The organism is Pseudonocardia endophytica (assembly GCF_004339565.1).
Taxonomy (GTDB): Bacteria; Actinomycetota; Actinomycetes; order Mycobacteriales; family Pseudonocardiaceae; genus Pseudonocardia; species Pseudonocardia endophytica.
On sequence record NZ_SMFZ01000001.1, the window covers coordinates 1435528 to 2358273 of the forward strand.

811 protein-coding genes, 6 tRNA genes, 3 rRNA genes, 6 pseudogenes and 4 riboswitches (1 of these 830 only partly in view) are annotated in these 922746 nt (G+C 72.7%); of the genes and pseudogenes, 360 read left to right on the forward strand and 466 right to left on the reverse strand.

The annotated features are described in order from the left end of the window. Positions 1–529 carry the 3' portion of a magnesium and cobalt transport protein CorA gene (locus EV378_RS06410; protein WP_132421778.1) on the forward strand. Its footprint begins 539 nt before the window's first position, so 529 of the gene's 1068 nt are visible here — the last part of the coding sequence; its start codon lies beyond the left edge, outside the window; its stop codon occupies positions 527–529. Between the two features lie 22 nt (positions 530–551). On the opposite strand, the gene mutM is transcribed toward EV378_RS06410, so the two are convergent. The 10 genes from mutM to EV378_RS06460 all read right to left on the reverse strand — a co-directional run bounded on the left by mutM (position 552) and on the right by EV378_RS06460 (position 11711). Further along, positions 552–1445, reverse strand: a complete 894-nt coding sequence (gene mutM / locus EV378_RS06415) for a bifunctional DNA-formamidopyrimidine glycosylase/DNA-(apurinic or apyrimidinic site) lyase (protein WP_132421779.1) — start codon at positions 1443–1445, stop codon at positions 552–554. A 2-nt stretch (positions 1446–1447) separates the two neighbouring features. Beyond that, a complete protein-coding gene (gene rnc, locus EV378_RS06420; protein ID WP_132421780.1) occupies positions 1448–2203 on the reverse strand; it encodes a ribonuclease III in 756 nt (251 codons plus the stop codon). 13 nt (positions 2204–2216) lie between these two features. Then, positions 2217–2399 (reverse strand): 50S ribosomal protein L32, encoded by a 183-nt coding sequence (rpmF, locus tag EV378_RS06425; RefSeq protein ID WP_132421781.1) that lies wholly within the window; start codon positions 2397–2399, stop codon positions 2217–2219. A 41-nt stretch (positions 2400–2440) separates the two neighbouring features. Then, positions 2441–3028, reverse strand: coding sequence for a YceD family protein (locus tag EV378_RS06430; protein WP_132421782.1), 588 nt, complete (start codon positions 3026–3028; stop codon positions 2441–2443). 26 nt (positions 3029–3054) lie between these two features. Further along, complete coding sequence (locus EV378_RS06435; RefSeq protein ID WP_243653314.1) at positions 3055–4155, reverse strand: MinD/ParA family ATP-binding protein; 1101 nt, start codon at positions 4153–4155, stop codon at positions 3055–3057. Between the two features lie 59 nt (positions 4156–4214). Next, on the reverse strand, positions 4215–4946 hold the full coding sequence (locus EV378_RS06440) for a hypothetical protein (RefSeq protein ID WP_132421783.1): 732 nt from the start codon (positions 4944–4946) through the stop codon (positions 4215–4217). A 69-nt stretch (positions 4947–5015) separates the two neighbouring features. Continuing rightward, positions 5016–5786, reverse strand: a complete 771-nt coding sequence (locus tag EV378_RS06445) for a DivIVA domain-containing protein (protein WP_132421784.1) — start codon at positions 5784–5786, stop codon at positions 5016–5018. 79 nt (positions 5787–5865) lie between these two features. Next, positions 5866–6357: a pantetheine-phosphate adenylyltransferase gene (gene coaD / locus EV378_RS06450; RefSeq protein ID WP_132421785.1), complete on the reverse strand. Its 492-nt coding sequence runs from the start codon at positions 6355–6357 to the stop codon at positions 5866–5868. 1001 nt (positions 6358–7358) lie between these two features. Further along, on the reverse strand, positions 7359–7913 hold the full coding sequence (gene rsmD / locus EV378_RS06455) for a 16S rRNA (guanine(966)-N(2))-methyltransferase RsmD (RefSeq protein ID WP_132421786.1): 555 nt from the start codon (positions 7911–7913) through the stop codon (positions 7359–7361). Between the two features lie 417 nt (positions 7914–8330). After that, the gene (locus tag EV378_RS06460; protein WP_132421787.1) at positions 8331–11711 is read right to left on the reverse strand and encodes a pyruvate carboxylase; all 3381 of its coding nucleotides are present in this window, start codon (positions 11709–11711) and stop codon (positions 8331–8333) included. A gap of 168 nt (positions 11712–11879) precedes the next feature. Here EV378_RS06460 and EV378_RS06465 point away from each other — a divergent pair, with 168 nt between their 5' ends. After that, positions 11880–12758, forward strand: coding sequence for a hypothetical protein (locus EV378_RS06465; protein ID WP_132421788.1), 879 nt, complete (start codon positions 11880–11882; stop codon positions 12756–12758). A 1-nt stretch (position 12759) separates the two neighbouring features. Here the strand turns inward: EV378_RS06465 and EV378_RS06470 are convergent, their stop codons facing one another. After that, positions 12760–14946, reverse strand: coding sequence for an ATP-dependent DNA helicase RecG (locus EV378_RS06470; RefSeq protein ID WP_132421789.1), 2187 nt, complete (start codon positions 14944–14946; stop codon positions 12760–12762). A gap of 117 nt (positions 14947–15063) precedes the next feature. Between EV378_RS06470 and rpmB (EV378_RS06475) the strand changes: the two genes are divergently transcribed. Then, positions 15064–15255 (forward strand): 50S ribosomal protein L28, encoded by a 192-nt coding sequence (rpmB, locus tag EV378_RS06475; protein ID WP_132421790.1) that lies wholly within the window; start codon positions 15064–15066, stop codon positions 15253–15255. A gap of 58 nt (positions 15256–15313) precedes the next feature. Here rpmB (EV378_RS06475) and EV378_RS06480 read toward each other — a convergent pair whose 3' ends face one another. The 13 genes from EV378_RS06480 to EV378_RS06545 form a co-directional block, all read right to left on the reverse strand. Then, positions 15314–15904, reverse strand: a complete 591-nt coding sequence (locus EV378_RS06480; protein ID WP_132421791.1) for a DUF1707 SHOCT-like domain-containing protein — start codon at positions 15902–15904, stop codon at positions 15314–15316. A 10-nt stretch (positions 15905–15914) separates the two neighbouring features. Continuing rightward, positions 15915–16595 carry a uracil-DNA glycosylase gene (locus EV378_RS06485; RefSeq protein ID WP_132421792.1) on the reverse strand — a complete coding sequence of 227 codons (681 nt, stop codon included), beginning with the start codon at positions 16593–16595 and terminating at the stop codon, positions 15915–15917. Beyond that, positions 16595–17119, reverse strand: coding sequence for a gamma carbonic anhydrase family protein (locus EV378_RS06490; RefSeq protein WP_132421793.1), 525 nt, complete (start codon positions 17117–17119; stop codon positions 16595–16597). Before EV378_RS06490 ends, EV378_RS06485 begins: the two co-directional genes overlap by 1 nt. A 50-nt stretch (positions 17120–17169) precedes the next feature. Beyond that, positions 17170–17535, reverse strand: coding sequence for a monovalent cation/H(+) antiporter subunit G (gene mnhG, locus EV378_RS06495; protein ID WP_132421794.1), 366 nt, complete (start codon positions 17533–17535; stop codon positions 17170–17172). A gap of 34 nt (positions 17536–17569) precedes the next feature. Then, positions 17570–17836, reverse strand: a complete 267-nt coding sequence (locus EV378_RS06500; RefSeq protein WP_132421795.1) for an MrpF/PhaF family protein — start codon at positions 17834–17836, stop codon at positions 17570–17572. Continuing rightward, positions 17833–18363, reverse strand: a complete 531-nt coding sequence (locus tag EV378_RS06505; RefSeq protein WP_243653578.1) for a Na+/H+ antiporter subunit E — start codon at positions 18361–18363, stop codon at positions 17833–17835. The genes EV378_RS06500 and EV378_RS06505 overlap by 4 nt, the downstream gene beginning before the upstream one ends. Positions 18364–18368: 5 nt before the next feature. Next, positions 18369–19925, reverse strand: a complete 1557-nt coding sequence (locus EV378_RS06510; protein ID WP_243653315.1) for a Na+/H+ antiporter subunit D — start codon at positions 19923–19925, stop codon at positions 18369–18371. Next, positions 19922–20473 (reverse strand): Na(+)/H(+) antiporter subunit C, encoded by a 552-nt coding sequence (locus tag EV378_RS06515; protein ID WP_424511208.1) that lies wholly within the window; start codon positions 20471–20473, stop codon positions 19922–19924. Before EV378_RS06515 ends, EV378_RS06510 begins: the two co-directional genes overlap by 4 nt. Further along, positions 20470–21045 carry an MnhB domain-containing protein gene (locus EV378_RS06520; RefSeq protein WP_132421797.1) on the reverse strand — a complete coding sequence of 192 codons (576 nt, stop codon included), beginning with the start codon at positions 21043–21045 and terminating at the stop codon, positions 20470–20472. The genes EV378_RS06515 and EV378_RS06520 overlap by 4 nt, the downstream gene beginning before the upstream one ends. Next, complete coding sequence (mbhE, locus tag EV378_RS06525) at positions 21042–23435, reverse strand: hydrogen gas-evolving membrane-bound hydrogenase subunit E (protein WP_132421798.1); 2394 nt, start codon at positions 23433–23435, stop codon at positions 21042–21044. The genes EV378_RS06520 and mbhE overlap by 4 nt, the downstream gene beginning before the upstream one ends. Positions 23436–23600: 165 nt before the next feature. Then, positions 23601–24101 (reverse strand): GNAT family N-acetyltransferase, encoded by a 501-nt coding sequence (locus EV378_RS06530; protein ID WP_132421799.1) that lies wholly within the window; start codon positions 24099–24101, stop codon positions 23601–23603. A 252-nt stretch (positions 24102–24353) separates the two neighbouring features. Next, positions 24354–25568: a cytochrome P450 gene (locus EV378_RS06540; protein WP_341540410.1), complete on the reverse strand. Its 1215-nt coding sequence runs from the start codon at positions 25566–25568 to the stop codon at positions 24354–24356. A 140-nt stretch (positions 25569–25708) separates the two neighbouring features. Then, positions 25709–27868: a malate synthase G gene (locus tag EV378_RS06545; protein WP_132421801.1), complete on the reverse strand. Its 2160-nt coding sequence runs from the start codon at positions 27866–27868 to the stop codon at positions 25709–25711. A 185-nt stretch (positions 27869–28053) separates the two neighbouring features. On the opposite strand from EV378_RS06545, the gene EV378_RS06550 reads away from it, so the two are divergent. The 5 genes from EV378_RS06550 to EV378_RS06570 all read left to right on the forward strand — a co-directional run bounded on the left by EV378_RS06550 (position 28054) and on the right by EV378_RS06570 (position 35958). Beyond that, positions 28054–29508: an FAD-binding oxidoreductase gene (locus EV378_RS06550; RefSeq protein ID WP_132421802.1), complete on the forward strand. Its 1455-nt coding sequence runs from the start codon at positions 28054–28056 to the stop codon at positions 29506–29508. Between the two features lie 19 nt (positions 29509–29527). Further along, the gene (locus tag EV378_RS06555; RefSeq protein WP_132421803.1) at positions 29528–30691 is read left to right on the forward strand and encodes an FAD-binding oxidoreductase; all 1164 of its coding nucleotides are present in this window, start codon (positions 29528–29530) and stop codon (positions 30689–30691) included. A gap of 8 nt (positions 30692–30699) precedes the next feature. Then, positions 30700–32094, forward strand: a complete 1395-nt coding sequence (locus EV378_RS06560) for a (Fe-S)-binding protein (protein WP_132421804.1) — start codon at positions 30700–30702, stop codon at positions 32092–32094. Positions 32095–32599: 505 nt separating this feature from the next. Continuing rightward, positions 32600–34249 carry an L-lactate permease gene (locus EV378_RS06565; protein ID WP_132427511.1) on the forward strand — a complete coding sequence of 550 codons (1650 nt, stop codon included), beginning with the start codon at positions 32600–32602 and terminating at the stop codon, positions 34247–34249. Positions 34250–34377: 128 nt separating this feature from the next. Continuing rightward, positions 34378–35958: a hypothetical protein gene (locus tag EV378_RS06570; RefSeq protein ID WP_132421805.1), complete on the forward strand. Its 1581-nt coding sequence runs from the start codon at positions 34378–34380 to the stop codon at positions 35956–35958. Between the two features lie 63 nt (positions 35959–36021). On the opposite strand, the gene EV378_RS06575 is transcribed toward EV378_RS06570, so the two are convergent. After that, the gene (locus tag EV378_RS06575; RefSeq protein WP_132421806.1) at positions 36022–36345 is read right to left on the reverse strand and encodes a hypothetical protein; all 324 of its coding nucleotides are present in this window, start codon (positions 36343–36345) and stop codon (positions 36022–36024) included. 149 nt (positions 36346–36494) lie between these two features. On the opposite strand from EV378_RS06575, the gene EV378_RS06580 reads away from it, so the two are divergent. Continuing rightward, entirely contained in the window at positions 36495–36797 is a 303-nt protein-coding gene (locus EV378_RS06580; protein WP_132421807.1) for a hypothetical protein, read from the forward strand. A 7-nt stretch (positions 36798–36804) separates the two neighbouring features. On the opposite strand, the gene EV378_RS06585 is transcribed toward EV378_RS06580, so the two are convergent. Beyond that, positions 36805–37797 (reverse strand): thiamine-phosphate kinase, encoded by a 993-nt coding sequence (locus tag EV378_RS06585; RefSeq protein ID WP_243653316.1) that lies wholly within the window; start codon positions 37795–37797, stop codon positions 36805–36807. A 93-nt stretch (positions 37798–37890) separates the two neighbouring features. Between EV378_RS06585 and EV378_RS06590 the strand changes: the two genes are divergently transcribed. Both EV378_RS06590 and EV378_RS06595 read left to right on the forward strand, forming a co-directional pair. Continuing rightward, the gene (locus EV378_RS06590; RefSeq protein ID WP_132427515.1) at positions 37891–38127 is read left to right on the forward strand and encodes an Lrp/AsnC family transcriptional regulator; all 237 of its coding nucleotides are present in this window, start codon (positions 37891–37893) and stop codon (positions 38125–38127) included. 2 nt (positions 38128–38129) lie between these two features. Continuing rightward, positions 38130–38681, forward strand: coding sequence for a DUF3515 domain-containing protein (locus EV378_RS06595; protein WP_165922163.1), 552 nt, complete (start codon positions 38130–38132; stop codon positions 38679–38681). Between the two features lie 10 nt (positions 38682–38691). Here the strand turns inward: EV378_RS06595 and EV378_RS06600 are convergent, their stop codons facing one another. After that, on the reverse strand, positions 38692–39819 hold the full coding sequence (locus tag EV378_RS06600) for a D-alanine--D-alanine ligase family protein (RefSeq protein ID WP_132421811.1): 1128 nt from the start codon (positions 39817–39819) through the stop codon (positions 38692–38694). A 128-nt stretch (positions 39820–39947) separates the two neighbouring features. After that, the gene (gene pdxR, locus EV378_RS06605; RefSeq protein ID WP_132421813.1) at positions 39948–41330 is read right to left on the reverse strand and encodes a MocR-like pyridoxine biosynthesis transcription factor PdxR; all 1383 of its coding nucleotides are present in this window, start codon (positions 41328–41330) and stop codon (positions 39948–39950) included. Between the two features lie 72 nt (positions 41331–41402). Between pdxR and EV378_RS06610 the strand changes: the two genes are divergently transcribed. From EV378_RS06610 to EV378_RS06630, 5 genes are all read left to right on the forward strand, one after another. After that, on the forward strand, positions 41403–42065 hold the full coding sequence (locus tag EV378_RS06610) for a pyridoxamine 5'-phosphate oxidase family protein (RefSeq protein WP_132421815.1): 663 nt from the start codon (positions 41403–41405) through the stop codon (positions 42063–42065). Positions 42066–42081: 16 nt separating this feature from the next. Then, positions 42082–43125 (forward strand): mechanosensitive ion channel family protein, encoded by a 1044-nt coding sequence (locus tag EV378_RS06615; RefSeq protein WP_243653317.1) that lies wholly within the window; start codon positions 42082–42084, stop codon positions 43123–43125. Positions 43126–43152: 27 nt separating this feature from the next. After that, positions 43153–43536 carry a globin gene (locus tag EV378_RS06620; protein WP_279389596.1) on the forward strand — a complete coding sequence of 128 codons (384 nt, stop codon included), beginning with the start codon at positions 43153–43155 and terminating at the stop codon, positions 43534–43536. 31 nt (positions 43537–43567) lie between these two features. After that, positions 43568–44935, forward strand: coding sequence for an alpha-amylase family glycosyl hydrolase (locus tag EV378_RS06625; protein ID WP_132421819.1), 1368 nt, complete (start codon positions 43568–43570; stop codon positions 44933–44935). A 104-nt stretch (positions 44936–45039) separates the two neighbouring features. Beyond that, positions 45040–46257, forward strand: a complete 1218-nt coding sequence (locus EV378_RS06630) for a hypothetical protein (protein WP_132421821.1) — start codon at positions 45040–45042, stop codon at positions 46255–46257. A gap of 156 nt (positions 46258–46413) precedes the next feature. On the opposite strand, the gene EV378_RS36190 is transcribed toward EV378_RS06630, so the two are convergent. Next, the gene (locus EV378_RS36190) at positions 46414–46893 is read right to left on the reverse strand and encodes a hypothetical protein (protein WP_132421823.1); all 480 of its coding nucleotides are present in this window, start codon (positions 46891–46893) and stop codon (positions 46414–46416) included. A 30-nt stretch (positions 46894–46923) separates the two neighbouring features. Between EV378_RS36190 and EV378_RS06640 the strand changes: the two genes are divergently transcribed. Then, complete coding sequence (locus tag EV378_RS06640; RefSeq protein WP_132421825.1) at positions 46924–49779, forward strand: YncE family protein; 2856 nt, start codon at positions 46924–46926, stop codon at positions 49777–49779. A gap of 30 nt (positions 49780–49809) precedes the next feature. On the opposite strand, the gene EV378_RS06645 is transcribed toward EV378_RS06640, so the two are convergent. From EV378_RS06645 to EV378_RS06680, 9 genes are all read right to left on the reverse strand, one after another. Further along, positions 49810–50475, reverse strand: a complete 666-nt coding sequence (locus EV378_RS06645) for a DUF8185 domain-containing protein (RefSeq protein WP_132421827.1) — start codon at positions 50473–50475, stop codon at positions 49810–49812. Further along, on the reverse strand, positions 50472–50909 hold the full coding sequence (locus EV378_RS06650; protein ID WP_132421829.1) for an acyl-CoA thioesterase: 438 nt from the start codon (positions 50907–50909) through the stop codon (positions 50472–50474). Before EV378_RS06650 ends, EV378_RS06645 begins: the two co-directional genes overlap by 4 nt. Before the next feature lie 34 nt (positions 50910–50943). Beyond that, on the reverse strand, positions 50944–55692 hold the full coding sequence (locus tag EV378_RS06655) for an NAD-glutamate dehydrogenase (protein ID WP_243653318.1): 4749 nt from the start codon (positions 55690–55692) through the stop codon (positions 50944–50946). Positions 55693–55816: 124 nt separating this feature from the next. After that, the gene (locus tag EV378_RS36195) at positions 55817–59863 is read right to left on the reverse strand and encodes a hypothetical protein (RefSeq protein WP_243653319.1); all 4047 of its coding nucleotides are present in this window, start codon (positions 59861–59863) and stop codon (positions 55817–55819) included. A 179-nt stretch (positions 59864–60042) separates the two neighbouring features. After that, positions 60043–61719, reverse strand: coding sequence for an energy-dependent translational throttle protein EttA (gene ettA, locus EV378_RS06660; protein ID WP_132421833.1), 1677 nt, complete (start codon positions 61717–61719; stop codon positions 60043–60045). 24 nt (positions 61720–61743) lie between these two features. After that, positions 61744–62262 carry a single-stranded DNA-binding protein gene (locus EV378_RS06665; RefSeq protein ID WP_165922165.1) on the reverse strand — a complete coding sequence of 173 codons (519 nt, stop codon included), beginning with the start codon at positions 62260–62262 and terminating at the stop codon, positions 61744–61746. Positions 62263–62509: 247 nt separating this feature from the next. Continuing rightward, positions 62510–62626 (reverse strand): 5S ribosomal RNA (rrf, locus tag EV378_RS06670). Positions 62627–62715: 89 nt separating this feature from the next. Continuing rightward, positions 62716–65820, reverse strand: a 23S ribosomal RNA gene (locus EV378_RS06675). A gap of 297 nt (positions 65821–66117) precedes the next feature. Beyond that, a 16S ribosomal RNA gene (locus tag EV378_RS06680) occupies positions 66118–67636 on the reverse strand. Together the 16S, 23S and 5S rRNA genes form the textbook arrangement of a ribosomal RNA operon. 721 nt (positions 67637–68357) lie before the next feature. On the opposite strand from EV378_RS06680, the gene EV378_RS06685 reads away from it, so the two are divergent. Next, positions 68358–68999 (forward strand): hypothetical protein, encoded by a 642-nt coding sequence (locus tag EV378_RS06685; protein WP_132421837.1) that lies wholly within the window; start codon positions 68358–68360, stop codon positions 68997–68999. Positions 69000–69002: 3 nt separating this feature from the next. On the opposite strand, the gene EV378_RS06690 is transcribed toward EV378_RS06685, so the two are convergent. After that, the gene (locus tag EV378_RS06690; protein WP_165922166.1) at positions 69003–69806 is read right to left on the reverse strand and encodes a PP2C family protein-serine/threonine phosphatase; all 804 of its coding nucleotides are present in this window, start codon (positions 69804–69806) and stop codon (positions 69003–69005) included. Between the two features lie 211 nt (positions 69807–70017). On the opposite strand from EV378_RS06690, the gene EV378_RS06695 reads away from it, so the two are divergent. From EV378_RS06695 to EV378_RS06705, 3 genes are all read left to right on the forward strand, one after another. Then, positions 70018–70093 (forward strand) — tRNA-Arg (locus EV378_RS06695). Positions 70094–70433: 340 nt separating this feature from the next. Next, positions 70434–71444, forward strand: a complete 1011-nt coding sequence (gene glsA, locus EV378_RS06700) for a glutaminase A (RefSeq protein WP_132421839.1) — start codon at positions 70434–70436, stop codon at positions 71442–71444. Then, entirely contained in the window at positions 71441–73081 is a 1641-nt protein-coding gene (locus tag EV378_RS06705; protein ID WP_207908586.1) for an MFS transporter, read from the forward strand. The genes glsA and EV378_RS06705 overlap by 4 nt, the downstream gene beginning before the upstream one ends. 35 nt (positions 73082–73116) lie before the next feature. Here EV378_RS06705 and EV378_RS35240 read toward each other — a convergent pair whose 3' ends face one another. Further along, entirely contained in the window at positions 73117–74112 is a 996-nt protein-coding gene (locus EV378_RS35240; RefSeq protein ID WP_165922167.1) for a S1C family serine protease, read from the reverse strand. A 322-nt stretch (positions 74113–74434) separates the two neighbouring features. On the opposite strand from EV378_RS35240, the gene EV378_RS06715 reads away from it, so the two are divergent. Next, complete coding sequence (locus EV378_RS06715) at positions 74435–75565, forward strand: AI-2E family transporter (RefSeq protein ID WP_165922168.1); 1131 nt, start codon at positions 74435–74437, stop codon at positions 75563–75565. Here EV378_RS06715 and EV378_RS06720 read toward each other — a convergent pair. The 8 genes and pseudogenes from EV378_RS06720 to EV378_RS06755 form a co-directional block, all read right to left on the reverse strand. Beyond that, on the reverse strand, positions 75547–76866 hold the full coding sequence (locus tag EV378_RS06720) for an amidohydrolase family protein (RefSeq protein WP_132421843.1): 1320 nt from the start codon (positions 76864–76866) through the stop codon (positions 75547–75549). The genes EV378_RS06715 and EV378_RS06720 overlap by 19 nt on opposite strands. Before the next feature lie 153 nt (positions 76867–77019). Continuing rightward, complete coding sequence (locus tag EV378_RS37010; protein WP_424511233.1) at positions 77020–77445, reverse strand: aromatic-ring hydroxylase C-terminal domain-containing protein; 426 nt, start codon at positions 77443–77445, stop codon at positions 77020–77022. A 60-nt stretch (positions 77446–77505) separates the two neighbouring features. Next, positions 77506–78647: pseudogene (locus tag EV378_RS37015) on the reverse strand (FAD-dependent monooxygenase); the annotation flags it as partial. Positions 78648–78758: 111 nt separating this feature from the next. Continuing rightward, complete coding sequence (locus EV378_RS06735) at positions 78759–79217, reverse strand: nuclear transport factor 2 family protein (protein ID WP_132421849.1); 459 nt, start codon at positions 79215–79217, stop codon at positions 78759–78761. A 107-nt stretch (positions 79218–79324) separates the two neighbouring features. Then, positions 79325–79894 (reverse strand): TetR/AcrR family transcriptional regulator, encoded by a 570-nt coding sequence (locus EV378_RS06740; protein ID WP_341540411.1) that lies wholly within the window; start codon positions 79892–79894, stop codon positions 79325–79327. 159 nt (positions 79895–80053) lie between these two features. Next, on the reverse strand, positions 80054–80419 hold the full coding sequence (locus EV378_RS36700) for a cupin domain-containing protein (protein ID WP_165922169.1): 366 nt from the start codon (positions 80417–80419) through the stop codon (positions 80054–80056). Continuing rightward, the gene (locus EV378_RS06750; RefSeq protein ID WP_132421853.1) at positions 80416–81324 is read right to left on the reverse strand and encodes an allantoinase PuuE; all 909 of its coding nucleotides are present in this window, start codon (positions 81322–81324) and stop codon (positions 80416–80418) included. Before EV378_RS06750 ends, EV378_RS36700 begins: the two co-directional genes overlap by 4 nt. An 85-nt stretch (positions 81325–81409) precedes the next feature. Continuing rightward, the gene (locus tag EV378_RS06755; protein WP_165922170.1) at positions 81410–82888 is read right to left on the reverse strand and encodes an MFS transporter; all 1479 of its coding nucleotides are present in this window, start codon (positions 82886–82888) and stop codon (positions 81410–81412) included. A 321-nt stretch (positions 82889–83209) separates the two neighbouring features. Here EV378_RS06755 and EV378_RS06760 point away from each other — a divergent pair, with 321 nt between their 5' ends. Both EV378_RS06760 and EV378_RS06765 read left to right on the forward strand, forming a co-directional pair. Continuing rightward, positions 83210–83863 carry a GntR family transcriptional regulator gene (locus EV378_RS06760; protein ID WP_132421857.1) on the forward strand — a complete coding sequence of 218 codons (654 nt, stop codon included), beginning with the start codon at positions 83210–83212 and terminating at the stop codon, positions 83861–83863. 414 nt (positions 83864–84277) lie between these two features. Continuing rightward, positions 84278–85252, forward strand: a complete 975-nt coding sequence (locus EV378_RS06765) for an ArsR/SmtB family transcription factor (RefSeq protein ID WP_132421859.1) — start codon at positions 84278–84280, stop codon at positions 85250–85252. A gap of 108 nt (positions 85253–85360) precedes the next feature. Here the strand turns inward: EV378_RS06765 and EV378_RS06770 are convergent, their stop codons facing one another. From EV378_RS06770 to EV378_RS06780, 3 genes are all read right to left on the reverse strand, one after another. Next, positions 85361–86692 carry a DHA2 family efflux MFS transporter permease subunit gene (locus tag EV378_RS06770; RefSeq protein WP_207908734.1) on the reverse strand — a complete coding sequence of 444 codons (1332 nt, stop codon included), beginning with the start codon at positions 86690–86692 and terminating at the stop codon, positions 85361–85363. A 160-nt stretch (positions 86693–86852) separates the two neighbouring features. After that, complete coding sequence (locus EV378_RS06775; RefSeq protein WP_132421861.1) at positions 86853–87848, reverse strand: ABC transporter substrate-binding protein; 996 nt, start codon at positions 87846–87848, stop codon at positions 86853–86855. Positions 87849–87974: 126 nt separating this feature from the next. After that, the gene (locus tag EV378_RS06780) at positions 87975–88667 is read right to left on the reverse strand and encodes a TetR/AcrR family transcriptional regulator (RefSeq protein ID WP_243653321.1); all 693 of its coding nucleotides are present in this window, start codon (positions 88665–88667) and stop codon (positions 87975–87977) included. A 73-nt stretch (positions 88668–88740) separates the two neighbouring features. On the opposite strand from EV378_RS06780, the gene EV378_RS06785 reads away from it, so the two are divergent. After that, a complete protein-coding gene (locus EV378_RS06785; RefSeq protein WP_132421863.1) occupies positions 88741–89859 on the forward strand; it encodes an FAD-dependent oxidoreductase in 1119 nt (372 codons plus the stop codon). On the opposite strand, the gene EV378_RS06790 is transcribed toward EV378_RS06785, so the two are convergent. Further along, complete coding sequence (locus EV378_RS06790) at positions 89843–91015, reverse strand: low temperature requirement protein A (protein ID WP_243653322.1); 1173 nt, start codon at positions 91013–91015, stop codon at positions 89843–89845. The two genes, EV378_RS06785 and EV378_RS06790, sit on opposite strands and share 17 nt — an antisense overlap. Before the next feature lie 46 nt (positions 91016–91061). Beyond that, entirely contained in the window at positions 91062–91919 is an 858-nt protein-coding gene (locus EV378_RS06795) for an SMP-30/gluconolactonase/LRE family protein (protein ID WP_132421865.1), read from the reverse strand. 124 nt (positions 91920–92043) lie between these two features. On the opposite strand from EV378_RS06795, the gene EV378_RS06800 reads away from it, so the two are divergent. Continuing rightward, complete coding sequence (locus tag EV378_RS06800) at positions 92044–95472, forward strand: ATP-binding cassette domain-containing protein (RefSeq protein WP_207908587.1); 3429 nt, start codon at positions 92044–92046, stop codon at positions 95470–95472. 759 nt (positions 95473–96231) lie between these two features. On the opposite strand, the gene EV378_RS06810 is transcribed toward EV378_RS06800, so the two are convergent. The 14 genes from EV378_RS06810 to EV378_RS06875 form a co-directional block, all read right to left on the reverse strand. Further along, positions 96232–96996, reverse strand: coding sequence for a crotonase/enoyl-CoA hydratase family protein (locus EV378_RS06810; protein WP_132421871.1), 765 nt, complete (start codon positions 96994–96996; stop codon positions 96232–96234). Positions 96997–97031: 35 nt separating this feature from the next. Beyond that, on the reverse strand, positions 97032–97445 hold the full coding sequence (locus EV378_RS06815; protein WP_132421873.1) for a VOC family protein: 414 nt from the start codon (positions 97443–97445) through the stop codon (positions 97032–97034). Between the two features lie 61 nt (positions 97446–97506). Next, a complete protein-coding gene (locus tag EV378_RS06820) occupies positions 97507–99021 on the reverse strand; it encodes an ATP-binding cassette domain-containing protein (RefSeq protein WP_132421875.1) in 1515 nt (504 codons plus the stop codon). A 199-nt stretch (positions 99022–99220) separates the two neighbouring features. After that, positions 99221–100969: an ATP-binding cassette domain-containing protein gene (locus EV378_RS06825; protein ID WP_165922171.1), complete on the reverse strand. Its 1749-nt coding sequence runs from the start codon at positions 100967–100969 to the stop codon at positions 99221–99223. Between the two features lies 1 nt (position 100970). Beyond that, positions 100971–101984: a cytochrome d ubiquinol oxidase subunit II gene (locus tag EV378_RS06830; protein ID WP_132421879.1), complete on the reverse strand. Its 1014-nt coding sequence runs from the start codon at positions 101982–101984 to the stop codon at positions 100971–100973. After that, the gene (locus EV378_RS06835) at positions 101981–103294 is read right to left on the reverse strand and encodes a cytochrome ubiquinol oxidase subunit I (protein WP_132421881.1); all 1314 of its coding nucleotides are present in this window, start codon (positions 103292–103294) and stop codon (positions 101981–101983) included. Before EV378_RS06835 ends, EV378_RS06830 begins: the two co-directional genes overlap by 4 nt. Before the next feature lie 88 nt (positions 103295–103382). Further along, entirely contained in the window at positions 103383–103964 is a 582-nt protein-coding gene (locus EV378_RS06840) for a TetR/AcrR family transcriptional regulator (RefSeq protein ID WP_165922172.1), read from the reverse strand. A gap of 126 nt (positions 103965–104090) precedes the next feature. Further along, complete coding sequence (locus tag EV378_RS06845) at positions 104091–104345, reverse strand: hypothetical protein (protein WP_132421885.1); 255 nt, start codon at positions 104343–104345, stop codon at positions 104091–104093. Positions 104346–104394: 49 nt separating this feature from the next. Then, complete coding sequence (locus EV378_RS06850; RefSeq protein ID WP_132421887.1) at positions 104395–105657, reverse strand: YeeE/YedE family protein; 1263 nt, start codon at positions 105655–105657, stop codon at positions 104395–104397. Between the two features lie 9 nt (positions 105658–105666). Continuing rightward, the gene (locus EV378_RS06855; RefSeq protein WP_132421889.1) at positions 105667–107907 is read right to left on the reverse strand and encodes a hypothetical protein; all 2241 of its coding nucleotides are present in this window, start codon (positions 107905–107907) and stop codon (positions 105667–105669) included. A 67-nt stretch (positions 107908–107974) separates the two neighbouring features. Beyond that, entirely contained in the window at positions 107975–109777 is a 1803-nt protein-coding gene (locus EV378_RS06860) for a hypothetical protein (RefSeq protein ID WP_132427531.1), read from the reverse strand. Positions 109778–109823: 46 nt separating this feature from the next. Further along, positions 109824–110183: a hypothetical protein gene (locus EV378_RS06865; protein WP_132421891.1), complete on the reverse strand. Its 360-nt coding sequence runs from the start codon at positions 110181–110183 to the stop codon at positions 109824–109826. Positions 110184–110812: 629 nt separating this feature from the next. Beyond that, positions 110813–112000, reverse strand: a complete 1188-nt coding sequence (locus EV378_RS06870; protein WP_132421892.1) for a CaiB/BaiF CoA transferase family protein — start codon at positions 111998–112000, stop codon at positions 110813–110815. An 18-nt stretch (positions 112001–112018) separates the two neighbouring features. Further along, on the reverse strand, positions 112019–113485 hold the full coding sequence (locus EV378_RS06875; RefSeq protein WP_132421894.1) for an MDR family MFS transporter: 1467 nt from the start codon (positions 113483–113485) through the stop codon (positions 112019–112021). Positions 113486–113660: 175 nt separating this feature from the next. On the opposite strand from EV378_RS06875, the gene EV378_RS06880 reads away from it, so the two are divergent. Further along, the gene (locus EV378_RS06880; RefSeq protein WP_207908588.1) at positions 113661–114785 is read left to right on the forward strand and encodes a geranylgeranyl reductase family protein; all 1125 of its coding nucleotides are present in this window, start codon (positions 113661–113663) and stop codon (positions 114783–114785) included. Positions 114786–115348: 563 nt separating this feature from the next. Here the strand turns inward: EV378_RS06880 and EV378_RS06885 are convergent. Continuing rightward, positions 115349–116179 carry a UbiA family prenyltransferase gene (locus tag EV378_RS06885; protein ID WP_243653323.1) on the reverse strand — a complete coding sequence of 277 codons (831 nt, stop codon included), beginning with the start codon at positions 116177–116179 and terminating at the stop codon, positions 115349–115351. 26 nt (positions 116180–116205) lie between these two features. Between EV378_RS06885 and EV378_RS06890 the strand changes: the two genes are divergently transcribed. From EV378_RS06890 to idi, 3 genes are read left to right on the forward strand one after another with little or no spacing between them, the layout of a single operon-like run. After that, complete coding sequence (locus tag EV378_RS06890; protein ID WP_243653324.1) at positions 116206–116913, forward strand: methyltransferase domain-containing protein; 708 nt, start codon at positions 116206–116208, stop codon at positions 116911–116913. Continuing rightward, positions 116913–117959 (forward strand): type III polyketide synthase, encoded by a 1047-nt coding sequence (locus EV378_RS06895; RefSeq protein WP_132421896.1) that lies wholly within the window; start codon positions 116913–116915, stop codon positions 117957–117959. Before EV378_RS06890 ends, EV378_RS06895 begins: the two co-directional genes overlap by 1 nt. 13 nt (positions 117960–117972) lie before the next feature. After that, complete coding sequence (idi, locus tag EV378_RS06900) at positions 117973–118509, forward strand: isopentenyl-diphosphate Delta-isomerase (RefSeq protein WP_132421898.1); 537 nt, start codon at positions 117973–117975, stop codon at positions 118507–118509. Positions 118510–118974: 465 nt separating this feature from the next. Here the strand turns inward: idi and EV378_RS06905 are convergent, their stop codons facing one another. Continuing rightward, positions 118975–120597 (reverse strand): bifunctional 3-(3-hydroxy-phenyl)propionate/3-hydroxycinnamic acid hydroxylase, encoded by a 1623-nt coding sequence (locus EV378_RS06905; RefSeq protein ID WP_165922173.1) that lies wholly within the window; start codon positions 120595–120597, stop codon positions 118975–118977. A 37-nt stretch (positions 120598–120634) separates the two neighbouring features. On the opposite strand from EV378_RS06905, the gene EV378_RS06910 reads away from it, so the two are divergent. Together EV378_RS06910 and EV378_RS06915 are read left to right on the forward strand one after the other, a co-directional pair. After that, entirely contained in the window at positions 120635–121648 is a 1014-nt protein-coding gene (locus tag EV378_RS06910; RefSeq protein ID WP_132421902.1) for a small ribosomal subunit Rsm22 family protein, read from the forward strand. Positions 121649–121750: 102 nt separating this feature from the next. Further along, entirely contained in the window at positions 121751–122323 is a 573-nt protein-coding gene (locus EV378_RS06915; protein ID WP_132421904.1) for a hypothetical protein, read from the forward strand. On the opposite strand, the gene EV378_RS06920 is transcribed toward EV378_RS06915, so the two are convergent. After that, positions 122320–123399, reverse strand: coding sequence for a CobW family GTP-binding protein (locus EV378_RS06920; RefSeq protein ID WP_132421906.1), 1080 nt, complete (start codon positions 123397–123399; stop codon positions 122320–122322). The genes EV378_RS06915 and EV378_RS06920 overlap by 4 nt on opposite strands. 70 nt (positions 123400–123469) lie before the next feature. Between EV378_RS06920 and EV378_RS06925 the strand changes: the two genes are divergently transcribed. Then, positions 123470–124444, forward strand: coding sequence for a carbohydrate kinase family protein (locus tag EV378_RS06925; protein WP_132421908.1), 975 nt, complete (start codon positions 123470–123472; stop codon positions 124442–124444). An 81-nt stretch (positions 124445–124525) separates the two neighbouring features. Here the strand turns inward: EV378_RS06925 and EV378_RS06930 are convergent, their stop codons facing one another. After that, entirely contained in the window at positions 124526–125722 is a 1197-nt protein-coding gene (locus tag EV378_RS06930) for a glycoside hydrolase family 16 protein (RefSeq protein ID WP_132421910.1), read from the reverse strand. A gap of 212 nt (positions 125723–125934) precedes the next feature. On the opposite strand from EV378_RS06930, the gene EV378_RS06935 reads away from it, so the two are divergent. Further along, a complete protein-coding gene (locus EV378_RS06935) occupies positions 125935–126360 on the forward strand; it encodes a cupin domain-containing protein (RefSeq protein ID WP_132421912.1) in 426 nt (141 codons plus the stop codon). Between the two features lie 11 nt (positions 126361–126371). Here the strand turns inward: EV378_RS06935 and EV378_RS06940 are convergent, their stop codons facing one another. From EV378_RS06940 to EV378_RS06955, 4 genes are all read right to left on the reverse strand, one after another. Then, on the reverse strand, positions 126372–126938 hold the full coding sequence (locus tag EV378_RS06940; protein WP_132421914.1) for a TetR/AcrR family transcriptional regulator: 567 nt from the start codon (positions 126936–126938) through the stop codon (positions 126372–126374). 73 nt (positions 126939–127011) lie between these two features. Then, positions 127012–127578 (reverse strand): TetR/AcrR family transcriptional regulator, encoded by a 567-nt coding sequence (locus tag EV378_RS06945; protein WP_132421916.1) that lies wholly within the window; start codon positions 127576–127578, stop codon positions 127012–127014. A 75-nt stretch (positions 127579–127653) separates the two neighbouring features. Further along, a complete protein-coding gene (locus EV378_RS06950; protein WP_132421918.1) occupies positions 127654–128679 on the reverse strand; it encodes a PHP domain-containing protein in 1026 nt (341 codons plus the stop codon). 88 nt (positions 128680–128767) lie between these two features. Next, entirely contained in the window at positions 128768–130384 is a 1617-nt protein-coding gene (locus tag EV378_RS06955) for a CYTH and CHAD domain-containing protein (RefSeq protein WP_132421920.1), read from the reverse strand. Positions 130385–130549: 165 nt separating this feature from the next. On the opposite strand from EV378_RS06955, the gene EV378_RS06960 reads away from it, so the two are divergent. Further along, positions 130550–131467, forward strand: a complete 918-nt coding sequence (locus EV378_RS06960; RefSeq protein WP_132421777.1) for an IS5 family transposase — start codon at positions 130550–130552, stop codon at positions 131465–131467. A 175-nt stretch (positions 131468–131642) separates the two neighbouring features. Here EV378_RS06960 and EV378_RS06965 read toward each other — a convergent pair whose 3' ends face one another. Further along, on the reverse strand, positions 131643–133112 hold the full coding sequence (locus EV378_RS06965; protein WP_424511209.1) for an AMP-binding protein: 1470 nt from the start codon (positions 133110–133112) through the stop codon (positions 131643–131645). A gap of 90 nt (positions 133113–133202) precedes the next feature. Here EV378_RS06965 and EV378_RS06970 point away from each other — a divergent pair, with 90 nt between their 5' ends. Next, positions 133203–133931, forward strand: coding sequence for a helix-turn-helix domain-containing protein (locus EV378_RS06970; RefSeq protein WP_243653325.1), 729 nt, complete (start codon positions 133203–133205; stop codon positions 133929–133931). Between the two features lie 11 nt (positions 133932–133942). Next, on the forward strand, positions 133943–134518 hold the full coding sequence (locus tag EV378_RS06975) for a dihydrofolate reductase family protein (RefSeq protein WP_132421922.1): 576 nt from the start codon (positions 133943–133945) through the stop codon (positions 134516–134518). Positions 134519–134524: 6 nt separating this feature from the next. Here EV378_RS06975 and EV378_RS06980 read toward each other — a convergent pair whose 3' ends face one another. The 4 genes from EV378_RS06980 to EV378_RS06995 form a co-directional block, all read right to left on the reverse strand. Next, a complete protein-coding gene (locus EV378_RS06980) occupies positions 134525–136045 on the reverse strand; it encodes an FAD-binding oxidoreductase (RefSeq protein WP_243653326.1) in 1521 nt (506 codons plus the stop codon). 313 nt (positions 136046–136358) lie between these two features. Continuing rightward, positions 136359–137360, reverse strand: a complete 1002-nt coding sequence (locus tag EV378_RS06985) for an NAD(P)/FAD-dependent oxidoreductase (RefSeq protein WP_424511210.1) — start codon at positions 137358–137360, stop codon at positions 136359–136361. Positions 137361–138351: 991 nt separating this feature from the next. Next, positions 138352–139299, reverse strand: coding sequence for an o-succinylbenzoate synthase (locus tag EV378_RS06990; protein ID WP_132421926.1), 948 nt, complete (start codon positions 139297–139299; stop codon positions 138352–138354). A gap of 14 nt (positions 139300–139313) precedes the next feature. Then, positions 139314–140771: a flavin-containing monooxygenase gene (locus tag EV378_RS06995; RefSeq protein ID WP_132421928.1), complete on the reverse strand. Its 1458-nt coding sequence runs from the start codon at positions 140769–140771 to the stop codon at positions 139314–139316. Between the two features lie 69 nt (positions 140772–140840). Between EV378_RS06995 and EV378_RS07000 the strand changes: the two genes are divergently transcribed. Continuing rightward, a complete protein-coding gene (locus EV378_RS07000) occupies positions 140841–141440 on the forward strand; it encodes a TetR/AcrR family transcriptional regulator (RefSeq protein ID WP_132421930.1) in 600 nt (199 codons plus the stop codon). Here EV378_RS07000 and EV378_RS07005 read toward each other — a convergent pair. The 3 genes from EV378_RS07005 to EV378_RS07015 are packed head-to-tail and all read right to left on the reverse strand — an operon-like array spanning position 141437 to position 144128. Further along, positions 141437–142456 (reverse strand): pyridoxal-phosphate dependent enzyme, encoded by a 1020-nt coding sequence (locus EV378_RS07005; RefSeq protein WP_132421932.1) that lies wholly within the window; start codon positions 142454–142456, stop codon positions 141437–141439. The two genes, EV378_RS07000 and EV378_RS07005, sit on opposite strands and share 4 nt — an antisense overlap. Then, the gene (locus EV378_RS07010) at positions 142393–143319 is read right to left on the reverse strand and encodes a GHMP family kinase ATP-binding protein (protein ID WP_132421934.1); all 927 of its coding nucleotides are present in this window, start codon (positions 143317–143319) and stop codon (positions 142393–142395) included. The genes EV378_RS07005 and EV378_RS07010 overlap by 64 nt, the downstream gene beginning before the upstream one ends. Then, positions 143316–144128, reverse strand: coding sequence for a Rossmann-like domain-containing protein (locus EV378_RS07015; RefSeq protein ID WP_165922174.1), 813 nt, complete (start codon positions 144126–144128; stop codon positions 143316–143318). Before EV378_RS07015 ends, EV378_RS07010 begins: the two co-directional genes overlap by 4 nt. Positions 144129–144222: 94 nt before the next feature. On the opposite strand from EV378_RS07015, the gene EV378_RS07020 reads away from it, so the two are divergent. Genes EV378_RS07020 through EV378_RS07035 form a run of 4 tightly spaced genes read left to right on the forward strand, consistent with a single transcriptional unit; the run spans position 144223 to position 148230 of the window. Next, entirely contained in the window at positions 144223–145242 is a 1020-nt protein-coding gene (locus tag EV378_RS07020; protein ID WP_132421938.1) for a FecCD family ABC transporter permease, read from the forward strand. Further along, positions 145242–146012, forward strand: coding sequence for an ABC transporter ATP-binding protein (locus EV378_RS07025; RefSeq protein WP_132421940.1), 771 nt, complete (start codon positions 145242–145244; stop codon positions 146010–146012). Before EV378_RS07020 ends, EV378_RS07025 begins: the two co-directional genes overlap by 1 nt. 11 nt (positions 146013–146023) lie before the next feature. Beyond that, a complete protein-coding gene (locus tag EV378_RS07030) occupies positions 146024–147001 on the forward strand; it encodes an ABC transporter substrate-binding protein (RefSeq protein WP_207908589.1) in 978 nt (325 codons plus the stop codon). Continuing rightward, positions 146998–148230, forward strand: coding sequence for an MFS transporter (locus tag EV378_RS07035; protein ID WP_243653327.1), 1233 nt, complete (start codon positions 146998–147000; stop codon positions 148228–148230). Before EV378_RS07030 ends, EV378_RS07035 begins: the two co-directional genes overlap by 4 nt. A gap of 119 nt (positions 148231–148349) precedes the next feature. On the opposite strand, the gene EV378_RS07040 is transcribed toward EV378_RS07035, so the two are convergent. Both EV378_RS07040 and EV378_RS07045 read right to left on the reverse strand, forming a co-directional pair. Next, a complete protein-coding gene (locus tag EV378_RS07040; RefSeq protein ID WP_132421944.1) occupies positions 148350–149828 on the reverse strand; it encodes an FAD-dependent oxidoreductase in 1479 nt (492 codons plus the stop codon). Beyond that, on the reverse strand, positions 149825–151882 hold the full coding sequence (locus tag EV378_RS07045; RefSeq protein WP_132421946.1) for a molybdopterin oxidoreductase family protein: 2058 nt from the start codon (positions 151880–151882) through the stop codon (positions 149825–149827). Before EV378_RS07045 ends, EV378_RS07040 begins: the two co-directional genes overlap by 4 nt. Before the next feature lie 100 nt (positions 151883–151982). On the opposite strand from EV378_RS07045, the gene EV378_RS07050 reads away from it, so the two are divergent. Further along, positions 151983–152726, forward strand: coding sequence for a siderophore-interacting protein (locus EV378_RS07050; protein WP_132421948.1), 744 nt, complete (start codon positions 151983–151985; stop codon positions 152724–152726). A gap of 573 nt (positions 152727–153299) precedes the next feature. Here the strand turns inward: EV378_RS07050 and EV378_RS07055 are convergent. The 5 genes from EV378_RS07055 to EV378_RS07075 all read right to left on the reverse strand — a co-directional run bounded on the left by EV378_RS07055 (position 153300) and on the right by EV378_RS07075 (position 158526). Then, positions 153300–154376 (reverse strand): D-alanine--D-alanine ligase family protein, encoded by a 1077-nt coding sequence (locus tag EV378_RS07055; RefSeq protein ID WP_132421950.1) that lies wholly within the window; start codon positions 154374–154376, stop codon positions 153300–153302. Continuing rightward, the gene (locus EV378_RS07060; RefSeq protein WP_243653328.1) at positions 154376–155785 is read right to left on the reverse strand and encodes an ATP-grasp domain-containing protein; all 1410 of its coding nucleotides are present in this window, start codon (positions 155783–155785) and stop codon (positions 154376–154378) included. Before EV378_RS07060 ends, EV378_RS07055 begins: the two co-directional genes overlap by 1 nt. Next, on the reverse strand, positions 155785–156567 hold the full coding sequence (locus tag EV378_RS07065; RefSeq protein ID WP_132421951.1) for an O-methyltransferase: 783 nt from the start codon (positions 156565–156567) through the stop codon (positions 155785–155787). The genes EV378_RS07060 and EV378_RS07065 overlap by 1 nt, the downstream gene beginning before the upstream one ends. Then, positions 156564–157781, reverse strand: coding sequence for a sedoheptulose 7-phosphate cyclase (locus EV378_RS07070; RefSeq protein WP_132421953.1), 1218 nt, complete (start codon positions 157779–157781; stop codon positions 156564–156566). Before EV378_RS07070 ends, EV378_RS07065 begins: the two co-directional genes overlap by 4 nt. Positions 157782–157854: 73 nt before the next feature. After that, positions 157855–158526: an HAD-IA family hydrolase gene (locus EV378_RS07075; RefSeq protein WP_132421955.1), complete on the reverse strand. Its 672-nt coding sequence runs from the start codon at positions 158524–158526 to the stop codon at positions 157855–157857. Between the two features lie 115 nt (positions 158527–158641). On the opposite strand from EV378_RS07075, the gene EV378_RS07080 reads away from it, so the two are divergent. Further along, on the forward strand, positions 158642–159217 hold the full coding sequence (locus tag EV378_RS07080) for a TetR/AcrR family transcriptional regulator (RefSeq protein WP_132421957.1): 576 nt from the start codon (positions 158642–158644) through the stop codon (positions 159215–159217). Here the strand turns inward: EV378_RS07080 and EV378_RS07085 are convergent. The 3 genes from EV378_RS07085 to EV378_RS07095 form a co-directional block, all read right to left on the reverse strand. After that, positions 159203–159991, reverse strand: coding sequence for a TauD/TfdA dioxygenase family protein (locus EV378_RS07085; RefSeq protein WP_132421959.1), 789 nt, complete (start codon positions 159989–159991; stop codon positions 159203–159205). The genes EV378_RS07080 and EV378_RS07085 overlap by 15 nt on opposite strands. 131 nt (positions 159992–160122) lie before the next feature. Then, positions 160123–160347: a hypothetical protein gene (locus EV378_RS07090; RefSeq protein ID WP_132421961.1), complete on the reverse strand. Its 225-nt coding sequence runs from the start codon at positions 160345–160347 to the stop codon at positions 160123–160125. Positions 160348–160359: 12 nt separating this feature from the next. After that, entirely contained in the window at positions 160360–161613 is a 1254-nt protein-coding gene (locus EV378_RS07095) for a S8 family serine peptidase (RefSeq protein WP_132421963.1), read from the reverse strand. 165 nt (positions 161614–161778) lie between these two features. Between EV378_RS07095 and EV378_RS07100 the strand changes: the two genes are divergently transcribed. Both EV378_RS07100 and EV378_RS07105 read left to right on the forward strand, forming a co-directional pair. Further along, positions 161779–162510 (forward strand): response regulator transcription factor, encoded by a 732-nt coding sequence (locus EV378_RS07100; protein WP_424511211.1) that lies wholly within the window; start codon positions 161779–161781, stop codon positions 162508–162510. Next, a complete protein-coding gene (locus EV378_RS07105; RefSeq protein ID WP_132421967.1) occupies positions 162507–164030 on the forward strand; it encodes a sensor histidine kinase in 1524 nt (507 codons plus the stop codon). Before EV378_RS07100 ends, EV378_RS07105 begins: the two co-directional genes overlap by 4 nt. Here EV378_RS07105 and EV378_RS07110 read toward each other — a convergent pair. Beyond that, positions 164005–164769 (reverse strand): MerR family transcriptional regulator, encoded by a 765-nt coding sequence (locus tag EV378_RS07110; protein WP_132421969.1) that lies wholly within the window; start codon positions 164767–164769, stop codon positions 164005–164007. The genes EV378_RS07105 and EV378_RS07110 overlap by 26 nt on opposite strands. Positions 164770–165246: 477 nt before the next feature. On the opposite strand from EV378_RS07110, the gene EV378_RS07115 reads away from it, so the two are divergent. Continuing rightward, positions 165247–167328 (forward strand): glycosyltransferase family 39 protein, encoded by a 2082-nt coding sequence (locus EV378_RS07115; protein ID WP_132421971.1) that lies wholly within the window; start codon positions 165247–165249, stop codon positions 167326–167328. A gap of 619 nt (positions 167329–167947) precedes the next feature. Here the strand turns inward: EV378_RS07115 and EV378_RS07120 are convergent. Beyond that, positions 167948–168163, reverse strand: coding sequence for a hypothetical protein (locus EV378_RS07120; RefSeq protein WP_132421973.1), 216 nt, complete (start codon positions 168161–168163; stop codon positions 167948–167950). A 185-nt stretch (positions 168164–168348) separates the two neighbouring features. Between EV378_RS07120 and EV378_RS07125 the strand changes: the two genes are divergently transcribed. The 3 genes from EV378_RS07125 to EV378_RS07135 all read left to right on the forward strand — a co-directional run bounded on the left by EV378_RS07125 (position 168349) and on the right by EV378_RS07135 (position 172153). Further along, positions 168349–169977, forward strand: coding sequence for an AMP-binding protein (locus tag EV378_RS07125; RefSeq protein ID WP_132421975.1), 1629 nt, complete (start codon positions 168349–168351; stop codon positions 169975–169977). Positions 169978–170060: 83 nt separating this feature from the next. Further along, positions 170061–170966 (forward strand): sucrase ferredoxin, encoded by a 906-nt coding sequence (locus tag EV378_RS07130; RefSeq protein ID WP_165922175.1) that lies wholly within the window; start codon positions 170061–170063, stop codon positions 170964–170966. 29 nt (positions 170967–170995) lie between these two features. Further along, positions 170996–172153, forward strand: a complete 1158-nt coding sequence (locus tag EV378_RS07135) for an acyl-CoA dehydrogenase family protein (protein ID WP_132421979.1) — start codon at positions 170996–170998, stop codon at positions 172151–172153. A gap of 149 nt (positions 172154–172302) precedes the next feature. On the opposite strand, the gene EV378_RS35250 is transcribed toward EV378_RS07135, so the two are convergent. After that, positions 172303–172467, reverse strand: coding sequence for a hypothetical protein (locus EV378_RS35250; protein WP_165922176.1), 165 nt, complete (start codon positions 172465–172467; stop codon positions 172303–172305). A gap of 85 nt (positions 172468–172552) precedes the next feature. Beyond that, positions 172553–173347, reverse strand: a complete 795-nt coding sequence (locus tag EV378_RS07140) for an HAD family hydrolase (RefSeq protein WP_132421981.1) — start codon at positions 173345–173347, stop codon at positions 172553–172555. A gap of 100 nt (positions 173348–173447) precedes the next feature. Between EV378_RS07140 and EV378_RS07145 the strand changes: the two genes are divergently transcribed. From EV378_RS07145 to EV378_RS07165, 5 genes are all read left to right on the forward strand, one after another. Continuing rightward, a complete protein-coding gene (locus EV378_RS07145) occupies positions 173448–175697 on the forward strand; it encodes an ArnT family glycosyltransferase (protein WP_243653329.1) in 2250 nt (749 codons plus the stop codon). 176 nt (positions 175698–175873) lie between these two features. After that, positions 175874–177184: a bifunctional glycosyltransferase family 2/GtrA family protein gene (locus EV378_RS07150; protein WP_132421985.1), complete on the forward strand. Its 1311-nt coding sequence runs from the start codon at positions 175874–175876 to the stop codon at positions 177182–177184. Then, complete coding sequence (locus EV378_RS07155; RefSeq protein WP_132421987.1) at positions 177181–179616, forward strand: glycosyltransferase family 39 protein; 2436 nt, start codon at positions 177181–177183, stop codon at positions 179614–179616. Before EV378_RS07150 ends, EV378_RS07155 begins: the two co-directional genes overlap by 4 nt. 1727 nt (positions 179617–181343) lie before the next feature. Next, positions 181344–181859 (forward strand): PH domain-containing protein, encoded by a 516-nt coding sequence (locus tag EV378_RS07160; RefSeq protein ID WP_132421989.1) that lies wholly within the window; start codon positions 181344–181346, stop codon positions 181857–181859. Further along, positions 181856–183376, forward strand: a complete 1521-nt coding sequence (locus EV378_RS07165) for a PH domain-containing protein (RefSeq protein WP_132421991.1) — start codon at positions 181856–181858, stop codon at positions 183374–183376. Before EV378_RS07160 ends, EV378_RS07165 begins: the two co-directional genes overlap by 4 nt. 150 nt (positions 183377–183526) lie before the next feature. Here EV378_RS07165 and EV378_RS07170 read toward each other — a convergent pair whose 3' ends face one another. After that, on the reverse strand, positions 183527–185083 hold the full coding sequence (locus tag EV378_RS07170; RefSeq protein WP_132421993.1) for a helicase HerA-like domain-containing protein: 1557 nt from the start codon (positions 185081–185083) through the stop codon (positions 183527–183529). Between the two features lie 94 nt (positions 185084–185177). On the opposite strand from EV378_RS07170, the gene orn reads away from it, so the two are divergent. The 3 genes from orn (at position 185178) to EV378_RS07185 (ending at position 186131) form a co-directional block, all read left to right on the forward strand. Next, entirely contained in the window at positions 185178–185801 is a 624-nt protein-coding gene (orn, locus tag EV378_RS07175) for an oligoribonuclease (RefSeq protein WP_132421995.1), read from the forward strand. Between the two features lie 78 nt (positions 185802–185879). Then, a tRNA-His gene (locus EV378_RS07180) sits at positions 185880–185952 on the forward strand. Positions 185953–186055: 103 nt separating this feature from the next. Continuing rightward, positions 186056–186131, forward strand: a tRNA-Lys gene (locus tag EV378_RS07185). A 395-nt stretch (positions 186132–186526) separates the two neighbouring features. Here the strand turns inward: EV378_RS07185 and EV378_RS07190 are convergent. The 17 genes and pseudogenes from EV378_RS07190 to EV378_RS07270 form a co-directional block, all read right to left on the reverse strand. Beyond that, positions 186527–187039 carry a hypothetical protein gene (locus tag EV378_RS07190; RefSeq protein ID WP_132421997.1) on the reverse strand — a complete coding sequence of 171 codons (513 nt, stop codon included), beginning with the start codon at positions 187037–187039 and terminating at the stop codon, positions 186527–186529. A gap of 88 nt (positions 187040–187127) precedes the next feature. Beyond that, positions 187128–187328, reverse strand: a pseudogene (locus tag EV378_RS36205) (helix-turn-helix domain-containing protein); the annotation flags it as partial. Next, on the reverse strand, positions 187268–187501 hold the full coding sequence (locus EV378_RS07200) for a tautomerase family protein (protein WP_132421999.1): 234 nt from the start codon (positions 187499–187501) through the stop codon (positions 187268–187270). The pseudogene EV378_RS36205 and the gene EV378_RS07200, both read right to left, overlap by 61 nt. Before the next feature lie 6 nt (positions 187502–187507). Continuing rightward, positions 187508–187909 carry an SRPBCC family protein gene (locus tag EV378_RS07205; RefSeq protein WP_132422001.1) on the reverse strand — a complete coding sequence of 134 codons (402 nt, stop codon included), beginning with the start codon at positions 187907–187909 and terminating at the stop codon, positions 187508–187510. A gap of 99 nt (positions 187910–188008) precedes the next feature. Continuing rightward, complete coding sequence (locus EV378_RS07210) at positions 188009–188986, reverse strand: 5-oxoprolinase subunit C family protein (protein WP_132422003.1); 978 nt, start codon at positions 188984–188986, stop codon at positions 188009–188011. Next, complete coding sequence (locus tag EV378_RS07215; protein ID WP_132422005.1) at positions 188983–189864, reverse strand: 5-oxoprolinase subunit B family protein; 882 nt, start codon at positions 189862–189864, stop codon at positions 188983–188985. The genes EV378_RS07210 and EV378_RS07215 overlap by 4 nt, the downstream gene beginning before the upstream one ends. Continuing rightward, positions 189861–191228 (reverse strand): acetyl-CoA carboxylase biotin carboxylase subunit, encoded by a 1368-nt coding sequence (locus tag EV378_RS07220; RefSeq protein WP_132422007.1) that lies wholly within the window; start codon positions 191226–191228, stop codon positions 189861–189863. Before EV378_RS07220 ends, EV378_RS07215 begins: the two co-directional genes overlap by 4 nt. Next, entirely contained in the window at positions 191225–191473 is a 249-nt protein-coding gene (locus EV378_RS07225; RefSeq protein ID WP_132422009.1) for an acetyl-CoA carboxylase, read from the reverse strand. Before EV378_RS07225 ends, EV378_RS07220 begins: the two co-directional genes overlap by 4 nt. 39 nt (positions 191474–191512) lie before the next feature. After that, positions 191513–192235 (reverse strand): 5-oxoprolinase subunit PxpA, encoded by a 723-nt coding sequence (gene pxpA, locus EV378_RS07230; RefSeq protein WP_132422011.1) that lies wholly within the window; start codon positions 192233–192235, stop codon positions 191513–191515. Between the two features lie 18 nt (positions 192236–192253). Then, on the reverse strand, positions 192254–192589 hold the full coding sequence (locus EV378_RS07235) for a Rieske 2Fe-2S domain-containing protein (protein WP_132422013.1): 336 nt from the start codon (positions 192587–192589) through the stop codon (positions 192254–192256). A gap of 13 nt (positions 192590–192602) precedes the next feature. After that, positions 192603–193631, reverse strand: coding sequence for a 2Fe-2S iron-sulfur cluster-binding protein (locus EV378_RS07240; RefSeq protein WP_132422015.1), 1029 nt, complete (start codon positions 193629–193631; stop codon positions 192603–192605). A gap of 7 nt (positions 193632–193638) precedes the next feature. Beyond that, positions 193639–194625 carry an aromatic/alkene monooxygenase hydroxylase subunit beta gene (locus EV378_RS07245; protein WP_132422017.1) on the reverse strand — a complete coding sequence of 329 codons (987 nt, stop codon included), beginning with the start codon at positions 194623–194625 and terminating at the stop codon, positions 193639–193641. Continuing rightward, positions 194622–194948, reverse strand: a complete 327-nt coding sequence (locus EV378_RS07250) for an MmoB/DmpM family protein (RefSeq protein ID WP_132422018.1) — start codon at positions 194946–194948, stop codon at positions 194622–194624. Before EV378_RS07250 ends, EV378_RS07245 begins: the two co-directional genes overlap by 4 nt. A 10-nt stretch (positions 194949–194958) precedes the next feature. Further along, on the reverse strand, positions 194959–195213 hold the full coding sequence (locus EV378_RS07255) for a toluene-4-monooxygenase system B family protein (protein ID WP_132422020.1): 255 nt from the start codon (positions 195211–195213) through the stop codon (positions 194959–194961). A 33-nt stretch (positions 195214–195246) separates the two neighbouring features. Further along, positions 195247–196743, reverse strand: a complete 1497-nt coding sequence (locus EV378_RS07260) for a YHS domain-containing protein (RefSeq protein WP_132422022.1) — start codon at positions 196741–196743, stop codon at positions 195247–195249. A gap of 52 nt (positions 196744–196795) precedes the next feature. Then, positions 196796–197497, reverse strand: a complete 702-nt coding sequence (locus tag EV378_RS07265) for a hypothetical protein (RefSeq protein ID WP_132422024.1) — start codon at positions 197495–197497, stop codon at positions 196796–196798. A 193-nt stretch (positions 197498–197690) separates the two neighbouring features. Next, positions 197691–199211: a PucR family transcriptional regulator gene (locus tag EV378_RS07270; protein WP_132422026.1), complete on the reverse strand. Its 1521-nt coding sequence runs from the start codon at positions 199209–199211 to the stop codon at positions 197691–197693. Between the two features lie 247 nt (positions 199212–199458). Here EV378_RS07270 and EV378_RS07275 point away from each other — a divergent pair, with 247 nt between their 5' ends. The 3 genes from EV378_RS07275 to EV378_RS07285 are packed head-to-tail and all read left to right on the forward strand — an operon-like array spanning position 199459 to position 204784. Then, positions 199459–200454, forward strand: a complete 996-nt coding sequence (locus EV378_RS07275; RefSeq protein ID WP_132422028.1) for a carboxyltransferase domain-containing protein — start codon at positions 199459–199461, stop codon at positions 200452–200454. Next, on the forward strand, positions 200451–201458 hold the full coding sequence (locus tag EV378_RS07280; RefSeq protein ID WP_207908590.1) for an acetyl-CoA carboxylase biotin carboxylase subunit family protein: 1008 nt from the start codon (positions 200451–200453) through the stop codon (positions 201456–201458). The genes EV378_RS07275 and EV378_RS07280 overlap by 4 nt, the downstream gene beginning before the upstream one ends. Then, complete coding sequence (locus EV378_RS07285; RefSeq protein ID WP_132422030.1) at positions 201455–204784, forward strand: molybdopterin-dependent oxidoreductase; 3330 nt, start codon at positions 201455–201457, stop codon at positions 204782–204784. The genes EV378_RS07280 and EV378_RS07285 overlap by 4 nt, the downstream gene beginning before the upstream one ends. A 27-nt stretch (positions 204785–204811) precedes the next feature. Here the strand turns inward: EV378_RS07285 and EV378_RS07290 are convergent, their stop codons facing one another. Continuing rightward, positions 204812–206269, reverse strand: coding sequence for an aldehyde dehydrogenase family protein (locus tag EV378_RS07290; RefSeq protein WP_132422032.1), 1458 nt, complete (start codon positions 206267–206269; stop codon positions 204812–204814). Between the two features lie 117 nt (positions 206270–206386). Here EV378_RS07290 and EV378_RS07295 point away from each other — a divergent pair, with 117 nt between their 5' ends. Together EV378_RS07295 and metE are read left to right on the forward strand one after the other, a co-directional pair. Beyond that, on the forward strand, positions 206387–207862 hold the full coding sequence (locus EV378_RS07295) for a PucR family transcriptional regulator (protein ID WP_165922178.1): 1476 nt from the start codon (positions 206387–206389) through the stop codon (positions 207860–207862). A gap of 101 nt (positions 207863–207963) precedes the next feature. After that, positions 207964–208176: riboswitch (cobalamin riboswitch) on the forward strand. Between the two features lie 121 nt (positions 208177–208297). Next, positions 208298–210577, forward strand: coding sequence for a 5-methyltetrahydropteroyltriglutamate--homocysteine S-methyltransferase (metE, locus tag EV378_RS07300; protein WP_132422036.1), 2280 nt, complete (start codon positions 208298–208300; stop codon positions 210575–210577). A gap of 46 nt (positions 210578–210623) precedes the next feature. Here the strand turns inward: metE and EV378_RS07305 are convergent, their stop codons facing one another. Further along, positions 210624–211451, reverse strand: a complete 828-nt coding sequence (locus tag EV378_RS07305) for an amidohydrolase family protein (RefSeq protein WP_132422037.1) — start codon at positions 211449–211451, stop codon at positions 210624–210626. A 50-nt stretch (positions 211452–211501) separates the two neighbouring features. Between EV378_RS07305 and EV378_RS07310 the strand changes: the two genes are divergently transcribed. Next, positions 211502–212032: a hypothetical protein gene (locus tag EV378_RS07310; protein ID WP_165922179.1), complete on the forward strand. Its 531-nt coding sequence runs from the start codon at positions 211502–211504 to the stop codon at positions 212030–212032. 53 nt (positions 212033–212085) lie between these two features. On the opposite strand, the gene EV378_RS07315 is transcribed toward EV378_RS07310, so the two are convergent. Continuing rightward, on the reverse strand, positions 212086–212661 hold the full coding sequence (locus EV378_RS07315) for a Chromate resistance protein ChrB (protein WP_132422041.1): 576 nt from the start codon (positions 212659–212661) through the stop codon (positions 212086–212088). 47 nt (positions 212662–212708) lie between these two features. Beyond that, positions 212709–214133 (reverse strand): short-chain fatty acyl-CoA regulator family protein, encoded by a 1425-nt coding sequence (locus EV378_RS07320; RefSeq protein ID WP_132422043.1) that lies wholly within the window; start codon positions 214131–214133, stop codon positions 212709–212711. 211 nt (positions 214134–214344) lie between these two features. Here EV378_RS07320 and aceA point away from each other — a divergent pair, with 211 nt between their 5' ends. From aceA to EV378_RS07390, 14 genes are all read left to right on the forward strand, one after another. Then, complete coding sequence (gene aceA, locus EV378_RS07325; RefSeq protein ID WP_132422045.1) at positions 214345–215637, forward strand: isocitrate lyase; 1293 nt, start codon at positions 214345–214347, stop codon at positions 215635–215637. A 59-nt stretch (positions 215638–215696) separates the two neighbouring features. Beyond that, the gene (locus EV378_RS07330; RefSeq protein WP_132422047.1) at positions 215697–216578 is read left to right on the forward strand and encodes a 3-hydroxybutyryl-CoA dehydrogenase; all 882 of its coding nucleotides are present in this window, start codon (positions 215697–215699) and stop codon (positions 216576–216578) included. Next, positions 216575–218098 (forward strand): MmgE/PrpD family protein, encoded by a 1524-nt coding sequence (locus EV378_RS07335; RefSeq protein WP_132422049.1) that lies wholly within the window; start codon positions 216575–216577, stop codon positions 218096–218098. The genes EV378_RS07330 and EV378_RS07335 overlap by 4 nt, the downstream gene beginning before the upstream one ends. Next, positions 218098–219015 carry a methylisocitrate lyase gene (gene prpB / locus EV378_RS07340; RefSeq protein ID WP_132422050.1) on the forward strand — a complete coding sequence of 306 codons (918 nt, stop codon included), beginning with the start codon at positions 218098–218100 and terminating at the stop codon, positions 219013–219015. The genes EV378_RS07335 and prpB overlap by 1 nt, the downstream gene beginning before the upstream one ends. Further along, positions 219012–220136 carry a bifunctional 2-methylcitrate synthase/citrate synthase gene (locus EV378_RS07345; RefSeq protein ID WP_132422052.1) on the forward strand — a complete coding sequence of 375 codons (1125 nt, stop codon included), beginning with the start codon at positions 219012–219014 and terminating at the stop codon, positions 220134–220136. Before prpB ends, EV378_RS07345 begins: the two co-directional genes overlap by 4 nt. Before the next feature lie 216 nt (positions 220137–220352). Next, entirely contained in the window at positions 220353–221846 is a 1494-nt protein-coding gene (locus EV378_RS07350; RefSeq protein ID WP_132422054.1) for a CoA-acylating methylmalonate-semialdehyde dehydrogenase, read from the forward strand. Continuing rightward, positions 221843–222988: an acyl-CoA dehydrogenase family protein gene (locus tag EV378_RS07355; protein WP_132422056.1), complete on the forward strand. Its 1146-nt coding sequence runs from the start codon at positions 221843–221845 to the stop codon at positions 222986–222988. The genes EV378_RS07350 and EV378_RS07355 overlap by 4 nt, the downstream gene beginning before the upstream one ends. Continuing rightward, positions 222988–224058, forward strand: coding sequence for an enoyl-CoA hydratase/isomerase family protein (locus EV378_RS07360; RefSeq protein ID WP_132422058.1), 1071 nt, complete (start codon positions 222988–222990; stop codon positions 224056–224058). The genes EV378_RS07355 and EV378_RS07360 overlap by 1 nt, the downstream gene beginning before the upstream one ends. Continuing rightward, positions 224055–224939 (forward strand): 3-hydroxyisobutyrate dehydrogenase, encoded by an 885-nt coding sequence (gene mmsB / locus EV378_RS07365; RefSeq protein ID WP_132422060.1) that lies wholly within the window; start codon positions 224055–224057, stop codon positions 224937–224939. Before EV378_RS07360 ends, mmsB begins: the two co-directional genes overlap by 4 nt. 261 nt (positions 224940–225200) lie before the next feature. Continuing rightward, positions 225201–225410: a CbtB domain-containing protein gene (locus tag EV378_RS07370; RefSeq protein WP_132422062.1), complete on the forward strand. Its 210-nt coding sequence runs from the start codon at positions 225201–225203 to the stop codon at positions 225408–225410. A 31-nt stretch (positions 225411–225441) separates the two neighbouring features. Next, positions 225442–226299 (forward strand): CbtA family protein, encoded by an 858-nt coding sequence (locus EV378_RS07375; protein ID WP_132422064.1) that lies wholly within the window; start codon positions 225442–225444, stop codon positions 226297–226299. Between the two features lie 80 nt (positions 226300–226379). Then, positions 226380–227537, forward strand: coding sequence for an ABC transporter substrate-binding protein (locus EV378_RS07380; protein WP_165922180.1), 1158 nt, complete (start codon positions 226380–226382; stop codon positions 227535–227537). Between the two features lie 74 nt (positions 227538–227611). Beyond that, positions 227612–228649 (forward strand): FecCD family ABC transporter permease, encoded by a 1038-nt coding sequence (locus EV378_RS07385; RefSeq protein ID WP_243653330.1) that lies wholly within the window; start codon positions 227612–227614, stop codon positions 228647–228649. After that, complete coding sequence (locus EV378_RS07390) at positions 228646–229431, forward strand: ABC transporter ATP-binding protein (protein WP_132422068.1); 786 nt, start codon at positions 228646–228648, stop codon at positions 229429–229431. Before EV378_RS07385 ends, EV378_RS07390 begins: the two co-directional genes overlap by 4 nt. Before the next feature lie 17 nt (positions 229432–229448). Here EV378_RS07390 and EV378_RS07395 read toward each other — a convergent pair whose 3' ends face one another. From EV378_RS07395 to EV378_RS07415, 5 genes are all read right to left on the reverse strand, one after another. Next, a complete protein-coding gene (locus EV378_RS07395; protein WP_132422070.1) occupies positions 229449–230522 on the reverse strand; it encodes a ribonucleotide-diphosphate reductase subunit beta in 1074 nt (357 codons plus the stop codon). Next, complete coding sequence (locus EV378_RS07400; protein WP_132422072.1) at positions 230519–233383, reverse strand: ribonucleoside-diphosphate reductase subunit alpha; 2865 nt, start codon at positions 233381–233383, stop codon at positions 230519–230521. The genes EV378_RS07395 and EV378_RS07400 overlap by 4 nt, the downstream gene beginning before the upstream one ends. A 113-nt stretch (positions 233384–233496) precedes the next feature. Then, positions 233497–233700, reverse strand: a riboswitch (cobalamin riboswitch). Positions 233701–233912: 212 nt separating this feature from the next. After that, positions 233913–235727: an aminodeoxychorismate synthase component I gene (pabB, locus tag EV378_RS07405; protein WP_132422074.1), complete on the reverse strand. Its 1815-nt coding sequence runs from the start codon at positions 235725–235727 to the stop codon at positions 233913–233915. A gap of 85 nt (positions 235728–235812) precedes the next feature. After that, complete coding sequence (locus tag EV378_RS07410) at positions 235813–236706, reverse strand: NADP-dependent oxidoreductase (protein WP_132422076.1); 894 nt, start codon at positions 236704–236706, stop codon at positions 235813–235815. A gap of 17 nt (positions 236707–236723) precedes the next feature. Beyond that, complete coding sequence (locus EV378_RS07415; protein WP_132422078.1) at positions 236724–237932, reverse strand: CoA transferase; 1209 nt, start codon at positions 237930–237932, stop codon at positions 236724–236726. A gap of 200 nt (positions 237933–238132) precedes the next feature. On the opposite strand from EV378_RS07415, the gene EV378_RS07420 reads away from it, so the two are divergent. Further along, positions 238133–238609 (forward strand): DUF488 domain-containing protein, encoded by a 477-nt coding sequence (locus EV378_RS07420; RefSeq protein WP_132422080.1) that lies wholly within the window; start codon positions 238133–238135, stop codon positions 238607–238609. Positions 238610–238631: 22 nt separating this feature from the next. Here EV378_RS07420 and EV378_RS35805 read toward each other — a convergent pair whose 3' ends face one another. Next, entirely contained in the window at positions 238632–238970 is a 339-nt protein-coding gene (locus tag EV378_RS35805) for a hypothetical protein (protein ID WP_207908592.1), read from the reverse strand. A gap of 115 nt (positions 238971–239085) precedes the next feature. Here EV378_RS35805 and EV378_RS07430 point away from each other — a divergent pair, with 115 nt between their 5' ends. From EV378_RS07430 to EV378_RS07445, 4 genes are all read left to right on the forward strand, one after another. Then, complete coding sequence (locus tag EV378_RS07430; RefSeq protein WP_132422082.1) at positions 239086–239763, forward strand: ComEA family DNA-binding protein; 678 nt, start codon at positions 239086–239088, stop codon at positions 239761–239763. Positions 239764–239843: 80 nt separating this feature from the next. Beyond that, complete coding sequence (locus EV378_RS07435; RefSeq protein WP_132422084.1) at positions 239844–240428, forward strand: class I SAM-dependent methyltransferase; 585 nt, start codon at positions 239844–239846, stop codon at positions 240426–240428. Between the two features lie 42 nt (positions 240429–240470). Further along, a complete protein-coding gene (locus EV378_RS07440; protein ID WP_132422086.1) occupies positions 240471–241712 on the forward strand; it encodes an FAD-dependent oxidoreductase in 1242 nt (413 codons plus the stop codon). A gap of 9 nt (positions 241713–241721) precedes the next feature. Next, on the forward strand, positions 241722–242663 hold the full coding sequence (locus tag EV378_RS07445; RefSeq protein WP_243653331.1) for an asparaginase: 942 nt from the start codon (positions 241722–241724) through the stop codon (positions 242661–242663). A gap of 82 nt (positions 242664–242745) precedes the next feature. Here EV378_RS07445 and EV378_RS07450 read toward each other — a convergent pair whose 3' ends face one another. After that, a complete protein-coding gene (locus EV378_RS07450) occupies positions 242746–243366 on the reverse strand; it encodes a DedA family protein (RefSeq protein ID WP_132422088.1) in 621 nt (206 codons plus the stop codon). Positions 243367–243438: 72 nt separating this feature from the next. Between EV378_RS07450 and EV378_RS07455 the strand changes: the two genes are divergently transcribed. Further along, positions 243439–244593: a PQQ-dependent sugar dehydrogenase gene (locus EV378_RS07455; RefSeq protein ID WP_132422090.1), complete on the forward strand. Its 1155-nt coding sequence runs from the start codon at positions 243439–243441 to the stop codon at positions 244591–244593. 37 nt (positions 244594–244630) lie between these two features. On the opposite strand, the gene EV378_RS07460 is transcribed toward EV378_RS07455, so the two are convergent. Next, on the reverse strand, positions 244631–245614 hold the full coding sequence (locus tag EV378_RS07460; protein WP_132422092.1) for a helix-turn-helix transcriptional regulator: 984 nt from the start codon (positions 245612–245614) through the stop codon (positions 244631–244633). A 74-nt stretch (positions 245615–245688) separates the two neighbouring features. On the opposite strand from EV378_RS07460, the gene EV378_RS07465 reads away from it, so the two are divergent. Both EV378_RS07465 and EV378_RS07470 read left to right on the forward strand, forming a co-directional pair. Further along, positions 245689–247164, forward strand: coding sequence for a carboxylesterase/lipase family protein (locus EV378_RS07465; RefSeq protein WP_132422093.1), 1476 nt, complete (start codon positions 245689–245691; stop codon positions 247162–247164). 22 nt (positions 247165–247186) lie between these two features. Continuing rightward, entirely contained in the window at positions 247187–247549 is a 363-nt protein-coding gene (locus EV378_RS07470) for a putative quinol monooxygenase (RefSeq protein ID WP_243653332.1), read from the forward strand. A 34-nt stretch (positions 247550–247583) separates the two neighbouring features. Here the strand turns inward: EV378_RS07470 and EV378_RS07475 are convergent, their stop codons facing one another. The 3 genes from EV378_RS07475 to EV378_RS07485 all read right to left on the reverse strand — a co-directional run bounded on the left by EV378_RS07475 (position 247584) and on the right by EV378_RS07485 (position 251069). Beyond that, a complete protein-coding gene (locus tag EV378_RS07475) occupies positions 247584–248591 on the reverse strand; it encodes a TerC family protein (RefSeq protein ID WP_132422095.1) in 1008 nt (335 codons plus the stop codon). 166 nt (positions 248592–248757) lie between these two features. Next, positions 248758–250317: a glycerol kinase GlpK gene (gene glpK, locus EV378_RS07480; protein WP_132422097.1), complete on the reverse strand. Its 1560-nt coding sequence runs from the start codon at positions 250315–250317 to the stop codon at positions 248758–248760. Beyond that, positions 250314–251069, reverse strand: a complete 756-nt coding sequence (locus EV378_RS07485) for an IclR family transcriptional regulator (RefSeq protein WP_165922181.1) — start codon at positions 251067–251069, stop codon at positions 250314–250316. Before EV378_RS07485 ends, glpK (EV378_RS07480) begins: the two co-directional genes overlap by 4 nt. 139 nt (positions 251070–251208) lie before the next feature. Here EV378_RS07485 and EV378_RS07490 point away from each other — a divergent pair, with 139 nt between their 5' ends. From EV378_RS07490 to EV378_RS07525, 8 genes are all read left to right on the forward strand, one after another. Next, positions 251209–252051 carry an MIP/aquaporin family protein gene (locus tag EV378_RS07490; RefSeq protein ID WP_132422101.1) on the forward strand — a complete coding sequence of 281 codons (843 nt, stop codon included), beginning with the start codon at positions 251209–251211 and terminating at the stop codon, positions 252049–252051. 28 nt (positions 252052–252079) lie between these two features. Beyond that, positions 252080–253597 carry a glycerol kinase GlpK gene (gene glpK, locus EV378_RS07495; RefSeq protein WP_132422103.1) on the forward strand — a complete coding sequence of 506 codons (1518 nt, stop codon included), beginning with the start codon at positions 252080–252082 and terminating at the stop codon, positions 253595–253597. Between the two features lie 72 nt (positions 253598–253669). Further along, positions 253670–255391: a glycerol-3-phosphate dehydrogenase/oxidase gene (locus EV378_RS07500; protein WP_132422105.1), complete on the forward strand. Its 1722-nt coding sequence runs from the start codon at positions 253670–253672 to the stop codon at positions 255389–255391. A 7-nt stretch (positions 255392–255398) separates the two neighbouring features. After that, complete coding sequence (locus EV378_RS07505; protein WP_132422107.1) at positions 255399–255737, forward strand: hypothetical protein; 339 nt, start codon at positions 255399–255401, stop codon at positions 255735–255737. A gap of 111 nt (positions 255738–255848) precedes the next feature. Continuing rightward, entirely contained in the window at positions 255849–256406 is a 558-nt protein-coding gene (locus EV378_RS07510; RefSeq protein WP_132422109.1) for a DinB family protein, read from the forward strand. A 6-nt stretch (positions 256407–256412) separates the two neighbouring features. Further along, positions 256413–256988, forward strand: a complete 576-nt coding sequence (locus tag EV378_RS07515; RefSeq protein ID WP_207908593.1) for a DinB family protein — start codon at positions 256413–256415, stop codon at positions 256986–256988. 23 nt (positions 256989–257011) lie between these two features. Continuing rightward, positions 257012–257965, forward strand: a complete 954-nt coding sequence (locus EV378_RS07520) for a threonine ammonia-lyase (RefSeq protein WP_243653333.1) — start codon at positions 257012–257014, stop codon at positions 257963–257965. Positions 257966–258054: 89 nt separating this feature from the next. Continuing rightward, on the forward strand, positions 258055–259170 hold the full coding sequence (locus EV378_RS07525) for a flavin-containing monooxygenase (protein WP_207908594.1): 1116 nt from the start codon (positions 258055–258057) through the stop codon (positions 259168–259170). Positions 259171–259177: 7 nt separating this feature from the next. Here EV378_RS07525 and EV378_RS07530 read toward each other — a convergent pair whose 3' ends face one another. Beyond that, positions 259178–259672, reverse strand: coding sequence for a DUF2127 domain-containing protein (locus EV378_RS07530; RefSeq protein WP_132422111.1), 495 nt, complete (start codon positions 259670–259672; stop codon positions 259178–259180). A gap of 271 nt (positions 259673–259943) precedes the next feature. Between EV378_RS07530 and EV378_RS07540 the strand changes: the two genes are divergently transcribed. Then, positions 259944–261647 (forward strand): MFS transporter, encoded by a 1704-nt coding sequence (locus EV378_RS07540; protein WP_132422113.1) that lies wholly within the window; start codon positions 259944–259946, stop codon positions 261645–261647. Positions 261648–261707: 60 nt separating this feature from the next. After that, positions 261708–262202, forward strand: coding sequence for a carboxymuconolactone decarboxylase family protein (locus EV378_RS07545; RefSeq protein ID WP_132422115.1), 495 nt, complete (start codon positions 261708–261710; stop codon positions 262200–262202). A 3-nt stretch (positions 262203–262205) separates the two neighbouring features. On the opposite strand, the gene gndA is transcribed toward EV378_RS07545, so the two are convergent. Beyond that, positions 262206–263642, reverse strand: coding sequence for an NADP-dependent phosphogluconate dehydrogenase (gene gndA / locus EV378_RS07550; protein ID WP_132422117.1), 1437 nt, complete (start codon positions 263640–263642; stop codon positions 262206–262208). Positions 263643–263813: 171 nt separating this feature from the next. On the opposite strand from gndA, the gene EV378_RS07555 reads away from it, so the two are divergent. Continuing rightward, on the forward strand, positions 263814–264563 hold the full coding sequence (locus EV378_RS07555) for a histidine phosphatase family protein (RefSeq protein WP_132422119.1): 750 nt from the start codon (positions 263814–263816) through the stop codon (positions 264561–264563). Between the two features lie 348 nt (positions 264564–264911). Here the strand turns inward: EV378_RS07555 and EV378_RS07560 are convergent, their stop codons facing one another. Further along, positions 264912–265754, reverse strand: coding sequence for an alpha/beta fold hydrolase (locus EV378_RS07560; RefSeq protein WP_207908595.1), 843 nt, complete (start codon positions 265752–265754; stop codon positions 264912–264914). A 335-nt stretch (positions 265755–266089) separates the two neighbouring features. Here EV378_RS07560 and EV378_RS07565 point away from each other — a divergent pair, with 335 nt between their 5' ends. Both EV378_RS07565 and EV378_RS36705 read left to right on the forward strand, forming a co-directional pair. Further along, positions 266090–266938: a sulfite exporter TauE/SafE family protein gene (locus tag EV378_RS07565; protein WP_243653334.1), complete on the forward strand. Its 849-nt coding sequence runs from the start codon at positions 266090–266092 to the stop codon at positions 266936–266938. Continuing rightward, the gene (locus tag EV378_RS36705) at positions 266935–267063 is read left to right on the forward strand and encodes a hypothetical protein (protein ID WP_279389599.1); all 129 of its coding nucleotides are present in this window, start codon (positions 266935–266937) and stop codon (positions 267061–267063) included. Before EV378_RS07565 ends, EV378_RS36705 begins: the two co-directional genes overlap by 4 nt. Here the strand turns inward: EV378_RS36705 and EV378_RS07570 are convergent. From EV378_RS07570 to EV378_RS07585, 4 genes are all read right to left on the reverse strand, one after another. Beyond that, positions 267060–267941, reverse strand: a complete 882-nt coding sequence (locus EV378_RS07570) for an SCO1664 family protein (RefSeq protein WP_243653335.1) — start codon at positions 267939–267941, stop codon at positions 267060–267062. The two genes, EV378_RS36705 and EV378_RS07570, sit on opposite strands and share 4 nt — an antisense overlap. Then, on the reverse strand, positions 267938–268519 hold the full coding sequence (locus EV378_RS07575; protein ID WP_132422123.1) for a DUF3090 domain-containing protein: 582 nt from the start codon (positions 268517–268519) through the stop codon (positions 267938–267940). Before EV378_RS07575 ends, EV378_RS07570 begins: the two co-directional genes overlap by 4 nt. 69 nt (positions 268520–268588) lie before the next feature. Continuing rightward, positions 268589–269314: a histidine phosphatase family protein gene (locus tag EV378_RS07580; protein WP_132422125.1), complete on the reverse strand. Its 726-nt coding sequence runs from the start codon at positions 269312–269314 to the stop codon at positions 268589–268591. A 22-nt stretch (positions 269315–269336) separates the two neighbouring features. Next, a complete protein-coding gene (locus EV378_RS07585; protein WP_132422127.1) occupies positions 269337–270158 on the reverse strand; it encodes an undecaprenyl-diphosphate phosphatase in 822 nt (273 codons plus the stop codon). Between the two features lie 143 nt (positions 270159–270301). On the opposite strand from EV378_RS07585, the gene EV378_RS07590 reads away from it, so the two are divergent. Together EV378_RS07590 and EV378_RS07595 are read left to right on the forward strand one after the other, a co-directional pair. Further along, on the forward strand, positions 270302–271237 hold the full coding sequence (locus EV378_RS07590) for an aldo/keto reductase (RefSeq protein WP_132422129.1): 936 nt from the start codon (positions 270302–270304) through the stop codon (positions 271235–271237). Between the two features lie 188 nt (positions 271238–271425). Beyond that, positions 271426–271641 (forward strand): DUF5703 family protein, encoded by a 216-nt coding sequence (locus tag EV378_RS07595; protein WP_207908739.1) that lies wholly within the window; start codon positions 271426–271428, stop codon positions 271639–271641. Here the strand turns inward: EV378_RS07595 and EV378_RS07600 are convergent. The 5 genes from EV378_RS07600 to EV378_RS07620 all read right to left on the reverse strand — a co-directional run bounded on the left by EV378_RS07600 (position 271638) and on the right by EV378_RS07620 (position 276544). Further along, the gene (locus EV378_RS07600; RefSeq protein WP_132422131.1) at positions 271638–272840 is read right to left on the reverse strand and encodes a saccharopine dehydrogenase family protein; all 1203 of its coding nucleotides are present in this window, start codon (positions 272838–272840) and stop codon (positions 271638–271640) included. The two genes, EV378_RS07595 and EV378_RS07600, sit on opposite strands and share 4 nt — an antisense overlap. A 31-nt stretch (positions 272841–272871) precedes the next feature. Next, positions 272872–273252, reverse strand: a complete 381-nt coding sequence (locus EV378_RS07605) for a VOC family protein (protein ID WP_132422133.1) — start codon at positions 273250–273252, stop codon at positions 272872–272874. 28 nt (positions 273253–273280) lie between these two features. Continuing rightward, complete coding sequence (locus EV378_RS07610; RefSeq protein WP_132422135.1) at positions 273281–274306, reverse strand: ketopantoate reductase family protein; 1026 nt, start codon at positions 274304–274306, stop codon at positions 273281–273283. A gap of 3 nt (positions 274307–274309) precedes the next feature. Then, on the reverse strand, positions 274310–275080 hold the full coding sequence (locus EV378_RS07615) for an SDR family oxidoreductase (protein WP_132422137.1): 771 nt from the start codon (positions 275078–275080) through the stop codon (positions 274310–274312). A 129-nt stretch (positions 275081–275209) separates the two neighbouring features. Beyond that, the gene (locus EV378_RS07620) at positions 275210–276544 is read right to left on the reverse strand and encodes a M20/M25/M40 family metallo-hydrolase (protein WP_132422139.1); all 1335 of its coding nucleotides are present in this window, start codon (positions 276542–276544) and stop codon (positions 275210–275212) included. 89 nt (positions 276545–276633) lie between these two features. On the opposite strand from EV378_RS07620, the gene EV378_RS07625 reads away from it, so the two are divergent. Beyond that, positions 276634–276717 (forward strand) — tRNA-Leu (locus tag EV378_RS07625). Positions 276718–277129: 412 nt separating this feature from the next. Here EV378_RS07625 and EV378_RS07630 read toward each other — a convergent pair. Next, the gene (locus EV378_RS07630; protein ID WP_132422141.1) at positions 277130–277783 is read right to left on the reverse strand and encodes a TetR family transcriptional regulator; all 654 of its coding nucleotides are present in this window, start codon (positions 277781–277783) and stop codon (positions 277130–277132) included. A gap of 97 nt (positions 277784–277880) precedes the next feature. Between EV378_RS07630 and EV378_RS07635 the strand changes: the two genes are divergently transcribed. The 10 genes from EV378_RS07635 to EV378_RS07700 all read left to right on the forward strand — a co-directional run bounded on the left by EV378_RS07635 (position 277881) and on the right by EV378_RS07700 (position 307877). Beyond that, positions 277881–278834: an ABC transporter substrate-binding protein gene (locus EV378_RS07635; RefSeq protein WP_165922183.1), complete on the forward strand. Its 954-nt coding sequence runs from the start codon at positions 277881–277883 to the stop codon at positions 278832–278834. A gap of 163 nt (positions 278835–278997) precedes the next feature. Continuing rightward, positions 278998–280737 (forward strand): ABC transporter ATP-binding protein, encoded by a 1740-nt coding sequence (locus tag EV378_RS07640; RefSeq protein WP_165922184.1) that lies wholly within the window; start codon positions 278998–279000, stop codon positions 280735–280737. Then, positions 280734–282509, forward strand: a complete 1776-nt coding sequence (locus EV378_RS07645; protein ID WP_132422147.1) for an ABC transporter ATP-binding protein — start codon at positions 280734–280736, stop codon at positions 282507–282509. The genes EV378_RS07640 and EV378_RS07645 overlap by 4 nt, the downstream gene beginning before the upstream one ends. 98 nt (positions 282510–282607) lie before the next feature. Next, a complete protein-coding gene (locus tag EV378_RS07650; RefSeq protein WP_132422149.1) occupies positions 282608–283948 on the forward strand; it encodes a salicylate synthase in 1341 nt (446 codons plus the stop codon). Positions 283949–283960: 12 nt separating this feature from the next. Continuing rightward, positions 283961–297586, forward strand: coding sequence for a non-ribosomal peptide synthetase (locus tag EV378_RS35260; RefSeq protein ID WP_165922185.1), 13626 nt, complete (start codon positions 283961–283963; stop codon positions 297584–297586). Beyond that, positions 297583–303144, forward strand: a complete 5562-nt coding sequence (locus tag EV378_RS07680; protein ID WP_132422151.1) for a non-ribosomal peptide synthetase — start codon at positions 297583–297585, stop codon at positions 303142–303144. Before EV378_RS35260 ends, EV378_RS07680 begins: the two co-directional genes overlap by 4 nt. Continuing rightward, positions 303141–304277, forward strand: a complete 1137-nt coding sequence (locus EV378_RS07685; protein ID WP_165922186.1) for a saccharopine dehydrogenase NADP-binding domain-containing protein — start codon at positions 303141–303143, stop codon at positions 304275–304277. Before EV378_RS07680 ends, EV378_RS07685 begins: the two co-directional genes overlap by 4 nt. Continuing rightward, entirely contained in the window at positions 304274–305038 is a 765-nt protein-coding gene (locus EV378_RS07690) for a thioesterase II family protein (RefSeq protein ID WP_132422155.1), read from the forward strand. Before EV378_RS07685 ends, EV378_RS07690 begins: the two co-directional genes overlap by 4 nt. Before the next feature lie 17 nt (positions 305039–305055). Further along, positions 305056–306669: a (2,3-dihydroxybenzoyl)adenylate synthase gene (locus EV378_RS07695; RefSeq protein ID WP_243653336.1), complete on the forward strand. Its 1614-nt coding sequence runs from the start codon at positions 305056–305058 to the stop codon at positions 306667–306669. A gap of 2 nt (positions 306670–306671) precedes the next feature. Beyond that, positions 306672–307877 carry an MFS transporter gene (locus EV378_RS07700; protein WP_165922187.1) on the forward strand — a complete coding sequence of 402 codons (1206 nt, stop codon included), beginning with the start codon at positions 306672–306674 and terminating at the stop codon, positions 307875–307877. Positions 307878–308234: 357 nt separating this feature from the next. Here the strand turns inward: EV378_RS07700 and EV378_RS07710 are convergent, their stop codons facing one another. From EV378_RS07710 to EV378_RS07745, 8 genes are all read right to left on the reverse strand, one after another. Next, positions 308235–309446: an MFS transporter gene (locus EV378_RS07710; protein WP_132422161.1), complete on the reverse strand. Its 1212-nt coding sequence runs from the start codon at positions 309444–309446 to the stop codon at positions 308235–308237. Next, the gene (locus EV378_RS07715) at positions 309439–310341 is read right to left on the reverse strand and encodes an ABC transporter substrate-binding protein (protein WP_132422163.1); all 903 of its coding nucleotides are present in this window, start codon (positions 310339–310341) and stop codon (positions 309439–309441) included. The genes EV378_RS07710 and EV378_RS07715 overlap by 8 nt, the downstream gene beginning before the upstream one ends. 28 nt (positions 310342–310369) lie before the next feature. Then, entirely contained in the window at positions 310370–311095 is a 726-nt protein-coding gene (locus EV378_RS07720) for an ABC transporter ATP-binding protein (RefSeq protein ID WP_243653337.1), read from the reverse strand. Continuing rightward, positions 311092–311922, reverse strand: a complete 831-nt coding sequence (locus tag EV378_RS07725) for an ABC transporter permease (RefSeq protein ID WP_207908596.1) — start codon at positions 311920–311922, stop codon at positions 311092–311094. Before EV378_RS07725 ends, EV378_RS07720 begins: the two co-directional genes overlap by 4 nt. Continuing rightward, the gene (locus EV378_RS07730) at positions 311919–312947 is read right to left on the reverse strand and encodes an ABC transporter substrate-binding protein (RefSeq protein ID WP_132422167.1); all 1029 of its coding nucleotides are present in this window, start codon (positions 312945–312947) and stop codon (positions 311919–311921) included. The genes EV378_RS07725 and EV378_RS07730 overlap by 4 nt, the downstream gene beginning before the upstream one ends. Before the next feature lie 186 nt (positions 312948–313133). Continuing rightward, positions 313134–314000 (reverse strand): ABC transporter substrate-binding protein, encoded by an 867-nt coding sequence (locus EV378_RS07735; RefSeq protein ID WP_132422169.1) that lies wholly within the window; start codon positions 313998–314000, stop codon positions 313134–313136. 121 nt (positions 314001–314121) lie between these two features. Next, a complete protein-coding gene (locus tag EV378_RS07740; protein ID WP_132422171.1) occupies positions 314122–314943 on the reverse strand; it encodes an IclR family transcriptional regulator in 822 nt (273 codons plus the stop codon). Positions 314944–315010: 67 nt separating this feature from the next. Then, the gene (locus EV378_RS07745; protein WP_132422173.1) at positions 315011–315850 is read right to left on the reverse strand and encodes a helix-turn-helix transcriptional regulator; all 840 of its coding nucleotides are present in this window, start codon (positions 315848–315850) and stop codon (positions 315011–315013) included. A gap of 355 nt (positions 315851–316205) precedes the next feature. On the opposite strand from EV378_RS07745, the gene EV378_RS07750 reads away from it, so the two are divergent. Continuing rightward, entirely contained in the window at positions 316206–317915 is a 1710-nt protein-coding gene (locus tag EV378_RS07750; protein WP_132422175.1) for an AMP-binding protein, read from the forward strand. 107 nt (positions 317916–318022) lie between these two features. On the opposite strand, the pseudogene EV378_RS07755 reads toward EV378_RS07750, so the two are convergent. From EV378_RS07755 to EV378_RS07770, 4 genes and pseudogenes are all read right to left on the reverse strand, one after another. After that, positions 318023–318229 (reverse strand): annotated as a pseudogene (locus EV378_RS07755) (acetyl-CoA C-acyltransferase); the annotation flags it as partial. Positions 318230–318387: 158 nt separating this feature from the next. Continuing rightward, positions 318388–319230 (reverse strand): cupin domain-containing protein, encoded by an 843-nt coding sequence (locus EV378_RS07760; RefSeq protein WP_132422177.1) that lies wholly within the window; start codon positions 319228–319230, stop codon positions 318388–318390. Between the two features lie 94 nt (positions 319231–319324). Continuing rightward, positions 319325–320845 (reverse strand): aldehyde dehydrogenase family protein, encoded by a 1521-nt coding sequence (locus EV378_RS07765; protein ID WP_132422179.1) that lies wholly within the window; start codon positions 320843–320845, stop codon positions 319325–319327. 332 nt (positions 320846–321177) lie between these two features. Further along, positions 321178–322023, reverse strand: coding sequence for an IclR family transcriptional regulator (locus tag EV378_RS07770; protein ID WP_341540437.1), 846 nt, complete (start codon positions 322021–322023; stop codon positions 321178–321180). Between the two features lie 129 nt (positions 322024–322152). On the opposite strand from EV378_RS07770, the gene EV378_RS07775 reads away from it, so the two are divergent. The 6 genes from EV378_RS07775 to EV378_RS07800 are packed head-to-tail and all read left to right on the forward strand — an operon-like array spanning position 322153 to position 329423. After that, complete coding sequence (locus EV378_RS07775) at positions 322153–323280, forward strand: amidohydrolase family protein (RefSeq protein ID WP_132422181.1); 1128 nt, start codon at positions 322153–322155, stop codon at positions 323278–323280. 26 nt (positions 323281–323306) lie between these two features. Next, a complete protein-coding gene (locus EV378_RS07780; RefSeq protein ID WP_132422183.1) occupies positions 323307–324443 on the forward strand; it encodes an amidohydrolase family protein in 1137 nt (378 codons plus the stop codon). Next, the gene (locus tag EV378_RS07785) at positions 324440–325873 is read left to right on the forward strand and encodes a Rieske 2Fe-2S domain-containing protein (RefSeq protein ID WP_132422184.1); all 1434 of its coding nucleotides are present in this window, start codon (positions 324440–324442) and stop codon (positions 325871–325873) included. Before EV378_RS07780 ends, EV378_RS07785 begins: the two co-directional genes overlap by 4 nt. Next, the gene (locus EV378_RS36710) at positions 325870–326640 is read left to right on the forward strand and encodes an SDR family NAD(P)-dependent oxidoreductase (protein WP_279389643.1); all 771 of its coding nucleotides are present in this window, start codon (positions 325870–325872) and stop codon (positions 326638–326640) included. Before EV378_RS07785 ends, EV378_RS36710 begins: the two co-directional genes overlap by 4 nt. Positions 326641–326673: 33 nt before the next feature. Beyond that, complete coding sequence (locus EV378_RS07795; RefSeq protein WP_132422188.1) at positions 326674–327846, forward strand: thiolase domain-containing protein; 1173 nt, start codon at positions 326674–326676, stop codon at positions 327844–327846. Positions 327847–327881: 35 nt separating this feature from the next. After that, entirely contained in the window at positions 327882–329423 is a 1542-nt protein-coding gene (locus EV378_RS07800; RefSeq protein ID WP_243653584.1) for an AMP-binding protein, read from the forward strand. 296 nt (positions 329424–329719) lie between these two features. Here the strand turns inward: EV378_RS07800 and EV378_RS07805 are convergent, their stop codons facing one another. Then, positions 329720–330454 carry a CPBP family intramembrane glutamic endopeptidase gene (locus tag EV378_RS07805; RefSeq protein WP_207908598.1) on the reverse strand — a complete coding sequence of 245 codons (735 nt, stop codon included), beginning with the start codon at positions 330452–330454 and terminating at the stop codon, positions 329720–329722. A 218-nt stretch (positions 330455–330672) separates the two neighbouring features. Here EV378_RS07805 and EV378_RS07810 point away from each other — a divergent pair, with 218 nt between their 5' ends. Then, the gene (locus EV378_RS07810) at positions 330673–331374 is read left to right on the forward strand and encodes a GntR family transcriptional regulator (RefSeq protein WP_132422192.1); all 702 of its coding nucleotides are present in this window, start codon (positions 330673–330675) and stop codon (positions 331372–331374) included. 4 nt (positions 331375–331378) lie between these two features. On the opposite strand, the gene EV378_RS07815 is transcribed toward EV378_RS07810, so the two are convergent. From EV378_RS07815 to EV378_RS07825, 3 genes are read right to left on the reverse strand one after another with little or no spacing between them, the layout of a single operon-like run. After that, entirely contained in the window at positions 331379–332500 is a 1122-nt protein-coding gene (locus EV378_RS07815; protein WP_207908599.1) for a CaiB/BaiF CoA transferase family protein, read from the reverse strand. Then, on the reverse strand, positions 332500–333675 hold the full coding sequence (locus EV378_RS07820; RefSeq protein WP_132422194.1) for an acyl-CoA dehydrogenase family protein: 1176 nt from the start codon (positions 333673–333675) through the stop codon (positions 332500–332502). The genes EV378_RS07815 and EV378_RS07820 overlap by 1 nt, the downstream gene beginning before the upstream one ends. A gap of 29 nt (positions 333676–333704) precedes the next feature. After that, complete coding sequence (locus EV378_RS07825) at positions 333705–334178, reverse strand: MaoC family dehydratase (RefSeq protein ID WP_132422196.1); 474 nt, start codon at positions 334176–334178, stop codon at positions 333705–333707. 96 nt (positions 334179–334274) lie between these two features. Here EV378_RS07825 and EV378_RS07830 point away from each other — a divergent pair, with 96 nt between their 5' ends. Continuing rightward, positions 334275–335723, forward strand: a complete 1449-nt coding sequence (locus tag EV378_RS07830; RefSeq protein ID WP_207908600.1) for an MmgE/PrpD family protein — start codon at positions 334275–334277, stop codon at positions 335721–335723. Beyond that, complete coding sequence (locus EV378_RS07835; protein ID WP_132422198.1) at positions 335716–336888, forward strand: CaiB/BaiF CoA transferase family protein; 1173 nt, start codon at positions 335716–335718, stop codon at positions 336886–336888. Before EV378_RS07830 ends, EV378_RS07835 begins: the two co-directional genes overlap by 8 nt. A 317-nt stretch (positions 336889–337205) precedes the next feature. Here EV378_RS07835 and EV378_RS07840 read toward each other — a convergent pair whose 3' ends face one another. The 17 genes from EV378_RS07840 to EV378_RS07920 all read right to left on the reverse strand — a co-directional run bounded on the left by EV378_RS07840 (position 337206) and on the right by EV378_RS07920 (position 354961). Beyond that, complete coding sequence (locus tag EV378_RS07840; protein ID WP_132422200.1) at positions 337206–338351, reverse strand: CaiB/BaiF CoA transferase family protein; 1146 nt, start codon at positions 338349–338351, stop codon at positions 337206–337208. After that, on the reverse strand, positions 338348–339682 hold the full coding sequence (locus EV378_RS07845) for a phenylacetate--CoA ligase family protein (RefSeq protein WP_132422202.1): 1335 nt from the start codon (positions 339680–339682) through the stop codon (positions 338348–338350). The genes EV378_RS07840 and EV378_RS07845 overlap by 4 nt, the downstream gene beginning before the upstream one ends. After that, positions 339682–340812, reverse strand: coding sequence for an NDMA-dependent alcohol dehydrogenase (locus EV378_RS07850; protein ID WP_341540412.1), 1131 nt, complete (start codon positions 340810–340812; stop codon positions 339682–339684). The genes EV378_RS07845 and EV378_RS07850 overlap by 1 nt, the downstream gene beginning before the upstream one ends. A 20-nt stretch (positions 340813–340832) precedes the next feature. Next, on the reverse strand, positions 340833–342032 hold the full coding sequence (locus EV378_RS07855) for an acetyl-CoA C-acetyltransferase (protein ID WP_132422206.1): 1200 nt from the start codon (positions 342030–342032) through the stop codon (positions 340833–340835). Continuing rightward, positions 342029–342928: an HpcH/HpaI aldolase/citrate lyase family protein gene (locus tag EV378_RS07860; RefSeq protein WP_132422208.1), complete on the reverse strand. Its 900-nt coding sequence runs from the start codon at positions 342926–342928 to the stop codon at positions 342029–342031. The genes EV378_RS07855 and EV378_RS07860 overlap by 4 nt, the downstream gene beginning before the upstream one ends. After that, entirely contained in the window at positions 342925–343749 is an 825-nt protein-coding gene (locus EV378_RS07865) for an enoyl-CoA hydratase/isomerase family protein (protein WP_424511212.1), read from the reverse strand. The genes EV378_RS07860 and EV378_RS07865 overlap by 4 nt, the downstream gene beginning before the upstream one ends. Continuing rightward, positions 343742–344932, reverse strand: coding sequence for an acyl-CoA dehydrogenase family protein (locus EV378_RS07870; RefSeq protein ID WP_132427583.1), 1191 nt, complete (start codon positions 344930–344932; stop codon positions 343742–343744). The genes EV378_RS07865 and EV378_RS07870 overlap by 8 nt, the downstream gene beginning before the upstream one ends. Positions 344933–345030: 98 nt before the next feature. Then, positions 345031–345822, reverse strand: a complete 792-nt coding sequence (locus EV378_RS07875; protein WP_132422212.1) for an SDR family NAD(P)-dependent oxidoreductase — start codon at positions 345820–345822, stop codon at positions 345031–345033. Beyond that, the gene (locus EV378_RS07880; RefSeq protein ID WP_132422214.1) at positions 345819–346946 is read right to left on the reverse strand and encodes an NDMA-dependent alcohol dehydrogenase; all 1128 of its coding nucleotides are present in this window, start codon (positions 346944–346946) and stop codon (positions 345819–345821) included. The genes EV378_RS07875 and EV378_RS07880 overlap by 4 nt, the downstream gene beginning before the upstream one ends. A gap of 117 nt (positions 346947–347063) precedes the next feature. Continuing rightward, on the reverse strand, positions 347064–347993 hold the full coding sequence (locus EV378_RS07885) for a LysR family transcriptional regulator (protein WP_132422216.1): 930 nt from the start codon (positions 347991–347993) through the stop codon (positions 347064–347066). A gap of 61 nt (positions 347994–348054) precedes the next feature. Then, positions 348055–349200, reverse strand: a complete 1146-nt coding sequence (locus EV378_RS07890) for a CaiB/BaiF CoA transferase family protein (protein ID WP_132422218.1) — start codon at positions 349198–349200, stop codon at positions 348055–348057. Continuing rightward, positions 349197–350378, reverse strand: coding sequence for a CaiB/BaiF CoA transferase family protein (locus tag EV378_RS07895; protein ID WP_132422220.1), 1182 nt, complete (start codon positions 350376–350378; stop codon positions 349197–349199). The genes EV378_RS07890 and EV378_RS07895 overlap by 4 nt, the downstream gene beginning before the upstream one ends. A gap of 1 nt (position 350379) precedes the next feature. Further along, positions 350380–350781 (reverse strand): Zn-ribbon domain-containing OB-fold protein, encoded by a 402-nt coding sequence (locus tag EV378_RS07900; RefSeq protein ID WP_132422222.1) that lies wholly within the window; start codon positions 350779–350781, stop codon positions 350380–350382. Continuing rightward, a complete protein-coding gene (locus tag EV378_RS07905; RefSeq protein ID WP_207908601.1) occupies positions 350778–351998 on the reverse strand; it encodes a thiolase family protein in 1221 nt (406 codons plus the stop codon). Before EV378_RS07905 ends, EV378_RS07900 begins: the two co-directional genes overlap by 4 nt. Then, positions 351995–352501 (reverse strand): MaoC/PaaZ C-terminal domain-containing protein, encoded by a 507-nt coding sequence (locus EV378_RS07910; protein WP_132422224.1) that lies wholly within the window; start codon positions 352499–352501, stop codon positions 351995–351997. Before EV378_RS07910 ends, EV378_RS07905 begins: the two co-directional genes overlap by 4 nt. Before the next feature lie 29 nt (positions 352502–352530). Next, positions 352531–353679 (reverse strand): acyl-CoA dehydrogenase family protein, encoded by a 1149-nt coding sequence (locus tag EV378_RS07915; protein ID WP_132422226.1) that lies wholly within the window; start codon positions 353677–353679, stop codon positions 352531–352533. 115 nt (positions 353680–353794) lie between these two features. Next, a complete protein-coding gene (locus EV378_RS07920) occupies positions 353795–354961 on the reverse strand; it encodes a CaiB/BaiF CoA transferase family protein (RefSeq protein ID WP_132422228.1) in 1167 nt (388 codons plus the stop codon). A gap of 443 nt (positions 354962–355404) precedes the next feature. Between EV378_RS07920 and EV378_RS07925 the strand changes: the two genes are divergently transcribed. Genes EV378_RS07925 through EV378_RS07940 form a run of 4 tightly spaced genes read left to right on the forward strand, consistent with a single transcriptional unit; the run spans position 355405 to position 359248 of the window. Then, positions 355405–356664 carry an MFS transporter gene (locus EV378_RS07925; RefSeq protein WP_165922188.1) on the forward strand — a complete coding sequence of 420 codons (1260 nt, stop codon included), beginning with the start codon at positions 355405–355407 and terminating at the stop codon, positions 356662–356664. Next, the gene (locus EV378_RS07930) at positions 356661–357452 is read left to right on the forward strand and encodes an electron transfer flavoprotein subunit beta/FixA family protein (protein WP_132422232.1); all 792 of its coding nucleotides are present in this window, start codon (positions 356661–356663) and stop codon (positions 357450–357452) included. The genes EV378_RS07925 and EV378_RS07930 overlap by 4 nt, the downstream gene beginning before the upstream one ends. Positions 357453–357488: 36 nt before the next feature. Beyond that, complete coding sequence (locus EV378_RS07935) at positions 357489–358439, forward strand: electron transfer flavoprotein subunit alpha/FixB family protein (protein ID WP_132422234.1); 951 nt, start codon at positions 357489–357491, stop codon at positions 358437–358439. Positions 358440–358450: 11 nt separating this feature from the next. After that, a complete protein-coding gene (locus EV378_RS07940) occupies positions 358451–359248 on the forward strand; it encodes an alpha/beta fold hydrolase (RefSeq protein WP_165922189.1) in 798 nt (265 codons plus the stop codon). A 9-nt stretch (positions 359249–359257) separates the two neighbouring features. Here the strand turns inward: EV378_RS07940 and EV378_RS07945 are convergent, their stop codons facing one another. The 3 genes from EV378_RS07945 to EV378_RS07955 form a co-directional block, all read right to left on the reverse strand. Next, positions 359258–360190 carry an alpha/beta hydrolase gene (locus tag EV378_RS07945; protein WP_132422238.1) on the reverse strand — a complete coding sequence of 311 codons (933 nt, stop codon included), beginning with the start codon at positions 360188–360190 and terminating at the stop codon, positions 359258–359260. 8 nt (positions 360191–360198) lie between these two features. Beyond that, on the reverse strand, positions 360199–361689 hold the full coding sequence (locus tag EV378_RS07950; protein WP_132422240.1) for an aldehyde dehydrogenase: 1491 nt from the start codon (positions 361687–361689) through the stop codon (positions 360199–360201). A gap of 81 nt (positions 361690–361770) precedes the next feature. Then, on the reverse strand, positions 361771–362691 hold the full coding sequence (locus tag EV378_RS07955; RefSeq protein WP_132422242.1) for an alpha/beta hydrolase: 921 nt from the start codon (positions 362689–362691) through the stop codon (positions 361771–361773). A 105-nt stretch (positions 362692–362796) separates the two neighbouring features. Here EV378_RS07955 and EV378_RS07960 point away from each other — a divergent pair, with 105 nt between their 5' ends. Further along, positions 362797–363645: a helix-turn-helix domain-containing protein gene (locus tag EV378_RS07960; protein WP_132422244.1), complete on the forward strand. Its 849-nt coding sequence runs from the start codon at positions 362797–362799 to the stop codon at positions 363643–363645. Between the two features lie 4 nt (positions 363646–363649). On the opposite strand, the gene EV378_RS07965 is transcribed toward EV378_RS07960, so the two are convergent. The 4 genes from EV378_RS07965 to EV378_RS07980 form a co-directional block, all read right to left on the reverse strand. Continuing rightward, positions 363650–364312 (reverse strand): nitroreductase, encoded by a 663-nt coding sequence (locus tag EV378_RS07965; protein ID WP_243653339.1) that lies wholly within the window; start codon positions 364310–364312, stop codon positions 363650–363652. An 86-nt stretch (positions 364313–364398) separates the two neighbouring features. Next, positions 364399–365412: a zinc-dependent alcohol dehydrogenase family protein gene (locus EV378_RS07970; protein ID WP_207908602.1), complete on the reverse strand. Its 1014-nt coding sequence runs from the start codon at positions 365410–365412 to the stop codon at positions 364399–364401. 38 nt (positions 365413–365450) lie between these two features. After that, positions 365451–365987 carry a cupin domain-containing protein gene (locus EV378_RS07975; RefSeq protein ID WP_132422248.1) on the reverse strand — a complete coding sequence of 179 codons (537 nt, stop codon included), beginning with the start codon at positions 365985–365987 and terminating at the stop codon, positions 365451–365453. Positions 365988–366020: 33 nt separating this feature from the next. After that, positions 366021–367490, reverse strand: a complete 1470-nt coding sequence (locus EV378_RS07980) for an aldehyde dehydrogenase (protein WP_132422250.1) — start codon at positions 367488–367490, stop codon at positions 366021–366023. A 188-nt stretch (positions 367491–367678) separates the two neighbouring features. Here EV378_RS07980 and EV378_RS07985 point away from each other — a divergent pair, with 188 nt between their 5' ends. After that, the gene (locus EV378_RS07985) at positions 367679–368860 is read left to right on the forward strand and encodes a low temperature requirement protein A (protein WP_207908603.1); all 1182 of its coding nucleotides are present in this window, start codon (positions 367679–367681) and stop codon (positions 368858–368860) included. 7 nt (positions 368861–368867) lie between these two features. On the opposite strand, the gene EV378_RS07990 is transcribed toward EV378_RS07985, so the two are convergent. Next, on the reverse strand, positions 368868–370061 hold the full coding sequence (locus tag EV378_RS07990) for a cytochrome P450 (RefSeq protein ID WP_132422254.1): 1194 nt from the start codon (positions 370059–370061) through the stop codon (positions 368868–368870). Between the two features lie 161 nt (positions 370062–370222). Here EV378_RS07990 and EV378_RS07995 point away from each other — a divergent pair, with 161 nt between their 5' ends. After that, positions 370223–371215 carry an AraC family transcriptional regulator gene (locus tag EV378_RS07995; RefSeq protein WP_132422256.1) on the forward strand — a complete coding sequence of 331 codons (993 nt, stop codon included), beginning with the start codon at positions 370223–370225 and terminating at the stop codon, positions 371213–371215. Positions 371216–371273: 58 nt separating this feature from the next. Here the strand turns inward: EV378_RS07995 and EV378_RS08000 are convergent, their stop codons facing one another. Genes EV378_RS08000 through EV378_RS08010 form a run of 3 tightly spaced genes read right to left on the reverse strand, consistent with a single transcriptional unit; the run spans position 371274 to position 375465 of the window. Continuing rightward, a complete protein-coding gene (locus EV378_RS08000) occupies positions 371274–373187 on the reverse strand; it encodes a hydantoinase B/oxoprolinase family protein (RefSeq protein ID WP_132422258.1) in 1914 nt (637 codons plus the stop codon). A gap of 5 nt (positions 373188–373192) precedes the next feature. Beyond that, positions 373193–375229 carry a hydantoinase/oxoprolinase family protein gene (locus EV378_RS08005; RefSeq protein ID WP_132422260.1) on the reverse strand — a complete coding sequence of 679 codons (2037 nt, stop codon included), beginning with the start codon at positions 375227–375229 and terminating at the stop codon, positions 373193–373195. A gap of 14 nt (positions 375230–375243) precedes the next feature. Continuing rightward, complete coding sequence (locus EV378_RS08010) at positions 375244–375465, reverse strand: hypothetical protein (RefSeq protein ID WP_132422262.1); 222 nt, start codon at positions 375463–375465, stop codon at positions 375244–375246. A 77-nt stretch (positions 375466–375542) separates the two neighbouring features. Here EV378_RS08010 and EV378_RS08015 point away from each other — a divergent pair, with 77 nt between their 5' ends. The 4 genes from EV378_RS08015 (at position 375543) to EV378_RS08035 (ending at position 379009) form a co-directional block, all read left to right on the forward strand. Continuing rightward, complete coding sequence (locus EV378_RS08015; protein WP_207908604.1) at positions 375543–376649, forward strand: AraC family transcriptional regulator; 1107 nt, start codon at positions 375543–375545, stop codon at positions 376647–376649. A gap of 90 nt (positions 376650–376739) precedes the next feature. Continuing rightward, a complete protein-coding gene (locus EV378_RS08020) occupies positions 376740–377111 on the forward strand; it encodes a DUF2255 family protein (RefSeq protein WP_132422264.1) in 372 nt (123 codons plus the stop codon). A gap of 812 nt (positions 377112–377923) precedes the next feature. Next, the gene (locus EV378_RS08030; protein WP_132422266.1) at positions 377924–378214 is read left to right on the forward strand and encodes a hypothetical protein; all 291 of its coding nucleotides are present in this window, start codon (positions 377924–377926) and stop codon (positions 378212–378214) included. Between the two features lie 195 nt (positions 378215–378409). After that, positions 378410–379009, forward strand: a complete 600-nt coding sequence (locus EV378_RS08035) for a TetR/AcrR family transcriptional regulator C-terminal domain-containing protein (RefSeq protein ID WP_132422268.1) — start codon at positions 378410–378412, stop codon at positions 379007–379009. Positions 379010–379028: 19 nt separating this feature from the next. Here the strand turns inward: EV378_RS08035 and EV378_RS08040 are convergent, their stop codons facing one another. Beyond that, a complete protein-coding gene (locus EV378_RS08040) occupies positions 379029–379286 on the reverse strand; it encodes a cytochrome P450 (RefSeq protein ID WP_243653340.1) in 258 nt (85 codons plus the stop codon). Between EV378_RS08040 and EV378_RS36215 the strand changes: the two are divergent. Both EV378_RS36215 and EV378_RS36885 read left to right on the forward strand, forming a co-directional pair. Beyond that, positions 379273–379524 (forward strand): annotated as a pseudogene (locus EV378_RS36215) (type II toxin-antitoxin system RelE/ParE family toxin); the annotation flags it as partial. The gene EV378_RS08040 and the pseudogene EV378_RS36215 sit on opposite strands and share 14 nt — an antisense overlap. Positions 379525–379545: 21 nt before the next feature. Next, positions 379546–379812 (forward strand): TIGR03943 family putative permease subunit, encoded by a 267-nt coding sequence (locus EV378_RS36885; RefSeq protein ID WP_341540438.1) that lies wholly within the window; start codon positions 379546–379548, stop codon positions 379810–379812. Here the strand turns inward: EV378_RS36885 and EV378_RS08050 are convergent, their stop codons facing one another. Both EV378_RS08050 and EV378_RS08055 read right to left on the reverse strand, forming a co-directional pair. After that, positions 379813–381894, reverse strand: a complete 2082-nt coding sequence (locus EV378_RS08050; protein ID WP_279389600.1) for a heavy metal translocating P-type ATPase — start codon at positions 381892–381894, stop codon at positions 379813–379815. It abuts the gene before it with no gap. A 94-nt stretch (positions 381895–381988) separates the two neighbouring features. Then, positions 381989–382273: a DUF1490 family protein gene (locus tag EV378_RS08055; RefSeq protein ID WP_243653341.1), complete on the reverse strand. Its 285-nt coding sequence runs from the start codon at positions 382271–382273 to the stop codon at positions 381989–381991. Between the two features lie 346 nt (positions 382274–382619). On the opposite strand from EV378_RS08055, the gene EV378_RS08060 reads away from it, so the two are divergent. Both EV378_RS08060 and EV378_RS08065 read left to right on the forward strand, forming a co-directional pair. Beyond that, on the forward strand, positions 382620–383426 hold the full coding sequence (locus EV378_RS08060) for a class I SAM-dependent methyltransferase (protein WP_132422270.1): 807 nt from the start codon (positions 382620–382622) through the stop codon (positions 383424–383426). Beyond that, positions 383423–383908: an SRPBCC family protein gene (locus EV378_RS08065; protein WP_132422272.1), complete on the forward strand. Its 486-nt coding sequence runs from the start codon at positions 383423–383425 to the stop codon at positions 383906–383908. The genes EV378_RS08060 and EV378_RS08065 overlap by 4 nt, the downstream gene beginning before the upstream one ends. A gap of 140 nt (positions 383909–384048) precedes the next feature. Here EV378_RS08065 and ykgO read toward each other — a convergent pair whose 3' ends face one another. The 9 genes and pseudogenes from ykgO to EV378_RS08110 all read right to left on the reverse strand — a co-directional run bounded on the left by ykgO (position 384049) and on the right by EV378_RS08110 (position 387595). Further along, positions 384049–384171: a type B 50S ribosomal protein L36 gene (gene ykgO, locus EV378_RS08070; protein ID WP_132422274.1), complete on the reverse strand. Its 123-nt coding sequence runs from the start codon at positions 384169–384171 to the stop codon at positions 384049–384051. 3 nt (positions 384172–384174) lie between these two features. Beyond that, positions 384175–384324, reverse strand: a pseudogene (locus tag EV378_RS37020) (SAM-dependent methyltransferase); the annotation flags it as partial. Between the two features lie 78 nt (positions 384325–384402). Beyond that, positions 384403–384708: a 30S ribosomal protein S14 gene (rpsN, locus tag EV378_RS08080; protein ID WP_132422276.1), complete on the reverse strand. Its 306-nt coding sequence runs from the start codon at positions 384706–384708 to the stop codon at positions 384403–384405. After that, positions 384708–384944 (reverse strand): 50S ribosomal protein L28, encoded by a 237-nt coding sequence (rpmB, locus tag EV378_RS08085; RefSeq protein WP_132422278.1) that lies wholly within the window; start codon positions 384942–384944, stop codon positions 384708–384710. Before rpmB (EV378_RS08085) ends, rpsN begins: the two co-directional genes overlap by 1 nt. 7 nt (positions 384945–384951) lie before the next feature. Beyond that, positions 384952–385209: a 30S ribosomal protein S18 gene (gene rpsR, locus EV378_RS08090; protein ID WP_132422280.1), complete on the reverse strand. Its 258-nt coding sequence runs from the start codon at positions 385207–385209 to the stop codon at positions 384952–384954. Positions 385210–385214: 5 nt separating this feature from the next. After that, positions 385215–385382, reverse strand: coding sequence for a 50S ribosomal protein L33 (gene rpmG / locus EV378_RS08095; RefSeq protein WP_132422281.1), 168 nt, complete (start codon positions 385380–385382; stop codon positions 385215–385217). A 32-nt stretch (positions 385383–385414) separates the two neighbouring features. Beyond that, positions 385415–385585: a 50S ribosomal protein L32 gene (gene rpmF / locus EV378_RS08100; RefSeq protein ID WP_132422282.1), complete on the reverse strand. Its 171-nt coding sequence runs from the start codon at positions 385583–385585 to the stop codon at positions 385415–385417. Continuing rightward, positions 385585–385833, reverse strand: a complete 249-nt coding sequence (locus EV378_RS08105; RefSeq protein ID WP_132422284.1) for a type B 50S ribosomal protein L31 — start codon at positions 385831–385833, stop codon at positions 385585–385587. Before EV378_RS08105 ends, rpmF (EV378_RS08100) begins: the two co-directional genes overlap by 1 nt. 382 nt (positions 385834–386215) lie before the next feature. Further along, positions 386216–387595: a hemolysin family protein gene (locus EV378_RS08110; protein WP_243653342.1), complete on the reverse strand. Its 1380-nt coding sequence runs from the start codon at positions 387593–387595 to the stop codon at positions 386216–386218. A 153-nt stretch (positions 387596–387748) separates the two neighbouring features. On the opposite strand from EV378_RS08110, the gene EV378_RS08115 reads away from it, so the two are divergent. The 3 genes from EV378_RS08115 (at position 387749) to EV378_RS08125 (ending at position 390498) form a co-directional block, all read left to right on the forward strand. Next, complete coding sequence (locus EV378_RS08115) at positions 387749–388906, forward strand: NAD-dependent formate dehydrogenase (protein WP_243653343.1); 1158 nt, start codon at positions 387749–387751, stop codon at positions 388904–388906. 10 nt (positions 388907–388916) lie between these two features. Beyond that, positions 388917–389369 (forward strand): cyanase, encoded by a 453-nt coding sequence (gene cynS, locus EV378_RS08120; protein WP_132422288.1) that lies wholly within the window; start codon positions 388917–388919, stop codon positions 389367–389369. Between the two features lie 91 nt (positions 389370–389460). Then, a complete protein-coding gene (locus EV378_RS08125) occupies positions 389461–390498 on the forward strand; it encodes a hypothetical protein (RefSeq protein ID WP_132422290.1) in 1038 nt (345 codons plus the stop codon). Positions 390499–390539: 41 nt separating this feature from the next. On the opposite strand, the gene EV378_RS08130 is transcribed toward EV378_RS08125, so the two are convergent. The 7 genes from EV378_RS08130 to EV378_RS08160 form a co-directional block, all read right to left on the reverse strand. Beyond that, the gene (locus EV378_RS08130; RefSeq protein WP_207908606.1) at positions 390540–392204 is read right to left on the reverse strand and encodes a dipeptide ABC transporter ATP-binding protein; all 1665 of its coding nucleotides are present in this window, start codon (positions 392202–392204) and stop codon (positions 390540–390542) included. Beyond that, complete coding sequence (locus EV378_RS08135; protein ID WP_132422294.1) at positions 392201–393088, reverse strand: ABC transporter permease; 888 nt, start codon at positions 393086–393088, stop codon at positions 392201–392203. Before EV378_RS08135 ends, EV378_RS08130 begins: the two co-directional genes overlap by 4 nt. Beyond that, positions 393085–394032, reverse strand: a complete 948-nt coding sequence (locus EV378_RS08140; protein WP_424511213.1) for an ABC transporter permease — start codon at positions 394030–394032, stop codon at positions 393085–393087. Before EV378_RS08140 ends, EV378_RS08135 begins: the two co-directional genes overlap by 4 nt. A 13-nt stretch (positions 394033–394045) precedes the next feature. Further along, positions 394046–395647: an ABC transporter substrate-binding protein gene (locus EV378_RS08145; RefSeq protein WP_132422296.1), complete on the reverse strand. Its 1602-nt coding sequence runs from the start codon at positions 395645–395647 to the stop codon at positions 394046–394048. Further along, entirely contained in the window at positions 395644–397011 is a 1368-nt protein-coding gene (locus EV378_RS08150; protein WP_132422298.1) for an NtaA/DmoA family FMN-dependent monooxygenase, read from the reverse strand. The genes EV378_RS08145 and EV378_RS08150 overlap by 4 nt, the downstream gene beginning before the upstream one ends. Next, positions 397008–398216 (reverse strand): LLM class flavin-dependent oxidoreductase, encoded by a 1209-nt coding sequence (locus tag EV378_RS08155; RefSeq protein ID WP_132422300.1) that lies wholly within the window; start codon positions 398214–398216, stop codon positions 397008–397010. The genes EV378_RS08150 and EV378_RS08155 overlap by 4 nt, the downstream gene beginning before the upstream one ends. 198 nt (positions 398217–398414) lie before the next feature. Further along, positions 398415–398510: riboswitch (SAM riboswitch) on the reverse strand. A gap of 349 nt (positions 398511–398859) precedes the next feature. After that, complete coding sequence (locus tag EV378_RS08160) at positions 398860–399957, reverse strand: LLM class flavin-dependent oxidoreductase (protein WP_132422302.1); 1098 nt, start codon at positions 399955–399957, stop codon at positions 398860–398862. Between the two features lie 359 nt (positions 399958–400316). Here EV378_RS08160 and EV378_RS08165 point away from each other — a divergent pair, with 359 nt between their 5' ends. Together EV378_RS08165 and EV378_RS08170 are read left to right on the forward strand one after the other, a co-directional pair. Continuing rightward, positions 400317–401414, forward strand: coding sequence for an LLM class flavin-dependent oxidoreductase (locus EV378_RS08165; protein ID WP_132422304.1), 1098 nt, complete (start codon positions 400317–400319; stop codon positions 401412–401414). Positions 401415–401428: 14 nt separating this feature from the next. Next, positions 401429–401542: riboswitch (SAM riboswitch) on the forward strand. Between the two features lie 42 nt (positions 401543–401584). After that, the gene (locus tag EV378_RS08170) at positions 401585–402901 is read left to right on the forward strand and encodes an aminotransferase class V-fold PLP-dependent enzyme (protein ID WP_341540413.1); all 1317 of its coding nucleotides are present in this window, start codon (positions 401585–401587) and stop codon (positions 402899–402901) included. A gap of 218 nt (positions 402902–403119) precedes the next feature. On the opposite strand, the gene EV378_RS08175 is transcribed toward EV378_RS08170, so the two are convergent. Beyond that, a complete protein-coding gene (locus EV378_RS08175; protein ID WP_132422306.1) occupies positions 403120–403878 on the reverse strand; it encodes an ANTAR domain-containing protein in 759 nt (252 codons plus the stop codon). A gap of 326 nt (positions 403879–404204) precedes the next feature. On the opposite strand from EV378_RS08175, the gene EV378_RS08180 reads away from it, so the two are divergent. From EV378_RS08180 to tatB, 6 genes are all read left to right on the forward strand, one after another. Further along, positions 404205–404963 carry a hypothetical protein gene (locus EV378_RS08180; protein ID WP_243653344.1) on the forward strand — a complete coding sequence of 253 codons (759 nt, stop codon included), beginning with the start codon at positions 404205–404207 and terminating at the stop codon, positions 404961–404963. 69 nt (positions 404964–405032) lie between these two features. Next, positions 405033–405692, forward strand: coding sequence for a class F sortase (locus EV378_RS08185; protein WP_132422310.1), 660 nt, complete (start codon positions 405033–405035; stop codon positions 405690–405692). Between the two features lie 244 nt (positions 405693–405936). Then, on the forward strand, positions 405937–406839 hold the full coding sequence (locus EV378_RS08190; RefSeq protein WP_132427601.1) for a ferritin-like domain-containing protein: 903 nt from the start codon (positions 405937–405939) through the stop codon (positions 406837–406839). Positions 406840–406918: 79 nt separating this feature from the next. Then, positions 406919–407173 carry a Sec-independent protein translocase subunit TatA gene (tatA, locus tag EV378_RS08195; RefSeq protein ID WP_132422312.1) on the forward strand — a complete coding sequence of 85 codons (255 nt, stop codon included), beginning with the start codon at positions 406919–406921 and terminating at the stop codon, positions 407171–407173. A gap of 52 nt (positions 407174–407225) precedes the next feature. Next, positions 407226–408050 carry a twin-arginine translocase subunit TatC gene (tatC, locus tag EV378_RS08200; RefSeq protein ID WP_243653345.1) on the forward strand — a complete coding sequence of 275 codons (825 nt, stop codon included), beginning with the start codon at positions 407226–407228 and terminating at the stop codon, positions 408048–408050. Between the two features lie 28 nt (positions 408051–408078). Beyond that, a complete protein-coding gene (gene tatB / locus EV378_RS08205) occupies positions 408079–408429 on the forward strand; it encodes a Sec-independent protein translocase protein TatB (RefSeq protein WP_132422316.1) in 351 nt (116 codons plus the stop codon). Positions 408430–408664: 235 nt separating this feature from the next. On the opposite strand, the gene EV378_RS08210 is transcribed toward tatB, so the two are convergent. The 3 genes from EV378_RS08210 to EV378_RS36715 form a co-directional block, all read right to left on the reverse strand. Then, entirely contained in the window at positions 408665–409102 is a 438-nt protein-coding gene (locus tag EV378_RS08210) for a hypothetical protein (protein WP_132422318.1), read from the reverse strand. A gap of 164 nt (positions 409103–409266) precedes the next feature. Further along, on the reverse strand, positions 409267–409743 hold the full coding sequence (locus EV378_RS08215; protein WP_165922191.1) for a tetratricopeptide repeat protein: 477 nt from the start codon (positions 409741–409743) through the stop codon (positions 409267–409269). Positions 409744–409887: 144 nt separating this feature from the next. Further along, the gene (locus EV378_RS36715; protein WP_279389602.1) at positions 409888–410022 is read right to left on the reverse strand and encodes a hypothetical protein; all 135 of its coding nucleotides are present in this window, start codon (positions 410020–410022) and stop codon (positions 409888–409890) included. A gap of 66 nt (positions 410023–410088) precedes the next feature. On the opposite strand from EV378_RS36715, the gene EV378_RS08220 reads away from it, so the two are divergent. Further along, positions 410089–412236: an acetate--CoA ligase family protein gene (locus EV378_RS08220; protein WP_132422322.1), complete on the forward strand. Its 2148-nt coding sequence runs from the start codon at positions 410089–410091 to the stop codon at positions 412234–412236. Between the two features lie 85 nt (positions 412237–412321). Here the strand turns inward: EV378_RS08220 and EV378_RS08225 are convergent, their stop codons facing one another. Beyond that, positions 412322–412819, reverse strand: a complete 498-nt coding sequence (locus EV378_RS08225) for a hypothetical protein (protein ID WP_207908607.1) — start codon at positions 412817–412819, stop codon at positions 412322–412324. Positions 412820–412905: 86 nt separating this feature from the next. Here EV378_RS08225 and EV378_RS08230 point away from each other — a divergent pair, with 86 nt between their 5' ends. Next, positions 412906–413808 (forward strand): sigma-70 family RNA polymerase sigma factor, encoded by a 903-nt coding sequence (locus EV378_RS08230; protein WP_132422324.1) that lies wholly within the window; start codon positions 412906–412908, stop codon positions 413806–413808. 75 nt (positions 413809–413883) lie between these two features. Here EV378_RS08230 and EV378_RS08235 read toward each other — a convergent pair whose 3' ends face one another. Further along, positions 413884–414747, reverse strand: a complete 864-nt coding sequence (locus tag EV378_RS08235; RefSeq protein ID WP_132422326.1) for a TIGR03621 family F420-dependent LLM class oxidoreductase — start codon at positions 414745–414747, stop codon at positions 413884–413886. 96 nt (positions 414748–414843) lie between these two features. On the opposite strand from EV378_RS08235, the gene EV378_RS08240 reads away from it, so the two are divergent. From EV378_RS08240 to EV378_RS08250, 3 genes are all read left to right on the forward strand, one after another. After that, complete coding sequence (locus EV378_RS08240; RefSeq protein ID WP_132422328.1) at positions 414844–415509, forward strand: alpha/beta hydrolase; 666 nt, start codon at positions 414844–414846, stop codon at positions 415507–415509. A gap of 79 nt (positions 415510–415588) precedes the next feature. Further along, positions 415589–415999: a PPOX class F420-dependent oxidoreductase gene (locus EV378_RS08245; RefSeq protein WP_132422330.1), complete on the forward strand. Its 411-nt coding sequence runs from the start codon at positions 415589–415591 to the stop codon at positions 415997–415999. Positions 416000–416172: 173 nt separating this feature from the next. Next, positions 416173–417837: a cation:proton antiporter gene (locus EV378_RS08250; protein ID WP_132422332.1), complete on the forward strand. Its 1665-nt coding sequence runs from the start codon at positions 416173–416175 to the stop codon at positions 417835–417837. Positions 417838–417841: 4 nt separating this feature from the next. Here EV378_RS08250 and EV378_RS08255 read toward each other — a convergent pair whose 3' ends face one another. Further along, positions 417842–419068, reverse strand: coding sequence for a cytochrome P450 (locus EV378_RS08255; RefSeq protein ID WP_243653346.1), 1227 nt, complete (start codon positions 419066–419068; stop codon positions 417842–417844). A 137-nt stretch (positions 419069–419205) separates the two neighbouring features. Here EV378_RS08255 and EV378_RS08260 point away from each other — a divergent pair, with 137 nt between their 5' ends. Beyond that, positions 419206–419898, forward strand: a complete 693-nt coding sequence (locus EV378_RS08260; protein WP_132422334.1) for a TetR/AcrR family transcriptional regulator — start codon at positions 419206–419208, stop codon at positions 419896–419898. 18 nt (positions 419899–419916) lie between these two features. Here EV378_RS08260 and EV378_RS08265 read toward each other — a convergent pair whose 3' ends face one another. Next, entirely contained in the window at positions 419917–421101 is a 1185-nt protein-coding gene (locus tag EV378_RS08265; protein WP_207908608.1) for a cytochrome P450, read from the reverse strand. Between the two features lie 104 nt (positions 421102–421205). Between EV378_RS08265 and EV378_RS08270 the strand changes: the two genes are divergently transcribed. Beyond that, the gene (locus EV378_RS08270; protein ID WP_132422338.1) at positions 421206–422411 is read left to right on the forward strand and encodes an FAD-dependent monooxygenase; all 1206 of its coding nucleotides are present in this window, start codon (positions 421206–421208) and stop codon (positions 422409–422411) included. Between the two features lie 3 nt (positions 422412–422414). Here EV378_RS08270 and EV378_RS08275 read toward each other — a convergent pair whose 3' ends face one another. From EV378_RS08275 to EV378_RS08295, 5 genes are read right to left on the reverse strand one after another with little or no spacing between them, the layout of a single operon-like run. Beyond that, positions 422415–423173, reverse strand: a complete 759-nt coding sequence (locus tag EV378_RS08275) for an SDR family NAD(P)-dependent oxidoreductase (RefSeq protein ID WP_132422340.1) — start codon at positions 423171–423173, stop codon at positions 422415–422417. Between the two features lie 27 nt (positions 423174–423200). After that, positions 423201–424166 carry a 3,5-dioxohexanoate:acetyl-CoA acetone transferase gene (kce, locus tag EV378_RS08280; RefSeq protein ID WP_132422342.1) on the reverse strand — a complete coding sequence of 322 codons (966 nt, stop codon included), beginning with the start codon at positions 424164–424166 and terminating at the stop codon, positions 423201–423203. Further along, entirely contained in the window at positions 424163–424903 is a 741-nt protein-coding gene (locus tag EV378_RS08285; RefSeq protein ID WP_207908609.1) for an HpcH/HpaI aldolase family protein, read from the reverse strand. The genes kce and EV378_RS08285 overlap by 4 nt, the downstream gene beginning before the upstream one ends. Further along, complete coding sequence (locus EV378_RS08290) at positions 424900–425823, reverse strand: cupin domain-containing protein (RefSeq protein WP_132422346.1); 924 nt, start codon at positions 425821–425823, stop codon at positions 424900–424902. Before EV378_RS08290 ends, EV378_RS08285 begins: the two co-directional genes overlap by 4 nt. Positions 425824–425845: 22 nt before the next feature. Further along, complete coding sequence (locus EV378_RS08295) at positions 425846–426739, reverse strand: DUF6282 family protein (protein WP_132422348.1); 894 nt, start codon at positions 426737–426739, stop codon at positions 425846–425848. 229 nt (positions 426740–426968) lie between these two features. Between EV378_RS08295 and EV378_RS08300 the strand changes: the two genes are divergently transcribed. The 5 genes from EV378_RS08300 (at position 426969) to EV378_RS08320 (ending at position 431564) form a co-directional block, all read left to right on the forward strand. Further along, on the forward strand, positions 426969–427745 hold the full coding sequence (locus EV378_RS08300; protein WP_243653347.1) for an IclR family transcriptional regulator: 777 nt from the start codon (positions 426969–426971) through the stop codon (positions 427743–427745). A gap of 35 nt (positions 427746–427780) precedes the next feature. Then, positions 427781–429115 (forward strand): MFS transporter, encoded by a 1335-nt coding sequence (locus EV378_RS08305; RefSeq protein WP_132422352.1) that lies wholly within the window; start codon positions 427781–427783, stop codon positions 429113–429115. 238 nt (positions 429116–429353) lie between these two features. After that, complete coding sequence (locus tag EV378_RS08310; RefSeq protein ID WP_132422354.1) at positions 429354–429761, forward strand: Zn-ribbon domain-containing OB-fold protein; 408 nt, start codon at positions 429354–429356, stop codon at positions 429759–429761. Then, the gene (locus tag EV378_RS08315; RefSeq protein WP_132422356.1) at positions 429754–430887 is read left to right on the forward strand and encodes a thiolase C-terminal domain-containing protein; all 1134 of its coding nucleotides are present in this window, start codon (positions 429754–429756) and stop codon (positions 430885–430887) included. The genes EV378_RS08310 and EV378_RS08315 overlap by 8 nt, the downstream gene beginning before the upstream one ends. A gap of 47 nt (positions 430888–430934) precedes the next feature. Then, positions 430935–431564 (forward strand): TetR/AcrR family transcriptional regulator, encoded by a 630-nt coding sequence (locus EV378_RS08320; RefSeq protein ID WP_132422358.1) that lies wholly within the window; start codon positions 430935–430937, stop codon positions 431562–431564. On the opposite strand, the gene EV378_RS08325 is transcribed toward EV378_RS08320, so the two are convergent. From EV378_RS08325 to EV378_RS08335, 3 genes are read right to left on the reverse strand one after another with little or no spacing between them, the layout of a single operon-like run. Further along, entirely contained in the window at positions 431565–432680 is a 1116-nt protein-coding gene (locus tag EV378_RS08325; RefSeq protein WP_132422360.1) for an NDMA-dependent alcohol dehydrogenase, read from the reverse strand. A 33-nt stretch (positions 432681–432713) separates the two neighbouring features. Further along, positions 432714–433541 carry an enoyl-CoA hydratase/isomerase family protein gene (locus EV378_RS08330; protein WP_165922192.1) on the reverse strand — a complete coding sequence of 276 codons (828 nt, stop codon included), beginning with the start codon at positions 433539–433541 and terminating at the stop codon, positions 432714–432716. After that, complete coding sequence (locus EV378_RS08335; RefSeq protein WP_132422364.1) at positions 433538–435076, reverse strand: class I adenylate-forming enzyme family protein; 1539 nt, start codon at positions 435074–435076, stop codon at positions 433538–433540. The genes EV378_RS08330 and EV378_RS08335 overlap by 4 nt, the downstream gene beginning before the upstream one ends. Positions 435077–435232: 156 nt before the next feature. Here EV378_RS08335 and EV378_RS08340 point away from each other — a divergent pair, with 156 nt between their 5' ends. After that, positions 435233–436597 (forward strand): ATP-dependent 6-phosphofructokinase, encoded by a 1365-nt coding sequence (locus EV378_RS08340; RefSeq protein WP_132422366.1) that lies wholly within the window; start codon positions 435233–435235, stop codon positions 436595–436597. 23 nt (positions 436598–436620) lie between these two features. Here the strand turns inward: EV378_RS08340 and EV378_RS08345 are convergent, their stop codons facing one another. Continuing rightward, a complete protein-coding gene (locus EV378_RS08345) occupies positions 436621–437508 on the reverse strand; it encodes an RNA polymerase sigma-70 factor (protein ID WP_243653348.1) in 888 nt (295 codons plus the stop codon). Positions 437509–437674: 166 nt separating this feature from the next. Here EV378_RS08345 and EV378_RS08350 point away from each other — a divergent pair, with 166 nt between their 5' ends. The 3 genes from EV378_RS08350 to EV378_RS08360 all read left to right on the forward strand — a co-directional run bounded on the left by EV378_RS08350 (position 437675) and on the right by EV378_RS08360 (position 439902). Beyond that, positions 437675–438160: a carboxymuconolactone decarboxylase family protein gene (locus EV378_RS08350; protein WP_132422370.1), complete on the forward strand. Its 486-nt coding sequence runs from the start codon at positions 437675–437677 to the stop codon at positions 438158–438160. A 300-nt stretch (positions 438161–438460) separates the two neighbouring features. Next, positions 438461–438838 (forward strand): hypothetical protein, encoded by a 378-nt coding sequence (locus EV378_RS08355; RefSeq protein WP_132422372.1) that lies wholly within the window; start codon positions 438461–438463, stop codon positions 438836–438838. Between the two features lie 194 nt (positions 438839–439032). After that, the gene (locus EV378_RS08360; protein ID WP_132422374.1) at positions 439033–439902 is read left to right on the forward strand and encodes an oxidoreductase; all 870 of its coding nucleotides are present in this window, start codon (positions 439033–439035) and stop codon (positions 439900–439902) included. A 90-nt stretch (positions 439903–439992) separates the two neighbouring features. Here the strand turns inward: EV378_RS08360 and EV378_RS08365 are convergent, their stop codons facing one another. Genes EV378_RS08365 through EV378_RS08380 form a run of 4 tightly spaced genes read right to left on the reverse strand, consistent with a single transcriptional unit; the run spans position 439993 to position 444993 of the window. Next, on the reverse strand, positions 439993–442314 hold the full coding sequence (locus EV378_RS08365) for a xanthine dehydrogenase family protein molybdopterin-binding subunit (protein WP_132422376.1): 2322 nt from the start codon (positions 442312–442314) through the stop codon (positions 439993–439995). Next, on the reverse strand, positions 442311–443654 hold the full coding sequence (locus EV378_RS08370) for an 8-oxoguanine deaminase (RefSeq protein ID WP_132422378.1): 1344 nt from the start codon (positions 443652–443654) through the stop codon (positions 442311–442313). The genes EV378_RS08365 and EV378_RS08370 overlap by 4 nt, the downstream gene beginning before the upstream one ends. Then, positions 443651–444121, reverse strand: a complete 471-nt coding sequence (locus EV378_RS08375) for a (2Fe-2S)-binding protein (RefSeq protein WP_132422380.1) — start codon at positions 444119–444121, stop codon at positions 443651–443653. Before EV378_RS08375 ends, EV378_RS08370 begins: the two co-directional genes overlap by 4 nt. Next, complete coding sequence (locus tag EV378_RS08380) at positions 444121–444993, reverse strand: FAD binding domain-containing protein (RefSeq protein ID WP_132422382.1); 873 nt, start codon at positions 444991–444993, stop codon at positions 444121–444123. The genes EV378_RS08375 and EV378_RS08380 overlap by 1 nt, the downstream gene beginning before the upstream one ends. Positions 444994–445086: 93 nt before the next feature. Here EV378_RS08380 and EV378_RS08385 point away from each other — a divergent pair, with 93 nt between their 5' ends. Next, the gene (locus EV378_RS08385) at positions 445087–446724 is read left to right on the forward strand and encodes a PucR family transcriptional regulator (RefSeq protein WP_132422384.1); all 1638 of its coding nucleotides are present in this window, start codon (positions 445087–445089) and stop codon (positions 446722–446724) included. 128 nt (positions 446725–446852) lie between these two features. Here the strand turns inward: EV378_RS08385 and yidC are convergent, their stop codons facing one another. The 3 genes from yidC to EV378_RS08400 form a co-directional block, all read right to left on the reverse strand. Next, entirely contained in the window at positions 446853–447725 is an 873-nt protein-coding gene (gene yidC / locus EV378_RS08390) for a membrane protein insertase YidC (protein ID WP_132422386.1), read from the reverse strand. A gap of 129 nt (positions 447726–447854) precedes the next feature. Next, positions 447855–448163 (reverse strand): DUF6412 domain-containing protein, encoded by a 309-nt coding sequence (locus tag EV378_RS08395; protein ID WP_132422388.1) that lies wholly within the window; start codon positions 448161–448163, stop codon positions 447855–447857. A gap of 36 nt (positions 448164–448199) precedes the next feature. Beyond that, entirely contained in the window at positions 448200–450050 is a 1851-nt protein-coding gene (locus EV378_RS08400) for a solute carrier family 23 protein (RefSeq protein ID WP_243653349.1), read from the reverse strand. 344 nt (positions 450051–450394) lie between these two features. Between EV378_RS08400 and uraD the strand changes: the two genes are divergently transcribed. The 4 genes from uraD to EV378_RS08420 are packed head-to-tail and all read left to right on the forward strand — an operon-like array spanning position 450395 to position 453525. Then, complete coding sequence (gene uraD / locus EV378_RS08405) at positions 450395–450904, forward strand: 2-oxo-4-hydroxy-4-carboxy-5-ureidoimidazoline decarboxylase (protein WP_132422392.1); 510 nt, start codon at positions 450395–450397, stop codon at positions 450902–450904. After that, on the forward strand, positions 450901–451215 hold the full coding sequence (gene uraH, locus EV378_RS08410) for a hydroxyisourate hydrolase (RefSeq protein WP_132422394.1): 315 nt from the start codon (positions 450901–450903) through the stop codon (positions 451213–451215). The genes uraD and uraH overlap by 4 nt, the downstream gene beginning before the upstream one ends. Before the next feature lies 1 nt (position 451216). Beyond that, positions 451217–452110: a factor-independent urate hydroxylase gene (gene pucL / locus EV378_RS08415; RefSeq protein WP_132422396.1), complete on the forward strand. Its 894-nt coding sequence runs from the start codon at positions 451217–451219 to the stop codon at positions 452108–452110. Between the two features lie 5 nt (positions 452111–452115). After that, the gene (locus tag EV378_RS08420) at positions 452116–453525 is read left to right on the forward strand and encodes a nucleobase:cation symporter-2 family protein (RefSeq protein ID WP_132422398.1); all 1410 of its coding nucleotides are present in this window, start codon (positions 452116–452118) and stop codon (positions 453523–453525) included. An 835-nt stretch (positions 453526–454360) separates the two neighbouring features. Here the strand turns inward: EV378_RS08420 and EV378_RS08425 are convergent. From EV378_RS08425 to EV378_RS08440, 4 genes are all read right to left on the reverse strand, one after another. Further along, positions 454361–455173, reverse strand: coding sequence for an IclR family transcriptional regulator (locus tag EV378_RS08425; RefSeq protein ID WP_132422400.1), 813 nt, complete (start codon positions 455171–455173; stop codon positions 454361–454363). A 9-nt stretch (positions 455174–455182) separates the two neighbouring features. After that, positions 455183–456544 carry an allantoinase AllB gene (allB, locus tag EV378_RS08430; protein ID WP_132422402.1) on the reverse strand — a complete coding sequence of 454 codons (1362 nt, stop codon included), beginning with the start codon at positions 456542–456544 and terminating at the stop codon, positions 455183–455185. Positions 456545–456617: 73 nt separating this feature from the next. Further along, a complete protein-coding gene (locus EV378_RS08435; RefSeq protein WP_132422404.1) occupies positions 456618–457343 on the reverse strand; it encodes an aspartate/glutamate racemase family protein in 726 nt (241 codons plus the stop codon). Positions 457344–457354: 11 nt separating this feature from the next. Further along, a complete protein-coding gene (locus tag EV378_RS08440; RefSeq protein WP_132422406.1) occupies positions 457355–458866 on the reverse strand; it encodes an NCS1 family nucleobase:cation symporter-1 in 1512 nt (503 codons plus the stop codon). A 204-nt stretch (positions 458867–459070) separates the two neighbouring features. Here EV378_RS08440 and EV378_RS08445 point away from each other — a divergent pair, with 204 nt between their 5' ends. The 7 genes from EV378_RS08445 (at position 459071) to EV378_RS08475 (ending at position 465547) form a co-directional block, all read left to right on the forward strand. Next, a complete protein-coding gene (locus tag EV378_RS08445) occupies positions 459071–459463 on the forward strand; it encodes an allophanate hydrolase-related protein (RefSeq protein ID WP_132422408.1) in 393 nt (130 codons plus the stop codon). A gap of 18 nt (positions 459464–459481) precedes the next feature. Beyond that, positions 459482–460291, forward strand: coding sequence for a hydroxypyruvate isomerase family protein (locus tag EV378_RS08450; protein WP_132422410.1), 810 nt, complete (start codon positions 459482–459484; stop codon positions 460289–460291). Then, complete coding sequence (locus tag EV378_RS08455; protein WP_132422412.1) at positions 460288–461175, forward strand: NAD(P)-dependent oxidoreductase; 888 nt, start codon at positions 460288–460290, stop codon at positions 461173–461175. Before EV378_RS08450 ends, EV378_RS08455 begins: the two co-directional genes overlap by 4 nt. Further along, positions 461172–462977 (forward strand): glyoxylate carboligase, encoded by a 1806-nt coding sequence (gene gcl, locus EV378_RS08460; protein ID WP_132422414.1) that lies wholly within the window; start codon positions 461172–461174, stop codon positions 462975–462977. Before EV378_RS08455 ends, gcl begins: the two co-directional genes overlap by 4 nt. Beyond that, entirely contained in the window at positions 462974–464116 is a 1143-nt protein-coding gene (locus EV378_RS08465) for a glycerate kinase (RefSeq protein WP_132422416.1), read from the forward strand. Before gcl ends, EV378_RS08465 begins: the two co-directional genes overlap by 4 nt. Before the next feature lie 82 nt (positions 464117–464198). Continuing rightward, positions 464199–465215, forward strand: coding sequence for an allantoicase (gene alc, locus EV378_RS08470; RefSeq protein WP_132422417.1), 1017 nt, complete (start codon positions 464199–464201; stop codon positions 465213–465215). 104 nt (positions 465216–465319) lie between these two features. After that, complete coding sequence (locus EV378_RS08475; protein ID WP_132422419.1) at positions 465320–465547, forward strand: hypothetical protein; 228 nt, start codon at positions 465320–465322, stop codon at positions 465545–465547. Positions 465548–465640: 93 nt separating this feature from the next. On the opposite strand, the gene EV378_RS08480 is transcribed toward EV378_RS08475, so the two are convergent. From EV378_RS08480 to EV378_RS08525, 10 genes are all read right to left on the reverse strand, one after another. Continuing rightward, positions 465641–466777 (reverse strand): thiolase family protein, encoded by a 1137-nt coding sequence (locus tag EV378_RS08480; protein WP_132422421.1) that lies wholly within the window; start codon positions 466775–466777, stop codon positions 465641–465643. After that, positions 466774–467241 (reverse strand): Zn-ribbon domain-containing OB-fold protein, encoded by a 468-nt coding sequence (locus EV378_RS08485; protein ID WP_207908610.1) that lies wholly within the window; start codon positions 467239–467241, stop codon positions 466774–466776. The genes EV378_RS08480 and EV378_RS08485 overlap by 4 nt, the downstream gene beginning before the upstream one ends. Further along, positions 467241–468725: a carboxyltransferase gene (locus EV378_RS08490; protein ID WP_132422423.1), complete on the reverse strand. Its 1485-nt coding sequence runs from the start codon at positions 468723–468725 to the stop codon at positions 467241–467243. Before EV378_RS08490 ends, EV378_RS08485 begins: the two co-directional genes overlap by 1 nt. Beyond that, positions 468722–470110, reverse strand: coding sequence for an acetyl-CoA carboxylase biotin carboxylase subunit (locus EV378_RS08495; RefSeq protein WP_132422425.1), 1389 nt, complete (start codon positions 470108–470110; stop codon positions 468722–468724). Before EV378_RS08495 ends, EV378_RS08490 begins: the two co-directional genes overlap by 4 nt. Then, on the reverse strand, positions 470103–470792 hold the full coding sequence (locus tag EV378_RS08500; protein ID WP_165922193.1) for an acetyl-CoA carboxylase biotin carboxyl carrier protein: 690 nt from the start codon (positions 470790–470792) through the stop codon (positions 470103–470105). Before EV378_RS08500 ends, EV378_RS08495 begins: the two co-directional genes overlap by 8 nt. Continuing rightward, on the reverse strand, positions 470789–472546 hold the full coding sequence (locus EV378_RS08505) for a pyruvate, phosphate dikinase (protein WP_207908611.1): 1758 nt from the start codon (positions 472544–472546) through the stop codon (positions 470789–470791). The genes EV378_RS08500 and EV378_RS08505 overlap by 4 nt, the downstream gene beginning before the upstream one ends. Further along, positions 472543–473151 carry a hypothetical protein gene (locus EV378_RS08510; RefSeq protein ID WP_132422427.1) on the reverse strand — a complete coding sequence of 203 codons (609 nt, stop codon included), beginning with the start codon at positions 473149–473151 and terminating at the stop codon, positions 472543–472545. The genes EV378_RS08505 and EV378_RS08510 overlap by 4 nt, the downstream gene beginning before the upstream one ends. Further along, positions 473151–474644: a class I adenylate-forming enzyme family protein gene (locus EV378_RS08515; RefSeq protein WP_132422429.1), complete on the reverse strand. Its 1494-nt coding sequence runs from the start codon at positions 474642–474644 to the stop codon at positions 473151–473153. Before EV378_RS08515 ends, EV378_RS08510 begins: the two co-directional genes overlap by 1 nt. A 77-nt stretch (positions 474645–474721) precedes the next feature. Next, entirely contained in the window at positions 474722–476275 is a 1554-nt protein-coding gene (locus EV378_RS08520; RefSeq protein ID WP_132422431.1) for a hypothetical protein, read from the reverse strand. 5 nt (positions 476276–476280) lie between these two features. Continuing rightward, positions 476281–476994 (reverse strand): PEP-utilizing enzyme, encoded by a 714-nt coding sequence (locus EV378_RS08525; RefSeq protein ID WP_165922194.1) that lies wholly within the window; start codon positions 476992–476994, stop codon positions 476281–476283. A 113-nt stretch (positions 476995–477107) separates the two neighbouring features. Between EV378_RS08525 and EV378_RS08530 the strand changes: the two genes are divergently transcribed. Then, positions 477108–477926 carry a helix-turn-helix transcriptional regulator gene (locus tag EV378_RS08530; RefSeq protein ID WP_207908612.1) on the forward strand — a complete coding sequence of 273 codons (819 nt, stop codon included), beginning with the start codon at positions 477108–477110 and terminating at the stop codon, positions 477924–477926. Between the two features lie 70 nt (positions 477927–477996). Here EV378_RS08530 and EV378_RS08535 read toward each other — a convergent pair whose 3' ends face one another. From EV378_RS08535 to EV378_RS08560, 6 genes are all read right to left on the reverse strand, one after another. After that, complete coding sequence (locus EV378_RS08535) at positions 477997–478875, reverse strand: type IV toxin-antitoxin system AbiEi family antitoxin domain-containing protein (RefSeq protein ID WP_132422433.1); 879 nt, start codon at positions 478873–478875, stop codon at positions 477997–477999. Positions 478876–479512: 637 nt separating this feature from the next. Next, positions 479513–480664, reverse strand: coding sequence for an Rv3169 family protein (locus EV378_RS08540; protein ID WP_207908613.1), 1152 nt, complete (start codon positions 480662–480664; stop codon positions 479513–479515). Between the two features lie 14 nt (positions 480665–480678). Then, positions 480679–482313 (reverse strand): PEP-utilizing enzyme, encoded by a 1635-nt coding sequence (locus EV378_RS08545; protein ID WP_132422435.1) that lies wholly within the window; start codon positions 482311–482313, stop codon positions 480679–480681. An 8-nt stretch (positions 482314–482321) separates the two neighbouring features. Then, a complete protein-coding gene (locus EV378_RS08550; protein ID WP_132422437.1) occupies positions 482322–483518 on the reverse strand; it encodes a hypothetical protein in 1197 nt (398 codons plus the stop codon). Continuing rightward, positions 483515–483889, reverse strand: coding sequence for a PEP-utilizing enzyme (locus EV378_RS08555; protein ID WP_132422439.1), 375 nt, complete (start codon positions 483887–483889; stop codon positions 483515–483517). Before EV378_RS08555 ends, EV378_RS08550 begins: the two co-directional genes overlap by 4 nt. Before the next feature lie 121 nt (positions 483890–484010). Further along, positions 484011–486611 carry an ATP-binding protein gene (locus EV378_RS08560; protein ID WP_132422441.1) on the reverse strand — a complete coding sequence of 867 codons (2601 nt, stop codon included), beginning with the start codon at positions 486609–486611 and terminating at the stop codon, positions 484011–484013. Positions 486612–486917: 306 nt separating this feature from the next. On the opposite strand from EV378_RS08560, the gene EV378_RS08565 reads away from it, so the two are divergent. Further along, a complete protein-coding gene (locus EV378_RS08565) occupies positions 486918–488063 on the forward strand; it encodes an LLM class flavin-dependent oxidoreductase (protein ID WP_207908614.1) in 1146 nt (381 codons plus the stop codon). A 4-nt stretch (positions 488064–488067) separates the two neighbouring features. Next, positions 488068–488907 carry a mycofactocin-coupled SDR family oxidoreductase gene (locus EV378_RS08570; protein ID WP_132422443.1) on the forward strand — a complete coding sequence of 280 codons (840 nt, stop codon included), beginning with the start codon at positions 488068–488070 and terminating at the stop codon, positions 488905–488907. Here the strand turns inward: EV378_RS08570 and EV378_RS08575 are convergent. After that, a complete protein-coding gene (locus EV378_RS08575; RefSeq protein WP_132422445.1) occupies positions 488867–489337 on the reverse strand; it encodes a CBS domain-containing protein in 471 nt (156 codons plus the stop codon). The two genes, EV378_RS08570 and EV378_RS08575, sit on opposite strands and share 41 nt — an antisense overlap. 9 nt (positions 489338–489346) lie before the next feature. Next, entirely contained in the window at positions 489347–491530 is a 2184-nt protein-coding gene (locus EV378_RS08580; protein ID WP_132422447.1) for a molybdopterin-containing oxidoreductase family protein, read from the reverse strand. Positions 491531–491807: 277 nt separating this feature from the next. On the opposite strand from EV378_RS08580, the gene EV378_RS08585 reads away from it, so the two are divergent. The 3 genes from EV378_RS08585 to EV378_RS08595 are packed head-to-tail and all read left to right on the forward strand — an operon-like array spanning position 491808 to position 493945. Continuing rightward, entirely contained in the window at positions 491808–492158 is a 351-nt protein-coding gene (locus EV378_RS08585) for a cupin domain-containing protein (protein ID WP_132422449.1), read from the forward strand. A gap of 6 nt (positions 492159–492164) precedes the next feature. Beyond that, complete coding sequence (locus EV378_RS08590; protein ID WP_132422451.1) at positions 492165–493301, forward strand: GAF domain-containing sensor histidine kinase; 1137 nt, start codon at positions 492165–492167, stop codon at positions 493299–493301. Beyond that, positions 493298–493945: a response regulator gene (locus tag EV378_RS08595; RefSeq protein ID WP_132422453.1), complete on the forward strand. Its 648-nt coding sequence runs from the start codon at positions 493298–493300 to the stop codon at positions 493943–493945. Before EV378_RS08590 ends, EV378_RS08595 begins: the two co-directional genes overlap by 4 nt. A gap of 3 nt (positions 493946–493948) precedes the next feature. Here the strand turns inward: EV378_RS08595 and EV378_RS08600 are convergent, their stop codons facing one another. Further along, positions 493949–495598: a sulfatase-like hydrolase/transferase gene (locus EV378_RS08600; RefSeq protein WP_132422455.1), complete on the reverse strand. Its 1650-nt coding sequence runs from the start codon at positions 495596–495598 to the stop codon at positions 493949–493951. Next, entirely contained in the window at positions 495598–496221 is a 624-nt protein-coding gene (locus EV378_RS08605) for a GTP cyclohydrolase II (protein WP_243653350.1), read from the reverse strand. Before EV378_RS08605 ends, EV378_RS08600 begins: the two co-directional genes overlap by 1 nt. Positions 496222–496266: 45 nt before the next feature. On the opposite strand from EV378_RS08605, the gene EV378_RS08610 reads away from it, so the two are divergent. Continuing rightward, positions 496267–496959, forward strand: a complete 693-nt coding sequence (locus tag EV378_RS08610; protein WP_132422457.1) for a creatininase family protein — start codon at positions 496267–496269, stop codon at positions 496957–496959. A gap of 37 nt (positions 496960–496996) precedes the next feature. Here EV378_RS08610 and EV378_RS36225 read toward each other — a convergent pair. The 4 genes and pseudogenes from EV378_RS36225 to EV378_RS08630 all read right to left on the reverse strand — a co-directional run. Further along, a pseudogene (locus EV378_RS36225) lies at positions 496997–497875 on the reverse strand (lysylphosphatidylglycerol synthase domain-containing protein); the annotation flags it as partial. After that, entirely contained in the window at positions 497872–498972 is a 1101-nt protein-coding gene (locus EV378_RS08620; RefSeq protein ID WP_243653351.1) for a glycosyltransferase family 4 protein, read from the reverse strand. The gene EV378_RS08620 and the pseudogene EV378_RS36225, both read right to left, overlap by 4 nt. Next, entirely contained in the window at positions 498969–499367 is a 399-nt protein-coding gene (locus EV378_RS08625) for a 6-pyruvoyl trahydropterin synthase family protein (protein WP_132422459.1), read from the reverse strand. Before EV378_RS08625 ends, EV378_RS08620 begins: the two co-directional genes overlap by 4 nt. A 9-nt stretch (positions 499368–499376) precedes the next feature. Further along, entirely contained in the window at positions 499377–500357 is a 981-nt protein-coding gene (locus EV378_RS08630; protein ID WP_132422461.1) for a zinc-dependent alcohol dehydrogenase, read from the reverse strand. Between the two features lie 48 nt (positions 500358–500405). Here EV378_RS08630 and EV378_RS08635 point away from each other — a divergent pair, with 48 nt between their 5' ends. Genes EV378_RS08635 through EV378_RS08645 form a run of 3 tightly spaced genes read left to right on the forward strand, consistent with a single transcriptional unit; the run spans position 500406 to position 502400 of the window. After that, positions 500406–501260: a CDP-alcohol phosphatidyltransferase family protein gene (locus EV378_RS08635; protein ID WP_132422463.1), complete on the forward strand. Its 855-nt coding sequence runs from the start codon at positions 500406–500408 to the stop codon at positions 501258–501260. Further along, positions 501205–501696: a sigma-70 family RNA polymerase sigma factor gene (locus EV378_RS08640; RefSeq protein ID WP_341540439.1), complete on the forward strand. Its 492-nt coding sequence runs from the start codon at positions 501205–501207 to the stop codon at positions 501694–501696. The genes EV378_RS08635 and EV378_RS08640 overlap by 56 nt, the downstream gene beginning before the upstream one ends. After that, positions 501693–502400: an anti-sigma factor family protein gene (locus tag EV378_RS08645; protein WP_132422467.1), complete on the forward strand. Its 708-nt coding sequence runs from the start codon at positions 501693–501695 to the stop codon at positions 502398–502400. Before EV378_RS08640 ends, EV378_RS08645 begins: the two co-directional genes overlap by 4 nt. A 69-nt stretch (positions 502401–502469) precedes the next feature. Here EV378_RS08645 and nrfD read toward each other — a convergent pair whose 3' ends face one another. The 4 genes from nrfD to EV378_RS08670 all read right to left on the reverse strand — a co-directional run bounded on the left by nrfD (position 502470) and on the right by EV378_RS08670 (position 508946). Continuing rightward, the gene (nrfD, locus tag EV378_RS08650) at positions 502470–503528 is read right to left on the reverse strand and encodes an NrfD/PsrC family molybdoenzyme membrane anchor subunit (RefSeq protein ID WP_132422469.1); all 1059 of its coding nucleotides are present in this window, start codon (positions 503526–503528) and stop codon (positions 502470–502472) included. Next, positions 503525–504559, reverse strand: coding sequence for a 4Fe-4S dicluster domain-containing protein (locus tag EV378_RS08655; RefSeq protein WP_132422471.1), 1035 nt, complete (start codon positions 504557–504559; stop codon positions 503525–503527). The genes nrfD and EV378_RS08655 overlap by 4 nt, the downstream gene beginning before the upstream one ends. Continuing rightward, complete coding sequence (fdnG, locus tag EV378_RS08660) at positions 504556–507801, reverse strand: formate dehydrogenase-N subunit alpha (protein ID WP_424511234.1); 3246 nt, start codon at positions 507799–507801, stop codon at positions 504556–504558. The genes EV378_RS08655 and fdnG overlap by 4 nt, the downstream gene beginning before the upstream one ends. 209 nt (positions 507802–508010) lie before the next feature. After that, positions 508011–508946 carry a LysR family transcriptional regulator gene (locus EV378_RS08670; protein WP_279389603.1) on the reverse strand — a complete coding sequence of 312 codons (936 nt, stop codon included), beginning with the start codon at positions 508944–508946 and terminating at the stop codon, positions 508011–508013. 126 nt (positions 508947–509072) lie between these two features. On the opposite strand from EV378_RS08670, the gene EV378_RS08675 reads away from it, so the two are divergent. Then, entirely contained in the window at positions 509073–510563 is a 1491-nt protein-coding gene (locus tag EV378_RS08675) for an aldehyde dehydrogenase (RefSeq protein WP_132422477.1), read from the forward strand. A 140-nt stretch (positions 510564–510703) separates the two neighbouring features. Here the strand turns inward: EV378_RS08675 and EV378_RS08680 are convergent, their stop codons facing one another. The 4 genes from EV378_RS08680 to EV378_RS08695 form a co-directional block, all read right to left on the reverse strand. Beyond that, positions 510704–511201: an FmdB family zinc ribbon protein gene (locus tag EV378_RS08680; protein WP_132422479.1), complete on the reverse strand. Its 498-nt coding sequence runs from the start codon at positions 511199–511201 to the stop codon at positions 510704–510706. A 65-nt stretch (positions 511202–511266) separates the two neighbouring features. Then, positions 511267–512568 (reverse strand): hydroxyacid-oxoacid transhydrogenase, encoded by a 1302-nt coding sequence (locus EV378_RS08685; RefSeq protein ID WP_132422481.1) that lies wholly within the window; start codon positions 512566–512568, stop codon positions 511267–511269. Beyond that, a complete protein-coding gene (locus EV378_RS08690; RefSeq protein ID WP_132422483.1) occupies positions 512565–513374 on the reverse strand; it encodes an N-acyl homoserine lactonase family protein in 810 nt (269 codons plus the stop codon). Before EV378_RS08690 ends, EV378_RS08685 begins: the two co-directional genes overlap by 4 nt. 210 nt (positions 513375–513584) lie before the next feature. Continuing rightward, the gene (locus EV378_RS08695; RefSeq protein WP_165922196.1) at positions 513585–514463 is read right to left on the reverse strand and encodes a LysR substrate-binding domain-containing protein; all 879 of its coding nucleotides are present in this window, start codon (positions 514461–514463) and stop codon (positions 513585–513587) included. 84 nt (positions 514464–514547) lie between these two features. Between EV378_RS08695 and EV378_RS08700 the strand changes: the two genes are divergently transcribed. After that, on the forward strand, positions 514548–515012 hold the full coding sequence (locus EV378_RS08700) for a hypothetical protein (RefSeq protein ID WP_132422487.1): 465 nt from the start codon (positions 514548–514550) through the stop codon (positions 515010–515012). A gap of 1 nt (position 515013) precedes the next feature. On the opposite strand, the gene EV378_RS08705 is transcribed toward EV378_RS08700, so the two are convergent. Beyond that, entirely contained in the window at positions 515014–516303 is a 1290-nt protein-coding gene (locus tag EV378_RS08705) for a PucR family transcriptional regulator (protein WP_132422489.1), read from the reverse strand. Positions 516304–516406: 103 nt separating this feature from the next. On the opposite strand from EV378_RS08705, the gene EV378_RS08710 reads away from it, so the two are divergent. The 3 genes from EV378_RS08710 to EV378_RS08720 all read left to right on the forward strand — a co-directional run bounded on the left by EV378_RS08710 (position 516407) and on the right by EV378_RS08720 (position 518609). Further along, on the forward strand, positions 516407–517495 hold the full coding sequence (locus EV378_RS08710; protein WP_132422491.1) for an LLM class flavin-dependent oxidoreductase: 1089 nt from the start codon (positions 516407–516409) through the stop codon (positions 517493–517495). Positions 517496–517587: 92 nt separating this feature from the next. Beyond that, a complete protein-coding gene (locus EV378_RS08715; protein ID WP_165922197.1) occupies positions 517588–518181 on the forward strand; it encodes a TetR/AcrR family transcriptional regulator in 594 nt (197 codons plus the stop codon). A gap of 20 nt (positions 518182–518201) precedes the next feature. After that, complete coding sequence (locus EV378_RS08720; RefSeq protein ID WP_132422495.1) at positions 518202–518609, forward strand: nuclear transport factor 2 family protein; 408 nt, start codon at positions 518202–518204, stop codon at positions 518607–518609. Positions 518610–518653: 44 nt separating this feature from the next. On the opposite strand, the gene EV378_RS08725 is transcribed toward EV378_RS08720, so the two are convergent. Both EV378_RS08725 and EV378_RS08730 read right to left on the reverse strand, forming a co-directional pair. Further along, positions 518654–520180: a long-chain-fatty-acid--CoA ligase gene (locus EV378_RS08725; protein WP_132422497.1), complete on the reverse strand. Its 1527-nt coding sequence runs from the start codon at positions 520178–520180 to the stop codon at positions 518654–518656. Between the two features lie 16 nt (positions 520181–520196). After that, positions 520197–521210: an LLM class flavin-dependent oxidoreductase gene (locus EV378_RS08730; RefSeq protein WP_132422499.1), complete on the reverse strand. Its 1014-nt coding sequence runs from the start codon at positions 521208–521210 to the stop codon at positions 520197–520199. 124 nt (positions 521211–521334) lie between these two features. Here EV378_RS08730 and EV378_RS08735 point away from each other — a divergent pair, with 124 nt between their 5' ends. Both EV378_RS08735 and EV378_RS08740 read left to right on the forward strand, forming a co-directional pair. Next, a complete protein-coding gene (locus EV378_RS08735) occupies positions 521335–522381 on the forward strand; it encodes a phosphotransferase family protein (protein ID WP_243653352.1) in 1047 nt (348 codons plus the stop codon). Positions 522382–522447: 66 nt separating this feature from the next. Then, a complete protein-coding gene (locus EV378_RS08740; RefSeq protein WP_132422502.1) occupies positions 522448–524739 on the forward strand; it encodes a serine/threonine-protein kinase in 2292 nt (763 codons plus the stop codon). A 112-nt stretch (positions 524740–524851) separates the two neighbouring features. On the opposite strand, the gene EV378_RS08745 is transcribed toward EV378_RS08740, so the two are convergent. Together EV378_RS08745 and EV378_RS08750 are read right to left on the reverse strand one after the other, a co-directional pair. Then, a complete protein-coding gene (locus EV378_RS08745) occupies positions 524852–525625 on the reverse strand; it encodes a 2-phosphosulfolactate phosphatase (RefSeq protein WP_132422504.1) in 774 nt (257 codons plus the stop codon). Then, the gene (locus EV378_RS08750; RefSeq protein ID WP_207908617.1) at positions 525622–526527 is read right to left on the reverse strand and encodes an LLM class F420-dependent oxidoreductase; all 906 of its coding nucleotides are present in this window, start codon (positions 526525–526527) and stop codon (positions 525622–525624) included. The genes EV378_RS08745 and EV378_RS08750 overlap by 4 nt, the downstream gene beginning before the upstream one ends. Positions 526528–526649: 122 nt before the next feature. Here EV378_RS08750 and EV378_RS08755 point away from each other — a divergent pair, with 122 nt between their 5' ends. From EV378_RS08755 to EV378_RS08775, 5 genes are read left to right on the forward strand one after another with little or no spacing between them, the layout of a single operon-like run. Continuing rightward, positions 526650–526841, forward strand: a complete 192-nt coding sequence (locus tag EV378_RS08755) for a ferredoxin (RefSeq protein ID WP_132422508.1) — start codon at positions 526650–526652, stop codon at positions 526839–526841. Between the two features lie 18 nt (positions 526842–526859). After that, positions 526860–528176 carry an MFS transporter gene (locus tag EV378_RS08760; protein ID WP_132422510.1) on the forward strand — a complete coding sequence of 439 codons (1317 nt, stop codon included), beginning with the start codon at positions 526860–526862 and terminating at the stop codon, positions 528174–528176. A gap of 3 nt (positions 528177–528179) precedes the next feature. Further along, a complete protein-coding gene (locus EV378_RS08765) occupies positions 528180–528653 on the forward strand; it encodes a Rieske (2Fe-2S) protein (RefSeq protein ID WP_132422512.1) in 474 nt (157 codons plus the stop codon). Further along, positions 528650–529738 carry an amidohydrolase family protein gene (locus EV378_RS08770; protein ID WP_132422514.1) on the forward strand — a complete coding sequence of 363 codons (1089 nt, stop codon included), beginning with the start codon at positions 528650–528652 and terminating at the stop codon, positions 529736–529738. The genes EV378_RS08765 and EV378_RS08770 overlap by 4 nt, the downstream gene beginning before the upstream one ends. Before the next feature lie 51 nt (positions 529739–529789). Further along, positions 529790–530224, forward strand: a complete 435-nt coding sequence (locus EV378_RS08775; RefSeq protein WP_132422516.1) for an SRPBCC family protein — start codon at positions 529790–529792, stop codon at positions 530222–530224. Between the two features lie 65 nt (positions 530225–530289). Here the strand turns inward: EV378_RS08775 and EV378_RS08780 are convergent, their stop codons facing one another. Both EV378_RS08780 and EV378_RS08785 read right to left on the reverse strand, forming a co-directional pair. After that, complete coding sequence (locus EV378_RS08780; protein ID WP_165922198.1) at positions 530290–530970, reverse strand: GntR family transcriptional regulator; 681 nt, start codon at positions 530968–530970, stop codon at positions 530290–530292. Positions 530971–530991: 21 nt separating this feature from the next. Then, the gene (locus tag EV378_RS08785; protein WP_132422520.1) at positions 530992–532152 is read right to left on the reverse strand and encodes an amidohydrolase family protein; all 1161 of its coding nucleotides are present in this window, start codon (positions 532150–532152) and stop codon (positions 530992–530994) included. A gap of 132 nt (positions 532153–532284) precedes the next feature. Here EV378_RS08785 and EV378_RS08790 point away from each other — a divergent pair, with 132 nt between their 5' ends. Genes EV378_RS08790 through EV378_RS08800 form a run of 3 tightly spaced genes read left to right on the forward strand, consistent with a single transcriptional unit; the run spans position 532285 to position 535018 of the window. Beyond that, entirely contained in the window at positions 532285–532959 is a 675-nt protein-coding gene (locus EV378_RS08790) for an RraA family protein (RefSeq protein ID WP_165922199.1), read from the forward strand. Beyond that, entirely contained in the window at positions 532959–534161 is a 1203-nt protein-coding gene (locus EV378_RS08795) for an alpha-hydroxy acid oxidase (RefSeq protein ID WP_132422524.1), read from the forward strand. Before EV378_RS08790 ends, EV378_RS08795 begins: the two co-directional genes overlap by 1 nt. Next, positions 534158–535018 carry an SMP-30/gluconolactonase/LRE family protein gene (locus EV378_RS08800; protein WP_132422526.1) on the forward strand — a complete coding sequence of 287 codons (861 nt, stop codon included), beginning with the start codon at positions 534158–534160 and terminating at the stop codon, positions 535016–535018. Before EV378_RS08795 ends, EV378_RS08800 begins: the two co-directional genes overlap by 4 nt. A gap of 9 nt (positions 535019–535027) precedes the next feature. Here EV378_RS08800 and EV378_RS08805 read toward each other — a convergent pair whose 3' ends face one another. Next, complete coding sequence (locus EV378_RS08805; RefSeq protein WP_165922200.1) at positions 535028–535912, reverse strand: SAM-dependent methyltransferase; 885 nt, start codon at positions 535910–535912, stop codon at positions 535028–535030. Positions 535913–536379: 467 nt separating this feature from the next. Here EV378_RS08805 and EV378_RS08810 point away from each other — a divergent pair, with 467 nt between their 5' ends. Beyond that, entirely contained in the window at positions 536380–537279 is a 900-nt protein-coding gene (locus tag EV378_RS08810; protein ID WP_132422530.1) for an NADP-dependent oxidoreductase, read from the forward strand. A gap of 3 nt (positions 537280–537282) precedes the next feature. On the opposite strand, the gene EV378_RS08815 is transcribed toward EV378_RS08810, so the two are convergent. The 5 genes from EV378_RS08815 to EV378_RS08835 form a co-directional block, all read right to left on the reverse strand. Then, positions 537283–538440: a cobalamin-independent methionine synthase II family protein gene (locus tag EV378_RS08815; protein ID WP_132422532.1), complete on the reverse strand. Its 1158-nt coding sequence runs from the start codon at positions 538438–538440 to the stop codon at positions 537283–537285. A gap of 71 nt (positions 538441–538511) precedes the next feature. Further along, on the reverse strand, positions 538512–539300 hold the full coding sequence (locus EV378_RS08820; protein WP_165922201.1) for an IclR family transcriptional regulator: 789 nt from the start codon (positions 539298–539300) through the stop codon (positions 538512–538514). Between the two features lie 2 nt (positions 539301–539302). Further along, positions 539303–539761 carry a nuclear transport factor 2 family protein gene (locus EV378_RS08825; protein ID WP_207908618.1) on the reverse strand — a complete coding sequence of 153 codons (459 nt, stop codon included), beginning with the start codon at positions 539759–539761 and terminating at the stop codon, positions 539303–539305. Positions 539762–539844: 83 nt separating this feature from the next. Continuing rightward, the gene (locus EV378_RS08830) at positions 539845–542193 is read right to left on the reverse strand and encodes a hydantoinase B/oxoprolinase family protein (RefSeq protein ID WP_132422538.1); all 2349 of its coding nucleotides are present in this window, start codon (positions 542191–542193) and stop codon (positions 539845–539847) included. Next, on the reverse strand, positions 542190–544340 hold the full coding sequence (locus tag EV378_RS08835; RefSeq protein WP_132422539.1) for a hydantoinase/oxoprolinase family protein: 2151 nt from the start codon (positions 544338–544340) through the stop codon (positions 542190–542192). The genes EV378_RS08830 and EV378_RS08835 overlap by 4 nt, the downstream gene beginning before the upstream one ends. A gap of 168 nt (positions 544341–544508) precedes the next feature. Here EV378_RS08835 and EV378_RS08840 point away from each other — a divergent pair, with 168 nt between their 5' ends. The 10 genes from EV378_RS08840 to EV378_RS08885 all read left to right on the forward strand — a co-directional run bounded on the left by EV378_RS08840 (position 544509) and on the right by EV378_RS08885 (position 554064). Next, positions 544509–546047: an FAD-dependent monooxygenase gene (locus tag EV378_RS08840; RefSeq protein ID WP_132422540.1), complete on the forward strand. Its 1539-nt coding sequence runs from the start codon at positions 544509–544511 to the stop codon at positions 546045–546047. After that, on the forward strand, positions 546044–547714 hold the full coding sequence (locus EV378_RS08845; RefSeq protein ID WP_132422541.1) for a (2,3-dihydroxybenzoyl)adenylate synthase: 1671 nt from the start codon (positions 546044–546046) through the stop codon (positions 547712–547714). Before EV378_RS08840 ends, EV378_RS08845 begins: the two co-directional genes overlap by 4 nt. Next, entirely contained in the window at positions 547711–548463 is a 753-nt protein-coding gene (locus EV378_RS08850) for a maleate cis-trans isomerase family protein (protein ID WP_132422542.1), read from the forward strand. Before EV378_RS08845 ends, EV378_RS08850 begins: the two co-directional genes overlap by 4 nt. A 22-nt stretch (positions 548464–548485) precedes the next feature. After that, positions 548486–549202: a TetR/AcrR family transcriptional regulator gene (locus EV378_RS08855; protein WP_132422543.1), complete on the forward strand. Its 717-nt coding sequence runs from the start codon at positions 548486–548488 to the stop codon at positions 549200–549202. A 91-nt stretch (positions 549203–549293) separates the two neighbouring features. Beyond that, positions 549294–549938 carry a VOC family protein gene (locus EV378_RS08860; protein ID WP_132422544.1) on the forward strand — a complete coding sequence of 215 codons (645 nt, stop codon included), beginning with the start codon at positions 549294–549296 and terminating at the stop codon, positions 549936–549938. Then, entirely contained in the window at positions 549935–550183 is a 249-nt protein-coding gene (locus EV378_RS08865; RefSeq protein WP_132422545.1) for a hypothetical protein, read from the forward strand. The genes EV378_RS08860 and EV378_RS08865 overlap by 4 nt, the downstream gene beginning before the upstream one ends. Beyond that, the gene (locus EV378_RS08870; protein ID WP_132422546.1) at positions 550180–551430 is read left to right on the forward strand and encodes an alpha/beta hydrolase; all 1251 of its coding nucleotides are present in this window, start codon (positions 550180–550182) and stop codon (positions 551428–551430) included. The genes EV378_RS08865 and EV378_RS08870 overlap by 4 nt, the downstream gene beginning before the upstream one ends. Positions 551431–551661: 231 nt before the next feature. Next, entirely contained in the window at positions 551662–552222 is a 561-nt protein-coding gene (locus EV378_RS08875) for an RNA polymerase sigma factor (RefSeq protein WP_132422547.1), read from the forward strand. Next, a complete protein-coding gene (locus EV378_RS08880) occupies positions 552219–552779 on the forward strand; it encodes an Asp23/Gls24 family envelope stress response protein (protein ID WP_132422548.1) in 561 nt (186 codons plus the stop codon). Before EV378_RS08875 ends, EV378_RS08880 begins: the two co-directional genes overlap by 4 nt. Before the next feature lie 55 nt (positions 552780–552834). Beyond that, positions 552835–554064, forward strand: a complete 1230-nt coding sequence (locus tag EV378_RS08885; RefSeq protein WP_132422549.1) for a cytochrome P450 — start codon at positions 552835–552837, stop codon at positions 554062–554064. 1 nt (position 554065) lies between these two features. On the opposite strand, the gene EV378_RS08890 is transcribed toward EV378_RS08885, so the two are convergent. Beyond that, positions 554066–555205 (reverse strand): erythromycin esterase family protein, encoded by a 1140-nt coding sequence (locus EV378_RS08890; protein ID WP_165922202.1) that lies wholly within the window; start codon positions 555203–555205, stop codon positions 554066–554068. A gap of 52 nt (positions 555206–555257) precedes the next feature. Between EV378_RS08890 and EV378_RS08895 the strand changes: the two genes are divergently transcribed. Next, entirely contained in the window at positions 555258–555977 is a 720-nt protein-coding gene (locus tag EV378_RS08895; protein WP_132422551.1) for a MerR family transcriptional regulator, read from the forward strand. Positions 555978–556100: 123 nt separating this feature from the next. Here the strand turns inward: EV378_RS08895 and EV378_RS08900 are convergent, their stop codons facing one another. Further along, positions 556101–557294, reverse strand: coding sequence for a cytochrome P450 (locus EV378_RS08900; RefSeq protein WP_132422552.1), 1194 nt, complete (start codon positions 557292–557294; stop codon positions 556101–556103). Positions 557295–557477: 183 nt separating this feature from the next. Next, entirely contained in the window at positions 557478–559358 is a 1881-nt protein-coding gene (locus tag EV378_RS08905; protein ID WP_341540414.1) for an MFS transporter, read from the reverse strand. A gap of 87 nt (positions 559359–559445) precedes the next feature. On the opposite strand from EV378_RS08905, the gene EV378_RS08910 reads away from it, so the two are divergent. Both EV378_RS08910 and EV378_RS08915 read left to right on the forward strand, forming a co-directional pair. Next, entirely contained in the window at positions 559446–560108 is a 663-nt protein-coding gene (locus tag EV378_RS08910; protein ID WP_132422554.1) for a TetR/AcrR family transcriptional regulator, read from the forward strand. Further along, positions 560105–560914: a mycofactocin-coupled SDR family oxidoreductase gene (locus EV378_RS08915; RefSeq protein WP_132422555.1), complete on the forward strand. Its 810-nt coding sequence runs from the start codon at positions 560105–560107 to the stop codon at positions 560912–560914. Before EV378_RS08910 ends, EV378_RS08915 begins: the two co-directional genes overlap by 4 nt. A gap of 6 nt (positions 560915–560920) precedes the next feature. Here the strand turns inward: EV378_RS08915 and EV378_RS08920 are convergent, their stop codons facing one another. Then, a complete protein-coding gene (locus EV378_RS08920; protein WP_132422556.1) occupies positions 560921–561748 on the reverse strand; it encodes an SCO6745 family protein in 828 nt (275 codons plus the stop codon). After that, a complete protein-coding gene (locus tag EV378_RS08925; protein ID WP_132422557.1) occupies positions 561748–562356 on the reverse strand; it encodes a PaaI family thioesterase in 609 nt (202 codons plus the stop codon). The genes EV378_RS08920 and EV378_RS08925 overlap by 1 nt, the downstream gene beginning before the upstream one ends. A 180-nt stretch (positions 562357–562536) precedes the next feature. Here EV378_RS08925 and EV378_RS08930 point away from each other — a divergent pair, with 180 nt between their 5' ends. The 3 genes from EV378_RS08930 (at position 562537) to EV378_RS08940 (ending at position 564433) form a co-directional block, all read left to right on the forward strand. Then, a complete protein-coding gene (locus EV378_RS08930; RefSeq protein ID WP_132422558.1) occupies positions 562537–563676 on the forward strand; it encodes an inorganic phosphate transporter in 1140 nt (379 codons plus the stop codon). Positions 563677–563689: 13 nt separating this feature from the next. Beyond that, a complete protein-coding gene (locus EV378_RS08935) occupies positions 563690–563932 on the forward strand; it encodes a hypothetical protein (protein ID WP_132422559.1) in 243 nt (80 codons plus the stop codon). A gap of 111 nt (positions 563933–564043) precedes the next feature. Continuing rightward, positions 564044–564433 carry an ANTAR domain-containing protein gene (locus EV378_RS08940; RefSeq protein ID WP_132422560.1) on the forward strand — a complete coding sequence of 130 codons (390 nt, stop codon included), beginning with the start codon at positions 564044–564046 and terminating at the stop codon, positions 564431–564433. Positions 564434–564538: 105 nt separating this feature from the next. Here EV378_RS08940 and EV378_RS08945 read toward each other — a convergent pair whose 3' ends face one another. The 5 genes from EV378_RS08945 to EV378_RS08965 form a co-directional block, all read right to left on the reverse strand. Further along, positions 564539–564811: a hypothetical protein gene (locus EV378_RS08945; RefSeq protein WP_132422561.1), complete on the reverse strand. Its 273-nt coding sequence runs from the start codon at positions 564809–564811 to the stop codon at positions 564539–564541. Between the two features lie 308 nt (positions 564812–565119). Then, entirely contained in the window at positions 565120–565656 is a 537-nt protein-coding gene (locus EV378_RS08950; RefSeq protein WP_132422562.1) for a bifunctional nuclease family protein, read from the reverse strand. Positions 565657–565797: 141 nt separating this feature from the next. Further along, a complete protein-coding gene (locus tag EV378_RS08955; RefSeq protein ID WP_132422563.1) occupies positions 565798–566376 on the reverse strand; it encodes a type 1 glutamine amidotransferase domain-containing protein in 579 nt (192 codons plus the stop codon). Positions 566377–566429: 53 nt separating this feature from the next. Next, positions 566430–566933, reverse strand: a complete 504-nt coding sequence (locus EV378_RS08960) for a GNAT family N-acetyltransferase (RefSeq protein ID WP_207908619.1) — start codon at positions 566931–566933, stop codon at positions 566430–566432. A gap of 483 nt (positions 566934–567416) precedes the next feature. After that, positions 567417–568640 (reverse strand): glycosyltransferase family 4 protein, encoded by a 1224-nt coding sequence (locus tag EV378_RS08965; protein WP_132422564.1) that lies wholly within the window; start codon positions 568638–568640, stop codon positions 567417–567419. Positions 568641–568777: 137 nt separating this feature from the next. Between EV378_RS08965 and EV378_RS35265 the strand changes: the two genes are divergently transcribed. Next, positions 568778–568936 (forward strand): hypothetical protein, encoded by a 159-nt coding sequence (locus EV378_RS35265; RefSeq protein WP_165922203.1) that lies wholly within the window; start codon positions 568778–568780, stop codon positions 568934–568936. A 231-nt stretch (positions 568937–569167) separates the two neighbouring features. On the opposite strand, the gene EV378_RS08970 is transcribed toward EV378_RS35265, so the two are convergent. Beyond that, positions 569168–570283: a baeRF2 domain-containing protein gene (locus EV378_RS08970; RefSeq protein WP_132422565.1), complete on the reverse strand. Its 1116-nt coding sequence runs from the start codon at positions 570281–570283 to the stop codon at positions 569168–569170. An 84-nt stretch (positions 570284–570367) separates the two neighbouring features. Between EV378_RS08970 and EV378_RS08975 the strand changes: the two genes are divergently transcribed. The 4 genes from EV378_RS08975 to EV378_RS08990 all read left to right on the forward strand — a co-directional run bounded on the left by EV378_RS08975 (position 570368) and on the right by EV378_RS08990 (position 573871). After that, positions 570368–570763: a TOBE domain-containing protein gene (locus EV378_RS08975; RefSeq protein WP_132422566.1), complete on the forward strand. Its 396-nt coding sequence runs from the start codon at positions 570368–570370 to the stop codon at positions 570761–570763. 43 nt (positions 570764–570806) lie between these two features. Next, positions 570807–572312, forward strand: coding sequence for a DHA2 family efflux MFS transporter permease subunit (locus EV378_RS08980; protein ID WP_132427629.1), 1506 nt, complete (start codon positions 570807–570809; stop codon positions 572310–572312). A gap of 88 nt (positions 572313–572400) precedes the next feature. Beyond that, positions 572401–573522, forward strand: coding sequence for a sensor domain-containing diguanylate cyclase (locus EV378_RS08985; protein WP_132422567.1), 1122 nt, complete (start codon positions 572401–572403; stop codon positions 573520–573522). Positions 573523–573604: 82 nt separating this feature from the next. After that, the gene (locus EV378_RS08990) at positions 573605–573871 is read left to right on the forward strand and encodes a hypothetical protein (protein WP_132422568.1); all 267 of its coding nucleotides are present in this window, start codon (positions 573605–573607) and stop codon (positions 573869–573871) included. Between the two features lie 5 nt (positions 573872–573876). On the opposite strand, the gene EV378_RS08995 is transcribed toward EV378_RS08990, so the two are convergent. Beyond that, complete coding sequence (locus EV378_RS08995; protein ID WP_165922204.1) at positions 573877–575532, reverse strand: GMC oxidoreductase; 1656 nt, start codon at positions 575530–575532, stop codon at positions 573877–573879. 204 nt (positions 575533–575736) lie between these two features. Between EV378_RS08995 and EV378_RS09000 the strand changes: the two genes are divergently transcribed. Next, positions 575737–576891: a DegT/DnrJ/EryC1/StrS family aminotransferase gene (locus EV378_RS09000; protein WP_243653354.1), complete on the forward strand. Its 1155-nt coding sequence runs from the start codon at positions 575737–575739 to the stop codon at positions 576889–576891. On the opposite strand, the gene EV378_RS09005 is transcribed toward EV378_RS09000, so the two are convergent. Continuing rightward, the gene (locus tag EV378_RS09005; RefSeq protein ID WP_243653355.1) at positions 576874–578076 is read right to left on the reverse strand and encodes an acyl-CoA dehydrogenase family protein; all 1203 of its coding nucleotides are present in this window, start codon (positions 578074–578076) and stop codon (positions 576874–576876) included. The genes EV378_RS09000 and EV378_RS09005 overlap by 18 nt on opposite strands. On the opposite strand from EV378_RS09005, the gene EV378_RS09010 reads away from it, so the two are divergent. Then, positions 578075–579283: a kynureninase gene (locus EV378_RS09010; protein WP_132422570.1), complete on the forward strand. Its 1209-nt coding sequence runs from the start codon at positions 578075–578077 to the stop codon at positions 579281–579283. The two genes, EV378_RS09005 and EV378_RS09010, sit on opposite strands and share 2 nt — an antisense overlap. 375 nt (positions 579284–579658) lie before the next feature. Here EV378_RS09010 and EV378_RS09015 read toward each other — a convergent pair whose 3' ends face one another. Then, a complete protein-coding gene (locus EV378_RS09015) occupies positions 579659–580525 on the reverse strand; it encodes a zf-HC2 domain-containing protein (protein ID WP_132422571.1) in 867 nt (288 codons plus the stop codon). On the opposite strand from EV378_RS09015, the gene EV378_RS09020 reads away from it, so the two are divergent. From EV378_RS09020 to EV378_RS09035, 4 genes are all read left to right on the forward strand, one after another. Further along, a complete protein-coding gene (locus EV378_RS09020) occupies positions 580524–581108 on the forward strand; it encodes a sigma-70 family RNA polymerase sigma factor (RefSeq protein WP_132422573.1) in 585 nt (194 codons plus the stop codon). The genes EV378_RS09015 and EV378_RS09020 overlap by 2 nt on opposite strands. Before the next feature lie 128 nt (positions 581109–581236). Beyond that, positions 581237–581959: a DUF5134 domain-containing protein gene (locus EV378_RS09025; protein ID WP_132422575.1), complete on the forward strand. Its 723-nt coding sequence runs from the start codon at positions 581237–581239 to the stop codon at positions 581957–581959. Further along, positions 581953–583353 carry a PepSY-associated TM helix domain-containing protein gene (locus EV378_RS09030; RefSeq protein ID WP_165922206.1) on the forward strand — a complete coding sequence of 467 codons (1401 nt, stop codon included), beginning with the start codon at positions 581953–581955 and terminating at the stop codon, positions 583351–583353. Before EV378_RS09025 ends, EV378_RS09030 begins: the two co-directional genes overlap by 7 nt. 275 nt (positions 583354–583628) lie before the next feature. Continuing rightward, positions 583629–584507, forward strand: a complete 879-nt coding sequence (locus tag EV378_RS09035) for an oxidoreductase (RefSeq protein WP_132422579.1) — start codon at positions 583629–583631, stop codon at positions 584505–584507. A gap of 12 nt (positions 584508–584519) precedes the next feature. Here EV378_RS09035 and mftD read toward each other — a convergent pair whose 3' ends face one another. Beyond that, entirely contained in the window at positions 584520–585737 is a 1218-nt protein-coding gene (gene mftD / locus EV378_RS09040; RefSeq protein ID WP_132422581.1) for a pre-mycofactocin synthase MftD, read from the reverse strand. A gap of 626 nt (positions 585738–586363) precedes the next feature. On the opposite strand from mftD, the gene EV378_RS09045 reads away from it, so the two are divergent. From EV378_RS09045 to EV378_RS09065, 5 genes are all read left to right on the forward strand, one after another. Next, positions 586364–587230: a LytR/AlgR family response regulator transcription factor gene (locus EV378_RS09045; RefSeq protein ID WP_132427635.1), complete on the forward strand. Its 867-nt coding sequence runs from the start codon at positions 586364–586366 to the stop codon at positions 587228–587230. A gap of 71 nt (positions 587231–587301) precedes the next feature. Then, entirely contained in the window at positions 587302–588291 is a 990-nt protein-coding gene (locus tag EV378_RS09050) for a hypothetical protein (protein WP_243653357.1), read from the forward strand. Positions 588292–589849: 1558 nt separating this feature from the next. Continuing rightward, positions 589850–591871: an LCP family protein gene (locus EV378_RS09055; protein ID WP_165922207.1), complete on the forward strand. Its 2022-nt coding sequence runs from the start codon at positions 589850–589852 to the stop codon at positions 591869–591871. Between the two features lie 61 nt (positions 591872–591932). Further along, positions 591933–592781 (forward strand): nitrilase-related carbon-nitrogen hydrolase, encoded by an 849-nt coding sequence (locus tag EV378_RS09060; protein ID WP_132422585.1) that lies wholly within the window; start codon positions 591933–591935, stop codon positions 592779–592781. Between the two features lie 87 nt (positions 592782–592868). Then, positions 592869–593447, forward strand: a complete 579-nt coding sequence (locus EV378_RS09065; RefSeq protein ID WP_132422587.1) for a pyridoxamine 5'-phosphate oxidase family protein — start codon at positions 592869–592871, stop codon at positions 593445–593447. Positions 593448–593463: 16 nt separating this feature from the next. Here EV378_RS09065 and asnB read toward each other — a convergent pair whose 3' ends face one another. Further along, on the reverse strand, positions 593464–595050 hold the full coding sequence (gene asnB / locus EV378_RS09070) for an asparagine synthase (glutamine-hydrolyzing) (RefSeq protein WP_132422589.1): 1587 nt from the start codon (positions 595048–595050) through the stop codon (positions 593464–593466). A gap of 182 nt (positions 595051–595232) precedes the next feature. Here asnB and EV378_RS09075 point away from each other — a divergent pair, with 182 nt between their 5' ends. Continuing rightward, positions 595233–596711 (forward strand): NAD(P)/FAD-dependent oxidoreductase, encoded by a 1479-nt coding sequence (locus EV378_RS09075; protein ID WP_243653358.1) that lies wholly within the window; start codon positions 595233–595235, stop codon positions 596709–596711. Between the two features lie 160 nt (positions 596712–596871). Further along, positions 596872–597183 (forward strand): integration host factor, actinobacterial type, encoded by a 312-nt coding sequence (gene mihF, locus EV378_RS09080; protein WP_132422591.1) that lies wholly within the window; start codon positions 596872–596874, stop codon positions 597181–597183. 102 nt (positions 597184–597285) lie between these two features. On the opposite strand, the gene EV378_RS09085 is transcribed toward mihF, so the two are convergent. Beyond that, the gene (locus EV378_RS09085; RefSeq protein ID WP_132422593.1) at positions 597286–598710 is read right to left on the reverse strand and encodes an FAD-dependent oxidoreductase; all 1425 of its coding nucleotides are present in this window, start codon (positions 598708–598710) and stop codon (positions 597286–597288) included. 39 nt (positions 598711–598749) lie between these two features. Between EV378_RS09085 and EV378_RS09090 the strand changes: the two genes are divergently transcribed. Together EV378_RS09090 and EV378_RS09095 are read left to right on the forward strand one after the other, a co-directional pair. Beyond that, positions 598750–599466, forward strand: coding sequence for a TetR/AcrR family transcriptional regulator C-terminal domain-containing protein (locus EV378_RS09090; RefSeq protein ID WP_132422595.1), 717 nt, complete (start codon positions 598750–598752; stop codon positions 599464–599466). Positions 599467–599491: 25 nt separating this feature from the next. After that, positions 599492–600373, forward strand: a complete 882-nt coding sequence (locus tag EV378_RS09095; RefSeq protein WP_132422597.1) for an alpha/beta fold hydrolase — start codon at positions 599492–599494, stop codon at positions 600371–600373. Positions 600374–600730: 357 nt separating this feature from the next. On the opposite strand, the gene EV378_RS09100 is transcribed toward EV378_RS09095, so the two are convergent. From EV378_RS09100 to EV378_RS09110, 3 genes are read right to left on the reverse strand one after another with little or no spacing between them, the layout of a single operon-like run. Next, positions 600731–601570: an MBL fold metallo-hydrolase gene (locus tag EV378_RS09100; protein ID WP_132422599.1), complete on the reverse strand. Its 840-nt coding sequence runs from the start codon at positions 601568–601570 to the stop codon at positions 600731–600733. Further along, entirely contained in the window at positions 601567–602241 is a 675-nt protein-coding gene (locus EV378_RS09105; protein WP_132422601.1) for a response regulator, read from the reverse strand. Before EV378_RS09105 ends, EV378_RS09100 begins: the two co-directional genes overlap by 4 nt. Further along, on the reverse strand, positions 602238–603836 hold the full coding sequence (locus EV378_RS09110; protein ID WP_132422603.1) for a sensor histidine kinase: 1599 nt from the start codon (positions 603834–603836) through the stop codon (positions 602238–602240). The genes EV378_RS09105 and EV378_RS09110 overlap by 4 nt, the downstream gene beginning before the upstream one ends. 221 nt (positions 603837–604057) lie before the next feature. On the opposite strand from EV378_RS09110, the gene EV378_RS09115 reads away from it, so the two are divergent. Genes EV378_RS09115 through EV378_RS09125 form a run of 3 tightly spaced genes read left to right on the forward strand, consistent with a single transcriptional unit; the run spans position 604058 to position 607070 of the window. Then, a complete protein-coding gene (locus EV378_RS09115; RefSeq protein WP_243653359.1) occupies positions 604058–605029 on the forward strand; it encodes a Bug family tripartite tricarboxylate transporter substrate binding protein in 972 nt (323 codons plus the stop codon). Next, positions 605029–605553, forward strand: a complete 525-nt coding sequence (locus EV378_RS09120) for a tripartite tricarboxylate transporter TctB family protein (RefSeq protein ID WP_132422607.1) — start codon at positions 605029–605031, stop codon at positions 605551–605553. Before EV378_RS09115 ends, EV378_RS09120 begins: the two co-directional genes overlap by 1 nt. After that, positions 605553–607070, forward strand: a complete 1518-nt coding sequence (locus EV378_RS09125; protein WP_132422609.1) for a tripartite tricarboxylate transporter permease — start codon at positions 605553–605555, stop codon at positions 607068–607070. The genes EV378_RS09120 and EV378_RS09125 overlap by 1 nt, the downstream gene beginning before the upstream one ends. 227 nt (positions 607071–607297) lie before the next feature. On the opposite strand, the gene EV378_RS09130 is transcribed toward EV378_RS09125, so the two are convergent. Both EV378_RS09130 and EV378_RS09135 read right to left on the reverse strand, forming a co-directional pair. Continuing rightward, positions 607298–608155: a polysaccharide deacetylase family protein gene (locus EV378_RS09130; protein WP_132422611.1), complete on the reverse strand. Its 858-nt coding sequence runs from the start codon at positions 608153–608155 to the stop codon at positions 607298–607300. A gap of 291 nt (positions 608156–608446) precedes the next feature. Then, complete coding sequence (locus EV378_RS09135; RefSeq protein WP_132422613.1) at positions 608447–609082, reverse strand: TetR/AcrR family transcriptional regulator; 636 nt, start codon at positions 609080–609082, stop codon at positions 608447–608449. Between the two features lie 117 nt (positions 609083–609199). Between EV378_RS09135 and EV378_RS09140 the strand changes: the two genes are divergently transcribed. The 5 genes from EV378_RS09140 to EV378_RS09160 all read left to right on the forward strand — a co-directional run bounded on the left by EV378_RS09140 (position 609200) and on the right by EV378_RS09160 (position 614463). Continuing rightward, a complete protein-coding gene (locus tag EV378_RS09140; RefSeq protein ID WP_132422615.1) occupies positions 609200–610414 on the forward strand; it encodes a cytochrome P450 in 1215 nt (404 codons plus the stop codon). Positions 610415–610424: 10 nt separating this feature from the next. After that, on the forward strand, positions 610425–610622 hold the full coding sequence (locus EV378_RS09145) for a ferredoxin (protein WP_132422617.1): 198 nt from the start codon (positions 610425–610427) through the stop codon (positions 610620–610622). A gap of 99 nt (positions 610623–610721) precedes the next feature. Continuing rightward, a complete protein-coding gene (locus EV378_RS09150) occupies positions 610722–611264 on the forward strand; it encodes a hypothetical protein (protein ID WP_132422619.1) in 543 nt (180 codons plus the stop codon). 19 nt (positions 611265–611283) lie between these two features. Continuing rightward, on the forward strand, positions 611284–613239 hold the full coding sequence (locus tag EV378_RS09155) for an APC family permease (protein ID WP_165922208.1): 1956 nt from the start codon (positions 611284–611286) through the stop codon (positions 613237–613239). A 174-nt stretch (positions 613240–613413) separates the two neighbouring features. Continuing rightward, positions 613414–614463: a CPBP family intramembrane glutamic endopeptidase gene (locus tag EV378_RS09160; RefSeq protein ID WP_132422621.1), complete on the forward strand. Its 1050-nt coding sequence runs from the start codon at positions 613414–613416 to the stop codon at positions 614461–614463. 171 nt (positions 614464–614634) lie between these two features. Here EV378_RS09160 and EV378_RS09165 read toward each other — a convergent pair whose 3' ends face one another. Further along, positions 614635–615618, reverse strand: coding sequence for a molybdopterin-dependent oxidoreductase (locus EV378_RS09165; RefSeq protein WP_132422623.1), 984 nt, complete (start codon positions 615616–615618; stop codon positions 614635–614637). Further along, a complete protein-coding gene (locus EV378_RS35270; protein WP_165922074.1) occupies positions 615615–615848 on the reverse strand; it encodes a hypothetical protein in 234 nt (77 codons plus the stop codon). The genes EV378_RS09165 and EV378_RS35270 overlap by 4 nt, the downstream gene beginning before the upstream one ends. 133 nt (positions 615849–615981) lie before the next feature. Between EV378_RS35270 and EV378_RS09170 the strand changes: the two genes are divergently transcribed. Continuing rightward, positions 615982–616680, forward strand: a complete 699-nt coding sequence (locus EV378_RS09170) for a class I SAM-dependent methyltransferase (protein ID WP_243653360.1) — start codon at positions 615982–615984, stop codon at positions 616678–616680. 2 nt (positions 616681–616682) lie between these two features. On the opposite strand, the gene EV378_RS09175 is transcribed toward EV378_RS09170, so the two are convergent. From EV378_RS09175 to EV378_RS09220, 10 genes are all read right to left on the reverse strand, one after another. Beyond that, the gene (locus EV378_RS09175; RefSeq protein WP_132422625.1) at positions 616683–618401 is read right to left on the reverse strand and encodes an acyclic terpene utilization AtuA family protein; all 1719 of its coding nucleotides are present in this window, start codon (positions 618399–618401) and stop codon (positions 616683–616685) included. Further along, positions 618398–619222: a TIGR03084 family metal-binding protein gene (locus tag EV378_RS09180; protein ID WP_132422627.1), complete on the reverse strand. Its 825-nt coding sequence runs from the start codon at positions 619220–619222 to the stop codon at positions 618398–618400. Before EV378_RS09180 ends, EV378_RS09175 begins: the two co-directional genes overlap by 4 nt. Next, positions 619223–619975, reverse strand: coding sequence for an enoyl-CoA hydratase/isomerase family protein (locus tag EV378_RS09185; RefSeq protein ID WP_207908620.1), 753 nt, complete (start codon positions 619973–619975; stop codon positions 619223–619225). A 26-nt stretch (positions 619976–620001) separates the two neighbouring features. Next, the gene (locus tag EV378_RS09190) at positions 620002–621501 is read right to left on the reverse strand and encodes a class I adenylate-forming enzyme family protein (protein ID WP_132422631.1); all 1500 of its coding nucleotides are present in this window, start codon (positions 621499–621501) and stop codon (positions 620002–620004) included. Next, positions 621498–622277, reverse strand: coding sequence for an enoyl-CoA hydratase/isomerase family protein (locus tag EV378_RS09195; RefSeq protein WP_243653361.1), 780 nt, complete (start codon positions 622275–622277; stop codon positions 621498–621500). The genes EV378_RS09190 and EV378_RS09195 overlap by 4 nt, the downstream gene beginning before the upstream one ends. 5 nt (positions 622278–622282) lie before the next feature. Then, positions 622283–623857: a class I adenylate-forming enzyme family protein gene (locus EV378_RS09200; protein ID WP_132422635.1), complete on the reverse strand. Its 1575-nt coding sequence runs from the start codon at positions 623855–623857 to the stop codon at positions 622283–622285. A 328-nt stretch (positions 623858–624185) separates the two neighbouring features. Then, positions 624186–626168 (reverse strand): acetyl/propionyl/methylcrotonyl-CoA carboxylase subunit alpha, encoded by a 1983-nt coding sequence (locus EV378_RS09205; RefSeq protein ID WP_132422637.1) that lies wholly within the window; start codon positions 626166–626168, stop codon positions 624186–624188. Between the two features lie 4 nt (positions 626169–626172). Further along, on the reverse strand, positions 626173–627771 hold the full coding sequence (locus tag EV378_RS09210) for an acyl-CoA carboxylase subunit beta (RefSeq protein WP_132422639.1): 1599 nt from the start codon (positions 627769–627771) through the stop codon (positions 626173–626175). Further along, positions 627771–629357 carry an AMP-binding protein gene (locus tag EV378_RS09215; RefSeq protein WP_132422641.1) on the reverse strand — a complete coding sequence of 529 codons (1587 nt, stop codon included), beginning with the start codon at positions 629355–629357 and terminating at the stop codon, positions 627771–627773. Before EV378_RS09215 ends, EV378_RS09210 begins: the two co-directional genes overlap by 1 nt. Positions 629358–629368: 11 nt before the next feature. Beyond that, complete coding sequence (locus EV378_RS09220; RefSeq protein WP_132422643.1) at positions 629369–630520, reverse strand: acyl-CoA dehydrogenase family protein; 1152 nt, start codon at positions 630518–630520, stop codon at positions 629369–629371. A gap of 77 nt (positions 630521–630597) precedes the next feature. On the opposite strand from EV378_RS09220, the gene EV378_RS09225 reads away from it, so the two are divergent. The 5 genes from EV378_RS09225 (at position 630598) to sfnG (ending at position 636261) form a co-directional block, all read left to right on the forward strand. Then, on the forward strand, positions 630598–631212 hold the full coding sequence (locus EV378_RS09225; RefSeq protein ID WP_132422645.1) for a TetR/AcrR family transcriptional regulator: 615 nt from the start codon (positions 630598–630600) through the stop codon (positions 631210–631212). Positions 631213–631302: 90 nt separating this feature from the next. Continuing rightward, positions 631303–633030 carry a class I adenylate-forming enzyme family protein gene (locus tag EV378_RS09230; RefSeq protein ID WP_132422647.1) on the forward strand — a complete coding sequence of 576 codons (1728 nt, stop codon included), beginning with the start codon at positions 631303–631305 and terminating at the stop codon, positions 633028–633030. A 114-nt stretch (positions 633031–633144) separates the two neighbouring features. Further along, on the forward strand, positions 633145–633945 hold the full coding sequence (locus EV378_RS09235) for an SAM-dependent methyltransferase (protein WP_132422649.1): 801 nt from the start codon (positions 633145–633147) through the stop codon (positions 633943–633945). A 25-nt stretch (positions 633946–633970) separates the two neighbouring features. Then, entirely contained in the window at positions 633971–634852 is an 882-nt protein-coding gene (locus EV378_RS09240) for a helix-turn-helix domain-containing protein (RefSeq protein ID WP_132422651.1), read from the forward strand. Between the two features lie 287 nt (positions 634853–635139). Next, positions 635140–636261 (forward strand): dimethylsulfone monooxygenase SfnG, encoded by a 1122-nt coding sequence (gene sfnG / locus EV378_RS09245; protein ID WP_481404376.1) that lies wholly within the window; start codon positions 635140–635142, stop codon positions 636259–636261. Positions 636262–636334: 73 nt separating this feature from the next. Here sfnG and eutC read toward each other — a convergent pair whose 3' ends face one another. The 3 genes from eutC to eat are packed head-to-tail and all read right to left on the reverse strand — an operon-like array spanning position 636335 to position 639905. Continuing rightward, positions 636335–637132, reverse strand: a complete 798-nt coding sequence (gene eutC / locus EV378_RS09250; protein WP_132422655.1) for an ethanolamine ammonia-lyase subunit EutC — start codon at positions 637130–637132, stop codon at positions 636335–636337. Beyond that, a complete protein-coding gene (locus tag EV378_RS09255; RefSeq protein ID WP_132422657.1) occupies positions 637129–638505 on the reverse strand; it encodes an ethanolamine ammonia-lyase subunit EutB in 1377 nt (458 codons plus the stop codon). The genes eutC and EV378_RS09255 overlap by 4 nt, the downstream gene beginning before the upstream one ends. Continuing rightward, a complete protein-coding gene (gene eat, locus EV378_RS09260; RefSeq protein ID WP_132422659.1) occupies positions 638502–639905 on the reverse strand; it encodes an ethanolamine permease in 1404 nt (467 codons plus the stop codon). Before eat ends, EV378_RS09255 begins: the two co-directional genes overlap by 4 nt. Before the next feature lie 367 nt (positions 639906–640272). Between eat and EV378_RS09265 the strand changes: the two genes are divergently transcribed. After that, entirely contained in the window at positions 640273–641493 is a 1221-nt protein-coding gene (locus EV378_RS09265) for an acyl-CoA dehydrogenase family protein (protein ID WP_132422661.1), read from the forward strand. A gap of 252 nt (positions 641494–641745) precedes the next feature. Here the strand turns inward: EV378_RS09265 and EV378_RS09270 are convergent, their stop codons facing one another. Next, on the reverse strand, positions 641746–643047 hold the full coding sequence (locus tag EV378_RS09270; protein WP_132422663.1) for a TMEM165/GDT1 family protein: 1302 nt from the start codon (positions 643045–643047) through the stop codon (positions 641746–641748). 317 nt (positions 643048–643364) lie between these two features. On the opposite strand from EV378_RS09270, the gene EV378_RS09275 reads away from it, so the two are divergent. Continuing rightward, positions 643365–644540: a thiolase family protein gene (locus tag EV378_RS09275; protein ID WP_132422664.1), complete on the forward strand. Its 1176-nt coding sequence runs from the start codon at positions 643365–643367 to the stop codon at positions 644538–644540. A gap of 3 nt (positions 644541–644543) precedes the next feature. On the opposite strand, the gene EV378_RS09280 is transcribed toward EV378_RS09275, so the two are convergent. After that, complete coding sequence (locus EV378_RS09280) at positions 644544–645326, reverse strand: ABC transporter permease (RefSeq protein ID WP_207908621.1); 783 nt, start codon at positions 645324–645326, stop codon at positions 644544–644546. Further along, the gene (locus tag EV378_RS09285) at positions 645323–646258 is read right to left on the reverse strand and encodes an ATP-binding cassette domain-containing protein (RefSeq protein ID WP_132422666.1); all 936 of its coding nucleotides are present in this window, start codon (positions 646256–646258) and stop codon (positions 645323–645325) included. Before EV378_RS09285 ends, EV378_RS09280 begins: the two co-directional genes overlap by 4 nt. A gap of 80 nt (positions 646259–646338) precedes the next feature. Here EV378_RS09285 and EV378_RS09290 point away from each other — a divergent pair, with 80 nt between their 5' ends. The 5 genes from EV378_RS09290 (at position 646339) to EV378_RS09310 (ending at position 653537) form a co-directional block, all read left to right on the forward strand. Next, entirely contained in the window at positions 646339–647106 is a 768-nt protein-coding gene (locus tag EV378_RS09290) for a TetR/AcrR family transcriptional regulator C-terminal domain-containing protein (RefSeq protein WP_243653362.1), read from the forward strand. Between the two features lie 166 nt (positions 647107–647272). After that, positions 647273–648709 carry a S1C family serine protease gene (locus tag EV378_RS09295; RefSeq protein ID WP_243653363.1) on the forward strand — a complete coding sequence of 479 codons (1437 nt, stop codon included), beginning with the start codon at positions 647273–647275 and terminating at the stop codon, positions 648707–648709. A 172-nt stretch (positions 648710–648881) separates the two neighbouring features. Next, entirely contained in the window at positions 648882–650252 is a 1371-nt protein-coding gene (locus tag EV378_RS09300) for a sugar porter family MFS transporter (protein ID WP_132422670.1), read from the forward strand. A gap of 57 nt (positions 650253–650309) precedes the next feature. Beyond that, positions 650310–651224 (forward strand): hypothetical protein, encoded by a 915-nt coding sequence (locus tag EV378_RS09305; protein WP_132422672.1) that lies wholly within the window; start codon positions 650310–650312, stop codon positions 651222–651224. An 84-nt stretch (positions 651225–651308) separates the two neighbouring features. Continuing rightward, complete coding sequence (locus tag EV378_RS09310; protein WP_132422674.1) at positions 651309–653537, forward strand: hypothetical protein; 2229 nt, start codon at positions 651309–651311, stop codon at positions 653535–653537. 107 nt (positions 653538–653644) lie between these two features. Here EV378_RS09310 and EV378_RS09315 read toward each other — a convergent pair whose 3' ends face one another. Genes EV378_RS09315 through EV378_RS09330 form a run of 4 tightly spaced genes read right to left on the reverse strand, consistent with a single transcriptional unit; the run spans position 653645 to position 657738 of the window. After that, positions 653645–655849 carry a phage holin family protein gene (locus EV378_RS09315; protein WP_132422676.1) on the reverse strand — a complete coding sequence of 735 codons (2205 nt, stop codon included), beginning with the start codon at positions 655847–655849 and terminating at the stop codon, positions 653645–653647. Then, a complete protein-coding gene (locus tag EV378_RS09320) occupies positions 655846–656484 on the reverse strand; it encodes a DedA family protein (RefSeq protein ID WP_341540416.1) in 639 nt (212 codons plus the stop codon). Before EV378_RS09320 ends, EV378_RS09315 begins: the two co-directional genes overlap by 4 nt. After that, positions 656481–657284: an MBL fold metallo-hydrolase gene (locus EV378_RS09325; protein WP_132427651.1), complete on the reverse strand. Its 804-nt coding sequence runs from the start codon at positions 657282–657284 to the stop codon at positions 656481–656483. The genes EV378_RS09320 and EV378_RS09325 overlap by 4 nt, the downstream gene beginning before the upstream one ends. A 43-nt stretch (positions 657285–657327) precedes the next feature. Continuing rightward, entirely contained in the window at positions 657328–657738 is a 411-nt protein-coding gene (locus tag EV378_RS09330) for a pyridoxamine 5'-phosphate oxidase family protein (protein ID WP_132422677.1), read from the reverse strand. A 198-nt stretch (positions 657739–657936) separates the two neighbouring features. On the opposite strand from EV378_RS09330, the gene EV378_RS35815 reads away from it, so the two are divergent. Further along, the gene (locus tag EV378_RS35815) at positions 657937–658473 is read left to right on the forward strand and encodes an excalibur calcium-binding domain-containing protein (protein WP_243653364.1); all 537 of its coding nucleotides are present in this window, start codon (positions 657937–657939) and stop codon (positions 658471–658473) included. 350 nt (positions 658474–658823) lie between these two features. Further along, positions 658824–659438: a class F sortase gene (locus tag EV378_RS36235; RefSeq protein ID WP_243653365.1), complete on the forward strand. Its 615-nt coding sequence runs from the start codon at positions 658824–658826 to the stop codon at positions 659436–659438. Here the strand turns inward: EV378_RS36235 and EV378_RS09345 are convergent. Beyond that, a complete protein-coding gene (locus tag EV378_RS09345; RefSeq protein ID WP_132422682.1) occupies positions 659414–660670 on the reverse strand; it encodes a citrate synthase in 1257 nt (418 codons plus the stop codon). The genes EV378_RS36235 and EV378_RS09345 overlap by 25 nt on opposite strands. A gap of 69 nt (positions 660671–660739) precedes the next feature. Here EV378_RS09345 and EV378_RS09350 point away from each other — a divergent pair, with 69 nt between their 5' ends. Beyond that, on the forward strand, positions 660740–661891 hold the full coding sequence (locus tag EV378_RS09350) for a citrate/2-methylcitrate synthase (RefSeq protein WP_132422685.1): 1152 nt from the start codon (positions 660740–660742) through the stop codon (positions 661889–661891). A 76-nt stretch (positions 661892–661967) separates the two neighbouring features. Here the strand turns inward: EV378_RS09350 and EV378_RS09355 are convergent, their stop codons facing one another. Further along, entirely contained in the window at positions 661968–662351 is a 384-nt protein-coding gene (locus EV378_RS09355; RefSeq protein ID WP_132422688.1) for a glyoxalase superfamily protein, read from the reverse strand. Between the two features lie 120 nt (positions 662352–662471). Between EV378_RS09355 and EV378_RS09360 the strand changes: the two genes are divergently transcribed. Then, entirely contained in the window at positions 662472–663905 is a 1434-nt protein-coding gene (locus EV378_RS09360; RefSeq protein ID WP_243653366.1) for an MFS transporter, read from the forward strand. A 181-nt stretch (positions 663906–664086) separates the two neighbouring features. On the opposite strand, the gene EV378_RS09365 is transcribed toward EV378_RS09360, so the two are convergent. Then, a complete protein-coding gene (locus EV378_RS09365) occupies positions 664087–664629 on the reverse strand; it encodes a carboxymuconolactone decarboxylase family protein (protein WP_132422691.1) in 543 nt (180 codons plus the stop codon). Between the two features lie 318 nt (positions 664630–664947). Between EV378_RS09365 and EV378_RS09370 the strand changes: the two genes are divergently transcribed. The 3 genes from EV378_RS09370 to phbB are packed head-to-tail and all read left to right on the forward strand — an operon-like array spanning position 664948 to position 673321. Next, a complete protein-coding gene (locus EV378_RS09370) occupies positions 664948–666918 on the forward strand; it encodes a 3-oxoacyl-ACP synthase III family protein (RefSeq protein ID WP_132422694.1) in 1971 nt (656 codons plus the stop codon). A gap of 14 nt (positions 666919–666932) precedes the next feature. Further along, the gene (locus tag EV378_RS09375) at positions 666933–672557 is read left to right on the forward strand and encodes an ATP-binding protein (protein WP_132422697.1); all 5625 of its coding nucleotides are present in this window, start codon (positions 666933–666935) and stop codon (positions 672555–672557) included. Further along, positions 672554–673321, forward strand: coding sequence for an acetoacetyl-CoA reductase (gene phbB, locus EV378_RS09380; RefSeq protein ID WP_132422700.1), 768 nt, complete (start codon positions 672554–672556; stop codon positions 673319–673321). Before EV378_RS09375 ends, phbB begins: the two co-directional genes overlap by 4 nt. Before the next feature lie 28 nt (positions 673322–673349). On the opposite strand, the gene EV378_RS09385 is transcribed toward phbB, so the two are convergent. Both EV378_RS09385 and EV378_RS09390 read right to left on the reverse strand, forming a co-directional pair. Further along, entirely contained in the window at positions 673350–674567 is a 1218-nt protein-coding gene (locus tag EV378_RS09385) for a glycoside hydrolase family 3 N-terminal domain-containing protein (RefSeq protein WP_132422703.1), read from the reverse strand. A 60-nt stretch (positions 674568–674627) separates the two neighbouring features. Continuing rightward, the gene (locus tag EV378_RS09390; protein WP_132422706.1) at positions 674628–675623 is read right to left on the reverse strand and encodes a glutathione S-transferase family protein; all 996 of its coding nucleotides are present in this window, start codon (positions 675621–675623) and stop codon (positions 674628–674630) included. Positions 675624–675691: 68 nt separating this feature from the next. Between EV378_RS09390 and EV378_RS09395 the strand changes: the two genes are divergently transcribed. The 3 genes from EV378_RS09395 (at position 675692) to EV378_RS09405 (ending at position 678964) form a co-directional block, all read left to right on the forward strand. Then, on the forward strand, positions 675692–676864 hold the full coding sequence (locus tag EV378_RS09395; RefSeq protein WP_207908623.1) for an acetyl-CoA hydrolase/transferase C-terminal domain-containing protein: 1173 nt from the start codon (positions 675692–675694) through the stop codon (positions 676862–676864). A gap of 406 nt (positions 676865–677270) precedes the next feature. Beyond that, positions 677271–678140: a glycine/sarcosine N-methyltransferase gene (locus EV378_RS09400; RefSeq protein ID WP_132422708.1), complete on the forward strand. Its 870-nt coding sequence runs from the start codon at positions 677271–677273 to the stop codon at positions 678138–678140. Next, positions 678137–678964 (forward strand): methyltransferase domain-containing protein, encoded by an 828-nt coding sequence (locus EV378_RS09405; RefSeq protein ID WP_132422711.1) that lies wholly within the window; start codon positions 678137–678139, stop codon positions 678962–678964. The genes EV378_RS09400 and EV378_RS09405 overlap by 4 nt, the downstream gene beginning before the upstream one ends. 60 nt (positions 678965–679024) lie before the next feature. Here the strand turns inward: EV378_RS09405 and EV378_RS09410 are convergent, their stop codons facing one another. From EV378_RS09410 to EV378_RS09435, 6 genes are all read right to left on the reverse strand, one after another. Continuing rightward, on the reverse strand, positions 679025–679213 hold the full coding sequence (locus tag EV378_RS09410; RefSeq protein WP_132422713.1) for a DNA primase: 189 nt from the start codon (positions 679211–679213) through the stop codon (positions 679025–679027). Between the two features lie 27 nt (positions 679214–679240). Continuing rightward, positions 679241–680140, reverse strand: a complete 900-nt coding sequence (locus EV378_RS09415) for an alpha/beta fold hydrolase (RefSeq protein WP_132422716.1) — start codon at positions 680138–680140, stop codon at positions 679241–679243. Beyond that, entirely contained in the window at positions 680110–680595 is a 486-nt protein-coding gene (locus EV378_RS09420; RefSeq protein WP_165922209.1) for a GtrA family protein, read from the reverse strand. Before EV378_RS09420 ends, EV378_RS09415 begins: the two co-directional genes overlap by 31 nt. A gap of 137 nt (positions 680596–680732) precedes the next feature. Continuing rightward, the gene (gene pcaG, locus EV378_RS09425; RefSeq protein WP_132422722.1) at positions 680733–681278 is read right to left on the reverse strand and encodes a protocatechuate 3,4-dioxygenase subunit alpha; all 546 of its coding nucleotides are present in this window, start codon (positions 681276–681278) and stop codon (positions 680733–680735) included. Then, positions 681275–681991: a protocatechuate 3,4-dioxygenase subunit beta gene (pcaH, locus tag EV378_RS09430; protein ID WP_132422725.1), complete on the reverse strand. Its 717-nt coding sequence runs from the start codon at positions 681989–681991 to the stop codon at positions 681275–681277. Before pcaH ends, pcaG begins: the two co-directional genes overlap by 4 nt. Next, the gene (locus EV378_RS09435) at positions 681988–683199 is read right to left on the reverse strand and encodes a 4-hydroxybenzoate 3-monooxygenase (RefSeq protein ID WP_132422728.1); all 1212 of its coding nucleotides are present in this window, start codon (positions 683197–683199) and stop codon (positions 681988–681990) included. Before EV378_RS09435 ends, pcaH begins: the two co-directional genes overlap by 4 nt. Positions 683200–683265: 66 nt before the next feature. Between EV378_RS09435 and EV378_RS09440 the strand changes: the two genes are divergently transcribed. Continuing rightward, entirely contained in the window at positions 683266–684006 is a 741-nt protein-coding gene (locus EV378_RS09440) for an IclR family transcriptional regulator (RefSeq protein ID WP_132422731.1), read from the forward strand. A 46-nt stretch (positions 684007–684052) separates the two neighbouring features. Continuing rightward, positions 684053–685186, forward strand: a complete 1134-nt coding sequence (locus EV378_RS09445) for an epoxide hydrolase family protein (RefSeq protein WP_132422734.1) — start codon at positions 684053–684055, stop codon at positions 685184–685186. Between the two features lie 149 nt (positions 685187–685335). Here EV378_RS09445 and EV378_RS09450 read toward each other — a convergent pair whose 3' ends face one another. From EV378_RS09450 to EV378_RS09465, 4 genes are all read right to left on the reverse strand, one after another. Next, entirely contained in the window at positions 685336–686523 is a 1188-nt protein-coding gene (locus EV378_RS09450; protein ID WP_132422737.1) for an MFS transporter, read from the reverse strand. Then, on the reverse strand, positions 686520–687149 hold the full coding sequence (locus EV378_RS09455) for a GntR family transcriptional regulator (protein WP_132422740.1): 630 nt from the start codon (positions 687147–687149) through the stop codon (positions 686520–686522). Before EV378_RS09455 ends, EV378_RS09450 begins: the two co-directional genes overlap by 4 nt. 220 nt (positions 687150–687369) lie before the next feature. Then, on the reverse strand, positions 687370–688563 hold the full coding sequence (locus tag EV378_RS09460) for an FIST signal transduction protein (protein ID WP_132422743.1): 1194 nt from the start codon (positions 688561–688563) through the stop codon (positions 687370–687372). Continuing rightward, the gene (locus EV378_RS09465) at positions 688560–688862 is read right to left on the reverse strand and encodes a S26 family signal peptidase (RefSeq protein WP_132422747.1); all 303 of its coding nucleotides are present in this window, start codon (positions 688860–688862) and stop codon (positions 688560–688562) included. The genes EV378_RS09460 and EV378_RS09465 overlap by 4 nt, the downstream gene beginning before the upstream one ends. A 138-nt stretch (positions 688863–689000) precedes the next feature. Here EV378_RS09465 and sodN point away from each other — a divergent pair, with 138 nt between their 5' ends. Continuing rightward, a complete protein-coding gene (gene sodN, locus EV378_RS09470; protein WP_207908624.1) occupies positions 689001–689402 on the forward strand; it encodes a superoxide dismutase, Ni in 402 nt (133 codons plus the stop codon). Positions 689403–689514: 112 nt separating this feature from the next. Here the strand turns inward: sodN and EV378_RS09475 are convergent, their stop codons facing one another. After that, positions 689515–690774, reverse strand: a complete 1260-nt coding sequence (locus EV378_RS09475) for an acyl-CoA dehydrogenase family protein (RefSeq protein WP_132422753.1) — start codon at positions 690772–690774, stop codon at positions 689515–689517. A 241-nt stretch (positions 690775–691015) separates the two neighbouring features. On the opposite strand from EV378_RS09475, the gene EV378_RS09480 reads away from it, so the two are divergent. Then, positions 691016–692020 (forward strand): helix-turn-helix domain-containing protein, encoded by a 1005-nt coding sequence (locus EV378_RS09480; protein ID WP_132422756.1) that lies wholly within the window; start codon positions 691016–691018, stop codon positions 692018–692020. A gap of 69 nt (positions 692021–692089) precedes the next feature. Here the strand turns inward: EV378_RS09480 and EV378_RS09485 are convergent, their stop codons facing one another. After that, the gene (locus EV378_RS09485; RefSeq protein WP_132422759.1) at positions 692090–692989 is read right to left on the reverse strand and encodes an oxidoreductase; all 900 of its coding nucleotides are present in this window, start codon (positions 692987–692989) and stop codon (positions 692090–692092) included. Here EV378_RS09485 and EV378_RS09490 point away from each other — a divergent pair. The 3 genes from EV378_RS09490 to EV378_RS09500 all read left to right on the forward strand — a co-directional run bounded on the left by EV378_RS09490 (position 692988) and on the right by EV378_RS09500 (position 695332). Then, a complete protein-coding gene (locus tag EV378_RS09490) occupies positions 692988–693650 on the forward strand; it encodes a TetR/AcrR family transcriptional regulator (RefSeq protein ID WP_132422761.1) in 663 nt (220 codons plus the stop codon). The two genes, EV378_RS09485 and EV378_RS09490, sit on opposite strands and share 2 nt — an antisense overlap. A gap of 286 nt (positions 693651–693936) precedes the next feature. After that, the gene (locus EV378_RS09495) at positions 693937–694506 is read left to right on the forward strand and encodes a DUF1697 domain-containing protein (protein WP_132422764.1); all 570 of its coding nucleotides are present in this window, start codon (positions 693937–693939) and stop codon (positions 694504–694506) included. Between the two features lie 223 nt (positions 694507–694729). After that, positions 694730–695332, forward strand: a complete 603-nt coding sequence (locus EV378_RS09500) for a superoxide dismutase (protein ID WP_132422766.1) — start codon at positions 694730–694732, stop codon at positions 695330–695332. 30 nt (positions 695333–695362) lie between these two features. On the opposite strand, the gene EV378_RS09505 is transcribed toward EV378_RS09500, so the two are convergent. Continuing rightward, positions 695363–696664: a competence/damage-inducible protein A gene (locus tag EV378_RS09505; protein ID WP_132422769.1), complete on the reverse strand. Its 1302-nt coding sequence runs from the start codon at positions 696662–696664 to the stop codon at positions 695363–695365. 9 nt (positions 696665–696673) lie between these two features. After that, positions 696674–697642, reverse strand: a complete 969-nt coding sequence (locus EV378_RS09510) for a patatin-like phospholipase family protein (RefSeq protein ID WP_341540417.1) — start codon at positions 697640–697642, stop codon at positions 696674–696676. A gap of 160 nt (positions 697643–697802) precedes the next feature. Between EV378_RS09510 and EV378_RS09515 the strand changes: the two genes are divergently transcribed. Further along, positions 697803–699059, forward strand: a complete 1257-nt coding sequence (locus tag EV378_RS09515) for a glycosyltransferase family 2 protein (protein ID WP_132422776.1) — start codon at positions 697803–697805, stop codon at positions 699057–699059. A gap of 4 nt (positions 699060–699063) precedes the next feature. Here the strand turns inward: EV378_RS09515 and EV378_RS09520 are convergent, their stop codons facing one another. Then, the gene (locus tag EV378_RS09520; protein WP_132422779.1) at positions 699064–699525 is read right to left on the reverse strand and encodes an acyl-CoA thioesterase; all 462 of its coding nucleotides are present in this window, start codon (positions 699523–699525) and stop codon (positions 699064–699066) included. 238 nt (positions 699526–699763) lie between these two features. On the opposite strand from EV378_RS09520, the gene EV378_RS09525 reads away from it, so the two are divergent. Further along, the gene (locus EV378_RS09525) at positions 699764–700156 is read left to right on the forward strand and encodes an STAS domain-containing protein (RefSeq protein WP_165922210.1); all 393 of its coding nucleotides are present in this window, start codon (positions 699764–699766) and stop codon (positions 700154–700156) included. Positions 700157–700169: 13 nt separating this feature from the next. Further along, a tRNA-Sec gene (locus tag EV378_RS09530) sits at positions 700170–700265 on the forward strand. Between the two features lie 3 nt (positions 700266–700268). Here EV378_RS09530 and cds1 read toward each other — a convergent pair. Beyond that, positions 700269–701399, reverse strand: a complete 1131-nt coding sequence (gene cds1, locus EV378_RS09535; protein WP_481404373.1) for an L-cysteine desulfhydrase Cds1 — start codon at positions 701397–701399, stop codon at positions 700269–700271. After that, on the reverse strand, positions 701396–702439 hold the full coding sequence (selD, locus tag EV378_RS09540) for a selenide, water dikinase SelD (protein ID WP_132422782.1): 1044 nt from the start codon (positions 702437–702439) through the stop codon (positions 701396–701398). Before selD ends, cds1 begins: the two co-directional genes overlap by 4 nt. 206 nt (positions 702440–702645) lie before the next feature. Between selD and EV378_RS09545 the strand changes: the two genes are divergently transcribed. The 5 genes from EV378_RS09545 to EV378_RS09565 all read left to right on the forward strand — a co-directional run bounded on the left by EV378_RS09545 (position 702646) and on the right by EV378_RS09565 (position 707857). Then, the gene (locus tag EV378_RS09545) at positions 702646–703650 is read left to right on the forward strand and encodes a DivIVA domain-containing protein (RefSeq protein WP_132422785.1); all 1005 of its coding nucleotides are present in this window, start codon (positions 702646–702648) and stop codon (positions 703648–703650) included. Between the two features lie 43 nt (positions 703651–703693). Next, positions 703694–705013: an L-seryl-tRNA(Sec) selenium transferase gene (selA, locus tag EV378_RS09550; protein WP_132422788.1), complete on the forward strand. Its 1320-nt coding sequence runs from the start codon at positions 703694–703696 to the stop codon at positions 705011–705013. Between the two features lie 2 nt (positions 705014–705015). Continuing rightward, positions 705016–706848, forward strand: a complete 1833-nt coding sequence (gene selB / locus EV378_RS09555; protein WP_132422791.1) for a selenocysteine-specific translation elongation factor — start codon at positions 705016–705018, stop codon at positions 706846–706848. A gap of 54 nt (positions 706849–706902) precedes the next feature. Beyond that, positions 706903–707307, forward strand: a complete 405-nt coding sequence (locus EV378_RS09560; RefSeq protein ID WP_132422794.1) for an STAS domain-containing protein — start codon at positions 706903–706905, stop codon at positions 707305–707307. 238 nt (positions 707308–707545) lie between these two features. After that, entirely contained in the window at positions 707546–707857 is a 312-nt protein-coding gene (locus EV378_RS09565) for a WhiB family transcriptional regulator (RefSeq protein ID WP_132422797.1), read from the forward strand. Positions 707858–707934: 77 nt separating this feature from the next. Here the strand turns inward: EV378_RS09565 and EV378_RS09570 are convergent, their stop codons facing one another. Next, positions 707935–708465 carry a hypothetical protein gene (locus EV378_RS09570; RefSeq protein ID WP_132422800.1) on the reverse strand — a complete coding sequence of 177 codons (531 nt, stop codon included), beginning with the start codon at positions 708463–708465 and terminating at the stop codon, positions 707935–707937. A 264-nt stretch (positions 708466–708729) separates the two neighbouring features. Then, complete coding sequence (locus EV378_RS09575; protein WP_165922211.1) at positions 708730–711003, reverse strand: SpoIIE family protein phosphatase; 2274 nt, start codon at positions 711001–711003, stop codon at positions 708730–708732. A 126-nt stretch (positions 711004–711129) separates the two neighbouring features. Between EV378_RS09575 and EV378_RS35275 the strand changes: the two genes are divergently transcribed. The 4 genes from EV378_RS35275 (at position 711130) to EV378_RS09595 (ending at position 714011) form a co-directional block, all read left to right on the forward strand. Continuing rightward, positions 711130–711534: an STAS domain-containing protein gene (locus EV378_RS35275; protein ID WP_165922212.1), complete on the forward strand. Its 405-nt coding sequence runs from the start codon at positions 711130–711132 to the stop codon at positions 711532–711534. 83 nt (positions 711535–711617) lie between these two features. Then, entirely contained in the window at positions 711618–712034 is a 417-nt protein-coding gene (locus EV378_RS09585) for an ATP-binding protein (RefSeq protein WP_243653368.1), read from the forward strand. Further along, positions 712031–712795, forward strand: coding sequence for an RNA polymerase sigma factor SigF (locus EV378_RS09590; RefSeq protein WP_132422809.1), 765 nt, complete (start codon positions 712031–712033; stop codon positions 712793–712795). Before EV378_RS09585 ends, EV378_RS09590 begins: the two co-directional genes overlap by 4 nt. A 13-nt stretch (positions 712796–712808) precedes the next feature. Continuing rightward, entirely contained in the window at positions 712809–714011 is a 1203-nt protein-coding gene (locus tag EV378_RS09595; protein ID WP_132422812.1) for an NAD(P)/FAD-dependent oxidoreductase, read from the forward strand. 9 nt (positions 714012–714020) lie between these two features. Here the strand turns inward: EV378_RS09595 and EV378_RS09600 are convergent, their stop codons facing one another. Beyond that, a complete protein-coding gene (locus tag EV378_RS09600) occupies positions 714021–714242 on the reverse strand; it encodes a DUF3618 domain-containing protein (protein ID WP_132422815.1) in 222 nt (73 codons plus the stop codon). A 120-nt stretch (positions 714243–714362) separates the two neighbouring features. Here EV378_RS09600 and bcp point away from each other — a divergent pair, with 120 nt between their 5' ends. Both bcp and EV378_RS09610 read left to right on the forward strand, forming a co-directional pair. Beyond that, entirely contained in the window at positions 714363–714830 is a 468-nt protein-coding gene (gene bcp, locus EV378_RS09605; protein WP_132422818.1) for a thioredoxin-dependent thiol peroxidase, read from the forward strand. A gap of 718 nt (positions 714831–715548) precedes the next feature. Further along, positions 715549–715622: transfer RNA gene (locus tag EV378_RS09610), tRNA-Leu, on the forward strand. An 84-nt stretch (positions 715623–715706) separates the two neighbouring features. On the opposite strand, the gene EV378_RS09615 is transcribed toward EV378_RS09610, so the two are convergent. Next, complete coding sequence (locus tag EV378_RS09615; protein WP_132422821.1) at positions 715707–716375, reverse strand: TVP38/TMEM64 family protein; 669 nt, start codon at positions 716373–716375, stop codon at positions 715707–715709. Positions 716376–716444: 69 nt separating this feature from the next. On the opposite strand from EV378_RS09615, the gene EV378_RS09620 reads away from it, so the two are divergent. Then, a complete protein-coding gene (locus EV378_RS09620) occupies positions 716445–716834 on the forward strand; it encodes a carboxymuconolactone decarboxylase family protein (RefSeq protein WP_132422824.1) in 390 nt (129 codons plus the stop codon). Here the strand turns inward: EV378_RS09620 and rdgB are convergent. Genes rdgB through EV378_RS09635 form a run of 3 tightly spaced genes read right to left on the reverse strand, consistent with a single transcriptional unit; the run spans position 716831 to position 719218 of the window. Then, entirely contained in the window at positions 716831–717439 is a 609-nt protein-coding gene (gene rdgB, locus EV378_RS09625) for an RdgB/HAM1 family non-canonical purine NTP pyrophosphatase (protein ID WP_132422827.1), read from the reverse strand. The genes EV378_RS09620 and rdgB overlap by 4 nt on opposite strands. Continuing rightward, the gene (rph, locus tag EV378_RS09630) at positions 717436–718209 is read right to left on the reverse strand and encodes a ribonuclease PH (RefSeq protein WP_132422830.1); all 774 of its coding nucleotides are present in this window, start codon (positions 718207–718209) and stop codon (positions 717436–717438) included. Before rph ends, rdgB begins: the two co-directional genes overlap by 4 nt. A 22-nt stretch (positions 718210–718231) precedes the next feature. Beyond that, entirely contained in the window at positions 718232–719218 is a 987-nt protein-coding gene (locus EV378_RS09635) for an Lrp/AsnC family transcriptional regulator (RefSeq protein ID WP_132422833.1), read from the reverse strand. An 85-nt stretch (positions 719219–719303) separates the two neighbouring features. Between EV378_RS09635 and EV378_RS09640 the strand changes: the two genes are divergently transcribed. Further along, positions 719304–720098, forward strand: a complete 795-nt coding sequence (locus tag EV378_RS09640) for a class I SAM-dependent methyltransferase (RefSeq protein ID WP_132422836.1) — start codon at positions 719304–719306, stop codon at positions 720096–720098. A 4-nt stretch (positions 720099–720102) separates the two neighbouring features. Here the strand turns inward: EV378_RS09640 and EV378_RS09645 are convergent, their stop codons facing one another. From EV378_RS09645 to EV378_RS09665, 5 genes are all read right to left on the reverse strand, one after another. After that, positions 720103–720888, reverse strand: coding sequence for an MBL fold metallo-hydrolase (locus EV378_RS09645; RefSeq protein ID WP_132422839.1), 786 nt, complete (start codon positions 720886–720888; stop codon positions 720103–720105). Between the two features lie 8 nt (positions 720889–720896). Further along, positions 720897–721334, reverse strand: a complete 438-nt coding sequence (locus tag EV378_RS09650) for a hypothetical protein (protein ID WP_165922213.1) — start codon at positions 721332–721334, stop codon at positions 720897–720899. Next, entirely contained in the window at positions 721327–721740 is a 414-nt protein-coding gene (locus EV378_RS09655) for a hypothetical protein (RefSeq protein WP_132422842.1), read from the reverse strand. Before EV378_RS09655 ends, EV378_RS09650 begins: the two co-directional genes overlap by 8 nt. Positions 721741–722130: 390 nt before the next feature. After that, positions 722131–722928: a glutamate racemase gene (gene murI, locus EV378_RS09660; protein WP_243653593.1), complete on the reverse strand. Its 798-nt coding sequence runs from the start codon at positions 722926–722928 to the stop codon at positions 722131–722133. Positions 722929–722989: 61 nt separating this feature from the next. After that, positions 722990–723640, reverse strand: a complete 651-nt coding sequence (locus EV378_RS09665) for a rhomboid family intramembrane serine protease (protein WP_132422848.1) — start codon at positions 723638–723640, stop codon at positions 722990–722992. A 164-nt stretch (positions 723641–723804) separates the two neighbouring features. Between EV378_RS09665 and EV378_RS09670 the strand changes: the two genes are divergently transcribed. Further along, the gene (locus EV378_RS09670) at positions 723805–726510 is read left to right on the forward strand and encodes a helix-turn-helix transcriptional regulator (RefSeq protein ID WP_165922214.1); all 2706 of its coding nucleotides are present in this window, start codon (positions 723805–723807) and stop codon (positions 726508–726510) included. Between the two features lie 73 nt (positions 726511–726583). On the opposite strand, the gene EV378_RS09675 is transcribed toward EV378_RS09670, so the two are convergent. From EV378_RS09675 to clpS, 14 genes are all read right to left on the reverse strand, one after another. Further along, positions 726584–728431 carry an Hsp70 family protein gene (locus EV378_RS09675; RefSeq protein WP_165922215.1) on the reverse strand — a complete coding sequence of 616 codons (1848 nt, stop codon included), beginning with the start codon at positions 728429–728431 and terminating at the stop codon, positions 726584–726586. A gap of 34 nt (positions 728432–728465) precedes the next feature. Next, a complete protein-coding gene (locus EV378_RS09680) occupies positions 728466–730271 on the reverse strand; it encodes a hypothetical protein (RefSeq protein WP_132422854.1) in 1806 nt (601 codons plus the stop codon). A 31-nt stretch (positions 730272–730302) separates the two neighbouring features. Next, positions 730303–731835, reverse strand: a complete 1533-nt coding sequence (locus EV378_RS09685) for a dynamin family protein (protein WP_243653369.1) — start codon at positions 731833–731835, stop codon at positions 730303–730305. Further along, entirely contained in the window at positions 731832–733682 is a 1851-nt protein-coding gene (locus EV378_RS09690) for a dynamin family protein (RefSeq protein ID WP_132422857.1), read from the reverse strand. The genes EV378_RS09685 and EV378_RS09690 overlap by 4 nt, the downstream gene beginning before the upstream one ends. A 95-nt stretch (positions 733683–733777) precedes the next feature. Continuing rightward, positions 733778–735589, reverse strand: coding sequence for a hypothetical protein (locus tag EV378_RS09695; protein WP_132422859.1), 1812 nt, complete (start codon positions 735587–735589; stop codon positions 733778–733780). Positions 735590–735839: 250 nt separating this feature from the next. Next, positions 735840–736787 (reverse strand): PLP-dependent cysteine synthase family protein, encoded by a 948-nt coding sequence (locus EV378_RS09700; RefSeq protein ID WP_132422862.1) that lies wholly within the window; start codon positions 736785–736787, stop codon positions 735840–735842. Between the two features lie 30 nt (positions 736788–736817). Beyond that, positions 736818–737096, reverse strand: a complete 279-nt coding sequence (locus tag EV378_RS09705) for a MoaD/ThiS family protein (RefSeq protein ID WP_132422865.1) — start codon at positions 737094–737096, stop codon at positions 736818–736820. Between the two features lie 87 nt (positions 737097–737183). Beyond that, positions 737184–737657 (reverse strand): M67 family metallopeptidase, encoded by a 474-nt coding sequence (locus EV378_RS09710; RefSeq protein ID WP_132422868.1) that lies wholly within the window; start codon positions 737655–737657, stop codon positions 737184–737186. A 42-nt stretch (positions 737658–737699) separates the two neighbouring features. Beyond that, positions 737700–738212 carry a hypothetical protein gene (locus EV378_RS09715; protein WP_132422871.1) on the reverse strand — a complete coding sequence of 171 codons (513 nt, stop codon included), beginning with the start codon at positions 738210–738212 and terminating at the stop codon, positions 737700–737702. Then, positions 738209–738730: a DUF3558 family protein gene (locus EV378_RS09720; protein WP_132422873.1), complete on the reverse strand. Its 522-nt coding sequence runs from the start codon at positions 738728–738730 to the stop codon at positions 738209–738211. Before EV378_RS09720 ends, EV378_RS09715 begins: the two co-directional genes overlap by 4 nt. Further along, positions 738727–739026, reverse strand: a complete 300-nt coding sequence (locus EV378_RS09725) for a PE domain-containing protein (RefSeq protein ID WP_132422876.1) — start codon at positions 739024–739026, stop codon at positions 738727–738729. Before EV378_RS09725 ends, EV378_RS09720 begins: the two co-directional genes overlap by 4 nt. Positions 739027–739106: 80 nt before the next feature. After that, entirely contained in the window at positions 739107–739571 is a 465-nt protein-coding gene (locus tag EV378_RS09730) for an SRPBCC domain-containing protein (protein ID WP_207908625.1), read from the reverse strand. A 154-nt stretch (positions 739572–739725) separates the two neighbouring features. Next, on the reverse strand, positions 739726–740277 hold the full coding sequence (locus EV378_RS09735; RefSeq protein ID WP_132422881.1) for a DUF2017 domain-containing protein: 552 nt from the start codon (positions 740275–740277) through the stop codon (positions 739726–739728). Next, positions 740274–740570, reverse strand: coding sequence for an ATP-dependent Clp protease adapter ClpS (gene clpS / locus EV378_RS09740; protein WP_132422884.1), 297 nt, complete (start codon positions 740568–740570; stop codon positions 740274–740276). The genes EV378_RS09735 and clpS overlap by 4 nt, the downstream gene beginning before the upstream one ends. Positions 740571–740627: 57 nt before the next feature. Here clpS and EV378_RS09745 point away from each other — a divergent pair, with 57 nt between their 5' ends. Continuing rightward, complete coding sequence (locus tag EV378_RS09745) at positions 740628–741920, forward strand: nicotinate phosphoribosyltransferase (RefSeq protein ID WP_132422887.1); 1293 nt, start codon at positions 740628–740630, stop codon at positions 741918–741920. Further along, positions 741917–742483, forward strand: coding sequence for an isochorismatase family protein (locus tag EV378_RS09750; protein ID WP_132422890.1), 567 nt, complete (start codon positions 741917–741919; stop codon positions 742481–742483). Before EV378_RS09745 ends, EV378_RS09750 begins: the two co-directional genes overlap by 4 nt. A 495-nt stretch (positions 742484–742978) precedes the next feature. Here the strand turns inward: EV378_RS09750 and EV378_RS09755 are convergent, their stop codons facing one another. After that, the gene (locus EV378_RS09755) at positions 742979–743905 is read right to left on the reverse strand and encodes an acyl-CoA thioesterase (protein WP_165922216.1); all 927 of its coding nucleotides are present in this window, start codon (positions 743903–743905) and stop codon (positions 742979–742981) included. A gap of 158 nt (positions 743906–744063) precedes the next feature. Here EV378_RS09755 and EV378_RS09760 point away from each other — a divergent pair, with 158 nt between their 5' ends. Then, positions 744064–746145: an ATP-dependent DNA helicase gene (locus tag EV378_RS09760; protein WP_165922217.1), complete on the forward strand. Its 2082-nt coding sequence runs from the start codon at positions 744064–744066 to the stop codon at positions 746143–746145. Between the two features lie 193 nt (positions 746146–746338). After that, complete coding sequence (locus EV378_RS09765; RefSeq protein WP_132422896.1) at positions 746339–746761, forward strand: organic hydroperoxide resistance protein; 423 nt, start codon at positions 746339–746341, stop codon at positions 746759–746761. Between the two features lie 158 nt (positions 746762–746919). Here the strand turns inward: EV378_RS09765 and EV378_RS09770 are convergent, their stop codons facing one another. From EV378_RS09770 to EV378_RS36240, 5 genes are all read right to left on the reverse strand, one after another. Continuing rightward, complete coding sequence (locus EV378_RS09770) at positions 746920–747663, reverse strand: aminoacyl-tRNA hydrolase (RefSeq protein WP_132422899.1); 744 nt, start codon at positions 747661–747663, stop codon at positions 746920–746922. Further along, entirely contained in the window at positions 747660–748913 is a 1254-nt protein-coding gene (gene serB, locus EV378_RS09775) for a phosphoserine phosphatase SerB (protein ID WP_207908626.1), read from the reverse strand. Before serB ends, EV378_RS09770 begins: the two co-directional genes overlap by 4 nt. An 8-nt stretch (positions 748914–748921) precedes the next feature. Continuing rightward, positions 748922–750676, reverse strand: coding sequence for an aa3-type cytochrome oxidase subunit I (gene ctaD, locus EV378_RS09780; RefSeq protein ID WP_132422902.1), 1755 nt, complete (start codon positions 750674–750676; stop codon positions 748922–748924). Positions 750677–750963: 287 nt separating this feature from the next. Continuing rightward, positions 750964–751785, reverse strand: coding sequence for a PIG-L family deacetylase (locus EV378_RS09785; RefSeq protein WP_132422905.1), 822 nt, complete (start codon positions 751783–751785; stop codon positions 750964–750966). Between the two features lie 25 nt (positions 751786–751810). Further along, a complete protein-coding gene (locus EV378_RS36240) occupies positions 751811–753697 on the reverse strand; it encodes an AAA family ATPase (RefSeq protein ID WP_132422908.1) in 1887 nt (628 codons plus the stop codon). 188 nt (positions 753698–753885) lie between these two features. Here EV378_RS36240 and EV378_RS09795 point away from each other — a divergent pair, with 188 nt between their 5' ends. The 4 genes from EV378_RS09795 (at position 753886) to boxB (ending at position 759149) form a co-directional block, all read left to right on the forward strand. Beyond that, positions 753886–755475, forward strand: coding sequence for a benzoate-CoA ligase family protein (locus tag EV378_RS09795; protein ID WP_132422911.1), 1590 nt, complete (start codon positions 753886–753888; stop codon positions 755473–755475). 23 nt (positions 755476–755498) lie between these two features. Beyond that, positions 755499–755918: a GNAT family N-acetyltransferase gene (locus EV378_RS09800; protein WP_132422914.1), complete on the forward strand. Its 420-nt coding sequence runs from the start codon at positions 755499–755501 to the stop codon at positions 755916–755918. Positions 755919–756032: 114 nt separating this feature from the next. Continuing rightward, positions 756033–757733 (forward strand): 2,3-epoxybenzoyl-CoA dihydrolase, encoded by a 1701-nt coding sequence (boxC, locus tag EV378_RS09805; protein WP_132422917.1) that lies wholly within the window; start codon positions 756033–756035, stop codon positions 757731–757733. A gap of 3 nt (positions 757734–757736) precedes the next feature. After that, a complete protein-coding gene (boxB, locus tag EV378_RS09810) occupies positions 757737–759149 on the forward strand; it encodes a benzoyl-CoA 2,3-epoxidase subunit BoxB (RefSeq protein ID WP_132422920.1) in 1413 nt (470 codons plus the stop codon). A 137-nt stretch (positions 759150–759286) separates the two neighbouring features. On the opposite strand, the gene EV378_RS09815 is transcribed toward boxB, so the two are convergent. Both EV378_RS09815 and EV378_RS09820 read right to left on the reverse strand, forming a co-directional pair. Then, entirely contained in the window at positions 759287–760081 is a 795-nt protein-coding gene (locus EV378_RS09815; protein WP_132422923.1) for a hypothetical protein, read from the reverse strand. Positions 760082–760090: 9 nt separating this feature from the next. Next, entirely contained in the window at positions 760091–760675 is a 585-nt protein-coding gene (locus EV378_RS09820) for a hypothetical protein (RefSeq protein WP_132422926.1), read from the reverse strand. Between the two features lie 249 nt (positions 760676–760924). Here EV378_RS09820 and EV378_RS09825 point away from each other — a divergent pair, with 249 nt between their 5' ends. The 8 genes from EV378_RS09825 to EV378_RS09860 all read left to right on the forward strand — a co-directional run bounded on the left by EV378_RS09825 (position 760925) and on the right by EV378_RS09860 (position 769433). Continuing rightward, on the forward strand, positions 760925–761425 hold the full coding sequence (locus EV378_RS09825; RefSeq protein WP_132422929.1) for a MarR family winged helix-turn-helix transcriptional regulator: 501 nt from the start codon (positions 760925–760927) through the stop codon (positions 761423–761425). A gap of 163 nt (positions 761426–761588) precedes the next feature. Beyond that, entirely contained in the window at positions 761589–762857 is a 1269-nt protein-coding gene (locus EV378_RS09830; protein ID WP_132422932.1) for an FAD-dependent monooxygenase, read from the forward strand. A gap of 27 nt (positions 762858–762884) precedes the next feature. Next, complete coding sequence (locus EV378_RS09835) at positions 762885–764294, forward strand: MFS transporter (protein ID WP_132422935.1); 1410 nt, start codon at positions 762885–762887, stop codon at positions 764292–764294. Next, complete coding sequence (locus EV378_RS09840; RefSeq protein ID WP_132422938.1) at positions 764291–765079, forward strand: FAD binding domain-containing protein; 789 nt, start codon at positions 764291–764293, stop codon at positions 765077–765079. Before EV378_RS09835 ends, EV378_RS09840 begins: the two co-directional genes overlap by 4 nt. Continuing rightward, complete coding sequence (locus tag EV378_RS09845) at positions 765072–767426, forward strand: xanthine dehydrogenase family protein molybdopterin-binding subunit (protein WP_132422941.1); 2355 nt, start codon at positions 765072–765074, stop codon at positions 767424–767426. Before EV378_RS09840 ends, EV378_RS09845 begins: the two co-directional genes overlap by 8 nt. Beyond that, positions 767426–767950 (forward strand): (2Fe-2S)-binding protein, encoded by a 525-nt coding sequence (locus EV378_RS09850; protein ID WP_132427671.1) that lies wholly within the window; start codon positions 767426–767428, stop codon positions 767948–767950. Before EV378_RS09845 ends, EV378_RS09850 begins: the two co-directional genes overlap by 1 nt. Next, on the forward strand, positions 767947–768585 hold the full coding sequence (locus tag EV378_RS09855) for an isochorismatase family protein (protein WP_132422944.1): 639 nt from the start codon (positions 767947–767949) through the stop codon (positions 768583–768585). The genes EV378_RS09850 and EV378_RS09855 overlap by 4 nt, the downstream gene beginning before the upstream one ends. Beyond that, a complete protein-coding gene (locus tag EV378_RS09860; RefSeq protein WP_132422947.1) occupies positions 768582–769433 on the forward strand; it encodes an alpha/beta fold hydrolase in 852 nt (283 codons plus the stop codon). The genes EV378_RS09855 and EV378_RS09860 overlap by 4 nt, the downstream gene beginning before the upstream one ends. 197 nt (positions 769434–769630) lie before the next feature. Here EV378_RS09860 and EV378_RS09865 read toward each other — a convergent pair whose 3' ends face one another. The 4 genes from EV378_RS09865 to EV378_RS09880 all read right to left on the reverse strand — a co-directional run bounded on the left by EV378_RS09865 (position 769631) and on the right by EV378_RS09880 (position 774557). Then, on the reverse strand, positions 769631–770380 hold the full coding sequence (locus EV378_RS09865) for a maleate cis-trans isomerase family protein (protein WP_132422950.1): 750 nt from the start codon (positions 770378–770380) through the stop codon (positions 769631–769633). Continuing rightward, positions 770377–771423 (reverse strand): 2,5-dihydroxypyridine 5,6-dioxygenase NicX family protein, encoded by a 1047-nt coding sequence (locus tag EV378_RS09870; RefSeq protein ID WP_132422953.1) that lies wholly within the window; start codon positions 771421–771423, stop codon positions 770377–770379. The genes EV378_RS09865 and EV378_RS09870 overlap by 4 nt, the downstream gene beginning before the upstream one ends. 272 nt (positions 771424–771695) lie before the next feature. Further along, the gene (locus tag EV378_RS09875; RefSeq protein ID WP_132422956.1) at positions 771696–773246 is read right to left on the reverse strand and encodes an alpha/beta fold hydrolase; all 1551 of its coding nucleotides are present in this window, start codon (positions 773244–773246) and stop codon (positions 771696–771698) included. A 147-nt stretch (positions 773247–773393) separates the two neighbouring features. Then, positions 773394–774557 (reverse strand): macrolide family glycosyltransferase, encoded by a 1164-nt coding sequence (locus tag EV378_RS09880; RefSeq protein WP_132422959.1) that lies wholly within the window; start codon positions 774555–774557, stop codon positions 773394–773396. A 175-nt stretch (positions 774558–774732) separates the two neighbouring features. Between EV378_RS09880 and EV378_RS09885 the strand changes: the two genes are divergently transcribed. From EV378_RS09885 to EV378_RS09910, 6 genes are all read left to right on the forward strand, one after another. Then, positions 774733–775776 carry an alpha/beta fold hydrolase gene (locus EV378_RS09885; protein ID WP_243653597.1) on the forward strand — a complete coding sequence of 348 codons (1044 nt, stop codon included), beginning with the start codon at positions 774733–774735 and terminating at the stop codon, positions 775774–775776. Between the two features lie 127 nt (positions 775777–775903). Next, complete coding sequence (locus tag EV378_RS09890; RefSeq protein WP_132422965.1) at positions 775904–776428, forward strand: RNA polymerase sigma factor; 525 nt, start codon at positions 775904–775906, stop codon at positions 776426–776428. Then, a complete protein-coding gene (locus EV378_RS09895) occupies positions 776425–777312 on the forward strand; it encodes a VOC family protein (RefSeq protein WP_132422968.1) in 888 nt (295 codons plus the stop codon). Before EV378_RS09890 ends, EV378_RS09895 begins: the two co-directional genes overlap by 4 nt. A 26-nt stretch (positions 777313–777338) precedes the next feature. Further along, complete coding sequence (locus EV378_RS09900) at positions 777339–778097, forward strand: alpha/beta hydrolase (protein WP_132422971.1); 759 nt, start codon at positions 777339–777341, stop codon at positions 778095–778097. A 205-nt stretch (positions 778098–778302) separates the two neighbouring features. Beyond that, positions 778303–779166, forward strand: a complete 864-nt coding sequence (locus EV378_RS09905; protein ID WP_132422974.1) for a helix-turn-helix transcriptional regulator — start codon at positions 778303–778305, stop codon at positions 779164–779166. Between the two features lie 54 nt (positions 779167–779220). After that, positions 779221–781311 carry a heavy metal translocating P-type ATPase gene (locus tag EV378_RS09910; protein WP_132422977.1) on the forward strand — a complete coding sequence of 697 codons (2091 nt, stop codon included), beginning with the start codon at positions 779221–779223 and terminating at the stop codon, positions 781309–781311. A 191-nt stretch (positions 781312–781502) separates the two neighbouring features. Here the strand turns inward: EV378_RS09910 and EV378_RS09915 are convergent, their stop codons facing one another. After that, a complete protein-coding gene (locus EV378_RS09915; RefSeq protein WP_132422980.1) occupies positions 781503–781742 on the reverse strand; it encodes a hypothetical protein in 240 nt (79 codons plus the stop codon). A 198-nt stretch (positions 781743–781940) separates the two neighbouring features. On the opposite strand from EV378_RS09915, the gene EV378_RS09920 reads away from it, so the two are divergent. Continuing rightward, complete coding sequence (locus EV378_RS09920) at positions 781941–782615, forward strand: hypothetical protein (RefSeq protein ID WP_132422983.1); 675 nt, start codon at positions 781941–781943, stop codon at positions 782613–782615. Positions 782616–782675: 60 nt separating this feature from the next. Further along, positions 782676–783713 carry an alpha/beta fold hydrolase gene (locus EV378_RS09925; protein ID WP_132422986.1) on the forward strand — a complete coding sequence of 346 codons (1038 nt, stop codon included), beginning with the start codon at positions 782676–782678 and terminating at the stop codon, positions 783711–783713. Between the two features lie 78 nt (positions 783714–783791). On the opposite strand, the gene EV378_RS09930 is transcribed toward EV378_RS09925, so the two are convergent. Continuing rightward, positions 783792–784793 (reverse strand): LacI family DNA-binding transcriptional regulator, encoded by a 1002-nt coding sequence (locus EV378_RS09930; RefSeq protein ID WP_165922218.1) that lies wholly within the window; start codon positions 784791–784793, stop codon positions 783792–783794. Between the two features lie 85 nt (positions 784794–784878). Between EV378_RS09930 and EV378_RS09935 the strand changes: the two genes are divergently transcribed. After that, on the forward strand, positions 784879–786549 hold the full coding sequence (locus EV378_RS09935) for a glycoside hydrolase family 13 protein (RefSeq protein ID WP_132422992.1): 1671 nt from the start codon (positions 784879–784881) through the stop codon (positions 786547–786549). Positions 786550–786752: 203 nt separating this feature from the next. On the opposite strand, the gene EV378_RS09940 is transcribed toward EV378_RS09935, so the two are convergent. Next, positions 786753–787718, reverse strand: coding sequence for an SDR family NAD(P)-dependent oxidoreductase (locus EV378_RS09940; RefSeq protein WP_132422995.1), 966 nt, complete (start codon positions 787716–787718; stop codon positions 786753–786755). A gap of 140 nt (positions 787719–787858) precedes the next feature. Here EV378_RS09940 and EV378_RS09945 point away from each other — a divergent pair, with 140 nt between their 5' ends. Together EV378_RS09945 and EV378_RS09950 are read left to right on the forward strand one after the other, a co-directional pair. After that, positions 787859–788443 (forward strand): TetR/AcrR family transcriptional regulator, encoded by a 585-nt coding sequence (locus tag EV378_RS09945; RefSeq protein ID WP_132422998.1) that lies wholly within the window; start codon positions 787859–787861, stop codon positions 788441–788443. A gap of 67 nt (positions 788444–788510) precedes the next feature. Then, positions 788511–788732, forward strand: coding sequence for a hypothetical protein (locus EV378_RS09950; protein ID WP_132423001.1), 222 nt, complete (start codon positions 788511–788513; stop codon positions 788730–788732). Here the strand turns inward: EV378_RS09950 and EV378_RS09955 are convergent. After that, a complete protein-coding gene (locus EV378_RS09955; protein WP_165922219.1) occupies positions 788729–790087 on the reverse strand; it encodes an amidase family protein in 1359 nt (452 codons plus the stop codon). The two genes, EV378_RS09950 and EV378_RS09955, sit on opposite strands and share 4 nt — an antisense overlap. A gap of 57 nt (positions 790088–790144) precedes the next feature. Here EV378_RS09955 and EV378_RS09960 point away from each other — a divergent pair, with 57 nt between their 5' ends. Next, the gene (locus tag EV378_RS09960) at positions 790145–791035 is read left to right on the forward strand and encodes a beta-keto acid cleavage family enzyme (RefSeq protein ID WP_132423007.1); all 891 of its coding nucleotides are present in this window, start codon (positions 790145–790147) and stop codon (positions 791033–791035) included. A 13-nt stretch (positions 791036–791048) separates the two neighbouring features. Here EV378_RS09960 and EV378_RS09965 read toward each other — a convergent pair whose 3' ends face one another. The 4 genes from EV378_RS09965 to EV378_RS09980 form a co-directional block, all read right to left on the reverse strand. Then, complete coding sequence (locus tag EV378_RS09965) at positions 791049–791204, reverse strand: hypothetical protein (RefSeq protein WP_132423010.1); 156 nt, start codon at positions 791202–791204, stop codon at positions 791049–791051. A gap of 100 nt (positions 791205–791304) precedes the next feature. Further along, positions 791305–793542: a serine/threonine-protein kinase gene (locus EV378_RS09970; protein WP_132423013.1), complete on the reverse strand. Its 2238-nt coding sequence runs from the start codon at positions 793540–793542 to the stop codon at positions 791305–791307. Positions 793543–793602: 60 nt separating this feature from the next. Further along, positions 793603–794466: a DNA-3-methyladenine glycosylase family protein gene (locus EV378_RS09975; protein ID WP_132423016.1), complete on the reverse strand. Its 864-nt coding sequence runs from the start codon at positions 794464–794466 to the stop codon at positions 793603–793605. A gap of 20 nt (positions 794467–794486) precedes the next feature. Next, positions 794487–795662: an ROK family transcriptional regulator gene (locus tag EV378_RS09980; protein ID WP_132423019.1), complete on the reverse strand. Its 1176-nt coding sequence runs from the start codon at positions 795660–795662 to the stop codon at positions 794487–794489. A gap of 84 nt (positions 795663–795746) precedes the next feature. Between EV378_RS09980 and EV378_RS09985 the strand changes: the two genes are divergently transcribed. Next, complete coding sequence (locus tag EV378_RS09985) at positions 795747–796970, forward strand: MFS transporter (RefSeq protein WP_243653371.1); 1224 nt, start codon at positions 795747–795749, stop codon at positions 796968–796970. 84 nt (positions 796971–797054) lie between these two features. Here the strand turns inward: EV378_RS09985 and EV378_RS09990 are convergent, their stop codons facing one another. Further along, positions 797055–798017, reverse strand: a complete 963-nt coding sequence (locus tag EV378_RS09990; RefSeq protein WP_132423025.1) for an aldo/keto reductase — start codon at positions 798015–798017, stop codon at positions 797055–797057. Between the two features lie 70 nt (positions 798018–798087). Further along, positions 798088–798534 (reverse strand): anthrone oxygenase family protein, encoded by a 447-nt coding sequence (locus EV378_RS09995; protein ID WP_132423028.1) that lies wholly within the window; start codon positions 798532–798534, stop codon positions 798088–798090. Between the two features lie 91 nt (positions 798535–798625). Between EV378_RS09995 and EV378_RS10000 the strand changes: the two genes are divergently transcribed. Next, positions 798626–799204 carry a TetR/AcrR family transcriptional regulator gene (locus EV378_RS10000; RefSeq protein WP_132423031.1) on the forward strand — a complete coding sequence of 193 codons (579 nt, stop codon included), beginning with the start codon at positions 798626–798628 and terminating at the stop codon, positions 799202–799204. 12 nt (positions 799205–799216) lie between these two features. Here the strand turns inward: EV378_RS10000 and EV378_RS10005 are convergent, their stop codons facing one another. Next, on the reverse strand, positions 799217–800026 hold the full coding sequence (locus EV378_RS10005; protein WP_132423034.1) for a TrmH family RNA methyltransferase: 810 nt from the start codon (positions 800024–800026) through the stop codon (positions 799217–799219). A gap of 128 nt (positions 800027–800154) precedes the next feature. Between EV378_RS10005 and EV378_RS10010 the strand changes: the two genes are divergently transcribed. Next, positions 800155–800970: a crotonase/enoyl-CoA hydratase family protein gene (locus EV378_RS10010; protein ID WP_132423037.1), complete on the forward strand. Its 816-nt coding sequence runs from the start codon at positions 800155–800157 to the stop codon at positions 800968–800970. Between the two features lie 85 nt (positions 800971–801055). On the opposite strand, the gene EV378_RS10015 is transcribed toward EV378_RS10010, so the two are convergent. Together EV378_RS10015 and EV378_RS10020 are read right to left on the reverse strand one after the other, a co-directional pair. Continuing rightward, positions 801056–802012 (reverse strand): type IV toxin-antitoxin system AbiEi family antitoxin domain-containing protein, encoded by a 957-nt coding sequence (locus EV378_RS10015; protein WP_207908627.1) that lies wholly within the window; start codon positions 802010–802012, stop codon positions 801056–801058. A 123-nt stretch (positions 802013–802135) separates the two neighbouring features. Further along, a complete protein-coding gene (locus EV378_RS10020; protein ID WP_132423040.1) occupies positions 802136–802540 on the reverse strand; it encodes a DUF6069 family protein in 405 nt (134 codons plus the stop codon). A 101-nt stretch (positions 802541–802641) separates the two neighbouring features. Here EV378_RS10020 and EV378_RS10025 point away from each other — a divergent pair, with 101 nt between their 5' ends. After that, positions 802642–803157: a MarR family winged helix-turn-helix transcriptional regulator gene (locus tag EV378_RS10025; RefSeq protein ID WP_132423043.1), complete on the forward strand. Its 516-nt coding sequence runs from the start codon at positions 802642–802644 to the stop codon at positions 803155–803157. A 177-nt stretch (positions 803158–803334) separates the two neighbouring features. Here EV378_RS10025 and EV378_RS10030 read toward each other — a convergent pair whose 3' ends face one another. The 3 genes from EV378_RS10030 to EV378_RS10040 all read right to left on the reverse strand — a co-directional run bounded on the left by EV378_RS10030 (position 803335) and on the right by EV378_RS10040 (position 807424). Then, positions 803335–804534: a homogentisate 1,2-dioxygenase gene (locus EV378_RS10030; RefSeq protein WP_132423046.1), complete on the reverse strand. Its 1200-nt coding sequence runs from the start codon at positions 804532–804534 to the stop codon at positions 803335–803337. A gap of 2 nt (positions 804535–804536) precedes the next feature. Beyond that, positions 804537–805724, reverse strand: coding sequence for a 4-hydroxyphenylpyruvate dioxygenase (gene hppD, locus EV378_RS10035; RefSeq protein WP_207908747.1), 1188 nt, complete (start codon positions 805722–805724; stop codon positions 804537–804539). Between the two features lie 335 nt (positions 805725–806059). After that, a complete protein-coding gene (locus EV378_RS10040; RefSeq protein WP_132423052.1) occupies positions 806060–807424 on the reverse strand; it encodes a mycothione reductase in 1365 nt (454 codons plus the stop codon). Between the two features lie 653 nt (positions 807425–808077). Between EV378_RS10040 and EV378_RS10045 the strand changes: the two genes are divergently transcribed. Then, entirely contained in the window at positions 808078–808347 is a 270-nt protein-coding gene (locus tag EV378_RS10045) for an SRPBCC family protein (RefSeq protein ID WP_132423055.1), read from the forward strand. Between the two features lies 1 nt (position 808348). Here the strand turns inward: EV378_RS10045 and EV378_RS10050 are convergent, their stop codons facing one another. Next, positions 808349–809203, reverse strand: a complete 855-nt coding sequence (locus EV378_RS10050; RefSeq protein WP_132423058.1) for an SDR family oxidoreductase — start codon at positions 809201–809203, stop codon at positions 808349–808351. A gap of 186 nt (positions 809204–809389) precedes the next feature. Between EV378_RS10050 and EV378_RS10055 the strand changes: the two genes are divergently transcribed. Genes EV378_RS10055 through EV378_RS10090 form a run of 8 tightly spaced genes read left to right on the forward strand, consistent with a single transcriptional unit; the run spans position 809390 to position 817997 of the window. Further along, the gene (locus EV378_RS10055) at positions 809390–810676 is read left to right on the forward strand and encodes an MFS transporter (protein ID WP_165922220.1); all 1287 of its coding nucleotides are present in this window, start codon (positions 809390–809392) and stop codon (positions 810674–810676) included. A gap of 47 nt (positions 810677–810723) precedes the next feature. After that, positions 810724–814494 (forward strand): sensor histidine kinase, encoded by a 3771-nt coding sequence (locus tag EV378_RS10060; RefSeq protein WP_132423064.1) that lies wholly within the window; start codon positions 810724–810726, stop codon positions 814492–814494. Next, positions 814491–814919 (forward strand): roadblock/LC7 domain-containing protein, encoded by a 429-nt coding sequence (locus EV378_RS10065; RefSeq protein ID WP_132427675.1) that lies wholly within the window; start codon positions 814491–814493, stop codon positions 814917–814919. The genes EV378_RS10060 and EV378_RS10065 overlap by 4 nt, the downstream gene beginning before the upstream one ends. Next, a complete protein-coding gene (locus EV378_RS10070) occupies positions 814919–815302 on the forward strand; it encodes a DUF742 domain-containing protein (protein ID WP_132423067.1) in 384 nt (127 codons plus the stop codon). The genes EV378_RS10065 and EV378_RS10070 overlap by 1 nt, the downstream gene beginning before the upstream one ends. Next, entirely contained in the window at positions 815280–815915 is a 636-nt protein-coding gene (locus EV378_RS10075; protein ID WP_132423070.1) for a GTP-binding protein, read from the forward strand. The genes EV378_RS10070 and EV378_RS10075 overlap by 23 nt, the downstream gene beginning before the upstream one ends. Continuing rightward, complete coding sequence (locus EV378_RS10080) at positions 815912–816874, forward strand: ABC transporter substrate-binding protein (RefSeq protein WP_132423073.1); 963 nt, start codon at positions 815912–815914, stop codon at positions 816872–816874. The genes EV378_RS10075 and EV378_RS10080 overlap by 4 nt, the downstream gene beginning before the upstream one ends. A 26-nt stretch (positions 816875–816900) precedes the next feature. Further along, complete coding sequence (locus EV378_RS10085; protein WP_132423076.1) at positions 816901–817167, forward strand: hypothetical protein; 267 nt, start codon at positions 816901–816903, stop codon at positions 817165–817167. Next, a complete protein-coding gene (locus tag EV378_RS10090) occupies positions 817164–817997 on the forward strand; it encodes an MSCRAMM family protein (RefSeq protein ID WP_132423079.1) in 834 nt (277 codons plus the stop codon). The genes EV378_RS10085 and EV378_RS10090 overlap by 4 nt, the downstream gene beginning before the upstream one ends. A 2-nt stretch (positions 817998–817999) precedes the next feature. On the opposite strand, the gene bla is transcribed toward EV378_RS10090, so the two are convergent. The 3 genes from bla to EV378_RS10105 all read right to left on the reverse strand — a co-directional run bounded on the left by bla (position 818000) and on the right by EV378_RS10105 (position 821867). Then, positions 818000–818878: a class A beta-lactamase gene (gene bla / locus EV378_RS10095; RefSeq protein ID WP_132427677.1), complete on the reverse strand. Its 879-nt coding sequence runs from the start codon at positions 818876–818878 to the stop codon at positions 818000–818002. Positions 818879–819175: 297 nt separating this feature from the next. After that, positions 819176–821371: a catalase/peroxidase HPI gene (gene katG, locus EV378_RS10100; RefSeq protein WP_132427679.1), complete on the reverse strand. Its 2196-nt coding sequence runs from the start codon at positions 821369–821371 to the stop codon at positions 819176–819178. Positions 821372–821396: 25 nt separating this feature from the next. Further along, a complete protein-coding gene (locus EV378_RS10105) occupies positions 821397–821867 on the reverse strand; it encodes a Fur family transcriptional regulator (protein WP_132423082.1) in 471 nt (156 codons plus the stop codon). A 107-nt stretch (positions 821868–821974) separates the two neighbouring features. Here EV378_RS10105 and EV378_RS10110 point away from each other — a divergent pair, with 107 nt between their 5' ends. The 4 genes from EV378_RS10110 to EV378_RS10125 all read left to right on the forward strand — a co-directional run bounded on the left by EV378_RS10110 (position 821975) and on the right by EV378_RS10125 (position 825639). Then, on the forward strand, positions 821975–822856 hold the full coding sequence (locus EV378_RS10110) for an alpha/beta fold hydrolase (protein WP_132423085.1): 882 nt from the start codon (positions 821975–821977) through the stop codon (positions 822854–822856). A gap of 43 nt (positions 822857–822899) precedes the next feature. After that, positions 822900–823895 carry an alpha/beta fold hydrolase gene (locus EV378_RS10115; RefSeq protein WP_207908628.1) on the forward strand — a complete coding sequence of 332 codons (996 nt, stop codon included), beginning with the start codon at positions 822900–822902 and terminating at the stop codon, positions 823893–823895. 9 nt (positions 823896–823904) lie between these two features. Then, complete coding sequence (locus EV378_RS10120; protein ID WP_132423088.1) at positions 823905–824504, forward strand: TetR/AcrR family transcriptional regulator; 600 nt, start codon at positions 823905–823907, stop codon at positions 824502–824504. 685 nt (positions 824505–825189) lie between these two features. Then, positions 825190–825639 (forward strand): MarR family winged helix-turn-helix transcriptional regulator, encoded by a 450-nt coding sequence (locus EV378_RS10125; protein WP_132423091.1) that lies wholly within the window; start codon positions 825190–825192, stop codon positions 825637–825639. Positions 825640–825661: 22 nt separating this feature from the next. Here the strand turns inward: EV378_RS10125 and EV378_RS10130 are convergent, their stop codons facing one another. Beyond that, complete coding sequence (locus EV378_RS10130) at positions 825662–825904, reverse strand: hypothetical protein (RefSeq protein WP_132423094.1); 243 nt, start codon at positions 825902–825904, stop codon at positions 825662–825664. Positions 825905–826041: 137 nt separating this feature from the next. Here EV378_RS10130 and EV378_RS10135 point away from each other — a divergent pair, with 137 nt between their 5' ends. Further along, positions 826042–827262 (forward strand): amidohydrolase family protein, encoded by a 1221-nt coding sequence (locus tag EV378_RS10135; RefSeq protein WP_132423097.1) that lies wholly within the window; start codon positions 826042–826044, stop codon positions 827260–827262. A 4-nt stretch (positions 827263–827266) separates the two neighbouring features. Here EV378_RS10135 and EV378_RS10140 read toward each other — a convergent pair whose 3' ends face one another. From EV378_RS10140 to serA, 8 genes are all read right to left on the reverse strand, one after another. Next, a complete protein-coding gene (locus tag EV378_RS10140) occupies positions 827267–827785 on the reverse strand; it encodes a MarR family winged helix-turn-helix transcriptional regulator (protein ID WP_132423100.1) in 519 nt (172 codons plus the stop codon). 38 nt (positions 827786–827823) lie between these two features. Continuing rightward, positions 827824–828546 (reverse strand): gamma-glutamyl-gamma-aminobutyrate hydrolase family protein, encoded by a 723-nt coding sequence (locus tag EV378_RS10145; RefSeq protein ID WP_132423103.1) that lies wholly within the window; start codon positions 828544–828546, stop codon positions 827824–827826. Continuing rightward, entirely contained in the window at positions 828546–829544 is a 999-nt protein-coding gene (gene gshB, locus EV378_RS10150; RefSeq protein WP_132423106.1) for a glutathione synthase, read from the reverse strand. Before gshB (EV378_RS10150) ends, EV378_RS10145 begins: the two co-directional genes overlap by 1 nt. Positions 829545–829573: 29 nt before the next feature. Continuing rightward, positions 829574–830287 carry a glutathione S-transferase family protein gene (locus EV378_RS10155; RefSeq protein ID WP_132423109.1) on the reverse strand — a complete coding sequence of 238 codons (714 nt, stop codon included), beginning with the start codon at positions 830285–830287 and terminating at the stop codon, positions 829574–829576. A gap of 24 nt (positions 830288–830311) precedes the next feature. Then, on the reverse strand, positions 830312–831037 hold the full coding sequence (gene isoI, locus EV378_RS10160; RefSeq protein WP_132423112.1) for an iIsoprene-epoxide--glutathione S-transferase: 726 nt from the start codon (positions 831035–831037) through the stop codon (positions 830312–830314). A 34-nt stretch (positions 831038–831071) separates the two neighbouring features. Next, on the reverse strand, positions 831072–831749 hold the full coding sequence (gene isoH, locus EV378_RS10165; protein WP_132423115.1) for a 1-hydroxy-2-glutathionyl-2-methyl-3-butene dehydrogenase: 678 nt from the start codon (positions 831747–831749) through the stop codon (positions 831072–831074). Continuing rightward, on the reverse strand, positions 831746–833014 hold the full coding sequence (locus tag EV378_RS10170; RefSeq protein WP_165922221.1) for a CaiB/BaiF CoA transferase family protein: 1269 nt from the start codon (positions 833012–833014) through the stop codon (positions 831746–831748). The genes isoH (EV378_RS10165) and EV378_RS10170 overlap by 4 nt, the downstream gene beginning before the upstream one ends. 305 nt (positions 833015–833319) lie before the next feature. Continuing rightward, positions 833320–834519 (reverse strand): phosphoglycerate dehydrogenase, encoded by a 1200-nt coding sequence (serA, locus tag EV378_RS10175; protein ID WP_132423118.1) that lies wholly within the window; start codon positions 834517–834519, stop codon positions 833320–833322. Positions 834520–834646: 127 nt separating this feature from the next. Here serA and EV378_RS10180 point away from each other — a divergent pair, with 127 nt between their 5' ends. The 4 genes from EV378_RS10180 to EV378_RS10195 all read left to right on the forward strand — a co-directional run bounded on the left by EV378_RS10180 (position 834647) and on the right by EV378_RS10195 (position 838580). Continuing rightward, complete coding sequence (locus EV378_RS10180) at positions 834647–836182, forward strand: AMP-binding protein (RefSeq protein WP_132423121.1); 1536 nt, start codon at positions 834647–834649, stop codon at positions 836180–836182. 41 nt (positions 836183–836223) lie between these two features. Further along, entirely contained in the window at positions 836224–836952 is a 729-nt protein-coding gene (locus EV378_RS10185; RefSeq protein WP_132423124.1) for a DUF6796 family protein, read from the forward strand. After that, positions 836922–837812, forward strand: coding sequence for an alpha/beta fold hydrolase (locus EV378_RS10190; protein WP_132423127.1), 891 nt, complete (start codon positions 836922–836924; stop codon positions 837810–837812). The genes EV378_RS10185 and EV378_RS10190 overlap by 31 nt, the downstream gene beginning before the upstream one ends. A gap of 159 nt (positions 837813–837971) precedes the next feature. Beyond that, entirely contained in the window at positions 837972–838580 is a 609-nt protein-coding gene (locus EV378_RS10195) for a dihydrofolate reductase family protein (protein WP_132423130.1), read from the forward strand. A gap of 3 nt (positions 838581–838583) precedes the next feature. On the opposite strand, the gene EV378_RS10200 is transcribed toward EV378_RS10195, so the two are convergent. Both EV378_RS10200 and EV378_RS10205 read right to left on the reverse strand, forming a co-directional pair. Further along, positions 838584–840782 (reverse strand): Nal1-like putative serine protease, encoded by a 2199-nt coding sequence (locus EV378_RS10200; RefSeq protein WP_132423133.1) that lies wholly within the window; start codon positions 840780–840782, stop codon positions 838584–838586. 301 nt (positions 840783–841083) lie between these two features. Further along, positions 841084–841767, reverse strand: a complete 684-nt coding sequence (locus EV378_RS10205; protein WP_132423136.1) for a TetR/AcrR family transcriptional regulator — start codon at positions 841765–841767, stop codon at positions 841084–841086. Between the two features lie 57 nt (positions 841768–841824). Between EV378_RS10205 and EV378_RS10210 the strand changes: the two genes are divergently transcribed. Next, the gene (locus EV378_RS10210) at positions 841825–842175 is read left to right on the forward strand and encodes a hypothetical protein (protein WP_132423139.1); all 351 of its coding nucleotides are present in this window, start codon (positions 841825–841827) and stop codon (positions 842173–842175) included. A 155-nt stretch (positions 842176–842330) separates the two neighbouring features. On the opposite strand, the gene EV378_RS10215 is transcribed toward EV378_RS10210, so the two are convergent. Together EV378_RS10215 and EV378_RS10220 are read right to left on the reverse strand one after the other, a co-directional pair. Next, positions 842331–843209, reverse strand: coding sequence for a siderophore-interacting protein (locus EV378_RS10215; protein ID WP_132423142.1), 879 nt, complete (start codon positions 843207–843209; stop codon positions 842331–842333). A gap of 4 nt (positions 843210–843213) precedes the next feature. Then, on the reverse strand, positions 843214–844218 hold the full coding sequence (locus EV378_RS10220; protein WP_165922222.1) for an ABC transporter substrate-binding protein: 1005 nt from the start codon (positions 844216–844218) through the stop codon (positions 843214–843216). A gap of 71 nt (positions 844219–844289) precedes the next feature. Here EV378_RS10220 and EV378_RS10225 point away from each other — a divergent pair, with 71 nt between their 5' ends. Both EV378_RS10225 and EV378_RS10230 read left to right on the forward strand, forming a co-directional pair. After that, a complete protein-coding gene (locus EV378_RS10225) occupies positions 844290–845978 on the forward strand; it encodes an ABC transporter transmembrane domain-containing protein (RefSeq protein WP_243653373.1) in 1689 nt (562 codons plus the stop codon). Next, positions 845975–847729, forward strand: a complete 1755-nt coding sequence (locus tag EV378_RS10230) for an ABC transporter ATP-binding protein (RefSeq protein ID WP_132423148.1) — start codon at positions 845975–845977, stop codon at positions 847727–847729. Before EV378_RS10225 ends, EV378_RS10230 begins: the two co-directional genes overlap by 4 nt. A 161-nt stretch (positions 847730–847890) precedes the next feature. Here the strand turns inward: EV378_RS10230 and EV378_RS10235 are convergent, their stop codons facing one another. Then, positions 847891–848103, reverse strand: coding sequence for a hypothetical protein (locus tag EV378_RS10235; protein ID WP_132423151.1), 213 nt, complete (start codon positions 848101–848103; stop codon positions 847891–847893). Positions 848104–848406: 303 nt separating this feature from the next. Here EV378_RS10235 and EV378_RS35285 point away from each other — a divergent pair, with 303 nt between their 5' ends. Next, a complete protein-coding gene (locus EV378_RS35285; RefSeq protein ID WP_165922223.1) occupies positions 848407–848574 on the forward strand; it encodes a hypothetical protein in 168 nt (55 codons plus the stop codon). A 110-nt stretch (positions 848575–848684) separates the two neighbouring features. Here EV378_RS35285 and EV378_RS10240 read toward each other — a convergent pair whose 3' ends face one another. Both EV378_RS10240 and EV378_RS10245 read right to left on the reverse strand, forming a co-directional pair. After that, a complete protein-coding gene (locus EV378_RS10240) occupies positions 848685–849272 on the reverse strand; it encodes an Asp23/Gls24 family envelope stress response protein (protein ID WP_132423154.1) in 588 nt (195 codons plus the stop codon). Then, the gene (locus tag EV378_RS10245; RefSeq protein WP_243653374.1) at positions 849269–849862 is read right to left on the reverse strand and encodes an RNA polymerase sigma factor; all 594 of its coding nucleotides are present in this window, start codon (positions 849860–849862) and stop codon (positions 849269–849271) included. The genes EV378_RS10240 and EV378_RS10245 overlap by 4 nt, the downstream gene beginning before the upstream one ends. A 967-nt stretch (positions 849863–850829) precedes the next feature. On the opposite strand from EV378_RS10245, the gene EV378_RS10250 reads away from it, so the two are divergent. From EV378_RS10250 to EV378_RS10265, 4 genes are read left to right on the forward strand one after another with little or no spacing between them, the layout of a single operon-like run. After that, the gene (locus EV378_RS10250) at positions 850830–851921 is read left to right on the forward strand and encodes a LacI family DNA-binding transcriptional regulator (protein ID WP_132423157.1); all 1092 of its coding nucleotides are present in this window, start codon (positions 850830–850832) and stop codon (positions 851919–851921) included. Further along, positions 851918–853123: a CaiB/BaiF CoA transferase family protein gene (locus tag EV378_RS10255; RefSeq protein WP_132423160.1), complete on the forward strand. Its 1206-nt coding sequence runs from the start codon at positions 851918–851920 to the stop codon at positions 853121–853123. The genes EV378_RS10250 and EV378_RS10255 overlap by 4 nt, the downstream gene beginning before the upstream one ends. Beyond that, entirely contained in the window at positions 853123–854040 is a 918-nt protein-coding gene (locus tag EV378_RS10260; protein ID WP_132423163.1) for an HpcH/HpaI aldolase/citrate lyase family protein, read from the forward strand. Before EV378_RS10255 ends, EV378_RS10260 begins: the two co-directional genes overlap by 1 nt. 18 nt (positions 854041–854058) lie before the next feature. Further along, positions 854059–855384, forward strand: a complete 1326-nt coding sequence (locus EV378_RS10265) for an LLM class flavin-dependent oxidoreductase (protein ID WP_243653375.1) — start codon at positions 854059–854061, stop codon at positions 855382–855384. A 70-nt stretch (positions 855385–855454) separates the two neighbouring features. Here the strand turns inward: EV378_RS10265 and EV378_RS10270 are convergent, their stop codons facing one another. Further along, positions 855455–856411, reverse strand: coding sequence for an aldo/keto reductase (locus tag EV378_RS10270; protein WP_132423166.1), 957 nt, complete (start codon positions 856409–856411; stop codon positions 855455–855457). Between the two features lie 98 nt (positions 856412–856509). On the opposite strand from EV378_RS10270, the gene EV378_RS10275 reads away from it, so the two are divergent. Further along, positions 856510–857262, forward strand: a complete 753-nt coding sequence (locus EV378_RS10275; protein WP_132423169.1) for an AIM24 family protein — start codon at positions 856510–856512, stop codon at positions 857260–857262. Positions 857263–857298: 36 nt separating this feature from the next. Here the strand turns inward: EV378_RS10275 and EV378_RS10280 are convergent, their stop codons facing one another. The 4 genes from EV378_RS10280 to EV378_RS10295 all read right to left on the reverse strand — a co-directional run bounded on the left by EV378_RS10280 (position 857299) and on the right by EV378_RS10295 (position 862087). Further along, positions 857299–857946, reverse strand: a complete 648-nt coding sequence (locus tag EV378_RS10280; protein WP_132423172.1) for a class I SAM-dependent methyltransferase — start codon at positions 857944–857946, stop codon at positions 857299–857301. Between the two features lie 4 nt (positions 857947–857950). Then, on the reverse strand, positions 857951–859366 hold the full coding sequence (locus tag EV378_RS10285; RefSeq protein WP_132423175.1) for an amidohydrolase family protein: 1416 nt from the start codon (positions 859364–859366) through the stop codon (positions 857951–857953). Between the two features lie 166 nt (positions 859367–859532). Beyond that, entirely contained in the window at positions 859533–859946 is a 414-nt protein-coding gene (locus EV378_RS35290) for a CBS domain-containing protein (RefSeq protein WP_165922224.1), read from the reverse strand. 8 nt (positions 859947–859954) lie between these two features. Then, positions 859955–862087, reverse strand: coding sequence for a molybdopterin-containing oxidoreductase family protein (locus tag EV378_RS10295; protein WP_132423179.1), 2133 nt, complete (start codon positions 862085–862087; stop codon positions 859955–859957). Positions 862088–862372: 285 nt separating this feature from the next. Here EV378_RS10295 and EV378_RS10300 point away from each other — a divergent pair, with 285 nt between their 5' ends. After that, positions 862373–863269 carry an AraC family transcriptional regulator gene (locus tag EV378_RS10300; RefSeq protein WP_165922225.1) on the forward strand — a complete coding sequence of 299 codons (897 nt, stop codon included), beginning with the start codon at positions 862373–862375 and terminating at the stop codon, positions 863267–863269. A 60-nt stretch (positions 863270–863329) separates the two neighbouring features. Here the strand turns inward: EV378_RS10300 and EV378_RS10310 are convergent, their stop codons facing one another. After that, a complete protein-coding gene (locus EV378_RS10310) occupies positions 863330–864316 on the reverse strand; it encodes a helix-turn-helix domain-containing protein (RefSeq protein ID WP_132423185.1) in 987 nt (328 codons plus the stop codon). Between the two features lie 487 nt (positions 864317–864803). On the opposite strand from EV378_RS10310, the gene EV378_RS10315 reads away from it, so the two are divergent. Continuing rightward, positions 864804–866273 (forward strand): hypothetical protein, encoded by a 1470-nt coding sequence (locus tag EV378_RS10315; RefSeq protein ID WP_132423188.1) that lies wholly within the window; start codon positions 864804–864806, stop codon positions 866271–866273. Positions 866274–866361: 88 nt separating this feature from the next. Beyond that, positions 866362–867732: a DJ-1/PfpI family protein gene (locus EV378_RS10320; RefSeq protein ID WP_132423191.1), complete on the forward strand. Its 1371-nt coding sequence runs from the start codon at positions 866362–866364 to the stop codon at positions 867730–867732. Between the two features lie 28 nt (positions 867733–867760). On the opposite strand, the gene EV378_RS10325 is transcribed toward EV378_RS10320, so the two are convergent. Beyond that, positions 867761–868909, reverse strand: coding sequence for an MFS transporter (locus EV378_RS10325; protein WP_132423194.1), 1149 nt, complete (start codon positions 868907–868909; stop codon positions 867761–867763). A gap of 34 nt (positions 868910–868943) precedes the next feature. Further along, positions 868944–869300 carry an ArsR/SmtB family transcription factor gene (locus EV378_RS10330; RefSeq protein ID WP_132427691.1) on the reverse strand — a complete coding sequence of 119 codons (357 nt, stop codon included), beginning with the start codon at positions 869298–869300 and terminating at the stop codon, positions 868944–868946. A 78-nt stretch (positions 869301–869378) separates the two neighbouring features. On the opposite strand from EV378_RS10330, the gene EV378_RS10335 reads away from it, so the two are divergent. Next, a complete protein-coding gene (locus tag EV378_RS10335) occupies positions 869379–869765 on the forward strand; it encodes an ArsI/CadI family heavy metal resistance metalloenzyme (RefSeq protein WP_132423197.1) in 387 nt (128 codons plus the stop codon). 71 nt (positions 869766–869836) lie between these two features. Here EV378_RS10335 and EV378_RS10340 read toward each other — a convergent pair whose 3' ends face one another. After that, positions 869837–870874, reverse strand: coding sequence for a methyltransferase (locus EV378_RS10340; protein WP_132423200.1), 1038 nt, complete (start codon positions 870872–870874; stop codon positions 869837–869839). Positions 870875–871141: 267 nt separating this feature from the next. Here EV378_RS10340 and EV378_RS10345 point away from each other — a divergent pair, with 267 nt between their 5' ends. Next, positions 871142–872272, forward strand: coding sequence for a helix-turn-helix transcriptional regulator (locus EV378_RS10345; protein WP_132423203.1), 1131 nt, complete (start codon positions 871142–871144; stop codon positions 872270–872272). A gap of 51 nt (positions 872273–872323) precedes the next feature. On the opposite strand, the gene EV378_RS10350 is transcribed toward EV378_RS10345, so the two are convergent. The 9 genes from EV378_RS10350 to EV378_RS10390 all read right to left on the reverse strand — a co-directional run bounded on the left by EV378_RS10350 (position 872324) and on the right by EV378_RS10390 (position 884731). Next, positions 872324–874168 carry a feruloyl-CoA synthase gene (locus EV378_RS10350; protein ID WP_165922226.1) on the reverse strand — a complete coding sequence of 615 codons (1845 nt, stop codon included), beginning with the start codon at positions 874166–874168 and terminating at the stop codon, positions 872324–872326. After that, on the reverse strand, positions 874165–875352 hold the full coding sequence (locus EV378_RS10355) for a thiolase family protein (protein ID WP_132423209.1): 1188 nt from the start codon (positions 875350–875352) through the stop codon (positions 874165–874167). Before EV378_RS10355 ends, EV378_RS10350 begins: the two co-directional genes overlap by 4 nt. Positions 875353–875456: 104 nt before the next feature. Continuing rightward, positions 875457–876074 (reverse strand): hypothetical protein, encoded by a 618-nt coding sequence (locus tag EV378_RS10360; RefSeq protein WP_132423212.1) that lies wholly within the window; start codon positions 876072–876074, stop codon positions 875457–875459. Positions 876075–876078: 4 nt separating this feature from the next. After that, positions 876079–878133: a hydantoinase B/oxoprolinase family protein gene (locus tag EV378_RS10365; RefSeq protein WP_132423215.1), complete on the reverse strand. Its 2055-nt coding sequence runs from the start codon at positions 878131–878133 to the stop codon at positions 876079–876081. Then, positions 878130–880304 (reverse strand): hydantoinase/oxoprolinase family protein, encoded by a 2175-nt coding sequence (locus EV378_RS10370; RefSeq protein WP_132423218.1) that lies wholly within the window; start codon positions 880302–880304, stop codon positions 878130–878132. Before EV378_RS10370 ends, EV378_RS10365 begins: the two co-directional genes overlap by 4 nt. Next, positions 880301–880681: an acetone carboxylase subunit gamma gene (locus EV378_RS10375; protein ID WP_132423221.1), complete on the reverse strand. Its 381-nt coding sequence runs from the start codon at positions 880679–880681 to the stop codon at positions 880301–880303. Before EV378_RS10375 ends, EV378_RS10370 begins: the two co-directional genes overlap by 4 nt. A gap of 4 nt (positions 880682–880685) precedes the next feature. After that, positions 880686–882611 carry a hydantoinase/oxoprolinase family protein gene (locus EV378_RS10380; protein ID WP_132423224.1) on the reverse strand — a complete coding sequence of 642 codons (1926 nt, stop codon included), beginning with the start codon at positions 882609–882611 and terminating at the stop codon, positions 880686–880688. Between the two features lie 69 nt (positions 882612–882680). Next, the gene (locus EV378_RS10385) at positions 882681–884015 is read right to left on the reverse strand and encodes a phenylacetate--CoA ligase family protein (protein WP_243653376.1); all 1335 of its coding nucleotides are present in this window, start codon (positions 884013–884015) and stop codon (positions 882681–882683) included. After that, entirely contained in the window at positions 884012–884731 is a 720-nt protein-coding gene (locus EV378_RS10390; protein WP_165922227.1) for a FadR/GntR family transcriptional regulator, read from the reverse strand. Before EV378_RS10390 ends, EV378_RS10385 begins: the two co-directional genes overlap by 4 nt. Positions 884732–885193: 462 nt before the next feature. Here EV378_RS10390 and EV378_RS10395 point away from each other — a divergent pair, with 462 nt between their 5' ends. Further along, positions 885194–885976: an SDR family NAD(P)-dependent oxidoreductase gene (locus EV378_RS10395; protein ID WP_165922228.1), complete on the forward strand. Its 783-nt coding sequence runs from the start codon at positions 885194–885196 to the stop codon at positions 885974–885976. Between the two features lie 41 nt (positions 885977–886017). Here the strand turns inward: EV378_RS10395 and EV378_RS10400 are convergent, their stop codons facing one another. From EV378_RS10400 to EV378_RS10440, 9 genes are all read right to left on the reverse strand, one after another. After that, the gene (locus EV378_RS10400) at positions 886018–886455 is read right to left on the reverse strand and encodes a MarR family winged helix-turn-helix transcriptional regulator (RefSeq protein WP_132423233.1); all 438 of its coding nucleotides are present in this window, start codon (positions 886453–886455) and stop codon (positions 886018–886020) included. Positions 886456–886755: 300 nt separating this feature from the next. Next, positions 886756–887259: a styrene monooxygenase NADH-dependent flavin reductase subunit StyB gene (gene styB / locus EV378_RS10405; RefSeq protein WP_132423236.1), complete on the reverse strand. Its 504-nt coding sequence runs from the start codon at positions 887257–887259 to the stop codon at positions 886756–886758. A 56-nt stretch (positions 887260–887315) separates the two neighbouring features. After that, complete coding sequence (gene styA, locus EV378_RS10410; RefSeq protein WP_132423239.1) at positions 887316–888566, reverse strand: styrene monooxygenase subunit StyA; 1251 nt, start codon at positions 888564–888566, stop codon at positions 887316–887318. A gap of 130 nt (positions 888567–888696) precedes the next feature. Beyond that, positions 888697–889725: a glutathione synthase gene (gene gshB / locus EV378_RS10415; protein ID WP_132423242.1), complete on the reverse strand. Its 1029-nt coding sequence runs from the start codon at positions 889723–889725 to the stop codon at positions 888697–888699. Between the two features lie 56 nt (positions 889726–889781). Further along, entirely contained in the window at positions 889782–891203 is a 1422-nt protein-coding gene (locus tag EV378_RS10420) for an aldehyde dehydrogenase family protein (protein ID WP_132423245.1), read from the reverse strand. Between the two features lie 62 nt (positions 891204–891265). After that, positions 891266–891970, reverse strand: a complete 705-nt coding sequence (locus EV378_RS10425; protein WP_132423248.1) for a glutathione S-transferase family protein — start codon at positions 891968–891970, stop codon at positions 891266–891268. 28 nt (positions 891971–891998) lie between these two features. After that, positions 891999–892715, reverse strand: a complete 717-nt coding sequence (gene isoI / locus EV378_RS10430) for an iIsoprene-epoxide--glutathione S-transferase (RefSeq protein WP_132423251.1) — start codon at positions 892713–892715, stop codon at positions 891999–892001. 66 nt (positions 892716–892781) lie between these two features. Further along, positions 892782–893480 (reverse strand): 1-hydroxy-2-glutathionyl-2-methyl-3-butene dehydrogenase, encoded by a 699-nt coding sequence (isoH, locus tag EV378_RS10435; protein WP_132423254.1) that lies wholly within the window; start codon positions 893478–893480, stop codon positions 892782–892784. A gap of 2 nt (positions 893481–893482) precedes the next feature. Then, entirely contained in the window at positions 893483–894730 is a 1248-nt protein-coding gene (locus EV378_RS10440) for a CaiB/BaiF CoA transferase family protein (RefSeq protein ID WP_165922229.1), read from the reverse strand. A 162-nt stretch (positions 894731–894892) separates the two neighbouring features. Here EV378_RS10440 and EV378_RS10445 point away from each other — a divergent pair, with 162 nt between their 5' ends. Beyond that, positions 894893–896122 (forward strand): glutamate-cysteine ligase family protein, encoded by a 1230-nt coding sequence (locus tag EV378_RS10445; RefSeq protein ID WP_132423257.1) that lies wholly within the window; start codon positions 894893–894895, stop codon positions 896120–896122. On the opposite strand, the gene EV378_RS10450 is transcribed toward EV378_RS10445, so the two are convergent. The 6 genes from EV378_RS10450 to EV378_RS10475 form a co-directional block, all read right to left on the reverse strand. Beyond that, positions 896096–896647, reverse strand: a complete 552-nt coding sequence (locus EV378_RS10450) for a MarR family winged helix-turn-helix transcriptional regulator (RefSeq protein WP_207908629.1) — start codon at positions 896645–896647, stop codon at positions 896096–896098. The two genes, EV378_RS10445 and EV378_RS10450, sit on opposite strands and share 27 nt — an antisense overlap. Before the next feature lie 156 nt (positions 896648–896803). After that, positions 896804–898066: a styrene monooxygenase subunit StyA gene (gene styA / locus EV378_RS10455; protein ID WP_132423260.1), complete on the reverse strand. Its 1263-nt coding sequence runs from the start codon at positions 898064–898066 to the stop codon at positions 896804–896806. A 211-nt stretch (positions 898067–898277) separates the two neighbouring features. Then, a complete protein-coding gene (fabG, locus tag EV378_RS10460; RefSeq protein WP_132423263.1) occupies positions 898278–899042 on the reverse strand; it encodes a 3-oxoacyl-ACP reductase FabG in 765 nt (254 codons plus the stop codon). Then, positions 899039–901096, reverse strand: coding sequence for a phenylacetic acid degradation bifunctional protein PaaZ (gene paaZ / locus EV378_RS10465; protein ID WP_132423266.1), 2058 nt, complete (start codon positions 901094–901096; stop codon positions 899039–899041). Before paaZ ends, fabG begins: the two co-directional genes overlap by 4 nt. Positions 901097–901133: 37 nt before the next feature. After that, on the reverse strand, positions 901134–902369 hold the full coding sequence (locus EV378_RS10470; RefSeq protein ID WP_132423269.1) for a thiolase family protein: 1236 nt from the start codon (positions 902367–902369) through the stop codon (positions 901134–901136). A 113-nt stretch (positions 902370–902482) separates the two neighbouring features. Further along, positions 902483–903862 (reverse strand): mycothione reductase, encoded by a 1380-nt coding sequence (locus tag EV378_RS10475; RefSeq protein WP_132427699.1) that lies wholly within the window; start codon positions 903860–903862, stop codon positions 902483–902485. A gap of 402 nt (positions 903863–904264) precedes the next feature. On the opposite strand from EV378_RS10475, the gene EV378_RS10480 reads away from it, so the two are divergent. Next, positions 904265–905959 (forward strand): PucR family transcriptional regulator, encoded by a 1695-nt coding sequence (locus EV378_RS10480; RefSeq protein WP_132423272.1) that lies wholly within the window; start codon positions 904265–904267, stop codon positions 905957–905959. 125 nt (positions 905960–906084) lie between these two features. Here the strand turns inward: EV378_RS10480 and styA (EV378_RS10485) are convergent, their stop codons facing one another. From styA (EV378_RS10485) to EV378_RS10550, 14 genes are all read right to left on the reverse strand, one after another. Continuing rightward, positions 906085–907344, reverse strand: coding sequence for a styrene monooxygenase subunit StyA (gene styA, locus EV378_RS10485; protein WP_132423275.1), 1260 nt, complete (start codon positions 907342–907344; stop codon positions 906085–906087). 85 nt (positions 907345–907429) lie between these two features. After that, entirely contained in the window at positions 907430–907651 is a 222-nt protein-coding gene (locus EV378_RS10490) for a hypothetical protein (protein WP_132423278.1), read from the reverse strand. After that, positions 907648–908829 carry a peptidyl-prolyl cis-trans isomerase gene (locus tag EV378_RS35295; RefSeq protein WP_165922230.1) on the reverse strand — a complete coding sequence of 394 codons (1182 nt, stop codon included), beginning with the start codon at positions 908827–908829 and terminating at the stop codon, positions 907648–907650. Before EV378_RS35295 ends, EV378_RS10490 begins: the two co-directional genes overlap by 4 nt. Then, positions 908826–911273 carry an RND transporter family protein gene (locus EV378_RS10500; protein WP_132423281.1) on the reverse strand — a complete coding sequence of 816 codons (2448 nt, stop codon included), beginning with the start codon at positions 911271–911273 and terminating at the stop codon, positions 908826–908828. The genes EV378_RS35295 and EV378_RS10500 overlap by 4 nt, the downstream gene beginning before the upstream one ends. Further along, positions 911270–912571 carry an MlaD family protein gene (locus EV378_RS10505; RefSeq protein ID WP_132423284.1) on the reverse strand — a complete coding sequence of 434 codons (1302 nt, stop codon included), beginning with the start codon at positions 912569–912571 and terminating at the stop codon, positions 911270–911272. Before EV378_RS10505 ends, EV378_RS10500 begins: the two co-directional genes overlap by 4 nt. Positions 912572–912580: 9 nt before the next feature. Then, entirely contained in the window at positions 912581–913918 is a 1338-nt protein-coding gene (locus tag EV378_RS10510) for an MlaD family protein (RefSeq protein WP_132423287.1), read from the reverse strand. After that, positions 913918–915294, reverse strand: coding sequence for an MlaD family protein (locus EV378_RS10515; RefSeq protein WP_132423290.1), 1377 nt, complete (start codon positions 915292–915294; stop codon positions 913918–913920). Before EV378_RS10515 ends, EV378_RS10510 begins: the two co-directional genes overlap by 1 nt. After that, entirely contained in the window at positions 915291–916592 is a 1302-nt protein-coding gene (locus EV378_RS10520; RefSeq protein WP_132423293.1) for an MlaD family protein, read from the reverse strand. The genes EV378_RS10515 and EV378_RS10520 overlap by 4 nt, the downstream gene beginning before the upstream one ends. Further along, complete coding sequence (locus EV378_RS10525; RefSeq protein ID WP_132423296.1) at positions 916592–917974, reverse strand: MlaD family protein; 1383 nt, start codon at positions 917972–917974, stop codon at positions 916592–916594. The genes EV378_RS10520 and EV378_RS10525 overlap by 1 nt, the downstream gene beginning before the upstream one ends. Next, positions 917971–919212: an MlaD family protein gene (locus EV378_RS10530; protein WP_132423299.1), complete on the reverse strand. Its 1242-nt coding sequence runs from the start codon at positions 919210–919212 to the stop codon at positions 917971–917973. Before EV378_RS10530 ends, EV378_RS10525 begins: the two co-directional genes overlap by 4 nt. A gap of 5 nt (positions 919213–919217) precedes the next feature. Continuing rightward, a complete protein-coding gene (locus EV378_RS10535) occupies positions 919218–920099 on the reverse strand; it encodes an ABC transporter ATP-binding protein (protein ID WP_243653377.1) in 882 nt (293 codons plus the stop codon). 33 nt (positions 920100–920132) lie between these two features. After that, positions 920133–920990 (reverse strand): ABC transporter permease, encoded by an 858-nt coding sequence (locus EV378_RS10540; protein ID WP_207908630.1) that lies wholly within the window; start codon positions 920988–920990, stop codon positions 920133–920135. A gap of 13 nt (positions 920991–921003) precedes the next feature. Next, positions 921004–921852, reverse strand: a complete 849-nt coding sequence (locus tag EV378_RS10545) for an MlaE family ABC transporter permease (protein ID WP_132423302.1) — start codon at positions 921850–921852, stop codon at positions 921004–921006. Positions 921853–921855: 3 nt separating this feature from the next. Next, positions 921856–922164, reverse strand: a complete 309-nt coding sequence (locus tag EV378_RS10550; protein WP_132423305.1) for a hypothetical protein — start codon at positions 922162–922164, stop codon at positions 921856–921858. Between the last annotated feature and the right edge of the window lie 582 nt (positions 922165–922746).

The window sequence follows — 922746 nt, forward strand, 5'->3', positions numbered from 1 at the left end:
CGACCAGATCGAGGAGCAGGTCTTCCAGGGCGACCCGAACGTCTCCCGCCGCATCTACCAGCTCACCCGCGAGGTGATCGCGTTCCAGCGCGCCGTCGAGCCGCTGGACGAGATCTTCGTCGAGCTGCGCAACCGGTTCGGCAAGAGCGGCGACCAGACCGACCTCGAGCTCAAGCGCCTGATGCGCGACGTCGTCGACAACGCCACCCGCGTCCGGGAACGCACGCAGGCGTTCCGCGAGCTGCTCGGCAACATCCTCACGGTCAACTCCACGCTCGTCGCGCAACGCCAGAACGAGGAGATGACCCGCCTGACCGAGGCCGGCTACCAGCAGAACGAACAGATGAAGCGCGTCTCCTCGTGGGCGGCGATCCTGTTCGCCCCCACGCTGATCGGCGGCGTCTACGGCATGAACTTCGACGAGATGCCGGAGCTGCACTGGCCGTTCGGCTACCCGTTCGCGATCGGCCTGATGCTGCTGCTCGGCGTCGGCCTGTACCTGGGCTTCAAGCACCGCGGCTGGCTGTAGGCCAGCAGGGGCCGAGAGCGGGCTACGCGGCGGACGTCGCGCGGGTTCTCCGCGGCCGGGGCTGGCAGCGTGGGCAGGTGTAGGAGGACCGGTTCATGAACGGGTCGCGGCGGATCGGGGTGCCGCACCGCCGGCACGCGCGCTCGGCCTGGCCGTAGACGTTCAGGGACCGGTCGAAGTAGCCGGAGGCACCGTTCACGTTGACGTACAACGCGTCGAACGACGTCCCGCCCTGGCCGAGTGCCTCGGCCATCACGGCGGTGGCGGCGTCCAGCACGGAGCGGCCCTGCGCGCGGCTCAGTGTCGACGTCGGGCGTTCGCCGTGCAGCTTCGCGCGCCAGAGCGCCTCGTCGGCGTAGATGTTGCCGATCCCGGACACGACGGTCTGGTCCAGCAGCGCCCGCTTCAGTTCCGTGCGACGACGGCGGATCGCGGCGACCGCGGCGTCCGGGTCGAACAGCGGGTCCATCGGGTCGCGGCCGATGTGCGCCACCGGTCCCGGGACCAGCCCTCCCCCGGCCGCCGGTTCCAGCGGGTGCACCGACAGCCCGCCGAACGTGCGCTGGTCGACGAACCGGAGCTCCGGGCCGTCGTCGTCGAAGGAGATCCGCACGCGCAGGTGCGTCTCGTCCGGGCGCCCGCGGTCCGCGACGAGCATCTGCCCGCTCATACCCAGATGGGCGAGCAGGGCGTCGTCACCGGCGTCACGCTCGTCGAACTCGAGCCAGAGGTACTTGCCACGGCGCGCGGCGGCGTGGATCCGGCGACCGGTCAGGCGGGACGCGAAATCGAGAGCGCCGGCGGCATGCCTGCGCACCGCTCGCGGGTGCTCGACGGAGACGGCGGCGACCGTGCGGTCCAGGACGTGGTCGGCGAGACCGCGACGGACGACCTCGACCTCGGGGAGCTCCGGCACGTCTAGTGCGACGTCGGCGGCGGCACGATGCTCGGAGCCGCACCGTCCGGCGAGAGCGAGCGCCAGGCCTCCTCGGCGGCCTTCTGCTCGGCTTCTTTCTTCGTCCGGCCCGCACCGGTCCCCAGGCTCTGACCACCGACGACGGCGGTGGCCGTGAACTCCTTGAGGTGGTCGGGGCCCTCCTCGTCGATCCGGTACTCCGGAACGCCGTGGCCCTGCGCGGCCGTCAGCTCCTGCAGGCTCGTCTTCCAGTCCAGACCGGCGCCGAGCAGCGGCGCGCTGCGCAACAGCTCGTCGAACAGGCGGTGGATCAGCTCGCGGGACGGCTCGAGACCGTGCTCGAGATACACGGCACCGAGCAGGGCCTCCGTGGCGTCGGCCAGGATGCTGGCCTTCGACCGCCCGCCGGTCAGCTCCTCGCCGCGCCCCAGGTAGAGGTAGGCACCGAGACCGGGCCCGGACAGCTCCTCGGCGACGCTCGCGAGCGCATGCATGTTGACGACGCTCGCGCGCAGCTTCGCCAGCTGGCCCTCCGGCAGGTCCGGGTGGTCCCGGTAGAGCCGCTCGGTGACGACGATGGACAGCACCGAGTCGCCGAGGAACTCCAGCCGCTCGTTGGTCGGCAGCCCGCCGTTCTCGTAGGCGTAGGAACGGTGGGTCAACGCCAGCGTCAGGATGTCCTCCGCCAGGTCGATGCCCAGCGCGGACAGCAGCGGAGCCCGGTCCTCTGCCGGACCGGTGACGCTCTTGTCACCCACCGCGTCGCGGAGCTCAGGCCGGGCGGGTGACCTGGCGGCCGTCGTACTGACCGCAGGTGGGGCAGGCGATGTGCTGCAGCTTCGGCTCGCGGCAGGCGCGGTTCGAGCAGGCGACCAGGTTCGGCGCAGTGGCCTTCCACTGCGACCGGCGAGAGCGCGTGTTCGACCGCGACATCCGGCGCTTGGGTACGGCCACGGTAGTTCTCCTCGCAAAACGTGCTGATAGGAACGGGGAAGCTACTCCCCGGAGGACAGACGCTCCCGGAGCGCCGCCCAGCGAGGGTCCAGTATCTCATGCCCGTGGTCGGCCGGGAGATCGGCCCACCGTTCGCCGCACTCGGAGCACAGGCCCCTGCAGTCGTCCCGGCACAGCGGCGCCATCGGGAGATCGGTGACGACGGCGTCGCGCACGAGCTGGGTGAGATCGATCCGCTCGTCGACCAGGCGCGGGATCTCGTCGGAGTCGGTCGTCTCCTCGGTGGTCGAGTCCGGGTACGCGAAGAGCTCGCCGATCCGGATCTCCAGCTCGTCGTGCACGGGGTCGAGGCAGCGGGAGCACTCCCCGGTCAGCGGCACGACCGCCGTCCCGGACAGGTAGACGCCCTCGGTCACCGACTCCAGGCTCAGGTCCATCTCGACCCCGGAGCCCTCCGGCACGCCGATGACGCCCTCGATGCCGATCGCCTCGTCACCACCGGGGGCGGGAGCCGTCCGCTGCAGCGTGCGCATCGTGCCGGGACGACGGGCCAGCTCCCGGGTGCTGACGATCCACGGGCTCGCGTCGTCCGGGCGGCTGTTCCTGTGCGTGCTGCGCTGTGCGTTCATGACCGGTACCAGGGTACGCGCCCCGATCAACGCCTCCTGGCCCCGGCACGCACGTCGAACGCGTCCGCGATCAGCGCTCCCAGCTCGAGGAACGCGTCCGCCGTCGACGGGCGCAGGCGGGCCAGGTCGACACGGCCGCCGGTCGCGAGGTGCGGGTCGTGCGGGACCTCGACGACGGCCCGCACCCGCCCGGCGAAGTGCTCCCGGATCCGGGCGCCGTCGACCTCGGCACTGGAGCGGTCGCAGGACAGCACGACGATCGCGTCGCGGGCGAGCCTGTCGTGCCCGTGCGCGACGAGCCAGTCGAGCGTCTTGCTCGCCCGGCTCGCGCCGTCCACCGTCGGCGCACCGACGACGACGAGGCTGTCCGCCTGGGACAGCGTGCCCTCCATCGCCGAGTGCACGAGCCCGGTGCCGGAGTCCGTGATGATGATGTTGAAGAAGCGCCCGAGCAGCGCGCAGACGCGCTCGTACTCGTCGCGGCGGAACGCCTCCCCCGCGGCCGGGTCCTGCTCGGAGGCCAGCACCTGCAGCCGTCCGGCGAGGCTCGTGTAGCGGGAGACGTCGGTCCAGGTCTGCACCTGGTCGAGGTCGTCGAGCAGCTCGCGGACGGTGACGCGCGAGTCACCGGTGAGGCGGTCGGCGAGCGTCCCGGCGTCCGGGTTCGCGTCGAGCACGACGGCGCGGTCGCCGCGGTTCTCGGCCAGGGTCAGGCCCAGGCAGGTGGCCACGGTGGTCTTGCCGACCCCGCCCTTGATCGACGTGACGGCGACCCGGTGCGCACCGGCCAGCGGGCTGCGGATCCGGCCCAGCAGTTCCTGCCGCGACTCCTCTGCCGTGCCCGGCCCGGGGTTCACCCGGCCGCCGGTCACCTCGTAGAGGATGCGCCGCCATCCGCTGCGCGGGCGAGCCGCGCGCGGCTTGAGCACCGCGTCCTCGGACAGATCGGGGAGATTGGGCTCGAACGGCCGTGCGGTCGACATCTGCTGCGGGTGCTGCCTTTCCACCGGCTCGTCGGGCTCGTCGGGCTTCTCCGGCGCAGGCGGCGGGCCCACCGGCTCGCCCTCCAGCCGGTGTCCGTAGGTCTCCCACCAGGTCGAGGGATCCGGCTCCGTCCGCCGTGCCATGCGCGCAGCGTATTACGACAGTTGCACCTGAGTCACCGTTTACGCCCTGTGCCCGACGATCACGGCGCGTCGACGGCGATCCCGGTCCACAACGGGGGCGCGTCGGCCTCCGCGGTCGCCCGGCCGGCGGTCCAGTGCGCCGGCAGCCACAGCTCCTCCGGCCGGGCCATCCCGGCCGCGTCCGCGAGCACCCGGATCGACTGGTCGGCGAGCTGCAGGAACAGGGCGAGCGCGAACCGGGCCGTCGTGGCACCGACGTCGGCGCCGTCGCTGTCGTAGGCGTCGGTGTCGACCGGCCACGCGTGGTCCCGCGGCAGGCGGCGGTGCGTCAGCCCGTGCCGGGCGTTCACCCACCAGTCCACGGCCGCGCCGAGGTCGTCGTCGGTGCCGGTCAGCCGTTCCGGGCCGAACGCGAGCGTGGTGCCGGTCCCGGACCGCGGGAACGCGATCCGCCATCCGGCGGGCAGGCGTCCACCGGACAGGCCGGCGAGGACCCCGGCGGCCGGTCCGCCGCGCAGGCAGCCGAGGCGGTCGCCGCGTGTGCCGCCGGCCAGGTCGCGGACGAACCGCTCCCATGCCCTGACCGACCCGAACGCGATCAGCCGGTTCAGGGTCGTCCGCGGGTCGGGCTCGTCGCGGTTCTGCAGGCCGTCGGCCACCACCGCCAGGTTCACGACGTCCTGGAAGCCCGCGCGTGCGCCGGCGCAGGCGGCGGCGAACTCGGGCCGACGGCCGGGGGTCAGTTCCGCGGGCACGCTCGTGGCGTCCGCGTCGATCGGTGCTGTGGTCACGCCCCCGATGGTGGCTGACTTGTGACTCGGCTCACAAGCGCTGACGGCCGAGACCGGCAAAAACCCCGGTCAGTCGATGAAGTCCATCCCGGTGCCGGACCGCCCGTGCGCGACGGCGCCGTTCTGCGGTCCGTGCCCGTTCTGCTGCATGTTCTGCATGCCCTGCCCGTGCCAGATCTGGCTGCGCCCGCGGCTGACCGTGCCGAGCGCGCCGGACAGCGCGGCCTCCAGCTCGGCCAGGGTGGAGTCGACGTACGCGTCGCACTCGCGGCGCTGCCGATCCGCCTCGGCGTGCGCGGCGTCCACGATCCGCGCCGACTCGCCGTGCGACGCACGCACCACCTCGTTCTGCGACACCAGGCGGGCCTGCTCGCTCTGCCCGTCGGCGACCAGGCGGTCGTGCGCGGCGCGTCCGGCGTGTGTCATCCGCTCGGCCTCGTCGCGGGCCCGCTCGGTCAGCTCGGTGTACTGCCTGCGGCCCTCGGCGACGGCCCGCTCGGCCTCGTGGCGCGCCTCGGCCACCGTGCGGGCGGCCTCCTCCTGCGCCTCGGCGACGAGCCGTTCGGCCTCGCTGCGCGCGTTCTGCAGCGTCTCGGAGGCCTCGGCCTCCGCGGCCGACCTCGTCTCCTCGGCCTCGCGCTCGGCCTCGCCGACGACGTCGTCGCGCCGGTCCAGCACGTCCTGCGCGTCGTCCAGCTCGCCCGGGAACGCCTCCCGGACGTCGTCGAGCAGCTCCAGCACGTCTCCGCGGGGCACGACGCAGTTCGACGTCATCGGCACGCTCCGCGCGTCCTCGACGATCGTCACCAACGCGTCCAGCGACTCGAACACCCGGTACACGCCGGTGATCCTCTCACCGGGCCGGGGCGCACCCCGTTATTACGGCCGTCCCCCGCGTGTCAAGTCCCTCTCCCGGCCCTCAGCCCTGCTCGGCCAGGCGCTTGCGGAGCCGGTCGTGCACGGTCGGGGGCAGGAACGCGGTGACGTCGCCACCGCCCTTCGCGACCTCCTTGACCAGCGAGCTCGACACGTACACCTGTCCGGGCGCGCCGGGCAGGAACAGCGTCTCGACGCCCGTCAGATGCCGGTTCATGTGCGCCATCGGCAGCTCGTAGTCGTAGTCCGTGGCCGAGCGCAGGCCCTTGACCAGCGCCGACGCTCCCCGCTCCGTGCAGTAGTCGACGACGAGGCCGGAGAACGCCTCGACCCGTGCTCCCGGCACGTCGGCGGTGATCTCCTCGAGCATCTCGACCCGCTCGTCGACCGTGAACAGGCCCTGCTTGCGGGGGTTCACCAGGATCGCGACGTACACCTCGTCGAACAACGCCGCGGTGCGACGGATGACGTCCAGATGCCCGATCGTCGGCGGGTCGTAGGAACCGGGGCACACCGCACGCCGGGGATCGACCATGCGGCGCAACCTACCCGACCCTCCCGACAGTGATCACCGCAAGGCGGGCCGGATCACTCCCGGTCGTCCGTCACGGGCCCGCCGCGGTCCTGCCGCGGGCCTCGTGCTTGCTCGCGCGCCGCCGCCCCGGCCGCCGTCCGCGCTGAGATCTACCGTCCGCGCTCAGATCCGCAGGACGCGCTCAGATCCGGCAGACGCGCTGAGATCCGGGGATCACGGTGCGATCCGGCAGACGCGCTGTGATCCGCGGGGCGCGCACGCCCAGGCGCGTGCGTTCTCCGTACGGGAGCGCGAGCACCGGATCGGCACGCGGACGGCGACGACGGTCGGGGCGCCTCGGTGTCGCTACGGCGTGACCGGCCGAGACCGCAACGGTCGTGAGGCACACGGTGATCCGCGGAACGCGCTGTGATCCGCGGGGCGCGCACGCCCGGGCGCGCGCGTTCTCCGTACGGGAGCGCGAGCACCGGATCGGCACGCGGACGGCGACGACGATCGGGCCGCCGCGGTGCCGCTACCCGGCGTGGTGGCCGGCCGAGCCCGCAACGGTCGTGGAGCACACGGTGATCCGCGGAACGCGCTGTGATCCACGGAACGCACGGTGATCCACGGGGCGCGCACGCCCGGGCGCGCGCGTTCTCCGTACGGGAGCGCGAGCACCGGATCGGCACGCGGACGGCGACGACGATCGGGCCGCCGCGGTGCCGCTACCCGGCGTGGTGGCCGGCCGAGCCCGCAACGGTCGTGAGGCGCACGGTGATCCGCGGAACGCACGGTGATCCGCGGGGCGCGCTCCGATCCGCGGGGCGCGCTGTGATCCGCGGGGCGCGCTGTGATCCGCGGGGCGCGCTGTGATCCGCGGGGCGCGCTGTGATCCGCGGGGCGCGCTGTGATCCGCGGAACGCCCGCGACGGGGCGGGTGCGTTCTCCCCGCGGGCACGCGTACACCGGATCAGCACGCGGAGCGGGCCAGTGTCGAGGCACACGCCGGCTCGCGCGGATCAGCCCGGTATGTGCGCCGTGCGCAGGACGGTGTCGCCGTAGCGGCGGTCGCGGTCCGGCTCGAACCCGTCCGGCCACGGGAACGGCGTCGTCGACTTCGCCCGTTCGACGACCACGGCCGCGCCCGGGGCCAACCATCCGCCAGCCATGGCGGACGCCAGCCAGCCGGCCACCTCGTCGTCGGGGACGGAGTAGGGCGGGTCGGCCAGCAGCACGTCGAACGCCCGCTCGGACGGCCGCGCGAGCACGGCCCCGGCCGCGCCGACGATCACCCATCCGCCGAGGCCCACCCCGGAGACGTTGCGGCGCAACACCCCCGACGCGCGTCGGTCGGACTCGACGAACACCGCATCGGCCGCGCCGCGGGACAGCGCCTCCAGCCCGAGCGCACCGGAACCGGCACAGACGTCGAGCACCACGGCGCCGTCGAGGCCCGGGTCGTGCTCGAGCGACGAGAACAACGCCTCACGCACCCTGTCCGACGTCGGCCGCGTCCCGGACGCCGGCACCTCGAGCCGCGTGCGCGCCGCCCGCCCGGCGATGATCGACGTCATGCCGGACCGGTGCCGGGACGTGCTGCGTTCACCCGCCGAGTCTCGCACCGGGCTCTCCAGGACCCACGCTGTGCTCTGCTCACCTCCACGCAACACCCCGCTCCGCCAACCGTGATGATGTTGCTCCATGCGGTGGTGCGCCCGGGTATGCAGAGCAAAGGCGCAGTTCAGCGACCTTCCCGAGGCGTCGGCCCGCTTGTCTGCGTCACTCGGTCGGCATGCCGTCACATCATCCGACGGGCGATCCGACCGCGTCACCGGACGGGGCAGGCCGACCCCGGCGGCGAACCAGCCCGGTCGGGCGACCGATCGAGCGCCGCATCGCGGTCACCGGAGGCGGGTTCCGGTGGTCGACGACCCCGCCGCACCGTCATGCCCGGTCCGTCGGTGCCGGTCGAGCGTGACGTCGTGGCGGCGCTACTCCAGCTCGACGAGCAGGTCCCCGCCCTCGACCTGCTGCACCTCGCCGATCGCCAGTCGCGCGACGCTGCCGGAGCGGTGCGCGGTGATCGACGCCTCCATCTTCATCGCCTCGATCGTCGCGACCGTCTGGCCGGACTCGACCTTGTCCCCCTCGCCGACCTGCAGCGTGACGACGCCGGCGAACGGGGCCGCGACGTGCGCGTCGTTGCCCTGCTCCGCCTTCTCCGCGGCCTTGACCTCGGTGTGCACCGACTCGTCGCGCACCGCGACCGGGCGAAGCTGCCCGTTCAGCGTGGTCAGCAGCGTGCGGTACCCGCGCTCGTCGGGCTCCGAGACGGCCTCCAGCTCGATGATCAGCGTGACGCCCGGCTCCAGCTCGACGGTGTGCTCGAGGTCCTCCTGCAGCCCGTAGAAGAAGTCCTTCGACGAGAGCACGGACGTGTCGCCGTACTGCTCGCGATGGGAGTCGAAGTCCTTCGTCGGCCCGGGGAACAGCAACGAGTTGAGCGTGCGGCGCGGGTCGTCGCGCAGCCCGCGGCGGTCGTCGATCGAGAGCTCCGCCTTCTCCGCCTCCGGGCTGCGACCCTCGAGCGCACGGGTACGGAACGGCTCCGGCCACCCGGCGGGCGGGTCCCCCAGCTCGCCGCGCAGGAACCCGATCACCGAGTCCGGCACGTCGAAGCTCGCGGGGTCCTTCTCGAACGCCTCGGCGTCCACCCCGGCGCCGACGAGATGCAGCGCCAGGTCCCCGACCACCTTCGACGACGGCGTCACCTTCACCAGTCGCCCCAGCATCCGGTCCGCGGCGGCATAGCAGTCCTCGATCAGCTCGAACCGCTCGCCGAGACCGAGCGCGATCGCCTGCTGGCGCAGGTTGGACAGCTGCCCGCCGGGGATCTCGTGGTGGTAGACGCGGCCGGTGGGCGACGCGAGCCCGGACTCGAACGGCGCGTAGACCTTCCGCACCGCCTCCCAGTACGGCTCCATGTCCCCGACGGCGGCCAGCGACAGGCCGGTCGCCCGCGGTGTGTGGTCGGTCGCCGCGACCAGCGCGGACAACGACGGCTGCGACGTCGTCCCGGCCATCGACGCGATCGCCCCGTCCACCGCGTCCACGCCGGCGTCGATCGCCGTGACGAGCGTGGCCAGCTGACCGCCCGCCGTGTCGTGGGTGTGCAGGTGCACCGGCAGGTCGAACCGCTCGCGCAGCGCCGTGACCAGCGTGCGCGCGGCTGGTGGTCGCAGCAGGCCGGCCATGTCCTTGATCGCCAGGACGTGCGCGCCCGCGTCCACGATCTGCTCGGCGAGCCGCAGGTAGTAGTCCAGCGTGTACAGATCCTCGGCCGGGTCGGCGAGGTCGGCCGTGTAACAGAGCGCGACCTCGGCCAGCGCCGTCCCGGTCTCCCGCACGGCCGCGATCGCCGGGCGCATCTGCTCGACGTCGTTGAGCGCGTCGAAGATCCGGAAGATGTCCATCCCGGTCGTCGCGGCCTCGGCGACGAACGCGTCGGTCACCTCGGTCGGGTACGGCGTGTAGCCGACCGTGTTCCGGCCCCGCAGCAACATCTGGGTGCAGAGGTTCGGTGCCGCCTCCTTGATCGCGGCGAGGCGGTCCCAGGGGTCCTCGGCGAGGAAGCGCAGCGCGACGTCGTAGGTCGCGCCGCCCCAGCACTCGATCGAGAGCAGCTCCGGCATCGTGCGCGCGACGTACGGCGCGACGGCCAGGATGTCCCGCGTCCGCACGCGGGTGGCCAGCAGCGACTGGTGCGCGTCACGGAACGTCGTGTCGGTGACCGCGACGGCGGTCTGCTCGCGGAGACGGCGAGCGAACCCCTCCGGTCCGAGCTGCCGGAGCAGCTGCGCCGATCCGTCCGGAGCCGGGACGTTCAGGTCCACACCGGACGGCAGCTTGTCGACCGGTTCGACGACCTCGGGCCGCCCGCCGTTCGGCTGGTTCACCGTGATCTCGGCGAGGTACTGCAACGCGCGCGAGCCACGGTCGGCGGACGGGCGGGCCTTGAGCAGGTGCGGGCGGTCCTCGATGAAGCTCGTGTTCACGCGGCCGGCCCGGAAGTCCTCGTCCTCGAGCACGGCGGCCAGGAACGGGAGGTTCGTCGCGACGCCGCGCAGCCGGAACTCGGCCAGCGCGCGACGGGCGCGGCGGGCGGCGTTGTGGAAGTCGTGCCCGTAGCAGGTCAGCTTGACCAGCATCGAGTCGAAGTGCGCGGACACCTCGGCGCCGACGTGCACGGTGCCGCCGTCCAGGCGCACGCCAGGACCACCCGGCGAGCGGTAGACGGAGATCGTCCCGACGTCCGGGCGGAACTCGTTCGCCGGGTCCTCGGTGGTGATCCGGGTCTGCATCGCGGCGCCGTTCAGCGTGATCTCGTCCTGGGTCAGCGCCAGGTCCGGCAGCGTGGCGCCGGACGCGATCCGCAGCTGCGCGATGACCAGGTCCCGGTCGGTGACCTGCTCGGTCACCGTGTGCTCGACCTGGATGCGCGGGTTCATCTCGATGAAGTGGTGCTGCCCCCGCTCGTCGAGCAGGAACTCGACGGTGCCCGCGTTGACGTAGCCGATCTGGCGCGCGAAGTCGACGGCGTCGGCGCAGATCCGGTCCCGGATCTCCGGGTCCAGGTTCGGCGCCGGCGCGATCTCGACGACCTTCTGGTGGCGGCGCTGCACCGAGCAGTCCCGCTCGTAGAGGTGCACGACGTTGCCGTCGGCGTCGGCGAGGATCTGCACCTCGATGTGCCGCGGATTCACCACGGCCTGCTCCAGGAACACCGTCGGATCCCCGAACGCGGACTCCGCCTCGCGCATCGCGGCCTCGATGGCGTCGCGCAGGTCGTCGGGCTCCTTGACCCGCCGCATGCCGCGCCCACCACCACCGGCGACGGCCTTGACGAAGATCGGGTAGTCGATGCCGTCGGACGCGCGCAGCAGTTCCTCGACGTCCGACGACGGGTCCGACGACTCGAGCACCGGCACACCCGCCTCGCGGGCGGCGGCGACGGCGCGGAACTTGTTGCCGGTCAGGTGCAGGACCTCGGTCGGCGGCCCGACGAACGTGATGCCGGCCTCGTCGCACGCCCGGGCGAGGTCCGGGTTCTCGGACATGAAGCCGTAGCCCGGGTAGACGGCGTCGGCGCCCGCCTTCTTCGCCGCCTTGATGACCTCCTCGACGGAGAGGTACGCCCGGACCGGGTGGCCGGGCTCGCCGATCCGGTACGACTCGTCGGCCTTGGCCCGGTGCAGCGAGTTCCGGTCCTCGTACGGGAACACCGCGACCGTCGAGACGCCCAGCTCGAACGCGGCCCGGAACGCGCGGATCGCGATCTCACCGCGGTTGGCCACCAGCACCTTGCCGAACATCGCACTCCTCGCTCCCGAACCGGACGGACGCGTGATCGTTGCACGGCAGCGGCGGGGCCGACCACCGTGCGACTCAGGGTGAGACTGGGGGCCACCCCGACGGATTCCGGGGTCGGCAGTCGTTCGGAGCCCACCGCTCGGCGTCCGATTCCGGCTAGCGTGGAGGACATGACACGCCGCCGCTCCCGGCGTCCGGCCGACCGCCGCGCCCACGGACAGTTCCCCGGATACGGGCACGGGCATGGTCACGGCTACGGCGGCGTGGCGGTGCGCGATGCGTACCGCATGGAGCGACGCGACCGGCGCCGCGAGCGGCGGATGCGCCGCAGGCACGGACGACGGGGCGGGCCGCCCGCCCTCCTGTTCGTGCTCGGTGCCCTGGTCGGTCTGGTCTTTCTCGGTGCGATCGCGGTCCGGGTCGCCATCGGGATCGTCGAGGGCCTGTTCCCGCTGATCGTGATCGGCCTCGTCGGGTGGATGATGTTCCGGCTCGTCCGCCGCGCTCGTCGCGCCGCCCCGGCACCGGACGTCCCGCAGCAGGGCCGGCCCGCTACCGGTGAGCAGGTGTGGAACCGCGCGAAGGCGGAGTTCGACCGGGTGCGCGCCGAGTACACCGCCCACGAGTGCGACCCGATGGCCGTCCTGCGCCGTCCCGCCCTGTCCGACGTGTCGGTGGCCAGCACGGCCCGGTTCGTGGACGCATTCGCCGAGGCCCAGGCGTTGGACACGGAGACCTACCCGGGCAGCCCGCACGACGCCGGCTTCGTCGCCGCCGCCGAGCATGCGTCGCGGGCCTGGCAGGCCGCGCAGGACGCGGCCGACCGGATCCGGCTCTCCGGTCTCCCGCCCGCGGAGCGCTCCTCGGTGGAGCGCGTGCTCAAGCTGCTGACGACGGCCCGCGACTCGGACTCCGAGCCGGAGCGTCTCGCCGCCTACGCCCGCGCGCGCTCCGAGCTGGACCGACTGGACCGCGCCGGGATCGTGCACCTGCCACGAACCGCCCGAGCCGCGATCGACGAGAACTCACGGCGAGCTCTTCCGGGCTGAGTCAGGCCTTGTCCAGGTAGGCCGCCCGCTCCTCGTCGCCGACGGTCTCCCCGACGAGTGCGGCGAGACCCGGGTGCCCGGCCAGGCCGGGGTCGGCGTCCACCAGGTCGATCGCGTACACCTGAGCCTTCCGGATGACCTCCTCGTGGCGCAGCAGGGACAGCAGCTTCAGACCCGAGCGGGCGCCGGACTGGGTCGCGCCGAGCACGTCACCCTCCCGGCGCAGCTCCAGGTCGTGCCGGGCCAGCTCGAACCCGTCGGTCGTGCCGGCGACGGCGTCGAGGCGCTCGCGGGCGGTCGTCGCGGCGGGCATGTCGGTCACCAGCAGGCACACGCCCGGCGCCGAGCCCCGGCCGACCCGGCCGCGCAGCTGGTGCAGCTGGGACAGGCCGAACCGGTCCGCGTCCAGGATCACCATGCCCGTCGAGTTCGGGACGTCCACGCCGACCTCGATCACGGTCGTGGCGACCAGCACGTCGGTCTCGCCGCGCTCGAACGCGCGCATCACGGCGTCCTTCTCGTCCGCCGGGAGCTTGCCGTGCAGGATCCCGATCCGCAGGCCGGACAGCGGGCCGTCCTCCAGCTTCGGCGCCACGTCCAGCACGGCCAGAGGTGGGCGTCGCTCCTCACCGTCGGGCCCGTCGTCGTCCTCCGGCGGCTCCTCGGGCTCCTCGACGGCGTCCGGCTTCGACTGGTCCCCGACGCGCGGGCAGACCACGTAGCACTGGTGCCCGCCCTCGACCTCCTCGCGCACGCGCTTCCAGATCCGGTCGAACCACGACGGGTGGTCGGCCAGCGGGACGACCGACGTCGCGATCGGCGACCGGCCGCCGGGCAGGCCGTGCAGCGCGGAGATCTCCAGGTCCCCGTACACGGTCATCGCGACCGTGCGCGGGATCGGCGTCGCGGTCATCACGAGCATGTGCGGGGCGAGCTCGCCGCGACCGCGCAGGGCGTCGCGCTGCTCGACGCCGAACCGGTGCTGCTCGTCCACCACCACGAGGCCCAGGTCGGCGAACCCGACCGTGTCCTGGATCAGCGCGTGCGTGCCGACCACGATCCCGGCGGCCCCGGACTGCGCGTCGAGCAGCGCCTGCCGTCGTGCCTTCGCACCGAGGGACCCGGTGAGCAGCGTGACCGACGTCGCCTCCTCGGCCGCGCCCAGCTCGCCGGCCTGCCCGAGCGGACCGAGCATCGCCCGCAGCGACCGCGCGTGCTGCGCGGCGAGCACCTCGGTCGGGGCGAGCATGGCGGCCTGCCGCCCGGCGTCGACGACCTGCAGCATCGCCCGCAGCGCGACGATCGTCTTGCCGGCGCCGACGTCGCCCTGGACCAACCGGTTCATCGGGTGGGAGTGCCCGAGGTCCTCTGCCACCTCGGCGCCGACGGCGTGCTGGCCGTCGGTCAGCGCGAACGGCAGCCGCGCGTCGAACGCGTCCAGCAACCCGCCCGGGCGCGGCGGGCACGGCGCCGCCGGACGCGACACCGTCGCCTGCCTGCGTAGCGCGAGCGCCAGCTGCACGCCCATCGCCTCGTCCCACACCAGCCGGTGCCGCGACGCGTGGATGTCCGCCTCGGCCTGCGGGACGTGGATCCGGCGCAGCGCCCGCCCCAGGTCGGAGAGCTTCTCCCGCTCGCGCAGCGACTCGGGCAACGGGTCCGTCGGGTCGTCCAGCAGGTCCAGCACCTGCCGTACGCAGCGGGCGACCTCCTGCGAGCTGATCTTCGACGTGGCCGGGTAGACGGACAGGAACGGCCGCAGCGAGTCCGACTCGTCGATCTCCTCGAACTGCGGGTGCGTGAGCTGCAACCGCTTGTTGAACACTCCGACCTTGCCGGAGAACACCGCGCGCAGCCCCGGCTTCACGAACCCCTTGAGCTTGTGTGCGTTGAAGAACGTGCAGTCCAGCTCGCCGCCCTTCTCGTCGCGCACGACGACGTTGAGCAGCTGCCCGCGCCGCGACCGCATCTGGCGCAGCGTCGCCTTCTCCACCTGCGCGACGACCGTGGCGTGCTCCCCGACGACGAGCCCGGCGATGTCGGTCAGGCGCCCGCGGTCCACGTAGCGGCGCGGATAGTGCCGGACGAGGTCCCCGACCGTGGCGATACCCAGCGACGACTCCAGCGCGTCCGCCGCCTTCTTGCCGATCGGGCCGATCAGCCGCGTGTCGAGGTCCGTCCCGCTCACAACCGCGATGCAACCACAGGACCCCGACAACACCGCGTCGCAGGGGCCGGTAGACTCATCCGTCGAGTCCCGGTTCTCCGGGCGTTTCGTGATAGTCCACCGTGAAGGAGTACCGACGTGGCTGCCGTCTGCGACGTCTGCGGCAAGGGTCCGGGCTTCGGCATGCGCGTCTCGCACTCGCACCGTCGGACCCACCGTCGCTGGAACCCGAACATCCAGACCGTGCGCGCGCGGACCAACGGCGGCAACCGCCGCCGGGTCAACGCCTGCACGTCCTGCCTGAAGGCCGGGAAGATCACCCGCGCCTGACGGAGTACACCCGCGCGAACGCCGGTGGTGACCAGTGGTCACCACCGGCGTTCGCGTGTCAGGTCCCGAACATCGCCTTCCACCCGGTGCGCGGGCCACGAATGGTCAGCGACCCCATCCCGGCCTTGCCGGTGACCGTCAGGTGCGGCCCACCGCCGGGGATCGACCCGACCTTCGACTTGATGTCGCCCCACGACCCGCGCACGCCGTCGACGTTCGCCGTCGCGCCCTCCGGCACGATGATCAGGATCTCGCCCATCCCGACCGACACCTCGACGTCGATCCGGTTCGGCACCGACGTCGCCTGCGTGAGGTCGAGGTGGATCGAGCCCATGCCGGAGGTCAGGCGCAGCGACGCGGGTACCCGCCAGTCGCCCTCCCGCTTGAGCGACCCCATGTCGGTACGCAGCTGCAGCGGCTCGGCTCGCTCGGCCGGGGTCGCCGAAGCCATCGGGACGACCTCACCCGCGCCGGGCAGGTCGGCCAGGGGTGGCCGCAGCTCGGAGTACGTCTTCGCCGCGTAGACGGCGTCCAGCCGCTCCTCGAGCTCGGCCAGCGTGATCCGGCCCTCGCCCATCGCCGTGTGGAGACGCTGCGCGGCGGCCTCCCGGTCGGCGTCGGATATCCGCATCTCCCCCGGGTCGCTCATGGCCCCGATTCTATGGCAGCTTCCAGTCGACGGGATCGCCGCCGATCTCCTCGAGCAGGTCGTTGGCCCGGCTGAACGGGCGCGAGCCGAAAAAGCCCCGGTCGGCCGACATCGGGCTCGGGTGGGCCGACTCGATGATCGGCACGTCCACGAGCAGAGGCGCCAGGTTGCGCGCGTCGCGGCCCCAGAGGATCGCCACCATCGGGTCCGCATCGCGTTCGACGAGGGCGCGGATCGCCTGCTCGGTGACGGCCTCCCAGCCCTTGTCCCGGTGCGAGCCGGGCGATCCCGGTTCGACGGTCAGGCACCTGTTGAGCAGCAGCACGCCCTGCTCGGTCCACGGCGTCAGGTCACCGGAGGACGGCGCGGGGTGACCGAGGTCCTCGGAGTACTCGCGGAAGATGTTGGACAGCGAGCGCGGCAGCGGCCGGGTCTGGGCCGAGACCGAGAACGACAGCCCGACGGCGTGACCGGGCGTCGGGTACGGGTCCTGTCCGACGATCAGCACCCGGACCTGGTCGAACGGCTGCTGGAACGCGCGCAGCACGTTGGCACCCGCCGGCAGGTACTTCCGCCCCGCGGCGATCTCCTGGCGCAGGAACTCGCCCATCTGCGTCACGACCGGCGCGACCGGCTCCAGCGCCTGCGCCCACCCGGCCTCGACGACCTCGTTCAACGGCTTCCCGGCCATCAGTCCTCCAGCTTCCGCAGCTCGGCCCGGAACCGCTTCCCGCGCGCGACGTACGACTCGACGGCGTAGCGCCACCGGTCGGCCGGGACCTCGTACCTGTCTCGTACCCGCGCGGGCACGCCCAACGCCATCCGGTAGGCCGGGATGTGGCTGTCCGGCGAGACGACGGCGCCCGCCGCGACGATCGCGCCCTCGTCGACGTCCGAGCCGTTCAGCACGACCGAACCGGACGAGACCAGGACCTTGTTCCCGATTGTCGCGCCCTCGATGTGCACGTTGTGCCCGACCGTGACGTCGTCGCCGATCAGCGTCGGGCGGCGCAGTGTCGTGTGCACGATCGTCCCGTCCTGGATGCTGGAGCGGGCGCCGACGGTGATGTACCCGTCGTCGCCGCGCAGCACGGCCGTCGGCCACACCGAGGCCTCCGGGCCGAGCGTCACGTTCCCGATGACGACGGCGTCCGGGTGCACGTAGGCCTCCGGATGGATGTCCGGGACGGCGTCGCCCAGCGCATAGACAGGCACGCTCCGCAGCCTAGGTACACCCCGTCCGGTGGATGACGCGGGGGCTGCCGTCAGGTGTCGCCGCGGTCGCGCTCGTCGCGCTCCATCTGCGTGGCCAGGTCGTCGACGACGAGCCGCGACCGGTCCAGGGTGCCGCTCCGGTACGCCGACCGCCCGACGATCTGGGAGACCACCGGCGCCGTCACTACCTGGAACAGCACGACCAGCACGAGCGTGATCGCGCTCTCCGGAGACACCCGGAACGCCGTCCCGAGCAGGATCAGCAGCAGGCCGAGCGTCTGCGGCTTCGTCGCCGCCTGCAGGCGGGCGGGCAGATCCGGCAGCCGGACCAGCCCGAGCGCCCCGAGCAGGCAGAACGACGCACCGGCGAGCATGAGCACGGCGCAGGCGATGTCACGGACCAGTTCCCAGGTCATGGCGCCTCCGCGGGAGCGAGTACGTCGGCCCGGCTCATCGGTGGCGCTCCCACCGCTCGAGCAGCCGCGCGGCCGTCGCCGTCCCGACGAGCACGACGAGCGACACCGCGACCAGCAGCGGGATGTTCGACCCGTCCCGGTAGAACGCGACGTACACCGCCGCCGCGGCGACGATCAGCACGACGAACACGTCGAGCGCCGCGATCCGGTCCAGCGTGCTCGGCCCGCGGAAGATCCGCAGCAGGGTCAGCCCGCCCGCGACCACGAGCAGGGCCAGCACGACCGTGAACACGACCGTCATCGCGTCACCTCCGCGGTCGTGGCCCGGCAGAGCGCGATCTCGTCGTCGTGCCCGAACGCGTCGATCACCCGCTGCTGCAGCAGCAGTACCTGGGCGCGCACCTTCCGGGCGTCCTCCGGGCCGGCCAGTCCGAGCGCGTACACGTACCAGACCCCCCGGCGCTGGTCGAGCTGCAGGACGAAGCTGCCGGGGGCCAGTGCCAGCGCCCCGGCGATCATGGTGGCGACCCGTCCGGACCGGGTCAGCATCGGCACCGCGACGATCCCGGAGCGCGCCCGCGGGCCGTAGCGCAGGATCTCCCAGCCGACCGCGAACCCGGACAGCACGAGGTCCACCAGCAGGAACCCGACGAGCCGCAGCACGGCCAGCGGCCGGAACGGCAGCCGTTCCAGCACCGGCGTCGGGAACAGCAGCGTGACGGCCAGCGCCACGACCAGTCCCCCGAGGACGATCTTGACCGAGACCACGCCCCACAGCGCGACCCACACCAGGGTCAGCCCGAGCACCTGCGGGACCCGGCTGCGCATCGTGCTCACGGCGCCGCCACCCCCGGCCCGAGCACGGCGTCCACGTAGGGCGCGCGCTCGATCAGGTCGGAGCCCGCCCGCGTGGTCACCTCGGCCAGCGGACCGGCGGCGACCGCGATCAGCACGCTGACCCCGACGAGCGCGGCGCTTGCCACGAACATCGGCGTCGACGTGCGCGCGGTGCCGACGACCAGCTCGTCACCGGGGTCGTTGTCCGGCAACGGTTCCTTCGGCTTGCCCCAGAACACCCGCACCCAGACGCGGGCCATCGCGTAGAGCGTGAGCAGGCTGGCGAACACGATCACTCCGGCCGCGAGCGACCCGGCCACCCCCGCCCCCACCCCGGCCTCCAGCAGGGCCAGCTTCGCCACGAACCCGGACGTCGGCGGGATGCCGGCCAGCGTCAGCGCCGGGATCGCGAACAGCAGCGCGAGACCGGGCGACATCTTCAGCAGCCCGCCCATGGCGTCGATCGACACCGTCCCGGTCCGCCGGGTGATCAGGCCGCTGACCAGGAACAGGGTTGCCTGCACGGTGATGTGGTGGACGACGTAGAGCGCCGTCCCCGCGACCCCGGACGCGTCGAACACGGCGAGCCCGACGAGCATGAACCCGATGTGGCTGACCAGCAGGAACGACAGCAGACGGTTGAGGTCGCTCTGTGCCAGCGCACCGAGCGCACCGACGACCATGGTCAGGCCGGCGACGACGAGCAGCAGCAGCGACGGGCGGTCGTGCGGGAACACGAGCGTCTGCGTCCGCAGCAGCGCGTAGATGCCGACCTTGGTCAGCAGGCCGGCGAACAGGGCGGTGACCGGTGCCGGGGCGTTCGGGTAGCTGTCCGGCAGCCAGAAGTGCAGCGGGAAGATCGCCGCCTTGATCCCGAACACGACGACGACCATCAGCCCGAGGACCGTTGTCAGCAGCGGCGGCAGCTGCGGGACCCGCTCGGCCAGGTCGGCGAGGTTCACCGTCCCGGTGGCCGCGTAGACGAACGCGATCGTGGTCAGGAACAGCAGCGACGACGCCAGGCTGACGATCACGTACGTCATCCCGGAGCGCACCTGCACGGCGGTCGTCCGCCGGGTGATCAGCACGTAGGACGCGGCCAGCATGATCTCGAACGCGACGAACAGGCTGAACAGGTCGCCGGTCAGGTAGGCCAGCGAGACACCCGTCGAGAGCAGCAGGAAGATCGGGTGGAACGTCGTCGACGGCGTCTCCCGCCCGTAGTCCGAGATCCGCTGGTCGATCGCGTAGACCAGTACGGCCAGCGTGACGACCGTCGAGATCAGCAGCAACAGCGCCGACAGCCGGTCGGCCACCAGCACGATCCCGACCGGCGCGGGCCAGCCGCCGAGCTCGGTGACCACCGGCCCGCCCCGGTCCGCGGCGACCAGCAGCACGGCCGCGATCGCCGACACGAGCACGAGCACGACGATGCCGATGATCCGCTGCAGCCGCGCCGATCGCGATCCGATCACCGACAGCGCGGCACCGAGGATCGGCAGCAGGACCGCGACCGCGGGCAGCGCCGTGAGCAGGGCGGAGTGCGGGGTCACGACGGGTCCGCCTTCTCGTCGCGCGCCGGCTCGTCCCGCCCGGCCGGCAGACCGGCGGGGACGGCCTCGCCGCTCTCCGGGCCGTCCGGCTGCTCGTCCGGCTCGTCGGAGGCCGCGGCCGAGCCCGGGTCCTCGTCGGCCTCCGGGTCGGTGCCCTCGGTGGCGTCCTCGCCCATCGAGCCCTCCGGCCGGGACAGCGCCGCGATCCGGCGGTCCTCGATGTCGTCCTGCACCGTGTCGTCGCCGGTGAGCACCCACGAGCGGTAGCCGAGCGCGAGCAGGTAGGTCGTCAGAGCGAACGTGATCACGATGGCGGTCAGGGCGAGCGCCTGCGGGAGCGGGTCGGTGAACTCCTCGGGGGCCGCGACGCCGAGCACCGGTGCACGTCCCGGCGGGCCGCCCGCGAGCTGCAGGAGCAGGTTCGCGCCGTGCCCGACGACCACGATGCCGATCAGGATCCGCATCAGCGACCGCTGCATGAGCAGGTAGAACCCGACCGAGTAGAGCACGGCGAGCACGAGGGCCATGGCCAGGTTGATGCCGTTCACCGGTCGTCCTCCACCCGGTCCCCGGCGTACACCGCGTCCCGCTCGATCCCGCTGCCGAGCGAGCGCAGCAGGTCCAGCACGACCCCGACGATCAGCAGGTAGACGCCGACGTCCAGCGCCAGGTTCGTGTTCAGGTCCACCTGGCCGACCAGCGGCACGCCGAACGTGGTCTTCGCGCTGGCCAGCACGGGCTCGCCGAACGCGACCGGCAGCAGCGCGGTCAGCACGGCCAGGGTCAGCCCGAGCCCGATCAGCATCGGCGGCCGGATCCGGATCCGGGAGCCGATCTGGGCGCCCTCGATGCCGCCGCCCGCGATGTAGCGCAGCACGAACGCGAGCCCGGCGGTCAGCCCGCCAGCGAAGCCGCCGCCGGGGCCGTAGTGCCCGACGATCAGCAGGTAGACCGAGAACACGAGCACGAGCGGGAACAGCAGCCGCGCGGCCGTCTCCAGCAGCAGCGTGCGCTGGGCGGTGTCGGCGCACTCCCCCGGCAGCGTCCACTCCTCGGCGGGCGCGTCCCAGTCGGCGAACGGCACCTCCTCCGGCGGCTTCTCCTGCGGGGTGGCCGTCATCCGAGCACCTCCTTCTCGTGCTCCGGGGACCCTGCCCCGCTGTCGATCGCGTCGACACCGTCGCCGCGGCGGCGCCTGCGGTCGAACCGGGTGGCCAGCACGAGGCTCGCCGTTCCGGCGGCGGCGATCAGCAGCACGCTGATCTCCCCGACCGTGTCCAGTGCCCGGAAGTCGACGAGGATCGCGGCGATCACGTTGTCGGCGCCGGTCCCGTCGCGGGCCTGCGCGACGTAGGCGTCACTGGCCGTCGACGGCGCGGTGCGGGCGGCGGAGAGCAGCACGGCGGTGAGCGCGACCATGGTGCCCGCGACACCGGCCAGCACCGCCTTGCTGACGGTCGCCCGGCGCGACGGCGGTGCGACACGCGGCCGGTCGAAGTGCGCGGGCAGGCGGCGCAGCACGAAGACGAACGCGACCAGCGTCAGCGTCTCCACCAGGAACTGGGCGAGGGCGAGGTCCGGGCCGCCGTCGACGATGAACAGCCCGCCGATCCCGTACCCGATGGCGCCGACGAGCACGACGGCGGTGAACCGTCGTCGCACCTTCGGCAGGGCCAGCGCGCACAGCACGACGGCGACGCCCAGCGGCAGCTGCGCGACCGCGTCGATGTAGCGGGGCAGCGGCGGCAGCAGACCGTCGACGACGGCCCGGACGACGGCGACGCCGGGCAGCGCCAGCATCGTCACGATGATCGCGCCGAGGTAGGCGGGCAGCGAGCCGGCCTGCAGGCGCCCGGTGACGAACGTGGCGAGCCGCTCCAGCCCGCTGACGATGCGCTCGTATCCGCGCTGGGCGGAGACCGGCGAGGTGATCGCCCCGGCGACGGCGGCCACGCGGTGCCGCATCACGTGCATGGCCAGGCCGACGACGAGCGCGATCGCCGACTCCAGCAGCGGCAGGCCCAGGCCGTGCCAGATCGCGAGGTGGTAGCCGGCGGCGACCGGGTCGGAGCGCTCCGGGTAGGCGGCGGCGTACGACGTCGCGAGCGTGTCCGGCACGAACGTCACCAGCGCCAGCACCAGGCCGGACAGGGCGCAGATCCACGCCGGGACGGTGAGCACCGGCCCGGGCCGGGCGGCCTCGGTCCGCTCGACACCGGGCTTCGTGGCGAACGCGCCCCACAGGAACCGGGCGGTGTACGCGACGGTCAGGATCGCCCCGGCCAGCACGCCGAGGTCCACCAACCATCCACGCAGCCCGCCCTCGTTGAGGTACGCCTGGAACGCGGCCTCCTTGCCGACGAAGCCGAGCAGCGGCGGGGCGCCCGCCATGGACAGCGCCGCCAGCGTCGCCACGGCGGCCAGTCCGGGCAGCCGCCGCCAGAGCCCGGACAGCTCGTCGACCCGCCGGGTGCCGGTGACCTTGTCGATCGTGCCGACGACCATGAACAGCGGCGCCTTGAACAGGCCGTGCGCGAGCAGCATCCCGATGCCGGCGTACGCGGCGATCCGGCTGCCGGAGCCGAACAGCACCATCAGGAAGCCGAGCTGGCTGACCGTGCCGAACGCCAGCAGCCGCTTGAGGTCCGGCTCGGTGAGCGCGCGCCAGCCGCCGAGCAGCATCGTCGCGAGCCCGAGCACGACGACCGGCACCCACCACTCCGGACGGACGGCGAACGCGGGCGAGAGCCGTGCGACCAGCACGACGCCGGCCTTCACCATCGACGCGGCGTGCAGGTAGGCGCTGACCGGCGTCGGGGCAGCCATCGCGGCCGGGAGCCACGGGTGGAACGGGAGCTGGGCGGACTTCGTCAGCGCGCCCAGCAGGATCAGCACGATCCCGGCCGTCGCGGCCGCACCGGTCGGCGGCGCCGCGACGATCTCGGAGATCACGTAGGTGCCCGCGGCGTGGCCGAGCAGCACGATGCCGAGCAGCATCGCCAGCCCGCCGAACACGGTGACCAGCAGCGCCTGCACGGCCGCCCGCCGGTTCGCCTTGTGCAGACCGCCCTGACCGACGAGCAGGAACGACGCGATCGACGTCAGCTCCCAGAACACGTACAGCGTCAGCAGGTCGTCGGCGAGGACGAGCCCGAGCATGAACCCGGCGAACGCGAGCAGCAGCGCCGCCGTGCGCGGCGCGTCCCGGCTGGTCGGCCCGAAGTACCGCACGCTGTACGCCAGGATCAGCGCACCCAGGCCGCTGACCAGCACGACCATCACCAGCCCGAGCGCGTCCAGGCGCAGGCTGAACCCGAGTCCGAGCTGCGGAACCCACTCGATGCGGTCCGACACCCCGCCGTCCAGCGCCTGCCCGGCGTGCGCGAGCGCCCACACCAGCGTCAGCGCAGGCAGCACGGCGGCGACGGCGAACGCCGCCGCCCGGCTGCGCCGCGCGATCCACGCACACGCGCCCGCCACCACCAGGTGGGCGATCACGATCACGAGCACGGTGCGAAGCTCCTAGCGGCGCGGCCGCGGTACGGGCGCGCGTCGTCGGGGGCGGGAACGGCCCCGGTTCGCCGGGGCAGCGCGCGGGGGATGTGGTCGATCCTATCGACCGGGTACGACAGAACGCCCGTCACTCGACGGCGAGAAGGGACACCTTCTCACCGGTCACGGCGCCGGGGCGGGCACCAACGGCTTCGCGAAGCACCGCGAGCGCTCGTCACCACGGTGCTCACCGAACACCGCGATCGCCTCGTAGCCGCTGCTGCGGTACAGCGCGATCGCGTCCGGCTGCGCTGTCCCGGTCTCCAGGATCATCCGGGTGCGCCCCTGCTCGACGGCGGTGCGCTCGAGCCCGGCGAGCAGCGCCCTGGCGTACCCGAGCCCGCGAGCGGCGGGCACGACGTACATCCGCTTGATCTCCGCGTCGCCGTCGCGGACCGGGTCGCCGCCCGCCTCCGCCGGGTCCAGCGACCGCCACGCACCGGACACGACGGGGACGCCGTCGTCGTAGCCGATCAGGTAGGTCCCGCGCGGCGCCAGGAACTGCGCCGTCTCCAGCCGGGTGAGGTCGACCTCGCCGTAGACCCGCGCGTAGTACGCCTGCACCTCGTCGTTCAGCGCGACGGCATGGGGGTGGTCGAGGGAGGCGACGCGCAGTTCGAGCACGCCGTCGAAACTAGATCAACGCCGGGGCGAGCCGCTCCAGCGCGTCGACGCCCTCAGGGTCGACCATCGCGGCCTGGTCGGGGTATCCGACGCCGAGACCGAGCACGAGCCGCCCCGGGAAGGCGTCGGCGAGCTGGGACGCCGCCGCGTGCGCCGTCTGCGCAGGCCGGGCCCAGCGCGGCGCGGGCGGCTGTCACGGTGTCGTTCACGAGCACCTCCGATGACAGCGACTGTCATCAGTCCGGCGCGACGTCACCAGGTGACGGGCAACGTCCGGATCCCGCCGGTCAGCACGTTGCCGCGGACCTCGATCTCCGACCGGTCGACGGCGAGCGCGAGACCCGGGAAGCGGGCCGGCAGCGCCCGGAACACCTCGGTCAGCTCGACGCGGGCGAGGCTCGCTCCGACGCAGAAGTACGGCCCGTGGCCGAACGCGAGGTGGCTGCCGCCGCGTTCGGCGTCGAAGCGCTCCGGTTCCGGGAACGCCTTCGGGTCGCGGTTCGCCGCCACCGGGGAGAGCAGCACCGCGTCGCCGGTGCGGATCACGACGTCGCCGACCGTGATCTCCTCGTGCGCGTAGCGCGGGATGCCGCCCGCGTTGCCGGGGGCGGCCAGGCGCAGGATCTCCTCGACGGCCGTGTCGGCACGCGACGGGTCCGCGGCCAGGGCCGCCCACTCGCCGTCGCGATCGAGGAGCAGGAGCACCCCGACGTCGATCCGCCCGACCGTCGTCTCGTGCCCGGCGAACAGCAGGCCGGACCCGAGACCCGCCAACCCGTCCAGCGCGGCCTCGCCCTGCGGTCCGTCGCCGACCATCCCGGCGAAGTCGGACAGCACGTCCTCGCCCGGGTCGGTGCGCTTGCGCTGGATCAGCTCGCGGATGTAGCCCTGCAGCCGGCCTGCGGCCTGCTCGGCCAGCGTCCGGTCGTCGAGCCGGGACATGTCCTCCGACCAGCCGGCGAACCGGTCCCGATCCTCGAACGGCACGCCGAGCAGCTCGCAGATCACCAGCACCGGTAGCGGGAACGACAGGATCTCGTGCAGGTCGGCCGGCGCTCCGGCGGCGGCGAGCGCGTCCAGCCGGTCGGACACCAGTCCCGCGACGTGCTCACGCAACCGGCCCATCCGCCGCGCCGAGAACGCGGGCGCGAGGAGCTTGCGCATCATCGTGTGGTTCGCGCGCTCGGTCTCCGGGCTGCCCCCCATCGGCCCGCCGAAGATCACCGAGCTGGAGATCCGCGCGGCGTTCTCCGGGTCCGGGTGCGAGCGCCCGAGCCGGGGGTCGGCGAACAGTGCGCGCGCCTCGTCGTAGCCGGTGACCAGCCACGCCACGTCCCCGGCCGGGGTACGGACGTGCGCGATCGGTGCCGACTCCTGCAGTGCGCGGAGCTGCGGGGCCATCTCGAGGACGTCGTCGCGGGCGAACGGCATCCGGGGCAGGTCGTCGGTGCTCGTGGTGGTGGTCACGACGTCGACGCTACGACCGCGCACCCCGTCCCGCGTCCGTCCGAGGGTGGACATCGGGTCGATGATCGGCGGACGTGGAGCAGATCGTTCGCTCGGCGGCCGTCCCGCTCCACGACCGGCGATCACCGGGATGGGGTGGGTCAGGCGCGAGCCTTCGCCTTCTGACGCCAGGTGGTCAGGGCGCGCTCGGTGTAGCCGTTCGGCTCCTGCTTGCCGGCGAACACGAGCTCCAGCGCGGCCTGGAAGCTCTCGCTGCCGTCCAGGTCGGGCGCCATCGGCGGGTAGCCGTCCTGACCCCGGTTCTGCTCGTCGACCAGCGAGGCCATGCGCGCGAACGTGTCCCGGACCGTCTGCTCGTCGACGACGCCGTGTTCCAGCCAGTTCGCGATCAGCTGCGACGAGATCCGCAGCGTCGCGCGGTCCTCCATCAGCCCGGTGCCCTCGAGGTCCGGGACGGTCGAGCAACCGATACCCATCCCGACCCAGCGCACGACGTAACCGAGCATCGACTGCGCGTTCGTCTCCAGCTCGTAGCGCTTGTCCTCGTCGGAAAGGTCCGCCACGCCCGCGTCGACAGGGAGCTCGAGCAGCTTCCGGCGGTCGGCCTTGTCCCGCTTCGCGATCTCGGACTGGACGGCGTGCACGTCGGTGCGCAGGTAGTGCAGGGCGTGCAGCGTCGCGGCCGTCGGCGACGGCACCCACGCCGTGTTCGCGCCCGCCTTCGGCTGGCCGATCTTCTGCTCCAGCATCTCGGCCATCGCGGCGGGCTTGGCCCACATGCCCTTGCCGATCTGCGCCTTGTGCTCGAACCCGGCCTCGAGCGCGACGTCGACGTTGCGGTCCTCGTAGGTCTGCAGCCACGTCGTCGACTTCATGTCGCCCTTGCGCAGCACCGGTCCGGCCGCGAAGCAGGTGTGGATCTCGTCGCCGGTGCGGTCCAGGAAGCCGGTGTTGACGAAGATCACCCGGTTGACGGCCTCGCCGATGGCGGCGGCGAGGTTGAGCGTCGTCCGCTTCTCCTCGTCCATGATGCCGATCTTGATCGTGTTCGTGTCCAGGCCGAGTGCCTCCTCGACGGCCGCGAACAGCTCGACGGTCAGCGCGACCTCCTCGGGGCCGTGCTGCTTCGGCTTCACGATGTAGATCGAGCCGGCGCGGGAGTTCGTGTACGGGCCGATGCCCTGCAGGTCGTAGACGCCCGCGACGGCCGACACGAGCGCGTCGAGCACGCCCTCGGCGACCTCGTGACCGTCCGCGGTGAGCACCGCGTTCGTCGTCATGTGGTGGCCGCAGTTGCGCACCAGCATCATCGAGCGGCCCTGCAGCGTGAGCGGGTTGCCGTCGGCGCCGGTGTACTCGCGGTCCGGGCTCACCCGCCGGGTGACGGTCTCGCCGCCCTTCTGGAACTCCGAGACGAGGTTTCCGGTCATCAGCCCGAGCCACGTGCGGTAGGCGAGCGCCTTGTCCTCGCCGTCGACGGTCGCGACCGAGTCCTCCAGGTCGACGATCGTGGTGACGGCCGACTCCAGCACGACGTCGCTCACGTCGGCGTGGTGCTGGCGCCCGACCTGCGTGCTCGGGTCGATCACGAGGTCGACGTGCAGGCCGTTGCGGACCAGCAGCACGTTGCCGGTGTCGCCGTCGGCGTTGAAACCCGCGAACCGCGACGGGTCGGCCAGTCCGACGGTGCCGTGGTTCGTGGTGTCCGCGACCAGCCCCTCGGTCGACGGCCGGTACGCCGTCACGTCCCGGTGCGAGCCGGTGGCCAGGGGAAACAGCTCGTCGAGCAGATCGTCGGCGGCCTCGATGACCTGGGCGCCGCGGCGCTCGTCGTAGCCCTTGTCCAGCTCGTGGTCCTGCGGCAGCGCGTCGGTGCCGTAGAACGCGTCGAACAGCGAGCCCCACCGGGCGTTCGCGGCGTTCAACGCGAAGCGCGCGTTCGTGGACGGCACGACGAGCTGGGGCCCGGGCACCTCGGCGATCTCCGGGTCGACGCGGTCCACGTCGATCGTCGGCGCGCTCTCCGGTTCCGGCGCCAGGTAGCCCAGCTCGGTCAGCAGCGTCTCGTAGTCGTCGCGGGAGCCGACGCCGTGCTCGGCGTGCCAGGCGTCGATCCGTGCCTGGACGTCGTCGCGACGGGCCAGGGCGTCCGCGATGCGCGGCGCGAAGCGCTCCTGGAGGTGGGCGAGCGTGGACCAGAAGTCCTTCGCGTCCAGCTCCACCTCCGACAGCAGCTCGTCCTCCACGAAGGACAGCAGGTTCTCGTCGACCTGCAGGCCGGAACGCTCGGACCGGTTCACCGGAACCACCTTCTCGCTCGGGTTGTCGTCTCCCCGGATTTCTACCAGTGGACTTTTGTTTCCGCATCATGGAAGTTAGGGGGAACACGGGTCCGACTTCTGCGCAGGCGTTCTGTCGGGGGCCCGTCGTACGCTCGCCGGGCCGGGTACCCCGAACGGCACCGCGGAGAACAGGAGGTCGCCCGATGGCTCTGGACCCCCGTGTCCGGGAGGAGTTCGTGGCCGCCGTCGGCGCGGCCGACGTGATCGACGACCCGGTACGCACCCGCACCTACGAGTGCGACGGGCTGACCGGCGCCCGCGTCGTGCCCGCGCTCGTCGTGCTGCCGCGCAGCGCCGAGGCGGTCGCGGCGAGCGTGCGGATCTGCGCTGAGCACCGGATCCCGTTCGTCGCGCGCGGAGCCGGGACCGGGCTCTCCGGCGGCGCGCTGCCGGTCGCCGACGGCGTGGTGATCGGCCTGAACCGGCTGAACCGGATCCTGGAGATCGATCCCGAGAACCGCCGGGCCGTGCTGGAGCCGGGCGTCACGAACCTGGAGATCACCGGCGCCGCGTCCCCGCACGGCCTCTACTACGCGCCGGACCCGTCGAGCCAGCAGGTGTGCACGATCGGCGGCAACGTCGCGGAGAACTCCGGCGGCGCGCACTGCCTGAAGTACGGGTTCACCACGAACCACGTGCTGTCCATGGAGGTCGTGCTGCCCGACGGGTCGGTGGTCACGCTGGGAGCGGACTCCGGCGAGCAGCAGGGCCCCGACCTCCGCGGCGTGTTCCTCGGCTCGGAGGGGACGCTCGGCATCGTCACGAAGGTGACCGTGCGGCTGCTGCGGGCGCCGGAGACGATGCGCACGCTGCTGGCGGACTTCCCGTCGGTCGCCGCGGGCGGGCGGGTGGTCAGCGACATCGTGGCCGCCGGGATCGTGCCCGCCGCCGTCGAGATGATGGACGCGCTGGCGATCGAGGCCGCCGAGGGCGCGACCGGGGCCGGGTACTCGCTGGACACGCCGGCCGCGCTCGTCGTCGAGCTGGACGGCACCGTCGAGGAGTGCGACGACCAGTTCGAGCGCGTCAAGGAGATCTGTGACCGGCACGGCTGCACCCGGCTGCACGTCGCGGCGTCGCCGGAGGAGCGGGCGAACATCTGGCGCGGGCGCAAGGCCGCGTTCGCCGCGGTCGGCCGGATCAGCCCGGACTACATCGTGCAGGACGGCGTGGTGCCGCGGACCCGGCTGGCCGAGGTGCTGGACCGGATCGCCGAGATGGGCGAGAAGGCCGGGATCCGGGTGGCCAACGTGTTCCACGCGGGCGACGGCAACCTGCACCCGCTCGTGCTCTACAGCGAGGCCGCGGGCGAGGCGGAGCGAGCCGAGGAGCTGTCCAAGGACATCGCGGAGCTCTGCGTGGAGATGGGCGGGTCGCTGTCCGGCGAGCACGGCATCGGCACCGACAAGGCCTGCTCGATGCCGCGGATGTTCGGTGAGGACGACCTGGAGGTCTTCCACCGCATCCGCACCGCCTTCGATCCCGAGAACATCTGCAACCCCGGCAAGCTGCTACCCACCCCGCGCCTGTGCGGTGAGCGGCCCGGCAGGTACCGGCCGCACCCGCTCGAGGAGCAGGGCGTCATCGAACGCCTGTGACGTGAGGACCCACCCGACGATGACGAGCACAGCACCCACCACGCTGCGTCCCACCACGCCGAAGGAAGTCCGCGACGCCGTCCTGGACACCCCGGGGCGGCTCGCGGTCACCGGCGCCGGCACCGCGTACGACTGGGCCGGACGGCCCGCCCCGACCGACGCCACGCTCGACCTGAGCGGCCTGTCCGGCGTGATCCACCACAACCCCGGCGACATGACGGTGTCGGTGCACGCCGGCACCCCGTTGCGCGAGTTCGCCGACGAGGTCGGCGAGCACGGCCAGCGGCTGGCGTTCGACGCCGGTCGCGTCGCCCGCGGCGCCACCGTCGGGGGGCTGGTCGCGACGGCCGACGCCGGCCCGTCGGCGCTGGTCTACGGCGGCATGCGGGACCTCGTGATCGGGACGACGACGGTGCTCGCCGACGGCACCATGGTGCGCAGCGGCGGGCATGTGATCAAGAACGTGGCCGGCTACGACGTGGCGAAGCTGCTGCACGGGTCGTACGGCACGCTCGGAGTGCTGGTCGAGGTCGTGCTGCGACTGCACCCGGTCCCGAAGGCGACGGCGACGGTGGCCGTCGGGTGCGGGCTGGACGACGCCGCCGCGCACGCGGTCCGGCTGGCGGAGAGCCCGCTGGAGCCGATCGCCTGCGAGTGGATCTCCGAGGACGCCGGAACGGCCGCGCGGCTGCTGGTCCGGCTGGAGGGCGGGGAGACGACGCTGCCCGATCGGGTCGGTCGGCTCGTCGAGCTGCTCGGCGACGGCGCGCACGAGGTCGACGCCGCCGTATGGGACGAGCACGCCGCCCTCACAGCGGGGCTCCCGACCGAGGGGTCCGATGCGGTGCCGGAGGTCACCGGTCCGCGGCAGGGTGCCGTCGTGCGGATCGGCACGATGCCGGCGCGGCTGCCGTCGCTCGTCGGCGGGCTCCCGACGACCGGCGTGACCGCGGGACTACTGACCGGCGTCGCGACGGTCACGGTGCCGGACGCGTCCGTCGCCGAGACACACGACGCCGTCGCGGCCGTGAACGGCACGTCCGCACTGCGGGACCGGCCGGACGCGCTCGACGCCCCGGCCTGGGGCCCGGCGCCGTCCGGCGTCGCCGTCCTGAAAGCGATCAAGAACCAGCTCGACCCGGAGGACCGGCTCTGCCCCGGCCGCTTCGACCCCTGGATGTGAGGTAGCACGTGACGACCACCCCGGCCGGCTCGGCCGAGACCAAGATCCCGCAGCAGGGCCCGAGCGCGTTCGACCCGCACCGCCCGCCGGAGCGCGAACTGCTCGACGACTGCGTGCACTGCGGCTTCTGCCTGCCGACCTGTCCCACCTACCAGCTGTGGGGCGAGGAGATGGACTCCCCGCGCGGCCGGATCCTGCTGATGGACCTGGCGTCCAAGGGCGACATCGCGCTCGAAGGTCCGTTCTCCGAGCACATCGACAACTGTCTCGGCTGCATGGCGTGCGTGACGGCCTGCCCGTCCGGCGTGCAGTACGACAAGCTGCTCGAGTCGGTGCGCCCGCAGATCGAGCGCAACGTCGAGCGCGGACGCGCCGACAAGCTGTTCCGTGACGCGATCTTCTCGCTGTTCCCGTACAAGCGGCGGCTGCGGGCGGCGGCGCTGCCCGGTGCGCTGTACCAGAAGCTGCGGAAGGTCCCGGCGATCCGCGCACTCGCCGACAGGCTCCCTGGACGGCTCGCCGCGATGGAGTCGCTGCTCCCGCCGGTGACCGTGCGGGAGGCGTTCGCGACGCTGCCGGTCCACACGCCGGCGATCGGCGCGCGCCGCGGCCGGGTCGCCCTGCTCACCGGCTGCGTGCAGGACGTGTTCTTCCACCGGGTGAACGAGGCCACCGCCCGCGTGCTGTCCGCAGAGGGCTGCGACGTGCTCGTCCCGGCCGGCCAGCAGTGCTGCGGCGCGTTGGAAGTGCACGCCGGCCGCGAGGAGGACGCGCTCGGCAGGGCGAAGCGCACGATCGCGCGGTTCGAGTCACTGGACGTGGACGCGATCGTCACGAACGTCGCGGGCTGCGGATCGTCCATGAAGGACTACGGCCACCTGCTCGCCGACGACCCGGAGTGGGCCGAGCGGGCGGCCGCCTTCTCGGCGCGGTGCAAGGACGTGCACGAGGTGCTGGCCGAGCTGTACTCCCGGGACAGCGAGAGCAGCGGTAGCGGAACGAGCCTCGATGCAGCCGGTGGCCCGCGTGCTCCGCGGACACCGATCAAGGGCAGGGTCGCCTACCACGACGCGTGCCACCTCGGGCACGCCCAGGGTGTGCGCTCCCAGCCGCGGGAGGTGCTGCGCACGATCCCGGACCTGGAGCTCGTGGACGTCGCCGAGGCGTCGCTGTGCTGCGGCTCGGCCGGCATCTACAACATGGTGATGCCGGACGCGGCCGCCGAGCTCGGCGAGCGCAAGGCCGGGAAGATCCGGGACGCGAAGCCGGACGTCATCGTCACGGCGAACCCGGGCTGCCTCCTGCAGATCGGCAAGTACCTCGGCGACGAGACCACGCCGCTCCTGCACCCGGTCCAGCTCCTGGACGCCAGCATCCGCGGGGCGGCGGTGCCGCACCGCTGAGGGCCGGACCCGGCGCATCGTCACGGACCGCAGCCCCTCGTCACTGGGCTCATGACCGTTGTCCGGCGGCGTAGCGCCGCGTCCGGCGGCGTAGCGCGTCCGGCGACACAGCGCGCCGTCGGGACCGTGGCGCGTGCTGCACCGTGGCCGCGCAGGGCGACGACGCGCCCCGACCGAACACGGCACGCTGCCACGCCCGCCATGCGATGTGCCGCACCCGCCGTCGGCGTGCCGCACCCGTCGCAACACATGCGGCACGCCGGGACCCAGCACGGCCGCCGGGACCCGAGTGCAGCCGGCCGGGACGGCGGGCCGTGCTCCCCGACGGTCGAGCAGACCTCTCCGCCGCACCGTGCACGGTCCGACGCGCGCCGTTCGGGCGCCTCGGCGGTCCGAACACCGGAGCACACCGGGGACCACGGACACGCGCACGGTGGGAGATCGTCTGCGCCGCAGCGGATGCCGTGACCACGACCGGGTGACACACTCGTGGCCCATGACGGGAATGTCCGCGACGTCGGGGATCGTCCTGGCCGCCTACCAGCAGGACCCGCAGGCGGTCGGCGGCTCGCTCGCCTGGTCGGCGCTGCTGTCGGTGCTGCCGCTGGCCACGGTGTTCGTGCTGCTGGGCGTCGTGCGGGTGAAGGCCCAGTGGGCCGCGCTGTCCGGGCTCGTGGTGTCCCTGGTCGTCGCCGTCGTCGGGTTCGCGATGCCGGTCGGCCAGGCCGTGCTCGCGGCGACGCACGGGGCCGTGTTCGGCGTGTTCCCGATCCTCTGGATCGTGGTCAACGCGCTCTGGGTCTACAACATGACCGTCGCGACCGGGCACTTCGACGTGCTGCGGCGCAGCTTCGGCGCGCTGTCCTCGGACACCCGCACGCAGGCGATCCTGATCGCGTTCTGCTTCGGCGGCCTGCTGGAGGCGCTGGCCGGGTTCGGCGCTCCGGTGGCGATCACCGCGGTCATGCTCGTCGCGCTCGGGTTCCGGCCGATGAAGGCGGCGATCGTCGCGCTCGTCGCGAACACCGCGCCGGTCGCGTTCGGCGCGATGGGTGTCCCGGTGATCACGCTGGCCCGGGTCAGCGGTCTGCCTCTGGACCAGGTCGCCTCCGTCGTCGGGCGCCAGACACCGATCCTGGCGCTGTTCGTGCCGCTCGTCCTCGTGTTCCTCGTCGACGGACGGCGCGGCGTGCGCGAGGCGTGGGTCCCCGCGCTGGCCGGCGGTGTGGCGTTCGCGGTCGCCCAGTTCGCGACGTCGAACTTCGTCTCGGTGGAGCTGACCGACATCGTCGCGTCACTGGTCGGCGCGATCGTGATCGTCGGGCTGGCGCGGCTGCAGCCGAACGCGGTGTGGGCCGCGCGCGAGCCCGCCGTCGCGGCCGGAGGTGGTCCCGGTGCCGCACCCGCGCCGGACTCCCCTGCCGAGGTGCGCCGGGCGTACGCGCCGTACGTGATCATCGTCGCGGTGTTCGCGCTGGCCCAGGTGCCGGGGCTCAAGGATGCGATCGACTCGTTGAAGATCGCCTTCTCGTGGCCGGGCCTGGACGTCGTCGACCCGGCCGGCAAGCCGCACTCGACGACGCAGTTCTCGCTGACCTGGCTGTCCACGGCCGGGACGCTGATGGTGATCGCCGGGGTGATCGTCGCGATCGTGCTGCGGGTGGGCGCGGGGCGGGCGCTCGCCACCTGGTGGCGCACGGCCGTCGAGCTGCGCTGGGCGATCGTGACCGTGATGTCGGTGCTCGCGCTGGCCTACGTGATGAACGCGTCCGCGCAGACCACCGCGATCGGGCTGCTGATCGCCGGGGCGGGCGGCGCGCTCGCGTTCCTGTCGCCGGTGCTCGGCTGGTTCGCGGTGGCCGTCACCGGCTCGGACACGTCGGCGAACGCGCTGTTCGGCTCGCTGCAGGTGACGGCGGCGAACACGGCGGGCCTGCCGCCGGACCTGCTCGCCGCGGCCAACTCCTCCGGCGGCGTGCTGGGCAAGATGCTGTCGCCGCAGAACCTGACGATCGCGGCCGTCGCGGTCGGGATCGAGGGCCAGGAGGGCGTGCTGCTGCGACGGGTGCTGGGCTGGAGCCTGGGCATGCTGCTCGTCCTCGCGGCCGTCATCGCGCTGCAGGCGACCCCCGTGCTGGGCTGGATGTTGCCCTGACCGTCCGCCGACCCGTCGTCGTGCATCACCCGTCGGAATGACGTCGGCTCGGTGACAACGCGCGGGCGACGTGCGATAACTCATCTGTGGAGGGTGGGCGGCAGGAGACCGGCGGGGAGCCGCCGCCGGTGTCCACGCTCACGCGCGGCCGCCACGCGCGCGTCCGGGAGGCCCCGCTGCCCTCCCCCGACCGCCCGTTCCGCCGCCGAGCCGCGCAGCACGAACTCGACGCCGACGCGTTCGACGACCGTCCGACCGATCTCATCCCCCGCCAGCAGAGCGGCCGCCACCAGCTGTTCGCGCCGGTGCACGGCCCCGCCCGTCACCGCAGGGCGGTGCCGCCGACCGCCGTCGCCGCCGCGGTCGGGGTGCTCGTCGGCGCGACCGTGTTCGCCGTCGTCGGGCGGGCGATGGTCGACGACGCGTACATCACGCTGACCTACGCCCGCACGCTCGGGATCTACGGCGAGTGGGGCGTCTACCCGGGTGTCCCGTCGAACACGGCGACCTCGCCGTTGAACGTGCTGCTCCTCGGCGGCGTCACCGCGGTGGTGCGGGACGCCGTGACGGCGACCGGCGTCCTGCTCGCGATCTGCTACGGGCTCGTCGCGGCGTGGTTGACGAAGATCGGCGTCCGGATCGGGATGCCGGCGTGGCGGGCGCCCGCCGCCGGGCTGGCGCTGCTCGCCACGTCACCGCTGATGCTGTCGACGGTCGGGCTGGAGTCCACGCTGGCCCTCACGCTGATCGTCGGCGTCACGGAGCGGGTGTCGGCGCGCGCGCCGTGGGCCGCGGGGCTGCTCGCCGGCCTGCTGGTGATCACGCGTCCGGACCTGGGCGCGGTCGCGCTCGTCGCCGTCGTCGTGAGCGGGCGGGACTGGTGGCGCACCGCGCTCGGGGCGACGGCCGTGACGCTGCCCTGGCTGGCCTGGTCGTGGTACCTGCTCGGGTCGGCGATCCCGGACACGCTCATGGTCAAGAGCGGCATCCACTGGGGACCGTGGAGCTTCGCCAACGGTCCGGGGCTGTGGTCGGAGAAGTTCCCGACGGCGACGGTCCTGATCGCGATTCCGACGCTCGTCGGGCTCGTCGCGCTGCCGTTCTGGCTCGTCCGGCCCGAGCTGCGCCGGATCGGTGCGGTGATCGGGTTCGGGGCGCTCGCGCACGCCGGGGCCATGACCGCGCTCAGCGTGGCGCCGTTCCACTGGTACTACGCGCCGTCGACCGGGGCTCTGACCCTGCTGGCCGCGCTGACCTGCGCGCGGATCCCGCGCGTCGCCGTCGCGGCCGCCCCGGTCGTGGCACTCGCCGCCGTGTGCGCCGGGCTGGTCGTGGCGTCCGGGGTCCCACCGCTGACGTCGAACTGGGCAACGGCGGCGCAGTACGAGCGGATCGCCCGACAGCTCCCCCGCGGCGCGACGATCGAGTCCCCCGGCGAGGTCGGCACGCTCGCCTACTACTGCCGCTGCCGGGTCCTCGACGGGCTCGCCGACCGCGGGTCGATCTCCGCCTCGCTGCGCACGCGCGTGGACGAGGCCACCGGCTTCGGCGGGGCGCTGCTGCGGCTCAACTACTTGAACTTCGAGCCGGTCCGCCCGGTGCCGCGGGACATGCGGATGACGACGAAGATCGTGCCGTCCGGCACGGGCGCCCCGATGGGCACGGCGTGGGGCCCGGACCGCACCTGGGCGCTGGCACCCGTGCGCTGATCACCCGTCGGGGAGCGGAGCGGTCGCCGGGCGAACGGACCGCTCCACAACCGCTGATCACCGTCAGCCCAGGCGCCGCCGCCGCGGCCGGACCGGCGGGTGTCCACGGCCACGGCGCCACGCCGTCGGGCTGGCCGGCCAGGACCGCGAGAGGCGCCCGCCGTCGTCGACGTCGGCGGGCTCCGGTTCCGGCGGCTCGTCCGACGGACGCACGTCCCGCCGCAACGCGCCCATCTCGGCGCGCAGGCGCGCGATCTCCCACTTGCGGTCCGAGTGCGCCCGGGTCAGCGCATCGAGTCGCCGGGAGAGCACGGCGACCACCGCCCCCAGCACGACGACGACGGCCAGCGCGAGCCACGCGACGGTCGCGACGACCGGTGAGGACATGGCTCCGCTCCGTCGACTCGGCGGCGGCCCGACACCGCCCGTGTCACGTACGGTAACCGTCATCCGGCCGGAAACGGGTCCCGAACGTGGCCGTGAGCACGTTCACCGCCCCGGCATCGTTGCGGGCGAGGCGACTACGCTGGGGCCACATGGAGGAGATCTCCCCGCCGGGTAACGGCGTCGACACGGAGAGCGATAGCGAGGTCGTGCAGGAGACCCCGACGACCACGCCCGACCCGCGCCAGTTCCCCCCGACCCTCGTCGCCATGGACCCGCCGACGCTCCCCGCGGCCGACGGTCTGGCGCCCCCGCACCGCACCACGGACAACCGCGGCCCGACCGACCTCCCGTCGATCCGCCCGTACCCGGAGCCGCAACGCTCGGTACCGGGGCACCCCGCGCTGCGCAAGGCCCTGCGCCGGGTGTTCCTGTTCTGGCGCAAGGAGTCCTGACCTCACCTCACGCCGGCGGGAAATGCCGCCAGCCCGGCTCGCCCTCGTGGGCCGCGCCGTCGACGAGGACGGCCGGGTCGCCGTCGGACACCTGACCGACGGGCGTGAAGCCCTCGGGCAACGCCGTGTCCGGCGCGAACGTCGCGGCCAGCGCGTGGTCCTCGCCGCCGGTGAGGATCCAGTCCAGCGGGTCGGCGCCGAGCGCGGAGGCGATCTCGCCGAGCCGGTACGGGACGGCGAACGCGGCGCGGTCCAGCTCGATCCGGACGCCGGAGGCGCTCGCCACGTGCCCGAGGTCGGCCAGCAGGCCGTCCGAGACGTCGATCATCGACGTGGCACCCGCCCGCGCGGCCGCCGGTCCGGCCGCGTAGGGCGGCTGCGGCGTCCGCTGGGCGTCGACGAGCACGGCGGGCGACCGGAACCCGCGCCCGAGCACGGCGAGCCCGGCGGCGGCCCAGCCGAGCCGCCCGGCCACGGCGACGACGTCGCCCGGACGCGCCCCGCCCCGGGTCACCGGCTCCCGGCCCTCCAGCGAGCCGAGCGCGGTCACCGCGACGACCATCGTCGACGCCGAGCTGAGGTCCCCACCGACCACACCGGCGCCCGCGACGTCCGCCTCGGCCCACAGCCCGTCGGCGATCCCGGCGGCGACGGCGGCGGGCGTCGAGGCCGGACAGGCCAGCCCGACGAGCAGCGCCGTCGGCACCGCACCCATCGCGACGACGTCGGAGAGGTTGACGGCGGCCGCCTTGCGCCCGATCTGCTCCGGCGACGACCAGTCCAGCCGGAAGTGCACGCCCTGCACGAGCACGTCGGTCGTCGCGACGACGCGGCCGTCCCCCGCGGCGACGACGGCGGCGTCGTCGCCGGGACCCAGCAACGTCGTCGGCGGCTGGCGACGTCCGCTGGTCACGCGCGTGATCAGGCCGAACTCCCCGACCTCCGACAGTGAGACGTCCGCCTCGGTTCCGCCGGGCGGGGTGATCGGCGACGTCGGCACGGGGCGACCTCCGGTACGTTCTGCTTCCGAACTTCGGACTTCCTGCCGGTCCACCTTCCGGCAGCCACACCCGTGATCGGAAAGGGGCACGCCGTGGTGCAGGCATACATCCTGGTGCAGACGGAGGTCGGGAAGGCCGCGGCAGTGGCGTCCCAGATCGGCGAGCTGCCGGGGGTGCTGTCCGCCGAGGACGTCACCGGGCCGTACGACGTGATCGTGCGGGCGGAGGCGGACGACGTCGACGAGCTGGGCCGACTGGTCGTCGCGCGGGTGCAGAACGTCAACGGGATCACCCGGACGCTGACCTGCCCCGTGGTCAAGCTGGGCTGACCGTGCCGAAGACCGGTCTCCCCCGCGGCCCACTGCTGCTGGCCGTGGCGCTCCCCGTGCTGCTCGCCGTCGTCGTGGCGGTGATCGCCCTGGTGAGCCCGGACGTCCCGGACCCGAACGAGCCGGACACCAGCCCGCTGGACGTGGGCACGGTCGCCGCGCCGGACGCGGGCTCGACGGCGTGCAGCTCCGTGCTGGACGCGGTGAACGGCTTCATGCCGTCCGAGGGCGGGACGCTCGGGCCGCGCCGGATCGAGCCGGCCGTCGTCGGGGTCCGCGCGTGGGCGGCGGCGCCCGCGCCGGTCGTGCTGCGCTGCGGCGTGCCGCGACCGGCGGCGCTCGGCCCGTCGTCGCCGCTGCTCGTGGTGAACGGCGTGAACTGGCTCCCGCTGCCGGAGAGCGGAGGCCCGTCGAGCTCGACGACGTACGCGGTGGTCGACCGGGAGGTCTACCTGACCGTGTCGGCGCCCGCCGAGGCCGGGTCCGGCCCGCTGCAGCGGGTGTCCGACGCGGTCACCGCGTCCCTGCCGCAGCGGCCCGTCCAGGTGCGCTGACCCGGGCCCCTCAGCGCAGGCCCGTGCCGCGCGCGACGGCCGTGTCCACCAGTACGGACAGCAGCTCGCGGTAGTCCAGCCCGGTCACCGCCCACATCTTCGGGAACGCCGAGCTGGGCGTGAACCCGGGCATCGTGTTGACCTCGTTGACGGTGATCTCGGGCGTGCGGGAGGGATCGCTGTCGTCCACGAAGAAGTCGACGCGCGCGAGCCCCTGCACGTCCAGCGCGCGGAACGCGGTGACCGCCTGGGACCGGAGTGCCTCGACGGTCTCGTCGTCGATCTTGGCGGGGATGTCGAGCTCGGAGACGTCGAGGTACTTGGACTCGAAGTCGTAGAACTCGCCGCCGTAGCTCAGCTCGGCGGGCAGGCTGGCGCGGACCGTGCCGTCCGGGAACTCCAGCACCGCGCACTCGATCTCGCGGCCCGGCACCGCGGCCTCGACGAGCACCTTCGGGTCGTGCTCGCGGGCGGCGGCGATCGCGGCGTCCAGCGCGGCCGGGTCGACCACCCGGGTCACGCCCATCGAGGACCCGGCGCGGGCCGGTTTCACGAACAGCGGCAGGCCGAGGCGGTCCCGGTCGGCGAACCCGACGTCGGTGCCCGGCCGCAGCACGACGCCGTCGGCGACCCGCAGACCCTCGGCGCGGAGCAGCTTCTTCGCGAACTCCTTGTCCATGCCGACGGCGCTGGCCAGCACGCCGGCGCCGACGTAGGGCACGCCGGCCATCTCGAGCAGGCCCTGGATCGTGCCGTCCTCGCCGAACGCGCCGTGCAGCACCGGGAACACGACGTCGACGTCCCCGAGCGCCTCGCCGGCGCGCGCGGTGTCGACACTCGCTCCGCCCGCGCCCCGCTCGGTGTCCAGCCGGACCAGACCGCGCGACGGCTCCGCGGGGAACACGACGGCGTCCGCCGAACCGTCGACCTCGGGCAGCTCGCGGCCGTGGATGGCCAGCCGCTCCGGGTCACCGGGTCCGACGACCCACGCCCCGTCGCGCGCGATCCCGACCGGTACCGCCTCGAAGCGGTCCGGGTCGAGATGCGTCAGCACGCTGCCTGCGGAGACGCACGAGATCGCGTGCTCGGAGCTGCGCCCGCCGAACACCACGGCGACCCGAACCTTGCCCTCGGTCATGAACGACGAGGGTAGGCGTCTCCCGGCCGGGTCCCCCGACCCCACCCCCCCGCGACCCGGCCCCCGGGGTGATCGGGAACCGCGGCGGATCCCGGCCGTGGGTGGCCGGTATCCGCCGCACGCGCCGATCACCGGGTCGCCGTGAGTGTGGCGGCGAGGTGACCCAGCGCGACGGTGAGGCCGTCGCGGGTGTGCGCCGCGTAGCCGACGACGAGGCCCGGCCGGTGCCAGCCGCCCGAGTGCAGGTGGTCGGCCAGTCCGACGGCGTGCACGCCGCGGGCGCCCAGCTCGGTGACGACCTGGCGTTCGAGGTCGGGGGCGTCGACCGGCGGCCGGAGCACGACGTGCGCGCCGGCCGCCTCCCCGGTCACCGACCAGCCCGTCGGCTCCACCGCCTCCCGCAGCAGGTCGCGCCGGGCTCGCATCTCGCGCCGCAGCCGTCGCAGATGGCGGGCGAGGTCACCGTGCGCGGCGAACGCGGCGAACACCCGCTGCCCGGCGGGCGACGGGCGGGTGCCGGTCCGCGAGCGCAGGTCCAGCATCGCGTCCCGGATCGCCGGTGGCGCGACCATCCAGCCCGCTCCGACCGTCTGGCTGAGGATCTTGCTGGCGGTGCCGAGGTGCACGACGACCTCGGGCGCCAGGGACGCCAGCAGCGGGAGCGGGGCGACGTCGTAGCGGAGCTCGCCGTCGTAGTCGTCCTCGATCACGAGCAGGTTCTCGGCGCGGGCCCGTTCCACGAGTGCCACCCGGCGCGACGCGGCCAGCCGCGACCCGAGCGGGAACTGGTGGGCCGGGGTGCAGTAGACGGCGACGCACCCGTCCGGGATCGCGTCGACGTCCATCCCGGCCTCGTCCACCGGGACCCCGACGACGTCGCAGCCGGCCGCCCGCAGCGCGGTCACGGCACGTACGTAACCGGGCTCCTCGACGGCGACCAGCGCCCCGGGACCGAGCACCCTCCCGAGCTCGGCGACCGCGGCCGAGCTCCCGGCCGTCGCGAGCAGGTCGGGGGCGCCCGCCGGGAGACCGCGGTGGCGCAGCAGGTGCTCGGCCACCGCCGCCCGGAACGCGGGCGACCCGGCCGGCACCGGCTCGTCGTCGACCGGCGGGTCGGCGGCCGCCCGCCAGGCACGGCGCCACGCGGCCGGGTCCAGCACGTCGACGCACGGCCGCCCGGCCGCCAGCGACAGCGCGGGCCGCTCGCCGTCCTCGCCCGGCGCGGCGGTGCGGACCGGCGGCGGCCGCGATCCGGCCGTCGGTGCGGCGGTCACGAACGTCCCGGCGCCGGTGCGGCCGCGCACCCAGCCCTCGGCGAGCAGCTGGTCGTAGGCGGCGGCGGTGACCGTGCGGCTCACGCCGAGCTCGGCGGCCATGGCACGGGTCGACGGCAGCCGGTCACCGGGTCGCAGGGCGCCGCGCACGGCGGCCTCGCGCACGCCGTCGGCCAGCTGGACGGCCAGCGGCGTGACCGAGGCACGGTCGAGCGGGACGGGCGGGACCTCGACCACGCCGATCGGCCTCCTCGATCCGTGCGGAAATGGCCGTTCCACGATGCCACTTCCCGCGCGAGGGTGTGCCCCATGACCGAGACGCTCTCCCCCACCCCGCGCAGCACGCTCGGGAGGCACGCCGAACGCGGCCGCTCCGAACGCTCCGAGCTCCACGACGTGCTCGACGCCGGTCTCGTCTGTCACCTCGGCTTCGTGGCGGACGGCGCGCCGGTCGTCCTCCCCACCGCGTACGGACGCGACGGCGACGTCCTCTACCTGCACGGATCGTCCGGCGCGCGGTATCTGACGGGCGACGAGATGCCTGCCTGCGTCACGGTCACCCACCTCGACGGCATCGTGCACGCCCGCGCCGTGTTCAGCTTCTCGATGAACTACCGCAGTGCCGTCGCGCACGGCGTGGCCCGCCGGGTCACCGACTCCGACGAGAAGCTGCGCGGGCTGCGCGTGATCGTCGAGCACCTCACGCCGGGCGCGTGGGACCACGCCCGCCCACCCACCCGTCGCGAGCTCGCCGCGACCTCCGTCCTGGCCCTCGATCTCGGTGAGGCGAGCGTCAAGGTCCGCTCCGGACCGCCCGCCGACGAGGACGACGACGTGGCGTCGGACGCGGCGTGGGCGGGCGTCGTACCGGTCCGCACGGTGTTCGGGACACCGGAGCCTGCCCCGGACCTGCGCGCCACCCGGGACGTCCCCTCGCACGTCGCGGACCGCGCGGACCGCGCCACGGGGTGACGTACTCTCGCGCCACGTGAGCACGTCCGAACCGTCCCAGGGGATCCCGTTCCAGGACCTGCCGATCCCCGGCGAGAACCCGCCGGCCTGCGCGTCCGACGCCGGGTCGTGGTGCGCGACGTTCTACCGCTACACGCACAACGACGTGCTGTCCCGCTCGGCGGACACGCTGATGGACCGCGCGATCACGATCCTCGTGATCGTCGTGGTCGCGGTCGTGGTCCGGTGGCTCGCCCACCGGGCGATCACCCGGCTCGTCGAGGGCGCCACCGACGGGTCGTTCACGAAGCTGCTCGGCCGCGCGCCGAAGCGGCTGCGCACGGCGGCCGCGCCGCTGATCACGCAGCGCCGGGCGCAGCGGGCGAAGACGATCGGTTCGGTGCTGCGCTCGATCATCTCGGCGGTCGTGCTGCTGGTGGCGTTCGTGATGGTGCTGGCCGAGTTCGGCGTCGCGCTGGCACCGATCCTCGCCTCGGCGGGCGTCCTCGGCATCGCGGTCGGCTTCGGTGCGCAGAACCTGGTGCGCGACTTCCTGTCCGGCATGTTCATGCTGCTCGAGGACCAGTACGGCGTCGGCGACATCGTCGACCTCGGCGAGGCGAACGGCACGGTCGAGGCCGTCGGTCTGCGGATCACCACGCTCCGCGACATCCGTGGCACGGTCTGGTATGTCCGCAACGGCGAGATCCTGCGTGTCGGGAACAAGAGCCAGGGCTACGCGATCGCGATGATCGACCTCCCGGTGGCGCACAACGCGGACATGGAGGAGGTCACCGAGCTGGCCGGCTCGACGGCGGCGGAGCGGGCGTCCCGCGAGGACCTGGTGGAGGACGTGCTGGAGGCGCCCGAGGTGCTGGGCGTCGAGCGCATCACCTCGGAGGGCGTCGTGCTGCGGGTGACCGTGCGGGTCCAGCCGGGCCGCCAGTGGGCCGTGCAGCGGGCGCTGAACGCGGCGATCACCGACGCGTTCGACGACCACGACATCCCGCGGCCGGCGTTCCCCGGTCTGGGCAACGGCGGCACCCAGAGCCCGGACGGCACCACCCCGACCGCACCGTGACCGATCCCGATGGGCGACGATGACCCCGTGAGTGCCCCGCAGAACTTCTACGCCGAGGTGGGCGGGCATCCGGTGTTCCACCGGATCGTGGCCCGGTTCTACGAGCAGGTCGCCGAGGACGAGATTCTGCGCCCGCTCTACCCGGAGGAGGACCTCGGTCCCGCCGAGGACCGGCTGCGCATGTTCCTCGAGCAGTACTGGGGCGGCCCGCGCACGTACTCCGACCAACGCGGTCACCCTCGGTTACGGATGCGACACATGCCGTTCAAGGTCGGCCCCATCGAGCGCGACGCGTGGCTGCGCTGCATGAAGGTGGCCGTCGACGAGGCGGACCTGGACGACCCCCACCGTGAGCAACTGTGGCACTACCTGCAGTACGCGGCCGCGAGTATGGTGAATTCGGACTTCTGATCGCACCCGTGCGCAGGCATCATGACGTTCTGTGAGCTGGTGGCGTGACGCGGTGGTCTACGCCGTCGACGTGCGCGCCTTCACCGAGCAGGGCCTGGACGGGGTGCGGGAACGGCTCGGCTACCTGGAGCTGCTCGACGTCGACGCCGTCGCGCTCGGGCCGTCGGCCGTCTGCGGCCCTGGCGGCGAGCCACCCGCGCCGCCGGATCCGCTCGCGCGGCTGACCGACCGGGCGCGCGCCGCGGGCCTGCGGGTGCTCACCGGCCTGGCCCCCGGCCACGTCACGACCGACCACGAGTGGTTCCGCGAGGCCCTGCACTCCGATCCCGGCTCCGCGGCCCGGGAACGGCTGCACGTCCGCCGCGGGCGCGGTCCCAGCGGTTCGCTGCCGCCGACCGGATGGCGCGATCTCGCCGGCGGGCCCGCCTGGTCCCGGCTGGGGTCCGGTGAGGACTGGTACCTGCACCTGCCGGGGCCGGGACTGCCGGACGTGAACTGGGCCGACCCCGAGGTGTGGGCGGAGACCGAGAAGGCGATCCGCTCCTGGTGCGACCGCGGCGTCGACGGGCTCTGGATCGACGGCGCGCACCTGCTGAGCCCTCGGCCGTCGTTCGACGAGGACCCCCGGCCGGACGAGCGGGGACCGTTGTCCGAGCCGGACGACCCGCGCACGGACCTGCCCGGCGTACACGAGGCGCACCGCACGGTCCGCGCCGTGCTCGACCACTACCCCGGGCGGATCGCCGCGGCGGGCGTCGACGTCGCCGACCCGGAGCGGTTCGCCGCCTACGGGCGACCGGACGAGCTGCACCTGGCCGTGCAGCAGGGGCTGCGGTACGTGCCGTTCGACGCCGGGCGCATCCGGGAGGTCGTCGACGGGTCGCTGCGGGCGACGCGGGCCTCGGGTGCGACGCCCGGCTGGTCGCTGTGCCGCCCGGGCGACGCGCGTGCCGCGACCCGCTTCGGCGGCCGGGACCGTGCGCGGGCGATGGCGTTGCTGCTGCTCGCGCTCCCGGGTACCGCGGTGCTCGACGCCGGCGAGGAGTTGTGCCTGCCCGGCTGGGGCACCCCGGTGCCCGGCGTGGCCCGCGAGCCGTTCGCGTGGGCCGAGGCCCAGACCCAGCTGGAGGACCCGACCTCGGCGCTCTCCCTGCACCGCCGCGCACTGGAGCTGCGACGGACGCACCCCGGTTTCACGTCCGTGGCCGGCACCGACGAGCTGGAGTGGTTCGGCGCACCGGACGGCTGTCTCGCGTTCCGGCGCCCCGGCTCGTCGCTCGTGTGCGCGCTGAACACCTCCGCCGCTCCGGTCCCGCTGCCGCCCGGGGAACTGCTGATCTCCAGCCGCTCCGCTCCTGTGGACGTCCTTCCGGCGTACAGCTCTGCCTGGTTGACCTGATTTCCGTCACCGTGAGCCACGAGCGTCGTTGAGCCGGGCGATGCGTCACTCCGATGGAGGGACGAGACGGAATGCGACTCCTACGGGCGGTTACCGTGCACGCAATGTCATCCCGCCGGCCTGAGGCGGATCCGACGAGCTCCGACCCCACGACGACCGGCGACGCGCCGGCCCGGCACTCGCTCGGCCCGCAGATCGCGGCCGTGCCGGATCCCGCGCCGCTGCGCCCGGCAGGCGATCGGCACGTCGTGGAGCGACCCGATGCCACCGAGGGCATGCCCGGCGCCTGGTTCGCCGTCGTGCTGCGCGGTTACGACCGTGCCCAGGTGGATGCCCGCCTGGCCGAGCTGGACCGGCGGATCCGCGACGAGATCGTGCGCGCCGACACCGCGGAGGCGGCGGTCGCGACGGCGCGGGCACACGTGCGCCGTCTGCAGGACTCGGGCACGCCGGGCGCCGAGGACCGCGGTTTCGGGCAGCGCGTCGAGCGGGTGCTCAACGCCGCCGAGCACGAGGCGGCCGCACTGCGGGCGAAGGCGTCCGACGAGGCGTCCGCGCTGCTCGACAAGGCCCGCGCGGACGCGGAGCGGGCGCGCAAGCAGACCGAGGAGGCCCTGCTCGGCCGGGCGGCGAAGCTCGACGACGAGTTCACCTCCCGCAGCTCCGCACTCGACGCGCGGGAGCAGGAGGTCGACCGGATCGTCGAACGCGCGCGTGCCGAGGCCGAGGAGATCCGCGCCGAGGCCGAGCGGCGCGCCGCCGAGGAGACCGCCGCCGCCGAGAGCCGTGCCGCCGACCTGCTGCGCGAGGCCGAGCGGACGATCGAGCGGCAGCGGGCGGACGCCACCCGTGACATCGGCCGGATGGCCGCCCTGCGGGACGAGGTCCGCCAGGAGCTGGCCCGCCTGCACGGCCTGCTCCGCGGTGAGCTCGACGAGCACAGCGTCCCCGCGGAGCTCGGGAGCGTGAGCGGGGTCGACACCGCCGTCGAGGATCTCGACGACGTCCGATCCGACGCGTCCGCGGACGAGCGGAGCGGGCGGGACGACGACCGGGTGAGCACCGCGGTCGGCGCGATCCCGCCGTTCACGACGTCCTCGATCGGCGTCCTGCCGTTCGGCGACCGGTCGGCGGGCGGCCCGGCCAACGGGAGGTCCTTCGCGTTCGGACTCGTTCCGGGCATGCGGGCCGACGACGCCGACGACCCGCACGGGACCGACGAGGCGGGCACGGCCCGGACCAGCGACGACGCGGCGGACCACGATCCGGTGGCGGGCGGGACACCCACCCGGTCCACGATGCCGAGCCGGGGGCGTCGATAATCGGGTCTCGATGAGCCCCCGACCATCGCTCCCCGCATGACGTCGCCGGCCGGCCCGCCGGACGGTGACGTCGACGGGGCAGGCGACCCCCCGCAGCAGGACCCGTCCGGGCTCGGCGAGGCCATTCGCACCGGACGCGTCCCGATCGTGCCCGGATCACTCGTCGAGCTCGTCATGCAGTCCGGGATCTCCTCGGCCGAGGAGCAGGACGCCGCTGACGGTGCCGACCGTGTCGACCGTGTCGACCGTGTCGACCGTGTCGACCGTGTCGACCGTGTCGACCGTGTCGACCGTGTCGACCGTGTCGACCGTGTCGACCGTGTCGACCGTGTCGACCGTGTCGACCGTGTCGACCGTGTCGACCGTGTCGACCGTGTCGACCGTGTCGACCGTGTCGACCGTGCTGCCGACCGGGCCGCCGGAGCCGCCGGACCGCCCCGCGCGGAGGACGCCACCGACACCCGCGACCCGTCGCCACCGGGCGAGGTCGCGCGCGCCGAACCCGTCGCCACGGCCGACACCGTCGAGGATGCCGATCTCGGCGACCTGGGCGACGACCCGTTGGGCGTCGGACCGGTGGACGTCGGTCCCCCCACGGGACCCACGCCCCCATCGTCCGGGGCGGAGCGTACGCACGGCGACCCCCCGGAGGCGGGCGACACGCCGTTGCGTGATCGGTCGGACGATTCCGGCGCCACCCCGGCCACCGCGCCAGGCGACGTCGTCCCGCCGCCGATCGCGCCCCCGCCCGCCCGCGTTCCCGACCCGGAGACGGGTCCGACGCGGGAGGCCGCGTGGCACGACCCGGGCGGCGGCTCCTCGCCGGAGGACCCGGCCGGTGTGGACGACGACGAGAGCCCGTCGAAGCGGTGGCCGTTGTTCGGGGCGCGCCCGGACCGGGCCCCCGGCGACGGGCCGGAGACCGACGTGCTGCCCGGCATGGCGTTCGGACGGGTGCCGGGCCGGTACCCGTCCGCGGACCCGGTCACGTCGACCGGCCGGACCACGATGCCGGGCAGGCGGCGCACCGACCCGGTCGCCGACACCCCTGCTCCCCCGCCACGACCCACGATGCCGGGCCGGCCGGGGCCGCGCGGGCCCGTCGAGGACGAGCCGCCGCTCTCGGCGCCTCCCCCGGAGCACGCTCCCGCCGCCGACCGGGGCCGGACGACCGACGACGTGGCCGGGTTCCGTCCGACCGCACGTCCGGCCACTCCGGAGCGCGACGTGTCGGCGTCGGCGACGACCAATGTGATGCCGGCCGTCACCGACGACGGTCCGTCGGACCCCGACAGGACCGACGAGGCCGGCTACGACGCGGACACCCGGACATGGTCGCCCGGCCACGACCCCGCGGGCGCCGCGGACACCGCACGTGGCGGGGACGCGGGCGGACGGGCACCGGCCGGGCCGCGCCCCTACGCCGTCGGCGACGCCGACCCGTCCGCTCCGGTGCGCGGCAACGGCGGGGACGCCAGTGGCTGGGCACCGGCCGGATCACGCCCGTTCACCGACGGCGACGCCGACCCGTCCGGCCCGGCGCGTGGCAACGGCGGGGACGCCAGTGGCTGGGCACCGGCCGCGCCGCGCCCGTACACGAACGGCACCGTCGGCCCCGTGCCGGCGAACGGTGCCCGGGGCCCCCAGGCGTTCCGTCCCACGGCGCCGGACGGCACCGGACGGTTCGGCGACCCCCGCACCACCGGGCCGCAGTCCCCGGATCCCCGGCCGACCGGATCCCGGCCGTCCGGTCTGCAGAGCACCGGCCCCCAGCCGGGCGGCGCGCAGACGCCTGGCCCGCAGACGCCCGGACCACAGACGCCCGGACCACAGCCACCTGGACCGCAGCCCGCCGGCCCGCCGGCTGGGCCGTACCCGGCCGACCAGCGCCACGGCCACCGGTCGACAGGACCCCAGCCGGCCGGACCCCAGCCGAGCGGCACGGCCGGGTGGGCCCCACCGGCCACCGGTGCGCGCCCCGGCGAGCACACGAACGGCGCCGTCGACGCGACCGGGGCCCTGCGTCCGGCCGCGCCCGGGCGTCCGGACTCCGACCGGACGGCCGGCCCAGTGCCCGGCGGGACCGACACGCCGGACACGCGGGAGCAGGTGCGTCGCCCCGCCCCGGACGCGACGGTCGCCGCCCCGGCGGCGGGATCGGACGCGCCGGATGTGGCGCGGAACGGGCCGCAGGCGGCACCGGACGGGACCGGCACGCCGGAGGCGACCGGAGCGACGGAGGCGACCGGAGCGGCGACGGCCACCGCGACCGCAGCGACGACCGGCACGGCGGGCACGGTCGCGGCGGCCGGCGCCGCGGAGGCCGGGACGGCGGGGGCGGCCGGAACCGAGGCGGCCACCGGTGGGGCGGCTGCCGTGGAGCCTCCGGCGAGGAAGACCACCCCGCCGCGCGACGCGATCATGTCCGCGAAGCCGCGGCACGGGCGCGGGGTGTCCCTCGGCGGCCTCGCGATCGGTATGGCCGCGATCCTGCTGGCTGCACTGACGATCTGGGCGATCGTCGCCCCGTCCACTCCGGACCCGCAGCCGGCCGGGGCGGGGTCGGCCGCGGAGTCCCCTGCGGCGCAGGCACTCCGGCCCGTGGACACGCCGCCCGCCGCGAGCCGCGCCGACCCGACCGTCCGGGCCACCGTGCCGGTCGCGCAGCGGCCGGAGGACGTCGCGGTCTCGCCCGGCGGACGGTTCGCCTACCTCGCGGTGCAGGACGCACCGCGGCTCGTCGTCCTGGACGCGTCCACCGACGCCGTGGCCGGCGAGATCCCGCTGCCCGGGCCGCCGCGGTTCGTCTCGATGTCCCCGGACGGCGCCCGCGCCTACGTCAGCATGTCCGACGACGGCGCCGCGGTGAACCTGCTCGGTGTCGTCGACGTCGTCGCGAACAAGCTGCTGTCGACCATGCCGGTCGACCCGAACCCGACGGGTGTCGTCCCGTCGACGGACGGCCGCTTCGTCTACCTGGCCGGGCGCGGGTCCGGCAAGGTCGACGAGATCGACCCGGTCGCCGGCGTCCAGACCCGGTCCGTCCCGGTATCCCGCGACCCGTACGCCGTCGCCCCCTCCCCCGAAGGGGACCGCCTCTACGTCGCCAACCACGGGTCCGGCCAGCTGACCGTCGTCGACCCGAACACGCTCGGCGTCCTCGGCACCTACCCGGTCACCGGCGACGCCCAGGCCGTCGCCGCCTCCCCCACCGCGGGCCAGGTCGCCGTCGCAGGCCCGGACACCGACCGCGTCGCCGTGCTCGACCCGACCGACGGGCGCGAGATCGCCTCGGTCCGCGTCGACGGTCCGCCGACCGCGCTCGCGTTCGCCCCTGACGGGCGGCACCTCTACGTCACCGTGGGCGACACGCTGACCGTCGTCGACACCGGGTCCTGGACCGAGGCCGGCAGCGCACCGGTCGGCCCGAATCCCACCTCGATCGCCGTCTCCCCGGACGGGCGGACGGCGTGGGTCACGAACTCCGGCGGCGGTTCCGTCTCCGTCGTGACACTGGCCTGACGGCTCGTACCGTAGACCGGGCCCGACGGCTCACACCGTCAGCAGCGGCAGCGACGTGAGCCTCCTGCGCACGACGGCGCCGTAGCGCGCGTCGAGACGCACCCACGATCCCGTCGCGGACACGCGCACGACCGGGTCGGGGCCGGCCGCGTCGGCGTCGACGGCCGTCCCGCGTCCGCTCCGCTCGCCGAGGAACCCCATCCCGGACATCGCGAACAGCACCCGCATCGGCACCTTCACCGGCCGCGCCGCGCCGGCGGAGACCGTCAGCACGGTCTGGTCGAGCAGCGACGCCGGTGGCCCCATCGGGCCGGCGTGTTCGCGGGCCAGAGCGATCCCGCGGTCGGCGAGCCCGTCGAGCTCGGCGACCGGGACGTCGTCGATCCGCTCCCACCCGTCGTCCGGAGGCAGCTCCCCGGACCAGATCCCGCCCGACGGGCCCGGATCGACCGCCTCCGCACGCTCCACCGCCAGCGCCGTGAGCAGCGCCGACGCCGGCACCGTCTGTTGTGCGGGCTCCATCGACCCGGCCACCGAGCGCGTCACGAGCACGTCGAACGGGGTGTGCGCCCACGCCGTCACGCGCCCGCCGGCACCGCGCAGCCGCACGGCCCCGGCCTGGTCGAGCCGCACGACGCGGGCGGTGAACGCGCCCAGGTCGTCGCGCGCGGCCGTGTCGGCCAGCCGGAGGGTCACGACGCCGCCTCGCCCGTGTCCGGCACGTACCGCTGCAGGAAGGCGCGCTCGTCGGCGTCCATCCGGCGGACGTTGCCGCTGCGCAGGTCGTAGAGCGCCATCCCGGTGGACGCGCGCACGGCGACCGGGTCGGTCTCGTCCGGACCGTCGTGCAACGCGTAGTCGATGGTGAACGACGCGGCCCGTACGTCCCGGACCGTCATCGTCACCCGGAGCGGCTCCGGCCGGTAGGCGATCTGCCGTTTGTACCCGACCTCCAGCCGTGCGACGAGCAGCCCGTCGGCGAACCCGGTCAGGCTCTCGCGGCCGGCCTGGGTGAACGCGAGCTCGATGCGCGCCTCCTCGAGCAGCGTGACCACGCGGGCGTGGTTCACGTGCCGGTAGGCGTCCAGATCGGTCCAGCGCAACGCGACGGAGGTGACGAACGGCGACACGTCGTGCAGCCTCTCAGATCGCCCCTCCGGGGGATCACCGGGCGAGCCCCCGTAGCTGGCGTGAGATCACCGACAGCGTGGCCAGGTCGAGCGTCGCGGACGCGCCGATCTCCTCCAGCGCCGCGCGCGCCCGGACCAGGCGCGACGAGTTCGCCCGCTCCCACGCCTCGATCGCCTCGTCGACAGCGGTGCCGGGCGGGGTCTCGCGCAGCGCGTCGAGCGTGATCGCCCGCAGCGAGCCGTAGAGGTCGTCGCGCAGGGCCAGCCGGGCGAGCCCGTGCCAGCGGTCGCCGCGCTCGAGCTTGCTGACCGCCGTCAGCGCCGTGTCCAGGCCGAGGTGCTCGGACAGCGCGAAGTACAGGCGGGCCACCTCGGCCGGGTCGCGCGGCTCGAGGTCGCGGTCGGACAGCTCCACGAGCTCGACGACGTCGAGCAGCCCGAACGCGTACAACGACCGGGCGGCCCGGGCGGCGAGGTCGGCGGGTACCCCGGCCACGCGGAGCTCCTCCTCGCGCGCGATCGCGATCTCGGCCTGGTGCCCGCACAGCAGGTCCGGCAGCCGGTCGCGCAGCGCGGCGATCCCGCCCCGGAAGCGGGCGATCTCGGCGCCGATCGCGAGCGGCTGCGGCCGGTTCGTCAGGAACCAGCGCGACACCCGGTCCAGCACCCGGCGCGAGTCCAGCACGATCTCGTCGGCGAGCGCGACCGGGACGTCGGCTGCCCGCGCGTCGTCCCACAGGCGGGGCAGGTCGAACACGCTCGTCGTGACGGCGTAGGCGCGCACCGTGTCCCCGACGTCGGCCGCGATCTCCTCGCCGAGCCGGAACGCGTAGCTGATCCCGCCGCCGTCGACCATCTCGTTGACCAGCAGCGTTCCGACGATCTCCCGGCGCAGCGGGTGGGCGGGGATCGCGTCCCCGAACCGCTCGCGCAGCGGCGTCGGGAAGTACTCCGGCAAGCGCGGCGCGAACGCCGGCCGGTCCGGCAGGTCGGTGTCCAGGAGCCGGTGGGTCAGGTCGAGCTTGGTGTGCGCGAGCAGCGTGGACAGCTCGGGACCGGTGAGCCCCTGGCCCGCCTCGGCCAGCGCGGCGAACCCGGCGTCGTCCGGGAGCACCTCGAGGTCGCGGTCCAGGCCGGTGCGCTCCACGAGGTCGTCGACCATCCGTCCGTGCACGCCGACCATCGCCGCCGCGTGCGAGCGGGCGACACCGAGGACCTCGTTCTGGTCACGGTTGTCGTCCAGCACGAGGTCGGCGACCTCGTCGGTCATCGAGGCCAGCACCGCGTCCCGCTCCGGGCGGTCCAGCGCGCGGGCGTCGACGAGCCGGTCCAGCAGGATCTTGATGTTGACCTCGTGGTCGGAGCAGTCCACGCCCGCCGAGTTGTCGATCGCGTCGGTGTTGATCCGCCCGCCTGCGCGGGCGAACTCGATCCGGCCGCGCTGGGTGAGCCCGAGGTTGCCGCCCTCGCCGACGACCTTGACCCGCAGGTCCCGGCCGTTCACCCGGATCGTGTCGTTGGCCTTGTCACCCGCGTCGGCCTGGGTCTCCGTGGCCGCCTTGACGTAGGTGCCGATGCCGCCGTTCCACAGCAGGTCGGCCGGGGCCAGCAGGATCGCGTGGATCAGCTCCGGCGGCGACATCGCCGTCACCGACGGGTCCAGGCCGAGCGCGTCCCGCATCTGGGGTCCAACCGGGACCGACTTCGCCGTCCGCGGCCAGATCCCGCCACCCTCGCTGACCAGCGAGCGGTCGTAGTCGTCCCATGTGGACCTCGGCAGCTCGAACATCCGGCGCCGCTCGGCGAACGAGGTGGCCGCGTCCGGCGTGGGGTCGACGAACACGTGCCGGTGGTCGAACGCGGCGACGAGCCGGATGTGCTCGGAGAGGAGCATGCCGTTGCCGAACACGTCGCCGGACATGTCCCCGACGCCGACGACGGTGAACTCCTGGCTCTGCGTGTCCACGCCGAGCTCGGCGAAGTGGCGCTTCACGGACTCCCACGCGCCGCGTGCGGTGATCCCCATCGCCTTGTGGTCGTAGCCGACCGAGCCGCCGGAGGCGAACGCGTCGCCGAGCCAGAACCCGTACTGGGCGGCGATCGAGTTCGCCAGGTCCGAGAACGTCGCGGTGCCCTTGTCGGCGGCGACGACGAGATAGGAGTCGTCGCCGTCGTGACGCACGACGTCCGGTGGCGGGACGGTCTCGGTGCCCCCGTCGCCCGTGTGGCGCAGGTTGTCCGTGACGTCGAGCAGCCCCGACACGAACGTCGTGTAGCAGGCGCGCACCTGCTCCGGGTCCGGCGACGGGGCGCGCACGACGAACCCGCCCTTCGCACCGACCGGCACGATCACGGCGTTCTTCACGGCCTGCGCCTTGACCAGACCGAGCACCTCGGTGCGGTAGTCCTGCTGGCGGTCGGAGTAGCGCAGCCCGCCACGGGCGACCGGACCGAACCGCAGGTGCACGCCCTCGACCCGCGGCGAGTACACGAAGATCTCGAACCGCGGGCGCGGGGCGGGCACGTCCGGGATCGCGGACGGATCCAGCTTGAACGAGAAGAACGTGCGGTCGCGGAACCAGTTCGTGCGCAGCGTCCCGTCGATCATGGCGAGCAGTCCGCGCAGGATCCGGTCCGCGTCCAGGCCGGTGACCTCGTCGATGAGTGCGACGACGTCGGTGCGCGACGCGTCGACGGCCTTCTCCCGTTGGTCCTGGGCCGGGTCGAAGCGCGCCCGGAACAGGCCGACCAGCGCCCGCGCCACGTCCGGGTACGCGACCAGCACGTTCGCGGTGTACTGCAGGCTGAACAGGCCGCCGAGCTGGCGGGCGTAGCGGCTGTAGGCGCGCAGCACGGCCGCCTCGCGCCAGTGCAGTCCGGCGCGCAGGACGAGCGCGGAGAACCGGTCGGACTCGGCGTCGCCACGCCAAGCGGCGGAGAACGCGTCGTTGAACCGGGTGGCCGTGTCGTGGGTCTGGGCGGTCTCCTGGTCGCCCGCCGGACGCAGCCCGAAGTCGTAGAGCCAGCACCGGCGGCCGTCCGGGCGGCGGAACTCGGCCGGGTGCTCGTCGAGCACCTCCACATCGAGCTGCTGCAGCACCGGCAGCACGGTCGTCAGCGTGACCGGCGAGTCGGCCAGGTAGAGCGCGAACCGGGTTCCGCCAGCCAGGTCACGGTAGAGCCGGACGTCGAAGCCCTCCTGGCCGAGCGCGAGCAGGCGTCGCAGGTCCTCGACGGCGCGGGTCGGGTCGATGCCCGCCTTGTAGGACTCCGGGATGCCGGCCAGCAGGCCGGTGACCATGGCGCCCTCCGCGCCCAGCGCGGCGACCAGCCGGTCGTCCCAGGTCCGGGTCGCCTCGGCTACCTCGTCCTGCAGCGACTCCAGGTCGAACGCGACCGGCGCCGACGACGGGTCGGTCGTCACGGTGAAGTGCACGAGCGCGAGCGACTGCTCGCTGACCTGGGCGGTGTAGGCGACGTCGGTGCCGCCCAGCCGGGTGCGGAGCACCTCGGTGACGGCGAGCCGCGACGTCGTCGTGTACCGGTCGCGCGGCAGGTAGACCAGGCAGGACAGGAACCGCCGGTACGGGTCGGGGTGCACGAACACGCGCACCCCGCGACGCGCCGCCGCGGCCAGCACGCCGACGGCGGTGTCGTGCAGCGTCCGCTCCGACGAGGAGAACAGTTCCTCGCGCGGCAGCCCGGAGAACACCTCGAGCATCTGCTGGCCGGAGTGCGAGTCGGCGGGCAGGCCGGCCATCCGGATCGCGCCGCGGACCTTCCGGGACACGATCGGGATGTCGAGGACGCTCTCGTAGCGGGCGGGCACGGTGAGCATGCCGAGGAAGCGGTGCTCGCCGGTGACCGTGCCGTCGGCGTCCCGGGTCCGCACGCCCACGTAGTACGGGTGGACCGGGCGCAGCACCCGGCTCGGGCCGCTGGCCCGGGTGATCACGATCGTGGCGTCGTCGACGTCGGGGCCGCCCTCCGGCAGGAACGTCAGCGACCGGGCCTCGTCGGGCCGCAGCACGCCGAGCCCGGTCCCGGGCTCCGGTTCCAGCCGCCCGTCGCGCAGGACGTGGTGGCGGTAGCCGATGAACGTGAAGTGGTCGTCGGCCATCCAGCGCAGGAGGTCGCCGAGCTCGTGGGGCTCCGTACCGTTCCCGGTCTCCCCCGCGTCCCCTCTCGCGTCCGACCGGTCCGCGTCCTCGGCGACGGCGAGCGCCCTCGCGACCATCTCCGCCCCGTCGACGACGACCTCGCGGACGTCGGCGAGGGTCCGCTCCAGGTCGGCGCGCAGCCCGGGGAGGTCGCCCGCGAGGTCGGCCCCCTCCAGGTCCAGGTGCATCCAGGACTCGGCGACGGAGCCGTCCGGCGCCGCGGTGGGGTCGGCTGCGGTGTCCACGCCGGTCAGCACACCGTCGCCGTCACGGCGGACGACGACGATCGGGTGCACGACCCGGCGCACGACTCCGCCCGCGCGCCCGATCGCCGACTCGACGGAGTCGACGAGGAACGGCATGTCGTCGGTGACGATCTCGACGGTCACCCGGCCCGCGGCGTCCTCACCCGTTCCGCCGCGCACCTCGACGAGCGGGGTCCCGGGCATGCGGACGGCCGCCATCGTGAGATGCGAGGCGATCACGTCGTCGAACGCGGGCAGCGCCGGATCGGCCCCGGCGAGGCGGTCCAGTTCCGGCGTGTGCCGCAGGTACAGACGGCGCAGGTCCTGCCCGTCGACCACGTCGTCCCGCTCGCCGTTGCCCGTTCCCGTGCTCTTCACATCATGCTCCGGCCCACCCCGCCGACAATGCCGTCCGAACCCTAACCGTTCCCCACGGCCGGGCGGGCGAGGTAGGCCGGATCCTGCTGATTTCGTGAATCCGCAGGTCAGAGCTCTGCGACGGTCAGATGTCGCGGTAGGCGGCCAGCGCTCCGGCGAGCAGGTCGCCCAGTCCGAGGTCGTCCGGGATCGCCGTGGGGTCGCCTCCCGTCGCCGGGACGTCGCGTCCCCGCCCGGCGCGGCCCGAGCGCCGCTCGGTGCGCGGACGGCGTTCCCGGCGCGAGGACGGGGTCGAATCCCGCCGGGGTCTCCCGTTCTCGCCGCTGGTCGCCCACCCGTTCTCGCCCACCACCTGGCCGTTCTCGCCGCTGGTCGTACGCCCGTCCGCACCCTCGCCCGCGGCAGCCTGCCCGTTCCCGCCGTCGTCGGAGGCGCGCCCGGTCCCGCCATCGCCGGTCGCGCGGTTGGTCTCGCCGTCGCCGGTCGCGCGGCTGGTCCCGCCGTCGCCGGTCGCGCGGCTGGTCCCGCCATCGCCGGTCGCGCGGCTGGTCCCGCCATCGCCGGTCGCGCGGCTGGTCCCGCCATCGCCGGCCGACCTGCCGTTCCCGCGATCGGAAACCGTCCGGCTGGTCCCGCCATCGCCGGCTGCCCGACCGTCCGCATCGCCGTCGACCGCTCGACCGTCCTCGGCACCGGCTGCCCGACCGTGCTCCTCCCCCGCCGCCTCCTCGTGAGCGGTCGCGGGTGCGGACGTCTCCAGGGCTGTCGGCGGATCCGTCAGGCGTCCGGTACCACCGCCGTTGCGCACGGCGTCGGCCGTCGCCTGCCCCAGCGGCGTGGGAACCACCCACTCGCCCTCGAGCCACACCGCCCCGTCCGGAACGACGTCCTCGACCGGCACGCTCGTGTCCAACGGGTCCGGCCGTCGCACCGGACGCCCGTCGGACGGTCGGTCGGAGCCATGACGGCTCCCCGCCCCACCGTTGCTGTCGGCATGGGCCGCGGAGCCGCCGCTCTCGGGGGCGCCGTCGTGGGCATCCACCTCGTCCACACTCGGCGGCGGCGATGCCGCTCCGGCTGCGTCGCCGGATCCGGGCAGATCTCCGTGGTCGGCAGCGTCCGGAGCCACGTCCTCTGCGGTCGACAGGTCGCCGGCCCGCTCGGCACGTCTCCGGGCCGCACGCCCGACGCGTGATACGTCGCCGGATCCGAGCAGATCTCCGTGGTCGGCAGCGTCCGGAGCCACGTCCCCTGCGGTCGACAGGTCGCCGGCCCGCTCGGCACGTCTCCGGGCCGCACGCCCGACGCGTGATACGGCGCCGGTCCGGGCGTGACCGTCCCGTGAGGATCCGTCGCCGGCCCCCGCATCGTCGCCGGCCCGAACGTCGTCGCCGGCCCGAACGTCGTCGTCGTTGGGTGATCCGTCGCCGCTCCGGCCGCCGTCGCCGGTCGGAACACCATCGACGGATGCGGCGGCCTCCGCCGCCGCCACGCCGTCCGCGGGGTCGAGTCCTCGGCCGGCCTCCCCACCCCCGCCTGCCCCGACACCGCCCGCCGAGTCCTCGCCGCTCGCCCCGCTCGACACATCGTCGGCCGACAACGCCTCCGTCGGCGAAGTGATCGCAGCGCGGCGCGACTCGAGACGGGACGGCCTGCCGTTCGTCCTCGGACCACCCGTGGCGTCACGCCGCGTTGCGTCGTCGTCCTGATCGACGCGCTCGGTCGAGGCGAGCGACTCCGCCGCTTCGACGGCAGCGTCCCCATCCGTGTGCCGCCGACGACGTCCGTCGAGTGGCACGGACGCTCCGTCGACGATGTGTGCCGCCGGATCGAGGTCCTCCCGGCGTCGCCGACCGCCGCCCTTCGTGGAGGACTCCGCGGACGGCTCACCCGAGCCGTGCCGACCGTGTCCGATCCTCGCCGGGTCGCCCGTTCGCGGGTGCTCCACCGTGACCCCGTTGACCGGCGCGGCCGCCCCTGCCGACGCGACCGGCTCGGCGGCCGACGCGCCGTCGTCTCCGGATCCCCTGCGTCGGCGACCGCCGGAGCCGGGCCGCACCTCCAGCCGCTCGAGCGTCGAGCGCCCGGGGGTCTCGGAGCCCGCGTCGGTCGGTGCCACCTGTTCGGAGACGGGGGCTGCCGCCGTCGGATCCGGTGCTCTCAGGGGCTGTGCACCGACGTCGCCGATCGCACCGTCGGTTCCGTGGACCCGCGCCCGCAGGAGCGACCCCTCTGGCAGTCCGCGGCGGGACACCCTGCTCGCCAGATGACCCAGGAGCGATCGCGCCCAGAGCTGTACGGCGACGCCCTCGGCGCCGGCCACCATGACCTCGACGGCGTTGTCCGGCACCACCCGGTCCCCGACGTCGTCGGGCCCGCGGACCGCGGCGCCCGCGGGGACGAGCCGGCCCGCGCGCGCGGCCAGGTCGGCACGGATCTCACCGACGTCAGCGTGGCGGACGGGCCCGCCGTCGTCCGTGACGAGCTCCAGGACGATCCACGGGTCGCGACGTACGCCCTGCGGAGCAGTGTCGGGCCCGTCGACGGGTGCTCCATCCTCGATCTCGGTGGCGACGCTCTCGATGGCATCGGTGCCCGGCGGGGCGGCGGGACGCGACGGGGTCACGTCCGCGACCTCGCACACCAGCTCGTTCAGCTCCGCCAGCAGCGCGTCCGCGAGCGGCGAGCCCTCACCGGACTCGTCGTCGGCACCTCGGCTGCCCGGCAACGGAGAGGACGCCTCGACCGACACGACGCCGTGGGCGACGATCGCCGACCGGCCCGGCTCCGGCGGTTCGGTCGTCGTGGTGTCGTCGGACGCCTGCACGGTGTCGTCGACCGCCTGCACGGTGTCGGCCGCCCGCGCGGTGTCGTCGACCGCCCGCGCGGCATCGGTCGGGAGTCCGGTGACGCCGGCACCGATCCCGCGTCCCTCCGTGGGGCCGTCGCCCGGAGACGCCGCGAGGTCGCCGAGCGCGTCGACGTCGAGCGTGGACAGCGCAGGCCCCGCGACCGCGGTGCCGTTCACGGCCGCGATGGGCGCATCCGACTCGATGTCCGTGTCCGCGGCGACATCCGTGTCCGCGGCACCCGTTGTGCCGAGGGGATCGCCGACGTCCAGCACCGTCCGGGGGCCCGCCCACGTGGAGAGCGCGTCGGACGGACGACCGACGTCCGGGTCGTCGTCGGACCATCCGACGGCGAGGGGTTCCCGGCCGGCGACGTCCGCCAGGGCATCGGCCGGACCCGCGAGCGCCTCACGCAGCCGTTCGGCACGCTCACGGTCGGTCCGTTCCGCGTCCGTCGCCGCCCGCACGGCGAGCAGTGCCTCCTGGTACCGGCCCGCCCCCTCGTACAGCTCGGCCTGGGCCGAGCGGCACGCGGCCTCCAGGGACGGCGCGTCGACGGCCGCGGCGGCGGACGCCGCGTCCTCGAGCACGTCGGCCGTGGGGCGGGCCCGGCCGGCGAACGCCCGCGCGATGGCGAGGCGCCAGAGCACGCCGTGCCGGCCGCCGTCGACGACCTCGAGCTGTCTGACGCCGTCCGGGATGTCGGCGGCGGCTCCGTCCTCCAGCAGGGACGTCGCCCACTGACTCAGCAGGGCACACCCCAGGTGTGGGGACCGGGGCGGGATCGACGGCGCCGCGGGCGTCCAGCCCAGCCGGGCCAGACCCCGCAGGGCGCGCTCCGCGGCGGCGGCCGGCTCGCCGTCGTCGCGGTGGACAGACCCGAGCAGCAGCTCGGCGAGCGCTTCCGGCTCCCCGTGGACACGCTGCGACAACGCCTCCACCTCCGCCCGCAGGCCGGACAGCTCGCCTCCACCGTCGACCAGCGCGCATCGGACGAGGACCGCCAGGCGGTCCAGATCGAGCTCGTCCTGCTCCGGTCCGGCGGCCGGTCCGGCGGTGTCCCACGCGTCGACGAGGTCGCGGGCGATATCCGGGTCGCCGTTGGCCTGGGCGAGAGCGGCGAGCTCCACCCGCAGGCGGGCCGCCTCGGGACGGCGCAGGACGTCCCGGCCCGCTCGCGTGTCGATGTCCGCCAGGAGTTCCAGTGCCGCCTCCCGGGCGTCGCCGACCGCCGACCGGCCGTGCAACAGCCAGCCGGCGGCCCGCAGCCAGGTTCCGGCGTCGCCGGACTCGGCAGCCTCCTGCAGAACCTCCTGTGCCATCGCGGCCGCACGCCGGGGCTCCCGCCACCGGAGCCCGGCGACCTTCTCCAACGTCACCGATCCGGCGGGACTCCCGTGACCTCGCCACACGTCGGACGTCACATCGCCTCCCGTATCACCCCCGGCCCGCTGGGGCCGCGACCTCACCGACGATGGGGAAGCGTCCGATGAGGTGGTGATCAGTCGCGGGTGAGCCTACGATGCGTCACTCGGTGCGGCCGCGCCGCCTCCGCCCCGAGGCGTTCGACCTTGTTGGCCTCGTACGCCTCGAAGTTGCCCTCGAACCAGAACCACGCGGCCGGGTTCGCGTCCGTGCCCTCCCACGCCAGGATGTGGGTGCAGACCCGGTCCAGGAACCAGCGGTCGTGGGAGATCACGACGGCACAGCCAGGGAACTGCTCCAGCGCGTTCTCCAGCGAGCCCAGAGTCTCGACGTCCAGGTCGTTCGTCGGCTCGTCGAGCAGGATCAGGTTACCGCCGAGCTTGAGCGTCAGAGCCAGGTTCAGCCGGTTCCGCTCGCCACCGGACAGGACGCCTGCCGGCTTCTGCTGGTCGGGTCCCTTGAACCCGAACGCCGCGACGTAGGCACGCGACGGCATCTCGACGTTGCCGACCTGGATGAAGTCCAGCCCGTCCGAGACGACCTCGAACACGGTCTTCTTCGGGTCGATGCCGCCACGGTTCTGGTCGACGTAGGACAAGGAGACGGTGTCACCGATCTTGACGACACCCGAGTCCGGCTGCTCCAGGCCGACGATCGTCTTGAACAGTGTCGTCTTACCGACACCGTTCGGACCGATCACGCCGACGATGCCGTTGCGCGGCAACGTGAACGACAGGTCCTTGATCAGCTGCCGACCGTCGAAGCCCTTGTCGAGGTTCGAGACCTCGACGACCTGGTTGCCCATCCGCGGGCCCGGCGGGATCTGGATTTCCTCGAAGTCCAGCTTGCGGTGCCGCTCCGCCTCGGCCGCCATCTCGTCGTAGCGGTCGAGACGCGACCGGCTCTTCGCCTGACGGGCCTTCGGATTGGAGCGGACCCAGGCCAGCTCCTCCTTGAGGCGCTTCTGCAGCTTGGCGTCCTTCTTGCCCTGGACCGCCAGACGCTCGGCCTTCTTCTCCAGGTAGGTGGAGTAGTTGCCCTCGTACGGGAACGTCCGGCCGCGGTCGAGCTCGAGGATCCAGCCGGCCACGTTGTCCAGGAAGTACCGGTCGTGGGTGACCGCGAGGACGGCGCCCGGGTAGGTCGCGAGGAACTGCTCCAGCCACAGCACGCTCTCCGCGTCCAGGTGGTTGGTGGGCTCGTCGAGGAGCAGGAGGTCCGGCTTGGACAGCAGGAGCTTGCACAGCGCCACCCGGCGACGCTCGCCACCGGACAGGTGGCTGACCTTCGCGTCGCCAGGGGGGCACCGCAGGGCGTCCATCGCCTGCTCGAGCTGGGACTCCAGCTCCCAGGCGTCGGCGTGGTCCAGCTCCTCCTGGAGCTGGCCCATCTCCTCCATCAGCTCGTCGGAGTAGTCGGTCGCCATGAGCTCGGCGATCTCGTTGAACCGGTCGAGCTTGACCTTGACCTCGCCCGCGCCCTCCTCGACGTTGCCGAGGACCGTCTTCTCCTCGTTCAACGGAGGCTCCTGCTGCAGGATGCCGACGGTCGCGCCCGGCTTCAGCTGGGCGTCGCCGTTGTTCGCGTGCTCCAGACCGGCCATGATCTTCAGAACGGTGGACTTACCGGCCCCGTTCGGGCCGACCACACCGATCTTGGCACCCGGGAGGAAGCTGATCGACGCGTTCTCCAGGATGACCTTGTCGCCGTGCGCCTTACGCACGTTCCGCATGGTGTAAATCAGGTCCGCCACGACGACAATGGTAGTTCGCCCCCGTCACTGGCTCCCGGCCGGTAGGGCGTCCACGAGCACGGCCTCCACGTCGGCCGCCGGGCCGTGGTCCTCACGGTCGTCGTCGGGATCCTCCGCATCCGGCACCGTGTTCGGAACCGGCGCAGCCGCGTCCGCCGGTGGCGTCGGCGCGACGGAGTTGCCCGATTTCCGCTGCGGTTCGGCGAGCGTCCGTTGCAGGTCCGGGCCGACGCTCTCGGCCTCGATCTTCAGCTGCACGCGGATCTGCCCGTTCGTCGTCTCGTACTCCCGGGTCGTGAACTTCCCGTGCACGACGACCGGGTCGCCCTTCTCCAGACACTTGTCGACGTTCTCCGCGAGCCGGCGCCAGCACGTCACCGTGTAGTAGGTCGGCTCGGTGTCCTCCCACTGGCCGGTCGTCCGGTCCAGCTTGCGGTAGTTGTGCGCGAGGCCGAACTCGGTGATCTGGTGGTCGTCCTTCGTGTGCCGCGTGACGGGATCACGGGTGAGGTTGCCGGTCACGGTCAGATAGGTGGCGCGCATGAGTGCTCCTCGGTCGATGCCATGGACTGTCCCGACCAGCATCGAGCCGGTGGCACCGTCCGGCGGACCGGATCGTGCATCTGTGGATGCGTACGACGAGTTGGGGACAACTCGGGCCCGCAGCGCACCCGCGGCCCGGGAACCGTCGGCCCCACCGAGGAGAATCCGAACGGGGGCGCCCTGCACGCCTCCTTCGAAACGAGAAATAGCCCGTGGAACGAATCCACGGGCTATTCCCCAGGTTGAATGTCGGCGGCGACCTACTCTCCCACACCCTGTCGAGTGCAGTACCATCGGCGCAGGAAGGCTTAGCTACCGGGTTCGGAATGGGACCGGGCGTTCCCCTACCGCCATAACCACCGACAACACTATCCAATTCTTACTTTCACCTGAAACAAACCACCACATGCGGGTGGTGTGCTCAGGGTCACACAGTGGATGCGAACAACACGTTGTGGCAAGCCCTCGGCCTATTAGTACCGGTCAACTCCACCCCTCACAGGGCTTCCATCTCCGGCCTATCAACCCAGTCATCTACTGGGAGCCTTAACCACTCAAGGTGGTGGGAGACCTCATCTTGGAACGAGCTTCCCGCTTAGATGCCTTCAGCGGTTATCCCTTCCGAACATAGCCAACCAGCCGTGCCCCTGGCGGGACAACTGGCACACCAGAGGTTCGTCCGTCCCGGTCCTCTCGTACTAGGGACAGCCTTCCTCAAGTCTCCAACGCGCGCGGCGGATAGGGACCGAACTGTCTCACGACGTTCTAAACCCAGCTCGCGTACCGCTTTAATGGGCGAACAGCCCAACCCTTGGGACCTACTCCAGCCCCAGGATGCGACGAGCCGACATCGAGGTGCCAAACCATGCCGTCGATATGGACTCTTGGGCAAGATCAGCCTGTTATCCCCGGGGTACCTTTTATCCGTTGAGCGACACCCCTTCCACCAGGAGGTGCCGGATCACTAGTCCCGACTTTCGTCCCTGCTCGACCCGTCAGTCTCACAGTCAAGCTCCCTTGTGCACTTACACTCACCACCTGATTACCAACCAGGCTGAGGGAACCTTTGGGCGCCTCCGTTACCCTTTAGGAGGCAACCGCCCCAGTTAAACTACCCACCAGGCACTGTCCCTGAACCAGATCATGGCCCGAGGTTCAGACACCCAGTCCGACCAGAGTGGTATTTCAACAACGACTCCACCACCACTAGCGTGGCCGCTTCACAGTCTCCCACCTATCCTACACAAGCCGAACCGAGCACCAATACCAAGCTGTAGTAAAGGTCCCGGGGTCTTTCCGTCCTGCCGCGCGTAACGAGCATCTTTACTCGTAATGCAATTTCGCCGAGTCTGTGGTCGAGACAGCGCCCAAGTCGTTACGCCATTCGTGCAGGTCGGAACTTACCCGACAAGGAATTTCGCTACCTTAGGATGGTTATAGTTACCACCGCCGTTTACTGGCGCTTAAATTCTCCGCTTCACCCCCCGAAAGGAGTTAACAGGTCCTCTTAACGTTCCAGCACCGGGCAGGCGTCAGTCCGTATACATCGTCTTGCGACTTCGCACGGACCTGTGTTTTTAGTAAACAGTCGCTTGGGCCTGGTCTCTGCGACCACCCACCCCTAGCCCGCACAGGGGCTTCAAGGCGAATGGCCCTCCTTCTCCCGAAGTTACGGAGGCATTTTGCCGAATTCCTTAACCACAGTTCACTCGATCGCCTCGGTATTCTCTACCTGACCACCTGTGTCGGTTTAGGGTACGGGCCGCAACAGCACTCACTAGAGGCTTTTCTCGACAGCACGGGATCACTCTACTTCGCCTCAATCGGCTACGCATCACCTCTCACCCCTCACAACGCCCGGATTTCCCTGGACGTCGGGCTACAGGCTTACACCACGACAACCACCGCGTGGCGGAGCTACCCTCCTGCGTCACCCCATCGCTTGCCTACTACCGGATCGGATCCCACGCTCCCCCACCCAGACACACCCCGAAGGGCGCTAGAGGATGGGTTCGGATGGTTAGCATCACCGGCCCCAGCATGGACGCACTATCACGAGCACGGGAATATCAACCCGTTGTCCATCGACTACGCCTGACGGCCTCGCCTTAGGTCCCGGCTCACCCTGGGCGGAACAACCTGGCCCAGGAACCCTTGGTCATACGGCGGCAGAGATTCTCACTCTGCATTCGCTACTCATGCCTGCATTCTCACTCCCACACACTCCACCCGACGATCACTCACGGGCTTCACCACATGCAGGACGCTCCCCTACCCAACACCGGACGAACCGGCATTGCCACGGCTTCGGCGGTACGCTTGAGCCCCGCTACATTGTCGGCGCAGGACCACTTGACCAGTGAGCTATTACGCACTCTTTCAAGGATGGCTGCTTCTAAGCCAACCTCCTGGTTGTCTCGGCGATCCCACATCCTTTCCCACTTAGCGCACGCTTAGGGGCCTTAGCCGGTGATCTGGGCTGTTTCCCTCTCGACCACGAAGCTTATCCCCCGCAGTCTCACTGCCGCGCTCTCACTCACCGGCATTCGGAGTTTGGCTGACTTCAGTAAGCTTGTCGGCCCCCTAGGCCATCCAGTGCTCTACCTCCGGTGAGAAACACACGACGCTGCACCTAAATGCATTTCGGGGAGAACCAGCTATCACGAAGTTTGATTGGCCTTTCACCCCTACCCACAGCTCATCCCCCAGGTTTTCAACCCTGGTGGGTTCGGGCCTCCACGACGTCTTACCGACGCTTCACCCTGGCCATGGGTAGATCACTCCGCTTCGGGTCTACACCCCGCGACTATATTGCGCCCTATTCGGACTCGCTTTCGCTACGGCTACCCCACACAGGTTAACCTCGCCACGAAGCATAACTCGCAGGCTCATTCTTCAAAAGGCACGCCATCACCCCGTCCGAAGACTCAAGGCTCTGACGGCTTGTAAGCACACGGTTTCAGGTACTCTTTCACTCCCCTCCCGGGGTACTTTTCACCTTTCCCTCACGGTACTCGTCCGCTATCGGTCACCAGGTAGTATTCAGGCTTGACGGGTGGTCCCGCCAGATTCACAACGAATTCCACGAGCTCGCTGCTACTCGGGAACAACGCCCATGACGTGCACAGTGTTTTCGCGTACGGGGCTCTCACCCACTACGGCCATCCATCCCAGAGATGTTCCACTAACACCACACAACACTCATCCAGCTCTCGGCAGAGAACTAACGGCGAAATCCCACAACCCCGCACCCGCAACACCTGCCGGCTTGACACGGACACGGTTTAGCCACCATCCGCTTTCGCTCGCCACTACTCACGGAATCACTATTGTTTTCTCTTCCTGTGGGTACTGAGATGTTTCACTTCCCCACGTTCCCTCCCGCACCCTATGAATTCAGATACGGGTAACGCCCCATGACGGGCGCTGGGTTACCCCATTCGGACACCCTCGGATCACAGCTCGGTTGACAACTCCCCGAGGACTATCGCGGCCTCCCACGTCCTTCATCGGCTCCTGATGCCCAGGCATCCACCATGTGCTCTTAACAACTTGACCACAACAAGATGCTCGCATCCACTATGCAACACTCAACACACCACCACACACCCCCGCACCAGAACCACCACCCACACACGCGGGCATTAGGAACCAGACGAAAGCGATGGCCGAAAGAAGACGGTGTCTTCTCAGGACCCAACAGTGTGCGAGCTCATCCATTCGGCACTATCAACTTGGTATTGCGTTCCACCCAGCCACCACCCGGACCAACCGGCCCAAACAGTGGATCAATGAAAGGAGAACCACCCCACCAAAACAGGGCGGTCTACCCTCACCACATGGTGAGCTCCTTAGAAAGGAGGTGATCCAGCCGCACCTTCCGGTACGGCTACCTTGTTACGACTTCGTCCCAATCGCCAGTCCCACCTTCGACGACTCCCTCCCACAAGGGGTTGGGCCGCCGGCTTCGGGTGTTACCAACTTTCGTGACGTGACGGGCGGTGTGTACAAGGCCCGGGAACGTATTCACCGCAGCAATGCTGATCTGCGATTACTAGCGACTCCAACTTCACGGGGTCGAGTTGCAGACCCCGATCCGAACTGAGACTCACTTTAAGGGATTCGCTCCACCTCACGGTCTCGCAGCCCTCTGTATGAGCCATTGTAGCATGTGTGAAGCCCTGGACATAAGGGGCATGATGACTTGACGTCATCCCCACCTTCCTCCGAGTTGACCCCGGCAGTCTCCCATGAGTCCCCGGCATAACCCGCTGGCAACATGGAACAAGGGTTGCGCTCGTTGCGGGACTTAACCCAACATCTCACGACACGAGCTGACGACAGCCATGCACCACCTGCACACAGGCCACAAGGGAAACGACATCTCTGCCGCAATCCTGTGCATGTCAAACCCAGGTAAGGTTCTTCGCGTTGCATCGAATTAATCCACATGCTCCGCCGCTTGTGCGGGCCCCCGTCAATTCCTTTGAGTTTTAGCCTTGCGGCCGTACTCCCCAGGCGGGGCGCTTAATGCGTTAGCTGCGGCACAGAAACCGTGGAATGGTCCCCACACCTAGCGCCCAACGTTTACGGCATGGACTACCAGGGTATCTAATCCTGTTCGCTCCCCATGCTTTCGCTCCTCAGCGTCAGTATCGGCCCAGAGACCCGCCTTCGCCACCGGTGTTCCTCCTGATATCTGCGCATTTCACCGCTACACCAGGAATTCCAGTCTCCCCTGCCGAACTCAAGTGATGCCCGTATCGACCGCACGCTCAGAGTTAAGCCCCAAGTTTTCACGGCCGACGCGACACACCGCCTACGAGCTCTTTACGCCCAATAATTCCGGACAACGCTCGCACCCTACGTGTTACCGCGGCTGCTGGCACGTAGTTGGCCGGTGCTTCTTCTCCAGGTACCGTCACAAAAGCTTCGTCCCTGGCGAAAGAGGTTTACAACCCGAAGGCCGTCATCCCCCACGCGGCGTCGCTGCGTCAGGCTTCCGCCCATTGCGCAATATTCCCCACTGCTGCCTCCCGTAGGAGTCTGGGCCGTGTCTCAGTCCCAGTGTGGCCGGTCGCCCTCTCAGGCCGGCTACCCGTCACCGCCTTGGTAGGCCATCACCCCACCAACAAGCTGATAGGCCGCGGGCCCATCCCCAGCCGAAAAACTTTCCACCACAGGACATGCATCCCATAGTCCTATCCGGTATTAGACCCAGTTTCCCAGGCTTATCCCAGAGCTGAGGGCAGGTCACCCACGTGTTACTCACCCGTTCGCCGCTCGTGTACCCCGAAAGGCCTTACCGCTCGACTTGCATGTGTTAAGCACGCCGCCAGCGTTCGTCCTGAGCCAGGATCAAACTCTCCAACAAAACCCTGACCAACAAACGCACTACCACCACAGACGGGATCCGCAGCAGCAGCACAAAACAATCTGGCACAAAAACCAAAGCGCCAAACAAAAAAGCTCGACACACTGTTGAGTTCTCAAAAGACACCCGCACACAGCCACCCACCTCACAGTGAGCCGACCGAAGCGACTACCTCAAACACCCCAAAACCCACGAGCCGAAGCCCCACCAGGTCCTACAGGATGTGGCCAGCGGGCCTGTTGACCGCCCCACCAAGGAGGCGTTCTGTCCGGCTGTCTCGCTGACAGAGAAGAAGTTACGCCCCGATGACCGAGTACGTCAAACCGGGGTCGGAAAACCGCCGTGACCTGCGATGATCCGCTTCGCGGACGTCTCGCAGCCACTAGGTTGTCACCTGGCGTCTGCGACGAACGGTCACAGCCGTCGGGCTCACCTGCATCCTCACTGAGCAGCACGGATCACGCAAGAGGGGGTTGCCGACTCCCGTCGTGGCACCGTCCGGACCACCGCTCGTCGTCGACCCTCGCGGGGACGCCCCGATCGGCAAGAATTTTGTCGACCATCCGGCGCGGATCCCGGGTGCGACGAGTGGTCGGCGGACGGCGCAGCGGTGTCCGATGCGGACGGAGTCTCGATCATCGTGTCCGGGACACCGCTCGTCCTGCGATGCGCCACAGCGGGTCCCGGACCCGACGGGCCGAGGTCCCGGGACACTCGAGCGATGTCGTGCGACGAGTGCGGGTCACAGATCGACAACACCCTGCATCGCCTCGAGATCGGACGAGGCGTCACGGCCGCGCAGTGGATGTGGGCCCCCGCCGGCGGCGAGCCGGGCCATGTTCTGGTCGGCGACGGGTACGTCACCGTCCACCCGGGTCCTCGGCAGGCAGGCGCGCTCGTCCGCGCGAGGCCGAGCGCACTCCCGTTGGCCGGCCGGTGCGTCCCGGCACTCGTCGTCGGCCCGATCGCCCCCGGCCTCTCCGATCTCGACGGCCTGTTCGCGGAGTTCCGACGCGTGCTGCGACCCCACGGGCTGCTCTGCGTGCTCGTCCCCGACGGACCGCCTCTCGGTCTGCGCGCCCGAGGACTGCGGGGACGCGTCCGTGCTCACTGGACGCACCGCAGCGTCGTCGAGCACCCCGACTGGCTGCTGACCGCCGCAGACTTCGCGGTCATGGGCGACGACCGTGTCGTCTTCCGCAGCGCGCCCCGTCCTCCGGACGCGCGGGCGCACGTCGACCAGCTCTGTACCGCGGGCCTGCTGCCGCGCACCCTCCCGGACGATCTCCGGGCCGAGCTGGCCGCGAACCGTCACGTCCGTGAGGGGCGGGTGTCGTTGCGCCGCCTCGTGGCCCGCCGGTGACCCTCAGCCCGGGGTGGTCGCCTCGGCCGCCGCGCCGACGAGGCGGGGGTCGGTGGGCCGCGGCGGCCCCTCGTCCTCGAGTTCGACGACGTCCGCCACGACCGCGGTGATGTTGTCCGGTCCCCCGCGCTCGTTGGCGGTCTCGATCAATCGAGCGACGACGTCGTCGGGCTCGCCGGAGCCGACGTGCTCGAGGAGGGCGTCGTCGTCGAGCACGGCGGTCACCCCGTCGGAACAGAGCAGGAAACGGTCCCCCGCCCGGATCTCGATGCGGTCGAGATCCGGCTCCGGGGGGTGGTCCGTGCTGAGGGCCCGCATGAGGACGGAGCGACGAGGGTGGCTCAGCGCCTCCTCGGGCGTGATCTGACCTTCGTCGACGAGCTGCTGGACCATCGTGTGGTCGTGGGTCATCTGGGTCAGCACGCCGTCCCGGAGGAGGTATATCCGCGAGTCGCCGATGTGCGCGAGGGCGAGGTGCTCCCCGCTGAGCAGCAGCGTGACGACGGTCGTCCCCATGCCCCGGGTGTCCGGGTCGTGCGCGGCCCACTGTCCGAGCCGATCCGTCGCGTCGACGAGCGCGCCACTCATCTCCGCCGCGAGGTCGACGCCGACGAGGTCCTGGGGCAGGCGGGCGTCGAGCTCGGCCAGCGCGGCCACGGTGACCGAGCTGGCTATCTCACCATGGGCATGTCCACCCATACCGTCGGCGACGACGAGCATGCGCGATGTCGTCGCACCGGAATCCTGGTTCGACGTCCGGCGCCGGCCCACATCCGACCCGATCGCGGATCGCAGTCCCAGAACCATGGGAGACAGTATGGAGGCCACGCTCCGTCAGCACTGCAGGCGAGGCCCTTTCCGGGCGCCGCTCCGCCGACCGGGCGGCAACGCCCGTGGCGGACCCCGTCCTGACCTGTCGATCTCTGCGCGGCCGCAACCGATCCGCAACGTGACGGCACGTCCTCCCGGCGTGTTGCGGCCAACCGATACCCTCGTCGCGGCGGTGGATCACCCGAACGCCCTCGTAGCTCAGTGGACAGAGCAGAGGCCTTCTAATCCTCTGGTCGCAGGTTCGAATCCTGCCGGGGGCACCAGGTCGGACCGGGTGCGGCTCCATTCGGAGCCGCACTCGTGGACCTATCCGTGGAGCTTCCGCGGCGATCCGCTCCACGGATGGCGACCAGCCTCGGTCGCACACGCGGAGAGATAGAGGCACTCCCCAGCGGTTCGCGGCGTGTGCGGGTCCACTCAGGACGGGACCCGGTCACCGGGCGAGGCCCACTTGCGACGACCGTTGCCGGCACATCCTTGCCGTGCGGACCCGATCGTCGTACCGCATCGACGCTCCACGATGGATGTTCGTGCTTGTGGGCGGTGGAACGCTCGTGTAGTGCTGTGGCACACACTCTCCGAGGCGTCGAACGGGGGTCCCGCATGGATCTGGACGTCGGTGCTGTCGGTCAGGCCGTCAGCACCGGTGCGGTGCCGCCCGGCGGGCATATCGACGAACTGCTGTCCAGGGCATACCGGCATGCGGAACGGCATCGCGAGGGCGCGGTCGCCGACTACATCCCGATCCTCGCCCAGGCCGATCCCGAGGCGTTCGGACTCTGCGTCGCCGATGTCGAGGGCGGGTTGCACGAGCTCGGCGACACTCGCACGGAGTTCTCGATCCAGTCCATCTCCAAGGTGTTCGTCTACGCGCTGCTGTGCGATGCCTACGGCCACGAGCGCGTCCTCGACGTCGTCGGGGTCAACAACACGGGCCTGGCGTTCAACTCGGTCGTGGCGATCGAGCTGAACGACGGGCATCCGATGAACCCGATGGTCAACGCCGGGGCGATCGCGACGACGGCGCTGGTGGCCGGCGACACCCCGGAACGGAGGTGGACGACGGTGCTCGACGGCCTGTCCCGGTTCGCGGGCCGCGCGCTCGAGGTCGACGACGAGGTGTACCGCTCGGAGTCGGCGACCAACCACCGCAACCGGGCGATCGCCCAGTTGCTCGGCAGCTACGGCCGCATCGAGGGGGACCCGCTCGCCGTCGTCGACGTGTACACCCGCCAGTGCGCGCTGCGCGTGGATGCCCGTGACCTCGCCGTCATGGGCGCCACGCTGGCCGACGGCGGGGTGAACCCGCTGACCGGTGAGCGGGTCGTGTCGGCCGATGTGTGTCGCGACTCGCTGGCGGTCCTGGCGGCCAGCGGACTCTACGAGCGCTCCGGTGAGTGGCTGTTCGAGATCGGCCTGCCCGGCAAGTCCGGGGTCTCCGGCGGCCTGGTCACCGTCGCGCCCGGCAAGGCCGGGATCGGGGCGTACGCGCCACGGCTGGACCCGGCGGGCAACAGCGTACGCGGCCAGATCGCCACCGCGTACCTGTCCCGGGCCCTCGGGCTCAACGTCTTCGCATCGGATCCCCACGTCAGCGAGGAACGGAATCCATGACCGAGACGACGACCCCGACCGAGACCCGGGTGTCCTGGGTACCGATGATCGGCCTGTTCCTCGCCCAGATCCTCATGTCCTACAACGTGTCCGCCCTGCCGGTTTCGCTGGGAGGGATGGTCGACGACTTCGGGGTCCCCCCGACCGACGTCAGTACCGCGATCGTCACGTACGGGCTCGTGGTCGCCGCGCTGGTCATGGTCGGCGCGAAGATCGGCCAGCGGGTCGGCTGGGTCATCGTGTTCCGCGTCGTCGTCGCCGTGTTCGCGATCTCCGCCTTGACGATGATCCTCTCCCCGTCCGTGGGCTGGGTGATCCTCGCCCAGGCACTCGCCGGCGCGTCCGCGGCGATCATCGTGCCCTCGCTCGTCGCGCTCATCGCGGAGAACTACCACGGTGCGCAGCAGGCCACGGCCATCGGATCCCTCGGCTCCGCCCGGGCTCTCGCCGGGGTGAGCGCGTTCCTAATCGGCGGCACGCTCGCGACCTACGTGGGCTGGCGGCAGGTCTTCGTCGTCGTGCTCGTCCTCGCCGTCGCCGTGTTCGCCCTCAGCTTCCGGCTGCGCTCGGACAAGGGCAACCCGGACATCGAGATCGACGTCGCCGCGGCGGTCCTCATCGGCGCCGCGATCGTGCTGCTGACCCTCGGTGTCAACAACCTCAACGACTGGGGGCTGCTGCGCGCCGAGCCGGACGCGCCGTTCTCGATCGCGGGAGTGTCCCCCGCGCCGATCATGCTCGTGCTCGGTGTGGTCGTCGCGCAGCTGTTCTTCCTGTGGACCCGGCGCCGGACGGACGCGGGCAAGGTGCCACTGGTGAGCCTGTCGGTGTTCGGCTCCTCGCGCGAGCGGGCCGCCGTCTACGCCATGTTCATCGTCGTCGGGCTCGAGGCGGCGCTCAACTTCACCGTGCCGCTCTACATCCAGATCGTGCAGGGACGCACCGCGTTCGACACCTCGCTGGCGATGCTGCCGTTCAACCTGACCGTGTTCGTCACCGCGCTGTTGGTGGTGCGCTTCTACGGCCGGTTCACCCCGCGCACCATCGGCATGGTCGCGTTCGGGCTCACCACCATCGCCCTGGTCTGGCTGTCCCTGGTGGTGTCCAACAACTGGGAGACCCTCCCGACCATTCTGGGGCTGTTCGTGTTCGGGGTCGGGCAGGGCGCGCTCGTCACCCTCGTGTTCAACGTCCTGGTCACCGCGTCGCCGAAGGAACTGGCCGGTGATGTCGGCTCGGTCCGCGGCACCGTCCAGAACCTTGCCTCCGCCGTCGGCACCGCTGTCGCGGGCGCACTGCTGGTCGGCATCCTGACCGCGAACATCACCACCGCACTGGCCGGCAACGTCGAGCTCCCACCCGAGCTCGCCGCCCAGGTCGACCTCGACAACACCAACTTCGTCAGCAACGACCAGCTGCGGACCGTCCTGGAGGGCACCGACGCCACTCCCACCCAGGTCGACGCCGCAGTCGCGCTCAACGAGGACGCGCGGCTGCGCGCGCTGCGCCTCGGGCTGCTCGTGCTGGCCGGCGTCAGCGCACTGGCCATCGTCCCCGCGGGCCGGCTCCCCCACTACCTACCCGGCGAAGTCCCCGAATCCGTCGCGACCGGCGCCCCGCCCGCCGAGACCAGCTGACGCCGCACCGGCGCGGGAGTCGTGTTCCGTCCACCTCACGATGTCGCCGCGCCGAGGACGACGTCCGCGTTCCGCTGGCTCCCGTCCCGCTCGACAGCGAGCCCCACCGCCTCCCCAGGGGACCGCGTGATCGTCAGCGAGGACAGCTGGTCGACGCTCTGCGCCGGAGCACCGTCGACGGCGGTGATGACGTCACCGGGCCGGATCCCGGCCCGGTCGGACGGCCCGTTCGGCGTGGTGGCCGCGACGAACAGGCCCGCCGCGACACCGGCCTGGTCCGCGGCCGACGGTGGGATCGGCGTCACCTGGATCCCGAACGTGGCATGCGTGACCCGACCGGTGGCGATGATCTCGTCGGCGATCGTTCGCGCGAAGTCGAACGGGATGGCGAACCCCAGTCCGACACTTCCGGTCGACCCCGGCGCGGTCGCACCCGCGGTCGGGACCCCCACGATCCGGCCGTCACAGTCGACGAGCGCGCCGCCGCTGTTACCCGGGTTGATCGCCGCGTCGGTCTGGAGCGCGGAGACGAGCAGGGCCGACCGACCGCCGTCACCGGGGACCTGAACGGTGCGGTCCTGAGCGCTGACGATGCCGCTGGTCACGGTGCCGGACAGGCCCAGTGGCGCACCGAGCGCCACCACCGGGTCGCCCACCCCCACCCCGGCACTGGAACCGAACTCGATGACGGCCAGCGGGCGTGGCGGCACGACGCGCAGCACAGCGAGATCCGTGAGCGGGTCACGACCGACGATCGTCGCCGGGACAGCCTCTCCGTCGGAGAACAGAACCTGCACCGTGCCGCCGTTCGCCGCCGGGGAGATGACGTGGTTGTTGGTCAGGATGTGCCCGTCCGCGCGCACGACCTCGCCGGAACCGGTGCCGCTGCCACCACGGCCCGCGGCGCTGATCGTCACGACGGACGGCAGCACCGCATCCGCGACCGCGTCGACCCGGCAGGCCGACACCGACGGCGAGAGCCACAGCGCGGTGGCCGCGCCCACCGCGGCGGCGAGCACCAGCGCCCCCACCGCAGCACCCCACCGCAGCCATCGGGGACCCGACCGCTCGCCCGGTTCCATGCGCACCACTCCCGATGTGACCGACCGCCGTCGCCGAATTCTAGGGCCGCCGAACAAGGAATCGGCCCCCCCTGACGCCCCCGGCCCGCCCGATCTCGGTGCCGTCCCGACACGCTGTGGGTGGCACCGATGGTCGGCGCCGAACAAGCCTGATCGGGAGGTCGGATCTCCGTCTCGGGCCGCTACGCTCCACCCGCAGCGACGGGCGGCGACGTCACCGGAGCCATCCGGCCGGTCGTCCCGTCGCGCGAAGGGGACGACGGTGGGATCGATGGATGTGCGGTTGCCGCGCAGCGTGACCGTCTTCGTCGTCCTCGGCGGAATGGTCATCACCGTGCTGGGCCTGCAGTTGCTGGCGTGGCTGGTGGTTCCGGCCGTGTTCGCGCTCGTGATCGTGATTCTCGTGCATCCCGTCCACGAGGCTCTGGTCCGGCGGCGAGTACCGACCGCCGTTGCGCTGCTCGCCCTGCTGCTCGCGATCTACGGCGTGATCCTCGGCCTGGTCGCGATCGTCGTCTACGCGATGGCCCGCCTCGCGACGGTGCTGCCGTCCTACGCGGAACCGGCCGTGCGGATGGTCCAGGACCTCGCCGGCCGGCTCGGCGAGCTCGGCATAGGCTCGGAGCCGATCCGCGATCTCTACCGCGAGGTCGACCTGCTGACGCTGGCGAGCTGGCTGACCGCCCGGATACCGTCGGTGGCAGGCCTCGTCGCGGCCTTGGTACTGGTCTACAGCCTGCTGCTGTTCATGGGCATCGAATCCACCCAGATCCGGCACCGCTCGGCCGCTCTGATGAGCGACCATCCCCGGCTGGCCGGCGCGCTGCGGGGGTTCGTCGCGGGCACCCGCCGCTACATCGCGATCACCGGGGGATTCGCGCTCGTCGTCGGCGCGCTGGACGCGGTGTTCCTCCTGATCATGGGGATTCCACTCGCGGTGCTGTGGGGGGTCCTCGCCGCCGCGTGCAACTTCGTTCCCTACGTGGGCTTCCTCATCGGACTCGCGCCTCCTGCACTGCTGGCCCTGCTCACCCAGGGCTGGCAGAGCATGCTGGTCGTGGTCGTCGTGTACTTCGTCCTGAACTCGATCATCACGACAATCATCCCGGCGAAGGTCGTCGGTGACGCGGTCGGCATGTCGATGACCGTGACGATGGCCTCGGTCGCGTTCTGGTCCTGGGTGCTCGGCCCGCTCGGTGCCGTGCTCGCCATCCCGCTCAGCCTGCTGGTCAAGGCGGTCTTCGTCGACGGAGTGCCGTCCGCCCGATGGCTGGCCGGGTTCGTCGACTCCGCCGGCCGAGGCTCCGGCGTGACCGACCAGCCAGAGCCCGTACCGGTGCCGGAGCCGGAGCCGGGGCCGGAGCCGCTTCCGGAACCGACCGGTCAGAACGAGTCGAGCTGAGCGTCGATGTCCTCGAACCGCTCGACGGTCGGGCGGTCGATGACCGTTCCCCGTGCGACCACCATGACCGGATCGACGTAGGCCCGGAAACCGTCCAACGGGTTCGCGTCGACGACGACCAGGTCGGCGGACTTCCCGGCCTCGATGGATCCGGTCACCCCGTCCACACCGATGATCCCGGCGTTGGTCCGCGTCGCCGAGTTCAGCACGCGAGCGGTCGTCATCCCGCCGTAGCGGACGAGCAGATCCATCTCGCGCCACACGTTGTAGTGAGTGACGTAGGTGAGCGCGGAGTCGGTGCCCATCCCGATGGTGATCCCGTTGTCCAGCGCGTCGCGGATCCCCTGCACCATCTCGTCCGCGATCATCTCGGCGTTGGCGCGCACGACGTCGTCGGCACCTGTCGTCTCCTGGTCGAGCTTGACCAGAGGAAGGCACGCCTGCAGCGTCGGCACGAGCGCGGACCAACCCCGCAGAGAGCGGGGATTGGCGCGGAACAGCTCGATGATCTCCGGGGTCATCGCGGCGCCGTGCTCGATGGTGTCGACGCCGGCGCGCAGCGAGGCAAGGATCCCGGCCGCGCTCTGAGCGTGCGCGGCGACCGGGATGCCGGCGTTGTGCGCCTCCTCGCAGATCCCGGTCATCTCGGCCTCGGTCATCTCCGGTCGGCCCGCGTAGCCCACGGCGCGAGCGTCGGTGACGCCGGCGGTCGCCGAGATCTTGATCGCCTTCACCCCGCGCTGGATGTTGGCGCGGGCGTTGCGGCGCGCGTCCCATGGTGAGTCGCTGGTCAGTGCGATCTGTGGCGCACCGTGCCCGCCGGTGATCGCCAGCAGCGGCCCGGACGCCAGCACACGAGGCCCGACGTACCGTCCGGCGTCGATCTCTGCGGCGACGTCGACGACCTCGTAGCCGGTGTCGCCGACGCTGCGCAGCGTCGTGACCCCCGCGTACAGCTGAGTGCGGACGTTCTCCCTGGTACGCCGCTTGAACACCATCCTGCCGACCGGGCTACGACCGACCGCGACCACGACGCCGCTCAGCCGTTCGTTCACCAGGATCTTCGGGAGGGGACGACCGTCCGAGAACAGATGTGCGTGGGCGTTGATCAGACCGGGAGTGACGAACCGTCCAGCTGTATCGATCCGCCGGTAACCGGCCGGTACCTCGGTGTCCGCCGTCGGACCGACGGCCTCGATCACACCGTCCCTACCCACGACGACGGTGCTGTCCGGCAAGGTGGAGCCGTCGGCGTCACCCGTGACGATCGTGGCGCCGGTCAGGGCGAATGCATCGGGCACCACAGCGCTCCTTCTCCTCACGGGGCAACGCACCACCGTACTGACACCCACGACGGAGCGACCGTCCGACCGGCCCGCGCTCGCCGAGTGGGTCCGGTGGGAGTGAGGGATTGCCTCGTAGCGAGCGGACCTCGCCGTGCGAGCGGTGGTAGGTCACGCATCGCTCCCGAGAGCGACGGCGACGTGGTGCAGTGCCGTCGCATCGCGTGGTCCGCTCTCGTCGGCAGCCCACGCGACGTAGCCGTCCGGGCGCACGAGCAGGGCACCGACCGGCGGGGCGGCGACGGCCAGTTCCACGACGGTCACGCCATGAGGGCGTTCGGCCGGGGCGCCGCCGAGGTCGAACAGGACCGGGCGGGGGTCATCGAGATGGTGGTCCACCCCGTCGATGTCGGGAACGAACCATCCGGTCAGACGGTGCGCGTCCGCGTCACAGGGGTAGCGCACGTCCGGACCCTCCAGGAGCGTGGCCAGCCGCCCGACGACGACCGGTTCCCGGACCCACTCCGACAGCAGCGCCCGCAGCGCCGTGACCTCGGCCCCGGGAGAGAGCAGCAGTGTCTGGGCCTGTGTGTGCACCGCAACGCGGTCGGCGGCGGGTCGGCGCTCCCGCTCGTATCCATCGAGCAGCCGTGGGGTTCCGCGGACGGCTCCGGCGAGCCGCCACGCCAGACACACCGCGTCCTGGAGACCGACGTTGAGTCCGGGGGCACCGACCGCGTTGTGCACGTGGGCCGCATCGCCGGCGAGCAGGATCCGGCCTCGCCGGTAGGTCTCGGCGATCCGGGTGTTGCGGCCCCGCCGCCGGCGCAGCTGGTGCGGTCCCGGGCCGGCTGGCGCGGACATCGGGATCCGGGAGCCGAGCACCCGCTCGATGGCGGCAGCGACCTCGGGGACCGTTGCCGGGCCCTCGTCGCTGTCGTCCCCGTTCCCGTCGTGCTCCCACTCCAACGCACTGACCAGCAGCGTCCCGGAGGCTCTGGGAAGCATCGACCAGGCTCCGCGCGGGGTCCGGTTCCACCGGTAGAGCCCCAGGGCGCCGACACCGGGCAACTCGAGTTCGGCCCGCTCGGGCACGAGTGTCGCGGCCGGGATGGTCACCTCCGCCGAGCGGGACACCACGGTGCTGTCGGTGATGCCGGGGAAGCCGATTCCGGCCAGATCGCGTACACGGCTGTGCGCTCCGTTGCAGCCGACGATGTAGGCGGCGTCGATCTCTGCCGGCCCGGCGCCGTCGAGCACCCGTGCCGTCACCCGGTCCGGCCCCTCGGCGATGCCGACGAGCTCGGTGGACCGGCGGAGATCCACCCCCATCTCGTCGGCCCGGGCGGCGAGTGCGCTCTCGAGCTCCTGCTGCGAGGTGGAGACGCCGTGGAGCGGGCTCTCGGGGGCCGTCGTCAGGTCGAGCCCGATTCCTCCGAACTGGAACGCCTGCCCCACCGGTGGGGCGCCGGGATGGCCGAGGCGAGCCAGGATGCCGCGCTGGTGGAGCAGCCGTGCGGCTTGCCCGACCACGGCGTTCGCCTTCGGCCCCGGCTCGGTTCGGGCAGGCTCTCGATCACGACCACCGCGACGCCCGCCCTGGCCAGGTCACCGGCGAGTGCCAGCCCGGTCGGGCCGGCGCCGACGACGACCACATCGGACGACTCCCTCCGACCGTGCTGCATCCCGGTGCCGGGCGCCTGCTGCCCGGCGTGTGTGCGTGGCCGTCCGTGGTCACTGTTCGGCAAACGGATCAATCCTCGACAGCGAGTGATGTCTGCGGCCGGGCGGTCACGCATACCGCCAGGCAGCGATGGCCAGGTGGAGCCTGCGACCGACGTGGTCGACGAGTGCGGGCACGCGTCACGTCGTTCCGCCGCCGTCACCCACGGCGGACGGCGCGGTACCGGTCACCGCAACGGGATGTCGACGCCCCGTTCCGACTCCGGCCGAGCCCCGAAGATCCGGCGCTCGGACTCCTCGATCGCCAGGTCGTTGATGCTCGCCTCGCGGCGGACCATCAGGCCGTGCTCGTCGAACTCCCAGTTCTCGTTGCCGTAGCTGCGCCACCACCGACCCTGCGCGTCGCGGGACTCGTACTGGAACCGCACCGCGATGCGGTTGCCCGCGAACGTCCACAGGGACTTGCGCAGGGCGTAGTCGAGCTCGCGCTCCCACTTGCGGGTCAGGAACTCGACGATGGCCTCCCGCCCGGTGACGAACTGGTCGCGGTTGCGCCAGACCGAGTCCTCGCTGTAGGCGAGCGAGACCCGTTCCGGGTCCCGGGTGTTCCAGGCGTCCTCGGCGGCCTGGACCTTCTGCAGGGCCGTCTCGAGCGTGAACGGGGGCAGTGGCGGCCGGTCGGCCATGGTGACCTCCTGTAGGAGAATGATCGTTCTCCACAGCTTAGGAGAACGATCGTTCTCACCGCAAGTGGCAGGTGGGAGTGGTGGCCGGGGGCCAGGACGTGGCGGGCTCAGCCGCCGGAGGCCGCGCGCACGAGATCCTCCGCGGCCTCGCGCGCCCGCACGGCGACATCGCCCGGCCCGAAGATCCCCGCGGTCACCATCGCGCCCTCGGCCAGCAACAGGAGCCGCCCGGCGAGCGCGGGCGGCAGCCCGGCGTCGGCCACCAGCCGGTCCAGGTACCCGGCGAACGCCTCCTTGTGCGCGCGCACCTGGCGGGCGGCGGGCTCGGAGACCGCACCCAGCTCGCCGTAGCCGTTGATCCAGGCACAACCACGGAACCCGGGTTCGTGGAACCACGAGTCCAGCCAGTCGAACACCGCGAGCAGCCGACGTCGCCGATCCGGCTCCCGCTCCACGGCGGCAGCCAGCCGTCCACGCCACCGCCGATCACGACGCTCGAGGTACGCCTCGACCAGCTGTTCCTTGCCCGGGTAGAGGGAGTACACGCGCTTGATCGACAGTCCGGAACGGCCCCTGACCTCGTCCATGCCCACCGACTGGATGCCGCGGCCGTAGAACAGCTCCTCCGCGGCGTCGAGCAACCGCGTGCGCGCATCCTCGACGTCCACCCCCGCCACCACGACCTCCTCCCGGAAAACGACCGTTCTCCACGGTACCCCCCGGCCGACGATCGCCGATCCCCGTTCCGAGACCGGCGCGGCCGAGGTCGGTGCCGCCGCCCACGCTCGCCCGAACCGGAGCACCGAGCCCGGCCACCGGCAGGCCCGACGCCCCGGTCAGCCGGCCGGGCGGGACTCGCTGACCGGCCGCGCGGGGTGGGGGAAGGAGAAGACCGACACCAGGTCCCCGGTCCCGGTGTTGGCCAACGAGTGCCACTCACCGGCCGGGATGAAGATCGCGTCCCCCTGGCGGAACGGGAGCGACTCCCCCCGCTTGCGCAGCTCGCCGCTCCCGGCCGCGACGTACATCACCTCGCCGGTGACGTGCACCGTCTCCCGCTCCGCCACGACCCCTTCGGGGACCGTCGCCACTCCCAGACAGTTCTGGATCTCCGGGACGTTCGCCGACGACAACAGCAGGCCGCTGCCGTCGGGGCCGCCCCGGTGCCGGACGAACCCGTCGATCCGGACATCGTCACTCACACCGCACCGTCCTTGCGCAGGGTGTGCCACCACTCGGCGATCTGCGCCCGCGTCGTGATCCACACGTCCGGGAACGAGCAGGCGTAGGCGAGGAACTCGTCGAGGCCGCCGATCCGGCCGGGTCGACCGATGATCCGGCAGTGCAGCCCGACCGACATCATCCGCGGCCGGTGCTGGGCCTCGGCGCGCAGCACGTCGAGCGACTGGCGGGCATAGGTGAGGAACTCGTCGCCGGTGACCATGCTGCCCATCCACCACTGCATGTCGTTGACGTCGGCGGTGTAGGGGATCACCAGGTGGTCGGTACCGTGGACGTCGACGAAATAGGGCAGGTCGTCGTTGTAGGCGTCCGAGTCGTAGCTGAACCCGCCCTCCTCGACGACGAGGTCACGGGTGTGCACGCTGGGGCCGTAGCGGCAGTACCAGCCGAGCGGACGCGAACCGCTGACCCGCTCGATGATCTCGACGGCCTCCCGGATGTGGGCCCGCTCCTCGTCCCGGGAGAGATGGAAGACCTCCTCCCAACGCAGCCCGTGGCTGCAGATCTCGTGACCCTGCTCGACGGCCGCCCGTGCCACGTCGGGGTGGATCTCCAGGGCCTTCGCGGCCGCGTAGAACGTCGAGGGCACCGAGTGCTTGCGCAGCACGTCCAGGATGCGCCAGACACCGACCCGCGAGCCGTACTCGTACATCGACTCCATGGCGAGGTCGCGGGTGCCGTCGGGCACCGGGGAGCGGCCCCACTCGGTCAGCATCTCCTGGGTGGTGTCCCCGCTCGGGTACGCGCGCTCGGCACCCTCCTCGTAGTTGACGACGATCGAGAGGGCGAGCCGCCTGCCCTCCGGCCAGGACACGTCCGGATAGTCGTCGGAGTATCCGATGAAGTCCCTGTCGCGTGCGGTCATCTCGTCCTCTCGCTCGGCGGCCCCGGGGTCGACAGTCGAGCCCGGATCCCGACGTCGTCGGTGTGGTGATGCGGATCGGCGCCGCTCAGGCCGCGGCGGGGGCGTCGCCGTGCAGCCGTTCCAGCGAGACGCCGCGGGTCTCGGTCGCTCGCGTCATCAGCAGCGCCATGACCACGTACATGACCGCGAGGAGGGCGAACGCGGGCACGACCCCTGCCCACTCGAAGACGACGGTGACGAGCACCGGTATCACCGCGCCGCCGAGGAAACCGATGTTCACGATCAGCGACGTACCGAACGCGCGGACGTGCGTCGGATACAGCTCGGGCGCCCACAGCCAGAGCGTGGTGTTGACCATGAGACAGAACACCTGGAACACGAACCCGATGAGCAGGATGGTCAGGTCCGAGTAGGCAAGCAGGGCGAACGCGACGACGGACACGGCACCGGCAACCGTTCCGACCGCGACCACGAACCGACGCGCCACCGCGTAGCTCGCGAACGTCGCGACACACGCACCGATCAGGGCGCCGAGGTTCTGCACCATCGTCAGCGCCAGGCTGCCCGCGACCGAGTAGCCGCGTTGCACCAGCAGGATCGGCATGATGATGATGACGCTGAACTGCACGCCCCAGGCCAGGAACGCCGCCAGGGACATGACCACGGTACGGCCGCGCAGCGCACGGCCGACCACGCTCGCCAGCTCCTGTCGGGTGCTCCCGGCGGCCTGCGCGCTCTCCGAGGCCGCGGCGGTGCGTTCGTCGACGTAGGTGGTCACCTCGTCGTCCGGGCGCAGGCGCAGCCGTCCCCGTGCCAGCCGGGTCAACGCCACGTTCGCCCCGTCGAGGTCACCCGTCTTGAGCAGATGCGCCGGGGTCTCCGGCAGGTACCGGCGGAAGAACACGATCAAGACGACCGGGATGCCGAGCAGGCCGAACGCCCAGCGCCAGGCGTCCGGTCCGGCGCCGACCGCGGTCGCCACCGGTCCCAGCACCAGCAAGGTGTAGGCGAAGACCAGGAAGGTGCCCACGCCGGCCGAGACGGTGTTGAACAGCGAGACGAACACGCCGCGCACCTTCGTCGGGGACAGCTCGGAGAGGTAGGTCAACCCGATGGCGATCTCCCCGCCGACCCCGAGCCCGGTGACGACCCGGCTGAAGGCGAGCACCTCGTAGCTCGGCGAGAACGCGGAGATCACGGTGCCGGCACAGTAGATCGCCAGGCTCACCGAGAGCACCGCCCGCCGTCCGAAGCGGTCCCCGAGGATCCCCCCGACGATCCCTCCCGCGACCACGGCCAGCAGCGTGACGCTGGACAGGACGCTGACCAGCGCGGAGTCGATCCCGAACGCCTCCTGGAGGGCAGGCCCCAGCGAGGAGAGGATCAACTGCTCGAAGACCTCGAAGAGACCGCCCAGCACCACGAGCACCAGGGCGACGTAGTGGGTCCGGGTCACGCCGATCCGATCGACGATCTCGCCGAGGGACTCGGCGCCGCGAACCGGTCCGACACCCGACGGCGGGGCCGCGGACTCGCGCCCGGCGGGGGGCTGATTGCTCGTCACGGTGGTCCTCCCGTTGTGGGAACGGCGCCGTACAGGGCGTCCGACACGTCGCATACATATTTGTATGCAGTACTGTTCCCAGCGGACAGTAGAACTGGGGCCGACCCTCGGCAAGACTCAGCGGTTACGATCCTGTGACGCCCGATGACGACGACGCGGCGTCACCTCACCCGGGCCGGACCACGACCGGCGGACGAGGTGACCGCTGCCGTGCCGACATCGACGCGGACGGCGGACGCGGCGAGAGCCACGACCGCATCCCGAGCGGTATACGGTTCGCTCCGGGAGTACGGCGACGTGACGATGGGACGTTGAGGAGTCATGGCGGCTGGGGCCAACGAGGCGCGGAGCCGGATGGTGGTGGACGCGGTCGCTCGACAGATCTCGGACTTCGAGCTCGAGCCCGGCGAGCGGCTGACCGAGGAGGGTCTGGCCAAGCGGTACGAGGTCAGCCGCACCCCGGTGCGCGAGGCTCTGACGTCGCTGCAGGAGATGGGCCTGGTCGAGCGGCTACCGGCGGGCGGCTACGCGGTGCGCGTGGTCCGGCTCGAGACGGTCGCCGACCTCATGGTGATCTGGGCGACGCTCGAGGAGCTGGTCATCCGGCTGGTCGCCCGCAACGCCGACCGAGCCTCCCTGGAGCGCCTGCTCGCGCAGGCACGCGACGAGACCAGCGGGGACCCGATGGTCGAGGAGCAGATCCACTCCGAGCTGGCCCGGCTGTCCGGCAACCAGGAGCTGGTCAGGCTGCTGGGCACCATCTACTCGCGCACCGGGCCCTACCGGCGGCTCGACGGCCTGAACCGCCGGGACGAGATCCACACCGACCACGTGCGCATCCTCGAGCTGCTCGTCGACGATCATGCCGAGGACGCCAGAGAGCTCATGCGCGAGCACGTCGAGCGCAGCCACCGGTTCGTCGAGATGCTCCTGCGCGGCGGTGTCCGCTCGGTGTCGTTCGACGCGTCGGCCTGACCACCGGGAGACGCGGTCTGCCCGGCGGATCGCTCGTCGTCGACGGACGGTCGAGCGACGACGGCCTGCCGGAAGCTCGCCACCAGCTCTGAGAGGTGCTGAGCGGTTCACCGCGGCTGCGTGTTCCGGCCCGCCGCCGAGCCATCTCCTCGAAGGCGGCCACCCAGCACGGCGGCACCGTCCGGCGTCGTGACGAGGCAGGTGATTCCGCGACGAGGTCGGGCTGCCCACCACACCCGTAGAGGGAGCGTCCGTAACCGGTACCCGTGGGCCGGTCGCGGGCGGGCCGCTCCGGCGAGCTCGACGCGGCGTGCGTCTACCCGGGCGCGGAGGAAGTCATCGAGCACGACGACGACCATCGGAGACCCGGCGTCCGTCCGAACACCATGTAGCTGTGCGCTACATACTCGGGTAGTGGCAACCGAGCTCGACCTGGACGTGACGGAGCTGGCGAGGACCAGGTTCGGGGTGTCGCCGCTGTCGGAGACGGTGGCCGCGCTCCAGCTGCTCGGCGGACGGGCACGGCCGGAGGCCAGTCTGCGCTGGGTTCGTTGGGCCGTCGACGAACTCGCCCGCCAGCCACTCGATCTCCACCGCACGTGGCCGCTGATCGTGAATGACCGGTCGAGCTGGCCCCAGTTCCTCGTTCCTGCACCACACGACGCGGCGACCACACTCGATGAGGACCTCGCCACGGTTCGGCGGACCACGGCCGATCAGGTTCGCGCCAGCCTGTGCCGGGTGTTCGGCGACGACCTCCCCGACAGTGCCGCGCAGCTTGCCGCGCGTCCGGCCGAGGGTCTGCACGCGATCGCAGCGGAGCTACGGAGGGCACACGACCGGCTCGTCGCTCCGCACTGGTCTCGGATCCGGGCTGTTCTCGACGCCGACGTCGCCTACCGGGCCAGGCAGTTGGCCAGCGGCGGACTGGAACGGTTGCTCGCGGATCTCCATCCCGAGCTGGGGTTCGCTGACGGCCGCCTCGTACTCAGGACGGCCAGCCGTGACCGCGAGGTGAACCGCGTCCCGGGCGGCCTGGTTCTGATGCCGGTCGTTCTCGGCTCCCAGCACGTCCTGATCAAGGGGAACAGCACGACCCGCACGACCGTTCGCTACCCCGCTCGCGGCGTCGGAGCACTCTGGACCGCCGGGACCCGGCCAGCACCGGGCCGCGTCGTCCGGCTGCTCGGGCGGCCCCGGGCCGAGCTGCTCGAGGCGCTGCAGACGCCGGCGACAACCGCAGATCTCGCTGCGGCCTTCGGTGTCTCGGCGAGCGCTGTCTCTCAACATCTGCGCGTCTTGCGGGAGAACGGACTCGTCGCCAGCGAACGGACCGGACGCGCCGTCCTGCATCTCACCACCGCGCGCGGACAGGATCTCCTCCTGTAGGTGTCCGATCTCGGCTGGGTCAGCACAGGATGGGCGGCGCACCCCGATCGACCACGGCGCGGCGCCGGCGGCCCGGACGCCAGCCGTGTGCAGCGACGGTCGAGCGACTCAGTCGTCGCGGCGCACGCCGGGGAGTCGTGTCGCCCCGACGAGCGCGATCAGGCAGAACCCGAGCACCCACCAGAACGTCTGGCCGAACGCGAGCGCGGTTCCCCCGGGACCGAGGTCGGTCAGACGGGACTGCAGGATCACCGCCACCAGCGCCGTGCCCACCGAGCCACCGAGCGTGCTGAGCAGGTTCAGCGCGCTCGCGGCGCGCGGGATCGTCTCCCGGGCCATGGTCCGGTAGACCAGGGCCATCACGGGTGCCCCGATCAGCGCGCCGCCCGCACCGCGCACCAGGAGCGACGCCGCCACCGTCCCGTCCGGCGGGTCGAGCGCGAGCTGGGTGAACACCACCGTGCCGGCGGCCACCAGGCCGATCCCGGACAGCACCAGCGTGCGCGGTGCGACGCGGTCCACCAGGCGGCTGACCAGCACCGAGGCGAGCGCCGCGCCGACGCCCTGCGGGGCCAGGAGGAGGCCGGTCTCCCACGCGGTCAGGCCACGTCCGGTCTGCAGGTAGAGCGGGAGCAGGAACGTCGCCCCGAACAACGACAGCCCGAGGATCACCAGTGCCAGCGCGGCCGGGCCGAACGGCGTCGTGGTGAACAGCCGTGGGTCGATCAGCGGTGTCCCCCGCATCCGCAGCCCGTGCGCGACGAACAGCACCAGCATCACCGCGCCCGCCACCATGATCGGCGCTCCGGGCAGCACCCCGCCGGTCCGCGAGATCTCGGTCAGGCCGAGCACGAGCACCGCCAGACCGGGTGGGAGCAGCAGCGCACCGCGGACGTCGAACGGCGTACCTGCGCCCACCGCCTCGCCGCGCGGGACCACCCACCACGCCAGCACGGCCGCGGCCAGCCCGATCGGCAGGTTCACGTAGAACAGCCACGGCCAGTCCGCCACCCCGAGGATCGCGCCGCCGACGAGCGGACCGAGCACCGGGGAGAGCAGCGGCACCATGCCCACGATGCTGATCACCCGTCCGATCCGCTTCGGGCCGGCCAGCCGGGCCAGCACCGCCTGCCCGGTCGGCGGGAGCAGGCCCCCGGCCAGTCCCTGCAGCACCCGGAACGCGACCAGCGACGGCAGCGACCACGCCAGCCCGCACAGCGCCGACGCGGCCACGAAGCACAGCACCGCACCGACCCAGGTCCGACGCCCGCCGAAGCGGTCCACCAGCCAGCCGGACGCCGGGACGGCCGCGACCACCGCCAGCAGGTAGGCGGTGCCGACCCACTGCACCTCGACCGGGGTCGCGTCGAACTCGACGGCCAGCGTGCTGATCCCGACGGCGACGATCGTCGCGTCCAGTGTGGCCATGAACGTGCCCATGACGAGCACGAACGCGGCTCGGATCAGCGGGCCGTCGATCCGTTCCGGTGGAGCCGCGGCCGACCCGTCACCGGGAGCCGTCACGATCCGTCCGCCGCCCCGTGAGCGTGCCCGTCGCCGAGAAGGGCGGCGGCGGGGTCGCCCGTCGCGCCGGCCCGGCTCATCCGGCCTTCCGGAACGTCGTCTGCAGGCGGTCGAGGGTGTCCAGCGCGCCGTCGTAGTCGGGTCGGTAGCTGGTGGCCGGCAGCTCCCACACCCGGTTCGCGCGGAACGAGGGCAGGGCGGCGTAGATCGGGTTCTTCGCCAGGTCGGCGAGCGGCGGGCCGCCGAGGTCGACCACGATCGCGTTCGGCGAGTCGGCGGTCCGCCCGAGCAGCTCCGGGCTGATCTGCAACGAGTCGCCGGTGCTGGCCAGGCGGGCTCCGGGCGCCTTGGCGACCACGTCGGAGGGCTGCAGCCCGACGCCGCGGCCGAGCGCGGGCAGCGCCGCCTTCGCCGGGACCAGGTAGACCCGGTCGCCGGGCAGCGAGGCGATGTAGACGACCTCGCCCTGCGGCGGGGTGATCGCGCCCTGCACCTCGGTGACCCGGTCCTGGTAGCGCTGCTGCAGCTCCGCGACCCGGTCGCTGCGGTTCACCGCGTCCGCGACGGCCGCGAGCTGGTCCTGCCAGGCGATGACGGTGCGTGGGACCAGCACCGTCGGGGCGATCGCGGCGAGCTTGTCGTAGGACTCGGACGCCTGGACCGCGGTGATGCCCTGCCCGCCGCCGACGATGAGGTCCGGCCTGGCGGCGGCGACCGCCTCGACGCTCAGCTGCTCACCGGACGGGAGCGGCGTAGTGCCCACCTCACGGGCCGCGTCCGCCCAGGAGGGCGGGAAGCCGCCGTCGAAGTTGGTGACTCCGAGTACCCGGGTGTCGGACGCGACCACCGGGACGTCGAGCGTGTAGAAGTACCCGGCCAGACCCCCGGACAGCACGACGACCCGCTGCGGGTCCGACGGGACCTCCACCGGTCCACGCTCGGTCTGCACCGTGCGCGTGCCCTGGTCCTGCGCGCCCGGGCCCGACGCCTGGCCGCCGCATCCCGCGACCAGCACGGTCACCATCGCGAACACGGCCGCCGTCCACCGCATCCGCCTCCCCCCGACAGTCATCTCCCTGGCTCCTCTGCTCCCGAGGCCGCCCCGCCCTGCGGCCATCCGGACCAAAGTAGAAAGTTAGGCTGCCTTTATCAATGGGTCACCTCATGTGACGGCGGCGACCTCCTCGTCCGGATCGTGCTATTCGCCGGACAGGTGCACGGTCGTGATGCCGGCCAGCACCAGGTCGACGCCGGCGAGGAACTGCTCGCGGTCGTCGTGGTCGCGCATCTGGCCGGCCACGGCACTGGCGAACGGGAAGTCGTCGGCGTCGAGCGCCTCCCACTCCGCCGAGACCGAGTCCAGGAACGCGGACCGGTCGATGCCCGGGTCCGCGGCACCCGCGTTCGCGACGTTCTGGCCCGCGGCGCCGAGGACGTAGTGCACCAGCGCCGACGACGCCGTGAACCAACCACGCTCCGGGACTCCGAGCGCACGAACCCGGCGGCCGACGGCGTCGAAGATCCGCGGTGCGACCGTCCCACGCGGGTTGCGGGCGAGCTCGGTCGAGAGCTGCGTGGCGAGCCAGGGATGGTCGTCGATCGCCTCGAACAGCCCGAGCGCGACGGCGCGGATCTCCTCCTCCGGTGAGCCGCCGACCTCACGCGCCAGTGCGGCCACGAGGACGGACTCGGTCGCAGCAGTGAGCAGCTCCTCCTTGTTCGCCACGTGCCAGTAGATCGCCCCCGCACCCGTCGCGAGCCGCTGCGTCAGCACCCGGAACGTCAGGCCGCTCTCCCCCTGCGCGTCGAGAAGCTCGACGGCGGCCGCGATGATCCGCTCGCGGGTCAGCGAGTCCGTGCGCCGCGAGCGACTCGCCCGTGTGGTTGCCACGACACCATCTTGACAGCTCTGGAACGCCGTTCCAAGCTCTCGTTGGAACAACATTCCAGACAAGGAGCGCGCCATGCACGTCACGATCGTCGGCGCCGGGCTCGGCGGTCTCGTCCTCGCCCGCGTCCTGCACGTCCACGGGGTGCCGGTCACGGTCCACGAGGCGGAGGCCTCGCCGTCGGCCCGCACCCAGGGCGGGATGCTCGACATCCACGAGCACAACGGCCAGGTCGCGCTGCGCGCCGCCGGCCTGTTCGACGAGTTCCGCGCCCTCGTGCTCGAGGGCCACGAGGCGTCGCGGGTCCTCGCGCCGGACGGGACCGTCCTCCTCGACGAGCCCGACGACGGCACCGGCGGCCGTCCCGAGGTGCAGCGCGGCGAGCTGCGGCGGATGCTGCTCGACGCGCTCCCGGACGGCACCGTCCACTGGGGACACAGGGTCACCGGCGTCCGCGCGCTCGGCGAGGGCCGCCACGAGCTGACGTTCGCCGACGGAACGACGGAGACGACCGAGCTGCTGGTCGGCGCGGACGGCGCGTGGTCGCGGATCCGCCCACTGCTCTCCGACGCGACGCCGGAGTACACCGGCACCTCGTTCGTCGAGACCTACCTGTTCGACGGCGACACCCGGCACCCGCGGACCGCAGAGGCCGTCGGGGCCGGCGCGATGCTCGCGAACACGCCGGGCAAGGGCATCCAGGCCCACCGCGAGAGCGACGGGCGTCTGCACACCTACGTCGCGCTCTCGCGCCCGCAGGACTGGTTCGCGGCCGTCGACTTCACCGATCCGGCAGGCGCGGCCGAGCGGATCGCGCAGGAGTTCGAGGGCTGGGCGCCGGAGCTCACCGCGCTGATCACCGAGGGCGACACCGATCCGGTGCTGCGCCCGCTCAACGCGCTGCCCGTCGGGCACCGGTGGGACCGGGTGCCGGGCGTGACGCTGCTCGGCGACGCCGCACATCTGTCGGTGCCGAACGGCGAGGGCGCCAACCTCGCGATGTTCGACGGGGCCGAGCTCGCCGTCGCGATCGCGGCGCACCCCGGGGACGTCGAGGCCGCGCTGAGGGCCTACGAGGGCGCGCTGTTCCCGCGCAGCGCCGACGAGGCCGCCGAAGCCGTCCGCGATTTCGACCTCTGCTTCGGCGCGAACGCCCCGGACAGCCTGATCGCCCTGCTCACCGGGCAGGCGTGACGGGCGGCCGCACCACCAGCACGGCCACGACCAGCGCCATGATCACCGCGGTGATCGTGAACGGGATCGGGATCACCGGGTCCAGCAGGACGAGCAGCGCGCCGACCGGGACCACGACGTTGACCACCCGGTCGGCGTTGTCGCGGATCGCGATCCACCAGATCCCGAGCACGAACATCGCGATCGGGACGGTCACGGTGAACGACGCCGCGACATCGGAGAGCTTGCTCTGCCCGGTCAGCACGTCGATCTCGACCTCGATGCCGGCCGAGAACGCACCGGCCGCGGCGAAGATGAAGTAGTGCGCGTAGCCGTAGCGCAGCGACCGGCCGAGCGACGTGATCGCCTCGTGGTGCGGGGGCCAGAAGTAGATCCACCACAGTGCCGCGGTGACCACCAGCGCGAGCACCGAGATCGAGATCAGCGGGGCCAGCGCCTCGGCGTCGTGCAGCGACTCGATGACCGCGTTCGCCGAGGCGAGCAGGCTCTCGCCGAGCAGGATCAGCGTGAACAGCCCGTACCGCTCGGTGATGTGGTGCGGGTGCCAGGGCGTCGTCCCGGTCCGCTCGGCCAGCACCGGGACCGAGATCTCGGCCAGGATCAGCACGACGATCGCGACGCCCTGCACGGGGCCGGACAGCAACAGGACCAGCAGCCACAGCACCTGGACGCCCGCGATGCCGCCGGCGTAGATGTTCGTCGCCCGCCGGATCGCCCCGGCCCCGCGGGACGCCCGCAGCCACTGCGCGATCATCGCCACGCGCATCACCACGTAGGCCAGCACGAGCACCGTGTAGCTGTGCTCCTCGAACGCCGGTCCGACGCCGGCGGCCAGCACCAGCACGCCCGCCATCTGCACGATCGTCAGCAGACGGTAGAGCCAGTCGTCGCAGTCGAAGGACGTGGCGAACCAGGTGAAGTTCATCCACGCCCACCAGATGCCGAAGAACACCAGCGCGTAGGACAGCAGCCCGTCGACGACATGGTTCTCGGTCAGCGCGTGGTGCAGCTCGACGGCCGAGATGCTCACCGCCACGACGAACACGAGGTCGAAGAACAGCTCCAACGTGCTCGCCGTGCGTCCCGGCTCGTGCGGGTCGCGCGGGCGCATGGGGATCAGTCGCGAGCGGGTCCCCGGGTCGCTGTCGTGCGTCACGAAACGGCACCCTAACGGCGGACACCGACAATCTCCGACGGGGAGATCAGCGGGGTGTCGGCACCTCGGTCACCAGTATCCGCGCCGAGCGGCGCGCCTGGACCTCGTGCAGCCGGTCGACGCCCTCGAACTCGTTGCACAGCAGGAACAGGTGTCTGCCCTCCGGCCCGCCGAGCACGCAGGCGAAACACGGAAGATCGGTCTCGACGCGATGGGTGATCTCGCCGCCGTCGAGCACGCGCACGCACGCACCGGCCGGGTCGGACGGGTTCCCGGAGTGCGCGGCGACGTCCGCGGCCTGCGACCAGATCGCGGACTCGGAGTCCACGCAGATCCCGTCCGGGCCGAGACCCTCTGCCCACACGCGGCGGCCGGAGAGCGATCCGTCGTCCGCGACGTCGAACGCGCTGAGTCTCCCGGCGAAGGACTCCGCGATCACGAGCGTGGAGCCGTCCGGCGTCACGACCATCCCGTTCGGGAAGTCGATGTCGCCCGCCACCCGCCGGTGGCTGCCGTCGTCGGCGACGAGCTCGATCCAGCCGGGTTCCGGAGCCCCGCCGCCCGCGAAGTCGAAGTCGGCGCCGTCGACGTAGACGTGCCCGGCCGCGTCGACGACGATCTCGTTGCCGCCGCGCTCGCAGTGCCGCACCAGCGTGCCGTCGGGCTCATGGCGGGTGGTCTGCGGGCCGGTCGTGAGCAGCCGCCCGTCGGGCAGCCAGTCGATCGCCCATCCCATCTGCTGCGGTCCCGGCGCCATCACCTCGGCCCGGCCGTCCATGTCGACGGCGACGACCTCACCGGCGCCCCAGTGCGCGAACCACAACCTGCCGTCGTGCCAGCGGGGTGACTCGACCATGACCATCCCGGTCAGCAACGTCCGGGGCTCGGGAAGGCGCTCGACCACGGTTCCGGAGGGTAGCGAGGTCCGAAAACCGGGCGCGCCGGACCGGTTCGCCCGGTTAGCGTCGACGGCTCATCCCCCGCCGGAAACCCGTCCGGCGACGTGTGCGCGAGACCGGAGGTGCGACGTGCGTGGGCAGGCGCTGACCTGGCGGCGGCTGGCCGGCGTACCCGTCACCGTCGCCGTCCTGCTCGCGTCGGTCGCGGCTGCGGCCGAGACCGCGGCGGCGACCGTCGCCGGGCAGGTCGCGGCCGGGCCGACCGTCGCGCTGGTGGCCGCGCTCGCCGTGCTGCTGGTCGGGTCAGCGGGGCTCGACATGGGCGGGCGCGTGCTGTTCTCCGGCGTCGTCGGGCGGGCCGAGGGGCGGCTGCGCGCCGACCTGCTCACCTCCGCGACGGCGCAGCCGATCACCGTGCTGGAGGACCAGGCCGTCGGCGAGCTGATCGACCGCGTCGACGACGACACCCGCCAGCTGGCCCACCTGTTCCGCCGCGCCGGCTGGGAGACCGGGCGGGCGGTGCTGCGCTCGGTGCTCGGCTGGCTCGTCGCCGGGTTCGTGTGGTGGCCGGCGTGGGTCGCGTTCCCGGTGGTGGCGGCGCTCGTCGTGCTGGTCGCGAAGCCGCTGACCGCACGGATCGCGCGGTGCAAGACCGAGGAGGAGGCTGCCTGGTCGGACCACTCGGCGCAGCTGGAGGAGGCGATCGCCGGGCAGGACGACGTCCGCACGGCGCTCGGCCAGGCGCACGTCGTGCGCGCCTACGCGGAGCGTGCGCACGCCGTGCTCGAGCGGGTCCGCCGCACGTGCCGCGCGTCGACGAAGGTCGGTCTGCGCACCGGATTCCTCGTGCACGCGCTGCTCGCCGGGGTCGCGCTGGCCGGCGTCGCGGCGGTGTCCGGTGGCGGAGCCGGGGTCGCGCAGCTCGTCACGCTGTGGCTGCTCGTGACGGCGTTCGTCGGGCAGGTGGACCAGATCGTCGACCGCATGCCGGAGATCCAGGCCGGGCTCGGCGCGCTGGCCCGGGTCGGTTCGCTGCTGTCCGCGGAGCGGGAGCCGTCCGGCGGCGGTTCCGTTCCGCAGGGACCGGCGTCCGTGCGCTTCGACGGGCTGACGGCAGGCTACCCCGGCGGCTTCCACCTGGCCGGGATCGACCTGACCGTCGAGGCCGGGACGACGTGCGCGCTCGTCGGGCGCACCGGGTCGGGCAAGTCGACCGTCGTGCGGGTGCTCTCCCGCGCCGTCGAACCCCCTGCGGGACAGGTGTTCGTCGGCGGCCGGGACGTCACGACCGTCGCGATCGACGATCTGCGACGCGCGGTCGGCGTCGTCACCCAGCGGACCGAGATCCTGTCCGCGACGCTGGCCGAGAACATCACGCTGTTCGCCGACGTCCGGCGGTCCGATGTGGAGACAGCGGTGCGGGCGCTCGGGCTCGACGAGTGGGTCGACGGGCTGCCGGACGGCCTGGACACCCGGCTCGGCGTGGGCGGTCTGACGCTGTCCGCGGGCGAGGAGCAGCTCGTCGCGTTCGCGCGTCTGCTGGTCCGCGACGTCGCCGTCGTGGTGCTGGACGAGGCGACCGCGCGGATGGACCCACAGACCGAGGAGCGGGTGACGCGCGCCGCGTCGGCGCTGCTCGCGGGCCGGACCGGCATCCTCGTCGCGCACCGGCTCTCGACCGTGCGCCGGGCGGACACGGTCGCCGTGCTCGACGGCGGCCGGGTCGTGCAGGAGGGACCCCGCGCGTCCCTGGCGGCGCGGCCGGGCCGGTTCGCCGACCTGCTGGCCGCGGCGGGCGAGAGCCCCGACACGGAGACCGCGCCCGCCCCGCTGCGCCGGGCCGCACGGCGCCCGGTCGTGCCGCCGGTCGCCGCGCCGTCGCCTCCGCTGTGGCGGGCGGTCGTGCGGCTGCTCGCCGCGCACCCGAACTGGGGTCTGTTCGGCGGGTTCATGTTCACGCTCGCGACGGTCGGTGGTGCGACGGGCGCGGTGACCGGCTGGCTGTGGGGTCGGGTCGTCGGGGCGCTGGAAGCAGGGGCCCAGCCGTGGAACGCCGCACTGCTGCTCACCGGAGTGCTGCTGCTGTTCCCGGTGTGGATCGCGTTCGCGTTCCGGACGTACCCGCTGTGGTGGTCGGCGCTCGCGCTGCGGATGCGGCTGTCCGTCCTGCGAGGACAGACGATGCAGCACCGGCTGGTCAGGACGCCGCCCGGCGAGGTGGTCGCCCGCGCGCTGGACTCGGACCGGCTCGTGCTCTACGCGGACCGCTGGGTCGACGTCGCCAACGGCGTGATCGTGGTCGGCGTGACCTGGCTGGTGTCGGGGGACGTGCGGGCCGCGGCCGTGATCGGCGTGGCGCTCGTGCTGTGCGCGGTGACGTCGGCGATCGGTGCGCCGTTCGCCGGCCGTGCCGGCCGGGCCGCTGCCGACGCGCGCGCCCGGTTCGGGACGGCGCTCGGCTCGGCCCTGGAGGCGGTGCGGACGGTGAAGCTGGCCGCGGCCGTCGGACCGGTGCGCGCACACCTGGCCGACGTCGACCGGCACCGGGTCCGCGCGGCGATCCGCGAGCAGTCGGTGCGGGCCGTGCTCGACGGCGTGCCCGGCATCGTCGTGCAGTCGGCGGTGGTGCTGTCGTGGTCGCTGCACCTGAACGGGACGTGGGACCTGCCGACGGCGCTGCTGGTCACGACGGCGCTGTCCGGATCGGTGTTCCTGGGCCAGGTGTTCGGCTCGGCGGTCACCGAGGCGCCGATCGCGCGCCGGTGGCTGACCACGGTCTCCGCGCTGGCCGGCACGTCCCGGCTGGCGGCGCTGCCGTCCGGTGTGGACCTGGTGACGGGCGCCGCGCCGGAGCCGGACGTCCCGCCGCGCGAGCCGTTGCGACGGCTCTCGCTGGAGAAGGTGACGGCGGTGCATGACGACGGCACGGTCGGCGTCGAGGCCGTCGACCTGGACGTCGACGCGGGCGCGCTCGTCCTGCTGACCGGCCAGGTCGGGTCCGGGAAGTCGAGCCTGCTCGCGGGCCTGGCCGGGCTCGTCGGGCACGAGGGCACGGTGCGGTGGAACGGCCGCGCCGTGGACGACCCGGAGTCGTTCCTGCGGCCCGGTCAGGTCGCCTACGTCGCGCAGCTGCCGCGGGTGCTGTCCGGCTCGTTCGCGGACAACATCACGCTCGGGCACCGGAGGGCGGTCGGTGACGCCGTCGCCGACGCGCGGCTGGGACCGGACGTGGACGCCGCGGGCGGGACCGGCGCCGTCGTCGGGCACCGGGGGATCCGGCTGTCCGGCGGGCAGGTGCAACGCCTGGCCATGGCCCGTGCGCTCGCCACCGGGGCGGAGCTGATCGTCGCCGACGACGTGTCGTCCGCCCTGGACGTGCGCACCGAGATCGAGCTGTGGTCGGCGCTGCGGGAACGCGGCACGACGGTCGTCGGTGCCAGCTCGAAGCGGGCCGCGCTGGACCGCGCGGACCGCGTCGTCGTGCTGGAGGACGGGCGCGTCGCCGACCAGGGTCCGTGGCGGGAACTGTCCGCCCGCTGGGGGCACCTGGCGGGCTGACCACACGCCGTCGAACCCGCGGCAGTCGCCCCGCGATCCGCACGACGGTCCGGGAGACGCACGCCGATCCGGGGAACGCACGCCGATCCGGGGAACGCACGCCGATCCGGGGAACGCACGCCGATCCGGGGAACGCACGCCAACCCGAGGGAACGCACGCCAACCCGAGGGAACGCACGCCAACCCGAGGGAACGCACGCCGATCCGGAGAACGCGCGGTGATCCAGGGAACGCACGGCAATCCGGAGAACGCACACGTCCGGGCGCGCGCGTTCCCCAGGGAGGCGCGCGTCTGCCGGATCACCGCGCGTTCGACGGCCCTGCGGCCCACCCGCGCACGAGGCGCGTCTCCCGAACCGCACCTCCACCGGGAGCCGTGACTCGGGCGAACGCACGCGGACCGGGAGAACGTGCGCATCCGGCTGCATGCGTTGACCGGATCACAGCGCGTCCCGCGGATCACAGCGCGTTCGATGGCGTCGACCCGCCGCCATCCGCGGCGTCCCGCGGGTCGGCGCGTCATGCTCGACGGACACCCGCCCCTCCGAACGAACGGCACCTTCGAGCAGTGGCATTGCTCGAAGGTGCCGTTCGTTCGGGACGGGGGTGGGCGGGACGGGGTGCGGTGGACGGGGCGAGGCGCGGCGGGGCCGGGCGCGGTGGGGCGGGGTCCGGTAGGGCGGGGTCCGGTGGGGCCGGGCGCGGTGGGGCCGGGCGCGGTGGGGCCGGGCGCGGTGGGGTGCGGTGGGTGGGCGCGGGTCAGGTGCCGGTCCAGACCGGGGCGCGCTTCTCGGCGAACGCGGTCGCGCCCTCCCGGGCGTCCTGGGAGGCGAACACGACGGCGTTGATCTCGTTCTGCTTCGCCCAGCGCTCCTCGTGCGACCAGTCGTCGGCCGACGTGGCGATCCGCTTCGTCGCGGCGACGGCCAGCGGCCCGTTGGCGGCGATCGTCGCGGCGAGTGCGATGGCCGCGTCGGCCGCGCCGCCGTCGTCGACGAGGCGGTTGACCAGACCGTGCGCGTGCGCCGTCGCGGCGTCGATCGGCTCGCCGGTCAGCAGCATCTCGAGAGCGACGGCACGCGGCACGCGCTGCGACAGCATCAGCGCCCCACCCGCAGCGGCGACGAGCGCGCGCTTCACCTCGGGCACGCCGAACCGGGCGCCGTGACCGGCGACGACGAGGTCACAGGCCAGCACGAGCTCGAAGCCACCCGCCAGCGCCCAGCCCTCGACGGCCGCGATCAGCGGCTTGACCGGCGGCGTCTCCGTGATCCCGCAGAGGCCGCGGCCCTCGATCGCCGGCCGCTCGCCGCGCAGGAACGCCTTCAGGTCCATCCCGGCGGAGAACGTGCCGCCCGCGCCGGTCAGCACGCCGGCGCGCAGATCGCCGTCGGACTCCAGCTCGTCGACGGCGTGCGCGATCCCGCGGGCCGTGGCCTCGTCGAGCGCGTTCTTCGCCGCGGGGCGGTTGATGGTGATCACCTGGACGGCGCCGCGGCGCTCGACGAGGACCTCGTCCGACATGCCCGCACTATGGCACGGCGCCGAGGTACCCGCGGTCAGGCCTGTCCGATGTTGACCAGCCAGGAGACGCCGAAGCGGTCGTTGCAGGAGCCGAACTCGTCGCCCCACATCTGCTTGTCCAGCGGGCAGGTGATCTCCGCGCCCGTCGAGATCTTCTCCCAGTAGCCGCGCAGCTCGGCCGCGTCGTCGGCGCCGCCGGACAGCGAGACGGAGAACGACGTGCCCCACGGCGCGGACTGCCCGGGTGGCGGGTCGCCCGCCATCAGCGTGTACCCGGCCGGGGTCTCCAACTGGCCGTGCATGATCTTCGACGCGCGCTCCGGGTCCTGCTCGCCCATGTCGCCGAACGTCATCAGCACGAGCTCGCCGCCGAAGACATCCTGGTAGAACTCCATCGCCTCGCGGGCGTTGCCGTCGAAGCCGAGGTACGGGTTGAGACGCGAGGCCATGGGGCTCCTCCTCGGGGAGAGAGTGTTCTCACCGGGGTCCTCCGGTCCGGCACGGCCCGCGTTACAGCGTCAGGTGCCGCACTCCGGCCGGTAGATCGGCCGGGACGTGGTGCGAGACGACGACGACCGTGCGCCCCGGTGGACGGAGCGTGAACAGCGTGTGCAGCAGGCGGTCCGCGTCGGCCGGCGCGAGTCCCTCGGCCGGCTCGTCGAAGAGCTGAACGGGGTGGTCGGCGAGCAGCGTGCGGGCGACGAGCAGCCGCCGTCGCTGCCCGCCGGACAGGTTCTCGGCACCTTCCGCGAGTGCGCCGTCCAGACCTCCGTCGACGACGTCCGGGGTCAGGTCGGCAGCGGCGAGTGCGGCCCGGAGCGCGTCGTCGGACCGTCCGGGTCGGGCGATCAGGAGCGCGTCGCGCAGCGTGGAGCGCGGGAGGTGCGCGTCCTGCCAGAGCCCGCCGACCCGCTCGCGCACGGCGCCGGGGTCCAGCGTGCGTACGTCGACACCGTCCAGTGTGTACTCCCCGACGGGTTCCCGTACCCGCCACAGCGCGGCCAGCAGCGTGGACTTGCCGGACCCGCTCGGCCCGGACAGCAGGACGCGGGAGCCGGGCGGCAGGTCCAGGTCGAGCGCAGGGTCGCGCAGTCGCAGGTGGGGCGTGCCGCCACCCGGGACACCGTCACCGTGCGCGGGCACCGGCCCCGTGCCGATCGAGTCGAGACGACGGCGGGCCGCGCGGGCCACAGCCAGGCGCGGTGCGGCGACGAGCAGCGCGAACGCCTCCGCGAGCACCGCGGACACCACCACCGGGACGACGGCGGCCCACGCCGGTCCGAGGTGCGCCGCCCCGGCGACGGAACCCGCGAGCGCCGCCGCGACGGTCAGCCCGGCCACGCCGCGCAGCACGCCCTGCTCGCGGGCGGCGGTCCGCTCCGCTGCTCCGACCCGCGCCGCGCACGCCCCGGCCGCCCGCTCGGCACGGTCGAGTGCTCCGAACACGGCGAGGTCGGTGCCGGCCCGGGTGATCTCCAGCGCCGCCGCGGACAGTTCCTCGCGCCCGACCGCGATCCCTTCGGCCCGCGCACCCGCCCGGCGCACGGCGACCGGCACGAGCGCGACGACGGCGACCACTCCCGCCGTGATCGCCACCGCGGCGGCCGGGGCACCCGCTACCAGCGCGAGCAGGACCGCGGCGGTCCCGGTCAGCCCCACGGCGACCGCCGGCAGCACCCCGCGCACGACGAGGTCACCGACCGCGTCCACATCGGACACGAGGCGGTGCACCCAGCGTCCGCGGGCGATCGTCGTGCTCCGCGGCACCAGATCTGCGACGACGCGGGCCCGCCGGTCCGCGAGACCGGCCAGGACGGCGTCGTGCCCGGCGAGGCGTTCGACGTAGCGCAGCAACCCGGCGGAGACGGCCAGCGCCCGCACGGCGACGATCGCCCCGGACAGTGCCGCGATGCCCGGTCGCCCGCCTGCCGTGACGACGAGCCACACCGCCGTCGCGACCAGGGCGACCGACGCGAGCGACGCCGCCGACGCCGCCGCACCCGCCAGCACGAGCCGGCGCGTCATGACGGCCGCTCCGTCCGCGTCCCGATACCGCGACTTCGCTGACCTGCGCCGACGCTGAGTTCGCGATCCACCGCGCGGTCGTGCGCCCGCCCCGCGGTGGTGCGCCGCAGGTCGCCGTCCGGCGCCGCAGGCGCTCCCGCCCGAACGGATGTGGCATTCGTTCCGATCATGCGAACGGATGTCACGTTCGCCCGCGGCGTCACGACGCGACCGCCAGCGACGTGAGGTGGACGACCCGGTCGGCGCGGGCGGCGACGGCGGCGCGGTGCGTCGCGACCAGCATCGTCACGCCGGGCGGGCGGCGGTCCAGCACGCGGGCCTCGCTGCCCGCGTCGACGTGCGCGGTCGGCTCGTCGCAGAGCAGTAGCCCGGACGGGCGTAGCAGCGCGCGGGCCATGCCGAGGCGGTGCCGCTCGCCGGTCGAGAACAGCAGGGGTGCGTACAGGCCGCCGGGTGCGGCGGCGACGACGTGGTCGACGTCGGCGGCGGCCAGTGCCGCCCACAGCCGGTCGTCGGACGCGGCCGGGTCGGCGAGCCGCAACGCCTCGGCGACGGTCGTGCCGGTGAGCTGCGGAGACTGTGGCGCCCAGCCCAGGTGGGCACGCCAGCGGTCACCGGAGAGGTCGCCAACCGGCGCGCCGTCGATCAGGATCTCGCCCGCCTCCGGCTCGAGGAGTCCGGCCAGTACGGCGAGCACGGTGGACTTGCCGCACCCGCTCGGCCCGAGCAGGGCGGTGCAGGTGCCGGGCTCGAGGCGCAGGTCGAACCCGTCGAGCACCGGACGTCCGGGCTCCCAACCGGCGCGGATCCGGACGAGCTCGACGACGGCACCGGACGGATCCGGCGGCGAGGCGGCACCGACACCGGCACCGACACCGGCAGCGGCACCGGCACCGGCACCGGCCGGATCATGCGATGCGGCGCCGATCGGGCCCGGCGGAGCCGTGCCTCCCGGGACGGGCGCAGGCCCGCCACCCCGGTTCCGCCCGACGACGGCGACCGGGTCCGGGCGAACGCCGCCGACGTCGGACTCTCCGACCTCGAGCCGGTCCAGCACGGCCAGCCCGTCGGCCGTCTCGTGCGCGGACGCACCGGCCGCACGCAACGCCGCGAACGCCTCCGGCACCAGCAGCAGCACGATCACGCCCGCGACCAGGGGCATCGTCCCGTCGAGCAGTCGCAGCCCGATCGGGACGGCGACGACGGCGATCGACAACGACGCCAGCAGCTCCAGGACGAGCGCGGAGAGGAACGCCGTACGCAGCACGCGCATCGTCGCCCGCCGGTAGGCGTGGCTCCAGTGCCGCACGACACCGGCCTGATCGTCGGCCACTCCGAGCACGCGCAGTCCGGGCAGCGCGCGCAGCACGTCGGCGAAGACACCGCCGAGACGGCCGAGCTCCCCGAGACGCTCACGCGTCCGCTCCCCCGTGTTCCGCCCGACGAGCGCCATGAACACCGGCACGAGCACGAGGCCGACGAGCACGACGAGCGCGGAGCGCGGGTCGGCGACCGCGACCCGGCCCAGCACGAGCAGCGGCAGCACCACGCCGGTGACCATCCGCGGGAGCGCGACGGCGACGGCGTCGGACAGCCCGTCGACTCCGGCGCCGAGCAACGCCGCGTCGCTGCCCGCAGCGCGATCCGGATCCCCCGGCCGCGCAGCACGCCGGGTCTGGACCCGCAGGAGGTTCGCGCGGGCCTCGGTCGCGACGGCCGCCGCGGCGGACCCGGCGACACCGTCCCGAGTGGCACCGGCCAACCCGCGGACGGCGACGAGCGCGGCCAGCACGACGAGCGCGGCCGGCGTCGGCTCGAGAACGGCCCTCGCGAGCGCCTCGGCGGCGGCCACCGACGCGACGGCGGTGAGGACGGTGACGGCGACGAGCAGGCGGAGGCGTCCGCGGGAGCCCGGGAGGGGCCCGGCCGCGGAGAGCAGAGCGCGCACGTCAACGATCCGGGCCGGACGGAGCAGGGGCGGGCGGCGCCTGGTCGAGCGGTCCTGCGCCGGGTGACGCCGCATCCGCCGGGACGGCTCCGAGGGACGTCGGGCCGGACGGACCGGGTCCGAGCGGGATCGCGCCGGACGCAGCCGGGCCGGAGGAGCCCGGGCCGGGCCCCGCGCCCCGCCAGAACCAGATCTGCACGGCGAGGACGAGGACGAACGTCGGGCCCGCGACGCCGGTGACCAGCGCCGCCCCGGCCGGGCTCGTCACCAGCTCCGCGACCGGGACGGTCCCGGACCCCGGTACGGCCAGGTCCGGCCACCGCGCCACCATCGGCGCGACGGCGGCCGTCGCGAGAAGGGTCCCCGCGAACACCGGCCGGCGCGCGAGCAGCACTCCCGCGACGACGAGCACGGCGACGACGGCCGCCCCGAGCACCGCTCCCCCGGCGGCGAGCACGACGGCGGGCACCACGAGAAGGGCGCCCACGAGAGCGAGTGTCCACATCGGAACGCGCACGCCGAGCGCCCAGCCGGAGACGACGACGTCGAACCCGATCACGGCCGGTACGCCGAGCACCGGCCACACGCCGGCCGCGACGGCCAGGAACCCCCCGGTCCCGGCCGCGGTGGCAAGGGCTCCGGTCGCGGCCAGTGCGCTGCGGACGGCGTTCGGGCCGGTGCCGGTCCGCGCTCCCGGCCGGGGGATCCCCAGCGCCGCAACGCCGAGCGCGGCCACCCGCAGCACGAGCCCGGCCGCGATCGCGAGCACCCACCAGTACGCCGACGCGACGACGGCGCTCTCCCAGCGCGGGAACAGACCGACCAGCAGACCGGCCGCAGCAACCATCCACACGTGCCCGAGCAGCAGCTGCGGGCCGGTGCCGGCGAGCACGAGACCCCGGTCCCGCCCGGCCGTCCCGGTGACCGCACGCAGCGCCGTTCCGCGCCCGATGCCGTCGAGCCCGACGAACGCCGCGAGGACGGCGACGAGCAAGGCCGGCGATGCAGCGGTCACCGGGCACCGTCCGGAACCAGCGACGGGACCGTCATCGGACGCGGGCCCGGATCGGACAGGTGCGGCGGGTCCGGCCACAACACCCAGGCCGGGCGACCGAGCCGCGCGTAGCGGCGGACCATCCGGGTGATCAGCGCCACGTCCAGCACGACGAGCGTGCCGATCACGACCACGAACACGACCGTCTGGGCCAGCGCTCGCCATGGCGTCAGCGAGCCGGACACGCCCTGCTCGACGGGCAGCACCCCGTAGATCGCCCAGGGTGCGCGTCCGAGCTCGCGCACGAGCCAGCCGGCCCCGTTCGCGAGGAACGGCAGGAACGCCGTCACGATCAGCACGGCCTGCACCGGACGCCACTTCCACGCCCACGGCGTCGTCACGGCAGTCGTCCAGACCGACATCCAGGCCAGCACGCCGAACCCGAACATGATCGCCGCGACCGGCCCGGTGAGCGACGCGTCGGGCAGCCGGTCCCCCGGACCGAACCGCGCCGCCCACTCGGCGACGCGTGCGGCGGCGGCCGGGCCGTCGGCGGCGAACTTCGTCGGCTGGATCTCGTCCAGGTACGTGAACTGCAGGCCCCCGAAGATCACGACGAGCGGCGCCGCGACGGCGGCGACGACCATCCCGAGGCGCTGCGAGGACCGGAACAGGTCCACGTCGACCGGACCGCAGGCGTGCCCCTGGCGTCGGGCCCGCCAGAGGTACACCGAGGACACCGCGGCCACGAACAACCCACCGGTGAGGACCGCGCCGGCCAGCACGTGCGCCATCGCCGTCGGCAGCGCGACGTTCGAGAACAGCGCCGACGGGTCGGTCAGCCGCATGATCCCGTTGTCCATCGTGTACCCGACCGGGTGCTGCAGGAACGCGTTCGCGGCGATCACGAACCACGCCGATGCGTACGCCGTCGCGGCCACCGCCAGCAGCACGAGCAGGTGCGCCCAGCGCGGCATCCGGTCGCGGGCGAACACCCACAGCCCCAGGAACGTGGCCTCGGCGGCGAACGCGACGACCGTCTCCAGCGCGAGCGGCGCTCCGACGACCTCGCCGGCCACCCGGGTCAGCCCGGACCAGTTCAGCGCGAGCTGCAGCTCCATCACGATGCCGGTGCCGATGCCCAGCGCGTAGTTGACCAGGTAGACCTGGCCCCAGAACCGCAGCATCGCCGACCGGGCGGGCGTCGGCCGCACCGTCTCCGCGACCTGGACGATCACCAGGATGGTGATCAGGCCCAGCGTGAGGGCGACGAAGAAGTAGTGCGCCAGCGCCGTCAGCGCGAACTGGGTGCGGGCGAGGTCCGTGGTCACGGCACGGAATGCTCCCGGCGCGGACCCGTCCGGGGATCGGGGTCGCTCCCCGGTGCCACCCCGGGAACGTCCCCGGGGCCGCCAGGGGTCAGCCGGTACGGACGGGTGCGGAGCTGCCGAGCACGATGTCCGCGATCTGCGCGGTGACGACGTCCGGTCCGACGTCGCCCGCCGGGTCCCACCAGCGCGTCAGCCAGTTCAGCGCGCCGAGCAGCGTCATCGTCGTCAGGCGGGGGTCGCGGCCGGACGGGACCGCGCCGGACGCGATGCCCTCCCGCACGACCTGTTCGACGAGTGCCGCGTACTCCCGGTCGTAGGCGCGCCACTGTGCACCGATGTCACGCCCGGCCACTTCCTGCAGGTACACGGCCACGAAGTCGTAGTTGTCGACGAGCACGTCGACGTGGCAGCGGACGATCTCCCGCAACCGTTCCGCCGGGTCGCCGGGACCGGTCGCGATCTCGCGGGCCTCGGCCGTGAGCCGCTCGGCCGGGATGGCGATCACGGCGGTGAGCAGGTCGTCCTTGGAGGAGATGTAGTTGTAGAGCGAGCCCTTCCACATGCCGACCTCTTCGGCGACCTGTTCCAGGGACGATCCGGCGAACCCGTTGCGCCGGAACACCTTCCCGGCAGCCCGCACGACGTCGTCCCAACGGCTCGGCCGCGCCATCCGCCCACCTCCGGGTTGTCCCGCCGCCGGACACGGTAGCGCGGGCGGGCACATCGGGCGGGTTCCACGACACGCACGGCGGGCCGGGACGGCGACGCACCGTCCCGGCCCGCCGGGGATGACGACTCAGCCGAGCGCGCCGACCACCCCGTACGCCGGGGCGACGACGGAGAACACCGGCGACACCGGGTCGCCGATCGGCAGGCCGGGGAGGCCCTGCAGGACGTAGTTCGGTGCGAGGCCGTCCGGCGCGGTGGCCTCCCGGGTCGCGTCGGTCGACGCGCCGGAGTCCTCGTCGGCGTGCGCGGCCCCGACGGCGAGGCCGGTGAGGGCCCCGACGCCGACGGCCGTGGCGGCCAGGCGTGCGGTCGTGCGGTTCATGCGTTTCTACCTTTCTGGTGGGGAGCGGGACCCGATCCGCGCGGTGTCGTCAACAGATCGAGTCCGTGGGCTTGGGGTTGGTCAGCCCGAACAGCGGGCGCAGCCGGAGCCCCACCCACGTTCCGCCGAGCGCGACCGCACCCCAGATCCAGCCGTGCAGGCTGAACGAGGCGATGCCGGAGAAGTAGGCACCGATGTTGCAACCGCCGGCCAGCCGCGCGCCGTAGCCCATGGCGATGCCGCCGAGCACCGAGCCCAGCGCCAGCTTCCACGGGATGCGCCTGTGCAGCACGAACGCCCCGCCCAGCGCGGACGCGACCAGCGCACCGACCATGATCCCGAAGTCCAGGTTGGACACCCGGTCCGCCAGGACCGGTCCGGCCAGCGACTTCGCGTTCGCCGGGACCTGCCAGTACGCCCAGCTCGCGACGTCCACGCCGAGGAACCCGAGGATCTTCGAGCCCCACAGTGCGAACGCCGACGTGACACCCCATGGCTGCGCCGAGACGAACAGCACCGCCGCGTTCAGCACGCCGAGCGCGAGCGCCCCGACCCACATCGGCCAGGACCCGCGCACGATCCGCCACGCGCCGCTGGCCGACGGCGGGCGCTCCACAGGAGGGGCGGAGCGGCGGCGGGCGACGACGTAGGTCAGGGCCGAGATGCCGAGCAGCACGACGATCGTCACGGCGACGGCGCCCGGGTACCCGAGCAGCTGCGCCAGGTTGATCGTCGGTCCCTGCGGGACGGTCTGCTGCCAGAACGTGAACGTGAGCGCCGCGAAGATCGAGCCGACGATGAACCCGAACAGGGTCAGCACGATCGCGCTCTGCCCGGACCCGACGGCGAACAGCGTCCCGGAGGCGCAGGAACCACCGACCTGCATCCCGACCCCGAACAGGAACGCGCCCACGACGAGCCCGATCCCGACCGGGTTGGACAGGCCCTTCGGGTCCCCGGCCAGGGCGAACCCGCTACCGAGGATGACCGCGAACAGCACGCTGGCCACGCCGAGCATCAGCATGTGCGCGCGCAGCGCGGCTCCCTGGCCGACCGAGACGAGCTGGCGCCACCCGGACGTGAAGCCGAACCGGGAGTGGAACAGCACGAACCCGAGCGCGAGACCGAGCGCCGTCGTGACCACCATGGTCCACGGGGCGACCGTGGAGACGCCCCACAGCAGCAGCGCGGCCAGCACCACGCCGACGGCCACGACCGGCCACTGCGGCGGCGCGGCGCTCCGGTCGAGCGGACCGAACGCGGCGCGCCCGTCCACCAACGGGCGGCGCAGTACGTCACCGACCACGGACATGATTCCTCCTCATGGGGACCCCTCCATCGGGCCGCTGACCGGGACGACGGTGCCGCCCGGGAACCACGCCGCCGGATCGGGGCCACCGTGGTGGCCGCTCGATCCCTGCGGCTCGATGCTCATCGGGACGTTCACCGCGGCCGCCCCGTAGAGCGACGGCCTCGGGTCGGTCCGGACGCCGATCTCCCGCGCCCAGGCCAGGTAGCCCGACGCCGACGGTGCGGTATCGGGATGTGTCGCCGCCAGGGCGAGCGCGAACCGCTGCGCCTCCGGCTCGTTCGGCGCGAACGACAGCGGCAGGAACGCCGACGCCGTCTGCCGCAGCACGTCCCCGGTGAGCAGCCACGGCGCCAGGAACGTGCCGCCGAGGTGGGTCGGGGTCGTCGCGGCCCGCTGCCGGACCTCGCCGAGCACGTCGACGGCCTGCTCCCATCCGGAGACGACGACGAGCGCGCTGTTCGGGTCGTTCCCGGCGTCCGGGGTGAACGCGAGACCGGCCTTCCTGCCCTCGTCGCGGACGAGCCGTGTCGCCGCGACCGACCGGGGTGACGCGTCGCCGACCAGGCGGACGTTCCGCGCACCCTTCTCGGCCATCGTGCGGACGGTCGCGGTGAGCGCCCCCGCCTGCTCCGGGTCGAGCGCCTGCGACGGGCAGCTCGTGACCGTGCCGGGCGTTCCACCGAGCGCCGCACCGACGATCGCCGACGCGCACTCCGGCCCGTCGCGCCCGGTGAGTGCGGACGACGGCGCGTCGCCCACGCTGTCCCCGACGGACACCGGGACGGTCGCCGAGTCGCCGGCCATGCTGACGGTCAGCGACGTCGTGCCGGCCGGGATGTCCACGACGGCCCAGCCGCCGCGGGCCCCGGGACGGGACACGAACCCGACCGGATCACCGTCCGCGGCGACGGTCGCGCTGCCGCCGTGGGTGGCCATCTCGTGTCCGCCGGTCCCGGCCGTCCCGCCCATGTCGTGGCCGGCCGTACCCGGATCGGCCTCACCGCCGGCCGCGCCGGCCGGTGTCGAGGGCGCGCCGGTTCCGCCGGGGCCGGGCTGCTGTGTCGCCGCGTCACCCGTCGCCGGGTAGCCGCTGCCGCCGAGCTGGACGAGGTTCGGACCCGGACGCATCGGCGCGACCAGGACCGGCACGTTCACGCCGTCCAGCGCGACGGTCCGTAGCAGCGCCTGTCCGGGCACCGCCGCCGGAGCGGGTGCCGGCAGCAGCCCGGCGACCGAGGCCGCCGCGACCCCGAGTGCCACCACCGCACCGGTCGCACCGGCCAGCACGGCCGACCGCACCCCGTCGGCCGCGGCCGGAGCACCCGCCGCGTCGTGCCGCACCCCGCCCCGGCGTGTCGCACCGGCTGCGACGGGTGCGGCACGCCGGTAGGCGGTGCGGCACAGAGCCAGGAGCACCACGGCAGCCACAGCCGGCAGCGCGACGGCCACCAGGGCGGCGCGGCCGTACGCGGTACCGACGAGATCGATCACCGAGTACGGGCCCGCGGTCAGGATCCGCGCGGCGCCGGCGAGCGCGGCCACGACGGCCGCGACGAGACCGACGCTCCCGAGCCGTACCGGCCACCCGGGAGCGGCGGCCGGGCCGGACGACGGCCGGGCGGACGGGGACCGGTCGTCGATCAGGACGTCAGAGCTGTTCGATCTCTCGCCGACAGCTCCACCGTCCTGGTCGAGCGCACGATCGGCGCCCGGCCCGGGAACGCCGTCGCCGAACGCCCGCAGGGTGAGCGCGGCGAGCGCGGCGAGCAGCACGGACGACGCCACGGCGTAGACGACGTCGGCGGCGAACGCGAGCCCGGTGTGCGCCGAGCCGAACGTCACGGCCACCAGCACCACACCGGGTAGCGCGGCGACCGGGACCGTCCACCGGGCGGACGCGTGCCGGATCTCCAGCAGCGCGGGAACCGCCAGCGCCGCGACCACCCAGACGAGCGTCCCGGTCCGGCTGACGTCCCCGTGCAGGTATCCGGCCAGCGCCGCGGCGGCGGCGAGCAGACCGGACGCCCACGCCACCCGCCGGTGCCACCGGCCGGGCGGGGCCGACTCGCGAGCACCGGTGAGCGGGTGGACCAGCCCGAGCCCGGCCACGAGCGCGCCGGCGACGAGCAGCACGAGCCGCACCGCCGTCGTCGCACCCGGGGCCGTGAGCTCGCCCGCGACCGAGCCGGCGACCGCGGCACCGAGCCCGGCGAGGACCAGTGCCCCGACGAACACACCGACGCGGACCACCTCGGGACGGGGACCCCCGCGGCGGGGCGCCGTGGAATCCACGGCGCCCCGCTGCAGCACGGGAGTGCTACTTGATGTCTTCGTCATTGGTCACGAAGAGCATCGAGTGCGGCTTGGCGTTGCCGAACGGGCCGTGCGGCCAGTTGTCGCGGTTGAACGAGATGCAGGTGTCACCCGTGTTCTCGTCCTTGAACGACTCGTCCAGCGACAGCTTGCCGTCCTGCGCGATGTCCACGAGGCAGACCTTGTGGTCACCGTCCAGGCCGGTGCGGGCCACGAAGTAGTTCGCGGTCGCGAGACGGGACGGCTGGTCGGTCTCGGTGTAGAAGCCGTCGTCGCCCTTCTTGAGGTTGTCCAGCGCCCCCCAGTGCGGACCCGCCCCGGTCTTGTCCGGGTTGATCGCCTGGGTGGACTTCAGCGTCGGGCAGTCGGACTCGGCGCCGCCCGCGGTGATCTCCTCCGGGGAGTCGATCGAGCACTGCGGGTTCTCACCCGAGTTGACCAGCTTCTCGACGTCGAGCGCGATCACGCCGCCCGCCGTGCCCTTGTCGTTCGGGCCCAGCGTCCCGGCCTTGCGGCCGATCGTGGCGTGGTACAGCGTCTTGTCGTCCGGGCTGGTCTGGACCCAGCCGCCGTTCGCGCTCGGGCCGCCGTTCTCGCCCGGGGAGGCGAACTCGGGCGCCGAGGTGGAGAGGTCGAAGATCTCCTTCCACTCCGGGTTCGGCACCGTGATGTCCGGTGTGTAGTACAGGGCGCCGCCCTGCATGGTCTGCGCGAACGCGCCCTTGTGCCCGGGCTGGTTGGTGACCGTGGTCTCCATGACCGCCCGGTTCTCGTTGCGCAGCGGGTCCTCGGCCCCGGAGCGCGGACCGGTCGGCAGGTAGGACACCGACTTCACCTTCGGGTGGTTGCGGTCGGAGATGTCCCAGGTCCGGATCGTCGGTCGTCGCAGGTACGGCGACGGGTTCTTCACCGGGTCCAGGATGATGTCACGCGGTTCCGCGTAGTCACTGGTCACCATCGTGTTCAGGTCCTCGCGGGCCTGGATGCCGTGCGGGTTGGCGCAGCTGGGCTGCCCCAGTGCCGGCATGTTCAGGCACTGCTGCGGATCCTCCGGTGTCTCCGTCGCGGCCGGGGCCTCGACCAGGTTCTTCGCGTCCGGACCCAGCCGCACGACCTCGCCGGGAGTACCGGCGAACCCGTTGCCGGTACGGACCTCGCCGTTGGAGTAGCGGCACGGCCCCGGTGCGACCGGGCCGCCCATGTAGGTCCCGTACGCCGTGCCGTCCTTGAGGACCCAGTAGGCGTCCGGCACCGAACCGCAGAGCGTCTGCGACGGCAGGCTGATCCCGGAGAGCTTGAGCTCCGGCAGCGCCGACACGTCGAAGACGTAGGTCGCGGCGCTGTACAGGCCACCGGCGTAGATCTTGTCGCCCTTGCGCCACGAGTACTGCATGTGGTGCGGCTCGTTCTCCACCAGCGGTCCGACGGTCGCCGTGTTCACGACCTTGCCGTACTCCGGGGAGCCCTTGGTGACGTCGACGACGGCCATGAAGTCGGGGCCGGGCAGCGCGTCGCGCACCTTGCCGCCGATGTCGTCGGTGACCGAGCCCGGCAGGTTCTTCACGTCCGGCACGGCCGTGTCGGCGGCGTTCTCGTCGCCGGCCCAGACGACCATGTACTCGGGGCGCTGCCCGCCGGCCGCCTCCTGGCGGTTCGCGGCCGCGGCCTTGCCGCCGACCAGGTTGTTCTCGACCCAGTACTGCTTGCCGTCGCCGCCGGCGACCTCGGACTTGGTCTTCTCGACGTCGGCGTACGCGGACGTCGCGGTGGGGATGATCGTCACGCCGGCGACGACGGCGGCGCCCAGCAGGGCGAGGCCGAGGCGCTTCCCCCAGCGAGGGATCCGGGAGAACCTACTCACCGCCGTAACCCCCGCCACCACCGCTGGGGGTGATCTTCTTCGGGGCCTCGACGACGGCCTCGACGAGTCCCGAGGCCGGGACACCGGCCGGGGTGAAGTCGCGGAGCTGCTTGAGCGGCTCGTCCGGGCCGAACGCGGTGAACGACGACTCCACCGGCGGCGCCTCGGGCGCCGGGGCGGGCTGGACGTCGTTGTGCGTGGTCAGCAGCGGGGCGAGGTCCGGGACGAGCGCGGGCTCTGCGGCCTGCGCCGTCCCGGCGACACCGGCGGACGCGGCGGCCGTGCCGGCGAGCAGCAGGCCACCGGCGACGAGCCGGGCTCGTGGGGTGGGTCGTGCACGATTCGGTGCCACGACGGTCTCCTAACGGGTCGGGGAGCTGACGGTCCGGCCCGGACACCGCAGCCGGGCGCGCACGACGACGCGACCGTCCTCATCGGACGGACACGGCGGGACGCGGCAGGCTGCGGTGTGGGGAGCTTCCGGCGGAGGCCGGACCGGGACGGGACCCGCGGACCGCACCTGCGGCCATCCCTGGTGGCGGGCTGGGCACGGGCGGCGGGTCGACCCGCGCCGGGGCGCGGGGCCGGAGACGGTGTGTCGAGAGCGGGCGCGAGCGCCCCGGACTCAGTTCACCGACGACTGACAGAGCGCGCTCGCCTGCCGCGCCAGGTCGACGTGGCGTCGAACGGCGAAGCGGTTGACGAGGTGCATGCGGGAAGTTTGCACGCCGATGGGGTGAGCGTCGCGTGCGGCTGGGTCCACATCATGGGAAACCGACCGGATCAGCCCACGATCGGCCGCTCGGAGTGACCTGGACTACTCCATCAGCACGATCCGACCACCCGGACGACCCGAACGGCCCACCGTACGAGATCACCCGATCGTGTGGACGGCGTAGGGAACCACGTCGGCCACACCGCTCCGACCTGCGTCGATACCCGTCATGGAGATCGTTCTGGGCACCGGTCCGGACAACCGGCTCACGCGCCCAGCACGCCGTCGGCCCGCAGCCGGGCGATCTGCTCGTCGGACATCCCGGCCTCGCGCAGCACCTCGTCGCCGTGTTCGCCGAGCCGCGGAGCGCCCCGGACCGCCGGTGCGTGCGTCCCGTCGCCGAACGAGAGCGGGAGCCGCGGCAGCGTCAGGTCGCCCTCCGACGGGTGCGTGACCTGCTCGAACATCCCGACGGCGGCCAGGTGCGGGTCGTCGAACAGGTCGTCGGGCGTGAGCACCGGCTGCGCGGGGATGCCGAGCGGTTCCAGCACGGAGACCCACTCGTCGGTGGTGCGGGCCGGCATCTCGTCGGCCAGCAGCCCGTAGAGCTCGTCGATGTGCCGGGTCCGGTCGGTGATCGTGGCGAACCGGGGGTCCGACGCGAGGTCCGCGCGGCCGATCAGGTCGAAGAACGCGAGCCACTGCTTGTCGGTGTAGACGACGACGCCGAGGTGCCCGTCGGCCGTGCGGTACGGCCTGCGGTGCGGGCTGGCCGTGCGCGCGTACCCGGTCGGTGCGTCCGGGTCGAGCACGCGTGCGTTCTGCTGCTCGAGCAGCACGAACGACGTCATCGTCTCGAACATCGGGACCTCGGTGAACCCACCGCGCCCGGAACGCTCCCGGGCGAACAGCGCGGCGTTCACGGCCGCGAGCCCCATCACGCCGACCGTCTTGTCCGCGACGACGGAGCGGACGTAGTCCGGATCGCCGGCACCGCCCTGCAGGCCGGCGAGCCCGCTGGCGGCCTGCACGACGTCGTCGTAGGCGGCCCGGTCGCGGTAGGGCCCGCCCTCGCCGAACCCGCGGAGCGCGACGTAGACGAGCCGCTCGTCGGCGGAGCACAGTTCGTCGGGACCCAGGCCGAGACGGGCGACCGCCTGCGGACGCATGTTCGTGACGAACACGTCCGCACCGGCGAGCAGGCACCGCATGGCGTCCCGCCCGCCGGGCGACTTGAGGTCGAGCGCGACCGAGCGCTTGCCGTGGTTGGCCGCCAGGAAGATCGGACCCATCCCCGGATGGCGGCCGGACCCGACGTGCCGCAGCACGTCGCCGTCGTGTGTCTCGACCTTGACCACGTCGGCTCCCATGCGCGCCATCAGCATGGTCGTGTAGGGACCGAGGAACGTCGTGGTCAGGTCGACGACGCGGACGCCGTCCAGCGGGGAGTTCACGTCCCCAGTGTGCGTGGATCAGTGCGCGGGCGGGCCTCCCGCGTTCGCCGGCTCCTTACCGGTGAAGAACGCGACGCCGACGACGACCACGGCGACCACCGCGGCGACCGTGAACGCGGCGCTCACGCCCGGCACGTCGGGCGCCCCGCCGGACGCCGAGGACAGCGTCATCACGGTCACGAACAGTGCTGTCCCGGCCGCGCCCGCGACCTGCTGCAACGTGGTCAGGATCGCGCTGCCGTGCGAGTACAGATGGCCGGGCAACGATCCCAGCGAGTCCGTCATCAGCGGCGTGAACATCATCGCCAGCGACACCATCATCGCGGTCTGGAGGACCACGACCTCCCAGATCGGGGAGCCGGCGTCCAGCGTGGTCATCATCCACATCGCCGCGGCGAGCAGCACCGATCCGGGCAGCACCAGGCGGCGGGCGCCGTGGCGGTCGTACACGCGGCCGATGAACGGACCGAGGAAGCCCATCGCCAGCCCGCCGGGCAGCACGACCAGACCCGCCACGAACGCGCTGCGGCCCAGCACGTCCTGGATGTAGAGCGGCATCATGATGATCGCGCCGAACAGCGACATGAACCCGAGCGCGACCAGCACCAGCGACACCGTGAACCGCCGGTTCGTGAACGGCCGCAGGTCGAGCAGTGCGGCGTCGCGGCGCTGCAGGCGCACCTGGCGGTACACGAACGCCACCATCGCGACGATCCCGACCACCAGCGGCAGCCACGGCGGGATGCCGCCGTGCCCGCCGCGCGCCGCCTCCCCGATCAGCGACAGGCCGTAGACGAGGCCGGCGAACGCGAGCGCGGACAACGGCACCGACAGCACGTCCAGCGGCACCGGCCGTGTCCGGTCGTCGGCGACGCGCAGCCAGGTGGCCCCCGCGGCGAGCGCCAGCAGCGCGATCGGCAGCACGATCCAGAACATCCAGCGCCAGCCGAGGGTGGACAGGATCACACCGGACAGCGTCGGCCCGACGGCGGGCGCCACCGCGATCACGATCGAGATCGTGCCCATGGTCTGCCCGCGGCGCTCGGCCGGGACCAGCGTCATGATCGTCGTCATCAGCAGCGGGATCATCACGGCCGTCCCGCACGCCTGCACCACGCGAGCCGCGAGCAGCACGCCGAAGCCGGGAGCGAGCGCGGCGAGCAACGTGCCCGCCGAGAACAGGACCATCGACGTCAGGAAGATCGCCCGCGCCGGGAACCGCTGGAGCAGGAACCCGGTGATCGGGATGACCACCGCCATCGTCAGCAGGAACCCGCTGGTCAGCCACTGTGCGGTGCCCGCGGAGACCTGCAGGTCCACGATCAGCACCGGCAGGGCCACGCTCATGATCGTCTCGTTCAGGATCATGACGAACGCCGATCCGACGAGCAGCGCGATGATCACCTGGGTGGTCGCCGGTGGTCGGTCCGGCGACACCGCGGCGCCCCCCGCGCCCTGGGTGTCGGTGCTCGGTCCGGTAGTCATGCCGTGCCCCCTGCCGGCCCGGCGCTGACCCGGCTCCGGGCACGCCGGAACCTCGTCGCTCTCCGGTGCGGTACCTCCTGATTGAACCGGAACCCCCCGACAGTTTCACCCACATTCGTCGCCCGCTCCGTCCGCCCGGCGCGAACGGTCTCCGTCAGCGGGCGACAATGACCGGGTGCTCTACGACGTCGTCGTGGTCGGCGCAGGCCCGGCCGGGTCCGCCGCCGCGCTCCGGATCGGGCGTTTCGCACCGGAGCGGTCGGTGCTGCTGCTCGACGCGGCGGACTTCCCGCGTGACAAGACGTGCGGGGACGGGATCGCCGCGCAGGTGTTCGACCTGCTGCACGCGCTCGGGGTGCACGACGTCGAGGACCTCGGGCCGGTCACGCCGCGCCTGCGGCTGCGCACCCCGTCCGGGCGCAGCGTCGACCGGGCCTGCCCGCGCCCGAACCGGGTGATCACACGAGTCGCGTTCGACGCCGCGCTGGTCGGCGCCGCCGTCGCCGGCGGGGCGGAGCTGCGACGGCACCGGGTCCGGGACATGACCGTCCTCGACGACCGCGTGGTGCTGGACGGGACGATCGAGGCGCGCGCCGTGATCGGCGCGGACGGCGCGAACTCCACGGTGCGGCGACTGCTCGGCGGCGGCCCGGACGAGCGCCCCGGAGACCGCGCCGTCGCGATCCGCGGCTACGCGCCTGTCTCCCCCGATCCCGGCACCCTGACCATCGAGTACGCCGACGGGCCGTACCCGGCCTACGCGTGGTCGTTCCCGGTCGCCGGGGGCGGCGCGAACGTCGGTTACGGCGTGTTCGACCGTCGTGGCGGCGGCAACAAGACCGCGCTGACGGAGCGCCTGCGCGAGCTGCTGCCCGGCCAGGAACCCGAGGCGGCCACCGTTCGCGCGCACCACCTGCCGCTGTCCACCACCCCGCGCTTCCACCCGGACGGCCGTGTCCTGCTGGCCGGTGACGCGGCGGCGAAGATCAACCCGCTGACCGGGGAGGGGATCTACGACGCGATCGCCTCCGGTGTGCTCGCCGGCCGCGACGCGCTGCTCGGTGCCGACGCGGGTGCGGCCCACCGGGCGTCGATGACCCGTGCGTTCGCCCGTCACCACCGGCACGTCGGCGCGATCTCCCGGATGGCGGCACGTCCCCGCTTCCTGGACGCCGCGATCTCCGCCGCCTCGCGCCACCGGCAGGTGTTCGACGCGGCCGTCGAGCTCGGCCTGGCCCAGGGCACGGTCCCGCCTGCCGCCCTGGCCCTGGTCCTGGGCCACCTGGTCCTGGGCCGCTGAGTTCCGGGGCAGCCCGCCAACCCTGCCCCGCCCCGCCGCGGCCCGCCACCGCCGCGCACCGCACCGTGCCGCACCGAGTCCCGCCACCGCAGCGCACCGCGCCGGGCCGGGCCGGGCCGAGTCCCGTCACCGCGCGAACGGAGCCCTCGTCCAGCCACGCGGCGCGAGTGGACCTCCCGTCCAACCGGACGGCGCGAGCGGAGCTCTCGTCCAACGTGGGTCCCTGCGGTGAGGTGAGCGAGCAGCCCGGGCGGTGGAGCGCCACCCGCCGCGCACCGAGATGCAGTTCAGCGGGACTTATGGATCTCCACACTCCGCTCAGCTGCATCTCGGCACGCCCCCGGTCCGCGAACGGAGCTCGCGTCCGACCTTTCGGTGGCGGAGCTCTCGTCCAACTCGGATCGCAGCGGCGATGCCGGCGAGCAGCCCTGGCGGTGCAGCTCCGCTCGTCGCACGCACCGAGATGCAGTCCAGCGGGACTTGTGGATCTCCGCACCCCGCTCAGCCGCATCTCGACGCGGCCCGTGGCGCGCGAACGGAGCCCCGTCCAATGCGGGGACGGGTCAGGCCACGACGGCCGGTCCGGCCACCAGGAGCAGCCCCACGGCGAGGACGGCCACGAGCAGCACGGCACGGAACGGGGCGCGCGAGCCCGGACGGCGGCGGCCCATGGCGAAGCCGGCTCCGAGCAGGATGGCGGCCAGTACCGGGACGGACACGGCCGGCCACACCGGAACCGGCGCGGCGAGGGCGATCACCAGCGTCGCACCGAGCAGGAGCACCGCCGCGGCGACGCGGCTGCCCCGCGCCCCGAGAACGTGCGGGAGGCCGCGGACACCGGTGGCGGCGTCGTCGTCGAGATCCGGGAGCACGTTCGCGAAGTGCGCCCCACCACCCAGCAGGCCGCCGGCCACCGGGAGCCACCAGGGCGGCAACGGCGAGCCGGGCAGCGCGGCCACCACGAACACCGGCAGCAGCGCGAAGCACACCAGGTACGGCAGGAGCGAGAACGGCGTCGACTTGAGCCGCACGTCGTAGGCCAGCCCGGCCCCGACGGCGACCAGGTGCAGCAGCCCGCCGGCCGGTCCGGCCGCCCACACCGACAGGACCGCGCAGACCGCGACCGCGGCGCCCGTCGCCACCCCGACGGTCCTACGGCCGACCTCCCCCGCGGCGAGCGGTTTGTCCGTGCGCCCGGTCGCGATGTCGCGGTCGGCGTCGAGCAGGTCGTTCAGCCAGCCGATCGACAGCTGCCCGCTCAGCACGGCCAGTGCCACCAGCACGACCCCGCCGAGCGTGTTGCCCGTGGTCACGGCCAGTGCCGTCATCACGAGCGTGACGGCCGCGGTGGGCTCCGGGTGGCAGCACCGGAGCAGGACGAGCACGGTGCGCACGCGCAGAGTCTGGCAGCCTCTCCGGTGTGCCCGACGCCCCGACCAGAGAGCGGAACGACCCGGGACAGTACGACGACCTGGCTCCCCACTGGTGGGATCCGCACGGCCCGTTCGCGATGCTGCACTGGCTGGCCGCCGCCCGCGGCGCGCTGGTCCCGCCACCGGCGCGGGGAACGACGCCGCTGCTCGTCGACCTCGGTTGTGGCGCAGGCCTGCTCGCGCCGCACGTCGCCGGGTACCGGCACGTCGGCGTCGATCTCACGACGTCGGCGCTGACCCAGGCCGCCGGACACGGTGTGCGGCCGGTCCGGGGCGACGTGACGAGGGTGCCGTTGCGCTCCGGGTGCGCCGACGTCGTCGCCGCAGGAGAGATCCTCGAGCACGTCACCGACCTCGACGCGGCCGTCGACGAGGCCTGTCGCCTGTTGCGTCCCGGAGGCCTGCTGGTGATCGACACGTTGGCGGCGACGGCGCTCGCACGGCTCGTCGCGGTGACGCTCGCCGAGAAGGTCCGCGGCGTGCCGACGGGGATCCACGACCCGGACCTGTTCGTCGACCGCGACCGTCTTCGACGCGCGTGCGCCAGGCACGGCGTCGAGCTCACGCTGTGGGGTATCCGGCCGTCCGTGCGCGACCTCGTGGCCCGCGCGGCCGGCCGGCGCCTGACGGTGCGGATGGTCCGGGTGCCGACGTCGGCCGTGCTGTTCCAGGCCGTCGGACGGAAGGTCGGCTGATGCCCGCCTACCTGACCGGGCTCGGCTCGTCGTTCCCCGGCCCGCCGCTCGAGCAGGACGCGATATGGGACGGCTACTTCGCCGAACGCTCCGGGCACGACGCGGTGGCGAAGCGGATCTTCTCCGCGGCCGGCGTGCAGCGGCGGCACGCTGCGGTGAACCCGCTGACCGAGGACGTGTCCGGATGGTCGACCGGGGAGCGGATGCGGCGCTGGGCGGCGGAGTCGGTGCCGCTCGGCAAGGACGCCACGTCCGCCGCGCTGGCCGCCGCCGACCTCCCGGCATCGGAGCTCGGGCTGCTCGCCGTCGTGTCCTGCACCGGGTACGCGACGCCGGGGCTGGACATCCGGGTCGCAGCCGACCTCGGACTGGCGGCGGACGCGCAGCGCCTGTCCGTCGGGCACATGGGCTGCTACGCGGCGATCCCCGGACTGGGCGCGGCCGCCGACTTCGTGGTCGCCCGCGGACGGCCCGCCGCGATGCTGTGCTGCGAGCTGACGTCGCTGCACATCCAGCCACCGGACGACGACCGGGGCCAGGCCGTGTCGCACGCGCTGTTCGGCGACGCCGCCGCCTCGGTCGTGCTGCGTCCCGACCCGGTCGACGGCGCTCTGGAGGTGCTCGACGTCGCCGCCGTCACCGACCCGTCGACATCCGGCCACATGACCTGGGAGGTCACCGACCTCGGCTTCCGGATGGGCCTGTCGCCGGAGGTTCCCGCCGTGCTCGCCCGGCACGTCGGTCCGGCCGTCACGGGTCTGCTGGACCGGCACGGGTACGGCATCGCCGACGTCGACGCGTGGGCCGTGCATCCGGGCGGTCCACGGATCCTGGACGTCGTCTCCGAGCGGCTCGGGCTCGCCCCGGACGACACCGCCGCCTCCCGCGCGGTGCTCGCGAACCGGGGCAACTGCTCGTCGGCGACCGTCATACTGGTCCTCGACGCGCTGCGGTCGGCCGGACTGCCGCGCCCCGGCAGGCCGGCGATGATGCTGGCGTTCGGACCGGGTCTCACGCTCTACGCCGCGCTGCTGCGGGCGGTCTAGGAGGACCTCAGAAGTGGAACAGGTCGTGCTGCTCGACGACGACGGGAACCCGGTCGGCGTCGCCGACAAGGCGACCGTGCACGGTGCGACGACGCCGCGGCACCTCGCGTTCTCCAGCTACGGCATCGACGACGACGGCCGCCTGCTCGTCACCCGCCGGTCCCGGCACAAGAAGGCGTTCCCGCTGGTCTGGACGAACACGTGCTGCGGGCACCCCGCACCGGGCGAGGACCCGGCCGCGGCCGTGCGGCGACGTCTGCGCGACGAGCTCGGCCTGCAGGCCCGCGACCTGCGCCTCGTGCTCCCGGAGTTCAGCTACCGGGCCTCCGCCGACGGTGTCGAGGAGAACGAGCTGTGCCCGGTGTTCGTCTGCCGCCTGGCCGGTGAGCCGTCGCCGAACCCGGACGAGGTCGAGGCGTACGAGTGGTGGGACTGGCCCCGCTTCCGCGCCGCGGCCGACGACCCGGACAGCGGCCTCTCCCCCTGGGCCCGCCTACAGGTCCCCGCGCTGGACGCGCTCGACGACCCGATCCTGACCGGCCGCGCCTGAGCGGTTCTCGCGCGCGGTGATCCGCGCGCAGTGATCCGACGGATGCGCGCCGTTCGGGAGAACGCGAGCGACCGGGCGCGCGCATCCTCCGGAGTGGAGCGCGTTCGCCGGGTCGGGGTCCGTCCGCCGGAGCCATCGGGTCGGCGAGCCTGCGAGCATCCCACCGTCGCGGGTCCGGTCGGCACGGACCACGGCAACGTTCCACTCGACGGCCTCGGCGAGTCGAGCGGAACGTTTCGGCTGTCCGGCTCGCGTGAACGTGCCACTCGACCGCGCGCGGACGTCGAACGGCACGTTCCAGCGGCCGGAACCGCAACGAGGTGGCGCTCGGTCACGGGTCGGGCGAGGGCTCAGCGCATGGCTTCTGCTCGGTGGATCATGCCGGACCGGGGCGAAGTCTCGGGCGGACGTCGCTGCGGCTCCGCCGCGACCCGGCCGGAGCGAGCGCCGCGGCCCGGATGCGGGTCACACCGGGGCCGAGGCGGCCACGATCCGGTCGGGGCGCAGGAGCACCGCGCGGACACGACCGGTCCGGAGCCACCGGAGCAGCACCGGATCCGTCGTCGCCACCGTGCGGGCGCCCAGATCGGCTGCTCGCCGGGCCAGCTCGGACGGAACCGGGCCCTGCACCGCATCGGACGGCCCTGCATCGGGCAGGCCTGCATGGGGCGGCATCGTCTCGCGCGGCTCCGGACCGGGCTGCTCCGGAGCGCCCGAGGTCAGCAGCGCCCATCCGTCACCGAGGAGCCCGTCGTGCCCCGGCCACGGCTGCGGGCAGGGCGTCCCCACCGGGTCGCGACGGTCCCGGCGCCGGTCCACGAGAGTGCCGGGTCCGAAGCGGGTCACCAGCCCGGCCTCGGCGCGGCGACGGACGGCCGGGACGCGCAGGGTGCCGGCGACCAGCGGTCGTCGTAGCGCCGCGACGGCACCGGACCCGCCGGTCATCGCCCGCCCGACGCGCAGGGCGCCGCGGATCATCGTCGTGGCGTGCGGAGCGCGTTCGGACCGGTAACCGTCCACCCAGGACCCGGGTGCACCGTCGTGCAGGACGGCGGCGAGCTTCCAGGCCAGGTTGTGCGCGTCCCGCAGTCCGGCTCCGAGTCCCTGCCCGATGAACGGCGGCGTGAGGTGGGCCGCGTCGCCGAGCAGGAACACCCGGCCGTCGGACCAACGATCGGCGACGGCGGCGTCGAACGTGTACTCCTCGGCCCGGAGCATCTCGACCGGGCCGGGCGCCCAGCGGGTGATCAGGCTCGGGACCTGCGCGGCGAGCTCGGACGCCGTCTCGCCGGAGCGCATCCGGAACTCCCACCGGTACCGGTCGCCGGTCAGTGCGAGGAACGTCGCGGCGCGGGCCGGGTCGCAGACCTGATCGACGCCGCCCCAGGTCGGTAGCGGAGTCGCGCACCGGACGTCGACCACGAACCACCGCTGCGACGGTCCGAGCGCGCGGAGACGGGCCCCGATCGCCGCCCGGACGGTGCTGCGCGCCCCGTCGCAGCCGAGGACGGCCGACGCCGGAACCTGCTCGCCGGTGGCCAGCCGAACCCGGTAGGAATCGCCCGGGCTGGGGTCTCCGCCGGCGGCCGCGCCCCCACCCGGCCCTGCGGACGGGCTGCCGATCGCAGCGACATCCGGCTCGGCCGTCGCCGTGCCCACCGACGAGAAGGAGCCGCCCGGCGGATCGATCCGGACCACGTCCACGCCCTCCCGCAGCGTGATCCGCGGATCGGCCGCCACGTGCGCACGGAGAAGCGCCTCCAGGTCCGGCTGGTCGAACAGGGTCGACTCGGCCCACCCGTGGACGCCGCGAGAAGAACGGTGGAACGCGGCGAACGGGCGCAGGCGCGCGTCCAGCAGGCGCAGACCGGCGGCCGGGCGGCTGATCGCGGCGAACCCGTCGGACACGCCGGCGGCCTGCAGGATCCGGACCGACTCGTCGTCCAGATGCACGGCGCGCGGGAGCGCGTGGACGCCGGCGCGCCGTTCGAGCACCGTCACGTCGACGCCGCGACGGGCGAGCAGCAGCGCCGCGACCAGCCCCGTCGGACCGGCGCCGACCACCACGACCGGTCCTGGCACTCCCACCGGCGCCAGCGAACCAGGTGTGTAGCGTCCCCGCCCGATGACGCCGCTGCCCGACGACCTGGCCAGGGCACTCGACGACGCGCTCGACCCGATCCCGACGTCCCGGCTGACCCCGATCGTCGAACGGCTGATCGGCGACTACCGCATCGGCCGCGCGGGGACCGCGACCGCGATCCTGCGCACGCCGGACGACGCCGCCGCCTACGCCGCCTACCGGATGCCGGCCACCTACGCCGCCGTGCGGGAAGCGCTCGGCCAGGCCGCGGACGTCGCAGTCGGCCTGGCTCCGCGCACACTCGTGGACGTCGGCGGAGGCACCGGAGCGGCCGTGTGGGCGGCCACGGACGTCTGGGCGTCGCTGGAGGAGGCCATCGTGCTGGAGGGCTCGGACCCGGTGATCGCGTTCGGGCGCCGGCTGGTCGCGACGGCGGGGAACGCGGCCGTCGCCAGCACGACGTTCCGGCCGCTCCGGATGGACACGACGGTCGCGCTGCCGGACGCCGACCTGATCACCGTCTCCTACGTGCTCGGCGAGCTCGACGAGGGCACGCGGACCGCCGTCGTGCGCGAGGCGGCGGCGCGGGGCGGGACGGTCGCGGTGATCGAACCGGGCACGCCGGACGGCTACCGGCGGGTGCTCGCCGCGCGGGACGAGCTGCTGGCGGGCGGCCTCACCGTCGTCGCACCGTGCCCGCACGACGGACCGTGCCCCGTGGCCGTCGAGAGGAGCGGCACCGACGACTGGTGCCACTTCGCCGCCCGCGTGAACCGCAGCGCCCGCCACCGCAGGCTCAAGTCCGGCGATCTCGGGCACGAGGACGAGAAGTTCGCGCACGTCGTCGCCGTCCGGTCCCCGTCGGAGCAGCATGCGGCCAACCGGGTCGTCCGGCACCCGTTGCAGCGCAAGGGGCTCGTGACGCTCCGCCTGTGCACGGGCGCGGGCGGGATCACCGACCGGCCGGTCCCGAAGAGCCGTCGCGACGACTACCGGGCCGCCCGCGACACGTCGTGGGGCGACGCGTGGCCCCCTCGCGATCACCCCGGGTCGTGATCGCGCCCACAGCGTGTAACACCGGCCGTGACTCGACCGAGATCCGGAGCGCGACGGCCACCCGGTGGGCCGCGAGCGAGGCACGGCCGATCGGGCAGCATCATGAACGACACCACCACCGGCGCATCCGGCGACCGGCTCCCGAACCTGATCCGGACCACGGGCGGCTACCGCGTGTACGACCCGGCCCTCGTCGCCGGAACCCAGTACGCGATCGACGATCACGGTGACCTCGTCTACACCCGCCTGCCCGCGGGTGCGGCGACCGGCACCGTCGTGATCGCTTCTGTGGTCGTCGCGCTCTGGATCGGCGATGACAGCTGGCTCTGGACGAGCGTGGCGTTCCTGGCCGCCCTGCCCACCGGGTTCGCGCTGGCCCTGGCTCTGCTGGCGTTGGTGCACCTGGCCACGAACCCGGCGCGGGCCTACCGGCGGCGGACCGGGCGCGGCGCGTTCGCGGTGGAGGTCGCCGACCGTGACTCCGAGCTCGGGCAGCTCTGCCGCCGGGCCGAGCGGCTCGCCGCGAGCCCGTCGTGGACGTCGAAACGGGTCGACCCGGAGCGGCGGTTGGAGACACTGCTGTGGCGCGCCGTCGGCGAGGGCGACCAGGTCGCCGTCGAGGAGCTGACGTCCCTGACCGAGCCCGCCACCGGACCGGACCTGCAGAGCGTCTAACGCTCGGCGAACCGGAGGACGGGCAGGAGCGCGTCGGCGTCGGTGCGGGAGTCGCCGTCCGCGACGCAGGCCCGGAGGTCACGCAGCACCGCGTCGCGCTCCAGGCCGGTGCCGATCAGCACGAGCGTCGTCCGCCGCGGCTCGCCGGCGTCCCAGCGGGTGCGGCGGAACCGCACGTACCGGCCGACCGTGTGCAGGTCCCACCGGTCCCGTGACGGCGCGGCGGCGAACCGGACCGACCCCTTGATCCGGTACAGCCCGGCGGGCCTCCCGTCGAGCAGCGCCCGGAGGCGGGACGCGTCCAACGGCTCGTCGCAGACGAAGGAGACGCTCTCGTAGCCGGCGTGCAGGTGCTCCTCGTGCGGGCGGTCGATCTCCTCGCCGAGCATCAGCTGCCGCCCGGGCACGACCTCGATGTCGAACAGGAGCGACGGATCGACGGCGCCCTCGGTCACCGGGACGATCGGCGCCCGCGGGTTGGTCTCCCGGCACAGCCGCCGGACCTGCCACAACGTGCCGGGGTCCACCCGGTCGATCTTGTTCAGCACGACCAGATCGGCGAGCCCGACGTGCCGCTCGAGCTGCGGGTGGCGGGTGCGGACGTCGAGGAACTCGGCCGCGTCGACGACCACGACGAGCCCGCCGAACACGAGATGACGCCCGGTGCGGATGCGCGGCCCCCCAGGCTTCGCGCTCAGCGCGTCGAGCACCAGCTGCACGAGCGTGCCGGGCTCCGCGATGCCGCTGGCCTCGATCACGATCGCGTCCAGCTCGTCGCGACGCGCGGTGAGCCGGTCCAGCAGCGCACCGACGCCGTCCTCACCGACCTCGCAGCACAGGCACCCGTTGCCGAGCCCGACGATCCCTCCGGACTCTGCCGTCCCCGCCCCGGCGGCTCCGCCGCCCGCCAACCCCCGGCCGGCGACCCGCATAGCGTCGAGGTTGACCGAGCCGAAGTCGTTGACGACGACCCCGATCCGGGCGTCGCCGCCCGCCGCGAGCAGATGGTTCAGCAGGGTCGTCTTGCCGGCTCCGAGGAATCCGGCCAGCACCACGACCGGGATCCTCCGGGGCACGAGTCCATGACTATCACGGCGCCGGATATGACAGTCTCGGCAGTCCAGCCAGACAGAGGGGAGCGCAACCGTGTCCGGTCCACCGTCATCCGGCGTCGTCGCCGTCGCCGGAGAGGCACTGGTCGACGTCGTCCCGGCTCCGGCCAACGGGTACTGGGAGCTGGCGCCGGGTGGGAGCCCCGCGAACGTCGCCGTGGGGCTGGCGCGGCTCGGTGTCCCGGCGCGGATGCTCGCCCGGATCGCCGACGACCTGCTCGGACGCAAGCTGCGCGGGCACCTGGACCGCAACGGGGTGGACCTGTCGCGCGTCGTGGCCGCGAAGGAGCCGTCGTCGCTGGCGATCGTGGAGATCGCCGAGGACGGCCAGGCCGCGTACGACTTCCGGATCTCCGGCACCTCGGACTGGCAGTGGACCCCTGACGAGCTGGTCGGCGCGCTGGACGGGGAGGGAGCGGAGCCCGTCGTGGCCGTCCACTCCGGATCGCTGGCGCTGACCACGCCGCCGGGCGCGGAGGTGCTGCGCGGGCTGCTCGCGTCGGCGCGCCCGACGGCGACGGTCAGCTACGACCCGAACTGCCGGCCGCTGCTGATGGGCGACCCCGCGGACGTACTGCGGGGCGTGCACGAGGTGCTCGGCGTCGCCGACGTGGTGAAGGTCAGCGACGAGGACCTGCGCTGGCTCGTGCCCGGTCGTTCGCCCGGCGACGTGATCGCCGAGTGGCTGGAGCTGGGTCCTGCGGTCGTCGCCGTCACGCTCGGCGGCGACGGGGTGGTGGCCGGGACGTCCGCCGGCCTGCACACGTCGCGCCCGGGTAAGAAGATCGACGTCGTGGACACCGTCGGGGCCGGGGACAGCTTCTCCTCGGCCCTGCTGTCCGGGCTGCACCGGCGCGGCCTGCTCGGCGCCGACGCCCGGGTCGACCTGCACCGGATCGACGCCGCGACGCTGGACGCGGTCCTCGACGAGTCCGTGGCGGCCGCGGCGATCACCTGCTCGCGCCACGGGGCCGACCCGCCCACGCTGGCCGATCTCGGCGTCGGCTGAGCCCGGTACGCCGGGAGGCGTGAGCGGCGGAACGCGGCCCCAGTCTTCCTTTTCGCGTTCCGCCGCCCACGGTCTGGGGGGTCAGCCGGTCGTCGACGGGTGCAGGGTCCGTGTCCGCGGACCGGCGACGGTCCCCGCGGGCTCGGCACCCGACGGGTGCAGCAGCCGCGGGCGTCCGGCGGTCAGGTCGCCGGAGGGCGCGACGGCGGAGCCCTCGGAGCCGGAACCGGCCTGGTCACCGGAGCCGCCGTCGTCGTCCTGGTCGGACCGGTCGGGCTTGTCCTGATCGGACTGATCGGACTGATCCTGATCGGACTGATCCTGATCGGACTGGTCGGACTGGTCGGGCTCGTCGCCTGCGCCCGCGGGCGGCGCCGCCCCGTCGAGCTTGCGTGGCGCGCGGTCCGGGTAGTCCTTCGGCTGCCCGGTCGCGGGCGCACCCGGCGCGAGCGAGAGCTCCGCCGGCTTGCTCTCCGGCAACGCCCACTGCCGCGCCCAGTCCATGTGCATGGCCGACGGGCCGCCCGCGTTGCCGAAGTAGTCCAGCTGCATGGTCATGTTCATCGCGCCGGGCGGGAAGTGGTCGGTGTCGGTGGACGAGTACCACTCCTTGCCGTTCACGTACGCGGTCATCTTGTCCGGCGTCCACTCCAGCGCCCACGCCGACCACTCGGTGGCGTCGTGCTTCACCGAGCCGTACTCCTGCTGGTTGTCCGCGCCGTAGTGCAGGAAGAAGCTCGTCTCCTGCCGGTCGTCGGACATGTTCTCCATCCAGTCGATCTCACCGCCGACCGGGAAGTTCTCCTCGACGGGCCAGAGCAGCAACAGCGCGTTCAGCCCGCCGCTCCCCTCGTCCGCGCGGACGCAGGCCTCCCACCGGCCGTACTGCTGGCCGGGGTGCCAGCTGACCGCGCCCGTCGTGCCGTCCTGCGAGCCGTTGATCGACATCGCGCCGCCCGCGACGGTCACGGCGTCCGGCGTGCGGGTGCCGTTCTTCGCGTGGCCGGGCTCCGGGCCGTAGGGGTGCCAGTCCGGTGGGACCGTGGAGCCCTCGAAGTCGGACTCGCGGGTCGGCGTGCCCCAGTCGAGGGTCTTCGCCGCGGTCTGCGAGCACTTGCCGTCCGACGCAGCGGGCGGTTCCGGAGCCGGCGGTTCGGGTGCGGCGGGAGCGGAGGCGCCCGCCGCGGGCACCGCTGCCACGGCCGTCGACGCCGTCCCGATCGCCGTGCCGGCCGCGACGGCCACCGCGACCGGTACGGCCACCAGTGCGGTTCGCATCCGTCTGGAGCACCTGCGCACGATCCGTCCCTCCCGTCACTTCCGTCTCAGTACGGCACTCATTTCACCGCAGATCGTGAGCGACGCTAGCCCGTCCACCCGTTCGAGGTGCCCTCGTTCGTGCACCGTTCGCGATCGCAACGCCACGATCCGTCACCGTGCGTGCGCGACCCGCGGTGACAGCCGGTGACCGTCCGGGCGACACTGGACGCGTGTCCCGACCCGAACTCGCGGCAGCGTTGGACCTGGCCGCCCACCCCGAGGGCGGCTGGTACCGCCGGACCTGGACGTCCCCGGTCAGCGTCGCCACCGCACACGGTCCGCGACCGACGGCGACCGCGATCCTCTATCTGCTCGACGGACCGTCACGGTGGCATCGGGTCCGTTCGGAGGAGCTGTGGATGTGGCACGCCGGTTCGCCGGTCGCGCTCGCGGACGGCGGTGACGGCGACGACACCGACGATCCGGCCGACGTACCGCCCGCGACGCTCGGCCCGCCGGACGACACCGGGGCACTGCCCCAGCTCCGGATCCCGGCCGGGAACTGGCAGCGCGCGACGCTCCTCGGCCCGGAGCCGGCGCTCGTCACGTGCGTGGTCTCACCGGGGTTCGACTTCGCGGACTTCGAGATGCGCTGAGCGGCTCGGGCTCAGGCCGAGTTCAGGCACTCCTCGAACAGCCGGCTGCCCAGCTCGAGCATCATCTCCCGGTCCACGTCGGTGTCCGGGTCGAGCCAGGCGAGCGTGATCTCGGTCAGCCCACCGAGAGCGAAGTGCGCGGCGAAGCGCGTCTCGCGCGGATCGGCGCTGCTGCGGGTCGCCTGGGACGCGGCGACGGCCGCGAACCCCCGGTACGAGCTGCGACGACGGGTCCGCAGTATCGGCGAGCCGATCGCCTCCACCATCACGGCGATGTGCCGCGGGTCGTCCTCGAGACACCGGAGGTAGGCCTTCATCGCCTCGCGCCACCGGCTCCTGCCGTCCTCGGCCGACTCCAGCGCGACGAGCACCTCGGAGGCCCGCACGTCGGTGCTCGCGTCGAAGACCTCGCAGAGGAGGTCGTCGTCCTTCGGGAACTCGTCGGAGAAGTCCTTCTCCTCGAGACCGGCGAGGGCACACGCGGTCGAGAGGCTGACCGCGCGCCAGCCGTGGTCCGCCCACAGCTGCAGCGACACGTCCAGCAGCGTCTCCCGTGCGTCGACCCCCACCGACTCCATGACGCGAGGATGGCACGACGGCTTCCTGCCGGACGGTCGTTCCTGCCCGACTTCCCGAATAGTGATGACGCGGTCAACCGCCGGCCATCACGAGCTCGAACAACATGCTCGCCTCGCTGACGACGATGTCGCGATCGACGTCGGTGGACGGGTCCATCCAGGCCAGCGTCAGCTCGGTCAGCCCACCGATGCAGAAGTGGGCGGCCGCGGAGTGGGCCCGCGGCTCCGGGCTGCTGCGGGTCGACTGGGACACCATCACGGCGGCGAACCCGCGGTAGGAGCTGCGCCGCCGTGCCTGCAGCTCCGGGGACCCGACGGCCTGAACGAGCACGACGGCGTGCCTCGGGTCGTCCTCCAACAGCGTCACGAACGACTCGATCGACGCGCGCCAGCGGCTCACCCCGTCGGCTGCTCCGTCCATGGCCTCGATCGCGGCCGCGCCGCGTTCCTCGCTGCTGTCGTCGAAGATCGTGCAGAGCAGCTCGATGTCGGTCGGGAACTCCTCGCGGAACTCGTCCGGGTCGACGTCGGCCGTCGCGGCCGCTCCGGTCACCGTGACGGTGTTCCAGCCGTGGTCGGACCACTGCTGCAGTGCCGCGTCGAGGAGCCGGTCCCGCGGGTCGGGGCTGTCGCGGTACACCGGGCAACCCTGGCACGAACCGGGTAGTAGTAGGCCGAATGGCCTAAGCGTTTCCCTGTTTCTGATGATGCTTTCTCAGCGGGCGAGGAGTGCGTCGACGGGCCGGGTGTTGCGGACGCGGGCGGCGGGCACGCCACACTCGGCCGCGCGGGTGCAACCGTGATCGAGCCAGTCCATCTGGCCCGGTGCGTGCGCGTCGGTGTCGATGGAGAACTCGCACCCGGCCTCGACGGCGAGGCGCAGCAGCCGCTTCGGCGGGTCGAGACGTTCCGGCCGCGAGTTGATCTCGACGGCGACGCCGTGCTCCGCGCACGCGTCGAAGATCCGCCGGGCGTCGAACTCGGACTCGGGGCGCTTGCGCCTACCGGTGACCATCCGGCCGGTGCAGTGCCCGAGCACGTCGACGTGCGGGTTCGCGATCGCCGTGAGCATCCGCTCGGTCATCTCGTCGTGCGGCATCCGCAGCTTGGAGTGCACGCTCGCGACGACGAGGTCGAGCTCGCCGAGCAGGTCCGGGTCCTGGTCCAGCGCGCCGTCGTCGAGGATGTCGACCTCGATGCCGGTGAGCACCCGGAACGTCGAGCCGTGCTCGGACAGCTGCGTGTTCAGGTCCGCGACCTGACGGAGCTGCGCCCGCAGCCTCTCCGCGGACAGTCCGTTGGCGACGGTCAGGCGCGGCGAGTGGTCGGTGACCACCAGGTACTCGTGGCCGAGCGTGATCGCGGTCTCGGCCATCTCGTGCAACGGCGAGCCGCCGTCCGAGGCGTCGGTGTGCGTGTGGCAGTCCCCGCGCAGCGCGGAGCGCAGGTCGTCCGCGGCCTCGTCCAGCGGCGTGCCCTCGGTCGCTTCCAGGCGTCGCAGGTACACCGGGACCTCGCCGTCCAGCGACTCCGCGACGCAGCGGGCGGTCACCTCGCCGACGCCGCGCAGCTTCGCGAGCTCCCCGGACGTGCGCAGGTGCGCGATCTCGTCCGGGTCCTTGCCCCGCAACGCGGCGGCGGCGGTGCGGAACGCCCGTACCCGGTAGGTCGACTCGTGCGCGCGCTCCAGCAGGAACGCGATCCGCCGCAGATCGGCCACCGGGTCGCGAGGGTCCGTCACGCCGTCGAGCCTACGACCCCGCGAACGAGGGGCACCGTCGAGCAATGACGCTGCCCGAACGGCACCCTCGTTCGCCCGGAGGCGGGCCCTACGACATCCAGCGCCGGTGCTTGCGCGCCCCGATCCTGCCCCACGTCTCCGGCAGGCGCTCCTCGATCTCGCGGGCGTGCACCTCGTCGCGGCCGTGCAGGATGCCGAACGTGTAACCGTTCTGGTTCTCGGCACCGGCCTGGGCGCCCAGCTCCCGCAGTGCGTGCCGGGCGACGACGGTGTCCTGGTGGGCACCGAGCTCGTCCTGCAGCTCCTTGAGACGCTTGCGGAACGCGTTCGCCTGCTTGCCGATCCTGCCGCCGACCGGCCGGACCACCTCGACGCTGTAGCGCACCTGCTTGCCGGTCTTGCGGGCACGGTGGATCGCCTCGTCGGCGTCCTCCCCGTGGGACAGCACCTCGACAGCGGCGTCCATCCGCTTGGCGAGCCTGCGAGCCGTCCTGCCGGCCAGCGCCGGGAGCACCTTCTCGGCCTTCTTCGTCGCGGCTCCGGACAGCGGCGGGTCGACGAGGAAGCGCTGCAGTCCGGCACGCAACGCCTCGTAGCGCTCGCCGTCGATGACCTCGAGGGTGGACGCGCGGGCCTCGGCCCGCCGGCGTGCGAAGTGCCGCGTGACCTGGGCCTGGACCGGTCCGAGCCGCTGCTCCTCCGGGAGCGCGTGCAGGGCGCCGGTGATCCGCTCCTCGAGCACCTCGGCGTCCCGGTCGTCGGCCAGCGCGCGGCCCAGCCACCGCAGCTCGGCGACGAGGTGGTCGGTGCGCGGGTCGTCGACGAGCGGGCGGTACGTCCGCAGCGCGCTGCGGATCCGGCGGGCGGCGACGCGCAGCTGGTGCACGGCGTCCGGCTCGTCGGTGCGCAGGTCCTGCTCACGGGCGGCGAGCCGGTCGACCTGGGTCCCGACGTAGGTCAGCAGGACCGTCGCGGCCGAGCCGCGCTTGCCGGTCCAGCGCGGGGCGGCGGGCGGGGACAGCTCGGCGAGCATCCGGCCCAGCGCGGCCTCGGCGTCGTGCGGGGCGGGGGTCAGGCCCGTCTCGCGCACCCGCTCGTCGATGGCGCGCAGCAGGTCCGGGCCGGTTCCGACGCCGGCCTGCACCTCGGCCTCCGACCAGTTCTCGACGGTGGTGGACTCACCGAGCGTGGAGACCTGGACCTCGTCACGGGCGATCGTGGCGACCTCGCGGCCGCCGTCGCCGATCAGCCGGGTGGTGCCGCGCACGACCTTGATCCGGCCGACGGGCGCGACGGGCCGGCCGCGGCGCACGCCGCGGATCAGCGCGTCGATCTCCTCGGGGATCTGGTCGGGGTCGACGCCCTCGACGTCCGGAGCGGCCACCGGGACGCGCAGCTGCTCGTCCGGACGGCTGTCCGGCAGGCGCAGCTCCCAGTGCGCGGAGTCGGACAGGCGCACGACGGCGAGCACGATGCCCGCGCCGGCCAGCCGCAGGTCGGCGGTGTCGAAACGCTCGTGCTCGAGCACGTCCTGGTCGCCCTCCTCCGCGACCTCGACGTGGTCCACGCCGTCCAGACCGGTCAGCCGCGGGGCGCCGGGGTGTGCCGGGCCGCGGTACGTCGTGCCGGTGTTCTCGTCGGTGTCGGGAGCACGCGCCTCGTGGGCGCGTCCGTTCGTCGCTGGGGTCTGAGCTGCGTTCGTCACCGGATCGGGTTCCCGCTCCCACCCGGGTCTATCCGGGTCCATTCGGGCTAGAGCGTGTTTATGAAGTCGATCTTTGGTTTCGGAGTCGCGTGTCGGTGACCTGAGACAGGTGAGGTCTCCGGTAGATGGATCAACGACCAAGAAGACCATCCACCCGGAGACCTCGTGGGGACCGTACCCGCGGGCGGACGCAAGGACCTCACCGACGCGCAGTGGCGGCTGCTGGAGCCGTTGTTGCCGCCGGTGAGCGCGCTCGGGCGACCCCCGATCTGGACCCGCCGCCAGCTGATCGACGGGATCTGCTGGCGGATCCGCACCGGCGCCCCATGGCGCGACGTGCCTGAACGCTACGGCTCCTGGCAGTCGGTGTACGGGCTGTTCCGTCGCTGGCAGCGCGACCAGACCTGGGCCGGGGTGTGGGCGGCGCTGCAGCGGCTCGCCGACGGTCTCGGGCTGATCACCTGGGACCTGTCGGTCGACTCCACGATCGCGCGAGCCCACCAGCACGCTGCCGGCGCCCGCCGACAACCCGAGCTCCAGCGGGAGCCGCCCGGCGGACACGGCGCCCCCGAACCCGACGATCATGGACTCGGACGCTCCCGTGGCGGCCTGTCCACGAAGATCCATCTCGCCTGTGAACAAGGCCGCAAAGCACTCTCGCTGATCGTGACGGCTGGTCAGGCCGGGGACAGCCCGCAGTTCGGCCCGGTGCTCGACCGGGTCCGGGTCGCCCGCTTCGGGCCCGGCCGTCCGCGGGTGCGCCCGGATCGGGTGCTGGCCGACAAGGCCTACAGCTCCCGGGCCAACCGGGCCTACCTACGACGACGCGGGATCGCCGCCACCATCCCCGAACCCGCCGACCAGATCGGGCACCGCCAGCGCCGCGGCAGCCGAGGAGGCCGTCCACCGATGTTCTGCGCCGAGACCTACAAGCAGCGCCACGCCGTCGAGTGCGGCATCAACCAGCTCAAACAACACCGCGCCGTCGCCAGCCGCTACGACAAACTCGCCGTCCGCTACGAAGCCACGGTCCACATCGCCACCATCAACACCTGGCTCCGCGACTTATCAAACAGGCTCTAGTGCCGCATCGCGAAACGTCCGGCACCGATCTCGGAGGCCCAGGCGCGCGCAGGCGGCGTTGCCGCCCTTGCGAAGACGCCCGGTATGAGCTGCGGGCGGCGCCTTGCCTGCGAACGCCTGGATCCGCCGATTCCGGCACCGACGTTGCGCGACACGGCACTCGGTTTCCCGGCGGTCAGCTCAGCTTCTTCTTCTGTACCTTGCCCATGTCGTTGCGCGGCAACGACTCCCGGTACCGGATCTCGCGCGGTCGCTTGTGTGCGGCGAGCAGGTGCGTGACGTGGTCGACGAGCTCGCGGTCCTCCGGGCGCTCCCCGGGAGCCGGCACGACGTAGGCGACGACCCGCTCCCCCAGGTCGTCGTCGGCCTCCCCGACGACGGCGACCTCGGCCACCGCCGGGTGCTCCAGCAGCGCGTTCTCGATCTCCCCCGCGCCGATCTTGTAGCCGCCGGACTTGATCAGGTCGGTGGCCTTGCGGCCGACGAGCGCCAGCAGGCCGGTGCCCGTCCAGCGGCCGATGTCGCCGGTGGCGTACCACCCGTCGTCGGTGGTCGTCTCCGCCGTGGCCTGCGGGAGGTTCAGGTAGCCGGAGAACAGTCCCGGCCCGCGGACCTCGACCGAGCCGAGGTCGTCGCCCGCTCCCTCGACCGCCTCGTCCTGCTCGACCGGGAGCGGGGCCAGCCGCACCTCGGTGCCGGGCAACGGTTTCCCGACGGTGCCCACCTCCGGCTCGGTGTCCGCCCGGGCGGCGGTGAGGATCAGCGTCTCGGTCAGCCCGTAGCGCTCGCGCACCGAGTGACCGGTCAGGCGGGAGATCCGCTCGTGGTCGACGGCGGTCAGCGCGGCCGAGCCGGACACGAGCAGCCGCGCGCGCCCGACCGAGGCGGCGGCGTCCGCATCGGACTCCAGGTCCGCCGCCAGCCGGTGGTACTGGGTCGGGACGCCGAAGACCATCGTCGCTCCACCGTCGACGGCGGCGGCGAGCGCGGCGCCGCTCAGCGCGCCGAGGTGGTGCAGGGAACCGCCGCGGCGCAACGGACCCAGCGTCCCGAGCACCAGCCCGTGCACGTGGAACAGCGGCAGCGCGTGGGCGAGCAGGTCGTCACCGGTCCAGGCCCAGGCGTCGGCCAGAGCGTCCAGGTTGGACGCGATCGCGCGCCGGGACAGCACGGCGCCCTTCGGTGCCCCGGTGGTCCCGGACGTGTAGACGACGAGTGCGGGCGACTCCGGATCCGGCTCGTCGGTCACCGGGTCGCCGGGTGTGGTGTCCGACGGGTCGACGTCGATCCGCTCCAGCTCGTCCACGGCGGGCGGCAGCGTGACCCCTGGCGCGACGAGCACCGCCTCCGGCGCCGAGTCGGAGAGCACGTGCTCCAGCTCGCGCTCACCGAGCTTGGCGTTCACCGGGACGACCGGTACGCCCGCACGCAGCCCGGCGACCACGCCGACGGCCGTGGCCAGCGACGGCGTCGCCCACACCGCGACCCGCGACCGGCCCCGGATCCGCCCGGCCAGCCGATCCGCGACGGCGGCCAGCTCGCCGTAGGTGACCGCGCGGTCCCCGTCGGCCTCCGTGAAGCGGTAGGCCGGGACGGCGGCGTGCCCCGGGTCGGACAGGGCCGGGAACAGGGGGCCGGACGGCAACGGTGCCTCCTCGGGTGTGGTGCAGATGCGTCCCGATCCTCGCACCGCATCGGGCCGGGGGCAGGCGTGACGTCGGCTACCGTGGCGCGGGTGGACGGCACGGACCCACGGCGGATCCTGAACCTGGCCGACCGGCCGTCGGACTCGCCGTACGTCGAGCGGGTGTGGAGCAGCGTCGCGGGCGGCGGGCCGATGACGTCCGTGGCCTGTACGCACCGCGAGCTCGTCGTCTCCGAGGAGCGTGGCGGGGTGCGCGTCGACCTGCGCGGCCCGGAGACCGTGCCGACGCCCGTCGAGGTCCCGGCCGGGCACACGGCCTTCGGGATCGTCCTGACCCACGGCACGTCGATGCCTCATCTGCCGTCGACCGGCCTCGTCGACGGCTCGGTGCAGCTCCGGGTGTCGTCGCGCGGCTTCGTCCTGGCCGGCGAGGAGTGGGAGGTGCCGCACCCCGACGCGGCCGAGCAGTTCGTCGCCCGCCTGGTCCGGGCCGGGATGCTCGTGCGCGACCCGCTGGTCGACGACGTCCTGGCCGGCGCCACCGCGCGGGTCGGCGCGCGGACCGTCGAACGACGGGTGCGGGCCGCGACGGGCCTGTCCCGCGGGACCGTCCGGCAGATCGACCGGGCCCGGGAGGCCGTGACGCTGCTGGCGGCGGACGTCGCGCCGCTCGACGTCGTCGCCCACCTCGGCTACCACGACCATCCGCACCTGGCCCGCTCTCTGACGCGCTTCATCGGGCACACCGCGTCCTGGCTGCGGGCGCCGGACGCCGCGCTGTCGCTCCTGTACAAGGACGACGATCGGGCACGGCTCTAGGCTCCAAGCCCATGCCCCGCACCCTGATCACCACCGCGTTCATCTCCCTCGACGGCGTCGTCGACTCCCCCGGCGGCGAGCCCGACCACCGCTCGACGGGCTGGACGTTCACCGACATCCCGCAGGACGACGCGTCCTACGAGATGAAGGGCTCCGAGCAGGACGAGGCCACCGCGATGATGATGGGCCGCGTCAGCTACCAGGCGTTCTCGCCGGTCTGGCCGGACATGGACTTCTTCGCCGGGTACAACGCGATGCCGAAGTTCGTCGTCTCGTCCACGTTGTCCGAGTCCGATCTGGTCACGAACTGGGGCGAGACGACGATCCTGCGCAGCCTCGACGACGTCGCCGCGGTCAAGGAGACCGACGGCGGACCGATCATCATCCATGGCAGCGCCGCGCTGAACCGGAACCTCTCGGACGCCGGCCTGATCGACCGCTACCACCTGCTCGTCTTCCCGCTCCTGCTCGGCGCCGGCAAGCGGCTGTTCAGCGACACCGACAAGGACAAGCAGATGCTGCGACTGGTCGACAGCCGCACCTACTCGAACGGGCTGCAGAAGCAGGTCTTCGACGTCGTGCGCTGACTCCGGCTATCCCAGGGCCTTCCCGGGGTTCAGGATCCCGTCCGGGTCCAGGGCGTCCTTGATGCTGCGCTGCAACGCCATCACGCCCGGACCCAGCTCGCGGGCCATCCCGTCGCGCTTGAGCAGCCCGACGCCGTGCTCCCCGCTGACCGTGCCACCGAGATCGACGGCGGTCTCGATGATCTCGTCGAACGCCGCCTTCGTCCGCTTGCGCGCCTCGTCGTCGCCGTGCGGCGTGAGCATCAGCGGGTGCAGGTTCCCGTCGCCGGCGTGCGCGACGGTCGCGATCCGGACGCCGCGGGTCCGGCCGATCTCCTCGATCCGCCCGAGCATCTCGGCCATCCGCGCGCGGGGCAGGCACACGTCCTCGGTCAGCATGCCCATGCCGAGCTGTTCGAGCGCCGGGTAGGCCATCCGCCGCGCGGCGAACAGCGCGTCCGCCTCGGTCGGGTCGGTGGAGGCCATCGCCTCGGTCGCGCCGTGCCGCTCGAACGTCGCCAGGATCGCGTCCGCCTCGGCCTCGGCGGCAGGCTCCGGCAGGTCCGTCTGGGCCAGCAGCAGCGCCGCGGCGTTCTCCGGCAGGCCGGCCTTCTTCCACGCGTTCACCGCGTGCAGGCACTCGCGGTCGACGAGCTCGAACACGGCGGGCTGCAGTCCCTGCTCGGTGACGGCGGCGACGGCGGCACCGCAGTCCGCGAGCGAGTCGAAGAACCCGACGACGGTGCGCGGCGCGGCCGGGCGGGCCGGGCGCAGCTTCACCGTGATCTCGGTGATGATCCCGAGCGTGCCCTCGGAGCCGACGAGCAGTCCGGCCAGGTCGTAGCCGACGACGCCCTTCGCCGTCCGTCGCCCGACGCGCAGGATCTCCCCGCTCGCCGTGACGACCTCGAGCGCGAGCACGTAGTCGCGGGTCACGCCGTACTTCACGCAGCACAGCCCGCCGGCGTTCGTGGCGACGTTCCCGCCGATCGTCGACCACGGGGCGCTGGCCGGGTCCGGCGGGTACCAGAGGTTCTGTGCGGCGCAGGCCTCCCGGAGCTCGTCGTTGACGACGCCGGGCTGCACGACGGCGAGCCGTTCCGTCGGGTTGATCTCCAGGATCTCCCGCATCCGCTCCAGGCTCAGCAGCACGCACCCGTCGACGGCGTTCGCCCCGCCGGACAGTCCGGTGCCCGCCCCGCGCGCGACGACCGGGACCCGGTGCCGCGCACAGGCCGCGACGACCGCGGCCACCTCGTCGGTGCTGCGCGCCCGCACGACGCACAGCGGGCTGCCGTACTCGGCCCACTCGGCCTCGTCGTGCACGTAGGGCGCGACGGTGTCCGGGTCGGTCAGCAGCCGGTCGGTACCGCCGTCCCGCCCGCCCAGGGCCGCGACGAGCTCGTCCAGCACGGCCTTCCCGGCGGCGTCCGGAGCATGCGCGTCCAACTCGGCGGGTGCGGTGGAGCCGCCGAACGGGCGCTCCTCGTCCGGTCCAGCAGGCTTGTCCGGCGCGATCCGGGCGGACGGTACGACGGTCTCGGCCATGCGGCGACGGTAATCCCGGTCCGTCCGACGGGCCACCGTCGCCGATTCCCGGCCCTCCGCGCAGGCCTCGCCGACATGTCGCAGGCCGTGTGGAGCCTGCGAGGACGGACGACCTGCTGCGAGGTGAGGCCGTGTCGGCGAGTCCGGGGACGTGGCCGGCGCATCTCAGCCGGCTGCCCGGCGCATCCGTGCCCCGTCCGGCGCATCCGTGTCCGGCCGTCCGGCGTCGGAGCCACGAGCGGTCACCTCGCAGGACGTCCCAGCAGGTCACAGAGCATGCAGGGCCTGCGAGGACGGGCGATACGTTGGGGGGTCAGCTCGTCAGGGCGCGGGCCACGTGCAGGCCGGACAGGTACGCGGTCTGGACGCGCGAGCGGCCCCAGCCGTCGCCCGCCAGGCCGATGCCGTCGTCGCCCAGGTGGAAGGTGGCCTCCCGGGACGCGGCCGGTGCCGCGAACCGCCAGCGGTGCACATGCGTCCACTCCGGCACGTCCGGAACGCCGAGCAGCCTCGCGACGGCGTCGACCATCTCCGGCACCGCGGCCTGCGGCTCGCCGTCGTGGGCCCGCGCGACGTCACCGGTCGAGTGCGCGACGAGCACCGGCGCGCCGTCACCGCGGCGTGACCCGTCGTCGGCGACCAGCGACAGTACCGGATGGTCGTTGACGAACGCGGCGGGCAGCTCCGGCCAGGTGCGCCTCGGGTACCCGGCGGTCAGTGCGAGCACCGGGTTCCATTCGCGGCCGGCCACCGCCGTGGCGGCGGACGACGACGGGTCCAGGATCCGCTCCGCCTGCGGGTCCGGCATCGCGACGACGACGGCGTCCGCCTCGTCGCCGTCCACCCGCGGTCCGGGCCCGACCCGCTCCACCGTCCGGCCTTTCTCGACGTCCAGCCCGAGGGCCATGTCCTCGACCAGGCTCCCGAGCCCGTCGGGTGCAGCCCAGCGCATCGGGCCGCTGCTCGGCTCGTCGCGCTGCTCGCCGTCGAACACCGACAGCAGGTCGGTCCACGGGCGGGCAAGCCCGGCGGCCGACCAGCGTGCGACCTGGTCCTCGAAGTCCGGGTCGGACACCGTGAAGTAGGCGGCACCGATGTCGGCCGGCCGCCCCTCGTGGCGATGTACGGCCAGCCGCCCGCCGACGGTGTGCGACCGCTCCAGCACGCGGACGTCGACACCCCGTGCGGCCAGCTCCCGCGCGCACGCCACCCCGGCGATCCCGGCTCCCACGACGATCACCCGCACGCCGTCGACCGTAGAGCCGCGCGGCCCGGCCCGCTCCCACGGCTCGGCGACCCACCACGGCGCCCCCACGACCCGTCCGCTCCCACGGCTCGGCGACCCACCATGGCGTGCCCACGGGCCAGCCGCTCCCCACCGCTCGGCGACCCACCATGGCGCGCCCACGGGCCAGCCGCTCCCCACCGCTCGGCGACCCACCATGGCGCGCCCACGGGCCAGCCGCTCCCCACCGCTCGGCGACCCACCATGGCGCGCCCACGGGCCAGCCGCTCCCCACGACTGCGCCTCGCCATCCCGTGATCAGCAGAACCGGCCGGATCGCGCCATTGGTGGCACGTCCCGGCCACTTCCGCCGATCATGGCCGGCCGGACGCGAGTGAGATGGTCGGATCGGTCATGACCCGGGCGCTACACAGGACCGGCCCGACCGGCCCGACCATGATCGCCAGGATCGGTCCGAACGCCCCACTGATGGCGCGCTGCCGCCACTCCCGCCGATCATGGGCCTCCTGGCGCGCACCACGGCCCACATGATCGGCAGAACCGGTCGAGACACGCCCCCGGTGGCGCGTTGCTGCCACTCCCGCCGAGGATGGGTCAGCCCGGGACACCCGACCCACTACCTTGATCAGCAGAATCGGCTGGAACGCGCCACTGATGGCGCGCTGCTGCCACTCCCGCCGATCATGGGCCTCCTGGCGCGCACCACGGCCCGCATGATCGGCAGAACCGGTCGAGACACGCCGCTCATGGCGTGCTGCCGCCACTTCCGCCGATCATGGATCCGGCGAGGACGCGGAGCCGAGCTGACGGCAGGATCGATCGGAACGCGCCATTGATGGCGCGCTACCGATACTCCCACCGATCATGGGCCACTTGGCGCGCACCACAGCCTCGTGATCGGCGGAATCGGTCGGAGCGCGCCACCCATGGCGCACCACTGCCACTCCCGCCGATCATGACCCGCCGGACGCGCACCACAGCCCGCATGATCGGCAGAACCGGTCGAGACACGCCACTGGTGGCACGCCGCTGCCACTTCCGCCGATCTTGGCGGAACGGGTCAGGGCAGGAGGGCGCTCACGCGGTCCAGGCGGTCGTGCCACCAGAGGGCGCGGACGGGATCGGCGGCGAGGGCGTCGCGGCGGACCGGGTCAGGCGCTCGTCGGGGCACCGGCAGGACGCCGTCGACCGCGACGAACGCCTCCTCCGGCGCGACGACGTCGTCGGTCAGCAGCGACGCCGTCCCCAGACCGCAGGCGAACGGCAGTTCCGGCAGCGCACCGGCCAGGGCCAGTCCGGCCGCCATGCCGACGCCGGTCTCCAGCGCAGAGGACACCACCACCGGGAGACCGCAGGCGTCGGCGATCTCCAGCGCGCGTCGCACCCCTCCGAGGGGGGCCACCTTCAGCACGGCCACGTCCGCGGCACCGGCGAGCGCCACGCGCAGCGGGTCGTCGGCCCGGCGGATCGACTCGTCGGCCGCGATCCGCACGTCCACCCGGCGCCGGACCCGAGCCAGCTCGTCGACGGTCCGGCAGGGCTGCTCGACGTACTCGAGCCCGCCCGCCGACCGCTCCAGCATCGTGATCGCGTGCACCGCCTCCTCGACGGTCCACGCGCCGTTGGCGTCCACCCGGACCGCGCCGGACGGTCCGAGAGCGCCGCGCACCGCCTCGACCCTGGCGAGGTCGGCGGGCAGCGAACCGGGCATGTCCGCCACCTTCACCTTCGCGGCGGCACACCCCGAGTCACGCACGATCCGGAACGCCTGCTCCGGGTCGACGGCCGGCACGGTGCAGTTGACCGGCACGGAACCACGCACCGGCTCCGGCCACCCCGACTCCGCCGCCTCCCTGGCCGAGGAGAGCCACGGGACGGACTCCGCGTCGTCGTACTCGGTGAACGGGCAGAACTCGCCCCAGCCCGCAGGACCCTCGATCAGCACGCCCTCGCGGACGGTGATGCCGCGGAACCGGGTGGTCGTCGGGATCGCGTACGGGAAGGGCATCCGCGAGAAGCTACTCAGGCGATGAGCTCGTGGTGCGACGGGTCGACCCGGCGCGTACGCCGGCGGAACGTGAAGGTGTATCCGGGCCAGAGTGTCCGGTTTCGTCCGTGTTCGTCGAGGTACCAGCTGCCGCAACCGCCCCGGCTCCAGACCGCTTTGTCCAGTTTAGACTGGATATCGTCGTTGAACGCGTCCTGCGACTCCTGTCGGGTGTCGATCGCGACGGCCCGGTTCGCGTCGACCGTCCGCATCGCGTCGAGCACGTAGTTCACCTGCGACTCGATCATGTAGACCATCGAGCTGTGCCCGAGACCGGTGTTCGGCCCGACGAGCGTGAACAGGTTCGGGAAGCCCGCGACCGTCGTGCCGAGCAGCGCCTGCGAGCCGTCGCGCCAGGCGTCGGTGAGCTTGACCCCGTCGCGGCCGGTGACGGCCATCCGGCTCATCCCGTCGCCGACCCGGAACCCGGTGCCGAAGACGATGACGTCGACCTCGTGCTCGACCCCGTCGTCGGTGACCACGCCGCGCTCGGTGATCCGCGTGATCCCGCCGGTCTCGACGGCGACGTTGTCCCGGCGCAGGGCCGGGTAGTAGTCGTTGGACATCAGGATGCGCTTGCACCCCATGGTGAACGTCGGCGTGACCTTCTCGCGCAGCTCCGCGTCACCGGCGAACGTGGTGCGGAGGTAGGCACGCCCGAGCCGCTCGGCGGCCTTCATCAGGGGCGGGTGCATGAACCCCGCGACGAGCGCCTCGTGCCGCCAGTACAGCGACGACCGGTACGCCGCCCGCACGCCTGGCACGTGCCGGAACAGGCGGCGGGTGCGCTCGCGGATCGGTTTGTCCGGCTTCGGCAGCACCCACGGCGCGGTGCGCTGGAACAGCGTCAGCGACGCGACCTCCGGCGCGATGGCGGGCACGAACTGGATCGCGCTCGCCCCGGTGCCGATCACGGCGACCCGCTTGCCGGCCAGGTCGAGGGAGTGGTCCCACTGCGCGGAGTGGAAGGCCGGCCCGGCGAACCGGTCCAGACCCTCGATCTCCGGGACGGACGGCTCGTGCAGCGCGCCGGTCCCGAACACGACGTAGCGGGCCCGGATCGTCGTGCCGTCGGCCAGGCGGACGTCCCAGCCGCCGTCGTTCCACTCGGCGCCGTCGACCGTCGCATCGAAACGGATCCGGTCGCGCAGCGCGTAGCGGTCGGCGACGTCCTCCAGATAGGACCGGATCTCCGACTGGCGGGCGAACGTGCGCGTCCACTCCGGATTCGGGGCGAACGAGAACGAGTACAGGTGGGACTCGACGTCGCAGGCACAGCCCGGATAGACGTTGTCCCGCCAGGTGCCGCCGAGCGACGACCCCTTCTCCAGGATCACCCAGTCCCGGCGGCCGTCGGCGTCCAGCGCGACCGCGGCGCCGAGCCCGGCGAAGCCGCTCCCGACGATGACCGTGTCCACCTGCTGCGTGCTCATCCACCCTCCCCAGATGGTGTTACCGCCGGTAACTTACCACGAGTAACCACCGACGGATAGGGTGTCGCGGTGTCCACCAGCCCCGCCCGCAAGAGGGTCGGCCGCGCCGAGCGCGAGCAGCAGATCCTCGACGCGGCCGTGGACGTGTTCTCCAGCCGCGGCTACGCGGGCGCCTCGATGGACACGGTCGCCGAACGCGTCGGCGTGACGAAGCCGGTGCTGTACACGCACTTCGGGTCCAAGGAGGGCCTGCTGCTGGCCTGCATCGGCCGTGCACGGGCCGAGCTGCTGGACGCCACCGCGACGGCGGCGGCCGCGGCGACGACCCCGGAGGACATGCTGCGCCGGGGCACGAGGGCGTTCTTCGACTACCTCGACGCGCGGGCGCCCGCCTGGACGCTGCTCTACTCCGAGGCGGGCGTGGCCGCCCAGGCACTGGAGGAGGTCCGGACCCAGCAGACCGACTTCATCGCGAGCCTGCTCGGCGCCCAGGCACCGGACACCGACCCGGCCCGGCTGACCGGGTGGGCACAGGTGATCGTCGGCGCGTGCGAGCGGCTGGCCGTGTGGCGCGGACAGCTCGACCCGGCGCGGCGTGTGTCGGCCGAGCAGGCCACCGAGTTCCTGATGGATCTCGTCTGGACCGGGCTCGCGCGAGATCCGTCCTAGGTGGACGCGAGGGTTGGCGCCGGCGCCCCCGCCCACTCCATCCGCGACCACGGCAACGCGAGCTCGCCGGTGTGCCGCACCGGAACCGGCTCGAGCTCGTCCAGCGGCGTCGCCTCTCCGTGCCGGGCGAACACGGAGTGCAGGTAGCGGTGGCCGGTGTCCGCGGCGACCACCACGACGGTGCGCGACGGGTCGTGGGCACGCTCCCAGCGCGCCGCCAGGTAGGCGGCGCCGCTCGAGAGACCGGCGAACACGGCGTGCCGCCGCATCAGGTCGACGCTCCCGGACAGCGCCGCGGTGAACCCGGTCCAGTGCACGCTGTCGTAGCCGCCGTGGTCGACGTTCCCGAACGGGATGGAGGAGCCGATCCCGGCAATGATGATCTCCGGGTCGTGCACGTGCTCGCTGCCGAACGTGACGCTGCCGAACGGCTGCACCCCGGCCAGCCGGGTCCGCTCCCCCGGCGGCTCGCCCGCCCGCAGGAACCGGCCCAGCGCTCCGGTCGACGCCCCGGACCCGACGCCGCCGACCACGGTCAGCGGCACCGGCCCGGCGGCGGACCGGATCGCGTCGGCGACCGGGCGGTACCCGAGGTAGTGCACGTCGTCGTGGTACTGGCGCATCCAGTGCAGGCGCGGGTCGGCCTCGAGCAGCTCCCGGATGCGCGCGACCCGGCGGCTCTGGTCCAGCTTCAGGTCCGACGACGGCGGCATCCGTTCCAGCGTCGCGCCGAGCAGTTCCAGCTGCACGCGCACCGCCTCGTCGACGGTCGTCGACCCGACGATGTGGCAGCGCATCCCGTGCCGGTGGCAGGCCAGCGCCAGCGCGTAGGCGTAGATCCCGCTCGAGGAGTCCAGCAGCGTGTCCCCCGGCGCGACGGCGCCGTCCGCCAGCAGCCGGCGTACCGCGGCGTCCGCCGAGAGCACCTTCATCGTCTCGAAGCGCAGGCAGATCAGCCGGTCGTCGAGACGGACCAGGTCCGGTCGTCCGACGGCGTCGGCGACGTGTGCGTCCACGGTCGTCCTCCGATGGCGAAGAGTCGGGTGGGTGGCAGGCCGTGTGCCCGCAGCGCCGCAGCGGCGCGGTGGGGGCCGGACAGGGGACCGGCCGCGTCGAACAGCAGCCCGGCGACGTTGCCGCTGTGTGCGATCTGCACCCCGACGGCGCCGGTCGCTGCCGCGACGGAGCGCAGGCGCTCCACGTCGGGGCCCGGCCGTGCGCGGAGCGCGCTCGCCGTCGCCACCCGGCCGAGCAGATCCGAATCTCCGGTGACGACGGCGCGTCGCAGCCGTCCGCGCAGGTCCGCGTAGAACGCCACCTCAGAGGGCGACGGCCGGGGCGGGCGGGCCAGAGGTGTGTCCACCGGCCGTCCGCTCTCCAGCAGGCAACCGAGCACGCGCAGCGGCGGCAGCGCGGCGCCGAGGTCCTCGAGCACGTCGCCGTCGCGGTGTGCGAACAGGCGTGGGCGGTCGTCGAACATCAGCGGGTCGCTCGCCGCCTCGGCCCCGACCGCGATCCGCGCGATCGTCCGCGGTGACGGCACCACTCCGCAGGTGTCGGCGACGGCCCGGACGGTCGCGACGACGTCGGCCGTCGACGACCCCATGCCGAGCCCGGCCGGCACGCCACCGTCCAGGACGAGGTCACCACCCGGCGCCCCGACGGCCTCGGCGGCCAGCCGGGCGGCCCGGTCCGCCTTGGACCGGTCCGGCGGCGAGACGGTGATCCCGCGGCCCCCCGGCGTGAACGTCGCGCGCACGGCGCACCCGGGCAACGGCAGCGTGACGAGGCCGGGACGCGCGACGTCGGCGGCGTCGGTGAACCAGCCCTGGAGCAACTCGCCGTGGTGGGCTCCGCAGCTCCCGGTCCCGGTTCTCACGACCGGTACCGGTACAGCGCCGTCGGCTCGGCACTGAACTGGGAGAACGGGAACGGCTCGGCGGACAGTGCGTCCACACCGGACCCGAGGAACGCGCGGGCGACGGCCGCGCCGGTCTGCGCGTAGACGGTGAGCGGGACGCCGCGGTCGCGGCAGCGGTCCACGATGGCGTCGAACGTCCCGTTGGCCAACGTCATCCCGGTCGCGACGACGGCGTCGGCGGCGTCGATCACCTCGGCCGCGTCCCGTGCGACCACGTCGCCCCAGTGCGTCGTGCGCAGGTCCAGGTCGCATGGCAGGCACTCGGCCCCGCGGTCCCGGATGGCCGCGACCAGCGGGTTCACCACACCGATCAGCGCCACCCTGGCCCCCGGCCGCACGTCGAGAAGTCCCGCGACGGCCGCGTCCCGGGCCACCGCACGCTCCTCCGGCGTGCCGTCCGGCAGCAGCACGCGCTCCGGTACCGGGTCGTCGCGGAACGGACGGACGGCGGCGAGGTAGGCGTCCAGCGCCGCGATCCGCAGCGGCTCGCACTCGTCACGCAACAGCACCTCCACCGGGCTCCCGGACGCGTCGCACCACCCGTCCGGGTCGGGCGTGTCCGCAGCGACGGACGCCGCCCCGAACGCACGCCCGACCCGGACGAGCACGTACCGGTTCCGGTAGGTCGTCGACGAGCCCGCGAGGCGCGTGCCGTGGGTGAGCCGGAAGACGCTCGTCGCGACGAGACCTGCCGGGGACGGTCCGCGGGCCCCGGCGAGCACGTCGTCGACGAGCCCTCGGACGGTGCGGACGGTTCGCTCGATCACGGTCGTAACGGTAAGCATTTTCATTTACTTCGGGCAAGCGTGACGTACAGCTCTGGACGGTCACCGGGGACGGGTGTTACCAATATCGACAATCATGTTCAAGAATCTGGCCACCCCGGTGCTGTGCCTCGCGTTGCTGGGCTCGATCCTGCTCGCGATCGGGCTCGGGCCCGCCGCCGTCCCACCGGCCGGGACGGCGCGGCTGCTCGGCGCGGCCGTGTTCGGCGGCACGATCCGGGCCGACGAGGTGCCGCTCTACGAGATCGTGTGGCAGCTGCGCACGCCGCGGGTGCTGCTGGCGGCACTCGTCGGGGCCGGGCTGGCCGCGGTGGGCGTGGCCGTGCAGGCACTGGTGCGCAACCCGCTGGCCGACCCGTTCGTGCTCGGGGTGTCCTCCGGCGCGTCCGTCGGGGCGGTCGCGGTGCTGGTCACCGGCTCGCTCGCGGCGCTCGGTGTGCACGCGCTCTCGGTCGGGGCGTTCCTCGGTGCTCTGGCGGCGACGGCGCTGGTCGGGCTCGTCGCGCGAGGCGGGTCTCCGCTGCGGCTCGTGCTCACCGGGATCGCGCTGGCCTACGCGTTCCAGGCCGGGATGGCGCTGCTCGTCTACCTCGTACCGCAGGGCGAGTCCACCGCGACGGTGCTGTTCTGGAGCCTCGGCGGGTTCGGCGGCGCGACGTGGGAGTCCCTGCCGGTGGTCGCCGTCGTCGTGGTCGCGGGGGCGGTCGTGCTGTGGCGCAACGCCCGTGACCTCGACGTGCTGGCGCTCGGCGACGAGACGGCCGTCGGGTCCGGTGTGGACGTCCGGGTGCTGCGGCGCAGGCTGTTCGTCCTGACCTCGGTGATGACCGGCGCGATGGTCGCGGTCAGCGGCGCGATCGGGTTCGTCGGGCTGATCGTGCCGCACCTCGTGCGGATGGTCGCCGGTGCGTCGCACTCGGCCGTGCTGGTGATCGCGCCGCTGGTCGGCGCGCTGCTCGCGGTGTGGGTCGACCTGCTGGCGCGCACCGTCGTCGCGCCCCGCGAGCTGCCGATCGGCGTCGTCACGGCACTGGTCGGTGTCCCGGTGTTCCTGGCGCTGGTCCGCCGCCGCGGGTACGTGTTCGGCGGCACGTGATGGACCTGGCGCTCGACGGGCTGACCGTCGCCCTTGACGGACGCGAGGTCGTCCGCGAGTTGAGCCTCGACGTGGCGTCCGGGACGGTCGTGGGCCTGGTCGGACCGAACGGCAGCGGGAAGTCGACGGCGCTGCGCTGCGCCTACCGCGCGCTCGCCCCGGTCCGCGGCACGGTGCGTGTGGACGGTACCGACGTCACCTCGGTGAGCCTGCGCGACGGTGCCCGCCGGCTCGCCGTGATGGCCCAGCACTACGGGTCCGATCTGGACTTCACGGTCCGCGAGGTGGTCGCGCTCGGCCGGGCACCCCACCTGCGCGGCAACCGCAGGCTCGGCCCGCGCGACCACGCGGTCTGCGCGGACGCGATGCGCCGCGTCGGCGTCGACACGCTCGCCGACCGCGGCGTGCTCACGCTGTCCGGTGGCGAGCGCCAGCGCGTGCTGGCCGCCCGCGCGCTCGCCCAGGAGCCCGAGGTGCTGGTGCTCGACGAGCCGACGAACCACCTCGACGTCGCCCACCAGCTCGGCCTGCTGGCCGTGCTGCGGGACAGCGGCGTGACCGTGCTCGTCGTGCTGCACGACCTCAACCTCGCCGCCACCGCGTGCGACCGCATCGGCGTGCTCTCGGACGGCCGGCTGGTCGCGTCCGGGCCGCCCGCCGAGGTGCTGACCACGGACCTCGTCGAGGCCGTGTTCGGCGTGCGCACCCGCGTCGTCGGGCACCCGGACACCGGTGCGCCGCAACTGCTCTACACCCTGCCCCTGCCGTGAGAGGACTCCCCGTGCGCCCTGCCGTCGCCCTGCTGCTCGCCGCCTCGCTGGCGCTGTCCGCCTGCGGCGCGCATGTCGAGGACACCGCGGGCCCCGCGACGACGACGGTCCCCCGGTGCGGGGAGCAGGTCGCCTACCGGCCGCCGCACCGCGCCGTCGCCTACGAGGGCGGCAGCGCGGACAAGCTGTTCGCGCTCGGGCTCACCGACCGCGTGCGCGGCTACGTGATGCCGCCGGCGAACCCGCCGGTCACCGAGTCCCCGTGGGCCGCGGAGTACGCACGCGTCGACATGCTGTCCGACGACCTGCTCAACCGCGAGCTCGTCGTCGACGCGGGCGCCGACCTCGTCGTCGCAGGCTGGCGGTCCGGGTTCTCCGACGAGCGCGGCATCACCCCCGCACTGCTCGACCGGCTCGGCATCCAGTCGTTCATGCACGCCGAGACGTGCTGGAACTACCCGGGGTTCCCGCGGCGCACGACCCCGCTGGAAGGGCTCTACGAGGACATGACGCGGCTCGGCGCGATCTTCGGCGTGCCGGACCGGGCCGCGGCGGTGGTGGCGGGGATGAAGCGGCGGGTCGCCGCCGTCGAGGCGTCGGCGCCGACCGGCGGCACCCCGCCGCCGGTGTTCCTCTACGACTCCGGCACCGACCGCCCCGCGACCGCGGCGAACCAGGTCCCGCCGAACGACATCATCCGGATCGCGGGCGGCCGGAATATTCTGTCCGACGTGGACGGACGGTGGACCGACGTCGGGTGGGAGACGGTCGTGCAGCGACGACCGGAGGTGATCATGGTGCTGGACTACGGTGACCGGAGCGCGCAGCAGAAGATCGCGTTCCTGCGCTCGCACCCCGCGCTGCGCAGCGTGCCCGCCGTGCAGCGCAACCGGTTCTTCGTGCTCGACTACAACGAGGGCATCAGCGGGCCCCGCAACATCGACGGCCTCGAGCGGTTCGCCGCGTACATGACGGACGTGCCGCGGTGACGGCCACGACCACCCGCTCGGTGCTGCGCGAGCCGCGGTTCCTGCGGCTCTGGGCCGGCACGACGGCGTCCGGTCTCGCGACATGGGCGCTGCCGTTCGTCCTCGGGCTCGCCGTGCTCGAGGGCACGCTCGACCCGGTGTGGCTGGGCGTCGCGCTCGGCGTGCGCACCGCGGGTTTCCTGGCCGCGGTCCCGGTCAGCGGCGTGCTGGCGGACCGGTACTCCCGGCGCGCGACGGTGCTGTGGTCGGGCCTGGCCGCGACGGCGGGCACCGCGGCCGTCGCCGCCGGGCTCGGCGCAGGACCGGGCTGGCTGCTCGTCGCGGGCTCGCTGGTCGCCGGCGCCGGGCAGGGCGCCTGCCGGCCGGCGTTCCAGGCGCTCGTCGCCGAGGTCGTCGACGCCGACCGCCGTCAGCAGGCGAACGCGGCGACGACGTTCGCGGTCCGGGTGACCACGCTGGTCGCCCCGGCGGGTGCCGCGCTCCTGGCCGCGGTGCTGCCGGTGCGCGCGCTCGTCGCCGGGATCGGGGTCCTGTGGGTCCTCGCGGCGCTGGTGCCGCCCCGGGGTACCGGCCGGCCGGCCGCGGGGGTGACCGGTTCGTCGTTCTGGCGGGACTTCGCCGACGGCGTCACCGAGGCCCGCAGGCATCCGTGGTTCCTGGCCGGGCTCGGCGCGCTGGCCACCGTGATCGCCACCGGCTACTCCGCGACCGGCGTCGCGCTGCCGCTGGTCAGCCGCGACGTCTACGGCAGCGAGGCCGTGCTGGCCGGCGCGCTCACCGGGTACACGGTGGGCGCACTCGCCGGCGCCGTGCTGGTCTCGAGGTGGCGTCCGGTCGCGCGGGGGTGGGTGGCGCTCGGCGGGCTCGCGCTGTACGCGGTGGCGCCGCTGTCGCTGCTCGTGCCGCTGCCGGTCTGGGTCGTGGTGGCCGCGTACGTGGTGTGCGGTATCGGGATCGAGCTCTTCAACGTGCCGTGGTTCACGGCCGTGCAGCGGGAGGTGGAGCCGTCGAAGCTGGCCAGGGTGTCGTCGTTGGACTTCCTGGTGTCCTACGGCCTGGCCCCGCTGGGGCTGGCGCTCATCGCACCGGCGATCACGGCGTTCGGCACGACTCCGGTGCTGGCGACCTGTGCCGCGGCCTGCGCCGCCGCCCCGCTCCTCGCCGCACTGACCCCCGGCACCCGCCGCTTCACCGGCACCCGCCGCCGCGCGCGCTCCGAACGAGGGTGACATCCGTTCACATGAGGCGAACGACTGCCACATCGGTTCGGCGGGTGGCGGGGTGCCGCTCGGTGGGTGGGACGCGGCTCGGTGGCGGGGCGCGGCTCGGAAGCGTGGGTGAGCGCGCGCTACCCGGCCGGGTGGCCGCAGGCCGCGCAGCACGGGGCGGACTCCGCGGCCCAGGTGACGATCCGTTCGACGAGCCCGCGGCACGTCCCGCAGCCCGTCCCGGCACGCGTCGCGGCGACCACGCCGGGCACGCTCGTCTCCCCGCCCTCGACGCAGGCCACGATCTCCTCCTTGGACACGCCGCTGCAGTTGCAGACCTGTGTGGACCCGTCCATCTCGGACACGTCCTCCGCCGGGGCGGCCCCGGACAGCGTGAACAGCAGCTCGGCGCGGTCCTCCGGCAACGGGAGTCCGCGGTCGAGGACCTGCTGCAGGTAGGCCACCTTCGACGTGTCGCCGAGCAGCGTCGCGCCGACCAACCGGCCGTCGCGCAGCACGACCGACTTGTGGATGCCGCGCTTCGGCTCCGAGTAGCGCACCACCTCGTCGTCCTCGCCCTCCGGGGCGCGCACCCCCATGGACGCGACGTCGACGCCGGCGACCTTCAGCTTCGTCGCGGTGCGCGAGCCGTGGTACTCGGCGTCCGGATCGGCACCGGTCAGCACGTCGGCGAGCACGGCCGCCTGCTCCCACAGCGGCGCGACCAGCCCGTACACCTCCCCGCGGTGCTGCGCGCACTCCCCCACGACGTACACGTCCGGGTCGTCGACCGAGCGCATCCGGTCGTCGACGACGATCCCGCGTTCCACGGTCAGCCCGGCCGCGACGCCGAGCCCCACGTTCGGCCGCGTACCGGCGGCCACCACCACCATCCCGGTGTCGATCACGGTGCCGTCCGCGAGCAGGACCGCGGTCACCGACCCGGCACTGCGGATCGCCACCGGGCGGTGCCCGGTGTGGACGTGCATGCCGTGGTCGCGCTCCAGCACGCGCCGCAGGATCGCCCCCGCCTCGGCGTCGAGCTGGCGGCTCATCAGGACCGGTCCACTCTGGACGACGTGCACGTCGACGCCGTGCTGCTGCAGGCCGTGCGCGGCCTCGAGCCCGAGCAGCCCGCCACCGATCACGACGGCGTTCGGGACGTCGCGCGCGTGGTCGAGCATCGCGGCCGTGTCGTCGATCGTGCGGAACCCGAACACACCCGGCGTGAGCGTCGCGTCGTCGGACCACATGCCGTCGATCGGTGGGAACGCGGACCGGCTCCCGGTCGCGATGATCAGCGTGTCGTAGCCGACGACCGTGCCGTCGTCGGCGAACACCTTGCGCCCCGGCCGGTCGATCCGCACGACGCGCACGCCGGGGTACAGCGTGACGTCGTGCTCGGCGTACCAGTCCACCGGGTTGAGGTAGATGTCGTCGATCTCGTCGGGTCCCTCGGCGAGCACGCGGCTCAGCAGGATCCGGTTGTAGCTGCCGCCCGGCTCGTCGCCGAACACGGTGATCCGGAACCGCTCCGCTCCCGGTCGGGCGATGATCTCCTCCAGCGCGCGGGCGCCCGCCATCCCGTTGCCGATCACGACGAGGTCCTTCCGGGTCACGCGCCGACCTCCTCGACCCCGGCCGGTGCGACGGCCACCGCGCACGTCTTGAACTCGGGCATCCGCGACGTCGGGTCCAGACGTGGGCTGGTCAGGTCGTTGACGCCGGCCCAGTGGAACGGGAGGAACACGGTGTCGGTGCGGATGCCGTCGACGAGCCGTGCCCGGGCCACGACCGACCCGCGGCGGGTGGTGAGCCGGACTCCCTCGCCGTCGGAGATCCCGGTGGCCGCGGCCAGACGCGGGTGCAGCTCGGCGTAGAGCTCGGGCTCGGCCGTGTCCAGCGCCGTGCTGCGACGGGTCTGCGCTCCGGACTGGTAGTGGGTGCGGCTGCGGCCGGTGGTCAGCAGGTACGGGAACCGGCGCTCCAGCCGTTCGGTCACCCCACGGTGGGCGACGGCGACGAACCGGGCCCGCCCGTCCGGCGTCGGGAACCGGTCGGCGAACAGCCGCGGGGTACCGGGGTGCTCCTCGGAGGGGCAGGGCCAGAACAGCTGCTCGCCCGCGTCGAGGCGTTCCCAGCTGATGCCGGCGTAGTCGGCGACGCCGCCGGCCGAGGCGCGGCGTAGCTCGTCGAAGACGTCCTGCGGGTCGGTCGGGAAGAACTTCCCGCGGCCGAGGCGGTCGGCGATGTCGTGCCAGATGTCCAGTTCGGACCGGACGCCGTCCGGCGGGTCGAGCGCCCGTCGTCGTCGCAGCACCCGTCCCTCCAGGTTGGTCAGCGTGCCGTCCTCCTCGGCGAACTGCGTCGTCGGCAGCACGACGTCGGCCAGGCGCGCCGACTCGGAGAGCACGAAGTCGGTCACGACGAGCAGGTCGAGCGCGCCGAGCCGCTCGACGACGCGCGCGGCGTCCGGAGCGGACACGACCGGGTTCGACGCGGCGAGCAGCAAGACGCGAACGTCCGTGCCGCACCGCTCGAGCAGCTCGTAGGCGGACACGCCGGGCGCCGGGAGCTCGTCGGCGTCGACGCCCCAGACGTCCGCGACGAACGCGCGGTGCTCCGGGTTCGCCAGGCTCCGGTAGCCGGGGAGCTGGTCGGCCTTCTGCCCGTGCTCGCGCCCGCCCTGCCCGTTGCCCTGGCCGGTGACGGTCGCCCAGCCGGAGCCCGTGTCGCGGCCCGGCAGGCCCAGCGCGAGCGCCAGGTTGATCCACGCCGTCGCCGTCGCGACGCCGTCCGCATGCTGCTCGGCGCCCCGCGCGGTGAGGATCATGGCCCGCTCGGCGCCCGCCAGGGCGTGCACCGTGGCCTCCAGGTCCGCGACCGGGACGCCGGTGATCCGTTCGGTGCGGTCCGGCCAGTCGGAGCGGACGGCCCGTCGTACCGCCTCCCACCCGGTGGTGCGCTCCGCGATGTAGTTCTCGTCGATCAGACGGTCGCGGATTGCGATGTGCAGCAACCCGTTCGCGAGCGCGATGTCGGTGCCCGGCACGGCCGCGAGGTGCGCGTCGGCGAGTGCGGCGGTCGCCGTCCGGCGGGGGTCGACGACGATGTGGCGCGCCCCGCGCTCGCGCCCGGCGGTGAACCAGCGCATGGCGGGCGGCATCGTGTCCGCCGGGTTGGAGCCGACGAGCAGCACGACGTCCGCCTCGGCCACGTCGGGCAGCGGGAACGGCAGGCCGCGGTCGATCCCGAACGCCCGGTTCGCCGCCGCGGCGGCCGAGGACATGCAGAAGCGGCCGTTGTAGTCGATCATCGCGGTGCCGAGACCGACCCGAGCGAACTTGCCGAACTGGTAGGCCTTCTCGTTCGTCAGGCCTCCGCCGCCGAAACACCCGACCGCGTCCGGCCCGTGCTCGTCCTGTGCCGCCGTGATCGCCGCCGCGACCCGGTCGAGCGCGGCGTCCCACGTCGCCGGGCGGAGCGCACCGCGGTCGCGGACCAGAGGAGTGGTGAGGCGACCGGGATGGGTCAGCAGCTCGGCGGCGTTCGCCCCCTTCACGCACAGACCGCCGAGGTTCACCGGGAAGTCGTCGCGGCCGGTGAGCTCCCGGTCGGGGCCCATGCGGATCCCGCACTGCAGGGAGCAGTACGGGCAGTGGGTGTCGGTCATCGGGACCCAGCGTCGTCGGCGGTGGTTACCGCCCCGTTGTCCGCGCGTAACGGCGACCGCAGAACGCCGGGCGGTCGGTGTGAGCGACACTGGGACCGCCATGACGACGACCGCACCGCGCCTGCTCCAGGTCCGCCGAACGACGCACGTGACGCCGAGGATGATCCGCGTGACGCTCGCGGGCGACGATCTCGACGGGTTCCCGGGTGAGGGCCCGGACCGGCGGATCAAGATGTTCTTCCCGCTCCCCGGGCAGGACGTCCCGGCCGTCCCGCGTGCGAGCACCGGCGGACCGGTCTGGCCGGCGGGTGAGGCGCGACCGGCGATCCGCACGTACACCGTGCGGCGGTTCGACGCCGGTGCCGGTGAGCTGGACGTCGACTTCGTCGTGCACGACGGGCACGGCCCGGCCGCCGACTGGGCGTCGCGTGCGGAGCCGGGCAGCTGGGTCGGCGTGTCCGAGCCCGGCGGTCGCTGGACGCCGGATCCGGCCGCGGACTTCCACGTCGTGATCGGTGACGAGTCGGCGCTGCCCGCCGTCGCGACCGTGCTGGAGACGCTGGACGGCCCGGTCCCGGTGCACGCGTTCCTCGAGGTCGCGGACGCCGGTGAGGAGCAGTCACTTCCCGGCTCGGCTCGGGTCACATGGGTGCACCGGGGCGACGCGCCGGCCGGGGAGCCGCTGGTCGCGGCCGTGCGGGCGGCCGACCTGCCGTCCGGGAAGGGCCAGGCGTGGCTCTCCGGCGAGTCCGCAGCCGTCAAGGACCTGCGGGCGCACCTGCTCGAGGACCGCAAGCTCGACCGCCGCGCCGTCTACGCCACGGGGTACTGGCGGGCGCGCTGAGATCCGGGGGATCGTCGGGGGTGGCCGCTACCATCGGGTCATGACGGTTACCGCGCGATGCTGAGGAACGCCGGCGAACGCGCGCCGGGTGCGGTGTCGTGGGACGAGCTCGAGGTCGACCTCGGCCTGGCCGACCGCTGACGTTCCCCACCATCCGAGCGACCTGCTGCCGATGAGCCACACGATCGACGTCGATCCGGCGGCACAGGTCGTCATCGACGTCCTCCCGCCGGCTCTCCTGGACTCGCCGGCCGAGGTGTTCGCGCTCCTCGAGCTGGAACCGTGGCGGGCGCCCTCGATCGCACCCGAGACGAACCCCGGCGGAGCCGTGCGCTCGATCGGGTTGGGCACCTCAGCCATGGTCGTACCTCGTGCCGCGGCGACGGCGCCGGAGGTCGAGGCGTCCACGACGCTAGCGGTGGCGCGGTGCGGGCGCGGCCCGGCGGCGCCGGGTCGGTCCGCCCCGGCCGATCAGCGCCGAGATCGCACACATGGTGGTGCGAACGGCAGCGGTACCGCCATGGCTGCGATCTCGGCCGGGTCGGTACGAGTCGGGGCTGCGGCGCTGCCGCGTCAGGACCGCAGGGCGGCCTCCACACTCGTCGCGAACAGCTCCGGTAGCTCGATGCCGGCCGCGCGCGCCATCGTGGCGACCACACTCGTCGTCGCGAACGAACAGTAGAGGCTCGCCTCCAGGAAGAACGGGCGGCCGGACGGGTCGATCCGGAAGTCGAACAGGCCGTAGTGCCGGCACCCGAGCGCCGCGTAGCAGGCGCGCGCCGCGTCCTGGACCGGTCGGGTCGCCGGGTCCGACGGGTCGACGATCCAGGCCCGCTCGCCGTCCTTGGCCATCAGGCGCAGGTCGCCGTCCTCGGAGCGGGCCAGCTTGTCGTCGTAGCCGCGCACCGGCTTCGACGTCCGGTCCATCGCGTACTCCTCGAGCGGCAGTCCGACGAGCGCGCCGTCGCGTTCGAGCACACCGCAGCGCACCTCCCGACCCAGTTCCACGTACTCCTCGACGAGCGCGGCCGACGAGTGCCGGAACGCCTCCGTCAGCGCGTCGTCGTAGTCCTGTGTGGACCGCACGAGCGTCACGCCGGACGAGTTGTCCGCGTCGACCGGCTTCACCACGACCGGCGGCGCGAGCGTGGGCCGGCCGCCGGGCCGCACCACCTCACCGCGCGGGACGTCCACACCGGACGCCGCGACGACGGCCCGGGCCTTCGGCTTGTCCACCGACAGCGCCGTCGCGTCCGGCCGGTTGCCGACGTAGGGGACGCCGAGCACGTCGAACAGCGCCCGGTGGCCGGTCATGCCGGGCGGGCAGAACATCTGCGGCACCATCACGTCCGGGGCCAGCTCGGTGATCATGCGGATCGCGTCCCCGACCGTCACCGGCGTGGACGCCGCGACCACCTCCGGTTCCAGGGACCACGGGAAGCGCCAGCAGCCGTCCGGCGTGACGTGCGCGAGGTGCGGCTCCCAGCGGGCCGGGTCGGCCGTCGCGGCCAGGCAGTCCCTGGCGTAGAGCAGCGACAGGTCGACGAACTCGTCGGACACCGCCGAGCCGGTCAGATGGAGGACGCGCAGGGCCGCGCGGGTCTCGCCGGCGGCCGGCTGCGGCGACGCCCCCGGCGTGTAGGCACGCATCAGTCCCCCGCCGGTTCGACGATCTTGCCGATGTTCAGGTCGATCCGCACCCAGTCCGGCCCGCGGCGCAGCGTGCGCAGCAGCAGCCACGGGATCTGCAGGTGGTGCAGGGCGAGGAACGGGAGCGGGTCGTCGCGGTCGAGCACGGCGTCGGTCCCGCGCAGGATCGTCCGCAGCGTGCCGAGCCGGTCCGGACCGCTCAGCAGCCGCCACACCTCGTGGTACGTCCAGTAGGTGGGGCGGGCACCCGGGCGTGGCACCAGCGTCCCGGTGCCGCGGCCGAGGTAGGCGTCCGCGACGCCCGGCGTGTCGTGGAACATCGTGATCGCCGAGTGGGTGCGCGGGTTGCACTCGATCGCGACCAGCCGCCCGTCGCGGGCCTCGATGAAGTCGAACGACACCTGGCCGGTCAGCCCGAGCCCGCCGACGAACCGTCGCACCCACTTCTCGATGGCCGGCCGCTCCAGGTGGCCGTAGTTCACCTGGAACGACGACGACGCGCAGCACCCGTGCAGCGTCACCTCACCGTCGCGGACGGTGCTGTGCGTGCAGAACTCCCGGCCCTCGACGAACTCCTGCAGGATCCACGGGTTCTCCGACGAGATCGGCAGCGACCGCGCGACCGCCTCCGTCCCGGCGGGGGTGGGGCGCGGCAGCGGCGTGAGGTCGAGCCTGCGGACCGGGTCGTAGGCGATCGACTTGAGCACGAACGTCCGGCCGGGTCGTGCGTCGAAGTCGAACGCGGCGACCTGGGCCGGGTCGGTGATCCGGTGCGTCTCCGGCACGTCCAGCCCGAACGACGCCGCGGCCTCGGCGAACCGGTCCTTGTCGTCCAGCAGGCCGATCACGTCCGGTCCGACGTGCAGCACCTCGCAGTGCGGCGCCAGCACCGGTACGGCCCGCGCGTCGGCGACGCTGGACACCGGACTGCACACCGGCACGTAGACGTCGACGTCCTCCGCGCGCACGATCTCCAGCAGCGCGTCGGCGTAGCCGGGGTCGGTCGGCTCCGGGATCGTCCGGAACCGGTCGACGGCCCGGGAGAACCGGTGACCGGTGAGCCGGTGGCGCGCCGACTCGGCCAGCACCACCCGGTGCCCGGCGCGGTGGAACGCCCGCGCCAGCGCCAGCGACTTGGTCATCTTGCCGCCGCTGAGCAGCACCGTGCGCGGCGCCGCGTCGTGTGCCCCGCGGCCGTCCACCCCGCGCGACGCCGCATCGCCCGCCCCGCCCGGCGCTGTGTCGCCCACCCCGGGCGGCGCGTCGTCCCCGCGCGTGGCCCGTGCCGCGGCCGGTGACCGCGCGCCGCGCACCCGCCCGGCCAGCCACGCCGTCGCCGTGACGGCCGCATCCAGCGGGAGCGCCGCGGTCAGCAGCGCCAGCATGCCGAGCGTGCGCAGCCGGGCCATCAGATGCGCCGGATCAGGGTCAGCCCGTCGCGCACGGGCAGCACGACCTGCTCGACGCGCGGGTCGGCGGCCACCGCCCGGTTGAACGCCGCGATCGCCGCGCCGTTCGCGCTCGGCGAACCGGTCGTCCACGGCTCGCCCTGCATCAGCGTGTTGTCCACGCAGACCAGCGCGTTCGGCGCGAGCAGCCCACCGGTCAGGAGGATCTCCAGGTACTGCTCGTAGCCGGCCTTGTCCGCGTCGACGAACACGAGGTCGAACGTCTCCCCCGCCGACGCCAGCGTGTCCAGTGTGGACACGGCTGGGCCGACTCGTACGTCGATCCGCCGGCCGGCCGGTGACGCGGAGAACGACGCCGCGGCCAACGCCGCGGCGGAGGAGTCGATCTCGCAGGCCACCAGGTTGCCGCCGGCCGGAAGCGCTTCGGCCATCGCCAGGGCCGAGTAGCCGGTGAACATGCCGATCTCCAGCACCCGTCGGGCCCCGGTGGCGTGCACCAGGAACGCGAGCAGCCGGCCCTCGACGTGCCCGGACAGCATCTCCTGCTCCAGTGGCCCGTCGCCCCAGTCCGCCGAGCGGGTGCGCGATGCCAGGGCTGCCAGCTCGGACGACTCCGGCGTCGTGCAGGACGCCAGGTACGGATCCAGACCACCGACCAGCGCGGCGATCTCCCGCGCCTCGGCCGCGCCCTCGCCGTCGAGGCGCTCCGCGAGACGCGCGAGCCGTTCGGCGGCGATCGTCACCGGCGTGACCGGCCGGGGCTGCGCATCCACCGCCGTCACGCCGCCTCCGCCGGTGCGTACACGTCCACGCCGTCGCCGCCCCGCGGGAACGTGCGCACGAGCTCCTTGTGCGCGACCAGGGCCTCCTCCAACTCGTCGGGCGTCAGGTCGTTGACGAAGAAGCACGTGCCGATCGGGCGTGGCACGGCGGCGCGCAGCAGGCCGCCCCGGGTCTGGACGATCGACTCGGTGGCCCGGTGCAGGAGCTCCGGCGTCAGGTACCCGCTGTCCAGCGAGAGCCCCAGCCGGCTCATCACGCCGAGGATCCGGTCCCGGCTGCGCGTCGTGATGTAGTTGCGGCGCTCGGCGATCGTGGCCGAGAGCGCCATGTCCACGCTGATCGCGTGGCCGTGGAACATCGGGACCTCCGGCGCCAGCTCCAGCGTCGGGCTCCACGTGTGGCCGTAGGCGATCTCCCGGTCCAGGTTCAGCTCGTGCAGGTTCGGGACCTCCAGCTCGAGCATGGTCTGGACGGCGTCGTAGGTGAACTTGTGCGCCAGCTCGCGCAGCTCGTGGCTGCCGCCCTCGCCGTGCCCGAACCCGGTGGCGAGCAGCCGTTCCCCGTGCTCCTCGATCAGGTCGAAGATCCCGCTGTTCGCGACGACCGCGATCTTGATCAGCTCGGCCATCCCGTTGCGCACCTGGTCGGTCGGCAGCGTGGCCAGCAGCGACGGGTCGAGGATCACCTTCTGCGACGCGTGGTAGGCGCCGAGGCGGTTCTTGCTCCTCCCGTGGTTGACCGCGACCTTGATCGCGACGCTGGCGTCGACCTGGCCGATCACCGTCGTCGGGATCCGGACGTAAGGCGTGCCACGGCGGAACGACGCGCAGGCGAACCCGGCGACGTCCGTGGTCAGCCCGCCGCCGACGACGAGCACCGGCTCCGTACGCACGAGCCCGAACTCGGTGAACGCGTCGACGATCCGCTCGACGGTCTGCAGGCTCTTCGCCGTCTCGGCGATCCGGACGTCGAACACGGTCAGCTCGATGCCGTGGTGGGAGAAGTAGGCGCGGATCGCGTCGCCGTGCAGGTCGAGGACCGTCCGGTCGACGACCATCAGGCAGCGCCCGTACGGCCGGTGGACGTCCGCGACCTCGGTGTTCGCCGGGTCGAACGCGCCGTCCACGTAGACGAGGCTGAAGTCGATCCTCTCGTAGCCCTCGACGTGGAACGCGCGCTCGGTCGAGGTGACGTTCGCGACGGGTGTGCTCATGAGTCCTCCTCGCCGGCACTGGTCGGCCGCACTCGTGGCGCTGCTGTGGTCGATGGTGAGCTCGCGGGCTCGCTCACGAGTTCTCCCCCAGGTGGGCGCGCAGCGGGCCGTACTCGATCCGGTCGACGCGCTCCGCGGCCGGACCGAAGTCGTGTCCGGACGTGTTCTCGTTCGGGAACGCGACGACCGCGACGCCGGCCTCGCGTGCCGCCTGCACGCCGCCGACGTTGTCCTCGATCGCGACGGCGTCCTCGGCACGCACGCCGAGCTTGTCCAGCGCGAACCGGTAGGCGGCGCCGTCCGGCTTCGGCTCGCTGACCTGGCCACGGTCGACGAGCAGGTCGAACGGCTGGTCACCGAGCTGCGGCGTCAGTGCTTCGACGAGTGCGGCGACGTTCTCCGGCGACGTCGTCGTCACGAGCGCGACCGCGGTGCCGTCACGACGAGCGGCGCTGACGCTCTCCGGGACGCCGAGGCGGGGCTTCGGCGGGGACGCGCGGAGCAGGCGGCGGAACGTCTCGGACTTCGTGCGGTGGATCGCGTCGGCGTCCACGTCCACGCCACGGGAGCGGGCGTACTCGGCGACGCGGTCGGCACCGCCGTTGCTGTTCAGCATCGCGACGTAGGTGTCGCGGTCCCAGTGCCAGTCGAGACCATGGTCGGCGAACGCGCGGTTGAACGCGTCGCGCTGCAGTTCGGAGGTGTCTGCGACGGTACTGATGGAGCCGAAGAGAATGGCCGGCATCGGGGTCCTCCGGTTTCGATGTACGGACGAGCAGGTACTGACCGGGTGTACCCGTTAGAAGACGGATCGAACGCTACTGAACGATAAGTTCAAAAAAAGTCCGGGAGGTGGGCACATGTCATCGCGAGGAGACCGCACGGATCCGCGTGTCGCGCGGACCCGGGACGACGTGCCCCGCGCCGCGTACCGGATCCTCGTCGACGAGGGCGCCGACGCGGTGACGCACACGCGTGTCGCCGAGGCGGCCGGTTATGCGAAGGCGACGCTGTACACCCACTGGCCCACCCGGACGGACCTGCTGCACGCCGCGCTGTCCCTGATGACCGAGGTCGACCACGCCTCCGTGAGCGGCGATCCGCGGGCCGACCTGATCGGTCAGATGTCCGGGTTCCGATCGATGATGGAGGACCGCGGCACGCACCGGGCGCTCGGCGCGATGGCCGAGCTCAGCGCGGCCGGATCCCCGGAACTGGCCGAGCTGCGCGACCGTGTCGCCGCCGAGGGCGAGCGTGTGATGCGCGGCGTGCTCGCCGACGTCACCGACGGCCCCGAGCTGGAGGCGGCCGCACTGATGCTCAACGGCGCCGTGCTCTACGCCGCCATGCTGCACGGCGGGCCGCCGGACGACGACACGATCGCCACGATCGTCGACGTCGTCCTGCGCGGTCTCCGGGCCTCACGCGACGGCTGACGGCACGTCCGTCCCGGCCACCATGCCGCGGTGCATGACACGGTCGCCGACGACGCCGTCGTGGTCCGCCCTGTGCAGCACGCACGCGTTGTCCCAGATCACGACGTCACCGGGCGCCCACCGGTGCCGGTACACGTTCCGTTCGTGGGTGGCGTGCTCGTACAGCCGGGCGATCGTGTCGGCGGACTCCTGCTCGTCCATCCCGCTGACCGCCACGCACCGGGCGGGCGTGGACAGGTAGAGCGCGACCCGCCCGGAGATCGGGTGCCTGCGGAACACCGGGTGCTCGGCCTCGGTCTCCTGCCCCTCCCCCGGGTCGACGCCGCTGACGACGTGCCGGATCGTCCGGCCGGCGAGCTTGTCCCGCAACGCCTCCGGGAGCGTCTCGTAGGCGCGGTACTGGTTCGTGAACAGCGTCTCGCCGCCCGCCTCCGGGATCGAGACGGCCCGCAGGGCGGTGTAGGCGGGCGGGCGGCGGACGTAGCTGGTGTCGACGTGGAACACGCTGCGCGGCGGCGTGGTGCGGCCGACGTTGCTGATCACGTTCAGGTCGTCGTGGCCCGGCAGCGGCGTCTCCCCCGCCGTGAACGCGAGCTCGCCGAAACCGCGCAGGAACGTCAGGAACGCGTCGTCGTCGATCCACTGGTCCGGCAGGACGGCGACGCCGTGCTCGGCGAGCAGATCGCGCAGCGGCGGCGCGAGACCGGCTCCGGCCCCGGCCACGGACACCCCGGTGACCGTCACGCCGATCGGCTCGTGCGCGGTGCACTCCATCGCACCGACGCTAACCGGCCACGCCGCATCCGGCGCGTGGATCACCGGCATGATCGGCCGTCCGGCAGCGTGAACGGACGGGGTCGTCCGCCCACACTGCCCGGGACCCGATCACGCGGCCGGTCGGCGGGTCACTGCACGTCCGAGTCCGGTGGCGGCAGGCGGACCTCGCGGTCCTCCTCCACCGACCCGACGCCCTCGATCTCGGCCAGCGCGCGCACGCCGCCGTCGGCGACCGTCGCGACGATCACCCCGACGGCCTCCAAGACCTTGTCCACCTGCACCCCGGCCGCCTCGAGCCGCGCGACGACGTCCGCGACCGGCGTGCCACCGGACGCCGTGACCAGCACCTTCACCGGGACACCGTCTCAGGCACCCGGAGCCCTGACCAGCCCGGACCCCACGTCGGCCGACGGCAGGTCGAGCCGCTGCGCCGCCTGGACGAGCTGGGTCCACAGCTGCTGACCGGTCACGCCGCGCTGCACCCACAGCGCCGCGATGCCGGACACGTGCGGCGTGGCCATCGACGTGCCGGAGATCGTGTTCGTGTTCTGCGGCCGGGGCCAGCTCGAGTACACGTCCACGCCGGGCCCGGCGATGTCCACCTGGCCGCCCGGGACCTGCGAGCTGGCCGCCGAGAAGTCGGCGATCGCGAGGTTCCGGTCGACGGCCGCCACCGCCATGATCGACGGGCTGTTCGCCGGCACGCCGACGAATCCGGCGTTGCCCGTGCTGCGCTCGGCGTTGTTGCCGGCGGCCGCGACGATCAGGCAGCCGGCGTCCAGGGCACGCTTCCCCGCGTTCTCGTAGGCCGTGGACACCTCGTTCACGTCCGCGCCGAGCGACATCGAGACCACCTTCGCGCCGCTGGTGATCGCCCAGTCGATGCCCTCGAGGATCTGCGCGTCGGAGCCGGAGCCGTCGTCGCCGAGCACCTTGCCGACCAGCAGCGTCGCCTCGTGCGCGATGCCGTAGCGGCGACCGGTCGTCGGCGCGAGCGGCCCGGCGGTGGTGCCCGCCGTGTGCGTCCCGTGGCCCTGCACGTCCTGGACCTGCTGGCCGTCGACGAACGAGCGGGACTGGATCTGGCGGCCCGCGAAGTCCGGGTGCTCCAGGTCCAGCCCGGTGTCGAGCACGGCGACCGTGACGCCCTTGCCGGTCTCCTTCGCCTCCAGCACGCCGGTCGCCTGAAGGCCCCAGGTCGCCTGGTCGGTGTCGCCGAACTGCGCCACGCCGACCCGGCCCGCGCCGGGCGCCGCCCCGCCCGCCTTGCCGTGCAGGAACTGTGCGGCGTCGGCGAACCCGCGCAGGTACTCCTCGGACAGGTCCCCGATCGCCCGCTGCACCCGCTCCGGCTCGACGCCGATCAGCCGGGCGTCCGCCCGGGCCGTCGCCAGCTGCGCCGATGTCAGCTCCGCGACGGCGATGCCCAACCCGCCGAACAACGTGGGTCGGACGTCGCCCGAGGCGGCCCCGGCGTCCCGGGTGCTGGTCACCTCGGACAGGCCGGTCAGCTCGCGCACGGCGTCCCGGGCGGCGGTGTCGTCGTCGCCCATCAGGTCGTCGCCCAGCACCAGCAGGTACCGGCCGGTCCAGGTCCCCGCTCCCGCGCTCACTGCCATCTCGCCTCCGAAGATCGACGTCGGTCGGGGACATGGTGCCGAAGAACGGCGCCGGGTGCGTGACGGGACGGCGACGGCGGGTCACCGGGCAGGTTTCCGATCCGGCGTACAGGGCGTTCACAGGCGGCACACAGTTTCGGAGGGTGTGCTCCTACCATGTCCGACGTGAGTGAGCGTCCCGCCGAGCAGCTACGACGCAGCGACGGCAGCCCGATCCGGGTGCTCGTCGTCGACGACGAGTCGACGCTGTCCGACCTGCTGGCCATGGCCATGCGGTACGAGGGCTGGGACGTCCGCACCGCCGCCGACGGACGGACGGCCGTGACGACGGCCCGCGACTTCCGCCCGGACGCCGTCGTGCTCGACGTGATGCTCCCGGACTTCGACGGGTTCGAGGTGCTGCGCAAGATCCGCGCCGACACCCCCGACGTGCCGGTGCTGTTCCTGACCGCGCGCGACGCCGTCGAGGACCGGGTCGCGGGTCTCACCGCCGGCGGCGACGACTACGTCACGAAGCCGTTCAGCCTGGAGGAGCTCGTCGCGCGGATGCGGGGACTGCTGCGCCGCGCGGGCATGACGGCGGCGCGGCAGGGTGGCGAGCTCGTCGTCGGCGACCTGGTGCTCGACGAGGACGGCCACGAGGTGCACCGGGCAGGCGAGCCGGTCGAGCTGACCGCCACCGAGTTCGAGCTGCTCCGGTTCCTGATGCGCAACCCGCGCCGGGTGCTGTCCAAGGCCCAGATCCTCGACCGGGTGTGGAACTACGACTTCGGCGGACAGTCCAACGTGGTCGAGCTGTACGTCTCCTACCTGCGCAAGAAGATCGACGCCGGCCGCGCGCCGATGATCCACACGGTGCGCGGGGCCGGGTACGTCCTGCGCCCGGCGGGCGGGTGATCCCCCGCGCGCGCTCGCTGCGCGCCCGTCTGGTGGTCACCGTGCTGGTGCTGTTCGCGCTGGCGTGCGTGGCCATCGGGGTGGCGACGACGGTGGCTCTCGACCGGTTCCTGAACGCCCGCCAGGAGGGCGAGGTCGTCTCGTCGGCCGACCGGTTCGCCCGCGCCCAGAACGGGCAGCTGCCGCGGCCGCCCGGCGGGCAGGGAGGTCCCGGTGGTGAGGGGGGCGGTCCCGGCGGATCGAGCTTCCTCGGCCCGCAGCCGCCCGGTTCGGTCGGCGTCGTGTTCGCGCCCGACGGCCCCGGGGGCACGTCCGGGACGGTGGTCGGCGCCGAGCGCCTGGAGGACGACGGGGCCAGCACGTCGGCGCTGCCGTCGAGCGACCTGGCCGAGCTGGCCACCGTCGCGCCCGGCGACCCGCCCCGGCACGTCGAGCTCGCCGGTGGCGAGTACCAGGCTTCCGCGCAGGTGATGAACGGGCGGATCTACGTGCTGGCCCGCGAGACCGGCCCGGTCTCCGACGTGCTGGCCAGGCTCGTGCTGATCGAGGTGATCGTGCTCGGCGGTGCCGTGCTGGTCACCGGCGTCGCGGCGGCCGTGCTGGTGCGCCGCGAGATGCGGCCGCTGGAGCGGGTCGCGGCCGTCGCGGGCCGGGTCGGGCAGCTCCCGCTGGATCGTGGCGAGGTGCATCTCGCCGCACGGGTGCCGGACCCCGACCCGGGCACCGAGGTCGGCCAGGTCGGCACCGCGCTGAACCGGATGCTGGACAACGTGGAGGGCGCGCTCGCCGCGCGTCAGGACTCGGAGACCCGGCTGCGCCGTTTCGTCGCCGACGCCAGCCACGAGCTGCGCACGCCGCTGGCCGCGATCCGCGGCTACGCCGAGCTGTCCCGGCGCGAGCGCGACCCGGTCCCGCCGGGGACCGCGCACGCGCTGACCCGGATCTCGTCGCAGGCCGAGCGGATGAGCGCGCTCGTCGAGGACCTGCTGCTGCTCGCCCGACTGGACGCCGGGCGGCCGCTGGAACGCGCCGACGTCGACCTCACCCGCCTGGTCCTCGACGCGATCGGCGACGCCCACGTCGCGGGCCCCGGGCACCGCTTCATCCCGGATCTTCCGGACGAGCCGGTGACCGTGCAGGGCGACGCGGGCCGGCTCGCCCAGGTCGTCGCGAACCTGCTGACGAACGCCCGCACCCACACCCCGGAGGGCACGACGGTGACGGTCGGGCTGCGCAGCGGACCGGACGGCGGCGCGCTGTTGAGCGTGCGCGACGACGGGCCCGGCATCCCGCCGGAGATCCTCCCGCGCGTGTTCGAGCGGTTCGCCCGCGGCGCCGAGTCCCGGACCCGCGCGGCGAACGACACCCCGAGCACCGGGCTCGGCCTGGCGATCGTCGCGGCCGTGGTGTCCGCGCACGGCGGGACGGTCTCGGTCGACAGCGTCCCGGGCCGCACGACGTTCACGGTCGGGCTGCCCGCAGGGGCGCCGGTGTCTACGACGGTTTCTGTGCCTGTGTGAGCGTCTCGGACAGCTCGGCGATGAACGCGTCCATCGCCGCCTGCATCGACGTGCGGAAGGACCCCAGCAGTGCCTGCGTGGCGACCGGCTGCAGACCCTCGACGGCCGTGCGCACGTCCACGACGCCCTCGCGCGGCAGCCCCGCGGCGACGTGCGCCTTCCACACGTGGTCGCGGAACAGCGCCAGGAACAGGTCGGCCACCCCGCGGGTGTGCTCCCGCAGCGGCGCGTTCACCGCCAGCACGGCCTCCGGCGAGATGCCCAGCGCGACGGCCTGCGCCCCGGACCGGATCAGCGCCGGACTCGTGATCCGGATGCGCCCCGGTCCGGCCGGCTCGATCAGTTCGGACGTCCGTAGCTCGGCGAGCGCGTCCGACGGCAGTTGCACGCCGAGCCATGCGGACAGCTCGTCCTCGCGCATCTCGACCGGCGGTTCCGGCTCCCACGGGGCGAGCATCCCGCGGTAGAGCCGCAGCGCCTCCTCGGCGCTGTTCGACGGCGTCTGGTTGATCAGGACGTCGATCGCGGCGAGCGTGAACCCGCGCCGCTGCAGCGACGCGATCAGCTCCAGCCGGGCGACGTGGCTGTGGTCGTAGTACGCCGTGCGTCCACGCAGCACTCCGGGATGCAGCAGACCGCGCGAGAGATGGGCGCGCACGTTCCGGACCGTCATGCCGGCCCGCGCGCCCAGCTCGTCGATCGTGAGGTCGTCGCCGACGGCCCCGTTCCCAGCGCTCACCGGCAGGGACCTTACCCGGGGGACGCGGATGTGACGGCGAGGCGCCGGCGGGCCGGGCCGGCCGTGTCGCGGCGCACCTCCGTTCACGGCGACATTGTCATCGGTTGATGATCCATGATGCTGACACCGTTGCCGTCCGAACCCAGATCCTGTTCCTGCAGCTCATCGCATTACTCCAACTCGACGTTGACATGGCATCGTGAATGGATAGTACTGTCGGATCGTCTCCCGCGTGCATATGCACGCGGGAGACATGGCCCGCACCTGCGGCGCTCCCCAACGCAGGTGTGGGTCCACGGGCGGCCGTGTGGGACGGCCGAGGCCCGGCCGGCGGTCCCCCTCCTTCCGGCCGGGCCACCCCACCCGCCCCGGGTCCACAGCCGGTTCACAAGCAGCTCCCAGAGTCCCGACAGAGCTGCCGCGCACGGTTGTCGGCATGAGACGAGCCCTGCCCGCATCCGCCCCGGAGGACCGGGGATGACGATCACCGAGACCCGGCCGTCCCGGGATCCCGCCCCGGCACCGGGCGGCCCCGGCGGACGGCACCGTTCCGCCCCGCCGACGTCCGCACCCCGGCGCCGCCCGTCGTGGGAGTTCCCCGGCCTGGCCGTGCTGCTGGCCGGCACCGGCCTGCTGTACCTGTGGAACCTGTCGGCGTCCGGCTGGGCGAACTCGTTCTACGCGGCCGCCGTGCAGGCCGGCACGACGAGCTGGACGGCGTTCCTCTTCGGCTCGCTCGACGCCGGCAACGCGATCACCGTGGACAAGCCGCCCGCCGCGCTCTGGGTGATGGAGCTGTCCGCGCGGATCTTCGGCTTCAGCTCGTGGAGCCTGCTCGTGCCGCAGGCATTGATGGGCGTCGCGGCCGTCGGGCTGCTGTACGCGACGGTGAAGCGGGTCGCCGGGTCACCTGCCGCGCTCGTCGCCGGAGCGGCGTTCGCACTGACGCCGGTGGCCGCGCTGATGTTCCGGTTCGACAACCCGGACGCGTTGCTCACGTTGCTGCTGGTCGCGGCCGCCTACATGACGACGAGGGCGTGGGAGACGGCGTCGACACGCGCCGGGACCCGCTGGCTCCTGCTGGCAGGCGTGGTGGTCGGGTTCGCGTTCCTGACGAAGATGATGCAGGCGTTCCTGATCCTTCCCGCGCTCGCCGCCGCGTACGGGGTGACGGCCCGGACCCCCGTGTGGCGGCGGGTCCGGCAGATCGCGCTGGCCGGGGTCGGTGTGGTCGTCGGGTCCGGGTGGTGGCTGCTGGCGGTGTCGCTGTGGCCCGAGGCCGCGCGTCCGTACATCGGCGGGTCGACGAACAACTCGGCCTGGGAGCTGGCGCTCGGCTACAACGGGCTCGGCCGCATCCTCGGTGGCTCGGGCAACGGCGGTGGTGGAGGTGGCGGGGGTGGCTTCGGCGGCTCCGCGAGCCTGCTGCGGTTGTTCAACTCCGAGTTCGGCACGCAGATCAGCTGGTTGCTGCCGGCCGCGCTGCTGCTCGGTGCGGCGGGGTTCTGGTTCGCGGGACGGACGTCGCGACACCTGCGCGGCGCCCTGGTCCTGTGGGGCGCCTGGACGCTCGTCACCGGGCTGACGTTCAGCCTGATGAGCGGCACGATCCATCCGTACTACACGGTCGCGCTGGCGCCCGCGATCGCGGCGCTCGTCGGGATCGGCGGGGTACTGGCCTGGCGGGCCCGTGACGCGTGGGCCGGACGGGCGGTGCTCGCCGCGTCCTCGGCCGGGACGGCCGTGTGGGCGTTCGTGATGCTCGGCTGGTCGGACTCGAGCCTGTCGGTGCTGCAGTGGCCGGTGCTGGTCGCCGGCGTGCTCGCCGGAGCGGTGCTGCTGCTGCCTCCGCGACGGCGTCTCGCCCGCACGGCGGTCGTTCTCGCGCTGCTGGCCGGGCTGGCCGCTCCGGCGGCGTACTCCGTGGACACGGCCCTGACCGCGCACACCGGGTCGACGCCCAGTGCCGGACCGGCCGTGAGCGGCAGCGACTCCGGACCCGGTGGTGGCGGTGGCCCGGGTGGCGGTGGCGCCCCGCCCTCCGGCACGGCGCCGGGCGGCACGGCGTCGACCGGGACCACGACGACCGGGACCACGACGACCGGGACCGCGCAGGCCACCGACCAGCAGGCGTCCGACCAGACCGCCCCCGACCAGGGCGGCGGCTCCGGAGCGGGCGTGGGCGGCGGGCCGGGCGGAATGGGCGGCGCCCGGACCAGCGGCGAGCTGACGGCTCTGCTGACCGGCGACTCGACCCGGTGGGCCGCCGCCACGATCGGCTCGCAGAGCGCCGCCGAGCTGGAGCTGGCCTCCGGCTCGTCGGTGATGGCGATCGGCGGCTGGTCCGGCTCGGACGACGCCCCGACGCTGGAGCAGTTCCAGGCCTACGTCGCGGCCGGCGAGATCCACTGGTTCGTCGCGGGCGGCGATCAGGGCGGCGGCCAGGGCGGAAGCACCGACTCGTCGTCCAGCTCGATCACCGAGTGGGTCGAGGCGCACTACACGGCGACGACGATCGGTGGTCAGACGGTCTACGACCTGACGGCCCCGACCTCCTGACCGTCATACGGCGCACGGCACACGGCCCGGTCGTTCTCCCGAGCGACCGGGCCGAGGTGTCCCACCCCGTCCACCGATCGGCCGACCGATCCGCCTGCCCGACAACGTCTCCGCGTCCCGCACGCCGCGCGGCCACGCCATGGTCGGCGGAAGTGGCACCGACGCGACACCAGTGGCGCGATCCCGCCGATCCCGCCGATCATGGCCGGCACCGCGTCGCTCCCCGTCCGAGCCCGGCCCGCCCGATCTCCACGCCGAGATCGGCGCAACCGGCAGCAGCGCGCCACCAGCGGCGCGATCCGACCGGTCCCGCTGATCATGGCCGGGCCGGGCGCTGGTGCCCGCTCCCGGCCCGACCGACCCGCCCACCCCGGCCCTCCGCGCCTGCCCCATCCGCCCCGGCGCGCCGTGATCGGCGCAACTGGCAGCAGCGCGCCACCAGCGGCGCGATCCGACCGGTCCCGCCGATCATGGCCGGGCCGGGGTGCGGCTCGCCGACGAGCTACCCCGCGGTCGGGCTTCGAAACGCAAGCGGCCCGGCTGTCCTCCGCACGGAGGCGACCGGGCCGTGGTGTGTCGCGGACGGGCTCAGAGCCGGGATTCGTTCCGCGAGCTTCTCTCAGCGCGTGGCGAGCACCGGCGTGCAGTTCGGGCAGTCACGCCACAGGTTCGTGCGGGCGGTGGCCGGACGGTCGGCGCCGCAGCGACAGGTGTCGGCGGCCGGGCCGAACGCCGGCATGGCCTTCACCGGGCGACCCGCGCGGATGAGCGTGTGGCCGGAGCGGCGGCGGACCGAGGAGCCGTTGGGCAGGGTGGAGGCAACGTACAGACGCATGGATGTGTCCCCGACTGTTGGTGGTGCTGGTGGCACGTGACCCTGGACGCGGGGCTGGTGAGCAACCCGCCGTCAGTCACATCGGCGTAACGGTACGAAACATTTCGCAGCTCAGCAGTGACCTCGGGCACAGATCGTCTCCGACGCCACGACGTTCACCCGACCGGTCCTGACAGACTGCGCGCATGGCCCCGTCTGTGCTGTCCGGACCCGTCGCCGCTGCACGCACCGCTCTGGACCTCGGGAGCGGTACCGCCCGTGCGGTGATCGCGCTGACCCGTTCCGGTGTGGTCCGCCCGATGGGGCCGGAGCGGCTGTTCGGAGTGGGACGCGCGGTGTACCGCTACGGCTACAGCGTCACTGCCGGGTTCGCCGTCGGAGCCGCGCGGCATCCGTATCGTCTCGCGGTCGTCGACGACGACGGGGTGATCACCTACGCCGAGCTCGACGAGCGCACCGACCGTCTGGCCCTCGGGCTCGCCGCGACCGGGGCCGGGCCCGGCGCCCCGGTCGGCATCCTCTGCCGCAACCACCGCGCCCCGGTCGAGGTGATGGTCGCGGCCGGGAAGTGCGGCGCGGACGTCGTCCTGCTCAACACCGGTCTGTCCACCGACCAGATGCGCGGCGTGCAGGAACAGCAGGAGCTGCACACCGTCGTCGCAGATCACGATCTTCTGGACGTGCTGCCGAAGGGCCCACGGGTCGTGAGCACCGACGGCGACGGTGCCGGTTCACTCGAGGCGCTGGTCGCGGCCGGTGGTCCCGGCGAGCTTCCGCTGCGTCCCGAGCGCAGCAAGCTGATCGTCCTGACCTCCGGCACGACGGGCACGCCGAAGGGCGCCAAGCGCCCGCACCCGTCGACGCTCTCCCCCGCCGCGTCGATCCTGTCCACCATCCCGCTGCAGGCGGGCGATCCGGTGCTGATCTCCGCGCCGCTGTTCCACACGTGGGGCAACGCGGGCCTGCTGCTCGCGGCGCTGCACGGGTCGACGGTCGTGCTGCAGCGCAGGTTCGAGCCCGAGTCGTTCCTGGACATCGTGGACCGGCGCCGCGTCCAGACCGTGTTCGCCGTGCCGGTGATGCTGCAGCGGGTCATGGAGCAGACCGACGGCGGCTGGCGTGGACCGCACCGGCCGCGGATCGTCGCGGTCAGCGGGTCGGCGCTGCCGGCCGGGCAGGCGAGCGAGTTCATGGACCGCTTCGGCGACTGCCTCTACAACCTCTACGGCTCCACCGAGGTCTCCTGGGTGTCGATCGCGAGCCCCGCCGACCTCCGTGCGGCGCCCGGCACGGCGGGACGCGCGCCGTACGGCACGACGCTCGTGATCCTCGGCGACAACGACCGCCCGGTCCCCGCGGGCCAGGACGGCCGCGTGTTCGTCGGCAACGACCTGCAGTTCGAGGGCTACACCGGGGACCAGGCGAGCCCCGAGCAGTGGGAGGGGCTCGTCGGCACCGGCGACGTCGGGCACCTCGACGAGGCGGGCCGCCTGCATCTCACCGGCCGGGCCGACGACATGATCGTCTCCGGTGGGGAGAACGTGCACCCGGGCCCGGTCGAGGAGCTGATCGCGGGCGCGGACGGCGTGCGCGAGGTCTGCGTGCTCGGCGTCGACGACGAGCAGTACGGGCAGCGGCTGGCCGCCTACGTCGTCGCCGAGCCGGGTGCGGACCTGACCGAGGAGGGCATCCGCGACCTGGTGAAGCGCGAGCTGGCGACGTTCGCGGTGCCCCGCGACGTGGTGTTCCTCGACGACCTGCCGCGGAACCAGACCGGGAAGGTGCTGCGCACCGAACTGCCCGATCGGGGGTGACCGGGGCCGGGAGACTCCCCCGGACGGCGGAAGATCCCCGCCCGGACTTTCGGGTAAGGCGACCCTTCCCTACACTGCGGTGGGTGACGGCCTTGCAGGAGACCCGGCCCGGGGTGGGCGTGGGTCACGGATGCGCGGCGCTGAGCCTGGACGCGGGTGAACCGCTCGCCGGCTCCGCGCCCGCGCTGCGCCGCCTGGTGGCCGTCGAGCACGTCGGGGCCTGGCCGCCGCGGGTGGCAGCGCACCCCGATCCGGCCGTCTCCGGGCTCGCCGCCCGCCTGCGTGAGCAGGACGCGACGCTGCTGCTGATCCGCCGCCCCGGCCGCCGTCGACGCCGGACGGGTGGCCGCGCGGTGATCCTCGCCGATCTGACGCCGGGCGGCACCCGCGTCGTCCGGCGGCACGTACGCGGCCCGGACGATCTCGCGTCGGTCCGGTTCGATCTCGACGGCGGTCGGCCGGTCACCGACCCGTTGCTGCTGGTCTGCGCACACGGCAAGCGCGACGTGTGCTGCGCCGTCCGCGGGCGGGCGCTCGCCGCCGCCGTGTCCGGGGCCGATCCGGACCATCCGGGAGGCGTCTGGGAGTGCAGCCACCTCGGCGGGCACCGCTTCGCCCCGACCGCCATCGCGCTGCCCACCGGCTACGCGTACGGGCGGCTCGACCCGGCCACCGCCCTCGACGTCCGCAAGGGCGCCGGGCTCGGTGAGGTGCTGACGGCGTGCTGCCGCGGGCACGTCGGCCACACGCCGGCCGAGCAGGCCGCCGACCTCGCCGTCCGGGAGCTCACCGGGCTCCGCGACGCGGACGCGCTGATGGTCGACCCGGCCGACGGGCCGGGCGACGTGACCGTGCGCGGCCGCGACGGGCGTCTCTGGATCGTCACGCTGAGTATCGACGCCGAAGCAGGAGCCCGGCCCACGTCCTGCGGCGCCGCGCTCGAGCCCGCGCTGCCGCTCGTCGCCGGGACGCCCCGTCCGGCCGAGTGAGCCACCACATCCGGTGACAGGCTGAGCGGGTGCCCGACGCCGCCCGAACCGTCTCGCCCGCAGCCGATCCGTTCCCGACCGCCGACGACCTCGCCGCGCACCCGGCCGTCGTCGCGGCCGCCGGGGTCGCCGCCGACGTCCTGGAACCACAGGCGGCCGCCGCCGACGACCCGTCCCGCGGCGTGCCACGGTCCACACTGGACACCATCACACAGGCCGGGCTGCTCTCCGTGACCGTGCCCGTCGACGAGGGCGGGCACGGCGGTGGGCAGCGGGAGGAGGCCGAGGTCGTCGAGCGGCTGGCCGGCGCCTGCGGAGCGACATGGTTCGTCGGGACCCAGCACCGCACCCCGCAGCTCATGTCCCGCGGCGGGCCGCGTGGGATGCCCGCCGAGGCGTTCCGGGCCGGACCGGCCGCCGACGGCCACCGGGCCGGGCTGGCCACGGCGACCACGCAGGCGGGCATCGCGGTCGCGCACCTGCGGCGACATGGCCCACCCGCTGTGACCGCCGAGCCGCACGGGACCGGCTGGCGGCTGCACGGGCGCAGCGACTGGTGCACCGGGTGGGGCCTCGTCGACCTCGTGATGATCGGCGCCGCGGCCGCCGGCGACCGCCTGTTGTTCGTGCTCGTCCCGGCCCGCCCGGCGCCCGGCCTGGAGGCCGGGGACCCGCTGCCGCTGTCGGTGATGGGCGGGACCCGCACCGTCGCGCTCACGATGGACGGTCTCGAGGTCGACGGCGGGTCCGTCCTGTCCGAGGTGGACGGTGAGTCCTACCGGCGGCACGACCTGGCGCGCACGGCGAACGCCACCCCTGCGTCGATCGGTCTGTTGCGCCGGATCCTGTCCGAGATGGACCGTCAGGGCTCCGCGCGGGGGCGTCCGGAGGCGAACGAGCTGGCCGCGGCGATGGCCGAGCGGGGCCGACAGCTGCGCGACGAGGCGTACGCGCTGCTCACCGGCGTGCCGCTGTTCGAACGGGTGCCGGAACGCGTGGCGCTGCGCGGCGAGCTGGCGGCACTCACGGTGCGGGCCGCGCAGGCGCTCGTCGCGACGCGCTCCGGGTCGGCGCTGCTGTCGTCGAGCCCGGAGCAGCGCTGGGCGCGGGAGGCGGCGTTCCACATGGTGCAGGCGCAGACGGACCCGGTCCGCCGCGCCCAGCTCGACGCCTTCGGCCGGGGCTGACCCGGCCCCGCAGCCGGCGGCGCGGCACGTCGCAGGCCGCAGCGCGTCACAGGCCGCAGCGCGCGTTGGCTGATCGCAGCGCGTGCCGCGCACGGTGACGACGCGCCGGGACCGGACGGCGCGCGCTGCAGCTCGGCCGGCCGAGCCCGCTACTCGGCGTCGTCCGCGCGGACGTTCCCGGCGAGCGTGCGGCGCACCGCGTCGCTCAACCGTTCCCGCTCCTGGGCACGCGGCTGCTGTCCCGGACGCGCCGTGGTCCGGTCGGCCGCGGACGAACCACGCTCACCAGGGTCACCCACCCAGTACCGCGCCATGTCGTTGTCCCCCAGGGTCGTCGTCGTACTGACGACTATAGGCGCGACGCCATGGCGACGCCCCAGGCCGATCGGACGGGGCCGGTCAGCCGAACCAGCGTTCGAGGACCCGGCCCAGCCCGTCCTCGTCCACGCGGGCTGCCACCTCGTCGGCATCCGCTCGCACGGTCGCCGGAGCCTGCCCCATCGCGACGCCGTGACCTGCCCATCGGAGCATCTCGCGGTCGTTGTCGCCGTCGCCGACGGCGAGCACGTCGTCCGGTCCGAGTCCGCGCCGGGCCGCGACCCGCGCCAGTGCGGAGGCCTTCGACACACCGTGCGCGACGGCCGTGACCCACGGCATCTCGTGATCCAGCGTGACCGTCGCGCCGGGGAGCTCGAGGCCGTCCGCGCGGCGGGCGACGTCCTCCGGCGTGCTGCCCGGCACGAACGTGATCAGCTTCGGGGACGGCTCGGCCCGCAGCGCATCCATGCCGACCTCGACGACGTTCCCCGCCAGCACCCCGTCCGGGAACGGGCCGCTGGTCCGCTGCCCGACGCCGACGTGCTCGCACGCGAAGCGGGCGTCCGGGAACCGGTCGTACAGGCGGTCGAGCGCCCCGCGGACGTCGAACCGTTCGACCGAGCGGACCTCGCGGGTGGCCGTGTCCAGCTCGACCGCCCCGTTCGACGTGATCGTCGTGCCGGACGTGAGACCGAGCTGGTCCAGCGCGACGGCGACGCCGATCACGGTGCGCCCGGTGCAGAGCATCACCTCGGTGTCCTCGGCGGCGCAGGCGATCGCCGTGCGCACCCGGTCGGTCGGCGGGTTGCGGCCGTGCACGATCGTGCCGTCGATGTCGAGGGCGACCAGACGGGGACGCCATGAGGTCGCTCGCACACGGTCAGATTACGTGGGCCATCCGATCGACACGGATTTCACAGCTCATCCACAGGTTCGGCACCGGCGACGCACAGCGGGCCCGACGACGGTGATCACCGTGACGAGCACTCTGTCCCGACCTCGAGTCGATCCCCCGCCGCGGCCCGCGGACCCACCGGCCCGGCGCGTCACCTGGCACCGGGCCGCACTCGTCGTGCTGCTCGGCGGCACCGCAGTGCTCTACCTGTGGGGTCTGTCGGCCTCCGGGTGGGGCAACGCGTTCTACGCGGCCGCGTCCCAGGCGGGCGGTGTGAGCTGGAAGGCCTGGTTCTTCGGGTCGTCGGACGCCGCGAACGCGATCACCGTGGACAAGGCGCCCGGCGCGCTGTGGGTCACCGGGCTGTCGGTCCGGATCTTCGGGCTGAGCAGCTGGAGCGTGCTGGCGCCGCAGGCACTGATGGGCGTCGGGTCGGTCGGGCTGCTGTACGCGTGCGTGCGCCGGGCGGCCGGGCCGTGGGCCGCGCTGCTGGCCGGTGCGACGCTCGCGCTGACGCCGGTCGCCGTGCTGATGTTCCGCTACGACAACCCGGACGCGCTGCTGGTCCTGGTGCTGCTCGGCGGCGCGTACGCGACGCTGCGCGCGGTCGAGCGGGGTCACGCGCGGTGGCTCGTGCTGGCCGGCGCGCTGGCCGGGTTCGGGTTCCTGGCGAAGATGCTGCAGGCGTTCCTCGTGGTGCCGGCGTTCACGGCCGTGTGGCTGGCCGCGGCGCCCGTCGGATGGTGGCGACGGGTGCGCGGGCTCGCGCTGTCCGCCGTCGCGCTCGTCGTGTCCGCTGGGTGGTGGGTGCTGGTCGTCGAGCTGTGGCCGGCGTCCGACCGGCCGTTCATCGGCGGATCGCAGACGAACAGCGTGCTCGAGCTCGTGTTCGGCTACAACGGGTTCGGCCGGCTCACCGGCGACGAGGTCGGCAGCGTCGGCGGCGGAGCGGGCGGTGCAGGGGGCGGCTGGGGATCGACCGGCATCCTGCGGCTGTTCGGCTCCGAGATGGGCGCCGAGGCGTCCTGGCTGCTGCCGGCCGCGCTGCTGCTGCTCGGTGCGCTGGTCTGGGTCACCTGGCGCCGTCCGCGCACCGATCCGCTCCGCGTGCAGGCGATCCTGTGGGGAGGATGGCTGCTCGTCACCGGCCTGACGTTCAGCTTCATGGCCGGGATCATCCACCCGTACTACCTGGTCGCGATCGCTCCGGCGACGGCCGCGCTGGTCGGGCTCGGTGCGGTGACGCTGTGGCGGGACCGCGCGTCCACCGCGCAGCGGGTGCTGCTGGCCGCCGCGGTGGCCGTGACGGCCGTCTGGTCGTTCGCGCTGCTGGCGGACGCGTCGTCGTGGATGCCGTGGATCCGCTGGGGCGTGCTCGGGCTCGGGCTGGTCGCGGCCGGGGCGCTGGCCGGTGTGCACCGCATGCCGCGCGCGCTGGCGGTCGGGGTCGCGACGGCCGCGCTCCTGGCCGGTGGGGGCGGCACGGCGGCCTGGGCGGTCGCGACGGCCGCGACGCCGCACACCGGGGCGATCCCGAGCTCCGGGCCGTCCGGGTACGGCCAGGGTCCCGGCGGGCGCGGCGGGCCGGGTGGAGGCGTCGGCGGACGGGGTGGGATGCCGCCCGGTGGGTTCGGCGGAGGCTCCGGCGGTCCTGGCGGGAACGCGACGGGCGGGCAGGCCGGCACGAGCACCGGCGGCACGGCCGCGGGCGGCACCGGCGCGGCCGCGGGCGGCAGCGGCACGGCCGCGGGCGGCAGCGGCACGGGCCCGGGCGGCAGCGGCACGGGCCCGGGCGGCACCGGCACCGGTGGCGCGGCTGGCGGCACCGGCGCGGCCGGTTCGGCTCCCGGGTCCGGCACGGGTACGGCCGGCAACGGGACCGGCGCCGTTCGTCAGGGCGGGACGGGCGGCACGGGCGGTCGCGGCGGTGGACCGGGCGGGATCCTCTCCTCCCCCGTGCCGACCGCCGCCGTCACGTCGCTGATCAGCGAGAACGCGTCGGACTACACGTGGGCGGCCGCCGCCGTGTCGTCGAACCAGGCGGCCGGTTACCAGCTCGCCACACAGCTGCCGGTGATGGCCGTCGGCGGGTTCAACGGCACCGACCCGTACCCCACGTTGCAGCAGTTCCAGCAGATGGTCGCGAACGGGCAGATCCACTGGTTCGTCGGCTCGACCGGTGGCGGCTTCGGCGGCGGGCCGGGCGGGCAGACGAGCAGCGGCGGCAGCGAGGCGGCGACGGAGATCGCCGAGTGGGTCGCGTCGACGTACACGGCCCACACCGTCGACGGCGTCACGCTCTACGACCTGACCACCCCGGCGGCCGGGTGATCGCCCGCCGTCGAGGCCACCGTGCGCCGTCCGCCGCGTTCCGCGCGTCGGGCGGCGCACGGCCGTCCGTTCCCCCTGGCGACGTGACCGATACCACCCCGTCGGGTGACGCCCGCACAGCTCGCACACAGGTCGATCACACGGGCGCGACAGCGCCGGACACGAGAGTTCTCCCCATGAGCCCCGTACTCACCGACACCCCGGCCGGTACCCGGCCGCCGGACGCCTCCGACACGGCGCCGCTGCTGCTCCCCGCACCCGGCGACCGCACGGTGCTCGACATCGTCGTCCCGGTCCACAACGAGCAGGACGATCTCGAGGACTCGGTGCGGCGGCTGCTCGACCACCTCCGCGGATCGTTCCCCTACTCGTTCCGGATCACCGTGGCGGACAACGCCTCCGTCGACGACACCCCGATGATCGCGGCCCGGCTGGCGGCGACGCTGCCGGAGGTGCGCTCGGTCCGGCTGGAGGCGAAGGGGCGCGGGAGGGCGCTGCGCACGGTCTGGTCCGCTTCCGACGCGCTGGTGCTCGCCTACTGCGACGTCGACCTGTCGACCGACCTGAACGCCGTCCTCCCGCTCGTCGCGCCGCTGGTGTCCGGCCACTCCGACCTGGCGATCGGGACGCGCCTGAGCAAGGCGTCGCGGGTGGTGCGCGGCGCCAAGCGCGAGTTCATCTCCCGCTCCTACAACCTGATCCTGCGCGGGGCTCTGTCCGCCGGCTTCTCCGACGCCCAGTGCGGCTTCAAGGCGATCCGCTCGGACGTCGCGCGGCAGCTGCTGCCGCTCGTCGAGGACACGGGGTGGTTCTTCGACACCGAGCTGCTGGTGCTGGCCGAGAAGGCCGGCCTGCGGATCCACGAGGTCCCCGTCGACTGGGTGGACGACCCGAACTCCAGTGTGGACATCGTTCGCACCGCGACCGACGACCTGAAGGGCGTCTGGCGGGTCGGACGGGCGCTGGCCACCGGGGCGCTGCCGCTGGGCGAGATCCGGGCCCAGCTCGGCCGCGAGCCACTGGACCCGACGCCGGTCCCGGGCGTGCCGAGGTCCATGCCGTTCCAGCTGGCCCGATTCGCCGCGATCGGTATCGCGTCCACCGTGGCGAACCTGGTGCTGTTCGTCGCGCTGCGCGGGCTGATGGGCGCGATCGCGGCGAACGTGCTGGCCATGCTGATCTGCGCGATCGCGAACACGGCCGCCAACCGCCGGTTCACGTTCGGCGTCCGCGGCCGCGAACGCGCGGCGACCCACCAGTTCCAGGGCCTGGTCGTGTTCGGGATCGGCCTGCTCCTGACGACCGGCGCCCTGGCCCTGCTCGGGATCCTCGCGCCCGGCGTCCACACGGCCGTCGAGGTCGCCGTCATCGTCGTGGCCAACCTCGTCGCGACCGTGATCCGGTTCGTGCTGTTCCGTTCCTGGGTGTTCCGGCGCAGGCCCGCGACCCCCGTCCGCTCCTCGTCCGAATCGGAGATCCCGGCGTGACCACGCTCCTCTCCCGCCCGACCGGCACCACGGATGCGCCCCCGGCCACCGGCCCGGGGCGCCGCTCCGTGTCCGAGTGGGTCGCGCTGGCCGTGCTGCTCGTCGGCACCGGCGCGCTGTACCTGTGGAACCTCGGTGCGTCCGGCTGGGCGAACTCGTTCTACGCGGCCGCCGTCCAGGCGGGCACCCAGAACTGGACCGCGTTCTTCTTCGGTTCGCTCGACGCCGGCAACGCGATCACAGTGGACAAGCCGCCCGCCTCGCTGTGGCCGATGGAGATCGCGGGCCGGATCTTCGGCTTCTCGTCCTGGTCGATGCTGGTGCCGCAGGCACTGATGGGCGTCGCGACGGTCGCGCTGCTGTACGCGGCCGTGCGCCGCGCGGCGGGCCCCGGCGCAGGGCTGATCGCCGGGGCGCTGATGGCGCTCACGCCGGTCGCGGCGCTGATGTTCCGGTTCAACAACCCGGACGCCCTCCTGGTCCTGCTGATGGTCGCGGCCGCCTACTGCACGGTCCGGGCGGCCGAGCGCGGCAGCACCCGGTGGATCCTGCTGGCCGGCCTCGTGATCGGGTTCGCGTTCCTGGCCAAGAGCCTGCAGGCGTTCCTCGTGCTGCCGGGCCTGGCGCTGGCCTACCTCTGGGCCGCACCCGGTTCGGTGCGACGGCGGGTCGTGCAGCTTCTCGGGTCGGGCATCGCGATCGTCGTCGGCGCCGGCTGGTGGCTGCTGGCGGTGGCGTTGTGGCCGGTGTCGTCGCGCCCGTACATCGGCGGGTCCGGTGACAACACGCCGCTCGGCCTCGCGTTCGGCTACAACGGCCTGGGCCGCATCTTCGGCGACGAGCGTGGCGGTCCCGGCGCTGGCGGCGGGCTCGGCGACATGCCGGGCGACGCGGCAGGAGGCGCTCTCCCCGGTGGCGCGACCGGCGGCGCCCTCCCCGGCGGCACCGGCGGGTTCCCAGGCGGCATGCCTCCCGGCGGCGCTGGTGGGGGCGGCGGGCCGGGTGGCATGTTCGGCGGTCAGGCCGGGCTGCTGCGGATGTTCGGGGAGTCGTTCGCGACTCAGGTGAGCTGGCTGCTGCCGGCAGCGCTCGTCCTGCTCGTGGCGTCGCTGTGGTTCACCCGACGGGCCGTGCGCACCGACCGGACACGGGCCGCGCTGCTGGCATGGGGCGGCTGGACCGTGGTCACGGTGCTGGTGTTCAGCTTCATGAGCGGGATCATCCACCCCTACTACACGGTGGCGCTGGCTCCCGGGATCGCCGCGACGGTCGCGATCGGCGGGGCGGTGCTGCTGCGGAACCGGGACACCTGGCTCGCGCGGATCGTCCTCGCCGTGACGGCCGCCGGCACCGCCGTGTGGGCGTTCGTGCTGCTCGGATGGTCGCCGGAGTTCCTGCCGTGGCTGCGTTGGGTGGTGCTGGTGCTCGGCGTGCTCGCCGGCGCGGCGTTCCTGCTGCCGGCCGGACGGCGGCGCTGGGCCGCGGTGGTGGCCGGCGCGGCCGTGCTGGCCGGCGTCACGGCGCCCGCCGCGTACGCGGCGCAGACGTCGGTGACCCCGCACACCGGTTCGATCCCGACGGCGGGCCCGACCGTCGCCGGCGCACAGGGCGGCTTCGGCGGCATGCGTGACGGGCGGCGCGACCGGGCCGACCGCGGCGCGAACGGGACCGCCGACGGGACCGGCACGACTCCGGGCGCCGTTCCCGGTGCGGCCGGGACGGATCCCGGCTCGGCCACCGGCACGGCGCCCGGCTCGGGAACCGGCTCCGCCCCGGGCGCGACGCCGGGCGACGCGACCGGCACGGCCCCGGGCGACCCGGCCGGCTCGGTACCTGGCGACGCGACCGGCTCGGCGCCGGGTGACCCGGCCGGCTCGACGCCGGGTGACGCGGCCGGCACGGCCCCGGGCGACGCGACCGGCACGGCGCCGGACGACGCGACCGGCACGGCCCCGGGCGATCCGGCCGGTGGGACGACCCCGGGTGCGGCCGGAGCGAACGGCGCCGGACTGCCCGGCGGGGCAGCCGCGATGGGTGGGTTCGGCGGACCGGGCGGCATGGGCGGTCCCGGCGAGGAGACCACCGACCCGGCGCTCGCGTCCCTGCTGAGGAACGCCCAGGCGACCGGCGTCCGGTGGGCCGCAGCGACGATCGGCGCGATGGGCGCCGGGCCGATGGAGCTGTCCAGTGGCGCGTCGGTGATGGCCATCGGCGGGTTCAGCGGTTCCGACGAGTCCCCGACGCTGCAGCAGTTCCAGGCCTACGTGCACGACGGGCAGATCCGGTACTTCGTCTCCGGCGGAATGCGGGGCGGCGGACCGGGTGGGGACCGCGGAGTCGGGAAGGAGATCACCGACTGGGTCGCCGCGCACTACACGGCGACGACGGTCGGCGGCCAGACCGTCTACGACCTGAGCGCACCGGCACACTGAGCCGGACGGTGTTCCCGCACGGGTTCGAGCTCGTGCGGGGACACCGCTGTCTACGACGGGCTCCCGGCCCGTCCGCGCACGACGTCGGTGAGCGCGCGTCGTCGCACGTGCGTCCGCCGGACCGGCGCGCGTCCGCCGGATCAACGTGCGTCCCGCGGATCAGCGTGCGCCCTGTAGATCGGTGTGCGCCCTTCGGTCGGCGTGCGCCCTCCAGATCGAGCCCGTGCGGCCCACCCTCGCCGTCCATGCAGAGACCCCGGCCCACTCCGCGCACGACATCGGAGAACGCGCGCGTCCCGGCACGCGCGTCCACCAGACCGGCGCGCATCCGCCGGATCAACGTGAGTCCCGCGGATCGGCGTGCGCCCTCCGGATCACCGCGCGCCCTCCGGATCACCGCGCGCCCTCCGGATCACCGCGCGCCCTGCGAATCGGTGTGCGCCCTCCGGTCGGCGTGCGCCCTCCGGGTTGCGCCCGTGCGGCCCACCTCGCCGTCCGTTAAGAGACTCCCGGCCCCCTCCGCGCACGACATCGGAGAACGCGCGCGTCGTGACACGCGCGTCCTCCGGACCTGCGCGCATCCTCCGGATCACCGCGCGTTCTCGGGATCGGCGCGCATCCCGCAGATCGGCGTGCGCTTCCGGGTCGGCGTGCTGCCTCCGGAACAGCGCGCCCTCCGGATCGAGCCTGTGCGGGGGCACCTTCCGCGAAGAGCCCACGCGCCCGTCCGCGCACGACGGCGGAGAACGCGCGTCCCGGCACGCGCGTCCACCGGATCAACGCGCATCCCACGGACCAGCGCGCATCCCGCCCACCAGCGCGAGCCCTCCGAACCAGCGCGCATCCCGCAGATCGTCGTGCGCTTCCCGGTCGGCGTGCTCCTTCCGGAACAGCGCATCCTCCGGATCGAGCCTGTGCGGGGGCACGGTCCGCGAAGAGCCCCGGGCGGCCGTCTGCGCACGACATCGGAGAACGCGCGCGTCCCGGCACCCGCGTCCACCGGATCAACGCGCGTCCTCCGGATCAGCGTGCGTCCCGCCGACCAGCGCGCATCCCACCGATCAGCGCGCCCTCCGAACCAGCGCGCATCCTTCGGATCAGCGCGCGTCCGGCGGATCAGCGTGCATCCTCCGGATCACCGCGCGATCTCGGGATCGGCGCGCATCCCGCAGATCGGCGTGCGCTTCCCGGTCGGCGTGCCCTCCGGAACAGTGCGCCCTCCGGATCGAGCCTGTGCGGGGGCACCGTCCGCGAAGAGCCCACGGGCCATCCGCGCACGACATCGGAGAACGCGCGCGTCCCGGCACCCGCGTCCACCGGATCAACGCGCGCCCTCCGGATCAGCGTGCATCCCGCCGATCAGCGCGCGCCCTCCACACCAGCGCGCATCCTTCGGATCAGCGTGCGGTCCGCGGATCACCGTGCGGTCCGCGGATCACCGTGCGGTCCGCGGATCACCGTGCGGTCGGGCGCCGAACTCGGCCCACCGCTAGCGTCGAAGATCGGTAGTTCGGCGCGGATCCGCGCCACGTACGGCACCGATCGACGCCCGACCACCGATCACGCTCTCCTGCCCTCCCCGGCGATCGGCGATCCGGTGCGCTTCGATGCCTCCAGCGGGACGGATCGACGCCGGACCGTCGATCACGGGCGGCCGCGAACGCGACACCCCGGTCGGGCGGCCGCGTGAGCCGGACGGCGGACGGGGTCTGCGGCAGAGTGGAGCCATGACCGGCTCGACGCTCGATCCCCGCGTCCTCCCGTTGCGGCCACCGGCCCACCAGGTCGATCCACGCGCCGTGCGGTGGTGGCAGCTGCGCGCGCTCCCGGCGATCGTCGTGCTGCTGGTGGCCCAGATCGTCGTCGCGGTGGCGGTCGGCGGCACCACGGCCGTCGTGCTGTCCGTGACGGCGGTCGTGACGCTGGTCGCCGGAGTCGCGTACGAGCTCGTCGTACCTCGGTTGCTGTTCCGCCTGCACCGCTGGGAGGTCACCGACGACGCCGTCTACACGCTGTCCGGCTGGATCGTCCGGGAGTGGCGGATCGCGCCGATCTCGCGGGTACAGACCGTGGACACCGAGCACGGCCCGTTGCAGCAGATGCTGAAGCTCGCGACGGTGACGGTCACGACGGCCTCCGCCCGCGGCCCCGTCAAGATCGCCGGGCTGGCCGACGGCGACGCCAAGGAGCTGGCCCGCACGCTCACCGAGACCACACGGGCGCACGCCGGAGACGCGACGTGACCGAGCAGGCCGTCCTCGCCCACCCGGAGATCGCGTGGCGACGCCTGCCGCCGAAGATGATCGTCGTCGCTCCCGCCACACTGCTGCTGAAGTTCCTGCCGGCGTTCGTGATCGTGCTGATCTTCGGCGGCAGCGAGAGCCCGGTCCGGATCTGGATCACGGTGGCGATCGCCGTCCTGGCGGTCTCGGCCGGGCTCGTGCGCTGGCGCACCACCCGTTACCGGATCACGCCGGAGCGGGTCGAGCTGCACAGCGGTCTCGTCCAGCGCAAGCGGCTGTCCGTGCCGCGGGACCGGATCCGGACCGTCGACCTCACGTCGACGTTCCTGCACCAGATGTTCGCGCTCAGCGTCGTGAAGGTCGGGACCGGGCAGTCCTCCGGCGGGCGCGACGGCGGCCTGCACCTGGACGCCGTCACGACGCCGGAGGCCGAGCGGCTGCGACAGGAGTTGCTCGCCGCCCACACCGCCACCGCACCGCAGGAGGCCGACGCGCCGGCCGTCGCGCCGCCGTCGCAGGAACTGGACCGCCTGGACTGGGCCTCGCTGCGCTACGCACCGCTGACGATCTCCTCGCTCGCCGCGATCGGTGCGCTGGCCGCCGCGGCCTGGAACCTGCTGCAGGAGGCGAACGTCGACCCGCGCTCCCTGCCCGGCGTCTCGGCCGCGACCGGCGAGCTGGAGAGCGCGCCGCTGTGGGCGGCCGTGCTGGTCGGCGCCGTTGTGCTGCTCGTGGTGCTGGTGGTCGGGTCGCTGGTGCTGTTCGTCGAGCGCTGGTGGCGGTTCCGGCTGACCCGCGAGCCGGACGGCACGCTGCGGGTTCGACGGGGGCTGCTCACCCAGCGCTCGCTGTCGGTGTCCGAACGGCGGCTGCGCGGCGTCGCCGTCGCCGAACCGATCCTGGTGCGGATCATCGGGCGGGGCGCGCAGGCGTCGGCACTGTCGGTCGGCCTGCACGGGTCGGAGGGCGAGAAGGGCGGGAGCGGCGGGGTGCTGCAGCCGCCGGTCCCCCGCCGGCACGCGCACGACGTCGCGGCCGCGGCGATGCGCCTCGACGACCGCGTCACCGACGGCCCGCTGCACACCCACCCGCGCGGCGCGCTGACCCGTCGGCTCACCCGGGCCGTCGTCCCGTCGCTGGTGCCGGTCGTGCTGGCCTGGTGGCTGGGGTCGCTGTGGGACGTGTCGTGGCTCGGTCCGGTCTCGCTCGTGCTGCCGGTGCTGGCCGTGCCGCTGGCGCTGGACCGCTACCGCTCGCTCGGGAACCGGCTCGACGCCCGGTTCCTGATCGGCCGCCACGGCTCGCTGCTGCGGGCGACGACGGCGCTGCAGCGCGACGGCGTGATCGGCTGGCGGATCCGGCAGAGCTGGTTCCAGCGCCGGGCCGGCGTCGTCACGCTGGACGCGGTGACCGCCGCCGGTCAGGGCGTCTCCACGGTGCTCGACGTCGGACCGGCCCGCGCCGCCGAGATCGTCACCGACGTCACGCCCGAGGCCGTCGCTCCGTTCCGTCCCTGATCACCGGCAGGCGATCGGCGGCGCGTGCCGACCCATCGTGACCACGCTCGGCGGGCAGCACCGCACCGGTCCGCGGCCGACATGAACGTCACGGTCGTCGGCGCCGCCCCGGACAACGCTCACGTTCATCTCGACGGGCAGTAGGGCCGGTCAGCGCCGGCGGCGCGTCCCGAACAGGCTGCGCGTGACCTCCCGGGTCACCGTGTTCGTGAGCTGCTTGCCCAACGGCGAGTTGAAGAACGCGCCGACCTTGTCGAACAGCCCGCCACCCTCCTCCTCGGCAGGCGGAGCCGCGGGCGGCGGCGCGTCGGCAGGCGGGGGCGGCGGCGCACCCTCCGGCGAGGCGGGCGGCGTCGCGTTGATCTTCCCGGACAGCGTCTCGTACGCCGACTCGCGATCGACCGTCTCGCCGTACTTCGCGTACAGCGGCGACGCCGTCGCGGCCTCGGTCACGGCCTCCGGGCCGATCGCGGCCATCAGCGAGCGCGGAGCGCGCAGCCGGGTCCAGGCCACCGGCGTCGGGGCACCGGTCTCGGACAGCACGGTGACCACGGCCTCGCCGGTGCCGAGCGAGGTCAGGGCCTCCTCCAGGTCGTAGATCTTCGACGTCGGGTACGTCCTGACCGTCTTCGTCAGCGCCTTCTGGTCCTCCGGGGTGAACGCGCGCAACGCGTGCTGCACGCGCGCGCCCAGCTGAGACAGGACCTCGTTCGGGATGTCGGTGGGCAGCTGCGTGCAGAAGAACACACCGACGCCCTTGGACCGGATCAGCTTCACGGTCTGCTCGATGCGCTCCAGGAACGCCTTCGACGCGTCGGCGAACAGGAGGTGCGCCTCGTCGAAGAAGAAGACGAGCTTGGGCTTGTCCAGGTCGCCCGCCTCGGGCAGCTCCTCGAACAGCTCGGCCAGCAACCACATCAGGAACGTGGAGAACAGCTTCGGGTTCGCCGACTGCTCGGCGACCTCCAGCAGCGTGACGATCCCCTTGCCGTCGACGACGCGCAGCAGGTCGGCCGGATCGAACTCGGGCTCGCCGAAGAACGCCTCACCGCCCTGCGCCTCCAGGTTCACCAGCGCGCGCAGGATGACCCCGGCCGTCGCCGACGAGACGCCACCGATGCCCTTCAGGTCGGCCTTGCCCTCGTCGGAGGTCAGATGCTGGATGACGGCGCGCAGATCCTTCGTGTCCAGCAACGGCAGCCCGCGCTGGTCGGCCCAGTGGAAGATCAGGCCGAGCGTCGACTCCTGGGTGTCGTTCAGGTCCAGGACCTTGGACAGCAGGACGGGACCGAACTGGGTGAGCGTCGCGCGGATCGGGACCGCAGCGGACTTCTCGCCGAGCGACATGAACTCCACCGGGTAGGCCGTCGGCGTCCAGTCGTCGCCGGTGTCGGCCGCACGCTTCGTGATCCTGTCGTTCGACTCGCCCGCACGGGCCAGACCTGACAGGTCGCCCTTGACGTCGGCGAGCAGCACCGGGACCCCGTTGTCGGACAGCTGCCCGGCGAGGCCCTGGAGGGTCTTCGTCTTGCCCGTACCCGTGGCGCCCGCGACCAGCCCGTGGCGGTTCAGCGTGGCGAACGGGATGCGGACCTTGGCCTCCGGATCACAGGTACCGTCCACCAGGACGGTCCCCAGCTCGAGGGCACTGCCCTCGGTCGCGTATCCGGCGGCGATCTCCTGCGCAGGCGACGTGTTCTCGGCCACGAGCCGCGAGCCTAGGCCATCGACGCGGCCCCGCGGATGACGACGGGGTCTCGACGACGGGTGGAGTGCCGGTGTGCTGGATTAGTCTGCCCCGATGAACGACCGGCTGGTGTGGATCGACTGCGAGATGACGGGGCTCGACCTCGGGCACGACGCGCTCATCGAGATCGCGGCTCTGGTGACCGACGGCGAGCTCAACGTCCTGGGCGACGGCGTGGACGTCGTCATCTCGTGCGAGGAGTCGCGGCTTGCGAACATGCCGGAGGTCGTGCGGGACATGCACGCCCGGTCGGGCCTGACCGAGGAGGTCCGCGCGTCCACGGTCACGATCGCCGAGGCCGAGCAGCTGGTGCTGACCTACCTGCGCGAGCACGTACCGGACCCGGGCACCGCTCCCCTGGCCGGCAACTCGATCGCCACCGACCGCGGGTTCCTCACCCGGGACATGCCGGAGCTGGACAAGCACCTGCACTACCGGATGGTCGACGTGAGCTCGGTCAAGGAGCTCGCCCGCCGCTGGTTCCCCCGGGTGTTCTACGCCAAGCCGGAGAAGGGCCTCGCCCACCGCGCCCTGGCCGACATCCGCGAGTCGATCCGCGAGCTCGCCTACTACCGGCGCGCGCTGTTCGTCGCCCCGCCCGGACCGACCACCGAGGAGGCCCAGGCCGCGGCCTCCGAGGTGGCCTCGGTGGCCGCCCCACCTGCGGAATCACACTGAGCCGAACCCGGCGGCGCGACGGCACGCAAGCTTGCTAAGCTTGCCGGGCTTGTTCGGGCGGTGCCCGGCACAGCGATGGTGGGTGTAGCTCAGTTGGTAGAGCACCTGGTTGTGGTCCAGGGGGCCGCGGGTTCAAGTCCCGTCACTCACCCGGTCGCCACCCCGGCGATCCGACTCCGGAACGGTCCTGCTACCGTTTTCCTGTCGCGGTCGAACGGGGCCGGAGACGAGCAGGACACAATTTCATTATCATTGCGCCGTTAGCTCAATTGGCAGAGCAGCTGGCTCTTAACCAGCGGGTTCGGGGTTCGAGTCCCTGACGGCGCACCATTGTTGACCTGGCGGTTCTCCATTTCCGGAGAGCCGCCATTGTCGTTTCCGGCGCCATTCTGGCCCGATGTGGTCGCTTGCCTGTTGATCATCGTCCGGCGTGGGCTCGGTGGTGGCATCGGTGGTCGCGTCCCCGGCCCCGATCCCGCCCGCGTTGAACGCGGCGTCGAGCAGCTTGCCCATCGTGTCCGCCGCGTCCCGTCCGGCTTCCTCGTCCAGATGGCCGTAGCTGTCCGTGGTGATCGAGATCGAGGGGGGCAGGGCTGTGTCGGGCGGATCCGTCCGGCCCGGCGCCCAGCGGCGCGCCGCCGTCAACAGCAGCGCACCTCGCGATGATCGAGGCCGCGGCGGGCCGCCTGGTCCTCCTCGGAGCAATGCCGTCGGCTCCGGTCGCGCTAGCCGCCGTTCGCCTCTCCCCACGCCCACAACGCCCGGTCGAGCGTGCGCAGCGTGCAGCCACAGCGCTCCCGCAGGCCCTCGCAGATCCCGACGTACTCCGGGTACTGCGGCCACTTCTTCCGGTCGGTCCACTCGCCGTGGGCGCGCAGCGTGCGGATCGCGTACCGGTCGATCACCGTGAACTCGTCGGGGCTGAAGATCATCAGGATCGAGCTGGCGACGGGGGTGGCGACGCCGTGCAGCGTCCCGAGGAGAAGGTGGGCCAGGTGTGGCGGCCCATTCAGGGCTGCACGAGTCACGTACTCGATGTCGCCCGGCCCGTTGAGCTTCAAGCGGCCAAGGGCGCGCCGGGACTTCCAGCGGACTACGTCCCGGGCGTCCTCGTCGGTGTAGTGGCCCTGCCTGCGGACCTTCGGACCGATCTCGTCGAGCACGACGGCGTCCCACTCCGGCTTGTAGCGCGCGCTCCACCGGTCGATGAACGCGGCGTCGATTGTGTTGCTGGTCATCGCGACCTCCTCGGCGGCGATGCTCGTCGCCTTCCGTGCCGAGCGGGTCAACTTCCACCCGGCCGTGCAACACCGGGCCGGGCAGCTAGCCGGACGGGCCTTCGTCGCGGTAGCGGCCGGCCCACTTGTTCGCGGTGCGCCACGAGACGTCGTAGCGCTCGGCCGCACGAGCCGGTGACAAGCCGTGGTCGACGATCAGGCGGGCCGGGCGCAGCCGGGCACGTGGAGTCAGGAGGCCTGGGTCGGGGCCTCCTCTCGCGGCTCGTTCTCGTACTCGTAGGCGTCGCAGAACAGCTTCCCGTTGCGGCCCCAGCTCTCACGATCCACCTCGGTGAAGATGAAGTTGATCGTTTCCGGCCTGCACTCGGCGATCCGGGAGAACTCCCGGGTCAGGACCTCGGCGAGCTCGCGCTTCTGCTCGAGCGTGCGGCCGGGGAACCAGTCCACCCGAATGAACGGCATGAGGATCTACCTCCGGTTGTCGTGGAAGTGGTGGGGCAACCCGCTCACGGCTTCGGAGATCGCCGCGTCGAACGCCTCGGCGATGTCCGGGGGTTCGATCTCCGTGCCGTAGACGACGATCGAGCGGCCGGCGTCGAGCTCGATGACGTCGATCGTGCCGAGATGGTGCTCGACGGGCAGGTCACCGCCGACGACGCGGTACTGGTACCGGCGCATGTTCGCGTCGGACGAGACCACCGCCTCGTCGAGCGTGGAGCCGTCCTGGAGAACGACCTTCCTTCGCGAGTCGTCTCCCGAGGAGCTGCGCATGGCCGGGAACCAGTCGGCGATGTTCGCGGTGTCACTGACGAGCTTCCAGACGGCGTCCGGGGGCGCGTCGATCACGACGTGGGAGCGGAGCGTCGGCATGTGTTCACTTCCTCATGGGTGTCCGGTCTCGCGACCGGCCGTCGGGTCGTACCGAAGTGGGGCCCTCGGTCCGGGCTGCTGGGCCGAGGGCCCCACGGCCTACGCCAGCGCCTCCAGGACGCGGTCGTAGTGCTTGCGGTGATCGCGTCGGATGTCCAGCGCCTGGTCGAGAGTGACCGGGACGAAACGGGTCCGGGTCTTCGGCGCGGACTGGGCGACGATGTCGAGATCGCCTGACAGGACGGTGGCGACCATCATGTAGCCGCCGCCGGAGACGGCGTCGCGGTGCAGGATGATCGGCTCCACTCCGCCCGGCACCTGGATCGAGCCGATCGGATAGGGCGCGTCGACGATGTTCGACGGATCCTGACCGGCTCCGAACGGCGGCTCACGGTCCACCGTCTCCAGCTTCCCGCCGCCGTAGCGGAATCCCATCCGGTCGGCGACCGGGGTCAGGGTCCACGGCGTGTCGAGGAACGCCGCACGACCGTTCTCGGTCAGCCGGTGGTCGTACAGGCCCATCACGACCCGCACCTCGACGTCCTTGGACATCGACGGACGCAGATCGTCCGGGACCACCAGCCCGGCCCGTCCGGACCCGGACCCGGACCCGACCGGGAGCACGTCGCCCTCGGCGATCGGACGCCCGTCGACCCCGCCCAGCGACCCGATCACGTACGTCGCGCGGCTCCCGAGATCGACCCGGGTGTCGAACCCGCCGGACACCGCGAGGTACGCGCGCGCACCGGACTTCAGGTAGTCGAAGTCGAGCACGTCACCGTCGGCAACCTCGAACGACTCCCAGACCGGCCGTGACTCGCCGTTCACCCGCGGCGCGATCTGTGCGCCGGCGACCGCCACGACGGCCGGTCCGGTGAACCGGAGCTCCGGACCCATGTAGACGATCTCCAGCGCGCCGGCGTCGGAGTCGTTGCCGACGAGGGCGTTCGCCACGCCGAGCGAGAACTGGTCGAGCGCGCCCGATGGCGGGATGCCCAGGTGGTAGTAGCCGGAGCGACCGCGGTCCTGGATCGTCGTGGACAGCCCGGGCTTGCGGACCTCGATGGTCGTGCTCATGCCAGGACCTCCAGGAGGCGCTTGTTGTAGCCGTCCGGGTCGTCCAGGAATGGCTGCAGGTCGAACTGCACGTCCGCCGCGTTGATGCGGTACCGGCCCGCCTCGGCCTTCGCTTCCAGGTCGTCGTACTCGTCGCGGTCGATCGGTCGGTACTTGACCATGTCGCCGGGGCGCATGAACACCTTCTGGTCGGTGAAGTCCGGCTTGGTCTGGCGCGGGTCGTAGATCGGCGCCGGGGTGATCCCGAACATCTGGTAGCCGCCCGCGCCGCGCACCGAGTAGATGCAGGCGAAGCAGCCGCCGTAGCCGACCGTCTGCTTCGGGGTGTCGGTCCTGGGGCGCAGGTACTTCGGCACGATGATCTGCCGGTCACGGGGCACCATCTGGTACTTGAACGGCAGGCCGGCCACGAACCCGACCATCGAGGTGAACCACGGCGACCCGGAGTGCGCCGCGATGAACTCCTCGACCGAGCCGAAGCCGTTGATCCGGGCCGCGTACTCGATGTCGGTCGCGTCCGGGTCCTGGTGGCGGTCCCGGAAGCGCATCAGTGTCTCGGTCGTCCACGGGTCCTGGTAGAGCACCGGGATCTCGACGACACGGCAGGGCAGCGTGACGCCGAGCGCGTCGCCGACCCGTTCCTCGAGGCTCTTGAGGTGCTTGAGGAAGCCGTGCGGCTCCAGTACGTCCGGGTTGTACCGGACCTGGTACGACGCGTTGGCCGGGCAGATCTCGAGGATCCCGTCCGGTCGTTCCTCGCGTAGCAGGTTCGTGATCGCGACGGCCTTGAAGTTGGCCTGCAGGCTCATCTCCTCGGACAGCTCGACGAACACGAACTCGTCGCCGCCCCAGCTGTAGCGTGCGGTCCCTTCGGTCATGTCCGGTCTCCTGCTGTCTCGGCTCGTTCGGCCAGCCACCGCTCGAGCGTTCCGGTGTCGAACGCGGCGTCCCCGAACCAGTCCTGTCCGATCACGTCCAGCAGGAAGCTCGTCGTCGTCGGGATGCCTTCGACGATCAGCTCGGGGAGGGCACGTCGCGACCGGGCGAGTGCCTCGTCCCGGTTCCGGCCCCAGACGATGACCTTCGCGAGCAGAGAGTCGTAGTACGGCGGTACCTGGCTCTGCGGGGTGATCCACGTGTCGGTACGCACCCACGGCCCGGCCGGGAGCTCGACGTGGCCGATCTTGCCGGGGCCGGGCATGAAGTTCTTGTCCGGATCCTCGGCGCACACCCGGAACTCGATCGCGTGCCCGCGCACCGCGATGTCGTCCTGGCCGACCGACAGCCCCTCGCCTGCGGCGATCCGCAGCTGCTCGATGACCAGGTCGAGGCCGGTGATGAGCTCCGTCGTGGGGTGCTCGACCTGGATCCGGGTGTTCATCTCGATGAAGAAGAACTCGCCGCTGTCGTCGTCGACGAGGAACTCGCAGGTCCCGGCACTGCTGTAGCCGACGTGACGGCACAGGCGTACGGCCGCCTCTGTCATGGCGGAACGGACCTCGTCGCCGATGCCGGGCGACGGTGCCTCCTCGATCACCTTCTGGCGGCGCCGCTGAAGGGAGCACTCACGCTCGAACACGTGGACCGCATCGGTTCCGTCACCCAGAACCTGCACCTCGACGTGTCGTGCACTGCGCACGAAACGCTCGATGTACATGCGCCCGTCGCCGAAGGCCTTCTCGGCCTCGCCCGAGGCCTGGCCGAACGCGCTGCGGAGGCCGGCTTCGTCCTCGACGACCCGGATGCCGCGGCCGCCACCGCCGGCCGCGGCCTTGAGCATGACCGGGTAGCCGATGTCGGCGGCCGCGACGACTGCGGCGTCCGTGTCGGCGACGCCGTCCTCGGTGCCGGGCACCGTCGGGACACCGGCCGCCATGGCGACCTGACGGGCCGCGACCTTGTCCCCCATCTTCTCGATCACCGAAGCCGTCGGGCCGACGAACGTCATCCCGGCGTCGGCGACCAGTGCCGCGAACGCCGCCCGCTCGGAGAGGAACCCGTATCCCGGATGGACGGCATCGGCACCCGACTCGCGTGCGGCCTCGACGATCGCGTCCGGACGGAGGTAGCTCTTCGACGCCGAGCCGGGACCGATGTTCAGCACCGTGTCGGCGATGCGGGCGTGCGTGGCGTCGGTGTCCGCGTCGCTCGCGACGGCCACGGTCTCGATTCCGAGGTCGCGGGCCGCCCGGATGATACGGACGGCGATCTCACCGCGGTTGGCGATCAGTAGCCGTTTCATCCGTCCACCTCGATATGGGCGACGGTCTCCCCGGCGTCGACCTCGGCCTCGCCCTCGGCGACGTAGTCGCCGAACGTGCCGGATGCTCCGGCGACGATCGGGTGGAAGGACTTCATGACCTCGACGAGACCGATGGTCTCACCCTCGTCGACGGTCTGGCCGGGCTTCACGTACTCAGGGCTGTCCGGGTCGGGCCGGCGGTAGAACACTCCGGGGATCGGGGAGACGACCTCGTGTCGAGCCATCGGGACACCTCGTTATGTCGGTCGGGGACGGCGGTCGGTTCAGGTCAGGTAGGGCTGCAGAGCTTCGTGCACGGCCTTGGCGAGGTCGACGGCACCCGGTGTGTCGGAGTGGACACAGATGCAGTCGGCCCGCATCGGGATGTCCTTGCCGTCGATCGAGGAGGCCACGCCCTCCCGGACGGCTCGGACGGAGCGCTCCGCGGCGTCGGCCGGTTCGTAGGCCACGTGCTCCCGGGTGATGATCAGCGAGCCGTCGTCGCGGTAGTCGAGGTCGGTGTAGTACTCGGCGATGAAGCCCTGGGACCGCTTGCCCCACACCGCCTCGTGCTGCGTGTTGGCCATACCCATCAGTGGGACGTCGAAGTAGTCCGCAGCGTTGGCGATCGCCGTGGCGACGTCCGCGTCGCGGGACGCGAGCCCGTAGAGAGCGCCGTGCGGCTTGATGTGGTTGAGCTGCATGCCCTCCGCGCGCAGGAAGCCGGTCAGCGCGCCGACCTGATAGGCGACGGTCGCGGTCAGCTCGTCGGCGTCCATCTTCATCTCACGCCGGCCGAAGCCGTCGCGATCCGGGAACGATGGGTGGGCGCCCACCTTCACCGAGTGCTCCTTGCAGAGTCGGACCGTCTTCTGCATGACGACCGGATCTGAAGCGTGGAATCCGCAGGCCACGTTCGCGACGGTGATGTAGGGCATCAGTCCCTCGTCGTCACCGCATTTGTAGATGCTGTAGGCCTCGCCCATGTCGCAGTTGATGGCAACCATTTCGGCGTTCCTCTCGGGTCAGGAGTGGGCGACCTTCGGCGTGTCGCCGTCCGGGTCGATGTAGATGTCGTCACCGTCGAGCTTGACCGGGTAGTTTGCCAGCTCGGAGTGGTCGGGGTTGATACCCCGACAGGTCGTGAGGTCGAACTGCCAGAGGTGGCTCCGGCAGGTCAGCTTGTTCTTCTCGAGCTCGCCCTCGACGAGCTCCACCTGCTGGTGGGGGCAGATCGCCTGGGTTGCGACCACCTCGCCGCCGTCGAGATGCGCGACGAGGATCTCCTTGTCGCCGACGTCGAACGACTCCATGTCGCCCTCCCAGACGTCGTCGAGACTGCACACGCGGACGAAGGCCATCGGTGCTCCCTTCTCAGAGGAACCGGTCGTAGAACAGGCGGTCGGCGTCGAGGCCACCTTCGAGTACGAGCGCCCGCGCGAGTGCGTCGGTCATCACGGGCGGGCCGGCTGCGTAGTACGTGGCGTCCGCCAGCGAGTCACCCAGCTGATCGACGACCACGTCGTGCAGGAACCCGCGGTGCGGCCCGTCGTCCCCGGTCGCGCCCGGGACGTCGTCGGACACGGCACGGTGGATGCGCAGGCGACCGAGCCGTCGCGCGGCGAGCTCGACGGCCTGCGGAACGTGCAGATCCTTCTCGGTTCGACCGCCGATGAACAGGTTGGCGGTCCAGGCACCCGCATCGGGCAGGGCCGCGACGCCCAGGATGATGCTGACCATCGCACCGAGCCCGGAACCCCCGCCGACGAGAACGATGTTGCGGTCGTTCCCCTCTCGCAGGTAGGCGTGACCGAACGGACCGTCGAGCTCGACCGTCGAGCCGCTCTCCACCTTGTCGAACAGCAGCGAGGTGGCCGCTCCGCCGGGTACGCGCTTGACCACGAACTTCCACGTCCTGTGGCAGTTGCCGACGTTGCTCATGGAGTACGCCCGCTCGACGTCGCCGTCGGGCAGTCTCAGCATGGCGTACTGGCCCGGCGCGAAGCTGGCGTGCTGGTCGGTCTCGAACACGAACTCGGACATGTCGTGAGTGAGTGGGTGGACTTCTTTCAGTGTCGCGACCTGCCGGGTCGGCCGGTGAGCCGTGACCGACTCGGGCACGGTCGCCTTGATTCGACAATCCGAGCGCGGCTCGTTCTGGCAGGCGAGCCGGCGCCCCTTGCGGCGGTCGCGGGGACTGAGGCCGGGTGCGTCCGGGCGACGGTCCGTGACCTCGCCGTCGAGAAGCTCGTAGCGGCAGCTGCCGCACGAGCCGCTGTTGCACTCGTAGCCCAGCGCGACCCCCGCGCGGAGGGCGGCACGAAGGATCGTGTCGCCCTCCACGCAGGAGAACTCGACGCCGGTCCCGTCCACCGACACGCGATATGCGGTGGGGGTCGTCATGGTGGGTTCAGACTCCGAGTCCCAGGTGCCGCTGGAATGCCTGCGTCGCGCTGATGGCGGTGCCCGCGGCCTCTGCGTTCTCGGCCAGCTCGTCGGCGTAGGCCCGAACAGCAGTCTCGGCCAGCGGCTGCCACTTGCCGACCCATTCGGTGAGCTGCGGGACGTTCGACTCCTCCTGGGACATGTGCGTCACGAGCGCCTCGGTCCAGCGGCGCGAACGCTCGGTGTCCCGGAGCGCCGCCTCGGACAGCAGGCCCAGCAGGGTGTCGCCGTGCCGACGCGCGCTGACGCCGAGCTGCCGGAACACGACCTCCTCTGCGGCGGGCTTCGCGACGATGTTGAGCGCGACGAAGGCCTCGGCCCAGTCGAACGTCGTCAGCTGACGTTCCATCAGCTCCCGGAATCCCTGCCAGGCCGGCAGGTCCTCCCAGTGAGAGCGCTCGCGCTCGCCGAACCCGGCTCCGGGATGCGAGACGCCCAGCTCGGCCGTGCGGTAGCCGACGTTGGTCAGCCATCGCAGCTGGTCGGCCGCCTGGAACGCCGCGCAGTTCGAGATGGTGCTGGCCGGCGCGATGTGCACCAGGTAGGCACTGGCCATCTGCATCGTGTGCAGCAGGTAGCGGCTGGGGGTGTAGAGCTGCGCGAGCGTCGCGACCCACTCCGGCGGGAGCCCCTTGTCGTGGCCCTCGGCGTTGTGCTGGTCGAGAAGCCCCTCGACGTAGGACTCCTGGCCGTCCTGGAGGATGTTGTAGGTGCGGTAGACCAGCTCGTCCGGGTCCCGGAACCCGTCCCAGTCCGAGTGCGTGATCGGGCTCTGGTTGCGGTACGTCCGGTAGTGGTCGGCCATCGGGCCGGTGTGCGCGACGTCCCACGGCTGCTCAGGATCGTCCGTGTGCCACAGCAGGTTGGTCGAGACGATCTCGTACTCACTGGGCTTACGGCGCCGCTTCTGGAGGTGACTCCACGTCTTGAGCGGCTTCAGCGGCGCGGTCATGCGGTGGCCTCCTCGGGGGCGGCGCCGTTCCCGGACGGGCGGCCCTTGTAGAACCGGACGGATTCGGTGCCGGTCTCGATCTGTCCGACGAACGAGGACATGTTCAGCTCGAGCTCCGACATGCGGAACGGGCGTCCGAGCTCCTCCTCGATCGTGCTGCGGCGCAGCATGCACTCGCCGCCCTCGACCTCGATGCGGACGTAGGAGCCGCGGTCGCGGACCTGGACCCGCTTGCCGGCGTTGTCGACTTCGACGGCCTGTGCCACAGCCCGGGCGATCTCACCCGACTGCAGGATCGGACCGACGGCGTTCTCGATGGTCATGGTCAACGCCTCACTCGAAGTAGAGCTCGATGCACTCGGTCGCCTCGAGCCCGGAGGCGGCGACCGTCATCTCGCGGGGGAAGGGATCGGCATTGCCCTGCTTGCGGACGCGGACCGTCTTGTCCGGCTGGTCCGGGACGTGGATGCCGATTGCGTTCACCTTGGCCGCGTCGGCGACCTGGTCCATCGTGTCCTCGCTGTCGACGGGGAGCAGCTTGATGACGAAGTCACCGTCGAAATGTGAGGCGAGAGGAATGAGCGACATGGTTCTCTCCGAGGTTCGTGGCGGGATCGTCGGCTATCCGACCGAGGCCAGCTGAGTGCGGTACGAGTCGAGCCACCTGAACCCGTGGGCGTCGTCGCCGCCGTCGCTGACCACGCCGAGGCCCATGTACTGGAGCACTCCGCCGAGGTCGGCCGGCTGGATGTCGCCGCCGAGGAACCGGTCGATCAGGTTCTTGTGGTTCCGGTAGCGCTGCGGGTCGTCCTCGAAGATCCACTTGTCGACCTCGGAGGCGAAGTGGTAGCGACGGCCCTCGTGCACGATGGAGATGTCGCGCAGGGTCTGCGACGGCGTCCCGACGATGGGCAGCTGAGAAACGTTGCAGATGACCGGCAGCGTGCCGGGCACGGTCTTGTCCCACCGGTCGTTGACCATGTTGTCGATGATCACGTCCCAGACCTTGCCGAACGTGTCGTTCCAACCCGGGTACTTCTGCTCGAGCCAGTCGCGCTCCTCCGGGCTGACGCCGGCGGCGGGGTTCCACCACAGGGTCGGGCGCCACGAGTAGGTGCCGAGCTGCTGGCCGTGGTGGTGCTCGGAGACGTCGCGCATGAAGATGTCCCAGTACCAGGGCTTGTCCAGGCCCAGGTCCTCGAGGGACTGCATGAACTGCGTGACGATCCACTCCTCCATGAACTCCTTGAACGACGCCTCGCGGACGTCGAGCGGGACGTAGTAGTCCATGGGGATGCCGGACAGAATGGTGAACAGCCGGTAGGAGCGCCAGAACGAGATGTCGATCAGCTTCTGGGCGTGCGCCTTCTGTCCGCTTTCGATGAGCATCTTCAGCAGCGGGGTGCCGAGCTGGGCGTGACGAGCCTCGTCGGACTGGATGCTCTGGATCAGCTTCGAGAACGTGTAGTCGCCGGCGTTCGCGGCGTCGCCGGACAGGCCGATGAACTGCAGGTTGGTGAAGCCGGTCTCGAAGGAGAAGTTCGCGCAGATCGCCGTCGAGATCGCGTCGCGGGTCATCAACATGTCGTCGAAGAAGTGCCGCGCGCCGAGCGTGACCCAGTTCTGGGTGTGCATGGACTCGTGGGCCCAGTCGAACTGGCGGTCCTTGTTCACGTACTCGTGCGGGAAGAACAGCTGCATCTGGCCGTGGCGGATCTCGTCGAGCATCCCGAAGATGGCCATGTTGCGCATGCCAGGGGCCTTCGACCACCGCGCGAACCGCGCTTCCTGGAAGGAGGCGTGGTACTCGACGACGGCGACCGCTGCGTAGTGCTCCTTGAGGATGGAGATCCAGCCCGGGTCGGCCTTGTTGTACAGGTCGGCGCGCTCGAGGGTCGCCTTCACGGAGTAGGCGCCGGCGTCCTTCTGCCGCTGGACGTCGACGTACTCCCGGTAGCTGATCTTGTAGGGCTCGTCGTAGGTGGACCACACCTCGTCCGGGATGCCCTGGCCGCCGCTCAGTTCCGGCGGGAACAGCTCGTCGGTCGTGACGTAGCGCGGGGTCCACTCGGTGTCGCGCGCGATGTCGTACCACTGTGCGCGTTCCAGCATTGCCATGGAGAGCTCTCCTTGGTCGGCTCGTCGGACTTGCGTGACAGCTCGGGTGGGCTCAGCTGCCGTGCTCGGTCCCCAGCGGGCCTTCGCCGCCGGGGTACACGAACGTCATCGATGGGGCGTAGAAGCCGAAGGTCACCTGCACCGGGTCGGCCGGCCGCAGCTGGTAGGTCGGGTGGTTCTCGTCGAGGAACTCGAACGAGAGGACCTCGAAGTTCTCGGCGACGTCGGCCACGTAGGCGTAGCGGCCGCTGATGAACTCGTCATCGCGGCGGGTGATGTAGCGCAGCTGTCCCGTCGCCCGTGGCGGGGTGCCGATCGTGCAGCGGGCCGTCGTCCTGATCACCGGCTTGCCGCCGAGGTGGGTTGTCGCGGTGAGGATGTCGCCGTCGAACGTCAGGGTCGTCTCACCGGGCTCACCGGCAGGGACGCCGTGCGCGCGGGCGTAACGGGACATGACCTCGGAGCTGTTGAAGTAGTGGGTCCACCAGCGGGCCGGGACGCCGGCTTCGGTGTCCAGCCCGGTCAAGTCCGACCCGAGGTAGGTCAGCGAGTAGGCACCGAACGCCTCGTCGCCGTCGGTGGCCGAGGTCTGGTCCGGTCCCTCGACGACGTACTGGTTGATGTAGCAGGTCCCTGCGGGCGTGAGGCCCTCGGGAACGAGCTTGGCGACAGCGTCCGGGTCCTCGGGGACCCAGACCAGGTACAGCGTTCGGGAGTTCGTGACCAGCTGCGGGGGATGCAGCGTCGTGCCCATGTGGCGCCTCCAGGCTCACCGTCAGATCCGGGGACCGGTCGTCCCGACGGGGCCGACCTGTGGCGAGCAGCTTCACGGGAGGCGGGTGCTGGCCGGTATGCGCAGAATGGACAACGACGGCCGGTGATGTGCGCCACCTCGGCGAGCGAGGGGCCGGTCCCGCAGCCAGCGGGTCCTTCGTGTTGTGTCCGCGTTACAGCTGGTCGCTGAGCTGGAGCGCGATCCAGAGCTCGGCCCGGGTCGACGGGTCGTCGAGGTCCCGCTCCAGGGCCTCGGCGACCTTGCCCATCCGGTAGCGAAGCGTGTGCCGGTGAACGCCGAGGGACGTCGCGGAGGCGTCCGACTGACCGTTGTGGGCGAGGAACGTCCGCAACGTGTGCCGAAGGTCGATCTTCGAGTTGCGGTCCTTCTCGGTCAGCGGAGCGAGCAGGGTTCGCGCCCACGTCCGGGCCTGGTCGGTGTTGAGATGACGCAGGAGGCCTGCGGTCGCGACATCACTGCCGTGCGCGAGATGCCCGGCGGTACCCGGTGCGCTGCTGAACACCGACCGCACCTCCCTCCACGCTTCGGGCAGCTGGGCGGCCGGCGTCGGATCGCTGACCGCCCCGCGGGCTCGCGGGATGCGGCGTACGAGGGACTCGAGCGTCCTGATGTCTCCCTCGGCGGGCGGCATCAGGACGACGACACGCCCCTTCTCGCGCTCGGCGACCAGCGCGCTGAGACATCGCAGACCGTGATCCCGTTCGGCATGATCGATCAGCTCGGCCTCGTGTCCGGTCGGCACGCCGAGGACCGCGACCCTCAGATCCCCTTCGGGAAAGTCGACGTCGAGCGTCTGCGCCGTCGCGGTGGCCATCGCGATGTCGCCCTCGATGGCGATCTGGAAGACGGCGAGTCGGTTGCGGCGCTGGACGTCCAGGACGCTGCGAGCGTTGTGCAGGTCGGCTGCGAGCAGCGATACGGCGGTCGTGACGATGGACTGCTCAGCGCTGCCGAGCGGAGTCGACCGTCCGACGGCGAGGAAGCCCCGAACGCTCCCGCGCACGACGAGTGGCAACAGGCCGACCGTCTCGCCGGCGACGGTGATGCTGAGGCTGGACGCCGCATTCGCGTCGCGCAGGCGCGGGAGGTCGATCCGGATCCGGTCGAGGTGCATCCGGCCGGCCGACACTCCGGCCCGGAGCGACCCCTGGTGGTCGAGCAGCAGCACCCACGCTCGGACGGCCTTGGCCAGACGATCCACGATCGCCCGTGCGGCGTACGGCGACAACGACGCGCGCGTCAGGTCCCGCTGTGCCGCGACGGCGAAGTTCAGCTCCTTCTGCCGTTCGTCGTAGATGCCGTCGGCCACGGCCCGGCTGACCCGCGCGAACTGGGTCTCCGGAGGGACGGCCATCAGCGCCATGTCGGCCTCGCGTGCCGCGCCGGCGAGCGGCTCGGGTACTTCGGGGTAGTAGGAGCTCACACCGAACCCCAGGGCAGCGGCCCCGGAATCGACCAGGCGGCCCACGTACTGCTTCCACGAGGTCGTCGCCCCGGAGATCCGCGAACCGGTCGTGAGCACGATCTCCCCGCCGTCGAGATAGGGGCGGGGATCCGGCAGCTCGCTGATCAGCGCCCAGCTCAGCGGCGCGCGGAACGCCTTCGGGGAACCGCTCACCCGTTGTAGCTTGAAGTCCGGCCGGTCGAGCAGGGTCTGGGCAGTGAGCGGCATGGATGCCTCCCGTTGGCCGCGCCCGGGCTGAGCACAGCTGTGATCGGCCGACCGGGCACGGCCACCATGATGAGGAGGAGGAATCTACTCGTCATCGCCACGGAGCTGGGCTCGTCGATGGTCGTCGAACCCCACCGGAGCGTCGCACGCCACAGCAATGCGCATGCTGGACAACCGGCCGGGCCGCTGTGTACAACGCGCGCACATCGGACCGGCTGCCGAGCGACGACGATGTCCACTTGTCCGCATGCGCGAGAGAGAGGAGGTGGCGGTGTCGGCGATCGTCGCCACCACGGAGTCCGAGGCCGACAGGCCGCGTGTCACGTACCGGACCGCAGGTGATCACGCGTTGCTCGTCGAGTACGGCGACGAGTTCCCCGTCGACCTCGGTGTGAACTTCTTCGTTCACGCGACCGCGCGCCACCTGGACAGCCATCCCGTTCGCGGTGTGCTCGAGCTCGCTCCCGGACTGCGGTCGTTGCTCGTCTACTACGACCCCACGGTGATCGGCCAGGCCGACGTCGTCAGCGCACTGCGGGAACTGCACCGCGAGATTCCCGAGCCTGCGTCGATCGTCCTGCCCAGCCGCCGTCTACGGCTGCCCGTCGCCTTCGACGACTCCACATCACGGGACGCCGTGGACCGCTACCGGATCACGACCCGACCGGACGCTCCGAACGTCGTCGAAGGCAACAACATCGACTACATCGTCCGGTACAACGGTCTCTCCGGCCGGGAAGCACTCTACGAGCGTGTACTCGACTCGGAGTGGTGGAACGCGTTCACCGGCTTCTACACCGGGCTGCCCTCTCTGCTGCCGCTCGATCCCCGGTCGGAGATCGTTGCCCCGAAGTACAACCCGGCCCGCACGTGGACCCCGGAAGGCGCCGTGGCGATCGGCGGCCCGTGCGTCGTCATCCATCCCATCGAGTCCGCGGGCTCGTACCAGATCTTCGGACGAACGCTGCCGGTGTCCGATCTCGTCCTCCGGGCGCGCTCCCACCGGGTCGACCCCATTCTGGTCCAGCCAGGTGATCGGATCTCGTTCTATGCGGTGAGCGAGTCGGAACTGCTCGACCTTCGCCGGCGTGTCTTCGAGGGCCGCTACGACTACGAGATCGAGCCGGGCCAGTACGCCGTCGCGGACCATCTGACCACCTCGTCCGACCCCCGGGTCGCCGTGGAGGCGGAGCGTCGTCGCGCGGACAGGCGGGCTGCGCGCGAACTGGCGAAGATCCCGTGAGCCCGACGTCGATGCCGGGAGCGACACCGGCCCTGGAGATTCTCGAACCCGGTCTCGAGACGACCGTCCAGGACTACCCCGGGCGCGTCGGACGGCAGGCACTGGGCTTCTTTCCTTCCGGCCCTGTCGACCACCTCGCGTTCCGCGTCGCGAACCGGCTGGTCAGCAACCCACCCGGAGCCGCAGCACTCGAGATCCCGCTGGGCCGGTTCCAGGCGAGCGTCATGTGTCCGGGGCTCGTGGCGGTCACCGGACCCGACACGACCATCACGCTCAACGACGAGCCGATCCCCCAGTGGGAATCGGTCCCCGTCGTCACGGGTGATCTCCTCACCTGCGACCGGATCCGCGGGCCGGGGCACCGGCTGTACCTGGCGATCGCCGGCGGGATCGCCGTACCCGAGGTGTTCGGGTCGCGTTCGACGTTCCTCGTGCCCGGCATCGGGGGCTACAACGGTCGCGCGCTCGAGCAGGCGGACATCCTCGATGCGGAGATCCCCGGACGACGGCCGCCGACGCGGCGCCTGCCGACATCCCTGCGGCCGGCCTACACCGACCAGTGGGACGTCGAGGTGGTGCGGGGTCCCCACGCAGACCCGGACTTCCTCACCCCGGGTGACATCGACGTGCTGTTCGGGTCGTCGTGGCGGTGCGATCTCAACTCCGACCGTGTGGGAATCCGCTTCAACCCCCATCGATTCGAGTGGGCCCGCGAGTCGAGCGGTGTCGCCGGCGGGCACCCGTCGAACCTGCTGGACAACAGCTACCCGCTCGGCGGGATCCTCGCCTACGGCGACGTCCTCACCATCCTCGGACCGGACAGCAACACCTCCGGAGGGTTCGCCGTCGTCGCCACCGTCGCGCAGGCAGCCCTCTGGAAGGTCGGGCAGTTCCGCCCCGGACGGGACCGGGTGCGGTTCCGCGAGGTCGACCTCGAGCAGGCCGGTGCTCTGGCCCGGCACGTCGCACACGTCCTCGACGACCGGCACTTCGAGCGCGCATGACCGAGACGCACGGTTACTGCACGCTGTGCCGCTCACGATGCGGCGCGATCTACACGGTCGAGGAAGGGGTCCTGTCAGGCGTCCGTCCGGATCCCGACCACCCCACCGGCGGAGCCCTCTGTCCGAAGGGGCGAGCCGCCCCGGAAATCGTCCACAGCGATCGCAGGCTCACTCGGCCTCTGCGCCGCACCACGCCGAAGTCGGACCCGGATCCGGGCTGGCGTGAGATCTCCTGGGACGAGGCTCTGAGCGAGATCGCCACCCGGCTCGACGGGATCCGGTCGCAGGAGGGCCCGGAGCGGGTCGCCTTCTCGGTGACGTCCCCCAGCGGGACGTCCATGTCGGACTCGATCGACTGGGTCGAGCGGTTCATCCGACTGTTCGGCAGTCCGAACACCTGCTACTCCACAGAGATCTGCAACTGGCACAAGGACTTCGCGCACGCCTTCACGTTCGGGACGGCACTGCCCACACCGGACTTCGCCGGGACGGATCTCGCCGTCCTCTGGGGACAGAATCCGGCGAAGACCTGGCTCGCCCAGTCGTCCGCCCTCGCCGAGGCGCGGCAGCGCGGCGCACGCCTGGCCGTCGTCGACCCGACGGCCTCAGCCAGCGCCGCAGGCGCAGAACACTGGCTCCGGGTCCTCCCCGGCACCGACGCGGCGCTGGCACTCGGCATCGCTCACCGCCTGATCGCGCGCCGCGGGCACGACGAGTCGTTCGTCCGCTCGTGGACGAACGGCCCGCTGCTCGTCCGGCAGGACACCGGCCGGCTGCTCACCGCCGCCGAGATCGCCCAGGAGGCGACCGGATTCGTGGTCTGGGACGAGACGTCCGGTCGCCCCGAGACGACCGACGACCTCCGCGACACGGGCCGCGCGGCGCTGTTCGGCACCAGGCGGATCCGGCTGGCCGACGGACCGGTCGACTGCGCGCCGGCATTCGACCACTACGCGAGAGCCTGTGCTGCCTGGCCGCTCGACCGGACGTCGGACGTCACCACGGTCGCGGCGGACAGCATCGAGGCACTCGTCGAGGATCTCTCGGCCTCCGATCGGATCGCCTACTCGATCTGGTCGGGTCTCGGGCAGAGCGCGAACGCGACCCAGACCGACCGAGCCGTGGCCACGTTGTTCGCACTGACCGGCTGCTACGACGCGCCCGGCGGCAACGTCGTACTGCCTCGCCAGCCGGTCAACGCCGTCACGAGCCCGCAGCAGCTCGGCCCCGATCGGATCGCCCGCGGACTCGGCATCGAGCGGTTCCCCATCGGGCCTCCGACGCAGGGCTGGATCACCGCGCGCGACCTGTGCGCTTCCGTCCTCGACGCCGAGCCGTACCGGGTCCGAGCGCTGGTCTCCTTCGGCGGGAACCTGCTGCTGTCCCAGCCCGATCCGCGGCGGACCGCCGAGGCCCTGCGCCGGCTGGACTTCGCCGTCCACACCGACATGTTCCTCAACCCGACCGCGCAGCTGGCCGACATCGTCCTCCCGGTGACGAGCCCGTGGGAGCACGAGGCGTACCGGGCAGGTTTCGAGATCACTCGCGAGGCCCAGGAACACATCCAGCTCCGGCCACGGATGGTCACCCCGGTCGGCCAGAGCCGCCCGGACACCGACATCGTTTTCGACCTCGCCTGCCGGCTCGGCCTGGAGGGCGAGTTCTTCCACGGGAACGTCGAGGCCGGGCGGAATCACCAGCTCGCTCCGCTCGGCCTCACCATCGACGTCCTCCGTGCAGCCCCGGGAGGCGTCCGCAGGCCACTACCGACCGTGCACCGCAAGTATGCCGAGCCGGGCGACGGGCCCCGACCGACCGGATTCGCGACCCGGACGGGGCGTGTCGAGCTCTACTCCGAACTGTTGCTCCGGCACGGTCACTGCCCCGTTCCCGAGCACCGGGACCCGGCCGAGGACGCGCGGTTCCCGCTCGTTCTGACCTGCGCGAAGGTCGGGCACTTCTGTCACAGCCAGCACCGCGGCATCAACTCGCTGCGCAGCCGATCACCCGCACCGACGGTGCGGCTCGGCACGGCTCTGGCGGAGGCCCGCGGTATCGCGGACGGAGATCTCGTCGAGATCCGCACCGCGCACGGGCGTGCCCGGATGTCCGGTCGGGTCGACGAGGCACTTCATCCGCACGTCGTGGTTGCCGAGCACGGCTGGTGGGAGGAGAACGCCGACCTGTCCCTGCCCGGCTCCGATCCGACCGATCCGAAGGGCAGCAACTACAACCTTCTCGTCGGCGACGACGAGCGCGACCCGGTCAGCGGCTCGGCCCCGATGCGCTCGACCCGGTGCGAGATCGCCCGGATCGATACCGGCGCGTGGTCCGGCACCCGTCGTTTCACCGTCTGCGGACGCACGACGACGGCCGGAGACGTCACCGTCCTGCGGCTGCGTCCGACCGACAACGGCGGCCTGCCGACGACGCGGCCGGGACAGCACGTCACCGTGTCCACACCGTCGGCTCCACAGCAGGCGCGCAGCTACTCGCTCGTCGGCCCGGCCGTCGAGTCACCCACCGAGCTCGCGATCGCCGTCCGCGAGATTCCTGACGGCCGCGTCTCCCGACTGCTGTGCGCCGAAGCCGACATCGGATCCGAGTTGCTTCTCATGACGCCGGGCGGGTCGTTCACCGTTCCCGTCCGGCACTCGCGCCCGGTGGTGCTGATCGCCGCCGGGATCGGCCTGACGCCGTTCCTGGGGTACCTCGAGACTCTGGCCGCGGACGGGCACGACATCCCCGAGGTATGGCTGCACGCCACGAACCGAACGCGGGAGGCCATCCCGTTCCGCGGTCGTGTCGCGGAGCTCGAGGCCTCGATCCGCCGGTTGACGGTGGTGCACCACATCAGCTCGGCGGAAGAGCCGACCGGGGGTTATCGGGCCGGCCGCTTCACGGCCGCGCAGGTCGCCCGGCACCTGATCGACGCCCGAGCCCTGTTCTACGTCTGCGGCCCCGCCCAGATGATCGCCGACGTGACCGGAGGGCTCGTCGCGCGTGGGGTTCCGCGCGCCGACGTCCGGGAGGAGAGGTTCCACGTCCCCCGTCCACCGCTCGACGACGTCGCGCCCGCCACGGTCACGCTCGCGCGAAGCGGCATGGAGCTGCGATGGACGCCGGGTGAGGGGTCGCTGCTCGACCTGGTCGAGGCGGCCGGGGTCTCGGTGACCCACGGCTGCCGGGTGGCGCAGTGCGAGAGCTGCGCCGTCACGGTGCTGCAGGGCGAGGTGCGCACACTGGTGGAGCCACCGGTCCCGCTCGACGGCGCGTGCCTGACCTGTCAGGCGATACCACAGGGCGACCTGGTCCTCGACCTGTGACGTCGCGCCACCCGGCAGCGTGTCCGATCAGCCGGCGGCCACCGAGAGGAACTGCGTCTCCTGGAAGGCGGCCAGCCCCTCGTGGCTGCCCTCGCGTCCGAGACCGGACTGTTTCATCCCGCCGAACGGTGCCGCCGGGTCGGACACGACTCCGCGGTTCACACCGACCATTCCGCACTGGAGAGCCCGACCGAGTGCCACGGCATGGTGGGTGTCGCCGGCGAACACGTAGCCGGCCAGACCGAACTCCGTGGCGTTGGCGGCGCGCAGCATCTCGGCCTCGTCGTTCCATCCGATGACCGGGGCGACCGGCCCGAAGATCTCCTCGGTGGCCAGGTCGGCGTCCGCGGCGACGTTCCGGATGATCCGGGGCGCCAGGAACGAGCCGTGCGCCGGAACGGCGGACGGCGGGTGCGCCTCGTCCGCACCGTTCTCGACCGCGGCACCGACGAGCGCGGTGATACGGGCGACGGCCCGGTGGTCGATCAGCGGGCCGACGTCTGTCCCCTCGTCGGCGGCCGGCCCGATCCGCCGGCCGGTGAAGGGCACGGTCAGCCTCTCGACGAACTCGTCGAGCACCGCCGAGTGGACGAAGAAGCGATTCGCGGCCGTGCACGCCTGCCCGGCGTTGCGCAGCTTGGCCACCATCGCACCGGCGACGGCTGCATCGAGGTCCGCATCGGCGCACACGACGAACGGAGCATTGCCACCGAGCTCCATGGAGCAGTTCACCACCCGACCGGCAGCGGCCCGAAGGAGGTGCCTGCCGACGGCTGTCGAGCCGGTGAACGAGAGCTTCCGCACCGCATCGTGCGCGAGCAGGACGTCGGTGACCTCCCCCGGCCTGGTCGTCGGGAGAACCGTCAGGACACCCGGCGGCAACCCCGCCTCGCCCAGGAGGTCGGCGAGGGCGAGGGCGGTCAGGGGAGTCTCGGCCGCAGGCTTGACGACCATCGTGCATCCGGCGGCCAGAGCCGGAGCAACCTTGCGGGTGATCATCGCGGCCGGGAAGTTCCACGGTGTGACCAGGTATGCCACTCCGACCGGCTGCGACGTGACGACCGTCGTGCTGCGACCGTCGGGAGCCGTGACGTAGCGCCCCTCGGAACGAACCGCCTCCTCGCCGAACCAACGGAAGAACTCGGCTGCGTAGGCGACCTCGGCTCGCGCATCGTCCGGCGCCTTGCCGGACTCGGCCGAGATCAGTGCGGCGAGCTCGAGCTCACGCTCCTTCATCAACCGGAACGCCTCGACGAGGATCTCCGAGCGACGACGCGGAGCCGAGGCGCCCCACTCGACGAGCGCGGCAGCCGCAGCGTCGGCTGCCAGACCGGCGTGCGCCGCTCCTGCGTCCGGGACGATGGCCAGCTCGGCATCCGTGGCCGGGTCGAGCACGGCGAAGCCGGACTCGGTGTCGCGGTCGAGGCTGCCGATCCGGAGCGTGCGTGGGGAGCGGACGACGTCGAGGACGGCTGGGCCGGGCATGGGGCGGTCTCCGTGGAGTCGGCGGATCGAGCTTCGCTGAACGCTAGAGCCGCCCAGCCCGACATCCTAGAGTGCAGACCAGACATCTGATCTGTGGCAGTGTGCAAAACTGCCACCGTGCCGACGCTCGCCGACATCGTCGCGATTCCCGAACTCGGCCTTCGCACGCTCGCGGCGACGGCGTCCGGTCGACAGCTGCGCTGGGTCGCGACCAGTGAGCTGGCGGATCCGACGCCGTACCTCGAGGGCGGCGAGCTGCTGCTCACGACCGGGCTCGTTCCTCCCGACTGGAGCGTCTACGTCGACCATCTGGTGCGAGCCGGCGTCGTCGCGGTCGGTTTCGGTGTGGGCCTGAGCAGCTCCGACGTGCCGCCGGAACTCGTCGACGCCGCTGCGCGGGAGGGACTCGGGCTCGTCGCCGTCCCGGAGGTCACGCCGTTCATCGCGATCAGCAAGGCGGTGGCCGAGCTTCTCGCCTCGGAGGAGAGCGCGCGGATCCGCGCTGCCCTGGAGCTCCAACAGGAGCTCGTCCGGACGTTCCTCGGGCGCGGCGGTGCCGGCGCCGCGTTCCGCGCGCTCGCGCGAGCGACCGCAGGCGCGGCCGCGCTGGTGGACGGAGAGGGTGCGGCGGTCACACCCGCGGACTTCCGGCTCGGCGAGCCAGGGCGGCGCGCGCTCGTGTCACTCCGGAACGGGACGGCGCAGGGCGCCGCGACCGAGGTCGACGACGGCGGAGTGACCGTGGTGCAGCCGGTCGACCCCGACGGCGATGGACCGTTCCTGGTCCTGACTACCCGGACGGCCCCCGACGGGCTTCTCCGCGCGGCACTGGTCACTCTGGTCGCGCTCCTCTCGCTGGACTCCCGGCGTGCACGCGCCGCCGACGAAACCGATCTTCGACTCCGCGACCGGACGACTCGACTGGTGCTCGACGGCAATGCCGAAGCGGCCCGAGGACTCGCCCTGGTCATGCGCGCTGAGCCGACCATTCCGGCGTCGGTCCGCATCGTCAGGGCCGACGGGCTCCCGGCCGGCGAGCGCGGCCGCCTGGCCGTGAGCCGTCCCGACATCCTGACGGCCGACGGGGGCGGCGACGAGCTGGTGGCGGTGGTCACGGACGCGCAGGCCGGCGATCTCGTCGACGATCTGCGCGGTCGGGGCGGCCGAGTGGGAACCGGCCCGCTCCTTCCCGTCGGCGAGGCGTCGTTGAGCGACGCGGGCGCCCGTACCGCGTTGGCACTCACCGCCCCCGGCCCCCTCCAGGTCGTCACGTGGGACGACCGATTCCGCGGTGACGTGCGCGCAGCGCTACCCGATCCGGCTGCCCGGGTCCTCGCCGACCAGATCCTCGGGGACGTGGGCGACGATCCGGTGTTGCTGGACTCCCTGTACGCGTTCCTGAACCACCTCGGTCACTGGCAACCCGCCGCGGACGAACTCGGCATTCACCGCAACACCCTCCGATCCCGCATGGACCGGGTCGCAGCGATCACTGGTCGCTCCCTCGACACCGCAGCCGCCAGAGCCGACCTCTGGATCGCCGTCGTCGCAGCTCGGGAGGACCGGGCTGCAGGCGGCGCGCGGTCGATCTGATCTCGATCGTCTCGAGACCACTGACGACGGCTTCGGCGCCGGACCGGGTGGCGCGAATCCGGGCCCCGGCCCGCGACGAGACACGACGCGCGTGATCGGGTTAGTGTCGACGCGCCGACGGTTCGCATCGGGTCTCCGCGAGGGGGCCCGGCGCGAGGCAAGAGGGAACCCGGTGCGATTCCGGGACTGCCCCGCAGCGGTGAGTGGGAACGACCGCCGTCAGACGCACTGGGAGCGATCCCGGGAAGCGACGGCCAGTAGGAGCGAGCAGGGCGCCCACGAGTCCGAAGACCTGCCGCCGGTGCGTGCACCGGCCGGTGCGCGCGGGTCCGTGGCCTCGTGGGAGGGCCGAGCGGAAGCCGGGTCGCCGTACCCGTGTGCCGTCGCGCTCCCCACCCGACCACGGGTCCTCCACCGCTCGCGAGGAGGAGAGCCGTGACATCAGGCAACCGATTGGGCAGCACCGTTCTGGGGTGGCCCCGGATCGGACCGCGCCGGGAGCTCAAGCGCGCGGAAGAGGCGTTCTGGGCCGGACGAACCGGTGCGGACGAGCTGCGGTCCGTGGCCGCCGACCTGCGGCGGGACAGCTGGACCGGGCTTCGCGACACCGGCCTCGGCCAGGTGCCGGGCAACACGTTCTCGTTCTACGACCACGTCCTGGACACCGCGCTGGCGGTCGGCGCCGTTCCGGAGCGCTTCGCCGGGATCACCGACCCGCTGGAGCGGCTGTTCGCCATGGCCCGCGGCCGCGAGGGCGCGCCGGCCTGCGAGATGACGAAGTGGTTCGACACGAACTACCACTACCTCGTCCCCGAGCTCTCGTCCTCGACACGGCTCGCGCCTGCCGACCGCAAGGCGCTCGACGAGTTCCGCGAGGCCCAGCGCGCCGGCGTGGTGACGCGGCCGGTCCTGGTCGGGCCGGTGACGTTCCTGCTGCTGTCCAAGCCGGCCGACGACGCGCCGGAGGGCTTCCGTCCGCTGGACCTGCTGGATCCGCTCGTCGAGGTCTACCGGGACCTGCTGGCCGAGCTGGGCGAGGCGGGTGTCGGCTGGGTGCAGCTCGACGAGCCGGCCTTCGCGGCCGACCGGACGAAGGAGGACCTGGACGCCCTGCGCCGCGCCTACGACCGGCTCGCCGCCGCGCCGCGACGGCCGAAGGTCCTGGTGGCGTCGTACTTCGGTGAGCTCGGACCCGCGGTCCCGGTGCTGGCCTCGACCGGCGTCGAGGGTCTCGCGCTCGACCTGGTCGCCGGCGCGTCCGACCTGGACCGCATCGGCGAGATCGAGGGGCTGGACCGCAAGACGGTGGTGGCCGGCGTCGTCGACGGACGCAACGTCTGGCGCACCGACCTCGACGCCGCGCTGGCGAAGGCGGAGGCGCTGCGGCCGGTGGCCGGGCGCGTCGAGGTCTCGACGTCGTGCTCGCTGCTGCACGTTCCGTACGACCTCGACGCCGAGACGGGGCTGCCGCAGAACGTCGTGGACCGGCTGGCCTTCGCGCGCCAGAAGGTGGACGAGGTGGTGCTGATCGGGCGCGCCCTTCACGAGGGCCGCGACGCGGTGGCCTCGGAGTTCGATGCCGCGGCCGCTCTCGCCGAGCAGGTCCGCGCCGCTGCCGCGCAGGACGGCTCGGTGCGACGGCGCCTGGCCGACCTCGGTCCGGACCACTACCGGCGCGGGGCCGCCGACGTCCGGGCGAAGGCCCAGCGCGACGCGCTCGGCCTGCCGCAGGTGCCGACGACGACGATCGGCTCGTTCCCGCAGACCGGCCAGATCCGCAAGGACCGGGCGGCGCACCGGGCCGGCGAGATCGACGACGCCGAGTACGAGTCACGGATGCGCGCGGAGATCGCCCGCGTGGTCGGGATGCAGGAGGACATCGGGCTGGACGTGCTGGTGCACGGCGAGCCGGAGCGCAACGACATGGTCCAGTACTTCGCGGAGAACCTCGACGGGTTCGCCACGACGGAGCTGGGCTGGGTGCAGTCCTACGGCTCGCGGTGCGTGCGTCCGCCGATCCTGCACTCGGACGTGTCCCGACCGCGGCCGATCACCGTCGAGTGGGCCCGCTACGCGCAGTCGCTGTCGGACAAGCCGGTCAAGGGCATGCTGACGGGCCCGGTGACGATCCTGGCGTGGTCGTTCGTGCGCGACGACCAGCCGCTGGGCGACTCCGCGCGGCAGGTAGGGCTCGCACTGCGCGACGAGGTGGTCGACCTGGAGGCGGCCGGTATCCGGATCATCCAGGTCGACGAGCCTGCGCTGCGCGAGCTGCTCCCGCTGCACGAGCGGGACCGGCAGGCGTACCTGGACTGGGCCGTCGACTCGTTCCGGATGTCCACCGGCGGGGTCGCCGACTCGACCCAGATCCACACGCACCTGTGCTACTCGGAGTTCGGCGAGGTCGTCGGCGCCATCGACGGCCTCGACGCGGACGTGACGACCGTCGAGGCGGCGCGCTCGCGGATGGAGGTGCTCGGCGAGCTCGGCCCCGGCGTGCCGCGCGGGCTGGGCCCCGGCGTGTACGACGTGCACTCACCCGAGATCCCGGACACCGACGAGCTGACCGGCCAGCTGACGGCCGCACTGCGGCACATCGGGCCGGACCGGCTGTGGGCCAACCCCGACTGCGGGCTCAAGACCCGCGGTGAGCCCGAGACCGTCGCCGCGCTGACCAACCTGGTCGCCGCGGCGCGGCGGGTCCGGGAGAGCTGACGGCGTGGTCCCCGGCCGGGCCTCCCGGCCGGGGACCCGTCTCCGGTCAGCCGTACAGACGTTCCGCGTTGTCCCGCAGGACGGCGCGGGCGAGCTCACCGTCGCCGGTCGCGGCCGCCAGCCGGGCCAGCTCACCCGCACGGTCGCCCCACGGCTCGTCGCTGGCGAACAGCAGGCGGTCCGCCCCGATGCCGCGGCGCTCGATCTCCGCGGCCATCCAGCGCGGCGCGAAGCCGATCGCCCAGCTGGTGTCGGTGTAGACCTGCTTGCCGGCCTCGATCCAGTCGAAGAACCGGCTGCCGATCAGCTTGATGTGCCCGCTCATGCCGCCCCCGAGGTGCACCAGGTGCAGGCGGACGTCGTCGGCGTACCAGTCCACGAGATTACCGATCTCGTCCACATCGGACGCCCCGCCGGGCGAGGTGTGCACGTGCACGGTGAGATCGTGCTCGCGGGCCGTCGCGAAGATCTGGTCCAGCTGCGGCCGGCACGCCTCGTCGGACGCCCGGCCGCCCAGCAGGAAGCTGATCTTGATCGCCTTGACGCCCTGCTCGCCCGCGTACTTCAGCGCGGCCGCGGTCATCTCCGCGTCCTGCGGGCGGGGCGACGCCCAGATCCCGGCCCGGATGCGCGAGTCGGTCGCCGCGGCCTCCAGACACAGCTCGTTCAACGCGAACGACGCCGACGCGTCCGGCACGCCGTAGTTCGGGATGGCCAGCGCGAGCTCCGTGCCCTCGGCGTCCAGGTCGTCCTGGAGCAGGCGCACGGTCGCGCGCGCGGAGATGTCCGGGTTGACCGGCGGTCCACCGTAGAACGGGAACGAGGGCAGCACCCCGAGGTGCCGGTGGGCGTCGTGGGGAGAGACAACCGTCATGTCGCATAGTGAATCACGTATCTGATAATGATTGCTAGACTGCTCATGTGTTGAAACCAGCTGTTGACATCGTCGTGCACGCGGACGTGTCGATCCCGTACCTGGACGCCGACGTCCGGGCCGCGGTCGACGGCCTGCGCGGGTGCGCCGTGTCGCTGGACGACTTCCGGGGCGGCAGCTGGTTCGCGACGGCGTCGGTGTGCGGCGAGGTGGTCGGCTTCGCCAGGGCGGTCCGCTCCACGGCCACCCGGGGGTTCACCCCCGCCCTGCGCGCGCTCGGCCCGGACCGCTACGACGAGTGGCTCGCCTGCGGCCTCGAACTGGTCGAGGTGGTGGTCGGCACCGGCAGCCGTCTCCTCGGCATCGGCACCTCGCTGCACCGGGCCGTTCTCACCCCGGCCCGGGGACGCAGGGCGTGGACGCAGCTCGACGGCCCGGACCCCGCGGGGACCGGGGAGTGGTTGCGTCACGGCGGATGGACGCCCGTGTCCCACGATCGCTGGACGGGCGCCACCGTGTTCCTCGATCCCCGCCACCCCGCGGTGCGCGACGGGCCGGCGAGCTCGTCGGTGGTCGCGTAGCCGACGTCGGCTCACGTCACGGTGACGTCGCCGTGACGGGGCCGGCCGGGCGCTCAGAGGCTGTCGGACGTCGGCGGGACGACGCCCTCGGCGCGGTAGACCTCCTCGGTGAACGTGTAGAGGGCTCTGCGGCAGCGTTCGAGGAGCGCGGAGGCGTCCTTCGCCTGGTCGTCCGGGAAGAAGTCCCGCGCGCTGATCTTGTCCAGCCATGCGGCCAGGCGGTCGAGTGCCTGCTCGTTCTCCTCCATCTCGGCGAACGAGTAGTTCTGCCGGCCGGACTCCCTGCGCAGCTCCCCGAGCAGTTCCTCTCCGCGCTCGGCGAACTCGCCGTACTCCTTCGCCCGGTCCGCCCGGAAGCGGGCGACGATGTCCGCGTCCTCGGTCGTCGCACCGACACCGGCGCGCAGGACGACGGCGGTGCCGCCGTGTTCGTGCACGTAGTCCGCGAGGCGGCCGAAGAACTGCTCGTGCACCGGCCCACCGGGCAGCATCCATGCCCCGTTCTGCACCCCCACGGCTCCGGCCGACCGTGCCCGTCGCCAGACGGCGACCCGTCGGCTGGACGGCGACGCGGGGAGCTGAGCCAGCAACAGGACCCAGTCGAGCTGCTGGCCGTCGGGCTCGGTCACGAGATCAACGTTACGGGCTTTCGGCGCGGAGGACGGTTCGGGTCGGGTCACCGGTCCGCGGACGGGTAGGGCACGAACGTGCTCCGCTCCTCGACGATCATCGGGGACTGGTCGAGGCGCGGGAACGCACGCTGCGGGCACTGCTCGCGGCTGCACACCCTGCAGCCGGCGCCGATCGGCGTCGCGGCGTCCGGGTCGTCGAGGTCGAGCCCCGCGGAGTAGACCAGCCGGCGCGCGTGCCGCAGCTCGCAGCCGAGCGCGATCGCGAACGTCTTTCCCGGGCGCCCCCACCGGCCGGGTGTCCGGTGCGCGGTGCGCGCGACCCACAGGTACCTTGCGCCGTCCGGCATCGCCGCGACCTGCACGTGGATCTCCCCCGGCGAGGAGAACGCGTGGTAGACGTTCCACAGAGGACATGTGCCGCCGCCACGTGAGAAGTGGAAGCCGCTGGCGGACTGTCGCTTCGACATGTTGCCCGCGCGGTCCACCCGGACGAACGAGAACGGCACGCCCGGTGCGGACGGTCGTTGCAGTGTGGACAGACGGTGGCAGATCGTCTCGAAGCCCTGCCCGTAGTGGTCGGCGAGGCGCTCGACGTCGTAGCGGAAGTCCTCCGCAGTCGCATGGAACTCGCTGTAGGGCAGCGTCAGTGCGGCCGCGAAGTAGCGAGCCAGGCCGATCCGGGTGAGCGTGTGCGCCGACCCGTCCAGCTGCTCGTCGGCGGCGAGCTCGTCGATCAGCCCGTCCTGCTCGAGGAACGCCAGCTGGGTGGCCATCCGGAAGGCCTGTTGACCCGGCCGCAGGTGCCCGGAGAGCTGCAGCACGCGTCGCGTCCGGTCGTAGCGGTGCAGCTCGCCGCTGCGGTCCGGGCCGTCCTCGAGGCCGGCGATCGTCACCCCGTGCGCGGTGCGCAGACGGTCCGCCAGAGCCCGCCGGACCTCGCCGGGGCGGACGCCGATCTCGACGGCCAGGTCCTCGGCCGCGTCGTCGAGCTCGGCCACGTGGTTGCGGCGCCGGTAGAAGACGTCACGCACCTGCTCGTGCGGTGAGGCGGTACGCACGGGATCGCTGCCGTCGCGCGGGGCGTGCGTGGCGGCGGCGAGGTGCTCGTCACTGCGGCGCCACCGCCGGTACAGCTCCAGCACGGCGTCGGCGACGGCGGGGAGCTCTCCGGCCAGCCGCTCGATCTCGGCCGGCGGGACGGCCCCGGCCGCCGATCCCGTCTCGGAGAACACCTCGTGCAGCTCGGCGACGAGACGTTCCGGACGGCGTGCGGCGAAGAACGCCGCGTCCACACCGAACACCTCGGTGATCTTCAGAAGCACCGGCACCGTCAGCGGACGGGAACCGTGCTCGATCTGGTTGAGGTAGCTCGGCGAGATCGCCAGCGTCCGGGCCAGCGCGGCCTGACTCATCGACCGCGTCTCGCGCAGCGCGCGCAGACGCGTCCCGGGGACGCCCTTGCCTGCCATGCGCGGAACCGTAGCGAACACCACCCTTCGCAGACTTCGCAAGCGGGCTCCGAAAGATCCTCAGACCTTGGCATCCGGCCAGCGTCGCGCGATCGACGGTCCGCTCCCGATGCTGGTCGCACCCCGTTCGACTTCCCTCGCGGCGACCCGGCCACCGCCGGTCGCCGAGTGACGAGGAGCACGAGACGAGACTTCGCAGAAGGAGCACGACATGACCGGGAGCACCCGGCAGGAGCGGATCGACGAGCTGGGGCGCCGCTGGGCGACGGACCCGCGATGGGCCGGTGTCGAGCGCGGACACTCCTCGGCCGACGTGGTGGCGCTGTCCGGCAGCGTCCGCGAGGAGAACACGCTCGCCCGGCTCGGGGCGGAGCGTCTGTGGAGGCTGCTGCACGAACGCGACTACGTGCACGCGCTCGGCGCGCTGACCGGCAACCAGGCCGTGCAGAGCGTCAAGGCCGGGCTGGAGGCGATCTACCTGTCCGGCTGGCAGGTGGCGGCCGACGCCAACCTCGCCGGCCAGACCTACCCGGACCAGAGCCTGTATCCGGCCAACTCGGTGCCCGCGGTGGTGCGGCGGATCAACAACGCGCTGCTGCGCGCCGACCAGATCACCACGCTCGAGGGCCGCGAGGACGTCGACCCGCACTGGCTCGCGCCGATCGTCGCCGACGCCGAGGCCGGCTTCGGCGGCCCCCTGAACGCGTTCGAGCTGATGAAGGCCATGATCGCGGCCGGCGCGGCGGGCGTGCACTGGGAGGATCAGCTCGCGTCCGAGAAGAAGTGCGGCCACCTCGGCGGCAAGGTCCTGATCCCGACCGGGCAGCACGTCCGGACGCTGAACGCGGCACGGCTGGCCGCCGACATCGCCGACGTGCCGTCGGTGATCGTGGCCCGCACCGACGCCCAGGCCGCCACCCTGATCACCTCCGATGTGGACGAGCGCGACCGGCCCTACATCACCGGGGAGCGAACCGCGGAGGGCTTCCACCGGGTGACGAACGGGATCGAGCCGTGCATCACCCGCGGACTGGCCTACGCCCCGTACTCCGACCTGCTCTGGATGGAGACGTCGGTGCCGGACCTGGAACTGGCCCGCAAGTACGCCGAGGCGATCAAGGGCGAGTTCCCGGACCAGATGCTGGCCTACAACTGCTCTCCGTCGTTCAACTGGCGCAAGCACCTCGACGACGACACCATCGCCCGCTTCCAGCGCGAGCTCGGCGCGATGGGCTACTCCTTCCAGTTCATCACGCTGGCCGGATTCCACGCGCTGAACCACTCGATGTTCGACCTGGCCGCGGGCTATGCGGCCGACGGGATGACGTCCTACGTGGCGCTGCAGGAGCGGGAGTTCGCGGCCGAGGCCGACGGCTACACCGCCGTCAAGCACCAGCGCGAGGTCGGCACCGGCTGGTTCGACGCCGTCTCCAACGCGATCAACCCGGACTCGTCGACGACGGCACTCGCCGGGTCGACGGAGGTCGAGCAGTTCCAGCACTGAGCAGCCGGGCCGGGCCGCTCGAACCGCGGCCCGGCCCCCGTCACCGCCCGGAGGAACCCGTGAGCGAGATCGAACGGATCGGCGTCGTCGGCGCCGGACAGATGGGGGCGGGCATCGCCGAGGTGTGTGCCCGCGCCGGGTGCGACGTCCTGGTCGTCGAGCAGGACCGGGCGGCCGCCGAGAGCGGCCGGGCCCGGATCCTGGCGTCGCTGGACCACGCGGTGCGCCGCGGCAAGATCGGTGCGGGCGAACGCGAGCAGGCCGCGTGGCGGCTGCGCTTCGCCGTCGACGTCGGCGAGCTCGCCGACCGCCAGCTCGTGATCGAGGCCGTGATCGAGGACGAGCCGCTCAAGTGCGACGTCGTGTCCCAGGTGGACAAGGTGCTCACCGACCCCGAGGCGATCGTCGCGTCCAACACCAGCTCGATTCCGATCATGAAGCTGGCGCACGGCGCCGGCCGCCCCGGCAACGTGATCGGTCTGCACTTCTTCAACCCGGTCCCGGTCATGCCGCTGGTCGAAGTGATCAGCTCGCTGACCACGTCGCCGCGGGTGCGCGAGCAGGCGGAGTCGTTCCTGACCCGCACGCTCGGCAAGCGCACGATCCGGGCGGCCGACCGATCCGGGTTCGTGGTGAACGCACTGCTGGTGCCCTACCTGCTCGCGGCGGTCCGGATGGTCGAGACCGGCCGGGCGACGCCGGCCGACGTCGACTCGGGGATGGAGGCCGGCTGCGCGCACCCGATGGGGCCGCTGCGGCTCGCCGACCTGATCGGGCTGGACACGGTCGTGGCGATCGCCGAGTCCATGTACGCCGAGGACCGCGAGCCGCTGTTCGCCCCGCCGCCGCTGCTGCGCCGCATGGTCCAGGCCGGTCACCTCGGTCGCAAGACCGGTCGCGGCTTCCACGCCTACCCGGAGGCCTCGGGGGTGCCGGCGTGATCGAGCACAAGGTCCGGGTCCACCGGAGCGAGGAGGACCTCGCGCGCACCGAGCAGCTCGCGTGGCGGCTCGCCGAGCTCGCCGCGACCGCCCCCGCGGTCGACGAGGACGTCGCCGAGATGGTGGTCAACCGGCTGATCGACAACACCGGCGTGGCGACGGCGTCCCTGGAGCGCGAGCCGGTGCGGTCCGCGCGCGCCCAGGCACGCCGACACCGCAGCCCGTCGCCGTCCGGCCGGGCGGGCGCCACCGTGGTCGGGCTGCCCCGCCCGGAGCGGGTGAGCCCGGAATGGGCCGCGTGGGCGAACGGCGTCGCCGTGCGCGAGCTCGACTACCACGACACGTTCCTGGCGGCGGACTACTCGCACCCCGGCGACAACATCCCGCCGTTGCTCGCCGTCGCCCAGCACACCGGGCGGGACGGCGCCGCGCTCACCCGGGCGATCGCCGTCGCCTACGAGGTGCAGGTCGCACTCGTCACCGGCATCTGCCTGCACGCGCACAAGATCGACCACGTGGCCCATCTCGGCCCGTCGGTCGCCGCGGGACTCGGCGCGTTGCTGGACCTTCCGACCGAGGTGACCTTCCAGGCGATCGGGCAGGCGCTGCACACGACGACCGCGACGCGGCAGTCCCGCAAGGGCGAGATCTCGAGCTGGAAGGCGTTCGCGCCGGCGTTCGCGGGCAAGGTCGCGATCGAGGCGGTGGACCGCGCGATGCTCGGCCAGGGGGCGCCGTCCCCGATCTACGAGGGCGAGGACGGGCTGATCGCCTGGCTGCTCGACGGGCCGGACGCGGTCTACACGGTGCCGCTGCCGGAGCGGGGCGAGCCCGCGCGGGCGATCCTGCAGACCTACACCAAGGAGCACTCCGCCGAGTACCAGAGCCAGGCCGTCATCGACGTGGCCCGCAGGCTCGGTCCGCGGATCGCGGACGCCGGCGGCGCCGCCTCGGTGCGCCGGATCGTGCTGCACACCAGCCACCACACGCATCACGTGATCGGATCGGGGTCCGGCGACCCCCAGAAGTACGACCCGGCGGCCAGTCGGGAGACGCTCGACCACTCGGTCCCCTACATCATGGCGGCCGCGCTCCTCGACGAGGGTTTCCACCACGAGCGGTCCTATCCGCCCGTCCGCGTCCTCGACGACGAGCTCGTCGCGCTCTGGCACGCGATCTCCACCGTGGAGGATCCGGAGTGGACACGTCGGTACCACTCCCCCGACCCGGCGGAGAAGGCGTTCGGCGGTCGGGTCGAGGTCGAGCTGACCGACGGGTCGACGATCAACGACGAGATCGCCGTCGCGGACGCGCACCCGTACGGTGCCCGGCCGTTCGCCCGTGCCCAGTACGTGGACAAGTTCCGCACGCTGGCCGACGGCGTGCTCGACGGCGCAGAGCAGGACCGGTTCCTGGATGCCGCGCTGCGGCTGCCGGGGTTGTCCGCCGGCGACCTCGGCGGGCTGACGGTCACCCCGGACGGCGGCGCCTCGCTGCCCGACGCGCGCGGGGTGTTCTGATGCTGCACACCACCGTCCCGGCCGCACAGCGGCGTGCATCGCTGCGTGCCGCGCTCGAGCGGTCCCGTGCCGGTGGCGGCCCGCTGCTCGTCCCGGGCGCGTTCAACCCGTTGTCCGCCATGTTGATCGACGAGCAGAACTTCGACGGCGTGTACGTCTCCGGCGCGGTCGTCGCAGCCGACCTGGGCCTGCCGGACGTCGGGCTGACCACCGCCACCGAGGTCGCGGCACGGGCCGGCCAGATCGCGCGCGTGACGTCACTGCCGGTACTCGTGGACGCCGACACCGGTTTCGGCGGTCCGGTCAACACCGCGCGGACCGTGCAGGCGTTCGAGGACGCCGGCGTCGCGGGGCTGCACCTGGAGGACCAGGTCGACCCGAAGCGCTGTGGGCACCTGACGGGCAAGGCCGTCGTCGGCGTCGAGGAGATGCAGACCCGCGTCGCCGCGGCCGTGCGAGGTCGGCGCGACCCGAACCTGGTGATCTGCGCGCGCACCGACGCCCGCGCCGTCGAGGGCCTGGTCCCCGCCGTCGAGCGGGCCAGAGCCTACGTCGACGCCGGCGCGGACATGGTCTTCGTCGAGGCGCTGGAGTGCGAGGCCGAGTACACGGTCTTCCGGGAGGCACTCGACGTGCCGCTGCTGGCGAACATGACCGAGTTCGGCCGCAGCCCGCTGTTGACCGCGAAACAGCTCGCCGATCTCGGCATGGACGTCGTGATCTACCCCGTCACCCTGCTGCGGCTCGCGATGGGCGCCGCCGAACGAGGCCTGGCCGAGCTGCGCGACACCGGGACCCAGGCCGGCCTCGTCGACGACATGCAGACCCGCTCCCGCCTCTACGAGCTGCTCGGCTACCCCGCCTACGCGGCGTTCGACACCCGGCTCGCCGGATACACCCCTCAGGAGAACTCATGACCACGACCGAGCCGCAGGTCCACAGGGGACTCGCCGGCGTCGTCGCCGACACGACCGCGATCTCCCACGTGGACCCGGACCGCAACGTGCTGCTCTACCGCGGCTACCCCGCCCAGGAGCTCGCGCGTCGACGGACGTTCCTCGAGACCGCACACCTGCTGTGGACCGGCGAGCTGCCGGACGCGCCGCAGCTCGCCGACCTGGAGAAGCAGGAACGGTCGCTGCGCGGGATCGACCCGGCTCTCGGGTCACTGCTGACGGCGATGCCTGCCGGTTGCCACCCGATGGACGTGCTGCGTACCGCGGTCAGCTGGATCGGAGCGGGCGACCCGGCCGCGGCGGACGCCTCGCCGCAGGCCAACCAGGACAGGGCGTTGCGTCTGCTCGCCGCGCTCCCGACCGTCGTCGCACTGGACCAGAGGCGTCGGTGGGGACAGGAACCCATCGCACCGCGCGACGATCTCGGCTACTCGGCGAACTTCTTCCACATGGTGTTCGGCAGCGTGCCCGAGGACGAGGTGGTGGCCGCGTTCGAGGTGTCGATGGTGCTCTACGCCGAGCACAGCTTCAACGCCTCGACGTTCACCGCGCGCGTCGTCACGTCCACGCTGTCCGATCTCTACAGCGCCGTCGTCGCGGGGATCGGGGCGCTGAAGGGACCGCTGCACGGCGGGGCGAACGAGGCCGTGATGGACCAGTTCGCCGAGATCGGCGACCCGGACCGCGTCGACGAGTGGATCGACGGCCTGCTGGCCGACGGCCGCAAGGTGATGGGCTTCGGGCACCGCGTCTACAAGCGCGGCGACTCACGCGTTCCGGCGCTGCACGAGCAGTTGCGGCGGATCGTCGCGCTGCGGCACGGGAACGACCTGCTGGCTCACTACGAGGTGCTCGCGGGGGCGATGCTGCGGGAGAAGGGGCTGCGACCGAATCTCGACTATCCGGCGGGCCCGCTGTACCACCTGATGGGTTTCGACACTCCGATGTTCACGCCGCTGTTCGTGATGTCGCGGATCAGCGGGTGGACCGCACACATCATCGAGCAACTGTCCGCCAACTCGCTGATCCGGCCGCTCGCCGCCTACCGCGGTGAGCAGTTCCGGGACCTGCCCGCGGACTGACCACGAGCACGGAGAAGGCGGCGACGGCCGGACGGACCAGGAGGTCCGTCCGGCCGTCGGCATGTCGGTGACATTGTTGCGAATACGCGAACCCCTTCGCCCGATCCATTCGAAGAAATTTGCAAGGTGGCTTCGATAGACATGGTTGGGCGTCCGACTTTATGGTCCCCATAGTTCGTGAACGCACCTCTTTCCCCGCTCGAAGGGTGTCGAATCATGCCCGAGACCATCGACCATTTCGTATCCGGAAAGCCGTGGCAGGGGTCCGGCGACCGGTTCTCCGACGTGTACGACCCGAACCACGGGACCGTTCGGTCCCGCGTCCGCCTCGGCACGACGTCCGATGTCGACGACGTCGTCACGGCCTCCGCGGCGGCGCAGCGGGAGTGGGCGTCCTGGAACCCCCAGCGCCGGGCCCGTGTGCTGATGCGGTTCCTCGCGCTGGCGGGCGAGCGGATGGACGAGCTCGCAGCCTTGCTGAGCTCCGAGAACGGCAAGACGCTCCCGGACGCCCGTGGCGACATCCAGCGCGGGCTGGAGGTCGTCGAGTTCGCCGCCGGTGCGCCGCACCTGCTCAAGGGCGAATACTCCACCGACGCCGGCCAGGGCGTCGACGTGTACTCGATGCGCCAGCCGCTCGGCGTGGTCGCCGCGATCACCCCGTTCAACTTCCCCGCGATGATCCCGCTGTGGAAGGCGGCTCCGGCCCTGGCCTGCGGGAACGCCGTCGTGCTGAAGCCGTCGGAGCGGGACCCGTCGGTGCCGGTGCGGATCGCCGAGATGTTCGTCGAGGCCGGTCTCCCGCCCGGCGTGCTGAACGTGCTGCACGGGGACGCCGAGGTCGTCGACGCGCTGGTGACGCATCCGGACGTCGCGGCCGTCGGGTTCGTGGGGTCGACGCCGGTGGCCCGGCACGTCTACGCGACGGCCACGGCGCACGGCAAGCGTGCCCAGTGCTTCGGCGGCGCGAAGAACCACCTCGTCGTGCTCCCGGACGCGGACATGGACCAGGCCGCGGATGCGTTGTCCGGTGCCGCGTTCGGCTCCGCCGGCCAGCGCTGCATGGCGATCTCGGTGGCCGTGCCGGTCGGCGAGGAGACCGCCGACCTGCTCGTCGCGAAGCTCGCCGAGCGCGCACGGAACCTGCGGATCGGCCCCTCCGACGACGAGAACGCCGACCTCGGCCCGCTGGTCGGAGTCGACGCGGTGGAGCGGGTGACCGGGGCGATCGCCGCCGGCGTCGAGGAGGGCGCGGAGCTGGTCGTCGACGGGCGGGACGCCGCGGCCCCCGCCGACGGCTGGTTCCTCGGCGGGACGCTGTTCGACCGCGTCACGCCGGACATGTCGCTGTACCGCGACGAGATCTTCGGACCGGTGCTGTCGGTCGTCCGCGCCACGGACTACGAGCAGGCACTGGCACTGGCCACCGACCACGAGTACGGCAACGGCGTCGCGATCTTCACCCGCGACGGCGACGCCGCCCGCGACTTCGCGTCGCGCGTCGAGGTCGGCATGGTCGGCGTGAACGTGCCGATCCCGGTGCCGATCGCCTACCACACGTTCGGCGGATGGAAGGCCTCCGGTTTCGGCGACCTGAACCAGCACGGGCCGGACGCGTTCAGGTTCTACACCCGCACCAAGACCGTCACCTCGCGCTGGCCGTCCGGGATCAAGGACGGCGCGTCGTTCGTGATCCCCACGATGTCATGAGAACCGCCGAGCTCACCGACGTCCAGCAGGCACTGGTCGAGACGGCCGAGGAGTTCGCGGCCGAGCGGATCGCGCCGCACGCCGTGGCGTGGGACCGGGACAAGTACTTCCCGGTCGAGGTCCTGCGCGAGGCCGCGAAGCTGGGTATGGCCGGGCTGTACGTGCGGGAGGACCGCGGCGGCACCGGACTGTCCCGTGTGGACGCGGTTCTGGTGTTCGAGGCGCTCGCGACGGGGTGCCCGTCACTGGCCGGCTACCTGTCGATCCACAACATGGTCGCCGGGATGATCGACCGCTACGGCTCGGACGAGCAGTCCGAACGGCTGCTCCCTGCGCTGTGCGCGATGGACGAGCTGGGCAGCTACTGCCTCACCGAACCGGGCGCGGGGTCGGATGCGGCAGCGTTGCGCACCACCGCGACCCGTGACGGCGACGGCTACGTCCTGGACGGCGTCAAGCAGTTCATCTCTGGCGCCGGCACGTCGGACCGCTACCTCGTGTTCGCCCGGACCGGCGGCCCCGGAGCGGGCGGGATCTCCGCGTTCGTCGTCCACCGCGAGACGGACGGCCTCGGGTTCGGGCCGAACGAGGAGAAGATGGGCTGGAACGCCCAACCGACCCGGCAGGTCGTGCTGAGCCGCGTCCGGGTCCACGAGCGCGACCGGATCGGCGCGGAGGGCGACGGCTTCCGGATCGCCATGGGCGGGCTCGACGGCGGACGTCTCAACATCGCCGCCTGCTCGCTCGGCGGGGCGCGCGCAGCGCTGGACCGGGCCATCGCGCATCTCGTCGACCGCGAGGCGTTCGGCGCCCCACTCGCCCGCCGGCAGGGACTGCGGTTCCGGGTCGCCGACGCCCACACCGAGCTCGCTGCCGCACGGCAGTTGCTGCACCACGCGGCGCGGGCCGCGGACGCGGGCGAGCCGGACGCGACCCGGCTGTGCGCGATGGCCAAACGGCTGGCCACCGACACCGGCCACGACGTCGCCGACGCGGCCCTCCAGCTGCACGGCGGCTACGGCTACCTCGCCGAGTACGGCATCGAGAAGATCGTGCGGGACCTGCGCGTGCACCGGATCCTCGAGGGAACGAACGAGATCATGCGCGTGATCGTCTCCCGCGGACTGATGGGAGCCGAGTGATGACGGACGTGCGGACGGAACGGTCCGGACCGGTCGGGTGGATCACGCTCGACCGCCCCCAGGCGATCAACGCCCTCACCCACGAGATGGTGAGGACGATCGCGGAGACCCTCGACGGGTGGGCGACCGACGACAGCGTCGGGATGGTCGTACTGACCGGCTCCGGCGAGCGCGGCCTGTGCGCGGGCGGCGACGTCCGGGCCATCCACGACGACGCGAAGGCCGGTGGCGACGCGACGGCCGCGTTCTGGCGTGACGAGTACCGCCTGAATGCGCTGATCGACCGCTACCCGAAGCCCTACCTCGCCGTGATGGACGGCCTCGTCATGGGCGGCGGTGTCGGCGTCAGCGGACACGCGAGCCACCGCGTGGTCACCGAACGGACCCGGATCGCGATGCCGGAGACCGGGATCGGGTTCGTCCCCGACGTCGGCGGCACCTGGCTGCTCGCCCGTGCATCCGGCGAGCTGGGCACGCACGCGGCACTGACCGGCGCGCAGCTCGGCGCCGGGGACGCCGTCGCGATGGGTCTCGCGGACTGGTTCGTCCCCACCGACCGGGTCCCTGCGCTGCTCGCCGCGCTCGGCGACACGAGGACCACCGGACCGGACCTGGCCGAGCAGGTCGGGCACCTGCTCGCCCACCTGGCCGAGCCCGCGCCGGAGCCGACACTCGGGCCGTCCCGATGGTGGATCGACCGCTGCTACGCCGAGCCGACCGCCGAGGCGATCGTGGCCGCGCTGGCCGCATCCGGGGTCCAGGACGCGGAGGACACTGCGAAGACGATCGGCGAGCGGTCGCCGACCTGCGTGAAGGTCGCGCTCGAGTCGCTACGCCGTGCACGCCGGATGACGTCTCTGGAGCAGGCGCTGGACCAGGAGTTCCGGGTGTCGCTGCGCTGTGTCGCGGCCCCGGACATGGTCGAGGGCATCCGGGCGCAGGTGGTGGACAAGGACCGGACGCCGCGCTGGGACCCCGCGGTGCTCGAACAGGTGGACGACCAGCTGGTGGCGAGCTACTTCGCGCCGCTGACCGGCGCCGAGGAACTGGGACTGGAGGACGGACGATGAGTCGGATCGCCGTGGTCGGGCTGGGCAACATGGGCGGGCCGATGGCCGCCAACCTCGTCTCGGCCGGATACGAGGTGACCGGGTACGACCTGGCGGACGCGGCCCGGATGACGGCGGCCGCGGCCGGCGTCACGGTCGCGGCGAGCGGCCCCGACGCCGTCGCCGGTGCCGATGTGGTGATCACCATGCTCCCCGCGGGCGAGCACGTGCTGACGGCATGGGACGAGCTGCTGCCGGCGGCGCCGGACGGGGCGCTGTTCGTCGACTGCTCGACGATCGACGTCGCGTCGTCCCGTGCGGCGCACGGCAAGGCGGCCGCGTCCGGTCGGGCGTCGGTGGACGCGCCGGTGTCCGGCGGCGTGGTCGGCGCCGAGGGCGGCACGCTCACGTTCATGGCCGGTGGCACGGCCGACGCCGTCGCCGCGGCCGAGCCGGTCCTCGCCGTGCTCGGCAGCCGAACCGTCCACTGTGGCGGGCCGGGCAACGGTCAGGTCGCCAAGATGTGCAACAACATGGTCCTCGGCGTCTCCATGATCGCCGTGTCCGAGGCGTTCGTGCTCGGCGAGCGGCTGGGACTCGACCCGCAGGCGCTCTTCGACGTGGCGTCCTCGTCGTCCGGGCAGTGCTGGGCGCTGACCACGAACTGTCCGGTGCCCGGCCCGGTACCGACGAGCCCGTCGAACCGGGGCTTCTCGGGCGGGTTCTCCACCCCGCTGATGCTCAAGGATCTGCGGCTCGCCGACGCGGCGGCCGACCAGGCGGGCGTCTCGACGCTGCTCGGCCGCGCGGCGACCGAGCGCTACACCGCGTTCCTGGATCGGGACGGCAGGGTCCGGGACTTCTCGTCGATCATCGAGGACATCCGGGAGACCAGCCGCTGAGCACGTACACGACGATCTCGGTCGAGAAGGTGATGCACGATCGGCCCCCCGGCCGGATGACTTCCGGACAACCGGGGAAAGGGTCTCCCTTGACCTTTTCGAACCGCGAATTTGCATTTTCCTTACCCTGATCGCAGTCGCAGTTCAGTTCTATTGACGGGTGGCGGACACCCTCTCTAGCGTCTAGTCGCACCTGCACAGGTGCTCAGGTTTTGACACCACATCGGCTGCCCGGGGCGTCCGGGCCGGAAGGACCGAACCATGTCCGCACCCGCCGTACCCACCACCCGACCCGTCGCGATCCCGGCGAGCGAAGCGCTGCCGTGGCTGATCGGGGCGGTGGTGATCGGTCTGCTGCTGTACTACTTCATCGGCATCGACGAGGGCGCGACCTCGGTGTTCGGCAACAGCATGGTCGTGCACGAGTTCGTCCACGACGCCCGCCACTTCCTCAGCTTCCCCTGCCACTGAGCGACCGGCCCGAGATCGACGAGGAACGTCCATGGTCAAGGCACTCGTCCTGCGGGGCGCCGGGGTGGGCGCGCTCGCAGGCCTGCTCGCATTCGTGTTCGCGCGAATCTTCGCCGAACCGGTCATCCAGGCCGCAATCGACTACGAAAGCGCGCGGGACGACGCGAAGAACGCACTCGCGGTCGCCGCGGGACAGGCACCGGAGACCGCCGACCCGGAGATCTTCAGTCGTGCCGTCCAGGGCAATATCGGCATCGGTGTCGGAATGGTGTTCTTCGGTGTCGCGATCGGGCTCCTGTACGCGACGGCGTACAGCATGGCCTACGGGCGTACCGGTGAGATCCGGCCACGCCAGCTCGCGCTGCTCGTCGCGGCCGGTGGCTTCCTGACGTTCTTCCTCGTCCCGTTCGTGAAGTACCCGGCCAACCCGCCCTCGATCGGCAACCCCGACACGATCGGTCCGCGCAGCGGCCTCTACCTCGTGATGGTCGTGACCTCCGTGGTCGTCCTGCTCCTCGCGGTGTGGCTGGGGCAGCGGTTGCAGGCCCGGTTGGGGACGTGGAACGCCGCACTGCTCGCGGGGCTCGCGTTCGTGGTCGTGACGGGCGTCGTGATGGCGTTGCTCCCGGCCCTCGGAGAGCTCTCGGCGAACGCCCAGACCACTCCGGCCGGGGTGTTCACCGAGACACCGCAGCCCCTCACCACCGCCACGGGCGCCATCGCGTTCCCCGGTTTCGACCCCGACCTGCTCTACCGGTTCCGGCTCTACTCCGTCATCGCCCAGGTCATCCTGTGGGGAGCGCTGGGGCTCGGGTTCGCGCCGTTGGCCGACCGGGTGTTCGGCGCACACGGGAGGCCCAGCCAGAAGGACATGGCCACGATCTCGTGACGCGAACGTCTCGCACTCGCTGAGGCTCGAACGCGAGGCCGAACAGATGAGAGACTGTTCAGGTGAGACGGTTCGGCAGAGTGGCGGTCCTGGTTGTCTCCGCGCTGGCCCTGGTCGTCGGCTGCGCGGCGCCGTCCCCGGTCGCGGCGCCTCCGCCGCCGGGGTGCCTGCCCGGCGCCGCCCCCGCCCCGCTGCCGGAGTTCCGGTTCGCACGCAACGTCTCGGCGCGCCAGGAGGCCGGCTGTCGGGTGCTGACGGTCACCCGTCCCTTCCCGGGCGGTGCCCCACGGTCCGTCGTCCTCGTGGACTGCGGCGCCCCTGACCCGCCGCTCCCGGCGGGCCTGGCCGGCGCGCCGCTCGTGCACACTCCCGTCAGCGGGCTGTTCGCGGCGTCGACCACCCAGCTACCCGCGGTCGAGGCGTTGGGGCTGCTCGACCGGCTCACCGGGGTCGGAGACCCTGCCCTGGTGAGTGACCCGGCCGTCCGGGCGCGTGCCGAGTCGCCGTCGGTCACGGCGTTCGCACCGGGCGGGGTCATCGCGGCCGAACCCGTGATCGCCGCGGCGCCTCCGGTGCTGCTCAGCGGCGGGACGGACGACCCGGCGTTCGCCGCTCTCCGTGCCGCGCGGATCCCGGTCGTCGACTGGGCGGACTACCTCGAGCAGGGGCCTCTCGCCCAGGCGGAGTGGATCAAGGTGATGGGTGCGCTGACCGGGCGCGACGCCGAAGCGACCCGACAGTTCGACGCCGTCGCCGCCCGCTACACGGCCCTGGCCGGCCGAGCGAAGGCCGTGCCTGCCGTTCCGGTCGCCATCGGGCAGCCCTACCAGGGAACATGGACCATCCCGTCCCGCGACTCGACGACCGGCGGTCTGCTCCGCGACGCCGGAGCGACGTGGTCCGGCGCGGTCCGGCCGGGCTCGGGGAGCGCGCCCGCGTCGTTGGAGGCGGTGCTCGCCGACGACGGAGCCGCCCGGATCTGGTTGGCGGACGGACCGTGGCGCAGCACCGCCGACGTCGCGGCCACCGACCCGCGGCTGCGCACCATGGCGGCCGTCGGTCCGGGCGGCCAGGTCTGGACGCGGGACAAGATGCTCGGTCCCGGTGGCGGCAACCAGTACTACGAGCGCGGCGTGGCCCACCCGGACGAGATCCTGGCCGATCTCGTCAGCATCGTGCACCCGCAACTCGAGCCGGGCCGCGACACGGTCTACTTCCGGCCGGTGCCGGCCGGGTGAGTACGGCGCCGCGGACCCGGGTCCGGACGCCCGCCCCCCGGGAGGAGCCCGCGCAGCGGTCGGCGGTGGCCCGGGTGGCCCTCGTCCTCACCGGACTCGCGGCGGCCTGCGTCGTCCTGTTCGCGCTCGCCGTCGCGGTGGGTTCGGTCGGCGTTCCGGTCGGGACCACGGTCCGGTCGCTGATCGGAAACGGCGCCATCGACCCCCGGTTGGACGTTCTGGTCCGCGACGTCCGGCTGCCGCGAGCCGTCACGGCCGCCGTGGCCGGTGCCGCGCTCGGGGTCGCCGGCCTGATCACCCAGACGCTGTTCCGCAACCCGCTCGCCGAGCCGTACGTCCTGGGCGTCAGCGCGGGTGCCGGGCTCGGGGTGGCGTTGTACGTGACGGCCGGGACCGGCGCAGCCGCGGCGTTCGGATCGTCCGCGGCGGCGGCGGGGGTGTCCCGGGCCGGGACGGTCGGCGCGGCCGCGCTCGGGGCGGCGGCCGTGCTCGTCCTCGTACTGGTGCTGTCGCGTCTCACCCGCTCGACCGTGACCTTGCTGGTCGTCGGCGTGATGCTGGGTTCCCTGGTGACGGCCCTGGTCAGCCTGCTGCTCGTGTGGACCGACCCCACCACGGCGCAGCGCTACCTGCAGTGGGGCCTTGGCAGCGTGGACGGGGTGGCGCCGGCCGACCTGCCGCTGCTGCTCGGCGTTCTCGTCGTCGCGACGGCCGCGGTCGCCGTGCTGGCGAAGCCGCTGGACGCGCTTCTGCTCGGCGACGACTACGCCACGACGATGGGCGTGCCCGTGCGCCGCGTCCGGGTCGTCCTGTTGCTCGCGGCCGCCGTGCTGGCCGGCACCGTCACCGTGTTCTGCGGGCCGGTCGGGTTCGTCGGGATCGCCGTGCCGCATCTGGCCCGGATGGCCGTCGGGACCCCGCGGCACCGCGTGCTCGTTCCGGCGACGGTGCTGACCGGTGCGCTCGTCGGTCTCGCCTGCGCCGTCGTCGGGCACCCTCCCGGAACCGCGACGGTGCTACCGCTCAACGTCGTCACGTCGCTGGTCGGGGCGCCCGTCGTGATCGCCGTCCTGCTGCGCAGCAGGCGTCTCACGGCCGGAGCAGTCGGGTGACCGGATCCGGGCTGGTGGTGCGCGAGCTGGCGGTCGGGCACAGCAGGCGGCGGACGCTCGACGGTGTCACCGCGTCGGCCGCACCCGGCGAGCTGACGCTGCTGCTCGGTCCGAACGGATCGGGCAAGAGCACGATGCTGCGCACGCTGGCCGGTCTGCTCCCCGTCCACGCCGGCTCGGCGACCCTGGACGGCGAGTCCCTGTTCGCGATGCCCGCGCCGCGCCGAGCCCGTCGGATCGGCGTCGTGCTCACCGACCGGCCGGACGGCGGGATGCTGACCGGCCGCGAGGTCGTCGCGCTCGGCCGCCACCCGTACACCGGCCCCCTCGGCTCGCTCACCGCGGACGATCGAGCGGAGGTGGACGACGCGCTGGACGCTGTCGGCGCGGCCGGTCTGGCCGGGCGCAGGCTGCACCAGCTCTCGGACGGCGAGCGGCAACGGCTGCTCGTGGCCCGCGCGCTGGCCCAGCGTCCCGCGCTCCTGCTGCTCGACGAACCGAGCGCGTTCCTGGACGTCTCGGCCCGGGTGTCACTGCTCGGCACGCTTCGCAGGTTGGCCCACGAGCAGGGCCTGTGCGTGCTCCTGTCCACCCACGACCTCGAGCTCGGCCTGCGGTTGGCCGACGCGGCATGGCTGATCGACACCGGCGGCACCGTACGGACCGGCACGCCGGACGAGCTCGCCGGATCGGGAGCGATCGGCCGGGTCTTCGACACCGACGAGTTGCGCTTCGATCCGGCCACGGGCACGTTCCGGCTGACGAGCCGGGCAGGCGGGTGAGGGCCTGCCCGACCCCGTCAGTCCCACTCCAGCGAGCCGCCGGTGCGGTACTCGGTCACCCGCGTCTCGAAGAAGTTCTTCTCCTTGCGCAGGTCCATGGCCTCGCTCATCCACGGGAACGGGTTCTCGGCCTCGCCGAACAGCGGCGCGAGCCCGATCTGCTCGGCGCGGCGGTCGGTGACGAACCGCAGGTACTGCGCGCACGATTCGGCCGTCAGCCCGAGCATGCCGCGCGGCATGGTGTCGCGGGCGTAGGCGACCTCCAGCTCGTAGGCCTCCTGCAGCATCACCCGGATCTCGTCGACGAACGCGGCCGTCCACAGGTGCGGGTTCTCGATCTTGATCTGGTTGATGCAGTCGATGCCGAAGTTCAGGTGGATCGACTCGTCGCGGAGGATGTACTGGTACTGCTCGGCGACGCCGACCATCTTGTTCCGCCGCCCGAGCGCCAGGATCTGGGCGAACCCGGTGTAGAACCACATCCCCTCGAACACGACGTAGAACGCGACGAGATCGCGCAGGAACGCCTGGTCGGCCTCCGTCGTGCCGGTCCGGAAGTCCGGATCGGACAGTGCCCGGGTGTGCCGCAGCGCCCATGCGTCCTTGTCGGTGATCGACGGGACCCTGCGGTAGGCGTTGAACAGCTCGCCCTCGTCGAGACCGAGGCTCTCGCACACGTACTGGAACGTGTGCGTGTGCACGGCCTCCTCGAACGACTGCCGCAGCAGGTACTGCCGGCACTCCGGGTTCGTCAGGTGCCGGTACACGGCGAGCACGATGTTGTTGGCCACCAACGACTCCGCGGTGGCGAAGAAGCCGAGGTTGCGCACCAGCAGGAGACGCTCGTCGTCGGTCAGCCCGTCGGGCCTGCGCCACAGCGCGATGTCCGCCTGCATGGCGACCTCGGTCGGCATCCAGTGGTTCGCGCAGCCGGCCAGGTACTTCTCCCACGCCCAGTGGTACTTGAGCGGCAGCAGCTGGTTGACGTCCGACCGTGCGTTGATCATGCGCTTGTCGTCGGCGTCGACCGGGGCGGCGCCCCGGTCGATCTCGCCGAGGCCGGTCGTGTCCCGGTCGTCCGTGGTCGTCACTGGCAGGCCTCGCAGTCGGGGTCGTCGATCCGGCACGCCTGGCCCGGATCGAGGTCGGGAGCGGTCGGCGGCACGGCCGGCACGGCCGCGGCGGGCGGCGGCGGCGGCGCGGAGGGGACTCCGCTCAGCCGGCCGTCGGTGCCCGTGAGCGTGGACTTCTCCACCGACGTCGCGGCCCGGGTACGCAGGTAGTAGGTGGTCTTCAGCCCGCTGCGCCAGGCGAGCCGGTAGAGCTCGTCGAGCGCGCGCCCGCTCGGGCCGGACAGGTAGAGGTTCAGCGACTGCGCCTGGTCCAGCCACTTCTGGCGCCGCGACGCCGCCGCGACGAGCCAGCGCGGCTCGATCTCGAACGCCGTCGCGTACCGCTGCTTCAGCTCGTCGGGGACACGGTCGATCTCGGCCAGCGACCCGTCGAAGTACTTCAGGTCGGAGACCATCACCTCGTCCCAGAGGTCGCGCTCCTTGAGGTCGCGGACCAGGTACGGGTTCACGACGGTGAAGTCGCCGGACATGTTGGACTTCACGTAGAGGTTCAGGTGGATCGGCTCGATCGACTGCCCGACCCCGCAGATGTTGGAGATCGTCGCCGTCGGCGCGATCGCCATCACGTTGGAGTTGCGCATGCCCTGGGCGCGAACCCTGTCCCGCAACGAGTCCCAGTCCATCGTCGTGCTGCGGTCGATCTCCAGCTCGCCCTCGCCGCGGGTCGCGGCGAGCAGCTCCAGCGAGTCGATCGGCAGGATCCCGCGGCTCCACAGCGACCCGTCGAACGTCGCGTACCGGCCGCGCTCGACGGCGAGGTCGGACGACGCGGAGATCGCGTACCAGCTCAGCGCCTCGGCGCTGCGGTCCGCGAACCCGACGGCGTCGTCGCTCGCCGGGGAGAGGCCCTGGACGAACAGCGCGTCCGAGAACCCCATCAGCCCGAGCCCGATCGGACGGTGACGCAGGTTGGAGCGGCGCGCCTCCGGGATCGTGTAGAAGTTGATGTCCACGACGTTGTCCAGCATCCGGACCGCGGTGGTCACCGTGCGGCGCAGCTTGTCCGCGTCCAGCCCGTCCGCCGTCACGTGCGCGGCCAGGTTCACCGAACCGAGGTTGCAGACGGCGACCTCGCCCCGGTCGGCGTCCGCGTGCGTGTTCAGCGTGATCTCCGTGCACAGGTTCGACGAGTGCACGACGCCGGCGTGCTGCTGCGGGCTGCGCAGGTTGCACGGGTCCTTGAACGTGATCCACGGATGGCCGGTCTCGAACAGCATGGTCAGCATCCGCCGCCACAGCTCGACCGCGCGCACCGTGCGGTGCACCCGGATCTCACCGCGCTCGGCGGCCGCCTCGTAGGCGCGGTACCGGTCGGCGAACGCGTCGCCGTAGAGATCGTGCAGGTCCGGAACCTCGTCCGGGCTGAACAGCGTCCAGGAACCGTCCGCGACGACTCGGCGCAGGAACTCGTCGGGCACCCAGTTCGCGGTGTTCATGTCGTGCGTCCGGCGGCGGTCGTCGCCGGTGTTCTTGCGCAGGTCGAGGAACTCCTCGATGTCGACGTGCCATGTCTCCAGGTAGGCGCACGCCGCGCCCTTGCGCTTGCCGCCCTGGTTCACCGCGACGGCCGTGTCCCCGGCGATCTTGAGGAACGGCACCACTCCCTGCGAGACACCGTTCGTGCCGCGGATGTGCGCGCCGAGCCCGCGGACCGGCGTCCAGTCGTTGCCGAGACCGCCCGAGTACTTCGCGAGCAGCGCGTTGTTCCGGTAGCCCTGGAAGATCGAGTTCAGGTCGTCGCCGATGGTCGTCAGGAAGCACGAGGACAGCTGCGGTCGCGTCGTCCCGGAGTTGAACAACGTCGGGGTCGAGGCCATGAAGTCGAAGCTGGACAGCAGCTCGTAGAACTCGACCGCCCGCTCCTCGCGGTCCGTCTCGCGGATCGCCAGTCCCATGGCGACCCGCAGGAAGAACGCCTGCGGCAGCTCGAAGCGGGTACCGCGCTCGTGCAGGAAGTACCGGTCGTAGAGCGTCTGCAGGCCGAGGAACCCGATCTGCAGATCCCGTTCCGGCCGCAGCGCCGCCGTGACCCGGTCCAGGTCGAACGTGGCCAGCTCCGGATCGACGAGACCGATCGCGATCGCGTGGCGCAGGTAGTCCTTGGTGTACGACGGGTAGCGCTCGGCCATCGCGGCGTGGTCGGGGATCTCGCGGGCCCCGGCGAGGTGCGAGACGGCCTCGGCGCGCAGCCGGTCGAGCAGCAGGCGGGACGCCACCAGCGAGTAGTTCGGCTCCCGCTCGACCAGTGCGCGGGCGGCCATGACCAGCGCCTGGGACAGCTCGTCGGCGGTGATGCCGTCGTAGACGGTCCGGTCCAGCTCGGCGAGCACCGGCGCGACGTCGACGTCGTCGACCCCGGCGACCGCCTCGGTCACGACGGTGCGGACGCGCTCGCGGTCGAGCGGGGCGCGGGTCCCGTCCGGTGCCGTGACGTGCACGACGGCACCACCGGCAGCGGGGGCTTCCCCACCCTCGCCGCCACGGGCGCGTGCGTGCTCCTCGCGGTAGAGCACGTAGGACCGGGCGACCCGGTGGTGCTCGCCGCGCATCAGCGCGAGCTCGACCTGGTCCTGGATCTGCTCGACGTGCACGGCCGGCGTCGGGTGGCGCATCAGCGCGGCGACGACATGGGCCGTCAGCTCGGCCACAAGATGGTGCAGCCGCGACGACGACGCGTTCGCCTCGCCCTCCACGGCGAGGAACGCCTTGGTCATCGCCACGGCGATCTTGGAGTCGTCGAACGGGCGCTCGGTGCCGTCCCTGCGGATCACGCGCAGGGCGGGCGGGGCGTCGGTGGGGGGAGCGGTGGATGCGGTCACGGACTCTCTCCTCGCGAGTCTCCGGACTCCGGATCCACGACGAGCGCCCGTGCGGTGACTGACGGTCACCGTCCGTGGCGCCTTCCCGCGAGGCCCCGGAGCTGCGCACACCGGCGGTGCACGCACCGGCGGCAGGTCTTCGGACTCGTGGGCGTCCTGCTCGCTCCTACTGGCCGTCGCTTCCCGGGATCGCTCCCAGTGCGTCTGACGGCGGTCGTTCCCACTCACCGCTGCGGGGCAGTCCCGGAATCGCACCGGGTTCCCTCTTGCCTCACCGGCCCGTGCGGGACCGGTGAACCACCAGCGAGCAGGACACTACATCTGGGGGGTCTCCACGATCGAGGACCCTAGGTGTCGGGCGTGTCGACGTTCCGGTCACCGGCAGTGAAACCCGCCCGTCCCACGCGGACGCCCGCTCGGCCGGTCCGGGCCCGCCATCGCGCACCCACCCACCGACCGCGCACGAGCGTCACCGACCCGCGGAACGTGCTCTGATCCGCGAGACGCACGTGTCCGGGCGCGCGCGTTCTCAGCCCGAGCTCGCGTTCTCCGGATCACTGTGCGTCGGCCGCGACGGCGTCGGCCGCGACGGCGTGGAGCCGTCGTCCAGGAGCGTCGCGGGCCGCCACCCGCGCAGCGCGTTCACCAGGCCCAGCCCGTCCGCGGCGGCGAGATCGGCCGGCCCCAGCACCCGCTCCCGCAGCACGCCGGAGGCGAGCAGCCGGGCCCGTTCGACACCGGGCAGCAGCCCGCAGTCCGACGCCGGGGTCCACCACCGGCCGTCCAGGTGCACGGCCAGGTTCGCCCGGCAGGTCTCCGTGACCTCGCCCCGCTCGTTCACGAGCACGACGTCGTCGGCGTCCGGATGCCGGGCGAGCCGGTCGTCGTACGGGGAGCGCAGGCTCGTCTTGTGGAACGGCAGGCAGGCCCGTGAGTCGATCGGCTCCGGGTCGACGGCCAGCCGCACCGGTCCGTCCGCGGGGGCCGGGAGCGGGCCGAGCTCGACCTCGACGGCGCCGTCGCGGTGACAGAGCAGACGCACCCGGGCGTCGCCCGCGCCGTCCACACCGGACTTCACCGCCGAACGGACGGCGTCCCCGTCGAAGCGGAATCCGAAGTAGACGGCCGACGACGCGATGCGGGACAGGTGCGCGTCGAGCGACCGGACGCCGTGGCCTGCCTCGTGGCGCATCGTCTCGATCAGGTGGAACTCCTGCGGGCGGGCGTGCAGCACGGCGGCCTTCGCGCGCAGCTCGGCGTACTCCGCCTCCGGGCGGGAGTCCCAGGTGATGCCACCGCCGGTGCCGTAGACCGCGGTGCCCCGTTCCCGGTCCGCGACGACCGTGCGGATGGCGACCGAGAACCGTGCCCGGAACCCGCTGCCGGGCGGCGCGACGACCCCGATCGCTCCGCAGTAGACACCACGTGGCCCGTCCTCGACGTCCTGGACGATCTCCATCGTGCGCCGCTTCGGCGCCCCGGTCACCGACCCGCACGGGAACAGTGCCCGGAACAGGTCGGTCAGCCCGGTGTCCGGGAGCAACCGGGCGGTGACGTCGGACGTGAGCTGGTGGACCGTCTCGTAGCGCTCGGCGGACAGCAGCCGGGGCACCGTGACCGAGCCGGGCACGGCGATGCGGGCCAGGTCGTTGCGCACCAGGTCGACGATCATGACGTTCTCCGCGCACTCCTTGCGGCTGGCGCGCAGGCGGTCGGCGATCCGCGCGTCCTCGTCCGGGGTGCGCCCGCGAGCCGCGGTGCCCTTCATGGGGCGCATGGTGATCCGGTCGCCGTCGGTCTCCATGAACAGCTCCGGACTCGCGCTGACGATCGCGAACCGGCCGGTGTCGAGAAGGGCGTGGTGCGCGCCGCGCTGGCCGAGCGCCAGGTCCCGGTACACGGCGTCGAGGTCGCCGGGCGCCGTCGCGGTCAGGTGCGTCGTCAGGTTGCACTGGTAGGTCTCGCCGTCGGCGATGAGCTCCCGCACCCGCTCGACGGCCGCGGCGTGCGTCGGCTCGTCCCACGCGCAGGCCCAGTCCTCCGGCGGTCTCGGTGGACCGCCGTACCCGACCGGCGGGACCCGTTGCGGCGCATCGGTGATCGCGAACCAGGCCAGGGGGAGCCCGTCGGCGGGCTCGTGCGTCACCAGCTGCGGGTCGAGGCCGGGCGCGGCCTCGTAGGCGACGAAGCCGTAGGCCCAGCGGCCGTCCGCGGTGAGCGCGTCCACGGTCTCCAGCGCGGCCGCGACGTCCTCCGGCCGGTGCGCGACGACCACCTCGGCGGAGTGGCCGAACTCGAGCGCGGACCCGTCGACCATGTCGTCGAAGCGGGCCCGCGGTGTCATCCGAACACCTTCCCGTGCGGTACGACTGCCCGAAACAGGGCGTACGTCACTCCCGGGGCACCCGACGGGTGAGGAGGGCCCGGCCCTACGAGTCCACGGTCAGAACGATCCGACCCGGGCCGCGACGCTCCTCCAGAGCGCGGTGTGCCGCGGCGATCTCGGTCAGCGGGTAGGTCGCGGAGACGGGCAGGGTGAAACGGCCCTGTTCGACGAGGCCGGCGACCTCGGCCAGTGCGTGGAACGCGCGGCCCTGCTCCCCGGTGCTGAACAGCACGCCGTTCTCGCGGGCGCCCCGGACGTCCGCGATCGTCACGACGTGACCGGGCCCGCCCGCCAGCGCGATCAGCTCCGGCAGGACGCCGTTCCCCGCGATGTCCAGTGCGACGTCCACTCCGGACGGAACCCGGTCCGCGACCCCGTCGCCGTAGGTCACCGGCTCGGCCCCGAGCGCCCGCACGTAGTCCTGGTTCGCCGGACCCGCGATACCGATCACCCGCGCGCCGCGGGCCACGGCGAGCTGCACCGCGGCGGCACCGATGGCTCCGGAGGCACCGTTGACCAGCAGCGTCGTGCCGGCCCCGACGCCGAGGGCGTCCATGCTGCGGGTCGCCGTCTCGACGGCGACCGGCAGTGCCGCCGCCCGGACGAGATCCAGCGAGGGCGGCACGGCCGCGAAGTGGGTGACGAGGGCCAGCTCGGCGGCACCCGCGCCGTCGTCGGACACCCCGAACACACGGTCGCCGAGCGCGGCGCTCTCGACGCCGGGCCCGACCGCGTCGACGACGCCTGCGACGTCCCGGCCGACGGTCTGCGGGAGGTCCCCGCCCATCACGCCCTCACGGAACGTCGCGTCCGTCGGGCTGACGCCCGCGGCGTGCACCGCGATCCGGACCTGGCCGGGTCCGGGATGCGGGTCCGGGAGGTCGGCGATCTCCAGGACGTCCGGTCCGCCGAAACTGCGGAACAGTGCTGCCTTCACCGCGCTCCCCTCCCCCGCTACCCGCCGACGACCCGACGGTCGCGCAGGTCCCCGATCTCGGTTCCGGTCAGCCCGAGGACGTCGGCGAGTACCTGGTCGGTGTCGGCGCCCAGCACCGGCGCGTCCCCTGCCTCCCCGTGGTCGCCGTTCCACCGCAGCGGCGAGCGGGCGGTGATGCCGGTGACGCCGCCGTCCAGGGGCTGGTCGGCGAGCAGCGGGTGCGCCTCGGCGCGATGTGCGGCGACGACGTCGTGCATGCCCTGGTAGCGGCCCCACAGCACGCGAGCGCGGTTCAGCTCGGCCTCGACGGTGGCCGAGTCCCGCGCGAGGAACCACGGCGTGAGCACCGCCGCGATGGTGTCGCGCAGGCGGTAGCGCTCGGTCTCGTCGGTCAGGTCGGCGTCGAGGGCCGTCTCCAGCGCGGCGAACACGGCCTCGGTCCCGGTCACCGTGACCAGCGCGCTCCACTGGCCGGGCGTCAGCGCGACGACCATCACCCGGTGCCCGTCGGAGCAGGCGAAGTCCACGCCGAAGCTGCCGTAGACGTGGTTCCCGTGCCGCGGCCGCTCCCGCCCGCGCTCCTCGGCCTCGGAGAGCCAGCCCAGGTTCGCGACCCCGGCCAGCGCGACGTCGGCCAGCGCGATCTCCGAGTAGACCCCGCGCCCGGTCCGGATGCGCTGGTACACCGCGGCCAGCACGGCGGTGGACACGCTCAGCCCGGTGACCAGGTCCCACGCCGGCAGGACGTGGTTGACCGGCGCGGCGCCCTCCTCGCTCCCGGTGATCCCCGGGATCCCGACCTCGGCGTTGACCGTGTAGTCCACCGCCGGCCGCCCGTCCGGATAGCCCTGCACCCGGACGTGGATCAGATCCGGCCGACGCGCGACCAGCACGTCGTTGGCCATCCACCGCCGCCCCACGACGTTGTCGACGAGCACGCCGCGGTCCTCGCCCGGAGCCGTCGCCAGCGCGAGCACCAGCTCACGCCCCTCGTCCGAGCGCAGGTCCACCGTGACCGACCGCTTGCCCTTGTTCAGCGAGGCCCAGTAGTAGGACGCGCCCGCACCGCCGCGGGCGGCAGGCCACCGCCCGTGGTCCGGGCCGCCGCCGATCGGGTCGATCCGCACGACGGAGGCACCGAGCTGGGCCAGCGTCATGCCACCTGTGGGGCCTGCGACGAAACTGGCGCACTCGACGACGCCGAGGCCGTCCAACGGTCGATCCATTCGGAACCCCTCGGCGGTCGCGGAATCGGGCGAGCAACCCACCGCGACCCTCTCACGAGGCTGTCCGGGCACGCTCCGCAGTCGCTCGTCGGGGCACGCCGAGCCGGACGATGATCAGCCCGTTCGGAGGGTGCCGGCCATCAGCGGCCGCGATCCTCCGCACGCTGCGATCATGGTCCGGCGGCGAGGGGAGTCGTCCTGTGTCCACAGTGGTGACGATCGGCGTCCACGGATCCGACGCCGGGTCCTTCCTGCGACGGCTGCGCGACGCCGACGTCCGCATGCTGCTCGACGTGCGCCAGCGCCGTGGCGTCCGTGGCGCGGAGTACGCATGGGCGAACTCGCTCCGGCTGCAGGCCGTGCTCGCCCGGGCCGGGATCGCCTACGAGCACCACCGCGAGCTCGCACCGACGACGGAGATGCGCCGGCTCCAGTACGACGAGGACGACCGCCAGGGCGTCGGCAAGCGCACCCGTCGTGAGCTCGCGCCCGGGTACGTCCGTCGCTACGTCGAGGACGTCCTCGATGGCGCCGACCTCGCGGCTCTCGCGTCGGCACTGCCGGACGAGGGCGCCGCCGCGCTGCTCTGCGTCGAGCGGGAGCCCCGCGCCTGTCACCGCTTCCTGATCGCCGAGCGCCTTGCCGAGCGGCACGGCGTCGTCGTCGACCATCTGTGAGGACGGCTCGTGGAACCGACCGCTACACCGGCAGGTAGCTGCGGACGGTTCGCTTCCGGCGACGGCGCCGGACCCGTCGCACGAGGGCTCCGACGAACTCGCGGACCGGGACGTCACCGATGCAGCCGATCCTCCCGACGCTGCCGACGGACGCGATGCTGCCCACCGAGAAGATGCTCAGCACGCTGCCGATGCTCCCCGCGCTGCCGAGACTGCCGATGCTGCCTGCGCTCCCGAAGCTGGCGATGCTGCCCGCCGAGGCGAAGCTCGCGATCGAGGCCGCGCTGCCGAACGAGGCGATGCTGCCGGCCGAGTGCAACGAGGCGAGCGAGTCGTCGCCGTCGGTCTGGGGTTCGGTCACAGGGCAAGCCTGGCCCAGCAACGTCCCGCTGACAATCGGCGGCCCGATCCCCAAGGTTGACCATCCGAACGCCACGATCTTGTTCGCCGCGGCCGTTGCACAGCAGACTCCTGCGATGACCGACGCGCCGCCCGCCGCGACTCCCTCGAGGCCGTCCACCCGTTCCTGGACCACGCTCTGGTACTACGCCGTGGTCGTCCTGACGATCGGCCTGCTCTCCGGCGTCCCGTTCGGGCACGCCGCGACCCGGCTGCGGGGCATGCGGCGGGTCTGGTGCGTGGTGTCCGCGGTCGCGTACACGGCGGTCATGGTGGTGGCCGTCGTGATCTCCACGGTCTATCGCGACTCCCCCACCCCGGTCGGCGGCATGATCATGATCATCACGATCGTCGTCGCGATCGTGCATCTGACGTTCGTGCGCCGGTGGGTGCACACCGCGCCGCAGCCCCGGGGGTACGACCCGGCCGTCGGTGCCGTCCTGCACGCCCGCGGTCGCCGCGACGAGGCCCGGCGGATCGTCGAGCGCGACCCGTCGATGGCCCGCGAGCTGCGGATCGGGCGCCCGGACCTGCCCCGGACGTTCGACGACGGCGGGCTGGTCGATCTGAACTCCGCGCCGGCCGCCGTGATCGCGCAGGTCTGTGGTGTGGACCCGGCGGTCGGCCAGCAGCTCGTCGACGCCCGGACGGCCGCCGGCACGCCGTTCGTGCGGGTCGACGACGTCTTCACCTACTCCGACGTGCCGTACCCGCTGTGGGACCGCATCCGGGAGCGCGCCGTCGTCGTTCCCTGAGGACCCCTGAGCGCGGCGTCACCGTCCGGCACCTCACCCCCGATCCCCCGGCGGGCGCCGATCCGGGTGACGATGTGCGCATGGCGCCCGACCACCTCGTCTTCCTGCGCCGGGCGATCCGGCACCCCGACCAGCTGGCGACCCCGTTCGTCACCGGCGACCGGCTGGCCCGGCAGCTCGCCGGCATCATCCCGGAGGCGTGCGCGGGCACGGTCGTCGAACTCGGCGCGGGTACCGGGGCGCTGTCCGGCCCGATCCGCGACCGGCTGGCACCCGGCGCGCGACACCTGGCCGTCGAGATCGACGACGACCTCGTCGCCCACCTGCGCGCGCACAAGCCGTGGCTCGAGGTCGTCCAGGACGACGCGCTCGACTACGACGCCGTGCTCGCGCGGGCCGGGATCGACAAGGTGGACGCCGTCGTGTCGTCGCTGCCGTGGGCACTGTTCGACCAGCCGCAGCGCCGGGATCTGCTCGCCGTGATCGGCAACCGTCTGGTCGCGGGCGGCGTGTTCGCGACGATCACCACCTGGATGGCGATGCCGCACCGCGTCCGCGAGCTGCGCGAGGCGCTGGACGGAGCGTTCGACGAGGTCGTGGAGACGACGACGGTGTGGCGCAACCCGCCGCCCGCGCGGCTGTTCGTGTGCCGGAGACCCTATTAGCTCGACGAGCGAGATACTTCGCGAACGAGCTACCATGGGGACATGACGGCAGCCCGCACGGTCGTCGTGGGCGGTGGCCCAGGCGGCACGTTCCTCGCCTACCTGCTCGCCCGCGCCGGCCGGCCGGTCACGTTGCTGGAGCGCCACCACGACTTCGACCGCGACTTCCGCGGCGACTCGCTGCACCCGTGGACGCTGGAGCTGTTCGACCGGCTCGGCATCGGTGACCGGCTGCTGGAACGCCCGCATGTCAAGGCGCACGCGTTCCGGCTCCACACTCCGCGCGGGCTGGTGACCACGTCGGAGTACCGGTTGCTGGACACGCCACGCAACTACGTCGCGCTGATGCCGCAGGTCCGGTTCCTCGACTTCCTGGCCGCCGAGGCGTCGCGGTTCGACGCGTTCTCGCTGGTCATGGGCGCTCGTGTCACCGGCCTGCTCTCCGGGGACGACGGAGCCGTCACCGGTGTCCGCTACCGCGACGACGACGGCGAGCACGAGCTGCCCGCGGGTCTGGTCGTCGGGGCCGACGGGCGGTTCTCCCAGGTCCGCCGCCTGGCCGGGATCGAGCCGGTGTCGATGGGCGCGCAGACCGACCTGCTGTGGTTCACGCTGCCGCACCGCGACGGCGACCCGGACGACGCCGACGTCGACCTCTACCTCGGCGTCCACCACTACATCGGACTGATCGGCGGTCCGGGCCGCTGGCAGGTCGGGTACTCGCTGCCCAAGGGCGGGCTGCCGGCCGCGCGGGAGGCGGGCGTGGAGCCGATCCGCCGGTTCGTCGCGGGGCAGGTCCCGTGGCTGGCCGACCGGGTGCACCTGCTCGAGGACATGAAACAGACGACATTGCTGTCCGTGGACATCTCCCGGGTGGCCGACTGGCACCGGCCGGGCCTGCTGCTGATCGGCGACGCCGCGCACGTGATCTCCCCGGTCGGCGGCAACGGGATCCTGATGGCGCTGCAGGACGCGCTGGCGGCGGCGGACCGGCTGGTCCCGGCGCTCGCGTCCGGGGCACCGGGCGCCGACGTGCTGGCGGCGGTCCAGGCCGACCGGGAGCCGGCGATCCGCGAGGTGCAGGCCGGTCAGGTGCGCGTCGAGCGGCAGGTGGCGAAGGCCCGCGAGCGCGGACGCCCGATCACCCCGCCGGGGTTCCTGCGGTGGCTCACCCGGATCCCGGCCGTACGGGCCCGCTCGGCGCGGTCGAACGCGTACGGGCCGAACCCGCCCGCTCCCTCGCCGGAGTTGTGCCGCGCGCTGGAGCTGACGCCCGCGGGTTAGCGTCGGCCCGTGACGATCGACGACCACGCCGCCCCGCTCGCCCGCGTCCGCCGCGGGGACCTCGTCGAGTCCGTCCACCTCGGACATCTCGTCGCGGTGGACGGCGACCCGGTCCTGGGCGTCGGGGACCCGGACGCGGTGATCTTCCCGCGGTCGGCGCTGAAGCCGGTGCAGGCCGTCGCGATGGTCCGCGCCGGGTTGGATCTCGACGGCGCGCTGCTCGCACTGGCGTCGGCCAGCCACTCCGGTGAGGACGCGCACCTGGACGGTGTCCGGCGGATCCTGGCCGGGGCCGGCCTCGACGAGTCCTCGTTGGACAACACGCCGGACGTCCCGCTCGGCGAGTCCGGCGCGGCGGCGTTCCGGGCGGCCGGGCGCGCGCCGAGCCCGATCGCGCAGAACTGCTCCGGCAAGCACGCCGCGATGCTCGTCACCTGCGTCGTGAACGGCTGGCCGACCGACGGCTACCGCGCGCAGGAGCATCCGTTGCAGAAGGCCGTGCGGACCACCGTCGCGGACCTGACCGGCGACGATCCGGCGCACGTCACCGTCGACGGCTGCGGCGCACCGCTGTTCTCGACGACGACGGTGGGTCTGGCCCGCGCGTTCGCCCGGATCGCGACGGCCGGACCCGGCACGCCGGAGGGCCGCGTCGCCACCGCGGTCCGGGAGCACCCGTGGTGGCTCGGCGGGACCGGACGGCCGGTGACCCGGTTCGTCGAGAGCGTGGCCGGGCTCGTCGCGAAGGACGGCGCGGAGGGCGTGTTCGCCGCCGCGCTGCCGGACGGGCGGGCGCTGGCCGTCAAGGTGCTCGACGGGTCCGCACGTCCGCTGCCCCCGGTCGTCGCGACGGCACTGTCGCGGTTGGGTGCGCCCGTCGACGACGAGCTGGGGCGGGTCGACGTGCTCGGCCACGGCGACGTCGTGGGCCGGGTCGAGCCCGCGTTCTGAGCCGCCCCACTTTCCGAACGAACGGCACCTTCGAGCAATGTCCTTGCTCGAACGGCCCGTTCGTTCGGGATGGGAGGGTGCGTCAACCGGCCTCGCGGGCCAGTCGGTCGGTGCGGCGGCGGGTGTACCAGGCGATCACCAGGCCACCGACGACGGCGACCACCAGCCCGATCCAGGAGAACCGCTTGAGCCACGTCTCGGCGATGATCCCGAGGTAGTAGACGGCGTACGTCGTGCCCGCGGCCCACACGATCCCGCCGGTGACGTTCGCGGCCAGGAACTTGTAGTACGGCATCTTCAACGCCCCGGCCAGCGGGCCCGCGAAGATCCGCAGCAGGGCGACGAACCGTCCGAAGAAGACGGCCCACACACCCCAGCGGGAGAACAGCCGCTCGGCCACCGTGACATGACCGGGGCCGAAGTGGCGCGGGAACCGCCTGCCCAGCCACTCGAACAGCGGCATCCCGTACCGGCGGCCGATCGCGTACCCGATCGAGTCACCCACGACCGCCCCGATCGACGCGGCCACCGCCACACCCGTCGGGGAGACGTCGAGCTCGTGGCGCGACGACAGCAGCGCGGCACTCACCAGCACGATCTCGCCGGGCAGCGGGATCCCGAGGCTCTCCAGCCCGATCACGACGCCGGTCAGCAGGTACACGACGAGCGGCGGGATCGTCTGCAGCAGGTGGTCGACGGTCACGCGTCCAGTCTGACGCCGGACGGGCCCGCGCTTCACCCCGCCCCGACGTGGATCTCCGTACGATCGTCCGATATGTCGCGCTCTCTGCTGCGATCGGTCGGACTCGGACTCCTGCTGACCGGTCTGGTCGCCGGGTGCTCGTCCGCCGCGGAACCCGCGGGCGCGCCCGCGCCGTCGTCCGGGCCGACCGTGACGGCTCCGACGGCGACCGTCCCCGCGCCCGGTCCGACCGGTGCCCCGCGGGTGCTCGCGTCCGGCCTGGAGGTGCCGTGGGGCATCGCGTTCCTGCCTCCCGAGATGAGCGCAGGCGGAACGAGCATCGGCGCTGCTCAGGCTCTGGTCACCGAGCGGGAGAGCGCCCGGATCCTGCGCGTGACGCCGTCCGGGCAGGTGACGCCGGTCGGCACCGTCGAGGGCGTGAACGCGACCGGGGAGGGCGGCCTGCTGGGCATCGCCGTGTCGCCGCGGTTCGCGACCGACCGGACCGTCTACGTCTCCTACACCTCGTCGTCGGACAACCGTGTCGTCGCGCTGCCGGTCGCGGCGGACGGCACGGTGGACGGGTCGGCGCAGCGCACGGTCGTCGACGGTCTCGGCTCCGGCGCGATCCACAACGGCGGCGGTCTCGCGTTCGGCCCGGACGGCATGCTGTGGATCGGCACCGGGGAGGCCGGGCAGCGCGCCCGCGCCCAGGACCCCGACGACCCGTCCGGCAAGGTCCTGCGCGTCACACCGGAGGGCCGGCCCGCACCCGGCAACCCGAACGGCTCGATCGTGCACTCCACCGGGCACCGCAACGTGCAGGGCATCGCGTTCGTCGACGGCCGCGTCTACGCCTCGGAGTACGGCGCGAGCACGGCCGACGAGCTCAACCTGCTCGATCCCGGCAACTACGGCTGGCCGGACGTCGAAGGCGTGGGGAACAGGCCCGGGTTCGTGGACCCGCTCGTCACCTGGCCGACCGACGACGCGTCGCCGAGCGGGCTCGCCGCGGCAGGCGGGTCGCTGTGGATGAGCGCGCTGCGCGGCGAGACGGTGTGGCGGATCCCGCTCGGCGCGGACGGTGCCGTCGGGACACCGGTTCGGACGATCGAGGGGTTCGGACGGATCCGTGCGGTCGTCGCGACCCCGGACGGCTCCGCGCTGTGGGTCACCACGAGCAACCGCGACGGACGTGGCTCCCCCGGCCCGGACGACGACCGGATCCTCGTCGTGCCGCTGCGCTGACCCCTTCCCTCCGAACGAGCGGCACCTTCGAGCAGTGTCATTGCCCGAAGGTGCCGTTCGTTCGGTCCGGGGTGGCGGCGCGGGTGAACCTCGCGGCGAGGACGTGCAGGTGCTCGACGAGCTCGGGCGGCTCCAGCACCTCGAAGTCCACGCCGAACGCGCCCATCCAGACCCCGAGCGCGTCGAGCGAGTTCGCCCCGGTCTCCAGCATGCAGCTCCGCTCGTCGATCGGTTCGACCGTGCCGGTCGCCGGCGTCACCCACTCCGCGACCTCCTCGGCGGGCGCCTGGAGCCGCACCCGAGCCCGGTAGGTGTAGGCGCCGGTGGAGATGCCCCGTTGGGCGAACGCGGCCGCCCCGCCCTCCGGTGGCTCGCGCGGCGTGAACCGCGGACCGGCTGGCAGCTTGAGCGTCATCCGGTCCACCCGGAACGTCCGCCAGTCCGCGCGGTCGGTGTCCCATGCGACGAGATACCAGCGCCGTCCGGTGTGGACCAGACCCTCCGGTTCGACGATCCGGCGGGCCGTCTCGCCGTTGCCTGTCGTGTAGTCGAACCGCAGCCGCTCGTGGTCGCGGCAGGCGGCGGCCAGTGCGGACAGGTCGTCGGCGTCCACGGTCGGGCCGCGGTTGCCGAGCGTGGCGGTCGCGGCGCCCAGGGCGGCCACCCGTCGTCGCAGACGGTTCGGCAGCACCTGCTCGAGCTTCGCGAGCGCGCGGACCGACGTCTCCTCGATGCCGGAGACCGTGCCGCCCGCAGCCGTCCGCAGCCCGACGGCGACGGCGACCGCCTCGTCGTCGTCGAGCAGGAGCGGGGGCAGCTGGGCACCGGCGCCGAGCTTGTAACCGCCGGTCACGCCCGGTGTCGAGGTGACCGGGTAGCCGAGGCTGCGCAGCTTCTCGACGTCACGACGGACGGTGCGGACGTCCACGTCGAGACGCTCGGCCAGCGCCGTCCCCGTCCACTCCCGCGGCACCTGCAGCAGACCGAGCAGGCGCAGCAGGCGGGCCGACGTCTCCTTCATGCCCGCCATCATCGCGCGGATCGAGGACGGTTTCCGCCCTCGACCTCTCCCCGCGGCACGGGTAGACCGGTGGCATGGACGCACCGATCGTCACGACCACCGCGGGCAAGGTCCGCGGCGCGCTGCTCGACGGCGGGATCGCCCGGTTCCGGTCGGTGCCCTACGCCGCGCCGCCGGAGGGACCGCTGCGCTTCGCCGCACCGGCGCGGGCCGTCACCTGGGACGGCGTGCGCGAGGCGGGCGGTGAGCCGGGACCGAACGCGCCGCAGCCGCCCCGCGGGGCCGGGTTCGGCATCGACATGACGCCGGTGATCGGGACCGGGTGGCGGCCCGGTGCGGACTACCTGACCGCCGACGTGTGGACTCCCGACCCGGGATCGGGCGGGCTGCCGGTGATGGTGTTCGTGCACGGCGGAGCGTTCGTCGCCGGCGAGGCGTCCGCCCCCGCCTACGACGGCACGGCGCTGGCCCGCGCGGGCGTCGTCCTGGTCGCGGTGAACTACCGGCTCGGCGCCGAGGGGTTCCTGCCTCTGCCCGGCGGCGCGACCAACATCGGCCTTCGCGACCAGATCGCGGCGCTGACCTGGGTCCGGGAGAACGCCGCCGCGTTCGGCGGGGACCCGGACCTGGTCACCGTGTTCGGCGAGTCCGCGGGCGCGATCAGCGTCGGCACGCTGCTCGGCTCCCCGGCCGCGGCGGGCCTGTTCCGCAGGGCGATCGTGCAGAGCGGCGGCGCGGAGATGGTGCGCGGCTCCACGGACCGGTTCACCGAGCTGAGCGAGCTGATCGCCGCCGAGCTCGGCGTCCCGGCCACCGCCGAGGCGTTCCGGGAGGTGCCGTTCACGGACGTCGTCGCTGCCCAGGGCCGTGTCGACGTCCCCGGCGGGCGCCCGGACCTGCGCGAGGCCGACGGCATCGACCCCGGGTACGGCATCGGCGTGTTCGCCCCGGTCCGCGACGAGGACGTGCTGCCGGAGCCACCGCTGGACGCGCTGCGAGCCGGCGCGTCCGCGGGCGTCGACGTGCTGGCCGGCACGAACGCCGACGAGATCAACCTGTATTTCGTCCCGACCGGCATGCGCGACGCGATCACGGCCGAGCAGGTCCGGGTCATGATCGGCGCCGTGCACCCGGACCCGGACGCGCTGATCCGGGCGGCAGGCGACGGTACGCCGGGCGAGCAGCTGAGCCGCCTGCTCACCGAGCAGGTGTTCGCCGGCCCGACCCGCCGCACGCTGGAGGCGCACACCGGGCGGAACTTCGGCTACCGGTTCGCCTGGCACTCCGACGCCTGCGACGGGCAGCTCGGCGCCTGCCACGCCTGTGAGCTGCCGTTCGTGTTCGGCACGCTGGCGACATCCACCGGGCTCGACAAGATCCCCGGCGAGAAGCCGCCCGCCGAGCTCTCGGACCGGATGCTGGCTGCGTGGGTGTCGTTCGCGTCCACCGGCGAGCCGGGCTGGGCGCCGCGGGACCGAACCGATCCGCGAGTCATGCGCTTCGACGTCACCGACGCCGTCGTGCCGGAACCCGGCCCGTTCCGGGGCTGAGCGCCGACGCTACGGTCACGGCGTGGACTCACCGAACGGGCACGCGAACGGCGTCTCCCGCGCCCGGCCGGACCGCGTCGGCCGCTACGTGCGGATGGTCGCCCAGCCCGGCCGCGGCACCGACCTGGCCGAGAGCCTGCTGCGCGTGGCCGACGGGATGGGCGAGGCGCCGGGCTGCGAGGCGTACGTCGTCAACGCGGCACCGGACGAGCCGGACACGGTGTGGGTCACCGAGGTGTGGTCGGACGCGGAGTCCTCCGATGAGGCGCTGAACCGCGACCTGGGCGAGGCCGGGCTCGGCGAGGTGCTGGAGCTGCTCGCCGAGCCCCCGGAGTACATCGAGGTCAGCCCGCTCGGCGGCCCCGGCCTGAACCGGGGCCGCTGAGCCCGGGCCACCCCGGGGCAGAGCCCCCTCGGACTCAGTTCTGCTGCTCGCTCTGCTGCGGCTTGCGGGCCTTGAGCGAACCGGGCTTCGCCGTCTTCGACGGGTCCTTCTTCGTCGCCATCAGGCTGGCGACGGTCACGATCGTCAGGATCACGACGATCACGCCGAGCGACACCGGTGTCGGGATCTCCGGGATCGACGGCGAGATGTCGACGTGGCCCCAGTGCAGGATCAGCTTCACGCCGATGAACCCGAGGATCAGCGCGAGGCCGGTGGACAGGTAGATCAGCCGGTCCAGCAGGCCCTTCACCAGGAAGAACAGCGCCCGCAGGCCGAGCAGCGCGAACGCGTTCGCCGCGAACACGATGTAGGGCTCCTGGGTCACGCCGAACACGGCCGGGATGGAGTCGAGCGCGAACAGCAGGTCGATGCCGCCGATCGCGACCAGCACCAGGAACAGCGGGGTGGCGACGCGCCTGCCGTCGACCTTCGCGAACAGCTTGCCGCCGTGGTACTCCTCGCTGACCGGGAACAGCTTCCGGGCGCCCTTGACCACCATGTTGTCTTCGATGTCCGGCTCTTCGTCCTTGTGCCGGTACAGCTGGATCGCGGTGTAGATCAGCAGCAGGCCGAACACCACGAACATGAACGAGAACAGGTTCAGCAGCGTCGCCCCGAGCAGGATGAAGATCGCCCGCATGATCAGCGCGAGGATGATGCCGAACGTCAGCACCTCGTTCTGGTACTTGTCCGGCACCGCGAACGTCGTCATGATGATCACGAAGACGAACAGGTTGTCGACCGACAGGCTCTTCTCGACGATGTAGCCGGCGAAGTACTCGGTGCCGAACGTCCACCCCTGGGTGAGCCCGAAGATCACGCCGAACGCGATCGCGACCAGGATGTAGAAGATCGACCAGAGGCCTGCCTCCTTGAAGCCGACCTTGTGCGGCCGCAGCCAGGCCTGCAGGAGGTCGATCGCGAGCAGGGCGACGATCACCCCGATCGTGATCGACCATTCGAGCACACCGACCTCGAGCACTACCTGAACCTCCGTGCGTGGGGCCGGCTGCACCGGCGCGTCGCCCGCGAGAGTATCGGGCGAACCGGACATCGCGCCGCCCCGATCGTCGCGCGGTGATCCGGATCCTAGGTCGGCCGGGTCGGGCGACGGGGACGGTCGGCCTCCGGCGGGTCGGGCGCGGGCGCTACGGCTCGGCGTGCGCCCACCCCATGCTGCGCTCCACGGCACGCAGCCAGTTCGCGTGCTCCCTGCGACGGACGTCCGGGTCCATCGCAGGCTCCCAGGCGGCGGCGCGGTGCCAGTTGCGGCGCAACACCTCCATGTCCGGCCAGTAGCCGACGGCCAGGCCCGCGGCGTAGGCGGCGCCGAGCGAGACCGCCTCGGAGCCGAGGGGGCGCTCGACGGCCAGGTCGAGCACGTCGGCCAGGCACTGCATGAGCAGGTGGTTCGCCGTCATGCCACCGTCGACCTTGAGGCGGGACACGGGCAGGTCGGACGCGGCGTTCATCGCGTCCAGCACCTCGCGGGTCTGCCACGCCGTCGCCTCCAGCACGGCCCTGGCCAGGTGGCCGCGCTCGATGAACGACGTCAGCCCGACGATCACACCGCGCGCGTCGGCGTGCCAGCGCGGGGCGTACAGCCCGGAGAACGCCGGCACGACGTAGCAGCCGCCGTTGTCCGGCACGGTCAGCGCGAGCGTCTCGATCCGGGCCGCGGTGGAGATCATCCCGAGCGCGTCGCGGAACCACTGCACCAGCGACCCGGTCATCGCGATCGAGCCCTCCAGCGCGTACACCGGGCGGTCGCCGATCAGGTAGCCGAGCGTCGGGATCAGGCCGGTGTCCGCGCCGGCGATCTCGGTGCCGGTGTTCTTCAGCAGGAACGCGCCGGTCCCGTACGTGCACTTCACCTCGCCGGGCGCGAAGCACGTCTGCCCGACGAGCGCGGCCTGCTGGTCGCCGAGCGCCCCGGCGACCGGGACGCCGGGCAGGAGCCCCTTGCAGGTCCCGTACACCTCGGCGTTCGGGACGATCTCCGGCAGCATCCGCTCCGGCACCCGCAGGGCGGAACAGAGCTCCGGCGACCACCGCAACGTCCGGAGGTCCATCAGCATCGTGCGGCTGGCGTTCGTGACGTCGGTGACGTGCCGCCCGCCCGCGGGACCGCCGGTGAGCTGCCAGATCAGCCAGGACTCGATCGTCCCGAACAGCACGTCGCCCGCCTCGGCTCCGGCCCGGGCGCCGGGCACGTGGTCGAGCAGCCACTGCAGGCGCGGGCCCGCGAAGTAGGTGGCCGGGGCGAGACCGCTGACCCGCGACGAGAGCTCCGGGTCAAGACCGGCGACGATCTGGTCGGTGCGGGTGTCCTGCCAGGTGATCGCGCGGGCGAGCGGGTGCCCGGTGTGCCGGTTCCACACGACCGTCGTCTCCCGCTGGTTCGCGATGCCCAGCGCCGCGACGTTCTCCGGACCGAGCCCCGCCCGTCGCAGCGCCGCGGGGACCACATGGCTCACCGCACGCCAGATCTCCGACGCGTCGTGCTCGGCCAGCCCGGGACGCGGATAGTGCTGGCGGTGCTCGCGCTGCGCCACCGCGACCATCCGGCCGGAGTGCGTGAACAGCAGGCAGCGCGTCGACGTCGTGCCCTGGTCGATGGCCGCGACGACCCGCTCGTGCGGTGCGACGACGGCGCGCGGGCGGCGTGTCACCGGCTCGGTCGTCGGCTCGGTCGCCGGCTCGCTCATCGGGTTCCCTCCAGCCCGGCGGCGATCTCCCCGGCCGCCGACCGCAGTGCGGCGAGCGGGTCCGTCCGCGCCCGTCCGTCGCCGTGGAACAGCAGCTCCGCCGGCGCGCCGACGCCCAGTGCGGCCACCGTCAGCCCGCCACCGCTCCGCACCGGCACGGACAGCCCGCCGACGCCCGGCTCGTACCCGCCCCGATCCTCGGCCCAGCCGCGCCTTCGGGTCTCGGTCAGCGTCGCGGCCAGCGCTGACGGGTCCGTCACCGTGCTGCGGGTGTAGCCATCGAGACGCTCCGGGGCGCGCGCCGAGGCCGGGGCGAACGCCAGCAGGCACAGCCCCCATGCCGTGGCGTGCAACGGCTGCACGGTGTTCGTGCGCAGCCGCTGCGGGGTGCCGTCCGGCCGGAACACGTGGTGCACGACGCCGACGCCGCCGTTCTCCGGCACGCCCAGGTAGACCGCGCAGCCGGTACCGGAGGCGAGCGCGTCGGCCCAGTTCATCGCGTGCGCGCGGAGGTCGTGCCGGTCCCACGGCGTTCCGAGCCGGTCCAGGCCGTCGCCCAGCAGGTAGCGGCCGGTGCCCGGCTCCTGTGCGACGAGGCCCTCCTCACGCAGCGTCCGCAGGATGCCGTGCGCGGTCGGACGGTGCAGGTCCAGCGCCGCCGCGAGCTCGGCCAGCGCCATCGGACGGCCGGCCGCACCGAGCAACCGGAGCAGCGCCGCGGCCCGTTCGACGGACTGGATCGGCCGGGGCACGTCGTGGATCTTAGCCCGCCCGACCCGCGACGTTCGACATCGTCGAACGGTCTGCGTTGCCCGGGCATCGCCGCCGCTCCTAGCGTCCGACGTCGCGGTGCCGCCCGGTTCCGCACAGGAGGGGACGAGAGAGGGTTCGATGACGAACTCCGACACCACGCCGGTGCAACCGGCCGAACCGTCACTGACCGGGCAGATGATCGCCGAGTTCCTCGGTACGATGATCCTGATCCTGTTCGGCAACGGCGTCGTCGCGCAGGTCGCGACGGCCGCCGAGGACAGCCCGCTGGGCGACCACGACTCGATCGCCTGGGCATGGGGCATCGGCGTCACGCTCGGTGTCTACGTCGCCGCACGCGTGTCCGGTGCGCACCTGAACCCGGCGGTCACGATCGCGCTGGCCACGTTCCAGGGCTTCTCATGGCGCAAGGTCGCCCCGTTCGTGCTGGCCCAGACGCTGGGGGCCTTCGTCGCGGCGCTGATCGTCCGCGCGACGTACTCCGACCTGATCCGCATCGCCGACCCCGGGCTGACGTCGAAGACCCAGACGATCTTCGCGACGCTGCCCGGCAACGGGACCGCCGACGTGAGCATCCCGATCGCGTTCCTCGACCAGGTCGTCGGCACGGCCATCCTGGTCTTCGTGATCTTCGCGCTGACGAACGCGCGCAACCGCGGGCCGCTGGCCAACCTGGCCCCGGTCGCGATCGGCCTGCTCGTCGTCGCGATCGGCATGGCGTGGGGCGCGAACGCCGGCTACGCGATCAACCCGGCCCGTGACTTCGGACCGCGGCTGGCGTCGTTCATCACCGGCTACAGCACGGCGTGGGTGGACCAGAACGGCACCCCCTACTGGTGGCTCCCGATCGTCGCCCCGATCATCGGTGGTCTCATCGGCGGCGGGTTGTTCACGTACCTGATCGACCGGTACATCCCCACCGAGGACGCCCCGCAGCCCGTGGGCCGCGACCTCACCGACTAGACCTCACCGACCAGACCAGGAGACTCTGATGGCCGATTTCGTCGGTGCCGTCGACCAGGGCACCACCAGCACCCGATTCATGATCTTCGACCACGGCGGCAACGAGGTGGGCCGCCACCAGCTCGAGCACGAGCAGATCCTGCCGCAGGCGGGATGGGTCGAGCACAATCCCGTCGAGATCGTCGAGCGCACGAACGCCGTACTGCAGAGCGCGCTCAACTCCACGAACCTGAAGGCGAGCGACCTCGCCGCGCTGGGCATCACGAACCAGCGCGAGACGACCGTCGTCTGGGACCGTACGACCGGGCGCCCGCTCTACAACGCGATCGTCTGGCAGGACACCCGTACCGACCGGATCGCCACGGCGCTCGACCGCGACGGCCGCGGCGACGTGATCCGTCGCAAGGCCGGCCTGCCGCCCGCCACCTACTTCTCCGGCGGCAAGATCCAGTGGATCCTGGAGAACGTCGACGGGGCACGTGCGGCCGCCGAGCGCGGTGACGCGATCTTCGGCAACACCGACACGTGGGTCATCTGGAACCTCACCGGCGGCGTGAACGGCGGGCAGCACGTCACGGACGTGACGAACGCCAGCCGCACCATGCTGATGAACCTGGAGACCCTCGACTGGGACGACGAGCTGCTCGGCTTCTTCGGCGTCCCGCGCTCGATGCTGCCGGAGATCAAGCCGTCGTCGACGGCCGACGGGTTCGGCTCGACGCTCGCGAACGGCTCGCTCGGCGGCGAGGTCCGGATCACCGGCGACCTCGGCGACCAGCAGGCCGCGACCGTCGGCCAGGTGTGCTTCGCCCCCGGCGAGGCGAAGAACACCTACGGCACCGGCAACTTCATGCTGCTCAACACGGGCCACGAGCTGGTGCGCTCGGAGGCCGGGCTGCTGACCACGGTCTGCTACAAGCTCGGCGACGAGCCGGTGACCTACGCGCTGGAGGGCTCGATCGCGGTCACCGGGTCGGCCGTGCAGTGGCTGCGCGACCAGCTCGGGATCATCTCCGGCGCGGCGCAGAGCGAGCAACTGGCCCGGCAGGTCGAGGACAACGGCGGCGTCTACTTCGTCCCGGCGTTCTCCGGCCTGTTCGCGCCGTACTGGCGCTCGGACGCGCGCGGCGCGATCGTCGGCCTCTCCCGGTACAACACCAACGCGCACCTGGCCCGGGCCACGCTGGAGGCGATCTGCTACCAGTCCCGGGACGTCACCGAGGCCATGTCGAAGGACTCCGGCGTCGCGCTGGACGTGCTGAAGGTCGACGGCGGCGTCACGCTGAACGAGCTCTGCATGCAGATCCAGGCCGACGTGCTCGGGGTGCCGGTGTCGCGTCCGGTCGTCGCGGAGACGACGGCGCTCGGCGCGGCCTACGCGGCCGGGCTCGCGGTCGGGTTCTGGAACTCCACGGACGAGCTGCGGGAGAACTGGAACGAGGCTCGCCGCTGGGATCCGCAGTGGAGCGCCGAGCAGCGTGACGCCGGGTACGCCCAGTGGAAGAAGGCCGTCGAGCGGACGCTCGGTTGGGTGGACGTGGGCTGAACCACGGCACATCGGGTGTGCGCGTGGTGTTGTTCCGGGTAGTAGCGGGATCGAGAGTCGAGAGGTCTGATCATGAAGTCCGTGGCGTTGTCCCCGGAGGCCCGTACCGAAGCCCTGCGGGCGATGCGGTCCGAGTCGGGTACCGAGCTGGACGTGCTCGTGATCGGGGGTGGGGTGGTCGGCGCCGGCACGGCGCTGGACGCCACCACCCGCGGCCTGTCGGTCGGCCTCGTCGAGGCACGGGACTTCGCCTCGGGGACGTCCAGCCGGTCGTCGAAGCTGATCCACGGTGGCCTGCGCTACCTGGAGATGCTCGACTTCCGGCTGGTCACCGAGGCGCTGGGTGAGCGCGGGCTGCTGATCCAGCACCTCGCGCCGCACCTGGTGCGCCCGGTCCCGTTCGTCTACCCGCTCAAGCACCACGTCTGGGAGCGCTTCTACGCCGGCTCCGGCGTCGCGCTCTACGACTCGCTCGGGTACCTCACCGGCCGGGCACGCGGCCTGCCGCACCACCGCCACCTGACGCGCCGCGGCGCGCTCAAGGTGGTCCCGTCGTTGAAGCCGGAGGCGTTGACCGGGGCGCTCGAGTACTACGACGCCCAGGTCGACGACGCCCGGCACACGATGGAGATCGCCCGCACGGCGGCGGCGTACGGGGCGCACGTCGCGACCCGCGCCCGCGTCGTCGGACTGCTGAAGGACTCCGGACGCGTCGTCGGCGCGACCGTGCAGGACCTGGAGTCCGGCGAGCAGTTCGACATCCGGGCCAAGCAGGTGATCAACGCGACCGGCGTGTGGACCGACGACACGCAGGGCCTGGCCGGCGAGCGCGGCCTGTTCAAGGTGCGCGCGTCCAAGGGGATCCATCTGGTCGTGCCACGGGACCGCATCCGCGGCGACGCGGGCCTGATCCTGCGCACCGAGAAGTCCGTGCTGTTCGTCATCCCGTGGGGCAGGCACTGGATCATCGGCACCACCGACACCGACTGGGACCTGGACAAGGCCCACCCCGCGGCCAGCGCCGCGGACATCGACTACCTGCTGCAGCACGTGAACGCCGTGCTGGAGCAGCCGCTGACGCACGACGACGTCGAGGGCGTCTACGCCGGTCTGCGCCCGTTGCTGTCCGGCGAGTCGGAGTCGACGTCGAAGCTCTCCCGCGAGCACGCCGTCGCGATCCCGGTGCCGGGGCTCGTCGTCGTCGCCGGTGGCAAGTACACGACGTACCGGATCATGGCGAAGGACGCGGTGGACGCCGCCGTGCACGGGCTCGACGCGAACGTGCCGGAGTCGTGCACCCAGGACGTGCCGCTGCTCGGCGCGCAGGGCTACCAGGCCTACCGGAACGGGACGGCGCTGCTGGCGCGGCGCAGCGGGCTCCGCAAGGTCCGGATCGAACACCTCCTCGGGCGCTACGGCTCGCTGATCGACGAGGTCCTCGAGGTGGCGGCCGCCGACCCGACGCTCGCCGAACCGCTGGCCGGCGCCGACGACTACCTCCGCGCCGAGGTCGTCTACGCCGCGTCGCACGAGGGCGCCCGGCACCTGGAGGACATCCTCGCCCGACGGACCCGGATCTCGATCGAGACGTTCGACCGTGGTGAGGCCGCCGCCGAGGAGACGGCACGCCTCGTGGCGCCGGTACTGGGCTGGAACGACGAGCAGATCGCGCGCGAGGTCGACCACTACCGCAAGCGCGTGCAGGCCGAGCGGGAGAGCCAGCGCATGCCCGACGACGCGACCGCCGACGCCGCGCGGCTCGGGGCACCGGACGTCGTGCCGGTCAGCGGATAGAACCGGATTGGCAGAGCCCGAGCGCACCCCGGACGGCCGCTACATCGTCGTCCGGGGCCGCCGCTGGCGTGCCGCGGACCCCGAACTGCCCGACCACGTCCGCGACGCGCTGCAGCACCACCTCGGCCGGGCCCGCTCCGGCGTGCGAACGGCCGAGCGCGACGGGGACGACGACGCCGTGCGCCGCGCCAGGAACCGGGTGAACACGGCCAAGCACGGCCTCGGCGAGCGCGGCAGCCCGTGGTGGGACCTCGACCTGGACGACCGCCGGAACCGGTGGGAGCGTGCGCTGTCCGAACTCGACCGGGACGGCCGACACCGCGGTGCCCTCGGCGGAGCGCCGTAGGCCGGTCGCGAGATCGCTCCCCATCGAGGACCGGACCTGTCCTCGTTCACTCCTACCGTTCGTGGTGTCGGACCGAGCACCCCACCCGGTCCCCGAACGAGAGGCGCAGCGATGAACGCGACCGACACCCCCGTCACCCTCACCGGCGAGCGCGCCGACCTGATCGCGCTGCTGGAGCGCCACCGCGGCTTCCTCCTGCGGACCGCCGACGGGCTGACCGAGGAGCAGGGCCGCACGGCGAGCACGGTCAGCGCGCTGACGATCGGGTCGCTGCTCAAGCACGTCGCGGACACCGAGGAGCAGTGGTTCCGGTTCGCGCTCGAGGGCGCGGGGGCGTTCGGGGGCTGGACCGAGAACGTCGACTGGGACGCGGTCGACGCGGCGGAGGACGCCGACGAGTGGGAGGACACCCGGTTCGTGCTGGCCGAGCACGAGTCGCTGGACTTCCTGCGGGCGCGGATCGAGCAGGTCGCGGCGCGCTCCGAGGAGATCCTGCGCACTGCCGACCTCGACACGTCGCACGACCTGCCGGTGGCGCCGTGGTTCGAGGCGGGGGCGCGCTGGTCGGTCCGGCGGGTCGCGATCCACATGATCGCCGAGATCAGCCAGCACTCCGGCCACGCGGACATCATCCGTGAGGCCATCGACGGCCAGAAGACGATGGGCTGAGGACCGATGGACGACACGGCGAGCGGGATGACGACGATCCAGGAGACCGCGGGGCGGGGGCTGACCGGCGAGCGCGCCGTCCTGCTGGAGACGCTGGCGAAGCACCGGATGTTGTTCCGGCACACGGTGACCGGCCTGAGCGAGACCGACGCGCGGCGGCGAACGACGGCCAGCGTGCTGACGCTCGGCGGGCTGCTCAAACACGTCGTCGAGGTCGAGCGGGGCTGGCTCGACTTCGTCGAGACCGGTCACGTCGAGGGCTCCGAGAAGTGGGCGGACTTCACACCGGAGGCGGTCGCCGACGGCACGACGCCCGAGCGCGAGGACATGACGCTCGGCGACGACGAGTCGGTCGCGGGCTGGTTGGAGCGCTGGGACGACGTCGCGGCGCGCACCGACGCGTTCGTCGCGACCGGCGACCTGGACATCACGCACCCGCTGCCGGACGCACCGTGGAACCCGCCCGGCATGTCCTGGTCGGCGCGACACGTGCTGGCGCACGTGATCGGCGAGACGGCCCAGCACAGCGGGCACGCGGACATCATCCGCGAGTCCATGGACGGGCAGAAGAGCATGGGCTGACTCCCCCGGACTACGTTCGTGGCATGGCGGATCTGGTCTCACTCGCGGACATCGAGGCGGCGGCCGAGCGGATCTCCGGCCGGGTCGTGCACACCCCGACGGTGCCGTCGCCCGGCCTGTCCGCGCTGCTCGGCGTTCCGGTCACGACGAAGCTGGAGCACCTGCAGCGCAGCGGGTCCTTCAAGGCCCGCGGGGTGTTCACCAAGATCGCCACGCTGACCGCGGCCGAGCGCGACGCCGGCCTGGTCGCGGTCAGCGGCGGCAACCACGGGATCGCCGTCGCGGACGCCGCGGGCTCGCTCGGCATCCGCGCGACCGTCGTCATGCCGGACTACGCGTCGGCGCGCGCCGTGGACGGGTGCCGCGCGGCGGGCGCCGAGGTCCGGCTCACCCCGGACGTCCCGAGCGCGTTCGCGCTGGCCACCGAGCTGGAGGCGGCGGGTACGACGCTGGTGCACCCGTTCGACGACCCGGCCACGATCGCCGGGCAGGGCACCGTCGGTCTCGAGATGGCCCGCGACCTGCCGGAACCCGTCACCGATGTGCTGGTCAGCATCGGTGGCGGCGGCCTGGCCTCCGGGGTCGCCGCCGCGGTCCGGGCGTTGCTGCCGGGTGTGCGGGTCTGGGGTGTGGAGACGGTCGGGGCGGAGGCGATGTCCGCGGCGCTGAGGGCAGGTGGACCGGTACCGGTCGAGCTGTCGTCGTTCGTCACGTCGCTCTCGGCGCCGTCGGCGTCGCAGCTGACCTACGACCACGTCCGCGAGCTGGTGCACGAGGTGCTCGTGGTCTCCGACGACGAGGCGCTGCACGGCACCGTCGAGCTCGCCGAGCACGGGCGGGTGTGGGCGGAGCCCGCCGCCGGCTGCCTGGTCCCGGCCGCGCGGCGGGTGATCGACCGCGTCGACGACGCCCGGATCGCGCTCGTGGTCTGCGGCGGCAACACGTCGTTCGCCGACATCGCCGCGCGCCTCCCCTGACCCGGCCCCGCTCCGTGGCTCCGGACCGCGCGAGAGCTGCTCCGGTCCGGTCCGGGCGGCCACGGACTATCGCGGCCCCGGGCGGCGTTGTGGCGGGTGTGGACGCGGACGTGGTGGTGATCGGAGCCGGGCAGGCCGGGCTCTCGGCCGCGTACGGGCTGCGACGGGGCGGGCTGGAGCCCGGCGGTGGGTCCGGCGGCTTCGTCGTCCTGGACGGCGAGCACGGTCCGGGCGGGGCGTGGCGGCACCGGTGGCCGACGCTGCGGGTGGACGACACGCACCGGATCTCGGACCTGCCTGGGCTCCCGTTCGCCCCGGACGACCTCACCCGGCCGGCGAACGAGGTCGTGCCCGAGTACTTCGCCGACTACGAGCGCACGTTCGACCTGCGGGTCGTACGGCCCGTGCACATCTCCGCCGTGCGCGACGATGCGCCGGACATGCGCGTCGAGACCGACGCCGGCACGTGGACGACCCGCGCGCTGATCAATGCGACCGGTACCTGGACGCGACCGTTCGTCCCGTCCTACCCCGGTGCGGCGACGTTCCGCGGGCGGATGCTGCACGCCGTCGGGTACCGCGGGCCGCAGGAGATGGCGGGCAGGCGGATCGTCGTGGTCGGCGGCGGCTCGACGGCCGTGCAGCTGCTGCTCGAGATCGCGCCGTTCGCCGCGTCCACGCGCTGGGTCACCCGTCGCGAACCGGAATGGTTCGACGGGCCGTTCGACAGCGAGAGCAGCGGACGCGGAACGAGTCTCAGCGCTGCGCGCGGACGTGCGGCCGTCGCTCGGGTCGAGGAACGGGTGCGCCGGGGACTGCCGCCGCGCAGCGTGGTGAGCGTGACCGGGCTGGCGCGGACGCCGGCCGTCGTCGGGGGCATCCGGTCCGGCGTGCTGGACCGGCGCCCGATGTTCGAGCGGATCACGCCGGACGGCGTGGTGTGGGCCGACGGCACCGCCGAGGACGCCGACGTGATCCTCTGGGCGACCGGGTGGCGCCCGGCCGTCGGCCACCTGTCGCCCCTGCACCTGACGAGCCCGTCGGGCGGGATCCGGCTCGACGGCACCCGCGCCGTCGCGGACCCGCGCGTGCATCTCGTCGGCTACGGGCCGTCGGCGAGCACGATCGGCGCGAACCGGGCGGGTCGCGCCGCCGCGAAGGCGGTCGTGGACCTGCTCGCCGCCGAGGACCGCGTGGCCGCCTGAGCTGCGCTCACGCCTCGGCGAGCCGCTCCCGTCGCAGCACCAGGTACTCGCGCACGACCAGCACGATGATCGCGACGTCGAGCGCGGCGAGGAACGGCAGCAGGATCGACCCGGTGTGGAACGCCCGGTAGATCTCGTACCCGACGAACACGCCGAGCACGACGACGGCCAGCGGGTACACCCGTTCCCATTTCTTCAGCAGCGCGACGACGAGTGCGAGCTTCAGCACCCCGTGCAGACCGAGGTAGACGACGGCGAACGTCCGGTTGCCCGACGCGAACTCGGCCGTGCCGGCGACCAGGTGGCGGGCCAGCGTGCCGTCCGGCGGGCCGATCAGGTCCCTGGCCAGGATCTCCGACACCACACGGCCGACCAGGTCGCCGGACACGGCCAGCACCAGCACGGCACCGATCAGCTCCAGCGCGCCGTCGATGCCCTTGATCACCAGTGCGATCCGGAACAGCCGGTCCACCGTCCTCCCGGCGACCGGCCGGTCGCTCATCGGGTGATCCCGGTGTGGCCGGGCGAGCAGCGGCCCGGCTGCGGCCGGACGCACGGACCGTGCGGACCGTCCCCGACGGGGATCCGCCTGATCAGGTGCCCGTCGCCCGGGGACAGCACGTACACCTCGTTGTTGTACCGCCCGGAGAGCCACGGCTGCGACCCGTCGGCCGTCACGTTCCCCGTGTCGGGCGACGCCGGGCCATGACGACGGTCGGGGCACCCGGGGACGACCTCGTGGAGACCGCCCGCGCGGCGTATGGTTCTTAGCGATGCTCAATAAATCCGGGGACCGCTACCGCTGGATCGCGCTGTCCAACACGACGCTCGGCGTGCTGATCGTGACGATCAACATGTCGATCCTGCTGATCGCGCTGCCGGACATCTTCCGCGGCATCGGGATCGATCCGCTGGCGCCGGACAACATCGACTACCTGCTCTGGCTGATCATGGGCTACCTCGTGGTCACGGCCGTGCTGGTGGTCAGCTTCGGGCGGCTCGGCGACATGTTCGGCCGGACCCGGATGTACAATCTGGGCTTCGCCGTGTTCACGGTGTTCTCGGTCCTGCTGGCCGTGACGTGGATGAAGGGCGACGCCGGCGCGCTCTGGCTGATCGCGATGCGGGTGCTGCAGGGCGTCGGCGGCGCGCTGCTGCTGGCCAACTCGACGGCGATCCTCACCGACGCGTTCCCGGCCGACCGGCGTGGCCTGGCGCTCGGCATCAACCAGGTCGCGGCCATCGCGGGCTCGTTCCTCGGCCTGATCATCGGCGGGGTGCTGGCGCCGGTGAACTGGCACCTGGTGTTCCTCGTGTCGGTCCCGGTCGGCGTGTTCGGGACGGTCTGGGCCTACCTGAAGCTGCGCGACACCGGCGTGCGACGGGCCGCGCGGATCGACTGGTGGGGCAACCTGACGTTCGGCGTCGGGCTGATCGCCGTGCTGCTGGGGATCACGTACGGCATCCAGCCCTACGCCGGCCACACGATGGCCTGGACCAGCCCGCTGGTGCTGACGCTGATCGTCGGCGGCGTCGTGGTGCTCGGGCTGTTCACCTGGATCGAGCGCCGGGTGCCGGAGCCGATGTTCCACATCTCGCTGTTCTCGATCCGCGCGTTCACCGCGGGCAACCTGGCCAGCCTGCTCGCCGCGCTCGGCCGCGGCGGGCTGCAGTTCATCCTGATCATCTGGCTGCAGGGGATCTGGCTGCCTGAGCACGGCTACGCGTTCGAGTCGACGCCGCTGTGGGCCGGGATCTACATGGTCCCGCTGACGATCGGGTTCCTGGTCGCCGGACCGGTCTCCGGCATCCTGTCCGACCGCTACGGCGCACGGGCATTCGCGACGCTCGGCATGCTCGTCGCGGCCGCGACGTTCCTGCTGCTCCTGCTGCTGCCGGTGGACTTCGACTACCGCGCGTTCGCGGCGCTGCTGGCCGTGAACGGACTGGCCATGGGCCTGTTCAGCTCGCCGAACCGGGCCGCGATCATGAACTCGCTCCCCGCCCACCAGCGCGGCGCCGGCTCCGGCATGACGTCGACGTTCCAGAACGCCGCCACCGTGCTCTCGATCGGCGTGTTCTTCTCGATGCTGATCCTGGGCCTGTCCACGTCCCTACCGACGACGCTGTTCGACGGGCTCACCGCGCAGGGTGTGCCGGCCGCCGCCGCTCAGCGGATCGCCGACCTCCCGCCGGTCGGGACGCTGTTCGCCGCGCTGCTCGGATACAACCCGATCGCGACGCTGCTCGGCCCCCAGGTGCTCGCCGGCCTGGACCCGGCGAAGGCGGCGTTCCTCACCGGCCGCGAGTTCTTCCCGCAGCTGATCTCCGGGCCGTTCGCCGACGGCCTGACGTTCGCGCTCGGGTTCGCCGCCGCGGCGTGCCTGGTCGCGGCCGTCGCGAGCGCCCTGCGCGGCGGGAAGTACCAGCACGACGACTCCGCCGCCCGCACCGAGGTGAGCCTCAGCCGCGTCTGACCCCTTGCCCGTCAAACGACCGTTTGACAGGCAGGGCACCACCGAGCAGGAGGTACAGCGATGCCCCGGATCACGCCGGTCCCCGCGGACCCCGACGGCAACCCGGTCACGAACTCGGTTCTCGCCAGGGTGCTCGGCAGGCGGCCGGACATCGCGCAGGCGTTCGGCTCGCTGGACGCGGCGATCCGGTTCCACGGGCGGCTGCCGGGCTCGTTGAAGGAAGCCGTCCGCCGCGCGACCGCCGGTCAGGTCGGCTGCGCGTACTGCGCGTCGCTGGACGCAGGCGCTCCCCCGCGCGAGAGCAGCGACGCGGACCGGCGCGAGTCGCTGGCCGTCGGGTTCGCCCAGTTCGTCGCGCAGGACCCGGCCGGCATCTCGGACGCGCAGTTCGACGTGCTGCGCGAGGAGTTCGACGAGGAGGAGATCCTCGAGCTGGTCGCGTTCGTCTGCTTCGTCGGCGTGGCCGGACAGATGTTCGGCGCCGTGATGGGCCTGGAGGAGGCACCACCGGAGGAGGCCGCGGCCTACCAGCGGATGGTCGCCCGGCGTGGGTGACCGTCAGCCCGTCGAGACCTCCGAACCGTCCTGTGCCCAGCGGGTGTGGAACGTGCCGTCGGAGTCGGTGCGCCGGTAGGTGTGCGCGCCGAAGAAGTCGCGTAGCCCCTGGATCAGGTTCGCCGGGCCACGCTCGCGCCGGTAGCCGTCGTAGTAGCTCAGGCTCGACGAGAACGCCGGGATCGCGACACCCTGCGCCGTCGCCGTCGCCACCACCCGCCGCCACGCGTCCTGCGCGTCCGCGACGGCCTGGGTGAAGTACGGAACCATCAGCAGGTTGTCCAGGTCCGGGTGCTCGGCGTAGGCGTCGCGGATCCGGTTCAGGAACTGGGCCCGGATGATGCAGCCGCCGCGCCAGATCGTCGCCATCGCGCCCAGGTCGAGGTTCCAGTCGTTCTGCTGCGACGCGGCGCGCATCTGTGCGAAGCCCTGCGCGTAGGCGACCACCTTGGACGCGTACAGCGCCTGCCGGATGTCCTCGACGAGGTCGTCCCGGTTCGAGCCGGAGCCCGGTGTCGGTCCGGCGAGCGTCGTCGACGCGGCCCTGCGCTCGTCGCGCAACGAGGAGAGGGTACGGGCGAACACGGCCTCGGTGATGCCGGTCAGCGGCACGCCCAGGTCGAGCGCGTCGATCGCCGTCCAGCGGCCGGTGCCCTTCTGCTCGGCCTGGTCCACGATCACGTCGACGAGCGGCGCGCCGGTCTTCTCGTCGGTCTTCGCCAGTACCTTGCCGGTGATCTCGATCAGGAACGACTCGAGGTCGCCGGTGTTCCACTGCTCGAAGATCTTCCCGATCTCCGGCGCCGACAGGCCCGCGACGTGCGTGAGCAGGTCATAGGCCTCGGCGATCAGCTGGATGTCGGCGTACTCGATGCCATTGTGCACCATCTTCACGTAGTGCCCGGCTCCCCCGGGACCGACGTGCGTGCAGCACGGGGTGTCGTCGACGACGGCGGCGATCGCCGTCAGGATCTCCTCCACCTCGGCGTAGGCCTCGGGGTCGCCGCCGGGCATGATGCTCGGCCCGAGCAGCGCGCCCTCCTCGCCGCCGGACACGCCGACGCCCATGAAGCGCAGGCCGCGCTCCTGGCAGTACGCGGCACGACGGTCGGTGTCCGGGAAGTGCGAGTTGCCGGCGTCGATGATGATGTCGCCCTTGTCGAGCAGCGGTGCCAGCTCGTCGATCACGGCGTCCACCGGCGGGCCCGCCTTCACCATGACGACGATCGTGCGCGGCGTCTCGAGCGCGTCCACGAACTCCTGCAGCGACTCGGAGCCGGTGAACGGTCCCTCGTCGCCGAAGTCCTTCATGAATTCCTGGGTCTTCGACGTCGTGCGGTTGTGCACGGCGACCGGGAACCCGCGCCGTGCCATGTTCCGGGCCAGGTTCGCTCCCATCACCGCGAGTCCGGTGACCCCGATCCGGCTCTTCTCCGCCATCAGACGTCCTTCCTGCCGTCGCGCCGCATGTCCGGCGCCCATCCTGTCAGCGCACGGGCCGGTCGTGCGCGGCGATCGTCGTTCGTCGTCCGTCACAGTCGGTTCCGCGTCCGTTCCGCAGTGCGGGACGGCATCCCGCGCCCGGGCCGCCTCCTCCGTAGCGTGGGCATCGTGGCGCACTCGGGTTACGACGTCGTGCTCGTCCGGCACGGCGAGACCGTCGGGTACGAGAACGATCTGGGACTGACCGAGCGGGGTGAGCAGCAGGCGATCGACCGCGGGAAGGAGCTGGCCGCCTCGCTGGCGCCCGGTACCCGGGTGGTGATGCCGCACGCGCGGAGCAAGCGGGCGACCGCGACGGCCGTCGTCCTGCACCGCGAGCTGTCCGCGGCCGCCGATCTCGATCTCGGCGCGCTGTACCCGGAGCCGTCGTTCGACAACCTCCGGGCCAGTGTGGACGGTGTCGTCGACGACATGAACGTCTCGATGGCCCGGCGCCTGGCCCTTCCCGCGGACGAGAGGCCGGACTGGGCGCGCGAGTTCGACCGCTTCGACACCGACCACGGTGCGATCTCCGCGGCCGGCGGGCCGATCGAGTTCTGGGTGCGGACGCCGACGCTGTTCCTGGAGCCCCCCGCCCTGTCCGTGCACCGCGTGTGGGCCGGGATCACGGCGCTCGCACCGGAATCCGGGACACTGACCGCCGTCGTCGCCACGCACTCGGCGCCGATGCGGGCGATGCTCAACACGGTTCTCGGCCGCGACCCCGGCGAGCCGGAGAACCTCGAGGAGATCCACGTGCGCGTCGCACCGGACGCCTCGGCCGAGGTCACCTACCGCGGCGAGACGATCGGCTACTCCGGCCCTCCGGTGCTCCCGCCGTGGTTCGACCGGTCGTTCCTGGACACGTTCGGGCGCTGACGTCCCCGCCGAGATGCGGTCCAGCGGGAAATGTCGATCTCCGCGGCCCGCTCAGCCGCATCTCGACGGTCCCGGCGGCCCAGCCGGTCCGCACGCCGCGACGTCGCCGGCCAGCAGCGTCGCCGAACCGGGCCGGCCGGCTCCGCTTCCGCTGCGCCTCGCATCCGGTCGCTCCGGTCCTGGTGCGGCCGCCCCGGTCCTGGTGCGGCCGCCCCGGTCCTGGTGCGGCCGCTCCGGTCCTGGTCCGGCCGTGGTCCGGCGTGGTCCGGCCGTGGTCCGGCCTGGTCCGTCGCGTCCGGACGGGGCTCCGGCCCGTCGCGCGGAAAGGTCGTACGAGGTTCCCGACTACTACTCGGCGAGGAACCCGCGCAGCAGCTCCGTCGTGCGCTCCGGGGCGTGCGCCGGGATCCAGTGCCCCACGTCGTCGACGCGTTCGTAGCGGAACGGCCCGTCGACCCACTCCGCCGAGATCGTCATCTGCTCCTCGGTCAGCGCCGCGTCCCCGCTGCTCCACACGCCGAGCACCGGACAGGTGATCCGGGGCAGCTGCGGGGCCTTGCGACCGACGAACGTGGCCGGGTCGATGTTCGCCCGGTACCAGTTCAGCGACGCGGTCAGCGCGCCGGGGCGGGACAGGTCCGCGATGTGCCGGGCCAGGAGCGGGTCGTCCGGGGCGGAGCCGGCGTGCAGCCAGGAGCGCAGCAACGCCCAGTCGTCGTCGGGCATCACGGACTCGGCGACGCCCGGGAACTGGAACCAGAGCATGTACCAGGAGCGAGCCTTCTGCTCCAGCGGAGCGGTCGCGAACGCCCCGGGGTGCCCGACCGAGAACGCCGCGTACCGCGTCACCCGCGGGCTGAACATCGTGACGGCCCACCCGAGGGCGGAGCCCCAGTCGTGCCCGGCGAGCGCGAACTCGTCGATCCCGAGCGCGTCGGCCAGCCCGAGCACGTCCCCGGCCAGCGTCTGCATCCGGTACTTCTCGACGTCACCGGGCCGGTCCGAGTCACCGAACCCGCGCAGGTCCGGCGCGACGACCCGGTACCCGTCCGCGGCCAGCGCCTCGATCTGGTGCTCCCACAACGACGCCCGGTCCGGCCATCCGTGCAGCAACACCACCGCCTGCCCGGTACCTCCGGTGTCGGTGACGGACAACGTGATCCCGGGCAGCTCCACACGCGACGGCTCCACGGTCCGCACCGTAGCCCGCGGCGCAGTCGATCGGCACGCGCTCGCACCGCCCCACGCACCCCGCCCCGGCGTGTCGCACCTGCTGCGACGGGTGCGGCACGCCGACACGGGGTGCGACACGCGGTGCGGCGGTGCGGCGGTGCGGCGGTGCGGCGGTGCGGCGGTGCGGCGGTGCGGCGGTGCGGCGGTGCGGCGGTGCGGCGGTGCGGCGGTGCGGCGGTGCGGCGGTGCGGCGGTGCGGCGGTGCGGGTTCGCGTCCGGATCGGCCGAGCGTGGGGCCGTCCCGGGACCGCCCCACGCCGCGGATCCGCCGGACGGCATCCAGAATCGGATCCGTGCTCCGTCGACCTCGAACCGCCGCGCAGGACCCCACCGACGAGAGGGCGGGCCGGCGCGGCACGGTCGCGGCGATCGGGGTCACCGGCGGTGTGGTCGGTGGACTGATCGGCGGCGGGAGCGGGGTGCTGTTCGTCCCGGCCCTCGACCGGTTCACGTCGATGTCGCGGGCGCGGATCCACGGCACGTCGACGATCGCGAACATCGGCGTCTGTGTGAGCGGCGCCATCGCCTACGCGGTCGGCGGCGGGGCGCTGGACCTGCGCGTCGGGCTCGGGATGACGGCGGGCGGGATCCTCGGCGGATGGATCGGGCCCCGGCTGCTGGCCCGGGCGTCGGAGACGCTGCTGCGCGTCCTGCTGATCGCGATCCTGGTGCTCACCGCGGCGAAGTTCGCCGTCGACGCCGTCGGCCTCCCGCTGCTGACGCACGCCGTGCTCCCCGCGGACTGGCTGGCCGACCTGCGGTTCGTCGTCCCGGCGACGGTCGTCGTCGGCGTGGTCATCGGGGCGTGGTCCGGCGCGATGGGGCTGGGCGGCGGGCTGATCGCGGTACCGGCCCTGGTGTTGCTGTTCGGGGTGGAGCTGCACGTCGCGGCCGGGACGTCGTTGCTGATGTTCATCCCGAACTCGATCGTCGGGTCGTGGGTGCACCTGCGTCAGGGCACCGCGTCGTCGTGGTGGGGATGGCTGCTCGGCCTGACCGCCGCCCCTGGCGTGGTCGCCGGGGCGGCGCTCGGGCTGGCGCTCGACGCCGTCGTGCTCGGGGTCGTGTTCGGGACGTTCGCGCTGGCCATGGCCGTGCGGGAGATCTGGCAGCTGGCGCGCCGCCGCGGCCGTCATCCGTGACGGGCGCTGACGTCGGCGTGCTCGGGACGGACGTCCGGGTCGTGGGCCCGCCGGAGCCGGCCGACCACGTCCGCACGCTCGGCGAGCACTACCCGCGGGCGATCGAGAAGGCCGGCCGGGTCTAGAAGGCCGGCCAGGGGATCGCGGGCCCGTAACCGGACGGCTCCGGGAACGTCCGCTGGTTCAGCAGACCGTCCACACGGGACCGCAGCGCGGCCACCTCGCGGCGGGTGACGTGCTCGTTGAGCGTCTCGGCGAGCTCACCGGAGAGCTTGCGCCGCAACGCACGCAGCGGTTCCAGCAGCGCGTCGCCGATCTCGTCGCCGGTCCATCCCCACAGGACGGTGCGCAGCTTGTGCTCGGTGTGCAGCGTCAGGCCGTGGTCCACGCCGTACACGTGCTCGTCGCCGCCGACGAGCACGTGCCCGCCTTTGCGGTCGGCGTTGTTGACGACGACGTCGAACAGCGCCATCGCCTGCAGCTGCGGATGGTTCGAGTGCACGAGCACGACCGGGTCGCCCGCCCCGTCGCGGGCCCGCAGCACGGGCAGCCACCCGTCCGGCACCTCACCCGGCTCGCACAGCTCCACCAGCGACGCCGCCGCGATCGTGATCGTCTCGTCGATCTCGCCGTCCAGGTCGTCGTGCTCCGGGTCGGACAGCGCGCTCTCGTCCCCCGAGGACACCCACGCCTGCACCATCCCGGGCCCGAACGGCCCCTCGCGCAGCAGCGTCGGCGGCACGACGTGCAGTCCGGCTGCCTCCGAGACCAGGTAGCTGCCGACCTCCCGGCCGGCGAGCGTGCCGTCCGGGAAGTCCCACAGGGGGCGCTCCCCGCGCACCGGCTTGTACACGCAGCGCAGGTCCACGCCGTCGGCGCTGACGGTGCCGAACAGCGTCGCGTTCGACGCGTCGACGAGCCGCCCGGTGATCTCGATCCGGCCGCGCGCGAGAACCTCGTGCACCGCCGGGTCGCGCAGATCGGGAACGCCGCTCGTGGTCACTCCGCCTCGGCCACGGGGTTGCGCTCGTGGTAGCCGTTCAGGCGCACGCAGACGTGGCCCTCCGGGTCGAGCGGCTCAGCACACAGCGGGCACGGCGGGCGGCCGGCCGAGACGACCCTCTCCGCGCGGTCGGCGAACGCCTTGGCCGCGGACGGGGACAGGAACACCCGGAGCGCGTCCGGGCCCTCCTCGGTGTCGTCGAGCACGACCGACTCGTCGACCTCCTCCTCGGTCACCGCGAGCAGTTCGACGACGATCGAGCTCGAGTCCGCGTCCCAGCCCAGGCCCATGGTGCCGACCCGGAACTCCTCCTCGAGCGGCACCGAGAGCGGGTCCGAGTCGGACGCCGTCGCCTCGACGGTCGCGGGCTCCGTCTCCTCGCCGAACCGCTTGCCGACCTCGCCGAGCAGCGCGGTGATGCGTTCGGCCAGCACGGAGACCTGCTGTTTCTCCAGGAGCACGCTGATCGTCCGGGAGCTCTCCTCCGCCTGCAGGTAGAACGAGCGGTCGCCGGGCTCGCCGACGGTCCCGGCCACGAAGCGGTCGGGCTGACGGAAGACGTGGATGACGCGTGACATGACCACACCAGGGTAAGGCACCGCCGTTCGGGCGGCACCTCGCACCCGCGTGCGGCCCGGCACACTACCTCACGCGTTCGTGGCGCCCCCGACCACCGCGTCCGATTCGCTCGGAGTGTCGGCGCTCCCGCCGTCGGCCTGGGCGTCCTCCGGCTTCGGCTCGGGCGGGATGAGGCTCGCCACGTCACCGGACTGCTCGTTCATCCGGGCGACGAACGGGCGCAGCTCGGTGTAGTTCACGACGCTCACCGAGCAGGTGTCGACGACGATCCGCTGGAAGTTGTCCAGATGGCAGGCCAGCGCGTCGGCCAGCACGGCCTTGATCACGTCGCCGTGGCTGCACGCCACCCAGATCGCGTCCTTGCCGAACTCGGAGGTGATCCGCTTCGTGTGCCTGCGGATCGCGGCGACCGAGCGCGCCTGCATGTCGGCCAGGCCCTCGCCGTCGGGGAACACGGCGGCCGACGGGTGCGCCTGCACCACCCGCCAGAGGTCCTCCTTGCCAAGGTCGGAGATCTTCGACCCGGTCCACGAGCCGTAGTCGACCTCGGCCAGGTCCTCCTCGACGACGGGTTCCAGCCCACGAGCCGCGGCCAGCGGTGCGACGGTCTGGCGGCACCGTTCCATCGGCGAGGTCACGATCGCGGCCAGCGGCAGCGACGCCAGCCGCTCGACGACCTTCTCGGCCTGCTCGCGGCCCTTCTCGTCGAGCTGAACGCCGGGCGTGCGACCGGCCAGCACACCGGCCGTGTTCGACGTCGAACGCCCGTGGCGCAGCAGGATCAGCGTGGTCACGGCCGCCGACCCTACGTCAGGCTCACGTGGCGGACACGGCGCCGATCGACAGCGCGGCCAGCAGCGCCACGCCGAGCGCGATCCGGTAGGCCACGAACACGTACACCGTGTTGTTCTGGACGAACTTCAGCAGCCACGCGATCACGGCGTAGCCGACCACGCCCGCGATCACCACGGCGACGACCATCTGGACGACGCTCGGCCCGTCGCCGGCCCCGATGTCCTTGAGCTGGAACAGGCCCGCACCGAACACCGACGGGATGGCCAGCACGAACGAGTACCGCACGATCGCCGGCCGCGTGAGACCGAGGAACAGGCCCGCCGTGATCGTGCCGCCGGAGCGGGAGACGCCGGGGACCAGCGCCATCGCCTGCGCGAACCCGAGGATGATCCCGTCCCGGACGGTGATCTTCCCCATCGGCTTGACCTGCTTGCCGAACCGCTCGGCGAGCCCGAGCAGGAGGCCGAACACGATCAACGTGGACGCCACCAGCCACAGGTTCCGCGCCGCGCCCTCGATGCTGTCCTTGAACAGCACGCCGAGCACCGCGATCGGCACCGAACCGATGATCACCAGCCAGGCCAGCCGGTACTCGTCGGTGGCCCTGACCTCGGGGTCACGGAACCCGCGCAGCCACGTGACGAACAGGTTCCAGAGGTCGCGGGCGAAGTAGATGATCACCGCGGCCTCGGTCCCGATCTGGGACACGGCGGTGAACGCCGCGCCCGGGTCGTTGCCGAAGAACACTCCGGACGCGATCCGCAGGTGTGCGGACGACGAGATCGGGAGGAACTCGGTCAGGCCCTGCAACAGGGCCAGGACGACCACCTCGAACCAGCTCACGAGCCCTCCTCGCTGGCGCTCGTCGGCCACGTTCGCGGCGCGGCTGTGTCTGATGGTGAGCTCGCAAGCTCGCTCACGGCCGACGACCGTACCGGCGTGCCGAAACCACGTCCGAGAGGGGCCGATGCCTAGGGTGAGGACCCGTGCAACGCAGACCCGTCGGCGCCAGCGGCCTCCAGGTGTCCCGGATCGGGCTGGGCACGATGACCTGGGGCGAGGACACCGACGTCGAGGCCGCCCGCGCGCAGCTCCGGACGTTCGTCGACGACGGCGGCACGCTCGTCGAGACGGCCGACGACTACGGCGGCGGCAGGGCCCAGCAGATCCTCGGCGGGTTGCTCCGGACGATCGTGCGGCGCGACGAGGTCGTGCTGGCCGGGCGCGGCGCCCCACCACCCGGGAGTCACCCGTCGCGTGCGGCGCTGCTGGACGGGCTGGACGCCACGCTGCGGCGCGTCGGCGTCGACCACCTCGACCTGTGGCAGTTCCCGGCGTGGGACCCGCGGGTGCCGCTGGACGAGACGCTGTCCGCGGTGCAGGTCGCCGTGTACTCCGGGAAGGTCCGCTACGCCGGGCTGGTCGCGCCGCGCGGGTGGCAGCTGGCCACGGTCGCGGAGCGGTCGGCCGCGACCGGCAACGTCGCGCGCCCGGTGTCCGCGCAGGTGGAGTACTCGCTGCTGGCCCGCGGGCCCGAGGCCGAGCTGCTGCCCGCCGCCGAGCACCACGGCGTCGGGCTGCTCGCCTGGGCCCCGCTCGGGCGCGGCGTGCTCACCGGCAAGTACACCGACGGCACGCCCGCCGACTCGCGCGCGGCGTCGTCGCTGCTGGCCGGGTACGTGGAGGCCCGGCGGACGGAGCGGTCGGCGCGGATCGTCCAGTCCGTGCTGACGGCCGCGGACGGGCTCGGCACGTCACCGCTGTCGGTGGCGCTGGCCTGGGTGCGGGACCGTCCCGGCGTGGCGTCGGCGGTCGTCGGTGCCCGGGACGCCGCCCAGCTGCGGGCGTCGACGGCGGCCGAGCAGGTCGTGCTCCCGGCCGAGATCCGGACCGCGCTCGACGACGTGTCCGAACCCGTCTGAACACCCGGGGACGGTCGGGCGGGCGGAGCCGGCGGGGGCGAGAACTCTGGCCGTCGGCGCGCGGCCGGACCTATGGTGGTCCGACACCCGCCGTTCACGCGGGCGCCACAGGCGAGACCAGGAGCGTGAGAGTGGACGCGATCGGTACCGAGGAGGCGGCCGAGGGGAATCCCCGGGCCGGGAGCCGGATCGGCGAGGGCTGGTCCGACGACCGGTACGAGTACCGCCCGGTGCGCATCGACGGGGACATCTCCCGGGTGACCGCCGCGGTGCGGCTGGCCATCCAGGCCGAGTTCTCCGGCTGGGAACTGTCCCGCCTCCGCCTCTACCCGGGCGGCGTCCGGAAGGTGGTCCTGCGGCGCCGCCGCAGTCAGCATCCGCTCCAGCCGGAGCCCACCTTCTAGGGCTGTCCGGCGTCGTAGGTGTGGCCCGCCTTCCGCAGGCGGGTGACCAGGCTCAGCCCCATCGCCGTCGCGGGCGTGAGCGATCCCGCACGGTCCGGGAGATCGGTGTCCAGGGCGAGGCAGAGCGCGCTCTCGCCGAGCATCACAGCCGTCGCCGCGTAGCCCGGGTCACCCGGCCCCGCGACCGTCGCGCCGACCGTCCGGCCGTCGACCGTCGTGCCGGTGAACCGGAGCCGGAAGAACCCGTTCTGCCGGGTCTTCTCGCTCGGGCCGGTCCCCGGCTTCGGCAGCACGCGCTCCAGCAGCCTGCGCGTCGGGCCCAGCGAACCGGCGCCGACGACCGCGCCCAGCACGCCGGTCACCCCTGCGGCGGTCGCCGCTCCGGCGATCCCGCGCCCGGCCGCCATCCGCTCCTCGTAGCGCAGGCCGCGGCCGTACGCCCAGTCCTGCAGCGCGTTGCTGCGCCGCACGACCCGGGTGTTGTACGGCGCCATCACGAACGGCGCGGTCCAGGAACCGTCCGGCTCACGGTGGGGCGGCGCGGCGTCGCCCGGCTGGTCCCGCGCCGGTTCGGCGGCGGCGTCCGGGCTCAGCGAGTGCGGGCGCGACGCGGTCCGGCGCGCGTCCCGGTCCCCGGACACGGCCTCCAGCTGGCCGAGCAGCGACGCGAGCGTGCCGCCGCTGATCCCGCCGCGGATCGTCGCGACGGCACGGGCGTGCGCGAGATCGGCGCCCGCCGCGTCGTGCAGCAGCAGCATGCCGAGGTCGGACGGGATCGAGTCGAATCCGCAGGAGTGCACGATCCGCGCGCCCGACTCCCTGGCGATGGCGTCGGTCCGGTCGATGGCGTCGCGGACGAACAGCACCTCGCCGGTGAGGTCGCAGTAGTGCGTGCCGGCGCGGGCGCACGCCTCGACCAGCGGCATGCCGTACCGCGCGTAGGGCCCGACGGTCGTCAGGACGACCGTCGTGGACCCCGCCATCGCCGCGACGGACGCCGGGTCGGACGAGTCCGCTGTGATCAGCGGCCACTCGCGGGCGGCGGCCGGGAGCCCGGCCCGCACCCGCTCGAGCTTGTCGCGCGACCGTCCGGCCAGCGCGATGCGAGCGTCCGCGGGAGCGGCTCCGGCCAGGTACTCCGCCGTCAGCGCCCCGACGAACCCCGTCGCTCCGAAGACGACCACATCGTGTTCGCTCATCCGCGGAGCATGTCAGGAACGGTCCGGGCGATCAGCTCCAGCCGCCGTAGGGCACGGTCAGGAACTCCATGACGTGCCCGCTCGGGTCGTCGAAGTAGACGCCGCGGCCGCCGTCGTTCGTGTTCGTCTCGCCGCTGGTGCGGTCCCACGGGCTCGGGCCGTAGGCGACGCCCTGCTCGCGCAGGCGGGCGAACGCCGCGTCGAACTCGTCGTCGGTGAGCAGGAACGCGTAGTGCTGCCCGCCGGTCGTGCCCGGGTCGTCGGCGTAGTCCAGGGACACGCCGTTGCCGGTCCGAACGACGAGGAACGGCCCGAACGGCGTCGGGTCCGGCAGGTCGAGCAGGCCGGTCAGGAACGTGGCCCCGAGCTTCTTGTCGAGGGACGCGACGATGGTGTGGTTCAGCTCAGCCATGCAACGAGGATGCGGGGTGAAGTCGGCTTCAGGTCAAGACCCTCGCGCGGAGCTCGTCGACGTCGAACGCGCCCGGCTCCATCCCCTCGCGCGCCGCACGCCGGGCGAGCCCGGTCAGCCGGGCGTTGACCGGCGCCGGGACCCCGACCCGGCGCCCGATCCGCACGACCTCGCCGTTCAGGAAGTCCGTCTCGATCGTGCCGGTGCCCCGGGCCAGCGACTGCCAGCTCGAACTGCCCAAGCCGGGCGGCTCGCCGGGGACCGACTCGAACGACAGGCCGTCCGGCTGCCATCCCGCGCGGGACTCCTCGTCGCCGACGACCGCGATGCCGGCCGCGTCGAACACGGCCCGTGCCTCCGCCTGCGCGGCCCGGCGCACGTCCTTCGCGCCGGACGCGTCGCCGAGCAGCGCCTCCAGGACGTTGCCCAGGTTCGCGAGCAGCTTGCGGTACTTCCACTCCATGACCGCGTCCGGGCACCGGACCAGGCAGCCGGCCGGTTCCCAGTCGCGGACCAGTCCGTCGAACAGGGCGGTGTCGGCGGACGGATCGGTGGACGCGCCGAAGCGGCCGACGTGGAAGACCCCGCGCCGCGGCGTGCCCCGGACGATCACCTCACCGGGCTCCACCATGACCGTCGGGAACCAGACGCACAGGCCGTACACGCGCTCGACGTAGCGCAGCGCGATCTCCTCACCGGTCACGCCGTTCAACGCGACGAGCATCGGCAGCAGGTCCGCGACGCGGCCGACCGTGCCGTCGGGCCCGTGCACCGGCACGTCGGCCCACCCGGTCACGGCGGCCTCGGCGTCCTGGGTCTTCGTCGTCAGCACCAGGACGTCGTCGACGGTCAGGTAGGCGTCCTCGGCCGCGGTCACGACCGGGACCGGCACCGTGACCGTCGTGTCCGGGCAGCGCAGCGTGACACCGCCGGCCGCCATGGCGCGGGCGTGCTCGCCGCGGGCGACGAGCAGGACGTCGACGCCCTGCTGCGCCAGCAGGCCGCCGAGCGCGCTGCCCACCGCACCGGCGCCGACGACGACGTAGCGGGTCACGGCTCAGTGGTCCGACCAGTCGACCTTCGGCGGCCGGGGGCTCCCCTTCGGACCGGGTACGCCGCGGAAGCCGTACGGCGCGGGCTCACGGCCGGGCTGCACGAACCAGCACTCCCCCGTCCCCTGACCCTCCAGGATCTGTTCGACGGCGGCGGCGACGTCGTCCGCGGTGAGCAGCGGGAAGTCGGCGAACCGGTCCTTGGCGCGCGCGATCAGCGGGGTGTCCGCGAAGCCGGGGCAGACGGCGTTGACGCGGATGCCGTCCGGCTCGAGCACCGGGGCGGACGACCGCACGTAGCCGACGACGGCGTGCTTCGTCGCCGTGTACAGCGCGTCGCCGGGCATCGGCACGATCCCGGCCAGCGACGACGTCGCGACGATGTCGCCGCCCCCGGCCCGTCGCAGCGCCGGCACGGCGGCGGTCAGACCGAACACGACGTGGTCCAGGTTCACGCCCATGATCCGGCGGTAGCCCGCGACGTCGAGGTCCTCGACCCCGGACTGCCCGCTGGTCATCCCGGCGTTGAGGAACACGACGTCCAGGCGCCCGAAGCGCTCCTCCGTCTTCGCGACGGCGGCCGGCATGGCCTCCGGGTCCGTCACGTCGCCGGGCAGCGCCAGACCGCCGGACGGCTCCGCGATCGCCGTGGCGCCGTCGGCGTCCCGGTCCGCGACGGCGACCTGCGCACCGGCCGCCACCAGCCGTCCGACCGTCGCCGCACCGATGCCCGACGCGCCGCCGGTGACGAGAGCGACCTTGCCCGAGAGATCCATGCCGTCACCCTGCCACTCGTGGGCCCGCCGCGACCATGATCACCTGACACTCAGGGCTGCCGCCGGCCCGATCGACAGCCATGGGTGCCAGGTGATCACGCGGAGCGGAGGCTCTGTCGATGTTCCTGCTCACGCTGTTCGCAGGAAGCGGTCCAGGACCCGGGTGCCGAACGTCAGGGCGTCGACGGGCACACGCTCGTCGATGCCGTGGAACAGGCTGGCGAAGTCCAGGTCCGGGGGCAGGCGCAAAGGCGCGAACCCGTAGCAGTCCATGCCGAGCTTGGCGAAGGACTTGGCGTCCGTGCCGCCGGAGAGCATGTACGGGGTGATCTCCGCCGTCGGGTCCTCGGTGCGCAGGGCGGCGTGCATGGCCTCGGTCAGCGCGCCGTCGAACGGCGTCTCCACCGACGGCAGGTCGGTGATCCACTCGCGCTCGACGTCCGGGCCGATCAGCTCGTCGACCTCGGCCAGGAACGCGTCGCGACGCCCGGGCAGGATCCGGCAGTCGATCACGGCCTCCGCGGTCGACGGGATGACGTTCGACTTGTAGCCGGCCGACAGCATGGTCGGGTTCGCGGTGTCCCGGACGGTGGCACCGACCATCCGGGCGATCGGGCCGAGCTTGGCCATCGCGCCCTCCAGGTCCTCCTCGGGGAGCTCCTGCCCGGTCAGCTCCCGCATGCGCTCGACGAACGCGCGCACGGTGTCGGTCAGCACGATCGGGAACGTGTGGTTGCCCAGACGACCGACGGCCTCGGACAGCGTGGTCACGGCGTTGTCGTCGTGCAGGAACGAGCCGTGGCCCGGCTTGCCGCGCGCCCGCAGCCGCATCCACGCCATCGACTTCTCGGCCGACTCGACCAGGTAGACGCGACGGTCGTCGGCGTAGGTCAGCGAGAACCCGCCGACCTCCCCGACCGCCTCGGTGCACCCCTCGAACAGGTCCGGCCGGTTCGCGACGAGCCACTGCGCACCGAACTTGCCGCCGGCCTCCTCGTCGGCGACGAACGCCCACACGATGTCCCGCGGCGGCACGATCCCCTCACGCCTGAACCGTCGGGCGACGGCCAGCATCATCGCGTCCATGTCCTTCATGTCGACGGCGCCGCGGCCCCACACGTAGCCGTCCTGCACCGCCCCGGAGAACGGATGCACCGACCACTCGCCCGGATCGGCGGGCACGACGTCCAGGTGGCCGTGCACGAGCAGCGCGCCCCGCTCCCGGTCGGCCCCCTCCAGGCGGGCGATCACGTTCATCCGCTTCGGCGCCCCGGACTCCAGGACCTCGACCTCGTACCCGACCTCGCGCAGCTTCGCCGCCACGTAGTCGGCGGCCTCCGCCTCGCCGGCCAGCGTCTCGGGGTCCGCCGTGTTCGACGTGTCGATCCTGATCAGCTCGGAACAGAGCTCGACGACCTCGGCCTCGGCGGAACTCGGGCTGCCCTGGGGATTCGTGCCGGTCATGCCCGACTTCCTACCACCGGGGTGGGCCGTCGGCCCGCCCGTGACCGTCCGCTATGCTCTGCATCGCAGCGGCTCCGGTGAGTCGCTCGGTCCGAGTGGCGGAATGGCAGACGCGCTAGCTTGAGGTGCTAGTCCCCGAGTAGGGGGTGGGGGTTCAAGTCCCCCCTCGGACACGTTGATCATGCCCTGACCTGTGGTCAGTCCACATCGATGATGGGAACGCCGCTCGTTCCCGCTGGTCAGGCGACGGGGGTCCAGTCCCGGCCGATCTCGATTGACCGTCACCAGCGTCGACCTCAGGTCATGTGGAAGGAAGACGCCACGCCCGTGTTCGCCCGGTGCGCGAGTTCCGCGCGCATTGTGCTCGCGACGCGGTTCGCGAGCGCGCTCCTCCTCGTCATCGAACCCTTCGCCCCGGGCAGCCACGGCCCGGACGACGTCCCATAGGGCGGCGATCGCTCGTCGCCCGGGTCCACAGTGTCCGCGCCGCGGCGCGGCGATGCGTCGCCCGTATCGTTCTCTCTTCCACGGCAGGTATCGCGACCAGACGCCAGGTCATGGTCGGCCGGGGCACCTTCCCACTGGTCAGCAGTTGCCGGTGTGACTACCGCCCAGAGCGGCAAAACCTGAGGACCAGTGATCGAATGCCGCATCTGTCAACGCACCGACATCGGTGCCGGCGGGCGCATTCGCCCACAGCCGCAACACGGTCTCGCGGACGGCGACAGCGGTTTCGGCGAACAGCTGGGGTTCGAGATCGCCGGGCTCACTGCCGAGCCGGTCTGCCGCCCATGCGGCAATGACCTCCCGGAGGCGTGCGTTGAACAGTGCGATCGACGGGACCAGGCCGGGATCCTCGCGGACGGCACGGTACAGCGGCAGGACCTGATCCATGGAGGCGTAGGTCGTGGCGATCCGTTCGACGACGGCGCGCAGCCCGGCCACCAGCGGCTCGTGGCGGGGACGGTCGCGCAGCAGGGGCGCGAACTCGTCGGCCTGATGGAGCAGCGGCTCGGTGAACGCGTCCTCCTTGGACGCGAAGTAGCGGAAGAACGTCCGGCGCGACACCCCGGCCGCGGCGGCGATGTCGTCGGCCGTGGTCGCCGCGACCCCCCGGGTGAGGAACAGATGCACGGTCGCTCGGGCGAGTGCGCCCCGCGTCGCGTCCATCCGGTCGGCCCAGCCACGGCCGGGAACGGACGAATCACCACGGAAGGATGGCACTGTGGTGTCATCCATGGTTAGGCTGCCCTATATGCAGCGTTCCCCGCTCCTCGCATCGAGTGATCGTCGCACGGTCGGCGTGCTCGGGCCGGTCCGGCGAGGTCGGCCGATCGTGGTGCTCCTGGCCGGTCTGCTGGTGCTCACGGGGTGTGGATCGGCGGGGACCGCACCCGCGCCCGCCGCGGGCGGCGCCGTCGACCACGCCGCGGGTCGCACCGAGGTCCCGGCCGACGCCCAGCGCGTCGTCGCACTCGACGAGAACGCAGGCCTGTTGCTCTACGAGCTGGGCAAGCAGCCGGTCGAGGCGCTCGGCACGTTCTCCAGCGTGGGCGTCAAGGAGATCCTCACGCAGGCCGGCACGCCGGTCGAGCCCGCCGACTTCGCGGCGCCGCCGGTGGAGCGGGTCGCCGCGCTGAACCCCGACCTGATCGTCGGGTCGGCGACGCCGGGCGCGATCGAGGCCTACCCGCGGCTGTCGCAGGTGGCCCCGACCGTCCTCGCCGGGTACAGCGACCCGTGGTCGAAGCAGCTGGCGGTGGCCGGCGCAGCGGTGAACAAGGCGGACGTCGCGCAGCAGCGGACCGCCACCCTGCAGACGAAGATCGACGACACGCGTCGCGAGCTGCAGGAGCGGGGCATCGCGGGGCAGTCGGTCTCGGTGCTCGGCTCGATCAGCGGCTTCCCGTTCGCGCTGCCGTCCGAGTCCAGCGCCGGCGAGCTGATCACCGGTCTCGGCCTGACCCGGCCGAAGGCCCAAGCGCCCGGGGCGCCGATGACCGAGGGCGGCATCGCCGTCTCGCCGGAGCGCCTGTCCGAGCACGACGCGGACCACATTCTGGTCCTGACCGGCTCGATGTGGTCGGACAAGGAGATCACCGGTCTGCCGACGGCCGGGCAGCTGCGCGGTCCGAAGGCGACCGTCGACGGCGAGCAGTGGACGAACACGAACCCGTTCGCCGTGGACTGGATGCTGCGCGACATGCGGGCCGTGCTCCTGAACGACGGGACGGTCGGGACGGGCGCCGACGTGGTCGCCCGGTGGAGGCAGTACAGCGGCGCGTCCTGACCGGCCGGTCGTACGTCATTCATGATCGTGGGGGAAGCGGGACATCATGAGCTCGACGGAGACATCCACCGACGTCGCACCACCTGACCTCGCGGACCGGGGGGAACGGCCCGACGGCGGTGCGGCGGAAGCCGCTGCGGCACAAGCGGCCCAGCGAGACGGCATGGCCACGCTCGTCGGCTTCGCGGCGGGGGCGCGCGGACCGTTGATCGCGGCCGTGCTGCTCGCCGTCGGGGCCACCGTGCTCGAGCTCCTCCCGGTCTACGTCGTGTACCGGCTCGTCGACGACCTCGTCGCCGGCGGCGGGGGCGCGTCCGGCTACTACGTGTGGGCGGTCGTCGCGCTCGTCGCGATCGTGCTGCGGTTCGTCCTGTTCGGACTGTCCACGGCGGTGTCGCACCGCGCCGCGTTCCGGTTGCTGTACGACCTGCGGGTGGCGATGGCCCGGCACCTCGCGCGGCTGCCGCTCGGGTTCTTCTCGAACCGGCGCAGCGGCGAGGTCAAGAAGGTCATGGTCGACGACGCGGAACGCCTCGAGGGGTTCCTCGCCCACGGCATCCCGGACATCGTCAGCTCGGTCGCGGTCTGGATCGGCGTCACGATCTGGCTGTTCGTGCTCGACTGGCGGATGGCGCTGGCCTCGATCGTCGTCGTGCCGATCGCGTTCGCCTGCCTCAGCTCGGCCATGCGTCGGGTCTCGGGCCAGATGGCCGAATACCAGAAGGCCGATGCCCGGATGAACGGCTCGGTCGTCGAGTACGTGAACGGGATGCCGGTGGTGAAGGTGTTCGACCGCACCGGCGAGTCGTTCACCGAGACCCGCGAGGCGGTCGAGGACTACGCGCGGCTCGAGACGGACTACGCGAAGCAGTTCGTCCCGCTCGGGTCCGCGTTCTACACCGTGATCGTCTCCAGCCTGGCTGTGATCGCGCCGGTCGGGATCTGGCTGCAGGCCACCGGGCGGATCGACCTGACCACGTTGCTGTTCTTCTTCCTCGTCGGCGCCGCGTACGGCCGGCCGCTGATGACGCTGTTCAACCAGGCGAGCCAGTTCGCGCAGTACACGTCCGGCGGCGCACTGATCGGGCAGATCCTGGGTGCGCCGGAGCTGCCGGACACCGGCGAGCGGGTGGAGCTCGACGGGTACGACGTCGAGCTGCGCGACGTCCGGTTCGCCTACGACGGCCGCGACGTGCTGCACGGCGTGTCGTTCACGGCGCGGACCGGGCAGGTCACGGCGCTCGTCGGCCCGTCAGGCGCGGGCAAGACGACGATCGCGCGCCTGATCCCCCGCTTCGCCGACGTCGACGACGGCGCCGTGCTCCTCGGCGGCGTGGACGTGCGCGCGATCGGGGTCGACCAGCTGATGGAGACGATCTCGTTCGTCTTCCAGGACACGTTCCTGTTCCACGACACGATCGCGGACAACATCCGGCTCGGGAAGCCGTCGGCGACCGACGCCGACGTCGAGGCCGCGGCGCGGGCCGCCCGCGTCCACGACTTCGTCTCGGCGCTGCCCGACGGGTATGCGACGACCGTCGGCGAGCGGGGCTCGACGCTGTCCGGCGGCGAGAAGCAGCGGATCGCGATCGCCCGCGCGATACTCAAGGACTCCCCCGTCGTGATCCTCGACGAGGCGACCGCGTTCGCCGACCCGGAGAACGAGTCCGCCATCCAGGAGGCCGTCGGGGAGCTGGTGCGCGGCAAGACGTTGCTGGTCATCGCGCACCGGCTGAGCACGGTCGTGCACGCCGAGCGGATCCTCGTCGTCGACGACGGGCGGGTGGTCGAGTCCGGGCGCCACGACGAGCTCGTGGCCCGCGGCGGCGCCTACGCCCGGCTGTGGGAGGACTACGACCGCGCGCAGTCGATCGTGCTGCACGCCGGGGAGCGGTCCCGGTGACCGCCGCCGTGGAACGTCCCGCACGGACGGGCGCGGTGGCGCGGCTGTGGGCGCTGGCCGGTCCGCGACGGGCCCGGCTCGCCCGCGGGGTCGGGTTCCGGTTCCTCCAGTCCGTCTGCGCCGGGATCCCGTTCGCGGTGCTCGTCCTGGTCATCGACCAGCTGCGGACCGGGACGCTGTCGACCGCGAGCGCGTGGGGCTTCGTCGCCGTCATCGTGCTCGGGTTCGCCGGGCAGCTGCTGTTCGGCTACCTCTCGGCGCGCGACACGTGGCTGACCGCCTACCAGCTCGTCAGCGACATGCGGCTCGCCGCGCTCGACCATCTGCGCCGGCTGCCGATGAGCTTCCACATCGGACGCCGGCAGGGCGAGACGAGCGCCGTGTTCACGAACGACATGCAGGCCGTCGAGGGGTTCGCGTCCAACGGGCTGTCCACCGTGGCCCAGGCCCTCGGCCTGCCGCTCGTGGTGTTCGCCGTCCTGGTCGCGGTGGACCCGCTGCTCGCCGTCGCGACGCTGGTGAGCATCGTGGTCGCGCTGCCGGTGCTGGCCTGGTCGAACCGCCGGTTCACCGAGCTCGGCGTCCGGCGCCAGGACCTCCAGGCGAACGCGACCTCCCGCATGATCGAGTACGTGCAGGGTGTCGCGGTGATCCGCGCGTTCAACCAGGCCGGGTCGCGCCAGGAATCGTTCCGCCGGGCGCTCGACGAGTTCCGCGAGATCAGCGTCCGGATGGTCGCCCGCCTGCTGCCGGGCGGGCTCGTGTTCGCCGCCGTCGTCCAGGCCGGCATCCCGATCGTGATCACCGCGGCGACGTACTGGCTTCTCGGTGGCCGGGTCGACGTACCGACGGCGATCCTGTTCCTGGTGCTGAGCCTGACCGTGTTCGCACCGGTGCTCGCGCTGCTCGAGGTGATGGAGACGCTGCGGCTGGCCGACGCCTCGCTGTCGCGGATCGACCGCGTGATGCGCGAGCCGGAGCAGTCGCAGCCGGCGACGCCCGCGACGCCGTCGGACGACAGCATCTCCTTCGACGACGTCGTGTTCGGCTACCGGCCGGGCCGCCCGGTGCTCGACGGCGTGACGTTCACCGTGCCGGCGCGCTCGATGACCGCGCTCGTCGGGCCGTCCGGTGCGGGCAAGAGCACCGTGCTGAACCTGGTCGGCCGGTTCTGGGACGTCGACGACGGCGCCGTGCGGATCGGCGGTGCCGACGTCCGCGACCTGACGACCGAGCAGCTCCACGACCGGATCAGCGTCGTGTTCCAGGACGTCTACCTGTTCCAGGGCTCGGTCTACGACAACATCGCGTTTGGCTCGCCGGACGCGACCCCGGAACGCGTCGAGGCCGCGGCCAGAGCGGCGCAGGCCCACGAGTTCGTGCGGCGTATGCCCGAGGGGTACGCGAGCCGGGTCGGTGAGGGCGGCGCCTCGCTCTCCGGTGGAGAGCGCCAGCGGATCTCGATCGCCAGGGCGATCCTCAAGGACGCGCCGATCGTGCTGCTCGACGAGGCCACGGCCGCGATCGACCCGACGAACGAACGGCTCGTGCAGGAGGCGCTGGCGACGCTCGTCGCCGATCGGACGCTGCTGGTGGTGGCGCACAAGCTGACCACCATCCGGCACTCCGACCAGATCCTCGTGCTCGACGGCCACGGCGGCATCGCGCAACGCGGCACCCACGACGAGCTGATCGACACCGACGGGAGCTACGCCCGCTTCTGGTCCGAACGCCACCGGGCGAGCGGCTGGCGGATCACCACCTCCGGCTGAGTGGTCCCCAGCGAGCAGCACCACCCCACCACCACGGCACGGCCCCGGCGCGCGACCGCGCGCCGGGTCGCAATCGAGTCTGCGGGGGGCGAGACACGATGTCGACGACCGGAACGCTCGGCTACCGGGAGGAGACCGTCCACGGGCGGTTCGACCCGGTGACGACCGGCGCGCGGCTGGCCGCGTCCGGGCTGTTCGAGTCCCATGTGGTCTACGAACGCGAGGGCCGGTGCACGTTCGCGGGCGGCGCGCTCGGTGAGGTGACCGTGCACGACGACCGGGTGCGCACCCGGTGGCGGGACGCGGTGACGGAACTCCCGCGCACCGACCGGCCGTTGCGTCAGGTCGGGGACGCGCTCGCCGCGCTGCCGTGGCCGGGCTGGAACGCCTACGGCTGGGTGGAGTTCGAGCTGGCCGACCCGGATCCGAACGGTCGCGCTGTGGGGTGCAGGCCGGGACTGCACCTGACCGTTCCGCACACCGAGGTGGTGATCCGCCCGGACCGGGTGCGGGTGCGCAGCGCCGATCCCGAGCGGTCCGCCGCCGTGCGCGGCCTGCTGGCCGGGACCGATGCGCCGGAACCCGCGGCGGCCGAGCCGATCGCCGTCGACGGTGACGCCCGGTCCTATCAGGACGCCGTGGCCCGCGCCGTCGAGGAGATCCGGCGGGGCGCGCTGCAGAAGGTGATCCTGTCGCGCTCGGTGCCGGTGCCGTTCCCGGTCGACCTGGTCGGGACGTACCTGCGGGGCCGGGCGGCGAACACACCGGCGCGGTCGTTCCTGATCGACCTCGGCGGTCGCCGGGCCGTCGGGTTCAGCCCGGAGACCGTCGTCGAGGTGGCGCCGGACGGCCGCGTGGAGACCCAGCCGCTCGCGGGCACCCGCGCGTTCGGGCTCGGTCACGGCGCCGACGAGCGCCTGACGACCGAGCTGCTCTCCGACCCGAAGGAGGTGTTCGAGCACGCCGTGTCGGTCAAGCTCGCCTACGACGAGCTGCACGCCGTCTGCGCACCCGGCTCCGTCGCGGTCACCGAGCTGATGGCGGTCCGCCGCCGCGGCAGCGTGCAGCACCTGGCGTCCCGGGTCGCCGGCCGGCTCGCCGCGACCCGCACGGCGTGGGATGCGCTGGCCGCGGTGTTCCCGGCGGTCACCGCGTCCGGGATCCCGAAGGCCGCGGCCTACGAGTGCATCCGGCGGTGGGAGTCCCAGCCGCGGGGGCTGTACGCGGGGGCGGTGCTCACGGCGTCGCACGACGGGTCGCTGGACGCCTGCCTCGTGCTGCGCACGCTGTTCGAGGAGGACGGACGAGCCTGGCTGCGGGCCGGCGCGGGCGTGGTCGCCGGCTCCGTTCCGGAGCGGGAGTACGAGGAGACCTGCGAGAAGCTCCGCAGCATCGCCCCCCACGTCGTGCCGTCGCCGCGCGCCGAGACCCGGATCTGAGAGGCAGCCGACGTGGACGTGCAGAAGACGTCACTCACGCTGGAGTCGGTCCGCTGCGAGGTGGCCGACGTGCTCGGCTGCGCGCCGGACGACCTCGCGCCCGACGAGGACCTGCTGCTGCTGGGCCTCGACTCGGTCGCCATGATGCGGCTGGCCGGCCGGTGGCGGCGCGCGGGCGTCGCGGTGTCGTTCGCCGAGATGGCCGAAACGCCGACGCTGGCGGCCTGGTCGGCGCTGCTGGCCGGGCCGAACGCGGACTCCGGGCCTGAACCGGCCGGGATCGAGATCGACGAACGGGCACCGTTCGCGCTCACCCCGGTGCAGCACGCCTACTGGGTCGGCCGCGGCGACGACCAGCCGCTCGGCGGCGTCGGCTGCCACGCCTACCTCGAGTTCGACGGCGCGGGCGTCGACCCGGCGCGTCTGGACGCGGCCGTCGCCGGGCTCGTCGCGCGGCACTCCCAGCTGCGCGCCCGCTTCGGCGACGACGGCACCCAGCAGCTCACCGACACCGGCGCCTGGACCGGTGTGACCGTGCACGACCTGCGCGACGACGCGGACGTCGACCGCGCACTCGCCGACGTCCGGGAACGGCTCTCCCACCGCAGGCTCGACGTCGCCGCCGGGCAGGTGTTCGACGTGGCGCTCTCGCTGCTGCCGGGCGGCGCGACCCGCGTGCACCTCGAGCTGGACCTGCTCGTCGCCGACGTGCTCAGCCTGCAGATCCTGTGCCGCGACCTGGCCGCGCTCTACGCCGACCCGGCGGCCGCGCTCCCGCCCGCCGGGTACGGCTTCGCCCGCTACCTGGCCGAGCGGGCGGCGCGGAGCGGCCCGCAGCGGGAGCGGGCCCGCGCGTACTGGCAGGAGCGGATCGGCGAGCTGCCCGGCGGTCCGCAGCTGCCGCTGGCCGTCGACCCGGACGCGGTGCGCCGCCCGCGGTTCACCCGCCGCGTGCACCGGGTGTCCGCGGAGGACACGGCACGCCTGGTCGGTCTCGCCCGCGCGCACGACCTGACGCCGGCGATGGTGCTCGCCACCGCCTACGCGCTGACGCTGGCGGCGTGGAGCGCCGAGCCGCGGTTCCTGCTCAACCTGCCGTTGTTCGACCGTCAGGAGATCCATCCCGACGTGCCGAACATGGTCGCGGACTTCACGAACCTGGTGCTGGTCGACGTCGACACGACCCCGGAGGCCGCCGCGACGTTCGTCGGTGCGGCCCACCGGGTGCAGTCCCGGATGCGGGCGAACGCCGACCACGCCGGGTACTCCGCGATCGAGGTGCTGCGCGACCTCGCCCGGAACCGCCCGGACGAGCGGCGGACCGCGCCCGTCGTGTTCGCCAGCAACATCGGCAGCGAGCTGCTCGACGCGCGGTTCCGCTCGGCGATCGGCGAGCTCGGCTGGATGATCTCGCAGACGCCACAGGTCTGGCTCGACCACCAGCTCTACGAGGTCGACGGCGGGCTGATGCTCACGTGGGACTCCGTCGACGCGCTGTTCCCGGACGGTGTACCGGACGCGATGTTCGACGCGTACCGGCGCCTGCTCGCCCGCCTGCTCGCCGGCGGGTGGGACCGGCCCCTGCCTGCGCTCGTGCCGGACGCGCAGCTCGCCGTCCGGGCCGCGGTCAACGCCACCGCCGGGCCGTGCCCGGACGCGCTGCTGCACGACGGCTTCTTCGCCAGGGCCGCCGAGCGGCCGGACCGCACGGCTCTGCTGCACGACGGCGGCATGACGACCTACAGCGAGCTCGCCGCGCTGGCCCTGTGCGTGGCGGGTCACCTGTCGCACACCGGCCTGGCCCCGGGCGAGCCGGTGGCGGTCACCGTCCCCCGGGGTCCGGGACAGATCGTCGCCGTACTCGGGATCCTCGCCGCCGGCGGCGTGTACGTGCCGGTCGGCGTCGACCAGCCCCCCGCCCGCCGCGAGCGCATCCACGCCGCCGCAGGCATCCGCACCGTGATCACCCCGGCCGTTCTCGACGAGGCCCGCGGCGCCCGCCCGCTCACCGCTCCCCTGCCCGTCGACCCGGACGCCCTCGCCTACGTGATCTTCACGTCCGGCTCCACCGGAGAACCCAAGGGCGTCGAGATCACCCACCGGGCGGCCGTCAACACGATCGACGACATCAACCGACGGTTCCACATCGGACCCGACGACCGCGTGCTCGCCGTCTCCGCGCTGGACTTCGACCTCTCCGTGTACGACGTGTTCGGGCTTCTCGGAGCGGGCGGCGCCGTGGTGCTCGTCGACGAGGCCGATCGCCGTGACCCGGACGTCTGGAACCGCGCCTGCCGCACCCACGGCATCACGGTCTGGAACTCCGTCCCGGCACTGCTGGACATGCTGCTCGTCGCCGCCGGGGACGTACCGCCGACGCTGCGGCTGGCCATGGTGTCCGGCGACTGGGTGCCGCTCGACCTGCCCGGCCGCGTCCGCACCGCGAGCGACGGCCGCTGCCGGCTCGTCGCGCTCGGCGGCGCCACCGAGGCCGCGATCTGGTCCAACTGGTTCGACACCGCCGACCAGCCGCCCGGCTGGCCGTCCGTCCCCTACGGACACCCACTGACCAACCAGCGCTTCCGCGTCGTCGACGAGCACGCCCACGACTGCCCCGACTGGGTCCCCGGCGAGCTCTGGATCGGCGGCACCGGTGTCGCGCAGGGCTACCGCGGCGACCCGGACCGCACCGCCGACCGGTTCGTCACCCACGACGGGCACCGCTGGTACCGCACCGGCGACCTCGGCCGCTACCACCCCGACGGCACCCTGGAGTTCCTCGGACGCCGCGACCACCAGGTCAAGATCCGCGGACACCGCATCGAGCTCGGCGAGATCGAGACCGCGCTGCGCGACGCCCCCGGCGTCCGGGCGGCCGCCGCCGCGGTGACGGTCGGGGGTGGCCGCCGGATCGCGGCCGCGCTGGTGCTCGACGGCCCGCCGGACCCGGGCGGCGCCGGGCCGGAGGGATCGGCGCTCGACGCGGTCCGCGCCGCGGCCCGTGCGGCGCTGCCGGGCTACATGGTCCCGGAGCGCTGGCACGTCGTGGACGCACTGCCCCTGACCGCGAACGGCAAGGTCGACCGGTCGCAGCTGGACCGGGTACTCGCCGAGCTGGACTCCGCCGAGCCCGAGGTCGCGTCGCTGCCGCCGCAGGGAGCGGCCGAGACGGCCGTCGCCGACGCGTGGGCGGCCGAGCTGAACACCGCGGGAATCGGTCGGGACGCCGACTTCTTCCTGCTGGGCGGCGACAGCCTGATCGCCACCCGGGTCGTCGCGCGGTTGCGCGCGGACGGCGTCGACGGCGCGGACCTGCCCACCCTGTTCCGCCGCCCGGTGCTCGCCGACTTCGCGGCATCCCTGCGGACCGGCACACCGGACGCGGAGCGGCCGCCGGTGCTCCCGGCCGACCCGGAGCACAGGCACGAACCGTTCGCACTCACCGAGGTGCAGCGTGCCTACTGGCTGGGGCGGTCGACCGGGCTCGCGCTCGGCGGCGTCGGCACGACGTACCACGTCGAGCTGGACGGCGACCGTGTCGACGTGCCAGGCCTGGAGCGGGCGTTCGACCGCCTGATCGCCCGGCACGAGATGCTCCGCGCCGTCGTCGACGACGACGGGCGCCAGCGGATCCTGCCCGAGGTCGGCCCGTTCACCATCCCGGTCGCCGAGGCGGACGACGCCGCCGCCGCGTCCGCGCGGATCGAGGCGCAGCTGGCCCGGCCGCTGTTCGACCTGACGTCGTGGCCGCTGTTCGCGGCGTGCGCCGTGCACTACCCCGACGGCCGCACCCGCCTCGGCGTGACGCTGGACTACGCCGTGTTCGACGCGCTCAGCGTCAAGCTCGTACTCGCCGAGCTGGCGGTGCTCTACACCGACCCGGACGCGCCGCTCCCGTCGGTCGGGGTGTCGTTCCGGGACTACGTGGAGAACCTCCCGGCCGACACGGCGGCCCGGGAGGCCGACGAGCGCTGGTGGCGCGACCGGCTGCCGGCGCTGCCGCCCGCGCCACGGCTGCCGCTGGCGACCGACCCGGCGGACGTCGTCGCGCCGCGGTTCACGCGGCGCACGATCACGGTGCCCGCCGACGCCTGGTCCCGGATCAAGGACCGGGCCCGCGCGCACCGGCTCACGCCGTCGGCGGTGCTGCTGGCCGGGTACGCCGACGTGCTCGCCGCCTTCAGCGGCGGCCGCGCGCTGAGCGTCAACCTCACGCTGTTCGACCGCCGCGCCGTGCACCCGGACATCGACCACGTGCTCGGCGACTTCACGTCGCTGCTGCTCGTGGCGCACTCACCGGGCGACGACCCGGACTGGGCGACGACGGCGCGGCGCGTCCAGGAACAGCTCGCCGCGGGCCTGGAGCACCGGTCGGTGTCGGCGGTGTGGGTGCAGCGCGAGCTGACCCGCACGGTCGGGCAGGCCGAGGCGGCGATGCCGGTCGTGTTCACCAGCACGCTCGGCATGGACGACGACCTGTTCGACCGGATGCCCGACGGGTTCCCAGAGCTGGTGGGCGGGTTGTCCCAGACCCCGCAGGTGTGGCTGGACCAGCAGGTCATGGAACAGCGGGGTGACCTTGTGGTGTCCTGGGACGCCGTCGAGGACCTGTTCCCGGACGGCCTGCTGGACACGATGTTCGACGCGTACCGGCGCCTGCTGGACCACCTCGCCGAGCGCGGGTGGGACGCGCCGGCGCCCGCGCACCTCCCGGCGTCGCAGCGCGCCGTCCGCGAGGCGGTGAATGCGACCGGCGCCCCCGAGCCGGTCGGCCTGCTGCACGACGCGATCTTCCACCACGCCGGCGCCGTGCCGGACCGGATCGCGCTGCTGTGGGGCGACGAGACGGTCTCCTACGGCGAGCTGGCCGATCGGGCGCTGCGGCTGGCCGGGCACCTGCGCCGCACCGGCGTCGAGCGCGGCGAGCCCGTCGCGGTGACGCTGCCGCGCGGCCCCGGACAGGTCGTCGCGGTGCTCGGGATCCTCGCCGCGGGCGGTGTCTACGTGCCGGTCGGCGTCGACCAGCCGGCCGCGCGCCGCGAACGCATCCACGCCGCCGCCGGGGTTCGCAGCGTGGTCACGGAGGCGTTGCTGAAGCAGACGGGCGAGCCTCTCGACGCGCCCGTCGCGGTCGACCGGGACGCCCTCGCCTACGTGATCTTCACGTCCGGCTCCACCGGAGAACCCAAGGGCGTCGAGATCACCCACCGCGCCGCCCTCAACACCGTCGTCGACATCAACCGGCGATTCCACATCGGACCCGACGACCGCGTCCTCGCCGTGTCCGCACTGGACTTCGACCTCTCCGTGTACGACGTGTTCGGCCTGCTCGGCGCCGGTGGCGCCGTCGTGCTCGTGGCCGACGAGGACCGCCGGGACCCGGACGCCTGGTCGCGCGCCTGCCGCACCCATGGCGTCACGGTCTGGAACTCGGTCCCCGCCCTGCTGGACATGCTGCTGGTCACGGCGACCGACCTGCCGCCCACGCTGCGCCTCGCGATGGTCTCCGGGGACTGGGTACCGCTCGACCTGCCCGCGCGGGTCCGCACGGCGGGCGGCGGGCGGTGCCGGCTCGTCGCGCTGGGCGGCGCCACCGAGGCCGCGATCTGGTCCAACTGGTTCGACACGGCCGACCAACCCGCCGGCTGGCCGTCCGTCCCCTACGGACACCCCTTGACGAACCAGCGCTTCCGGGTCGTCGACGAGCGGGAGCGCGACTGCCCCGACTGGGTTCCCGGCGAGCTGTGGATCGGCGGGACCGGTGTCGCGCAGGGCTACCGGGGGGACCCGGGGAAGACGGCGGAACGGTTCGTCGAGCACGACGGCGAGCGTTGGTACCGCACCGGCGACCTCGGGCGCTACCACCCCGACGGAACCCTGGAGTTCCTCGGACGCCGCGACCACCAGGTCAAGATCCGCGGACACCGCATCGAGCTCGGCGAGATCGAGACCGCGCTGCGCGACCACCCGGGTGTGCAGGACGCCGTCGCGGGCGTCGACGCGGAGCGACGCCGGATCGTCGCCGCCGTCGTCGAGGCCGCCGCCGAACCGGTCACGGCGCCCCGGTTCGCCGAGGACGCGCCGGTCGTCGACCCGGCCCGCGTCGTGGAGGCCGAGCTCACCGAGGCGCTGCTCGCCCGGGTGCTCACGCGGGATCTCGCGGACGGGACCGAGCCGCCGCGCGCCTGGCGGGACTGGCTCGTGGGACGCGGTGCGGCCGACCTCACGGATCTCGCGGAGCGGGCGGACGACGCGCGGTGGGCCGAGCTGAGCCGCCGGGCGGCGGGCACCCACCTCGCCCCGGTCGCCGCCGCGCTGGACGCGCGGCGGGTCGAGCTGGCCGCGATCGTGGGCGGTGAGCAGGACCCGCGCACGCTGCTCGACGACCCGCTGCTGTCCCCGGAGGCGCAGGCCGCGTCCCGGCCGGAGACGGTCACCGCGCTCGGCGAGATCGCCGACCGGCTGACCGCGCTGGCCGCGTTCCTCGACCGCCCGGTGCGTGTCGTCGAGCTGGGCGCACGCACCGGGACGAGCGCCGAACGCCTGCTGACGGAGGTGCCCGGGCTCGACTACGTCCTCACCGACCCGTCGGCCGCGCTGCTCGACGCCGCCCGCACCCGCCTGCACGGGCACCGGGCGACGGCCGTCGCGCTGCCGGACGGCGTCGTGCCGGACGACCTGCGTCACCGGTTCGACGTGGTGCTGGCGGTCGGCGCGCTGCACCGGGAGGCCGACCCGGTCGCGGCCGGACGGCTCGTTTCGCTGCTGCTCGCGCCCGGCGGGCGGCTGCTCGCGTGGGAGCCCGCCGAGCTCGCGCCGCTGTCGCTGCTGACCGTGCCGCTGCTGGACGACGGCGCCGGGTCGCGGAGCCCGCTGCTGTCCGCGACCGAGTGGGCCGAGACACTGACGGCGGCCCGTCTGGACGCCGTCGAGATCGCGGGCCGCGGGCCGTCGTTGCTGATGGGGGCGCTGCGCCCGGCCGACCGGCCGGTAGCCGACCCGGAGGTGCTCGGCTCCTGGCTCACCGACCGGCTGCCCGCCCACATGGTCCCCGACCGGATCGGCGTCCTGGCGTCGGTCCCGCTCAGTGCGAACGGCAAGGTCGACCGGGACCGCGTCCTGCGGCTGCTCGGCGCCGGTGCGCCGCAACCGGAGTTCGTCGCGCCGCGCGGACGGTCCGAGCAGGCCGTCGCCGCGATCTGGGCCGACCTGCTCGGCGTGCCGAGGGTCAGCCGCGACGGTGACTTCTTCCTGCTCGGCGGCGACAGCCTCATCGCGACCCGGCTCGTGGCCCGGCTGCGCGGAGCCGGGCTGACCGCCGGCTCGTCGTCCGGCGTGCTCGGGCGCCTGTTCCAGAACCCGGTGCTGTCCGACTTCGTCGCCGGCCTGCGAGCCGCGGAAGGGACCGCTCCGGACCGGGTGCTCGTGCCCGACCCGGACCGACGCCACGAGCCGTTCGACCTCAGCGACGTGCAGCAGGCGTACTGGCTGGGCAGGCAGGCCGGGTTCACGCTCGGCGCCGTCGGCTCGCACTGCTACTTCGAGTTCGACGGCCGCGACGTCGACCCGGCCCGGATCGAGGAGGCCTGCAACCGGCTCGTCGCCCGCCACGACATGCTCCGCACGGTCGTCGACCCGGACGGGCGGCAGCGGGTCCTCCGGGACGTCGGGCGGTTCACCGTGCCGGTCGTCGACCGGACCGGCACCGACCCGGCCGAGGCACGGGAGGCACTGGAGGCGCTGCGCGCCGCCATGTCCCACCAGGTCGTCGACCTGGGGCGCTGGCCGCTGCTCGACATCCGTGCCGTCCGCCACACCGGACCCGACGGTGCCGTGCGTCTGCGGTTCGGCGTCAGCCTGGACAACTTCGTGTTCGACGGCCTCAGCATGATGATCTTCTTCGCGGAGCTGTCGGCGCTGTACCGCGACCCGGACGCGGCGCTGCCGCCGGTGGGGATCACGTTCCGGGACTGCGTCACCGGCGTCGAGACCGATCCGGCGACCCGCGAGCAGGCGCAGCGGTACTGGTCCGAGCGACTCGCCACGCTGCCGCCCGCGCCGAAGCTGCCGCTGGCCGCGGACCCGGCCGGCGTCACGCGGCCGCGGTTCGTCCGCCGGGAGACCCGTCTGGACGCGGCGACCTGGACCGCGATCAAGCAGCGGGCCCGGGAGAACGGGCTCACGCCGTCGGTGGTGCTGCTGACCTGCTACGCCCAGGTGCTCGCGGCGTGGAGCGAGCGCCAGGACGTCACGGTGAACCTCACGCTGTTCGACCGGCACGACGTGCACCCGGACGTCGGGCACGTGATCGGCGACTTCACCGCGCTGCTGCTCGTCGCCCACGACCCGCAGCCGGGGGCGACGTGGCTCGCCGACGCGACGCGGCTGCGCGAGCAGCTCGGGCGCGACCTGGCCCACCGGGACGTGTCGGCGGTGGCGGTCCAGCGGGAGCTGGCGCGCGTCGCCGGCGCCGCGGACGCGGCGATGCCGGTCGTGTTCACGAGCGCGCTCGGCCTGGACGACGACCTGTTCGACCGCGCCTTCGACGCGCCGTGGCAGCAGGTCTGGGGGGTGTCCCAGACGCCGCAGGTGTGGCTGGACCACCAGGTGATGGAGCAGCGCGGGTCGCTCGTGCTGTCCTGGGACGCGGTCGACGAGCTGTTCGAGCCGGGCGTGCTCGACGCGATGTTCGACGCCTACGTCGGCCGGCTCGCGTGGCTGGCCGGCGGCGCGTGGGACTCCGCGGCGCCGCAGCTCGTGCCGCCGGAGCAGCTCGCCGTCCGCGCGGCGGTCAACGCCACCGACGCGCCCCTCCCGGAGGGTTTACTGCACGAGGGCTTCTTCGCCCACGCCGCCGCCCGGCCGGACCGGCCCGCGCTGTTCACCGACAACGGGCCGGTCACCTACGGCGAGCTCGCCGACCGTGCGCTGCGCCTGGCCGGGCACCTCGTCACGGGCGGGCTCGCGAGCGGTGCACCGGCGGCGGTGACCCTGCCCCGCGGGCCGGACCAGGTTGTCGCCGTCCTCGGGATCCTGGCCGCGGGCGGCGTGTACGTCCCGGTCGGGACCGACCAGCCGGCCCACCGCCGCGAGCGGATCCGCGCCGCCGCCGGGGTGCGGACGGTCGTCGACCGGGCCGTCGTCGACGGGTCCCGGTCGTCGGAGCCGCTGCCGGCGCCGGTGGCGGTCGACCGGGACGCTCTCGCCTACGTGATCTTCACGTCCGGCTCCACCGGAGAACCCAAGGGCGTCGAGATCACCCACCGCGCCGCCCTCAACACCGTCGTCGACATCAACCGGCGATTCCACATCGGACCCGACGACCGCGTCCTCGCCGTGTCCGCACTGGACTTCGACCTCTCCGTGTACGACGTGTTCGGGCTCCTCGGCGCCGGCGGCGCGCTGGTGCCGACCACCGACGACGAGCGCCGCGACCCGGACGCCTGGCTGCGGGCCTGCCGGACCCACGGCGTGACCGTCTGGAACTCGGTCCCTGCCCTGCTGGACATGCTGCTGGTCACCGCGGACGCGCTCCCGCCGACGCTGCGCCTGGCGATGGTGTCCGGCGACTGGGTCCCCCTCGACCTGCCCGACCGGGTCCGCACCGCGAGCGCGGGCCGGTGCCGGCTGATCGCGCTGGGTGGCGCGACCGAGGCCGCGATCTGGTCCAACTGGTTCGACACCGCGGCGCTGCAGTCGGGGTGGACGTCCGTGCCGTACGGCCGTCCGCTGACCAACCAGCGCTTCCGGGTCGTCGACACGCACGGGCGGGACTGCCCGGACCACGTCCTCGGCGAGCTATGGATCGGCGGAGCCGGTGTCGCGCAGGGCTACCGGGGAGACCCGGGGAAGACGGCAGAACGGTTCGTCGAGCACGACGGGCAGCGCTGGTACCGCACCGGCGACCTCGGCCGCTACCACCCCGACGGCACCCTGGAGTTCCTCGGACGCCGCGACCACCAGGTCAAGATCCGCGGACACCGCATCGAGCTCGGCGAGATCGAGACCGCGCTGGCCGAGCACCCCGGTGTCGCGGCGGCCGTCGCCGTGGCCGGTGGGGACCGGCACCACCGGACGCTCGCCGCGTTCGTCGTCGCGGGACCGGAGCTGGACCCGGCCGCGCTCGGCCCGTTCCTCGCCGACCGGCTGCCCGCCTACGCCGTCCCGGCGGCGTTCACCGTGCTCGACTCGCTGCCGCTGACCTCGAACGGAAAGGTCGACCGGTCCCGGCTGACTGTGGACGCAGCACCGGCCGCCGAGCCCGTGCGGTCCGCGCCCCGGGGTCCGGTCGAGGAGCTCGTCGCCGGGGCATGGGCCGACCTGCTCGGCGTCCGGACGGTCGGCCGCGACGACGACTTCTTCCTGCTCGGCGGCGACAGCCTCGTCGCGACCCGGCTCGTCGCCCGGCTCCGGGCGGCCGGTGTCGGGGGCGTCGCGCTGAACCGGCTGTTCGAGGCTCCGACGCTCGCCGGGTTCTGCGCGTCCCTCTCCACGACCGGCGCCGTCGAGGAGCGGCCGGCCGCGCTCGCGCTCGTCGCGGATCCGGAGCGGCGGCACGAGCCGTTCCCGCCGACGGACGTCCAGCGGGCCTACTGGCTCGGCCGCGACGAGCAGTTCGTGCTCGGCGGCGTCGGCGCGCACTTCTACGCCGAGCTGGACGGCGCGGACGTGGACGTCGCGCGGCTCGAGCAGGCGTGGAACGGCCTGATCGCCCGGCACGACATGCTGCGCACCGTCTTCGACGACGACGGGCGCCAGCGGGTGCTGCCCGACGTCGGACGCTTCGTGATCCCGGTCGTCGACGGCGGCGACGAGGACCTCGAGCGACTGCGTGATCGGATGTCCCACCAGGTGCTCGACCCGAGCCGGTGGCCGCTGTTCGACGTGCGGGCCGTCCGCTACGTCGACGGCGGCGGGCAGCGGCGCACCCGGATCGGCGTCGGGCTGGACAACCTGCTCGTCGACGCGCTGAGCATCGTCGCGATCTACACCGAGCTGAGCCGCCGCTACGCTGACCCGGCCGTCGAGCCGGCCCCGGTCGAGCCGACGTTCCGCGACTACGTGCTGTCCGTCGCCCCGCCTCCGGAGGTGCGCGAGCGGTCCGAGGCGTGGTGGCGGGAGCGGATCGGCACGCTGCCGCCCGCGCCGCGCCTGCCGCTCGCGGCCGAGCCCGCGGCGCTGCCGCGCCCGCGCTTCAGCCGGCGGGAGGCCCGGCTCGGTGCCGAGCGGTGGGCGACGATCACCGAGCGCGCCCGCGCGGCGGGCCTCACGCCGTCGACGGTGCTGATGGCCTGCTACGCCGAGGTGCTGTCGGCCTGGAGCGCGCAGGCCGACCTGACGTTGAACCTGACGCTGTTCGACCGGCGCGACGTGCACCCGGACATCGACCGCGTGCTCGGCGACTTCACCTCGCTGCTGCTGGTGCCGCACCGGCCGCGGGCCGGTGAGACGTGGCTCGAGCGGGCCCGGCGGCTGCAGGGCGAGGTCTGGGCCGGGCTGGAGCACCGCGACGTGTCCGCGGTGTGGGTGCAGCGGGAGCTGACGAAGCAGACCGGCGACCCGGACGCGAGCATGCCGGTCGTCTTCACCAGCGCGCTCGGCGGGCATTACGAGCTCGACGACGACCTGTTCGGCTACGCCGACCTCGTCTGGGGCCTCACCCAGACCCCGCAGGTCTGGCTGGACCACCAGGTCGTCGAGTACCGCGGCGAGCTCGTCCTGAACTGGGACGCGGTCGACGACCTGTTCCCGGACGGGATGCTCGACGCGATGTTCGCGGCCTACCTGGGGCTGCTGGACCGCCTCGACGGCGACGGGTGGGACGCGCCGGCGCCGGAGCTGCTGCCCGCCGCCCAGGCCGAGGTCCGGCGCCGGGTGAACGCCACCGCGCACCCGGAGCATCCGCGCCCGCTGCACCATGACGTGTTCGCCCGGGCCACCGCCGCACCGGAGCGCCCCGCGCTGCTCGGCGACGGCATCGAGATCGCGTACGGGGGGCTCGCGGACGCGGCGCTGCGCGTGGCGGCGGTGTTGCGCGACAGCGGGGTGCGGGACGGGGACACGGTCGCGGTGACGGTGCCCCGCGGACCGGGACAGATCGTCGGCGTGCTCGGCGTGCTGGCCGCGGGCGGAACCTACGTGCCGGTCGGTGTCGACCAGCCGCCCGCCCGCCGGGACCGGATCCACGCCGCCGCCGGCGTGCGGACGGTGGTCACCGAGGCGCTGCTGGAGCGGGCCCGGACCCGCGACCCGCTGGACGCGCCGGTGCCCGTCGATCCGGACGCGCTCGCGTACGTGATCTTCACGTCCGGCTCCACCGGAGAACCCAAGGGCGTCGAGATCACCCACCGGGCGGCCGTCAACACGGTCGACGACGTCAAACGCCGGTTCCACATCGGATCCGGCGACCGGGTGCTGGCGATCTCGGCGCTGGACTTCGACCTGTCCGTGTACGACGTGTTCGGGCTGCTCGGCGCCGGCGGCGCCGTGGTGCTCGTCGACGAGGCCGACCGCCGCGAGGCGCGGGCCTGGCTGCGGGCCTGCCGCACGCACGGCGTGACCGTGTGGAACTCGGTCCCCGCGCTGCTGGACATGCTGCTGGTCGTCGCGGAAGAACTCCCGCCTGCGCTGCGGCTGGCGTTGGTGTCCGGCGACTGGGTCGGCCTCGACCTGCCGGGCAGGCTGGCCGCGGCGAGCGGCGGCCGGTGCCGGCTGATCTCGCTGGGCGGGGCGACCGAGGCCGCGATCTGGTCCAACCACTTCGACGTCGCGGACCAGCCGCCGGGCTGGACGTCGGTCCCGTACGGACACCCGCTGGCCAACCAGCGCTTCCGGGTCGTCGACGACCTCGGGCGGGACTGCCCGGACCTGGTCCCGGGTGAGCTGTGGATCGGCGGAACCGGTGTGGCGCAGGGCTACCGGGGCGACCCGGAGCGCACGGCCGAGCGGTTCGTCGAGCACGGCGGGGAGCGCTGGTACCGCACCGGCGACCTGGGCCGCTACCACCCGGACGGCACCCTGGAGTTCCTCGGACGCCGCGACCACCAGGTCAAGATCCGCGGACACCGCATCGAGCTCGGCGAGATCGAGGCGGCCCTGGCGGAGCACCCGGGTGTCGCGCAGGTGAAGGCGATCGCCCCCGGCGGGCGCGGGGACCGGCGGATCGCGGTCGTCGTCGTGCCGGCCGATCCGGGCCTGGCCACCGGCGACCTGCCCGCGTTCCTCGCCGACCGGCTACCGGCCTACGCACTGCCGTCGGTGTACGCGACGGCCGACCGGCTCCCGTTGACGCCCAACGGGAAGGTCGACGCGCGTGCGCTGGCGGCGCTCGTCGCGACGGACGAGGTGTCCGACATGGACGATCCGGCGGACGGCCCGGCCGAGGAGGCCGTCGCGGCGGTCTGGGCCGAGGTGCTGGAGCTGCCGGACCCGCCCGGCCGCGGCCAGAACTTCTTCGGTCTCGGCGGCGACTCGCTCGCCGCCACCCGGTGCGTGGAGATCCTGCACCGGCGCTACGGCGTGGAGCTGTCGCTGCGGCAGCTGTTCACCACACCCACGGTGGCCGACACGGCCGCCCAGCTCACGGCCGACGGCGCGGGGGCATTCGAGTCCGGTTCCTGGGAGGAAGGCGTCGTATGACTTCGACTGCACAGACAGCTCCGTCGGCGGCACGGCAGGACGTGGCCGCCCTCGTCCGCGAGATCGAAGAGCTCGGCGTCCGTCTCTGGACCGACGACGGCAGGCTCCGCTTCCGCGCACCGCGCGGGGTGATCACCGACGAGCTCCGGGAACGCCTGCGCGAGAACCGGACCGGGATCGTCGAACACCTGAGCGACGACCGTCCGGTGATCGCGGCGGATCCGGATGCGGCGCACGCGCCGTTCCCGCTCACCGACGTGCAGTCGGCCTACCTGCTGGGCCGCCGGGACGCGTTCGGCTACGGCGGTGTGGCCTGCCATGCCTACCTGGAGGCCGCGTTCACCGACCTCGACCCCGCCCGCCTGCAGGATGCGTGGCGGGCGCTGGTCGCGCGCCACGGCATGCTCAGGGCCGTCGTGCACCCGGACGGGCACCAGCAGGTGCTGCCCGAGGTGCCGGACTACGAGATCGCCGTCGACGACCTGCGCGGCGCCGGTCAGGACGCCGTCGACGCGGCCGTCGCACGCACCCGGGCCGAGCTGGACCACCGCGTCCACCCCACCGACCGGTGGCCGCTGTTCGACCTGCGCGTCACCCGGTCCGACGGGCGGGCGCTGCTGCACCTGTCGATCGACCTGCTGATCGCCGACTACGCGAGCGTGCAGCTCCTGCTGGCCGAGCTCGACCGGCTCTACCGGGAGCCCGAGACGCCGCTGCCGCCACTGGAGATCGGCTTCCGGGACCACGTCCTCGCCGTCCGCGGCCGGGCGGGCGGTCCAGCCCACGAGCGCGACCGCGCCTACTGGGCCGCGCGGATCGACGACCTCCCGCCCGCGCCGGAGCTGCCCGTCGCCCCGGACGCCGAGCGGGCCGCGGGTGTCGTGCCCCGGTTCCGGCGGTGGCGCGACGCGCTCACCCCGTCCGAGTGGACGGCCCTGCGCGACCGCGCCGCCGCCGAGGGCATCAGCCCGACCGGCGCGCTCACCGCGGCTTACGCCGAGGTGATCGGGCGGTGGAGCCGCCACCCGCGGTTCACGCTGAACCTCACGCTGCTGGGCAGGCCGCCGGTGCACCCGCAGGTGGGCGCGCTGGTCGGGGACTTCACGTCGGTGACGCTGCTGGCCGTCGAGCAGGACCGCTCCGCGACGTTCCGGGAGCGGGCGGGCGCCGTCGCCGCGCAGCTGTTCGAGGACATGGACCACCGCTCCCACTCGGGCATCGAGGTGATCCGGGAGATCGCCCGCAGGCGCGGGCGGCGCGAGGCCCTGATGCCGGTCGTGTTCACCAGCGCGGTCGGTCTGAACGCCGACGAGCACGCGGAGGCGCTCACCGGGCAGGGCACGCTCGTGCACGGCATCACCCAGACCCCGCAGGTGTGGCTGGACTGCCAGGTGCTCGAACACCACGGCGCCCTGCAGATCAGCTGGGACGTGCGCGACGGAGTGCTGCCGGACGCCGTCGTCGACGACATGTTCGCCGCCTACGTCGCGCTCGTGCGGGCGCTCGCCCGGGACGCCGGCACCTGGCGGGACACGTGTCCGGTCGGGCTGCCGCCCGCCCAGGCGCAGCGGCGCGCCGAGGTCAACGACACCGCCGCCCCGCTGCCGGACGAGCGGCTGCACGACGGGTTCGTCGCCCGCGCCCGGCAGGCGCCGGACGAGCCGGCCGTCGTCACGTCGTCCGCGTCGCTGTCCTACGCCGACGTCGCGGCCGGGGCGGGTGCGGTCGCGCAGGCACTGCGCGCCGTGGGCCACGAGCCCGGCGGGATCGTCGGCGTGCTCACCGAGCGGGGCCCCGAGCAGGTGCTCGCCGTGCTCGGCACGACGATCGTCGGTGGCGTCTACCTCCCGGTCGACACGAACCAGCCCCCCGCACGGCGCGACGCGCTGCTCGCCGACGCGGGCGTCCGAACCGTGCTGACCCAGTCGTGGCTGTCCACCCTGGACCTGCCCGCGGGGATCCGGGTGATCGCCGTCGACCGGCTCGGGCCGTCCACGGACGTGCCGGAGCCCGCCGCCGTCGACCCGGACGACCTCGCCTACGTGATCTACACGTCCGGCTCGACCGGCGCCCCGAAGGGCGTGATGACCACCCACCGCGCCGCGGTCAATACGGTGGCCGACATCAACCGCCGGTTCCGGGTCGGTCCGGGCGACCGCGTGCTCGGACTCGCCCAGCTCGGTTTCGACCTGTCCGTCTACGACGTGTTCGGCACGCTCGCCGCCGGCGCCACGCTCGTCCTGCCGGACCCGGACCGGCGCGGGGACCCGTCGCACTGGGCCCGGCTGGCCGCGGCCACGGGCGTCACCGTGTGGAACTCGGTGCCCGCCCAGCTCCAGATGCTGGAGCACTACCTGGCCGCCGAGGACCCGGCCGACCCGCTGCCGTCGGTGCGCCTGGCCCTGCTATCCGGCGACTGGATCCCGGTGACGCTGCCCGCCGCGATCGCATCCCGGCTGCCCGGGTGCGCGCTGGTCAGCCTCGGCGGCGCCACCGAGGCCGCGATCTGGTCGATCGTGCACCCGATCGGCGACGTCCCGGACGGCGCGCGGAGCGTCCCGTACGGCACGCCGCTGACGAACCAGACGTTCCACGTGCTCGACGGCGCGCTCGACCCGGTCCCCGACCTGGTCCCCGGCGAGCTGTACATCGGCGGCGCGGGGCTTGCGCGCGGCTACCTCGGCGACCCGGAGCGCACGGCAGAGCGGTTCGTCCGGCACCCGGTCACCGGCGAGCGCCTCTACCGGACTGGGGACCTCGGCCGGTACCTGCCGGACGGGGTGATCGAGTTCCTGGGCCGGGAGGACGACCAGGTCAAGATCCGCGGGCACCGCATCGAGCTCGCCGAGGTGGAGGCCGCGCTGACGTCGCACCCGGCCGTCGGCGCAGCCGCCGTCGTCGTGGACGACGACCCGGGAGCCGACCGCACGACCCGCGGGCTGGACCGGCGGCTGGCGGCGTTCGCCGAGCCGCAGCGCGCGCCGCGCCCGGACGACGGGTTCGCCGCGCAGCTGGCCGCCGCCGCGACCGCGGCCGGAGCGGACGCGACCCGCGACCTGGACCGCTCCGTGATCGTCGAGTTCTCGGAGATGCTCGATGCGGTCTGCCTGCTGTCGATGGCGCACGCGTTCCGCCGGGTCGGGCTGTTCCCGGACGCAGGTCCGGGACATCTGATCGAGGAGATCCAGCGGACGGCCGAGGTCGCGCCACCGCACCGCAGGCAGGTCCGTCGCTGGCTGGCCACGTTGCGGGACAACGGGATGATCTCCCATGACCCGGTCACCGGGCGCTGGCACGACCTCACGCCGACCGACGACGCGTCCGTCGCCGCGGCGTGGGAGGCCGCCGAGGCCGTGCAGGCCGGCCTGGTCTACCCGGACGAGCTGATGCGCTACTTCCGGGCCTGCACCGACCACCTTCCCGCGCTGCTGCGCGACGACCAGGGTCCGATGCAGCTGATGTTCCCGGACGGCGGGCTGGAGACCGCGGACGCCGCGTACCGGAACAACCTCTACGCGCGCTACCTCAACCGGGCCGTCATCGCCGCCGTCGAGATGCTCGTCGACCGGCACACCGGGCCCGCGCCGCTGCGCGTGCTGGAGATCGGCGCCGGCGTCGGCGGCACGAGCAACGACCTCGTCCCGGCGCTCGCCCGGCGCGTCGCGGCCGGAGCGGACGTCGAGTACACGTTCACCGACATCTCGCACTTCTTCCTCAACGAGGCCCGCGAACGGTTCCGCGACCTCCCCTGGATGCGTTACGGGATCTTCGACATCGACGAGCCGTTCCGCGAGCAGGGCCTCACGGCGGGTACCTACGACGTCGTCGTGGCGGCCAACGTCATGCACAACGCCCGCCACGTCGGGCGCGCCGTCGAGCAGTTCTCCGAGCTGCTCGTCCCGGGCGGGGTGTTCGTGATGCTCGAGTCCACGAAGGAGCACCACGAGGTCATGGTCTCGATGGAGTTCATGATGGAGTTCGACGAGTCCCGTCCCGACTTCTCCGACGTCCGCGCCGGTCAGGAGCGGGTGTTCGTGCTCCGCGACGAGTGGTCGGACGTGTTCGCCGCGGCGGGCGGCGAGACGGCCGTCGTGCTCCCGGCGCCCGACGACGAGCTGTCCGTGCTCGGGCAGAACCTGTTCGTCACGCGCTTCAGGAGCGACCGGGTCCGCACCGACGTCGAGTCGCTGCGCGCGCACCTGGCGCACCGGCTGCCGGAGCACATGATCCCGTCGCACCTGGAGCTCGTCGGCGCGCTGCCGCTGTCCGGCACCGGGAAGGTCGACCGCCGGACGCTGACGTCGTGGTTGCCGTCCGCGCCCGCGGCGGCGACCGCGTCCGGCGGCGCGGCACCCCGCACGGAGACCGAGCGCCTGGTCGCGACGCTCTGGGCGCAGGTCCTCGGCACCACCGGCGTCGGGCGCGACGACGACTTCTTCCGCATCGGCGGCGACTCGCTGCTCGTCGCGCAGCTGGTCGGGGCGCTGCGCACGCAGCTCCCGGCGGCCGCGGACCTGGACTGGGACGGGCTGCTGCGCCAGATGCTCAACGAGCCGACGGTCGCCGCGCTCGCCGCGCACCTGGACGCGACGCAGGCCGGCGGCGCCCCGCCTGCCGCCTCGCCGGTGATCCCGATGGGCGGGTCCGGCGCCTCGCGCGCGGAGCCCGTCCGGGTCCTCGTCCACGAAGGACTCGGCTCGATCGCACCCTACCGGCCGCTCGCCGCGCGCCTCGCCGGGCACGGTCCCGTGATCGGGCTGGCCGTGCCCAGCGCCGAGGCGTACCTGGCGCGCGACCCGGACACACTGATCGTCGACCTCGCCGCCGAGTACGCCGAGCTGCTCGGGGAACGGCACGAACGGTTCCACGTCGTCGGGTACTGCATGGGCGGGCTGCTCGCGACGGAGCTGGCCCGGAAGCTCACGGCGGGCGGCGCCGCGGTGGACAGCCTGTCGATCGTGTCCAGCTATCGCATCCCGCAGGTCACCGACGACGTCGTGCTCGAGTACTGCTACCTGCGCGTGATGGGCGTCGACCCGGTCCTGCTCGGCTACCCCGCCGACGAGGCCGCGGTCAGCCGGGCGCTGCGGACAGTCGTCGCCGAGCACGACGGCGCGGTCCCGCCCGGCGCGGTGGCCGGGCTCGCCGGCCGGGACGGCCTGGGCGAGGTCGCCGGCGCGTTCGCCCGGGTCGCCGAGCGGAACCCGGCGGAGCGGATGGCCGGCATCACGGCGGCGATCGCCGCGACCGCCGGTGCGGGCGCCGACGTCCCGGAGGACGTGCTCTCGCCCTACCGGGTGTTCCGGCACGCGTTCCAGGCCACGGCCGTGCACGAGCCTGTGCCCTACGACGGGGACGTCACGTTCCTGCGCCAGCACGGCGCGAACCACTTCCTGCCCGAGCTGGCCGCCGACATGACGGAGTTCTGGCGGACGGTCTGCACCGGACGGTTCACCGTGCACGACATCGGCGGGGACCACTTCACATGCATGTCCGACCCGCACGCCGACGAGCTGTCCCGGCTCGTGCTGGCCGCGCAGCGGGGAGGCTCTCGATGAGCGACGTCGTCGTCGGGATCCTCGGCGGGTACGGCACGGTCGGGCGGGCCACCGCCCACCATCTCCGCACGTGGGCCGGGGCGTCGGTGCGGCTGCGGATCGGCGGGCGCCGCGCGGACGCCGCGTCCGCGTTCGTGTCCGCGGAGCTCGGCGGCGACGCCGAGGCCGTCGGGGTCGACCTCGACTCACCGTCCGAACTGGACCGGTTCGCCGACGGGTGCGCGGTCGTCGTGAACTGCGCGGGGCCGTCGCGGCGCGCGTACGACCGGGCGGCCCGCGCCGCCAGGGACGCCGGCGCCGGCTACGTCGACGCGGCGGGCGAGGAGCCGCTGCGCGACCGGCTCGCCGACCCGGCGTCGGGCTGGCGGGGTCCGGCCGTGCTGAACGCCGGCATGTTCCCAGGCCTGTCCGGGCTGCTGCCCCGCTGCCTGTACCGCGCGGAGCGCTTCGACCGGGCCGACCGGCTGCTCGGCTACGTCGGCGGCATCGACCGGTTCACGCCGGGCGCGGCGGGCGACTACGTCGAGAGCCTGTTCTCCGGCTCGAGCGAGGGCGGGGTCGCGTGGCGCGGCGGGGTGCGGACGCCGAACGCGCTGCGCCGCCTCACCGGCGTCGAGCTGCCGTTCTTCCCCGACGCGGTGACTGCCCAGCCGGGCCTCACGTCCGAGGTGGACACACTCGTCGAGGCCCTGCATCTCTCCGATGTCGACTGGTACAACGTGTTCCCCGGCGACCGGGTGCTGGACGTGCTGCGGCGCATCCAGGGCACGGCGCCCGCCGACCGGGACGTCGCGGCCGCGACCGGAGAGCTGATCGCCGCGGCAGAGCTGGACCGGGCCGGACGGCGCTCCTACCAGCTGTTCGTCTACCAGCTCGAGGGCACGATCGACGGCGGGCGGGCCGTCCGGACGCTCGTGCTGCGCGGCGAGGACGGCTACGGGCTGTCCGGGATGGTGACCGCGCTCGCCGCCGTCGAGGTGCTCGAGGGCGCGGTCCCGGACGGCGCGCACTTCGCCGCCGACGTGCTCGACCCGGACCGGACGTGGTCCTGGGTGCGGGACTCCCCCGCGGTCACCACGTGCCGCGTCGTCGACGGGCCCGCAGGCGAGGACACCGACGAGGGCGAGCTGTGACCGGCCGGGGATGGCTGCGGTGCTACCGCCCGCAGCCGGCGGCCCGGGTGCGGCTCGTGTGCTTCCCGCACGCGGGCGGGTCCGCGAGCTGGTTCCGGAACTGGCCGCAGCACCTGCCGGACGCGGTCGAGCTGCACGCCGTGCAGTACCCGGGCCGCGAGGACCGGTTCGGCGAGCGCTGCCCGACCGACATGGCCGAGCTCGCCGACGCCGCGACCGACGCGCTCGGGCCGCTGCTCGACCGGCCGGTGGCGCTGTTCGGGCACAGCATGGGCGCCGCCGTCGCTTTCGAGGTCGCGGCACGGCTCGGGGCGCGCGGGCGGGGACTGCCGATGCACCTGTTCGCGTCGGCCCGGCACGCGCCGCACGACCCGAGCCAGGTCACCGACGTCCACCTGCGCGACGACACGGGCGTCGTCGACGAGCTCCGCCGCCTCGGCGGCACGGTGAGCCCGCTGCTCGACGACCCGGACCTGCTGCCGTTGATCCTGCCCGCCGTGCGGGCCGACCACGAGCTGATCGAGACCTACCTCGGCGACCCGCGGCGCGTCCTGGACTGCCCGCTGACCGTGCTGCTGGGCACCGACGACACGGAGGTCACCCCCGAACAGGCCCGCCGGTGGGACGTGTCCACCCGCGGCACGGTCGACATCGCGGAGTTCCCGGGCGGCCACTTCTACCTCGCCGACGTCACCGCGGACGTCGTCACCACGATCGTCGGCAGGCTCGGCAGCGTCGCCGCCTGGCCGAGCACGCCATGACAGGAGATGGGGAGAACGTGAAGCTCGCTGGGTGCGTCGGCTGGCCGGAGGACGTCGCGCGGCGCTACCGCGCCGAGGGCTACTGGACGGGACGCCCGCTCGGTGCCCTGCTGCGCGATGCCGCGCGGCGGGTCCCGGAGCAGACGGCGCTCGTCGACGGCGCGCGGCGGTTCACCTACGCCGACGTCGACGACGCCGCCGACCGGCTCGCGTCCGGGCTGGACGGTCTCGGGATCGGGCCGGGTGACCGGGTGCTGGTGCACCTGCCCAACGTCGCCGAGTTCGTGACGCTGTTCTTCGCGCTCGCGCGGCTCGGTGCCGTGCCGGTGCTGGCGCTGCCCGCGCACCGGGAGACCGAGATCCTGCACCTGGCCGAGCTGTCCGGGGCCGTCGCCTACGTCGTCCCGGACGTCCACACCGGATTCGACCACCGCGAGCTGGCCCGGACGGTCGCGGCGCGGGTCTCGTCCGTGCGCCACGTCCTCGTCGTCGGCGACGCCCAGGAGCACACGCCACTGTCCGCGGTGGACGGACCGGCGCGGGAGCGACCGGACCCGGACCCGTCGGACGTCGCGGTCCTGCTGCTCTCCGGCGGCACGACCGGCCTGCCGAAGCTCATCCCGCGCACGCACGACGACTACACCTACAACGCCGTCGCCAGCGCCGAGGTGACCGGGCTGGACGCCGGGACGCACTACCTCGCCGTGCTGCCCGTCGCGCACAACTTCCCGCTGGCCTGCCCGGGCCTGCTCGGCACGGTCGCGGTGGGCGGAACCGTGGTGCTGGCGCCGTCCGCCGACCCGGAGACGGCGTTCGGGCTCGTCGCGGCCGAGCGGGTGACGGTGACCGCGCTGGTGCCGCCGCTGGCGCTGCTCTGGCTGGAGGCGGCCGAGTGGGTCGACGCCGACCTGTCCAGCCTCGAGGTCCTGCAGGTCGGCGGCGCGCGGCTGAAGGCGTCCGCAGCCGAGCAGGTCGGGCCGGCGCTGGGCTGCCGCCTGCAGCAGGTGTTCGGCATGGCCGAGGGACTGCTGAACTACACCCGCGCCGACGACCCGCCGGAGATCGTCGCGGACACCCAGGGCCGCCCGCTCGCGCCCGCCGACGAGCTCCGGTTCGTCGGCCCCGACGACGAGGACGTCGCCCCCGGCGAGGTCGGTGAGCTGCTGGTCCGCGGCCCGTACACGATCCGCGGGTACTACCGGGCCGAGGAGTACAACCGGTCCGCGTTCACCCCGGACGGCTACTACCGCTCCGGTGACCTGGTGCGGCGGCTGCCGAGCGGGCACCTCGTCGTCGAGGGCCGGATCAAGGACGTGATCAACCGCGGCGGCGAGAAGGTGCCGGTCGAGGAGGTGGAGAACCTCCTGCTGACCCACCCCGCCGTGCACGACGTCGCGCTCGTCGGAATCCCGGACGAGTCGCTCGGCGAGCGCACCTGCGCGTGCGTGGTCCCGCACGGCGACCCGCCGACGCAGCGCGAGCTCGCCGCCCACCTGCGCGCGGCCGGGCTCGCCGCGTTCAAGATGCCGGACCGGCTCCGGGTGCTCGACGACCTGCCGCGCACCACGCTCGGCAAGATCAACCGCAAGCTCCTGGCGGAGCAGGTCTCCGTCGTCCGGACGGTGGGCTGACCGTGCCGAAGCCCCTGGTCCCGCTGCTCGTCGCGGTCCTGGTCCTGTTCTCCGCGCAGCAGCTGCTCACCCCGGTGCTGGCCCCGCTGTCACGGGAGCTGGCGCTCACCGAGACCCAGCTCGGCCTGGTGATCACCGTGGCCGCGCTGATGCTCACCGTCGCCAGTCCACTGTGGGGCCGAGCGCTGGACCGGTTCGGGCTGCGCACCGTGCTCGTCACCGGGCTCGTGCTGGCCACCGCCGGCCTGGCCGGTTTCGCCGTCGCCTCGGCGGCGGGGCTCGCGCAGGCGACGACGCCGACGGTCACGTTCACGCTGATCCTCGCCACCCGCAGCCTGCTGTTCGGCATCGGCATCGCGGCCGTCCCGGTCGCCGCGCTGGCCGCGGCCAGCGCCACCACCAGCACCGAGGCCGACCGCACGAAGGTCGTCGGCCTCGTCGGTGCCGCGCAGGGGCTCTCGCTCGTGCTGGGCCCGGCCGTGGGCGGCTTGCTCGCGGTCGTGTCGCTGATGCTGCCGCTCTACCTCGCGCCGGTGCTCACGGCCCTCCTCGTGGTGTGGGTGCTCGCGACGGTCGCGCGGATGCCCGCCCGCACCGAGCGTCCGGCGCGCGCCGGTGTCCGCCCGTGGGATCCGCGCGTACTCCCTCTGCTCGTGGTGGGGTTCCTGCTCTACCTGTCGCTGGGGCTGGTGCAGGTGGTCGTCGGGTTCCTGATCGCCGACCGGATCGGGCTGGACCCGCAGGCCACCGCCGGCGCCACCGGCGTCGCGCTGTTCGCCGCGGGCATCGTGCTCGTCGGTGTGCAGGGGGCGCTGGTGCCGAAGCTCGGCTGGCCCGCGCTGCGGCTGATGCGGGTCGGCATCCCGGTCGCCGTCGCGTCGTTCGTGCTGCTGCTGTTCGCCGGCGCCCTGTGGTCGGTCACCGTCTCGTTCGCGCTGCTGGCGCTGGGGCTCGGACTGGCGATCCCGGGGTTCACGGCCGGCGCGTCACTCGCCGTCGGCCCCGAGCAGCACGGCGCGATCGCCGGGTTGGTCACGGCGACGACCGGAGCCACGTTCATGGTCGGCCCCCTCCTGGGGACCGTTCTCTACGAACTCGTGCCCTCCGCACCCGTCGTGGCGTCCCTCATCGCCGCACTGATCGCGTGGGGCTTCGTGTGGACCCCGCTGAGCCGGCGTCCCCGCGGCTACGCCTCGGCGGGTCGCTAGTGCCTCGTCAGGCACCGTTCGTCAGGTGGTCGGATCTACGCTTCTCCTGCCGAGCTGTGGGTTTGCGCCTCCGCTCAAGCGAGGCCCGTTCGCTCTGCACCCCCACGATCCATGCCGCGACGACGGCCGGTTCGGCTCCCGAGTCGAGCGCCGCCCGGTAGCCGGCGAGCTCGTTGTCGTGGCCCAGCGAGACGTCCTCGACGTCGATCAGGACCTCGTCCTCACGTTGCTTGTTGCCTACCTGGCGGCCCGTGTAGCGCGGGTCGAGCAGGATCGCGCGGACTTGGCGCCGCCCAGATACTCGGCGAAGATCCGCGTAACGACCGGGGCCGGTGATCGGATCGGGCCGGGTGAGCCTCAGCTGACGACGTCGGCACGGTGGCCTCGACGACGAGCACCGTGCCCGCCGCCTCGGTACGGCCGATCCGACCGCACCAGGCCTAGCAGTAGAAGTGCGGCGAGCGGGGCGGCGGCGGTGGCGGCGAACCCGACGGCGCCGTGTGCGGCGTGCAGAGGCACCCAGACCAGCGGCGCCAGGGCACCGCCGAAGAACTGGAACGACAGGGCGAGCGACACTGCGCCGGCCCGGTTCGTGTCGGTGCTGGTGGTGGCGATGGAGTTGATCGTGGTGCGCAGCCCCGTCACCGCGATCCCGACCGCCGCGATGCCGGCGCCGAGCAGCACGACGCCCGAACCGAACGCGGCGGTGACCAGCCCGGCGGCCAGGAGCAGGTTCATCAGCACGCCGGTGCGGCGCGGGCCGATGGCGTCGAGCCGACGGCCGAGCAGCGGCGCCGCTGCCAGCCCGGCCACACCGAACGCGGCCGCGAGCAGCCCGCGCTGCCAGGGCCCCAGCCCGAAGTCCTCCTCGGCGCGCAGGATCGACAGAACGGTGAGCCCCACGGCGGCGAGGTAGCACAGGAACGACAGCGCGCAGGCGACTGCGAGGTTCCGGTTCGCCAGCGCCCGCACCGACGGCGGACCGGCGGGCCGGTCGTGCGCGGTCATCGTCGGCGAGAACAGCGCGAGTGCCACGGCGACTCCCGCGGGGAACACGAACGCGAGCCGCCAGTCCAGGACCGCGGACGGCCCGCTGACCAGCGGGCTGGCCGCCTGACCGGCGGCCTGCATCCCGGCGAACAGACCGAGGGCGCGGCCCAGGCGGGCACGCGGCACCAGGTCGGTGATCGCGGCGACCAGCAGCGGCGTCGTGAACGCGTTCGTGGCGCCCTGCAGTGCGCGAGCGGCGAGGAACCACCCGATGTCCGGGGCGAGCGTGCACAGTGCACAGGCCAGGACGAAGGCCAGCAGGGACACCCGCATGGTGCGGGCGCGGCCCCAGCGTTCGGCGAGGGTGCCGGAGACGAGCATGAGCGCCGCGAACGGGAGCATGTACGCGGTCACCGCGACAGCCGCCAGCTCCGGCGTCGAGCGCAGGCCCTCGGCCACCTCCTGCACCATCGGCGTGACCATCGTGCTGGCGTAGGGCCCGAGGAACCCCCCGACGTACAGCGGCCACGCCCGGACGCCCGGACGTGGCCGCACGACCGCGGTGGCGGTCTCAGACATGCACGAGGTTGTGCACCACGGAGTCGAAGCTGTTGCTGTCCTCGACGAGCCCCCAGGACACCATCCAGTCGAACGTGCGCTGGAACTGCGCCTGCGGGTACGGCGCCGGGTCGACGTAGCGCAGCCTGCCCAGCGGGATCTCGTGCGGCTCGACGGTGCCGAGCTCGGGCGGGATCTCGGCGGTCAGATGGTGCAGGTACGGACGCGGATCCTCGTTGATCGTCGCCACCGCCCGGACGACCGCCCGGTTGATGCGTGCGTACGTCTCCTCGTCGACCTGCGGGCTCGCGATCTCGGCGCCGACGTAGAAGGCCTCGGCGAGGATCTTGTAGCCCTGCTTCTCCGCAAGGGTGATCCACGGCTCCATCAGCGCCGCGGCCTCGACGGTGCCGTCGCGCAGCGCCTCGAACCGGACCTGCGGGCCGCCGTAGTGCGCGACCGAGATCTCCTCGCGAGGCAGGAACCCCTCCAGGGTCTGGAGCGCGACGTAGTGCGAGCCGTGATGGAAGTTCACCGCGACCGTCACACCGGCGAGGTCCTGCGGGTGGGTGGCCGGGTGGTCGCCGCGGACCATGATCGCCTGCCCGTTGACGGCGGCACGCTTGCTCACCACCCGCCCCCCGACCGTGGTGTCCTGGGTGCGGCGGATCTGGCCCCACTCGCACGCCCGGTAGAGCGAGGCCTCGCCGCTCTCGAAGTGCGACTTGGTGGAGCCGAACGAGCTGAGCAGCTCGTGGTCCTCCAGCGGCGAGATCCCGGCCCTCGCGTAGTCCTTCGTGACGAACTCGACCTCGACACCCTCGTCGTCGAAGTAGCCCTCGTCCTTGGCGACGAGCTGGGGCAGGGAGAACACCAGGGACAGCAGCTCCATGGTGACCTTGGGGCGGTCGGGCATGACGGTTCCTCTCGTGGGACGGCGCGGCTCAGGCGAGCGCGGAGACGATGCGTGAGTGCAGGTCGAACAGGTGGGTGTCCTCGGCCGAACGGGGCCGCTCGCGGTCGACGCGGTACTCGGCCGCGACGGACGCGGGACGCCCGGCGAGAACGATGACGCGGTCGGCGAGCAGTGCCGCCTCCAGCGGGTTGTGCGTGACCAGCAGCCCGGTGCGCGGGCGCTGCATCCACAGGTCCTGCAGGAGCAGGCGCAGCTTGCGGGCGGTGAGCTCGTCGAGCGCGCTGAACGGCTCGTCGAGCAGCACGAGATCGGGCTCGACGGCGAACGCGCGGGCGACCGCGACGCGCTGCCGCTGGCCGCCGGACAGAACGCTCGGATAGGACCCGGCGTAGTCGGTCAGTCCGACGGCGGCGAGCGCCGCGTCGGCGCCCGCCGGATCCAGGCCTGCTGCCTCGAGCGCCAGCACGACGTTCTGCCGCACCGGGAGCCAGTCCAGCAGGCGGGGCTGCTGGAACACCACGCCCAGGCGCGGCTCTCCGATGTGGACGGACCCGGTGTCCGGGGTGACCAGTCCGGCCACGACGTGCAGCAGGGTGGTCTTCCCGGTACCGGACGCGCCGACGACGGCGACCAGCTCCCCCTCGTCCACCGTGAGGGAGAAGTCCGCGAGGACGGTCTGGGGCGCGCCGCTGCGCGCGTCGACGAACGTCTTGCCGACGCCGTCGAGCCGCACCTCGGTCACCGGGGCGCTCACACCGACACCGCCTTGCGCCACCGGCTCGCCCGCCGTTCGAGACCCTGCAGGACCCCGTACTCCAGGACGGCCATGACCACCGCGAACAACAGCGTCCAGGCCAGCACGGCGGCGACGTTCTGCGCGGCGAACGCGTTGTTGAGCTGGTATCCGACGCCACTGGACATACCGAAGACCTCGACCAGCACGATCACCTTCCAGCCCAACGACAGGCCGAGCCGGGCGCCGGCGAACAGGGACGGGGCGAGCGCGGGCAGCCAGAGCCTGCGCAGCCGGGTGGCACGGGAGAAGCGGTAGACGTACGCCATCTCCAGCAGATCAGGGTCCACCGACCGCACGCCCTGGTAGACGGTGAGCACGAGCGGCGGCGCCGAGGACAACGCGACAGCGGCGACCGGGTTGACCAGCTCGATCCCGAACCAGATCACGCAGAGCAGCGCCCAGACCAGCCCGGGGATGGTAAGTCCGAGCAGCACGGCGGGCTCGAAGAACCGGCGGGCGATCTCGTTGCGCCCCATCGCGAGCCCGACCGCCACGGCCACGACGAACGCGAGCGCGAATCCGAGCGCCACCCGGAGCACGGTGATCCCCAGCTGCTCGGCGAACGACCCGTCCGCGACGATCTCGACCAGCTCGGAGCCGATCTCGCCGACACCGGGCACCAGCACGCTGTCCAGCAGCACGGACATGAGCTGCCAGGCGGCGGCGAGCAGTATCAGGAACGCCAGTGCGGGCAGCCCCGCCCGCAGCCAGCGGCGGCGCAGGCGGGCGGGGGCCGGGACCGCCGCCGGTTCGACCCGGGAGGGCCGGAGGTCGGTGGCCGTCATGCCGGTGCTCCCAGGTCGACCCACGGCACCTGCGTCGGCTGAGCCTTGACCAGGCCGACCTTCTGCGCGACCTCGGTCTGGCGGCGCAGGTTCGCGAATACCGACTCGCCCCACTGCACCGGGTAGACGTCGCGCATCCGGGACGGCAGCAGATCGATCGCGGCCTTCTCCGTGGCCGGGATGCCGTAGGACTCGTGCAGCTCGGCGAGCACCTGTGGCCGCTCGGAGATGATCTGGTGCGCACGCTGGCGCAGGCTCGCCAGCGCGGCGGCGGCCGCGCGGTTGCTGTCCACCCAGGCGCGCGTGGCGCCCTGGCCGTTGAGGAACAACGTGTTCGGGTCCTCGCCCGTGCCGTGGGCCCACAGCTCGCCGACGGTGGCGATCTGACGGGCGCCCTTGGCGACGAGCCGCGTCGCGTTGGGCTCGATCGTGACGATCGCATCGACGTCACCGCGGTCGAGCAGGGCCAGTCCGGCGAGGACCGCACCGGGGAAGAGCTGGTGGTCGGCGGTCAGGCTCCCGCCGTTGACGGCCGCGGCGAGCTGGGCGGAGCGGAACGCGTCGCTGTTGTTCGGCGGCGTCGCCACGCGCTTGCCGCGCAGGTCGGCCGGAGTGCGGTACGGACTGTTCTCGGGCACCAGCCATCGGACGTGGTTGTTCAGGCTCGTGCTGAAGATGACGACGTCCGAACCGGCCTCGCCGGCGACGACGGCCCCGAGCGGTCCCATGCTGGCCACGTTGAGCGCTCCGGAGAGCAGCTTGTTCTGGACGTCGCCGGGGCCGGTGCCGGCGACGTAGGTCAGGTCGAGGTCGCCGACCAGGCCGTTCTGCTCGCTGATCGGACGGATCACCGCGCCGGCGGTTCCGGCCTGGGTGTCCTCGACGCGGGCCTGCAGCGCCGTGCCTGCAGCGGGTTCCGCACCGCCGCAGGCGGCGAGCAGCGAGGTGCCGGCGAGACCGGCGGCGCCGAGCAGCGCGGCGCGCAGCACGGCCCTCCGGTCGAGCTGCAGGGGTTGTGCGGGCATGACGACTCCGGGTGTCGGGGCGGCGCGTCGGGGCACGCCGGATCGGACCGTCTGCACACGACGCAGCGGCCCGCGTGGGGGTGGAAGAGGGCGGGACTCAGTGCCCCGGACACACCCCGCCGTTGATCAGGCAGAGGTCGATGTGGCGGCGCCGGGTCAGCAACCGCACCAGGCCGGCGGGGGCCGTCACCGCATGGCCTTCAGGGTCTCGTACCCGGACCGGCCGTCCGTGAGACGCCAGGAACGCATCCAGGCGTAGGTCTCGGTGAAGCGCCGCTCGGTGAACGGCGCGATGTGGGTGTAGCGGTAGTAGTCGGGGCGCAGGTCCGAGGGGTCGAGCCGGTCCCCGGCCTCGGCGGCGATCAGGGGTGCCCAGCGCGGACGGTCGGCGTTGATCAGGTCGACGGCCTTGTCCACCGCGCCGCGGTACGCCTCCTGCTGCGCCGCCGTCAGGTGCGGCGCGACGACCTGGGAGCCGCGGTAGGCGTAGGTGCCCAGCACGTGCGCACCATGGGTGAGCGCGACGCTGAGGAACGGCTCCATCAGCATCGTCGCCCGGCACTCCCCCGACAGCAGCATGTCCAGGCGGGCAGCCGGCGGGCCGCCGTGCACGAGCTCGATCCGCTGCCGGGGCACGGTGCCCTCGAGCAGGTGCAGCGCGGTGTAGTGCGAGCCGGTGAACTCGTTGATCGTCACCGGGACCCCGGCGAGGTCGTGCGGTTCGTTCAGATGGTCGTCGGTGCTGACGAGCGCCTGGGACACGACGGCGGCGCGCAGATGCCCGATCCGACCGCCGCGCGTGTCCCGCTCCAGCCGGTCGATCCCGCCCCACTCGCAGACGTTGTAGACGTCCGCCCGCGCAGCCGTGAACTGCGACTCCTTGTGCCGGGCAGCCGGATTGCGCTCGGTGTCGGCCGAGCGGTCGGCCGCATCCTGGAACCGCACGGCCAGTCCCGCGGCGTCGAACAGTCCCTCCCGGACCGCGACCATCTCGGGAAGATCGAAGACGACGTGGTTGGGCGACACCACGATCTCGCCGTGCTCCGCGCCCATACCTCTTCCGTCCTCACGATCGGGTGGTCCGAGCGTAGGCACGCCTGTCGGCTGGGGTCAACAGATCTTTGCGGGATGCGAGACACATTCGCGCATCGTGGAAACGCCGGTGGGATGTCGCTCAGAACTCACCGAACGCTATCGACACCGGCAGGCCCTCCAGGGCGTCGGCCGCCGAACGTACGACCGCCCCCAGCTCGTCGAGCCGCTCCTCGAGCAGCCTGCTCGACGGACCCTGGATCTCCACACCCATCCGGACGATCTCGGTTGCCCCGACCACCGGTGCCGCCACCGCGCGCAGCGACGGGTCGTGCGGGTCATCGAGTACGGCGTACCCACGGAACTGTGTCGCGAGCAGGTCGATCTCCGCAGCCCATGTCTCCGGTTCGCCGCGGCCGGTGCGCGTCAGGATCTCCGCCGCCTGCCCGACCGGGTCGCCGCCGAACGCGACGATCGCGCACCCGATCGCGGAGTCCAGCAACGGGACCCGCGCACCGGGCTGTCCGGTGTAGCGGAGCATCCGGGTGGAGGGCACCGACAGTAGGACGAGCACATCGTCGCCACGACGCATGCCGATGCTCGCCGTCTCCCCGGTGCGGTCGGCGAGCTCCTTCAGCACGTCCGCGGCCTCCGGCACGCCGGACGCGCCGAGACTCTTGCGCGCCAGCCGCAGCAGCAGCGGTCCCGGCAGGAAGCGCTCCGAACCGGCCTCTCGACAGAGCAGATTGCCGGACACGAGCGTGTGCGCCAGCCGATGGGCCGTCGAGACGGTCACCCCGGTGACCTTCGCGATCTCCGTTGTGGTCAGACCGCCGGCACTGTCCACGACGACACCGAGAACCGCCGCGGCCCGGGCCACCGACTGGATCTCCGAACCGCGCGCGCCCTGCTCGGACCCACGCGCCGCCGACCCGACGGTCCTCCTCGGTGGTGACTCCGGCACCGCAACACCCTAGCCCCGGGAACGACCCGCACACCCGCGGCGAGGAGCCAACTCCGTGCCCGCGCGTTCAGAGGATGCCGGCCTCTCGTGCCACGACGACCGCTCGCGTCCGGTTGCGCACGTCGAGCTTGCGCATCGTGGTGTGCAGGTAGGCCTTCACCGTGTCGACGGTGATGCCGAGCCGGGCGGCGATCTCGGCGTTCGTCGAGCCCACCGCCACGAGTCGGAGCGCCTCCAGCTCACGGGGCGCCAGGGACGGGGCGTCGGCACCGGGACGAGGCGTGCCGGTCCGGCCCGACAGTCTCCTGTGGATCCGGGCTAGAGCGGCGCGGAGGGCCGGGTCCGCCGTCGTGCGCGCGATGTCCGCGAGCTCACCGAGCGCGCTCGTGTACGAGGCTGAGTCCGACGGTCCGGGCGGCGGCGCAGGCGCCGGCCTGTCCAGCAGAGACACGACATCGCGGGAGATGGTCGAGGCGACCGCGTCGGCGTTGCGGAGCGCCGTGTCCCCGATCCGCCCGTCGTCGCGGACCGCGCCGTACATGACGCCGCGCACCGTGCCGTGCACGAGGAGCGGGTACGCCAGGATCGACGTGAGCCGCTCGTGCTCGACGACCACGTGGTCGTAGTCGTGGGTGATGCCCGACGTCGAGGCGTAGTCGTGGACCCGGCACGGCGTCATTCGAGCCATCGCGGCGCCCCCTAGCCCGCGTCCGGAGATGACGCTGAGCAGACGCAGGGAGTCGCTGAGAGTTCCCCGCAGGTGGCTGATCGTCAGCAATGGTCCGTACTGGGCCGAACGGGCGGCGCCGCCGAACACGACGGGGAGTCCGGTCAGCCTCTGCAACTCGCCGAGGCGACGTGGGAGGACCGTCTCCACAGCCCGGGCGATCGTGTCGTCCTCGATCACGTGTCCTCCCGTTCGGGCGGGCGTCCATGCCCGCGTGGACCAGCTATCACATCGTAGTGAACGGTCGGCGGGAGGATGCTCGTTCTTCCGGGCCGCTGCCGACCACGATGCGTATGGTGCCCGGGCGGGCAGATCGCCGAACACCAACTTCAGTTGGTAGCGGGCCCCGATCCGATTCGCGACTCTCCAGCAGCCCCTGTCGGTGACCCGCTCGACGAGGAGCCACGAATGCCGATGCCCCGGTGTTCGACCCGATGCTGCGTCAGACGCACGACCGGGCGCCCGAAGCACGAGTCCGCGACGACCGCCGCGCCATCGCGCGCTGATCCGCCCATCCCCTCCGGAGGCCATCTCCATGCCGACCAATCACGACATCTACCGTGAGGCTCGCGACCGGCTGGTCGCGCTACACGGCGACCACCAGAAGGCGGTGACCGACTTCGAGTGGCCGGCCCTACACGGTCCGTTCCAGTGGGCCCACGACTGGTTCGACGCGATCGCCGACGGTGACGGGCGGACGGCCCTGCACATCGTCGAGGAAGACGGGAGTGAGGGCTCCTGGACGTTCGACGGGATGCGGCGCCGATCCAACCAGGTCGCCCGCTGGCTGGCCGGCCACGGAGTCCGCCGCGGTGACAGCGTGCTGATCATGCTGGGCAACAGGGTCGAGCTGTGGGAGTCGATGCTCGCGGTGATGAAGCTCGGCGCGGTGATCATGCCGGCGACCACGGCCCTCGGCGCGACGGACCTGCCCGACCGGATCGACCGCGGAGCGGCGAAACACCTGATCGTCGAGTCCGCGAGCGCCTCGAAGTTCGACGGGCTGCTCACCGGTCCCCGAGACGGCACCACCACGATCGCCGTCGGCGGCGGCGTCCCGGGATGGCTGGACTACGAGGACTCGTACCGGTGCGACGACGGGCCCGTCGAGCATCCTGGCACCGTCGCCGACGACCGGTTGCTCCTCTACTTCACCTCGGGCACCACGAGCCGGCCCAAGCTCGTCGAGCACACCCAGGCCTCCTACCCGGTCGGGCACCTGACCACCATGTACTGGCTGGGACTGACCCCCGGCGACATCCACCTCAACATCAGCTCCCCCGGCTGGGCCAAGCACGCCTGGTCCTGCTTCTTCGCACCCTGGATCGCCGGGGCGACGATCTTCCTCTACAACTACTCCCGCTTCGACGCCACCGCGCTGCTGACCAACATCCGGGACAAAGGCGTGACCACGTTCTGCGCACCGCCCACGGTGTGGCGCATGCTCATCAAGGCCGACCTGTCGGATGGGCCCGGTTCGCTGCGCGAGGTGATCGCCGCCGGGGAGCCGCTCAACCCGGAGATCATCGACCAGGTGCAGCGACAGTGGGGACTCACCCTGCGCGACGGGTTCGGCCAGACCGAGACCACGGCCTCGGTGGGCAACACCCCGGGCTCGGCGGTCAAGCCCGGATCGATGGGCCGACCGCTGCCCGGCGTCCCCGTGGTCCTGCTCGACGAAGCCACCGGCGAGCCCTCGGAAACCGAGGGTGAAATCTGCATCGACCTCTCCCAGCGCCCCACCAGCCTGATGACCCGCTACCTCGACATGCCTGACAAGACGGCCGAGGCGATGCACGGCGGCTACTACCACACCGGCGACACCGCCGCCCGTGACACCGACGGCTACCTGTTCTACGTCGGACGCACCGACGACGTGTTCAAGGCCTCCGACTACAAGATCTCCCCGTTCGAGCTGGAGAGCGTGCTCATCGAGCACCCGGCCGTGCTGGAGGCCGCCGTCGTGCCGCAGCCGGACCCGGTGCGGCTGGCAGTGCCCAAGGCCTACGTCGCCCTGGCTCCTGGCCACGAACCGAACCGGGACACCGCCCTCGCAATCCTGCGCCATACCCGCGAGAACCTCGCCCCCTACCTCCGGATACGACGGCTGGAGTTCGCCGAGCTTCCGAAAACGATCTCCGGAAAGATCCGCCGCGTCGAGCTTCGGAAACGCGAACAGGACCAGGCGGACACCGTCATGACCTCGGAATGGCGCGACGACCAGTTCCCGGAGCTGAAGTCCTGATTCACCCGGTTCACCTGCTGCGCGCGGCCGACCGAGATGCCATGGACCCGACCCTCGCCTGGCGCTGCGGCGGTTCTTCGGACGGCTGCCGTACTTCGACGTCAAGTCCGGGTACCGGTCATGCCGAACGGGTGGCCGAGCGCGATCGCGCCGCCGGAGACGTTCACCGTGTCCTCGTTGATGCCGAGTGCGCGGGCCGATCCCAGGACCTGGACGGCGAACGCCTCGTTGATCTCGATCAGATCGACGTCCATGATCGTCATCGCGGCCGAGGCACGTGCTCGCCGCGACGCCTCGATCGGCCCGATACCCATCCGGTTCCCCGCGCCGCAGCATTGACACAGCAGGTCGTGTGGCGTCGGGCCGTGGACAGTCACGATGTCAGCGGACCCCGCCGCAAGTCGGCGTTGAGATCGGTTCAGTCCGACTTGGGCGGGTGCACGCTACTGGGCTTCCATCGTTGTGACCGTGCTCAGGCGGTCGGAGCGGTCTCGTTGGTGATCACCCAGAACTTCTTCACGTACGCGGTCTTCGAGGTCCAGGTGACCGGTGTCCCCGAGGCGAAGCCGATGATGTCACCGGCCTCGAAGTCGAACTCCTCGCCGGTGTCCTCGTTCACGACGTGCACCTGCCCCTCCAGGAGCAGGATCGTCTCGTCGCCGAGCGGGGCGGTGTAGCGGGTGGTCCCGGTGCCGTCCGGGTTGCAGCCGGCCACCCCGACCCCGGTGCGCCACAGCCCGCACTTGTAGGTGCCGGTGGAGCCGGTGTCCCGGATGGTGAACAGCTCCCCGAAAGTCTGGTGGCCGTGTTCCGGCTCGTCCCACTCGAACGGCGTCCACGTGCCCGGGTCGTCGCTGATGTTCGCGACGACCAGGTGGTCGGTCTTGGTGGCGGGGTTCGGGCTGTCCCACATCACCCAGAACTTCTTCAGGAACGGGCTGTGGATCTCCCAGTGCAGATCGACGTGCTTCGGGTGGCTGATGATCGTGCCGGCCCCGATGCGGTGCTTCCTGCCGGTCGCGGTCTCGGTGATGTCGGCGGTCCCCTCGAGGATCACCATCGTCTCGTCACCCAGGGGCGCGGAGTACACCACCTCGCACGAGCCGTCCTCGCGACAGCCGGCGATCTCGTACCCGGTCCGCCACAGGCCGGACATGAGCGTGCCGGATGTCCCCTCCGGACGGACGACGACGACCTCTCCCTTCACCTGCGAGCCGTGCCTGGGGTCCTCCCACTCGAACGGCGTCCACTCGTCCTTCGGTGGGTTGGCGTTGCGGTTGCCGTGGTACAGCGCCCGAGTCGTTGCTGCGGTCATCTCCTGCTCCTCTGTCTGGTGGGTGGCGGCCGGCGCGGCGGTGTCGCCTCGACGACCTGGTTGTCCGGTGTTACTTCCGTGGCCCGCGCGTCGACTACAGCGGCGCGTTGACCCAGTCGGTGCCCGCACGCAGCGAGTCGTCCAGATTGATGCTGACGTGCTTGACCTGGGTGTATCCGTGGACGGCTTCCAGTCCCTCCTCTCGCCCGGTGCCGGACTGCTTGTGCCCGCCGTGCGGGGTCATCGGCAGTTCGCCGAACCAGTCGTTGATCATCACGCCACCGACCTGCAGCCGTCGGGCGGTGGACAGCAGCCGCTTGATGTCGCGGCCCAGCAAGCAGGCGAACAGGCCGTAGATGCTGTCGTTGACGGCCTCGACCAGCTCGTCCTCGGTGGTCCACAGGTGCACCGACGCGACCGGGCCGAAGATCTCCTCGCGGGCGATCCGGGCGTCGTGCGGAACGTCGACGAAGACCGTCGGCTCGATGAAGTAGCCGCCCTCGTCGAGGCCGTCCGGTCGCCCGCCGCCGTAGTGCAGGGTCGCTTCGGACTTGCCGATCTCGATGTACTCGCGGACCCGGTCGTACTGCTTCTGCGACACGAGCGGACCCATCTCGGTGTCCTCGGCGAACCCGTCACCGATCCGGGTGGACCGGAGCCGGTCGGTGAGCTTGCCGAGGAACTCGTCGCGGACGTCGGCGTGCACGAACAGCCGGGTCCCGGCGACGCAGACCTGTCCGGTGTGCGAGCAGAAGCCCTGGACGGTCGCCTCGACGGCGTCGTCGAGATCGGCGTCGGGGAACACGACGGTCGGGCTCTTGCCGCCGAGCTCGAGGTTGATCTGGGCGACGTGGTCGGCCGCCAGCTTCGAGACGGTCCTCCCGGTCTCGGTGGAGCCGGTGAACGTGATGCCCGCGACGTCCGGGTGCGCGGCCAGCGACGCGCCCGCTTCGGCCCCGTAGCCGGTCACCACGTTGAACACGCCGTCCGGGAAGCCCGCCGCGCGTACCAGCTCGGCGAACTTCAGCGCCGACAGAGAGGTGTCCTCGGCCGGTTTGACGACGACGGTGTTGCCCAGCGCCAGCGCGGGGGCGATCGAGCGGACCATCACCAGCAGCGGGTAGTTCCACGGCACGATGTGCGCGGTGACGCCGAGCGGCTCGAGCAGCGTGAACGACAGCTTGTTGCCCGGCACCTGGATCGTGCGGCCGCCGACCTTGTCGGCCAGGCCCGCCCAGTAGTCCAGCCACAGCGGGATTGCTCCCACCAGTTCCCGGGCCTTCGCCAGGTAGTGGCCGGAGTCGAGGGCTTCGATGCGGGCCAGCTCGTCGGCGTGCTCGGTGACCAGCCCGGCCAGTGCGCGGAGCAGCCCGGAGCGGGCGATGGTGTCGGTGAACTGCCATTCGACCGCCGCGCGCCGGGCCGCGGCGACCGCCCGGTCGACGTCGGTGCCGTCTGCCCGGGGGACCTGCGCGATGGTGTCGCCGGTGTTCGGGTCCACGGTGGGGAAGGTGCCGCCGGCAGCGGCCGTGACGAACTCGCCGTCGACGAACATCGCGACGTGATCCACGGTGCGGGCTTCCGGGGGAAGCGTCAGCGCGTGCGTGAGGGACATACGAACCTCCTCGTCGGACCGTCGAGCGACGGTCTCGGTTCCGGGTTGTCCGGCTGCGTGCTGTGCCCGCGGACGAGCCGGTGCCCGGATCCGGCACCGCTCCGCTCGGGGCCGCCGGCCGGGAAGTGGGGGCCGGAGTGCTCCAGAGCGGCGGACGGTGCAGCAGGGCACCGAGAACATGGAGGAGGCCCTGTGACGGGGTCAACAAGAAGTTCGGTTGTCGCAGCTCAGCGTTCCACATCGTGGTCGGACTGACCGGACTCCGACGTCTAGCTAGTCGTGATCTCGATGGAGGGCACGATCAGCAGTCCACAATATGGACTTCTGGACTCCTACTGCTCGCTTCGGCTCAGGTGCTCGACCTCGCGCTTGAGCAGCGTCTCCAGCCATCGCTCCCGTTCGGGCTGCATCCGCGAGCTGATCGTGGCGATGCCGAGCGCTACCACCGGGTCCCCCTGCCGGGCGGGGACGACCAGGCTGATGCCCGCCGAGTCGTCGACGACCAACCCGCGGTTGATGGCGACGCCGTGGCGCTCCCTGGCGGCCGCGACCAGACCGAGGACGACGTCCGGGGTCAGGTGCGGATGCTCGCGGACCACCTCGTGCTCGTTGGCCGCCACCGCTGCGGCCGCGACCTCCGGCGCGAGCGCGGCGAGGAAGGCGAGCCCGGCCGCGCCGACGCCGAGCGGAAGCCGGTCGCCGACGTGCAACACGTGGCTGCGGATCGGCCACCGTCCCTCCTCCCGGTGCACGCACACGTGGTGGTGGTGCCGGCGGATCGACACGAAGGCCACGTCCTCCGACGCGCCCGCGAGCCGGGTCGCTGCCGCCACGGACTGCTGCTGGACGCCGTAGCGCAGCTCCGCCGCCGCGCCGACCACGTACGACTCCGGCCCGAGGCGATACCGCCGGTCGGGAGCCTGCTCCAGGTAGCCGGCGTGCAGGAGCTCGGCGAGCAGCCGGTGTGTCGTCGGCCTGGCCAGGCCCGTCTCCTCGGCGATGGCCGCCACCGACAGGCCGCCGCGGCGCTCCCACCTCGACACCAGTGACAGCAGGTCGAGAGCGCGGCGGACGCTCTGCGACCCGGGTCGGGCTTCCGCCCCGGCCCGTGTCTTGTCCTCTACATTGTGGAATGGTCGTCTCCTGGAAGTCACAGGCAGAAAGATAGATATCTCCACCGCAGCAAGACAATGCTCACGATGTGGAATATCGACGTGCGCGAACAAACCCGCGGATTGACGCGCACGTCAGCCGGGCCGCAGCGTCTGACGCCGGACGACGGAGTCAACCGCGAGCTGGAGCCCTCGATGAGCACCCCCACCACGACGTCGGCGACCGCCCCACCCGGCGACGCCCCTCCCGAGGGTCGCCGCGCCGCCGTCGTCGACTGCGACGTCCACGCCGTCCTGCCCTCGGCGCGGGCCCTGCTCCCCTACCTCGACGACTACTGGGCTGCCCAGCTCGAGGCGCAGTTGGCGCCGACCTACGAACCGAGCTACCACCCGCCGTCCTCGCCGATCGCCGAGCGTCCGGGAGCGACGCCGGGCCCGGACGGACGCGCCGGGACGTCCGCGGACGCCCTGGTCGCCGACGTGTTCGCGGACGGCGACACGGACGTCGCGATCCTCAACTGCCTCTACGGCGTGCAACAGATACACCAGCCGCGGCGCGAAGCCGCACACGCCCGTGCGCTCAATGACTGGATCTCCCGCGAGTGGTTGGACCACGACGACCGGCTCCGCGGGTCGATCGTGGTGCCGCAGGGCACACCGGTGCTCGCCGCAGAGGAGATCGACCGCTGCGCTGCCGACGGCCGCTTCGCCCAGATCCTGCTGCTGGGCCAGTCCGAGCTGCCCTACGGTCGCCAGATCAACTGGCCGATCTGGGAGGCGGCGGCACGGCACGGCCTGCCGGTGGCGATCCACATCGGTGGTGTGTTCCGGCAGGCCCCCACCTCGGTCGGCTGGCCGACGACCCACCTCGAGTGGTACGTCGGCCAGCAGTCCAACCTGGAGGCCCAGCTGACCTCCATCGTGTCCGAGGGCGTCCTCCAGAAGTTCCCGGAGACCCGGATCGTCGTCAGCGAGCTCGGCTTCCGCTGGGTCCCACCGTTCCTGTGGAAGTTCGACAAGCTCTGGAAGAGCTACCGCCAGGACGTCCCGTGGGTGACCGAGCGGCCGTCGGACCTCGTCCGCCGCCACGTCCGCTTCACCACCGCCCCCTCCGACGGCGCCGAGCGGCCCGGGGAGCTCGACCGTGTCGTCGACCACCTCGGATCCGCGGACATGCTCGTCTACTCCAGCGACTACCCGCATCAGCACCACTCGCCCCCGCGCGCGATCGAGCAAGGCTCGTCGGACCCAGCCCTGGTCGAGCGGATCCGTCGCGGCAACGCGTTCGCCCTCCACGGCCTCCACGTCCCCGCCGCCCGCTGACCCCCCTCCACGGGAGGAGACCCCACATGACACTCATCGAGGAGCGTCCGGTCCACGGAGTCCGGCCGATCCAGTCGATCGGCACCGGGATCGTGGACGTCGACATCCACCCGGTCCCACCGGCGGGCGCCGTCGCGGAGTACGTGCCGCAGCGCTGGCGCCGAGTCATCGACGAGTTCGGCGCCCGCACCACCAACGGGCTGCAGAACCTCGGCGAGTACCCGCAGCTCTACGGCGGCGCGATGCGCGCCGACTCCTGGCCGGACGACGGCTTCCCCGGCTCGGACCTGGGGATGATCCGCTCGCAGCTGCTCGATCGCTACGACATCCGGCTCGGCGTCCTGCAGTGCCTGTCCCCCGGCGGCCAGGCGTTGAACCCGGCAGCCCAGGCCCTGCGGCCCGAGATCGCGGACGTCCTCACCCGCGCGGTGAACGACTGGCAGCTCGATCATCTGGTCGTGCCCGAGCCGCGGCTTCGCGCGGCGATCTCGCTGCCCTGGGAGAACCCGGACCTGGCTGTCGCCGAGCTGGAGCGCATCGGCTCACACCCGGGCGTCCTCGCGGTGCTCGGGCTGAGCAAGACCCGCGACCCGCTCGGCAGCCGCCGCTACTGGCCGATCTACGAGGCGATGCTCGACTACGGCCTCCCGTTGCAGGTTCATCTGTCCCAGGGCGGCGGCAACCCGGCGACCGGTACCGGCTGGCCCTCGTACCACACCGAGTACCACGTCGGGCAGGTCCAGAGCTTCCAGTCCCAACTCCTGAACCTGATCCTCTCCGGCACCTTCGACCGGTTCCCGGACCTGCGGGTCATGTTCGTCGAAGGCAACGTCGCGCATTTCGTCCCGTTGGCCGAGCGACTGGACTACCACTGGGAGACGCAGCGCGACGAGGTCCCGGACCTGCAACGCAAGCCGTCGGAGTACCTGCACGACCACGTCTGGGTCTCTACCCAGCCGATCGACGAGCCCGACGACCCCGCACACCTCGTCGAGTACATCGAGGAGTTCGGTCGGGACCGGGTGCTGTTCGCCTCCGACTACCCGCACTTCGACTTCGACGACCCGCACGAGATCTTCCCGTCGTCGTTCCCTGCCGGGCTGAAGGACCGGATCCTGCGAGACAACGCCCGACGGTTCTTCGGCCTGGAGGACGAGGCGTGACCCGTTACGCCGTCGCCGGAACATCCGAGATCGGTCCGGGCCAGCGCAAGATCGTCGAGATCGAGGGCAGACCGGTCGGCGTCCTCAACGTCGACGGCGAGTACTTCGCCCTGCTCGACCGCTGTCCGCACGCCGGGGCGCCGTTGTGCGGGCACGGCACGATCTTCGGGGTCTCCACCGCCGCACAGCCCGACGGCCCGATCGAATACGAGGGCGGACGATCGCTGCGCTGCCCGTGGCACGCGTGGGAATTCGACGTCCGTACCGGGGTCTCGTTCTACGACCCCCGCAACGCCCGGGTGCGCCGGTACCCCGTCGAGGTCGTCGCGGGAGCGCCCGACGACGTCGTCGAGCCCGACGGCGGTCGCCAGGAGGGGCCGCTGGTCCTGGAGGGCTACGAGGTGGCCGTCGAGGGCGACATGCTGGTCGTCGACACCGCCCGCCGCCGCCCTGGACGTACGGCCGTCCCGCCGCGGCCCGCGGACGAGCCGGTCGACGTCGTCGCCGTCGTCGCGGCGAAGCGAGCCGCAGCGGCCGGGGTAGCCGTCGTCGAACTGAGGTCCAGGGACGGCACCCCGATGCCGGCCTGGACGCCCGGCGCCCATCTCGAGGTCACCCTCACCGACGACCTCGTCCGGCACTACTCGCTCTGCGGCGCCCCCGACGACCGGAGCACCTGGCGGATCGGTGTGCTGCGAGAGCAGCGCGGCCGAGGCGGGTCTGCGTATGTGCACGACACCCTGCAGGTCGGCGACGAGATCCGCTGCCACGGGCCGCGGAACAACTTCGCGCTGGAGAAGGCGCGGGAGTACGTGTTCCTCGCGGGCGGCATCGGGATCACGCCCATCCTGCCGATGATCGCCGAGTGCGAGGCGTCCGGCCAGCCGTGGCGGCTGGTGTACGGCGGTCGCTCCCGCAGCTCCATGGCCTTCCTGGAGGAGGTGGAGGCCTACGGGGACCGGGTCACGATCTGGCCGCATGACGAACGCGGGCACCTCGATCTCCCCGCTGCGCTCGGTGAGCCCCGCGACGGCGTGGCCGTCTACTGCTGCGGACCCGGCCCGCTGATCGACGCCGTCGAGGGCCAGTGCGCGCCATGGCCGGCCGGCACCCTGCACGTGGAACGGTTCCGTCCGGCGGACGGAGCCCTCGACGGGCCGGACACCGCGTTCGAGGTGGTGTGCGACCGCTCGGACCTGGTGGTGGGCGTTCCCGAGGGCCGGTCGGTCGTCGACGCGCTCGCCGACGCCGGTGTCCACGTGCCGACCTCGTGCCGGGAGGGCACGTGCGGCACCTGCGAGACGGTCGTCCTCGACGGCGTCCCCGACCACCGCGACTCCTTCCTCAGCCCGAGCGAGCGCGCGTCGAACGAGGTCATGACGCCGTGCTGCTCGCGCTCGCACGGGCCGCGGCTCGTCCTCGACCTGTGACCCGCCGCGGCCGACCCGGCCGTCGACATGATCGGAGAAGATCGAATGAGTCAGCAGCCGTCCGGCTCGGCCGTCGTCGTCGGCGGCGCGCGGGGCATCGGGCTCGCCGCCGTGGAGCTGGCCGTCTCGCAGGTCGCGGCGATGACTGTGCTCGACCTCCCCGACGAGGCTCCAGAGGTCGCCGAGGCGTTCCCGGGAGCCCGCTACCGGCGGGCCGACGTCCTCGACCGGGACGCGCTGGAGAAGGGCTTCGCCGACGCCGCCGAGGCGGGGCCGGTGACGGGCGTGTTCGTGCCAGCGGGCATCACGCTGCCACACCGTTGCTGGAGGTCACGGCCGAACAGGCCCAGCGCTGCCTTCTGGTCAACATCATGGGGTCGATCAACACGATCCAGGCCGCTGCCCCGTACCTCGCGCCGGGGGCGTCGATCGTCCTGTGCTCCTCGGTCGCCGCGTACACCGGCGGCGGCTACGTCGGCGGCCCGGTCTACGGCGCCTCCAAGGCCGGCGTGATCGGCCTGACCAAGGGCGCCGCGCGGGAGCTCGCACCCCGAAAGATCCGGGTCAACTGCATCGCCCCCGGCTGCACCGCCACCTCGATGATCGGGGACGACCCCGAGGTCATCGCCACGCTGGCCGGCCGGGCGCTGGCCGGACGGCTCGCCGAGCCGGACGAGATCGCCCGGGCGGCGCTCTACCTGTGGTCGTCCGCGTCGTCGTACATGACCGGTGCGGTACTCGACGTCAACGGCGGAATCCGGCTCTGACACCCCGTCCCACGACTGGAGGAGCGAACACGCATGTCCCTCACCCCTCATCTGACCGGGTGGGCCCACACCCGCTTCGGCAAGTCCGACCTCCCGGACGTCGAGGCGTTGATGGCCGAGGTCTCGATCGCCGCCGTGCGCGACGCCGGCCTCGACCCACAGGACCTCGACGCGGTGTCCGTCGGGGTTTTCGGCACCGACATCACCCGACAGCGATTCGACGCGGCACTGGTCGGCACCGGCGCCCCCGAGCTGGCCTCGGTGCCCGCGGTGCGCTCGGAGAACGCCTGCGCGACCGGAAGCGCCGCCCTCTACGCAGCCTTCGACATGGTCGAGGCGGGACGTGCCCGCGCCGTGCTGGTCGTCGGCGCGGAGAAGATGACGCGGACGCCCGGCGACGCGGTCACCGACGTCCTGCTCGGAGCCGCCCACCTCCCGTCCGAGGGCGAGTTCGGGAGCTTCCCCGCCGTGTTCGCCTGGCTCGCTCGGCGCTACTCCGAGCGCTACGGCGACCCACGGCGGGCGTTGTCGCGGATCGCGGCGAAGAACCACCGCAACGGCGTGGCGAACCCGTACGCCCATCTGCGGCGCGATCTCGGCGTCGAGTTCTGCTCGACGGTCTCCGAGCGCAACCCGCTCGTCGCCGACCCGCTGCTGCGCACCGACTGCTCGCTCGTCTCCGACGGCGCAGCCGCCGTCGTCGTGACCACGCCGGACGTCGCGGCAACCGCCCGCCGCGCGGTGGGCGTCCGGTCGCGGGTCCAGGCCAACGACCCGATGGCGATCGTCTCCCGCCCAGATCCGCTGGCCCTCGACGCCGGCCGCCGGGCATTCCGCGGGGCGCTGCACGAGGCCGGAGTCGGTCTGGACGGCCTCGACCTGATCGAGACCCACGACTGCTTTACCGTCGCCGAGCTGCTGCAGTACGAGGCGTTCGGGCTCGCCGAGCCCGGAAAGGCATCGGTCCTACTGGATGAAGGTCGCACCGAGCCCGACGGGACGCTACCGGTCAACGTCTCGGGCGGGCTGAAGGCGAAAGGCCACCCGATCGGCGCGACCGGAGTGTCCCAGCACGTCCTCGCGGCGATGCAGCTCGTCGGCGAAGCCGGTGACATGCAGCTCGCACGGGCCTACCGCGCCGCGGTGTTCAACATGGGCGGCGCCGCGGTGGCCAACTACGCGACCGTGCTGGAAGGTGCGCGATGACGTCTCCCGCGGTCCGCGCCGTGAACCTCGCGGAGATGCTGTCCCAGACCGCCCGCAGGCTCCCGGACGCCACCGCGGTCGTGCACGGCTCGGTCCGGTGGACGTGGCGCGAGCTGAACGAGGGCGCCGACCGGGTGAGCGCGGCGCTGCGCCGCACCGGGGTCCGCACCGGCGACTGCGTGCTGCTCCACGCCCGGAACCATCCCGAGTACATCCAGTCGCTCTACGGCATCTGGCGGGCCGGGGCGGCCGTCGCACCCACCAACGTGCGCCTCACTCCAGCAGACGTCGCCGTGATCGCCGACGTCTGCCGTCCGGTTGCGATGATCGCCTCGGCCGGGACGGGAGACCACGTCGCCGCGGTCCGCGAAACCACAGGCCTCGCCTCCGGCGTGCTGTGGATCGACGGGGACGGCGGGCCGGACGCCGTCGCCGACCTGCCACCAGCAGCAGGAGGCGAAGCTGGGAACGCCATCGTCGAGGTGGGGGCACACGCCTGGTACTTCTTCACCTCGGGGACGAGCGGGGCACCTAAGGCCGCCATCCTGACCCACGACCAGCTCGGCTTCGTCACGACCAACCACGCCGCTGACCTGATGCCCGGACTGTCCGAGTCCGACGTGTCGCTCGCGGTCGCACCACTGTCGCACGGCGCGGGGGTGCACCTCTTGCCGCAGGTGGCTCGCGGCGCGCCCACGGTGATCCCGACGTCGTCACGGCTGCACGCCGAGGAAGTCTGGGGACTTGTCGAGCAGGAACGTGTGACGAACATGTTCACTGTCCCCACGATCCTGACGACGCTGACCGACGATCCCGCGGTCGAGAAGTTCGACCACTCCTCGCTACGGCACATCATCTACGCGGGCGCTCCGATGCTCAATGCCGACCGGGACCGCGCGCTCGAGGTCCTTGGTCCGGTGCTGGTGCAGTACTACGGCCTGGGCGAGGTGACCGGCAACATCACCGTTCTACCGCCGGTCGAGCACAGGAGGCCGCAACCCGACGACGTAGAGATCGGCACCTGCGGTCGCCCGCGGACCGGGATGCAGATCGCGATCCTCGACGACGCAGGCGTCGAGCTAGGCCCGGGCGAGATCGGCGAGATCTGCGTGGCCGGCCCCGCGGTCTGCGCCGGCTACCTCGCGAACGAAACGGCGACGGCAACCGCGTTCGAGGGCGGCTGGTTCCACACCGGCGACATCGGCACCCTCGACGAGCACGGCTACCTCTATATCACCGGACGCGCCTCCGACATGTACATCTCGGGCGGCTCGAACGTCCACCCGCGCGACATCGAGGAGAAGCTCGCCGCGCACCCGGCCGTCGCGGAAGTCGCCGTGTTGGGGATGCCACACCCCAAGTGGGGCGAGATCGGGGTGGCAGTGTGGGTGTCCCAGCCCGGTGCGGAGACCGACAGTGCGGAACTGCTCGGCTGGCTCGAACCGAAGCTCGCTCGCTACAAACTGCCCAAATACTGCATCCGCTGGTCCGAGCTTCCCAAGTCCGGCTACGGGAAGATTGTCAAGAGAACGATCCGGGACAAGCTCATCTCGTCTGGGTGGGCTCCATCGAACTGAGCAGCCGACGTGGTCGCACGCAGTTCGATCAACGGGACCTCGGCCTTGCCCGGCCACCAGGTCGTTCACCGATCCTGCCCGATGCCCGTGTCGTCCATAGGACAACGATCGCGGTGTTGTGGCGATCTTCGCACCGATCGACATCGTCCGGTGGGTGGCTCCGCGGCGGGTTCACCCGACATCGCCCTCGGCTCCGTCAGTGATTGTCACCATCGCCCGTCGCCGGTGCCACTGCGACGTGGTTCAGGGTGGCCTCCGGCCATTCGTGGCCGGCATCCCCGCGGCCGTGGCGCGCCTCAGCTCAAGCCCAGAGCCTCGACCAGCCCGAAACCGTGGGCGAGGATCGACAAGGAGTTGAAGGTGATGTGCACGACGAACGAGGGCCAGATCGACCTGGTCCGGTAGAACAGCCAGGCGGACCACAGGCCGACCACGAGCGCGGTCGGGAGCACGTCGTTGATGCCGTGTGACACCGCGAACACCACACCGCTCCCGATCACGGTGACCCAGGCACCCCACCGCCGCAAGAACGAGGCGAGCAGACCGCGGAACAGCAGCTCCTCGCCGATCGGCGTGAGGATCCCACCGAGCACGAGCGTGACGAGCAGCGAGGCGACGCCGGCCCCGTAGGCGGAACGGTAGTCCTCCTGGACCGCTTCCGACCCCGGGAAGAGCGGGCCGCTGAGCAGGGTCAGCACCGAGCCCACGACCAGGCAGACAACGGCACCGACGAACGCGATCGCCAGCCATCGCCCGGCCACGCTGCGGAATCCGAACGGGCCCAGAGCTCGAATCCGGACCAGCACCGCCGCGATGAACGCCCCGGCGGGGGCGAGCCCGGACAGTGCGAACTGCAGCATGCCTGCCACCGCAGGGGCGCTGGGCGGAGCGACCACGAAGATCAGGGCGCCTCCCACCGCGTACAGCACCACTGCGGTGACCACTGCGGTCAACAGCTCGGGCCATCCCGGCCGCGGCGCGTCGAGTCGCGAAACGATCGTCTGCGTGTCTGCTCGCTCGGGCACGCGCACAAGTTGAAACCATGCCGCCGGGGCAAGGTCAAGCTCTTCACCGTGTCAGGTGCGGGGGTCGCAGCCCCAGCTCCATCTCGTCCACCTGCGCAGCCGTCGACAAGTAGCCCATGACAGCGTTGTCGGACGACACCACGCGTCCGATCCACAAGATCGACCTTCGTGCGTGCGATACTCGGTTCCGTATATGATGCTCGGTTCCGAAGGGTGGACGAGCGATGGCGAAGGATGTGGTCCGAATTTCCGACAACGGCTCCCGGCGCCAGCAGCTGCCCGAGGAAGTGGCCGGTTACGTGCGCGAACTCATCCTGTCCGGCACGGTGAAGCCGGGTGAGTTCCTGCGCATGGAGCCCATCGCCGAGGCCGTCGGCGTCAGCAACACGCCGGTCCGCGAAGGCCTTCTCACCCTGTCCAGCGAGGGGTTCGTCCAGCTGGTCCCCCGGCGCGGATTCGTGGTCGCACCGGTCTCGCAGCAGGACATCCGGGACCTGTTCTGGGCTCAGGCCCAGCTCGCGGCCGAGCTCGCCGCGCGCGCGGCCAAGAAGATCTCCCCGGAGACGGTCGCGCGTCTCGAGGAGATCGACGAACAGTTCCGCGCCGCCGTCGATCGTCGCGATCATGATGCGGTCGCGAATCTGGGACACCGGTTCCACCGGGAGATCAACCTCGCGGCGGACTCGCGGCGCCTGACCCTGCTGCTCGGCTCCGTGGTGCGGCATCTGCCGAACCGCTTCTACGCGTCGATCGAGGGACAGGTCGCGTCCACGCACGACGACCACCCCGAGCTGATCGAGGCGCTGCGCTCCCGCAACGCCCGCAAGGCGCGCTCGCTGACCGAGAAACACATCCTCGAGGGCGCCGACGGCGTGATCCACATGCTCGAGGAGCGGGGGCTCTGGGCCGGGGAGCAGTCCGCATAGGAACTCACCCGGCGGGGCGGCTCCATGCGTCGACGACGTCGTCCACGTCGAGGAGCCGGTCGCTCGGTGTACCCGGTGCCCGGCCGGGCGTGCGCCCGAAGCGCGGCGCAGGCGACGGGTGTTGAACGCCCGCGACCGACTGGTACAGGTCGCGCTCGACGTTGTGCGGGTGCTTCACGGCCTCGTCGAACGTCCACACCGGAGTGACGCAGGCGTCGGTGCCCTCGTAGACCTCGGCCCACTCGTCGCGCGTGCGGGCGGCGATCGCGTCGGCGATGTGCGCACGGAGCTCCGGCCAGCGTTCCTGGTCGTCCTGCTCCGGCCAGTCGTGCGTCGCCACGCCGAGCCGGGACACGAACTCGTCGTAGAAGCTGGGCTCCAGAGCGCCGACGGCGAGGTATCCGCCGCATGCGCACCGGTAGGTGTCGTAGAACGGCGCGCCCGAGTCCAGGTAGTTCGTGCCGGGCACGTCGCTGTACCGGCCGGCCGCACGCAGGCCCTGGAGCTTCGCCGTCAGGAGCGCCACCCCGTCCACCATCGCGGCGTCGAGCACCTGCCCGACACCGGACGTGCGCGCCTCCAGCACGGCCGAGACGATACCGAAGGCCGCGAGCAGGCCGCCGCCCGCATAGTCGCCCAGCAGGTTGATCGGCGGTCGCGGAGCCTCTCCGGCGCGGGCCATCGCGTGCAGGGCACCCGACTGCGCGACGTAGTTGATGTCGTGACCGGCGGTCCGCGCCAGGGGGCCGTACTGCCCGTACCCGGTCAGCCGTGCATAGACGACCGCCGGGTTGCGGTCGTGGACCTGCTCTGGACCGAGGCCGAGACGCTCGGCGACGCCCGGACGGTAGCCCTCGACGAAGACATCGGCGCGCTCGACGAGAGCCAGCACGGACTCGGTCCCGGACGGGTCCTTCAGATCCACCGCCACCGACGAGACGCCGCGGTTCGCCAGGTCGTGCTCGGCCGCCATCCCCTCGGTCTGGCCGAGCGCGCGCCCAGCGCGGCTCGGCGGCCGGGTCACGCGGACCACGTCCGCGCCCATGTCCGCGAGCAGCATGCCGGCGAACGGCGTCGGCCCCATCCCGGCCAGGCTGACGACCCGCACCCCGGACAGCGGCCCCATCAGTAGGCCCGCGGCAGCTTCAGCACCTGGTTGGAGATGTAGTTCAGCACCATCTCCTGGGAGAACGGCGCGTTGCGCAGCAGCCGGACCTCCCGCCACAGACGCTCGACGTGGTACTCCTTCGCGTACGCGTAACCGCCCATGGTCGACATGGCCCGGTCGCACGCCTCGAAACCGGACTCGGCGCCGAGGAACTTCGCGGCGGCCGACAGCTCGCCGCAGTTCTCGCCTGCGTCGAACTGCGCGGCGGCCTTCATCGCGATCGCCTCGGCCGCCTCCAACCGGATCCAGGAGTCCGCGAGCGGATGCGCGACGGCCTGGTTCTTGCCGATCGGGCGGTCGAACACGACCCGGTCCTTCGCGTACTGCGTGGCCAGGTCCAGCCCGGAGCGGCCGAGCCCGATCCCCTCCATGCCGACCACGATTCGCTCCGGGTTCAGGCCGTCGATCAGGTAGTAGAAGCCCTTGTCGACCTCGCCGACCACCTCGTCGTCGGAGACCTCGAGGTTGTCGATGAACAGCTCGTTCGAGTCGATCGCCGCCCGCCCGAGCTTCTCGATCTCGGTGACGGTGATCCGGTCCCGGTTCAGGTCGGTGAAGAACAGCGTCATCCCGTGCAGCGGCTTCGCCTCGTCACGCGGCGAGGTGCGGGCCAGCAGCAGGATCTTGTGCGCGTTCTGCGCGTTCGTGATCCACACCTTCTGCCCGTTGACGACGTACCCGCCGTCGATCTTCTCGGCCTTCGTGCGGATCCGGGACGTGTCCACGCCGGCCGTCGGCTCGGTGACGCCGAACGCCGTCAGGACCTCACCGGCGGCGATCTTCGGGAGCCACTCGCGCTTCATCGCCTCGGAGCCGTGGCGCACGATCGGCGCCGGCGGGAAGACGTAGAAGTGGATCGCCGAGCCGCCGCTCATCCCCGCACCGGACGCCGCGATCTCGCCCATCATGACGGCCGCCTCGGTGATGCCGAGCCCGAGCCCGCCGTACTCCTCGGGGATCATCCCGCCGAGCCAGCCGCCCTCGGCGAACGCGTTCACGAACTCCCAGGGGTAGGCGTGCTCGGCGTCGCAGCGCCGCCAGTAGTCCCAGTCGAACTTGCGGGCGAGGCCGCGCACGGTCTCGCGGATCAGTACGAGATCGGACGGCTCGGTGGTGGTCGCGGTGGTGGTCACTGCGTGCTCCTCTACGCGAAGTCTGCTGCTCAAGAAGCTGCGGCGGCCTGCTCGGCGGGCCGTTTCATCATCAGGCCGACCCGGACGGCGTCGCAGACGACCTCGTCGCGCTGGTTGATGCCGAGGTGGCGGAACGTGACGATCCCGGAGTCGTCGCGGCTCTTGGACTCCCGGGTCTCGACGATCTCGGTGCGCACCCGGATGGTGTCGCCGTGGAAGACCGGCTTCGGGAACTTGATCTCGTTGAACCCGAGGTTGCCGAGCGTCGTCCCCTGGGTCGTCTCCGGCACCGTGATCCCGGAGACGAGGCCGAGGATGAACAGGCTGTTGACGAGCCGCTGCCCGTGGATCGAGTTCTTCGAGTACTCGGCGTCGAGGTGCAGCGGGGCCAGGTTCAGGGTCAGCGAGCTGAACAGGACGTTGTCGGTCTCGGTGACCGTGCGTCGGGTGGCGTGCTCGATGGCCTGGCCCGGCTCGAACTCCTCGAAGTACAGGCCGCTCATGCGTGGTCCTCCTCGTGGGGGCGGCGGCGTCGTCGGACCGCCGCGGTGCTACTGCGTTGCCACCGCAAGCTACACAATATATTATGTTGGAGCAACGTGAGCCCCGATGGAGAGGACCCGACGACCATGCAGAACACCCCGCCGGTGGAAGCCGCACTCGGTCGTCTGGTGGCCGGGCTCGAGTTCGACGCGATCCCGGCCGACGCGCTAGCGGGAGCCCGCCGGCTGATGCAGGACCAGCTCGCGCTCCAGGTCGGTTGCGAGGCGCTGCCGTGGAGCCGGGCCGTGGTGGAGCTCGGTCGTGCTCGGCACGCCCCCGGGTCGGCGCGCGTGGTCGTCACCGGCGACGCGATGAGCCCGGCCGACGCCGCGTTCGTCAACGCGACGCTCGGACACAGCTTCGAGTACGACGACGCCCACCGGGCCAGCTCCAGCCATCCCGGCAGCTGTGTGGTGTCCACCGCGCTCGCGATCGGCGAGCAGGACGGGCTGACGCTGCGCGACGTGCTGCTCGGCGTCGTCGCCGGCTACGAGGCCTACACGCGCATCGGCGTGCTCGCCGCGCCGGATCTGCTGGAGACGGGCTACCACCCGCACGCGATGCTGTCCCCGTTCGGCGCCGCCGCGGTCGTCGCGAGGATGCGCGGTTTCGACGTCGAGCGGACCACCCACGCGCTCGCGATCGCCATGAGCCATTGCGGCGGCACCACCGAGTACACGTCGTCGGGCGGTTCGGTGAAGCGGCTGCACGCCGGGATCGGCACCCGCGGAGGTGTCCAGGCGGCCGAGATGGCCGAGGCGGGCATCACCGGCCCGACGTCCTACCTGACCGGCTCGAAGGGTTTCTTCGGGACCTTCCTGCGCCGCGACCCCGGCCCGGACGCCGCCGAGGCCTTCTCCCCGGACCGGCCGTTCGAGGTGGGCCGGGTCTGGATCAAGCCGTACTGCTGCTGCGGCTGCTGCCACGCCTACGTCGACGGGGCGCGGGAGCTGGCCGCTCCGGCCGACAAGATCACCGGCGTCGAGCTGGCGATCCAGGCGGGGGCCGACGTCGTCGTCGGGAACCGGAACGCGAACTCCTATGCGCCGCAGAACATCGTGAACCTGCAGTACAGCCTGCCGTTCCAGGTCGCGTTCGCGCTGACCGGCCACGGCAACGGGTTCAGCACGCACTTCGACTACCTCGAGGGGCGACTCAAGCTCACCGAGGACGGTGACGGCGCAGAGGTCGCGCAGCTCGCTCAGCGGGTCCGGATCACCCCGAACCCGGAGCTCGACGCCGGCTACCCCGGCAAGTGGGTCGGCGACATCACCGTCACCTACGCCGACGGGACGTCCGCGCACCGGTTCGTGGAGGACTCCAGCGGGACGGTCGAGAACCCGATCTCCCGGACGGACCTGGATGCGAAGTTCCGGGATCTCACCGTCGGACGGCTGGGTGCCGCGGGCGGTGAGGAGCTGCTGCGCACGATCACCGACGGCGACCTCGACATGCCGGCGTCCGCGCTGGCCGACCAGCTGATCGTGAGGACGTCCGTTGCCTGACAAGCCTCTGACCGGTATCCGCGTCCTGGAGATCGGCGGCTACATCTCCATGCCGATGGGTGGGGCGCTGCTCGCCGCCCTCGGCGCCGACGTGGTGAAGGTGGAGTCGCCGGCCGGAGACGACTTCCGCCGCGGCGACAACGACCGGAGCCCGTACTTCGCCCAGGTCAACGCCGGCAAGCGCAGCCTGAGCGTCGACCTGAAGAAGCCGGAGGGCCTCGACCTGGTCAAGGCGCTGCTCCCCCGCTTCGACGTGCTGATGGAGAACATGCGCCCCGGCAAGCTCGCCGCCCTCGGCCTGGGCCCCGAGGTCTGTTCCGCCCTGCGACCGAACCTGGTCTTCGGGTCGGTCAACGGGTTCGGCGACGGCGGACCGCTGCGTGACAGGCCGGCGTACGACACGATCGGCCAGGCGTTCGGTGGCCTGTACTCGGTGCTCGGCGAGCCGGGGCAGCCGCAGCTGTCCGGCACGATCCTGTCCGACGTCGTCACCGGGCTGGTCAGCGCGACCGGAGTGCTCGCGGCCCTGGTCGGTCGAGGTCAGACCGGCTCCGGCGCGCGGGTCGACACGTCGCTCATGGAGGCGGTCAGCATCCTGACGACGGACGCGTTGAGCCAGTTCTACGACACCGGCACCGACCCGAGCCGCACGACCCGGCACCCGCAGGCGCAGAACTTCTGCGTGGCCACCGCGTCCGGGGACTACATCGCCGTGCATCTGTCGTCGTCACAGAAGTTCTGGGTCAATCTGTGCGCCGCGATGGGCCGCCCGGAGCTGACCGAGGACCCGCGCTTCACGCCATACCGGCACCGCGAGGCGAACTACTTCCAGCTCGTGCCGATCGTGGAGGCGGAGTTCGCCCGCAGGCCCCTCGACGAGTGGGAGAAGCTCCTGACCGAGTTCGACGTGCCGTTCGCGCCGGTGCTGAGCACGGGCACCTACATCGAGCACCCGCAGACGGAGTGGCTGGACCTGTTCGAGCCGGGCGGCCCGAACGGGATGCAGCTGCTGCGCCCACCATGGCGTTTCGACGGCACGCGGCCCGACCGCGGAGGTCCGACGCCGCGGATCGGCCAGCACACCCGGGAGATCGCCGCCGAGGTGTACGACGACGACCAGGTCACCGAGCTCATTGCCGCCGGAATCCTGAACGCCGAGTCCTGACTCGTCGGGCGGCGCCGAGGCCGGCGCGGAACGCCACGCTCCGAGCAGCGCCGCCTCCCGCCGCCATGTGATCCGCGGAACGCGCGCCGTTCCGGAGAACGCGCGTGTCCGGACGTGCGCGTTTTCCGCCGATGCGCGCGTTCCCACCACGGCGCGCGTCGTCCGCTGCCCCGCGCCAAGGAGGGCCGGGCCGGTCGTTCGCCACACCCGATGCCCGTTGGGAGTGCCGCTCCTCGCGTCGAGATGCACGTGAACGGGCTCCGGAGATCCACAAATCCCGCTCAGATACATCTCGGCGCGGGATCGGGTGCCGCGGATCAGATTTGGTCCCGGACCTCGCGGCGGATCGCGTCGGTGTGCTCGCCGAGGGCCGGGACCCGGCCGTCGGGGAGCGTCCAGTCGCGTCCCAACGCGGGCGGGCGCAGCGCGGGCACCTTCCCGACCGGGGAGTCCACCTCGCGCCAGCGACCCCGCTGTGCCAACTGGGGATGACCGGCCAGCTCGGTGACGCTGTTCAGGCGGGCGTTCCCGATCCCGGCCTCGTCGGCGAGCCGCTGGATCTCGGCGAGATCGCGCCCGGCGCACCAGCGGCCGACGATCTCGTCCAGCTCGGCCCGGTGGGCGACCCGGTCGGCGTTGCGCGAGTAGCGCGGGTCGGCGGCGAGATCGCTGTCGCGCAACAGGTTCCCGGCCAGCCGCTGCCACTCCCGGTCGCTCGTCGTCCCGAGCACCACGGTCTGGGAGTCCGCGGTCGGGTACGCGCCGTACGGGGCGACCATCGGCGAGCCCATGCCGACCGGTTCCGGTTCCGGTCCGCCGTGCACGACGGTGTTCAGCGCGAACCCCATCGTCTCCGCGACGACGTCGAGCATCGCCACCGGGATCACCGTCCCGCACCCGGTCCGCTCCCGGTCGTAGAGCGCGGCCAACACGGCGGAGTAGGCGTACAGCGCCGTCCCGACGTCGGCGACCGGGACGCCGCCCTTCGCCGGGTGGCCCGGCGTGCCGGTGATCGCGCAGGCACCGCCCTCGGACTGCACCAGCAGGTCGTAGGCCCGCTTGTGATCCAACGGGCCCCCGACGCCGTACCCGGAGATGTCCACGACGATCAGCCGCGGGTTCCGCCCGGCCACGTCGGAGGGAGCGAGCCCCAGCCGCCCGAGCGCGCCCGGCGCCAGGTTGGACACGAACACGTCGGCCCGTTCCAGCAGCCGGTCGAACACCTCCCGGTCGCCCGTGTCGGTGAGTGACAGCTCGACGGACTCCTTGCCGTGGTTGAGCCACACGAAGTGCGCGGCCATGCCGCACACGACGCCGTCGTAGTGCCGGGCCGAGTCGCCGACGCCCGGGTTCTCCACCTTGATCACCCGCGCGCCGAGGTCGGCCAGGTGGCGGGTACACAGTGGAGCGGAGATGGCCTGCTCCAGCGCCAGGACGGTGATCCCGGCGAGCGGCGATCTCACACGCGCTCCACGAGCGCGACCTTGACGTGGTCCGGGCGCTTCAACGTTCCCTCCGGCACGAGCTCGACGGCGGTGCTGACGTTCAGCGCCGACCGTACGCGGTCGAACACCGTGCGGCGCAACGTCTCCTGCCCCTCGCCGGAGAGCCCGGTGACGTACTCGACGACCACCGGCAGCGGCTTCTGCGTCGAGTGCCCCTCGAAGTCCGCCCGGATACGCATCTCCCCCGTCGCGTCCGGTCGCAGCCCGTTCACCAGGTCCTTCACCGCGGACGGGAACAGGTTGATGCCGCGGACGATCAGCATGTCGTCGGTGCGCCCGACGCAGCGGACCTTGTAGCCGGTCCGCCCGCACCGGCAGTCGGTGCCGGTCACGACGACGTGGTCGCGGGTGCGGAAGCGCAGCAGCGGCGACGCGCGGCGCGCCAGCGCGGTGTAGACGAGCTCGCCGGTCGCCCCTTCCACCGGGTCGACGCGGTCCCCGGTGTCGGGGTCGATGAGCTCGGCGACCATCAGGTCCGGCGAGAGGAAGTGCATCCCCTCGGCGGCGTCGCACTCGCCCCAGTAGGTGCAGGCGATGTCGGTGCCGCCCAGCATCTCCCGCGACGTCGCGCTCCAGAGCGCCTCGAGGTTCTCCCGCACCGTGGGGAGGCCGCCGCCCGGCTCGCCGCCGACACTGATCACCTGCACGCCGAGATCGCGCGCGTCGGCGCCGACGATCGACGGCGCCTGGGACGCCAGGTAGGCCAGGAAGTGCGGCGTGCCGATCAACGCCTGCGGCCGCTGGTCGGCCTGCACCCGCAGCAGCCGCTCCGCACCGGCCTCGGCGCCGACCGGGATGTCCACGATGCCCATGTGCTGCGCGATCTGGACGATCGGCAGGCCACCGACGAAGCCCTTGCTCATCCCGAAGCCGTGCAGCATCCGCATTCCCGGCCGGAAGCCGTTGGCGTACAACGCCCGCGCGCCCAGCTCGGACCACGTCGTGACGTCCGAGGCCGTCAGCCCGACGTAGGACGGGCTCCCGGTGGTGCCGGACGACGCCTGGATCTGCACGATCTCGTCGTCGGCGGCGGCGACGTGGCGGCCCAGCGGCGGGTGTGCGGCCAGGCTGTCGCGCAGCTCCTGCTTCTCGGTGAACGGAAGGCCGGCCAGGTCGTCGACGCCGCGGATTCCGGCGAGCACGTCCGCGCCGATCTTGTCCCGGTAGAACGTGCTGTGCGACGCCAGGTACGCGACCTGCTCGCGCAACCGCTCGTCCTGGACCCGCCGCGCCTGCGCCGGGGAGGCCGACTCGATCTCGGCCCAGTGCTGCTCGGAGTAAGGAGGCATCAGTACCGGATCACTCCTCGGATGTTCTTGCCGTCGTGCATGTCCCGGTACCCCTGGTTGATCTCGTCGAGCGAGTAGGTGCGGGTGACGAGCTCATCGAGCTTGAGCTGGCCGTTGCGGTAGAGCTGGAGCAGCCGCGGGATGTCCCAGCTGCCCCGCGACGCGCCGAACAGCGCCCCGACCAGGCTCTTCTGCGCCAGCGTCAGCTCGTAGACGTTCATGTCCACCGGCGTGGTCGCGTTCTTGCCGATCGCCGTGACGACGCAGGTGCCGGCCTTGCGGGTGGCGCCGAGTCCCTGCGACACGTACTCCGGCTTCATGACGCCGACGGTGATGATCGTGGCGTCGGCGCCCTGCCCGTCGGTGAGCTGCCTGGCGACCTCGGTCGCCTCTTCCATCGAGGAGGCGGAGTGGGTCGCGCCGAACTCCTCGGCCTTCTCGCGCTTCATCGCGACCGGGTCGACGGCGATGATCGCGCCCGCCCCGGCGTGCTTGGCGCCCTGGACGGCGTTGATCCCGATCCCGCCGATCCCCATCACGACGGCGACGTCGCCCGGCTGGATCCCGGCCGAGTTGACCGCAGATCCCCACCCGGTGGCCACGCCGCAGCCGACCAGGCAGGCCACCTCCAGCGGGATGTCGTCGTCGATCTTCACGCAGGAGTCGACCGACACCGTGGTCGTCGGCACGAACGTCGAGATCCCGCAGTGCTGCCCGACCGGGGTGCCGTCCGGCTCGAACATCCGGAACGTGCCGTCGGTCCACCGGTGCCCGGCCAGGATCCCGCCGACGAGGTTGCAGAGGTTCTGCCGGCCGGTCATGCACCAGCGGCAGTTGCCGCAGCTCGGGACGGCGGACAGGACGACGTGGTCGCCCTCCTTCAGGCCCTTGCGGTTCGGGCCGCCGACCTTGGTGATGATCCCGGCGCCCTCGTGCCCGAGCGCGAACGGGAACATGTGGGGCGGGCTGTCGCCGGTGACGTGGTGGTCGTCCGAGTGGCACATGCCGGACGCGGCCAGCTCGATCTGCACCTCGTCCGGCTGCGGGTCCTCGACGTCGAGGTCGGTCACCTCGATCTTGCCCGGGTTCTTCCGGATCACCGCTCCGCGTGTCCGCGTCATCGCGACCATCACGTCTCCTTCGTTTCGATCTATGCGGCCGTGAACACGGCGGCCATGCCCTGCCCGCCGCCGATGCACATGGTTTCCAGCGCGCGGCGGGCGCCGCGCCGGCGCATCTCGTGCAGGACCGTCGTCATGATCCGCAGGCCGGTCGCGCCGACCGGGTGGCCGAGCGAGATCCCGGAGCCGTTCACGTTGAGCCGCTCCGGGTCGACGGCGCCACCCCACTCGGCCAGCACCGACAGGACCTGGGCGGCGAACGCCTCGTTGATCTCGACGAGGTCGACGTCGTCGAACGTCAGCCCGGTCCGGTCGAACAGCTTCGCGACCGCAGGCACCGGGCCGATCCCCATCGTCGCGGGGTCGCAGCCGGCCGCGGCCCAGCCCTCCAGGAACGCGATCGGTTCGAGGCCGAGCTCCTCGAGCCGGTCCTCGGCGACCACCAGGCAGGCCGCGGCGGCGTCGTTCTGCTGGCTGGCGTTGCCGGCGGTCACCGTGCCGCCCGGCGTGATCGTGCGCAGTCCCGCGAGCTTCTCCGGCGTCGAGTCCGGGCGGACGCCCTCGTCGGCGGTCACCATCACCGGCTCCCCGCGGCGCTGCGGCACGGCGATCGGGACGATCTCGTCGTCGAACAGGCCGTCCTTCTGCGCGGCGGCAGCCTTGCGGTGGCTGGCGGCGGCGAACGCGTCGGCCTGCTCGCGGGTGACGCCGTAGCGCTCGGCGAGCGTCTCCGCGGTCTCGATCATGCCGCTGATCCGGCCGAACCGGTGCTCGGGCTGGGAGCGTTCGCGGCCGCGGTCGAGGCGGTCGTAGAGCGAGACGGTGCCGGCCCTGGCGCCCCAGCGCTGCGAGGTCGAGTAGTACTCGATGCCCGACATGCTCTCCACGCCGCCGACCAGCACGACGTCGCTCGCGCCGGTCTGCACCATCATCGAGCCGGTGACCAGGGCCTGCAGCCCGCTGCCGCAGCGGCGGTCGGTCTGGAAGCCCGGCACCGAGATCGGCAGCCCGGCGTGCAGCGCGGCCCACCGGCCGACGCACGGGGTCTCGGAGTTGGCGTAGGACTGGGCGAACGCGACGTCGTCGATCCGCTCGGGGTCGATGCCGGTGCGCTCGACGACGGCGGTGATCACCGGTCCGGCGAGGTCCTCGACCGGAACCGTCCTCAGGGCTCCGCCGAACACCCCGACCGGCGTCCGAACGGGACGGACGATGGCCGCGCGCCTCACGAGTCGGTGTCCAGCCCGATCGCGTCGGCGAGGGCGATGATCCCCTCGGCCGTCTTCACGTGCGCGATGTCGACGTGCTGGCCCTCGAAGTCGACGGCAGCGCTGCCGGCCGCCTCCGCCTCCCGGAACGCCTCGATCAGCCGCCGCGAGTAGGCGACGGTCTCGGCGGACGGCGTGAACACCTCGTGCGAGAGCGCGACGTGCGACGGGTGGATGCACACCATGCCGCGGTAACCGAGACGCCGCGCGTCGGTCGCGAACCGCCGGAAGCCGTCGACGTCCTTGATGTCCTGCCAGACCCCGGTCACCGGGTGGTGCAGCCCTGCGGCTCGGGACGCGAGCACGATCCGGCTGCGCAGGTAGAGCGACTCGAGGCCCTCCGGAGTGAACTCGAAGCCGAGCTCTCGGCCGACGTCGGCCCCCGGACCGGTCGCTCCGAGCAGCCCGGACACCCGCGGGCTGGCCACGGCGATCTCCTCGCAGCGCGCCATCGACACGGCCGTCTCGAAGCTGACGATCAGCCCGATCCCCCGGTCCGGCAGACCCTCGCGGGCCTCCACATGGGACAGGACGGCGTCGATCCGGACGATCTCCTCGGCGTCGAACACCTTGGGCAGGAACAGCCCCGCCAGCCCCGGGACGACGATCTCCTCGACGTCCGCGGCGAACTCGGGAGCGGTGTACGGGTTGGGCCGGACCCAGACGTCGGCACGCACGCCGTCGGAGCGCAGCCGGCCGATCGTCTCCCGCACCGTCTTGCGGGCGTCGGCCTTCTCCGTGGCCGGGACGGAGTCCTCCAGATCGAGGATCACCGCGTCGGTGCCGGAGGCGACGGCCTTGTCCGCCCACGACGGCTTGTGGCCGGGGACGAACAGCATCGAGCGGTACGGCTTCACTGCAGGACTCCCTGTTCTCGGAGATTCGGCTCTCGGAAGTTCGGCGCGCGGCGTTCCCGGTGCGACGCGAGACCCTCGTGGACCTCGGGCCCGCCGAAGCCGTAGAACTCCAGCGCCACGGACGCGTCGAAGATCGACCCGGCGACGTGCCGGTACCAGTTGTTCAGCGCCTGCTTGGTGGACCGGATCGCCAGCGGCGCACCGTCGGCCAGCTCGCGGGCGACCTCCCGCGCGGCCGGCAGCAGTTCGTCGGCGCTCGGCACGCACAGCGACACCAGCCCGATCCGCTCCGCCTCCGCGCCGGTCAGCGGGCGGCAGGTCAGCAGGTAGTACTTGGCTTTCGCCATGCCGCACAGCAATGGCCAGCAGATCGCGGCGTGGTCACCGGCGGCGACGCCGAGCCGCGTGTGCCCGTCGATGATCTTCGCGTCGGCGGTGACGACGGAGACGTCGGCCAGCACACCCGCGACCAGCCCGGCGCCCACGGCCGGGCCGTGGATCGCGGACACGATCGGCTTCGTGCAGTCCAGCACGTTGTAGACCAGGTCGCGGGCCTCGCGCATGGTGCGCGTGCGGGTCTCGAAGTCGGTCGCGAGCTTCTCGACCAGGTCGAACGACCCGCCGGCCGAGAAGCCCTTGCCCTCGCCGCGCAGCAGCACGGCGCGGACCGACGGGTCGGCCTCGAACGCGCGCCACACCTCCGCGAGCTCGGCGTGCGCGGCCTCGCTGACCGCGTTCAGGTTCGGCGCGTCCAGCACCAGCTCGACGACACCGGCCTCGTCCGGGCCGTCGATCCGGAGGTTCGGGAACCGCTCACGCACGGGCATTCCTCTCGTTCTCACGCCGGATCAGCTCGCGCCCGACGATCAGCTTCTGGATCTCACTGGTGCCCTCGTAGAGCCGCAGCAGGCGCACGTCGCGGTAGATCCGCTCGACGGCCATCTCCCGCATGTAGCCGGCGCCGCCGTGCACCTGGACGGCCAGGTCGGCGACCTTCCCGGCCGCCTCGGTGCAGAACAGCTTCGTCGCGCTCGGGGCGAGCCTGCGGTCGCTGCCGTCCAGGTACGTCCGGGCGGTCTCGCGCACCATCGCGGTGCCGGCCAGCACGAGCGACTGCTGCTCGGCTAGCATCGCCTGCACGAGCTGACGCTCGCCGGTCGGGATGCCGCCCTGCCGGTTCTGCGCGGAGTGCGCGACCGACTCGTCGAGCGCCCGCTGTGCCAATCCCATCGCCAGAGCCGAGATGTGCACCCGTCCGCGGGCGAGCACCGTCATCGCCGCGCGGAACCCGGCCCGCACCTCACCGCTGACGAGAGCGTCGGCCCCGACCCGGACGTCGTCGAACATCACGTCCGATGTGGACGCACCCTGCTGGCCCATCTTGTGGTCCTTGGGGCCGATCGTGACGCCCGCCGAGTCCGTTGGGACCAGGAAGACAGCCACCCGGCCGTCGTCATCGTCGGAGTAGCCACGCACCTTCGCGAACGTGACGAGCAGGTCGGCCAGCGGCGCGTTGGTGATGTACTGCTTGCGGCCGGAGATCACCCAGCCGCCGTCGGTCCACGTGGCCGTGCTGCGCATCCCGGACGGATCGGAGCCGGCCTCCGGCTCGGTCAGCGCGAACGACGCGATCACCCGGCCCTCGGCCATCGGCTCCAGCCAGCGCTTGCGCTGCTCGTCGGTCCCCCACCCGACCAGCACCTGCCCGGCGATGCCGTTGTTCGTGCCGAACAGCGACCGGAACGACAGCGCCGTGTAGCCGAACTCCAACGCCAGCTCGACGTCCTGGGTGATCGCCAGGCCGAGACCGCCGTACTCCTCGGGCAGCGCGTAGCCGAACAGCCCCATCGCCGCGGCCTGCTCCCGGACGTCGTCGGGAATCGCGTCGGTGTCGGCGATCTCCCGTTCCCGCGGGACGACCACCTCCCGGACGAACTCCCGCACCTGGGCCCGGACCTGCTCGAAGTCCTCGGCCGAGACCGTCTCGGTTCCTGGCGCGTCCATCGGGCCTGCCTTCCCTCGCTTGCTCAACACAATATATTAAATGTGGACAGCCGTCACGGGTCGCACGGCTCATGTCACATCGCAAGGACCGCAGCTGATCAGTGGATGGTCAGCCCACCGGTCGGGCTCGCGACCAGGCCGGTGAGGTAGTGGGACCGGTCCGACGCGAGGAACGCGACGACGTCGCCGATGTCGGTCGGCGACGCGACCCCCAGCGGGCTGCGTTCGATGATCTTCTCGTACTGCCGGCGATGGCGGTCACCGACAGCGCCCTCGTTCTCGAAGGCGGCGGTCCAGGACGGCGAGTCGCGGACCACGGTGACGCAGACGCAGTTGACCCGGATCTGGTCGCGGGCCAGCTCCGTGGAGAGCACCTTGCTCGCCATGATCAGACCACCGGAGAACGCGGCGATGGCGGTCTGGCCGGGCGTCGGGGTCCGCCCACCTTCCGACGTCACGAACACGACGCTGCCGCCACCGCGTTCCCGCATCGCCGGGACGGCCGCCTGCACGACGTTCAGCTTCGACGCGACCGCCTGCGCGACGAACGCGGTGACCTGCGCCAGGTCGATGTCACCGAACGGGCCGCGGACGTCGGTCGAGCGGGCCGCGTCGTCGTCTCCCCCGGCGCTGGGGACGACGACGTCGACCCCGCCGAACCGATCGACCGCCGCGGCGACGACCGCGTCCATGTCCGATCTGGATCGGACGTCGCCCGCGACGAACTGCGCGGTCCCGCCCAGGTCGGCGATCTCGGCGAGCACCGGTCCGGCCCGGCTCTCGTCCCGCCCGTTCACGACCACGGTCATGCCGTCCACGGCGAGCCGTAGGGCGACGCCCCGGCCGATCCCCCCGGTGGCGCCCGTGACGATCGCGACCTTCCCGCTCATCCTCGGTGCCGCTCCGCGAAGCTCACGACTCCGCGCACGTTCAGTCCCCGGTGCATGTCCGCGTAGGCCTCGTTGATCTGCTCGATGTCGTAGGTGCGGGTGACCAGCTCGTCCAGCTTCAACGACCCCGCCTTGTACAGGTCGAGCAGCAGCGGGATCTCCCGCGCCGGACCGCCCATCCCGTACAGCGCCCCCTGGATGCGCTTCTCGTGCAGGGCCAGGTCGAGCAGCGGGACCGGGATTCCGGTGAGCTGGTGGTTCGCGGCGCTGACCAGGACGACGGTCCCACCGGTCTTGATCGTCGCGTACGCCTCGCCGACGTGCTCGCCGGTGACCACCCCGACGCAGACGATCGCCTGGTCGGCGCCCTGACCGTTCGTCAGGCTGCGCGCGAGCTCGTCCGCCTCGGCGATGTGCGCGACGGCATCGGTGGCTCCCAGCTTCAGCGCGAGCTCGCGCTTGGACTCCACCGGATCCACCGCGATCACCCGATGCGCCCCGACGTGCCGCGCGCCCTGCACGGCGTTGATGCCGATCCCGCCGACGCCCATGACGATCACGACGTCGCCGGGCACGATGCCGGCCGCGCGCACGGCGGAGCCCCATCCGGTCGGCACCGCGCATCCGACGATCGCGGCCACCTCGAACGGCACGTCGCGGCGGATCGGGGTGGCGGACACCTCCGGCATCACGGTCCATTCGGAGAACGTGGAGATGCACGCGTTCTGGGCCACGCCGTGCCCGTCGGCGTGCATCCGGAACGTCCCGTCGAGCTGCGTGCCGACGGTGATCAGAGCGCCGTTGACGCAGATGTTCTGACGGCCGGTCACGCAGTTGCGGCACCGACCGCAGGCCGGGATGAACGACGTGACGATGTGGTCGCCCGGCGCCACCCGGGTCACACCGGGACCGACGGCCTCGACGATCCCGGCGCCCTCGTGCCCGCCGCACGCCGGGTAGGAGTGGAACGGGATGTCACCCTGCGCGAAGTGGTCGTCGGAGTGGCACAGGCCGGTCGCCATGATCTTGACCAGTACCTCGCCCGCCTTCGGCGGATCCAGATCGACCTCGCGGACGTCCCAGGTGCCGGGCGTGTCCCAGAGCAGAGCGGCCGTCGTCTTCACGACATCGTCGTCCTTTCCGTGAAACAGCACGAAAATGCTGCGTCCGGATTCTCTTTCCCGGTACCGCGCGGAATCAATTGACGATTCGTGAACCAGCGGTTCGAGGGGCCGAAAGCGTCACATCGGGCCGTCCCCGGCGGGGTGGTCGAGCAGCTGCTCGATCAGCGCCTGACCCGCCGGGCTCGCGCCGCGCCCGCGCGCGGTCGCGATGCAGATCTTCCGCTCGGCCCACGGCTCGGCGAGCTCCAGCACCCGGACCCGGTCGGCGACGTCGCGGCCGACGAGGCACTCCGGCTGGGCGGTCACTCCGAGGCCGGCCTGGACCAGGCTGAGCGCGACACGTCCGCTGCGCACGCTGAACCGCGGCTCGAAGTCCTCCCCGAGCCGGCGTGCCGCGGCGCGGAACGCGTTCACCATCGGCCCGACCGCGATCAGGTTCTCCGGGAGGAGGTCGGCGAACGTGATGCGGTCGCGATCGGCGAGGCGGTGTCCGGTCGGCAGGACCGCGACGATCCGGTCCCGCCGGTAGGGCTGGACGTCCACGCCGGACAGGTCGAGCTCGTGCGCCGAGGCGAACACACCGACGTCGGCCTCCCCGCGCGCGACCTGGTGCACGATCTCGGCGTTCTCGATCTCGTGCACGACGAGCCGGACGAGCGGGAACTGCCGGTTGAACTCCCCCAGCTCGTGCGCGAGGAACGGGGCGATGATGGAGCGCGCGGACGAGATCGTCAGGTCTCCCTGGACGCCCTCGGTGAACGCCGCGATCTCGGCCCGGATGTCCTCCAGGCTGCCGAAGATCGTCCGGACGTGGCGGGCCAGCACCTCACCGGCCGGCGTCGGCACGACACCCTTCGGGGTGCGCTCGAGCAGCTCGATGCCCGCGATGCTCTCCAGATCGTGGATCCGCTTCGTCGCCGTGGAGGCGGCCACGTTCTCCCGCACCGCCGCGAGGCCGATCTGGCGCTCCTCGACCGCGGACAGGAACAGCTGCAGCGTGAAGAGATCGACCTGACGGATCAGGTGCAGTCTGTTGAACGAACCCACGTCACGGCTCCTACGGCGTTGTGCAGCAATTCAACGCGAGCAGCCGTGCCGCGACAAGCCGTCATGCACGCACCGGCAGGACGGCGTCGAGCCGGTCGTTGTCCGCCCCGATCCCGCGCACGCCGTGCAGCGGCGGCGGCCGGGTCCCGTCGAACGACAGGGGCAGTCCGACGACGCCGAGCTCGTCCTCCTCGGGGGCGCCGATGATGCCGAGGGCCCTGGTCTGCTCGTGTGCGACGAGCTCGGGCGTCGTCTGCACCGGCGCCACCGGGATACCGGCCGCCTGCAGCCGCTCCCGCCACTGCGCACGGGTGCCGGTGGCCAGGCGCTCGCCGATCAGCCGGTCGATCTCGTCGCGGTTCTCCAGGCGCCCGGCGTTCGTCGCGAACCGCGGGTCGGTCCCCCACTCCGGGTGGTCCAGGGCGGCGGCGAGCCGCGCGAACAACGCGTCGTTGGCGCAGCTGACGATCAGGTCGCCGTCGGTCGTCGGGTAGGCGCGGTGCGGCACGATGAACGCCACCCCGGAGCCGTGCCGCCGCCCCGGGTTCCCGTCCGCCCCGTAGCCCGCGATCCCGACCGACATCCAGGTGATCGCGGTCTCGAGCAGCGACGCGTCCACCGACGCCCCGGTGTGCTTGACGTGGCGACGGTTCAGAGCGGCCAGGATGCCGATCACCGCCCACATCCCGGCACCGAAGTCCACGATGGACACACCGGCACGCACCGGGCCGCCGTCGGCCTCCCCGGTGATGTCCATGATCCCGGAGAAGGCCTGCATCAGCGGGTCGTAACCGGGCAGCGAGTTGAGCGGCCCGGTGGCGCCGAACGCACCGATCTCGCAGTGCACGAGGTCCGGCTTGGTCACCCGGAGGCTGTCGGCGTCGAGCCCGTACTTCCCGGCCGACCCCGGCCGCAGGTTGTGTAGGAACACGTCCGCGCACTCGGCGATCAGCCGGTGCAGGGTGGCGAGCTGGTCGCGGTCCTTGATGTCGATCTCGAGATAGTTCCGTCCCCGGTTGAGCGCGTGGAACGCCGCACCGCAGCCGCGCCACTGGCTCGGGCCCCAGCCCCGCGCGGAGTCGCCGGTCGGCCGTTCGATCTTCCAGACCTCGGCGCCGAGCTCGGCGAGGATCTTACCCGCGAACGGCGCGGACGCGCTGTCACTGAGCTCCACCACGACGACGCCGGCGAGCGGAAGGTCGGTCATGATCGTTCCTCCGTCAGGATCTCGATCTCGCTCCGGTCGAACCCGTACTCGCGCAACAGTTCCGCCGAGTGCTCCCCGAGCCGGGGCGCCCGGTGACGCTGTTCGGGCGCGCTCTCGCTCCACCGCTGCGGGATCCCGATCGTCCGCAACCGGCCCTCGCTCGGGTGGTCGGTCTCGGCGAAGAACCCGACAGCCGTCATGTGCGGGTCGTCGAGCAGCGTGTCGGGCGTGTTCATCCGGATCGCCGGGATGTCCGCATCCTCGAGGATCTTCACCCACTCGTCGGTCGACCGGGTGGCGAACACCTCCGCCAGGAACGCGTAGAGCTCGCCGATGTTCTCGGTGCGGCCGGCGATGGTGGCGAACCGCGGATCGACGGCCAGGTCCGGGCGGCCGACGGCGGCGAAGAAGCGCTGCCAGTGCCGGTCGGTGTACACGTTCACGCCGAGGTACCCGTCGAGCGTGCGGTAGGGGCGGCGGTCGGCGTTCATCATCCGCGCGTAGCCCCAGTCCCCGATCGGCGGCGAGAACGTGTGCCCGTAGAGGTGGTCACCCATCGTGAAGTGCGCGAACGTCTCGAACATCGGGACCTCGACCTCCTGGCCACGCCCGGTGCGCTCGCGGTGCAGCAACGCCATCGCGACCGCCGACGAGGCCGCCATCCCGACCACCCGGTCCGCCACGGCGGTGGCCACGTACTGCGGCTCACCCTGCTTGCGGCTCTGCAGGACCGGCATCCCGACGGCGGCCTGGATGAGGTCGTCGTAGGCGGGCTTGGCCGCGTACGGGCCGTCCTGACCGAACCCGAAGCAGCCGCAGTAGACCATGCGCGGGTTGTCCTCGCTCAGGTCCGCATAGGACAGTCCGAGCCGGCGCATGGCGGCCGGGCGGAGGCTGTGCAGCAGGACGTCCGCGCGGCGGGCCATGCGGCGCACCGCGTCCCGGCCCTCGGTGGTCTTCAGGTCCAGCACGAGGCTGCGCTTGTTCCGGTTGAGGTGCAGGAAGATCGCGGCCATGCCCGGGTTCCGGGCGGGGCCGACGCCGCGGGTGGTGTCCCCGGCCGGGGCCTCCACCTTCGCGACGTCCGCGCCCATGTCGGCGAGCAGCAGGGACGCGTAGGGCCCCATGAAGTTCGACGTCAGGTCCAGGACCCGGATCCCGTCCAGCGGCCCTGGCACGTCAGATCCCCGCCGGCTCGAACACCGGGAGCGTCTGCTCCCCGCGACGGTCGAACCGGACGCGCACCGGCATGTCGATCGCGACGGCGTCGGGATCCGCGTCGATCCGGGTGAACAGGTGGTAGCCCTCGTCGAGCCGGACGAACCCGACCGTGTACGGCGCGATGCCGGCGAACACCGGCGTCGGCGCGCGCATCACCGTCGAGTACGACCAGACGACGCCGCGCCCCGCCGACTCCTCCCAGGTCAGAACGTCGGACGAGCAGTGCGGGCAGACCGAGTGCGCGGGCCAGATCGCGTCGCGGCACCCGCCACAGCGCTGGAACGTCAACCGCCCCTCGTCGCACGCCGTCCAGTACGGCTCGGCATCGAGCTGCCGGTAGGGCTGCGGCCAGTCCCTCATGATCCGCTCTCCTCACGGCCGAGCACCATCACGCCGCTCGCGGCCAGCATGCCGCCGGCGCCCTGCACCAGGACGGTGCGCGGGCGCTGCGCCGGGGCGAGACCGAGTGCGGTCCCGCGGAGCTGGCGGACGGCCTCGACCAGGCTGTCCATGTTGCAGGAGATCCCGGGCTGGCCGAACGACAGCCAGCCGCCGTTCGTGTCGGTCGGCAGGTCGCCGTCGACCCCCGTGCGGCCCTCCCGGTACGGGTCGACGCCGTGGCCCTTCTTCGCGAAACCGAGGTCCTCCATCAGGATCGGACCCATGTGCGCGAAGTTGACCGACAGCTGCAGCATGTCGATGTCGCCGGGGGTCAGCCCGGACGACGCGTAGGCCTGCCGGGCGGCCTCGACGGACGCGGTGTGCGTCAGGTTCGGGAACTCGCCCATGCCGGCGAAGCGGCCGTCGGCCATGTTCATCCGGTCGGTCAGGTACTCGTGCGTGGACGCCGAGCCGTAGCCCAGAACGTGGACCGGATCCCGGTGCTCGCGGGCCCGCTCCGGCGAGGTCACGACCAGTGCCCCGCCGGTGCCGCCGCCCCAGGTGGAGCACATCCACCGGCGCAGCGGCGTCGCGACGTAGGGCGAGGACAGAACCTTCTCCCGGTCGATCTCCCCGTGCCGGGCCTTTGCGGCGTGCGGGTGGTGCGCACCCCAGCGCTGGTTGGCGACGGCGACGTCGGCCAGGTCCGCCTCGTCCGCGCCGTACTCGTGGAAGTAGCGGTGCGCGGCCTGGGCGTAGAGCGACGGGATCGTCGGCCCGTAGGGCACCTCGAACTGCGGGTCGGAGTCGGCCTCGGCGCCCATCGCCACGGCGTCGACGAACAGCTCCGTCGCGTCGCTCTGCAGGCAGAGCACGTGCTCGGCGCGCCCGGCCGCGATCATCTGGGCGGCGACCGCGACGGTCGACGTCAGACCGGCGCCGTGCAGGGTGATCTCGCTGTTCAGCGTCACCGGCATCTGCATGTGGGAGCAGAACACGTTGCTCCACTGGGAGCGCTTGTCCGCCCACGGCGAGCGGCCGGTGAACACCGCGTCGACCCGGTCCTTGCCGATGCCGGCGTCGGCGAGCGCGGCGGTCGTCGCCTCGACGGCGAGCTGCATCGGGTCCTTGCGGTCGTTCCTCGTCGCGTACGCGTCGCCCATGCCGACGATCGCGGCGACCGGCTCCCCGCTCACACCCGCTCCGGCTGCTTCTCCGTGGGGAGCGACGAGCCGAGCAGGGCCTCCAGGTCCTCGCGGCGGCGCAGCATGAGCAGGCTCCACTCGCCGCGCTGCACGACGTGCCCGTCCTGGTTGAGCGCCTTGACCAGGAACGTCGTCACCCCGTAGGTGTCGTCCTTCTCCTTCTTCGCGACCACCTCGGCCGTGGCGTAGATCGTGTCGTCGATGTGCACCGGCTTCGTGTAGCGCATCGTGTCCAGGCCGTAGTTCGCCTGGATCGCGGGGCCGAACTGGATCAGGCCGGTGACGATCGAGTACGTCAGCGACCCCTGCACGAGGCGCTCGCCGAACCGCGTCTGCTCGGCGTAGTGCTTGTTCGAGTGGATCTCGATCCAGTTGCCGGTCAGCGCGCAGAAGTTGACGACGTCGGCCTCGGTGATCGTGCGCCCGCCGGAGCGGAAGACGTGCCCGACCTCGAGCTCGTCGTAGGGCATGTCGACCCGGTTGTTGATCTCCATCGATCTCTCCCTGATGTTCGCGACGGGTTCTACGCCGGCAGGCGCATCGACTTGGCGATGATCGTGCGCTGGATCTGCGAGGTACCGCCGCCGATCGTGGACTGGACGCTCTCCCGCAGGTAGCGCTCCATGTCCGCCTCGGGGAGGTTCGCGTAGCCGCCGAGAATCTGCATGCCCTCCAGAGCGCAGCGCTTGAGCGTCTCGGAACCGAAGAGCTTGGCCATCGACGTCTCGCGGGCGGCGGGCGTGCCGCCTGCCTTGATCTGGGCGGCGCGGTAGCAGAGCAGCCGGGCGGCATCGACCTGCGTCTGGCAGTCGGCGAGGGTGTGCTTGAGGACCTGGAAGTCGAAGATCGGCTTGCCGAACTGGGTCCGCTCCTGGGCGTAGCGGTTGGCGGTGTCGACGGCCGTCTGCGCGTTCCCGACGTAGGCCGCGGCCACCGCGCAGCGTTCCAGCTCCAGGTGGTCGGTGATGATCTTCCAGCCCTCGCCCTCCTCGCCGAGCAGCGCGTCGCCCGGGACGCGCACGTCGTCGAGGAAGATCTCCGTGGTGCCGGTGGCGTGCCGGGACAGCGTCGGCAGCTTGCGGATGTCCAGCCCGGGGGTGTCGTTCGGGATGAGCAGCACGGACAGGCCGTTGTGCTTGTTCTCCGACGTGCGCACCAGCATCGCGATGATCGTGTCGTCGGCCGCGGCGCCGCTGCACCACAGCTTCGAGCCGTTGACGATCCAGTCGCCGTTCTCGTCGCGGCGGGCGTGCGTCTTCGTCGCCGCCGCGTCCGAGCCGGCGTCCGGCTCGGAGATCGACACCGAGAACCGGATCTGCCCGTCGATGAACGGCCTGACGTAGCGCTCCTGCTGGGCGGCGTTGCCGAACTTGACGATGTTCATCGCCGTGAACGTCGGCACCAGGACCGAGCACGCGAAGTCGAACCCGAACTTGCCGAGCCCCTCGGCCATCAGCGAGTAGTCGAAGATGTCGCCCCCGGAGCCACCGTTCTCCTCGGGAATCATGATGCCGAGCCAGCCCTGCTTGGCGATCTTCGCGTACGCCTCGTAGGGATACTCGCGGTGGAAGTCGCAGTTCCGGACGTACTCGACCGTGACCTCCTTGTCCATGAAATCGTTCACGGTGGCGAGCCAGTCCGACTGGGACTCGTCGAGGAAGTTCTCAGACATGGTTTCGCACTCCTGCGCTCGATTTCGGGTCGATACCATCGACGCTAATCTCGTTGATCCGCGCAAACAATTGACGGTTCTCGAAACGGGAGTTCGCCCGCGTCGAAGTACCGGCTCAGGCCGTCGCACCCGCCTCGCGCAGCGCCGCGACCTCGGCCGTGGAGAAGCCCCAGTCGCCGAGCACGTCGTCGGTGTGCCTGCCCGGCTCCGCGGGCGCGTCGCCGACCGCTCCGGGGGTCCGGCTGAACCGGGGCGCGGGTGCGGGCTGCACCACACCGTCGACCTCGACGAACGTGCCGCGCGCCTTCAGGTGGGGGTGCTCGGGCGCCTCGCCCATGGACAGCACCGGCGCCAGGCACAGGTCCTCGCCATCGGCGAGCGCGCACCACTCGTCGCGGTCGCGGGTGCGGAACACGGCGGCCAGCCGTTCGGTGACCTCGGGCCAGTGCCGCTGGTCGTGCTGGTCGGGCATCTGTTCCGCGTCGAACCCGAGCAGGCGCAGCGTGTTGCGCCAGAACCGGGCCTCGTTGGCGCCGATGCCGATCCAGCCGCCGTCGCGGGTCTCGTAGACGTGGTACCAGGGCGCCCCGGAGTCGAGACGGTTCGTGCCCCGCTCGTCGCTCCAGTAGCCGGCGGCCCGGAACCCGTACATCGCCGTCATCAGCGACGCCGACCCGTCGACCATCGCGGCGTCGACGACCTGCCCCTCCCCCGACTCCCGGGCCTCCAGGACCGCGGAGACCACGCCCAGGGCCAGGTAGAGCGCGCCGCCGCCGAAGTCGCCGACCAGGTTCAGCGGGATGCCGGGCGGGCCGCCCCGGTCACCGATGGAGTGGACGACCCCGGTCAGCGAGACGTAGTTGAGGTCGTGTCCGGGGGCCTTGGCGAGCGGGCCGTCCTGCCCCCACCCCGTCATCCGGCCGTACACCAGGCGCGGGTTGGCGGCCCGGCACTCGTCCGGGCCCAGGCCGAGCCGCTCGGCGACGCCCGGACGGAAGCCCTCGATCAGAACGTCGGCCTGCTCGGCGAGGCGCAGCACGGTCGCGACGGCGTCCGGGTTCTTCAGGTCCAGCGTCGCGGCGCGGCGGCTGCGGTGGAGCAGGTTGAACCGCGCCTCGATCGGGGCGCCGCCGTCGTATCCGGGGGGCCGTTCGATCCGCACGACGTCGGCACCGAGATCTGCGAGCAGCATGCCGCAGAACGGTGTCGGGCCCACGCCGCCGAGCTCGATGACGCGAATTCCGGCCAGCGGACCGCTCCGGGCCGACGTCGAATTGTTCATGTCCATCGACACTAGGGCAGCCTCCTGCGTACTCCGATTGACGATTCCCGAAGTGGCGGTTCAGGAATGCCGAATTGAATGCGGCCGGTTCCGGACATAGCCTCGTCGCCACCGCCTGCGGGTCGGCGGCACCCCGGCCCACACCGTGCCGGTTGTCGCCCGACCGGCGGCATCCTTGCCATCTTCGCACATCATATATTAAGTTCGTGCGCGGCGAACGGTCGCCGGGGATTGGCCCACACCACGGGGCCGGCTCCCGACCGTGAACGAGCCGGGCTCGACCTTCCTGCGCGCCGACCGTCCTGGTGCGCGATCGCAGCACACGCCTTCGACACCGAAAGGGGCGTTCAATGGCGACGCCGACCTCCTCCGAGCCGACCACGTCGGCTCCGACAGCCCGAACGCCGGAGACCGAACGCCCGGGTGGCACGAGAAACCGTCGCGTGCTGGCGGCAACCGTTGCCGCGCAGTCGATCGAGTACTACGACTTCCTGATCTACGGCACGGCCGCGACCCTGGCACTCAACAGCCAGTTCTTCCCGTCCGTCGACCCCGTGGTGGGGGTGCTCGCCGCGTTCGCGACGTTCGCCGTCGGGTTCGCGGGCCGGCCGATCGGCGCCGCGATCTTCGGGCACCTCGGCGACCGCTACGGCCGCAAGCCCGCCCTGCTGGGCGCCATCATGCTCATGGCAGCCTCGACGCTGCTGATCGGCCTGCTCCCGACGTACGCGGTGATCGGGCTGGCGGCCCCGGTCCTGCTCACCGTGATGCGTGTGCTGCAGGGGATCTCGGTCGGTGGCCAGTGGGGCGGCGCGACGCTGCTGGCACTGGAGAACGCGCCGCCGAACCGGCGTGCCCTCTACGGCTCGCTCCCCCAGCTCGGGGTGGTGGTCGGTCTGGTCGGAGGGACGCTGGTGTTCCTGCTGGTCAACAGCCTGACCACGCCGGAGCAGTTCGCCGCGTGGGGATGGCGGATCCCGTTCCTGCTCACCGTGCTGATGTTCCCGGTGGCGTTCGTGCTGCACCGCTACGTCGAGGACTCCCCGGAGTTCCGCCGCGCCGAGACGGCCATCGAGGAGCGGCGTTCGCAGTCGTCGGTGGTCCGGACGCTGCGCAACCCGAAGCAGATGCTGCTCGTCGTGTTCGGGTACCTGCCGGCGACCATCAGCTTCTACGTGATCGCGACCGGCATGATCGACTACGGGACGCGCGAGCTCGGCCTTCCGAAGAACACGATGCTGACCGCCGTGATGCTGTCCATGATCGCGTTCGGTGTGGGGACGGTCGGAGGTGCGTGGGTCGCCGACGTGATCGGTCACCGGAAGGTCTACGGGATCGGCGCGGCGCTGGCCGGTCTGTGGATGTTCGCGCTGTTCCCGCTCGTCGAGACCCGCAGCTTCGGACTGATCGTCCTCGGCGCCTCCGTCGGGCAGCTCGCGGTCGGCCTGATGTTCGGACCGGGCACGGCCATCTGGGCGGCGATGTTCCCGCCAGAGACCCGGTACGCGGGTGTCTCCCTCGGCACCCAGTTCTCGAACATCATCGGTGGCGGGCTGGCGCCGTTCATCATGGTCGCGCTGTTCGCCGCGACCGGTACCAGCCTGTCGACCTCGGCCTACGTCGCCGTCGCCGCCGTACTCAGCCTGATCGCGCTGATGCTGATCAGGCTCCCGGCTCGGGAAGCGAAGGAAAGGACCGCATGAAGATCGTCGCTCTGATCAAGCAGGTGCCCGACACCTACTCCGAACGCAAGCTCTCCGACTCGGATCAGACCTTGGACCGTGAGGGCACCGAGGCCGTGATCGATGAGATCAACGAGCGTGCGGTGGAGGCTGCGCTGCAGCTGAAGGAAGCAGACGGCGCCGGTGGTTCTGAGGTGGTGGTCGTCTCGATGGGACCGGACCGGGCCACGGACGCGATCCGCAAGGCGCTGTCGATGGGCGCGGACTCCGCGGTGCATCTGTCCGACGAGGCGTTGCACGGGTCGTGCGCGGTGCAGACCGCGAAGGCGCTGACGAAGGTGATCGGCACCGTCGACGGGTGGAACCTGGTCGTGGCCGGTGAGCAGGCCTCGGACGGTCAGATCGGCGCCGTCCCGGCGATGATCGCCGACCTGCTGGGCGTCCCGTCGCTCACCCACGCCGTCGAGCTGTCCGTCGACGGGACGACCGCCACGGTGAAGCGGGAGACCGACGACGGTGTCACGCACCTGAGCGCCCAGCTTCCGGCGGTGGTGTCGATCGGGGAGAAGGCCAACGAGCCGCGCTACCCCAGCTTCAAGGGGATCATGGCCGCGAAGAAGAAGCCGGTCGAGACCCTCGACCTGTCCGGCGCGGGGATCGACGCCTCCGAGGTCGGCCTGGCGAACGCGCTCACCACGGTGACGTCCGCGGCGCCGAAGCCGCCGAAGCAGGCGGGCGAGAAGGTCACCGACGAGGGCGACGGCGGTTCGAAGATCGCCGAGTACCTGGTCGGCCAGAAGCTCATCTGAACCACCCCCGACACGACCACGAAGGAGACAGAACTCATGGCTGAGGTGCTGGTCCTCGTCGACCACGTCGAGGGCGAGATCAAGAAGACCACCTACGAGCTGCTCACCGCCGCCCGGGCGCTGGGTGAGCCGTCCGCGGTCGTCGTCGGTGCCGCCGGCACCGCCGGCAAGCTGGCCGACGGCCTGTCGGCGCACGGCGCGGAGAAGATCTACGTCGCCGAGCACGACTCCACCGACCACCTCACCCCCGAGGTGACGGTGCTCGAGTCGCTGATCGGGTCCGCGTCGCCGGCGGCGGTGCTGATCTCGGCGTCCGCGGACGGCAAGGAGGTCGCCGGCCGGCTGGCGGTGCGCACGAACTCCGGGCTGCTCGGCGACGTCGTCGGCGTCAGCGCGGATGGTGTGTCGCACTCGGTGTTCGGTGGCGCCTACACCGCCGAGGCCAAGTCCAACACCGAGCACCCGGTGATCACCGTGCGCCCGGGCTCGATCGACATCGAGGAGAACGCCGGCGCCGGGGCGCAGGAGAGCGTCGAGGTCCCGGCCGCGAACTCGCCGCAGGCGACGGTCACCAGCCGGGAGCCGATCACCGGTGGCGACCGTCCGGAGCTGACCGAGGCGACCGTGGTCGTCTCCGGTGGGCGTGGTGTCGGCTCCGCCGACGACTTCTCCGTGGTGGAGGGGCTGGCCGACGCGCTCGGCGCCGCCGTCGGTGCGTCGCGGGCGGCGGTGGACTCCGGCTACTACCCGCCGCAGTTCCAGGTCGGGCAGACCGGCAAGACCGTCTCCCCGCAGCTCTACATCGCGTTGGGGATCTCGGGTGCGATCCAGCACCGGGCCGGGATGCAGACGTCGAAGACGATCATCGCGGTGAACAAGGACGACGAGGCCCCGATCTTCGAGATCGCCGACTACGGCATCGTGGGCGACCTGTTCACGGTCGCGCCGCAGCTGCAGGAGCACGTGGCCGCCCGCAGGTCGGGCTGATGGAGCACCGGGTGACCCCATCCGGCGTGCACGTCGACGACAGCGGTGGCACCGGTCCCGCCCTCGTGCTCGTGCACGGCGGGTTCTGCGACGCCACGCACTGGCGGCACCAGGTCGGGCCGCTGTCGGCCGGCGGCCGTCGGGTGGTCACCCTCGACCTTCCCGGACACGGGCGGTCCGCGCGGCCGGACTCGTTCGCCGTCGGGGCCATGGCCTCGGCCGTCCTCGACGTCGTGCACCGGAGCGGCGCCGGCGGGTGTGTCCTCGTCGGACACAGCTACGGCAGCCGGATCGTGCTGGACGCGGCCGTTCGCGACCCGGCCGCCGTCGGCGGGGTCGTGGTCGTCGACGGGAGCCGCGCCGGCACCCGGTCGGACGACGGCGCGGTGCTGGCTGCACTGCGCGACAAGGGCGCCGACCGGTTCGTGACCGATCTGTTCGAGGACATGTTCGTCGCGGAGAGCGACCCGCACGTGCGGTCCGAGATCCTCGGCGCGCTGCCGGAGTCCGACGAGCAGAAGGTCGCCGGCATCATGTCCGCGATCGTCGAGTGGGACCGCGACGAACTCGACGGCGTCCTCGCTCGCCTGACCGCCCCCGTGCTCGCGATCCAGAGCACGTCCTACGGCCCGGACAACCGGCGCCGCAGCCTGCGGTCGGACTCCGATCGGACGCCGTACCTGGATCTCCTCGAGGCCACCCTCCCGGCCGTCTCGGTGCAGGTGGTTCCGGGTATCGGCCACTTCACGATGCTCGAGGCACCGGAGCTGGTCACGTCCGCTCTGGCTGCATTCACCTCCGGGATCTGACCGGGGCCGCTACCGGGAACGATCCGGGTTGCCGTCCTCAGCCACCGCCCGGTCGGCCGGATAGCAGGTCCGCAGGAAGCTCCGGTACGCGTCGGCGAGACCCGTCGCGTGCGCCTCCCCGGCGAGCAGCTCCGTGGTGACCCGCAGGCCCGGTAGCGGGCGTTCGCAGAGCAGGTCGTACAACCGCAGAACCTCGATCGCGAGGTGGCGGTAGAGACGGACCGGCCCGAACATCTCGTACGCGTTGACCGTGAGGTGCAGGTGGCGCTCTGCCTCCGCCGGTCGAGAACGGAGCGTGTCGTAGAGGCCGTAGATGCGGCTGTCCGGGACCACGACGCCGGGACTGCAGGCTCCGAACCGGGAGAACAGCCGGCTTCCGGCGGTCAGGGCGTAGAGGGTGAACAGCCCGCCGTACGAGAAGCCGAACAGGCCGACGTCGTCGCCGCGGAACCGGTAACGACGGGAGATCTCCGGGTGCAGCTCGTCCTCGACGAAGGCGAGGAACGCGTCGGCGCGGGCACCGCGCTGCGCCGCGAGGAAGTCCTCGACGGCCGACTCCGACGCACCGGCGCCCAGACGGTCGCGGGCGTGGTCGGCCATGAAGCCGGGCACCTCCTCGCCGGGAGGGACGAGGTCGCGGTTGCGCAGGATCAGCTGCCGGGCCGCGTCCTCGGCGGTGTAGCCGATGCTCACCTGGACGTACGGCTCGACACGGGTCGCGGCCTGGTCGTCGACCAGTCCCCCGCGCAGGGCGTCGGCCAGCGGGGCGACCAGGTTCCCGTCGGTGGCGTAGACCAGCGGCGGGTCCGTGCCGTCCCGGCCGTACCCGCGCGGGAGCGCGACGCTGATCGCGAACCGGCCGCCGACCGCCGCCGAGTCGATCTCGAAGTAGTCGGTACGGGTGCCCGGGGTCGCCATCCGGGACGCGGTCGGTTCGGACATCGCCGGCGTCAGTCCCGGTACCGCGCCGGCGGCCCGTCCAGGATCACGGTCTTCGTCTCCAGGTAGGGCAGCAGACCCTCGCGGCCGCCCTCGCGCCCGATGCCGGATTGCTTGAACCCGCCGAACGCGATCCCCATGTCGCTGCGGAACGCGTTGTGCCCCACGGTCCCCGACCGCAGCTCGGCGGCGACAGCTCGGGCCCGGTCGACGTCCGGGGTGAACACCGACGCGTTCAGCCCGTACATCGTGTCGTTCGCGATCCGGACCGCGTCGGCGTCGTCGCGCGCCGGGACGACGGACAGCACCGGCCCGAAGATCTCCTCCTGGGCGATCCGCGAGGAGTTGTCGACGTCGGCGAACACCGTCGGCTCGACGTACCAGCCGCGGTCGAGATGCTCCGGGCGTCCGCCGCCGGTCGTCAGCCGTGCGCCCTGCTCGATACCGGTGGCGATGTAGCCCTCGACGCGGTCGCGCTGACGTTCGGCTGCCAGCGGCCCCATCTGCGTGGCCTCGTCGAAAGGGTCCCCGACCCGGATCGCTCCGAACGCCGCGGACAGCGCCTCGGCGAGCTCGTCGTGGCGGTGGCGGCTGACCACGATCCGGGTCAGCGACGAGCACACCTGGCCGGACAGGAAGCACTCCGCGCCGGCCAGCGTCGTCGCCGCGTGCGCGATGTCGGCGTCGTCCAGGACGACTGCGGCGGACTTGCCGCCGAGCTCTAGCGTGCAGCGGGCGATCCGCTCGCCGCAGATCGAGGCGACCCGGCGACCGGCCGCCGTCGAACCGGTGATCGTGAGCTTGTCCACCCGGGGGTCGCGAACCAGCAGCTCGGAGACCTCGCGGTCGGCCGTGACCACGTTCAGCACGCCCGGCGGCAGGCCGACCTGCTCGGCGACCTCGGCGAGCAGGTAGCCCTCGCCCGGCGCCTCCGGAGCGGACTTCAGCACGACCGTGCACCCGGCGAGCAGCGCGGGCGCGACCTTCTTCGCGATCGAGCCCATCGGCCCGTTCCACGGCACGATCGCCCCGACCACGCCGACCGGCTCGCGCACGATCAGGCCGAAGTTCCCACCCGCCGTCGGGGTCACGGGCTCCTCGAACGGGTAGTCGGCGGCCAGATCGGCGTACTGCTGGAACTGCGAGACGAACCCGGGTGCGGCGACCTGCGCGACGGCGCGCACGACGCCCGACTCGCGCGGCCACATGTCGGTGATCTCGGCGCTGCGCGCGACGACCCCGGCGTGGATCGCCCGCAGGTACCCGGCGCGTTCGGCGTGGGACAGCGTCCGCCACGGGCCGTCGTCGAACGCCGTCCGGGCGGCCGTGACGGCACGGTCCATGTCGGCCGCGTTCGCCGCGGCCACCCGCAGGAACGTCCGCTCGGTGGACGAGTCGTCGACGTCGAACATCGCATCGCTCGACGGCGTGACCCACTCCCCTCCGATGAACAGTCGGTCGGTGTGGCGCAACGCCGTCCTGGCGTCGTCGGTGACACTCATCAGCGGCTCCTTCGTCTCGATCTCACACAATATATAAAATGCGGATCGCGGCCAAGGGGTCGCCGGTGCGACGATCCGGGCTCAGGCGGCGGCCAGGTGCTCCGTGAAGAACGGCGTGGCCTCGGCGACGGCGCGGTCGACGTACTCCGGGACGTCGTAGAAGTCCATGTGCGTGCCGCCGTCCACGACCACGAGCGTCTTCGGGCAGCGGACCTGGCCGTGCAGCCGAGTCGTGTGCCACAACGAGCCGGCCTCGCTCCCGGCCACCGACAGTAGCGGCTGGGTGAGCAGGTCCTCGGCGAGGTGGAACGCGTCGAAGGCGAAGATCTTCGAGATGCTGCGGGTGAACAGCTTCTTGTTCGGCGCGTTGGGGTGCTGGGCCCGCGGCGTGCGGTAGTACTCGCTGGCCTCGACCATGTCGCGCGGCGTGTTCTCGTCGATGTCGGACTGCTCCGGCACGTACGGGATCGTCGCCTGCTCCGCGCCCTGCGCCTCGGCCGTGCGCTGCTTGGCTGCCGCCTCGAGCGTCGCGACCGCGGCCGAGTCCGGGTCGGACCCGTACCAGCCCTGCCGGTAGCCGGCGCCGATGTTCAGCGCGGACACCGTCGTCACGGCCTTGATCCGGTGGTCGGTCATGGTGGCGTTGACGGCGTAGGCGCCGCCCGCGCAGATGCCCAGCGCCCCGATCCGCTCGGCGTCCACGTAGGACAGCGACTGCAGGTGGTCGACCGCCGCCCGGATGTCCTCGACGCGGGCGGAGGGGTCCTCCAGGAAGTGCGGCTCGCCGCCGCTCTCGCCCTGGTAGGACGCGTCGAACGCGAGCGCGACGAAGCCGTTCGCGGCCATCTTGCCCGCGTACAGACCGGCCGTCTGCTCCTTCACGCCGCCGCCCGGGTGGACGACGACCAGGGCGGCGTAGCTGCCCGCCGGGTCGAAGCCGTCCGGCAGGTAGAGGTTCCCGGCCATCGTGACCGGGCCGTTCGGGAAGGTCGTGGATTCCATGCCGTCCACCGTCCCGCGGGCGCCGCGCGCGTGGCAGGCGCTGCCTGTCGGGGGTACCGGCAGCCCCCCTCCCACACGCGCGCCGACGTCCTAACCTCGACGAGTGTGGACACCGCGAAGGACGTCAAGGACTTCCTGACGACCCGCCGCGCGAAGATCACCCCGGAGATGGCGGGCCTGCCGCCGGGCGGTCGGCGACGGGTGCCGGGGCTGCGCCGCGAGGAGGTCGCGCTGCTGGCCGGGGTCAGCGCCGAGTACTACGTGCAGATCGAGCGCGGACAGGTCTCCGGCGTCTCCGACGAGGTCCTGCAGGCAGTGGCCGGTGTGCTGCAGCTCGACGACGTGGAGACGACCCATCTGTTCGACCTGTGCCGTGCCGCCTCCTCCCGGCGGGGCCGCGCGCGTGGCGGCACGCAGGCGAGTCGGGTGCCGGAGTACGTCCAGGCGCTGATGGACGCGATGGTGACGGCGCCTGCGATCGTGCAGAACGGCCGGCTGGACATCCTCGGTGCGAACGCGCTCGGCCGGGCGATCTACGCCCCGGTCCTCGAGGCGCCGTCGGCGAACATCGCCCGATTCGTGTTCCTCGACGAGCGCGCCCCCGACACGTTCCCCGCATGGGAGACGACCGCCGACGACGCGGTCGCCCTGCTACGCATGGAGGCGGCCCGGACGCCGCACTCGCGGGCGGTCGCGTCGCTGGTCGGCGCGCTGTCCACCCGTAGCGACCAGTTCGCCCGCCGCTGGGCGAACCACGACGTCCGCGCCCACCGCCGCGGGACGAAGCGGTTCGGTCACCCGGTCGTCGGCGAGCTGACGCTGCGGTTCGAGGGGCTGGAGATCACGAGCGCGCCCGGGCTCGTGCTCGTCGGCTACACGGCCGAGCCGGCGTCGCCGTCCGAGGAGGCGCTGCGGCTCCTGTCGAGCTGGGCCGCGGCGGAACCCCTCGCGTGACGACTCAGTCCGTGACGACGGTGATCGCGTCGTCCACCTCGGCGCGCGTCGTGCGGAACCCGTTGGCCGGGTGCTCGAGGTCGGCGTAGCCGAACGACACCGCGCAGACGACAAGCCGGTCGTCGGGCAGCGCGAAGTGCTCGCGCACGTAGGGCGAGTGCATCGCGATCGCGGCCTGCGGGATCGTCGCGATCCCCAGGCTGGTGGCGGCATTGATCAGGTTCGCGACGTACCCGCCGCAGTCGATCGCGCCGTAGGTCGCCTGGTCCCGGTCGGTGGTGATCACGGCGACGTGCGGGGCGCCGAAGAAGTCGAAGTTCTTGAGGCTCTGCTCCGCCCGCGCCGCCTTGTCGTCGCGGGCGATCCCGAGCGACTCGTAGAGGGCGAACCCGCACTCGCGTCGCCGGTCCAAGTAGATGCCGTAGTAGCCCTCCGGCGCCGTCAGGTCCGGCTCCGGCGCGTGGGTCCGCGCGTGCTCGGTGAGCCCCGATCCGAACCGCCGGGTCGCCTCTCCCGCCGTGACGAACACCTGCCACGGCTGGGTGTTGCACCAGGACGCGGTCCGCTGGGCGATCGCGAACATCTCCCGCATCTCGGCGTCCGGAACCGGGTCGGGCAGGTACGCCCGGCAGCTCCAGCGCTCGCCCAGCAGCTTCTTGAACTCCACCACTCCACACCCCACCAGAACGAACGGCACCCTCGGGCAACAACATTGCCCGAACGGCACCCTCGTTCGCTCCGGAACGCCCGCGGTCAGAACTCGATGACGGCCTTGCCGCCGGCCTGCTTGTCGAACTTCTCGTACGCCTCGCGGGCCTGCTCGACCGTCCAGTGATCGGTGAACAGGTCGTCGACGGCGATGCCGTGTCGGGCGACGTAGCGCGCGCACTCCCCCAGCCCGACGTTGGAGAACGTGTACGTGCCGACCAGCGTGATCTGCTTGAGCACCAGGTCCGGCGCGACGTCGAGCGTGACGTCCCCACCGAGCCCGACGTAGGCGCAGCGACCCCACGGCGCGAGGCTGCGGACGGCCTCGACCCGCGCGGACGGCGCACCGGCGCACTCGACCGCCGCCGTCGCACCCTTGCCTCCGGTGATCTCCTTGATCGCGGCGACGGTGTCGCCGTCGGCCGAGTTCACCACGTGGTGCGCGCCGCGGGCCTTGCCGACCTCGAGCCGCTCGGCGTCGATGTCGACGGCGATCACCTCGGCGCCCATCGACGCCGCGAACTGCACGGCGGACTGCCCGATCGGCCCGAGCCCGAACACGGCGACCGTGTCCAGCGCTGTGACGTCGATCCGGCGCAGCGCGCCGAACGCCGTCCCGGTGCCGCAGGCGATCGCCGCCCCGGCCGGGAAGCTGACCCCCTCCGGCAGGTGCACGAGCGTGTTCGCCGGGGCGACCATGTAGTTCGCGTGGCCGCCGTGGGCGGTGGCGCCGTAGATCGTCGCGCCGGTGGGGCACATCTGCGTCCAGCCGCTGCGGCACAGGTCGCAGACGCCGCAGCCGTCGTAGTGGAACTGCATGACGCGGTCCCCGATGGAGAACGCGGTCACGCCGTCGCCGACGGCCTCGACGACGCCGCACGGCTCGTGACCGGCGACGATCGGCGGGATCTCGTCGTCGCCGAAACCCTTGAACCCCAACGCCTTCAGGCCTGCGCCGGGCGGGTCGCGGTACAGCTTGAGGTCGCTGCCGCACAGGCCGGACGCCTTGATCCCGATGACGACCTCTCCCGGACCGGGCGTCGGTTCGTCGAAGTCCATGACCTCGAGCGTGCGATCGCCGGTGAAGACGACACCCCTCACCGCGTGCCCGCCATCATCGTCGCGACGATCAGCACCGGCTCGGTCGTGCGGTTCGACCAGATGTGCTTGACGCCGCGGGTGACGAACGTGTCGCCGGGCTTGAGCAGCGTCTCGCCGGTCTCCATCACGGCGTACAGCTCACCGGAGATCACGGTGACCACGTCGACGGTGTCGGTCTCGTGCCAGAGCCCGCCGTGCGCGCTGTCGTCGACCCCCTCGTGGGAGTCACCGCCGTGGAACGCGTCCAGGGACTCGGCGTAGGCCTTGGCATCGAACTCGCTGTCCGGCGGGAAGCTCGCGAGCCGCACGACCAGGCCGTTCTTCGGCGGGTCGAGCACCGGCTCGACGCCCAGCGTGGCCGCGGAGTCCACGGCGGACGGCACGCTGTCGACCTGCCAGGTGTCCATCACGGTGAAGCCGGGGGCAGCGACGCGGGTGGCCGTGTTGCCGTCGCTGACGATCGTCGACTGGCCGTTCTCGTCGACGCCCGAGACGACGACGCGGGCCTGGGCCTTGAGGTGCTCTCCGGGCATGGTGATGACTCCTTTGTCTGGTGTGGACGGATCTCAGACGTGGACGGTCGGGACGAAGCCCTTCGGGAGCCCGACGGACTTGATCTCCACGTAGGCGTCGAACCCCTCGGGCCCGGCCTCCCGGCCGATGCCGCTGGACTTGAAGCCCCCGATCGGCGCGTGGAACCCGACCGGGCTGCCGTTCAGCTCGACCGTGCCGGTACGGATCCGCCGGGCGACGTCGAAGCCGCGCTGCGGGTCGCCGGTGAACACCGACCCGTTGAGCCCGTAGGCGGAGTCGTTGGCGATCGCCACGGCTTCGTCGACGTCGTCGTAGGCCAGTACGGACACGACCGGTCCGAAGATCTCCTCCTGCGCGATCGTCATCGACGGGTCGACGCCGGCGAACACCGTGGGCTCGACGAACCAGCCGTCGCCCAGTCCGGACGGCCGTCCGCCACCGAGCACGACCTGCGCTCCCTGGTCGCGTCCGGACCGGATATAGCCCTCGACACGGCCGCGTTGTACGTCGCTGACCAGGGGGCCGATCTGTGTGTCCGGGTCGGTCGGGTCACCGACCGGCATCGTGGAGACCATCGCCGAGAACGCGTCCAGGAACTCCCGCTCGCGCGAGCGGGGCACGATGATCCGGGTCTTGAGGCTGCAGACCTGGCCGCTGTTGCGGAACGAGCCGGTCCGCAGCTGCTCGACGGCAGGCCCGAAGTCCGCGTCGTCGAGCAGGACGGCGGCGGACTTGCCGCCGAGCTCCAGCGTGACGCGCTTGAGGTCGTGCCCGCACAGCGACGCGATCCGTCGACCGGCGGCGGTGGATCCGGTGAACGCGACCTTGTCGATCTCCGGGTGCGCGACGAGGTGCTCGCTCACCTCGCGGTCGGCGGGAACGACGTTCACCACGCCGTCTGGCAGCCCAGCCTCGGACAGCAGCTCGGCAAGCAGGTAGGCGTCCAGCGGCGTCTGTGGCGCAGGTTTGAGCACGACGGTGCAGCCGGCCAGCAGTGCAGGTGCCAGCTTCATGATCGAGATCAGCAGCGGCGCGTTCCACGGGACGACCGCGGCGACGACGCCGACCGGCTCGCGCAGCACGACCGAGCGGCCGGTGGCCGCTTGCCGCTCACTGACCCAGGGATAGTCCGGGGCGAGCTCGAGGAACGTGTCCAGCACGACCTTCGGTCCGGCGGCCTGCATCGAGCGGGACAGCGTGATCGGGCAGCCCATCTCGTCGGTGACCAGGGAGGCGATCTCGTCGGCGCGCGCGCCGAGCGCGTCGCTGACGCGACTCAGGACCGCGATGCGCTCCTTCAGCGATGTCCGGGGCCAGTCGCCGTGGTCGAACGCCTGCCGCGCCGCCGCCACGGCTGCATCGACGTCCGGGACCGACGCGGAGGGCACCGACGCGATCGGCTGCGTAGTGAACGGCGAGGTCACCGTGAGGGTCTCGGTGGATCGCGCCTCCACCCAGCGGCCCCCGATGAAGAGCTTGCTGTCGGTGCCCGTCGAGACCATCCGGCTCGTCCTCTCGTCATGACCAGGCCGCGGAAGTGCCGTGGGCTGGGTCGCGTGGGTGAGCTACTTCGTACCATATATTATCTTTAATGCAAGACTCGGCCTCGACGAGCGCAGGAGGCCCGAGGGACGAATCGCCCGTCCCGGCAGTAGTCTCCGGCGACGCCGAGATCAGGGAGGGAACCGCTGTGGCCCTACCGGACGCCCGACCGCGCCTGCTGCGACCGGACGGCGACGGCAGCTCCGAGGTCGCACCGATCGAGCTGTTCTTCGACCTGGTCTACGTGTTCGCGATCGTCCAGGTCTCGCACACGCTGCTCGCGCATCTCACGCCGCTGGGCGCGCTGGAGACGGCGCTGCTGTTCGGTGCCGTGTGGTGGATGTGGAACTACACCGCTTGGGCCATGAACTACCTCGACCCGCGTGCCGGCGCGGTCCGGGTGCTCAACGCCGTGCTGATGCTGGCCGCCCTCGGCATGGCACTGGCACTGCCCGAGGCGTTCGCGGAGGGCGGCCTCCTGTTCGCCGCCTGCTACGCCGTCGGGCAGGTGGGCCGGCCGGCCTTCATGTGGGTCACGATGCGCGGGCATGTGCTGTCCCGGAACTACCGCAACCTGCTGGTGTGGAGCGCGGTCGCCGCGGCGCTGTTCGTCGCCGGGGCGTTCCTGCCCACCGTGCCGCGCCTGATCGCGTGGGCGATCGCCCTGGCGATCGACGTCGCGGGCCCGCGGTTCGACTACCGCGTGCCCGGGCTCGGCTCGACACCGATGGAGAGCTGGCCCGCCGACGTCGAGCACCTCGCCGAGCGCAACCGGCTGGTGTTCATCATCGCGCTCGGCGAGTCGATCCTGATCATGGGCTTCACGATCTCCGAGCTGCCGGAGAAGACGCCGTATGTGTTCTTGATCGCCGTGCTCGGCTTCGTCGGGCTGTTCGCACTGTGGTGGTCCTACTTCGCCCTCGCCGGGCCGGAGACCGACGCGAGCCACGGCGACGGCAGCACGGCCGCGTTGCGCGGGGCGTTCCCGTACGCCCACGGCCTGATGGTCGCCGGCGCGATCCTGTTCGCCGTGGCCATCGAGCTGCACATCACCCACCCCGAGACCGGACCCGCGCTCGTCCTGACCTCGATCGGCGGGCCGCTGCTCTACCTGGCCGGGAACATCCTGTTCCTGCGCTCCCGCACCGGATCGGTCGCCCGCGCGCGATATGTCGCGGCCGGTGCGCTCGTGCTGGTCGGCATCGTGGGTCTGGCCCTCGGGCATTCGCTCCCGGCGATCGCGCTCGGCGTCGCGGTGCTGGCCGTCGTGATCGCACTGGCCGCGGTCACCCAGCTGGCCGCAGGCCGGGAGCAGGTCCCGGCCGGCTGACTGCTGTTCAGGGCGCGACGAGGTAGGAGGCCAGGCCGCGGACCCACGGCGACGGCAACCACGTCACGTCGTCAGCGACGGGCCGCAGATTCGGCATGCGCTGCAGTGTCATCCCGAGCGCGAGGCCACACATCATCTTCCCGAGCACCGCGCCGATGCAGTAGTGCGGCCCCATCCCGAGCGCGAGGTGCCTGCTCAGCCCCGGCCGGTTGATGTCGAACGTGTCCGGCTCGGCGAAGACCGTCTCGTCGCGGCACGCCGACGCAATGTAGGACAGCAGGACCGAGTCGGCGGGGATGACCTTGCCGTGCAGCTCGATGTCCTGGGTTGTGGTCCGGCCGAGGAAGCGCACCGGCGACACGTGCCGGAACGTCTCGTCGATCACGAGGGGGAGGACGTCCGGGTCGGTCTTGACGGCGTCGAGCAGCGCGGGGTCTCCGAAGCACTCCCACAGCGCCGAGCTGATCAGGTGCGACGGCGTCTCCGCACCACCGAACTGGATGATGAACGTCAGGCTGAGCACCTCATCGGCGGACAGCACCTGCTGGTCCTCCTCGGCCTGGACCAATGCGCTCACGAGATCGTCGCCGGGGTGGATACGGCGGTAGGCGATCAGCTCGGTGAAGTACCCCCGCAGCTCGTTCACGCTCCGGTGGATGCGGTCCAGCTCCTCCTGGGGCAGCACGCTGCGGGCACCCGACCGGATCAGGTCCGCGGTCCAGCGCTTGAACTCGTTGCGGGCGATCGTCTTGTCGGCGCCGAGGATCTGCGCCGTGACGTTCACCGGCACGTTCGCGGCGAAATCCGAGACGTAGTCGAACTCGGACCGGTCCTGGACTTCGTCCAGGAGCTCGCTGATCAACCCCCGGATGCCCGGCTCCATCTTCTTGATCAGCCCGGGCACGAAGGCCTTGCTCGCCAGCCGGCGGAGGCGCGCGTGGTCGGGCGGGTCCGACGAGATGATGGACGGGACCTGGGGTACCGGGTCGAACTCACCGAGCGCATTGTTGATCCAGTCCCGCGAGGAGTACAGCTCGGGGCGCCGCAACGTCGTCACGACGTCCTCGTACCGGAACAGCGCCCAGACCCCCATCGACTCGATGAAGTACGCCGGGGCCTCGTGCCGCATCGCCCGGTAGTACCCGAAAGGATTCTGCTGGTAGTCCTCGGACATCGGATCGAAGGCCGTTGCTGTGGTCACGTCAGACTCCCTGTCCGAGCTGCTTCACCGTCGCTGGGACCGTATGGGCCTGAGGTGTGGGTCACTATCCGCTCGACGCCGATCGTCGTCCTGTTTCCGATGAAATATATGATGCGTGGTACGGTGTCGCTGAAGGCACGACGAGGTGTCAGGAGGCAGTGGTGCACGTCGACGCCCACGGGCCGGCCGGGACCTCGCGCTTCCACACGGCCGACCTCGACGAAGCCCGGGAATGCACGTCCCGGACGTTCAGCAGACACGACGTCCGTCTGGTCGGCGGTAACGGTCTCGACTTCCGTCTCGACCTAGCCCGGTCACAGCGGCTGACGGTCGGACAGATGGCCTACGGGGCCGAAGCGACCGTGCAGGGCCCGCCGATGGAGCAGTGCTACCACCTCAACCTGCCGATGACCGGGACGATCTCCGCCGCACAGCACGGCGTGCGCCGGACGTTCTCCGGAGGCGACGCCGCAATCATCTTCCGTCCGGGCGAGCCGTTTGTCGTCCTGATGAGCTCCGACTCCTGGCAGTACCACCTCAAGCTGCCGAAGGAGACGCTCGAGGCGCACGCCTCGAAGCTCGCCGGCGCCCGGGCCGTCGGAGACATCGAGTTCGACCTGACGTTCGACCTGACGACGACACACGGGCGCGCCCTGCTCGCGACCGTAGGGCTCCTCTACGACGAGTTCTCCCGAGAGGACGGCCTGGCACGCCTGCCCGCCGCGTGCCGTGAGCTCGAGTCCGCGGCGATGACCAGCGTCCTGATGACGGTTCCCAGCCAGCTGACAACCGGCGTCGGGACCGTTCCGGCGCGCACCCGCCGCTCCCGGATCCGCGAGGTCATGGACTACGTCGACGACCGGGCTGGGAGCGACGTCACGACGGCCGACCTCGCGGCGATGGCGGGGATGAGCCTGCGGGCGCTCCAAGCCGGGTTCCACGACGTCGCCGGCGTATCGCCGACCGCCTACCTGCGCGCGGCCCGTCTCGACCGGGTCCACGCCGATCTGACGGCCGGCGCCTCGGTCACCGACGCCGCGACCCGGTGGGGCTTCTACCACCTCGGACGGTTCGCCCAGCACTACCGCAGGCGCTTCGGCATGCTTCCGTCGGACACCGCCCGGCGCACAGGGCCGCCGCGCCGGCGACCCTAGAACTCGATGACGGCCTTCCCGCCGGCCGGGAGCAGGTCCCGACCGGCTGACCGGCCGCTCAGGACGCCCGCAGCGCGCGGGTCGCGTCGTCGTCGACGCGCAGGCCCTCGGGATCGGCGTGCGGGTCCCCGACGACCACGACGCCGTAGTCGCGCGCGGCGCCCTCGACGCTGACGTAGGAGTCACGGACGTCCTCGAGGACCTTCGCCGGGTCGCGCTCGAACGCCGGCCCCCATCCCCCGCCACCGTTCGTCAGGCACCGCAGGACCGATCCGGCCGCCGTGCGCCACGGCGTCTCGCGCCCGAAGTGGTGGTAGACGCCGTTCGCGGGGTCGAGCGCCTTCGTCTGCGGGTCGAGGATCCCGGCGACCGGGTTGCTCGTGGCGTAGACGTCGCGGCCGGTCCCGACGAGACCGGTGAGCTCCCCCTCAGGCGGGAAGATCCACATGGCGCCGTTCGGCCCGGCTTCGCCACCGTTTGCCCCGACCCCGCTCGGCTCGCGGGTGCGGAACGGCGACAGGTACTGCTCGGCGTCGGTCAGCCAGAGCGAGTCCTTCAGGTTCGCCGCGCCGCCGCGGTGCGTGCCCGCTCCCCCGGTGTCGGTCGCGTGTTCCTTGCGCAGCACGACAACGGGCGAGTCGTGCTCGATCGTCTCGGTCGCCGGGTCCAGGTTGTTCAGGTTGAACAGCACCGTGTAGCTGTCCCCGTCACCGTGCGCGGTCGCGCCCCACGGGCCGTGCTCGCCGCCGCACTGGGTGGCCGACTGCCACGGCGTGCCGTCCGCGCGCAGACCGCTCGCGTTGTGCGTGTTCGTCGACCCGTAGTCGCCGCCGACGGCGCGGTCGCCGAGCACCGGGTTGAGCGCCTGGAAGATCGCGGCGATCAGCGCGCCGGACGTCTCCCAGAACATCATCGGGGCGCCCTCCGGCGGCATCGACGAGATCACCGTCCCGGGCGGGGCGACGAGGTCGACGTGCCGCCAGGTGCCCGACGTGAACGGGATCGACGGGTCGAGCAGCATCGTGAGCGCGACGCCGAGCGCGGTCTTCGCGTCCGCGATCCCGCAGTTGATGCACGTGCGGGCCTGCGCCGACGTCCCGGAGATGTCGGCCTCGATGTCGGCGCCCCGCTTGCGGACCGTCACCGCGACGGCGAAGTCGAGCGTGTCGTCGAGCCCGTCCGCGTCGACCGTCGCGGTGCCCGAGTAGTCGCCGTCCGGGATCCGGCCGATCGCCTCGCGCATCAGCTCCGCCGACGTGTCGCAGGCGTAGACCAGCGAGCCGAGGTACGCGTCCAGCCCGTACCGGTCGATGATCTCGTGCACGAGCCGCTCCCCGAACTGCAGCTGGTGCAGCGTGGACATGAAGTCGGGCAGCAGCAGCCCGCCGAAGCGCGAGTTGTCGAACACGAGACTGAACATCGACCGGACCGGCTCGTCCTTGTGCCACAGCAGGACCGGCGGGATGACGACGCCGTTCTCGTACACGTTCATCTTCGTCGCGGAGAACCCGCCGGGCACGGTGCCGCCCATGTCGAGCTGGTGGGCGCACATGTTCACGAACGAGACGATCGCGCCGTCCACGAACACCGGGCGGACGAACAGCACGTCGTTGACGTGCCTGCCGCCGCGGTACGGGTCGTTGCAGATCAGCACGTCGCCCTCGACGAGGTTCTCCGGCCCGAACTCCTCGACGGTGTTGCGCACGGCGTCGGCCATCGTCCCGAGGAACACGGTGAGGCTGTTGCTGACCACCGCCATCCGGTAGTCCTGCTCGGGCGGGCCGGACACGGTGCACGCGAAGTCGTACCAGTCGCGGATGATCGGGCTGAACGCCTCGCGCAGGAACGCAGTGCTCATGTGGCCCATCGTGTGCTTGAGCCGGTTCACGATCACCGACGCGCTGAAGCGGTCACACGAGTAGGCGTCCTGGAACCGGGTGTCGTCCAGGTCTCGGATCCTGGTGTCGGACATGGGTCTCACTTCCTGGTGATGACGAGTTCGCCGTAGCGGCCGACGGTCAGGTGCTGCCCGGCACAGACGTGGGTGGTCGAGAGTCCCTCGTCGACGATCAACGGCCCGTCGAGCTCGTCGCCGGATTGCAGCGCGACGCGGTCGTAGACGGGGGCCTCCTGGCTGTCGTCCGGTGCGTCGAGATCGCCCAGGAAACGCAGGGTCGCGGTACGGACCGGGGTGAGCGTCTCGTCTCCTCGGACCCGCAGCTCGGGGTACTCGACCTTCGGCGTGTCCAGCACGGCGCGCACCCGGAACGTGACGCCCTCGACCGGGAAGAACTCGAAGCGGTTGCCGGAGCGCTCGGCGTAGGTGTCGTGGAACGACGCGATCATGGTGTCGATCGCGGCCGCGTCGATCGTGCCGCCCGGCACCGGGACGAACGGGGTCTCCCAGCTCTGGCCGAACAGGTGGCCGTCGTAGCTGCGCTCGAACGTGACGTCCGTGGACGCGTCGAGGCGCTCGGAGATCTGGCTCTCCATCTCGGTGAACAGCGCGTCGATCCGCGGTGCGACGTCGGCGGACAGGATCGTGTACGCGCTGCGGTTCGCGGTGTAGGTCTGGTCGGCCGACAGCAGGCCCAGCGCGGAGAACAATCCCGGGTTCGGCGGGACGACGACCTGCTTGCAGTGCACGGCGTCCATCGCCGCCGGGAGCAGCATCGGGCCGGCCGCGCCGTAGGCGACCAGGCTGTAGTCCCGCGGGTCGATGCCGTGCGCGATCGCCACGTTGAACACGCCCTCGGCGATGTTGTGCACCGCCATCTCGTAGGCGTAGCGGACACGCTGGGCGAGCGTGAAGTCGGTCGGCAGCGCCTCGAACGCCTGCGTGGCCCTGTCCAGGTCGAGCGAGAGCTTGCCCCCGGCGAACCCGCCCGGGTCGAGGATCCCCATCATCAGACACGTGTCGGTCGTGGTCGGCTCGGTGCCGCCGCGCCCGTAGCACGCGGGGCCGGGCGTCGAGCCCGCGCTGCCCGGCCCGACCTGCACCTCACCGGCCTGCCCGATGCTCACCAGGCTCCCGCCACCGGCGCCGATCGAGGTGACGTCGTTGGCCAGCGCGTTCACGACCAGGTCGTGCTCCAGCTCGAACGTCGTGTTCACGATGGCTTCGCCGCCGGTGACGACGGAGATGTCGCACGACGTCCCGCCGACGTCGGCGCAGAGCAGGTTCGGCTCGCCGATCAGGGACCCGAAATGGGCGCTGGCGACGGTGCCCGCGGCCGGCCCGGAGAACACGATCCGGAACGGCTGCTCCATCGCCCGGTGCGACGGCACGAGCGTCGCGGCGCAGTCGGCGAAGTTGAGCCGGCCGGTGAACCCGAGGTCCGCCAGGCCCTTCTCCAGTGCGGCGGTGTAGTCCGAGTAGATCAGCTTCATCGCCGCGTCGATCACCGTGGTCGACGCGCGGGTGTACTCCTTGGCCAGCGGGGAGACCTCGCTGGAGATCGAGCACGGGACGTCGCCGAGGACCTCGCGCACCAGCTCGCGCAGCCGCTCCTCGTGCGAGCGGTTGATGTAGGCGTTGATCAGGCAGATCGCCACGCCGGCGACCTCGCACCGGCGCAGCACCTCCAGCTCGGCCCGCGCCTGGTCCTCGTCGAGCTCGAACAGGATTCTGCCGTCGGCGGTGATCCGCTCGCGGATCCCGCGGCGCAGGTAGCGGCGCACGAGCGGTCGGGCCGCGTCGCCGAAGCTGCGCCGCCAGCCCGGGTCGAGGATGGCGTCGTCCGGCCGCCAGACCCGGCCCATGTCGAGGATGTCCCGGTGCCCTTCGGTCGCCAGGAACCCGATCTTCGGGAGCCGCCGGGTGATCACCGCGTTCAGCCCGTGCGTGCTCGCATGGTTGAAGACGGCCGAGTTCCCGACGCCGAGCTCGGCGGCGCCGTCCAGGACGGCGCGGCTCACATCGGTGTAGTCGGTGGACACCTTCGCCGTGTGGATCTGCCCATCACGCAGGGCGACCACGTCGGTGAACGTGCCGCCCACGTCGACTGCGATCATCGTCGGTCCCTTCCCTACATCTGGTCGGACAGAAGCTGGATCGGTCCGAGGCGCGGGCCGCGCTCCCGTTCGACCGAGGCCAGGCAGCTCTGGCACTTCACGACGTCGAACCAGCCGCCCTCGGAGTTGACCGGGTAGCGGCGCAGGTCCTCGGCGCCGCAGCGCGGGCACCGGCCGTCCACCTGCTCCCGTTCCTGGAACAAGGGCTGGTTCGTGGTGGACACTCCGTCTGGCATCGCGACACGGCTCCGTCTCGTCTCGGCGGCGGTGATCTGCCGGACGCTAGGGGCGACGTGGCACGGGTCACCATCACGTGAGCGAACCGACGGGTCCCGGGAACGAACGGATTGCGACGAACAATATATTCCGTATGATGCTTCATCAGCATCACGATGATGCGCGCGGAAAGCCACTGCGAGGGAGCATGCACACCGAGCAACGGGTCCGGCCCGCGACCGGGCCGACGCGGTTCCGGACCGCGGACCTGGATGTCGCCCGCGCGCAGGTGACCGAGACGTTCGCCGAGCACGAGATGACCGTCGCCGACGGGCGCGACCTGGACTTCCGTCTCGAACTCGCCCCGGCCGGACTACTGACTCTCGGCCGGCTCGGCTACGGCGCCGACGTGCGGATCGCCGGCCCACCGATGCGGTACTGCTACCACGTCAATCTGCCGATCAGCGGCGAGAACACGGTCGAGCAGAACGGCGTGAAGCGGACGTCGATGGCCGGCCGCAGCGGTATCGCCATGCTGCCGAACAGCCCGTTGACCATGTGGTGGACCCCGGAAGGTGACCAGCACGCCATCAAGCTGCCGAAGGAGCTCCTGGAGACTCACGCGGCGAAGCTCGCCGGGCGACCGGCCGGCGAGTGCATCCGGTTCGCGCTCGAGTTCGACCTGACCGGGCCCCAGGGGCGGGCCCTCCAAGCGACGACGCGGTTTCTCTCCACGGAGCTGAACCGGCCCGGCGGGCTCGCCACGATGCCGGCCGCACGGCACGAGATGGAGTCCGCGCTGATGACGCAGCTCCTGGTCACGATCCCGAGCCAGCTCACCCCCGAGCTGCACGGCCGCCCGACACACACCCGTACGTCGCGCATCCGCGAGGTCGTCGAGTACGTCGACGCCCACCCCGATGCAGAGCTGACCACCGCCGATCTCGCCGCCAGGGCGGGCATCGGCGCACGGGCGCTCCAGATCGGGTTCCAGGAGCTGGTCGGCATGACGCCTCGCGAGTACGTCCGAGGGGTTCGGCTCGATCAGGTCCGGATCGAGCTGAATGCCGGCGCCCGGCCGATCACCGCCGTCGCCGCGAAATGGGGCTTCTTCCATCCCGGCAAGTTCGCGCAGCAGTACCGAGCGCGATTCGGCCTCCTACCGTCGGACACGTCGCGCCGCGTCGACACTCCCTCGGCCTGAGCCGAGCAGCGCGTGGCGGCCGACAACTACGGAGACATGATAATATATTATGCGTGAGCCACTCGAGCACTGACGCGGAAGGGCGAACCCATGCCCCACTGGACTCATGACCAACTCGCCGCGCTCGACCAGCAGGAGGTCACGATCGCAACCCGCCGCCGGGACGGCGAGCTGCGTACGTTCCGGACCGTGTGGGTCGTACGCGACGGCGACAACCTGTTCGTCCGCTCGGCCTACGGCCGGGAGTCGGCCTGGTTCCGCGGAACCCGTAGCGCCCACGAGGGCCGCATCGAGGCCGGCGGAACGGCAGTCGACATCGCGTTCGTCGACGTCGACGACCCGGACCTGGCCGCTCGGCTCGACGAGCACTACCGGACCAAGTACGCCGCATCACCAGGCCCGATCGCGACGATGATCGGCGACGACGCCCGGCGAGCGACGATGCGGCTCGACCCGCGCTGACGCCCGCGTGGTCGAGCTCTCCGGCCTCGGCCCAGGTCCTGTTCAGCGACGTCCAGCAGTACGACTCGGCGTCCTCCGGACCCTCGCTGTCCCCGACGACGGGCCAGCGCCGCCGGTCCGACCCGCCGCCGAGCGGGTCGATCCGGATCACGAGGTGCCCAGCTGCACCAGCGTCATCCCACCGGTCGCCCGGCCACGAAGCTCGGGCACTCCACCACGTGCAGTCCGGTAGGGGTCCGCTCATGCCCGCCATCCCGTCCCCGGGCCCGGGGCGGCGCGCGGATGCGCACGGCACGGCGGAACGCGACGCGCCCCGGCACACGCGGTCGCCGGACCGGCGCGCGCCCACCGGACCCCGCGCGACCGCGGCGTAACGGCCGCGGCGCGGGAGCGATGTCACGGGAGGGCCGTTCCGATGGCCCGCCGTCCGTCGCGCCCGCCGTACCGCCGGGCCGAACGGCCCGCCGCGATCTTCTCGGCGTTCGACCGTGATCGATCGCTCGAATGCCGGGCAACCACTGTGGACGATGTGGTTCGTTCGGAGCAGCGGGCGTCCACCCGTGCGCGGTGGATCCGGCCGCGGCTCTCACCCGGACGGCGTGCGACTGACCTTCCGGGTCGCTGTCCGGCGCATCTCCGGCACCGTTCGACGTGGCGTCGAACGGCGAACGGTTCACCCGCATGGCCGTTGCGGCACAACGTTTTGCCTATTTTTCCCGGGCGGGCAATATCCCGGCCCGGGCCGCGACGGCGGTGCGGGGAGCACCCCGTCCGGCCCGCGTCCGCACCACCCGAGGATGAGGAGAACGACCATGAACACACGGGCACGGATCGCCGTCGGAGCCGTCGTCGCCGGGGCCGCGACCGTCGGCACCGCGGGCGTGGCGATGGCCGGGACGGCCTACCCCGACGCCGACGGGGCCGGCCACGTCGCCACGTACAAGTCGGCGGGCCACGGCTCGTCGTCCTCGTTCGGCGCGATCTCCGACGACGACGGGGGCCAGGACCGCACGGGCCTGCTCACCGGTGTCTCCCAGGGGGTCGGAGGCCTCCTGGGCGGCGTCTGGGACGCGACGGGCCCCCTCGTCGACGGGCTCCTCTGAGCTGATCGCGGACGGCCCCGGGGACGCGCGCCGCCGCGCCGCCCGGGGCCGTCGCGGTCCGCACCACGTCACCTCCCGCCGGATCGGCGAGCAGCGCAGGTGCGGCGGGCCGGGTACAACTGCGGAGTGAGTCCGACATCCGCCGGGCCCCGCCCGCACCGCGGCCGGGGGCGGCCTCCGCGCATCGGCCGCGACATGATCGTCGCAGCCGCGCGGGAGATCGACCCCTCGACGTTGACGCTGCAGGCCGTGGCCACCCGGCTCGGAGTCGACCGAAAGGCGATCACGTATCACGTGTCTGGACTCGACGAACTGACCGCACTCGTCGCCGCGGCGAACCTCGCCGACGAGCTCGCGGACCTCGATCTCTCCGCCGGTGACTGGCAGGACGCCGTGCGCGCCTACGCCGTCGCCGCCCGCGACACCCTCCTGCGGACACCCAGCCTGGCGATGGTGATCGAACGCATCCCGGGCGCCGGGGTGCTGCGCCCGGTCGACGCGCTCGCCGGGCGGCTGTTCGACGCGGGCTTCGACGAGGCTGTCACCGGCCGGGCGGTGTCGATGATCTCCACCGTCGCGTTCGCCGGAGCGCGGGACATCCTGCTCGCCAGGACCTACGGCGAGGAACCGATCACCGCCGACGTCCGCCGGATCGTCGGCGAGCTGCCCGCCGACGACCTGGTCAACATCCGGCGGATGCTCGACGCCTCCGGCCTCGAGCCCCGCAGCGACCGCGACCGGTGGTTCGACCTGGACCTCGTCATCGCGGGCCTGGAGGCCGTTGCGGCTCGGTAGGCGGTCGGGCCGGATCAGGTCAGGTCACGGCGACCTCGAGCCGTTCCAGCCCGCGCAGCCCGTTCTCGATCATCGGCCGGGACTCGAGGATCTCGAACCGGCGCACCCGGTCGGCCAGCCGCTCCAGCAGCGCGGTCATCTCCAGCCGCGCCAGGTGCATCCCGACGCACACGTGCTCGCCGCGGCCGAACGCCAGGTGGTCCGACGGCTTGCGGGCGATGTCGAACCGGGCCGGGTCCGGATAGGTACTTGACTGGCTCGACGGCCTCGACAGCACTGCTTACGCTCGAGTTGTCCAGGCCATCGACACCCTCGCCGACCACGGACCGGGGCTCGGACGTCCGCTCGTCGATACGATCCAGGGGTCCTCGCTCCCGAACCTCAAGGAATTGCGCCCAGGCAGCGTGCGGATCCTGTTCGCCTTCGACCCGTGGCGGTCCGCGATCCTTCTCGTCGCAGGAGACACGGCCGGACAGTGGAGAACCTGGTACACCGAGGCCATTCCGCTGGCCGAGCATCGCTACGAGCGCTACCCGCTGACCGGGTTCGTCGTCCGCCGCGACGACGGCACGGTGGAGCTGGCCCGGCTGACGATCATCTGCTGCGCGGCGGACGCCCGGGTGAACCGGGTCCGGCTCCGCGGCGACCTGCCGCTCGACGCGTTCGCTGCGGACACTTGGCTGCGCGTGCGCGGCACGCTCGTGCCGTCCCCCGCCGTGCCCGCCCCGGCCCGGTCGGTGCCGGCGCTGACCGCCACGTCGGTGGAGGAGATCCCGGCACCGGCCGACGTCTACGAGTACTGATCAGGCCGCGTCCGGGTCGGCACCCGGCCGGTCGGCGATGCGGTAGCGGATCAGGCGTGAGCTGTTCGCGACGACGGCGACGCTGGACGCGTTGTGCAGGATCGCCGCGACCACGGGGGACAGCGCACCGCCGGCGGACACGACGAGCCCGGCCGCGTTCACCGCGATCGACATGCCGTAGTTCTGCCGGATCAGCGTGATCGAGCGGCGTCCGAGATCGCGCAGGTCGAGCAGAGCGCGCAGGTCGTCCGCGGCGAGCGCGACGTCCGCGGTCTCGACGGCGACGTCGGTACCCGCGACGCCCATCGCGATGCCGATGTCGGCCAGGGCCAGCGCCGGGGCGTCGTTGGTGCCGTCACCGACCATCGCGACGGTGTGCCCCTCGGCCCGCAACGCGCGCACGAGGTCCTGCTTGTCCTCGGGCATGACCTGGGCGCGGTACTCGTCGATGCCGAGCTCCGCGGCCACCGCCGCGGCCGTCGCCGGGTGGTCGCCGGTGAGCATCACGATCCGGCGCACGCCGTCGGCGCGCAGCGCGTCGAGCACCTCGCGGGCCTCGGGGCGCACGGTGTCGCGCAGCGAGACGAGCCCGACGAGCGCGCCGTCGACGGCCAGCAACAGCGGCGTCTCGGAGGCCTTCTGGAGCCTGCGGACCCAGTCCGAGGCCTTGCGGCTGACCGGCACCTTCTGCCTGCGCAGCAGCTCACGGGACCCGATCAGCAGCACCCGCCCGTCGGACTGCACCCGCATGCCCTGCCCGAGCAGGACCTCGCACTGTTCGTGCGGCGGGATCTCGATCCGCCGCTCCTCGGTGGAGCGGATCACGGCCTGGGCCAGCGGGTGCCGGGAGTGGATCTCCGAGCTGGCCGCGTAGGCGAGGACCTGCTCGGGCGACCACGCGTCGTCGAAGGAGATGACGTTCGTGACGACCGGTCGGCCGAGCGTCAGCGTGCCGGTCTTGTCGAACACGACGGCATCGACGCGACCCGCCGCCTCGAGGTGCGCGCCGCCCTTGATCAGGATGCCGCGCCGCGCGCCGTTGCCGATCGCGGCGCTGATCGCGGTCGGGGTGGAAAGCCCGACCGCGCACGGGCAGGCGACGAGCAGCATCGTCATCGCGCGGCGCACGTCGCGGGTGGCGAGCAGCGTGAGCGCGGAGAGCGCGAACGACGCGGGCACGAAGCGCCGGGAGAACGCCTCGCCGACGGTCTGGATCGGAGCCCGGTCGTCCTGCGCCGACTCGACCCGCTCGATGATCCGGCCGATCGCGGTGTCCGGACCGACCGCCGTCGCACGCACGACGATCCGCCCGCGCAGCACTACCGATCCGGCGTGCAGCGGCGCGCCGGGGCCGACCGTGACCGGCAGCTGCTCGCCGGTGATCGCGGCCTGGTCGAGCACGCCGTCGCCGTCGACGACCTCGCCGTCCACCGGCAGCACGACGTGTTCGTGGACGATGACCTCGTCGCCGACGCCGACGTCGGTGATGTCGACCTCGACCTCGGTCCCGTCGGCCAACCGGGTCCAGGTGCGGGTCCGCGCTCCGGTGAGAAGCTCGCTGATCGCGCGCCGGGACCGTCGCAGCGTCAGGTCCTGCAGGTACTCGCCGATGTTGAGCAGCCACAGCACGGTCAGCGCGACCACGTTCTCGCGCAGTACGAGGCTCGCGACGGTCGCGGCGGACACCAGCGCGTCGGTGCCCGCCCCCTTGCCGCCGGTCAACGAGCGCAGCGCGCCGCGCAGGAACGGGTATCCGGTGAAGATCGTGACACCGGTGGCGACGGTGCGACCGGCCGGACCGAGGACCGGCGGCCGGGCGAATCCGTAGCGGCGGACACCCAGCGCGGCCAGCGCGATGCCGCCGACGACAAGCCGGACCAGCTCCCCGTTGTGCGTGTCCGCCGAGCGCGGCGACCGGCCCGCCGTCGCATCCGGGTCAGCGCCCAGCCCCCTGCCGATCGCCGCGACGAGCTCGACGCGGTCGCAGTCCGGCCGGTACCAGACCACGACGCTGCCGGTACGCGGGTAGGCGTGCACCTGCCGCACGCCAGGGACGTGGTCGACCTCGTCCTCCACGGCCACCGCCGACCCCGGTCGCCCGCGCAGCGACGGCGCGGCGAGGCGCACGCGCCCGGCGGCGTCGGACAGGACGCGGAGGCCGGGCTCGGCGTTCGACTCAGTGCTCGTGGTCGTGCCCGCCGTCGGACGCCATGCCCGGCGCCGGGGCCTGCTCGCCGATCCGCTCGCGGGCCTCGCTGACGATGTCGGCCGTCGCGAGCCGCGCCCGCTCGGCACCGGTCTCCGCCGCGCGCGCACCCAGCAGACCCCACGACGTCACCGTCACCGCCGCCGTCCGGGCGGCGCCGGAACGGGCGACCCGCTTCACGCCGTCGTAGGCCACCGCGCCTGCGAGGCCACTCGCGACCAGCCCCACGGCCTTGCCGGCCAGTGCTCCCCACACGTTCAGATCCCTCCCGTACCTTCGCGCACCGTGGTCGACCACCCTCCCCTGGAACTCACCGGCCACGCCCTCGAGCGGTCCTCCCGCCCGTCGGTGTGGTGTCAGCCGGACGGATAGTACTACAGTGATTGTCATTGTCGTTAGAGTGCTTGCGGTCCGACATGGAGGGTGCTCCCCATGATGTGGCGTGCTGGTTCCCACTCGTCCGTACGATCCTGCGTGTCCTGCACGCGGAGCCCGATCGACGCGCCCGGGACGGCGCTCGGCTCGTGAGCGAGCGTGCGAGCGGACCGACGGACACGGCAGCGCCGCGAACGCGGTCGACGAGCGCAGGCGAGGAGGACTCGTGAGCACCGGCGTGTCGCGGTTCTTCGACGACGGCAGTGCCCGGTTCGCGGGCTGGACGCCGGTCCTCTGGGACCCGCACGGCGCGGCGATGGTCGACGCCGCCGCGCCGGCGCCGGGCGAGCGGGTGCTCGACGCCTGCTGCGGCGCGGGTTCCTCCGCACTTCCCGCGGCCCGGGCCGTCGGCCCGTTCGGGCGGGTGGACGGGATCGACCTGTCCGACGGCCTGCTCGCCACCGCCCGCGAGCGGGCCACCGAGGCCGGACTGACCAACCTGGAGTTCGTCCACACCGATGTCACGAGCTGGACCGGCGGCTACGAGGTCGTGCTGTGCGGGTTCGGGGTGTTCTTCCTCCCGGACATGGACGCCGACACCGACCATCTGATCGGGCTGCTCGGCCGCGGTGGCCGGTTCGCCATGACGTGCTGGCCGACCGGCAGCCTGGACGCCGTGTTCCGGCCGTTCTTCGCCGCCGTCTCCGAGCACCGCCCGGACGTCCTCGAGGCACCGAAACCGCAGTTCACGGAGAACTCCGAACGGCTGGGGGCCGAGCGGGACGTGGCCGAATGGCTGGCCGCCCGCGGCCTGAGCGACGTCCGCGTCCGGCGCCGGGAACTGGACATCCCCATCGACGCCGACCGCGGATGGGACTTCCTGCACAGCGGTCCCGTGCGCTCCGTGCTGGGGGACGTCGAGGCCGACACCGTCGAACGGATCCGGCAGTCGTTCCGGGACACGGTCGGCGCGGAGGGCATCGACGTGTTGCACGCGCCGTGCCTCGTCGCGACGGGCACCGTCGCAGGGTGAGCACCGGTCGCGAATGGTGGTTCGAGCGGGCGACGGTCGTCCCGGCCGACCCCGACGACGTGTGGCGGCGGGTGGTCTCGCCCGCCGGGATCAACGACGAGATGCTGCCGTGGATCAGGATGACCGTCCCGCGCGGCGCCGGCGACATCACGATCGACACCGTCCGGGTCGGCGAGCCGGACGGGCGGGCCTGGCTGCTGCTGTTCGGGGCACTCCCGTTCGACTACGACCTGCTCACGATCATCGAGCTCGAACCGGGACACCGCTTCCGCGAGCAGTCGACGATGCTCAGCATGCGCACCTGGGGCCACGAGCGGACGCTCACGCCCGCGGCGGCCGGCGGGACGCTGGTCACCGACCGGGTCACGCTCGGACCGCGCGGCCCGCTGGTGTGTGCAGGACCGCTCCTGCGCGCGGTGCTCGGCGCGTTCTTCGACCACCGGCACCGCCGGCTCGTCCGGCACTTCACCCGCCGGGCCTGACCCGGACGGACGGCGGGCTCGGCGGCGTGTGAGTGAGCGGCGCGGCTCCCCCGTACGCCGGCCGGCTCGTGACGTCGATGGTCCGGGCCCCCGCCGCGCTCCCCGCACGGAGGGGTAGACGGCCTCGGTCGTGAGGAACCTCAGCCCTGCCGGGCCTTGAAGCGCGGGTTCTTCTTGTTGATCACGTAGACCTTCCCGCGGCGGCGGACGACCTGGGCCCCTGGCTTCGACTTCAGGGACCGCAATGACTTGCGCACCTTCATAACTCACCTCCCCTGCGGACCATCGGGACGGTGTCGGTGACGACGGCCGTCTGCCCGCTCGGCCAGGTCCAGCTCTCGGGCGCACCGGGCCAGCTGCTCGACCGCCGTCGCGGAGATGTCGACGGCGGTGACGCGCCATCCGTGCCAGGCCGGCCAGACCGCGTCGCCACCGGCACCGCATCCGAGGTCGAGCGCCGTCCCGGGCGTGAGCCGGCTCGCGTGGTCACGGGCTCACCACGACGACTTCGTGACGCCCGGAAGGGCGCCGGAGTGCGCGAGCTCGCGCAGCCGGACCCGGGACAGGCCGAACTTGCGCAGGTGACCGCGCGGACGGCCGTCGACGGAGTCGCGGTTGCGGATCCGGGTCCGGCTGGCGTCGCGGGGCTGGCGTCGCAGCTCGGCGGCCGCGGCGGCCCGCTCATCGGCCGTGCTCGTCGGACGCGCGACGACCGCCTTGAGCTCTGCCCGGCGCTGGGCGTAGCGCGCCACCACGACCTTGCGGCGCTCGTTGGCCGCGATCTTCGCCTTGGTCGCCATCAGACCTTCCCCCCGTCCGCGCAGATGCGCGCCACCGCTGCGGCGACCCCGATGCGGTCCACCGTCTTCATCCCCTTCGTCGACAGGCGCAGGCGCACCCACCGGTTCTCCTCGGCGAACCAGTAGCGCTTGCGCTGGATGTTCGGGTCGAACCGGCGCGACGTACGGCGGTGCGAGTGCGAGACGTTCTTGCCGAAGCCGGGCGAGCGCCCGGTCAGCTGGCAGACAGCGGACACCGGCCCGTCACCCCCGCCCGGAGTTCGGGTACGGCAGCAGCGCCATCTCGCGGGCGTTGCGGATGGCCACCGCCACCCGCCGCTGCTGCTGCCCGGTCAGCCCGGTGACCCGCCGCGCCCGGATCTTCCCGCGGTCGGAGATGAACGTCCTCAGCAACGTGACGTCCTTCCAGTCCACCTCGGTGATCCCGCGCGCGGTCAGCGGGTTGGTCTTGCGTCGGGGCGTGCGGACGCCCTTGCGCGCCCCCTTGGGGTTCGGCGCCACAGTGCTCAGCGCTCCTCTCGGAACTCGACGTGCCTGCGGATCCTGGGGTCGTACTTGCGCAGGACCAGGCGGTCGGGGTCGTTGCGCCGGTTCTTGCGGGTCACGTAGGTGGTGCCGGTACCCGCGGTCGAGCGCATCTTGATGATCGGTCGCACATCGGTGCTCTTGGCCATGCGTCCTCCCGGACGTCTCAGGGATGTGGGTCTCAGTCCGGCGGCGCGAGGAGACCGTGCCGGTAGGCCGGGACGAGGCGTCGGGGGACGCGGTACTCGCGGCCGGCGATGACGATCGGCACCAGGTCCGGACGGGTCGCCTTCCACCGGGAGCGCCGGCTGCGGGTGTTGCTGCGCGACGTCCGACGCTTGGGGACGGCCATCAGCGACCGTCCCCGTAGCGGCGGCGGAACTTCTCGACCTGACCGGCGGAGTCGAGCACCCGGCGGCCACCCGTCCAGTACGGGTGCGACGCCGTCGTGACGTCCACCGACACGAGCGGGTAGGTGCGTCCGTCCTCCCAGGTGATGGTCCGGTCCGACGTGGCGGTCGACCGCGTGAGGAACGCGACACCGGTCGTGCGGTCCTGGATCACGACGTAGTCGTAGTGCGGGTGGATGCCGGGCTTCACGAGCCGACCCGCCTCCTTCCGTCTGCTGTCCCGTCGGTACCGGAGCGCCCGGACGACGTCACTAATGAAAACGACTGTCATTGTATAGCACTGGGAGGGCGCCGGCTGCCCACCCGGCACGCAGCGGCGCGGACCAGCACCGCGGGCCCGCGCCGCCGGCCATGGCCGGATGCAGTCAGGTCCGCTCCACACCGAGCCGCAGCACCTGACAGCCATCGCGCCGCGTCCACATCGCCGCGACCGTCGGCCATCGACCCGCCGGGGTCCGCCACGCCGCTGCACTCGACGGACGCCTGCACCAGGACGTCTACTCGACAACGGCGACATCACCGCCTCCGCCCGGACGGATCGGGAGGCGTCCTCCCGGGATTCCCCGGGCGTCCTAGGGTCCCGCTTCCTCGGCAGGAGGCGGTAGTGCCGTCACACGGACCCAGGCGGCCCGCCGACCGTCCATACCGGTGACCGTGAAGACGCGGCCCACGGCCGTCACGGAGTCGCCGACCTCAGGGAGGCGTCCCAGCCGCGCGACCACGAAGCCGGCCAGGGTCTCGAACGGACCGGCGGGCAGGACGAGGTCGGCCTCGGCGACCAGCTCGTCGCGGCGCAGCAGCCCGTCGAACACCGAACGATCGGGGCGCGCCGCCGCAGGGTCGAACTCGTCCTCGATCTCACCGACGAGCTCCTCGATGATGTCCTCCATCGTCACGATGCCGTTCGTACCGCCGTACTCGTCCACGACGACGGCCAGATGGGTCCGGCTCGCCCGCATCTCGGCGAGCGCCTCCAGCACGGGCTTGCTGCCGGGCAGCAACGGCGCAGGCCGTGCGACGGCACGGACCGCCCGGTCACCCGCGTCGTCGGTGAACGCGGCGGTGAGCAGATCGCGCAGATGAACCATCCCGACGATCTCGTCCACCGTCTCCCCCACCACCGGATAACGTGAGTGAGGCTTGTCCAGCACCGTGCGCGCGGCGTCGACGAGCAGGGTGTCGGCGGACAGGAAGTCCACTTCGGTCCGAGGCACCATCACGCCGGACAGCTGCCGGTCGGCGGCCCCGAACACGTCCGTCAACACCCGGCGCTCCTCGACGTCGAGACCGTGATGGGTCCGGACGATGTCGTGCAGCTCCTCCTCGGTCACCTCCTCGCGTTCCTCGGTCGGGTCGAGCCCGAGAACCCGCACGACGACGTTGGTCGAGAACGACAACAGAGCGACGATCGGCCTGCTGATCCGGGCAACCAGCCCGAGCACCGGCGCGACGAACAGCGCGATGCCCTCGGCACGCTGCAGCGCCAGCCGCTTGGGAACGAGCTCACCGAGTACGAGCGACAGATACGAGATGAACGCCGTCACGCCGACGAACGCCACCGAACCAGCGAACCGATCCGGCAGACCCCAGTGAGTGAAAAGTCCGGCCAGCGGCTCCGACAACGTCGCACCGCCATAAGCCGAGGCGAAGAACCCCGCGAAGGTGACCCCGACCTGAACCGACGCCAGGAACCGGCTCGAGTCCACCCGCAACCCTCGCACCTGCTGCCCCCGCCTACCCGGCAGCCGATCGGCCTGACTGTCGCGCAACGTGAGCACGGCCAGCTCGGATCCGGAAAAGAACCCGCCAATCAGCACAAACAGTACGACCAGGGCGAGGCTCTCGAATATCGCACTCACGCCGTCCATTTTGCCGGTGGAGCCATTCCTGTTCGACCGCCGAATGTTCCAGATAATGTCGCCGCGCAGCGAACGGGCGCCGGGCGCCGCCACGATCTGTGACGACGGGGTCGGATGTCAGGTCGGGGAGCGCGATTCATGAGATGAATAACCGCATTGACGGAAGCGATCGCCGGACTGTTGGCGCAGGTGGAGATTCACGGGACGGTCGGGTGGTCCGTATCACCGCCGATGACGGAGGAATCCGTGAAGGTCCTGTGCGTGCTCTACCCCGACCCCGTGTCCGGCTACCCGCCGCCGCTGGTGCGCGACGGTCTGCCCGACCTGGCGCAGTACCCGGACGGCCAGACGTTGCCGACACCGTCGGAGATCGACTTCACTCCGGGTGCGCTGCTGGGGAGCGTATCCGGCGAGCTCGGTCTCCGGAACTTCCTGGAAGGCGCCGGGCACGAGCTCGTCGTCACCGCGGACAAGGACGGCGACGACTCCGAGTTCGACCGGCACCTCGCGGACGCCGACGTGGTGATCTCTCAGCCGTTCTGGCCGGCGTACCTGTCGGCCGAGCGGATCGCGAAGGCACCCAAGCTCAAGCTCGCGCTCACCGCCGGGATCGGTTCCGACCACGTCGATCTGGACGCGGCCATCGAGCACGGCGTGACCGTCGCCGAGGTGACGTTCTGCAACAGCATCAGCGTCGCCGAGCACGTCGTGATGATGATCCTGTCGCTGGTACGCAACTACCTGCCGTCGCACCAGTGGGTCCTCGACGGCGGCTGGAACATCGCCGACTGCGTGTCCCGTTCCTACGACGTCGAGGGCATGGACGTCGGCACCGTCGCCGCGGGCCGGATCGGGCTGGCCGTGCTACGCCGCCTGGCCCCGTTCGACATGCGGCTGCACTACACCGACCGACACCGCCTGCCCCCCGAGATCGAGCAGGAACTGAACCTGACCTACCACGACAGCGCCCAGGCCATGGTCCCGCACTGCGACGTCGTGACGATCAACGCGCCGCTGCACCACGAGACACGCAACCTGTTCGACGACGACCTGCTCGCCACCATGCGCCGCGGCGCCTACCTGGTGAACACCGCCCGCGGCCTGATCGTCGACCGGGACGCGATCGTGCGGGCCCTGCAGAGCGGGCAACTCGCCGGCTACGCCGGCGACGTCTGGTACCCGCAACCCGCCCCGGCCGACCACCCGTGGCGCACCATGCCCCACCACGGCATGACCCCACACATCTCCGGCTCCAGCCTGTCCGCACAAGCCCGCTACGCCGCCGGCACCCGCGAGATCCTCGAACACTTCCTCGACGGCACCGCGATCCGCGACGAGTACCTCATCGTCGAGGGCGGCAAGCTCGCAGGCACCGGGGCGCACTCCTACAGCGCGAAGTCCTGAGGGGGCGACCATGTCCGACACCCCCACCCGCGCGCAGGCCGCACGCAGCGTCCTCGCCGCGAAGAAGCGTCTCGGCCTGCGCTGGGACAAGATCGCCGAGGCGGTCGACCGGTCGGTCGAGTGGTCGACGTCGGCGCTGCTCGGCCAGCAGACGCTCACCGCCGACCAGGCCCGGGCGGCAGGCGACCTGCTCGAGCTCGACCCGGCCACGGTCGAGGCCCTCACCTGGCCACCCGACCGCGGCGCGGAGGCCTCCGACACCACCGACCCGCTGGTCTACCGGCTCACCGAGGTCGTGCAGGTCTACGGGTCGACGATCTCGGAGCTGGTCCGCGAGGAGTTCGGCGACGGCATCGTCTCGGCGATCGACTTCGAGCTCGACCTGCACCGGGTCGAGGACCCGAAGGGCGACCGCGTGGTGATCACCCTCAACGGGAAGTTCCTGCCCTACCGGGTCTGGTGAACCCGACCGCGTTCACGGCACGGGCGGCCCGGGCGGGTCTGTGCCGTGAACGCGGGTCGACTAGTCTCACTGTGACTAGTCAGGGGGAACGATGCCGGCACCAGCGATCCACGACGGTCCGGTGGGTGAGCTGTCCGACGGGACCGTCCACTTCGTACCGATCGGCGAGATGGAGATCGACGAGGAGGCGGCCCGCTGCCATCTGTGCGGCGACTGGTTCCGGTCGGTCGGCGTCCATCTCCGTGTCCACGGCTGGGACCGCGCGGGCTACCGGGATGCGTTCGGCCTCGAGCGTGGTCAGTCGCTGGAGAGCCTGACCACGCAGCGGCGACGCTCGACGGCGCTGACCCGGCGCCGCGCCCGTGACCCGCGGGTGCGTGCGGGATGCGAGACGGGTCTGCGCTGGGCGACCAGTGGTGAGCTGACCCGCGCGGCGGCGACGTCGGCGCGCGGACGCCGCCAGCCCGAGCAACGCCGACGCAAGACGGTCCGCGCCCTGGAGAGCATCTCGGTCCGGGCCCGTGCGGAGGCGACGACCCGCGCCTCCGTCGCCCGCCTCCGCGACACCGCGGATCGCGTCGCCCGCAGCGCGGGTCACGACAGCATCGGGGATCTCGTGCGGGAACGTGTGGGTGCCGGCGCGAGCCTCGCCGAGCTCAGTCGCGAGGCCGGGCTGCACAAGGACTGGCTGTGCCGCCACCTCGCCACGATCGATCCGGAGTCGGCCGAGGAGATCAGGCCTCTGGTGTCCGGTCCGCGTCCGGTCCGCCACGACGCGGCGCTGCGCGAGCGGGTCGGCGCGGCGGGCTTCGACGACGTCGGCGACTACCTGCGCCGCCGGCATCTGACCGAGCACCGGACCGTCGCATCGATCGCGACCGAGCTGGGCGTGAGCCGACCGTCCGTCGACGCGGCCATGACCCGACACGGAGTGCCGGTCACCGTGCATGCCGCGGTGCGCAGGCGCACCGAGGAACGGGCGGCGGCCGTCGCCACCGACTTCGGATACGCCTGTCTCGCGGACTACCTGCACGCCCGCCGATCCGTCGGACTGAGCTGGCGGCGGATCGCCCACGAGTGCGGGCAGCCGGCCACCTGGCTCCGCAGGCGGTCAGGCCTTCCGGACTAGTCCGGGCTCGACCCGTCCACCCACCACGGCCACGTCTCCGATCAGTGACTCCCCACCCGTGATCGACGCGGTACGTCGACCGTCGCCGTCCGCCTGCGGCCGGCGATGGCCGCGAGCAGCTCTCGCGTGTACTCGTCGTGCGGGTCGTCGAACAGTTCGGCGGTCGGGCGCAGCTCGCGCAGCCGCCCGTCGCGCATCACGCCGACGCGGTGCGCGACGCGCCGGACGACGGCGAGGTCGTGCGAGATGAACAGGTAGGACAGCCCCTGGTCGCGCTGCAGCTCGGCCAACAGCTCCAGCACCTGCGCCTGGACGGAGACGTCCAGTGCGGACACGGGCTCGTCGCACACCACGAGATCCGGCGACAGCGCCAGCGCCCGCGCGATCGCCACCCGCTGGCGCTGCCCACCGGACAGTTCGACGGGCTGTCGGTCCAGTGTGGACGACGGTAGCGCGACCCGCTCCACCAGCTCCGCGGCGCGCGCCGCCCGCTCGGACGCGTCACCGACGGCGAACGCGCGCAACGGCTCGACGATCACCTCCCGCACGGTGAAGCGCGGGTCGAGCGACGCGTACGGGTTCTGGTAGACGAGCTGGGCCCTGCGCCGCAGCTGCCGCCACCGCTCGCCGCGCAGGGTCGTGACGTCCTCCCCGTCGAGGAGCACCTGCCCGGACGTCGGATCGGCCAGACGCAACAGCAGCCGCGCCGTCGTCGACTTCCCGGACCCGGACTCCCCCACCAGCGCGAGCGTCTCGCCGCGAGCGATCGTGAACGACACGTCGTCGACGGCGCGCAGCGTCCCGCGCCGCCAGCTGCCACGGGCGCGCGGCAGGGGGAAGTCCTTCACCAGGCCGCGGACCTCGGCGATCGGCGCCTCGGCCGTCGGTGACAGCGGCACCGGGGGCGGCGGGTCGGTCACGGCGAGGCCGGGCGCCGCGGCGAGCAGGCGCCGCGTGTACACCTGGGCCGGGTGCGCCAGGATCTCCGCGACCGGTCCCTGCTCGACGATCCGGCCGTCCGACATCACGACGATCCGGTCCGCGCGATCGGCGGCCACCGCCAGGTCGTGGGTGATCAGCAGCAGCGCGCTGCCGGTCTCGGCGCGCAGCACGTCGAGGTGGTCCAGGATCGCAGCCGCGATCGTCGCGTCCAGCGCGCTGGTCGGTTCGTCGGCGATCAGCAGGCCGGGATCCGCCGCGATCGCGACGGCGATCAGCACGCGTTGCCGCATGCCGCCGGAGAGCTCGTGCGGGTACTGCCCGGCCCGCACATCCGCCTCCGGCAGCCCGGCCCGTTCCAGCAACTCGACGGCGCGGGCGGGCGCGGAACGCCGGTCGGCCAGGCCGTGGGTGCGCAGCGCCTCGGCGACCTGCACGCCGACGCGCTGCACCGGGTTCAGCGCGACGCCCGGGTCCTGCGGCACCAGCCCGATCCGGGCGCCACGCACCCGTCGCAGCTGCTTCTCGCTCCGTCCGGTCAGCTCCTCGCCGTCCAGCGTGACCGACCCGGCGCGCACGGCGCCGTTCGTGGGCAGCAGCCCGATCACGGCCTGGGCGAGCGTGGACTTCCCGGACCCGGACTCTCCGACGACGGCGACCACCTCGCCCGCGGCGACGTCCAGGTCGACGCCGCGGACGGCGTCGACGGTGCCGCCCGCGACCCGGTAGTCGACCTCCAGGCCGCGGACCTGCAGCAGACCGGTCACCGGGCACGCCCCCACTCGCCGTCGAGCGCCCGCGAGATCCGGTTCACGGCGAGCACCGCGGCCGCGATCATCAGGCCCGGCATCGCGCAGAGCCACCACGCTCCTGCCAGGTAGTTGCGGCCCTCTGCCACCAGCGACCCCCACTCGGGAGCGGGCGGGGGCGCGCCGTAGCCGAGGAACGACAGCGACGACACGGCGAGGATCGCGAGCCCGAACTCCAGCACGGCGAGCACGAGCACCGGCCCGGCCGCGTTCGGCAGCACGTGCCGTCCGAGCGTCACCCACCACCGGGTCCCGACGGCCCGCGCCGCCTCGACGTAGACGGTCCGCCGGATCCGCATCGTCTCCGCGCGCATCACGCGGGCGAAGTTCGCGACGCTGGCGATGCCGACGGCGATCGCCACGTTGATCGTCCCGAACCCCAGCGCCGTGATCAGGGCCAGCGACAGCAGGATCGGCGGGATCGCGAGCAGCACGTCCACGACGCGCATCAGGCCCTCGTCGACCCAGCCGCCCGCAAAGCCGGCCGCGAGCCCGAGCAGCCCGCCGACCACCAGCGCGACCGCGACCGCGATCACGGTGGCCTGCAACGACAACGACGCCCCGTGCACGACGCGCGTCCACACGTCGCGCCCGAGGTAGTCGGTGCCGAGCCAGTGTCCCGGACCCGGGGGCCGGAGCTTCTGCGACGGGACGGCGAACGCCGGGTCGCCCGGCGCGAACAGCGACGGCGTGAACGCCGACACCAGCACGAACACCACGATCAGCCCGGACACGACCAGGCCGGGCCTGCTGCGCAGGAAGCGCACCAGGGTCAGCCTGCGCCGGTCGGTCCGCGGTGGATCGGCCGAGCGTGCGGCCGTCCGGTCGAGCAGCTCCGTCACGACCCACCTCCGGTGGACACCGCGACCCGGGGGTCGAGCAGCGGATAGACGAGGTCGACGAGCAGGTTGACCAGCACGAACACGAGCGCGGCGAACAGCACCACGCCCTGCACGACCGGGATGTCCTGCACGCCGACCGAGGACACGGTCAGCCGACCCAGGCCGGGACGGGTGAACACGGTCTCCACCACGACGGTGCCGGCCAGCAGGTTGCCCGCGACGTAGCCGAGCACGGTCAGCGCCGGGATCGCGGCGTTGCCCAGTGCGTGCCGCAGGTGCACGGCCGCCGGTCCGACGCCCTTGGCCCGCGCCGTCGTCACGTACGGCTCGTCGAGCGCCTGGACCATGCTCTTGGCCAGCACCTGCGCGACCAGCGCGCCCATCGGCAGGCCGAGCGTGATCGCGGGCAGGACGAGCGACTCCGGCCCGCGCGCGCCGACCGACGGCAGCCACCCGAGCCGGAACGAGAACAGCTGCACCAGCATCAGGCCGACCCAGAACACCGGCAGCGACACCGCCAGCGACGGCAGCGCCATCAGCGCCTGGGACAGCCAGCGCACCCGGGTGTAGGTCGCGACGAGCGCGACCGCTGTCCCGAACAGGATCGCGAACGCGAGCCCGCACAGCGCGACCTGCACCGTCGACGGGAGCGCCTCCCCGATCGCCGACCGCACGGGCTGCCCGGTCGCGAACGACGTGCCCAGGTCACCCTGCAGGGCCGCCCACAGCTTGTGTCCGTACTGGACGATCACCGGCTGGTCCAGCCCGTACTGGGCGCGCAGCGCGTCCAGCTCGGCCGGGGTGACCGGCTGGTCGGAGCCGCCGGCCATCGTCGCCACCGGGTCCCCCGGCAGCAGGTAGAGCACGACGAACGAGACCGTGTACGCCGCCCACATCACGGCGACGGCGAACCCGAGCCGCCGCAGCAGGTAGGGCACGGTCACGACGCCACCTCCCTCACTCGGATTTCCACGTGTCGTGCAGCTGGATCCGCGACGACGCGTCGAACGCCAGGTCGTGCGTCGACGGCGCGACACCGAGCGTCGTGGTGAGCTCGACGACCGGCACCGTCAGGTGCTGCGCGGCGATCAGCTGCTGGGCCTGCCCCGCGATCTGTGTGCGCTTCGCCGGGTCGGTGGCCGCGGCCTGCCCGGTCAGCAGGGCGTCCAGCGGCCCCGGCGGGAACCGGTAGTAGTTCGCCCCGCCGCTCCAGTAGGTGGCCCGCAGGATGTCCGGGTCGGCGCGGGTCAGGTTGCCCCACAACGCCGTGAACTGGCCGCTCTGCTGGATCTGCGCGACGTCGGAGATCTGCTTCTCCTGCAGCTGCACGTCGATCCCGACGCCGCGCAGCTGCTGCTGGAGCAGCTCCAGCGCCGGCTTCGTGGTGGAGATGTTCTGGGCGAACGTCACCGGGATGGTCAGCTTCGTCCCGCCCTTGGCCCGGATCCCGTCCGGACCGGCCTTCCACCCGGCGGCGTCCAGCACGGCGCCGGCACGGGCGGCGTCGAAGCCGTACTGCGCGGACTGGTCCGCATAGGACGGTGTGGTCGACGCGAGCGGGCCGGTCGCGGGCTTCGTCTGCGACGTGTAGACGGCCGACACGACCTCGGGCCGGTTGATCCCGAGGGAGACGGCCTCGCGGACCGCCGCGTCCTTGCCGAGCGCGGTGGACAGGTTGAACGAGATCCCGAACGGGAGACCGGGGTTGGCCCGCGACGGCAGCCCGATCCCGGCCCCGGACAGCGGCGCCTCGTCCTGCGGGCCGACGCTGGCGACGGCGTCGATCTCGCCGGACTGCAGGCTGCCGGTGCGCACGCCGGACTCGGGCACGACGCGGAACTCGGCCCGGTCCAGATAGGCCTCGCCGGGGTGCGTGAACAGCGACGAGCCCCAGTTGTAACCGGCGCGCTTCGTCAGGACCGTCGACTGGTCCTTCGTGTAGGACTCGAGCACGAACGGCCCGGACCCGACGACACCCTGGCAGCGCTCGTCGTCGGTCTTCGCCACGCTCGACGGCGCCAGCAGGCCGAGGCTGTGCGTCGACGTGCCCTGCAGGAACTGCACGTTCGGCTGGGCGAACCGGACGGTGAACTCCGTCGGGCTCGTCACCGTCGTGCCCTGGTAGCCGGCGAGGTAGCCCTTGGGCAGCGTGCCGCGGGCCCCGATCGTCGGGACCCGGTCGAAGTTCGCCTTCACCGCGTTCGCGTCGACGGGCGTGCCGTCGGAGAACGTGGCGCCGGGGCGCAGCGTGAACGTCCAGGCCGTGGCGTCGGCGTTCGACGACCACTTCGTCGCCAGCCACGGCGTGATCGCGCCGCTCTGCGGATCCTGGTCGGTCAGCGAGTCGACGATCTGGCGCAGGGAGTAGATCGAGTCGTTGCTGCCCACCTGCTGCGGGTCGGCGCAGCCCTGGTCGGAGGACACGGCGAACAGGAGCGTGCCCCCGGGCCGGGGCGGTCCCGCGTCGGCGGCCGGGTCGGAGCCTCCCCCGCCACCGCAGGCGGTCAGGACGAGAGCGGCCGCGGCGAGCGCCGCGGCGACACGGGCGGTGCGACTCACGACGCCACCGCCGCGGAACGCTCGCCGAACCGCGACGGGGACGCGAGACCGAGGTTCTCGCGCAGCGTCCCGCCGGCGTACTCGCCGCGGAACACGCCCCGCTCCTGGAGGATCGGCACCACCCGGTCGACGAACTCGTCGAGCCCGGACGGGCTGACGTGCGAGCCGACGATGAACCCGTCGCAGGCGTCGGCCTGGACGTACCGGTCGATCTCGTCGGCCACCGTCTGCGGCGTACCGACGAACACGGCGCGGTCGAACACCTTCTTCACGACTCCTCGCAGCGAGAGGTTCTCCGCCTCGCCGATCTCGCGCCAGGTCTTCGCCGTGGCGTGCGCGTCCTGGGTCAGCGGGGCCCGGCCGCGGATCCACTTCGGACCGTCGGTGACCGGGTCGAGGTCCGGTACCGGCCCGTCCGGGTCGACGCCGGACAGGTCCCGGTTCCAGACCATCTCGGCGAGCACGATCGCCGTGAACGGGTCGACCTGGCGGTCGTGGATCTCCGCATGCCGCTCGCGGGCCTCCGCCTCGGTGTCCCCGAGCACCACGGCGGCCGACGGCAGGATCCGCACCTCGTCCGGGTTGCGGCCGGCCTTCGCGACGCGCGCCTTCACGTCGTCGTAGAACGCGCGGGCCTCGTCGAACTTCTGGTAGCGGCTGAAGATCGCGTCGGAGTGGGCGGCGGCGAAGTCCCGTCCGGCAGGCGACTCGCCGGCCTGCAGGATCACCGGGTGGCCCTGCGGGCTGCGCGGCACGGTGAACCGGCCGGCGATGTCGAACTGGTTGCCGGACACGGCGAAGTCGCCGACGTGCCCGTCGCGCAGGAACGCACCGGACTCCGGGTCGGCGACGACGGCGTCGGAGCCCCAGGAGTCCCACAGCGCCCGGACGGCGGCGAGCGTCTCGCCCGCCCGCTCGTAGCGCTGGTGGTGGCCGAGGTAGCCGCCGCGGCGGAAGTTCTCGCCGGTGTCGGCGTCCGAGCTGGTCACGACGTTCCACGCGGCCCGGCCGCCGGACAGCACGTCCAGCGTGGCGAACTTGCGGGCCAGCTCGTACGGCTCGTTGTACGTCGAGTTGATCGTGCCGGCGAGTCCGATGTGGTCGGTCAGCGCGGCGAGCGACGCGAGCACGGTGAACGTGTCCGGACGGCCGACCACGTCCTGGTCGAAGATCTCCTCACCTCGGGTGCGCAGCCGCAGGCCCTCGGCGAGGAACAGCAGGTCGAGCTTGCCGCGCTCGGCGCTGCGCGCCCAGTGCTCGAACGACGAGAAGTCGATGTGGCTGCCGGAGGCGGGGTCGCTCCACACCGTGTCGTGGTTGACGCCCGGGAAGTAGGCGCCCAGGACGATCTGCTTGCGGGTCACGCAACACTCCCTGCGTAGCGGCTGGCGGGACGCGGCAGCCCGAAACGGGCGCGCAGCGTGTCCTCGGAGTAGGCGGTGCGGAACGCGCCGCGGCGCTGCAGTTCCGGCACGAGGCCGTCGACGATCGCGTCGAGGTCGGTGGGCAGTACGGCGGGTCGCAGGCGGTAGCCGGCGAGCCCGGCCGCCCGCCAGTCGAGCAGGAGGTCGGCGAGGCCGTCCGCGCTCGTGGCGATCACCGCGGCGTCACTGCTCAGGGCTTCGACGGCGTCGAGTCGCTCCCGTCGTTCGCGCGCGGCCCGCTCGGTGTCGGCGAGCACGACGACCAGGTCGGCGAGGATCCGCAGCGGTTCGCCGTCACGGCCGACGTCGCGCTCGGCGGCGCGCACCTGCTCGACGAGCGTGACCGCGTCGCCGGAGTCCCGCGGCGTGACGAACACGGCGTCCGCGGACCGCGCGGCCAGCCGGAACGGCTCCCAGCCGTGCCCCAGCGACACGACGAGCGGCTGGCCCTGCGGCGGGCGCGGCACGATCGACGGACCGCGCACCGAGAACCGTGGCCCCTCGAAGTCGACGTGGTGGATCCTGTCCCGGTCCAGGAACCGGTTCGTGGCGGCGTCCCGGATCTCGGCGTCGTCCTCCCAGGAGTCCCAGAGCCGCCGGACGACCTCGACCGCGTCGGCTGCCTCACCGAACAGCTCGTCGACCAGCGCACGGGCCTGCGGGGAGTCCAGCTCGTCGCGCGACACCCCGGCGATCGTGCGACGGCCGAAGTGCGCGGCCTCGTCCGGGCGGACCGACGTCTGCACCCGCCAGCCGGCCCGGCCGCGCGAGTCGTGGTCGAGCGTGGCCAGCGCGGACGCGACGTGGAACGGCTCGGTGTGTGTCGTGGTGACGGTCGGGACCAGGCCGATCCGGGTGGTCAGCGGCGCGACGAACGCGGCGACCAGCTCGGCGTCGAGCCTGCCCTGCACGCGGTGTGTGCTGCGGTCGGGGGCCGCGAGGTGGTCGCCGGACTGCAGGCCGAACGCGTCCTCGAACGTGACGAGGTCGAGCAGGCCGCGCTCCGCGGTGCGCACGAGATCGACCCAGTAGCGGGCGGTGAACAGGTCGGCGGGCCGAGCGCCCGGCTCGCGCCAGGCGGCGGGGTGCCAGCCCGCGCCGTCGAGCGCGACGGCGAGGTGGACGTTCGAGTCCGATGTGGACATGGTGGGACGCGGCTTCCTGCGGTGCGCGACCGCGGCTTCCCGCGGTCCGGGACCGCGGAGCGGGGGTTCGGGAGGAGCGGAGCGGTCAGCCCGTACAGGCCGCGCTCGTCACCCGCAGCAGGTCCACGTGACGCCGGTAGCGGGCGTGGTGCACGCGCAGCGGCGCCGCGGCCCGGTCTCCGAGCTCCCCCATGACGACCTCCATCGCCCCCGATCGGAGCACCCTCACCCGGAGTGTCCGGGGGGTTGCTGCGGCGTCGACGAGTCGGGTCTCTCGGCCGCTCTGGATGGTGCGGGTTCGACTCTAGGTAGCCGGACCCGTCGGGTGTCAATGGTCGGACGCGAGCGTGACCGGCGTCGCTCTCACTGCCCGGCAGGCGCGTCCACATTGTGGGATCACTTGCGCGGCAGTGCATGTCGAACGACCCAGCTGGAGGTTCGACGGCCGGCGCGCGCAGCCCGTCGGTGACTCGTCCGGACAGGACGGAGCGCGCGGTCCCGGCGACTGGGACACGGTGCACATCCTGGCGCGACGTCGCAGGGACTCACCGGACCGCGCAGCGCCCGCAGGTTCTGCGACGACGGGGCACGCACTGCGGGGTGCGATCCGGAGCGCCACGCTCGGCGTCCTCGGGCGCCCGGGTCACCGCGCCGCCCAGGCGTCGGCGAGCAGGCGGTAGGAACCGACCCGGTCGGCGTGGTCGTGGGTGATCGTCGTGACCAGCAGCTCGTCGGCCCGGGTCAGATCGCGCAGCGCGGCCAGCCGGTCGACGACCGTCCCGGCGTCGCCGACGAACTGCGTGTCCAGGCGGTCGGCCACGAGGTCGGGGTCCCACTCGTAGGCGCCGGCACCCGTGGCGTCCGGGAACGGGATCGCGCCCGCGCCGGTGCGGATGCTGTGCACCCACGGCGCGTAGCCGGCGGCGAGCTCGCGGGCGTGCGCGTCGTCGCGGCCGACGACGACGTCCGCGGACACCATCACCCACGGCCGCTCCAGCCCCGCCGACGGGCGGAACGCGGCCCGATAGCCCTCCACCGCGTCGAGCACGGTCGCCGGGCTGACGTGGTAGTTCGCCGCGAACGGCAGCCCGCGGGCACCCGCGACCTCAGCGCTCTCGCCACCGCTGGAACCCAGCACCCACGTCTGGACGTCGGCGCCCTCACCCGGCGTCGCGTGCACCTCGACGTCCTCGCCGGACCGGTGCGTGCCCGCGATCAGGCCGAGCACCGTGTCCACGACCTGCGCGTAGTCCGACGCCTGCGCGCCCGGCTGGCGGATCAGCTCCAGCTGCGCCCGGAACCGCGGCGAGCGCAGGATCCCGGCCAGCGACACCGGCGCCGGGATCACGACACCGTCGACGACGCGCCGCTCGGTGTGCCCGTTGTCGCGCCTCGGCCCCTTCGGCCCGCCGGAACGGCCCAACCCGAGGTCGATCCGGCCCGGGAACAACGCGTCCAGCGTGCCGAACTCCTCGACCACCGACAATGCCGTCCGGTGCCCGGTCTGCACGGCGCCGGACCCGACCCGGATCCTCCCGGTCGCGGCCGCGACGGCCTGCATGAGCAGCGTCGGCACCGCGCCCGCGACACCAGGGTTGAGGTGGTGCTCGGCCAGCCAGAAGCGTCGGTAGCCGAACCGCTCGGCCGCCCGGGCGAGGTCGACGGTGTTGGCGAACGCCTCCCCGACCGACGAGCCGGCCGGGATCGGGGACAGGTCGAGAACCGACAGCGGGACGGACATGCGAGAACTCCGAGAAGGGGCGACGGGTGACGGTCCGCAGGCGCGACGCTCACCGACAGCCCGCGGAGCGGGTCCGGCACAGGTCGAGATAGCGACGACCCACCAGCCGGACTCCACCCCTCACCCCTCGATCCTGTGCCCGGCACGTCCCGGCACGCAAGCGCGTGGCCCGCACCACACCCGTTGACACCCGCCCCGGGCGGGTCGACGCTGCGACGCATGTCCCGCCGCCACGACCTGACGCGCCGCCGTCACGTCGATCTGCACCGGGTCACCGCACAGGGCTGTCGCTGACCTCCGCCGCGCCTGCACACCCGCGACGGTCCCCGTCGCATCCCCCTCTGCCCGGAGGCAGCCCCATGAGGTTCCAGGTCCTCGACATCGTCCCGCACGCGCCGCACCCGGTGACCGGGGAGATCATCCCGGTGCACGAGCGACTCGAGCGCGTCGTCGAGACGGCCGTCCGGGCCGAACGCCTCGGGTTCGACTCCTACGCCGTCGGCGAGCGACACGCCGGGGAGTTCGTGTCCAGCGCCCCGACCGTGCTGCTCGGCGCGCTCGCCCAGGCCACCGAACGGATCCTGCTGTCCACCGGCGTCACGGTGATCTCGCTGCTGGACCCGGTCCGCGTGGCCGAAGATTATTCCACAGTGGACCAGCTGTCCGGCGGGCGGCTGGAGATCGTGATCGGGAAGGGCAACGAGGACAAGCACTTCGGCATGTTCGGCCTGGAGCTCGGCAGGCAGTACGAGTACCTCACCGAGAACTACGAGCTGCTGCGCCGCCTGCTCCGCGAGACCGACGTGCACTGGGACGGCACGCACCACGCCGACCTGCACGGCATCACCACGTTCCCGCGCCCGTTCGACGGCCCGTTCCGGATCTGGCACGGCTCGGCCACCTCGACCGACGCCGTCGACCTGGCCGCGAAGTGGGGGGACCCGCTGTTCTCGGCGAACGCGCTGCAGCCCCGCGAGGCCTACCAGGTGCTGATCGACCGGTACCGCGAGAAGCTCGCCGAGCACGGCCACGACCCGTCCGTCGGCTACGTCGGCTCCGGGTCCGGCGGCCTGTTCCTCGCCGACACCGACGACGAGGCGATCCGCCAGTACCGGCCGCTCTACGAGGCGATCGCGGCGAAGCTCGCGGCCGCGCACGCCGGGGACGCGCGCAAGGGCAAGACCATGTCGTTCACGACGATCGAGGACGCCGTCGCGCACGGCCCCGCGCTCGTCGGGACACCGGAGCGGGTCGCGGCCAAGATCCTCGACTACCACAAGTCCTACCGGCACGACGTCCAGTCGATCTCGATCAACCCCTCCCTGCCGTACCCGCAGCAGCAGGAGGTGCTGGACCGCTTCGCCGAGGAGGTGATCCCGCTCGTGCAGCGCGAGGTCACGACGACACTGTGGGGCCCGGAGGACGGTGGGCGCGCGGCCGGGTTCACGGCCTGCTAGCGTCCTCGGCGATAGGTCACGAGCGTCAGCGCGAAGCCCCGGCTAGCTGACCGGCAACCCTCCTCCGCGGTGGGGTGCCCCGGGTGATGACCCGGCCGGCGCGATCCCGCGACCGGCAAGCGCGGATCCGGACACCCTGTCCCGGGTCCTCGAGATCCGGAGGCCGGATCGTGCTGTCCACCCTGCCCGCCATCACCCGCGCCCTGCCCACGGTCGTCGGCGACGACCTGACCGTCCCGCTCGTCGACGGCCGCCGCGTCCGCTACGTCGACCTGGACGCGGCAGCGAGCACGCCGCCGCTGCGGTCCGTCGCCGACCACGTCGCGGACGTCCTGCCGTACTACGGCAGCGTGCACCGCGGGGCGGGCCACACGTCACGCGTCTGCACGGCGCTGCTGGAGCGGGCCCGCACGGACGTCGCCCGGTTCGTCGGAGCCCGGCCGGACGACGCGCTCGTGCTGACCCGCCACACGACCGACGCGCTCGGCCTGCTCGCGTCCGCGGTGCCCGGACCCGTTGTGACACTGGACCTGGAGCACCACGCGACTCTGCTGCCGTGGCGTGCGCACCGCGTCGTCCGTGCCCGGCGGACGGTCGCAGAGACCCTGGACGCGCTGCGCGGCGAGCTGGCCGCCCGGCCCGCCGCGCTCGTCGCGATCACCGGGGCGTCCAACGTGACCGGCGAGATCCTCCCGGTCGCCGACGTCGTCGCGCTGGCACACGCGGCCGGCGCCCGGGTGTGCGTGGACGCCGCACAGCTCGCCCCGCACCGCCGCGTCGACCTGGCCGGCTGGGGCGCCGACTACCTCGCACTGTCCGCGCACAAGCTGTACGCGCCCTACGGCGCGGGCGTGCTCGTCGGGCGCCGGGACTGGCTGGACGCCGCGCCGCCGCACCTGGCCGGCGGTGGCGCGGTCCGGTCCGTCGCCCTCGACGGGGACAGGTGCGAGACGGCGTGGCTGCCGGCCCCGCAACGCCACGAGGGCGGCACGCCGAACCTGCTCGGCGCCGTCGCGCTGGCCGCGGCCTGCCGGGCGCTCGACCCGGTGCTCGACGACACGATTCCCGCCCACGAGGCGGAGCTCGCCGGCCTGCTGCACGACGGCCTCGCGACCGTGCCGGGACTGACGACGCTGTCCGCCTTCGCCGACGCCCCGGACCGGACGGCCACCGTGTCGTTCACGCTTCCCGACCTGCCTGCCGGGCTGGTCGCGGCGGCGCTGTCCGCCGAGCACGGGATCGGCGTCCGCGACGGGAAGTTCTGCGCCCACCCGCTCGTCGACCGCCTGACCGGCGGCTCCGGCGCCGTCCGGACGAGCCTCGGCCTGCGCACCACCGCCGACGACGTCGAGCGGCTGGTCGGCGCACTGTCCGATCTGGCCCGCCGCGGTCCGACGTGGACCTACGCGCTGACCGACGGTCGCTGGACCCCGCGTCCGGACCCCCGCCCGCTCGACGTCGTCGAACCCCCGACGTCCGCGGCGTGACGAGGATCGGGCCGTCGGCCCGGTACACCGCCCGCACCCGACGGACCGGGCGACCGGTGCGACTCCGAGCCGCCACACGGACGGTCCGTGCGCCTGGCGACGTTCACTGCCGCGCGGCGGCCTGCGTGTGCCGGGCGTCGGGTCGGGATCCTGGCTACCGCGCACGAGCGAACGACGACCTCTGATCGAGACGGCGGAGGGTCCGGCCTCCCGCGGCCCTAGCGGCTCGACCCGTTCGACGGTCGCCGCGTGCGACGGTGTCCGGACGAGGCCGGGCCGACGATCGACGCCGGGTCGATGCTCCCGTCCACGATCTCGCGGGAGAGGTCGGCCAGGCCTCTGCTGCCACGACGTGCGTGACCGCGTAGGAGTCCGAACGCCTCGTCGACGGGGAGTCGCGTGTGCCCGGCCACGATCCCCGTGGCCTGGTCGATCACCACCCGGCTCTGCAGCGCCGTCTGCAGGTGCCGGACCTCCTGGGCCGCGCGGTCGGCTTCGTCACCGGCCCGGATGGCGATCGTGGTCGCATCGGCGAGCACCTGGGCGACGGCCAGATCGGGGAGCCTGCCCGCGTGGCCGAGCAGCAGCAGCGCTCCGGTCCCGTCGTCGTGGCGGATCGGAAGGGCCCACGCCCCGGTGACACCGGCGTCGAGGGCCTTGACGACGAACCCCAGCCATCGTGGTCGCGCGCTCTCGAGCCGCTCGCAGGAGACGGCGCGGCCACTCGTCGCGCACTCGCGAGCCGGCCCGGACGTGAAGCCCGCGCCGACGACGCGCCCCAACGTCTCGTCGTCGTGTCCGACGTGGACGGAGCGTGCGCTGACGGCTCCGGAGCGGATCTCCGCGCCTGCCGTCACGCCGAGGAGGCTCCCCGCGATCCGGACCAGCGAGACCAACGCGGGCTCCGGATCTCGCGACCGGCGCGCGACGAGGTCCAACGCCGCGAGCGCGACGCGCAGATCGTCCGGTTGCGTCATCGTCCATGCGTTCGGCCGAACGGGTCGTCCGGTTCGTGGTCGATTGCCTCGGGTCTCCGACGAGCGTCGGCCCGACACGCAGCGGGTGGTCGCCGCTGCGTCCGGACATCCGGACCGGACGATTACACAGGGCAACTGAAGCGCCTGCCCTGTCGGCTGATCACCTCGCTTCCGGACCGGGCCGGAAATCCGATCGAACCGATTCGGACGACGCTTCCGAATACTGGTCCGTCAGAGGTTCCGAATGTGCTCGGTCGAGGTCGAGGAGGACTTCCATAATGCTGCGTTCCGTTCGACGCGTTGTTGGCGTCACTACTATTGGGCTCGTGGCTGCGGCGGTGACCGGTCTCGGCACGGGCGTCGCATCCGCCGCCCAGAACCCGCCGCCGGTCGCGATGATCACGAACCTGACCGGCCAGTCGACGTCGGTGAAGCTGGACTCCGGCTTCGTCGGGGCGCTGGGACAGCTCGGCGTCGAGCCCTCGCCGGAGGGCAGCGCGAAGGTCGAGAACGGCTCCGCGTCGTTCCCGATCACCGGCGGCAACGTCACGGTCTACAAGCCGGGCGAGGTCAACCCCTACGTCCAGGGCAAGATCGAGCACGACGGCAGCGGGCTCAACCTGACCAAGGGTGACACCAAGGTCACGATCTCGGACTTCGTGATCGATCCGGGAGACCCGGCGTTCCTGTCCGGCAAGGTCGAGGCGAACGGCAAGGTCGCCGCCGAGTCGCTGAAGCTGTTCGACCTGAACGGCTCGACGCTCAAGCCGATCATGGTCGACTCGGCGGCCGGCACGGCTACGCTGACCGGCACGACCGTCACGCTGTCCAGCGAGGCGGCCCAGGCCCTGAACGGCGTGTTCAAGACCGACGCGCTCAAGGGCGGTACGACGATCGGGATCGCCACGATCGTCGTCAACACGAAGAGCGGTGACATGCCGATGCCGAGCGGCGGTGTGGACACCGGTGGCGGCAGCACGTCGGGCACCGAGGACACCGGCCTGATCGTCGCAGGCGCCCTCCTGCTCCTGGGTGCGGGCACCGTCGTGGTCGTCGCGCGCCGTCGCCGGGCCGGCCAGAGCTGATTCCCTGGTTCCCGCCCGCCGGATTCCCGGCGGGCGGGACCGTCTCCATCTCGTGGGAAGGACGGCCCGATGAACGGCACGTCCACTCCGCCCCGGCACCGCAGGGTCGCGACGGTGGTCGCGGCACTGCTCGCCGTCGCCGGGCTGGTCCTGCTGGTCACGGCCGTTCTCGGGCAGAGGTCCGCGCCGGAGCCGGTTACCTCGACGGTGCCGGCGCCACCGGTCGTCGTGAACGGTCCCGCCGATCTCCCGGTCCCGGCGGGAAAGATCCTCCCCGCCGCGACGCCGACGTCGGTCGCCATCCCGTCGATCGGCGTCCGCTCGGTGCTCAACCAGGTCGGGCTGAACCCGGACGGCACGCTCCAGGTCCCGGCGCCGGGCCCGCTCTACGACGAGGCCGCCTGGTACCGCGACTCGGCCGAACCCGGGACGATCGGGCCCGCCGTGATTCTCGGGCACATCGACTCCAAGGAGAACGGCCCGTCGGTGTTCTTCGATCTGGGCCGCGTGAAATCCGGCGACCGAATCGACGTGAACCGCTCCGACGGCACCGTCGCGACATTTCTCGTCGACTCCGTCAGCAGATTTCCGAAGGACGAGTTCCCATCACGCAGCGTGTACGGCATCACGGACCGTGCCGAGCTGCGGGTGATCACCTGCAGCGGCAGCTTCGACGCCGCGACGGGTAACTACCGCGACAACACCGTGGTGTTCGCACACCTGGTCTGATCGGTTCACCCGGCCACCTGACCGGGTTGTTTCACATCCGGGGGCGTACCCCCACTCGGCGCGTGTCGTTAGACCTGTCGAGGGACATCAAGCGCTGTCCCTGCTCCCCCGGCTCGCTCCCCGTACACGCCTGACCCCAGACCCCGGTCGGCACCCGCGAGCCCCGCACGAGGAGACACTCGTGTTCGAAGGTTTCAACAAGCAGTTCATCAGGAACTCGATCGACCGCAGCGCAGAGAACCCGATGGACCGCCGTCGGTTCCTGCGCGCCGCAGGCCTGACCGGTGTCGGTGTCGCCGGCCTGGGCGTGCTCGGCAGCGGCATCGCCTACGCCGGTGACGGCGCCGCAGAGGGTGGTGGCGGGCCGTCGGACGCCGCCGTCCTGAACTTCGCACTCAACCTGGAGTACCTGGAGGCGGAGTTCTACCTGCGCGCGCTCACCGGTGAGGGCCTCAAGGACAGCCAGATCGACGGATCCGGCACCCCCGGCGAGGTCACCGGCGGCCGGAAGGTCGAGTTCTCGACCAAGCTCGGTGCCCAATACGCCAAAGAGATCGCGGCCGACGAGAACGCCCACGTCGACTTCCTGCGCAAGGCGCTCGGCGACGCGAAGGTCGCCCGCCCGGCGATCGACCTGGAGGCCGCGTTCACCGCCGCCGCCACCGCCGCCGGCGTGATCAAGCAGGGCGAGACGTTCGACCCGTTCGCCGACGAGACCAGCTTCCTGCTGGGCGCGTTCATCTTCGAGGACGTCGGGGTCACGGCCTACAAGGGCGCGTCGCCGCTGGTGTCGAACAAGACGTTCCTGGAGGCCGCGGCCGGCATCCTGGCCGTCGAGGCCTACCACGCAGGCCTCGTCCGGACCGTGCTGCTGGCCAGCGACAAGGACGGCAGCGTCGCCGAGACCGTCGGCAAGATCTCCGACGCGCGCGACTCGCTGGACGGGCCGGACGACCTGGACCAGGGCATCGTCGACGACAACGGCGACGCCAACATCGTGCCGACCGACGCGAACTCGATCGCGTTCTCGCGCTCGGCGGGCCAGGTCCTCAACATCGCATACCTCAGCCCGAAGTCGGTCACCTCCGGCGGGTTCTTCCCGGCGGGCGTGAACGGCGAGATCAACGCATCGGCCGCCAGCGGCTGACGTCGACGACGGGTGGGTGGCCGGCACCGGTCACCCACCCGCTTCGTCGTCCGTCCCCCACCCCGGAAGGAGACGACCCATGGGCGCCATGAGCCCCACGCACTGGCTGATCGTGATCGGCGTGCTCGTCCTGCTGTTCGGTGCGAAGAAGCTGCCGCAGATGGCCCGCTCCGTCGGCCAGTCCGCCCGCGTGTTCAAGGGCGAGATGAAGGGCCTGCGCGACGACGAGGAGAAGACCGAGCAGCCTGAGCAGGCCGAGCCTGCCGCCCCTGCTCAGGTCGAGGCCGCGCCGGCGCCGGCCGCGGCACCGGTCACCGAACGTCCCGCCGCCTGAGATGGCTCTCCGGGCACCGCGGTCACGCCGACGGTCCAATCCGCAGGGAGAGATGGCCCTGATCGGCCACCTCTACGAGCTGCGCAACCGGCTCGGTATCGCGATCGTCGCGATCGTCGTGACCACGGTGTTCGGGTACATCTGGTTCGAGACGGCCCTGTTCGGCCTCCCGAGTCTGGGCGAGCTGCTCAAAGCGCCCTACTGCGAGCTGCCGCCCTCCGCCCGTGCGGTGATCACCGCCGACCCGAGGGCGTGCACGCTGCTCGGCACCGGCCCGTTCGACCAGTTCATGCTCCGCCTCAAGGTCGGGGCGACCGCGGGCATCGTGCTCGCCTGCCCGGTCTGGATGTACCAGATCTGGGGTTTCGTCACACCCGGGCTGCGCCGCAACGAGCGTCGCTACGCGATGGGGTTCGCCTCGATCGCCGCCGTGTTGTTCGCCGCGGGCGCCGTCCTCGCGTACTTCGTGGTCGCCCAGGGTCTGGGTTTCCTGCTGACGATCGGCAGCGAGATCCAGACGACGGCACTGACCGGCGAGTCCTACTTCGGCTTCGTGATCGCCCTTCTGGTCATCTTCGGGGTCAGCTTCGAGCTCCCGCTGCTCGTCGTGGCGCTGAACCTGGCCGGGGTGGTGTCCTACGCGGCCCTGCGCAAGGCCCGTCGCGGTCTGATCTTCGGGCTGTTCGTGTTCGCCGCGATCGCGACACCCGGTCAGGACCCGATCTCGATGATGGCGCTGGCCCTCGCCCTGACGGCGCTGTTCGAGCTCGCCATCCAGGTCGCCCGCTTCACCGACCGACGGCGGGTCCGCCGCGACGCCGAGACCGACCCGGACGCCCCCTCCGACATCGACACCACACCGAGCCGGCTCCCCTGACCGCCCGGACGAGAGCGGAGCGCATGCCATGTTCGAGAACGTCGGCTGGGCCGAGATCCTCGTGCTCGTCGTCGCGGGCCTGTTCGTCCTCGGGCCCGAACGACTCCCGGACGCCGCCCGCTGGCTCGGCAACGCGGTCAAGCAGGTGCGCGACTACGCCACCGGCACCCGGGACCACCTGCGTGACGAGCTCGGCCCGGAGTTCGACCAGATCCGGCAGCCGCTCGACGACCTTCGTGGTCTGCGTGACCTCAACCCGCGCAGGGCGATCACCCGCACGCTGTTCCCGGACGACGAGCCGGCACCGCCGAGCGGCCGCGGCCCGCTGACGCCCACGGCCCCGGCCGAGCGTCCGCCGATCGACCCCGACGCGACCTGAACCTCCGGTCGACCGGTTCCGGCAGTAAGGACGAATTAATCACGGTATCCACGTCGAATTGCGCAGATCCGGAAATGCGCGCTCGGCCCCGTCGCTTCGAGGCGCGGCGGCGGCCCGCCGTCACGTCAGGCCGACAGGGCCGGCCTTCGTCCGCAGCGGCATCGTGCGACGTCCACCCGCGTCACGACGTCGGGCCGGGACACCGTGGTGTCCCGGCCCGACGGTTCCGGATGGGTCAGCCGAGGCCGAGCCCCTCCTCGGCCTTGGTGACTCCGAGCTGGTTCTCGATGTCCGTGAGGCCGGTGGCGTCTCCGAGCTGGTCGCTGATGTCGGCGACGCCCGTCGACTCCTCGATGCCGCTGACGGTTCCACCGACCTGCTGGATGACGCCGTCCGGCGGCTCCTCGTCGGCGAAGGCGACGCCGCCACCGAGGCCCGTCACCGCGACGGCAACCACGGCACCCGCAGTGAGCCGTCCGGCCCGGACAGCAAGCTTCCTCGACATACACCACTCCTTGCGTTCTGACGCGCCCTCGCCGCGACGAGGGCCGATCAGCGCGCGACACGATCTTCGTCGCGCACCGCCGAATCGTGCGTGATCGATCATGACAAGCGCGTTTCCGCGCGTTTCTCGCCCATGAATTCGCCCGAAGAAGCGTGGGTCGGCGGTCATTTCTTCACACGATGGAGTGGTTTACTCCTGGTTCGGAAGCCGGCTCGCTCCGGTTCGCCGTCACCTCCACTCCTGGCCGCCGCGACTCCATTCGTAGGCGTACGCGAAAGCGATCGTCGCGAGGTGGAGGGTGATGTCCGGCGTCGACGGGATCGGCGGCTCCGTCACTGCGGGCTGCGTGCGTGGCGCTGGTCGTCCACCCACCGCCCGATCCGGCGAGCCCGGCGGTGATCGCCCAGCCGCCGCAGCACGATCGCCAGGCTGATCGTCGAGACGAGCGTGTCGGGGTGGTCGTCGCCGAGTACGTGCCGTTGCCGCGCCAGCGTGTCCTCGACGAGTGCCCGTGCCGCCTCGTTCTCGTCCAGGCGGAGGAGATCCATGGCGAGACCGGTCGCGGCGGCGAGCGTGTCCGGATGGTCGTGCCCGTGGCGCCGACGGCGACTGTCCAGCAGGTTCTCGTGCACGGTCCTGGCGCGCCGGTACTCACCCCGTTCGTGGAGGTCCGCGCCGCGGGCACCGGCGTCGACCGGTGGTCCGGCCCGGGTCTCCTCCGGTGCGCGGCGCGGTCGCGGAACGGCCCGCTCGTCGACCGCTTCCGACGGTCCCGCCTCGGCTCCGGTGTCATCCGTCGTCCACGTCACCGGCCGCACCCGCCCATCTCGCACTCGTGCAGAGTCGCTGCGCCTCCTATCGTTCGACCGCGCGACGTCCGGGGCAATGCTGCATCGGGGTCTCACCGCGTGACCCCGCGCGACCTGCCGGTCGGTGGTCGTGCGCCGTCCGGATCACCGCATCTTCTCGTGCGTCGACGGCAGGTCCGGGTGCTCGGCGCGGAACGCCGGCTCGGCGATCGTGCCGCCGGGCAGGCGTGGCAGCGGCTCGTCGCGCACGACGACATGGCGCGGCACCGTGTCGTTCACCGGCACGTCGGAGGCGGGACGGCCGGTCCGTTGACCCCCCGCTCGGCCGTGACCTAACGTCCGATCGTGACGGACCGCCGCACCGCAGATCAGGTTCCGGTCGGCGGACCGGTCGCTCCCGGGCTCGACGCCCTGTTCGATGCACGGTCCGTCGCCGTGGTGGGCGCCTCCGACGACCGGAACAAGCTCGCCGGGCGGGTGCTGGCGCTGCTGACCGGGAGCGGGTTCGACGGCACGGTCCACCCGGTGAACCCGCGGCGCGACACGGTCCAGGGGCTTCCGTCGTTCCCGTCGGTGGCCGCGCTGCCCGAGGTCCCTGACCTCGCGGTCGTGATCGTCCCGGCCGACGCGGTCGAGGCGGCGGTCGTCGAGTGTGCCGTGGCGGGTGTCCGGGTCGCCGTCGTGACCTCGGCCGGGTTCGCCGAGACCGGCGCCGCGGGCGCGGCGGTGCAGCGACGGATGGCGGACGCCGCCCGGCGGGCGGGGATGCGGCTGCTCGGGCCGAACTGCCTGGGCGCGGTGAACTCCGCGAGCCGCCTCTGCGCGTCGTTCTCCGCGACGTTCGTCCGCGGGCTCCCGACGCCGGGCCCGGTCGGGGTGGTCAGCCAGAGCGGCGCCTACGGCGGGCACGTCCTGCACCTGGCCGGCGTGCGCGGCCTCGGCGTGCGGTACTGGCTCACCACCGGCAACGAGGCCGACATCGACGTCGCCGAGGGCATCCGCTGGATGGCCGAGCGCGACGACGTCTCGGTGATCCTCGCCTACGTGGAGGGTGTCTCCGACGGCGCGCGGTTCGTCGACGCGCTGCGGGCCGCGCACCGGACGCGCACGCCGGTCGTCGTGCTGCGCACCGGGTCCTCGCGGGCCGGGGGACGCGCGGCCGCGTCGCACACCGGTGCGTTCACCGGCTCGGACGCGGTGTTCGACCGGGTGCTCGCCGAGTACGGCGCCCACCGGGCCCGCACGATCGAGGAGCAGCTCGACGTCGTCTACGCGTGTTCCCGCGGGATACCCGCTCCGGGGCGCCGGCTCGGCGTCGTGACGGTGTCCGGCGGGGTCGGAGCGCAGATCTGCGACGCCGCGGACCGCTACGGTCTCGAGCTTCCGGAGCTCCCGGAGGCGGCGAGGGAACGGGTGACGGCGCTGCTGCCGTACGCGACCGTCGCGAACCCCGTCGACACCACCGCGAACATCCTGCAGCGGACCGACGTGCTGACCGCGGCCGTCGAGACGATCTTCTCCCGGCGCACGTACGACACGCTGGTCGCGTTCTTCACGACGGTGCTGCTCAACGCGGACACGGCCGCCGCCGTGCTGTCCGCGATGACCGACGCGCTCGCGTACCGGGCGGGCGAGACCGTCGCGATCTGCATGATCGCCGAGCCGGAGACGGTGGCCGCGTTCGAGCGGGCGGGCTGCCTGGTGTTCGAGGACCCGGACCGGGTGGTGCGCGCCGTCGCGGCCCTCGCCGGGTTCGCCGAGGCGTTCGCGCGGCCCGTGCCGCCTCCGTCCGCGGTCACCCTTCCGACCACGGTCCTGCGCGGGCCGTTCGACCAGCCCACCGCGCGATCCGTGCTCGCGAACGCCGGGATCCCGGTCCTCCCGATCGAGACCGCCGGATCGGCCGACGACGCCGTCGCCGCGGCCGGGCGTCTCGGGTACCCGGTGGTGGTGAAGGCGGTCTCCCCCGACGTCGAGCACTTCTCCGACGCGGGCGGGGTCGCACTCGCCCTGGAGACGGCGGACCAGGTGCGGGCGGCGTTCGACCAGGTCACGACGTCGGTTCGCCGGTCCCACCCGGACGCGCACGTCACCGGGGTGGCCGTCTCGCCGATGGCGCGGGCCGGTGGCGTCGAGACGATCGTCGGCGTGAGCAGGGATCCGGTGTTCGGCCCGGTCGTGCTGCTCGGCCTCGGTGGGGTGTACGTCGAGACGCTCGGCGACACGGTGACCCGCCTCGCCCCCGTGGACGACGACGGCGCCCGCGCGATGATCGACGAGCTGCGGGGATCCGCCCTGCTCACCGGCTCCCGCGGACGTCCCGCGGCCGACATCGGTGCGCTGGCCACGGCCCTGGTGCGGCTGTCGGAGTTCGCCGTCGAGCACCCGGAGGTGGTGTCCGCGGAGGTGAACCCGCTCGTGGTGTGGACGGACGGCGCGGCCGCGCTGGACACGGTGGTGACCACCGGCTCCGAACAGGACGGACGACCGTGACCCGCCGACCCGGGTGACCGACGAGCGGTGGCAGGAGGTGGGCGACGACGCCACCGGCAGGGTCGTGCAGTCGGAGCCGCCGGGCTCACGCGTCCGTGAGCGAGGGCGGAGCGTCCCCGCGCGGCGTGAGGCGGAACGCGCGGGCGCCGGCGGCCCACGCCTTCGCGAGGTCGGCGGGATCCGGCTCGCCCTGCTGGTCGAGACCGATCTTGTTGAAGGCGGCGAAGTTGTGGTTGTCACGCGACATGTCCGCGTACGCCGCGACGACACCCGCCTCGTCGGTGATCACCTGCACGTCGGCCGTGCGCCGCCTGCCCATCAGGCGGACGACGACCGGCGTGCCGGTCCGCAGGTTGCGACCCCACGTGAACGGCGTCCCGATCAGCAGGACCTCGCCCTGCCGGGTGTACGCCACCGGCACGTCGAAGCGCCTCCCCGAGGTGCGGCCCACGATCTCCAGCTCGACCAGCCGGCGGCCGACGACCCGGCACAGCAGCGGCGTGCGGAGCAGCGTGTGCACGACGGCGTTGGCGACTCCCTGCATCCTCATGGTGGTGGCCCGGGGCGGGACGTTCGTGGTCATGGTTTCCTCCGGTCTCGACGGTGGTGTGACGTCGGCCTGCTGCGGATCGTCATAGCGGTGACGGACGGCGCGGGCGAAAGGTAACGATGGGCATCGACGCGAGCGAGGGCGACACCGCGGACCGGGCGGCGGGCTTCGAGGCGCACCGCGGCCGGTTGCGGGCGATCGCCTACCGGATGCTGGGGTCGGTGGCCGACGCCGACGACGCGGTGCAGGAGACCTGGCTGCGGTTCGCGGGGTCGGACACCGGCGCCGTCCGGAACCCGGCGGGCTGGCTCACCACCGTCCTGTCGCGCATCTGCCTGGACATGTTGCGCGCCAGGGCGTCGCGGCGCGAGGAGCCGTGGGAGATCCACCTGCCGGACCCGGTCGTGAGCGCGGTCGACCGGGACGACCCGGAACACCAGGCGGTGCTCGCCGACTCGGTGGCGCTCGCCCTGCTCGTCGTCCTGGACACGCTCTCGCCGTCGGAGCGCCTCGCGTTCGTCCTGCACGACCTGTTCGGCGTGCCGTTCGCCCAGATCGGCCCGATGCTCGACCGCTCGCCGGCCGCCGCGAAACAGCTCGCCAGCCGCGCCCGGAACCGCGTCCGTGCGAACCCTCCGGTGTCGAACGTCGACCCCGGACGGCAGCGCGCGATGGCGGAGGCGTTCCTGGCCGCGGCACGTGACGGCGATCTCGCCCGGCTGATGGCCGTGCTCGACGGGGACGTGGTGCTGCGGGCCGACACGGGCGACGGTCCGTGGGGCCCGTCGGAGGTCGTGCGGGGCGCCGAGGCGGTCGCCGGGCGGGTGACCCGGTTCAGCGGACTCGCCCGTCTCGCGCGGCCGGTCGTCGTCAACGGGGCTCCCGGCTACCTCACCGTCGCGCAGGGACGCCCGTTCTCGCTGCTCACGGTCGTCGTCCGGGACGACCGGATCGTCGAGATCGACGTGCTCGCCGACCCCGACCGGCTGGACCTGCTCCTCGACGGGCGCGTCGAGGAGTAGGTCGGCGGCGTCCGTCCTCGGCTGGCCGACCACCGCATCACGCCGCCGACCGAGACGGTCGGCTCCCGAGACAGCTCATGTCACGGCCGCGATCAGCTTCTCCAGGCCGGCCCATGTCACGCCCGGCATCAGGTTGAACGTGACGTACGTGATGCCCAGTTCCTCGCGCAGGGACCGGATCCGGTCGGCCGCGGCGTCGACCGGCCCCGGCAGGTAGGCGGCCATCCGCCGCAGGTCGTCGTCGGACCTGTCGGGCACGAGGAACCGCATGACGGACAGGTCCTCCGGGTCGTCGAGACCGGTGTGCAGGAAGCTGAACGCGAGCTCGATCTCGGCGATGCGGTCCCCTGCCTCGCGGCGGAGGAACCGGACGCGGTCGGCGAGGTGCTCGTGGGTCCCCCAGCTCGGGAACGCGGCGATGTCGGCGTGCCGGGCGGCGACACCGAGCATCCGGTCACCGACGCCCGCGATCATGATCGGCGGCGGGCTCTGCACGGGACGCGGGAGGTGGTCCGGGCCGGACAACAGGCGCCGGACGGCCGTCGCGGTCTCGGCGACCCGGTCCACCCGCGCCGCGGGCGTCGGGACGGGGAGGCCGGCGGCTGTGAAGTCGGCGTCGCCGTAGCCGGCTCCGAGGCCGATCTCCAGCCGCCCGCCGGTCGCCGAGTCGACGGCGGCCAGGTCCCGTGCGAGCACCGCGGGCGTGTAGAGCGGCGTGTTCAGCACGAGCGTCCCCACCCGGACCGCCGGTGCCGCAGCCGCGACGGCGGCCAACGGCACCAGCGGCGCGGTCAGGCCGATGTGGTCGGGCAGCAGGACCACGTCCACGCCGATGCCCGCCGCTCGCCGGGCCTGCTCGGCCATCTCCGGCACCGGTTCGCGCCCGAGCAGGGCCAGTCCGATCCGGGTACGACGGGTGGTGTCGAGTGTGTGCGTCATGGCGGCGACGGTGACGCGGGGCGCTGACCGGCTGCTTGCCGCGCGGTCGGGCGGCACCGCAAGCGTCCGTCAAGTCACACCAGGATCGGACGGACGATGGACGACGACGCAGGCCCCCTCGCGGGCGAGCTGGTCACCGAGACGATCGACGTCGACGGCGGACGGTCGGTCACGGCCTACGTCCCGCCCGATCCACCGGACGGCGTCGTCGTCGGCGGCGACGGCCAGGCGACCCGACGGTGGGCCGCCGCCCTCGAGTCCGCGGGCCGGACGTCGACGATGATCGTCGGTGTCCATCGGGTCGACGACGAGACGGCGCGGCTCCACGAGTACTCGCCGGGTTTCGACCCGGCCCGGTTCGCGGCGCACGAGCGGCTGCTCGTGGAGGACGTCGGCCGGTGGACGTCGTCGCGGTTCGGGGTGGCCCCGCCCGCAGCGCGCACCGCGGTGTTCGGGGTCTCGGCAGGCGGGGAGCTCGCGCTCGCGCTGGGGCTGCGGCATCCCGACGTCTTCGGCGCCGTGCTCTGCGCGTCGCCCGGCGCGGGTTACCGCCCTCCCGCGACGCTTCCGGCTCGGCTGCCGCGCACGTACCTCGTGGCCGGGACGGACGAGCCGTTCTTCCGGGACAACGCGACCCGGTGGGCCACCGCCCTGCGGGATGCGGGCGCCGACGTCGTCCTGCGGGAACGGCCCGGATCGCACGGCGACGACTTCTGGTACCGGGAGTTCCCGCTGATGACGGCGTGGGCGTTCGGGCGATGACGACGGCAGGCGTGCGGTCCGTGACCGCGCAGCGGGATCATCGGAGGTGCCGACCACCACCGAACCCGGGGAGCGACCCATGGATCTCGACGAGGCTCGCGCCGTCGTGCGCGAGCAGCCGCACGCCGTGCTGGCCACCACCCGTCGCGACGGCGGCCCGCAGATGTCACCCGTCGCCGTCGCCGTGGACGACGACGGCCGCCTGCTCGTCAGCACCCGCGAGACCGCCGTGAAGACCCTCAACCTGCGACGGGACCCGAGGGCGTGGCTGTGCGTGCTGGCCGACGGGTTCTTCGGACGGTGGGTCCAGGTCGAGGGCACGGCCGAGATCGTCGAGCTGCCGGACGCGATGGGCCTGCTGGAGGACTACTACCGCAGGGTGTCCGGCGAGCACCCCGACTGGGACGACTACCGCGCCGCCATGCAGCGGGAGCGGCGGGTGGTCCTGCGGATCACGATCGACCGGGCGGGGCCCGACCGGTCCGGCTGAGGCCTCCCCCCGGGGACGCCCGACCACCGACGATCGGATCCCGGGAAGCGACCCGGGTCGCCGACGCGCTGGTCGGGCGCGGTGTCCGACGCCGGGCGGGAAGGGTCCCGCACGGCGATCGCCTCCGGGCGACGAGCCGCGCGGGGACCGGTCCGCGCGGTTAGCGTGCCGCCGTGGAGATCCTGGTCATCGGACTGCTGGGGATGCTCGCGGTCGCCGGGGCGTCGGCCCTGTCCGAACGCGTCGGTGTGGCGGCGCCGCTGCTGCTCGTGGTCGTCGGGCTCGTGGTGAGCCAGCTGCCCGGGGTGCCGGTGGTCGAGGTGGACCCGGAGTGGGTGCTCGCCGGGATCGTGCCACCGCTGCTGTTCTCCTCGGCCGTGTCGATGCCGACGATGAACTTCCGCCGCGAGTTCGGCGCGATCAGCGGGCTGTCGGTCCTGCTCGTCGTGGCGTCGACGGCCGTGATCGGGGTCGTGCTGGCGGCCGTCGTCCCCGGCCTCGGGCTGGCCGCGGGGTTCGCGCTGGGCGCGATCCTGAGCCCGACCGACGCCGTCGCGACCGGGATCGTGAAGCGGGTCGGCGTCTCGGCGCGGGTCACCACGGTGCTCGACGGCGAGAGCATGCTCAACGACGCCACGGCGCTCGTCGTGCTGCGGGCCGCGATCGCCGCGACGGCGGCCTCGGTGTCGATCGGCGGCGTGCTGGGCGACTTCGCGCTGGCCGTCGCGGTGGCCGTCGCCGTCGGGCTGGCCGTCGGGTGGGTCGGGCTGCGCGTCCGCGCCCGGGTGAGCGCCGCGCGGGTCGGGACGGTGATCTCCTACGCGCTGCCGTTCGCGGCGTCGCTCCCGGCCGAGGCGCTGGGCGGGTCGGGGCTGGTCGCCGCCGTCGTCGCCGGGCTGCTCACCGGGCAGGGCGCCATCCGTCACCTCTCGCCGCAGGACCGGCTCTCCGACCGGCAGAACTGGCGGACGATGGAGACGCTGCTGGAGGGTGCGATCTTCCTGATCATGGGCCTGCAGCTGCCGACGGTGCTGGGCGACCTGCACGCCGACGGCGGGTCGGTCGGGCAGGGCGTGGCGCTGGCCGCGCTCGCGCTGGTACTGACGCTCGTCGTCCGCGCCGCCTACACGGCTCCGCTGCTCGCCCTGCAGCGCAGGCTCTCCCGTCGGAAGACGTCCGAGCGGTCCGAGCTGCAGCTCACCGACCAGGCGCTGGACAGCGGCGTGATCTCCTACCGCGGCCGGTCCCGGGACATCGAGCCGGAGAACGTCGACCGGTTCCGCTCCCGGCTCCGACGGCGGATGGCCGACATCGACTACCTGCTCGCCGAGCCGCTGGGCGCGCGCGAGGGCGCGGTGATCGTCTGGGCGGGGATGCGGGGCGCGGTCACGCTCGCCGCGGCGCAGACGCTGCCCGAGGACGCGCCGCAGCGCTCGTTGCTGGTCGTCGTCGCGTTCCTGGTCGCGGCGGCGTCGCTGCTGTTCCAGGGGTCGACGCTGGCCTGGGTCGTCCACCGGGTGAAGCCGGCGGGCCCCGATCCGGAGGCGGCGGCGGCCGAGCGGGACGAGCTCCAGAGCCGGATGCGGGCCGTCGCCATCGAGGTCCTGAAGCGTCACCCGACCCAGCCGTGGGCGGCGGAGTTCCTGGAACGCTCCGCGGAGAAGGCCGGGACCCCCGACCCCACGGCGATGAGCGACCTCCGTCTGGAGATGATCCGCGCCCAGCGGGAGTCGCTCGTCGCGGCGAGGGCGGAGGGCCGGTTCGACGCCGCCGCGCTGAGCGCCGCCCTGGAGACGCTCGACGCCGAGCAGATCAACATCGAGATGCGCGCGGGCTGACCTCTCACCAGGTGACCGGCAGCCTCCACGCGCCGTAGATGGCGGCGTCGTCCTTGAAGTCGACCTCGTCCACCGGCACCGCCAGGCGCAGGCCGGGGATGCGGCGGAACAGCGTGCCGAACACGACCTCGAGCTCCTGGCGCGCCAGGTTCTGGCCGAGGCACTGGTGCGGGCCGAACCCGAACGCGATGTGGTGCCGGGCGCCGCGTTCGACGTCCAGGGCGTCCGGCTCGTCGAACACGCGGGGGTCGCGGTTCACGGCCAGTCCGGAGACGATCACGCCCTCGCCGGCCCGGATCGTCTCGCCCGCGATCTCGACGTCCTCGGTCGCCACCCGGGAGGTGGCCGTCCCGACGATGCTGAAGTAGCGCAGCAGCTCCTCGACGGCCAGCGGGATCCGGCTCGGGTCCGACGTGAGCAGCGCCAGCTGGTCGGGACGCTCCAGCAGCCCGACGACGCCCAGCGAGATCATGTTCGCGGTCGTCTCGTGCCCGGCGGCCAGCAGCAGGAACGCGAGGCTGACCATGGCGGCGTGGTCGAACGTCCCCTCGGCCTTCTGCGCCGCGATCTGCCGCGAGAACAGGTCGTCGCCGGGCTCGGACTCCTTGCGCGTGATCAGCTCCGCCAGGTAGCCGCGCAGCTCGTCGAGCGCCCGCTGCTTGTCCGCCGACGGCGTGGTCCGCCGGATCAGCGCGGACGTGCGGACCTGGAAGAAGTCGTGGTCGTCGTACGGGACGCCGAGCATCTCGCAGATCACCAGGGACGGCACCGGCAGCGACAGCGCGGCCACCAGGTCGACCGGGTGCTCGTCGGCGGCCAGCATCTCGTCGACGAAACCGTCCACGATCTGCTCGATCCGGGGCCGCAGCGCGGCCAGCCGCTTGACGGTGAACTCGCCGATCACCGCCCGCCGCGCCGCGGAGTGTTCCGCACCGTCCATCCCGATCATCGACGGCGGCTGGTTGCGGAAGCGCTCGCGGACGGCCGGGTCGCCGTCGGGCAGCGGGAACCGGGGCAGGCGCCGGTCGGAGGAGAACCGCCGGTCGGTGAGGATCGCGCGCCCCTCCTCGTGCCGGCTCACCCACCACGCCTCGTCACCGCCGCGCAGCCGCACCCGGCTCACGGCCGCCTGTTCCCGCTGACGCCCGTACTGCTCGGGCTCGGCGAACGGACAGGTCCGGACGGCCGGGTACGTCTCATCGGCCACCGCGCCGCTCACTGTGTCGGTCACCGGGACCACCCCCAACTATGTGGACGAACTTCCTCCACTTCCACGGTATCCATGTGGAGGATCTCCGTCCACTTGCTGTGGGCGCGGTGTCCGTTCCGCCCGGTACCCGTGAGAACATCTTCCGATCGGGAGGTGCGATGGACGAGGCACGCCCCACGTTGCGGGCGGACGCGCGCCGCAACCGGGAGCAGATCATCGAGGCGGCACGGGCCCTGTTCGCCCGGGTCGGCCCGGCCGTGCCGATGGAGGAGGTCGCGCGGGCCGCGGGCGTCGGCGTCGCGACGCTCTACCGCCGCTTCCCGGACCGTGAGCAGCTGATCGAGGCCGTGAGCCACGACAACGTCGACCGGCTCGTCGACCTGGCCCGGCGGGTCGAGCGCGACGAGCCGGACCCGATGGCCGCCCTGACCACGCTGCTGCGCTCCGCCCTCGACCTGCGCCTGGGACTCGTCCTGTCCACGGTGTCGACGCGCACCTACCGCGCCGTGCTGGAGTCCCCCATCGTCGCCGGGCAGCGGGCCGAGGTGATTTCCGTGTTGCGACGGCTGGTGCACCGCGCCCAGGCCGACGGCTCGGTCCGGCCGGACGTGGACGTCGGCGACGCGATCCTGGCGCTCGTGCTCGCCTCGCAGGTCGTCCCGCCTGCCGACGACGAGAACGGCACCATGGTGTTCGAGCGCCTGTTCGCGCTCGTGATGGACGGCCTGCGCGGGACGGGTGCCGCCCCGCTGCCCGGGCACCCGCTGGACTACGAGCAGATCGTCGAGCTCGGCAGGCGCGGCACGTTCGGACGGACGATCACGCCCCCGCAGTCCGCCCCGGCCGGCTGAGCCCCCGTCGGGCCGGGATCAGGCGCGCGTCACCGAGACCTCGAGCCGCTCCAGCCCGCGCAGCCCGTTGTTGATCATCGGGGTGGACTCCACGATCTCGAACCGGCGCACGCGGTCGGCCAGCCGCTCCAGCAGCGCGGTCATCTCCAGCCGCGCCAGGTGCATCCCGACGCAGACGTGCTCGCCGCGGCCGAACGCGAGGTGGTCGGACGGCTTGCGGGTGATGTCGAACCGGGCCGGGTCGGGATACTGCCGGTGATCGCGGTTGGCTGCGCCGTAGAGCAGCGCGACGCGCGTCCCGGCCGGCAGCGCGACGCCGCCGACCTCGTGGTCCTCGGTCAGCACCCGCGAGAACTGCGGGACCGGCGACTCGATGCGCAGCGACTCGTTGATCGCGTGCGGGATCAGCGAGCGGTCGGCGCGCAGCAGGTCCCACTGGTCGGGGTGATCGGCGAACAGCCGGATCGTGTTCGTGATCGCCAGGATCGTGGTGTCCAGGCTCGGCGTGACGTAGTCGAGCATCATCACCGGGCACTTGTCGTGGGGCATCTCGCCGCGGTCGGCGGCCTGGTAGAGGTGCGCGGCCCAGCCGTTCGGGTCGATGTTGCCCGGCACCGCCTCCTGGGTGGCGAACGCCATGAACTCGTCGACGGCGGGCATCGACGCGGCGAACCGCTCGTTCGCGGGACCCTGGACGTTCCAGATCGCCGCCGCCCACTCCAGCATCTTGAGACGGCCCCGGTCCGGGAGCCCGACCAGGTCGGACACGACGGCCATCGGGAGGTGCTCGGCGAGCTCGGTCGCCGCGTCGAACCGGCCCCGGTCCACGAGCTCGGTGACGATCCGCTCGGCCTCGGACTCGATCCGCGGCGCGATCTCGCGCATCCGGTCCTGGCGCAGCGGGCGCCCCAGCACGGAGCGCATCATCGTGTGGTCCGGCGGGTCGCTGCACAGCGTGATGCCCTCGAGCTGGCGGTTCAGCTCCGGGTCGACGAACACGCCGCGCGCCGAGGTGAACGTCTTCCAGTCCATCAGCGCGGCGCGGACCTCGTCGTAACGCGGGAGCGCGTACAGGTCGTCGCGCGTCAGGTGGACGACGGGGCCGAGCTCGCGCAACTCGTCGTAGATCGGGTAGGGGTCGGTCCGCGCCTGCTCGGTGTAGAGGTCGACGTCGCTGGCCGGGATGGTGGAAACGGTGGGCACGGTCGCGGGTCTCCGGGGGGTGGTGGGGCGATCGGGTCGGCTCCGACCCTGCCGCACGACGGCCGCGACGTCACGTGCGCGGAACGCGGGTACGGTCCGTCGGCATGCCGACCGAGGCCCGTACGACTCCGGCCGGATCGTGGCCGGTGGCGATCGTCGGCGCCGGCCCGGCCGGTCTCGTGCTGGCGTGGCTGCTGCACCGCGACGGGATTTCCGCGCTCCTGATCGAGCGCTCCGACGCGGCGCCCCTGGGCCGGACCCCGAAGGCCGGAGCGATGGAACACCGCATCGCGCGGCTGCTCGAGAGCGAGGGGCTGGGCGCGCCGATCCTGCCGCTGGACGCCGAGAACCACCGGTGCGAGTTCCGCGTTCCCGGCACGGCGGTGACGATCGACTACGGCGCTCTGACCGGCGGTAGAGGGCATGTGCTGCTCCCCCAGCACCGGCTCGTCCGTGCGCTCGCCGACGCGGCGGGCGAGGCAGGCGTCCCGGCGTGGTTCGGACGGGAGGTCGTCGACGTCGCGGTCGACGCCGACGGTGCGACGACCGTCGTCGCGGGTCCGGACGGGACGCGTCACGCGGTGCGCTCGGAGATCCTCGTCGGCGCGGACGGGGCCGGGAGCCGGGTCGCGGCGGCGGTCACGGCCCACGCGACCGTCCACGAGCGACACCTTCCCGGGCGGTGGCTCGTCGTGGCCGCCGCGGCGCCGCCCACGGTCGGGCACACCGTGTACGCCGCCGATCCGCGCGGGTTCGCCGCCCAGCTCCGCCGCGGTCCCGACGAGACGCGCTACTACCTGGGGATCGGGCCCGGCGAGAGCGCGCGGGACCGGTCCGCCGACGCGATCCGGGCCGAGCTCGCCGACCGCCTCGACGTCGGCAGCGCGCTCGACGACGTCGCGATCACCGAGGTCGGCACGCTCGACCTGCGCACCCGGGTGGTCGCGCCGATGCGGCACGGACCGGTCCTCCTCGCGGGCGACGCCGCGCACCTGATCACACCGGCCGGCGGGAAGGGCATGAACCTCGCGATCGGGGACGCGGTCGAGCTGGCCCGCGGGCTCGTCGAGCACGTCGCGGGGAACGGCGCCCGCCTCGCCGCGTACTCGCAGACGCGGCTGCCGGTCGTGTGGCGGGCCCAGGCGTTCTCGGACTGGCTGCTGCGCATCCTGTCCGCGCCGTCCGTCGCACCGGACGACGCGGGCTTCCTCGGGGGCCTGCGCGACGGGTGGATCACCGCCCTGCGCGACGACCCGCACCTCGCGCGCTGGTTCGCGCACGCCTACGCCGGCGTCGACCCCGCGTCCTGACGGTCAGGCCGTGAGCCCCCCGTCGACGGGCAGGACGACACCGCTGACCTGACCGGCCCGGTCGCTGAGCAGCCACAGGGCGGCCTCGGCGACCTCGGTCGTCGTGCCCGCCTTCCGGAGCGGCACCGCGGCGATCCGCCGGGCAACGCCGTCCGGGTCCGACGCGCGCCAGTGCGTCAGCATCGGCGTCTCCGTCGGGCCGGGGGCGATCGCGTTGACCCGGATGCCGAGCGGCCCGTTGTCGTGGGCCGCGGTGCGGGTCAGGCCGATCACCGCGTGCTTGGTCGCCTGGTAGGCGCCGAGGCCGGTGTTGCCGCGGTAGCCCCCGATGCTGCTCGTGTTGACGATCGCCCCACCGGAGGCCCGCATCGCCCGCACCTGCTCGCGCAGGCACAGCCACGTTCCCTTGACGTTCACCGCCATCACCCGGTCGAAGTCCTGTTCGGACACCTCGTCGAGCCGCCCCTGCTGGTTGGCGCCCGCATTGTTGAACGCGCCGTCGAGCCGGCCGAAGCGGTCCAGCGTGGCGTCGACGAACGACGCGACGTCGGCGGCGACGCTCACGTCGCCCGCGACGTGGGCGGCGGTGTGGCCGGCCGCGGTCAGCTCGTCGGTGAGCCCGGCGAGCGCGTCCGCCGAGCGCGCGGCCAGCATCAGCGTCGCGCCCTCGGCCGCGAACAGCCGCGCGGCGTCCGCTCCGATGCCGCTGCTGGCGCCGACCAGCAGGACGACCTTGCCTGCGAGCATCCCGTCACCGGCCATGACGCTCCTTCTCCGGGTGGGGCCCGGTCATCGGACCGGACCGGACATCGCCTGCCGGCCGGGCAACTGCGTGTCCCCGGCTCCCTTGAGCGCCAGCAGCTCCCTGGCCCGCGCCGGGGTCGCCGGCGTGCGCCCCATCTCGCCGACGATCCGCACGATCTTCTCGACCTGCTCGGCGTTGCTACCGGCCAGCCGTCCGCGTCCGATGTGGAGGTTGTCCTCCAGCCCGACCCGGACGTGCCCGCCGAGCTGCGCGGACTGCGTCGCGACCGCGAACTGGTGGCGGCCCGCGGCCAGCGCGGAGAACACGTAGTCCTCGCCGAACAGCCGGTCGGCCGTGCGCACCATGTGGTGCACGTGGTCGAGGTCGGCCCCGATCCCGCCGAGGATCCCGAACACGCCCTGGACCAGGAACGGTGCCCTCACCAGGCCACGCTCCACGAAGTGCGCCAGCGTGTACAGGTGGCCGATGTCGTAGCACTCGAACTCGAACCGGGTTCCGCGCCCGCCCAGGTCGCGCAGGATCGTCTCGATCTGGGTGAACGTGTTGGAGAAGATCCGGTCGACCGACCCGAGCAGGTACTCGCGCTCCCAGTCGTGCCGCCAGTGCTCGATGCGCGCCGCCGCCCCGGCGAAGTTGAAGTTCATCGAGCCCATGTTCAGCGACGCCAGCTCCGGCGAGAACGCGCGCGCGGCGGCCAGCCGGTCGTCCAGGCTCATCAGGACCGACCCGCCGGTCGTGATGTTGACGACGGCGTCGCAACCCGCGGCGATCGGCGCCAGGAACCGCTCGTAGACGGCCGGTTCCGGCGTGGGCCTGCCGTCACCCGGGTCGCGCGCGTGCAGGTGCAGCACGGCCGCACCGGCCCCGGCGGCGGCCAGCGCGTCGGCGGCGATCTCCTCCGGGGTGACCGGCAGCGCGGGCGACATGCTCGGCGTGTGGATCGAGCCCGTCACCGCGCAGCTGACCACCACCTCGTCGCTGCGCCTCACCGCACACCCCCCGCCCGGACCGTGTCGACGAGCGTGCGGGCGGCGCCCGCCAGCATCGACGTGTCGTTGCTCGCCACGACGAAGTCGAACCCCTGCTCGAGCAGGCCGACCGCACCGGCCGCCGTCCCGGTGGCGGCGCCGCACGGCGTGCCCGCCTCGTGGGCGGCGGCCAGTACCTTGCCGCACAGCTCGGCCACCTCGGGTGACGACGGTGCCGCCCCGACGTCCAGCCCGATGTCGGCGGCACCGACGAACAGCGCGTCCACCCCGTCGAGCGCGGCGATCGCCCCGGCGGCGTCGACGGCGGCCCGGCTCTCGATCTGGGGAACGCACAGTGCCCCGGCGCCGTCGGCCACGTACTCGTCGAGCCCGAGCAGGCCCCACCGCCCGGCCCGGCTGGTCCCGCCCGCACCGCGGCGACCGTCCGGCGGGAACCGCACCGCCCGCACGACGTCGCGGGCCTGTTCGACGGTGTCGACGTGCGGGACCAGTACACCGGCGGCCCCGGCGTCGAGCAGCCGCTGGATCCCCGACGCCCTGCCGTCCGGCACCCGGACGAGCGGCGCGACCCCCAGCGCGTCGGCGACCGTGACCAGCTCGTAGACCGTCCGCACGTCCAGCGGCGCGTGCTCGGTGTCCACGACGACGAACGCGAACCCGGCGTACGCCGCGATCTGCACCGACTCGAGCGCGGGCAGCTTGATCCAGGTCCCGACCTTCCCTCCGGTGGGCTTCACCGGGTCACCTCCCACGGGGCCGGGTAGTCGGCCGCGTTGAGGACCCAGCCGTCGCGCTCGGAGAAGTCGGTCCGCGGCGGGCTGAAGATGTCGATCAGCTGGTTGCGGCCGGGTCCGCAGGCCCGGGTCGTGTGCACCGTGGGCGGCGGGATGATCGTCGCCGACGGGCTGCCGACGGTGCGGTGCTCGTCCGGGTGCCACTGGTCCATGTCGGGAGTCCACGGCGTGCGGATGTGGTGCTCGAACTCGCCGCCCACGGCCAGCGAGCACTGCTGGAAGTCGTCGTGGTGGTGCGGGGAGAGCTTGTTCCGCGGCCGGGGCCCGTCGTAGGGATCCAGGAAGTTGACCATGAACGAGCGGGTGCGGTAGATGCGGCCGAACCGGCCAGGCTCGGCCGGGACGTCGTCCGGCCGGTAGACCCGCAGCCGGTCGCCGCCCGGCGGGGCGGGCCACGGCTCCAGGGTGGCGACCCTGGCGTGCGGCCGCACGTACTCGGCCGCGTTCACCGCGAGCGCGGCGACGTCGGTGGTGCGGTGGTCGAACAGCCGCACCACCTCGGTGTCCGCGCAGGCCCTGACGAGCGACGCGCCGGGCGGGACGACCACCATGGCCACCCCGCGGATCTCCCGGCTCTCACCGGCGGCCTCGACGGCGACGTGCGCGCCGGCGTCGGTGAGCAGGACCACGTGCTCGTGGTCCGGGTCGTCGCGGTCGAGCACCTGGCCCGCGGTCAGGACGGACCGGGTCAGGACGAAGTTCTGCCCGCGCACCGCCCACGTGCGGCCGGACTTCTCGTCGTCGTGGGCGGGCGGCCCGTCGAACTCGGCGTAGGTCGGGGTCGCGATCGGGGTGTCCGGCGCGACGGTGCGGGACGCGGCCTGCGGTGCCAGCGCGGACCGGGGGTCGGTCGGGTCGTACACGGGTGCCTCCTCGGTCGGGGCCTCAGTCGAGGCCGAGCAGGTAGGTCGGGTTGTCGACGAGCATCCGCCGGGCGTCCTTCTCGTCGACGCCGTGGTCCAGCAGGGCCGTGGTGACCTCGACGAACGCGTCGGCGGGGTGGGTGCGGCCGAGCTGCCCCAGGTCGGAGGCGAGCACGGTCCGCTCCACCCCGACCGCCTCGATCCACTCCAGGAGCACCTCGATACCGAAGTGCGGATGGTCGTCGGGCAGGTACATGCCGACCTCGTGCTCCATGAACACGCCCCGCTCGGCCAGCGCGACGCCCTGCGCGACGGTCAGGTCGCTGATGAAGTTCGGGTGGCTGGCCACCATCCGTTCCACCCCGCGCTCTGCGCCGACGGCGAACAGCTCGGCCATGTCGTCCGGGTGCAGATGACCGCCGTTGAGGATCGTCCCCGTCTCGGCGACGACGTCGGCGACCTGCGCGACCTCGGGCCGCAGCCGGCCGTCGTCGTCGTGGATGAGCACCGGTACCGTCGTCAGCTCGACCGTGCTGCGCGGGAAGCCGCCGGCCAGTGCCTCCTCCTGGAACCGGATGTGGCGGCGCGACGAGAACGTCGGGAACCAGACCACCTTGCCGCCCATGCGCAGACACATCTCGACCGCGTACGGGTTGATGCCGCCGACCTGGTTGTTCAGCACGATCCCGCCGTACACCTGCGTGGGCAGGCCGGCGAGCGAGCGGTGCGCCGCCTTGAGGTCCATGACCGTGTTGTGGTGGTGCGACTTGGCGACGTAGGCCCGCATGTTGATCCGGCCGCCGTCCCGGGCCGCCTCGACGTGGTCGAACTCGCGGGGGAACGGGGCCGGACCGGAATGACAGTGCAGGTCCACCATCCCGTCCAGGATCCGGGCGACGGTGGGGCTCGGTTCCATGCGTCCTCCTGACGTCGGTGTCCATCCGACTGTCGCTGTCGCGATGCGAACTGTCAATACGCGATGTGAACGTCTGTGCCAGTACCGAACCCGCCGAGCTGTTGACGGTTCACATCGAGCTTGACGAGATTCACATGGTGAACGTACGGTCCTCGCCGTCGGAGGACCCGGGTCGGGCAGAATTCACTTGGTGAACCGTGAGTTCTCATGGCGAACGGAGTTGATGACGATGCCCGACAAGGACGACGACATGCGGTCCGGCGGCACGGAGATCCAGGCCGTCGACCGCGCGGCCCAGATCCTGCGGCTGTTCGGACCGGAGACCCCGGAGCTGACGGCCGGAGAGGCGGCGGAGCGGCTCGACATGAACCGGACGACGACCTACCGGTACTGCACCTCGCTGGTGTCGGCCGGGCTCCTGGAGCGCGGGTCCCGGACGGGGACGTTCGTTCCCGGCGCCCTGCTCCTGCAGCTCGGGGCGTTCGCGGTCGGCCGGCGAAAGGTGGTCGACCTCGCGCCGCCCTACATGCGGGAGCTGTGCACGTCCACCGGGCTCACCACGGTGCTCAGCCTGTGGGGGTCGACCGGGCCGATCGTGTCCCGGGTCGAGGAGGACGCGACCCGGACCGTCCTGGTCACCGTGCGCGTCGGCACCCAGCTCGCGCTGCTCAGCGCGCAGGCGCGGGTGTTCCTGGCGCACATGACCGACCAGCTCCGGGTCGATCGCCTGCTCGGCAGCATCTCCGACGAGCGCCGTCCCGGCCTCGCCCGCGAGGTGCACGATCTGACCGGAACCGACCGGGTCGCGGTCAGCTCGGACGGCTTCGGGGTGAACGCGATGGCCGCTCCCGTCTTCGACGAGTCCGGCATCTGCGCCAGCATCGCCCTGATCTCCACCGGCCAGCTCCTCCCGCTCGATCCCGACAGCGGTAACGCGGAGCTCCTGCGCGACACGGCCCGCGCGCTCACCAAGGCGATGGGCGGTGACCTGCGCCCCCAGCGCTGACACGCCCCGCCCGGCGGGGCCCGAGGAGGACACCGATGTCCACGACGTCCAGCAGCCCCGTCCCGTCCACGACGGGCACCCACAGGGACCCCGGCCGCGCGGCACTACGCGGCGGCATCTTCGGCTACTACGCCGACCAGTTCGACATCTTCGTGCCGATTCTGACGCTCGCCCCCGCGATGATCTTCTTCCAGCCCGCGGACATGTCTCCGACCGCGTCCGCGCTCGTGGCGGCCGCCGTGTTCGCCTCGACGATGGTCGCCCGGCCGCTCGGCTCGGCGATCTTCGGCCACTACGCGGACAAGGTGGGACGGCGGATCACCACCATGGTCGCCGTCGCCGGGTTCGGCGCCTCGACGTTCCTGATCGCGATGCTGCCGGGGCACCAGCACATCGGAACGGCGGCGATCGTGCTGCTGGTCGGACTCCGCTTCGTCGCCGGGATCTTCCTCGGCGGCGAGTACTCCACGGCCGTACCGCTGGCCATGGAGTGGAGTCCCCGACACCGGCGCGGGCTGGCCAGCGGCCTGATCACGGCCACCTCGCCGGCGGCCACCGCGTCGATCGCCGCCCTGTCCCTGCTGCTGCTGAGCACGATGTCCTCGGGCGGCCTGGACACGGCCTACGTGCAATGGGGCTGGCGGATCCCGTTCCTGTTCGGCGCGCTGCTCGCCGTGGGGCTGTTCGTCTACTACCGGCGCAACGTGGAGGAGGCCCCGGCCTTCGACACGGACGAGCGCCCGAGCTCGCCGCTCGCCGAGCTGCTGCGCGGACGGCACCGCCGCGCCCTCCTCCAGGTGTTCGTCCTGATGACCGGGACGTGGACGCTGACCAACGTCGGCGTGGCCGTGCTGCCCGCGACGCTGAAGAAGTCCGTGGGGCTCGACGACCGCGCCGTCAGCGTCGTGATGACGATCGCGCCGCTGGCCTGCATCGGGGGCTTCCTGGCCTGTGCGCTGCTGTCGCAGCGGTTCGGGCGCAGGCCGTTCTACGTCGGGTTCGGAGTCGTCGCCGCCGTGGTGGCCTCGACCTGCTTCTACGTCCTGACCACGCTCGACGCCGACGACGTGGTCCTGGCCGGCGTGCTGGCGACCGCGGTGCAGGTCCTCTCCCTGTCGCTGTTCGGGCCGATCGCCGCCTACATCACCGAGCGTTTCCCGGCGTCCATCCGTGCGACCGGGTACGGCGTCGGCTACAGCCTGGCGCTGGTCATCCCGGCGTTCTACGCGTTCTACCTCAGCGGGCTGTCCGCCCTGGTCGGCGACGCGCTCGCACCCGTCGTGCTGATCGTCGTCGGAGGAGCGCTCGTGGCGGTCGGTGGCTGGCTCGGGCCCGAGACACGTGACGTCGACATGACCACGGCGGCGTGATCGGAGACCCTGCCCCGCACCTGCCGTCGAGGGGCGGACCGGTGCGCCGGGCCCTTGCCCACGACCGTCCCGCTCCTCTATTTTCAAACCACCGGTGGGATAGAGAGCGGAGGGACGCGACCGTGCCGTCTGGCTCGCCGCAATCCGTGCACTCCGGACCGGGCGGGCCGGTCGTGTCGACGAGGGCCGCGCTCGCCCGAAGGCGGAACCCGCGGATCGCCGGCGTAGGAGCGGCACGGTGAGTGCGCCCGCCAGGGTCGACCCACCGGAGCCGGACGCGGACAGCGCCCCGTTCTGGGACGGGCTGCGCGCGGAACGGATCACGCTGCCGCGCTGCACGGACTGCGGACGGCTGCGGTTCCCGCCGATCGGCCGGTGCCCGTGGTGCGCCTCCGCATCGTCGACGGCCGAGACGGTCGACGGCGCGGGCTCCGTCTACTCGTGGATCGTCGTGCACCGGGCGTTCCATGCCGCGATGCGCGACGAGGTGCCGTACGTCGTCGCGACCGTCGACCTGGACGCCGGACCGCGCATGGCCCTGCGCCTCGACGACGCGGACGGATCCGTCGACTTCGGACTCCGCGTCCGGCCACGGTTCGTACACCATCCGGAGTGGACGGAGCTGCGGATGGTGCCCGGTGCGTGAGGTCGCGGTCGCCGGCGTCGGCCACACCCCGTTCAGCAAGGAGTCCGGACGGCCGGTGCTCGACCTCGCGGCCGACGCCGCGCTGGCCGCCTGCGCGGACGCCGGACTGGATCCGTCCGAGGTGGACGGCGTCGCGAGCCACATGGTCGGCGGCGACTCGGAGGGCTGCCAGGCGCTGGCCACCGCACTCGCCCTCCCGGGGCTGCGGTTCGTGCTCGACCTGAACCAGGCCGGCCAGGCCCCGTGCCACCTCGTGGGGCAGGCGGGCGCGGCCGTCGCCGACGGGCGCGCGAGGGCCGTGCTCGTCTACCGCGCCCTGAACGGCCGTTCCGGATCGCGGGTCGGCTCGTCGCGCTTCCCCGGTCGTGGTGGCCAGTACCGCTACCCGATCGGCTACGACGCCTACCCGATGTACATCGCGATGTGGGCGCGCCGGCACCTGTACGAGACCGGCCAGACCACCGACGACCTCGCCGCCGTCGCGATCGCGCATCGCGCCTACGCCGTGTGCAACGAGCGGGCCGTGATCCGCCGCCCGCTCGACCGGGACGGCTACCTCGCGTCGCCGTGGGTGGCCGACCCGTTCCGGGTCGCGGACTGCACGACCGAGGTCGACGGCGCGTGCGCGCTGCTGGTCACCACTCTCGACCGGGCCCGTGACCTGCGTCGACCACCCGCCGTCGTCGCGTCGGCGGGGTTCCGCGCCGGGCCGCGGCCGGGCCTCGACGTCGGCGACCACGTGCTGACCGCGGACTACACCCGCAATTTCACGCACGCCCTGCGCGACGAGCTGTTCGGTCGCGCAGGCGTGACCCCGGCCGACGTCGACGTCGCCGAGCTCTACGACTGCTTCACCAGCGCCGTCCTGATGAGCCTCGAAGGGCTCGGACTGGCCGAGCGGGGCGGGTCCGGCGAGCTCGTCCGGTCCGGACGGCTGCCGATCAACACCCACGGCGGCCTGCTCGGCGAGGGCTACCTGCACGGCATGAACACCGTCGCGGAGGCCGTGCTGCAGGTGCAGGGGCGCGGCGGTGACCGCCAGTCACCCCGGCACGACGTCGTCGTGGCCACGTCCGGCGCCCTGACCGACGGGTCGGCGCTGGTGCTCACGACCGATCGCCGGTGAGCCGTCGTTAGCATGGTGGCCGACGCCGACGAGAGGGGCCGGACACCGTGACCGCAGGCCACGCGGCGCCGGACGACCCCGCCCCGCAGCGCCGGAAGCGGCGCCAGTTCACCCGTCGTCAGCAGGTACTCGACACCGCGGCGCGGATGTTCTTCGAGCGTGGCTACGAGGCCACCACGACGCAGGACATCGGTGCGGAGCTGGGCCTGCTCAAGGGCAGCGTCTACTACTACATCAGCTCGAAGCAGGACCTCCTGTTCGAGATCGTCCAGGAGTACCACCAGGACACCCGCGCGTACTTCGAGCGCATCCTCGCCTCGGACCGGACGCCGATCGAGAAGCTGCGCGAGCTGATCACCACCGAGACGGCGCACACGGCCACGAACCTGACCCGCTCCAGCCTGTTCTACACGGAGTGGCGCTCGCTGGACCCGGACCGCCAGCAGACGATCATCGCCGAGCGGGCCCGGCACGAGAGGGCCGTCGAGTCGTGGATCCGGGAGGCCCAGGCCGCGGGTGACGTCCGTCCCGACACCGATCCGCGGCTCGCCACGTTCGCGATCTTCGGGATGGTCAACTCCGTGTACCGCTGGTTCCGGCCGGACGGGCGGCGCACCGCGGAGGAGGTCGGCGCGGAGTTCACCGAGCTGGTCCTGTCCGGCCTGAGCACCCGCTGATCAGTAGACGATCACGCCGCGCAGGTTGCGGCCGGCGTGCATGTCGTCGAAGCCCTCCGCGATCCGCTCGAGCGGGTACCGGGTGGTGATCAGCTCCTCCAGCTTGAGCGAGCCCTGCCGCCACAGCTGGAGCTGCGCCGGGATGTCCGCGCTCGGCGCCGACGCGCCGAACAGCGAGCCGACCAGGCGCTTCTGGTAGAGCACCATCTCCATCAGCGGGATGTCGCCGTCGCCGGACCGCACGTCGCCGAGACCGACCATCACGCAGACGCCGCCCTTGCGGATCGCCCGGACCGCCTGCCCGACATGACGTCCGCGGGTGACCCCGACCGTCACGATGGCCGCGTCCGCGCCCTGGCCGTTCGTCATCGACCGGGCCAGCTCGGTCGCCTCGGCGATGTCCGCGACGGCGTGCGTGGCGCCGAACGCGGGCGCGACGTCCCGCTTGAACTCCACCGGGTCGACCGCGATCACGGCCGCCGCGCCGGCGTGGTGTGCGCCCTGCACGGCGTTGACCCCGATCCCGCCGATGCCCATCACGATCACGACCTGTCCCGGCCGCACCTGGGCCGAGTTCACCGCGGCGCCCCACCCGGTGCCCACGCCGCATCCGGTCAGGCAGGCGAGCTCCAGCGGGATCGACGGGTCGATCCGCACGGCCGACGCCGTGGACACCGTCGTGTACTCGCAGAACGTCGACAGCCCGCACATCTGGCCGACCGGCTCCCCGTCGAGGGACAGCCGGAACGACGTCGGGTCGTCCCACCGCGCGTTCGTGCCGATCGAGGCCCCGAGGTCGCACAGGTTCTGCATGCCGTGCGCGCACCAGCGGCACTTCCCGCAGGACGGCAGGAACGAGAACACCACGTGGTCGCCCTCGGCGAAGCCGGGGGTGTGCGGGCCGACGGCGTCGACGATCCCCGCTCCCTCGTGCCCGCCGGCGAGCGGTATCCGGCCGGCTCGCTGGCTGCCGGTCGCGTGGTGGTCGTCGGAGTGGCAGAGACCCGACGCCGCCATCCGCACCCGCAGCTCACCCGGGCGCGGGTCGTCGAGCTCCAGCTCGACGACCTCGAACCGGCCGGGCACCTCGCGCAGCACCGCACCCCTGGTCAGCATCCGTTCCCCCTCGTCACCTCTGCGCCGGACCGCTCACCAGCCGGTGAACCGGGGCGTGCGCCTCTGGGCGAACGCCGCCAGTCCCTCGTGGGCGTCGGAGCTGGTCAGGCCGTACCTCGCTGCAGTCTCGCGCTCGGTCCGCAGCGCCGCCGACACGGGGGTCCCCTCCCACAGCGCCGCGTTGAGCACCTGCTTGGCGTTGCCGACGGCGAGCGGCGAGCGGGTGGCGAGCGACCGGGCGACGGCGACGCCCGCGTCGTGCAGCCCGTCGTCCGGCACGACCCGGCTGACCAGGCCCCACTCCCGGGCCTCGGCCGCGTCCAGGAGACGGCCGCTGAACACGAGCTCGCGGGCCCGCGCCGGGCCGACCGCGCGCGGCAGCAGGGTCAGCGACCCGCCGCCGCCCATCTGCCCGAACGGCAGGTGCGCGTCCCCGATCCGCGCCGACTCGGCCGCGATCGCGTAGTCGCAGCCGAGCAGCAGCTCGATCCCGCCGGCCACGGCGACGCCGTTGACCAGCGCGAGCACCGGTGTGCGGCAGGAGCCGAGCTCGCCGAGCAGCGTGTGGAAGTCGGCGAGGAACGCCGGGAAGCCGACCGGGTCGTGCTGCAGCGTCCGGTAGCCCTTCATGTCCCCGCCCGCGGAGAACGCCCGTCCGGTACCGGTGACGGCGAGCGCGCGGACGTCCGGGTCGGCGTCGTGGCGGGCCACGGCCTCGCGCAGCGCGCGGACGGTCGCGTGGTCGACAGGGTTGCGCGCCTCCGGCCGGTCCAACCGGAGCACGACGAGTGCGGTGCCCGGTGGGACGGAGTCGTCCGTGTCGTCGGGGGCCAGCTCGACCCGCTCCTCGCGGACCGTCACGCGCCGCTCACCCGGCTGTCCCGGCCCTCCCAGTACGGGTCGCGCAGGACCTTGCGCTGCAGCTTCCCCACCACGGACTTCGGCAGCGGTTCCGTCGTGAGGCGCACCGCCGTCGGCTTCTGGTAGCTGCCGAGCCGCTCGGTGACGATCCCGACGACGGCGTCCTCGGTCACGCCCGCGTCCGGGTCGACGCGGCACACCGCCATCGGTGACTCGCCCCACCGCTCGTGCGGGACGCCGAACACGGCGACCTCCTCGACACCGGGCAGGTCGGCGATCACCGTCTCCAGCTCGGCCGGCCAGATGTTGAACCCACCGGAGACGATCATGTCGTCGACGCGGTCGAGCACGTAGAGATAGCCGTTCGCGTCGAGCCGCCCGATGTCCCCGGTCCGCACCCACCCGTCGACGAGCCGTTCCGCGGTCCGCTCCGGGTCACCCCAGTACCCGCGCATCTGGGCCTCGACCTGCGTCCAGATCTCGCCGACGCCGTCGGGGCCGAGCACCGCGCCGTCGTCGCCGCGGATCTCCAGGCGGCAGAACGGCAGGACGCGGCCCGCGGAGCGCATCGGCGTCGATCCGGGCACGTCGGCGAACCACTCGGCCGGGGTCATGATCGTGAGCGGGGTGGCCTCCGTCTGGCCGAAGACCTGGTGCACGACGTCACCGAACACGCGCCGACCGGCGAGGATCGTCGCGTCGGTGATCGGGGCGCCACCGACCAGGATGCACCGCAGCGCGGACCAGTCCCGCCCGGCCGCCGACGGGTCGGCTGCGAGCCCGGCCAGCATCGACGGCGCGGCGAACGTGTGCGTGACCCGGTGCCGCTCGGTCAGGTCGAGAACGGTCGGGACGTCGAACGGGCCGTAGAGCAGGTTCGCCGCGCCGGTCAGCCACGCGGGCAGGAACAGGTAGCCGGCGGCGTGCGAGATGGGTGCCGCGTGCCCGACGACCGAGTCCGGGTCCAGTGTGGGCAGCCGGACGTACCAGTTGCGGCAGTTCACCAACCAGTCGTGCTGGGTGTAGCCGACACCCTTCGGCCGCCCGGTGGTGCCGGAGGAGTGCCGCACGATGTACCAGTCGTCCGGTCCGACCCGGACCATCGGATCCACATCGGACTGTTCGGCGAGCCATCCCTCGTAGCCCTCGTCGCGCACGACGACGTGCTCCAGGGTGTCGATCTCCCGCTCCAGGCCCTTCACGCCGTCCACGTGCGCGGCCTCGGCGACCACCACCCGCACCCCGGTCTGGCGGAGCATCACCGCGTGCGACCGGCGGGAGTTGCGCGGGTACAGCGGCACCCGCACGGCCCCGGCGATCGCGGCTCCGAGGAACAGGTCCGCGGCGCCGAGCGTGTTGTCCTCCACCGCCGCGACCCGGTCACCCGGACCGACCCCGAGCGCGCGCAGCCCGTTCGCCACCCGCACGCCGCGGTCCCAGGCCTGCGCGAACGTCAGGCGCACGTCGCGCGTGATCAGAGCGGTGCGGTCGGCGTGGAACCGCACCGACTGCCGCATCAGGCCGGGAACGTCCATGGCTCACTCCCCTATATTCCACCGGTGGTTTGAATCTAGCGAGCAGCCCGCGTCGAGGGCAAGGGAGCGGTGTCGGGCACGTGACGACCTCGTTGCGTCCGGCACCCCGGCGCCCCCGGCCTGCGACGATGATCGTCACCCCCGGAAGGAGCGCCCGTGACGGAGGACCCACCCCCGGTAGCACCGCAGAACGGCCGCGTCTCGGCATCGGACCTGGAGATCGCGAGGCTCGGGCCGGCCCGGATCGTCTCCCCGCTCGCGCCGCTGCTGGATGCCAGGCGGACCACGGAGCACTACGTGGACACCGACGACCGGGTCCTGCTCGACGACACCGCTGCCGGGCTCTCCTCCCGCGGCCTCCCCCTCGACGAGCTGCCCGGACTGGAACCGTGCGGGCCACGCCGGGAGATCTACTTCGACCCGTCGAAGACCCGGGCCGGGATCGTCACGTGCGGCGGCCTGTGTCCCGGGCTGAACGACGTGATCTCCGGCCTGGTCCGGACCCTGACCTACCACTACGGCGTCCGGCGCGTGGTCGGCTTCCGCAACGGCTACCAGGGCTTCGTCTCCTCCTACGGGCACGACGTCGTCGAGCTGACCCCGGAGTCGGTGCGCGACATCCCGGTCGACGGCGGCACCGTGCTGGGCACCTCGCGCGGGCCGCAGGACCCCGAGGAGATCGTCGACTGCCTGGAGCAGACCCACCTCAACGTGCTGTTCGTGATCGGCGGTGACGGCACGCTGCGCGGGGCGATGGAGATCGTGCGGGTGATCGCGGAACGCGGCCTGCGGATCGCCGTCGTCGGGATCCCGAAGACGATCGACAACGACATCCCCTACATCGACCAGAGCTTCGGGTTCCAGACCGCGTTCGCACGGGCGTCCGAGTCGATCCGGGCGGTGACCGTGGAGGCCAAGTCGACCGCGGGCGGGGTCGGCCTGGTCAAGCTGATGGGCAGGCACTCCGGATTCATCGCGTGCTACGCCTCGCTGGTGCGCAGCGACGCGGACGCCGTGCTGATCCCGGAGGTCCCGTTCTCGCTCGACGGGGAGAACGGGCTGCTCGCCCACCTGCACCGGCGGGTCGACCAGCGCGGGCACGCCGTCGTCGTCGTGGCCGAGGGCGCCGGACAGGAGCTGTTCGACGACGGCGGTGCGACCGACGCGTCCGGCAACGCCAGGCTCGCCGACGTCGGGCCGTGGCTGCGCGAGCGGATCGCCGAGTCCTTCGCCGAGTCCGGTCGCGAGACGTCGTTGCGCTACATCGATCCCAGCTACGCGATCCGCAGCGTCCCGGCCAACCCCTACGACAGCGTCTACACGGTCCGGCTGTCCCAGGCGGCGGTGCACGCCGCGATGTCCGGCCGCACGGCGATGGTCGTCGGACGGGTACGACGCCGGTTCGTGCACATCCCGATGACGCTGGCGGTCAGCCGCCGCAACCAGGTCGACCCGCACGGCGACCTCTGGATGGCCGTCCTCGAGTCGACCGGCCAGCCATGGCGGTTCGGCGCGGACTGACCACCGGGCCGCCGGGCGCCGTGTCACCGCCGCAGCGTCGTCTCCTCGGTCATGTGCGACAGCTTCTCCGGGTTGCGCACCGCGTACAGCCCGGTGACCCGCCCGTCCCCGATCCGCAGGGCGACGACGCTGTCGAGCTCGCCGTCGAGCCGCACCACCAGCGACGGATGGCCGTTGACCTGCGCCGGGTGCAGGGACACGGTGGCGCTGAGGCGGGACGGTCCGGCGACCAGCAGGCGGGCCACCTTGTCCGCCCCCGTGATCGGTCGCAGCACGGCCTGCCTGACTCCCCCGCCGTCGCCGACGAGAACGACGTCCGGAGCGAGCACGTCGAGCAGCCCCTGGAGGTCGCCGGTCTCGACCGCCGTCCGGAACGCGTCGAGCGCCTGCCGGTGCTCGGCCGGCGAGCTCGCCGGTCCGGGACGGCGAGCGGAGACGTGGGCGCGTGCGCGGTGGGCGATCTGGCGGACCGTGGCCGGGCTCCTGCCGACCGCCTCCGCGATCTCGTCGTAGCCGACGTCGAACACGTCGCGCAGCACGAACACGGCCCGCTCCGTGGGCGCGAGGGTGTCCAGCACCAGCAGCATCGCCATCGAGACGCTCTCCGCGAGCTCGACGTCGTCGGCCACGTCCGGCGTGGTCAGGAGCGGCTCGGGCAGCCACGACCCGACGTAGGACTCCTTCCGGCGACCGAGCGTGCGCAGCCGGGTCAGCGCCTGGCGGGTGGTGATCCGTACGAGGTAGGCACGGTGGTCGCGCACCGTCCCCAGCTCGACGTCGACCCAGCGCAGCCACGTCTCCTGCAGGACGTCCTCGGCGTCCACGGCGGAGCCGAGCATCTCGTAGGCCACGGTGAACAGCAGGTTCCGGTGCGCGACGAACGCCGCCGTCGCGGAGTCCCGTGCATCCATGGTCGTCCCCTCCTCCTCGCCGGCCGCGCCTCCCATCCGACGCCGCGCCCGGCCGATCCGTGACACCCGACGCGTATGGCGTGGGTCACCTCGGGGTGCTGTCACGCCGGACGGGCCGCCGGCGTCTCGTGGCCGACCGGTACGCACCACGCCCACGGAGGACACCATGGACACCCGCTTCGACATGTTCGCCAACGACGTCTCCACCCGGTTCGCCAGGCGGTTCGCCGGCGCCGCGTCCGTCGTCGGCCGGTCGTCGCTGCCGGCGACCGTCGAGGAACTCGTGTCGTTGCGCGCCAGCCAGATCAACGGCTGCGGCTTCTGCACCGACATGCACACGAAGGAGGCCGTCGCGGCCGGGGAGGACGCCGCCCGGCTGCACCTCGTCGCAGCGTGGCGCGACGCGACCGTGTTCACCGAGGCCGAACGGGCCGCGCTCGCGCTCGCCGAGGAGGGCACCCGGCTCGCCGACGCCCACGACGGGGTGTCCGACGAGACGTGGGCGCTGGTACGCAAGCACTTCGACGACGACCAGACCGCCGCGCTGCTCTGCCTGGTCGCGATGATCAATGCGGCCAACCGCCTCAACGTCATCGCGCGCACGCCGGCCGGAGGGTACGTGGCGGGAACGGCCGCGTCGTTCCACGACTGACACCGGTCCTCGACGAACGACCGGCGAGGCGGAGCGACACGGTCCCGTTCGGGTGGTCGGCGATCACCTGCAGTGCCGCGGGCGGTCGGTGACGGGGAAATCGGATTCGGATTTCCCACCCGCACGAGAGCGTCACCTTTCCGACAGTAATCGATTTACACGATGGTGTTCCGGAATGGTGGCCGGTAACCGTTGTCGAGATAGAGTTTCTGCAGCCGTCACGAGCTCCCCCGAACACGTGTCGGCATTCGTCGAGACCGCATCTGTGGTCGCCCCGAGAGAACTCACAGGAGACGCATCGTGCTGAAGAAGGCTGGACTCATCACGGCCGGGACCCTCGCGGCCCTGGTCACCGTGGGCGGGATCGCCTTCGCCACCGAGGGTGGCAACCAGAACTCCGACGGGCTCGTCAACGGCCTGAACGGCAACAACCTGAACGCGCCGATCCAGGCGTGCAACAACGACATCCAGGGCCAGGTCGGCCTCGTCCCGGTGCAGGACGTCGCCGAGGACGGCACGGTTCCGCTGAACGGTGCGCTCGGCGGGCTGCTGGGCAGCGCGCAGTCCGACCAGCAGAGCAGCCACGCCAACATCCGCGACTGCGGCCAGGGCTCCGGTGGCGCGGGTTACGGGAACAGCGACGCCGGCAGCGGGCTGAGCTCCGTCGGCGGCAAGTGATTCGCTTTTCCGGAATTGCGGCCCCCGGAGGCTCCGGCCTTCGGGGGCCGCTTTCTGTCGCCGGCCGTCGGACGGGTGGGATCGCCGGTCCCAGGCTGGGCGCTGCCTGGCAGCGCCGCGGCGGGACGCGGACCATGGAGTGGTACCGGAACCATCGCCGGTGCTCGCAGGACACCGAACGGAGCGCACCACCCATGGCCACCACGACCTTCCCCCTCGCCGGCCGCACCGTCTCCCGCGTCGGCTACGGCGCGATGCAGCTGCCCGGCCCCGGCGTGTTCGGCCCGCCCCGCGACCGTGACGAGGCCCTCGCGGTGCTGCGCCGCGCCGTCGAACGCGGGGTGAACCACATCGACACGGCCCAGTTCTACGGCCCGGACGTGTCCAACGAGCTGATCCGCACCGCGCTCGCGCCGTACCCGGACGACCTGGTGATCGTCACGAAGATCGGCGCCCGCCGCGACGGCGAGGGCAACTGGCTCCCGGCCCAGACCCCGAAGGAGCTGCGCGCGTCCGTCGAGGAGAACCTGGAGGCGCTCGGGCTGGAGCGGCTCGACGCCGTCAACCTGCGCCTGCACGGCGACGACGGGTCGATGGCCGAGGCACCCGAGGTCGCACTCGACGACCAGATGGCCGAGATGATCGCGCTGCGCGAGGAGGGCAAGATCGCCTCGATCGGCATCTCGACGGCCTCGCTGGAGCAGGTGGCGGCCGTGACGCCGGAGATCACCTGCGTGCAGAACCCGTACTCGCTGCTCGACCGGCACGACGAGGACGTGCTCGATCACTGCACGCGGGCCGGCGTCGCGTACGTGCCGTACTTCCCGCTCGGTTCGGCGTTCCCGGGCATGCCCAAGGTCACCGACGACGCGGCAGTGCAGGCCGTCGCCGCCCGGCACGGCGCCACCCCGGCCCAGGTCGGTCTCGCCTGGCTGCTCGCCAGGGCGGAGAACGTCCTGCTCATCCCGGGCACGTCCAGCCGCGCGCACCTCGACGAGAACCTCGCCGTCGCCGACGTGACGCTGACCGACGACGACCTCGCGGAGCTGACCACGAGCCGCTGACGCCCTCGCACAGGCAGTGGTGCCCTCGCAGGGACCCGAGCCCGTGCGAGGGCACCACATCGTGTGCGACGGCGTGCCGGCCCGCGGGGCTCAGCCGGTCAGGTGCTCCGGACGGACCGGCACCCGGCGGACCGGGCGGCCGGTCGCGGCGCGGATCGCCGCGGCCACGGCCGGTCCGCTGGAGATGGTCGGCGGCTCCCCGACCCCGCGGACGCCGTACGGCGCGTGCGGGTCGGCGTACTCCAGCACGTCGATCCGCATCGGCGGGGTGTCCAGCACCGTCGGGATCAGGTAGTCGGTGAACGACGGGTTCCGCACGATCCCGTCGTCGACGAGCACCTCCTCCATCAGCGCCAGGCCCATGCCCTGCACCGACCCGCCCTGGATCTGGCCGACGACGGCGTCCGGGTTGATCGCGTGCCCGACGTCCTGCGCCGTGTCCAGCGCGACCATCTTGACCAGTCCGAGCTCGACGTCGACGTCCACGACGGCGCGGTGGGCGGAGAACGCGTACTGCACGTGCGCGTCGCCCTGGCCGGTCTCCGGGTCGATCGCCTGCGTCGGGCGGTGCCGCCACTCGACGGTCTCGTCGATCTCGTCGTCGCCGAGCACGTCGACCAGCCCGGCGACCACCTCCCCGTCGGCGGACACGATCTTGTCCCCGTCCAGGCGGAGGTCCGCGCTCCCCATCATCGTCGCCGCCCGCTCCAGCACCCTGGCACGGACGGCCTCGCAGGCGGCACGCACCGCTCCCCCGGTGACGTAGGTCTGCCGGGACGCCGACGTCGACCCGCCGGACCCGACGGACGTGTCCTTCGGTTCGACGACGACCCGGGTCACCCCGAGCTCGGTGCGCGCGATCTGCGCCTCCACCGAGATCAGGCCCTGCCCGACCTCGGCCGCGGCCGTACGGACGGACACGACCGGCTCGCCGCCGAGCACGGAGAGCCGCACGCGGGCGGTGGAGTGGTCGTCGAAGCCCTCGGAGAAGCCGATGTTCTTGTACGTCACGGCGTACCCGACGCCGCGCCGCACGCCCTCGCCGTGCGTCGTGTTGCCCGCGCCGCCGGGCAGCGAGAACAGCTCGGCGGCGTCGCGGACGGTGCCGATGCCCGCTCCGCCACGGCTCCGCTCGGGAGGCAGCGGCATGTCCCGCACCCGCCGGACCAGCTCCGCGACCGGGGCTGCCGAGTCGATCACCTGGCCGGTGATGTTCCGGTCGCCCTCGGTCATCCCGTTGCGCGCCCGCAGTTCCAGCGGATCCACACCGACCTTCTCGGCGAGGGAGTCCATCAGTGCCTCGTGCGCGAACGCGGCCTGCACGCAGCCGAACCCGCGCATCGCACCGCACGGCGGGTTGTTCGTGTAGACCCCGCGCGCGACGACGTCGACCACCGGGAAGCGGTACGGCCCGAGCCCGAGCGTGCCGCCGTTCCCGACGACCGCACCCGTCGACGAGGCGTACGCGCCGCCGTCGAACAGGATCTCCGCCCTGCCGTAGCGCAGCGTGCCGTCGTGATCGGCGCCGAACTCGTAGCGCAGCCACGCCGGATGCCGGTGCACGTGCCCGAAGAACGACTCGTCGCGGGCGTAGCTCATCTTCACCGGCTTGCCGGTGCGCAGCGCGAGCAGGCACGCGTGGACGTGCACGGACAGGTCCTCGCGCCCGCCGAACGCACCGCCGACCCCGGCCAGGTGCAGCCGCGCGGCGTCCGGGCCGATCCCCAGCACCCGGCACACCTGCTGCTGGTCGACGTGCAGCCACTGGGTGGCGACGTAGAGGTCGACCCCGCCCTCGCCGTCCGGGACCGCGAGCCCGGACTCGGGGCCGAGGAACGCCTGGTCCTGCATGCCGACCTCGAACTCCGTCGCCACGACGACCGGCGCGTCCGGCACCGGCCCGCCCCGGCGGACCGGGACCTCGCGGACGAGGTTCCCTCCCGGGTGGACGTGCGGGGTGTCGTCGTCCAGTGCCCGGCGCGCGTCGGTGACCGCGGGCAGGACCTCGTAGTCGACGACGATCTTCTTTGCGGCGCGGCGGGCCGTCTCCGGGTGGTCGGCGGCGACGAGCGCGACGGGCTCGCCCTGGTGGCGCACGACGCCCTCGGCGAGGCACGGCTGGTCGAGGTGCTCCAGTCCGACCCGGTTCAGTCCCGGGACGTCGTCCGCGGTGAGGACGGCGTCGACACCCGGCACGGCCAACGCGGCCGACACGTCGACGCCGCGGATCCGGGCGTGCGGGTGCGGGCTGCGCAACGTGACACCCCAGCACATGTCCTCGTGCCACAGGTCCGACGAGTAGGCGAACGCCCCGGTGACCTTCTGCGTCCCGTCCGGGCGGAGCGGGCTGTCGCCGATGCGGCCGGTGGACGCCGACGTGCGGTCGGTCTCGGTCTTCGACGCGGTCGTCATGACGCCTTCTCCAGCAGGTCGCGGTGGACCGCCGCGCAGGTGGCGGCGACGGCCTCGGTGTCCACGGTCAGCACCCGGTCGTGTTCGACGACCGGTCGCCCGCCGACGGTCAGCATCTCCAGCGGCGGCGGGGCGCCGAGCACGAGCGCGGCGACCGGGTCGGCGACGTCGGCGTGCGCCGGCCCGTCGATCCGCCAGAGTGCGAGGTCGGCGAGCATGCCGGGCGCGATCGCGCCGATCTCGTCGTCGCGTCCCAGTACGCGTGCCCCGCCGCGCGTGCCCAGGTCCAGGGCCTCTCGGACGCCGAGCGCGGTCGGCCCGCCGACGGCGCGGGCGAACAGCAGCGCGTGCCGGACCTCCTCGAGCATGCTCGTCGCCTCGTTGCTCGCGGCCCCGTCCACGCCGAGCCCGACGACGGCGCCCGCGTCCCGCAGGTCCCGCACCCGGGCGATCCCGGCGCCGAGCCGCCCGTTCGACGTCGGGCAGTGCGCGACACCGGTTCCGGTGGCGCCGATCGTCTTCACGGCGGCGTCGTCGAGGTGCACGGTGTGCGCGAACCACACGTCGCCGCCGGTCCAGCCGAGGTCGGCGACGTACTCGGTCGGCGAGCAGCCGAACCGGTCACGGCAGAACTCCTCCTCGTCGGCCGTCTCGGCGAGGTGGGTGTGCATCCGCACGCCCAGCTCACGGGCCAGGTCGGCGGACGCGCGCATCAGGTCGCCGGTCACCGAGAACGGCGAGCACGGCGCGAGCGCCATCCGGACCATGGCGCCGGGCGACGGGTCGTGCCAGCGGGCGACGGCGTCGGCGGACGCGGTCAGGATGTCGTCCAGGTTCTCGACGACGTGGTCCGGCGGCAGCCCGCCCGCGCTGCGGCCGCGGTCCATCGAGCCGCGGGTGGGGTGGAACCGCAGGCCCACCCGCTCCGCGGCCTGGATCTCGGCCCCGAGGACGTCGCCGCCATCCCGGGGGAACACGTAGTGGTGGTCGGTGGAGGTGGTGCAGCCGGTCAGCGCGAGGCGGGACAGCGCACCGGTGGCTCCGGCGTGCACGGCGTGCTCGTCGATGCCCGCCCACACCGGGTACAGCGTGGTCAGCCACTCGAACAGCGTCGCGTCGACGGCGAGGCCGCGGGTGACCCACTGGTAGAGGTGGTGGTGGGTGTTCACCAGACCCGGGGTGAGCAGGCAGCCCCGGCCGTCGATCACGCGGTGCTGATGTGTGCTGCGTGGAGCCGGACCGGCGCCGACGGCCGTGATCCGGTCCCCGTCGACGACGACGTGCCCGTCGGCGAACTCCTCGCCGGACACCGTGACGACGTGTGCGCCCTCGATGATCATCGCTCGGCCCCCGCCGCGGCCGCCGCACGGACCGCGTCCAGGATCTTCTCGTAGCCCGTGCACCGGCAGAGGTTGCCGGCCAACGCTTCCCGGATCTCCGGGTCGGTCGGCGACGGGTGGCGTTCCAGCAGGTCGTGCGTGCTCACCACGAGACCGGGTGTGCAGAAACCGCACTGGACGGCTCCGCACTCGACGAACGCGCGCTGGACCGGGTCCAGCTCGTCGCCGTCGGCCAGGCCCTCCACCGTGGTCACCTCGCGGCCGGCGGCCTGCCCGGCCGGCACCAGGCACGAGCACACCGGCGTGCTGTCCAGGTACACCGTGCACGACCCGCACTCGCCCTGCTCGCAGGCGTTCTTCGAGCCGGGCAGCCCGAGCCGCTCGCGCAGCACGTAGAGCAGGCTCTCCCCCGGCCAGACGTCGTCCGCGTCGCGCGCGGCGCGGTTCACGGTCAGCTCGATCCGCATCAGGCGGCGCTCCTCGTGTCGGTGGTCCGGTACTCGTCCCAGGCCCAGGTCAGCGCCCGGCGGGCGAGCACGGCCAGCGCGTGCAGCCGGTAGGCGGCGCTGCCCCGCACGTCGTCGATCGGGGCGGCGGCGTCGCGCACCAGCCGTCCGAACTCGTGCAGGACGTCCTGGCCGACGGGCGCTCCGGAGTCCCAGTCCAGCTCGGCGGCCAGGAACGCGGCGGCGTCGGTCGCCGGGCGCGGGGTCGGCGCGGCCGAGCCGATGCCGGTCCCGACGGTGCGAGCCCCCGGCTGCAGGGCCAGCGCGAACGCCGTCACCGAGATGACCATCGCGTTGCGGGTGCCGACCTTGCAGAACTGCTGCGGGCCCGTCGCGACCGGGATGTGGACCGCCGCGATCAGCTCGTCGGCGGCCAGCACGCTGCGCTTCGGTCCGGTGTAGAACTCGGCGGCCGCCACGCGACGTTCCCCGCGCACGGAGGCGAGCTCGATCTCGGCGCCGGTCGCGAGCAGCGGCGGGTGGCTGTCCCCGGCGGGCGAGGCCGCGCCGAGGTTCCCGCCGACGGTGCCCCTGTTGCGGATCTGTGGCGACCCGACCGTGCGGGCGGCCACGGCCAGTCCGGGCAGCTCGCGGGCCAGCTCGGTGATCACCCTGGCGTAGGTGACGCCCGCGCCGAGCCGGACCCGGTCGCCGTCGCGCTCCCAGGTCGCGAGCTCGGGTACGCGGGTCAGGTCGAGCAGCCGCGGCGGCGTGCGGTGTCCGAAGTTGATCTCGACCATCACGTCGGTGCCGCCGGAGACCGGCACCGCGTCGGGGTGCTCGGCCTTCGCCGCGAGGGCGTCCGCCCACGTCGTCGGAGACTGGAAGTCCATGCCGACGATGGAACCGCCCCGTCGTCACCGCCAGAAGGCACCGCTGTGACGAATCGTCGTCCGGCTGTCCGCGCGACGTTGTACGTTCCTCCAATGCTGCTCTCCGAGCTGGTCTCCCGGCCGGAGCTGGACCTGCGCGTGCTGCACGCGGGTCAGGGCCTCGACCGGTCGGTGCGCTGGGTCTACACGACCGACCTGTCCGATCCCGGCCGCTACCTGGGCGGCGGTGAGCTGGTGATCAGCGGGATGGTCTGGCGCCACGACCCGTCCGACAGCGAGCGGTTCGTCGCCGCCGTCGCGCGGTCCGGTGCGGTCGCGCTCGCGGCGGGCGAGGCGGTGTTCGGTCTCGTGCCGGACGACGTCGTCGAGGCCTGCCGCCGCCACGACCTCACGTTGCTCGCGGTGCCGGTGGCGGTGTCGTTCGGTGCGGTCACCGAGGCGGTCGTCGGTGCGATCACGGCCGCGCGCGGGGACCGGCTCGCCTACACGCTCGGCCGCCAGCGCCAGCTCCTGTCCGCGGTGGCGGGAGGTGCCGGGCTCGACGAGCTCGCCGCGCAGGTGTCCGCCACGACGGGCCTGACCTGCCGGGTCCTGACGGCGAGCGGCCGCGTCGTCGCCGGTCCGCCGCTCCCCGACGGGGAACGCGACGCGGTGGTGCGCGCCCACCTGACCGCGGAACGCCTCCCGATCTCCGTCGGGCGGCACACCCTGCACCCGGTCGGCCCGGGCACGCTGCGGGTGACCGGCTGGTTGGTCGCGGCCGAGGGGCCGCTCCCGGGAGCGGACGCCGGCCGGGAGCCGGGCGACCGCTCGACGTCGGGGTCGCGCGGCGGGCCCGGATCCACGACCGGACCGGACCACGGGCCGACCGAGGACGCCGACACGGTCGCCGAGCTGGCCGCCATCGCCGCGCTGGACCGGGGACGGCGGCGGGACGCGGTCGCGGTGGCCCGCCCGATCGCGGACGATGCGCTGGCCCGCATCGCCGCGGGCGAGGGCGACCGGGCCGAGACCCGTGTCCGGCTGCGGCAGGCGGGTGTCGAGCCGGACGGCGGGCTGACCGTCGTGATCCTGCGTGTCACCGACGTTCCCGACCCGGGCGGGATCGCCCATCAGCTGCTCACCGACGCGCTCGTCGGGGACGGCCCCGCGATCGTCGGTGTGCACGACGGTTCGGGCGTCGCCCTGCTCGGCACGCCCGACCCGGGATCGGCGTCCGGCCAGGGCGCTGCGCCGGACACGGCCTCCGACCGGGCGGCGGCGGCCCTCTCCGCGCTGCGACGACTGGCGCCGGGGCTGGGCACCCGTCGCCTGTCGGTGGGGACGGGGCGGCAGGCCGGTCCGGATGCGCTGTCCGGCGCGTTCAGCGAGGCCGCGCACGCGGCCGGGATCGCCGCCGCGCGGCCGGGACCGGTCGCCGTCGCCAGGGCAGGGGAGATGCTGTCGCACGTCGCCCTGCTGGCGGGGATCCCCGACGACGTGCGCCGCGGGTTCGCCGCGCAGGTGCTCCGTCCGCTGCTGGAGCACGACGCCCGCTCGGGCACGGAGCTGACCGACACGCTCGACGCGTTCCTCGACGAGTCCGGGTCGTGGAGCCGCACCGCGGCCCGCCTACACCTGCACGTGAACACCGTGCGGTACCGCATCGGCCGGGTCGAGGAGCTCACCGGCCGCGACCTGGGCCGCTTCGCCGACCGCGTCGACCTGTACCTGGCCCTGCGCGCTCGTTGACCCCGCACCGTCCGGATCTACCCGACCGGCACGTCCCAGCGCATGATCGGCGTACCGGTCCGGATCGGGGCGAGATCCCGCCTCGATCCGGACCGGACCGCTGATCACAGGTCCGGCGGGCCGCCCCGTCAGCGCCGGGCACGGAGCGGCTTCGCACCGGGGCGGGGTGCGCTCGCGCGGCGGACGGGGGTGACGACCGGTGCCGGGCGTCGATCCAGCAGCCACTGCAGCACGACCTGCTGCACGAGCGTCGCGACGGCACCGGCCAGCCAGTACACGAGCAGCGCGACCGGCACCGGGAACAGCAGACCGCCGACGAGCACTCCGACAGGCGCGACCCACGGCAGGACCGCCAGCAGGCGTCCCATCGCTCCGGGCTGGTCCAGCTGGTCGCGGCGGGACAGGCGCAGGCTCAGGTGGGTGGCGACGGCGGCGAGCACGGCCAGCACTCCCGCGACGACCGTGACGGCCGTCGCCGACACCGGGCCGAACGCGGCGAGCTGGTCGGCGGGCATCGTCGGCCACGCGGACAGCGGCGCGCCGAACAGCCTGGCCCGCAGGAACGAGCCGACCTCGTCCGGGGCGAACGCGTAGTTCGGCAGGGCCGCGTTCTCGGCGAAGCCGAGTCCCGGCCGGTTGAACGAGCGCAACACGTGCAGCAGCGCGACGAACACCGGGATCTGCAGCAGCATCGGGGCCAGACCGGCCGTCGCGGACACACCGTGGGCGCGGTGCAACGCTGCCGTCTCGGCGGCCAGCCTGCGCGGGTCACCCGCGTGGCGTTCCCGCAGCCGGGTCAGCTGCGGGCCGAGCGCCCGGGTCACCCTGGCGGCGCGCATCCGGGTCCAGGCCGACCGGACCAGCAGGGCGCGCACGGTCAGGACGAGCAGCACCACCGACAGCGCCCAGGCCGTCCCGGAGGACGGGCCGAGCACGTCGGCGAACAGGGCGTGCCAGGCACGCATGACGAACGAGACGGGGTAGTACAGGACGTCGAGCACGACGGAGCTCCTCCGAGGTCGTCCGGACGGGACATCGGACGCCGGAGCAGGCGGGGTGCCGCGATCAGCGGTGGCCCGTGACCGGACGGGCCCGGTGTCACGCGGACACGGACTCGGACGGCGACGGGATCAGACGGGTGCCTGCTCCGGCGGGAGCAGGCCGGGAGCCCGTGGACGCGGGCGGCCCGGTGCGTCGGGGTCGACGTGGCGGGGCACGCGGGGCCGGTGTCCGACCAGCCGCCGGACCCGGACGGACGTCGCCACGGTCGCGACCGTGCGGATCGCGTCCGGCGCCGCACGGACGGCCCAGGCCAGCACGGCCAGCGCGACGACGGCGCCGAGCAGGCCCATGTCCCCGCCGTGGGGCAGCAGGAACGGGGCGAGCAGCAGCAGGACCGCGGCCGTCGCCCGCGCCTGCCAGACCACCCGCCCCGTCACGGGAACGACGATACGTCCCCGGCCGCCGTCGCGTCCTCAGCCGACGATGTCGTCGAAACGGTGACCGGCCACCTTCGCGATCTCGACGAGCGCGGCCGCGTGCTCCTGCGCAGGCGGGTGGGTCAGCCGTCGCCGCCCGGCCTCCAGCAGGCCGTCGCGCCCTCCGGCGTCGCGCAGGCACACGATCAACGGGAAGCCGAACCGCTCCCGGTAGGCGCCGGCGACCTCGGCCAGCTCGGTGCGCCCGTCGCCGTCCAGCAGCGCCAGTCCGGCCCGGTCCCGCCGCGCCGGGCCGTCCACCGGCTCGTCGCGGTCGGCGGGCACCCGGTCCTCGGCAGCCCCCTCGGTCCCGACGACGCCGCCCAGGTCCGGGTAGTGCGCCATCAGGTCGCGCTGCTCGCCCTGCGGGGCGGCGAACAGCTCCTCCTGCAGCGCGGAGCGCAGAGCCGCGCCGTCGGCGAACGGGCCGCGGGCGTGCACCCGCGCCGGCACCTCGGTCGGTCCCTCGAAGATCCTTCCGAGCATCGTGGCGAACGCGGCCCGGTCCATCCCGTTCACCGTCGCCAGGTCGACGCGTTCCCGGTCCGGCGAGATCCGCGGGCGCCGTCGCACGTGGAAGAACAGCAGGTTCAGCGCGATCGCGGTGATGCTGCCCGCCGTGATCCCGGAGCCGGCGAACGCCTGCGCCCACTGCGGCATCGCCTGCGCGACGTCGGGCTGCACGGTGACGAACAGGGCCACGCCGAGCCCTGAGCCGACGACCACGACGTTGCGGTGGTCGGTGAAGTCCACACGGGACAGTGTCTGGATCCCGACGACGGCCACCGTCGCGAACATGGCCAGCGCGGCACCGCCGAGAACCGGGTGCGGCACGGCGGCGACGAGGGCGCCCGCCTTCGGCACCAGCCCGATCAGGATCATGAACACACCCGCGGCCGCGACCACCCACCGGCTGGACACCCTGGTCAGACGCACCAGGCCGACGTTCTCGGCGAAGCACGTGTACGGGAACGAGTTCAGGACGCCGCCGAGCGTCGTGGCGAGACCGTCGGCCCGCAGCGCGCGGGCGACGTCGCGCCCGCCGACCCGCTTGCGCACGATCTCCCCGGTGGCGAACACGTCACCGGTCGTCTCCACCGCGGTGATCATCATGACGACGACCATCGAGACGATCGCGGCCAGCGAGAACTGCGGCCATCCGAAGTGGAACGGCGTGGTCACGCCGACCCAGCCGGACTCCCCCACCCCGCCGAGGTCGACGAGCCCGAACGGCACCGACGCCAGCGTCCCGATCACGAGCCCGGCCAGCACCGCGACCGTCGCCATGAACCCGCGGAAGATCCGCTGGATCAGCACGATCACGGTCAGCGTGCCGAGCGCCAGCGCCAGGTACAGCGGGTTGCCCGGGTCGGGTGCGTTCGCCCCGCCGACGGCGTCGGTGGCGGCGACCGGCAGCAGCGCCAGCCCGATCACGGTGATCACTGTGCCGGTCACGACGGGCGGGAAGAACCGTAGCAGCCGCGCGAAGTACGGGGCCGCGAAGAACGTGACCAGGCCGGCCACGATCACCGCCCCGTAGATCGTCGTGAGGCCCTCCGTGCCCCCGCCTGCCGCCATCCCGATCGCGATCATCGGGGACACCGCGGTGAACGTGACGCCCTGCAGCAGGGGCAGCCGCACACCCACCTTCCAGAACCCCACCGACTGGATGATCGAGGCGATGCCGCAGGTGAACAGGTCGGCGTTGATCAGGTGGATCAGCTCGCGCTCGCCGAGCCCGATCGCGTTGGCGAGCAGGATCGGCACGACGACGGCACCGGCGTAGAACGCCAGCACGTGTTGCAGGCCGTAGACGGCGAGCCGGCCCGGAGGCAGGACCTCGTCCACCGGATGGACGGGCCCTGACGGGCGGCGGGACGGACGCAGGCGCATCGGAACCTCGCTCGGAGCAGCGGTGGGGACGGCACGACGGGTGCCGGGAGTGCGACGCGCATCACCATGCGCCGCACCGGGTGGCACCCGGCACGGTCGGGACGCACGAACGCGCCGCGGCCTGCCCCAGGCGTTTCGTGCGATCCCACAATCGACCGGCCCCTGGTCCGTCACGGCAGCATCTCCGAACAGGTTCTGCCCGGGTGACCCTTGACACCCCACCGTCGCGAACGAACACTGAGCCTCAAGTTCGGAATCGTTATTCCGCCATGCGGAATCTTTGCACGGAAGCAGGGCTCATGCCGGACGCCGTCACGCTCGACCGACTCAACACCGCACCACCCGACGACCTCGCGGGCGTCCTGCGCGCCTGCAACACGTCGGCGGCATGGGCCGCGCGGATGCTCGCGGGCCGCCCCTACCCGAGTGCGGGCGACGCCGTCGCCGCCGCCGAGAAGGCCGTTCTCGATCTCGACGACGCCGAGGTCGGCGCCGCGCTCGCCGGACACCCGCGGATCGGGGAACGGCCCGGCGGCGCACACTCCGACGGGGCCGCCTTCTCCCGTCGCGAGCAGTCCGGTGTGGACACCCGCGAGGACACCGCCGCCCGGCTGGCGGACGGGAACGCGCGCTACGAGCAGCGGTTCGGGCACGTGTTCCTGATCCGCGCCGCGGGCCGCGACTCCGGCGAGATACTCGGCGAGCTCGAGCGGCGGCTGGCCAACGACCCGGCGACCGAGCGGGCCGAGGCGGCCGGACAGCTCGCCGAGATCACCGCGATGCGGATGCGGCAGGTGCTGGCCGGATGAGCACGTTCTCCACCCACGTCCTGGACGCCGCCGCCGGACGCCCCGCCGCCGGGGTGCCGGTCACGCTGACCCGCGCCGACCGGGACACCGTCACCGTGCTCGCCTCCGGCGTCACCGACACCGACGGCCGCTGGCGCGCACCGGAGGACGCGGCGCTGACCGCCGGTGCGCTGCACCGCATCACGTTCGAGACCGGGTCGGACTTCTTCCCCGAGGTCGCGATCGCGTTCCGGCCCGCGGCCACCGACCGCCACCACCACGTCCCACTCCTGTTGTCCCCCTACGCCTACTCCACCTATCTCGGGAGCTGACATGCCCGTCCTCGGCCACACCCAGTACGGCAAGGCGGAGGTCCGTGTGGTGCGGATCCACCGCGACACGGATCCGCACGAGATCTCCGACCACAACGTGTCCGTCGCGCTGTCCGGGGACTTCGCCGACACCCACCTCTCCGGCGACAACAGCCGCGTGCTGACCACCGACGCCGTCAAGAACACGGTCAACGCGTTCGCCAAGGAGGCGGGCGACGCCGTCCGCACGCCCGAGCTGTTCGGGCTGGAGCTGGCCCGTCATTTCACCGGCGTTCCGCAGGTGGAGCGCGTCCGTGTGAGGATCGAGACGTTCCCGTGGCGCAGGCTCGACCACGCGGGCCGACCGCACCCGCACGCGTTCGCCCGCGACGGCGGGCACGTCCGCACCACGACCGTGACCCGCACCGCGGACGGCGGCGAGTGGGTGACGTCGGGGGTGAAGGGACTCGTCGTCCTGAAGTCGACCGACTCGGAGTTCCACACGTTCTACACCGAGCGCTACACGACGCTCCCCGAGACGACCGACCGCGTCATGGCCACCGAGGTCACCTCCCAGTGGTGGCACGCCGAGGCACCCGACGACTTCGACGCCGCCCACGCCCGCGTGATCGAGGCGATGACGTCGGCGTTCGCCGGGCACCACTCGCTGGCCCTGCAGCAGACGCTCTACGAGATGGGCGTGCAGGTGCTCGCCGCGCAGCCGGGCATCGGGGAGATCCGCTTCTCGCTGCCGAACAAGCACCACTTCCTGCTCGATCTCTCGCCGTTCGGGCTGAAGAACCCGGGCGAGGTGTTCCACGCGGACGACCGCCCGTACGGCCTGATCGAGGGCACCGTCCGCCGCGACGACACCCCCGACCCGGGACTCGCGTTCGACCCCGGCCAGGCCTGGTGAGCCGGGTGCCCTTCTCGTTCCGGCCGCGCGTCCCCGGCCCGCGCCGCTCGTCGGAGACCCATCCGGTCGACGAGCTCCCGAGCACCCCGACGCTGCTGCTCTACGGCCTGCAGCACGTCATGACGATGTACGCGGGCCTGGTGGCCGTGCCCCTGATCGTCGGGCAGGCGCTCGGCCTGGAGTTCGCCGACATCACCTACCTGCTCGCCGCGACCCTGCTGGTCGCCGGGCTCGCCACGGTCCTGCAGACGATCGGGGTCTGGCGGATCGGCGCCCGGCTGCCGCTGGTGCAGGGCGTGTCGTTCGCCGCCGTCGCGTCGATGATCGCGATCGGGACGGGGGCAGGTGGCGGGCGCGGAGGGCTCACCCTGATCTTCGGCGCCACGCTGGTGGCCGGAGTGGTCGGGTTCGCGCTGGCCCCGCTGTTCCGCCGGCTCGTCCGCCTGTTCCCACCGGTCGTGACCGGCACCGTGATCACCGTGATCGGCGTGTCGCTGCTGCCCGTCGCGGTGCGATGGGCGTCCGGGGCGTCGGACGGCGAGCCGGGCGACCCGGCCTCGGTCGGGCTGGCGGGGTTCACGCTGCTGGTGATCGTGCTCGTCTACCGGTTCCTGCCCGGCTTCTGGTCGCGGATCGCGATCCTGATCTCGCTCGTGGCCGGGACCGTGCTCGCGGCGGCGCTCGGGATGGCCGACTTCTCCCGGATCGACGAGGCCGACTGGTTCGCCGTGTCCACGCCGTTCCACTTCGGCACCCCCCAGTTCTCTTTTCCCGCGATCGTGTCGATGACCGTCGTGATGCTGGTGATCATGACGGAGACGACGGCCGACCTGCTCGCCGTCGGCGAGATCGTCGGGCGCCCCGCCGACGGTCGCCGCATCGTCGCGGGCCTGCGGGCCGACACGCTGTCCACTGCCGTGTCCGGCGGGCTGCTGAACAGCTTCCCGGCGTCGGCGTTCGCGCAGAACGTCGGCCTGGTCGCGATCACCGGGATCCGCAGCCGGTTCGTCGTCGCGGGCGGCGGGGCGATCCTGCTCGTGCTGGGGTTGTTCCCGAAACTCGGTGCCGTGATCGCGTCGGTGCCGGCGCCGGTACTCGGTGGGGCCGGCCTCGCCCTGTTCGCGACGGTCGCGGCCTCCGGCATCCGAGCATTGGGCAAGGTGGACTTCGACGGCCACGCCAACCTCGTGATCGTCGCCGTCGCGTTGGGACTGGGTGTGCTGCCGATCGCGGCGCCGTCGTTCTGGGAGCACTTCCCGGAGTGGTTCCGGACCGTGTTCGACTCCGGGATCAGCGCCGCCGCCGTCGCCGCGGTCGCGCTGAACCTGCTGTTCCACGGCGCCCGCGGCGAGGGCCCGATCGCCGCGGAGGCCCCGGTGCCGGTGGTGGAGGACGACCGCCGCCCGGTGGACTGACCGACACCTCGCAGCCTCCGCCACGCCCCGGGCCCGCATCTCCGCCATTCCCGGCAGCCCCCGGGGATCGCTCATGATCGGCAGGAGTGGTCGGGACCGTGCCACCGGTGGCGCTCCAGTGCCACTCCCGCCGATCAGGACCGCGCCGGCCCCCGCGATCAGACCAGGTTGATCGGCGGAACCGGTCGAAACGCGCCATCAGTGGCGGCCCCGCTGCCACTTCCGCTGATCATGGGCAGGCATGGACCGCCGCCACGTCACGTTGATCGGCGGAATTGGCCGGAACGCGCCACAGGTGGCGCGACGTCGCCAGTTCCGCCGATCATGACCGGCCGGCAGTCCGCCTGCGCCACCGTGATCGGCAGAACCGGCCAGAACACGCCACTCATGGCGCTTCGTCGCCACTCCCGCCGATCATGTGCGGCGGCCGGGTCCCGGACTGGGCCAGCGCACAAGGTCCGCCCCTCACCTCACCTCATCCGAACGAACGGCACCTTCGAGCAATGTCATTGCTCGAAGGTGCCGTTCGTTCGGGATGGTCGGGGTGAGCTCAGGGCGCGAGAGCGGGGCAGCGCGAGAGCGGGGCAGCGAGGGAACCAGGCGCGCGAGGGAACTCGGCCGCGCGGGAACCGGGCGGCGCGCGAACCGGGCGGCGCAGAAGCTCGGCTGCTGGACCTCGGCCGCGCGGGATCTCTACCCGCGAGAACTCGGCCCCGCGAGAACTCGGCCGGGCTGAACCTCGGCCGCGCGAGAACCCGGCCGCGCGAGAACCCGGCCGGCGGGAACTCGGCCGGGCGGGATCGGGCCGACACGGCGGGTTCGATGAGCTGGCGGCTCAGGCCGGCTCGGTGTCCCGGCGCGCCAGTTCGTCGACGAGCGACGCGGCGGCCGCGTGCAGGCGGGGAACGGCCGAGGCGATGAGGTCGTCGGTCATGCGCGTCGTCGGGCCGGAGATCGAGATGGCTGCCGGGATCGTCCCGTCGAGCGCGACCGCCACGCACCGCACGCCGAGCTCCTGCTCGCCCTCGTCGATGGCGTAGCCCGCCGCGCGGACGCGGTCCAGCTCGGCCCGGAACGAGGCCTCGTCGGTGAACGTGTTCTCGGTGTGGGCCACCATGTCCGTATTGCGCAGGATCTCCGATACGCGCTCCGGCTCGGCCAGGGCCAGCAGTGCCTTCCCGACGGCCGTGCAGTGCGCCGACACCCGTCGCCCGACCTCCGTGAACATCCGCATCGAGTGCCGCCCAGGCGCCTGCGCCACGTAGACGACCTGCGTGCCCTCCAGCAGCGCCATGTTCGCGGACTCCCCGAGCTCCTCGACGAGCTCGGCCAGCTTCGGACGCACCCACAACCCGACGAGGCGCCCGGCCGTGTCACCGAGCTGGACCAGGCGGGGCCCGAGCGCGTACTCCCGCGACGACTGCTGACGCACGTACCCGCGCCCGGCCAGCGTGCGCACAAGACGGTGGATCGTCGGCAGCGGGAGACCGGACGTCGCAGCCAGGTGTGACAGGCTCACCGTGCCGCCGGCCTCGGCCATCGCCTCGAGCAGGTCGACGGCGCGCTCGACGGACTGCACGGTGCCCGACCGAGCCGGCGGGCCCTCGACGACCCCGTTGACGCCGGACTCGGTATCGGCTTTCCGCATGGTGGAAGTCTAGCCCTCCGGAGCGGGTGACGGGGTCGTGATCCCGCCCCGTCGCAGCAGCCGTCCGGACGGCGTGGAGCCGTCGACGTCCCGCCCGGCCAGCAACGTGCGGCGTACGACGCCGGACAACGAGCGGCCCTCGTAGGCCGTGACCGGGTTCTTGTGGTGCAGGCGTGCCGGGTCGACGACGAACGCGTCGTCCGGCGCGAACACGACCATGTCGGCGTCGTGCCCGAGCGCGACGCGGCCCTTGCCGGACAGCCCGACCAGGTCCGCCGGCCGCCCCGCCATCCACTCCACGACGCGCTCCAGTGCGATCCCCCGCCGTCGCGCCTCCGTCCACACGAGCGGCAGTCCGAGCTGCAGCGACGACACGCCGCCCCATGCCTGGCCGAAGTCACCGGTGTCGAGCAGCTTGAGCTCCGCCGTCGACGGCGAGTGGTCCGAGACGATGCAGTCGATCGTGCCGTCCAGCAGGCCCTGCCAGAGCAGCTCCCGGTTGGACGCCTCGCGGATCGGCGGGCAGCACTTGTGCGTCGTCGCGCCGTCGGCGATCTCCTCGGCGAACAGCGTCAGGTAGTGCGGGCAGGTCTCGGCCGTGATCCGCACGCCGTCGCGACGGGCGGTGGCCAGCATCGGCAACGCGTCCGACGACGACACGTGCAGCACGTGCGCCCGCGCGCCGGTCCACCGCGCCCGCTCGATCACCTCGGCGATGGCCAGGTTCTCCGCGCCGCGGGGGCGCGACGCCAGGAACGAGCTGTACCGCGCCCCGCCCGCCGACGGCGCGTTGTCGATCGCCCGGGAGTCCTCCGCGTGCACGATCATCATCGCGTCGAACGTGGCCAGTTCGGCCATGTCGCGCTCCATGCCGTCCGCGTCCAGCGGCGGGAACTCGTCCACTCCGGAGTGCAGCAGGAAGCACTTGAAGCCGAACACTCCCTCGTCGTGCAGTCCGCGCAGGTCACCCTGGTTGCCCGGCACCGCCCCGCCCCAGAACCCGACGTCGACGAACGCCTGGTCGGCCGCGACCTTGCGCTTCACCTCGAGCGCCGCGACGTCCACGGTGGGCGGGATCGAGTTCAGCGGCATGTCGACGATCGTCGTGACACCACCGGCCGCGGCCGCGCGGGTCGCCGACGCGAAGCCCTCCCACTCGGTGCGACCCGGCTCGTTGACGTGCACGTGCGTGTCGACGAGGCCGGGCAGCAGCACCTCGTCGTCGCCGAGCTCGAGCACACGGGTGCCGTCGAGCCCGTTGCCCAGCGGCTCGATCGCGACGATCCGCCCGCCGGTCACGCCGACCTCGCGCGGCTGCTCGCCGGCCGTCGTCATGATCCGGCGGCCGCGGACGACCAGATCGTAGCTCACGAGTCCTCCTCGCCGGCGCTCGTCGGCCGCGTTCGCGGAACTGCTGTGTCCGATGGTGAGCTCGCGGGCTCGCTCACTGCTCCTCCAGTGGGAATCCGGTGATCCTCTTGCGACGGGGTGCGGCGTACGTTCGGGTCTTCGACGTCGTCAGCCCGAGTCGTACCAGCGACTCGGCGATCGTGACGGCGGCGGGCACGCCGTCCACGACCGGCACGCCGGTGGCGTCGCGGACACGCGATTCGAGTCCCGCCATGCCACCGCAGCCCAGGCAGATCACCTCGGCGTGGTCGTCGGAGACCGCGCGCTTGGCCTGATCCACGATGGCGGCCACGGCACGCACCGGGTCCTCCTCCAGCTCCAGCACCGCGAGCCCGGACGCGCGTACCGACGCGCAGCGCCGGTCGAGCCCGGCCAGCAGCAGGCGGTCCTCGATCAGCGGCACCGTGCGGTCCAGTGTGGTCACCACGGAGTACCTGTGTCCCAGGTACATCGCCGTGGTCGCCGCCGCCTCGGTGATGTCGACGACGGGCACGTCGAGCATCTCCTGCAGGCCCTCGCGGCCGTGCTCGCCGTACCCGGCCTGGATCACCGCGTCGAACGGGCCCTCGAAGCGGGCGACGGCGTCCGCGACGCCGACGGCGGCGAGATAGCTCTCCAGGTTCCCTTCGACGGACTCGGCGCCGAACCGCGGCGTGAGCCCGACGATCTCGGTGCCGGGTGCGGCGACGGCGCGGGCGGACGCGGCGATCGCGTCGGTGACCGAGACGGTCGTGTTGACGTTGACGACGAGGATGCGCACGGTGCTCCCTTCTAGTGCGCCGACGGCGGGACGGCGATCGGCTCGCCGGACACGGCAGCGTAGGTCGCCCCACGTGGTGCGGTGACCACGGTGAACACGGCGCCCAGCGCGGCACCGACCGGCCAGGAGAACGGCGCGAACGGTTCCAGCACCGGCACGAACGCCAGCGCGACGGCGATCGCGGCGGCCGGCACGAACGCCCCGACCGCGCGCCAGTTCACACCGGAGCGGTAGTGGTACGGCCCGGACGCGTCCTCCGAGTACAGCGCCGGGACGTCGATCCGGCCGCGGCGCACCAGCCAGTAGTCGGCCGCGACGATGCCGAACAGCGGCCCGAGCAGAGCCCCCAGGACACCGAGGAAGTAGACGATGACGACCGGCGAGTCGTAGAGGTTCCACGGCAGGATGACCAGACCGATCACCGCGGCCACGATCCCGGCGCGCCGGAAATCCAATTTGGACGGGATCAGGTTGGACAGCGCGTAGCAGGGCGCCACGAAGTTGGCCATCAGGTTGACCGCGATCGTCAGGACGAGCAGCGCGGCGGACGCGAGCAACAGCAGTGCCGTGTTCGGGATCGTCTGGACCACGTCGCTGGGGCTCTCGATCACCCGCCCGTCGATGGCGAGCTGGCCGCCCGCCAGCACGACCGCGATCGCACCGAAGAACAGCGTGTTCACCAGGATCCCGGCGAGGTTGCCGAGCCGGATCGCGCGGGCGTTCGGAGCGCCGCGGGTGAAGTCGCAGAAGTTCAGCAGGAACGTCCCGTAGATCGCCGTCCAGAGCATGGCACCGGCCAGGATGTTGCGCCACATCTCGCCGCCGGTGAGCGGGTTCGGGATGGACAGCGAGATCGACGTGCCGGTGCGCACGAGCATCCACACGGCCAGGGCCAACAGCGTGAGCAGCACGATCGGACCCGCGATCGCCTCGTAGCGGCGGATGCCCTCCATGCCCCGCAACAGGATCGCGACCTGCACGATCCACAGCGCCACGAAGCAGACCCAGCCGAGCGCGGACAGCCCGAGGAACGACGCGTCCTCCCAGGTCTGCGCGCCGGGGATCACGGCGAGCACCATCACGGTGAGCACGCGGGTGGCCAGGTACGTCTGGATGCCGAACCAGGCGATCGCGACGACGCCGCGGACGAGCGCCGGGAGCTGGGCACCGCGCACGCCGAACGCGATCCGGCTCATCACCGGGAACGGGATGCCGGTGCGCCTGCCCATCTCGCCGGACAGCGTCAGGAGCCCGAGCAGCAGGACCGCGCCGATGGCCAGGGCGAGCAGGATCTGCCACGCCCCCAGCCCGAGCGCGAACAGGCCGAGCACGAAGCCGTAGTTGCCGAGGCTGTGCACGTCGCCGGCCCACAGCGTGAAGATGTTGTACGCCTTCCACCGGCGGCCCTCGGCCGTCGTCGGCGCGAGATCGGGGTTGTAGAGCCGGGGACTGAGCCCGGCCGCGGCCACCGGAGCTGCCGGGGCGATCGTCTCGGACGTGCGGGTCGTGCCGGGTCCCGTCATTGGGCCGCCTCTCGCCGACTTCCGCGATGCGGAATGTATCTCTCGTTCTTCGGAATGGACGCTATGGCGGCGCTCACGCCGCCGTCAAGGGGTGGGCGCACTCGGGCTCGACGTGGACGACCCTTGACACGCCCCATCGGCCGTGCTGCCATCGTTACCACAGAGCGAAAGACAGATTTCACATCGCGGAATTTGGAGGTTGCGGTGACCGCACTGTTCTGTTCCGGCGACGCGATGCGCGGCGGCCGGCTCCACCACAACGTGTCGGCCCACCCGTTCCTCGGCGCCGTGAAGACCGCCCCGCACTACCGCATGTACTCGGTGCGTGACGCGTTCCCCGCCCTGGTCGAGGACCCGACCGGAGGCGTACCGCTGGCCGGCGAGATCTACGACGTCCCGCTGGCCGCGATCCGCACCGAGTTCCTCCCCGACGAGCCGCCCGAGCTCGAGCTCACCGTCATCGAGCTCGACGACGGCCGCGACGTCCTCGCCGTCGGCCTGCGCCCGGGAGTACTGGACCGGCAGGCGGACGAGCTCACCGACATCACCGCGCACGGCGGCTGGCGGACCTACCGCGGCCTGGCCGAGCCCACCTGACCCACGAGGAGACGCCGGATGCCGATCACCCTCCCCCTGCCCACGACCGTCAACTGCTCCATCCTGTTCACCGACCTCCCGCTGCTCGACCGTCCGGCCGCGGCCGCGGCGGCCGGGTTCGACGCCGTCGAGTTCTGGTGGCCGTTCGGCTCGTCCGTTCCCGCCGACCAGGACGTCGAGCAGTTCGTGACGGCCGTGTCCGACGCCGGCGTGACCCTGTCCGGCCTGAACTTCGACGGCGGCGACATGCCGGCCGGCGAGCGCGGCATCCTGTCCGATCCGAAGCGCTCCGCGGCGTTCGCGGACAACGTGGACGTCGCCGTCGGCATCGGATCGCGCCTGGGCACCACCGGGTTCAACGCGCTGTACGGCAACCGGACCGACGACGTCGCCCCCGAGGAACAGGACGAGCTGGCGGCGCAGAACCTGGCGCTCGCCGGTCGGGTCGCGGCCACGATCGGCGCGATCGCGCTGCTCGAGCCGGTCAGCGGCATCGACGCCTACCCGATCCGCACGGCCGCGGACGCGGTCGCCGTGCTGGACCGCGTCGGCTCCGACGACGTCCGGCTGCTGCTCGACGTCTACCACCTGGCCGCGAACGGCGACGACCCCGCCGCCGCGATCGACCGGTTCGCCGGCCGGATCGGGCACGTGCAGATCGCCGACGCCCCCGGCCGCGGCGAGCCCGGCACCGGCGACCTGCCGATCGCCGCACTGATGGACCGTGTCCACGCCGCCGGGTACCGCGGGCGGATCTCGCTGGAGTACAAGGCCGCCACCGACTCCCCGTTCGCGTGGCTGGCGCACACCGAAGGAGCGCGCGCATGACGACGACCATCGGATTCATCGGCCTCGGGATCATGGGCGGGCCGATGGCCCGCCACCTCGCCGGAGCCGGGCACGACGTCGCCGGCCACAACCGCAGCCCGGAGAAGACGGCCCCGCTCGTCGAGGCGGGCGGGCGTGCCGCGGCGTCGGTGACCGAGGCGGTCGACGGCGCCGAAGTCGTCGCGCTGATGCTGCCCGACTCCCCCGACGTCGAGGCCGTGCTGACCGGAGACGGTGGCGTGTTCGACACGGCGAAGCCGGGCACGCTCGTCGTCGACTTCTCCACGATCCGCCCGGACGTCGCGGCCGACCTGGCCGCGCGGGCGTCGGAGCGGGGTCTGCGCATGATCGACGCGCCGGTGTCCGGCGGCCAGGCGGGCGCCGAGAACGCCGCGCTGTCCATCATGGTCGGCGGCGCCGCCGAGGACGTGGAGGCGGCCCGCCCGCTGCTCGACGTCGTCGGGAAGACGGTCGTCCACGTCGGACCGGCCGGGGCCGGGCAGACCGTGAAGGCGGCCAACCAGCTGATCGTCGCCGGCACCATCGCGCTCGTCGCCGAGGCGATCACGTTCCTCCAGGCGCACGGCGCCGACCTCCCCGCGGCCGTCGAGGTGCTCGGCGGAGGGCTCGCCGGCTCGGCCGTGCTGGACCAGAAGGCGTCGAAGATGCTCGACCGCGAGTTCGCGCCCGGGTTCCGGATCGACCTGCACCACAAGGACATGGGCATCGTGACCGAGGCCGCCCGCGAGGCCGGGGTGGTCACCCCGGTGGCCGCGCTGGTGGCCCAGCTGGTGGCCGCCACCCGCGCCGCGGGCGACGGCGGACTCGACCACTCGGCGCTGTTCCGGACCATCGCACGCCTGAACGGGGAGGACGTCTCATGACGCGCATGCGGGCCGTCGACGCGGCCGTGCGGATCCTGGAGATCGAGGGCGCCACGCAGGCGTTCGGCGTTCCCGGGGCCGCGATCAACCCGTTCTACTCGGCGATGCGGTCGCGCAGTGCCGAGGGCGCAGGCATCCGCCACGTGCTCGCCCGGCACGTCGAGGGCGCCGCGCACATGGCGGAGGGCTACACGCGGTCCGGCCCGGGCAACATCGGCGTCTGCATCGGCACGTCCGGACCGGCGGGCACCGACATGATCACCGGGATGTACTCGGCCGCGGCCGACTCGATCCCGATCCTGTGCATCACCGGCCAGGCGCCGGTCGCGCGGCTGCACAAGGAGGACTTCCAGGCCGTCGACATCTCGGCGATCGCGAAGCCGGTCACCAAGATGGCGATGACCGTGCTGGAGCCGGCGCAGGTGCCGGGCGCGTTCGCGCAGGCGTTCCACCTGATGCGCTCCGGACGTCCCGGGCCGGTCCTGATCGACCTGCCGATCGACGTGCAGCAGGCCGAGATCGACTTCGACCCGGACACCTACGCCCCGCTCCCGGTGCACCGCCCGGCCGCGACGCAGGCCCAGGCCGCCCGTGCGATCGACCTGCTGTGCGCGGCCGAGCGCCCGGTGATCGTCGCCGGCGGCGGCGTGCTGAACGCGGACGCGGCGGACCGGCTCGTCGAGCTCGCCGAGCTGCTGGACGTGCCGGTCGTCCCGACGCTGATGGGCTGGGGCGCGATCCCCGACGACCACCCGCTCGCCGCGGGCATGGTCGGCCTGCAGACCGCGCACCGCTACGGCAACGCGACGCTGCTCGCGTCGGACCTCGTGCTCGGCATCGGCAACCGCTGGGCGAACCGCCACACCGGCGACCTGGCGACCTACCGCGCGGACCGCACGTTCGTGCACGTCGACATCGAGCCGACGCAGATCGGGCGGGTGTTCGCGCCGGACTACGGCATCGTCTCCGACGCGGGTGCGGCGCTGGACCGGTTCCTGGACGAGGCCCGTCGCCGGAAGGCGCTCGGAGACCTCCCGGACCGGAGCGCGTGGGTCGCCGACTGCCGGGCGCGCAAGTCGTCGATGCACCGCCGGACGCACTTCACCGAGATCCCGATCAAGCCGCAGCGCGTGTACGAGGAGATGAACCGGGCGTTCGGCCCGGAGACGCGCTACGTCACGACGATCGGGCTGTCCCAGATCGCGGCCGCGCAGTTCCTGCACGTCTACCGCCCGCGACACTGGGTCAACTGTGGACAGGCCGGCCCGCTCGGCTGGACGATCCCGGCCGCGCTGGGTGCCGTGACCGCGGACCCGTCGACGCCCGTCGTCGCGCTGTCCGGGGACTACGACTTCCAGTTCATGCTCGAGGAGCTGGCCGTCGGCGCCCAGTTCAACCTGCCGTACGTGCACGTCGTCGTGAACAACTCCTACCTGGGCCTGATCCGCCAGGCGCAGCGGGCGTTCGAGATGGACTTCAACGTCTCGCTCGGGTTCGACAACATCAACTCCGACCCCGACGGCGACCTGCCGAAGGGCTACGGCGTGGACCACGTCCTCGTCGCGGAGGGGTTGGGCTGCATCGGGTTGCGGGTCTCCGACCCGGAGCTGCTTGAGCAGACGCTGCGACGGGCGCGCACGCTCGCGTCCGAGCACAAGGTTCCGGTCGTCGTCGAGGTCGTGCTGGAGCGCGTCACCAACATCGCCATGAGCGGCACCGGGATCGACGCGGTGACCGAGTTCGAGGCGCTCGCCGAGACGGCCGCGGACGCACCGACGGCCGTCACCCCGATCCCGGGATGAGCGCGATCCTCGTCGCGCCGGACAAGTTCAAGGGCTCGGCCGACGCACCCACCGTCGCCGACGCCCTGGCCGCCGGCATCGCCGACGCCGACCCGCACCGCGAGGTGCGACGGCTGCCGGTCGCCGACGGCGGGGAGGGCACGGTCGCCGCGGCACTCGCGGCGGGCTGGGCCCCGGTGACGGTGGACGCGACCGGCCCGACCGGCCGGCCGCTCACCGTCACCTACGCCCGCCGCGGCCCGACGGCGCTGGTCGAGCTGGCGGCCGTCGCCGGTCTGGGTGCGCTGCCGGACCACGCGTTCCGGCCGCTCGACGCGACCACGCACGGGCTCGGCACGGTGCTCGCCCATGCGCTGGACGCCGGAGCCGACGAGATCGTCGTCGGCATCGGCGGCAGTGCGACGACGGACGGTGGCGCCGGTCTGCTCACCGGGCTCGGGGCCCGGGTGCTGGACGCCGACGGCCGCGAGCTCCCGCCGGGTGGTGCCGCGCTGGCCAGGGCCTCGCGGATCGACCTGTCCACTCTGCACCCACGTGCGCACGAGGTACCGATCGTGTTCGCGTGCGATGTGGACAACCCGCTGCTGGGCGCCACCGGCGCCGCGGCCGTGTACGGCCCGCAGAAGGGCGCTTCACCGGAACAGGTCGCGGAGCTCGACGCGGCGCTGGGGCGGTGGGCGTCGGTGCTCGCACGGACGGCCGGGCGCGACGTGGCGGACGTCCCCGGCGCCGGAGCGGCCGGTGGGACGCCGTGCGGGGCGATGGCCGTGCTCGGTGCCTCGCTCCGGCCCGGCGTGGAGACCGTGCTGGAGCTCGTCGGGTTCCCCGCCGCGCTGCGCGACGCCGAACTCGTCGTCACGGGCGAGGGCTGCCTGGACCGCCAGACGCTGCACGGCAAGGCCCCCGTGGGTGTGGCCCGGGCCGCCAGGGCGGCCGGGATCCCGGTCGTCGCGGTGGCCGGGGACTGCACCCTGGGCGACGACGAGCTGCGGGCCGCCGGGTTCGCCGGCGTGTACACGGTCGCCGCCATCGCCCCGGACCGGGCGACCGCCCTTGCCGACGCACCGGCGCTGCTCCGCCGGATCGGGGCCGAGCTCGTCCCGGTCCACACGGCGTCACGACCATCCCGGGTGAGATGACGGCCATGGCTCCCCCGGCCCGTCCGGGGAACGATGAACCGCATCTCACCCGCGGCTTCGACCCGACCGTTTCAGGAGAGCGATGAGCACGGACCCGACCCTGACCGACCTGGCCTCGCGCGCGCTCGGCGGCAGCGTCGTCGCCGCGAACGACGAACTGTTCGCCCAGCGGGAGAACCTGATCCGCCCGGAGGCGCCGCGCTTCGACCCGGACGAGTTCGGGCACAAGGGCAAGATCTACGACGGGTGGGAGACCCGCCGCCGTCGCGAGCCCGGCTTCGACTGGGCGATCGTCCGCCTCGGCGCGGCCGGCGTGATCGACCACGTCGTCGTCGATACGGCGTTCTTCCGCGGGAACTACCCGCCGGAGATCTCCGTGCAGGCCGCGTCCGTGGAGGGCTACCCGTCGCCCGCCGAGCTGGAGGCGGCGACGTGGCACCCGGTCGTCGAACAGTCGGAGGCCAAGGGGGACACGGCGAACGTCTTCCCGGTCACCGACCGGCGGCGGTTCACGCACGTACGCCTGTGCATCCACCCCGACGGCGGCGTCGCCCGCCTGCGGGTCCGGGGCACGGTCGTGGCCGACCCGCGGTTCCTCGAGGGCACGGTCGACCTGCTCGCCGCGGAGAACGGCGGCCACCTGGTCGGCGCGTCGGACGCGTTCTACGCCTCCCCCGGCAACCTGATCCTGCCCGGCAAGGCCCGGCACATGGGCGAGGGCTGGGAGAACGCGCGGCGCCGCGGCGGCGGCAACGACCACGCCGAGTTCGCGCTCGCCGCACCCGGCCTCCCCCGCTACGTCGAGGTGGACACGACCTGGTTCGTCGGCAACGCACCCGGCTGGGTGTCGGTGTCCACACGAGACTCCCGTGCTGATGACGAGTGGACGGTGCTTCTCGAGCGCGTCGCCGTGCAGCCGGACACCCGGCACCGGTTCCTGCTGCCGGACGCCCCGGCCGCGACGCACCTGCGCCTGGACGTGTTCCCGGACGGCGGCCTGTCCCGCCTGCGCCTGCCCGGTGAGCTGGACGACGTCGCCGCGGTCCGTGCCCGATGGTGGGACCTTCTGCCCGAGGAACACCGCGCCCTGCTGGGCTAGGCCGCAACGGGGCACGGTTCGGCGTCGAGTACCCCTGGGACCACGAGACCGTCGCGATCGCCCGCCGGCTGGACTTCGTCGCGCGCGTCGGGGACCTGCCGACCATGCCGCTCCGGGTGATCGTCGGGGAGGCCGACGACGAGCCGTCGATCCTCCAGCCCGCGATGAACCTGGTCGGCCAGTTCGTCGGCCCGGCGAACATGGTCACCGTCGAGGGGATGGGACACGCGCTGGCGGCCGAGCCGGGTCTCGAGCCCGCACCGCAGACCGAGCACGCCGCCGAGGTCGACGACCTGGCCGTCACGTGGCTGCGGACCACGCTGGTGTCCTGACCACGGCCGCCGGCCCGGGGCAGCACCGGAGCGGCGCCACCGGCCCGGACGGCGGCCGGCGGTGGCGGTGGCGGTGGCGCGGTGCCGAGCGCGTCACTGCGCCGACAGGATCGTCACCACGCAGGCGTTGCCGTCCATCCCGGCCGCTCCGCCACCCATCGTCTCGACGAGGCCGACCCGGTGCCGCTCCACCTGCCGCGGCCCGGCGAGGCCGCGCAGCTGCCAGGCGATCTCGGCGATCTGCGCGGTCCCGGTCCCTCCGAGCGGGTGCCCGCGGGACAGCAGGCCGCCGCTCGGGTTCACCGGTTGCGCGCCGTCGCGGGCCGTGTGCCCGGACGGGGCGAGCTCCGCACCCTTGCCGCGCGGCGCCAGACCGAGCGCCTCGCACGTGACGATCTCGCCGATCGTGAACGCGTCGTGCATCTCGAGGACGTCCATCTCGGACGGTGCGCGCCCGGCCTGCGCGTACGCGATCTCGGCCGCGCGCGCGACGCTGGCGTAGCCCCACACGTCGTCGCTGCGGTGGTCCCACAACGCGCCGGACACCATCGCCGACGCCTCGACCCGCAGGTCACCGGCGTGACCACGATCGCGGCCGACGACGAGCGCGCCCGCGCCGTCGCTGGTCGGGCAGCACTGCAGGAACGTCAGCGGCTCGGCGATCATCCGCGAGGAGAGGACCTCCTCGACGGTCGGTGCCGAGTTCCGCAGCTGCGCGCGCGGGTTGTCCAGCCCGTTGCGCTTGTTCTTCACCGCGACGGCCGCGAGCTGCTCCGGCGTCACGCCGAACTCCTGCACGTACCGCGACGCCGCCATCGCGTAGAGGCCGGGCAGCGGTAGCGACGACGCGCCCTCCGGGTCGGTCGCTTCCGGGACGATCGCGCCGGAGAACAACGTGGACATCTGGTCCACGCCGAGCACGAGCACGCAGCCGAACCGTCCGAGGCGCACTGCCTCGACGGCCTCGTGGTAGGCGCTCGTCCCGCTCGCGCAGGCGTTCTCGACCGTCCACATCGGAACGCCAGGGATGCCGATGCCGCGCTGCACGCGGGTCGCGACGCCGGGCGGCCCGAACACCGACCCGACGATGATCGCCTCGATCGCGTCCGGGGTGATGCCCGCGTCGCGGATCGCCTCGGCGACGGCCGTCCACGCGAGCTCCTCGACCCGCTTCTCCGGCTGCAGCCCGTAGATGCTGGTGCCGACGCCCCACAGCATCGCGCCGTTCATGCGACCACCTCCGCGACGAGGTCCCCGTCGTCCGTCCCGGTGATCCGCAGGCGCGCCCCGGTCGGCACCACGGCCGGGTCGGCGAGGTGCACGAGAAGGCGCGGGCCGTCGTCGAGATCCAGGTAGGCGAGCCCGAACGGCGGGCGACGGGCACCCACCGGGATGGCCACGACCGTCGACGACCACGCCGCGCCGGTCGGCTCGAACACCGCCGGTTCGACGGGTGCGTAGCAGGTCGGGCACCACGGGATGCCGGCGTTCGCGGCCGGGTAGCGGCACGCCGTGCACCGCACGCCGACGACGCGGCCGTCGTCGTCCAGGGCGGGCCGCGGCTCGGCCACCTGGAGACCGCCCGCGACCGGCCCGGCGCGGCGCTTCGTCGGCCGCCCGACGCCCAGCCCGCCGGGTGTGGCCGTGCCAGGGCCCGTGCGCCCGGATCCGGTGCGCTCGGAGGGGCCGGCCATCAGTGGTCCCCCTCCAGGGTCAGCTCGAAGCCGGGACCGTCGATGTGCAGGTACGCGCCCACCGACGTCTCCACCAGCTCGCGGATGAACCGCGCCTGCTTCGTCGTCGGCGCGAAGTCGCGGTTGCGCTGGGGCGTCGCCCGCATGGCCTCGACGTCGGCCTCCGGCACGAGCAGGCGCAGGATCAGCTCGTCGTCGGAGATCGACTCGCCGAACCGCGTGCGCAGCTCGGACAGGCTCGGCTGCGGAGGCTCCCAGTCCTGGTAGGACTTCGCCTTCACGCTGTCCATGATCAGGTCGAGGACGTTCTGGTCGAGCGGCGCGACCGGCTGCCCGTAGAAGCCGTGCGCGTAGATCATCACCTCGTCCGGGACGACCGAGTAGCGCTTGCCGGTGACGATGTTGAGCACCGCCTGGGTGCCGACGAGCTGCGAGAACGGCGTCGCCATCACCGGGTAGCCGAGCTCGGTGCGCACGCGCGACATCTCGTCGAGGACCTCCTCGAACCGGCCCTCCATGCCGCGCGCCTTCAGCTGGTCCTTGAACGTGCCGGTCATGCCGCCGGGCAGCTGGTGGCGGTACAGGAACAGAGAGTACTCGGCAGGCCTCCCGACCGGGAGGTCCTCGTACTCCGCGACGCGGCGCAGGTGCTCGGCGACCGGCGCGAACCGGGTCTCGTCGAGGTCGACGTCGTAGCCCGCGTAGCGCAGGTTCGCGACGGTGTTCTCGGTGGACGGCAGCGACACGCCGGCGGCCAGCGGCCCGCTCGCCGTGTGCACGACGTCCGCGCCCGCCAGCACACCCTCCAGGTAGTTGATCGGGGCGAGCGCGTTGTTCGAGTGGAAGTGGATCTCGACGGGGAGTGCCCCCGCGGCCTGCTTGATGGCGCGCACGAGAGTGCGGGTCCGCTCCGGGGTGAGCAGGCCGGCCGCGTCCTCCAGCTCGATGCCGTCCGCGCCGAGCGCGACGAGCTCGCGCGTGCGGGCCGCGTAGTACTCGTCGGTGTGGTACGGGCTGTCCGCGTAGAGGATGCACGGCATCGCGGCCGCGCCATGGGCCTGCGCCGTCTTCACCAGGCGGCCGATCTTGTCGGTGTTGAACAGCCCGTCGTAGATCCAGAAGCTGCCGATCCCGTGCGCGCAGAGCCGCTGCACCCACAGATCCATCACGGAGTCCGCGGTGAGCCCGAACGTGACGATGCCGTTGGATCGCGTCCCGGCCCGGACCGTGGTGCGCGGCATCGCCTTCGACAGCGAGATCAGCTGGTCCCACGGGTCCTCGCGGCAGTGCCGGGCGAGCACCTCGAAGATCGAGCTGCCGACGAGGTCGATCGTGTGGAACCCGGTCCGGTCCAGCTCGCCGGCGATCGGCAGCCCCATGTCGCGGCGCATCTTCATGCCCCACCAGCTCTGCGGGCCGTCGCGCAGCGTCTGGTCGATGATCTGGATCGTGCGACGTTCCGGGGCGCAGTTCAGGTAGCTCATCGGTCCTTCTCCAGGAAGTCGGGCAGGCCGCGGGTGGCGATCCAGTCCGTCGTGACGACTCCGGCGCGGAAGTCGGGATGGTCGAGTGCCGCGCGGCAGAACTCGCGCGTCGTCGGGACGCCCTCGACCTTCAGCCCGTCCAGCGCGGCGATCATCCGGTCGATCGCCGCGGTCCGGTCCGGGCCGTGTGCGACGATCTTGGCGAGCAGCGAGTCGTAGTAGGGCGTGACGCGGTAGCCGGTCTCGCAGTGGCTGTCGACGCGGATGCCGTCGCCGGTCGGCGGCTCCCAGAGCGTGACCGTCCCCGGGTTCGGGACGAAGCCACGAGCCGGGTCCTCGGTCGTGATCCGGACCTCGACGGCGTGGCCGCGGACGTCCACGTCGGACTGGTGGTACCGCAGCGGCTCCCCGGCCGCGGAGCGCAGCTGCTCCGCGACCAGGTCGATGCCGCTCACCAGCTCGCTGACCGGGTGCTCGACCTGGATGCGGGCGTTGAACTCGAGGAACGCGAACTCGTCGCGGTCGGCGTCGTAGATGAACTCGACGGTCCCGGCGCTGTCCAGCTCGAGCGCGCGGGCGAACGCGACCCCGCTGTCGCGGATGTGCGCCCGGACGGTCTCCGGGATGTTCGGCGCCGGGGACTCCTCGACGACCTTCTGGTGGCGCCGCTGCAACGTGCAGTCCCGTTCCCCGACATGGATCACGTGGCCGTGCCGGTCACCGAGCACCTGCACCTCGATGTGCCGGGCCCGCCGCACGTAGCGCTCGACGTAGAGCCGGCCGTCGCCGAACGCGGAGCGTGCCTCCTCGGCCGCGGCGGGCCAGCGGGACCGCAGCCCGGTCTCGTCCTCGACGACCGACATCCCGCGGCCGCCTCCGCCCGCGGCGGCCTTGACCAGCACCGGGTAGCCGAGCTCACCGGCCGCGCGGGCCGCGTCGTCGGCCGTGTCCATGATCGGCGAGCCGTCCAGCACCGGGATGCCGGCGCTGCGCGCGAGTTCCCGGGCCCTGGCCTTGTCCCCGGCCTGGGCGACGGCGTCCGGGCGGGGCCCGACGAACACCAGCCCGTTCTCGACGACGGCGGCCGCGAACTCCGGGTTCTCGGACAGGAAGCCGTAGCCGGGATGGACGGCGTCGCACCCGGTCCCGAGCGCGGCGGACAGGATCGACGGGATCGCCAGGTAGCTCTCCCCCGCGGGCGGCGGTCCGATGCAGACGGACCGGTCGGCGAGCCGGGCCGCCATCCCGTCCCGGTCCACGGTGGACGTGACGACGACCGTCCCGATCCCGAGCGACCGGCACGCCCTCACGACGCGCACCGCGATCTCCCCGCGGTTCGCGACGAGCACCCGCTGCAGTCCGACCGCTGTGGCGGCACTACTCATCGCTCGGCCGGATCCGGAACAGCACCTGCTCGTACTCGACGAGGTCGGCGTTCGCCGCGCAGACCTGCACGACGGTGCCCGCCACCGTCGAGACGACCGGGTTCATCAGCTTCATGACCTCGACGATCGCGAGCTGCTCGTCCCGCGCGACCGTCTGTCCGACCCCGACGAACGGCGGCTGGCCGGGGCTCGGCGCGACCCAGAACGCCCCGACGGCCGGGGACAGGACGTCGACGCAGCCGGACAGGTCGACGGCCGCGTCACCCGCGGGAGGCGGGCCGCCGAGGGGCGAGCCCGGCGGCGCCGCGGCCGGTAGAGGGCCGGCACCGGGCGCGGCCGTACCGCCGGCGCCGGGCGCGGTCACGTCGGCGCTGGTCGGATCCGATGATCGGCCATCGGGTCCGGTTCGGGGCGGGAATCCGCCGTGATGCGGACCTGTCCGCCGATCATCGCCCCCGTCGCCGGCGACCGCGCCGGCCGGGCCGGCCGCGTGCGTCGCCTGCGGAGCAGCCGACGTCGCGGCGGCACCCCGGGGCGGCCCGTCCTTCCCGACCGTGATCCGCATCCCGTGCAGGTCCACGGTCATGCCGGTCCAGCCGGAGTCACGGAACGTCCGCAGGATCTCCTGGATCTCCCGGTACGTGACGGCCTCCGGCACGTCCGGGTCGGTCGGGGCGCTCATCGTTCTCCCTCGTCGGAACGTCGGTGGGCCGCCGCGGCGAGCAGCACCGGCAGCCGGATCGCGGACACGATCACCTCGACGCCGGCGTCGACCGCGGCGCGGACGCCCTCCGGCGAGGTGAACACGGCTCCGCGGACGGTCCGTGTCCCGGGCGGGATCGCGGGGACCGCGTCGCCGACCTCGTCGGCCGGTAGGGCGTCCGCGTCGAACACCGGCTCCGGGCCGGAGTCCGCGACGCGCACCGGAGCGATCTCCGACGCCCATGCGGCCAGTCGCGCGAGGTCCTCGTCGCCGTCCTCGCTGACCGCCGTCGTCGCCAGCACTCCGGCGTGGACCGTGCCGGACGTCGCGTCGACGGTGACCTCGCGACCGACGAGCGCGTCCACCGTCCCGTCGCCGCACCCGACGACGCAGGGCGTGTCCAGCGCGCGCCCGACGACGGCGGCGTGCGACGTCGACCCGCCCTGCTCGGTGACGACGGCGACCGCGGCGATCATGCCGTGGACGTCGTCCGGGCTGGTGGAGTGCCGGACGAGCACCGCGTCCGGCGTGTCCTGGGCCTCCTCCGGCGTGGCCACGGCGACACCGGTCGCGACGCCGGGGCACGCCGGCGTGCCGCGGGCGAGCGTCTCGGCACCGTCCGCCGCGCCGTCGGCGAGCCGCGGCCGCAGCAGCGAGCGGACCTGCTCCGCGGTGACCCGCTCGACCGCCTCGGCCGGCGTGATCACGCCGTCGTCGACGAGCGCGGTCGCGATCCGCACGGCGGCGCGCGCGGTGCGCTTCGCCGGGCGGGACTGCAGCAGGAACAGCTCGCCGTGCTGCACGGTGAACTCGATGTCCTGGGCGTCGCGGCCCTCCGCGTCCAGCCGGTCGGCCGCGGTCAGCAGCTCGGCGTGCACTCCGGGCAGGTGGTCGGCCAGTGTGGACAGAGGCTTCGGCGTCACCCGACCGGAGACGACGTCCTCGCCCTGGCCGCGTTCGAGGTACTCGCCGAACGGCTCACGCGCACCGGTCGACGGGTCGCGGGTGAACAGCACACCGGTGCCGGAGTCGTCGTCGAGGTTGCCGAACACCATGGCCTGCACGGTGACCGCCGTGCCCAGGTCGTCGGGGATCCCGTAGTGCCTGCGGTAGGCGACGGCACGCCGCGAGCGGCTGGACGCGAACACGGACGCGACGGCGCCGTGCAGCTGCTGACAAGCGTCCTGTGGGATGTCCGAACCGGTGTCCGACCGCACCGCGGCACGTACGGCCGCGGTGTCCTCGAGATCCTCGAGCTCCTCGGTGCAGCCGAGCACGAGCCGTCCGTAGAAGCCGGAGAAGCGCCGGTGCACCTCGGCCGCGAACGCCGGGTCGCCGGTCTCGGCGGCCAGCGCGCGCTCGACGTCGTCGGTGCAGCCGAGGTCGAGGATCGTGTCCATCATCCCGGGCATGCTGATCGCGGCCCCGGAACGCACGGACACCAGCAGCGGCCGGTCGCCGCCGCCGAACGTGCGGCCCAGCTCGCGTTCCAGCAGGCGGATCCCGGTCTCGAGCTCGTCGGTCAGGCCGTCCGGGAGCCCGCCACCGGCGAAGTACGCGGCGCACGCCTCGGTCGTCACGACGAACGCGGGCGGCACCCGCAGGCCGAGCGAGCGCATCCGCCAGAGGCTCCACGCCTTGCCGCCGACGAGCTCGCGGCTCGGTTCCGCGGACGGGTCGTCGGGGACGACGAGCCATCGGTAGCCGGTCGCCACGGTGATGTCCGGGCTCATTCCGGGCGCTCCCGGCCGGTGAGCCGCAGCAGGTGCTCGTGCATCTGGAACCAGACGGTGTGCACCGAGTCCACCCGCAGGCCGCTGACGTAGTCGGTCTCGCCACCCTCGGCGCGGGTCAGCGCGCCGCCGAGACGCTCCAGGAAGCGGTCGATCAGCGGGTCCGCGTCGGCGATCGGGCGCAGCACCTTCCCGGTCTTCTCGATCACCCGGCCGACCTTGTCGATGATCCTGTCGTCGTACTCGGGGTCGGAGTGGTCGTTCGGGACCTGCTCGCCGCCGATCTCCTTCGTCTGCCACTGCGTGGTCAGGTCCAGGATCTGCTTGTTCACGCCGGTCTCGAACGACTCGATCGCCTCGGCCACCGCCGCCGACGAGCGGAGGTCGGCGAACGCCGTCGGGTACGCGGCGTCGAGCGCCTCGCGACCGGTCGGGCCGATCATGTACTTGCCCTTCCGGGCGAGCACGGTGCCGTCGGCCTCCGCCTTCTCCAGCTGCGCCGCGAGCTCGGCCTCCGGCACCCCGACGATGTCGGCGAGCTGGGACGGCTCTGCCATCTGCTTCAGCGTCAGGGAGTGCAGCGCGAACAGGTGCGGTTCGAGCATCAGTGGTCCTCGTTCCCGTTCCGCGCGAGCATGCGGTCACGCACCTCGCGTCGCAGTGACTTGCCGACCGGGCTGGTCGGCAGATCGGTCCAGATCTCGACGGCCTTGGGTCGCTTGAACCCGGCGAGCCGCCCCCGGCAGAACTCGCGGACGTCCTCCGGATCTGCCTCGGACCGGAGCACGACGGCGGCCGTCACGCGTTCGCCCCACGTGTCGTCGGGCAGACCCACCACGGCCGCTTCGACGACGGCGGGGTGTGCCAGGAGCGCGTCCTCCACCTCGCGGGGGTAGACGTTGAAACCACCTGAGATGATCACGTCGTGGCGCCTGTCCTGCAGGTGCAGGTAGCCCTCGGCGTCCCAGCGGCCCAGGTCTCCGGTGTGCAGCCAGCCGTCCGGTTCCAACGCCACGGCCGTCGCGTCCGGGCGCCGCCAGTAGCGCTCCATGGTGTGCGGTCCGCGGGTCAGCACCTCGCCGACGTCGTCGACGCCGAGGCTGTTCCCCTCGGAGTCCCGGATGTCCACCTCGACGAACGTGTACGGCTTGCCGGCCGACGTCAGCCGATCCGGCGTGTGCTCCCACGGCTGCAGGCAGGTGATCGCCAGCGGAGCCTCGGCCTGGCCGTAGAGCTGCGTGAACACCGGGCCGAGCAGGTCGAGCCCACGCTGCAGGACGGTCGTCGCGATCGGGGCGCCGCCGTAGCAGAGCCGCTCCAGCGCGAGAGCTCCCGACGACGCGGCCTCGGCCGTCGCAGGGTCCTCCAGCAGCATCCCGATCATGGTCGGGACCATGAACGTGGTGGTCGCGTGGTGCTTCTGCGCCGCCTCCAGGAACGCCGGGGGCGAGAACCTCGGCACGATCACGTTCGCCGCGCCCTTCACCAGATGCGGCAGGAAGAACGCGCCGCTGCCGTGCGTGATCGGCGCGGCGTGCAGCATCCGCGAGTCCGGGCGCAGGTTCGGCAGCAGGTCGACGAGGAAGTTGTCCACCTCGGCCAGCTCGCTGCGGGTGGTGAGCACGACGGCCTTCGGCGTGCCCGTCGTGCCGCCGGTGTAGGCCAGGCGCAGGGGCTCGTCCGGGTCGCGACGGACGTCGCACGGGCCGTCCGGTGCCGCCTCGATCATGCCCGGCAGCTCGTCGGCCGCGATCATGATCTCGACCTGGGCGGACGGCGCCCCGGCGTGCACGAGCGCGCGGGCCTGCGAGTCGTCGATCTTGAACGCGTGCTCGTGCGGGGTCTCCCGGGCGTTCAGCGGCACCCGGACCAGGCCGGACTTGGCCAGCGCGTAGTAGGCGACGACGCCGTCGATCCCGTTCGGCACGAGGACCGCGACCCGGTCCCCGGGCGCGAGACCACGGGCGAGCAGCGCGTGCCCGAGCCGGTCGGTGAGCGCGTCGAACTCGGCGAACGACACCGTTCGGTCACCGTCGACCAGTGCCGGCGCGGCGCCGTACTGGCGCCCGGCCCGGCGGATCAGGTCTCCGATCTGCACGGTGGTCCTTTCTGGGATGGGCAGGGTTCACCGGGTGGCAGGCCGGTCGTCGGCCTGCCACCCGGGAGATCGGTGGGTCAGGAGCGGGGCAGGTCCGCACGCAGCAGGCCGGAGCCGCGGTCACGCAGGGTGCGGCTGGACTGCTGGGTGAGCTTGTAGAGCGCGTCCGCCCGCTCGGAGCCGTGGTGGAACTTCACCCACTCCTCGTCGAGGTAGCGGTTGGCGCCCTGCAGCACGCCCGGCGTGAACTCGCGGGCCCTGCGGTTGTACTCGTCGATCTCCAGGCGCCCCGCGCTCGTCGTCCACAGACCGGCCTTCGACGGCAGGCTCGACGAACCGGACAGCGTGCTGCCCGCCGTCGGCGCGACGTCGTCGTCGGTGAGCACCGAGTACGGCACGCCGGTCAGCATGTTCTGGTTCAGCCCCGACGTGCGGGCCATCGAGTACTCGCTCGTCTTCTGGTGCGGGAACCCGAGCAGGCCGACCATCTCGCCGAGGTTGTCGCGGCCGTACTCGTCGTTCATCAGCGGCTTGAACCGCTGCACCCGGTCGTCGAGCTGCAGCCAGTCGTCCTGGCGGTAGGTGCCGGCCAGGTGCGCGAAGTCCTTCGCGACCGACGAGTACACGAGCGCGCCCGCGTCGATCATCTGGTCACGCGTCCAGCTCGCGATCCGCTTCCACAGGTCCGCGGTGGCCTGGTTGAGGATGTCGCGGTACTGCTCCATCGTCTCCGCGAGCTGCTCGGCGTTCTCCATCCCGACCGGCACGTAGCCGTCGGTCAGAGCGTCCGATGTGTACATTCCGACGGCGGCGATGTTCGACGCCGAGTAGGCCGGTTCCGCCTCGAACGACGCCCAGTCGTCCATCAGGTGGAAGTTCGTGTCCTGGAAGACGATCGGGATCGTGAGGTTCGTGAACGGAAGCTGCGTCGCGATGCCGTCGAGCCAGGGGTAGTCGCCCTCGGTCAGCTCGAAGAAGTCGCGGACGATCATCTGCTTGTTGTCGCCGAAGTTGTACGGGCCCGAGTTGTGCAGCCCGATCCGGCACTCGCAGTGCGCCAGGAACGCGTACTGGGACAGCTGCGCGACGAGCTTCGTGGCGGCCGAGTGCAGCCGGTCGCCCGGCGTCACGCCGTGCAGGTCGGCCTCGAACACCTGCAGCTGGCGCTCCGGCAGGAACTGGCTGCGGTCGCCGAACTCCTTGTTCGTCAGGTGCCCGTCGTTGCGGTGGTAGGCGAGGTTGAAGCGGCGCGAGAAGTCCAGCACGTCGACGACGTCCTCGACGGCGTCGCCTGGGCGCAGCAGGCCCCAGTTCATCAGCATCTCGCGGCCGATCAGGTAGAACGCGGGCATCCCCCAGGCCGCGTTCACCGTGTCGACCTTGAGGCTGACCTCGCGCGCCCGGTCACCCAGCTCCTCGGCTGGCGTCGCGGCGTCGATCTCCCGCAGCTGCGTGGGCAGCCGGTAGAACGTGTTCAGGTAGCTGAGCAGCATGTACGGGTTCATCGGGAAGAGCTTCGACTCCTGGACGGTGCGCGTGATGCACAGCCAGTACGTCGTGTCCGAGAGCTGGCGCAGGTAGTTGTTCGTCTCGAGCAGCGTGGGGTAGTCGAACTTGTTCGTCGCAGCCATCTCGCTCAGCCCTTCTCGGTCAGCCAGATCCGGGCGTGCCCGGTGTCGCCGGTCTCGTACGCGTCGGACGCGGGCGGCGCCGCGGTGACCTCGATCTCGACGACGTCGCCGTCGGAGAGCGTGTCGATCCGGCAGTTCATGAGCGTCGGCACGTCGTACTCGCGGGCGAGGATGCCCAGGTGCGAGCGGACCGATCCGCCGAGGCAGATGACGCCCGCGAAGTCCTCGATGATCGGCGCCGTGAGCGTTCCGCCGGAGTCGTCGATGACCGCGATCGTGCCCGGCGGGACGCCGTCGGCCAGGTAGTTCATGACCTGCTCGGTCTTCGAGATCAGCGCGACCGGCCCGGTCACCGTCTCGGTCTTGCGGATCACGTTGTCACCGACGCCGACCTGGCGCCGCCCGTCGGTGACCTCGCCGTCGGCGAACGCGGACGCGGCCCGCTCCGGGCGCTTGTACTTCTCCGGCTCGGACTCCAGCGACACCGTCGCGGAGAACTCGAACCGGTAGCCGGAGTCCAGCGCCTCGGACTCGATCGCCTGGGCGTCGGACAGCGAGAACAGGTCGAACTGCCGGTCGAACACCACGTCCTTCCAGGCCGCGCCGGTCGCCACGAACCGCTTCGCCGCGACCTCCCGCACCGCGCCGTTGAACCGGCCGGGCAGCGGGAGCATCTCCTTCGTGCCCCACTTCGGGGTCGGAACCGCCGATTCGGACATCGTCACCTCTCCGAGTTCCTGTCGGCGGCGTCGCCACCGGCTCCGGATCCAGCCCCGGACGCCCGGGGACTGCTTGCTGTTCACCGGTACGAAAGCTAGGTAGGCTCGCCCGTGTGACCCAGTCCACGTTGGTGGACAGTCCCGCGTCGACGACGACCGCAGGGTCCAGCCGCCGCCGGGCACGTCCCCAGATGCGCAAGCTCGACTACGAGCGCGCCTTCGACGTCCTCGAGGACTGCGACCGGGCTGCCTCGCTGCCCGACTTCAAGGAGCAGATGGTGGCCTCGCTCGGCACCCGCTTCGGCCTGCGCCACGTCTCGTTCTTCGCCGGCGCCACGTTCCACAACGTGTTCGGCGACCATGCCCCGCTCACCGAGGGCAACACCGAGAAGATGCTCCCGGAGTACCAGGAGCGCTGGTCGCGCTACGACGTGTTCTCCACGCCCGCGGCCTGCCGCCAGCTCGTCTCCAGCGGTGTGTCCTCGCTGTCCGAGCTGAGCAAGGTCGGCGCGCTGCCGGCCTCGGCGAACGCCTACGTGCGGCACTTCCTGCAGGCGACGTGGGGCATGGAGACGGCGGCCGCGATGCGCCTCGAACTGCCCGGCGGGCACACCGCTCTGGTCGGCATGTTCGACGGGTGCGCCGACAAGCTCGGCCCGTCCGAACTGTCCACTTTGCGCATGGTCAGCCGGCAGCTCTCGGCGATCAGCCGCGGCCTCCCGGTGACCCGGTCCCGTGCTGCCCTTGCCGGTCTGTCCGACCGCCAGCGGGAGGTCGTCCGCCTCCTCGCCGACGGGCTGTCCAACGCCCAGATCGCCGAGACGCTCTCCCTGGCCGAGGACAGCGTGAAGAAGTACGTGAGCCGGATCCTGAGCCTCACCGGCTGCCAGTCGAGGATGGAGCTCGCGCTCCTGGCCCGATCCCGGGCCTGATCGTCAGGTGAGTCCGGATCGGGGCGGATATCCGCCTCGAACCGGACTCGGTGGCCGATCATGCCGCCGATCAGGCGCCCCGGGCGTTGGTGCGGAGGAGGACGGCGCGGATCCGGCGCACGGTGTCGTCCGGGGTCTCGGTGAGATCTGTCCACGTGAAGCGCAGGAGCGTCCACCCGGCCTCGACGAGCGCGTTGCCCTTGCGGCGGTCGTTGAGGAAGCTCTCGGCGTCCTTGTGCCAGGCCCAGCCGTCGACCTCGATGGCGAGGCGGGAGTCGGGGAACGCGACGTCGATCAGGAACGGGCCGAACGGGTGCTGCCGGACGAACCCGGTCAGGCCCGCCTGGCGGAGGAGCCGCATCTGGAGCCGTTCGGCCGCCGAGTCGGCGCGATCCGCGCACGCCACCAGCAGAGCGCCGGCCGCGCGCATCCCGCGGGCGCCCATCGACCGGGTGTAGGCGTCGTACAGCTCGTCGAAGCCGATGTGTTTCTGCAGCGCACGGTCGAGGAACTGGGCGCCGCGGTGGATCACCGGAGCGGTCTCCAGGACGGACAGGCCCTTCGACGTGGTTGCGACACCGCGAACCAGCACGCGGTCGGCGGTGTCCAGGTCGCGGCGACGCACGGTGATCCCCGGGGGACGCTTCCGCTTCATGGTGCTCGGCACGATCAGGTCCGTACGCGGGAGGCGGCGGTCGAGCATCCCGTGCCAGTAGGAGGCGGTCGGTCCGGCGATCGTCGCGCGCGGGCCGGCCCACAGCCACGCCGCGATCACCCGTCCATGATCGGTGCGCCGGTGGCCCCCGACCAGGTAGACGCCCGGGTACAGCGGGCGCCACCGGCCGGAGGCGACCCGGTCGGAGATCGTCCGGGCCGGTACTCCGAGTCGGAGCGCCTGGGCGCGGCTCACCACGCCGTCCTGCCGGGCGATCAGTTGCTCGAGCGTCATGCAGGCAGGATCGGCACCGCTCGAGGTCGTCGGGCCCGGATCGCCGAAACCGTTCCCGCCGGCGAACACCGGGCGGCGCCGGGAACGGGTCCCTGGACGACCGCGCGCTGTCGGCGGGTCGCCGCCACCCACTCACGATCGGCAGACCGGTCCGGATCGGGGCGGGCTCTCGCCCGGATCCGGACGAAGCCGCCGATCATGATCCGTGCGAGCAGCGAAGATCGGCAGCCGGGTCCGGATCGAGGCGGAACCCCGCCCCGAACCGGCCTGAGCTGCCGATCATGCTCGTGACCGGCCCGGAAGGGAGTCCGCGCCTCCGCCGCCGGCCAGTCCGATGGCACGGCGGCTGAGCCGCTCCGGTGCCGGAAGGGAACGGCCTCGTCATCGGCGGACGGACGGCCGCTCCATCCCTCCCGGTGATCGGCAACCGCGTCGGGATCAGGGTGGATTCCCGCCCCGATCCGGACGGTTCTGCCGATCATGGCTTGGGGCCGGTCGGAGCTGGGTCGGCGGTGACGCGGCGGGCGCGGCGGGCACGGCGGGCGCGCGAGAGATCAGCACGGGGGTCCGGTTCGGGGCACCCCTCTCCCCGAACCGGACCCGGTGTCGATCAGCATCGATCAGTGTCGATGGAGCCTCACAGGAACGAGCTCTCCTTCGTCAGGCCGTAGCGCGGGTGCTCCCCGATCACCATCGACTCGAAGATGGCGTAGCCGGTGGCGTCCCCCTCCCGGACGCGGACGACGCAGTCGCGGAGCTGGTGCACCTCGCGGGCCGTCTGCGGGTCGGACACGTCGGCGTAGCGCTCGCCGTCGATGTGCTGCGGGCCGTGCCACTGGCCGTGGCGGTGGCCCTTGAAGCCGAAGTACAGGCCGCAGCCCAGGTGGAACCCGGTGTCGCTGATCGCCTCGACCTCGACCGTGCGGGTCTCGCCCCAGCCGGCGTCGAACGTCATCGTCCCGCCACGCAGGCGGCGGTTCACCGGGTCGTACTTCAGCTCGTCGCGCACGGCGTTCAGCGCGGTCTGGGTGCCGTCGGACTCGTTGACGAACCCGGAGAAGTACGTCGTCTCGTCGTCCACGACCTGCTGGTAGTGGTGGATCTCGTACCGCGAGCCGTCCGGGCGCTCGAGGTACATCGGGCTCCAGGTCAGGATGAAGTTCTGGTCCAGACGCTGGGGCTTGTAGACGTCCGGGACGGGATCGCCCACGTCCATCCGCACGCCCCAGGAGTGGTCGCGGAAGCCGAACCACTCGTCGTCGTTCACCTCGATCGTCTCGCCGTCGATCCAGACGTGCCCGCGCACGGTGGACGCCTGGTGGTAGCGCAGCAGGTCGGACTGGATGCGGAAGCCGTGCGGCTCCCGCTGGGCGTCCTTGCGCTCGAGGAACGGCGGCAGCACCCCGGTCACCGTCAGGTCGAACCGGATCGGCAGGACGTGGTTCTCCTTGAGCACGAACCGGGCCGAGCGGAGCGGCTCGATGATCTCGTAGTCCACCGGCCCGACGCCGATCCGGTCGGGTTCGAGGTCGAGCTGCCGGCTGGCCCGCACCGTCAGCTGCTCCTTGCCGCGCGAGATGCCGGCGAAGCAGTCCATGACGTTGCGGTTGTGGTACTTGCCGAGGCCGACGTCGACCTGGAGCGAGCCGTCGCGGGCGAACAGCGAGCCCCACAGCTTCTCGGTCCAGGAGATGTCCGCGTGCGCGATCGTCGCGAACGTCTCCGGTAGCTGATGGCAGAGCCACTCGTCGGCCGCGACGATCTTCTGCATCGACTGGCGAAGCGCCATGTCTTCGGTCCTCCCTACCGGACGGGCGAGAACGAGCCCGGCATGTCGTTGGCCACCAGAGCCGTACCGAAGATCGCGGCGGCCTGGTCGTCGTCGTCGAACGGATCCGGGTACAGGGCGAGCGTGTCCGGCGAGAAGTCCCAGTTCACCTGGTCGGTGACCCCGGCCAGCGCGGCGAACGGCCGCAGGCCGGACGTGTACATCCGGGTCGCCGCGAAGATCCGCTCCTCGCGGTTCATGGCCGCGAAGCGCTGGTAGAGCGTCATGTGGGTACGCGACAGCGACGTCGTGACCTCGACCCACTCCTCGGGCGAGAGCTGCCGCCGCTCGCCGGACGCGGTGTACCCGAACACGGCCGCCTCGCTGACCGCGGCCAGTAGCTGGTCCGGCTCGGTGAACGTCGTGCCCCAGTCGTTGATCTCGAACTCGGAGAACGACGACGGGTCGTACGTCAGGATCATGGTCAGGCCCTGGTACGGGGGCTCGAGGTCCTGGGCCCACGGGTAGGCCCATGCGCTCGGACCGAGCGACAGGTAGTCCCGCACGATCGTCTCGCGACCGTCCTTCCGCGGGTACGGCCCGGAGTCGCAGATCCCGACCCGCGAGTCGCAGAAGTACAGGAACGAGTAGCCCGAGACCGTCGCGTTGAGCCGCTTGAGCGCCTTCGTCCCCGCCGGGTCGAGCTGCTGGGCCGCACCCGCCAGCTCGTCGACGACGGGTGCGGGCAGATAGCGGTTCGTGAAGCCGGCGTCCTTGTAGTCCATCGTGCCGTCGCCGCGGTGCGCCAGCGTGAGCCGGCGCCAGAAGTCGACGACCGTGCGGATCTCCTCGCGCCGCTCGTCCGGTCGCAGCCTGCCCATCTGGATCAGGCACTCGCGCCCGCACAGGTAGTGGTAGGCGATCATCCAGATCCACAGCGGACTGACCTGGTTCGGCCCGTCCTTGAGCTTCCGTCCGATCTCCTGGGCCGGCATCGCCGCGTCGATGACCGCGACGCGCTCGGCGTAGGAGTGGAAGTCCTCGATCACCGACAGCGACATGTACGGCAGCATCGGGAACAGCTCGGACGTGAACCCGGAGCGCCGCGTCATCTCCGGCTTGAACGCCCGGCCCATGTGCTGCACCAGCTCGTCGAGCCGCTCGTCGGTGAGCTCCTCGGACAGCAGCGACTCCAGACCCTCCTGCGTCACGTCGACGTCGAACGGCTTGACCGCGATCTCGTCGCCGACCCGCCGCACGTAGGACCACCACGCGGCGGAGACGTCCTGTGTGGACGGCTCTGCCGCGGGTGTCGCGGGGCCGCCGACCGCGGTCCGGATCAGCCCGGACCCGTCGACGATCTCCAGAGTGACCTCGTCGCCGTCGGAGAGGTCACCGGTCAGTGCCGTGCCGACCAGGCACGGCAGCTCGAACTCCCGGGACACGATCGCCAGGTGCGAGCGCAGCGTGCCGTCCAGGCACACGACGCCCGCGAGCCGTCCCAGGATCGGGGACAGGAACGTCGTCCCCCCGGAGGCGACGACGGCGATCGTCGCCTCCAGGTCCGAGTCCAGCGAGTCGATCACGTCCTCCGGCGACCGGAAGTGCGTCACCGTTCCGGTGGTCGGGGCGAACGTGTACGACGGGGTTCCCTTACCGAGCTCTGACATGTCAGCCCTCACTCACCGAGCGGCCGGAAGCAGCCCTCGCGGTCCTGGGGCACGAACACCCCGCCGATCAGCGTCATCGCCAGCGTCGGGTCCTGGAAGCGCTCGTAGGACTCGGCGATCCGCGGCGTCACCGACCAGTCGATGTCGTCGTAGCAGCCGGCCAGCCGGGCCCACGCCTTCGTCTTCCACGCGTACATCTGGGTCGCGTAGAGGTTGCGCTCCTCCGGGTCGGTCTCGGCGAGGCGCTGGTAGAGCGCGCGGTGTGCCTTGCGGATCGCCTTCTCCGCCTCGGCGACCTCGGCCAGCTCCAGCGGGCGCAGCGTGGTGCCGTCGGTGCAGAACACGCGGGTGGAGATGATGTCGCCCTGGTAGTCGCTCGGCGTGAACCAGGCCGTGCCCCACACGTTGTTGTCCATCTTGACCGAGTTCGGCAGCTGGTGGGCGATCACGAAGTGGTGGTACGGCAGCGTCTCGCGGATGCCGTCCACCCACGGGAAGTCGCCGTCGCCGTCGAGGCACGTCTCGCGCAGCGCGAGGAACGTGCCGTCGCCGAGGTCGTACGGGCCGGTGTCGCAGACGGCCGTGCGCGCGTCGCAGTTCTCCAGGAACGCGTAGCCGGTCAGCCGGGCACCGAACTTGCGGATCGCCGCCTTCGTCGCGTCGTCGGCCGGGACCATCGCGCCGCGGATCTCGGCCATCAGCTCGTCGCCGACGACATGGCTGGAGTTGTGCGGCTCGGCGTCCATGTTGAACAGCACGCCGTCGGTGCGCATGGCGATCGTCGCCTCGCGCCAGAACCTCATGACCTCGAGCTGGTCGGCCAGCCCGTCGGCCAGCGTGTTCTCGCCGAGGTCGACGAACAGCTCGCGGCCGGTCAGGTAGTGCAGCGGCATCGCGGCCAGGTTGATGAAGCTGCGCTTGTTGCCGATCGGCAGGTCGCGTGCGACGAGCTCGGCGGGCGTCGCGTGCCTGCGGATCTCCCGCAGGCGCTCCGGCACCCGCAGGTAGTCCTCCATCATCGACATCAGGATGTAGGTGTTCATGCCGAACAGCTCGGACTCGAACACCGTCCGGGCCTGCAGCTCGGAGCTGTAGGCCGCACCGGCCTTGAGCACGAGCCAGTTCCACTCCTCGAGCGACGGCTCGTAGGACGGGTCGGTGTAGAGCGCGGTCAGGTTCTTCGGGGTGCTGATGCTCGTGGTCACGCCGACACCCCCGCCGCCACGGAGATCCGCGCCGTCTCAGCGTCGGACAGGTCGAGGACGACGGTGTCCCCGTCGGAGATCTCGCCGGTCAGCTGCGCCGCGAGCACGCACGGCACGTCGGCCTCACGGGACAGGATCGCCAGGTGCGACTCCCGGCTGCCGGCCGTGCACACGATCCCGGCCAGGTCCGGCAGGATCGGCGACAGGAACGTCATGCCGCCCTTGTTCACGAACGCGACCGTCGTCTCCAGGTCGTCGTCGTCGATCGAGAGGACGTCGGAGGTGTCGTTGAACCACCGCGCCACGCCACGTACCTCTGCGTTCGTGAACAGGTTCGTTCCGGTGCCGACCTCGTTCAGATCTGCGCTCATCGTTGAGGGGTCCCTTCCGTCCGCGGGCGAGTGCCGCCCGGGCTGTGCGCTGGTCGGAAGGTAGGAGCGGGCGCGGGGTGTGACCCAGTGCACGTAGGGGGACAGTCCGGCGCCGGGCCGGTCAGGCCCGCCTGCTCGACCAGGCGGCGAGCTGCGACCGGCGGGCGAAGCCGAACTTGGCGATCGCACGGCTGACGTGCCCCTCGACCGTGCGCGGCGACAGCACCAGCCGCGAGGCGATCTGCCGGTTCGTCAGGCCGTCGGACACCAGCCGGGCGATCTCGCGTTCCCGCGCCGTCAGCACCTCGCCCTCGTCGGGGATCCCGACGGGCACCGACCGGTCCCCGGCGAGTGCGACGACGTCGGCGCCGCCGAGCGTGCCGCCGTACCGGTGCGCGGCGTCGAACCGGAGCCGGCCGAGGTGGCTCAGTGCCCGCTCGTGGAAGTCCCGGCGCCTGCTCTGCCAGTCGTGCGAGCCGTAGAGCTGCCTGCCGAACGACGTCCACCGCGCCGACGCCGCACCGAGGAGGACGGCGGCACGTTCGTGGTCGCCGTCGGCGGCCGCCGTCCAGGCCGCCAGGTCGAGCGCGAGCGACAGGCCGATCGCGTCGTCGAACACCGCGGCGGGCGCCAGCCCCTCCGCCGAGAACCGGCGGGCGTCGTCGGTCCTGCCCTCGAGCAGCGCGACGAAACCGAGCCCGTCGACGGCGTAGCCGCGGAACCACCGGTCGCCGCGTGCCGCGCACTGCTCCGCCGTCGTGGCCAGGCGGGCGGCGGCCCGGTCCAGCGCGCCGCGGGAGATCGCCAGCAGCCCGTCGTGCACCTCGAGGGCGACGAGCAGTCCGGCGCCGTCGGGCAGCAGGTCCCGGTAGCGGCGCTCCGCGTCGGAGAACTGCGCGGCGGCGCGGGCGAACTCGTCGGAGAGGAACGCGGCGAGCCCGGCCATGTGCACGGCGGTCGCCTCGCCGAGCGGGTCGGCGATCTCCCGGGAGATCGCGCCGCTGTCCCCCGCCATCGACGCGGCCGCCTCCCGGTCACCCTGGAGCGACGCGAGCAGCGAGCACACGGCGAGCGCCCGCGCCCGCTCGGCGGTCCGACCGGTGCCCGTCGCCAGCGCCAGGTCCAGCCAGTGACGGTGCTCGGCGATCGACAGGCCGGCCACCCACAGGAAGAACGACCCGCCCGCCAGCGCGACGGCGGACGAACTCCCGTCCGGTTCCCGCAGGCCGAGATCCAGCGCGGCACGCAGGTCGGCGCGCTCTGCGCGCATCCGGCGAGACCACACCTGTTGGTCCGGACCGCACCACTGACGGTCGAGCGTGCGCACGAGACGCAGCTGCCGGTCGCGGTGCCGCCGCCGCAGGCCCCTGGCGAGAGTGGGGTCGAGCCGGTCGTGGCCGTAGCCGCGGATCGTCGCCGGCAGCGTGAACCGGACGCCGTCGCCGTCGTCGTGGCGGACCAGCAGGGACTTGGCGGCCAGTCCGGACAGACCGTCGACCGCGTCGCCGGAACCGAGCCCGTCGTGTGCGCAGACGTCGTCGAACCCGTCGAGGTCGAAGGGGCCGGTGAACACGCTCGACCGGACCCACACCTCGCGCTCGGCCGCGGTGCACAGCTCGAAGCTCCACGAGATCGTCGCCTCGAGCGTCCGGTGCCGGGCGGGCCCCGCGCGGTCGCCACCGGTGAGCACGGCGAACCGGTCCGGGAGCCGGTCACGCAGCTGCCGCAGCGACAGGACGGTCAGACGGACGGCGGCCAGCTCGAGGGCCAGCGGGACGCCGTCGAGCTCCCGGCAGATCGCGACGACGTCGGCGACGTTGCGCTCCTCGACGGCGAACCCGGGTACGACGGCGGCGGCCCGCTCGGCGAACAGCGCCACCGACGGAAACGCCACGGCGGTATCCACATCGGACTCGTCCGGGTCGCCTTCCGCCGGGAACGCCAGCGGCGCGATCCCGACGACGTGCTCCCCGCCGACGCCGAGCGCCTGCCGGCTGGTGAGCAGCACCGTCACGTCGCGGGTGCCGGCGAGCACGGCTCCGACGAGCGCGGCGACGGCGTCGACGAGGTGCTCGCAGCTGTCCAGCACCAGCAGCATCCGACTGCCCCGCAGATGCCGGACGACAAGCGCCTCCCCGTCGGTGCGCGCGTCGCCGGGCACGCCCAGCCCGTCGAGCACGGCCCGCGGCAGCAGGCCGGGGTCGCGCAGCGCCGCCAGCTCCACCACGCGCACGCCGTCCGGGAAGCGCCCGATCACGGCCCGGACCGCGTGTAGCGCCAGCCGCGTCTTGCCGACCCCGCCCGGCCCGACGAGCGTGACGAGCCGGTCGTCGAGCGCCCGCCGGACGGTGGCGACCTCCTGCTCGCGGCCGACGAACGTGGTCAGCGACGACGGCAGCCCGTCACCGGAGGTGGAGGGCGCCGGCAGCACACGACGCGCGGCGCGGACCCGGTCGCGCAGCGCCGACGCCGACCTCCGCCATCCGATCCGCCTGCCGATCTCGGCGGCACCGAGGCCGGGTTCGACGGCGAGCAGCTCGGCGATCGCGACCCCGTCGGCGTCCGGGACCGGTGCCGGGCGCGGTCGCGAACCGGGCGGAACGTCCGAGGCCAGCGCGCGCCGCACCGTGTTGCGGGACAGCCCGGTGTCACGGGCGATCGCCTTGATCGCCTCCCCGGACGCGTGCCTGCGACGGACGTCCCGCCACTGCTCGTCGCGCATGCGCACCGTCCCCGCCCGCCGTCCCCGGTGACGGCGCCGCGCACCCAGACTGGCACGCCGGTGCGGGGGTCCGCTGCCGCCGTCGGTGGCCCGGCGGCGACGGCGGGCGATGGACCCCCCGCCGGCCCCGACCCGGACAGAACAGCGTCGTCGCAGGTCGGGGGGCCGCATTACGGCGATCTGTGGCCCCGGTCACCCGACTTGCCCGGGTAGGCGTTTCCACGCTCACCACGCCCCGCACGGCTCGGACACGGTGGAGGAGACCCGGCACGCGCCGGTGCACCACCGACGACAGGGAGGTTCGAGGTGGAGTTCGGATTCCTGACCCAGGGCTGGCTGCCCGAGTCCATCCGCGCAGGCGACCCGGACGCCGAGCACCGCGCGCTGATGGACGACCTGGAGGTCTGCCTGGCCGCGGAACGCGCCGGGTTCAAGTACATCTGGATCTCCGAGCACCACTTCCTGGACGAGTACTCGCACATCTCGTCGAACGACGTGTTCCTCGGCGCGCTGGCCGGCCTCACGTCCACCGCGCACATCGGCTCCGGGATCTTCAACCCGCTGCCCAAGGTGCACCATCCGGCCGCGCTGGCCGAGCGCGTCGCGATGCTCGACCACCTCACCGAGGGCCGGTTCGAGTTCGGCGTCGGACGCGGAGCCGGCAGCCACGAGGTGCGCGCGTTCCAGACCGACATCGACGACGTCTCGGAGACGAAGAAGATCTTCGAGGACGTCGTCCCGCAGTTCAAGCACATGTGGCTGAACGAGGAGTACCCCGGCTACTCCTCGCGGTACTGGAACATGCCGCCGCGCAAGGTGCTGCCGAAGCCGTACGGGCCGTTGCACCCGGCGATCTGGTACGCGGCGGGCAACATGACCAGCTTCGAGATGTGCGGCCGTCGCGGCATGGGCGCGCTCGGGTTCTCGCTCGACGAGCTCCCGCGCACCGAGGAGGCCATCAAGATCTACAAGGACGCCGTCGCGAAGTGCGACGACCCGATCGGCGCCTGGGTGAACGACAACCTGATCGTCGCGAACGGGTTCAACTCGATCGCCGAGGACCGCGAGACCGCGCGGCGCGACTTCCTGGCGCCGGGCGGGAACAACTACCAGATGAGCCAGGTCTTCCGGTACCACGACACGTTCCCGCGCCCGGAGGGCTTCCCGCAGTGGCCCGAGGTCATGCCGGACCTGACCGAGGAGGCACTGGACGCGTTCCTCGGGCTCGGCGCCGCGATCGTCGGCGACCCGGACGACGTCGTCGCGCAGGTCGCGCGCTGGGAGGCCACCGGTGCCGACCAGTTCCTCATGCTGCGCGGCGTCAAGACGAAGGAGCAGACCCTGCGGATGATCAAGCTGATGGGCGAGCACGTGATCCCGAAGTTCGACAAGGAGCCGGGTCACCGCACGACGAAGCTGCGCGCCGAGGCCGCGGGCAGGGTCGGGGTCTGATCGGATGGGATACGACCTCAGCGGCAAGGTCGCGCTCGTCACCGGCGCGGCGCGCGGTCAGGGACGGTCGCACGCGATCCGGCTCGCCGAGGACGGTGCGGACGTCATCGCCGTCGACCTCTGCGACCAGGTCCCGACGACCGACTACCGCGGCTCCACGCCCGACGACCTCGCCGAGACCGCCGCCGAGGTGGAGAAGCTGGACCGCCGCATCGTCACCCACCGGGCCGACGTGCGGGACCTGTCCGCGCTGCAGGCGGCCGTCGACGACGGCGTCGCGCAGCTCGGGCGGCTCGACATCGTGGTGGCCAACGCGGGGATCTTCTCCAGCGCGCCGATCCACGAGCTCACCGAGCAGCAGTGGGACGACATGATCGGCATCAACCTCACCGGGGTGTGGAAGACCGTGCGTGCCACGGTCCCCACGTTGCTCGAGCAGGACCGGGGCGGGTCGATCATCCTGATCAGCTCGACCGGCGGGGTGCAGGGCTTCCCGAACTTCGGGCACTACGTCGCGGCGAAGCACGGCGTGATCGGCCTGGCCAGGACGATGTGCAACGAGCTGAGCCCGAAGAACATCCGGGTGAACGCGATCCAGCCCACCTCGGTGCTCACCGACATGATCGACCACGTCGACATGTACCGGCTGTTCCGGCCGGACCTCGAGACGCCGACGCACGACGACTTCCGGGAGGCCCTCCTCGGGGCCATGAACGTGATGCCGACCCCGTGGGTCGAGCCGCGGGACATCTCCAACGCCGTCGCCTGGCTGGCGTCCGACGAAGCCCGCTTCGTCACCGGCATCACGCTCCCGGTGGACGCGGGAGCGTTGCAGAAGATGTGAGGGAGGGGCGCGTGAGCTCCCCACGGGCGCGCACGCCGTCGTCGTCGCAGAAGCCCCGGCCGCTGCGCTTGAGGCACAGAAGCCCGAGGAGCCGCCTCTCGTCGTCGACGACGGCGAGGCGGCGGATCCGGGCGTCGGCCATCCGGCGGTGGACGGCGGCGAGGTCGTCGCGGGGCCCGACGACGCGTCCGTCCAGCCGCCCGGCGTGGGCGGCCGCACCGTCGCCCGCCCCGGCGAGGTCGGCCCCCTCCACGACGGCGAGCAGGACGCCGCCGTCGACCACGAGCAGCGCGTGCACGTGGTCGTCGGCCAGCAGCGCGCGGGCGTCGGCGACGGACGTCCGCGGACCGCAGGTCTTCGGGAAGCGGAGCATCGCGTCCGCGACGGCCGGTGGCGCGGCCGTCGCGGACGCCGGAGCAGCGGAGAGCACGAGGTCGTCTCAGCCCGCGACGACCGGGTCCTCGACGCGTTCCACCTCGACGAGGTTGTCCGAGAAGACACCGGCGTTGCCCATCTCGTTGTGCCGGTCGAGCGTGATCGTGTTGACGGTGCTGCCCGACGCCTTGTTCTGCCAGTGCCCGACGTTGGCCATCACGAGGCCCTTCATCACGACGTCGTCGAGCACGGCCGGTCCGAAGAACGACCCCCGGTCGTTGAACACCTTCACGACGTCGCCGTCCGCGACGCCCCGCTCGGCGGCGTCCTCCGGATGGATCCACACCCGCTGGTCACCCTGTACGTCCTGCTTGTCGACGGCGTTGGCGTACTGGCTGTTGAGGAACGCGTGCGGCTTCGGCGAGACGATGCTGAGCGGGTAACGCCGCGCGAGCTCGGGGTTCGACGACGGCGACTCGAACGGCGGGACGTAATCCGGCAGCGGGTCGAGCGGACCGCCCGGCTGCATCTTGTCGTACATCGAGCGCCACACCGGCACGACGAAGTTGCCGCCCTCGGCCAGCGACGACCGGAACTCGCACTTGCCGGACGGAGTCGGGAAGTTGCCCTCGGCGTGCGGGGCACGCTCCCCCGGCAGCCCGACGTTCAGGCGCGCCCAGCCGGTCTCCTTCAGCGAGTCGAACGTGATGCCCTGCAGCGCTGGCGCGTCCCAGTCGTGGAAGTCGCGCAGCATCTGCTCGTCGGTGCGGTCCCAGTAGTCGTCGGTGAAACCCATGGTCGCGGCCAGGCGGCGGAACAGCTCCGAGTTCGGGACGCACTCGCCCGGCGGCGCGATCGCGGGCTGGTTCAGCGAGATGTAGAGGTGCCCCCAGGTGACCATGATGTCCAGCTGCTCGGCCTGCATGGTGGCGGGCAGGACGATGTCGGCGAACTTCGCGGTGTCGTTGACGAAGTGGTCGCTGACCACGGTGAACAGGTCCTCACGGGCCAGGCCCTCCATCGTCTTGGCCTGGGCGGGACCCTGCGAGACGGGGTTCGAGTTGTAGACGAACAGCGACTTGAGCGGCGGGTCGAGCTCCATCTCGCCGGTCAGTGCCATGCCGAGGTCCAGCTCGTTGATCACCCGGGTGCCCTCGGGGATCCACTCCGGCATGCAGATCCTGTCGAACAGCGTCGGGAACTCCCAGATCGGCATCTCCATCGTGCCGCCGCCGACGTGCCGCCAGGCCCCGACGAGCGCGGGCAGCGACGTGATCGCCCGGATCGCCTGCCCGCCGCCCCGGCTGCGCTCGATCGCCACGCCCTGGCGGATCGCGGCCGGCTGGCTCGTCGCGAACTCGCGGGCGAGCGTGCGGACGTCCTCGGCGGGAATCCCGGTGATCTCCTCGACGCGCTCCGGCGGGTACTGCGCGGCACGCTCGGCGAGCTCGTCGTAGCCGACGGTGTAGCGCTCGACGTAGTCGGTGTCCGTCAGGCCCTGGGCGATGATCTCGTGGATCAGACCCATGGCCAGCGCGCCGTCGGTGCCCGGCCGGATCCGGATGTGCCAGTCGGCCTGGCGGGCGGTCCTGGTCCGGACCGGGTCGATCACGACGATCTTGGCACCGTTCTCCTTGCGCGCCTTGAGCAGGAACGGCCAGCCGTGCAGGTTCGTGCTGGTCATGTTCATGCCCCAGACGACGATGTAGCGCGAGTGCGCCATCGACTCGATGTCGAGACCGCCGGTCCCGCCGACGGTCATGTGCCACGCCGTCGAGGAGCCGGACTCGCAGTAGGTCTTCTCCGCCACGCTGGAGCCGAGCCGGTTGAAGAACGCGTCCCCGGACGTCAGACCGTTGAGCACGCCCTGGTGACCGAGGTAGGCGTGCGGCATGATCGCCTGGCTGCCGTACTCGGCGATGATGTCGGTCCACCGCTGCCTGATCTCGGCCAGCGCCTCGTCCCACGTGATCCGCTCGAACTCGCCCGCGCCCTTCGGGCCGACCCGGCGCATCGGGTACAGCAGGCGGTCGGACTGGTAGTGGTGCTCCGGGAAGTTCTTCAGCTTCACGCACAACCCGCCGCGCGTCATCGGGTGGTCCGGGTCGCCCTTCACGTCGACGAGCCGGCCGTCCTCGACGTGGAACAGCATCGCGCAGGTGTCGGGGCAGTCGTGCGGGCACGCTCCGCGGACGATCGTGAGTTCGCGGCCGGTGCCGACGGAGCCGGCTTCGGGGGCGAGTGTCATGGTGGGCCTCCGCGCGTCGGGGTGATCAGGCGACCTCCAGTCACGCAGCGATCCATTTCCTCCGCATTGCCGACCGGTAACCGCCTGTAAATCGGCCCCATTCCACCCGGCTCGTATCTGCATCTGCCGATAGTGCAGGTCACGGTGCCGTGACTTCCGGTATCAGCGGCGTAAAAGGCTCCCGGCAGCGCGCATTACCCGCAATTGCAGATGGGGGCGCGCCGCTTTCTCGGATAGCGTTCCTCTCGCCGGAGTCGCGCCAATCGAGGAGAAGAGCATGACCGTTCAGACGACCGAGTACGCCCGTTCGGTGGCGACCGCAGAGGAGTGGGAGCCGTTCGTCGTGGGCGGGGAGGCCATCGGAGAGGTGCACTGGGTCCGCACCGAGGGCGCCGAGGGCGCCACCCTGCACGTCGGGCTGTGGCGCTCCGACGAGCAGAGCTTCCCCTACCCGTTCACCGCCGACGAGACGATCCACGCCCTGGAGGGCGAGCTGGTGATCGACCTCGTCGACAGCGGCGAGCAGGTCGTCCTGAAGCCCGGCGACATCGCGTCGTTCACGAAGGGCACGAAGTCGACGTGGACGGTCACGTCGCCGTTCAAGAAGCTGTTCGTGATCAGCGGCTGACCGGTCGTGTGCTACACGGTCAAGTCCATCGAGGACGTGCGGCGGCTCGTCGTCGCGACCCGTGGGCTGTCGGCGCTCTCCGACGGCACCACGCTGCTCGCCCGGGCGTGCCGGCGGATGTCCGAGCTGGTCGGTGCGGACACGGTCGCGATCGCGCTCTACGACGGCGCGGACGCCCTGACCGTGCAGGCCGCGGAGGGCGCGGCGCCGACCGGGATCCGCCTGCCTCGCAACGCAGGGATCGGATGGCGCGCCCTCGAGCGTTCCATGCCGGTCACCACCGGTGACTGCTCGGCCGACCCGCTCGACGGCCTGACCGCATCGCTGGTGCCGGACGGCGTGCGCGGCCTGGCCGCGGTGCCGCTGACGTTCAACGAGAACTGGCTCGGCGTGCTCTACGCCGGGATGCGGGACGGCCGGGTGGCTCCGCGGACGACGCTGCTGATGACGGAGTTCGGGGCCTCACTCGCTCCGTTGCTGGTCACCGCGCTGCACGCGGACCGCGCGGGCGAGATCGCGGTCGCGCAGGACCGGCAGCGGATCGCCCAGCAGCTGCACGACACGGCGGGCCAGCTTCTCTTCCGAATCTCGTTGTCGGCCAGAGAGATCCAGCAGTGCGCGGCCGCGGACCCGGACGGGGCGGTCGCCGCCGCACGGTCCATCGAGGACGCCGCCGCCCAGGCGTCGGGTCACCTGCGTGAGGCCATGCACAGCCTGCTGCCCGCCGCCGACGCGCTGCCGGTGACGTTGCGCCGCGACGCCGCGGGGTTCGCCGAACGCACCGGGATCGTGACCGAGGTCGTCACGCTCGGCACGCCCGCGCACGCGGGCGCCCACGTCGAGGGCGTCGTGGTGTCGGCGCTGCGGGAGGGCCTGCACAACGTGGAGAAGCACGCGGGCGCCGGCGCCGTGCTCGTCTCGCTCGCCTACCAGTCACACCAGCTCACGCTCGCGATCGAGGACGACGGCAAGGGCCTGCCCGACGACGTCGACCTCCATCCCGTCCCGGGACGGTCGGCGGGCCTCGGCCTGTCCGGTCTGCTGCAGCGGGTGGCCGCCGGCGGGGGCACGCTGCGCCTGGGGCGCAACGACGACGGCGGCACCAGCCTGCGTGTCTCGCTGCCGTTGGTGGAGCACACGTGACCGTGCCGACCACCGCCCGGACGCACACCGTCCTGATCGCCGACGACCACCCGCTCGTCGCGCACGGCATCGAGCGCGTCCTGGTCGGCGACGACTTCGCGGTCGTCGCCGTCTGCCACTCGGGGGCGGCGACACTCGAGGCCGCGCCCCGGCTGCGGCCCGACCTGGTGCTCCTCGACGTCCGGCTGGGAGACATGGACGGCGCCGACGTGTGCCGGCGCCTCGGCGACGAGGTGCCCGGCGCGCGCGTCGTCGTGCTGACGGCGTTCGGCGACGCCGGGCACCTCCGCCGCTGCCTGGAGTCCGGGGCGGCGGGTGTGCTGCTCAAGGGCACGCTCGACCTGGACCTCGCCCGGGCCCTGCGCGACGTGCTGGACGGCCGGATGGTCGTCGACGCCGGCGTCGCCCGCGAGCTCGAGACGGCCGGCGGGATCCTCGCGACACCCGGCGGGCCGCAGCTGCGCCCTCGTGAGCTGGACGTGCTCCGCCTGATGGCGGCGGGAACGACCACCCGCGAGATCGCCGGGACGCTGGGGCTGACCGTCAACACCGTGCGGACGTACACGCAGTCACTGATGACCCGGCTGGACGCCCACACCCGCGTCCAGGCGATCGTCCGCGCCCAGCAGCTGCGGCTGATCTGACGGCTACCGGGCGAACGCCGACAGGAACCGGTCCCGCACGTCCTCCATCCGCCACACCGGAGCGTCCGGACCGGGCTTCAGGCCCGGCTGCCACCCCCACCCGGAGATGCGGTCGAGGACCGTCGGGTCGCGCGCCACGATCGTCACCGGCACGTCCTTCGACGCGCCGGAGCCGGTCACCGCCGGTGTGGGCTGGTGATCGCCGAGGAAGACCAGGACCGTGTCGTCGTCGCCGTGCAGCTGCAGGTAGGAGACCAGGGTGTCCAGCGAGTACGCGATCGACCGGCCGTACTCGGCCTTCATCTTCAGCGGGTCGTCGTAGCCGACCGGTCCGGGGTCGGGCGCGTGGGACTGGGCGTCGAAGACGGAGCCGTCGCCGATCCCGGACCAGTCCACCGGCTGCGGGATCGGGCCGAACGGCCAGTGGCTGGACAGCAACGGGATCTCGGTCATGAGCGGTCCACGGCCGGGGCGGCCGTGCTCGAGGCGTTCGTAGGCGGCCAGCGTGTACTGGTCGGGCGTGTGGAAGCCGCCGAAAGCGGTCCCGCGGTAGCCGAGCGACTCGTAGGGATGGACCCGGTCGAAGTCGTAGACCCGGCCCTCCGGCCAGGGGCCCGACGTCCCGGGCATCACGGCCGCCGTCTCCCACCCGGCTTCCTTGAACGCCCCGCTCAGGGTCACCCGGTCGCTCCCGGCGAACTGCTCGAACTGCTTCTGGTTGGAGACACGCAGCCCGGACTGGAACGTCGCGTGCGCCATCCAGCTCCCGCCGCCCGCGATCGGCGAGGTCAGCCAGGCGCTGCGCGCGGAGAACCCGGACGCGGCGAGGCGGCGGGTGCCGTCGTCGAGCGTCGGGGTCACCGACGGCGCGATGGCCGGGTCCTCGACCGCGCTGCGGCCGTAGCTCTCGACGAACGTGACCAGCACGTCCTTGCCGCGCAGACCACCGAGCAGGTCCTTCCCCGGCACGCCGCGGTACGGATCGGTGGCGAACCGGGCGGCGAACGCGCGCTGGTCGGCGATGCTCTGCGGGATCTGCTGCGCCTTCTGCGTGATCAGCGACGCGACGCTGCGCGACGCCAGCGGGACGGGTGCGACGAGCTGGGCGCCGAGCGCGGCCAGCGTCACCCAGCACGCGGCGAGCACCGCGACGGTGCGCAGGCCGGTGAGCCGGTGCGGCCGGACCACGCGTGCGAGCCGGCGTGCGGACAACGCCATCAGCACGGCCAGCGCCACCGCGAGCAGGCACGCGACGACGACGGCGGCGACCGCGGCCACCGACCCCGCCGAGTCCTCGACGAACGACACGCCGCTCCCGACCTGCGCCCAGTCGGCGATCGGGTCGAACGGCCGGCCCAGCGCCGCCAGGAAGCCCATGTCGATCGCGCGGAGCACGGTCAGGCCTGCGAGCAGGACGCCGCCCGCGGTCGCCGCCCGACGGCCCGCCCGCGGCGGGAGCACCAGCACGAGCAGCGCCGCGACCAGGCCCTCGACCGGCAGCCGCAGGAACGCGGCCGGCCCGAGCTGGCCGATCTCGCGGGGCAGCACGAGCGCCACGAACAGCAGCAGCGCCGCACCGGCGGTGAGCAGCCGGCTCCGGTGGCGGGGCTGCGACGGGGCGGTCCGGACCGGACGGGGGAGCGTCGTGGTCATCAGTGCGCCGGATCCAGATGCGGGAGCCGATGGCCGAGCCGGTCCCGCTTGGCCGTCAGGTATGCGCGGTTGTGCTCGTCGGCCGCTTCCAGCAGCGGCTCCATCCGGGACACGACGACGCCGTGGCGGGTCAGCGCCCGTTCCTTGTCCGGGTTGTTCGTCAGCAGCCGCACGGACGCGACACCGAGGTGGCGCAGCACGCGGGCGGCGGCCCGGAAGTCGCGCACGTCGACCGGGAGGCCCAGCGCCGTCGCGGAGTCGACGGTGTCCAGCCCGGCGTCCTGCAGGACGTGCGTGCGGACCTTGGCGAGCAGGCCGATCCCGCGGCCCTCGTGACCGCGCAGGTAGACGACGACGCCGCAGTCCTGGGCCAGCACCGCGTCCACCGCCGAGTCGAGCTGGGCGCCGCACTCGCAGCGCAGCGCGCCGAACACGTCGCCGGTCAGGCACTCCGAGTGCACGCGGACGAGCACGTCGGTGGCGCCGCGCGGGTCGCCGTGCACCAGAGCGAGGTGCTCCGCGCCCCCTTCGTGCTCGCGGAAAGCAACGGCGCGGAACCGCCCGCGCCGCGTCGTGAGCTCGGACTCCGCTGTCTCGAGGCGGTCCTGCTCCGGTATCTCCACCGTGTGTCCTCCCTGTCGTCCGACGGCCGTGGCACGCTCCGCTGCGTGGAGCTCCTCCCGGCCGACACCTCCCCCGATGTCCATGAGCGCTCCGCCGATGTGGCGGTGCTGCCGATCGGCAGCCTCGAGCAGCACGGGCCGCACCTGCCGCTGACGACCGACACCGTCGTCGCGGCGACCGTGGCCGCCCGGATCGCGGACGCCCACCCCGTCCGCCTGCTCCCCCCGGTCACGTTCTCCTGCTCCCACGAGCACGCCGCATGGCCGGGCACCGTCAGCCTGTCCGCGACGACTCTCGTCGCGATCGTCCGCGACGTCGCGGACTCGCTGCGGCGCGACGGCGTCCGGACCCTGGTCCTGGTCAACGGCCACGGCGGCAACTACGTCCTGGGCAACGTCGTGCAGGAGGCCTCGCTCGGCCCGCTGCCGATGGCGCTGTTCCCGCAGGTGCACGACTGGGCCGCGGCCCGCGTCGCGGCCGGGCTCGTCACCTCCGACGAGGCGGACATGCACGCCGGGGAGCTGGAGACGTCGGTCCTGCTGCACTTCCACCCCCACCTGGTCAGGCCGCACTACGCACGGGCCGACCACGACGCGGAGCACCGGCCGCACCTGCTGAGCCGGGGGCTGCAGGAGTACTCGGAGTCCGGGGTCGTGGGACGTCCGTCGCTGGCGAGCGCGGAGAAGGGACGGGCAGTGGTGGCGAGTCTGGTGTCGTCGTTCGCCGCCTACCGGTGAGCAGCACGATCCCGCCGGGCAGGCACGCGACGAGCCCGAGCGTCCCGTACAGGACGGCCGTCGCGAGTCCTTGCGCCGCAGGGAGTCCGACGGCGGCGAACCCGGCCGCGAGCGCTGCCTCCCGCGGGCCCCAGCCGCCGACGCCGACCGGCAGGCTCATCGCGAGCAGGCCCAGCACGAGCAGCGGCAGCAGCTCGGCGAGCGGTGCCGTGACCCCGACCGCGCGGGCGGCGAGCACGAACGTCGCGACGTAGCCGGCGAGCGCGCCGGCCGAGGCGAGCAGGACGCCCGGGTGCACCAGCAGCCGCAGGCCACGCAGCCGCGAGCGCAGGAACCAGCCCGCCACCAGGAGCGCGGCGACGACCGCCGCGGCGACCCAGCCCGTCGCCGACGTGACGCCGGCCGCCTCCAGCAGCGTCGGCCGCAGCGCCAGCACGACCACGCCGGCCCCGACCAGGACCACCTGGCCGCCGAGCCGGTCGAGCACGACCGACCGCACGCCGCCGCCCAGGTCGCCGACGCGTCGTCCGTGCCCGACGGCGCGTTCGACGTCGCCGAGCACCCCGGCCGGCAGCACGGAGTTGAGGAACGTGGACCGGTAGTAGGCGGCGAACGCGGACCGGCCGTCCAGCGGCTGCCCGAGCCGGCCGGTGATCAGGCACCAGCGCCAGGCGTTGCAGGAGATCGACACCGCACCGAGCGCGACGGCGGCCGCCAGCGTCGGGACGTCCAGCGCGCGCAGCCCGTCGAGGACGGGGCCGGCGCCGACCTTGGACGCGACCGCGACGACGATCGCCACCCCGGCGACCGGCTTGAGCACGCGCAGTGCTCTCGCCACCCGGCCGGCTCCGCCCGCGCCCGACCCCGGTGTCGTCCGCGCCCGACCGGCTCCGCCGGTGACGGCCGGCCCGGTCACGAGAGCACCCCGTCCAGCAGGCGGGCCGTGACGTCCCAGCCGTCGAGCCGGGAGCGACGGGCGTGCGCGGCCTGCCGCGCGGTGGCCCGCAGGTTTGCGTCGGTCAGCCAGTGCCGCAACACCTCCGCCAGAGCGACGGCGTCGTCCGGTGGCACGAGCAGGCCGGGGACGCCGCCGCCGGGGGCGCGGCCGAGTGTCTCCGGAACACCGCCGGTCGCCGACGCGAGCACCGGGATCCCGCGGGCCAGCGCCTCGGTGACGACCATGCCGTAGGTCTCGGTCCGCGAGGGGAGGACCAGCAGGTCGGTGTCCGACCAGACGTCGTCCAGCTCGTCGCCGGTGATCGCGCCGGTCACCCGCACCCGGTCCCCGAGCCGCCCGGCCGCCTCGCGCAGTGCCACCGCATACCCGGGATCGCGCCAGGGCCCGCTGATCCGTGCCGTCCACCGCAGGTCGGTCAGGGCACCGAGGGCGTCGACGAGCACGTCGTGCCCCTTGGTCCGGGTGTGCGCGCCGAGCGCGAGCAGGCTGGAGCCGTCCGCGCGCACCGGCGCCAGCGGTGCCGGATCGACACCGGGCGGCGCGACGTGGACGCGGCCGATCGGCAGCTCGTGCAGCGCGGTGACCCGGCCTGCCGCCCACGAGCTGGTGACGACGACGGCGTGCGCTGCCCGCAGCACGGCGTGCTCCCGGTCCGACCGCCAGGCCGCGGTCTCGGCGTCGAGGCCGTGCTCGTCGCCGAGCGGGAGGTGGACGACCACCACGATCCGCAGCCGCCGGCACTCGGGCACGACGACGTCCGGCACCCCGCACGCGACCAGGCCGTCGACCAGCACGTCGGCGCCGTCCGCGACGGATGCCAGCGCGTCGGCCAGACGGTCCCGCGCGGCGGCGTCCGGGTCCGGCCAGTCGCCCTCGACGAGCAGCTCGGCCACGGCGCGCCCGACCCCCGGAAGCGCCGCGCACAGCCGCCGTCCGTAGACGTTGCCGCCGCTCGGTGCCGACGGATCGTCCACACCGGACGGAAGGACGGCGTGCACGACACCGCGGGCCAGCCGGAGCGGCACGGAGACGCGGTCGGTGCGGACGGCGCTCACAGGTCACGCTCGTAGCTCGCACTGGCCACGTGCGACTCGTGCAGCGTCACCTCCACACCGGACAGACCGCGCGCCCCCTCGCCGAGCGCGCCGCCGTGCACCCGGGCGACGAGCCGGTCCGCGACCACCCGCGCCAGGAACTCGGTCGTCGTGTTGACGCCCGCGAAGTCAGGGTGCTCGTCGAGGTTGCGGTAGTTCAGGTCCGCCAGCACCTCGCCGAGCTGCGTCGTCGCGAGCCCGATGTCGACCACGATCCCGTCGGCGTCCAGGTCGGTGCGCCGGAACGTCGCGTCCACCACGAACGTCGCGCCGTGCAGCGCCTGCGCCGGTCCGAACACCTCCCCGCGGAAGCTGTGCGCGACCATGACGTGGTCCCGGACGGTGATGCGGTACACGAGGCCTCCCTACGGATCGCTGTAGGAGACACGCACGCAGAGCGCGGGAGGTTCACCGGCGGCCATCCCGGCGAGGATCGCGGGCAGCTCGTCGAACCGGCACTGGCCGCTGACCAGGGCGTCGAAGCGCGGATCGGCGAGCAGCTCCATCGCCAACGTCATTCGTTCGGCGTAGCCGCGACGGGACGCCCTGCGCGGCGACACGGTGCCGACCTGGCTGGCGCGCACGGTGAGCCGCCTCGAGTGGAACGCCTCCCCCAGCGGCAGCTCGACGCGGCGGTCGCCGTACCAGGACAGCTCCACCACCTCGCCCTCGACGGCGAGCAGCTCCAGCGCGCGGGACAGCCCGGCCGACGTCGCGCTCGCGTGCACGACGAGGTCGCAGTCCCCGGCCGCGTCGTCGGGGTGCGCGAACCCCACGCCGAGCGCGAGCGCGACGACCGCACGGGACGCGTCGACGTCGACGAGCTCGACGCGCGCGCCCGGGATCCCGGCGAGCACCCCGGCCACCGCGGACCCGACCATCCCCCCGCCGATGACCGCGATCCGGTCCCCGACCAGCGGTGCGGCGTCCCACACGGCGTTCACGGCCGTCTCCACCGTGCCGGCCAGCACGGCGCGCTCCGCCGGGACGTCGGGCGGCAACGGGGTGACGGCCGGGGCGGGCACGACGAACCGGTCCTGGTGCGGGTGCAGGCAGAACACGGTGCGCCCGACGAGATCGGCCGGCCCGTGCTCGACGTCGCCGACGGCGAGGTAGCCGTACTTGACCGGTGCCGGGAAGTCGCCCTCCTGGAACGGGGCGCGCATGGCGGCGTGCTGGCTCTCCGGCACCTCGCCGCGGAACACGAGCGTCTCGGTGCCGCGGCTGACGCCGGTGAAGCGGGTGCGGACGACGACGTCGTCCGGGCCGGGCTCCGGGAGCGGGGCCTCGCGGATCTCGGCGCGGCCGGGCTCGGTGAGCCAGAGCGCTCTGGCCGTCGGGGACATCGGGAACCTCTCCGTGAACCGGATCCGCCCGGCGTGCGTGTACCGGGCATGACGCTTCCCCCGACCGTCACCGTATCGGCCCGCGGCGCCGACATCATCACCTGCGCCGCGGCCGTCCTCCTGCTGGTCAGTGCGCTGGGCCCGGCGGGGGTCGGCCCGTTCGGGCTGCTCGCCGCTACCGGGAACGCGGTCGTGGTGCTCGTGCTGCTGGACGGGGCGCTGCGACGCGCGGGGCGGGACACGCTCGGCCCGGCCGATCGGGTGACGTTGGTGCGGGCGCTGCTCGGCGCGTGCGTCACCGGGTTCGTCGTCGACGGGCTGGTGTCCGGCTCGCCGGCGGTCGCCGCCCTGGTCGCCGTCGCGGCCGTCGCGCTGGCGCTGGACGCGGTGGACGGGCAGGTCGCCCGCCGCACCGGGACCGTGTCCGCCGTCGGTGCGCGGTTCGACATGGAGTCCGACGCCTGGTTGATCATGGTGCTGTCCGTCCAGGTCGCGACGGAGCTGGGCGCGTGGGTGCTGGCGATCGGCCTGATGCGCTACGCGTTCGTCGCGGCCGGCCGGGCGGTCCCGTGGCTGCGCGGCCCGCTAACCCCGGCGCGCGGCTCGAAGACGATCGCCGCCGTGCAGGGCGTCGTGCTCGCGACCGCCGCATCCGGGCTGATCGGCGTGCTCGCCGGCACCGTGCTCGTCGCCGTGGCGCTGGCGTTGCTGTGCTTCTCGTTCGGCCGCGACGTGGTGCGCCTGCACAGGGCGAAGGCGATACCGGTCGTCGTGATCCCGCAGCAGCGCACGGTGGGTACTGTCTCCCACCGTGCCGCCCGAGAACGCCGAGACGCATCTGCGGCGGGTGTTCGACGAGCACGGGCGGGCCATGCAGATGTATGCGACCCGGTTGCTGGGTGATCCCGTGGCGGCCGAGGACGTCGTGCAGGAAGCCCTGATCCGGGCCTGGCGCAACCCGGACGTGTTCACGAACAGCAAGGGCTCCGTGCGCGGCTGGCTGCTGACCGTCGTGCGCAACATCGTGATCGACCGCAGCCGCCGGGCCGGCGCCCGCCCGCCCGAGGTGGCCGAGGACGTCGACCTGGCCGAACGGATCCCCGGCCAGCGCGACCACGCCGAGGACGTCGCGGACAAGCTCGTCGTGCACGACGCGCTCGGGTCGCTCTCCCCGGAGCACCGGGCCGTCCTCGAGCAGCTCTACCTGCACGGACGCAACCTGGACGAGACGGCGGCCGCTCTTGACGTGCCGAAGGGGACCGTGAAGTCGCGCTCGTTCTACGCGATCCGGACGCTGCGCGAGCGGCTCGCACACCAGCCCGGTGAGGCCGGCCGATGACACCCCCGATCGAACCGGCCCACGATCCCGAGGAGCTCACCGCGCACGCGATGGGCCTGCTCGACGGCCCGGAGGCGGCCGCCGTCGAGCAGCACCTGCGCGGCTGCGCCGCCTGCCGTCGCGAGTGGACGGAGATCAGGGAGACGGTCGACCTGGTCGGCTCGCTCCCGCCGGAGATGTTCGCCGACGGGCCGCCGTCGAGCGACCTGCCGTTGCGCCGGGCACTGCGCGAGGTCCGCGACGAGCCGGTGCGCCACCGGATGCCGCGGCGCAGGCCGGTCGGACGGCTGCTGGCCGTCGCGGCCGCCGCGCTCGTGCTGGTGGTCGGCGGCGGCCTGGTCGGGCGCCTGACCGCACCCGAGCCGTCGGCGACGTCGGTCGCCGCGGGCCCCGGTGCGATCACGGCGTTCGGTCAGCAGGGGACGGTGCGGATGACCGCGTCCGTCGCGCCCGCGGCCGGGTGGGTCCGGGTCGCGACCGAGGTCCAGGGCATCACGCCCGGCAAGCGCTGCACGCTGGAGATCGAGAACGCGGACGGGAAGGTCGAGCCGGCCGCGTTCTGGATGAGCGCGCCGCCGCGCGAACCCGGCCGTCCGACGCCGGTGGCCGGGTCCGCGATCATCGACCCGGCGTCGGTCCGCGCCGTCTCCGTCCGGGACGACACCGGTGCCACGCTCGTCCGCGTCCCGCTGTCGCTGACCTGACGCCCGGGAATCCGGCCGAGAGGCGCTGAGGGCTGCTCCGAGCATGATCGAACAGCCGTGAGTGCCATGTCAGCCGGTGTGCGCCCCCTCGTCGAGCGCGGCCTGGCGCTCGGCCCTCCGGCGTTCCAGCCGCTCGCGCTGCGGGACGACGACGTAACGCGGGTCCTTCGTGGACTCGACACCCGCCTCGAACACCGACAGGCGCTGCAGCAGGCTGCCCGCCAGCAGTGACAGTCCGGACAGGACGGATGCGGTGCGCGAGCGCCTGCCGAGCAGCACCGTCCCGACGAGCCCGGCCAGTGTGGACGCCTCGGAGGCCGTGCGGAGCGTTCCGGCGTGGCCGTGCTCGTAGGCCTCGCGGACGATGCCCATCCGGTGCTCCATGACCTTGCCCGCCGCCAGCTCACCGGCCGCGCCGAGCACGGCGAACGCGCGCGCCGGGCCGGCCTCTCGGACCGGGGCGACGATCATGCCGAGCCCGCCCCCGCTGGCCGCCGCGGACCCGGCGAACACGAACGGCAGCTCGCCGCGCACCTCGTTCCAGGCCGGGACGGCGGTGTGCGAGAACAGGACCGCCGTGTAGGTGCACAGCGCGGGGGCGGTCACCGCTGCACCGAGCCCCGCCGGCCGGGCGAGCGCGCGCATCGACCGGACCGGCCACGACCGGCGGACCCGCGGCGGCAGCGCGTTCGCCAGCTCGACGGCCCCGGCGAGACCCGCGCCCGGACCGAACGCGGCCAGGATCCAGGTGCCGACGCTCATCGGCGACGTCGGCTTGGCGACCCGCAGCATGTGGTGGAACCGTTCCGGGCGCCCGAGGTCGGACACCAGGAAGTACGTGCTCGCGACGAGCGCGCCCAGCGCACCGACACGGCTCCCCCTGCGCAGCGCGGGCCGTCCGGTCAGATCCGCCCCGGCGCCGACGACGGCCGCACCGGACGCCAGCCCGCCGCAGAACAGGTAGTAGGCGATCTTGTGCTCCCACACCGGCGGCTTGAGCACCGGCCGCCCGTAGTAGGACGTGAACTCGGCGTCCGGCACCATCGACTGCTCGCCGCGGCCGGCCCCGCGGCGTCGCTTCCGCCGCCCGCCCTGGAACATCTCCGCGTCGCGCGGACCGGCGCTCATCGCCGCCTCCCCAGGAACGAGACGATCCCGGCCAGCGCGAACGCGCCCGCCGCCGTCGCCGCCCGGCGCCACATCTCACCGGCGTGCGTGGTCGCGACGACCGGGTCCGGCGGCAGCCCGTAGACCTCCGGCTCGTCGAGCAGCAGGAAGAACGCGCCGTCGCCGCCGACCCCGTCGTTCTCGTCGTGCCCGTACAACCGGGCCTCGGTGACGCCGAGATCGTGCAGCTTCTCGACGCGCTGCGCGGCGCGCTCGCGCAGCTCGTCCAGCTCGCCGAACTGGATGGAGTCGGTCGGGCACGCCTTCGCGCAGGCGGGCTCCAGCCCGTCGTGCAGGCGGTCGTAGCAGAGCGTGCACTTCTGGGCGCGGCCGTCGCCGACCCGCCGGTCGATCACGCCGTACGGGCAGCCGGAGACGCAGTAGCCGCACCCGTTGCAGATGTCCTGCTGCACGACGACGGTGCCGAACTCGGTACGGAACAGCGCACCCGTCGGGCAGACGTCCAGGCACCCGGCGTGCGTGCAGTGCTTGCACACGTCGGACGCCATCAGCCAGCGGAAGTCGGTGCGCGTCTCGGCGCCGGTCCCGTCGCCGGGCTTCGAGAACGACGGCATCCCCAGCGCCCGGGGCTCGGCGCCCGGCGGGCGCGGCTCGGTCCCCAGCTCGCCGCCCGCGAGCGGTGCGGCGGCCAGACCTCCGGCGACGGCGGCCTGCGCGACGCCGGTCGCGCTCGGCCCGGCCGGTTCGGTGTCCACACCGGAGTCCTGGTGCCCTGACCGGCTCGGCTGCTCGATGAACGCCACGTGCCGCCACGTGTCCGCGCCCAGCGAGCCCGTGTTGTCGAACGACATCCCGAGCAGGGCGAACCCGTCGTCCGGGACGGCGTTCCACTGCTTGCAGGCGACCTCGCAGGCCTTGCAGCCGATGCAGACGGACGTGTCGGTGAAGAACCCCATGCGCGGCGGGTGCTCCGGCTCGTAGCCCGCGTCGCCGGACACGTCGTGCAGCGGGCCGCGGAGGCTGTTGGTCATGCGTCCTCCCGTTCGAGGCCGAACCCGGGCACGCCGGGGGCGGTGTCGTCCGGCCGCACCGTCGGGTCGAGGTGCGGTGTCGGGTCGTCGTGGGCCAGGGCGGTGTTCGTGGCAGGCGTGATCCCGGCGAGCGACCGGACCTCCTCCAGCAGCGCGGTCAGCTCGGCCCCACGCGGTCGCGGGCCCCTCCGGACGTCGCAGGTGATCACCTTGGTCTCCTGGATGAAGACGTTGGGGCCCAGCACGACGCCGAACAGGTCGTTGACGACGTCGCCGCGGACGAGGCCGTTGGCCCCCCAGTGGTAGGGCAGCCACACCTGGTGCACGTCCCGGTCGCCGAGGCGCAGCGGCCCCATCCGGTCGGTCACCATCACCCTGGCCTCGACCGCGGAGCGGCTCGTCACGACGTGTGCCGTGCCCATGTGCTCGAGACCGCGCTCCCGCGCGAGCTCGGGCGACACCTCGACGAACAGCTCCGGCTGCAGCTCGGCCAGGAACGGCAGCTGGCGGCTCATCGCACCCGCCGTGTGGTGCTCGGTCAGCCGGGACGTGGTCAGCACGTACGGGAACACCTCCCAGCCCTTCTCCCCGACGGCCGGGTTCGACGGGTTGTCCTTGCGCCCGAACACCTTCCGCGTCGGGTTGGACTGCTGGAGGTACAGCTCGTTGCGGACCGGCGACTCGTGCGGCTCGTAGTGCGTGGGCAGGGGCCCGTCCGCGACGCCGAGCGGCGCGAACAGCCAGGCCTTGCCGTCCGGCTGCATGACGAACGCGTCGTCACCGCCGAGTGCGGCCGGTCCGACGGCGTCCGGTGCCGGTTCGTACCCGGGCGGGGTGGTCGCGACGAAGTCCGGCACGTCGTTCCCGGTCCAGCGCCCGGCGTCGTCGTCCCACCACAGCAACTTCTTGCGCTCGCTCCACGGACGTCCCTGCGGGTCGGCCGAGGCCCGGTTGTAGATCACCCGCCGGTTCATCGGCCAGGTCCAGCCCCACTCCGGCGCGTCGTCCGGGTCGCTCTCCGGGACCCGCCGCGCGGCCCGGTTCACCCCGCCCGCGTAGACGCCGCTGTAGATCCAGCATCCGCACGAGGTGGTCCCGTCGGCCTTCAGGTCGGTGAAGCCGTCGACGAGCTCGCCGGTGGTCAGGTCGTGGCCGTTGATCCGGCGCAGGACGTCGTCCGGGGACGGCTCCGCCCACTCGTCCCCGTCACCGTCGGCAGAGCCCTCGGTCTCGTAGTCCCACGCCAGGTTCCGCACGGGCAGGTCGCGCGGGTCGGCCGAGTCCGCCAGCCGCTCCCTGACCAGCCGGCCCAGGTGGTAGGTGAACCACAGGTCCGACCGGCGGTCGTCGACGGGCTCGACGGCCTTGGTGCGCCACTGCACCATCCGCTGGGTCTGGGTGAACGTGCCGTCCTTCTCGACGTGCGACGCGGCCGGCATGAGAAACACCTCGGTCGCGCACTGCTCCGGCACGATCTCGCCGGTCTCGACCTCCGGCGAGTCCCTCCAGAACGTCGCCGTCTCGATCTCGGCGAGGTCGCGCACGACCATCCAGTCCAGGTTCGCCATCCCGAGGCGCTGGAGCTTGCCGTGCGCCGAACCGACGGCCGGGTTCTGGCCGAGCACGAAGTAGCCGTGCACCCGCCCGTCGACCATGTCCATGACCGTGCGGTACGTGCCGTGGTCACCGTCGATGCGGGGCAGCCAGCCGTAGCCGAAGTCGTTGTCCGGCGTGGCCGCGTCGCCGAAGTACTCCTTGAGCAGCGAGACCGTGTAGGCGTCGCTGTCGTAGCCGAAGCCCTTGCGCCCGTGCTCCCTGATCGCGTCCACGTAGGACGCCAGGTCGTCCTGGCCCGCGTGCGGCATCGGCAGGTAGCCGGGCAGCAGGTTGAACAGCGTCGGGATGTCCGTGGAGCCCTGGATGCTGGCGTGGCCGCGCAGCGCGAAGATCCCGCCGCCCGGGCGCCCGACGTTGCCGAGCAGCAGCTGCAGGATCGCGCCGCACCGGATGTACTGCGCACCGACGGTGTGCTGGGTCCAGCCGACGCTGTAGACCAGGGAGGTGGTGCGCTCCCGGCCGGAGTTCCCGGTCCAGGCCCGGCACACGTCGTCGAACTGCTCGGGGGAGACGCCGCAGGTCCGCCGCACCATCTCCGGCGTGTAGCGGGCGTAGTGGCGCCTGAGGACCTGGAACACGCAGCGGGGGTGCTCCAGTGTCGGGTCGGAGACAGGGTCGCCGTCGGCGTCGGTCTCCAGGCGCCAGCTGGCCGTGTCGTACGTGCCGGTGGCCTCGTCGTAGCCGGAGAAGATCCCGTCGTTGTCCTCGGCGTCCACGTAGTCCTCACCGACGAGGTACGACGCGTTCGTGTAGGCCGCGACGTACTCGCGGAACGCGAGGTCGTTGTCCAGGACGTGGTGGATCACCCCGCCCAGGAACGCGATGTCCGAGCCCGCGCGCAGCCGAACGTAGGTGTCCGCGACGGCGCTGGTCCGCGTGAACCGCGGGTCGATGTGGATCACCCGTGCGCCGCGGGCCTTCGCCTCCATCACCCACTGGAACCCGACCGGGTGCGCCTCGGCCATGTTCGAGCCCATGATGATGATGCAGTCGGCCTCCACCAGGTTCTGCTGGTGGTTCGTCGCGCCGCCACGACCGAACGAGGTCCCCAGACCGGGGACGGTGGCGGAATGTCAAATACGCGCCTGGTTCTCGATCTGCACCGCGCCCCACGACGTGAACAGCTTCTTGAGGAGGTAGTTCTCCTCGTTGTCCAGCGCGGCGCCGCCGAGAGCGGCGAGACCCATCGTGCGGCGCAGCGGCCGGCCGTCGGCGTCGGTGTCCTGCCATCCTCGGGCGCGGGCGTCGACGACCCGGTCGGCGATCATCTCCATCGCCGTGTCCAGGTCGAGCTCTGTCCACTCGGTGGCGTACGGCGCGCGGTAGCGGACCTTCCGCAGTCGCTGCGGCCCGGTCACCAGCTGTGTGCTGGCGGACCCCTTGGGGCACAGACGTCCGCGGGAGACCGGGGAGTCCGGGTCACCCTCGATCTGGACGACCTGCTCGTCGCGGACGTAGACCCTCTGTCCACACCCGACGGCGCAGTACGGGCACACCGACGGCGCCCAGCGGTCCGCCGTCGTCGTGCGCGCGTGCAGATCACGCGACCGGTCGGACTGCGCGGCCCGGCCGCGGCCGAGACGGTCCGCCCCGGTCAGCTGACGGTAGACGGGCCATGAGGCCATCCACCCCTTGAGATCCACGCGACCGACCCTAAGCGCCCGGCTCTCACGTCGCCCTGTTGATCGAAAGGTGCGAAGGGGTGATTCACGCCGTGGATCGCAGCGGCATCGTGCACCACGTCGACGCGCACGCTCACCCCGGCGCCGCAACGGGTCGTCGACGACGTGACGGCCCCGATCCCGGTCGGCCGCGGCGCCGGAGGCGGCGTGAGTCAGATGCTCGCGCCCTCCATGGTCTCCAGCACGGCCGACGCGATCATCGACAGTGGACGGTCGTCGGTGGTGAGGATGCCGACCGGCGGGGCGTCCGTGTCCGGCAGGCCGATCGCCCGCATCCCCGGCGGCACGCCGAACGCGTCCAGCCAGGTGTGGGCCACGATCGTCGACCACCCCTGCATCACGTGCGTGTACAGCCCGGCAGCCGAGTCCGCCTCGACCATCGGGGACAGCGTGGCGCCCTCGGACCGTGCCGCGGCCTCGACGATGAGCCGGTTGCGCATGTGCCGCACCAGGACGCACAGGGGGCGGTCGACGGCGTCCGCCCAGCTCGTCGTGTCCGCGTCCGGAGCGAGCGCCTCCGGGGTCAGCAGCAGGTACCGCTCCCGGTACAGCTCGGTGGAACGGGTGCCCCGCGGCGGTTCCGGGTCCAGATAGGTCAGTCCCGCGTCCAGCGTGTGGTCGCCGAGGCGCTGGACGATCGCGGTCGAGGCCAGCTCCTCCACCCGCACCCTGGCGAGCGGGTGCGCCCGGCTGAACCGCCGGGTGAGCACGCCGGTGACCGGGACCGCCGTCGGGATCGCGCCGATCCGGACGGTCACGGCGAGCCCGTCGCGCATCCGCACGAGATCGTCCTGCAGGCCGTCGCGCTCGGCGAGGATCCGGTGCGCCCAGCCGAGCACCCGCTGTCCCTCCGCGGTGAGACCGGCGTAGCGCTGGCCGTGGTGCACGAGCGTCACGCCCAGCTCGCGCTCCAGTTTGCGCAGGCCGGAGGACAGCGCGGGCTGGCTCGCGTGGCACGCCATCGCCGCGCGCCCGAAGTGCTCCTCGCGGGCGAGCGCGACGAGGTACTCGAGCTGGCGCAAGAGGATGTCACCGGACACCCCCGCACGGTAGTCCGGCTGGCCGTACGGCGGCTCTGTCCCGCTCATGCGGAGCAAATACGCCCGTCAGCCCGCACACGCGTGTGTTGTGAGGCACCATCGGGTACGGAATGCAGTGAGGCGTTCCCCCTCCAGCGGAACAACGACGTCGACTACACGGAGGACCGGTACCGAATGACCATCACGAGTGAGCCCCAGGCTCCGATCAAGGGCCTCGACAAGTTCTTCATCGACGGCCAGTGGGTGGACCCCTCCTCGACGGACACGATCAAGGTCGTCGAGCCGGCCACCGAGCGGGTCTACTTCCAGATCGCCGAGGCGAAGGACGCGGACATGGCCCGCGCCGTCGGAGCCGCCCGCACGGCGTTCGACGAGGGGCCGTGGCCGAAGATGAGCCACGCCGAGCGGGCGGGCTACCTGCGCGCCATCGGAGACGCGGTGCGGGAGCGCACCGACGACGTGCTGCAGATCTGGCCGCGCGAGTCCGGGATCATGTACCCGGTCGCCCAGGGCATGATGAGCGGCATCCCGGACGCCTACGGCTACTACGCCGACCTGGCCGGCTCGTTCACGTTCGAGTCCGCCGAGAGGCCGACGGCGGGCGGCAACTACGGCATGATCTCCCGCGAGCCGGTGGGCGTCGTCGGCGCGATCATCCCGTGGAACGCGCCGATGACGCTGATCGCCTACAAGCTGGCCCCCGCGCTGCTGGCCGGCTGCACGGTGATCCTCAAGTCGTCGCCGGAGGCGCCCGGCGCGTCGTACATCATGGCCGAGATCGCGGAGAAGATCGGCCTGCCGCCGGGCGTGCTCAACGTCGTCACGGCCGACCGCGAGGTCTCCGAGTCGCTCGTGCGCGACGTGCGCGTCGACAAGATCGCCTTCACCGGTTCGACGGCGGCCGGCCGCCGGATCGCCGGCATCATGGCCGAGCGCATCGGCCGCTACACGCTCGAGCTCGGCGGCAAGTCGGCCGCGGTGATCCTCGACGACATGGACCTGCAGCAGGCGGCCACGACGCTCTCCGGGGCGGAGTGCTTCCTGTCCGGCCAGGTCTGCTCGTCGCTGACCCGCATCGTCGTGCCGCGCCACCGCCACGACGAGATGGTCGAGGCGCTGGCCTCGACGTTCTCGCAGGTCAAGGTCGGCGACCCGTTCGACTCGACGGTCCAGATGGGACCGCTGGCCATGGAGCGCCAGCGCGACCGCGTCGAGGGCTACATCAGGACGGGCATCGACGAGGGCGCGCAGCTCGCCACCGGCGGCGGCCGCCCGAAGGACCTCGACCGCGGCTGGTTCGTCGAGCCGACCGTGTTCGGCAACGTGGACAACTCGTGGAAGATCGCCCAGGAGGAGATCTTCGGACCGGTGCTGTCCGTGCTGCCCGCCGACGACGAGGAGCACGCGATCCGGATCGCGAACGACACGATCTACGGGCTGAACGCGTCGGTGTTCACGCACGACGCCGACCGCGCCCGTGAGGTCGCCGGTCGCCTGCGCGCCGGGACGGTGGGGCACAACAACTTCCACACCGACTTCGGCATCGGCTTCGGCGGGTTCAAGCAGTCCGGTGTCGGGCGTGAGGGCGGCATCGCCGGCCTCGAGCCGTACCTGGAGAACAAGACGATCATCATGGACGAGAAGCCGAAGAACTTCCCCTCCTGATCGCGTCGGGCGCGTCCTGATCCGCGGGCGCGCACCGGTCCGGAGTTCGCGTGCGCCCGGGCGCACGCGAACTCCGGTGACGCGTGCGTCCGGCGGCCGCGGTGGCCGGACGGCGTGAGCCGGGCCGGACGCCGGTCGGGCTATCCGGCGGTCGCGCCGTCGGTGCCACCCGACGACTCGTTGTCGGCGGGAGGGGCGGCCGGTTCGGCGTGCCCGTGGCCGTGTCCATGGCCGTGGCCGTGGCCCTTCGCCAGGTTCGCGCCCGGCATCGGGGCGGTGCCCTGGAGCTGGATGTCCCCGGCCCGCAGCGGGGCGTTGTGGTACTTGCCCTCGTGGGCGAGGATCGGCCGCTGGTCGCCTGCGATCTCCGGGTACTTCTGCTCGAGGTCACGCCGCTGGTCCCACGTGCGGCGCATCTTCTCGACGTACTCGGCGTTGCCGTTGTAGACGCCCTTCCACGTCTGCGGCATCTCGTCCTTGGACAACCCGGGGCTCGCCTGACCGCCCAGCGAGAATCCCGCCGGGACCTTGGCGGTCTCGCCGCCGCAGCGCGGGCAGGCCGGCGCGGAGGAGTCGGTCATCGACGCGAGGTGCTCGAACCGCACGCCGCACTCGCACCGGAAGACGTAGATCGGCATCTGCCTGCTCTTTCGTGGGCGACACACCAGCCGGCGGCGACCGTCGGTCGCCGCCGGGCTGTGCGTCACCAGTTCTGGATGGACTTCGTGAGGATGTCGGCGATGTCGTCCTCGGACGGGGTCCGCGGACACGTCGCCAGCAGCCGCTGTTGCTTCATCGTCCCCGGTACCAGATCCGGGACGTCGGCCTCGGTGTAGCCGACGCCGCCGATCCCGTTCGGGATGCCGATGTCCTGCATGAGCCGGGTCAGGACGTTGGGCAGCTGCTCACGCGGGTCGTTGAGCTTGTCCGCGCGCGGGTCCATCAGCTCGGCCGCCTTCAGGTGCCGTTCCGGGGCACTGTCGAAGGAGAACCGGAACGCCTCCGGCGCCGTGAGCGACACCGACTCCCCGTGCGGCACCATCGCCTCGTCCTGCGGGTAGCCCTGCGGCCGGTACTCCTTGACCATCCCGGCGATCGGGTAGGCGTTGGCGTGCGGGATGTGCACGCCGGAGTTGCCGAACCCCATGCCGGCGAACGTCGCGGCCATCATCATGTCCGACCGGGCCTCGACGTCCTCGGCACCGCGCTGCACGGCGGTCCGGAACGACTTGGCCAGCAACGACATCGCCTTCTCGCACCACAGGTCCGACACCGGGTTGGAGCCGCAGTACGTGACCCGCTCCTCGGGGCGCTTGCGGTCGAACGTCGTGTAGTACCGGGCGGTGTAGGACTCGACCGCGTGGCACGTGATGTCCATCCCCGCCGCGGCGGTGACCTGCGGTGGCAGCGTCATCGTCAGCAGCGGGTCGATGACGGCCAGGGTCGGGCGCAGCCGCCAGTGGCTGATCCCGGTCTTGACCTTCATCGACAGGATGTCCAGCACGCACATCGCCGTGGACTCCGAGCCGGTGCCCGCCGTCGTCGGGACGGCGATCAGCGGCTTGAGCTGACCCGGCGGGACCTGCGCGTTGCCGATCGGCTTGTTGATGTAGTCCATCAGCTCGAAGCCGTCGTGGCTGGTGAGCAGGTTGATCGCCTTGGCGGTGTCGATCGCCGACCCGCCGCCGACCGCGACGAACCCGTCCCACGGACCCTGCGCCCGCGCGTACTCGGTCGCCTTGTTCATCGAGTCGTCGGTCGGCTCGACGTGCACGCCGTCGAAGATCTCCGACTCGATCTTGTACCGGGACAGCGTGTCCGCGAGACGCTGCGGCGCTCCGAGCGCGTTCACGCCGGGGTCGGTGACGATCAGGACCCGCTTCACGCCGTAGCCGCTGAGCTCGAACCCGATCTCGTCGATCGCCCCGGCACCGAACTTCAGCGGGGGCGCACCCCAGGTGAAGATCGTCTCCTCGGTGGGGACCTCAGGGATGCTGTCACTCACGTGTACGACGCCTCCGGGGCCTTGCGCAGCTCCTTGATCTGCTCGGCGTCGTGGCCGAAGACCATGGTCGCGTTCGTCTTCTCCTGGATGCCGCGCAGCTTCTCCACCGAGGCGAACCAGTCCTCGAGGTTGTTCACGATCGCGGCGGGCGCGGCGGGCGGGCCGTAGCTCTCTCCCATGTAGACGGCGTCCGACGTGAAGATCATCGTGCCGCTGTCCGGCAGGTCGACCTGCATCGACATGCAGCCCGGCGTGTGGCCAGGGGTCTGGATCATCTTCACGCCCGGCAGGAACTCCGTGTCACCGGAGATGATCTCCCAGTTCAGGTCCTCGTAGTCCGCCTTGAGGTGCGCGCCCTGGAAGTCGCCCTCGAAGTTGAGCGCGAACTCCTTCTCCTTGTCCGAGCACAGCAGCTTCGCGTTCGTGTTCTTGAACATGTTCGCGTTGCCGGCGTGGTCGAAGTGCAGGTGCGACAGGACGACGTAGTCGATCTCGTCGAGGCCCACGCCCATCGTGTTCAGCTGCCGGTCGAGGTACTTGTCGTCGGCGGCGTCGTACGGGAAGAACTCCTGCAGGCCCGTGGGCCCCCAGCGCTCCTCCCAGTCCTCGGGACAGCTGGTGTCCCACAGGATCTTTCCTTCGTCTGTCTCGACGAGCACGCAGTGGGTGGGAACCTCCACCCAGTCGACCTTGGCGTCCTTCTCCGACCGCGGCTTGATGCTCACGCCGGGCTTGAGGAGGAGGAACGGAAGGTTCGCGTGCATCGCCCCGCAGGGGATCACGCTGAGCTTGTTCGCGGTGGCCATCGTTGGTCCCTTCCCGCCGGGGAACGCACCGGAATCAGGTACGGACATGCATATTGCTTGTCATGGGGAAGTGACACAAGCCACCACGTGATCACGCGCCGTCGATCTTTACTGGCGGTGCTCTGACCTGCGGAAACGCGCTCGTACCCTAGTTGTCGATCAACTGTTGTTGCAGGCTCGTGGTCATTGTCCGGTCGATCCACGATGGACTCACCCGCCGGCGACCAGGTGATCACGCAGGGCGAGCGCCGTGGCCGACAGCTCGGACTCGTCGCGGTGGCAGACCACGAGGCTGCGGTGCGCCCACGGCTCGTCGAGGTCGACGGCGGCGAGGCGGCCGTCGTCGAGCCAGGCGGAGATGCCGTGGCGCGGCAGCACGGCGACCCCGCCACCGTGCGCGACGGCGTGACACACCGCGTCCAGCCCGGGCAGGCGCACGCGGTACACCGGGCGCCCGCCCAGCGGCATGGCGTGGCCCTCGAGGTACTCGGCCAGCGCGCTGCCCTGGCTCAGCCCGACGAACGGGCGGCGCAGCACGTCGGCGAACGACACCGCCCCGCCACCGGTGAGCGGGTCGCCCGGGGGGACGACGACCACCAGCGGGTCCGCCCGGAGCACGCTGCTGCGCAGCTCCCCCATGTCGGTCGTGTCCGAGACGAGCCCCAGCTCGGCCCTGCGGGCGGCGAGCGCGGCGACCGTCTCCGTGCTGGTGGACTCGGCGAGGTCGATCCGGACCGTCGGACGGTCCCGCAGGAACGACGTCACGGCCGGGACGACGTCGGTGCGCGCCGACGTCCCGGCCAGCACCCGGACCGTCGCGCCGTGGCCCTCGGTGTACTCGGCGAGCTCGACGCGCATCCGCCCGACCGAGCGCAGGATGTCGCGGGCGTGCTCGAGCAGCAGCCTCCCGGCGGGCGTCGGGGTCACGCCGCGGCGGTCCCGGTCGAACAGCGGCGCCCCGACCGACCGCTCGAGCGCCCGGATCCGAGCGCTGGCCGACGGCAGCGAGAGGTGCGCCCGCACGGCGCCGTGGGTGATGCTGCCGGCGTCGGCGACGGCCGCGACGAGCTCCAGGTCGGCCAGCTCCACAGGATCCCTGCCTTCGCTCGGAACAGAGGCTGTCGATGCGAATCCCGCATTCTGCCAGTGCATCGGTGCGCGCAGACTACGGTCATGCCACAGTCTCACGGCACGATCCGGCTCGTCACCGCCCTCGCGCTGGGTGTGGCGCTGCTCGCCGCCGTCGTCGGGAACGTGGTCGCCACCACCGCGTCGGAGCGAACCGGGGAGGCCGTCGCGGTCGACGCGGTCGTCGTCGAGGACGCGCGGGCGCCTGCACGGGTGCGGGTCGCCTGGACCGGCGCGGACGGCCGCACCGGCACCGCGACGGCGGCCGTCCCGGCCGGCACCCGGGCGGGCGACCCCCGGCGGGTCTGGGTCGCGCCGGACGGATCGGTCGTGGCGCAGCCACCGGCCGGGGCCGCGCCGTGGGAGGCCGCCCTGCTCGCCGCGGGCCTCGGCGCCGCCGTGGCCGTCGCCGTCGTCGTCGCGCACCTGTCCGGACGGCGACGGGCGCGCGACCGGGCACTCGAGCGGGAGTGGGCCGCCGTCGAACCGGTGTGGACCGGACGGGCCTGAGTCAGCCGCCCGCGAGGCCCTCCACCTGGAACGCCAGGCGCGCGGCCAGCAGCGCGTCGAAGCTGCGCATGTCCAGCCCGGTGACGTGCTCGATCCGGCCCAGCCGGTAGCGCACGGTGTTCTCGTGCACGCCGAGCTCCTTGGCCGTCGCCCGCACCTGCGCCCCGGACGCCAGGTAGCTCCGCAGCGTCTCGACGAGGTCGCCGCCGGTCGCGTCGTCGCTGCGGCGCAGCGGGCCAAGGCAACGTTCGGCGAACCGGACCGCGACGTCGGCCCGGCCGCCGTCGACGACGAGACGCAGCGTCGTCAGCTCGTCCACACCGACGACGCCCCCGCGCCCGCCGAGAGCCGCGGCGATGCCGTCGACGTCGCGGGTCTCGGCGAGCGCGGCCGGGAAGTCGGCCGGGTCACGGCAGATCCCGGACACGACGGCCCGGCGCACGCCGGTACACGCCGCGACGGCGTCCACGGCCGCGTGCAGCCGCTGGTGGACGGCACGCTGCTCGGGCGGTCCGGCGTCCGTCGCGAGCTCCAGCAGCACGACGACGGCGTCCGGCTCGGCGAGGTTCGGCGGCACGCCGCCCCCCGGGCCGGCGAGCGCGGTCGCGACGTCCGACCGGCACGCGGCGGCCGAGCGCTCCGGGGCGACCGGGAGGCGCACGACCAGGTGCGGGCGGTCGAGGTCGAGCCCGGCCTGCCCGGCCAGACGTCGCAGGTCGGGACCGGCGCGCGACCCGCGCAACAGGTCGGCGACGACGTCGTCGCGCTGCCGGGCGGCGGACCGCGCGGCCCGCAGGTCGGCGGCGTCCAGCAGGGACAGCACCGCGGCCGCCTGACGGGCGACGACGGCGTCCGACCCGTCCAGCGCGCGGCCCATCTCGGCGACGTCGAGGTAGCCGGCGGGCTGCCCGTCGACGACGAGCACGGCGACCAGGTGGCGCCGCACGACCCCGTGCGCCGGGCACGGCGCGACGACCGCGGACGGCCGCGCCGGCCCGAGCCCGGCCAGCGCGTCCCGCACGGCGGGCACGTCGCGCACGACGGGCGACAGGCTCGGGGCCGAGTCCAGGCGCAACCCGGGTGGAGCCGCCCACGTCCGCACCCGCAGTCCCGCGTCGAGCAGCGCGACGGGCAGCGCCAGGAGCGCGGACAGCCGCTCGACGAGACGGCCCGCCCCGACACCCCCGAGCACGGCGGCGGCCAGGCCGTCGAGCACCCGGGAGAGCTCCCGGTCCCCCACGGCGGACGCGCGGCGCTCGGTCTCGGCCGGAACGGTGACGAGCCGGTCCACTCCGGTTGCCTCCCTTGACCGTCTGTGAAATACCCCACTACCGTGACAGCCCTAACGTTCGTTAGGCAAGGTGCCCGAGACCGTTCCACGAGAGGCAACCCACATGGACGTCGGTGTCCTGCTGGTCTTCCAGAACTGGCACGAGAACCTGAGCGACGCGGACATGTTCCGCCAGGAGACCGAGCTCGGAGTGCTCGCCGAGGAGTACGGGTTCGACTCGGTCTGGGCGGCCGAGCACCACTTCGACGACTACTCGATGTGCCCGGACAACCTGCAGCTGATGAGCTACCTGGCCGCGAAGACCAGCCGGGTCAAGCTCGGTACCGGCGCGGTGATCCTGCCGTGGAACGACCCGCTACGGGTCGTCGAGAAGGTCACGATGCTGGACATCCTCTCCGAGGGCCGCGTCGTGTTCGGCATGGGCCGCGGCCTGGCGAAGATGGAGTACGAGGCGTTCGGCGTCGACATGAACGCGTCGCGCGGCATGTTCGACGAGGCCGCCCCGATGATCGTCAAGGGCCTGCAGAACGGCTACGTCGAGAACACCGGACCGATCTACCAGCAGGCGCGGGCGGACATCCGGCCCGGACCGGAGAACCGTGACTGGTCGGACCGCTTGTACGGCGTCGCGATGTCGCCCGACTCCGTCCCCGCGGTCGCGAAGGTCGGCGCCCGCATGATGACGTTCATGCAGTACCCGGCCGAGCAGCACGTGCCGGCCATGGAGCGCTACCGCGAGGTCTACCGGGAGACGCACCACCGCGAGCCCGGCCCGATCCTCACCCAGGACTTCATCTACTGCCACGAGGACCCGGCCGAGGCCGAGGCGGTCGCCCGCGAGTACCTGAGCCGGTACTTCCTGTCGGTGATCAAGCACTACGACTTCGCCGGCTCGCACTGGCGGCAGACGAAGGGTTACGAGGCCTACCAGGCCGGTGCCGACATGATCCGCGAGGCGGGCATGGAGGCGGCAGGCGCCGGCTACGCCGACACCCAGATCTGGGGCACCCCTGAGCAGATCGTCGAGAAGTACCGGCACCGCCTGGAGCTGTTCGGCGACCACCAGCCGAACGTGGCGCCGTCGTTCGCGGGCCTGCCGTTCGACAAGGTGCGGGCCAGCCTGAAGCTGTTCGGCGAGAAGGTCGTGCCGGAGCTGCACAAGATGGGCGTGAAGACCTCCGTCCCGGCCTGATGACCGCCCCGGGTGCGGGGGTGCAACGACGCGCCCCCGCACCCGGTGGTTCATCCTGGTCCCACCACCAGCGCAGAGCCGAGGACCGCCGGATGACCGCCGCACCCCAGACCCGTCGTACGTCGGAGCGCAGGGCGGAGCTGGTCGCGGTGGCCAGCAGGCTGTTCCGGGAACGCGGGTACCACGGGGTCGGGATGCGGGCGATCGCCGAGGCGGCCGGGATCCAGGCCGCCTCGCTGTACCACCACTTCCGCAACAAGGAGGAGCTGCTGCTCGAGGCGATCTACGTCGTGGACCGCGACATGGTCGTCGAGCACCTGCCCCTCCTGAACGGACCCGGATCGCACACCGACCGGCTCGCCGAGCTGGTCCGTGCCCACGTGCGGCACATCGGTGCGAACCGGGACGCCTGGCGGGTGGCCGGGCGGGAGCTGCGTGCGCTGCCCCCGGAGCGGCTGGAGGCCGTCCAGAAGTTCCGGCGGGAGTACCAGCGCTGCATCGCCCGGCACATCGCCGCGGGCGTCGCGGTCGGCGAGTTCACCTGCGCCGACCCGCGCCTGACCACACTCGCGATCCTGGACACGCTCAACGGACCGAACGAATGGTTCGACCCGGACGGGCGCCTCACGATCGACCGGATCGCCGACCACTACGCCGAGCTGGTGATCCGCCTGCTCGGCGCCTGACGACCGCCGGAGGTTGCACGATGGGCACTCTCGAGGAGCAGAACAAGCAGACCGTCACCGAATTCATGACCACGTTCTCGGGTGGTGACGTCGACAAGATCCTCGGCTCGATGACCGACGACGCCACCTGGTGGGTCGCCGGCAGCATCCCCGGCATCTCCGGGACGAAGGACAAGGCCGGGTTCGGTGAGATGCTCGGCGGGATCGCCGAGAACACGACGACCGGCGCGATCCGGCTGACCCCGCTGGCGTTCACCGCGGAGGGCGAGCGCGTCGCCGTGGAGACCGAGTCGTACGCGGAGCTCAAGAACGGCCGCGTCTACAACAACCTGTACCACTTCGTGTTCACCGTGCGGGACGGCAAGATCTCGTCGGTCAAGGAGTTCCTGGACACCGAGCACACGACGGCGGTCTTCGTCGCGCCATGACGCCCCACCCGGGGTCCGGCTCCGCGCCGGCCCCGGGCAGGCGGTCAGGGTGCGTACCGCGCGCGCAGCAGCTTCTTGTCCGTCTTGCCGACGCTCGTGCGCGGCAGCGCGTCGACGAGGACGACGTCCTCCGGCATCCACCAGCGTGGGACCCGCTCGGCCAGCCGCTCCAGGATCGGCGCGGCGTCGGTCGTGCCGCGCGACACCACGATCGCGATCGGCCGCTCCTGCCAGCGCGGATGCGGGACGGCGACGACGGCGGCGTCCGCCACGTCGTCGTCGGCCAGCAGTGCCTGCTCCAGCGCGACCGAGCTGATCCACTCGCCGCCGCTCTTGATCAGGTCCTTGGTGCGGTCGACGATCCGCAGCCGCCCGGTCGCGTCGATCGTGGCGACGTCGCCGGTGCGCAGCCAACCGTCGTCGAAGCGTTCCGGGGCCTCGCCGAGGTAGTAGGACGTGGCCACCCACGGACCCCGCACGTGCAGCTCGCCGCGGCTCTCGCCGTCCCACGGCTGCTCGACGCCGTCGTCGTCGACGATCCGCCATGCCAGCCCGGGCAGCAGCGTGCCCTGGGACTGGGTGCGACGGTGCCGCTCGCCCGGGTCGTCCGGCGGGAACGGGTCGCGGGTGAACGTCGCCATCGGCGAGATCTCGGTCATCCCCCAGCCCTGGAACACCGGGACGCCCCGGTCCTCCCAGGCCCGGATCAGCTCCAGTGACGGCGTCGAGCCACCGAGCACGAGCGCGCGGAGGCTCGAGACGTCGGTGCCGGTGCGGCGGACGTGGTCGAGCAGGTCGACGGCGACCGTCGGCACCATGCCGACGTAGGTGACCCGTTCACGCTCCACGATGGACGCGATCTCGGCCACCGACGGGTGCGGGCCGGGCAGCACCTGCGCCGCACCGGCCATCGTCGCGGCGAACGGGATGCCCCACGCGTTCGCGTGGAACAGCGGGACGACGTGCAGCACGGTGTCGGTCGCGGAGATCGCGTGCCCGTCGGCGAGGCACGCGGCGAACGTGTGCAGGTACAGCCCGCGGTGGGTGTAGCCGACGCCCTTGGGCCGCCCGGTGGTGCCGGACGTGTAGCAGAGCACGGCGAGGTCGTTCTCGTCGCGGTCCGGCGGTCCCTCGAGCACCGGGCCGGACGCGACCAGCTCCTCGTACGCGTCGCCGGTCTCGACCACACCGAGCTCCGGGTGCACCCCGTCGAGCAGGTGGCGCAGGTCCGGGTCGGCGACGATCAGCCGGTCGTCGGCGTGCCCGGCGATGTAGGCGATCTCCTCGGCGGACAGCCGCAGGTTGAGCGTGTGCAGCACGGCACCGGCCAGCGGCACCGCGGCGTACAGCTCGAGGTGCCGGTGGTGGTTCCAGCACAGGGTCGCGACCCGGTCCCCCGGCTTCACGCCGATCCGCCGCAACGCCCCGGCGAGCCGGACGACCCGCTCGCCGTAGGCGCCGTAGTCGTAGCGCAGGACCTCGTCGCCCCCGTCGTAGCCGACGATCTCCCGGTGCGGGTGGTGCCGCCGCGCCCGCTCGGTGAACTCGGTGAGCAGCAGGGCCCCGGTCACGCGGTCAGGGCCTCTGTCATTGCGGGGCGTCCTTCACCGCCGGGACGACCTTGTCCGCGAGGTAGGCGATCCGCTCCGACCCGCTGTCCACCGACTCGCCCGGCAGCATCGCCCAGAAGTGCACGTCCTTGATCTGCGGCGTGGTCCGGAGCAGGTCGGTCAGGAACGGCACGGCCGTGCCGGCGTCCATCAGCGTGAACGCGCCGGCCTCGACGATCTGCGACGGGTCGGTGAACTGCGGGACGCCGGGACCGAACGCGCCCCAGGAGATGTAGTTGTTCAGCTGGTAGAGCGCGTGCGTGCCGATCCGCGACCAGACCTCCTCGGGGTCCTCGGCGATCACGGTCCACTGCCCGGCGTAGATCCGGCCCTCGGCCGGGTCCTTGCCGAGGCGCTCCAGCGCGGCGAGGTACGACGCCTGGTGCGGGTTCTGGGTGGACAGGAAGCCGTCGGCGATCCGGGCGGCACGCTCGATCGCCGGGTCGGCCAACGCCCCGACGAGCAGCTGGGGCGTCTGCTCCGGCTGCGGCGTGACCGGGAGGGCGGGCAGCGAGTAGCGCTTGCCGTCGAAGCCGTCGGCGGAGCCGGCCCATGCGCGGCGGATGACCTCGACGCCCTCCTCGAGCAGGCTCGGCCGGTTCCTGATGTTCCTCCCGAACGCCTCGAACTCGCGCTCCCAGTAGCCCTGTCCGACACCGAGATCGAACCGTCCGCCGGACAGCAGCGAGAGCGTCGCGGCGTCCTCGGCGAGCCGGACCGGGTCGTGCAGCGGGGAGACGATCAGGTTCGTGCCGACCCGCATCCGCGACGTCCTGGTCGCGATCGCGGCACCGAGCACGAACGGCGAGGGGCTGTAGCCGTCGTCGCAGAAGTGGTGCTCGGTGAGCCACACCGAGTCCAGGCCGCGCTGTTCGGCCCAGGCGATCTGGTCGAGCGCGTCGCTGTAGAACCGGCCGAACGGGCGGTCCGGGTCGGGGTTGCGGAAGTCGTACCAGAGCCCGAAGGCCGGCGTCGTCGACGGCACTGTCATGCCGGACAGCGTGGGGAGGGTCGAGCCGCACGTCACCCCCGTCGTCGCGCGGGCGTTGTGGACTCCTCCACACCCGGGCGCCCGGGTCGCGCCCGGACGCCGGAGCGGCGGCTACCGTGCCCGGGTGCAACCGGACTGGCTGTCCCCGGACGTGGTGGACCTGGCGGCGGTACGACGGTGGGGCTCCGACGCCGGTCTCGAGGGCCCGATCACCGACGTGTCACGGATCGGCGGCGGCACCCAGAACGTCGTGCTGCGGCTGCGGTGGGACGGACGGGACCTGGTGCTGCGCAGGCCGCCGGAGCACCCGCGGGCGAGCAGCAACGACGCGCTCCTCCGGGAGATGCGGATGCTGTCCGCGCTGGCCGGGTCGGACGTCCCGCACCCGGGGTACGTCGCGGGCTGCACGGACACCGACGTCCTCGGCGGCGTCGTGTTCTACCTGATGGAGGCCGTCGACGGCGACAACCCCGGCGTCGAGGTCGGCGAGCCGTACCGCTCGGACGCGGCCGCGCGGCACGCCGCCGGGCTGGACACGGCCGCGGCGCTGGCCCGGCTCGCGTCGGTGGACCACGAGGCCGTCGGGCTGACCGGCGTCGGGCGCCCGGAGGGCTTCCTGGAGCGCCAGGTGCCACGGTGGACGAAGCACCTCACGTCCTATGAGGACATCCCCGGCTACCCCGGCGGTCTGCTCCCGCACGTCGACGCGCTGGCGCGGTGGCTGGAGGAACACCGCCCGCCGGACGCGCCGCCGGGCATCGTGCACGGCGACTACCACCTGAACAACGTGCTGCTCTCGCGGGACTCACCGGGCGTCGCCGCCGTCGTGGACTGGGAGATGACCACGATCGGCGACCCGCTGCTGGACCTGGGCTGGCTGCTGGTGACGTGGCCGTCGCCCGGCGCCGAGCCGCCGACCGGTGCGGCGCTGGCCGCGCTCGGGGACCTGCCGGATCCCGACGAGCTCGTCGCGCACTACGGGACGGTCAGCGACCGCGACCTGTCCGCCGTCGACTGGTACACGGTGCTCGCCGGGCTGAAGTTCGCGATCGTCATCGAGGGCACGCACGCGCGCGCGATGGCCGGGCAGGCCGACCCCGCCGTCGGGCAGCGGTTGCACGAGTCGGCGGTCGCCGCGTTGGAGAAGGTGGCCGCGATCGCCGGTTCCTGACCCGTTCGGGACCCCTCCCGGCCGCGAGCCCCTACAGTCCCGTGAGGGGTGACGCGGGGGAGCGCGATGGGGGATCTCGGGGAGTTCGGGCCGTACGAGCTCCGGGAGCTGATCGGACGCGGCGGGGCGGGCGAGGTCTACGAGGCCTACGACCGCGAGTCGACGCGCGTCGTCGCGCTCAAGGTGCTCTCGCCCGAGCACGCCGACGACCCCCAGTACCGCGCCCGCTTCCGTCGCGAGGCGATGCTGGCCGCGCGGCTGCGCGACCCGCACGTCGTCCCGATCCACCGCTACGGCGAGATCGACGGGCGGCTCTACCTGGACATGCGCCTCGTCGAGGGGGTCGACCTGGAGCAGATGCTCGCCCGCGAGGGCCCGCTTCCGCCGGACCGGGCCGTCGCGCTCGTCGGGCAGGTGGCCGGTGCGCTGTCCGCCGCGCACTCCGACGGCCTGGTCCACCGGGACGTCAAGCCGTCGAACGTGCTGGTCACGACGGGGCACGACGGCGAGGACTTCGCCTACCTCGCCGACTTCGGGATCACCCGCAGCACCGGTCCGAGCTCGACGGGCCTGACCCGCGGCATGATCGTCGGGACGGCCGACTACGTGGCGCCCGAGCAGTGCCGTAACGAGTCCGAAGCGCGCTCGGACGTCTACGCGCTGGCGTGCGTGCTGTTCCGCTGCCTGACCGGCTCCGTGCCGTACCCGGGACGGGACCTCCCGGCCGTGCTGTCCGCGCACCTGTGGGAGCAGCCGCCGCTCGTCTCCGAACGTGCGCCGCACCTCGGGACGCGCTTCGACGACGTCGTGCGCGAGGCGATGGCGAAGGACCCGGCGGAGCGGACGTCGACGGCCGTCGAGTTCGCGCGGCAGGCCAGGGCGGCAGCGGTGACGTGGCGGGCCGACGCGGGTCGGTCCGGCCCTGCGCCCGGTTCGGACGGCGTGGTCGGCCCTGCCCGGGCGTCCGGTGCTCCGGCGCCGACCAGCCGGCTCCCGGTCCCCGACGAGCCGGTTCCGTCCGGTGGGTCCACCGGCGCAAGCCCCAGATCCGGCGATCCGGTGCTGCCCGGTGGGTCCTCCGTAGCGGGCCCCGTATCCGGCGACCGGGTTCCCGCCGGTCACGGCCCTGGTGGCGTTGCCGGGCCGGTCCCCGGACGCCCGGCACCCGGCCGACCCGGTGCCGGGCGTCCCGGATCGCACCCGGACGACCCGCTCCCGGGCTCCGCGTTCCCGGACGGCTCCGGCGGTACCGCGCCCTCCCGCTCGCCGGGCCGACGCGGTACCGGTCGCCGCCGCCGGACCGTCGGGGTGGCCGCCGTCGCCGCGCTGCTGGTCCTGGCCGGCGTCGTGGTGGCCGTGACGTGGGATCGCGGGCCCGCGGCCGCCGCACCCGGTCAGGCGCCGCCGGTCTCGACGGCACTGCCCCGCGTGGTGAACACGCTGGCCCTGCCCGGACGGCCGGAGACCGTCGCCGTCGGGCTGGACGGCACGCGCGCCTACGCGACGACGAGCGACCCGACCGCGCCCGCGCTGCACGTGATCGACACCGTGGCCAACCGGGAGGTCAGGTCGGTGCCGCTGCCCGGCGTCCCACGGTTCGTCGCCGTCTCCCCCGCCACCGGCAACGTCTACGTCTCCTACAACGACCGCGCGAGCGACCGCCTCATGCTCGCCGGCTACGACGTGCGGCTGGAGAAGATCGTCAAGCTCGTCCCGACCGGTCAGCGCGAGGACCGCAAGACGGGCCAGACCTGGCTGTTCGTCATGGCGATCTCCCCGGACGGCAAGCGGGTCTACGTGCCGCACCACGACGCGTCGGTCGTCTCGGTCGTCGACACCGACCGCAACGCGCCGGTCGCGCAGATCCCGATGCCGCGCAACCCGCACTCGGTGGCGATCGCGCCGGACGAGCGGCGCGCCTGGGTCACCGCCCACGCCAGCGGTGAGGTCGACGTGATCGACCTGCGCAGCAACACGTTCGTCACCAGCATCCCGATCGCGCCCGGCGCGTCCCCGCACGATGTCGACGTGTCCGGCGACGGCGCCCAGGTCCAGGTCGCGAACTTCGACGCGGCCACGGTCAGCTGGGTGGACGTCGCGACGAACCGGGTGGCCGGCACGATCCCGATCGGTGGCAAGCCGCAGTCGATCGTGTTCGCACCCGACGGACGGCGCAGCTACGTCGTGGACAACCAGGGCAGCCGCGTCGTGACGATCGACTCGGCGACGCACGGGGTGACCGGCTCGGTACCGGTGGCCCGCGGGGCGTCGATGATCGCGCTGTCGCCGGACGGGACGCGGGCCTACGTCGCGTCCCGCGAGTCGGGGACGATCACGACGCTGCTCACGGCGTCCTGACCACAGACCGGCTCGGCTCGTACGGGCCCACCGCCGCTCCGGCAGCCCGGGATCCGGCTGACATGGCACGTACGGCTGTTCGATCATGGTCTGGGCAGCCGTGAGTGCCATGTCAACCGGTGTCGATCACTCGTGCGCTGCGGGCCCGGGCCGTGAACGCGCCGCCGGACAGCACCGGGACCGACGGGCTCACGTCCAGCTCGGCCGCGACGTCCACGTCGGACGAGAAACCGACGGCCGCGAGCTCCCGGCCGCCCGCACAGTCGTGCAGCGCCGGGTTCGGGTCGCCCATCGCGGCGAACGCGGCCGCCGCGGCACGTGCCTCCGGGGACGCCCCGTCCCACCCGGCGTCGAGGAGCGCGGTGATCAGCGCACCCGCACCCCACAGGTCCTCGACGGCCGGGCGGAGCGACCCGTCCGGCCACCGCTCCCCCGACGCGACGACGGCGACCGGCCCGGGATCGCGCTCACGCCGGGCCGTCAACCACGCGGTGACGGCCCGGCGGTTGCGCAGGCTCGCACCGACCACCACCGGCGCCCGGTCCGCCAGCGCGGCACTGATCGTCGAACCGTTCGGGGACGGGAGCACGAGACGTCGCAGGTCCGGCGCGTCCCGGACGCTGACCGGCGACAGGCTGATCCCGCCCTCGCTACGGCCGGCTGCCAGCACGGCGTCGTGCTCCTCGGCGAACCGCCGGGCGCGCTCGTCGCGCCACCGGAACGGGTACACGGTGACACCGCGGTCCGCGGCGACGGACAGCGTCGTCGTGAAGCTCAGGACGTCGACGACCACCGCCACCGCGCACCCCGGCACGATCGCCTCCGCCCCGGCCGGACCCCAGTCGAAACGGAGGGAGTACCCGCGCTGGCGGTGCTCCTCGTTCACCCGGTGCGCGCCGTCAGCCCGGTCAGCGCGGGCGCCAGCTCGCGCCACTGGTCGTCGGGCAGGCCGCGCTTCTCGACCGGGAGCGCCTGCACGCACACGTGGTCGGCGCCGGCGGCCAGGTGCTGCCGGACACGGTCGCGGATGGTGTCCAGGTCGCCCCACGCGACGAGCGCGTCGACGACGGCGTCCGTGCCGCCGTCGTCCATCTCGGACTCGTCGAACCCGAGGTCGAGCAGCGCGTTGCGGTAGTTCGGCAGCCCCAGGTACGTCGACGTGTAGGTGCGGCCGATCTCGCGGGCGCGGTCCGGGTCCGACTCGATCAGGACGGCCTGCTCAGGGCAGAGCAGTGGCCTGTCGCCGAGCGTCTCGCGCGCCTTCGCCGTGTGCTCCGGCGTGACGAAGTACGGGTGCGCGCCCTCGGTCCGCTCGCCGGAGAGCTGCAGCATCTTCGTGCGCAGTGCGGCGAGCACGTACTTGGCGGGCGTCGAGGGCCGCTGCGCGCTGAACGGTGCGTTGTCGATCCCGTCCAGGTAGCGGCGCATCGCGGTGAGCGGCTTGCCGTAGTCGTGACCGCGCAGGTCGTTCACCAGCGGCTGGTGGCTCACGCCGAGTCCGACCAGGACCCGGTCCGGGTGGGCCTCCTCGAGCGAGGTCGTCGCACACGATGTGGCGACGGCGTCGCGGGCCCAGATGTTCGCGATGCCGGTCGCGCCGACGAGCCGCTCGGTCGACGACAGCAGCATCGACAGGTGGACGAACGGGTCGCGGCCGGCGACCTCGGGGAGCCACAGCGCGCCGAAGCCGAGCGACTCGATCTCGGCGGCCAGCTCGCGTGCCCGAGCGGAGGGGACGGTGTCCAGCGCTCCGGTCCAGATGCCGACGGGGGTCAGGTCCAGTGCCATGTCGCCCATCGTGGCTGCCGGGCAACCGGTCCGCGACCGCTCCGCGCCGCGAGCCTTGCCTCTCGTCGCAGATAACATGTTATGTTCTGTGCCGTTCCGGCCATCGACGCCTGGAGGTCCCGATGCGGATCACTGTGGATCCCGACCTGTGCGACGGCTTCGGCCTCTGCGACGAGCACGCCCCCGATCTGTTCGAGTTCGACGACGACGGCTACGCCACCGAGCGCGGTGACGGCACCGTCCCGTCGGACCAGGAGGCGGCGGCGAAACGCGCGATCGCCGGCTGTCCGGCCCACGCGATCCACGCGATCTGACACCGGACGGAGTGCAGCGTGGCACTGACCGAACGCAGCGCCGGCCGCGACCGGCGGAACTCGAAGCGCCGGATCCTGACCTCGACCTACGTCGGCACGGTCATCGAGTGGTTCGACTTCTACATCTACGCGACGGCCGCGGCCGTCGTCTTCCCGGCGCTGTTCTTCCCCGCCGTGGACGGGCTGGCCGGCCAGCTCGCCGCGTTCGCGACGCTGGCCAGCGGCTTCCTCGCCCGCCCGATCGGCGGCGTGATCGCCGGCCACTACGGCGACCGGATCGGCCGCAAGAAGATGCTGGTCGCCTCGATCGTGCTGATGGGTGCGGGCACGGTGCTCGTCGGCGTGCTGCCGACCTACGCGCAGATCGGCATCTGGGCCCCGCTGCTGCTCGTCCTCGCCCGCGTGGTCCAGGGCGTCGCGGCGGGTGGCGAGTGGGGCGGCGGCGTGCTGATGGCCATCGAGCACTTCTCCGACCGGCGCCGCGGCCTCTGGGGCAGCGTCGGGATGATGGGCGTGCCGAGCGGCGTGACGCTGTCCACCGCCGCGTTCGCGCTGCTGTCGCTCATGCCGCGCGAGGACCTGCTGGCCTGGGGCTGGCGGATCCCGTTCCTCGCGTCGGTCGTGCTGGTCGCCGTCGGTCTGTGGGTGCGGCTCGGCGTCGACGAGAGCCCCCTGTTCACCGAGGCACGCGCGAAGAAGGCCGTGCTGCCGTCGAAGCCGCCGATCGTGGAGATCCTGACGTCGGACTGGCGCAACGTCGCCGTCGGCGTCCTGCTCGTGATCGGCCCGTTCGCGGCCAGCTCGGTGTTCATCACGTTCGGCGCGTCCTACGGACCGAAGGTCGGGTTCTCCACGGCCGAGGTGCTGACGGCGCAGACGATCGCGAACGTCGTCGAGCTGATCGCGCTCCCGCTGTTCGGCCTCCTGTCCGACCACATCGGACGCCGGAGGATCTACTACTGGGGTGGTGCGCTGCTCGGGATCTCCGCGTTCCCGCTGTTCGCCGCGTTCGGCTCCGGGTCGTGGCCGTTGCTGCTGGCCGCCATGCTGTTCACCTACGTCGCGCACGGGATGATGTACGGCCCGATGGGCGCGTTCCTGGCCGAGCTGTACTCCACCGGCACCCGCTACACCGGCGCGTCGCTCGGCTACCAGGTGGCCGGCGCGATCGGCGGCGGGTTCGGCCCGCTGATCGCGACGTCGCTGCTCGCGGCCGCGGGCGGCGCTCCGAACTACCTGTGGGTGGCCGTGTTCATGCTGGCCGTCTGCCTGCTGTCCGCCGTCGCGGCCTGGTTCGCGCCGGACATGAACCAGCGAGCACTGCGAGAGGTCTGAACCGTGACGCAGCACGTCGTGGCCCGCACCGCCGAGATCCCGCCGGGCGAGCGGGTGATCGTCGAGGTGGAGGGACGCCAGGTCGGGGTGTTCAACGTGGACGGTGAGTACGTCGCGTTCCTGCACCGCTGCCCGCACATGGGCGGCCCGCTGTGCGAGGGGCAGGTGATCGGTCTGGTCGAGTCCTCCGGCCCCGGCGACGTGCGGCTCGACGACGGCCGCAAGTTCCTGACCTGCCCGCTGCACGGCTGGGAGTTCGACGTCCATACAGGACAGTCCTACTTCGATCCCAAGCGGGTGCGGGCGCGCCGCTACCCGGTGGAGGTGCGCAGCGGGGCGGACATGGTGCCGGGTCCGTACACCGCGGAGACGTTCGACGTCGTCGTGGACTCGGACTACGTCATCGTGGAGACCGGCCGGCGGGAGAAGCGCCGGCGGAACGAGCACCAGGACGGCGAGCGAGGAGCCAGCTCATGACCACCGCCCTGCTGGAGGGCACGACCCGGAGCTCCCTGTGGTCCGGACCGGTGATCGACGCCGACGTGCACGCCGCCGTCCCGTCGCTGGAGGCGTTGCAGCGCTACCAGGAACGGGTGTGGGTGCAGTGGGCCGAAGAGCGCGGCTGGGCCGGCCCGGTCGGCCTGAACATCGCCTACCCGCCGAACGCACCGACCACGGCCCGGCCGGAATGGCGCCTGGGCGCCGCTCCCCCGGCGTCGGACCCTGCGGCGCTGCAACAGCACATCCTCGACCCCTGGCAGGTCGAGAAGGCCGTCCTGAACTGCTACTACGCCGTCGACTCGCTCCGCCACCCGGACTGGGCGACGGCACTGGCCCGCTCGGTGAACGACTGGATGGCCGGGGAGTGGCTGGACCGCGACCCGCGGCTGGTCGGCTCGATCGTCGTACCGGCCCGTGACCCGCGCGCGGCCGCCGAGGAGATCGACCGGCTCGGCCCGGACCCCCGGTTCAGACAGGTCGTGCTGCCGGTGCGGTCCGAGCAGCTCTACGGGCAGCGCGCGTGGTGGCCGCTCTACGAGGCGGTCACCCGGCACGATCTCGTGCTCGGGCTGCACTGGGGTGGCACCCCCGACGGCGCGCCGTCGACCAGCGGGTTCCCGTCCTGGTACGTCGAGGAGTACGCGGCCGAGACGCAGGTCTACGCCGCGCAGATGATCTCGATGATCGCCGAGGGGGTCGTCCGCAGGTTCCCGTCGCTGCGGGTGTCCATGCTGGACTGCGGTTTCACGTGGATCCCGACGTGGGGCTGGCGGATGAACAAGGAGTGGAAGGGCCTGCGGCGCGAGATCCCGTGGGTGGACCGCCCGCCGATGGACCTCGTGCGCGAGCACTTCCGCTTCACCACCGCCCCGATCGACGCCGGCCCGCCCGAGCACATGGCGAAGATCGTCGAGTGGCTCGGCACCGACGACCTGCTCATGTTCGGCACGGACTACCCGCACCGCCACGACGACGACATCGCCGGCTTCCTGTCCGGACTGGACGACGGCATGCGCGCCAACGTGATGTCCGAGACGGCGAGGCGCTGGTACCGGTTGTAGAGAGCACGTGCCAGGGTGTGGTCACCCTGTCCCACGATCCGAGGAGCGCCGATGCCCCGTCCGTACACCAGCGGTGTCGTCCCTGCCCCGCCCGAGTCCGTCTGGGGCGTGCTGCGCGAGTTCAACGGCCTCTCCGACTGGATGCCCGCGATCGCGAACAGCCGGCTCACCACCGGGTCGGAGGGCGCGCCCGGCGCCGTCCGGCACCTCACGCTCGGCGACGGCGGGGAGCTCTCCGAGGAGCTGCTCGCCCTGGACCACGACGCCATGACGTTGACCTACCGCATCGTCGGCGACAACCCGTTCGGGGTCCGTCGCTACGTGTCCACGGTGCGGGTCGCGCCACTGACCATGACCGGCGAGTCGTTCGTCGAGTGGTGGTCGGAGTACGACGCGGACGCCGGCGCCGAGGAACAGCTGAACCAGGTGTTCTCGAAGGACATCTACGAGGCCGCCATCCGTTCGCTGCAGGAGCGCTTCGGGTAGCTCCGCGGCTGCCTTCACGGCGCTGAACGGGGCTTTGCCCGCGCAGAGGGAACCGAAAGCTCCGTTCAGCCCGGTCGGGGGGCCTCCTCGGCGGCCGCGAGCTCGTCGATCACGGCGTAGATGTGACGCTGGTGGGCCTCGACGGCACGGCAGTAGCGGTCCCGGTCCCGGCGCGCGAGCGCGTCGACGATCTCGGTGTGCTCGCCGTGCATGCGGGTCACGACCGTGACGCCGTAGTCCATGATGGACCGGTACGGCTGGATCAACGCCCACATCCTGGCGCACTCCGCGGCCACGATCCGCATCGGCGAGAGCTCCCAGAAGCCCTCGTGGAACGCCCGGTCGGCCAGGACGATCTCGTAGGCCGTCCGCCCGAGGAGCGCGAGCATGGCCTCGTTGCGCCCGCGCAGGTCGTCGAGCTCGGTGTCCGACGGCCAGCGGCCCGTCGCGGCCAGGCGGTTCTCGCACGCGTCGCGCAGCCAGCAGATCTCGGACAGCTCGGTGCTGGTCAGCTTCGCGACGTAGTGGCCGTGGTTGCGGCGGTGGCGCAGCACGCCCTCCGCGGCGAGGGTCTTGAACGCCTCGCGCACCGGGACGCGGGTGCTGCCCAGCCGCATGGCCAGCTCGTCCTGGCGCAGGTGCTCGCCGGGCTGCAGCTGGCCGTTCGCGATCATCTCGCGCAGGGCCGCCGTGACCCGGTCGCCTGCCCGGCCGTACCCGGCGTCGAGAGCGGAGTCGATGGTCATCTCGGCGCTCACGGTACTCGGTCAGGCGGCGCGCACTCCCGTCCCGGCCAGCAGCGGGATGCCGTAGAGGGTGCTCGCGTTCTCGCCCAGGATCTTCCGCCGAACGTCCTCGGGCAGGTAGGACGGCACCGACTCGTACGGCGAGTCCGAGTCCCAGTGCGGGTAGTCCGACGAGAACATCAGGTGGTCCGGGCCGATCACGTCGTGGAACATGCCGAGCAGCGACTCGAACTCCGCCGCGTCCTCCGGCTCCTCCATCGGCTGGGTGGCGAACCAGAAGTGCTCCGCGAGGTACTCCGACGGGCGTCGTTGCAGGTCGGGCACCTCGTCGCGGAGCATCTCCCAGCTGCGGTCGAGCCGCCACGAGAACGGCGGCGCCCAGGACCAGGCCTGCTCGATCAACGCGATCCTCAGCCCCGGGAACCGGTCGAAGGCGCCCTCGAAGATCAGGCTCGACGAGAGCGTGTAGTTCCGCAGCGGGAAGCCGGTGTGCCACTCGAAGTAGAAGTTCGGCGTGCCGCAGGCGGTCATCCGGCGGCCCGGTGACGTGTGGAACCCGAGCGGCAGGCCGTAGTGCTCGCACGCCTCGAGCAGCGGCCAGTACCGCGGGTGCCCGATCGCCTGCTCCGTCCGCGGCTCGATCAGGACCTGGACGAACCTCTCGCCGCGCGGTCCCTCCTTGCACCGGGTGATCTCGCGGACGGCCTCGGCCGGGTCCTCGGTGAGGACGTTGATCGACGCGTAGAAACGGGGGTCGTCGGCCAGCCACACGTCGCGGTGCTGGTCGTTGAACGCCCTGGTCAGCTCGACGCCGAACTGGTGAGGGAAGTTCGTGTTGCCCTTGGAGAGCATCAGCGCCGCCGCGTCGCCGAGCACGACGCCGCTCATGTCGAACTCGTCGATCAGCTGCGCGCGCGTGAAGTCCGGGAGCACCCCGGGCCGGCCGCTCGGGTCGATCGCGTCCAGCCGGTGGGTGAACCTGCGCTGCGGCACGATCCGCGACTCCGTCGAGACGTCGCGCAGCCCGATCAGGTCCAGGTGGTCACGCCAGCGAGAGGACAGGCGTTCCCGGATCGCGTCGTCGGTGACCGCGACGGTCGGGTGCACGTCGACGTCGACGACCGGGATCCGGTCGGCCGTTCCGGTCTCCCCCGTGGCGGGCGGGCTCGCGAGCGTGGTCATCGGAGGTCCTCCTGGCGCGTCGGTGCGCCGGCGTCGTCACGACACTGGCGGCGGACAAAGAACATGTTATGTTGTCGACGACGGACACGCCATGCCTCGACGGCGAGGAATGCGACCGCTCCCGGAGGACCGATGCCGCAGCTGGGACACCGTGCGATCGTCGCGCCGCGCGTCCTCGACGCCCCCGATCCCCTCCCCGACGACGTGCTCTCCGCGTACCGCGCGAGCAACTCGTGCGCGGTCAGCGACCAGGTCGGTCGCCTGTGGACGATGGACCCGGCGATCGGTCCCCTGCACCCGTCGATGCCGCCGCTGGCCGGCGTCGCGATCACGGTGAAGGCCCCACCCGGCGACAACTGGGCCGTCTACGGCGGGCTCGCCCGCGCGTTCCCCGGCTCCGTGCTCGTCGTGGACTGGCGCGGGTACACCGCAGGCTGCGGCGGCGGCGAGAAGGCGTTGCTGCCCGCCGTCGCGAACGGGCTGTCCGGGTTGGTGATCGACGGCGCGTGGCGGGACATCGACGACGTCGCGGCCCGCAGCTTTCCCCTGTTCGGCCGGGGCCGGAGCCCGTTCTCCCCCGCCAAGCGCGACGCCGGCGAGGTCTGCGTGCCGGTGGCCTGCGGCGGCGTCGTCGTGGAGCCGGGGGACGTGGTCGTCGGCGACGCCGACGGGGTCGCCGTGGTGCCCCGCCGGCACGCGCTCGAGGTGGCCGAGGTACTGGCCGCGTCCCGCGAGACCGCGGACGCGCACGACGAGGACATGGTCGCCCGGATCGGCGCGGCGTTCGACCAGGAGCACGGGAACTGATGCACGCGTTCGGATTCGACCTGCACTGGCGCGCCCCGGAGCGGCTGATCACCGTCGAGGACTACCGGCGGGCCGCGCGGCGACGGCTCCCCTCCATGGTGTGGACCTATGTGGACGGCGGAGCGGACGACCGGCACACGCTGGGACTCAACCGCAGCGCGTTCGACGGCTGGTGGTTGCGCCCGTCCGTCCTCACCGGACACGACGTGCACCGCCTCGGCACCACGGCGGCCGGGCTGGAGCTGTCGATGCCCGTGATGCTGGCGCCCACCGGGTTCACCGGGCTGACCCGGTGGAGCGGCGACCTGGACGCCGTCCGCGCCGCCGAACGGGCCGGCACGCGCTACGCGCTGTCCACGACGTCGTCGTGGTCGCTCGAGGAGGTCGCCGGCGCGGCGTCACGCGAGCACGTGTTCCAGCTCTACCCCGGTACCGGCGGCGTCGCCGCGGACCTGATGCGCCGCGCATGGTCCGCCGGGTACCGGACGCTGTTCGTGACCGTCGACGTGCCGGTGAAGGGCAACCGCGAGGGCGAGCGCAAGCTCGGCATGGGCATCCCGCCCGCTCTGACGCCGCGGCGCGCGCTGAACTTCGCCCGCCACCCGCGATGGACCTACGACATGCTCCGCCACCAGCGCGTCGCCGGCGCGAACGTCGGAACGGGCGGTGGCGTGCGCGAGGCCGTGGAGTCCGTCGAGATCGCCGAGCGGGAGCTGATGCAGTCCCGGCTGGACTGGGACGACCTGGCCTGGATGCGCGAGCAGTGGCGCGGGCGGCTGTACCTCAAGGGCGTGCTGCGTGCCGACGACGCGACGCGCGCGGTCGACCTGGGCTGCGACGGCGTCGTCGTCTCGAACCACGGTGGTCGCCAGCTCGACCACGTCCCACCGACGATCGCCGTCCTGCCAGGGATCGCCGACGCCGTCGGGCATCGGGCCGAGGTGATCCTCGACGGTGGCGTGCGGCGCGGCACGGACGTCGTCACCGCCCTCGCGCTCGGCGCCAGGGCCGTCCTCGTCGGACGGCCGTACGTCTACGGGCTGGCCGTCGGCGGGGAGCGGGGCGTCGTCGACGTCCTGGGAATCCTGCGCGACGAGATCGAGCGGGCGCTGACGCTGCTCGGCGTCCGCGACGTCGCCGACCTCGACCGTTCGCACGTGCGCCGTGCCGATCCCCCGCACCACGAGGAGCTGGTTCCATGACCACCCGACCCGCACCCCGCGTCGTCGCGACCGATGTGGGCTTCTCCGAGGGCCCGCTGTACACGCCGGGCGGCGACACGTACTTCACGTCGATCAGCCACGGCCGGCTCTACAGGCTGACCGACACCGGCGCCGAGGTGGCCGCCGACCTCGGCGGTGGGGCGAACGGTGCGACGCTCGCCGCCGACGGGTCGATCTACGTCGCGCAGAACGGCGCGCGCTGGTCGACCACCGGACCGAAGTGGGGCAGGGACTCGATCGGCGGCGTGCAGGTCGTGCGCCCGGACGGCTCGTTCGACTGGGTGCACCGCGACCCGATCGCGCCGAACGACCTGTGCTTCGGCCCGGACGGGATGCTCTACGTCACCGACCCGACGCGCGCTCCGCGCGGCGCCGACGGGCGGCTGTGGCGGATCGACGTCGACACGTGCGAGGCCGAGCTGCTCACCTCGACGACGTACTTCCCGAACGGCATCGGTTTCGGCACCGACGACCGCCTCTACGTCGCGTCCACGTACGACTCGCGCATCCTCGCCTACCGGATCGAGGACGGGAAGCTCGTCGACGAGCAGACCGTCGTGCAGATGGACTCCGGGCACCCGGACGGCTTCACGTTCGACACCGACGGCAACCTGATCGTCTGCGCGATCGACCTCGGCTCCGATCCGGGCGCGATCCAGACGTGGTCGGTGACCGGCGAGAAGCTCGACCAGTACGTCCCGGGCGACAACCCGAAGTACACGAACGTCGTGCTCGACGCCGCCGGGAAGATGACGATCTGCGACTCCGAGGGCGGCGCCGTCCTCGTCGTCGACGACTGGGGCTCGGCCGGGCTGGAGCTGCACCCGTACCGCTGATCCGTCCGATCAGGACACGCCGGCCGCCAGCCAGATCCGTATCGGGTCGGGTGTGTGGTCGACGTCGATCACCTCGGGCACCGGGCGGCCGTGCCTGCGGAGCTCGTCCGGCACCTCGGTCACGGTCTCCGCGCGGATGCCCGCGCGACCGAGGAACGACGCCGGGTCGCCCTCCGGCCCGGCCTCGAACAGGCCGAGGATGGTCCGGATGGCGTGCCGCTCCCCCTCGTCGGCCAGCGGGATGCTGTCCGGCTCGGGGATCCGGCGGAAGTACTCGACGGCGAACCTGCTGCCGGGGCCGCTGATCTCGACGGCGTCGCGCAGCAACCGGTCGGCCGCGTCCGGCGGGAGGTACATCAGCAGCCCCTCGACCGTCCACACCGTCGGGCGCCCCGGACGGAACCCGGCTTCGACGAGCGCCGCCCGCCAGTCCTCCCGCAGGTCGGCGACGACGGGGACCCGCCGGTCGACGTCGGCGTCCGCGGCCGCGAGCACGGAGTCCTTGAACGCGTGCACCGGCTGCGTGTCCACCTCGAACACCCGGACCCCGTCCGGGACGTCCAGGCGCACCACCCGTCCGTCCATACCGGACGCGAGCACGACCACCTGCTCGGCGCCGGCGTCCAGCCCGGCCCGCACCTGGTCGTCGAAGAACGGGGTGCGGCCGGCGCCGAAGTAGGCGACGAACATGTCCCACAGCACCGAGCCGCCGTCGTCGCGCGCCGGACCGAGCCGGGGCAGCCGGTCGTCGGGCGCGGCGAGCGCGGCACGGACGAGGAGCGACGCCCACGGGTCGGGAAACGTCGCGTCCGGCCGGTCCTGCTCCTGGGCCCGGGCGTACGCGGTGAGAAGCGAGGTCCATCCGACGCCGTCCGGCAGAGTCGTCTCGGTCACGGTTCGATCATGCGCCAGGTGGGGAAGATCAGCATGCCGTAGCGGGTGGAGCCACACCTCCGTGTCCGCACCAGGCCTCTTCTGCGCACGTCACAGCACCTCACCGAGCAGACCTCCCGGCGTCGGGTCACCCACGACGGCTCACCGTCGACGGGAAGCCGATCCGTTCCCTGGACACGTTTCGCCCGATTCGCCCGACCGAACCGTCGACGCGAACGCCGGCACGGATACCCCCACAGCCGGCCCATCCCGAACGAACGGGCCGTTCGGGCAACGACACTGCTCGAGGGTGCCGCTCGTTCGGAACCCGCTACCCGCCCGACGCGAACGAACGGCACCTTCGAGCAATGTCATTGCTCGAAGGTGCCGCTCGTTCGGAGTGGGGGCGGTGGGGCGGGGCGAGGCGGGGGGCTGGGGCTGGGGCGGAGCGAGGCGGCGGGCGGGGACCGGGGGTAGCGTCGGGCGGCGTGCGGGGTTACGGGTTCCTCCGGGTCGGTGGTCCGGAACAGCAGGCTCATCTCGACGTGCCGGAGCCGGCTGCGGGGCCCGGTGAGCTGCTCGTCCGCGTGCGCGCGTCCGGCGTGAACCCCGGCGACTGGCGGGTGCGCGAGGGCTCCTACGGCGTCGACGGGCCGGCCGTGCTCGGTCGCGAGGTGGCGGGCACCGTCGTCGCGCTCGGTGAGGGCGTGAGCGGCTTCGCCGTCGGCGACGAGGTGTTCGGCGGCTGCCCCGGCATGCTCGGCGGGTGGGCTCCGACGGCGCGGGTCACGGCGTCGTTCGCGGCACACCGTCCGGACGGCGTGTCCCCGGAGCAGGCGGCCGTGCTGCCGGTCGCGGCCGGGACCGCGTACGACACGCTGGAGCACCTGAGCCTGGCCCCGGGCAGCACGCTGCTCGTGAACGGTGCGGGCGGCGGCGTCGGGCTGCCGCTGGTACAGCTCGCCGCGCTGCGCGGGCTGACCGTCGTCGGCACCGCGAGCCCGGCGAAGCACGACCTGCTCAGCCGGCTCGGAGCGGTACCCGTCGCGTACGGGGACGGTGTCGTCGACCGGATCCGCGCCGCCGCTCCGGACGGCGTCGACGGCGCGTTGGACCTCGTCGGCGGGGACGCGCTGCGCACGATCGCACCGCTCGTCCCGTCGGCGCGGCTGTACTCGGTGTCGGACAAGGATCTGGCGCGCGAGCTCGGCGGGAGCGAGGTCGTGCGCGACCGCAGCACCGCCGTCCTCTCCGAGCTCGCCCGCCTCGTCGCCGCCGGGGAGCTCGACCCGCTGGTGACCGAGGTCCGCCCGCTCGAGGAGGCGGGCGAGGCGCTCGCACTCGTCGAGAGTGGACACGCCACCGGAAAGGTCGTGATCCTCCCCTGAGGATCAGATCCGCTCCCCCGCCCGCCGCGCACCCTCCACGAGGGACTCCAGCTTCGCCCACTGCACGGACGGGTGCACCCGCCGCACGAGCGGACCCTGCGCGAACCCGCAGTCGCTGCTGGCGATCACCCGCTCCGGACCGACCAGCTCGGCGAGCCGCACGATCCGGTCCGCGACCAGGTCGGGGTGCTCCACGACGTTCGTGGCGTGGCTGACCAGACCCGGCATCAGGGTCTTGCCCTCCGGGAGCTCGACGTCGGCCCAGATCCGCCACTCGTGCTCGTGGCGCGGGTTCGCCTGCTCCAGCGAGTACGTGCCGACCGGGACGCGCAGCACCAGGTCCACGATGTCCCGCAGCGGCACGTCACCGACGTGCGGAGCGTTCCAGCTCCCCCAGCAGATGTGGTAGCGCGAACGCTCCGGCGGGATGCCGTCCAGCGCCCGGACCAGCGCCTCCGTACGCAGCTCGGCCCACGGCCGGTAGGCGGCGAGGTCACCACGCATCGTGTCGTAGGCGATCGTGAAGTGGGCGTCGTCGATCTGCACCGTCAACCCGGCGTCGATCACCGCGCGGTACTCCTGGTTGAGCGCGTCGGCGACCGCGAACAGCAGCTCCTCGTCCGACGGGTAGTGGTCGTGCGTCGGCCTCGGCACCGCGCTGGCCGGCGCGACGACCGGCAGGAACCCCTCCGCCTGTCCATCCACACCGGACAGCGCCGCAGTCAGGTTCGCAATGTCCCTGCCGACCGCCTCGGCGCCGGTGTAGTGGATCGGCCCGGTGGCCCGCCACTCGCCACCGCCGCCGACGAACCCCTGGCCGGCCTCGTACTCGTCGTAGAACTCGCCGAACAGGTGCTTGTCGGTGCCGGGCGGGACGTTCGAGCGCCCGTCGGTCTTCCCGGTCTCCTCGGTCGTGGTGAACCCGCCGAGCCGCTCCCGCACGTAGCGCGACCAGCTGTCGGACTTGCCGTACTCGCCGTCGCTGACGACGTCGATGCCGATCTCGACCTGTCGCCGCACGACGTCCGCGACGGCCGCGCCGAGCACCTCGGCGTGGCGCGCCGGGTCGACCGGTTCGCCGTGCTCACGCGCGCGCATCAGCTCGGTCAGCTCGGGGGTGCGCACGAGGCTCCCCACGTGGGTGGTCCGGATCCGGGTCATCGTCGTCCTCTCTGTTGTCCCCACCCCGCAGGCTCCGCCGGCGACCGCCCCGCGACGTCCGTCCCTGCAGGTCAGTACGCGAGCCCTCCGCCGATCCGCGCGGCGAACACACCGGCGAGCTCGCGCAGCTCGGCCGCCGTCGACGCCGGGTCGTCGGCCGCACGACGCATGCTGGTGAAGCTGAGCCCGACCAGCCCGTCGGCCCGCCGCGGCGTCCGGACGGCGACGCCGACGCAGCACAGCCCGTCGACGATCTCGCCGTCCTCGGTGGCGTACCCGCGGTCCCGGGTCGCCCGCAGATCGTCGCGCAGCCCGTCCACCGTGGACAGCGACGCGGTCGTGGCCGGTTCCAGGGCGCCGTCCGCCGGAACGCGTGTGGCCAGCCCGCTCTCGTCGAGCGCGGCGAGCAACGCCTTGCCGGACGCGGTGCAGTACGCCGGGACCGAGCGGCCGATCTCCGCGGCGAGCCCGAGATGGAGCGGGTCGCGGCCGTCGTGGCGGGCCAGGTAGACCGCGGACGCGCCGTCACCGAGCACCGCGAGCTGGACGGTCCGGGATGTCTGCGGGTACCGCTCCCGGCAGAGCCGGTGGAAGACCTCGACCTCGGTGACGCCCGCGAGGTAGGCGTGGCCGAGCTCGGCGAGCCGTCCGCCGAGCTCGTAGCCCTCGCCGGACCGGCTCAGCAGCCCCGCCTCGACGAGCGCGGCACAGACGTTCAGCACGGTCGACTTCGGAACGCCGACCTGTCTGCTCAGCTCGCTCGGCCCGACCGGACGGCCCGGCTCCGCGGCGAGACGGGTCAGGATCGCGGCTGCCCGGGTGACCGCGGGCGAGGCGGAGCGCCCCGATGCGCCGGTCACGCTCACCCGCCGACGGCGGCCCGCGGCGCCTCCGGATAACCCCGGCCCGCGTAGTCGAACCCGCCGAGCTCGAGCCGGGCCAGCGCCGTGTCCTGCGGCGACGCGTAGTAGGCGCGGATCTCGGCGATCAGGCCCTCGCCGTCGAACTCGTACCACTCGGTGCCGCGCAGCAGCACCCCCGCCGCCTGCTTGAAGTGCGTCCACTCGCACACCGCGACCCGGCGGGCGGCGTCGACGGCGATCGCGTCGACCGTCCACGCCGACCGGCCGGTGCGGACCTTCTCGGCCCACTTCTCGCCGATCGGGACCGCGCCCCGCCACGGCCCGTCGTACATGTCCGGCGGGAAGTAGTGCACGGCGTCGGTGGTGAGGTGCGAGGCGACGGCCGCGGCGTCGCCGGACGTGCAGGCGTCCATGTAGGCACGGACGCGGGTCTCGAGATCGGTGGCGGACGTCGTCACCGGCCGGACGCTAGACCCGGCCCGGCGGGCGGTCAACATTCTGACACGTGGTCAACATGCTGACCGCCCGACCGCGGATCACCTCACCCGCGACCCGCCGGGACGACCGACCGTCCGAGCGTCGACGCGGCGTCCGGGTGGTCGGTCGGGACGACGGCCGAGTACAGCGCCGTCCAGCACGACGGGCAGCAGTACTGCCGGAACACGACGGCGTCGTCGACGTAGTCCGACGGGTCCGCCAGGATCTGCGGACCGGCCTCGGTGGACGGTCCCTCGTAGACGGCCAGCCCGAGGGACTCGCCATCGCCCGCCCCGCCGAGGACCTCCGAGCAGTGCCGGCACGCGATGCCCGACCCGGCGATCTCGACGAGGTTGTCGTCCAGCCGCTTCGCCGAGCTCACGTCGCCACCGCCGCGCGTGGCGCCGACCATGCGGGAGCGGTCGCGCCGGATCCCGCGCTGCCGCTCGCGCTCCGCCGCGGTCGCGGCGTGGTCCACATCGGAACCGGCGCCGATGCTCGTTCCGCCGGCGCTCCTTCCGGTCAGCACGACGCCGTACACCGACGTCGCGCTGCCGGGCAGGATCTTCTCCTCGGCGACGTCGCGGGCGACCGCCTCCGGGTCGCGGGTCAGCGGGTCGCCGTACCCGCCGCCGCCCTGCCAGGTCATCGCGAACACCTCGCCGGGAGCGAGGTAGCTGGACTCGTAGTTCTGGCCGGGCACGATGCTGTCCGAGAGCTCGTCCAGCGACGACGGCATCGTCCCGGACGCCAGCACCTCGGCGATCCGGCTCTGCCGCGCGACGACGTCGAGCCCGCTGTTGCCCGGGTGCCCGCCGGACAGGCCGGTGTTCTGCGCGACGGCCTTGCCCGCCGAGGCCAGCACCAGCCCCATCGGGATGGACGTGCCGTGCGGCGTGAACGCCATCGACGCGCCGACTCCGCCGCGCTGGCGCCCCGGCCCGCCGGAGTCCGGCTGCTCCCGGCGCCACAGCGTGAGCAGCGGGTACAGGAACTCGGTCATCTCGACGTCCGGGATGCGGCCCATCGGGATGCAGAACAGACCGCCGGTGTCGATGCCGTCGGCGTGCGGGCGGGCGCCGTACCCGCCGGACATCGGCTCCATCATGATCGACAGGAACGGTGCGGGCTGCTCCCCGCGCTCGTCCAGCCCGGCGATCACCGCCGTGTCCCACGTGCCGCAGCACGTGGCCTGCACGTTGCGCCCGAGCTCCAGCGAGCGGTCGAGCATCTGCGCGAGGCACTCCGCGACCAGGCTGCCGGTCTGCCACGCCGGACCGATCGGGCCGCGGCTGACGGCGGCCGGGAACGCCGCGTTGTTGATCGTGCCTTCCTCGGTGACCAGGTCGAAGCAGCGCATCAGCCCGCCCGCCGACCACGGGATGTCCCCGGCCAGGATCGGCAGCAGGGCGAGCATCACGCCGCCGCGCATCCCGGCGTAGGTGCAGTTGATGACGCCGGCCTGCGGGTCGGTGCCGGTGAAGTCGAACGTGAGGTGGTCGCCGGTCTTCGTCGTCGTGACGGTGATCCTGTGCAGGCCGCGGTCGCCCTCGTGCGACTGGTCCTGGTAGCCGGTCGCGCTCCACGAACCGTCCGGGATGGACTCCAGCTTGGTCCGCAGCCGGGACTCGGCGTCGCCCATCATCCGCTTCATCACGGCCTTGACCGTGTCCGCGCCGTACTGCTCGATGAGCGTGAGCAGCCGCTCCCGGCCGACGTTGTTCGCGCCGATCTTGGCGCGCAGGTCGAGCGCGACGAGCATCGGCACCCGCGAGCGCCGGATCCAGAGGTCGGACGTGTCCCGCTGGAGCTGGAAGTCCCGCACCACCTTGACCGGCGGCGTCGGCAGCGACTCGGAGAACACGTCCTGTGCGGACGGGCTGAACGATCCGAGCCCCACGCCGCCGAGGTCCGGCTCGTGGCAGATCGCGCTCGTCCAGGCGAACAGCTTCCCCTCGTGGAAGACCGGCTGGTAGACGATCACGTCGTTCTGGTGCAGCCCTCCCCCGACCCACGGGTCGTTGGTGAGGAACATGTCGCCCTCGGCGATGCCCGGGTTCGTCGCGCGGTGCCGCAGCGTCCAGTAGATCGCCAGGTCCACCGCGCCGACGAGCATCGTGTTGTACAGCCCGACCTGGACCTCCTGGCCCAGCTCGTCGGAGATCGCGAAGTCGAAGTCGTTCGCGTCGGTGACGATCGGCGAGCCGGACATGCGCTTGAGCGCCTCGCCCATCTCGTCGGTGACCGACCACAGCCGGTGCCGGATCACCTCGTAGGTGAGCGGGTCCAGCGCGTCGACCTGCTCCTGGGTGACGGTGTGCGCGGGCAGCGACGACGGCAGCGAGCGGGCCAGCTCGTCCGGGTCGACGGGGCGGCTGGAGAAGATCTCCGAGCCGGGGATCGGCATGCTCACGAGACACTCCCGGCGGTTTCGCGGGTCGGCAGGCACGGGGTGGTGACCCCGGTGCGGATGGTCAGGTTGCCCAGCTCGTCGACCGTGCCGGTGGTCCCGGCCGGCACGACGACGGTGGTCGTCGGCACCTCGACGATCGCGGGGCCGGTCAGGACGTGCCCGGCGGCGAGCCGCCGGTAGTCGTAGACCGGGGTGTCGACGTAGCCTGCGGCGGCGTCGAGCTGCACCGGGCGCGTGCCGACCTGCGCGTCGGACGGGTCCGGCGACGTGGCCGTCGGCACCGGCGGGAGTTCCGGGCTGAACGGCAGGACGCCGACGCCGCGCACCCGGAACGTGATCGCCTGGATGCCGGCCTCGCGGAACCCGGCGTCGCGGCCGTAGAGCTCCGCGTAGCGCGCCTCGAACGCCGCTCCGGCCGCCTCGATCGCGGCCGTGTCCAGCGTGCCGCCGGACACCGGGGCGGTGACCTCGGCCAGCTGCATCGTGTACCGCATGTCGATCTCGCGGTGGATCTCGACGGACTCGAACGGCACGCCCTGCCGGTCCAGGCCGTCGCGGACCCGGCGCTCCAGCTCGTCGAAGTTCCGCTGGGCACGGGCCGGGTCGAACGGGACGACCGTCGGGTCGGACAGCTCGGCGGCCAGCACGATGTCCGAGGACGCGAGCCCGAACGCGGAGAACGCCGAGGCCACCGGCCCGAGCGGGACCACGACCTCGGTCACGCCGACCTCGGCCGCGTACCCGGCACAGTGCGCGGGGCCCGCCCCACCGAACGCGTAGAGCACGAACTCGCGCGGGTCGTGCCCCGCCTCGACGACGGTCTTGCGCAGGAGGTCGCCGGTCTGCGCGTTCTGCACGGCGTAGATCGCCGCCGCGGCCTGCTCGACGGAGAGCCCGAGCGGCTTCGCGACGCGCGTCTCGATGGCCTGGCGGGCCAGGTCGAGCGACAGCGGCTTGCGCCCGCCGAGCAGCCCGCGCTCCGGCAGGATGCCGAGCACCAGGTTGGCGTCGGTGTTCGTCGGCTCCGTGCCGCCCGCGCCGTAGCAGGCCGGACCGGGCACGGCCTGGGCGCTGCGCGGACCGACCCGCAGGTTGCCGCCCGGGTCGATCCAGGCGATCGCGCCGCCGCCGGAGCCGATCGCGTCCACCCGCAGCGTCGGGACGTTGATCGGGTGGTGGTTGATGATCGTCGTGGTGTCCCGCACCGGCTCGCCGTCGACGACGAGCCCGGCCAGGAACGTGGTCCCGCCGACGTCCGTGGAGATGATGTTGCGGTGGCCGAGCTGGCGGCCGAGCGCCACCGAGCCGACGACACCGCCGGTGAGCACCGACCCGACCGTGCTGATCGCCGCCGCCGGCGCCTCCGCCGCCGCGACCGCACCGCCGTTGGACTGCATGACCAGCAGCGGGCCGGTCAGGCGGTTCTCCCGCAGCGTCGTCTCGAGCGTGGTCAGGTAGTCACGCAGACCCGGTCCGACCTGGGTGCTCATGATCGTGGTGGCGTTCCGGGAGAACTCCCGGATCCGCGGGCTGACCTCGCTGGACAGCGCCACGAACAGGTCCGGGTCGATCTCCGCGACGAGCTCGCGCAGCCGGCGCTCGTGCACCGGGTTCCGGAACGACCACAGCAGCGACACGGCGATCGCGCGGACGCCGTCGTCGACCAGCGCGCGGATCGCGGCGCGGGCGGAGTCCTCGTCCAGCCCGACGACGACCGTGCCGTCCCGGTCGATCCGCTCGGTCACCTCGAGCGCGTGCCGCTTGGGCAGCAGCGCGTGGTCCTTCGCCTGGCCGAGCACGTGCTGCAGCTCGTGCGGGGAGCGGCCCAGGTACCGGCCCTCGACGTTCATGATGAAGATCGAGTCCCGGTGTCCCTTCGTGGTCAGGAACCCGACCGGCGGGACGTTGCCGGTGACCAGCGCGTTCAACGACGACGTGGTGCCGTGCGCGATGTGGTGGGTGTCGGCCAGCATGTCCGGCAGCGACCTGCCGAGCTGCTCGGCCAGGAGGCCGAGCACGTCCAGCACGCCCTGCGAGTAGTCCGGTGGGGTGGACGGGGACTTCGCGGCCAGCACGGTCCCGGCGTCGTCGTCGAGGACGGCGTCGGTGAACGTGCCGCCCACGTCCACGCCGATGACATAGGCCATGGCTCACGCTCCTTCGCGCGGCTGTGCCGCCGGCGGAATGCCGCGGCTGATTACGGATGCGTAGACTATTCAACACATCCGCAGGAGCGGTCAAGGCCCGGGGTTGACGAAACCGGCGTCAGCGTCGAATACTCGACGAATCAGTAAACGACCGGACGGAGGACTCGGATGCCGCACCGTCGCGTCGCCGTGCTGGGTGGCGGACCGGGAGGGCTCTACGCGGCCCGGCTGCTCCGGCTCGCCGACCCCACGTGCGAGGTCGTCGTGCACGAGCAGGGCAGGCCGGAGGAGACGTTCGGGTTCGGCGTCGGGCTGGCCGCCGGCACCCAGCGCAACCTGCAGGCCGCCGACCCGGACACGTTGCGCGACATCCTCGCCGCCGGGTACCGGCACGACATGACGATGCGCGTCGGGGAGGACGTCGTCCGTGTCCGCAACGACCACCTGGTCGGCGTCGCCCGCACCGAGCTGCTCGCCATCCTGCAGCGGCACGCCGAGAAGGCGGGCGCCCGGCTCGAGTTCGGCACGCGGTGCGCGGCGCAGGATCTGGACGCCGACGTCGTGGTCGCCGCCGACGGCGTCAGCAGCGCCACCCGCGAGGCCGGGGACTTCGGCGCGACCGTCGACGTCGGGCGCGGCCTGTACCTCTGGTGCGCCGCCGATTTCGCGCTTCACGACGCCATGTTCTCGCCGGCGAGCACCGAGCACGGCACGTTCGTCACACACGCCTACCCCTACGCGCCGACCCGCAGCACGTTCCTGATCGAGACCGACGAGGCGACCTGGCACCGGGCCGGCTTCGACGCGACGACGGAGGCGACCGCGGCGGACGCGACCGACGAGGCGTCGCTGCGCTACCTGGAGCGGGCGTTCGCCGACCGGCTCGACGGCCACCCGCTGATCGGCAACCGCACCCGGTGGCTCCGCTTCCGCACCGTCCACTGTGAGCGGTGGTCGGACGGCCGGACGGTGCTGCTCGGGGACGCGGCGCACACCGCGCACTACTCGATCGGCTCCGGCACGAAGCTGGCCATGGAGGACGCGATCGCGCTGGTCGACGCCCTGGGCGAGGAGCAGGACACGACCTCGGCGTTCCGCCGCTACGAGGATGTCCGCCGCCCGTCGGTGGAGCGCCTGCAGGAGCTCGCCCGACGCAGCCAACTGTGGTGGGAGTCGTTTCCGGAGCGGATGCACCTACCGGTCGAGCAGCTGATGGTCGCCTACATGACCCGCGCCGGGAACGTGCCGCTGGACCGGTTCGCCGAGACGGCGCCGGACGTCGTGCACGCCGCGCTGGAGCACTACGGCGACGGCGCGGCACCGCCGGGAGGCATCGTCGAGTGGGTCCTGGACCGCCCGCTGCACCACGGCGGACGCCGCCGTCCGGACCGGCGCGCGACGCCCGCCGACGACGGAGAACTCGTCACGATCGAGAACGTGACCACCGACCCCTGGGACGACGACGGGGACGCCGCCGTCGCCCGCGCCCGCGCGGCCAGGGAGCGTGGCGCCGCGGGCGTGCGCCTGAGCGGCCCCGCCGAGCGGGGCGCGCTGCTCACCCGGCTCGACCTGGCCGAGCGGATCCGCACCGAGACCGGCGCACTGACCGTCGTCGACGGGCCGGAGGCGCTGCGCGACGATCTGGCCGCCGGTCTGGTCAGCGCCCGCACCGACCTGGTCGCCCTCACCGCCGAGGAGCCCGCATGACCGCGACGGTCGTCCCCCACCCGCCCGAGGTCGTCCGCGCCTACCGCGACGCCGGGCTCTGGGGCACCCGCACGATCGCCGACGAGCTGCACGCCGTCGCGCTGGTCCATCCCGACTCCGACGCCGTCGTCGCACTGGACGGGCGGGTGACGTTCCGCGAGCTCGACGAGCGCACGGACGCCCTCGCGGCCGGGCTGGCCGATCTCGGACTGGAGCCGGGCGACCCGGTGCTGTTCCAGGTCACGAACCGGCTCGGCGCCGTCCTCGCCTGGTACGGGGTGCTGAAGGCCGGCCTGGTGCCGGTGTGCACGCTGGCCGCGCACCGCGGGCACGAGGTCGGCGAGATCAGCAGGCAGGTCGGCGCGCGGGCGCATCTGGTCGAGGCCGGGACGCGCGGGATCGATCTCGTCGAGTTCGCCGCCGGTCAGCGCGACGGCCACCCGACGCTGCGGCACGTCCTGGTGCTGGGCGGCTCCCCGGACGATCCGCGCGGTGCCGCGATCGAGACGCTCGGGACCGGCATCGACCGGGACGCCGCCCGCGCGACGGTCGAGCGGATCCAGGCCGGGCTCGACCCGGACGGCGTCGCCGCGTTCCAGCTCTCCGGCGGCACCACCGGCGTCCCGAAGGTGATCCCCCGGTTGCACGCCGAGTACTGGTACAACGCCTCGGCCTACGCCGCGTCGTGGGGCTGGGGCCAGGAGAGCAGGGTCGCGCACCTGATCCCGATCATCCACAACGCCGGCATCGTCTGTGCCGTGCACGCACCGCACAGCGTGGGTGCGGCGCTGGTGCTCGGCACCGCCGACCTGGACGAGTCGCTGCCGCTGATGGCGCGCGAGTCGGCGACCCACGTCCTGCTCGGGCACGGGCACTTCACGGCCGTCGACCATCCAGGGTTCGACGACGCCGCCGCGGCCCTGACCCAGGTCGTGCTGTCCGGGACGAAGGTCCCGCCCGCCCTGTTCGACCGGCTGGAGCGGCGCGGGCTGTGGTCCGGGCAGCTGTTCGGGATGGGCGAGGGGCTGTTCCTCACCACCCGTCCCGGAGCTCCGCGGCTCGCGCGCGCCACGACGGTCGGGACCCCCCTGTCCCCCGCCGACGAGATCCGGATCCTGGAGCCCGGCACCGAGATCCCGCTGCCCGACGGCGAGGTCGGCGAGCTGGTCTGCCGTGGCCCGTACACGCTGCGGGGCTACTACTCCACCGACGACGCGACGGAGGCGCACAACGCGGTCGCGTTCACCTCGGACGGCTTCTACCGCACCGGTGACCTCGCGTCGGTCCAGGTGATCGACGGCGAACGGAACGTCGCGATCGAGGGGCGGATCAAGGACCTGATCAACCGCGGCGGCGAGAAGATCAACGCCGAGGAGGTCGAGCTGTTGCTGCTCCGCCACCCGCGCGTCACCGAGGTGGCCGTCGTCGCGATGCCGGACCCCCGGCTCGGCGAGCGGACGTGCGCCGTGGTCGTCGCCGACGGCGGCCCGCTGACGCTCGACGAGGTGCGCGAGCACTTCGCGTCGCTCGACGTCGCCAAGTTCAAGTGGCCGGAACGGATCGAGCAGCTCGACGCGATGCCGCGGACGCTGGTCGGGAAGCTGGACAAGAAACGCCTGCAGGCCGAGATCGCCGAGGCCATCACCCTCTCGGGAGGACGCGCATGACACCGCACCGGATCGGGCTCGTCGTCCCCAGCTCGAACGTCACCGTCGAGACCGAGGTGCCGGCGCTGCTCGCCCGGCACGCCGACGCCCGGTTCTCGTTCCACTCCAGCCGGATGCGCATGCAGGCGGTCTCGCCGGAGGGCCTGCGCGCGATGAACGACCAGCGCGAGCGGTGCATCGACGAGCTCGGCGACGCGGGCGTGGACGCGCTGCTCTACGCGTGCCTTGTCGCGCTGATGGCACAGGGCCCCGGCACGCACCGGAGCACCGAGGAGGCCGTCACGGCGCAGCTGTCCGCCGCCGGGCAGCACCCCGCCGTGCTGTCCAGCGCCGGGGCGCTCGTCGAGGGACTGCGGGCGCTCGGTGCCGTGCGGATCGGGCTCGTCATGCCGTACCTGCGTCCGCTCGCGCAGCAGGTCGTCGCGTACCTGGAGGCGGAGGGCTTCGAGGTCGTGGACTGGGCGGCGCTGGAGGTCGGCGACAACACCGAGGTCGGCTGCATCGCCGGCGACCGCATCCTGCGGGCGGCGCGCGACCTCTCCCTGGACGGAGCGGACGCGCTGGTGATCTCCGCGTGCGTGCAGATGCCCTCGCTGGACCTCGTCGGGCCGGCCGAGGAGGAGTTCGGCCTGCCGGTGGTCTCGGCCGCGACGGCGGGTGCGTTCACGCTGCTCCGCCATCTCGGACTCGCACCGGAGCTGCCCGGCGCGGGGCGCCTGCTCGCCGCAGGGCAGGTGGCCGCGCGGTGAGGGCCGCCTACGATCGTCGGCCATGAGCAGTGCACCGCGCGGCACCGGCCGCGGACGGGCCGGCACGGCGCGCCGCGAGCTCGTCGAGAACGAGCTCTTCGAGCAGGCCACCCGGCTGTTCGCCGAGCGCGGATTCGCCGGGACCAGCCTGCAGGACATCGCCGACGCACTGGGCATCACGCGCCCCGCGCTCTACTACTACGTCAAGAGCAAGGACGAGCTGCTCGCCCGGCTCGTCACCGAGGTCACCGACGGCCCGCTGAACGAGCTGAACGACCTCGTGGCCCGCGAGGGCGGCGACCCGGTCGCGATGCTGCGCGGCGTCGTCCAGGTGATCGTCCGGCGCCGCACGACGCAGCCCGCCCGGTTCCGCCTGCTCATCCGCTCCGAGGCCGAACTGCCGGACGAGCTCACCGAGGCGTACGCCGAGAGCAGGCGCGCCGTGCTGAAGGTGATCACCGGCATCGTCGACGACGGGGTGCGGGCCGGTGTGTTCCGGCCGGTGGACGCCCGGATGGCGGCGCTCGGCGTGCTCGGCATGTGCAACTGGGTGGCCTGGTGGTTCGACCCGCACCGCCGGGGCGCCGACGCGGATGCGGTGATCGCCCAGTTCGCGGACATGGCCGTCGGGGCGCTGCACCGCACGGAGCACCACGCGCTGGACGGCGAGGGACCCGGCGCCGCGCTGAAGATGCTGCGCCAGGACCTGGACCACCTCGAGAGGATGCTCGACCTCTGACTCCTGACTCATCCGTCGAACTGTTGACGTAAGCGTCGAGACCCGCGTACCGTCGACGTCAGTTCGGCAGGACCATGCGCAGGAGGCGGACATGACGGAGCGGGACCACCGCGTACAGGGCGTCGACCACGCCGCGTTCCCCACGTTCGACCCGGCGGGGACCGTCCGGTTCTACCGGGACGTCCTCGGCTTCCCGGTCGTGCACTCGATCTGCGCGGCGGGCTGGGGCCCGGAGGACCACCCGGACTTCATCCACTTCTTCTTCGACATCGGCAACGACGACCGTCTGGCGTTCTTCTACTACTTCGGCACCGACCCGACGATCGCCGGCACCCGGACCGCGAAGGGCGACGTCTACGCCCGCTTCGGCGACGACGTCCCGGAGTACTTCGTGCGCTCGCGGCACCTCGCGATCCACGTCGACTCGGAGGAGGACCTGCTGGAGTACCGCCGCCGCCTCGACGAGAGCGCGTGGCCGGTGGAGATGCAGATCCGGCACGAGACGATCGAGTCGATCTACACGCACGACCCGAACGGCTACATGTTCGAGATCACGCGGGCGATGCGGCCGGTCACGCCGCAGGAGGACCTGGACGCGGAGCTGACGATCGACGCGCTGCTCGACGTCGTCGCCGAGCCGGAGCCGACGTTCGGCAAGCTGCTCGCGCGCAAGGCCGAGCTGATCGTCGAGCGGGCCGGAGCGTGGGAGGAGCAGCAGGCGGGAGCGGTGCGATGACCGTCCTCTACGTCCTCGACGTCCCGGAGAACACGTCGGTCGCCAAGGTCGCGGCCGAGGACCCGGCGGTCACCGTGGGCCGGATCGGGCCGTACTTCGCGATCAGCTCCGACGGCGCAGTCGTCGTCGACCGGCGCTCGACCGACTGCCGGCACGCCGTCTGGTACTCCGCGGTCGCCGGCGTCTCCCGGGACGCGCACATCACCCAGCACGACAAGGACGCGCTGCGGGTGGAACCGGTATGACGGCCTCCACCCGCGGGCTCGGGGCGGGTCGCTACCTCGCGGCCGGCGAGCGTCCGGAGTCGACGGTCACGTCCGTGCACGAGCTGGCCACATCGGACGGTGCGACGGTCCGTGGTGTCCTGGCCACCGTGCCCGGCGCGACCACGGTGGTCTGCCTGATGCACCCGCGCCAGGACGTCACGTTCCACGCGCTCGTCCCGTTGCTGCTGGCCACCGGCGTCGCGGTGTGGACGCAGCACACCCGGTCGGTGAACAACGACCTGACGCTCGTGCACGAGCAGGCGCTGCTCGACGTCGCGGCAGGGCAGGTCTTCCTGCGCGAGCGCGGGTTCGACTCGGTGGTCACGCTCGGGCACTCCGGCGGCGGCACGCTGTTCGCGTTCTACCTGGAGCAGGCCGGGCTCGACCCGGCCGCGCGGCTGGCCCGCACGCCCGGCGATCGCCCGACCGGTCTCGCCGACGCCGAGCTGCCGCTCGCGGACGGCGCCGTGTTCCTCGCCCCGCACCCGGGCCAGGGCCGGCTGCTGCTCGGGTGCATCGACCCGTCCGTCGCCGACGAGTCGGACCCGCTGTCGGTCGTGCCGGAGCTCGATCCGTTCGACCCGGCGAACGGGTTCGCCGAGCCGCCCCGCAGCGCGCACTACTCCGAGGAGTTCCTCGCCCGCTACCGCGCGGCCCAGCGCGACCGGGTCGCCCGGATCGACGCCGTCGCCCGCGAGCACCTGGCCCGCACGGCGTCGGCGCGCGCCGCCCACAAGGAGAGCGGCCGGGCCGCGGACCGGCGCAGGGCGCTCGCCCCGAAAATGATCACGGTGTTCCGCACGGACGCCGACCCGCGCACCGTCGACCTCGGCATCGACCCGAGCGAGCGGCCGTACGGCTCGCTGTTCGGGAAGCGGCCCGACCTGATCAACTACGGGCAGGTCGGCTTCGGCCGGCTCACCACGCCGGAGGCGTGGCTGTCCACCTGGTCCGGCCTCTCGTCGAACGCGGACTTCGTGCGCTGCGCGCCCGGTGTCACCGTTCCGACGCTGTTCGTCGAGCTGACCGGCGACCAGGCCGCGTTCCCGTCGGACACCCGCGCCATGATCGACGCACTCGGCGCGGCGGACCTGACGACGGCGACGGTCCGCGGCCTGCACTTCGGCGGCGCCCTCTCCGACGGCGAACCGACCGGCAACGTGCTGGCCGCCTCCGAGATCGCCGGGTGGCTGGGCACGCGGCACGCGCTCGCGCCGCCCCGGTAGCCCCGGGGCGCGCCGTCCGGCGGTGCATCCACTCCGACGGCGGCCCCCGCACGCGCCACGAGGTCCGGAGTGGTCCGGTCGTGGGACACCACGGGAGCCCGATCCCGCACGGCGGCGGCCGCATGACGCCGGTCACCCTCCGGTCCGGGAGACGGCCCGTGGCCGCGGTGTCCTACCGTGCTCACGCAGAGACCACGCGCCGGACGAGGTGGCTGCAGGAGGACCGTCGAGATGGCCGACAGGGGTGGTCGGGACGGCCTGGACGAGCAGGCCGACGACTGGCTCATCTCCAAGGCACGGACCGGCGACGTCGACGCCTACGAGGTGCTGGTCCGCAGGCACCGCACGCGCATCTACCGGATCGCCCTGCGCATGCTGTCCGACCCGCACGACGCCGAGGACGTCGCCCAGGACGTCGTCATCCAGCTCTGGACGGCGCTGGTGGGCTTCGCCGGCGAGAGCTCGTTCACCACGTGGCTCTACCGGGTCGTGGTGAACCGCTGCCTGAACACGGTTCGACGCCGAAAGCCCACCCGGGAAATACTCGAGACCGACGCCCCTGCCGAGGCGGGAGCCGACGAGCAGGTGCTGGCCCGCGACCGCGCGCGGGCGGTCATGGCCGCGGTCGCGGACCTGCCCGACGACCAGCGCGCGGTGCTGGTCCTGCACCAGTTCGAAGGCCTGACCTACCAGGAGGTGGCGACGATCCTGCGCCTGAGCGAGCCGACGGTCCGCGGGCGGTTGCACCGGGCCCGTCGCAGCCTGATGGAGTCCCTGCGGAGCTGGTCGTGACGGCTGCAGAGCGACTCACGTGCGGACGCGACGCGGACGCGATCCTGGAGCAGGTCGCGGAGGGCCGTGCCGCCGAGCGGGACGACCACCAGCTCGACTGCCCGCACTGCCAGGCAGCGCTCGGCGAGTACGACCGGCTCTGGGCGCCGGTCCGGGAGTCGGCCGCGGAGCCGGTCGCCGTGCCGGACAGCGTCGTCGAGACCGCGCTCGGGAAGATCCGGGCGGCGATGGCGCGCCCGGACTTCGGGCTGATCGAGTCACCGCAGGGCGTCACGCGGATCTCCGCACGCGTCGTCGTCGCGGCCGCGCGGCGGGGCGCGCAGGAGATCCCCGGGGTCCGGGTCGCGCTGTCGAAGGAGGTCGACGAGCCGGGCCGGGTCACGGCGGGGGTCGCCGGCACGAGCACGGCCATCCAGATCACGCTGGCCGCGGACTACGGCCACGACCTCGTCGCGCTCGGCGAACAGGTCCGCGGCGCCGTGAGCGACACCGTCCGCCGGCTGACCGGTCTGGAGCCCGCGCACGTCACCGTGGTGATCGACGACGTGTTCCGCTGAGTCCCGCCGGTCGCCTTTCTCGGCAGTGAGTGCCAACAAAGTCTAGGATGGCCGTGTGACCGCACCGCGCACGCCGACGATCAGCCGTCCGTTGCCGCCGGAACTCCTCGAGCGGGACCTCCGCTGCCCGTTCGACCCGCCAGCGGAGCTGCGCCGCCTGCACGCCGAGGCCCCAGTCGCACGGACCCGCCTGGCGAACGGGAACGAGGTGTGGGTGGTGACCGGCTACGACGAGGCCCGCGCCGTGCTCGCGGACACGCGGTTCAGCTCGGACTCGTTCCGGCGGGCGGACGCGACCCGTCCGGAGCCACCGCTCGGCCCGGACGAGCCCCGCGGCGACGGGATGTTCATCTTCATGGACCCGCCGGAGCACACGCGGCTGCGCCGGCTGCTGATCGGCCAGTTCACCGTGCGCCGGATGCGGGCGCTGGAGGAGCGCGTCCGGGAGATCGCCACCGACCTGATCACGGCCATGCGCGACGGCGGGGACCGGGCCGACCTGGTGCCGTCGTTCTCGCTGCCGCTGCCGTCGCTGGTGATCTGCGAGCTGCTCGGCGTCGACTACGCCGACCGCGCCGAGTTCCAGGACCGCACGGCCGTCGCGCTGAACCTGAACGCGAGCGACACCGAGCGCGCCGAGGCGAGCGCCGCGATCTACCGCTTCATGCAGGGACTGGTCGCGCAGAAGCGCGAGCACCCGGCCGACGACCTGCTCTCCGGCCTCGTGCACGACACCGAGGCCGCGCTGACCGACCGGGAGCTCGTGGACATCGCGGTCACCCTGCTCGGCGCCGGGCACGAGACGACCGCGAACATGCTCGCGCTCGGCACGTACGCCCTGCTGGAGCACCCCGACCAGCTCGCCGCGCTGCGCGACGACCCGGAGCTCGGGGACTCGGCCGTCGAGGAGCTCCTGCGCTACCTGTCGATCATCCACACCGGACCGAAGCGGGTCGCCACCGAGGACGTGGAGCTGGGTGGGGTCACGGTCGCGGCCGGGGACACGGTGCTCGTCTCGGTGCCGGAGACCAACCGGGACGCCGGGCACTGGCCGGAGCCGGAACGGCTCGACCTGAGCCGCGGACGCACGCCGCACCTGGCGTTCGGGCACGGCGTGCACCAGTGCCTCGGCCAGCAGCTGGCGCGCGTGGAGCTGAAGATCGGGCTCACCGAACTGCTCGCCCGCCTGCCCGGCCTGCGCCTGGACGTCCCGGCCGCGGAGGTCCCGCTGCGCACGGACATGATCGTGTTCGGAGTGCACGCACTGCCGGTGGCCTGGGACTGAGCTACCGGGCGTCGGGCACGAACAGCACGGCGTCCAGCTCGTCGAGCACGGCGTCGTCGAGCGGGAAGTAGGCCGGGCTCGTCGTCGCCCGCCTCGGGCGGCCGCGCGGGATCGCGCCCGTCGGGACGACGCGGGCCTCCTGCGCGGCGAGCCACGCCTCGATCGTGTCCTGGCCGGCGTCCTCGACCCCGTCGAGACGGCCCACGGCGGTGCCGACGGCCAGGTAGTCGGCACCGAGGCGGTCCGACAGGTGGGCGCCCGCCGGCTGCCATCCGACGTCCATCGGTCCCATCGCCATCCGCGCCGACCCGGTGCGCAGGTGCAGGTTGTGCCCGGACGCCAGCGTCCGCCGGCGGGCGGACAGTGCCTGCAGGTTGTCGGCCATCATCGCGTCGCGCAGGCCGGACAGCCGGCTCCAGCGGAGCGCGTCCGCGAGCGGCTCGGCCATCGCGGAGTGGTAGGCGAGCAGGCCGGTCGCGCACCGGGCGGCGAGCGCGGCATCGTCGACGGCGTCCCGGCCGGCCACCGGCACCAGCGCCGGGATCGTGCAGGTCAGCGTGCGGGCGAGATCGTCGGCCAGCGTCCGCAGCTCCCGGACCCGGTCCTGCGACCCGACCGAGCGCGATGCGTCCGTCGCGGCGGCCGGGTCGATCCACGGTGCATCGTCGCCGAGCAGCCCGTCGAGCGTGTCCCAGCCGGCGACCGGGACCCCGTGATCGGTCAGGAACGCGTGCAGGTGCGCCAGCGTCGCACGTGGACTCTCGGCGAACATCATCTCCAGCGGCCCGTCGAACCCGGTGACGTGCACCTGGCCCTCGGGTGCCCGGCCGGCGTTGTGCGTTCGGGCCCACTCGAGCAGCTCGCGGTTCGGCGCGAACCGGCCGAAGTCGTGCGTGATGCCGCGGGCCAGCACGTCGTCGAGATCACCCGGCCCGCCGCGGACCCAGGCGTCGACGAGGCGCCCGGCCCAGCTGCTGCTCTCCAGCGCGATCGTGCGGAAGCCCGCGTGCTCGACGAGGTGGCGGAGCACGTCGTTGCGGCTGCGGCCGAACGCGTCCGACCCGTGCAGCGGCTCGCCGAGGCCGATCAGCCGCGGGAGCGAGGGGGCCGTGTCCAGTACCAGCTGACCGGGGGTGCTCATGTGATTCGACGGTATCGTTGAACACTCGATTGGCACTTCTGCCGCTTTGACCATGAGACACACCAGACAACCCTCAACCGGAGGAACACTGCGACCGATCGACCTGGCCCGCGAGCACGGCCTGTCGACGCAGGCCGTCCGGAACTACGAGGACGCCGGCGTGCTGCCCGCGGCAGGCCGCAGGCCGTCCGGGTATCGCTCGTACACCGACCGGCACGCTGCCGCGCTGCGCGCGTTCCTCGCGCTCGTCGCAGGCCACGGACACGCGGCCGCGCGGGCGATCATGGCGGCGGCCGTCGAGGGGCGGATCGGCGACGCGCTCGAGCTCGTCGACCGCGGCCACGTCGACCTGCTCGACCGGCGCCGGGTCCTCGACGGCGTGCAGCGGGCCCTCGCGGGTCTGTCCGGTGTGGACGGGTCACCCCACGGGGACGACCGTCCGATCCCGGTCGGCGCACTCGCCCACCGGGTCGGGCTCCGGCCGGCGACGCTCCGGCGATGGGAGCGAGCCGGGCTGCTGCGCCCGGCGCGGGACCGTGCCGGCCACCGCCTCTACGGCGCGGCGGACGTCCGGGACGCGCACGTGATCCGCGAGCTGCGCCGCGGCGGGCATCCGCTCGCGCGGATCGGTCCGCTGCTCGACGAGCTACGGGACGCCGGGAACACCACGGCACTCGCCGACGCGCTCGCCGAACGCCGCGAGGCGCTCACCGCCCGCGCTCGCGCCATGCTGCGCGGGGCGGGCCTGCTGGACGCGTTCCTTGCGACCTAGGAGACCTTCTCCGCCTCGGCCACCCGCTTCACGACCTCCAGCACGCTGTCCGGGTTCAGCGACATCGTGTCGATTGCGCACGACGTTCTCGCCGAGCCCCCACGCCGCGTTGAGCACCATCGATCACCACGTGACGGGCAGCCGCACCAGTCCGTGGATCGCGCGGTGGGTGGCCCACTCGACATCGTCGTCGGCGACGGCGAGCCGCAGGTCCGGGAAGCGCCGCAGCAGCGCAGGGAACGCGACCCGCATCTCCATCCGCGCCAGCGGGGCGCCCAGGCAGTGGTGGACGCCGTGCCCGAACGCGACGTGGTTCGTCGTGCGGCGCGTGACGTCGAGGCGTTCCGGGTCGTCGGCGACGGCCGGGTCGCGGTTCGCGGCGGGCAGGCTGAACGAGACGAGGTCGCCGCGGCGGATCGTCACCCCGTCGATCTCCACGTCGCGACGCGCCAGCCGCGGCGAGCCGGAGTTCACGATGGACAGCCAGCGCAGCAGTTCCTCGACGGCGCCGGACACGGCGTCCGGCTCGTCGCGCACGAGCGCGAGCTGGTCCGGGTGGCGCAGCAGCGCCAGCGTCCCGAGCGCCAGCATGTTCGACGTGGTCTCGTGCCCGGCGACCAGCAGCAGGTTCGCGACGCCGACGAGCTCGGCGTCGGTCATGTCGTCCGAGTGCTCCCGGATCAGCATGCCGATCAGGTCCTCGCCCGGGTCACGACGGGCGCGGGCGACGAGGTCCTGCATGTAGGCCAGCGCCTCGGCGGCGAGCGCGACCCTCTCCGGCTCGGGCAGCGTCGTGTCCAGCTGCTTCGCCGTGCGCTCCTGGAACTCGTCCTGGTCCGCGGCGGGGACGCCGAGCAGCTCGCAGATCACCAGCGACGGGATCGGCAGCGCGAACGTCGCGACGAGGTCGCCGGGCGGACCGTGGCGCTCCAGCGCGTCCAAGTGGTCGTCGACGATCTCCACGATCCGCGGCTCCAGCCTGCGCATCCGCCGGACCGTGAACTCCGGCGTGAGCATCCGGCGCAGGCGCGTGTGGTCCGGAGGGTCGAGCGAGAGCAGGTTTCCGGTGCGGTCGCCGGAGAGCTGCCGCGGGTCGCGGGCGGAACCGATGTCCTCCGCGGTCCAGCCGTTCGCAAACGCGTCGGCGTCACCGAGCAGGGTGCGGACGTCGGCGTGCCGGGTCAGCAGCCAGGCCGACGGCCCGAACGGCGTCGGGATCCGGGTGAGGCCGTCGCGTTCCCGCAGCGCCGTCGCGTCCGGTGCCGGGCCGAACCCGTGACGGCGCAGGTCGACGCGCGTGATGTCGGTGTCGGTCACGGGTGCTCCTCGTGTGGTGGGGCGGCCGGGTGTGTTCGGGCGGTGGGGCGGCCCGGTGTGTTCGGGCGAGCGCCGAGGTGAACGTGAGCGTCGTCCGAGCCGGCCGTGACGACCGTGGTGTTCATCTCGGCGCCCGCGGCGTCACGGTGATCACCGATCCGGTGCGCGGCACCCGGACGACGATCACGTGCGTGCCGGGTGCCGCTCGGTGTCGACGGCGTGCTCCGGGCCCGGACCGGCCTCGGAACCGAGGGCGGCGGTGCCACGTGTGAGGCGATGGCCGTCGTCCAGGTCCACGTCGCGGGCCTGGGATCGCGTCGGACCGAGGTACTCGACGTGCGGACGGCCGTCCCAGCGCAGTACGAGCAGGTGCGGGGTCCCGGTGTCGGCGAGCTCGATCGCGTAGCTCCCGGCCCGGTCCGTGCGGCCACGCCCGAGCTGGCGGCCGTCGGAGCGGACGACGGTGACCACCGCGTCGTCGGCGGGCGCGCCGGCGTACCGGACGACTCCGGCCACCACGTCGGCGGTACGGGCCGGTACCCGCGGTGATCCGGCCGGTTCCGCTGCACCCACCGGAACCGGGTGGCCGTCGAGATCGCCGGGGGCGTGGCCGGCCCCGTCGGCACCCGGCGCGTCGGCCGTCGCCGGCTCCGGGGTACCGACGGCCACCGCCGCGTCGACCGGGGGCCTGCGCGGGATGAACGCGGTGATCACCACGGCCACGACGGCGGCGCCCGCGCCGAGCACCATCACGATCAGGAACGCGTTCTCCGACGGCACCGTCACGCCCGCCGCGCGCGTCGTGAGCTGGGCCAGCAGCACGCCCGCGACGGCGCTCGCGGTGGACGTGCCGATCGCGCGCATCAGGTTGTTCAGGCTGTTCGCGGCCGCCGTCTGGGTCACCGGCACGGCCGCCATGACCAGCGACGGCATCGCGCCGTAGGCCAGACCGATCCCGGAGCTGATCACGATCGCGGACACGACGAGCTGCCAGATCGCGGAGTGGAACAGTGCCCCGACGACGTACCCGACGGCCACCACGGCGGCACCGATCATCAACGTCGTCCGCGGGCCCGACGCGGCCGAGATCCTCGCGGACAGCGGCGACATCGCGATCATGCAGAGCCCGCCGGGCGCCAGCACCAGCCCGGCGACCACGATCGACTGGCCGAGCCCGTACCCGGTGGCGAGCGGCAGCTGCAGGAGCTGCGGGAAGACCAGCGACATCGCGAACATGGAGAAGCCCATGACGATCGACGCGATGTTCGTCAGCAGCACCTGACGGCGGCGGGTGACCCGCAGGTCGACGAGCGGCTCGCGGTTGCGCACCTCCCAGAGACCGAACAGCACCAGGGCGACGACGAACCCGCCGAACAGCCCGAGCGTCGTCGGACTCCCCCAGCCCCACGTGCCGCCCTTGGACACGGCCAGCAGCAGGCAGACGAGCGCGACGGCGAGCAGCAGGGCGCCCAGCACGTCGAAACGGCCGCCGGTGCGTTGCGGCGACTCCGGGACGATCGCCAGGACGGCGACGAACACCATCGCGCCGAGCGCGCCGGAGCCCCAGAACAGCCAGTGCCAGTCCGCGTACTGCGCGACGAGCGCGGCCAGCGGCAGCCCGAGCGCGCCGCCGACGCCGAGCGAGGCGCTCATCAGGGCGGTGGCCGAACCGAGCTTCTCCGGTGGCAGCGCGTCGCGCATCAGGCTGATCCCGAGCGGGATGACGCCGACCGCGAGGCCCTGCAGCGCGCGCCCGACCACCATCGGGATCAGCGAGCTCGACAGCCCGGACACGACGGAACCCGCGACCAGCACCGCGACGCAGAACAGCAGCATCCGCCGCTTGCCGAACATGTCGGCCAGCCGCCCGACGACGGGCGTCGCGACGGCCGCCGCGAGCAGCGTCGACGTGACCACCCACGCCGTGTCGGCGGCGGGGGCGTTCAGCAGCGCCGGGAACTGCGGCACGAGCGGGACGACCGTCGTCTGCTGCAGCGACACCGTGATGCCGCCCAGGGCGAGAACGGGTACCAGCGCCGACGTGCGGGCGGTGGGACGGGACAAGATCGGCCTCCAGAAGTCCGGGCTGGACCCAACCTAAATCATGCGATTGAATTAAGCGAGAGCGGGCTATCACTGCGGAGGTGACCGATGGCGGCGCGCGCACGCACCGACCGGAGCGCCGGGACCCGGGAGGCGATCCTGGACGCCGCCGAGCGCCTGTGCGCCGAGCAGGGCGTGCACGGCGTCTCCAACCGGGCGATCGCGGAGGCCGCGGGCCAGGGCAACACGGCCGTCGTCGGCTACCACTTCGGGACGAAGACCGACCTGGTCCGTGCCGTCGTGCACCGGCACGCGGAGCGGATCGAGCACCACCGCGCGCGGCTGCTGGACCGGCTCGACGAGCACAGCGGCATCCGGGACCGGGTGGACGCCCTGGTGCGGCCGACCGCGCTGCACCTGGCCGAGCTCGGCTCCCCCACCTGGTACGCCCGGTTCGGGGCGCAGGTCACGACGGACCCGGCGCTGCGCGAGATCATGGCGACCGAGGCGCTCGAGTCCCCCGCGCTGTCCCGGCTGCTCCGCGGTCTCAACGCCTGCCTGCCGCAGCTGCCCCTCGAGGTGCGCCTGGAACGCGGCGACGTCGCGCGGCTGCTGATGGTCCACCAGTTCGCGGAGCGCGAGCGGGCGCTCGCGGACGGCCTGCACACCCCCCGCGCCACCTGGGACGACGCGGCGACCGGCCTGGTCGACGTGCTGGTGGCCGTGTGGACGGCCCCGGTCACCCGGGAACACGACGAGGAGATGGCATGAGGATCGAGGCAACGGTCGCGCTGGTCACCGGCGCGGCACGCGGTCTGGGCCGCGCGTGCGCGGTGCGGCTGGCGGCCGAGGGCGCCGACGTGATCGCGGTCGACGTGTGCGGGCCGCTGCCCGGCGTCGACTACGACTCCGCGGAACCGTCCGATCTGGACGAGACGGTCGCGCTGGTGGAGAAGGAGGGCCGACGCGCCGTGCGGGTCCAGGTCGACGTGCGCGACCTCGACGGGCTGCGCGCGGGCGTCGACGACGGCGTCTCGCGGCTCGGGCGGCTGGACACGGTCGTCGCGAACGCGGGCATCTGCATCCCGCGGGCCTGGGACGCGGTCACGCCGGAGATCCTGCGGGACACGCTCGACGTGAACGTCGTCGGCGTGTGGAACACGGTGATGGCGGGCGCGCCGCACCTCGTCGAACGTGGCGCCGGGTCGATCGTGGTGATCAGCTCCGCGGCCGGCCTGAAGGTGCAGCCGTTCATGGTCCCGTACACGACGAGCAAGTTCGCCGTGCGCGGCATGGCGAAGGCGTTCGCGGTCGAGCTCGGGCGGCACGGCGTGCGGGTGAACACCGTGCACCCCACCGGCATGACCACCCCGATGGGCACCGGTGAGATGCAGTCCGCGCTGGGCACGGCGATGGCGACGGACCCGCGCCTGGGCGGGATGTTCACGAACCTGATCCCGGTGCAGGCCGTCGACCCCGACGACGTCGCGCGCTCGGTGCTGTTCCTCGCCTCCGACGACAGCCGCTACGTCACCGGACACGAGCTCGCGCCGGACGCGGGCGTCACCGAGTTCTGAGACCCCTCAGCCGAGCCCGACCGGGTTCCCGGCCGGAAGGTCCCCGGCGACCGCCGCGGCGAGCGGGTCCAGCAACCCGGCGAGCCGCTCCGAGCGCTCGCGGCCCAGCGCCTCCCACGGCACGACGGCGGCGGCGTCGGTGAGGCGTTCGATCTCGTCGCGCTCGGCGGTGCCGGCGTCGGTGAGCCGGCCGTCGTCGTCGGTCCACCCGCGCTCGCGCAGGTCCGCACCCGCGGCCGCCCACTGCTCGTCGGACCACCTGCGGGACCGACGGAGCATGTCCGGGTCGGTGCCGCCGGCGGCGAGCTTGAGCAGGTGCGCGTGCACCGGTCCGATCCCGCGCGTGACCAGGACCGCGACGTGACCGTCACCGCGGTGCTCGCGCAGCGTCGTCGCGGCCTGCCAGAGCGCGCGCACCGGGTCGTCGGGGCGCTGCAGCGCGCGGTTCGCGGCGCCGAGCACGCGTCCCGGGTCGTCGGCGGCCTGCGCGGCCGTCCACGCCAGGTCGGCCGCTTCCGTGACGTCCACATCGGATCCCCACAGCCGTCGCAGCGCCTCTGCCGTGCCGGCCGCCCGCGCCTCGAGGGCCAGCTCCGGCGTCGCGTAGGACCACGCGTCCGGCAGCGCGCGGGTGATCGTCGACGGCGGGAACCCGTGGAACGCGGCGATCACCGGCGCGGGCCCCACCGGCCCCAGCGGCGCGACCCGGAACGCGACGTAGCCCATCCAGTAGCCGCGCATCCCGATCGCGTCGGCGGCGGTGCGGGACTCCGGGCTGAAGTAGACGACGTCGTGGATCGGCTCGAGTCGTCGCCACAGGTCGCGGGCCGTCATCAGAAGGTCCTCCAGCGGGGGTAGGTCCAGCGGTAGTCACCGGCGACGAGCCCGACCGGCCGGTCACCGTCGTAGAGCACGCGGGCGTCGTTCGCCGGTTCCGGCGGCGGGTGGCCGTCGCGACGGGCCGCCTCCGCCAGCGCGCGGTAGAGCGGCTCGTCCGCCGTCGCCGGACGCTCGCCGGTCAGGCTGGCCGCCGGGTACGGGTCCGGCGGCGCGACGATCAGCTGGACGCCGACCGTGCCGAGGAACGCGCCGTCGCGCTCCCGGGTCAGCCGGGCCGTGCAGGCCTGCAGGCGACGCGAGCGGCTCTCCCGCACGGCCGTCGCCACGACGACGTCACCGAGCCCCGCCCCGCGCAGCAGCTGCACGTGGAACGAGGTCCCCACCCACGTCTCCCCCAGGTCCGGCGGGTTCGCGAGCAGTCCGACGGCGGTGTCGGCGAGTGTGAACAGCACGCCGCCGTGCCCGATCAGGCCCTGGTTGAGGTGCGACTCGCCGATCCGCAGGCGACACACGACCTGGTCCGGGGCGTCGGTGGCGTCGGCCGTGTCGGTGACGAGCTCGATCCCGAGCAGTTCGGCGGCAGCCATCGGTGTCCCGGTCACGTCAGAGTTCTACCCCGCAGCCGCCGATCCCGGCCGACGCGGGGGATAACGACCCGATCGTCACGTTCAGTGATCGTTGTTGCCAGCTGTTCACCGACGTGACCCTTTCGCGGCGCATCGCTCGCCGCCGGTCCCGACAAACCCTGTTCCGGGCAACGGGGTACGGGAGAGGACTGTCTGATGGACGTGTCGCTGATCGTGATCGTGGTCGTGGTGACCGCGCTCGCGTTCGACTTCACCAACGGGTTCCACGACACGGCGAACGCCATGGCCACGTCGATCGCCACGAGAGCCATGCCGCCACGGATCGCGGTCGCCGTGGCCGGGATCCTGAACGTCGTCGGCGCGTTCCTGTCCGTCGAGGTCGCGAAGACGATCTCCAGCGGGCTCGTCGACGACACGAAGATCAGTCCGGTAGTGATCTTCGCGGGGCTGGTCGGCGCGATCCTCTGGAACCTGGTCACCTGGCTGCTGGGGCTGCCGTCGAGCTCGTCGCACGCGTTGTTCGGCGGCCTGATCGGCGCGACGATCGTCGCGGCCGGGTTGGGGGCCGTGAAGTTCGGCGCGGTCGTCTCGAAGGTCGTGCTCCCGGCGGTGATCTCCCCGATCCTGGCCGGGATCATCGCCATGATCGCGACGTACCTGGCGTACCGGATGACCGAGCGCTCGGACCCGGAGACCGTCTCGAAGGGCTTCCGGGTCGGCCAGATCGTCACGGCGTCGACGGTCGCGCTCGCGCACGGCACGAGCGACGCGCAGAAGACCATGGGCGTGATCACGCTGACGCTGGTCACCGCGGGCGTACTGGCCCCGGACGCGGGCCCGCCGTTCTGGGTGATCGCGTCCTGCGGCCTGGCCATCGGACTGGGCACCTACCTGGGCGGATGGCGGATCATCCAGACCCTCGGCAAGCGGGTCAGCGACATCCAGACCCCGCAGGGCTTCGCGGCCGAGGCCGCGTCCGCGTCGGTCATCCTGACCTCGGCGCACCTCGGGTTCGCGCTGTCCACCACGCAGGTCGCCACCGGCTCGATCTTCGGTGCGGGCGCCGGTCGCCGGCTGGCGACGGTCCAGTGGGGCGTCGCGGGCCAGATGGCGATCGCCTGGATCCTGACGCTGCCCGCCGCCGCGATCGTCGGCGCCGTGAGCGCGTGGGCCGCGTCGACGGGCGTCGTCGGCACCGTCCTCGTCGCCGTCGTGCTGGTCGCCGCCGCGGGCGGCATCTACGCCTGGTCCCGCCGCAACCCGATCACCGCGGACAACGTCAACGACGTGCCGTCGGTCGACGAGCAGACCCCGGCCGCGGCCGGGCTCGCCTGAGAGGAACACCGACATGAAGATCGACTGGGCCGCCCTCGGGCTGGTCAGCGTCGTGTCACTGGCGATCGGCGTGGTCGTGGTGGTGCTGTTCGCTCTCGGCACCGTCGGGCTGGCTGCCCGCCGGACGACCGTCGGCGGACGGCACGACGGGCAGGGTCCGACGCTCGGCCGCACGACCGGGTCCGCGATCGCCGGCGTGTGCTTCGCGGCGTGCGCCGCGATCCTCCTGTACGGGCTCTACCTGATCGCCGCCTGACCGGCCCGGCAGCCGGCGGATCCCCACAATTGGTGAGGCCGCGCGGCCTGTTGCAGGGGGATCATGGCCGCCCGCGGTTCCCCGGCCGCGGTGTGACCTCGGAGGCGCCGGGTGCCGCGTCGCACGGACCTGCTCTCGGTCGTCGTCGCCTGCGACGACGTGGGGCTGCGCGAACGCGTGGTGGCAGCACTGGGCAGGGCGGGCGGGATCGACGTCGTCGCCGCGATCGACACCGTCGGGATGACGCCGTCCGCATCCCGGCTGCGCCCGGACGTCGTCGTGCTGGTCAGCCCGCGGCCCCGGCACCTCGACCTGGGGCGGATCAGCACGCTGACCAGGGAGGGGTCGAAGCGGCCGTCGGTCGTCGTGCTGCTGGCCGACGAGCCGGACGCGGTCGGGGAACGGGCACGCGCGGCCGGGGCGGCACTCGTCGCGCCGGTGCCCGCGGGGGACGCCGGTGATCTGGTCGACGAGCTGGTGCGCCTGCGCGGACCGCGCTGACCCGAGCCGGACGATGATCAGCCGGTTCGGAGGCGGACGGCCACCAGCGGCCGCGATCCTCCGCACGCCGCGATCACGGTCCGGCGGCCGCTGCCCGGACCGGCGTCAGGCCGCGGGAAGCTTGCGAAAGCTCAGGCTGACCGGCAGGCCCGGCGCGACGTCCGAGACGCGCGCCCGCACGCCCGCGGCGACGTCGGCGGCATCGGCTCCCGGTCCGACGACGATGCCGAGGACGATCATCGAGCTGTTGATCCGGATCCCGATCACCGGGCCGGCCTCGGTCGGCGTCACGATCGTGCCGAGCGGACCGGAGTGCAGCCCCGACACGTCGGGGCACGTGCCGATCCGGTCGGCGACGTTCCTCGCGTCCAGCGACATCCTCGGCCCCTCCCCACCGTCTGCGTCGTCATCATGCTGGCGAGGGCCGTGCGCCGTGTGCGTCGGCGAGGGGAGTCGCGGCTGAGGGTGTCTTCCGGTCGGTCAGCGGCACGCGTGGATGGTCGGCCGGTCGAACGGGCACCGGCAGCGGTCGAACGGAAACGGCCGCTGCCGGTGTCGGACATTTACGGACGGCCCCCGAGGCTGCTACGGCTCAACCTCAGGGACCTGGGGCGACAGTGCGGCCCGGGCTCCACCCCGCCACCCTCGATTGCAGAGGTACCCGCCGGGCCGCCGGTGAAACGGGCTCAGGGATCCCGCTCGAAGTCCGACGGCGACACGTCGTCGAGCATGCGGCGGAACCGCTCGACGTCCGCCTCGTCGACCGGTCGTTCCCCCTGCGGGAGCGGGGAGCTCCCGCCGGAGTCCGGGTCGTCGCTCGTGACGACCGAGCCCGGCGGTACACCCGCGCGATCGAGCACCGCCTCCGTCGCCTCGATGTCGACGCCGGCGCGGAGGGCGAGCGCGATCGCGTCGCTGGTCCGCGAGTCGATCCGCAGCCCGCCGTCGACGACCAGCTCGGCGTGGAACACGCCGTCGCGCATCTCGGTGATCGTCACGCCGGTCAGCGTCCGGCCGAACGCGTACAGGACCTGCCGGATCAGGGTGTGCGTGTCCGGGCGGGGTGGGTCGGCGCCACTGCGGGCGGCGACGACGGCCGCCGCGTCCGGCTCGGCCATCCAGACCGGCAGGATGCGTCCCCGGCCGTCGATCTCCTGGAGCAGCACGATCGGCTGCGCCCACCGGGCGTCGATGCCGATCCCGTGGACCTGTACCTGAACCACGACGAGTCGACTACCCGGCAGACGCCCGCGGAAACGGCGCAGCGCCGCACTCGTGGGCGCGGGGCCGCGACCGGCCGGGGACCCGCCCGGCGTGCACGACGACCTCGAGTGACCTGGCGACCGCTGTCGCCGTGCTCGAACTCAGGCGGTCGCGCCCGCCTGGCGCACCGGGTGCCTGCCCTCCGCGAACTCCTCGACGAGCTTGGCGCAGAACGCGTCCAGGTCGTCCGGAGTACGGCTGGTCACCAGCGCCTCGTCGCAGACGACCTCCTCGTCGACGACGGTCGCGCCGGCGTTGCGCAGGTCGGTGCGGATGTTCGGCACCGACGTCAGCGTCCGGCCCTTGACGACGTCCGCCTCGACCAGCGTCCACGGGCCGTGGCAGATCGCCCCCACCGGCTTGCCGGCCTGGACGAACGCCTTCACGAACGCGACCGCGTCCGCGTTGCCGCGCAGCGTGTCCGGGTTGACCGTGCCGCCGGGCAGGATCAACGCGTCGTAGTCGTCGGCGGACACGTCCGTGACGGCCTTGTCCACCGTCACCTTGTCCGCCGGGTTGATGTCGGCGTTCATCGACTGGATCGTGCCGGTCGACAGCGACACCAGGTCGGCCTGCGCGCCGGCCTTCTCGACGGCCTCACGCGGCTGCGTGATCTCCACGAGCTCGACGCCGTCGGTCGCCAGGATCGCGACCCTGCGTCCGTTCAGTTCACCCGCCACGGGTTTCTCCTCTCGATCGCGTGCTGGCAGGCGTGTTCCCGCTGGGGAGCGTCTCAATCGGCCAGATGGACGGCCATCAGCAGTGTGGAGCGCAGCGATCCGTCACGGCGTCGGTAGTGGTCCCGTCGCACGCCCTCCACGACGAAGCCCGCCGCGGTGTACAGCGCGATCGCGCGGGCGTTGTCCACCCACGCCTCCAGCTCGACCTTGTGCACGTCGTTCGCGCGGGCGTGCGCCAGCGCCGTGTCCAGCAGCGCCCGACCGGCGCCGCGCCCGCGTGCCTCCGGCAGGAGCGCCATCGCCAGGTCGAGCACCCCCGTCGGGCCGGGCGGGAACACCAGCGCGAACCCGCCGACCCGTCCTCCGACGTCCACGACCCAGACGCCGGTGGGGTGCTCGGCCGCGACACCCGCGCCGTAGCGCTCGCGCAGCATCTCGCGGTCCACCGGGTGCTGGGCGCCGAGCGACCCCTCCGGCGCGACGATCGCGACGACGTCGACCATTCCCTCGACGTCGCCAGGGGTCGCCTGCCGGGGTGCGCCGATCTCGTCCGTCACGGAGCACGACGCTAACGCCGCGCCGCGGAACCGGAGGCCCGTCCAGCGACGACGGACACCGACGACGTGGCCGTGCAGCGCCGCGGCAGCCGGCCCGAGCGGGTGGCGGCGGGCCGCGGGATCCCGAACGGCGGGTGCGGCGGCACGTCGACCGGGTCGCGGACGTCCACCGCCGGTCCCGGGCGATCCAGCACGGTCCAGCACCGACGCGGCGACCAGCGCGAGCCGAGACCCGCGGCGAGGAGCTCCCGCACGCCTTGCGCCCTCCGCGGTCCGGCGCGCTCCGGCGCGGTCCGGCGCGGTCCGGCGCGCTCCGGCGCGGTCCGGCGCGGTCCGGCGCGCTCCGGCGCGCTCCGGCGCGGTCCGGCGCGGTCCGGCGCGGTCCGGCGCGGTCCGGCGCGGTCCGGCGCGGTCCGGCGCGGTCCGGCGCGGTCCGGGCGCGATTCAGCCGGGTCCGGCCTGGGCCGGCCGGCTCGGCCCGGTTCAGCCGGCCGCGGCCGCCAGGTCGCGGTCCTCCGGCGGGGCCCCGGTCTCGGGTGCCGGCACCACGATCGGCTCCGGCACCACCGGGTGCAGCTCGCCCATCGCCTCGAGGTAGACGCCGAGTGCACTCGCCGCGATCCGGGACCAGGGATACCGGGCCAGCACACGGTCGCGGCCCGCGATACCGAACGCCTGGACGCTCGTCGGGTCGGCGAGCACGGAGCGAATCGCCGACCCCAGCTCGGCCGGATGTCCCGGGCGCACCAGGACGCCGGTGACGCCGTCGACGACGACGTCGGACTGGACACCGGCCGCCGCTGCGACCACCGGGCGTCCGCAGGCCATCGCCTCGAGCACCGTCGCTCCGCATCCGCCGTCGCGCGACGGGCAGACGACGACATCCGCGGACCGCATCAGCTTCACCACGTTCTCCTGGGCGACGGCACCGAGGAACCGCACCCGGCGGCCGACGCCGCAGCGCGCGGCCAGTTCCTGCAGCCGGGTGAGGTCCGGGTCGCCCTCGCGACCCGGTTCCGGCCCGCCCGCGAGGAACAGCTCCGTCTCCGGCGACTGGCGCAGCGCGGCGATGGCGTCCTCCGCGCCACTGCCCGGCTCGAGCGAGCCGACGACCACGACACGGGACCGATCGCCCCGTCGCAGCGAGTCGCCGTCGGACGACCACTGTTCGGCGTCCACGCCGGGCGGGACGACCCGCACCCGCGAGCGCGGCGCGCCACGGCGCAGCAGGTTCTCCCGCTGCGCGTCGCTGCCGGCGAGGACCCGCTCCGCGCGGCGCAGCAGCACGTCCTGGGCGGTCGCGTCGTGACCGTCCACAGTGCCCGGTGCGGTGACGGCGGTGACGCTCTGCACGAGCGCGACGCCGACGGCGCCGGCCGCGTCCGCCGTGGCGACGCCCGCCGGGCCGTCGAGCGCGTGCACGACGTCCGGCGGGCTCTCCCGCCACGACTGGACGAGATGCTCGCGCAGCACGCCCGGAACGTCCGGTACATGTTCGACGGACGGCCCGGACGGCCCGGACAGCCCGGACAGCAAGGTCACGGGCGTCCCGGAGCCCAGCCCCGGATGACAGGTCACGGTGACCTCGTGGCCACCGGCCGCCAGTGCACCGCCGAGACCCCGCACCTGGAGCGCACGGCCGGACCAACCGGGGCGACCCGGGGCGGCGAGGACGTCGAACTCGGAACACACGAGATGGATACGCACGAGAACTCCTTGCGCACGCGATGTTTCGTCACGGCGCAGCTGGCTCTACGCAACTGTCCGGCGTGGACCCACCGGACGCGATGACCCGACCGTAACGCCGCTGTCCGACGAACGCATCCCCGATACCGCTGCGGCGCATGATCGATCGCCGGGCGGACTCGCGGACCGGGCCGCACCGGCTCGACCTGGCGGCCCGGGTGGACGACGATCCGGACGTGCCCGGCCCGGTGGACACGCTCGTCCCCGAAGCACCGAGTTCCGGCGCCGCTGCGGGCGCGGTCCGGGCGGAGCGATGACCGCCCCGTCCGGCGGCCGGTGTGGATTCCGCGTCGCGCCGCTGCGCACCGACATGGCCGGTATCGACCGGCAGCCCGGCGACCCCGCCTGCGCGCGCTGCCGTCGGTGACGGTCGTGCCGCTGGCCCGCCGGAACGCGGTCCCGGCCGGGTGAGCGGCGGCACGCGGTCCGGTGACGTCGGCGACGTCGGTGAGGAGGCGCGAGTGCGGCCCGATCCGGATCGATCCGGATCAGGACGCCGGGCCGACCGGGAACCGCAGCAGGGCACCGACGCCGGCGCGGAGCGTCACGTCGTCGTCCGGGCCGGTGAGCACGAGATCGCCGTCCGCGGCCGCGACGGCCCTGATCACCGCGGGCACGGCGGCCACCCGAGCGTCCGGATCGGTCCCGAGCGCGGTGAGCTCGTCGCGGTCGGCGGCGAGCTCGGACGGCTCGCCACGGGCACCGATCCAGACCTCGTCGTCCGGCGCGGCCGCCGGGTCCAGCACGAGTGTGTCCACCGCCTGGGCGCGGACGGCGGCGAGCACGTCGGCGAGCCCGGTGACCGCGACGCCGTCGGAACGGCCGGCCGCGGCGGCGAACCGCTCGACCGACTGCGCACGCCGTGCCTCACGCAGCGCGTCGGCAGCGGTGAGCAGCGTGGCCGGGAGGTCGTCCGGGAAGTCGCCACCGGAGTGCTCGACCTCGTACACCAGCTCGGCCGTGTGCGGCGAGAGCTCATCGAGCAGCCGTGCCCTGGCGGGCGAGGTCCCGGTCAGGACGATCTGCTGGGCCGCGGAGCCGGAGGTGATCTTCTCGACCCGCTCGGCGACGGCGCGCGCGTTGCGCTTCCAGGTCTCCTCGACCCGGGCGTCCGCGCCGCCCTCGCCGGGCCCGGCCGTGTTCGCCTTGTGCACCGGCCCCGCCGAGTCGCCCGTGACGTCCTCGACCTCGGCGTCGCCGGGCCCGCGGACCTTGCCCCCGGTGTCGTCGACGAACACGGCGACGGCCCGGATCTCCTCCGGAACGGCGGCGGTGACGGTCGTCAGATCGGGTACATCCGACCACGTCGCGGTGCCGGAGCCGGACGGCGGGACCTCGACGAAGCGGTCGAGCAGCAGCCCGCCGGACCCCGCCACGAGCACCCGCGCGGCCGTGCCGTCCGGCGGGTCGCCCGCGTCCACGGCGTCGTCGAGGACCTGCAGCACACGGTCCTGGGCGCCCTGGCGTTCCAGGTCGTCACGCAGGTTGCGCCAGCGCAGGCGCACCTCGTCGGGGCCCTTCGGCTCGTCGCTGGTGGCGTCCAGCACGACGGTCGCGAACGGACCGGGGTCGTCGGTCAGGGAACGGAGCCAGTTGAGTCGCATCCCCGCGGCCGTACCCGTGACGACCGCGCGGAAACGCCGGGGGCGGAACCGGTCCGCGGACGGACCCGTTCTAGCATCAGTGACGTGCCGCACTTCCGCATCGCCCAGGCGGCGAACCTCCTCGGCGTCAGTGACGACACCGTGCGGCGCTACGTCGACAGCGGGTCGCTTCCGGTCGAGCTGGACGCGTCGAACCGCAAGGTGATCGACGGCGCCGAGCTCGCCGCGTTCAGCCGGGACCAGACGCACGCCGCGACCGCCCCGATGGCCCCGACGTCGGCACGCAACCGCATGGTCGGGCTCGTCACCTCCGTCATCGCGGACACCGTGATGGCCCAGGTCGAGCTCCAGTGCGGGCCGCACCGGGTCGTGTCGCTGATGAGCAGCGAGGCGGTGGCCGAGCTCGGGCTCGAGCCCGGCGTGCTCGCCGTCGCCGTCATCAAGTCGACGAACGTCGTCGTGGAGACGCCCAGCCGTTAGCGCCGCTGGCTAACCTTCCCCCGTGACGGTCACCGACCTGCGGATGGGAACGGCCGCCGGCCGCTGGGTGCTGCTGGCCTGTGTGCTCGGCTCCGGCATGGCGATGCTCGACTCCACGGTCGTGAACATCGCGCTGTCCCGGATCGGCGAGGAGTTCGGCGCGTCGTTCGCGGGTCTGCAGTGGACGGTCAACGGCTACACGCTGACGCTGGCCGGGCTGATCCTGCTCGGCGGTTCGCTCGGGGACCGGTTCGGACGGCGGCGGATCTTCCTGGTCGGCGCCGTCTGGTTCGCCGCGGCGTCGCTGCTGTGCGGGCTGGCGCCGTCGGTCGAGGTGCTGGTCGGGGCCAGGGCGCTGCAGGGCGTCGGCGGTGCGCTGCTCACGCCGGGCAGCCTCGCGCTGATCTCGGCGTCGTTCCACGGGCGCGACCGGGCGGCCGCGATCGGCGCGTGGTCCGGGCTCGGCGGCGTCGCCGGTGCGCTCGGCCCGTTCGTCGGTGGCTGGCTCGTCGAGTGGTCGTGGCGGGCGGTGTTCCTGATCAACCTGCCGATCGCGGCGATCATCGTGGTGGTCGCGCTGCGGCACGTACCGGAGTCCCGGGACACGTCAGCGGTCCAGCACCTCGACGTGCCGGGGACGCTGCTCGCCGTCGTCGGCCTCGGCGCGCTCACCTGGGCACTGACCGCCGCGGGCGAGTCCGGAGCCGACCCGGCCGTGCTGGTCACCGGCCTGGCGGGCGTCCTGGCGCTCGTCGCGTTCGCGTTCGTGGAGCGACGGTCCCCCGCCCCGCTCGTGCCCGGCGAGCTGTTCGCCTCCGCCCGGTTCACGGCGGCGAACCTGGTCACGCTGCTGATGTACGCGGCGCTGGGGCTGCTGTTCGTGCTCGTCGTGCTCCAGCTGCAGGTGGTGGGCGGGTTCAGCCCGCTCGCGGCCGGGACGTCGATGCTGCCGGTGACGGCGCTGATGCTGCTGCTCTCGGCCCGGATGGGGGCGCTCGGCGCGCGGATCGGTCCGCGGGTCCCGATGACCGTCGGGCTCGTGGTCGCCGCGGCCGGGGTCTGGCTGCTGTCGCTGATCGGTCCCGGCACGTCGTACCTGACGGGCGTGCTGCCCGCCGTCGTCGTGTTCGGGCTGGGGTTGTCCGCGGCCGTGGCGCCGCTGACCACCGCCGTGCTGGACGCCGCGGACGACCGGCACGCCGGCGTCGCGTCCGGGGTGAACAACGCCGTCGCCCGCGCGGCCGGGCTGCTCGCCGTGGCCGTGATCCCCGCCGTCGCCGGGATCTCGGGCGACGACTGGACCGACCCGGTCCCGTTCGGCGCCGGGTTCCGGATCGCGATGCACGTCGCGGCGGTCCTGCTGCTGGCGGGTGCGGTGCTGTCCGCGACGCTGCTCGGGCCGCCGCGGAATCGGCGGGGCGGGGCGGGCCGGGACGAGGCGAGCCGGGACGGCGCGGTCCGGGACACGGGGTGCGGCGACCGGCACTGCGGCGTCTCCGGCCCACGTCCGGTGCCCGCCCACGAGGAGGAGAGCCACCCGTCCGCGTAGATTACTACGCAGCGTAGGCAGTATCGTCCGTCGACACCGCCGACGAGGTGAAGGCTCCGGCGGCAGGCGGACCTGAGGGGGCCCGGCCGTGCTGTCTGCGTCGGACGTCGCGCACTCGGGCACGCCGGACCAGCCGCCGTCGCGGACGGTCACCTCGTCGTCGCTGACAGCGGTCTCGCGGGCGATCGAGGAGTGGGCGCTGGCGACGCCGGACGACCCGCCGCTGATGGTCGTCGCGCTGTTCCAGCGCCCGCCGTACTTCGTCCGGGCCGCGCACGTCTACGCGCGCCTGGCCCGGATGTCCGGGGTGACCGTGGCCGCGTTCGCCGGTGACGCACCGTCGTCGTTCCCGGAGGGGCTCGTCCACGTCCGTCTCGCCGACGACGAGCCGCTGGTGCGCGAGTGGAGCGTGACCGTGCTGGGGCGGCGGTCCGGCGCCACGGTCGTCGCACACGACCTGGAACGGGTCGACGGGTCGGCCCGCTCGCTGGAACGCGGGCGCACGTTCACCGCCCGCTGGTCGTTCCGCCGGACGGCCGCCGTCGCCGAGTTGCGACGGCTGCGGGCCGCGCTGGGCACCCGGCTGCCCGGTGACACCGCGATCGACCGCGCCCTCGACGCCGACGAACCGGACTCCGGCGCCGACCGGCGGCAGGAGGCGGCGATGGCGGTCGTGCTGGACCGGCTCGCCTCCCAGCGACGGCGGGCCGACCGGGCGCTGAGCGAGCTCGACGACGCCGTGGCGGGCGCCGAACGGGACCCGCAGAGCGGGCTCCCGACCAGGGCGTTCCTGGACCGGTGGACGGCCGGATCGGCGTCCGGCACCCTGCCGGTCGGACTCGCGCTGTTTCGGGTGCACGAGCTGTCCCTGGTGCGCGCCCGCCACGGCGTCCTCGCCGAGCGGGAGGTGCTGGAGGCGGTCGCGCGCGTGCTGCGCGGCTACGTCGTCGGCGCCGACCGCGTCGTGCGGGTCGGGCGCGAGGAGTTCCTGCTCGTGCTCCCGTCGCGCAGCACGGAACAGCTGGCCCGGTGGACCGAGCGGGCGCGGGCCGAGATCGGCGCGCTGTCCGGGGCTCACCCGTTCGTGCCAACCCCGGCGTCGGCGGTGATCACCCGCACACGGCTGCGCCCGTTGCCGCTCGGTCCACTGTGGGCGGCACTGGACCGGGCGGTGGAGACGGGCGTCCCGGTCACCGAGCTCGGCGGATGACGGCTCGTTTCGCCCGGAGAGTCCGAATCGGACCGTCGGGCCCACCCAGCAGGGACACCGCGATCATGCGAGGGTCCCGCGCATGATGTTGACGCTCGTCGCCGGTCACGCCCCGATGCTCGCGCACTGGGCGGACACCCACCCCGCGCTGGCGGACGCGCTGGCGCAGGGCGGCGTCGGCGACGCCCTCAAACGCGCGGGCAAGGCGATCCTGTGGTTCCTGTTCGGGATCTTCGTGGTCGGGGCGATCGTCGGGTTGCTGGTCGGCTTCTTCATCGGTCGCGCCGTCGGCCGCAACAACCCGGCGCCCGCGGACAGCGGCGTGGACAGCGGCGTGGACGGTGGCTGACCGGCTCAGCTGATCGCGTCCGCCGTCCGGCAGGCCAGCGCGACCAGCACCAGCGTCGGCCCGACCGCGCCCGCCGTGGGGAACACGGCGCTGGACACGACGTGCACGTTCGGTGTCCCGTGGACCCGGCAGTCGGTGTCCACGACCCCGGTCCGCGGGCTCGCCGACATCCGCAGCAGCCCCATCTGATGGGTGCCGTCGGTCATCGGCAGGTCCGCGACGCGCGCCACGTCGTCGAGATCGACGGTGGCCAGACCGGCGCGCTCGAGCTCCTTGCCGATCAGGGTCAGCGACGTGGCGATGCTCTGCCGGTCGGTGTCCGAGACGGAGTAGTCCACCCGGAGCCTGCGCTGGCCCAGCGCGTCCCGGTCGCGGTCCAGCGTGACGCGGTTCTCCGGGTCCGGGGTCTGCTCGGCGTCGAAGCGCAGCCGGCAGTGGCCCGAGTCCAGCGGCATGAACGACGGCAGGTGCCGCGCGCCGGTGAGGCGCGGCCGCGCCCAGCCCGCGGTGAAGCGGGCCACCCGCAGCGGGTCGGCGACGACGTTGCGCACGTGCTGCCCGATGTCGGTCGTCCCGGTGTACTGGGCGTGCGTGCCGGACGTCTTGAACCCGCCGCGGACCCGGCCCATCCCCCAGTACGTCAACGCGAACGTGGACAGCAGCGCGTCGTGGTGCCCCGCGTCCTTCGGGTCGGCGAACCACAGCGCCGCCTTGAGGTTGCGCAGCCGCTGCGCCTGCTGGACCTGCGGGGACAGCGCGAGCATGCGACGGGCGTAGACGCCGTCGGATGTCACGCGGTAGCCGAGCCCGAACGCCCGCCCGGCCTCGGTCAGCCGTAGCCGCCCGACCTCGCCGACCGGGTGCGTCATGTAGTGGCGGCCCACCTGGTCGTGCTCGTTGCCGATGCCGGGGCCGAGCCCGCTGCCGCCGTAGCCGTCCGAGGCGAGCAGGATCCGCGCCGACTCCAGCCCGCCGGCCGCGAGCACGAACTCGCGCGCCCGGACCCGGATCTCCAGACCGCGGCGCGGCACGACGACGGCTTCGCTGACGCCGGAGCCGGCCCCGGATCCGTCCGGGTCCCTGTCCAGGCGGGCGACCGTCGCGTGCAGGAACAGCCGCAGCCGGCCGGTGGTGGCCAGCGACTCCACCCGCGGGCCGAACTTGGTGGGCGGGCTCCACCGCCACAGGTCGTCCCAGCGCAGCGCGTCGCTCGGGCGGGCGCCGTGGGGCACACCCGGCATCCCGGACGTCGAGGCCGACCAGTCCGGCCCGCCGGCGTCGAGGTGGCGCACGGCGCGGCCGTAGAAGGCCCGCAGCTCGTCGTGCCCGATCGGCCAGCCGGACTCGGGGACCCAGTCGCGCTCGTCGAGGTCGAGATCGTCGAGCGGAGCACAGCGGCCTCCCCACACGCCGCTGCTCCCGCCCAACCGCTTCTGCCGCACGGCCTCCAGCGGGTCGTGCGCACCGGCGCCCGCGACCCCACGATAGGTGTCGGTGGCCGTGCGGTCGCTGCCGTCGCCGCCGCCCTCGAGCACGATCACCCCGATGCCGCGGTCGGCCAGCTCGGCCGCCACGGTGGCGCCCGCCGGCCCACTCCCGATCACACAGACCTCGGTCTCGAACACCGATCCGGGCAGCGCCCGACGCGCATCGATCAGCATGGCGTGCATGTCCTTCCGCCGTATCGGTCGTGACCCCCTCCCCGAAAGGGGCAGTGGATCACGACCGGATGCCGGACAGTAATGTCGGTTGTGTCCGATTCACCGTACGAGTGGTCGGCTCCCCCCGCGGGCGCCGCCCCAGGAGGCGTTCCGAGTATGGGACTGGTGGCCGCAGCCACGACCGCGAGGGGTATGGCCGCCACGGTGCGTGTTCTCGGCCGCGGCGAGCTGGGCCGATACTCCGCCGGTGGTGTGTCCGAGGTCGCACGTCTGGAGCGGGAGCTACAGGACGTGATCGGTGTCCGGCACGCACTGGCTGTGAACAGCGGCACCAGCGCGCTGGTGGCGGCGCTCGTCGGGGCCGGTGTCGGGCCCGGCGACGAGGTCCTCGTCCCGGCCTACACCTGGGTGTCGACGGCCGCGGCGCCGCTCGCCGTCGGTGCCGTCCCGGTGCTCGTCGACGTCGACGCGTCGCTGACGATGGACCCGGTCGACCTCGCCCGCAAGATCACTCCGCAGAGCCGCGCGGTGATCCCGGTCCACATGCAGAACCTGGTCTGCGACATGGACCCGATCATGACCGCGGCGGCGGCGAACGGCCTGACCGTGATCGAGGACGCCTGCCAGGCGATCGGGCTGCGCTACAAGGGCAGGCGGGTCGGGTCGATCGGCCATGCCGGGTGCTTCAGCTTCAACCAGTACAAGAACATCCGCAGCGGCGAGGGCGGCGCGCTGCTCACCGACGACGACAGGCTGTTCCACCGGGCGGCGATGTACCACGACGTCGGCAGCTACACCCGCCCCGGCTTCGCGACCGACGACGCCGACCTGATCGTCGGCGTGAACCTGCGGATGCCGGAGCTCTCGGCCGCCGTGCTGCGTCCGCAGCTGGCCACCCTCGACGCGCAGCTGCTGCGCCGCAGGCGGCACCGCCGGATCATGCTGGAGACACTGCCGTCCTGGCCGGGGGCGCCGCGCCCGGTGCCGCACCACGACCCGGTGTCCGCGGCCGGGCTCGCCGTCACGTTCGACGGGCCGGACGGCGACGCCGACGCGATCGCGTTCGCCGACCGGCGCGGCGTGCACCGCCTGGCGGACACCGGCAGGCACGTCTACACGAACTGGCGCTCGATCCGTACACGCAACCCGCTGCACCCGCGCGCCGACCCGTACCGGGACGCGGTGCGCGACGTCGACCACGGCCCGGACGCCTGCCCGGCGACGCTCGACGTCCTGGCCCGCACGTGCGTCGTCGACCTGGCACCGGAGCTGCCGACGCCGGTCGTCCGGCTGCTGGCCGCGCGCAACCGGGCGGCCACTCCCCGCCCGGCGCCGCGACCGTCAGTAGCTGCGCGGTAGGCCCAGTCCCTGGGTCGCGATGTGCGCCAGGACGAGCTCCTCGGCGACCGGGATGTTCTTGGCGATCCGGGCGTCGCGGTGCAGCCGGGCGATCGGGTACTCCTCGGAGAACGCCATGCCGCCGTAGGTCTGGTAGGCGCGGTCGGCCGCCTCCCACGCCGCGTTCGCCGCGGTGAGCTTCGCGATGTTCGCCTCGTCGCCGCAGGGCTCGCCGCGGTCGTACAGCCACGCCGCCTTGTGCGTCATCAGCCTGCCGAGCTCGGCCTGCGCCTTCACCCTGGCCAGCGGGAACGCGAGGCCCTGGTTGGAGCCGATCGGGCGGCCGAACACCTCGCGCTCGCGGGCGTAGCCGACGGCCAGGCGCAGCGCCAGCTCCGCCGTCCCGACGCCGCCGGAGGCGGCCAGGATCCGCTCCGGGTTGAGGATGTCCCACAGCACGACGAACCCGTGGTCGACCTCGCCGAGCACGCGGTGCGACGGGACCCGCACGTCGTCGAACCAGACCTGGTTGGACTGCACGATCCGGTTGCCCGCCTTCGTGATCGGCGTGTAGCGCAGTGTCCCGGCCTTCTCCGCCTCCTTCACGTCGACGAGCAGGACGGAGAAGCCGTGCGTGCGCCCGGACGCCTCGGCCGCCGGGGTGGTGCGGCAGACGGCGAGCATCCAGTCCGCCCGCTGCACGCCGGAGATCCACACCTTCTGCCCGCGCAGCAGCAGGTCGTCGCCGTCGCGGCGGGCGTGGGTGGCCAGCGCGAGCGCGTTGGAGCCCGCGTCCGGCTCGGTCAGCGCGAAGCAGGTCTGGGTGGTGCCGGCCGCGATCCCGGGCAGGAGCTCCTCGCGCTGCTCCGGTGTGCCGTGCCGGCTCAGCGTGACGCCGCCGAACCCGGGCGTGAGCAGGTAGAGGAACGCGCCCGCCGTGCCGGCCCCTGCGGCGGACATCTCCTCCAGCGCGACGGCGAGCTCCAGCAGCCCTGCCCCCGCGCCGCCGTACTGCTCGGCGATCGCCAGCCCGAGCCAGCCGCCCGCACCGAGCGCCTCCCACAGCTCCTCGGGCCAGCGTCCCTCGGCGTCGCAGCGCGACCAGTAGTCGGTGCCGAAGTCGGCGCACAGCTCGCGCACGCCCTTCTGCACGGCCTGGGCGGTCTCCGGGAGCTGGAAGTCCATGCCCGAGATACTGGCACTCATGGATCTCGATCCGTCGGGGCACGACGCCGCCGACCCGCTCGCCCCGTTCCGGGACCGCTTTTCCCCGGCCCCCGGCGTCGTCGCGTACCTGGACGGGAACTCGCTCGGCCGTCCCCCGGCGGCGACGGCCGAGCGGATCGCGGCGTTCGTCCGCGACGAGTGGGGCGCGCGTCTGATCCGCGGCTGGGACGAGGGCTGGTGGGAGACGCCGACGACGCTCGGCGACCGGCTCGGCGCGCTGGCGCTCGGCGCGGGGCCGGGTCAGGTCGTGCTGGCCGACTCGACGACGGTGCTGCTCTACAAGCTGGCCAGGGCCGCCGTCGCAGCTCGTCCGGGGCGGACCGAGATCGTCGTCGACACGCGGGACTTCCCGACCGACCGCTACCTGCTCGGGGGGATCGCCGCCGAGCGGGGCCTGACGTTGCGTCCGATCACCACCGATCCGGCTGCGGGGGTCACGCCGTCGCAGATCGCGGACGTGGTCGGACCGTCGACGGCGCTGGTGTCGCTGTCCCACGTCGCGTACTGGTCCGGGTGGCGGGCGGACATGGAACAGATCACCGGGATCGCGCACGACGCCGGGGCCCTGGTGCTGTGGGACCTCAGCCATTCGGTCGGCTCGGTGCCGCTGGAGCTCGACGGGTGGGGCGCCGACCTGGCTGCGGGCTGCAGCTACAAGTACCTGAACGGCGGGCCGGGAGCGCCCGCGTTCGCGTACGCGCGACGGGACCTGCTGCCGTCGTTGAACCAGCCGGTGCAGGGCTGGACCGGGCGGCGCGACCCGTTCGCGATGGCGCCCGGCTACGACCCCGAACCCGGTGTGCGACGGCTGCTCTCCGGCACCCCGCCGGTGCTGGGCCTGCTGCCGCTGACCGTGTCGCTGGAGATGCTCGCCGAGGCCGGCGTTGACGCGGTGCGGGCGAAGTCGGAGAAGCTGACGGAGTACGTGATCGCCCTGGTCGACGCGCGCCTGGCGCCGTTCGGGGTGACGATCGGCTCGCCGCGCGACGTCGCCCATCGCGGCGGACACGTCACCCTGCGCGTGCCGGGCGCCCGGGAGCTGGTCACCGGGATGCAGGAGCGCGGCGTGATCCCGGACTTCCGCGAGCCCGACGGCATCCGCATCGGCCCGGCGCCGCTGTCCACCAGCTTCACCGAGGTCCGCGACGGCCTGGCGGTCCTGGAGGAGCTCCTCTCCGCGGGCTGACCGGCCACGCCGGAGCTCGCCCGCTCCGGCCCACCCCGCTCCGGCCCACCCCGCTCCGGCCGACCCCGTTCCGAACGAACGGCACCATCGAGCAATGTCGTTGCCCGAACGGCACCCTCGTTCGACATGGAGGGCCGCTCGACCTGATCGACTCCGCCACGAACGCTGCTCCCGTCCGATCCGGGACTGCCAGAGCCGCTCTCGTCCAACCCCGGGCGGAATCGCGCCATGATCAGTGCAACTGGTCAGAACGCGCCACCACTGGCGCGCTGACGCCACTCCCGCCGATCATGCGCTGGAGCAGCACCCCGCCAGTCGCGCGTGAACTCCTCCCGCCCGACTCGGAGGCTCGGGAGCTGCGCCCGTCCGACACGGTCAGGCGGCGCGGCGCTCGTTCCCCGCCACCGCACCGGGGCCGGCGGACGGGTCGGTCCAGGGCAGGGGCGCGTCCGGGGCGTCGACCGCGAGACGGGGACGACGGTCGCGGCGGTCCCGGAGGAGCGAGCGGCCGCCGTCGTCACCGAGCACGCGGCGGTGGAGCAGGAGCAGCACGAACCCCGCCAGGACGAGCACGTGCGTGGCCAGACGGTCCGGCTCCACCCGGCCCGCGACCAGGTCCACGGCGCTGAGCACGGCCAGCACCCCGACGAACGCGCCGGTCACCGGCAGCAGCCCGGCCACCAGGCGGCCGCCGAGCCAGGCGACGGCGAGGAAGCCGATGCCGATCGCCAGGTTCCAGGCCGACGTCTCGTGCAGGGCGTGCGCGACGCTCCCTCCGTCGACGTGCATGCCGTCGTGGCCGGACGCGGCGGCGCCGGCGACGGCGATCGTGGCCAGCACGAGCTGACCGACCCCGACGAGCGCGAGACCGGAGCGGACCGCGGTGCCGGCACGCCGTCGTCGCACCACGGGTCCCAGCGTGGCCGACGCCGTGACGACCGCGCCGACCAGGTCCGGACCCGGTTCTGCGGGTCCGGTGCGCACGAGGCGGGTGACGGCCGCCGCGCGATCGGCCCAGACCCGGCAGCCGGAGCACTCGGCCAGATGCGCGTCCACCGCACGTCCGTCGGGCGGGTCCTCCCCGTCGAGGCGGGCCGAGACCAGCTCGCGACATCGATCACAGCGCATGTTCAGGAAGTCGTCCGGACCGCCGGAGGAGTTCCCGACGTCGGTTCCCGCACCGTGGGACGAACTACACCGGCCATCGGAACGGACGCGCCGTGCGGATACCGTGTCCGTCATGCCCCGGCGACCGGACGACGCAGCGATCACCGCGTGGGCACTCGCGGCCGGTCGCGGCGACGCGGACGCGGTGGCCGAGTTCGTCCGGGCGACGCAGACCGACGTGTACCGGTTCCTGGTGCACCTGTCCGGCCCGTCGGACGCCGAGGACCTCACCCAGGAGACGTACCTGCGGGCCCTGCGTACGCTCCCGTCGTTCGAGGGCAGGTCGACGGCCAGGACCTGGCTGCTGGCGGTCGCGCGACGCGTGTCGGTGGACGCCGTCCGCACCGCCGTGCGGCGGCCGCGCACCAGCGACGTCGACGACTGGGAGAGGGTCGCCGACCGCACCGCGCCTCCCCGCTCCGCGGCCCACGAGGCGGTGCTGCTGCAGTCCCTGGTCGACGAGCTCGACCCGGACCGGCGCGAGGCGTTCGTGCTGACCCAGATGATCGGGCTCGGCTACGCGGAGGCGGCCGACGTCTGCGACTGCCCGGTCGGCACGATCCGCTCCCGGATCGCCAGGGCGCGCGAGGATCTCGTCCGCGCCCTCGATGCCGACTCCGGGGAGAAGAGCGACCGCGACCTGCGCGGACGCGCCTGACCCGGTCCTGCGCCGCGTCCGGCGACGAGATCTGCCGCCGGACGGAGTCGACACCGTCGGACATTCGAGGGAACCCGGGGGCGTCCCACGACGACCAGTGTTCCGACGCGTGACGAGAGGAGCCGACCGTGATCGCTTCAGCGCCACTGGCGTGGATGCTGACCGTCGCTTTCGTGGTGACCGGTGCTTACGCCCTGCTGCGCTGTTCGGCGACGGTCGCCGGTCCGCTCCCGCCGGAGCGCCGGACGGCCGAGCTGGCGCACGTCGTGATGAGCGTGTCCATGGTCGTGATGACCTGGAGCTGGTTCTCGACGACCGGGCTGGTCCTCCAGGTCGTGCTGTTCTCGCTGTTCACCGCCTACTTCGCGACGCGCGCGGTGCGGGGATGGCGGGGCACGGCCCACGCGTGTGTCGGGGGCGCGGCGCACGCGCTGATGGCCGCCGCGATGGTCTGGATGCTGGTCTCGATGCCGCTGGTGATGGCCATGCCGGTCAGCGGATCCGACGGCGAGGGCGGGCACGCGGGTCACGCCGGCCACGGCGGTGGGTCGGCAGGCGATGCGATGGCGATGGGCGGCCAGGCGGGCTGGGCCGTCGCCGTGACGCTGGCCGTGTCCGTCGCGCTGCTCGTCGCCTGTGGGTACTGGGCGCTGCGGGCGCTGCGGAGGGAGCCGGTCGTCGCGCCGGTTCGCACCCCTGCTCTGGTCGGCGGAGGGGAGTCCGAACCGGCCGCCGCGCCGGCGCCCCGCCCGGTCCCGTCCGCGCTCGGCGAGCGGTCCGACGCGGTGTGCCACGCCGTGATGAGCCTCGGCATGGTCGTGATGTTCGTCGGGATGGTGGCCGGGTGGTGACGACGGAGCCGACGCCGCCCGCCCCGGCCCGCCGCTCCCCGGGAGCCGACCGGTGGGCAGGCCTGCGGCCGCTGCTCGTGCGGCTGCACTTCTACGTCGGCCTGTTCGTCGGGCCGTTCCTGCTGGTCGCCGCCACGACCGGCCTGCTGTACACGCTGACGCCGCAGATCGAGCGGTTCGTGCACGCGGACGCCCTGACCGCGCAGACGTCCGGCCCCGCGGCGCCGCTGAGCGCCCAGGTCGCCGCCGCGACCGCGACCCAGCCCGGCCTCTCCGTCACCGACATCCGGCCCGCGCCGGAGCCCGGCGCCACGACCCGGGTGTCGTTCGACGCGGGCCTCCCGGACGACTACTCGCGCACCGTGTTCGTCGACCCGTCGACGGCGCGGGTCCAGACCACACTGGACACCTACGGCGAGTGGCTCCCGGTGCGCGCCTGGTTCGACGACCTGCACCGCACGCTGCTGCTCGGCGACGTCGGGCGCGTGTACAGCGAGATGGCGGCGTCCTGGATGTGGGTACTGGCGCTGTCCGGTCTCGCACTGTGGACGGTCCGGTCCCGCCCGGACAAGCGGATCCGGCGGATGCTGTTGCCGCGCAACGCCGGTACCGGTCGCGCCCGGCTGCGCAGCTGGCACGGCGCGATCGGGACGTGGGCCGCGATCGGCATGCTGTTCCTGTCCGCGACGGGCCTGACGTGGTCGCAGTTCGCCGGCGCGAACGTGACCTCGCTGCGGTCCGCACTGGACTGGTCGACGCCGACGGTGAGCAGTGAGATCGCCGGCGCCGCCGCGCCGACGGGCACGATCGGCACCCAGGCCGACCGCGTGCTCGCCGCCGCCAGGGGAGCCGGGATCGACGGCCCGGTCGAGCTCGTGCCCGGTGGGCGGGGCGAGGCGTGGTCGGTCGCGCAGACCACCCGCAGCTGGCCGACACGCCAGGACTCCGCCGCCGTCGATCCGGCGACCGGGCGGGTGGCCGAGGTCCTGCGCTTCGACGACTGGCCGGTCGCCGCGAAGCTGGCCCGCTGGGGCGTCGACGCCCACATGGGACTCCTGTTCGGCCTGGTCAACCAGATCGTGCTGGCGCTGTTCGCGATGTCGATCATCGCGCTGGTGCTGCTGGGCTACCGGATGTGGTGGCGCCGCCGCCCGCTCGACGGCGGGGTGGCCGGACCGCCGGGGGCCAGGGCGCGGCCGTCGCTCCACGCGGTCGCGACGGTCGGCGCGGTCGCCGTGCTGCTCGGCCTCGCCGTCCCGCTGCTCGGTGCGTCGCTGATCGGGTTCCTGCTGCTCGACGGCGCGGTCCAGGCCTGGCGCGAACGCGGCGGACGGTCCGGGCCCGGGCCGGACCCCGACGTCCCGGACGACGCCCTGGAGGCCGCCGACCGCTGACCGATCGGCACTCCGCGTCGGGCCGCGACCACGCGGCGCCGATCCGGCGGTCGGCACGACGACGTGCCACTCGATCTCCGACCCGGATCGATCGGCACATTCCGGCGGTCGGCGCAGCCACGACGCGCCACCCGATCCCCGCACCGGATCGATCGGCGCGCTACGGCGGTCGACGCAGCCACGACGTGGCGCTCGGCGCCGGGACGCAACGAGCACACCCGGTGGTGGCGCGCTCGCCGCGGGCCGGACGGCCCGACATCGGGTAGACACGGGGCATGGCTGCCTGGACGACCGACGACATCCCGCCCCAGCAGGGCCGCACGGTCGTCGTGACCGGCGCGAACAGCGGGCTCGGCCTGGCCACCACCCGAGCCCTGGTGGACGCGGGGGCCCGCGTCCTGATGGCCGTGCGCGACGTCGAGGCCGGCGGGAGGGTCGCCGCCGAACTCGGCGGCGCGGTCACGGTCGGGCGTCTCGACCTCGCCGACCTGACGTCCGTGCGGGAGTTCGCCGCGGGCGTCGACCACCCGGTCGACGTGCTGGTCAACAACGCCGGCCTGATGGGGATCCCAAAGGCGCGCACGGCCGACGGGTTCGAGATGCAGCTCGGCGTGAACTACCTCGGGCACTTCGCGCTGACCGGCCTGCTGCTGGACCGGATCACCGATCGCGTGGTGACGCTGTCCAGCGGGCTGCACCGCCTTGGCCGGATCCGGCTGGACGACCTCAACTACGACAGCGGGCGCTACGAGCGCTGGACCGCCTACGGACAGTCCAAACTGGCCTGTCTGATGTTCGCCTACGAGCTGGAGTACCGGTTCACCGGCTCCGGCTCCCGGCTGCGGTCGATGGCCGCACACCCCGGCTACGCGGCGACGAACCTGCAGTCCCGCACCGAGACCGTCGCGGACGCCGTGATGGGTGTGCTGAACAAGGTGATCGCACAGTCCGGTGAGGACGGTGCACTCCCGACACTGCACGCCGCGACCGCGCCGGACCTGCCGGGCGGCATGTACATCGGGCCGGGCGGGCCGGGCGAGATGTGGGGCGCGCCGGTCCCGGTCGGGTCCTCGGCGGCATCGCACGACCGTGCCGTGCGACGCCGCCTGTGGGATCTCTCCGAGGACCTGACCGGCGTGCCGTACCCGGTGTGACCCGGAGGTGACTCAGAGCTTGCTGACGCCCCGGGTGAAGGTGTCCGGGATGATCAGGTCGTCGCGGGACAGCTCGTGGATCGAGTTCTTCCCGAGCCCGAGCAGCGCCTCGTCGATTCCCTTGTAGAGGATCGACAGCACGTTCGTGACACCCCGCTCGCCCTGCGCCGCCATGCCCCACAGGTAGGCGCGGCCGATCAGGCAGGCCTTGGCGCCCAGCGCGACCGCCTTCGCCACGTCCGCTCCGCGGCGGATGCCGCCGTCCTGCAGGACCTCGATCTGGTCGCCGACGGCGTCGACGATCCCGGGCAGCGCGCGGATCGAGGCCGGCGTCCCGTCGAGGTTGTTGCCACCGTGGTTGGACACCGAGATCGCCGAGGCGCCCGCGTCGACGGCGCGGCGGGCGTCGTCCGGGTGCACGATCCCCTTGAGCATGAACGGCCCGCCCCACTGCTCGCGCAGCCAGGCGATGTCCTCCCAGGTCGGCAGCGGGGAGGTCCACCACACGCCGTACGCGCCGAAGAACGTCGGCGGGTCCTGACCGGGCGCCGCCATGTTCGGCGTGGTCAGGTCCGGCAGCGCGCCGGTCTTGATCCAGTCGTACAGGTAGCGCGGCTTGGTGATCACCTCGGGTGCGAACTGCGCCATCGCCTTGAGGTCCATCTTCTCCGGGATGGGCGGGCTGCCCCAGTCGCGCCGGGTGGCGAACGTCCAGTCCAGCGTGACGATCAGCGCCTTCGCGCCGGCCTCCTTGGCGCGCATGGCGCGGGCCAGGATGTCGTCGCGCGAACCCGCCCAGTAGACCTGGAAGAAGACCTTGTCGTTGACCGCGCAGACGTCCTCGACCGAACGCGACGCGAACGACGACAGACCCATCGCCGTCGACACCGTCTGCTCGGGGTTCAGCGGGTTCTGGATGTTCGAGGAGGCGGCGGCACGGGCGACGGCGACCTCGCCCTCCGGGTCGACGGCCTGGACGCCGGTCGGGGAGATGACGACCGGGAAGTCGATCTCCTGGCCGAGCACCGTCGTCTTCTGGTCGCGCTGCGGCGGCAGGTCGGCGATGTGCGGACGGAAGCCGAGCTCGTCGAACGCGGCCACGTTGTCGGAGAGCGTGATGCCCTGTTCGGCGCCGGCCACGAGCGCGTAGTACACCGACCGCGGGAGGCGCTTCTTCGCGCGGCGCTGGGCCTCCGCGACGGTCTCGAACCAGTCCTTCGTGCTCGCCATGGGCGCGGGCTCCTTCGCCGTGTCTCGGTCGGTGACGTGCACCCTAGCCATTCGGCACCGAGTGCCACAGTGCGCGAGGCCGCGACCTGTCCGAACGTGGGGGGCGATCCCGTCCGAGAGGTTCCGGGGTCCCCGCCGGGCCGTCCGGGTGCCGCGGGGAGGGCCGTACGGGGTGACCCCGGCGGTGCCGTTCCCCGCTCCGGCGCCGCGTCGGCCACCGTGGGCAGCGGATCTGACCCGAACGGACGACGCCGGACCGGTGGACCGCCCAGCCCGGACCGCCTGCAGGTGACGCGCCGCATGCTCGATACGGTGTGCCCGCAGTCACCGGTCAGCGGGCGGGACGCCCGCGGCGAGGAGGAGCCGTGTACAGCCACGCGCGGGGTGGGCACGCTTCCGGCGGCCGGCCCGGCCCCCAGAGCGGATACCCGTCCGGGTACCGGGCGGGCGCGCCCGCCCCCGGCGCACACGCCCCGCTCGGGGTCGACCCGGACCATCACCGCGACCATCACCGCCCGATCGGACTCGCCGGCGACCGCTCCGCGCCGGGCCGCACGACCCAGCCGGTGCCCCAGCCCGCACCGGGCATGCCGCAGGCACCGCTCCCCGAGCCGCCGTCCGGCGGCATGACGGCACTCGCCGTCGACGACGAGGAGCCCGCCCTCCTGGAGCTCGCGCACCTGCTCGGGGAGGACCCTCGGGTGGGGAACGTGCTCACCGCACCGAACGCCACGGAGGCGCTGCGGATCCTGCACGGCAGCGACGGCGGTGCACCGGTCCGGATCGACGTCGTGTTCCTGGACATCCGCATGCCCGGCCTGGACGGACTCGAGCTGGCCCGGGTGCTGAACGCGATGGCCGACCCGCCGCCGGTGGTGTTCGTGACCGCGCACGACGACCGGGCCGTCGACGCGTACGAGGTCGGCGCCGTCGACTACCTGCTGAAGCCGCTGCGCACCGAGCGGCTGGCCGGCGCGCTGGACCGCACGATCGCGCTCCGCGGCGGCCGGAGCGCCCCGACGACCGCGCCCACGGTGGCGGCGGCGCCCGCCCCGGGTGCGACGGCCGCCCGGCGGGCGGTCCCCGAGCACACCGACGACGAGGTCATCCCGGTCGAGCTCGCGGGCACGACGAAGATCATCCCTCGCTCGTCGATCCGCTTCGTGGAGGCGCAGGGCGACTACGCCCGGCTGCACACGACCGAGGGCAGCCACCTCGTCCGGATCCCGGTCTCGGTGCTCGAGGACCGGTGGGGCGACGCCGGGTTCGTCCGCATCCACCGGGCGTATCTGGTCGCCCTGCACCTGATCACCGAGCTCCGGATGTCCGGGTCGGGCTACGTGGTGCGGCTCGGGCAGGGGGCGGGCGGTGTCGAGCTCCCGGTCAGCCGCAGGCACACGGCCGGGCTCAAGCGGATCCTGCGCGGCCGCCCGCCGCGCCCGCCGCGCGGTGGCCCGGAGGACGGACCGGACGGGCCCGTCCTCCCGCGCTGACCGGATTCGTCGGCCTCGAAGCGTGCGCGTCGCATAGCGGAGCGTGAACGGGTCACCTAATCTGGTGACCGGTGATACCGATCCCGGCCGGCATCGGCCACGCTCCGCGTCGTCGTTCTTCCCTCCTGATGATCGTGCTGTGCGCGCTGCTCGTCACCGGCGTGCTCGCGGGGTGCTCGTCGGCGCCCGCACAGACCCCACAGACCCCACAGACCCGACTGCCGCAGGCCACGACCCAGGCCGCTCCGCCACCCCCCGTGCCGCAGCTCATCGGCGGTGGGACGCAGGTGTTCCCGGGGCGCCGGATGGTCGCGCTCTACGGGCATCCGGACACACCCGGTCTCGGCGTCCTCGGCGAGCAGGGCATCCCGCAGTCGATCGACCGGGTCACGAAGCTGGCCGCCTCCTACCAGCCGCTGGTCGAGGAGCCCGTCGTCCCCGCGTTCGAGCTGATCGCGACGGTCGCCGACTCGGCCCCTGGCGCCGACGGCGACTACTCGGCGGAGTCGACGGTCGACCAGCTGCGGCCCTGGGTCGACGCGGCCCAGAAGGCGGGTGTCTACGTCGTCCTCGATCTGCAGCCCGGCCGGGCGGACTTCCTGTCCCAGGCCCGCCGGTACGAGCCGCTGCTGTCCCGGCCGAACGTCGGGCTGGCCCTCGACCCGGAGTGGCGGTTGGCACCCGGGCAGCGGCACCGCGCCCAGATCGGCTCGGTCGGTGCGGCCGAGATCAACCGCACGTCCGCGTGGCTGGCCGACCTGACCAGACGGAAGAACCTGCCGCAGAAGGTGTTCCTGCTGCACCAGTTCCGCGTCGCGATGATCCCGGACCGGGCGGAGGTGGTCACCTCGCACCGGGAGCTGGCGACGGTCCTGCACGCGGACGGCTTCGGCGACCCCGGCACCAAGATGGGCACCTGGAACACGCTGCACTCCGCCCCGGCACCGAAGGGCCTCTGGTGGGGCTGGAAGAACTTCTACGACGAGGACACCCCGATGTTCACCCCGGCCCAGACCTACGCCGTCCGACCGGCACCGCCCGTGTTCGTCTCGTTCCAGTAGGCGACGGCGCGCGGGAGCGCGGACACTGTGACCACGGGTGACCCACATGGGTGGGTGGGGCCCCACGGAGATCGTGATCACAGCAAGTACGCTCGGCCGGAACCGAAGGGCGGCAGCGCGGCCGCGTGCCGAACGACGGTGAGGCCGAACGACCGATACGACGGGTTCCGGCCCCGTCCCGCCGACCGCAGAAGGGGGTGCCCTCGTGGACGAGAACCGCCCTCGCGGGCACGGCCGACGGTCGGCGCGCCCGCCCGACCGGCCGGACGACCGGTCGCCCCGCTCCGGCGGCGACGAGGAGGACGACCAGCCCGCCCCGACCGGCAGACATGGCGCGCGGCCCGGCTCGGGGGCGCGCGACGACCCGCGTCGCACCCCTCCGCGCCCGGACGGCACACCCGGTCGTCCGCCGTCGCGTGCCGACACCCCGGGCAACCCGTCCGATCAGCAGGCCGACGCCGGGCACTGGCCGCGCCGTCGGGAGCGGCTGGCCGCCGAGGAGGCGGCCCGCTCCGACCGCCCGGCGACCGGGTGGACACGCTCCGGCACCCGGCACAGCGACAGCAGGCCGACCGACATCCGTTCCGTACGCCGAGGTTCGACGACGGAGCGTCCCCCGGCCGACCAGGACGGTCCCGTTCCCGGCGGTGCCGGACCGGGTGGTCCCGGACCGCAGGGTCCGCCGGCGGGGGGACCGCCCCCCGGTCGCCAGGGCCCACCCGCACCACCTCCCGGCCCTCCGACGCCGCCTCCGGGTCCGCCGGCGTCGCACCCCGGTCCGCCGACACCGCCTCCCGGTCCGCCCATGCCCCCGCCCGGTGGCCCGTCGTCCGCCGACCCGGCACCGGGTGCCGACCGGCGTCCACCCGGCGGTGGGCCGTCGCGTCCCGGTTCCGGTCCGGCGCCGTCCAGTGGGACTCCGAACGGCGGCACACCCGCCGGCCGCGGTCCCGGCGGCCCGGGCCCCAGCGGTCCCGGCCCGGGTGGTCCCGGCTCCGGTGGCCCAGCGCCGTCCGGCCCGCCTCCGGGTGCTGCGGCACCGGGCGGCCCGACACCGTCCGCCCAGGGTGCTCCCCCGCACGCTCCTTCTCGCGGCGACGGCCCGGCACCGTCGGGTGGCCCGCAGGCGGCTCCCCCGCCCGCCGCTCCGGCGCGGGGCGCTCCCCCGCACGCTCCTGCTCCCGGCGGCGACGGCCCGGCACCGGGCGCTCCCGGCCGGCGCGGCCCCGCGGACGGCGGTCCGAGACAGGGCGGGCCGGGGCGGAGCGCCGGCCCGGCGACCGGCGGCCCGAACAGCGGCCGCGGCCCGGCAGGTGGCGGAGGCCCGGCCAACGGTGGTGGACCGCCGGGCGGCGGTGGTCCGGCGCCGGGCGGTCCTCCCCCCGGCACCTCGGAGCATGCCGCACCGGGCACCCCGTCCCGCGGCACCGACGGCCCGCCGCGCCGGCGCGAGCCGGTCCGCGCAGGGGCGGATCGGACAGGGGCGGATCGGACAGGGGCGGGCCGGGCGACGGCCGACGCGGGCGGACCACCGAGCCGACGCCCGGACACCGCCGCCGTGCACCGGCGCCGTCAGGCCGAGGACAGCGAGGCCGACTCACCCGAGCGCGACCGCGCCGCCCGGCTGAGCGGCGAGATCCCGATCGTGCCGCGTGGCCGGGAGGCAGCGTCACCGACGCGCGCCACCGTCCGGCCGATCGAGTCGACGACCGTCCGCACCACCCGTCGTCCCGGCACGTCGCAGGGCGACCGCGGGGGCGAGCCCGGAAGCGCGCGGAGCAGGTCGCGTTCCACCGCGCGCACGGGGACGGCCGCGGCGGGCAGCGCTGCCGCGGCGGGCGCCGAGTCGCCCACGCGCGCCACCCGGCCGCCGCAGCGCCCTCCGCGCTCACCACGACCCGGGGACGCGGCCCGCGCGGGCGCGACGGCCGCCCCGTCGAAGGCTGCCGCGCAGAAGTCGAAGAACGCCGAGAAGCGCCGGACACCGGACACCGCTCGTCGCACCCTGCGTGCCGCGATCGGACTCACCGCGGCCTCCACCGCACTCCCCGGCACCGGCCACCTGGCCATGAAGCGGCGCCGCACCGGTGGGCTGATCCTCGGGACGCTCGCGCTGATCGTCGTGACGATCGCGGTGCTGGTGCTGGTCCTGCGCCGGTCGACGCTGCTCACGAACCTGCTGTCGCCGACGGCGCTGACCGTCATCGCGATCGCGCTGATCGTCGCGGGCGTCGCCTGGATCGCGGTCATCGCGCGGACGTACGCGCTCGCCCGACCACGGGACATGGTGCTGGGCAAGAAGGTGTTCGGCACCGGTATGGCGGCCGTGCTGTGCCTGGTCATCGCCGTGCCGTTCGGGTACGGCGTCGATCTCCTGAACTCCCAGCGCGGGCTGCTCGAGTCGTTGTTCAAGGGCGGCGGGACGGACGCCGCCGAAGCGCTCGGCAAGCCGCGGCTGAACGTGCTCCTGCTCGGCAGCGACGCCGGACCGGACCGGACCGGTACGCGCACCGACTCGATGATGCTGGCCAGCATCGACACCCAGACCGGCCGGACGACCCTGTTCAGCCTCCCCCGCAACATCCAGCGCGCCCAGTTCCCGCCCGGCTCTCCGATGGCGGAGAAGTTCCCGGACGGCTTCCACGACCCGTCGCAGCCGCTGTCCGGCGACTACCTGCTCAACGCCGTCTACGCCTACGGCGAGACGAACCCGCAGGAGGCTCCCGCGGGCCCGACGCCCTTCAAGGGCGTGAACCTGCTCCAGTCGACGATCTCGTACATGACCGGTCTGCCGATCGACTACTACCTCGAGGTCAACATGGCCGGGTTCTCGTCGATGATCGACGCGGTCGGCGGCGTGACGGTCAACGTCGGGTCCGAGCCGATCCCGGTCGGCGGCGTCACCGCGTTCGGCAGGCACGTCAAGCCGGACCGCTACATCCAACCCGGCGTGCAGACCCTCAACGGCGAGGACGCGCTGTGGTTCGCGCGCTCGCGTCGTGACGGCACGGACTACCAGCGCATGGGCCGGCAGCGCTGCCTCATCCAGGCCGTGATCAACGAGAAGAGCTCGTTCGACATCCTCGCCCGGTTCCAGCAGATCGCCGCGGCGACGAAGGACACCGTCTACACGGACATGCCGCAGCAGGTCCTGCCGGCGCTGGCCGTGCTGGCCGACGAAGGCTTCAAGCTGGAGAGCGTCGCGTTCGATCCGACCCTGCCGGACCCGGACGGGCCGAACGGCACCTTCGACACGGCCGACCCGGACGTGCCGTACATGCAGGAGGTCGTGCAGAAGGCGATCGCGCCGCCGCCTCCGCTCCCGGCGGACGGTGCGGCGCCCGCGCCGAGCACGTCGGCCTCGCCGTCCGCGACACCGTCCTCCGGACCGAACCCGCCGCCCGCCGCGTCCGCGGCACCGCAGTCCGTCGCCGACGCGTGCGCGTCCATCTCCGGCGCCCCCGCGCCGGGCAGCGCGGGCGAACAGACCGACGGCGAGACGGCGGGCGCGTCCGCTCCGAGCAGCACACCGGCCGCCGTCGAGCCCTACGCCGCGTCCTCGCGTCGCACCGGGAACTGAGCGTCGCCTGCGCCGGTGACCCCTGGTGACGGGCCGGTCGGGCGCACCCCACAATGACCCGATGCGGATCACCCTCGCCCAGCTCGACTCCCGACTCGGCGACGTCGACGCCAATGCCGACCGCGCCGAGAAGGTGATCTCGGACGCCGCCGCCGACGGGTCGGACATCGTCGTCTTCCCGGAGCTGTTCCTGTCCGGTTTCGGCGTCGGCGAGGTCGACGACGACGTGTCGATGACCCTCGACGACGAGCGCCTGCACCGGCTCGCCGACAAGACCGACAAGGGTGTGCTGCTCGCGTTCCCGGAGGCCCAGGCGCACGGGCTGCACACCTACAACAGCGCCGCCTACTTCGAGAACGGCAGGCTGGTGCACGTCCACCGCAAGCTGTACCTGCCGAACTACTCGATCTTCGAGGAGCGCAAGCACTTCCTGCCGGGGCAGACGTCGCGGGCGTTTCCGGTGCTCGAGGGACGCCACCGCGCCGCCACCCTGATCTGCAACGACGCGTGGCAGCCGCAGCTCGCGTTCCTGGCCACCCAGGACGGCGCGATGGTCATGCTGGTGCCGGCCGCGAGCGCCCAGAGCATGTTCCCGGAGCGCTACGACAGCCGCGACTACTGGCGCGGGATCACCCAGTTCTTCGGCCGGATGTACCAGCTCTACGTCGTGTTCGTGAACCGCGTCGGCGAGGAGGGCAAGCTGCGGTTCTGGGGCGGCAGCCACGTCGTCGACCCGTGGGGCGACGTCGTCGCCGAGTGCGTCGAGCACGACGAGCACGTGCTGAACGTGGACATCGACATCAACCAGGTCCGCCGCCGTCGTCGGGACATCCCGCTGGTCCGCGAGGCCCGGCTCGGCCTGATCCGGCGCGAGGTCGACCGGCTGCTCGACGAGGGTGGCGACCTGTAGCGGGGACCTGTGAGAAACCGGACGATCCCGGCGGATCTCCGCTCCCGATTGCTAGGTTAGGGTTACCTGACGCAGTCGGAGGGGTGGATGGACGTCCGGACCGATCACGTCGTGCGCACGCAGGCCGAGCTGCGCGAGATCGTCGGGGACAGCCACCCGGCCGTGTGGCTGAAGGAGGCGCCCCGGGTCGACGACGTCGCGGCCGCGTTCGTCGCGGCCTCACCGCTGGTGTTCGTCGGCACGTCGGGGCCGGACGGTGCCGTCACCGTGACACCGCGCGGCGGGGAGCCGGGTTCCGTGCGGGTACTCGACGACGGCCGGCGGCTGGCTCTCGCCGAGCGTCCCGGCAACCGCCGGGTGGACACGCTGCGCAACGTGCTGGAGAACCCGGCGGTCGGGCTGGCGTTCTGCGTGCCGACGGTGCTGCACGTGCTCCGGGTGCACGGCACGGCCCGTATCGTCACCGACCCGGACGTCCTCGGGCTGTGGGACGACCCGCCGCCGCTCGCACTCGTCGTCGACGTCGACGACACCTACGTGCACTGCGGGCGCGCGCTGAAGATGTCCGGTGTCTGGGAGCCCGACGGCTGGGGGAACGCCGACGGCGTGCCGGGGCTCAAGCGGATGGCGGACGCCGCCAGGGCCACCCGCCCGGACGCGGGCTGAACCGCGCCGAGCGGCCTCAGGCCGTCGCGAACGCTCCGAGCACCTCGTCCGGGCGGATGCCCGCGAAGTGCCGCTGCCAGATCGAGTAGTAGAGGATCTCCTCGTCGCTGCGCAGCGCCCAGCTGTGCTCCGGGCTCCGCGGCACGTCGCGGGTGTCCGCCTCGGCGGCCTTCTCCTCGGCCAGCGCGGCCAGCACTGTCCCGGCGCCGGACCCGTCGCCGAACTGCTCCTTGCCGCGCCAGAGCAGCTCATCGGGCAGCCAGCCGTCGAACGCCTCGCGCAGGATCGCCTTCTCCGGGCGCCCGTCCGGGCGCTGCTTCCACTCCGGTGGCAGCGCCAGCGCCGTGCGGATCAGCGCGGAGTCCAGGAACGGCTCGCGGGCCTCCAGGCCGTAGTACATCGTCGTGCGGTCGCAGCGCTGCAGGTTCAGGTGGTGCAGCTGCTCCAGCGAGCGGACCAGCTCGGCGTGCAGCGCGTCCGGGTCGGCGTACTCCTCGCCGTGGATGTACTCGTAGCCGGCGAACAGCTCGTCGGCGCCCTCGCCGGTGAGCACGACCTTGACCTTCTTCGACGCCTCCTCGGCCAGCAGCAGGTTCGGCACCGCGCTGCGCACCAGTGCCGGGTCGTAGTGCTCGATCACCTCGACGGCGTGGTCCAGCGCCCCGCGTAGGTCCTCGGCCGTCACGACGATCTCGTGGTGGTCCGAGCCGATGTGCGCGGCCACCTTGCGCGCGGCGATCAGGTCGCCCGAGTCCTCGGTGCCGACGGCGAACGTCGGCAGGACCTCGCCCTTGGACCGGGCGTGCTCGGCGGCGATGGCGGCGACCAGCGCCGAGTCCAGACCGCCGGACAGGAACACGCCGACGCCGACGTCCGACATCATCCGCCGCTTCACGGCGGCGACCACCGCATCGCGGACGTCGGTGAGCACGGAGTCGTCCCAGGTCGGACGGTCCGCGCGGCGGGCGGGGCGCACCTCTACCGGGACCGCGTCGGCGTACCGGACCAGGCCGGACGACGGGCTCCACAGGCATCCGGGCGGGAACGACTCGACGTGCGGACGGTCGGCGTCGTCGAACGCGCGCAGCTCGCTGGCGAACAGCACCGTCGCGTCCGGGTCGGGCGAGGTGTACGGGACGGAGTCGTCGTCGACGTCGTAGGGCGGGATCCAGTACAGCGGCTTGACGCCGACCGGGTCGCGCGCGACGAGCCCGCTCGAGTCGGTGCGGGCCATCGCGACGGCGAACATCCCGTTCAGCGACCCGACGGCGATCTGGCCGTCGCGCATCACGGCGTGCAGCGCGGCCTCGGTGTCCGACTTGGTGCGCACGGTGCCGTCCGGGAACCCGGCCGAGATCCGCTCGTGGTTGTAGATCTCGCCGTTGCCGACGATCCACGCCGTCTGCGCGGAGTCGGCCATCGGCTGGTGCCCACCACTGACGTCCATGATCGACAGCCGCTGGTGGCCGAGCCAGGCGCGGCCCACCGTCTCGGAGCCGATGTCGTCGGGCCCGCGGTGCGCGACCTTCTCCAGCATCCGGTCGAACTTTCCGGATCTCCGGTCGTTCTCGATGTCACCGAATGCCGCGACGATCCCGCACATGACTCCACTTTCGCATGGTTCTCGGGCCCCGTCCGTCCGAATGCTGTGAGTTCGTTCATCCCGCCAGGTCGTAACGGGGTCCGACGTTTGCCCGGGCCACGGGCGGTCAATACCGTTGTGGGTCGGGCGGCATGTCCGTCGTCGAAGGAGCCGGCACCGGGCATCCTCGTACGGCACCCGCCGTGAGGTCGAGCCGCCCGTACGCGATGGAGAGGGCGGACGACGTGACCGAGAACGACGACCGGCGGCAGAGCCGGCACCGGGTCGTGATCGTGGGCGGTGGCTTCGGTGGTGTGCAGGCGGCCAAGGCGCTGCGCCACGCCGACGTCGACGTCACCGTCGTCGATCGCACCAACCACCATCTGTTCCAGCCGCTGCTCTACCAGGTCGCGACCGGCATCCTGTCCCCAGGGCTGATCGCGCCCGCGCTGCGGCGGGTGCTGAAGAAGCAGCGCAACGCGCGCACACTGCTCGCCGAGGTCGGCGACATCGACCTCGAGAACAAGATCGTGCACGCGTCCGCGCCGGACGGGCAGCACGTTGCGCTGCCCTACGACACGCTGATCGTCGCCGGTGGCGCGACGCACGCCTACTTCGGGCACCCGGAGTGGGCCGAGCACGCGCCGGGCATGAAGACGATCGAGGACGCGCGCCTGCTGCGCAGCCGCATCCTGGGCGCCTACGAGCTCGCCGAGGTCGCGACGGACCCGGCCGAGCAGCGGGCGTACATGACGTTCGTCGTCGTGGGCGCGGGGCCGACCGGCGTCGAGGTGGCCGGACAGCTCTCCGAGCTCGCCCATCACGTGCTGCCCAAGGAGTACCGGACGATCGACACCCGGCAGGCGCGGATCATCCTGCTCGACGGCGCGCCCGCCGTGCTCCCGCCGTTCGCGGCACGCCTGCAGCGCTACACGAAACGCACGCTCGAGAAGAAGGGCGTCGAGATCCGGCTGGACACCATGGCCACGGACATGGACGCCGACTCGATCACGGTGAAGGGCCCGCAGGGCGAGGAGCGCATCGTCGCCCGCACGAAGGTCTGGGCGGCGGGTGTGCAGGCCTCCCCGCTGGCCGAGACGCTCGCGAAGGCGACCGGGACCGAGGTGGACGGTGCCGGACGCCTGGCCGTCGACCCGGACTGCAGCCTGCCCGGCCGCCGCGACGTCTACGCGATCGGCGACATGGTCTCGACGATCGACCACCTGCCGGGAGTCGCGCAGGTCGCCATGCAGCAGGGCACCTACGTGGGCAAGCTCGTCGCCGCGCGCGCGGCGGGTGACGACACCACGCCCGCACCGTTCCGTTACTTCGACAAGGGCTCGATGGCCACGATCGGCGCCCGCGAGGCCGTCGCGGACGTGCGGGGCCTGAAGTTCACCGGCATCCTCGGCTACCTGCTGTGGTGCTACGTGCACGTGATGTTCCTGATCGGGTGGGGCAACCGGCTCGGCACGCTGTTCAACTGGGTCCGGTCGCTGCGCTACGCGCGGTTCCGCGGCCACCGCCTGATCAGCGTGACGGCGTCGTACGACGAGGACGTCACGGACGAGCACCACAACCTGCACGAACCGGCGGAACACCGGTCACACGTCGACCCGCGCGCACGGCCGGCGGACGGACGGGACCGCCCGTCGCAGCAGGAGCGCAGCGCAGCGTCCTGATTCCGGACGAATCGGGCGTTCCACCCCTCGAATCCGCACACGACACGCTGTGAACAGGGGGTTCTCGCAGGTCCGCAGGTCGGCTCTGCAACCCTGTACGGCGACCTGCGAGACGTGAGCCACCCGCACGGGTGTTCGGATCCGAGAGGAGGCGTCAGCGATGGCCCTGCCCACCCTGACTCCGGAACAGCGCCAGGAGGCGCTCAAGAAGGCCGCCGCCGCGCGCACGGCCCGCAAGGAGCTCCGCGACAAGATCGCCAGCGGCGAGGAGACGATCCCCTCGGTGCTCGGCCGCGCCAAGACCGACCAGATCGTCGGCAAGACCAAGGTCGCGGACCTGCTCAAGAGCGTCCCGGGCTGGGGCCCGGCGAAGGTCTCCAAGGTGCTGGAGGAGACCGGGATCGACGCGTCCCGCCGGGCCGCTGGCCTCGGCGAGCGCCAGCGTGAGGCGCTCATCTCCGCCGTCGGCTGAGTCCGGCGTTTCTTCGACGACCGCCGCACCCCTCGTGATCGAGGGAGTGCGGCGGTCGTCGTTTCGGGACCCGGTGCCCGGCGCGGAGGGGACGCGCCGCCGTCACGGGTCTCCATCACGACACCCTCGTCGATCACGACTCCCGCCCGGCAGGGCCCGGGCGGCGAGCAGCTCCCTCCGGTGGCGTTCCGGCCCGTCCGGGTCGGCGCCGCGCCACGCCACGACGCCGTCCGGGCGCAGCAGGACGCGCTCTCCGCCGTCGACGTCGGTGGCCCAGCCCGGACCCGCGAGGTCCAGTGTGGACGTCGTGCGCGCGTCGTCGAGCCAGCGGTGCGGGACGCGGACGCCGGCGCGCCCGGTCGGTGCGAACGCCGTGACCGGCTCCTCCCGGTCGTCGTCGCGGACGAACGCGCCCTCCGGGTAGGCGATGCTCTCCGCGGACAGGACGAACGGGTGCGCCATCTCCTGGTCGGGGACGCCGCGTGCCGACGAGCGCCGGACCGACTGGTCGGCGACGAACGCGGCCGTCGGGCGGCGTTCGGCGTCGTAGCTGTCCAGCAGCGCGTCGGACGCCTCGCCCCGCAGGACGGCGGCGAGCTTCCAGCCGAGGTTGTGCGCGTCGGCGATACCGGTGTTCGCGCCTGCGGCGGCCCACGGCGGCATGACGTGCGCGGCGTCGCCGGCGAGCAGCACGCGCCCGACCCGGAACCGGTCCGCGACCCGCACCTCCGGGCACCAGTCCAGGACGGACAGCACCTCCAGGTCCGGCACCGGAGCACCGATCGCCGACCGCAGCACCGCCGGCCAGTCCTGCCGGCCCGCGCTCGTCATGAACACCCACCGGTGGCGCCCGTCCACCGACGCGAACGCACCGCCCGCGACCGTGCACAGGTTGAACGGACGGTCCGCGACGAGCGGCGCGAGGTCGGCGCGGAAGTAGACGTTCACGGCGGGCGCGCCGACGGCGCCCGGACCGGAGCGGGTCACGCCGAGCGCCTCGCGGACCGGGCTGCGCGCCCCGTCCGCGGCGACGACGTAGCGGGCCCGCACCGGCCCCTCGGCCGTCTCCACCGTGACGCCGTGCGCGTCCGGCGCGACGCCGGTGACGGCGAATCCGAAGTGGACCTCGGCACCCGCGTCGGCGGCCGCGGCGGCCAGGACCGGCTCCAGCACGTCCTGCGCGACCAGGCTCGGCGGCTCCGGTCCGACCAGCTCCGGCGACGGCTCGATCGGCGCGCCGCCCCACATCGGCTGCAGCTCACTCGTGGCGAGCGTCTCCCCGGCCGCGAACCGGTCGTGCCCGGCGAGGTCGCGGGCGGCGTCGCGGACCGTGCCGGCCAGCCCGAGCGACCGGAACACCTCCATGCTGCGGAAGCCGAACCGGCGTGCCTTCGGTTGCGGCGACGTCACCGCGTGCTTCTCGACCAGCAGGACGTCCACGCCGTGCCGGCACAGCTCCAGCGCCGTGGTCAGCCCGACCAGGCCACCGCCGATCACCACCACGTCACGTGTACGTTGTCCACTCATAGATGTACGTTGTACACGCCGCGGTAGGCTCGCGCCACCATGACCTCGCTCCCCTGGTTCGACGACGCGGGCGCGCCCGCCCGGCGCGACGGGCTGTCCCGCGAGCGGGTCGTGGCCGCCGCCGTCGCCGCCGCGGACGCCGACCCGCACCGCGACGTGACGATGCGCGACCTCGCCGGGGACCTCGGCGTCCGCAGCCCGATGGCGCTCTACCGCTGGGTCGGCGGCAGCAAGACCGGGCTGCACGACCTGATGGCCGACGCCGTCTACGCCGAGATGACGGTCCCCGACGATGCGGGCTGGCGCGCCGGGCTGCGGGGACTCGGCGAGTCCGCATGGGCTGCCGTCGGGCGGCATCCGTGGTTCGCCCGGCTCGCGTTCAGCCGCCCGCCACTCGGGCCGCACGCCCTGGCCGTGCACGATCGCGCGCTCGCCCTGCTCGACGGCCACGACCTCGATGCGGCCACCCGGATGGGCTGCGTCTCGACCGTGCTCGGACACGTACTCGGCGCCGGGCTGGCGCTGCTCGAGGAGACCGCCATGCGCGCCCGTACCGGCCTCACGACCGAGCGCGACCTCTCCGACGCGGCGCAGCCCTACCTCGACCGGATCGCCGCGTCCGGCCGGTACCCGCACTTCAGCGCGTGGGCGGCGGACCCGGGCCGGCTCGCCCCGCCGCCGCAGACCGTGGAGCGCACGCTCGGCTGGCTGCTCGACGGGCTCGCGGGCACGATCGAGGGCCGCGCGGACGGGTGATCGGTTGCCTGGCAGGCTGACCGGCGTGGAACGCGAGGTCGAGGTCGAGCCCGGCGTCTCGCTGTGGGTGCAGGACCTGCCGCCGGCGGGCATCGGCGACGGGCTGCCCGGCGAGGCGGTGCTGCTGGTGATGGGCGCCGACACGTCCGGGATCGCCTGGCCGGACGCGTTCGTGGAGCGCCTGCGCACGCGGCACCGGGTGGTCCGCTACGACCACCGCGACACCGGCCGGTCCACCCACGCGTTCGAGGAGCACCCGTACGGGATCGCGGACCTCGCAGGCGACGCGATCGCCGTGCTCGACGCGTGCGGGATCGACCGGGCACACGTCGTCGGGATGTCGATGGGCGGCACGCTCGCCCAGGTCATGGCTCTGGACGCGCCGGACCGCCTGGCCAGCACGACGTTGCTGTGCACGGCGGCGCTCTCCGCGGACCGCGACGGGCTGCCCGGGCCGACCCGCGACGTCCTGCGGATGTGGCAGGAGATGACCGACCCGCGCGACGAGCGCGGCGAGCTGGCCTGGCGCGTGGAGCACTGGCGTCGCCTGCACGGGACGGCGCTGCCGTTCGACGGGCTCGAGTTCCGCGCGCTGGAGCAGCGCCTGATGGCCCACGCCGGACGGTCGGACTCGCCCGCCGCGCACTCCATGGCCGACCCGGACGGCCTGGACCGCGGCGCGGAGCTCGCCACGATCACCGTTCCGACGCTCGTCGTGGAAGCACCGGAGGACCCGGTGAACCCTCCGCCGCACGCGTCGCACCTGGTCGAGAAGATCGGCGGCGCGGCCCGGCTGGTCACGGTTCCCGGGATGGGGCACGCCCTGCCGTCGACGGTGGTGAGCCCCGTCGCCGAGGCGATCCTGTCGCACGCCGCCGTGTCCGAAGGTGCCGCGCGTCGCCGCTGACCCGGCGTCCAGCGCCGAGCCGCCCAGCCGCCCAGCCGCCCAGCCGCCCAGCCGCCCATGATCGGCCGAAGTGGCACGGGCGCGCCAGATACGGCGCGATCCGGCCGGTTCCGCCGATCACGCAGCCCAGAGCCAGCCCAGAACCCGACACCGCGCGACCATGATCGGCCGAAGTGGCACAGAGGCGCCAGATACGGCGCGGTGCGACCACTCGCGGCGATCATGCAGCACGGCCCGGCACCACGGCTCGCCCTCACCGGCCGGCGACCCCGCACCCCGCGACCATGATCAGCGGAAGCGGCACGGGAACGCCGGACCTGGCGCGATCGGCCGGTTCCGCCGATCATGCCGGTGCGGTCAACTGCCGGGCGGGCGTGACGGGTGACCGTCCGGGCGCTCGCCGCGCAGGCGGGCGACGTACCGCTCGGCGGAGCGGGCGACGGCCTCGTCCGCTCCGGCGTCGATCCGCCTCTCCCACCACCCGCCGTAGAGGCGCTCGAACCGGAACGCGCCGACCCTCTCGGCGATGCCGAGGACCGTGCGTTCGTCGAGCGGGAGCATGTTCGGGTAGCTCCAGAGGAAGCTCACCCAGCGCCGGTCCGCGACGACCTGGATCGAGTCGCCGGTCAGCAGCACTCCGCGGCCGTCCGCGGCCTGCCGGTGCAGCACCGTCGAGCCGGCGAAGTGTCCGCCCACACGGACGACGGTCACGCCCGGCACCGGTTCGGACCACTCGTCGAACACCTCCACCCGGTCCGACGGCCTGCGCACCCAGTCCACATCGGACCGAGCGAGCAGGATCCTGGCGTCGAAGTGGTCCGCCCAGTCGACCATCGCGGCGTGGAAGTGCGGGTGCGAGACACAGATCGTGTGGATCCCGCCGAGCGCGGCGACCTCGGCCCTGGCGTGGTCGTCGAGCAGCGGGACGCAGTCCCACAGGACGTTCCCGTCCGGGGTGCGCACCAGTAGCGCGCGCTGCCCGATCGCGAAGGACGGCTCGACCCCGATCCCGACCAGGTCCGCCTCCACCTGGGCCAGCACGGTGCGATGCCCGGCGGCCAGCTCGTCCGGCGCGGTCCACCGCTGACCGTCGGGCCCGACGAACTGCCGCTCGTCCTCGCACACCGCACACCCGGGCGGCGGCTGCGGCGCGTCCGGGTGCTGCACGCCGCAGGTGACGCAGATCCAGGCCGTCATCGCCCCACCCAGGAGTAGCGGCGCTCCGGACGACCGGTGCCGCCGTACCGCAGCCGGACCGTCGCGGCACCGGTGCCGACGAAGTGCTCCAGGTAGCGACGGGCGCTGACCCGGGACAGCTCCGCCGCCTCGGCGCACTCGGTGGCCGACAGGTCCCCCGCGCTCTCGCGCAGCACGCGCGCGACGAGGTCCGCGGTCGGCTCGGTCAGGCCCTTCGGCAACCGTACCGCCGGCGCGGGTGCCGACGCCGTACCGCCGAACAGCCGGTCGATGTCCTCCTGGCCGCGCAGTCCGCCGAGGTCGCGGCGGATCCGCTCGGCGCGCCGCACCTGCTCCGCCAGGGCTTTCTGGTCGAACGGCTTGACCAGGTAGTGCAGCGCCCCTCCGTGCAGCGCGGCGGCCACCGTGTCCGGGTCGTCCGCCGCCGTCACGACCAGCACGAACGGATCGTCCGGCGCGCCGGTCCGCAGGCCGCGCAGCACCTCGATACCGCTGACGTCCGGCAGGTACACGTCGAGCAGCACCAGGTCCGGTTTCAGCTGGGCCGCCCGCTCGAGCGCTTCGTCCCCGCGATGGGCGACGCCGACGACGCGACAGCCGTCGATCCGCTCGACGTAGCCGGAGTGCACGCGGGCGACCATGAAGTCGTCGTCGACGACGAGCACGTTCACGCTCCGACCACCACCCCGGCCCGCAGCGGGAGGCGGGCGACGAACACGGCGCCGCCGTCGTTGTGCAGCGTGATGCCGCCGCCGCGCCGCAGGCACGCCTGCCGGGCGAGCGCAAGGCCCAGACCGCGGCCACCGCCGGAGCCGGCGACCTTCGTGCTGAACCCGGACCGGAAGACCTCCTCGACGAGCTCGGTCGCGACGCCGGGCCCGGTGTCGCGCACCCGGACCTCGACGGCACCGTCCTCGGTGGACAGCCCGATCTCCACCCGGCCGCGCTCGCCCGGCGCGCCGACGACGGCGTCGATCGCGTTGTCCACCAGGTTGCCGAGCACGGTGACCAGGTCCGCCGACAGCTCCGGGTCCGACCCCGGCGCGACGGCGGGCAGCCGGGCGTCCGGCGCGAACGCCAGCTCGACACCACGTTCCGCGGCCCGGCTGGCCTTCGCCACGAGCAGCGCGGCGGCCGCGGCGTCCCCGACCCTGGCCACGACCTCCCGCCGCCACGCCTCGGACGCCTCGACGATCCCGGCCACGAACCGGCGCACCTCGTCGTGCTCCCCGAGCTCGGTCAGCCCGGCGATCGTGTGCAGCCGGTTGGAGAACTCGTGCGCCTGGGCGCGCAGCGTGTCGGTGACCGTGCGGGACGCGTCGAGGCGTTGTTCGAGCGTCAGCAGCTCTGTCCGGTCCCGCAGCGTGACGACGGCGCCGACACGTCGCCCGTCGAGCCCGACCGGCATCCGGTTCAGCACGAGCGCGCGCGTGCCGGCCAGCACGAGCTGGTCCTCTCCGGCGGACGCGCCGGTCAGCACGTCCCGCAGGCGGGGGTCGATGTCGAGCGTGTCCAGGTGGTCGCCGGGACTCGCGTCCGGCAGGTCGAGCAGCTCACGGGCGACGGGGTTGAGCAGCGTGATCCGGTCGGCCGTGTCCAGGCCCACGACGCCCTCCTTGATCCCGAGCAGCATCGCCTCCCGCCGCTGCACCAGCTCGACGATCTCGTCCGGTTCCAGGCCGAGCGTCTGCCGTCGCACCCTGGAGGCCAGCATCAGCGAACCGGCCACGCCGACCACGAGCGCGAGCCCCAGCAGCGCGAGCACCTCCCCGCGGGCCGCGGACAGCGCCTCCAACGGTGACGGTGCCCGGATTCCCGCCGAGACCAGCCCGATCACCTCGCTCCGGTCGCCGATGATCGGCACCTGCGCGACGACCGTGCGCCCGTCCGGGTTCCCGACCCACGACCGCCCGGCGGGCGCCGTGCTCTCCCCGGAGTCGAACACCGTCCGGACCTGCGCCGGGTCCGGGGACGTCCGCACGATCGACCGCCCGTCCACGATCACGATCTCGTCCGCGCCGGACAGGTTCTCCGCGCTGCGCGCGAACGCGGGCAGCAGGTCGAACCGGCCGGACGTGAGCGCCGAGCGGACGGTCGGCACGGCGGCGACGTCCTCGGCGGCGGACAACATCCGACGGCCCTGGGTGTCCCGGAACGCCGCCTGCGACTGCACCACGGCCAGTGCCGCGACGGCGCCGAGCAGCACGACGACGACCCCCAGCTGCCACACCAGCAGCTGCCGGGACAGGGACCTGCGCCGTCGCATGGGCACACAGTAGGTCCCGGCACCGACAGAACGAGCACGACCAGAACGAACACAACGACCGTTGTGCACCGAAGGCAGACAATTGTCGGTGCCCCCGCGCACACTCCCCTCGAACCCACCCCGACGGCGAGATGGGCAGCGCGATGGACCGATCGACGACGACCGACCCACCACCCCCGGCTCCGGCCGACCCACCACCCCGGCGGAGCACCGGCGCGGTCGTGGCGACCGTGGTCGTGGTGCTGGCCGCCCTCCTGCTCGTGCCGCCGGCGATCGGCGCGCTGACCGGCGGCGGTGACGGCACACAGCTCAAGGGCCTGCGCATGCTCGTCCCGAACGCACCGGGCGGCGGGTACGACGTCACGGCCCGCGCGGCGTCGAAGGCCATGGAGGACACCGGCATCACCGGCCCGGTCGAGGTGTTCAACCTCCCCGGCGCCGGCGGAACGGTCGGTCTCGGTCGCACCGTGAACGAGGCCGGGAACGACAAGCTGGCGATGAGCATGGGGCTCGGCGTGGTCGGCAGCGTCTACTCCAACAAGTCCCCGGCCACGCTGGCCGAGACGACGCCGATCGCGCGGCTCACGGAGGAGTCCGAGATCGTCGTCGTGCCGAAGGACTCGCCGTACCGGACGCTCGGCCAGCTCGTCGACGCGTGGAAGGCGAACCCGGGCCGCGTACCGGTCGGCGGCGGGTCCTCGCCCGGCGGGCCGGACCACCTGGCCCCGATGCTGATGGCCAAGGGCGTCGGGCTGGAGCCGAAACGGGTCAACTACGTGGCCTACGACGGCGGCGGCGAGCTGCTGGCGTCCGTGCTCGGCGGCAAGGTCGCGTTCGGGGTGTCCGGGCTCGGCGAGTTCGCCGACCAGGTGGACGCCGGCGAGCTGCGGGTGCTGGCCGTGACCGCGGGCGAGCGCGTGCCCGGTGTGGACGCCCCCACCCTGAAGCAGTCCGGTGTGGACCTGGAGTTCACGAACTGGCGCGGGATCGTCGCACCCCCCGGGCTGTCGCCGGAGGGCAGGCAGCGCATGGAGCAGGCGTTCGACGACCTGCGCCGCAGCCCCGAGTGGGCCGAGGTGCTGAAGACGAACAACTGGCAGGACGCCTACCAGCCCGGCGACCAGTTCGGGGAGTTCCTGCGTTCCGAGAACGACCGTGTCGCCGGCGTGCTGACCGAACTGGGGCTGACCTGATGACCGTCCTGGAGAAGACCGGGAAGAAGTCCTGGTGGCGGGGCCGTTCCGAACTCGGCGTCTCGGCGCTGCTGCTGGTCGTCGGCCTGCTGGTCGTGATCGACACGCTGGCCGAGTCGAACACCGGGGGCGGCGACTCGGACCCGATCGGCCCGCGCACCGTCGCACTCGTGCTGGGCGCGGCGCTCTTGCTGCTCTCGGTACTGCTGACGATCGACATCCTGCGCGGCGGGCACGGCGAGGCCGAGGGCGGCGAGGACGTCGACCTGGGCACGCCGATGGACCTGCGCACCGTCGGCATGCTGGCCGGGGTCCTGGTCGCGACGGCGGCGCTGATCCCCCTGGTCGGCTGGCCGATCGCCGGGACGGTGCTGTTCGCGGGCGCGACCTACGCGCTCGGCTCGCGCTCGTTCCCGCGTGACCTCGCGATCGCGGCTGGCGTGTCGCTCGTGACCTGGTTCCTGTTCGACGGGCTGCTCGGCGTCGACCTGCCCGGCGGACCGCTGATGGGGGTGTTCGGCTGATGGGCACGTTCGACCTGTTGATGGGCGGGTTCGCGAACGCGCTGACCCCGACGAACCTGCTGTTCGCCGCCATCGGCGTGCTGCTCGGCACGGCGATCGGCGTGCTGCCGGGCATCGGCCCGGCGATGGCGGTGGCGCTGCTGCTGCCGGTCACCTACGCGTTCGACCCGACCGGTGCGTTCATCATGTTCGCCGGCATCTACTTCGGAGCGATGTTCGGCGGTTCGACGACGTCGATCCTGCTGAACACGCCCGGCGAGTCCGCGTCGGTGATGGCGGCCATCGAGGGCAACCCGATGGCCAAACAGGGCCGCGGCGCGCAGGCCCTCGCGACGGCCGCGATCGGGCACTTCGTCGGCGGCGTCGTCGGCGTGACCGGGCTGGTGCTGCTGGCCCCGCTCGTCGCGTCGGTGGCCGTTGACATCGGCGCACCGGACTACTTCGCGATCATGGTGCTGGCGTTCGTCGCGGTGACCGGCGTGCTCGGCGCGTCCCGGGTCCGCGGGTTCGCCTCGCTGGCGCTCGGGCTGACGATCGGGCTCGTCGGCCTGGACCCGATCTCCGGTCAGCCGCGGCTCACGTTCGGCGTGCCGCAGCTCGCCGACGGGATCGACGTCGTGATCGTCGCGGTCGGGCTGTTCGCGGTCGGCGAGGCGCTGTGGGTCGCCGCGCACCTGCGCCGGACCAAGCAGGAGGTGATCCCGGTCGGGCGCCCGTGGCTGGGCCGCGACGATCTGCGGCGCACCTGGAAGCCGTGGTTGCGCGGGCCGTTCATCGGGTTCACGTTCGGCTCGATCCCGGCCGGCGGCGCCGAGATGTCGACGTTCATGGCCTACGTGACGGAGCGACGGCTGGCCGGCAGGCGCCGCACCGAGTTCGGCAAGGGCGCGATCGAGGGCGTCGCCGGGCCGGAGTCGGCGGCCAGCGCGTCGTCGGCGGGCACGCTCGCGACGATGCTCACGCTCGGCCTGCCGACGACGGCGATCGCGGCCGTCATGCTCGCCGCGTTCCAGCAGTTCGGCATCCAGCCGGGACCGCTGCTGTTCGACCGCGAGCCGGACCTCGTCTGGACGCTGATCGCCAGCCTGTTCATCGGTCTGGTCCTGCTGCTGGTGCTGAACCTGCCGCTGGCCCCGGCCTGGGCGAAGCTGCTGCGCATCCCGCGGCCGTACCTCTACGCGGGCATCCTGTTCTTCGCCTGCGTCGGCGCCTACGCCGTGTCCGGGCAGGCCGTCGACCTGCTGGTACTGCTCGCGATCGGCGCGGTCGGGTTCCTGATGCGCCGCTACGGGCTGCCGGTCCTGCCGGCGATCATCGGCGTGATCCTCGGACCGGACGCGGAGCTGCAGCTGCGCCGCGCGCTGCAGATCGCCGACGGCGACGTCACGACGCTCGTGTCCACCCCGCTGGCGATCACCGTGTACGTGATCATCATCGCGCTGTTCGTGGTGCCTCTGGTCCTGCGTCGACGGCGTCCGGCGGAGCCGGAACCGGAGCGCGAGCACGAGAACGTCTGACCGCCCGTCCCGGCCGGCGCCCCGCGACCACCCCCGGTCGCGGGGCGTCGCCGTGCGGTCCCGCCCCTCGCGGTCAGCACCGTCCTCTCCGCCGGACGAACGCCACATCCGTCCCGATGAAGCGCACGAACGCCACACCCGTGCGGGTCCGAGGCATCCGAGCCGGTGATCGGCAGATCGGTCCGGATCAGGGCTGTATCCGGCCACGATCCGGACCCGACCGACGATCATGGAGCCGGGCCGTGCGCTGCCTGCCGGGCGTGGGCGGCAACGTCGTCGCTCGTGCACACCCAGACCTCGGGCGTCGCGGCGATCTGCCGGATCACACGCGCCACGTACTTCGCGCGGTGCGGCTGACCGGCGATGAACGTGTGCAACGGAAGGGCCAGCACCCGTCCGGTCGTCGCCGAGTCGGCGAGGAGCTGCTCGAACTGGTCGAGGACGAGCCGCTCGTAGTCCGGGCCGGACGGTCCCGGGCCGGGGAGGAACAGGTTGAGGTCGTTGAGCTCCAACGAGTACGGGACCGACCAGAGTCCGGGGACGTCCATGGCGAACGGCTGGTCGTCGCAGCACCAGTCGAGTACGTAGCGGACGCCGCGTTCGGCGAGCAGGTGCGGGGTCGCCGCCGTCGCCGCGAGCCCCGGACCGAGCCATCCGGTCGGCCGCGACAGCAGCGCCGCGTCCAGATCGGCGAACACCGCGTCGAGGTGCGCGGCCTCCTTGGCACCATCCATTCCGGACAGATACACGGAGTTCGTGCGGCCGTGCGCCACCCACGCCCAGCCGCGTTCGACACCGGCGTCGACGATCTCGGGGAACGCGCGCGCCGCTTCGGAGTTGAGGATCACGCTGACCGGGACGCCCGCGTCGTCGAGCACGTCGACCAGGCGCCAGAACCCGACACGATTGCCGTAGTCGCGCCACCCGTACGCCTGCGGATCGGGTACCGGCCCGCCCGCGACGACGGGGAGGTCCGCGTCGAACACCTCGACGTTCAGTCCGATGTAGAACGCGACCCGCTTCCCGTCCGGGAACGTCAACGGCGGCCGGTTCACGATCGACGAGTGCGGGTAGGGAGCCGGCATCCCGCGAGCCTAGTGCCGTGTCGCGCAACGCTGGTGCCGGAATCAGCGGATCCAGGCGTTCGCAGGCAAGGCGCCGCCCGCAGCTCATACCGGGCGTCTTCGCAAGGGCGGCAACGCCGTCTGCGCGCGCCTGGGCCTCCGAGTCCGGTGCCGGACGTTTCGCGATGCGGCACTAGGTCGGCATGCTCGACCCGGCGCGACACCGACGTGGCACCCGTTCCGACGAGGCGAACGAACGCCACGTCCGTGCGTGCGAGGCGGCGGGACAGCCGTGGCCGGCGGGACGGTTGATCAGCGGGGCGGATCGGAGAAGGTGGTCACGGCGCGGAGGGCGGCGGCGAGGCGCGGGCGGTGGTCGTCCGCGACGAGGTCGGTGTCCCCGCCGTCGTCGGCCGCGGCGTCGGCGGCCACGCGCAGGGCCGCGTTCATCATCGCCGCGCGCACGCGGACCTCGGGCGCGTCCGGCGGCAGTCCCATCCGCGGGCCGATCACGTCGGCGAACGTCGGCTCCGCCCGCTCCTGCAACACCAGCCAGACGGCGCGCAGGCCCGGCTCGTCGCGGCTGAGCCGCACGACCGCGAGGGCCGCCTCGAGGTCGGCCCGGACGTCGTCGGGCGCCGACGCGGACGTCACCCGCAGGTGCTCCCCCAGGTCCAGATCGGACGGCCAGGAGCGCAGCGCCAGGCGGAACCGCTCGATCGTCGTCGACAGCACCGGCTCGACGCAGCTCTCCTTGCTCCGGAACAGCCGCCACAGCGTCCGCTCGGACACCCCGGCGGCCGCCGAGATCGCGGAACCGGACGTCGCGGACACACCGTGCGCACGGAACAGCCGCACGGCCTCCCGGGAGATCGCCGTCCGCTGCGCGCGGCGCCCCTCCTCGCTCACCGGCGGGCGGCCGCGGCGCGCGTGCTGATCCACGGTCATACGGCACCCCCGGTCAGTGTAGGTCCAGGTCAGCGTACCGGTTCGCTCTATTTCTGGCAGTGACTGCCACGAAGTCGTACGATCGGGACCGGCCGCACCCACCACGGAAGGACCCCCATGACCGTCACCGACGAGCGCAGGCAACTGCCGTTCGACCGTCCCAACGTGCTGGACCTCGCCCCGGTCTACGAGGTGCTCCGGCGGGAGGCGCCGATCGCGCCGGTCACCACCCCGGCGGGCGACCCGGCGTGGCTCGTCACCCGCTTCACCGAGGTGCGGGAGCTGCTGGGGGACAAGCGGTTCGGACGGTCGCACCCGAACCCCGAGCAGGCGTCGAAGATCAGTACCGCGGCCGTGCAGGACGGTCCGTCCGGCACGTACGAGAACGAGGAGGCCGAGCACACCCGGATGCGGCGGCTGCTCACCCCGGCGTTCTCCGCCAAGCGGATGCGGCTGCTGTCCGATCACGTCCAGGAGCTCGTCGACGGCTACCTCGACGCGCTGGTCGCCGAGCACGACGCACACCCGGAGAAGCCGGTCGACCTGCACGCCGGGCTCGCGTTCCCGCTGCCGGTGGCCGTGATCTGCACGCTGCTCGGCGTGCCGGAGTCCGACCGGGACCACTTCCGCTCGCTGTCCGACCGGATGGCCACCTACTCCGGCGAGGACGCCCAGGTCGCCCGGCGGGAGTTCGGGCAGTACATGGCCGGGCTGGCCGAGGCCAAGCGTGCGGAGCCCGGCGAGGACGTGATCACCGACCTCGTCCGGGCCCAGGCCGACGACGAGGACTTCGACTACGCCGAGATGGTGCGGCTCTGCGTCGGGCTGCTGTTCGCCGGCCACGAGACCACCGTGAACCGGATCGGCCTCGGCACGCTGATGCTGCTGACGCAGCGGGATCGCTGGGAGGCGCTGACCGCGGACCCGGACGGCCGGATCGATCCGACCATCGAGGAGATCATGCGTCTCGGTGCGCCGGGCGACCTGGGCCTGCTGCGCTACGCGCACACCGACGTCGAGATGGCGGGCGTGACGATCCGGACCGGCGACGCCGTGATCCTCTCGATCAACGCGGCCAACCGGGACCCGGAGGCGTTCGACGAGCCGGAGTCGTTCGACCCGGACCGCGACGAGAAGGGCAGGCACATCGGCTTCGGGCACGGGCCGCACTTCTGCATCGGCGCGAGCCTGGCCCGCACGGAGCTGCGCGCCGTCTTCGCGACGCTGGCCCGCCGCGTCCCCGGTCTGCGCCTCGCGGCCGACCTCGACGAGATCGGGGTGCGCACCCAGCACCTCACCGGTGGCGTCACCGAGCTGCCGGTCACCTGGTGAGGAGGACGCGATGAAGGTCGAGGCCGACCAGGAGAAGTGCATCGGGTCCGGGCAGTGTCTGCTCACCGCGCCGGACGTGTTCGACCAGCGTGACTCCGACGCGATCGTCGAGGTGCTCGACGACCACCCTCCCGCGGACCAGGAGGGCGCCGTCCGGCACGCGGCGGCGGGCTGTCCCGCCTCCGCGATCACCGTGCACGACGACTGACGGATAGGGTCCGGGCGTGACCAGTCGTTCGGCAGCGGGACGTGACGGCGATGTCGCGTGCCGCTGCCGACGCGACGATCCGGTGCCCGGAACGGCCGCGTGACCGGATTCGACGCGGCCAGGGCGCTCGCCGAGAACCTGCTCGCCGCGCAGTCCCCCGCCCGCTGGGCCCGCGCCCAGCGCGCCGCGATCCGCGTCCGCGAGCTCGCCGAGGAGGCCGGCGCGGACGTCGTCACCCTGATGACCGCCGCGGTCCTGCACCCGGTCGGCGCGTCCCCCGTCGTCCGGCGCACCGGTGACGAGCGGGCCGACGCCGCCCGGTTCCTGGCGGTCCGGGGGCTCGACCCGGCCGTCGTGGCGCTGGTCGGCGGCGCGGGCACCGATCCGGAGGCGGCCGTGCTGCGGCGCTGCCTCGACGAGCTCGACGCCGAGGCTCGCCAGGAGCCGCCGCCTGCCGCCGTCGCGCGGGCACGGGCGAACCCCGGCAGCTGGGTCTACGCGATCGACGACGGCCACGACCCGGACGGTGACGTGCCGCCGGAGGCGATCCGCGGGGCGTGGCCGGTGAACGACGCGGGCGAGATCGACGGCGCGTTCGTGCCGAACCCGAACCACCGTCCCGCGGCGGGCGGGGACGCCTGACGAGGGCCATGCTGGCGCCGTGGCGATCTCGAACCCGGTACGACGGCGGGTCGGCGGCTGGCTGATGGAGGGTGCGGGCCCGCCCACGCGGCAGGGCCCGCACACCCGCCCGGAACCCGCGTCGACCCGCCATCCGTGGTGGAAGGTCATGTGCCTGACCGGCGTGGACTACTTCTCCACGCTGGGCTACCAGCCGGGCATCGCGGCACTCGCCGCCGGCGTCCTCTCGCCCGTCGCGACGCTCGTTCTCGTCCTGGTGACCCTGCTCGGCGCGCTGCCCGTGTACCGGCGGGTCGCGCGCGAGTCGCCGCACGGGGAGGGCTCGATCGCGATGCTCGCGCGGCTGCTGCCCGGCTGGGTCGGCAAGGTGTTCGTGCTCGTGCTGCTCGGGTTCGCCGCGACCGACTTCATGATCACCATGACGCTGTCGGCGGCCGACGCGAGCGCGCACATGGTGGAGAACCCGCTCGTCGGACCGTTGCTCGGCAACGCCAACGTGGTGATCACGCTGGTGCTGCTGGCGCTGCTCGGCGGCGTGTTCCTGGCCGGGTTCTCCGAGGCGGTGCGGATCGCGGTCGGGCTGGTCGGCGTGTTCCTCGTGCTCAACGCCGTCGTGGTGGTCGACGGGCTGGTCCGGATCGTGGCCGCGCCGCACGTCGTCGCGGACTGGTCGGCGCTGCTGGTGAGCCGCTACCCGGACCCGCTGCTGATGGTCGGCGTCGCGCTGCTCGTGTTTCCGAAGCTGGCGCTCGGGCTCTCCGGGTTCGAGACCGGCGTGTCGGTGATGCCGCTGGTCACGGGCGGACCGGACGACACCGATGAGCGCCCGGAGGGCCGGATCGCCGGCACCCGCAGGCTGCTCACGACGGCGGCACTGATCATGAGCACGTTCCTCGTGACGTCCAGTGTCGTGACCGTCCTGCTGATCCCGGAGAAGGAGTTCGCGACCGGCGGCCAGGCCAACGGGCGGGCGCTCGCCTACCTGGCGCACGAGAACCTCGGCCCGGTGTTCGGCACGGTCTACGACCTGTCCACGATCGCGATCCTCTGGTTCGCGGGCGCCTCGGCCATGGCCGGCCTGCTCAACCTCGTCCCCCGCTACCTGCCGCGCTACGGCATGGCGCCGCACTGGGCGCGGGCCGTGCGGCCGCTCGTGCTCGTGTTCCTGGTCGTCGCATTCGCCGTCACCCTGATCTTCGACGCGGACGTGGACGCCCAGGGCGGCGCGTACGCCACCGGCGTGCTGGTCCTGATGACGTCGGCCTCGATCGCAGTGACGCTGTCCGCCAGGCGGAAGTCCCGACCGGCGGTGTTCGCCGGGTTCGCCGTGATCTCGCTCGTGTTCGTCTACACGACGGCCGCGAACATCGTCGAGCGGCCGGAGGGCACGAAGATCGCCGGCTGCTTCATCGCCGGGATCCTGATCGTCTCGGTGCTGTCCCGCACGATCAGGGCGTTCGAGCTGCGGATCACCGACGTCACGCTCGACGACACGGCGCAGGAGATCGTCGCCGACTGCGGCCAGGACGCGCTGCGGCTGGTGGCGCACGAGCCGCGGCCCGGCGAGCGCAGCAGCCTCGCCCGCGACGAGGAGTACCGGGAGAAGCTCGCCGAGGAGCAGGAGGACCACCACCTCCCGCACCCGGAGCGGGTGATCCTGCTCGAGGTGCGGGTGACCGACCCGTCGGAGTTCGAGACGTCGATCCGAGTGACCGGCGAGCGGCGCGGGCCGTACCGGGTGCTGCGCACGGACGCGCCGTCGGTGCCGAACGCGATCGCCGGCCTGATGCTCCACCTGCGCGACCACACCGGCGAACCGCCGCACGTCTACTTCGACTGGACCGAGGGCAACCCCGTCGTCCACTTCGGACGCTACCTGTTCACCGGGGACGGCGAGGTCGCGCCGATCACCCGGGAGATCCTGCGCGAGGCGGAGCCGGACATCTCCCGGCGGCCGATCGTGCACGTCGGTTAGGCGTCCCACGGCCACGGATGCGGCCGATGAACCCGCTGGACACCTCCGTCCGCCACCGTTACCGTGAGTGGAAATGTTCCCAGGACTGGGATCGTAAGCACGACAACGGGCAACGGGGGGGTCGGTCATGACACAGGTGGGGCACGGGAACGGACGTCACGCGGTGGTCGCACGATGACCGGCGGCACCCCGGTGGACCTCGGAGGGACGCAGCCCGCCGGGAGGTCGGGTCGGCGTGCCGGGGACCTCGTCACGTTCGTGGTCGCCGCCCTCGGGCTGGCGTGGCTCGTCGCGCTGCCGCTCTGGTTCGACGGCGGGCTCGCGTCGCCGCTGTTCACGCCGATCGCGGCGGCCGTGATGGTCACCCCGACGCTCGCGGTGCTGCTGGTGTGGGTGCTGCACCATCGCGACGTCGGGGCACGGGAATGGGCACGCCGGACCGGCCTGCCCCTCGGCCCGCGTCCGGGCCGCACCGTCCGGATCGCCCTCGCCACGTGGGGTGCGACGGTGCTGCTGGTCCTCGCCGCCGCCGCGGCGAGCGTGGGCGTGGGTGTGCTCCGGCTGGACCTCACCGGGTTCGGCCTGTTCCGGGAGCAGGCCGAGCGGGCGGGCGTGGAGATGTCCGCGTCGCAGGCGGGTACCGCGGTGGCGGCGCAGGTCGTGCTCGCGGTCGTGCTCGCGCCGCTGCTCAACATCCTGCCGGTGCTCGGCGAGGAGTGGGGATGGCGCGGATGGCTGCTGCCCCGGCTGCTGCACCGGGGCCTGTGGCCTGCCCTGCTGTGGTCCGGTCTGATCTGGGGCGTCTGGCACGCGCCGCTGACGCTGCTGGGCTACAACTACCCCGAACTGGGTCCCGGCGCCGCAGCGCTGTTCACCGGTACGTGCATCCTGCTGGGCGTGCTCATGGGGTGGCTGCGCCTGTACTCGGGGAGCGTGTGGCCCCCGGTCCTCGCACACGCGACACTCAACGCGACGGCCGGGCTGGTGATCCTTCTCGGTGACGCCGCGGCGCCACCGCACCTCGCCGTCGCCGGCATCACCGGTCTGGTCGGGTGGGTGGTGCTCGCCGCGGTCGGCCTGGTCCTGCTGCGGGTCCGCCCCGTCGGCACCGCGGGGGGCCCGGCGGACGCCACACACCCCGGCCACCAGGGCGTGTCGACGGGCTCCACGCCGGGCCGGTGGCGAGACCGTACGTCGAGACGTGCAGACGGCTCTCCGACGTGAACGGCTGCCCGTCCCAGCCCGCCCACCGGTGCCGCAGCTCCATCTCCAGCACCGGGCCGGCCCACCCCTGGTACACGTTGCGGGGCAGGCCGGACCCCGGCGTCGCACAGGATGTGGTGCTCTCGCAGGCGCCCGGGCGTGTGCGAGAGCACCCGAACCTGTGCGAGCCGGTCAGCGGACCAGGATCCGGACCCGGTGCACGGCGTTGCGGGCCGCGTCCAGGGGCTGGGTGACCCCGGCGCGGTCCGTGGCCCGGACGGCGATCTCGTGAGCACCGGCGACGAGGACGCGGCGTGCACGGAAGCGCTGCCAGGTCGGCGGACCGGGTGCGCGCGGCTCCACCTCCGCCTGGCCCCACCGGCCGTCGACGGCGACCTCGACCCGGGCGACCGGCTCGAACCCCCACGCCCATCCGGCGACCTCGACGTCGGAGTCCACATCGGCCCCGTCGGCGGGCGCGGTGAGCAGGCTGTTCACGTCCATCTCGCGCACCGGCACCATCCCGTCCGGCGACGGGCGCAGGTACAGCCGCGTCGTGAACAGGTGCTCGGGACGGTGGTCGGCGAGCGTGAGCCTGCCGAGCCACTTCACGTTGTTCGTGCCGAAGAACCCCGGCACGACGAGCCGCACCGGGTACCCGCGCTCGGCCGGGAGCGGGCCGTCGTCGAGCTCGTGGGCGAGCAGGCCGCGTTCGAGCACCACGTCGAGTGGCAGGTCCTTGCGGTACTCGGTGCAGTACTCGCCCGCGAACTCACCGTGGTCGAGCCCGGTCGCCCACACGCTCGTCGCCCCGGGCCGGACGCCGGCCCGCTCCAGCACGGTCCGCACCGGGACGCCGCGCCAGCGCAGGTTCGCCACCCGCCGGACCGGCACCTCCGGGTCGAGCGGGTTGCCGAAGCACTCCAGCGTGGCCGTGACCGGCTCCGACCCCATGGCGCGCAGATCGTCGAGGCCGATCTCCAGCGGGGTGTCCACGAGCCCGTCGACCCGCAGGCGCCAGCCCGCCGGGTCGATCTGCGCGACACCGAGATGGCCGATCAGGTAGACGTCCCCGGCCGCCGTGTACCGCGGGTCCAGGTGGTGCGACGGCGGCTGCCACTTCACCGGGGACGGACCGGTCATCGACACCGGTCCGGTCGCAGCCCACCCGCTCACGCCCTCCAGCCTGCCAGCCCGGAGCGCCGGATCTCACTCCTGGAGCGGACGCGGCACGTCGGCGATCCGCTCCCGGACCTCGCGCCGCAACTCGTCCGGGCGCGCACCCGTTCCCGCACGTCGCCGAGGTCCGGGATCCGCTCGAACCGTCCGAGATCGGCACCGGCGTGGACGAGCCGGACCGTGGCGGACGGCGTGCGGAGCAGCCCGGCCCATGGCGTCGCGGTCATGGCGGGCCACTCGTCGAGCCGAACAGCGGCGTCACCCCCGGCACGGTGCCGGAGTCGTCCGGACGGCGCGTCGGTACGCTGGCCGTCGCCCGAACAGCCGAACCGCCGCTCGCGGTGGACGTGGAGGACGCCCGTGATCGCGACCGGCGAGCTGGAGTTCGTCTCCGGCCTGTACCGCACCTACGCCTCGGAGCTGGGCGCGGTCGTCGACCAGCAGCGCGCGTTCCTCGCCGCGAACCGCGAGACGGTCACGCCACAGCTCGACGACCTCGAGGCCGAGATCACCTACCTGTTGCTGCGGGAGTACAAGCCCGCGCACGTGGTGGAGATCGGCACGTTCTACGGCTGGTCCACCACGTGGATCCTGTCCGCGCTGCGGGACAACGGCAGCGGGCACCTGGACTCGTTCGACATGGTCGACCACGTGCGCAGCACGGTGCCGTCCGAGCTGGCGGGCGACCGCTGGACGTTCCACCAGGGCGACGTCCGCGAGAAGCTCGACGAGATGCCCGCCGGCACCGACTACCTGTTCGTGGACGCCGACCACGGGCGGAAGTTCGGTCGCTGGTACCTGGCGAACCTGTTCCCGCGCATGGCCTCCGGCATCCCGGTCAGCGTGCACGACGTCTACCACCTGCGGTTCGCGCGTCCGTTCACCGAGGGCAGCGAGGTCGTGCGCTGGCTCGCCGACCGCTCGGTCCCGCACTTCTCGGTGGCCCGGACGAACTCGCCGTCGGCCTTCCGGGCGGTCAACGAGCTGCGCGCCGAGCTCGGCCTGACCGGCGCGCGGGGCAGCACGAAGAACCCGATGATCTGGTTCAACCTGCCCTGAGCTCAGGCTCCTCCGAGCAGCGCCTCCGGGACGTCGACGACCCGGCTGCGCAGGTACTCCCCCAGCCCCTTGGCCTGCGGGTCCGGGCGCACCGCCGACGCGACGCCGTCGCCGAGGATCCCGTGCACGAGCACGTTGACCGCGCGCAGGTTCGGCAGGTCGAACACCTCCACCTCCAACTCGGCGGCCTCCGGCCCGAGCAACTCCCGCACCCGGTCCGGGGTGAGGAACCCACGCAGCCAGGCGTGCGCCGCGTCGTCACGGGCCCACAACCCGATGTTCGCGTGACCACCCTTGTCCCCGGACCGCGCCCCACACACCGTCCCCAGCGGCAGCCGCTGCGTCGGCCCGCCCGCCGTGTCCCCGGACCCGGCCACGGCCGGGGCGTCCGGCACCGGCCCGGTCGGCGGGTCCGCGACGGTGCTGCGCGTCCCGTCCGCCAGCACCACGGTCTGGGTCACCGCGCCGCGCGGCACCGCCGCCGGCCGATACACCCCGAACAACGACTCCGACGACGGCGGCGTCGTCGTGTGGAACCCCGCATACCCGGCCAGCGCCTGCTGCATCACCCCACCGGAGAACGCCCGCCCCACCGTCGTCGGGTCCGGATCCTTCACCGTGATCCGCAGGTGCGCGGTCGCCTGATCATTACTCCGCGCGTCCGGCCGGTCGAACCGCAGCAACCGCACATCCACCTCGGCGAACCGATCCCGGCCACCGAGGATGTCGAACAACTGCGCCTCCGCGAACGCCGCCTTCGCCTCGATGTCCAGGCCGGTCAGCACGAGCGTCATCGTGTTCCGATAGCCACCGACATCGTTCAGCGCCACCTTCAACGTCTCCGGCGGCGCGCTCCCCCGCACCCCCGAGATCGACACCCGGTCCTCCCCCTCCTGGACGAGACGGATCGTGTCGAAATGCGACGTCACATCCGGACCCAGATAAGCAGGCGCGCCGATCTCGTAGAGCACCTGCGCGGTCACCGTCCCGACCGACACCAGCCCACCCGTGTCCGCCGGCTTCGTGATCACCGACGACCCGTCCGCGGCCACCTCGGCGATCGGGAACCCCGGATACCGGCGATCGATGATCTCGTCCAGGAACGGGTAGTTCCCACCGGTCGCCTGCGGCCCGCACTCGATCACATGCCCGGCCACCACCGCACCGGCCAGCGCATCCCAATCCTCCCGACCCCAGCCGTGCCACCACGCCGCCGGCCCGACCACCAACGACGCGTCGGTCACCCGCCCCGTCACGACAACGTCGGCGCCCGCAGCCAACGCCTCCGCGATCCCCCACCCACCCAGATAGGCGTTGGCCGACACCGGCTTCCCGGACACCGCAGGGGTGACCGCGTCCAGGCTGCCGCGCAGATCATCGCCCTCCACGTGGGCGACCGCCGCGTCCACCCCGAGCCGCGACGCGACCTCCCGGATGGCCTCCGCGAGCCCGGCCGGGTTCAGCCCGCCGGCATTCGAGACGATCCTGATGCCGCGCTCGACACAGGTACCGAGGATCTCCTCCACCTGGGTCAGGAACGTCTTCGCGTAACCCAGCGACGGGTCCTTCGCCTGCGCCTTGGCCAGGATCAGCATGGTCAGCTCGGCCAGGTAGTCGCCGCACACGACGTCGACGTCCCCGGACTCGACCATCTCCCTGGCCGCATCGATCCGGTCACCGTAGAAACCGGAACAGTTGCCGATCCTGATCGGGCGGGTCATGCACGCTCCCCCGTCGTCGAGTGCTGCGCCGCGAACTGTCCGGGCTCGCGTCCGGTTCCCGCGTCGCCCGCGAACGCCTGCGCGAACGACATCCACTCCGTCGCGGCCGGGCCGGTGATCGTCAGGTCCACGTCGTCGCGGTGCCTGCGCTGGGTGACGGCCAGGCAGAAGTCCAGCGCCGGGCCGGTCACCCGGTCCGCGGCGTCGTCCGGACCCCATGTCCAGACGTCGCCGTCCGGTGCCGTGAGCTCGACCCGGATCGGGGCGTCCGGCATCTCGCGGCCGTTCGCGTAGTAGCTGAACGCCCGCGCGCCGACCCCGATGTGCGCGACGTGCCGCAGCCGCCCGCTCGGTTCGCGGGTCGCCCCGAGCGTGTCCGCGACGTCCTGCCCGTGCGCCCAGGTCTCCATGATCCGGGCGGTCAGCGACGAGGCGGCGCTCATCGCCGGGCCGAACCACGGCACCCGCGCCTTCGGGTCCAGGGACCGGAACGCCTCCAGCAGGCGGTCGCGCGCCTCGTCGAACCAGGTCAGCATGGCGTCGCCGGAGACGTCGCGGAACTGCTCGGCGATCGTGTCCGGGTTGATCCCGCCGTCCGCCTCGATCCGCGCCTTCTCGGCCTCGAACTCGTCGGGGCGCACGGCGGACTGGACGGCGACGTCGTCGAAGTAGGCGAGATGGCTCACCTGGTCGGCGATCGTCCAGCCGACGGCTGGCGTCTCCCGTCGCCAGTCCTGTTCGGACAGCGGAGCGAGCAGCGCACGCAGGTCCGCCGACTCGGCGGCCAGGTCGTCGGCCAGTGCGTCCATCGAGACCGGCATCTACTTCCCCTTCCAGACCGGGGAGCGCTTGTCCCGGAACGCGGCCGGGCCCTCCTGCGCGTCCTCCGAGCGGTACACCGGCGCCCAGATCTCCTCGGCGCGGTCGTAGGCCTCCGTCAGTCCACAGTGTGCGGACAGGTAGGCCGTGCGCTTGCCCGCGGCAACGGACAGCGGCGCGTTGCCCGCGATCCGCCGAGCCAGGTCCTGTGTGGACGACCGCAGCTCGGCCGCGGGAACGACGTGGTTGACCAGGCCCACCTCACGGGCACGCGTCGCGTCCAGCGGATCGCCGGTCAGCAGGATCTCCATCGCGATCCGTGGCGGGACCAGCCAGGACAGCGGCGCGGCCCACGGCGAACCGCGGCCGACCTTCACCTCGCTCACCGCGAACCGGGCGTGCTCGGCGGCGACGACGAGGTCGCACTGCTGGGCGAGCAGGAACCCGCCCGCGTAGGCGACTCCGTTGACGGCGGCGATCGTCGGCTTCGGCACGTCGATGTTGCGGCCGAACTGCGGCAGGAAGTCCGGCGGCGGGATCTCCAGCGAGGTCTCGGCCATCTCCTTGAGGTCGCCGCCCGCGCAGAACGCCTTGTCGCCCGCGCCGGTCAGCACCAGGACGGCCGCCGAGTCGTCGTCGACGAAGCGCCGGGCGCCGTCCCACAGCCCGTCGCGGACCTCCGTGGACAGCGCGTTGCGGGCATCGGGGCGGTCGATCGTCAGCCAGGCGACGCGGTCGACGACCTCGTAGGTCACTACAGGATTGTCGGTGTTGCCAGATGTCACGGGAACTTCTTCCGCAGCTCGGGACGGTTCAACTTGCCGCTGCCGGTGCGCGGCAGCTCGTCGACGATCTCGATCCGGCGCGGCCGGGCGAAGCCGCGCAGGTTCGCGTGCTCGGCGCACCACGCGGCGATCTCCTCGGCGGTGACACCCTCGCGGTTCGGGACGACGACGGCCGTGACCTGCTCGACCCACCGGTCGTGCGCGGTGCCGATCACGGCGACCTCGGCCAGGTACGGGTGCCCGGCCAGGTGCTCCTCGACCATCTGCGGGAACACGTTCTCCCCGCCGGTGACGATCATGTCGTCGATCCGGTCGGTGTAGTAGAGGTAGCCGTCGTCGTCGCGGGACACGAGGTCGCCGGTGTGGAACCAGCTGTCGGACCAGCGGTCGGGCGCCTCGATCCCCCAGTACCCGGGCGTCACGGCGTCGCCCTGCACCCAGAGCTCCCCCACCGTGTCCGAACCGGCGGGGACGTCCTGTCCGGTGTCCGGTGCGACGAGCCGGGTGCGGACGACCTGCTCCAGCGGCTTGCCCATCGAGTTCGGGCGACGCGTGTCGGACGGCGCGTAGCTGACGACCAGCCCGCTCTGCTCGGTCTGCCCGTAGATCTCGGTGCCCCGGATACCGGTGCCGGCCTCGAGCCGGTCGATCGCCGCCGTCGGCGTGCGCGAGCCGCCGAACATGCAGATCCGGAACGAGTCCAGCACGACCGGGTTGTCCACGGTCCGGTTCCCGACGTCGATCATCATCGTGGAGATCAGGCCGCCGTACGTGGGCCGCAGCTCCTGCGCGAGCTGCAGCCAGCGCATCGGGTCCCAGCGCGGCATGAACGTGATCTGCCCGCCGCGCAACAGGATCGTGAGGCTCGCCAGCTGCAGGCCGCCGACGTGGAACAGCGGCATGCAGTTCAGCACGTGGTCGTCGCCGGTGATCTCGTAGAGGTCGACCACGGCGTCGCAGTGCGCGGTGGTGTTCCGGTGCGTCTGGCGCACGCCCTTCGGGACACCCGTCGAGCCGGACGTGTACATGAGCAGCGCGTCGTCGCCGTCGACCCGTGGCGTGACGTCGGTGGCCGGTTCGTGCGCGGCCAGCGCCTGCTCGTACGTGCCGCCCGGACCGAGTGTGAGGAGCTCCGGCAGCGCGTCGCCGAGCACGTCGGTGAGCCGGGTGACGTCGCCGGGCAGCACGACGAGGTACCGGGCACCGGAGTCGACGACGGCGTGGCGGAGCGCCGCGTCCGGGAACATGTAGTTCAGCGGGACGCCGACGGCGCCCGCCTGCCAGACGCCGAGCATCCCCTGCAGGTACTCCAGGCCGTTCGGCAGGAAGAAGCCGACGCGCTCGCCGGGATCCACACCGGACGCCCGCATGAACGCGGCGAACCGCGCGCCGTGCTCCGCGTACGCGGCGTAGCTGACCTCGGTGTCGTCGAGCCGGAGCGCGACCTTGCCGGGGTTGTCGGAGGCGCTGCGGCGCAGCAGGTTGGCGATGTTCATGAGGTGTCCTTCTGGCGTCGTTGCCGGAACGTCTCGAAGCCTTCCACGGCCGGGGCCGACCGCAGCGCCGCCGACTGGGTCACCGCCTCCAGCTCGAGCGACCCGCGCAGGTCCGCGTCCGCACTGTGGTTGATCAGCTTCTTGCTCAGGGCGACGGTGTACGACGGGAGCGCGGCCAGCTGCTCGGCCTTCTCCACCGCCGCGGCGAGGGCGGCCTCCGGATCGGGTTCGACGGCGTTGGCCAGCCCCAGCTCGAGCGCCCGCGTCGCGTCGATCTCCGGGGCGAGCAGCATCAGCTCCTTCGCCCGCTGCATGCCGACCAGGCGCGGCAGCAGCCACGCACCGCCGACGTCGGGCACGACGCCGCGCCGGACGAACACCTGGCACAACCGGGCGTCCGCGGAGAGCACGACGAGATCGCACGCCAGCGCCAGGTTGAACCCGCCGCCGTAGGCCACACCGGACACGGCCGCGACGACCGGCAGCCGCGACTCCCAGATCTCCACGACGAGCCGGTGGAACGCGCGCAGCAACGCCAGCAGGTCACGGTCGTCTCCCGACCCGGCGTACTCCAGGATCGCCCCGACGTCGCCACCGGCGGAGAAGTGCTCCCCGACGCCGGTGAGAACCAGCGCGTGTGTGTCCGGGTCGTCGCCCGCGTCGCGGACGGCGTGCTCGAGCGCGGCCGCCGTCTCCGTGGACATCGCGTTCCGCCGGTCGGCCCGGTCGATCGCGACGATGCGGACCGGCCCGCGCTGCTCGACGGTGATCGACATGCCCGTCATCCCACCCTCTGGTCGTCGGTGGCGCCGCGTTCGGCGAGCACGTGACGCTGGAGCTTGCCGGTCGTGCTGCGCGGCAGCTGGTCCGCGGTCAGGAACTCGACGTAGTGCGGGCGCTTGTACGACGCGAGCCGCTCCCGGCAACGTCCGACGATCTCGCCGGCCGTGACCGGTTCCGTTCCCGGCGCACGGACGACGACGACCTTCACCGTCTCGCCCCAGTGCGGATCGGCGACACCGTGCGCGCAGACCTCCTGCACGCCGGGATGGCCGGCGATCGCGTGCTCGACCTCGGCCGGATAGACGTTCTCGCCTCCGGTCTTGATCAGGTACTTCGTGCGGTCGACGAACTCCAGCGTGCCGTCGTCGTTGCGGACGAGCACGTCGCCGGTGTGCAGCCAGCCGCCGGCGAACGCGGCCGCGGTGGCCTCCGGGTCGTCGAGGTAGCCGGACATCAGTCCCGGGCCGCGGACGACGCACTCGCCGGGCACGCCGACCGGCACCTCGGCCATGTCACCGCCGTCCGGGTCGACGAGCCGGATCTCCACGAACGGCGTCGGTGTCTTGCGCAGGTGCGGCGTCTCGCCGGGGCCGGAGAATCCGTGCGCGAGCACGTAGCTCGTCTCGGTCTGGCCGAACGCGTCGCAGAACGCGATGCCGTACTTCGCGGTCAGCTGCGCCACCACGCCGGGCATCATGTTCGCGTAGCCGATCGCGAACCGCCACGACGACAGGTCGCGCAGCCCGGGGTCCGCGGCCAGCACGTCGGTGATCACGCCGGGCAGCAGGAGTGTCCAACTGAGACGGTCGCGCTCGATCAGATCGAGGATCCGGTCCGGATCGGGGCGCCGGCACGCGGCGAACCGGCCGCCGGTGAGCAGCGTGCCGTAGAGCGACTCGTCGCCGCCGCAGTGGAACAACGGCAGCCAGCCGACGAACCCGTCGTCCGGGGTGAGCGCGAACCACTGCGCCAGCCGCACCGCGCGGGTCGCCGCCGCCTGCTGGGTGATCATCGCGCCCTTGGGCAGCCCGGTGGTGCCGGACGTGTAGAGCACGTTGTGCAGGTCGCCGGGCTCGGCGGCCGGCTCCGGCACCGGCGCACCCGTCTCGAGCAGGTTCGCGTACGGCGTGAACCCGTCCTGCCGGTCGAGGCAGTACCACTCCTTGACCGACGGGCACCGGGCCCGGATCGCGGTGGCTCGTTCGGCGAGCGGCCCGGACGTGACCAAGGCGAGCGGTTCGGCCGTGGCGACGCAGTGCACGAGCTCGTCCGGGTGCAGCCGGACGTTCAGCGTCACGGCCGCGACACCGAGCCGCGCCAGCGCGACGTAGATCTCCACCCACTCGGGCCGGGTCTCGGCCAGCACCGCGACCCGGTCGCCGCGCCGCAGCCCGGACGCCGCCAGGCCCGCCGCGAGCCGCTCGGCACGCTCCCCCAGCTCCGCGTACGTCCACGGCCCCTCACCGGGCTGGTCGGACGTCACCGCCAGGCGGTCACCGAAGACCCGGACCGACCGCCGGAAGAGCGCGTCCAGCGTCAACCCGGTCGCCGCCGCGACATCCGCGCTGGTCACGACCCTGCCCACCGATCTTCCCGCCGCGGCCCGGCTGGTCTCCGGGAGCACGCTTTGCTCTGCTCACCCGGGCGCAACACCGATCGGCCGAGCCGTTCACCCCGCCGGTCCCCGCGCCCGTTGCGTGGGTGTGAGCAGAGCAAAGGCAGGGTGTGAGGGGCCCGCCCGACCGCCATGATCAGCGGTTGAGGAGCGCGGCGGTCCCTACGCGAACCTCTCGCTCCACAAACGGCGATCATGCCCGTCCGCCGGCGCCGACCACGGGCGGTGATCCGCAGTTGTGGAGCGGAGCAGTCGCCGGGCGAACGGCGTGCTCCACGGGCGGCGATCACGTCCCGTCCTCGGCGTCCTCGACGACGGCGAGGACCTGGCCCGTGTCGACCTGGTCGCCCGCCGCGACGCGGACCTCGCCGAGGACGCCGTTGCCCGGGGCGACGACGGTGTGCTCCATCTTCATCGCCTCGAGCACGACGAGCGGTTGGCCGACCTCGACCTGCTGCCCCGGGTCCCCGAGCACGCGCACGACCGTGCCGGGCATCGGCGCCAGCAACGAGCCGGCGTGGGCGACGGCATTCGGGTCGGCGAAGCGCGGCACCTCGGCGAGCGCGACCGAGCCGTCCGGACCGTCCACGAAGGACCATCCGGCCCTGCGGTGCACGGCGTAGTCGCGGCGCACGCCGTCGGTCTCCAGCACCACGCGCGACGGCGTCGCGGAGACCAGCGCTGCGGCGAGCGGCTCGTCGTTCACGCGCACGTCGAGCCCGTCGCGGCGGAACCGGTAGCGGACGTCCACATCGGAGTCCCGGAGCGTGTACGCGACGTGCTGGGAGGAGCCCCCGACGTTGCGCCAGCCGGACGGCATCCCGGCCAGCACCCGCGCCGACGCACGGTTCGCGGCCTGGGTGGCGAGCGCGGCAGCGGCGGCGTGCCTGCGACCGGAGTCGGCCAGCGTGCCGGAGCCGAGCGCGACCGGGTCGTGGCGCACGAGGTAGCCGGTGTCGGTCGCGCCGTCGAGGAACTCGCGCTCGCGGAGGATCCCGACGAGCAGGTCGCGGTTCGTCGTGACGCCGTGCAGCGCAGCTCCCGCGAGCGCGCGGGCGAGCGTGCGGGCCGCCTCGGCGCGGGTGCGGCCGTGCGCGATCACCTTGGCGAGCATCGGGTCGTAGTGCGGGGACACGACGCTCCCGTCCTCGACGCCGGTGTCCACACGGACGTCGCCCGAGACGTCGAAGCGGTGCAGCGTGCCGGTAGCCGGGAGGTAGTCGGTCCCGTTCTCGCCGCGCGTGACCGACTCGGCGTAGAGCCGGACCTCGATCGCGTGCCCGTCGATGCGGGCGTCGAGCACGTCGGACCCCAGCGGGGCGCCCTCCGCGACGCGGATCTGCTGCTCCACCAGGTCCAGGCCGGTGACCAGCTCGGTCACCGGGTGCTCGACCTGCAGGCGCGTGTTGACCTCGAGGAAGAAGAACTCACCGTCCTGGCCGAGCACGAACTCGACGGTCCCGGCGCCGGTGTAGCCGATCGCCTTCCCGGCCGCGACGGCCGCCGCACCCAGCTCGGCGCGCAGCGACTCGGTGACGGCCGGGGACGGCGCCTCCTCGACGATCTTCTGGTAGCGCCGCTGGATCGAGCACTCGCGCTCGAACAGGTGCACGACGGTGCCGTGCGTGTCGCCGAGGATCTGCACCTCTACGTGGCGCGGGTCGACGACGAAGCGCTCCAGGAACACGGTCCCGTCGCCGAACGCGGACTCCGCCTCCCGGCGCGCACCCTCCACGGCGTCACGCAGGTCCGCGGCGGACCGCACGACACGCATGCCGCGACCGCCACCGCCGAACGCGGCCTTGACCAGCACCGGGAAGCCGATCTCGTCGGCGATCGTGGAGAGATCGGAGTCCTCGGTGACGGTCGCTCCCGGCAGGACGGGCACGCCGGCCGACGACATCAGCGACTTCGCCTCGAGCTTGGAGCCCATCGACGCGATCGCCTCGGGCGACGGACCGACGAACGTCAGCCCGGCCGTCGCGCAGTCGCGGGCGAACCCCTCGTTCTCGGAGAGGAACCCGTACCCGGGATGCACGGCGTCCGCGCCGGTGGCCTGCGCCGCGGCGATCACCGCGTCCCCGCGCAGGTAGGTCTCCGACGGCGTCACGCCGGGCAGGCGCACGGCCTCGTCGGCGAGCCGGACGAACGGGGCGTCGGCGTCCGCGTCGGAGTACACGGCCACCGTGGCGATGCCGAGCCGGTGCGCCGTACGCATCACGCGCACGGCGATCTCGCCCCGGTTCGCGACGAGCAACTTCTGGATCACGCGATCACATCCTGAAGACGCCGTAGCCACGGCGTCCGTTCACGGTCTGGTTGTGCACGGCCGACAGCGACATGCCGAGCACGGTGCGGGTGTCGCGGGGGTCGATGATCCCGTCGTCGTAGAGCCGCGCGGTGATGTAGAACGCGTGCGACTCCTCCTCGATCTGGGCCTCGATCGCCTCGGTCCGTTTCGCGTCGGCGTCGATGTCGAACGGTTTGCCCTGCGCCTCGGCGGACGCCCGGCCCACGATGGACAGGACACCGGCCAGCTGTGCGGCGCCCATCACGGCGAGCTTCGCGTTCGGCCAGGCGAACATCAGCCGCGGGTCGTAGGCGCGCCCGGACATGCCGTAGTTCCCGGCCCCGAACGACGACGCCATGTTGATCGTCAGGTGCGGCACGGTCGAGTTCGTGACGGCGTTGATCATCTTCGCGCCGTCCTTGATGATCCCGCCCTGCTCGTACTCGGCGCCGACCATGTAGCCGGTGGTGTTCTGCAGGAAGATCAACGGTGTGTCGGTCTGGTTGGCCAGCATGATGAACTCGGACGCCTTCTTGGCCTCCTCGGAGAACAGCACGCCGCGGTGGTTCGCCAGCACGCCGACCGGATAGCCGTGCACCTGCGCCCACCCGGTCACGAGCGACGTCCCGTAGAGCGGCTTGTACTCGTCGAACTCGGAGCCGTCGACGGTGCGCGCCAGGATCTCCCGCGGATCGAACGGCACCTTCGACTCCGGAGGGAGGATGCCGAGGATCTCGTCCGGGTCGTACAACGGCGCCGACACGTGCGGCGACGGCGCGGGGCCGAGCTTGCGCCAGTTGATCCTGGTCATGATCTCGCGGCCGAGCCGGATCGCGTCGTGCTCGTCGACGGCGAAATAGTCCGACAGACCGGACACCCGGCTGTGCATCTCCGCGCCGCCGAGCGACTCGTCGTCGGCCTCCTCCCCGGTGGCCATCTTGACCAGCGGCGGGCCGCCGAGGAACACCTTCGCACCGCGGTCGACGAGTACCGAGTAGTCGCACATGCCCGGCACGTACGCGCCGCCCGCGGTGGAGTTGCCGAACACGAGCGCGACCGTCGGGATGCCGAGCCCGGACAGCTCCGTGAGCTCGTGGAAGATCCGTCCCGCCGGGACGAACAGCTCCGCCTGGGTCGGCAGGTCGGCGCCACCCGACTCCACCAGGTTGATCACCGGCAGCCGGTTCAGGCGGGCGATCTCCAACGCGCGCAGCGTCTTGCGCAACGAGTACGGGTTCATCGCACCGCCGCGTGACGTCGGCTCGTGCCCGATCACGACGCACTCCACACCGGACACGACGCCGATGCCGGTCACGATGTTGGCGCCGACCGTGAACTCCGTCCCCCACGCCGCCAGCGGCGACAGCTCCAGGAACGGCGAGTCCGGGTCGAGCAGCAGCTCCAGCCGCTCCCGGACCGGGAGCTTGCCGCGGTCGCGATGGCGCTGCATGTACTTCGCACCGCCACCCGCGATCGCCGCCTCGAGCTGCTCGTCGAGCGCGGCGATCGCGGCCTCCTGAACCTTCCGGTTCTGGAGGTACTCCTCGGTCGTGGTGTCCAGCGTGGACCGCAGGACGGCCATCAGGCCTCCTCGTAGTGCCCGGCGTTCGACTGCCGGACGACGTTCTTCTGGATCTTTCCGGTGGACGTCCTGGGGAGCTCGTCGACGACGATCACCGACTTCGGCACCTTGTAGCCGTCCAGATGCTGCTTCATCGACGCGAGCAACGCGTCCGGGTCGACGGTCTCGCCGGGTTTCGGGACGACGACGGCCGTGATCGCCTCGGTCCACCGCTCGTGCGGCAGCCCGACGACGACGGCCTCGGCGATCCGCGGGTCCGCCGCGTACACGGCCTTCTCGACCTCGATCGACGCGACGTTCTCGCCGCCGGTCTTGATCACGTCCTTGTAGCGGTCGGAGAACCAGAGCACGCCGCCGTCGTCGAAGAACCCGACGTCGCCCGAGTGGAACCAGCCGTGCGCGAACGCCGTCGCGGTGGCCTCGGCGTCGAAGAGGTACTCGTTCATCGCCGACGGCCCGCGGTAGACGATCTCGCCCTGCTCACCCTGTGGCAGCAGGTCACCCTCCGGACCCATGATCGCCACCTGGACGCCGGTGAGCGGCGTGCCCACCGAGCCGATGTGGGTGAGCTGGTTCTCCGGGCGGTGCAGCGTCGTGCACGGGTTCATCTCGGTCTGCCCGAACAGCAGGGCGAAGTCGCAGTCGTAGCCCTCCAGGCACGCCCGGATCAGCGCGTCCGGCATCGGCGCCATCGCGTAGACCGCGCGCTTCAACGACGAGACGTCCCGGGAGGAGAACGACGGGTGCTCCAGCGCCGCCCGGTACATCATCGGCAGGCCGAACACCTGGGTGACCCGCTCGCGCTCGATCGTCTCCAGGAACGCGACCGGGTCGAACCCGCGGTGCAGGTACATCGTCGCGCCGACGATCACGGCCGGCGTGCAGAACGCGTTCAGCTGCGCGGTGTGGAACAACGGCATCAGGCAGAGGAACCGGTCGGCGGAACCCCAGCCGGAGTCCAGCGCCGTCGACATCGACTCCATCGTGATCGCCAGGTGCGACGACGCGACGCCCTTCGGGAACGACGTCGTCCCCGAGGTGTACAGATAGGACAGCGGGTCGCGGTCGGAGACGAGCACCTCGGGCGGCGCGGTCTCCGAACCCAGCACGTCGTCCAGTGTGGACCACACGCGGTCGTCCGGGTCCCGCGCGTACTCCGACCCGGTGCCCGGAGCGACGATCACGTCCGCCACGTCGGTCGCCTTCGCGATCCCCTCGGACATCGCGCCGACGAGCTGGCTCTCGACGACGATGCCGCGGGCCTTCGAGTGCCCCAGCACGTACGCGACCTCCTCGCCGCGCCAGCCGAGGTTGATCGGCACGCAGACCAGGCCGATCTTCGCGCAGGCGTAGTAGACGGCCAGGAACTCGGCGCTGTTGCCGGACGCCAGCCCGAGCGCGTCGCCGCGGGCGTACCCGCGCGCGGCGAGCCCGTGCGCCAGCCGGTTCGCCCACGCCTCCAGCTCCGCGTACGTCCAGCGCCGGTCGCCGTCCACCACCGCGATCTGCGACGGGCGCGCGGCGGCACTGCGGGTCAGCGAGTCACCGACGTTGACGCGGGAGATCAGGTTCTGCTGCAGCTCCATGACGGTCCCTCTCAGTACGACCGGGGCAGGCCAAGGCCGTGCTGGGCAACGTGGTTGAGGATCATCTCGCGGTTCACCGGCGCGACCCGGAGGAGCCGCGCCAGCCCCCAGTACGGCAGCAGGCCGTACTCGCTGGACAAGCCGTTGCCGCCGTGCGTCTGGATCGCCGCGTCGATCGCGGCCAGTGCGGCCTCGGCCGCGGCGTACTTGGCCATGTTGGACTCCTCGCCCGCCGGGAGCCCCCTGTCGTGCAGCCAGGCGGCCTTGCGCGTCATCAGCGCGGCCAGCTCGGTCTCGATCTTCGCCTTGGCCAGCGGGTGCGAGACGCCCTGGTGCGCACCGATCGGCACGTCCCAGACCTGGCGGGTGCGCGCGTACTCGGCGGCCTTGTCCAGGGCGTAGCGGGCGATGCCGACGGCGATCGCGGCGCCGGTGATCCGCTCCGGGTTCAGCCCGCGGAACACCTGCCGGAAGCCGGCCCCCTCTTCGCCGACGAGGCTCCCGGACGGGACCGTCACGTCGTCGAAGTGCAGGACGTGCTGCTTCTCCGGTGCGATCACGTCCACCGGCAGCGGCGTCTTGACCAGGCCCGGTGCGTCCGTGGGCACGACGAACAGGGAGAGCGACGCGTTGCCCCGCTCGTCGCGCCCGGTGCGTGCCACCACGAGCAGCGCCTCGGCCTCGTCGACGCCGGAGATGTAGTGCTTCGTCCCGCGCAGCACCCAGTCGTCGCCGGAGCGGGTGGCCGTCGTCGTCAGGTGGTGCGTGTTGGAGCCGGCCTCCGGCTCGGTGATCGCGAAGACCATCTTGACCGACCCGTCGGCGAGCCCCGGCAGCCAGCAGCGGCGCAGCTCGTCGGACCCGAACTCGCCGATCACCTCGGCCGAGATCGCCGCGGAGACGAGCAGGAGCAGCAACGGTGTGCCGTGCGCCGCGCTCTCCTCGCAGACGGTGGCGAGCTCGACGAGCCCACCTCCGCCACCGCCGTACTCCTCGGCGACGTTGACGCCGACGAAGCCGGCGTCGCCCATCGCGCGCCACAGCTCGTCGGTGGGCTTCCCCTCGCGGGCGTGCTGGACGTAGTAGTCACCGCCGAACCGGCCCGCGATCGCTCCGACCGCGGCCCGCAGGTCGCGTTCCTCGTCCGTCTCGGTGAAGTCCACTCCGACCCCTGCCCGTCCCGTAGTGATTCTCGGTTCACTCGTAGCGGAGGCTACAACGCGGATGCCATGCTGAGAAGATGTCGACCGGAACCTCGCGGACGGACGCCCCGGAACGCCGCCGTCGCCGCGACCCCGAGCGCCGGGAGCGGATCCTCGCCGCGGCCGCGCGACTGGCCGCGAGCCGGGGGTTCCACACGGTCGGCATGGCCGAGATCGGAGCGGAGGCCGGCATCGTCGGGTCCGGCGTCTACCGGCACTTCGACTCCAAGGACGCGATCCTGCTGGCGCTGCTCGACCGCGGCATGTCCCGGCTCGAGGAGGGCGCGGCCGACGTGCTGGCCCGCGGCGGGTCCGACCACGAGGTCCTCTCCGCGCTGGTGCGGGACCACATCGCCGTCGTGGTCGTGGAGAACCGCGCGGAGATGGCGGTCTACCACCGGGAGGTGCACATGCTCCCGGAGGAGGACCGGCGCTCGCTGCGGCGGCGCCAGCGCCACTACGTCGAGGACTGGGTGCACGTGCTCACTCCGCTGCGCCGCGACCTGGCGGACTCGGAGCTGCGCGTGGCCGTGCACGCGGCCGTCGGGGCGATCCAGTCGACGCTGTTCTACCGCAGCGGCATCCCGGCCGAGCGGCTGAGCGAGCAGCTCGACAGATCCGCCCACGCCTGCCTCGGCGTGGAACCGCACTAGTGAATCGCGAATGACTTACCCCTTGTCTCTGTGGGACGAGTCACGTCATTCTGTGCCGCGACACCGGAGCGGCAAAGGGGCGCAAGTTTCATGAGCGTGACCGACCAGAGCAGGAGCACGACCGGACTCCCGCACGTCGCGCAGGGGACGGCCCTGCCGGACGCGGGCTCGATCGACGTCACGACGCTGCGCGGGCGCCGCGCCGTCAACCGCTGGGAGCGGACGTCGTTCGGCGACGTGCTGGAGCGGCTGCGCTGGAGCCGCCCCGACCAGGTCGTGCTCACCGCGGCCGCCGGCGCGCACGGTGAGCCGGAGTTCGCGACGGTCACACCGCGCCACGGCGACGCGACCGCGAACCGGTTCGCCCAGGCTCTGGTCGCTGCCGGGCTGGAACCGGGCGACCGGGTGCTGATGATCTGCGAGAACAGCGTCGAGGCCTACCTGGCGAAGATCGGTGTCGCGAAGGCGGGCATGGTGGCCGCGCCGCTGAACCCGAACCTCGCACCGGACGTCGTCGAGCACCTGATCGGTGTCGTGGAGCCGCGGTTCGCGGTCGTGGACGCGGAGCTGTGGCCGCGGGTGTCCGCCGCGTTCTCCGCGACCGGACTGACAGTCGGTACGACGATCACGATCGGCGGCGGCCCGGTGGAGGGCTCCCCGTCGTTCGGGGAGCTGGTGGCCGCGCACGACGACGTCGAACCGGACGTCGAGATCCACGGCGACGACGTCATGGAACTGCTGTTCACGTCGGGCACCACGGCCATGCCGAAGGGCGTGATGCTGTCGCACCACTACGCGCACATGGCCGGGATGAACTTCGCGCTGTCGCTGTCCCGCTCCCTGCGCCACGACTCGGACCTGACGCTGCTCACGTTCCTGCCGATCATCTACCACGTCGGCGACGTGCTGTTCCCGCTCGGCGGCCTGCTGTCCGGCGGGTCGGTGGTCCTGGGCAGGCGACCGGTCCCGGGTCCGGTCGCCGAGGCGCTCGCCGCGCACCGGGCGACGGCGCTGTGGGCCGGGTCGCCGCAGTTCGTCGGCCTGCTCGCGGACGAGCTGGAGAAGCGGACCGACCTGGACGTCTCGTCGCTGACCACGCTCGTCTACGGCTGGGGCGCGCTGTCGCCGGCACTGATCCGCCGGTGGGAGGCCCGCACCGGAGGGGACCTGGTCACGCTCGGCATCTTCGGACAGACCGAGGCGATCGCGTGTCACCGGTTCTGGCCGTCGCTGTGGCCGGAGACGCACGCCGCGACGGCGCCGTCGGTGAACTACGTCGGCGTGCCGTCCGGGCTGCTGGCCTCGGACGTCGTCGACGAGGCAGGCGACCCGGTGCGTGGCGAGGCGGGCGAGGCCGTCTACCGCTCCCCGATCATGGCGGCGGGCTACTACCGGGACCCGGACGCGACCCGGGAGGCGTTCCGCGGCGGCTGGTTCCACTCCGGCGACTCGGCCCTCGTCGACGACGACGGCCTGCGCATCATGGTCGACCGCTACAAGGACATCGTGAAGTCCGGCGGCGAGAACGTGTCCTCGATGCGCGTCGAGGCCGTGCTGCACGAGCACCCCGCGGTGGCGAAGGCCGCCGTGATCGGCCTGGCGCACGAGCGATGGGGCGAGGCCGTGACGGCGGTCGTGGTGCCGGTCGACGGGGCGTCGCCGGATCCGGACGAGGTGATCGCGTTCGCGAAGGAGCGCCTCGGGCGGCACGAGGTGCCGAAGGCCGTCGTCGTCGCCGACGCCCTGCCGGAGACCGTCGGCGGCAAGGTGCTCAAGTACAAGCTGCGGGCCGTGCACGCGGATCTGTACGGCACCTGACGGCGCCGTCCGCGCCCCGGCGTGATCGAATGCCCCGGCTACGTATCGCAGGGGAGCGATTACCCGATAGGGTCATCGCCCCAGACCAGCGAGGCCCGAGAGGTGCACGGGGACATGAGCGACAGCAACGCGGCGATCGACACGAGCACACCGTCGATCGCCCGGGTCTACGACTACCTGCTCGGCGGCAAGCACTACTACGACGTCGACCGGGTGGCCAGCGAGGCCATGATCGACGCCGTCCCGGAGACGACGCTGCTGGCCGCAGCGAACCGCAGCTTCATCCGACGCGCCACGCGGTTCCTGGTGGGCGAGGCCCGGATCGAGCAGATCCTGGACGTCGGGTCCGGCCTTCCGAGCGCGGGCAACGTGCACGAGGTCGCGCAGGAGATCAACCCGAACATCCGCGTCGTCTACGTGGACAAGGACCCGATCGTCCTGGCGAACGGCCGTGCCCTGCTGACCGCGAACGACAACACGATCGTGATCGAGGGCGACCTGCGGGACCCGAACGCGATCCTGGACCACCCGGAGGTCAAGCAGCTCCTCGACTTCTCGAAGCCGATCGGGGTCATCCTCGGCGGCATCCTGATGCACATCGAGGACGAGGAGGACCCGAACGCGATCGTCACGACGATCCGCGACCGGATCGTCTCCGGCAGCTACATCGTGCACTCCGGCTGCGCGAACCCGGGCGAGCAGCGGGCGGCCGAGCTCAACGAGGTGTTCTTCCAGTTCGGCATGGGCTCGAAGTGCTTCCGCCCGTACGAGGAGCAGGCCGCCTACCTCGACCAGCTCGAGGTCATCGAACCCGGTCTGGTCCCGGCCAACCAGTGGCGGCCGAGCTACGACTTCCCGGACCCCACGAACACGGCCCACGGGATGGTCATCGGCGGGATCGGCCGCAAGCCCTGATCAGCTCCGGGTAGGAGGGGTCGTCATGGTCGGTGGGCACGGCTCGCTGCGCCCGCGCAACAGCGGGCCCACGGTCCTGCGCATCCTCGTCGGCGGCCAGATCCGGCGACTGCGCGAGGCGGCAGGCATCTCCCGCGAGGCGGCCGCGGAGGTCATCCGCGGCTCCGAGGCGAAGATGAGCCGGATCGAGACCGGCCGGACCGGGTTCAAGCAGCGCGACATCGTCGACCTGCTCAGCCTCTACGGCGTCACCGACGACGCCGAGCGCGAGGCGGTGCTGCAGCTGGCCCGGCAGGCCAACGAGCCGGGCTGGTGGCAGCCCTACAGCGACAGCATGCCCGGCTGGCTGGAGCTCTACGTCGGGCTGGAGCAGGCCGCGGCCGTCATCCGGTGCTACGAGCCGCAGTTCGTGCCCGGGCTGCTGCAGACGGAGGGGTACGCGAAGTCGGTGATCGGGCTGGGCCCCGGCGACTCGTCGGAGCAGGTCGGGCAGCGCGTCGCGCTGCGCATGCGCCGCCAGCAGCTGATGGAGGGTACCGACGTCCCGGACTTCTGGGTGGTGCTCGACGAGGCCGTGCTGCACCGCAACATGGGCGACCCCGCCGTCATGCGCGAGCAGCTCGACCACATCCTCGAGGCGGTGCGACGGCCGCGGGTGACCGTCCAGGTCCTCCCCTTCGACCGCAGCGGGCAGGTCGCGACGGGTGGCGGCCCGTTCAGCCTGCTGCGCTTCGCCGAGCCGGAGCTCCCGGACGTCGTCTACCTCGAGCAGCTCACGAGCGCGATGTACCTGGACCGCCGCGAGGACGTCGAGAGTTACCTCGAGGTGATCGACCGTCTCGGCGCGACGGCGCTGACACCCCGGCAGAGCATCGCGATGATCACCGAGGTCCGCGACGCGCTCTGAACCCCGGGTTCCGTCCACATCGTGGACGCCGGTGTCCGGACACTGGCACGCTCCTCCGGTTGACAGCCCTGCCTGGGTCTGATGGATTCGCTCCGTGGCCGCCTTTCCGCTGACGCGTCGACGTCACGTCGACCACCTCGTCGTCGTCAGCCAGGCCTGTCCGTAGTCAGGCGCGTACCGCCCGTGGCGTGGATCGCCGCCGGCCGTCGCGCGCCCGCATGCCGCCCGGCACCGGTCCGGGCGTTGACCCCTGCACCCTGCCGAGGAGCACACTCGAAGTGTCCGACATCACCGAGCCGCTGAAGTTCGCCTACTGGGTGCCCAACGTCAGCGGCGGCCTCGTCACGAGCACGATCGACCAGCGCACCGACTGGGGCTACGACTACAACGTCAAGCTCGCGCAGACGGCCGAGAACAACGGCTTCGACTACGCGCTGAGCCAGATCCGTTACATGGCCAGCTACGGCGCCGACCACCAGCACGAGGCGACCAGCTTCTCGCTCGCGTTGGGCCTGGCCACCGAGCGGCTGAAGCTGATCGCCGCCGTCCACCCGGGGCTGTGGCAGCCCGCCGTGCTGTCCAAGTGGCTGGCCACCGCCGACCACCTGACGAAGGGCCGGATCGCCGTCAACGTCGTCTCCGGCTGGCTGAAGCCCGAGTTCACGTCGATGGGCGAGCCGTGGCTCGAGCACGACGAGCGCTACCGCCGGACCAACGAGTTCATCCGCGTACTGCGCGAGATCTGGACGGCGGGCGAGGGCGGCGCCGAGTTCGCCGGCGACTTCTACCGCGTGCACGGGTTCGACCTGAAGCCCAGGCCGGTCGACGTGCCCGGCCGTCCGCACCCGGAGATCTTCCAGGGCGGCAACTCGACGGCGGCCCGCTACAACGGCGGCACCGTCTCGGACTGGTACTTCTCCAACGGCAAGGACTACGACGGGTTCACCGAGCAGGTCGAGGAGGTGCTCGGCCACGCCAAGACGGCCGACCGCCTGCAGCCCGTCCGCTTCGGACTGAACGCGTTCATGATCGCCCGGGACAGCCAGAAGGAGGCAAGGGACACGCTCCGCGAGATCATCGACAAGGCGAACAAGCCTGCCGTCGAGGGCTTCCGGGACGCCGTCCAGCAGGCCGGCAACTCGACCGGGGACAAGAAGGGCATGTGGGCGGACTCCTCGTTCGAGGACCTCGTCCAGTACAACGACGGCTTCAAGACGCAGCTGATCGGCACGCCGGAGGAGATCGCCGACCGGGCGATCGAGTACAAGCGGCGCGGCGCGAACCTGCTGCTGCTCGGCTTCCTGCACTTCCAGGAGGAGGTCGAGTACTTCGGCGCCAACGTGCTCCCGATCATCCGGGAGAAGGAGGCCGAGCTCGCCGAGCGCGAGCCGCAGCTGTCCCAGAGCTGAGTCTCTCGGGCCGAGATCCTCGTCACCGGCGCCCGCGCAACCTGACCGGACAGGTTCGCGGGCGCCGCGTGCGTCAGGAGGCGGGGAGCGCGGGATCGGCCTTCAGCTGCACGCCGGACAGCCCGAGCCGCCGTGCCTCGGCCATCAGCATCGCCAGCGTCGTGGCCGCCGCCGCGTACCCGGTGCCGTGCGGCGGGCGGACGTTGGAGATGCAGTTGCGCTCGGAGTCGCGACGACCGCGCCGCGCGTCGAACGTGAAGTAGAGCCCGAGCGAGTCGGTCGAGCTCATCCCCGGCCGCTCCCCCACCAGCACGACGACGCTGCGGGCACCGACGGCCGCCGCGATCTCGTCACCCAGCGCGACCCGTGCCTGGGTGGCGACGACGACCGGCGCGACCCGCCACCCGTCGAGCCGGTCCAGGATCTCGCGGAGCATCGGCACGGCGTGCGACGCGACGGCGAGCGGGGACAGCCCGTCCGCGACGACGAGCACGACGTCGTACCCGCCCACCTGCTCCGGACCGGACCCCGACCCGTTGGACGGGGGCTCCGTTCGTGCGGGCGTGTCGTCGGCAGGCGAGGCCGCGGTCGGGGTGGCGTCCGCGGCCAGCCGGCGGCCCAGGTCCGGGCGACGCAGGTACTCGGCGCGGCTCGGCGCCGCGCTGGTCACCCGGGCCGTGTCCACGCCCAGCTCGACGGCGATCCGGGCCTCGAGCGCGTCGGCGTCCAGTGGGTCGTGCACGGCGTCCCGGGCGGCCGCGTGCGCGGCCCGCAGCTCCAGCAACCGGCGTGTGGGCAGCGCGTCCCCCGCCCGTCCGAGCGCGACCCGAGCCCTGGTCGCCGCGCGCAGGACGTCCAACGGATCCGTCACCGCACACCCGCCGTCAGCGCTCGCGTCGCGTCCGGTGCCAACTCGCGCACGCGCCCGTCGTCGGCGAGCAGCTCCATGCGTTCCAGCCACGCGGCGAACTCCGGCGCCGGCCGCAGCCCGAGCGCCTGGCGGGCGTAGAGCGCGTCGTGGAACGAGAGCGACTGGTAGTGCAGCATCACGTCGTCGCCGCCCGGCACGCAGATCACGAACGAGCAGCCGGCCACGCCGAGCATCGTGAGCAGCGTGTCCGTGTCGTCGGCGTCGGCCTCGGCGTGGTTCGTGTAGCAGACGTCGACGCCCATCGGGACGCCGAGCAGCTTGCCGCAGAGGTGGTCCTCCAGCCCGGCGCGGGTGATCTGCTTGCCGTCGTAGAGGTACTCCGGGCCGATGAACCCGACGACCGTGTTGACGATCAGCGGGTCGAAGGCGCGGGCCACCCCGTAGGCCCGGGCCTCCAGCGTCTGCTGGTCGACGCCGCGGTGCGCGTCCGCGGACAGCGCGCTGCCCTGCCCGGTCTCGAAGTACATGCAGTTCGTGCCGACGGTCCCGCGGTCCAGCGCCAGCGCCGCCTCGTGCGCCTCGCGCAGCAGGGCGAGCGTGACGCCGAAGCCGTCGTTGGCGGCCTCGGTGCCGGCGACCGACTGGAACACCAGGTCGACGGGCGCGCCGCGCTCCATGATCTCGATCGACGTCGTGACGTGGGCGAGCACGCAGCTCTGGGTCGGGATCTCGTAGCGGGTGCGGACCTCGTCGACGAGGTGCAGCAGGTCGGTCGTGCGCGACGGGCTGTCGGTGGCCGGGTTGATGCCGATCACGGCGTCGCCGCAGCCGAGCAGCAGACCGTCCACGATGGACGCGGTGACGCCCGCCGGGTCGTCGGTCGGGTCGTTGGGCTGCAGGCGGGTCGCGAGCGTGCCCGGCCGCCCGACCGTCGACCGGAACGCCGTGACGACCGGCGTGCGGCGGGCCACCGCGACCAGATCCTGGACCCGCATCAGCTTCGACGTCGCGGCGACCATCTCCGGCGTGAGCCCGGCCGTCAACGACGTCGTGTCCGTGAGCGGGTCGAGCAGATGGTCCCGGAACTCCCCGACGGTCATCGCGGACACCGGCGCGAACGCGTCCGCGTCGTGCGAGTCCACGATCAGCCGGGTGACCTCGTCGTCCTCGTAGGACACCACGTGCTCGTCGAGGAACGTCGCCAGCGGCAGGTCGGCGAGCACGCCCTGGGCGGCGACCCGCTCCTGCTCCGACGACGCCGCGACGCCGGCCAGCACGTCACCGGAGCGTTCCGGGGTGGCGGCGGCGAGCAGTGCGGCGAGGTCGGTGAACTCGTAGGTGTGCCCGCCGAGGGTGCCTCGCCGCAGGGTCATCGCAGTTCCGCCTCCGCGTCGGACAGCGCGGCGAACTCCTCGTCCGGGGCGCCCGCCACCAGGTGGTGCCGAGAGTAGAACGCGAAGTACGCCATGAACAGCGCGAACGCCCCGAGCGTGCAGAGCGCGGCAACGAGGTCGACGAGGAACGTCGCGATCACCGCGATCATGGCCACGACCAGCGCGAACCCGGTCGTCGCGACGCCGCCGGGCGTGCGGTACGGCCGCTCCATCCCGGGCTCGCGGCGGCGCAGCACGATGTGGCTGACCATCATCAGCACGTAGCTCAGCGCGGCGCCGAACACGGCCATGTTCAGCAGCACGTCGCCCTGCCCGGTCAGCGACAGCAGGAAGCCGATGATGCCGGGGACGATCAACGCGAGCGTCGGCGCCTTGCGGCCGTTGGTCACCGACAGCACGCGCGGCAGGTAGCCGGCGCGGGACAGCGCGAACGTCTGCCGGGAGTACGCGTAGATGATCGAGAAGAAGCTGGCGACCAGCCCGGCGAGCCCGATGTAGTTGACGACGACGGCGAGTGGTCCGGTTCCGAGCGCCTCGACCAGCGGGTTGCCGGACTCGGAGAGCGCGTTCGCGCCGAGCGCCCCGGTGGCCAGCACGAGGACGCAGGCACCGGTGACGATCAGCACCAGCATGCTGACCAGGATCCCGCGCGGCACGTTCCGCGACGGGTCGCGCGCCTCCTCCGCGGCCAGCGGGACGCCCTCGACGGCCAGGAAGAACCAGATCGCGAACGGCACGGCCGACCAGATCCCCAAGACGCCGAACGGCAGGAACTCCGACGCGCCCGCCGCGTCGGTCGGCGCGATGTCGACGAGGTTGCCGGCGTCGAACAGCGGGATCGCGCCGATCACGAACACGATCAGCCCGACGAGCGCGATCGCCGTCACGACGAACATGACCTTGAGCGCCTCACCGACGCCCGCAAGGTGGATCCCGACGAAGATCGCGTAGGCGGCCAGGTAGACCCACCACCCGTCGGTGATCCCGAACAGGCCGAGTGACTCGACGTAGGCGCCGATGAACGTGGCGATCGCGGCCGGGGCGATCGCGTACTCGACGAGGATCGCGGTGCCGGTGGCGAACCCGCCCCACGGGCCGAGCGCCCGGCGGGCGAACGTGTAGCCGCCGCCCGCGGCGGGCAGCGCGGACGACAGCTCGGCCATGCCGAGGACCATCGCCAGGTACATCGCGGCGATCACCACGCCGGCGATCAGCAGGCCGCCGAACCCGCCCTCGGCGAGCCCGAAGTTCCAGCCGGAGTAGTCGCCGGAGATCACGTAGCTGACGCCGAGGCCGGCCAGGAGCACCCAGCCCGCCGTGCCCGTCTTCAGCTGGCGCCGGGCCAGGTAGTCGCTCGTCGGATCGGTCGGACCGGACACGCACACCTCCACGGACGCCACGGCGGGACCGGGGAATTGTCACCCGCAACGGCGTCGGTCACGTTTCCGTCCGATGTCGTATTCGGGTGCGCGAACGGCCGTATTTCCGCTGCGCTGCAGGCGGGGTGACCGGACAGGTTCCCCCGGGACGGGACGTCGTTGACAGTCCGCGGCGACTCTGTCGAGACTCCTCACGTGCCGAACGAGCTCACCCGTCGACGTCACGTCGACCATTCCCGGGTGACCTCCTCTGCCTGTCGCTGAGCGACGGACCTCACCACCGACGGACGACCCGACCGTTCCCGCGCCGCCGCGGGGACGGCGCTCCGTCGCGCCCTGACCACGGCATCCGCAGAGGAGCATCCCCATGACCACCATCGCGAACCGACCGGACACCGACTGGTCCACCCACCCGGCCGACGAGGCCGGCTGGCTCGAACGCGCCCGCGAGGTCCGCCGCGCGCTCGAGACCGACGCGGCCGCCCGGGACAGGGCGGGCGAGACCCCCTACGACGAGATCGCGCTGCTCAAGCGATCCGGACTGGTCACGCTGCTCGGCCCCGTCGAGCACGGCGGTGCCGGGCTGGAGTGGCCGGCCGCGTACCGGGTCGTCCGCGAGGTCGCCGCGGGCGACGGCTCGATCGGCCAGCTGCTCGGCTACCACTACCTGTGGTTCTGGGCGGCCCGGCTGGTCGGCACGCCCGAGCAGATCGAGGCCGTCGAGGCCGACGCCACCCGCAACCAGTGGTTCTTCGGCGGCGCCGTGAACCCGCGCGACGACGACGTGACCATCCGCGACACCGGTGACGAGATCGTCTACAACGGACGGAAGTCGTTCTCCACCGGCAGCAGGGTCTCGGACGTGACCGTGCTGGAGGGCGTGCTCGAGGGCACGGACACGCACGTCTTCGCGATCGTGCCGAGCGCCCAGGACGGCATCGTGTTCGGAGACGACTGGGACAACATCGGCCAGCGCCTCACCGAGAGCGGCAGTGTCACGATCTCCGACGTGACGGTGCCGTGGGCGAGCGCGGCGGGCTTCGTGGACAAGGCGTTCCAGCCGCGCGTCTACAACACGCTGAACGTGCCGGTGATCCAGCTCGTGTTCGTGAGCTTCTACCTCGGCATCGCCCGCGGCGCGCTGGAGACGGCGCTGGCCTACACGCGCACGACGACGCGGTCGTGGCTGCACAGCGACGCCGAGCGCGCCGTCGACGAGCCGTACCAGCTGGACCTCTACGGCGACTACCAGTCGAAGCTGTGGGCCGTCGAGGCGCTGGCCGACCAGGTGGCGCTCGAAGGTCTCGCGATCCACCACGACGCGTGGAACGTGACGCCCGAGCAGCGCGGTGCGCACGAGGTGCGCGTGGCGGCGGTGAAGGCACGGGCGACCGACGTCGCGCTGGAGATCACGAGTGGGATCTTCGAGGGCCTCGGGGCCCGCGCCACGACGTCGCAGCTCGGGTTCGACCGGTTCTGGCGCAACGTCCGCACGCACACGCTGCACGACCCGGTCGCCTACAAGCGTCGCGAGGTCGGGGCGTTCCTGCTGCGCGACGAGCTGCCGGAGCCCACCTGGTACTCGTGACCGGATGCGGTGCCGGCCCCGCTGTCCGGGGCGGGCACCGCCGTCGCACGTGATCGCGGCGCGGAGCTCGTCGGCGTGGGTTGCGGGCCATGCCGCGACCGGCCGGAGCGAGCCGCGGCCGGGCGGTGGCGAGGACCTGCCGCACCCCTGGCCGGCGTGTCGCACCGGCCGCAGCCGGTGCGACACGCCGACAGGGGGTGCGGCGGCTGTCGGAGGAGCGCAGCCGGCGATGCGGGTGCGACGAGCGGCGGGTCAGCCGACGCGGGTGCGGTCGGCGCCGTCGTCCGGCATGCCGGGCGCGCTCTCCGGCGGAAGCACGCGCGGCAGGAAGCGGCCGGTGCGCTGGACGTAGGCGTCGTACTCGTCGCCCAGCGCGTCGCCGAGCCGCGGCTCGTACACCGCACGGGCCTGGATCTGCACGGCGACGACGACCAGCACCGTGGCCAGCAACCCGAGCAGAGTCGGCGCCATCGCGAGCATGCCGGCGCAGCCGACGATCAGGCCGGTCATCCCGGGGTTGCGGACCCGCGAGTGCAGGCCGTCCGTGGCGAGCACCGGACGGCTCTCGGACCCGTCCTCGCGGTCGGCGTCGGTCCGGCTGCGCTTCCACAGCGCGCCCATCTCGAGCTGGGACGCCGCGACCACGGCGAAGCCGAGCAGCGCAAGGCCCGCCCCCAGCAACGCGACGCCGACCTCGCTGAACAGCGCGATCGGCTGCAGCACGTCCAGAGCGACCAGCAGCGGAGCACCGAACCCGAGCAGCGCGGCGGCCGCGAACAGCGCCCTGACCCACCACGCGGCCGTACCGGGGCGATGCGAGACACCGAGCGTCCTGGCGCCGCGGGCCCGGTGCGCCCGGAACCGGGTGATGCCGGTGACCAGCATCGCGACCGCGCCGACGCCCAGTGCGATCCAGCCGAGCAGGTGGTGGTCCAGGATCGAGCCGATCGTCGCCCACGCCTCGGGGCCGCCGATCTGGCCGACCGCCTCGACGGCGAGCCACAGCCCGAACACGAAGAACAGCATCGCCGCGCCGACCGCGATCACCCGCTCCGGCAGGCGTCGCCCGAGCTGCCGGCCGACGACGATCGCGAGCGCGTCGGCCACGACCATCCCGACCGTCGACCCGAGCCAGGTCCCCAACCATCCGTACTGCGTGGCCAGCGTGACCGTCGCGAGCATCGTCTTGTCGCCGAGCTCGGCGAGGAAGAACGCCGTCGTCACGGCGAGCAGCACGGACCCGCCGGTCCGCGCGGCCTTGGACTCCTCGTCGTCGGAGAGGCTGTCGCCGCGCAGCGTCCACGCGCCGAACACCAGGAACGCCACCGCCGCCGCCAGCGAGATCCATCCGGTCGGCAGCGTCGCGCCGAGCCCGTACCCGACGGCGACGGACACGATGTGCACGACCGACGTGGCGATCGTGATGCCGATCAGGACCGGCCACGGCCGGTAGCGGGTGGCGAACGTCAACGCCATGAGCTGCGACTTGTCCCCGAGCTCGGCGACGAAGATGACGCCGAAGCTGATCGCGGTGGCCGCCAGGAAACCGTCCATCGTCCGTCCCTCGATCTGGACCGGATCGAGGACGGAGGACCTCGACCCGGCGTTGCCAGGTCGAAGGTCTCGCTCGCCTGCTGGTGGCCAGGCCGCCGCGGCCGGGCGAGAGGATCGCCAGTATGTCGACCGCAGCGTTGGGAGCTACTCCCCTTCGCGTACGGACATGAGATTACCTCATCGATCCAGCGGCCTCGACCGCTGACACCGCATCGGCCGAGTGGTGAGAGGTATCTCGCCCCCGCCCTGGTGCCGCGACGAGGTGTCGGCATACGTTCGGGGGGATCGTCGCTGCCGCCGCATCACCGGAGGTCCCCATGCCCGAGGCCGTCGTCGTCGAGGCCGTCCGCACGCCCATCGGCAAGCGGAAGGGCTCGCTGTCCGAGGTCCACCCGGTCGACCTGTCGGCCGCCGTGCTGACCGCGCTCGCGCGGCGCACCGGCATCGACCCGAACCTGATCGACGACGTCGTGTGGGGCTGCGTGAACCAGGTCGGCGACCAGGCCGCGCAGATCGGGCGCTACGGCGTCCTCGCCGCGGGCTGGCCGGAGACCGTGCCGGGCGTGACGATCAACCGCGCGTGCGGGTCGAGCCAGTCGTCGTTCGACTTCGCCGCGGGCATGGTGATGGCCGGGCAGTACGACGTCGTCGTGGCCGGTGGCGTCGAGTCGATGACCCGCGTGCCGCTCGGCGCCGGGCGGGACCCGTCGGTGGGACGGCCGTACGGGCCGCTCGTGCGCGAGCGGTACAGGGCCGACCTCGAGTCCGGCGAGTTCCCCGGCAACGACTTCAACCAGGGCGTCGGCGCGGAGCGGATCGCCCGCGACTGGGGCTTCTCCCGCACCCGTCTCGACGAGTACGCGTCGCGCAGCCACGAGCTGGCCGCGGCGGCGATCGACGCGGGTGCGTTCGACGGGCAGCTCGCCGACATCCCGGACGCCCCCGGCTTCACGGCCGACGAGGGACTGCGCCGCGGCACCACGCCGGAGACGCTGGCGACGCTCAAGCCGTCGTTCCGCGAGGACGGGGTCATCCACGCGGGCAACAGCTCCCAGATCTCCGACGGCGCGTCCGCCGCCCTGATCACGACGCCGGAGCGGGCGAAGGAGCTCGGGCTGACCCCGATCGTCCGGTACCACTCCGGCGCCGTGTCCGGTGCCAACCCGCTGCCGATGCTGACCGGCCCGATCCCGGCCACGCAGAAGGTGCTCAAGCGCTCCGGGCTCGCCATCGGCGACATCGGCGCGTTCGAGGTGAACGAGGCGTTCGCACCGGTGCCGCTCGCCTGGCAGGCCGAGCTCGGCGCCGAGGACGCCGTGCTCAACCCGCTGGGCGGCGCGATCGCCGTCGGGCACCCGCTCGGCGCGTCCGGCACGATCCTCATGACCCGGCTCGTGCACCACATGCGCGACAAGGACATCCGCTACGGTCTGCAGACGATGTGCGAGGGCGGCGGCACGGCGAACGCCACGATCGTCGAGCTGGTGCGGTAGGCACTAGGTACGGGTGCGGCGGCGGAACGCCACCACCGCCGCACCGGACGCCACGGCGAGCAGCCCCGCCTCCCAGGCCAACGCCACCGGCAGCGACGAGCCGGGGTCGGCTCCGGCGAGCAGCGCCCGCACGGCGTCGGTCACCGGGGTGACCGGCTGGTACTCCGCGATCGGCCGCAGGAACGCGGGCATCGTCTCCGTCGGCACGAACGCGCTGGACAGGTACGGCAGGAACAGCATCACGAACGTGCCGCCGTTCGCGCCCTGCACGCTGCGGGCGACCGAGCCGAACGCGGCCGCGGCGCAGGACAACGCCACGATCCAGCCGAGCACGACGCCCGCCGCGGCGAGCCAGGCGAGTGGGCCCGCCGGGGAGCGGAAACCCAGCGCGACGGCGAGTGCCAGCACGAGGAGCACGGACACGACGTTGCGCGCGACACTCGCCGTCACGTGCCCGACCAGCAGCGCGTACGCCCGCACCGGCATCGACCGCAGCCTGTCGATCATCGGCCCGGTCATGTCGGCCGCGACGGCGGGCGCGGTGGTGGACGCGCCGAACCCGGCACAGAGCAGCACCACGCCCGGCACGACGTAGGCCAGGTACGGGCCGCCGGCGTCGATCGCGCCGCCGAACACGTAGACGAACAGGAGGAGCATCAGCACCGGGAGGGCCAGCGCGACGGTCATCGTCTCGACGTCGCGCCGCGCCAGGCGCGCGCAGCGCCCGACGAGGGCGACCACGTCGGACAGTGCCGCCCGCGGTCCGGTGTGGACGGTCGCGCTCATGCCGCACCCGCCGGGACCGGTCGCGAGATCGCCAGTACGCGGAACACGTCGTCGAGGTCCGGGCGGTGCGTGGACAGCCGGTCCGGCACGGCACGGGCGTCCTCGAGCACGGCGAGCAGCCGGTGCAGGTCCGCGCCGGACCCGTCGGACGGCACCGGCAGCGCCGCGTCGGAGGCGTCCGGGACGGGGAGGCCGAGTGCCGTCGCGGCCCGCGCGCGCCGAAGCGGGTCGGCGAACTCCAGGTCCAGGCGGGTCCCGCCGACCTGCGCTTTCAGGTCCGCCGGCCGGCCGTCGGCGACGATCCGCCCGTCGCGCAGCACGGCCACGCGGTCGGCCAGCCGGTCCGCCTCCGGCAGGTACTGCGTGGTCAGCAGCACCGTCGCGCCCTCGGCGGCCAGATCCCGCACGCTGTCCCACAACGACTCCCGGCTCGTCGGGTCCAGACCGGTGGTCGGCTCGTCGAGCACCAGCACCGACGGGCGCCCGACCAGGCCCATCGCGAGGTCCAGCCGTCGTCGCATGCCGCCGGAGTACCCGCGCACACGCCTGCCTGCGGCGTCGGCCAGTCCGAAGCGCTCCAGCAGCTCCTCGCCGCGCAGCCGGGCGCCACGGCGGCCCAGGTGGGCGAGCCTGCCCGCCAGCTCCAGGTTCTCCCGCCCGGTCAGCTCGTCGTCGACGGCGGCGAACTGCCCGGTGAGGCTCAGCGAGGCACGGACCCTGCCGGGCTCGCGCAGGACGTCGTGCCCGGCGACGGTGACCGACCCGCCGTGCGGGGCCAGCAGCGTCGCCACGACCCGGATGAGCGTCGTCTTGCCCGCGCCGTTGTGTCCCAGCAGCGCGAGCACCGTCGACGGCGTCGCCTCCAGATCCACACCGCGCAGCACCTCGTGGTCGCCGAACGACCGTCGCAACCCTCTGATCCGTACCGACATCCCGGCTCCCTTCTGCGTATTCCGTCCGCATATTAGCGTTGATTGTACGCAGATAAGCAAGACGTGGCACGCTGTTCGGCGTGGGCGAGGACGTGAACGGGCTGTCCGACCGCACGGCCCTGCTGTGGGGGCGCCGCGAGGAGCAGCGCCGTCGCGGCCCGAAACCGGCGCTGTCGCTCGCCGACATCACCGAGGCCGCCGTCGCCGTCGCCGACGCGGAGGGGCTGGCCGCCGTGTCCATGTCCCGGGTCGCGGCCGGGCTGGGGAACGCGACGATGGCGCTCTACCGGCACGTCCGCAGCAAGGACGAGCTGCTCGCGCTGATGGCCGACGCGGCGCTCGACGAGCCACCCGACGAGCCGCTGACCGGCGACTGGCGCACCGACGTCCGGAACTGGGCGCACGGCGCGCTGGCCGCCGCGACCCGGCACCCGTGGGCGGCGCGACTGCCGGTGGCCGGTCCGCCGCTCGGCCCGCGGAACCTGGCCTGGTTCGACCGCGTGCTGGCCGCGCTGGAACCGACCGGCCTGTCCGCGGGCGAGCGGGTCGCGATCAGCATGGCCGTGCTGACCCACGTGCAGGGGCAGGCGCGGCTCGGCGCCGACCTCGCGGCCGGCTGGGCCGAGGATCCGGAGGCGTTCGGGGCCCGGTACGGGCAGCAGCTGGGACTCGTCGTCGATCCGCACCGGATGCCCGCGCTCGCCCGCGTCGTCGCCGACGGGGTGTTCGCCGGACCTCCCGGCGGCGACCCGCCGTCGCGGGACGACGCCGCCGGCGCCGAGGAGTTCGACCTCGGCGTGACGTTCCTGCTGGACGGCATCGCCGCGTACGTCGCGCGCCGTACCTGAGAGCGGTCCCCCGCGTTCCACGGCGAAAAGCCGATCGGATTCACAGAGCGGTATCAGGATCGTCTCAGGGTCAGCCCGCACAGTGATTCCCATGCAGCCAGACGGGTACGGGTCCACACCGGCGGACGCGGGTCCCGGCACGGCACCGGGACGAGAGGGAACGGCGATGGGAGCCACCGAGACCGACGCGGAGCGGACCACGGGTACCGCGGACACGCCGGGTGGGCAGACGACCCAGCAGACGGCCCAGCCGACACAGCAGTTCGGCACGCCGTACGGCGGGTACGGCGCGTACGGCGCGTCGTCCCCGCCTCCCACGTCCACCTACCCCCCGTACGCGGGCGGCGGCGCCCCGCCGCCCCGCGGCCCCCGCCGGACGATGACCGGGGTCGTGGCCGCTGCGCTGATCGCCGGTCTGGTCGGCGGCGGCGTCGGGTTCGGCGGCGCCTACGCGCTGATCGACGGCTCCGGCGGATCGACGACGACGCTGGGCAGCTCCGCCGACCCGTCGGCGAGCAGCGCGCCGGCCGACGGCACGGTCGCGGGCGCCGCCGCGAAGGCGACCCCGAGCACCGTCGACATTCAGGTACGCACGGCGCAGGGCGCTGCCGAGGGCAGCGGTGTCATCCTCACCGCGGACGGCGACGTGCTGACGAACAACCACGTCGTCGCCGGCGCGCAGGGCGGGCAGATCACCGTGACGCTGGCCGACGGCTCGACGCACCAGGCGTCCGTGGTCGGCACGTCGCCGAGCTACGACCTCGCCGTGATCAAGCTGCAGGGCGTGTCCGGCCTGACCGCCGCGACGCTCGGGCAGTCATCGGACGTCAAGGTCGGCGAGCAGGTCGTCGCGATCGGGTCGCCGCAGGGCCTGTCCGGCACCGTGACCGCGGGCATCGTCAGCGCCCAGAACCGGACCGTCACCGCGGGCGGCGAGCAGGGCGAGCAGCCGGTCGTCTACAACGGACTGCAGACCGACGCCCCGATCAACCAGGGCAACTCCGGCGGGCCGCTGGTCAACCTCGCGGGCCAGGTCGTCGGCATCAACTCGGCGATCGCGACGTCCGGGCAGAACTCCGGCAGCATCGGCCTCGGCTTCGCGATCCCGGTGGACACCGCCCGCCGGGTGGCGCAGGAGCTGATGAACGGCGGCACCGCCACGAAGCCGCAGCTCGGCGTGCAGGGCCAGGTGTCCGCGTCGTCGTCCGGGGCCACACCGGCCGAGGGCGGGGCCCGGATCTCCGGTGTCCAGGCCGGGTCGGCCGCGGCGAACGCCGGGCTGAAGGCGGGCGACGTCGTGACCAAGGTCGGTGACACACCGGTCACCAGCTTCACCGACCTGGTGGCCAGGGTCGGCAACTACGCGCCCGGTCAGACGATCCCGCTGACCGTCACCTCCGGCGGTCAGTCCCGGACCGTGCAGGTGACGCTCGGCAGCGTCCCGGACACCGCGGCCACCACCGGCCAGGGCAGCACCCAGGGCGGGAGCTCGGGCCAGGGTGACGGCTCCGGTCAGGGCGGCTCCGGTCAGGGCGGCTCCAGCCCGTTCGGCGGCGTCGACCCGTTCGGCGGCGGGCTCGGCGGGGGCCTCGGAGGCAACTGACCTCCCACGATCACCGGCCGGACGCGGCACCCCCTCCTCCGCGTCCGGCCGGTTCCCCGTCCCTGCCCGGATGCGCCCGGGATGCGTCCGACCCCTGCGCGGGGTGATGCTGTCGCGACGCGAGGTGGCCGGCAGCGGAGCCGGGCACCGTCGGCACGGTGGGGGCCTGGCGATGGCGGGAACGGGGACGGGCACGTCGCGCACCCGAGGGCGGCGCGGCATCGGGCTGGCGACGACCGTGGCGGCGGCCGGAGGGCTGCTGTTCGGCTACGACACCGGCGTGATCAGCGGGGCACTGCTGTTCCTCGCGCCGGAGTTCGGGCTCGGCGACGCGGGCCAGCAGGTGCTGGTGGCCGGCCTGCTGGCCGGGGCGCTGGTCGGCGCGCTGGCCGGCGGATGGATCTCGGACTCGTTGGGCCGCAAGAAGACCCTGATCGGCGTCGCCTCCGTGTTCCTGGTCGGTGCGGTGCTGTCCGGGCTGGCGCCCGAGGTGACCACGCTCGTCGTCGCACGGGTGCTGCTCGGACTGTCGATCGGTGTGTCCTCGGTCTGCGTCCCGCTCTACATCGCCGAGATGGCGCCGAAGGAGCGCCGCGGGCAGCTCGTCTCGATGAACCAGTTCCTGATCACGATCGGGATCCTGCTGTCCTACCTGGTCAACTACGCGTTCGAGTCGTCGGAGAGCTGGCGGTGGCCGCTGGCACTGGCCGCGGTGCCCGCGCTCGCGATGCTCGTCGGCCTGTTCGGGGCGAGCGAGTCCCCGCGGTGGCTGGTGCTGCGCGGGCGCACCGACGAGGCCACCGAGGTCCTGCTCGGCAGCCGCACGCCGGACGAGGCACGCGCGGAGATCGACGAGATCGTCGCGACGGCCCGCGAGGAGAGCCGCTGGAGCTGGGCCGACCTGCGCCGCCCGCAGCTGCGCCCCGCGCTCGTGCTGGGCATCGGCGTCGCGGCGGTGAACCAGCTCGTCGGCGTGAACGCCGTCATCTACTACGCGCCGACGATCCTGCAGGGCGTGTTCGGCAGCGCCGGCGCCATCCTGGCCACCGTCGGTATCGGGCTGGTGAACGCGATCGTCACGGCCGTCGCGCTGATGCGGATCGACAAGTGGGGCCGCAGGCCGCTGCTGCTCGGCGGGCTCGGACTGGTGGTCGCCGCGCTGGTCGCGCTCGTCGTGCTGTTCCTGCTGCCGGACCAGTCGGGCGTCGTCGGCGCCCTGATCGTGGTCGCGCTGTGCGTCTACATCGCCGCGTTCGCCGCCAGCCTGGGCATCGCGATCTGGCTCGTGAACTCCGAGGTGTTCCCGACGCCGGTGCGCGGCAAGGCAGGCGGGCTCGGCGCGGGCACCCACTGGGGCCTGGACCTGGTGATCGCGTCCACGACGCTGACGCTGATCACCGCGCTCGGCGAGTCCGGGCTGTTCGCGATCTTCGCGGTGATCGGCATCGCCGGGTTCGCGTTCCTGTACCGGCTCATGCCCGAGACGAAGGGGAAGTCGCTGGAGCAGATCGACGCGGAGCTCCGGTCGCGCGCCGGGCGATAACGCCCGCGCCCGTACCGACGAAATCCTCCACAAGGCTCATCGGGACGGAGAACGGCCATGAGAGCGATGATCGGACAGGTCGGACGGGCGCTCGCCGACCGCGCCCCGTCGCGGCTGGTGCACCTGGCCGGACGCGTCCGCGAGGTCGTCGCGCCGCAGCCGTGGCCCTACGACGAGGCCGCCGTCGGGCTGTACCGCTGCGAGCAGCGGGGACGTGGGATCCTGCCGCACCCCGCGTACCTGTACGGGCTGCTGTCCGCGGCACGGACCGCCAGGGCCGTCGGCGTCCCGGCGATCACCGCGCTCGAGTTCGGCGTGGCCGGTGGCAACGGCCTGTTCTCGCTGCGGCGCCACGCGGACGTCGTCCGCGAGTGGTACGGCGTCGACGTGGAGATCGTCGGTCTGGACTCCGGTGCCGGACTGCTGCCCGCGACCGATCCCCGCGACTGCCCGTTCGCGTTGCAGGAGGGCGACTTCGCGATGGATCCCGAGGCGCTGGACCCGAGCCGTGCCGGCGCGGAGCTGGTGCTCGGCGACGTGGAGGCGACCGCCGGTCCGCTGGCCACCCGGATCGCCGACGGCGACCTCCCGCCGCTCGGGTTCGTGTCCCACGACCTCGACGTCTACGTCGGCACCCGCGCGGCACTGGCCGCGCTCGGTGACCTGCCGACGACGGCGCTGCTGCCCCGGGTGCCGATGTACTTCGACGACCTCACGGGCTGGCCGTACACCACCGAGACCGGTGAGCGGGCGGCGATCACCGACTTCAACCGGTGCTCCGACGTCCGCAAGGTCGGCAGGCTGGAGAACCTGGAGCACACGCTCGGCGGGCACGCGCGCTGGGCGAACTGGCCGCGCATGATGCACCTGCTGCACGTGTTCGACCACCCCGACTACAACGCCCCGGAGCGGGTCGAACACATCGACCTCGGACTCCACGCACGGGTCCGGAACCGGCACCCGGCCGGGTGACCTGGTCGGAACCGCCGCCCCCTAACACCGCGCGCCCGCCGGACGATCTCAGTCCGGGCGAACCGGACCGGGCACGGAGGTGGCATGACGGCCGTAGTCGACGCGGGACGCACGGTCGTCGTCCCCGCGCAGCGGACGTCGACGGACGACCCACCGCCCGCACGGCATCTCGACCGGGTCGCCGCGGCGCTGCTGGCCGCCACCGTCGCGGCGGCCGTCGTCGCGCTCGCCGTGCCGCCGGGAACGCCACGGCTGCTCGTCACGCTGGCGTTCCTGGTGGGCGTCCCGGGCACCGTGCTGGCCGGGTACCTGCGCCTGGCGACGGCGACGCCCGCGTTGCGCACGGTCGTCGCGGTCGCGATGGGCTTCTCGCTGGTCACGGTCGTCGCGATGCTCATGCTCGCGCTCCGCTGGTGGCACCCGGCCGTCGCGTTCTGGATCGTCGCGGCCCTGACCGGCACGGCGCTGGCCGTCCGCCTGGTGCGGGCGGCGCGGACGGCCCCGCCACCCGGCCGCCGGGCACTCGCGTGGCCGCCGGTCCGGGTCCCGCCGGCGCGGGCCGTCGTCGTGCCCCTGCTCGCCGTGGGCGCGGTCGCCCTGTGGGGCGCCGGCCTGCGCCCGGTCGAGGCCACCGACCTCGGCGCGCTCGGCCTCGTCACGGCGCTGTCCCCGCTCGTACTGGCCGCCTACCCGGTCCTGGTCGCCGCCGTCGTCGCCGAGCTCGTCACCCGGCGACGGACCTGGCTCCTGGGCCTGATCACCGCGGCGGGCGTCGTGATGGTCTACGGCCTGCAGCCCGTCGTCGAACCGGTGACCCGGCTTCCGGTCTCGTTCTTCCACACCGCGTTCATCTCCTACATCGGCGAGCACGGCGCGGCGATGTCCAACTACGACGCGCGGTTCGGCTGGCCGGGCTTCTTCGCCGGGTTCGCGTTCGTGGTGCGGGCGGCCGGCGGGACCGAGGCGACCGCGCTGACCCGGTTCGCCCCGGTCGTGCTCGCCGGGCTGGCCGTGCTCGCCGTCCGCGCGATCGCCGTGCGGGTGCTCGGCGAGGGCCGGGCGGCGTGGCTCGCGACGTGGGTCGTGCTGCTGACGAACTGGACCGAGCAGGACTACTTCTCCCCGCAGGGGGCGACCTACGCGCTGATGCTGGCCGCGCTCGCGCTGACGCTGCACCGGCTGACCGCCCCCGGCCTGCTCGAACGCCGGACGACGTCCTGGCGCACCCCGCCGGTCCCGGCGAACACGCCTGCGGACCGGCTCACGGCGCTGGCGGGCGTCCTGCTGATCGTCGCCGCCGTCGTCCCGTCGCACCAGCTCACGCCGCTCGTACTGGCCGGGGTGCTGGCCGTGCTGCGGCTCGGCGGTCGCCTCTGGTCGACCTGGCTGCCGGTCCTGATCGTCGTCGCGACCCTGGCCTGGCTGGTGTTCGCGGCCCGCGAGTTCTGGCTCGGCCAGCTCGACATGCTGATCGGGACGATCGGCGACCCGGCGGCCGTGCAGGCCGGGGTGAGCTCGCGACTCACCGGAGACGGTGGACGGTTCGTCGTGCTCGGCGTCCGGTTCGCCCTGACCGGCGGTGTCGCCGTGCTGGCGGCGGCCGGGCTGTGGGTGCTGCGCCGCCGTGGCACCGCATGGCTCCCGCTCGCCGCGCTGATGGCGGCGCCGTTCGGGCTGGCCCTGCTGCAGTCCTACGGCGGCGAGATCCTCATGCGCTGCTTCCTGTTCGCACTGCCGTTCCTGGCGCTCGGCGCGGGCGTCGCCCTGAGCCGGATGCTCCCGGCGGGCAGGCACGTGCCCGCCCCTCGCCCGCGGCGGGCGGGCGTACGGGCGGTCAGGGCGACGGCGGGCGCGCTCGTCCTCGGCGTGTTCGCGCTGTCGCTGGTCACCGCGCGCGGCGGCAACGACGCGTTCTCCGCTCCGGCACAGGCCGACCTCGACGCGCAGGAGTACACGTACCGGACCGCCGCCGTCGGGGACTCGCTGGAGGCCGTCGCGCCGTTCGGCCCGCTGCGGTTCCGCAGGCTGGACACGCTCGTCCAGTCCGATTCGATCGCCCGGTGCAGGAGCATGGACGACCTGCTCGGCTGCGTACGGTCCGGCCGGCCGGACTTCCTGTACCTCTCCCCGCTGCACGAGGCGTACGGCCGGATCATGGGCGGCCTGCCCGCGGGGTGGACGGCACAGCTGCGCACGGAACTGGTCGCAGAGGGATGGACCGTCGGCTTCTCCGAGGACGGCCGGACGGTCCTGCGACGTCCGCCGGACCGGACGGTCGGCGACATCGTGCCCCCGGGGACGGTACTGCGGTGACCCCGACCCAGCTCCTCCACACGATCGACGCGGTCACCCTCGTCGCGCTCGTCGCCGTGCTGGCGGTGCGCACCGGCCTGGCGGAACGGGTGACCGTCTCCGGATCGCTACCGACCCGGGTCGTGATCCGCAGGCTCGACGTCGCGGCGGGCGCCATGGCCGTCGTGTGCGTGGCCTCGCTGGTCCTGACCATGGTGGCGGGTGTGTTCGCCTGGACCTGACCGTACGCCGGGGTCGGGGTGACCGAGGTCGGTGAGCCATCCCCGCAGCACCCGGTGCAGCGCCTCGGCCCCGACCACCTCGCCGGGGTCGCTCCAGCCGGCCGGGTACAGCACGAACGCCTCGTTCTGCGGGCCGCCCAGCCCACCGTGCGAACCGACGTGCGGCTCGAACGCGGACGCGTCGTCGAGCACCGGGTCGTACCGGCTGTTGATCATCAGGTCGGCGCAGTGCTCGAAGGAGTCCACCCGCGCGACCAGCCCGGACGCGTGCGGCCCGTACTCCAGGAGCGGGTCGTCGCCGGTCAGCGTGCCGTCGGCGAGCCGGTGCGCGCCGTCACGCCCCAGCACGAGCGGCCCGAACTCGTCGCTGCGCACGAGCAGGAAGCCGACGCCGGGATGGTCGACGAGCCCGGGCAGCAGACCGGGATGCTCGCGTTCGAGCGTCTCCAGGGACACGCGGCCCGGGTGGTCGGTGAACGACACCAGCGCCGTGTGCCCGGAGCAGAGGACCACCACCTCGGGTGCCACCCGGCCCGGCGCCGCCGGCTCCGGCGACGTCCGCTGCCGGATCCGGCGCCGGGCCCGCAGCATGCCTGCGACCGGGCCGGACAGGTCGCCCGCCTCGGCCATCGCGGCGCCGAACTGCCAGCCCTCCGCACGGCTCGGACCCCGCGACGGCCGCGGGTCGGTGTCCGCCGGGTCCGGTTCCGGCTCGTACTCGCACAGCCGGGCGACGAGCTTCCCGATCGGCTCGCCGAAGCGGTCGGCGAACGCCTCGCCCTGGGTCTGCCCGTGGTCGGACAGCACGACCAGCTCGTACGGGCGCGGGGCGAGCGCGACGGCCCGGTGCAGCCGCCCGATCTGCTGGTCGATCGCGCGCAGTACCGACAGCGCGTCGGCCCGCTCGATGCCGGAGTGGTGGGCGACCTCGTCGTAGCCGACGAAGTCCGCGTAGGCGACCGGCCGCCCCGCCAGCACGTCCTCGATCAACGCCGAGACGACGACGTCGCGGGCGATCACGGTCGTACCCGGCCGCACGAGCGGGTACCAGCCGCCGCGGCGGATCCGCGGCCGTACGTCCGCGCGCCGCTGCCGGGCGGCGTCGACGAGCTCGCGCAGCACGTCGACGACGGCGGCGACGAGCGTGCGCACGCCGTTCACCGGGTTCGCGAAGTAGGCGTAGTAGCCGGCCCCGATCCGGTCCGACCGCACCCGGCCGCCGCGTCCCCGGGTCAGCAGCGGGACGGCACTGACCGTCAGGCTGATGTGCGCCGCGTCGCCGGTGAACAGGTTGCCGCGCCCGGCGCCGTCGTCGTGCAGCAGGCCGGTGCCGTCGGAGACCCGGCGCTCGATCTCGGCCGCGTCGCCGGGCGAGGAGCAGGTCATCACCCGGCCGCGTCCCTCGGCGGACTTCTCGTACCAGCGGAAGCCGACGACGTCGTCGTTGCGCCCGTGCAGGATGCCGGCCTGGCTGGCCCCGGTCTGGGCGCTCCAGTCGGTGTGCCACCCGGCCAGCGCGTGCGTGCCGTCGGTGAGCCATCGGGCCAGCGTTGGCATCGTCCCGTCGCGCACCGCACGGCGCAGGATCGGCAGCCCCAGGCCGTCGACCTGCAGGAACAGGACGCCGGGGACGGCAGACCCGTGGTCGGCGACCCGGCGGCGGGCGCGCAGGCCCGCACGCCGGAAGAAGATCTCGTCCTCGTCGATCGCCAGCAGGGCGCTCACCGCGACGACCGTCACCGCCGTCCCGAGCACGACGGCGGCCGCGGCGAGCACGCCGTCCAGCCGGACGCCCGGCACGATCGGGAACAGCGCCGCGACGGCCGCGACCAGGAGCACGAGAGCGCCGACCCCGAACGTGTACACGGCGATCGGCAACGCCACGCGCATCAGCAGCGGCCAGACGACGGCGGCCAGCAGGCCGAGAAGCAGCGCGCACGCCGGCGCCTGCCACCAGGACGCGAGCGCGAACCCGGCCAGCGCGTCGTCGAGCAGGACCAGGGCCGCCGTCGCGGCGAGCCAGACGAGCAGGAACCGGGCGAACGACCGGCCGCCACGGACGAGCCGGCCCGGGCCGGGCGCGTCCGTCACGGATGCGGCGCCCCGACGGCCGGTGCCGCGGACGGGGTGCGACGCGCGCGCCACCGCCCGATCAGCGCCGAGACGCCGCCGACGACCAGCACGAGCACGGTGGCCATCGCGGCGGCGACCAGCGGGGAGTCGAACACGTTGCCGGACACGACGCCGAGCACGCAGTAGAGCAGCGCCCACAGCACGGCGCCGACGGCCGTCGCGGGGACCAGGCGCCGCCACGGCAGCCCCATCGCGGCGGCCGAGACGAGCACCGGGATCCGCCCGGCGGGCACGACCCGGCCGACCATGACGACCAGCCAGCCGCGGCGGGAGAACAGCTCCCGCATCCGGCCCAGCCGCTCCGGGGTCTGCCCGCGGGTGAGCCAGCCCAGCACGGCGTCGCTCCCCTTGCGCGCCAGCGCGAACGTGACCAGGTCACCGGTCAGCGCGGCCGCGACGGCGATCACCAGCACGAGCGGCAGCGACAGCGCCGTCGACGTCAGGGCGACCGCGGAGGCCGCGCCGACGACGGCCCCGGTCGGCACCACCGGCACGATCGACCCGACCAGCACGCCGACAGCGACGACGAGGTAGCCGGCCCGTCCCGCGGCCGGGGTCAGCTCGGCGTCGACCCACTGGACGATCGAATTCACCGATCGCTCCGATGGCCGTGCAGCGGCTCCACGGCGCCACCGGGCGGCACGACCACGACGCGCGTCGGGTGCCCGGCCGCCGCGACCTCGTCGGCGAAGGCGTGCGGGGGTTCGACGAGCAGGCGCCGCATCCTCGCGCCCGGTCCCCCCGGCAGCTCGCACAGACCGGTCACGGCCAGCGTCCCCCAGTGCACCGGCACGGCCACGGCCGGGCGCAGCCGCCGGACCGCCTCGGCGGCACCGGCCGGGTCCAGGTGCCCCGGCCCCAGGTTCGGTCCCCAGCCCCACACCGGGAGCGCGGCGAGGTCGATCGGGCCCTGGGCGGCGATGTCGTCGAGACCGTCGAACAGGCCGGTGTCGCCGGAGACGTAGACGCGGACGCCGTCCGCCTCGAGCAGGTGGCCCATCGCCCGCGCGTCCGGACCGTGCGTGAGACGCGGACCCCAGCGGTGCCCGGAGTGGTCGGCGGGGACGCCCGTGACGCGCAGCCCGCCGTCGGTGAGCACCTCGCCGACGCCGATCTCCTCGACACGCGGGACGCCCTTGCGCCGCAACCACTCCCCCGCTCCACGCGGGACGACGACGCGGGCGTCTCGGGGCAGCCGTCGCAGGGAGCCGATGTGCAGGTGGTCGGCGTGCAGGTGCGAGATCAGCACGAGCGAGATGTCGGCGACGTCCTCGGGGGACACGGCCGGGACGACGCGGCGCAGCGGCCCGACCCGCGCGGTGAGAACCGGGTCGGTGAGCACGACCCGCCCGCCCATCCTGATCCACAGCGTGCTGTGGCCGAGGAAGCGCATCCGGGGCAGGTCCACACCCTCAGTATCGCAGCCGGCTCGCCGGTCAGGGCAGTCCGAGGACCCGGTCCACGGCGATCTCCAGCACCACGCGCTTCGGGTTCACCCGCGGCACCTGGTAACGGACCGTGTAGCGCTCCTCCGCGTCGCGGACGACGTCCGCCTCCGGCCGGACGACGGCCAGCCCCTCGAGCGTCGACCACCGCCCCGGCTCGATCTGGGTGAGCGCGACCCGCGCCCCGCCCCGATCCGCCCACGCCGCCACGTTGCGCTCCTTCTGCGACCCGGCGCTGCACATCACCCGCGCGATCCCCTCCTCGACGTCGAGCGTCGCGTTGACCGCGACGACGTGCGGGGTGCCGTTGCGGCGCAACGTGGTCAGCAGGCAGACGTGCCGTTCGGTCCAGAACGCACGCCACTCGTCGGAGACGCCGTCGGACAACGTTCGTGCCGTCATGTCCCGATCCTCGTCTCCCGGTCGTCCGTCCCGCGCACCCGGGTGGTGCGTCCCGGCCGGGCGATCCTCGTTCGGGCGACTTACCTGTCGATCATGACGGGGTGTCGCCACCATTCCGTCATCACAGACGTCACTCGAACCTCATACGTCACACGACGGGAGCACATCATGTCCCTCCGCACGACCACTCTCCGCACCATGACCGTCCTCGCCGCCGCCACGATCGCCGCGCTTCCGCTGGCCGGGATCGCGTCCGCGGCGCCGGCTGCGGACAAGGATTGCAAGGACTTCTCGAGCCAGGCGGCGGCGCAGGCGGCTCTTCTCCCGGGAGACCCGGACGGGCTCGACCGGAACAAGAACGGAATCGCCTGCGAGGACTTCGACTACGGATCGGGCGGCAGCTCCGGCGCCCCGGCCACCTCGTCGCCCGGCTCGTCGGGGTCCGCGTCGTCGGGCTCGTCCTCGTCCGGATCCGTGTCGTCCAGCGCGTCCGGGTCGGCCTCGTCCGGGTCGGCGTCGTCCGGCTCCGGCTCGTCCGGCGGATCGAACGAGCCGGTCAACCAGGTGACGACCGTGCCGTCCGGCAGCGTGGACGCGGGCGACGGCAGCGCCGACGGTCGGCCGGGCGACGGTGCCGCGGCCGCGTTCGTGCTCGCCGGATTCGGCGCCGTCACCGCGTCCGGCGCGGCCGTGACGGTCTGGCGCACCCGCCGCCCGGCCCGCGACCGGGGATGACGATCACCGGACCCGACACCGGCGGCCCGGCGACGACCGCGCAGGTGCTGCCGGCCTCGGACGCGGTTCCGCGGCCGGAGGCGGTCGGGACGCCCCTCGCCGGCCCGCCGTCGGCGCCACTGATCACCGAACGGGTGCGGATCCGGCCGTCCACGGCCGGATCCGCACCGGACCCGCGATCAGGCACATCTCACGGCGACGGACCTTCGCGGTCGGCGGTCGCCGCGGCGCCACACGTCGGCGCGTCCGTCCGGCCGGTGTCCTGCGCGGCGACGCCCCCTCGCTCCCCGGCGAGGCGGACGGCCGGGGACGGCACGTCCGGGACCGCGGCGGCGGGACGCCGTCCGGCGGTGCGCGTCCATCGGGTGGGGCCGGGTGTCGCGGCCGTCCTGCTCGTCCTGACGCTGCTCACGGTCGCGGCGTTCGTCCCGCCCGCACTGGGCGGGACGGTGGCGCCGCTTCCCACGACCACGGTCCGGCCGGCGGCCGCACCCGAACCCGGCGCGTCGGCGCCGACGCGGGTGCGGGTGGCGGCGCTCGGGCTGGACGGCCCGGTCGTGCCGCTGGGCCTGGACCGGGCCGGCGCGCTCGACGTCCCGCGTCGCGGAGACGTGACCGGCTGGTACACCGGGAGCCCGGCACCCGGACGTCGCGGACCGTCGGTGCTGGCCGCGCACGTGGACTGGAACCACGAGCCCGGCCCGTTCTTCCGGCTGCGCGAGCTCGCCGCGGGTGACCTGGTGGAGGTGGACCGCGCCGACGGCTCGGTCGCGACGTTCGAGGTGCAGGCCGTGCGCCGGTACCCGAAGGACGCGTTCCCCACCGACGAGGTCTACGGGAACGTGCCGTGGGCCGGTCTGCGGCTGGTGACGTGCGGGGGGTCGTTCGACCGCGGGGCGCGCAGCTACGAGGACAACGTCGTCGCCTACGCGGCGCTCGTTCAGCCGGGCCGCGGTCCGACGTAGACACCGACCGGACGGAACCGCAGGCCTGGCTCGCGGTACTCCTCCAGCGCGTGCGCCACCCACCCGACCGTGCGGGCCACCGCGAAGATCGCCTCGCCGGCGTCGGAGCGCAGGTCGAAGGCGTGCATCAGGGCGGCGAGCGCGAGGTCGACGTTCGGCCAAGACGCGCCGCCACGGGCCATCCCGTCCACGAGAGCGTCCACGGTGGACAGGACGTCGGCGGCGGGCGGGTCGTCGCGCAGGAGCGCGAACAGTCTCGCTGCCCTCGGGTCCGGTCTGGTGTAGACGGCGTGCCCGAAGCCCGGCACCCGCTCACCCGCGCGCAGACGTTCCGCGAGCACCCCGACCGGATCGGCACGGGCGTCGCCGAGGAGACGATGGGCGAGGCCGCTGACCAGGCCGTGGTCCCGGCCGTCGAGGGCGCCCAGCCCGGCCGAGACGACGGCGTACACGTCGGCCCGCGTGCTGGCCGCCACGCGGGCGGCGACGGTGGACGCGGCCAGGCCGTGGTCGGCGAGCAGAACGAGCGCCGCACCGAACGCCGGCGGTGGGTCACCCGCCCGTCCCGGGTCCCGGAGCAGCGCCGGCCACAGGATGCCCGCGATGCCCTCACCACTCGCCGTCGCACCCCGTGTCGGCGTGTCGCACCCGCTGCGACCGGTGCGGCGCGCCGGGGAGGGGTGCGGCACGGCGGGGGGCGCGGCAGAGCCGGTCGGGGCGAGTGCAGCAACCGTCGTCCCGAGCAGGCTCGCCGCCGTCCGGACCACGGCGGGCTCGGAAACGTCGGCGCGCAGCGGATCGACGGCGGCCTGCGCGGCGACGGCCAGCCGGATCCGGTCGGTCAGCCGTGTGCCGGGTGGGAGAGCGGCGATCGCGGCACGGGCGATCCGCTCGCGTCCCGGGTCCGGGAGCAGATCCGGCGGGTCGGTCTCCCACAGCAACCCCGCTGTCTCCTCCAGCGACGGCAGCGATGCCGCGCGGACCCCGCGATAGCACAACCCGTCGTCGGAGAGCAGGGAGATCGCCGTCCGGATCCGCTCGACGGCGCCGGACGGCGGGTCCGACTCGCGCCCGCGCGCCGCGAGCCGCTCGACCTCGTCCTCGGCGAACCGGCTCCCCCGCCGCTCGGCACTGCGCACGCTCGTCAGCAGCCCGCGGCTGACATAGGCGTACACGGTCTCCCGCTTCACGCCGAGCCGCTCGGCCGTCTCGGCCGCCGTCAGGTACTGCACGGGTTGAGGCTATCAACATTGATCGAATCAATATTGACGATATTGAAACGCCGGCGGACAGTCGCGGCCATGACCAGCATCGAGGAGCGGCCCTCCACCCCGTCGGGGCTGCGTGGCGTCGTCGTCACGTCCACCGCGATCGGTGACGTGCGCGGCGACGAGGGCTTCTACCACTACCGCCAGTACCCGGCCGTCGAGCTCGCGCGGACGCGCTCGTTCACCGACGTCTGGTTCCTGTTCGTGCACGGCCGTCTCCCGGAGCGCGACGAGGCGGCCGCGTTCGCCGTCGAGGTCGCGGACCAGCGGACGCTGCCGGACGCGGTGCGGGCCGCACTCCCGTCGATCGCGGCCGCGGGCGACCGGTTCGACCCGCTCGCCGGCCTGCGCACGGCACTGTCGCTCTACACGGCCGCCCGCGGGTTGCCGACGACGTGGGACGCCGGTCCGCAACGTCGTCGCGCCGATGCCCTCGCCGTCTGCGCCGTGACGCCGACGATCCTGGCCGCGCTGTTCCGCCTGCGCCACGGAGAGCGGATCGTCGAGCCGCGGCGGGACCTTCCTGATGCGGCGCACTGGTTGTACCTGCTGACCGGCGAGGAGCCGGCTCCGGAGCAGGCTCGCGCCGTCGAGCAGTACCTGATCGCGACGATCGACCACGGTTTCAACGCGTCCACGTTCACCGCACGCGTCGTCGCCTCCACCGGCGCCGACGTCGTCTCCGCCGTGGCCGCCGCGATCGGCGCGTTCTCCGGGCCGCTGCACGGCGGCGCGCCGGACCGCGCCCTGGATGCCCTCGACGAGATCGGCGACGGCGCGCCGGAGGACTGGGTCAGGGCGAGGATCGCGGGTGGCGAGCGGATCATGGGATTCGGGCACGCCGTCTACACCACGCACGACCCGCGCACGGCGCTGCTTCGCGAGGTCGCCGAACGGCTCGGCGGCCCGCTGACGGCCCGCGCGGTCGACGTCGAGCGCCGGGTCGGGTCCACGCTGGCCCAGCTGAAGCCGGACCACCTGCTGTACGCCAACGTCGAGTTCTACGCCGGTGTCGTGATGGAGCAGTGCGGGATCCCGCGGTCGATGTTCACGCCGACGTTCACGGTGAGCCGCGTGGTCGGGTGGTGCGCGCACGTCCTGGAGCAGGCCGGCGAGCGGCGCCTCATCCGGCCGTCCGCCCGCTACGTCGGCCCGCCTCCGCCGGCTCCGGTCCCGGCTGCCTGAACGGAGCGCCGGCCCGGCCGTGCGAGCGGAGCGTCCGCCCGACCGGGCCGTGCGAGCGGAGGCCTCGTCCCGGTCGTCAGTCCCCGCGGACGTCGCGCCGGATCGGGTGCTCCGGCGGGATCTCGACGAAGACGATCCGCGTGCCGTCCGGGTCGGCGACCCACATCTCGTCGAGCCCCCACGGCTCGCGGCGCGGCTCGCGCAGGACCGTGACCCCGGCGGCGGCGAGCTCCCGGTGGGAAGCCTCCAGGTCCCGCACCTGGAGCCACAGCTGCAGACCGCTCCCGGTGACGCCCTCGTGCGTGTGCACCGATACCTCCAGCAGCCCGTTGCCCAGGAAGAACACCGTGCCGCCCGGGAACTCGCGGTAGATCGCGAGCCCGACGACGTCGCGGTAGAACGCCAGCGCGGCATCGGGATCGGCGGGTCGCAGGATGGCCCGGCTCGAGAGGATCTCCACGGCGCCGCAGGATAGTCGCCGGACAAGCGTGACTTCGGTAGCAAAGCGAACATCCTTCTTGCGGAGGAGGCTCCGCTTGTGGTCACCTGATCGGGTACCTGTTCCCCGGACGGAGGTCGTGTGCCCGACGCGACGAACCGGTCCAGGCCGACCGTCGCCATCGTCGTCGTCCTGGCCTCCTGCGGTCTCCTGGTCTCGCTCGTCCAGACCATGGTCGTCCCGCTTCTCCCGCAGTTCCCGCGGCTGATGTCGGTCAGCCCGTCGACGGCGTCGTGGCTGGTGGCGTCGAACCTGGTCGCAGGCGCGGTGTCCGCTCCCGTGCTCGGACGGCTCGGCGACATGTACGGCAAGCGGCGGATGCTGCTCGTCGCGCTCGGTCTCGTCGCGGCGGGCTCGCTGCTCGGTGCCGTCGCGCCGAACATCGCCGTCCTGCTCGTCGCGCGGGTCCTGCAGGGCACGGCGTTCGGCGTCATCGCGCTCGGCATGAGCCTGATGCGCGACGTGCTGCCCCCGGACCGGGTCGGCAGCGGCGTCGCCCTGATGAGCTCGTCGCTCGGGTTCGGCGGCGCGATCGGGCTGCCGATCACCGGGTTCGTCGCCCAGTTCGCCAGCTGGCGCTGGCTGTTCGCGGGCGCCGCCGTAGTCGGCGTCGTCCAGGTGCTGCTGGTGCGGCGGATGGTGCCGGAGACCGCACAACACCGTTCCGGGAGGTTCGACGCGGTCGGTGCCGTCGGCGTCGGGACCACGCTCGTCTGCGTGCTGCTCGCCGTCTCCAAGGGCAACGAGTGGGGCTGGACGTCGCCGGTCACGCTCGGCCTGTTCGTCGCAGCGGTCGTGCTGCTCGCGCTGAGCACCCGTCACCTGCTGCGCGTCCGGGCACCGCTCGTGGACCTGCGCGTTTCCGCAAGGCCGGCGGTTCTGTGGACGAACATCGCGTCGATCATGATCGGCTTCGCGATGTTCGCCGGGTTCGTGCTCGCGACGCAGATCCTCCAGGCACCGGAGGCGACCGGCTACGGCTTCGGACTCTCGCTGATCGCGGCCGGTGTCGCGCTGCTGCCGATGGGCGGCTCGATGGTCGTTTTCTCGACGGCGTCGGCACGCCTGTCCAGCCGCTTCGGCCCGCGCACGACGCTCGTGCTCGGCACCGCCCTGCTGGGTGCGGGCAACCTCGGGTTCGCCGTGCTGCCGTCGAACCTCGGACTGCTGATCGCCGTCGCGACGCTCGCCGCGGTGGGGGCCGCGCTGGCGTACTCCGCGGTCCCGCTGCTAATCATGCGGGCGGTGCCGGAGAGCGAGACGGCGGCCGCGAACAGCCTGAACACGCTGGCCCGCCAGCTCGGCACCAGCTCGTGCACGGCCGTCGCCGCCGCCGTCACGACGGCCAGCGTGGTCGCGCTGGACGGCCGGATCCTGCCCAGCGGGTTCGCCTATTCGACGACGTTCCTCGTGGCCGGCGCCGCGGGCCTGGTCGCCATGGTGATCGCGATCCTCACCCCGGCTCCCGACCCGATCGGCGAGCCCGTCGCCCCGGACCTGGCCGCCGCCCGCTGACATCGGCAGGCCCCCGCCCGGTCCCCGGCCAAGCCGCGCCAGGCGTCAGCTGCTCCCGTCCGGTGACGCTCCCGGCCCACCCGGGCGCGGGCTCGCACACGGTGTGGCGCCCTCGCACATGTCCGGGCGCGTGCGAGGGCGCCCGGTCCTGTGCGACGACGGGTGGGCGTGCGTCGGGCGGTCAGGTGGTGGTCGCGCGGAGGGCTCCCGGACCCATGGGCTCGTCCGGGTCGATGCGCAGGGCCGTCATGAGGCGGGCCAGTCCGAGGTAGTGCGCCGCCACGAGCGCGACCTCGACGATCTGCTGCTCGTCGAGCAGGCCGGACAGCGCCGCGTAGTCGGCGTCGGACACGTCGCCGTCACGCACCATGTCCGCGACGAAGGACAGGACGGCGCGCTGCACGTCGTCGAACGGCGTCGTGTCGTCCCCGCCCTCGAGCGCCGCGATCTGCGTCTCGGTGATTCCGGCGGCGACGGCGATCGGGACGTGCTGGTCCCATTCGTAGCGCTGTGCGAGCCGGCCGACCTGGAGGATGGCGAGCTCGCGCAGCGACGCCGGCAGGGACAGGTCGTTCAGCAGGGCCCCGCCGAGGCGCAGCCACGGCACGAACGCCGTGCGCGCCTGCGCCACGAGGCCGAACACGTTTGCGGTGGGGAGACGCTGCAGCGCACGGGCCGTCTCCTCGGGAGCGTTCTGCGGATCGACGTACGTCACACGAGCCATGATCGCCACGGTAGGCCCGCGCCCGGCTCGCCGCACCTGGGCGAGACGTCCACACAGGACAGCCGCAGCCGTCTGACGTGCACGGACGCGAGTGCGTGAATTGAAACGCGCGAGTAGAACCAGCCGGTAACATTCCCGTCAATCGCCGGACCGGTTGCCGGAAAATGGCCCGGCGTGCACACTCGGGACCGGCGTCACATATCGATCGACGGCTGTGAGCCGATACCGTAGTCGGCACCGCAGTTACAGATCGCCCGGCCGCCCATGCGCTCAGCCAGGCGGTTCATGCACGGCCGACGCCACGCCAGGAGGTCCTTGATGAAGCCATTCGTGGTCAACAGCCACGATCGTCTCGTCTTTCCCGCGAACTTTATCGCCGAACTCGATTTCTCCGTCATCGAGAATCTGGAACAATTCACGGCGATCGTCGAACGCGATTTCGAGGCGAAGGCGCCGACCGGGACCGACATCCTGGACCGGGTCACCTCCGAGGCCTACTCCGGTCGCTTCGAGCTGCTGCGCGACATCGCCCAGAACCTGTTCTGGGTGAACCGCTTCTCGATGACGATGTTCGAGAAGCGCCCCACCCGCTGGCGCGACCTCCCGAAGAACCGCCCGGACGTCTACCTCCCGGTGCTCACGCCGTGGGAGGACGGAGACAAGAAGGTCAAGGCCGTCCGCGAGGCGTTCGACCGGCTGGCCCCGACCTGGGACGAGTCCGACGAGCAGCACGTCTTCGACCTGCTCTTCGACGTGTTCGGGCACCGCCGCCACCACGCGACCGAGCTGCCCGCCGTGAAGCCGACCGTCGCGCAGTTCCTGGAGACACCCGGTGCGATGACGTTCGTCGTCCCCGGTCACGACCCGGACTTCCCGGTGTTCGCGCAGAACGAGATCTGGGACGTGAACTCCGACGTGCCGGAGCTCGAGGCGCTGACCCGCTGGGCGATGGTGCTGCACAACCAGTACCCGTGGGACCGCGCGGCCACCGAGCTGCGCACCGTGGACGCGATCGGCGACGACGACCACGTCGTCGCGTTCCATCCCCGCAACCGCGACGTCTCCGCGTTCCTGGACCGGGTCTCCGGCGGCCGCCCGGCCCGCCGGCGCCGGGTCGCGACGCCCGCGGAGCCGGTCGAGCCGGTGCGTCCGCTGCCGCCGGTGCGGGTGCCGGAGGCGTTCCGGGTGCAGCCGAGGATCGAGGCCATCGCGATCACCCGTGGCGAGCACGTGTGCTCCAACGAAGACGTGGTGCGGAACTCGGCGTTCTCCTGGTCGCCGATGAGCGCCGCGTCGATCTCCAAGAAGACCGGCATCGACCAGCGCCGCTACACCGAGTACGACATCGAGGACATGGCCTACGCCGCGGCCGTCGGGGCGCTCGAGAAGTCCGGCCGCGGTCCGGACGAGATCGGCGCCGTCCTCGTGGCCACCTGCACCAGCGAGCGGCTGATCCCGTCGCTGTCCACGTGGCTGTCCGGCCAGCTCGGCATCCTGCAGACGCACTGCTCGGCGGACATCGTCGCGGCGTGCGCCGGCCTGCCGTACGGGCTGTCCGAGGCGGTGCGCCAGCTGCAGGAGGTGGAGCGGCCGGTGCTGCTGGTCTGCGTCGAGAAGTTCTCGGACAAGATCGGCAACGTCCGGACGTCGCGGATGATCTTCGGCGACGGCGCGGCCGCGCTCGTCGTCGGGCCGGCGCCGGACGGGGAGGCGGGCGACGTCGAGGTGCTCCAGACGTACGCGTCCGGTCCCCGCTCGCAGGTCAACTCCATCATCTGGCCGAACCCGGAGTTCGACAACGACATCACCGTCTACGGGCCCGAGGTCAAGGCGCTGGTGGCCCGCTACCTGGACCAGATGCTCGGTGAGCTGCGCGAGCAGCCGAGCGCGGACGGGAGCCGCACGCTGCTGGAGTCGATCGACCTGATCGTCCCGCACCAGGCGAACAAGACCATGATCCTGCAGCTCGCGGCCGACGCGGGGTTGTCCGACGATCAGCTCTACTTCAACATCGAGACGATGGGCAACGTGTCGGCCGCATCGATCCCGATCGCGATGTTCGATGCGGTGGCCGACGGGGCCGTGACGCGGCCCGCCCGCGTGTTCGCCCCCGGATTCGGGGCAGGCGCGGTCGGCGGCTACGCGGTCCTGCGCCTCGACCCGGCCGTTCTGGCCCCCGAGGTGTTCCTCGACCGCTACGTGCCCGAGCCCCCCGCACCCGTCGAGCCGTCCTCCGCGGCCGCCCCCGGGGCCAGCACCGACGACGTTCGCATCGCCTTCGGCGAGTGAGCAGGATAGGAACCATGTCGTTCTCGCGCATCGCCATCGTCAACCGCGGCGAACCCGCCATGCGGCTGATCAACGCCGTCCGGGAGTGGAACGCGGAGTACCCCGAGCGTCCCCTTCGGACGATCGCGGTCCACACCGCCGTGGACCGTCGCTCGATGTACGTCCGGGAGGCCGACGAGGCCGTCCTGATCGGACCCGACGACCCGGACCACATGGGGGCGAGCCCCTACCTCGACTACGACGAGCTGGCGCGCGCCCTGAAGTCCTGCCGCGCCGAGGCCGTCTGGCCCGGGTGGGGCTTCGTCTCGGAGAAGGCGGACTTCGCCGAGCTGTGCCGTGACCTCGGCATCACGTTCGTCGGCCCCTCGCCCGAGGTGATGCGCAAGCTCGGGGACAAGATCGCTTCCAAGCAGCTGGCCGAGTCCGTCGGCGTGCCGATGGCGCCGTGGTCCGGCGGGCCGGTCGCGGACGTCGAGGCCGCGCGGAAGGCCGCGCAGTCGATCGGCTTCCCGCTGATGGTGAAGGCGACCGCGGGCGGCGGCGGGCGCGGCATCCGCTACGTCGCGACCCCCGACCAGCTCGACGATGCGTTCGAGCGGGCCGCGTCCGAGGCCGGCAGGACCGCGGGCGACGCGACCGTGTTCCTGGAGCGCGCCGTCGCGGGCGGGCGGCACGTCGAGGTGCAGGTCGTCGCGGACGCCACCGGTGACGCGTGGACGCTCGGCGTGCGCGACTGCTCGGTGCAGCGGCGGAACCAGAAGGTGATCGAGGAGTCGGCGTCGACGGCGTTGGACGCCGAGCAGGAGCAGCTGCTGCGCGAGTCGGCGGCGCAGCTGGCGCGGGAGGCCGGCTACGTCAACGCGGGCACCGTCGAGTTCCTCTACGAGCCCAAGGAACGGATGCTCTCGTTCCTCGAGGTGAACACGCGCCTGCAGGTGGAGCACCCGGTCACCGAGGCGTGCACCGGCGTGGACGTCGTGAAGCTGCAGCTGCACGTCGCGATGGGCGGGAAGCTCGCGGACGTCGCGGCGGAGGCCCCGCGCCCGTCCGGCTGGGCGATCGAGGCCCGGCTGACCGCCGAGGACCCGGAGCGCGAGTTCGCGCCCGCCCCGGGCCGGATCGAGCACCTCGCCCTGCCCAGCGGGCCCGGCATCCGGGTGGACACCGGCGTCGCCGCGGGCGACGTCATCCCGCCGCAGTTCGACTCGATGATCGCCAAGGTGATCGCCTGGGGCCGTGACCGCGACGAGGCCCGCGCCCGGCTGTCCCGCGCGCTGCGCCAGACCGCGGCCGTCGTCGACGGCGGCAGCACGAACAAGGCGTTCCTGCTCGACCTGCTGGACCGCCCGGAGCTGCGCTCCGGCGAGCTGGAGACGACCTGGCTCGACTCGATGATGGCCGCCGGCTACACGCCGCCGCGCCGCCTCGACGTCGCGCTGCTGGCGACGGCCGTCCAGTCGCACGACGGGCACGTCGCCCGCCAGCAGGAGCGGCTGTTCACCTCCGCCGAGCGCGGGCGCCCGGAGGTCACCTACGAGACCTGGCACCAGACCGACGTCACGGCGGCCGGTCAGTCCTACCGGCTGCGCGTCGCGCGCACCCGGTCCGGGCGCTACCGCGTGGATCTCGACGGCACGACCGTCGACGTCGACGTCGAGCGCTCCGGGCGGTTCGAGCGCAGGCTGACCGTGGCCGGCGAGAGCTACACGGTGCTGTCCGTGGCCCAGGAGTCCGACTTCCTGGTCGAGGTCGACGGCGCCGTGCACCGGATCTCCGGCGGGGAGGCCGGCATGGTCCGCGCGCCGGCCCCGGCGATGGTGGTCGCGATCCCGGTGCAGCCCGGCGACACCGTGTCCGAGGGCGACGTGGTCGCGATCGTCGAGTCGATGAAGCTGGAGACGTCGCTGCGCGCGCCGTTCGACGGCACCGTCGCCGAGCTGCTCGTCCCGGCGAACACCCAGGTCGAGGGCGGCACGAAGCTCGTCCGGCTGGAGCCGTCGGCCGAGGACGGCGCCGCGGTCGCCGGCGGCGACGAGCGCGCCGACCTGTCCGCGTTCGCCGGCACCGCGCCGGAGGGCGACGGCCGGGACGCCCGCGACACCGCCGTCGACGCGCTGTCCGCGCTGCGCTGGCAGGTGCTCGGGTTCGATGTGGACGAGCGCCAGGCGAAGCCGCTGCTGAAGAGGCTGTCCACCGCCCGGGACGAGCTGTCCGGTGAGGACCAGTCCGTCGTGGACGGCGAGATCGCCGTGCTGCGGATCTTCGCCGACCTGTGCCAGCTGTCGCGCAACCGTTCCGAGACCGACGACGAGACCGGCGAGACGGAGCGCAACCCGCAGGAGTACCTCTACGCCTACCTGCGCAGCCGCGACGCCGAGGCCGAGGGCCTTCCCGAGTCGTTCCGGTCCAAGCTGAACCGGGCGCTCGCCCACTACCGGGTCACCGACTCCTCGCCGGAGCACGAGCTGGGCCCCGCTCTGTACTGGATATTCCTGGCCCACCGCCGCGCGCCGGAGCAGGTGCCCGCCGTGCTGGACCTGCTGAACTGGCGGCTGCGGCACGCGTCCACGCTCGGCGATCTCACCGATGCGACGCGCGACGAGTACCGGCGCGCGCTGGACGACCTCGTCGTCGCGACCCAGCTGCGCTACCCGGTCGTCGGCGACGCCGCGCGGCAGGTCCGCTACCGCGGGTTCGACGCGCCGATCGTCGCCGCCGAGCGCCGCGAGGCGCTGGCCGAGGTGCGCGCCACGCTGGACGCGATCGCCGAGGACCCGGGATCGTCGGAGCGCGAGGCACGGATCGACAGGCTGATCGGCTCGTCGGAACCGATCCTGGGTGTGTTCGGCGCCCGGCACGACGCCGTGCTGCTGGAGGTCATGACCCGCCGCTACTACCGGGTCCGGCCGCTGGAGGACCTGGAGATCACCGAGTTCGCCGGGCACCCGCTGCTGCGCTCGCAGTACTCGCACCTGGGCAACGACCGCGTCGTGCTCGCGTCGGTGATCGACAACAACGACCCGCAGGGCGCCGTGGCGACCGCGGCCGAGCTGCGGCGCCAGATCGACGAGCTGCCGGAGGGCCGCACCGCGCTCCTCGACCTCTACGTCACGTCCACCCACGGCGACGACGGCGGCGACGAGGACGCCCGCGCGGAGCGGGTCCGGGCCGCCCTCGGGCGGGTGCCCGCCCACCTGCACCGGGTGGCCGTCGCCGTGCGCCCGAACCCGCGCGAGGTCGTCGACGACACGGCCGCCGAATCCCCGACCTGGTTCACGTTCCGGCCCGACGAGAACGGTGAGCTGGCCGAGGACCGCACGCTGCGCGGCATGCACCCGCTGGTCGCGGACCGTCTGCGGCTCTGGCGCTTCGAGAACTTCGACCTGGAGCGCCTGCCGTCGGCGACGGACACGCACCTGTTCCGCGCGACCGGCAAGAACGTCGCCGCGGACGACCGGCTGATCGCGATGGGCGACGTCCGCGAGCTCACCGTGCTGCGCGACGACGACGGCGCCGTCCGCTCGGTCCCGCAGCTCGAGCGCGAGCTGGACGCGTGCATGGACAGCCTGCGCACCGCGCGGGCCGGTGACCGCACGCTGGCGCGCCTGTCCTGGAACCGGATCCAGCTCTACATCTGGCGTCCCGTCGACATTCCGCTGTCCGAACTGGAGCCGGTCGTGCGCCGTCTCGCGCCGCGCACGGCGGGCCTCGGGCTGGAGCAGGTGCTCGTGGAGTTCAGGTCTTCCGAGCGCAGCGCGGGCGGAGCGAGCACCGGCGCCGACCAGGGTGGAGGGACCCGCACGCTCGTGCTGCGGATGTCCCGCCCGCCGGGTGCCGGGCTGTCCGTGCGGCTCACCGAGCCGCCGACCGCGCCGATGCGCGAGCTGGACGCCTACGACCAGAAGGTGCTCAAGGCCCGTCGTCGCGGCGCCGTCTACCCGTACGAGATCGTCCCGCTGCTCACCGCTCCGGTGGACGCGGGCTCCGGGCGCTGGGTCGAGTACGACCTCGACGAGGAGGGCCGGCCGGTGAAGGTCGACCGCGCGCCCGGCGGCAACGCGGCGAACTTCGTGCTCGGCACCGTCACCGTGCCGACCGAGCGGTACCCGGAGGGCATGACACGCGTCGTGCTGCTCGGGGACCCGACGCGGGCGCTCGGCGCGATCGCCGAGCCGGAGTGCCGCCGCGTGCTGGCCGCCATCGAGCTGGCCCGCAGGCTGGACGCGCCGATCGAGTGGTTCGCGGTCTCGGCCGGCGCGAAGATCGCCATGGACTCCGGCACCGAGAACATGGACTGGATCTCCCGGGTACTGCGCGGGATCATCGAGTTCACGCAGGCCGGCGGCGAGATGAACATCGTCGTGACCGGCATCAACGTCGGCGCCCAGCCGTACTGGAACGCCGAGGCGACGATGCTCATGCACACCAGGGGCATCCTGGTGATGACGCCGGACTCGGCGATGGTGCTGACCGGCAAGCAGTCGCTGGACTACTCCGGCGGTGTGTCCGCGGAGGACAACTTCGGCATCGGCGGCTACGACCGGATCATGGGCCCGAACGGGCAGGCCCAGTACTGGGCGCCGAACCTGTCCGGCGCGGTGAACGTGCTGCTGCAGCACTACGCGCACACCTGGACGGCACCCGGCGAGCGGTTCCCGCGCCCGGCGCCGACCACCGACCCGGACGACCGCGACATCACCTCCGCGCCGCACGAGGGGCCGAACACGGAGTTCACGCACCTCGGCGAGATCTTCGCGGCGGAGACGAACGGTGAGCGCAAGAAGCCGTTCGACATCCGGTCGGTCATGAAGGGCGTCGCCGACGCCGACCACCTCACGTCGGAGCGCTGGGCGGACATGTACGACGCGCAGTCGGTCGTCGCGCTCGACGCGCACCTGGGCGGCCAGCCGATCGCGATGGTCGGCATCGAGTCCCGCCCCCTTCCGCGCCGCGGCCAGGTGCCGGTGGACGGCCCGTCGCAGTTCACGGCGGGCACGCTGTTCCCGCTGTCCTCGCGCAAGTGCGCCAGGGCGATCAACGCGGCCAGCGGCAACCGCCCGCTGGTGGTGCTGGCGAACCTGTCCGGGTTCGACGGGTCACCGGAGTCGCTGCGCGGGCTGCAGCTGGAGTTCGGCGCGGAGATCGGGCGGGCGATCGTCAACTTCGACGGGCCGATCGTGTTCTGCGTGGTCAGCCGCTACCACGGGGGCGCGTTCGTGGTGTTCTCCGGAACGCTCAACGACAACATGGAGATCGCCGCCGTCACCGGCTCCTACGCGTCGGTGCTCGGCGGGGCGCCCGCCGCGGCCGTCGTGTTCGCCGGCGAGGTGAACGACCGCACGGCCAAGGACCCGCGGGTCACCGCGCTGGAGGCCCGGATCGCCGACGCCGTCGACGCCGGGAACCAGGCGGAGGCGTCGCGCCTGCGCGGCGAGCTCGCCGCCGTCCGGCCGGACGTCCGGTCGGAGAAGCTCGGCCAGGTGGCCGACGAGTTCGACACCAAGCACTCGATCGAGCGGGCCCAACAGGTCGGCTCGGTCCACCGGATCGTCACCCCGACGGAGCTGCGGCCCTACCTGGTCGACGCCGTCCGGCGAGGAATGCACAGGACTCTCGACAAGATCGGAGCACGGAGATGACAGCCATCACGGACCAGAACCCCGAGCAGCGGGTCGCCATCGTCACCGGGGGCGCCCGCGGCATCGGCGCCGGCATCACGACGGCACTGGCCAAGACCGGTGTGCACGTCGCGGTCGGTTACAGCTCGAACTCGCAGGCCGCCGAGGACCTGAAGGGCAAGCTGGAGGCCGAGGGCGCGTCGATCTCCGTGCACCAGGGCAACGTCGGTGAGCCCGACGACTGCGCGCGGGTCGTGAAGGAGGTCATGGACCTCACGGGGCGCGTCGACTACCTGATCAACAACGCCGGCATCACGGTCGACAAGACCGTCCGCAAGCTGACCGTCGACGACTGGCACGCGGTGCTGCGGATCAACCTGTCCGGCGCGTTCTACATGACCAAGAACGTGATCGACCACATGGTCGGCAACGAGTTCGGCCGGATCGTCAACATCAGCTCGGTGATCGGCCAGACGGGATCGGTCGGGCAGGCGAACTACGCGTCGTCGAAGGCGGGGCTGATCGGTTTCTCGAAGTCGCTGGCCCAGGAGGTCGCGGCCAAGGGCGTCACGGTGAACTGCGTGGCGCCGGGCTTCATCGAGACCGAGATGGTCGCCGCCGTGCCGGAGAAGGCGCTGGAGAAGATCGTCGCGAAGATCCCGATGAAGCGCCTCGGGCAGGCCGACGAGATCGCCCGCGCGGTCCAGTTCCTGGTGGACGACAAGGCCGGCTACATCACCGGGTCCGTGATCGCCGTGAACGGCGGCCTGGACATGGGCGCGTGAGCGACGCTCGCGGAGCGAACAGACGGCGCTAGCGCCGGCAGAGGCCCTTTGCGGCCAGCACGCGGGCGACGGCCGTGTCGTTCCCGGCACGGTCGATCGTCCCGTCGTCCAGCGCCTTCTGGGCGGCGTCGAGCAGCGGCGAGACCTGCGTGACGTTGGAGAACAGCGCGACGTCGGCGCCCGCGGAGAGCGCCTTCGTCGTGGACGCGGCCAGCCCGAAACGGTCGGTGATCGCCTTCATCGCGCCCAGGTCGTCCGTCATGACCAGGCCGTCGAACCGGTACTTCGTGCGCAGCAGCTGGTAGGTGGCCGGCTCCAGGGAGCTCGGCACGTCCGTCGTGAGGCCGGGGACGTCCAGGTGGCCGACCATCACGCCGGTCCGCCCGTCCAGCGGGTTCCCGGGCCCGACGAGCGACTCGTAGGGCTTGAGGTCGGTCTTCTCGAGCTCGGCCAGCGACGGGACGCTCACCTCGCCCTTGTGCGAGTCACCGCTGGAGCGCCCGTGTCCGGGGAAGTGCTTGAGCATCCCGTAGACGCCGCCCTGTTCCTGGCCCTCCGCCCAGGCCAGGGCGTACTTCGTGACGGTCGCCGGGTCGTCGGAGAACGAGCGGTCCCCGATCACGTCGTTCGACGGCTGGTCGGACACGTCCACGTCGGGCGCCAGGTTCCAGGTGATCCCGACGTCGCGGAGCTTCTGCGCGCGGTCCCTGGCCAGCTCGGTGACCTGCTCGGGCGTCTTCTTCGCCATCGCGCGGGCGCTCGGGAGGTCACCGACGAGGTCGTCGATCCGCTGGACGCGACCGCCCTCGTCGTCGACGCCGACGGCGACCGGCACGTCGGCGGCCTTCTGCACGTCGGCCAGATTGTCGTCACGCAGCAGCGCCGTGTCGTTGCCGCCGATGAAGATCCCGCCGACCTGCGAGTCCCGCACGATCGCCGCGGCACCGGCCGGGTCGGCCGCGTCCACGCCGACCATCAGGCGCTGCGCGAGCTTCTGCCGGTCGTCCATGCCGGAGACCATCCCGGTGCAGTCCGGCGGGCCGGCGGGCTGCTCGGGGGCGCCGCCGACGGCGGCCTGTGCCGGCGCGGGCGCCTGCGTGCTCGACGCGGTGGGCGTCGGGTTGTTGCCGGTCAGCACCACGCCACCGGCCGCGAGCGCCCCGCCGACGACGAGCGCGACGGCCAGGCCGATCGTCCGGTTCCCGCGGCGCTCGGACCGGATCACCGCGTGTCTGCGTGCGTGCATCGCGGGCCATTGTGACGGACGGACCCGTCACCCGGACCCGCGGGACGCGCGGACCTCCGCTCACCCGATGGCGGGAACCCGCTCGCCCTCGGGCGGAGGAGGCGGTGGTGTCCCGTCCCCGAACGGTCGCCCGCCGAGCTCCTCACGCCCGTGCGGGGTGAGCCAGACCGAGGTGTCCGGGCCCAGCGGGACGATCCCGCTCGGGTTCACCGACGTGTGCACGCCGTAGTAGTGCTGCTTGATCTGCTCGACGTCGATCGTGTCGCCGAAGCCGGGGGTCTGGAACAGGTCGCGGGCGTAGGCCCACAGCACCGGCATCTCGGTGAGCTTGTGGCGGTTGCACTTGAAGTGGCCGTGGTAGGCGGCGTCGAAGCGGGCGAGCGTCACCCACAGCCGGATGTCGGCCTCGGTGATCGTGTCGCCGACCAGGTAGCGCCGGGTCGCCAGGCGGTCGGACAGCTCGTCGAGCCGGGAGAACAGGGCGTGGAACGCCTTGTCGTAGGCGGCCTGGGTGCCGGCGAACCCGCACTTGTAGACGCCGTTGTTGACGTCGTGGAAGATCCCCTCGCTGACCGCTCCGATCTCGTCGAGGTGCTCGGCGGGCCACAGGTCCGGGGCGCCCTCACGGTGGTAGGCCGTCCACTGGGTCGCGAGGTCGTACTCCAGCTCCGCGTAGGCGTTCGTGGCGACCTTGCCGGACGCCACCTCGACCATCGCGGGCACCGTGACGCCCTTGTCGTAGCCGGGGACGGCCTTCTCGTAGGCCTCGCGCAGCCACTCGACACCCAGGACCGGGTCGACGTTGCCGGGGTCGAGGTGGAACCGCCAGCTGCGCTCGTCGTGCAGCGGGCCCGCGATCCCCATCGAGATCGCGTCCTCCAGCCCGAGCAGCCGCCGGACGATCACGATCCGGTTCGCCCACGGGCACGCCCGCGCCGCGACGAGCCGGTAGCGGCCCGGCTCCACCGGCCACGGCGACGAGCCGTCCGCCGTGATCCGTTCCGCCACGCCCAGCGCCTCGCGGACGAACTCCCCGCTCGCCTGATCGGTACCCATGGGCCCGAAGGTAGGCCCACCGGGCGGCGTCGGCGAGCCACGCGCGTGAACGTGGTCGAATCTCCGGCGTGACCGACTTCGATCGTGCGCTGCGCGACCTCGTCCGGCCCGGGATGCGCGTCGCGATCGCCGACGCGTGTGGCGCGCCCCGGGTGCTGGACGGCCCGCTGTCCCGGGCGGCGGCCGCGGTCGGCGGCGTCCGGCTCGTGCTGGGGTGGTTGCCCGCCGCCGCGCCGGATCTGGACGCGGCCGCGTTCGCCGACGTCCGGCTCGTCGTCGGCGGGCCGGGCGCGCGCCGCATGCTCGACGACGGCGCGGCCGTCACGGTCCCCGCCCGGCTGTCCGCGACGCCGTCGCTGATCACCGGTCCGCTGCGCCCTGACCTGCTGCTGGCCACCGTCGTGCGGGACGACGACGGCCTGCGCTTCGGTGCCGAGTCGTCCTGGATGCGCCGGGTGGTCGAGTCGGGTGTGCCGGTCGCGGCCGTCGAGTCCCGGTCCGCGCCGCACGCCGACGGAGGGCCGCCGCTGCCGGACGGCGCGGTGACCGTGCTCGGCGTCGTCGACGGCCCGGACGGCGCGCCCGCCGACATCCCGACCCCCGACCCGACGCCGGACGACGAGGCGATCGCGCACCGGGTCGCCGAGCTGGTGCCGGAGGGCGCGCGGATCCAGTTCGGCCCCGGCCGGCTGGCGTCCGCGCTGGTGTCCGCGCTGCGGGTGCCGGTGCACGTCGACTCCGGGCTGCTGGCCGACCCGGTCGTCGACCTGGACGAGCGCGGCCTGCTCCTCGGCACGGCGACGGCGACCGCGCTGCACGGCACCCGGCGGCTCTACGACTGGGCGGACGGCCGCGGCGTCGTGCGGCCGATCGGGTACACCCACGACCTCTCGCGGCTCACCGGCGGACCGGCCGACCCGCCGCTGGTGGCGATGAACGCCGCCCTGGAGATCGACGGCGACGGGCAGGTGAACGTCGAGGGGATCGGCGCGTCGGCCAACGGGATGATCGGCGGGCATCCCGACTTCTGCGCCGCGGCGGCGGCCGGGACCGGGTTCTCGGTGATCATGCTGCCGAGCACGCACCGGGGGAACCCGACACTGGTGGACCGGCTGAGCCGGCCGGCCACCACCCCGTCGCAGGACGTTCAGGTCGTCGTCACCGAGCGCGGCAGCGCGGATCTCCGGGGGCTCGGCCGTGCCGAGCGGCGCCGTGCGCTGGCTGCGCTCTGGGGCCACTGACGGTCCCGTCAGGTGGCCGCGTTGGTTCCGACGAGTGAACCTGCAGAAGTTCTGTGACCCATATCACAGTATTTATCCTCAGCGGTATGTCCGCCGAACGACGTGACGCCGCCCACATGACGCAGGACACGGCGTCAATGGTCTTCGTCGCGGACCAACGGCGCACGGCGCCTCGGAGACTGGGCTGTTCAGCGCCGCAGTAGGACCCCTCTCCGGTCGCCGCATCCGCGGGGTACGTGATCGATACCGACCGCCGGTCGGGCGGCGGAATCGGCCTCTCGGTTGCATATAGCACAACGATCAGTCCCCTCCAACCGCTGGCTTTCGACCCCACGAGGGACCCGGACCAGCCGTTACGGTCACTCCCGGCCCGCAGCGACCCGATCTTCGGAGGAGACGCGGATACATGACCGCCGTACACGAGCCCGACAGCGAGCTTCCCGAGCTCGGCAGGACCGCACAGGAGTTCGGCGACCAGCCGCTCGAGGTGCGCGAGTCCACCCACTACAAGCACGAGTACGTGCAGACGTTCGTCGACAAGTGGGACGAGCTCATCGACTGGCGGGGGCGCTACGAGAGCGAGGGCAAGTTCTTCGTCGAGCAGCTCCGCAACCGGGGCGTCGAGAGCGTCCTGGACGTCGCGACCGGAACCGGCTTCCACTCGGTTCGCCTGCTCGAGGAGGGCTTCGAGACCGTCGTCTCGGCCGACGGCAGCGCGGAGATGCTGGCGAAGGCGTTCGCCAACGGCATGAAGTTCGGCGGGCACATCCTGCGCGTCGTGCAGGCCGACTGGCGCTGGCTCAACCGCGACGTCCACGGCGAGTACGACGCGATCATCTGCCTCGGCAACTCGTTCACACACCTGTTCTCCGAGAAGGACCGTCGCAAGGCGCTCGCCGAGTTCTACGCGATGCTCAAGCACGACGGCGTCCTGATCCTGGACCAGCGCAACTACGACTCGATCCTGGACAACGGGTTCTCGTCGAAGCACCAGTACTACTACTGCGGTGACGACGTCGTGGCCGAGCCGGAGCACGTGGACGAGGGTCTCGCCCGCTTCCGCTACCAGTTCCCGGACGGCTCCGAGTACCACCTGAACATGTTCCCGCTGCGCAAGGACTACACGCGGCGGCTCATGCACGAGGTCGGCTTCCAGCACATCGACACCTACGGCGACTTCCAGTCGACCTACCGGGACGACGAGCCGGACTTCTTCGTGCACATCGCCGAGAAGGCGTACCGGGAGAACGAGGACGAGGACGAGGTGACCTCGTGACCGCCCAGCAGGCAGAGGCCACCGCCCGGGACTACTACGACTCCGAGGACGCGGACAACTTCTACTCCGTCGTCTGGGGCGGCGAGGACATCCACGTCGGCCTCTACGAGACCCCGGACGGCGAGATCGCCGAGGCCAGCCGCAGGACGGTCTCCCGGATGGCGGAGATCGCCGGCATCGGCAAGGGCACCGAGGTGCTCGACCTCGGTGCGGGCTACGGCGGCGCGGCCCGCCAGCTGGCCCGCAACCTCGGCGCGTCCGTGCACTGCCTGAACCTGTCCCCTGTGGAGAACGAGCGCAACGCCCGTCTCACGAAGGAGCAGGGGCTGGAGAACCTCGTCTCCGTCGCGACCGGCACGTTCGAGGACGTACCCGTCGGCGACGCGTCGGTGGACGTCGTGTGGTCGCAGGACGCGTTCCTGCACTCCGGCGACCGGGACAAGGTGCTCGACGAGATCGCCCGCGTGCTGCGCCCCGGCGGGCACGTCGTGTTCACCGACCCGATGGCGGGCGACGGCGTCGACCAGACGCAGATCCAGCCGATCCTGGACCGCATCCAGCTGTCCACGATGGCCACGCCCGGCTTCTACACGACGGGCCTCGAGGCCCGCGGCTTCACGTCGGTGACGTTCGAGGACCACGCCCACCAGCTGCCCACGCACTACGGGCGGGTCCGCCAGGAGCTCGTGAAGCGCGAGTCCGAGCTGGGCGGGCGGATCTCCGAGGAGTACATCACCAAGATGAAGGCGGGACTGCAGCACTGGGTCGACGGCGGCAACGCCGGCAACCTCACCTGGGGCATCTTCCACGCCGTCAAGAGCTGACACCGCTCCACCACGGCGCGCGGCCCGCCGGTCCACACGGACCGGCGGGCCGTCGTCGTGTCAGTCGTCGTCCTGGTCGTCGCCGTCCTGGTCGTCCCCGTCCCCGTCGTCCCCGCCCTGCTGTTGCTGCTGGTTCTGCTGCGGGGCCTGGTCACCGCCCGCCGGGCCGCAGGCCCCGGCCGTGCTGAGCACCAACGCGGTCCCGGCGAGAGCTGCGGCGAGTCCGCGAGTCAGAGTGTTACGTCCCATACGACCGATTCTGGCACGACCAGCCGGTCAGCCGAGGAACGTGCGGAGCTCGGCCAGCGTCTCCTGCGGGAACTCGTCGACGAGGAAGTGGCCCGCGTCCTCCAGCGCCCGGCCGGTGACCAGCGCCGGGTCCGCGGTGTACCGGCGCCACACGTCGAGCGGGCTCTGCTCGCCGCCGCCGACGACGCCCTTGCCGCCCCACAGCACGAGCAGCGGGCAGGCCACCCGCCGCCCGGCCGCGGCGGACTCGGCGTCGTGCTGCAGGTCGATCGACGCGCCGGCCCGGTAGTCCTCCAGCATCGCGTGCCGGGCCTCGGGTCGGGAGAAGTTCCGCTCGTACTCCGCGACCGCCTCCGGCGCGTGCGCGTCCATCCCGGACGATCCCCAGCCGCCGAGCAGCGCGTGCAGGTAGCCGATCGGGTCACCGGAGATCAGCTTCTCCGGCAGGTCGGCGGGCTGCAGGTAGAAGAACCAGTGGTAGTAGGCCTTCGCGATCCGGAAGTCCACATGGGAGTAGACCCAGTCGGTCGGGAGGATGTCCAGCACGGCGGCGCGCGTGACGGCGTCCGGGTGGTCGAGCGCCATCCGGTGCGTGACCCGGGCGCCGCGGTCGTGCCCGACGGCGGCGAACTCGTCGAACCCGAGCTCGCGCATGGCACCGACGGCGTCGGCGGCCATCGCCCGGAACGAGTACGCGGCGTGGTCGTCGCCGGACTCCGGGCGCCCGGAGTCACCGTAGCCGCGCAGGTCGGGGCAGACGACGGTGTGCGTGCGGGCGAGCTCCGGGGCGATCCGATGCCACAGCGCGTGCGTCTGCGGGTAGCCGTGCAGGAGCAGGAGCGGCGGGCCGTCGCCGCCGCGGACGCCGTGGACGCGGACGCCGTCGGGTCCTGGGGTCAGGTCGAACGCGGTGAAGTCGTCGAACACGGACCGGAGTCTGCCTCGGTCGGGCGGGGCCTGCCGGTCGTGTGGTGCTCGCCGGTCGCGAACACCCAGTGGCGCAGGACCAGGAACCGCGCGAGACCGCCCGCGACGCTGGCGACGGCGACGACGGCGGCCTCCAGCCCCGGCGTCGCACCAGGGTCGACGAGATGCAGCCCGAGGAGCACGACGGAGCTGTACCCGGCGTAGAACAACACCGTCCCGACGTCCTGGACCCACTCGCGCATGTGGTGCGCGTGCGCGCCGTCGAACGCGAACCGCCGGTTGGCCTCCGTGGACACGACCGTGGTCACGGTGAGCGCGACGAGGTTCGCCGGCACGGCGTCCAGGAACGGGCGCAGCAACAGGAACAGGCCCGCGTTGAGCGCCGTGCTGCTGCCGCCGATCACGGCGTAGCGGGCGAGCTGGACGATCATCGGGCGTGCGTGGGTCGACCACACGGGACCAATCCTGGCACGCACCGCCAGAATCGGCGCCGGGAAGCGCACAGCGTCACACCGGGCCGACGGGTCGGCGGACCGGAACCCCGGCCCGAGTGCCTCCATCGGTGCGAGCCGCCGGTCGAGCGCGCCGGCGATCAGAGGGCCAGGAACACCGTCTCCCCCGCGCCCTGCAGGCGGACGTCGAAGCGGAGGCGGTCGTCCTGCTCACGCACCGCGATCAGCGTGTCCCGACGGGCTTCCGGCACCGACGTGAGCAGCGGGTCGGTCGCGTTGTCCGGGTGGTCCGGCAGGTAGATCCGGGTGACCACGCGGTCGAGCAGCCCGCGGGCGAACACGGACACGTCGAGGTGCGGCGCCTCACCCGGCAGTGCGGCGGGCAGAAGCGTGTGGATCTCCCACCGGCCGTCGGCGTCGGTGGCGCTGCGGCCGAACGCGCGGAAACCCGGCGTCTCCCGCGCACCACGCGGGTCGTCCGGGTGGTCGAAGCGTCCGTCCGGGTCCGCCTGCCAGGTCTCGACGAGCGCGTCGGTGACCGGGTCGCCGGCGCCGTCGGACACCGTGCCGCCGATCGTCACCCGCCCCGGCGTGCCCTCCGGGACGACGTCCGGGCCGTCGTCCCAGATCAGGCCGATGGACAGGAACGGGCCGACGGTCTGCGACGGCGTCAGCTCGACAGTCACTCGTGAGCCTCCTCGAACGGCGTCTGCTCGCGGCCGCGCAGGACGACGTCGAACCGGAACGACAGCGCCCACTCCGGCTGCGTCGCATCGAGGTCGAAGCGGGACACCAACCGGTGCCGAGCGCCCTCCGGCACCGAGTTGAAGATCGGGTCCTGGGAGAACAGCGGGTCGTCCGGGAAGTACATCTGGGTCACCAGGCGCTGGGTGAACGCACGTCCGAACAGGGACAGGTGGATGTGCGCGGGGCGCCAGGCGTTGTGGTGGTTGCCCCACGGGTAGGCACCCGGCTTGATCGTGGTGAACGCGTAGTTCCCCTCGGCGTCGGTGAGCACCCGCCCGCCGCCGGAGAAGTTCGGGTCCAGCGGGGCGGGCCAGTTGTCGCGCGCGTGCCGGTAGCGCCCGGCCGCGTTCGCCTGCCAGATCTCGACGAGCGTGTCCGGCACCGGCCGCCCGTCCTCGTCGAGCACCCGCCCGGACACGACGATCCGCTGGCCGACGGCCTCGCCGTCGTGCTGGCGCGTGAGGTCGTGGTCGTTCGGCCCGATCGGGCCGGGCAGCAACGGGCCGGTCACCTCGGTCAGCCGGTGCGGCAGGACGATCGGCGGCTGCGACGGCGCGCGCAGGCCGGTGCTGCGGTAGCCAGGGTCGTCCAACGGCGGGTGGGTGCCGCCCGGGACCGTGCGGTAGCCGCGGACGTGGTCGGTGGTGGTCATCGGGTCCCTTCATGGGGCAGGCCCACGTAGTTCTCGGCCAGGCTCGTGGCCGCGGCGCGGCTGCCCACCGTGTAGCGGAGCTGGGACAGCTGCAGCCCGCGTCCGAACGGGCCCGCGAACTCGGAGGGGTCGTTCTCGTCGTCGAAGCGGTGCAGCATCGACGTCATCCACCAGGAGAAGTGCTCGGCTCGCCAGACCCGGCGCAGGCAGGTGTCGGAGTAGGCGTCGAGCCCGGTCTCGCTTCCGCCCTCGAACAGCGACACGAGCGCGTCCGCCAGCACCCGGACGTCGGCGATCGCGAGGTTCATGCCCTTGGCGCCGGTCGGCGGGACGATGTGCGCGGCGTCGCCCGCCAGTAACAGCCGTCCGTACCGCATCGGTTCGACGACGCGGCTGCGCATCCCGGTGACCGACGGCTTCTCGCACAACTCGCCCTCGTTGAGTCCGAACCCGTCGGCCTCGAGGCGGGTACCGAGCTCGTCCCAGATCTGGCGCTCGGACCAGGCCGCGGCGTCCGTGTCCGGGGGCACCTGCAGGTAGAGGCGGGTGACCTCGGGGCTGCGCATGGAGTACAGCGCGAAGCCGCGGTCGTGGCCGGCGTAGACGAGCTCGTCGTGCGTCGGTGCGGCCCTGGCCAGGACGCCGAGCCAGGAGAACGGGTACGTCCGCTCGGCGATCCGCAGCAGGCCGTCCGGAATGGCGGTACGGGAGACGCCGTGGAACCCGTCGCAGCCGGCGACGACGTCGCAGCGCAGCGTCCGGTCCGTTCCCGTCGCGTCCGTGAACGTGATCGACGGCGCGTCGGTGGTGACGTCGTGCAGCGCGACGTCGGAGACCTCGAACTCGACCGGGCCGCGGTGGCCGTCGACCCGGTCGGCGAGCAGGTCCTTCACGACCTCCTGCTGCCCGTAGACGGTGATCCCACGACCGACGAGGTCGGCGAAGTCGATCCGGTGGTCGCCGCCGCCGAAGCGCAGCGAGATCCCCTCGTGCGGCATCCCCTCGCGGTCCAGACGGTCCGCGACCCCGATGCCGCGCAACAGCTCGACGGTCGGGTGCTCCAGAACGCCCGCCCGCACCCGTTGCTCCACATAGGACCGGCTGCGGGACTCCAGCACCACGGACTCGATGCCCGCGCGCTCGAGCAGGGTGGCGAGCACCAGCCCCGCGGGGCCCGCTCCGACGATGCCGACCCTCGTCCGCTCCACGCCGTCACCTTCCCGCACGCCCGCCCGGGCCTCGACCCGGCTTCCGCCCTGCGGAAGACTTGCAGGATGACGGGCGTGGCGGCGCGGGTGCTGGACGTGCTCGGCGCGTTCACCGAGGAGGCGCCGGAGCTGACGCTCACCGCGATCTCCCGCCGCACCGGGATCCCGCTGACGACCGTGCACCGGCTGGCCGGCGAGCTCGTCGCGGGCGGTGCGCTGGAACGCGGCGAGGACGGCCGGTACCGGATCGGGCTGCGGCTCTGGGAGATCGCCGCACTCGCGCCGGCGAACCTCGGTCTGCGCGAGCGGGCGATGCCGTTCCTGGAGGACCTGCACGAGGTCACCCGGCACAACGTCACGCTGGCCGTGCCGGACCCGGAGGACGGCAGCGAGGTCGTCTACCTGGAACGCCTGTCCGCGCGGGACGCCGTGTCGATCCTGTCCCGCACCGGGAGCCGGTTCCCCGCGCACGCGACCGGCGTCGGGCTGGTGCTGCTCGCGCACGCCGCGCCGGAGGCCGTCGAACGGGTGCTGGCGCGGCCGCTGCGCCGGTTCACGCCGTTCACGGTGTGCGACCCGGCCGCGGTCCGCTCGACCCTGGCCTCCGTGCGGAGCTGCGGGTTCGTGATATCCGACCGGCAGATCGAGGAGGTGTCGCTCTCGGTCGCCGCGCCGGTGCGCCACGGCCACGGTCCGGTCGTCGCCGCGCTGTCGATCGTCGTACCGGCGGACGGGACGAACCCGCACACGTACGTCCCGGCGGTCCGGGCCGCGGCGCGCGGGATCAGCCGGGCGCTCGGATCGTGATCCTTCCGATGCTCCCCCGGTGCGCGCCGCGTGCCACGGTGGCCGGGTGCGCGACTTCCGCATCGAGATCCCCGACGCCGAGCTCGACGACCTGCGCGAGCGCCTCGCCCGCGCCCGGTGGCCCGAGCCGGCGACGGTGGACGGCTGGACCCAGGGCGTCCCGCTGGACTACGCGCAGGAGCTCTGCGAGTACTGGCGGACCCGCTACGACTGGCGGCGGGTCGAGGCCGAGATCAACGCCTACCCCCAGTACCGCACGGAGCTCGACGGCGGCGGCGACGACTCGGTCGAGATCCACGTGCTGCACGCGCGGTCGCCACACGACGGGGCCCTGCCGCTGCTGCTGACCCACGGCTGGCCGGGGTCGATCGTCGAGTTCCTGGACGTGCTGCCGTCGCTGATCGACCCGCCGGACCCGGCCGACGCGTTCCACGTGGTGCTGCCGACGCTGCCCGGCTACGGGTTCTCCGGGAAGCCGTCGGTCACCGGATGGGGCGTGGAGCGGATCGCGGTCGCCTGGGCACAGCTGATGGACCGGCTCGGCTACGAGCGGTTCGGCGCGCAGGGCGGTGACTGGGGCTCGATGGTCACCGCCGCGCTCGGGACGGCCGCCCCCGAGATGCTGGCCGGCATCCACCTCACGATGCCCCTGGCCCAGAAGCCGGACGACGACGACCAGCCGCTGTCACCGTCGGAGAAGGCGGCGAAGAGGTTCAACCAGACGTTCCAGCGGCTCGGCAGCGGCTACTCCGCCGAGCAGTCCACCCGTCCGCAGACGATCGGGTACGGGCTCGTCGACTCCCCCGTGGCGCAGTGCACGTGGATCGTCGAGAAGTTCTGGGACTGGACCGACTGCGCCGGGCATCCGGAGAACGTGATCTCGCGGGACCGGTTGCTGGACAACGTGATGATGTACTGGCTGAACGGGGCGGGCGCGTCGTCCGCCCGGTTGTACTGGGAGAGCTACGCCCGACGGCGGATGGACGAGGTGACCGTCCCGACCGGTGTGGCCCAGTTCCCGCACGAGATGGCCAGGCTGCCCCGGCGCTGGCTGGAGCGGAGGTTCACCGACCTGCGCCGCTTCACCGTGCCCGAGGTGGGTGGGCACTTCGCGTCGTTGGAACAACCGGAGACGTTCGTCGACGACGTGCGCGCGTTCTTCCGTGAGGTGCGGGGGTAGGGCTCCGTCGTCCGCTCACTCGGATCCGCCCCGCTCGATCCGCACACTGATCCGCAGAACGCGCGTCGGAACGGAGAACGCGCGCGTCCGGGCACGCGCGTTCTCCCACGACGAGCGCGTTCCGCGGATCATGACCGACCCACCCGCTCTCAGTACTCGAGCCTCGGGAGGTGCGCCCGCGAGTACCGCAGGACCACGGTCGATCCGGCCAGGGCCACGAGCGCGAGTCCGGCGAGGAGCACGTCGTACCCGGCCACCGAGGACAGGACCGCCAGGATCGACGGGACGAGGAACCCCAGGTAGGCCAGCGCGTAGTACGCCCCGGTCAGGGGCGCGATGTTGTCCGGATGCGCGATGCGTCCGATCTCCTGCAGGCCGGCGACGAGCGCGATCCCGTAGGCGACGCCGAGCGTCACCGCGGCCAGCAGCGCGACGACCGGCGAGCGGACGACGGCCGCGAGCGTGCCGGCCACCATCCCGGCGGTCATGACGAGCATCGCGACGATCACGGCGCGGGCGCTCGACGGCCGGTCGAGACGGCGCACGAACGGCTGGACCAGCGCCCCCGCGCCGAGCGTGCACACGACGAGCAGCGTCGAGTACGCCAGCCCCCAGCTCCCGACGCGGTCGCCGACGAGCTGCGGCATGACCGCGTAGGCCACGCCGGCCGACCCGAAGATCCACGGCGCCATCGGCAGCACGACCCGCAGGAACCGCGGATGCCGCATCCCCGCCAGGCGGCCGCGCAGGCGCTGGTCGGACGGACCGGTCGGCACCGGCCGCGTCTCCGGCGTGCGGAGCGCGACGACGAGAGCGGCGCTCGCGCACACCGCGTGCACGACGTACGGCAGCACCATCGGCCACGGGCCCCACTGCGCCAGCACACCGGCGATGCCCGCGCCGAGACCGAAGCCGAGCGTGAGCCACAGCGCGCCCCGCCGTACCGCCACCGGGTGCGAGGCGCCGCGCGCACGGGACAGCTCGGCGACCCAGACCGTCCCGACCGCCATCGCCGCGGCCGCACCCAGCCCGGTCACGAACCGGCCGGCCGCGATCCACGCGACGCCGGGGATCGTCAGCAGCACGCTGGCCAGCACGCTGAGGACGGTGCCGCCGATCATCACGCGCCTGCGGCCCCACCGCTCGGAGAGCGTGCCCGCCGTCAGCAGGCCGGGGACCAGCCCGAACACGTAGGCACCGAGCAGCGCGTCGACCGTGACCGTCGACCAGCCGTTCGCGCGGTACATCACGAGCAGCGGCGTGAACTGGTTGCCGCCCCACCCGCAGGCGAAGACGGTCGCCGCGGCGGGCCACCAGTGACCGGTCCGCGCGCTCACCGCCGGTGGGTCCCGTCCAGGTGGGCCCGCAGCGCGGTCTCGAACGCGGCCACGTCGCCGGACTCGACGATCGTGACCAGCTCGGCGTGCTCGTCGAGGACCTGGGCGATGAATCGCGGGTCACCGTCGATCGCGCGGACGGTCATCCGGCGCTGGCGGTCGGCGAGCGTCCGGTAGAAGCGGCCGGTCAGCGCGTTCCCGCCGGCCGCCACGATGGCCCGGTGGAACGCCTCGTCGGCACGGGCGAACGCGTCCATGTCGTCGGGGAGGGCGTGCTCCCGTTGCTCGTCCAGCGCCGCCCGCAGCTCCGCGACGGCGGCCGGCACGGCGGCGGGCGTGCGCACGAGACGGCGGACGGCGGCCGTCTCGATCGCCTCGCGGGCGTCGAGGACGTCGTCGGCCTCCCCCGGCGGAACGGGGACGACGACGGCACCGCGCTTCGGGATCAGCGACAGCAGCTCCTCGGCCTCCAGCCGCAGGAACGCCTCGCGCACCGGGGTGCGGCTCATCCCGAGCTGCTCCGCGACCTCACCCTCGCTCAGCAGGCGGCCCGCGGCGAGTTCGCCGGAGAGCACCCGCTCCTTGGTCAGTGCGTAGGCGCGCTCGGCAGCAGCGGGTTCGGGCATGCCGGCACTCTACCCCATCTTGTATCCATGCTTGTATCTATGCTGCGGCGGACAGGACGGACCGGAGGCCGCCGGGTCGTCGCACGTGGAGCGCCTCCACCTCGACATCACCCGGGTGCGCGGGGACACCGGGTTCCGGCCCGAGTTCGACGTGGACCGTGCTGTGCCGGACCACGTCGGCCGGCTACGACACCACGAGCGCTGAGGCTGCACCACACCGTCAGTCGAACAGCAGCACCGAGGCCGTGAAGCCGTGCAGGTGGTTGCGCCCCGCGACCGGGCCGACCTCGCCGGCGGCGAACAGGCCGACGACGGGCACGTCGTCGCCACCGTCGCCGAGGCGCTCGCGCACGACCCGCACGTCGTGGTCGGAGGTGCCGAACATGCTCGCGCCGCGGCCGTTGCAGGAGAACAGGAGCGCGCCACGGGCCGGTCGTCCGTCGAGCGCCTGCCCGAGCAGTTCGACGAGGTCCTGCTCGGCCCCGGCGACGTCGCGCACCTGGAACCGGACCGTCCGCCCGACCTCCACCGGCTCGCCGACGACGACCGCGCCGGTGTCCTGGTCCATCCCCATCACCGGACGGATCAGGAAGTCGCCGCGCTCGTGCTCCTCGGCGTACTCGTCGAGCGCCGTCCCGACCTGCAGGCCGCGCAGCGCGTTCTCCCGCTCCCCGGTGTCCAGCGCCATGACGATCTTCCGGAGTTGTTCGCCCGCCGGCTGACCGGCGAGCTCGACGAGGCGGTTCTGCTCGGAGCGGGTGACGATCATAGCCGGGCCGATCGGGCGACAGCCCTGGCTGACGACGGTCCGCGCGGACACCGGCCCGCCGAGCAGCAGGCCGACCGCGCCGTCGCGGTGCGCCTCGCCGTCGAGGAACAACCGGTTCGCACCCGGCAGGCCGGCGGCGCTGGCCAGGCCGCCCATCACGCGCAGGTCCGGGAAGCGGTCGTTGACGTCGTCGAGAAGCCCGCCGACCGGGAACGAGTACGGGTCGGCCAGCAGGAGCGCGACCCGGTCGTCGGCGGCCGGTTCCGGCAGCCCGTCGAACGTCATGCCGCGGTCCGCCGTCATCTCGGCGGTCAGTGTCAGTGGCGTGATCGTCACCCCGGGCAGCGTCGCGGCCCAGACCGCGACGGCCGGCTCGTGCTCCACACCACGCGCGTCGCCGATCACGCCGTGCGCGGTCGCGCCGACACAGGCCCTGGCCCCGGCACGCTCCATCACGCGCCGCCCGGCCTGCTCGGCCAGGTCGGTGCGGTTGCCGCGACCGGGGCTGACGAACAGCACCACCAGGTCGGGGACGGCACCGTCGAGCCCGGCGAGCGCGAGGTCGACGGCCTCGTCGGCGGCGGCCGGGAGGTCGTCGCCGACCCCGAGTCCCTGACCGAAGCGGGAACGTCCGGTGTCGGTCATGGGGCCTCCTCGCGCCGTCCGGGAAGCGTAGTCGGCGCAGGTCGCAGGCGGAACGGGAGCGGCCAGAGCCGGAACAGGGCGACCCCGACGACCCGGGCCGGGCCGAGCGTGCGGGAGTCGGTCGAGCCGAACGGGTTGTCCCCGCGCACCCACCAGCCGTCGCCCTCAGGGCGCACGGCGCGCTTCAGCGAGAGCTGGTCCGGTCGTGCCGCCCACCGGACCAGCACGACGTCGCCCGCACGGGCCAGCGCGCCGAAGCGGACGGCGAGGACGTCGCCGTCGGCCAGGGTCGGGGACATCGACGGTCCCCGGCACACGACCCGTCGCCACCTCATCCGGCCATTGTGGTCTCCACCGGGCGACCTGCCGTCGCTCGCCACCGCTAGTAGGGTCTGTCCCGCCAGAACGATCAGTATCACCAGGGAGGAACTGTGCGGATGACCCGCATTCTCCGCCCGCGGCTGGAGGCCACCGCGCACTGCGACCTCCCCTGCGGCGTGTACGACCCGGCCCAGGCGCGGATCGAGGCCGAGTCGGTCAAGGCGGTCCAGGAGAAGTACCAGGGCAACGAGGACCCGGATTTCCGGGCTCGTGCCATCGAGATCAAGGAGCAGCGCTCCGACCTGGTCAAGCACCACCTGTGGGTGCTGTGGACGGACTACTTCAAGCCACCGCACTTCGAGAAGTACCCGGAGCTCCACGAGCTGTTCAACAAGGCCACCAAGGCCGCCGGCGCGACCGGCACGAAGGGCTCGAACGACCCGAAGACGGGCCAGGAGCTGCTGGACTACATCGCCCAGATCGACAAGATCTTCTGGGAGACCAAGCAGGCTGCCTGACCAGCCACGCCGAAACGACGCTGACCAGCGGGAACGACATCCCGCCGGTCAGCGTCGTTTCACGTTCTCGGGTGGTGCCCCGCGGACCGGGGACGGCCCCGGCCGACCGGCCTCACGAACCGACGGACAGTCGGTTCTCGGCGATGGCCAGCGGATCGTAGGAGGGCTCCATGAACATCTCGTGCAGCTGGCGTCGCCGGACACCCATGTTGCCGCCGTCGTAGACCGGGAAGCACAGCACGTCTTCCATGATCCCGCCGATCGGGGTCTGGTCGGTGTAGGCGTCGACTCCGACCAGGCGCATGGCGTCGTAGACGACCTGCACGGACAGCTCGGAGGCGTAGACCTTGGTGATGTTCGCGAGCTCCCGGTCCTTCCCTCCGGTCTTGTCGAAGTGGTCGGCTGCCTTCCACGACAGGTAACGGGCCGCCTCGATCCGGATCTTGATGTCGGCGAGCATGTAGCCGGCGTTCTGGTACTCGATGACCGGGTGCGGCCCGGACCTGCTGTCGGTGGTGCAGAACTCGTAGGCGTAGTCGAAGGCGGCGCGCATCCGGCCGACGCAGGCCGCACCGATCGGGGCACACGTCCAGGAGAAGACGCTCTTGACGATGTCCATCCCGTCGCCGGGCCTGCCGAGCAGGTTCCCGATCGGCACGCGCACGTCGCGGAACTCGATCCGCGGCGAGTTGGTCGCCCGGTGGCCCATCGTGTCGAGCGTGCCGGTGATCTCGACGCCCCGCGTCCCCCGCTCGACCATCACGACGGCCAGGGACTCCCGCGGCGGCTTCGACAGGTCGGTCCGGCAGACGACGGCGATCAGATCGGCGCCGAGGCCGTCCCAGCCGGAGCCGTTGGTGGTGTAGTGCTTCGAGCCGTTGAGCACGATCTCGTCGCCGTCGATCCGCGCGTGGGTCTGCACCCCGACCTTCGGGTCCGGCGAGTCGTAGTTCGCGCCGCCGGTCACCTCGGTGTAGGCGATCGCGGCGAGCTTCGGCTCCGAGCCGCAGAACGCCGGCAGCCACCGCTGCTTCTGTTCGTCGGTCCCGAAGTTCACGATCGGATACAACCCGAGACCGCAGCCGAGGACCGCCGACGCCACGTTGACATCGACGCGCGCGATCTCCTCGACCGCGAGGACGAACTGCAACGAGGTGAACTTCGCGCCGCCGTACTCGGCCGGGATCAGGGCCTTCACGAAGCCCGCATCGACCATCTGCTGGAAGAAGGGCTTGATCGCGTAGAACCGCTCCTCGGGTTCCGGGATCGACGCGATGGCAGGCCCCACACCGCTGAGGACGGCGTCGGCGAACTGGCGAGCCTGGGTCCGGACGGCCATCTGGCCTTCGTCGAGTGAGAAGTCGAGGGTCATGGGGTTCCTGCCTCCGGTCGCCGCCTGGGGTGCACGTCCGAGGAGCGTCCTGGACGGGATCCGGCTCGGGCTTGCACCAGACTGCAGGCCTGCCGGTACCGGACTGCAGGATCCGGTCGTCGTCGGGCTCGACGGTTGCCGTGTGGCCTGATGTAATCCTCGGTCACCGGTCGGCAACCCTGCTGACCTCGTCACTGCCTACCCTCCGGCTCGAAGGGTCGGACAGTGAGGGAGGTAGCCCGTGGCGCGCTACTGGACCACCGGCGATCGGCCCACGAAGGAACAGTTCAGCTACTGGCGTGAGGTCGTCTGCGAGGCCTTCACCCCGCTGGCCCCGAGGCCGCCGAGGGCCGATGCCACCGTCACCGGCCTCCCCGGCTGGGTACGGTCGTCCGCGCTGACCACCACCAACTGCGCCGAGATCGCCTCGACCACGCAGCTGATCGACCACGGACGCGACGAGGTCCGCCGGACCGACTCCGAACAGATCTTCGTCAACCTGCAGGTGAGCGGACACTGCATCGGCAGCCAGGGCGGGCGGGAATGTCTGGTTCCGGCCGGAAGCTTCGCGCTGTTCGACACCACCAGCGAGTACCGGCTCCGGTTCTACGACAGCGACACCACGCGCGAGTGGCGGGTGGTGTCGTTCCGCGTCCCCCGGGCGACCATCGCACCCCTGGTCGCGGCCCCCCACGCGATCACCGCGGTGGCCCACGACGCGACCGCGGTCGGCCTGGACACCGTTCTCGGGTCGACCATGCGATCGATCTGGAGAACCGCGGACACCCTGGACCCGGCCGCGGCACATGCCGCCGAATCCGCCTTCGCCGCGCTGCTCGCCGCGACCGTCGGCGGCTCCGAGCAGTTGCTCGACACGCGACAGGAATCGCTCGACGCGACCCTGCGAAGCACGATCAACAGATATCTTGCCGCCCACCTGCAGGGTCCCGACCTGTCGGCCGCCACCGTCGCACGACGGTTCGGCATCTCCGTCCGCAAGCTGCACTCGCTGTACGCCGCGTCCGACCTGACCTACGCCCGGACCGTCATGCGATTCCGGGTCGACGCCTGCGCCACCGAGCTGGCAGCGGGCACGACGCGGTCCCTCACGCATCTGGCGGCGCGGTGGGGTTTCACCGACCTGTCTCACATGAACCGGGTCTTCCGGAAGTTCCACGACTGTCTGCCCTCGCAGTTCGAGGGCGGCAAGCCGGTGAACCCGCAGCAGCGGGAGACGCGGGCCTGACCGGGGCCTCGGCGCGCGGAGCACCGTTCCCGCGCCGACCGCGGACGTCGCCTCACGGCCTGGATCGGGTCAGGCGGCGTCGGCCCTGGTCAACGAGAACGTGACGCCGGTGAGCTGCTCGGAGACCGTCCACAGGCGACGGGCGACGGCGGTGTCGCGAGCCGCTCGCGAGCGGCCGACCAGGCGAGGGGCTCCGCGGGTCTCCCCCAGGCCTCCCGGTCCCGCGTAGCTGTCGCCCGGCACGTCGGCCACGGCCGCGTACAGGGTCGGCAGCGCGCCGTCCTCCTCGCTCTGCGCGACGAGGTGGACGACGCCGTTCTGGACCGCCCGGAGCCGGGCCCACGGCCCCGTGGGGCGCAACAGGTTCGTCGACGCCATGCCGGGGTGCGCCGCCGTCGCGAGGACCGGAGAGCCCGCCTCGGTCAGCCGGCGCTGGAGCTCCGAGGTGAACAGCAGGTTGGCGAGCTTCGACTGCGCGTAGGCGGACATCGCGCGGTAGCGGCGGCGCTCCCAGTTCAGGTCGTCGAACTCGATCGAGCCGGCCCGGTGGCCGACCGAGGACACCGTGACCACCCGCCCCGTGACCCGCGGCAGCAGCAGGTTCGTCAGCGCGAAGTGGCCCAGGTGGTTCGTGCCGAACTGCAGCTCGAACCCGTCCGCCGTGCGGCCCAGCGGCGGGATCATCAGGCCGGCGTTGTTGACCAGGAGGTCGACGGGCTCGTCGACGGCGTCGGCGAACGCGCGGACCGACGCGAGGTCGGCCAGGTCGAGGCGGCGCACGTCGGTCTCGCCGGTCATCGACGCGGCGGCCTCGTGGCCCTTGGCCACGTCCCGCACACCCAGCAGGACACGCGCGCCCCGCCCGGCCATGACGCGGGCGGCGACGCGGCCGATGCCGCTGTTCGCCCCGGTGACGACGACGGTGCGGCCGGTCATGTCCGGCATGTCCGCGAAGGAGAAAGTAGCCATGAGCAACAATGTAGTCATCGCCAACAAAGTTGGCAACGCCTACCCGTCGCGGCATAGGATCTCCGACGTGACCGAGCGGCCCTACCATCACGGACAGCTCCGCTCCGCCCTGCTCACCGCCGCCGAGCACAGCCTGCGCGAGCACGGGGCGGGCCAGCTCTCGCTGCGTGAGCTGGCCCGTGACGTCGGTGTCAGCCACGCGGCGCCGCGCAGGCACTTCCCGGACCGTCAGGCACTGCTCGACGCGCTGGCCGAGGCCGGGTTCGACCGGCTGGGCGCGGAGCTCCGCGCGGCGCTCGACGGCGCGGGGACCGCGTTCGTGCCGCGGCTGCGGGCCACGGTGACGGCCTACATCCGGTTCGCCGTCGAGGACGCGGCGCTGCTCGGGCTGATGTTCGCGAGCAAGCACCGTCCGGGCGCCGACTGCGTCGTCGAGGCGGCGGCGCCGGCGTTCGCGCTGATGTACGACCTGATCACCGAAGGGCAGGCCGCCGGCGCGCTCGCCGCCGGTGATCCCGAGCGGGTGGGGATCGTGCTGTTCGCGACGATGCAGGGCATCGCGGCGGTGATCAACGGCAACCTCGTCGAGCCCTCGCTGCTCGACGACCTGGTGGAGACCGCCGTCACGCAGTTCGTCCGCGGGGCGGGCCCGACTGGTTGATCCACGGTTGCGGAGCGGCGAGTTCGGTGAGCGAACAGCCCGCTCCACGACCGTGGATCATCAGCCCTGAGCGTCCGGGGGTCCGCGGAGGTGGACGGCGGGGCCGCGGTCGGGACGGCCTGCACCGAGCACCCGGCGAGCACCGCCACGGCGACGGCGAGCGGCAGCACTCGTCGCAGCGCGACCGCCCTGGTCCACACCGGCACGACCCTCTGGCAACGGTCACGGCCGGGGCAATGCGCTTCGTCAACATTGCCGACGGGCGTTCTGCTGCCACGATGTCGCCGTGCCCACACACGTCGCGCTGGTGCGCGGGATCAACGTCGGCGGTCGCAAGCTCGCCATGGCCGACTTCCGCCGGATCCTCGGCGAACTCGGCCACACCGACGTCGCCACCTACATCCAGAGCGGCAACGCCGTCCTGACCAGCACCGAGCCGGACTCCACCGTCGTCGCCGACGGGATCGCGGCCGCGCTGGACCGGGAGCTCGGGCTGGCGGTGCCGGTCGTCGTCCTGGACCGCGACGAGTACGCGCGGGCCGTCGCGGACAACCCCTACCCGGCCGTCGAGGAGACGCCGAAGCTCCTGCACGCCGTGTTCCGCGCCGCGCCGATCGCGCAGGCCGAGATCGACGCCGTCGCACAGGTCGTCGAGGCCGCGCGGGAGAAGACCGGGGTTCCGGACGACGCGACGGCCGTCGGGCGCGTGCTCTACCTGCACCTGCCGGAGGGTCTCGGCCGCAGCGAGCTGGCCACCCGCCTGCTGCGCCCCCCGTTCACGAAGGCCCCGGACGGCGGCGGGACGGCCCGGAACTGGGCGACCGTCACGACGATGCAGTCCATGGTGGAGGGATAACGCACCGCCGCCCGGAGACGAGCCCGGGCGGCGGTGACGCGTCGGCGGGTGTCGAGCTGCCAGAACGATCATCCACCGGGAGCCACCGCTGCTGCCAGTGACTTGCATCAGCGTATCCGGTGCGGGGGCTCACGTCCATGCGTGGGGCCCAGCAGTCGCGGGTATCCGGCCGTTGCGACTAGGTTGCACGAGCAGCAGCGAACGACGAAGGAGGCCCCGATCGATGGCCGAGTACACGCTCCCGGACCTGCCGTACGACTACGGCGCACTCGCTCCGCACATCTCCGCGAAGATCATGGAGCTGCACCACGACAAGCACCACAACACCTACGTCACGGGCCTGAACGGCACGATCGACAAGCTGGCCGAGGCACGCGAGAAGAACGACTTCGGCGCGATCGTCGGGCTGGAGAAGACGCTGGCGTTCAACCTCGGCGGCCACGTCAACCACTCGATCTTCTGGAAGAACCTGTCCCCGGACGGCGGCGACAAGCCGACCGGTGAGCTGGGCTCCGCGATCGACGAGCACTTCGGGTCGTTCGACGGGTTCCAGGCCCACTTCACGGCCGCCGCGACGACGATCCAGGGCTCCGGCTGGGCGATCCTCGGCTGGGACACGCTCGGGCAGCGGCTGCTGGTCCACCAGCTCTACGACCAGCAGGCCAACCTCCCGGCCGGCCAGACCCCGATCGTCATGCTCGACATGTGGGAGCACGCGTTCTACCTGGACTACCAGAACGTGAAGCCGGACTACGTGAAGGCGTGGTGGAACGTCGTGAACTGGGCCGACGCCCACGAGCGGTTCGACGCCGCCCGCCGGGGCTGACGGCGCGGGCCCGCCCGGGCGCCGGAGGACCTACAGGCGCCCGGGCAGGCCGCCCGCCGCACGCAGCAGCATGTGCATCCCGGTGTCGACGGAGCGCTCCCGCACGTCGGCCCGGCTGCCCGGCAGCGTGGGATCGCGGGCGATCACCTGGCCGTCCGAGGTCGTCACGCAGAAGCAGACGTAGCCGACGGGCTTGGCCTCCGTGCCGCCGTCCGGACCGGCCACGCCGGTGATGCCGATCCCGATGTCGGCGCCGAACCGCGCCCGCGCCCCGTCCGCCAGAGCGCGGGCGACCTCCGGCGAGACGGCACCGTGGGTCGCGATCATCTCGGCCGGCACGTCCAGCATCGAGGTCTTCGCCTCGTTCGAGTAGGCGACGACGCCGCCGGACACGTACGCCGACGAGCCCGCCCGGTCCACCAGCCGCCCGGCCAGCAGGCCGGCGGTGCAGGACTCCCCCGTCGCAACGCTCAGCCCCCCGTCGAGCAGGGCGCGGGCCAGCAGCTCGTCGGTCGTCGTGCCGACGTCGCTGATCAGACGCCTGCGGTGCCGCTCGGCGATCTCGGCGGCGATCTCGGCGGACTCGGCCTCCGCGCCGGGCAGCGGGTGCAGGTCCACCTCCAGCTCGGACCGGCGCAGGCAGGTGGTGATCTCGACGCGGGACAGGTCGCGCTCGCGGCCCAGCTCCTGCAGCGTCACGGCGATCTCCGACTCCGGCAGGCCGAAGAACCGCAGCAGCCGGGCCTCGGCGCGCGGCACGGTCGACAGCAGGTCGGCGACCGGGGGCGAGGTGAGCACGGCGGGCCACATGCCCTGCAGCTCGCGGGGCGGGCCGGGGAGCACGACGACGAGCGGTCCCTCGCCGCGGCGCAGCACCAGGCCGGGCGCCGTCCCGACCGGCTCCAGCACGGACGCCCCGTCCGGGACCATCGACTGCTTCGCCGTCGCGGCGTTCAGGGCGGGGCCGTCGAACCCGGCCCGCGACGCCCAGCCGGCGATCTTGTCGTGGATCCGGCCGCGCAACGCCTCGTCGAGCCGCATGGGAGCACCGCAGAACTCGGCGACGACGTCGGCGGTCAGGTCGTCCGCGGTCGGCCCGAGCCCACCGCTGGTCACCACGAGCGCGACGCCGGAGGCCGCGACGAACTCCAGGGCCGCGCGCAGGTCCTCCGGCCGGTCCCCGACGAGCATCAGCTCGGCGATCTCGAACCCGAGGCCCCCGAGCTCGCGGGCCACGAACGGGCCGTTCGCGTCGCGGACGTGGCCGGTGAGCAGCTCGCTCCCGGTGACGAGGACGGCGGCGGTGGGACGTCCGGGAGCGCTCTCAGCCATGACGGGAAGCTACCCCGTGATCGGCCCGGTGAGCGCGGCTCGCATCGACTCCGCGCCGACCCGCACGGCCTCCCCGACCGGTCCGGGATCGACGGTCAGCGCACCCATCCCGGTCCCGCGCCACGGCTCGACCGCGGCGACCCGCGCACCGGCCCGGTCCGGATGGTCCGGATCGGTGACCATCGCGAGGTCCGCGCCGTAACGGCGGGTGCCCTGCGCCAGCGACCCGAGCCCCGGTCGCGCACGGTCCAGCGCGCGGGCCCACCACGACAGGCCGGCGTCGGTGCCCGGTCGCAGCTCGGAGACCGGGCGGGACAGCAGCACCAGCACGTGGGTCGCGCCGTCGCGGACGGCTCGGGCCAGCGCGAGCGGCTCACCGATCGAGCCGTCGATCCAGAACCGGCCGCGGTGCTCGACGGCGGGGCCCGCGAAGATCGGGATCGCGGCGCTGGCCCGCAGCGCACTCCGCCAGTCGTCCGGGGTGCGGAGGTCGTCGAGCGTGCGGGCGCGCAGGTCGTCGACGGCCGTCGCGACGATCCGTACCCCGGTCCGGCTGGCGGCGAGCGCGTCCCACGGCATCGGGCGCGTCACGCCGAGCACGTGGTCGACGAGATGGTCCAGGGACAGCACCGGACGGCGCCCGAACCGGCGGAGGTCGACGAACGCGGGCGAGGCCAGGTCGGCGGAGAAACCGGCCGCCGCGGGCCCGGCGTGCCCTGCCGCGAAACAGGCGGCGAGGAACGAACCGGACGAAGCTCCGTATATGACGTCGACCGCGCCGCGCCACCCGTCCGAGGACAGCGCATCCAGCATTCCCGCAGCGTAGGCACCCCGCATGCCCCCGCCACCGACGACCACCGCCACCCGATCGTGATCGCGACGGTCGTGCGGCCCCGTTCCTTCGGCGTGTCGCCTGCGCAGCACCGAAAACACGTCCCGGTCGCCACGCAGGGAGTCGATTACCCGACCTGGACACACGCGATCAGCCTAGGCCGCCCACCAGCGGTTACGTCTGCTCTCATCCGATCGCATCACCGGGTCGGGACGAATCGGACAGTGATCTTCACTCAGTGTGACGCACAGCGCGTTCACAGCGACTCTCAGTGTCGTCTCAGCGGAAGACAGGAGACTTGCAGCCATGGCACCGAACGAACCGACCTGGGTGGGCGAGATCGATCGTCTCGCTCCGGCGGCCGACCTCCGGGTCGATCCGTCCTTCTGCGCGGCACGACTTCTGGTCACCGTCGCGGGGACACCGCAGGGTCAGGTGACGGTGCCGGTGACCGACGGGTTCGTCGCCGCATCCGTGATCGACGAGGCGTGCGCGGCGCTCGGCCCGGCCGACGCCGTCGCGGGCGCTCCGGTGTGCGACGACCCGGTCACCGTCGTGATCGCCACCCGGAACCGTCCGGAGAGTCTCGGCCGGTGCCTGCGCAGCGTGCTGGCGGGCGACCACCCGGCCATCCGCGTGGTCGTCGTGGACAACGACCCGGACGACGAGCGCACCGCCCGCGTGGTCGACGCGTTCGACGACCCGCGCGTCCGGTACGTGCGCGAGACCCGCCGTGGTGCCTCGGTGGGTCGTAACCGCGGGCTCGCCGAGGCCCGCACGGACATCGTCGCGTTCACCGACGACGACACCGAGGTGGACCGCTCGTGGGCCGGCCGGATCGCGGGCGCGTTCGCCGCGGACCGGCACCTGGCGTGCCTGTCCGGCCCGGTGCTGGCCGCGCGGCTGGCCTCGCCGGAGGAGCGGGCCGCGGACATCGCGCTGGCGTGGAACAAGGGCTTCGCCGCCCGGACGTTCTCGCTGGCCGAGCCGCCAGCCGACTCCCCGATCTTCCCGTTCTCCCCCGGGCTGTTCGGCATCGGCGCGAACATGGCCGTGCACGCTCCGCGGGCGCGCGCCGCGGGCGGCTTCGACGAGGCGCTCGGCCCTGGCACGCCGACCCACGGCGGCGAGGACTGCGAGTTCTTCGTGCGGATGGTGCTGGCCGGTCACGCCGTCGGCTACGCCCCCGGCGCGTTCGTCTGGCACCACCACCGACCCGACCAGGCCGCCCTGCGCTCGCAGCTTCAGGGCTACGCCGTCGGTCTCGGCAGCTTCCTGGCCAAGGTCGCGCTCAGCCGCCACGGCCGGTCGGCCGCGCTGCGCAGGCTGCCCGCCGCCGTCGCCCGCCTGCGCTACATCTCCGAGCGGGAGGCGAGCGCGGGCGATGCCATCCCGACCGACGCGGACCGCACCCGCCACCGCGGGATGCTCGCCGGGGCACCGGCCTACCTGCGGTCGCGACGGGCCGTGCGCCGCGCGGGCGGCTCGGTGCCGGTTCTCGTGCCGGAGCACGAGGACGCGCCGACGCGGGCACTGGCCGTGCCCACGCCGACGCACTGCTGAGCGCCTACCGCGGATCGAGCAGCGCGACGTCCGTCGCGGCGGCGGCCAGCCGGTCGCGCGGGCCGTGCAGCAGCTTGCGCGTGACGACGTCCATGACACCCAGCGTGCAGTCGACGTCCGCGGCCAGCACGTCGCCCGCCGGGTTGCCGTCGACGTCCACCGTCCGCACGATCCGGTGACGCATCGTGAACGCCCGCCCCTCGCCGAACGCCAGCTCCGAGTCGACCGTGAGCTGCTCACCGGCGAGCAGCTCGGAACGGAAGTTGGCGGTCGTGGCGAGCAGCACGATCGTCGCCCCGTGCCCGGAGAGCCGCGCCTGAGAGAGACCGGCGGCACGGAAGTGCTCCATCCGGGCGTGCTCCGCGTACTGGTGGTACACGGCGTGGTTGACGTGCCCGTTCACGTCGACCTCGTACGACCGGACGTCGATCGTGAGCTGGAACTGGGCGGGCGGTTCTGCGCTCATGACTCCGGATCATCACAGGTCGGTGACACTTCCCGCGGTCCGGCCACCCCGCCGTGCGACGTTGTTGTGCCCCGGCGGACCTGCTGCCTAGGGTTACCGTGGGTCCGGGCTACGCTGGAGCTCCAGCGGCGTGGACGTTCCGTCAAGCAGCGGCGGACGACGTACACGCAGCGTGACGAACGTCCGGAGCCGGAGCTCCGCCCCCGGCCCGGCGATCTGTCGAGGGAGCACGGTGCACATGAGCAGTGAGACGCCCACCGGTGTGGGGGACGGGTCGACCCCCGACGTCGGCGAGGTCGTCCGCTTCGAGGTGGTCGAGCACGACGGCGGCGCGGTCGTCGTCGGCGTGGTCGGCGAGATCGACACGATGACCGGGCCGGTGGTCGGCGAACAGCTGACCACCCGCCTCGCCGCGGCCGACCTGGTCGTGGTGGACCTGTCCCGGGTCACGTTCCTGGGCTCCGCGGGACTGGCCGCGCTCGTCGCGGGCAAGGACGAGGCCGACCGCGCCGGCAAGCGGCTGCGCCTGGTGTGCGGGTCGCACACCGTGACGCGGGCGCTCGAGGCGACCGGCCTGATGAGCGTGTTCGACGTGGCGGACGGCGTCCCGGAGGCACTGACGACCGGCTGAGACCGCCCGCCAGGGAGGCGTCTGGGTGCCTGGTGGCCCCCGCGGTCTTCAAAACCGACGTGGCCGAGCATCTCGGCCAGGCGGGTTCGATTCCCGTCCGCCTCCGCCAACGTCAGGCAGGCGCCTCCCAGACTCCGCTGTCCAGGAACCGGTCGATCGTGCGCCGGTAGGGCGCGAGGTCCATGCCATGGGAGGCGACCCAGCCGTCGTCGAAGTAGCTGTGGCGGTAGCGCTCGCCGCCGTCGCAGATCAGCGTCACGACGCTGCCGCGGCGGCCGTCGCGCAGCATCCCGGCGATCAGCTGCCAGACGCCCCACAGGTTCGTCCCGGTCGACCCGCCCGCCCAGCGGCCGGTCAGGTCGTGCAGGTGCCGCACGGCCGCCACGCTCGCGGCGTCCGGGACCGGGACCATCACGTCGATCACGTCCGGCACGAAGCTGGGCTCCATCCGCGGTCGCCCGATGCCCTCGATGCGCGACGGCATGCCGGTCGCGTAGTCGTGCGCGCCGGACGCCCAGCCGGGGAAGTACGCCGAGTTCTCCGGGTCGACGACGGCCAGGCGGGTCGGCAGGCGGCGGTAGCGCAGGTAGCGACCGACCGTCGCCGACGTACCGCCGGTGCCCGCGCCGACCACGATCCACTCGGGCACCGGGTACGGCTCATCGCCCAGCTGGGCGAGGATCGACTCGGCGATGTTGTTGTTGCCCCGCCAGTCCGTGGCGCGCTCGGCGTAGGTGAACTGGTCCATGTAGTGCCCGCCGCACTCGCGCGCCAGGTTCTCGGCCTCGGCGTACACGTCCGGACCCCGCTCGACGAAGTGGCAGCGACCGCCCTCGCGCTCGATCAACGCGACCTTCTCCGGGCTCGTCGTCCGCGGCATCACGGCGACGAACGGCACGCCGATCAGCCGGGCGAAGTACGCCTCAGACACGGCCGTCGAGCCGGAGCTGGCCTCGACGACCGTCGTCGTCCGGGTGATCCACCCGCTGGCCAGCGCGTACAGGAACAGCGAGCGGGCCAGCCGATGCTTGAGGCTGCCGGTCGGGTGGACCGACTCGTCCTTGAGGTAGAGATGCACGCCCCACTCCGCGGGCAGGTCGACGACGTGCAGGTGCGTGTCCGCCGAGCGGTTCGCGTCGGCCTGTACGCGGCGCATCGCCTCGTCGGTCCAGGACCGGGTCCGGGCGCAGGAGCGGTCGACGACCTCACTCCGCGTCGATGGTTCGCTCGCACGCTCGCTCACCGCAGGTGCACCAGCCCGGTGCCCGCCTCCACCGTCCCGATCCGCGCCGCCGGGTGCCCCTGCGAGCGCAGCGCCGCGACGGCCGCGTCGGCGCGGTCCGGCTCGGCGCCGAACAGCAGCCCCCCGGAGGTCTGGGCGTCGGCGAGCAGCAGCACGTCGGTCTCGTCGAACGCGCCGGGCCGGACCCGGTCGGCGACCCACTCGCGGTTGCGCCGGGTCCCGCCGGGCACGACGCCGTCGGCCACCAGGTCACGCACCCCGTCCAGCACCGGCACGTCCGCGACGTCGACGTGCGCGTCCACACCGGACGCCGCCGTCATCTTGACGAGATGTCCGAGCAGCCCGTAGCCGGTGACGTCGGTGCAGCCGGTGGCGCCCGCGTCCACGGCCGCGCGGGACGCGTCCGCGTTCGGCGTGGTCATCACGGTCACCGCCGCCTCGACCCGCTCCGGCGCCGCGTGCCCCTTCTTGATCGCCGTGCTGAGCACCCCGACACCGAGCGGCTTGGTCAGCACGAGCGCGTCGCCGGGACGCAGGCCGGCGTTCGTGAGCACCCGGTCCGGATGCACCTCGCCGACGACGGCCAGCCCGTACTTCGGCTCCGGGTCGTCCACCGTGTGGCCGCCGACGACGGCGAACCCGCACTTCGCGCCGACGTCCGCGCCACCGGCCAGCACCTCGGCGAGCGTCTCCGGCCCCAGCGCGTCGGACGGCCAGCAGACCAGGTTCAGCGCGAACAGCGGCGTGCCGCCCATCGCGTAGACGTCCGAGACGGCGTTCGTCGCGGCGATCGCGCCCCACGTGCGCGCGTCGTCGACGATCGGGGTGAAGAAGTCCGTGGTCGCGACGAGCGCGCGGTCCGGAGCGATCCGCCAGACGGCCGCGTCGTCGCCGGTGTCCGTGCCGACCAGCAGGTCCGGGTGCGACGGCGGCGTCAGCCTGCCGAGCACGTCGGTCAGCGCGCCCGGCCCCAGCTTGCACCCGCACCCCGCGCCGTGGCTGAACTCCGTCAGACGACGGCCGATTCCGTTGTCGCTCATCGACACCCTCCCGCGATCCCGGAAACCGCCTGCGCTGCGCCGGGCGGTCACCACGCTACCCATCGCGGTCCGTCGGCGACCGTGAGCCGCCGGACGCGACGGCCGGGCCGTCCGGCGACGTAGGCTGGGCGCCACCCGATCGGGGGACGCAGACTTCGGGCGGGCTTCGCCGAGGGAGAATTCGTGACGTCGAGAGGACAGGCGTGATGGCCGGGGACCGGGACGACCAGCCGGGCTTCGAGGTCACGCGCCGCGGGTACCGGACGACCCAGGTGGACGCCTGGGTCGACCGGGTCCGTGAGGTGATCGAGGCGCTGGAGGCGGAGCGGGACGAGGCGCGGCACACGGCCGCCTCGCTCCAGTCCTCGCTGGACGAGGTGCGGAGCCGGGACGCGGCGCCGGACACGTTCGGTGTGCGCGCCGAGCGGATCCTGCGGATGGCCGAACACGACGCGCACCTGCGCCGGGAGCGCGCCGAGGTCGAGGCGGCCGACATCCGGGAGCTCGCGCACCAGGAGGCGGAGCGCACGATCGCCCAGGCCCGTGCCGAGGCGGCGCGGGTGCGGGCCGACGCGGACCGGGTGCGCGACGACGCGGAACGCGCGTTCTCCCGGGTGCGGGCCGAGGTGGCGGACGCCAGACGGGACGCCGAGCAGCGGGCCGACACGGCCGCGTCGATGCACGAGCACGTGCAGGGCCTGCGGGGCGCCGTGCGCGGTGAGATCGCGCGCCTGCACGCGGCGCTCGGCGCCGAGCTGCGGGCGCTCGACGCGCCCGTTCCGCAGGAGCAGGCACCGCGGGCGCACGAGCCAGTGCCGCGGCTGCCGGAGCCCCGGCCGGTACCGGTGACCGCCTCGATCGTCGCGACCGGGCCGGTGCCGGTGCACGTTCCGGCGGCCGGGCCGGAGAACCCCGCGACCGGGCCGGGGACCGGTGCGGACACCGATCACGGCACCATCGCCGACGCCGCCGACGCCGCCGACGTCGCGGACGCTGCCGACGTCGTCGCGGAGACGGAGCCGGTCGCGGAGACCCCGGCCTCCACGGCGTCCACGGACGAGGTCGCGGAGCACGCCGTGGCCGAGACCACCGCCGAGACGGCTGCGACGCCCGTCGTGGTCTCGCTCCCGGCGCAGCGCGACCGGCCGGCGACCGAGGACGCCACCCCCGCGGGCGGCACCCCGGCCGCCGCCACCGCCGACCGCACCTGACTCCGGCCGGTCGGCGCCCGGCGCGGCGTCTACCGTGCGGGACATGACCGGCACGGACGTCCCCGCCGACCCGCGCCGGCGCGTGCCGCGGACCGACCACGTGCTGGCCCGCCCGGACGTCTCGGCCGCCGTCGAGCGGATCGGACGGGACCGGGTGAAGCGGGCCGTGCACGGCGCGCAGGAGCGGGCCCGTCGCGGCGAGATCGTCCCCGAGGACGTGCCAGCCGCCGCGCTCGCGGCGCTGTCCGGCGGGTCGGCGACGATCACGCCGGTGCTCAACGCGAGCGGCGTGCTGCTGCACACGAACCTCGGCCGGGCGCCACTGTCCACATCGGCCAGAGACGCCGTGGCGCGCGCGTCCGGGACCTGCGACGTCGAGCTGGACATGGCCACCGGCACCCGCGGCCGTCGGGGCGCGGCGGCGGTGGACGCGCTGCTGGAGGCCGTGCCGAACGCCGCGGCGGCGCACGTGGTGAACAACAACGCGGCGGCCGTCGCGCTCGTCGCGACCGCGCTCGCCTCCGGCGGGCGGGAGATCGTCGTGTCGGCCGGGGAGCTCGTCGAGATCGGCGACGGGTTCCGGCTGCCGGATCTGCTGCAGTCCACCGGCGCGCGGCTGCGCCCGGTCGGGACGACGAACCGGACGCACCTGCGCGACTACACCGACGCGATCGGACCGGACACGGCCTTCGTGCTCAAGGTGCACCCGTCGAACTTCGTGGTCAGCGGGTTCACCTCCGAGGTGGATGTCGCGGACCTGGCCGGGATCGGCGTCCCGGTCGTCGCCGACATCGGGTCCGGGCTGCTCGCCCCGCACCCGCTGCTGCCGGACGAGCCGGACGTCGCGAGCACGCTGGCCGCGGGAGCGGACCTCGTGACCGCGTCCGGGGACAAGCTGCTCGGCGGCCCGCAGGCCGGCCTGCTGTTCGGCGGCGCCGAGCTCGTCACCCGGCTGCGCAGGCATCCGCTGGCCCGCGCGCTGCGGGTGGACAAGCTGACGCTGGCCGCGCTGGAGGCGACCCTCGTCGGTCCCCCGACCCCGGTCCGCGCCGCGCTGGACACCGACCCGGCGGAGCTGGTGGCCAGGGCGGAACGGCTGGCCGCCCGGCTGGCCGACGACGGGGTGGACGCGCGCGCGGTGCCCACGGTCGCGACCGTCGGCGGCGGCGGGGCACCCGGCGTCGAGCTGGACAGTGCTGCCGTGTCGCTGCCGGAGCCGTTCGCCGCGGCGCTGCGGGGCGCCGACCCCGCCGTGCTGGGCCGGCTCGCCGGCGGGCGCTGCCTGCTGGACCTGCGCGCCCTGCCGCCGGAGGCCGACGACGAGCTGGCGGCCGCCGTGCACGCCGTCGCACCGGAGATCTGAGCGTGCACGTCGTCTGCACGGCGGGGCACGTCGACCACGGCAAGTCGACCCTCGTGCGCACCCTGACCGGGATGGAGCCGGACCGCTTCGCGGAGGAGCGGCGCCGCGGCATGACGATCGACCTCGGCTTCGCCTGGACCACTCTTCCCGGTGGGGACACGGTCGCGTTCGTCGACGTGCCGGGCCACGAGCGGTTCGTGTCCACCATGCTCGCCGGTGCCGGGCCGGTGCCCGCGGCGCTGTTCGTCGTCGCCGCCGACGAGGGCTGGATGCCGCAGTCCGCCGAGCACGCGGACGCGCTGGAGGCGATCGGCGTCTCGCGGGGACTGCTCGTCGTGACCCGGTCCGACCTGCTGGACCCGGAGCTGGCGGGAGAGGACGCCCGCGCCGAGCTCGCCGCCCGCGGATGGGACTGGCCCGCCGTCGCCGTGTCGGCCACCACCGGCTCCGGGATCGACGCGCTGCGGTCCGCGCTGGAGGAGCTCGTCGGCGGGCTGCCGGCCCCGGACGCCGGTGCCGACGTCCGGTTCTGGGTGGACCGCGCGTTCACCGTCCGCGGCTCCGGCACGGTCGTCACCGGCACGCTGCCCGCCGGCACCCTGCGGACCGGCGACGAGCTGGAGCTGGACACCGGCGACGGGCCGCTCACCGTCGGAGTGCGCGCGCTGCAAGCCCTCGGGGAGCCGGTCGACGAGGCACACCCGGTGGCGCGGGTCGCGGTGAACCTGCGCGGGGTGCCGCGCGACCGCGTCCGGCGCGGCGACGTGCTGCTGTCCGGACGGTGGCTGCGGGCCGGCGAGATCGACGTCCGGCTCGGTGGCCTGCGTGGCGAGCCTGCCGCGACCGACCTGCCGACCGAGCTGACCCTGCACGCCGGTTCGGTCGCCGTCCCGGTCCGGGTCCGCCCGCTGGGGCCCGACGACGGCGGCCTGGTGCGGCTGCGGCTCGCCCGGCCGCTCCCGCTGCGGATCGGTGACCGCGCCGTGCTGCGCGATCCCGGCGGGCGCCGGGTGCTCGCCGGGGTGACCGTGCTGGACGTCGCCCCACCGGCGCTGCGCCGCCGGGGAGCCGCCGCCCGCCGGGCCGACGATCTGGCGGACGCCACCGGGACACCGGACGCGACGGCCGAGCTGACCCGCCGCGGCGCGGTACGGGCGGACGACCTGCGCGCGATGGGCATCCCGCAGCCCGACGTGGACGGGCTGGCCGCACGCGTGCCCGGAGGAGCGGGGTGGCTGCTCGACCCGGACCGTGCCGGGGCGGCGGCACGCGACCTGGCCGCCGCCGTCGCCGCCCACGACCGCACCGACCCGCTCGACCCCGGACTCCCGCTCGCGGCGGCCCGGCGCGCGGCAGGGCTCCCGGACAGCGCGCTCGTCCCGGTCGTGCTCGCCGCGTCCCGCGACGCCGGTCCGCGGGATCTCGTCGTCGACGGGGGGCGGGTGCGGTCCGCGACGGGCGGTGGGCTGCCGGACGCGGTGCGCGCGGCCATGGACGCGCTGCACGCCGAGCTCACCGACACCCCGTTCGCGGCGCCGGACGCGGACCGGCTCGCCGCGCTCGGGCTCGGGCCCCGCGAGCTGGCGTCCCTGGAACGTGCGGGCGAGCTGCTCCGGATCACGCCGGGGACGAGCCCCGAGGTGGTGCTGCTCCCGGACGCCGAGGACCGTGCCGTCGCGCTGCTCGCTGAGCTCGACGAGGAGTTCACGCTCAGTGCGGCGCGACAGGCACTCGCGACCACCCGCCGGGTCGCCGTCCCGCTGCTGGAACGGCTGGCCCGCAACGGACGTACGGTGCGCACGGCGTCCGGTGGACATCGGTTGCGCGGGGTGTAGAGCGGGCGGTGCCCCGAGTGGCGGCCGTGCGGGAGCCGTCCTACCGTCGGCGCAATGACCGACTCCTCCGTATCCGGCTCCGGCGACGCCCGCGGTGGGACGTCGCTGCGCCAGGAGACGGATGACGGGCTCGACCTCACGCTGGACCAGCCCACCGAGGGCACGCTCGTCGTCGCCGTGACCGGCGAGCTGGACATGCTCACCGCCCCGGACCTGCGGCAGGCCGTCGTCGATCGGATGTCCTCGTCGTCGACGATCGTGCTCGCCCTGGACGGTGTCGTGTTCCTGGGCACCAGCGGGCTGGCCGTGCTGATCGAGCTGCGTGAGCACGCCCAGCGGGCGGGGACGACGCTCCGGCTCGCCTGCACCGAGCGCCGGGTGCTCCGGCCGCTGAGCATCGCCGGCCTGCACCATCTGTTCGAGATCCGCGACTCGGTCCAGGCCGCCCTCGAAGAGTGATTTACGTCACCTCTGTTAACACTGGACAGTGACCGCTGTGACTGTCCGCCGAGCGAGCCACCGCGTCTGACCTGCGCCGACTGTTGCACACACAACGGCGACAGGTCTCCGACGACGACGTGTCCCGTCCCCTCCCGTCGTGTCCCGGCATGCCGAGGTTTAGCCGACCGTTCGTTCCGGGAATCGACCGCCAACGGCGACAACAGCAGGTGCGCGATCGAGACGACGAGGTGACCGCGTGAGTGATGTATCCCGGCTCCCCGGACCGATGGACGACGAGTGGCAGTGGCAGCGTCTCGGTTCGTGTCGTGGGATGGACAGTGCCGTCTTCTTCCACCCGGACGGTGAGCGCAACCCGTCGCGCTCCCGTCGGACCGAGAAGGCCAAGCAGGTCTGCCACAGCTGCCCGGTGATGAACGAGTGCCGGCGCTTCGCGCTGGCGAGCCGCGAGCCGTTCGGCGTCTGGGGTGGCCTCGGGGAGTCCGAGCGCCGCGCGATCCTGGAGCGTCAGGACCTCACCGACGGCCGCGGGATGGCCGCCGCCGGTTAGCCCCCGACAGTCCGACCGGCCCGTCTCCCTGCACCACGAGGGAGGCGGGCCGAGTCATGTCCGCGACGGACCGGACGTCAGACGGCGGGTGCGACGGCCACGTCGGCCTCGGTGCCGCCTTCTCCCGCCCCACCGGCGACGCGCCGGTAGTGCAGCACCGGCAGGCCGTACACCCGGGCCACCCGGCGGACCGCCCGGTCGACGGCGGCCTGCTCGGCGTCCCGCGCACCCTCGGGTCCGGGGGCCACGCAGAACACCTGGTCCTCGGGGTCGAAACCGATCAGCTCGGACAGCGCGGCGACGAGATCCGGCTCGTCGGCCTCCTGCACCGGCCAGCGCAGATCCAGGCGGTGCAGGTGCAGGCCGGCCGGGAGCAGCGGCACGGCAGGCACCTCGTCGGCCGGCAACGGGACGGTGAACCCGGCCAGCAGCTCGTCGGCGACCGCGTACCCGTCCGGTTCGTCGGGGTAGTCGAGTGCGTCCGCCGGCGACGGCGTCCGGGCCGGTTCCGGCGAGTCCACCCGCGCCACCAGGACGTCGATCTCCTCGGCCGCCGCGACCACCTGCCGAAGGTCGGAGCCCGGATCGAGGACGTCCGCGGCCGTCACCGCTACGGCAACGAGCCGTCGGGACCGGTCACTCTCCGGAAGAGTTCTCACCGCGTCGACCCCCTCGACCGCCATGCACTGCGCCACACGAAGTACAACGGATCCGTCGCCGAGTGCGCGCGGTGAATTCGCGGCCGTCCGACGAGTGGCGGCAGAGGGTCCGCGAGCGGGCGAGCGTGATCTCCATCCGTGGGCGACGAGTGCCGCTGCCCGTGTGCGAGCGACCGGCTGCCGGTCGTCTCACTCCCCCGTGTGGAGCAGCCGTCAGCGGGCCGTCAGACGGATCGCCAGCAGGGCCACGTCGTCCCCGAGCTGCTCCGGCAGGCACACCTCGAGCGTGCGCTCGACGACGTCCTCCGGCGACGCGTCGGCGTCCATCGCGGCGACCGTCCGCTCGATGAGCTCGGCGCGCTCGTCGGCGTCCTCGCCGGCGATGTCGGTGAGGCCGTCGGTGTAGAACACGAGCAGCGAGCCGGGCGCGCAGGTCACGGCCACCTCGTCACGCCGGGCACCGGAGGCCACCCCGAACTCGGGCACCGCGCCCAGCATCGGCGAGTGGTGGGCGTCCAGGCGCCCGATCGTGCCGTCCGGCTCCCGCAGCAGCGGCGCCGGGTGACCGGCATTGGCGTAGCTGAGCTCGCGGCTGCCGTCCGCGGCCACCGGGCCGAGCACGGCGTACACGGCCGTCGCCATGGCGGCGATGTCCAGTCCCTGCACGAGCTGGTCGCAGCGGTCCAGTACGGAACCGGGCGGGTCACCGCCCCACGCGTAGGAGCGCAGCACACCGCGCAGCTGGCCCATCGCGGCCGCCGCCGACAGGTCGTGGCCGACCACGTCGCCGACCGCGGCGCCGACGTACCCGCCGGGCAGCGGCAGCACGTCGTACCAGTCGCCGCCGACCTGGTTGCCGTCCTTGCCGACGAGGTAGCGGGCCGCGATCTGCAGGCCGGGCACGTCGGGCACCGCCGGCAGCAGGCTGTGCTGCAGCGTCGCGGCCGCCGCGCGCTCGACCTCGTAGAGCCGGGCGTTGTCCACGGCCAGGCCCGCCCGGCCGGCGAGGTCCGCGGCGAGGTGCAGGTCACGCTGGCCGTACCGGCTGCCGTACGGGAACTGCGTGTAGAGCGTGAGCGTGCCGAGCACCCGCCCGCGGGCCCGCAGCGGCACGACCATCGCCGAGCGCAGCCGCAGGCGTTCGTACACCTCGGCCGCGTCCGGGTCGTCCGGGTACTGGTCGGCACCGGACTCGGGGAGATCGGAGACGAGGTGCGGGCGGCCCGCGCCGGCCGCCGACGCCGCGGACGCGTCGCCGCGCCCGCCGTGCAGCGGGCCGAACCGCCTGAGCAGCTCCTCGTCGTCGGACTCCCTGGCGGCCACCGCCATCCGCTGGCGGGAGTGGCCGCCGGGGGCGTCGATCAGGTCCACGGTGGCCAGGTCGGCCAGTTCCGGCACGACGATCCGGGCCAGGCGGGTGCATGCGTCCGCGGTGTCCAGCGCCGCGGTCATCTGCGTGGTGGCCTCGGCCAGCAGGCGCAGCTGGGCCCGTGCGGCCTCGGCGTCGGCCAGTGCCGCGCGCCGCTCCTGCTCGACGATCACCCGCTCGGTGACGTCGCTCTGCACGCCGACGAAGTTGACCAGCTCGCCGTCCCCGTCGAGCACCGGGGAGATCGTGATCTGGTTCCAGAACGCGGTGCCGTCGCGGCGGTAGTTGAGCAGCACTTCGGTGATCGGGCGGCGGTCGTCCAACGCCTCGCGGATCCGCCGCACCGACGCTCGGTCGGTGTTCGGGCCCTGCAGGAAGCGGCAGTTGGTCCCGACCACCTCCTCCAGCGAGTACCCGGTGAGCCGCTCGAACGACGGGTTCACCCACGCCAGCGGGTCGTCGTCGCTCTGGGCGTCGGAGATCGTGAACGACATCTCGGTGGCCAGCACGGCCCGGTCCCGGACGGCGGTCAGGCGGTCCTCGCCCCCCGCGGCCGAGTCGGCGAGCGGCAGCAGCACGGCCAGCGCACGGCTCGCGCCGACGCCGCCACCGGTGTCCGGCCCCGAGCCGTTCAGGTCGGGCCCCTTCTGGTCGGGGCCGCCCGCGTCGGCGAGCGCGAACCCGGTGACCCAGGCGAGCGTCGTGGTGCCGTCGTCGCCGATGCCCGCGACCAGCGGAGCCCCGCTGTGCAGGGCGACCGGCTCCCCGGTCACGGTCTCGCCCGCGGCGATCCGCGCCAGCGGCGACGACTCGTCGGCGAACGGCTCGCCGTCGAGGTCGGTCAGCCCGGCCGCGTCCGCCCAGTCCCGGATGGACACCGGCAGACGGACCGTCCCGCCGGTCAGCTCGATCCCGGTCGCGTTGGCGTACACGACCTGCCGCTCACGGACGTCGAGCATGAGCACCGCGACCGATGCGCTGTGCAGCACGTGCGGCATGGCCGACGTGCTCGGGGTCGCCCCCATGCTCTCGGTGGAGGTCGCGACCGCCTGGTCGACGGCGCGGTCCACCGCGTCGCCCGGAGGGGCGGCCGGACCGGTCATCGGATCCCAGGACACACGTCCGACACTAGTGGGTGCCGGCAGCCGGGGCATCGGGCCCGGACCGGACTCGCCGGGCCGTCCGTGGCGCGCTCCCGCTATCCTCGCGCGGGCGTCTCCCGCCGTTCCCGCCGCTCCCCGGAGGTGATCACGCTGCTCGGATCCGCATCGACCCAGCCCGACGGGGCCGGCGAGCTCAGCGCGTCACTGTCCACCCCGCGGACCGGCCTCTCGGTGCTCAGCGTGACCGGCGAGATCGACACGCTGACGGCACCGCAGCTGTCCACCGCGCTCGACGAGCTGCTGGCGGTACCGGACGGCGACCTCGCGATCGACCTGGACGGGGTCACGTTCCTCGCCTCCAGCGGGCTCGGCGTCCTGATCCACGCCGCCCGGAACGCCGCACGCGGGAACCGGATGCTCTACGTCGTCGTGTCCAACCGGGCCGTGCTGCGCCCGCTCGAGGTCACCGGGTCCTCGCAGCTGTTCACGATCATCCCGGCGGTCGACGACGTGCCGGACCCGGCGAGCGCGTCGGAGATCACCTGAACCGCGGGGACCGAGCACGCATGATCCCCCTACATCCGCCATCGGGCGGACCGACCGTCCCCAGCACCAGGAAGGACCAGCGCGTGTCACAGGAGGAGATCCCGAGCGAACCCGCCGCCGCGGCGGGTTCGTCCACCGTCGAGGTACGGACAGCCGCCAGCCCGGCGCTGATCCCGACCGTGCGCGCCGTGGCCTCCGACCTGGCCGCCCGGGCCGACTTCGACCTGGACGCGATCTCCGATCTGCGGATGGCCGTCGACGAGGCGTGCGCGACGCTCGTCGGGCTGGCCGGCGACGGGTCCGACCTGCGCTGCACGTTCGACGTGCAGGGCGACCGGATCGCGGTCGCGGCCGAGGTCCGCCCCGCGCCCGGTTCCGACCTGCCGACCGACAGCTTCGGGTGGCGTGTGCTGCAGACGCTGGCGGACAAGGTCGACGTCGACCGCACCGACGGCACGCTGCGCATCCGCCTGCACAAACTCGGCGGTCCGGCCCTGTGACGTCCGATCCCGAGTACGAGCACCTCACTCCGCTGCTCCAGGAGTACGCCGAGCTCGACGAGGGCGACCCGCGCCGCGAGGCGCTGCGCGACCGCCTGGTCACCGGTTACCTCCCGGTCGCCCAGCACATCGCGCGTCGCTTCAACCACCGCGGCGAGCCGCTGGACGACCTCACCCAGGTCGCGACCGTCGGACTGATCAACGCGATCGACCGGTTCGACCCGGGCAAGGGCGGCGAGTTCTTCTCGTTCGCCGTCCCGACGATCTCGGGTGAGGTCCGCAGGCACTTCCGCGACCAGAGCTGGTCGATGCGCGTGCCCCGGCGGCTGAAGGACATGCACGTGTCGATCAACGCCGCGGTGTCCGAGCTCTCCCAGTCGCTCGGCAGGGCACCCCGCCCGAGCGAGATCGCGGAACGGCTGGACCTGCCGGTGAACGAGGTTCTGGAGGGGCTGGAGGCCGCCGAGGCGTACCGCAGCTCGTCGCTGGACGAGATGCTGTCCTCCGAGGACGGGAGCGCGACGGTCGGCGAGCTCGTCGGGGAGGCGGACGACGAGCTCGACCGCGTCGACTACCGGGAGGCCCTGCGCCCGTTGCTCGCAGAGCTCAACCCGCGCGAGCGGACGATCGTGATGCTGCGGTTCTTCGGCAACCTGACCCAGACCCAGATCGCGGACGAGGTGGGCATCTCGCAGATGCACGTGTCCCGGTTGCTCGCGCAGACCCTCACGCGGCTGCGCGACCGGCTGGACCCCGAGTAGACGGGAGACTGCGATGAGCGGTGGAGTACCGGAGCACGTCCTGGTCGTCGGGGCCGGGCTCGGCGGGGTCCGGACGGTGGAGGGTCTGCGGTCGGCCGGGTACGAGGGCCGGATCAGCCTGGTCGGGGCGGAGGAGCACCTCCCCTACGACCGGCCGCCGCTGTCCAAGCAGTACCTGGCCGGCGAGTGGGACCGGTCCAAGCTGGACCTGACCGACGACGAGAAGGCCGCCGAGCTCGGTGTCCGTACCCACCTGGGCCGCCGCGCCGTCGCCTGGCGGCCCGGGGAGATCGAGCTGTCCGACTCGTCGACCCTGCACGCCGACGCGATCGTGCTCGCCCCGGGCGTGACGTCGCGGACGCTGCCGGGCCAGCCGGACTCGGCGCACGTGCTGCGCACCGTGGAGGAGTCCGACGCGCTGCGGGAGGCGATCGCGGGCGCCGGGTCGATGCTGCTCGTCGGCGCCGGGTTCGTCGGCGCGGAGGTGGCGTCGACGGCGCACGACGCCGGTGTGGACGTCACCGTGCTGGAGGTCGCGCCGACGCCGATGGCGCGGGTGCTCGGCGAGGACGTCGGTGCACTGACCGCGCGCCTGATCTCCGAGTCCGGGGTGTCGTTGCGGTGCGGCGTGTCGATCGCGTCGCTGGACGCCGCGGGCGCCGTGCTCGACGACGGCTCCCGGCTGGACGCCGACGTGCTCGTCGTCGGCATCGGCGGGCAGCTGGACCTCGGCTGGCTGGACGGCACCGGCCTCGACCTGTCCGGCGGCATCCCCTGCGACGCGCGGGGACGGGTCGAGGGGCTCGACGGCGTGTGGGCGCTCGGCGACGCGGCCGCCTGGACCGACCCGTTGCACGGCGACCGGGTGCGCCACGAGCACTGGACGTCGGCGACCACGCAGGCGACTGTCGTGGCGCGGGACATCGCGGGCGCCGAGCCGCCGCCCGCCACCGTGCCCTACTTCTGGTCCGACCAGTTCGGGCTCAAGATCCAGCTGCTCGGGCGCCCTGACGTCGCCGACGAGGTCCTGCCGCTGCACGGCGACGGCGTCGACGGCGGGCCGGTCAAGGGCACGGTGGTCGGTTACCTGCGCGACGGTGCGCTGGTCGCCGTCGTCGGCTTCGGTGCGGCACGGCGGATCATGCGGTACCGCAAGCCGTTGCTCGACGGCCTGTCCCGCGACGCCGTGCTGGAGTTCCGGGACTCGCTGGGGTGACGCCCGTCGTCAGCGGAAGATCGCGCGGATCACCAGCAGACCGACGACGGCACCGACCCCGATCAGGCTGTACTTGACCTTCGGGTCGGCCAGCCTCTCGGCGATCTGCTCCTTGCCGCCCTCGATCAGGGTCTTCGGGTTGGCACGCTCGGCGAGCGCGTCCAGGCTCTCGGCCAGCGCGTCCCGGGTCTTCTCGATGTCGCTCTGGATGTTCTCGGGGTCGCGGGCCACGACGTCTCCCTCGCTCGGCGGTCTGCTCGATCCGGCACACCGTAGCCACCGGCGGGCACGGTCGCGCGTCTCGGGTGAGGTGCCGGAGTGTCGGAACGCGGCCGGTGGCAGTCTGGCCCCATGAGCACCCGGCTGAGCGCGGGCGACACAGCCCCCGACTTCACCCTCGACGACGCCGACGGCAACACGGTCTCGCTGTCCGACCACCGCGGCCGCAAGGTGATCGTCTACTTCTACCCGGCCGCGAGCACGCCCGGCTGCACGAAGGAGGCCTGCGACTTCCGGGACAACCTGGCCGACCTGGTCGGCGCCGGGATCGACGTCATCGGCATCTCCCCGGACAAGCCGGCGAAGCTGGCGAAGTTCCGCGACGCGGAGGGCCTGACGTTCCCGCTGCTCTCCGACCCGTCGAAGGAGACGCTCCAGGCCTGGGGCGCGTTCGGCGAGAAGACGATGTACGGCAAGACCGTCACCGGCGTCATCCGCTCCACGTTCCTGGTGGGCGAGGACGGCACGATCGAGGACGCGCAGTACAACGTCCGCGCCACCGGGCACGTCGCGAAGCTCCGCAAGGACTGGAAGGTCTGAGCGGCGGAGTTGTCCACAGACCTGTAAGAAGGTCTTACAGGTCTGGGGATCTCTTCCCTAGCGTCGAGGGCATGCCACGCCCTCGACGCTGGACGGACGAGCAACTCGCCGATGCGGTCACCGCGTCGACCACCATGAGCGAGGTGTGCCGCCGGATAGGCATCCTGCCGGGGAAGTACGACCTGCTGCGCAAGCACATCGACCGGATCGGGGTGAACGCCTCGCACCTCCCGCGGGCGACGTCGGCCAGCCCGAGAACCGGTCGGCGGTATACCGACGGTCAGCTGCGTGAGGCGGTCCGGGTGGAGACCAGCGTGCACGGCGTGCTTCGCCGTCTCGGCTACACGCCGAACGGCGGGATGTACCGGGCCGTCATGGCCCATATCTGTGCACTCGGCCTGGACACGAGCCATTTCACCGGCCAGTCGTGGGCCAAGGGACGGAAGTTCCCGGGACGACGGGTCACGCCACTGGACGCGATCCTGGTACGGAACTCGAGCTACCGGAGCAGCTCGAAGCTACGGCAGCGACTCGTGGCCGCGGGACTCAAACCCCGACACTGCGAAGACTGTGGGCTGAGGGAGTGGCGAGGTCGGCCCCTGCCGCTCGCTCTCGACCACGTGAACGGGGACCACTCCGATAATCGGCTGGAGAACCTCCGTATCCTGTGTCCGAACTGTCATTCGCTCACCAGCACGTGGTGTGGTCGGAAGAACGGGCCGGCGTACTCCAACAGGCAGAGAGACGGCGCTTAGAACGCCGCCAGTGCGGGTTCGAATCCCGCCGCCGGCACTCTCCACCCCCGTCCCGCGCGGGGAATCGGCTCGCGCGCGGTGCGGGACGCGCGCGGGAGCACCACGGAGCGCGCGGGAAGCGTCAGGCGGGGTCCGGCTCGTCCGGGAGTGGGCGGCGGGCCGCGATCACGACCCCGGCCAGGCCGACGACGGCGCAGGCGGCGGACACGGCGAGGAGTGTCGGGGACACCTGCCCGGTCACGGCGTCGCCGAGGATCACGATCGAGGCCGTGCCCGGGATGCTGCCGACGACCGTCCCGAGCAGGTACGGCAGGAACCGGACGGTGGACAGGCCGGACAGGTAGTTCAGCGCCGCGAACGGCACCATCGGGATCAGGCGCAACGACGTCACGGCCAGCGTGCCGTGGTGGTCCAGCCGCCGTCGCACCCAGACGGCACGGCGGTGCGTGGCGTAGCGCGCGACCAGGCGCCCGCCGGTCCAGCGCACGAGGTAGAACGCCAGCACGGCGGCGATCGCGGTGCCGGTCAGCGTCAGCAGCAGTCCCCACGCCGAGCCGAACAGCAGCCCGGCGGCGACGGTGAACACGGTCCGCGGGAACGGCGGCACGTTCAGCAGCACCTGCAGCATCACGAACACGAGCGGCGCCCACGGGCCGGTCTCGGCCACCACCCGTCGAAGATCATGCAGGTGGGGCACGACGGGGACGCCGTGCGCGTGCGCGACGAGCACCGCCACGACGGCGACGACCACCACCGCGACGACTCCGAGAACCGGTCCCCACCTGCGCACCCCACGACGGTACCGGCGGCGACGGCCCGGGCTCCCGCACGGGTCCGGCGGCCGTGCCAGAGTGACCGGATGGCGAACGACGAGTCCCGGCACGATCTCGACCCGGACGGTCTGGCCGTCCGGAAACAGGTGCTCGGCGAGGACTACGTGCAGGCCGCGCTGGACCGGATCGACGGCACCACCGAGGAGTTCCAGCGCCTGATCACCCGCTACGCCTGGAACGAGATCTGGACGCGGCCGGGCCTGGACCGGCGGATGCGCAGCGCGGTGACGCTCACCGCACTCGTCGCACACGGGCACTGGGAGGAGTTCGAGCTCCACCTGCACGGCGCCCTGCGCAACGGCCTGAGCCGCGACGAGATCGTCGAGATCCTGATGCAGACCGCGATCTACTGCGGTGTGCCGGCCGCGAACTCGGCGTTCCGGATCGCCCAGCGGGTGCTGGCCGAGGCGGGCTAACCCACGAGCGCCAGCACGTGCGGCACCAGCGCCCGCAGCGCCTGGCCCCGGTGCGACAGCGCGTCCTTCTCGGCGGGGGACAGCTCGGCCGACGACCGCTCGTCGCCCTCGGGCCGGAAGATCGGGTCGTAACCGAACCCGTTCTCCCCGCGCGGCGCGCGCAGCAGCGTCCCCCGCCAGGTGCCGTGGACGATCGTCTCCGACGGATCCCCGCCGGGTGCGACCAGCGCGGCGGCGCAGACGAACGCGGCACCGCGGCGGTCGTCCGGGGTGTCGGACAGCTGGTCCAGCACGAGCTGCAGGTTCGCGTCGTCGTCGCCGTGGCGCCCGGACCAGCGCGCGGACAGCACGCCGGGCATGCCGTTCAGCGCGTCCACGGTGATCCCGGAGTCGTCGGCGACCGAGACCAGCCCGGTCGCCGCGGCCGCGTCGCGGGCCTTGGCCAGCGCGTTCTCCGCGAACGTCGCGCCGGTCTCCGGTGCCTCCGGGAACTCCGGCACGTCGGCCAGGCCGAGCACGTCGACGCCCCCGAGGCCCGCGTCCGCGACGATCCGGCGCAGCTCGACGAGCTTGGCCGCGTTCCGGGTGGCGAGCAGCAGCTTCACCCGTCCTCCCCTGCGGCGGGCTCCGACCCCGGCAGCGGCGCGGCGAGCGCCTCGAGCTGCAGCTGCGCGAGACGGTCGATCCCGGCCAGCGCCGAGTCCAGCATCGCGTCCAGTGTGGACCGGGAGAACGTGGCGCCCTCGCCGGTGCCCTGCACCTCGATCAGCGTCCCGGTCTCGGTGGCGACGACGTTCGTGTCCACCTCGGCGCGGGAGTCCTCCTCGTAGGGCAGGTCGAGCCGCACCCGCCCGTCGACGACGCCGACCGACACGGCCGCGACCTGGCAGGAGATCGGCTTCGGGTCGGCCAGCTTCCCCTTGTCCCCCAGCCACGTCACGGCGTCGCACAGCGCCACGTAGGCGCCGGTGATCGCCGCGGTGCGGGTGCCGCCGTCGGCCTGCAGCACGTCGCAGTCCAGGGCGATCGTGTTCTCCCCCAGCGCCTTCAGGTCGATGCAGGCACGCAGCGAGCGGCCGATCAGCCGGCTGATCTCGTGCGTCCGGCCGCCGATCTTGCCGCGCACCGACTCGCGGTCCGATCGGGTGTTCGTCGCCGACGGGAGCATCGCGTACTCCGCGGTCAGCCAGCCCAGCCCGGATCCCTTGCGCCAGCGCGGCACGCCGTCGCTGACGCTGGCCGCGCACAGGACCTTCGTGTCGCCGAACTCGACGAGCACCGAGCCCGCCGGGTGCTTCTGCCAGCCGCGGGTGATCGTCACCGGCCGCAGCTCGTCGTCGGTCCTGCCGTCCGCCCTGCTCTCTGCTCGTGTCACCGCGACATCGTAGGAACCGCGCTCACCTCCCGCGCGGGCGCCCGAGCGGCCTCGCGGACGCGACGCTGCGGCTGACCATCTCCGACATCGGCGAGAGGTCCACGTGGTCGACGCCGTCGACGTCGCCGAGCGGGAGGAGCACGTCGTCGTAGAGCGCGTCGTCGCCGGAACAGGCGACGAACGCGACGAGGTTGGTCGATCCGGTGGTGACCGCGGCGAACGCGATGTCGGGGTGCGCGGCTAGCGCCCGTCCCGCCCCGGCCAGCGCCGACGGGCGGACGGTCAGCCAGAGCATCGCCCCGCACGGTGCCCCGAACAGGGCGGGTTCGACGTCCACCTCCAGCACCAGTGCGCCGCCGCGGCGCAGCTGTTCCACCCGGCGGGCGACCGCGGCGGGCGACCAGCCGGTGGCCCTGGCCAGCGCCGACCAGCCGGCCCGCCCGTCGCGGGCGAGGATCGGGAGCAGCGTGCGGTCCTCGTCGTCGAACAGCGGGCGGTCGTCCGGACCGGGCTCGCCGGGCCCGGTCTCGCGCAGCGCGCGCACCTGCTCCGCGGACAGGGCACCCAGCCTGCCGGGCCAGCCGTCGGCCCCGGCGACGGGCCGCAGCAGGCGTTGCGCGGTCACGGACCCGATCCGCGACGAGCGCGGCAGCGACCGCAGCACCAGCGAGTCCGCCGGGGCACGGACCATGCAGGCGATCTCCGCACCGCCGGAGAGCACGGTGACCCACGACGTGTCCGGGTCCGCGGCGAGCACCGCCCCGATCTCCGGGGCCGCGTGCGGCAGGCACCGCATCCGGACCAGCCAGTCCGCCTGGCCGAGCGCGCGGGCCACCGGCACGCCGACCACCCGCAGCACCCCGGCCGCGAGCAGCCGCCGGTAGCGGCGGTTCAGGGTCCGGTCGGACGCGTCGAGCACCTCGGCCAGCCGCCCGAACCCGACGCGCCCGTCGACCTGCAGGGCGTGCACGAGCTGCCGGTCGAGCGCGTCGAGCGTGAGTGGATCCACGGCTTCAGGTTAGATCGGTGTCGGATTCCGTCGTTCTCGGCGCACTCGATGGCGGTCGCGCTCTCCCGGGATCGACGCTCGCTTCATGAGCACAGACCTGGACCCGGTCGCCACGACGTCCCGCATCACCGCCGCGATCCGCGCCGCCGAGTCGGCCCGCCCGGACCGCCTGTTCGACGACCCGCTGGCGGGCACGCTCGCCGGTGACGTCGGACGGGCGATCGCCGCGCGGATCGACTCCGGCGACGTCATCCCGGTCCGCACCCGCTTCGACGACGACGGCCTGCGCACCGCCGTCGACGCCGGCGTCCGTCAGGTGGTGCTCGTCGCCGCGGGCATGGACACCCGCGCCTGGCGCCTGCCGCTCCCGGACGGGTGCACCGTGTTCGAGGTGGACCGCCCGGCGCTTCTCGACCTCAAGGCGGAGCTGCTGGCCGGCACGGCACCGGCCGCACACCGGGTGCCGGTCCCGGCCGATCTCACCGCGGACTGGACGGCGTCGCTGGACGCCGCCGGTCACGACCCGTCGCGGCCGACGTGCTGGATCGTCGAGGGGCTGCTGCAGTACCTGCCGGAGCCGGCCGTGCGGACGTTGCTGGACGCCGTGTCCGGACGGTCCGCCGCCGGCAGCCGCCTGCTCACCGACCTGGTCAGCGCCCGGCTCCTGGCCTCGGAGCAGATGCGGCCGATCCTGGACTCGATGGCCGCTGCCGGGAGCCCGTGGATCTTCGGCTCCGACGACCCGGACGCGTTGCTCGCGCCCTACGGCTGGCGCGGGGGCGTGCGACTGATCGACGACGTCATGGCCGAGCTCGGCCGGGGACCGTCGTCGGCGGACCCGTCGGACGCGCCGGGGTACCTCGTGCACGCCATTCTGTGACGGCTCAGACGTCGTAGACGCCGCCGTCGTGCACGACGTCCACCGGCCCGTCGAACGCGGCTTTCGCCTCGACGACCAGGTCCGCCGCGTCGTACCAGGCCGGGACGTGCGTGAGCAGCAGCCGACCGACGCCCGCCGCCGCGGCGTGCTCCCCGGCCTGGCGCCCGGACAGGTGCACCCCGGACGGCGGCTCGGAGTACTGCTCGCACGTGTGCGGCCAGCTGGCCTCGCAGAGCAGGACGTCGGCACCCCGGGCGGCCGTGACGAGCCCGTCGCAGGGTCCGGTGTCGCCGGAGTAGACGAGCGTCCGACCCCCGTGTTCGACGCGCAGGGCGTACGTCTCGCACGGATGGTCCACCGCCGTCGTGCGGACGGTGGCGTCACCGACCGTCAGCGATCCGCCGTCGGACAGGGCGTGGAACGCGAACACGTCGGACAGGTCGGCCTGCGCCCGCTCGGCCGCGGACGCGGCGTAGGCGGCGGCGAACCGGTCCGGCGCCTCGTGCGGGGCGTGCACGTCGAGCTTGCGCGCGGTCGCGTCGTAGGGCGGGCTCGGGTGGTAGCGGCGGAACACGGTCAGCGACGCGAAGTCCGAGCAGTGGTCCGCGTGCAGGTGGCTGAAGACCGCCGCGTCCAGCTGCCACGGGTCCAGATGCCGTTGCAGCGCACCGAACGTGCCGTTGCCCAGGTCGAGCGTGAGCCGCGTGCCGCCCGCCTCGACCAGGTAGCCGGACGCCGGGGACCCCGGACCGGGACCGCTGCCGGAGCATCCGAGCACGATCAGGCGCATGGGCGACACTAACCCGCCCTCCCAGTGCGGCGCAGCCACCAGAGCCCGACGAACGGCAGCACCAGCGGGATGAACCCGTAGCCGATGCCGTAGTCCGACCAGACCGTGTCGTCCGGGAAGTCACTGGGCACGAGCAGCGTGAACGTGCCGACGGCCAGCACCCCGACCAGCTCGAACACCACCGAGAACCAGGCCAGCCGCCGGAACCCGGGGCCGGTGCCCGCCAGGCCGATCGTGGCCAGGATGTAGACCACTCCGGACAGTGCGGACAGCGTGTAGGCCAGCGGGGCGTCGGAGAACTGGCCGGCGATCTGGACGCCCGCCCGCGCCGTCGCGGACAGGGCGAAGATCCCGTAGACGGCGATCAGGACACGGCCGGGGCCGGTCGACGTGGCCTTCGGGTACCGGGGCTTCCGCGGGCTCCCGGGCTGCTGCGGCTCAGACACTGCCTGCCGCCCAGAGTCCCTGCAGCCGCAGCACGGCGACGAGCGTCCCGATCGCGCCGACCGCGATCACGGCTCCGCCCCACCGGCTCGCCGGCTCGGTGTGCTCCCCCGCCTCGGCGCCGATGGCCTGGTCCGATCCGGCGGTGGCGAACTGCAACGCGATCGGCAGCACGGCGACCGACACCACCAGGTAGATCAGGAACGTGCTCTGCTCGGGCAGGGTGACCCCGCCGACCAGCACCCGGAACGCGGCGACCGCGGCCTGGACGACGAGGACCAGCTCGCAGACCGCGACGCCATACCGGTGCTGCCGGCCCGGAGGGCGGTTCAGGATCGTGGTCGCGAGTCCGAGCACCGCCAGCGCGACGAGCACGATGCACGAGGCGATCACCAGCAGACCGATCACGCCCCGCACGCTACTCCGGCGGCCCGATCCCCCTGTCGCCCCGGCACTGCGCGCCGAGGCGACCGGCGGCACGGTGGCAGGGCGGCAGATCTGGCGCGATCCGGCCGGTTCCGCCGATCTCGAGGGCGGGGTGGCGACAGCGTCGACTCATGATCGGCGGGAGTGGCGACGACGCGACACCGGTGGCGCGATCCGACCGGTTCCGACGATCACGGGCCGGCGCCGGTCCCGGCAGCGCCATGATCAGCGGGAGTGGCACGAGCGCGACAACGCCGGCGCAGTTCAGCCGGTCCCGCCGATCACGGGCGCGCCCGCCACTCCGCCCGGTCCATGATCAGCGGAACTGGCACCAGCACGACACCGGTGGCGCGATCCGGCCGGTTCCGCCGATCACCGGGTGGATGCGGCGGCGCGGGCAGGGCCGATGGGGCGGACCTTGTCGATCTCCGGTCCGAGGAAGCGGCGGCCCAGGCGCTGGAACGGCTCCGGGTCTCCGGTGGCGAGGAACTCGTGCGGGTGGGCCGGGGTCGTGGCGTCCCGGAGGAGGTCGCGCCGGTGGAGCGTCTGCACCACGTCCTTGGCCGTCTCGTCCGCGCTGGAGACGAGCGTGACCTCCGGCCCGAGCACGATCTGCAGCACGCCGGCCAGGAGCGGGTAGTGCGTGCACCCCAGTACGACGGTGTCCACACGCGCCCGTTGCAGAGGCTCCAGGTAGCTCTGGGCCAGGCCGAGGATCTGGCGCCCGCTCGTCGTGCCGCGCTCGACGAAGTCGACGAAGCGCGGGCAGGCGACCGACGTGACGGTGACGTCGCGGGCCGCGTCGAACGCGTCGGCGTAGGCACCGGACGCGATCGTGGCGACGGTGCCGATCACGCCGATCCGCCCGGTCCGGGTGGTCGCGACGGCCCGGCGCACGGCCGGTCGCAACACCTCGACGACCGGCACGGGGTAGCGCTCACGCGCGTCGGCCAGGCATGCCGCCGTCGCCGTGTTGCACGCGATGACCAGGGCTTTCACGCCGCGCTCCGCGAGGTCGTCGCAGACCGCGAGCGCGTGCCTGCGGATGTCGGCGATCGGCAGCGGGCCGTAGGGACCGTTCGCCGTGTCCCCGACGTAGACGATCTGCTCGGCGGGCAGCTGGTCGATCACCGCGCGGGCGACGGTGAGCCCGCCGACGCCGGAGTCCATGATCCCGATGGGCGCGTCGCGAGGGTCGCTCACACGACAGACTGTAGGCGCGGCCGCCGGGTCAGATCCGCCGGGTCACCCCGCCCGCGAACGGGTCGGCAGGGGGCACCGCCCGGGTCGGCCGGTCGGCCCGGCCCACCAGGTACCCGGCCAGTAGGCCGCCCAGCGCGCCGAACAGGTGCGCCTGCCACGAGATCATCGGGTCGGACGGCAGCACGCCCCACAGCAGGCTGCCGTAGATCACGAACAGCGCCACGGCCAGCGCGATCTGCCCGAAGCTGCGCACGAAGAACCCGCGGACCAGCAGGAACACGAACCAGCCGAAGATCACTCCGGAGACGCCGATGGTCGCGTTCGTGGAGAACAGCCACACGCCGAGCCCGCTGGCGACCCACACCGTGGCGGTCACCATGAACCACTGGACGAACCCGCCCGCCATGGCCAGGAAGCCGAACACGAGGAAGGGCACCGTGTTCCCGATCAGGTGCGCCCAGCCGCTGTGCAGCAGCGGGGCGGTCAGGATCCCGAGCAGGCCGTCCACCGAGTGCGGCTGGATCGCGCCCTCGGCGTCCAGACGGTTGCCGGACGCCACGTCGACCACCTCGGCCAGGTAGAGCACCGCGGTGAACACCAGCATCGTCATCGCCGCGGCGCGCCAGGCGGGGGGCAGCACCCGCGCGACCGGCCGTCGTGCTTCGGGGGCTGCACTCATACCCGAGACGGTACCGAGTCCGCGTGCGGCCGAACGAGGGAAAATTCTGCGCCACACCGAAACACCTGGCCATATCACGACGAGCATCTACAGGAGACATCCGACCGGGCGGAGGGGTTTCGGCGAATGGAGGCCGACGACAGCGACCAGCCGGGCCGGCCGTCGTGAGCGACGAGTGGCCGCTGGTCGGGCGCACCGGCACGCTGCGCGAGATCGCCGCCACCGCGGCGAGCGGGCGGCGGGCCGGCGTCGTGCTGGTCGGACCTCCCGGCGTCGGCCGCACCCGGCTGGCGCGGGCGGCGCTGGCCGCCGTCTGCGGCACCGGTCCGGACTGGACGCCGTTCTGGGTGATGGCCAGCCGGTCGACGACCGGGATCCCGCTCGGCGCCATGGGCCACCTGTTCGGAGACCTCGAGACGACCGACGACGGCCCGGCCGCAGGCGGTCCGGGGACGGCGCGGCTGCTGCGGGCGGCCCGGGAGCGGCTGCGCGAGCTCACCGGCGGGTACCGCGCCGTGCTGGCCGTGGATGACGCGCACGTCCTGGACGAGACCTCGGCCATCCTGCTCCAGCAGCTGGCGATCTCCGGTGACGCGTTCCTGCTGGTCACCGCACCGAGTGGGGTCGTGGTGCCGTCGCCGGTGTTCGCGCTGTGGAAGGAGGGCCTCGCCGACCGGGTGGACATCGACGAGCTCGACCGCCGACAGGCCGACCAGCTCGTCGTGAACGCGCTGTGCGGCGACGAGCCAGGGACCGTCGTCGACGACGGCGCGCTCGCGAAGCTCTGGCGCCTGTCCGGCGGCAACCCGCTGCTGCTGCGCGAGCTCGTCGACGGCGGCCTGGACGCGCGCACGCTGCACCGGGTCGGCGCGGTGTGGCGCTGGGAGGGCCCGTTCCCGCGGACCGCGCGGCTGACCGAGCTCGTCGACGCGCAGATGGGCGACCTGCCGTCCGCCGAGCGGGACCTGATGCGCCTGCTCGCGTTCGGCCAGCCGCTGGACAGCGAGATCGCGTCCACGTTGGTGAACGACGAGACGCTCGGCTCGGCGGAGCGGCGCGGCCTGCTCACCTCCACCCGCAACGGCAGCCGCGTCGACCTGCACGTGAGCCGCCCGCTGCACGCGGAGGTGCTGCGCGGCAGGGCGACCCCGCTGCAGGAGCGCGAGATCTACCGCAGGCTGTCCGAGGCGGCGGAGTCCGTCGCGTCGGTCGGCGACGGGATGCACCGCGCCGAGGACCGCTGGCGGATGGTGTCCTGGCGGGTGGCGCGCGGCCTGTCCGCGGACCCCGAGGAGCTGCTCGACGCCGTCGTCGACGTCGGTTCGGACGACCCCGAGCTGGCCGAGCGCCTGCTGACCGCGGCGGCCGAGCAGGACGACGCCCGCCCGGCCGTCCGGCTCCGGCTGGCCGGCACCATGATCCGCTACGGCCAGCTGGACCGCGCCGAGAGCGTGCTGGCCCCGCTGGACGCCGGCCCGGACCGGGTCGGCGCGGACGGGCGGATATGGCCGCAGCGCGCCGACGTCGCGCTGATGCGGGTGCACAACCTGTACTGGGGGCTCCGCGCGTTCGACCGGCTGCCGCGGGTGCTCTCCGACGGTCTCGGCGACGCGCCCGACCCCGCCACCGCCGGGACGGAGTACCCGGCGCGCACGGCGTTGCGGGCGTTCCGCTCGCTCGTCGAGGGACGGGCCACGGAGGCGGTCAAGATCCTGGCGCCGGCCACGGCCGACCAGGGGGCAGGGCTCCCGGTGCTGGCGGTCGCGGCGCTGGCGGCGGCCAAGGCGGGCCGCTACGGCACCGTCGGCGAGCTGGCCGTGCGAGGCGACGTGCTGCGTCTCGACCGCGAGTTCGACGACGGCGCAGGCGGCTGGCTGCGCTTCGAGACGCTCGCCGCGTGGTGGTACGCGCGGCTGCAGAGCGGTGATCTCGACGGCGCCGACCGGATCGCCGAACCCTGCCTGCGGTCGGCCAGGGAGCGCGGTCTGGACCGCTACGCGGCGCTGTTCACGACGTGGATCGGGATCACCCAGAGCCGCCGTGGGCGTCCGGAGGCGGCGGCCGGCTGGCTGCTGCAGGCCGCGTCCGCCGTCCCGGCCGACCGGTTCTCGTTCACGATGCCGCTGGTCTCCGAGCTGGCGATGGCGCTGGCCGCCACCGGCCGGACGAACCGGGCCGCCGCGGTGCTCGCCGAAGGCGAGCGGGTGCCGGGCGACCTGCTGCTCGCCGGATGGGCCTACGCGGCGCGGGTGATGATCGCCGGTGTCGAGGGCCGGACGTCGCAGGCGGCGACGATCGCGCTGGAGGCGGCCGACGCGGCGGACACTCACGGGCACCGGATGCAGGCGCTGCACACGGCCGTCCGGATGGGATTGACCGGCGCCGTGAGCGAGCAGCTGGTCGCCCTCGCGGCGGACGCGGAGGGCCCGCTGGAGCAGGCGTACGGCGAGCACGCGACGGCGCTCGCCGAGCACGACGCGGCCGGCCTGGACCGGGTGGCGACCCGCTTCGCCGGGATGGGCCTGGATCTGCTCGCGGCGGAGGCGGCCGCGCAGGCCGCGCACGCCTACCGGGCGGCCGGGCAGATCGGGTCGGCGGCGGCCGTCACGTCGCGGGCGCGTGCGTGGGCGCAGGAGTGCCAGGGGGCGCGCACCCCGGCTCTGGAGCTGCTGGAGGGCTCCGCCGACCTGACCCCGCGCGAACACGAGATCGCCGCGCTGGCCGCGACCGGGATGACGAGCAAGGCGATCGCCGGTGAGCTCGTCGTCTCCGTGCGCACCGTGGACAACGTGCTGCGCTCGGTCTACGCGAAGCTGGGCGTGTCCGGGCGCGGCGACCTGGTCCAGGTAGCCGGCATCCGCCGCGGCTGAGGCCCGCAGCAGCAGGAACGAACGGGGCCCGCGACCGGTGTCGGTCGCGGGCCCCGTCCCTACGGTGTCGACGTCAGCCGTTGCCGCCGTTGTTCCCTCCGCTGTTGCCGGAGCTCCCGCTGTCGGTGTCCGTGTCCGTGTCGGTGTCCGTCTTCGACGTGCTCGTCTTGCTCGACGTCCACGTCTTCGACGACGAGCCGGAGCCGCTCGAGTGGTGCGACGGCGGGTCCGCCGCCACCGGCGCCTGACGCTCGACCGTCTTGCGCGGCGCCGGGGCGGAGCCCCCCGACGACCCGCCGTCGCTCTGCGGGGCGGCTTCCTCGGTCGGGGTGGGCGCGGCCGGCGTCGCGACCGGGGCCGTCGCGGCGGCCGGTCCCGGCGTCGCGGTCGCCCCCGCCGACGTCCCGTAGAACACGGCCGCGCCGACCGCGGCGGCCGCCACGACGATGCCGGCACCCACGACCGCACCGACCCGGCGCTTGCGACGGGCGGCACCGGCCGGGGCACGCAGTTCCGGCGGCGGCGCGCCCGCCTCGGCGCGCAACGGGCCGCCGTCCGGCCCCATCACCGCGGTCGGGTCGGCCGTGCCGGGCCCGTCCGACGAGGCCGTTCCGGCCGCGACGCCGGCCAGCGGCGCCGTCGCCAGCGGGACCGGGCTGAACGACCCGGTCCCGTTCGGACCGGTGGGCTGCCGCGTACCGCCGGGAGGCGTGCCCGGACCGACCGGGACACCCGGCGTACCGGGGCCCACCGGCCCGGCCTGCGACGGCAGCATCGGCGCGCCCATCGGGGTCACCACCGGGATCCCGCGCGGCGGGGTCGGCGTGTCGTCCGCGGGGCCGCCGTCCACGGCCTCCGGACCGGTCCGGCGCGACAGCTGCGCCGCACCGAGCGCGATCGCGTGCTTGGGGTGCGCGTCCACCGAGGTGGGGCGACCGAGCTCGGCGGAGACCATCCGGGCCACCGCCGGGATCCGGGACGAGCCGCCGACGAGCAGCACGGTGTGCAGCTCGTCGGGGGTGACGCCCGCCGAGCGCAGCGCCCGACGCATCGCCTCGACCGTCGCCGCCACCGACGGCTGGATCATCGTCTCGAACTCGCCGCGGGTCAGCCGCACCTCGGTCTGCACGGCGGGCAGCAGCACCGGGATGGTGGCCTCGGTGTCCGCGGACAGGGCCTCCTTCGCCAGCACGCACTCGTGCCGCAGCCGGATGGCCGCCGCCGTCGCCCGGATGTCGGCCGGGTCGAGCCCGGACAGCGCGCCGTCGAGCACGCGGTCGACGTGGGCGTAGACCGCCTCGTCGAAGTCGATGCCGCCGAGGCCCTCGATGCCCTCCGGCGTGCCGAGGATCTCGAAGCCCTCCCCCGACGTCCGGAGCACGGTCGCGTCGAACGTGCCGCCACCGAGGTCGTACACGGCGACGACCGCGCCCTCCGGGACCCGCTCGGTGGACGCGTAGTGCGCGGCCGCCGCCTCCGGCTCGGTGAGCATCCGGACCCGGTCGATTCCCGCCCGGCGCGGGATCTGCCCGAACAGCTCCTTCTTGTACGGCCCCCAGTTCGCGGGGTGGGTCAGCGTCACCTCGTCCGGTGCGCCACCCTCCCGCTCCGAGACGACGCGCACGACGTCCCGCAGCTGCATCGCCATCAGTTCCTGGACCGGTTGCGGCGCACCGCCGAGCAGCACCGGCATCGGGTCGCCGAGCCGCCGCTTGACCTCCCGGGCCACCCGGTCCGGCTCGCTGGCCGCGCGCCGGTCCGCCGCGTCACCGGTGAGGACGGTCCCGTCCCCACGCAGCAGCACGACCGACGGCACGGCAGCGGTCCGGTCTCCGAGCGTGGCCATCTCCACGCGTCCGTCGCGCTCCACCGCCGCAGCGGTGAACGTGGTGCCGAGATCGACACCGAGCCCGTACCCCATCGCCGTGCCCCCTCCGGTTTCGGTCGTGCCTGTGTCAGTGGGCGAGCGCATGATCCGCGCCATCCGTTCCGTGGTCCGCCGTGTCGTGGTCGGCGTCGTGGTTCCCGGCGTGCTCGGCCTGGGCCGGCTCCGGCGTGTCGTGCACTGCCGTGTCGCTGTGTGACTCGTGGTCCGGGGCCGCGGTGTTATCGCCCGGGTCCTGATGCTCGTCCGGCGTGGACGAGTCGGTCGTCGCGGCCGGCTCCCCGTTCGTCGTCCCCGGTGTGGAGCCGGTGGTGGCGGGCGGCTCGAACGGTGCGGAACCGTTCGTCGCCGGAGACCCGGCGAACGGCTCTGTGCCGGTGCCCGGGTGCTCCGGCGGCGCGGACGCGTCCGGGGCGTGGTCGGCGGACGGCTGCTCCGTCCCGGTCGGCTGCGGGGCGGGCTGCTCCTGACCGGACGGCGGCGCGTCGAGCTCCGGCCCGGTGTGGCTCTCCAGCCCGGTCGGCTCCCGGCCGGCCAGCACGCTCGCCGCGGGTGCCGCGACGGCCGCGCTCGCCAGCGGCGCCGCGTCCAGCGAGCGCGCGGTGGTCGCCGCCCCGGAGGACGCGGTGGGCCCGGTCGACGACGACGCGGTCGGTGACGTCGCGGTGCCGGTGGGCGCCGACGGCGAGCCCGTCTGCGCACCGCCTGCCGTGCCCCGGTCGGCGGGCTCCTCCCCGAACGGCGACGACGGATCGGTCCCGTCGGAGGTGCCGTGACCGACCTGCTCGCGACCTCCGTCCGGCTCGTGGGTCTCCCTGCCGCCCTTCGGGTCCCGGCCGTCCTTCTGGTCCCGGCCGTCCTTCGTGCCGGAGTGCTCGTCCGCGTCGCCCTCCTTCTGCTTGCTGCCGCCCTCGAACGGCTTGGCGGGCGAGCGTCCGTCGTCGAACACCTGGCCCTGGTCGATCGTCGTGGTGGCCTTGTCGCCCTCGTCGTCGCTGGTCGACGTCGCCTTCTCGGACAGGTCGACCTTCACGTCGTCGTCCTGCTTGCCGTCGGTGTCGGTGTAGCGGACGTGTTGGGACTGACCGATCAGAACGGAGTCCTTGCCGTCCCCATCGGCGGTGACGATCACGTCGATGCCGAAGTGCGGGTCGACGGCGAACGTGCCGTCCGGCCGCTCGGTCACGTGCACGAAGCCGCGCTCGTGGATGATCAGGTCGGTCTCCTGGCCCGGCGGGTCCGGGACGACGACCTGGTAGTGCTCCTTGAACACGTACTCCTGGCCGTGGCTGTCGTGGACGACGATGAACTGCCACGCGTCGACGACGAACATGCCGTCCGCGGTCTCGGTGACCGACACGTCCTGGAACATCTGGACGGTGAGCCAGTCGCCGCCGGGCACGGACGGGTCCTGCACGTGCCACGTGCTGCCCAGTCCGGAGTGGACGTCGCCGCCGCCCTGTGTGGTCGCGTGCGCGAAGCCCTCGGAGCCACCGCCCTCGGAGCCGCCGCCCCCGCCGCCGTGGCCGCTGCCACCGGCGAAGCCGGAGTAGCCGCCGCCGTCGTGCGAGCCGGGGACCGCGGGGGCGCCGTCGAACCCGTCCAGCGGCGCCTCGCCGCCGGCGAGCCCGACCGGGGTGTCGGCCGTGTCGAGGAAGCCGCCCAGGCCGATCATCGCGGCCGGGACGCCCATCGCGGCCCCGGTGACGGCGACGCGGGCGGCGATGCGTCGCACGTTCTCGGGGGCGTTCAGGCCGTTCGCGACGGCGTTGCGCACCCGGTTCGGGACGGACAGCCGGACGTCGGACTTGGCCAGCTCCCACAGGTGGGCCGGCATGCCGACCGGGCCGCGGACTGGCTGCTCGGAACTGGTCATGGCTAGAGAATCCCCTCGGCGGCGCGGCTGGTCATGAGCAGTCGGCTACTCGACCGGTCGCCGTCATCGGCCCCGGATTGCTCATCTGCTGCGGCAGGGAACCGAGCACCAGTGCCTCGCAGGTACGGACGAGCACGCGGCACGCCTCGCGCACGTCGCGCCCGGAGGACGGGTGCTCGGCACGGCGCTGCCACTGCGTCAGCGCGGCACGCGCGGCTCCCATCGGGTCCTCCCCGGAGCCGACGGGCAGACCGAGGCGGCTCATCGGGTGCACGCCCTCGCCGCCGAGCAGGCGCTCCGCGGCGTCGCGTTCGGCCTCGGTGAGCATCAGCGCGCCGGTGCGCAGCGTGTCCAGCAGCCGGATCTCGGCGAACTCGTGCGCGCCAGCGGAGACCTGCTCCAGCTCGTGCACGAGCGCGGCCGCGGCCGGTACCGGGTAGCGCCGCAGCACCGACTCGGTGATCTTCAACGCGGTGCGGGCCCTCAGCACCTCGGAGCGCGCGGCGAACCGGCTGGTGAGCGCCTCCCGGAACGGCACCAGACCGCTGCGGTGCAACAGCTCCGCGGACAGCGCACCGGCCGTCGTCGCGACCCCGCTGCGGACCAGCTGCACGGACAGCCGCACGCCGAACAGGCCGAAGCGGGTGAGCAGCGCGGCGCGTCGGGACGGCGCGAGGTCCAGCTCGGTGTGACCGGACGCGAACCGGTTCGCGGTGAGCAGCAGCCGGTCGGTCTCGGCCTCCTCGGCGCCAGCCATCAGCGCGATCGCGCGGAACTCGTCCTCGCGCAGCGTCGCGGCCGTCGCGGCCAGCAGGCCGGCGACCGGGAGCACGGTCTGGCACAGCGCGCGCACGCGCGGGTCGACCCGGTAGCGGTCGGCGACGCGGGCCGCGCTGTCCAGCGCACCCGGACGTCCGTGCCCGACCTCGTCGGCGCGGCCGAGCACGGCGATCGTGTTGATCGGGCGTCGCTCCGACGGGTCGTTGCGGAACGTCTCCAGGAACGAGACGTCCGTGGCGTGCATGTGCCGCATCAGGTAGACGACGGCGTCCACCATGCCGGGGCCCTCGTCGTCCTCCGGCGTGAGCGCGGCCGTCGTGCGACCGGACAGCTCGGCGGTCAGCGAGTCCATACCCGGCGTGTCCACCAGCGTCATCGACCGCAGGGCCGGCGACGGCCAGTCGACCATGATGTGGTCGATGTCCGGCGCGTGCAGCCCCTGCAGGTCCGGGCCGCCCGCCGGCGTCGAGGCCAGGCCGATCCGCTGACCGTCGCGCAGCTGGGCGCCGATCCGGTAGGTGTGCCCGTCGCGGTACCAGGTCACGACGCGCGTGCACTCGCCTGCGTCGGTCGCCGCGAGCTCCTGCCCGACGAGCGCGTTGAGCAATGTGGACTTGCCGGCCTTGATCCGGCCGGCGATCGCGACGCGCAGCGGCGAGTCCAGGCGGTGCGCGGCGGCCAGCAGCTCCGGCATGGCCGGGCCGCCGCCGTACATCTGGCACGCCCGGTGCACGAGGCCCCGGACCCGGTTGATCAGGGTGGGGGCGGCCGGCTCGCGGTTCACGACCCGGTCCCGACGGGCTCGGTGCGGGTGCGCTCCAGGTGCGCGGCGAGGTCGTCGAGCCGTGCGCTGAGCATGTCCAGCGACGCCATGTCCTTCTCGATCCGGTCCCGCGCCCCGACGTCGTTCTCGCCGGTCTTCGCGGACTCCTGCGCGGCGGCCAGCCCGGCCGCCGCGGAGCGCTGCAGCTCGGTCACCCGCTCGGTCCATGCCGTCCGCAGCTCGCGCTGCACGTGCCGGATCGCGTCCCGGGAGTCCTTGCCGACCTGCATCTGGAACTCGTCGACGAAGCGGCGGACGGCCTGCTTGGCCTCGCTGCGGCGCTTCTCCAGCTGCCGTTTCTTCTCGTCGCGCAGGCCGGCCCGGCCCATCAGCAGACCGGGGATCAGGCCGAACGGCGCCGGGATGGCCAGCGCCGCCATGTGCGTGAGCATGGTGAACATCAGGAAGCCGCCGTAGGCCTTCTGGAACGCGGCCATGCCGGCGCCCTTGGCCTTCTTCTCGACGAACGCGGAGTCGACGGTGAACGACTCCAGCAGCTCGATCGGTGCGTGCACCTCTCGCGCGGTGACGATCTCGGACTCCTCGAGCTCGAAGTGCTCGCCGACGGTGCTCGCGACCTCCTTGGCCCGGCGCACGAACAGCGCGTAGTTCTCCAGCGCCTCACCGGCCAGCCGCTGGCGGAACCAGTTCTCGAACTCCTCCCAGTTCTTCGCCGGGTCCCCGTCCTCGATACCGGCCTCCGCCTCGTGCAGCGCCTTGCGGGCACGGTCGCGCAGGTCGAAGTCGATGTCCGAGGCGATGTCCGCGAAGCCGTCCTGGAGCAGCAGCTGCCACTTCGACGAGCGCTCGCGCAGCGCGTCCGCCTTGTCCTTGGCCTCGGTCAGGCGTGCGACGAGGTCGGCCGCGTTCTCCGGGTGCAGCAGCGCGTCGCGACGGGCGGTGGCCGAGACCCGCATCTGGTCCAGCGCGGAACGCAGGTGCGTGACGGTCGAATCGATCGCGATCCGCTCCGAGCCCGCGAGCACGTCGTTGATCCTCTTGACCAGCTCGGGGAAACCGGACTCGGCGTTCAGCTCCTGGTCGGCGTCCTTCGCGGCGAGCGAGCGGATCTCCGACGACACGGCGATGCCCTCGACGTCGATCGCCCGGCGCCGCAGGTGGCCGAGGTCCAGGTCGAGGATGCGGGCCCACTCCGGGTAGAGGTCGGTCTTGGTGACGACGAGCAGCACCCGCGGGCACAGCTCGCGCACCGTCCGCAGGAAGCCGAGCTCGGCCGCGGTCAGCTCCTGCGAGGCGTCGGTGACGAACAGGACGGCGTGCGACTGGGGCAGCGACGACAGCGCGGACGCGTTCGCCACCGACCCGAGCCCACCCACGCCGGGGGTGTCGATCAGGACGAGGCCGGTCGACAGCAGCTGCCGGGCGATCCCGACGCTCACCGCCCGCAGCCGCCGCTCGTTGCCGGGGTTGCCGGCCTCCGAGACGTAGGCCGCGATGTCCGCTGCCGGGATCGTCTCGGTCCATCCCGCGCCGTTGGAACCGGGCGCCGAGTCGAACGTGGCGCTGGCGGCCAGCTCGGTGGCGTACCGGATCTCGGTCGGGACGGCGGTCGCGATGTCGTCGTCCACCGGGCAGACCGGCGCCGTGAGCAGCGCGTTGATCAGCGAGCTCTTGCCCTGCTTGAACTCGCCGACGACGTGCACGGTGACGGTCGCCGCCTCGAGCAGCCGCCGGGCGGTACCGAGCCGTTCGGCCAGGTCGGGACGGTCGTAGGCGTGGGCGCCCTTGACCGTCATGTCCAGGGTCTCCAGGACGTGCTTCGCCGCGGCGCTCTGGTTTGCCGGCATCGCGGGGTCTCCTCACATCGCACCGGTGGGCAGTCGCCCGATCGGACGACTGCCCACCGTGTTACTCGTCCGGGAGCGCCGGAGCGCTACCGATGTCAGCCGACGTGGTGCTCCTCGCCGCCACCGACGTGCGCGGCCTCGTCGCCGCCGCCGCCGGCGGCCTCGTTGTGCCCCGCCGCCTCGAAGGTCGGCTCCTCGTGGTGGCTCTCGGCCTGCTGGTTGAAGTTCGAGCCACCGTCGTGACCGGCACCGGACTGCTGCTGGTTCTGGAAGATGTCCCCGCCACCGTCGTGGTCACCACCGGACTTGGCCTGCTGGTTGAAGTTCGACCCTCCGTGGCCGGCACCGGACTGCTGCTGGTTCTGGAAGATGTCCCCGCCGCCGTCGTCGCCCGACTTCGCCTGCTGGTTGAAGTTCGAGCCACCGTGGCCCGCGCCCGACTGCTGCTGGTTCTGGAAGATGTCCCCGCCGCCGTCGTGGTCACCACCGGACTTGGCCTGCTGGTTGAAGTTGCTCCCGCCACCGGCACCGCTCTGCTGCTGGTTCTGGAAGATGTCGCCACCGTCGTCGTCGCCCGACTTCGCCTGCTGGTTGAAGTTCGACCCTCCGTGGCCGGCACCGGACTGCTGCTGGTTCTGGAAGATGTCGCCACCGTCGTCGTCGCCCGACTTCGCCTGCTGGTTGAAGTTCGAGCCACCGTCGTGACCGGCACCGGACTGCTGCTGGTTCTGGAAGATGTCCCCGCCATCGTCGTCGCCGGACTTCGCCTGCTGGTTGAAGTTCGACCCCGCACCCGCCGCACCGGCCTGCTGCTGGTTCTGGAAGATGTCGCCACCGTCGTCGTCGCCCGACTTCGCCTGCTGGTTGAAGTTCGAGCCACCGTGGCCCGCGCCCGACTGCTGCTGGTTCTGGAAGATGTCCCCGCCGTCGTCGTCGCCCGACTTCGCCTGCTGGTTGAAGTTCGACCCTCCGTGGCCGGCACCGGACTGCTGCTGGTTCTGGAAGATGTCCCCGCCGTCGTCGCCGCCGGACTTCGCCTGCTGGTTGAAGTTCGACCCGGCCGCCGCGGCCGCACCCGCCTGCTGCTGGTTCTGGAAGATGTCGCCGCTGTCACGGCCACCGGAGGACGCCTGCTGGTTGAAGTTCGACCCGCCGCCGCCGGCACCGGCCTGCTGCTGGTTCTGCATGATGTCGCCGCCGCCGCCGTCGCCGCCCGACTTCGCCTGCTGGTTGAAGTTCGAGCCGCCACCACCCGCACCGGCCTGCTGCTGGTTCTGCATGATGTCGCCGCCGCCGTCGCCGCCCGACTTCGCCTGCTGGTTGAAGTTCGAGCCGCCACCACCCGCGCCGGCCTGCTGCTGGTTCTGGAAGATGTCCCCGCCGCCGCCGTGGCCGCCGGCCGCCGCCTGCTGGTTGAAGTTCGACCCGCCGCCGTGACCGGCGCCCGCCTGCTGCTGGTTCTGGAAGATGTCGCCGCCACCGTCGTCGCCGGACTTCGCCTGCTGGTTGAAGTTCGACCCGGCCGCGCCCGCTCCGGCCTGCTGCTGGTTCTGGAAGATGTCCCCGCCGCCGTTGTCCTCCGGCAGGAAGATCCGGTCGCCGTTGGCGTCGATGAAGAAGTGGCGGCCCTGCTCGTCGGTGAAGACCTGCTCGCCGTTCGGGCCGACCAGCACCTCGTCGCCGCCGGACTTCGCCTGCTGGTTGAAGTTCGACCCGGCCGCGCCGGCACCGGCCTGCTGCTGGTTCTGGAAGATGTCGCCGCCGTCGTCGTCGCCGGACTTCGCCTGCTGGTTGAAGTTCGACCCGGCCGCGCCCGCTCCGGTCTGCTGCTGGTTCTGGAAGATGTCGCCGCCGTCGTCGCCCGACTTGGCCTGCTGGTTGAAGTTGGAGCCAACCGTCTCGGTCATGATCTCTCGCCTCTCGGTGTGTCCTTCGGGGGTCGAGACCGATCGGGTGGTCTCGCTTGCCGAGAAGGTTGCGCCGGGGCGGGCGCCGCAACATGAGTACCGGGCTACTCAACTGCTCGGAGCCCATTGCTCACGTCGTGGCGGATACTGCATCGTCGCAGGTCAGACCGGCTACGACGAGCATAGGCGGCGGTCGCGCGAATGCTCGCACGATCGCGGTCCCATCATCAGAATCGATGAGACCGGGTTGTCAGGCCCAGAGCTGGCCGTCGATCCCCTGCGCTGCGGTGCCGAGATCACCGGAGTAGGCGCCGGTCGAGAGGTACTTCCAGCCGCCGTCGCAGATCACGAGCGCGATGTCGGCGGACTCGCCCGCCTTGACCGCCTTCTCCCCCGCCGCGATGGCGGCGTGCAGGATGGCGCCGGAGGAGATGCCGGCGAAGATGCCCTCCAGCTCGACGAGCTGGCGGGTCCGGCGCAACGCGTCGTAGCTGCCGACCGAGAACCGTCCGGTGAGGACGGTCTCGTCGTACAGCTCCGGCACGAAGCCCTCGGACAGGTTGCGCAGGCCGTAGACGAGCTCGCCGTACCGCGGCTCGGCGGCGATGACCTGGACGTCCGGCTTCTGCTCGCGCAGGTACCGCCCGGCACCGACGAGCGTGCCGGTGGTGCCGAGGCCGGCCACGAAGTGCGTCACGGACGGCAGGTCGCGCAGGATCTCCGGGCCGGTGCCGCGGTAGTGCGCATCCGTGTTGGCCGGGTTGCCGTACTGGTAGAGCATCACCCAGTCGGTGTGCTCGGCGGCCAGCTCCTTCGCGACGGCGACGGCCTGGTTCGAGCCGCCCGCCGCCGGCGAGGAGATGATCTGCGCGCCGTACATGCCGAGCAGCTGACGTCGCTCCTCGGACGTGTTCTCCGGCATCACGCAGACGAGCTGGTAGCCCTTGAGCTTGGCCGCCATCGCCAGCGAGATGCCGGTGTTGCCCGACGTCGGCTCGAGGATCGTGCAGCCCGGCGACAGCAGCCCCTGCTTCTCCGCGTCCTCGATCATGGCCAGCGCGGGCCGGTCCTTGATCGAGCCGGTCGGGTTGCGGTCCTCGAGCTTCGCCCACAGCCGGACGTCCTCCGAGGGGGACAGCGAGGGCAGCCCGACCAGCGGGGTGTCACCGACCGCGTGCAGCAGCGAGTCGTAGCGCACGGATCCTCCGATCAGGCCGGGAGCGGCAGGTCAGGCCGCTCCGCCGGCGACGGCCGGGAGGATCGTCATCGTCGAGGTCTCGGTGACCGGCGCCTCGAGGCCGCCCGCGAAACGGACGTCCTCGTCGTCGACGTAGATGTTCACGAACCGGTGCAGCTTGCCGTCGGTGATCAGCCGGTCCTTGATGCCGCCGTGGCGGGACTCGAGGTCCTCGATGACGTCGGAGACCGTGGCGCCCTTGGCCTCGACGGACTTCTCGCCGCCGGTGTGCGTGCGCAGGATCGTGGGGATGGAAACGGTGACGGCCATGGTCGAGCTACTCCTGGTGAGATTCGGCTGAGAACTGCTCCGACGCGGTCAACGCACCCGACGGTGCGCGGGATTCCGCTCCGACGGTCAGCTGTGGTCCGGGACGTCGTCCGCGCCGGTGTGCGCGAACATGTACGACTCGACGACCTGGATCTCCTCCTCGGTCACCTCGCCGTCGACGATCCGGTAGGAGTGCAGGTCGTGGCCCGTGTGGTTCGCCTCGGCGTCCTCGCGGGTGGAGACCAGCACGTAGTGCGCGTACGGCTCGGACGCGTACGAGATGTCCGTGCGCGAGGGGTACGCCTCGGTCGCCGTGTGCGAGTGGTAGATCACCACGGGCACCTCGTCGCGGGCGTCCATGTCCTTGTACAGCGCGAGCAGGTCGGCGGAGTCGAACTCGTAGAACGTCGGCGACCGGGCCGCGTTGAGCATCGGGACGAACCGGTGCGGGCGGTCGGAGCCGTCATCGGGTCCGGCGATCACGCCACAGGCCTCGTCCGGGTGGTCCCGGCGGGCGTGCGCGACGATCTCCTCGACGAGGTCGGCTCGGATGACCAGCACGGGGACAGGATACGGGGCGCGTGCACGGCCCCGCACGCCACGTCACCCCCCTCGGACCAGGCTCACACCGGAGAACTCCGGCAGCGATCCGGACAGCACCGCGTTGCAGCGGTCCTGGTAGGCGGCGACGGCGAGCCGGGCACGGCGGTCCCCGCCGTCGTCGAGTGCCGCGCCGAGCAGCGCTGCGCCCGGCCCGGCACCGGACGGGGACCGGTCCGGCACGATGTCCCGCCGCGCGGCCGCGTGGTGCGCCGCCAGCTCGCGCACCGCGCGGGACGCCCGTTCCAGCCGCCCGGCGGCCGCGACGACGTCCTGGCGCAGCGCGGCCAGGTGCGTGCGGGCGCCGTCCGCGGCCGGACCGGCGTGCACCGCCGCGTCCCGGCGCAGCACCGCGTCCAGGTCACCGACGACGTCGCGGGCGGTGTCCGCGGCACGGCCGACGGCACCGGCCAGCGCGTCGAACCCGGCCGGACCGGAGCCGGACAGCAGGCCCGCACGCAGGCGGGTCAGCCCGACGGTGGCCGGGTCCAGCGACGTCGTGGCGTAGGTGGTCATCGGGTGCTCCTCGTCGGCATCGCGGTGAGCAGGCGTTCCGCGACGGCCGCCGCGGTCCGGCAGGGGTCCGGCACAGGCGCCGTCGCGGGCCCGACCTGCACGACCAGCAGCTCCCCATCGGACAACCCGGCGTGCAGCGAGCACGACGGGTCGCCCCCGGGTGTGGTGACGACGGTCGGGGCGCCCGCCAGCTGCCCGGTGCGGAACGCCCGGAACTCGCCCGCCGCCCGGTACAGCGCGCCGAGCCCACCGGCGGCGTGGACGTCGGCCCGCACCACCGCCGTCGACGACGGGTCGGTCCACGTGCACCCGGCCCCGGCGGGCAGCGCCGTCGAGGCCACCACCAGGTCGGGAGCCAGCCGGGCGGTCGGACCCGGGCATCCGCCGAGTGCCGTCGCGTCCCGCACGACGGCGACCGGCGGCGCGGTCGACGGCGACGGCGGCACCGGGTCCGCCGTGCAGCCGGCCGCCACCGCGACCAGCGCGACCGTCGCGACGATCCGGGGCACCGCCCTCACGCCGGGACCGCGCCGTCCCGCTCGGCGGCCTCGTAGTCGCGCAGCTGCGCCTGCAGCGCGGCGATCGCGGCGAGCAGCCGGGCCTGGCGGTCGGCGATCTCGGCCCGCGCGTCCTCCGTCATCCGGACGAGCTGGCGGTACGCGTTCAGCGAGACCTCGTCGGAACCCGGCGGCGGGGCGCTCAGGGCGGCGTCGAGCTCCATCGCGCTGCGGGACAACCGAGCCAGCGTCTCCTGCAGGGACGCGATGAGCGCGCGCAGGCGCTCCGGATCGACCCGGTAGCCGGAGATCGTCATGGCGGCACCGTCGCAGCCCGCCGCCCACCCCGGTGGCGTTCCCGGCGGGACGTTCGCGGGAGTGAAGCGGCGACGACGCCTCAGCGCGCCGCCAGGTACCGGGCGAGGTTGTCGAGCGAGGAACGCAGGCCCACGGCGTGGTCCTCGGCGGAGATGCCCGACGGCACGTCGTCGGCCCTGATGACCACGCGCGTGCCACCCGCCTCGCCGGTGAGCTCCCAGGTCATGGTCATGGTGCCGGCGAAGGCCGGGTCGTCGGCGACGAAGTCGACCGCCTGCACGACCCGCACGGCCGGAACGATCTCCACGAAGCGGGCCTCGACGACGTCGGAGCCCGCGGTCGTCTTGCCCGGCGCCGACGACACGTCGCCGTAGGTCAGGACCAGGCGGTAGCCGCCGCCCTGGCCCGGGTCGAAGCGCTCGAACACCCCGCTCATGCCGGCAGGCGGCAACCAGGCGGACAGCGCGTCGGGCTCGACGAGGGCCCTGAAGACGCGCTCGGCCGGTGCCGCGACCAGCCGGGACGCGGAGTCCGTCCGGGTCACGTCAGCACCTGTCCCGTCGTCCGGGCCTCCGGTACCGGCCGGTGCCCTCTCGTGCCGTCCATCGCCGCCTCCCGCGCCCGCCGTTGCTCGAGGACCGTGACCGGCACACCGCGCGGGAATCATCGGTGCGGGTCGGGATCGGCGGGCGGATCGGCTACAGGGACCGCATGCGCACGCGCACGAGCGAGTCCTGCACGAACGTCAGCCAGTGGTAGATGCCCAGGTGCGGGGCGCGGGGGTCGTCGTCCGGGAGCTGGTCGGGCATCTCCTCGCTGACGTCGAGGGCCGTACCGAGCGCGAGCCGCACGTCGTTCAGCGCGGCCAGCCAGGTGTCGGCCTCCTCGGTGTTCAGCTCGACCCGTCCGCCCGCCTCGGGCAGCGTCTGGATGACGAGCGCGGCGGCCGCGTCCTTCGCCTCGATCAGCGACGGCTCGTGCAGCGAGCGCAGGCCCTGGGCCAGGTCCTGGTCCTCGGAGGTGAAGTCCGGAAGCAGCCGGGCGAGCACGCGGTCGGTCGGACGCGACGTCGGGCCCGTCCGGATCCCGGTCAGAGCCGCCAGCTCGTCCTCCGGCTGCTCGGAGGCCCTGCCGGACAGCATCGTCCGGACCTCGGTGAACAAGCCGTGCAGGACACGGGCCTCCTCACCGGAGAACCCGGAGACGAACCGCAGGCGATCACCGCGCCCGGTGCGCTTCCAGCCGTTCATGTGCGCTGCATGGTGGCCCACAGGCCGGCCGCGTGCAGCTTCGCGACGTCCGCCTCGATCGTGTCCTTGTCCCCCGACGAGACCGCGGCGCGGCCCTTGTGGTGCACGTCGAGCATCAGCTGGTTGGCCTTCGGCTCCGGGTAACCGAACAGCTTCTGCAGCACGTACGTGACGTAGGACATGAGGTTGACCGGGTCGTTCCAGACGATCGCCTGCCACGGGGTGTCCGGGGAGACGTCCTCGTCCACGGCCGGGTCCACCTGTTCGGTGGGCGTCGGTAACGGCACGGTCATACCGCCCATGGTGGCATGTGACGCACGGGACTCCGAACCGCACATAGGCTGCCGGGCATGACCCCGGATCCGGGCACCGCGTTGCTCACCGACCGGTACGAGCTGACCATGGTCGCGGCCGCGCTCGCCGACGGCACGGCCTCGCGCCGGTGCGTGTTCGAGCTGTTCGCCCGCCGGCTGCCGGACGGGCGGCGCTACGGCGTCGTCGCCGGCACCGGGCGGCTGCTGGAGGCGCTGGAGCGGTTCCGCTTCGGACCGGAGGACCTCGAGCTGCTGGCCGGCGTCGTCGACGAGGACACGGTGGACTGGTTGCGCGACTACCGGTTCTCCGGCGACGTCGACGGCTACCCCGAGGGCGAGCTGTACTTCCCCGGCTCGCCGATCCTCACCGTGTCCGGCACGTTCGCCGACGCAGTGATCCTGGAGACGCTGGCGCTGTCGATCTACAACCACGACAGCGCGATCGCGTCGGCCGCCGCCCGGATGGTGACCGCGGCAGCCGGGCGCCCGCTGATCGAGATGGGGTCGCGGCGCACGCACGAGGAGGCGGCCGTCGCCTGCGCCAGGGCCGCGTACCTGGCCGGCTTCGGCGCCACCTCGAACCTCGCCGCGCGCCTGCGCCACGGCATCCCCACCGCGGGTACCGCCGCACACGCCTGGATCCTGCTGCACGACGACGAGCGCAGCGCGTTCGCGAGCCAGGTCGCCGCGCTCGGGGAGTCGACGACGCTGCTCGTCGACACGTTCGACATCCGGCAGGGCATCGACAACGCGATCGCCGCGGCCGGGACCGGGCTCGGCGCCATCCGGATCGACTCCGGCGACCTCGGCGAGCTGGCCCGCCAGGCCCGCGAGCAGCTCGACGGCCTCGGCGCGACCGGCACGAAGATCGTCCTGTCCGGCGACCTCGACGAGTACGCGATCGCCTCGCTGCGCGCCGAGCCGGTCGACTCCTACGGCGTCGGCACGTCCGTGGTCACCGGGTCCGGCCACCCGACGGCCGGGATGGTCTACAAGCTCGTCGAGGTCGACGGGCGCCCGGTCTCGAAGCGCAGCACGTCCAAGGAGTCCCGCGGCGGGCGCAAGGCGGCGCTGCGCAGGCACAAGCCGACCGGAACGTCCGTCGAGGAGGTCGTGTACCGCGCGGACGCCCCGCCCGCGGTCGGGCCGCACGACACGGTACTGCCGGTGCCGCTCGTGCGCGGCGGGAAGGTCCAGGCCGGCGTCGACGACCTGGAGGCCGCCCGCGATCGCCTGCGCGGCGCGCTCGTCTCGGTCCCGTGGGAGGGGCTCAAGCTCTCCCGCGGCGAGCCCGCCATCCCGACGACCTTCCTCTCCGACCAGCCATGACTCGCGCCCTGATCGTCGTCGACGTGCAGAACGACTTCTGCGAGGGCGGCTCGCTCGCCGTCACCGGTGGCGCGGCCGTCGCGGCCGGGATCGGCGCGCTCGCCGCGTCCGGCTACGACCACGTCGTCGCGACCCGGGACGTGCACGTCGATCCCGGCGACCACTTCGCCCGCCCGCCGGCCGTCCCCGACTACCGCACGTCCTGGCCGGTGCACTGCGTGACCGGGACGCCGGGGGCGTCCTTCCACCCGGCCCTGGACGTGACGCCGATCGAGGCCGTGTTCGACAAGGGCGCCTACACCAGCGCGTACTCCGGTTTCGAGGGCAGCGACCAGGGCGAGACCGGCACGCCCCTGCGGGAGTGGCTGCACGCCAGGGGTGTGGAGCACGTCCACGTCGTCGGCCTTGCCACCGACCACTGCGTCCGCGCCACCGCCCTGGACGCCGCCGGACACGGGTTCACGACGACCGTCCTCCTCGGGCACTGCGCAGGCGTCTCCCCGGACACGACGGCGGCGGCCCTCGACGAGATGCGCGCCGCGGGCGTGGAGGTGGTCGGCTGACCGCCGGCTCCGCCCCTTCGCCTCGCACCGCCTGCGGCGCGCACGCCCGGGCCATGATCAGCAGAACCGGTCGGAACGCGCCAGTGATGGCGCGCTGATGCCACTTCTGCGGATCTTGGGCCGGCTCTGGCGCCCATCACCCCCCTTGATCAGCGCAATCGGTCGAAACGCGCCATGTCTGGCGCCTCGGTGCCGGTTCCGCCGATCATGGGTGGCGCCAGCGCAGGGCCACCCAACTCGATCATCAGGGCCGACCACACCAGCCACCGGGCGTCGCGCCACCGCCCGTTCCACTGATCACGGGCACGCCCCGACCCCGAGCCACCCACCTTGATCAGCGCAGACGGTCAGAACGCGCCACCCGTCTCGCGCTGGTGCCACTTCCGCCGATCACGGGCTGCGCCAGCGCCCGGCAGGCCGCCTTGATCAGCGCAAACGGTCAGAATGCGCCATATGTGGCGCGTTGATGCCACTCCCGCCGATCATGAGCGCAACTCAGAGGTTCCGCATCCGGAACGGGGCCAGTGCCTCGGCGAGGCGGACCGGGTCGCCGTCCTGGCCGGGGGCGTGGTGCCTGCCCTCCGCCTCCGCCAGACCGATGCAGCGCGGGCCGTCGAACAGGCCGCAGGCGTAGCGGACGGTGTCCTCGTCGAGCTCCAGGACGCCGACGCGCAGCTGGTAGATGCCCGGGTAGTGCACCTGGTCGCGGTACTGCACGGCCAGGGAGCTGGGCGACAGGCCGTCCAGCGGCCCGCCCGTCGGGTAGCCGAGGACGTCCTGGTGCAGCTCGGCGAGGCCGTCGAGATACCAGCCGGCCAGCGCGACGTTGTTGACGTGCCGGTTCGTGTCCAGGTCGCCGAAGCGGGTGCGGACGTCGACGCGGAACGGGTAGTTCTCCCGCACCAGGCGGGCGTCGCCGCGGTCCGGGCGGGTGGGGGCGGGCGCGGAGACCTGGATGGTCGCGAGCGCGCCGCGCACCACGTCGGGTAGCGGGGACGGCTCCGTGCCGTCACGGGGGTGGTCGCCGTCGGCAGCCGGCGGGGCCGGGACGTCACAGTGCACGGAGACCGACTCGCCGGTGGCGACGCACTCGTGGCCGGCGAACACGGCGTAGCGGTAGGCGAAGGACGAGGCGCCGATGTGGCTGACCCCGATACCGATCCGGTAGTTGCCCGCCACCCGCAGCGGCGCGATGACGTCGACCCGCACGGCGGCCAGCAGCAGCCGCACCCGCGACTGCAGCCGGGCGACGAGGTCGGCGCCGAACGCGTCCCGCTCGACCGCGACCCGGGCGTCCTCGAACCAGCGCACCAGCGCGTCCCGGCCGATCCGGCGGCTCGGGTCGAGGTCGGAGTAGCGGGCCTCGTGCTCGATCAGCACGGGGTACAGAGACGGGTCCTCGCGGGTCTGCGTACTGGTCACGCACCCCATGGTGGCGCTATGAGCGCCCTCACTCGCCACCGCCCGCCCGGGATCACACGCGCGGTGCGCCATGTTCACCGGCCGGTCACACCGCGGTCACCGGTTCCCGACTCCCCCGGTTCCCCGGCTTCCGGCACCGCCGGCGGTAACCTCGCCGGGTGCCCGCCGCTCCCGCACTCGCCCGCGACTCCCGCGATCTTCCGGGCGTCGCCGAGCTGCTCGAGGCCGCCGTGTCCGCGGTCGGCGGACGCCGTCGCGAGGGCCAGGACAGGATGGCCGACGCGGTGCGGAAGTCGCTGTCGTCCGGCGAGCACCTGGCCGTGCAGGCCGGCACCGGCACCGGGAAGTCGCTGGCCTACCTCGTCCCGGCGATCCGGCACGCGATGGCGCGCGACACCACCGTCGTGATCTCCACGGCGACGATCGCGCTGCAGCGCCAGCTCGTGGACCGGGACCTCCCGCGCGTCGCGAAGAGCCTGAAGTCGATGCTCGGGCGCGAGCCGTCGTTCGCGATCCTCAAGGGCCGCCGCAACTACCTGTGCATGAACAAGCTGCACGGCGAGATGGACGACGATCCCGGCGAGGAGCAGCTGTTCGACGCGTTCGCCATCTCGGCCATGGGGCGCAACGTGAAACGCCTGCACGAGTGGTCGTCCGAGACCGAGACCGGCGACCGCGACGAGCTCGTCCCCGGCGTCCCGGACGCGGCGTGGCGGCAGGTGTCGGTCACCGCGCGGGAGTGTCTGGGTGCATCCAAGTGCCCGGTCGGCGACGACTGCTTCGCCGAGAAGGCCCGCGCCGAGGCCGGGCGGGCGGACATCGTCGTCACGAACCACGCGCTGCTGGCGATCGACGCGATGGGCGACGCGTCGGTGCTGCCCGAGCACGACGTCGTCGTCGTGGACGAGGCCCACGAGCTGGTGGACCGGGTCACCGGGGCGGCCACCGCGGAGCTGACATCGGGAACGGTCGCGGCGGCCGCGCGTCGTTGCGGCAAGCTCGTCGACCAGGACCTGGCCGACCGGCTCGCCGAGGCGGGCGAGGGTCTCGGCATGGTGCTCGGCGACATGAACCCCGGCCGATGGGAGTCGCTGCCGCAGGCCGCGGCGGGCGCGCTGAACGCGATCCTGGAGGCCGCGGCGGGCTGCCGCCAGGCGCTCGGGCAGAACCGCAAGGAGGACCCGGACGCCGCGACCGGGCGCAAGCTCGCGCTCGCGCTGCTGGACGAGGTGTCGGAGACGGCGCAGCGGGTCACGAAGGCGTTCGCGGAGTCCGACCCGGCCAAGCGGTACGACGTCGTGTGGCTGGGCGAGCAGGGCCCGGACGGCGCCCGGTACGCCGTGCTGCGGGTCGCACCGCTGTCGGTCGGCGGGCTGCTGCGCGAGCGGCTGTTCGCGGAGCGGACGACCGTCCTGACGTCCGCGACGCTGGCGCTCGGCGGCTCGTTCGACGCGCTGGCCCGCCAGTGGGGGCTCCCGGCGTCGACACCGTCGGAGCAGGGTGCGGCGAAAGCCGACGGCACCCACGGCGAGATGCAGGACCCGGAGGCGCCGCGCTGGTCCGGGCTGGACGTCGGGTCGCCGTTCGCGCACGCCCGCTCCGGGATCCTGTACACGGCCAGGCGCCTGCCCCCGCCCGGCCGCGACGGGCTCGCCCCCGAGACGCTGGACGAGATCCAGGCGCTCGTCGAGGCCGCAGGCGGGCGCACGCTCGGGCTGTTCTCCTCCACCCGCGCGGCCAAGCAGGCCACCGAGGCGTTGCGCGGCAAGCTGGACACGCCCCTGCTCTGCCAGGGCGACGACGCGACGATGCTGCTGGTCAAGCGGTTCGCCGAGGACGAGGAGACCTCGCTGTTCGGGACGCTCTCGCTGTGGCAGGGCGTGGACGTGCCCGGCCCGTCGCTGTCGTTGGTGATCATCGACCGGATCCCGTTCCCGCGCCCGGACGACCCGCTCGTCGCAGCCCGGCAGAAGGCAGCGGACTCCCGGGGCGGCAACGGCTTCCTCACCGTGTCCGCGACGCACGCGGCGCTGCTGCTCGCCCAGGGCGCCGGGCGCCTGCTGCGCGGGATGGACGACCGCGGCGTCGTCGCGCTGCTGGACTCCCGGATCGCGACGGCGCGCTACGGCGGCTTCCTGCGCGCGTCGCTGCCGCCGTTCTGGGCGACCACGGACCGGGAGAAGGTCCTCGGAGCGCTGCGACGGCTCCGCGGCGCGGACGCCGATCCCGAGGCCGACTGACCCTCGGCTGTGCCGCGGCACCGGCGCGGGATGCCGCCCACCCGCCGGCGCACCCCACGTCGGCGTGTCGCACCTGCTGCGACCGGTGCGACACGCCGGGCCGGGGTGCGGCACGGTGCCGCGGGCGGGTCCGCGCTAGGTTCGGACCAGGTCGGTAGCGCACTACCGGATTGGACACCAGCGAGGAGGAACCATGGCGGACGCCGTGTACACGACCGAGGCGATCTCGTCCGGCGGCGGGCGGGACGGCCGGGTCCGGACGGACGACGGGATGATCGACCAGGAGCTGAAGATGCCGCCCGGCCTCGGCGGCCCCGGCGGCGCGACGAACCCGGAGCAGCTGTTCGCCGCGGCCTACGCCACGTGCTTCCACGGCGCGCTGCGTCTGGTCGCCGGCAAGAAGGGCGTGACGGTCCCGGACGACGCGACCGTGAGCGCGACGGTCAGCCTGGAGCCGGACGACACCAGCTTCCACGTCGCTGCCGTGCTCGTCGCGAACCTGCCCGGCCTGGGCGAGTACGAGGCGAACGACCTGGTCAAGGCCGCGCACCAGGTGTGCCCGTACTCGAAGGCCACCCGCGGCAACGTCGACGTGACGCTGAAGGTCACGAACTGAGGCGCCCGGCGTCCCGTCCGATCAGGACGGGACGCCCTCAGGTCACCGCGATGACGACCAGCCCGCTCACCGCGCGGTAGGCGAGCGTCGACGCCGTCCGGTCGTCCCGAGCAGCGCCCCGAACGCCGGCGCGATCAGCCCGGCCCGCACGAGGACGCTCACCGCGCCACGCAGGTGACCGTGCCGGGGTCGACCTCGGTGAACCCGGCGTCCCGGACGGCGACGGCATCGCCGCGCTCCACGTCGGCCAGCAGCGAGGCCCACTGCTCCGGCGTCGCGGACCGCACCGCGAACGGCCGCGGCGCGGTCCACCCGCGCACCGCGGCCAGGATCATCGACGCGTGCCCGACCTGCGCGGCCGCCTTGCCCAGGCTCATCCCGGCGTGCGGCGTGAGCACGATCAGCGAGCGGTCCGGGTCCGGCGGTCCGGGGTCGTCGGGCCCGAGGTCGGTGCCCCCGATCTGCAGGCGGGACACCTCGCGGGCCACGTCGTCCACCGGGCCGGGAAGGAGTGCCCTGACCTGGTCGGACCCGACCGTGATCGTCACTCCGTCGATCTCCTGCACGGCCCGCCAGTGCGCGCCGCGCGCCCGACGGGCGATCTTGCGGATGCGGCCGTCTGACCAGGCGCGGACGTCGTCGTACCAGGGGCCGCCCGGTGCGGCGCGCTCGTCCAGGCAGACCGCGACCGCCGCTTCGGCGGCGGCCTCCAGCAGAGCGGTTCGCGACGGCTGCGGGTCGCGCTCGATCCGCAGGATCACCGGCATGGCCCGCACGACACCCGAGGAGCCTGCGGAGCCGGCATCCGCACCGCCGGACTCCGGAGGGATCTGCGGCGGCGGGCCGCCGGCGAACCGCGCGGCGAGTGCCTCGAGCACCCCCGGTTCGTCCGGGCCGCTCACGCGAGCGGGACCCTCCGGAGCACGCCCTCCGCCTCGTCCGCGCTCTCCACCTCGGCACGCGTGATGCCCAGCACGAACAGCACGACGTCGAGGTAGGGGACGGTCACCGAGGTGTCGGCCACCTCGCGCAGCGCGGGCTTCGCGTTGAACGCGATGCCGAGCCCTGCCGTCGAGAGCATGTCGATGTCGTTGGCGCCGTCCCCGACGGCCACGCACAGCTCGATCGGGATCTCGTAGCTCTCGGCGAACCGGCGCAGCTGCTTCGCCTTGCCGGCGCGGTCGACGATCTCCCCGGTCACCCGGCCGGTGAGCACGCCGTCCACGATCTCGAGGTCGTTCGCGGCGGCGAAGTCAAGCCCCAGCTCGTCCACCAGACCGGCGATGACCTGCGTGAACCCTCCGGACACGACGCCGCAGCGGTAGCCGAGGCGCTTCAGCGTGCGGATCGTGGTCCGCGCGCCGGGGGTCAGCTCGATCAGGCCCGCGACGTCGTCGACGACGCTCGCCGGGAGGCCCTCCAGCGCCGCGACCCGCCGTCTCAGCGACTCGGCGAAGTCCAGCTCGCCGCGCATCGCCTCGTCGGTGACGGCGCGGACCTGTGCCTCGACCCCCGCGCCCGCCCGGGCCGCGAGCATCTCGATGACCTCGCCCCGGATCAGGGTGGAGTCCACGTCGAACACGATCAGCCTGCGGCTGCGGCGGTACAGACCGGCGCGGGACACCGCGACGTCGACACCCGCGCTGCGCGCCACCTCGACCAGGCGCTTGCGCAGCGTGCCCGGCGGGTAGGCGTCGGCGTCCCCGCCCGGCACCGGCGAGACGAGCAGCTCCAAGCCGGTGACCGGATAGTCGGCGACCCGGCGGATCGCGTCGATGTTCGCCCCGACGGCGGCGAGCTCGGCCGCGATCGCACCGAACGCGCGCGCCGTGATCGGCCGGCCGAGCACGACGACGGCGTGCGTCGACACCCGGGCCGCATCAACCGGGCCGCCGGGCTGCGTCTCCATGTGCACGGCCATGTCGATCGAGTCCATGGCCGCGCCGACGGACTCCTGCAGCTCGTCCGGGTCACCGTCCGGCACGACGAGCGCGCCGAGCGTGAGCCGCCCGTTGACGACGACCTGCTCCAGATCGAGGAGGTCGACGCCCTGTGCGGTCAGCGCGGTGAACAGCACCGAGCTGACCCCGGGCCGGTCAGGACCCGTGACGGTGACCAGGACGGTGGGACGGACCTCGCCGGGTTCGCTCACCGTCGCGATCAGACCGACTTCGGGTCGTCGTCCGGCTGGTTCTCCTGCCCGACCCTCTGCGTGACGACCTCGGCGACCGCCGGCTTGTGCCCGACGTGCCCCTCGGCACGCGCCCGCTCCACGAGGTGCGGGTAGTGCAGGTCGAACGCCGGACGCTCGGAGCGGATCCGGGGCAGCTCGGTGAAGTTGTGCCGCGGCGGCGGGCACGACGTCGCCCACTCCAGCGAGTTCCCGAAGCCCCACGGGTCGTCCGTGGTGACCACACGGCCGAACCGGTAGCTCTTGAACACGTTGTAGATGAACGGCAGCGTCGACGCTCCGAGCACGAACGCACCGATCGAGGAGATCGTGTTCAGCGTCGTGAACCCGTCCATCGCCTGGTAGTCCGGGTAGCGGCGCGGCATGCCCTCGTTACCGAGCCAGTGCTGCACCAGGAACGTCAGGTGGAACCCGACGAACGTGGTCCAGAAGTGCCACTTGCCGAGCGTCTCGTCCATCATCCGGCCGGTCATCTTCGGGAACCAGAAGTAGATGCCGGAGTACGTGGCGAACACGATCGTGCCGAACAGCACGTAGTGGAAGTGCGCCACCACGAAGTACGTGTCCGAGACGTGGAAGTCGACCGGCGGCATCGCCAGCAGGATGCCGGTCAGACCACCGAACAGGAACGTCGCGAGGAAGCCGACCGCGAACAGCATCGGCGTCTCGAACGTGAGCTTCCCGCGCCAGAGCGTGCCGATCCAGTTCACGAACTTGACGCCGGTCGGGATCGCGATCAGGAACGTGGTGAAGCTGAAGAACGCGAGCAGCACGGCGCCGGTGGCGTACATGTGGTGCGCCCACACCGCGACCGACAGTGCGGCGATCGCGATCGTCGCGTAGATCAGGCCCTTGTAACCGAACACCGGCTTGCGGGAGAACACCGGGAAGACCTCGGACACGATGCCGAAGAACGGCAGCGCGACGATGTAGACCTCGGGATGGCCGAAGAACCAGAACAGGTGCTGCCAGAGGATCACGCCGCCGTTGGCCGGGTCGAACACGTGCGCGCCGAGGTGGCGGTCCGCGGCGAGGCCCAGCAGGCCTGCGGTGAGGATCGGGAACGCGATCAGGATCAGCAGCGCCGTGATGAAGATGTTCCAGGTGAAGATCGGCATCCGGAACATCGTCATGCCGGGGGCGCGCATGCAGACGATCGTCGTCACGAAGTTGACGCCACCGAGGATCGTGCCGAGACCCGAGACGACGAGGCCGACGATCCAGAGGTCGGCACCGGGGCCCGGGGAGTGGATCACGCTGGACAGCGGCGTGTAGGCGAACCAGCCGAAGTCGGCGGCACCGCCGGGCGTCAGGAACCCGGACAGCACGGTCAGGCCGCCGAACAGGAACAGCCAGTAGGAGAACGCGTTCAGACGCGGGAACGCCACGTCCGGGGCGCCGATCTGCAGCGGCACGATGTAGTTCGCGAAGCCGAACAGGATCGGCGTCGCGTACAGCAGCAGCATGATCGTGCCGTGCATGGTGAACAGCTGGTTGAACTGCTCGGTGGAGAGGAACTGCAGCTCCGGGCGGGCGAGCTCGGCGCGCATCAGCAGCGCCATCGCGCCGCCGGCCAGGAAGAACCCGAACGACGTGACCAGGTACAGGATCGCGATGTCCTTGGGGTCCGTCGTGTGGAGCATCTTGAGGAACGTGGACCCCTTGCCGGTCCGGCGCGCCGGATACGGGCGCGACGTGATCGGCTTGGGCGCGACGGATGTCATCGCGAGACCTCCACTGGTGCCTCCTGCACTTGCCTGACCTGAGCTGTCCCCGCACACGGGGCACGTGGACTCTAGCTTCCGTGGACCGGTCGCCGCCCGCTCGGGGCGAGGGATCACCGGCCGCGGGACGATTGTGCTCTACCGGGGGTAGAACGACCAACCCGGTCCCCGGTCGGGGTCGGTGAACGGTGTCGCGAGCCCACCTCGCAGGGCGTCATCGGGCCGCGCAGGTCCGACAGGGCCTGCGGCGTCGGCGGATTCCCTGCGAGGTCGGAGGTCGCGTCCGCTCAGCGCAGGGGCTCGAACAGCTCCGACCAGATGTCCGGCGCGGACGCCGGGTTCGGCGGCTCGTCGACGATGTAGAACTCCGTGCCGAGCCCCATCGCGAACACCGGCTCCGGCATCGTGAGCATGAAGTGGTCCGGGCCCATCTGGCTGCGGTGGACCTTCATCGACGCCCGCTTCGTCTCGGCGTACTCGACCGCCTCGACCCGGTGTGTGATCTCCGACTCCGGCTTGCCGAACGAGCCGTCGTCCGGGATCTCCGGCGGCTCCCAGTCGGCGCCACCGCCCGCCCGCCCGAGGTTCTCCCGCATGCCCTTCATGCCGCGGATCAGCCAGTCCCGGTTCGTCGTGCCCTGCGCGACGACCGGGACGGCGGCCAGCTCGCCCGCCCGCTTGCCGACGCGGTGCACCTGGATGTGGTCGGGGTGGCCGTAGCCGCCGTTGTCGTCGTAGATCGTGAGGACGTCGGCCTCCTCCTCGTCGAGGATCAGCGCGAGCCGCTTCGCCGCGTGCTCGACCGGCGCCTGCCAGAAGCAGAACGGCGCGTCGTTGGTCGGCTCGCCCATCATCCCGGAGTCGACGTAGCCCAGGAACTCGACGCGCGCGGCACCGAGCACGGCCGCCGACTCGTAGCACTCCTGCGAGCGCCGCACGGCGAGCTGCTCGCCGTCGGCCAGCACGCCGGGTTGCGGCTCGCCCCGCTCACCGCGGGTGGCGAACACGAGCACGACGCGATGCCCGGCCGCCGTGGCCTTGGCGAGCGTGCCCGCGGTGCCGATCGACTCGTCGTCGGGATGGGCGTGGAAGCTGACGATGGTCCCCACGCCGCGGAGCCTAGCCAGACGGCGATCAGCCCAGGATGCGGGTCAGGGCCGGGCCGACCTCCCCCAGTCGCGACACCGTCTGGCACCGGCCACCGCCCCGGGCGGCCAGTGCGGCCGACGCCGCCAGCGCCTCCGGGTCCGGCTCGCCCGGCTGGGGAAGGAGCACGTGCACGCGGTCGATCCCGGCGAGCGCCGTGGCCGGGTCGTCGCCCGCGGTGTGCAGGCAGTCCGACAGCAGCACGACCATCCGCTCCTGCGCGGGCGCCGCCGACAGCTGCTTCGACGCCTCGCGCAGGGCTGCGGCGAGGTCCGTCGTGCCGTGCCCGCGCAAACCGACCAGCTCGGCGACGAGGGCCTCCGGTGGTCGGGCGTTCCCCTGGCGCTGGAGGATCTTCACTCCGGAGCCGAACGCCAGAACGCCCGGCTCCATCTTCGTCGCGCCCGACGACGACGCCAGCACGACGCCGGACGCCGCCACCGCCGCCAGCGCCACCGCCAGCCCCTGCATCGACCCGGAGATGTCGACGAGCAGGCAGATCGCCCGCCGGTGCGCCGTCCAGTCCCGGGTCACGACGTCCTCGGCGCCGGGTCGCGACGAGCGTCCCGGCTCCCAGGTGTCGAGCGTGCGGTCCAGGTCGAGGTCGCCCTCGCCGCCCCGGCGCGGGCCGAGCCTGCGGGTACCCCGCGCCTTGGCGGGCCCGACCCGTCCGAGCCGCAGGAACACGCGCCCGGCCAGCCGCTTGGCCTGCGCACGCAGCTCGGCGTCGGTCGCGACGGCGAGGTCGGCCAGCAGCGCGGACGCCGCTTCCGGGTCCTCGGCCATCATCTGGTCGAACGCGTCGACGTCGAGCTCGCCGAGCTCCGGCGACACGTCGTCGAACTGCTCGTGGCGCGACGACAGCTCGTTGCGCCCCAGCGTCCGCTCGCCCCGCTGCGGACGGGAGCGGCCACCCTGCTGGCCCGGCGCCCCGGAGGGCGGCGGGCCGTCAGCTTTTCCCGGGTCGGTGTCCTCGCCGGACTCCGCGGGGTCGTCCGGGGGCCACAGCTTGTCCAGGAGCTCGTCCAGCACCGATTCCGGGGTCCGTTCCACGCCGTCGGCGATCCGGATCCGTCCGGACAGCGCCGCGTGCGCCGCGTCCCGCGCCGTCTCCCGGCCGAACGGGTCCTCGCCGCGCAGCCGGGCCAGCCCGGTGAGCACGTGCGCCAGGTCGATCGCCCCGCGTACGGACGAGCCCATCCGGACGTCCCGGTGTTCCCGGGTGGCCCGCGCCAGTGCGACGGCCAGGATCACGGCGCGCCCCTCGACCTTCGTCACCGAGGCGGTGATCGTCTGCTCGGCGTGCTCGTCCTGGTAGCCGAGCACGATGCGGCACATGCGGTCGGCGATGGCCTGGCTGACCCGTGCCGTGCCGATCGCGTCGAACGGGTTCATCGCGGCGATCAGCCGGAACCCAGGACCCGCCGAGACGGTTCCCAGGCGCGGCACCGTGATCTCGCCCTCGGTGAGGACGGTGATCAGGACGTTCAGCGTCTCCTCGGGGATCCGGTTCATCTCCTCGAGGTAGAGGAGGCCTCCTCCCCCGTCCGCACCGTCACCGCGCATCGCCTGGAGCAGCGGACCGTCCACGAAGGACCCGGCCTGGTAGCCGTCGGTGAGGACCTGCGCCGGGTCGAACGTGCCGACCAGCCGCGCCGGGGTCAGCTCCGCGTTCCCCTCGACGAACACCATCCGCTGCCCGGCCTCGCGGGCGATCTCGTGCAGCAACGTGGACTTGCCGGTTCCGGGAGGGCCCTCCAGCACCACGTGCCGCCCGGTCGCGAGCGCGACAGTGAGTACCTCGCGCTCCCGTCGGAGCCCGACGATCGGGATCCGGTTCGCCTGCGTCTGAGTTGTCGTTGACAGCGCCGTCACCTCCGTGATGCTGGTCGCATGTCATCACACCGGAGACCCTTTCGGGAACGGTCGACGGTTCTTCGACGCCGCGCGAATCGTGTGTAGCATCACAGTTACGCCTGTTCGCTCCGCACCCGTCGCCGCCCGGTCCCGTCCGTTCGCTCCGCGCGCGTCGCTCACCCACCCGAACCAGGAGCACCACCACCATGGCCGATCTCTTCAACGCCGCGGAGTATCTGACCGCCCGTCGCGTGGACGCCGGTGACGGCGACCGCGTCGCCGTGCACCACCCCGGTGGCCGGCTGACCTACGCCGAGCTGACCGACGAGGTCCGGCGCGTCGCGGGCGCGCTGCGCTCGCTCGGGGTGCGGCCGGAGCAGCGGGTGCTGCTCGTGATGCCGGACGACGTGGAGCTGTTCACGGCGATCCTCGCCGCGATCTGGCTGGGCGCGGTCGCCGTGCCGTCGTCGACGATGCTGACCGGGCGCGAGCTGTCGGTGCTGGTCCGCGACTCGCGGGCCGGCGTGGTGATCGGTGGCGAACCGTTCGCCGCGGCGCTGACCACCGCCGTGGACGGAGCACCGGACGTGCACAGCGTCGTCCTGACCGGACAGTCGCGTGTGGACACCGCGGCCCGGTCGCTGACCTGGGACGAGATGCTCGCCGCCTCCGACGGGCCGGTGGACGCGCCGTACGGCACCTGGGACGAGTCGCAGGCGTTGTGGCTCTACACGTCCGGGACCACCGGCAAGCCGAAGGGCGCGATGCACCGGCACGCGGACATCCGCTCCGTGGCCGAGACGTACGGCACGCAGGTGCTCGGCATCGAGCCCGACGACGTCTGCCTGTCCGTCGCGAAGCTGTTCTTCGCCTACGGCATCGGCAACTCGATGTTCTTCCCGCTCTCGGTCGGCGCGTCCGCCGTGCTGGAACCGTCCCGTCCGAACCCGGATCTGTACTCCCGCCTGGCCGAGCAGCATCGCGCGACGCTGTTCTTCGCCGTGCCCAGCTTCTGGGGCCCGATGATCGCCGCCGACCTGCCGCCGGAGCGGTTCGCCACCGTCCGCCGCGGCGCGTCCGCGGGCGAGGCGCTGCCGGCGCGGATGTTCCACGGCGTGCGCGACCGCTACGGCTTCGAGGTGCTCGACGGCATCGGCTCCACCGAGGCGCTGCACATCTTCATCTCCAACCGGCCGGGCGAGGTCGTGCCGGGCAGCTCCGGATTCCCGGTACCGGGCTACCAGGTGGAGCTGCGCCGCACCGACGGTTCGGTGATCACCGGGGCGGGCGAGTCCGGGATGCTGTTCATCTCCGGCGACTCGATCTGCACCGGCTACTGGTGCCGTACCGACGTCAACCGTCTCGTGTTCCACGGCGAGTGGATGCGCACCGGCGACCAGTACGTCCGCGGCGAGGACGGCTCCTACACCTGCCTCGGCCGCGCCGACGACGTCCTGAAGGTCGGCGGGATCTGGGTAAGCCCGAGCGAGGTCGAGGTCCGGCTGCTGGAGCACCCGTCGCTGGCCGAGGCCGTCGTCGTCGGGCTGCCCGACTCCGACGGGCTGGACAAGCCGGTCGCGTTCGTCGTCGCCCGCGACGGCGTCGAGGCCCCGGACGCCGACGAGCTGATCGCGTTCTGCCGCGACGGGCTCGCGGCGTTCAAGCGGCCGCGCGCGGTGATCGCGGTCGACGAGCTGCCGAAGACCGCCACCGGCAAGATCCAGCGCTTCCGGCTGCGCGAGCAGGCTGCCACCCTCACCCTGACCACACCGGCGGTCCCCGAGACCGCGGTCTGAGAACGCGGCCGGACGAGGAACGCATGAGTGACTGGCAGTGGGTCCGCGAGACCCCCGCATCCTGGGACGACGACAAGGCCGACGTGCTGGCCGGGCTCGACCCGGGTCTGTTCGGCCTCGGCTCCCCGGAGCACGGCGACGCGCTCGGCGACGAGTGGTGGCGCGTCGAGGACTCCCGCGGCGAGGTCGTCGGCTACGGGCGGCTCGACGACACCTGGGGCGACGCCGAGATCCTCGTGCTCGTGTCCCCGGCACACCGGCGGACGGGCGTCGGCGGGTTCGTCGTGGCCCGTCTCGAGGAGGAGGCCGGGCGGCGCGGCCTGAACTACATCTACAACGTCGTCCCGGACGGCCACCCGGATCCCGAGCAGGTCACCGGCTGGCTGGCCGCACACGGCTTCGAGGGCAACGACGTCGGGGAGCTGCGCAAGAAGGTCGGCTGACGCCGGGCCGTCCCCACCCGGGCCGACGTGCACTCCGACTCTCTACAGAACTTTCGCGTTGCGTCTGCTTGTCGTAGACTTTTGATACCCACCCAGCAGGAGGCGGTGCCCACCATGACCGACACCGAGACCGCCCAGGAGACGCCGACGGTCGGCTTCGACCGGGAGCCGTCGTCGTACCGGCACTGGTCCCTGGACATCGACTCGCGCGCCGGCATCGCGTACGTGCGCCTGGACGTCGACGAGGACGGCGGGATCGTGCCCGGCTACGAGCTGAAGATGAACAGCTACGACCTCGGCGTGGACATCGAGCTCTACGACCTCACCCAGCGGCTGCGCTTCGAGCACCCGCACGTCCGGGCCGTCGTGCTGACCAGCGGCAAGGACCGCAACTTCTGCGCCGGGGCGAACATCCGGATGCTCGCGCAGAGCCCGCACAGCTGGAAGGTGAACTTCTGCAAGTTCACCAACGAGACGCGCAACGGCATCGAGGACGCGACCGCGAACTCCGGCCAGACCTGGATCGCCGCGCTGAACGGCACGGCCGCCGGCGGCGGCTACGAGATGGCGCTGGCCTGCGAGCAGATCCTGCTGATCGACGACAACTCCTCGACGGTCGCGCTGCCAGAGGTCCCGCTGCTCGGGGTGCTGCCGGGCACCGGCGGCCTGACCCGGGTCACCGACAAGCGCAAGGTCCGCAAGGACCGCGCCGACGTGTTCGCGACGCGCTCGGAGGGCTTCGGCGGCAAGCAGGCCGTCGAGTGGAAGCTCGTCGACGAGGTCATCCCGAAGCGCCGCTGGGACGAGACGGTGCGCGAGCGCGCGTCGGCCGCCGTGGCGGCGTCGTCGCGCACCGGGGACGAGACCGGAATCGTCCTACCGCCGCTGGACCGCAGCGAGGATGCCGACGGGATCTCCTACAACCACGTCCGTGCGACGTTCGACCGCGACCAGGGCCTGGTGGAGATCACCATCGACGGCCCGGCCGGCGGCGTCCCGGAGTCCCTGGACCGGGTGCACGAGCTGGGGGCCGACTTCTGGCCGCTGGCCATGACCCGCGAGCTGGACGACCTGATCCTGCGGCTGCGCACGAACGAGCTGGAGCTCGGCACGTGGGTGATCCGCACGCGCGGAGACCTGGAGGACGCGCTCGCGTTCGAGCGGGTGATCGCGGACCACGCCGGCGACGACTGGCTGGTCGCGGAGATCCAGCACTACTTCAAGCGCGTGCTCAAGCGGCTCGACGTCACGTCGCGCTCCCTGATCGCGCTGATCGAGCCGGGCTCCTGCTTCGCCGGCGCGCTGCTGGAGCTGGCGTTCGCCTGCGACCGCCAGTACATGTTGGACGGCACACTCGACGAGGACGACAACGAGCAGGGCGACGAGGCCCAGATCATGCTGTCGCCGTCGAACTTCGGGGTCTTCCCGATGTCCAACGGGCTGTCCCGGCTGGGGTCGCGGTTCTGGGGGGACGACGACCACGTCGCGAAGCTCCGGCAGGAGACCGGCCGCCGGATCGAGGCACAGGAGGCCTTGGCGTTGGGCCTGGTCACCGACGCCCCGGACGACATCGACTGGGAGGACGAGGTCCGGATCATGCTGGAGGAGCGGGCGGCGCTCTCGCCGGACGCGCTCACCGGCATGGAGGCCAACCACCGCTTCGTCGGGCCGGAGACGATGGAGTCGCGGATCTTCTCCCGTCTCACCGCCTGGCAGAACTGGATCTTCATCCGCCCCAACGCCTCCGGGCCGGACGGGGCGCTGCGCAAGTACGGCACGGGCCGCAGGGCCGACTTCGACCGCAAGCGGGTGTGACACATGTCGATCGACTACTCCGAGAAGATCCCGAACAACGTCGACCTGGCCGGGGACCGCAAGCTGCAGCGCGCGCTGGAGTCCTGGCAGCCGAACTTCATCAACTGGTGGAAGACGATGGGCCCGGCCGTGCCGACCCAGGACGTCTACCTGCGCACCGCCGTCGACGTGGGCAAGGAGGGCTGGGCGCAGTTCGGCCACGTCGCGATGGAGGAGTACCGCTGGGGCGTGTTCCTCGCCGAGCGGGGCGACGACCGGCGGATCGCGTTCGGCGAGAACAAGGGCGAGCCGGTCTGGCAGCAGGTGCCCGGTGAGCACCGCGCCGACCTGCAGCGCCTGATCGTCATCCAGGGCGACACCGAGCCCGCGTCGGTCGAGCAGCAGCGCCGCCTCGGCGAGACCGCGCCGAGCCTCTACGACCTGCGGAACCTGTTCCAGGTCAACGTCGAGGAGGGCCGTCACCTCTGGGCGATGGTCTACCTGCTGCACGCCTACTTCGGCCGCAACGGCCGCGAGGAGGCCGAGGCGCTGCTGCACCGCAACTCCGGCGACCTGGACAGCCCGCGCATCCTCGGCGCGTTCAACGAGGAGACGCCGGACTGGCTGAGCTTCTACATGTTCACCTACTTCACCGACCGCGACGGGAAGTACCAGCTCGGCACGCTCAAGGAGTCCGCGTTCGACCCGCTGTCCCGGACCTGCGAGTTCATGCTCAAGGAAGAGGCCCACCACATGTTCGTGGGCACCACGGGCATCGACCGGGTCGTCCAGCGGACATGTGAGCTGATGCGCGAGCACGACACGGCCGACATCGCCCCGCACGGCGGCGTCCCGCTCGACGTGATCCAGAAGTACATCAACTTCCACTACTCCGTGAGCCTGGACCTGTTCGGCTCCGAGCAGTCCACGAACGCGGCGAACTACTTCACCGCCGGGCTCAAGGGCCGCTGGCAGGAGGAGCGCCGCCGCGACGACCACGTCCTCACCGAGGACGCGTACGACATGGAGCTCGTCAAGGACTCCGCGGTGACCACCGACGAGGTCCCCGCGCTGCTGGCCCTGAACCTGGACCTGCGCAACGAGTACGTGAAGGACTGCCAGTCCGGGCTCAAGCGTTGGAACAAGATCCTGGAGAAGAACGGGTTCGACGACCGGGTCTACCTCCCGCACGTCGGGTTCAACCGCAACGTCGGGCTGTTCGGCGAACACAGCATCACGCCGAAGGGCGACCTCGTCTCCTCCGAGACGTGGGAGGCCAAGCGCGACAGCTGGCTGCCCAGCGAGGGCGACCGCACGTTCGTGCAGAGCCTGATGCGCCCGGTCTACGAGCCCGGCAAGATCGCCGGCTGGATCGCCCCGCCGTCGAACGGGATCAACGGCAAGCCGTTCGAGTACGAGTACGTGCACTTCGCCTGACCCGCCGACCCCTGCCCGGCACCCGGCACGGTCCGGCACCCGGCACCATCCCACCCGTTCCCGAACGAACGGCACCTTCGAGCAATGTGATTGCCCGAAGGTGCCGTTCGTTCGCGCCAAGGGGGCGGCGGCGACGGTCAGCGGGTCGCCTCGGCCAGGTAGGTCGCGGTCGGGTTCCGGTAGTGGAGCACCTGCCCACCGACGATCAGGACCGCTCCGACGGCGAACGCGATCCAGAACGGGAGCGGCGCCGCACCACCGCCGGTGAGGTTGTAGACCGTGTTGGCGACGGCGAGCACGGCCAGGACGGTCACGACCATCCGGCCGCGCCGCCAGCCGGCCCGCACCAGCCACAGCACCGGGAGGGCCGCTCCGGGGGCGACCCCACCGGCCACCCCGCCGATCGTCCCGACCACGATCATCCCGACCACCGTCAGCGCCGCACCCACGACGAGCGGCCGGGGTGGCGCCGGGGCCGGGGCGACCACCGGCGTGCGCTGCCCGTGCCGTCGCTCCCACTTCAGGGTGGTGGCGCCTGCGGGCCGCTCACGCGCCGTCGTCGCCTTCGTCTCGCCGTAGAGCTGCTTGGCCCACCGGGACGCGGGCGGCGCGAGCCGGACCGCGGCCACGATCCATACGATCAGGCCCACGACGATGGCGGTCATCGAGAGGACGCCCGCCCCGTTGAGGGTCAGCACCCCGCCCGCGGCGAACGTCAGGCCGACGACGAACAGCACGTACTTCTGCTTGAGCAGCACCGCCGAGGGGAACGCCCAGATCACCACCAGCACGAGCGTGATCGCGACGGAGGTCAGCAACGCGACGTTCACGACCTGCACCGTGCCACAGGCGCGGGCCGGGACCGTGACCCCTCCGCCGTCGAGATGAACACCACGGTCGTTCGGGCGATGCGTGACGACCGTGACGTTCACGTCGGCCGGTCACCTGGGCGTGGGTGCCGTCGAGCGTCCCGCGTGGACGTGCAGCACGACGGCCCCGACCAGCACGACCAGCGCCGCGGCCGCCCCGGGCAGCGTCGCAGGGTCGGGAAGGCCGGCGACGACCAGGACCGTCTCGACGGCCGCCAGCACCGCGGCGAGCCCGAGGCAGATGCGACCCGACAGCGGCCGACCGGCCGACGCGAGCAGCGCGTGTCCGATGAGGACGCCGCCGGCCAGCGACGTCACCGTCCCCAGCGGGACGCCGCCCAGGACGCCGACGACGACCGTCGCGAAACCCGCCGTCGATCCCGGCCCCCGCTCGGCGGCCACCACCGAGCCACCGAACCGCGCGTTGGCCTGCACCATCCGGTCCGCGTCGTAGCGCCACCGGGCCCACGGCGAGTCCGGTTTCGCGACCCGGGTGATACCGATGATCCCGATCACCGACACGATCGACAGCGGGGCGATCAGCGCGAGCCGTCGCTTGCCCTTGAGCCAGTGCACGGTCCCGACGCCGGTCACGAGCGTCAGGATCGCGCCGAGCGGGACCAGGACGTCGCCGACGAGCGTGAGGCCGCCGGTCACGGCCCGCCCCGCCCCGAACGAACGGCACCCTCGAGCAATGTCACTGCTCGAGGGTGCCGTTCGTTCGGGCCTGGCGCCCGGTGAGCACGCCGCGCGACCCGGCGAGCGCCCGATCGGCGAGCTCGGGCGAGCTGGGTGAGCACTCTCGCGACGCGGCGGGGCGAGCGGCCGCGACGACCATCCGGGCACGTATGATCGGCGCGGATCCGGGGAGCGAGGAAACCGGTCCTGATCGGGTACGGAGGGGTCATGGGCGAGCCGCAGCCGCGTCGGAGCCAGCCGACCGCCACTCCGCCTGCGGACCTCGTCGCCGCCCCCGGCTACGGAGCGCGGCGGATGTACCAGGCCTATCTCGCGGCATGGAACCGGCACGTCGACGGCGTGACGACCGGGCCGCAGTTCGCCGTGCTCTCCGCGATCCGCGCCTACCCCGACTCCGACCAGAGCTCGCTCGCGGGCGCCGTCGCGCTGGACACCTCGACGATGGCCGACGTGTGCCGCCGGATGGAGCGCCGCGGGCTGATCCGGCGCACCGAGTCGCCGCGGGACGCCCGTCGCAAGATCCTCTCCCTCACCGACGACGGGATCGCGGCGCTCGAGGAGGTCACCCGCCGGACCCGGCGGCTGGACCGCGAGCTGCTGGAGGCCCTGCCCGAGGAGCGCCGCGGCGAGATCGCCGGCCTGCTCAACACGCTGGGTGCGCACTGGGAGAAGGTCGCCGACCGCGGCCCGCTGAGCGACACCGCGTGACCCACGTCCCGTTCGGCGTGAACGGGACGTGACACCGCGTTTCGGTCGGGGTTCTTTCCGCGCAAACTCTTGCGTATTCGGATAGTACGTGCTCGGATTACTTCTCGTGCGGGCTGCGTCACACCGTCGACGGATCGCGGGCCCCGGATGCGAGGAGGTAGTCGTGGCACCCAGCCAGTCCCTGGAGATCACGGTCGTGGGCGGAGGTCTCGGCGGACTCACCGCCGCGCTCGCGCTGCGGCAGCAGGGCTTCCGGGTCTCCGTGCTGGAGGCCGCCCCGCAGCTCGGCGAGGTCGGTGCCGGCATCCAGACCGCGCCGAACGCCAGCCGCGTGCTGATCGGGCTGGGACTGCGCCCGCAGATGGAACGGATCCACACCGCCCCGCAGGACCAGGTACGCAGGCGCTGGGCCGACGGCAGCGTCATCGCCCAGCTCCCGCTCGGCCGGTCCGTCGTCGACTCCTACGGTGCCCCGTACTGGCACTACCACCGCGCCGACCTGCACCGGATCCTGCTCGACGCCTGCCTGGACCCGGACGGACCCGGCCCGGTCGTGGACGTGCACACGGACGCCGCCGTCGTCGGTATCGACCGCGCGAACCCGGACCGGCCGGTCGCCGTCACGGCCCGCGGAGCCCGCGTCGCGGGCGACGTGCTCGTCGGTGCGGACGGGATCCGCTCGGCCGTCCGCGACCTCGCCGGGTTCGACGACACCCTGGTCTTCTCCGGCGAGATGGCCTACCGGGCACTGATCCCCGGCGACCTGATCGCCGACGACCCGGCGACCCGCTTCCTCGTCGACCGCTATCACTCCACGATCTGGTACGGCCCGGACAAGCACCTGGTGCACTACGTGATCCGCCAGGGCGAGTTCCTGAACGTGGTCGCGATCGTCCCGTGCTCGCCGGAGGCGGAGCGGGACTGGACGGCCCCGGCGTCGGCCGAGGAGATGGTCGAGGCGTTCGGCGACTGGGACGACCGCGTCCCGGCCATGCTGTCCAAGGCCAAGGACGACGTCACGGCGTTCGCGCTCTACCGCAGGCGCCGCGACCCGGTGTGGGTCGACGGCCGGGTCGCGCTGCTCGGTGACGCCTGCCACGCGATGCTCCCCTACCAGGCGCAGGGCGCGTCGCAGGCGATGGAGGACGCCGCCGTGCTCGCCGAGGAGCTCGGCGCGGCCGGACCATCCGGTGTGGACGGTGCGCTGTCGCGCTACGTGCACCGCCGCGCGAAGCACGCCGGCATGGTGCAGGACGCGTCGCTGCGGAACATGAGCTTCTACCACCTGCCCGACGGGCCCGAGCAGCGTGCGCGCGACGAGAAGCTGCGCCGCTTCGACGGCGAGTCGGACGTCTCGTACGACTGGCTCTGGCGCGGATCCCCGCTGCACGATCCGGACAACGAGGCCATCACCTACCAGTTCGCCCGCTAGCCCCCCCACCACCCGAGGAGTACCGACATGCGTACCGGCGACCAGGTCGTCCAGGACCTGCCCTGGCGGTGGAACGTCCAGGGGAAGATCTTCATCATCGGCGGCCTCGGCTACATGTTCGACGCCTGGGACGTCGCCCTCAACGGCTTCCTCACGCCGTTGCTGGGCACCGAGTTCGGGCTGTCCACCGGCCAGCGCGGCCTGGTCGCGACGGCCAACCTGATCGGCATGGCGGTCGGTGCGATCGCGTTCGGCACGATCGCCGACCGGATGGGCCGCAAGAAGGCGTTCAGCGTCACGCTGCTGATCTTCGCCCTGTTCTCGGTGCTCGGTGCGCTGTCGCCGAACTGGGAGATCTTCCTGGTGCTGCGCTTCCTGGCCGGCGTCGGGCTCGGCGGCTGCATCCCGGTGGACTACGCGATCGTCAGCGAGTTCTCCCCGCGCAGGCAGCGGGGCAGGGTCCTGTCCGCGATGGACGGCTGGTGGCCGGTCGGCACCACGCTCGCCGGGCTGTCGGCGACGCTGCTCGTGCCCGTCGACGGCAACTGGCGATGGATGCTCGTCCTGATGGTGCTGCCCGCGGTCCTGCTGTTCTGGATCCGCCGGGGCGTCCCGGAGTCCCCGCTCTACCTGGCCCGCACCGGCCGCGAGACCGAGGCCCGTCAGGTCATCGACGACATGGTCCGCCGCACCGGCGCGACCCCGGAGCCCTACGCGATCAGCGCCGCCGCACCGGAGCCGACGACGTCGCGCCGGCGCGGTCTGGCCGCGCTGGTCGAGCAGCTCCGGATGGTGTGGGCGTTCTCCCCGCGGATCACCGGCGTCGCCTGGGCCCTGTTCGTCACGGTCATGGTCGTCTACTACGCGGCGCTGTCCTGGATGCCGTCGATCCTGCGCGCCCAGGGCATGGGCGAGGTCGCAGCGTTCGGCTCCACCACCGTGATGAACGGTGTCGGCATCCTCGGCGTGATCACCTCGGTGCTGCTGGTCGAGCGCCTCGGCCGCAAGTGGGTGATCGGCGTGGCCGCCCCGGCGGCCGCGCTGTCGCTGATCGTGTTCTCCCTGGTCATGGGGTCGTCGACGGCGGCCATCGTGATGATCGCGGTGTTCGGCTTCTTCGCGCTGGTCGTCATCCCGGTGATGTACGCCTACGTCTCCGAGCTCTACCCGACCGAGCTGCGGGCGTCCGGGTTCGGCTGGGCGTCGTCGTCCAGCCGGGCGGTCACCGGCTTCGTCCCGCTGATCTTCGGCAGCCTGCTGTGGCCGGTGCTGGGCCTGCCGCTGACGTTCACGCTGATGGGCCTGCTCGTCGTCGCCGCCGTCGTGTTCATGGCCGTCGGCGCGCCGGAGACCCGCGGCCGGGAGCTGGACCGGATCACCGGGACCGAGCAGCGGGTGGACACCACGTCGGACGCCCCGGTGGTGGAGAAGGCGTGAAGCCCGCCCCGTTCACCTACCACCGGGCGTCGTCGGTGCGCGACGCGGTCGACCTGCTGGCCGAGCTCGCCGACGGCGAGCCGAAGCTGCTGGCAGGCGGGCAGAGCCTGGTCGCGATGATGAACTACCGGATGGCCCGGCCGGGTCACCTGGTCGATCTCACGCACGTGCCCGGCCTGGACGGGATCCAGCTCGAGGGCCCGACGCTGCGGATCGGGGCGCTCGCCACCCACCGGGCCGTCGAGAAGGCCGACCTCGGCCCCGGTTTCGCCGTGCTGTCCGCGACGATGCGCTGGGTCGGGCACCTGCCGATCCGCACCCGCGGCACGGTCGGCGGTTCGCTGGCGCACGCCGACGCCACCGCGGAATGGTGCCTGCTCGCGGTGCTGCTGGACGCCCTCGTGATCGTCGACGGCCCCGGCGGGCGGCGGGAGATCGCCGCGCGGGAGTTCTTCCACGGCCCGTTCACGACGGCGCTGGACCCGGACGAGGTGATCGTCGAGGTCGCGTTCGGCCGGCCTGCCCCGCGGGCGGCGGTCGCCGAGTACGCCGACCGGCGCGGCGACTTCGCGGTCGTCGCGGCCGGGGTGGACCTGGACACCGGCGACGTCGTGCTCGGCGGCGTCGCGCCGGTGCCGCTGCTGGTGCGCGGCGCGGGCAGCCCGGACGAGGTCGCCGACGCGCTGGAGCTCCGCGACGAGCCCGGCGTGCCGGCGGCCTACCGGCGCGGCCTGGTCAGCACGCTCGTCGCCCGCGCCCGGGAGGAGGCGGCCTGCCGTGCGTGACCCCGGACTCCGGCCCGACGGCACGTGGGTGGGCGCCGACGTCCCGCGCCGCGAGGACCCGCGGCTGCTCACCGGGCGCGGCCGGTTCGTCGACGACATCGAGCTGCCCCGGATGCTGCACGCCGCGTTCGTCCGCAGCACCGAGGCGCACGCCCTCGTGTCCGGTGTGGACCTGAGCGAGGTGCGGGAGGTGCCGGGGGTGGTCGCCGCGTTCGACGCGGCCGACCTGGACCTCACCGACATCACCGCGCTGCTGGACCGCCCGGCCGAGGAGTTCACGCCGACGTCGATGCCGGTGCTGGCCCTGGACAAGGTGCGCTACGTCGGCGAGCCGCTGGCCGTCGTGCTGGCCCGCGACCCGTACGCGGCCGAGGACGGTGTCGAGGCCGCCGTCGTCGACTACGAGCCGCTCGACCCGGTCGTCACCGAGGCCGCGGCGCTGGCCGCCGCCGGCCCGCCGGTGCACGACGAGGCGCCGGGCAACGTGCTCGTCGACGTCAGCCTGTTCGCCACCGAAGGCATCGACGACGTGTTCGCCACGGCGCACACCGTCATCACGGTCGAGGCGCGCACCGGACGGCAGAACGCGCTGCCGCTGGAGACCCGCGGCGTCGTCGCCGACTGGGACGACCGCGACGAGCAGCTGCTCGTCCGCACCTGCACCCAGGTGCCGCACCAGGTCCGCACGGTGCTGGCCCGGTGCGCAGGGCTGGACGAGAAGCAGGTCCGGGTCACCGTGCCGGACATGGGCGGCGGGTTCGGGCAGAAGTGCGTCGTCGGGCGCGAGGAGATCGCCGCGGCCGCCGCGGCCCGCCTGCTGCGCAGGCCGGTGAAGTGGATCGAGGACCGGCGCGAGGCACTGACCGCGAGCTTCCTGGCCCGCGAGCAGCACTACGTCGCGCGCGCCGCGTTCGACGCCGACGGCGCGATCCTGGCGCTGGACGCCGACATCGTCTGCGACATGGGCGCCTACTCCTGCTACCCGTTCACGGCCGGGATCGAGCCGCTGATGGCCTCGGCCGAGATGCCGGGCGTCTACCGGGTCCCCGCCTACCGGGTGCGGGGCCGCGCCGTCACCACGAACAAGGCCCCGACAGCGCCCTACCGCGGTGTCTCGCGCCCCCAGTACGTGATGGTGATGGAACGGCTGATGGAACGCGCCGCGCGCGAGCTGGGGCTCGACGCGCTCGACGTCCGGCGCCGCAACCTGATCACCGAGTTCCCCTACCGGGGGATCAACAACGTCACCTACGACCCCGGCTCGTACCTCGAGTCGCTGGACCTCTGCGAGCGGGTGCTGCGCGACGAGGGCTGGCTCGGTCACGCCCTCGACGACGGCCGGGTGCTCGGGATCGGCTATTCCTGCTTCTCCGAGCGCACCGGCTACGGCTCCGGCGCGTTCGCCCAGCGGAAGATGCAGGTCGTCCCCGGGTTCGATCTCTCCCAGATCACGATGGACCTCGACGGCACCGTCTCGGTCACCACCGGGACGCTCTCGCACGGGCAGAGCCACGAGACGACGTTCGCCCAGATCGTCGCGGACCGGCTCGGGATCCCGTACGACAAGGTCAAGATCGTCCAGGGCGACACCGACCGGATCACCTACGGCTGGGGCTCGTTCGCGTCCCGGTCGGTGACGATCGGCGGGTCGGCCGCCTCCGCCGCCGCGGTGAAGCTCGGCGACCAGCTCCGCGCGCTGGCCGCCCATCTGTCCGGTGTGGACGTCGACTCCTGTGAGCTCGACGGGCGGGGCGGCGTCCGCGCGGGCGAGCGGACGTACCCGTACGCGGAGCTGGCCGACGTCGCCTACCTGCGGGCGCACCTGCTGCCCAAGGACGTCGGTCCGGGTCTCACCGCGACCGCGAGCTTCGACGTCGGCGGCGACGGCACGTTCTCCAACGCCACCCACGGCTGCGTCGTCGCGCTGGACCCCGGCACCGGCGGCGTCGAGATCCTGCGCTACGTCTGCGTCGAGGACTGCGGCGTCGCGATCCACCCGCGGGTGGTGGAGGGCCAGGCCCGCGGCGGCATCGCGCAGGGCATCGCCGGCGCGCTGTTCGAGCAGGTCACCTACGACGAGGTCGGGCAACCGCTGGCGCCGAGCTTCATGGAGTACAAGGTCCCGACCGCGTCCGAGATCCCGGACGTGCGGATCGAGCACCTCGAGACGCCGTGCGCGTTCACCGCCGACGGAGCCAAGGGAGCGGGTGAGGGCGGCACCATTGGCGCCCCGGCCGCCGTGCTCAACGCCGTCAACGACGCGTTGCGCCACACCGGGATCGAGCTCGACTCCACCCCGATCCCCCGGGCCGCGATCTTCACCGCGCTTCAGGAGGCCACCCCATGATGACCGACATCCAGCTCGTCGAGCTGACCGTGAACGGCGAGCGCCACGAGCTCGTGATCCCGCCACGTCGCACGCTGGCCGACGTGCTGCGCCACGACCTCGGGCTCACCGGCACGCACGTCGGGTGCGAGCACGGGATCTGCGGGGCGTGCACGGTCCTGGTCGACGGCGCACCGGCCAGGGCGTGCCTGTTGTTCGCCGCGCAGGTGGAGAACTCGGCGATCCGCACCGTGGAGTCGCTGTCCGGTCCCGGCGACGAGCTGTCCGACCTGCAGCGGGCGTTCGCCGACCACCACGGCCTGCAGTGCGGGTTCTGCACGCCCGGGTTCCTCATGCTCGCCGAGGGCTATCTCGCCGACGAGCCGGACGCGACGCGGGAGGACATCCGCGAGGTCGTCTCGTCGAACCTCTGCCGCTGCACCGGCTACCAGACCATCACCGACGCGATCGACGACTGCGCGTCGCGGCGCCGCGCGGCGCTGCAGAGCGCGCTGCTGTCGACACAGGACGGGAGCACCGCATGAGCCTGCACGGAGCCGAGACCGACGCCACCTACGCCGCCGCCGGGTTCGGGGCGGCCACCCGGCGCGGTCCCCGGCCCGCCGTCGTCGTCGTGGACCTGACGGCCGGGTTCACCGACCCGTCGTACCCGACCGGCAGCGACCTGTCCGCCGTCGTCGCGGCGACGTCGTCGCTGGTCGAGGCCGCGCGCCCGCTCGGGGCGCCGGTCGCGTGGACGACGATCGCGTTCACGCCCGCCGAGCGCGACACGCTGCCGTGGCTGGTGAAGGTGCCCGGCATGCGCGGGCTCATGGTCGGCTCGGACGCGGCCGCGTTCGACGCCCGGCTCGACGTCCGCGCCGACGACCACACGATCACGAAGAAGGGCGCGTCGGCGTTCTTCGACACCGGGCTGGCCAGCCTGCTGCGTGCGTCCGGTGTGGACACCGTCCTGGTCTGCGGCGCCACCACAAGCGGGTGTGTCCGGGCCACCGCGGTCGACGCCGTCCAGTCCGGTTTCGGCGTGCTCGTACCGCGCGAGTGCGTCGGCGACCGGGCCGCGGGTCCGCACGAGGCCACCCTGTTCGACATCGACGCCAAGTACGGCGACGTGCTCTCCCTCGACGACGCCGTCGGCTACCTCAAGGAGCTCGCGTGACCACAACGCTCACAGCCCGCCAGGTCCGCCAGGACGCGCTGGCCGATCTCGCCGACGTCCCGGCGACGTCCCGCTGGGTCCGCAACGGCGACGTGCGCCTGCACGCGCTCGACTACGGCGGCGACGGCAGGCCGGTGCTCGTACTCCCCGGCATCACCAGCCCTGCGGTCACTCTTGCCTTCGTCGCGCGCGAGCTGACCGATCTGTGCCGTCCGATCGTGCTCGACGTCCGTGGGCGGGGCCTGTCCGACTCCGGCGACTCCTGGACGCTTGACGACTACGCCGACGACGTGCTCTCCGTCCTGGACGGGTTCGGGCTCGGCGGCGAGACGGTCCTGTTCGGACACTCGATGGGCGCGCGGATCGCCTCGGTCGCCGCGACCTACCGTCCGCTGCGCGGGGCCCTCCTCGTCGACCCCCCGCTGTCCGGACCGGGTCGCGGTCCCTACCCGACGACGCTGGAGGCGTTCCTCGGCCAGCTGCACGAGGCGCAGCGCGGCACCGACGCCGACGAGGTCGCGAAGGCGTGGCCGCGCTGGCCGCGAGCCGAGCAGGAGCTGCGGGCGCGGTGGCTGTCGTCGTGCGACGAGGCCGCAATCCGCGCCACCCACGCCGGGTTCGAGAGCGAGGACTTCTTCACGGCGTGGCCGTCGGTCCCGGCCCCGGTGACCGTCCTGTACGGCGCGGACTCCCCCGTCGTCACGGCCGACGGCGCGGCGGAGGTCGCCGGCAGGAACCCGCGCGCCGACGTCGTCGCGGTCCCGGACGCCGGACACATGGTGTTCTGGGACAACCCGGCGGTCGCCATGGCTCTGCTGCGCGACGCCCTGGAGCCCCTGGTCCGCTGACCGACCCGCGACGGGTCCGGCGTCCGTACCGATCGCGGTACGAACGACGCTCGTCACGGCGTCGGCGCGGTGGCGCTCCTCCCACCCGTCCACCGCAACCTGCCACCCGACCGGGGGTCGCGGATCGAGTGGTGGGTTGTGGCGGTCGCGCCCGCCACAACCCACCACTCGATCGCTGCGAACGACACGCGTGCGGGTCAGCCCGCCAGGAGCGCCCCGGCGCCGGGGACGCGCGGCTCCAGGCCCAGCTCGGTGAGGAGCCGGTGGGTCGTGGCGGTGGCCGCGGACAGCACCGGGATCCCGATCTCGTCCTGGACGGGCTGGATGCTCGGCAGCGACGGCATCTGCACGCACGCGCTCAGCACGAGCGCGTCGGCACCTCCGAGGTCCAGCTTCCGGTGGTGCTCGCGCAGGTCGGCCGGGTCCAGACGGGCGACGGCGAGGTTGTCCGGCACCTGCAGCGAGAGCGAGTCGACGACCTCGACGCCCGCGTCCTCGAGGTAGTCCACGACGGCCTTCGTCAGCGGCTCCATGTACGGCGTGATGATCGCGACCCGCCGCGCGCCGAGCGCGGCGATGCCGGACAGCAGCGCCCCGGCGCTGGACACGACCGGCGCCTGCGCGCCCTCGGCCCGCAGCGCCGCGGTGATGTCGTCCTCGGCCGTGCAGTGGAATCCGGGCCCCTGGGCCATGATCGCGACCAGGCAGGCGGTGGCGACGACGTCCGGGCGCGCGTCGGCGAGCTCCGTCGCCGCCCGCTGCGCCTGGGCGTTCATCGCCCGCAGCTGCTCGGGGGTCACGTGCTGCATCCGGGCGCGTGCCGCGTGGAAGACGAACCGGTCCTCCGGGATCACCTCCTCGCGGGCGCGCAGCATCCGCGGGAGCTCGGTCTCCATCGTGAGGTTCGAGCTCGGGACGATCATCCCCACATGATGGTCACGCGTCATCGGCGCGACACCGGCTTCATCTCGGGCACGGTCAGCGCGCCGGCGTCGACGATCAGCTCGTCGTCGAGGTAGAGCGAGTTGCCGCGCATCGGGATGTCGAAGTGGCATGCGGTGTCGTTCGGGCCGCCGAGCTCGTTGTTCGGGCCGATCGAGAACATCACGTTGCCGTAGAAGCTGCGCAGCTCCATGCCCATCCCGCCGCCGAACTGGGTCAGGCCGTGCCAGTGCGCGCGCTCGTCGAGACCCCAGCCGACGTGGCTCATGCCGTAGCCGCGCGGGTCGTCGAAGCTCTCGATGTAGGAGCGCAACAGGTCGGCGTCCAGGCCGGAGGATCCGGCGCCGCCGCGGATGTCCCGGATGAAGCCCTGTTCGATGGTGATCTCCACCGGGGTCTGGACGTAGGTGTTGAACGGCAGGAGCACGTCGCCCGGCGCGAGGACGATCGTCCCGTCGACGCCGTCGTCGGAGCCGCCGGTGAACACGAACGCGGCCGGCCAGTGGTCCCACCGACCGGGGGTGTCGGTGTAGCCGTACTCGCTCATCGTCGGGTACATGCCGAGCTGGTAGGTCACGTCCGTGCCGTGCGGGCTGGTGATCCGCATCGAGGACGCCTTGGCCAGCAGCTCCGCACCGGTCTCGACGCGCTCGCGCAGCTCGGTCGTCGGCATCAGCCGGGCGAGCAGCTCCGGCGGCTCGACGGCGGTGAGGATGCGGGTCCCGGCGTCCTGGATCGCGAACTGCTCGGGGCTGAACAGCAGGAACGTGCAGTCGACGACCATGTCCGCGGCCTTCAGCGCCTCGACGGCGAGCGGGATGTTCCCGAGCCCGGAGTCGCCGACCGCCCAGGCTCCGCTCGCGCTCGCCGGGGACGGCAGCCGCATGTGGTAGCCGGTCGCCCCGAGCTTCTGGATCGCCCAGAGGAACGCGTCGGCGTACTCGGTCCGCTCGGCGCCGCGGGTCAGCACGACGACGGTCTCGCCCTCGTGCACGCCGGACAGCGTCAGCTGCTGCAGGCAGATGTCGTTGAACAGGTTCTGGTCCATCGCGACCACCTCCGTGTCTCGGATTATTAATCCGAGCACGTACTATCCGGGGACGCAAGACCTGAGCGACGAGGAAACAGAACCGTCACGATCTCCCGCCGCGCCGTCGCAGCCTCCCCACGCGCCGTCACGGCCTCCTGACGGGAACGAACGGCACCTTCGAGCAGTGTCACTGCTCGAAGGTGCCGTTCGTTCGGGACCCCGGGGGCGGTGCCGGCGCGGAGCCGGGCGCGGGTCGGCGCGGTGCCGGCGCGCGGGTCGGCTCCGGGTGGTCAGGCGCCGCCGGTCGGGGCCGGGGCGGGCTTCGTCGGGTCCGGCTGCGGGAGGGGCTCGCACTGCTTGTCCGACCGGTTCCCCGGCACGCGCTTCGGGAGCGCCCCGGTGGACAGGTAGTCGGCGATCGCGTTGTCCGTGCACGCCACCCCGGACAGCGACGACGAGTGCGACGTCCCGCCGACGCCCTCGATCAGCGAGGACTTCGGGAACAGGCGACGGGCGTTCAGCGCGCCGGGGAACGGCGTGGCGCCGTCGTACGTCTCGGCGATCAGCAGCGGACCGCCCGCGACCCGGAACCCGTTCACGATCGGCTTCGGGCCGGGCTTGACCGGCCAGTCGCGGCACGGCGCGTTGTACCAGGCGTTGCCCCAGGTCTCGAACTTCGCCTTCCGGTCGGTGCGGGTGTTGTCCCGCTGCCAGGTGTTCCAGCTCGTCGGGAACGGGGCGTCCGTGCACTGCGTGGCGAGGTAGACGGCGTAGTTGTTGTCGTCGGTGGGCGACCCGGCGTTGTCGTAGGCGGCCTTCAACGCCGCCGAGTCCTGCCGGATCGCGCCCGCGACGAACGCGTCCGCGGTCGCCGTCCACTCACCGGCGTTGTAGCCGGCGCGCAGGAAGATGTCGGTCCATTCCGACGACCCGATCTTGCCGCCCGCCGGTGCCTTGCGGAGCTTCGCGGCCTCGTCGTAGAAGCGCTTCTCGACGGCGTCGCCGGAGTTCCCGAGGTGGTAGACGGAGTCGTACTTGGCGACCCAGTCGAAGAACGCCTGGATGTTGTGCTCGAACGCGACGTCCTGGTTCAGGTTGGCCTGGTACCACCAGTCCCGCTGGTCGACGACGCCGTCGAGCACCATCCGCCGGACCTTGTCCGGGAACATCGTCGCGTAGACCTGGCCGAGGAACGTGCCGTAGGAGAAGCCGTAGTAGTTGATCTGCTTGGCGCCGAGGGCCTGGCGGATCAGGTCCATGTCGCGGACCGTGTCCTCGGTACGGAGGTGCTTGAGCAGCTCGCCGCCCTTGGCCTTGCACGCGTCGGCGTAGGCCTTCGCCTTCGGCAGCCAGGCCGCGACGGCGCCGTTCTCCGGGCGGTAGTCGGGCCGGTTGTAGCCGCCGTAGTCCGAGTCGCAGCTCAGTGCGGGCTTGCTGGCGCCGACGCCGCGCGGGTCGAAGCCGATCCAGTCGTAGGCGCCGCCGACGCCGCGTGGCACGGACGCGCCGAGCCGGGACAGCGACAGCCCCGGCCCTCCGGGACCGCCCGGGTTCACCAGCATGACGCCCTGGGCCTGCGCGTCCGGCACGGTGTGCTTCACGCGCGAGACGGCGAGCTGGATCGTCGGGCCGGTGGGCTTCGCGTGGTCCATCGGCACGGTCACGAAGCCGCACTCGGCCTTGGCCTGCTGCAACGCGGGCGAGGAGCACGGCCCCCACCTGATCGGGGCGGGCGGGGGTGGCGCGGGGGCGGCCGGGGCGGCCTGCGCGACGGGTGCCGCGAGCACCGAGCCGAACCCGACCAGACCTGCCGTCAGTACCGAGACCAGCGTCCTGCGCACCCGCGCCCCCCGTTCCGACGCGGGACCCGGCCCGCGGTGATCGTCGCCGGAGACGGTGCCATCCGCGGGCGCGTTCTCACAATCACCACGCCGGGACGCGGTCGCGATCGCGAACCGCGTCCCGGCGCGAATCCGGTGAAACCGGACCTACCGGAGCAACGCCTCGGCGAGATCGGCCGCCGCCCGCGCGCCACCGGCCGCGCGGGCCCGCTCCTTCTGCTCGGCGCAGGCCGCGGCGACGTCCGGCGACGAGGCGATCCGGTCGACGCCCGCGCGCAGCGACTCCGGCGTCACGGCCGCGGTGTCCATCCGCTCCCCCACCCCGAGCGCGACGAGCTGGTCGGCGTTCCCGAACTGGTCGACGGCCTGCGGCACGGCGATCATCGGCACGCCGTGGAACAGGCCCTCCCCGCAGCCACCCATGCCGGCGTGCGTCACGAAGGCCGACGCGCGGGACAGCACCGCGAACTGCGGCACCCACCGCTCGATCGTGACGTGCTCCGGGACCGGCCCGAGCGCGTCCGGGTCGACGTGCGCTCCGATCGCGACGACGACCTCCCACCCGGGCTCGCGCATCGCCTCGACGACGGCGCGGAAGAACTCCGGCCGGTCGGTGTAGGCCGAGCCGAGCGTGACCAGCAGCAGCGGACGATCCGTCGCGGGCCAGGTCTCCTGGTGCGGGCGGTGGTCGAGCACCGGGCCGACGAAGGTGTGGACGCTCCGGTCGACCCGGTCGGCGTGCGGCTGCATCGCCTCCGGGATCAGTACGGCGCAGCGCGACGGGTGGTTGAGGAACGCGTGGCTGTCGACGCCGGCCCCGACGTCGTCGAGCCACCCGTCGAACTCGCGGCGCCACGCGACGCCGTCCGGTTCGTCGAGGAACGACCACGCGCCCGCCATGTCCTCCTCGTAGCCGTCCCAGGCCACGATGTGCGGGTAGAGCGCGAGGCTCGGCAGGCCGTGCACCCGGGCGAACGCCTGCCCGGCCCAGCCGGAGCCGTCGTAGAGCACGGCGTCCGGCGGGTCACCGGCCAGCGCGTCGGTGATCTGCGGGTACACGCCGCGTGCCTCGTCGGAGAAGATGCGCATCGCCGGGACGCCGGCGTCCGGCCACTGCTCGCCCGCCGACTCGTCGGGCACGTCGGAGGCTACGACGAGCGGGGTCGCGCCACTGGACGCGACGACCGGGGCGAACCGTTCCGGGCAGGTGTAGCCGACGCGGTGCCCGCGGGCGACGAGCTCGGTCATCACCGGCAGGTTCGGGTTGACGTGCCCGTGGGCACCGATCGTGGACATGAGGAAGTGCGCCACTGTGGACTCCAGTGTGCTCGTACGTGATCAGGGCATGGCTGAGCACCCGCGGAGCGGGTGACGGCGAGCCCGGATCAGAGGTAGAGCGGCGTCTGGATCACGACCGGCACGCTAGTCGGCGCAGGACGGTTGTGCATCCGGATTGCGTCCCACCAGGATGCGCGGCGTGGAACTGATGCCCGGCGTACGCGCGTCGCACGTGGACACCGACCGGATCCGGATGCACGTGCTCGAGGCGGGGCCCGACGACGGCGTGCCGGTCGTGCTCGTACACGGCAACCTGTCCACCGGGCGGTTCTACGAGCACCTGATGACGCGCTTCGGCGACCGCTACCGGGTGATCGCGCCGGACATGCGCTCGTTCGGGCAGAGCGACCCGGCACCGCTGGACGCGACCCGTGGCCTGTCCGACTGGGCCGACGACATCGACGCGCTCCTGCGTGCGCTCGGCGTCTCGGCGCCGCCGCACCTGGTCGGCTGGTCCACCGCCGGAGCGGCGATCGTCCGCTACGCCGCGGCGCACCGGGCCGCGTCGCTGACGTTCCTGGACCCGGTGTCCCCCTACGGCTACGGCGCCGTGCACCGCGACGGGCGCCCGGCGTTCGACGACTTCGCGGGCTCCGGCGCGGGCGGCGCGAACCCGGAGTTCGTGCGCCGCCTGGCCGAGGGCGACGACTCCGACGAGAGCCCGTTCTCCCCGCGCACGGTCATGCGCACGACGTACTGGTCGGCGGACTTCCGGCTCCCGCGCGACCGCGAGGACGTGCTCGTCGCGGAGATTCTGCGGACCGTGATCGGCGACGACGGCTACCCCGGCGACGGCGCGGAGTCCTCGAACTGGCCCGGTTTCGGGCCGGGCACCCGCGGCATCCTCAACGCCCTGTCGCCAAAGTACTGCCGGTGGGACGACGTCGTCGACCTCGACCCGAAGCCGCCGGTGCTGTGGACGCACGGGACGAACGACCTGGTCGTCGCGGACGGCTCGATGCTGGAGTTCGGGACGCTCGGGCAGGCCGGACTGGTGCCCGGCTGGCCGGGTGACGACCTGTTCCCGCCACAGCCGATGATCACGCAGATCCGGGACGTGCTGGAGCGTTACGCCGCGGCGGGCGGTCTGGTGCGCACGGAGATGTTCGACGGCTCCGGGCACGGCCCGCACGTCGACGCGGACGTCCGCTGGCTCGCCGTCTACCTGGACTTCCTGGCCGGCGCGTCGTGACGGGGCCCGGCCCCGGGGCCCCGGCCGCGACGTGGGCCGCCCGCCGGGTCCGGCCGTGCGCTCCTCCGTCCGGGTGAGATCGGCCGGGCGACCGTCGGAACGCCCGTCCCCGGGTCGATGACCGGACGTGAACCAGCTCGGACAGGTCCGGCCCGACCCGGGTCCCGCCCTGCTCGCGCTCTACGACGAGGCACTCCCGCAGGTCTTCGGCTACCTGCTCGCCCGCTGCGGCTCGCGGGCCACGGCCGAGGACCTGACGGCGGACTCGTTCCTCGCCGCGGTGCGGGCGTGCCGGGGTGACCCGCCGCCGTCGCCGACGGTCGGCTGGCTGATCGGGATCGCCCGACACAAGCTCGTCGACCACTGGCGGGCGGCCGAGCGCGAACGGCGGGCCCTGACCGCCGTCGGCGAACCGGAACCGGACGACCCGTGGGACGTCGAGCTCGACGTCCTGCTCGCCCACGAGGTGCTCGCGCAGCTGACGCCGATCCACCGCGCGGCGCTGACGCTGCGCTACCTCGACGGGATGGCGGTGCCGGACGTCGCGGACCACCTGGGCCGCACCGTGCACGCCACCGAGGCGCTGCTCGTCCGCGCCAGAGCGGCGTTCCGCCGCGACTACCCCTGCTCCCGGGAAGGAGACCGGCCGTGAGCACCCCGCCCGACCCGCTGGACGCGCTGCGCGAGCCGGTCCGTCCGGTCACGCCCGATCCCGCGTTCGCCGCCCGCCTGCGCGAGCGCGTCGAAGCCCTGGTGCTCGACCCGTCACTGCCGATCGAGGAGGAACCCATGTCCGACACCACGACCACCGACAGCACCGTCCGCCTGCGACCCGGCGACCTGTCCTACACGTCCGTCTGGACCGCCGACGCCGACGCCGCGGCCCGCTTCTACTCCGCCGTGCTCGGCTGGGAGACCCGGAGCGACCACGGTGGACGCGGCCACCGCGTCACGAACCTGCGCACCGGCATGGGTATCTACGGCGGCCAGTCGCCGACGCTGTTCTTCGCCGCCGTCGTCGACGACGTGGACGCCGCCGTCGAGCGTGTGCGCGCGGCGGGCGGGACGGCGGGCGAGCCGACCGAGGAGCCGTACGGGCGGATCGCGGACTGCCGCGACGACCAGGGGCTCGCGTTCGCGGTGCACGAGCCGCCGCCCGGCGCCACGTCGGCGGCCCCGTCGGACATGGGCCACCCCGGCGAGCTGGCCTACGTGGCCATCCACGTCCCGGACACCGACCGGGCCCGCGCGTTCTACGGCTCGGTGCTCGGGTGGGGGTTCAGCCCGGCCCGCTTCCCGGGCAACTTCAGTGTCGAGGTCGGAGGAGGCTCGCCGCGCCCGACGATGATCGGGGTCGGGCAGCACGACGGTGAGCCCGCCGTCGTCCCGATGTTCGCCGTCCGGGACATCCACGCGGCCCGGGACGCCGCGCGCGCCGCGGGCGGCACCTGCACCGAGCCCTCCGCAGCCGGCTACGCGACGTCCTGCGACGGCACCGACGACCAGGGCGGACAGTTCTACCTGGGCCAGTTCTGACCCACCGGGTCTGCGAGGATCGGGCCGTGGCCCACCTGAGGTGCGACTTCGTCGCCGACTCGCTCGGACTGGCGACGTCGATGACGGTGCTGCTGCCGCAGCCGTCGCGGACGAGGATCGGCGTCGAGGGAGCGGCCGGTGACGACCCGCCTCCGGTGCTCTACCTGCTGCACGGTCTGTCCGACGACGACACGGCCTGGTCCCGCAACACGTCGATCGAGCGCTACGCCGAGCAGCTCGGCCTGGCCGTCGTCATGCCCCAGGTGCACCGCAGCTTCTACACCGACGAGGCATACGGCGGGAACTACCGGACGTTCCTCACCGAGGAGCTGCCGGACGTCGTGCACCGGTTCCTCCGGGTCACGACGGAGCCGGCGCGCACGTTCGTCGCCGGCCTGTCGATGGGCGGCTACGGCGCGCTCGGCTGGGCACTGTCCGAACCGGACCGTTTCGCGGCGGCCGCGAGCCTGTCCGGCGCGCTCGACGTCCCGGACTGGGCCCGCGGACCCGGCCGCGGCGAGGACCCGCGGATCTGGGAGCGGATCTTCGACGGCGCCGAGCCGCTCGACGTGTTCGGGTTGCTGTCCGATGTCGACCCGGCGACCGCACCGGCGCTCTACGTCTGCTGCGGTGCGGGCGACCCGCTGCTCGACGGCAGCACCCGCTTCGCCGCCGCGGCGGCGGAGCGCGGTCTGGACGTCACGTCGTCGTTCACCGCGGGCGTGCACGAGTGGGGCTACTGGGACGCGCGGATCCGCAACGTCCTGGCGTGGCTCCCGCTCTGACTCACCACGGGACGGCGCCGGCCGCGCTCGGCCAGCCGCCGCGCCGTCGTGAAACCCAGTCCCTTGTTCGCCCCGGTCACCAGGGCGATCGTCGTGTCGGCCATGGACCCACCGTCACCCTCGGCACCGGATCCGGCCAGGCACCGCCCAGCAGGGGACCCGCGGTACCAGGATGCGACGGCGATCCCGGCGCACACTGGACGCCATGGACCGCACCGAGCTGGGGACGATGCTGCGGACGTGGCGGGAGCGGGTCCGGCCCGGTGACGTCGGCCTGCCCGCCGGCACCCGCCGCCGGACGCCGGGCCTGCGCCGCGAGGAGGTCGCGCAGCTGGCCGGGATGAGCGTCGACTACCTGTCCCGCCTGGAGCAGGGCCGCGGGCCGCACCCGTCGGACGCCGTGCTGTCCGCGCTGGCCAGGGCGTTGCGGTTGGAGGATCCCGAGCGCGACCACCTGTTCCACCTGGCGGGCGTCGCCCCGCCGGCGCCGGGCCGGATCTCGCGCACCGTCCGGCCCAGCGTGCTCCGGCTGATCGACCGGTTCGCCGACCTGCCCGCGATGCTGATCAACGCGCGCACCGACGTACTGGCCTGGAACCCGATGGCCGCCGCGCTGTTCGGCGACTTCTCCGCCGTGCCGACCGAGCGCCGCAACGTCGCGCGCGACCGGTTCCTGCACGGCACCGCCCGGCACGTCCCGTCGTCGGAGGAGGACCGGCTGCGGCTGGGCCGGGCGATGGTCGCGGACCTGCGGTCGGCCACCGCCCGTTACCCGGACGACGCCGAGCTCGGCCGGTTGGTCGACGACCTGTGCGCGGGCAGCGCGGAGTTCGCCGGGTTCTGGGAGGAGCGCGAGCTCGTCGACCACCACGACGACCGCAAGACGTTCGCGCACCCGGAGCTCGGGCAGATCACGCTGGACTGCGACGCGCTGCACGTGTTCGCCGACGACCAGATCCTGCTCGTCTACTCCGCGACGCCGGGCAGCCCGGACGCCGAGTCCCTCGCGTTCCTGCGGGTCCTCGGCACCCAGGACCTCTCCGTCCAACGGTCACCCGGAATACCCTAGGGGGGTATACCGGTTGGCGCCGGAGTACGTTCCGGCACGACGACGGAGGACCCCATGACGGCAGCACGTGACGAGCACTCCGGGCACGGGGACCACGCGGGCCACGGCGACCACGCCGCGCAGTTCCGGGACCGCTTCTGGTGGACGCTCGCGCTGTCCGTCCCGGTCGTCGTGTTCTCCCCGATGGTCGGGCACCTGCTCGGGTACATGCCGCCGTCCTGGTCCACGTGGATCCCGCCGGTGCTCGGGACGGTCGTGTTCGCCTGGGGCGGCCGGCCGTTCCTGACCGGCGCGGTCTCCGAGGTGCGCGCGCGGCGGCCCGGGATGATGCTGCTGATCGGGCTCGCGATCACGGTCGCGTTCGTGGCGGGCGCGCTGTCCTCCCTCGGCATCGCCGGTCCGTCGCTGGACTTCTGGTGGGAGCTCGCGCTCCTCGTCGTGATCATGCTGCTCGGGCACTGGCTGGAGATGCGCGCGCTCGGCCAGGCGTCCGGCGCGCTCGACGCGCTGGCCCGGCTGCTGCCGGACACGGCCGACCGGATCTCGCCCTCCGGCGACGTCGCGACCGTCCCGCTCGCCGAGCTGGCCGAGGAGGACCTGGTTCTCGTCCGGTCCGGCGCGCGCGTCCCGGCGGACGGCACCGTCGTCGACGGGTCCGCCGAGGTCGACGAGTCGATGATCACCGGCGAGTCCCGTCCGGTCGGGCGCACGGTCGGCGACCGGGTCGTCGCCGGCACGGTGGCCACCGACTCCGCGCTGCGCGTGCGTGTCACGGCCGTCGGCGAGGGCACCGCACTGGCCGGGATCCGGAGGCTCGTCGAGCAGGCGCAGGAGTCGCGGTCCCGCGCGCAGGCGCTCGCCGACCGGGCCGCTGCACTGCTGTTCTGGTTCGCGACGGGCGTCGGTGCGGTGACGTTCGTCGTGTGGGCCCTGCTCGGCGACCTGGTCAACGCCGTGGAACGGACGGTCACGGTGCTCGTGATCGCCTGCCCGCACGCGCTCGGCCTGGCCATCCCCCTGGTCATCGCGATCTCGACGGCCCGCGCCGCCCGCACCGGCATCCTCGTCACCGACCGTCTGGCGCTGGAACGCATGCGCACCGTGGACACCGTGCTGTTCGACAAGACCGGCACGCTGACCACCGGGTCCCCCGCCGTCGTCGGGACCGCCGGTGCGCCGGACACGCTCGCGCTGGCCGCCGCCGTCGAGGGGGACAGCGAGCACCCGCTGGCGCGCGCCGTCGTCGCAGCGGCGTCCGATGTGGAGGTTCCGACCGCGACCGGGTTCCGCTCGCTCACCGGGCGTGGCGTTCAGGCCATGGTCGACGACCGACCGGTCGCCGTCGGTGGCCCTGCACTCCTGCGCGAGCTGGGCGCGACGGTCCCGCCCGCGATCGCCACCGACGCGGACCGCTGGAGCGCGGACGGGTCCACCGTGCTCTACGTCGTCACCGGGCGGGCCGCCGGCGGGGCGGGCAGCGGACGCGGCGGCGAGGTGGTCGGTGCACTCGCGCTGGCCGACGCCGTGCGCCCGGAGTCGCGCGCCGCCGTCGACGCGCTGCACGCCAGGGGCGTCCGGGCCGTGATGCTCACCGGCGACGCCCGCCCGGTCGCCGAGGCCGTCGCCGGCGGGGTCGGCGTGGACGAGGTGTTCGCCGAGGTCCTGCCCGCCGACAAGGACGACGCCGTCCGTCGCCTGCAGGAGCGCGGCGCGACCGTCGCGATGGTCGGCGACGGCGTGAACGACGCGCCCGCGCTGGCCCGCGCCGACGTCGGCATCGCGATCGGAGCGGGCACCGACGTGGCGATCTCCTCGGCGGGCGTCGTGCTCGCCTCGGACGACCCGCGAGCCGTGCTGTCGGTGATCGAGCTGTCCCGCGCCGGGTACCGGAAGATGCGCCAGAACCTCTGGTGGGCCGCCGGCTACAACCTGGCCGCCGTCCCGCTCGCCGCCGGGATCCTGGCCCCGATCGGCTTCGTCCTCCCGATGGCCGTCGGCGCCGTGCTGATGAGCCTGTCCACGATCGTCGTCGCCGCGAACGCCCAACTCCTGCGGCGCGTGCAGCTGAGCCCGGACGACCTGGCGCCGGCGACGGGCTCGCCCGCCACCCCCGCCCCCGCGGACACGGCCCCGGCGTCTCGCTGACCCCACCCGACGTCCACCGACTCGGCGACCCGCCCGATCCGATCACGCCCCGATCGAGAGTGACGTCACGGCGGCGCGAACCGCCACGACGTGCCGACCGATCCCCTGCTCGGATCGAGCGTGACGTTCCGGTCGCCTCGGCGGGTTCTGGCGGTCGACGCCGTCGGGAGTCGGCGGGCCGGCCGGGCGACCTACCCTGCCGGGGCGTCGTCCGGGCGGCGCGGGGACGGGAGGGTCACGCCCGGCAGGCGGGGACGGTCCGACAACCGGCTCTGCGGGGCCACGCCCTCCGGCCACCAGTCGCGCGGGTCGAGGCGCACGTGTCGGTCGAGGGAGAACAGCACGACCTGGTCGGCCCCCGGTCGGTGCGGATGCCGGATGTGCGCCCGCACCCAGCCCGTCGACCGCCAGTGCCCTCCGATCCGGACCATGCCCACCTCCCTCCTACCAGGAAAGCACGACCCTCCGACGATCACGGACCGTTCACCGACGCGGACGCCGCGTTGACCTCCGAGCCGAGCCATGATCGTTGCTGGTCACCGGTCCGTAGTCACCATTCGCCGATCGAGCGATCACGTTCCGCCATGTGCGGTCGCGAGCACCCGGATCGGCCTAGTTCACTTGCACACATGGTGGCCGCGCAGTGGGGCGAGACCCGTGACACCGGCGCCCGGACGGGTGGCGGGGCGTCCGGTCGGTTCCGGCTGCTCGGCGGCGCCGGTACGACAGCAGGCGAGGTGCCGGACACGACGCCGCCGACGTTCGGCACGGCGCCGTGGGGCTACCGGAAGTCCGAAGTGGACGCGTGGGCCACGTGGGTGGCCGGGCTCGTCGCGCACGGGCGGAACGAGACGGTCCGCGCGGACAGCGCAGAGGCCACGTTGCGGGCGACGCTGGAGCGGCTGGAGCAGCTCGAACGTCCCGGCGCGACCGCTCCGTCGGTCCCGGACGCCGTCGATCCCCTTCCGGCCCGGCACCCGGACGGGTCGGGGAACGGCTCGACCGCCGCGCCGACCGGATCGAGAACGGGCGGTCGTCTCCACGTCGAGACTCCCACCGACCTGCCCCGCCGCAGGGCGCGCGGCACCTCCGCCGGAGCCGACGCCACATCAGGAGCCGACACCGCGTCCGGGGCAGGCACGGCCGACGTGGACGGTACGGACGCGACCGGGCCGACCCGCGCGGACGTCGGACAGGGAGATCACGAACTGGCCCGCCTGCACGTCGTCGAAACGACCCTGCACGAGGTCATGGGGCTCCTGCACCACCTGGCCGACCGGAAGGCAGACCCGAACGCCCGGTAGCGGTGCGGGGCACGGTGTTGCCATGATCGCGCCGCGGGCGCAGCCGGACGAGGGAGTTCGATGAACGCGTACTACACCGACGAGGTCCACGGCCACCACGAGTACCTCGAGCTCGGGGGATTCCCGCTGCGCAGCGGCTACACGCTGCCGGACGCGAAGCTGGCCTACAAGACGCAGGGCACGCTCAACGCGGCGAAGGACAACGCCGTGCTGTTCCCGCACATGTACTCCGGCACCAGCGCATCGATGGAGATGTACGTCGGTGAGGGCCGTCCGCTGGACCCGTCGAAGTACTTCGTGATCTTCCCGGGCCAGTTCGGCGGCGGGTTCTCGTCCAGCCCGTCGAACACGCCGCCCCCGTTCGACCGCGGCCAGTTCCCGCCGCTCGCGATCGCCGACGACGTGATCGCCCAGCACCGCCTCGTCACGGAGCACTTCGGGATCTCCCGGCTCCACGCCGTGCTCGGCTGGTCGATGGGCGCCCAGCAGACCTACGAGTGGGCCGTCCGCTTCCCGGACATGGTGCCGCGCGCCGCCGTGTTCGCCGGCAACGCGCGAACGCCGGTGCACAACCAGATCTTCATCGACACGCACACCGAGCTGATGATCTCCGACCCGGCGTTCAGGGGCGGCTTCTACGCCGACGGTGACGACCTGACGCTGGCCCTGAAGCGGCACGCCGTCGCGTTCTCGCTGATGGGGCTGTCCGCCGCGTTCTGGCGCGACGAGCTGTGGCGCGATCTCGGTTTCGTCTCCTCCGACGACTTCCGGCAGGGCTTCCTGCGCGCCTACTTCGCGCCGATGGACCCGAACAACCTGCTCGCGCAGGCCGCGAAGTGGCGCGGCGGCGACATCGGCCACCACGCGGGCGGCGACGTCGCGGCAGCGCTCGGGAAGATCACCGCGACGTTCTTCGTGAGCTCGTTCTCCGAGGACCTGTTCTTCCCGCCGGAGGACCACGACGCGGACTGCGCGCACATCCCGAACGGCCGGCGGCGCCCGATCGAGACGCCGATGGGCCATTTCGGCATGTTCGCCCTGCGCGAGGCCGACCAGGCCGCCGTCGACGCCGTGATCGCGGAGATGCTCGCGTCGTAGGAGCGGGCCGCCGGGCCGGGGCTGCGCCCGTCCGTCCCGTGACGTCCTTCTCCGTCCCCCGGCGAGCCCGACGACGCGCTACGGCGGCGCCGTCGTCCCCCGTACGACCAGCCGCGTCGGCAGCTCGACGTCGTCCGGCACGCCACCGGACAGCGTCTCCAGCAACGCCCGCGCCGCGATCTCGCCCTGCTGGCGGACGGGCTGGGCGATCGTCGTGAGGTCGGAGACCGCGGCCATCTCGTGGTCGTCGAACCCGATCACCGACATCCGCCCCGGCACGGCGACGCCCGCCCGTCGCAGCGTGCCGATCATGCCGAGCGCGGCCTCGTCGGACATCGCGAACACGGCGGACGGCAGCCGCGCGCCGGACAGCAGCCGCTCGGCCGCACGGGCACCCGCGGCGACGTCCGCGCCCTCTGCGAGGGTCCACTCGGGACGGACGGGCAGGCCGGCCTCGGCGAGCGCGTCGGTGAACCCGAGCCGGCGCAGGCGCGTCGTCTCCCGTCCGCACGCCTCGTCCGGGTCGAACGACAGCAGGCCGATGTACCGGTGCCCGAGCCCGACGAGGTGTCGGGCGGCCGCGCGGGCGCCCGCCCGGTCGTCGACGCCGACGTGGGCGCGTCCCGGCAGCTCGCCACCGACGACGGTCATCGGCAGGTCGAGCGAGTCGAGCGCGGCCCGCTCGTCGTCGTCGAACGCGGAGGCGACGACGATCAGTCCGTCCACCCGCCCGCGGACCGGGAGGGTGGCGAAGAACTGCGCGCGGCCGGACGGGTCACCGAGGTCGTGCAGCAGAGGGCTGTACCCCGCCGCGGACAGCACCTGCGCCACGCCGCGGATCGCCTCGGCGAAGAACCACGCCGTCGGGAACCGGGCGAGCACGGCGACCGTCATCGTCGCGCCGGGTGCCGGTACCGGTGCGGGCGGCACGTAGTCCAGTTCGGACGCCGCGCGCAGCACCCGCTCCCTGGTCGCGGCGGAGACGGTCGTCGAGCCGCGCAGCGAGCGCGAGACGGTCGCCGCGGACACGCCGGCCAGGCGCGCCACGTCGCGCACCCCGACCCGCTCGTGTTCCGTCACGAATCCCATCCTGCCGCGCCGTCGACAGCCTACGCAACACTGTGAAACACTCTGAAACAGCCTGAAACGCCGTGTGGGGAGGGGCATGACCGCGACCGCGAACGACCTCGACTGGTGGCGCGACGCCGTCGTCTACCAGGTCTACATCCGCAGCTTCGCCGACGGGAACGGCGACGGCACCGGAGACGTCGCCGGCCTGCGCAGCAAGCTGGACCATCTGGCGCGCCTGGGCGTCGACGCGATCTGGATCAACCCGTGGTACCCGTCGCCGCTGGCCGACGGCGGTTACGACGTCGCCGACTACCGCGCGATCAATCCATCGTTCGGGGACACCGCCGAGGCGGAGGCGCTGCTGCGCGAGGCCCACGATCGCGGCATCAGGGTGCTGCTGGACATCGTCCCGAACCACCACTCCGACGAGCACGCCTGGTTCCGGGCGGCGCTGGCCGCCGCCCCTGGGTCGCCGGAGCGGGAGCGCTACATCTTCCGCGACGGCCGCGGACCCAACGGCGAGGAGCCCCCGAACAACTGGGAGTCGATGTTCGGCGGTCCGGCGTGGACGCGTGTCGACGACGGCCAGTGGTACCTGCACCTGTTCGACGTCCGGCAGCCGGACGTGAACTGGGACGCCCAGGAGATCCGCGAGGACTTCGAGACCACGCTGCGGTTCTGGTTCGACCGGGGTGTCGACGGCTTCCGGGTCGACGTCGCGAACTCGATGATCAAGGAGCCGGGCCTGCCGGACCTGGTCGAGGGCGTGAACGACGAGCAGGACGGCAACCACCCGTACCTGGACCGCGACGGCGTGCACGACGTGTTCCGCTCCTGGCGCGCGATCGCCGACTCCTACCACCCGCCGCGCGTGTTCGTGGCCGAGGCGTGGGTACCGGACGCCGAGCGGCTGGCCCGCTACCTGCGGCCCGACGAGCTGCAGACGGCGTTCAGCTTCAACTTCCTGCGCGCCGCATGGCTCGCTCCGGACCTGCGGGACAACATCTCCGAGGCGCTCGCCGAGAACGCGGCGGTCGGTGCGCCCGCGACGTGGGTGCTGTCCAACCACGACGTCGCCCGGCACGTGTCGCGGCTGGCCCGCAAGCCCGAGACCGGCCGCGGGTACACGGTGGACGACATCATCGATCTCCCGGCCGACCTCGACACGGGGATCAGGCGAGCCCGCGCGGCGACGCTGCTGATGCTCGCGCTGCCCGGGACGGCGTACCTCTACCAGGGCGAGGAGTTCGGACTGCCCGAGGTCGAGGACATCCCGGAGGAGCTGCTCGACGACCCGACGTGGGAGCGGTCCGGTCACACCCGCCGCGGGCGCGACGGGTGCCGCGTGCCCCTGCCGTGGGCCGCCGACGAGCCGTCGTTCGGCTTCTCCGCCCGTTCTCGTTCCGCCGGCGCTGCTCTCGCTGCACCGGCCTGGCTGCCCCAGCCGGACGTGTTCGCGGCGCACGCGGCCGACCGGATGGAGTCCGACCCGGACTCGATCCTGCACCTGTACCGGGACGCGCTGGCGATCCGGCGGGCGCACCCGGCACTCGGCGGCGACGCGAGCGATGGCGAACTGTCCTGGCAGGACTCGCCGGAGGGCACGCTGGCGTTCGCCCGCGAGCCGGGGTTCACCGCGCTGGTCAACGTGTCGTCGTCACCGGTGTCACTGCCCGAGGACGCCGAGATCCTGCTGGTCAGCGCCCCGCTGACGGCGAACGGCTCGCTGCCGGCGGACACCACGGTCTGGCTGCGCACCGGCTGAGACACGTACCGACGCAGACACGACGGGCCCGGAACCGCTCCCCGGCGCTCCGGGCCCGTCGCCGCTTCACGGGGTGCCACACCGCCCCGCACCCAGCCCACCCTCCCGAACGAACGGGCCGTTCGGGCAATGTCATTGCTCGAAGGTGCCGTTCGTTCAGCGGGGCGGCCCGGCGGTGGGCGGGGCGGCGGTGCGCGACCTTGTCAGCCCGCCCGGTGCCAGGTCTCGTCGCGCAGAAGGCACTCGGACATCTGCCAGAGACGCGACGCGTCGTCGGAGTCGAGCGCATGCGGGGCGACCCCGCGGTAGCCCTCGTCGTCGCCCGCCCACGCGGCCTCGCCGCAGTCCTCGAAGTAGCGGCCGGTGACCCCGGAGACCCATGGCGACGCGGCCATCAGCACCGACGTGGCGGCACCCTGCTCCGGCGTCTTCCACTCCGGTGCCCCGGTCCGCTCGCGGTAGCGGTCCACGGCCTCGAGGTCGACGTGCCGCAGCAGCGCCGTCCGGATCGCGCCCGGGTTGACGGCGTTGACCGCGATGCCGTCGTCCGCCCAGCGCCGCGCCGCCTCGACCGCGAACAGCACGTTCGCCGTCTTGGACTGGGCGTAGGCGGACGACCGGTCGTAGGGCCGGGTCAGGAAGTGCATGTCGTCGAAGTCCAGCGGGCCGTGGCGGTGCGCGTCCGAGCTGACCGACACGACGCGGGCACCGTCCACAGCGGTCAGTGCCCAGTGCAGGCCGGTGGCCAGCGCGAAGTGGCCCATGTGGTTCGTCGCGAACTGCAGCTCCCAGCCCATCTTCGTGCGCAGCTCCGGTGTGGACATCACGCCGGCGTTCAGGACGAGCATGTGCAGCGGCCCGTCCCAGAGCCGCACGAAGCGGGCCACGGACGTGAGATCGGCCAGATCGACCTCGCCGACGCGGACGCGGTCGTTGCCGGTGGACTCGGCGATGCCGGCGCGGGCGGCCTCGCCCGCGTCAATGTCACGGACGGCGAGCGTGACCTCGGCGCCGGCGGCGGCCAGCGCGCGTGCGGTCTCCAGGCCGATGCCGGAGGTCGCGCCGGTGACGATGGCGCGACGGTTGGTCAGGTCGACGCCGCGCAGGACGTCGGCGGCGGTGGACTCGGAGTCGAAGGGAGTGTGCCGGAGCGAGATCGACGCAGTCATGGGGCGGCTCCCGTCTTGCTGGGGGTCCGGGGATCGGGCCCGGGGATAAAATCGGAGGCTCCTCCGCTATGAGGAAGACACTATCCGGAGTACCCTCCGAATCGCAAGTCGTATCCTGATTCCGACGAAGGGAGCTCGGGATGACAGCCGGCACGCGACGGGGCATGCGCGCCGACGCCGCTCGCAACCGCGAGCTGCTGCTCGACGCCGCGGTCCGGGCGTTCGCCGTCGACGGGCCGGAGGCGACGCTGGACGGCATCGCCAAGGCCGCGGGCGTCGGGATCGGCACGCTCTACCGGCATTTCCCGAACCGGGACGCGCTGGTCGAGGCCGTGTACCGCAACGAGCTGGACCGGCTGTGCGACGCCGCGGCCGAGCTGCTCGCGATGCTCCCGCCGGACGAGGCCCTACGTGCCTGGATGGACCGCTTCGTCAACTACATGATCACGAAGCGGCACCTCAAGGACGCCCTGCACGCGCTCGCCGCGTGCGGCACGAACCCGTTCGCGCACAGCCGCGAGCGGATGCTGGCCGCCGTCGAGACGCTGCTCGAGGCCGGCGTCGAGGCCGGGACGCTGCGCGCCGACGTCGCCGCGACCGACGTGCTCGTCGGGATGAGCGGCGTGTGCATGGCCGTCGCCGACCCGGACGGCCGCGAGCAGGCGGGCCGCCTGCTGGACCTGATCGTCGACGGGCTGGGCACGCGCTCGCCGGAACCTGCGTAGTCCCCCGCGGGGCCCTGCGTAGGTTCACGGAACCGCCCGCGGCCACGGGCGACGAGGCTCGTCGCCCATGAGCACCGCGTCGTCGCGCCGCAGCACCGCCGGAGCCCGTTCCACGGTGCGGCGGGCGATGGCCGTCGCCGTCCCGATGGTCTCGGTCGCCGGTGCCGTGCTCGGTCATCCCGCACCGGCGCTCGCGCCCGGTACGGCCGGGATGTCGCGGGGCCGCTGCCACCGCGCGTGCGGCGGCCGCTGCCGCTCGGCCGTCCACGCCCGGCCCCTGCTCGTCTAGGAGTGGGGCGGGACCCGGTACCCGCCGCCGCACGCCTCGGCGACCAGTCCGGCGACGGCGACAGCCCGCCGGTCCTGCAGGAACGGGGCAACGACCTGCACCCCGGCGGGCATCCCGGACGCGACCGTCCCGACCGGCGCCACGGCCGACGGCAGCTCCACCACCCCGATCAGGCCGGGCCAGTCGACGAGCTCGCGGTGGTAGCGCTCGCCGAGCCGCCGCGTCGCGAACGAGCCGGTGTCGTCGTGGCCGAACGCCGTGGTGAACGTGACCGGGCAGAGCAGCACGTCGAACCCGTCGAACCACCGGGTCCACGCGTCGATCGTCCCGGCCCGCGACGACTGGCTGCGCAGCCAGTCGCGGTGCCCTCCGGCGATCGCCTCCGCGTGCCCCTCGCCGAGCGCCGGGGACACGGCCGCGTCGAGCAGCCGGTGGTAGAGCTCGATCTGACCCCCGACGTCGACGGGCGGCGCGGGTGTCGTGAGCAGGGCGCCCGCGTCGGAGAGCACGTCCGCGACCCGGCGCAGCACCATGCCGTACTCCGGATCCACAGGCAGCCCGGGCAGATCACCCCAGAACGCGACCCGGAGCCCGTCGAGCCGGGTGGCGTCCGGCGCGGGAAGGGACACCCGCCACGCCGGGCGGTGTCGCGGGGAGGGCCCGGCCAGAACGCCCAGCAGCAGGTCCAGGTCCTGCGCGGACCGCGCGATCGGCCCGACGACGTTCACGTCGGCCGCCGTCGCACCGCCACCGACGTGGTCCAGGTAGCCCAGCGACGGGACGAGCCCGTAGCTCGGCTTGAGCCCGAACACCCCGCAGAAGTGCGACGGGATGCGGATCGAGCCGCCGAGGTCGGTCCCGACCTCGACGGATGTCAGACCGGCCGCGACGGCCGCGGCCGCACCACCGGAGGACCCGCCCGGCGTCCGCTCCGGGTCCCACGGGTTGCGGGTCGTCCCGAACACCGTGTTCGACGTCTGCAGGTCGGTCGACCAGCGCGGCACGTTCGTCTTCCCGACGATCACCGCACCCGCTTCGCGCAGCGCCGCGACGACCGGGGCGTCGGTGCCCGGCACGTGATCGGCCAGCTCCTCGGCCCCGCCGGTCGAGCGCATCCCGGCGACGGCCAGCGCGTCCTTGACCGTCATCGGCAGCCCGTGCAGCGGACCGCGGACCGGCTCGGCGTCGCGGGCCGCTGCCTGCTCCAGAGCCCCCTGGGCGTCGACGGTCACGACGGCGTTCAGCACGCTGGACCCGATCCGCGCCAGGTAGAGCTCGGTCAGCTCACGGCTGCCGATCTCCCTCGCACGCAGGGCTTCCGCCAGCTCCGTCGCCGACCGGTACGCCGTGTCCACGGTGACGATGCTGGCACAGCGGTCGCACCGGGAACGGCGTCCGGGCACGCTGGCCGGATGAGCGACCCGGTGATCCTCGAGGTGGCGGTCAACGGCGCCACCACCCGCGCGACGAACCCGCACGTCCCCCGCGCCCCCGCCGAGATCGCCGACGAGATGTGCGCGGTGATCGAGATGGGCGCGTCCATCGTGCACAACCACAACGACGAACCGATGTTCACCACCGACGGCGTGCACGCCGTCGAGCCGTACCTGCAGGCGTGGGAGCCGGTACTGGAGCGTCACCCGGACGCGCTGCTCTACCCGACGATGGCGGCGGGCGCCCGGGACATCCCGGTGCAGCGCCGGTGGGCGCACGTGGAGGAGCTGGCACGACGCGGGATGGGCGGGCTGAGTCTCGTCGACCCCGGCTCGGTCAACATCGGACTGACGGCCGACGGGTCCACACCGGACGCCGCGGCGGCCGAGCCGTACCAGAACAGCATCGCCGACACCGAATACATGTTCGCGCGTTCCGCGGAACTCGGTGCGGGCCCGAGTATCTCGATCTTCGAGCCGGGCTTTTTGCGGACGGCTCTCACATTACATCGGCACGGCCGCGTACCTGCGGGCGCGATCGTGAAACTCTATTTCGCGGACGATCTCCAGTTCGGTCTACGGCCGACCCCGGCCGCGCTCGAGGCCTACCTGGAATTGCTGGAACCGTCCGGGCTGCCGTGGTCGGTCGCGGTACTCGGCGGCGACGTCGTCGCGTCCGGGATCGCGGAGGTGGCGATCCGGCGCGGGGGGCACCTGCGGGTGGGCCTCGAGGACTACGCCGGACCGGACACGCCGACGAACACCCAGCTCACGCGCGGTGCGCTGGACCTGCTGGAACAGCTGGGCCGACAGCCGGCGACCCCGGTCCGCACGCGCGAGATGCTCGGTGTGCCGGACCGGGGTCGCTGAGGCGGATCGGGCGTCAGAACCAGACTTTTCGTCCACCGACCGGGCGACCGACGTTGCCCAGGATCAGGAACACCACTCCGATGATCAGCAGGATGCCGCCGATGTAGTAGAGGATCGACAGGCTGGTGAAATAGCCGATCAGGAGCAGGATCAATCCGAGGATGATCATTTCGGGGGTCCTTCCGTAGCGAGGTGTTCCCGAAGTACCCCTGACGACGGGCCCGAAACGGTCCGTTCGGAGGAATCCGTCGCGCTCTGTCACGAAATGGTCACGTCGTCGGAAGGCGCGACTCCGCCGTCGTCGCGAGATCGGTGGCGGCACCGCAGGTGCGTTCCCTCTGCGCACCCGCGATCTGCACGGTCGTCGTGACGGTCTCGAGCCGGTCGTCCGGACCGGGGCCCTCCCGGTGCGCGACGGTCACCGAGCACGACGCCTGGTCGGCCTCGACGTAGGTCTTGTGGTCGGCGATCGGAGGGCCGTCCTCGCCCGCGATGCCGGTGCGCCGGGTCGTTCCGCCGAACGAGACCGAGGCGTAGCTGTCGGCGGTACCCCACGAGCAGGACCAGGACGCGTAGCCGGGGAACGGGGCCGCGCCGATGCCGGCACGCGCGAGCACGGCGGCGTCCAGCGTCCGGCAGGCGTCCGCGGTGGCCAGCGAGAAGCCCGCGTTGCGGTTCGGGTCGTAGCGCACCCCGTCGCGCTGCAGCGCCGCGACGGCCGAGTCGAGCGCCTGGTCGGCGAGGTCGCAGGGCGCGATCCCCGCGGTGAACGAGTAGGCGCGCAGCAGCACCTGGTTGCCGTCCGGCAGACCGATCGTGTGCTGGCACAGGCGCGCGTCGGCCCCGCTCGCGGCGTCGGTCCGGCCACGCTGGACGGTGAGGTCGCCGATCTGCTCCGAACCGCCGTCGGCGGGGACCCCACGGCTGTAGGACGCGGTGACCTGTGCGGGCTTCCCGTCCGACGCCGTGACGTCGGCGCGGCACCCGGACGGCGACACCCCGGCCGACGGCGCCACCGCGCCGAACCGGCCGAGCGCGGGCAGGTCGAGCAGCGTGCAGGGCTCGGCCGTCCGCGGGTCCCCGGAGATCGCCCGCGGCGACTCCGCGACCGGCGCCCCGTCCTCGCCCCCGGTCAGCGCGCGTATCCCGACGACGGCGGCCACCGTGAGCAGTGCCGCGACGACCAGCACGACGGCCAGGACCGCTCGCCGGTTCCGGCCGGGTGGCGCGACGGGATCCGGAGCGCGGTCCGGCCGGTCCTGCTCGACCGCGGACGGCCGTTCTGCCGCCGCCACCGACGCGTCCTGCGGGGCGACGCCCGCCGCGGCGGCGGGGACCTGTCCGTGCGGCGACCCGGAGCCCGACGGCCCGGCACCGCCGGGACCCGACGTGCCGGGACCGTGACCCGGTCCGGACGAGCCGGAACCGGAGGGGCCGAGGCCGGGCGGGCCCCCTGCGACGGGTCCGCCGGCGGACGCGCGCGGCTGGCGGCCGGACGGCGGGCCCTGTGGAGCAGGACCGCCTCCCCGCGATCCGGCCGGTCCGGCGGGGTGGCCGGGCGTCCCGCGGGCCGGAGAGCCGGGGCCGCGCGATCCGGGCGTGTGCGGCCCCGGCGAGCGTGACGGCCCTGCGGGCGGCGTCCACCCGGCGGGCGGCACCGCCGCGGGCCCACCGTCCACCTGGGACGCGACCGACTCCAGCCATCCGGCGACGGTGCCCGCGTCCGGCCGCCGCACCGGCTCGTCGGCCATCATCGCCATCAGCACCGGGACGAGCGGGCCGGCCTGCTCCGGAGGGCGGACCGGGTCGTTCGCCACCCGGTAGACCATCGCGCGGGGGTTCGACTGAACCCCGAACGGGCCGATGCCCTCGACCGCGGCGTACAGCGTCGCTCCCAGCGAGAACACGTCGGACGCGGGCGTCGCGTCCTCACCGCGCGCGACCTCGCGCGCCATGTAGGCGGGGGTGCCGGAGACCTGCCCGGTCGCGGTCAGCGTGGACTCGCCCTCGGCGTGCGAGATGCCGAAGTCGGTGAGCTTCGCCTCGCCGCCATCGCTGGCGATCAGGATGTTGCCGGGCTTGACGTCGCGGTGGGTGATCCCGCGCGCGTGCGCCGCGGCGAGCCCGCGGGCCACGGTCGCGCCGACCGCGGCCACGGTCCGGACGTCCAGTGCCGTGCGGCCCGCCGTCAGCTCGGCCAGGCTGCGCGACGGGAGGTACTCCAGGACGAGCCACACGTCGTCGTCGGAGACCTGGACGTCGTAGATCGCGACGACGTACGCGACGCCGCGCATCTGGGCGGCGTTGCGGGCCTCGCGCAGCGTGCGCTCGCGGGTCTCGGCGGCCAGCTCGTCGGGCAACGCGGCGTAGCTGACCCGCTTCAGCGCGACGGGCTGGTCGAGCACCAGGTCGCGGGCCTCGAACACGGTCCCCATGCCCCCGGCGGCGATCCGGCGCACGACCCGGTAGCGGTCGAACAGCACCGTCCCCGGCTCGGCAGCTGACACGGCGATCCCCCTGTGGTCGTCGCCGTGGATCCTAAGCGGGGGTGGCCCGGTAACCGGGCGTCACCCCACCCGCAGGTAGTGCATCCAGTAGCCCCGCTGGTCGCCGTAGTGCTCGGCCAGCCGGGTGAACTCGGTGGCGCGCACCGGGTAGCCGTACACCCGGGTCGCCGCGGCCAGCGCCTCCCGGTCGGGCTCGGCCCGCTCGGTCCGGCCGAGCCCGCGGATCATCAGGAACATCGACGACCACGGGCCGATGCCGGGCAGCCCGCGCAGCGCGGTGTCGACGGCGTCCTGGTCGCCGTGGCGCAGGAAGTCCTCGTCGAGCTCGGCCCAGCCGCGCAGCGCACCGGCGAGGAACCGGCCCTTCCGCTCGTTGCCGACCAGCTCGACGAGCTCCGCCTCGGTGAACCCGAGCAGCTGTTCCAGGTCCGGGAACGCGCGCAGGACCACGCCGTCGACCTCGACCTCGTTGCCGCACGCCGCGACGAGCGCGGCCTTGGCCCGGCGCGCGACCGGCATCGGGGTGCGCTGGCACAGCACGGCCCAGCAGAGCAGCTCCAGCGGGGAGCCGAACCGCACCTGGTGGTAGCCGTGCAGGCGCTCGACGACGGCGGCGAACGGCGGGTCGGTCGCCGCGCGGTCGTAGAGCGGGACGAGATCGTCGTCGAGACCGAACCGCTCGCGGATGCGGCCAGCGATCTCCTTGCGGGCCACGGGGTCCTCCGTCGACGGTTCGACCCGCAGGCCGTCGCCGGACGCGCGGATGCGGAGCCCGACCGTCCGCCCTGCCGCGCGGACGGCGTCGCGCAGCACGCCGTCGTCGACGTCCTGCTCGCCGCGCGTGGCCGGGAACGCGCAGACGAAACCGAGGCCCTTGGCGAAGTCGAACGGGGGTGTGGCCGGGAGGTCGATGGGGTTGCTCATGGAGGGAGCGTCCACCCGAATCACGACACCGACTGTCGTGATTCGTCGAACGTCGCCAGACCGGCCGCCGACGTCGCCCCGTCCAGCGCGACGGCAGCGGCGCCGACCAGCGGCGCGTCGGGACCGTGCACGGCGTCGCGCACCGGCACCCCCGGCTCCCGGTGCATCGACATCAGCCCGGCGCCGTAGGCGACCCCGAACGCGTCCGGGGCGGCCGCGCGCATCGCCGGTCCGAGCCCGCCGATCACCAGGACGTCCGGGTCGTGCGCGTTGACCAGCCCGGCCGCACCGCGCCCGAGCCGGGACGCGACGTCCTCGGCCGCCGCACGCGCGTCCGGGTCCCGGCCGGCGCGCTCCAGCACGGCGAGCGCGTGCCCGGACGGGTCGTCGGCGTCCGGCTCTCCGAGCAGCCGCGCGAACACACCGGCCCCCACGCCGGTGCCCCAGCACCCGCGCGCACCGCAGGCGCACACCACGTCCGGATCCCCGAACGGCAGGTGCCCGAACTCGCCGGACGCGCCGCGGGCACCGGCCAGCGGGCGCCCGTCGACGACGAGCACGCCGCCGATGCCGACCTCGACGGTCACGAACACGGCCGTCCCCGCGCCGACGGCCGCGCCGGTCCGGACCTCGGCGACGCCGGCCAGCGTGGCGTCGTTGCCGAGCGACACCGGGACGTCGAACGCATCGGTCAGCAGCTGCGGGTCGGACGGCAGCCACACGCGGTCGGTCGGCCGCGGGTCGCCGGTGGCCACCGTGGCCGCGACCGCGATCCCGACGGCGACGACCGGCCCGGGCGCCTGCGCCTCCATCTCGCCCACGACCGTCGCCAGCCCGGCCACGACGTCGTCGGGATCGCGGCGGCGGTAGCGACCGGACCGCACCGGCCCCGGACGGCCGTCCAGTCCGGTGACCGCGCACCGCCAGCCCTCGTAGCGCAGGTCGACGGCCACCACGCACGGCCCGTCCGGAGCCGGGCCCAGCGCCGTCGTCGGCCGCCCGCGCCCGGTCGCCGGAGCCCTGCTCTCCGCGACCCAGCCGAGCTCGCGCAACCGCGTGGTGATCTCCGTCGCGGACCCGCTCGCGAGGGACAGCCGCCGCGCCAGCTCGACGCGCGTGATTCCGGGCTCGCGCCGCACCTCGGCCAGCACCTCGGCCGCGGCACGCCACCGGTCCACGGCAGCCCGTCCGGACATCGCGCTCCCCACATCTGACGACAACGTCATTGACAATCCGTGCCGGTCGAATCTTATCCTCGTGGCACGATGAAAAACCGTTCCGTGCCCCCAGCCATGGCGCTCGCCGTACTCGCCCTCGGCGGGTTCGCCATCGGAACCACCGAGTTCGCCTCGATGGGCCTCCTCCCCGACTTCGCCTCCGACCTCGGTGTGTCCGTTCCGACCGCGGGCTCGGCGATCAGCGCGTACGCGCTCGGCGTCGTCGTCGGCGCCCCGCTGCTCGCGATCCTCGGCGCCCGCTGGCCGCGCAAGCGTCTCGTACTCGTGCTGGCCGGAGCGCTGGCGGTCGCGAACGCGTCGTCCGCGGTCGCGCCGACGTTCGACGCGTTCCTGGTCACCCGGTTCCTGTCCGGTCTGCCGCACGGCGCCTACTTCGGCACGGCCGCCGTGCTCGGCGCGTCCCTGCTGCCGCACGCGCAACGGGCCCGCGCGATCGCCACCACGCTGTCCGGGCTGATGATCGCGAACATCGCCGGCGTGCCGCTCGCGACCTGGCTCGGCCAGACCGTCGGCTGGCAGGCCGCCTACCTGGGTGTCGCCCTGATCGCCCTGGTCACGGTCGTCGCGATCGCCCTGCTCGTCCCCGACGTCCGCGACGCGCGCCCCCGGTCGATCCGCGGGGAGCTGTCCGCGCTGCGACGCCCGCAGGTGTGGCTGACGTGCCTCGTGATCGCGTCCGGGTTCGGCGGCACGTTCGCGATGTTCAGCTACATCACGCCGACGCTGACCGAGGTCACCGGGTTCGCGGCGTCGAGCGTCCCGATCGTCCTGGCGATCTTCGGCGTCGGCATGACGATCGGGAACTTCGTCGGCGGGCGGATGGCCGAGAAGGCACCGACCCGCACGATCGCGGGCGGGATGGTCGCGACGTCGCTGTGCCTGTTCGGGTTCGCACTGTTCGCGCACGTCGCGTTCGCGGCCGTCGCGCTGCTCGTCGTGATGGCGATCTGCGGGCTCGGAGCGTCCCCGGCGCTGAACACCCGCCTGATGGACGCGGCCCCGGACGGCCCGACGCTCGGTGCGGCGCTGCACCACTCGGCGTTCAACGCGGCCAACGCGCTCGGTGCGGCGATCGGTGGCGCGGTGCTCGCCGCCGGACTGGGCTGGACCGCGCCCGCGGCCGTCGGTGGCGTGATCCCGCTGGTCGGGCTCGTCGCGCTGGCCGCCGCGGTGTACGTCGAGCGGCGGTCCGGCGGCCTGGCACCGGAGCGACGGGTCAGCGCAGCGCGTCCCGCGCGTCCATCGGAGCGAACCCCAGCAGGGTGAGCCCGCGCCGGTACCCGGTGGACCCGGCCGCCGCGCCGCTCGGCGGCGCGGCGGTCCGCGACGTCGCGCGGCCTCGTCGGACGGTCATCGCGCCGATGCGTCGCTCAGCGCCGTCAGCTCGTCCGGGGCCAGCTTGAGATCCATCGACGGCAGGATCGCACGCAGCTGGTCGAGCGTGCGTGCGCTGGCGATCGGGGCCGCGACGGTCGGCTGCGCGGCCAGCCAGGCGAGCGACACGGAGGCGACCGGCACGTCGTGCGCGGCGGAGACCTCGTCGAGCACGCCGAGCACGCGCTCGCCGCGGGCGTCCAGATAGGACCGGGCGCCCTCGGCACGTGCGGCGGCCATCCGTCCGGACGTGACGCCCGAGTCGACGTCGCCGCCGCCCGGCCGGTACTTGCCGGTCAGGAACCCCTTGGCCAGGCCGAAGTACGGGAAGCAGGACAGGTTCTCGGTCTCGACGAGCAGCGCATGGTCGCTCTCGTAGTCGCGCTCCATCAGGTTGTAGTGCGGCTGGACGGCGTCGAACCGGGCCAGCCCGTCGCGACCGGAGATCTTCAGCGCGGACCGCAGCCGATCGGCGTCGAAGTTGGACGCGGCGATCGCGCGGACCTTCCCGGCACGCACCAGCTCGTCGAACGCCGCGAGGTACTCCTCCTGCGGGGTGTCCGGGTCGTCGGCGTGCGCGTAGTAGAGGTCGATGCGGTCGGTCCGCAGCCGGCGCAGCGAGTCCTCGGCCGCGGCGACGATGTTCTCCCTGGCGAGCCCGGTCCGGCCGGGCAGCTTCCCGACCTTCGTCGCGACGACGACCCGGTCCCGGGTGTCGCGATCGGCGAGCCAGTTCCCGATGATCGTCTCGGACTCGCCGCCGGAGTTGCCCTCCGCTGCGGCCATGTACGAGTCGGACGTGTCCACCATGGACCCGCCCGAGTCGAGGAACGCGTCCAGCAGCGCGAACGAGGTCGGCTCGTCGGCCGTCCAGCCGAACACGTTCGTGCCGAGGCACAGTCCGGAGACCTCGAGGTCGCTGCGTCCGATCGTCGTCATGAGGTGCGGTTACCCGGATCACCTGCGCCGCATGTGTCGATCACGTCACGAGCGTGCGCGCCGGCCGACCTCACGCCAGGGCGGAGGCCAGCAGCGCGAACGCGGCGACGATCACGGCGACGCGGACGTGGTGGAAGCGGTCCCATCGGTGGATCTGGTCCTTCCAGTCCTCCGGCCGGTTCTCGGCGGTCCAGGTCTTGCTCCGGTTGTTGATCGGGACGAGCAGCAGCACCGACATGACCACGCTCACGATCAGCAGCCCTGCGGCGACGGCGACGAGTCCGGTGCCGGGTCGGGACCACGCCGCGACGACCCAGATCGCGCTCAGGACCAGCGAACCGACATACCAGAACGGCATGAGCGCGCCGAGCATCCGGCCGCCGTGGGCGCGGCCGAGCTGGCCGCTGTCGGCCGGGAGCCCGTCGAGAATCGGGTTGAGGACGAAGGCGACGGCGACCTCCACCCCCACCATCAGACCGACGACCACGACGGTGACGACCGCGAGTGCGCTGAGCATGGTGGACCCCCAGAGAATCTAGCGTTGCTAGCTGATGAGGCAACGCTAGACCTGCTGTTGCTCGATTGTCTAGCAGTGCTAGGTTCAGAGGGTGTCGGTACGGGAACGCAAGGAGCGTGAGTGGGCGGACCGTGAACGCTTCATCGTGGCGACGGCCCGGGAGCTCGCCGAGCAGCAGGGCTGGGACGCGGTCACCACGCGCAGGCTCGCGGAGCGGATCGAGTACAGCCAGCCCGTCCTCTACAGCCACTTCCGCGGCAAGCGCGAGATCATCGGCGCGGTCGCGCTCGAGGGTGCCGCCGAGATGGCCGCTGCGGTCCGGGCCGCGGCCTCCGCAGCCGACGGCCCGCGCGCCCGGGTCACCGCCGTCTCGCACACCTACCTCGACCTCGCCGCACGCACCCCGGCCGTCTACGACGCGATGTTCCAGCTCGACGGCGGCCTGACGTTCGCCGAGGAGCACACCCCGGAGCAGCTGAAGGACGCCTTCGCGGCGCTGCTGGAGAGCCTCGGGCAGGTCGCAGGGGACGGTGTCGACCCGGCCTTGTTCACCGAACTGTTCTGGGCGGCCTTGCACGGGCTGGCGACCCTGACCCGCGCCGGACGGGTGCCGCCGGAGAACGTCGAGCGGGGCGTGGAGCTGCTGGTGGACCGGCTCGCCGCCCTCTGACGCGGGAGCGGGTCAGGACCCGTCCGCCGCGTTCCGCTGGCGGGTCGCCTCGTACAGTGCGAGCGCGGCCGCGGTGGCCGCGTTCAGCGAGTTCACCGTGCCGCGCATCGGGATCACGACGGTCTCGTCGGCGTTCTCCAGCCACCGGTCGGTCACCCCGGTGGCCTCGGTCCCGACCACGAGTGCGGCCGGACCGCCCAATGTGGACCGGTCGAGCCGGGTCGTGCCGGCCGGCGTCGTGACCACGATCCGCAGCCCGCGCGCGCGGAGCCAGGCGAGCACGTCGTCGCTGTCCGCGGCGGCGACCGGCACCGCGAACACGGTGCCCTTGCTGGCGCGCACGACGTTCGGGTTCCCGAAGTCCGTCCCGGCCGACGCCGCGACCACCGCGTCCGCCCCGCACGCCTCCGCCGTGCGCAGCATGGCGCCGACGTTGCCCGGCTTCTCGATCCCCTCCGCGACGAGCACGAGCGGGTTCGCGCCGAGCTCCAGCTCCTCGAGCGGCCGCTCCGGCGCCGGGACGACGGCCAACCACCCGTCCGGCGACTCCCGGTAGGCGACCCTGGCGAACACGTCCCGGCTGACCGACGTGACCCGCGCGCGGCCGACCGCGTCGAGCAGGTCCGGCTCCCGGACCAGCGACGGCGCCCAGAACACCTCGGACGGCCGCACCCCGGCCTCGAGAGCCAGGCGCAGCTCGTCGTGCCCCTCGACGAGCGTCACGCCCGCCTCGGTCCTCGCACGCCTGGTGCGCAACCGCACCAGTGCTTTCACCCGTGGGTTCGCCGTGCTGGTCAGGTCGGCGGCGTGCGGGTCGACCATGCCGGGCAGCGTATCCCGGCGCCCGATCCGGTCAGCCGCCGAACACGCGGCACGGCAGCTCGACCGGTCCCCACCGGCCGGCACGTCATGGGTACCGTCCGGACCGGGCATCACGGGAGGAGACGACGATGGGTGAGCCGACGACGCTCGCGGTGGACGTGGACGGTGGAGTCGCGCGGGTACGGCTGGACCGCCCGGCGTCCGCGAACGCGATGAACCGTCCGATGTGGTTCGAGCTGCGCGACGCCGTCCGGGTGCTGGACGCCGATCCGTCGGTCCGGGTCCTGGTGGTCTCTGGGAACGGGAAGCACTTCTGCGCCGGGATCGACCTGGAGATGCTCGGCGAGCTGCGCGGAGCCGCAGGCGACGACTCGCGCGGGCACGGCGCCGACGAGCTGCGCCGCACGATCCTCGACCTGCAGGACTGCCTCACCGCCGTCGAACGCTGCCGCAAGCCGGTGATCGCGGCCGTGCACGGGGCCTGCGTCGGTGCCGGGCTGGACCTCGCCGTCGCCTGCGACCTGCGCTACGCGAGCGCCGACGCGCGGTTCGTGCTCAAGGAGGTCGACATGGGCCTCGCCGCCGACGTCGGTGTGCTGCAACGCCTCCCGCGCATCGTCGGCGAGGGTGTGGCCCGCGAGATGGCCTACACCTGCCGCCCGGTCTCCGGCACGGAGGCCGCGGCGCTGCGCCTGGTCAACGAGGTGCTCGACGACCCCGCAACGCTCGAGACCCGGGTCGGCGAGCTGGCCCGCGAACTGGCCGCGAAGAGCCCCCTTGCGCTGCGCGGCACCAAGCACGCGATCACCTACGCCCGCGACCACACGATCGCCGACGGCCTGGAGCAGATCGCCACCTGGAACAGCGGCCAGCTCCTGTCCGCCGACCTGGACGAGGCACTCGCCGCGTTCGCCGAGAAGCGCCCCGGCTCCTACCGCGACTGACCGCCGTCGCACAGGTTCGGGCGCCCTCGCACGCGCCCGGGAGCGTGCGAGGGCACCACATCCTGTGCGAGGGAGGTCCGGGCCCTTAGCCGAGCCGCGGCCGCAGGCGGGCCAGGACGGGCGTGAACGGCCGGATCTCCTGCCAGCGCCACCGCACGACCGTCCAGCCCTCGGCGCGGATCGCGTCCTCGCGCAGCTTCTCGCGGTACACCGCATCGCCGGGTTCCTCCCCGGGTCGGAGCAACCGGCCGTACTTGATCTTCCCGTCGAACTCGCCGACCGTGCGTCGCTCCGGCCAGGCGAAGTCCACGGTGGCGACGTGCACGCCGACGGCGTCGCGGATCTCGTACTGCAGGACGGGCACGGCCAGCCCGGCCGCGTCCATCGCCACCCGGCTGCGCGACTCGCCGGGACTGCCACTGCGCCCGTCGGCGAACGTGGCCACCCGCCGCGCGGCCGCCGCGCCCGGGCGACCTCCCGCGTCGGCGACGGCGGCGACGAGCTCGTCCGGCGTCACGAGCGGTGGCACGTCCCTGCGCGGTCTGGCCAGTGCCGCGTCGGCGACCACGACGGCCTGCTCGAACCCGTACGTTCGGGCGACGTCCACGACGGTCCGGGCCGGCGCCGTGACCCGCAGCGTTCCCGCGTCCCCCGGCAGCATCACCGACGTCACGTCGTGATCGGGCAGCGGCGCGGCACGGACGAGGAGCTCCGCCGACCGGCGCGCGCCCGACACCCTGGCCCGCGTCACGACGACCCGGTCCAGCGGCAGCCCCCAGCAGGGCAACCCGTGGACGGCCGCGGCCGACGCGTGACTGACGACCGCCGTCGGATCCAGACGGCGGACCACGGCCCGGACGCGGAGCACATGCTCCACGCGGCGATCGGCCGGGGCGGGTCCGGCTGTGGTGTAGGTCCCGCGGCCGAGCCGTCGCAGGTCGCCGCGGGTCACCATCCGGCGGATCTCGTCCGGCGACCATCCGGCCACCAGCAGCTCCGACCTCAGCACCACGTCCGGGATGTGCACCGGGCCAGCGAACACGGCCGGGACCGCGCCACGGAGCGGATCCGGCCGGATCGTTCGCTCCCGCACTCCCCCGCACGGACAACGGTGCCCTCGCACACGTCCGGGCGTGTGCGAGGGCACCACATCTCGTGCGAGGGATCAGACCGGGAGCACCCGCCGCAGCGCGACGACGGCGCTCGTCGCGACGACGGCGTGCATCAGCATCAGGCCCACCGCGTTGACCACGGTCGCGCCTCCGAGCAGCACCGCGACGTCCGGGATCCAGGTCAGGACGACGACGACCGGCACCAGCACCCGCAGCACGGCCGCCGGGCGTGCGGTGAACCGGCGGACCAGCGCCCATCCGGCCGCGCCGATCAGGATGCCCACGACGCTCGCGCTCAGGTACTCGGCCGGGGTCAGCCCGACGGGTGCGGCGCCGGGGCCGAGCGCCAGCGCCCCGGTCGCGATCACGGCGTTCACCAGCATCGCGACGACGGCGGCGGCGCCGATCGTGAGCAGGGCGCGGGTCGTGCGGTCGGTGGTCCGCGTGGCGGTGGTCATGGTGGTCGCTCCCCCTGGAGTGGTGGGTTGACTGTTCAACTCACTATCGATCCTGCTCTGGGTTGACTGTTCAAGTCAAGGCTTCTGCCATACTGACTTGCGTGTTCAACCCGACGACGGAGACGGACGACGCACCCGGCGGCGCGGAACCCCGCTGGCTCGACGACGACGAGCGACGGGCGTGGATCAACGTCTGCAAGGTGCTGCTCACCTTGCCGGGCGCGCTGGAGAGCCAGCTGCTGCGCGACGCGGACCTCACGCTGTTCGGCTACATGATCCTGGCCCGGCTCGACCACGTACCGGAGTCGACGCTGCGCATGACCGAGATCGCCGAGATGGCGAACGGGTCGCTGTCCAGGGCGTCGCACGCCGTCGCCCGTCTGGAGAAACGCGGCTGGGTGACCCGGACCGTGCACCCCGGCGCCGGCAGGCGGTACACGGTCGCCACGCTCACCGACGAGGGGCGCTCGCATCAGCAGGCCGCGGCGCCGGGCCACGTCGAGATGGTGCGCTCGCTCGTGCTGGACCCGCTCGGCGACGACGGTGTCCCCACGATCGGCGCGCTGTGCAACCGCATCGTGGCCGAGCTCGGCCTGCCGACCGACCCGCTCTACTAGACGGCCGGGCCGGCTCGCGCGACGGCGTCACCGTCCCGTTCGGACCAGGCCGGGATCGCCGCAGCGCCTCGCCCCGCACCGCGGAGGGCACCCCGGACCATGATCGGCGGGACCGGTCAGAAGACGCCACCAGCGGCGCGCTCCGACCAGTCCCGCCGATCATGCATGACCACGCGGTCAGCTCAACGGCCCACGGCCCGCCCAGGTCCAGGCGTAGGCGGGGTCCTCGCAGGCCCGGCCACCCTCACCCAGTTCGAGAGGACGGAACGTGTCGACCATGACGGCCAGCTCGTCGAACCGCTCCGCCCCCAGGGCCTTCTCGATCGCCGACGGTTGCGGGCCGTGGCTGTGTCCTCCCGGGTGCAGGGACACCGACCCGAGCGCGATGCCGGACCCCTTGCGCGCCTCGTAGTCCCCGCCGCAGTAGAACATCACCTCGTCGGAGTCCACATTGGAGTGGTAGTACGGCACCGGTACGGCGAGCGGGTGGTAGTCGACCTTGCGCGGCACGAAGTTGCAGATCACGAAGTTCTCGCCGGCGAACACCTGGTGCACCGGCGGCGGCTGGTGGACCCGCCCGGTGATCGGCTCGAAGTCGGCGACGTCGAACGTGAACGGGTACAGACACCCGTCCCAGCCGACGACGTCGAACGGGTGCTCCGGCACGACGTACCGGGTCCCGGCGTCCCCGCGCGAGCCGCGGTGCCGGACCAACACCTCGACGTCGGAACCGGAGACCAGCAGCGGACCGGTCGGACCGTGCAGGTCGCGCTCGCAGTACGGCGCGTGCTCCAGGAACTGGCCGTACCGGGACAGGTACCTGGCCGGTGGGCCGATGTGCGAGCTCGCCTCGATCACGTACGCGCGCAACGGGTCCGATCCGGTCGGGATCCACCGGTGCGTCGTCGAACGGGGCAGCACCACGTACGTCCCGGCCGCGGCGGTGAGCGTCCCGAACACCGTCTCGATCGTCGCCGACCCGGACTCGACGTAGACGCACTCGTCGCCGACGGCGTTGCGGTACAGCGGCGACGTCTCGCCCGCCACGACGTAGGAGATCCGCACGTCCGCATTGCCGAGCACCAGCCGTCGACCCGTCACGACATCCAGGCGCTTCGCGTCGAGGGAGTCGAACAGCGAGTGCAGCCTGAGGTGCCGCGGAAGCAGCGGCCGGTTCTCCGTGGTGGACCGGTCGGGCAGCTCCCACGGCGTCGCGTCGACGACGGCCGACGGCACGCCCGAGTGGTAGAGCAGCGACGAGTCCGACGAGAAGCCCTCCTCCCCCATCAGCTCCTCGCGGTACAGGTTCCCGGACGGGTCACGGTGCTGGGTGTGCCGCTTCGGCGGCACCGATCCCACGCTGCGGTAGTGAGGCATGTCTAGAAGTTCCCCCGACGGGCCTGCTCGCGCTCGATGGCCTCGAACAGCGCCTTGAAGTTGCCGATCCCGAACCCGAGCGAGCCGTGCCGCTCGATGAACTCGAAGAACACCGTCGGCCGGTCCCCGACGGGTGCGGTGAAGATCTGCAGCAGGTAGCCGTCCTCGTCGCGGTCGACGAGGATGCCGCGCGACTCGAGCTCCTCGATCGGCACCCGGACCTCGCCGATCCGCGCCCGCAGCGCCGGGTCCGTGTAGTACGACGACGGCGTGGGCAGGAACGTGACGCCGCGAGCCCGCAACGTGTCCACAGTGGTCAGGATGTCGTTCGTGGCGAGCGCGAGGTGCTGCACGCCAGGGCCGGCGTGGAAGTCGAGGAACTCGTCGATCTGGGAGCGCTTCTTCCCGATCGACGGCTCGTTCAGCGGGAACTTCACGCGGTGGTTCCCGCTGGCCACGACCTTGCTCATCAGCGCCGAGTACTCGGTCGCGATGTCCGAGCCGACGAACTCGGCCATGTCGGTGAACCCCATGATCCGGTGGTAGAAGTCCACCCAGGTGTCCATCCGTCCCATCTCGACGTTCCCGACGACGTGGTCGAGCGCCTGGAACACCCGCTTCCCACGCTCCACGGTGGACGACCGCGCGACGTAGCCGGGCAGGTACGGGCCCGAGTAGCGCGAGCGGTCGACGAGCGTGTGCCGGGTCTCGCCGTAGGTCGCGATCGCGGCCGTGCGCACCGTCCCGTGCTCGTCGGACAGATCGTGCGGTTCGACGAGCACGCTCGCACCCTGCGCGCGGGCGTGCGCCACGCAGCGGTCCACGTCCGGCACCTCCAGCGCGACGTCCACGACGCCGTCGCCGTGCCTGCGGTGCTGGTCGGCGACCGGGCTGGCCGGGTCGACGGCACCGCGCAGCTCGAAGCGGACGGCGCCGGAGCGCAGCACGTAGGCCTGGTGGTCGCGGTTGCCGGTCTCCGGACCGGAGTACGCGACCAGCTCCATGCCGTAGACGACCTGGTAGAAGTGCGCGGCCTGGGTCGCGTTCCCGACCGCCCAGACCACGGCGTCCCAGCCGGTCACGGGGAACGGGTCGCTCCCGGCGTCGTACTCGACGAGTCCGACGAGCCGTGACAGCTGCTCGGCGTCCAGCTCGGCCAGCCGTTCCTGGCTGGTCAGCGTGTTGTCCATGGTCATGCGAAACTCCCGGGTCTCGGGCGTGCCGTGGCGCGGCCGCGGGGTGTGCGGCCTCACGTCCACAGTTAGCACGCGCGCGCGTACCGGTCGACATCCGTTCGCGTTCCGGACGACCGCGCTACCCGGCACCATGGGTGACGACAGTCGCGAGCTCCACCTGCGCCGGGTCGACGAGCTGTGGTCCGGCAGCGCGCGCGGGCGACCTCGTCGCGGACACGCCCGTCGGGCGCCGGCGCGGACGGGCGAGACGCCGGACGGCCCGATGGAGTTCGTCGGGCACGACATCCTGCGCAGTTCGTCCAGTTCCGGGTGGTCAGCGCGCCGGCGGGCTAGACGTCCAGGTTCCGCAGCGCGTTCTCCACGACCTCGGACAGCGCCGGGTGGATCCAGTACTGCACGTCGGCCAGACGATGCGCCGTGACCTCCAGAGCCATGGCCTGCACGAGCTGCTGCACGAGCGTCGACGCCTGCGGGCCCATCAGGTGCGCGCCGAGCAGCCGCCCGGTCCCCGTCTCGGCGATGATCTTGCAGAACCCGGTCTCGTCCTCCATCGCCCAGCCGTAGGCGACGTCGGAGTACGGCTGCACGGCGACGGCGTAGGACAGGCGCTGGTCCCGGCACTGCTGCTCGGTGAGCCCGACCGTCCCGACCTGCGGCGACGCGAACACCGCCGCAGGGACCAGCGAGTTGTCGACGGCGCGCAGCGGACCGTCGGTCGTCAGGTTGTCCCCGACGACGTCGGCCTCGTGGTTCGCGACGTGCTTGAGCGGATGGTCGGTGCTGATGTCGCCCAGCGCCCACACCCCATCGGCAGTCGTGCGGCCGAACTCGTCGACGACGATGCGGCCGTCCTCGTGGGTGTCGACGCCGGCCGCCCCGAGGTTCATCCGGTCGCTGTTCGGCGTCCGGCCCGCCGCGACGAGCAGCATGTCCGCCTCGACGACCGCGCCGTCGTCGAGCATCAGCCGGACGCCCTCGTCGTCGCCGACGACCTGCTCGGCGGTCCGGCCCAGACGCAGGTCGAAGCGGTCCCGCACGGTCGCGGCGAAGTGCTCGGTGATCGTCTCGTCCATGCCGTACAGCAGCTCGTCGGCGGCCTCGACCATCGTGACCTCGCAGCCGAGCCCGCCGAACACGTGCGCGAACTCGGCCGCGATGTAACCGCCGCCGAGCACCGCGAGCCGGCGCGGCAGCGCGTCGATCCGCATGATCGTGTCGGACGTCTCGTAGGGCGCGCCGCCCTCGACGACCGGCGGCGGGACGATCGGGCGTCCGCCGGCCGCGAGCACGATCCGGTCCGCCGTGAACTCCGCCGTCGACCCGTCGGTACAGGCGACGGACATGGCGCGCGGACCGGTGAACGACGCCGTTCCGATGTAGACGGTGCCGTGGTCCTCGCGGTACTTGCGGCCCTCCTGGGCGATCGGGTCGAGGCGGGAGAACACGCGATCCCGGATGTCGGTCCACCGGACCCGGTCGACGCTCGCGTCGACGCCGAGCGTGTGCGCGCTCCGGACGGTCTCGGCGACCTCGGCGGCGTAGGCGAGCATCTTCGTCGGGATGCAGCCGACGTTCAGGCACGTGCCACCGAAGTGGGTGGCCTCGACGAACGCGACATCGAGGTCGGCGAACCGATGGTCGACGATCGTGTTCCCGGAGCCCGCCCCGACCACGACGAGATCATGATGTGGCACCCGCCGAGCGTAGGGCGGTTCCCGCCGACCGGCCATTCGGTCACCGACCGGCGCGGGCATGCGGTCGTCGGCGCGCGGCGTCGGCGCCCGTCCACGTCGGCCCCTCCGGAGGGTGGGCGAGGTGCCGGCGCACCGACTCCACCACGCCGGCGTCCGGTTCCGGCGGTGCCCCATCGCCCACGGCCGGGCCGCCGGACCTGGTTCCACGCGGAGAACGCTCCCGCCCGCGGAGAACGCGGCCGTCTGCGGTGAACGCGCCCGGGCACGGAGAACGCGGCCGTCCGGACGAGCGCGTGCTCCGGTCCGGCGTGCGTTCTCGCCGTCGTGGTCGCCGCGACGACCAGGTACCCGCCCGCCCGAGCGCCGCCGGACGGCCGCTTTGCTCTGCTCACCTCCACGCAACGGGGTCGGAACCCGGTCGTCCCATCCACTGGGCCGATCGGTGGTGTGCCCGTGTAAGCAGAGCAAAGCGTCGCTCCGGAGCAGGTCACGGACGTGGTCGCCGGCGCGTCCCGGCCGTTCCCGCGCGAGGAACCGGCTCGCGCGTGCGCCGTGACGGTCGCGGCACCACGACGGACCGCGCGGGACGGGAGCGATGAGTGCGGCTCCCGCGGGCGGTCTCCCGTCCCGAAGCCGGAATCGAGAAGGAGCCCATGTCCGAGGAGACCGTGAGCGTCGCGCTGCACGTCGACGCATCGCCGGAGGCCGTGTTCGCCGTGCTGACCGAGCCCCGGTCCCACCCCGCCATCGACGGGACCGGTTGGGTCGTCGCGGCACGCGCGTCGGAGCGGATCACCGGGAACGGCCAGGTGTTCCGGATGGGGACGTACCACCCGAACCACCCGGACATCGCGTTCCCGCCGTTCACCCCCGACCATCTGCGGAACTCGCTGCGCAACCTCGCCGGGCCGGCGACCGCCTGAGTCACCCGAGCGCGGCGCGGACGGCCTCGACGAGCGGCGTCGACGGACGGCCGACGAGCGCCACCAGGTCGGTGCTGTCGACGTCCAGGTCGCCGCGGGAGATGCCCTCGTCGAGCGCGCCGACGAACTGCGCGGTGCCCTCGTCCAGGCCCGCCCCGGTGAGCGTCGCGACGAGCTCGGCCGGGGTCACGGACGTGTGGACGACGGTCCGTCCGGTCACCTCGGTGATCGCCGCGGCGAGATCGCCGAGGGTCACCGGCGGGCCGGCCAGCTCGTAGGTGCGCCCGGCGTGCGAGTCGTCGACGAGCGCCGCCGCGGCGGCCGCGGCGTAGTCGGCACGGGTGGCCAGGCCGATCCGCCCGTCGCCGGTCGCGGACAGGATCGCGCCGCGCTCCACGTACTCAGCGGTCCGCGCGGTGTAGTTCTCGGCGTACCAGTTGTTGCGCAGCACCGTGGTCGCGACGTCGGCGGCCGCCAGCAGCTCCTCGGTCGCCTTGTGCTCCGGCGCCAGCGGGAGCGACGACGTGTCCGCGCGCGGCAGGCTCGTGTAGACGATCCGCCCGACACCGGCCGCCCGGGCCGCGTCGATCACGTTGCCGTGCTGGGCCACCCGCCTGCCGACCTCGCTGCCGGACACGAGCAGCAGCCGGTCCACCCCGTCCAGTGCGGTCGCGAGGCTCCCCGGCTCGGAGTAGTCGCCACGGCGCACCTGCACGTCGCGGGCCGCGAGACCGGCCGCCTTGTCCGGGTCGCGCACGATCGCGACGATCTCCCCGGCCGGTACCCCGCGCTCCAGCAGAGCCTCGACCGCAAGGCCTCCCAGGGGGCCGCTGGCCCCGGTCACCGCGTACGTCATGACACTGCCTTCCTCGCGTCCGTCGTTCCGGTGCGGTCAACCCGGACGGCCGCGCGGAGCTTCCCGGCCATGATCAGCGTCTCTTTGTGACGCTGTGTAGGCTCCGCTCCCGGAGGCGACAGCACGATGAATCGCACGTCGGAAACGGCATCACCCACGTCCCTGAAGCGGACCGCTCTCTACTGTGTGGGAGCGGGTTCGGTCGAGTGGTACGACTTCTTCCTCTACGCCACGGCGTCCGCGGCGATCTTCCCCGCCGTGTTCTTCGCCGAGCTCGGGCCGACCGGGAGCCTCTTCGCGTCGTTCCTGACGTTCGCGCTCGCGTTCGTCGCCCGGCCGCTCGGCGGTTTCGTGTTCGGCCCGATCGGCGACCGCATCGGCCGCAGGGCCGCCCTCGCAGCCGGCACCGTCACGATGGGCGTCGCGACCGTCCTGATCGGACTCATCCCGTCGACGGCGTCGATCGGCATCGCGGCGCCGATCCTGCTCGTGATCCTGCGTCTGGTGCAGGGGCTCGCGCTCGGCGGCCAGTGGGCGGGATCCGTCCTGCTCCTCACCGAGCAGGCCCCCGCCGGGCGGCGGGGTTTCTGGGGCAGCATCGCCCAGCTCGGTTCGCCGATCGGCGGTCTCGTCTCCAACGCCCTGTTCTTCCTGTTCGCCGCCGTGCTCTCGCAGGACGCGTTCCAGTCGTGGGGCTGGCGGATCCCGTTCCTGCTCAGCGTGCTGGTGATCGGTCTCGGTCTGGCGCTGCAGCTACGCCTGGACGACTCCCCCGCGTTCCGCAGGATCAGCGCGGCGTCCGACCGCTCGCGCACCCCGGTCCTCGAGGTACTGCGCACCCGCTGGACCGGCGTGCTGCTGGCGGGCGGCACGTTCGTCGCGGCCAGCGCGAGCCTGTGGGTGTTCGTCACGTTCATGATCACCTACGGGTCGAAGAACCTCGGGCTGCCGCAGTCGACGATGCTGCTGCTGGTCACCGTCACCCAGGCGTTCCAGATGGTGTCGATCCCGCTCGCCTCGGCGATCTCGGACCGGGTCGGGCGGCGCCGGGTGTACCTGGTCGCGGCCGTCGCGAGCGCGGTGTGGGCCTTCCCGGCGTTCCTGCTGATCGACACCGGCTCGGCGGCGCTGGTGGCGCTCGCGCTGGCCGTCGTCCACCTGATCCTCGGTGCGATGTACGGACCGCTGGCCGCGCTGTTCTCGGAGATGTTCGGCACGCGCGTCCGCTACAGCGGCGCGTCGCTGGGTTACCAGCTCGGCACCGTCCTCGGTGGTGGTTTCGCCCCGATCGTCGCGACGGCGCTGTTCGCGGCCAGCGGGACGTCGCTGGCGATCGCGGGGTACCTCGTCGCGATGTCGCTGATCACCGTGCTCTGCGTCTCGCTGGTTCGCGACATATCGGGTGAACCGTTGCACGACGGTGGACCGGCGGCTGCCGGCCAGGATTCGTCGACATACAGTGAGCAACGCTAATCAGTGACGGGCGCGTGGCACGCACGCCGCGCGCGGAGGGGGTGGGCGTGACCTCGTCCGACGGCGACCGCGCGCGGGACATCGATCCGCGGGCGGCCGCACCCCGCGGCCGTGGGCTGCGCAACTGGCGCGTCCGCTCCCGGTTGATCGCGCTGATCGCCGTCCCGACCGTCGTCGCGCTCGCGCTGGGCGCGGTCGGTGTCGGCGGTGCGGTCTCCGCCGCTGCGGCCTACGGGCGCGTCGGAACACTGGCCGACGTGGCGGCGGCCCTCACCACGTCCGTCGGTGACCTGCAGTCCGAGCAGTCCGAGTCGGCCGCCTACGTCGGGGCGGGCCGCACGGCCGACCGGTCCCGTGCCGTGGCCGACGCGCAGCGGCGCACCGACGAGGGCACCGGCCGGCTGCGCGCACTCGCCGCTGGCATCGGCGACGCGTACCCGGACTCCACCCGCGACCGGCTCCGCCGCGCCCTGTTCCGCCTGGACACGCTGCCCGCGCTGCGTACGGCCGTGACGCAGGGACGGCTGCCGGCGGGCGTCACGGTCGACCGCTACGACACGGTCGTCACCGACCTGCTCGGGCTCGACGACGAGATCGCCCAGGAGGGCACCGACCCGGAGCTCTCCGCGTCCGTGCGCGCGCTCGGTGCGCTGTCCCGGTCGCGCGCCGCGCTCGCCACGCAGCGCGCGCTGCTCGAGTCGGCGCTGCTGGCCGGCGGTTTCGAGCCGGGCGGGGCCGCCGCGTTCTCCCAGGCGATCGCCGACCAGAACGGCGCGCTGCAGCAGTTCCGCACGTCGGCGTCGGTGCCGCAGTCCCAGGCCTACGACGACATCGTCGCCGGCGCCGACGTCGACCAGACGAGCGCCGTCCGCGACGGCATCACGGCCGGCCGCCCGCCCTCCGGCGGTGCGGCTGCGGCGGGCAGCTGGGAGGCGTCCGCCACCGGGACGCTCGGCAAGGTGGGCCGGGCGGAGTCCGCCCTGGTCACGGCCGTGTCGGACCGCGCCGACCAGCTCCGGTCCGACGAGGTCCGCCAGGCGTGGATCATCGGGATCGTCGCGCTCGCCGTGATCCTGATCGTGCTGCTCGCGACGACGGCGGTGGCCCGGTCGCTGGTCCGGCCGCTGCGGGCGCTGCGGGACGGCGCGCTGTCGGTGGCCGAGCGGCGGCTGCCGGACACCGTCGCACGCCTCGACCGCGAGGACCCGGACACGGTGGACACCCGGGTCGAGCCGATCGCGGTACACAGCGCCGACGAGATCGGCGAGGTCGCCCGGTCGTTCGACGCCGTGCACCAGGAGGCGGTACGCGCCGCCGCCGGTGAGGCCCGCCGTCGCGCCCAGGCCGGCGCGCTGTTCGTCACGCTGTCGCGTCGCACGCAGTCCCTCGTGGACCGTCAGATCGAGCTGATCGACGATCTGGAACGCGGCGAGGAGGACGCCGACCGCCTGGACAGCCTGTTCCGGCTCGACCACCTCGCCACCCGGATGCGCCGCAACGGCGAGAACCTGCTGGTGCTCGGCGGGCAGGAGCCGGTGCGCCGGTGGAACCGCAGGCTCGGGCTGCTCGAGGTGCTGCGGGCCGCGCTGTCCGAGATCGAGCAGTACCCGCGTGTCGACGTCGGCGACGTCCCGGACGTGACGCTCGCCGAGAGCGCGGTGAGCGACGTCGTGCACCTGCTGGCCGAGCTGCTGGACAACGCGACGGCGTTCTCCTCGCGACAGTCGCGTGTGGACGTCTCCGCGACGGCGCTGCCGGACGGCTCCGCGCTCGTCGAGATCACCGACCGGGGCATCGGGCTCACGGCGCAGGAGTGCGAGGAGCTCGGCAAGCGGCTCGCCGCGCCGACCGAGGTCGGCGTGGACGCGTCCCGCCGGATGGGCCTGTACGTCGTCGGGCGGCTCGCGGCCCGGCTCGGCGCGCGGGTGTGGCTGGCGCCGGGCTCGCCGCGCGGGGTGACGGCGTCGGTGACGCTGCCGGCGGCGGTGCTGACCGAGGACCCGGCGGAGGCGGTGCCCGGCCCGCGTCCGGAGCCGTCCGGCACGTCGGAGGGGGCGTGGATCGGCGAGCGCTTCTCGAAGGCGATCGCGACGCCGGGACCGGGCGCGGACAGCTGGTTCGGCGGGGCGTCGCTGGCCTCCGCCGCGCCGACGCCGGGCTCCCCCGCCGCGGCGGCTCCGGAGTCGGAGGCGGCCGGGGCGGCGGCGTTCGTGCCGACCGCCAGCGGGACCACCGACGCCGGTCTCCCGCTGCGCCGGCCGGGCGCGAACGAGGTCCCCGGCACGGGAGGCACCTCGCCGTCCGACGAGCCGGACGAATCCGTGCCGCACGGCCGGGCGGTCGCCGGCAGGCACGCGGCTCCCGAGCCGGAACGGGCACCCGTCGATCCCCGGCCGGACGCCGAGGCAGCCGACCGCTCACCGGACGCGATCCGCGAGCGCTACGCCCGCTACCAGCGCGGACGCCGTGGCGCTGCCGGAGCCGGCACTGGCCCCGCCTCCGGTGCGACGACCGCGGGTCCGGACCCGACGCCCGTCACGGAGGCGGACGCCGCGTCGACCGCGGCCGCGCCGACACCACCGGCCGCGACCGAGCCGACACCGCCCACCACGTCCGCGCTAACACCGCCCGCCGCGGCCGCGCCGACACGGCCCACCACCTCCGAGCCGACACCGCCCGCCGCGGCGGCGCCCGGGTCCACCTCGTCGGGTGCGACCGCATCCGGGCCGCTGCCGTCCAGCCCGGTCTCCGACGCCGCATCCTCCGGTCCGAGCTCCGGACCCGGGCCGTCCGACCCGGCGTCCGGGACCGGTCGGGTGGAGGGATCGATGTCCGGCCCTGCCGACCCGGCGTCGCCGGACTCCGCGCCGACCGAGCGCTCCGGCGGGCTCGGGACCGCCGCGGGCGTCGGCGCGGCGGGCGCCGTCGCGGCCGGTGCCGCATGGGCCGCCTCGCGTGGGGGCGCGGACCCCGCCGGGACGGATGCCGCAGGCACCGCGGAGGACACCGGGAACCGGACGGCTCCGTACGACGGATCGGCGGAGGCGCCGCCGACGACCCCGATACCCGTCGTGACGTCCGGGGACCGTGCGTCGACCCCGTCGACCCCGGCGACCCCGTCGACCCCGTCGACCCCGGCGACCCCGGCGACCCCGTCGACCCCGTCGACCCCGGCCGCGACCGGCCCGTCGCCCACCGAGCAGGTGACGGCCGACACCACGACGGGCGCGCAACCCGGCGCGGACGCGGTGACGCCGGGCGAGCCGGACCCCACGGCGGCGCCCTCCGGCCCGCCGAGGCCCGTGATGCCACCGCGGTCCGGCGCGCCGGCGCAGCCCGGCACCGGCACCTCGCCGCCGACCGGAACGCAACCTCGGCCCGGCCCCCCTGCTCCGGAGGGCGCCCCGGCACCGGACGCGACGACCGACGCGGGGACGACCCCCGCCGGAGCGGATCCGGCGGGCGGCATCCCGGCACCCGACGTGCCGTGGGGCGCGGACGCCGTGCGCGAACCCACCGCGGCCGGGTCCACGACGTCCGGGCTCCCGTTGCGGGCGCCGGGCGCGAACTACGTCCCCGGAGCCGTCCCGGACGGCGACGGCCCGAACGGCCCGGACAGCACCGACGGCACCGACGGCACCGACGGCACCGACGGCACCGACGGCACCGGATCAGGCCGGCAGGACGGCAACGGCGCGACGACACCCGCTCATGGCGACGACCGCCTCGCGTGGGACCGCTCGGCCGAGGCGATCCGGCGGCGGTTCGCCGCACACCAGGAAGGACGACGGCGCGGAATGGAGAGGACCGGCAGATGACCGAATCCACGACGGCTCAGCCGGGCGGTCAGGACTTCGACTGGCTGCTCAGCGACTTCGTCGAACGCGTGACCGGCGTCGCGCACGCCGTCGTCGTGTCCGCCGACGGCCTGCCGATGGCCCGCTCGGCCGAGGTGCCCGCGGACCGGGCCGACCAGCTCGCGGCGATCACGTCCGGGCTGAACAGCCTCACCTCGGGTGCCTCGCGGGTGTTCCAGGGCGGCCCGGTCGAGCAGACCGTCATCGAGATGCGGCACGGGACGTTCCTGGTGACCGCGATCGGGCAGGGTGCGGCGCTCGCCGTGCTGACGTCGCCGACGTCGGACATGGGTCTCGTGTCCTACGAGATGGCGCTGCTCGTCGAACGGGTCGGGCGGGGCATGTCGCCCGCGTCCCGCACGCCGCAGGAGACCGGGAAGAACTGATGACCGAGCCGGACCGCGGCGCGGACCGTCACCGCCCCGGCGGCGACGGTGCCCCGCGGTCCCCGGTCCGCCCCTACGCGCTGACCGGCGGCCGCACGGCGCACGCGGACCTGCCGCCGGAGACCGTGGTCGCGGCGACGGTCCAGGACCGGCCGCCCGGCTCCGGCCACTCCCCGGAGGCCACCCGGATCCTCGAGCTGTGCCGCCCGTGGCGTTCGGTGGCCGAGCTCTCCGCACTGCTCAGGCTCCCCCTCGGCGTGGTGAAGGTCCTCGTACAGGACCTCGACCGCGACGGCGCCGTGCACCTGCACCATCCCTCGCACGCCGGCGAGGACACCGACCAGTTGGAAAGGGCCCTGCGTGAACTCCGCAAGCGGATCTGAGGGTGCCGGCACCCGTCGCCGGTCCCGGCCGGTCACCCCGCTCAAGATCGTCGTGGCGGGCGCGTTCGGGGTCGGCAAGACGACGTTCGTCGGCGCCAGCTCGGACATCACCCCTCTCACCACGGAGGAGGTGATGACCGCGCCGTCCGAATCCGTCGACGACCTCGGCGGGCTCCCGGACAAGCGCACGACGACCGTCGCGATGGACTTCGGCCGCCTGGACCTCGACGACGACCTCGTGCTCTACCTGTTCGGCACGCCCGGCCAGTACCGGTTCTGGTTCATGTGGGACCAGCTCGTGCTCGGAGCCGTCGGCGCGGTCGTCCTCGTCGACACGCGACGGCTGATCGACTCGTTCCCCGTGCTGGACTACTTCGAGCGGGCCGGGCTGCCGGTGGTCGTCGGCGTGAACGGCTTCGACGGGCAGTTCCCCTACTCCGAGGCCCAGATCCGGGAGGCACTGGCGCTCGGGCCGGACAAGCCGATCGTGCAGTGCGACGCGCGCGACCGCCGGTCGGCGACGCGGACGCTCGTCACGCTCGTCGAACTCGCGCTGGCCGGTCGTGCGACGGCCGGCACGGCGTCGGCCACGCCGGACGGGGCGCGCGGATGATCCGCACCCGCGCCGGCGCCGTCCTCGCCGCAGGGCTGGCGCTGCTGTTGTCCGGATGCTCGCAGGCCACCTCCGCGCCCGCGGACGCGCCGCCGGAGAAGGCGTCGATCACGGTCACCGGTCTGCCCATCGTGGACACCGCGCCGCTCTACCTGGCCCAGCAGGAAGGGCTGTTCAAGGCCCAGGGCCTGGACGTCACGATCCGGACGCTGCCGTCGTCGAACCAGTCGTTGCCGGGGCTGGCCGACGGGAGCGTCGACATCGCGGGCGGCGGCAACTACGTCACGTTCTTCGGCGCACAGGCCCGCAAGGACGCCGACCTACGGGTCGTCGCGGAGGGGGCGCTCGCCTCCCCGGGGCTCGACCAGGTCGTGACCCGTCCGAACAGCGGGATCGACGCGCCCGAGCAGCTCGCCGGGCGGACGATCGCGGTGAACACGCCCCCGCCGAACATCCAGACGCTCACGCTCGGCCGGGTACTGGCCGCACGCGGCGTGGACCCGGACTCGGTGAAGTACGTGACGATGCCGTTCCCGCAGGCCGTCGCCGCGCTGAAGGCCGGGACGCTGGACGCGGCGTGGCTCGTCGAACCGTTCGTCACCCAGGCCGAGTCCGACTTCGGCGCGCTGCCGCTGATCGACCCGACGAGCGGCCCGACGGGGACGTTCCCGCTGGACGGGTACTTCACGACGGCCCGCTTCGCCGAGCAGTACCCGGCGACGGTGCGGGCGTTCCGGAGGGCGATCTCGCAGGCATCCGAGATGGCCGCTGACGACCAGCGGGTGACCGGGATCCTGCCGACGTACACGACGGTCTCGCCGACGACGGCCGGGATCATCACACTCCCGGACTACCCGACGACCGTGCAACCGGCACGATTGCAGCGTGTACTGGACCTGATGGCCCAGTCCGGCATGCTCGGACAGCGACTGGACGCGACCACGCTGGTGACGCAGTGACCGGCCGGAGGGACGAGGGGGCGACCGTGACCGAGACCGGCAACGGCGCGGCGCGCGACGGCGGGCCGGGCCGCAACGGCTACGCCCGCGGCTCGTTCGACCGCGAGCGCCAGGGACGCAGCGCGTACCTGGTCGGCGTGCTCGCGCGGGCCCTCTCCACACAGGTCGAGGAGATCGCGCGGCACGCGGCGCCGACACCGGACGGCTGGTGGTTCACGGAGCCGAACCGTCAGGACACCGCGACGGCCGGTGCCGCCGCACCGGCCACCGACGAGCGTGAGGAGCACCGGTGAGCGCCCCGGAGATACCCGCGACCGCGATCCGGGTGCGCGTGCTGCGTGCCGGGACCGGACGCGCCGTGCCGTCGGTGACGCTCACGGTGCTCGACGGCGAGGGCAGCCAGGTCGCGCGCGGCAACGGCGGCGACGACGGCGTGTTCCGCACCGGCCTGCCCGGTCCCGGCGACTACCTGCTGATCGCCGCGGCGGGTGGGCACGAGCCACGCTCGGCGACCGTGACGCTGCCGGACCCCGGCGAGTACGACGTCGAGCTCTCCCTGCCCGGGCGCAACGGCGGCGTGGCCGGCACGGTCACTGGGCCGGGCGGTCCGGTCGACGGCGCCACGGTCGTCGTGCACGACGTGCGGGGCGAGGTCGTCGCGACGACCGTGACCGGCGGCGACGGGCGGTACGTCGTGACCGACCTGTCGCCCGCCGTCTACACCGTCGTCGCGGTCGCGCCGGGCATGGAGCCGGTGACCGACAGCATCGTCGTGGACACGACCGGCGACACCGGTTGGGACGCCACGCTGCCCGCGCCGGTGCATGCCGGGAACGGGGCGCAGGGCCGCGGGAGGTCCGCAGGGGGCAACGGCACGCTGAGCGGCACCGCCCGCACGAAGGACGGCCGCCCGCTGGGCGACGCCCGGGTCGCGCTGCTGAACGGCGACGGCACGTCGGTGGCCGTGGCCGACACGGACGCCGAGGGCCGGTACCGGTTCGGCGACCTGCCGCCCGGCGACTACACGGTGATCACCACGGGCTACCCGCCGGTGGCCGACGTGCTGCACGTCGAGGGCGGCCAGCGCTACGACCCGGTGCTCGGGCACCCCGAGCTGACCTGATCTCACCCGCCGAGCGCGGCCAGTGCGGCGCGGGTCGCGGCCGCGATCGTCGGCTTCCCGGCCGTGCTGTCCGGATCGGACGGTGCGGTGAACACGGTGACGACGATCGGGGCCCGTCCGGGCGCCGAGACGACACCGACGTCGTTGGACTCGCCGCGGTTGCCGCTGCCGGTCTTGTCGCCGACCCGCCATCCGGCCGGGACGCCCGCCCTGATCTGGGCGGCCCCGGTCGTCGCGGCGTCCATCCAGCCGACGAGCCGGTCACGCTGCGGCGGAGGAAGCGCGTCGCCGAGCGTCAGCAGGCGCAGCGTCTCGGCGAACCGCGCGGGCGTCGTCGTGTCCCGCCCGTCGCCGGGCGCGGTGTCGTTCAGGGCGGGTTCGACGCGGTCGAAGCGGCTGAGCGGGTCGCCCAACCCCCGGACGAACGCGGTCACCGCCTGCGGGCCGCCGACCTGGGCGAACAGCAGGTTCGCGGCCGTGTTGTCGCTGACCGTCACGGCGGCCGCGCAGAGCTCGGCGACGGTCATGCCGGTGGCCAGGTTCGGCGTCGTCACCGGCGCGTACTCGAGCAGGTCGTCGCGCGTCCAGCGGATGCGCCGGTCCAGCAGCCCGGTGTCCTCGACGCTGCGGCGCAGGACGAGCGCGATGAGCGGCACCTTCGTCGTCGAGCACATGAGGAACCGCTCGTCGGCGCGGTGACCCACCGCGCGTCCGGTGCCGGTGTCCAGGGCATACAGGCCGAGGCGCCCGCCGAAGCGGGACTCGATCCCGGCGAGCTCGGCGGGATCGGGCGGTGGTGTCGACGGCACGGGCGGTGAGCTGCACCCCACCAGCGCGGCGCCGAGACCGGCGAGCAGGACGGTCCGTCGTCGGATGATCACGAGCCCACCCTGCACCGGTGGCGCGGCACACGCGTGCGCCGGGGCGCAGAACGTCGCGTCGGGCACGGGACTGGGGGCGACGACGGCGTCGGCGGCCACGCACGCGACCCCGCGAGCGCAGGCCTCGGCGCGTGGTGATCCGCAGAACGCGTGGTGATCCACGGAACGCACGGGCCCGGTCGCGCGCGTTCTCCGTCCGTCCGTGCGGACTCCTGGGCGCCGAGCGGACCTCGGCGCGGACACGACGGTGCCCGGGCCGGCAGGGCCGACCCGGGCACCGGTGTCACGATCTGGCGATCAGGCCTTGCGCTTGTCGTTCAGGTCGTAGCGGTCCAGCTGCATGACCTTGTCCCACGCGGAGACGAAGTCGCGGACGAACTTCTCCTTCGCGTCGTCGGAGGCGTAGACCTCGGCGATCGCGCGCAGCTCGGAGTTCGAGCCGAAGACCAGGTCGGCACGGGTACCGGTCCAGCCGGCCGTGCTCTGGTAGGTCTCGCCGTCACCGTTCTGCGACGACCACTCACCGCCGTTGCTCAGCAGGTTGACGAAGAAGTCGTTCGTCAGCTGCCCGACGTTCTGGGTGAGCACACCGTGCGACGAGCCGCCGGTGTTGGCGCCGAGCACGCGCAGCCCGCCGACCAGGACGGTCATCTCCGGCGCGGACAGGCTCAGCAGGTTCGCGCGGTCCACGAGCTGGAACTCGGCGGGCAGCCGGTAGCCCTTGCCGCGGTAGTTGCGGAACCCGTCGGCCGTCGGCTCCAGCGGGGCGAACGACTCGACGTCGGTCCACTCCTGCGTGGCGTCCGTACGGCCCGGCGTGAACGGCACGGTCACGTCGTGGCCTGCCGCCTTGGCGGCCTGCTCGACGCCGACCACACCACCCAGGACGATCAGGTCGGCCAGCGAGACCTTCTTGCCCTCGCCTGCGGAGGCGTCGAAGTCCGACTTGATCTGCTCCAGCGCGGTGAGCGCCTGGGTCAGCTCGGCCGGGTCGTTGACCTCCCAGCTGCGCTGCGGCTCCAGGGCGATGCGCGCACCGTTCGCGCCACCGCGCTTGTCCGAGGCACGGAACGTCGATGCCGACGCCCACGCCGTCGCGACGAGCCGGGAGACCGACAGACCGGAGTCGGCGATCTTCGCCTTCAGCGCCGCGATGTCGGCGTCGTCGACCAGCGCGTGGTCGACGGCGGGCACGGGGTCCTGCCAGATCAGCTGCTCGGACGGGACCTCAGGGCCGAGGTAGCGCTGGATCGGGCCCATGTCGCGGTGGGTCAGCTTGTACCAGGCACGGATGAACGCGTTCTCGAACTCGGCCGGGTTCTCCATGAAGTGGCGCGAGATCTGCTCGTAGACCGGGTCGAAGCGCAGCGACAGGTCCGTCGTGAGCATCGTCGGCTTGCGGGCCGGCTCGTTCGTCTCCGGGTCCGGGATCTTCGCCTCGGCGTCCTTCGCGACCCACTGGTTCGCGCCCGCCGGGGACTGCTCGAGCTCCCACTCGTAGCCGAACAGGTTCTGGAAGAACTCGTGGCCCCACTTGACCGGCGTGGAGGTCCAGGTGACCTCGAGACCGGATGTGATCGCGTCGCGGCCCTTGCCGGAGCCGAAGCTCTGCTTCCAGCCGAGGCCCTGCTCCTCGATCGGGGCGCCCTCGGGCTCCGGGCCGACGTTGTTGTTCTCGTCCGGGTTCGCCGCACCGTGCGTCTTGCCGAACGTGTGGCCACCGGCGATCAGCGCGACCGTCTCGTAGTCGTTCATCGCCATGCGGCCGAACGTCTCGCGGATGTCGCGCGCCGCGGCGACCGGGTCCGGGTTGCCGTTCGGGCCCTCCGGGTTGACGTAGATGAGTCCCATCTGGACGGCGGCCAGCGGGTTCTCCAGCTCGCGGTCACCGGTGTAGCGCTCGTCGCCGAGCCAGGTGTGCTCCGGGCCCCAGTAGACGTCCTGGTCCGGCTCCCACACGTCCGGGCGGCCGCCGGCCACGCCGAACGTCTGCAGGCCCATCGACCGGATCGCCTGGTCACCGGTGATGATCATCAGGTCGGCCCAGGACAGCTTGCGGCCGTACTTCTGCTTGACCGGCCACAGCAGGCGGCGGGCCTTGTCCAGGTTGCCGTTGTCCGGCCAGCTGTTCAGCGGCGCGAACCGCTGCATTCCGGCTCCGGCGCCGCCGCGGCCGTCCTGCACGCGGTAGGTGCCCGCGCTGTGCCACGCCATACGGATCATGAACGCGCCGTAGTGGCCGAAGTCGGCCGGCCACCAGTCCTGCGACGTGGTGAGCACCTCGTCGATGTCCCGACGCAGCTGGGCGAAGTCGATCGTGTTGAACTCGGCCGCGTAGTCGAAGTCCGCGTCCATCGGGTTCGACACGTCGGGGTGCTTGCGCAGGATCCCCAGGTTGAGCTGGTTCGGCCACCAGTCGGTATTGCCCGGCCCCTCGGTGGCGGACTGGATCAGGCCCGGGGCGACCGGGCATCCGGGCGCGTTCTCGTTCATCTGCGCTTCGACGGTGACGTGTTCGTCAGACACGGGGTGATTCCTTCCGAACTTCTGATGTGGGTGCAGCGGTGGAGCAGTCGGGGCAGAGCCCCCAGAAGACGACCTCGGCCTCGTCGATCGTGAAACCGTGGTCGTCCGACGCGGTCAGGCAGGGCGCCTCCCCGACGGCACAGTCGACGTCGGCGATCGTTCCGCAGGACCGGCACACGATGTGGTGGTGGTTGTCCCCGACCCGCGACTCGTAGCGGGCCGTCGCTCCCTGCGGCTGGATGCGCCGCACGAGCCCGGTGGTGGTCAGGACGCGCAACACGTCGTAGACCGCCTGGTGGGACACCTCGCCGAGCTGCGTCCGCACGGCACGGATGATCGCGTCCGTATCCGCGTGCGGGGCGTCGTGCACTGCGGCGAGCACGGCCAGCCGGGGCCGGGTCACGCGGAGGGCTGCTCCGCGCAACATGCTCATCAGTTCCGACGTCGGTGGCACGGGCCACATCCTGGCCCCGTTTCTGGAATGAGTCAAGAATTCCAGGTCAACCGATCGGCCCAGCGGAGATCCGGCCCGCACAGATGAGTTCCGGACGGCCGCCCGGTCCATCCGGCATGACCACGCGCACCGCGACCACGCACACGCTCTCCCTGCCCGGCGTCGAGCTCGTCCACGACGTCCACGGCCCCCTCCCGACGGCCGACGGCCGTCCGCCGATCGTGGCGATCGGCCAGCCGATGGACGCCACCGGCTTCCGAGCACTGGCCGCGCGCCTCGACGACCGCACCGTCGTCCCGTACGACCCGCGCGGCATGGGGCGCAGCGTCCGCAACGACGGCCGCACGGACAACGACCCGGAGGTCCAGGCCGGCGACGTGCACGCACTGATCGAGCACCTCGGCTGCGGTCCGGTCGACCTGTTCGCCAGCAGCGGCGGTGCCGTGACCGCGCTCGCGCTCGTCGCGGCCCACCCCGGCGACGTGCGGACGCTCGTGGCGCACGAGCCACCGGTCATCGCGGCCGTCCCGGACGCCGACGCCGTCGAACGGGCGCGGCTCGGCTACCGCGACGCGTACATGGAGCGCGGCTGGGGCGCCGGGATGGCGGCGTTCATGACGATGTCGGGCTGGGAGGGCGAGTTCACCGACGACTACTTCGCGCAGCCGGCGCCGGACCCGGCCGCGTTCGGCATGCCGACGGAGGACGACGGGTCCCGGAACGACCCGCTGCTCTCGGACCTCTCACTGGCCGTCCTGCGCTACCGCCCGGACGTCGAGGCGCTCACCGCGGCGCCCACCCGGATCGTCGTCGCCTACGGCCGGGAGTCCGCGACCACGTTCACCGGACGCGCCGCGATCGGGACGGCCGCCCTGCTCGGCACGGAGCCGGTCGAGTTCCCGAGCCACCACGGCGGGTTCATCGACGGCGAGTTCGGCTGGCCCGGCGAGCCGGACGCGTTCGCGGCGCGCCTGCGGGAGGTCCTCGACGCCGACTGAGACACGTTGCCGAGATACTTACCATTCGGTTAGTCTTCTGACCGTGATTCAGGATGCGGTCGTCCCGCCCGTGCGACGACGACGGCGCGTCCTTCTCGCCGCACTGGCCGCCGTCGTGGTCGTGCTGGTGGCGGTGCTCGCCGGGCGCGACTCCTCCCCCGTCGGCCACGTCACGTCGGCCGAGGGTGCGGATCGGTACCGCGCCGCCTACGACCGCGCGATGGCCGACCTGCCGCCGCCCGCCGCGGTGCTCGACGTCCGGACGGCGTTCGGGGTCGTGCGCGCCTACCGCTTCGCCGGCGCCGACCCGTCCGCCACACCGTTGCTCCTGCTGCCCGGGACGGCGTCCGGCGCACCGGTGTTCGCCGACAACATGCCGTCGCTGCTGGCCCTGCGCGACGTCTGGCTGGTCGACCTGCTCGGCGAGCCCGGCATGTCCGTCCAGGACCGTCCGATCACGACGGACGCGGACAAGGCGGCCTGGCTCGACGAGACGCTGCGTGGCCTGCCCCCGCAACGCTTCCACCTGCTGGGACTGTCGATCGGCGGGTGGACCGCGGTGAACCTGGTGATCCACGCACCGGACGCACCGGTCGCGAGCCTCACGCTGCTCGACCCGGTCCAGGTCTACGGCGACATTCCCCTGTGGACGGCCCTCCGCTCGGTCCCGGCGGCGGTCAGCTGGTTCCCGCGCAGCTGGCGCGACGGGTTCAACTCGTACACGGCGGGCGGCGCCCCGGTGCAGGACGTGCCGGTCGCGGACATGATCGAGGCCGGGATGAGCACGTACGCCATGCGCCTGCCGCAGCCGTCGCTCGTCCCGGAGGACCGGCTGCGCGCGATCCGCGTCCCGGTGCTGGCGATCGTCGCCGGCCGGTCGGTGATGCACGACCCGGCCACCTCGATCACCACCGCCGAGCGCGTGTTCGGACCGGAGAACGTGCGCGTGTACCCCGACGCCAGCCACGCGATCAACGGCGAGCAGCCCGATCGCGTCGCCGCCGACGTCGCGGCGTTCCTGGCCCGGATCGGCTCGTAGGATCGCCCGGTGCCACCCCGTCGGCGTTCCGGCTCCACGTTCACCGAGCGCGCCCGTCGCGACCAGCTCGTGGCGCTGACCGTCGACCTCGTCGCCGAGCACGGGTACCGCGGGACGTCGCTGCAGCGGATCGCGGACGCGGCGGAGATCTCCAAGGCCGCCGTGCTGTACCACTTCCCGTCCAAGGACGCCGTGATCGCCGCCGCGTACGAGCACGTCATCGGCGGCCTGATCACCGAGGTGGGTGCCGCCGTCGAGGCCGCGCCCGACCCGCTGGCCGCCGCGGAGACCTACGTCGACACGGTCCTGGCGCACCTCGCGGCACATCCCCGGCACGCCCGGCTCGTCGCCGAGTCGCTGCCGGACGACCGCGAGATCACCGAGGACAGCCCGAGCAGCCCACGCCGGTGGGAGACGCTGACCCGGCTGATCTCCGAGGCCGCGGAACAGGGCCTGGCCCGCGACGGCGTCGACCCCCGCACGAGCGCGATCATGCTCAACGGCGTGGTCGACGGCGTCGTGGCCGCCGCACTGGAGGACCCCTCGATCGACATCGGGGGATCCCGCGCGGCCGTGGCCGACCTGGTCCGCCGTCACCTGCGCCCCTGACCGGCGCCCCCGTTCGCACGGTGATCCGCCGTTCGCGGTCGGGATCGGCGAACGCGCGCGTCCAGCCGCGCGCGTTCCCCGGAACCGAGGACATCCGCCGGATCGGACCGCGTACGCCGGATCCGACCGCGTTCCCCCAACCAGCGCGCGTTTCCCCGGACCAGCGCGTTCTCCGGACGGGCGCTCGTCACCGGACCGGCGCTCGTCACCGGAGCAGCGCGCGTCCGCCGGACCGGCGCGCGTCCCAGCACGCGCCTCCCCGGGCACCTGTGCTCCTGCGCGGCGCCCCCGTTCGCACGGTGATCCGCCGTTCGCGGCCGGTTCCGGCGAACGCACGCGTCCGGGCACGCGCGTTCCCCGGAACCGACCGCATCCGCCGGATCCGACCGCGTTCCCCGGACCAGCGCGCATTTCACGGGACCAGCGCGCGTCCCGACATGTGCGTCCCCGGGCACATGCGCCCCTGACCGGCGCCCCCGTTCGCACGGTGATCCGCCGTTCGCGGTCGGGATCGGCGAACGCGCGCGTCCGGGCACGCGCGTTCACCGGACCACAACGCGTTCCCTGAATCACAGCGCGTCCAGCGGAACCGTGCGCGTACGCCGGGTCAGCGCGCGTCCGCCGGATCAGCGCGCGTCGGCGGCCCCGATTGTCGGCGCGGACGCCGGCCCGGCAGGCTCTCCCGATGACCGACGTCGACGAGCGCGCCGAGCAACTGGCCGAGGTCTACCTGCTGGTCGGGCCGTTGTACAGGCGGGTGCTGCGCGCCGTCGAACAGGAGCAGGAACACGATCGCGTCTCGGTGGGCGTGCGGGCGGTGCTGGACCAGATCCGCAGGCACGGTCCGCTGACCGTCCCGCAGATCGGGCGCAACCAGTCGTTGAGCAGGCAGTTCGTGCAGCGCATGGTGAACGAGGCGGCCGACGACGGGCTGGTCGAGCTCGTCGAGAACCCGCAGCACCGCCGCTCGCGCCTGGTCCGGCTCACCGACGACGGCCGTGCGGCGATCGACCGGGTCGTCGCACGGGAGCGGGCGGAGCTCAGCATGATCGCCGCGCACGTGGACGACGCGGAGATCGCGGCCACGAGACGTGTGCTGCAGCAGATGATCGACGGTCTCGCCGAGATCGAGTGACGGCGCGGATGCGGGCCGGCGGTCAGTGCAGGACGCGCACCGGCCGCCCGGCACCCCGCTCGGCCCGCAGGCTGAGGATCTCGATGCGGGCGGCGAGGCGTTCGAGCGGCTCGTCGCCGCCGCCGGTCCACGGGTGATAGAGGTCGGCGTACCAGCGTGCCTCGACGCGGGCGTCGTCGAGCAGGTCGACGCCGCCGATCCGGAACAGCTCGCCCTCGACCAGGCCGAGGGCCCAGGCGCCGCGAGAGGTGTCGTCAGGGGTCACGTCCCGGAACTCGCCGGAGCCGGGGCGGCGTTACGCACACGCGTGGCCGACCGGCTTGCACTCACCTCTTTTGCGTATCGCCGAGCGGTCACGAGGTCGTCGCCGACGATTCGCCCGGTGTACCGTCCGCCGGACGCATGAGTCATCGACTGATCACCGCGGACCGGGTCGTCACCGCACCCGGGGAGCCCGTGGTCCCGCACGGAGCCGTGCTCGTCGACGGGGACACGATCGTGGCCGTCGGAACCGCGGCCGACCTCGAGCCCGTGGCGCGGGACGCCGAACGCTGGGACGTCCGGGGCGGGACCGTGCAGCCGGGGCTGCTGAACGCCCACGTGCACCTGTCGTTCCGCGTCGACGACGACCCGGTGCCGAGCCTGCGCGACCGTGACCACGACGCGCTGCGGAGGGCGATCGCGGCGAACGCCCGCGCGTGCGTCGAGGCCGGTGTGACGACGGTCCGCGACCTCGGCGACCGCGACGGCCTGGTCTCGGCGTTCCGTGACGACGTCGCCGCCGGGCGGGCCGACGGCCCCCGGGTGCTGACGGCACAGTCGCCGCTGACCGTTGCGGGCGGGCACTGCTGGTTCCTCGGCGGTGAGATCGACGTCGACGCGCACCCGTCCGACGTCGTCCTGGCGATCCGGGACGCCGTCACGCGCCGGGCCGCCGCGGGCGCCGACGTGATCAAGGTGATGGCCGGTGGCGGCCGGATGACCCCGTCCGGTGCGCCGATGTGGCAGAGCCAGTTCGGCCTGCGGGACCTGCGCGCCGTCGTCGACGCCGCGGCCGGGCACGGACTGCCGGTGGCCGCGCACGCGCACGGCACGCACGCCATGGGCCTCGCCGCCCGCGCCGGGGTGACGACGATCGAGCACGGTGGCTGGCACACCGCCCCCGGGCCGGACGGCGGCACCGCGCACTTCTGCGACGACGCCGTCGCCGAGGCGATCGCAGCGTCCGGCGCCGTCGTCGTCCCCACGCGGTTCCGGGGCTGGCGGGACTGGCCGGCCGACGCCGGCCTGCAGGGACAGATCGACCGCACGCACTGGTCCCGCGGCCACGGCATCGCGATGATCGCCGGCAACGACGCGGGTGTCGGGCGAGGGTGGTTCGACGACCTCACCGACGCGCTGACGTACTACCGCGCCGCGGGCGTCCCCGCCGCGGAGGTCCTGGACATGGCCACGACCGGCGCCGCGGCGGCGCTGGGCGTCGGCGACCGCACCGGCCGGCTGGCCCCCGGTCTCGCCGCGGACGTCCTCGCCGTCGGCGGCGACCCGCTCGCCGACACGGACGCGCTGCGCGACGTGCGTGGCGTGCTCGCCGCCGGACGCGCCGTCCGGACGCCGGCCTGAGCTGCTACTCGAACGTCCCCAGCAGCTTGCGCAGCAGCCGTCGCAGCTGCTCCTGCTCGGCCGGGTCCAGCACGTCGAGCAGCTTCGACTCGTTCTCCATCAGATCCCCGGTCACCTCGTCGACCAGCGCCATCCCGGCCGCGGTCAGCTCGACCTCGACCTTGCGCCGGTCCGTCGGGTGCATGTGACGGCTGATCAGCCCGGCCTCCTCGAGGCGCTCCAGGCGCTGCGACATGCCGCCGGAGGTGATCAGCGCCGACGCCTGCAGCTCCCCCGCCGTGCGGCGGTACGGGGCGCCGGTCCGTCGGAGCATGGCCAGTACGTCCAGCGCGACGCGGTCGGTGCCGAACGCGTCCAGACGCTGCTTGCGGTGCCGGTCGAGATGGCGACCGATCCGCCAGATCCGGGTGACGATGCCGACCGAGGTGACGTCGATGTCCGGACGCTCGCGACGCCATCCGGCCTCGACCCGGTCGACGCGGTCCGGCGCGTCCGGCACGTCGGAGGAGGGCATGGCCGTCATCGTTCACCTCCGGACGTTTCTCCTGCGCGCCAAGTATCTCACCCCGAAGCGGTCGCACCCGGGCTCGCGGCGCGCGCCACCGACGCGACGTCGGTCATCCAGGCGAAGATCGGGTCGGAGTGGGCGAGCTGTTCCGGGTGCCACTGCACGCCGACGACGTCGCGTCCCGGCAGCTCCGCGGCCTCCACCACCCCGTCCGGCGCGTGCCCGACGGCCACCAGCCCGTTCCCCACGACGTCGACGGACTGGTGGTGCAGGCTGTTCACGGGAACCGTCGTGCCGTACACGGAGTGCAGGACGCTGCCCGGCAGGAACGTCACGTCGTGCGCGCCGTCGCGGCCGAGCGGGTGGTGGTCGAGGTGCTGCACGAGCGTCCCTCCGAAATGGACGTTGAGCAGCTGCAGCCCGCGGCAGATCGCCAGCACCGGGATCCCGCGCTCCAGCGCGGCCGCCAGCAGCGCCATCTCCCGCAGGTCCCGGCCACGGTCGTGAGCGGCCCCCGGCCGCGGCGATGCGCCGTACAGGTCGGGGTCGACGTCGGAACCGCCGGTGAGCACGAGCGCGTCCAGGCGGGCGACGACCTCGCCAGGGTCGGCCCGGACCGGGATGTGCAGCGGCAGCGCGCCCGCGTCGGCCAGCCGGTCCGCGTAGCCGGCGAAGTACACCTCGACGTCGAGCTCGTCGAGCGCGGCGGGGCCGTCGTGCGCCCCGGCGGCCGGCCGGCGCCGTCCGGAGATCCCGACGATCGGTGGAGCGGTCATCAGACGACCGTACGGCGCTTGTCCTCGCAGGACCGCTCCCACGCCTCGACGACCAGGCGCGGCAGGTCGCTGCCGGAGAGCGCGTCGATCTCCCGGATGCCGGTCGGGCTCGTCACGTTGACCTCGGTCAGCCGGTCGCCGATCACGTCGATCCCGGCGAACACGATCCCCAGCTCGGCCAGGTCCGGCGCCATCGCGGCGCACAGCTGCTTGTCCTGCGGCGTCACCTGGTCCGCGACGGCCCGTGCACCGGCCGCCATGTTGCAGCGGAACTCGCCGGGGACCGCCACCCGCCGCACCACGCCGATCGGCTCGCCGTCGAGCACGATGATCCGGCGGTCGCCGTGGTCGGCCTCGGACAGGTAGCGCTGCACGACGACCTGCCGGGTCCCGCGCAGCGTCGCCAGCTCGAGGATCGACGGCAGGTTGGAGTCGTCCGGGCGCAGCTGCAGGATGCCGCGTCCGGCCATCCCGTCGGTCGGCTTGAGCACGGCCCGCCCCCACCGCCGGACCGTCGACACGATCTCCCGCGGATCGGCGGTGACCAGCGTGTCCGGGATCAGGTCGGGGAAGCGCAGGGTGAACAGCTTCTCGTTCGCCGTCCGGAGCCCGGCCGGCTTGTTGACCATGACGACCTTCCGGTCGTCGACCTGGTCGAGCAGGTACGTCGCGTTGAGGTAGTTCCCGTCGAACGGGGGGTCGGTACGCATCGCGACGACGTCGACGTCGTCGAGCCGCACGTCCTGTTCCGGGCCGGCGCGGTACCAGTCGTCGACGGCCGTCCAGTGCCCGTCGGCGAGCTTCGCGGGAACGACCGCCACCGACCGGCACGCCGCGTACGTGCGGGTGTCGCGGATCCTCAGGCGCGCGGCCGTCGTGCACAGCAGCTCGTGACCGCGTTCCTGGGCCGCCTCCATCAGCGCGACGGTCGTGTCGTGGCCGGGGTTCAGATCCGGCAGCGGGTCGGCGACGATGACGATCCGCAGGCTGTGCGGCATCTCGATCCTTCCCCCGGGGGTCGTCGCCCTCAGCGGTCCTGGTCGGCGCCCGGGCCGCTGCGCATCAGGGTCGCGAACTGCTCGGCGGTGAACGGCGTGGAGCGCTCCGACTCCCCGGTCTTCGGGTCGGAGAGCTGCACCTTCCCGGACGGCCGGGCGGAGATCCGCTCGGACCAGGCCGCGACGTTCGGGAACTCCGCGATGTCGATCCTCTGACCCTTGGCCACCCGGACCCAGCCGAAGCAGGCGATGTCGGCCATCGAGAACTCGTCGGCCAGGTACTCCCGGTCGGCGAGCCGCTCGTCGAGCATCGCGTAGATCCGCCGGATCTCCCGTCCGTAGCGGTCCTGCGCGTAGGGGACCTCGATCCCCTGCTGCGGCGCGTAGGTCAGGAAGTGCGTGGCCTGCCCGGCCATCGGCCCGTGGTTGGCGACCTGCCAGGCCAGCCACGAGATCGCCGTCCACCGGCGCGCCGGGTCCTCCGGGAGCAGCCTGCCGGTCTTCTCCGCCAGGTACAGCAGGATCGCGGCGGACTCGAACAGCGTGATCTCGGCCCCGCCGGGGCCGTCGTGGTCGACGAGTGCGGGCACCTTCGAGTTCGGGTTGACCGCCCGGTAGGACTCGGCGAACTGCTCGCCCGCCGTGATGTCCACCCAGATCACCCGGTAGTCGAGCCCGAGCTCCTCCAGCGCCATCACGACCTTGCGGACGTTCGGCCCGGTGAAGCCGTACAGATCGATCACGACGACCCCCTGGTGGTATCCGGCCTAGACCTTGAACTCGTCGCGCAGGCGGTCCGCGTAGGCCATCAGGTTCTTCTTGCCCTTGATGTAGGCGACGCCCTCGAAGTCCGGCCACGGCTGGTCGGCGACGTGGCGGACCGTCGAGTAGATCGTGGCGTCCACCGAGCGCACCTGGTCGCCCATGAAGTAGGGCTTGTCGCCGAGAAAGTCGGACAGCGCGTCGACGTCCTCCTTCAGGCACTCGACGATGTCGTCGTGCTCGCGCAGGCCCATGCCCTGCTTGAGGTGCTGGTCGTGGATCTTGTCGCGGAACGCGAGCAGCGCGTCCTGCACCTCCTGCGGGAGCTCGTCGAGACCCGGGCCGCCGGTGATGTACGGGACGTAGACCTTGAACTTCTCGATCGTCGGCCAGCGCGGCTCGATCACGCCCGACCAGTACGTGTACTCCTCGACCATGCGCTGGAACGCCAGCGCGACGGCCCGGTCGGGAGCGGTCATGCCCTCGTCGAGATCCGCGCCGTACTTGTTCTTGACGTGCTGGATGATCCGCGTGGAGTCGTTGATCTGCTCCCCGTCGTCGATGATGTAGGGGAGCTTCGCGGTGGGCGAGTCGGTGCCCAGGGTGCCGAGGTCCTGGTTGCGGTACTCGAACGGCGTGCCGGTGAACGTCAGGTAGTTGATGGTCTTGGTGACGTAGGGGCTGATGTCCGGGAGCCCCCATGCGGGGACGTACCCGTAGATCGTGATCATTGCGTCGTTCCTCCTCGTCGAGTTGGTACCGGTGTCACCAGGGCAGGTAGGTGCCGTTCGAGTGCTGGAACCGCCCCGAGGTCTCGGGCGTGAGCTCGTCCATGTCGCGGATCAGCCCGGCGGCGGCCTCGGCCGGCTGGATGAAGTCGCCGCCGAAGCCCTTCGTCAGGTCGGTGGCGACCATCCCGGGGTGCAGCATCAGCACGCTGACCCCCTGCGGGGACAGGTCGTGGTGCAGGTTCAGGCCGACCATGTTGGCGCCGGCCTTGGAGACCCGGTAGGCGTACATCTTCCCGGATCCGTTGTCCCCCAACGATCCGACGCGGCTCGAGACGATGCCCACCTTGGACCCCTGCCCCAGCAGGTCGCGGTGCGCCTCGACCGTCCGCAGCGGACCGATCGTGTTGATCTCGAACTGGCGTCGGACGTCGTCGTAGTCGATGCTGCCCAGCTCGTCGGTGCCGAGCACGCCCGCGACGTGCAGCAGCCAGTCCAGCCGGGTGCCCGCAGCGCGCAGCCGGCCGGCCATCGCGACGACGGCCTCGTCGTCGGTGACGTCGACGCCCGGCTCGACGGCGATGCCCTGCTGCTTGAGGTCGTCGCCGTCGAACATGCAGGCGGCGATCACGTTCTCGCCCCTGCCGTGCAGCCGGAGGGCGATCTCGTGCGCGATCCCCTTGTCGCAGCCGACGACGAGTGCGGTGAGGGTCATGACGCGGCCTCCGTGGGATCGGCCGAGTCGGCCACGGCGGCCACCGCGACGGGTGCGCCGGTACCCGACGTCGTGTGCTCGTCGCCCAGCGCGCCGGACGCGACGAGCGCCGCGATCTCGGCGTCCGAGAAGCCGGCCTCGGCCAGCACCTCGGCGTTGTGCTGCCCGATCAGGGGCGCGCCGCGCGGCGGGCCGGGGACGGTGCCCTCGAAACGGGCCGCGGTGCGGGTCTGACGCAACGGTCCGGCCGTCGGGTGCTCGGACTCCAGCAGGATGTCCGACGCCAGCACCTGCGGGTGGTCGAGCAGCTCGCGGCGGCGCATGGCCGGGGCGCACGGCACGCCGTACTCGGGCAGCAGCTCCAGCCACTCCTCGGCGGGTTTCCTGTGCAGCTCGGACTGGATGAACTCGAGGCGCTCGTTGACGTTCGCGTCCCGGTCGGCCGCCGTGGCGAACCGCGGGTCGGCGATCATGTCCTCGCGCCCGGTGGCCCGGCAGAACGCCGTCCACTCGGCGTCGCGCATCGTCGAGACCGTCATGTAGTCGGTCGACGTCTCGTAGATCAGGTCGATGAAGCTGGCGGCCTTCTCCGGCTCCATCGGCTTGTCCCGGAACGTGTACGCGCCCATGTCCGACGCCCACAGGAACGCCATGACACTGTCCAGCATGGACACCCGGACGTGCTGGCCCTCGCCGCCCCGCTCCCGGGCGAGCAGCGCCGCGGTGACGGCCTGGGCGGCCGTCACCGACGTCAGCTTGTCCGGAAGCACGGTCCGGATCAGCCGGGGACGGGCCTCGTCGGAGCCGGCCTGGATCGTGGTGAGACCGGAGAGCGCCTGGACGACCGGGTCGTAGACGCGCCGCCCCGCGTACGGGCCGACCTCGCCGAAGCCGCTGATCGACAGGTAGACGACCCGCGGGTTGACGCGCCTCGCGTCCTCGTAGCCGATGCCGAGGCGGTCGACGACGCCCGGGCGGAAGTTCTGGACCACGACGTCGGCCGTCTCGTAGAGCCGCAGCAGGGCCGCGACGCCGTCGTCGGACTTGAGGTTGAGCGTCACCGACCGCTTCGAGCGGTTGATGTTGACGAACATCGCGGGCAGGTCGCCCGAGCGGTTCGGGAGCAGCCGGACGTGGTCCCCGATCCCCGGCGGCTCGACCTTGACGACGTCGGCGCCCTGGTCACCGAGGATGTCCGCGGCCCACGGCCCGGACAGCATCGACGACAGATCGACGACGCGGATTCCCTCCAGTGGACCCGGCACGCGCTCCTCCTCGCCTCGGGCCCGGCTTCCGGACGACCTCGGCCGGGCGAGCGGCAGTTAGGTTAGCGCTAAGATACTCACTCGACAACATCTTGCTCGTGAGCCTCTGAGCCGGTAGCTTTCGGCTCCGAGTGTGTCAGCGGTCACACCTGAGGGTCAGGATCCCTCCCCGACCCAGGGCGAGAGCTGCTCTCGTCCGGGCCGGGCCACGCGAGAGCTCCGCTCGCCCACCGAGCGCTCGCCCCAGGACGCGAAACGGCCCGTGCCCGCGAGGAGTCGCGGGCACGGGCCGTGAGCGGGATCCGTCAGGGCGTCCAGGTGCGCAGCCAGACCGTCTGCGGCGCGCTGCGCAGTCCGGCGAGCGTCTCGTCGGAGATCTCGGCGTCGGTGTCGGTGACGACGTAGCCGTACTCGCCGCGGGTGGACAGCGACTGCCCGACCACGTTCACCTTCGCGTCCGCGAGCGTCTGGTTGATGCCGGCCAGCACGCCCGGCTCGCTGCGGTGCAGGTAGCCCATGCGGAACGCGCCCTGCGGCTGCGGGTTGGCGACCTGCGGCATGTTCACCGACAGCGCCGTCCCTCCGCCTGCGACGAAGCCGGTCAGCTTGCCGGACACGAAGTGCCCGATCTCCTCCTGCGCCTCCTGTGTGGACCCGCCGACGTGCGGGGTGAGGATGACGTTGGCCAGGCCGCGCAGCGGGGACTCGAACTCGTCGCCCTGGGCCTTCGGCTCGATCGGGAACACGTCGATCGCGGCCCCGGACAGGTGCCCGGACTCGATGTTCTCGCGCAGCGCCACGTCGTCGACGACCATCCCGCGCGAGGCGTTGATGAAGATCGACCCCGGCTTCATGGCGGAGAACTGGTCCGCGCCGAACAGGCCGGCGTTCCCGGGGCGCCCGTCCACGTGGATGCTGACGAAGTCCGACTGCGCGAGCAGCTCCTCGATCGTCCCGACGCGACGGGCGTTGCCGAACGCGAGCCGGTCGGCCGTGTCGTAGAAGATCACCCGCAGGCCGACGGACTCGGCGACGCTGGACAGCTGCGTTCCGATGTTGCCGTACCCGACGATGCCGAGCGTGCGCCCGCGGACCTCGTGGCTGCCGCGCGCGGACTTGTCCCAGACGCCCTCGTGCATGCGCTGCGTCTTCTCGGGCAGTCGCCGGGCCAGCGCGATGATCTCGCCCATGACCAGCTCGACGACGCTGCGCGTGTTCGAGAACGGCGCGTTGAACACGGCGATGCCACGCTCGGCGGCCGCGGTCAGGTCGACCTGGTTGGTCCCGATGCAGAAACACCCGACGGCCAGCAGTTCCTTGCCGGCGTCGAGCACCTCCGCGGTGATCGTGGTGTTGGAGCGGATCCCGAGCAGCGACACCCCGTCCAGCGCGGCGGCCAGCTCGTCGGCGGGCAGGGACCCCGGACGCTCCTCGACGTCGAAGCCCTCGCGCCGGAACGCCTCGGCGGCGACCGGGTGGATGCTCTCCAGCAGGAGTACCTTCACCGATCCAGCCTAGCTGCCGACACCCCCGGGTCATGCCCCCGAACGTCGCTCACGTGGCGGCTGTCACCGCAAGGACTACGCTCGGGTGATCCGCGGCGCCGCAGCCGCACCGACCATGGAGCGCAGCATGCAGGTCCCGTTCGGCGTCCGCGACTTCATCGACAGAGCCGAGCTCGTCTACGGCGAACGGACCGGGATCGTCGACGAACCCGACCAGCCCGCCGCCCCGCTGACCGGCCTCACCTACGCGCGGGTCGCGGAGCTGGCCCGCGCCCAGGCCGCCGGGCTGGACGCGATGGGCGTCGGCGTCGGCGAGCGGGTCGCGATCGTCTCGCACAACAGCGCGCGGCTGCTGACGTCGTTCTTCGGCGTCTCCGGGTACGGACGGGTGCTGGTCCCGATCAACTTCCGGCTCTCGGTCGACGAGGTGACCTACATCGTCGAGCACTCCGGGGCGAGCCTGCTGCTCGTCGACCCGGAGCTCGAGGAGTCGCTCAAGAGCGTCCCGTGCGCGCGCACGATCGTCCTGGGCGACCACGGCGACGAGGAGATGTACCGGTTCGGCGTCGAACCGCAGGCGTGGGAGCCGGACGAGAACGCCACCGCGACGATCAACTACACGAGCGGCACGACGGCCCGCCCGAAGGGCGTGGAGATCACCCACCGCAACATCTGGGTGAACGCGACGACGTTCGCGTTGCACACCGGCGTCAGCGACCGGGACGTCTACCTGCACACGCTGCCCATGTTCCACGCGAACGGCTGGGGCATGCCGTTCGGCATGACCGGTATGGGCGGCAAGCACATCGTGCTGCGCAAGGTGGACGGTGCGGAGATCCTGCGCCGGGTCGACGAGCACGGCGTGACGATGATGTGCGCGGCACCGGCCGTCGTCAGCTCCGTGCTGGCGGCCGCGGCCGACTGGGACGGCGAGATCCCCGGCCGCGGGCGCGTCCGGATCGTCGTGGCGGGCGCGCCGCCGCCGTCCCGGACGATCGCGGAGATCGAGACCCAGCTCGGCTGGGAGTTCATCCAGATCTACGGCCTGACCGAGACCAGCCCGCTGCTGACGATCAACCGCAACCGCGCCGAGTGGGACGACCTCGAGCCGGAGGAGCGCGCCGCGAAGCTCGGCAGGGCCGGTGCACCCGCGATCGGCGTGACGATGAAGGTCGACAACGAGGGCGAGGTCCTGGCCCGCTCCAACGTCGTACTCAAGAGCTACTGGGAGCAGCCGGAGGAGACGGCGGACAAGCTCAAGGGCGGGTTCTTCCACACCGGTGACGGCGGCACGATCGGCGACGACGGCTACGTCACGATCAGCGACCGGCGCAAGGACGTGATCATCACCGGCGGCGAGAACGTGTCGTCGATCGAGGTCGAGGACGCGCTGTTCAGCCACCCGGCGGTGGCCGAGGTCGCGGTGATCGGCGTGCCCAGCGACAAGTGGGGCGAGACGATCAAGGCGCTCGTCGTGCTCGCGCCGGGCGCCTCTGCCGACGAGGCGGAGCTGATCGAGCACTGCAAGAGCAGGGTGGCCCGCTACAAGGCCCCGACGTCGGTCGAGTTCCGCGACGAGCTGGCCCGCACGGCGACCGGCAAGCTGCAGAAGTTCAAGCTGCGCGCCGAGTACTGGGAGGGTCGCGACCGCCAGGTCAACTGAGGGCTCGCCAGTCGGTGGTTAGGTTCGCCTAATCTGTACGCATGAGACGGAAGAACCTCGTGCGCGCCGCCGGGCTCGCCGGCGTGCTCGCGTCGGCGGCCTACGTGGTCGGAGACGTGCTGCTGCTCGGCCGCAAGGTCGAACCCGCCGCCCATCCCGCCCTCGTCGCGATCGACGGCGTGGACGAACCGGTGCTGTCGATGGTGCCCTCGTCCACGGCCCGACTCACCGCGGGCGCGCTGGCCGGTGTCTACGCCACGCCGCTGTACCTCGCGGCCGTGTGGCACCTGCACGAGGGCCTCGCCCCGGCCGGGCCGCGACGAGCGCTGCCACCGGCCCTGATCCTCGCCGGCGCGTGGACCTGGGCGTCGTTCGTGCACGGCTCGTTCTTCCACACCGGACAGTCCTACAAGGATCTGGAGGAGCTCGCCGACGACGCGCGGGCGCGGGAGCGGCTGCTGGCCACGGCCACGGCGTTCGAGCGCGCGACGATCAGCGCGTACGTGCCGTTCGGCGCCGCGGTCGTCGTCGCGTCCGCGCTGATCGTCGACGCCGTCCGACGCGGCGACACGGCCTACCCCCGCTGGTCGGGGCCGATCGTCGCGCCGCTGGCGCCGATCGCCGCGGCGACCGCGCTCACCGCGAGCCACGTCCTGCCCGGTCCGGCCCGGCACGCGCTGCAGGGCGCGGGGATCAGCCTCGGGAACCTGGTCAGCCTGGGCGCGAGCACCGTGCTGCTATGGCGCGACCGCCGGTCGGGGCACCGGTGAGGCACGTACAGGGCGAGCCTCGGCCGGTCCGGCTGCCGGACGGGCGCGAGCTGTACGCGACGGAGCTGGCCGCCGGGGCGGCGCCCCCGACCGTCGTGTTCGAGGCCGGTGCGGGCGCCACCCGCTCCTCGTGGGCGCTGGTGCAGCCGCTGGTCGCGGCGTTCGCGCACGCCGTCGTCTACGACCGGTCCGGAATGGGCCGCAGCGCGCCGGACCCGGTCTCGCGCACGATGCGGCGTATGGCCGACGACCTCGACGGGCTGCTCGACGGGCTCGGCGACGGCCCGTTCGTGCTGGTCGGGCACAGCGCGGGCGGTCCGATCGTCCGGCTCGCGGCGGCGGCCCGTCCGGAGCGCATCGCGGGCCTCGTGCTCGTCGACCCCTCGGACGAGGCGTCCGAGGTCCTGTTCGGACGGCCGTTCCGGATCGCCGAGAAGGTCGTCGTGCGGCTCAACCTGGCGCTCGCCCGCGCCGGCCTGCTCGGGCGCCTGTACCGGCCGATGATGCGTCGGCTGCCGCCGGATGCGCGGGCCGACATGGAGCGGGAGGGGTTCACGCCGGAGCTGGTCCGCACCCACATCGCCCAGACCCGCACGTACCTCGACGAGCTCGTCGCGTTCCGGGACGCGCCGCCGGAGCTGGGTGACATCCCGGTCACCGTCGTCTCCGGCGCCCGGACCGGGTCCGGCATGAACGCACGGACCCGCGCCGACGCCAACTCCGCGCACGCCGGGCGCGCCGCCGCGTCGCCCGCGGGTCGGCACGTGCTGGCGCACGACTCGGGCCACTACGTCCCGATCACCGAGCCCGGCGTCGTCGCGGAGGAGATCCGGAGGCTGGTCACGGTCGCCCGGACCTGACGCGACGGAGCACCGGGGCCCGGCCCGCCACCCGCACGTGATCGCCGCGGCGACGGAGCCCGCGGACGTCACCGGGCAAGGTTGCGTCGGACAACGATGAGATCCGTGTGCGACGCCGGTCCCTCCTGCCGACATCCCCGACCGGAAGGGACCACCGCCATGGCGAAGGTCGTCTCCACCCTGTTCATCACCGCCGACGGCGTCGCCGAGATCGACTTCGCCTGGCATTTCCCCTCCTTCGACGAGAACATGGGCCGCGCCGTCGGCGAGGACTACGAGCAGGGCAACGTGCTCCTGCTCGGCCGCGGGACCTACGACAGCTTCGCCGGCGCATGGCCGGACCGTGAGGCCGCGGGCGGCGAGGACGCGACGTTCGCGGCGCGCCTCGGCGACACCCGCAAGGTCGTCGTCTCCCGCTCGCCGCTCGAGTTCACCTGGCGCGGCTCCGAGCAGCTGCGGGGCGACCTCGTCGAGGCCGTCACGGCGCTCAAGGACGAGCCCGGGGTCACCGGCGTGCTCATCCCCGGCTCGATCTCGATCGTCCAGCAGCTGCTCGCCGCCGGCCTCGTCGACGAGCTCCGGCTGCTCGTGCACCCGGTGGCCGCGCGCAAGGGCCAGAAGCTGTTCGACGACGGCGCGGTGCCGTACCACCTGAAGGTCACGGCCACCGAGGTGTTCCCGACCGGCGTGATCCGGGTGATCTACGCACCGGTCGAGGCGCCGGCACCGGTGTCGTACGAGCAGGTCACGGGCCAGGGCCCGGAGTAGCCGCTACCAGTCCTTCACGTGGTCGGGCAGGTACACCGACGGGGCGAACTCCGGGTCCATGTAGAGCTTCTCCAGCACGTCGGGGTCCACGGCCTTCGCCGCGGGCGCCTTCGCCCCGGCCTCCTTCCACGCGCTGCTCCAGAGCATGGCGAGCGTGCGGCAGCCGTCGGCGATGCAGGCGATCGTCGGCTCCCCGACGAGCGCCCACAGCTCGGTGCTGTGGCCGCGGATGTCGTCGCGGTCCGTGGTGACCCACGCGTCGAGCAGCTTCTCCGGCGGGAGCGTGCGGATCGTGCGTGCCATCAGTTCGACGACGGCGAGCGCCGCCTCACGATGGCCCGTGACCGTGTCCATCGGCCGGGCCCCCTTCAGGGCGTCCTCGAGCCCGGTCGCGAGCGCGGCCTGCTCGTCGGAGACCATCGCGGTCTCGTAGTCGGAGTGCACGCCCTTCTCCGACTCGTCACGCCCGTCGTGCCAGCGGGAGGTGTGCAGGGGCTGGCACGCGTCGCCGACGTAGTGCGCCATCACCCCGGCGGCGGCGAGCGCCCTCGGGGTGTCCCCGTCGGCCAGGGCGTCGACGACGATCCGGTAGAGCTGCGCCACCCGGAACGGCAGCAGTCCTCTGTGGTTCACGGCGACCGACTTCTCCGTGTAGAACGCGTCCCACGTGGACGGATCGACGGTCGCCGGGTCCTTGTCGAACATCGACATCAGCGTCGTCGGATCGGTGTCCGAGACCGGGTCGTCCATGTCCGCGAAGTGGTTCGGGCTCTCCTTCGGCCGGATCCACCCCTTCTTGCGCCGCTTCCACACCGTGTCCGGCACGTCGGCCAGCGGGTGGAACACGTCGGCGTCCCCGGTCTTGTAGCCGCCCGCGGCCAGCGTCGCGAGGTCGAACGAGATCCGGGTCCGGTTCGCGACGAAGTACTTCTTCAGCGCGGCGGGCTGGACGAGATCGCAGGCGAGCGCCCCGATCGTGTAGTGCCCGACCTCGCCCCAGTACAGCTCGGACGTCCCGTCCCCGCTCGTGACCGGCTCGACGTCCAGCGCCCGGCACGCCGTGCTGAGGAAGCTGACCAGCGCGTACGGGGTGGTCTCCGGCGTCGGGTCGGCGCCGGCGAACAGGTGCCCGCCCCACTGCAGGGCGAGCGGCCGCGCGGTCGGGACCGGATCGGTGGACCCGGTGTCGGCCGCGGGCTCGTCGAGCACCCAGAGCGTCCCGGAGTCGCCCGGCCGGGTCGGTGTCGTCGACTGACCCACCCGCGGGCCGACGACGGCGTCCGCCAGGTACTCGACGCCGGCGCGGGTCCGGTACCGGTAGTACAGCGCCGTGACCTCGCCGGTCATCGGTCCGGACGCCCCGCCGAACGCCCGCACCGGTTCGCCGAGCATCCCCAGGCTCAGGGTCTCCGGTCCGAGGTCGACCATCGGCCCGAGCTCGCCGACGCCGAAGATCTGCGTGGTCCACCGGCCGACGTCGTCGACCTCGATCAGCCCGGCGTCGACCGCGACCTCGGCCCGCCGTCCGGCGAGCCCCGGGTAGGCGTGCTCGAACGGCAGCCGGCCGACCGACTTCCCGGCCGCGACGCCGAGCCGGACCTCGTCGCCACCGACCATCGTCGTGACGACCTGGCCGGCCCGTCCCGCGACGTGCCGGTTGGTGAGCGCGTACGTCCGCAGGCCGTCGGTCACGACGCAGGCGATCGTCCCGGAGCGCTGGCCGCCCTGCACCGCCGCGAGGCACGCGTAGCCACCGCCGAACAGCGCGCTCGGGAAGCTCAGCGTGGCGGGCAGGCGCGCGGTGGCACCGGACGGCACGGGCGGGGCGTACACGACGCAGGTGGGCACCATCCGGCCGTCCGGGAGGTAGAGCCGCCGCGGCACCATCTCGTCGGGCGCGGCGTGGATCTCGTCGGCGTCCATCCACCTGTCGACGAACACCAGGACGCACGGCCAGGACCACGGGCGGACGCTCGAGTTCTGCAGGGTGCGGGGCGGCCGCTCGCCCGGCGGCAGTGCCAGCCGGTCGGCGAGCCGCATCGGGGCGTCCGCGTCGGAGCCCTCGTCCTCGGTGCGCACCAGATAGCGCCCGACCGCGGTCGCGACGACGTTCGGCTGGCGCAACAGATGGACGTGATAGGCGTCGCGGGCGTCCAGCAGGTCGGGCAACGACAATCCGGCGAACTCCGCCGCCGAATCCATCTGCGCGTCACGCCAATATCTCCGAGAATTCATCGGGCTCTCCAGCCTGACGCACATTTCCGGGGCACCTGAGTGGATCGCCCGGACGGCCGAGGACAATGCATTCCCGACCTATTCCGGCCGACGACGGAAAAGGTATCAGCGGCCGCGAGAAAAGAGACACGGCCGTCGTGGACTTCATGAAAATGAGGTAGCCGCGACGCGAGGCGACGTACGGGGGACGCCGCCTCGCGCCCACGCCACCTCGCCCCGGTCCGGGTCGACGCGCGGTCGACGACCGTACATCAGCCGAACGACGTGATCACGGGCCGCCGGGCGATCCCGGTCGGCGGGGGCGGTCCGGACCGGTGTCGAGCAGGCGGTGAAGGTCGACGGCGACGGGCGGCGGCAACGGCTCCCGGTGCGTCCGGTCGGCCCGCAGGGCGTCGAGGACGAACCCGACCAGGCGCCGGGACGCCGCCCGCGCCTCCTCCGCCGTGCCGGCCACCAGGCCTCGGTTCGCCAGCAGCAGCAGGACGAGGTCGTCGACGGTCACGTCGGCGCGCAGCAGCCCGGCCTCCTGCGCCCGGCGCACGAGCTCGGCCAGCCCGGACAGGGCCCGGTCGCGCTCCCGGCCGATGTCGATCGCGTCCGGGAACGCGGTCACGAACGCGGCGCAGAATCCGCGGTCGGCGGCCTGCATCGCACACAGCGTCGCGACGACATCCCGCAGGCCACGCCACGGGTCCGGGTCGGCCAGCGCGTCGTCGACGACGGCGACGCAGCGGGCGAACTGGTCCGCGAACACCTGCGTGACCAGCGCCTCCTTGGTCGGGAACCGCCGGTACAGCGTGGCGGCGCCGACGCCGGCCCGCCGGGCGACCGCAGTCATCGGGACGTCCAGGCCGCGGTCGGCGAACAGCGTGCGCGCGACGTCGACGATCCGGTCCCGGTTGCGGCGCGCGTCGGCCCGCAACGGCGGTAGGTGGGAGACCTCGGCACCCATCACTCTCACCTCCGCGAAAGTGGAAAGCCTACTCCACTTCGCGGCGTTGAACCGGGCATGATCACCGTGAACCGGCTCCCCCGTCGCCTCGTCGACGCCGTCAACTCCCGGGTGCTCGCCCTGCGCGACCATCCCCGCCTCGGACCGTGGGCCCGGCGTCGGTTCACGACCGTCACCTACACCGGACGACGCTCCGGGCGGACGTTCTCGCTCCCGGTCGGCTACCACCGCGACGGGGACGCCGTCACGATCACCGTGATGCTGCCGGACGCCAAGAAGTGGTGGCGCAACTTCCTCGGCGAGGGCGGTCCGATCACGCTCGACCTCGACGGTGGCCGTGACGGGCACGCCGTCGCCCGCCGGACCGCACGCGGGCAGGTCGAGGTGGCCGTCCGGCTGGAGGGCTGACGCGCGGCCCCGCCCACGCCAGGTCGGGGCCGGCGGGACGGGCACCGAACCATGACCGCTCCCGGCGCACGCGGCGTCGGCCCGGCGTCGCGGCGTCGCCCGCGACGACGATCAGGTCGACCCCGAGTCGGTGCCGACGGCGTCCGACCGAGCGGTCACTCGTGGTCGTGGTCGTGGTCGTGGTCGTCGTCCTCCTCGAAGTCGGCCACGCCGCGCTTCCAGTACCCCGTCACCTCGTGGTCGTCCGGGCCGAGCCCGAGCTCGTCACGGATCCAGCGGCGCAGCGGGCGGATGGCGCCCGCTTCCCCACCGACCCAGGCGAAGACCGTCGAGCCCTCCGGGATCTCGACCTGCCGCACCGCGTCGGCGAGTGCGTCGGACGACCCTGGCGGGACCGGACCGCGGTGCACCCATCGCACCGCGACGCCGTCCGGTCGGCCCAGCTCGATCTCCTCGGAGGAGTCGGCGACCTCGACGAACGCCCATCCGGCCGCGTCCGCCGGCAGCGCCTCCAGCCACCGCGCCATGGCAGGCAGGGCGGTGATGTCACCAGCGAGCAGGAACCGGTCGTAGCCGTCCGGGACGGCGAGTCCACCGGGCGGGCCGGCGACGTCGATCTCCTCGCCCACGGCGACCGTCTCCGCCCAGCCGGCGGCGAGCCCGCCGTCGTGCAGCACCAGATCGATGTCCAGCTCGCCGGAGTCCGGGTCGAACCGGCGCACGGTGTACTCCCGCGACCGTGGCATCGGGCGCGGCCAGCGGAGCATCTGACCGTTCGGCTCCGGCAGCCGCAACGTGCCGTCGGGGTCGGGGAAGATCAGGCGGACGTGCTCGGTCGGGCAGAAGCTGAGGAACCCGTCCAGTCCGGCTCCTCCGAGCGTGACCCGCACGATCGCCGACCCGATCCGCCGGGTGCGGCGCACGACCAGCCTGCGGATCCCGATCGGGTAGGACACCTTGGCGCATCCGGTCCGCCGGGCCCGCGCCTCGGCGACCCGGCCCCCGGGGTCCGAACGGTCGGTGGTGGTGGCCATCGGGTCATCCCTTCAACGCGGTCGAGATCTTCGGCGCGATCGTGCCGATCCCCCAGCGGATGCTGATCGGTGACGGGAACGCGATCGACTGGGCCGTCGCGGCGTCCAGCGGAACGTACCCGCCGCGCGCGACCACGGGCAGCGCCGTGAACGAGGGTGTGGCCTTCAGTCGCGCCAGCCCCGACGGCGGACCGGTCGCCAGCAGCACGTCGGCCTGCGCGAGCGTGAGCTGCTCGTAGGACAGCTTCGTCCGGCCCGGGATCCCGGACGCCGGCGTGCCGGCGATCGTCGGGGTCAGCGTGAGCCCGAGCCCGGACAGAAGCCCTGCCGAGGCGTCGTCGACCGAGTTGACCGCGTAGACGCCGTCCGGCGACGGGCCCACCAGCAGCCCGAACGTCCGGTCCGCGAACTCCGGGTGCTGCCCACGGGCGGCGGCGACGGCCGCGTTCGCGTCGTCGATCGAGCGCTTCGCCGCGTCCGGCACGCCGAGTGCCGTGCCGATCCGGGTCGTCGTGTCCTGCCAGGTGTCGGCGTTCGGCGCGTTCCGGTACCCGACGACGGGCGCGATACGGCTGAGATCGGCGTAGCTCTGCTCCAGGTTGTAGTCCTTGGTGGCCAGGATCACGTCCGGCTTCAGTGCGGCCACGGTCTCGATCGGGTCGGCTCGTGTCACGTCGAACAGCTCGGGCGCCGGTGCGGTCCCGAGCACCGCCTTCGTCCACGGCTCGATACCGCCGTCCGCGGTGGACACCGACGCCATCCCGACCGGCGTCACGCCCATGCCGAGCGCGACGTCGGCGTCGGTCCAGCTCATCGCCACGACCCGTAGCGGCTTCGCCGGGATCGTGGCCGGTCCGAGCTTGCCGTCGACGGTGACCGGAAACGCTCCCGCGGCTCCCGTCGCCCCCGCCTGCTCGGATCCGGACGAACCACACGCCGCCACCAGCGTCAGCGCGACGGCCACCGTCGCGACGGCGGCCCACCGGCCGCGGCCCTTGCCCCCCACCATGCCACTCCCCGTATGTTGCATCTCGTAATCGAACCTCAGGGGAGGCTTACCAACATGGGGGCCGGAGTCAAGTGACCGGGGAGGGTACGGTCCTGCGCGCGGCGATCGTGGGCCAGTGGCGCCGGGTCGTCCCGGCCTCCGCGCTCGCGATGGTCCACCAGGCCTGCGAAGCACTCGTCCCGGTCCTGATCGGGGTCGCCGTGGACGGCGCGATCGGGCGCCAGGACCCCGCGGCGCTGACCGGCGTGCTGGTCGGGTTCGTGGTGCTGTTCGCCGCCCTCACGGCGTCCATGCGCGGCGGCGGCCGGCTGGTCCGGCGCGCCACCCAGGGTGCCGGGCACGCGCTGCGAGTGCGGATCACCGAGCGCGCGCTGCACCCGCGGGGCGTCGACCGCGACGCACTCCCGACCGGAGAGGTGTTCTCCATCTCCACATCGGACGCGCAGCGCGTCGGCATGGTGAACGCGGCGGTGTGGACGTCCGCCGGCGCAGTGGCCGCGCTCGTGGTCGGCGCCGTCCTGCTGCTGGACGCGTCGGTGCTGCTCGGGGTCGTCGTCCTGGCCGGGATCGTCCCGGTCGTGGTCGCCACCTCGCTGCTGTCCGGGCCGCTCGTGCGGCGCAGTGCCACCGAGCAGGCGGCCGCCGCCCGTGCCGCGACGACGGCGACCGACCTGCTGTCCGGGCTGCGCGTGCTGGCGGGGCTCGGCGCGGAGACGGTCGCGGCCGCCCGCTATGCGGCGGTGAGTGCGGCGGCCCGGGATGCCGGGACGCGCGCCGCCGTGCTGATCGCGGTCCGCAGTGGACTGGTAACGGCCGTCACCGGGCTGTTCCTCGCCGTCGTCGCCGTGCTCGGCGGAAGCCTCGCGATCGACGGTTCGATCTCAGTCGGCGAGTTCGTCGCGGCGCTCGGACTGACCCAGTTCCTGCTCGGACCCCTGACGCGGATCATGACGGTCGGCGCGCAGGTGTCGCGGGCACGGGCATCGGCCGGACGGGTCGCGACGCTGCTCGACGCGCCGTTCGCGATCCGGCCCGGCACCGTCGACGACGCCGGTACGGCCCTGCGGATCCACGATCTGCGGACCGGCGTCGGGCCTCCCGTCGACCTCGAGGTCGCGCCCGGTGAGTCGGTCGGCGTGGTGCTCGGCACCCCCGGCGCGCCGGAGGCGCTGCTCGCCGTGCTCGGATGCGAGGCCGAGCCGCCGGACGGGCGGGTCCGGCTCGGCGGGACGGCGCTGGAGGCCCTCCACCCGGACGCCGTCCGCCGTGTCCTGCACGTGGCCCGGCACGACGCACCGCTGTTCACCGGCTCGATCCGGGACAACATCGCGTTCGGAGCGGACGGCCCCGACGCGGATCGGCGGGTCGCCGCCGCCGCGCACGCAGCGGACGCCGACCAGGTCGCCGCCGTCGTCCACGGTGGACTCGACGCGCCCGTCGGCGAACGCGGTCGGGCGTTGTCCGGCGGGCAGCGCCAGCGGGTCGCGCTGGCCAGGGCGCTCGCCACGAACGCCCCGGTGCTGGTCCTGCACGAACCGACGACCGCGGTCGACGCGCTGACCGAGACGGGCATCGCCGAGCGGCTCCACGAGCTGCGCCGCGGGCGGACGACGATCCTGATCACGACGAGCCCGATCCTGCTCGCCGCCGCCGACCGCGTCGTCCTCGTCGACGACGAGCACGACGGTGGCGTCGTCGAGGGCACCCACGCACGGCTGTCCGCCGAGCGACCGCGCTATCGGGAGCTGGTGCTGTCGTGACCGGGCTGCTGCCCACCGCGGGGTCTCGCGAGGTCCGGGCGGAGACCCGCCGCCTGCTCCGGAGCCGGCCGGGCCTTCTCACCGGGACGGTCGTCACGCTGGTGCCGGGCACGGTGTGTGGGCTGGCCGGACCGTGGGTGCTCGGCGCGATGGTCGACGTCGTGGTCGGCCACCGCGCGACGGGTGAGCTCGTCGGGCTCGCCGGGGTCCTGCTCGGCGCCGCCGTCGGCCAGGCGCTGCTGACCGGCGCCGGGAGCGCCCTGATGGCCCGGCTCGGCCAGGACCTCACGGCCGGGGTGCGGGAGAACGTCGTCGCCCGTGCGCTGGAGATCCCCGCACACGAGGTCGAGCGGGCCGGCACCGGCGACCTGGTCGCGCGGGTGTCCGGTGACGTCGAGTCCGTCAACGAGGCGGTCTCCGGCGTACTGCCGACGTTCGTCGAGGCGGGACTGACCATCGCGCTCACGCTCGCTGCGCTGCTCCTGCTGGACTGGCGATTCGCGCTCGCCGGGCTGACCGCCGTGCCGCTGCAGGTGATCGCCCTGCGCTGGTACCTGCGGACGGTCGTCCCGATCTCCCGGGCCGAGCGGGTCGCGGAGGGTGCGCGGGCGCAGCAGATCGTCGAGACGGTCGGCGGTGCCGCCACGGTGCGCGCCTACCGGCGCTCGGCCGAGCACACCGCGCTGGTCGCCGCGCGCTCCGACGAGGCCCGACAGCTGTCGATCCGGCTGGCCGCGGTGCAGCGCCGGTTCTTCGGCAAGCTCAACTACGGCGAGCTGACCGGTCTGTGTGCCATCGTCGCGGTCGGGTACTGGCTGGTCGGCGCCGGCGCGGCGACAACGGGGACGGCGGCCGCCGCCGCGCTGTACTTCCACCGGCTGTTCGACCCGTTCAACGCGCTGCTCGGCCTGTTCGACAACGCCCAGACCGCGGGGGCAGCCTTCGCCCGGCTCGTCGGCGTCGCCGCGATCGCGCCGCGCCCGGCGTCGGGGGCGGGCTCCGGACCTGTCGACGGCCGGGTCCGGGTACGGGACGTGTCCTTCCGGTACGCCCCGGGGCTCCCGGACGTGCTGGACGGGATCGATCTCGACGTACCCGACCGCGGTCGGGTGGCCGTCGTCGGTACCACGGGGGCCGGCAAGACGACGCTGGCCACGCTCGTCGCCGGCGTGCACCGGCCCGGCCGCGGCACCGTCGCGCTGGGCGGGACCGATGTCGCCGACCTCGACGGCACGACCCTGCGCCGCACCTGCGTCCTGCTGACCCAGGACGGCCACGTGTTCGCCGGGCCGCTGTCCGAGGACCTGCGGCTGGCCGCCCCGGACGCCACCGACGACGATCTCGAGCGGGCACTCGAGACGGCCGGGGCGCTGTCCTGGGCGCGCACGCTCCCGGACGGCATCCGCACCCGGGTCGGGGCGGGCGGCGTCGCCGTGAGCCCGACCCAGGCCCAGCAGATCGCGCTCGCCAGGGTGTTGCTGGCCGATCCGCGGATCGTCGTTCTCGACGAGGCCACCGCCGAGGCGGGCAGCGCGGGCGCCCGTGTCCTCGAGACGGCCTGCGAGCGGGTGCTCGTCGGCCGGACAGGACTCGTCGTCGCGCACCGGTTGAGCCAGGCCGCGGCGGCCGACCGGGTGGTCGTCCTGGAGCACGGCCGGACCGTCGAGTCCGGGCCGCCGGACGTACTGGCCCGGGGCCACGGTCCGTTCGCACGGCTCTGGTCGGCGTGGTCGGTCCATCGTTCGCCCTGACGTCACCCGGCCAGTAGCCGCCGCGGGTCGTCCACCGGTGCGCGCTCCGGGACGTCGTCGCCGATTCCCTTGTCCCGCGTCCGGGTCGGGTCTGTCCCGTGTGGGGCGGTGCTCGGTCGGCCGGGCCCGGGCTGGTTGGCGCGTCGTCGGCGGACTCGTGGTCAGGGTGGAAGTAGGTCGCTGAGGACCTCGAGACGGGCTCGCATGCGTGCGAGCGGTTCGGCCCCGTGGCCGTTCCAGGGGTGGTGGCGCTCGAGGTGGTCGCGGGCCAGCTCGCGGGCGGTGCTGAGCAGGAGGGCGCCGCCGCGGCGCTGCAGTTCGGCCTCGATCTGGGCGAGCACCCAGCTCAGCCGGTCCCGGTCGGGGTCGAGCATCGCGGTGACTCCGTCGTGGTCAGTCGCGGTGGGGCGTTCCGTCTCCGTGCAGGTGATCTACGTGGGATCGATGGGTGGATCAGTGTTCAGACGGCGGTCGATGAGGCGTTCTGGTGGTGGATCGGGCAGCGGGGGTCGATCAGCGGCTCGGTCACGGCTCCGACGCGGTAGCCGGCGTTGGCCAGCACCGAGCAGAGACATCCCTGTTGGCGAGCCGAGGCGCTGCCCACGGGTAGGGGACTCGGCGTTGCGGCAGCGGATTCGGGGGCGCCCGGCTCGCTCGTGGCGGGTGGTGTGTCAGCCATGACGGATCTCGCGGAGATGGCGACGTCCGGCCCGTTCGTGTCTGCGGTGGTCACGGAGCCGTTCCCACCTGATGATCAGTTCGTCCTCGGCGCCGGCGGCCCTGGTCAGACGCTCGGCGGTGAGGATGTCGTGCAGGATTGCGGCATCGTGCTCGTCCATACCTGATCTCCGTGTCGGGGGAGCGAACGGCCCACGGTGTGGTCCTGGATGTGTGACCCGACGAGGGAGCCGGTCGTCACGCCTCCGACGTTGTGGCGTAGCACACAGGGGTGTCGTCAGGTGAGGACGTCGTCGATGATCACGGTGACGGTCGCTGCGTGGAGACCGGTGGTTCGGTGGATGCGATCGGCGACGACGGTCCGGACGTGCTCGGCGAGCAGGGCGAGGTCGCGGCCGTAGTCGGCCGCGAGGGTGATCTCGATGGCGACGCTCTCGCCGACGACACCGATCGAGACCGGTGCACCGCTGGACGGGGGGTCGAGTGCGCGGCTCAGTGCGACCCGTACGCCGGGTACGGCCTGGGCACCGTGGCGTGCGGTGACCAGGATGACGCGGGCCGCAATCCGGGTCGTGCCTGCGGGGTCGGTCAGCAGCGCGTAGTCCGGTTCGGACAGGGCCCCGCGCAGGCGTTGCATGATCCGGTCGATACGTCCTTCGGGGGCGGCGATCTTCTGGGCCGCGAGTTGGCGCATCGGTGCCCACAGGCGTTCGTACTCGGCCAGTGCGGCCTGACAGTGCACGCAGTCGCTCTGATGGGCGTCGTACTGTCCGGCCTGCCCGGCGGCTACCTGGTCGAGCAGCGCGTCGGCGTGACGCCCGCACCGGAGCAGCTCGCCGGGGTCGGGCCCGTCCTGGATGCTCATGCCCAATCTCGCAGGGAGTAGAGGAGGTGGCGGCGTGCTCGGTGGAGCCGGCCCCGCACGGTCGCCGGCGTCACGTTCAGGATGCTGGCGACTTCCTGGTAGCGCATCTGCTCGATGTCGACGAGCACCACCACCGCGCGCTGGTCGGGCGGCAGTGCGCCGATCGCGGCCAGCGCGGCCAGCGCGGCCTGCTTCGCCTCGGCCTCGGCATCGGCGCCGGCGATCGGGACATCCGGGTTCTGCAGCGGTTCGTGTTCCGGACGTCGCTCGATCAGATTGATGCAGCGGTTGACGACTACCCGGTAGAGCCAGGTGGTGAATCGGCTGTTCCCGGAGAACCCGGTCAGTGTCGTCCACAGCGACAGCACCACGTCCTGGGCGATGTCGTCGGCGTCGTGCGGGTTGCCGATCATCCGGAGCGCGATGCGGTAGATGCGGTCACGGTGGCGCCGCACGAGCTCTTCGTAGGCGTCGCTGTCGCCGCGGCGGATCTTGCCGATCAGCCACTCGTCCGCGGCGGCGTCGAGGCTCCCCGGCTCCGTTCTCTCCGACTGTGGGCTCACGGCATCATCCGGAAGCGCGAGGACCACGGTGCAGCGGGCGTGGCCCGGTCAGAGCTCGATCCTCGACCGCCTCCCGCTGCCTCGACATGACCGACATCTCGTGCGTCGAGCCCCGCCCCCGCCGTGGGGCGAGCACGCTCGCAACGACGCACGCCAGATCACCCCCCTACCCCCGGTGACGCCCGGCCGGGACCCGCCCCCGCAGGCCCCGGCCATCAGGGCCGCGGCCGCTCCCCGAGGACCGCGGGACGCCGTGTTCCCCGACGCCCTGACATCTGTTGGACACACGCACGGTCCCGTCGTCACGTCTCTGTTCCTGTGGTCTCGCCCACTCGGCCGGCCGGGCTGACGAGACCGATCCCGCACGGTCTCCAGACCGTCGACCGCCTGAGGGCGTGCGTGGCGCGCGGCCGGACCAGGCACCACGCCGGGGCGTCTCCGCTACCTGTGCCGGCGACCTGGGTCCTCGTCCGGCCCCCAAGCGGGACGAGGATCCAGGCTCCACAAGCTGGGCCGCCTTCTCCCCAAGCGCGAAAGCCCAGCTGGTGACGGCTCGGCCGTCCGGAACGGACCGCGGCGCCGCACCTGTCACTCAACACGCCGACGAGCTGTCCGCCCTGCTCGAACGGGCCGTCGTCGCGTTGTTGTGACCCAAAGTCATCCGAGCAGGTGACAGGACACGGAGCCGCCTGGTCCGCCACCGTCGCACCCCGTTCACACGTGTCGCACCCCGTCTCGGCGTGCCGCACCTGGTGCGACGGATGCGGCACGCCGAAGCGGGGTGCGGCACCGACCGGCCGGGCCTGGCGCTGCGGCACCGACCGGCCGGGCCGGGGCTCCGTCCGGCAGCTCCGGTACTGCGCCGGCCACCGGAGCGACCGGCAGAGGCCTGGTCCACCAGATGGAGCGTTGACTCTCGGCCGCACCGCGTGCTTGCCTGAGAACACCGACGATGTAAGCCTTTACATCCCGCCTCGGTACGCGAAGGAGCGCCATGGCCCGCACGCGCCGGTCCTCGGTCGGCATCGTCGACCTGGCCCGTGAGCTCGGAGTCTCCACCGCGACGGTCTCCCGCGCGCTGAACGGCAGCTCCGCCGTGCGGCCGGACGTCGCGGAACGGGTGCGGGCGCACGCCACGGAGCGCGGGTACCTGGCGAACCGGCTGGCCAGCGCGCTGTCGGCGAACACGAGCCGTGCGTTCGTCGGGTTCGTCATCCCGTACGTGGACACGCCCGCGTACTCCGCGGTCGCGGCCGAGTGCGCGCGGCTGCTGTCCGCGGGCGGCACCCAGATGATCCTGACGATCACCGAGAACGACCCCGACCGCGAGCTTCAGCAGGTCCGCGAGCTGGTGGCCAGCCGGATCGCCGGGCTGGTGATCTCCCCGAGCACGTTCGTGCTGCCGGAGACGCGCCGCCTGCTCGCGTCGATCCCGTCCGTGGAGCTGCACCGCTCGGCCGACCTGGGCGGGCCGGGCGTGTTCGCCGACGACGCCACCGCGATGACCGAGGCCATCGCCCATCTTGCCGGGCTCGGGCACACGGAGATCGCGTACGTCGGCACGCCGCGGGCACTGTCGAACGGCGCGACGCGGTTGCGGGGCGTCCGGGAGGGCATGACCCGGGCCGACCTCGACCCGGATGCGCTGCACGTCCGGCTCGTCGAACCGACGCGGTCGAACGGGCGTGCGGCGGCCGCCGAGTTGCTGCGGGGCCCGGCGACGGCGCTGCTCGGTGGCGGCGGGTCGCTGTCGGTCGGGGTGGCCGAGGCGGCGCACGCGTCCGGGCGCCGGATCCCGGACGACCTCTCGCTCGTCGTCTACGGCGACCCGGCGTGGTTCACGTTGAGCGACCCGCCGTTGACGATCGTCGAGGCCGACTACGCCGAGCTGGCCCGACGCGCGGCGGGCCTGCTGCTCGACGAGCTGGAGACCCCGGGCGAGGCCGGACCGGTGCTGGTGCCCGCGTGTCTGCGGATCGCCGGCTCTACCAGCGCGCCACGGGACGCCGCCGCGCCGCCGAGGGCCGGCGCGCGCCACCCGGACACCGGCCCAGAGCAGGACACCCACCGGGAAGGAGAACGATGAGCACGCCACACGCCGGCCCGTTGGCAGGCCTCCGGGTGATCGACGCCGCCTCGCTGGCCGCGGGGCCGCTGGTCGCCACCTGGCTCGGCGAGCACGGCGCCGAAGTGATCAAGGTCGAGCAGCCAGGTCCCGGCGACCCGATCCGGCAGTGGGGCGCGCAGCGCGACGGCGTCGGTCTCATGTGGAAGAGCCTGGGACGCAACAAGAAGTCCGTGACGCTCAACCTGCGCGAGCAGGCCGGGCGCGACCTGCTGCGCCGGCTGACCGACACCGCCGACGTGGTCGTGATGAACCTGCGTCCGTCCACGTTGGAGCGGTGGGGCCTTGACCACGCGGCGCTGTCGTCCTCGAACCCGGGGCTGGTGATGGTGCACGTCACCGGCTACGGGGCGGGCGGGCCGAAGGCGGACCGGCCGGGTTTCGGGACGCTCGGCGAGGCGATGAGCGGGTTCGCTCACGTCACCGGTGAGCCGGACGGCCCGCCGACGCTGCCGTCGTTCATGCTCGCCGACGGCGTCGCGGCCCTGAATGCGACGTTCGCCGTGATGATGGCGCTCTACCACCGCGACGTCCACGCCTGCCCGGGCCAGCTGATCGACGTCAACCTGATCGAGCCGCTGACCCGGCTCATCGAGCAGCCGCTGCTCACCTACGACCAGCTGGGCACCGTCCCGGGCCGCACCGGCAACCGGTGGGACATCTCGGCCCCGCGCAACACCTACCGGACGAAGGACGGGCACTGGCTCGCCATGTCCGGCAGCGCCCCGTCGATCGCGATGCGGGCCCTGCGCGCCGTCGGGCGGGCCGACCTGACGACCGACCCGCGGTTCGCCGAGGCCCAGCAACGCCTGAAGAACGCCGAGCTGGTCGACTCCGTCGTCGCGGAGTGGGTCGCCGAACGCACGCTCGACGACGCGATGACGGTGTTCGAGGAGGCCGAGGTCGCCGCCGCGCCGGTGTACACGGCCGAGCAACTGCGGGCCGACGAGCATCTGGAGGCGCGCGGCACGTTCGTGACCGTGCCCGACCCGGACCTCGGCGAGATGACCGTGCAGGGGCCGGTCCCCCGGTTCTCGCACACGCCGGGCCGCGTCGACCACCTCGGCGCCGGCATCGGCGAGCACAACGACGAGATCTACGGCGGCCTGCTCGGTCTCTCCACCGAGGAGCGGGACGCCCTGCGCACCGAGGGGATCATCTGATGGCCCGCCCGCCCCGCCCCCGTCGCTCCGAGCTGGCCACCCCGGCCAGCAACGAGCGCATGTTCGCCAAGGCCGCCGCGTCCGGGGCGGACATGGTGTTCCTCGACCTGGAGGACGCCTGCGCACCCGCCGAGCGCGAGTCGGCCCGCGGCAAGGCCGCGAAGGCGCTGCGCGAGCTGGACTGGGGGCGCACCACCCGCGCGATCCGGATGAACGGTGTGGACACCCGCTGGGCGTACGGCGACGTGATCGACGTCGTCACGGACGCCCGCGAGGCGCTCCAGACGATCATCGTCCCGAAGGTCCGGCACGCCCGCGACGTCTGGTGGGTGGACACCCTGCTCACCCAGGTCGAGGAATGGATCGACCTGCCGCGCAAGGGCATCGCGCTCGAGGTGTTGATCGAGGAGACGGAGGGCCTTGAGAACGTCGGCGAGATCGCCCGGTCCTCGGACCGGCTGGAGGCGATCATCTTCGGAGCCGGCGACTTCTCCGCGTCCCAGGGCGCCCGCGTCGACACGAACTTCGACCCGGTCGTCCCGTACCCCGGCGACCTCTGGCACTACGCGCGGTCCCGGATCGTCGTCGCCGCCCGCTCGGCCGGTGTGGACGCGATCGACGCACCGTTCCCGAACTACAGGACCCCGGACGCCTACCGCACGGCCTGCGACCAGGCCGCGGCCATGGGCTACTCCGGCAAGTGGGCCATCCATCCGTCCCAGGTGGACATCGCGAACGACGCGTTCGCCCCGACGTCCGACGAGATCGCGCACGCGCGCCGCGTCGTCGCCGCCTACCGCGACGCCGAGGCGAACGGGCTGGGCGCCACCGGACTCGACGGGATGCTCGTCGACGCCGCCCACCTGCGCCACGCCGCGACCGTCGCGGCCACCGCCGATCTGCTCGGCCTCAGCTGACGATCCACAGGAGAACCGATGACCAGACAGATGACCCTGGTCGGCTTCATGCAGGCCGGCAACGTGACCGTCTACTCCGGATCGTGGCGCTACCCGTCGGCCGATCTCGGGTTCCTTTCGATGGACTACTACGCGCACATCGCACAGGTACTCGAGGCGGCGAAGTTCGACTGCGTGTTCTTCGACGACCGGCTCGCCATGCCCGGCGTGTACGGCAACTCGGTGTCCGACGCGGTCCGCTACGGCGCCCGCCCGATCAAGCTCGACCTGACCGCAGTGCTCGGCGGGATCATCGGCGCGACGTCGCGGATCGGTGTGGGCGCCACGTACTCCACGACGTACTACGACCCGTTCCACATCGCCCGCACGTTCGCCACGCTCGACCACCTGTCCGGTGGGCGGGCCGCCTGGAACGTGGTCACGAGCGTGAACGACTCGGAGGCGCAGAACTTCGGCGTCGAGACCCACCTCGACCACGACCAGCGCTACGACCGCGCCGAGGAGTTCCTGGAGGCCGTGCGGGCGCTCTGGGACTCCTGGGAGGACGACGCGCTGATCATGGACCGCGAGTCCGGCGAGTTCGCCGACCCGTCGAAGGTCCACGAGGTCGACCACAAGGGCGACTACTTCTCCGTGCGCGGCCCGCTGACCGTGCCGCGCACGCCGCAGGGCCGCCCGGTGATCCTGCAGGCGGGCTCGTCAGGGCGCGGACGCCGGTTCGCCGGGCGGTGGGCCGACATGATCTTCACGGCCGACCCCGGACTGCCTGTCGCACAGCGGCACTACGCGGAGCAGAAGGAACAGATCGCATCCGAGGGCCGGAACCCGGACGACGTGAAGCTGCTGCCGATGGCCTACACCGTCGTCGGCGAGACCGAGGAGATCGCGCGGGAGAAGGAACGGCTGTTCCTGGACGCCTACGTGCACCCGCACGCGTCGCTGGCGCTGCTGTCCGAGGTCCTGAACTACGACTTCGCGAAGCACGACCTCGACGACGTGATCTCCGACGAGATGATGGCCGCGTCCGGCGGCATCCGTGGCCTCGCCGAGGGCGTGCGCCGCCATCTCGACCGCGAGGTGACCGTCCGCGATCTCGCCGCGCACCGCGCGACGCTCCTGCAGGGACCGCGGTTCGTCGGCACCGCGACCCAGGTCGCCGACCAGATGCAGGAGTGGTTCGCCTCCGGTGGCTGCGACGGGTTCGTGCTCGCCGCCACCCACCTGCCGGGCGCGTTCGAGGAGTTCACCCGCATGGTCGTGCCGGTGCTGCAGGAGCGCGGGCTGTTCCGCTCCGAGTACCCGGGCGCCACCCTGCGGGACCACCTGGGCGTCGAACGGCCCTGACCGTCGTCCCCGATGGGTTCGTCGCGCGGCCGATCGGTGGGTGGGTGATCCAGCGCGAGCTGGACGTCCGCTAACGCTCGCTGTCCAGCATGGCCATCAACGGCGCCGCGTAACGCTCGCCCGCGGCCGCGCCGGGCGGGACGGCCTCCTCGATCGCGGTCATGTCCGCGTCGGACAGTGCGAGATCCGCGGCGGCGACGGCGTCCGGGACCCGGCTCGGGCGGCTCGCCCCGACCAGCGCCACCAGGTGCGGCTCGCGGGCGAGCACCCACGCCACGGCCAGCTGCGCGACGGTCGCACCCCGCGCGTCGGCGATCGGGCGCAGCCTCTCGACCAGCGCCAGGTTCGACGGCAGGTTCTCCGTCGCCAGCTGCGGCAGGTGCCCCGGGCCGACGGCGTCCGGGCGGTAGGAACCGGTCAGCAGCCCGTGGGCGAGCACGCCGTACGCCGAGACGCCGATGCCGAGCTCGCGGCACGTGTCCAGGATCGCCCGCTCCGGGCCGCGGTTGAGCAGGGAGTACTCGATCTGGACGTCGGCGATCGGGTGCACGGCGTGGGCCCTGCGGATCGTCTCCGCGCCCACTTCGGACAGTCCGACGTGGCGCACGTACCCGGCTTCGACGAGCTCGGCGATCGTGCCGACGGTGTCCTCGATCGGGACGGTCGGATCCAGCCGGGCGGGACGGTAGACGTCGACGTGGTCGGTCCCGAGCCGCTGCAACGAGTAGGCGAGGAAGTTCCGCACGTGAGCGGGCCGTCCCTCGACGCCGACGAACCGACCCGCAGGATCGCGCAGCCCGCCGAACTTGACGCTCAGCTGGACCCGGCCGCGATCGCCGGGCCGCAACGCACGACGGATCAGGTCCTCGTTGGCACCGGCGTCGTAGAAGTCGGCCGTGTCCAGGAACGTCATGCCTGCGTCGATCGCGGCCTGCACGGTCGCGACGGCGTCCGGACCGTCCACGAGCCCGCCCGCGCCGAGCCCGATCGCCGGGGCCGACATCGCTCCGAGGGTGCGCGTCTGCATCCCGATCACGCTACGACGGAAACGTTCGCCGCGCGTCCGGCGAGATCTACGAGCGAGCGCCCCACCCCGCGGCGTCACGTCATGAGGAGCCGGTCGGAATGCGCAGCAACCTGTTCGCCCCGGAGAACCAGGAGCAGGAGTCCGCGCAGCCGGGCCTGCGCCTGCAGAACTCGAAGATGCTGAAGATCGAGCTGAACGGCGAGGCGTTGGCCCGCCAGGGCTCGATGGTCGCCTACCAGGGCGACGTCCGCTTCGAGGCGCTCGGCGCGGGTGGCATCGGCAACTTCCTGAAGCAGAAGCTCACCGGCGAGGGCGTGCCGCTGATGAAGGTGTCCGGCCGCGGGGACGTGTTCCTCGCCGACGCAGCCGCCGACGTCCACGTGATCGACCTCGAGGGCCAGGACGACGCGCTGACCATCAACGGCAAGAACGTCCTCGCGTTCGAGCCGACGCTGTCCTACGACATCCAGATGACGTCCGGCGGCGGCTCGATCGGCAACGCAGGGATGTTCAACTGCGTCTTCCGCGGCCGGGGCCGGCTCGCGATCACGGCCAAGGGCTCGCCGGTGGTGCTCACGGTGGACGCCCCGACCTACGCCGACCCGCAGGCCGCGATCGCCTGGTCGGCGGGCCTGCAGGTCGGGATCCACCGGGCCGAGGAGTTCGGGCTGAACATGCTGATCGGCCGCACCACGGGCGAGCGGTTCACGATGGCGTTCGGCGGCAACGGGTTCGTCATCGTCCAGGCGTCCGAGGAGATGCCCCTGGACGCGATCGGCGGCACCGGTGGCGGCGAACAGGCCGGGAACACCGGCGGGGTCGGCGGGCTGCTGGGCGGCCTGCTGCGGTAGACCAGCCTGGTGGGACCGCGGACGGGAACCCTCCCGCTACGCCGTCGCGACCAGCCCCACGAGCGGCGCCCACCGGCTGCCCGCACCGAGCGGGAGATCGAGAATCTCGACGGCGTCGAAGACGGCCCGCGCGGCCGCCGCCAGATCGTCGGTGGCCGCGCCCGCCCTGCGCCGGTAGAGCTGCCGGGTCGCCCAGGTCAGCGGCGCCGCCGGTCCACGTGGGACGAGGTCCAGGTCGACGACGAGCAGCCGGCAGCCCGGTCGCAGCGCCCGTCGGACCGTCCTCAGTGCACCGTCCACGTCGGCCACCGCGCTGAGCGCGAACACGGCGACGGCGCCGTCGAAGCCTCCGGGTTCCAGCTCGGCACCGGAGATCTCGGCGTGCACCAGCTCGACCTGCCACAGGCGGTGCTCCGCGACCCGCTCCCGGGCGCGGTCGAGCATCGCCCCGCTGAGGTCGACGCCGACCACGCGCCCGTCCGGACCGACCGCGTCGCACAGCGCGGGGAACGCCGCTCCGGCGCCGCAGCCGACGTCGAGCACGCTCTGTCCCGCACCGAGACCGAGCCGGTCAAGGCCGACCGTGTCGAGCGCCGACGCCGTGCGTTCGAGGGCGGGCGCGAACGAGCTCAGGTTGTCCCAGTAGCGGCGTCCGCGCTCGACGCGCTCGTCGTGTCCGCCCACCGGCTCACGCCGCCCGCCGGTCGGCCGCCAGCCGCTGCCGGGTCGCGTCGAGGTCGGCGCGCGAGTGGTGGGTACCGGCCCGGACGACGCCCGCGACGCGGTGCAGGTTCGCGACGTCCGCGGTCGGGTCCCCGTCGAGCACGACGAGGTCGGCCCGGCGTCCGATCTCGACGGTGCCGATCTCGTCGTCCAGCCCGAGGAACCGCGCCGGGTCCACGGTGGTGCTCTGCAGGATCCGCAGCGGCGACAGTCCGGCGGCGGCGAGCTCGTCGAACTCCTGGTGCAGGCTCGTGCCGGGGACCTCCCAGGACGCGCCGGTGACGTCGCTGCCGGCCAGGATCCCGACCCCTTCTTCGGCCAGGATTCCGGTCAGGCGCAGCTGCGCGGCGTAGAGGTCACGGAAGACCTCGCGCGTGGCGGGCGGGAGCTTCCGGAACCGCCGGGCCGTCCGTTCCCACAGCTTCATGGTCCCCGGCGAGACGAAGCGCAGATCGGAATGGCCGTGCAGCGCACAGTCGTCACCGCGCTCGTTCGTCCGCTCCCGGATCAGGGTCGGGCAGTGCCACGTGTCCGTCTCGGCGAACACGCGGGCGACCGAGCGGGCGGCGTCCTCGTCGAACGTGTCCAGGGCGCGGCGCATGATCGCGATCTCGTCCGGGCGCGTGAGCAGCGCCGGGTTGACGACGATCCGCCGGAGCAGAGCGCCGAAGACCTTGTCCGCGAACGGGAACCGCACGGTCGGGACGGGCAGCCCGCGACGGCCGAGCAGGTCGGCCTCGATCGCCGCCTTGTCCGGTGAGCAGGAGCTGAGCACGCCGAGACCGGGGCCGACGTGCTCGACGAACCGCAGCCCGGCGCGGGCCGCGGCGAGCGCGTCGGCACCGGACGGCAGGTGGCCGCCGAGCGGGATCCCGACCCGGTTCGCCTCCTCCTGCGCCGCGGGGTGGACGGCGGCCGTGACCAGGCCCATCTTCACGAAGTCGGCGCCCTGCGCGGCCTGCTCACGGACCGTCGCGCGCGCCCGATCGGCCGTACCGGCGTTCAGCGGCGTCAGCAGCGCACCGGGCAGTGCGAGCAGCGCCGGACCGGCGTCCGGCAGCCGGCCGTCCCGTCGGCGCTCCAGCAACGCGGGCGAGCCGGACATCTGCCGGAACCCGGTCACGCCGTACGTGAGCATGAGCGCGAACGCGTCGGCCGGGTCGGACAACTCGAGCGTGTGGGCGTGCATGTCGTTGTAGCCCGGGACGATCCAGCGCCCCGACACGTCCACACGGTCCACGTCCCCCGTGGACGGCTCTGCGACCGGACCGTCCCCGACGGCGGCGATCCGGCCGTCGCGCACGAGGACCGACCGGACCGCGACGGAGCCGGTGCGGACGTCGACGACGGAGCCGCCGGTGAGCAGCAACGGGCGCGGCATGGGTGCCCCTTCCTGGAGAACGACGGCATTGTCGCCTGCGAGTGGAGCTGACGCCGCTCCAGCCGAGGCCCGCCGAGATGCGGCTCAGCGGGGCATGGTGATCGTTCCGGCCCGCTCGGCCGCATCTCGGCGACGCCTGCCCGCCGGCGAGCGGTCGAGCCGGACCTCAACCGGCGCGACGGTCCGCCGCGCGGGCCGCGACGCCGTCGTCGTCGCAGAAGCCCCGGCCGGAGCGCTTGCGGCACAGCAGTCCCACCAGCCGTCCCTCCTCGGCGACGACGGCGAACCGGCGCCGCCCCCGCTCCGCCATGTCACGCGTGACGGAGCGGAGGTCGGCGCCTGCGGACACGGTCCGGCCGTCCAGGCGACCGAGGGGCCATGCCGGGTGACCGGCGGGCGCCCCGGCCAGGTCGTCGCGTTCCACGACGGCCACGAGCACGCCGTCGGCGACGACGAGCAGGGCGTGCACGTGGTCGTCGAGCAGGCGGGTCCGTGCCTCGCCGACGGTGAGCCCGGTCCCGCACAGCTTCGGGAACCGGATCATCGCGTCGGCGACGACCGAGGCGAGATCGTGTCCCACCGGGCCTCCTAGACGACCTCGACCTCGACGCGGGTGTCCGAGAACGTCGGCGCGTTCCCCAGGTCGGCGAACGCGAACGGGTTCACCGCACCCACTGTATTCCCTTCCTTCGAGTTCTTCGGCCAGGTCCCCAGTGGACAGACGACGACGCCCGGTGCGACCTCCTCGCTGATCTTCGCCAGCGCGACGAACCGCCCGCGGTCGTTGTGCACCGCGACGTACTGCCCGGACGTGATGCCCCGTGACTCCGCGTCCTGGGGATGGATCGTCAGCGTCTGCTCGCCCTGGATGCGCTTCTGCCGCTCCTGGTCGCCCGCACTGGAGTTGATGTAGGCGTGCGGCTTGGGCGACAGCAGGTTCAGCGGGTACACCTCGGCCGTCTCGCGCGGCGCCACGTAGTGCGGCAGCGGGTCGACCGGGGTGCCGGGCTGGTGGTCGTCGGAGAGCTGCCGGAACAGGTTGACGACGAAGTTCCCCATCGCCTCCAGCGCCCCGGAGCGGAACTCCGTCTTGCCCGACGGCGTCGGGAAGTTGCCCTCGGCGTGCGGGCGGTACTCGTCGGAGGACGGCAGGTTCAGCCGCGCCCATCCGGTCTCGCGCAACGACTCCAGCGTGATGCCCTCCATCGCGGGCGCCGACCAGTCGTACGCGTCGCGCAGCAGCTCCTCGTCGGACCGCAGCAGCGGCGCGTCGTCGAACCCCATTGCCGTCGACAGCCGCCGGAACAGCTCCGTGTTCGACACGGCCTCGCCCACCGGATCGACGGCCGGGGTGTTCAGCGTGACGTAGAAGTGGCCCCAGCTGAACATGATGTCGTGCTGTTCGAGTGCCGTCGTGGCCGGCAGCACGATGTCGGCGTACTTCGCGGTGTCGGTGAGGAAGTGGTCGCTGACCACGGTGAACAGGTCCTCGCGCTCCAGCCCGCGGGCCAGCTTGTCCTGCTCGGGGCACACGACCATCGGGTTGGAGTTGTAGACCATCAGCGCCGAGATCGGCGGGTCCAGCGCCATCTCACCGGTCAGCGCGCGGCCGAGCAGGAACTGGTTCACGACGCGCGTGCCGGGCGTGCGCAGCTCCGGGACGATCATCGCGGGCCAGTTCACCGGGTGCGCCCACAGCGGGAGCTGCAGCAGCCCGCCGCCGACGTGCCGCCACGCTCCGACGAGCGCGGGCAGGCACGCGATCGACCGCACGGTCTGACCGCCGCCCGCGTGCCGCTCGACGGCGACGCCGATCCGGATCATCGCCGGGTCGGTCGTCGCGTACTCGCGGGCCAGCGTGCGGATGTCCTCGACCGGGATCCCGGTCTCCTCCGACGCCCACTCCGGCGTGTACTGCTGCACGCGCTCGACGAGCTCGTCGTAGCCGTGCGTGTGGTTCTCGACGTAGTCGGCGTCGGTCAGGCCCTCCGTGATGATCACGTTCATCATCGCGAGGGCGAGCGCGCCGTCGGTGCCGGGACGGATCGGGATGTGCCAGTCGGCCCGCTGCGCCGTCCGGTGCTTCATCGGGTCGATGCAGACGACCTTGGCGCCGTTCTTCTGTGCCTCGGCGATGATCGGCCAGAGGTGCAGGTTCGTGGAGATCGTGTTCGTCGCCCACAGGATGATGTAGCGCGAGTGGACGATGCTCTCCGGGTCGACGCCCGCGGTGGCACCGATCGTGGCCGCGTAGGCGGTGCAGGCACCGGAGTCGCAGTACGTGCGCTCGGTGACCGTCGCACCCAGCTTGTGGAAGAACCCGTCGCCGACCGACAGGCCGTTCAGCACGCCCTGGTTGCCCAGGTAGCTGACCGGCATCACGGTCTCCGGGCCGTGCTCGGCGATCGCGGCCGTGAACCGGGTCGCGATCGTCTCCAGCGCCTCGTCCCAGGTGATCTCCTCGAACCGGCCGCTCCCCTTCGGGCCGGTGCGGCGCAGCGGGTGCAGCAGGCGATCCGGGGCGTAGGTCTTCTCCTGGTAGTTGTTGACCTTGACGCACAGGCCGCCCCGGGTGATCGGGTGGTCCGGGTCACCCGCCACGCCGGTGGCCTTGCCGTCCTCGACGGTCACGATCATGGCGCAGGTGTCAGGACAGTCGTGCGGGCAGGCTGCCCGGACCGTGGTGGCGGTCGGGGTCAGCGGGAGTTCGGTGGTGGTCACGCGTCAGCTCCTTCTCCGATCCGGGCCGATCGGAAACGGGCGGATTCCGGTCGGCCGGTAATTCGCATGATGCGACGGGCCAACGGCACGGAGCTTGTCGGAGAGTGCCAGATGTCACCGGTTCCGCTAGCTTCTGACGTTCACCCGGACAAACAACGCGCTGGTCGGAGGCGGTGGATCGTGACGGAAACGCCGTGTCGCGTCGGACCGTTCGGCAATTCCGGAAACGCGGAAGAATCCCGGACCGCAGTCGGCAGATGCGGAAGTGTCGACGTGTGGCGCGAAATGTTGCGCGAACATTTCGTCGCGCTCGACGTGGCCGACGCACACGCCGACGGGCCGTTCGGCAGCGAGGTGCGCAGCACGCTCGTCGGGCATCTGTCGGTGGCCGAGGTGAGCTCCGCGCCGCAGAGCTGCGTGCGCTCCGGCCGGCTCGTCCGCGAGGACCCGGAGACCTACCTGCAGGTGGGCATGCTGGCGCGCGGCCGCGCCGTCGTCGAACAGGACGGGCGGGAGGCGGTGCTCGAGCCCGGCCGCTTCGTCGTCTACGAGACCGACCGCCCGTTCAGCTGGCACTTCCCGGAGCCGTGGACGCTGCTCGTGCTGACCTGGCCGCGGCATCTCGTCGACCTCGACGTCGACCTGTCGCGTTCGGCCACCGCCCGTCCGTTCGGCGACGGCAGGCTCGGCGGCATCGTCGCGCGCTCGCTCGCCGAGTCCGTGCTGGCGCCGCCGGAACAGGCCGACGTCGGGCGCCGTCTCGCCGGGGAGCTGTCCTCCCTGGTCGGGACGACGTTCGGCGGGCATCCCGACGACGAGCCGCTGTCGATCCCGGCCGCGGCCGGGCTGCGCCACCGCGTCGCCGCCTACATCGCCGACCACATCGAGGACGGCGATCTCGGCGTCGAGGCGCTCGCCAGGGCGCACTACGTGTCGGTCCGCGGGCTGCACCGGGCGTTCGCCGGCGTCGACATGAGCGTCGGCTCGCTGATCCGCACGCTGCGGCTGGCCCACGCGCGGCAGCGGCTGGCCGACCCGCGCGACGCCGGCCTCTCGCTCACCGAGATCGCGGCCGCCTGCGGGTTCGCCGATCTGCCCACGTTCAGCCGCGGGTTCAAGACCGAGTTCCAGGAGTCGCCGAGCACCTACCGGCGGCGCAGCGGGACGCGGACCTCCGCGTGAGCCGCGTCAGCCGCGTGAGCCGCGTCAGCCGCGTCAGCCGCGTCAGCCGCGTCAGCCGCGTCAGCCGCGAAGCGTCGCCCTCGGCGAGCGTCCGAACGCCTCGCGGTACTGCACCGAGAACCGGCCCGGGTTCGTGAACCCCCATCGGGCCGCGATCGCGGCGACGGTGTCGCCGTGCGTCGGGTCCGCGACGAGCAGGTCGTCGTGGGCGAGCGCGAGCCGCACCCGACGCAGGTGCTCGAGCGGGGTGCGGTCGCGGTGCCGCCGGAACAGGCTCTGCAGCCCGCGCACGCTGATCCGGGCCACGACGGCAATGTCGTCGACGCCGATGTCCTCGCCGGCGTGCTCGTCGATGTAGTCGAGGGCCCGACGCAGCACGGCAGGTTCCGTCGGCCCGGCCCGCCCGCCCTGCTCCCACCGGGTCAGCCCGGTGTTCGGGAACGTGACCAGCGCCGCGGTGACCAGCGACCGGGTCGCCTCCGCCAGGACCAACGGGGCGTCGAGCATCTCCTCGCGATCCACCACGTTGTGCCGCACGTGCGCGGCGACCCCGGCCCAGTACCGGGCCGCCGCGTCCGACACCGGGGTCATCGACGTGAACGTCACGTCCCCGACGTCGGTGCCGAACACCGAGCAGGCCACGCGGGCGACCATCGCGGGCTCCAGGGTGACCGTGTCGACCGTCGCGTCGTCCACGTCCGACCGCCAGTCCACGTCGTCCAGCGTGGTCAGGACCGGCTCACCGAGATCGGGGCGGACCGTCTCCCTGCCGGACTCGAACCCGATCGTCCCGCCGCCGAGCGTGACCACCAGGAACAGTCCGGCGTCCGCAGGCACGACGAAGTGGCCTGCCGCCGCGTAGCGCACCCTGGCGAACGTCGCCGCTCCGGGGACCCGCACGCCGGTGTGGCCGAAGTCGAAGTGCTCGATGTCGCCGAACGTCCGGACCGAGAAGTCGCTGTACGCCTCACGCAACACCTCGTGCGCGTACTCCGGGTCCTGCGAGTGCACGTCGAACCGCACGAGGGGCGAGTCAACCGCCGACATCCACTCCACCTCCCGGGATGACATCGCTCGCACCGGCCCGCGGGTTAGCGGAGGTGGGCGACGAGCAGCTCGTGCCGGCACCGGCCACCACGCGTCGCGGGCGTACCCGCCGACCAGCAGGCATCCCACCTCCCACCCGGGACGCCCGGAGGCTCGCCCACCCATCGTGGGTGACCGCACGATAGACGATTGCGAGCAACTGTCGCGCCGGACGCGCCCGAGCCCTCGACGACGCGCGGTGTGAGCACGACGACCACAGGATCGCGTCCACGACAGCCGGGTCCGCCCGGGTGCGGGTCGTGCGTGCACCCGCGTTCCGGCCCGATCCCCCAGGTTTCCGGACACGAGCCCGCCGGGAGCTCGGCGCACGGCCCGCCCGCACCGACGATCACCACGACGCCGGAGCATTCGATCGGGGGACGGGATGGCGGACGACGGACCGCGCCGGGGCACGGGCATTGGCGAGTGGCGGCGGTCGGGACTCGGGATGGTGCGCGAGGGCGTCCGGCCACTGCTCGTCCTCGCGTCCCTGGCCGCGATGGCCGACGCCGTCGCGGCACCGGTCGGCCCCGATCCCGTGGTGGGGTCGATCGCCATGGCGGTCGCCGCTGTCGTGCGGGCGTGGACGTACGCCGCAGCCGTCGTCGTCCTGCTCGTGTTGCGGGGCCGGAGAGCGGGATCCGCGCTGAGCGGGCTCGCCCGGTCCGCGCGTCGGCTGCCGTTGCTGGTGGGCTGGCTCGCGGTCGGGGTCGTGGCGACCGTCGCCGGGCTCGCGCTGCTGGTGCTTCCGGGGATCTGGCTGCTCGTGGTGCTCACGGCGACCCTCGTCGCGGTCGTGACGATCGAGGGCGGGAGTCCCCTGCGCTGCCTGCGGCTCGTGCGGGGCCGGTGGTGGGCCACCGCCCTGCGCGTCCTGCTGGCCGTCGGGCCGGTGGCGCTGTGGTGGGCCGCGACCGGCGCCGCCGTCGCGGCCCTGCCGGTGCACCCCGTGGCGGCCGCGGTGCTGACCGCGGTGCTCGCCGTGCCGGGCTACGCGGTCGTCGCCGCGTTCCTGGCTGCGGCCTACGTCGAGCTGCGCCGGCGCGAGGACCCGGGGTACGGGCCGGTGCCGCTCCCGTCCGTGGCGCCCGGGGCGGCTCTTCCCAGGCCGGCCGGCACGCCGGCACTCGATCGCACGGGACCGTCTCCGGTCCTGCTCGGGGTCGGGGGCGGCGTGCTCCTCGCCGCCGCGCTCGTGGCCGTCCTCGTCGTGACGACGTGGCCCGGCCCGGAACGGGCCCCCGCTCCCCCACTCGCGGCAGTCGGGCCCGAGCGCCCCCCGGCGACGGCGGCCGAGGTTCTCTCCGCGACCTACGCGCGGTCGCGCCTGGACCGCACCGGGATCTACCGGGCCGACCCCGGCGATCTCTGGGAGGACGTCGGCTACGTCGGTAGCCGGGGCGAGTTCGCCCTCGACGGCGACTCCACGTCGGTGCACGCACGGCTCACCGACACCGGGCTCTCCGTGCGCGAGACCATCGTCGTCGACGACCGCAGGTGGATCCGGAGCCGCTATCCCGAGCCGGTCGGCCACTGGGTCCCGTGCTCGATCGGCGACGGCTCCGTGTACGCCGATGCCTGCGTCTACACCGTCTACCAGCAAGACCTGGCCGATCCGGTGGCCGTCCTGATGCGCGCCGGCCGGTCCGCGACCGTCGTCGGATCCGGGGCCGAGGTCGTCGACGACGTCCCGGCGACGTGGTTCGACGTGCGGCTCGCCGCCGACCGGGCCGCGGCGGACGAGCCCGACCCGGCATGGCGGACCCGCTTCGCCGAGAGCCTCCTGGGTGCCGCACCGGTGCGCGTGTGGACGGGTCCGGACGGGCGGCTGCTGCAGCTGGCGTTCGCCGCACCGTCCGACAACCGCGTCCGCTACACGGGCTGGGGCCTGACCGGTCCCGTCCTGCCGCCGCGCTGAACCACGAACGGTCGTGACGTCCGGCAAGGCGGTCACGGCGACCGCCGGCGCCACGCCCGGCGAGCCCGTCGAACACCGGGGAGACACCATGACCGCCCGCATCCGCCGCACGGCGACGATCCTGGTCCTGCTGCTGGTCGCGCTCGCCCCGGCGGGCGTGACGGCCGCGGTCGCCGCGCCCGCCACGTTCGCCTCGCTGCACGTGCCCGGCCCACCACGGCCGGTGCCCCCACCGTCGGCACGGGGCCACGACCCCCACCTCCCGACCGCCGTCGTCGTCCTCGGCAACGACGGCGCCGTCGTGTCCGATGTGCTCGGCCCCTACGAGGTCCTCGCCGCCAGCGGCCGGTTCAACCTCTACACCGCCGCCCCACGCCGCGAACCGGTCCCGCTGACCGGCGGCCTGGACCTCGTCCCGGACCTCACGCTCGACGAGGTCTCGCGCCGCACCGGTCCCGCGGGGCCGGATCTCCTCGTCGTCCCGGCGCTGCCGGCCGACGACACGCCCGCGGCCCGCGCCGTCGCCGGCTGGGTCGCCGGCCGGTCGGCGGCCGGCACGACGCTGCTCGGGGTCTGCAACGGCGCCGGGCTGCTCGCGTCCGCCGGCGTCCTGGACGGCAGGCCCGCCACCGCCCACTGGAGCCGGCTGGGCCGCCTGCGCTCCGCGTTCGACCGCGTCGGCTGGGTCGAGGGCCGCCGCTTCGTCGACGACGGCGACGTCGTCACCACCGGGGGCATCCTGTCCGGACTCGACGGCACCCTGCACCTGGTCGAGCGGTTCGCCGGCCGCGACGCCGCCGACCGGGCCGCCGCGGCCGTCGGCTGGCATCGCCACCCGGGGGACGCGCCGGTGCACGCGCCGGGCGGACCGGACCCTGCGGCGATCCTGAACGCGGGGTACCGGCTCGACCCGGACCGGATCGGCGTCGTCCTCACGCCCGGGGTCGGCGAGCTGGAGCTGGCTTCGGTGTTCGACGTCCACGGTGGACAGTCGCTCGCCGGCCGCACCGTCGCGCTGGGTACGGCACCGGGGGCGGTGCGATCGCGACACGGACTGACGTTCCTCCCGCGCGCCGTCCTGGCCGACGCCGCCGTCGACCTCGACCGCCTCCTCGTCCCGGGACGCGACGCCGCGGCCGACCGCGCCGTCCCGGCACCGGAGCGGGGCCCGCTCCCCGAGTACCCGCACCGTGGCGACGGTTTCGCCTTCGACGACACGATCGCCGACGTCGCCAGGACCATGGACCGCGCAACCGCGACCTGGGCCGCGAAGGCCTCCGAGATGCCCACCGACGGAGTGCGACTCGACGGCGCCGCCTGGCCGTGGACACCGAGCGCCACCCTGCTCGCGCTCCTCGTCGGCGGGGTCCTGCTGGCCCGCGGCGCCGCGGGCGCGCTCCGGGCCGTCCGCCGGTCGGCCCGTCACGGGGGTGGAGACGGGACGAGCCGTCCGTCGTGACCGGTGGCGACGACACCCGGCAGGTACGTCACCTCGTCGGCGCCCGTCCGTCGCGTGCGGACCGCGCGTAGAGCGCGACGCACAGCCAGGAGACGGCCGCGACGACGATGAACCCCGCGTAGACGATGCCGAACCCGGTCACGGCCGCGATCGCGGACGCCACGACCGGCGCGAGGAGGCCGGCGATCCCCCAGCCGGAGAACACACGGCCGTAGACCGCGCCGAAACGCTGCGTCGGGACGACGTCGGACACGGCAGCCGGGGTGAGGGTCGAGAGCGCGCCGTACTGGGTTCCGAGCAGGAACAGCGCGACCAGGGCGGGCGGTCCGTCCACCCCGGCGGCCAGAGGGATGCAGGCGACGACGAGCAGGGCCGAGTTCGCGTGCAGCGTCGCCCGTCGTCCCCATCGGTCCGACGCCGGTCCGGCCACGAGGCGGCCGACGAAGTTGCCGACGTTGAGCAGCGTCACCGCCGCCGCGGCGGCGGCCGTCGACCCGGCGAGCGGGCCGGCGCGGGCGAACGCCGCGAGTGCCGGCGCGCTCCCGAGCCCGAACGCCAGCCACAGGGCGGCGACCTGGCCACGCGGAGTCCGTCGGTCGTCATGGCCGGTCTCGACCGTCGGCGCGGTGGCGGCCTCGGCCGGGAGCAGGACGGCCGCGACCACCAGGAGGATGCCGAGCACGGCGGCCAGCAGGACGAACGTCCAGCTGCGGCCGAGCCCGTCGAGCAGTGCGGCCGCGACCGGGGCGAGGATCGCGGTGCCGATCGCGTAGGCGCTGACGACCAGGCCGAGCGCCAGACCACGTCCGGTCGTGAACGTCCCGGCCACCCGGACCGCGGTCGCGTAGCCGAGACCCGTCGTCCCGCCGAGGACGATGCCGAAGGCCAGGACCATCACGAGGACCGACGCGGCCGCCGCGCTCCCGAGCAGTCCCGCGACCGTGCCGACGGCGGCGACCAGGGCCATCCGTCGCGGTGCGATCGAGTCGGCGATCCGGCCACCGACGAGTACGCCGGTCGTGAACGCGGCGAGACCGACCGAGAACACGCTCGTCAGCGCCGTCGGTCCGGCACCCAGGTCGCGCTGCAGCGACGCGGTGAACACGTCCCAGGCGAACAGCGGGCTCACGGCCAGGTCGAGCAGCATCGCGCCGAGCAGCACGCGCCGTCTGCTCACGCGATCCTCCGTCCGCCGGTCGGGCCCGCGCCGATCAGCGCCGCGGCCGGGCCAGGACGGCCGACAGGCGTCCGAACGCGTCGGGCTGCACCCGGTAGTAGATCCAGGTGCCGCGCCGCTCCCCCGAGATCAGCCCCGCTTCGCGGAGAACCTTCAGGTGATGCGAGATCGTCGGCTGGGACAGGTCGAACACGTCCGTCAGGTCGCACACGCACGCCTCGCCACCCGCGTGCGAGGCGATCAACGACAGCAGCCGCAGCCGCACCGGGTCACCCATCGCCTTGAACACCCGCGCCAGCTCGGCCGCGTGCTCCGCCGACACCGGTTCGGCCACCAGCGGGGAGCAGCACTCCACCGCGCCGGCCGGATCGACGACCACGTCGCCCTGCATCGACATACTTCTATATTGACGACCGCCGATGCAGGGCGCAAGGTCTGTATCGACCGTCATCGATACAAGGGAGTGGTCATGTCCCGAGTCCAGCTCGCCCTACGGGTCTCCGACCTCGACGGGTCGATCGCGTTCTACAGCTCGCTGTTCGGCGTGGAGCCCGCCAAGCGGCGCCCCGGCTACGCCAACTTCGCCATCGCCGAGCCACCGCTCAAGCTCGTCCTGATCGAGGGCGACGCCGACCGGCTCACCGTCATGGATCACCTGGGCGTGGAGGTCGGGACCACCGCCGAGGTCGACGACGCGACCGAACGCCTGTCCGCGCTCGGACTGTTCACGCAGGTCGAGGACGACACCACCTGCTGCTACGCGCTGCAGGACAAGGTGTGGGTCCACGGCCCCGGCCAGGAGCCGTGGGAGGTCTACACGGTCACAGCCGACGCCTGCCGCGTCACCACCGGCTGACGAGCACGGCGATCGAGCACGGGTGCGACGGGGTCAGCGGCTCACGCCGGCGCCGTCGGCTCCTCGTGGCGTCAGGGCTTGCGACCGATCACGGCACCGTTCGCGCCCGGCGCCTCGAACCAGACGGTGCGGATGTCGCGGAAGCCCAGATCGTGAAGCCATCGGCCGTATTCGGACGGCGTGTAGTTGCGGCCCTCGGTCTCGATCAGCATGTTGAGGCTCATGAGCGCCGCCGGCGAGGGTCCCGATCTCTCGTCGTTCACGAGCAACTCGCTGATGATCACGACGCCGCCGCGTGGCAGCGCCTCCCAGCACTTGGCGAGGATCGTGCGGTCCCGCTCCTCGTTCCAGTCGTGCATGATCATCGAGAGAAGGACGACGTCGTGGCCCGGCGGGAACGCGGCATCGGCGAAGAAGTCGCCGCCGACGGTGTCGATCCGCTCCGCGAGGGCGGCGTCCTCGATCTTCCGCGCCGCGATGTCGGCGACGAACGGGAGGTCGTAGACCGTCGCGCGCAGGTTCGGGTACAGGCGACACAGCTCGATGTCGTACGCACCGGAGCCGCCGCCGACATCGAGCACCCTGCCGAACGCGCTCAGGTCCACGGCGCCACCGAGCGAGCGCGCGGTGAACGTGGACAGCGAGTGCATCGCCTCCCAGAAGACCGCCAGCAGGTCCGGGTCCTCGCCGTCGAACAGCGAGTCCTGCCGGTCCGGGTCCCAGGTCGTCGGACGGTTCGTACGGATGGCGTCGGTCAACCTCCCCCACCCGGGATAGAGACGCTTGTCGAGCATCTGGACGAAGCCGCCGAAGTAGTAGGGCTTCCCGCGGACCAGATACTCGTCGGCGAGCGCGCTGCAGACGTAGGCGGCGCCGTCCTTCTCGAGCAGGCCGAGAGCGGCACACGCGGTGAGCAGCATCTCCGCCGGCCGTTCGTCGATACCGAGCGTCCCGGCAAGCTCTGCGATCGTCGTCCCGCCGGTTCCGGACAGGCGGGTGAACAGATCGAGCTCGTGCGCGGCCGCGAGCGTCTTGAACGCCCAGAACCCGGTCGCCAGCTGCATCAGCGGCACCGGCGTCACGGCCGGATCGTCCTGCTCGGTCGTCATGGAGTTCCCCTCACGGGTGTCGGTGTCGGGTCGGGGCTGCGTCGAGCGGGGCCTCGGAGGTGGCCGCGGTTCCGACGACGTGGCCGGCGGTGTCGGGGCCGAACCTGACGGTGGCGGCGCGGCGGTGGCGTTCCCATCCCCCTCGACGCCGGTCCCGGCGGCGGTGACCCCCTACAGCCGGGGGGTTGTCCGCGCGGTGGCCAGGCCCGACCATCGGCACGGGCGCACCGGTGGGTGCGGCCCGCGACCGGGGGAGGGACGGCTCCGATGGCGGTCACCGCGACCACCGCACGTCAGGTGGAGGCGCTCGTCGCGAGCTGCGCCGCGCCGGGTGAGAGCACCGAGCTGTTCGCCTCCGTCTCCCGCCGGCTGCGCCGGATGGTGCCCTTCGACGGGGCGTGCTGGTTCGCCACCGACCCGGTGACGACGTTGGCGACCTGCCCGGTGCGCATCGAGAACGTCGAGTCCGGGCACTGCGAGTCCTACTGGGACCGCGAGTTCCTGGTCGAGGACTCGCTGTTGTTCCGCGACCTGGCCCGCGGCTCCCGCGGTGCGGATACCTTGTTCACCGCGACGGACGGCCATCCCGCCCGCAGCGCCCGCTACCGGGAGTTCCTCGCCCCGCAGGGCTACGGCGACGAGCTACGCGCGGTGTTCCGGCTGGGCAACGGCGTCTGGGGTGTGCTCGATGCGTTCCGTGAGCGCGGCCGTGAGCCCTTCTCCGAACGCGAGGTCGACCTCGTCGCGAGCGTGGGGCCGGCGTTGGCGGCCGCGCTGCGGGCCCGGGCGCTGACCGAGCCGGCTCCGGTCGCGGCGCACGACGTCGACGGGCCCGGCACCGCGCTGTTCGACGCCGCCGGGACCGTGTGCTCGTTCGACGAGCAGGCCGACCACTGGTTCACCGAGCTGGCCGGCCCCGGCTGGAACGGGGACGAGCTGCCGCCGCAGCTCGCCATCGTCACCGCCGTCCTGGCCAGGGCCCACTCGGTGGCCACAGGGCGCGACCACGGGCCCGCGTCCGCCCGGCTGTGCTCGGCGTCCGGGCGCTGGCTGGCCGTGCACGCGTCGTGCCTGCGCACTCCCGCCGGTGAGCCCGGTCCCGTGGCGGTGGTCGTCGAACCGGCGAAGTCGGCGCAGATCGCGCCGATCGTCGTCGAGGCCTACCGCCTGACGCCCCGCGAGCAGCAGATCACCCAGGCGGTGGCCCGCGGGTTGTCGAACCCGGAGATCGCCGCGGGCCTGCACCTGTCCACACACACCGTGCGCGATCACCTCAAGGCGGTCTTCGGCAAGGTCGGCGTCGCCAGCCGGGGAGAGCTGGTGGCCACGCTGTTCGCCGAGCACTACCGACCGGCGCTGCACGAGGACGGGGCGCCGGTCACGCACGTGCAGTACTGATCCACGCGTTGACGACGCCGGCGGACAAGCTCCGACGCCGCCACGCCATCGTCATCGGCGCACCGCGTCGCGGTGGATGACGCGCGGGCCCGCTTCGCCTGCGTAGAGGTCCTCGACGTCGGAGGAACGGCGTTCGAGAACGACTCGCTGGTTGATGTAGCCCTTGTCGGTGATCTCGCCGGCGTCGAGGTCGGGCGGTTCGGAGCAGAGCAGGAGTCGTTCGATACGGCCGGCCGAGCCGGCGTGGGTGGCGAGGTCGGCGAGGACCCGTTCGAGATGCGCGCGCAGGACCGGGTGGTCGATCGGGACGTCGTTGTCGGTGTCGCACAGGGCGCGTGCCTCGGCCTGGTTCACCCAGGCGAGCGCGGTGACCTCGGACCGGTCGTGCCCGGCGATGACCGCGTCGGTCAGCACCCTCGCGGCCGAGATCAGGTTTCCGCGGACGGTGGCGACGCTGACCCACGTGCCGGTGGCGAGCTTGAAGTCCTCGGCGATCCGGCCGTCGAACATCAGTCCCTGGTTGGGGTCGTTCTCGTCGACGAACACGACGGCGTCCCCTGTGCGGTAGAACCCGTCCTCGTCGAATGCGACCGCGGTGGCGTCCGGGCGGTCGAGGTAGCCGGGAGTGATGGTCGGTCCGGCGATTCGGATCTCGCGCTTCCCGCTGTCGGGTACGAGTTTGAGCGTGACCCCGGGCAGGGGGACGCCGATGCAGCCACATCGTGCACCGGTCCAGTGCGCCGACGTGGCGGCGGGCGCGGTTTCCGTGGTGCCCCAGGAGGAGGTGAACGGGACAGGGCGCGGTGCGTGCCGCTCGACCAGGCGTTCCAGGCGGTCCCACAGCGTCTGCGGGAGGGCCGCGGCCGCGTAGAACAGCAGGCGGAGCCGGGAGAAGAACTGCCGGGCGAAGGCGGCGTCCCGTTCCAGGTAGGGCACGAGCATCGCGTAGCCGGCGGGCACGTTGACGTACACGGTCGGCGCGATCGTGCGAAGGGCGTCGACCGTGTGCTCGAACAGGCCGGGGGCGGGTCGGCCCGCGTCGATGTGCAGCGTGCCGCCGTTGGTCAGGACCATGTTCACGTTGTGGCTGCCGCCGAACGTGTGGCTCCACGGCAGCCAGTCCACGAGTACGGGCGGTTCCTCGGCCAGGAACGGCCAGACCTGGCGCATCATCTGCTGGTTGCTGCTCAGCATCCGTTGCGTGGTGAGCACGCCCTTCGGGACCCCGGTCGATCCCGACGTGAAGAGGATCTTCGCGATCGTGTCGCCGGAGAGGCCGGCGTAGGCCCGGCCGAGCTCCGGGCCGGGCACGGTCGCGACCAGTTCGCCGAAGGTGGGTCCCACCCGGAACGGCCGCCGCGCCGTGACGATCGTGGGGGTCTCGGCCGCGGCGTCGAGGACCGCGTCGATCGCGGGGCCGTAGGCGTCGCCGTCGTCGGCGAACACCACGCCAGGGCGCACCAGCTCGACCATGGCCCGTAGTTGATGATGGTCGGCGGAGGACAACGAGTACGCGACGCTGACCGGCACCGCGGGGATGCCTGCGGTGTAACAGGCGAGGGTCAGGACCAGGTGTTCTCGCCCGTTGCCGGACAGCAGCATGACCGGTCGCGCCGGTCCGGCGCCGAGGTCGAGCAGCCGTTGCCCGGCGCTGTCAGCCTGTTCCCGGGCCTGCCCGTAGGTCAGCTCCCGGCGCTGTCGCCCGTCGGGGACGCTCAGCAGAACGGTGTCGGGGATGCGCTCGGCGTGCGCGCGCAGCGTGTGGGCCAGGTGGTCGTGGTGTGGCCCGACGGTGGTCGTCGAGCTCAGGATGATCGTGCCGTCGTCGTGGTGCTCGGCGGCGATCTGTGGTGGGGCGAACGTGGGGCTCGTGATCGGTGGGCTCGGGCTCGTCACTCGGTCACCTCGAGTACGAGCGCGGCGCCGGTGTCGCCGGCGGCGCAGCCGGTGAACAGCCCGAGCCCACCGCCACGCAGGCGGAGTGTCTCGATGAGCTCGGCGATCGACCGCAGTCCGGTCGGGCCCTGCGGGTGGCCGAACACGAGGCTGCAGCCGTGGGCGTTCATCGCGTCGGTCGCGATCCCGGTCTCCCGCGCGAGGTAGAGATCGTTCACCGCGAACGGGTTGTGGGTGGTCACGGCGGCGACGTCGCGGACGGCACGGCCGGCGTCCGACAACGCGGACAGCGCTGCCGGGACCGGCGCTTTCGGCATCCGGCTCGTGTCGACGCGCGCGAAGCCGGACGCGAGGACGCGCACGATGCCCTCGCCGCCGGCGAGCTCGCGCGCCCGGACGGCGGTGGTGACGATCGCGCCGGCGCACCCGTCGGCCGGGTGCGTCTGGGAGGCGAACGTGTGGACGCCGTCCGGCGTGGCGGCGCCCAGCTTCGCGATCGAGGTGAGTTCCTTGGGCCGGACGCCTTCGTCGGCCTCGACCGTGAGTGTCGAGCGCTTCCCGGGGATCTCGACGGGCACCATGTAGCGGCGTTGGAACGCCCGGTCGTCGTCGAGTGCGGTGGTGTACTGCTGCCAGCGCAGCGCGGTGAGCTCGTCGATCTCGGAGCGGGTGGCGGCGATCTCGGTCGCGACGGCCTCACCGGCCGCGATCATCGACGCGTCTGCCCACGGGTCGCGCGCGAAGCTGTCCAGGACCCAGTGTTCGGTGATCGGCGCGCCACCCTGACGGGACGGGGCGGGCCAGGACAGCGAAGGCCCGTTCGAGGTGCGATCCGTGGTCACGACGAGTTGGGGTCCGGCTCCGCCGGTCACCGCTCCGGCGGCCGCGTGCACCGCCGCGACGCTCGTGGCACAGGCCTGGCTCACCATCGGGCCGGAGATCCGGGGTGCGCCGATCCGGGCCGCGACGGTGGGTGCGCCGTAGAACACCTCGGGCTGGGGCACCGTCCAGCCCAGCACGATGCCGTCGAGCCCGGCGGGGTCGACGCCGCGGTCGGCCAGCGCGCGGCTGGTGACCGCCACGGCCAGGTCGAGACTGGAGATCTCGGCCAGCGAGCCCTGCCACTTCACGAACGGCGAGGACCAGGCGTGTCCGAGCGGGACGGCGACGTCGGGGTACTGCACGGGACTCCCTCGGTGTGGTTCACGGCGTGCGGGCAGGACGACGCCCGGTGCCCGGCCCGCGAGGCGGGCTCCCAGGTGTCACCCCTGGGACGGACGGCGCGGGCTCACCCGCGCACGGCGGCCACCCAGTCCTGCACGGTGGGGATGCTGCTGTCGGCCGGAACCTCGCCGTCGGTCAGCACGAGGCCGGTCTTCGGTGCGGGTACGTCGAGCGGGACGAGTTCGGCGCCGGGCAGGCCGGATGCGCCGGCGCCCATGGCATGGGCCATGGCCCGGTGGAAACGGGTCACGTTGCCGATCGTCCTGGCGACGTCGGCCGGCGTGTCCCCCTCGAGGACGACTCCGTCCACGCCTGCGTCCAGGAACGCCGTCACGTCGTCGAGCACGGTCGACGTCGTCCCGTCGAGGACCGCGATCAGCACCGACTCGTCGCGCACGGTGGTACGGAGCCGTCGGGTCGCCTCGAGCGCCGTCTCGCGGCGGATCCCCGCGTCGTCCTCGGCGAGAACGGTCGGCAACGTGACCGGCACCCCGTCCGGACGGACGGCGTCGATCAGGTCCCCGAGCCCGTTGGCGAGCTGGGTGGGGTCGGTGAGGAACGCGTCCCACGGGCGTTCGGCGATCTTCGCGGCCAGGCGGGGGGCGAGCGGGACGGCCAGCGTGTGCCCGCCGCCCCGCCGCCCCGCGATCGCCTGCGCGCGCTGGCGTGCGGGCAGGTTCATCCCGTCACATCCGCATGAGCGGGTTGACGACCTGGGCGTCCGGCCACGAGCCGTAGAGGCCGAGGATCTCCTCCGGCGGCTTGCGGTCGTTCCACGTCGCGTGGAAGTCGTCCCAGGTCTTGCCGCGGGCCTTGCGCTGCTCACGAGCCTCGCTGCGGAACGCGGCGGTCGCCTCCTCGTCGACCCGGCCGGTCTGCTCGTCGAACCTGACCGCGTAGACGTTGGCGGCGGCCCACTCGGAGATCATCCCGTCGGTGAGGTCACGCTCGACCGAGGCGGGCTCGCGGTCGATCGGGTCGCCGTAACCGGTACCGCCGGTCGAGATCCCGAGCGTGATCACCTGGTCGCCCATCACGGGACGCGCGGTGCGGGCGTAGGTCTCGGACACGATCCGCCCGCCGTACTTGCCCTCCAGCAGGCTGGCCAGATCGAGCGTGCCCTCGTTGCCGGCACGCAGCAGCTCCGGGATGTCCACGTCCTCCATGGACAAGCCGGGGCAGGTGCACTGCGAGTACCCACCGAACAGTGGCTGCGGCGTCTGCACGATCGAGTTGTCCGCGATCGACATGAAGATCACGAACGGCGCGTGGTGAGCCACCCACAGCTGCGCCGTGCCGACGCCCCCGCGGTACTTCCCGGCGCCGCCGGAGTCCTCCCAGTGCTGGGAGAACGGCACGAGCATGGGCAGCTCGTTCTCCATGTTCTCCACGTCCGGCGCTCGCCCGAACGCACACCACGGAAAGCCGTAGGCGTTGATGCCGTCCTGTGTGGAGCGCCCGCCGGAGCCCTCGGTGTTGATCGTGTAGGCGAGCATGTCCGCGAACGGCATCCCCCACTGCGACACGCCCGCCAGCACGGAGGCGTTCCCGCCGTTGCCCAGTGACGCCGACACCTGCCGCCACTCGACCGTCCCGAACCGGGCCCGCCCGACGCAGTTCGCGATCGCGCTCATCGCCCCGGTGGCCGCCATGACCGCGCAGCTGGTGGCCGCGTTCGGCGCCGGGGAGAGCATCGAGTTCTCCGGGAACAGGAAGTCGATCGGCTGGAACGTGGCCGAGGAGATCGGCAGGTCGTGGAACACGTACTCGTAGATGTAGTTGGCCATGTGCCCGATCACGGCCTGCGGGTGCGCGTTGTAGGACGACCCGTTCTCCGGGCTGGTACCGGCGAAGTCGACCTGCAGCGTGTCGTCCCGCTTGGTCATCGTCATGAAGCAGTTGCGCATCAGGCCGTGCTCGGTACCGGCGGCGTCGGAGAACGTCGCGCACCGATAGGTGCCGTCCGGCCAGGAGGACAGCCGGGTCCGGGCGCCCTGCTCGGCCTCCTGCAGCATCTTGCGGAACAGGCCGGTGACGAAGTCCTTGCCCTCCCGCTCGAACATCTCGAGCAGGCGGACGCGGACGCGGTCGGCGGTGGTGCAGCGGGCCCGCAGGTCGACCGTCACCGAGGTCTCGGACCGCAGCCCGAACGCGGCGAACATCTCGATCACGTCGTCGCGCAGGACGTGGTTGTGCCCGATCTTCATCGGCGGCAGGTTCATGCCCTCGTCGAAACGGGACTTCGCCGACACCGGCATGCCGCCGGGCTCGCACGCCCCGGTCTCCGTGGTGTGCGACAGCGCCGCGGTCCAGGCGACGAGCTCGCCGCGGAAGAAGACCGGCATCATCGCCACCTGGTCGGGGTTGTGGATCCCGCCGTAGAGCGCGTCGTTGGTGTACCAGATGTCGCCGTCGGCGATGCCAGGGTTCTCGGCGAACCGCTTCAGGATGAACTTGATGACGATCGGCGGGATCACCGCGTGCAGGTAGGTGCCCGCCGAGGCGTTCACCAGGTCGCCCTGGGCGTTGAAGATCGCGACGATCGAGTCGCCCGCGACGCCCATCTGCGACCGGGACGAGCGCATGAACACCTCGTAGCCCTCGTCGAGGATGTCCGCGGTGCGCTGCACGCCGATCTCGTACCGACCGGTACCGACCTCGTCCAAACAGGACAGCTCGTAGTCGGTGGGCTCGCTGACCTTCAGCGCCGCGAGCTTCTCCTCCAGCGTCGGGTAGCTCATGCCGAGGCTCCTTCCAGGGCCGCCGCGGGAACGTTGTCGCCTGCGTGTTCGCTGTCCTGCAGCAGACCCAGCCCGTGCTCGTCGATCGTGAGGCTCTTGCCTGGCGGAACGACGATCGTGGTGAACTCGGCCTCGACCAGTGCCGGGCCGTCGACGCGGTTGCCGGGCGTCAGCTGCCCGAACGCGTAGACGGGCGAGTCCGCACGCTTGCCGGTCTCCGCCCAGTAGGCCTCCCGGCTGCCGACCCGCGCCGCCGACGGGTCGGCCGACCCGAGCTCGTGCACCGGCAGTTCCAGCTTCTCGGTCGGGACGGTGGCCTTCACGACGATGCCCTCGATGTAGGCGCCACCCGGCTTGTTGACCACGTGCGGGCTGAACGCCTCGGAGTACTCCTTCTCGAAGGCGTCGTAGACGGCCTGGGCATCCTCCACGGATCCGATCTCGAGGAGCGGCGACGACACGCGCTTCACCTGCACCTGCCCGCCGTAGAGCATGTCCAGCTCCACGGTCCAGACCGCGGTGTCCGGGTCGAGACCCTCGGAGAGGAGGTCGGCCCTCCCCTGGGCCACCATCTCGCGGACGGGGGCGTTGTAGGCCTCGTAGTCGTCGATGAGCTGCTGGGTCATGCCGTTGAGGAACAGGATCCGCCTGGACTGCTCGTAGACGTGCATGATGTCCATGACCGAGCTGCCCAGCGCGGAGAACACCGGCGCCTGCGGGAAGATCACCGAGGTCGGGACGTCGGCGCCGTAGCCGGCGACGTGCGTCGGGCCACCGCCGCCGAAGGCGAACAGGACGAAGTCCTCGGGGTGGTAGCCGCGCAGGTGCACCTCGCGCTTGATCGCCGAGGCCATGTTCTGCTCGATGATCCGCCGGATCAGCGCGGCCGCCTCGTCGACGCTCACCCCGAGCGGCTTCGCGATCTTCGTCTCGATCGCCTGCACGGCCTTGTCGCGGTTCAGCGGCATCCGGCCGTTGAAGTAGCCGTCCGGCGAGATGTAGCCGAGCACGACGTCCGCGTCGGTCGTCGTCGGCTCGGTCCCACCCAGGTCGTAGCAGACCGGGCCCGGGTACGAGCCCGCACTGCGCGGCCCGACCTCGAGCCGCCCGCCGAGCAGGTCGTTGATCCACGCGATCGACCCGCCGCCCGCACCCATCGTGGTCGCCTGCAGCATCGAGATCCCGACCATCCAGCGGTCGATGATCGGCCGGAACTCGTAGGACCGCACGCTCGCGTCGACGACCATGCCGAGGTCGAAGCTCGTGCCACCGACGTCGGAGGCGATCACGTTCTTGAACCCGAGCGACTGTCCGATGTGGAAGCTACCCATCAGGCCGGCGATCGGGCCGCCGTTGTAGGTGCGCGAGGCGGTGGTCTTGAAGATCTCCGCGGAGCCGCCGGAGTTGTGGGTGAGCAGGAAGCTGCCCCGGTAGCCGTGCTCGCGCAGCTGGTCCCAGGTCGCCTCCATCTCGGCCTTGATCGAGGACTGGAGGTAGGCGTCCAGGACGGCGGTCATGGTCCGCTCGTACTCGCCGACCTTGCCGACGACCTCGTGGGACAGCACGACCGGCAGGTAACCGACGTGGTAGCCCTTGTACTCCTCGCGGATGATCTCCCGGATCCGCTTCTCGTGGGCCGGGTTGACGAAGCTCCACAGCAGCGACACCGCGATCGCCCGGGCGCCGCCGTCGACGAGCTTGCGCAGCTTGCGCCGCACGTCCTCCTCGTCCAGCGGGCGCAGGACCGTGCCGAACGAGTCCACCCGCTCGCGCACCCCGGCGATCATGTCGCGGGTGATCAGCGGCGCAGGCTTGTTCTGCACGGCGACGTTGCGTCGTTCCGAGATCCGTGTGCCGTCGGTCCACTGCGCGCCGCGGCCGATCAGGATCGCGTCCTCGTGGCCCTCGGTGGTCAGCAGGCCGAGGCGCGGGCCCTTGCGCTCGATCAGCCGGTTCATCGCGACGGTCGTCGAGTACCGCACGAGCTCGATCTCCGGCAGCAGCTCGTCGACCGAGCGGCCCATCTGCTCGGCACCGTCGGTGAGCACGTCGAGGAACCCGACCGACAGGTCGTACGGGGTGGTCGGCGCCTTCGCCGTGATCCGCTGGTCGTCCCAGGTCAGGACCAGGTCCGTGAACGTGCCGCCCACATCGATGTCGATGGCCTTCACGCCGTCACCTCCAGCTTTCCGTGCTCGTCGATGCGCAGTGCCCCGTCGCCGAGCTTGCGCTTGAGGCTGTCGAGGTCGATCTCCGTGTCGTGGGTGATCGGGTGTCCCGGCGGGAGGTACTCGGTCTCGGTCTGCTGACCGCAGCCCGGGCAGTAGAACTCGATGATCCGGATCCACTCCGGATTCGGGGAGAACGTGAACTCGCCCTCCATCAGCGGCGGGTGCACCTCGCCCGGGTCGCGCTCGTGGATGAGCAGACCCTTCTTGTAGTTGTCCCGCGCGTCGCCGATGTCGTGGCCGCAGGTGTGGCAGAGCCAGCGCTCCGCGCCGACGTCCAGGTCCAGGTACTCGGCGATGTGGAGCTTCGTGGTGCTCATCGGGCTATCCCTTCCTCGCCACGGCGTCTCCGCGGGCGTCGACGTCGAGCTGCCAGCCGGGGCCGGCCAGCCAGGTGAAACTGCCGCCGTCGATCAGGGCCGGCCCGGTCACCGACGACCCGGCCGCGCCGCTCCAGGTGTGGGTGGGGATCCCGCCCCGCTCGCCCACAGAACCCGACCCGCCCGTGGCGACACTCGCCTGCTGGAGGCTGGGCAGCGTGTAGCTGGCGGTCAGGCGGACCAGGCTCGGGGTACCGGACGCCAGCGCCCCGTCGACCGACCCCTCCGAGGTGGACCGGCCGCCGTCGGAGTAGCGGACCTCGTAGTGCAGCTCGGCCCTGTCCGCGTCGAAGCCCTCGCCGGCGAGATCCCGGCGGGCCTCCTCGGCCAGCGTGCGACCGGCGTCGCGTGCGGCGTCGTCGGAGTTCACCGCGGACTCGTAGACATGGACCACGTCCGAGATCGCCGAACCGTAGGCCGACAGCACATGCCCGAACCCGAACAGCCGAGCCGAGCGGGCCCCGAGCCGGTCGGCCACTCCGGTGGCGAACAGCGGCCCGTTGCCGCCGAACGCATAGATCGCAGTGTCGGCGAGGTCGCCCGGAGCCTGCGAGGCGGCGCCATCGAGCTGAGTCCATCCCATCTCGGCCGCCGTCTCGCGGGCGAGCTCGGCCACCATGTCGTAGGCCGTGTCGACGATCCGGCGGGCCGCGTCCTCGGCCGGGATCCCGAGCGGAGTGCCGACGGCGCGCTCGATCGCGTCCTCGGCCGCGTCGACGTCGAGCGTGCGGCGTCCGTCCAGGAACGCGTCCGGCGCGAGGTAGCCGAGCAGCACGAAGGCGTCGGTCACGGTGGCGTTGCGCCCGCCGAGGCCGTAGCAGGCCGGGCCCGGCGCGGCACCCATCGAGTCCGGGCCGAGTGTGACCGTCCCGTCCGCGGCACGGGCCACGGACCCGCCGCCCAGCGCGATCGAGCGCAGCAGTGGCAGGTTCGTCCGCACCGGAATGCCGAACAGGTTGCCCTCGTCCCGGTCGACGACCCGCCCGTCCTCGACGGCGGAGACCTTCGCGGTGGTGCCGCCGACGTCCAGGGCCAGCACCTTGGCGTCGCCACCTGCGGTGGCCTGCGCCGCGGAGGCGTGCGTCCCGAACAGCGGGCCGGACTCGATCGTGTCGAACGCGGTGGTCTTGCCGATCCGCGCGACACCGCCGTTGATGTGGCCGACCAGCACGTTGCCGCGCCAGGAGTGCTCCTGCTTCAGCACCTCCTCGGCCTTGTACAGCGTCGTTGCCAGCGACGGGTGCACGTAGGCGTTGATCAGCGAGACGAACGTGCGGGTCGAGTCGTCGGGACGCAGCAGGATCTCCGAGGCGGGCAGCGCCGGGATCGAGCCCAGGAAGTGGTCCGGGTACTGGGCGTCGATCATCGCGACGACCTTGCGCTCGCGCGAGTTGTCCTCGAACGCGCCCTTCAGCGAGATGTTGATGCGCCGGATGCCGTTGTCGAACAGGCCCTTGACCGCCGTGCGGACCTCGTCGTCGGACGCGTCGTCGGAGATGCCGGTGATGTTCTCCGGGGCGATCAGCGGCCCGAGAACCGTCGACGCCTCGTCGGCGCTCGTGTAGAGGTCGCCCTCGTGACCCGCGCTGACCAGCAGGCCCAACTTGGGCCCGGTCTTCTGCGCCAGGACGTTCGACGTGATGGTCGACGACCAGCGGATCAGCGCGACGTCGTCGAGCAGGTCCCGCAGGCCGGCGGCGCCGACGTGCGCACGGGCGGCCTCGAGGACCTCCAGGAAGGAGATCGTCACGTCGTGCGGGGTGGTCTCGACCTTGACCGAGAACACGCCGCTGAATCCGATCCGTGGCGCGTCACCACTGACCAGACCGTCGGTCATGGTCCCGCCGGTATCGATGTCGATGTTCAGCACGGCGTCACCTGCTCATCTCCCTTGATGGTTGCTCTCCGGCGCGGGTTCGGGTGCAGGACCTGGACGGGTCTAGCGGCGCCGACGGACGAGCTGGGCCTTCATCTCCCAGCGGGGCAGGGCGTTCGGAGGCACGAGCTCCACTGCCGCCTTGACGATCAACTTCTCGCGAAGCGCGCGCTCGACGTCGTCGCGCAGCCCGTCGAGGTCCTCCTCGTCGGGCCCGTACTCGACCTGCACCCGCATCGGCGGCCGGATGACCGGGCCGGCGTCGGGCACGACGATCTGCATCGCTCCGGTGGTGCGCGGCTCCATCGAGGCGACGACGTCCTTCACCGCGCTCGGCCACACGTTCACGCCGGCCACGAACAGGAGGTCGTCGGTCCTTCCCGCGCACAGCAGTCGCGGGCTCGTGCGCCCGCATCCGCAGGGGCTGCTGTCCACCAGGACCCGGTCGCGAACCCGGAACCGGACCAGCGGCACGCACTCACGCCGCAGATGGGTCACCAGCAGCTCGCCCTCGACCCCGTCCGACCATTCGATGATGCGGTCGGAGTCCGGATCGACCAGCTCGACGAGCAACTGGTCCTCGGCGCACAGGTGCAGGCCGTCCTGCTCCGGGCAGCTGGCCAGATAGATCGGGAACACGTCGGCGTTGCCCATACCGTCGGACACCGTCGCGCCGTAGTCGGCTTCCAGCCGTGTCCGGACGGCAGGGATCGAGCCACCCGGCTCCGCGCCGACGAGCAACTTGGTCAGGCCGAGCTCGCGCGGTTCCATGTCGAGCCGGTTGCGGCAGTACTCGGCCAGGTAGGTGGCGTAGGACGGAGTACACATCAACGTCGTCGCGCCCAGGTCGCGGATGCTCTGCACGACCCGGTCCGTGGCCGACGTACCGATCGGCACGAACGTCGCGCCGATCCGCTCCGTGGCGTCCTTGAGCGGAAGGCCACCGACGAAGAACCCGAGCCCGAACGCGTGGATGACGACGTCGTCCGGGCGCATGCCCTCGCAGTAGAGGACGCGGGCGACGACCTCGGTCCAGTCCTCGAGGTCACGTGCCGTGATACCGACGTAGCTGGGCCGGCCCGTCGTCCCGCTGGACGCGTGGATCCGGACGACCTCGGTCATGTCGACGGCCGCGTGAGCTCCCAGCGGCGGGGCCTCCAGCTGGCTGGTACGCAGCTGCTCCTTCGTCGTGAACGGCGCCGCGAACGTCTCCAGGGAGGTGACCGCACTCGGGTCGAACCCGGACGCCGCCCACATCTCGGCGTAGAAGCGGGAGTTCTCCGCCACCCACCGCAACTGCTCCCGGAGACGTTCGAGCTGCAGCGCGCGCAGCGACGCGCGGTCCATCGTCTCGACGGCCGGGTTGAAGTAGCGCCCGTCCGGGCGGCCGGCGCTCACCGGGCCTCCTCGGTCTCGCCGCGGTCGTCCTGGTACTCGAGCAGGTAGCGGCGCACGGCGCGCTCCGCGGCGCCGACCTCGCCGTCGTCGACCAGTCGCATCAGGTGGGTCAGCCGCTCACGCGACGCCGCGCACCATGCCGGGTCTCCCACACGCTGGCCGAGGCTCATCGCGATCGGACCCCGCAGGCTGTCGTAGACGGCGACGAACACCGGGTTCTCCGAGGACTCGACGAGCGCCAGGTGGTACTGGACCAGCGCGTCCACCACCCGCGCGGGCCTGGTCCCCGCGGTTCCGAGTTTGCGCAGCGCCCGTCCGAGGTCCATCGAGTCGTGCGCGGCCGCTGCGAGCCGCGCGGCCATCGGCTCGATCGCCAGCCGCACGTCCATCACATGCCGCGGCTCGACATCCAACGTGGACAGCGGCGCGGCCTTGATCGAGACGAACTCCTCGGCCTCTGGTGCGGCGACGAACCGACCCCCGCCGTACCCGCGACGAACCTCGAGATACCCCGACACCTCCAGCGCCTTGAGCGCCTCACGCAGCATCGGCCGCGACACCCCGAGCTGGGTCGCCAGCTCCGGCTCCGACGGCAGCCGGTAGCCGGTCGGCAGGTCGCCCCGGACGATCGCGCCGCGCAGCGTCGAGACGATCTTCTCGAAACCACGCCCGACGCCGATCGACTCGAAGGTGTAGCCGAACTCATCCGTCGTCACACGGCCCTCCCTCCGCAGCCGGCCACCACGGGTACGGATCGACCGCGGCGCCGGCCTTCTCGGCCGCGAATCATCGCGCCGAGCCGACGCGGGAGGGCGCGACGGGGGCAACCGCCGCGCCCTCCCGCGCGAGCCCAGGACAGTGATCACGGTCGACTCCAACCGGAACGTGTGACCTGACGTCTGACATCAGGTTGTGAATGGGCTCACTGTAGGAGCGGCACCCATGAGGGTCAATACCCTACGTCGCTCCCGTGTATCGCAACTCTTCTGTAGAACTTTATCTGCCTCTGAGCTGCGACAACAGGAGAGAACTCCTGCATCGCGAGGAGCGACTCCCTTGACGACGATCCAGACCGTGGCCACGCTCACCCACTGTTGTCAGACTGCCACTCGGTCAGCGAAGAGACCCGGATGGCGCCCTTCACCACGCCCCGACTCGAACCATCGGAGGTCTCCCCCATGTCGTACCCAGCCCCGTTCGACCTCACCGGGCAGGTCGGACTCGTCACCGGCGCCGGCTCCGGACTCGGGATCGAGTTCGCCGAGGTCCTCGCCGATGCCGGCGCGGACGTCGCCTGCGCCGACGTCGACGCCGACGCCGCGGCGGACACCGCTGCCCGCGTGGAGAAGCTCGGACGCCGCTCGGTCGCGATCACCTGCGACGTCGCCGACGAGCAGCAGGTCCAGGGGATGGTCGCGCGCACGACCTCGACACTCGGCCGGCTCGACGTCCTCTTCGCGAACGCCGGAATCGCCGACGCCAACCCGGCACCGGTACACCAGTTCCAGACCCGGGACTGGCACCAGGTCATCGACGTCGACCTCCACGGCGTCTTCTACAGCGCCAAGCACGCACTCGAGGTCATGGTCGCGCAGGGCAGCGGAAAGATCATCAACATCGCCTCGATGTGGGGCACCACCGGATCATCGAGCGTGTTCCCCATCCCCGCCTACAGCGCCGCCAAGGGTGCCGTGGTCAACCTGACGCGAGAGCTCGGACTCGAGTACGCCACTGCCGGCATCCAGGTCAACGCACTGTGCCCCGGCTTCTACCGGACCCGGCTGGCCGGCGGCGCCTACGACGATCCGGACTTCGTCTCCGCCGTCACCGGCTTCACCCCGATGGGCCGGGTCGCCGAGGCGAGCGAGATCCGAGGCCCCGCCCTGTTCCTCGCATCGTCAGCGTCCGACTACATGACGGGCCAGCTGCTGATCGTCGACGGCGGCTGCATGGCGAAGTAGCTCGCGCCGACACCGCGATCGCGCGTGGGGCCCGCCTCGGTTCAGCCGCTCGAGTCGGACGGCTCGAGCGTGACGAGGACCTTGCGCAGCAGCGTGGTGAGCCGCCGCTGTTCGGTCGGTGTGAGGGCCTGTTCGAGGACCTTGGTGTCGTGGTCCATCAAGCCGGCGAGGAGGGCGTCGACCAACTCGACCCCTGCCTTCGTCAGCTCGACGTCGACCCGGCGCCGGTCGGAGGTATCGACGTGTCTGGTGATGAGACCGGCACGCTCGAGCTTGTCGAGCCGCTGTGAGACACCACCTGCAGTGATCAGCGAGGACTGCGTCAGCTCCCCGGCCGACCGACGGTAGGGCGGCCCGGCACGGCGGAGCATTCCCAGCACGTCGATGGTCCCGCGGTCGCTCTCGAACTCGTTCAGCTGCGCCTTGCGAAGCTGCTCCAGGTGGCGACCGATCCGCCAGATCCGGCTGACGACGCCCATGGACGATACGTCGATGTCCGGTCGCTCGCGTCGCCAGTCGGCCTCGACCCGGTCGATGGAGTCACCCTCGCTGTGCCCCTTCGGCAGCGGGGCGGCGGCATCCTCCGCGGCGGCTGACACGACGGCGTGACCCCTTTCGCCCGGGCCCCCGGACGGGGCACCTCACAACGATAACGTAGCGCTGAACCTCTTAGCGTGTGGAGGATCTGCGGTGTGTCGGCGGTCTCGCTCCGAGACGGACGTTCCGGGCCGCTCCCGACCCCGGTCCGCCACACCCGTCGCCGATCCCCGAACAGGGTCTCAGCCGACGTGCTTGATCTGTGGCTGGTGGTACCGGCTCCCGAAGAACATCAGGGGGGAGCCGTCGTTGCTTCCGCAGGTCAGCACGCGGGCCACGAAGACGGTGTGGTCGTGGACCTCGAAGCGCTGGATGACCTCGCACTCGAACCAGGCCAGGCAGTGTTCGAGGGTCGGCACCCGGTCGCGGACCGTGAACCGAGGAGGCACGTCGGCGGGCTTCCCGGCGAAGTTGTTCGACACGTGCTCCTGGTCGTGGGCCAGCACGCTCGCCCCGAAGTGCCCGGCGCCGGTGATGAACCGATGCGCCCGCCCTGCCATCAGAGAGACCATCACGGTCGGCGGCTTGACGCTGACGGAGGTGAAGCTGTTCACGGTCGCGCCGTGAACGGTGTAGCCGAAGTCCGTGCAGTCGACGTCGGGATCGACGCAACTGATCACGGCGACCCCGGTCGCGAACAGGCCGACGTTGCGGCGGAACTGCTTCTGAGCGTCCATGGTCAGCATCTGCGTTCTACCTCGGTGCTCGTGGTGGTCGGGAGGTGTCGACGTGGGGTGCGCGCTCAGACGGAGGCGGCGACCCGAGCACCACGACTCAGCCAGGCGGCCGTGCGCTCCGGGGTGGCGAAACGGTCCCACTGCTGTTCGGGGTAGTTGAAGCCGTCGGTGAACTCGTCGGCGAGCTGAGGGCTCTCGGCGATCGTGCGGAGCGCCTCCCGGAACTCGGCAGGCATCGTCCGCAGGCCTTCGAGCATGAAGTTGGTCCACCGTGTCGCGGCCAGGACACGGTCGTCGCGCTTGCGCTCGACCTGTTCGACGAAGCGTGCATCGAAGATGTCCTGGGCGACGATCTCCTCACCGAGCACCCACGCTGCGTGGGACGCCACGTTGCCCCCCTGGCCGAGCACGGGGTCGACCGTCGCCTTCACGTCCCCCAGCGACACGGCCAGCGTGCCGTCGTCGAGCACGATGTGCGAACGGCGAACCGACGGAGTCACGCCGCCCTGCACGAGGTCGCGAGAGCCGTGGGGGAGGTCGAACGCGGAGGGGTCGACCCGCTCGGCGGTCAACGGGTAGTGGGTGCGGAGCGCGTCGAGGATCCGGGCCCGGAACGCCGCCGGGTCGTCGTCGTACGTGGTCCGGGACAGCACCTCGAGGTCTCCGCCGATGTGGTTCTCGAACACCAGGGCCGTCGCCATGCCGCCGAAGGTGAGGAACGGGATCTCGATCATCTCGCCCGCACCGGGCGACGCCGACCAGACCACCGACCGTGGATCGAGCTGCTCGACGCCCTGGAAGACACCGACGCAGAGTGCCCGCTGCGGACGGTCGAACGGCGAGTCGGTGGGCAGCCGTCCGAACATCTGCCCGAACGGGCCCTTGCCGGTCCCCACCGCGAGCAGGTCGAAGCGGGCCCCCAGAGCCGGGACGTCGTCGTGGACGATCTGGCCGTACTCGATCCGGCCCCCACGCTCGACGAAGTCCTCCATCAGACGGGGGTGGTAGATCCGGTAGTCGACGGCCCGGCTCGGCGAGTGGTAGTCGCCCCGGAAGCGCAGCGGCTCCGGCCCGCCCACGAAGTACTCGTGGCCGACGTAGCCGTGGTCGTCGACCCCCCAGTGGTCGATGCCGAGCTGCTGCTCGCGCCGGATGGTGACGGCGTGGTGGGCCACCGTGTTCGGCAGCTGCCCGTTCCGGATGGCGTCCGGGTCGCGGTCGCTGAGGATCGTCACGTCGACCCCGTGCTGCAACAGGTACAGGCCGAGGTGCAGTCCCGCGGTGCCTGCGCCGATGATGCCGATTCGCTTGTCCACGGTCAGAGCTCCCGGGTACTCGGGCGACGTCGTCCTGACGCCGTAGTCGTCGATGACCACTCGTGCGTACGAGAGGGTCTGCTTCTCGTGTGAAGTGCCTTACAGCAAGATTAGCACAGGGCTAAAATATTTAGCGATAGGCATGCCCGTAGGCGGACACGTCGGCGGGGACCCTGCTCTCGACCCAGGCGATGACGGCGTCGCCGAGGCGGGTGCCGGCGAAGGCGTCGATCTCACGGACACCGGTCGGGCTGGTCACGTTGATCTCGGTGAGGTGGTCACCGATCACGTCGATCCCGACGAACGCGAGGCCGTTCTCGGCGAGCGCCGGTGCGAGCCGGCTGCAGATCTCCTTGTCGCGGGGCGTCACCGTGTCCACGGCCACCGTCGCACCGGCGGCCATGTTGCAGCGGAACTCCCGTCCGGATGCGACGCGGCGAACAGCGCCGATCGGCTCGCCGTCCAGCACGATGACGCGGCGGTCCCCCTCGCCGGAACGGTCGAGAAACCGCTGGACGACGACGTGGTCGCGGCCGCGGCCCGTGGACGCCTCGATGATCGAGGCGAGATTGGGATCGTCGGCACGCAGCAACATGATCCCGCGCCCGGCCATGCCGTCGGTCGGCTTGATCACCGCCGTGCCCCACCGCTCCGTGGCCCGAACGATCGCGGCCTTGTCGGCGGTGACGAGCGTGTCCGGGCCCAGGTCGGGCCAGCGCAGCGCGAAGAGCTTCTCGTTGGCGTGGCGCAGGCCCGCCGGGTTGTTGACCACGAGACACCGGCTCGTGTCGACGAAGTCGAGCAGGTAGGTGCCTCGCAGGTAGCGACCATCGAACGGAGGGTCGGTCCGGACGAACACGGCGTCGGTGTCGTCGAGAACGATCCGCTCCGGGGTCCCCGCCGCGAACCAGTCCGGACGAGCCGTCCAGTGACCGTCGTGCAGCTCGGCCGGCTCGACGTCGATCGGTGTGCACAGGGCGCGCGCACGGCCGTCCTCGACCTCGAGGTCGGTCATCGTCGTCGTGAGAACGCGGTGGCCGCGGGCCTGCGCGGACTCCATCAGCGCGACGCTCGTGTCGTGTGCCGCGTCGAGCCCGCCGAGCGGGTCGATCACGAAGAGCAGATCGAGTGAACGATGGGTGCGGTCAGGGTCGGACATCGACGTCCTCCTCGCATCGGTGACGCTCGGTTGCTGCGGCCGCAGGCCATCTCAGCTCATCGCCTGATGCTCAGGACCTTGATGTTGGTGTACGCGTGCAGGCCGTGGATCGACCCCTCCACGCCGATTCCGGACTGCTTCGCACCGCCGAACGGCACCGTGGCCGTGACGACCGGGTGCTGGTTCACCCACACCGAGCCTGCGTCGAGCCGCTCCGCGACGGCGGCCGCGCGGTCCAGGTCCGGCGACCAGACCGAGGCACCCAGGCCGTAGTCGGTGTTGTTCGCGCGGGCGACGGCGTCGTCGAGGTCGCGGTAGGTCAGGATCGGCACGACCGGCCCGAAGGGCTCCTCGTCGACCAGGCGGGTCCCCTCGGCGACCCCGCGGATCAGCGTGGTCGGGAACCAGTAGCCGGGTCCGTCCGGCACCTCGCCGCGGAAGAACGCGTCCCCGCCCTGTGCGATCGCGTCGTCGGTGAGCTCCCGCACGCGGTCGAGCTGCGGCTTGTTCTGAACCGGGCCGGCGTTGACGCCCTCCTGGAGCCCGGGGCCGACCACGACCGTCGCCGCCTCGGCGGCGAGCGCGTCGCAGATCGCGTCGAACTTCGACTCCGGGACGTAGAGGCGCTTCAGTGCGGCGCAGACCTGGCCGGAGTTGGAGAACGCCGCCCAGAACAGGTCCTTGCCGACGACGGCCGGGTCGGCGTCGTCGAGCACGATGCCCGCGTCGTTGCCGCCGAGCTCGAGGGTGACGCGCTTGAGTGTGCCCGCCGAGGACGCCATGACGTGCTTGCCGGTGGGGACCGAGCCGGTGAAGGAGATCTTGTGGACACCCGGGTGGCCGGTCAGGGCCGGGCCGAGCTCGTCGGTACCGGAGACGACCTGAACGACGCCGGGCGGAAGCACCTCCTGGAGGAGCTCACCGAGCCGCAGCGTCGCGACCGGCGTGTACGGCGACGGCTTGATGATCACGACGTTGCCGGCGACCAGCGCCGGAACGATCTTGAACATCGCGGCGAGGATCGGGTAGTTCCAGACGGTGATGCCACCCACGACGCCGATCGGCACCCGTCGTACTTCGACGCGCCCCGTCTCGTCGTCCTTGATGATCTCGGGCTCGAGCGTGGACTGGCCGAAGAAGTCGACCTGACGCAGGCTCGCGCCGATCTCGCCGCGCGCGTTGCCCAGCGGCTTGCCCTGCTCCAGCGTGACGAGGTTCGCGAGCTCGTCGATGTTGGCCCTGATGACCTCCGCGATGTCGCGGACCGCGTCCTGCCGCCGCTGCAGCGGCGTGTCCCGCCAGGACGGGAACGCGGCGTTCGCCGCAGCGACGGCCTCGTCGAGCTGCGCCGCCGAGGCGGCCGGAACCTCGATGAACGACTCCCCGGTCGAGGGGTCGATCACCGGGAGCGTTCCCGCGCCGTCGACACCGCGGCCGTTGATGGTCAGCCGGGGACGGGTGATGGTCGGAGTCGCCATGGCGATGTGCTGCCTAACTGTCGCGAGGGGTGTGCGGGGACCGCGGGCCGGACGGGTCGTTCTCAGCCGACCGGGCGAGCGTCGGCGCCGAAGAGAAGCCGGTACTGCTCCGGGGTGTAGCGGAAGTTCTTCGCGTCCTCGGAACGTTGGTCAGGCACCGTGACCTGGGCGGAAGGCCGCTCCGAGATGCGGTCGGACCAGTCGCGGACCGCCGGGTAGTCGTCCAGGGAGATGCCGTGGCCCTTGCCCAGACGGGTCCACGGGAAGGAGGCGATGTCGGCGATCGAGAACTCGTCCACGATGTGGTCCCGGTCGCGGAGCCGCTCCTCGAGGATCTGGTAGACGCGCGCGGCCTCGGTTCCGAACCGCTGCCGGGCGTACGGGTCGTCGTGCCCGTTCTGAGGTGCGTAGGTGGTGAAGTGGGTGGCCTGACCCAGCCCCGGCCCCTGGTTGGCGACCTGCCAGACCGTCCAGCAGATCGCCTCCCAGCGGGCACCGGGGTCGGCCGGCAGCAACCGGCCGGTCTTGTCGGCCAGGTACTGCAGGATGGCCGCGGACTCGAACAGTGCCAACGGCCGGCCACCGGGGCCGTCGTGATCGACGATCGCGGGGATCTTCCCGTTCGGGTTCACCTGCAGGTAGTCCGGGTCGAACTGGTCTCCCCGGGTGATGTCGGTCCACCGGATCTCGTAGGCGAGCTCGAGCTCCTCGAGCGCCATGAGAATCTTCCGGGCGTTCGGGCTGACGAAGTAGAACAGGTCGATCACTGCGATGTCTCCGGTGGCCGTTGGTCGGTCAGACGCCGAAGCGGTTCTGCATCCGCTCGGAGTAGGCGACGAGGTTGGACTTCGAGCGGGCGTGGTCGCGCCCCTCCCAGTCCCACGGGACGTCCGCGATGTGGCGGAACGTCGAGTAGACGGTCGCGTCGTAGGACGTGGGCTCGGAGCCGAGGAGGAACGGCTTGTCGCCCAGGAACGACGACAGCGCGTCGAGGTCCGTCTTGAGGTTCACGAGGACGTCGTCGTGGGTGCGCAGGCCCATCCCGTGGCCACCGGCAGCGCCCCAGATCTTCTGCCGGTACGCGAGCATCGCCTCGAGGAACTCCGGCGCCGGCTCCTCACCGGGCGGGACGAAGGACGGCAGGTAGACCGCGAACACCTCGTCGTTGCGCCAGCGCGGGTAGATGACGCCGGACCAGTAGAGGTTCTCCTCGATCAGGCGCTGGAAGGCCACCCCGACCGCCTTGTCGGTCTCGCCGAGGTGGCTGTCGAGCTTGTCGCCGTACTTGTCCTTGAGGTGGTCGACGATGGTCGTCGAGTCGTTGACCTGCCTGCCCTCGTCGATGATGTAGGGCAGCTTGGCGGTCGGCGACGTGCTGGCCAGCGTGTCCAGCGGCTGGATCCTGTACTCGAACGGGACGCCGGCCATCGTCGCGTAGTTGACGACCTTGGTGACGAACGGGCTGATGTCGGGCAGACCCCATGAGGGGACGAACCCGTAGATCTCGATCACGACAAGACTCCTTCGGCTCGTGCTGTGTGTGGTGATGGGGAGCGGTCGAGCGGACGCCGGGTCCGACTACCAGGGCAGGATCTCGCCGTTGGCGTGCTGGAACTGGCCTGCCGTCTCGAGGGTCAGCCCGTCGAGGACGGTGACGAGCTGTTCGGCGGACTGCTCGGGCCGGGCGAACACCGACGCGTATCGCGTCAGCTCCTCCTGGTCGACGACGTCGAGCAGGTGGGTCCGGACCATTCCCGGGTGCAGCGCCTGGACCGCGACACCGACCTTCTTGAGGTCGTGGTGCAGGTTGAGAGCCACCATGTTCGCGGCGGCCTTCGAGATGCGGTACGCGTAGTCGCCGCCGCTGGTGTTGTCCACCATCGACCCGACACGGCTGGTGAGGATCCCGACCTTCGAGCCCTCACCGAGGAATCCGCGCAGAGCGCGGACCACGCGAAGCGGTCCGAGCGTGTTGATCTCGAACTGCTTGCGGGCGTCGTCGTAGTCGACCGTCTCGATCGTGTCCAGGTGCATGATCCCGGCGACGTTGACCAGCCACTCGAGCTGGACGTTCTGCTGCTCCAGCCGCTTGGCCAGACCGGACACCGCCTCGTCGGAGGTCACGTCCACGCCGGGCTCGACCTTGATTCCGGCGCCGGCGAGGTCCGCTCCGTCGCCGAAGCAGGCCGCGAGCACGTCGTCGCCGCGCTCGTGCAGGTGGCGCGACATCGAGTTCGCGATGCCCCGGTCGGCACCGATGATCAGCTTGGTTCCCATGGTCATGCTCCTCTGGTCAGAACGGTGTCGGTGTCGGCCGGCTCGGGGGCGGGCTCACCGAACTCGCTGCCCACCACGCCCGCGGCGGACAGGCGGTCGATCTCGGCGGGGTCCAGGCCGATCTCGGCGAGAACCTCCCGGTTGTGCTCGCCCAGCCGAGGCGCGCCCCGGGGCAGGTCGACCGGTGTACCGGCGAAACGGGCGGCGGTCCGCGCCTGGCGGACCCTTCCTGCCGTCGGGTGGTCGGTCTCGATGATCGTGCCGGAGGCAAGGACCTGCGGATTGTCGAGAAGCTCGAAGCGACGCAGTGCGGGCGCGCACGGAACGTCGTGACGCTCCAGGAGGTCCAGCCACTCCTGCGCGGGACGCTGGAGCAGGACCTTCTGGATCTCCGAGAGTCGCTCGTCGACGTTCTCCTCGCGCTTGGAGGGGGTGTCGAAGCGAGGATCGGTGAGCAGATCCGGCCGCTCGGCGGCCTCGCAGAACGCCGTCCACTCCCGGTTGCTCATCGTCGAGACGGTGATCCACCCGTCCGCGGTTTCGTAGATCAGGTCGATGAAGCTCGCCGCCTTCTCCGGGGTCACCGGCTGGTCGGCGAACGTGTAGGCGTTCATGTCGCTGGCCCAGAGGAAACCCAGGACCGTGTCGAGCATGGACAGCCGGATGTGCTGGCCCTCGCCGTTGATGCTGCGGGCAACCAGCGCCGAGCAGATGGCCTGTGCACCGGTGACGGCCGTCAGCTTGTCCGGCAGCACCGTGCGGACCAGCCGCGGCCGGTCGGTGTCCGAGCCGGCCTGCACCGTCGTCAGACCGGACAGTGCCTGAACGATCGGGTCGTAGACACGCCGCTTCGCGTACGGGCCTTCCTCGCCGAAGCCGCTGATCGACAGGTACACGAGCCCGGGGTTGACCTCGCGCAGGTCGTCGTAGCCGATCCCGAGGCGCTCGACGACGCCCGGGCGGAAGTTCTGCACCAGCACGTCGGCCGAGGCCACCAGCTGCTTGAGCACGCGGACGCCGTCGTCGCTCTTGAGGTCGAGCGTCAGAGAACGCTTCGACCGGTTGACGTTGACGAACATCGAGGCGAGGCCGCCGACCTGGTTCCGGAGCGCGCGGACGTGGTCTCCCACCTCCGGCGGCTCGACCTTGATCACCTCGGCGCCCTGGTCGCCCAGGATGTCCGCGGCCCACGGCCCCGACAGCATGGCCGACAGGTCGACGACCCGGATGCCGGTCAGGGGACCACTCATCGTTCACCTCGTCGTTGTGTGACGCCGTTGACCCCGGCAAAGTAGCGATGAATTTCTTAGCAGTCAATTACTTCCCGGGACGACGATCGCTTGCTAGCGTCCTCCCACACTCACCGCCGAGCACTGATCGAGGTGGTCCTCGTGCCGTCAGCCCACCGATGCATGACCCCGGCCGCCGCTGCCACGGCCGTCGAGTCCCTGCTGGCCGGCGACGGTCGTGAACGAGCCGGGATCGAGATCGAGTGGCCGGTCTACGACGGCGACGATCCGTCGGGGCGCCCTCACGTCGACGACCTGCGCGCGGTCTGCGAGGTGCCGCTCCCGGCCGGCGGCCGCGCGACGGTCGAACCCGGCGGCCAGTTGGAACTGTCGACGGCACCCGCCGGCTCGATCGAGGCCGCGCTCGACGCCGCAGCGGGAGACGCGACCGTCCTGCGCTCCCGGCTCGCACATGCCGGGCTGACCTACCGCGAGTCCGCGCTCGACTCGAGCAGGATCCCGTCGCGGATCCTGCCCCACGGCCGGTACGCGGCGATGGAGTCGTTCTTCGACGCAGGTGGGGACGCCGGCCGCTGGATGATGTGCAACACCGCGTCGCTGCAGGTCAACCTCAGCAACCACCCGACCCGTCCGGAACGCCGGTGGGAACTGGCGAATCGACTCGGTCCGATCCTGGTCGCCACGTTCGCCAACTCCCCCGGCCGCGACGCGTCGGGGCACAGGTGGGAGTCGCTCCGACAGGGGATCTGGGGTTCGATCGACCCGGCTCGCACCGTCGCCGTGAGCTGTTCGGGCTCGATGGCCGAGTCCTGGCTGCGCTACGCACTCGCCGCGGACGTGATGCTCCTCCGCACCCAGGACGGGCGCGACGTCGCCGTCCCGCCGGGACTGTCGTTCGGCAGCTGGATGGCCCACGGTCACGAGCTCGGCTGGCCGACGGTCGAGGACCTCCTCTACCACCTGACGACCCTGTTCCCGCCGGTCCGACCGCGTGGGTGGCTCGAACTGCGGATGATCGACGCGCTGCCGTGGTCGTTGCTCGAGGTGGGTGCGCTGGTCACGACGACGGCGCTGACCGTCGACGACGCCATGGACGAACTGCTCGCCCGGCTCGAGGTCGCCGACTCGTTGTGGCTCGACGCGGCGCGCTACGGGCTCGCGCATCCGCTCGTCGCCGAATGCTCCCGGACCCTCTTCGAGGTCATCCGGCCCCACCTGGCCGCCGTGGCGCGGTCGCGCACCCGCCACGACGGCGTCCTCGCGTTCGAGGACCGCTTCGTCCGGCGAGCGATGTCGCCGGCGCAGCTGGTGGGCTGCCAGGACCTCCCGTATCGGCCGTGTCCGGCCCTGGCCGTCAGCGAGCCGCTACTGGCGGCCGGCAACCCGGCCTGAGCGCCCTCGGGCTCGAGGCACCGAACTGCCGGACCGCTGCTCCAGGCTCATCAGGAGCTTGCGCAGCAACGACTCCAACGCGTCGAGCTCGTGCGCGTCGAGGGCGGCACCCAGCAGCTCACCATCGTGCGAGGTCATCTCGGCCAGGACGACGTCGACCAGTTCCAGCCCGGTCTCGGTCAGCTCGACCTCGACGCGCCGACGGTCGCCCAGGTCGACGTGCCGCGTCACCATTCCGGCCCGCTCGAGCTTGTCGAGCCGCTGCGACACCCCACCCGACGTGATCAGCGCCGACCGCGTCAGGTCTCCGGCGCTGCGGCGGTAGGGCACGCCGCTGCGCCGGAGCATGGCCAGGACGTCGATGGCTCCGCGATCGGTTGCCAGTTCGGCCAGGAGCAGCTTGCGTTTGGTGTCGAGATGCCGCCCGATCCGCCAGATGCGCGTGACGATGCCGAACGAACTGACGTCGATGTCCGGCCGGATGCGGTGCCATTCCTGCTCGACGGCGTCGACGCCGTCCGACACCGCCCCGCCGTCGATCACCTGGAGGTCGACGCGTTCTTCGCCGTCGTCCGGCGGCGACGCGGAACGCACCACAATCACTCCCTGCGCAGTACGACATGGATCCGCCGGCCGGGCGGACCGTCACGGTCGCCCGGCCGGCGGGTGATCACCTGGTGATCAGGCAGATGCGCCGACCAGGTCGCTGGTGGCCCTGTCGCGGGTCAGCCATGCGCCGATGCGATCGGGGTGGGCGAACACGTCCCACTGCCTCTCGGGGAAGTTGAAGTTGTCCGTGAACTCGTCCGCCAGACGACGGTCCTGCGCGAGCGCGCCCACGAACGCCACGAACTCGTCGGGCAGTGTGTCCAGCGCGCCGAGCATGAAGTTCGTCCACCGCGTCGCGGCCAGCACACGATCCCGCCGACGGGCGTCGACCACCTCGACGAACCGCGCGTCGAACACGTCCTGAGCGACGATCTCCTCGCCGAGGATCCACGCGGCGTGCGAGGCCATGTTCGCCCCCTGGCCCAGCACCGGGTCGACGGTGGCGTTCACGTCACCGAGGGCGAGAGCGGTCGTGCCGCCCGGCAGGACGGCGGACGTCTTCCGGACGGTCGGCACGACGCCACCCTGCAGGATGTCCAGCGGGCTGTTCGCGACGTCGAACTCCTTCTCGTCCACGCGCTCGAACGTCATCGGGTAGTGCGTGCGCAGCTTCTCCAGCATCAGCGTCCTGAACGCGGCCGGGTCGTCCTCGTACTTCGTGTGGCGCAGCACCTCCAGGTCACCACCGATGTGGTTCTCCCACACCAGCGCGGAGGCCATCCCGCCGAACGTCAGGTACGGGATCTCGATCATCTCGCCGTGCCCCGGTGAGGCACCCCATACGACGGCGCGCTTGTCGAGCTGGTGGATGCCCGTGAACACCCCGACGCAGAGTGCGCGCTGCGGCGTCTGGTGGGGCGAGTGGTCGGCGTCCCGCTCGAAGAGCTGGCCGAACGTGCCCTTGCCGGTGCAGACGACCAGCAGGTCGTGCTGCGCCTCGAGGGTCGCAACGTCCTCCTCGCCGAGGGTGCGGTACTCGATGGTGCCGCCGCGCTCCGCGAAGTCCTTCATGAGCTGCGGGTGGTAGATCCGGTAGTCGATCCCGCGGCTGGGGGCGTGGTAGTCGCCGTAGAACGTCAGCGGTTGCGGACCGCCGAGGTAGTAGTGGTGACCGAAGTAGCCGAAGTCGTTGACGTCCCAGTGGTCGATGCCGAGCGCCCGCTCGCGCTCCACGGTCACCGCGTGGTGGGCCACCGTGTTGGGCAGCCGACCCGCCGCGATCTCCTCCGGGTTCTTGTCCGTGTAGATCGTGGCCTCGATGTCGTGCCGGCGCAGGAACAGGCCCAGCTGCAGACCCGCAGTCCCGCCCCCGATGATGCCGATCCGCTTGCTCATATGAACTCTCCCTGGTTGAGGCGACGACGACGTCGCGCGCGTCGGGATGTGGCAACGAGTCTCAGACCTTCGGCACAGGACGCCGCGTCCATCGCTGCCCGTGCGTGGGGCACTCGTCAGCGCACCGTTCATCAGGTGCGACTGGAGGAAAACATAGAGCTAAAATACTTACTCGTCAATATCCTTGCGAGGCCTTCCATCTGGCGGCTAGCTAGAGCCGCCGGCCTCCGTCTGCGTAGATCGTCTGGCCGGTGATGAAGGACGAGTCCTCGCCGGCGAGGAAGGCGACGATGCCCGCGATGTCGGCCGGGGTTCCGGCCCGTCGAACCGGAGTGATCGCCGCACGTTCCTCGGTGAACGCCTCCAGCGTCGTGCCGAGACGCTCGGCCAGCTGACCGGTCATCTCGGTCACGACGAAGCCGGGCGCCACGGCGTTCGCGGTGATGCCGAACGGCCCCAGCTCGATCGCCAGGGTGCGGGTCGCGCCCTGGATACCCGCCTTGGCGGCCGAGTAGTTGAGCTGGCCCCGGGTGCCGAGAGCCGAGACGCTGGACAGGCTGATGATCCTGCCCCAGCGCGCGTCCACCATGTGCTTCTGCGCCGCGCGCGTGACGACGAACAGCCCCCGTAGATGGACGCCGAGTACCGTGTCCCAGTCCTCATCGGACATCTTGAACAGAAGGTTGTCCCGCGTCACGCCGGCGTTGTTGACGAGCACGCCGAGCGAGCCCAGCTCCTCCACGACTCGCTGGACCGCCGCTGCGACCTGTTCCGGGTCGGTCACGTCGGCGCCGATCCCGATGACCTCCCGTCCGGTGTCCGCCGCGATCTCGGCAGCCGCCTTCTCGGACCGGGTCCGGTCGAGATCGACGATCGCGACGTCCGCGCCGTCTCCGGCGAGACGACGGGCCGTCGCCTCCCCGATGCCGCGCGCACCACCGGTGACGAGGGCGACGCGTCCCTCCAGGCCCGTCACGTCGCTGCGTCCTGCTTGTCGGCGTCCTTCTTCGCGACGAGGGTGAGGACGTCGTAGCGGGCGACGGACTGGCCGTCCTGGCGGGTGACGTCGGCGTCCCAGCGGACTTCGCCGTAGCCGGCCGATTCGCGTGGGGTGAGTTGTTTGCAGGTCAGGGTCACCGTCAGGGAGTCGCCGAATGTGACGGGGGTGAGGAAGCGCAGGTTGTCGACGCCGAAGTTGGCGAGCACGGGGCCGGGGTCGGGGTCGACGAACAGGCCGGCGGCCAGTGAGACGATCAGGTAGCCGTGCGCGACGCGTTCGCCGAACAGCGGGTTCGCCGCGGCGGCCTCGGCGTCCATGTGCGCGTAGAACGTGTCGCCGGTGAACTCGGCGAAGTGTTCGACGTCTTGCTGGGACACCGTGCGGGGGCCTGCGACGAGGGTGTCGCCGGGCTTGAGTTCTTCGAGGTGCAGCCGGAACGGGTGCCGCTCGGTCTCGCGGCGTTCGGCCCCCTGAACCCAGCGGCCGGTGACCGCGGCGATCGTGTCCGGGTCTCCCTGCACGGCCGTGCGTTGCATGTGGTGCAGCACGCCGCGGATGCCGCCCATCTCCTCGCCGCCGCCGGCGCGCCCTGGTCCACCGTGGACGAGTTGGGGCATCGGGGAGCCGTGGCCGGTGGACTCGCCTGCGTCGCGGTCGTTGAGTACGAGCAGGCGGCCGTGGAACGGTGCGGTGCCGAGCACGACCTCGCGGGCGAACGCGGTGTCGGCGGTGACGATCGAGCCGGCCAGGCTGCCCTGCCCGCGGGCCGCGAAGTCGATCAGCTCCTCTGTCGAGGAGTACGGCAGGATCGTGGAGACCGGGCCGAACGCCTCGACCTCGTGTGGTTCGGCGCGTTGCGGGTCCCCGAGCAGCAGCAGCGGGGACACGAACGCGCCGCGCTGGGCGTCGGCGCCGGTGACCTCGACGGTGTCCGGGTCGCCGAACACGATCCGGCCGGCGTCGCGCAGCGCTTTCACGCTGCGCCGGACCTCCTCGCGCTGGTCGAGGCTGGCCAGCGCGCCCATGGTCGTGCTCTCGGCGTCCGGTGCGCCGACGACGACCGTGTCGAGGCGTTCGGAGGTGGCCGAGATGACGGCGTCGACGTGCTGGGAGGGCACGAATGCGCGGCGGATCGCGGTGCATTTCTGTCCGGCCTTGACTGTCATCTCGGTGACCAGGCCGGTGACGAACAGGTCGAACTCCGCCGTGCCGGGTGTGGCGTCCGGGCCGAGTGCGGAGAAGTTCAGTGAGTCGGCCTCGGCGGAGAACCGCACCGAGTTCCGGACGATCGCGGGGTGTGTGCGCAGGGTCTGCGCGGTCGACGCGGAGCCGGTGAAGCTGACCAGGTCCTGGCCGGTGAGGTGGTCGAACGCGTCACCGAGGGAGCCGGCGACGAACTGCAGTGCGCCGTCGGGCAGCAGTCCGGAGTCGACGATCAGCTCGACCAGGGTCGCGGTGAGGAACGCGGTCGGGCTGGCCGGTTTGATCAGGGTCGGCACGCCGGCCAGGAACGCGGGGGCGAGTTTCTCCAGCGGCCCCCACACGGGGAAGTTGAACGCGTTGACCTGTACCGCGACGCCGCGGCGTGGGGTGCAGACGTGTTGGCCGAGGAACGTGCCGCCCTTACCGAGGGGTTCGATGTCGCCGTCGACGTAGACGGTGTCGTTCGGCAGCTCCCGTTTCGCCTTGGACGCGTAGGCGAGCAGTACGCCGATGCCGCCGTCGACGTCGAACTTCGAGTCGCCGAGCGTGGCGCCGGTGCGCGCCGAGACGGTGTAGAGCTGCTCGCGGTGCTCGCGCAGGTGCCCACCGAGCGCCTTGAGCAGCGCCGCCCGCTGGTGAAACGTCAACTCGCGCAGCGCGGGGCCACCGACCGTGCGTCCATAGTCCAGGGCGGCCTCGAAGTCGAGGCCCGTTGTCGACAGGCGTGCGATCTGCTCGCCGGTCACCGCGTCGTGGACGGGGCGGCCGTCGTCGGAAGCGGCGTACCAGCGGCCGCCGACATGGCTGCGCAGAAGCGGGGTACTCATGGGTCTCCCTGTTCGGGTGATCGGGGTATCGCGGATGTCAGACGGACTCGATCAGGAGCGCCGCACCCTGGCCGACGCCGACGCACATCGACGCCAGGCCGCGGCCGCCGCCCTCGCGGCGCAGCCGGTTCGCCAAGGTGATCGTGATGCGGGCGCCGGAGCAACCCAGCGGATGCCCGAGCGCGATCGCGCCGCCATCGGCGTTCACGATCGCCGGGTCCAGGCCGAGGCGGCGCACGCTCGCCAGGCTCTGTGCGGCGAACGCCTCGTTCAGCTCGACGGCGGTGAGGTCCGACGCGGCCCATCCGGCGCGGTCGAGCGCCTTCTGCGATGCCGGGACCGGCCCCAGACCCATGACGTGCGGCGCCACCCCGGCGCTCGTCCCCGTGACGACGCGGGCGAGGGGCTGGAGACCGTACTGCTCGACGACGCGCGCGCCGGCGAGCACCACGGCCGCCGCGCCGTCGGACAGCGGTGAGGAGTTGCCCGCGGTGACGATGCCGTCGCGCCGGAACACGGGGCGCAGCCTGCCGAGCGACTCCTGGGACGCATCGGCGCGCGGGCCCTCGTCCGCGGAGACCGTGATCGGGTCCCCCTTGCGTCGGGCCACGGAGACCGGGACCAGCTCGTCGTCGAAGCGGCCGTCCTTCGCGGCCGCAACCGCGCGCAGGTGGCTCTCGACCGCGAACGCGTCGCATTCCTCGCGGGTCAGCCCGTCGAGCGCGGCGACCTCCTCAGCGGTCTCACCCATCGACAGCGTCATCGGCCCGTCGGTCTCGGTGTGCTGCTCGGGAGCCTCGCGATCCATCGCGGTGAACCGCGGGTTGGTGAACCGCCACCCGAGCGCCGAGTCGGCGACCTCGCCCGGCTTGGCCCACGGAGTGCCCGGCTTGGCCATCACCCATGGCGCGCGGGTCATCGACTCGACGCCGCCTGCGACGACGATGTCCGCCTCGCCGGAGCGGATGGCCTGCGCCGCACCGGTGATCGCGGTCATCCCGCTCGCGCACAGGCGGTTCACCGTGTAGCCCGGGACGGTCTGCGGGAGGCCGGCGAGCAGCGCGGCCATACGAGCGACGTTGCGGTTGTCCTCCCCCGCCTGGTTCGCGGCGCCCAGCACGACCTCGTCGATCTCGTCCGGCGACACTCCGGCTCGCCTCACCGCCTCACCGACGACCAGAGCCGCCAGGTCGTCCGGGCGTACCTGAGCCAACGCACCCCCGTACTTGCCCTGCGGGGTCCGGACTCCACTGACGAGGAACACGTCACTCATGCGGCCGCTACGCCTCCGATCGGATATCCACACATGCCGAACGAACATTCGGTCGGCTGGCGGGCCAGTATTGCAGGAACGGGCTCCCCGACATGAGCCACCTCCGGTAGTCGTCAGAACTCGAGGCCGAGGAGCGCGTTCTCCACGACCTCGGGCAACGCCGGGTGGATCCAGTACTGCTGACGAACGATCTCGCGTACGTCCTGGTCGGAGGCCATCACCTGGACGAGCTGCTGGATGAGGGTCGACGCCTCCGGGCCGATGATGTGGGCCCCCACCAGTCGGCCGGTGTCCCGGTCGGCGATCACCTTGACGAAGCCCGTCGTGTCCTCGAGCGCCCAGCCGTAGGCGACGTCGGCGAATCGCTGCACCGTCACGACGTGGTCGAGGCCGAGATCCCGGCACCGTTGTCCGGTCATGCCGACGCTCGCGATCGGCGGCGTCGTGAAGACCGCCGACGGTACGAACCGGTGATCCGTGGCACGCAGGTCGTCCGGGTGCAGGAGGTTGTGCGCGACCACCCGCTTCTCGTGGTTGGCCACGTGCTTCAGCTGGAACGGGGAGCTGACGTCCCCGATCGCGAAGATCCCGTCGACCGGCGTCCGCTGGTACTCGTCGACGACGATCCGGCCGTCGAGGTGCAGCGGGATCCCGGCGCTCCCCACATCGAGGAGGTCGCCGTTCGGGCGGCGCCCGGTCGCCACGAGCACCGTGTCGGCCTCGACGACCGATCCGTCCGACAGCTCGACCCGGATGTCTCCCGGCGATCCCGTCATGCCGGCGACCCGCGTGTTCAGCCGTACGTCCCAACGCTCGCGGGCACGGTCCGTGAAGGCGGCCGAGACGTCCTCGTCCTCCCGGCGAAGGAGTGCCGGCCCCTGGCTGACAACGGCCACGTGGGCGCCGAACGCGGAGAAGACATGGGCGAACTCCGCCCCGACGAACCCACCACCGAGGACGACCAGCCGTCGGGGTACCGCTGACAGCCGCATGACCGTGTCCGAGGTCTCGTAGGGCACACCGGAGGACTCGACGATCTCCGGCACGTCCGGCCGGGCCCCCGCGGCGATCAGGATCCGGTCGGCGGTGAACTCCTCTGCCGTGCCGGTGGGCAGCTCGACCCGGACGGAGCGGGCGCCGGTGAATCGGGCACTGCCCTCGTAGGTCGTGACGTTCGGCGTGCGGACCGGGTCGTTGCGGTAGTCGCGCACACCGTCGGAGATCGGGTCGATCCGGCCGAAGATCCGTTCCCGGATGTCGGCCCAGCGCACCTTGTCGACGGTCGCGTCGACGCCGAAACGGTGCGCCTCGCGGACGGTGTCGGCGACGTGCGCCGCGTGCACGTACATCTTCGTCGGGATGCACCCGACGTTCAGACACGTCCCGCCGAAGCGACCGTGCTCGACGACGGCGACGTCGAGGTGGTCGAACCTGCTGTCGATGATCGAGCTTCCGGAGCCGGCCCCGATGACGGCCAAGTCGTGGTGACGCACGCGGACACCGTACCAGAAGTGCTTTAGTAGTGAACTGTTTAGCGCAGCGGTCATCGCTCGGCGCCACGGCCGTCCGCGTCAGTTCATTTAGTAATAAGCTTTTGACGCCTTGGTAATCGACCGCTATGGTGATGCGCGTCGCACCGCCAAGACCCCCGACGACGTGGATGAGCTTGTCGCGCAGTGGCCACCGGACCACAGGTCGCGTCGTCGCCCTCACCTGACAGGAGCAGACAGACAGACCCCGGCACCGTGTGGACGGCTCCCCCTCGATCCCACACGGCGCAGCACGACTCCCCGGCCGACGCGCACCTCCCGACCCGGCCGGATCCCCTTCCGACGTTGCCCGCGAACGGCTCCCGAAAGAAGTGAGTGCCGCCGCACGAAGGAGAAGCGACTCCGATGAACGCTGTCGCGATCGACGACCCCCGGATCAAGCACGCGGGTGTGGACGGTCCTCAGCCGCCCGCTCCCGAGCTGAGCCCGTGGGAGCTGCGCACTCTCGAACGGGTCCACGAGGCCATCCACCTGCGCTTCCCCGGTGTGCTGGGCTGCTGCTACGCGGCCATCGGCTGTCCGGCAATGCGGCTGTGCGCACTCCACGACCTGGAGCTTCCGGCGATCTTCGGCCGGCTGGGCTCGTCGGGTCACGACAGCGGTTTCTCGGTCGAGGCTCACGCCGACTCCTCTGGCACCACCCGCTTCGTCGCGACCGCCGTGATCGCGCGCGACGGTCGCACGACGGGCCGGGTCCAGTTCGTCGCGAGCTGCGCGCCGGACGTCGCGGCGCTGTCCCGCATCGTCGCCGTGGCCGTCCAGGAGGCCGAGAACGATCTCGACGGCGTCCTGGACGGCGGAGCGCCCGCCGAGGAGAAGGCGTTGCGCCTCGACCCGGCCGCCCAGGAGACGCTCATCGAGCTGTTCGAGGCCGATCCGGGGACGCAGCCCACGGTGCGCTGCCTCCTCCAGCGGGTCTCCGCGGCGCTCGGCAGCGCAGTGGCCGTGCAGACGGCGCGCGGAGTCGTGATCGGTTCGGCCGGGCGGGCCGAGCCGGTCCTGCTGAACACGTCGAGTCACCGCGACAGCGACGCCATCGCACGGGCGGCGCGCTCCAGCACGCCGGTGTTCACGCCCGGGAGCTCAGCGCCGTTCGTACGTGCCGTGGTGAAGATCGGCGTCGGTGGCGCGCACCCCTATCTGCTCGTCGCCGAGGTCGATCGGCGCAGCGCATGGAGCATCGCCGTCCTGCGGCAGGCGGCCGGCATCCTCTCGTGGCTACTGAGGATGGAGCAGGACGCCACCGACGACATCACTCTGCGCCGGTCTGCCATCGTCGCCGACCTCATGCGGGGGGCGGATCTGGCGAGCGTCCCGGCGCGGGCGGCCGTGCTCGGCCACGACCTGAGCGGCCCGCACCGGGCACTCGCGTTCACCGCGGCGCGGGCAGCATCGGAGACCGATCTCGTCCGCGTCGGCCACGCGCTGGCCGACCGGTTCCGCAACGCGGGCGGTGGGAACGGCCCCGACACCCTGGTGTCGACGATCGGCCCATACGTCATCGCCCTCGTACCCGACACGGGGAACCGCGAGTCCGAGACGGATGCCCGGCTCTGCCTGACCTCACTGCGCCGCGACGGCTTCCAGCTCGTCTGCGGCATCGGTCCCTCCGCCTCCGGACCGGAGGCGCTCTCCGAGGGCTTGGACCAGGCGGTCCGGGCTGCGGACATCCTGCGCGACCACGACCAGCGGGACGCCGTGACGTACTACGAGGACCTCGGCCTGCTCGGATTTCTCTACTCGGACTCGGACCGCCACCGGCTCCACAGCTTCGTCTCACGATGGCTGGGACCACTGCACGAGCACGACGACTCGTCGAACTCGGAGCTCCTCCGCACGGTGGAGGCTGTGGTCGATCATCCGACGCTCAACGCCGCCGCGAACGCGCTGTACATCCACATCTCGACGCTGAAGTACCGCTGCAAGCGGATCGAGGAGGTCCTCGGCGCCGATCTTCGTGATCCCGAGGTCACGTTCAACCTCCGGCTCGCGATGAAGCTCAGCTCCATCCAGCAGAAGCTCGGCACGCGATCGAGCTGACGCCGGACCCGGGCTCGCCGACGCGACAGGCCGGGCGGGCGCCGCTCCCTCGGCCGCCCGCCCGGCATCATCGGCATCTCGTCTCCCGGGCGTCGGGAGGAGGACGGCCGACGCCCGGGAGACGATCAGGCGCCGGCGCCGACCAGCTCCGGGGCCCGGTCCTTCCCGAGCCACGCGCCGATCCGGTCCGGGTGGGCGAACACGTCCCACTGCCTCTCGGGGAAGTTGAAGTTGTCCGTGAACTCGTCCGCCAGACGACGGTCGAGGGACAGTGCGCCGACGAAGCCGAGGAACTCCTTCGGCAGCGTGTCCAGCGCGCCCAGCATGAAGTTCGTCCACCGCGTCGCGGCCAGCACACGATCCCGACGACGCGCGTCGACCACCTCGACGAACCGCGCGTCGAACACGTCCTGAGCAACGATCTCCTCGCCCAGGATCCACGCGGCGTACGAGGCCATGTTGCCGCCCTGCCCCAGGACCGGGTCCACCGTCGCGTTGACGTCACCGAGCGCCAGCGCGGTCGTCCCGTCGGGCAGGACGGTCGAGGTCTTCCGTACCACCGGAACCACGCCACCCTGCAGGATGTCCAACGGGCTGTTCGCCACATCGAACTCGGACTCGTCCACGCGCTCGAACGTCATCGGGTAGTGCGTGCGCAGCTTCTCCAGCATCAGCGTCCTGAACGCCGCCGGGTCGTCCTCGTACCTCGTGTGCCGCAACACCTCCAGGTCACCACCGATGTGGTTCTCCCACACCAGCGCCGACGCCATCCCACCGAACGTCAGATACGGGATCTCGATCATCTCGCCGTGCCCCGGGGAGGCACCCCAGACGACGGCGCGCTTGTCGAGCTGCTCGATGCCCGTGAACACCCCGACACACAGCGCGCGCTGCGGGGTCTCGTGCGGCGAGTGCTCCGGGTCGCGCGGGAACAGCCTGCCGAACGTGCCCTTGCCGGTGCAGACGACCAGCAGGTCGTGCTGCGCCTCGAGCGTGGCGACGTCCTCCTCGCCGAGAGTCCGGTACTCGATCCTTCCGCCGCGGGAGGTGAAGTCCTCCATCAGCTGCGGGTGGTAGATCCGGTAGTCGATACCCCGGCTCGGGGCGTGGTAGTCGCCGTAGAACGTCAACGGGTCCGGGCCACCGAGGTAGTAGTGGTGACCGAAGTAGCCGAAGTCGTTGACGTCCCAGTGGTCGATGCCGAGCGCCCGCTCGCGCTCCACGGTCACCGCGTGATGCGCCACCGTGTTCGGCAGCCGACCCGCCGCGTACTCCTCCGGGTTCTTGTCCGTGTAGATCGTCGCGTCGATGTCGTGCCGGCGCAGGAACAGGCCCAGCTGCAGACCCGCGGTCCCAGCGCCGATGATGCCGATCCGCTTACTCAAGTGAACTCTCCTGTGGTTGTGCGACGTCGGCGTCGCTCTCGGGGAGACCGGTGTGGACAGGTGGAACCGGTCGATCAGGGCCGGCTCAGATCGCTACCGCGATCGCGACGGCGACGAAGACGAGTGCCACGACCAGGCAGGTGATCCCACCTCGCCTGAGGACCCGGACCCGCTTGTCCCGCTGCTCTCCGGACATCTGGGCCGGCACCAGGTTCTCGACGTTGCCGCGAGCCCAGAGGCCGAGTGCGGCGAGCGCGACGGCCATGACGAGGAGGATCCCTCCGTTGGCCAGACCCTCGGACGTCATCGCGGCGGCTCCACGGCCGGGGGTGCGGGCGCGCCGCCCTGAGGCGCGGGAGCACCGCCCTGGGGCGCCGGCCCAGCAGGCGCCGGGTCCGCCACACCGGGCGGGGCGTCCGGATCGGCCGGACGGTAGTTGTCGGCGTACTCGACGTCGGCGTCCGTGATCCGGGTGGCGATCCAGTTCCGCCACGCCTCGGTCGACTTCTCCAGCTCGAGCGTGGCCCTCAGGGGCTCCTTGATCGCCTCGAACGTCGCGGGAACGGGCGGCGTCGTCGCCCCGCCCACTCCGACGTTCCAACCGTGCTGGGTCTGCACCGGACCGAACACCGTCCCGGGGGCCGCGGCGAACGCGGCCTGCCCGTACGCCGGCTCCAGCTGAGCCGCCGCCACCTGGCCGAGATCCCCGCCCTTGTCACGGGTCGACTGGTCCTGGCTCACGGAGCGGGCGACGTCTGCGAACGGCTCACCACCCCGGATGCGTGCGACCACCTGGTCGGCGGCCGCCCTGTCGGCGACGACGATGTTGGAAAGCCGGCGCTTCTCCGGCGTGCCCAGCTGGTCGTGCCGCTCGTCGAAGGCCTTCTTCACCTCGTCGTCACTCACCGTGATCGGACCGGTGACCTTGTCCATGAGCTGTGCGACGGTCATCTGCCGCTTCACCTCCCCGAGCACGGCCTGCTCGGAGGTGCCGCTGTTGCCGAGGGCCTCGATGAACTTCTCGCGGGCCTGCGGACCCTCCCCGAGCTGCTGCGCGATGAACCGGGAGAGCGTGTCGTTGACCGCCTTGTCGGCCGCGACGACGCCCTCGTCCCGCGCGGCGTCGTCGAGGACGATCGCGACGGCGTAGGACTTCGCGGCGTCCCGCCGGAAAGCGTCGAGCTGGTCCGGCTCCGTCGGCGGGTTCACCCCGTACAAGGCGCGCAGGGTGTCCACCTGGCGGTCGAGCTCGTCGGTGGTGACGACCCTGTCCCCCAGCCGGAACGCCGCGTCGTCGGGGAGGGCCTCGATCTGCCACCACGTCACCCCGCCGGCCACCAGGGCCAGCAGCACGATGAGGCCACCCGCGATCACGACCTTGGTCCGCCGCCGGGCGGCGGCGAATCCCTTGCGGGCCTTCCCGGGCAGCCCGCCCACGGTCCCGGACGCCTTGTCCAGCGTTTCCTTGGACAGCATGGATGTCATGCGCCTACTCCCGTCAGCTCGAGGGAACGCGGTTCGTGCTCCGGGGAGGAGCCAGGCGGCTGCGGGGTCGGCCGGGGCGGCCACACCCACACCGCGAGCCGTGCCGCGCCGAGGGCGAGAAGCACGGACACCGCCAACAACAGTCCGAACTCGCGGATCGCCTGCAGACCGGAGGCTGCGAGCACGAGGTACCCGACGCCGGACGTGGCCGCAGCCAGGGCGACCGAGCGCCGGAGCCGGATCTGGCCGCTCCGGGCGGCCTCGGCGAGCATCACGCTGAACTCGCAGCCCACCGCCGCCGTCAGCGCGCCGAGGGTGACCGTGACCGGGTTCAGGGCGACGCCGAACAGCCACGTCAGCGACAGCCCGACGCCGGTCGCGATCGCCGCTGCGAGCACGGCGCGTCCCGCATCCGCCCGCCGCCGACCGAGACCGATCAACAGGACCAGACCGGCGGCGAGGACACCGATGCCGTTGGCCAGATAGCGCTCGCCGTCGATCAGGTCGTAGCCGTGCGCGGCCAGCATCGGCAGACCGGTCACCTCGACCCGGTACCCGCTCGGCGGCGCGGGGAGTCCGGTGAGGACGGTGTCGCGGAGCTGCTCGAGCTCGACCGCATCCTGCTGCGTGCTGCCGAACGCGAGGCTCGCGACCGTGGCGTCCGGACCGACCACCGCGCCGAGCAGGTAGGGAGGCAGCAACCGCAGCGCCGCGGAGATCTGCTCCGGTGTCGGCTCGGAGCCCAGGAACCGCATCATCTGTGGCACGGACGTCACCGGCCGGAGCACGTCGCCGTAGCGGCTGACGATGCTCTTCTCGGCCTCGGACATCCATGCCATCGCCTCCGGCGACGTGACGTCCGGTCCGCGCAGGACGACGTCGACCTCACCGGAGGTGCCCAGTGAGCGCTGGAGGTGCTCGACGTCGTCACCGACCGCCAGACCCTTGGTGAAGCTGGTGAAGTCGGCGGTCAGCGGTATGGCGGGCAACGACGCCCACCCCGCGGCCGCCACCGCGCCGGCGAGGACGACGGCCGCGACGCGAGTCGCGAGCCGAGTCCTGTTCGGACCGTCAGCGGCCGGCCCGGTGGCCTCGACCGGTTCGGTCGGTTCGTCGAGCCGCATCGTCCGCGTCACCAGCGCCGCCGCCCCGCACGAGGCCAGGACACCGAGCGCGAGCGAGAGCCCGAGGTCTCGGACGAACGGCATCGGCGACAGCGCGAGAGCGCCGAAGCTGACGGCGGTGGCGAGCGCGACGGTCACCACCACCCGCCGCTCGGCACGTTGTGCCCAGTAGATCGGGTAGTAGCTGCCGACACCGAGCAACACAGGGAGGAACGCCACCACACCGAGGGACAGTGGATGCCCGATCCAGCCGTACACCGCCATCGTGGTGGCCGTTGCCAGCAACGTCACCGCCACCGGCATCAGACGCCGACGTCGGGTCGATGCCCATGGCGTCGCGACGAGACACAGGGCGACGCCGACGACCGCCAACCCGCCCAGGAGCGGGACCTCCTGACGGACCTGGTGACCGAGCCCCGCGACGACCGCCGGCACGCCGGACACCGTCGTGCGGGTCGTGTCCAGGCCGGACCGGTCGACGAGGTCCCCGACGCGGTCGACGAGCACCTCGGTACTCCCCTGGTCCAGCTCCTGACGCGGCCGGACCAGCAGCGCGACCGACCGGTCCGACGGGACGACGAAACGCCACTGTGGACGCGGCCGGCCCTGTTCGTCGTAGATCGCGTTCTCGACGAACTGCTGGTTGCGGATCGTCGGGAGACCCGACGGCAGGCCACGGGCGAGCAAGGTGCCGTAGCGGCGGTCGAACTCGGCGCTGGCCTTGTCAGCAGCCCGGTCGGCCTCCTCCGGTGACGCCCCCGCCGCAGCGGCCTGGGCCCGGGCGGTTCCCCGCACCCCGTCCCGCCGGCCGACGAGCTCGGCGAGCAGGTCCTGGGCGCGCCCGGCGACCTGGTTGAGCACCGTCGCCGGCCCGTAGACCGCCGAGACGTCCGGCAGCCGGGCGAGCTCGCCCTCGAGGCGGAGCAAGGACTGCAGCTGGTCCCCTTCGAGCAGGGATCTCGGTCCTGGCGACTCGAGGAGCACGACCGTCGCGTCGGAGCCGAACGCTCCGGCGTAGTCGTGCAGAGCGTCGACCGCCGGGTCGTTCGCCGGTAGGAACGAGTCCACGCCGGTGGAGACGTCGACCTGCGCGAGCCCCCCGATCAGGAGGCCGAGAGCCACGACCACTCCCACGACCGAGCCGGCCCGACGCGTACGCGACACGTCCGGAGCAGCCTGCGCGCTGCGCGCCTCCCGTCCGGCGGGCGCCGGGCGGCGCGCCGCCGTCGACACCGTGGCGAGCCCGGCCCGGCCCAGGGCCACCGCCGCCGCGAACGGACGCCGGAGGGCCCTGGCCGGGGAGTGGCCGCGGCGGCTCATCGCGGCGGGTCCTGCTGGATGCGCGGGTACTGACCCGTGAACGGACCGGGGTCGGCGGAGCCGCCGGCGTCGGGGTAGGCGTTCGACTTCGCCAGCAGCGGCGCCTTGTTCGTGTCGACCGGGATGCCCTTCACCGTCTGCTCGTTGAAGACCATGAAGATCCGCAGCGTCTTCCCGTTGACATCGCCCCGGTTCAGGGCCTGGCCGAAGTTGGTGAAGAACGCGGCCACGTCGCGGTCGTACGGCTTCAGGTAGGCCAGCATCGGGTTGACGTCCGACATCGCCACGTCCAACGTCCCGACGAGAGAGCTCGCGTCGTCGGCCACGGCCGGGACCCGCTGCAGCGTGTCCGGCGCCCGGTCGACCACGCCTTGCAGCGACGGGAGCATGCCGCGCAGATCCGCGGAGGTCCCCGGCAGCTGCGTGAGTGCCGCGGACAGGTCGGGCGCGGCCGTGTCGAGATCGCGCGCGACCGGTGCCAGCGCACCGGACAGGGTCGTCAGATCGTCGCTGGCCCCGCGCACGGAGTCGAGCAACGGCGGCAGCGTCCGCATGGTCTCGGCCAGCTTCTCGTCGTTCTGCGCCGTGGCCGAGAACACCTGCTGGGAGTCCGAGACCAGCTGGGCGATCTGCCCGTCCCTGGTGTCCAGCGCGGCGAGCAGCGTCGCCGTCTGCCCGGTCAGCGTCGTCAGGTCCTCCGACTGGGCGGCGAGCGCGTCGGTCACCGTGCCGCCCTGCCTGCCGACCTCACCGAGGCCGGCGACGGCGTCCGTCAGCGACTGCGCGCTGTCGTCCGTCGCCAACCCGGACGAGCGGACGACGTTCCCGATCGAGTCGCGGGTCGGCTGGTCGAGGGAGCGGTAGACGTCGTCGAGCTCGACGCCGGGCTTGCCGGTGCCGGGCGGCAGCGTCGCGCCGTCCGGGATCTCCGCACCCTTGCCGTCGGTGAAGTCGAGGTACGACTCCTGGATCAGCGTCTTGTTCCGGATCTCCGCGCTGACCCCCTCGTGCAGGGGGTGGTTGTCGTTCATCTCGACCTCGACCGAGGCCTGGTCGCCGACCGGCTCGATGTCGACGATCTTGCCGACGTTGACGCCGGCGACCATGACGTCGGAGTCGTAGACCAGGTTCGAGACCGACGGCACGTCGAGGTGGACCCGGTAGCCGGCCTGGGACACCACCGGGATGCGCCCGCCCGAGTTGACCCAGAGGTAGCCGAAGAGCGCAGCGCAGGCGGCTGTGAACCCGACCAGGGCCAGTAGCCGCGCGTGCGGCAGAACTGTGGTTGGAACTCGCATGTCGTCCGCCTAGTTCGAGGAGCCGATGGGCAGGTCGGGCACGACGGGCCGCGGGTCGGCGCCCGGAGGGACGCCTGCGCCGGACGGGTCCTGGAACAGCTGGGGGTGGCTCCTGGTCAGGCCCAGCAGGCCCGTCACCGACTCGGGCGAGTACTGCTGCATCCCCCGCAAGATCCCGCCGTTGGCGTCCTTGAGGCTGTACGCCGAGTTCGTGTTGAACACGAAGGCCTGCAGGTCGTCGAGGTAGGGAAGGGAGTTCCCGGTCAGCTCGTCGAGCCGGCCGGAGGCGGACTTGACGTTCGGGAGCGAGCCGTTCAGGTCGCTCACGAGGGGCCGCAGGTCGGCCACGACCGGCTTGGCCTCGTCGAGGACCGGAGCGGCCTTGTCCACGACCTCACCCGCAGTGTCCACAGTGGTGGTCAGCCGGTCCAGCGCACCGGGAAGGGTGTCGCCGGCCTCGCGCAGGTTGTCCAGGGTCGGGTCGAGCTGGTCGGACAGACCTTGCACTCCGCCGGTCGCCTCACGCAGGCGATCGGTGACCTGCGGGAGCTCGCGCAGGACCGCGTCGACCGCCTGGCTGTTGTCGCCGGTGGTCTGCAACGTCTTCTGCATCGACGTCGCCAGGTCGGCCAGCCGCTTGTCGTTCTTCCCGACGGTGTCCGAGATCGTCCCGAGCGAGGTCATGAGCCGCGCGATCAGGTCCCGGCGGTTCTGCAGCGCCTCGGCGAGGGGCTGCATGCGCGTCAGCATGGCGTCGGTCGCACGTACCCCGGGCGGCAGCGCGTCCGGGAAGCTCGCCATCGACGCGTCCGACTGGGCGAGGAGCGTGGTCAGGGCGTCCTGGGTGTTCGCGTCGAGATGACCGAACACCTCGTCGACCTGGACCGGCGCGACCGATGCCGCGGACGGCAGCGTGTCGCCGTCCTGCAGCTCACGAGCGGCAGGCGTGCCCGGCGAGAACTCGATGTACATCTCGTTCAGGGGGCTCTTCGGCCGCAGGACCAGACGCGCGTCCTCGTACACCTTGTACTGCGGGTCGATCGTGATCGCCAGCTCGGCCTGGCCGCGCTCGTTCACGTCGGCCTCGCGGATCTCCCCGACCTTCACGCCGGCGATCCGGACCTCCTGGCCGTTGCCGGGGCTGACCGCCGGAGCCGAGTCGAATGTCGCGGTGAAGCGGAACTCCTGCTCCCACGGCCAGTTCGCACGGGCCTGGCTGAAGATGTAGCCGCCGACCACGACCGCGAGTCCGAGCAGCCCGGCCACCACCAGGATGTTCCGGATCAGTCCGGGTTCGTTGCGCGCCTGCTCGTAGGTGCGCCGGATGACGTTGCCACGAGGACTCATCAGTTACCCCCGGTTCCCGGGCCGTCCGGGTTCTCGAGCTTGGCGAGGTTCTTCCAGAGCGATTCGATGTTGATCGGCACGCCCTCGACGGAGCCGGCTCCGAACCCGGGCTGGAAGCCCACGTTGGCGCCGTTCGCGTCGGTCAGCTTCGACGCGCGGTCGACGTTCGTGACCATGTAGCCCAGTTCCTCGTAGAACGGGGTCTCGCCGTCGCCGGTCCCGGCGTAGGTGCCCTGGCCGGTGTACGGGCCCATCACGGTGTCGCGCACCGGCCCGTTCAGCCGGTCCAGGACCGGGCCCTTGAGGTCGTCGAGCACGGCGGTCCCGGTCTGACTGGCCGGGACCAGGTCGTCGACGATCGGACGGGTGTCGGCCAGAACACCGCGCAGATCGCGGACGACCGGAAGAGCCCTGGCGAGAACGGGTGTCGCGTGGTCGATCAGCGGGTCGAGGTTCTCGACGATCGGCTCCGTCGGGCCTGCGGCGTCACGCAGCTTGCCCAACGTGGTGTCCAGCCGGCGCAGGCCGGCGTCCGCCGTGTCCAGGGTCTCGGGCAGATCGGCGAGCAGGTCGGACGTGTCCTGGCTACGGGCGCCGACCACGCGGCTGGTCGACGCCAGGTTGGCGACGATGCTGTCGAGCTCGCCGTCCTTGGCGGACAACGTCCGAGAGGTCGAGTCCAGTCCGGCGACGACCTTGGTGAGATCGTCCGGCCGGGTTCCGGACACTCCCCGCAGGACCTCGGCACTCGGCGTCAGCGCGGCGGGCGCGGTTCGGGCGATGTCCTGGATCGCGCTGCGTCCGTCGCCGGCCAGCGTGGCGTCGAGCTGACGCGAGGCGCTGCGCGCGCCGGTGATCGCATCCGGCTGGAGCACCGAGGCGACCTGGTCCAGCTCGACCGGGACCGATGTGCGCTCGGGCGGGATGACGTCCGAGAACTCCCGGTCGTCGTGTTGCCCGCCGGGGATCAGCTCGAGGTAGTAGTTGCCGCCCAGCAGGATCGTCGGCCGGATGGCCGCACCAGGCTCGGAACCGATCTTCTCGGCCGTCCCGCCGTCCAGCTTGACCGTCACCATCGCGGTGCCGTTGTCGAGGCGTTCGACGTCGGACACCTTGCCGACCTTCACGCCGCCGACCTTCACCGGCGTGACGTACTCGCGGAGCCGGTAGTCCTGCGCGAAGTTGATCTTCACCTCGTCACCCGGCAGGAGGTTCGTCAGCAACATGTCCTTCTGGAACATGACGTAGCCGACGAGTGCGGTCACCAGGATCGCGACGACACCGATCGTGAACGGGGACCTCGACCAGCGCTTCAGCCCGGAACGCCTGGGCTTGTCCGCCGCCGGAGCGGGTCGGTCCTGAGCGTCGACGCTCATCGGTTGCCTCCGACGCTGGGCAGGGGCAGCGAGCCCGTGCTGTCCTGTCCCGCGGCGCCGGGAGCCGGATAGGGGTTGCGTGCGACGAACGGGTCGCGGATCCCCAGCTGGCCGTCGACCGACTGGGTGTGCAGCATCAGCGTCACGCGTAGATGCCGGTTGTTCGGATCGCCCTTGCCCGCCTGTCCGTTGGACATGGCGTCGGCGAAGTTCTCGAAGAACAGCATGACCTCGGGTGCGTACGGCGAGAGCGTCGTCAGTACCGGGTTGGCGTCGGCGAGGGCGTTCGCGGCACGCGGCGCGAACGGCCGCGCGTCGGTCATCGTCCGGGTCAGCTCACCGAGCGCGGGCTGGGCCTGGTCGGACACGTTCGGCACCCCGTCCAGCGGCGGGACCGCCTCGCGGAGCACACCTCGCAGATCCGGTGTGGCGTCGCCGAGTCCGCGCGCTCCTGGTTGGAGCTTCGCGGTCGCACTGTCCACGTCGGACAGCGGTGGCTGCAACGCCGCCATGGCCTCGCGGGCTGCGGCCAGGGTGTCCGGCGCCTTGTCCAACGTGTCCCTCAGCGGGACCGAGTTGTCGGTGGACACCGATCGCAGGGTCGTACCGAGGTCACCGGTCAGTGCGGCGATCTGGTCCTGGCGACCGGCGAAGCGGCCGGACAGCGAGTTCGCGGCCTGCAACAGCCGGGTCAGGTCCTGACCGTCCTTGTCGGTCAGCGCGCGGGAAACCGTGCCGAGATCCGGCAGGATCTGCGGCGCGTTCCGCACGACGTCCTGGACGTCCCGGCCGTGGCCGCCGACGCCCTGACCGGTCTGCGTGACCGTGCTGGTCAACGCGGCGCGGGTCGGGTCGTCGAACACCGCGAGCAGCTCCGACAGGTTCTCCGAGCCGGTGGTCTGCTCCTGGGGAAGGACGGAGCCCTCGGGGAGCTCGCCGGCGTCCGGGGTACCGGGGTCGATGTTGACGATCTTCTGACCGAGGCCGGAGCGGCTGTCGACCGACGCCGTCGCGTTCCGGTAGATCGGCCGGTCGCCGTCGAGCGCGATCGTCGCGACGGCCGTGCCGTCCTTGATCTCGACGTTGTCGACCCGGCCGGCGCGTACGCGGGCGATGCGGGCGTCGTCACCGGCACGGAGGCCACCGGTCTCCTCGAACGCCGCGGAGAACGTCGTCAGCTGCGCGCCGGGCAGTCCCTTGTGGGCGTTCACACCCACGTAGACAGCTACGGCGAAACAGGCCAGCGCAACGGTGCCGATCAGCAGCGAGCGGCCCTTCGTCGACTTCGGACCGCCCATCAGTTGCCTCCCAGCAGGTAGTCGAGAGCGCCGGACTCCTGCTTCTCGTCGAGACCGGTGGCGCCGCCGTCGGCGGACGGACCGGGCTCGAGGAGCCCCGGGAGCGGGGCGCCCTCCGGCGACACGCCGGGGATCTGCGGGAGCGGGGCCGGTCCGGGGGTCGCGGCGTCCGGCGGCTGGTTGCCGTCGAGCAGCGGTGCCGCCGGTGGGACGGCGTGGGTGATCTCGTCGGTGTTGACCGTCACCATGGCGCGGAAGTAGTGCGACAGGCCGTCGTAACCGTTGGTGGTCAGCGCCCAGCCCTGGATGAAGTTCCAGAAGCCGGGGAGCCGGTCGGTGAACTCGTTGGCCAGCGGGTCGAGACCTGCGGCGGTGCCTCGCAGGTCCGGCCCGGCGGGCTTCAGGTCGGACACGACCGGCCGCGCCTCGGCGAGCAGCTCACGGGCCCGGTCGAGAACCGGCTGCGAGCTGGCGAGCGCCGGGTCCGCCGAGTCGGCGAACGTCTGGAGCTCCGCGCTGATCGCGACCAGGTTGTCCGTGGTCGGCCGCATCGACCGGAGGGTCGGCGTCGCGCTGCGGGTGACCCCGGCGAGATCCTCCAGGGCGCCGCGGGTCTGCGCCAGCGTGTCCGGTGCGCGGACGAGCGTCTCGTTCAGCGCCTTCTGACGGTCGGCCGTCGTCCCGAGCAGCTGGTTCGCGGAGTCGACGAGCCCGTCGAGCCGCTTGCCGTCGTCCGCGGCCAGCGCGCCCGCGACGGGTTCGGTGTTGTCGACGAGCTGCTGCAGGGTCGCGCTCTGGTCGTTCAGGACCCGGACGAGGTTCTCGGTGTCGGTCATCGCCGGGGCCAGCGCCTTCACCGCCTCGTCGGCGTTCTTCCCGTTGTCGCGCATCCCGTCACCGAGGGTGGTGACGAGGCCCGCGAGCGCACGGCCGGTCGGATCGTTGATCGCGTTCAGCAGCTGGTCCAGATCGGACGGACGGCCGGTCTGCTCGACGGGAAGGGGCTCGTCCGGCCCGAGCAACGGTGCCTGCGGGCTGCCGCGGTCGTACTCGATGAACCGCTCGCCGAGGAGGCTGACCGGCTTGATCGTCATCCGGGCGTCGCGGTGTACCGGCATGGCTTCCGGTTCGAGTGCGACGGTCACGGCCGACTGGTTGCCGACGACCGTCATCGACCGGACCTTGCCGACCGGCACGCCGTCCATCAGGACGTCGTTGCCCTCGAGGATCGGGCTGGCATCGGCGAACATGGCCGTCACCAGCCGGGGCTCGTCGTCCCCGATGGCGCGGGGCGTCGCCGCCGCGGTCGCGAACACACCGGCCGCGGCGACCAGCGCGAGTACCCGCGCGGCCAGGGTCACACTGCGTCGGGACGGTGTCATCGCGCTCCACCTCCGTACGCGTCGGTCCACGGCTGCCCCTCCAGGGCGCCGGGCACCGGGTGCGGGTCCTTCTCGATCCCGGGCGGCAGGACGCCCGGGTTCACGGTGAGCGAGCTCGCGCCCTCGTTGATGGTCGAGCGCATGTAGTGGCCGTTCGCGTCGTAGTTGGCGGTGGCGGAGCCCCAGTTCGACATCCAGCCGAGGAGCTCCGGGGTGTACGGGCGCAGGTAGGTCAGCGCCGGCGTCACGTCACGGACGAGCGAGTCGACTCCGGGGACGGTGGCGTGCGCACTGTCGAGAAGCGCCGGGGTGTGGTTCAGCAACGTCGACGCCGAGTCGAGCGTCGGCCTCAGCTCGCCGACCGCGGGCCGCAGCTCCTGCAGTACCGGGCTCAGGTTGCGCGAGAACTCGGGGAGCTTCGCGGCCACCGGCTGGAGCTTGGTCAGCAGCGGAAGGGTCCTGTCCACGGTGTCCGGGACCTGGTCGAGCGTGGTGCGCGCCGTGTTCAGCGTGCCGGGGAGCTTCTGCAGCGCGGCGTCGAGCTGCTGCCTCTGCTCGGCCGTCGCCGCAGCGCCTGCGCTCAGGTCGGTCACGATCGAACGGACGTCGGCGTCGCGCTTGACCAGGGTGTCCACGACGGTCGACGTGTGGCCGATCAGCTGCTTGATCGCCGGCCCGTCGTTGCCGAGTCCACGGAGGACGTCGCCGAGGGCGCCCAGCGCCGGACCGGCTGAGCGGATCGTCGCGTTGATGTCCTGCTCGCTGCCGGTCAACGTCCGGTCGAGCCCCTTGAGTGTTCCGGCGAGCCGGGTCCGGGTCTCCGGGTCCAGCGCCGACAGCACCCGGTCGACCTCGACGGGTTCCGGCATGGCCCCCGAGATTCGACCGCCGTCCGGGATCTCCGGTGCGTCCGCCGGGCCGTCCTTGACGACGACCTGCCGCTCACCCAGGACCGCCCGCCACGCGACCGACACCTCCGCACCGTCGCGGAGCGGCGCGAAGTCGTTGTCCAGGTTCATGTCCAGGACGGCCTTGCCGTCCTCGACCCGGACCTCGTCCACCTGGCCGGCCTCGAAGCCGTCGACCAGGACCTTGCCGCCTTCGATCACGTTCGGCGCCGTGGGGAGCACGACGCTGACCCGGTACGGCACGTTGTCGATCAGTGCCCAGCCACCGGTCGCGAGCACCGCGAAGCAGACGATCGGGACCGCCCACAGCCCGAGGAACCTGTTCTTCATCGTCATCAGTCCATGCCCAGCGGTCCGGCGGACTCGCCGCTGAGGAACTGGCGGACGAACGGGTCCTGCGAGGCGAAGGCCGCCCTGGCCTCCCCGTAGTGGACGACCTGGCCCTTCCAGATCAGGCCGACGTAGTCGCTGACCTTCCGGGCGGTCCGGATGTCGTGGGTGACCAGCATGTAGGTCCCCTTGTGCTCCGCGTGCATCTGCAGGATGAGGTCGTTCAGCAGACTCGTACGGACGGGGTCGAGACCGGAGTCCGGCTCGTCGAACATGACGATGTCGGGATTCAACACCAGTGCGCGGGCGAAACCCGCGCGCTTGCGCATACCGCCGGACACCTCGTTCGGCCGCTTCTTGACGGCCTTTTCGAGTCCGACTTCCTGAAGCCGCTCCATGACGATCTCCTTCACCTCCTTCTCCGGCAGGTTGCTGTGCTTCCTCAACGGAAAGGCGGTGTTGTCGAAGATGTTCATCGAGCCGAAGAGCGCGCCGTCCTGGAAAAGAACCCCGAACCGCTTCCGAAGCTCGTACCGTTCGGCTTCGCTGATCTTCCAGATGTCCTGGCCGAAGATGAGGACGTCGCCGGCGTCCGGCGCGAGCAGACCGACCAGATGCTTGATCAGAACGCTCTTGCCCGTGCCGGAGGGCCCGAGGATCGTCGTGATCGCGTTGTCGGCGAAGTCCAGGTTCATCCCCTGGAGGATGTGGCTGTCGCCGAAGGACTTGTAGACGTTTCGGACCTGCATCGAATGCGGTCGACCCGCGTCCGTGCCGCCGCCGTGGGAACCGGCGGGCGCCGCCGCCCGCGGTGCTGCCGGGCCGGCACCGACGCCTGCCGGAATGGGAATCGGACGCGTCATGTCCATGTCGTCGCTGTCATGCATTATCGGGGAGCTCCTCGGAGAGGCTCGAGAACGTCAGTTGGCAATGGGGGCGTTCGGGGAGAGTCCCCAGAACAACTGAGTTCCGAGCGTGCTGATGATATGCACCAGAACCATGTTGACCATCATCGATTTCGCGGTCGCCTGACCCACTCCGACGGGCCCACCGGAAGCGTTGTACCCGTAGTAGCAACCGACGAAGATCACGCATGTACCCATCGCGATCACCTTCACCGTGGCATAGATGATGTCCAGCGGATTCTGGTAGAGCCAGAAGATGTAGAGGTATCCACCGGAGGAGACCTCTCCCAGCTGCAGCACCACGACGAGGTACATGGCGATGTAGCTCATTCCGAGACCGACGATGAACAGGAACGGCATCGCGATCCAGGACGCGAGGATCCGGGTCCCGACGAGGTAGCTGAGGGACTTGACGCCCATGACCTCCATCGCGTCGATCTCGTCCGCGATGCGCATCGAGCCGATCTCCGCGACGAGCCCGCAACCGACCTTCGCCGCGAAGATGTACGCCCACATGTACGGCGACATCTCGCGGAGACCGCAGTAGTCGGTGAAGATCGCCGAGTAGAGCGGCGCACCGACCTGCTTCAGGGTGTAGCTGGCCTCGGTCGCACACATCGTGCCGACCATGAACTGCATGAACCAGACGATCAGACCGCTGGAGAGGATCAGGACGCCGGCCTGGTGGAAGACCTCACCGACGTAGTGCCGCATGTCGGGGAAGTTCCGGATCGTCCTGCTGGAGAACTTCGCGATCAGCCCGAAGGTCGAGACGGCCTCCCGGAACTTTCCGACCGCCATCCGCGGGGAGACCTCGACGGAGTCACGGCTGTCGGGATCGTCGGTCGGCTTCTCGGGTGCGTCGACGCTCATGTGCTCCGCCTCCTCACTTGAAGACCTGCATCTCGGGGTTCAACCCGAGGAGCAGAGCCGTGTAGACGTAGTTGAAGACCCAGATGCAGGCGAACGCCGTCACGACGGACACGTTCACCGCCTTGCCCACGCCGGCCGGTCCGCCCTTGGCGCGCAAGCCCATGAAGCTGCAGACGATTCCGATGATCAGGCCGAAGAACAGGGACTTGACGACACTTCCCCAGATGTCCGGTGTGGTCGCGTTCGCGAAGAAGTTGCTGACGTAGGCGGCGGGGTTCGCGCCGAGGTACACCGACGCGATGAAGCCGCCGATCACGCCGCAGAGCAGCGCGAGGATGTCGAGCATCGCGGTCATGATCGTCACGGCGATGACCCGCGGGATGATCAACGTGCGGATCGGGTCGACGCCGAGGACCTCCATCGCGTCGATCTCCTCGCGGATCCGGCGCGCACCGAGGTCGGCCGTCATGGCCGTTCCCATCACGCCGGCCACGATCATCGCGTTGATCCACGGGGCGAACTCGCGGACGGATGCCATGAGGAAGAACGACCCGAGCCTGTCCGGGATGCCGAACAGCAGGTAGATGTTGCCGCCCTGGAGGCCGGGGGCACCGAACCCGAACGCCACACAGGACACGACGACCGGGATCCAGCAGAGCCGGAGGGTGTCGTACATCTGGTCTCGCGTGTCGGCCCAGTAGCCGACCGGCCTGCTGATCGCGCTCCAGAGCACGTGGCCCGTGTAGGCGATGATCTCGCCGGCGGTGACCAGCGGTCTCGTCACGCCGTCGACGTACTTGCCGGCGGTCCCGCGCTTGCGGCCCACCGACGTCGTAGGGGGTCCTTCAGCCGTTGTCGTCATGAGTCACACCCGTCCTCGACGATTCCGCGCCGCGACGCCGGAGACGGCACCGACGAGCACGGCCGACACGAGCAGTCCTGCGACGTCCGATCCGCCCAGCGGGCCGATCGGGAACAGGAGGATCAGCGGCAGGCCGAGGAGCACCGTCACCAGTGCGGCGCCTGCGCCGCCCACGTGGGCAGGTCCGGTCGGCCGGGCACGGCAGCCGGCAACGGCGAACGCGAGCAGCGCGACGAACCATGGCCATGCGGCAGCGAGAGGCGGAACGAGCGCTCCGACGAGCGAGCCGGACAGCATCCCGAGGACGAACACCGTGAAGCCGGAGGAGCCGGCCCGGAGAACCGACGGAAGGCCGTCGCGACCGCTCGCGGCACCCCGATCGTTTCCGACCGGCGGTGACGACGTTCGCCGCAGGCTGACCGCACGTGCAGACATCACTGACACTCCCAACAGACGGACTTGCGGTCACGAGTCACACGACCGGAGCCCGGGCTCCGGTCGCGGGGACGCGGAGACACGTCGGGGGTCGTGATCTCCTCGGACGGGCTGTGGAAGTCCCGGCCGTACGTCCTCGCGCCGCTCGACGGCGCTACCGGTCGAGCGTGTGGCTGTCAGGGCCTGCCAGCGTCGGTGTCACGGCGACGGGACCCGATCAGTACGTGTCCGAGGTTCTCGGACAGACGGAGACTGGCAGGAGGACGTGCCTCGGGGGCCCACATCGTCAGACCAATCGGACGTCCACGTTCGTCCGAATGCGACGACGTCCTCCGGAGACGCCTCTCACGTCCACGGCCACTGACGTGATGTCGACGCCCGGCACAGGCACCTCACCGACGACGGAGTCGGACGGGCACGCCGTCGAGTTCGACGCCTTCACGATGTCCGGCGACCCGG

Excerpts from the sequence above, each read along its gene's own strand:
- EV378_RS10260 (WP_132423163.1), top strand. The coding sequence starts at position 853,123 with ATGGCCCGCCCGCCCCGCCCCCGTCGCTCCGAGCTGGCCACCCCGGCC.
- EV378_RS08210 (WP_132422318.1), bottom strand. The coding sequence starts at position 409,102 with ATGACCGCCGACCCACGCTTCTTCGGGCGAATTCATGGGCGAGAAACG.
- EV378_RS09275 (WP_132422664.1), top strand. The coding sequence starts at position 643,365 with ATGCCCGAGGCCGTCGTCGTCGAGGCCGTCCGCACGCCCATCGGCAAG.
- uraH (WP_132422394.1), top strand. The coding sequence starts at position 450,901 with ATGAGCACGTTCTCCACCCACGTCCTGGACGCCGCCGCCGGACGCCCC.
- EV378_RS08655 (WP_132422471.1), bottom strand. The coding sequence starts at position 504,559 with ATGACCAACAGCCTCCGCGGCCCGCTGCACGACGTGTCCGGCGACGCG.
- EV378_RS09910 (WP_132422977.1), top strand. The coding sequence starts at position 779,221 with ATGACGGCAGCACGTGACGAGCACTCCGGGCACGGGGACCACGCGGGC.
- EV378_RS07845 (WP_132422202.1), bottom strand. The coding sequence starts at position 339,682 with ATGCCTCCTTACTCCGAGCAGCACTGGGCCGAGATCGAGTCGGCCTCC.
- EV378_RS09195 (WP_243653361.1), bottom strand. The coding sequence starts at position 622,277 with ATGTCGATCACCGTCGAGCAGCGCGGGCCGGTCCGCATCGTCGCGATC.
- EV378_RS08920 (WP_132422556.1), bottom strand. The coding sequence starts at position 561,748 with ATGACGGCCCGCGACCTGTGGCGACGACTCGAGCCGATCCACGACGTC.
- styB (WP_132423236.1), bottom strand. The coding sequence starts at position 887,259 with ATGCTGACCATGGACGCTCAGAAGCAGTTCCGCCGCAACGTCGGCCTG.
- EV378_RS08000 (WP_132422258.1), bottom strand. The coding sequence starts at position 373,187 with ATGTCCGACACCAGGATCCGAGACCTGGACGACACCCGGTTCCAGGAC.
- EV378_RS09990 (WP_132423025.1), bottom strand. The coding sequence starts at position 798,017 with ATGACGACGATCGGACGCAGCGACCTCGAGGTCTCCGGACTGTGCCTC.
- EV378_RS07430 (WP_132422082.1), top strand. The coding sequence starts at position 239,086 with ATGACCGACGCGCCGCCCGCCGCGACTCCCTCGAGGCCGTCCACCCGT.
- EV378_RS07465 (WP_132422093.1), top strand. The coding sequence starts at position 245,689 with ATGGACGCACCGATCGTCACGACCACCGCGGGCAAGGTCCGCGGCGCG.
- EV378_RS07375 (WP_132422064.1), top strand. The coding sequence starts at position 225,442 with ATGGTCAAGGCACTCGTCCTGCGGGGCGCCGGGGTGGGCGCGCTCGCA.
- EV378_RS07245 (WP_132422017.1), bottom strand. The coding sequence starts at position 194,625 with ATGACCGCGCCGCTGAAGCCGCTCAAGACGTGGAGTCACCTCCAGAAG.
- EV378_RS07200 (WP_132421999.1), bottom strand. The coding sequence starts at position 187,501 with ATGCCGTTCATTCGGGTGGACTGGTTCCCCGGCCGCACGCTCGAGCAG.
- EV378_RS10235 (WP_132423151.1), bottom strand. The coding sequence starts at position 848,103 with ATGCTCGACCCCGACCGGGACCGGCTGAGCTGGGTGCTCGCCCAGATC.
- EV378_RS09085 (WP_132422593.1), bottom strand. The coding sequence starts at position 598,710 with ATGAGTGGACAACGTACACGTGACGTGGTGGTGATCGGCGGTGGCCTG.
- EV378_RS08670 (WP_279389603.1), bottom strand. The coding sequence starts at position 508,946 with ATGAGCGGGACAGAGCCGCCGTACGGCCAGCCGGACTACCGTGCGGGG.
- EV378_RS10250 (WP_132423157.1), top strand. The coding sequence starts at position 850,830 with ATGGCCCGCACGCGCCGGTCCTCGGTCGGCATCGTCGACCTGGCCCGT.
- EV378_RS08480 (WP_132422421.1), bottom strand. The coding sequence starts at position 466,777 with ATGAACGGCGCGATGCTGTGGGGCGTCGGCACCAGCATCTACGGGCTG.
- EV378_RS09190 (WP_132422631.1), bottom strand. The coding sequence starts at position 621,501 with ATGAACATCGCCAACCTGCTGCGCCGCAGCGCCTCCGACAACCCCGGC.
- EV378_RS09135 (WP_132422613.1), bottom strand. The coding sequence starts at position 609,082 with ATGACCGTGGATCAGCACGCGCGCCGCGGCCGCCCGCCGGTGAGCGAG.
- EV378_RS09325 (WP_132427651.1), bottom strand. The coding sequence starts at position 657,284 with ATGCGCTTCCTCGGCCACAGCACGCTGTGGATCAGGATGGGCGGGCGG.
- EV378_RS08335 (WP_132422364.1), bottom strand. The coding sequence starts at position 435,076 with ATGGACGTTCCCGGCCTGATGCGGCAGTCGGTGCGGTTCCACGCCGAC.
- EV378_RS08845 (WP_132422541.1), top strand. The coding sequence starts at position 546,044 with ATGACCGCGACGGTCGTCCCCCACCCGCCCGAGGTCGTCCGCGCCTAC.
- EV378_RS07945 (WP_132422238.1), bottom strand. The coding sequence starts at position 360,190 with ATGTCCGAACCGACCGCGTCCCGGATGGCGACCCCGGGCACCCGTACC.
- EV378_RS09705 (WP_132422865.1), bottom strand. The coding sequence starts at position 737,096 with ATGGCCGTCACCGTTTCCATCCCCACGATCCTGCGCACGCACACCGGC.
- EV378_RS08645 (WP_132422467.1), top strand. The coding sequence starts at position 501,693 with ATGACACCCCCGATCGAACCGGCCCACGATCCCGAGGAGCTCACCGCG.
- alc (WP_132422417.1), top strand. The coding sequence starts at position 464,199 with ATGAGCACGGACCCGACCCTGACCGACCTGGCCTCGCGCGCGCTCGGC.
- EV378_RS09300 (WP_132422670.1), top strand. The coding sequence starts at position 648,882 with ATGGCGGGAACGGGGACGGGCACGTCGCGCACCCGAGGGCGGCGCGGC.
- EV378_RS10440 (WP_165922229.1), bottom strand. The coding sequence starts at position 894,730 with ATGAGTGGTCCCCTGACCGGCATCCGGGTCGTCGACCTGTCGGCCATG.
- selD (WP_132422782.1), bottom strand. The coding sequence starts at position 702,439 with ATGAGCGACAACGGAATCGGCCGTCGTCTGACGGAGTTCAGCCACGGC.
- EV378_RS07795 (WP_132422188.1), top strand. The coding sequence starts at position 326,674 with ATGTCCCTCACCCCTCATCTGACCGGGTGGGCCCACACCCGCTTCGGC.
- EV378_RS08945 (WP_132422561.1), bottom strand. The coding sequence starts at position 564,811 with ATGTCGCTGGACGCGAGGAACGTCGCCGACCGGATCGGCACGTGCCCC.
- EV378_RS07250 (WP_132422018.1), bottom strand. The coding sequence starts at position 194,948 with ATGACCATCGAGAACGCCGTCGGTCCGATCCTGCAGTCGGGTGAGATC.
- styA (WP_132423260.1), bottom strand. The coding sequence starts at position 898,066 with ATGAGCAAGCGGATCGGCATCATCGGGGGCGGGACTGCGGGTCTGCAG.
- EV378_RS06735 (WP_132421849.1), bottom strand. The coding sequence starts at position 79,217 with ATGGCCGACCGGCCGCCACTGCCCCCGTTCACGCTCGAGACGGCCCTG.
- EV378_RS08465 (WP_132422416.1), top strand. The coding sequence starts at position 462,974 with ATGAGCGCGATCCTCGTCGCGCCGGACAAGTTCAAGGGCTCGGCCGAC.
- EV378_RS09090 (WP_132422595.1), top strand. The coding sequence starts at position 598,750 with ATGACCTCGCTCCCCTGGTTCGACGACGCGGGCGCGCCCGCCCGGCGC.
- mmsB (WP_132422060.1), top strand. The coding sequence starts at position 224,055 with ATGAGTCGGATCGCCGTGGTCGGGCTGGGCAACATGGGCGGGCCGATG.
- EV378_RS07930 (WP_132422232.1), top strand. The coding sequence starts at position 356,661 with ATGAAGATCGTCGCTCTGATCAAGCAGGTGCCCGACACCTACTCCGAA.
- EV378_RS06465 (WP_132421788.1), top strand. The coding sequence starts at position 11,880 with ATGACACGCCGCCGCTCCCGGCGTCCGGCCGACCGCCGCGCCCACGGA.
- EV378_RS09060 (WP_132422585.1), top strand. The coding sequence starts at position 591,933 with ATGCGGATCACCCTCGCCCAGCTCGACTCCCGACTCGGCGACGTCGAC.
- EV378_RS06685 (WP_132421837.1), top strand. The coding sequence starts at position 68,358 with ATGTCGTGCGACGAGTGCGGGTCACAGATCGACAACACCCTGCATCGC.
- EV378_RS09965 (WP_132423010.1), bottom strand. The coding sequence starts at position 791,204 with ATGATCATCCTCGGATTGATCCTGCTCCTGATCGGCTATTTCACCAGC.
- glsA (WP_132421839.1), top strand. The coding sequence starts at position 70,434 with ATGGATCTGGACGTCGGTGCTGTCGGTCAGGCCGTCAGCACCGGTGCG.
- ykgO (WP_132422274.1), bottom strand. The coding sequence starts at position 384,171 with ATGAAGGTGCGCAAGTCATTGCGGTCCCTGAAGTCGAAGCCAGGGGCC.
- EV378_RS09230 (WP_132422647.1), top strand. The coding sequence starts at position 631,303 with ATGAGCGTGACCGACCAGAGCAGGAGCACGACCGGACTCCCGCACGTC.
- EV378_RS07190 (WP_132421997.1), bottom strand. The coding sequence starts at position 187,039 with ATGACCAGCAACACAATCGACGCCGCGTTCATCGACCGGTGGAGCGCG.
- EV378_RS09065 (WP_132422587.1), top strand. The coding sequence starts at position 592,869 with ATGGACGTCCGGACCGATCACGTCGTGCGCACGCAGGCCGAGCTGCGC.
- EV378_RS08580 (WP_132422447.1), bottom strand. The coding sequence starts at position 491,530 with ATGACACTCGCCCCCGAAGCCGGCTCCGTCGGCACCGGCCGCGAACTC.
- EV378_RS07215 (WP_132422005.1), bottom strand. The coding sequence starts at position 189,864 with ATGACCGAAGGGACCGCACGCTACAGCTGGGGCGGCGACGAGTTCGTG.
- EV378_RS08680 (WP_132422479.1), bottom strand. The coding sequence starts at position 511,201 with ATGCCGATCTACGTCTTCCGGTGCGAGTGCGGCGTGCGGTTCGAGCAC.
- EV378_RS08490 (WP_132422423.1), bottom strand. The coding sequence starts at position 468,725 with ATGAGCTACCTGAACTGCGCCCCGGAACGTCGCACGATCCAGATCATC.
- orn (WP_132421995.1), top strand. The coding sequence starts at position 185,178 with ATGAACGACCGGCTGGTGTGGATCGACTGCGAGATGACGGGGCTCGAC.
- EV378_RS10195 (WP_132423130.1), top strand. The coding sequence starts at position 837,972 with ATGGCGAAGGTCGTCTCCACCCTGTTCATCACCGCCGACGGCGTCGCC.
- EV378_RS09175 (WP_132422625.1), bottom strand. The coding sequence starts at position 618,401 with ATGACCCGCCCGATCAGGATCGGCAACTGTTCCGGTTTCTACGGTGAC.
- EV378_RS10345 (WP_132423203.1), top strand. The coding sequence starts at position 871,142 with ATGGCGGTCACCGCGACCACCGCACGTCAGGTGGAGGCGCTCGTCGCG.
- EV378_RS08375 (WP_132422380.1), bottom strand. The coding sequence starts at position 444,121 with ATGCGGATCGAGCTGACCGTGAACCGCGCCGCGCGCGACGCGGACGAC.
- EV378_RS07875 (WP_132422212.1), bottom strand. The coding sequence starts at position 345,822 with ATGAGCGGGAAGGTCGCGATCGTCACGGGCGCCACCGGGGGGATCGGC.
- EV378_RS07935 (WP_132422234.1), top strand. The coding sequence starts at position 357,489 with ATGGCTGAGGTGCTGGTCCTCGTCGACCACGTCGAGGGCGAGATCAAG.
- EV378_RS09640 (WP_132422836.1), top strand. The coding sequence starts at position 719,304 with ATGAGCACAGACCTGGACCCGGTCGCCACGACGTCCCGCATCACCGCC.
- EV378_RS08500 (WP_165922193.1), bottom strand. The coding sequence starts at position 470,792 with ATGAGCGCCCCGACCGACCCGGACGTGCCGGAGGCCGTCACGTACCGG.
- EV378_RS08225 (WP_207908607.1), bottom strand. The coding sequence starts at position 412,819 with ATGACCACGAACGTCCCGCCCCGGGCCACCACCATGAGGATGCAGGGA.
- EV378_RS07815 (WP_207908599.1), bottom strand. The coding sequence starts at position 332,500 with ATGGGGCCGCTGTCCGGGGTGCGGGTCGTCAGCCTGGCCGGGATGGGG.
- EV378_RS10110 (WP_132423085.1), top strand. The coding sequence starts at position 821,975 with ATGACCACGCGCACCGCGACCACGCACACGCTCTCCCTGCCCGGCGTC.
- EV378_RS35285 (WP_165922223.1), top strand. The coding sequence starts at position 848,407 with ATGACGGATCTCGCGGAGATGGCGACGTCCGGCCCGTTCGTGTCTGCG.
- EV378_RS07260 (WP_132422022.1), bottom strand. The coding sequence starts at position 196,743 with ATGGCAATGCTGGAACGCGCACAGTGGTACGACATCGCGCGCGACACC.
- EV378_RS08455 (WP_132422412.1), top strand. The coding sequence starts at position 460,288 with ATGACGACGACCATCGGATTCATCGGCCTCGGGATCATGGGCGGGCCG.
- EV378_RS10045 (WP_132423055.1), top strand. The coding sequence starts at position 808,078 with ATGTCCGAGGAGACCGTGAGCGTCGCGCTGCACGTCGACGCATCGCCG.
- EV378_RS09035 (WP_132422579.1), top strand. The coding sequence starts at position 583,629 with ATGGCTGCCTGGACGACCGACGACATCCCGCCCCAGCAGGGCCGCACG.
- EV378_RS08360 (WP_132422374.1), top strand. The coding sequence starts at position 439,033 with ATGGCCACCACGACCTTCCCCCTCGCCGGCCGCACCGTCTCCCGCGTC.
- EV378_RS08020 (WP_132422264.1), top strand. The coding sequence starts at position 376,740 with ATGCCCCACTGGACTCATGACCAACTCGCCGCGCTCGACCAGCAGGAG.
- EV378_RS07910 (WP_132422224.1), bottom strand. The coding sequence starts at position 352,501 with ATGGAGATCAACAACCGGGTCGACATGCCCTACGACGAGCTCGAGGTC.
- EV378_RS09255 (WP_132422657.1), bottom strand. The coding sequence starts at position 638,505 with ATGACCCTGCGGCGAGGCACCCTCGGCGGGCACACCTACGAGTTCACC.
- aceA (WP_132422045.1), top strand. The coding sequence starts at position 214,345 with ATGACCGGGAGCACCCGGCAGGAGCGGATCGACGAGCTGGGGCGCCGC.
- EV378_RS08010 (WP_132422262.1), bottom strand. The coding sequence starts at position 375,465 with ATGCCAGACGGAGTGTCCACCACGAACCAGCCCTTGTTCCAGGAACGG.
- EV378_RS35265 (WP_165922203.1), top strand. The coding sequence starts at position 568,778 with ATGATCGATCGCCGGGCGGACTCGCGGACCGGGCCGCACCGGCTCGAC.
- EV378_RS06665 (WP_165922165.1), bottom strand. The coding sequence starts at position 62,262 with ATGCGCGCCACCTATCTGACCGTGACCGGCAACCTCACCCGTGATCCC.
- EV378_RS10145 (WP_132423103.1), bottom strand. The coding sequence starts at position 828,546 with ATGACCGCTCCACCGATCGTCGGGATCTCCGGACGGCGCCGGCCGGCC.
- EV378_RS09950 (WP_132423001.1), top strand. The coding sequence starts at position 788,511 with ATGAGCACCGCGTCGTCGCGCCGCAGCACCGCCGGAGCCCGTTCCACG.
- EV378_RS09620 (WP_132422824.1), top strand. The coding sequence starts at position 716,445 with ATGGCGAACGACGAGTCCCGGCACGATCTCGACCCGGACGGTCTGGCC.
- EV378_RS07440 (WP_132422086.1), top strand. The coding sequence starts at position 240,471 with ATGACGGCAGCCCGCACGGTCGTCGTGGGCGGTGGCCCAGGCGGCACG.
- EV378_RS07050 (WP_132421948.1), top strand. The coding sequence starts at position 151,983 with ATGACGACGACCGCACCGCGCCTGCTCCAGGTCCGCCGAACGACGCAC.
- EV378_RS10285 (WP_132423175.1), bottom strand. The coding sequence starts at position 859,366 with ATGCCGCGCCCGTTGCTGCTCACCGGCGGCTCCGTCGTCGACGTCCGC.
- EV378_RS06820 (WP_132421875.1), bottom strand. The coding sequence starts at position 99,021 with ATGACGCGCCGGCTCGTGCTGGCGGGTGCGGCGGCGTCGGCGGCGTCG.
- gshB (WP_132423106.1), bottom strand. The coding sequence starts at position 829,544 with ATGCCGCACAGCCTGCGGATCGTCATCGTCGCCGACCCGCTGCCGGAT.
- EV378_RS08815 (WP_132422532.1), bottom strand. The coding sequence starts at position 538,440 with ATGACCCGGATCCGGACCACCCACGTGGGGAGCCTCGTGCGCACCCCC.
- EV378_RS09400 (WP_132422708.1), top strand. The coding sequence starts at position 677,271 with ATGACCGCCGTACACGAGCCCGACAGCGAGCTTCCCGAGCTCGGCAGG.
- tatA (WP_132422312.1), top strand. The coding sequence starts at position 406,919 with ATGGGCGCCATGAGCCCCACGCACTGGCTGATCGTGATCGGCGTGCTC.
- EV378_RS10545 (WP_132423302.1), bottom strand. The coding sequence starts at position 921,852 with ATGACGACAACGGCTGAAGGACCCCCTACGACGTCGGTGGGCCGCAAG.
- EV378_RS07085 (WP_132421959.1), bottom strand. The coding sequence starts at position 159,991 with ATGGAGTGCACCGCGCACGAGCCGATCGGCGTGACGGTCACCGGGGTG.
- EV378_RS08440 (WP_132422406.1), bottom strand. The coding sequence starts at position 458,866 with ATGACGGGACCCGGCACGACCCGCACGTCCGAGACGATCGCCCCGGCA.
- EV378_RS10220 (WP_165922222.1), bottom strand. The coding sequence starts at position 844,218 with ATGGTGGGGGGCAAGGGCCGCGGCCGGTGGGCCGCCGTCGCGACGGTG.
- paaZ (WP_132423266.1), bottom strand. The coding sequence starts at position 901,096 with ATGAGTACCCCGCTTCTGCGCAGCCATGTCGGCGGCCGCTGGTACGCC.
- EV378_RS10185 (WP_132423124.1), top strand. The coding sequence starts at position 836,224 with ATGAGACGGAAGAACCTCGTGCGCGCCGCCGGGCTCGCCGGCGTGCTC.
- EV378_RS07150 (WP_132421985.1), top strand. The coding sequence starts at position 175,874 with ATGAGCCCCGTACTCACCGACACCCCGGCCGGTACCCGGCCGCCGGAC.
- EV378_RS08525 (WP_165922194.1), bottom strand. The coding sequence starts at position 476,994 with ATGTCCGAATCGGCGGTTCCGACCCCGAAGTGGGGCACGAAGGAGATG.
- EV378_RS10520 (WP_132423293.1), bottom strand. The coding sequence starts at position 916,592 with ATGGGCGGTCCGAAGTCGACGAAGGGCCGCTCGCTGCTGATCGGCACC.
- EV378_RS06975 (WP_132421922.1), top strand. The coding sequence starts at position 133,943 with ATGCCCCGCACCCTGATCACCACCGCGTTCATCTCCCTCGACGGCGTC.
- EV378_RS06550 (WP_132421802.1), top strand. The coding sequence starts at position 28,054 with ATGGCTCTGGACCCCCGTGTCCGGGAGGAGTTCGTGGCCGCCGTCGGC.
- EV378_RS10330 (WP_132427691.1), bottom strand. The coding sequence starts at position 869,300 with ATGCAGGGCGACGTGGTCGTCGATCCGGCCGGCGCGGTGGAGTGCTGC.
- EV378_RS08775 (WP_132422516.1), top strand. The coding sequence starts at position 529,790 with ATGCCCCGTCCGTACACCAGCGGTGTCGTCCCTGCCCCGCCCGAGTCC.
- EV378_RS10190 (WP_132423127.1), top strand. The coding sequence starts at position 836,922 with ATGGCGCGACCGCCGGTCGGGGCACCGGTGAGGCACGTACAGGGCGAG.
- EV378_RS09960 (WP_132423007.1), top strand. The coding sequence starts at position 790,145 with ATGAGCGACCCGGTGATCCTCGAGGTGGCGGTCAACGGCGCCACCACC.
- EV378_RS09285 (WP_132422666.1), bottom strand. The coding sequence starts at position 646,258 with ATGTCGGTACGGATCAGAGGGTTGCGACGGTCGTTCGGCGACCACGAG.
- EV378_RS06760 (WP_132421857.1), top strand. The coding sequence starts at position 83,210 with ATGGCGGCTGGGGCCAACGAGGCGCGGAGCCGGATGGTGGTGGACGCG.
- glpK (WP_132422097.1), bottom strand. The coding sequence starts at position 250,317 with ATGAGCGAGCCGGCGACCGAGCCGACGACCGAGCCGGTGACACGCCGC.
- EV378_RS08350 (WP_132422370.1), top strand. The coding sequence starts at position 437,675 with ATGGACACCCGCTTCGACATGTTCGCCAACGACGTCTCCACCCGGTTC.
- EV378_RS09350 (WP_132422685.1), top strand. The coding sequence starts at position 660,740 with ATGACCAGCATCGAGGAGCGGCCCTCCACCCCGTCGGGGCTGCGTGGC.
- EV378_RS09225 (WP_132422645.1), top strand. The coding sequence starts at position 630,598 with ATGTCGACCGGAACCTCGCGGACGGACGCCCCGGAACGCCGCCGTCGC.
- EV378_RS08540 (WP_207908613.1), bottom strand. The coding sequence starts at position 480,664 with ATGGCGCTTCGCCAGTCGATGCAGAAGATCGTCGCGGCCGACGAGTGG.
- EV378_RS09995 (WP_132423028.1), bottom strand. The coding sequence starts at position 798,534 with ATGCTCAGCGCACTCGCGGTCGTCACCGTCGTGGTCGTCGGTCTGATG.
- EV378_RS08800 (WP_132422526.1), top strand. The coding sequence starts at position 534,158 with ATGACCACCCGACCCGCACCCCGCGTCGTCGCGACCGATGTGGGCTTC.
- EV378_RS07750 (WP_132422175.1), top strand. The coding sequence starts at position 316,206 with ATGCCGACCAATCACGACATCTACCGTGAGGCTCGCGACCGGCTGGTC.
- pxpA (WP_132422011.1), bottom strand. The coding sequence starts at position 192,235 with ATGGTTGCCATCAACTGCGACATGGGCGAGGCCTACAGCATCTACAAA.
- EV378_RS10300 (WP_165922225.1), top strand. The coding sequence starts at position 862,373 with ATGTTGCGCGAACATTTCGTCGCGCTCGACGTGGCCGACGCACACGCC.
- mftD (WP_132422581.1), bottom strand. The coding sequence starts at position 585,737 with ATGGCGAGCACGAAGGACTGGTTCGAGACCGTCGCGGAGGCCCAGCGC.
- EV378_RS09595 (WP_132422812.1), top strand. The coding sequence starts at position 712,809 with ATGAGCGGTGGAGTACCGGAGCACGTCCTGGTCGTCGGGGCCGGGCTC.
- EV378_RS10490 (WP_132423278.1), bottom strand. The coding sequence starts at position 907,651 with ATGACGTCCGAGGGTCTGGCCAACGGAGGGATCCTCCTCGTCATGGCC.
- EV378_RS07435 (WP_132422084.1), top strand. The coding sequence starts at position 239,844 with ATGGCGCCCGACCACCTCGTCTTCCTGCGCCGGGCGATCCGGCACCCC.
- EV378_RS09110 (WP_132422603.1), bottom strand. The coding sequence starts at position 603,836 with ATGCGACGGCGCAGGTCCCTGTCCCGGCAGCTGCTGGTGTGGCAGCTG.
- EV378_RS07810 (WP_132422192.1), top strand. The coding sequence starts at position 330,673 with ATGGCGAAGGATGTGGTCCGAATTTCCGACAACGGCTCCCGGCGCCAG.
- EV378_RS06505 (WP_243653578.1), bottom strand. The coding sequence starts at position 18,363 with ATGCGCAGCCGGGTCCCGCAGGTGCTCGGGCTGACCCTGGTGTGGGTC.
- EV378_RS06775 (WP_132421861.1), bottom strand. The coding sequence starts at position 87,848 with ATGACTGTCGGGGGGAGGCGGATGCGGTGGACGGCGGCCGTGTTCGCG.
- EV378_RS08370 (WP_132422378.1), bottom strand. The coding sequence starts at position 443,654 with ATGATCATCGAGGGCGCACACGTCGTCACGGTGTCCGGCGAGGAGTTC.
- EV378_RS10510 (WP_132423287.1), bottom strand. The coding sequence starts at position 913,918 with ATGAGTCCTCGTGGCAACGTCATCCGGCGCACCTACGAGCAGGCGCGC.
- EV378_RS07355 (WP_132422056.1), top strand. The coding sequence starts at position 221,843 with ATGAGAACCGCCGAGCTCACCGACGTCCAGCAGGCACTGGTCGAGACG.
- EV378_RS09120 (WP_132422607.1), top strand. The coding sequence starts at position 605,029 with ATGACCGTCCTGGAGAAGACCGGGAAGAAGTCCTGGTGGCGGGGCCGT.
- EV378_RS08585 (WP_132422449.1), top strand. The coding sequence starts at position 491,808 with ATGACCGTTCAGACGACCGAGTACGCCCGTTCGGTGGCGACCGCAGAG.
- EV378_RS10180 (WP_132423121.1), top strand. The coding sequence starts at position 834,647 with ATGCAGGTCCCGTTCGGCGTCCGCGACTTCATCGACAGAGCCGAGCTC.
- EV378_RS07520 (WP_243653333.1), top strand. The coding sequence starts at position 257,012 with ATGGCGGATCTGGTCTCACTCGCGGACATCGAGGCGGCGGCCGAGCGG.
- EV378_RS07055 (WP_132421950.1), bottom strand. The coding sequence starts at position 154,376 with ATGCGTGCCTACACGCCGGGGGCGTCGCCGCAGCCGGCCGCCGGCGAG.
- EV378_RS06630 (WP_132421821.1), top strand. The coding sequence starts at position 45,040 with ATGTCATCCCGCCGGCCTGAGGCGGATCCGACGAGCTCCGACCCCACG.
- EV378_RS10420 (WP_132423245.1), bottom strand. The coding sequence starts at position 891,203 with ATGGCGACTCCGACCATCACCCGTCCCCGGCTGACCATCAACGGCCGC.
- EV378_RS08995 (WP_165922204.1), bottom strand. The coding sequence starts at position 575,532 with ATGCTGATCGATGCGCGTCGGGCGCTGCCCGGATCGGTGTTCGAGACC.
- EV378_RS09385 (WP_132422703.1), bottom strand. The coding sequence starts at position 674,567 with ATGCACGCACGCAGACACGCGGTGATCCGGTCCGAGCGCCGCGGGAAC.
- EV378_RS07730 (WP_132422167.1), bottom strand. The coding sequence starts at position 312,947 with ATGCCCGCACAACCCCTGCAGCTCGACCGGAGGGCCGTGCTGCGCGCC.
- EV378_RS07970 (WP_207908602.1), bottom strand. The coding sequence starts at position 365,412 with ATGGACTTCGACGAACCGACGCCCGGTCCGGGAGAGGTCGTCATCGGG.
- EV378_RS07725 (WP_207908596.1), bottom strand. The coding sequence starts at position 311,922 with ATGACGGCCACCGACCTCCGGCCCTCCCGGGTCGAACCGGCGGCGGTC.
- EV378_RS06750 (WP_132421853.1), bottom strand. The coding sequence starts at position 81,324 with ATGACCGCACGCGACAGGGACTTCATCGGATACTCCGACGACTATCCG.
- EV378_RS07285 (WP_132422030.1), top strand. The coding sequence starts at position 201,455 with ATGACCGAGACGCACGGTTACTGCACGCTGTGCCGCTCACGATGCGGC.
- EV378_RS06460 (WP_132421787.1), bottom strand. The coding sequence starts at position 11,711 with ATGTTCGGCAAGGTGCTGGTGGCCAACCGCGGTGAGATCGCGATCCGC.
- EV378_RS08175 (WP_132422306.1), bottom strand. The coding sequence starts at position 403,878 with ATGACGCAACCGGACGATCTGCGCGTCGCGCTCGCGGCGTTGGACCTC.
- glpK (WP_132422103.1), top strand. The coding sequence starts at position 252,080 with ATGGCCGATTTCGTCGGTGCCGTCGACCAGGGCACCACCAGCACCCGA.
- EV378_RS08270 (WP_132422338.1), top strand. The coding sequence starts at position 421,206 with ATGCCGACCGAGGCCCGTACGACTCCGGCCGGATCGTGGCCGGTGGCG.
- EV378_RS07320 (WP_132422043.1), bottom strand. The coding sequence starts at position 214,133 with ATGGCAGGCAAGGGCGTCCCCGGGACGCGTCTGCGCGCGCTGCGCGAG.
- EV378_RS06770 (WP_207908734.1), bottom strand. The coding sequence starts at position 86,692 with ATGGGCACGTTCATGGCCACACTGGACGCGACGATCGTCGCCGTCGGG.
- EV378_RS07345 (WP_132422052.1), top strand. The coding sequence starts at position 219,012 with ATGACCACGACCGAGCCGCAGGTCCACAGGGGACTCGCCGGCGTCGTC.
- EV378_RS06910 (WP_132421902.1), top strand. The coding sequence starts at position 120,635 with ATGACGCCGCTGCCCGACGACCTGGCCAGGGCACTCGACGACGCGCTC.
- EV378_RS08510 (WP_132422427.1), bottom strand. The coding sequence starts at position 473,151 with ATGCTCGAACCGCACCTGTTCGCGCTGCACTCCCTGACGCTGAAGCAG.
- EV378_RS07545 (WP_132422115.1), top strand. The coding sequence starts at position 261,708 with ATGCCCCGGATCACGCCGGTCCCCGCGGACCCCGACGGCAACCCGGTC.
- EV378_RS09020 (WP_132422573.1), top strand. The coding sequence starts at position 580,524 with ATGCCCCGGCGACCGGACGACGCAGCGATCACCGCGTGGGCACTCGCG.
- pcaH (WP_132422725.1), bottom strand. The coding sequence starts at position 681,991 with ATGACCACCACCGACCACGTCCGCGGCTACCGCACGGTCCCGGGCGGC.
- EV378_RS09715 (WP_132422871.1), bottom strand. The coding sequence starts at position 738,212 with ATGACCACCTACGCCACGACGTCGCTGGACCCGGCCACCGTCGGGCTG.
- EV378_RS06930 (WP_132421910.1), bottom strand. The coding sequence starts at position 125,722 with ATGCGAACCGCACTGGTGGCCGTACCGGTCGCGGTGGCCGTCGCGGCC.
- EV378_RS09945 (WP_132422998.1), top strand. The coding sequence starts at position 787,859 with ATGACAGCCGGCACGCGACGGGGCATGCGCGCCGACGCCGCTCGCAAC.
- EV378_RS08980 (WP_132427629.1), top strand. The coding sequence starts at position 570,807 with ATGGGAACGGCCGCCGGCCGCTGGGTGCTGCTGGCCTGTGTGCTCGGC.
- EV378_RS09520 (WP_132422779.1), bottom strand. The coding sequence starts at position 699,525 with ATGAGCGCAGAACCGCCCGCCCAGTTCCAGCTCACGATCGACGTCCGG.
- EV378_RS06895 (WP_132421896.1), top strand. The coding sequence starts at position 116,913 with ATGCCCGCCTACCTGACCGGGCTCGGCTCGTCGTTCCCCGGCCCGCCG.
- EV378_RS08865 (WP_132422545.1), top strand. The coding sequence starts at position 549,935 with ATGACCGTCCTCTACGTCCTCGACGTCCCGGAGAACACGTCGGTCGCC.
- EV378_RS06600 (WP_132421811.1), bottom strand. The coding sequence starts at position 39,819 with ATGACCGAGGGCAAGGTTCGGGTCGCCGTGGTGTTCGGCGGGCGCAGC.
- EV378_RS08915 (WP_132422555.1), top strand. The coding sequence starts at position 560,105 with ATGAGGATCGAGGCAACGGTCGCGCTGGTCACCGGCGCGGCACGCGGT.
- rpmF (WP_132422282.1), bottom strand. The coding sequence starts at position 385,585 with ATGGCCGTCCCCAAGCGTCGGACGTCGCGCAGCAACACCCGCAGCCGG.
- rpmG (WP_132422281.1), bottom strand. The coding sequence starts at position 385,382 with ATGGCCAAGAGCACCGATGTGCGACCGATCATCAAGATGCGCTCGACC.
- EV378_RS08630 (WP_132422461.1), bottom strand. The coding sequence starts at position 500,357 with ATGTCCCCGACGGCCAGAGCGCTCTGGCTCACCGAGCCCGGCCGCGCC.
- EV378_RS07080 (WP_132421957.1), top strand. The coding sequence starts at position 158,642 with ATGTCATCGCGAGGAGACCGCACGGATCCGCGTGTCGCGCGGACCCGG.
- EV378_RS08450 (WP_132422410.1), top strand. The coding sequence starts at position 459,482 with ATGCCGATCACCCTCCCCCTGCCCACGACCGTCAACTGCTCCATCCTG.
- EV378_RS07360 (WP_132422058.1), top strand. The coding sequence starts at position 222,988 with ATGACGGACGTGCGGACGGAACGGTCCGGACCGGTCGGGTGGATCACG.
- EV378_RS08295 (WP_132422348.1), bottom strand. The coding sequence starts at position 426,739 with ATGGAACCGAGCCCCACCGTCGCCCGGATCCTGGACGGGATGGTGGAC.
- EV378_RS06430 (WP_132421782.1), bottom strand. The coding sequence starts at position 3,028 with ATGAACGCACAGCGCAGCACGCACAGGAACAGCCGCCCGGACGACGCG.
- EV378_RS10275 (WP_132423169.1), top strand. The coding sequence starts at position 856,510 with ATGCGCAGCAACCTGTTCGCCCCGGAGAACCAGGAGCAGGAGTCCGCG.
- EV378_RS07850 (WP_341540412.1), bottom strand. The coding sequence starts at position 340,812 with ATGGTCGCGATGACGCGGACACGCGGAGCGGTGATCCGGAAGAACCCG.
- EV378_RS09270 (WP_132422663.1), bottom strand. The coding sequence starts at position 643,047 with ATGGACGGTTTCCTGGCGGCCACCGCGATCAGCTTCGGCGTCATCTTC.
- EV378_RS10020 (WP_132423040.1), bottom strand. The coding sequence starts at position 802,540 with ATGACCACCGCCACGCGGACCACCGACCGCACGACCCGCGCCCTGCTC.
- EV378_RS09005 (WP_243653355.1), bottom strand. The coding sequence starts at position 578,076 with ATGAGTGCCAGTATCTCGGGCATGGACTTCCAGCTCCCGGAGACCGCC.
- EV378_RS06875 (WP_132421894.1), bottom strand. The coding sequence starts at position 113,485 with ATGACTACCGGACCGAGCACCGACACCCAGGGCGCGGGGGGCGCCGCG.
- EV378_RS10320 (WP_132423191.1), top strand. The coding sequence starts at position 866,362 with ATGACCGCCCGCATCCGCCGCACGGCGACGATCCTGGTCCTGCTGCTG.
- EV378_RS09045 (WP_132427635.1), top strand. The coding sequence starts at position 586,364 with ATGACGGCACTCGCCGTCGACGACGAGGAGCCCGCCCTCCTGGAGCTC.
- EV378_RS08675 (WP_132422477.1), top strand. The coding sequence starts at position 509,073 with ATGACCATCACGAGTGAGCCCCAGGCTCCGATCAAGGGCCTCGACAAG.
- EV378_RS09795 (WP_132422911.1), top strand. The coding sequence starts at position 753,886 with ATGGCCGATCTCTTCAACGCCGCGGAGTATCTGACCGCCCGTCGCGTG.
- EV378_RS09765 (WP_132422896.1), top strand. The coding sequence starts at position 746,339 with ATGGCGGACGCCGTGTACACGACCGAGGCGATCTCGTCCGGCGGCGGG.
- EV378_RS10375 (WP_132423221.1), bottom strand. The coding sequence starts at position 880,681 with ATGAGCACCACGAAGCTCCACATCGCCGAGTACCTGGACCTGGACGTC.
- EV378_RS06555 (WP_132421803.1), top strand. The coding sequence starts at position 29,528 with ATGACGAGCACAGCACCCACCACGCTGCGTCCCACCACGCCGAAGGAA.
- EV378_RS08485 (WP_207908610.1), bottom strand. The coding sequence starts at position 467,241 with ATGGCCGGCCCCTCCGAGCGCACCGGATCCGGGCGCACGGGCCCTGGC.
- hppD (WP_207908747.1), bottom strand. The coding sequence starts at position 805,724 with ATGGACAACACGCTGACCAGCCAGGAACGGCTGGCCGAGCTGGACGCC.
- EV378_RS09180 (WP_132422627.1), bottom strand. The coding sequence starts at position 619,222 with ATGCCGGTCTCGATGGACGCACTGGCCGACGACCTGGCCGCCGAGTCG.
- rsmD (WP_132421786.1), bottom strand. The coding sequence starts at position 7,913 with ATGACGTCGATCATCGCCGGGCGGGCGGCGCGCACGCGGCTCGAGGTG.
- EV378_RS09725 (WP_132422876.1), bottom strand. The coding sequence starts at position 739,026 with ATGACGATCTCCGGCTACCGGGTCGATCCGGAGCGCCTGCGCGCGCTC.
- EV378_RS08600 (WP_132422455.1), bottom strand. The coding sequence starts at position 495,598 with ATGACCACGACGCTCCCCCGTCCGGTCCGGACCGCCCCGTCGCAGCCC.
- EV378_RS07510 (WP_132422109.1), top strand. The coding sequence starts at position 255,849 with ATGAACGCGACCGACACCCCCGTCACCCTCACCGGCGAGCGCGCCGAC.
- EV378_RS07025 (WP_132421940.1), top strand. The coding sequence starts at position 145,242 with ATGGACCTGGCGCTCGACGGGCTGACCGTCGCCCTTGACGGACGCGAG.
- EV378_RS06580 (WP_132421807.1), top strand. The coding sequence starts at position 36,495 with ATGGAGGAGATCTCCCCGCCGGGTAACGGCGTCGACACGGAGAGCGAT.
- katG (WP_132427679.1), bottom strand. The coding sequence starts at position 821,371 with ATGAACGAGAACGCGCCCGGATGCCCGGTCGCCCCGGGCCTGATCCAG.
- EV378_RS09735 (WP_132422881.1), bottom strand. The coding sequence starts at position 740,277 with ATGAACGGCTGGAAGCGCACCGGGCGCGGTGATCGCCTGCGGTTCGTC.
- EV378_RS35815 (WP_243653364.1), top strand. The coding sequence starts at position 657,937 with ATGACCGTCCTCGCCGCCGCCACGATCGCCGCGCTTCCGCTGGCCGGG.
- EV378_RS09440 (WP_132422731.1), top strand. The coding sequence starts at position 683,266 with ATGACGGGCGTGGCGGCGCGGGTGCTGGACGTGCTCGGCGCGTTCACC.
- EV378_RS07255 (WP_132422020.1), bottom strand. The coding sequence starts at position 195,213 with ATGTCGCTCATTCCTCTCGCCTCACATTTCGACGGTGACTTCGTCATC.
- EV378_RS09370 (WP_132422694.1), top strand. The coding sequence starts at position 664,948 with ATGAAGCCATTCGTGGTCAACAGCCACGATCGTCTCGTCTTTCCCGCG.
- EV378_RS08305 (WP_132422352.1), top strand. The coding sequence starts at position 427,781 with ATGTCCACGACGTCCAGCAGCCCCGTCCCGTCCACGACGGGCACCCAC.
- EV378_RS08850 (WP_132422542.1), top strand. The coding sequence starts at position 547,711 with ATGACACCGCACCGGATCGGGCTCGTCGTCCCCAGCTCGAACGTCACC.
- EV378_RS09140 (WP_132422615.1), top strand. The coding sequence starts at position 609,200 with ATGACCGTCACCGACGAGCGCAGGCAACTGCCGTTCGACCGTCCCAAC.
- EV378_RS06840 (WP_165922172.1), bottom strand. The coding sequence starts at position 103,964 with ATGGCGCGGCCGAGCCGTTGGGACGACGTCGTGCGGGCTGCCGGGAAG.
- EV378_RS10070 (WP_132423067.1), top strand. The coding sequence starts at position 814,919 with ATGACCGAGCCGGACCGCGGCGCGGACCGTCACCGCCCCGGCGGCGAC.
- EV378_RS08300 (WP_243653347.1), top strand. The coding sequence starts at position 426,969 with ATGCCCGACAAGGACGACGACATGCGGTCCGGCGGCACGGAGATCCAG.
- isoH (WP_132423254.1), bottom strand. The coding sequence starts at position 893,480 with ATGGGAACCAAGCTGATCATCGGTGCCGACCGGGGCATCGCGAACTCG.
- EV378_RS10530 (WP_132423299.1), bottom strand. The coding sequence starts at position 919,212 with ATGAAGAACAGGTTCCTCGGGCTGTGGGCGGTCCCGATCGTCTGCTTC.
- EV378_RS07125 (WP_132421975.1), top strand. The coding sequence starts at position 168,349 with ATGGCCCCGTCTGTGCTGTCCGGACCCGTCGCCGCTGCACGCACCGCT.
- mihF (WP_132422591.1), top strand. The coding sequence starts at position 596,872 with ATGGCCCTGCCCACCCTGACTCCGGAACAGCGCCAGGAGGCGCTCAAG.
- EV378_RS08990 (WP_132422568.1), top strand. The coding sequence starts at position 573,605 with ATGATGTTGACGCTCGTCGCCGGTCACGCCCCGATGCTCGCGCACTGG.
- EV378_RS07095 (WP_132421963.1), bottom strand. The coding sequence starts at position 161,613 with ATGGCAGTGAGCGCGGGAGCGGGGACCTGGACCGGCCGGTACCTGCTG.
- EV378_RS07955 (WP_132422242.1), bottom strand. The coding sequence starts at position 362,691 with ATGGAATCCACGACCTTCCCGAACGGCCCGGTCACGATGGCCGGGAAC.
- EV378_RS09825 (WP_132422929.1), top strand. The coding sequence starts at position 760,925 with ATGGGCGAGCCGCAGCCGCGTCGGAGCCAGCCGACCGCCACTCCGCCT.
- EV378_RS09545 (WP_132422785.1), top strand. The coding sequence starts at position 702,646 with ATGGCCGGGGACCGGGACGACCAGCCGGGCTTCGAGGTCACGCGCCGC.
- EV378_RS09145 (WP_132422617.1), top strand. The coding sequence starts at position 610,425 with ATGAAGGTCGAGGCCGACCAGGAGAAGTGCATCGGGTCCGGGCAGTGT.
- EV378_RS09865 (WP_132422950.1), bottom strand. The coding sequence starts at position 770,380 with ATGACGCGTGACCATCATGTGGGGATGATCGTCCCGAGCTCGAACCTC.
- EV378_RS07460 (WP_132422092.1), bottom strand. The coding sequence starts at position 245,614 with ATGAAGGAGACGTCGGCCCGCCTGCTGCGCCTGCTCGGTCTGCTGCAG.
- EV378_RS09100 (WP_132422599.1), bottom strand. The coding sequence starts at position 601,570 with ATGACGGCCTGGATCTGCGTCACCTGCGGCGTGCAGCACCCGGACGCG.
- ctaD (WP_132422902.1), bottom strand. The coding sequence starts at position 750,676 with ATGACATCCGTCGCGCCCAAGCCGATCACGTCGCGCCCGTATCCGGCG.
- EV378_RS08495 (WP_132422425.1), bottom strand. The coding sequence starts at position 470,110 with ATGAGTAGTGCCGCCACAGCGGTCGGACTGCAGCGGGTGCTCGTCGCG.
- EV378_RS08005 (WP_132422260.1), bottom strand. The coding sequence starts at position 375,229 with ATGATCGCAGTCGACGTGGGCGGCACGTTCACCGACGTGGTCGCCCTG.
- EV378_RS09645 (WP_132422839.1), bottom strand. The coding sequence starts at position 720,888 with ATGCGCCTGATCGTGCTCGGATGCTCCGGCAGCGGTCCCGGTCCGGGG.
- clpS (WP_132422884.1), bottom strand. The coding sequence starts at position 740,570 with ATGACCGTGCCGTTACCGACGCCCACCGAACAGGTGGACCCGGCCGTG.
- EV378_RS08245 (WP_132422330.1), top strand. The coding sequence starts at position 415,589 with ATGGATCTCGACGAGGCTCGCGCCGTCGTGCGCGAGCAGCCGCACGCC.
- EV378_RS08125 (WP_132422290.1), top strand. The coding sequence starts at position 389,461 with ATGCCGGCACCAGCGATCCACGACGGTCCGGTGGGTGAGCTGTCCGAC.
- EV378_RS08970 (WP_132422565.1), bottom strand. The coding sequence starts at position 570,283 with ATGCGACTCAACTGGCTCCGTTCCCTGACCGACGACCCCGGTCCGTTC.
- EV378_RS07060 (WP_243653328.1), bottom strand. The coding sequence starts at position 155,785 with ATGGCCCGGCTGCGCACGCTCGGCATGCTGGCGCTGCTGACCGCGGCG.
- EV378_RS07735 (WP_132422169.1), bottom strand. The coding sequence starts at position 314,000 with ATGGGCGCGGAGCACGGCGAGATCGTGGTGTCGCCCAACCACGTCGTC.
- EV378_RS06435 (WP_243653314.1), bottom strand. The coding sequence starts at position 4,155 with ATGGCACGGCGGACGGAGCCGGATCCCTCGACCTGGTGGGAGACCTAC.
- EV378_RS09460 (WP_132422743.1), bottom strand. The coding sequence starts at position 688,563 with ATGACCGACACCGGACGTTCCCGCTTCGGTCAGGGACTCGGGGTCGGC.
- EV378_RS09560 (WP_132422794.1), top strand. The coding sequence starts at position 706,903 with ATGACCGACTCCTCCGTATCCGGCTCCGGCGACGCCCGCGGTGGGACG.
- EV378_RS06980 (WP_243653326.1), bottom strand. The coding sequence starts at position 136,045 with ATGGCCGAGACCGTCGTACCGTCCGCCCGGATCGCGCCGGACAAGCCT.
- EV378_RS07530 (WP_132422111.1), bottom strand. The coding sequence starts at position 259,672 with ATGAGCGACCGGCCGGTCGCCGGGAGGACGGTGGACCGGCTGTTCCGG.
- EV378_RS08385 (WP_132422384.1), top strand. The coding sequence starts at position 445,087 with ATGCTGCTCTCCGAGCTGGTCTCCCGGCCGGAGCTGGACCTGCGCGTG.
- EV378_RS09980 (WP_132423019.1), bottom strand. The coding sequence starts at position 795,662 with ATGTCCGGACGGGCTGCCGTGGACCGGTGGCGTGCCGCGGCCGAGGTG.
- EV378_RS07540 (WP_132422113.1), top strand. The coding sequence starts at position 259,944 with ATGCTCAATAAATCCGGGGACCGCTACCGCTGGATCGCGCTGTCCAAC.
- EV378_RS07290 (WP_132422032.1), bottom strand. The coding sequence starts at position 206,269 with ATGCCCGGCCCAGCCGTCCTCGACGTCGTCCGCTCCCCACGCACGCTC.
- EV378_RS07760 (WP_132422177.1), bottom strand. The coding sequence starts at position 319,230 with ATGACCGCAGCAACGACTCGGGCGCTGTACCACGGCAACCGCAACGCC.
- EV378_RS10505 (WP_132423284.1), bottom strand. The coding sequence starts at position 912,571 with ATGCGAGTTCCAACCACAGTTCTGCCGCACGCGCGGCTACTGGCCCTG.
- EV378_RS09675 (WP_165922215.1), bottom strand. The coding sequence starts at position 728,431 with ATGGGGTACGGGCTCGGTGTCGATCTCGGCACCACGTTCACCGCTGCG.
- EV378_RS10135 (WP_132423097.1), top strand. The coding sequence starts at position 826,042 with ATGAGTCATCGACTGATCACCGCGGACCGGGTCGTCACCGCACCCGGG.
- EV378_RS09800 (WP_132422914.1), top strand. The coding sequence starts at position 755,499 with ATGAGTGACTGGCAGTGGGTCCGCGAGACCCCCGCATCCTGGGACGAC.
- EV378_RS09925 (WP_132422986.1), top strand. The coding sequence starts at position 782,676 with ATGAACGCGTACTACACCGACGAGGTCCACGGCCACCACGAGTACCTC.
- EV378_RS09265 (WP_132422661.1), top strand. The coding sequence starts at position 640,273 with ATGACCACCATCGCGAACCGACCGGACACCGACTGGTCCACCCACCCG.
- EV378_RS08700 (WP_132422487.1), top strand. The coding sequence starts at position 514,548 with ATGCCACAGTCTCACGGCACGATCCGGCTCGTCACCGCCCTCGCGCTG.
- EV378_RS08720 (WP_132422495.1), top strand. The coding sequence starts at position 518,202 with ATGGGCACTCTCGAGGAGCAGAACAAGCAGACCGTCACCGAATTCATG.
- EV378_RS08935 (WP_132422559.1), top strand. The coding sequence starts at position 563,690 with ATGAAGATCGACTGGGCCGCCCTCGGGCTGGTCAGCGTCGTGTCACTG.
- EV378_RS10050 (WP_132423058.1), bottom strand. The coding sequence starts at position 809,203 with ATGACGTACGCGGTGACCGGGGCCAGCGGCCCCCTGGGAGGCCTTGCG.
- cynS (WP_132422288.1), top strand. The coding sequence starts at position 388,917 with ATGTCCGACACCCCCACCCGCGCGCAGGCCGCACGCAGCGTCCTCGCC.
- EV378_RS10210 (WP_132423139.1), top strand. The coding sequence starts at position 841,825 with ATGATCACCGTGAACCGGCTCCCCCGTCGCCTCGTCGACGCCGTCAAC.
- EV378_RS10515 (WP_132423290.1), bottom strand. The coding sequence starts at position 915,294 with ATGAGCGTCGACGCTCAGGACCGACCCGCTCCGGCGGCGGACAAGCCC.
- EV378_RS07500 (WP_132422105.1), top strand. The coding sequence starts at position 253,670 with ATGAAGTCCGTGGCGTTGTCCCCGGAGGCCCGTACCGAAGCCCTGCGG.
- EV378_RS10525 (WP_132423296.1), bottom strand. The coding sequence starts at position 917,974 with ATGACACCGTCCCGACGCAGTGTGACCCTGGCCGCGCGGGTACTCGCG.
- mnhG (WP_132421794.1), bottom strand. The coding sequence starts at position 17,535 with ATGACCTGGGAACTGGTCCGTGACATCGCCTGCGCCGTGCTCATGCTC.
- EV378_RS08030 (WP_132422266.1), top strand. The coding sequence starts at position 377,924 with ATGAACACACGGGCACGGATCGCCGTCGGAGCCGTCGTCGCCGGGGCC.
- EV378_RS07650 (WP_132422149.1), top strand. The coding sequence starts at position 282,608 with ATGTCGACGACCGGAACGCTCGGCTACCGGGAGGAGACCGTCCACGGG.
- EV378_RS07615 (WP_132422137.1), bottom strand. The coding sequence starts at position 275,080 with ATGGATCTCTCGGGCAAGGTCGCTCTCGTCACCGGCGGCGCGTCGGGC.
- gshB (WP_132423242.1), bottom strand. The coding sequence starts at position 889,725 with ATGTCCGACCCTGACCGCACCCATCGTTCACTCGATCTGCTCTTCGTG.
- EV378_RS07620 (WP_132422139.1), bottom strand. The coding sequence starts at position 276,544 with ATGACCGGCACGAATCCCCAGGGCAGCCCGAGTTCCGCCGAGGCCGAG.
- EV378_RS09125 (WP_132422609.1), top strand. The coding sequence starts at position 605,553 with ATGGGCACGTTCGACCTGTTGATGGGCGGGTTCGCGAACGCGCTGACC.
- EV378_RS07225 (WP_132422009.1), bottom strand. The coding sequence starts at position 191,473 with ATGGCTCGACACGAGGTCGTCTCCCCGATCCCCGGAGTGTTCTACCGC.
- EV378_RS08890 (WP_165922202.1), bottom strand. The coding sequence starts at position 555,205 with ATGAGCACCCCCGGTCAGCTGGTACTGGACACGGCCCCCTCGCTCCCG.
- pucL (WP_132422396.1), top strand. The coding sequence starts at position 451,217 with ATGCCCGTCCTCGGCCACACCCAGTACGGCAAGGCGGAGGTCCGTGTG.
- EV378_RS10065 (WP_132427675.1), top strand. The coding sequence starts at position 814,491 with ATGACCGAATCCACGACGGCTCAGCCGGGCGGTCAGGACTTCGACTGG.
- EV378_RS08165 (WP_132422304.1), top strand. The coding sequence starts at position 400,317 with ATGAGGTTCCAGGTCCTCGACATCGTCCCGCACGCGCCGCACCCGGTG.
- EV378_RS08190 (WP_132427601.1), top strand. The coding sequence starts at position 405,937 with ATGGACCGCCGTCGGTTCCTGCGCGCCGCAGGCCTGACCGGTGTCGGT.
- EV378_RS07680 (WP_132422151.1), top strand. The coding sequence starts at position 297,583 with ATGACTTCGACTGCACAGACAGCTCCGTCGGCGGCACGGCAGGACGTG.
- EV378_RS09885 (WP_243653597.1), top strand. The coding sequence starts at position 774,733 with ATGCCCGGCGTACGCGCGTCGCACGTGGACACCGACCGGATCCGGATG.
- EV378_RS10340 (WP_132423200.1), bottom strand. The coding sequence starts at position 870,874 with ATGACGACCGAGCAGGACGATCCGGCCGTGACGCCGGTGCCGCTGATG.
- EV378_RS08155 (WP_132422300.1), bottom strand. The coding sequence starts at position 398,216 with ATGTCCACATCGGACTCGAACGTCCACCTCGCCGTCGCGCTCGACGGC.
- EV378_RS08870 (WP_132422546.1), top strand. The coding sequence starts at position 550,180 with ATGACGGCCTCCACCCGCGGGCTCGGGGCGGGTCGCTACCTCGCGGCC.
- EV378_RS07455 (WP_132422090.1), top strand. The coding sequence starts at position 243,439 with ATGTCGCGCTCTCTGCTGCGATCGGTCGGACTCGGACTCCTGCTGACC.
- EV378_RS08790 (WP_165922199.1), top strand. The coding sequence starts at position 532,285 with ATGCCGCAGCTGGGACACCGTGCGATCGTCGCGCCGCGCGTCCTCGAC.
- boxB (WP_132422920.1), top strand. The coding sequence starts at position 757,737 with ATGTCGATCGACTACTCCGAGAAGATCCCGAACAACGTCGACCTGGCC.
- EV378_RS10005 (WP_132423034.1), bottom strand. The coding sequence starts at position 800,026 with ATGGTCGACCCGCACGCCGCCGACCTGACCAGCACGGCGAACCCACGG.
- EV378_RS07070 (WP_132421953.1), bottom strand. The coding sequence starts at position 157,781 with ATGAGCACACCCGTCGCGAACGTCACCTCGACCGAGCGCGCGTTCCAC.
- EV378_RS09745 (WP_132422887.1), top strand. The coding sequence starts at position 740,628 with ATGACCCCGGATCCGGGCACCGCGTTGCTCACCGACCGGTACGAGCTG.
- EV378_RS09680 (WP_132422854.1), bottom strand. The coding sequence starts at position 730,271 with ATGACCAGTTCCGAGCAGCCAGTCCGCGGCCCGGTCGGCATGCCGGCC.
- prpB (WP_132422050.1), top strand. The coding sequence starts at position 218,098 with ATGCTGCACACCACCGTCCCGGCCGCACAGCGGCGTGCATCGCTGCGT.
- EV378_RS09500 (WP_132422766.1), top strand. The coding sequence starts at position 694,730 with ATGGCCGAGTACACGCTCCCGGACCTGCCGTACGACTACGGCGCACTC.
- EV378_RS07605 (WP_132422133.1), bottom strand. The coding sequence starts at position 273,252 with ATGGCTGAGCTGAACCACACCATCGTCGCGTCCCTCGACAAGAAGCTC.
- EV378_RS09365 (WP_132422691.1), bottom strand. The coding sequence starts at position 664,629 with ATGGCTCGTGTGACGTACGTCGATCCGCAGAACGCTCCCGAGGAGACG.
- EV378_RS09855 (WP_132422944.1), top strand. The coding sequence starts at position 767,947 with ATGAGCCTGCACGGAGCCGAGACCGACGCCACCTACGCCGCCGCCGGG.
- EV378_RS07075 (WP_132421955.1), bottom strand. The coding sequence starts at position 158,526 with ATGCCGGCCATTCTCTTCGGCTCCATCAGTACCGTCGCAGACACCTCC.
- EV378_RS08740 (WP_132422502.1), top strand. The coding sequence starts at position 522,448 with ATGGGGGATCTCGGGGAGTTCGGGCCGTACGAGCTCCGGGAGCTGATC.
- EV378_RS06690 (WP_165922166.1), bottom strand. The coding sequence starts at position 69,806 with ATGGTTCTGGGACTGCGATCCGCGATCGGGTCGGATGTGGGCCGGCGC.
- EV378_RS08930 (WP_132422558.1), top strand. The coding sequence starts at position 562,537 with ATGGACGTGTCGCTGATCGTGATCGTGGTCGTGGTGACCGCGCTCGCG.
- EV378_RS10310 (WP_132423185.1), bottom strand. The coding sequence starts at position 864,316 with ATGTCGGCGGTTGACTCGCCCCTCGTGCGGTTCGACGTGCACTCGCAG.
- EV378_RS07210 (WP_132422003.1), bottom strand. The coding sequence starts at position 188,986 with ATGAGCACGACCATCGAGGTCCGCAAGCCCGGGCTGTCCACGACGATC.
- EV378_RS09310 (WP_132422674.1), top strand. The coding sequence starts at position 651,309 with ATGACGGCCGTAGTCGACGCGGGACGCACGGTCGTCGTCCCCGCGCAG.
- EV378_RS07900 (WP_132422222.1), bottom strand. The coding sequence starts at position 350,781 with ATGAGGGACTGGCCGCAGCCCTACCGGCAGCTCGATGCCGAGCCGTAC.
- EV378_RS09130 (WP_132422611.1), bottom strand. The coding sequence starts at position 608,155 with ATGCCGGCTCCCTACCCGCACTCGTCGATCGTGAACCGGCCGCCGTTG.
- EV378_RS06610 (WP_132421815.1), top strand. The coding sequence starts at position 41,403 with ATGACCGAGACGCTCTCCCCCACCCCGCGCAGCACGCTCGGGAGGCAC.
- EV378_RS35250 (WP_165922176.1), bottom strand. The coding sequence starts at position 172,467 with ATGGCGCGGTACTGGGTGGGTGACCCTGGTGAGCGTGGTTCGTCCGCG.
- EV378_RS07950 (WP_132422240.1), bottom strand. The coding sequence starts at position 361,689 with ATGAGTGTCACCGACGACGCCAGGACGGCGTTGCGCCACACCGACCGA.
- EV378_RS10140 (WP_132423100.1), bottom strand. The coding sequence starts at position 827,785 with ATGACGGCCATGCCCTCCTCCGACGTGCCGGACGCGCCGGACCGCGTC.
- EV378_RS06785 (WP_132421863.1), top strand. The coding sequence starts at position 88,741 with ATGCACGTCACGATCGTCGGCGCCGGGCTCGGCGGTCTCGTCCTCGCC.
- uraD (WP_132422392.1), top strand. The coding sequence starts at position 450,395 with ATGCCGGACGCCGTCACGCTCGACCGACTCAACACCGCACCACCCGAC.
- EV378_RS10125 (WP_132423091.1), top strand. The coding sequence starts at position 825,190 with ATGACCGACGTCGACGAGCGCGCCGAGCAACTGGCCGAGGTCTACCTG.
- EV378_RS08425 (WP_132422400.1), bottom strand. The coding sequence starts at position 455,173 with ATGCGGAAAGCCGATACCGAGTCCGGCGTCAACGGGGTCGTCGAGGGC.
- EV378_RS08795 (WP_132422524.1), top strand. The coding sequence starts at position 532,959 with ATGCACGCGTTCGGATTCGACCTGCACTGGCGCGCCCCGGAGCGGCTG.
- EV378_RS07270 (WP_132422026.1), bottom strand. The coding sequence starts at position 199,211 with ATGCCGCTCACTGCCCAGACCCTGCTCGACCGGCCGGACTTCAAGCTA.
- EV378_RS07415 (WP_132422078.1), bottom strand. The coding sequence starts at position 237,932 with ATGGATCGACCGTTGGACGGCCTCGGCGTCGTCGAGTGCGCCAGTTTC.
- EV378_RS10445 (WP_132423257.1), top strand. The coding sequence starts at position 894,893 with ATGACCCCGGCCGCCGCTGCCACGGCCGTCGAGTCCCTGCTGGCCGGC.
- EV378_RS08160 (WP_132422302.1), bottom strand. The coding sequence starts at position 399,957 with ATGTCCGTCCCGCTGTCGGTTCTCGACCTGTCCCCGATCCCGGCCGGC.
- EV378_RS07575 (WP_132422123.1), bottom strand. The coding sequence starts at position 268,519 with ATGTCACGCGTCATCCACGTCTTCCGTCAGCCCGACCGCTTCGTGGCC.
- EV378_RS06850 (WP_132421887.1), bottom strand. The coding sequence starts at position 105,657 with ATGTCCGTGGTCGGTGACGTACTGCGCCGCCCGTTGGTGGACGGGCGC.
- EV378_RS09305 (WP_132422672.1), top strand. The coding sequence starts at position 650,310 with ATGAGAGCGATGATCGGACAGGTCGGACGGGCGCTCGCCGACCGCGCC.
- EV378_RS09525 (WP_165922210.1), top strand. The coding sequence starts at position 699,764 with ATGAGCAGTGAGACGCCCACCGGTGTGGGGGACGGGTCGACCCCCGAC.
- EV378_RS09695 (WP_132422859.1), bottom strand. The coding sequence starts at position 735,589 with ATGACCGAGACGGTTGGCTCCAACTTCAACCAGCAGGCCAAGTCGGGC.
- EV378_RS07265 (WP_132422024.1), bottom strand. The coding sequence starts at position 197,497 with ATGGGCACGACGCTGCATCCCCCGCAGCTGGTCACGAACTCCCGAACG.
- EV378_RS10270 (WP_132423166.1), bottom strand. The coding sequence starts at position 856,411 with ATGCAGACGCGCACCCTCGGAGCGATGTCGGCCCCGGCGATCGGGCTC.
- EV378_RS09475 (WP_132422753.1), bottom strand. The coding sequence starts at position 690,774 with ATGACCCTCGACTTCTCACTCGACGAAGGCCAGATGGCCGTCCGGACC.
- EV378_RS09280 (WP_207908621.1), bottom strand. The coding sequence starts at position 645,326 with ATGAGCGCGACCGTCCACACCGGACCGCGGGCGGCACTGTCCGACGTG.
- boxC (WP_132422917.1), top strand. The coding sequence starts at position 756,033 with ATGACCGACACCGAGACCGCCCAGGAGACGCCGACGGTCGGCTTCGAC.
- EV378_RS08035 (WP_132422268.1), top strand. The coding sequence starts at position 378,410 with ATGATCGTCGCAGCCGCGCGGGAGATCGACCCCTCGACGTTGACGCTG.
- EV378_RS08835 (WP_132422539.1), bottom strand. The coding sequence starts at position 544,340 with ATGGCCTATGTCATCGGCGTGGACGTGGGCGGCACGTTCACCGACGCC.
- murI (WP_243653593.1), bottom strand. The coding sequence starts at position 722,928 with ATGGACTCCGGCGTCGGCGGGCTCACCGTCGCCCGCGCGGTGATCGAC.
- EV378_RS10360 (WP_132423212.1), bottom strand. The coding sequence starts at position 876,074 with ATGAACCTGCCCGCACGCCAGCGCGCGCAGGCGATCGCGGGGCGGCGG.
- EV378_RS08770 (WP_132422514.1), top strand. The coding sequence starts at position 528,650 with ATGACCACCGCCCTGCTGGAGGGCACGACCCGGAGCTCCCTGTGGTCC.
- EV378_RS08275 (WP_132422340.1), bottom strand. The coding sequence starts at position 423,173 with ATGGCCGGTGACGGGATGCTCGCAGGCAAGGTCGTCCTGCTGGTCGGC.
- EV378_RS09665 (WP_132422848.1), bottom strand. The coding sequence starts at position 723,640 with ATGAGTGCAGCCCCCGAAGCACGACGGCCGGTCGCGCGGGTGCTGCCC.
- EV378_RS06565 (WP_132427511.1), top strand. The coding sequence starts at position 32,600 with ATGTCCGCGACGTCGGGGATCGTCCTGGCCGCCTACCAGCAGGACCCG.
- EV378_RS09515 (WP_132422776.1), top strand. The coding sequence starts at position 697,803 with ATGGCACCGAACGAACCGACCTGGGTGGGCGAGATCGATCGTCTCGCT.
- EV378_RS07600 (WP_132422131.1), bottom strand. The coding sequence starts at position 272,840 with ATGAGCGAACACGATGTGGTCGTCTTCGGAGCGACGGGGTTCGTCGGG.
- EV378_RS07370 (WP_132422062.1), top strand. The coding sequence starts at position 225,201 with ATGTCCGCACCCGCCGTACCCACCACCCGACCCGTCGCGATCCCGGCG.
- EV378_RS07205 (WP_132422001.1), bottom strand. The coding sequence starts at position 187,909 with ATGCCGACGCTCCGCTCCCACGTCGTGATCGACGCGCCCCCGGACGCC.
- pabB (WP_132422074.1), bottom strand. The coding sequence starts at position 235,727 with ATGACACCGCGGGCCCGCTTCGACGACATGGTCGACGGGTCCGCGCTC.
- tatC (WP_243653345.1), top strand. The coding sequence starts at position 407,226 with ATGGCCCTGATCGGCCACCTCTACGAGCTGCGCAACCGGCTCGGTATC.
- EV378_RS08750 (WP_207908617.1), bottom strand. The coding sequence starts at position 526,527 with ATGGCACTGGACCTGACCCCCGTCGGCATCTGGACCGGAGCGCTGGAC.
- EV378_RS10395 (WP_165922228.1), top strand. The coding sequence starts at position 885,194 with ATGTCGTACCCAGCCCCGTTCGACCTCACCGGGCAGGTCGGACTCGTC.
- EV378_RS08345 (WP_243653348.1), bottom strand. The coding sequence starts at position 437,508 with ATGGATGCACGGGACTCCGCGACGGCGGCGTTCGTCGCGCACCGGAAC.
- EV378_RS09940 (WP_132422995.1), bottom strand. The coding sequence starts at position 787,718 with ATGACTGCGTCGATCTCGCTCCGGCACACTCCCTTCGACTCCGAGTCC.
- EV378_RS09330 (WP_132422677.1), bottom strand. The coding sequence starts at position 657,738 with ATGACGGCACGAACGTTGTCCGACGGCGTCTCCGACGAGTGGCGTGCG.
- EV378_RS07710 (WP_132422161.1), bottom strand. The coding sequence starts at position 309,446 with ATGTCTGAGACCGCCACCGCGGTCGTGCGGCCACGTCCGGGCGTCCGG.
- EV378_RS08715 (WP_165922197.1), top strand. The coding sequence starts at position 517,588 with ATGACCGCCGCACCCCAGACCCGTCGTACGTCGGAGCGCAGGGCGGAG.
- EV378_RS10315 (WP_132423188.1), top strand. The coding sequence starts at position 864,804 with ATGGTGCGCGAGGGCGTCCGGCCACTGCTCGTCCTCGCGTCCCTGGCC.
- EV378_RS09850 (WP_132427671.1), top strand. The coding sequence starts at position 767,426 with ATGACCGACATCCAGCTCGTCGAGCTGACCGTGAACGGCGAGCGCCAC.
- EV378_RS06485 (WP_132421792.1), bottom strand. The coding sequence starts at position 16,595 with ATGGCCGGGAAGCCGTTGAACGAGGTCGTCGAGGCCGGGTGGGCGCAG.
- EV378_RS08260 (WP_132422334.1), top strand. The coding sequence starts at position 419,206 with ATGGACGAGGCACGCCCCACGTTGCGGGCGGACGCGCGCCGCAACCGG.
- EV378_RS07305 (WP_132422037.1), bottom strand. The coding sequence starts at position 211,451 with ATGACGGTTGTCTCTCCCCACGACGCCCACCGGCACCTCGGGGTGCTG.
- isoH (WP_132423115.1), bottom strand. The coding sequence starts at position 831,749 with ATGACCCTCACCGCACTCGTCGTCGGCTGCGACAAGGGGATCGCGCAC.
- rpsN (WP_132422276.1), bottom strand. The coding sequence starts at position 384,708 with ATGGCGACCAAGGCGAAGATCGCGGCCAACGAGCGCCGCAAGGTCGTG.
- EV378_RS10200 (WP_132423133.1), bottom strand. The coding sequence starts at position 840,782 with ATGGATTCGGCGGCGGAGTTCGCCGGATTGTCGTTGCCCGACCTGCTG.
- EV378_RS07920 (WP_132422228.1), bottom strand. The coding sequence starts at position 354,961 with ATGAACAATTCGACGTCGGCCCGGAGCGGTCCGCTGGCCGGAATTCGC.
- EV378_RS09750 (WP_132422890.1), top strand. The coding sequence starts at position 741,917 with ATGACTCGCGCCCTGATCGTCGTCGACGTGCAGAACGACTTCTGCGAG.
- EV378_RS10080 (WP_132423073.1), top strand. The coding sequence starts at position 815,912 with ATGATCCGCACCCGCGCCGGCGCCGTCCTCGCCGCAGGGCTGGCGCTG.
- EV378_RS09375 (WP_132422697.1), top strand. The coding sequence starts at position 666,933 with ATGTCGTTCTCGCGCATCGCCATCGTCAACCGCGGCGAACCCGCCATG.
- EV378_RS09160 (WP_132422621.1), top strand. The coding sequence starts at position 613,414 with ATGACCGGCGGCACCCCGGTGGACCTCGGAGGGACGCAGCCCGCCGGG.
- EV378_RS09935 (WP_132422992.1), top strand. The coding sequence starts at position 784,879 with ATGACCGCGACCGCGAACGACCTCGACTGGTGGCGCGACGCCGTCGTC.
- EV378_RS06990 (WP_132421926.1), bottom strand. The coding sequence starts at position 139,299 with ATGCCCTTCCCGTACGCGATCCCGACGACCACCCGGTTCCGCGGCATC.
- EV378_RS07115 (WP_132421971.1), top strand. The coding sequence starts at position 165,247 with ATGACGATCACCGAGACCCGGCCGTCCCGGGATCCCGCCCCGGCACCG.
- EV378_RS08240 (WP_132422328.1), top strand. The coding sequence starts at position 414,844 with ATGGACGACGACGCAGGCCCCCTCGCGGGCGAGCTGGTCACCGAGACG.
- EV378_RS09455 (WP_132422740.1), bottom strand. The coding sequence starts at position 687,149 with ATGCCCGAACCCGCTGCTGCCGAGCGCGCCTACGCACTGACCAAGGAG.
- EV378_RS09490 (WP_132422761.1), top strand. The coding sequence starts at position 692,988 with ATGAGCAACAATGTAGTCATCGCCAACAAAGTTGGCAACGCCTACCCG.
- EV378_RS10535 (WP_243653377.1), bottom strand. The coding sequence starts at position 920,099 with ATGCATGACAGCGACGACATGGACATGACGCGTCCGATTCCCATTCCG.
- EV378_RS08535 (WP_132422433.1), bottom strand. The coding sequence starts at position 478,875 with ATGACGCTCGAGCAACTGATCGCCCGGCAGGACGGCGTGGTGAGCCGC.
- EV378_RS10540 (WP_207908630.1), bottom strand. The coding sequence starts at position 920,990 with ATGAGCGTCGACGCACCCGAGAAGCCGACCGACGATCCCGACAGCCGT.
- EV378_RS08910 (WP_132422554.1), top strand. The coding sequence starts at position 559,446 with ATGGCGGCGCGCGCACGCACCGACCGGAGCGCCGGGACCCGGGAGGCG.
- EV378_RS10010 (WP_132423037.1), top strand. The coding sequence starts at position 800,155 with ATGGGTGAGCCGACGACGCTCGCGGTGGACGTGGACGGTGGAGTCGCG.
- EV378_RS08235 (WP_132422326.1), bottom strand. The coding sequence starts at position 414,747 with ATGACGCACACACTCGACACCACCCGTCGTACCCGGATCGGACTGGCC.
- bcp (WP_132422818.1), top strand. The coding sequence starts at position 714,363 with ATGAGCACCCGGCTGAGCGCGGGCGACACAGCCCCCGACTTCACCCTC.
- EV378_RS10030 (WP_132423046.1), bottom strand. The coding sequence starts at position 804,534 with ATGCCTCACTACCGCAGCGTGGGATCGGTGCCGCCGAAGCGGCACACC.
- EV378_RS09505 (WP_132422769.1), bottom strand. The coding sequence starts at position 696,664 with ATGGCTGAGAGCGCTCCCGGACGTCCCACCGCCGCCGTCCTCGTCACC.
- EV378_RS10240 (WP_132423154.1), bottom strand. The coding sequence starts at position 849,272 with ATGAGCATCCAGGACGGGCCCGACCCCGGCGAGCTGCTCCGGTGCGGG.
- EV378_RS07640 (WP_165922184.1), top strand. The coding sequence starts at position 278,998 with ATGGCCACGCTCGTCGGCTTCGCGGCGGGGGCGCGCGGACCGTTGATC.
- EV378_RS08895 (WP_132422551.1), top strand. The coding sequence starts at position 555,258 with ATGAGACACACCAGACAACCCTCAACCGGAGGAACACTGCGACCGATC.
- EV378_RS09410 (WP_132422713.1), bottom strand. The coding sequence starts at position 679,213 with ATGGGACGTAACACTCTGACTCGCGGACTCGCCGCAGCTCTCGCCGGG.
- EV378_RS07980 (WP_132422250.1), bottom strand. The coding sequence starts at position 367,490 with ATGGTCTCGACGGGCACCGACAGCAAGCTCTTCATCGGGGGCCGCTGG.
- EV378_RS06705 (WP_207908586.1), top strand. The coding sequence starts at position 71,441 with ATGACCGAGACGACGACCCCGACCGAGACCCGGGTGTCCTGGGTACCG.
- EV378_RS06500 (WP_132421795.1), bottom strand. The coding sequence starts at position 17,836 with ATGACGGTCGTGTTCACGGTCGTGCTGGCCCTGCTCGTGGTCGCGGGC.
- EV378_RS07890 (WP_132422218.1), bottom strand. The coding sequence starts at position 349,200 with ATGACCGACCTTCCGCTCGCCGGCGTCGTCGTGGTGGAGCTCAGTGAC.
- EV378_RS07825 (WP_132422196.1), bottom strand. The coding sequence starts at position 334,178 with ATGAGCGGCCTGTACTTCGAGGAGTTCGAGCCGGGCCAGGCCATCGAG.
- EV378_RS09235 (WP_132422649.1), top strand. The coding sequence starts at position 633,145 with ATGAGCGACAGCAACGCGGCGATCGACACGAGCACACCGTCGATCGCC.
- EV378_RS07045 (WP_132421946.1), bottom strand. The coding sequence starts at position 151,882 with ATGACCGACACCCACTGCCCGTACTGCTCCCTGCAGTGCGGGATCCGC.
- EV378_RS09870 (WP_132422953.1), bottom strand. The coding sequence starts at position 771,423 with ATGGACCAGAACCTGTTCAACGACATCTGCCTGCAGCAGCTGACGCTG.
- EV378_RS10215 (WP_132423142.1), bottom strand. The coding sequence starts at position 843,209 with ATGGCCACCACCACCGACCGTTCGGACCCCGGGGGCCGGGTCGCCGAG.
- EV378_RS07350 (WP_132422054.1), top strand. The coding sequence starts at position 220,353 with ATGCCCGAGACCATCGACCATTTCGTATCCGGAAAGCCGTGGCAGGGG.
- EV378_RS08185 (WP_132422310.1), top strand. The coding sequence starts at position 405,033 with ATGAACGGCACGTCCACTCCGCCCCGGCACCGCAGGGTCGCGACGGTG.
- EV378_RS08380 (WP_132422382.1), bottom strand. The coding sequence starts at position 444,993 with ATGGACTTCCAGTCTCCGACGACGTGGGCGGACGCCCTCGCGGCGAAG.
- gcl (WP_132422414.1), top strand. The coding sequence starts at position 461,172 with ATGACGCGCATGCGGGCCGTCGACGCGGCCGTGCGGATCCTGGAGATC.
- EV378_RS08780 (WP_165922198.1), bottom strand. The coding sequence starts at position 530,970 with ATGACCATCGACTCCGCTCTCGACGCCGGGTACGGCCGGGCAGGCGAC.
- EV378_RS10365 (WP_132423215.1), bottom strand. The coding sequence starts at position 878,133 with ATGAGCTACCCGACGCTGGAGGAGAAGCTCGCGGCGCTGAAGGTCAGC.
- EV378_RS10255 (WP_132423160.1), top strand. The coding sequence starts at position 851,918 with ATGAGCACGCCACACGCCGGCCCGTTGGCAGGCCTCCGGGTGATCGAC.
- EV378_RS06995 (WP_132421928.1), bottom strand. The coding sequence starts at position 140,771 with ATGAGCACGCAGCAGGTGGACACGGTCATCGTCGGGAGCGGCTTCGCC.
- EV378_RS08785 (WP_132422520.1), bottom strand. The coding sequence starts at position 532,152 with ATGACCACGCTCGCGAGCCCGCCCGCCACGGGGGAGACCGGAACGGCC.
- nrfD (WP_132422469.1), bottom strand. The coding sequence starts at position 503,528 with ATGAGCGCCGGTCCGCGCGACGCGGAGATGTTCCAGGGCGGGCGGCGG.
- EV378_RS07975 (WP_132422248.1), bottom strand. The coding sequence starts at position 365,987 with ATGCCCGGAGAGCACCTCAAGGCCCAGGCCCGCGTCGTCGTCTCGGGC.
- EV378_RS10105 (WP_132423082.1), bottom strand. The coding sequence starts at position 821,867 with ATGTGGCCCGTGCCACCGACGTCGGAACTGATGAGCATGTTGCGCGGA.
- EV378_RS06845 (WP_132421885.1), bottom strand. The coding sequence starts at position 104,345 with ATGAACCGCACGACCGCACGCCTGGCCGCCACGGCCGTCGGCGTCGGG.
- EV378_RS09690 (WP_132422857.1), bottom strand. The coding sequence starts at position 733,682 with ATGCCGGCAAACCAGAGCGCCGCGGCGAAGCACGTCCTGGAGACCCTG.
- EV378_RS08475 (WP_132422419.1), top strand. The coding sequence starts at position 465,320 with ATGCCGCTCCGGGTGATCGTCGGGGAGGCCGACGACGAGCCGTCGATC.
- EV378_RS06940 (WP_132421914.1), bottom strand. The coding sequence starts at position 126,938 with ATGGAGTCGGTGGGGGTCGACGCACGGGAGACGCTGCTGGACGTGTCG.
- tatB (WP_132422316.1), top strand. The coding sequence starts at position 408,079 with ATGTTCGAGAACGTCGGCTGGGCCGAGATCCTCGTGCTCGTCGTCGCG.
- EV378_RS35270 (WP_165922074.1), bottom strand. The coding sequence starts at position 615,848 with ATGACCGCGACGCCATGGGCCGGGCTGCTCCGCACGCCGTCCGCCACG.
- EV378_RS07490 (WP_132422101.1), top strand. The coding sequence starts at position 251,209 with ATGACGAACTCCGACACCACGCCGGTGCAACCGGCCGAACCGTCACTG.
- EV378_RS07220 (WP_132422007.1), bottom strand. The coding sequence starts at position 191,228 with ATGAAACGGCTACTGATCGCCAACCGCGGTGAGATCGCCGTCCGTATC.
- EV378_RS07240 (WP_132422015.1), bottom strand. The coding sequence starts at position 193,631 with ATGACGACCCCCACCGCATATCGCGTGTCGGTGGACGGGACCGGCGTC.
- gndA (WP_132422117.1), bottom strand. The coding sequence starts at position 263,642 with ATGGCGGAGAAGAGCCGGATCGGGGTCACCGGACTCGCGGTGATGGGA.
- EV378_RS09010 (WP_132422570.1), top strand. The coding sequence starts at position 578,075 with ATGGATCTCGATCCGTCGGGGCACGACGCCGCCGACCCGCTCGCCCCG.
- EV378_RS10470 (WP_132423269.1), bottom strand. The coding sequence starts at position 902,369 with ATGAGTGACGTGTTCCTCGTCAGTGGAGTCCGGACCCCGCAGGGCAAG.
- EV378_RS06815 (WP_132421873.1), bottom strand. The coding sequence starts at position 97,445 with ATGGCCTCGCGTCTCAACCCGTACCTCGGCTTCGACGGCAACGCCCGC.
- EV378_RS07630 (WP_132422141.1), bottom strand. The coding sequence starts at position 277,783 with ATGGATGACACCACAGTGCCATCCTTCCGTGGTGATTCGTCCGTTCCC.
- EV378_RS07685 (WP_165922186.1), top strand. The coding sequence starts at position 303,141 with ATGAGCGACGTCGTCGTCGGGATCCTCGGCGGGTACGGCACGGTCGGG.
- EV378_RS09240 (WP_132422651.1), top strand. The coding sequence starts at position 633,971 with ATGGTCGGTGGGCACGGCTCGCTGCGCCCGCGCAACAGCGGGCCCACG.
- EV378_RS07715 (WP_132422163.1), bottom strand. The coding sequence starts at position 310,341 with ATGCCCGACCGCCCCAAGGTCACCATGGAGCTGCTGTCCCTGGTGTTC.
- EV378_RS07275 (WP_132422028.1), top strand. The coding sequence starts at position 199,459 with ATGCGCGAGAGAGAGGAGGTGGCGGTGTCGGCGATCGTCGCCACCACG.
- EV378_RS08555 (WP_132422439.1), bottom strand. The coding sequence starts at position 483,889 with ATGAGCGCAGATCTGAACGAGGTCGGCACCGGAACGAACCTGTTCACG.
- EV378_RS08755 (WP_132422508.1), top strand. The coding sequence starts at position 526,650 with ATGCGGATCACTGTGGATCCCGACCTGTGCGACGGCTTCGGCCTCTGC.
- EV378_RS07235 (WP_132422013.1), bottom strand. The coding sequence starts at position 192,589 with ATGGCCTTCGTCCGCGTGTGCAGTCTCGACGACGTCTGGGAGGGCGAC.
- EV378_RS09215 (WP_132422641.1), bottom strand. The coding sequence starts at position 629,357 with ATGGAGCTGCAGCAGAACCTGATCTCCCGCGTCAACGTCGGTGACTCG.
- EV378_RS08365 (WP_132422376.1), bottom strand. The coding sequence starts at position 442,314 with ATGACGACCGCGTCGAAGACCGAGACCGACCGCACGTCGGCGTCCACC.
- selA (WP_132422788.1), top strand. The coding sequence starts at position 703,694 with ATGACCGGCACGGACGTCCCCGCCGACCCGCGCCGGCGCGTGCCGCGG.
- EV378_RS36195 (WP_243653319.1), bottom strand. The coding sequence starts at position 59,863 with ATGGCACAGGAGGTTCTGCAGGAGGCTGCCGAGTCCGGCGACGCCGGA.
- coaD (WP_132421785.1), bottom strand. The coding sequence starts at position 6,357 with ATGGTCGATCCCCGGCGTGCGGTGTGCCCCGGTTCCTACGACCCGCCG.
- EV378_RS09210 (WP_132422639.1), bottom strand. The coding sequence starts at position 627,771 with ATGGCCGTCCTGCGGTCCACGCTGGACACCACGACCGAGGAGTACCTC.
- EV378_RS07800 (WP_243653584.1), top strand. The coding sequence starts at position 327,882 with ATGCTGTCCCAGACCGCCCGCAGGCTCCCGGACGCCACCGCGGTCGTG.
- EV378_RS08570 (WP_132422443.1), top strand. The coding sequence starts at position 488,068 with ATGGGATACGACCTCAGCGGCAAGGTCGCGCTCGTCACCGGCGCGGCG.
- EV378_RS06575 (WP_132421806.1), bottom strand. The coding sequence starts at position 36,345 with ATGTCCTCACCGGTCGTCGCGACCGTCGCGTGGCTCGCGCTGGCCGTC.
- EV378_RS09485 (WP_132422759.1), bottom strand. The coding sequence starts at position 692,989 with ATGGCTACTTTCTCCTTCGCGGACATGCCGGACATGACCGGCCGCACC.
- EV378_RS09015 (WP_132422571.1), bottom strand. The coding sequence starts at position 580,525 with ATGACGGACACGGTATCCGCACGGCGCGTCCGTTCCGATGGCCGGTGT.
- EV378_RS10480 (WP_132423272.1), top strand. The coding sequence starts at position 904,265 with ATGAACGCTGTCGCGATCGACGACCCCCGGATCAAGCACGCGGGTGTG.
- EV378_RS06520 (WP_132421797.1), bottom strand. The coding sequence starts at position 21,045 with ATGACGGCCACCCCGCAGGAGAAGCCGCCGGAGGAGGTGCCGTTCGCC.
- EV378_RS06480 (WP_132421791.1), bottom strand. The coding sequence starts at position 15,904 with ATGAGCGACCCGGGGGAGATGCGGATATCCGACGCCGACCGGGAGGCC.
- EV378_RS10205 (WP_132423136.1), bottom strand. The coding sequence starts at position 841,767 with ATGGGTGCCGAGGTCTCCCACCTACCGCCGTTGCGGGCCGACGCGCGC.
- EV378_RS08690 (WP_132422483.1), bottom strand. The coding sequence starts at position 513,374 with ATGGCCACCGCGAACAAGCTCAGCGTGATCCCCTGCGGGGCGATGCAC.
- EV378_RS08560 (WP_132422441.1), bottom strand. The coding sequence starts at position 486,611 with ATGCGCGACGAGCAGTGGCGGGACGTCCGTCGCAGGCACGCGTCCGGG.
- EV378_RS10265 (WP_243653375.1), top strand. The coding sequence starts at position 854,059 with ATGACCAGACAGATGACCCTGGTCGGCTTCATGCAGGCCGGCAACGTG.
- EV378_RS07780 (WP_132422183.1), top strand. The coding sequence starts at position 323,307 with ATGACACTCATCGAGGAGCGTCCGGTCCACGGAGTCCGGCCGATCCAG.
- EV378_RS08325 (WP_132422360.1), bottom strand. The coding sequence starts at position 432,680 with ATGCTGACCAGGGGTGCGGTGCTGCGCGAGGTGCCCGGCCGGTTCGAG.
- EV378_RS35295 (WP_165922230.1), bottom strand. The coding sequence starts at position 908,829 with ATGACATCCATGCTGTCCAAGGAAACGCTGGACAAGGCGTCCGGGACC.
- EV378_RS08840 (WP_132422540.1), top strand. The coding sequence starts at position 544,509 with ATGCCGCACCGTCGCGTCGCCGTGCTGGGTGGCGGACCGGGAGGGCTC.
- EV378_RS10400 (WP_132423233.1), bottom strand. The coding sequence starts at position 886,455 with ATGGGCGTCGTCAGCCGGATCTGGCGGATCGGTCGCCACCTGGAGCAG.
- EV378_RS06915 (WP_132421904.1), top strand. The coding sequence starts at position 121,751 with ATGAACGACACCACCACCGGCGCATCCGGCGACCGGCTCCCGAACCTG.
- EV378_RS08860 (WP_132422544.1), top strand. The coding sequence starts at position 549,294 with ATGACGGAGCGGGACCACCGCGTACAGGGCGTCGACCACGCCGCGTTC.
- EV378_RS07515 (WP_207908593.1), top strand. The coding sequence starts at position 256,413 with ATGGACGACACGGCGAGCGGGATGACGACGATCCAGGAGACCGCGGGG.
- EV378_RS08545 (WP_132422435.1), bottom strand. The coding sequence starts at position 482,313 with ATGTCAGAGCTCGGTAAGGGAACCCCGTCGTACACGTTCGCCCCGACC.
- EV378_RS08635 (WP_132422463.1), top strand. The coding sequence starts at position 500,406 with ATGACGCTTCCCCCGACCGTCACCGTATCGGCCCGCGGCGCCGACATC.
- EV378_RS08230 (WP_132422324.1), top strand. The coding sequence starts at position 412,906 with ATGGGCATCGACGCGAGCGAGGGCGACACCGCGGACCGGGCGGCGGGC.
- EV378_RS08520 (WP_132422431.1), bottom strand. The coding sequence starts at position 476,275 with ATGGCTGCGACGAACAAGTTCGACTACCCCACGCTGCTCGAGACGAAC.
- EV378_RS07870 (WP_132427583.1), bottom strand. The coding sequence starts at position 344,932 with ATGGACGCGCCAGGAACCGAGACGGTCTCGGCCGAGGACTTCGAGCAG.
- EV378_RS10335 (WP_132423197.1), top strand. The coding sequence starts at position 869,379 with ATGTCCCGAGTCCAGCTCGCCCTACGGGTCTCCGACCTCGACGGGTCG.
- EV378_RS08505 (WP_207908611.1), bottom strand. The coding sequence starts at position 472,546 with ATGAGCCCGGACATCACCGTGGCGACCGGCTACCGATGGCTCGTCGTC.
- isoI (WP_132423112.1), bottom strand. The coding sequence starts at position 831,037 with ATGATCACGATCTACGGGTACGTCCCCGCATGGGGGCTCCCGGACATC.
- EV378_RS07765 (WP_132422179.1), bottom strand. The coding sequence starts at position 320,845 with ATGTCCCTCACGCACGCGCTGACGCTTCCCCCGGAAGCCCGCACCGTG.
- sodN (WP_207908624.1), top strand. The coding sequence starts at position 689,001 with ATGACCCGCATTCTCCGCCCGCGGCTGGAGGCCACCGCGCACTGCGAC.
- EV378_RS09975 (WP_132423016.1), bottom strand. The coding sequence starts at position 794,466 with ATGAGCAACCCCATCGACCTCCCGGCCACACCCCCGTTCGACTTCGCC.
- EV378_RS09920 (WP_132422983.1), top strand. The coding sequence starts at position 781,941 with ATGGTGGCCGCGCAGTGGGGCGAGACCCGTGACACCGGCGCCCGGACG.
- EV378_RS09835 (WP_132422935.1), top strand. The coding sequence starts at position 762,885 with ATGCGTACCGGCGACCAGGTCGTCCAGGACCTGCCCTGGCGGTGGAAC.
- EV378_RS10500 (WP_132423281.1), bottom strand. The coding sequence starts at position 911,273 with ATGAGCCGCCGCGGCCACTCCCCGGCCAGGGCCCTCCGGCGTCCGTTC.
- EV378_RS09295 (WP_243653363.1), top strand. The coding sequence starts at position 647,273 with ATGGGAGCCACCGAGACCGACGCGGAGCGGACCACGGGTACCGCGGAC.
- EV378_RS08730 (WP_132422499.1), bottom strand. The coding sequence starts at position 521,210 with ATGACAGTGCCGTCGACGACGCCGGCCTTCGGGCTCTGGTACGACTTC.
- phbB (WP_132422700.1), top strand. The coding sequence starts at position 672,554 with ATGACAGCCATCACGGACCAGAACCCCGAGCAGCGGGTCGCCATCGTC.
- EV378_RS09390 (WP_132422706.1), bottom strand. The coding sequence starts at position 675,623 with ATGGGTACCGATCAGGCGAGCGGGGAGTTCGTCCGCGAGGCGCTGGGC.
- EV378_RS08710 (WP_132422491.1), top strand. The coding sequence starts at position 516,407 with ATGGACGTCGGTGTCCTGCTGGTCTTCCAGAACTGGCACGAGAACCTG.
- EV378_RS07775 (WP_132422181.1), top strand. The coding sequence starts at position 322,153 with ATGAGCACCCCCACCACGACGTCGGCGACCGCCCCACCCGGCGACGCC.
- EV378_RS06715 (WP_165922168.1), top strand. The coding sequence starts at position 74,435 with ATGGATGTGCGGTTGCCGCGCAGCGTGACCGTCTTCGTCGTCCTCGGC.
- EV378_RS07020 (WP_132421938.1), top strand. The coding sequence starts at position 144,223 with ATGTTCAAGAATCTGGCCACCCCGGTGCTGTGCCTCGCGTTGCTGGGC.
- EV378_RS09915 (WP_132422980.1), bottom strand. The coding sequence starts at position 781,742 with ATGGTCCGGATCGGAGGGCACTGGCGGTCGACGGGCTGGGTGCGGGCG.
- EV378_RS07160 (WP_132421989.1), top strand. The coding sequence starts at position 181,344 with ATGACCGGCTCGACGCTCGATCCCCGCGTCCTCCCGTTGCGGCCACCG.
- asnB (WP_132422589.1), bottom strand. The coding sequence starts at position 595,050 with ATGTGCGGGATCGTCGCGGCATTCGGTGACATCGAGAACGACCGGAGA.
- EV378_RS08855 (WP_132422543.1), top strand. The coding sequence starts at position 548,486 with ATGAGCAGTGCACCGCGCGGCACCGGCCGCGGACGGGCCGGCACGGCG.
- EV378_RS09905 (WP_132422974.1), top strand. The coding sequence starts at position 778,303 with ATGGACCGCACCGAGCTGGGGACGATGCTGCGGACGTGGCGGGAGCGG.
- EV378_RS07120 (WP_132421973.1), bottom strand. The coding sequence starts at position 168,163 with ATGCGTCTGTACGTTGCCTCCACCCTGCCCAACGGCTCCTCGGTCCGC.
- EV378_RS06810 (WP_132421871.1), bottom strand. The coding sequence starts at position 96,996 with ATGTCGGACGAGGTCCTCGTCGAGCGCCGCGGCGCCGTCCAGGTGATC.
- EV378_RS08875 (WP_132422547.1), top strand. The coding sequence starts at position 551,662 with ATGGCCGACAGGGGTGGTCGGGACGGCCTGGACGAGCAGGCCGACGAC.
- EV378_RS07915 (WP_132422226.1), bottom strand. The coding sequence starts at position 353,679 with ATGTCTGAGAACTTCCTCGACGAGTCCCAGTCGGACTGGCTCGCCACC.
- EV378_RS09465 (WP_132422747.1), bottom strand. The coding sequence starts at position 688,862 with ATGTCCCCGACCCTGGCCGACGGCGACGTCCTCGCCGTCCGCTTCGGC.